804 protein-coding genes, 6 pseudogenes and 3 riboswitches (2 of these 813 cut by a window edge) are annotated in these 922746 nt (G+C 42.4%); of the genes and pseudogenes, 281 read left to right on the forward strand and 529 right to left on the reverse strand.

Annotated elements, in window-relative coordinates:
- The 8 genes from NSS67_RS16580 to glnA form a co-directional block, all read left to right on the forward strand.
- Positions 1-2012: the 3' portion of a PBP1A family penicillin-binding protein gene (locus NSS67_RS16580; protein WP_339314385.1), read on the forward strand. It extends 565 nt beyond the left edge of the window; 2012 of the gene's 2577 nt are visible here — the last part of the coding sequence; its start codon lies off the left edge, out of view; its stop codon occupies positions 2010-2012.
- A 588-nt stretch (positions 2013-2600) separates the two neighbouring features.
- Complete coding sequence (locus NSS67_RS16585; RefSeq protein WP_339314387.1) at positions 2601-3155, forward strand: DUF402 domain-containing protein; 555 nt, start codon at positions 2601-2603, stop codon at positions 3153-3155.
- Between the two features lie 4 nt (positions 3156-3159).
- Positions 3160-3816, forward strand: coding sequence for a YdcF family protein (locus NSS67_RS16590; RefSeq protein WP_339314389.1), 657 nt, complete (start codon positions 3160-3162; stop codon positions 3814-3816).
- A 93-nt stretch (positions 3817-3909) separates the two neighbouring features.
- Positions 3910-4875, forward strand: coding sequence for an AAA family ATPase (locus NSS67_RS16595; protein ID WP_339314391.1), 966 nt, complete (start codon positions 3910-3912; stop codon positions 4873-4875).
- Between the two features lie 40 nt (positions 4876-4915).
- Positions 4916-6205, forward strand: a complete 1290-nt coding sequence (gene hflX / locus NSS67_RS16600; RefSeq protein ID WP_339314393.1) for a GTPase HflX — start codon at positions 4916-4918, stop codon at positions 6203-6205.
- Between the two features lie 133 nt (positions 6206-6338).
- Entirely contained in the window at positions 6339-7592 is a 1254-nt protein-coding gene (locus tag NSS67_RS16605; protein WP_339314395.1) for a methionine gamma-lyase family protein, read from the forward strand.
- Positions 7593-7675: 83 nt separating this feature from the next.
- Positions 7676-8086: a MerR family transcriptional regulator gene (locus tag NSS67_RS16610; protein ID WP_042128355.1), complete on the forward strand. Its 411-nt coding sequence runs from the start codon at positions 7676-7678 to the stop codon at positions 8084-8086.
- Positions 8087-8119: 33 nt separating this feature from the next.
- Positions 8120-9448: a type I glutamate--ammonia ligase gene (gene glnA, locus NSS67_RS16615; RefSeq protein ID WP_339314397.1), complete on the forward strand. Its 1329-nt coding sequence runs from the start codon at positions 8120-8122 to the stop codon at positions 9446-9448.
- Between the two features lie 114 nt (positions 9449-9562).
- On the opposite strand, the gene NSS67_RS16620 is transcribed toward glnA, so the two are convergent.
- Complete coding sequence (locus tag NSS67_RS16620) at positions 9563-10051, reverse strand: site-specific integrase (protein ID WP_339314399.1); 489 nt, start codon at positions 10049-10051, stop codon at positions 9563-9565.
- Positions 10033-10251: an Arm DNA-binding domain-containing protein gene (locus NSS67_RS16625; RefSeq protein WP_339314401.1), complete on the reverse strand. Its 219-nt coding sequence runs from the start codon at positions 10249-10251 to the stop codon at positions 10033-10035. The genes NSS67_RS16620 and NSS67_RS16625 overlap by 19 nt, the downstream gene beginning before the upstream one ends.
- Before the next feature lie 775 nt (positions 10252-11026).
- On the opposite strand from NSS67_RS16625, the gene NSS67_RS16630 reads away from it, so the two are divergent.
- The 3 genes from NSS67_RS16630 (at position 11027) to NSS67_RS16640 (ending at position 12536) form a co-directional block, all read left to right on the forward strand.
- Positions 11027-11281, forward strand: coding sequence for a hypothetical protein (locus NSS67_RS16630; RefSeq protein WP_339314402.1), 255 nt, complete (start codon positions 11027-11029; stop codon positions 11279-11281).
- A gap of 33 nt (positions 11282-11314) precedes the next feature.
- On the forward strand, positions 11315-11668 hold the full coding sequence (locus tag NSS67_RS16635) for a sigma factor-like helix-turn-helix DNA-binding protein (protein ID WP_339314403.1): 354 nt from the start codon (positions 11315-11317) through the stop codon (positions 11666-11668).
- Positions 11669-11984: 316 nt separating this feature from the next.
- A complete protein-coding gene (locus NSS67_RS16640) occupies positions 11985-12536 on the forward strand; it encodes an RICIN domain-containing protein (RefSeq protein WP_339314405.1) in 552 nt (183 codons plus the stop codon).
- Between the two features lie 1257 nt (positions 12537-13793).
- On the opposite strand, the gene NSS67_RS16645 is transcribed toward NSS67_RS16640, so the two are convergent.
- Entirely contained in the window at positions 13794-14162 is a 369-nt protein-coding gene (locus tag NSS67_RS16645) for an IS3 family transposase (RefSeq protein WP_339314407.1), read from the reverse strand.
- A 464-nt stretch (positions 14163-14626) separates the two neighbouring features.
- Between NSS67_RS16645 and NSS67_RS16650 the strand changes: the two genes are divergently transcribed.
- Positions 14627-14893, forward strand: a complete 267-nt coding sequence (locus NSS67_RS16650) for a hypothetical protein (protein ID WP_339314409.1) — start codon at positions 14627-14629, stop codon at positions 14891-14893.
- Between the two features lie 42 nt (positions 14894-14935).
- Positions 14936-15097 carry a hypothetical protein gene (locus NSS67_RS16655; RefSeq protein ID WP_339314411.1) on the forward strand — a complete coding sequence of 54 codons (162 nt, stop codon included), beginning with the start codon at positions 14936-14938 and terminating at the stop codon, positions 15095-15097.
- Between the two features lie 674 nt (positions 15098-15771).
- Here the strand turns inward: NSS67_RS16655 and NSS67_RS16660 are convergent.
- Both NSS67_RS16660 and NSS67_RS16665 read right to left on the reverse strand, forming a co-directional pair.
- Complete coding sequence (locus NSS67_RS16660; RefSeq protein WP_339314412.1) at positions 15772-16017, reverse strand: hypothetical protein; 246 nt, start codon at positions 16015-16017, stop codon at positions 15772-15774.
- Between the two features lie 83 nt (positions 16018-16100).
- Positions 16101-16256 carry a hypothetical protein gene (locus NSS67_RS16665; protein WP_339314414.1) on the reverse strand — a complete coding sequence of 52 codons (156 nt, stop codon included), beginning with the start codon at positions 16254-16256 and terminating at the stop codon, positions 16101-16103.
- An 87-nt stretch (positions 16257-16343) separates the two neighbouring features.
- On the opposite strand from NSS67_RS16665, the gene NSS67_RS16670 reads away from it, so the two are divergent.
- The 5 genes from NSS67_RS16670 (at position 16344) to NSS67_RS16690 (ending at position 20444) form a co-directional block, all read left to right on the forward strand.
- The gene (locus NSS67_RS16670; protein ID WP_339314416.1) at positions 16344-16559 is read left to right on the forward strand and encodes a helix-turn-helix transcriptional regulator; all 216 of its coding nucleotides are present in this window, start codon (positions 16344-16346) and stop codon (positions 16557-16559) included.
- 733 nt (positions 16560-17292) lie between these two features.
- Positions 17293-17610, forward strand: a complete 318-nt coding sequence (locus NSS67_RS16675; protein ID WP_339314317.1) for a transposase — start codon at positions 17293-17295, stop codon at positions 17608-17610.
- Between the two features lie 11 nt (positions 17611-17621).
- Positions 17622-18485: an IS3 family transposase gene (locus NSS67_RS16680; RefSeq protein WP_339320618.1), complete on the forward strand. Its 864-nt coding sequence runs from the start codon at positions 17622-17624 to the stop codon at positions 18483-18485.
- 679 nt (positions 18486-19164) lie between these two features.
- Positions 19165-19665: a cupin domain-containing protein gene (locus NSS67_RS16685; RefSeq protein WP_339314418.1), complete on the forward strand. Its 501-nt coding sequence runs from the start codon at positions 19165-19167 to the stop codon at positions 19663-19665.
- Positions 19638-20444, forward strand: coding sequence for an MBL fold metallo-hydrolase (locus NSS67_RS16690; RefSeq protein WP_339314420.1), 807 nt, complete (start codon positions 19638-19640; stop codon positions 20442-20444). Before NSS67_RS16685 ends, NSS67_RS16690 begins: the two co-directional genes overlap by 28 nt.
- Positions 20445-20506: 62 nt before the next feature.
- Here NSS67_RS16690 and NSS67_RS16695 read toward each other — a convergent pair whose 3' ends face one another.
- The 4 genes from NSS67_RS16695 to lexA all read right to left on the reverse strand — a co-directional run bounded on the left by NSS67_RS16695 (position 20507) and on the right by lexA (position 23082).
- Positions 20507-21085: a hypothetical protein gene (locus tag NSS67_RS16695; RefSeq protein ID WP_339314422.1), complete on the reverse strand. Its 579-nt coding sequence runs from the start codon at positions 21083-21085 to the stop codon at positions 20507-20509.
- Between the two features lie 234 nt (positions 21086-21319).
- Positions 21320-21700 carry a hypothetical protein gene (locus tag NSS67_RS16700; RefSeq protein ID WP_339314424.1) on the reverse strand — a complete coding sequence of 127 codons (381 nt, stop codon included), beginning with the start codon at positions 21698-21700 and terminating at the stop codon, positions 21320-21322.
- Positions 21701-21847: 147 nt separating this feature from the next.
- Complete coding sequence (locus NSS67_RS16705; protein WP_339314426.1) at positions 21848-22186, reverse strand: L,D-transpeptidase; 339 nt, start codon at positions 22184-22186, stop codon at positions 21848-21850.
- A gap of 269 nt (positions 22187-22455) precedes the next feature.
- The gene (gene lexA, locus NSS67_RS16710) at positions 22456-23082 is read right to left on the reverse strand and encodes a transcriptional repressor LexA (protein ID WP_042188849.1); all 627 of its coding nucleotides are present in this window, start codon (positions 23080-23082) and stop codon (positions 22456-22458) included.
- 294 nt (positions 23083-23376) lie between these two features.
- On the opposite strand from lexA, the gene NSS67_RS16715 reads away from it, so the two are divergent.
- The 18 genes from NSS67_RS16715 (at position 23377) to NSS67_RS16800 (ending at position 41512) form a co-directional block, all read left to right on the forward strand.
- Entirely contained in the window at positions 23377-23790 is a 414-nt protein-coding gene (locus NSS67_RS16715; RefSeq protein WP_339314428.1) for a LysM peptidoglycan-binding domain-containing protein, read from the forward strand.
- Positions 23791-23901: 111 nt separating this feature from the next.
- Entirely contained in the window at positions 23902-24111 is a 210-nt protein-coding gene (locus NSS67_RS16720; RefSeq protein WP_339314429.1) for a DUF896 domain-containing protein, read from the forward strand.
- 49 nt (positions 24112-24160) lie between these two features.
- Entirely contained in the window at positions 24161-24688 is a 528-nt protein-coding gene (locus NSS67_RS16725; protein ID WP_339314431.1) for a hypothetical protein, read from the forward strand.
- 33 nt (positions 24689-24721) lie between these two features.
- On the forward strand, positions 24722-25507 hold the full coding sequence (locus tag NSS67_RS16730; RefSeq protein ID WP_339314432.1) for an HAD family hydrolase: 786 nt from the start codon (positions 24722-24724) through the stop codon (positions 25505-25507).
- A gap of 363 nt (positions 25508-25870) precedes the next feature.
- Positions 25871-26206, forward strand: coding sequence for a FixH family protein (locus tag NSS67_RS16735; RefSeq protein ID WP_339314433.1), 336 nt, complete (start codon positions 25871-25873; stop codon positions 26204-26206).
- 117 nt (positions 26207-26323) lie between these two features.
- Complete coding sequence (gene metH, locus NSS67_RS16740) at positions 26324-29761, forward strand: methionine synthase (protein WP_339314435.1); 3438 nt, start codon at positions 26324-26326, stop codon at positions 29759-29761.
- Positions 29762-29903: 142 nt separating this feature from the next.
- Positions 29904-30851 carry a ribonuclease Z gene (rnz, locus tag NSS67_RS16745; RefSeq protein WP_339314437.1) on the forward strand — a complete coding sequence of 316 codons (948 nt, stop codon included), beginning with the start codon at positions 29904-29906 and terminating at the stop codon, positions 30849-30851.
- Positions 30852-31135: 284 nt separating this feature from the next.
- Entirely contained in the window at positions 31136-31924 is a 789-nt protein-coding gene (locus NSS67_RS16750) for an HAD-IIA family hydrolase (protein WP_339314439.1), read from the forward strand.
- A gap of 46 nt (positions 31925-31970) precedes the next feature.
- Positions 31971-32786, forward strand: coding sequence for a DNA-formamidopyrimidine glycosylase family protein (locus tag NSS67_RS16755; RefSeq protein WP_339314441.1), 816 nt, complete (start codon positions 31971-31973; stop codon positions 32784-32786).
- Entirely contained in the window at positions 32710-33633 is a 924-nt protein-coding gene (locus tag NSS67_RS16760) for a deoxyribonuclease IV (protein WP_339314443.1), read from the forward strand. Before NSS67_RS16755 ends, NSS67_RS16760 begins: the two co-directional genes overlap by 77 nt.
- Before the next feature lie 2 nt (positions 33634-33635).
- Positions 33636-33980 (forward strand): cyclic-phosphate processing receiver domain-containing protein, encoded by a 345-nt coding sequence (locus NSS67_RS16765; RefSeq protein WP_339314445.1) that lies wholly within the window; start codon positions 33636-33638, stop codon positions 33978-33980.
- A complete protein-coding gene (locus NSS67_RS16770) occupies positions 33977-34300 on the forward strand; it encodes a thioredoxin family protein (RefSeq protein ID WP_339314447.1) in 324 nt (107 codons plus the stop codon). Before NSS67_RS16765 ends, NSS67_RS16770 begins: the two co-directional genes overlap by 4 nt.
- On the forward strand, positions 34300-35082 hold the full coding sequence (locus NSS67_RS16775) for an ATP-binding cassette domain-containing protein (RefSeq protein ID WP_339320620.1): 783 nt from the start codon (positions 34300-34302) through the stop codon (positions 35080-35082). Before NSS67_RS16770 ends, NSS67_RS16775 begins: the two co-directional genes overlap by 1 nt.
- Positions 35079-36146: an SAM-dependent methyltransferase gene (locus NSS67_RS16780; protein WP_339314449.1), complete on the forward strand. Its 1068-nt coding sequence runs from the start codon at positions 35079-35081 to the stop codon at positions 36144-36146. Before NSS67_RS16775 ends, NSS67_RS16780 begins: the two co-directional genes overlap by 4 nt.
- A 123-nt stretch (positions 36147-36269) precedes the next feature.
- The gene (locus NSS67_RS16785) at positions 36270-37769 is read left to right on the forward strand and encodes a serine/threonine-protein kinase (protein ID WP_339314451.1); all 1500 of its coding nucleotides are present in this window, start codon (positions 36270-36272) and stop codon (positions 37767-37769) included.
- Between the two features lie 237 nt (positions 37770-38006).
- Positions 38007-39560 (forward strand): ABC-F family ATP-binding cassette domain-containing protein, encoded by a 1554-nt coding sequence (locus NSS67_RS16790; protein ID WP_339314453.1) that lies wholly within the window; start codon positions 38007-38009, stop codon positions 39558-39560.
- 73 nt (positions 39561-39633) lie between these two features.
- Entirely contained in the window at positions 39634-40674 is a 1041-nt protein-coding gene (locus tag NSS67_RS16795) for a ThiF family adenylyltransferase (protein ID WP_339314455.1), read from the forward strand.
- Positions 40675-40789: 115 nt separating this feature from the next.
- Entirely contained in the window at positions 40790-41512 is a 723-nt protein-coding gene (locus NSS67_RS16800; RefSeq protein WP_339314457.1) for a response regulator transcription factor, read from the forward strand.
- 45 nt (positions 41513-41557) lie between these two features.
- Here NSS67_RS16800 and NSS67_RS16805 read toward each other — a convergent pair whose 3' ends face one another.
- Together NSS67_RS16805 and NSS67_RS16810 are read right to left on the reverse strand one after the other, a co-directional pair.
- A complete protein-coding gene (locus NSS67_RS16805) occupies positions 41558-42058 on the reverse strand; it encodes a C40 family peptidase (RefSeq protein ID WP_339314459.1) in 501 nt (166 codons plus the stop codon).
- Positions 42059-42350: 292 nt separating this feature from the next.
- Positions 42351-42992 carry a thiamine diphosphokinase gene (locus tag NSS67_RS16810; RefSeq protein WP_339314461.1) on the reverse strand — a complete coding sequence of 214 codons (642 nt, stop codon included), beginning with the start codon at positions 42990-42992 and terminating at the stop codon, positions 42351-42353.
- 162 nt (positions 42993-43154) lie between these two features.
- On the opposite strand from NSS67_RS16810, the gene NSS67_RS16815 reads away from it, so the two are divergent.
- The gene (locus NSS67_RS16815; RefSeq protein WP_339320621.1) at positions 43155-43619 is read left to right on the forward strand and encodes a low molecular weight protein-tyrosine-phosphatase; all 465 of its coding nucleotides are present in this window, start codon (positions 43155-43157) and stop codon (positions 43617-43619) included.
- A gap of 136 nt (positions 43620-43755) precedes the next feature.
- Here the strand turns inward: NSS67_RS16815 and NSS67_RS16820 are convergent, their stop codons facing one another.
- Positions 43756-44487 (reverse strand): alpha/beta hydrolase-fold protein, encoded by a 732-nt coding sequence (locus NSS67_RS16820; protein WP_339314463.1) that lies wholly within the window; start codon positions 44485-44487, stop codon positions 43756-43758.
- A 262-nt stretch (positions 44488-44749) separates the two neighbouring features.
- Between NSS67_RS16820 and pdhA the strand changes: the two genes are divergently transcribed.
- The 5 genes from pdhA (at position 44750) to NSS67_RS16845 (ending at position 51104) form a co-directional block, all read left to right on the forward strand.
- Positions 44750-45817, forward strand: a complete 1068-nt coding sequence (gene pdhA, locus NSS67_RS16825; protein ID WP_042188812.1) for a pyruvate dehydrogenase (acetyl-transferring) E1 component subunit alpha — start codon at positions 44750-44752, stop codon at positions 45815-45817.
- Positions 45818-45832: 15 nt separating this feature from the next.
- A complete protein-coding gene (locus NSS67_RS16830) occupies positions 45833-46810 on the forward strand; it encodes an alpha-ketoacid dehydrogenase subunit beta (RefSeq protein ID WP_339314465.1) in 978 nt (325 codons plus the stop codon).
- A 109-nt stretch (positions 46811-46919) separates the two neighbouring features.
- Positions 46920-48569, forward strand: a complete 1650-nt coding sequence (locus NSS67_RS16835; protein WP_339314467.1) for a 2-oxo acid dehydrogenase subunit E2 — start codon at positions 46920-46922, stop codon at positions 48567-48569.
- A gap of 2 nt (positions 48570-48571) precedes the next feature.
- Complete coding sequence (gene lpdA, locus NSS67_RS16840; RefSeq protein ID WP_339314468.1) at positions 48572-49984, forward strand: dihydrolipoyl dehydrogenase; 1413 nt, start codon at positions 48572-48574, stop codon at positions 49982-49984.
- Between the two features lie 142 nt (positions 49985-50126).
- Positions 50127-51104 carry a S66 peptidase family protein gene (locus NSS67_RS16845; RefSeq protein ID WP_339314469.1) on the forward strand — a complete coding sequence of 326 codons (978 nt, stop codon included), beginning with the start codon at positions 50127-50129 and terminating at the stop codon, positions 51102-51104.
- Between the two features lie 420 nt (positions 51105-51524).
- Here the strand turns inward: NSS67_RS16845 and NSS67_RS16850 are convergent, their stop codons facing one another.
- Positions 51525-51926 (reverse strand): VOC family protein, encoded by a 402-nt coding sequence (locus tag NSS67_RS16850; RefSeq protein ID WP_339314471.1) that lies wholly within the window; start codon positions 51924-51926, stop codon positions 51525-51527.
- 198 nt (positions 51927-52124) lie between these two features.
- Here NSS67_RS16850 and NSS67_RS16855 point away from each other — a divergent pair, with 198 nt between their 5' ends.
- The 11 genes from NSS67_RS16855 to NSS67_RS16905 all read left to right on the forward strand — a co-directional run bounded on the left by NSS67_RS16855 (position 52125) and on the right by NSS67_RS16905 (position 63378).
- Positions 52125-52394, forward strand: a complete 270-nt coding sequence (locus tag NSS67_RS16855) for a hypothetical protein (protein ID WP_339314473.1) — start codon at positions 52125-52127, stop codon at positions 52392-52394.
- A gap of 450 nt (positions 52395-52844) precedes the next feature.
- A complete protein-coding gene (locus NSS67_RS16860) occupies positions 52845-53438 on the forward strand; it encodes a hypothetical protein (protein WP_339314475.1) in 594 nt (197 codons plus the stop codon).
- Between the two features lie 251 nt (positions 53439-53689).
- Complete coding sequence (locus tag NSS67_RS16865; protein ID WP_339314477.1) at positions 53690-54514, forward strand: aminoglycoside 3'-phosphotransferase; 825 nt, start codon at positions 53690-53692, stop codon at positions 54512-54514.
- A 151-nt stretch (positions 54515-54665) separates the two neighbouring features.
- Entirely contained in the window at positions 54666-55103 is a 438-nt protein-coding gene (locus NSS67_RS16870) for a hypothetical protein (protein ID WP_339314479.1), read from the forward strand.
- Positions 55104-55280: 177 nt separating this feature from the next.
- A complete protein-coding gene (locus tag NSS67_RS16875; protein ID WP_339314481.1) occupies positions 55281-55808 on the forward strand; it encodes a hypothetical protein in 528 nt (175 codons plus the stop codon).
- Between the two features lie 297 nt (positions 55809-56105).
- Positions 56106-56633 carry a hypothetical protein gene (locus NSS67_RS16880; protein WP_339314483.1) on the forward strand — a complete coding sequence of 176 codons (528 nt, stop codon included), beginning with the start codon at positions 56106-56108 and terminating at the stop codon, positions 56631-56633.
- Between the two features lie 211 nt (positions 56634-56844).
- Positions 56845-57612 (forward strand): nucleotidyltransferase domain-containing protein, encoded by a 768-nt coding sequence (locus NSS67_RS16885; RefSeq protein WP_283908869.1) that lies wholly within the window; start codon positions 56845-56847, stop codon positions 57610-57612.
- A gap of 398 nt (positions 57613-58010) precedes the next feature.
- The gene (locus NSS67_RS16890; RefSeq protein WP_339314485.1) at positions 58011-58991 is read left to right on the forward strand and encodes a thymidylate synthase; all 981 of its coding nucleotides are present in this window, start codon (positions 58011-58013) and stop codon (positions 58989-58991) included.
- Positions 58992-59048: 57 nt separating this feature from the next.
- Positions 59049-59540, forward strand: a complete 492-nt coding sequence (locus NSS67_RS16895) for a dihydrofolate reductase (protein ID WP_339314487.1) — start codon at positions 59049-59051, stop codon at positions 59538-59540.
- A 230-nt stretch (positions 59541-59770) separates the two neighbouring features.
- Positions 59771-61258 carry a glutamate synthase subunit beta gene (locus NSS67_RS16900; RefSeq protein ID WP_339314488.1) on the forward strand — a complete coding sequence of 496 codons (1488 nt, stop codon included), beginning with the start codon at positions 59771-59773 and terminating at the stop codon, positions 61256-61258.
- Between the two features lie 407 nt (positions 61259-61665).
- Complete coding sequence (locus tag NSS67_RS16905; RefSeq protein WP_339314490.1) at positions 61666-63378, forward strand: proline--tRNA ligase; 1713 nt, start codon at positions 61666-61668, stop codon at positions 63376-63378.
- Positions 63379-63391: 13 nt separating this feature from the next.
- Here NSS67_RS16905 and NSS67_RS16910 read toward each other — a convergent pair whose 3' ends face one another.
- Positions 63392-64255 (reverse strand): pentapeptide repeat-containing protein, encoded by an 864-nt coding sequence (locus tag NSS67_RS16910; RefSeq protein ID WP_339314491.1) that lies wholly within the window; start codon positions 64253-64255, stop codon positions 63392-63394.
- A 187-nt stretch (positions 64256-64442) separates the two neighbouring features.
- Between NSS67_RS16910 and NSS67_RS16915 the strand changes: the two genes are divergently transcribed.
- On the forward strand, positions 64443-66698 hold the full coding sequence (locus NSS67_RS16915) for a DNA topoisomerase 3 (protein ID WP_339314492.1): 2256 nt from the start codon (positions 64443-64445) through the stop codon (positions 66696-66698).
- 94 nt (positions 66699-66792) lie between these two features.
- On the opposite strand, the gene NSS67_RS16920 is transcribed toward NSS67_RS16915, so the two are convergent.
- The 3 genes from NSS67_RS16920 to NSS67_RS16930 form a co-directional block, all read right to left on the reverse strand.
- Positions 66793-67518, reverse strand: a complete 726-nt coding sequence (locus NSS67_RS16920) for a DsbA family protein (RefSeq protein ID WP_339314494.1) — start codon at positions 67516-67518, stop codon at positions 66793-66795.
- A 106-nt stretch (positions 67519-67624) separates the two neighbouring features.
- Positions 67625-68371, reverse strand: a complete 747-nt coding sequence (locus tag NSS67_RS16925; RefSeq protein WP_339314496.1) for an HAD family hydrolase — start codon at positions 68369-68371, stop codon at positions 67625-67627.
- A gap of 36 nt (positions 68372-68407) precedes the next feature.
- Positions 68408-69325 (reverse strand): ArsR family transcriptional regulator, encoded by a 918-nt coding sequence (locus NSS67_RS16930; protein WP_339314498.1) that lies wholly within the window; start codon positions 69323-69325, stop codon positions 68408-68410.
- A 161-nt stretch (positions 69326-69486) separates the two neighbouring features.
- Between NSS67_RS16930 and NSS67_RS16935 the strand changes: the two genes are divergently transcribed.
- The 6 genes from NSS67_RS16935 (at position 69487) to NSS67_RS16960 (ending at position 75989) form a co-directional block, all read left to right on the forward strand.
- Positions 69487-70641 carry an MFS transporter gene (locus tag NSS67_RS16935; RefSeq protein WP_339320622.1) on the forward strand — a complete coding sequence of 385 codons (1155 nt, stop codon included), beginning with the start codon at positions 69487-69489 and terminating at the stop codon, positions 70639-70641.
- A gap of 90 nt (positions 70642-70731) precedes the next feature.
- A complete protein-coding gene (locus NSS67_RS16940; RefSeq protein WP_339314500.1) occupies positions 70732-71457 on the forward strand; it encodes an ATP-binding cassette domain-containing protein in 726 nt (241 codons plus the stop codon).
- A 27-nt stretch (positions 71458-71484) separates the two neighbouring features.
- Positions 71485-72774 (forward strand): hypothetical protein, encoded by a 1290-nt coding sequence (locus NSS67_RS16945; RefSeq protein WP_339314502.1) that lies wholly within the window; start codon positions 71485-71487, stop codon positions 72772-72774.
- On the forward strand, positions 72767-73465 hold the full coding sequence (locus NSS67_RS16950) for a response regulator transcription factor (RefSeq protein ID WP_339314504.1): 699 nt from the start codon (positions 72767-72769) through the stop codon (positions 73463-73465). Before NSS67_RS16945 ends, NSS67_RS16950 begins: the two co-directional genes overlap by 8 nt.
- Positions 73462-74919: a HAMP domain-containing sensor histidine kinase gene (locus NSS67_RS16955; RefSeq protein WP_339314506.1), complete on the forward strand. Its 1458-nt coding sequence runs from the start codon at positions 73462-73464 to the stop codon at positions 74917-74919. The genes NSS67_RS16950 and NSS67_RS16955 overlap by 4 nt, the downstream gene beginning before the upstream one ends.
- An 11-nt stretch (positions 74920-74930) precedes the next feature.
- Positions 74931-75989 (forward strand): GNAT family N-acetyltransferase, encoded by a 1059-nt coding sequence (locus NSS67_RS16960; RefSeq protein ID WP_339314508.1) that lies wholly within the window; start codon positions 74931-74933, stop codon positions 75987-75989.
- Positions 75990-76087: 98 nt separating this feature from the next.
- On the opposite strand, the gene NSS67_RS16965 is transcribed toward NSS67_RS16960, so the two are convergent.
- On the reverse strand, positions 76088-77311 hold the full coding sequence (locus tag NSS67_RS16965; RefSeq protein ID WP_339314510.1) for a glucose-1-phosphate adenylyltransferase: 1224 nt from the start codon (positions 77309-77311) through the stop codon (positions 76088-76090).
- Positions 77312-77526: 215 nt separating this feature from the next.
- Here NSS67_RS16965 and glgB point away from each other — a divergent pair, with 215 nt between their 5' ends.
- From glgB to NSS67_RS16995, 6 genes are all read left to right on the forward strand, one after another.
- Positions 77527-79464 (forward strand): 1,4-alpha-glucan branching protein GlgB, encoded by a 1938-nt coding sequence (gene glgB / locus NSS67_RS16970; RefSeq protein WP_339314512.1) that lies wholly within the window; start codon positions 77527-77529, stop codon positions 79462-79464.
- A 48-nt stretch (positions 79465-79512) separates the two neighbouring features.
- A complete protein-coding gene (glgA, locus tag NSS67_RS16975; RefSeq protein ID WP_339314514.1) occupies positions 79513-80961 on the forward strand; it encodes a glycogen synthase GlgA in 1449 nt (482 codons plus the stop codon).
- A 301-nt stretch (positions 80962-81262) separates the two neighbouring features.
- Positions 81263-82081, forward strand: coding sequence for a transporter substrate-binding domain-containing protein (locus tag NSS67_RS16980; protein WP_339314516.1), 819 nt, complete (start codon positions 81263-81265; stop codon positions 82079-82081).
- 106 nt (positions 82082-82187) lie between these two features.
- A complete protein-coding gene (locus NSS67_RS16985) occupies positions 82188-82847 on the forward strand; it encodes an amino acid ABC transporter permease (protein WP_339314518.1) in 660 nt (219 codons plus the stop codon).
- Positions 82834-83556 carry an amino acid ABC transporter ATP-binding protein gene (locus tag NSS67_RS16990; protein ID WP_339314520.1) on the forward strand — a complete coding sequence of 241 codons (723 nt, stop codon included), beginning with the start codon at positions 82834-82836 and terminating at the stop codon, positions 83554-83556. Before NSS67_RS16985 ends, NSS67_RS16990 begins: the two co-directional genes overlap by 14 nt.
- 156 nt (positions 83557-83712) lie before the next feature.
- The gene (locus NSS67_RS16995; RefSeq protein ID WP_339314522.1) at positions 83713-85242 is read left to right on the forward strand and encodes a Ppx/GppA phosphatase family protein; all 1530 of its coding nucleotides are present in this window, start codon (positions 83713-83715) and stop codon (positions 85240-85242) included.
- Here the strand turns inward: NSS67_RS16995 and ppk1 are convergent.
- Complete coding sequence (ppk1, locus tag NSS67_RS17000) at positions 85190-87304, reverse strand: polyphosphate kinase 1 (RefSeq protein WP_339314524.1); 2115 nt, start codon at positions 87302-87304, stop codon at positions 85190-85192. The genes NSS67_RS16995 and ppk1 overlap by 53 nt on opposite strands.
- Positions 87305-87706: 402 nt before the next feature.
- Between ppk1 and NSS67_RS17005 the strand changes: the two genes are divergently transcribed.
- Positions 87707-88366, forward strand: coding sequence for a 3D domain-containing protein (locus tag NSS67_RS17005; RefSeq protein ID WP_339314526.1), 660 nt, complete (start codon positions 87707-87709; stop codon positions 88364-88366).
- A gap of 130 nt (positions 88367-88496) precedes the next feature.
- On the opposite strand, the gene NSS67_RS17010 is transcribed toward NSS67_RS17005, so the two are convergent.
- Positions 88497-89378 (reverse strand): polysaccharide deacetylase family protein, encoded by an 882-nt coding sequence (locus NSS67_RS17010; protein WP_339314528.1) that lies wholly within the window; start codon positions 89376-89378, stop codon positions 88497-88499.
- A gap of 185 nt (positions 89379-89563) precedes the next feature.
- Between NSS67_RS17010 and NSS67_RS17015 the strand changes: the two genes are divergently transcribed.
- The 7 genes from NSS67_RS17015 to NSS67_RS17045 all read left to right on the forward strand — a co-directional run bounded on the left by NSS67_RS17015 (position 89564) and on the right by NSS67_RS17045 (position 94465).
- Complete coding sequence (locus NSS67_RS17015) at positions 89564-90598, forward strand: NADH:flavin oxidoreductase/NADH oxidase (protein WP_339314530.1); 1035 nt, start codon at positions 89564-89566, stop codon at positions 90596-90598.
- Between the two features lie 87 nt (positions 90599-90685).
- Positions 90686-91390, forward strand: coding sequence for a dihydroorotate dehydrogenase electron transfer subunit (locus NSS67_RS17020; protein ID WP_339314532.1), 705 nt, complete (start codon positions 90686-90688; stop codon positions 91388-91390).
- Positions 91383-92315 carry a dihydroorotate dehydrogenase gene (locus tag NSS67_RS17025; protein WP_339314534.1) on the forward strand — a complete coding sequence of 311 codons (933 nt, stop codon included), beginning with the start codon at positions 91383-91385 and terminating at the stop codon, positions 92313-92315. Before NSS67_RS17020 ends, NSS67_RS17025 begins: the two co-directional genes overlap by 8 nt.
- A 23-nt stretch (positions 92316-92338) precedes the next feature.
- Positions 92339-92677, forward strand: a complete 339-nt coding sequence (locus NSS67_RS17030; RefSeq protein WP_339314536.1) for a hypothetical protein — start codon at positions 92339-92341, stop codon at positions 92675-92677.
- Positions 92678-92747: 70 nt separating this feature from the next.
- On the forward strand, positions 92748-93416 hold the full coding sequence (locus tag NSS67_RS17035; RefSeq protein ID WP_339314538.1) for a PspA/IM30 family protein: 669 nt from the start codon (positions 92748-92750) through the stop codon (positions 93414-93416).
- Positions 93417-93539: 123 nt separating this feature from the next.
- Positions 93540-93944: a DUF350 domain-containing protein gene (locus NSS67_RS17040; RefSeq protein ID WP_094869154.1), complete on the forward strand. Its 405-nt coding sequence runs from the start codon at positions 93540-93542 to the stop codon at positions 93942-93944.
- A gap of 14 nt (positions 93945-93958) precedes the next feature.
- Positions 93959-94465, forward strand: a complete 507-nt coding sequence (locus NSS67_RS17045; RefSeq protein WP_339314540.1) for a DUF4178 domain-containing protein — start codon at positions 93959-93961, stop codon at positions 94463-94465.
- Between the two features lie 162 nt (positions 94466-94627).
- Here the strand turns inward: NSS67_RS17045 and NSS67_RS17050 are convergent, their stop codons facing one another.
- Positions 94628-96982 (reverse strand): beta-galactosidase, encoded by a 2355-nt coding sequence (locus NSS67_RS17050; protein ID WP_339314542.1) that lies wholly within the window; start codon positions 96980-96982, stop codon positions 94628-94630.
- Positions 96983-97011: 29 nt separating this feature from the next.
- Positions 97012-98418, reverse strand: coding sequence for a sulfatase (locus NSS67_RS17055; protein WP_339314544.1), 1407 nt, complete (start codon positions 98416-98418; stop codon positions 97012-97014).
- A 395-nt stretch (positions 98419-98813) separates the two neighbouring features.
- Here NSS67_RS17055 and glp point away from each other — a divergent pair, with 395 nt between their 5' ends.
- Positions 98814-100076, forward strand: coding sequence for a gephyrin-like molybdotransferase Glp (glp, locus tag NSS67_RS17060; RefSeq protein WP_339314546.1), 1263 nt, complete (start codon positions 98814-98816; stop codon positions 100074-100076).
- 229 nt (positions 100077-100305) lie between these two features.
- Here the strand turns inward: glp and xerS are convergent, their stop codons facing one another.
- Positions 100306-101388: a tyrosine recombinase XerS gene (gene xerS, locus NSS67_RS17065; protein WP_339314548.1), complete on the reverse strand. Its 1083-nt coding sequence runs from the start codon at positions 101386-101388 to the stop codon at positions 100306-100308.
- Positions 101389-101551: 163 nt separating this feature from the next.
- Between xerS and NSS67_RS17070 the strand changes: the two genes are divergently transcribed.
- The 4 genes from NSS67_RS17070 to NSS67_RS17085 all read left to right on the forward strand — a co-directional run bounded on the left by NSS67_RS17070 (position 101552) and on the right by NSS67_RS17085 (position 103700).
- Entirely contained in the window at positions 101552-102061 is a 510-nt protein-coding gene (locus tag NSS67_RS17070; RefSeq protein ID WP_339314549.1) for a GNAT family N-acetyltransferase, read from the forward strand.
- Positions 102062-102304: 243 nt separating this feature from the next.
- Complete coding sequence (locus NSS67_RS17075) at positions 102305-102397, forward strand: sporulation protein YjcZ (protein WP_339314551.1); 93 nt, start codon at positions 102305-102307, stop codon at positions 102395-102397.
- A 185-nt stretch (positions 102398-102582) separates the two neighbouring features.
- Positions 102583-103227, forward strand: coding sequence for a TetR/AcrR family transcriptional regulator (locus NSS67_RS17080; RefSeq protein WP_339314553.1), 645 nt, complete (start codon positions 102583-102585; stop codon positions 103225-103227).
- Positions 103227-103700 (forward strand): flavodoxin domain-containing protein, encoded by a 474-nt coding sequence (locus NSS67_RS17085; RefSeq protein ID WP_339314555.1) that lies wholly within the window; start codon positions 103227-103229, stop codon positions 103698-103700. The genes NSS67_RS17080 and NSS67_RS17085 overlap by 1 nt, the downstream gene beginning before the upstream one ends.
- Positions 103701-103799: 99 nt before the next feature.
- Here the strand turns inward: NSS67_RS17085 and NSS67_RS17090 are convergent, their stop codons facing one another.
- Complete coding sequence (locus tag NSS67_RS17090) at positions 103800-104066, reverse strand: hypothetical protein (protein ID WP_339314557.1); 267 nt, start codon at positions 104064-104066, stop codon at positions 103800-103802.
- A gap of 233 nt (positions 104067-104299) precedes the next feature.
- Positions 104300-105235 (reverse strand): Gfo/Idh/MocA family oxidoreductase, encoded by a 936-nt coding sequence (locus tag NSS67_RS17095; protein ID WP_339314559.1) that lies wholly within the window; start codon positions 105233-105235, stop codon positions 104300-104302.
- A gap of 111 nt (positions 105236-105346) precedes the next feature.
- Here NSS67_RS17095 and NSS67_RS17100 point away from each other — a divergent pair, with 111 nt between their 5' ends.
- Entirely contained in the window at positions 105347-106303 is a 957-nt protein-coding gene (locus NSS67_RS17100) for a WYL domain-containing protein (RefSeq protein ID WP_339314560.1), read from the forward strand.
- 171 nt (positions 106304-106474) lie between these two features.
- On the opposite strand, the gene NSS67_RS17105 is transcribed toward NSS67_RS17100, so the two are convergent.
- Positions 106475-107710: an MFS transporter gene (locus NSS67_RS17105; RefSeq protein WP_339314562.1), complete on the reverse strand. Its 1236-nt coding sequence runs from the start codon at positions 107708-107710 to the stop codon at positions 106475-106477.
- A 143-nt stretch (positions 107711-107853) separates the two neighbouring features.
- Between NSS67_RS17105 and NSS67_RS17110 the strand changes: the two genes are divergently transcribed.
- The 3 genes from NSS67_RS17110 (at position 107854) to NSS67_RS17120 (ending at position 111326) form a co-directional block, all read left to right on the forward strand.
- The gene (locus tag NSS67_RS17110) at positions 107854-109629 is read left to right on the forward strand and encodes an ABC transporter substrate-binding protein (RefSeq protein WP_339314564.1); all 1776 of its coding nucleotides are present in this window, start codon (positions 107854-107856) and stop codon (positions 109627-109629) included.
- Positions 109630-109945: 316 nt separating this feature from the next.
- Positions 109946-110869, forward strand: a complete 924-nt coding sequence (locus NSS67_RS17115; RefSeq protein WP_339314566.1) for a ketopantoate reductase family protein — start codon at positions 109946-109948, stop codon at positions 110867-110869.
- Positions 110870-110906: 37 nt separating this feature from the next.
- Positions 110907-111326 (forward strand): VOC family protein, encoded by a 420-nt coding sequence (locus NSS67_RS17120; RefSeq protein WP_339314568.1) that lies wholly within the window; start codon positions 110907-110909, stop codon positions 111324-111326.
- Between the two features lie 109 nt (positions 111327-111435).
- On the opposite strand, the gene NSS67_RS17125 is transcribed toward NSS67_RS17120, so the two are convergent.
- Positions 111436-112050, reverse strand: coding sequence for a TetR/AcrR family transcriptional regulator (locus tag NSS67_RS17125; protein ID WP_339314570.1), 615 nt, complete (start codon positions 112048-112050; stop codon positions 111436-111438).
- Positions 112051-112204: 154 nt separating this feature from the next.
- On the opposite strand from NSS67_RS17125, the gene NSS67_RS17130 reads away from it, so the two are divergent.
- The 3 genes from NSS67_RS17130 (at position 112205) to NSS67_RS17140 (ending at position 114536) form a co-directional block, all read left to right on the forward strand.
- Entirely contained in the window at positions 112205-112885 is a 681-nt protein-coding gene (locus NSS67_RS17130; protein ID WP_339314572.1) for an SDR family NAD(P)-dependent oxidoreductase, read from the forward strand.
- Between the two features lie 62 nt (positions 112886-112947).
- Entirely contained in the window at positions 112948-113451 is a 504-nt protein-coding gene (locus tag NSS67_RS17135) for a hypothetical protein (RefSeq protein ID WP_339314574.1), read from the forward strand.
- Between the two features lie 146 nt (positions 113452-113597).
- Positions 113598-114536 (forward strand): GNAT family N-acetyltransferase, encoded by a 939-nt coding sequence (locus NSS67_RS17140; RefSeq protein WP_339314576.1) that lies wholly within the window; start codon positions 113598-113600, stop codon positions 114534-114536.
- Between the two features lie 136 nt (positions 114537-114672).
- On the opposite strand, the gene NSS67_RS17145 is transcribed toward NSS67_RS17140, so the two are convergent.
- Positions 114673-114843 (reverse strand): hypothetical protein, encoded by a 171-nt coding sequence (locus tag NSS67_RS17145; protein WP_339314578.1) that lies wholly within the window; start codon positions 114841-114843, stop codon positions 114673-114675.
- 227 nt (positions 114844-115070) lie between these two features.
- The gene (locus NSS67_RS17150; RefSeq protein ID WP_339314580.1) at positions 115071-115529 is read right to left on the reverse strand and encodes an Hsp20/alpha crystallin family protein; all 459 of its coding nucleotides are present in this window, start codon (positions 115527-115529) and stop codon (positions 115071-115073) included.
- A gap of 114 nt (positions 115530-115643) precedes the next feature.
- Between NSS67_RS17150 and NSS67_RS17155 the strand changes: the two genes are divergently transcribed.
- The 4 genes from NSS67_RS17155 to NSS67_RS17170 all read left to right on the forward strand — a co-directional run bounded on the left by NSS67_RS17155 (position 115644) and on the right by NSS67_RS17170 (position 117305).
- Positions 115644-115868, forward strand: coding sequence for a spore germination protein (locus NSS67_RS17155; protein ID WP_339314582.1), 225 nt, complete (start codon positions 115644-115646; stop codon positions 115866-115868).
- Positions 115869-115880: 12 nt separating this feature from the next.
- The gene (locus NSS67_RS17160) at positions 115881-116102 is read left to right on the forward strand and encodes a spore germination protein GerPB (RefSeq protein WP_339314584.1); all 222 of its coding nucleotides are present in this window, start codon (positions 115881-115883) and stop codon (positions 116100-116102) included.
- Positions 116103-116150: 48 nt separating this feature from the next.
- Positions 116151-116762 (forward strand): spore germination protein GerPC, encoded by a 612-nt coding sequence (gene gerPC, locus NSS67_RS17165; protein ID WP_339314586.1) that lies wholly within the window; start codon positions 116151-116153, stop codon positions 116760-116762.
- Positions 116763-116945: 183 nt separating this feature from the next.
- Positions 116946-117305 carry a hypothetical protein gene (locus tag NSS67_RS17170; protein WP_339314588.1) on the forward strand — a complete coding sequence of 120 codons (360 nt, stop codon included), beginning with the start codon at positions 116946-116948 and terminating at the stop codon, positions 117303-117305.
- A 6-nt stretch (positions 117306-117311) separates the two neighbouring features.
- On the opposite strand, the gene NSS67_RS17175 is transcribed toward NSS67_RS17170, so the two are convergent.
- The 3 genes from NSS67_RS17175 to NSS67_RS17185 all read right to left on the reverse strand — a co-directional run bounded on the left by NSS67_RS17175 (position 117312) and on the right by NSS67_RS17185 (position 121610).
- A complete protein-coding gene (locus NSS67_RS17175) occupies positions 117312-118625 on the reverse strand; it encodes a PQQ-binding-like beta-propeller repeat protein (RefSeq protein WP_339314590.1) in 1314 nt (437 codons plus the stop codon).
- Positions 118626-118925: 300 nt separating this feature from the next.
- Entirely contained in the window at positions 118926-119882 is a 957-nt protein-coding gene (locus NSS67_RS17180) for an alpha/beta hydrolase (RefSeq protein WP_339314592.1), read from the reverse strand.
- 405 nt (positions 119883-120287) lie between these two features.
- A complete protein-coding gene (locus NSS67_RS17185; protein ID WP_339314594.1) occupies positions 120288-121610 on the reverse strand; it encodes an amino acid permease in 1323 nt (440 codons plus the stop codon).
- Positions 121611-121735: 125 nt separating this feature from the next.
- Between NSS67_RS17185 and NSS67_RS17190 the strand changes: the two genes are divergently transcribed.
- Both NSS67_RS17190 and NSS67_RS17195 read left to right on the forward strand, forming a co-directional pair.
- Entirely contained in the window at positions 121736-122638 is a 903-nt protein-coding gene (locus tag NSS67_RS17190) for a LysR family transcriptional regulator (RefSeq protein WP_339314596.1), read from the forward strand.
- 57 nt (positions 122639-122695) lie between these two features.
- A complete protein-coding gene (locus tag NSS67_RS17195; protein WP_339314598.1) occupies positions 122696-123601 on the forward strand; it encodes a tyrosine-type recombinase/integrase in 906 nt (301 codons plus the stop codon).
- A gap of 55 nt (positions 123602-123656) precedes the next feature.
- Here NSS67_RS17195 and NSS67_RS17200 read toward each other — a convergent pair whose 3' ends face one another.
- Positions 123657-124577: an L-lactate dehydrogenase gene (locus NSS67_RS17200; RefSeq protein ID WP_339314600.1), complete on the reverse strand. Its 921-nt coding sequence runs from the start codon at positions 124575-124577 to the stop codon at positions 123657-123659.
- Between the two features lie 172 nt (positions 124578-124749).
- On the opposite strand from NSS67_RS17200, the gene NSS67_RS17205 reads away from it, so the two are divergent.
- The 7 genes from NSS67_RS17205 to NSS67_RS17235 all read left to right on the forward strand — a co-directional run bounded on the left by NSS67_RS17205 (position 124750) and on the right by NSS67_RS17235 (position 130471).
- Complete coding sequence (locus NSS67_RS17205; RefSeq protein ID WP_339314602.1) at positions 124750-126132, forward strand: amino acid permease; 1383 nt, start codon at positions 124750-124752, stop codon at positions 126130-126132.
- 48 nt (positions 126133-126180) lie between these two features.
- The gene (locus NSS67_RS17210; RefSeq protein ID WP_339314604.1) at positions 126181-127449 is read left to right on the forward strand and encodes a YCF48-related protein; all 1269 of its coding nucleotides are present in this window, start codon (positions 126181-126183) and stop codon (positions 127447-127449) included.
- Positions 127450-127675: 226 nt separating this feature from the next.
- Entirely contained in the window at positions 127676-127852 is a 177-nt protein-coding gene (locus NSS67_RS17215; protein WP_339314606.1) for a hypothetical protein, read from the forward strand.
- A 193-nt stretch (positions 127853-128045) separates the two neighbouring features.
- Positions 128046-128438 (forward strand): DUF2500 domain-containing protein, encoded by a 393-nt coding sequence (locus NSS67_RS17220; RefSeq protein WP_339320623.1) that lies wholly within the window; start codon positions 128046-128048, stop codon positions 128436-128438.
- A gap of 215 nt (positions 128439-128653) precedes the next feature.
- Entirely contained in the window at positions 128654-129085 is a 432-nt protein-coding gene (locus tag NSS67_RS17225; protein WP_339314608.1) for a cell wall hydrolase, read from the forward strand.
- A 123-nt stretch (positions 129086-129208) separates the two neighbouring features.
- Positions 129209-129682: a spore coat protein GerQ gene (gene gerQ, locus NSS67_RS17230; RefSeq protein WP_339314610.1), complete on the forward strand. Its 474-nt coding sequence runs from the start codon at positions 129209-129211 to the stop codon at positions 129680-129682.
- 483 nt (positions 129683-130165) lie between these two features.
- The gene (locus NSS67_RS17235) at positions 130166-130471 is read left to right on the forward strand and encodes a helix-turn-helix domain-containing protein (RefSeq protein ID WP_339314612.1); all 306 of its coding nucleotides are present in this window, start codon (positions 130166-130168) and stop codon (positions 130469-130471) included.
- A gap of 652 nt (positions 130472-131123) precedes the next feature.
- On the opposite strand, the gene NSS67_RS17240 is transcribed toward NSS67_RS17235, so the two are convergent.
- Complete coding sequence (locus NSS67_RS17240; protein WP_339314614.1) at positions 131124-131942, reverse strand: hypothetical protein; 819 nt, start codon at positions 131940-131942, stop codon at positions 131124-131126.
- A 248-nt stretch (positions 131943-132190) separates the two neighbouring features.
- Here NSS67_RS17240 and NSS67_RS17245 point away from each other — a divergent pair, with 248 nt between their 5' ends.
- From NSS67_RS17245 to NSS67_RS17275, 7 genes are all read left to right on the forward strand, one after another.
- Positions 132191-132358, forward strand: a complete 168-nt coding sequence (locus NSS67_RS17245) for a hypothetical protein (RefSeq protein WP_339314616.1) — start codon at positions 132191-132193, stop codon at positions 132356-132358.
- A gap of 94 nt (positions 132359-132452) precedes the next feature.
- On the forward strand, positions 132453-132695 hold the full coding sequence (locus tag NSS67_RS17250; protein WP_339314618.1) for a hypothetical protein: 243 nt from the start codon (positions 132453-132455) through the stop codon (positions 132693-132695).
- A gap of 32 nt (positions 132696-132727) precedes the next feature.
- Positions 132728-132910, forward strand: a complete 183-nt coding sequence (locus NSS67_RS17255) for an IDEAL domain-containing protein (RefSeq protein ID WP_339314620.1) — start codon at positions 132728-132730, stop codon at positions 132908-132910.
- A gap of 4 nt (positions 132911-132914) precedes the next feature.
- Positions 132915-133205, forward strand: a complete 291-nt coding sequence (locus NSS67_RS17260) for a hypothetical protein (protein WP_339314622.1) — start codon at positions 132915-132917, stop codon at positions 133203-133205.
- A 753-nt stretch (positions 133206-133958) separates the two neighbouring features.
- Positions 133959-134111, forward strand: coding sequence for a hypothetical protein (locus NSS67_RS17265; protein ID WP_339314624.1), 153 nt, complete (start codon positions 133959-133961; stop codon positions 134109-134111).
- Positions 134112-134199: 88 nt separating this feature from the next.
- Positions 134200-134505: a hypothetical protein gene (locus NSS67_RS17270; protein WP_339314626.1), complete on the forward strand. Its 306-nt coding sequence runs from the start codon at positions 134200-134202 to the stop codon at positions 134503-134505.
- 137 nt (positions 134506-134642) lie between these two features.
- Positions 134643-135134 carry a hypothetical protein gene (locus NSS67_RS17275; RefSeq protein ID WP_339314628.1) on the forward strand — a complete coding sequence of 164 codons (492 nt, stop codon included), beginning with the start codon at positions 134643-134645 and terminating at the stop codon, positions 135132-135134.
- Between the two features lie 336 nt (positions 135135-135470).
- Here NSS67_RS17275 and NSS67_RS17280 read toward each other — a convergent pair whose 3' ends face one another.
- Positions 135471-135674, reverse strand: coding sequence for a hypothetical protein (locus tag NSS67_RS17280; RefSeq protein WP_339314630.1), 204 nt, complete (start codon positions 135672-135674; stop codon positions 135471-135473).
- Positions 135675-135783: 109 nt separating this feature from the next.
- Between NSS67_RS17280 and NSS67_RS17285 the strand changes: the two genes are divergently transcribed.
- The 8 genes from NSS67_RS17285 (at position 135784) to NSS67_RS17320 (ending at position 140443) form a co-directional block, all read left to right on the forward strand.
- Entirely contained in the window at positions 135784-136395 is a 612-nt protein-coding gene (locus NSS67_RS17285; protein ID WP_339314632.1) for a restriction endonuclease, read from the forward strand.
- Between the two features lie 450 nt (positions 136396-136845).
- Positions 136846-137190, forward strand: coding sequence for a hypothetical protein (locus NSS67_RS17290; RefSeq protein WP_339314634.1), 345 nt, complete (start codon positions 136846-136848; stop codon positions 137188-137190).
- 100 nt (positions 137191-137290) lie between these two features.
- Positions 137291-138040, forward strand: coding sequence for a DUF4352 domain-containing protein (locus tag NSS67_RS17295; RefSeq protein ID WP_339314636.1), 750 nt, complete (start codon positions 137291-137293; stop codon positions 138038-138040).
- Positions 138003-138290 carry a hypothetical protein gene (locus NSS67_RS17300; RefSeq protein ID WP_339314638.1) on the forward strand — a complete coding sequence of 96 codons (288 nt, stop codon included), beginning with the start codon at positions 138003-138005 and terminating at the stop codon, positions 138288-138290. The genes NSS67_RS17295 and NSS67_RS17300 overlap by 38 nt, the downstream gene beginning before the upstream one ends.
- A 193-nt stretch (positions 138291-138483) precedes the next feature.
- Positions 138484-138795 (forward strand): hypothetical protein, encoded by a 312-nt coding sequence (locus NSS67_RS17305; RefSeq protein ID WP_339314640.1) that lies wholly within the window; start codon positions 138484-138486, stop codon positions 138793-138795.
- 137 nt (positions 138796-138932) lie between these two features.
- Positions 138933-139391: a phage holin family protein gene (locus NSS67_RS17310; protein ID WP_339314642.1), complete on the forward strand. Its 459-nt coding sequence runs from the start codon at positions 138933-138935 to the stop codon at positions 139389-139391.
- Positions 139391-140161: a M15 family metallopeptidase gene (locus NSS67_RS17315; protein ID WP_339314644.1), complete on the forward strand. Its 771-nt coding sequence runs from the start codon at positions 139391-139393 to the stop codon at positions 140159-140161. The genes NSS67_RS17310 and NSS67_RS17315 overlap by 1 nt, the downstream gene beginning before the upstream one ends.
- A gap of 3 nt (positions 140162-140164) precedes the next feature.
- A complete protein-coding gene (locus NSS67_RS17320; protein WP_339314646.1) occupies positions 140165-140443 on the forward strand; it encodes a holin in 279 nt (92 codons plus the stop codon).
- Positions 140444-140918: 475 nt separating this feature from the next.
- Here the strand turns inward: NSS67_RS17320 and NSS67_RS17325 are convergent, their stop codons facing one another.
- Positions 140919-141257, reverse strand: a complete 339-nt coding sequence (locus NSS67_RS17325) for a hypothetical protein (protein WP_339314648.1) — start codon at positions 141255-141257, stop codon at positions 140919-140921.
- A gap of 145 nt (positions 141258-141402) precedes the next feature.
- Positions 141403-141750: a hypothetical protein gene (locus NSS67_RS17330; RefSeq protein WP_339314650.1), complete on the reverse strand. Its 348-nt coding sequence runs from the start codon at positions 141748-141750 to the stop codon at positions 141403-141405.
- Between the two features lie 288 nt (positions 141751-142038).
- On the opposite strand from NSS67_RS17330, the gene NSS67_RS17335 reads away from it, so the two are divergent.
- On the forward strand, positions 142039-142644 hold the full coding sequence (locus NSS67_RS17335; RefSeq protein WP_339320624.1) for a restriction endonuclease: 606 nt from the start codon (positions 142039-142041) through the stop codon (positions 142642-142644).
- A 615-nt stretch (positions 142645-143259) separates the two neighbouring features.
- On the opposite strand, the gene NSS67_RS17340 is transcribed toward NSS67_RS17335, so the two are convergent.
- Positions 143260-143463: a hypothetical protein gene (locus tag NSS67_RS17340; protein ID WP_339314652.1), complete on the reverse strand. Its 204-nt coding sequence runs from the start codon at positions 143461-143463 to the stop codon at positions 143260-143262.
- A 174-nt stretch (positions 143464-143637) separates the two neighbouring features.
- On the opposite strand from NSS67_RS17340, the gene NSS67_RS17345 reads away from it, so the two are divergent.
- The 13 genes from NSS67_RS17345 to murB all read left to right on the forward strand — a co-directional run bounded on the left by NSS67_RS17345 (position 143638) and on the right by murB (position 157844).
- The gene (locus NSS67_RS17345) at positions 143638-144297 is read left to right on the forward strand and encodes a hypothetical protein (protein WP_339314654.1); all 660 of its coding nucleotides are present in this window, start codon (positions 143638-143640) and stop codon (positions 144295-144297) included.
- 175 nt (positions 144298-144472) lie between these two features.
- On the forward strand, positions 144473-144631 hold the full coding sequence (locus NSS67_RS17350; protein ID WP_339314656.1) for a hypothetical protein: 159 nt from the start codon (positions 144473-144475) through the stop codon (positions 144629-144631).
- 98 nt (positions 144632-144729) lie between these two features.
- Entirely contained in the window at positions 144730-144927 is a 198-nt protein-coding gene (locus NSS67_RS17355) for a hypothetical protein (protein WP_339314658.1), read from the forward strand.
- A gap of 695 nt (positions 144928-145622) precedes the next feature.
- A complete protein-coding gene (locus NSS67_RS17360; RefSeq protein ID WP_339314660.1) occupies positions 145623-146939 on the forward strand; it encodes a hemolysin family protein in 1317 nt (438 codons plus the stop codon).
- 1035 nt (positions 146940-147974) lie between these two features.
- The gene (locus NSS67_RS17365; protein WP_339314662.1) at positions 147975-148727 is read left to right on the forward strand and encodes a DsbA family protein; all 753 of its coding nucleotides are present in this window, start codon (positions 147975-147977) and stop codon (positions 148725-148727) included.
- On the forward strand, positions 148724-149188 hold the full coding sequence (locus tag NSS67_RS17370; RefSeq protein ID WP_339314664.1) for a disulfide oxidoreductase: 465 nt from the start codon (positions 148724-148726) through the stop codon (positions 149186-149188). Before NSS67_RS17365 ends, NSS67_RS17370 begins: the two co-directional genes overlap by 4 nt.
- A gap of 197 nt (positions 149189-149385) precedes the next feature.
- Positions 149386-149543: riboswitch (cyclic di-AMP (ydaO/yuaA leader) on the forward strand.
- A 123-nt stretch (positions 149544-149666) separates the two neighbouring features.
- Positions 149667-151484 carry an APC family permease gene (locus NSS67_RS17375; protein ID WP_339314666.1) on the forward strand — a complete coding sequence of 606 codons (1818 nt, stop codon included), beginning with the start codon at positions 149667-149669 and terminating at the stop codon, positions 151482-151484.
- A gap of 202 nt (positions 151485-151686) precedes the next feature.
- Entirely contained in the window at positions 151687-152694 is a 1008-nt protein-coding gene (locus NSS67_RS17380) for an iron-hydroxamate ABC transporter substrate-binding protein (protein WP_339314668.1), read from the forward strand.
- 251 nt (positions 152695-152945) lie between these two features.
- The gene (locus NSS67_RS17385) at positions 152946-153971 is read left to right on the forward strand and encodes an iron ABC transporter permease (protein WP_339320625.1); all 1026 of its coding nucleotides are present in this window, start codon (positions 152946-152948) and stop codon (positions 153969-153971) included.
- Positions 153971-155005, forward strand: coding sequence for an iron ABC transporter permease (locus tag NSS67_RS17390; protein ID WP_339320626.1), 1035 nt, complete (start codon positions 153971-153973; stop codon positions 155003-155005). Before NSS67_RS17385 ends, NSS67_RS17390 begins: the two co-directional genes overlap by 1 nt.
- Positions 155006-155092: 87 nt before the next feature.
- A complete protein-coding gene (locus tag NSS67_RS17395; protein WP_339314670.1) occupies positions 155093-155893 on the forward strand; it encodes an ABC transporter ATP-binding protein in 801 nt (266 codons plus the stop codon).
- 48 nt (positions 155894-155941) lie between these two features.
- Positions 155942-156757 (forward strand): Fe-S oxidoreductase, encoded by an 816-nt coding sequence (locus NSS67_RS17400; protein WP_339314672.1) that lies wholly within the window; start codon positions 155942-155944, stop codon positions 156755-156757.
- Between the two features lie 175 nt (positions 156758-156932).
- The gene (murB, locus tag NSS67_RS17405) at positions 156933-157844 is read left to right on the forward strand and encodes a UDP-N-acetylmuramate dehydrogenase (RefSeq protein WP_339314674.1); all 912 of its coding nucleotides are present in this window, start codon (positions 156933-156935) and stop codon (positions 157842-157844) included.
- A gap of 60 nt (positions 157845-157904) precedes the next feature.
- Here murB and NSS67_RS17410 read toward each other — a convergent pair whose 3' ends face one another.
- Complete coding sequence (locus NSS67_RS17410) at positions 157905-158240, reverse strand: hypothetical protein (RefSeq protein WP_339314676.1); 336 nt, start codon at positions 158238-158240, stop codon at positions 157905-157907.
- Between the two features lie 213 nt (positions 158241-158453).
- Here NSS67_RS17410 and NSS67_RS17415 point away from each other — a divergent pair, with 213 nt between their 5' ends.
- The 16 genes from NSS67_RS17415 to NSS67_RS17490 all read left to right on the forward strand — a co-directional run bounded on the left by NSS67_RS17415 (position 158454) and on the right by NSS67_RS17490 (position 174323).
- A complete protein-coding gene (locus NSS67_RS17415) occupies positions 158454-159302 on the forward strand; it encodes an ABC transporter ATP-binding protein (protein ID WP_339314678.1) in 849 nt (282 codons plus the stop codon).
- Positions 159299-159985, forward strand: coding sequence for an ABC transporter permease (locus tag NSS67_RS17420; RefSeq protein WP_339314680.1), 687 nt, complete (start codon positions 159299-159301; stop codon positions 159983-159985). The genes NSS67_RS17415 and NSS67_RS17420 overlap by 4 nt, the downstream gene beginning before the upstream one ends.
- A 75-nt stretch (positions 159986-160060) precedes the next feature.
- Positions 160061-160104: riboswitch (PreQ1 riboswitch) on the forward strand.
- 163 nt (positions 160105-160267) lie between these two features.
- Positions 160268-160741 (forward strand): preQ(1) synthase, encoded by a 474-nt coding sequence (gene queF, locus NSS67_RS17425; RefSeq protein WP_042193989.1) that lies wholly within the window; start codon positions 160268-160270, stop codon positions 160739-160741.
- A gap of 33 nt (positions 160742-160774) precedes the next feature.
- Positions 160775-161437 (forward strand): 7-cyano-7-deazaguanine synthase QueC, encoded by a 663-nt coding sequence (gene queC / locus NSS67_RS17430; protein WP_339314682.1) that lies wholly within the window; start codon positions 160775-160777, stop codon positions 161435-161437.
- Positions 161437-161919, forward strand: a complete 483-nt coding sequence (locus NSS67_RS17435) for a 6-carboxytetrahydropterin synthase (protein ID WP_339314684.1) — start codon at positions 161437-161439, stop codon at positions 161917-161919. The genes queC and NSS67_RS17435 overlap by 1 nt, the downstream gene beginning before the upstream one ends.
- Positions 161912-162634: a 7-carboxy-7-deazaguanine synthase QueE gene (gene queE, locus NSS67_RS17440; protein WP_339314686.1), complete on the forward strand. Its 723-nt coding sequence runs from the start codon at positions 161912-161914 to the stop codon at positions 162632-162634. Before NSS67_RS17435 ends, queE begins: the two co-directional genes overlap by 8 nt.
- A gap of 127 nt (positions 162635-162761) precedes the next feature.
- Positions 162762-163286 (forward strand): cysteine hydrolase family protein, encoded by a 525-nt coding sequence (locus NSS67_RS17445; protein WP_339314688.1) that lies wholly within the window; start codon positions 162762-162764, stop codon positions 163284-163286.
- A gap of 21 nt (positions 163287-163307) precedes the next feature.
- On the forward strand, positions 163308-164108 hold the full coding sequence (locus tag NSS67_RS17450) for a VanW family protein (protein WP_339314690.1): 801 nt from the start codon (positions 163308-163310) through the stop codon (positions 164106-164108).
- A 125-nt stretch (positions 164109-164233) separates the two neighbouring features.
- Positions 164234-165148, forward strand: coding sequence for a DMT family transporter (locus tag NSS67_RS17455; protein WP_339314692.1), 915 nt, complete (start codon positions 164234-164236; stop codon positions 165146-165148).
- A 32-nt stretch (positions 165149-165180) separates the two neighbouring features.
- A complete protein-coding gene (locus NSS67_RS17460; RefSeq protein ID WP_339314694.1) occupies positions 165181-166026 on the forward strand; it encodes a class I SAM-dependent methyltransferase in 846 nt (281 codons plus the stop codon).
- A gap of 240 nt (positions 166027-166266) precedes the next feature.
- Positions 166267-167766: a sugar ABC transporter ATP-binding protein gene (locus tag NSS67_RS17465; RefSeq protein WP_339314696.1), complete on the forward strand. Its 1500-nt coding sequence runs from the start codon at positions 166267-166269 to the stop codon at positions 167764-167766.
- Between the two features lie 32 nt (positions 167767-167798).
- Positions 167799-168791 (forward strand): ABC transporter permease, encoded by a 993-nt coding sequence (locus NSS67_RS17470; RefSeq protein ID WP_339314698.1) that lies wholly within the window; start codon positions 167799-167801, stop codon positions 168789-168791.
- Positions 168792-168851: 60 nt separating this feature from the next.
- Complete coding sequence (locus tag NSS67_RS17475; protein ID WP_339314700.1) at positions 168852-169832, forward strand: ABC transporter substrate-binding protein; 981 nt, start codon at positions 168852-168854, stop codon at positions 169830-169832.
- 113 nt (positions 169833-169945) lie between these two features.
- Positions 169946-171556 carry a response regulator gene (locus NSS67_RS17480; RefSeq protein WP_339314702.1) on the forward strand — a complete coding sequence of 537 codons (1611 nt, stop codon included), beginning with the start codon at positions 169946-169948 and terminating at the stop codon, positions 171554-171556.
- On the forward strand, positions 171553-173337 hold the full coding sequence (locus NSS67_RS17485; protein WP_339314704.1) for a sensor histidine kinase: 1785 nt from the start codon (positions 171553-171555) through the stop codon (positions 173335-173337). The genes NSS67_RS17480 and NSS67_RS17485 overlap by 4 nt, the downstream gene beginning before the upstream one ends.
- Positions 173334-174323 (forward strand): substrate-binding domain-containing protein, encoded by a 990-nt coding sequence (locus NSS67_RS17490; protein WP_339314706.1) that lies wholly within the window; start codon positions 173334-173336, stop codon positions 174321-174323. The genes NSS67_RS17485 and NSS67_RS17490 overlap by 4 nt, the downstream gene beginning before the upstream one ends.
- A gap of 53 nt (positions 174324-174376) precedes the next feature.
- On the opposite strand, the gene NSS67_RS17495 is transcribed toward NSS67_RS17490, so the two are convergent.
- A complete protein-coding gene (locus NSS67_RS17495) occupies positions 174377-175264 on the reverse strand; it encodes a LysR family transcriptional regulator (RefSeq protein WP_339314708.1) in 888 nt (295 codons plus the stop codon).
- 332 nt (positions 175265-175596) lie between these two features.
- On the opposite strand from NSS67_RS17495, the gene NSS67_RS17500 reads away from it, so the two are divergent.
- From NSS67_RS17500 to NSS67_RS17535, 8 genes are all read left to right on the forward strand, one after another.
- Complete coding sequence (locus NSS67_RS17500) at positions 175597-176529, forward strand: phosphate ABC transporter substrate-binding protein (protein WP_339314710.1); 933 nt, start codon at positions 175597-175599, stop codon at positions 176527-176529.
- A 91-nt stretch (positions 176530-176620) separates the two neighbouring features.
- Positions 176621-177523, forward strand: a complete 903-nt coding sequence (pstC, locus tag NSS67_RS17505) for a phosphate ABC transporter permease subunit PstC (protein WP_339314712.1) — start codon at positions 176621-176623, stop codon at positions 177521-177523.
- Positions 177520-178416: a phosphate ABC transporter permease PstA gene (gene pstA / locus NSS67_RS17510; protein ID WP_339314714.1), complete on the forward strand. Its 897-nt coding sequence runs from the start codon at positions 177520-177522 to the stop codon at positions 178414-178416. The genes pstC and pstA overlap by 4 nt, the downstream gene beginning before the upstream one ends.
- Positions 178417-178455: 39 nt before the next feature.
- Entirely contained in the window at positions 178456-179232 is a 777-nt protein-coding gene (pstB, locus tag NSS67_RS17515) for a phosphate ABC transporter ATP-binding protein PstB (protein ID WP_339314716.1), read from the forward strand.
- Between the two features lie 119 nt (positions 179233-179351).
- Entirely contained in the window at positions 179352-179954 is a 603-nt protein-coding gene (locus NSS67_RS17520) for a nitroreductase (protein WP_339314718.1), read from the forward strand.
- A gap of 659 nt (positions 179955-180613) precedes the next feature.
- A complete protein-coding gene (locus NSS67_RS17525; RefSeq protein ID WP_339320627.1) occupies positions 180614-181330 on the forward strand; it encodes an MBL fold metallo-hydrolase in 717 nt (238 codons plus the stop codon).
- Positions 181331-181903 carry a WHG domain-containing protein gene (locus tag NSS67_RS17530; RefSeq protein WP_339314720.1) on the forward strand — a complete coding sequence of 191 codons (573 nt, stop codon included), beginning with the start codon at positions 181331-181333 and terminating at the stop codon, positions 181901-181903.
- A 25-nt stretch (positions 181904-181928) separates the two neighbouring features.
- Positions 181929-182621: a hypothetical protein gene (locus NSS67_RS17535; protein WP_339314721.1), complete on the forward strand. Its 693-nt coding sequence runs from the start codon at positions 181929-181931 to the stop codon at positions 182619-182621.
- A gap of 71 nt (positions 182622-182692) precedes the next feature.
- On the opposite strand, the gene NSS67_RS17540 is transcribed toward NSS67_RS17535, so the two are convergent.
- The 3 genes from NSS67_RS17540 to NSS67_RS17550 all read right to left on the reverse strand — a co-directional run bounded on the left by NSS67_RS17540 (position 182693) and on the right by NSS67_RS17550 (position 185612).
- Complete coding sequence (locus tag NSS67_RS17540; RefSeq protein WP_339314723.1) at positions 182693-182875, reverse strand: hypothetical protein; 183 nt, start codon at positions 182873-182875, stop codon at positions 182693-182695.
- Between the two features lie 223 nt (positions 182876-183098).
- Positions 183099-184328: an aminopeptidase gene (locus tag NSS67_RS17545; RefSeq protein WP_339314725.1), complete on the reverse strand. Its 1230-nt coding sequence runs from the start codon at positions 184326-184328 to the stop codon at positions 183099-183101.
- Between the two features lie 51 nt (positions 184329-184379).
- Positions 184380-185612 carry an aminopeptidase gene (locus NSS67_RS17550; RefSeq protein WP_339314727.1) on the reverse strand — a complete coding sequence of 411 codons (1233 nt, stop codon included), beginning with the start codon at positions 185610-185612 and terminating at the stop codon, positions 184380-184382.
- A 177-nt stretch (positions 185613-185789) separates the two neighbouring features.
- Between NSS67_RS17550 and NSS67_RS17555 the strand changes: the two genes are divergently transcribed.
- The gene (locus NSS67_RS17555) at positions 185790-186065 is read left to right on the forward strand and encodes a hypothetical protein (protein ID WP_339314729.1); all 276 of its coding nucleotides are present in this window, start codon (positions 185790-185792) and stop codon (positions 186063-186065) included.
- Between the two features lie 62 nt (positions 186066-186127).
- On the opposite strand, the gene NSS67_RS17560 is transcribed toward NSS67_RS17555, so the two are convergent.
- A complete protein-coding gene (locus NSS67_RS17560; RefSeq protein WP_339320628.1) occupies positions 186128-187444 on the reverse strand; it encodes a TrkH family potassium uptake protein in 1317 nt (438 codons plus the stop codon).
- Between the two features lie 191 nt (positions 187445-187635).
- On the opposite strand from NSS67_RS17560, the gene NSS67_RS17565 reads away from it, so the two are divergent.
- Both NSS67_RS17565 and NSS67_RS17570 read left to right on the forward strand, forming a co-directional pair.
- Positions 187636-187989, forward strand: coding sequence for a VOC family protein (locus NSS67_RS17565; RefSeq protein ID WP_339320629.1), 354 nt, complete (start codon positions 187636-187638; stop codon positions 187987-187989).
- Between the two features lie 89 nt (positions 187990-188078).
- Positions 188079-188609 carry a GNAT family N-acetyltransferase gene (locus NSS67_RS17570; protein WP_339314731.1) on the forward strand — a complete coding sequence of 177 codons (531 nt, stop codon included), beginning with the start codon at positions 188079-188081 and terminating at the stop codon, positions 188607-188609.
- A 56-nt stretch (positions 188610-188665) separates the two neighbouring features.
- Here NSS67_RS17570 and NSS67_RS17575 read toward each other — a convergent pair whose 3' ends face one another.
- Complete coding sequence (locus tag NSS67_RS17575; protein ID WP_339314732.1) at positions 188666-189973, reverse strand: hemolysin family protein; 1308 nt, start codon at positions 189971-189973, stop codon at positions 188666-188668.
- Between the two features lie 113 nt (positions 189974-190086).
- Between NSS67_RS17575 and NSS67_RS17580 the strand changes: the two genes are divergently transcribed.
- The 13 genes from NSS67_RS17580 to NSS67_RS17640 all read left to right on the forward strand — a co-directional run bounded on the left by NSS67_RS17580 (position 190087) and on the right by NSS67_RS17640 (position 208139).
- Entirely contained in the window at positions 190087-190854 is a 768-nt protein-coding gene (locus NSS67_RS17580; RefSeq protein WP_339314733.1) for a DUF1836 domain-containing protein, read from the forward strand.
- Positions 190855-190933: 79 nt separating this feature from the next.
- Positions 190934-192145, forward strand: coding sequence for an MFS transporter (locus tag NSS67_RS17585; protein WP_339314735.1), 1212 nt, complete (start codon positions 190934-190936; stop codon positions 192143-192145).
- 196 nt (positions 192146-192341) lie between these two features.
- A complete protein-coding gene (locus tag NSS67_RS17590; protein WP_339314737.1) occupies positions 192342-193928 on the forward strand; it encodes a TerB N-terminal domain-containing protein in 1587 nt (528 codons plus the stop codon).
- 15 nt (positions 193929-193943) lie between these two features.
- Positions 193944-195263, forward strand: a complete 1320-nt coding sequence (locus NSS67_RS17595; RefSeq protein WP_339314739.1) for an ATP-binding protein — start codon at positions 193944-193946, stop codon at positions 195261-195263.
- Entirely contained in the window at positions 195260-197458 is a 2199-nt protein-coding gene (locus NSS67_RS17600) for a DEAD/DEAH box helicase (protein ID WP_339314741.1), read from the forward strand. Before NSS67_RS17595 ends, NSS67_RS17600 begins: the two co-directional genes overlap by 4 nt.
- A 182-nt stretch (positions 197459-197640) precedes the next feature.
- Positions 197641-199305, forward strand: a complete 1665-nt coding sequence (locus NSS67_RS17605; RefSeq protein ID WP_339320630.1) for a spore germination protein — start codon at positions 197641-197643, stop codon at positions 199303-199305.
- Positions 199306-199343: 38 nt separating this feature from the next.
- Positions 199344-200447, forward strand: coding sequence for a GerAB/ArcD/ProY family transporter (locus NSS67_RS17610; protein ID WP_339314743.1), 1104 nt, complete (start codon positions 199344-199346; stop codon positions 200445-200447).
- The gene (locus NSS67_RS17615; protein ID WP_339314745.1) at positions 200440-201633 is read left to right on the forward strand and encodes a Ger(x)C family spore germination protein; all 1194 of its coding nucleotides are present in this window, start codon (positions 200440-200442) and stop codon (positions 201631-201633) included. Before NSS67_RS17610 ends, NSS67_RS17615 begins: the two co-directional genes overlap by 8 nt.
- 200 nt (positions 201634-201833) lie before the next feature.
- Positions 201834-203204, forward strand: coding sequence for an extracellular solute-binding protein (locus NSS67_RS17620; protein WP_339314747.1), 1371 nt, complete (start codon positions 201834-201836; stop codon positions 203202-203204).
- 76 nt (positions 203205-203280) lie between these two features.
- Complete coding sequence (locus NSS67_RS17625; RefSeq protein ID WP_313637254.1) at positions 203281-204174, forward strand: sugar ABC transporter permease; 894 nt, start codon at positions 203281-203283, stop codon at positions 204172-204174.
- A 17-nt stretch (positions 204175-204191) separates the two neighbouring features.
- Entirely contained in the window at positions 204192-205115 is a 924-nt protein-coding gene (locus NSS67_RS17630; RefSeq protein ID WP_339314749.1) for a carbohydrate ABC transporter permease, read from the forward strand.
- A 77-nt stretch (positions 205116-205192) separates the two neighbouring features.
- On the forward strand, positions 205193-206974 hold the full coding sequence (locus NSS67_RS17635) for a sensor histidine kinase (RefSeq protein WP_339314751.1): 1782 nt from the start codon (positions 205193-205195) through the stop codon (positions 206972-206974).
- Positions 206955-208139 carry a response regulator gene (locus NSS67_RS17640; protein ID WP_339314753.1) on the forward strand — a complete coding sequence of 395 codons (1185 nt, stop codon included), beginning with the start codon at positions 206955-206957 and terminating at the stop codon, positions 208137-208139. The genes NSS67_RS17635 and NSS67_RS17640 overlap by 20 nt, the downstream gene beginning before the upstream one ends.
- Positions 208140-208215: 76 nt before the next feature.
- On the opposite strand, the gene NSS67_RS17645 is transcribed toward NSS67_RS17640, so the two are convergent.
- Both NSS67_RS17645 and NSS67_RS17650 read right to left on the reverse strand, forming a co-directional pair.
- Positions 208216-208533 (reverse strand): DUF4190 domain-containing protein, encoded by a 318-nt coding sequence (locus tag NSS67_RS17645; RefSeq protein WP_339314755.1) that lies wholly within the window; start codon positions 208531-208533, stop codon positions 208216-208218.
- A 24-nt stretch (positions 208534-208557) separates the two neighbouring features.
- Positions 208558-209244, reverse strand: a complete 687-nt coding sequence (locus tag NSS67_RS17650) for a GNAT family N-acetyltransferase (RefSeq protein ID WP_339314757.1) — start codon at positions 209242-209244, stop codon at positions 208558-208560.
- A 265-nt stretch (positions 209245-209509) separates the two neighbouring features.
- On the opposite strand from NSS67_RS17650, the gene NSS67_RS17655 reads away from it, so the two are divergent.
- Together NSS67_RS17655 and NSS67_RS17660 are read left to right on the forward strand one after the other, a co-directional pair.
- Positions 209510-210733 carry an MFS transporter gene (locus NSS67_RS17655; RefSeq protein ID WP_339314759.1) on the forward strand — a complete coding sequence of 408 codons (1224 nt, stop codon included), beginning with the start codon at positions 209510-209512 and terminating at the stop codon, positions 210731-210733.
- The gene (locus tag NSS67_RS17660; protein WP_339314761.1) at positions 210730-211254 is read left to right on the forward strand and encodes a GrpB family protein; all 525 of its coding nucleotides are present in this window, start codon (positions 210730-210732) and stop codon (positions 211252-211254) included. The genes NSS67_RS17655 and NSS67_RS17660 overlap by 4 nt, the downstream gene beginning before the upstream one ends.
- Positions 211255-211265: 11 nt before the next feature.
- On the opposite strand, the gene NSS67_RS17665 is transcribed toward NSS67_RS17660, so the two are convergent.
- Entirely contained in the window at positions 211266-212129 is an 864-nt protein-coding gene (locus tag NSS67_RS17665; protein ID WP_339314763.1) for an AraC family transcriptional regulator, read from the reverse strand.
- 253 nt (positions 212130-212382) lie between these two features.
- Between NSS67_RS17665 and NSS67_RS17670 the strand changes: the two genes are divergently transcribed.
- From NSS67_RS17670 to NSS67_RS17725, 12 genes are all read left to right on the forward strand, one after another.
- Positions 212383-213681: an alpha-glucosidase/alpha-galactosidase gene (locus NSS67_RS17670; protein WP_339314765.1), complete on the forward strand. Its 1299-nt coding sequence runs from the start codon at positions 212383-212385 to the stop codon at positions 213679-213681.
- Between the two features lie 129 nt (positions 213682-213810).
- Complete coding sequence (locus NSS67_RS17675) at positions 213811-214491, forward strand: succinylglutamate desuccinylase/aspartoacylase family protein (protein ID WP_339314767.1); 681 nt, start codon at positions 213811-213813, stop codon at positions 214489-214491.
- 244 nt (positions 214492-214735) lie between these two features.
- Positions 214736-215833: a HAMP domain-containing sensor histidine kinase gene (locus NSS67_RS17680; protein WP_339314769.1), complete on the forward strand. Its 1098-nt coding sequence runs from the start codon at positions 214736-214738 to the stop codon at positions 215831-215833.
- 146 nt (positions 215834-215979) lie between these two features.
- The gene (locus NSS67_RS17685; RefSeq protein WP_339314771.1) at positions 215980-216396 is read left to right on the forward strand and encodes a MarR family transcriptional regulator; all 417 of its coding nucleotides are present in this window, start codon (positions 215980-215982) and stop codon (positions 216394-216396) included.
- Positions 216397-216456: 60 nt separating this feature from the next.
- Entirely contained in the window at positions 216457-216681 is a 225-nt protein-coding gene (locus NSS67_RS17690; RefSeq protein WP_339314773.1) for a DUF896 domain-containing protein, read from the forward strand.
- A gap of 255 nt (positions 216682-216936) precedes the next feature.
- Entirely contained in the window at positions 216937-217872 is a 936-nt protein-coding gene (locus NSS67_RS17695) for an alpha/beta hydrolase (protein WP_339314775.1), read from the forward strand.
- A 146-nt stretch (positions 217873-218018) separates the two neighbouring features.
- Complete coding sequence (locus tag NSS67_RS17700) at positions 218019-219197, forward strand: hypothetical protein (protein WP_339314777.1); 1179 nt, start codon at positions 218019-218021, stop codon at positions 219195-219197.
- 150 nt (positions 219198-219347) lie between these two features.
- A complete protein-coding gene (locus NSS67_RS17705; RefSeq protein WP_339314779.1) occupies positions 219348-222836 on the forward strand; it encodes a hypothetical protein in 3489 nt (1162 codons plus the stop codon).
- A gap of 10 nt (positions 222837-222846) precedes the next feature.
- A complete protein-coding gene (locus NSS67_RS17710) occupies positions 222847-226008 on the forward strand; it encodes a hypothetical protein (RefSeq protein WP_339314780.1) in 3162 nt (1053 codons plus the stop codon).
- Positions 226005-231419: a hypothetical protein gene (locus NSS67_RS17715; protein ID WP_339314782.1), complete on the forward strand. Its 5415-nt coding sequence runs from the start codon at positions 226005-226007 to the stop codon at positions 231417-231419. The genes NSS67_RS17710 and NSS67_RS17715 overlap by 4 nt, the downstream gene beginning before the upstream one ends.
- 264 nt (positions 231420-231683) lie before the next feature.
- Complete coding sequence (gene asnB / locus NSS67_RS17720; RefSeq protein WP_339314784.1) at positions 231684-233561, forward strand: asparagine synthase (glutamine-hydrolyzing); 1878 nt, start codon at positions 231684-231686, stop codon at positions 233559-233561.
- Between the two features lie 7 nt (positions 233562-233568).
- Positions 233569-234105: a putative immunity protein gene (locus NSS67_RS17725; RefSeq protein WP_339314786.1), complete on the forward strand. Its 537-nt coding sequence runs from the start codon at positions 233569-233571 to the stop codon at positions 234103-234105.
- 757 nt (positions 234106-234862) lie between these two features.
- On the opposite strand, the gene NSS67_RS17730 is transcribed toward NSS67_RS17725, so the two are convergent.
- From NSS67_RS17730 to NSS67_RS17770, 9 genes are all read right to left on the reverse strand, one after another.
- Positions 234863-235861 carry an NADP-dependent oxidoreductase gene (locus NSS67_RS17730; RefSeq protein ID WP_339314788.1) on the reverse strand — a complete coding sequence of 333 codons (999 nt, stop codon included), beginning with the start codon at positions 235859-235861 and terminating at the stop codon, positions 234863-234865.
- Positions 235862-235941: 80 nt separating this feature from the next.
- Positions 235942-237024, reverse strand: coding sequence for an alkene reductase (locus NSS67_RS17735; RefSeq protein WP_339314790.1), 1083 nt, complete (start codon positions 237022-237024; stop codon positions 235942-235944).
- Between the two features lie 43 nt (positions 237025-237067).
- Complete coding sequence (locus NSS67_RS17740; protein WP_339314792.1) at positions 237068-237766, reverse strand: SDR family oxidoreductase; 699 nt, start codon at positions 237764-237766, stop codon at positions 237068-237070.
- Positions 237767-238004: 238 nt separating this feature from the next.
- A complete protein-coding gene (locus NSS67_RS17745) occupies positions 238005-238583 on the reverse strand; it encodes a TetR/AcrR family transcriptional regulator (protein ID WP_339314794.1) in 579 nt (192 codons plus the stop codon).
- 253 nt (positions 238584-238836) lie between these two features.
- On the reverse strand, positions 238837-239940 hold the full coding sequence (locus NSS67_RS17750) for a Gfo/Idh/MocA family oxidoreductase (protein WP_339314796.1): 1104 nt from the start codon (positions 239938-239940) through the stop codon (positions 238837-238839).
- 154 nt (positions 239941-240094) lie between these two features.
- On the reverse strand, positions 240095-240520 hold the full coding sequence (locus NSS67_RS17755; protein WP_339314798.1) for a MarR family winged helix-turn-helix transcriptional regulator: 426 nt from the start codon (positions 240518-240520) through the stop codon (positions 240095-240097).
- Between the two features lie 82 nt (positions 240521-240602).
- On the reverse strand, positions 240603-241568 hold the full coding sequence (locus tag NSS67_RS17760; protein ID WP_339314800.1) for a nitronate monooxygenase: 966 nt from the start codon (positions 241566-241568) through the stop codon (positions 240603-240605).
- Between the two features lie 38 nt (positions 241569-241606).
- Positions 241607-242734 (reverse strand): NtaA/DmoA family FMN-dependent monooxygenase, encoded by a 1128-nt coding sequence (locus tag NSS67_RS17765; protein WP_339314802.1) that lies wholly within the window; start codon positions 242732-242734, stop codon positions 241607-241609.
- Positions 242735-242769: 35 nt separating this feature from the next.
- Positions 242770-243795 (reverse strand): LLM class flavin-dependent oxidoreductase, encoded by a 1026-nt coding sequence (locus NSS67_RS17770; RefSeq protein ID WP_339314803.1) that lies wholly within the window; start codon positions 243793-243795, stop codon positions 242770-242772.
- Between the two features lie 148 nt (positions 243796-243943).
- Here NSS67_RS17770 and NSS67_RS17775 point away from each other — a divergent pair, with 148 nt between their 5' ends.
- Positions 243944-244312 (forward strand): helix-turn-helix domain-containing protein, encoded by a 369-nt coding sequence (locus NSS67_RS17775; RefSeq protein WP_339314805.1) that lies wholly within the window; start codon positions 243944-243946, stop codon positions 244310-244312.
- A 51-nt stretch (positions 244313-244363) separates the two neighbouring features.
- On the opposite strand, the gene NSS67_RS17780 is transcribed toward NSS67_RS17775, so the two are convergent.
- The 23 genes from NSS67_RS17780 to NSS67_RS17890 form a co-directional block, all read right to left on the reverse strand.
- Entirely contained in the window at positions 244364-244492 is a 129-nt protein-coding gene (locus NSS67_RS17780) for a hypothetical protein (RefSeq protein ID WP_339314807.1), read from the reverse strand.
- A 51-nt stretch (positions 244493-244543) separates the two neighbouring features.
- On the reverse strand, positions 244544-245002 hold the full coding sequence (locus tag NSS67_RS17785; RefSeq protein WP_339314809.1) for a hypothetical protein: 459 nt from the start codon (positions 245000-245002) through the stop codon (positions 244544-244546).
- 77 nt (positions 245003-245079) lie between these two features.
- On the reverse strand, positions 245080-245904 hold the full coding sequence (locus tag NSS67_RS17790) for a hypothetical protein (protein ID WP_339314810.1): 825 nt from the start codon (positions 245902-245904) through the stop codon (positions 245080-245082).
- 85 nt (positions 245905-245989) lie between these two features.
- The gene (locus NSS67_RS17795; protein ID WP_339314811.1) at positions 245990-246583 is read right to left on the reverse strand and encodes a sigma-70 family RNA polymerase sigma factor; all 594 of its coding nucleotides are present in this window, start codon (positions 246581-246583) and stop codon (positions 245990-245992) included.
- A gap of 316 nt (positions 246584-246899) precedes the next feature.
- On the reverse strand, positions 246900-253670 hold the full coding sequence (locus NSS67_RS17800) for a putative Ig domain-containing protein (protein WP_339314812.1): 6771 nt from the start codon (positions 253668-253670) through the stop codon (positions 246900-246902).
- Positions 253671-253779: 109 nt separating this feature from the next.
- A complete protein-coding gene (locus NSS67_RS17805) occupies positions 253780-254721 on the reverse strand; it encodes a hypothetical protein (RefSeq protein ID WP_339314814.1) in 942 nt (313 codons plus the stop codon).
- 295 nt (positions 254722-255016) lie between these two features.
- The gene (locus NSS67_RS17810; RefSeq protein WP_339314816.1) at positions 255017-256225 is read right to left on the reverse strand and encodes a GDSL-type esterase/lipase family protein; all 1209 of its coding nucleotides are present in this window, start codon (positions 256223-256225) and stop codon (positions 255017-255019) included.
- Between the two features lie 17 nt (positions 256226-256242).
- The gene (locus tag NSS67_RS17815) at positions 256243-258474 is read right to left on the reverse strand and encodes an FAD-dependent oxidoreductase (RefSeq protein ID WP_339314818.1); all 2232 of its coding nucleotides are present in this window, start codon (positions 258472-258474) and stop codon (positions 256243-256245) included.
- Positions 258475-258558: 84 nt separating this feature from the next.
- On the reverse strand, positions 258559-260184 hold the full coding sequence (locus tag NSS67_RS17820; RefSeq protein WP_339314820.1) for an AraC family transcriptional regulator: 1626 nt from the start codon (positions 260182-260184) through the stop codon (positions 258559-258561).
- Positions 260181-261920, reverse strand: a complete 1740-nt coding sequence (locus NSS67_RS17825) for a histidine kinase (protein ID WP_339314822.1) — start codon at positions 261918-261920, stop codon at positions 260181-260183. The genes NSS67_RS17820 and NSS67_RS17825 overlap by 4 nt, the downstream gene beginning before the upstream one ends.
- Positions 261921-262207: 287 nt before the next feature.
- Positions 262208-263794, reverse strand: a complete 1587-nt coding sequence (locus tag NSS67_RS17830) for an extracellular solute-binding protein (RefSeq protein WP_339314824.1) — start codon at positions 263792-263794, stop codon at positions 262208-262210.
- Positions 263795-263860: 66 nt separating this feature from the next.
- Positions 263861-264730: a carbohydrate ABC transporter permease gene (locus NSS67_RS17835; protein ID WP_339314826.1), complete on the reverse strand. Its 870-nt coding sequence runs from the start codon at positions 264728-264730 to the stop codon at positions 263861-263863.
- 13 nt (positions 264731-264743) lie between these two features.
- Positions 264744-265691: an ABC transporter permease subunit gene (locus NSS67_RS17840; protein ID WP_339314828.1), complete on the reverse strand. Its 948-nt coding sequence runs from the start codon at positions 265689-265691 to the stop codon at positions 264744-264746.
- 270 nt (positions 265692-265961) lie between these two features.
- A complete protein-coding gene (locus NSS67_RS17845; RefSeq protein WP_339314830.1) occupies positions 265962-267143 on the reverse strand; it encodes a cation:proton antiporter in 1182 nt (393 codons plus the stop codon).
- A 36-nt stretch (positions 267144-267179) separates the two neighbouring features.
- Positions 267180-268148 (reverse strand): D-2-hydroxyacid dehydrogenase, encoded by a 969-nt coding sequence (locus NSS67_RS17850; RefSeq protein ID WP_339314832.1) that lies wholly within the window; start codon positions 268146-268148, stop codon positions 267180-267182.
- On the reverse strand, positions 268145-269092 hold the full coding sequence (locus NSS67_RS17855; protein WP_339314834.1) for a transketolase family protein: 948 nt from the start codon (positions 269090-269092) through the stop codon (positions 268145-268147). Before NSS67_RS17855 ends, NSS67_RS17850 begins: the two co-directional genes overlap by 4 nt.
- A gap of 12 nt (positions 269093-269104) precedes the next feature.
- Positions 269105-269917 (reverse strand): transketolase, encoded by an 813-nt coding sequence (locus NSS67_RS17860; RefSeq protein WP_339314836.1) that lies wholly within the window; start codon positions 269915-269917, stop codon positions 269105-269107.
- Between the two features lie 69 nt (positions 269918-269986).
- Positions 269987-271258 carry an SLC13 family permease gene (locus NSS67_RS17865; RefSeq protein WP_339314838.1) on the reverse strand — a complete coding sequence of 424 codons (1272 nt, stop codon included), beginning with the start codon at positions 271256-271258 and terminating at the stop codon, positions 269987-269989.
- Positions 271259-271320: 62 nt separating this feature from the next.
- Positions 271321-272229, reverse strand: coding sequence for a hydroxymethylglutaryl-CoA lyase (locus NSS67_RS17870; protein ID WP_339314840.1), 909 nt, complete (start codon positions 272227-272229; stop codon positions 271321-271323).
- 19 nt (positions 272230-272248) lie between these two features.
- Positions 272249-273442 (reverse strand): CoA transferase, encoded by a 1194-nt coding sequence (locus tag NSS67_RS17875; RefSeq protein WP_339314842.1) that lies wholly within the window; start codon positions 273440-273442, stop codon positions 272249-272251.
- Positions 273443-273680: 238 nt separating this feature from the next.
- On the reverse strand, positions 273681-274970 hold the full coding sequence (gene rpoN / locus NSS67_RS17880; protein WP_339314844.1) for an RNA polymerase factor sigma-54: 1290 nt from the start codon (positions 274968-274970) through the stop codon (positions 273681-273683).
- Positions 274971-274986: 16 nt separating this feature from the next.
- On the reverse strand, positions 274987-276888 hold the full coding sequence (locus NSS67_RS17885; RefSeq protein ID WP_339314846.1) for a sigma 54-interacting transcriptional regulator: 1902 nt from the start codon (positions 276886-276888) through the stop codon (positions 274987-274989).
- Between the two features lie 54 nt (positions 276889-276942).
- Positions 276943-277128: a helix-turn-helix transcriptional regulator gene (locus NSS67_RS17890; protein WP_339314848.1), complete on the reverse strand. Its 186-nt coding sequence runs from the start codon at positions 277126-277128 to the stop codon at positions 276943-276945.
- 149 nt (positions 277129-277277) lie between these two features.
- Here NSS67_RS17890 and NSS67_RS17895 point away from each other — a divergent pair, with 149 nt between their 5' ends.
- Positions 277278-277691, forward strand: coding sequence for a helix-turn-helix transcriptional regulator (locus tag NSS67_RS17895; RefSeq protein ID WP_339314850.1), 414 nt, complete (start codon positions 277278-277280; stop codon positions 277689-277691).
- 33 nt (positions 277692-277724) lie between these two features.
- On the opposite strand, the gene NSS67_RS17900 is transcribed toward NSS67_RS17895, so the two are convergent.
- Entirely contained in the window at positions 277725-279935 is a 2211-nt protein-coding gene (locus tag NSS67_RS17900; protein WP_339314852.1) for a penicillin-binding transpeptidase domain-containing protein, read from the reverse strand.
- A gap of 215 nt (positions 279936-280150) precedes the next feature.
- The gene (locus tag NSS67_RS17905) at positions 280151-280954 is read right to left on the reverse strand and encodes an AraC family transcriptional regulator (protein WP_339314854.1); all 804 of its coding nucleotides are present in this window, start codon (positions 280952-280954) and stop codon (positions 280151-280153) included.
- 122 nt (positions 280955-281076) lie between these two features.
- On the opposite strand from NSS67_RS17905, the gene NSS67_RS17910 reads away from it, so the two are divergent.
- Complete coding sequence (locus NSS67_RS17910; RefSeq protein WP_339314856.1) at positions 281077-283326, forward strand: FAD-dependent oxidoreductase; 2250 nt, start codon at positions 281077-281079, stop codon at positions 283324-283326.
- A 53-nt stretch (positions 283327-283379) separates the two neighbouring features.
- Here NSS67_RS17910 and NSS67_RS17915 read toward each other — a convergent pair whose 3' ends face one another.
- Positions 283380-284183 (reverse strand): polysaccharide deacetylase family protein, encoded by an 804-nt coding sequence (locus NSS67_RS17915; protein ID WP_339314858.1) that lies wholly within the window; start codon positions 284181-284183, stop codon positions 283380-283382.
- 40 nt (positions 284184-284223) lie between these two features.
- Between NSS67_RS17915 and NSS67_RS17920 the strand changes: the two genes are divergently transcribed.
- On the forward strand, positions 284224-285195 hold the full coding sequence (locus NSS67_RS17920; RefSeq protein WP_339314860.1) for an alginate lyase family protein: 972 nt from the start codon (positions 284224-284226) through the stop codon (positions 285193-285195).
- Positions 285196-285338: 143 nt separating this feature from the next.
- On the opposite strand, the gene NSS67_RS17925 is transcribed toward NSS67_RS17920, so the two are convergent.
- The 4 genes from NSS67_RS17925 to NSS67_RS17940 all read right to left on the reverse strand — a co-directional run bounded on the left by NSS67_RS17925 (position 285339) and on the right by NSS67_RS17940 (position 293383).
- A complete protein-coding gene (locus NSS67_RS17925) occupies positions 285339-289850 on the reverse strand; it encodes an Ig-like domain-containing protein (protein ID WP_339314862.1) in 4512 nt (1503 codons plus the stop codon).
- Positions 289851-289906: 56 nt separating this feature from the next.
- A complete protein-coding gene (locus tag NSS67_RS17930; protein WP_339314864.1) occupies positions 289907-290776 on the reverse strand; it encodes a carbohydrate ABC transporter permease in 870 nt (289 codons plus the stop codon).
- A gap of 19 nt (positions 290777-290795) precedes the next feature.
- On the reverse strand, positions 290796-291695 hold the full coding sequence (locus NSS67_RS17935; protein WP_339314866.1) for an ABC transporter permease subunit: 900 nt from the start codon (positions 291693-291695) through the stop codon (positions 290796-290798).
- A 95-nt stretch (positions 291696-291790) separates the two neighbouring features.
- Positions 291791-293383, reverse strand: coding sequence for an extracellular solute-binding protein (locus NSS67_RS17940; protein WP_339314868.1), 1593 nt, complete (start codon positions 293381-293383; stop codon positions 291791-291793).
- A gap of 290 nt (positions 293384-293673) precedes the next feature.
- On the opposite strand from NSS67_RS17940, the gene NSS67_RS17945 reads away from it, so the two are divergent.
- Both NSS67_RS17945 and NSS67_RS17950 read left to right on the forward strand, forming a co-directional pair.
- Positions 293674-296019: a helix-turn-helix domain-containing protein gene (locus NSS67_RS17945; protein WP_339314870.1), complete on the forward strand. Its 2346-nt coding sequence runs from the start codon at positions 293674-293676 to the stop codon at positions 296017-296019.
- A gap of 67 nt (positions 296020-296086) precedes the next feature.
- Positions 296087-296362 carry a hypothetical protein gene (locus NSS67_RS17950; protein ID WP_339314871.1) on the forward strand — a complete coding sequence of 92 codons (276 nt, stop codon included), beginning with the start codon at positions 296087-296089 and terminating at the stop codon, positions 296360-296362.
- 641 nt (positions 296363-297003) lie between these two features.
- Here the strand turns inward: NSS67_RS17950 and NSS67_RS17955 are convergent.
- The 9 genes from NSS67_RS17955 to NSS67_RS17995 all read right to left on the reverse strand — a co-directional run bounded on the left by NSS67_RS17955 (position 297004) and on the right by NSS67_RS17995 (position 309892).
- The gene (locus NSS67_RS17955) at positions 297004-298041 is read right to left on the reverse strand and encodes an NADH:flavin oxidoreductase/NADH oxidase (RefSeq protein ID WP_339314873.1); all 1038 of its coding nucleotides are present in this window, start codon (positions 298039-298041) and stop codon (positions 297004-297006) included.
- 158 nt (positions 298042-298199) lie between these two features.
- The gene (locus NSS67_RS17960) at positions 298200-299075 is read right to left on the reverse strand and encodes a LysR family transcriptional regulator (protein WP_339314875.1); all 876 of its coding nucleotides are present in this window, start codon (positions 299073-299075) and stop codon (positions 298200-298202) included.
- Positions 299076-299486: 411 nt separating this feature from the next.
- Positions 299487-300362, reverse strand: a complete 876-nt coding sequence (locus tag NSS67_RS17965) for a copper amine oxidase N-terminal domain-containing protein (RefSeq protein ID WP_339314877.1) — start codon at positions 300360-300362, stop codon at positions 299487-299489.
- A 342-nt stretch (positions 300363-300704) separates the two neighbouring features.
- The gene (gene cydC / locus NSS67_RS17970) at positions 300705-302432 is read right to left on the reverse strand and encodes a thiol reductant ABC exporter subunit CydC (RefSeq protein ID WP_339314879.1); all 1728 of its coding nucleotides are present in this window, start codon (positions 302430-302432) and stop codon (positions 300705-300707) included.
- On the reverse strand, positions 302429-304261 hold the full coding sequence (gene cydD / locus NSS67_RS17975; RefSeq protein WP_339314881.1) for a thiol reductant ABC exporter subunit CydD: 1833 nt from the start codon (positions 304259-304261) through the stop codon (positions 302429-302431). The genes cydC and cydD overlap by 4 nt, the downstream gene beginning before the upstream one ends.
- A gap of 67 nt (positions 304262-304328) precedes the next feature.
- The gene (locus tag NSS67_RS17980; RefSeq protein WP_339314882.1) at positions 304329-305342 is read right to left on the reverse strand and encodes a cytochrome d ubiquinol oxidase subunit II; all 1014 of its coding nucleotides are present in this window, start codon (positions 305340-305342) and stop codon (positions 304329-304331) included.
- A complete protein-coding gene (locus NSS67_RS17985; protein WP_339314884.1) occupies positions 305342-306706 on the reverse strand; it encodes a cytochrome ubiquinol oxidase subunit I in 1365 nt (454 codons plus the stop codon). The genes NSS67_RS17980 and NSS67_RS17985 overlap by 1 nt, the downstream gene beginning before the upstream one ends.
- 688 nt (positions 306707-307394) lie before the next feature.
- The gene (locus NSS67_RS17990; RefSeq protein WP_339314886.1) at positions 307395-307517 is read right to left on the reverse strand and encodes a hypothetical protein; all 123 of its coding nucleotides are present in this window, start codon (positions 307515-307517) and stop codon (positions 307395-307397) included.
- Between the two features lie 5 nt (positions 307518-307522).
- A complete protein-coding gene (locus NSS67_RS17995) occupies positions 307523-309892 on the reverse strand; it encodes a beta-galactosidase (protein ID WP_339314887.1) in 2370 nt (789 codons plus the stop codon).
- A 146-nt stretch (positions 309893-310038) separates the two neighbouring features.
- Between NSS67_RS17995 and NSS67_RS18000 the strand changes: the two genes are divergently transcribed.
- The gene (locus NSS67_RS18000; RefSeq protein WP_339314889.1) at positions 310039-310344 is read left to right on the forward strand and encodes a hypothetical protein; all 306 of its coding nucleotides are present in this window, start codon (positions 310039-310041) and stop codon (positions 310342-310344) included.
- Positions 310345-310404: 60 nt separating this feature from the next.
- Here NSS67_RS18000 and NSS67_RS18005 read toward each other — a convergent pair whose 3' ends face one another.
- From NSS67_RS18005 to NSS67_RS18035, 7 genes are all read right to left on the reverse strand, one after another.
- Entirely contained in the window at positions 310405-311325 is a 921-nt protein-coding gene (locus tag NSS67_RS18005; protein ID WP_339314891.1) for a metallophosphoesterase family protein, read from the reverse strand.
- 18 nt (positions 311326-311343) lie between these two features.
- The gene (locus tag NSS67_RS18010; protein WP_339314893.1) at positions 311344-311769 is read right to left on the reverse strand and encodes an aldo/keto reductase; all 426 of its coding nucleotides are present in this window, start codon (positions 311767-311769) and stop codon (positions 311344-311346) included.
- A 120-nt stretch (positions 311770-311889) separates the two neighbouring features.
- The gene (locus NSS67_RS18015) at positions 311890-313083 is read right to left on the reverse strand and encodes a Gfo/Idh/MocA family oxidoreductase (protein ID WP_339314895.1); all 1194 of its coding nucleotides are present in this window, start codon (positions 313081-313083) and stop codon (positions 311890-311892) included.
- Positions 313084-313262: 179 nt separating this feature from the next.
- A complete protein-coding gene (locus NSS67_RS18020) occupies positions 313263-314678 on the reverse strand; it encodes an endo-alpha-N-acetylgalactosaminidase family protein (protein ID WP_339314897.1) in 1416 nt (471 codons plus the stop codon).
- A gap of 74 nt (positions 314679-314752) precedes the next feature.
- Positions 314753-316384 carry an extracellular solute-binding protein gene (locus tag NSS67_RS18025; protein WP_339314899.1) on the reverse strand — a complete coding sequence of 544 codons (1632 nt, stop codon included), beginning with the start codon at positions 316382-316384 and terminating at the stop codon, positions 314753-314755.
- 60 nt (positions 316385-316444) lie between these two features.
- Complete coding sequence (locus NSS67_RS18030; RefSeq protein ID WP_339314901.1) at positions 316445-317332, reverse strand: carbohydrate ABC transporter permease; 888 nt, start codon at positions 317330-317332, stop codon at positions 316445-316447.
- A gap of 15 nt (positions 317333-317347) precedes the next feature.
- Positions 317348-318292: an ABC transporter permease subunit gene (locus NSS67_RS18035; protein ID WP_339314903.1), complete on the reverse strand. Its 945-nt coding sequence runs from the start codon at positions 318290-318292 to the stop codon at positions 317348-317350.
- Between the two features lie 408 nt (positions 318293-318700).
- On the opposite strand from NSS67_RS18035, the gene NSS67_RS18040 reads away from it, so the two are divergent.
- Positions 318701-320872 carry a helix-turn-helix domain-containing protein gene (locus NSS67_RS18040; RefSeq protein ID WP_339314905.1) on the forward strand — a complete coding sequence of 724 codons (2172 nt, stop codon included), beginning with the start codon at positions 318701-318703 and terminating at the stop codon, positions 320870-320872.
- 82 nt (positions 320873-320954) lie between these two features.
- Here NSS67_RS18040 and NSS67_RS18045 read toward each other — a convergent pair whose 3' ends face one another.
- The 5 genes from NSS67_RS18045 to NSS67_RS18065 form a co-directional block, all read right to left on the reverse strand.
- Positions 320955-322028: a metallophosphoesterase gene (locus NSS67_RS18045; protein ID WP_339314907.1), complete on the reverse strand. Its 1074-nt coding sequence runs from the start codon at positions 322026-322028 to the stop codon at positions 320955-320957.
- 5 nt (positions 322029-322033) lie between these two features.
- Positions 322034-322966 (reverse strand): metallophosphoesterase, encoded by a 933-nt coding sequence (locus NSS67_RS18050; RefSeq protein WP_339314909.1) that lies wholly within the window; start codon positions 322964-322966, stop codon positions 322034-322036.
- Between the two features lie 71 nt (positions 322967-323037).
- Positions 323038-323868, reverse strand: a complete 831-nt coding sequence (locus tag NSS67_RS18055) for an alkaline phosphatase (protein ID WP_339314911.1) — start codon at positions 323866-323868, stop codon at positions 323038-323040.
- A gap of 21 nt (positions 323869-323889) precedes the next feature.
- Entirely contained in the window at positions 323890-324744 is an 855-nt protein-coding gene (locus tag NSS67_RS18060) for a DMT family transporter (protein ID WP_339314913.1), read from the reverse strand.
- Positions 324745-324802: 58 nt separating this feature from the next.
- Positions 324803-326941, reverse strand: coding sequence for a hypothetical protein (locus NSS67_RS18065; protein WP_339314914.1), 2139 nt, complete (start codon positions 326939-326941; stop codon positions 324803-324805).
- Between the two features lie 261 nt (positions 326942-327202).
- Here NSS67_RS18065 and NSS67_RS18070 point away from each other — a divergent pair, with 261 nt between their 5' ends.
- The 3 genes from NSS67_RS18070 (at position 327203) to NSS67_RS18080 (ending at position 331379) form a co-directional block, all read left to right on the forward strand.
- Positions 327203-329131 carry a DUF5696 domain-containing protein gene (locus tag NSS67_RS18070; RefSeq protein WP_339314916.1) on the forward strand — a complete coding sequence of 643 codons (1929 nt, stop codon included), beginning with the start codon at positions 327203-327205 and terminating at the stop codon, positions 329129-329131.
- Positions 329132-329252: 121 nt separating this feature from the next.
- A complete protein-coding gene (locus NSS67_RS18075; protein WP_339314918.1) occupies positions 329253-330746 on the forward strand; it encodes a cellulase family glycosylhydrolase in 1494 nt (497 codons plus the stop codon).
- 60 nt (positions 330747-330806) lie between these two features.
- A complete protein-coding gene (locus NSS67_RS18080; RefSeq protein ID WP_339314920.1) occupies positions 330807-331379 on the forward strand; it encodes a TetR/AcrR family transcriptional regulator in 573 nt (190 codons plus the stop codon).
- A gap of 170 nt (positions 331380-331549) precedes the next feature.
- On the opposite strand, the gene NSS67_RS18085 is transcribed toward NSS67_RS18080, so the two are convergent.
- The 21 genes from NSS67_RS18085 to NSS67_RS18185 all read right to left on the reverse strand — a co-directional run bounded on the left by NSS67_RS18085 (position 331550) and on the right by NSS67_RS18185 (position 359500).
- Positions 331550-335032, reverse strand: a complete 3483-nt coding sequence (locus NSS67_RS18085) for a discoidin domain-containing protein (RefSeq protein WP_339314921.1) — start codon at positions 335030-335032, stop codon at positions 331550-331552.
- Positions 335033-335264: 232 nt separating this feature from the next.
- Positions 335265-337187 (reverse strand): ABC transporter substrate-binding protein, encoded by a 1923-nt coding sequence (locus NSS67_RS18090; protein WP_339314922.1) that lies wholly within the window; start codon positions 337185-337187, stop codon positions 335265-335267.
- Between the two features lie 161 nt (positions 337188-337348).
- A complete protein-coding gene (locus NSS67_RS18095) occupies positions 337349-338092 on the reverse strand; it encodes a GNAT family N-acetyltransferase (protein ID WP_339314924.1) in 744 nt (247 codons plus the stop codon).
- Positions 338093-338166: 74 nt separating this feature from the next.
- A complete protein-coding gene (locus tag NSS67_RS18100) occupies positions 338167-338976 on the reverse strand; it encodes an AAA family ATPase (protein WP_339314926.1) in 810 nt (269 codons plus the stop codon).
- Between the two features lie 176 nt (positions 338977-339152).
- Positions 339153-339872, reverse strand: a complete 720-nt coding sequence (gene treR, locus NSS67_RS18105; protein WP_339314928.1) for a trehalose operon repressor — start codon at positions 339870-339872, stop codon at positions 339153-339155.
- Positions 339873-340008: 136 nt separating this feature from the next.
- Positions 340009-341979 (reverse strand): PTS system trehalose-specific EIIBC component, encoded by a 1971-nt coding sequence (gene treP, locus NSS67_RS18110; RefSeq protein WP_339314931.1) that lies wholly within the window; start codon positions 341977-341979, stop codon positions 340009-340011.
- 51 nt (positions 341980-342030) lie between these two features.
- Positions 342031-343734: an alpha,alpha-phosphotrehalase gene (gene treC / locus NSS67_RS18115; protein WP_339314933.1), complete on the reverse strand. Its 1704-nt coding sequence runs from the start codon at positions 343732-343734 to the stop codon at positions 342031-342033.
- Between the two features lie 329 nt (positions 343735-344063).
- Positions 344064-345251, reverse strand: a complete 1188-nt coding sequence (gene deoB, locus NSS67_RS18120) for a phosphopentomutase (RefSeq protein ID WP_339314935.1) — start codon at positions 345249-345251, stop codon at positions 344064-344066.
- Between the two features lie 20 nt (positions 345252-345271).
- Complete coding sequence (locus NSS67_RS18125; protein ID WP_042188403.1) at positions 345272-346453, reverse strand: NupC/NupG family nucleoside CNT transporter; 1182 nt, start codon at positions 346451-346453, stop codon at positions 345272-345274.
- A gap of 15 nt (positions 346454-346468) precedes the next feature.
- A complete protein-coding gene (locus tag NSS67_RS18130; RefSeq protein ID WP_339314937.1) occupies positions 346469-347773 on the reverse strand; it encodes a purine/pyrimidine permease in 1305 nt (434 codons plus the stop codon).
- A gap of 45 nt (positions 347774-347818) precedes the next feature.
- Positions 347819-348526, reverse strand: a complete 708-nt coding sequence (deoD, locus tag NSS67_RS18135) for a purine-nucleoside phosphorylase (RefSeq protein ID WP_339314938.1) — start codon at positions 348524-348526, stop codon at positions 347819-347821.
- Positions 348527-348687: 161 nt separating this feature from the next.
- On the reverse strand, positions 348688-350121 hold the full coding sequence (locus NSS67_RS18140) for a helix-turn-helix domain-containing protein (protein ID WP_339314940.1): 1434 nt from the start codon (positions 350119-350121) through the stop codon (positions 348688-348690).
- A gap of 115 nt (positions 350122-350236) precedes the next feature.
- On the reverse strand, positions 350237-351595 hold the full coding sequence (locus tag NSS67_RS18145; RefSeq protein ID WP_339314942.1) for an MATE family efflux transporter: 1359 nt from the start codon (positions 351593-351595) through the stop codon (positions 350237-350239).
- A 301-nt stretch (positions 351596-351896) separates the two neighbouring features.
- On the reverse strand, positions 351897-352583 hold the full coding sequence (locus NSS67_RS18150) for a MarR family transcriptional regulator (RefSeq protein WP_339314943.1): 687 nt from the start codon (positions 352581-352583) through the stop codon (positions 351897-351899).
- A gap of 255 nt (positions 352584-352838) precedes the next feature.
- Positions 352839-353126, reverse strand: coding sequence for a hypothetical protein (locus NSS67_RS18155; RefSeq protein WP_339314946.1), 288 nt, complete (start codon positions 353124-353126; stop codon positions 352839-352841).
- A gap of 371 nt (positions 353127-353497) precedes the next feature.
- A complete protein-coding gene (locus tag NSS67_RS18160; RefSeq protein ID WP_339314948.1) occupies positions 353498-353686 on the reverse strand; it encodes a hypothetical protein in 189 nt (62 codons plus the stop codon).
- 38 nt (positions 353687-353724) lie between these two features.
- Positions 353725-353952 carry a small acid-soluble spore protein Tlp gene (gene tlp / locus NSS67_RS18165; RefSeq protein ID WP_339314950.1) on the reverse strand — a complete coding sequence of 76 codons (228 nt, stop codon included), beginning with the start codon at positions 353950-353952 and terminating at the stop codon, positions 353725-353727.
- Between the two features lie 199 nt (positions 353953-354151).
- On the reverse strand, positions 354152-354673 hold the full coding sequence (locus NSS67_RS18170; RefSeq protein ID WP_339314952.1) for a PadR family transcriptional regulator: 522 nt from the start codon (positions 354671-354673) through the stop codon (positions 354152-354154).
- Positions 354674-354713: 40 nt separating this feature from the next.
- Positions 354714-355562 (reverse strand): sialate O-acetylesterase, encoded by an 849-nt coding sequence (locus tag NSS67_RS18175; protein ID WP_339314954.1) that lies wholly within the window; start codon positions 355560-355562, stop codon positions 354714-354716.
- A gap of 153 nt (positions 355563-355715) precedes the next feature.
- Positions 355716-356588: a GyrI-like domain-containing protein gene (locus NSS67_RS18180; RefSeq protein WP_339314956.1), complete on the reverse strand. Its 873-nt coding sequence runs from the start codon at positions 356586-356588 to the stop codon at positions 355716-355718.
- A 251-nt stretch (positions 356589-356839) separates the two neighbouring features.
- On the reverse strand, positions 356840-359500 hold the full coding sequence (locus tag NSS67_RS18185; protein WP_339314959.1) for a family 78 glycoside hydrolase catalytic domain: 2661 nt from the start codon (positions 359498-359500) through the stop codon (positions 356840-356842).
- A gap of 160 nt (positions 359501-359660) precedes the next feature.
- Between NSS67_RS18185 and NSS67_RS18190 the strand changes: the two genes are divergently transcribed.
- Entirely contained in the window at positions 359661-360539 is an 879-nt protein-coding gene (locus NSS67_RS18190) for an AraC family transcriptional regulator (protein WP_339314961.1), read from the forward strand.
- A 107-nt stretch (positions 360540-360646) separates the two neighbouring features.
- Here the strand turns inward: NSS67_RS18190 and NSS67_RS18195 are convergent, their stop codons facing one another.
- Positions 360647-363052 (reverse strand): alpha-L-rhamnosidase C-terminal domain-containing protein, encoded by a 2406-nt coding sequence (locus tag NSS67_RS18195; protein WP_339314963.1) that lies wholly within the window; start codon positions 363050-363052, stop codon positions 360647-360649.
- A gap of 292 nt (positions 363053-363344) precedes the next feature.
- Positions 363345-364838, reverse strand: coding sequence for an NAD(P)-dependent oxidoreductase (locus NSS67_RS18200; protein WP_339314965.1), 1494 nt, complete (start codon positions 364836-364838; stop codon positions 363345-363347).
- Positions 364839-365030: 192 nt separating this feature from the next.
- Between NSS67_RS18200 and NSS67_RS18205 the strand changes: the two genes are divergently transcribed.
- Positions 365031-365591, forward strand: a complete 561-nt coding sequence (locus NSS67_RS18205; protein WP_339314966.1) for a TetR/AcrR family transcriptional regulator C-terminal domain-containing protein — start codon at positions 365031-365033, stop codon at positions 365589-365591.
- 192 nt (positions 365592-365783) lie between these two features.
- Here NSS67_RS18205 and NSS67_RS18210 read toward each other — a convergent pair whose 3' ends face one another.
- Together NSS67_RS18210 and NSS67_RS18215 are read right to left on the reverse strand one after the other, a co-directional pair.
- On the reverse strand, positions 365784-366161 hold the full coding sequence (locus NSS67_RS18210) for a VOC family protein (RefSeq protein ID WP_339314968.1): 378 nt from the start codon (positions 366159-366161) through the stop codon (positions 365784-365786).
- A gap of 152 nt (positions 366162-366313) precedes the next feature.
- Positions 366314-366865 carry a biotin transporter BioY gene (locus tag NSS67_RS18215; protein WP_339320631.1) on the reverse strand — a complete coding sequence of 184 codons (552 nt, stop codon included), beginning with the start codon at positions 366863-366865 and terminating at the stop codon, positions 366314-366316.
- Positions 366866-367113: 248 nt separating this feature from the next.
- On the opposite strand from NSS67_RS18215, the gene NSS67_RS18220 reads away from it, so the two are divergent.
- Positions 367114-368091: a biotin--[acetyl-CoA-carboxylase] ligase gene (locus tag NSS67_RS18220; protein WP_339314970.1), complete on the forward strand. Its 978-nt coding sequence runs from the start codon at positions 367114-367116 to the stop codon at positions 368089-368091.
- A 126-nt stretch (positions 368092-368217) separates the two neighbouring features.
- On the opposite strand, the gene NSS67_RS18225 is transcribed toward NSS67_RS18220, so the two are convergent.
- The 6 genes from NSS67_RS18225 to NSS67_RS18250 all read right to left on the reverse strand — a co-directional run bounded on the left by NSS67_RS18225 (position 368218) and on the right by NSS67_RS18250 (position 377667).
- A complete protein-coding gene (locus NSS67_RS18225; RefSeq protein WP_339314972.1) occupies positions 368218-368997 on the reverse strand; it encodes an ABC transporter ATP-binding protein in 780 nt (259 codons plus the stop codon).
- A gap of 28 nt (positions 368998-369025) precedes the next feature.
- Complete coding sequence (ppsA, locus tag NSS67_RS18230) at positions 369026-371638, reverse strand: phosphoenolpyruvate synthase (RefSeq protein WP_339314974.1); 2613 nt, start codon at positions 371636-371638, stop codon at positions 369026-369028.
- A gap of 199 nt (positions 371639-371837) precedes the next feature.
- The gene (locus NSS67_RS18235) at positions 371838-374489 is read right to left on the reverse strand and encodes a discoidin domain-containing protein (RefSeq protein ID WP_339314976.1); all 2652 of its coding nucleotides are present in this window, start codon (positions 374487-374489) and stop codon (positions 371838-371840) included.
- Between the two features lie 129 nt (positions 374490-374618).
- Positions 374619-375542, reverse strand: a complete 924-nt coding sequence (locus NSS67_RS18240; protein ID WP_339314979.1) for an aminoglycoside phosphotransferase family protein — start codon at positions 375540-375542, stop codon at positions 374619-374621.
- A gap of 14 nt (positions 375543-375556) precedes the next feature.
- Positions 375557-376633 (reverse strand): phosphotransferase, encoded by a 1077-nt coding sequence (locus NSS67_RS18245; RefSeq protein WP_339314981.1) that lies wholly within the window; start codon positions 376631-376633, stop codon positions 375557-375559.
- Positions 376634-376761: 128 nt separating this feature from the next.
- Positions 376762-377667, reverse strand: coding sequence for an ArsR family transcriptional regulator (locus NSS67_RS18250; protein ID WP_339314983.1), 906 nt, complete (start codon positions 377665-377667; stop codon positions 376762-376764).
- A 174-nt stretch (positions 377668-377841) separates the two neighbouring features.
- On the opposite strand from NSS67_RS18250, the gene NSS67_RS18255 reads away from it, so the two are divergent.
- Positions 377842-379338, forward strand: coding sequence for a family 43 glycosylhydrolase (locus NSS67_RS18255; protein WP_339314985.1), 1497 nt, complete (start codon positions 377842-377844; stop codon positions 379336-379338).
- Positions 379339-379472: 134 nt separating this feature from the next.
- On the opposite strand, the gene NSS67_RS18260 is transcribed toward NSS67_RS18255, so the two are convergent.
- The 11 genes from NSS67_RS18260 to NSS67_RS18310 all read right to left on the reverse strand — a co-directional run bounded on the left by NSS67_RS18260 (position 379473) and on the right by NSS67_RS18310 (position 398178).
- Complete coding sequence (locus tag NSS67_RS18260; protein WP_339314987.1) at positions 379473-379952, reverse strand: DUF6530 family protein; 480 nt, start codon at positions 379950-379952, stop codon at positions 379473-379475.
- A 73-nt stretch (positions 379953-380025) separates the two neighbouring features.
- The gene (locus NSS67_RS18265; protein ID WP_339314989.1) at positions 380026-380385 is read right to left on the reverse strand and encodes a GIY-YIG nuclease family protein; all 360 of its coding nucleotides are present in this window, start codon (positions 380383-380385) and stop codon (positions 380026-380028) included.
- A gap of 384 nt (positions 380386-380769) precedes the next feature.
- Positions 380770-382755 (reverse strand): Na+/H+ antiporter, encoded by a 1986-nt coding sequence (locus NSS67_RS18270; protein ID WP_339314991.1) that lies wholly within the window; start codon positions 382753-382755, stop codon positions 380770-380772.
- 558 nt (positions 382756-383313) lie between these two features.
- The gene (locus NSS67_RS18275) at positions 383314-388746 is read right to left on the reverse strand and encodes a putative Ig domain-containing protein (RefSeq protein WP_339314993.1); all 5433 of its coding nucleotides are present in this window, start codon (positions 388744-388746) and stop codon (positions 383314-383316) included.
- Positions 388747-389537: 791 nt separating this feature from the next.
- A complete protein-coding gene (locus tag NSS67_RS18280; protein WP_339314995.1) occupies positions 389538-389684 on the reverse strand; it encodes a hypothetical protein in 147 nt (48 codons plus the stop codon).
- A 172-nt stretch (positions 389685-389856) separates the two neighbouring features.
- Complete coding sequence (locus tag NSS67_RS18285; protein ID WP_339314996.1) at positions 389857-392349, reverse strand: hypothetical protein; 2493 nt, start codon at positions 392347-392349, stop codon at positions 389857-389859.
- Between the two features lie 32 nt (positions 392350-392381).
- On the reverse strand, positions 392382-393419 hold the full coding sequence (locus NSS67_RS18290) for an alpha/beta hydrolase family protein (RefSeq protein ID WP_339314998.1): 1038 nt from the start codon (positions 393417-393419) through the stop codon (positions 392382-392384).
- Positions 393420-393538: 119 nt separating this feature from the next.
- Entirely contained in the window at positions 393539-393967 is a 429-nt protein-coding gene (locus NSS67_RS18295; RefSeq protein WP_339315000.1) for a hypothetical protein, read from the reverse strand.
- Positions 393968-394011: 44 nt separating this feature from the next.
- Entirely contained in the window at positions 394012-394302 is a 291-nt protein-coding gene (locus NSS67_RS18300) for a hypothetical protein (protein WP_339315002.1), read from the reverse strand.
- 413 nt (positions 394303-394715) lie between these two features.
- Entirely contained in the window at positions 394716-396719 is a 2004-nt protein-coding gene (locus tag NSS67_RS18305; RefSeq protein ID WP_339315004.1) for a hypothetical protein, read from the reverse strand.
- Positions 396706-398178, reverse strand: a complete 1473-nt coding sequence (locus NSS67_RS18310; protein WP_339315006.1) for a glycoside-pentoside-hexuronide (GPH):cation symporter — start codon at positions 398176-398178, stop codon at positions 396706-396708. The genes NSS67_RS18305 and NSS67_RS18310 overlap by 14 nt, the downstream gene beginning before the upstream one ends.
- Before the next feature lie 113 nt (positions 398179-398291).
- Here NSS67_RS18310 and NSS67_RS18315 point away from each other — a divergent pair, with 113 nt between their 5' ends.
- Positions 398292-399530 carry a helix-turn-helix domain-containing protein gene (locus NSS67_RS18315; RefSeq protein ID WP_339315008.1) on the forward strand — a complete coding sequence of 413 codons (1239 nt, stop codon included), beginning with the start codon at positions 398292-398294 and terminating at the stop codon, positions 399528-399530.
- Positions 399531-399626: 96 nt separating this feature from the next.
- On the opposite strand, the gene NSS67_RS18320 is transcribed toward NSS67_RS18315, so the two are convergent.
- From NSS67_RS18320 to NSS67_RS18340, 5 genes are all read right to left on the reverse strand, one after another.
- Entirely contained in the window at positions 399627-400712 is a 1086-nt protein-coding gene (locus NSS67_RS18320) for a family 43 glycosylhydrolase (RefSeq protein WP_339315010.1), read from the reverse strand.
- A 41-nt stretch (positions 400713-400753) separates the two neighbouring features.
- Entirely contained in the window at positions 400754-403345 is a 2592-nt protein-coding gene (locus NSS67_RS18325) for a family 78 glycoside hydrolase catalytic domain (RefSeq protein WP_339315012.1), read from the reverse strand.
- Between the two features lie 15 nt (positions 403346-403360).
- Positions 403361-404647, reverse strand: coding sequence for a family 1 glycosylhydrolase (locus NSS67_RS18330; RefSeq protein ID WP_339315013.1), 1287 nt, complete (start codon positions 404645-404647; stop codon positions 403361-403363).
- A 30-nt stretch (positions 404648-404677) separates the two neighbouring features.
- Positions 404678-406120, reverse strand: coding sequence for a glycoside-pentoside-hexuronide (GPH):cation symporter (locus NSS67_RS18335; protein ID WP_339315015.1), 1443 nt, complete (start codon positions 406118-406120; stop codon positions 404678-404680).
- A gap of 66 nt (positions 406121-406186) precedes the next feature.
- Positions 406187-408604, reverse strand: coding sequence for a glycoside hydrolase family 2 TIM barrel-domain containing protein (locus NSS67_RS18340; RefSeq protein WP_339315017.1), 2418 nt, complete (start codon positions 408602-408604; stop codon positions 406187-406189).
- A gap of 138 nt (positions 408605-408742) precedes the next feature.
- Here NSS67_RS18340 and NSS67_RS18345 point away from each other — a divergent pair, with 138 nt between their 5' ends.
- A complete protein-coding gene (locus NSS67_RS18345; protein ID WP_339315019.1) occupies positions 408743-409948 on the forward strand; it encodes an AraC family transcriptional regulator in 1206 nt (401 codons plus the stop codon).
- An 82-nt stretch (positions 409949-410030) separates the two neighbouring features.
- Here NSS67_RS18345 and NSS67_RS18350 read toward each other — a convergent pair whose 3' ends face one another.
- Both NSS67_RS18350 and NSS67_RS18355 read right to left on the reverse strand, forming a co-directional pair.
- On the reverse strand, positions 410031-411134 hold the full coding sequence (locus NSS67_RS18350; protein WP_339315021.1) for a Gfo/Idh/MocA family oxidoreductase: 1104 nt from the start codon (positions 411132-411134) through the stop codon (positions 410031-410033).
- Between the two features lie 24 nt (positions 411135-411158).
- A complete protein-coding gene (locus NSS67_RS18355) occupies positions 411159-411818 on the reverse strand; it encodes a ThuA domain-containing protein (RefSeq protein WP_339315023.1) in 660 nt (219 codons plus the stop codon).
- A gap of 92 nt (positions 411819-411910) precedes the next feature.
- Between NSS67_RS18355 and NSS67_RS18360 the strand changes: the two genes are divergently transcribed.
- Entirely contained in the window at positions 411911-412816 is a 906-nt protein-coding gene (locus NSS67_RS18360) for an AraC family transcriptional regulator (RefSeq protein WP_339315025.1), read from the forward strand.
- A gap of 97 nt (positions 412817-412913) precedes the next feature.
- Here NSS67_RS18360 and NSS67_RS18365 read toward each other — a convergent pair whose 3' ends face one another.
- The 5 genes from NSS67_RS18365 to NSS67_RS18385 all read right to left on the reverse strand — a co-directional run bounded on the left by NSS67_RS18365 (position 412914) and on the right by NSS67_RS18385 (position 419307).
- Positions 412914-414026 carry an alpha/beta hydrolase gene (locus NSS67_RS18365; RefSeq protein ID WP_339315027.1) on the reverse strand — a complete coding sequence of 371 codons (1113 nt, stop codon included), beginning with the start codon at positions 414024-414026 and terminating at the stop codon, positions 412914-412916.
- 238 nt (positions 414027-414264) lie between these two features.
- The gene (locus tag NSS67_RS18370) at positions 414265-416724 is read right to left on the reverse strand and encodes a helix-turn-helix domain-containing protein (protein ID WP_339315029.1); all 2460 of its coding nucleotides are present in this window, start codon (positions 416722-416724) and stop codon (positions 414265-414267) included.
- A gap of 103 nt (positions 416725-416827) precedes the next feature.
- Positions 416828-417964: an MFS transporter gene (locus NSS67_RS18375; protein WP_339315031.1), complete on the reverse strand. Its 1137-nt coding sequence runs from the start codon at positions 417962-417964 to the stop codon at positions 416828-416830.
- A 97-nt stretch (positions 417965-418061) separates the two neighbouring features.
- Positions 418062-418688, reverse strand: a complete 627-nt coding sequence (locus NSS67_RS18380; RefSeq protein ID WP_339315033.1) for an FMN-dependent NADH-azoreductase — start codon at positions 418686-418688, stop codon at positions 418062-418064.
- A 34-nt stretch (positions 418689-418722) separates the two neighbouring features.
- Positions 418723-419307 carry a DUF3238 domain-containing protein gene (locus tag NSS67_RS18385; RefSeq protein WP_339315035.1) on the reverse strand — a complete coding sequence of 195 codons (585 nt, stop codon included), beginning with the start codon at positions 419305-419307 and terminating at the stop codon, positions 418723-418725.
- 152 nt (positions 419308-419459) lie between these two features.
- Between NSS67_RS18385 and NSS67_RS18390 the strand changes: the two genes are divergently transcribed.
- Positions 419460-419933 carry a MarR family transcriptional regulator gene (locus tag NSS67_RS18390; RefSeq protein ID WP_339315036.1) on the forward strand — a complete coding sequence of 158 codons (474 nt, stop codon included), beginning with the start codon at positions 419460-419462 and terminating at the stop codon, positions 419931-419933.
- Positions 419934-420029: 96 nt separating this feature from the next.
- On the opposite strand, the gene NSS67_RS18395 is transcribed toward NSS67_RS18390, so the two are convergent.
- The 4 genes and pseudogenes from NSS67_RS18395 to NSS67_RS18410 form a co-directional block, all read right to left on the reverse strand.
- On the reverse strand, positions 420030-421253 hold the full coding sequence (locus NSS67_RS18395; protein WP_339315037.1) for a NupC/NupG family nucleoside CNT transporter: 1224 nt from the start codon (positions 421251-421253) through the stop codon (positions 420030-420032).
- Between the two features lie 200 nt (positions 421254-421453).
- Positions 421454-421846: pseudogene (locus NSS67_RS18400) on the reverse strand (aldo/keto reductase); the annotation flags it as partial.
- A 433-nt stretch (positions 421847-422279) separates the two neighbouring features.
- Entirely contained in the window at positions 422280-422846 is a 567-nt protein-coding gene (locus tag NSS67_RS18405) for an NADPH-dependent FMN reductase (protein WP_339315038.1), read from the reverse strand.
- Positions 422847-422864: 18 nt separating this feature from the next.
- Entirely contained in the window at positions 422865-423923 is a 1059-nt protein-coding gene (locus tag NSS67_RS18410; protein ID WP_339315039.1) for an LLM class flavin-dependent oxidoreductase, read from the reverse strand.
- A 272-nt stretch (positions 423924-424195) separates the two neighbouring features.
- On the opposite strand from NSS67_RS18410, the gene NSS67_RS18415 reads away from it, so the two are divergent.
- Positions 424196-425242, forward strand: a complete 1047-nt coding sequence (locus NSS67_RS18415) for a stalk domain-containing protein (RefSeq protein WP_339315040.1) — start codon at positions 424196-424198, stop codon at positions 425240-425242.
- A gap of 195 nt (positions 425243-425437) precedes the next feature.
- Here NSS67_RS18415 and NSS67_RS18420 read toward each other — a convergent pair whose 3' ends face one another.
- The 11 genes from NSS67_RS18420 to NSS67_RS18470 all read right to left on the reverse strand — a co-directional run bounded on the left by NSS67_RS18420 (position 425438) and on the right by NSS67_RS18470 (position 435422).
- Positions 425438-426775 (reverse strand): LLM class flavin-dependent oxidoreductase, encoded by a 1338-nt coding sequence (locus NSS67_RS18420; protein ID WP_339315041.1) that lies wholly within the window; start codon positions 426773-426775, stop codon positions 425438-425440.
- Positions 426776-426850: 75 nt separating this feature from the next.
- Positions 426851-427330 carry a DinB family protein gene (locus tag NSS67_RS18425; protein WP_339315042.1) on the reverse strand — a complete coding sequence of 160 codons (480 nt, stop codon included), beginning with the start codon at positions 427328-427330 and terminating at the stop codon, positions 426851-426853.
- Between the two features lie 29 nt (positions 427331-427359).
- Positions 427360-428505, reverse strand: coding sequence for an N-methyl-L-tryptophan oxidase (gene solA / locus NSS67_RS18430; RefSeq protein WP_339320632.1), 1146 nt, complete (start codon positions 428503-428505; stop codon positions 427360-427362).
- Complete coding sequence (locus NSS67_RS18435; RefSeq protein ID WP_339315043.1) at positions 428502-429683, reverse strand: amidohydrolase; 1182 nt, start codon at positions 429681-429683, stop codon at positions 428502-428504. The genes solA and NSS67_RS18435 overlap by 4 nt, the downstream gene beginning before the upstream one ends.
- A gap of 53 nt (positions 429684-429736) precedes the next feature.
- Complete coding sequence (locus tag NSS67_RS18440) at positions 429737-430753, reverse strand: LLM class flavin-dependent oxidoreductase (protein ID WP_339315044.1); 1017 nt, start codon at positions 430751-430753, stop codon at positions 429737-429739.
- An 11-nt stretch (positions 430754-430764) separates the two neighbouring features.
- Positions 430765-431517, reverse strand: coding sequence for an amino acid ABC transporter ATP-binding protein (locus tag NSS67_RS18445; protein ID WP_339315045.1), 753 nt, complete (start codon positions 431515-431517; stop codon positions 430765-430767).
- Positions 431514-432224: an amino acid ABC transporter permease gene (locus NSS67_RS18450; RefSeq protein ID WP_339315046.1), complete on the reverse strand. Its 711-nt coding sequence runs from the start codon at positions 432222-432224 to the stop codon at positions 431514-431516. The genes NSS67_RS18445 and NSS67_RS18450 overlap by 4 nt, the downstream gene beginning before the upstream one ends.
- Positions 432221-433006 (reverse strand): amino acid ABC transporter permease, encoded by a 786-nt coding sequence (locus NSS67_RS18455; protein ID WP_339315047.1) that lies wholly within the window; start codon positions 433004-433006, stop codon positions 432221-432223. The genes NSS67_RS18450 and NSS67_RS18455 overlap by 4 nt, the downstream gene beginning before the upstream one ends.
- Before the next feature lie 33 nt (positions 433007-433039).
- Positions 433040-433891 carry a transporter substrate-binding domain-containing protein gene (locus NSS67_RS18460; RefSeq protein ID WP_339315048.1) on the reverse strand — a complete coding sequence of 284 codons (852 nt, stop codon included), beginning with the start codon at positions 433889-433891 and terminating at the stop codon, positions 433040-433042.
- Between the two features lie 4 nt (positions 433892-433895).
- Positions 433896-434411, reverse strand: coding sequence for a GNAT family N-acetyltransferase (locus NSS67_RS18465; RefSeq protein WP_339315049.1), 516 nt, complete (start codon positions 434409-434411; stop codon positions 433896-433898).
- A gap of 117 nt (positions 434412-434528) precedes the next feature.
- Complete coding sequence (locus NSS67_RS18470; RefSeq protein WP_339315050.1) at positions 434529-435422, reverse strand: LysR family transcriptional regulator; 894 nt, start codon at positions 435420-435422, stop codon at positions 434529-434531.
- A gap of 507 nt (positions 435423-435929) precedes the next feature.
- Here NSS67_RS18470 and NSS67_RS18475 point away from each other — a divergent pair.
- A complete protein-coding gene (locus tag NSS67_RS18475) occupies positions 435930-436469 on the forward strand; it encodes a GNAT family N-acetyltransferase (RefSeq protein WP_339315051.1) in 540 nt (179 codons plus the stop codon).
- A gap of 278 nt (positions 436470-436747) precedes the next feature.
- On the opposite strand, the gene NSS67_RS18480 is transcribed toward NSS67_RS18475, so the two are convergent.
- Genes NSS67_RS18480 through NSS67_RS18490 form a run of 3 tightly spaced genes read right to left on the reverse strand, consistent with a single transcriptional unit; the run spans position 436748 to position 439588 of the window.
- Positions 436748-437650: a sugar phosphate isomerase/epimerase family protein gene (locus NSS67_RS18480; protein WP_339315052.1), complete on the reverse strand. Its 903-nt coding sequence runs from the start codon at positions 437648-437650 to the stop codon at positions 436748-436750.
- A 25-nt stretch (positions 437651-437675) separates the two neighbouring features.
- A complete protein-coding gene (locus NSS67_RS18485; RefSeq protein WP_339315053.1) occupies positions 437676-438533 on the reverse strand; it encodes a sugar phosphate isomerase/epimerase family protein in 858 nt (285 codons plus the stop codon).
- The gene (locus NSS67_RS18490) at positions 438530-439588 is read right to left on the reverse strand and encodes a Gfo/Idh/MocA family oxidoreductase (RefSeq protein ID WP_339315054.1); all 1059 of its coding nucleotides are present in this window, start codon (positions 439586-439588) and stop codon (positions 438530-438532) included. The genes NSS67_RS18485 and NSS67_RS18490 overlap by 4 nt, the downstream gene beginning before the upstream one ends.
- Before the next feature lie 123 nt (positions 439589-439711).
- Here NSS67_RS18490 and NSS67_RS18495 point away from each other — a divergent pair, with 123 nt between their 5' ends.
- Positions 439712-440581: an AraC family transcriptional regulator gene (locus tag NSS67_RS18495; protein WP_339315055.1), complete on the forward strand. Its 870-nt coding sequence runs from the start codon at positions 439712-439714 to the stop codon at positions 440579-440581.
- A 91-nt stretch (positions 440582-440672) separates the two neighbouring features.
- Here NSS67_RS18495 and NSS67_RS18500 read toward each other — a convergent pair whose 3' ends face one another.
- On the reverse strand, positions 440673-441572 hold the full coding sequence (locus tag NSS67_RS18500) for a glycerophosphodiester phosphodiesterase (RefSeq protein ID WP_339315056.1): 900 nt from the start codon (positions 441570-441572) through the stop codon (positions 440673-440675).
- Between the two features lie 120 nt (positions 441573-441692).
- Between NSS67_RS18500 and NSS67_RS18505 the strand changes: the two genes are divergently transcribed.
- Together NSS67_RS18505 and NSS67_RS18510 are read left to right on the forward strand one after the other, a co-directional pair.
- The gene (locus NSS67_RS18505; protein ID WP_339315057.1) at positions 441693-442706 is read left to right on the forward strand and encodes a CapA family protein; all 1014 of its coding nucleotides are present in this window, start codon (positions 441693-441695) and stop codon (positions 442704-442706) included.
- 192 nt (positions 442707-442898) lie between these two features.
- Complete coding sequence (locus NSS67_RS18510; protein ID WP_339315058.1) at positions 442899-443243, forward strand: nitrous oxide-stimulated promoter family protein; 345 nt, start codon at positions 442899-442901, stop codon at positions 443241-443243.
- A 68-nt stretch (positions 443244-443311) separates the two neighbouring features.
- Here the strand turns inward: NSS67_RS18510 and dhaK are convergent, their stop codons facing one another.
- Positions 443312-445072 carry a dihydroxyacetone kinase subunit DhaK gene (gene dhaK / locus NSS67_RS18515; protein ID WP_339315059.1) on the reverse strand — a complete coding sequence of 587 codons (1761 nt, stop codon included), beginning with the start codon at positions 445070-445072 and terminating at the stop codon, positions 443312-443314.
- Between the two features lies 1 nt (position 445073).
- The gene (locus NSS67_RS18520; protein ID WP_339315060.1) at positions 445074-446210 is read right to left on the reverse strand and encodes a glycerol dehydrogenase; all 1137 of its coding nucleotides are present in this window, start codon (positions 446208-446210) and stop codon (positions 445074-445076) included.
- 201 nt (positions 446211-446411) lie between these two features.
- On the opposite strand from NSS67_RS18520, the gene NSS67_RS18525 reads away from it, so the two are divergent.
- Positions 446412-447446 (forward strand): PocR ligand-binding domain-containing protein, encoded by a 1035-nt coding sequence (locus NSS67_RS18525; protein ID WP_339315061.1) that lies wholly within the window; start codon positions 446412-446414, stop codon positions 447444-447446.
- Between the two features lie 48 nt (positions 447447-447494).
- Here the strand turns inward: NSS67_RS18525 and NSS67_RS18530 are convergent, their stop codons facing one another.
- From NSS67_RS18530 to NSS67_RS18565, 8 genes are all read right to left on the reverse strand, one after another.
- Positions 447495-448421: a VanZ family protein gene (locus NSS67_RS18530; RefSeq protein ID WP_339315062.1), complete on the reverse strand. Its 927-nt coding sequence runs from the start codon at positions 448419-448421 to the stop codon at positions 447495-447497.
- 176 nt (positions 448422-448597) lie between these two features.
- Positions 448598-451762: an ATP-binding cassette domain-containing protein gene (locus NSS67_RS18535; RefSeq protein ID WP_339315063.1), complete on the reverse strand. Its 3165-nt coding sequence runs from the start codon at positions 451760-451762 to the stop codon at positions 448598-448600.
- Positions 451763-451865: 103 nt separating this feature from the next.
- Positions 451866-452282, reverse strand: a complete 417-nt coding sequence (locus NSS67_RS18540; protein WP_339315064.1) for an SRPBCC domain-containing protein — start codon at positions 452280-452282, stop codon at positions 451866-451868.
- Complete coding sequence (locus NSS67_RS18545) at positions 452282-452605, reverse strand: metalloregulator ArsR/SmtB family transcription factor (protein WP_339315065.1); 324 nt, start codon at positions 452603-452605, stop codon at positions 452282-452284. The genes NSS67_RS18540 and NSS67_RS18545 overlap by 1 nt, the downstream gene beginning before the upstream one ends.
- A 219-nt stretch (positions 452606-452824) precedes the next feature.
- The gene (locus NSS67_RS18550; RefSeq protein WP_339315066.1) at positions 452825-455839 is read right to left on the reverse strand and encodes a DUF11 domain-containing protein; all 3015 of its coding nucleotides are present in this window, start codon (positions 455837-455839) and stop codon (positions 452825-452827) included.
- A 429-nt stretch (positions 455840-456268) separates the two neighbouring features.
- A complete protein-coding gene (locus NSS67_RS18555; RefSeq protein ID WP_339315067.1) occupies positions 456269-457177 on the reverse strand; it encodes a hypothetical protein in 909 nt (302 codons plus the stop codon).
- Positions 457174-457731 (reverse strand): RNA polymerase sigma factor, encoded by a 558-nt coding sequence (locus NSS67_RS18560; protein ID WP_339315068.1) that lies wholly within the window; start codon positions 457729-457731, stop codon positions 457174-457176. Before NSS67_RS18560 ends, NSS67_RS18555 begins: the two co-directional genes overlap by 4 nt.
- 327 nt (positions 457732-458058) lie before the next feature.
- Positions 458059-458922 carry an alpha/beta hydrolase gene (locus NSS67_RS18565; protein WP_339315069.1) on the reverse strand — a complete coding sequence of 288 codons (864 nt, stop codon included), beginning with the start codon at positions 458920-458922 and terminating at the stop codon, positions 458059-458061.
- A 135-nt stretch (positions 458923-459057) separates the two neighbouring features.
- On the opposite strand from NSS67_RS18565, the gene NSS67_RS18570 reads away from it, so the two are divergent.
- On the forward strand, positions 459058-459777 hold the full coding sequence (locus NSS67_RS18570) for a MerR family DNA-binding transcriptional regulator (RefSeq protein ID WP_339315070.1): 720 nt from the start codon (positions 459058-459060) through the stop codon (positions 459775-459777).
- 138 nt (positions 459778-459915) lie between these two features.
- Here the strand turns inward: NSS67_RS18570 and NSS67_RS18575 are convergent, their stop codons facing one another.
- From NSS67_RS18575 to NSS67_RS18595, 5 genes are all read right to left on the reverse strand, one after another.
- Positions 459916-460269 carry a VOC family protein gene (locus tag NSS67_RS18575; RefSeq protein WP_076286966.1) on the reverse strand — a complete coding sequence of 118 codons (354 nt, stop codon included), beginning with the start codon at positions 460267-460269 and terminating at the stop codon, positions 459916-459918.
- A gap of 76 nt (positions 460270-460345) precedes the next feature.
- A complete protein-coding gene (locus tag NSS67_RS18580) occupies positions 460346-461146 on the reverse strand; it encodes a phosphotransferase (protein WP_339315071.1) in 801 nt (266 codons plus the stop codon).
- A gap of 243 nt (positions 461147-461389) precedes the next feature.
- Positions 461390-462340, reverse strand: a complete 951-nt coding sequence (locus NSS67_RS18585; protein WP_339315072.1) for an LLM class flavin-dependent oxidoreductase — start codon at positions 462338-462340, stop codon at positions 461390-461392.
- The gene (locus NSS67_RS18590) at positions 462321-462683 is read right to left on the reverse strand and encodes a hypothetical protein (protein WP_339315073.1); all 363 of its coding nucleotides are present in this window, start codon (positions 462681-462683) and stop codon (positions 462321-462323) included. The genes NSS67_RS18585 and NSS67_RS18590 overlap by 20 nt, the downstream gene beginning before the upstream one ends.
- 56 nt (positions 462684-462739) lie before the next feature.
- Positions 462740-463189 carry an SACOL1771 family peroxiredoxin gene (locus NSS67_RS18595; protein WP_339315074.1) on the reverse strand — a complete coding sequence of 150 codons (450 nt, stop codon included), beginning with the start codon at positions 463187-463189 and terminating at the stop codon, positions 462740-462742.
- Between the two features lie 151 nt (positions 463190-463340).
- Here NSS67_RS18595 and NSS67_RS18600 point away from each other — a divergent pair, with 151 nt between their 5' ends.
- The 3 genes from NSS67_RS18600 (at position 463341) to NSS67_RS18610 (ending at position 466132) form a co-directional block, all read left to right on the forward strand.
- On the forward strand, positions 463341-463823 hold the full coding sequence (locus NSS67_RS18600; RefSeq protein ID WP_339315075.1) for a nucleoside deaminase: 483 nt from the start codon (positions 463341-463343) through the stop codon (positions 463821-463823).
- 141 nt (positions 463824-463964) lie between these two features.
- Positions 463965-464939, forward strand: a complete 975-nt coding sequence (locus NSS67_RS18605) for a glycoside hydrolase family 43 protein (protein ID WP_339315076.1) — start codon at positions 463965-463967, stop codon at positions 464937-464939.
- Between the two features lie 50 nt (positions 464940-464989).
- Positions 464990-466132, forward strand: a complete 1143-nt coding sequence (locus NSS67_RS18610; protein ID WP_339315077.1) for a glycosyl hydrolase family 8 — start codon at positions 464990-464992, stop codon at positions 466130-466132.
- Between the two features lie 88 nt (positions 466133-466220).
- On the opposite strand, the gene araA is transcribed toward NSS67_RS18610, so the two are convergent.
- From araA to NSS67_RS18625, 3 genes are read right to left on the reverse strand one after another with little or no spacing between them, the layout of a single operon-like run.
- Entirely contained in the window at positions 466221-467645 is a 1425-nt protein-coding gene (gene araA / locus NSS67_RS18615; protein ID WP_339315078.1) for an L-arabinose isomerase, read from the reverse strand.
- Between the two features lie 32 nt (positions 467646-467677).
- Positions 467678-468373 (reverse strand): L-ribulose-5-phosphate 4-epimerase, encoded by a 696-nt coding sequence (locus NSS67_RS18620; RefSeq protein WP_339315079.1) that lies wholly within the window; start codon positions 468371-468373, stop codon positions 467678-467680.
- 16 nt (positions 468374-468389) lie between these two features.
- Positions 468390-469997 carry an FGGY-family carbohydrate kinase gene (locus NSS67_RS18625; protein ID WP_339315080.1) on the reverse strand — a complete coding sequence of 536 codons (1608 nt, stop codon included), beginning with the start codon at positions 469995-469997 and terminating at the stop codon, positions 468390-468392.
- 389 nt (positions 469998-470386) lie between these two features.
- Between NSS67_RS18625 and NSS67_RS18630 the strand changes: the two genes are divergently transcribed.
- Complete coding sequence (locus tag NSS67_RS18630; protein ID WP_339315081.1) at positions 470387-471469, forward strand: GntR family transcriptional regulator; 1083 nt, start codon at positions 470387-470389, stop codon at positions 471467-471469.
- Positions 471470-471659: 190 nt separating this feature from the next.
- Here the strand turns inward: NSS67_RS18630 and NSS67_RS18635 are convergent, their stop codons facing one another.
- The 5 genes from NSS67_RS18635 to NSS67_RS18655 form a co-directional block, all read right to left on the reverse strand.
- Entirely contained in the window at positions 471660-472493 is an 834-nt protein-coding gene (locus NSS67_RS18635; protein WP_339315082.1) for an SUMF1/EgtB/PvdO family nonheme iron enzyme, read from the reverse strand.
- Positions 472494-472669: 176 nt separating this feature from the next.
- The gene (locus tag NSS67_RS18640) at positions 472670-473305 is read right to left on the reverse strand and encodes a glycoside hydrolase family 11 protein (protein ID WP_339315083.1); all 636 of its coding nucleotides are present in this window, start codon (positions 473303-473305) and stop codon (positions 472670-472672) included.
- Positions 473306-473654: 349 nt separating this feature from the next.
- Positions 473655-474248: an NAD-dependent epimerase/dehydratase family protein gene (locus NSS67_RS18645; protein WP_339315084.1), complete on the reverse strand. Its 594-nt coding sequence runs from the start codon at positions 474246-474248 to the stop codon at positions 473655-473657.
- Between the two features lie 19 nt (positions 474249-474267).
- On the reverse strand, positions 474268-474630 hold the full coding sequence (locus NSS67_RS18650; RefSeq protein WP_339315085.1) for a metalloregulator ArsR/SmtB family transcription factor: 363 nt from the start codon (positions 474628-474630) through the stop codon (positions 474268-474270).
- Positions 474631-474812: 182 nt separating this feature from the next.
- On the reverse strand, positions 474813-475400 hold the full coding sequence (locus tag NSS67_RS18655) for a TetR/AcrR family transcriptional regulator (protein WP_339315086.1): 588 nt from the start codon (positions 475398-475400) through the stop codon (positions 474813-474815).
- Between the two features lie 241 nt (positions 475401-475641).
- Here NSS67_RS18655 and NSS67_RS18660 point away from each other — a divergent pair, with 241 nt between their 5' ends.
- The 9 genes from NSS67_RS18660 (at position 475642) to NSS67_RS18700 (ending at position 487048) form a co-directional block, all read left to right on the forward strand.
- A complete protein-coding gene (locus NSS67_RS18660; protein ID WP_339315087.1) occupies positions 475642-477429 on the forward strand; it encodes a sensor histidine kinase in 1788 nt (595 codons plus the stop codon).
- On the forward strand, positions 477422-478981 hold the full coding sequence (locus tag NSS67_RS18665) for a response regulator transcription factor (RefSeq protein WP_339315088.1): 1560 nt from the start codon (positions 477422-477424) through the stop codon (positions 478979-478981). Before NSS67_RS18660 ends, NSS67_RS18665 begins: the two co-directional genes overlap by 8 nt.
- A 126-nt stretch (positions 478982-479107) precedes the next feature.
- Positions 479108-480064, forward strand: a complete 957-nt coding sequence (locus tag NSS67_RS18670; protein ID WP_339315089.1) for an ABC transporter permease subunit — start codon at positions 479108-479110, stop codon at positions 480062-480064.
- Positions 480065-480073: 9 nt separating this feature from the next.
- Positions 480074-480976, forward strand: coding sequence for a carbohydrate ABC transporter permease (locus NSS67_RS18675; RefSeq protein ID WP_339315090.1), 903 nt, complete (start codon positions 480074-480076; stop codon positions 480974-480976).
- 76 nt (positions 480977-481052) lie between these two features.
- A complete protein-coding gene (locus tag NSS67_RS18680) occupies positions 481053-482810 on the forward strand; it encodes an ABC transporter substrate-binding protein (RefSeq protein ID WP_339315091.1) in 1758 nt (585 codons plus the stop codon).
- A 198-nt stretch (positions 482811-483008) separates the two neighbouring features.
- Positions 483009-484073 carry an endospore germination permease gene (locus tag NSS67_RS18685; protein WP_339320633.1) on the forward strand — a complete coding sequence of 355 codons (1065 nt, stop codon included), beginning with the start codon at positions 483009-483011 and terminating at the stop codon, positions 484071-484073.
- Positions 484070-485521: a spore germination protein gene (locus NSS67_RS18690; protein ID WP_339315092.1), complete on the forward strand. Its 1452-nt coding sequence runs from the start codon at positions 484070-484072 to the stop codon at positions 485519-485521. The genes NSS67_RS18685 and NSS67_RS18690 overlap by 4 nt, the downstream gene beginning before the upstream one ends.
- Complete coding sequence (locus NSS67_RS18695) at positions 485518-486657, forward strand: Ger(x)C family spore germination protein (protein WP_339315093.1); 1140 nt, start codon at positions 485518-485520, stop codon at positions 486655-486657. The genes NSS67_RS18690 and NSS67_RS18695 overlap by 4 nt, the downstream gene beginning before the upstream one ends.
- A gap of 154 nt (positions 486658-486811) precedes the next feature.
- The gene (locus NSS67_RS18700; protein ID WP_339315094.1) at positions 486812-487048 is read left to right on the forward strand and encodes a hypothetical protein; all 237 of its coding nucleotides are present in this window, start codon (positions 486812-486814) and stop codon (positions 487046-487048) included.
- A gap of 470 nt (positions 487049-487518) precedes the next feature.
- Here the strand turns inward: NSS67_RS18700 and NSS67_RS18705 are convergent, their stop codons facing one another.
- The 3 genes from NSS67_RS18705 to NSS67_RS18715 are packed head-to-tail and all read right to left on the reverse strand — an operon-like array spanning position 487519 to position 491426.
- Positions 487519-488616: a GerAB/ArcD/ProY family transporter gene (locus tag NSS67_RS18705; RefSeq protein WP_339320634.1), complete on the reverse strand. Its 1098-nt coding sequence runs from the start codon at positions 488614-488616 to the stop codon at positions 487519-487521.
- Positions 488617-488665: 49 nt separating this feature from the next.
- Positions 488666-489862 carry a Ger(x)C family spore germination protein gene (locus NSS67_RS18710; protein ID WP_339315095.1) on the reverse strand — a complete coding sequence of 399 codons (1197 nt, stop codon included), beginning with the start codon at positions 489860-489862 and terminating at the stop codon, positions 488666-488668.
- A gap of 1 nt (position 489863) precedes the next feature.
- Positions 489864-491426 carry a spore germination protein gene (locus NSS67_RS18715; protein WP_339315096.1) on the reverse strand — a complete coding sequence of 521 codons (1563 nt, stop codon included), beginning with the start codon at positions 491424-491426 and terminating at the stop codon, positions 489864-489866.
- A gap of 245 nt (positions 491427-491671) precedes the next feature.
- Here NSS67_RS18715 and NSS67_RS18720 point away from each other — a divergent pair, with 245 nt between their 5' ends.
- Entirely contained in the window at positions 491672-491977 is a 306-nt protein-coding gene (locus NSS67_RS18720) for a hypothetical protein (protein WP_339315097.1), read from the forward strand.
- Between the two features lie 54 nt (positions 491978-492031).
- Positions 492032-492469 (forward strand): Ger(x)C family spore germination C-terminal domain-containing protein, encoded by a 438-nt coding sequence (locus NSS67_RS18725; protein ID WP_339315098.1) that lies wholly within the window; start codon positions 492032-492034, stop codon positions 492467-492469.
- A gap of 305 nt (positions 492470-492774) precedes the next feature.
- Here the strand turns inward: NSS67_RS18725 and NSS67_RS18730 are convergent, their stop codons facing one another.
- Entirely contained in the window at positions 492775-494235 is a 1461-nt protein-coding gene (locus NSS67_RS18730) for an HD-GYP domain-containing protein (protein ID WP_339315099.1), read from the reverse strand.
- A 177-nt stretch (positions 494236-494412) separates the two neighbouring features.
- Here NSS67_RS18730 and NSS67_RS18735 point away from each other — a divergent pair, with 177 nt between their 5' ends.
- A complete protein-coding gene (locus NSS67_RS18735) occupies positions 494413-495666 on the forward strand; it encodes a HAMP domain-containing sensor histidine kinase (protein WP_339315100.1) in 1254 nt (417 codons plus the stop codon).
- Positions 495667-495722: 56 nt separating this feature from the next.
- Here NSS67_RS18735 and NSS67_RS18740 read toward each other — a convergent pair whose 3' ends face one another.
- The 9 genes from NSS67_RS18740 to NSS67_RS18780 all read right to left on the reverse strand — a co-directional run bounded on the left by NSS67_RS18740 (position 495723) and on the right by NSS67_RS18780 (position 532306).
- On the reverse strand, positions 495723-502043 hold the full coding sequence (locus NSS67_RS18740) for an Ig-like domain-containing protein (RefSeq protein WP_339315101.1): 6321 nt from the start codon (positions 502041-502043) through the stop codon (positions 495723-495725).
- 133 nt (positions 502044-502176) lie between these two features.
- Positions 502177-515181: a discoidin domain-containing protein gene (locus NSS67_RS18745; protein WP_339315102.1), complete on the reverse strand. Its 13005-nt coding sequence runs from the start codon at positions 515179-515181 to the stop codon at positions 502177-502179.
- Between the two features lie 92 nt (positions 515182-515273).
- Positions 515274-522290: a discoidin domain-containing protein gene (locus NSS67_RS18750; RefSeq protein WP_339315103.1), complete on the reverse strand. Its 7017-nt coding sequence runs from the start codon at positions 522288-522290 to the stop codon at positions 515274-515276.
- A gap of 217 nt (positions 522291-522507) precedes the next feature.
- On the reverse strand, positions 522508-525579 hold the full coding sequence (locus NSS67_RS18755; RefSeq protein ID WP_339315104.1) for a glycoside hydrolase family 2 TIM barrel-domain containing protein: 3072 nt from the start codon (positions 525577-525579) through the stop codon (positions 522508-522510).
- Between the two features lie 38 nt (positions 525580-525617).
- Positions 525618-526439, reverse strand: coding sequence for a carbohydrate ABC transporter permease (locus NSS67_RS18760; protein ID WP_339315105.1), 822 nt, complete (start codon positions 526437-526439; stop codon positions 525618-525620).
- On the reverse strand, positions 526439-527251 hold the full coding sequence (locus tag NSS67_RS18765; RefSeq protein WP_339320635.1) for a sugar ABC transporter permease: 813 nt from the start codon (positions 527249-527251) through the stop codon (positions 526439-526441). Before NSS67_RS18765 ends, NSS67_RS18760 begins: the two co-directional genes overlap by 1 nt.
- Positions 527252-527478: 227 nt before the next feature.
- The gene (locus NSS67_RS18770) at positions 527479-528786 is read right to left on the reverse strand and encodes an extracellular solute-binding protein (RefSeq protein WP_339315106.1); all 1308 of its coding nucleotides are present in this window, start codon (positions 528784-528786) and stop codon (positions 527479-527481) included.
- Positions 528787-528971: 185 nt separating this feature from the next.
- Entirely contained in the window at positions 528972-530750 is a 1779-nt protein-coding gene (locus tag NSS67_RS18775) for a sensor histidine kinase (protein WP_339315107.1), read from the reverse strand.
- A complete protein-coding gene (locus tag NSS67_RS18780) occupies positions 530747-532306 on the reverse strand; it encodes a response regulator transcription factor (RefSeq protein WP_339315108.1) in 1560 nt (519 codons plus the stop codon). Before NSS67_RS18780 ends, NSS67_RS18775 begins: the two co-directional genes overlap by 4 nt.
- Positions 532307-532738: 432 nt before the next feature.
- On the opposite strand from NSS67_RS18780, the gene NSS67_RS18785 reads away from it, so the two are divergent.
- Entirely contained in the window at positions 532739-532960 is a 222-nt protein-coding gene (locus NSS67_RS18785; protein ID WP_339315109.1) for a DUF3955 domain-containing protein, read from the forward strand.
- Positions 532961-533049: 89 nt separating this feature from the next.
- Here NSS67_RS18785 and NSS67_RS18790 read toward each other — a convergent pair whose 3' ends face one another.
- The 8 genes from NSS67_RS18790 to NSS67_RS18825 form a co-directional block, all read right to left on the reverse strand.
- Positions 533050-533943, reverse strand: a complete 894-nt coding sequence (locus NSS67_RS18790; protein ID WP_339315110.1) for a hypothetical protein — start codon at positions 533941-533943, stop codon at positions 533050-533052.
- 142 nt (positions 533944-534085) lie between these two features.
- Entirely contained in the window at positions 534086-534871 is a 786-nt protein-coding gene (locus tag NSS67_RS18795) for an ABC-2 transporter permease (protein ID WP_339315111.1), read from the reverse strand.
- A gap of 13 nt (positions 534872-534884) precedes the next feature.
- Positions 534885-535766: an ATP-binding cassette domain-containing protein gene (locus NSS67_RS18800; protein ID WP_339315112.1), complete on the reverse strand. Its 882-nt coding sequence runs from the start codon at positions 535764-535766 to the stop codon at positions 534885-534887.
- Entirely contained in the window at positions 535747-536697 is a 951-nt protein-coding gene (locus NSS67_RS18805) for an ABC transporter ATP-binding protein (protein ID WP_339315113.1), read from the reverse strand. The genes NSS67_RS18800 and NSS67_RS18805 overlap by 20 nt, the downstream gene beginning before the upstream one ends.
- A gap of 29 nt (positions 536698-536726) precedes the next feature.
- Positions 536727-537383 carry a TetR/AcrR family transcriptional regulator gene (locus NSS67_RS18810; protein WP_339315114.1) on the reverse strand — a complete coding sequence of 219 codons (657 nt, stop codon included), beginning with the start codon at positions 537381-537383 and terminating at the stop codon, positions 536727-536729.
- A gap of 378 nt (positions 537384-537761) precedes the next feature.
- Positions 537762-538865 carry an IS200/IS605 family element RNA-guided endonuclease TnpB gene (gene tnpB / locus NSS67_RS18815; RefSeq protein WP_339315115.1) on the reverse strand — a complete coding sequence of 368 codons (1104 nt, stop codon included), beginning with the start codon at positions 538863-538865 and terminating at the stop codon, positions 537762-537764.
- A gap of 4 nt (positions 538866-538869) precedes the next feature.
- On the reverse strand, positions 538870-539271 hold the full coding sequence (tnpA, locus tag NSS67_RS18820) for an IS200/IS605 family transposase (protein WP_339315116.1): 402 nt from the start codon (positions 539269-539271) through the stop codon (positions 538870-538872).
- A gap of 116 nt (positions 539272-539387) precedes the next feature.
- The gene (locus NSS67_RS18825; RefSeq protein WP_339315117.1) at positions 539388-540926 is read right to left on the reverse strand and encodes a glycoside hydrolase family 43 protein; all 1539 of its coding nucleotides are present in this window, start codon (positions 540924-540926) and stop codon (positions 539388-539390) included.
- A gap of 139 nt (positions 540927-541065) precedes the next feature.
- Between NSS67_RS18825 and NSS67_RS18830 the strand changes: the two genes are divergently transcribed.
- A complete protein-coding gene (locus NSS67_RS18830) occupies positions 541066-541929 on the forward strand; it encodes a helix-turn-helix domain-containing protein (RefSeq protein ID WP_339315118.1) in 864 nt (287 codons plus the stop codon).
- Positions 541930-541972: 43 nt separating this feature from the next.
- Here NSS67_RS18830 and NSS67_RS18835 read toward each other — a convergent pair whose 3' ends face one another.
- Positions 541973-542320, reverse strand: a complete 348-nt coding sequence (locus NSS67_RS18835; RefSeq protein WP_339315119.1) for a MerR family transcriptional regulator — start codon at positions 542318-542320, stop codon at positions 541973-541975.
- 27 nt (positions 542321-542347) lie between these two features.
- Positions 542348-543328: an aldo/keto reductase gene (locus NSS67_RS18840; RefSeq protein WP_339315120.1), complete on the reverse strand. Its 981-nt coding sequence runs from the start codon at positions 543326-543328 to the stop codon at positions 542348-542350.
- Positions 543329-543549: 221 nt separating this feature from the next.
- On the opposite strand from NSS67_RS18840, the gene NSS67_RS18845 reads away from it, so the two are divergent.
- A complete protein-coding gene (locus NSS67_RS18845) occupies positions 543550-544686 on the forward strand; it encodes a glycosyltransferase 61 family protein (RefSeq protein ID WP_339315121.1) in 1137 nt (378 codons plus the stop codon).
- A gap of 71 nt (positions 544687-544757) precedes the next feature.
- On the opposite strand, the gene NSS67_RS18850 is transcribed toward NSS67_RS18845, so the two are convergent.
- From NSS67_RS18850 to NSS67_RS18860, 3 genes and pseudogenes are all read right to left on the reverse strand, one after another.
- The gene (locus NSS67_RS18850) at positions 544758-544964 is read right to left on the reverse strand and encodes a hypothetical protein (RefSeq protein WP_339315122.1); all 207 of its coding nucleotides are present in this window, start codon (positions 544962-544964) and stop codon (positions 544758-544760) included.
- Positions 544965-544984: 20 nt separating this feature from the next.
- Entirely contained in the window at positions 544985-545482 is a 498-nt protein-coding gene (locus NSS67_RS18855; RefSeq protein ID WP_339315123.1) for a hypothetical protein, read from the reverse strand.
- A gap of 12 nt (positions 545483-545494) precedes the next feature.
- Positions 545495-545818, reverse strand: a pseudogene (locus NSS67_RS18860) (SDR family NAD(P)-dependent oxidoreductase); the annotation flags it as partial.
- An 18-nt stretch (positions 545819-545836) separates the two neighbouring features.
- Between NSS67_RS18860 and NSS67_RS18865 the strand changes: the two are divergent.
- Positions 545837-546049, forward strand: a pseudogene (locus NSS67_RS18865) (TetR-like C-terminal domain-containing protein); the annotation flags it as partial.
- A gap of 92 nt (positions 546050-546141) precedes the next feature.
- Here NSS67_RS18865 and NSS67_RS18870 read toward each other — a convergent pair.
- From NSS67_RS18870 to NSS67_RS18900, 7 genes are all read right to left on the reverse strand, one after another.
- Complete coding sequence (locus tag NSS67_RS18870; RefSeq protein ID WP_339315124.1) at positions 546142-548415, reverse strand: glycoside hydrolase family 3 N-terminal domain-containing protein; 2274 nt, start codon at positions 548413-548415, stop codon at positions 546142-546144.
- A gap of 287 nt (positions 548416-548702) precedes the next feature.
- Positions 548703-550556: an ABC transporter ATP-binding protein gene (locus tag NSS67_RS18875; RefSeq protein WP_339315125.1), complete on the reverse strand. Its 1854-nt coding sequence runs from the start codon at positions 550554-550556 to the stop codon at positions 548703-548705.
- The gene (locus NSS67_RS18880) at positions 550543-552282 is read right to left on the reverse strand and encodes an ABC transporter ATP-binding protein (protein WP_339315126.1); all 1740 of its coding nucleotides are present in this window, start codon (positions 552280-552282) and stop codon (positions 550543-550545) included. The genes NSS67_RS18875 and NSS67_RS18880 overlap by 14 nt, the downstream gene beginning before the upstream one ends.
- An 11-nt stretch (positions 552283-552293) precedes the next feature.
- Positions 552294-552779 (reverse strand): nitroreductase, encoded by a 486-nt coding sequence (locus NSS67_RS18885; RefSeq protein WP_339315127.1) that lies wholly within the window; start codon positions 552777-552779, stop codon positions 552294-552296.
- Positions 552766-553149 carry a hypothetical protein gene (locus NSS67_RS18890; RefSeq protein WP_339315128.1) on the reverse strand — a complete coding sequence of 128 codons (384 nt, stop codon included), beginning with the start codon at positions 553147-553149 and terminating at the stop codon, positions 552766-552768. The genes NSS67_RS18885 and NSS67_RS18890 overlap by 14 nt, the downstream gene beginning before the upstream one ends.
- 192 nt (positions 553150-553341) lie before the next feature.
- On the reverse strand, positions 553342-553650 hold the full coding sequence (locus NSS67_RS18895; protein ID WP_339315129.1) for a DUF3139 domain-containing protein: 309 nt from the start codon (positions 553648-553650) through the stop codon (positions 553342-553344).
- 158 nt (positions 553651-553808) lie between these two features.
- Positions 553809-554471, reverse strand: coding sequence for an SUMF1/EgtB/PvdO family nonheme iron enzyme (locus NSS67_RS18900; RefSeq protein ID WP_339320636.1), 663 nt, complete (start codon positions 554469-554471; stop codon positions 553809-553811).
- Positions 554472-554702: 231 nt separating this feature from the next.
- Between NSS67_RS18900 and NSS67_RS18905 the strand changes: the two genes are divergently transcribed.
- Both NSS67_RS18905 and shc read left to right on the forward strand, forming a co-directional pair.
- Positions 554703-555149 carry an OsmC family protein gene (locus NSS67_RS18905; protein WP_339315130.1) on the forward strand — a complete coding sequence of 149 codons (447 nt, stop codon included), beginning with the start codon at positions 554703-554705 and terminating at the stop codon, positions 555147-555149.
- Between the two features lie 130 nt (positions 555150-555279).
- Positions 555280-557171: pseudogene (gene shc, locus NSS67_RS18910) on the forward strand (squalene--hopene cyclase).
- Positions 557172-557683: 512 nt separating this feature from the next.
- Here shc and spoVB read toward each other — a convergent pair.
- The 11 genes from spoVB to NSS67_RS18965 all read right to left on the reverse strand — a co-directional run bounded on the left by spoVB (position 557684) and on the right by NSS67_RS18965 (position 577677).
- On the reverse strand, positions 557684-559240 hold the full coding sequence (gene spoVB, locus NSS67_RS18915; RefSeq protein ID WP_339315131.1) for a stage V sporulation protein B: 1557 nt from the start codon (positions 559238-559240) through the stop codon (positions 557684-557686).
- 312 nt (positions 559241-559552) lie between these two features.
- Positions 559553-562342: a glycoside hydrolase family 3 C-terminal domain-containing protein gene (locus NSS67_RS18920; RefSeq protein WP_339315132.1), complete on the reverse strand. Its 2790-nt coding sequence runs from the start codon at positions 562340-562342 to the stop codon at positions 559553-559555.
- 279 nt (positions 562343-562621) lie between these two features.
- Positions 562622-563944 (reverse strand): family 43 glycosylhydrolase, encoded by a 1323-nt coding sequence (locus NSS67_RS18925; RefSeq protein WP_339315133.1) that lies wholly within the window; start codon positions 563942-563944, stop codon positions 562622-562624.
- Between the two features lie 37 nt (positions 563945-563981).
- Positions 563982-564824 (reverse strand): NAD(P)-dependent oxidoreductase, encoded by an 843-nt coding sequence (locus NSS67_RS18930; RefSeq protein ID WP_339315134.1) that lies wholly within the window; start codon positions 564822-564824, stop codon positions 563982-563984.
- A 43-nt stretch (positions 564825-564867) separates the two neighbouring features.
- Entirely contained in the window at positions 564868-566091 is a 1224-nt protein-coding gene (locus NSS67_RS18935) for an enolase C-terminal domain-like protein (RefSeq protein ID WP_339315135.1), read from the reverse strand.
- A gap of 228 nt (positions 566092-566319) precedes the next feature.
- Positions 566320-566958 carry an S-layer homology domain-containing protein gene (locus NSS67_RS18940; RefSeq protein WP_339315136.1) on the reverse strand — a complete coding sequence of 213 codons (639 nt, stop codon included), beginning with the start codon at positions 566956-566958 and terminating at the stop codon, positions 566320-566322.
- Positions 566924-572119: a glycosyl hydrolase family 28-related protein gene (locus tag NSS67_RS18945; RefSeq protein ID WP_339315137.1), complete on the reverse strand. Its 5196-nt coding sequence runs from the start codon at positions 572117-572119 to the stop codon at positions 566924-566926. Before NSS67_RS18945 ends, NSS67_RS18940 begins: the two co-directional genes overlap by 35 nt.
- An 89-nt stretch (positions 572120-572208) precedes the next feature.
- Complete coding sequence (locus NSS67_RS18950) at positions 572209-573768, reverse strand: extracellular solute-binding protein (RefSeq protein WP_339315138.1); 1560 nt, start codon at positions 573766-573768, stop codon at positions 572209-572211.
- Between the two features lie 53 nt (positions 573769-573821).
- Positions 573822-574706: a carbohydrate ABC transporter permease gene (locus tag NSS67_RS18955; RefSeq protein WP_339315139.1), complete on the reverse strand. Its 885-nt coding sequence runs from the start codon at positions 574704-574706 to the stop codon at positions 573822-573824.
- 40 nt (positions 574707-574746) lie between these two features.
- Positions 574747-575673: an ABC transporter permease subunit gene (locus NSS67_RS18960; RefSeq protein WP_339315140.1), complete on the reverse strand. Its 927-nt coding sequence runs from the start codon at positions 575671-575673 to the stop codon at positions 574747-574749.
- A gap of 198 nt (positions 575674-575871) precedes the next feature.
- Positions 575872-577677, reverse strand: a complete 1806-nt coding sequence (locus NSS67_RS18965; RefSeq protein WP_339315141.1) for a sensor histidine kinase — start codon at positions 577675-577677, stop codon at positions 575872-575874.
- Between the two features lie 130 nt (positions 577678-577807).
- Between NSS67_RS18965 and NSS67_RS18970 the strand changes: the two genes are divergently transcribed.
- The gene (locus tag NSS67_RS18970; protein WP_339315142.1) at positions 577808-580537 is read left to right on the forward strand and encodes an alpha-mannosidase; all 2730 of its coding nucleotides are present in this window, start codon (positions 577808-577810) and stop codon (positions 580535-580537) included.
- A gap of 57 nt (positions 580538-580594) precedes the next feature.
- Here the strand turns inward: NSS67_RS18970 and NSS67_RS18975 are convergent, their stop codons facing one another.
- From NSS67_RS18975 to NSS67_RS19005, 7 genes are all read right to left on the reverse strand, one after another.
- Positions 580595-582223: a response regulator gene (locus tag NSS67_RS18975; protein WP_339315143.1), complete on the reverse strand. Its 1629-nt coding sequence runs from the start codon at positions 582221-582223 to the stop codon at positions 580595-580597.
- Positions 582224-582791: 568 nt separating this feature from the next.
- Positions 582792-584270, reverse strand: coding sequence for an Lsa family ABC-F type ribosomal protection protein (locus NSS67_RS18980; RefSeq protein ID WP_339315144.1), 1479 nt, complete (start codon positions 584268-584270; stop codon positions 582792-582794).
- Between the two features lie 291 nt (positions 584271-584561).
- Entirely contained in the window at positions 584562-585059 is a 498-nt protein-coding gene (locus tag NSS67_RS18985) for a DinB family protein (RefSeq protein WP_339315145.1), read from the reverse strand.
- A gap of 344 nt (positions 585060-585403) precedes the next feature.
- Positions 585404-585955 carry a CueP family metal-binding protein gene (locus NSS67_RS18990; RefSeq protein WP_339315146.1) on the reverse strand — a complete coding sequence of 184 codons (552 nt, stop codon included), beginning with the start codon at positions 585953-585955 and terminating at the stop codon, positions 585404-585406.
- 259 nt (positions 585956-586214) lie between these two features.
- Positions 586215-587081, reverse strand: coding sequence for an SDR family oxidoreductase (locus NSS67_RS18995; protein WP_339315147.1), 867 nt, complete (start codon positions 587079-587081; stop codon positions 586215-586217).
- Between the two features lie 171 nt (positions 587082-587252).
- The gene (locus NSS67_RS19000; RefSeq protein WP_339315148.1) at positions 587253-589004 is read right to left on the reverse strand and encodes a HAMP domain-containing sensor histidine kinase; all 1752 of its coding nucleotides are present in this window, start codon (positions 589002-589004) and stop codon (positions 587253-587255) included.
- On the reverse strand, positions 589001-589756 hold the full coding sequence (locus tag NSS67_RS19005; RefSeq protein ID WP_339315149.1) for a response regulator transcription factor: 756 nt from the start codon (positions 589754-589756) through the stop codon (positions 589001-589003). The genes NSS67_RS19000 and NSS67_RS19005 overlap by 4 nt, the downstream gene beginning before the upstream one ends.
- A gap of 194 nt (positions 589757-589950) precedes the next feature.
- Here NSS67_RS19005 and NSS67_RS19010 point away from each other — a divergent pair, with 194 nt between their 5' ends.
- Positions 589951-590982 carry a M23 family metallopeptidase gene (locus tag NSS67_RS19010; RefSeq protein ID WP_339315150.1) on the forward strand — a complete coding sequence of 344 codons (1032 nt, stop codon included), beginning with the start codon at positions 589951-589953 and terminating at the stop codon, positions 590980-590982.
- 164 nt (positions 590983-591146) lie between these two features.
- Entirely contained in the window at positions 591147-592025 is an 879-nt protein-coding gene (locus tag NSS67_RS19015) for a deoxyribonuclease IV (protein WP_339315151.1), read from the forward strand.
- Between the two features lie 141 nt (positions 592026-592166).
- On the opposite strand, the gene NSS67_RS19020 is transcribed toward NSS67_RS19015, so the two are convergent.
- The 10 genes from NSS67_RS19020 to NSS67_RS19065 form a co-directional block, all read right to left on the reverse strand.
- Positions 592167-592490, reverse strand: coding sequence for a hypothetical protein (locus NSS67_RS19020; RefSeq protein ID WP_339315152.1), 324 nt, complete (start codon positions 592488-592490; stop codon positions 592167-592169).
- Positions 592491-592589: 99 nt separating this feature from the next.
- Positions 592590-593810 (reverse strand): GNAT family N-acetyltransferase, encoded by a 1221-nt coding sequence (locus NSS67_RS19025; RefSeq protein ID WP_339315153.1) that lies wholly within the window; start codon positions 593808-593810, stop codon positions 592590-592592.
- Between the two features lie 128 nt (positions 593811-593938).
- Positions 593939-595312 carry a Na+/H+ antiporter NhaC gene (nhaC, locus tag NSS67_RS19030; RefSeq protein ID WP_339315154.1) on the reverse strand — a complete coding sequence of 458 codons (1374 nt, stop codon included), beginning with the start codon at positions 595310-595312 and terminating at the stop codon, positions 593939-593941.
- A gap of 236 nt (positions 595313-595548) precedes the next feature.
- Complete coding sequence (locus NSS67_RS19035; protein WP_339315155.1) at positions 595549-598065, reverse strand: hypothetical protein; 2517 nt, start codon at positions 598063-598065, stop codon at positions 595549-595551.
- A gap of 37 nt (positions 598066-598102) precedes the next feature.
- Entirely contained in the window at positions 598103-599443 is a 1341-nt protein-coding gene (locus NSS67_RS19040; RefSeq protein WP_339315156.1) for an ABC transporter substrate-binding protein, read from the reverse strand.
- A 38-nt stretch (positions 599444-599481) separates the two neighbouring features.
- Positions 599482-600642 carry a biotin/lipoyl-binding protein gene (locus NSS67_RS19045; protein ID WP_339315157.1) on the reverse strand — a complete coding sequence of 387 codons (1161 nt, stop codon included), beginning with the start codon at positions 600640-600642 and terminating at the stop codon, positions 599482-599484.
- A 20-nt stretch (positions 600643-600662) separates the two neighbouring features.
- Positions 600663-601541, reverse strand: coding sequence for a carbohydrate ABC transporter permease (locus NSS67_RS19050; RefSeq protein ID WP_339315158.1), 879 nt, complete (start codon positions 601539-601541; stop codon positions 600663-600665).
- Between the two features lie 13 nt (positions 601542-601554).
- Positions 601555-602421 carry a sugar ABC transporter permease gene (locus NSS67_RS19055; protein ID WP_339320637.1) on the reverse strand — a complete coding sequence of 289 codons (867 nt, stop codon included), beginning with the start codon at positions 602419-602421 and terminating at the stop codon, positions 601555-601557.
- Between the two features lie 147 nt (positions 602422-602568).
- On the reverse strand, positions 602569-604062 hold the full coding sequence (locus tag NSS67_RS19060) for a DUF4179 domain-containing protein (protein ID WP_339315159.1): 1494 nt from the start codon (positions 604060-604062) through the stop codon (positions 602569-602571).
- A 20-nt stretch (positions 604063-604082) separates the two neighbouring features.
- A complete protein-coding gene (locus NSS67_RS19065; RefSeq protein WP_339315160.1) occupies positions 604083-604577 on the reverse strand; it encodes an RNA polymerase sigma factor in 495 nt (164 codons plus the stop codon).
- A 183-nt stretch (positions 604578-604760) separates the two neighbouring features.
- Here NSS67_RS19065 and NSS67_RS19070 point away from each other — a divergent pair, with 183 nt between their 5' ends.
- Positions 604761-605516 carry a DeoR/GlpR family DNA-binding transcription regulator gene (locus NSS67_RS19070; RefSeq protein ID WP_339315161.1) on the forward strand — a complete coding sequence of 252 codons (756 nt, stop codon included), beginning with the start codon at positions 604761-604763 and terminating at the stop codon, positions 605514-605516.
- A 352-nt stretch (positions 605517-605868) separates the two neighbouring features.
- Here the strand turns inward: NSS67_RS19070 and NSS67_RS19075 are convergent, their stop codons facing one another.
- From NSS67_RS19075 to NSS67_RS19095, 5 genes are all read right to left on the reverse strand, one after another.
- Positions 605869-606675, reverse strand: coding sequence for an alpha/beta hydrolase (locus NSS67_RS19075; protein WP_339315162.1), 807 nt, complete (start codon positions 606673-606675; stop codon positions 605869-605871).
- A 13-nt stretch (positions 606676-606688) separates the two neighbouring features.
- Positions 606689-607762, reverse strand: coding sequence for a Gfo/Idh/MocA family oxidoreductase (locus NSS67_RS19080; RefSeq protein WP_339315163.1), 1074 nt, complete (start codon positions 607760-607762; stop codon positions 606689-606691).
- Between the two features lie 16 nt (positions 607763-607778).
- Positions 607779-608594, reverse strand: coding sequence for a sugar phosphate isomerase/epimerase (locus tag NSS67_RS19085; RefSeq protein WP_339315164.1), 816 nt, complete (start codon positions 608592-608594; stop codon positions 607779-607781).
- A gap of 151 nt (positions 608595-608745) precedes the next feature.
- The gene (locus NSS67_RS19090; protein WP_339315165.1) at positions 608746-611130 is read right to left on the reverse strand and encodes a polyprenyl synthetase family protein; all 2385 of its coding nucleotides are present in this window, start codon (positions 611128-611130) and stop codon (positions 608746-608748) included.
- A 211-nt stretch (positions 611131-611341) separates the two neighbouring features.
- Positions 611342-612436, reverse strand: a complete 1095-nt coding sequence (locus NSS67_RS19095; RefSeq protein ID WP_339315166.1) for a saccharopine dehydrogenase NADP-binding domain-containing protein — start codon at positions 612434-612436, stop codon at positions 611342-611344.
- Positions 612437-612564: 128 nt separating this feature from the next.
- Here NSS67_RS19095 and NSS67_RS19100 point away from each other — a divergent pair, with 128 nt between their 5' ends.
- Entirely contained in the window at positions 612565-613650 is a 1086-nt protein-coding gene (locus NSS67_RS19100; RefSeq protein WP_339315167.1) for a helix-turn-helix transcriptional regulator, read from the forward strand.
- 175 nt (positions 613651-613825) lie between these two features.
- Here NSS67_RS19100 and NSS67_RS19105 read toward each other — a convergent pair whose 3' ends face one another.
- From NSS67_RS19105 to NSS67_RS19135, 7 genes are all read right to left on the reverse strand, one after another.
- On the reverse strand, positions 613826-614329 hold the full coding sequence (locus NSS67_RS19105) for a hypothetical protein (protein WP_339315168.1): 504 nt from the start codon (positions 614327-614329) through the stop codon (positions 613826-613828).
- A 152-nt stretch (positions 614330-614481) separates the two neighbouring features.
- Positions 614482-614823 (reverse strand): DUF1801 domain-containing protein, encoded by a 342-nt coding sequence (locus tag NSS67_RS19110; RefSeq protein ID WP_339315169.1) that lies wholly within the window; start codon positions 614821-614823, stop codon positions 614482-614484.
- Positions 614824-615019: 196 nt separating this feature from the next.
- Entirely contained in the window at positions 615020-618937 is a 3918-nt protein-coding gene (locus tag NSS67_RS19115) for a discoidin domain-containing protein (protein WP_339315170.1), read from the reverse strand.
- A 277-nt stretch (positions 618938-619214) separates the two neighbouring features.
- Positions 619215-619565, reverse strand: coding sequence for a multidrug efflux SMR transporter (locus tag NSS67_RS19120; RefSeq protein ID WP_339315171.1), 351 nt, complete (start codon positions 619563-619565; stop codon positions 619215-619217).
- Positions 619566-619583: 18 nt separating this feature from the next.
- Positions 619584-619910, reverse strand: a complete 327-nt coding sequence (locus tag NSS67_RS19125) for a multidrug efflux SMR transporter (RefSeq protein ID WP_339315172.1) — start codon at positions 619908-619910, stop codon at positions 619584-619586.
- 13 nt (positions 619911-619923) lie between these two features.
- On the reverse strand, positions 619924-620457 hold the full coding sequence (locus NSS67_RS19130) for a TetR/AcrR family transcriptional regulator (protein ID WP_339315173.1): 534 nt from the start codon (positions 620455-620457) through the stop codon (positions 619924-619926).
- Between the two features lie 85 nt (positions 620458-620542).
- Positions 620543-620998: a GNAT family N-acetyltransferase gene (locus tag NSS67_RS19135; protein WP_339315174.1), complete on the reverse strand. Its 456-nt coding sequence runs from the start codon at positions 620996-620998 to the stop codon at positions 620543-620545.
- Positions 620999-621140: 142 nt separating this feature from the next.
- Here NSS67_RS19135 and NSS67_RS19140 point away from each other — a divergent pair, with 142 nt between their 5' ends.
- Complete coding sequence (locus tag NSS67_RS19140) at positions 621141-622808, forward strand: ribonuclease J (RefSeq protein WP_339315175.1); 1668 nt, start codon at positions 621141-621143, stop codon at positions 622806-622808.
- A 33-nt stretch (positions 622809-622841) separates the two neighbouring features.
- Here the strand turns inward: NSS67_RS19140 and NSS67_RS19145 are convergent, their stop codons facing one another.
- Both NSS67_RS19145 and NSS67_RS19150 read right to left on the reverse strand, forming a co-directional pair.
- Complete coding sequence (locus NSS67_RS19145; protein ID WP_339315176.1) at positions 622842-623951, reverse strand: phosphotransferase; 1110 nt, start codon at positions 623949-623951, stop codon at positions 622842-622844.
- A gap of 104 nt (positions 623952-624055) precedes the next feature.
- Positions 624056-625612, reverse strand: a complete 1557-nt coding sequence (locus NSS67_RS19150) for an ABC-F family ATP-binding cassette domain-containing protein (RefSeq protein WP_339315177.1) — start codon at positions 625610-625612, stop codon at positions 624056-624058.
- 233 nt (positions 625613-625845) lie between these two features.
- Here NSS67_RS19150 and NSS67_RS19155 point away from each other — a divergent pair, with 233 nt between their 5' ends.
- Positions 625846-626430, forward strand: coding sequence for an AAA family ATPase (locus NSS67_RS19155; protein WP_339315178.1), 585 nt, complete (start codon positions 625846-625848; stop codon positions 626428-626430).
- A gap of 111 nt (positions 626431-626541) precedes the next feature.
- On the opposite strand, the gene NSS67_RS19160 is transcribed toward NSS67_RS19155, so the two are convergent.
- The 3 genes from NSS67_RS19160 to NSS67_RS19170 all read right to left on the reverse strand — a co-directional run bounded on the left by NSS67_RS19160 (position 626542) and on the right by NSS67_RS19170 (position 630462).
- Positions 626542-628569: an acyltransferase family protein gene (locus tag NSS67_RS19160; RefSeq protein WP_339315179.1), complete on the reverse strand. Its 2028-nt coding sequence runs from the start codon at positions 628567-628569 to the stop codon at positions 626542-626544.
- A gap of 152 nt (positions 628570-628721) precedes the next feature.
- The gene (locus NSS67_RS19165) at positions 628722-629708 is read right to left on the reverse strand and encodes a phosphotransferase (protein ID WP_339315180.1); all 987 of its coding nucleotides are present in this window, start codon (positions 629706-629708) and stop codon (positions 628722-628724) included.
- Between the two features lie 202 nt (positions 629709-629910).
- Positions 629911-630462, reverse strand: coding sequence for a YdhK family protein (locus NSS67_RS19170; protein ID WP_339315181.1), 552 nt, complete (start codon positions 630460-630462; stop codon positions 629911-629913).
- 223 nt (positions 630463-630685) lie between these two features.
- Between NSS67_RS19170 and sleB the strand changes: the two genes are divergently transcribed.
- A complete protein-coding gene (sleB, locus tag NSS67_RS19175; protein ID WP_339320638.1) occupies positions 630686-631279 on the forward strand; it encodes a spore cortex-lytic enzyme in 594 nt (197 codons plus the stop codon).
- A 56-nt stretch (positions 631280-631335) separates the two neighbouring features.
- Here sleB and NSS67_RS19180 read toward each other — a convergent pair whose 3' ends face one another.
- The 4 genes from NSS67_RS19180 to NSS67_RS19195 form a co-directional block, all read right to left on the reverse strand.
- Positions 631336-631875: a GNAT family N-acetyltransferase gene (locus tag NSS67_RS19180; protein WP_339315182.1), complete on the reverse strand. Its 540-nt coding sequence runs from the start codon at positions 631873-631875 to the stop codon at positions 631336-631338.
- 18 nt (positions 631876-631893) lie between these two features.
- Positions 631894-632376, reverse strand: a complete 483-nt coding sequence (locus NSS67_RS19185; protein WP_339315183.1) for a GNAT family N-acetyltransferase — start codon at positions 632374-632376, stop codon at positions 631894-631896.
- Positions 632377-632554: 178 nt separating this feature from the next.
- The gene (locus tag NSS67_RS19190) at positions 632555-633571 is read right to left on the reverse strand and encodes a zinc-binding dehydrogenase (protein ID WP_339315184.1); all 1017 of its coding nucleotides are present in this window, start codon (positions 633569-633571) and stop codon (positions 632555-632557) included.
- Positions 633572-633713: 142 nt separating this feature from the next.
- The gene (locus tag NSS67_RS19195; RefSeq protein ID WP_339315185.1) at positions 633714-634322 is read right to left on the reverse strand and encodes a TetR-like C-terminal domain-containing protein; all 609 of its coding nucleotides are present in this window, start codon (positions 634320-634322) and stop codon (positions 633714-633716) included.
- A gap of 164 nt (positions 634323-634486) precedes the next feature.
- Between NSS67_RS19195 and NSS67_RS19200 the strand changes: the two genes are divergently transcribed.
- Positions 634487-635290 carry a DUF2935 domain-containing protein gene (locus NSS67_RS19200; RefSeq protein ID WP_339315186.1) on the forward strand — a complete coding sequence of 268 codons (804 nt, stop codon included), beginning with the start codon at positions 634487-634489 and terminating at the stop codon, positions 635288-635290.
- Between the two features lie 23 nt (positions 635291-635313).
- Here the strand turns inward: NSS67_RS19200 and NSS67_RS19205 are convergent, their stop codons facing one another.
- The 13 genes from NSS67_RS19205 to NSS67_RS19265 form a co-directional block, all read right to left on the reverse strand.
- The gene (locus NSS67_RS19205) at positions 635314-635628 is read right to left on the reverse strand and encodes a CD3324 family protein (protein ID WP_339315187.1); all 315 of its coding nucleotides are present in this window, start codon (positions 635626-635628) and stop codon (positions 635314-635316) included.
- A gap of 190 nt (positions 635629-635818) precedes the next feature.
- Positions 635819-637213: a protoporphyrinogen oxidase gene (locus tag NSS67_RS19210; protein WP_339315188.1), complete on the reverse strand. Its 1395-nt coding sequence runs from the start codon at positions 637211-637213 to the stop codon at positions 635819-635821.
- A 134-nt stretch (positions 637214-637347) separates the two neighbouring features.
- Entirely contained in the window at positions 637348-639954 is a 2607-nt protein-coding gene (locus NSS67_RS19215) for an FtsX-like permease family protein (protein ID WP_339315189.1), read from the reverse strand.
- Entirely contained in the window at positions 639951-640634 is a 684-nt protein-coding gene (locus tag NSS67_RS19220; RefSeq protein WP_339315190.1) for an ABC transporter ATP-binding protein, read from the reverse strand. The genes NSS67_RS19215 and NSS67_RS19220 overlap by 4 nt, the downstream gene beginning before the upstream one ends.
- A 95-nt stretch (positions 640635-640729) precedes the next feature.
- Complete coding sequence (locus NSS67_RS19225) at positions 640730-641731, reverse strand: HAMP domain-containing sensor histidine kinase (RefSeq protein ID WP_339315191.1); 1002 nt, start codon at positions 641729-641731, stop codon at positions 640730-640732.
- Between the two features lies 1 nt (position 641732).
- The gene (locus NSS67_RS19230; protein WP_339315192.1) at positions 641733-642416 is read right to left on the reverse strand and encodes a response regulator transcription factor; all 684 of its coding nucleotides are present in this window, start codon (positions 642414-642416) and stop codon (positions 641733-641735) included.
- 169 nt (positions 642417-642585) lie between these two features.
- Positions 642586-643386 (reverse strand): GNAT family N-acetyltransferase, encoded by an 801-nt coding sequence (locus tag NSS67_RS19235; RefSeq protein ID WP_339315193.1) that lies wholly within the window; start codon positions 643384-643386, stop codon positions 642586-642588.
- Between the two features lie 111 nt (positions 643387-643497).
- Positions 643498-644715, reverse strand: a complete 1218-nt coding sequence (locus NSS67_RS19240) for a DUF2812 domain-containing protein (RefSeq protein WP_339315194.1) — start codon at positions 644713-644715, stop codon at positions 643498-643500.
- Entirely contained in the window at positions 644696-645040 is a 345-nt protein-coding gene (locus tag NSS67_RS19245) for a PadR family transcriptional regulator (RefSeq protein WP_339315195.1), read from the reverse strand. The genes NSS67_RS19240 and NSS67_RS19245 overlap by 20 nt, the downstream gene beginning before the upstream one ends.
- 185 nt (positions 645041-645225) lie before the next feature.
- Complete coding sequence (locus NSS67_RS19250; RefSeq protein WP_339315196.1) at positions 645226-645543, reverse strand: iron-sulfur cluster biosynthesis family protein; 318 nt, start codon at positions 645541-645543, stop codon at positions 645226-645228.
- A 121-nt stretch (positions 645544-645664) separates the two neighbouring features.
- A complete protein-coding gene (locus NSS67_RS19255) occupies positions 645665-646123 on the reverse strand; it encodes a DMT family transporter (protein WP_339315197.1) in 459 nt (152 codons plus the stop codon).
- A 38-nt stretch (positions 646124-646161) separates the two neighbouring features.
- Positions 646162-646587: a DMT family transporter gene (locus tag NSS67_RS19260; RefSeq protein WP_339315198.1), complete on the reverse strand. Its 426-nt coding sequence runs from the start codon at positions 646585-646587 to the stop codon at positions 646162-646164.
- A gap of 193 nt (positions 646588-646780) precedes the next feature.
- Positions 646781-647182 (reverse strand): NUDIX domain-containing protein, encoded by a 402-nt coding sequence (locus tag NSS67_RS19265; RefSeq protein WP_339315199.1) that lies wholly within the window; start codon positions 647180-647182, stop codon positions 646781-646783.
- Positions 647183-647396: 214 nt separating this feature from the next.
- Here NSS67_RS19265 and NSS67_RS19270 point away from each other — a divergent pair, with 214 nt between their 5' ends.
- The gene (locus NSS67_RS19270; protein WP_339315200.1) at positions 647397-648200 is read left to right on the forward strand and encodes a polysaccharide deacetylase family protein; all 804 of its coding nucleotides are present in this window, start codon (positions 647397-647399) and stop codon (positions 648198-648200) included.
- 92 nt (positions 648201-648292) lie between these two features.
- On the opposite strand, the gene NSS67_RS19275 is transcribed toward NSS67_RS19270, so the two are convergent.
- The 34 genes and pseudogenes from NSS67_RS19275 to NSS67_RS19440 form a co-directional block, all read right to left on the reverse strand.
- Complete coding sequence (locus NSS67_RS19275) at positions 648293-649435, reverse strand: copper amine oxidase N-terminal domain-containing protein (RefSeq protein WP_339315201.1); 1143 nt, start codon at positions 649433-649435, stop codon at positions 648293-648295.
- A 2-nt stretch (positions 649436-649437) separates the two neighbouring features.
- Positions 649438-650604 (reverse strand): alanine--tRNA ligase-related protein, encoded by a 1167-nt coding sequence (locus NSS67_RS19280; protein ID WP_339315202.1) that lies wholly within the window; start codon positions 650602-650604, stop codon positions 649438-649440.
- Positions 650605-650754: 150 nt separating this feature from the next.
- The gene (locus NSS67_RS19285; RefSeq protein ID WP_339315203.1) at positions 650755-651285 is read right to left on the reverse strand and encodes an AAA family ATPase; all 531 of its coding nucleotides are present in this window, start codon (positions 651283-651285) and stop codon (positions 650755-650757) included.
- A 46-nt stretch (positions 651286-651331) separates the two neighbouring features.
- A complete protein-coding gene (locus NSS67_RS19290; RefSeq protein ID WP_339315204.1) occupies positions 651332-652093 on the reverse strand; it encodes an aminoglycoside 6-adenylyltransferase in 762 nt (253 codons plus the stop codon).
- A gap of 194 nt (positions 652094-652287) precedes the next feature.
- Positions 652288-652380 (reverse strand): annotated as a pseudogene (locus tag NSS67_RS19295) (nucleotidyltransferase); the annotation flags it as partial.
- Positions 652381-652511: 131 nt separating this feature from the next.
- On the reverse strand, positions 652512-652730 hold the full coding sequence (locus NSS67_RS19300; RefSeq protein WP_339315205.1) for a hypothetical protein: 219 nt from the start codon (positions 652728-652730) through the stop codon (positions 652512-652514).
- A gap of 92 nt (positions 652731-652822) precedes the next feature.
- Positions 652823-654451, reverse strand: coding sequence for a DUF4179 domain-containing protein (locus NSS67_RS19305; RefSeq protein WP_339315206.1), 1629 nt, complete (start codon positions 654449-654451; stop codon positions 652823-652825).
- Positions 654429-655019 (reverse strand): sigma-70 family RNA polymerase sigma factor, encoded by a 591-nt coding sequence (locus tag NSS67_RS19310; RefSeq protein ID WP_339315207.1) that lies wholly within the window; start codon positions 655017-655019, stop codon positions 654429-654431. The genes NSS67_RS19305 and NSS67_RS19310 overlap by 23 nt, the downstream gene beginning before the upstream one ends.
- 111 nt (positions 655020-655130) lie before the next feature.
- The gene (locus NSS67_RS19315; RefSeq protein ID WP_339315208.1) at positions 655131-655646 is read right to left on the reverse strand and encodes a GNAT family N-acetyltransferase; all 516 of its coding nucleotides are present in this window, start codon (positions 655644-655646) and stop codon (positions 655131-655133) included.
- Between the two features lie 252 nt (positions 655647-655898).
- On the reverse strand, positions 655899-657278 hold the full coding sequence (locus NSS67_RS19320) for an alpha-L-fucosidase (RefSeq protein WP_339315209.1): 1380 nt from the start codon (positions 657276-657278) through the stop codon (positions 655899-655901).
- Positions 657279-657313: 35 nt separating this feature from the next.
- Positions 657314-657946, reverse strand: coding sequence for an SGNH/GDSL hydrolase family protein (locus NSS67_RS19325; protein ID WP_339315210.1), 633 nt, complete (start codon positions 657944-657946; stop codon positions 657314-657316).
- A 21-nt stretch (positions 657947-657967) separates the two neighbouring features.
- Complete coding sequence (locus tag NSS67_RS19330) at positions 657968-659419, reverse strand: sulfatase-like hydrolase/transferase (protein ID WP_339315211.1); 1452 nt, start codon at positions 659417-659419, stop codon at positions 657968-657970.
- Between the two features lie 165 nt (positions 659420-659584).
- Positions 659585-661396 carry a histidine kinase gene (locus NSS67_RS19335; RefSeq protein WP_339315212.1) on the reverse strand — a complete coding sequence of 604 codons (1812 nt, stop codon included), beginning with the start codon at positions 661394-661396 and terminating at the stop codon, positions 659585-659587.
- The gene (locus NSS67_RS19340) at positions 661396-662463 is read right to left on the reverse strand and encodes a response regulator (protein ID WP_339315213.1); all 1068 of its coding nucleotides are present in this window, start codon (positions 662461-662463) and stop codon (positions 661396-661398) included. The genes NSS67_RS19335 and NSS67_RS19340 overlap by 1 nt, the downstream gene beginning before the upstream one ends.
- Before the next feature lie 125 nt (positions 662464-662588).
- Positions 662589-663359, reverse strand: a complete 771-nt coding sequence (locus NSS67_RS19345; RefSeq protein WP_339315214.1) for a prolyl oligopeptidase family serine peptidase — start codon at positions 663357-663359, stop codon at positions 662589-662591.
- 18 nt (positions 663360-663377) lie between these two features.
- Positions 663378-664337 carry an acetylxylan esterase gene (locus NSS67_RS19350; protein WP_339315215.1) on the reverse strand — a complete coding sequence of 320 codons (960 nt, stop codon included), beginning with the start codon at positions 664335-664337 and terminating at the stop codon, positions 663378-663380.
- 50 nt (positions 664338-664387) lie between these two features.
- Positions 664388-667798, reverse strand: coding sequence for a LamG domain-containing protein (locus NSS67_RS19355; RefSeq protein ID WP_339315216.1), 3411 nt, complete (start codon positions 667796-667798; stop codon positions 664388-664390).
- 112 nt (positions 667799-667910) lie between these two features.
- On the reverse strand, positions 667911-670178 hold the full coding sequence (locus NSS67_RS19360; protein WP_339315217.1) for a glycosyl hydrolase family 18 protein: 2268 nt from the start codon (positions 670176-670178) through the stop codon (positions 667911-667913).
- Between the two features lie 114 nt (positions 670179-670292).
- The gene (locus tag NSS67_RS19365; protein WP_339315218.1) at positions 670293-671852 is read right to left on the reverse strand and encodes an ABC transporter substrate-binding protein; all 1560 of its coding nucleotides are present in this window, start codon (positions 671850-671852) and stop codon (positions 670293-670295) included.
- Between the two features lie 52 nt (positions 671853-671904).
- The gene (locus NSS67_RS19370; protein ID WP_339315219.1) at positions 671905-672828 is read right to left on the reverse strand and encodes a carbohydrate ABC transporter permease; all 924 of its coding nucleotides are present in this window, start codon (positions 672826-672828) and stop codon (positions 671905-671907) included.
- Between the two features lie 17 nt (positions 672829-672845).
- Positions 672846-673712, reverse strand: a complete 867-nt coding sequence (locus NSS67_RS19375; protein ID WP_339315220.1) for an ABC transporter permease subunit — start codon at positions 673710-673712, stop codon at positions 672846-672848.
- Positions 673713-673958: 246 nt separating this feature from the next.
- Positions 673959-674114 carry a hypothetical protein gene (locus NSS67_RS19380; RefSeq protein WP_339315221.1) on the reverse strand — a complete coding sequence of 52 codons (156 nt, stop codon included), beginning with the start codon at positions 674112-674114 and terminating at the stop codon, positions 673959-673961.
- An 8-nt stretch (positions 674115-674122) separates the two neighbouring features.
- On the reverse strand, positions 674123-675676 hold the full coding sequence (locus NSS67_RS19385; RefSeq protein WP_339315222.1) for an ABC-F family ATP-binding cassette domain-containing protein: 1554 nt from the start codon (positions 675674-675676) through the stop codon (positions 674123-674125).
- A 412-nt stretch (positions 675677-676088) separates the two neighbouring features.
- Positions 676089-676844: a MerR family transcriptional regulator gene (locus NSS67_RS19390; RefSeq protein WP_339315223.1), complete on the reverse strand. Its 756-nt coding sequence runs from the start codon at positions 676842-676844 to the stop codon at positions 676089-676091.
- 13 nt (positions 676845-676857) lie between these two features.
- On the reverse strand, positions 676858-677595 hold the full coding sequence (locus NSS67_RS19395) for an ABC transporter permease (protein WP_339315224.1): 738 nt from the start codon (positions 677593-677595) through the stop codon (positions 676858-676860).
- Positions 677592-678308 (reverse strand): ABC transporter ATP-binding protein, encoded by a 717-nt coding sequence (locus NSS67_RS19400; RefSeq protein ID WP_339315225.1) that lies wholly within the window; start codon positions 678306-678308, stop codon positions 677592-677594. Before NSS67_RS19400 ends, NSS67_RS19395 begins: the two co-directional genes overlap by 4 nt.
- A gap of 166 nt (positions 678309-678474) precedes the next feature.
- Positions 678475-679779: a voltage-gated chloride channel family protein gene (locus NSS67_RS19405; protein ID WP_339315226.1), complete on the reverse strand. Its 1305-nt coding sequence runs from the start codon at positions 679777-679779 to the stop codon at positions 678475-678477.
- Between the two features lie 67 nt (positions 679780-679846).
- A riboswitch (Fluoride riboswitch) is annotated at positions 679847-679908 on the reverse strand.
- Between the two features lie 7 nt (positions 679909-679915).
- Entirely contained in the window at positions 679916-680635 is a 720-nt protein-coding gene (locus tag NSS67_RS19410; RefSeq protein ID WP_339320639.1) for a YebC/PmpR family DNA-binding transcriptional regulator, read from the reverse strand.
- Between the two features lie 157 nt (positions 680636-680792).
- On the reverse strand, positions 680793-681902 hold the full coding sequence (locus NSS67_RS19415; RefSeq protein WP_339315227.1) for a 5-methyltetrahydropteroyltriglutamate--homocysteine S-methyltransferase: 1110 nt from the start codon (positions 681900-681902) through the stop codon (positions 680793-680795).
- Positions 681903-681918: 16 nt separating this feature from the next.
- Positions 681919-682851: a LysR family transcriptional regulator gene (locus NSS67_RS19420; RefSeq protein WP_339315228.1), complete on the reverse strand. Its 933-nt coding sequence runs from the start codon at positions 682849-682851 to the stop codon at positions 681919-681921.
- A gap of 121 nt (positions 682852-682972) precedes the next feature.
- A complete protein-coding gene (locus tag NSS67_RS19425) occupies positions 682973-684091 on the reverse strand; it encodes a phosphodiester glycosidase family protein (RefSeq protein ID WP_339315229.1) in 1119 nt (372 codons plus the stop codon).
- Positions 684092-684260: 169 nt separating this feature from the next.
- Positions 684261-685805, reverse strand: coding sequence for a TPM domain-containing protein (locus NSS67_RS19430; RefSeq protein ID WP_339315230.1), 1545 nt, complete (start codon positions 685803-685805; stop codon positions 684261-684263).
- Between the two features lie 465 nt (positions 685806-686270).
- On the reverse strand, positions 686271-687203 hold the full coding sequence (cysK, locus tag NSS67_RS19435; protein WP_339315231.1) for a cysteine synthase A: 933 nt from the start codon (positions 687201-687203) through the stop codon (positions 686271-686273).
- Between the two features lie 112 nt (positions 687204-687315).
- A complete protein-coding gene (locus tag NSS67_RS19440) occupies positions 687316-688338 on the reverse strand; it encodes a LacI family DNA-binding transcriptional regulator (RefSeq protein WP_339315232.1) in 1023 nt (340 codons plus the stop codon).
- 327 nt (positions 688339-688665) lie between these two features.
- Between NSS67_RS19440 and NSS67_RS19445 the strand changes: the two genes are divergently transcribed.
- On the forward strand, positions 688666-689718 hold the full coding sequence (locus NSS67_RS19445; RefSeq protein WP_339315233.1) for a 2,3-butanediol dehydrogenase: 1053 nt from the start codon (positions 688666-688668) through the stop codon (positions 689716-689718).
- A 79-nt stretch (positions 689719-689797) separates the two neighbouring features.
- Here the strand turns inward: NSS67_RS19445 and NSS67_RS19450 are convergent, their stop codons facing one another.
- The 3 genes from NSS67_RS19450 to NSS67_RS19460 form a co-directional block, all read right to left on the reverse strand.
- Complete coding sequence (locus NSS67_RS19450; RefSeq protein ID WP_339315234.1) at positions 689798-690394, reverse strand: GNAT family N-acetyltransferase; 597 nt, start codon at positions 690392-690394, stop codon at positions 689798-689800.
- Positions 690391-691071, reverse strand: coding sequence for an HAD family hydrolase (locus NSS67_RS19455; protein WP_339315235.1), 681 nt, complete (start codon positions 691069-691071; stop codon positions 690391-690393). Before NSS67_RS19455 ends, NSS67_RS19450 begins: the two co-directional genes overlap by 4 nt.
- Positions 691072-691253: 182 nt before the next feature.
- A complete protein-coding gene (locus NSS67_RS19460; RefSeq protein ID WP_339315236.1) occupies positions 691254-692702 on the reverse strand; it encodes a DHA2 family efflux MFS transporter permease subunit in 1449 nt (482 codons plus the stop codon).
- Positions 692703-692854: 152 nt separating this feature from the next.
- Here NSS67_RS19460 and NSS67_RS19465 point away from each other — a divergent pair, with 152 nt between their 5' ends.
- Entirely contained in the window at positions 692855-693406 is a 552-nt protein-coding gene (locus tag NSS67_RS19465; RefSeq protein ID WP_339315237.1) for a PadR family transcriptional regulator, read from the forward strand.
- A gap of 56 nt (positions 693407-693462) precedes the next feature.
- On the opposite strand, the gene NSS67_RS19470 is transcribed toward NSS67_RS19465, so the two are convergent.
- From NSS67_RS19470 to msrA, 4 genes are all read right to left on the reverse strand, one after another.
- Entirely contained in the window at positions 693463-694866 is a 1404-nt protein-coding gene (locus tag NSS67_RS19470) for a HAMP domain-containing sensor histidine kinase (RefSeq protein ID WP_339315238.1), read from the reverse strand.
- Entirely contained in the window at positions 694863-695570 is a 708-nt protein-coding gene (locus NSS67_RS19475; protein WP_339315239.1) for a response regulator transcription factor, read from the reverse strand. Before NSS67_RS19475 ends, NSS67_RS19470 begins: the two co-directional genes overlap by 4 nt.
- A 96-nt stretch (positions 695571-695666) precedes the next feature.
- Positions 695667-696857 (reverse strand): cell wall-binding repeat-containing protein, encoded by a 1191-nt coding sequence (locus NSS67_RS19480; protein ID WP_339315240.1) that lies wholly within the window; start codon positions 696855-696857, stop codon positions 695667-695669.
- 172 nt (positions 696858-697029) lie between these two features.
- Complete coding sequence (msrA, locus tag NSS67_RS19485) at positions 697030-697542, reverse strand: peptide-methionine (S)-S-oxide reductase MsrA (RefSeq protein ID WP_339315241.1); 513 nt, start codon at positions 697540-697542, stop codon at positions 697030-697032.
- Positions 697543-697704: 162 nt separating this feature from the next.
- Between msrA and NSS67_RS19490 the strand changes: the two genes are divergently transcribed.
- Positions 697705-698613, forward strand: coding sequence for an aldo/keto reductase (locus NSS67_RS19490; RefSeq protein ID WP_339315242.1), 909 nt, complete (start codon positions 697705-697707; stop codon positions 698611-698613).
- Between the two features lie 61 nt (positions 698614-698674).
- On the opposite strand, the gene NSS67_RS19495 is transcribed toward NSS67_RS19490, so the two are convergent.
- Positions 698675-699481: a class I SAM-dependent methyltransferase gene (locus NSS67_RS19495; RefSeq protein ID WP_339315243.1), complete on the reverse strand. Its 807-nt coding sequence runs from the start codon at positions 699479-699481 to the stop codon at positions 698675-698677.
- A gap of 391 nt (positions 699482-699872) precedes the next feature.
- Here NSS67_RS19495 and NSS67_RS19500 point away from each other — a divergent pair, with 391 nt between their 5' ends.
- Positions 699873-700037 carry a hypothetical protein gene (locus tag NSS67_RS19500; protein ID WP_339315244.1) on the forward strand — a complete coding sequence of 55 codons (165 nt, stop codon included), beginning with the start codon at positions 699873-699875 and terminating at the stop codon, positions 700035-700037.
- Positions 700038-700228: 191 nt separating this feature from the next.
- On the opposite strand, the gene NSS67_RS19505 is transcribed toward NSS67_RS19500, so the two are convergent.
- From NSS67_RS19505 to NSS67_RS19625, 25 genes are all read right to left on the reverse strand, one after another.
- Positions 700229-700579 (reverse strand): RidA family protein, encoded by a 351-nt coding sequence (locus NSS67_RS19505; RefSeq protein WP_339315245.1) that lies wholly within the window; start codon positions 700577-700579, stop codon positions 700229-700231.
- 88 nt (positions 700580-700667) lie between these two features.
- Positions 700668-701378 carry a hypothetical protein gene (locus NSS67_RS19510; protein WP_339315246.1) on the reverse strand — a complete coding sequence of 237 codons (711 nt, stop codon included), beginning with the start codon at positions 701376-701378 and terminating at the stop codon, positions 700668-700670.
- A 3-nt stretch (positions 701379-701381) separates the two neighbouring features.
- A complete protein-coding gene (locus NSS67_RS19515; RefSeq protein ID WP_339315247.1) occupies positions 701382-702626 on the reverse strand; it encodes a hypothetical protein in 1245 nt (414 codons plus the stop codon).
- A gap of 168 nt (positions 702627-702794) precedes the next feature.
- Entirely contained in the window at positions 702795-703424 is a 630-nt protein-coding gene (locus NSS67_RS19520) for a methyltransferase domain-containing protein (protein WP_339315248.1), read from the reverse strand.
- Between the two features lie 74 nt (positions 703425-703498).
- A complete protein-coding gene (locus NSS67_RS19525) occupies positions 703499-703897 on the reverse strand; it encodes an Rrf2 family transcriptional regulator (protein WP_060623956.1) in 399 nt (132 codons plus the stop codon).
- A 107-nt stretch (positions 703898-704004) separates the two neighbouring features.
- The gene (locus NSS67_RS19530; RefSeq protein WP_339315249.1) at positions 704005-704532 is read right to left on the reverse strand and encodes a GNAT family N-acetyltransferase; all 528 of its coding nucleotides are present in this window, start codon (positions 704530-704532) and stop codon (positions 704005-704007) included.
- 16 nt (positions 704533-704548) lie between these two features.
- Positions 704549-704953: a hypothetical protein gene (locus NSS67_RS19535; RefSeq protein WP_339315250.1), complete on the reverse strand. Its 405-nt coding sequence runs from the start codon at positions 704951-704953 to the stop codon at positions 704549-704551.
- Positions 704954-704994: 41 nt separating this feature from the next.
- Positions 704995-705768, reverse strand: coding sequence for a DUF817 domain-containing protein (locus tag NSS67_RS19540; RefSeq protein WP_339315251.1), 774 nt, complete (start codon positions 705766-705768; stop codon positions 704995-704997).
- Between the two features lie 71 nt (positions 705769-705839).
- On the reverse strand, positions 705840-706055 hold the full coding sequence (locus NSS67_RS19545) for a helix-turn-helix transcriptional regulator (protein WP_339315252.1): 216 nt from the start codon (positions 706053-706055) through the stop codon (positions 705840-705842).
- Positions 706056-706065: 10 nt separating this feature from the next.
- Positions 706066-706539: a DUF2975 domain-containing protein gene (locus tag NSS67_RS19550; RefSeq protein WP_339315253.1), complete on the reverse strand. Its 474-nt coding sequence runs from the start codon at positions 706537-706539 to the stop codon at positions 706066-706068.
- 216 nt (positions 706540-706755) lie between these two features.
- Positions 706756-706971, reverse strand: coding sequence for a helix-turn-helix transcriptional regulator (locus NSS67_RS19555; RefSeq protein WP_339315254.1), 216 nt, complete (start codon positions 706969-706971; stop codon positions 706756-706758).
- A 10-nt stretch (positions 706972-706981) separates the two neighbouring features.
- The gene (locus NSS67_RS19560) at positions 706982-707464 is read right to left on the reverse strand and encodes a DUF2975 domain-containing protein (RefSeq protein WP_339315255.1); all 483 of its coding nucleotides are present in this window, start codon (positions 707462-707464) and stop codon (positions 706982-706984) included.
- A 206-nt stretch (positions 707465-707670) separates the two neighbouring features.
- Positions 707671-708318: a phosphoribulokinase gene (locus NSS67_RS19565; protein ID WP_339315256.1), complete on the reverse strand. Its 648-nt coding sequence runs from the start codon at positions 708316-708318 to the stop codon at positions 707671-707673.
- A gap of 42 nt (positions 708319-708360) precedes the next feature.
- Complete coding sequence (locus tag NSS67_RS19570; protein WP_339315257.1) at positions 708361-709050, reverse strand: hypothetical protein; 690 nt, start codon at positions 709048-709050, stop codon at positions 708361-708363.
- A gap of 199 nt (positions 709051-709249) precedes the next feature.
- Entirely contained in the window at positions 709250-709906 is a 657-nt protein-coding gene (locus NSS67_RS19575) for a CatB-related O-acetyltransferase (protein WP_339315258.1), read from the reverse strand.
- Between the two features lie 248 nt (positions 709907-710154).
- Entirely contained in the window at positions 710155-711354 is a 1200-nt protein-coding gene (locus NSS67_RS19580) for a hypothetical protein (RefSeq protein ID WP_339315259.1), read from the reverse strand.
- A gap of 24 nt (positions 711355-711378) precedes the next feature.
- Positions 711379-712224 carry a hypothetical protein gene (locus NSS67_RS19585; protein ID WP_339315260.1) on the reverse strand — a complete coding sequence of 282 codons (846 nt, stop codon included), beginning with the start codon at positions 712222-712224 and terminating at the stop codon, positions 711379-711381.
- Complete coding sequence (locus NSS67_RS19590) at positions 712221-712907, reverse strand: ABC transporter ATP-binding protein (RefSeq protein WP_339315261.1); 687 nt, start codon at positions 712905-712907, stop codon at positions 712221-712223. The genes NSS67_RS19585 and NSS67_RS19590 overlap by 4 nt, the downstream gene beginning before the upstream one ends.
- Positions 712904-713323: a GntR family transcriptional regulator gene (locus NSS67_RS19595; RefSeq protein WP_339315262.1), complete on the reverse strand. Its 420-nt coding sequence runs from the start codon at positions 713321-713323 to the stop codon at positions 712904-712906. Before NSS67_RS19595 ends, NSS67_RS19590 begins: the two co-directional genes overlap by 4 nt.
- A 188-nt stretch (positions 713324-713511) precedes the next feature.
- A complete protein-coding gene (locus NSS67_RS19600) occupies positions 713512-715008 on the reverse strand; it encodes a malate:quinone oxidoreductase (RefSeq protein WP_339315263.1) in 1497 nt (498 codons plus the stop codon).
- A gap of 246 nt (positions 715009-715254) precedes the next feature.
- Positions 715255-715515 carry a hypothetical protein gene (locus tag NSS67_RS19605; protein ID WP_339315264.1) on the reverse strand — a complete coding sequence of 87 codons (261 nt, stop codon included), beginning with the start codon at positions 715513-715515 and terminating at the stop codon, positions 715255-715257.
- Positions 715516-715721: 206 nt separating this feature from the next.
- Positions 715722-716723: a Gfo/Idh/MocA family oxidoreductase gene (locus NSS67_RS19610; protein WP_339315265.1), complete on the reverse strand. Its 1002-nt coding sequence runs from the start codon at positions 716721-716723 to the stop codon at positions 715722-715724.
- A gap of 31 nt (positions 716724-716754) precedes the next feature.
- Positions 716755-717843 carry a Gfo/Idh/MocA family oxidoreductase gene (locus NSS67_RS19615; RefSeq protein ID WP_339315266.1) on the reverse strand — a complete coding sequence of 363 codons (1089 nt, stop codon included), beginning with the start codon at positions 717841-717843 and terminating at the stop codon, positions 716755-716757.
- 31 nt (positions 717844-717874) lie between these two features.
- Entirely contained in the window at positions 717875-718636 is a 762-nt protein-coding gene (locus NSS67_RS19620) for a sugar phosphate isomerase/epimerase (protein WP_339315267.1), read from the reverse strand.
- Positions 718637-718660: 24 nt separating this feature from the next.
- Positions 718661-719824: a Gfo/Idh/MocA family oxidoreductase gene (locus NSS67_RS19625; protein WP_339315268.1), complete on the reverse strand. Its 1164-nt coding sequence runs from the start codon at positions 719822-719824 to the stop codon at positions 718661-718663.
- 155 nt (positions 719825-719979) lie between these two features.
- Between NSS67_RS19625 and NSS67_RS19630 the strand changes: the two genes are divergently transcribed.
- The 3 genes from NSS67_RS19630 (at position 719980) to NSS67_RS19640 (ending at position 723353) form a co-directional block, all read left to right on the forward strand.
- A complete protein-coding gene (locus NSS67_RS19630) occupies positions 719980-720816 on the forward strand; it encodes an AraC family transcriptional regulator (protein ID WP_339315269.1) in 837 nt (278 codons plus the stop codon).
- 128 nt (positions 720817-720944) lie between these two features.
- A complete protein-coding gene (locus NSS67_RS19635) occupies positions 720945-721835 on the forward strand; it encodes a LysR substrate-binding domain-containing protein (RefSeq protein ID WP_339315270.1) in 891 nt (296 codons plus the stop codon).
- 354 nt (positions 721836-722189) lie between these two features.
- Positions 722190-723353 (forward strand): asparaginase, encoded by a 1164-nt coding sequence (locus NSS67_RS19640; RefSeq protein WP_339315271.1) that lies wholly within the window; start codon positions 722190-722192, stop codon positions 723351-723353.
- A 68-nt stretch (positions 723354-723421) separates the two neighbouring features.
- Here NSS67_RS19640 and NSS67_RS19645 read toward each other — a convergent pair whose 3' ends face one another.
- The 6 genes from NSS67_RS19645 to NSS67_RS19670 all read right to left on the reverse strand — a co-directional run bounded on the left by NSS67_RS19645 (position 723422) and on the right by NSS67_RS19670 (position 729816).
- Positions 723422-724114 (reverse strand): ABC transporter ATP-binding protein, encoded by a 693-nt coding sequence (locus NSS67_RS19645; protein WP_339315272.1) that lies wholly within the window; start codon positions 724112-724114, stop codon positions 723422-723424.
- Positions 724111-725229 carry an ABC transporter permease gene (locus NSS67_RS19650; protein WP_339315273.1) on the reverse strand — a complete coding sequence of 373 codons (1119 nt, stop codon included), beginning with the start codon at positions 725227-725229 and terminating at the stop codon, positions 724111-724113. Before NSS67_RS19650 ends, NSS67_RS19645 begins: the two co-directional genes overlap by 4 nt.
- A gap of 69 nt (positions 725230-725298) precedes the next feature.
- On the reverse strand, positions 725299-726624 hold the full coding sequence (locus NSS67_RS19655) for a HAMP domain-containing sensor histidine kinase (protein WP_339315274.1): 1326 nt from the start codon (positions 726622-726624) through the stop codon (positions 725299-725301).
- Between the two features lie 47 nt (positions 726625-726671).
- Positions 726672-727349 carry a response regulator transcription factor gene (locus NSS67_RS19660; RefSeq protein ID WP_339315275.1) on the reverse strand — a complete coding sequence of 226 codons (678 nt, stop codon included), beginning with the start codon at positions 727347-727349 and terminating at the stop codon, positions 726672-726674.
- A 188-nt stretch (positions 727350-727537) separates the two neighbouring features.
- A complete protein-coding gene (locus NSS67_RS19665; protein ID WP_339315276.1) occupies positions 727538-728731 on the reverse strand; it encodes a metallophosphoesterase in 1194 nt (397 codons plus the stop codon).
- Between the two features lie 215 nt (positions 728732-728946).
- The gene (locus NSS67_RS19670; RefSeq protein WP_339315277.1) at positions 728947-729816 is read right to left on the reverse strand and encodes a cation diffusion facilitator family transporter; all 870 of its coding nucleotides are present in this window, start codon (positions 729814-729816) and stop codon (positions 728947-728949) included.
- A 292-nt stretch (positions 729817-730108) separates the two neighbouring features.
- Between NSS67_RS19670 and NSS67_RS19675 the strand changes: the two genes are divergently transcribed.
- Entirely contained in the window at positions 730109-731467 is a 1359-nt protein-coding gene (locus NSS67_RS19675) for a PQQ-binding-like beta-propeller repeat protein (protein ID WP_339315278.1), read from the forward strand.
- A 37-nt stretch (positions 731468-731504) separates the two neighbouring features.
- Here the strand turns inward: NSS67_RS19675 and NSS67_RS19680 are convergent, their stop codons facing one another.
- Positions 731505-732008 (reverse strand): ferritin, encoded by a 504-nt coding sequence (locus NSS67_RS19680; protein WP_339315279.1) that lies wholly within the window; start codon positions 732006-732008, stop codon positions 731505-731507.
- A 127-nt stretch (positions 732009-732135) separates the two neighbouring features.
- On the opposite strand from NSS67_RS19680, the gene nagZ reads away from it, so the two are divergent.
- Positions 732136-733434, forward strand: a complete 1299-nt coding sequence (gene nagZ / locus NSS67_RS19685) for a beta-N-acetylhexosaminidase (protein WP_339315280.1) — start codon at positions 732136-732138, stop codon at positions 733432-733434.
- A gap of 20 nt (positions 733435-733454) precedes the next feature.
- Here the strand turns inward: nagZ and NSS67_RS19690 are convergent, their stop codons facing one another.
- The 11 genes from NSS67_RS19690 to NSS67_RS19740 form a co-directional block, all read right to left on the reverse strand.
- A complete protein-coding gene (locus NSS67_RS19690) occupies positions 733455-734543 on the reverse strand; it encodes an efflux RND transporter periplasmic adaptor subunit (RefSeq protein ID WP_339315281.1) in 1089 nt (362 codons plus the stop codon).
- Positions 734544-734573: 30 nt separating this feature from the next.
- On the reverse strand, positions 734574-735950 hold the full coding sequence (locus tag NSS67_RS19695) for an ABC transporter permease (RefSeq protein WP_339315282.1): 1377 nt from the start codon (positions 735948-735950) through the stop codon (positions 734574-734576).
- Entirely contained in the window at positions 735940-736659 is a 720-nt protein-coding gene (locus NSS67_RS19700; RefSeq protein ID WP_339315283.1) for an ABC transporter ATP-binding protein, read from the reverse strand. Before NSS67_RS19700 ends, NSS67_RS19695 begins: the two co-directional genes overlap by 11 nt.
- A gap of 39 nt (positions 736660-736698) precedes the next feature.
- Complete coding sequence (locus NSS67_RS19705; protein WP_339315284.1) at positions 736699-739284, reverse strand: hypothetical protein; 2586 nt, start codon at positions 739282-739284, stop codon at positions 736699-736701.
- A 136-nt stretch (positions 739285-739420) separates the two neighbouring features.
- Positions 739421-740755 (reverse strand): hypothetical protein, encoded by a 1335-nt coding sequence (locus NSS67_RS19710; protein WP_339315285.1) that lies wholly within the window; start codon positions 740753-740755, stop codon positions 739421-739423.
- On the reverse strand, positions 740752-741840 hold the full coding sequence (locus tag NSS67_RS19715) for a DUF58 domain-containing protein (protein WP_339315286.1): 1089 nt from the start codon (positions 741838-741840) through the stop codon (positions 740752-740754). The genes NSS67_RS19710 and NSS67_RS19715 overlap by 4 nt, the downstream gene beginning before the upstream one ends.
- 3 nt (positions 741841-741843) lie before the next feature.
- The gene (locus NSS67_RS19720) at positions 741844-742821 is read right to left on the reverse strand and encodes a MoxR family ATPase (RefSeq protein WP_339315287.1); all 978 of its coding nucleotides are present in this window, start codon (positions 742819-742821) and stop codon (positions 741844-741846) included.
- A gap of 139 nt (positions 742822-742960) precedes the next feature.
- On the reverse strand, positions 742961-744049 hold the full coding sequence (locus NSS67_RS19725) for a GerAB/ArcD/ProY family transporter (protein WP_339315288.1): 1089 nt from the start codon (positions 744047-744049) through the stop codon (positions 742961-742963).
- 21 nt (positions 744050-744070) lie between these two features.
- Positions 744071-745225, reverse strand: a complete 1155-nt coding sequence (locus tag NSS67_RS19730) for a Ger(x)C family spore germination protein (RefSeq protein WP_339315289.1) — start codon at positions 745223-745225, stop codon at positions 744071-744073.
- Positions 745222-746664 (reverse strand): spore germination protein, encoded by a 1443-nt coding sequence (locus NSS67_RS19735; RefSeq protein ID WP_339315290.1) that lies wholly within the window; start codon positions 746662-746664, stop codon positions 745222-745224. The genes NSS67_RS19730 and NSS67_RS19735 overlap by 4 nt, the downstream gene beginning before the upstream one ends.
- A 155-nt stretch (positions 746665-746819) precedes the next feature.
- The gene (locus tag NSS67_RS19740; protein ID WP_339315291.1) at positions 746820-747680 is read right to left on the reverse strand and encodes a DUF421 domain-containing protein; all 861 of its coding nucleotides are present in this window, start codon (positions 747678-747680) and stop codon (positions 746820-746822) included.
- 209 nt (positions 747681-747889) lie between these two features.
- On the opposite strand from NSS67_RS19740, the gene NSS67_RS19745 reads away from it, so the two are divergent.
- Positions 747890-748096: a DUF1657 domain-containing protein gene (locus NSS67_RS19745; RefSeq protein ID WP_036678243.1), complete on the forward strand. Its 207-nt coding sequence runs from the start codon at positions 747890-747892 to the stop codon at positions 748094-748096.
- A gap of 84 nt (positions 748097-748180) precedes the next feature.
- Here NSS67_RS19745 and NSS67_RS19750 read toward each other — a convergent pair whose 3' ends face one another.
- The 17 genes and pseudogenes from NSS67_RS19750 to NSS67_RS19830 all read right to left on the reverse strand — a co-directional run bounded on the left by NSS67_RS19750 (position 748181) and on the right by NSS67_RS19830 (position 766523).
- Positions 748181-749929: a sensor histidine kinase gene (locus tag NSS67_RS19750; protein ID WP_339315292.1), complete on the reverse strand. Its 1749-nt coding sequence runs from the start codon at positions 749927-749929 to the stop codon at positions 748181-748183.
- 15 nt (positions 749930-749944) lie between these two features.
- Complete coding sequence (locus NSS67_RS19755; RefSeq protein ID WP_339315293.1) at positions 749945-751525, reverse strand: response regulator; 1581 nt, start codon at positions 751523-751525, stop codon at positions 749945-749947.
- A gap of 169 nt (positions 751526-751694) precedes the next feature.
- Complete coding sequence (locus tag NSS67_RS19760) at positions 751695-753368, reverse strand: extracellular solute-binding protein (RefSeq protein WP_339320640.1); 1674 nt, start codon at positions 753366-753368, stop codon at positions 751695-751697.
- A gap of 90 nt (positions 753369-753458) precedes the next feature.
- Positions 753459-754355 (reverse strand): carbohydrate ABC transporter permease, encoded by an 897-nt coding sequence (locus NSS67_RS19765; RefSeq protein WP_339315294.1) that lies wholly within the window; start codon positions 754353-754355, stop codon positions 753459-753461.
- Between the two features lie 29 nt (positions 754356-754384).
- The gene (locus NSS67_RS19770; RefSeq protein ID WP_339315295.1) at positions 754385-755353 is read right to left on the reverse strand and encodes an ABC transporter permease subunit; all 969 of its coding nucleotides are present in this window, start codon (positions 755351-755353) and stop codon (positions 754385-754387) included.
- 445 nt (positions 755354-755798) lie between these two features.
- On the reverse strand, positions 755799-756584 hold the full coding sequence (murI, locus tag NSS67_RS19775; protein WP_339315296.1) for a glutamate racemase: 786 nt from the start codon (positions 756582-756584) through the stop codon (positions 755799-755801).
- Positions 756585-756685: 101 nt separating this feature from the next.
- Positions 756686-757939: a YVTN family beta-propeller repeat-containing protein gene (locus NSS67_RS19780; RefSeq protein WP_339315297.1), complete on the reverse strand. Its 1254-nt coding sequence runs from the start codon at positions 757937-757939 to the stop codon at positions 756686-756688.
- A gap of 401 nt (positions 757940-758340) precedes the next feature.
- Entirely contained in the window at positions 758341-759150 is an 810-nt protein-coding gene (locus NSS67_RS19785) for a protein kinase (RefSeq protein ID WP_339315298.1), read from the reverse strand.
- A gap of 68 nt (positions 759151-759218) precedes the next feature.
- Positions 759219-760106, reverse strand: a complete 888-nt coding sequence (locus tag NSS67_RS19790) for a PhzF family phenazine biosynthesis isomerase (RefSeq protein WP_339320641.1) — start codon at positions 760104-760106, stop codon at positions 759219-759221.
- 303 nt (positions 760107-760409) lie between these two features.
- Positions 760410-760829: pseudogene (locus NSS67_RS19795) on the reverse strand (DUF5071 domain-containing protein); the annotation flags it as partial.
- A gap of 19 nt (positions 760830-760848) precedes the next feature.
- Positions 760849-761892, reverse strand: a complete 1044-nt coding sequence (locus tag NSS67_RS19800) for a serine hydrolase domain-containing protein (RefSeq protein ID WP_339315299.1) — start codon at positions 761890-761892, stop codon at positions 760849-760851.
- Positions 761893-762455: 563 nt separating this feature from the next.
- Positions 762456-762986, reverse strand: coding sequence for a ClbS/DfsB family four-helix bundle protein (locus tag NSS67_RS19805; RefSeq protein ID WP_339315300.1), 531 nt, complete (start codon positions 762984-762986; stop codon positions 762456-762458).
- 25 nt (positions 762987-763011) lie between these two features.
- Positions 763012-763344 carry a DUF3024 domain-containing protein gene (locus NSS67_RS19810; protein WP_339315301.1) on the reverse strand — a complete coding sequence of 111 codons (333 nt, stop codon included), beginning with the start codon at positions 763342-763344 and terminating at the stop codon, positions 763012-763014.
- A gap of 12 nt (positions 763345-763356) precedes the next feature.
- Positions 763357-764226, reverse strand: coding sequence for an LD-carboxypeptidase (locus tag NSS67_RS19815; RefSeq protein ID WP_339315302.1), 870 nt, complete (start codon positions 764224-764226; stop codon positions 763357-763359).
- A gap of 20 nt (positions 764227-764246) precedes the next feature.
- Entirely contained in the window at positions 764247-764882 is a 636-nt protein-coding gene (locus NSS67_RS19820) for a pyridoxamine 5'-phosphate oxidase family protein (RefSeq protein ID WP_339315303.1), read from the reverse strand.
- An 11-nt stretch (positions 764883-764893) separates the two neighbouring features.
- The gene (locus NSS67_RS19825; protein WP_339315304.1) at positions 764894-765655 is read right to left on the reverse strand and encodes a class I SAM-dependent methyltransferase; all 762 of its coding nucleotides are present in this window, start codon (positions 765653-765655) and stop codon (positions 764894-764896) included.
- Positions 765645-766523: a phosphotransferase gene (locus tag NSS67_RS19830; RefSeq protein WP_339315305.1), complete on the reverse strand. Its 879-nt coding sequence runs from the start codon at positions 766521-766523 to the stop codon at positions 765645-765647. The genes NSS67_RS19825 and NSS67_RS19830 overlap by 11 nt, the downstream gene beginning before the upstream one ends.
- A gap of 262 nt (positions 766524-766785) precedes the next feature.
- On the opposite strand from NSS67_RS19830, the gene NSS67_RS19835 reads away from it, so the two are divergent.
- Entirely contained in the window at positions 766786-767280 is a 495-nt protein-coding gene (locus tag NSS67_RS19835) for a hypothetical protein (RefSeq protein WP_339315306.1), read from the forward strand.
- A 415-nt stretch (positions 767281-767695) separates the two neighbouring features.
- Here the strand turns inward: NSS67_RS19835 and NSS67_RS19840 are convergent, their stop codons facing one another.
- The 4 genes from NSS67_RS19840 to NSS67_RS19855 form a co-directional block, all read right to left on the reverse strand.
- Entirely contained in the window at positions 767696-768169 is a 474-nt protein-coding gene (locus NSS67_RS19840; RefSeq protein ID WP_339315307.1) for a GNAT family N-acetyltransferase, read from the reverse strand.
- Positions 768170-768193: 24 nt separating this feature from the next.
- Complete coding sequence (locus tag NSS67_RS19845; RefSeq protein WP_339315308.1) at positions 768194-768889, reverse strand: HAD-IA family hydrolase; 696 nt, start codon at positions 768887-768889, stop codon at positions 768194-768196.
- A 76-nt stretch (positions 768890-768965) separates the two neighbouring features.
- Complete coding sequence (locus NSS67_RS19850) at positions 768966-770015, reverse strand: Gfo/Idh/MocA family oxidoreductase (RefSeq protein ID WP_339315309.1); 1050 nt, start codon at positions 770013-770015, stop codon at positions 768966-768968.
- An 18-nt stretch (positions 770016-770033) separates the two neighbouring features.
- Positions 770034-770921 carry a sugar phosphate isomerase/epimerase gene (locus NSS67_RS19855; RefSeq protein WP_339315310.1) on the reverse strand — a complete coding sequence of 296 codons (888 nt, stop codon included), beginning with the start codon at positions 770919-770921 and terminating at the stop codon, positions 770034-770036.
- A gap of 123 nt (positions 770922-771044) precedes the next feature.
- Between NSS67_RS19855 and NSS67_RS19860 the strand changes: the two genes are divergently transcribed.
- On the forward strand, positions 771045-771929 hold the full coding sequence (locus NSS67_RS19860; RefSeq protein WP_339315311.1) for an AraC family transcriptional regulator: 885 nt from the start codon (positions 771045-771047) through the stop codon (positions 771927-771929).
- 67 nt (positions 771930-771996) lie between these two features.
- Here the strand turns inward: NSS67_RS19860 and NSS67_RS19865 are convergent, their stop codons facing one another.
- From NSS67_RS19865 to NSS67_RS19890, 6 genes are all read right to left on the reverse strand, one after another.
- Complete coding sequence (locus NSS67_RS19865) at positions 771997-772728, reverse strand: hypothetical protein (RefSeq protein WP_339315312.1); 732 nt, start codon at positions 772726-772728, stop codon at positions 771997-771999.
- 75 nt (positions 772729-772803) lie between these two features.
- Positions 772804-773907 carry a Gfo/Idh/MocA family oxidoreductase gene (locus NSS67_RS19870; protein ID WP_339315313.1) on the reverse strand — a complete coding sequence of 368 codons (1104 nt, stop codon included), beginning with the start codon at positions 773905-773907 and terminating at the stop codon, positions 772804-772806.
- Between the two features lie 20 nt (positions 773908-773927).
- Positions 773928-774650, reverse strand: coding sequence for a ThuA domain-containing protein (locus NSS67_RS19875; protein WP_339315314.1), 723 nt, complete (start codon positions 774648-774650; stop codon positions 773928-773930).
- 147 nt (positions 774651-774797) lie between these two features.
- Complete coding sequence (locus NSS67_RS19880; protein ID WP_339315315.1) at positions 774798-775958, reverse strand: Gfo/Idh/MocA family oxidoreductase; 1161 nt, start codon at positions 775956-775958, stop codon at positions 774798-774800.
- Between the two features lies 1 nt (position 775959).
- Positions 775960-777075 carry a LacI family DNA-binding transcriptional regulator gene (locus tag NSS67_RS19885; protein ID WP_339315316.1) on the reverse strand — a complete coding sequence of 372 codons (1116 nt, stop codon included), beginning with the start codon at positions 777073-777075 and terminating at the stop codon, positions 775960-775962.
- Between the two features lie 128 nt (positions 777076-777203).
- Complete coding sequence (locus tag NSS67_RS19890) at positions 777204-778079, reverse strand: LysR family transcriptional regulator (protein ID WP_339315317.1); 876 nt, start codon at positions 778077-778079, stop codon at positions 777204-777206.
- 129 nt (positions 778080-778208) lie between these two features.
- Here NSS67_RS19890 and NSS67_RS19895 point away from each other — a divergent pair, with 129 nt between their 5' ends.
- On the forward strand, positions 778209-779099 hold the full coding sequence (locus NSS67_RS19895) for a DMT family transporter (protein ID WP_339315318.1): 891 nt from the start codon (positions 778209-778211) through the stop codon (positions 779097-779099).
- Here NSS67_RS19895 and NSS67_RS19900 read toward each other — a convergent pair.
- From NSS67_RS19900 to NSS67_RS19945, 10 genes are all read right to left on the reverse strand, one after another.
- Positions 779080-780015, reverse strand: a complete 936-nt coding sequence (locus tag NSS67_RS19900) for an alpha/beta hydrolase (RefSeq protein WP_339315319.1) — start codon at positions 780013-780015, stop codon at positions 779080-779082. The two genes, NSS67_RS19895 and NSS67_RS19900, sit on opposite strands and share 20 nt — an antisense overlap.
- A 185-nt stretch (positions 780016-780200) precedes the next feature.
- Entirely contained in the window at positions 780201-781019 is an 819-nt protein-coding gene (yidC, locus tag NSS67_RS19905) for a membrane protein insertase YidC (protein ID WP_339315320.1), read from the reverse strand.
- Positions 781020-781597: 578 nt separating this feature from the next.
- Entirely contained in the window at positions 781598-783097 is a 1500-nt protein-coding gene (locus NSS67_RS19910) for a DHA2 family efflux MFS transporter permease subunit (protein WP_339315321.1), read from the reverse strand.
- A 254-nt stretch (positions 783098-783351) separates the two neighbouring features.
- The gene (locus NSS67_RS19915; RefSeq protein ID WP_339315322.1) at positions 783352-784104 is read right to left on the reverse strand and encodes a stalk domain-containing protein; all 753 of its coding nucleotides are present in this window, start codon (positions 784102-784104) and stop codon (positions 783352-783354) included.
- Between the two features lie 181 nt (positions 784105-784285).
- Positions 784286-785194 (reverse strand): hypothetical protein, encoded by a 909-nt coding sequence (locus NSS67_RS19920; RefSeq protein WP_339315323.1) that lies wholly within the window; start codon positions 785192-785194, stop codon positions 784286-784288.
- Positions 785195-785253: 59 nt separating this feature from the next.
- Positions 785254-786579 (reverse strand): FtsW/RodA/SpoVE family cell cycle protein, encoded by a 1326-nt coding sequence (locus tag NSS67_RS19925; protein WP_339315324.1) that lies wholly within the window; start codon positions 786577-786579, stop codon positions 785254-785256.
- Positions 786576-786908, reverse strand: a complete 333-nt coding sequence (locus tag NSS67_RS19930) for a PadR family transcriptional regulator (RefSeq protein ID WP_339315325.1) — start codon at positions 786906-786908, stop codon at positions 786576-786578. Before NSS67_RS19930 ends, NSS67_RS19925 begins: the two co-directional genes overlap by 4 nt.
- 233 nt (positions 786909-787141) lie before the next feature.
- Complete coding sequence (locus NSS67_RS19935) at positions 787142-788038, reverse strand: hypothetical protein (protein WP_339315326.1); 897 nt, start codon at positions 788036-788038, stop codon at positions 787142-787144.
- Positions 788039-788317: 279 nt separating this feature from the next.
- Positions 788318-789772, reverse strand: a complete 1455-nt coding sequence (locus tag NSS67_RS19940; protein ID WP_339320642.1) for a DHA2 family efflux MFS transporter permease subunit — start codon at positions 789770-789772, stop codon at positions 788318-788320.
- 49 nt (positions 789773-789821) lie between these two features.
- Positions 789822-790391: a TetR/AcrR family transcriptional regulator gene (locus NSS67_RS19945; RefSeq protein ID WP_339315327.1), complete on the reverse strand. Its 570-nt coding sequence runs from the start codon at positions 790389-790391 to the stop codon at positions 789822-789824.
- Between the two features lie 910 nt (positions 790392-791301).
- Between NSS67_RS19945 and NSS67_RS19950 the strand changes: the two genes are divergently transcribed.
- Entirely contained in the window at positions 791302-791733 is a 432-nt protein-coding gene (locus tag NSS67_RS19950; protein ID WP_339315328.1) for a DUF4395 domain-containing protein, read from the forward strand.
- Between the two features lie 18 nt (positions 791734-791751).
- Here the strand turns inward: NSS67_RS19950 and NSS67_RS19955 are convergent, their stop codons facing one another.
- The 26 genes from NSS67_RS19955 to NSS67_RS20080 form a co-directional block, all read right to left on the reverse strand.
- On the reverse strand, positions 791752-792285 hold the full coding sequence (locus tag NSS67_RS19955; RefSeq protein ID WP_339315329.1) for a hypothetical protein: 534 nt from the start codon (positions 792283-792285) through the stop codon (positions 791752-791754).
- 218 nt (positions 792286-792503) lie between these two features.
- Complete coding sequence (locus NSS67_RS19960) at positions 792504-793205, reverse strand: TIGR00266 family protein (RefSeq protein WP_339315330.1); 702 nt, start codon at positions 793203-793205, stop codon at positions 792504-792506.
- A 101-nt stretch (positions 793206-793306) separates the two neighbouring features.
- Positions 793307-793735, reverse strand: coding sequence for an NUDIX domain-containing protein (locus tag NSS67_RS19965; RefSeq protein WP_339315331.1), 429 nt, complete (start codon positions 793733-793735; stop codon positions 793307-793309).
- Positions 793736-793761: 26 nt separating this feature from the next.
- The gene (locus NSS67_RS19970; RefSeq protein ID WP_339315332.1) at positions 793762-794637 is read right to left on the reverse strand and encodes a serine/threonine protein kinase; all 876 of its coding nucleotides are present in this window, start codon (positions 794635-794637) and stop codon (positions 793762-793764) included.
- Between the two features lie 188 nt (positions 794638-794825).
- A complete protein-coding gene (locus tag NSS67_RS19975; protein ID WP_339315333.1) occupies positions 794826-795092 on the reverse strand; it encodes a PQ-loop domain-containing transporter in 267 nt (88 codons plus the stop codon).
- Positions 795093-795189: 97 nt separating this feature from the next.
- Positions 795190-796164 carry an ROK family protein gene (locus NSS67_RS19980; RefSeq protein ID WP_339315334.1) on the reverse strand — a complete coding sequence of 325 codons (975 nt, stop codon included), beginning with the start codon at positions 796162-796164 and terminating at the stop codon, positions 795190-795192.
- A 110-nt stretch (positions 796165-796274) separates the two neighbouring features.
- Complete coding sequence (locus NSS67_RS19985; protein WP_339315335.1) at positions 796275-797783, reverse strand: PLP-dependent aminotransferase family protein; 1509 nt, start codon at positions 797781-797783, stop codon at positions 796275-796277.
- A gap of 33 nt (positions 797784-797816) precedes the next feature.
- A complete protein-coding gene (locus NSS67_RS19990; protein WP_339315336.1) occupies positions 797817-798128 on the reverse strand; it encodes an AzlD domain-containing protein in 312 nt (103 codons plus the stop codon).
- A complete protein-coding gene (locus NSS67_RS19995; protein ID WP_339315337.1) occupies positions 798125-798868 on the reverse strand; it encodes an AzlC family ABC transporter permease in 744 nt (247 codons plus the stop codon). Before NSS67_RS19995 ends, NSS67_RS19990 begins: the two co-directional genes overlap by 4 nt.
- A 150-nt stretch (positions 798869-799018) precedes the next feature.
- The gene (locus NSS67_RS20000) at positions 799019-800122 is read right to left on the reverse strand and encodes a PRK06851 family protein (protein WP_339315338.1); all 1104 of its coding nucleotides are present in this window, start codon (positions 800120-800122) and stop codon (positions 799019-799021) included.
- A 204-nt stretch (positions 800123-800326) separates the two neighbouring features.
- Positions 800327-802177: an alpha-galactosidase gene (locus NSS67_RS20005; RefSeq protein ID WP_339315339.1), complete on the reverse strand. Its 1851-nt coding sequence runs from the start codon at positions 802175-802177 to the stop codon at positions 800327-800329.
- 53 nt (positions 802178-802230) lie between these two features.
- Positions 802231-802956, reverse strand: coding sequence for an ATP-binding cassette domain-containing protein (locus tag NSS67_RS20010; protein WP_339315340.1), 726 nt, complete (start codon positions 802954-802956; stop codon positions 802231-802233).
- 12 nt (positions 802957-802968) lie between these two features.
- Entirely contained in the window at positions 802969-803748 is a 780-nt protein-coding gene (locus NSS67_RS20015) for an ABC transporter permease (RefSeq protein WP_339315341.1), read from the reverse strand.
- A gap of 1 nt (position 803749) precedes the next feature.
- Positions 803750-804766, reverse strand: coding sequence for an ABC transporter substrate-binding protein (locus NSS67_RS20020; protein ID WP_339315342.1), 1017 nt, complete (start codon positions 804764-804766; stop codon positions 803750-803752).
- A 43-nt stretch (positions 804767-804809) separates the two neighbouring features.
- On the reverse strand, positions 804810-805880 hold the full coding sequence (locus NSS67_RS20025; protein WP_339315343.1) for a glycosyltransferase: 1071 nt from the start codon (positions 805878-805880) through the stop codon (positions 804810-804812).
- Positions 805881-805940: 60 nt separating this feature from the next.
- On the reverse strand, positions 805941-807338 hold the full coding sequence (locus NSS67_RS20030; protein ID WP_339315344.1) for an MATE family efflux transporter: 1398 nt from the start codon (positions 807336-807338) through the stop codon (positions 805941-805943).
- The gene (locus NSS67_RS20035) at positions 807335-808639 is read right to left on the reverse strand and encodes a galactokinase family protein (RefSeq protein WP_339315345.1); all 1305 of its coding nucleotides are present in this window, start codon (positions 808637-808639) and stop codon (positions 807335-807337) included. Before NSS67_RS20035 ends, NSS67_RS20030 begins: the two co-directional genes overlap by 4 nt.
- A gap of 314 nt (positions 808640-808953) precedes the next feature.
- Positions 808954-809088: a hypothetical protein gene (locus NSS67_RS20040; RefSeq protein ID WP_339315346.1), complete on the reverse strand. Its 135-nt coding sequence runs from the start codon at positions 809086-809088 to the stop codon at positions 808954-808956.
- A gap of 402 nt (positions 809089-809490) precedes the next feature.
- Entirely contained in the window at positions 809491-810132 is a 642-nt protein-coding gene (locus tag NSS67_RS20045; RefSeq protein ID WP_339315347.1) for a thermonuclease family protein, read from the reverse strand.
- 213 nt (positions 810133-810345) lie between these two features.
- Positions 810346-810768, reverse strand: a complete 423-nt coding sequence (locus tag NSS67_RS20050) for a VOC family protein (protein WP_339315348.1) — start codon at positions 810766-810768, stop codon at positions 810346-810348.
- A 240-nt stretch (positions 810769-811008) separates the two neighbouring features.
- Positions 811009-811470: a GNAT family N-acetyltransferase gene (locus tag NSS67_RS20055; RefSeq protein ID WP_339315349.1), complete on the reverse strand. Its 462-nt coding sequence runs from the start codon at positions 811468-811470 to the stop codon at positions 811009-811011.
- Positions 811471-811486: 16 nt separating this feature from the next.
- A complete protein-coding gene (locus NSS67_RS20060; RefSeq protein WP_339315350.1) occupies positions 811487-812113 on the reverse strand; it encodes a hypothetical protein in 627 nt (208 codons plus the stop codon).
- 178 nt (positions 812114-812291) lie between these two features.
- Positions 812292-813035: an ABC-2 family transporter protein gene (locus NSS67_RS20065; protein WP_339320643.1), complete on the reverse strand. Its 744-nt coding sequence runs from the start codon at positions 813033-813035 to the stop codon at positions 812292-812294.
- A gap of 48 nt (positions 813036-813083) precedes the next feature.
- Positions 813084-813833 (reverse strand): ABC-2 family transporter protein, encoded by a 750-nt coding sequence (locus NSS67_RS20070; RefSeq protein ID WP_339320644.1) that lies wholly within the window; start codon positions 813831-813833, stop codon positions 813084-813086.
- A 127-nt stretch (positions 813834-813960) separates the two neighbouring features.
- The gene (locus NSS67_RS20075; protein WP_339315351.1) at positions 813961-815016 is read right to left on the reverse strand and encodes an ABC transporter ATP-binding protein; all 1056 of its coding nucleotides are present in this window, start codon (positions 815014-815016) and stop codon (positions 813961-813963) included.
- 78 nt (positions 815017-815094) lie between these two features.
- Entirely contained in the window at positions 815095-815877 is a 783-nt protein-coding gene (locus NSS67_RS20080; protein WP_339315352.1) for a GTP cyclohydrolase II, read from the reverse strand.
- Between the two features lie 194 nt (positions 815878-816071).
- On the opposite strand from NSS67_RS20080, the gene NSS67_RS20085 reads away from it, so the two are divergent.
- Positions 816072-816413: a helix-turn-helix domain-containing protein gene (locus tag NSS67_RS20085; protein WP_339315353.1), complete on the forward strand. Its 342-nt coding sequence runs from the start codon at positions 816072-816074 to the stop codon at positions 816411-816413.
- 74 nt (positions 816414-816487) lie between these two features.
- Here NSS67_RS20085 and NSS67_RS20090 read toward each other — a convergent pair whose 3' ends face one another.
- The 18 genes from NSS67_RS20090 to NSS67_RS20175 all read right to left on the reverse strand — a co-directional run bounded on the left by NSS67_RS20090 (position 816488) and on the right by NSS67_RS20175 (position 837634).
- The gene (locus NSS67_RS20090; RefSeq protein WP_339315354.1) at positions 816488-817372 is read right to left on the reverse strand and encodes an ABC transporter permease subunit; all 885 of its coding nucleotides are present in this window, start codon (positions 817370-817372) and stop codon (positions 816488-816490) included.
- A complete protein-coding gene (locus tag NSS67_RS20095; protein ID WP_339315355.1) occupies positions 817369-818361 on the reverse strand; it encodes an ABC transporter ATP-binding protein in 993 nt (330 codons plus the stop codon). Before NSS67_RS20095 ends, NSS67_RS20090 begins: the two co-directional genes overlap by 4 nt.
- A complete protein-coding gene (locus NSS67_RS20100; protein ID WP_339315356.1) occupies positions 818358-819479 on the reverse strand; it encodes a hypothetical protein in 1122 nt (373 codons plus the stop codon). The genes NSS67_RS20095 and NSS67_RS20100 overlap by 4 nt, the downstream gene beginning before the upstream one ends.
- Before the next feature lie 53 nt (positions 819480-819532).
- Entirely contained in the window at positions 819533-820051 is a 519-nt protein-coding gene (locus tag NSS67_RS20105; RefSeq protein ID WP_339315357.1) for a sigma-70 family RNA polymerase sigma factor, read from the reverse strand.
- A 175-nt stretch (positions 820052-820226) separates the two neighbouring features.
- Positions 820227-820544 carry a hypothetical protein gene (locus NSS67_RS20110; protein ID WP_339315358.1) on the reverse strand — a complete coding sequence of 106 codons (318 nt, stop codon included), beginning with the start codon at positions 820542-820544 and terminating at the stop codon, positions 820227-820229.
- A 146-nt stretch (positions 820545-820690) separates the two neighbouring features.
- Entirely contained in the window at positions 820691-822145 is a 1455-nt protein-coding gene (nagE, locus tag NSS67_RS20115) for an N-acetylglucosamine-specific PTS transporter subunit IIBC (protein ID WP_339315359.1), read from the reverse strand.
- 45 nt (positions 822146-822190) lie between these two features.
- Positions 822191-822691: a PTS glucose transporter subunit IIA gene (locus NSS67_RS20120; protein ID WP_339315360.1), complete on the reverse strand. Its 501-nt coding sequence runs from the start codon at positions 822689-822691 to the stop codon at positions 822191-822193.
- 23 nt (positions 822692-822714) lie between these two features.
- Complete coding sequence (locus NSS67_RS20125; RefSeq protein ID WP_339315361.1) at positions 822715-823587, reverse strand: PRD domain-containing protein; 873 nt, start codon at positions 823585-823587, stop codon at positions 822715-822717.
- Between the two features lie 211 nt (positions 823588-823798).
- Positions 823799-824185 carry a DivIVA domain-containing protein gene (locus NSS67_RS20130; RefSeq protein ID WP_339320645.1) on the reverse strand — a complete coding sequence of 129 codons (387 nt, stop codon included), beginning with the start codon at positions 824183-824185 and terminating at the stop codon, positions 823799-823801.
- Between the two features lie 93 nt (positions 824186-824278).
- The gene (locus tag NSS67_RS20135) at positions 824279-824638 is read right to left on the reverse strand and encodes a helix-turn-helix transcriptional regulator (RefSeq protein WP_339315362.1); all 360 of its coding nucleotides are present in this window, start codon (positions 824636-824638) and stop codon (positions 824279-824281) included.
- A gap of 1326 nt (positions 824639-825964) precedes the next feature.
- Positions 825965-827167, reverse strand: a complete 1203-nt coding sequence (locus NSS67_RS20140; protein ID WP_339315363.1) for a Ger(x)C family spore germination protein — start codon at positions 827165-827167, stop codon at positions 825965-825967.
- Positions 827154-828305 (reverse strand): GerAB/ArcD/ProY family transporter, encoded by a 1152-nt coding sequence (locus NSS67_RS20145; protein ID WP_339315364.1) that lies wholly within the window; start codon positions 828303-828305, stop codon positions 827154-827156. Before NSS67_RS20145 ends, NSS67_RS20140 begins: the two co-directional genes overlap by 14 nt.
- Positions 828256-829977 (reverse strand): spore germination protein, encoded by a 1722-nt coding sequence (locus NSS67_RS20150; RefSeq protein WP_339315365.1) that lies wholly within the window; start codon positions 829975-829977, stop codon positions 828256-828258. The genes NSS67_RS20145 and NSS67_RS20150 overlap by 50 nt, the downstream gene beginning before the upstream one ends.
- 280 nt (positions 829978-830257) lie before the next feature.
- A complete protein-coding gene (locus NSS67_RS20155) occupies positions 830258-830818 on the reverse strand; it encodes an ABC-three component system protein (RefSeq protein ID WP_339315366.1) in 561 nt (186 codons plus the stop codon).
- A 365-nt stretch (positions 830819-831183) separates the two neighbouring features.
- The gene (locus NSS67_RS20160; protein ID WP_339315367.1) at positions 831184-834384 is read right to left on the reverse strand and encodes a sugar-binding domain-containing protein; all 3201 of its coding nucleotides are present in this window, start codon (positions 834382-834384) and stop codon (positions 831184-831186) included.
- 51 nt (positions 834385-834435) lie between these two features.
- Positions 834436-835323: a carbohydrate ABC transporter permease gene (locus NSS67_RS20165; protein ID WP_339315368.1), complete on the reverse strand. Its 888-nt coding sequence runs from the start codon at positions 835321-835323 to the stop codon at positions 834436-834438.
- Positions 835323-836207, reverse strand: coding sequence for a sugar ABC transporter permease (locus NSS67_RS20170; RefSeq protein WP_339315369.1), 885 nt, complete (start codon positions 836205-836207; stop codon positions 835323-835325). The genes NSS67_RS20165 and NSS67_RS20170 overlap by 1 nt, the downstream gene beginning before the upstream one ends.
- Before the next feature lie 89 nt (positions 836208-836296).
- Positions 836297-837634, reverse strand: coding sequence for an extracellular solute-binding protein (locus tag NSS67_RS20175; RefSeq protein ID WP_339315370.1), 1338 nt, complete (start codon positions 837632-837634; stop codon positions 836297-836299).
- A gap of 259 nt (positions 837635-837893) precedes the next feature.
- Here NSS67_RS20175 and NSS67_RS20180 point away from each other — a divergent pair, with 259 nt between their 5' ends.
- Both NSS67_RS20180 and NSS67_RS20185 read left to right on the forward strand, forming a co-directional pair.
- Positions 837894-839690: a sensor histidine kinase gene (locus NSS67_RS20180; RefSeq protein WP_339315371.1), complete on the forward strand. Its 1797-nt coding sequence runs from the start codon at positions 837894-837896 to the stop codon at positions 839688-839690.
- The gene (locus NSS67_RS20185) at positions 839668-841299 is read left to right on the forward strand and encodes a response regulator (protein ID WP_339315372.1); all 1632 of its coding nucleotides are present in this window, start codon (positions 839668-839670) and stop codon (positions 841297-841299) included. The genes NSS67_RS20180 and NSS67_RS20185 overlap by 23 nt, the downstream gene beginning before the upstream one ends.
- A 176-nt stretch (positions 841300-841475) precedes the next feature.
- On the opposite strand, the gene NSS67_RS20190 is transcribed toward NSS67_RS20185, so the two are convergent.
- The gene (locus tag NSS67_RS20190; RefSeq protein WP_339315373.1) at positions 841476-842048 is read right to left on the reverse strand and encodes a GNAT family protein; all 573 of its coding nucleotides are present in this window, start codon (positions 842046-842048) and stop codon (positions 841476-841478) included.
- Positions 842049-842169: 121 nt separating this feature from the next.
- Here NSS67_RS20190 and NSS67_RS20195 point away from each other — a divergent pair, with 121 nt between their 5' ends.
- Positions 842170-843060, forward strand: coding sequence for a GNAT family N-acetyltransferase (locus tag NSS67_RS20195; RefSeq protein ID WP_339315374.1), 891 nt, complete (start codon positions 842170-842172; stop codon positions 843058-843060).
- Positions 843061-843147: 87 nt separating this feature from the next.
- Here the strand turns inward: NSS67_RS20195 and NSS67_RS20200 are convergent, their stop codons facing one another.
- The 5 genes from NSS67_RS20200 to NSS67_RS20220 all read right to left on the reverse strand — a co-directional run bounded on the left by NSS67_RS20200 (position 843148) and on the right by NSS67_RS20220 (position 847854).
- Positions 843148-843510, reverse strand: a complete 363-nt coding sequence (locus NSS67_RS20200; RefSeq protein ID WP_339315375.1) for a YmaF family protein — start codon at positions 843508-843510, stop codon at positions 843148-843150.
- A gap of 103 nt (positions 843511-843613) precedes the next feature.
- Positions 843614-844552: a GNAT family N-acetyltransferase gene (locus tag NSS67_RS20205; RefSeq protein ID WP_339315376.1), complete on the reverse strand. Its 939-nt coding sequence runs from the start codon at positions 844550-844552 to the stop codon at positions 843614-843616.
- Positions 844553-844653: 101 nt separating this feature from the next.
- Entirely contained in the window at positions 844654-846942 is a 2289-nt protein-coding gene (locus tag NSS67_RS20210; RefSeq protein ID WP_339315377.1) for a LuxR C-terminal-related transcriptional regulator, read from the reverse strand.
- 27 nt (positions 846943-846969) lie between these two features.
- Positions 846970-847269: a hypothetical protein gene (locus NSS67_RS20215; protein ID WP_339315378.1), complete on the reverse strand. Its 300-nt coding sequence runs from the start codon at positions 847267-847269 to the stop codon at positions 846970-846972.
- Positions 847270-847443: 174 nt separating this feature from the next.
- A complete protein-coding gene (locus NSS67_RS20220) occupies positions 847444-847854 on the reverse strand; it encodes a hypothetical protein (RefSeq protein WP_339315379.1) in 411 nt (136 codons plus the stop codon).
- 206 nt (positions 847855-848060) lie between these two features.
- On the opposite strand from NSS67_RS20220, the gene NSS67_RS20225 reads away from it, so the two are divergent.
- Positions 848061-848645, forward strand: coding sequence for a TetR/AcrR family transcriptional regulator (locus NSS67_RS20225; protein ID WP_339315380.1), 585 nt, complete (start codon positions 848061-848063; stop codon positions 848643-848645).
- 7 nt (positions 848646-848652) lie between these two features.
- Entirely contained in the window at positions 848653-849399 is a 747-nt protein-coding gene (gene map / locus NSS67_RS20230) for a type I methionyl aminopeptidase (protein WP_339315381.1), read from the forward strand.
- Positions 849400-849639: 240 nt separating this feature from the next.
- On the opposite strand, the gene NSS67_RS20235 is transcribed toward map, so the two are convergent.
- Together NSS67_RS20235 and NSS67_RS20240 are read right to left on the reverse strand one after the other, a co-directional pair.
- Positions 849640-850590: a hypothetical protein gene (locus NSS67_RS20235; RefSeq protein ID WP_339315382.1), complete on the reverse strand. Its 951-nt coding sequence runs from the start codon at positions 850588-850590 to the stop codon at positions 849640-849642.
- 532 nt (positions 850591-851122) lie between these two features.
- Positions 851123-851254, reverse strand: a complete 132-nt coding sequence (locus NSS67_RS20240; RefSeq protein ID WP_339315383.1) for a hypothetical protein — start codon at positions 851252-851254, stop codon at positions 851123-851125.
- Positions 851255-851514: 260 nt separating this feature from the next.
- Here NSS67_RS20240 and NSS67_RS20245 point away from each other — a divergent pair, with 260 nt between their 5' ends.
- From NSS67_RS20245 to NSS67_RS20255, 3 genes are read left to right on the forward strand one after another with little or no spacing between them, the layout of a single operon-like run.
- Positions 851515-851889 (forward strand): GntR family transcriptional regulator, encoded by a 375-nt coding sequence (locus tag NSS67_RS20245; RefSeq protein WP_339315384.1) that lies wholly within the window; start codon positions 851515-851517, stop codon positions 851887-851889.
- A gap of 3 nt (positions 851890-851892) precedes the next feature.
- Positions 851893-852741, forward strand: a complete 849-nt coding sequence (locus NSS67_RS20250; RefSeq protein WP_339315385.1) for an ABC transporter ATP-binding protein — start codon at positions 851893-851895, stop codon at positions 852739-852741.
- Positions 852738-853352, forward strand: coding sequence for an ABC-2 transporter permease (locus NSS67_RS20255; protein ID WP_339315386.1), 615 nt, complete (start codon positions 852738-852740; stop codon positions 853350-853352). The genes NSS67_RS20250 and NSS67_RS20255 overlap by 4 nt, the downstream gene beginning before the upstream one ends.
- A 227-nt stretch (positions 853353-853579) precedes the next feature.
- On the opposite strand, the gene NSS67_RS20260 is transcribed toward NSS67_RS20255, so the two are convergent.
- The 3 genes from NSS67_RS20260 to hrpB all read right to left on the reverse strand — a co-directional run bounded on the left by NSS67_RS20260 (position 853580) and on the right by hrpB (position 857849).
- A complete protein-coding gene (locus tag NSS67_RS20260) occupies positions 853580-854437 on the reverse strand; it encodes an NAD(P)-dependent oxidoreductase (RefSeq protein WP_339315387.1) in 858 nt (285 codons plus the stop codon).
- A gap of 236 nt (positions 854438-854673) precedes the next feature.
- Positions 854674-855258 (reverse strand): general stress protein, encoded by a 585-nt coding sequence (locus tag NSS67_RS20265; protein ID WP_339315388.1) that lies wholly within the window; start codon positions 855256-855258, stop codon positions 854674-854676.
- A gap of 98 nt (positions 855259-855356) precedes the next feature.
- Positions 855357-857849, reverse strand: coding sequence for an ATP-dependent helicase HrpB (gene hrpB / locus NSS67_RS20270; RefSeq protein ID WP_339315389.1), 2493 nt, complete (start codon positions 857847-857849; stop codon positions 855357-855359).
- Positions 857850-858092: 243 nt separating this feature from the next.
- On the opposite strand from hrpB, the gene NSS67_RS20275 reads away from it, so the two are divergent.
- Positions 858093-858512, forward strand: a complete 420-nt coding sequence (locus NSS67_RS20275) for a GNAT family N-acetyltransferase (RefSeq protein ID WP_339315390.1) — start codon at positions 858093-858095, stop codon at positions 858510-858512.
- Positions 858513-858633: 121 nt separating this feature from the next.
- Here NSS67_RS20275 and NSS67_RS20280 read toward each other — a convergent pair whose 3' ends face one another.
- Together NSS67_RS20280 and NSS67_RS20285 are read right to left on the reverse strand one after the other, a co-directional pair.
- Positions 858634-859032, reverse strand: coding sequence for a DnaJ family domain-containing protein (locus NSS67_RS20280; protein WP_339315391.1), 399 nt, complete (start codon positions 859030-859032; stop codon positions 858634-858636).
- 675 nt (positions 859033-859707) lie between these two features.
- Positions 859708-859857: a hypothetical protein gene (locus NSS67_RS20285; RefSeq protein ID WP_339315392.1), complete on the reverse strand. Its 150-nt coding sequence runs from the start codon at positions 859855-859857 to the stop codon at positions 859708-859710.
- Positions 859858-860124: 267 nt separating this feature from the next.
- Between NSS67_RS20285 and NSS67_RS20290 the strand changes: the two genes are divergently transcribed.
- Positions 860125-860601, forward strand: a complete 477-nt coding sequence (locus NSS67_RS20290; RefSeq protein ID WP_339315393.1) for an SRPBCC family protein — start codon at positions 860125-860127, stop codon at positions 860599-860601.
- Here the strand turns inward: NSS67_RS20290 and NSS67_RS20295 are convergent.
- From NSS67_RS20295 to NSS67_RS20370, 16 genes are all read right to left on the reverse strand, one after another.
- Positions 860593-861402: an SDR family NAD(P)-dependent oxidoreductase gene (locus tag NSS67_RS20295; protein ID WP_339315394.1), complete on the reverse strand. Its 810-nt coding sequence runs from the start codon at positions 861400-861402 to the stop codon at positions 860593-860595. The two genes, NSS67_RS20290 and NSS67_RS20295, sit on opposite strands and share 9 nt — an antisense overlap.
- Positions 861403-861540: 138 nt before the next feature.
- A complete protein-coding gene (locus tag NSS67_RS20300; protein ID WP_339315395.1) occupies positions 861541-862407 on the reverse strand; it encodes a transglutaminase family protein in 867 nt (288 codons plus the stop codon).
- Positions 862404-863357, reverse strand: a complete 954-nt coding sequence (locus NSS67_RS20305; RefSeq protein ID WP_339315396.1) for an alpha-E domain-containing protein — start codon at positions 863355-863357, stop codon at positions 862404-862406. Before NSS67_RS20305 ends, NSS67_RS20300 begins: the two co-directional genes overlap by 4 nt.
- 72 nt (positions 863358-863429) lie before the next feature.
- Positions 863430-864893, reverse strand: coding sequence for a circularly permuted type 2 ATP-grasp protein (locus tag NSS67_RS20310; RefSeq protein ID WP_339315397.1), 1464 nt, complete (start codon positions 864891-864893; stop codon positions 863430-863432).
- A gap of 547 nt (positions 864894-865440) precedes the next feature.
- Positions 865441-866439, reverse strand: coding sequence for a signal recognition particle-docking protein FtsY (gene ftsY, locus NSS67_RS20315; RefSeq protein WP_339315398.1), 999 nt, complete (start codon positions 866437-866439; stop codon positions 865441-865443).
- A 141-nt stretch (positions 866440-866580) separates the two neighbouring features.
- A complete protein-coding gene (gene smc / locus NSS67_RS20320; protein ID WP_339315400.1) occupies positions 866581-870150 on the reverse strand; it encodes a chromosome segregation protein SMC in 3570 nt (1189 codons plus the stop codon).
- A 245-nt stretch (positions 870151-870395) separates the two neighbouring features.
- Entirely contained in the window at positions 870396-871100 is a 705-nt protein-coding gene (gene rnc, locus NSS67_RS20325; RefSeq protein WP_339315401.1) for a ribonuclease III, read from the reverse strand.
- 12 nt (positions 871101-871112) lie between these two features.
- On the reverse strand, positions 871113-872351 hold the full coding sequence (gene fabF, locus NSS67_RS20330; protein ID WP_339315402.1) for a beta-ketoacyl-ACP synthase II: 1239 nt from the start codon (positions 872349-872351) through the stop codon (positions 871113-871115).
- 207 nt (positions 872352-872558) lie between these two features.
- Complete coding sequence (locus tag NSS67_RS20335) at positions 872559-872792, reverse strand: acyl carrier protein (RefSeq protein ID WP_036686493.1); 234 nt, start codon at positions 872790-872792, stop codon at positions 872559-872561.
- A 154-nt stretch (positions 872793-872946) separates the two neighbouring features.
- Positions 872947-873696: a 3-oxoacyl-[acyl-carrier-protein] reductase gene (gene fabG, locus NSS67_RS20340; RefSeq protein WP_339315403.1), complete on the reverse strand. Its 750-nt coding sequence runs from the start codon at positions 873694-873696 to the stop codon at positions 872947-872949.
- Positions 873697-873720: 24 nt separating this feature from the next.
- Positions 873721-874644 carry an ACP S-malonyltransferase gene (gene fabD, locus NSS67_RS20345; protein WP_339315404.1) on the reverse strand — a complete coding sequence of 308 codons (924 nt, stop codon included), beginning with the start codon at positions 874642-874644 and terminating at the stop codon, positions 873721-873723.
- 37 nt (positions 874645-874681) lie between these two features.
- Positions 874682-875671 carry a beta-ketoacyl-ACP synthase III gene (locus NSS67_RS20350; protein WP_339315405.1) on the reverse strand — a complete coding sequence of 330 codons (990 nt, stop codon included), beginning with the start codon at positions 875669-875671 and terminating at the stop codon, positions 874682-874684.
- 8 nt (positions 875672-875679) lie between these two features.
- Positions 875680-876669, reverse strand: coding sequence for a phosphate acyltransferase PlsX (gene plsX / locus NSS67_RS20355; protein ID WP_339315406.1), 990 nt, complete (start codon positions 876667-876669; stop codon positions 875680-875682).
- Entirely contained in the window at positions 876653-877249 is a 597-nt protein-coding gene (gene fapR, locus NSS67_RS20360; protein WP_339315407.1) for a transcription factor FapR, read from the reverse strand. The genes plsX and fapR overlap by 17 nt, the downstream gene beginning before the upstream one ends.
- Before the next feature lie 425 nt (positions 877250-877674).
- The gene (rpmF, locus tag NSS67_RS20365; RefSeq protein WP_019911234.1) at positions 877675-877848 is read right to left on the reverse strand and encodes a 50S ribosomal protein L32; all 174 of its coding nucleotides are present in this window, start codon (positions 877846-877848) and stop codon (positions 877675-877677) included.
- Between the two features lie 69 nt (positions 877849-877917).
- Positions 877918-878430, reverse strand: a complete 513-nt coding sequence (locus NSS67_RS20370) for a DUF177 domain-containing protein (protein ID WP_036686482.1) — start codon at positions 878428-878430, stop codon at positions 877918-877920.
- A 330-nt stretch (positions 878431-878760) separates the two neighbouring features.
- On the opposite strand from NSS67_RS20370, the gene NSS67_RS20375 reads away from it, so the two are divergent.
- Entirely contained in the window at positions 878761-879999 is a 1239-nt protein-coding gene (locus NSS67_RS20375; protein ID WP_339315408.1) for a nucleotidyltransferase, read from the forward strand.
- On the opposite strand, the gene NSS67_RS20380 is transcribed toward NSS67_RS20375, so the two are convergent.
- Positions 879989-881026 (reverse strand): SepM family pheromone-processing serine protease, encoded by a 1038-nt coding sequence (locus NSS67_RS20380; RefSeq protein WP_339315409.1) that lies wholly within the window; start codon positions 881024-881026, stop codon positions 879989-879991. The two genes, NSS67_RS20375 and NSS67_RS20380, sit on opposite strands and share 11 nt — an antisense overlap.
- 152 nt (positions 881027-881178) lie before the next feature.
- Between NSS67_RS20380 and NSS67_RS20385 the strand changes: the two genes are divergently transcribed.
- Positions 881179-882405, forward strand: coding sequence for a nucleoside recognition domain-containing protein (locus tag NSS67_RS20385; protein WP_339315410.1), 1227 nt, complete (start codon positions 881179-881181; stop codon positions 882403-882405).
- On the opposite strand, the gene coaD is transcribed toward NSS67_RS20385, so the two are convergent.
- The 15 genes from coaD to nirB form a co-directional block, all read right to left on the reverse strand.
- On the reverse strand, positions 882377-882895 hold the full coding sequence (gene coaD / locus NSS67_RS20390; protein WP_339315411.1) for a pantetheine-phosphate adenylyltransferase: 519 nt from the start codon (positions 882893-882895) through the stop codon (positions 882377-882379). The two genes, NSS67_RS20385 and coaD, sit on opposite strands and share 29 nt — an antisense overlap.
- Positions 882879-883487, reverse strand: coding sequence for a 16S rRNA (guanine(966)-N(2))-methyltransferase RsmD (rsmD, locus tag NSS67_RS20395; RefSeq protein ID WP_339315412.1), 609 nt, complete (start codon positions 883485-883487; stop codon positions 882879-882881). Before rsmD ends, coaD begins: the two co-directional genes overlap by 17 nt.
- Before the next feature lie 336 nt (positions 883488-883823).
- Positions 883824-883949, reverse strand: coding sequence for a hypothetical protein (locus NSS67_RS20400; RefSeq protein WP_339315413.1), 126 nt, complete (start codon positions 883947-883949; stop codon positions 883824-883826).
- Positions 883942-884394, reverse strand: coding sequence for a DUF6773 family protein (locus NSS67_RS20405; protein ID WP_339315414.1), 453 nt, complete (start codon positions 884392-884394; stop codon positions 883942-883944). Before NSS67_RS20405 ends, NSS67_RS20400 begins: the two co-directional genes overlap by 8 nt.
- Positions 884394-884591 carry a helix-turn-helix transcriptional regulator gene (locus tag NSS67_RS20410; RefSeq protein ID WP_339315415.1) on the reverse strand — a complete coding sequence of 66 codons (198 nt, stop codon included), beginning with the start codon at positions 884589-884591 and terminating at the stop codon, positions 884394-884396. The genes NSS67_RS20405 and NSS67_RS20410 overlap by 1 nt, the downstream gene beginning before the upstream one ends.
- Positions 884592-884907: 316 nt before the next feature.
- Positions 884908-885003 carry a YjcZ family sporulation protein gene (locus NSS67_RS20415; RefSeq protein WP_339315416.1) on the reverse strand — a complete coding sequence of 32 codons (96 nt, stop codon included), beginning with the start codon at positions 885001-885003 and terminating at the stop codon, positions 884908-884910.
- Positions 885004-885264: 261 nt separating this feature from the next.
- Positions 885265-885360, reverse strand: a complete 96-nt coding sequence (gene yjcZ / locus NSS67_RS20420) for a sporulation protein YjcZ (RefSeq protein WP_339315418.1) — start codon at positions 885358-885360, stop codon at positions 885265-885267.
- Positions 885361-885624: 264 nt separating this feature from the next.
- Positions 885625-885720 carry a sporulation protein YjcZ gene (gene yjcZ / locus NSS67_RS20425; protein WP_339315418.1) on the reverse strand — a complete coding sequence of 32 codons (96 nt, stop codon included), beginning with the start codon at positions 885718-885720 and terminating at the stop codon, positions 885625-885627.
- A 119-nt stretch (positions 885721-885839) separates the two neighbouring features.
- Positions 885840-886262: a hypothetical protein gene (locus NSS67_RS20430; protein WP_339315419.1), complete on the reverse strand. Its 423-nt coding sequence runs from the start codon at positions 886260-886262 to the stop codon at positions 885840-885842.
- A gap of 110 nt (positions 886263-886372) precedes the next feature.
- Complete coding sequence (locus tag NSS67_RS20435) at positions 886373-886657, reverse strand: holin (protein WP_339315420.1); 285 nt, start codon at positions 886655-886657, stop codon at positions 886373-886375.
- 20 nt (positions 886658-886677) lie between these two features.
- On the reverse strand, positions 886678-887487 hold the full coding sequence (locus NSS67_RS20440; RefSeq protein ID WP_339315421.1) for a glycoside hydrolase family 73 protein: 810 nt from the start codon (positions 887485-887487) through the stop codon (positions 886678-886680).
- Positions 887488-887655: 168 nt separating this feature from the next.
- Positions 887656-888423: a uroporphyrinogen-III C-methyltransferase gene (gene cobA / locus NSS67_RS20445; RefSeq protein WP_339315422.1), complete on the reverse strand. Its 768-nt coding sequence runs from the start codon at positions 888421-888423 to the stop codon at positions 887656-887658.
- Positions 888420-889295, reverse strand: coding sequence for a formate/nitrite transporter family protein (locus NSS67_RS20450; protein WP_339315423.1), 876 nt, complete (start codon positions 889293-889295; stop codon positions 888420-888422). Before NSS67_RS20450 ends, cobA begins: the two co-directional genes overlap by 4 nt.
- Positions 889296-889325: 30 nt before the next feature.
- Entirely contained in the window at positions 889326-889637 is a 312-nt protein-coding gene (nirD, locus tag NSS67_RS20455; protein WP_339320646.1) for a nitrite reductase small subunit NirD, read from the reverse strand.
- A gap of 33 nt (positions 889638-889670) precedes the next feature.
- Complete coding sequence (gene nirB, locus NSS67_RS20460) at positions 889671-892085, reverse strand: nitrite reductase large subunit NirB (RefSeq protein WP_339315425.1); 2415 nt, start codon at positions 892083-892085, stop codon at positions 889671-889673.
- Between the two features lie 313 nt (positions 892086-892398).
- On the opposite strand from nirB, the gene NSS67_RS20465 reads away from it, so the two are divergent.
- Positions 892399-892965, forward strand: a complete 567-nt coding sequence (locus tag NSS67_RS20465; protein WP_339315427.1) for an ANTAR domain-containing protein — start codon at positions 892399-892401, stop codon at positions 892963-892965.
- A 15-nt stretch (positions 892966-892980) separates the two neighbouring features.
- Complete coding sequence (locus NSS67_RS20470) at positions 892981-894030, forward strand: anthranilate phosphoribosyltransferase (protein ID WP_339315429.1); 1050 nt, start codon at positions 892981-892983, stop codon at positions 894028-894030.
- Positions 894031-894359: 329 nt separating this feature from the next.
- Here NSS67_RS20470 and NSS67_RS20475 read toward each other — a convergent pair whose 3' ends face one another.
- Complete coding sequence (locus NSS67_RS20475) at positions 894360-894968, reverse strand: pentapeptide repeat-containing protein (protein WP_339320647.1); 609 nt, start codon at positions 894966-894968, stop codon at positions 894360-894362.
- Positions 894969-895091: 123 nt separating this feature from the next.
- Here NSS67_RS20475 and NSS67_RS20480 point away from each other — a divergent pair, with 123 nt between their 5' ends.
- Positions 895092-895472 (forward strand): PilZ domain-containing protein, encoded by a 381-nt coding sequence (locus NSS67_RS20480; protein ID WP_339315431.1) that lies wholly within the window; start codon positions 895092-895094, stop codon positions 895470-895472.
- A 111-nt stretch (positions 895473-895583) separates the two neighbouring features.
- Here the strand turns inward: NSS67_RS20480 and NSS67_RS20485 are convergent, their stop codons facing one another.
- The 5 genes from NSS67_RS20485 to NSS67_RS20505 are packed head-to-tail and all read right to left on the reverse strand — an operon-like array spanning position 895584 to position 899093.
- Positions 895584-896312: a hypothetical protein gene (locus NSS67_RS20485; RefSeq protein WP_339315432.1), complete on the reverse strand. Its 729-nt coding sequence runs from the start codon at positions 896310-896312 to the stop codon at positions 895584-895586.
- Positions 896306-897007 (reverse strand): ABC transporter ATP-binding protein, encoded by a 702-nt coding sequence (locus NSS67_RS20490; protein ID WP_339315433.1) that lies wholly within the window; start codon positions 897005-897007, stop codon positions 896306-896308. Before NSS67_RS20490 ends, NSS67_RS20485 begins: the two co-directional genes overlap by 7 nt.
- A 4-nt stretch (positions 897008-897011) precedes the next feature.
- Complete coding sequence (locus NSS67_RS20495; RefSeq protein WP_339315434.1) at positions 897012-897395, reverse strand: GntR family transcriptional regulator; 384 nt, start codon at positions 897393-897395, stop codon at positions 897012-897014.
- A gap of 2 nt (positions 897396-897397) precedes the next feature.
- On the reverse strand, positions 897398-898144 hold the full coding sequence (locus NSS67_RS20500) for an ABC transporter permease (RefSeq protein WP_339315435.1): 747 nt from the start codon (positions 898142-898144) through the stop codon (positions 897398-897400).
- Complete coding sequence (locus tag NSS67_RS20505; RefSeq protein WP_339315436.1) at positions 898137-899093, reverse strand: ABC transporter ATP-binding protein; 957 nt, start codon at positions 899091-899093, stop codon at positions 898137-898139. The genes NSS67_RS20500 and NSS67_RS20505 overlap by 8 nt, the downstream gene beginning before the upstream one ends.
- 199 nt (positions 899094-899292) lie before the next feature.
- On the opposite strand from NSS67_RS20505, the gene NSS67_RS20510 reads away from it, so the two are divergent.
- The 3 genes from NSS67_RS20510 (at position 899293) to NSS67_RS20520 (ending at position 901219) form a co-directional block, all read left to right on the forward strand.
- Positions 899293-899664, forward strand: coding sequence for a hypothetical protein (locus NSS67_RS20510; protein ID WP_339315437.1), 372 nt, complete (start codon positions 899293-899295; stop codon positions 899662-899664).
- Between the two features lie 247 nt (positions 899665-899911).
- Positions 899912-900283, forward strand: coding sequence for a hypothetical protein (locus NSS67_RS20515; RefSeq protein WP_339315438.1), 372 nt, complete (start codon positions 899912-899914; stop codon positions 900281-900283).
- A 99-nt stretch (positions 900284-900382) separates the two neighbouring features.
- Positions 900383-901219, forward strand: a complete 837-nt coding sequence (locus NSS67_RS20520; protein ID WP_339315439.1) for a sulfurtransferase — start codon at positions 900383-900385, stop codon at positions 901217-901219.
- 745 nt (positions 901220-901964) lie between these two features.
- Here NSS67_RS20520 and NSS67_RS20525 read toward each other — a convergent pair.
- Positions 901965-902471 (reverse strand): type IV toxin-antitoxin system AbiEi family antitoxin domain-containing protein, encoded by a 507-nt coding sequence (locus tag NSS67_RS20525; RefSeq protein ID WP_339315440.1) that lies wholly within the window; start codon positions 902469-902471, stop codon positions 901965-901967.
- Between the two features lie 831 nt (positions 902472-903302).
- On the opposite strand from NSS67_RS20525, the gene NSS67_RS20530 reads away from it, so the two are divergent.
- The gene (locus tag NSS67_RS20530) at positions 903303-903560 is read left to right on the forward strand and encodes a hypothetical protein (protein ID WP_339315441.1); all 258 of its coding nucleotides are present in this window, start codon (positions 903303-903305) and stop codon (positions 903558-903560) included.
- Between the two features lie 341 nt (positions 903561-903901).
- Here NSS67_RS20530 and NSS67_RS20535 read toward each other — a convergent pair whose 3' ends face one another.
- The 6 genes from NSS67_RS20535 to NSS67_RS20560 all read right to left on the reverse strand — a co-directional run bounded on the left by NSS67_RS20535 (position 903902) and on the right by NSS67_RS20560 (position 908284).
- Complete coding sequence (locus tag NSS67_RS20535) at positions 903902-904087, reverse strand: hypothetical protein (RefSeq protein WP_339315442.1); 186 nt, start codon at positions 904085-904087, stop codon at positions 903902-903904.
- A gap of 143 nt (positions 904088-904230) precedes the next feature.
- Positions 904231-905487 (reverse strand): MFS transporter, encoded by a 1257-nt coding sequence (locus tag NSS67_RS20540; RefSeq protein ID WP_339320648.1) that lies wholly within the window; start codon positions 905485-905487, stop codon positions 904231-904233.
- A gap of 403 nt (positions 905488-905890) precedes the next feature.
- Positions 905891-906655 carry an ABC transporter permease gene (locus NSS67_RS20545; RefSeq protein WP_339315443.1) on the reverse strand — a complete coding sequence of 255 codons (765 nt, stop codon included), beginning with the start codon at positions 906653-906655 and terminating at the stop codon, positions 905891-905893.
- Positions 906652-907596: an ATP-binding cassette domain-containing protein gene (locus NSS67_RS20550; protein ID WP_339315444.1), complete on the reverse strand. Its 945-nt coding sequence runs from the start codon at positions 907594-907596 to the stop codon at positions 906652-906654. The genes NSS67_RS20545 and NSS67_RS20550 overlap by 4 nt, the downstream gene beginning before the upstream one ends.
- A gap of 12 nt (positions 907597-907608) precedes the next feature.
- Entirely contained in the window at positions 907609-907962 is a 354-nt protein-coding gene (locus NSS67_RS20555) for a DUF1048 domain-containing protein (protein ID WP_339315445.1), read from the reverse strand.
- Complete coding sequence (locus NSS67_RS20560; RefSeq protein WP_339315446.1) at positions 907955-908284, reverse strand: PadR family transcriptional regulator; 330 nt, start codon at positions 908282-908284, stop codon at positions 907955-907957. Before NSS67_RS20560 ends, NSS67_RS20555 begins: the two co-directional genes overlap by 8 nt.
- 403 nt (positions 908285-908687) lie before the next feature.
- Between NSS67_RS20560 and NSS67_RS20565 the strand changes: the two genes are divergently transcribed.
- The 3 genes from NSS67_RS20565 (at position 908688) to NSS67_RS20575 (ending at position 911641) form a co-directional block, all read left to right on the forward strand.
- Complete coding sequence (locus NSS67_RS20565) at positions 908688-909842, forward strand: S-layer homology domain-containing protein (protein ID WP_339315448.1); 1155 nt, start codon at positions 908688-908690, stop codon at positions 909840-909842.
- 615 nt (positions 909843-910457) lie between these two features.
- Positions 910458-911390 (forward strand): serine hydrolase, encoded by a 933-nt coding sequence (locus NSS67_RS20570; RefSeq protein WP_339320649.1) that lies wholly within the window; start codon positions 910458-910460, stop codon positions 911388-911390.
- Positions 911354-911641, forward strand: coding sequence for an S-layer homology domain-containing protein (locus tag NSS67_RS20575; RefSeq protein WP_339315449.1), 288 nt, complete (start codon positions 911354-911356; stop codon positions 911639-911641). The genes NSS67_RS20570 and NSS67_RS20575 overlap by 37 nt, the downstream gene beginning before the upstream one ends.
- Positions 911642-911968: 327 nt before the next feature.
- Here the strand turns inward: NSS67_RS20575 and NSS67_RS20580 are convergent, their stop codons facing one another.
- The 5 genes from NSS67_RS20580 to NSS67_RS20600 all read right to left on the reverse strand — a co-directional run bounded on the left by NSS67_RS20580 (position 911969) and on the right by NSS67_RS20600 (position 918422).
- Positions 911969-914086, reverse strand: a complete 2118-nt coding sequence (locus NSS67_RS20580; RefSeq protein ID WP_339315450.1) for an amylo-alpha-1,6-glucosidase — start codon at positions 914084-914086, stop codon at positions 911969-911971.
- 26 nt (positions 914087-914112) lie between these two features.
- The gene (locus tag NSS67_RS20585) at positions 914113-914949 is read right to left on the reverse strand and encodes a carbohydrate ABC transporter permease (protein ID WP_339315451.1); all 837 of its coding nucleotides are present in this window, start codon (positions 914947-914949) and stop codon (positions 914113-914115) included.
- Between the two features lie 11 nt (positions 914950-914960).
- A complete protein-coding gene (locus tag NSS67_RS20590; RefSeq protein ID WP_339315452.1) occupies positions 914961-915836 on the reverse strand; it encodes a sugar ABC transporter permease in 876 nt (291 codons plus the stop codon).
- 63 nt (positions 915837-915899) lie between these two features.
- A complete protein-coding gene (locus NSS67_RS20595; protein ID WP_339315453.1) occupies positions 915900-917276 on the reverse strand; it encodes an ABC transporter substrate-binding protein in 1377 nt (458 codons plus the stop codon).
- A gap of 120 nt (positions 917277-917396) precedes the next feature.
- Positions 917397-918422, reverse strand: coding sequence for a LacI family DNA-binding transcriptional regulator (locus tag NSS67_RS20600; protein ID WP_339315454.1), 1026 nt, complete (start codon positions 918420-918422; stop codon positions 917397-917399).
- 58 nt (positions 918423-918480) lie between these two features.
- Here NSS67_RS20600 and NSS67_RS20605 point away from each other — a divergent pair, with 58 nt between their 5' ends.
- Together NSS67_RS20605 and NSS67_RS20610 are read left to right on the forward strand one after the other, a co-directional pair.
- Complete coding sequence (locus NSS67_RS20605) at positions 918481-919338, forward strand: ChbG/HpnK family deacetylase (RefSeq protein WP_339315455.1); 858 nt, start codon at positions 918481-918483, stop codon at positions 919336-919338.
- A gap of 82 nt (positions 919339-919420) precedes the next feature.
- Positions 919421-920032 (forward strand): 4-hydroxyphenylacetate 3-hydroxylase C-terminal domain-containing protein, encoded by a 612-nt coding sequence (locus tag NSS67_RS20610; protein ID WP_339315456.1) that lies wholly within the window; start codon positions 919421-919423, stop codon positions 920030-920032.
- Between the two features lie 304 nt (positions 920033-920336).
- Here the strand turns inward: NSS67_RS20610 and NSS67_RS20615 are convergent, their stop codons facing one another.
- Complete coding sequence (locus NSS67_RS20615) at positions 920337-921500, reverse strand: MFS transporter (RefSeq protein ID WP_339315457.1); 1164 nt, start codon at positions 921498-921500, stop codon at positions 920337-920339.
- A 335-nt stretch (positions 921501-921835) separates the two neighbouring features.
- On the opposite strand from NSS67_RS20615, the gene NSS67_RS20620 reads away from it, so the two are divergent.
- Both NSS67_RS20620 and NSS67_RS20625 read left to right on the forward strand, forming a co-directional pair.
- Entirely contained in the window at positions 921836-922435 is a 600-nt protein-coding gene (locus NSS67_RS20620; RefSeq protein WP_339315459.1) for a TetR/AcrR family transcriptional regulator, read from the forward strand.
- Positions 922436-922535: 100 nt separating this feature from the next.
- On the forward strand, positions 922536-922746 hold the 5' portion of the coding sequence (locus tag NSS67_RS20625; RefSeq protein WP_339315460.1) for a PilZ domain-containing protein. 167 nt of this gene lie beyond the right edge of the window; only the first 211 of its 378 coding nucleotides appear in the window; it begins with the start codon at positions 922536-922538; its stop codon lies off the right edge, out of view.

Genomic DNA, 922746 nt, shown 5'->3' on the forward strand with positions numbered 1-922746 from the left:
ACCAGAATACTAAAGAAGAGATCATTACCATGTACCTGAACCGAATAAACTTTGGGGGTACGGTCTACGGAATAAAAGCAGCATCGGAAAGATATTTTGGTAAGAGCGATCTGAATGATCTTAAGATTTGGGAAATGGCGACATTGGCTGCGATGCCTAAGGGGCCGTCTCGTTACAACCCCCTCCGTAATCCGGATCTTTCAAAGGAACGTCGAGCAGTTGTGCTTCAGCTCATGTATGAGCAAGGTTATATAACGGAGCAAGAGAGAAACGAAGCGCAAGCCGTGGATTATAATTATAAGCCGCCAGCAAAGAAACAGCGTTATCAAGCTTTCATTGATTTTGCAGTGGATGAAGCAGAAGAGAAATTTGGATTGTCCGAAGATGATCTGAATATTGGCGGTTATAAGATTTACACGACGATGGATAAACATGCTCAAGAAACCGTAGAGGATGCTTTTGCAGACAGTGATAATTTCGAGAAAAGTGTAGACGACGAATTGGTACAAGGTTCAATGACCATCGTGAATCAGGAGAATGGCGGCATTGTTGCACTCCTTGGTGGACGGAATTATGAGAGAAAAGGCTACAGTCGTGTAACTGGCAGCCGGCGATCTCCGGGTTCAGCCATTAAACCAATCATTACTTATGCTCCGGCGCTGGAAACGGGTAAGTACTCCATGAATTCTGTCCTTAACAATGAAAAGCAGTGTTTCGGGAACTATTGCCCAACCAATCTTCACGGGTATTCAAAAGGTATCAGTATGAGTGATGCTATACAGAAATCGGAGAATATCCCTGCGGTCTGGCTGCTTAATGAAATTGGAGTGAATACCGGATTTAAATTCGCCAAGAAATTGGGGATTGGTCTGGAAGATGAGGATAAAAACCTCTCGCTGGCTCTCGGCGGTATGAGCAAAGGAACGAACACATTGGAAATGGCGCAAGCCTATAGTGCTTTTGCAAATGGCGGTGAACTACGAGAAGCTTATTCCATTAAATCGATTACGGATAGTAGTGGAGAGACCGTCTTCAAAGCTAATACAACGCCTGAACGTGTTATGAGTAAGGAGACGGCTTATCAACTGACAGAGATGATGCAGAAGGTTGTAGAGAGCGGAACAGGTAAAAAAGCTAGGATTGACCGACCTGTAGCCGGTAAGACCGGTACGACTCAAAGTGGATATTCTGGAATCAGCTCGAACCGTGATGTTTGGTTTGTGGGATATACACCAGAATGGACAGCAGCAGTCTGGATGGGTTATGACAAGCCAAGCAAGACGCATCTGCTTAAGAGAAGTAGTTCGCTTGCTGCAGCTTTCTGGGGTAAAGTGATGGAGGAAGCATTAAAGGATGTTCCTAAGAAATCCTTCCCTCAGATAGACAATGTCATAGCGCCTGAACCTACAGAAACAACTGAACCAACTCAGAACGTTAGTGGACTTACAGCAGCTTATGATCCATCTACGATGACAGTAAATCTCAGCTGGCAGGCAGTCCCTGTTGCAGGAGTAGAATATCGTATTTATCGTAGAGAGTCATCCGAGGCTGATTTTGGCTTATTGCTAAATACGGTCACGACTAGTGCAGGGGACTTTAGTGCACTGCCTGGTCTGGTTTACGAGTATTATGTTACTTCTTATGATCCTGCAACCCAATTGGAAAGTGAACCATCGAATGTGGTTACTGTCTCAGTGCAGGATGAAATGCCAACACCTGAGCCAACCATTGATCCAAATCTTCCAACACCAACACCTGAGAATGGTGGAGACAATGGCGGAGATAATGGCAATGGTGGTAATAATGGTGGTGGCAACGATGGAGGCGGAAATAACGGAGGAACAGGTACCTTGCCTGAGTTTACTACTCCTCCACCGTCAGCAACTCCGATTCCTACTACACCACCAGAGGAACCTTCTGGAGGCGGAAATCCAGGGAATGAGAGTGGTGATGTGACCACTAGCCCTGATCAACAGGCTGGCAATGTGAATGGTGATTCGTCTGTTCAATAGTGATGTTTCAGAATATATGAAGTAAGCTTTTCTTTACCTGAAGCTGCCTCAACTGTAGTGAATGCTACTTTTGAGGCAGCTTCTTTTTTTACGTAAATATAAGGAGCGATCAAGGGTAAAAGCAGCACGGTGTAGCTCAAAGATACTGAAGGTTGACTAACCAGTAACGATTACCGACGAATAAACCTGCGAAAGTACATTTTTTAATGATACTAGGAGGGCGAAAATGATAATTCCTGCGAATCTGCAGTTATTCTTACATCAAATGAAGTCTCCGAGCTATATGTGAGAATATACCTGTACATTTGCAGTTTTAGGATTTAATGAAGAGATTATCTGCTCGAAAAACTGTACTCATGCAGGATTTCATTAGTCCAGCGAAAGGTACGGCTGAATAAGAGAGAATAACATTTTCATAGCGGGATGTGAGCCGATGGCTCATGAAAGTTTTTTGAGAGTAATTAGTGGTGATTCCCCTGATTATAGCCGATGATTGCTTAAAATGATTTGCTGTATTTTGCGGGATGTTTTGAGTGTATCCGCTAAATGTGTTAAGCTGAAGACACCATACTGGAGAGGGTAATTTCTATGAAACGTAAATTCGGAGACCGGGCCAACTGGCGCCGGATTACGCGTCGCCATTTTGCCTGCCGCTATGTGGAGAGCCGGGAATTCAGCGGATTTATTACGCTTTATACCATCTACGGGCTGAAAGAACCACTGTGGAAGAGCTATGGACGGCATACATATCGTATTGCGGATAAAGGTTATTCTTGGCTGCAATATTTTCCAAAAGACAGTCACTATATTGTGACGGCTATGTTCGACGAACGGCAAAATATTATTCAATGGTACATAGACACCTGCAAGGTGCAAGGCGTCACAGACCAAGGCGTTCCATGGTTTGATGATTTGTATCTGGATGTGGTTGTGCTTTGGAACGGCGAGGTTTTCTTGCTTGATGAGGATGAATTGGAGGAAGCGCTGGAGAGGGAAGATATCTCAGAAAGTGACTATAAACTCGCTTGGGAGACGGCCAATACTATTTTACGCGGCATTGATGCTCATGCTTTCCCTTATTTCTCACTATCATTGAAGCATCGTGCCGAATTATTTCATCATGGAGAATTCAGGAGGAAATAAAGAAATGGAATGGTACGTCTACGGAAGAGGTTCTTCCCCGATTCGGATTGTTTCCAAAAAACGCAGATTCTGGACGAAACGAACGTTGCTTATTGCTTTATCGATTATTGTGATTGCTGGATTGTTGTGGTGTGCTCATGCGTTAAACAATATTAATAAAGCTGCCACGACGGATCCTATGCAAAAGGGGGATGCTGGGATTATTCTTGGCATGTCGATGTGGGGGGACGAACCTAGCCCTGGACTTAAGGAACGGCTGGATTATGGGCTGAAGCTTTATCAGGAAGGGATGTTTCCACATTTTATTGTTTCTGGTGGTTTGGATAAACCTGATTTACAATATACCGAAGCTCAAGGAATGCGTAATTATTTGGTTGCTAAAGGAGTGCCAGATAGCGCCATTTACGTAGAGAATGAAGCTACCAGCACTTACGAGAATCTTTTGTATAGTAAAGAGATTATGGCACGTGAGGGTTTGTCTTCAGCAATAATCATTACGCATACTTATCATGGGTGGCGGGCTCATGAAATTGCTGACGAGCTTGGATATGTGAATCCTGAGCTGGGACTTACAGAATCCACCGTACTTTCGATGACAAGACATAAAACACGTGAGATTCTAGCCTATACAAAATGGAAGCTTCAGCAGCTATTCCTGTGATTTGTCCAAAAAATCCCGAATCTTCTAATAACACTTCATTTACTGGAATAGACTTGATTAGAGAAGTCAGCCCTGGATAATGAGGTGATACCGATGAGCGGACGCGTAGCAGCGGCCAGTGGACGGGAGGAAGAAAGACCGTCTCGACAAATCAATATTGTATTGCGGAGTCAAGAGCCTCCGGCTATAACTAACCCTTCTGGAGAGAGTCGGCCAGTAGCTGCAAAAAATCACGGCCACACTAGCCTATTCCAAGAGTTAACGCAAGAATTGGAAGGTTTAGTGGGTCTGGACAATATCAAAGAGCTAGTCTTTGAAATCTACGCCTTGTTACAGATTGCTCAAATGCGAACTGAGGCAGGACTAGCAAGCGGTGGGCAAGCTTATCACATGGTTTTTAAAGGGAATCCCGGAACTGGGAAGACAACCGTGGCTAGAATCGTAGCTAAGCTGTTCCAGCGTATGGGTGTACTGACCAAAGGACATCTCATTGAAGTGGAGAGAGCCGACCTTGTCGGAGAATACATCGGTCATACTGCACAGAAGACTCGCGATCTGGTGAAAAAAGCTTTGGGCGGTATTTTGTTTATCGATGAGGCCTATAGCCTTGCTCGCGGTGGAGAAAAGGATTTTGGAAAAGAAGCGATTGATACGCTCGTCAAAGCCATGGAAGATCATCGCAGTCAATTTATACTTATCTTAGCGGGGTACTCTGGAGAGATGGAGTATTTTTTGATGAGTAATCCCGGATTGCCTTCACGGTTTCCAATACAGGTGGAATTTCCTGATTATACGATCGATCAACTCCTGCAAATCGCTGAATTGATGGCAAAAGATCGTGACTATATTTTGATGCCACAGGCGATACTCAAGTTAAAGCAGCATTTGTTAGTAGAGAAGACGGAGAGTCTTCATGCTTTCAGTAATGCGCGGTATGTTCGCAACGCGATTGAGAAAGCTGTTCGTGGGCAGGCTGTAAGACTGTTAAACCAGTATGAAAGTACCAGCCCAGGCAAGCAGGAATTAATGACGCTGCGAACTGAGGATTTCAAATTATGATTTACAGGATACTATCACCGTCATAAGGAGCATGACATACATGGCAATAACTACGCATGATACGGAAACAGATGTACAAGATCGAGCGATATTGGTAAGTCTCGTCACAGATAAAATTAAAAGAACCGGAATTGATCCGGAGCTTTCACTACAGGAATTAGTGCAATTAGCCGAAACGGCTGGTGTTGAAGTTCTGGATGTGCTGCGTCAGAATAAGGAAACGCCTGATGTTAGATGGTTTATTGGTAAAGGTAAAGTAGAAGAGCTACGGATGGCTGCAGATGCTCTTGGGGCTAATACAGCAATATTTGATCAGGAATTGTCCGGAGCGCAAGTACGGAACCTTGAAGAGGCTCTGGATCTAAAGATTATTGACCGGACGCAGCTTATTCTGGATATTTTTGCGGGGCGTGCGAAGACGCGAGAAGGGATTATTCAGGTAGAGCTGGCACAATTGTCTTATCTGTTACCTCGGCTTTCCGGCCAAGGGAAGAACTTATCCAGACTTGGTGGAGGAATTGGTACCAGAGGTCCGGGTGAAAGTAAACTGGAAACCGATCGCCGACATATTCGTGATCGAATTACGGAGCTGAAACGCCAGCTGGATGAGGTTGTTAAGACTCGTGAGCTACATCGGGAGCGTCGCCGCAAGGCGGGAGCGGTGCAAGTCGCACTTGTTGGGTATACGAATGCAGGTAAATCAACGCTGCTTAAGCAACTAACGGATGCGGATGTCTATATTGAAAACCAGTTGTTTGCTACATTGGATCCTACTTCACGTGTACTTGAGCTAGCAGGTGGTAAAGAGGTTGTGCTTACGGATACTGTAGGCTTCATTCAGAATCTTCCGCATGATCTTGTCGCATCATTCCGTGCAACGCTGGAGGAAGTGAATGAGGCCAATTTGGTGTTACATGTGGTGGATGCCTCTTCACCAATGCGTGAGGAGCAGATGGAGGTTGTCCATTCCATCTTGCAGGATCTAGGTGCAGCTGGTACACCGCAAATCGTACTTTTTAATAAAATTGATCTATGTCAGCCTGAGCAGCTGGAAATGTTGCCAACGGGTAAAGGATATTTGAAGATCAGTGCATTTAACCCTGAGGATTTAACTCGAATTACCGAAATTATCGCCGATGAATTGGCTGGCGACACTCTCAACTTCCGCATTCCCGGAGACAGAGGCGACATTTCTTCCTTGCTCTATAGGGTAGGAGAGGTTCTTGAAACGACTTACGATGAGAACGATGTGCTCTATAACGTTCGTCTTAATAAAGAGGATTATGACAAATGGAGTTACAAGCTTGCTGAATTTGTGGACCAGCAGTAATTTTGTCAGCCATCCCTAAAGTGGAAATGCTTTGTGTATAGGTATAAAATAATAGCTAATCTAGAAAGCGTCAGGTAACTGCCGCTTTCTGTCATTATGATGGCAAGTAAATGTAAGGAGCGAATAAGAACGAATGGTAGTTTTTGCAGAGGATATTTTGAGCGCGGCAGAGGCCGCAGAAGTTGAAATAGAAGGCGCTGTCAAAGCCCTTGATCGTATTGTAGACAAGAATCAGTGGAAGGTTATAGAAGCGTTTCAGCGTCATCAGGTCAGTGATTTTCACTTTGCCGGCTCAACAGGGTATGCGTATAATGATCGTGGCCGTGAAGTGCTGGATCTTGTCTATGCTGACGTATTTGGTGCGGAATCAGCTCTGGTGCGACCGCATTTTGCTTCAGGAACACATACTATATCAACAGCCCTCTTTGGTGTATTACGTCCAGGAGATGAGTTGCTATACATCACAGGACGTCCGTACGATACCTTACATAAGGTGATTGGTCACGCAGGGGATGGGACTGGCTCTCTCGCAGATTTCGGAATTACTTACCGAGAGGTTGCTCTTACAGTAGATGGCAAGATCGATTGGGATGAGGTAGCTCTCGCCATTAATGAAAATACTAAAGTGATTGGAATCCAGAGGTCACGAGGATATGATTGGCGTGCTTCTTTCACAGTAGCTGAAATTGGTGAGATGACTTCGAGGGTAAAAGTGTTGAAACCGGAAGTGATTGTCTTCGTAGACAATTGTTATGGTGAGTTTACCGAAGAACTTGAGCCTCCACAGGTTGGTGTGGATCTAGTAGCAGGATCGTTAATTAAGAATCCAGGTGGGGGTATTGCTGAGACGGGTGGTTATATCTGTGGCCGACAGGATCTTGTGGAATTGGCAGCTTATCGATTAACCGCTCCTGGTATAGGTGGTGAAGTAGGGGCTATGTTAGGAACAACTCGTGGGCTTTACCAAGGGTTGTTTATGGCTCCTCACACTGTAGGACAAGCTTTAAAAGGGAGCATCTTTGCTGCATCCGTATTTCAGCGTTGCGGTTTTGAGACAAAGCCAGCGTGGAACGAGCCCCGTACAGATTTGATTCAGGCGGTTTCCTTTGATGGGCCAGAACATTTAATTGCCTTTGTTCAGGGCATACAACGCGCTGCGGCTGTTGATAGCCATGTAGTTCCAGAGCCATGGGATATGCCTGGATATGAACATCCTGTTATTATGGCGGCAGGTACGTTTATACAAGGTGGTAGCTTAGAGTTATCTGCAGATGCGCCTATACGAGCTCCCTATATTGGCTATATGCAAGGTGGTTTAACCTATTCACATGTTAAATATGGCGTTTTAATGGCACTTCAAAGTATGCGTGAGAGAAAATTGCTGTAAGAATATCTCACACACCATTGACACGCTGTATTAGGAAATGTACAATGAGATCAGAAAAAGATCATTGGAAGGTTGGATGAGTCATGGGTGATGAAATCCGCAGAAATATGGCACTATTTCCTATTGGAATTGTAATGAAGCTGACTGATTTGTCCGCAAGACAAATTCGTTATTATGAGCAGCACAGTCTGATCGTACCAGCACGTACGTCAGGGAATCAGCGTTTGTTCTCTTTTAATGATGTTGAGCGCCTATTAGAAATTAAAGCTCTGATTGAGAAGGGTGTTAATATTGCTGGCATTAAGCAAGTGATGAATCCTGTCTCTAAGGAATCCGAGGAAGCTACTGTGATTACCCCTGATACAGAGGTTAGACGTAGAGAGTTATCCGATTCCCAGCTTCACCGAATGCTGAAGCAAGAACTAGTTTCCGGTAAAAGACCGGGACAAGTGTCTCTGATTCAAGGTGAGTTATCCCGGTTTTTTAATAAATAATAATATATAGAAGTTCGAAAGGGAGAGGATCACATGAGCTTTTCTAAAGAGGATATTTTACGCATTGCCAAGGAAGAGAATGTTCGTTTTATTCGTCTGCAATTTACGGATCTATTAGGTACTATCAAGAATGTAGAGATTCCAGTTAGTCAATTGGAAAAAGCACTTGATAACAAAATGATGTTTGATGGTTCTTCCATCGAAGGTTACGTACGGATTGAAGAATCTGATATGTATCTCTTCCCTGACCTTGATACATGGGTAATCTTCCCTTGGGTGACAGATAGCCGTGTAGCTCGTCTGATCTGTGACGTTTACATGCCAGATGGTACACCTTTTGCTGGAGACCCACGTGGTATCCTCAAACGTTGTCTGAAGGAAGCAGAAGAAATGGGCTTCACAGCTATGAACGTTGGACCAGAACCTGAATTCTTCCTATTCAAGACAGACGAAAGAGGCAATCCTACTACTGAATTGAATGACCAAGGTGGATATTTCGACTTAGCGCCAACGGATCTAGGGGAAAACTGCCGTCGCGAAATCGTATTGACCCTTGAAGAAATGGGCTTTGAAGTCGAAGCTTCCCACCATGAAGTAGCTTCCGGCCAGCATGAGATTGACTTTAAATATGCTGACGCGATTACTGCTGCTGACCAAATTCAAACCTTCAAGCTCGTTGTGAAGACGGTAGCCCGTCAACATGGCCTGCATGCAACTTTTATGCCTAAACCATTGTTCGGTATCAACGGATCTGGTATGCACGCTCACCAATCCTTGTTTAAAGGCAAAGAGAATATGTTCTATGACGAAAGCGACAAGCTGGGTCTGAGCAAAACTGCACGTTACTACATGGCTGGTATTTTGAAGCACGCTCGTGCTTTTGCAGCGATTACTAACCCAACTGTGAACTCATACAAACGTCTTGTTCCTGGTTATGAAGCACCTTGCTACGTAGCTTGGTCTGCAAGTAACCGTAGCCCAATGATTCGTATCCCGGCTTCAAGAGGCCTTAGCACACGTGTTGAAGTTCGTAACCCGGACCCAGCAGCTAACCCATACCTCGCACTTGCTGTTATGTTGAAAGCAGGGCTAGACGGTATTAAGCGTAAGCTTGATCTTCCAGCTCCAATTGACCGTAACATCTATGTGATGTCTGAGGAAGAGCGTATTGAAGAAGGCATTCCAAGCTTGCCATCCGATTTGAAAGAAGCACTTAGCGAAATGATCCGCAGCCATGTTATTACCGAAGCTCTCGGTGAACATGCTCTGGCTCACTTCTACGAGCTGAAAGAAATCGAATGGGACATCTACCGTACACAAGTTCACGAGTGGGAAAGAGCGCAATACATGACTCTTTACTAGAATCTTCAAACCCTTGACACCTATGGTGTTGAGGGTTTTTTTGTGTTTGGGCAAGGTTAGGAGGTTATGTGGAGGTTTATGAGCGCCCCCGTAATGCCCTCTAAAAATGTAGTTTCATTCGAGGATACTTTTATGTGTGTATATGTCCGCTGTGATTCTCATACTACCGTGACCTAAACGTTCTTGTACGTACTTCATATCGTTACTAGCCTCAAGTAAATGGACAGCATGAGTGTGACGAAGAGAATGGATCGGCATTGCCGGGTGACCAATACGTTTCAAAATTCGCGAAAAAGAATTGAATAGAGAAGATTTCGGCATGAAATTATCACCATCTCTACAACGTACTAGATTTAAGTTATGCTTGTATAATTCATTCCAAGCTAATTTGTTCTGGTTCTGATGTTTAAAATGTTGTTTCAAATCTTGAATAAGAGATGTGCTTATTTGTATTGTTCGTTCTGAATTAAAAGTCTTTGTATCCCCGAAAAGTTCCTCATCGCTATCAGCGGAAAAATCCAGTGTTTTGTTAATGGTTAATATTGTTCTGGCTGAATAAGCGTGTTCTTTCGAATTGTCCCCACCTAATATTCCTGAAGCCATTCATTCAAAAACGACAATAACGGTAGATCGCTTTGCTCGAATCCTTCTGCTAGTTTGCTCTCAAAAGCAACTGCAGCTATTTGCGCTTCTTTTTTTGTTTCAAAACCTCGTGGAGACTTTTCTTTAATCTTTTGGGTAATTGGGTCTCTATACTTTAATCGAAATTCCCATCCTGTTGGATGTTTCTTGAAATTTGCCATTTGTACCTCTCTGTTAGAACGTGCGTTCTATTTTTGTATATGTTAAACCGCTTTGCAGCGGTGAGAGCGCAAATACTTAATTAAAAGCACCTTTATAATAAATAACCATTTCTTTAGGGAATTCTATTCTGCTAAAGTACGAAGAAATTGATTCTCCTTGTTCTATGGTACCTGTGACCTAATTCGTGGCACATATCAAGCGCTGCCATTCATGACTTAGTTGATTGTTAATTACGTACTTCTGACGAAATTTGGTATAAAAAACCCCTTTCGTTGATTCGCCAAGATCCTCAAAATTATTTTAACGGTCAGCTGCTGCTCTAGAAGAGTCACAACAACAGATAAAGGACATTGATGAACACCAGGCAGTCGAACAGTGTAGGGGCATTGCACTGATAGAGGCAAAGCAGACCATAGCCCGGCAACGGGAGGCGCTGGAATCAAGTCGTAAAGTTATGGAGGATGCGCTATCCGTAGGAGAGGCACGTTACAAGGATTTTGATACGCAGTTATGCCCATGGCGGATTTATCGGATGGAGTGAAAAGCATAGATGCAGCCCTAGGAAATAAGGAAGGGAGCGATAAGGCATGAAAAATTGACCACGGAACAAAAAGAAGCATTTTACCGAAAGAGAAAGATAGAACGGCCGAATTTCAAAGAATTGGCAACCAAACTAAATTGTACCCGGGTAGAGTTGGTCAGTGCTCAAATGGGAAATAACTTACCTTACGATGTGTATGTGGCTGTAAGGGACTGGATCGGGGAGGGTAATTCATGACACATGTACAGATGACAAACCAGCAGCTTAACCGGGCGCTGGCGGAGTTGATGGGGTACACAGTCACCGACTTTAGTTATGGAGATGATCCTGATAATTACGACTATTTAATGGTTGTAGATGAGGTTGGAGAGCAGTGTGGTGAAGCTAGATTAAGCGAAGAAGAGGCCTGGGACGAAGTACCAAACTATTCCGTTTCTGTCAGCTTAGAGGTAGAGGTAAAGGCACTGGATCTGAACACGGCAGCTTAGGCGCGAAGCGAGCGTATAGGAAGGCTGATGCTGATGAAAAAAAGTTATCTCAGGATGAAATCAGATTGTGAGTTTGTGATAGAGTGGCTGTCTACAGGACGTAGACCAGGTAATAAACGCGGGATAGAAAGGCGAGCAGTATATCAGCGTGAGATACTAATGGACCCTATTCGAATACAATCATTTATCCAACAAAGTAATGCTGGGAGTCCAAGTAATTTATCAGAGTGGCAAAGATTTCAGATTGAAGATGCATTATCAACATTGAGTCCTCGTGAAAAGGAATGTTATGTATTAGCTTTTGGCAATTGCTACTCACGTAGTCAAATTGCTCATCTTCTTGGAATGAAAAAGGAGAGTGTTAACGAGTATATCGCCCGAGGGTAGATGAAAGTTGGAAAATTAATTCAAAATAGTTTGTTTTTATGTGATTAAATATACATCTCTTTTATATGTAAACGATGTATATTTAAGGAATAAATTACCTATAATTGAAATCGTTTCTTGTAGATCTATTTCTATGAACATCATTGCGAGCGCTCGCCTTCAAACGATAGAAATAGAACCCCATCTTGAGATTTGATGAAATGGGTATTAATTACTTTTTATCAAAGGAGGCGACAGTCTAATCGTCTATAATGGCAGTTTGATTGGGAGAATTTGAAATCTGACTAAATGAAAATTAAAGGAGTGGACTTATCTTATGAAACGGTTACTCAATAGGAAATGGTTGATAGCGATTCTGGTACTTGTATTTATTGGATCCGCAGCACCTGCTGTATTTACTCAGACGACGCATGCTGCTGGAACGACCCCTAATGTCATTATAAATGTAAATAGCAATAAAACATTGGGAGTCAGTGGATGGGATAAACAAGCGGATGGGGCGCTTATCATACAATGGAACTTTAATTGGAATTCCATTGTTAATGATCAAAAATGGTATTTTGAAGATCTAGGAGACGGCTATTATCACATCAGAAACGTAGAAAGCGGAGATTTACTGGAAGTCAGCGAATCGTCTACATCCAATGGTGCTAATGTGATTCAATGGCCAGATAATGGCGGATGGAACCAACAGTGGAAAGTTGTTCCAACCAATAAAGATAGAGGTGACTCGTCATATATTATCAACCGAGGTAGTGGCAAGTATTTGGATATCTCGGGACAATCGACATCCGACGGAGGACAGGCTATCCAGTGGGATTATAATGGCGGCGCCAATCAGCGCTGGTTCATTCCGCCTGCATCGTAACACATATGAAGCTAATGCCACTCCGTTTCTACACATAGAAACGGAGTGTTTTTTTAGATAGAGAAATTCAAGTTGACACATAATTGCAATCACTAGCGTTGCCATAGATCTGGACGCTCTAATTGCGTTTTGCTTGCTCGAGCTGGTGAAGCTGGACACGAAGGTAAAACATAGCTTTTTGCAGCTCACTCGCTGGCTAACGAAGCACGTTTACGAAAAAATGCCCCCTCAATCGCGGAGTCGATTGGCCGTTCTGCGATTGAGGGGGCATCGTATTTAAATCGTTAATTTGAGCTTACAACAATGCGATCAAGACTTCGCGCCTACTTCGAGCATGTTGAGCACGCCTTGATCGAAAGGCTCTGGCGAAGGAATCCAACGAGGCATATCCATATCTCAGCAATCAAATCTATAACAAAGAAATCAATAAAAACAATGAGATTTTTAATTATCTTGAAAGTTGTCACCCGATAGCCACCTATATATAGGAGGAACCTATAAACGGTTCGATTCTTATAAAATAGGCGTGTGAAAACTGACCGATACTTTTGTAAGTGGTATGCAATAAACGCAAACAATGGGATGAAGATGAGTCATGCACCAGCCGATGAGCTCAGGGTTAATTGAGCTCATCAATTTATTTTTTAAAATTAATTGTCATCCTTACCATTTCCTTTCGTTTGAATTAATGTAAATGTAAGGAGAAAACACTAGATACCCCTTAATTTTTGTTCTTATTTACATATAAATTCAAACGAAAGGGAGATGAAATTAGTCGTATAGATATGATCGTCAACACCTAAATGGACAACAGAAAGCGATAGCTGCAAAAAGAGACAAAAATGATGAAGAGTTACCGAAACAATCGAAGAAAGAGGTTTGTGAAACATTCGGAGGTGAAGGACAAGTTTATAACGACGAATGGGATAGAGCATGGTTTAAATTTGATATGGTCTATCCGTCTCACGATTTGGTTAATGCAAAGATGGCGGATAGTGGGATTTCGAAGTACGTTGATTGTCCTGATTGTTCCCACAATTAAAGAAGTGAAGTCGCCAAAAGGCGGCTTTTTTATATTTAATATAAACTCATAATCTAAACCCTAAAAGCTGCAGAGGTGACGGTGAAGTAAGGTACATGGGTTGAGTTGAAATGGAAAGTGAAATGCTCCCTGTCAAGTAGACAGTGTAAAAAACAGTTAGATTACTGCCCTCAGTTCAAGTGAATAGAACTGGGGGGGGATTTTCTTTATCGCCGTTAAGCAGCTTGTCTAAACTCGTTAGGAGACAAACCATTCAAACGCTCCGTATAGCGGTAATTGTTGTAGTAACGGATATATTTTCTCACGTCTTTGAGGAGGTCATCATAGGTATCATATTTCGTCAGGTAATAGCTTTCTGCCTTCAATGTATCCCAAAATCGTTCTATGGGCTGGTTATCTAGGCAACGACTTACACGAGACATACTCTTAGTGAAACCACGCTTAACTTGAAGTCGCTTATACTCATGAGAGGTATATTGAAGCCCTCTGTCACTATGGAGCAGTGGGGTCACTCCTCGGTTCCTCCTATACGCTTTCTGCACCGTATCCATAACGAGTTTATTATTGTTGGAGTGGCTCATCATTACAATTAATTATTCTATGCATTTGATAATAGGGGAGTGATCGGATGGTGACTAGGGTTAATATGTACCTTAAAGAAGTGAAAATATGTTTTGAAGATGATGACTATGAGTTGATTAAATTCGAAGATATAATATCTGCAGAAGTATAGATTTTGTGCTTGTGCTGAAATCATTGAGCTAGGTTTTTGTACACACGTCCAAACCAGCCTCAATCATGATCATGACAAGTAGTGGGAACATCATAGAGCTCGGGATGATGTCTCGCGAGCAGGTGAGAGTTGAAGGATCACTTATTAACTCTTGAATAAAGCAACGGAGGGAATGGTTATTAAAATTTATGTAGTGGTTGATTTAATGGGGGAGTATTGGCGTTAGCGGGTGAATACAATAGAATTTTAGAAACACGGCAAAGTGTTGAACTGTACATTAAAGGGATCAATTAGTTTATCCGGCATCAGCCATAGATGTTTGATCGCAATTTATTGGAAGTGGGCAATATTTCAGGAGGGATTGGAGAAAGTATGAAGAAAAAAGACTGGATTTTAGTAATTTTAGTAGTCTCTCTTTTTGGGAATGTTGCATTATTTATAGATCATAAACGTGTCAGCAGAAATGAAGAATTGAAATATGAATTATTGAATGCTTACATTCAACGAGATCTAGCTCAACTTGAAGCAACAATACAGTATCAACAAGATAATAATTGGAAAAATGAAACTCTTGTTACATAGAAACTAGATTATGCCATCGATTCAATTATCTGACACAGTGGAATGGAAAGAGATAAGGATAAGGAAGATATCCTTATGAAAATGTACGATTACATCCATTTAGGTCAAAGGCTGCGTTCTAACGGATGTAAGACTGGCGTAGGATATGATACAAGCTGGGATTCTTTTGCGTCAAAAGTAAACGAGTTCGTTGGAGAGTCTTAGAAGTCAATATATGCATCGCTTTTTCTATAGGAGGGATGTTTTATTGTGGAATTACAATAAAATCTAAAAGCATTGTTTCTTCTATCGTACGGCATATAATTCTCAATACAGTTATGGTTTTAAATGGATTCATTTTAAAATAGAAACCGGGAAAAAGTCCCGAATTCTGGGATCTTTTTATATAAAAACAATAATAAATTTTAACAGAGCCTTCTAGCAATAAAGTGATCTTAGAATGTGTTAAGCTCATTGAGCTCCCATGAAAATAGAATCAGCTCAAAACCTGAAAAAGAGCATAATAAAGAAGACCCATAATAACACTTATAAAAAAAGGCTGAGCCTTATGTTTTCTTTATTAAAGTTAGATAGAGCGAAAATAACAAACTTCCTTCCTCAACCAATAAAGAATAGGCTGGTGTAAAAACCAGAGGAGGATTAATCTCCCATGAGTGCTTCCCAAAAGGGAAGGGGCTCTAAGGACCATAGTTGATCGACCTTCCTCTCCCAGCCATTGTAGCAGTATGGATAGATTCGTCGATCCGTTTTCATCATCTGTGGTGCGGCGATTGCGCTGCATGTATGGCTAACGGAGAACGATAGCTTTATAAAGACTCCTAACCGATACGATTTTAAAAATGTGCCTCATCAGTGATTATACTGACGAGGCATTTTAATTAGATAATTTCTATATCAAATTCAGCCCATCCTAGTGGCAGTGATTCGAAGTCGACTTCTTCGAGGGCTTCTGGTTCAATAATTACTAGTAGAGGTTCATGTATGTCAATCAATGTACCTGTACGTTCGCTGATTCCAATAAAAGTACCAATCGCAACAACGGTTCCGCGCCTTTCACCAAATCTGCTATTGTGATTCTCACAGATACATACGGACTGCCCCGGCATTAATTCTTCCCATCTCATAATTTTTGGGTTACTCCCAGTTCGTTAATAGTTCTCCGGAACATTCCAAAGTATGCAACCCAATCTTTTGAGTAATGGAACTGTCATTGTATCGTAAGCATCAGTCGCGTCTCCGGGAACCTATTTTCGTTTGCCGCGCGGGCGCCTTTTTTCTTGGTTCCTTTTTTCTTGTCCTTTAGCAATAGATAAGCTGTGAAACATTGTATTGTTGCTGTTAGGAGTTGTACCCAATTCTTCATCCATTCTCTCCTTTCGGGAAGGATTACTTTCACTTCCTGTATTTTTTTATTATTATAGATACATGAAGTAGTAGGAAGGTGAATATAATGCCGTTTTCGTACAAGCCCTTATGGGTGCTATTAGCGAATAATGAAATGAAGAAGCAGGATTTAAGGGAGGCACTTGGTCTTGGTCCGTCCACTATAGCGAAGATGGGTAAGGGAGAGAATATCTCTTTAGAAGTGCTGGACAAACTTTGTAGCCATTTCGGAGTACAACCAAATGATATTATTGAGCATGTAGAAGAGTCGTCACAGGGATAACCTTGACGGCTCTTTTGTTGACGGAAGATTTTTGTGTTATCTGTAATCAACCCTACGATAGTATGTAGAATACTTAAGCCCTGCTAACCATGATGGTAGCAGGACTTAAGTTTTATATCTCGAATTCTCCCCATATAACTGTTTCGGAAATTAATTTCTTCATTAATTTAAGGTATTTGCACCCTTTACTACCTTTAACTTAGCGCTGAATCTAAACCGCACACAAGTTCACGAGTGGGAAAGAGCACAATACATGACTCTTTACTAGAACTGTTAAACCCTTGACACCTTTGGTGTTGAGGGTTTTTTTTGTGGGCAAGTCGGTATTTTGAGCATTCCATTAATGATGTGCCCACAAAATGCCCACAAATAGTTGAAGGTAAAAGATGAAGCGTTACATATGAGATTCGAATTCTGCGGATTAAATCTGTCAGGTTGATATGATACGTGGGAGTTATAAGGAGTGGAAATAGAGTTCTGGAATGGTAACATTGTGGTTTTGATACTGATATTCTAAAGAAGCCGACGTATGCAGCCGCTATCGGACTCAGTAGACTTTATTCGCAGCTTTCTCTTCTTTTTGGCATGTTATCGGACCCCAAAGCCGTTATTGGCCTAAAAAACACCCGAAATGAGCCTCTATCGAAGGAATAACGTCACTGGTGGAGTTAGAATTAAAAGTGGACACCAGTTAACAGACTGACCGATAATGAGTCCACGGAGGTGTGTTCACATGGGAGAACATCGACAACGGTATAACGAAGAATTCAAGAAACAGACGGTGCAATTCATTCAAGATCAAACGAAGACGGTAGGTGACTTGGCCGAAGAGCTCAACATCCCTAAAAGTACTCTTCATCAATGGATGAGCCAATACCGAGAACTGAAGAATGAACCGGTAGCCAGCAGGGATCGAGTACGAGAACTTGAGGCGCAGTTGAAAGAAATGAGTCGCCAACTTCAAGAAAAAGATAATAAGATCGCTGATGTGGAAGAAGAATTAGCGATCGTAAAAAAAGCAGTGCACATCTTCAGCAAACCAAGGAACTAAGATTCCAGTTTATTGAAAAGCATCGCTCCGAGTTCCACTTGGAGAAGATGTGCATGTCTCTACAGGTGTCAAGGAGCGGATACTACAAGTGGCGGTTAGAAAAAACCAATACACAAAAGCTTCGTAGGACTGCCATAATGAAGCGAATTCAGTATCATTTTGCGGATCATCATAAGCGGTATGGGAGTCCGAAGATCACCGTCCTGTTACATCAAGAAGGCTACACCATTACCGAGCGTACTGTAAGCGTGTATATGCGACAAATGAAGCTTCGTTCCGTTGTGTGTAAAACGTATCGCGTGCAAACTACCGACTCCAATCATGACCACCCGATCGCTCCGAACACTTTAAACCAACAATTTAAGATCCTTAAACCCAACAAAGTATGGGTCACGGATATTACCTATATTCCTTGCCGAGGTGGACGCTTGTATCTAGCCAGTGTAATGGATCTTTGTACGCGTGAAATTGTAGGGTGGCGTCTGGAGAACCATATGGAAACTAGCCTGGTTTTGGGTGCCTTGCAAGATGCTTACGCAGCCAAACGACCCAAAAAGGGCCTATTGCATCACTCCGACCGAGGTTCTCAATATACTTCTCATGAATACGCTAAGCAATTGAAGGAATACGGCATGGAATCCAGCATGAGCCGCAGAGGCAACTGTTACGATAACGCCTGTATCGAGTCATGGCACAGCATTTTGAAGAAGGAACTTATCTATTGCAATCCACGCTTCAAAACCAAGGAGCAAGCCTACCAGGCGCTTTTTCAATACATTGAGTTTTACTATAACCGCAAGCGAATGCATGGTGCGCTGGGGTATCTTTCCCCCGTTCGTTTTGCTGAGCAATTTACTGGAAAATCTGTTTCGTGACTGTCCACTTTCTTGACAGAGGTCCATGGAGTCCGAAACTCTACGCAAAAGTCGTTTATTTGGCAAATAACATCATCTGGGACCGATACTCTTAAAGGATGGTGATAACTCGGTAGATCGGGGTTCCGAACTGACTTAACTGTATGAAAACACTAGAATGATTATGCAGCAAGAGGAGGTAGTTTCATACTATGACTAAGCTTTTTTAAGCCAAATCTAACTCGAAAAATGGGACTGTCACAACTGCCCAAGGAACTAAAGAGTCCACAAAAGCAATTCAATACCAATCACCACAAAAAATAGCATCTGGGCTGATGCCTATGATTAGAAAAAAATCCATTATATAGGGAATGATGCTAAAATATCTTATATAGTCAACTAATCCTTTCCGGAAAGGGAGCAATTATATGAATACTTTCATATATATAGGACTGGCTTTTTTCGTAATTTCTGGTATATGTGTTGGAGGATTTACGACGAGTCCGCAACAAAGAGGAATTTTTATTCAGAATCCAAAGATGACCGTAAAATTAAAAACAAAGTCGCGAATTGGTCTGCTTTAGGAGACATTATTTCGTTAGCAGTAGCAGGCATAATATATTTATTGTGACCCTCATTTACATAAAGTACCAAAAAGATTATATTGAATGCATTACTTATCGGATGAGGGGTGTTGAATTTGGCGAAGATTTTTAATGAGAACACAGTTACCTTTAAACAAAAGCAGTCCCCCATACCTGAGTTTGCTTGGCATACAAGTGAGAGATTAGCTGAAATGGTTAATTCAAAACATCTAGTCTTCGACATAAGATCTTTAGATCCAGATAAATATTCCTTTCCTTATCATTTTCATAGAAACGCTGAAGAGATATTTGTGATTTTAACTGGAAAAGCGATGTTAAGGACGCCCGGGGGTTTTACAGAGGTTACTGAAGGTGATGTGATATTTTTTGAAATGGGACCGGAAGGTGCTCATCAGCTTTATAATCATACGGAAGTGCCTTGCAAGTATCTTGATCTCCGAACGAATCAGGGCATAGATGTTTGCGAATATCCAGACTCAGGAAAAATCAACATTTTACCCTATCAAGAAATATATCAAGCGGATGAACAGGCGGATTATTATGTAGGAGAAGAACAGATTCGGGAGAAATGGAACGGAATGGAGGATCGTACTTGATACAAGATCGATGGTTCACAGTTATAAATATTGATCCGACAACTTATGCGATAAGTGAATATGGGCATTGGGAAAGGGTGCATTCTTTTTTACTATTAGGGAAAGAAAAAGCTGTGTTAATTGATACGGGATTAGGTATTGATAATATAAAAAGAATAACGGATGAGTTAACGGATTTACCTATCGCTGTCATCACTACGCATGTGCATGCTGATCATATTGGCAGTCATGGACAGTTTGAAACGATCTATGTTCATAAAGAGGATGAGGATTGGTTAATTAACGGAATACAAGGCTTGTCCCTTACCCAGATAAGAAGAGATATGAGCAGAGATATTACCCTTCCTATTCCTGAAACCTTTGATCCTTATACTTATACACCTTTTCAGGGCGAACCTACGGCTCTTTTGGAAGAGGGGGATGTACTCGACATAGGAGAACGTGAATTAGAAATTTACCATACACCGGGTCATTCGCCAGGCCATATCAGCATTTTTGATCATGCTAACGGATATCTGTTTACAGGGGATTTATTGTATGACGTTACACCTATCTATGCTTTTTACCCTTCGACTAGTCCGGTTGATTTAGTGGCTTCATTAGAAAAGATTACGGAAATTCCAAATGTGACTCGAATATTCGGCTCCCATAATACGTTAGGTCTGGATCCAGCTATTTTGCAAGAGGTTAAGAAGGCAGTTCGTGAATTGCGTGAACAGAATCTTGTCGCTCATGGTACAGGTATTCATCAGTTTAACGGGTTTAGTGTGCAGTTTTAAAAATTATATCGGGTATTGGGTAATTAAACGAGGTGGATGATCATCCCGAAAGTAATTCTGATTTATTCGGATACAATCGACCTGAAAAAAGCATGCAATTGTTGGACTTGGGAGTAAGCTTCTTTGTACTGAGTGTCGGATTGTTGTATAGGTAACGAACCTGGCAAAAAGGAAATAGAATACACAGGCGTTTCATTACTGTTCATATATATTTTAAGTGTAAGTTCCTGAATAACACTAGTCTCATCGTCAGCGCTCTTAAGCACATTAATATCCGCACTTGAAGCAGTTGATTTGCTGTTTTGTTGTCTCTTGGATACTTTGGAAAGGGTTAGAGCGTTTACAACAATCTCTGATCCCATAACATTATCGAAGGAGTATAACTTTGCTACAGCTTTTTTGCTTATCTTGGGATTGCTGGTGCCTATAGCTATTTTCTTATAAGATTCGTTAAGAGCGATCATGTGAGTTTGATTAGGGGGGATGAATGTTTTGGTGAATATGATGTTAAAAGATGAGGTTGCGCTTAATAGCTTAGACAGTGCTGAAGAAGTAGATAGCTTTTTCAATTCTAGAATACCGGCACTTAGAATTAAGACTACTCCTATAATAGCAAATATGTAGATCAAGATAATCAGCATGTAATCACGCCTCCTAGTTATCTCCTCAAAGCAAGATGTATTACTTAATGAAAGATATGCATGAATTATCTCTACTAGTATCTGTTAAAAGCGTAAATCGTGGAAATATAGGAATGACTACATTGTAAGCAAAAAGAAGCACCCAGAAATCTGCCTATTTTGCAAATTGAGCGCAAAAATTTGGGCAGTTGCCTGAGTGCTTTGTGGAATACTTATAAAGTAACTATGTAAAAACTATAAGAAATTGAAAGCCGTGATCTGATCGGTATATACAATTAGCTGTTTGTATTCGATTGGAGATTCGTAATTAGCATAGGGTCTTACAATAACCTCGTTAAGAACTATAAAGTTATAAACGAAATTTTTATCGGGATGTTCTGATCCTAGATAGGATTTGTATTCGTCGACAATGACATCATCCATCAAAGATTTTAAGTCAAATACATCCTCTTTGTTGGAGTCAGCAGGGGAGACAATACCTTGAATGCTGCCAAATGAGGTGAGCAGATTTACCTTTTTTCCACTAGCTTGATCGTTATTTAACAATAAACCGGAGAGTTTACCCAGTGCATCGACTTTAAAATCGATGAGGGTTCTAATTTTTGAGTTGTTCAAAACTAAACACTTCCTTTCAATTTGAAATCCTGTTAACAATATTCGACATATAACCACATAATTCCTAGTGCGCTATATAAAATACTCAAAAACAAAAGCCTCCCATTCATGAAATATCGAGTGGGGGGCTTTTGTTTATGGATAGATTTAATTTCTTATCGTCACTCGTGTTCCAATGGGGACAATCGCTGCGAGTGCTAATACATCCTCATTGTACATACGAATACAACCGTGTGAGACTTCGTGACCTATGGATGAGGGATCGTTAGTTCCATGTATCCCATAGTGAGGCTTTGAAAGTCCCATCCAAAATGCACCAAATGGACCACCAGGATTGGGCTGCTTGTTAATAATTGTGAACTCGCCCAGTGGGGATTGAGTTACCATTTTACCGATTCCGACAGGGAAGCCCCTGACCACAACGTTGTTATCAAGAAGATAAAGCATTCGCTGCGATAAATCTACAATAATTCGATAATTTGGCATGCGCAACACTCCTTTCTAATTAGGATATGAGCAAAACACCTAAACGGTTATTTATAGAAAATGGCCATTTTAGCGAATGGGAACAAATGTTCTATAATCGATTATTTGAGTTAAATAGCAGAAAAAATGGCTGTTCCGCGTTTGCGGAACAGCCATTTGTAAAATATAAGAAAGAATTTAAGGTATACATTATCCTTATATTTCTCGCAGAAATGATTACCTTCCCTAAAAAGGACGGTAATCTGTTTCCGCTTGGTAGGAGTGCGTGGTTAGTGGATATCTCGGAACAGTCCGATAACTCTGCCGAGAATGGTTACGCGATTAAGGCGAAGAGGCTCATATGCCGGATTCTCCGGCTGAAGACGTATATGATCACGTTCTTTATAAAAGGTCTTAACGGTTGCTTCATCTTCTTCAGTCATAGCTACAACGATATCTCCGTTATCAGCCGTTTGTTGTTGACGAACAATTACATAGTCACCATTCATAATCCCTGCTTCTACCATACTGTCACCTTGAACCGATAACATAAATACTTTGTTATCTCCAACATAGTGAGTTGGAAGTGGGAAATAGTCTTCAATATTCTCAGTAGCAGTGATAGGCACCCCGGCGGTAACCTTGCCTACGACAGGAATGCGAGCGACGGTTTGTGCGAAATGATGGACATTCTCGGAATCCTCTTGGCCTAGCAATTCTATCGCACGAGGCTTCGTTGGATCTCGACGAATAAGTCCCTTCTTCTCAAGCCGATCCAAATGACCGTGAACTGTGGAGCTGGAAGCTAGACCAACAGCTTCTCCAATCTCCCGGACGGAAGGAGGATAACCCTTGCTGCGGACTTCGCTACGTATAAATTCCAGGATCGCCAGCTGGCGACTAGAAATCTTTGACATTGGAATCAACCCCATATAGTAATGTTTGGGAAAATTATAACATAGAACTACCGTTCGCACAAACATAAGTTCTAACTATTATAAATATTAATATGAAAGAGTTAATAAATGGTAGCCTCTTATTGTTTATTTAAGCTTCATATAAATGATCAATTAGGTCTTTTTAAGATTGATATGGCTTTTTGCTATTTTCGAAAAAAAGAGAACAATTGTTCTAAAATAGTATTGAACAAAACACATGTTCGTGTTATTATGAATTTGAAAGTAAGAACAAGTGTTTGGAGGATGATATTCATGTTAAAATACAGTACATACCGTAGCATCTACGATAAAGCCCCAGTGGTTGAATCTTTAGGACATAATCCTATTACCCGTAATTCAGCTCAGATTAAAGAGATTACAGATCGCTTGCTTGAAGGATTGATGCGTTTGTTCCGGAGAGATTTTGTTATTAAACTGACATTGATCATTGTGCTCGTACTATCAGGGCTTACAGTAGTAGGTAATGTATTTGCAGGATCAACTTCTTTAATGAAGGATGAGAAGCGCGTAGTGGTTGAACGTGGAGATACACTTTGGAGTATAGCTCTTGAGAATAAACCTTCTGATATGAAGACGGCTGTATATATAGAAGGAATTAAAAAATCTAATGGGATTAAGGGTAGTCAAATTAATGCTGGAGATGTTCTAACGTTACCTATTTATTAATTTTCTAAGAACATAATAGAAAGACATTAAGAGCTTGCAGGGAGTAAACCTTGACAAGCTCTTTTTCTCATGGCAGAGTTAGAATTAATTTATAAGGGGAGGGAAAGTTTTTTGAATATTGATGAGTTGGTCGCGCGTATTAACGAATTGGCACGCAAACAGAAGAGCGTAGGCCTTAATCAAGAGGAATTGGCGGAACGTGCCAAGCTCCGTGAAATTTATTTGGGGAATATCCGCAATAATTTTCGAGCACAATTGAATACGATTGAATTGGTTGATAATGATGAGCATGAAGAAGGTAACAAGGGACTTAAGCATTAACACCCTGTTCCTTTTCATAGATATTACTGGATGACTAGGGGGAACGCATATGGCCCGTTCTTGGGAAAGAATGGTTCAACGCAACACACAGCAAATCAACAAGCAAAGAAAGAAACAGGGGAAGGAAACGATTTATGCGTCTAAATCTAAATCTCCTGGCAAGAACACCGAAACCTTTAAAGGTCGTAACATTGCACTTCCAATAGTGTTAGTAGTGCTTGGTTCATTGTTCTGGGTGATTGGTTCAGTAGATCAGGCCCAAGGCAGTGGTATGCTTATGAACTGGCTAGGAGTTGTTTTGTACTACTTACTAGCGGCACTTCTGTTCTTCCGACGTCCGTACTTGAAGGTGGAGAATGCTAGACTATCTACTATTAAATTCAATCGCGAACGCTATTTGTCAGCTTCTGATATTGAGAAAATCATCCTTTCGCGTGGAGCAGTTGTCATTAAGCATAAAGGCAAACGCACGAAATGGATTTTTACCAGACTTATGAATCGTTATGATACAGCTGCGATGGGGACTCGTCTGGAAGCATTCGCAAAAGCTCACCAAATTGAAGTAGTTCACGATTAGAAATTAACCAGCCATAGGAGAGGGAGACCTGTAATGCCAATTTCTGCCGTACTATTTGACCTTGATGATACACTGCTCTGGGATGATCGGAGCGTCAATGAAGCATTTCGTTCTACATGTGAAGCCGCCGGGGAAACGATTGATCCACAAGAACTAGAAGTCGCGGTGCGTAAAGAAGCCATAGGATTATATGAATCATACGAAACGAACCCATTTACAAAAATGATCGGGATTAATCCTTTTGAAGCACTTTGGGGAAACTTTACTGCAGGTGAACAACCGGAATTCCGTCAATTGGAGCAACTTGCACCGGGATACCGTAAAGAGTCGTGGCGTCGTGGTCTTGCAGCTCTTGGTGTAGAGGATGAAGTTCTTGCTGAGACATTAGCTAACAAGTTTGCAGCAGAGCGTAGAAAACGGGCTTACATCTATGAAGAAACGATTCAGGTGCTTGAAGAGCTGAAGGGTAAAGTGAAGCTATTGCTTTTGACTAACGGATGCCCTGCATTGCAACAAGAGAAGCTGGATGGTGTACCTGAAATCGTTCCTTTCTTTGATCACATCGTGATTTCCGGAAGCTTCGGCAAAGGAAAACCGGATAAGGATATTTTTCTACATGCCTTAGAGCTTCTTGACATTGCACCTGAGCAAGGGGTTATGGTCGGTGATAAGCTTACAACGGATATTCGTGGTGGGTTGGCAACAGGGTTGACTACGGTCTGGATTAATAGAAAAGGTAAACAGCCAGATCCTGAAATTCAGCCGGATTATGAAATCAAGCATCTTGGGGAGCTTCTTTCAATAGTCCAATCTTTATAAAGCGGAACAGAGGATTTCGTTCCATTTAAGTCATATGAAGGCAGTAAGTTCCTGGGTTACTAGGAGACTTGCTGTCTTTCTTTATTTCTTAATATCATTAAATTTTTCTATTAGTTTAACTAGTAAATGATAAGAGTCACAAGAGTGAAGCTGAATTGATGTGAAATACTGAAAAACCAATAATAATGTGTATAATAGATGAAGAATGTATAACATGAATTGGTAGATTCTTTGTATTCAAATCGATTGGGAGGACTCTAAATGAAGATTTCGAGAACAATAGTCCCTTTATTATTAGGTGCAACACTTTTAATCCTGGGGGGATGCTCATCAGACCAAACCAAACATTCTGGAGTACATAACATGAATATGAACATGGACATGGATATGTCTATGGAGCCTATTAAGGTCGAGTTACATTGGAGTCCTGAAGAGGTTGTTGTAAATCAGAAGGTGACCTTTGAGGCTGTGGTGACGCAAGACAACTCGGCAGTGGATGATGCGAAAGAGGTTTTGTTCGAAATTGTGAAGAAAGATGATGATGGACATAAAATGGAGCTTAAAGGGAAGCTAGTCGGTGATGGAATCTATCAAGCTGAAGGAACTCTTGAGACAGAAGGACAATATATTGTTACATCTCATGTAACTGCAAGAACTCAGCATTCTATGCCTAATAAAGAACTCATTGTAAAACCATGATTTATGTATAGCAATTGTATTCTATGATTACATATAATGCAGAGTGGAAAGGAAGGCTTTCCGAAATTCCATTATTCTGCTAAACTTACTCTAATGTTTTACTGGGGGGACTATACGTTGGCTAAATATACACTTGAGGAAAGCTTACAACAAAGAATATTAATTCTAGATGGTGCAATGGGCACAATGATCCAACAAGTGCCTCTAACAGGTGAGGATTTTGGTGGCGAAGAATTGGACGGCTGTAATGAAATGCTAGTCTTAACTCGTCCAGAAGTGATTCAGACGATTCATGAGCAGTATCTTGAAGCAGGTGCTGATCTCATAGAAACGAATACATTTGGTGCAACGTCTGTTGTACTTGCTGAATATGATATCCCGCAGCGGGCTCGTGAAATTAATCTAGTTGCAGCAAAGCTAGCACGCAATGCTGTTGATAAATATGATACGCCTGACCGTCCTCGATATGTTGTAGGTGCGATGGGTCCTACAACAAAAACTCTCTCTGTTACAGGAGGAGTCACTTTCCAAGAGCTCATTGATAGCTACGAGGAACAGGCAGTGGCATTGATTGATGGCCAAGTGGATGCTTTACTGCTAGAGACCTCTCAGGATACTCTGAACGTTAAGGCAGGAAGTATAGGTATTCGAAATGCGTTTGAGAAGACGGGTATCAAATTGCCAGTGATGATTTCTGGAACGATTGAACCGATGGGCACAACACTTGCCGGTCAGAACATTGAAGCCTTCTACATTTCACTAGAGCATCTGAAACCAATCTCTATTGGTTTGAACTGTGCGACGGGTCCAGAGTTCATGCGAGATCATATTCGTTCACTTTCTGCGATCTCATCAGCAGCTGTAAGTTGTTATCCGAACGCTGGTCTACCAGATGAGAATGGTCATTATCATGAATCACCGGATTCTCTTGCTCGTAAAATTGCTGCGTTTGCGGAAAAGGGATGGCTTAACATTGCGGGGGGGTGCTGCGGAACGACACCGGAACATATCCGTGCTATGTCTGAAGCACTTTCACAATTCCCTCCACGCCCGCTTGCAGGAAATCATCCACCAGCACTTTCAGGTATTGAGCCTATCTATATTGAGAATGACAACCGCCCATATATGGTTGGTGAACGTACGAATGTATTAGGCTCTCGTAAGTTCAAACGTCTTATCGTCGAAGGTAAATATGAGGAAGCCTCAGAAATTGCCCGTGCTCAGGTGAAGAGCGGTGCACAGGTCATTGATGTCTGCGTGCAAGATCCGGATCGTGATGAGACTGAGGATATTAAGCTTTTTCTAGAGCTAGTAGTAAAGAAGGTTAAAGTTCCTCTGATGATCGATACTACCGACCCAAAGGTTATTGATCTGGCATTACAGTACTGTCAAGGTAAGGCGATAATTAACTCCATTAACCTTGAAGATGGTGAAGAAAAATTCGAGCTGGTCACTCCGTTGATTCATAAGTATGGTGCAGCTATTGTTGTAGGTACGATTGATGAGACAGGACAAGCGATCAAGGCTACAGATAAATTGGAAGTTGCTAGACGTTCATATGACCTGTTGGTGAATAAGTACGGTTTAGCAGCAGAAGATATCATTTTCGACACCCTTGTGTTCCCTGTAGGAACCGGGGATGAGCAATATATCGGCTCTGCCAAAGAAACCATTGATGGCATTCGTTTGATCAAAGAAGCTCTTCCAGGTGTTCATACTATTTTGGGGATTAGTAACGTCTCCTTTGGATTACCGGAAGCGGGACGTGAAGTTCTGAACTCAGTATTCCTCTATGAGTGCACTAAGGCTGGATTGGATTATGCGATCGTGAATACAGAGAAGGTAGAACGCTATGCTTCTATTCCTGCTGAAGATCGTCGTCTTGCTGAGGAATTAATTTATAATACGAATGATGTCACGCTTGCTGCTTTTGTAGCCGCCTTCCGTGGCAAGAAGGTTGAGAAAAAAGAGAAGATTTCTAACCTGTCGCTGGAAGAGCGTCTGGCTTCTTATGTAGTTGAAGGCACCAAAGAAGGGCTTATTCCAGACCTTAATGAGGCTCTTACCAAATCAGGACCTTTGGAGATTATCAATGGCCCGCTAATGGCTGGGATGTCAGAGGTTGGACGGCTGTTTAATAACAATGAGTTGATCGTTGCTGAAGTACTGCAAAGCGCTGAAGTGATGAAGGCTTCTGTTGGTCATTTGGAGCAGTTTATGAAGAAGGATGAGACCTCGGTAAAAGGTAAAATCATGCTGGCAACTGTAAAAGGTGACGTGCACGATATAGGAAAGAATCTGGTGGAGATCATCTTATCGAATAATGGTTATCAGATCATTAATTTGGGTATAAAAGTACCACCTGAGACAATTATCGAAGCGTTTCGTCGTGAAAAAGCTGATGCGATCGGATTGTCTGGCCTGCTCGTGAAATCGGCACAGCAGATGGTGCTGACTGCACAAGACTTACGTACGGCTGGGATTGATGTGCCGATTATGGTAGGTGGCGCAGCCCTGACTCGTAAGTTTACCAAAACACGTATACGTCCGGAGTATGATGGTTTAGTACTGTATGCTAAGGATGCTATGGATGGATTGGATATTGCTAATAAGCTTATGAACCCTGTTGAACGGGAGAAAATTGCCGAGGAAATTCGAGTGGAAGCCGAAGCGGCAGTAGCAGTTGCTCCTAAGCAAGAGCTTCCTACGCTAACTAGAGCAGTTCGCTCTAAGATTTCTCCAGACGCACCAGTATTTGTTCCACCGGATTTAGAGCGCCACGTCATTCGTAATTATCCATTGGGGCATATTATCCCTTATGTGAACATGCAAATGCTGCTGGGTCATCATCTGGGGCTACGAGGTTCTGTAGAGGCGCAATTAGCTGCTGGTGATGAGCGGACTGTTGAGTTGAAAGGAACAGTGGATGACATTCTACATCAAGCGATGCTGGAAGGTACGATCACTCCTCATGCGATGTATCAATTCTTCCCTGCACAATCAAGTGGCAATGATATTATCGTGTATAATCCACAGAATACAGCCGAAATCTTGCATACCTTTACTTTCCCGAGACAAAATGTAGAGCCTTATCTGTGTCTAGCGGACTTTTTGAAGTCGGTCGACAGTGGAATTATGGACTATGTTGGATTCCTCGTGGTAACTGCGGGACATGGTGTTCGTGAGCTCTCTACAGCTCTTAAGGATAATGGAGATTATTTGCGCTCACATGCCTTACAATCTGTTGCACTTGAAGTTGCAGAAGGGCTAGCGGAACGTGTTCATCATATGATGCGCGATACATGGGGTTTCCCAGATCCTGCAGATATGACCATGAAACAAAGACATGGTGCAAGATATCAAGGGATTCGTGTATCCTTTGGTTATCCTGCATGCCCAGATCTGGAAGATCAGGGACCATTATTTAAGCTGTTATCCCCCGAGGATATCGGTGTCCACCTTACAGAAGGCTTTATGATGGAGCCTGAGGCTTCCGTTTCGGCAATGGTATTCGCCCATCCAGAAGCACAGTATTTTAATGTGGAGAAGCTGTAATTGTTTTATGTTATACACCGGTCTGTAGTGGGATTGTATCCCTTTCAGCGGAACCTCCCGTAACTGGGGGGTTTTTTGCTGGAAGTAGGACGTTTAGAATAAATAAGAGATTGTTCAAAATAAGAAGAAGGGAGGACAAAGTATGGATTTATATTTTTTAGGTACGAATGCTGGAGTACCAACTTTGCAACGCAATGTAACTTCGGTTGCATTAAGGCTACTGGAAGAACGTCGTAGTATTTGGATGTTCGATTGTGGAGAAGGTACTCAACATCAGGTTCTTCGCTCACCGATACGCCTAGGAAAGCTGGAAAAGCTATTCATAACTCACTTACACGGGGATCACCTATTTGGCCTTCCTGGTCTGTTATCAAGCCGTGGATATCAGGGAGGGACATCGCCGTTAACGGTGTACGGACCTCCTGGTTTGAAAGCATACTTAGACATATCCTTGGCTGTAAGCCAATCCAGAATTCCATACAAGATTGAGATTGTCGAGCATACAGGAGGAACTGTATTCGAGGATGATGGATTTAAAGTTGAGGCTGCATTACTAGAGCACCGTATTGACAGTTATGGTTACCGGGTAACGGAAAAGGATAGTCCTGGGAGCCTCAATACGGAATTGTTGAAGAGTTATGGCTTAAAGCCGGGGCCGTTATATGGGAAATTAAAAAAAGGTGAAGATGTTACAACTGATGATGGTGTGCGAATCAGCGCTGCTGACGTTGTCAGAGAACCTAAACGAGGTCGTATTGTTACGATTCTCGGAGATACAAGACCTTGTTCTGGAGCTTTAGAACTCTCTCTTGATGCGGATCTAATCGTTCATGAAGCAACTTTTGCTCATGATCTGGCGGAAATGGCGTATCAATATCATCACAGCACAGCGGTTCAGGCCGCTGAGTTAGCGAAGGAAGCCAACGCAGGACAACTATTGCTGACTCATTTCAGCTCTCGTTACAGCTCATCTGAGGAGTTGATTCCTCTACTTGAGGAGGCTTCACTCGTATTCCCAGAGACATTGTTAGCTGAGGAATTCAGTGCATTTCCGGTTTCTCGAAGGCTCAGTGGGCAATTGAGGGGATGATTATTTTCCGGGAAAGCGCAGGAAATGACAGTGCTATGCTAAAAAATGCTGGATGAGACTCTCGTTCGATTTCATTCGACGAAGTGTGTTAGATTTAATGTAAACACAGGGTAAAAGACGTACGAAAAGCTGGAAGTATTGCCGAAAAGCAGTAGGAAATATCTCCAAACGAAAAGAAATAGTAACCATTGTAAGTCCAAGCTGGGCCTAGGCTAAGCGTTTCTTAATACTATTAATAATTTACTATATTAATTAAATTTATTATGGAAATAGAGGGATTAATTATGGAACAGATTAAAGGAGTATTGATTGATCTAGATGGTACGTTATACCATGGGCATAAAATGATTCCTGGTGCTGATCTACTGATTAAAAGTCTACGTGAAGCGGGCATTCCTTTTTTATTTGTTACCAATAATTCTTCGCGTACAGCAGCTAATGTTGCTGCACACTTATGTGGAATGGGAATCGATGCAAAAGCTGAAGAGGTATGTACCTCTTCAATGGCGGCCGCACGTTACATAGCGGAGGAATCACCTGGGGCTGCAGTGGCGATACTTGGAGAAGAGGGTCTTCATATGGCTTGTGTTGAAGCGGGACTCCGAATCGTTACAGAGTCGCCTGACTATGTGGTACAGGGCATTGATCGCTCCTTCAACTATGCTTCACTCTCGCAAGCCTCGCGCTGGATTCTAAGCGGTGCTAAGTCTGTGCTCACAAATCCTGATCTGATGCTGCCATCTGATGATGGCGTTATGCCAGGCGCGGGTACGATTGGTGCTGCCATTGAGGCTGCTAGTGGTGTAAGCCCAGTAGTAATTGGCAAGCCAGAATCTCATCTAATTAAATTTGCGACAGATCTTCTTGGTATTCAGCCGGAACATGCAGTAGTTGTCGGTGATAATATGCGTACAGATATAGCTGCCGGAGTAAATGCGGGCTGTCGTACAGTTCTTGTATTTACGGGATTAACAAATGCAGAAAATCTTGACCACTATAAAAGCCTTACTGGAATCACACCGGATGAAATTTGTGCCGATTTAACTGAACTTAAAACGTTTCTCGGTGTATAATAGCTAGGATCTTATTACTTCACCAACCTAGAGGGGACGATGAGCTATGCCGGAATTGCCGGAAATGGAGAATTATAGAAAGCTGCTGAGTCAGCATATAATAAATGTACCAATATCTGATGTTATCGTGAACAGAGAAAAATCAATTAACATGGAAACAGACACTTTTAAAAATGCATTGATCGGTGCACGTGTTGTTTTTGTAGAACGGCGTGCTAAGTATATTTTGTTTCATCTTCATGATGGACGAAGACTCCTTTTACATTTGATGCTAGGTGGACTACTTTTTTATGGCACGGAGGAAGAGCGGCCGGATCGTAACACACAAGTCGAAATCGTATTTGGAGATCATATTCTTTATTTCATAGGACTTCGCTTAGGGTATCTACATTTGCTGTCGGTTAAGGAAAGCGAAGCCACAATGGGTAAGCTTGGACCTGAGCTGCTGGATCGTCGAATGACACTGGAACGTTTTACAGGATTATTAAAAGGACGTCGAGGTGCACTCAAAAGCCTACTCGTGAATCAGCATGTTATGGCTGGAGTTGGAAATTGCTACGCCGATGAAATTGCTTTTGAAGCTGGACTTTTGCCTTCTGCGCTAGTTCAGAATTTAACAGCTGAATCCATAACTCGTCTTTATGAGAGCATCCAAAAGGTATTAACTGAGGCCACGGAAATTGGTGGATATATGGAAATGCCTTTTATGACTGGGGATACCGTTACAGGTTCATATAATAATCAATGTAAAGTCTATGATCGTGAAGGCGAGTCTTGTCTTCGTGATGGGGGAACGATTATCAAAACAGAGCTTTCTGGACGCAAAGTATTTTACTGCCCAGATTGTCAGCATGACGTTTAGTCCCAAAATAGGGGCTCATGTCAGCATTCGCGGAGGTTATGGGAGAGCAGCCCGATCCGCTTGGGAGAGCGGTGCGACATGTTTTCAATATTTTCCTAAGAATCCGCGTAGTTTGAAACTTAAACAGCTGGATGTCCGAGATACAAGGAATTGTGCTCTTTTTTGCCAGGAGAAAGGGATCGCTTCGATTGCTCATACTCCTTATGGAATTAACATGGCGGCAGGTATAGATGATGCTACTCCGCGTAAGGTATATGTAACCTCTCTATTAAATGATCTGGAGATTGCAGAGGCTTGTGGTTCGTTAGGCATCGTTGTTCATTTTGGACATTTTGGCGGAATGGAGCCGTTACAAGGATATCAAAATATTATACAATGTATGAATGAGACGCTTCAGTCCTGGGAAGGTCGCGCCAAGCTGCTTATTGAGAATCAAGCGGGCAACCATGGAGTTGAAGGGATCACTCTTGAAGAACTCGTGAAAGTTCGAGAGCTTAGCCAATTTCCGGAGAAGATTGGATTTTGTCTGGATACCTGTCACGCTTACGCAGCTGGTATCTGGAATCCTGAGCGAACGGAAGATTTCCTAGAACGAGGAAAGCATCTCGAATTTTGGCCACATCTTGTCGCTGTTCATCTTAATGATTCTAAATTTCCTTATGACTCAAGACGCGACAGGCATGCTGGAATCGGACAAGGTCATATCGGAGAGCAGGGGCTGAAAAGCTTATTGACTTCCGAGCTTTTACAAGGAACAGCTGTCGTCATGGAAACCGAAAAGGGCACGGATGGCAGTCACCGAAAAGAAATTGCTACTGTGCGTGGTTGGTTTGAAGCGGAGGCGTAATTGTGATTCATATCTATATGGATGATCTTAGAAAGGTACCTAAAGGTTTCACTTTAGCCCGTACGACAGAAGAATGTCTTCTAATGCTGCGTGAGTGTAAGGTTGACATTTTATCGTTGGATTACGATATGGGACCGGATGATTATTCAGGTGGAGAAGTTGCCAGAGTGATCGTACTGGAAGGACTGTACCCCCGAGAAATTTATTTACACACCTCCAGTCTGTGGGGGCGAAGAGAAATGTATGAGATTTTATACACTGCTAAACCTGAGGGGGTGCTTTTGGTAAATGGTCCCCTGAGTTCTGATAAGCTTCGCGATATCGCCGGGGAGACAGATTCGAAATGAAAGAAATGAATGAAGTTGAATTGCTGGAGGCGCTCAAGAACACGGGAGAACCGCTTGTAGTATTCTTACACACTCCATTGTGCGGTACTTGTAAAGCTGCTGACCGAATGTTAGAGGTGGCGGCACATTTATTGCCTGCTGAACTCCAGATGGTTGCAGGTAATGTGAACATGCTGCCGAATCTGGTAAGACAATATCGTATAACGAGCGTACCTGCACTACTAGTAGCTTCAGCAGACCGGATAGATGATCCGAGCATTTATTATTCAATGGTTTCAGTTGAAAGGATACTGGAATACATAAGGAGTGTTACGTCATAATCATATCATTACAAAATTTATCTCTTCGTAGGGAAGAAAGCTTAATCTTGGACGATGTGTCGTTAGAAGTTAAAGAAGGTGAGAACTGGGTCATTTTGGGGCGGAATGGTTCTGGTAAAACAACAATTTTAGAGATGATGACAGGTTATTTGTTTCCTAGCAAAGGGACTGTAGAAGTGCTGGGTTATAAATATGGGCAATGTGATGTACGTGAGGTTCGTAAAGAAATCGGCTATATCGGTCCTTCCTTGATGGAAAAGATGAGCTTAAGTGATCCGGTGTGGGAGGTCGTGGCCACAGGGGCTTACGCATATTTGCGTTTTTACGAGACGATCCCTACCGAAGTCAAAGAGAAAGCAATCAGTATGCTGGAAGATATGAATCTAGGCAATATGGCATTTCATCCTTTTGGGACCTTATCACAGGGAGAACGTAAAAAAGCCATGCTGGCGAGATGTCTTATGGCTGACCCAAAGCTATTGATTATGGACGAGCCATGTGCCGGCCTTGATCTATATGAAAGGGAAAAAATGCTGGCTGAAATAGACAAGCTGAGACAGCGTAATGTTTCTGTAGTGTATGTAACACACCACGTTGAAGAAATCGTCCCATTATTTACTCATGTCGCACTAATCCGCGATGGAAAGCTAGCTGGAGCTGGTCCGAAAGAAGACGTCGTAACGAAAGAAATGATCATGGCCACTTATGATATTCCTGTTGATGTTGAATGGGATAGCGGTCGTCCCTGGATTAAAATTAGACCTGGAGGCAAAACGATTTGAACGATTTTAGACAAGACAACGAAGAGCAGAGTACTGCTCCGGAAGAAATAGTGTATTCCCGATATATTTGTACAGCTAATCACGGCTTTGCGCCTTATGCGCAAGAAGAGCTTCGCCGTTTATTCGGCGCTGTGAAGAGCACCTTGTTACTGCCGGGAGAAATCTTTCTAGCTACATTGCAGTGTGAACCAGAGGAAGTAACGCGGCTACTCACACAGAACCTACCCATTTTCCTGCGTCATATACAGCCTGTACAGTTTCAGGACGAAGGAAATATGGAAGCTCTACAGCGTTTGGCGGTTTATTTAAGTCGCCGCAGTGAGCTTGAAGGGGAAAAGGTTTCGCTGAACGTTCGCAAAGGTGATCCTTCCTTCTGGCAAAATAGTCCGGGAGAACTTCGTGAATGGCTTCAGGAGCAATTGCAGAGCCTAGGTGCGGAATTTACAGTACAAGATCCAGCATGGGTCATTTCTGTCTATGCAGATGGGAATGCCTTATATGCAGGAGTTTCTCGTCCAGAAGAGAATTTATCTAGCTGGAATGGTGGGGCGATTCGCTTTCGCAAGGAAGACGGACAAATCTCACGTGCCAAGTTCAAGCTAATGGAGGCTGAGAAGGAGTTTGACATTCCTTTTTACAGCTTCCGTAATGCATTAGATATTGGTGCTTCTCCAGGGGGTTGGACTTCTTTCCTGCTGGAACGTGGAATGAAGGTTACGGCGGTTGACCCTGCGCTGATGCATGAATCGCTGCGTAATTATCCGGGGCTGAAGATCCTTCGTAAAAACGCAGGAGAAGTAAAATTCCGTGAAAATGAATTTGATCTGCTCGTGTGCGATATGAGCTGGAGTCCTAAGCTGATGGCGAAGCTCGTAACAGGGCTACTTCACAGCCTGTCACCGGGTGGGACAGCTATTGTGACTCTAAAGCTGATGCATAAGAAACCGTTAGCGATGATCAAGGAGATCATTGCGATGTTTGAAGGGGAACGCATGCAGATTCAGCGCGCGAAGCAGCTATTCCATAACCGTGATGAGATTACACTTTATATGATTAAGTACTAAGTCAATCCACATTTTAATTATCGAAGGGAAAGCATCCCGTTATTAACGTTAACCGTATTGTTGCGGTATGAACGTAAATGGCGGAAGCTTTCTCTTTTTTTTTTGCGAAAAGGGGGAATTAGATTGCTTTTTGAGACGAAGCTTAAGATAGGACAGGTTGTTAATGATAGGTACAGAATTGCTGGCCAGCTAGGATCAGGGGGGATGAGTATAGTTTATCTGGCGGAAGATTTACGGCTAAAGGGAAAACGATGGGCTGTAAAAGAAAGCTTGTGCTTAGCTGAGCTACATTCGGACATCCAAGCAGAAGCCGATATGTTAATTACACTAGACCACCCACGCCTTCCGCGTATTGTCGATTTCAATCTTCCGGATAGTGAAGGATATTCCTATTTAATTATGGATTATATTGAAGGCGTGAGCTTGAGTCAGCTAATGAAGGATAATCCCGGACCTTTGCCGAGTGATTTCATCATTCAGGTGGCTAAACAGCTTTTAGAAGTCCTTCAATATTTGCATGGTCATCATCCACCAATTATATATCGTGATTTAAAGCCATCAAATATCATGCTGACGCTGCAAAAAGAACTGATGCTAATTGATTTTGGGATCGCTCGAAGTTACCGACATGGGATCTCTGAAGATACAGTTAAGCTTGGAACGGTTGGCTTCGCGGCACCTGAGCAATATGGAAGTGGACAGAGTCAGCCGGTATCAGATTTATATGGGCTGGGAGCATTAATTCTCTATATGGCAACCGGAGGGCAATGTAGCCAGTGGGAGTCTGGGATGGAGGATCGGCTATATAACCATATGCCAGAGAGAATTATTCCAGTGATTAGGCGCTTATTACGACATCACCCGGAGGAGCGTTATCAGAATGCAGAAGCTGTTCTCCAAGCGCTGGTTCGTGTGGAATCTCAAATGACTAGAGAGAATGATTTAGCAGTTTCAGTACCACTTCCTCTCGAAAAGCGAAAAGCGACGGTTATTGCCTTACTCGGAGTAGCTTCAGGTCTTGGTACAACACATACTTCATTTGCGGTAAGTAGCTTACTTGCATTAAAGGGGGCGACAGCTTGGGCTGATCTTTCTCCTAATTCATCGGTTTATGATCGTATTCGAAGCATGCATTATACCCAGATTACAGCAGTCCCAGGTACGGATGAACAATCTGCCTTTTCTTGGAAAGGAGTGCATTATTGGAAACGTCCATTACAAGGGAAATTGGCTGAGCTGCTGAGAGGGGATTATCAATTTGTAGTGCTGGATCTTGGCACTGGTGACTATGATGAGGCACTCGAGGAGTTTAAATATAGCGATATTCCGGTTCTAATTGCCTCAGGTGCAGATTGGAGACTGGAAGATATACTTGTATGGCTTAAGCGAAAGGGGCTGCAGCCTGAAATGAACTGGAAGGTAGGCTTACCACTCGCTGAACGCTCAGCAGCACAACTACTACAAGCTGCTATAGGTACAGGCAAGGTTTATGGGCTGCCCTTTCAGCAAGATCCATTCAAGGATAAGGGGAAGTTGGTAGATGTGATTAATGAAATGTTTGAGGAATTATTAAATGTGCCGAATAAGTCGAGAAGCCGTGGTTTTTTTCAAAAGAAAGGCTAAATGAAGGGGTTCACTATGCTTCTGTGATTCATCCACTAACTTTTAATTCAGTGTTGCGCTAAAGTGTGTTAAAATATATATTTATACGTGTTTTGAAAAATATAAGAAAGTATAAGTTTCACACTATACTTTATCTTTATATTTCTCGCATAAACGCTTACTGTCCTATAGGGATTCCGAAGACGTTTCTGCTTGTTACGCATTATTTAAGTATAGATAGGAGCTAGCGAAGAATTTATGAGTTTACTTAGTGTAGAAGACGTTTCCCACAATTTTGGGGATCGGACGTTGTTTAAGAATGTGTCTTTCCGGTTGTTACCGGGAGAGCATGTAGGAATTGTAGGAGCGAATGGCGTAGGAAAATCGACGCTTATGAATATTTTGACTGGAAAACTGTTGAAGGATAGTGGAAGAGTGGAATGGACACCACGTGTCCGTTACGGTTACTTGGATCAGCATACCATCTTAACGCCAGGTAAAACCATCCGTGATGTATTGAAGGACGCTTTCTTACCTCTCTTAGAGCTGGAACAGGAAATGCTATCTATAACTGATCAGATGGGAACCGCTTCGCCTGAAGAGTTAGAGGTGCTACTCGAGCAAATGGGGGACATCCAGGAACAGCTGGATATCGGGGATTTTTATCTAATTGATGTAAAAGTAGAGGAAATGGCGAATGGTCTTGGCCTATCCGTCATTGGACTTGACCGGGATGTCGCTTCACTAAGTGGGGGCCAGCGTACCAAAGTTCTATTGGCAAAGCTATTGCTTGAGAAACCGAATGTACTATTGCTCGATGAGCCTACCAACTATTTGGATGTTGAGCATATTGACTGGTTAACTAACTATTTGAAGCAATATCCATATGCGTTTATATTGATCTCCCATGATACGGAGTTCATGAATAAAGTCGTAAATGTTGTCTATCACCTGGAGTTCGGCAAACTTACACGTTACACTGCGAATTATGAGAAATTCCTGGATATGGCCGAGATGAATAAGACTCAACATATTGATGCTTATGAGAAACAACAGGATTTTATTAAGAAACAAGAGGACTTTATTCAGCGTAACAAAGCTCGTGCCTCCACATCCGGACGGGCGAAGAGCCGTGAGAAGCAGCTAGATCGTATGGATCGAATTGATCGTCCAGAAGAAGCGGCAAAGCCGACCTTTAAGTTTAAAGAGAGCCGTGCTAGCGGAAAAACAGTCTTCGAAGGGATTGATTTCGAGATCGGATACGACCGTCCACTGCTTCCTAATCTGAATATGATGATTGAGCGTGGAGAGAAGATTGCGATTGTTGGTTGCAACGGTGTGGGTAAATCGACGCTACTGAAGACTATCCTCGGTGTGATTCCAACTTATAGCGGTAAAACCTATCTAGGAGATTATTTGAGTCCCGCATATTTTCAACAAGAAGTCAAAGCGGCTAATCTTACACCTATAGAGGATGTATGGAATGAATTCTCTAGTTTAACTCAGAATGAAGTGCGTGGACATTTAGCTCGCTGTGGTCTGAAAAATGAGCATATTACTCGCCCACTAAGCATGCTAAGTGGTGGAGAACAAGCTAAGGTTAGACTCTGTAAGCTGTTGATGCGTGAGAGCAACTGGGTGCTGTTCGATGAACCTACGAATCACCTTGATGTTATTGCCAAGACTGAACTGAAGCGGGCATTGCAAGAATATAAAGGTACAGTCCTGCTCGTCTCCCATGAACCTGATTTCTATGAAGATTGGGTTACGAAAATTTGGGATGTTGAGCAGTGGTCAGCTGTACAAGTATAGAATAAGCATACTTCCGGGGGATGGCAGACTTTCTGCTGTTCTCCGGTTTTTGGATATGGGGGAGGGAAATTGGATGATCCATAGGGATGGGCGTGAAGAACGTTATTCTCGTCAGGTACGTTTTGCGCCATTCGGTGCTGACGGACAACAAGGTCTCGCGCTGTCTAGTGTATTAGTTGTTGGAGCGGGAGCGCTAGGTACAGGGATCGCAGAGACGCTGGCACGCTGCGGGGTTGGTCGAATCATTATAGCTGACCGTGATTATGTAGAGTGGAGTAATCTTCAGCGTCAGCAGCTCTATATTGAGGCGGATGCTCAAGAACGTATCCCTAAAGCTGCTGCTGCGCAGAGAAGGCTTAGGCAGATTAATTCTGAGATTGTTATTGAAGCCCATGTTATGGATGTTCGTGCCGAAGAGCTAGAGCAGCTCGTTTCAGAAGTTGACCTGATCATGGATGGTACGGATAATTTTGATACCCGTCTTATTATTAATGATATAGCGCAAAAGCACAGTATCCCTTGGATCTATGGCGCATGCGTAGGCAGTTATGGAATAACATACACGATTGTACCTGGAGAAACCCCGTGTCTCCATTGTCTCTTAGGTGCAATACCATTAGGAGGCGATACCTGTGACACAACCGGTATACTTCCGCAAGCAGTACAACTAGTTACAGCAAATGCTACAGCAGAGGCACTGAAGCTACTGGGTAAGCGTAAGGATCAATTAAGAAACAAACTGCTAACGTTCGATGTATGGCGTAATGAGCATCAAGAAATTGGAGTTATGGCTGCGAAAAAGGAAAACTGCCCATCCTGTGGGAGCCATCCGATTTACCCTTATCTGACAGCAGCGAATACAGAACGTAGCGATGTCCTTTGCGGAAGGGATACGGTACAAATCCGCCCAGTGAGACCACAGATGCTTAACTTACTGGAAACTGCAAAACGATTGTCTCGTATAGGAAGTGGTAGCGTGGACAGTAACTCTTATCTGGTTTCTTTTATCGAAGGGCCCTATCGGATGGTGATTTTTGCTGATGGCAGAGCTTTGATTCATGGGACTAAGGATATTGCGGTTGCTCGAAGCTTTTATCATCGGTATTTTGGATAAAGTACCTGAAAATATATGCTCAGACCATTTCTTAGGAATGGTCTTTTTGTTTTCCGGGGATTCTATATCTACCGCAGTGATGCCGGTGTAAGTCATACAGATACGGGGGAACTTTGTGATTGAGCAAATAATATGGTATAAGGCTGATAGCGGTAGTAGTGAAGAAGATCAACTCGTTATAGAAAGTACGCTAAAAGATATCGGGCTTGAAGCAACAAAAAGCGAAGATCCCGAGGATCTCCGCTTATCCATATCAAAAGTAGAACCGGTACTGCTGCTTGCTGAGTTATACGAGGTGGGAACATGGGAAGGCTGGGATATTATTTCCGCTGTAAGAGCTGAGGGGATGATACTACCGGTAATGGTAATTTCCGGTGAACAATCTGAATTTGGAAATGGGGCAGTTTCGGCATTCTCAGCCGGGGGTAATGAGTATATGACAAAACCATTACATACCGGTGAATTCAAGTATAGAATTCTTAATTTGTTAACACTTACTGGACGGCGTCGAAATTTAAATCATTTACTGAAGGTCGATGGTTTAATGCTCGATCCCAGTCGCAGGTTTGTAAGTCGCGAAGGGATCGAGTTAAAGATGACGCCCAAAGAATTTGATCTATTATATTATCTCGCTGCGAACCAAGGAATGATATGTTCTCGCATCGAGATACTTAAAGAAGTATGGGGATACCAATTTCACGCAGATACCAATGTTGTAGATGTTTACATCAGACATATCCGCTTGAAAGTTGATAAAGGACACCGGAACAAGTTGATTCACACCGTTCGCGGAACAGGATATGTAATGAGGGCGCCCGAAGGCGGCACCACATCCTGAGACTATTTCTCTATTATAGTTTAAACTCTACTACAGAGCCGTTGTTTACAGTACGCGGCGAGCCTTTAAATATGTTCTTTTCCAAGTACCGGAGTTAAGATCAGAAATCGTAACACCTGGTTTACCATAAGTGTGCAGAATTTTGCCATTGCCGGCATAAACAGCTACGTGAGTTACATTCTTACCGTTTGCTCTGCTACCGCTGGAGAAAAATACGAGATCTCCTACACGAAGATTGGCTTTAGATACGGATTTTCCTTTTTTAGATTGTTCTGCAGCTGTACGAGGCAGTGTTACGTTATATTTTTTGAAGATGTGTTTTGTAAAAGAAGAGCAGTCAAAAACTTTAGTAGTAGAAGTGGATGCGCCGAACTTGTAAGGCACTCCCATATACTTCTTACCGAAATTCACTACGTTTTGACCTTTAGACACGGTAGCAGCTTCAACTTTTGTTGCGCCTACGCCTGTTGCCATCATAGTACCTAAGCCCATTGTAGTAACCATTCCTATGACAATCGCTTTTTTAATCCATTGTTGTTTATTCATGTTGTAGTACCTCCAAGGTGTTAGTCTTTGTTGTTGTGTTTATCTGTCTTGCTTGCCTGATTCGTAGTATAGCAGGTTATCTATGGCCTAAAATTTGGTAGAGATGCAATAAAGTGAGGCTGGGTATGGACTGGAAGCGTTTTATTAAAAATTCATTAAAAGTTACAAAAAATTAATAATTAAAAATAGAAGGATATTAAAAAAGCCGGAAAACCCTTGGTACAAAAGAGTTTTCGCGGCTTATTTAAATTTGATATAAAAGTTACAATGATGTTTCTAAAAGAATATGTATCTAATCTTTGCTCTGAATAATTAGCAACAATCCACTACGAATTGTAACTGTTCCTGATGAAGAAATTAGTTTGTTGCTTACACCAAGAGATTGCCCAAGCTTCAGTGTAGCGTCAGTCAATGGATACTGAAACCCTTCTAGAGTAATGCCGGATACTTCTGGTGTTAATGGTAGCAAGGATACATAGGTGTAACCTAAATCGTTGATAACAGCTTGGGATCCAGTAAGGGTTATATAGTTATGAGTGTCTATGACGTAGCAGTTGATTTGACGCTGAAGGGCTCTTGTCATCATTTGAATGCTAGCCAAGGAGTGATCGATTCGAGTACCAGTCACTCCTAATAGTAGAATAGACTCAGGCTGCTGATCCATTGCAATGTCGAGCGCCATCTCGCTATCTGTCAAATCCTTGTTCACAGCATCACAGGTGATGGTCTTCTTACTTTTAGATTCAATCTCTTGAAGTGCTTCAGATGAAACGGAATCAAAATCACCTACTGCTATATCTGGTGTAAATCCGTGTGAAATGAGAAATAACGCTCCCTGATCCGCCCCGATAATAAAATCAGCTTCATCTAATAGAGCGAAATATTCTGGAGACAGTTCTCCACCGGCGAAAATAACGACTCGTTTGGATGACATAACATCCATTCCTCCTCTTACATCTCTTGTTGAGTATCCTGTCCAGTATAATGCAGATCGAAAGGTTGCACAATTGACCTCGACAACGCTAAAATGAAAGAGTGCGATCTTTTGAGTATAATTTCACATAAAAATTAAGTTAACAACTGGGAGGTGAACGAAATAGTAAGCGTATTGTTTGTATGTCTGGGTAATATTTGTCGATCACCGATGGCGGAGGCAGTTCTGCGGCACAAGATTAATGAACGAGAATTATCAGACAAGATTCTTGTAGACTCAGCAGGAACTGGTGATTGGCATATAGGTAAAGAGCCGCATGAAGGGACAAGACGTATCCTTGATCAGAATGGCATTAGCTATGAGAACATGATGGCGCGTCTAGTGAGCAGTGAGGATTTTCAAAAGTTTGATTATATCGTCTGTATGGACAAGTCTAATGGAGAGAACGTTCGAAAGGTTCCAGGTGGGAAAGAATCGGAGCTTTTGTTCTTTATGGATTTATTGCCTGAGGAGGAACTGCGCGAAGTGCCAGATCCTTATTTTACAGGTAATTTTGAGCAGGTGTATGATTTGATCAACTCGGGCTGTGACGTATTGCTGGAAAGAGTAATAAGAGAAAAGCTGTAACCCATTTGGATTTCAGCTTTCTCAGTTTGATTCATATGGTAAATCGAGGAGAATTGCTGGATTAAACTGTAAGCGCAATCAAGTAATCTACATACTGTTCTTTAGATGTTCACTTCTTGCTTCTATCAATAGGGCTTTATGCGTTTAAAAAATAGAGTAGAGATTCGGGTAGTTCTTTCTGCCAGAATCCCCAGAGATGACGTCCGTCTTTCTCTCGGTAGGATACGGTTGCTCCACGAGATTCAAGCAATGCTTTCGTTTCTCGATTCATCTGTACAAAATCATAAATGCCAGTATCCGTTTTGTAGTCTGTTTCCTGCAGACCAACGACCATATTAATGTTGAGCCAGGATAGATCCTCTTCCTTAGCCAGCATGTCACGGGATTCGGGATAGAATGCACCGGAAAGGCTGATGATACGTGTGAAGATCGCAGGATAAGCAAGTGCAAGATGGAGCGAAACACTGCCCCCAAGGGAGTCGCCGGCTAGGATTCGTTCGTCCGGAGTACGGCGTACAGGATATTTTTGTTCAATGAAGGGAATAATCTCTTCGGAAAAGCAAGATAAGTACTGCTCGAATCTGCTGCCAAAAGGAGCATATTCTTGAGTCCGAACAGCGACGTCTACTTCGACACCAACAATGATGAAGGGCTCAACGTCTTCTTCTATAATAAGACGACCAGCAAGTGTAGCGATACGGCCAAAATTAAAGAATTCTTCACCGTCTTGGCAGTACACCACCGGGTAGCTCAAGACTTCATTGAAGCCGGGGGGGAGATAGATGCGTAACTTACGTTCCTCCTGTAGATGTTCACTCCAAAGCGTTTCTTTTACAATTGTGCGTTTCAGAAAAACAGAATCGCTCATAGTTGACACGTCACCTTTCTTGTCGAATTTTGCAATGCACGCAGGTTTGCTCTAAAATAAACTGAGTTACTGTGTGATTAATCATTTACTTGTTTCAAAAGCTATAAACTGTTATATAAAAATATATCACCTGTTATACATACAAAATTTGAAGGAATATAAATTTTATAAGTATTTCTTTGACGAAAGTAACCAAACAGGTGTATAATAATATTATAACAGAGGCAGCTGATATTCAAATTTTTTTATTGAGGTGAAGATAATGAGTAAAGTTCCTTATGAAGTGTATACAGAGGACGTCGAGGCTCTAACGGTACTTTCCCCGGATGGAGAAATTATCAACAAGGATAAAATGCCTGATTTAACCGACGATCAACTGAAAGAAATTATGTATCGTATGGTATTTACCCGTACTTGGGATGATCGTGCAGTAAATCTTGGTCGTCAAGGCCGTCTTGGTTTCTACGCACCGGTATCCGGTCAAGAAGCTACTATGATTGGTAGCGAGTACGCATTGGAGAAAGAAGACTTCTTATGCCCAGGCTACCGTGATATTCCGCAGCTAGTATGGCACGGACTTCCATTGTACCAAGCATTCTTATATTCCCGTGGACACCAACATGGTGGAGCTATTCCTGATGGCGTTAATGTATTGATGCCACAAATTATTATCGGCGCGCAAATCCTGCACGCTACAGGAATCGCAATGGGCTTTAAATTGAAGAAACAAAAGAGTGTTGCAATTACTTATACTGGTGATGGTGGTTCTTCTGAAGGCGACTTCTATGAAGGCTTGAACTTTGCTGGTCGCTTTAAACTGCCTGTTATCTTCTTTGTTCAAAACAATGGTTACGCGATTACGACTCCGTTCGCAAAACAAACGGCTTCCAAATCGATCGCTCATAAAGCGGTTGCAGCTGGTATTCCGGGAATCAAGGTTGACGGCATGGATATCTTTGCAGTAATCAGTGCTGTTCGTGACGCTGCTGAGCGTGCACGTAATGGCGAAGGTGCTACATTGATCGAAGCTGTAACTTACCGTTTCCGTCCACACTCCCTTTCTGATGATGCAAGTAAATATCGTTCGAAAGAAGAAGAAGGACAATGGAGTGAAAAGGATCCAATCAACCGTCTTGCCAAGTATTTGGAGAAGAAAGGTCTTTGGACTGAAGAAGATACGCTGCGCGTGAAAGATGAAGCGAAAGCTACAGTTAACGAGCAGATTAAAAAAGCTGAACAAACCGAAAAAATGACTATACCTGGCTTGATCGACAGCATGTTCGAAGTAACACCTAAACATCTGGAAGAGCAAAAAGCCGATTTTGAATAAGGGGGATATCAGGCAATGGCACAAATGAATATGAAAGAAGCGATCCGCGACGCGATGCGCGTTGAACTGAATCGTGACCCTAACGTTCTTATCTTCGGAGAGGATGTTGGTAATGTAGGTGGCGTTTTCCGTGTAACGGAAGGGCTGCAAAAGGAATTTGGCGAAGATCGTATTTTTGATACACCACTAGCTGAGTCCGCTATCGGTGGTTTGGCATTTGGTCTTGGTGTACAAGGCTTCCGCCCGATTGCAGAAATTCAATTCGTAGGTTTTATCTTTGAAGCACTTGATCAGATCGTTGTTCAAGCGGCACGTCTGCGCTGGCGTTCTGGCGGTAAATATAATGCTCCAATCGTATTCCGTACTCCTTTTGGTGGCGGAGTTAAGGCTGCTGAGCTTCACACAGATTCACTCGAAGGTTTGATTGCACAAAGCCCGGGTATTAAAGTAGTAATTCCTTCAAACCCATATGATGCTAAGGGACTTCTTATCGCGTCTATCCGCGACAATGACCCTGTATTCTTCATGGAGCATTTGAACCTTTACCATGCATTCCGTGCTGAAGTGCCAGAAGGTGAATACACTGTTGAACTTGGCAAAGCTAACGTAGTACGTGAAGGTGCTGATGTATCTATCATTACTTACGGGCTGATGGTACATACAGCTACCAAAGCAGCCGAGCAACTCGAAAAAGAAGGCATTAACGTTGAAATTATTGACCTTCGTACTGTAAGTCCAATCGACATCGACACTATTGTGGCGTCTGTGAAGAAGACTAACCGTGCTATCGTAGTACAAGAAGCTCAAAAGAGCTCCGGTGTTGCTGCTGAGGTTATTGCACAAATTAACGAAAAAGCATTGCTGCACTTGGAAGCACCTGTGCTTCGTATCGCAGGTCCAGACACAGTGTATCCATTCGCACAAATTGAAGATTCATGGCTTCCGAACCCTGCGCGTATTATCGCAGGCGTGAAGAAAGTATTGGATTTCTAAAATATTTTTCTATTAGAAACGGTTGTCATCCATAAAGGATGACAACGTCGTTTCTTCTTCTGAATTCTAACCATAAGATCAGTCCCAATTTCACAAGGAGGTTTTCAAAGTGGCAAAGTTTGAATACCGATTCCCTGAGCTAGGTGAAGGTTTGCATGAAGGTGAAATCATCAAAATGCATATTAAAGCCGGTGACAAGGTAACGGATGATGATATCGTAATGGAAGTTCAAAATGATAAGGCGGTAGTTGAGGTGCCTTGTCCAGTGAACGGTACCGTGTTGGAAGTTTTGACTAAAGATGGCCAAGTTTGCCGTGTTGGCGAAGTTGTAGCTATTATCGAAGCTGAGGGCGACGTACCTGAGCAAGAAGGTCATGCTGCTGAAGAAGCTCCAGCTGCACCTGCACCTGCTGCACCAGCTCCTACGAATGCTAAATCAGCGAACTTTGAATATCGGTTCCCAGAACTGGGTGAAGGTCTGCATGAAGGTGAAATCATCAAAATGCATATCAAAGCCGGTGACAAAGTAACCGATGATGATATCATCATGGAAGTTCAAAATGACAAGGCAGTAGTTGAAGTTCCTTGTCCAGTAAACGGTACTGTGTTGGAAGTTCTGACTAAAGATGGTCAAGTATGCCGCGTTGGCGATGTTGTAGCTATCATCGCTGCAGAAGGTGACGTTCCTGAACAAGCAGGTCATGCTTCCGCAGAAGCAGATGCAGCAAAAGGAAGCGCAGATACAACTTCTTCCCCTGCAGCAACTAGCCCTGCTGATGCTAAGCAAGGTGGATCTGCTAGTGCAGCACCGGCTCCTGACCGTGATGTATTGGCTACACCAAGCGTTCGTAAATTTGCTCGTGAGCAAAAAGTGGATATTTCCAAAGTGAACGGAACTGGAAAAGGCGGCAAAATCACCCGTGAAGACGTTGAAGCGTTCTTGAAAGGTGGTTCAACACCTGCAGCAACAGCGGCTCCTGCGGCGGCAGCTTCTGAAGCTCCGAAGGCTGCTAAAGCTGAAGCTAAAGCAGCGCCAGCAGCGAGTGGTAACGTTAGTCTTGAAGAAGAACGTGTACCTTACAAGGGCATTCGTAAGGCGATCGCTAACGCGATGGTTAAATCGGCTTACACTGCACCACACGTTACAATTATGGACGAAGTAGATGTTACTGAACTGGTAGCGTTCCGTACACGTATGAAACCTATCGCTGAGAAAAAAGGCGTTAAGGTTACTTACCTTCCATTCATCGTTAAGGCTCTAGTTGCAGCTTCCCGTCAATTCCCAGCTCTAAACGCTATGATTGATGAAGAAGCAGGCGAAATTGTCTACAAGAAATACTACAATATCGGTATCGCTACTGATACGCCGAACGGTTTGATCGTTCCAGTTATCAAAGATGCTGACCGTAAGAGCATTTGGATGATCGCTAGCAGCATCACTGACCTTGCAGTTCGTGGTCGTGACGGTAAATTGTCTGCTAACGAAATGAAGGGTAGCACGATCTCCATCAGCAACATCGGTTCTGCTGGCGGTATGTTCTTTACTCCAATCATCAACTTCCCTGAAGTGGCTATCCTCGGAACTGGCCGCATCAGTGAAAAAGCAGTTGTGAAGAATGGTGAAATCGTAGTTGCTCCTGTAATGGCGTTGTCACTCAGCTTTGACCACCGTATAATCGATGGTGCGACTGCTCAAAACTTTATGAACTACATTAAATCGCTGCTCAATAATCCTGAGCTGCTGGTTATGGAGGTATAATTATGGTAGTAGGAGACGCTTCTCTAGATATTGACACATTGGTCATTGGTGCAGGTCCTGGTGGGTATGTGGCGGCAATTCGTGCCGCCCAGCTCGGCCAAAAAGTCCTCATCGTGGATAAATCGGAACTCGGCGGTGTATGTTTGAACCGTGGATGTATTCCTTCTAAAGCACTGATTGCTGCTGCACATCAGTTCGAATCTGCTAAGCATGGTGAAGTTTTCGGTGTTACTGCTGAGAACGTAAAAGTGGATTTTGCCAAAACTCAAGAGTTCAAGAACGGCGTAGTTAAGAAAATGACTAGCGGCGTGACTAGCTTGATGAAGGGCAACAAAATTGAAGTATTTAACGGCGAATGCATGTTTATCAGTGAAACAGAAGCACGTGTGTTCAATGAACATGAATCCCCACGTTATCGCTTCAAACACTGTATCATTGCTACAGGTTCCCGTCCGATCGAACTTAAGCCTTTCCCATTCGGTGGACGTATTCTGTCTTCGACTGAAGCTCTTGAGCTTCCAGAAATTCCGAAGAGCATGATCGTTATCGGTGGTGGATACATCGGAGCTGAGCTTGGCCAAATGTACTCCAAATTCGGTACTAAAGTAACAATCATCGAAGGTCTGGATACTGTTCTTCCAGGTTTCGATAAAGATATGACTCGTCTTGTTGCGAAAAACATGGCCAAAACTGGCATCGAAATCGTAACCAATGCGAAAGCTGAAAGTGCTGTACAGAACGACAAGGAAGTTACCGTGAAATATTCTGTTGGTGGCGAATCCAAAGAAGTTACTGCGGATTACTTGCTTGTTACTGTAGGCCGTCGTCCTAACACTGATGGTGAACTTGGACTAGACCTGATCGGTCTTGAGCTCGACGATCGCGGATTGATCAAAGTTGATCACCAAGGACGCACTAGCATCCCTAACATCTTCGCTATTGGTGATGTTGTTCCAGGTCTGGCTTTGGCTCACAAAGCTTCTTACGAAGGTAAGATTGCTGCAGAAGCGATCGCAGGACTTACATCTGTTGTTGACTACAAAGTCATCCCAGCTGTTGTGTTCACAGATCCTGAGTGCTCTAGCGTAGGTTTGACTGAGAAAGAAGCAAAAGACAAAGGCTACAAAGTGAAAGCTGGTAAGTTCCCATTCGCAGGGAATGGCCGTGCAGTATCTTTGAACAGCCCAGAAGGCTTCATCAAAATTGTTGCTAACTCCGAGAACAATCTTGTGCTTGGTGCACAAATCGTTGGTATCGAAGCTTCCAACTTGATCGCTGAACTTGGTTTGGCGATTGAAATGGGCGCAACACTTGAAGATATCGCTTTGACTATTCATGCGCATCCAACCCTTGGCGAAATCGTCATGGAAGCTGCTGAATTGGTTGAAGGTCACCCTATTCACGTAATGAAATAATAGCTCTACCAAATTGCTCTAGCAGGCACAGAAAGGCGGAACGCATTTGCGTTTCGCCTTTTTGAGTTTTCCACTTTTTTGAAAAGAGATATAATGGGAGGAGATGAAACAAATTGAATGATTCTATTATAGGGAGGACAAAATGTTGAAACCCAATAAGTTAAAGCCTGGTGATGAGCTGCGAATTATCTCACCTGCCAGAAGCCTGTCATTAATCGCTGCTGAACAAAGGAAGATTGCCAAAGAACAGCTCCAAAAATTAGGTTTTCGGATATCATTTTCTGTAAATTCCTTTGAGAAGGATGATTTTGTTTCCTCTTCTATTGAATCTAGAATAGAGGATCTGCATGAAGCTTTTTTAGATCCAAATGTTAAAGGGATACTTACGACCATTGGTGGCTTTAATAGCAATCAGCTGTTACGTCATATCGATTATTCAATCATTGCAGAGAATCCTAAACGTTTATGCGGGTATTCGGATATCACTGCTTTAAGTAATGCAATATATGCTCAGACAGGATTAGTTACATATTCCGGACCGCATTTTTCGAGCTTCGCGATGCTCCATGACAATGAATATACAATCCAATATTTCCGCAAGCTGATGATGGACAACAAAGAAATTTTGGTGAGGCCATCTAAGCATTGGAGTGATGATGAGTGGTATTTGGATCAGGAGAACCGCATATTTATCAGAAATGAAGGTCCATACATTATCAATGACGGAGAAGCAACAGGGACGATTATCGGCGGGAACCTTTGTACTTTAAATCTTTTACATGGTACGGAGTATATGCCTAGTTTAAGGAATTCGATAGTATTCCTAGAGGATGATTATGAATCATCGCCTGTAACCTTTGATAGAGATTTACAGTCTCTAATTCATCAGCCTGACTTTCAACATGTTAAAGGCTTGGTTATAGGCAGGTTCCAACAAGGATCACGCATGACAAAGGATCTGTTGACCAAGATCATAGCTTCGAAAGAAGAGCTCTCTGACATTCCAGTCATTGCGGACGTGGACTTTGGACATACATCGCCTATGATCACTTTCCCAGTGGGTGGACAAGCCTCCCTTCGTGCTTATGGGGTTAGAGTAGAGTTAAGGATATCAGAGTAACGCTGAAGTTGCCTGATAGGAATACAATTGTCAGATGGATATAATGTTGCAAACGGAAAAAATAAGTTCTAGACTGTCGAGAGGGAAGGTGACTTGAAAAATGCAAAAAGCTATCGTTGTATATTACACTAGTGGAAAGAACAATAATCTCAATGAATTAAATGCACTACTTGAAAATGGCTGGTAAGTAATAAATCAAAGTGCAATGGGTGGAGAATGTGGTGCCGCTGTTTATTCATTAGTGATTTTAGAGAAGGCAGATACCGCCGAACAGCGTTAAGTTTACGGGTAGGTTAGTTAAAAATATGTTAATTTTGTTTATTTTCTTCTAAGCAACGATTTGATTTTAATTACATATATAAGAGTATAGGGGTGTAAAAAAACGCCGGTAACCTTAAGCAGGTTACCGGCGTTTTCGTATTAGCGTTTCGGCATTTTGCTCTCATCCATGTACAGCAGGTTCCAGCGGTGCCCGTCCAGGTCGGCAAATCCAGCACCGTACATCCAGCCGTCAATTTCACTCGGCTTACCAAAAATGTTTCCTCCGGCGGACTCTGCTTTTTGAATAAAGGCATCTACTTCTTCTCTGCTTTCAGCGCCAATGGAAAATATTACTTCTGCACTATGGGAAGTATCTGCGGTTTTTGAACCTGTAAATTCCTCAAACGCCGCCTCTGGGAACAGCAGGATCGTTGTTTGGCCTATGGCAAGCTTGGCTCTCTCGTTACCAACGCTCACCGCATGGAATCCAATCTCATTGAAAAAGGCAGTTGACCTCTCAACATCTTTGACCGGCAGGTTAATCCAAATCTCCTGTGACATGGCTGTAGCCTCCTGGAATATATTTTAAACTAATCCAACTATACTCTACTTCTGGCAGCAGAAGCGAATCTTATAAAGAAATCGCAAGGTATCGATCCAACCAAGAATGGATGTCACATCAAAATCTGGGTCAAGAAAATGTGAGGTGAAATGAGGTGAAATGAGGTGAAAAAAGTATGTTTGTACTTACTCATTTTAGTGTTGATGGTTGGATGTAACTCAACAGCAAAATCAAACACAACGTCATATTTGATAATTATTAATAAGGGTATAACGGGAAAGGAATACTGGATAACCGCTACTGACCCCTTTGCTAAATCAAAACAACAATTCAAAATAACAATTAATGATGAGAATATATGGAATCTTATTGAAGAAAATCATGAGTATCTAGCAAGTTACGAATACACATCCTTAGAAAAATCGGTGAACCTGTTAAGTATAAAACATCCATCAAAACCAAAGTAAGCAAAAATTGGTTGCACCAGCAGTTTTTATTTACCGCTAGAGCTGAAAAGCTCAATCTCCATGATACTTAATAAAGTGACAGAGGGGGTGCTTAAATGCACCAGACCCTATTAGGTTACCGAACGGCTTTCGTTTTCTAAAAGAGGATCAAAAAGTTGCATTCGACCTATTCGAGTTCCCGAGTATATTTGATTCTCAGAGTAGGACAGCTAAGAATGTGCAAATTATAGAGGATTGAAGGAATCGAGACGTACTTCATAATTGTATGGACTTTCGGAACGCATAATTAAGCTAACGGGCAGATTACGTTAATAACTCACCGAAGGAAGATGTCCGCCAGTTGCCCTGAAATCGAAATTACATGGAACCAAATCAGCTTTCTTTTCTTGGTAACCAATTCTGAATCAGGGATAATTAATACCATAAAAAATATCGACAAGTAGATCTAATATGTCAAATCAACCCTGGCGGCAACTTGCGCTAAGCACTACTATTACCGTTATCATTACTAGCATAATCACCACCATATTAGCGCAGGTAGTTTGGACTCTGCAAGACGCTAAGAACTTGGAAGGGGAAAAATGGGATAATAAATTTGAGACTTTCACAAAAGTATCTGGGTCCTTAGCAGAACATACCACACTTCTCGGCTCAAAACTTAAATTCCAAATTGAACTTCACTCTAGAACAAAAGGTATAACTTTCTCTTCAGTCGAAGAGAAGTTGAAAATAGAAGAGCGATTAGAAAAGAGCCTACTATATGAGTACGAGGGTCTGGTCGATTTCGATAAGAACCTTCCAAAACTTTATGACTCTTTTTTTACTGCCGAAGCAATTTTCGGAGATAGTACTGACCAAGCTCTAAGCGAGTATTTGAATTATACCGTAAACAAAGAACCTCAAGATTACATTGATTTATATCTTGCAACACTCAATAAAACCAATGCCACAATAGACATTAATGATTTGATAAGTCACGTATACAAAGAAACCGATACGTATAGACAACATGTTCTTACTGAAATGAAAAATGAACTGGGTTAGCTGCGCCGGCCGCCCACCTTCGCATATTGATGTTGATGTTTAAACAATCCCGTACGTAGGACCTCATTTGGATGTAGGGATGAACTTGATGAGGTTTAGATTAGATAATACGGGAAACTATAGTTGAACGAAACAAGGAACAGTTTGCCTCGGCAGCTGTTCCTTGTTTTATTAAGCAAAAGGGCAGGATAACGGAATGAACCATCGAATATCTTCTATCAAAGAAATCGAAATCATATGGAGGAAAAACAATGATTACTCCCCAAATATATTCTAGATACGAAATCTCTTTTCCCACAGAATTACGAAAATACTTCATCGATGCACACGTAACAACCATAAAGAACAAATCAAGATCATCTGTATATCACATTAAAGGAACATCTCATGCTTATTTTCTTAAAGTCACACCTAAAGATCAAATGTATTGTGAAGCCATAATGACAAAGTTTTTATATAATTTTGCAGGATGTCCAAAAGTAGTGCATTACATATCAAATGAAACAAATGATTATCTTGTAACAGAACGGTTAGCTGGTACTGATGCAGCAAGTGATGAATATCTTGAAGAGCCTGGGCAATTATCTGAAGTATTTTCTTTAAGCCTCTTAAAGTTACATCGAGTCAATACTGAGGATTGTCCGATCACGAACGGATTAGAAAAAATGGTTATACGTGCAGAGAGGAATTATAGTGAGGGCAGAGTCGAAAAGGGACTTCTTAGGTATTTGGGATATACAAATATCAAAATTGCATACGAAGATATGATCTCTTTGTTCAAGGGTGCCGTAGAAGAAAGAGTTGTTATTCATGGAGACTATTGCTTGCCGAACTTAATACTTCAGGATTTTAAAATGACAGGATACATTGATGTTGGGTATGGTGGTATAGGTGATCGCCATTATGACATTTTCTGGGGACTATGGTCACTACAATTTAATCTGAGGAATGAAGATTATTCCCAGCAGTTTGTTAAGGCTTACGGCAAACATTTAATCGATCAAGATCGACTTCGTCTTTGTGGGCTTCTTTCCGCTTTTAATGGGTTTAGAGGGCAAGATTATTATGAAATTTAAAATCATCCATTAAGCTAACGGGAAACTATAGTTCAATAATGAGAGGGCTGCCGAGAGGTAGCCCTTTGTTCAACTAACGGGCAGGATAACGGAACAATTTCTTGTACACATAAAACAAATCCAACTGGGGAAATTATGGGTAGGTGATGATATGAATAGAAAATTTATGTCCATTCTGGTCCTTTCCATTGGTACTATACTATCCATTCAGTCAGCAAGTGCTGCTCCAGCGAATGGCGAAGCGTCTAAAGAAAAAGATTCGATTGAATGGATCGCTTTATGGGGATTTCCTCAAACAAGAGAAGAACAACTGGAACGTATGTTAACAACAGAGTTGCAAAGAAGGACACTTCTAGCCCTACAAGAAAAAGGGTACTTGAAGACAGGAAAAGAATACGTTTACTGGTTTGACCCATTTCAAGTAACGGATATGAGAGAAGTCGAGGGTGGTTTTAAGGAATTAGATGTATTGGCAACGGTCCAAAGAGTTATAGAAAATAAAAGAGACAAGAAAAACAAGATGTATACAATCACATTCAATCATAATTACGAATCAGGATTTATCGTGACTAAGATAAGTGAATTATAACGAGACACATAGTTTGAGCTAACGGGAAACTATAGCTCAATAATACCAGGACGAAGCTGCCGACATGAATCGGCAGCTTCGTTGTGCTAACGGGCAGGATTGCTAAACAAGTCCGTCCGTTGATAAAGACACCATTCTTGGGAAACTCTACACGAATAAACGCATGCGGGGGTGCTAATGATGGTTCTGAAGAAACTGGTCTTAATTTTGTTCTTAACAACAATATCGTTGTTAAATCCTATGAAAGCTTTTGCAAATATTGGATTGAATCAATTAAAAAGTGCAACGGATTTTAAGCTGTTTACCCCACATTACTCCTTAACGAGTTGGAAATTTGAAATCAAGGAACCGTATCCTCTTGGTACTGACCGACTAATTACGAAGGTTAGACTCCATTACTTCGATAAATCGGGAAGCACGTATATGTTTGGGATTGAACAGCATAAAGCAATAGGATACAAAAGCAAGCGATCTGAAACAATAATCGATGTTCGTAGTAAAACAAGTGTGACCAGAGTTATAGAAGAGAATTTTAATTTTGATACGAGTGGTGAGATTGTTAAATTGAACGGAATTGAAGCGAGGTTTGATTATGGAACACTAGGGGGATGTTTGCGGTGGGTGCAAGATGGTACTTATATTGAGATGGATAGTAGCCAATTGTCCAAGAAGGATATGATTGAGGTAGCCAAATCAGTAAAATGAATGGTAACTTTAGTTCAATAAACCAACAGGTCTAGGACTTTATTTTTAGTTTAAGGCAACTGGTAGTTTTTTAAATTGGAACCCTCAAAACGAGTTCTTTTGGAATTCGCTAGTAAGCAGTATGAGTCTACTGCTATGTATCTACGTACTGCAAATGACAATGGAAAGTGATTAAACTTTGGGCAGAATAATTCAATCATTTATGCGGAAAATAATCCAAACATTTATGGGGGATTCTGTTCAATGTTACGGAGAGGCGTTTTGATTTTTTTGATCTTGTTAAGCGGCATTAATGTAATGAGTAAAGCCACAGCATCCACCAGTTCAGGGATCACATTAGTAGACGCTTTCCAGATCGGTCTTACAGAATCAAGAAAATGGGATGCTCAGGCGAATCTAATCTCAATCACGAGTGTTGGTGACACAAGCTCAACACCACCATCTACTCTTGGTATTGATGGCAAAAGAGAAGTTTGGAATTTGCTCTTTGGAAATGGTCAAAGAAATCAAATTTTAATCATTAACATAAAAAAAGGTAAGATTGCGATTATGCGAACTGTACAAGAAGACATTCAAGACTTTGAAATTATTCCACAAAGTGATCTCATACTTGACTCACCTAATATGGTGCAGATTGCGATTAAAAACGATGTCAAACCAGGGGAAGGATGGGCTAAAGGATATCATTTCAACGTTATAAAAGACCATCAAGCCTTGTTTTTTGGAGTGATTGGGCAGAACAAGTACGGTATGATGACAAAACTGTATATGGACAAGACAGGGAAGGTTCTGGGTTCCGAAACGAAAAATGAAGGTCTGAAATAACTTTTCCTCCATGAACTCATTGAACTAACGGGACACGATAGTTGAATAATACATCACATTGATAAGCAGGTGCTTCGGTATCCTGCTCTTTTCATTAAGCTAACGGGCAGGATAGTTGAATGATTTCGCGAATAACTTAAGTCATGACGAATTTACGAAGTTCGCAAAAAGACGTTAGCCGAAAGAAGTTCTTAGTTTAGGAGGAGTCTATATGATATTAGAAAAAGTTATAAATAGAATTGTAATACAAAGTGAATATAAGGATTTTGTTGATAAGTATATAGATAATATACTTACCGAATTTAAAGGTAAGATTCATAGCATTTATATGTGTGGCTCGATTCCAAAAGGAACTGCTAAACCTTTTAAGTCAGATGCAGACTTTACTATTGTATGTGTAAATCCCAAAGATATTGATTACGAAAGATTGTCAAATATTAAAGACAGGCTTTTGGAAGAATATCCAGTAGTAACTAAGATTGATACGATAATTTGCTCGATTGACGATGTATTAAGTAAACCAAATGAGTGGGGTTTTTGGGTAAAGATAATTTGTGTTTGCATATATGGTCATGACGTTGGTGAAAAAGTACCACCGATAATTATTTCTCCAGAGTTCATTTTAGACTTAAATACAGAGACCAAGGAGGAAGTAGATCGTATACATAGTTTACTTTCTAATGCTAATGATAACACAATGAAAACTAGATATATTAAAGGTTACTCTAAGAGATTAATTCGTGCATTATACTCTTTGGTTTTAGAAGATACAGGTGTATGGCAAGATGACATTATTAAGATGAAGAATGCCATATTAAACTATTGTGAGATTGACTCCGCTTTAGTTGATTATCTGTATGCTTGTTACTTGGATAGTAATGTACTTGTTGAAGAGTTTCTGGGAATTGCAGATGAAGTATATAGCTATTTTGAGAACGCCTTAAATGCGATGGCTGCTTCCAGAACTTCCTTCGGCTAACACCATATTGACGCTCCGGGTCACTCTGAGAAGCGAGTGACCACATCCAGCCCCCTAAGCCCGTCGGGACGTCACTGCATTAGGTGTTCGGCAAGCCTTACAACTATAAGCAGCGACTCTAATTAAAACATAAGACTATTGAACTAACGGGAAACGTTAGTTCAATGACCAGCGACAGTCTAGGACTTCTTTACTCGTCCTTTGCTGTCGCTGTTTCAATTTCTAGTGTCAGCCTAAAACCTAAAACTTATTTTCTACTGACACCAACATCTGAAACCTGAGTACTGATTGAATATGTAGCCAATATTAAATATATTTTAAAAAGTATCTAACCTTCTACAAAAATCGAATTTTTCAGATATAATATATAAGGTGAAATATTACGGAGGTGCAGTAAATTGACGAATGAGTTAGAACAAACCTATTTGAATTTTCTACAATATATTTTAGATAATGGTGTGAAAAAAGAAGATCGTACCGGAACGGGTACAATTAGTGTATTTGGTTATCAAATGCGATTTGATTTATCAAAAGGCTTCCCGTTGTTTACAACAAAACGTACACCGTTCCGTTTAATCGCAAGTGAGCTATTATGGTTTATTAAAGGCGACACCAACATTCGTTATTTATTGAAACATAATAATCATATTTGGGATGAGTGGGCTTTCAAAAGATGGGTTGAATCAGATGAATATGCTGGTCCAGACATGACAGACTTTGGGAATCGTTGTTTAGTTGATGAAGATTTCAATCAAGTGTATCAAGCAGAGATGAAAGCATTTTGCGATCGCGTCTTAGAAGATGATGAGTTCGCAGCGAAACATGGCGACCTAGGAAATGTTTACGGTAAGCAATGGCGGAATTGGACTTCTTCTACTGGCGAATCCATTGACCAATTACAAGACGTCATTAATCAGATCAAAACCAATCCTGATTCTCGACGTTTAATTGTCAGCGCTTGGAACCCAGAAGACGTTATAAATGCTGGGGCAAAAGGAAGTAAAGCAGCGTTACCGCCTTGCCACGTTATGTTCCAGTTCTACGTTGCAAATGGTAAATTAAGCTGTCACTTGCTGCAACGAAGTGCGGATTCCTTTCTTGGAGCAAACTTCAATATCCCGTCTTACTCATTACTTACACATTTAATAGCACATGAGTGTGGACTAGAAGTAGGCGAGTTTGTATACAGCATTAGTGATGCGCATATTTATATAAACCATGTTGAGCAAGTAAAAGAGCAATTATCAAGAGACTTAAGACCATTGCCTACATTGGTTATTAATTCAAAGAAAGAGTCCATTTTTGATATTGAGCTGGAGGATCTAGTCATTGAAGGGTACAATCCACATCCTTCGATCAAAGCTCCGATCGCAGTTTAACTTAATGGTTATAAATAAAGTTTTTCGGATCTTTGTATGTAGGAAGGGGCGTGTTTTATGAGTATTACCTTAATATGGGCAATGGGCACCAATCATGTCATTGGTAAAGATAATGATATGCCTTGGCATTTGCCGCTGGATTTCGCATATTTTAAAGCAGAAACATTAGGCAAGAGAATGCTTATGGGCCGCAAAACGTGGGACTCGCTTGGAGGCAAGCCCTTAAAGGGCAGAACGAGCTTAATTATGACAAGAGACACTGATTACACTCCTGAAGGTGCAGAGGTTGTACACACGCTTGAGGAAGCTCTCAGCGAGGGTAGAAAAGACGATGAGCTGATGGTCATCGGTGGTGCGGAAATCTACAAGCTGATGTTGCCATATGCAGACAAGTTGATGTTAACGCAAATTGAACAGGATTTTGAAGGGAATACCCGGTTTCCTGATATTGACTGGAGTGTGTGGAAAGAGGTTTCCAATAAAAAGGGAATTCGTGACGAAAAGAATCCGTATGATTACCGTTTTCTTGTTTATGAACGTACGGAATAGCAATAAAACGTTTTTTCTGACATAACATGTGAAATAGTACAAAAAAACAGTAGATTAATCCATTACTGTGCAAAAGTGATGAGTGCTACTATAATTAAAATTAGAAATGATAATGTAAAGGTATAGAATGTGCAGGTACTTCATTGCGCTGCTCACAACCATACGAAGCCGCAATATGCTACAATGTACTATACTTCAACACGAAGAGAACGGATGGGGGAAACGTAAACATGTCTACACCTACAGGTTTTATGGAGTATAAACGGCAGCTCCCAGGTGATCGGGATCCTGAGCAGCGGGTAAAAGACTGGGAGGAGTTCCACCATCATTTATCCGAGGACGAGCTTCAGACACAAGGAGCGCGCTGCATGGATTGCGGAACCCCTTATTGCCATACAGGAATTGATATGGCTGGTGGAACCTCGGGTTGTCCAGTTCACAATCTAATTCCAGAGTGGAATAATTTGGTGTACCGCGGACTCTGGAAAGAAGCACTGGAACGTCTGCATAAGACGAATAATTTCCCTGAATTTACTGGAAGTATTTGTCCTGCTCCATGCGAGGGCTCTTGCACAGTGGGTCTAATTGGACAGCCGGTGACTATAAAGACCATTGAGCTAGCTATTATTGATAAGGGTTTTGAAGAAGGCTGGGTTGTGCCTAATCCTCCAGAGAAACGTACAGGCAAGAAGATTGCAATCGTAGGCTCTGGACCTGCTGGACTCGCAGCAGCTGCGCAACTGAATAAGGCTGGACATTCAGTAACTGTATTTGAACGCAGTGACCGTATCGGCGGACTGCTAACATATGGCATTCCCACTATGAAACTCGATAAAAGAGTTGTGCAACGTCGTGTAGATTTATTAGCAGCTGAAGGTATTAATTTTGTAGTGAATACAGAGATTGGTAAAGACATTCCTGCTCAGCAGCTTGTTGATGAGTATGATGCAGTCGTTCTCTGTGGTGGAGCTACTAAGGCACGTCGCTTTAACGTTGAGGGTAGTGAGCTTAAGGGTGTTATGTACGCCATGGACTATTTAAACGGAACGATTAAGAGCTATTTGAATTCCAATCTTGAGGATGGCAACTATGTATCCGCAGCAGGCAAAGACGTAATCGTTTTGGGCGGCGGGGATACAGGATCTGACTGTGTTGCTACAGCACTTCGTCATGGTTGCAGCAGTATCACTCAATTTGGTACGCATGAAAAAGCACCTTTGCAACGTGATCCGATTGCTAATCCTTGGCCACAATTCCCGAATGTATATACTCTGGATTATGCGCAAGAAGAAGCTAAAGCCATTTTTGGAGATGACCCGCGTGAATTCTCGATCATGACCACTAAATTTGTTGGTGATGAAGAGGGGAACTTGAAAGAGCTTCACACCGTACAGATCCGCCGGATCGTGGATGAGACAGGTCGTAAGATTTATCAACCTGTTCCAGGCACCGAAACTGTATATCCTGCTCAAATAGCTCTTATAGCTATCGGTTTTGATGGACCGGAGCAAGATATTGTTGAGGAGCTTAAGCTTGAGACAGATCGTCGTACTAATGTGAAAGCTCGTTACGGAAAATTTAACACTAATGTGGACAAAGTATTTGCTGCTGGTGATATGCGTCGTGGCCAAAGCTTGGTCGTTTGGGCAATCAACGAAGGGCGCGAAGCTGCGCGTGAAGTAGATAAATACCTGATGGGATCAACCGTTCTTGTCTAATAAATTATTATAAAAGAAGCCGTTTCAATAGCAGTTCATCTGCTGGAGAGACGGCTCTTTTTTATGAGATCCTGCTTGACGTGAATGTTATTATCATATAAATTAATAGAAATTCACATGACAAAAGCATTGACCAAGAATCTACGATTCAAGAAGCGTTAGAACAGAGAGGGGACTCACCGGCTGAAAGGTTCCTCGAATACGTGTGGATGGTATCCTGTCTTGGTAGCTGCAGCGAGAGTATTTTATAATCGTTGCCGGAATCGACCGTTATTCGATCGAGGATTGCCGAATTAAGTATGGAAACATACGGTGCTGGGAATTAAAAAAGGGTGGTATCACGACACATTCGTCCCTGACGAATGTGTCTTTTTGCGTTAAAGATAAATTTTGAGGAGGGCATTAAGATGCTGCAAAGTAATTTGTTATTAACAACTCTGCGAGAAGCACCTTCAGAAGCGGAGACGAGCAGTCATCAGTTGCTGCTGCGTGCGGGATACATCCGCCAGTTGGCAGCGGGGGTGTATACCTATTTACCGCTTGGTAGACGTGTTCTACGAAAAATAGAAGCTATTGTGCGGGATGAAATGGATGCATCCGGAGCTCAAGAGGTGTTGATGCCTTCTATGCAACCAGCAGAGCTCTGGAAAGAATCTGGGCGTTATGAGGTATACGGTAAAGAGCTGATGACATTGCAAGATCGTCATGAGCGGGAATTCATATTAGGTCCTACCCATGAAGAAGTAGTAACGACACTCGTACGAAATGAGATCAGCTCCTATCGTAAGCTTCCTGTTACCATTTATCAGATTCAGACCAAGTTCCGAGATGAACGGCGACCACGTTCTGGATTGCTGAGGGGCAGGGAATTCTTGATGAAGGATGCTTACTCTTTTGACATAAGCTCAGAAGGACTTGATAAATCATACATCCAAATGTTCAATGCGTACCACCAGATATTTAAGCGATGCGGACTGGAATTCCGTGCTGTTCATGCGGATTCCGGTGCCATTGGAGGTGAGGGGGGCAGCCATGAGTTTATGGCGCTGGCAGGAATTGGAGAGGATACGATTGCTATATGCTCCTCTTGCGATTATGCGGCTAATCTGGAACAGGCTGAAGCATTGCGACCTGTAAAGAATGAATTTGTTATGCAAGTAGCGGAGATAGAGAAATTCCATACTCCTGATATACGCACTATTGATCAATTAGAGCAGGAGCTAGATATCCAGCAGGAGTTGATTATCAAAACTCTAGTCTATGAAGGAGGCGGACAGACTTTTGCTGTAGTGGTGCGGGGAGATCATGAAGTCAATGAGATTAAGGTGAGCAAATATTTAGGAATGACAGAGATTAAGCTTGCTGAATACGATGCTGTGAAATCATTAGCTGGCGTAGAGAGTGGATTTGTAGGGCCTGTGGGCTTGCCACTAACTATATTAGTAGATGCGGCGGTCGCTGGAATGACAGAAGGAATTACGGGTGCCGGAGAAAAAGATTATCACTTCCGTAATGTTGTACCAGCTAGAGATTTTTCGCTTGAGCAAGTGGGAGATTTTCGGAATGTAGCAGAAGGTGACGTTTGTCCGCATTGTTTGGAGGGCGTTTTGCATTTTCAGCAAGGGATTGAAGTAGGTCATGTCTTTAAATTAGGAACTAAATATAGTGAAAAGCTTGGAGCCTCTTACTTGGATCGGTCAGGAAAAAGTCAACCTATGATCATGGGCTGTTATGGAATAGGTATCTCGCGACTAATGTCCGCAATTGTAGAACAGCATCATGATGAGGATGGAATGATGTGGCCAAAGACATTGGCACCTTATCAGGTTCATATTTTGATTATGTCGGTCAAGGATGCTGAGCAAGTGGCGGTTGCGGAAGGTCTCTATGAACAGCTTACGAAGCTTGGTATTGAGACGCTGATCGATGACAGGGATGAACGTGCAGGTGTTAAATTTAAAGATGCTAGCTTGATCGGGATCCCATTATGTGTAGTAGTAGGCAAGCAAGCAGCTCAGGGTAGCGTAGAGTATTTGGAACGAGCCACAGCGGGGAAAGAGGTCTTAGTGATTATGGAGGTTATGTCTCGAATCAAAGAATTCTATTCACCGCTGATATAAATGATTTGTAATTTTATTGGGAGAGCCAATGATCAGGGCGAAGAAGTAATGTTGGTAATTTCGTGAGAGAATCGCCTTTCGCCGCATTTATCTGAGCTTGGGTTAGAAAGAGGGCTTCTGCTAAATTAGCTCCTCGTAGGTCGGTGTCACGAAAGTCTGCACCAATGAGGTCAGCACTTCTGAGATCAGCGCCCCTCAGGTCAGCAGCGATCAGATAGGCCCCTCTCAAGTTAGCGCCTCTAAGATCAGCGCCCTTGAGCTTAGCTCCCATAAGGTCAGCACCGCGGTTAAAAGTTCTCGATGCTTTTTTTAGTTTACGACGAGCCTCGGTTCGTACAAGCTCACTGACTTGCAGCAGCAACAGATTTATCTTTGCTCGATGAGCGTCAACATTCACTTTTAGTAAAGAATCAGGGCTAAGTAAAGTGAGCTGTTCCGTCTCATCGAGTGCTGTTTGCAACTCAACATGGATAGTATGAGTTACTTCTAAGTTTAAAGATTCATTTAGATACCATAGCAATTCGTGCAAATGCCACATAATCGGAAATACCTCGAACATTTGCTTCGCAGTTTTAGTTTTTTGTCTCCAGTCTTCTCCAGCATAAGTAACCTGAGAGACCTTCTGCCCAGCGCCAAAACAGTCATATACAGTACAACCGCGAAATCCCAGCTGTCTTAGATCTGTATGTACTCCACAGCGAAAGTCCGATTGTAGATTGTGACATGGCTGTCCAGCGTCTTTGTCTCTAGCAAAATCTACCGAAGCAGCAAAAGGTAGTGCGGCACAGCACAAACCGAAGCAGCTCTCACATTCTGCCTTCAGATAGTGGCCGTTTCTGTCCGTAAAAGGTTCTGTTAATTTGTGATGCTCAGACACGGTTTGATCCCTCCGATTTATGAAAAAACGTTTACCAAACTATTCTAATTCAAAGAAAAGTCTAAGGGAAGTCTGAATTTTACCAAAGCCTTCTAACCTATCCATTAAAAAAAACCGAGGTTAATGTTATAATAGAATACTGGACGCATTTTGGACTTAAGAACGAAAAGGTAAGGAGCGATTGTTTTTGAAGACACTCATTATTGCGGAAAAACCGGATATGGGGCGGAATATCGCCGCCGCAATAGAACCGAAGGCCAAAAATTACCGTTCCTATCTTGAAGGGGAGCAGTACATTATTACATGGGCAATAGGGCATCTAATCGGTCTGGCCGAGCCGGATGCTTATGATGTTAAATACAAAAAATGGAACATTAATGATCTTCCCATTATTCCAGACCAATTTAAACTGGTTCCAAATGCACGAACGATCGATCAGCTGAACGTAATCGGAGATCTTGCTAAACGAAGTGATCTACTAGTGAATTCATGCGATGCGGGGCGTGAGGGTCAGCATATTTTTTCACTTATTCAGCGGCATTTGAAGCTGGAGCATCCTGTGAAGCGGCTGTGGATTTCCGATCTGACGCCAGAGACCATTCGTAAAGGATTTCAGGAGCTGAAGGATGGATCGGAGTATGAGAATCTAACCAAGGCTGCAAAAGCACGCAGTGAAGCTGATTGGCTCATCGGCATGAACGGATCACGTGCATTTACTACAAAGCATAATGTGCTGCTGTCTGTGGGTAGAGTTCAAACTCCCGTGCTCGCCCTGATTTATGACCGTCAGAAAACCATTGAGGCGTTTTCCTCACTCAAGTTTTTCGAGGTGGAGGGACATTTTACACAGAATGAAATGACCTACAAAGGTATGTGGCAGGGTGACAGGCTGACTGATGGGGAAAAGGCGGAGGCGCTGGCTGCCAAGGTCAAAGGAAAACCAGGACGGATTGAGTCGTACGAGGTTAAGGAAACGAAAGAGTATCCGAATAAGCTGTACGATTTGACGCTGCTGCAGCGGGAGGCGAATGGAAAGTACGCTTTTTCCGCCAAAAAGACTCTCGATATCGCTCAAGCGTTATATGAGAAGCATAAGGTGATCTCATATCCGCGTACGAACTCTAACTATGTTACCGAACAGAATATTCCTGAGATGCATAAGACCTTATCTGCGCTGCAAGGGACGGCTTATGATGAATGGGTGAAGGGTGCGAACCGTAATCTTGTTCATAAAGGGAACAAATTTATCTGCAACCCCTCGAAGGTCGAGGATCACCACGCGATTTTGCCTACATATCGTAAAGCATCAGGACTTAGCGCAGATGAGGGAAAGCTGTATGATTTGATCGTGCGGCGCTTTTTGTCTCAGTTCTATCCTGCTGCGGAGTATAAAGTGCATACGGTGATGACCGAGATAGAAGACGAAAAGTTCAAAACCACAGTTAAGGAATTGTTAAGCCTCAGCTGGAAGGTCATTTACGCGGACCAGAAAAAGGATAAAGCGAAGTCGTCCAAGGGTAAGAACAAGGATGATGAAGAGGACGAAGAGATTGAAGTGAATGAACCATTCTCTATTGCTCCAGCAGATGAAGTGGTTTGTAGTGAGGCTATTGTTAAAGAAAAAGATACACAGCCACCCAAGCATTACACAGAAGGCACGCTGCTTCGAGCGATGGAAAGTGCCGGCAAGCAGATTGAGGATGAAGAGCTTCGTGATGCCATGAAGGATTCAGGGCTTGGCACTCCGGCCACCCGCGCAGCGACCATAGAACGGCTGAAGAATGTTGGATACATTGAAATGCAGGGTAAAAAAATTGCCATCACGCAAAAAGGACGAACAGCTATAGAACTGATCCGCGGTGCAGGTATTGAGCTGTTAACTTCACCGGAAATGACCGGACAATGGGAACGGCGTTTAAACGAAATTTCCAGAGGAACGGCGTCGGACGGGCAGTTTATGGAGAATGTAAAAAGATTCGCCTGTATGATCGTAGATAAAGTTCGAGTACAATCTCGGGCGTCCAAAACCTCTTTTGAAGGGGAGACGCCTTCTGTCAATACAGGTGCTAAAGGGCGAAGCGCTGGAAGCACATCCCGTAAAACCAGCGATAAACCTGCGGCGCCGAGAAAGCGCAAGGCAATTAGTGAAGAGGAATCCACAAATTCAGGTCCAAAGGTCATCGGAAGCTGCCCGCGTCCCGGCTGCGGTGGAATGATATTTATGGGTAAAAAAGGCTACGGCTGCTCTCATTACAAGGAAGGCTGCAAGTTCGTGATCTGGAAAGAGAATCATGGGCGTACACTGACGGACGCGCAAGTGAAGGCTTTGATTGAGAAGGGCCGCACGGGCAAGCTAAAGCTTACTAGCGAAGATGGTACTCCTCTTGAAGGCAAGCTAGTGCTTCAGAATATGGATACGGGCCAATTAGCAGTAGAGTCATAGTCGATTGGAAAGATTGTGTGTACGGCAAAAAGGTGTCTTTAGCCATGATGGATATGTGGCAAAGACACCTTTTTTTATATTATGAGCACTATTATTATTCAGTGGCTTTAGCCAGCTGTGCTTCAATCGCTGCAGTTAGACCTTCATAGGAAGAGTCCGGAAGCAGGGCTCCGTTTACCATGAATTTAGGTGTACCATTAACCCCGTAGGATCCCGCGATCTTGAAGTCTTCTTTGACGTCGAACATGTAAGTATGATTCTTGAGATCTGTCTCGAATTGTGCGTAATCAATACCTTCAATGTTATTTTTGACGAAGTTTAGAATGAACTTCTGTGTGGCCCATATTTTGCTCTCATCACCTTGATTGGCGTATAGCTTATGGAGATATTCCCAGAACTTCTCGTTGCTTTGCTTATAAATCGCTTCACCTGCACTAGCGGCAAGATAGGAGTCTCGATCCAGGAAGGCAAAGTTCATGAAGAAGAGTTCAACTTTTCCGGTATCCACATAGTCCTTAACAAAAGTATCCAGATATTTCTCCGTCCAATTTTTGCAGGCAGGACATTTGAAATCTGCGAATTCGATGACTTTGATTGTGGCATCAGGACTACCTAGATGAGGTTGCTTTTCGTATTTCAGCCCATCAACAACAATGCTCCCCTTCACATCGGTGTAGTTAGGTAGACCCTCTGTACTGTCAGTCTTATCATTTAGAATGAAGACGATGACAGCGATAAGGATTACAACAACTACTCCTAAGAGCATGGGAAGCATTGGTTTGTTAGTTCGAGAATGTTTGGATTGCACTTTCTTGTTCATATCTCATCTCCTACCTCATATGGGATTGTACAAAAATAGTATAATCATCCCAGAGGTAGACTAGATATGTCATTTGTAACAATGACTGAGGTTACATACATTACACCTAGCTTTGGTGCAGAGTAGCTGTACGAATAACAGGAGGCACCTCATGGATGGAGGAAATGGTCTTCACAGCTTGCTGCATTTCTTGCTCCAGTTCAATAAGGTTATAGCTCCATTCATTTTGTTGCTTCAGATAGATACTGTTAATGCCTGCGGTTACTGCGGGAAGGACATCTGTACGTAACGAGTTGCCAATCATCCAGGTGCGTTTACGGTCAAATCCTTGTGTAGTCAAAATATTCTCAAGCGCCTCAACATTTTTATGCTGACGAATATAGATACGGTCATCAAAGTAAGCATCCAGCTTCATTTGTTCAATTTTACGTTGTTGGATCGTATCGTCCCCACCTGTGTACAGGAATAAATGGTGACCATCCTGCTTCAGTATATCAAGCGTTTCAACCATGCCAGGGTATGCTTCGATTTCTTGGTCATAGACGCTTAGTCCGAGCTTGTGTAATTGCTGCTCTTGAAAACGGTCCGTCGGACGGTTATATTTGGCGCAGAAATAACGGTAGGTAGCGATTAGGGATTTAGGGAAATTATCACTGGCAAGGCCACTTGTGTTGACCGTGTGCACATCAATTTCAATTTGTTTGTTGCGTAATTCACTGGTACTTGGACCAAATTCATTAAACCAATCTGTCATTAGCTCAAAATATTGCCCTAAAATCAGATCAAAATATTTGTTGCAGTGAACCAGTGTATCATCTAGATCGAAAATCACCTGTTGTGTCATGTATTTCATATCTCTCACTCCTTGGATCTGTATCTGTATATTGTTCTATAAATAAATATAAGACTCTAGGAACATTTGAAGCTCTGAGGCACCATCTGGACGAATACTGAAACGTTCGTCTTGTTCACCTCTAAGATGAATGCGGAGTAAGCCGGCTACTCGTAGAATCAAAAGGTGATGCATCAGCATTTCTCTGGATTGATTAAGATCGGATTGCATCTCCCATAGTGACTTTGGTTCATGTGCGACATAGCGAAGCAATCGAAGTCTGGTTGGGTCGGAAAGTGCTTTGGTCATGCGCAAGAGTACCATAGGCGGTTCATTTTCGTCCTCTAAAGGTACATCCACAGGATACTGTACAATCACCATGGTTTTGTAGAAGCAGTAAGTGTTAATCGGACGATTATGAACGGTAGGCAGTAATACAATTGTCCTTAGATCCTTGATCTCCTCAAAAACTACACCGCCAGATGCATATTCAATTAAAGAAACGGGATCCATTTTGCTTTCAAGCATTTTTTTCTCGGAAGCATCTTCAATTAATAGTGGTAAAATTTTATGCTCTACATGTCGGAAGTATTGCTCATACCAGAGTCGTAAGAGTGGAGTATAGCTGTCCCTGATCCGAAAAGCATCTTCAATCGTAAATTCCTGAATGAGCGGAGCAATCTGCTGATAACACTCTTCAATGGAAGCTGAATCTAGATCATCGAGGAAATGTTGTACTGAAGTCGCGGGTCCTCGAATGTAAACCCAGGCATAAAGCACATCATAATCCGTAAACGGCCACTCGGCGGCTTGCATTAAAGCTGTTACTTTATGAGGAGAAATTCGATCTTCCACATCACTTATCCAGTGGGGACCAATGTCCAAATTGGAGATCCATTTTCTAGTTACATATAACATAAAACTGTCCAGCAGCTCATAAACCGGCGATACGTCGATCTTTAATTCGTACTCCATGTATCTTGCACCCCCAGGAAATCCGTAACATCTTCATATTATCTCTTGTTTTGAAGAGGGTTGTCCACTATAATGTTCGGTGTTTGCCAATTGCGTTGGATCAAATTAGCGTTATAAATTATAGGGGGATATCATCTGTGTCAGACCGGCCAAGATTATCTATTCGAAGTAACAGCAAAATGAATTTCATGATTCTTATTACCGCTACTATAGCGGCTGGACTCAGCCAAGGGCTGCTGCTTCCCGTATTATCCATTCTATTGGAGCAGAAAGGAGTCTCATCTTCACTTAACGGACTAAATGCAGCTGCTCTATACATAGGATCATTTGGTATGACCTTGATTGCTGAAAGAGTTCTTGGAGCGATTGGATTCAAAAAATTGATTGCTGGTGGGTTAAGCTTAGTTTTAGTAAGCTTGCTCCTATTCCCCTTTTTTCCTGGAATCAAAATATGGTTTGTATTGCGTCTACTTGTTGGTGTTGGTGATGCAGCTATCAATTATGCCGCTCAGCTATGGGTACTGCTAATGACTCCTGCCGAGCATCGCGGGCGAAATCTTTCCTTGTACGGGATGTCCTATGGTCTGGGTTTTAGCTTGGGGCCGCTGGGCATCAGTCTACTACGCTATGGTCAGGAAACACCTTTTATTGTTCTAGCATTTCTTTTTTTACTGGTCCTAATACTTGCGGTTACAATGCTTCCGGATTCCCGTCCAGACAAAGTAGAGAGTGGAGAAAGTCAGGTACGCCGGTTTGGCCGTTGCTATAGTTTAGCATGGTTTGCCTTAATTCCTGCACTCCTATATGGTTTCATGGAAGCTAGCTTAAATAGTAATTTTCCAGTGTATGGTCTCCGGATCGGTTACAGCACGGATCAAATTGCAACCTTATTACCCTTTGCGGGCATAGGGGGACTGTTGTTACAATTCCCACTAGGGCTGTGGAGCGACCGGTTTGGTCGAAAGAAGGTATTGATTCTAACTGGGATTGGAGGCGGAATTGCCTTCGCATTATTGCCATTAGCAGGTGACCATTTCAAGTTGACTATGGTACTGTTGATGATTGCAGGTGGACTTGTAGGTTCCTTTTTCTCGTTAGGTCTTAGTCTAGCGGCGGATATTTTACCACGTCATTTACTGCCTGCTGCAAATGTGGTTGCTTCTTTCCATTTTAGTATAGGTAGTATTATTGGTCCAGGTATTGGCGGTTTGCTTATGCAAGTCGGCTGGGGCGGGGGGATTTTCGGCTTGATGGGTGCTTTATATATCATGTTCGGTTTGCTCGGGTTATTTTTCTCGCCACGACAAAAAATTTGAGGTAAGATAAGAACGAGTGCTCGCATGGAAATTCATCTGGCTTTCAGAGTACACTATAGATTATAGATAAAGACAGGGAGAGGCTGAACTATGATCACAGTTGAACACTTAGCCAAGGCAGTTGGGGAAGAAAAGAATCCAGTTCTTCAGGATATAGGCTTTCAATTAGAACCGGGTGAATTTGTTGCAATACTTGGAGCTAGCGGTAGCGGTAAGACCACTTTGCTGCGGTGCTTAGCACTGCGTGAGAAGTGGGATAGAGGGAATTTTAGAGTGGACGGTACGGATATTATGGCGAGTGCCTTTACGGGTAAAAGAAAAATTCGTCGTGAATGGGCTTATCTGGAGCAGAATGCAGAGCTCAATCCTAACCGTACTGCGCTGAAAAATGTACTGATCGGCCAGTCTGCACAAACGCCGCTTTGGCGAATGGTCACTGGAATGGTACGTTCAGATGATTATATGGGTGCGATGGATGAATTGGATGCCCTTGGCCTCCTGGATAAAGCGAAGATGAAGACGAGCCAACTTAGTGGTGGGGAACGGCAGCGTGTAGCAATTGCTAGAGCACTGACTCATGGTGCTAAAGTGATATTAGCGGATGAACCGGTAACGGGGTTAGATCCTAAATCTGCGGAGAGCGTCTTGGAAACATTGCGGAGGCTATGTAAAGAAACCGGTCTTACCGTTGTAACAGTACTACCAATTGAATTAGCGGAACGTTTTGCTTCACGTCTTTGGGTACTAGAAGATGGCAGAATTAAGCATGATATAAAGGGGCGTAGATTAACGTTCCAAGAACGCGCAAATCTTTAAATATGGACACGGATAAGGAAAAGAGTGATGAAGTTGAATATTAGAAGTCTTAAGTGCCTTGTTGCCGCAACGCTGACGCTATCCGTACTGTCGGGTTGTACTTTCATCAGTGATCCTGTTTCTAAGATGAAATCTCCACAATTGTCTGCTGATAAAGCAACACTTATGGCTGCTATTAATTCACTTATGCCAGCAGGTTCCACGTTGATTCGTCCGACCAATGACGATGATAGTACTATCTTTACGGAGGATCTCAATAAGGATGGAGTTATGGAGACGTTAGTGTTCTATAAGACGCCAGGAGAAGCCGTAATAATTCACGGGATGATACTGGAGAAACAGGGCGACACTTGGGTCAAGACACTTGTATTCGATGGGGACGGATCTGCACTGGAGTCAGTTGATCTGAAGGATATGACGGGTGATGGGAAGCTTGAAATTGTTACCGGCTATTCACAAGGGGAAGAAAAAGGTCTTGTCGTCTATAGCTATTCCACAGGATCATTAGAAGAAGTGCTTTCACATCCTTATACAAAATATATGATTGATGATCTAAACGAAGATGGAATTGAAGACATTACTGTTGTTTATTTTAAAAGAAATGAGTTTGCGACCATTTCGATCTATCAGTACAATGATGGCTTTAAGGTTCTCGATAAACTTGATAATATCGACCCTTATTTTAATAACTACTACAATATTATCGCTGGAAAAATCTCAAAGGATAAAGAAGGAATCGTATTGGATGCTGCGGTGGATTCTCAGTCTGCCTATACCTCGATTGTTGCTATGGAGAATAATAAGCTGCGTGTGGTTTTACCAGGCGATGCGCGGACTTATAAAGATCGACGGATTGCTAGCGAAGATATTGATCAGGACGGCATTATTGAAATTGGATTGCTTGAGGCGCCAAAAGGATGGGAGTTTTTCGACCCCGCTGAAATTCCTTACTTCACCTCCTATTATAAATGGGATGGAAAAGATGGCCTGACCTTCGCAACTCAGCTATATCATGATCCAGCGGATCGATTCAATATTAATTTTTCTAAGGAATGGCATGGAAAGGTGACGGTTGATACGAAATCGGTTCTGGACGAGAACCTTAAGTTCATTATGTCTGATACCGGTAAGACGGTTGCTGAGGTTTCCTTCTTTTCTCCTTCAGAATGGGATCGTGTAAAGAATGACGGTTGGGATCTGCTTGCACGAGATGCAGATAAGATTATAGCCTACCGTGGTGAGTTAGAACAAAGTACAACAAAGGAAGGAAGCAATAAAATTGCTTCCCCTATAGAAAGGAAGGGAATAGATGAGTAAAGTACTGATTCTGGAAGATGAGGAGTCTATTCGTAGCTTTATTGTCATTAACTTGAAGCGTAATGGGTTCGAAGTGATAGAAGCTGCGGATGGGCATGAAGCTCTTCACAAGTTAACCACAATTCCTGATATTGATATCGCCCTGCTGGATGTAATGGTTCCAGGGATTGATGGGTTCGAAGTGTGTAGACGGGTTAGAGAAACCAATGAACGCTTGGGTATTATTTTTCTGACTGCCAAGGTTCAAGAACAAGATAAAGTATATGCATTATCTGTAGGCGCAGATGACCATGTTAGCAAGCCATTCAGCCCGACAGAACTGATTGCCCGAATTCAATCGCTGCTGCGCCGAGTGAATGTTCATCGTGAACAGTCAGCAAAGGTTTCTTTCGTTTCAGGGCCATTCACCTTGGATCTTATTTCCAAGCATTTCAAGCGTGAGAATGAAGCGATTGAACTGACGCCAACGGAGTTTTCATTGATCCAATTCTTTCTCGAAAAAGAAAATACGCCGCTCAGCCGCGATCTTCTACTGGACCATGTATGGGGTAAGGAGTATATGGGTGATCCCAAGATTGTGGATGTAAATATTCGTCGTCTGCGTCAGAAGATTGAGAATAATCCGTCAGAGCCAGAATTTTTGCAAACGGTATGGGGACACGGATATAGATGGAAAGGCCAAGTACAATGATTAAGAAGGGGATGCGCAGACAAATCGTTCTACACTACATTTTTGTAGTTTTTTTGGCGCTTCTCCTCGTAGAAGTAATCTTCCTGCTTGCCATCAGAACGTATTATTATGACAGTGTGTATAGTAAGATAAAAAATCATATTACCACGGCAGAGTCGTTTTTTCATAAATACGAGCTGGGTGGCGATAACAACTCGAACCAGCTGCAAGTGCTACTGGAGAGATTTGCACTGGATAAAACCGAGCTAGAAGTATTGACCCTGAATGGGGATATGATCACCAGTTCGACTGGCTTTCAGCCAGACCGTACCATTACAACTAGTGATGTTCCTGAAGCGGCAGGGGGCAGTATTGGCCGCTGGGTAGGGCGCCAAAGTGGTACTAATGAGAGTGTTATGGCTGTGTCCAAGACGGTGCAGGTGCACGGACGTGATACGTATGTTCTAAGGTATCTTACTTCACTTGAAGGTATCAACAACGATTTGCTTAATCTTACATTATTGTCGATTGGTATAGGTGCAGCTGTTATGGCTGTTGTTCTCGTGTTCAGCATTGGACTAGCCAACTCTATTGTAAAACCCCTCAATAACATTACGGCGGTATCAGCCCAGATGGCCAAGGGCAGGTTTAATGTACGGATTAAGGGGAACTACAAATTTGAGATTGGTGATTTGGCTTCAACGCTGAACTACATGGCTCAAGAAATTGTGCGCAGCAATCAGATTAAGGATGATTTTATTTCTTCTATTTCTCATGAGCTACGAACACCACTTACGAGTATCAAGGGCTGGAGTGAGACATTGATCTCTGGCGGCTATGATCCGGAGGAGACGAAGCTTGGTGTAAGTATTATCTCTAGAGAAAGTGACCGACTGATTGGACTAGTGGAGGAGATTCTCGACTTCTCAAAGCTGCAGCAGAACCAAATGAAGCTGGCTATTGGGATTGTTGACGTGAAAGTGTTACTTCAGGAGACTATACTGAATATTTGGGCCAAGGCAGAGAAGAAGAGAATCCACTTGCTTCTAGAGTGTGAAGATGGAATCTTTGTTAAAGGGGATGCCAATCGTCTAAAGCAAGTGTTCTTGAATCTGGTAGACAATGCTGTGAAGTTCTCTCATGAGGATTCCAGTATAGAATTGTCTGCGAAGAGATTGTCTGCTACAGAGACTGCGATTGTGGTACGTGATAGTGGAATAGGGATTAGTGATGCGCATATCTCCAGAGTTAAGGACCGTTTCTTTCAAGTGGATGCGTTGAATGGAGGAACAGGCTTGGGATTAGCGATCTCACAGCAGATTGTAGAACTTCATAATGGGACACTTGAAATGGTAAGTGAGCTAGGAAGCGGAACTGAAGTTACCGTAATCTTGCCCCTAACTGAGAAGCCACCTGAAGTCAGTTCAGATCAAGTAGCGCAAATTCAAGCTACTTTACCTGAATCAGATGTCTAGGAGGTATGAACATGGAAGTATTGAGAAACTCAATTAGGATCGTTCGTGGTGCCCCTGAACGGACGGGTGATATCTTGTGGCTGCTGCAGGAAGCAGCAAATTGGATGGAGCTTAATGGGATTAAGCAATGGACACCGGGTCAATTTAACGAGACTGATATTGCAGGCTATTTCACCGACAGGCATGTTTATCTTGCGCTTGACGATGAAGCTGTAGTCGGAATGTTCACATTACAGTTCAGCGATCCTCAATACTGGGGAAGTAAAAATGATGAGTCCTATGCTTATTTGCATAGGTTGGCTGTGGCAGGTTCTCACCGCAGTCAGGGACTTGGACAGCATATGCTTAAATATGCTGTGCTCCGAGCCAAAGATCTAGGCTGCAGAGGGCTCAGATTTGATACCGTCGCACACAACATTAAACTCAATCGGTATTATCAAAGCTTGGGTTTTCATTATATGGGTACTAACGATATGGGAAATGGCCGTTTAGTGAATCTGTATGAGCATTTTGAAGAGAAGCCTGATCCCGATCGTCTGATTCTTAGATTTATGTCCGAATCGGATTATGAACACTTGAGACGATGGAGTATTTCACCCCAGTATCTGAAGCAGTGGGCAGGGCCTTCGCTTACTTTTCCACTTGATGATGAGCAGCTTAATAAGTATCTAAATGGAGCAAATCATCCAGCAAATTCCGATCGCCTCATCTTTTGTGCGGTACATGAAGCAACTCGGCAGGTCGTGGGTCATATCAGTCTTTCAACCATTGACCGATCGAATCGTTCTGCACGAATAGGCAGGGTAGTAGTTGATCCTGATTATCAGGGAAGAGGCTTTGGAACACGGATGATGAATGAAGTGCTCCGGATCGGATTTGAGAGCTTGGGTATGCACCGTCTTTCCCTGGGTGCTTTCGCCTTCAACACCGTTGCCCTGAAATCCTACGAAGCCGTGGGCTTTAAGCGGGAGGGTGTTCAACGCGAAGCGGCGCTGTTTGGGGATCAATATGTTGATTGTGTGGAAATGAGCATTTTAGATAGAGAATGGTCAGCACTCCAGGATTCATAAGGGTTAGCTTCTAACAACCGAAGGGGCTGTTGCTCTGGTCGTGATCGACCAGGACAACAGCCCCTTTTTATATAAAGTATTTATATATATAATGGTTTTTATGAAGGGAGAACTTCCCGTAGAAGTCCTGACTTCTCATAAACTTCTTGAAACAGACGGGAGGGTTGGTTTCTAACCGCTGACTTAGGAGCTATGGTCTCATAAGGCCCAACGACTATAATATTATTAATGCTACCCTTGATGACAGCCCCATCCTTAATAATTGCACCTTCGCCAATAATGGCATTTTCGATCTGTACACCACGTCCTATGCGAACGCCTGGCATAATAACGCTTTGTTTGATCTGGCTCATTTTTCCAATTTCCACACCATTGAAGATTACAGAACGTTGTAAGCTGCCTTCTTGCGTACAGAATTCATTCACGAGGGAGTCCGTCGACGGGATCTGAACACGTGGTTTATGAACCGCAAGCTTAGTCCGGCGACTCCGGCTATACATCGGCCAATGCGTTTTGTCGAGCTTCATGCCGTTGTTTTTTTGCAGAAGATCCATATGTGCTTCCCAGAGACTACCCACAGTACCTACATCTCTCCAGTACCCTTTGAAGCGGTAAGCGAATAAATCATCATTCTGATCAAGCATCGTGGGTATAACGTCTTTACCAAAGTCATGGCTGGAATTCGGATTAGCTGCATCCCGCAACAAGTGCTCCTTCAGATATGCCCACTCAAACAGGTAAATACCCATTGAAGCCAAATTACTTTTAGGTACTTTTGGTTTTTCCGCAAACTCAGAGATTTTTAGTTCATCATTTACGTTCATCACTCCAAAACGACTGGCTTCATCCCATGGCACCTCCATTACGGAGATGGTGGCTTTTGCAGCTTTCTCTACATGATAGTCCAGCATCTTTCGGTAATCCATATGGTAAATATGATCACCGGATAGAATAAGTACATGCTCTGGATTGCGGCTATCAATATACTCAATGTTTTTATAAATTGCATCAGCAGTTCCTGTATAACTGTCTCTGCCTTCAACACCGGAAGGAAGCAGGGTGACACCTTTGTCCTTTTGACTATGTAAGCCCCAAGGTTCACCTTGACCGATGTGGTCATGCAAGGATTCAGCTTCATACTGTGTCAGGACACCTACTGTATCAATTTTGGAGTTAACACAATTACTTAGCGGGAAATCGATAATTTTATATTGTCCACCGAAAGGGACTGCAGGCTTAGCCATACTGGATGTCAAGGGAGCCAATCTACGGCCTTCCCCTCCCGCCAAAAGCATGGCGATACAATCTTTTTTGTTATTCATTTGTTATCCCTCCCATTATTTTGTCAATGCTTGTAATATAAACTTACGACAAGCACTTGAAACGACATAGGTGAAGTATATTGCTGTGTAAAAAGAAAAATTACAATTAATATTTCTTTATCAGAAAAACTTTTGTTTTGACATCAAATCATTTTCAAAATGGTAATATTCGGTTAATGTAGTAGGTACAAGCATTCAGAAAAGGTGGTGTAGAATTGGCTGAAATAGCAACAATCGATACCCTTCCGTCAGCTGCTGATATTTATCTTTTCCATGAGGGCACCAATTATCGCAGCTATTCTATGCTGGGTGCGCACACTGCCGCTGAAGAAGGCGTTACGGGCGTACGCTTTACCGTGTGGGCTCCTCATGCGACATATGTAGGACTAGCTGGTGATCATAATGGCTGGGATGGAACGCAGGACGTGGACTCGTTATATAAGATACCCGATTCAGGATTTTGGAGTCGTTTTTTTCCGGGAATAGAGCCGGGAACTTTTTACAAATACAGGATTGTTGCCAGTGATGGCTCCAGCTTCCTAAAAGCGGATCCATTTGCCTTCAAAGCTGAGGTTCGCCCGGCGACTGCATCCGTAGTTACGGATCTCAGTGGTTATCGTTGGGGAGATGCTGCTTGGAGAAGAAAGAGCAAAGCTCCATATCATCAACCGATGAACATTTATGAGATGCATTTTGGAACTTGGCGTCAAAAAGAAGACGGGGAATTTTATAGCTATAAGGAAATGTGTGATTTATTAATTCCTTATTTGGTGGAAATGAGCTATACCCATGTAGAGTTTATGCCGCTAGCTGAGCATCCATACGATTTATCTTGGGGCTATCAAGGAACGGGGTATTTCGCTGCGACGAGTCGATACGGTGAACCCCATGAGCTGATGTATTTAATCGATCATCTGCATCAAGCTGGAATTGGTGTCATTCTGGATTGGGTTCCGGCCCATTTTGCAAAAGATGCACATGGTTTAAGAATGTTTGATGGTTCGCCACTTTATGAATATGCCGATCCGATGTTGGCAGAGAAACCAGGCTGGGGAACTCTTTCGTTTGACTTCAGCAAGCCTGAGATATCTTCATTCCTCATCTCTAACGCACTCTTCTGGTTTGAGTATTATCATATTGACGGAATGCGTGTTGATGCGGTTACGAGCATGCTTCGTCTCGATTTTGAAAAAGAGGCTCATCAATATCGGCGTAATGTGAACGGTGGTCTGGAGAATTTGGAGGCCATCAAATTTATTCAGAATCTGAATAAAGCGATATTTCAGTATTTTCCTAAGGCATTGATGATGGCAGAAGAATCTAGTGCTTGGCCGGGAGTTACTGCGCCAGCACATGAAGGTGGCCTCGGCTTTAACTACAAATGGAATATGGGATGGATGAATGACACTTTGGGCTACATAGAACATGATTTCTGGGGGCGCCCTCATCATCATAATTTATTAACATTCCCAATATGTTATGCTTATGCCGAAAATTATGCATTACCGTTATCACATGATGAGGTTGTGCATGGCAAGAAGTCGTTATTGGATAAAATGCCTGGTTCGTATGAACAAAAATTTGCAGGTCTTAGGCAGCTGTTCGGTTATCAGATCTCCCATCCCGGAAAAAAACTCCTGTTTATGGGTGGAGAGTTTGGTCAATTTATCGAGTGGAAGGATCAGGAGCAGCTTGATTGGCTGCTGTTGGACTATGATAGTCATCGCGGCATGCTCGCCTACACTGCTGCACTTAATAAACTGTATCGCTCTGAGAAAGCACTGTGGGAGCTTGATCATTCCCAAGAGGGTTATCAATGGATTGATGCAGATGATAATGAACAAAGCATAATTTCTTATATACGTAGAGGTAAGAAGCCTGGCGACACCTTGCTGTTTATCATCAATTTTCAACCTGCCCAGCGTCAACATTATCGTATTGGCGTTCCTCGTTCAGGGACTTATGAAGAAATCTTTAGCTCGGAAGCTGTAGCCTTCGGAGGCTCAGGTATACACAACACGCCTCAGAAGAGCAAAAAGCTGGAATGGCATAATCAGGTGAACAGTATAGAGCTAACATTACCGCCTCTTAGTTTCCTGGTGTTTAAGAAAACGACAAGATTGGGTAAAAGTAAAGAGGCAATTGAGTTATAGATCAAAGTACGTATAGAGAATCCGTACACTTTAAAGGGGGAAATAATCATGAAAGTTTTATTTGCCGCAGCTGAAGCTCATCCATTTGTCAAAACGGGTGGTCTGGCCGATGTCATTGGGGCATTACCTAAAGCGCTGAAGGGTGCCGGGGTGGATGTACGAGTGATTTTGCCTAAATATCGTGGGATTCCAGAAAAGTTCACTTCGAACATGGAGCATTTAACGGAAGTGTATGTGCCCATTGGCTGGCGTAGTCAATACTGTGGAATTGAACGTATGGTTTATGATGGCATTCCCGTGTACTTTATAGACAATGAGTATTATTTTGGACGGGACGGAATATATGGATACATGGACGATGGCGAGCGCTTCGCGTTCTATAATCGTGCAGTGCTGGAGTGCCTGCCGGCTATAGATTTTCAGCCCGATGTCCTGCATTGCCATGATTGGCATGCTGCTGTAATTCCAATGCTGCTTCATGGGCATTATCGACACAATCCATTTTACAGCGAAATGCGAAGTGTATTCACGATACATAACCTGTTGTATCAGGGGGTGTTTCCTTATGAAGTGCTTGGGGAACTATTGGGTCTGGATAGCAGTTATTTTGGAGGCGTGGAGTATTACGGTAATGTGAATTTCTTAAAAGGTGGCATTGTATACAGTGATCGTGTCACTACCGTTAGTCCAACCTACTCAGAAGAAATTCGAACACCCTATTATGGTTACGGGCTGGATGGCTTGTTGAACGCACGTGCGGACGTTTTAAGCGGCATTGTGAATGGAATTGATACGAAAAGTTATAATCCTGCGACGGATCCAAGTCTTGTCACTCGTTACCGTTCCAATTTATCGAAGAAGAACGAGAATAAGTTAGCTTTGCAGGAGGAATTAGGCTTACCTGTGGATGCTAATATCCCGATGGTGGCCATGGTTACTCGTCTCGTGGATTCCAAGGGATTAGATTTGCTTACACGCGTATTGGATGAGCTATTATACACCGATGACATTCAATTTGTTCTGCTTGGAACGGGGGATGAGTCCTATGAGCGATGGTTCAGGGAAGCGGCTTGGCGTTATCCGACAAAGCTATCTTCACAAATCCTCTTTAATGATGCTCTGTCACGCAAAATATATGCCTCTAGCGACATCTTTCTTATGCCGTCCAAGTTTGAACCTTGTGGGATCAGTCAACTTCTCGCTTTACGCTACGGCAGCATACCGGTTGTGCGGGAAACCGGTGGCCTAAATGACACTGTTCAAGCTTATAATGAAGAATCTGGTGAAGGTAATGGCTTTACGTTCAGCAACTACAACGCCCACGATATGATGTTTACGCTTCGCCGGGCAATTTCATTATACAAGCAGCCTGAACACTGGAAAAAGATTACGAAAAATGCGTTCGCTGGCGATTACAGCTGGAATGTATCCGCTCAGCAATACATTGATATTTATAATGAAATTACGGAAGTTTCATCAGATTCTGTAGTAGGTTAATGAGGAGTACATCTGAAGTTTGACTCATACTTCAGATGTGCTCTTTTTTTAATGATAACCAGATATAATTTAACGCATGTTTTGATTAAGATAGGGAATAGTAAAAAAATGTATAAAAGTATATGAAATTTGAATAAATGATGAATAATTTGTTTCTGAACGATGAATTCTTTGCTTTGAAACCCATTAAAAGGAAGTTATTGTCACAATTATGCCTTTGCATATTCATGCGTTCTGATTTATAATAAATCGGTCAAAGGGACTACTTAGATTTTTTCATATGAATAGGGGAGATATAGAAATGAACAAATGGGGTAAACTTGGTTTAGGGATGATATTAGCGGTGGGCCTGTTATCAGGCTGCGGTCAAAATAAAAATGATAGTGATACCGCTGCAACTGGAAATGCAAATACCGGTGGAGCTGCTAAGAAGCTTACTATGGGAACAAGTGCTGACTTTCCTCCGTATGAATTCCATAAGGTAGTAGACGGTAAAGATACTATCGTGGGCTTCGATATCGATATTGCTAAGGAAATTGCTGCTGATATGGGTGCTGAACTTGTTATTAAGGACTTGCCATTCGATTCATTGCTAAACGAATTGTCTAGCGGAAGAGTAGATATTGTTATTTCTGGACTTAGCCCAACTGAAGAACGTAAAAAAGCAGTTGATCTGTCAGATATTTATTACAAGGCTGAGCAAGCTATTGTTGTACGCGAAGCGGACAAAGATAAATACGCCACTATGGACGCTGTAAAAGGTACCAAAATAGGTGTACAGACAGGATCGATTCAAGAAGAAATCGCTAAAGGGATCGAGGGAGCGAAAATCACTTCTCTCGGTAAAATTTCTGAGATCGTTATGCAATTGCAATCCAATCGTGTAGATACAGCTATTATTGAAGGACCTGTGGCCAAATCCTTCGTTAAGAATGTACCTGGTCTTGTAATTACAGATGCTAAACCAGAAGTAGAAGATGACGGCTATGCTATTGGTATTAAAAAAGGTAACACAGAGCTTCTAGATCAAGTGAATAGTACGCTTAAACGTCTAAACTCAGAAGGTAAAATTGATGAGTTTGTAACGGCAGCAAGTGAGCTTGCAGAAAGCACGAAATAAAGCTACGGATATTTTATAAGTCTGCTTAAATGAATTGTATGAGCATACAGAAAATAGCGGCAACAAGCTATTTTCTATTTTTTTGGAGATGGGAGGTCACCGGTTTATGGATATATTAACTCTTGCTTATGATTACCGCAGTTTTTTCTTGTCAGGACTCCAGTACACGTTGCTGCTAGCCGTTCTCGGTGTATTCTTCGGTTTTGTGCTTGGAATTATCGTTTCTTTAATGCGTATGTCCAAATGGAGAATAGTTCGTTTTATCGCAACCGCTTGGGTTGAATTTTTACGTGGAACGCCAATGCTTGTTCAGTTATTTTTGATTCATTACGGTTTGCCTGAGTTCGGGTTGGAGTTCTCACCTATTCAGTCAGGTGCAATCACACTAACTATCAACAGTTCAGCTTATCTGGCGGAAATCTTCCGTGCAGGGATTCAGGGCGTTGATCGCGGTCAAGTGGAGGCGGCACGTTCATTAGGGATGAAACAAGGGATGACCATGCGTCATATTGTGCTTCCACAAGCCCTTAAAAGTGTACTTCCGGCTATCGGGAATGAATTCATTACTATTATTAAAGAATCATCCATTGTGTCCATGATTGGGGTAGCGGATTTGCTGTTCCAAGCTAGAACGATTACTACTATTACTTACGAGGGTCTGACCCCTCTAGTTGTCATTGCAGTGATGTACTTTGTGCTGACATTTACACTATCCAAAATCCTTGGTAGATTGGAAAGGAGGATGAATACCGATGATCGCCGTTAAGAACTTACGAAAGAATTATGGAAAGCTGGAAATTCTTAAGGGGATTGACTTGGAGATTCATAAGGGTGAGGTCGTTGTTGTAATCGGTCCGAGTGGATCGGGTAAAAGCACTTTCCTGCGCTGTTTGAATCTACTGGAGGAACCAACAGGTGGAGAAATCACTTTTGAAGGAGAATCTATCACCTCCAAGAAGCACGATATCAATGTGACGCGTGAGAAAATGGGGATGGTATTTCAGCAGTTTAACCTTTTTCCTCACAAAACAGTTCTGCAAAATATTACACTCGCACCGATTAAAGTGAAAAAACAGCAGCAGGCTGAAGCTGATAAATTTGCAATGGAGCTTCTGAGAACTGTAGGACTTGAAGATAAAAAGGATGCTTATCCAGCTCAGCTGTCCGGAGGACAGAAGCAGCGGATCGCGATTGCCCGTGCGCTGGCCATGCAGCCCCATGTGATGCTCTTTGACGAGCCAACCTCAGCACTTGATCCAGAGATGGTCGGAGAGGTTCTGGAGGTAATGAAGAAGCTTGCCGAAGACGGGATGACTATGGCCATTGTTACTCATGAGATGGGCTTTGCCCGTGAAGTGGGTGATCGTATACTGTTCATGGATGGTGGAGTGATTGTAGAGCAGGGTACACCTGCACAGGTCTTCGGAAATCCTCAGCATGCACGTACTAAGGATTTTTTAAGTAAAGTGTTATAATAAGTTAAGTTTTAGCGGCCCTCGGACAAGTTGTCCGGCGGTCGCTTTATTTTTTTAACAATATCGTAATTTGGGGATATAATGGATTGAGTTCATTTATTTATGTGAACCATGTATAATAGATGGTCAATCAACTTGAAAAGGAGTACATACATAATGAGAGATGATCTGCGCCGTATAGGCATTATCGATATTGGTTCTAACTCCATACGTCTTGTAATCTATGATACAACGCCGGAAGGAGGCTATAAGATCATCAAGGAGTGTAAGTACTCCGCACGTCTAAGTGAGAAGATTACGAAGGAAGGTCGACTGGAACAGAAGGACATGGAGACCATTATTCCAGTTTTGCTTCAGTTTAAGGAGATCTGCAATGCTTTTGAAGTAGAGACTATTCGTGCGGGTGCTACAGCAGCAATAAGAAACGCAGCTAACTCAAGTGAAATTATTGCCTTTTTGTCAGAAGCTTCTACCATACCTATTGAGGTTATCAGTGGTCATCAGGAAGCTTACTTTGGCTTCTTGGGTGTCATAAACGCATTTAATGTTGAGGATGGCTATGTTATCGATATTGGTGGCGGGAGTACAGAAATAACACTTTTTCGCGGACGGCGTTATCAACATAGCATTTCCTTTCCGTTTGGAGCGGTAAATACCAATCTCATGTTTGGTCAAGGCGGTAACTGGAACGGAGATCAGATTCACAAACTAGAGACCTTTGTTCTTGGGAGATTGGTAGAGCATGATTGGCTTAACGCTACAGCAGGTCTTCCGTTATTTGGTCTAGGAGGGACGGTACGTTCTTTAGGCAAGCTGGATCAAAAAACTAGAGCATACTCATTACCTAACTCACATGGTTACACAATGGCGAGTGAGACGATTGAGCATTTTATGAACACATTACCTTCAATGCCTTACGATAAACGTAAAGATTTAGAGGGGTTGTCTAAGAGTCGCGCGGATATCATCGTATCCGGTTTGATTATTTTCCATACGGTATATCAGTATATTGGTGCTAGCCAGGCTGTGATCAGTGGGGAGGGGCTCAGGGAAGGCATGCTGCATGATCTACTGGATTCGGAGCAACCGGTACGAGACAGTGCGCTTGAATACAGCTTAAACACGATCATCCGGTTTGATATTCATACCTCTAAACGGTATTTAGATCATATCAATAAGCTTGCTCTAAGTCTGTTTGACGCGTTCAAAGATGAGGAGAATAAAGCTGAACATGAGATGTTAATTTATGTATCCATTATGCTGCATCGAACGGGATCTAACATTAACTATTATCAATCCAAACGACATACTCTGTATTGGCTGATGAATTCACCGATTCGTGGCCTAACACACCGTCAGCTTATCCTTTGCGCGATGATTGCCTCGTATAGCACAAAAAGCCGGAAGCAGAAATTGTCCCAGATGCATAAGGACATTTTGCTGCCTTCCGACGAAGAGTGGATTCATAAGCTCGGATCGCTTGTACAGCTTAGCATTGCACTGGACAGCACCGAGATCGGGATTGTAAGCGGCTTAAAAGCTAATCTGCATGGCAATACACTTAATCTGGACTTAGAGGGCGCTTCAGCACTTCTGATTGGTCTAGAGGACATTGAGAACGCCTTAAAAGCATTTAAGAATGCTTGGGCGGTGAAAGTAAAGCTCGGGTTCCCTTCCAACGCGTAACATCCATTGCTGCGAACTGGCTCCGGAAAGGGGCCTTTTTGTCGTCTGGCTGCTCGTAATAACCATTAGGCTGTAAGAAGCTGGCCTTCACATTATCTTTAAGGGATAGTTCAAGAATCTTAACAATCTGTTTACGAATATTGCTGTCTCTAACCGGACACATCAGCTCGATCCGTCGAGTAAGGTTTCTAGTCATCCAGTCTGCACTGGATAAATACACCTCAGGCTTTCCACCATTTTCAAAATAGTAAACTCTTGAATGCTCCAGAAAGCGGTCGACAATACTGCGAACCGTAATATTTTCACTTAAGCCTTCAATCCCCGGACGAAGACAACAAACCCCCCGAACGATTAAATCGATAGATACACCGGCCTGTGCGGCACCATATAAATCGTCAATGACTTGTTGATTGGAGAGAGAGTTCATCTTGGCAATGATACGTGCAGGTCTGCCAGCCGCGGCATGTTCCGCTTCACGCATGATCAGTTTTTGTAAGGAAAGGCTCATGTTTGTTGGAGCTACAATGAAGGTGTTCCAGTCAAAATTAGCGGAATAACCAGTCATTTGATTAAACAGCTCAGAAGCATCGAGTCCGATATCGCTTTGAGCGGTAAAAAGACTGAGATCCGTGTAAACTTTGGCAGTGCTGTCATTGTAGTTTCCTGTGCCAACATGCACATAGCGACGTAATTCATGACCTTCCTGACGGACAATCAGGGTAACTTTGGCATGAGTTTTGAGTCCAACAAGACCATAAACAACATGACATCCGGATTTTTCAAGCTGGCGAGCCCAAGCAATGTTACGTTCCTCATCAAATCTGGCCTTTAACTCTACAACCACTGTTACTTGTTTACCGGATTCAGCAGCATTAGCGAGTGCAGTGATCAGAGGAGAGTTTCCGCTTACTCGGTATAAAGTCATCTTAATGGCCATCACTTGCTCGTCCTCAGAAGCTTGAATGATAAAGTCTGTCATCGCATCAAAGGATTCGTAAGGGTGGTATACTAGGACATCCCGTTCACGCAATACTTCAAAGAAATCCTCATTTTCCTGAAATTCAGCAGGGTAGACGGGCTCAATGTTAGGATAGTTTAAGTAACCAAACCCTTTAATACTACCGGCGAAATTACGGAGGAAACTTAGATCAAGCGGACCTTCAATTTCAAATAGAAAATCCTCCAATTCAAACTCAGCTTGCAGCTGTTCCAAGGCATAAGGATGAATACCTTTTTGTACTTCAAGCCTTGCTGGTACTCCGCGGCGACGCTTGCGCAGCTCTTTTTCAATCTCCTCTAGAAGATCTTCAGCACCTTCCTCGTCGATTGTGAGATCCGAGTTACGAGTCAAACGAAATTCACTGACGGCAACTGGTTCGTAACCACTAAATAAAGTTTGAATGTGATGACGGATGACATCCTCAATAAATACGAACTGCCGTTTCTTGCTGTTAGATCGATGTGGAAGAGGGATGCATCTTGGCAGATTAGATGGAATTTGCAGAATAGCAAAATAAGGCTCTTCTTCAAGATCATTCTTACGAGTAAGAACTACTGCTAAATAGATAAATTGGCTATGAACGAGTGGAAACGGACGACTCTGATCTACAGCCATTGGTGTAAGTACAGGATAGATAATATCCCGGTAATATTGTTCTATGGACTGCTCTTGTGCATGAGTAAGATCCTCATAATCCACAAATACGATACCTTCTTTATGCAAACTCCGTGAAATATCACGGAAAATCCGGTATTGGTCGGAAACAATTTTGGTCACTCGCTTGATGAGACGTTTGTATAACCCGGAAGGGGTGTAGCCAGTGAAATCTTTTTTAGTATAGCCTGCCCGGATTTGATCTTGAATTCCTGCAACTCGAACGCTTATGAATTCATCAAGATTGCTCGAGACGATAGCCAGAAATCGGGCACGTTCCATTAACGGGTTATCAGGGTCTTGTGCTTCTTTAAGCACACGTCGGTTAAACTCGATCCAGCTCAAATCCCTGTTGAGGTAAGCAGTGGCTGGACTGCTTTGGTTGTTTTTATTTTCTTCTGTATTCATGGGACCTCCAAGTATGATTCGTTGTCTATATCTAATCTATTGATCATATTCTATCATTCTACTATTGGTTAAAGTATGAAATGTTAAATCTATGTAAAATATTCGGGAATTTTATATGATAATTTTTAAAAGAAGGTACAAATGCCTGTTTCAACAGTTTACATAATAAAAAATATGTTAACTAATATCTATAAAAATGACAATATTGAAACTTGAATTTTCAGAATGGTAACAATTACATAAGCACAGGTTACAAAATTGTGATATATTAAGTCCTGTCAGATTTACAAAAGACTGCAACACATCATCAAGACATCTTACAAGATGTACATAAGTAATCAAAATGTACACGAGCGTATACGGAAGTCATACCGTTTGCGCCCATCTAATGAGGAGGCAATTATGAAGAACAAATTTAGAACCATTAAAACTCTTGCTGCAGTTATGGGAATCAGTGCATTATTGCATGCCGTTCCAGCACATGCAGACAGTGTTCATATCGCTAAGGATGGTAATACTTTTTATACTTTAGCCAAGCAATACAATGTAGGTGTGAATGAATTAATGAAGGCTAATCCAAACGTTGCAGCATTGAACATTTACGAAGGTCTCGAAATTACAATACCTAGTAAAATGCAGGCTGAATCCGTACCTGCGCCAGACAAATCAACAGTGATTTCGCCTAGTCTAAATGTAAACCCAGATACTAAAACAGTTGAAGCATGGGGTAAGTCCTTCAATTATGACAAAACGATTCAAGTGAAAGCTTCAGCGTATTCTTCCGCAAGCAGTGAGAACGGAGGATGGGGCGCAGTCGATTATCTCGGTAATCCTCTCAAGCTTGGGACAATTGCTGTTGATCCAAATGTGATTCCTATCGGTACCAAAGTATTGGTTACGGGTCATTCACATGATGGATTGCCTAAAGAAGCTTTTTTAGCTACGGCAACAGATGTGGGCGGTGCGATTAAGGGTAACCGTATCGATATTTTTATCCCTGGTAGCCAAAGTTTTGTAAAGTCATTTGGTTATCAATATGTACAATTATACATTGTTAAGTAGATAGATAATAATATAGAGAATTATAGAGATATGAAAAGTTCTTAAATATGGTGAAACAGGAAACGGAGGGAGTCCACAGCGGCTGCCTCCGTTTTTTGTACGTATCCGAAAATATATTTGTGAAGATATTTTATTTACTTTTGGAGACCTGTAGTAATTGAGGGACGGTAACGAAAGTGTAGCCCCGTTTACGCATAATAGTGATTACTTCAGGTAAAGCCTGAATCGTTCCCTGTAGATGACTACCTGGACCGCCCCCACCGTGTTGAAGAATAATCGCCCCTCTTCCAACGTTGGCTAGAATGTTATTTCTTACTTGGTTTTTGGAAAGTCCTTTCCAGTCCAAAGAGTCCACATTCCAATTCACGAGCGTATAGCCATGATTTTTTGCCCATTTCAGCTGCTGTTCACTGATGTCCCCATAGGGTGGGCGAATTAGTCGAGGTTTATATCCGGCCAAGGTTTGTATAATATTTTCAGTTTTAATAATTTGTGTACGGAAATCGTTCATCTCCAGCTTCACAAATTGCGGGTGGTTATACGAGTGATTTCCAATCGCGTGACCTTCTCTAATCATCCTTTTTACCATAGCCGGATGTTTCTTTGCTCGACTTCCCACCACAAAGAAGGTTGCTTTTACATGATATTTTTTAAGGATGTTAAGCAATTGGGGTGTAAATCTAGGGTCAGGAACATCATCAAAAGTAAGTGCGATGACTTTATTCCGAGGCCCACTAGTCTTAAATGTCTCCGGATATTTGTGTAATAACTGACTTAACGACAAACCTTTAGTGTTCTTATGGTTGTTAAGTGACGAACTATTCGTAGCAGAGCCACCCGCTGAAATTGCCTTATCTTCGTCTGAAACGGATATACTTTGTGTTAGATCCTGTGGAGTCATCTGACCCTGAATTGGGGCTGACGCAACCTCTGAAGAATAGGTTGGGAATAGCATGACTATGATTGTTCCTAATACTACGAGCAGTTTCTGACCTCTCCGATGATAATACATCCCCATCTGCCTCCTTTACTACCTGATCACTGCCATATTCTTAATTGTTATCTCCATTGAAAGATGAATTTATGCTGTTAATAATACAGTTTGAGTTAAGATTTCTTGATGGAACCAATGAGTGTATACTAAAAGCACGGGAGATTTACGAGCCGATTATAGATTACGGAAGGATGGAGATATGAATGTCTGATTTGTTTGCACCGTATGAGTTGAAGGGGTTATCGCTGAAGAATCGTATTGTTATGCCGCCTATGTGTCAGTATTCGGTGGATAAAGAGGATGGCATTCCCAATGATTGGCATTATGTTCATTATGTAAGCCGTGCTGTTGGCGGTACTGGATTTATCATCGTGGAAATGACGGGCGTTCATCCAGACGGTAGAATCACTAATCGAGATACAGGAATCTGGAGTGACACGCAAATTGCAGCTTATCGTAAGCTCACGGATGGTGTACATACTTATGGGTCAAAAATCGCTGTTCAATTAGGACACGCTGGACGTAAAGCAGTGGATGCTGAACCACCAGTCGCTCCATCTGCAATCCCTTTTGATGCTAACTCCAAAACGCCGCATGCTCTCTCTAAGGAAGAGATTTCAGAAATAATTGAGGCTTTCCGTGAAGGAGCGCGCAGAGCTGTGGAGGCCGACTTTGATACGGTCGAAATCCATGGTGCACATGGTTATTTAATTCATCAGTTTCATTCACCCCTGACCAACATCAGAAAAGATGAGTATGGACAAGATCCTGCGCTTTTTGGAGAACAGGTTGTTAGAGCAGTGCGTGAAGTTGTCCCTGTGGACATGCCATTAATCATGAGAATATCTGCGAAGGAATATGTAGAGGGTGGATATGATAATGCTTACGCTCTGAATATTTGCCGACGATATAAGGATGCTGGAGTGGATATATTCCATGTTTCTTCCGGCGGGGAAGGACCTATAGGCTCGAACGGGGGCCCTAATGCGGGACCGGCTTACCAAGTGGATCTGGCAGAGTTCATCCGTAGTGGATTACAGGTGCCTGTAATTGCAGTGGGGCGGCTTGAATCCTATACTGAGGCACAGTCGATCGTCGCTGAAGAGCGGGCGGAGCTGGTAGCCGTTGGTCGTGGGATGTTAAGTGATCCCTACTGGGCTTTACATGCGGAAGAAGCGCTTGGAGGCGTGCGTAACGTACCTAAACCTTATGAACGTGGGATCTGGAAAAGAGGATAATCAGCATTCAGTGTGAAGTTTGTCACAGATTTTATACTCCTTCTAAGGCAATCTTAATAAAGATAAAATTTGAAGGAGCTTGATAACGTGGGGATGGTTTTAAGTAACGAGCGGCTAACAGACGGAGTGTACCACCTTAAGGTTGAAACGAATAGTGGCGGTAAAATGGGTCAATTCTACATGTTACGGGCATGGGGAGCGTATCCCATCCTTTCCAGACCGCTTAGTATACATGAAGTAAACGAAGATAGTGTCGAATTTCTATATCATGTAGTTGGAGAAGGCACTGAGATATTTTCACGGCTGACTTCCGGTGATTCGGTAGAGCTTGAGGGCCCTTTTGGCACTGGATTTCCGCAGGTCGAAGGGAAGGTTGCACTTATTGGTGGTGGAATCGGAATTGCTCCGCTCTATTATTGTGCGAAACAGCTTCCTGGGTGTGATATCTATTTAGGCTTTAGCCGAGAAGCTTACCGGACAGAAGCGTTTCGCCCATTGGCAGCGGAGCTTACAGTAGATGTCGGCGGATTTATTTTGGATCGTGTGGATTTTAGTCAATATGATCATGTTTTTGTTTGCGGCCCACACCCTATGCTTAAAGCTGCACAGCTTAAAGGCATAGCCGCTGAAGAGGCAGGCAGCAAAACAAAGGTTTACCTCTCTCTCGAGAACCGCATGGCTTGTGGCATTGGTGCCTGTCTTGTCTGCAGTGTTTCCTGTCGTGATGGTCAGCGAAAGGCCTGTGCAGATGGACCAGTGTTTCGTTCTGAGGAGGTGATTTTCCATGACTAAGATGAGTACAACTATTGCAGGCGTTCATTTTAAGAATCCGATTATAATGGCATCTGGAACATTTGGCTTTGGTCGTGAATACGGAAAGCTGTATGATGTGTCTTTGCTAGGTGGAATCTCAGGTAAAGGTCTCACCCTTCATCCAAAAGCGGGTAATCCTGGCACTCGTGTATACGAGACAGCCTCTGGCATGCTGAATAGTGTTGGATTGGAGAATCCAGGTGTAGCCGCGTTTTTGGAAAAAGAATGCCCATATTGGGAGACGCTCGATACCGCTCGATTGGTGAATCTTGGAGGAGGCACTCTTGAAGATTACGTACTTGGAGCAGAGATGATTCAGCGTGATGCAGATCTTCGTTCAAGCTTAGGGAAGACAGCTGTAGATATGATTGAATTGAATATTTCCTGTCCTAATGTAAAAGAAGGTGGTATCGCATTTGGGATTAAAACCTCTGAAGCTCAAAAAGTAGTACAGGCGGTTAGACGTGCCACCAAGCTGCCACTTGCAGTAAAGCTTTCTCCGGGTGCTGAGAATATCGTTGAAATGGCGCAAATGTGTGAGGAAGAGGGAGCAGATGCCGTCTCGCTCATTAACACCATTTCCGGGATGAAGATTGATGTACGCCGCAGAAGTAGTGTGTTTAATAACTTGTATGCCGGACTGTCCGGACCTGCGATTAAGCCAGTCGCGCTGCGTATGGTGCATCAAGTTGCCCAGAACATATCTATTCCAGTGATCGGAATGGGTGGCATCACCTCAGCCACTGATATTATTGAATTTATTATGGCAGGTGCTTCGGTAATTCAAGTGGGAACTTACAATTTCATGAATTTAAGAGCAGGCAGTCAGCTTGTTGAAGAGCTTGAGCAATTCATGGTTCAAGAGAATATTCAATCCTTGGATGAAATACGTGGCATTATATAAAGTGGAGTAGTGAGGAGATACTATTGGCTTCTAACCAGATTAACCCTGATGATATTGAGTTGACGGCAACCGCTGTTGGCCGCGATCTTCTGCTCTTAATTAGCGGAGGCGTTCGACACATAGGAGCGGCAAGTACTGCGTATCTAAATGGAGACCAGGTGGAGGTGCTGACTTCTGCTGTTCCTCACCATAAAGAACATACGATAAGCGAGTCTATAGCACTCAGGGTAGCTGAGGCGCTGAACAGGACGGTCACAGTTGTTATGGGGATTCATTACGACGATCTCACGAAAGAAGGCATTATGGAGGTCGTAGAGATCGTGAATAATAAAGTAAATCAATATTTAGCGCAACAAATGTGAAACGGTATTGGCAATTCTACGTAAAAGATATCAAGTGAGTTTTTAAATTATCTTTTGGAGGAATGAAACCATGTCTATATTTAAAAGATTGCGCGATTTAACAATGTCTAACGTGAATGCGATTATTGACAAAGCAGAAGACCCGATTAAGATGACGGATCAGTACATTCGTGATATGACCGAAGATTTGGAAGATGCAGAAAAAGCGGTAGCGGCTCAAATCGCTATTGAGAAAAAATTCAAGCAGCTTTATGAAGAGCAGGAAGCGCTTGTTAACAAACGTACACAACAAGCACATGCTGCAGCTCAAGCTGGTAATGTTGACCTTGCTCGCCGTGCTCTAGAAGAGAAAAAGGCTGCTGAAGCTAAACTTGTAGAATACAAAGCTAGCTTTGACCAGAATAAAGCATCTGCGGATAATCTTCGTGGCAAACTTGATGAGATGCGCAAGCAACTCACTCAAATGAAGAGCAAACGCGAAACCTTGGTTGCACGTTATAACGCTGCCAAAGCTCAAACTGAAATTAACAAAGCGATGAGCGGCTTCAGCTCTGATTCCGCATCTGCTGGCCTGAAACGTATGGAAGAAAAAATGCTGCAAGCAGAAGCGCAAGCGGAAGCCAGCAACGAGATGAGCTCGGGCAACAAATCACTTGATGATGAGTTCGAGAAGCTGAACAAAGATCAAGCAGTGGAAGATGAATTGGCTGCTCTGATGAAACAATATGAGAAGCAATAACATTTGATCTTAGCCGTTTCACGGCTGATGTTCACAAGCGAAGGGGAGACAGGAATATCGTTTCCTCTTCGCTTTATCTATGCTTATGATAGGCATGCAAAATGAATAAGCGGGGGCTATAGAATGGATTTCCATATCCTGGTGTCCATGGTCGTGTGGACAGTGAGCGGCGCGGTGTTACTGTTTGTGCTGATGTTCGTAGATTCACTTTTCACTCGATACAATGATTTAGAAGAGTTAAAAGCTGGAAATATGGCAGTTACGACACGTTTTGTAATGAAGCTATTGGCACAGGCATTTATTTTATCGTCATCGATAGCTGCTTCAAACAGTTTGCCAGATGCTTTGCTGATCTCGATCGTATCCTTTTTTCTTTTGCTTATCTTGGAAAGAACGGTCCGTCTTCTCTTGGCTAAATGGGGGAATCTGGATCTGGATCATGGTACACAGCTTGGCAAAATCGGGTACGGCTTATTATCAGGCTCACTGCAAATTACGGGAGCTTTAATTATTTCTGCATTTATGTAGGGGGAACGATTAATTTGAGTATATTTAAACGTATAGGTAATCTTTTCTCCAAACCTGTGCCTCAGGAAGTTCAGAAAAGTATGCTGAATTTGTCTCCTGGAGACATCTGTGAAGTATCGCTTGTAACCTATGAGGTAACCGGCAGGACCCATAATCGTGGACGAAACGCAGTTGTACTGACATTAAGAGATGGTAGTCAAATTGCCTATTTGCATATTGAGGAGCGGGAACAGCTCCAATATGGATTATATAAACCCATCGATGGGCGTTTAGATAATCCTGCTGAAGTTCCAACAACGCTTGAACTGGACGGCTATACATTTTTTCTGGAAGAAGAATATGAAGGATATGTTGCTGTCGCAGGCCAAACCCCTTTTATGAATGGCGGAGAACAGCATGTGTGGCAATATCAGTCAGATGATTCTAGACTTCTGCGTGTTGAATGGCAACATGGACGGTTCATGCTTTATGAAGGGGAGAAAGTAATTCCAGGTGATGTGAAGGTAATCAGAGCATCCTAGGAATGAAACAGAGGGAGATGTGATCTTGGGATCGCATCTTTTTTTTACGTAAATGGAAGGTTGGAGAACGATTTCTCGTTCGGGAAATCAGGAATGAACTAATACATTTGTAGCAAAAAGCACCTCAGCTTGGTATTTCTACAAAGCTGAGGTGCTACATGATTATGCAAATCGTAGATTTATGGCTGCATTTGTCTCATCCAATGTAATTTTGAAGCGGCCATTGCCTAATGCTAAGATATTTACGCTTTTTTGAGGCTGAGGTATGATAGTTCGCATCTGAACTTCTAACACGCTAGGCCCTTTCGTTGGCGCAATCGAAAGAATGAGTTCAGTATCGTTAGCATCTAGTCCAGTAAGCTCAGCTGAAGAAGAGCAGATGGTTAGCTCATCTGACAACGCAATATTGATTGGCAACATAAGTCCAGAGTTCGGACTAACTTCTAATGTTGCACCGTTAAATAGTAGCTGGCCACGGAAACGTACTTTCGTATGCTTTGAATATCCGTCGAAGTTATGCAGGAACACAAACATACCTCCGTCTTCCGCCATTCGCACCGATGCATCTAGTTCGGTATCAAGCTGAATATCTGAGGTGAAGCCAACCTGCTTCATCACGAGACCGATCACATCTTTCTGATATTCGAAGTCACCTGATAAGGTCATGCCGAATACATACACTCGGCCTTCGCCAAGCTTTTTCTCGAACGCGACAGTTTCATCGGTGCCTTCGTACCATGCAAATGCACCATCCTGCTCATCATAGGTTTGCACCTCATTAGCAAAGATGGAATCCATCTCAGCCATACGTACAAGGTCGTTCTTATACGTATTTTTCACGCGAATGTCCAGTGCGTCTCGTAGAATCGTACAAAGCTTATCGTCAATTCCCTTGCTAGGGAGCTCTGGAAAAATGACCAACTTGCCGCCACGTTTCACATAGCTTTCAAGCTTACTCTGAACGTCAGAAGCCATCCATTCCGTTGCAAACATCCATAATGTAGGCGTGCGCTCAACATCGATATCTTCCTTCTTCAACATATTGTAGGCATCAACGACTACGTTATGATGAACGAGGAATTTGATGAAGCCGCTGTTCAGATTGATCTCTCTGGATTGCTTCAAGCGTTTAACAAGTGCTTCTGTGAACTCGTTATGGTACTCTGTCATGTAATAGTCCGGGTAGAAGCCAAGTGTAGTATCGTACTGCGGCTTGGCATTGGCCAGCTTGGAGCCATACAACTGCAGCATCTTGCCGATATGCTGAATTGTAGCGTAGTGCGGTCGCAACGTGCCGTCCAACGCTACTGGGGTTTGCCAATCATGACGCCGGCCGAAGATACCGATACCTTGATAGTTCTCGCCTCCTACAAACATGTAATAGTTGATAGCATCCATTCCTGCTGCGACACAGAGTCGAGTCGTCAGGTCGAATGTTTTCGGTTGCAGGCGAGGGCGGTCAAAGATACAGCCACCTTGGAACTCGGCAGAGAACAACGGCTGATTCACAGGCTGAACCGCACGTGTAAAGGCATTCGCCAAGATGATATCAATATAGTTATCGTATTCAATATTGCCAAGATAGTAGTCGCCGGCAAACATCGTGCCTTCTACTTCGCCTGTATCCATAAGCTGTGACAGCCCGATCGGATACATCGTACCGCGCTTTACAAGATCTTCGGTGTGGAAGCCATGCACATTGATCACAAATGGAAGATCAATACCGTAGCTGTTCGCAAGCTCTTTCAACTGAGCAACATACATGCGATAGAAATGACGGTGGAAATGACCGCTTACTTGTTGCATTTGCATTCCATATTGTTTTGTGGGATGCAAAAGTTCTTCGCGAACGAAAGCTGCTGCTTCATCCTTTGTAATTCCATACGTGTCCTTCAAATCTTCATCCGAGTAATATGCGCAGAAATATGGGATGAAGGCATCCAGAGTAGCGTCATTGAAGTCAATCTGATTTGTAACCCAGTTTAACATCCCAATCTCGTTATCCAACTGGAACAGTACAATCGGTCCGCCGTTCTGCACTTGATAAGGAGACAGCAGCTCGCATATAGTCCGATACCAGATGTCGACCTTTTCCAAAAAAATCGGGCTCATATAGCTTGCGATACGAGTATCATGCAGCCTGCCATCCTGTTTATGCGCGCAGCCTTCTGGGTAACGATCAATAAACCAGTGCGGAACGCCATGGTCGATTATCTCTGCCATAACATATGGACCTGGACGAACGAGGCAATACATACCTTCTTCTTTGATCAGATCTAGGAAATGCTGAATATCCTTCTCAGGGAAGGTACGGCCGTTTAGGTCAATATCACCTTCTTCCTGCTCGTGAAACATCCATGGAATGTAGGTGCTAACCAAGTTGCCGCCAGCTTCCTTAATAGAGCGTATACGTGCTTTCCAGTCCTTTTTTGGTACGCGGAAGTAGTGGAGCTCTCCACCAAATAATATCGTATCTTGTCCGTTAATCGTAATCTTCTGATCATGTATCTGTATCATGCCGTAATTACCTCCGATGAGTTACAAGATTAGTGTATCGCTTCATCTTTAGCGTCTGCGATCAATTGCTCCAATTCAGTTGTCAAAACAGCTACGCGATCAGCGTATTTTGGTGAGTCATAAACATTGTTCAGTTCATATGGATCCTGTTTCAGGTCAAACAGTTCCCACTCAGGCGGACGATTCTCATCTCTTGAATCCGTTGTACCGAGCGCTTGTGCATAATAGTAAATTAGCTTGTAATCATGTGTGCGAATACCATAATGGGAGTAAACTTCATGACAGCCGTCAAGATGCATCCAGTAACGGTAATACATCGATGTCCGCCAATCATCAGGCGTCACACCACGTAGCAGCGGGCGAATACTCTTGCCTTGCATACGTTCGTGGATCGGTAAGTAAGCGTATTCTAAAAACGTTGGCGCAAAGTCGGTATTGAGCACGATGTCCGAGTTCACGCTGCCTGGCTTGATCTCACGCGGATAGCGTACTAGAAACGGCATGCGCAGTGATTCCTCGTACATGAAGCGCTTATCAAACCAGCCGTGATCACCGAGGAAGAAACCTTGATCAGAGGTATAGATGACGATTGTATCTTCCGCCAGACCTGCTTCGTCCAAATAGTCGAGCATTCTACCCACGTTGTCATCGATAGATGCGATACATCGCAGGTAGTCCTTCATATAACGTTGATACTTCCAGCTTCGCACTTCTTCTGGTGTTAATCCTTCTGGCGGTGTGCCCTTCGTGTCTTGATCATTCAGATCATCGATACGCATCTTAGCTTGTACTGCTGCTTGTGAGCGAGTGGCATAATCGTCATTGAACGTCTCCGGCTCAGGGATATCGATATCTTCATATAGATGCATGTGCTTCTTATCTGGCTCCCAATGACGGTGTGGAGCTTTATGGTGGGACATCAGCATGAATGGACGTTCAGGATCACGAGCTTTGATCCAGTCCACGGACATGTCAGTTATGATATCAGTAACGTAACCCTCATAACGTTTCTTATTTCCCATCTCAATCATTTCCGGATTATTATAATCGCCTTGGTCAGGAAGTACATTCCAGTAGTCGAACCCAGTAGGATCATAGTTGCCGCCGTGACCTAGGTGCCATTTTCCGATAATCGCTGTTTGATACCCATCTGCCTGCAACAGCTTTGGGAATGTCACTTGTCTACCGTCGAGGTCATCACCGAGCGTCTTTACGCCGTTGATATGGTTATATACACCAGTAAGGATAGTAGCACGACTTGGCGCACAGATTGAATTCGTACAGAAGCAATGATCGAAACGCACGCCTTCGTTGGCGATTCGATCAAGGTTCGGAGTTGAATTCACTTTGCTGCCATAAGCGCTGATCGCATGAGAAGCGTGGTCATCTGACATAATAAATAGAATATTAGGTCGGTTTAGATTCTGTCCTGACATGGTTATCATCCTTTCACACAGCAAAATATTTTAGTGACACAAACTTCGCAGTGAAAAATGGGTCATATCAGAAAAACCTGATCAATTGAAATGGTGGTATGCAAGGATTTTCAAGGAGAAAGCGTTTTCAACTATGCGTTTCACGGTTTAGGTTCCAAGCATCTTCTGATGCTTGCTCAGTACCTTTAGGCTTACTTGTATAATTCAAGCTGCGAAGTTTGAGTAATTAACTCTATCATATCATACATACTATCTGCGAACTAAATTGGAAACTCCAAGCTCCTTCTATTAAAGAGCGCTAGCCATTTCCGTTATTCATTTTACTTCAGGGTGGCTCATGTTAAAATAGTACCTATTGTAATGCAAAAACGGAAGATTTAGAGCGGAGGTATTGTATGAAGGATCAAAAATTTCAGCGCAGAGCGCTTCAAGTAAAAGAGGCACAGGCTAAAATCATCAAATTTGCTAATCCACTAGAGCCACAGGAGGTCATATTGAATGAGTGCTGTGGTCGCTATTTAGCAGAGGAAGTGATTGCTCCGCATCCTTTTCCCGCGTTTAACCGTTCAAGCATGGATGGGTATGCGATTATCGCAGCGGATACGAATCTCTGTGTAGATGGACAAGTCGTATGGTTAGAAATGGTGGACAATATTCCATGTGGTGCTGTGCAATCTGTAGAAATAACTTCGGGAACTGCAGCAAGGATAATGACTGGGGCACAAGTTCCGACAGGGTCAGATGCTGTAGTAATGCTGGAAGTAACGGAGACACGTGTGGAGGATGGGAAGACTTACGTTGGTATTCGAAAGAAGCAGGAAGCTAAGTCTAATATCACACCGATGGGGCTGGAGTTAAGCCCTGGTGAGCAAGTGCTGCCAGCGGGACGATTAATCTCAGCGGGGGATATAGCTGTTTTAGCAGCATTTGGGATACATACAGTGAAAGTCTATCGTCGGCCTAAGGTAGCTATCTTTGCGACAGGAACAGAGCTGCTAGAGGTGCATGAACCCCTACAGCCTGGCAAAATTCGAAACAGTAACTCACCCATGCTTGAGGCTTTAGTAAAAGAGGCAGGAGGGGAGCCAGTGATGCTAGGATCTATTGTGGACGATCTGGAGCTGGCTCGAAGTAAAGTGCAGATGGCGCTGGAAACTTATGATTTTGTAATCACAACGGGTGGTGTATCGGTAGGAGATTATGATATCATGGGCGATTTGGTACGTGAACAGAGTGGAGATATGTTGTTTAATAAAGTGACGATGCGTCCGGGGAGCGTTACTACTGCTGCTGTTAGAGGTGGTAAGCTTTTATTAGCCTTATCAGGTAATCCAGGTGCTTGTTTCGTTGGGTTTCAATTGTTCGCACGTCCGGTTATCAGCTTAATGCAGAGTGCTACACAGCCTTTCTTGCCAGAATGGAGCGCCACACTTGGTGCAGATTATAACAGAGTGAATAACTTTACTCGATTTGTTCGAGCGCGATTAGAGATCCGTGACGGTAGTCTTTATGCCTATCCAGCAGCTATCGACGAATCTTCCGTGACGGTCACAATTAAGGATAGCGATTGTCTGATTGTTGTTCCACCAGAGGAACAAGGTTTATCTGCGGGAGCTAAAGTGACTATAATCAAGCTACCTGGAGAAATACGCGGATAGGATTAAGGCGAAATGAACTTTTCGACATTAATAATACGATGGAAATAGCTAATTATCTGATGCGCCAACGGCATTGTTCTCAACATTTCAACATATGAAAAATTCACAATAGAAAAGCCGATAATTCTAGTTTATGCTAATCCGATCAGTTTTTCTAAACCATGTAAAAAGAGAGCCGGCCACACCTATTCCATAAAATTGGAAGGGTAGAGCCGGCTTTAGTGAAAAATCAACTATCCAAACGGCGTTCGATTGCCTCGGACATCGTCTTGTCAGTGAGATGAGCATAGATTTCGGTTGTTTCTGTAGATGCGTGCCCGAGCTGTTCTTTTGTTTTATAAATATCATTTTGTAGATAATAGTCTGTTGCAAAAGAGTGACGAAGCTTATGTACCGTTAGATAAGGCTTGCCAAAGCGTTTGGCATATTTAATAATCATTTCTTGAATGGCTCTTTTGGTCATGCGCTTACCTTCTTGACGTCCGTTGGGCAAAGCGATAAACAATGCTTTCTCCCTCTTTGGCGTCTTATAACGAGATTGACGTAGGGTTAAATATAGAGCTAGGTCATCCTTAGCTTGTTCTCGAAAATAAACTGGAGTCTTGAACGTTTCATCATTGTTCCCTTTTCGGGTAACATAGATTAGCTTGTTGTTAACGTCCAAATCATCCACGTTCAGATTGACTACCTCGGATACACGCAGGCCAGAATTCAGAATTAGACTAGCAATACAGGCATCGCGCTCACGATTCAATTGAAAGGAATAGTAGGCTTGCTTATTTCCTTCAACATCTCGTCCATATCCTTCATAAATATAACCCACGAATTCCAGAAGCTCTTCATCTTCCAAAATCTTGCCCTTCAATTTAGCAGCGGTATCCTTAGGCTTATGTGTTCGTTTAACTTCAACCTTGGCCATAATATTTCGTTTAAGCAATGGATAGAAATTCTCATCCTCAGCGATTTGACTTAAATAATGAAATAAGGAACGCAAGGCGGACAGTTTACGGGACACGGTTACACGTGTATTAGTTCCCTCTGCTCGGGTAGTAAGATGCAGACGGTATCCAACAATACTATCCATATGCAGAGTTTCCAATTCAAGCAGCGTTATCTCTGTGTTGGAACTGGCCTGAGAGAGACCTTCAGCACGCAGCCAGCCAAAAAAAGATTCATAATCCCGAATATACTCCAGCAGGGTGGAGGGGGAAAGATCAGGTCGCTTATAGTCAATAAACTGCTGAACGAACCAAGGCATGAGAGGTAGCTTTAGGTCTAGTTTTTTTCGGTCATCGTTCTTTTGAACGCTCATGTGATTCACCTTTTTCATAGTTTACATATAATTTCTTCCTTCTATCTTATCATGTTTTGTCTTCTTTGGGCTTTGAACATAGCTAATTACATGGGGCGAACTTGCTCCTGAACTAACTAAGTTATATGATGTGAAGTAAACATAAATGGCAGAGGTGCACCTAATGGATCTTGGAATGGAGCTGGTTCCCAGAGAGCGGAAACAGACAATAAGCAAACTAATGCAGTTCTATTTATATGATTTCACCCGTTATCTGGAGATTGATGTAGACCAAGATGGAGTATTTCCGTCCTATCCGGGACTAGAATCTTTTTGGAGTAGTGGCAACAATAAATTTGTGTATTTGTTCAAGGTGGACGGGCATATCGCTGGTTTTGCTTTAGTAGAACGATTGTTTCGTAATCCCGAGGGGCAATTTTACATGACTGAGTTTTTTGTGATGCAAAAATACCGCCGAAGCGGTGTAGGGACTTGGGCTGCGCATAAATTGTTTGATATGTACCCAGGCGACTGGAAGGTTTCGCAGGTACGCGCTAATACGCCTGCACGAAATTTCTGGCATAGAGTAATCGGGGAGTACACCAATGGAGAATTCCAAGAGCGCTTTAATCCGCAACAAGGCAATCCAAGTCAATACTTCAACACATTAAATAATAATAGGGTTAATAGTTGAGGGACGTTTGCAAGTTACTCCAAGTTGTAATCTGATATTGTAGTCATATTTAAATTAATGGTTAGCTTACGACATTTAAGATAAGTACATATTGTGTTAACATAACTAATATTATGTAAACCATCAACCTGATAACCTAACATCCGTGACGGGATGGTTGGGTTATTTTTGTTCATTATACCCAAGCAGAGATGGGGATTTAGCATATCTTATGATGTACTCAATTACAAAGGAGGAGTTATCATGGGCGAGTTTGCAGGAGGTTTTACTTCCACAGGAGCGATTTTGGTTCTGTTTATCCTGTTGGTTATCATCACTAAAACTCTTTGTCTGTAATCCTTTAACATCATGAATAAAGGTTCCGTCAGTCTAACGACTGGCGGATTTTTTATGTCTGGATATGACATTAAGGGTTGGGTGATTGTTATGTGACTTACTATATAGAAGGTGACGGTAAAATTTATATATATTAAACAGTGTTCAATGATTAAACAGCGTTCAAAACATGAGGAGACATCTAGATGACTAAAGAACAACGGCAGATCCGTGAGCATGAGGAAATGAAGAATATGATCTTACAAGCCGCGGCTTTGTTGATTACAGAGGAGGGAATTGAGAAGCTTTCTATCCGGAAAATTGCAGATCGAATCGAGTATTCTCCGGGAATTATTTATCATTACTTCCATGGTAAAGATGAAATTGTAGAGAAATATTTACAACAAAAATACACAGATATGGTTGCCGGACTTCAGTCCGTACAACGCAATGTAGAGCATGAAGTGGCACCAGAGATTCTTTTGAAACAATCGCTTGAGCAATGGATCAGGGCGATGCTCTCCACAGAAGTAGAATACCGTAATGTAATGCTGAATGATACACCGGCTGTCCTTAGTCACACTGCTGTTCTTTTTAAGGGTGCTGCTCAGGAACGTAAAGCGATTAGTATGCTCTGCGAATGTCTAGCTAGGTTTGAATCGAATGAACTCCGTGATGATCTTTCGATAGAGCTTACTGCTCAAGTGATATGGAGTGCTGCATTTGGATTAATTATCCGAGTGATTGTGGAAAAGGATCTGCCTGAAGAACAGGTTGAGGCACTGATTTCTTGTTATTTGGATTCAATGGTTGCAATAGCAAGATCTGAGAGCGGAAGGGAGCGATTATAATGAAGACTATTATTATTTATACTTCAAAATATGGATGTACGGAGAAAGCTGCTTATTTATTGAAGAATCAATTGGGTGAAGGGACTGAAGTAGTTAATTTGATGCTTGCCAAAGAGCCGACACTAGATCGATATGACACTATCATTTTAGGTGGGTCTGTTTATTATGGGAAAATACAAAAACAAATGACTGCGTTTGCTTCAAAATTTCAAAATGAACTAGGTAAAAAGCGCGTAGGATTGTTTATTTGTGCAGGAGCGAAGGGTGAGCAAGCCACACAGGAATTGAAAGCTTCATTTCCAGAAAAGCTGTATAACCATTCAATTACAACAGAAGTGTTCGGAGATGAGATTTATGAAGAGAAGCTAACTTTATTAGATCGATTCGTTCTTCGAATGGTAAAAGGGAAGAATAGGAGTGTAAATGGATTATCGAAAGAGACGATTGAGCGGTTTGCACTTGCGATGAAGTAGCGGTGAAAGTGTGTTGATTATCGACTTCTGAGGAATAGTTAACATAATGATTATTATGTTAACTATTCCTCAGACACTTGAAAGCATTCATTCATGAAATCAGTGGTTACTAATAAAAGAATTGATTTTATCTCTAATAACATCCGCATTTGTCGTAAATAAAATGTAATTAGTACTTTTTGTGCGGATGAGCAATCGATTTGCTGCTCCGTAAGGCATCCCTATCCGAATCGCAGTTTTATCGCTACCAGCATAAGTAGGATCAAATTCCAGCGCTACAATATCTGCCAAGGGGATCACCACTTTTGAGAATTGCCACCGTATGACAAGATTGTCCTCTGATTTCGCTACCTTAATTCCAAGCATGAAACCCCTCCAGTATTCAAGTGAAATAACAGCTTATTATGAATAAGAGCTAAGGATAGCCTATCATAAAGGGCCTAATTCATATATTTATTATATAATTTCATCATATGAAAATTTCACAATAGATTAAACAAAATCTATTCCTCACCTTAGGCACTTCATTTCAATTCTACAACTCACATACACCCTACAACCATAAACCATGAAAAAGGTTATAACACCAGCTCATTCATTTATACAAGCTTTTTTCCAATCTTAATGGCTAGTTCTATTGCTTGTAAGGCATGATCTAGCTCAATTATTGACGACGTACCATCTTTTAGGCATTGAAGTGCATGCTCCAAACTTTTTTCATAGGGATTAGCTGCATCTAATAAAAGATCTTGATTACCTGAAGCGGTATATTCAATTAATGAGCTTTCCACAGATCCATTCATGTTGTCACTTTCTTGATAGACGAGCTTGCCTTGTTCAAAATAAGCCTCATAACCTACCGAAAAAGGATAAGAGGCCGGCATTTGTGAAGAAACAACGATCTCTACGGATACATTAGGTTGTTGGAACATCGCACGTACTAAGGCTTGATCACTTTTACCACCATCTGTTCCCCAAACTGAGTGCGCCTCCGTAGACCCCAGCATCCAGGTCACAAAATCCAATTCGTGAAGCATCAGGTTTGTAGCGATGGCGTGCAGACCGAGGTCTCCCCACAAGGGCGGTGTTTCTCTTTTTAAGGTGAGGGATAAAAGCTTTCCGTATTTCTCATTTTGAGTCGTTTCGTAAAGATATTTGTACGCAGGATCGAATTTAATAAACTGGTTTACGAGGATTCGTGAATCATATTGTTGTTCGGCTTCCTTCATCGCAAGGGCATCTTCTAAGCTGTAGCAAATCGGTGTCTCACAAAATACATGCTTTCCATTCTTAAGCGCATCAACAGCATATTGCCTATGTAAATTAGAGGGCAAACAGATATCAATCACATCGATGGTGGAATCAAGCATAATATCCTCAATATTTGTAGTAATCTCAACGTCTAGGTCCAACTTTAGCTTCTGAAGCTTAGCTTCATTTCTACCAAAGATAATCACTTTGTCTACACGCTCCATTTTCATCCATAACTGTGCATGATATGCCCCAAACCCAGTTCCCAATACGCCTACGTTCATGTGTATCAGCTCCTTTTATGTAATGAACAAATCATAACCTTCTATTGTTGACAACAGCTTGGCAAGAATTATGATGTATACTATAAAAAATGAATTTCTTGGAGGCTCCCCATGCGTTTGCACCGTTTGATTGCTATTTTATTATTAGTGGAATCGAGAGGGAAAATGAAGGCCAATGACCTAGCTCAAGCCTTGGAGACCTCTGTACGTTCTATCTATAGAGACATTGATGTACTAGCTGAAGCTGGAATACCACTGTTATCCACGCCGGGACCGAATGGTGGCATCTCTTTAATGGAGGGTTATACTGTTAACCTAAATCAGCTTCATGGTGAAGATGTAATCAATCTATATTTAACTGGAATGGGGATTCATGCGGGCGGTCATACTCATTCCGGATTAAAGCTAAAGACAACCCTGCTGAAATTAGAAAAAACATTACCCTCTTCCTATCAGACGGATATCCAGAAGGCACAAAGACGTTTTTATTTCGATGATACGCCTTGGTGGTCAGAACGTATAGAAATCCCCTGTCTGGAGTCGATTCGGACTGCCGTTTGGAGATCACAAAAACTGAAGATTGAGTACCACAAGATTAACAGAGTCATCTCAAGCAGGAAATTACAGCCTTATGGTCTAGTTGTGAAAAAAGAAGAGTGGTATCTTATAGCCTACTGTGAAGAAGTCGAACAATTACGCACGTTCAAATGTGAACGAATTGCTTCTACTCAGCTTATGGATGAGGCGTATGCTATCCCTCAGGAATTTTCATTAGAAAGGCACTGGAAGCAGCAGGAGAGAGGATTTAAGCAAGTTTGTAAAGAGGAAGAGTTTTACTCTGTTGTGATTAGAACGGATAAGAGGAGAGAGTCTACCCTACAAGGGGTGGAGATCATGAGTAGGATTGAGGAAGGAGATCAAATATTCCTTACTGTAAATATGTATAGCTATGAAAGTGCATGTACGAATGTTTGGGGGATGCTAGGTCGAACCGAGATTGTGGAACCTTTGGAGCTGAGACAATATGTGAAAGAGCAGGTGCATCGGCTACAGAAAATTTATTATTAGTACAATCGATTATGAAAAAAAGACCGTCTCAATTGCATGTTCAGCAATGAAAACGGTCTTGTTCTTATGTTGAAAAAGGGTAATTCGTTCATTTGGTTTACATAATAATTAATATGTTAACTAATATCGTGTCGCCCCCAAAATAAATCTTGAATTTAATAAATTAACCTTTTATGCGCTAGTCTCAACGCCAAGAGATAACTTCTCTCTAGCCACAAGCCTCTTGTGCGCAACGATTAGAAAAGGAAGACCTATAGCCGTCGTTAAAGCGAGTGGCAGGAAGATAGTAAGACCGTTCTGAGCCCCATAATGATCCAGCAACACCCCGCCGAAGATAGGTGCGATTACACTCCCCAGATTGTTAAAGCCAATCGTTCCAAAGTACGTACCTTTCATTTCTGGCTTCGCGATCCGATCGATTAACATATCCATCATCGTAAATAGAAGCACTTCACCTATAGTGAACAGAATGACACTGAACATTAGAAGGGCTACTCCTCCTGCAAATCCTACTAACAAAAGACTGAGTGCAACGCAGATATTTCCTAGAATTAAAGGAATGATTGGTGAGAATTTGCTTGCAGTGCGTACAATTGGATATTGCACCACTAACACTGTGATGGCATTGAGTGACAACATATAGGAGAATAGTTGCCCACCATTTGTAAAATGGGTGTTCATTGCTAAGTATTGCGCCATAGTTGAGCCAAAATGTCCGTATCCTAGCACACAAAAGATCGTACCGAGCAGAACTGGCAAGAATACACGGTCTCTACCAGTTGTGGCCAAGGCTTCAAGTAAACGTGGTGGTTCAACTTGAGTATGACTCTGCATGGTTGAATGATGCAATTTAAATTGTATGAATAATACAAGCCCGTATACAACATATACAATTCCAGCGATCATAAAGGGAAACGTAGATTCGGCAGAACCGAGCTGCACGCCTATAATCGGACCAAAGACAACACCAAGGTTGATGGCGGCGTATCTAAGATTAAATACAAGCAGCTTACTTTCAGCTGGTGTAATGTCGGACAAAAGTGCCCGTGAAGTGGGCTCAAATACGGATCTGCATAATCCGTTCAGAGTGTTGACCAGGAAGAATACCCACAGATGTTGAGCAACTGAGAATCCGAAAAAAACTGCCGCCCAGCCAAATACGGAGATTAACATCACGATTTTGCGGCCTACAATATCCGAGATATATCCTCCGTAGAAGCTGGCCATCACTCCTGCCAATGAACTGACTGCTACCGTAATTCCTGTTTGGGTGGGGGTAGCTCCAAGGACTTGGGTTAAATAAATGGACAAAAACGGGATGCTCATAGAAGTAACCAAACGTCCGAACATCGTACCCACGATGATAGTCCATGCTAGAGGGTGAATATGCCTTAGATGCTGATTCATAATTAAATAGGTCTCCTAATCTGATTGTTTAATATTTGTACTGCATATTCACTGCTGATATATGTATAATTATAATGATAAAAGGGGGAAGTAAAAGTGTAAGAAACACTTACAACGTTTCACCTTTAAAGGAGTGAACAAATATGGATCATAATAGTAATCATTTTTTATGCTTAGCAATAGGCATCCCATCTCCTACAGGTATAGGTGAAGCTAATCCTGTGACGATAGAATTACTGGCTTCGATTCTGTGCTGCACTCCGCGTAACGTAAAGTTTATTCTTCGAAAGCTTGAAGAGCAGGGATTTATTCATTGGCAGCCGGGAAGAGGGCGTGGGCATGTTTCGCAGCTAACTTTTCTACGAACGATTGAAGAGGTGCTGGAGGATAGCTTTCAAGAACTCATAAGCAAGGGAAAGATTAAGGAAGCCATTGAGTTATTAAGTCGTGGTCAGGTTAGTGATCCCTTAAAAGAACGGTTATTAATGGTGTTAAACAAGCAAATGGGCTTCCGTAGCGAATCGGAGACGACATCAGGTCTGGATGTCTTGCGAATTACTCGTAACCGGCACATGGAAGAGTTAGATCCAGCTTATGTTTACACCGCGTTTGAATCCTACTTGCTTGGACAAATTTATAATACATTAGTTACTTATGATGCAGCTTCGGATAACTTTCTCCCCGGACTGGCTCATATGTGGGAAGCGAATGAAGATCATACAAGTTATATTTTTTATCTAAGAAAGGGTGTGCGGTTCCATCACGGTAGGATTATGACCTCGAGAGATGTAAAAGAGACATTTCAACGACTTATAGACTTGAATAGTCCGGCATTAAGCCTATATAAGGATATTGAGCGAGTGGAACTCGAAGGAGACCACCGGATCCGGTTCGAGCTATCACGTCCGAATCTCTTTTTTCTTCACATGTTCAGTTGTATTCATATGTCGATTCTTCCTTATGATGTAGATCTCGCTAATGAAGTTAGTGGAACAGGACCTTACCGTTTAATAGATCTAAATGATGATGTGTTAGTCCTAACGGCGTTTGATTATTATTACGGAATTCGCCCGCTGCTAGATCGTGTGGAGATTTGGTATTTGCCAGAACAAGCTTCAAATGAACGATTGTACGAACTACCCAATCCCGTTCAAGGAGAGCTATTACCTAATATCATCTGTAACCACAGTATTGACTACCCTGCCTTAGGATGTCGATATATCCTGTTTAATTTCCATAAGGAAGGCGTTCATCAAAATCTACAATTTCGGCAGGCGATTCGTATCCTTTACAGTCGAGCGGCTTTAATTAAGGAGTTAGGAGGGAACCGTATTACTCCTGCGGATAGCTTTTTACCTTGGGAGAGCAGTAAGAGGGATTTCGTAGAGCCTACCTTGGATCACGCAAGAAGCCTGTTATTGGCGAGTGGCTATCAGGGAGAAACCTTAACTTTTGCTACTAAAGATAAAAAAGAAGAGCGAGAAGAAGCTTTGTGGTTTCAAGAACGGGCTGCTTCAGTTGGACTGCAAATTAAACTCTATTTATTCAATGAATTTAGCTCAGAAGACGTAAAGAACACCGCAGAAATTCTGCTTGCTGAAGAGGTTCTTGAAGATGATTGGCAGTGGGGTATGATTAACTACTTTAATAATAAATATAATTATCTATTTTCTCTACTGAGAGACGATCAGATCTTGTTATTCTCAGATGAACTCACCGATTTCACGCAATCGCCTAAGGAAGAAAGAATAAAGTTGCTGGATCAGGCAGAAGACGTACTTAGGGACCACTATTGGGTGTTATATGGCTGTCATATGAATAAAAAAGCGCAGCTAAATCAAAGCTTGTTTGGACTTCACACGAGCTCATTCGGATTTCTGGATATCTCCAAGCTGTGGATCAAAAATACTAGTCTTTAAGAAGAGTTTTCTAACTTACCGTCCTATAGGGGCGCCAAAGACGTTTATGCTTGTACAGGGATGCTATCTTTTGCTATACTTTCCAGGAGGCTGTATCGATTAATTATCGAATGGTGCTCTAATAGTTTTAGATTTATGAATAGTTATTTACTTGTAGCCATGGAGGTGAACTCGTTGGATTTTGCTCTGATCCGTAAGGACCGAGACAAAAGAACGGTCGATACTTGACTCTTTTTTTGCCTTTCGGACCTGTTTAGCAGATGAGCTAAGAGGTCTTTTTATTTGTTCAAATTAAGGGAAAAAAGGGGAGAATATAATGCGTTTTCTTATCGTGGGTGCAGGAGCTATAGGTGGATATTTCGGAGGTCGGTTAGTTCAAAAAGGAGAAGATGTCACTTTTCTAGTTCGTACTGCTAAAAAGGTTCAGTTAGAAGCGGACGGTCTGATGGTAAAAAGTGTTCATGGGGATTTTCAGACTTCTGTTAGAACAATTACATATGGGGAAGGAGCGAAGCCCTTTGATTGCATTATTATCGCGGTCAAGGCTTATCATTTGTTTCAGGTGATGAATGACATTGAACCCTATGTCGGTGAACACACATTGATTCTCCCGCTCCTCAATGGATATGATCATTTTAGTATTTTACAGAATCGGTTTGGTCCAGAGCATGTTCTGGGAGGTCTTTGTTATATTGAAACAACACTAGATTCTGCAGGCGGTATCATTCAAAGTAGTTCGTTCCATAGTATTGTGTTTGGGGAATGGGTAGGTGGTGAGTCAGAACGAACACAGTTGCTTCTGAGTCATTTGGATAATGCAGGTTTTACAGTGACATTAAGTTCTGACATTCAGCGCGAAGTGTGGCAGAAATATATATTTGTAGCTAGTCTAAGTGGGATTACAACCTTAATGGATAGCTCTGTTGGGCCTATTTTAGCTTCACCTGAGGCACGCGCTATCTATGAGCAACTTCTGCAAGAGATAGTGAGCCTGGCTGAAAAAGCTGGAATGCCTGTGGGACCGGAAATGTCAGCATCCACGTTGCAAAAGATGGGTTCTGTGCTACCCGAGTTTACTTCATCCATGCATCGGGATATGCATAAGCAACTACCCTTAGAAGCAGACCATTTGCATGGTGCTCTTCTGGCTTTGGCTTTACCAGGTCAAGGTGCGTATCCGGTTCTCGAAACCGTGTATGCTCGTTTGAAAGTATATGAAAGCGTTAATGATAAGAGATGATCTATATTAAATCACAAAAAAAGGGAGCTGGACTATTATGGAGGAAACGAATCAAAAGATTATGACTTTTCTAATGTTCGAAGGGAAGGCAGAAGAAGCTATGAATTTCTATACTTCTGTATTTGATGATTCTGAAATTATTAGCATTAAGCGCTATGGAGCGAACGAAGCAGGACCTGAAGGGAGTGTTATGCAGGCTTCCTTTTCATTACATGGACAAGTATTTATGTGTATAGATAGCTATGTGAACCATGAGTTCACCTTTACTCCAGCTATATCCTTATATATAAATTGTGAGAGTGAATCTGAAATTGATCGGGTCTACGAATCATTAGCGCAAGATGGAAAGGTCCTCATGCCTCTTGGAAACTATCCATTTAGTTCTAAATTTGGCTGGGTAGCGGATCGTTTTGGTGTGACCTGGCAATTAAATCTTCTGGGGAATGCGAAGGGTTAGGGATATATAAATATTCCGTGTCACAGGCGGCCGAGTTCATTCGTGGAATGACGAACTCGGCCGCATAAGTGAACGGAGTAGATAGATGTGGGGATCTCCTGATTTTAAATCATTTGAGGGTATTAATCCCTGTCCCTGTAAGGTCACTGGGTAACGCTCGTTCAGATGATTGTAGCCCGCTTACTACTAATAATGAGATTCTCTCAGCGACTTCTTCTTGATTCATGCTAATATTCTCTGTTATCCATTGATAAACACCTTCATGGATTACCTGTGCAATGATAGGTACATAAAAATTCTTCTCATTATCTCCATAGATATTTTCTAAAGCTTTCGACAGGTAAACCTTCAACTCGTTTATAATCTTCTCCTTCAATTGAGGTACAACCATCCCAATATAACTCCTGCGACATTGTATATCAGGTTGCTGATAGAAATCGAACACCGCTAATACGAGTTGTGTTATCCCTTCCTGATCGAATTTCATCGCACCTTTAGTATGTTTTGCAATAGCAGCGGATGCGGAATCACCCATAATGTAATCCAATAACTCGTATTTATCATTAAAGTGTGCGTAGAATGTGGCACGATTAACTTTAGCTCCCTCTGTTATATCCACGATTGTTATTTTCTCAAAATCCTTCAAGGAAACTAACCGTATAAAGGAGTCAATTAAAGACTGCTTGGTTTGTGTGACCCGTATATTATTAACTTTAGTCGCCATTCCTTCACTCCTACCCAACAATTTATCATTCTTGTTGCTATAGCAACATTAGCAGGATGATTGTTGATTGATACATTAAATTATTAGCTGTATATTTGCATTTAAAGCAACAGCTGTTACTTTAATATATCACAGCTAAGGAGTTAATAAAAAAATGAAAAATGTTGTAATCGTTGGGGCAGGTCTTGGATTAGGTTTATCACTAGCCAAAAAATTCGGTGACAATGGATTTAGGGTAGCTGTCATTTCGCGCAATCCTGAGAAATTATCCATTATTATAAGCGAGCTTGAGAAACTAAGCATTGAAGCACGATCATTTGTAGCGGATGTGACAGATTTAGCAGCTTTAAAACAAACCTTTCAAGCTATAATAAAAGAGCTTGGTTCAATCGATGTATTAGAATTCAGTCCATACGCAGGGTGGGATAAATTCACTCATGTGCTGGAGACTACACCTCAAAGTGTGTTAGAGCAAATAAACAGTTACTTGCTGCCTGCCGTTCTTTCGGTTAATGAAGTATTACCGGATATGATCAATAGAGGGTCGGGAGCCTTTCTTTTTACAACAGGTATTTCTGCTATGTTCCCCTTACCGTTTGTAGGAAATGGCGGAATCGTTATGTCTGGTATTCGTAATTATGCTACTTCCTTACACAATGAATTGAAAGATAAAGGTGTTTTCGTCGGCCATCTTTCCATAGGGACAATGATACAAGCTGGAACAGAGGGTGATCCAGATGTTATTGCAGAGACATGGTATAACTTATACGATAAGCAAGAACACTTTGAGGAAGTATTCCCTCTGGGTTTTGACCCGTCTAATTTTCCTAATTAAACAAAAAAAGATTATTAAATTCTGGATTGTAACATGAACTTAGTTGATAGTAAGTCGCCTTAATGGCGGCTTTTTATCTTATTGGGAGATTTGTATCCCTCGCTGATTCGATTCCGCTATTCAATAGCGATAACTGTAACAATGATTTTAACTTTCAAACGATAGAAGAGATGAGTAGCTGTATACGATTCTGGCTGGATGAATATGATCAGCAAGGTTACGTTCGTTTTAGTATCTTAGAGAAGAATAGTGACAAGGCTGTTGGCACTATTGAATTTTTTGCGAGAAAAGATCGAGATGAAGGGGTAGGAGTAATTGGTGTACTGAGGCTTGATCTGCTCTCGAGATTGGAGAATGAAGGAGTGCTTACAGAGATCCTTTCTTTGATTGAGAAGGAGTTCTATGATTGTTTTGGGGTTGATGCGATGATTACTAAGGCCATTCCTAGCGCTGAGCAAAGAATTAGCGCATTATTAAATAGCGGTTATTCAAAAATTATGGGCAACGCACTGGTGTCTTTCAACGACTATTATATGATCTCGAGGGTTGCAGGTCAGGAGGTATAATCGCAAGCTACATAAATGAAAAATGGGTTTCATTCGAAAATGTAAGGTAAATAAGAATTAATTATAACTATTCATTAACAAGTGAAATTGGAAGAGATATGCTACCCTTAATGTATGCCAAAATTTATATGAAAAGGGGTTTTGTTTTGACAAAATCTACGATTCTTTCATCAGAAGGAATAACGATTCGTCATTTTGAACAAGGGGACATGCCATTACTGGGTGAGTTATATAACTCGGTTACTTCGCGGGGAAATGCTGTGTTTTGGTGGGTTGGTGATGAGGAAAACTGGGAGAATGTGTACTGCGCCTTTGAAAATGGGAAAATGGTGGTCAAAGGCCAAGTAGAGATCATGAATATTGTACCACCTGGGCGCTCAGAGGAAAGCAGACATTCGATTTATTTGAATTTGAAAACAGTACCTGAACGAGAAGAAGATTATGATTTATTGGATAGCATGTACCAAACACTCTTCTTGAGAGCGCTTGAATTAAAAGAAACTTTATCAGCAGAGTACAAAACGACACTGTGTGTGGGGAATAACGCAGCGGAGGTTGCGAACACGCAATTTTTTGAAAAAGAAAAGGGCTTCTACCAATACAATAGCTTATATAAAATGACTCATAATCTTAATGACACCTATTCCGTGCCTCAGCTTGATAAGAAGTTTGAATTCGCAACTTGGATGATGAAGACGTCTCAAGAAGAAGATCATTATTTAGAATTGGAAGCTGAGGTTTGGCCAGAAACTCCACTCGGGAAAGAAAGATTAACACAGTTTAAGCAAAATCCTCTTTGGAACTCGATGGTTGTTCGAGAAGGGGAGAGGATAGTAGGTAGCTTGATGGTATGGCAGGAAGAGAAAAGCGGGTATATAGAAAATGTATTTGTACTTGAGCCGTGGAGAAGATTTGGAATTGCTAGGTACATGCTTTCTCAAGCATTAAACTATTTCAGAACACATGGACTTGAAGAAGCTTATTTAATGGTGTTAACAAATAATGATTCTGCATTGCATCTTTATGAATCTGTCGGATTCAGTTTATCAAGTGAGGAAAGACGGTATCGTATAGAACTCCTATAGTTTTTGAAGTGGAGGATTACTAAGCAAAGTGTGATTCAGTTTCATCGAGGCTCGATGACAGGGTTGCACTTTTTTAGTAATCCATTGCTCTTGTATAAAATGCTTTAATGAGAATCCCCTGTACAATTCTGATAAGTTACTTGGTTACCTGTTTACCCTCGCATTTCTTACACACGTTAACCTTTTCACCTGAAAGTCCTTTTCCGATATACAAAAGCTTAATACGAGTGCTGCCGCAGATCAGACAGGTTCCTCTGCCTCGGGATGGCATACGCCAGAGTGCTTTGCCGCGCTTGTTTTTGGACATGAATAGCCCACCTTTGCGATTGATACCCTATCTTATGAGCGAGGTAACCTTAAAGTTCGGAGAATGAAGCTTAGAAATTCCATTGCGTATGCAGACAAAAATAGGGCATAAGACGCCCTCAAAAAACAGCGCATAACTTAAATTATACGCAGTTTTGATTTTAAGACGTTTTTTTGAGGGTGGATCACCACTTGGACGAGCAAATCGGAGGGATTTTTAGGATTTTTTTATAAATAACGGATGTTGATATCTCTAAATTTTCCTGATGACATTTTGGGCATTCTGATTTGCAACGAGCCTTGTTTATAAGTACCTCTGCTCTGATCCGGATTGACTGGAATGGGGAGTGGGATGATTTCACTATGATCTTTTCCTAGACCACTTAATTTGATTTGTGTTCGATTGATTTGTGCCCATATACTTTCGGGGTGTATTCCACTGGGAATACGAATTTTAGTGATCAGATAATTATGAGTGTCCAAATGCTCAACATGCAGACTTGAGGCTTCGTTCGTAAATGATGAAGAGGTCGCTGCGGTAGCTTCTCTGATTATTTTTTCAACATATCCATCGATCTGGTTTGGATCCAGCTTCCATTGCTCTTCAAGCGACTTTAAGGATAACTTTTTCTTGAAAAAGGGATCTTCGTTCATCCAATCTAAAGGGTTCGTTTTATGCGGACTCATGAGCACTAACCTCCTTCATTTTTTATCCATTGTATGGGCTTATGACTTATTCAGTGACATCTGGGCGAATATCTACATAGAATAGGTTATCATTCCGAAAGGAGGAGTGGTTTGGTGGTATCAATCATCGGCAACATTAAAATCAACAGCGTAGGCCCCAGTTCCACAGTCTTAGTAGGAAATACAGCTTCTGTTATATTAAGTAGTAACAATAAAATCTATGCCGGTGCCAACTCCTTCTCTATAGGTGACTCTATAGGTACAAACATAACGAATAATGCAGCCAGTAGTACGAACACAATGGATTCAGATGTGGTGGATCAAGTCTCGCCTCCTTAAGGATGGGTTCATATGAATATTACGGTTTATCAGTGCATATCGGTCTACAATCTAAAAATCGGTACCATTTCAAATTCATCAGTTCTTCAAATCGGCACATCCGGCCGAATTAATGCCTTGTCTCATAGTTATCAGTCTAGTGATATTCCAGAATCTCCCCCAACGCCATCCTCAGCGATAAGTGATTCACCTCTTGTTCGCTTGCCCGCACCCACTGAACTATATACTCGCTAGAATTAGGCTCTTATACTCCGCATACAATGAACCATAGGAGGGGGTTGTATGCACCCGTATTACGCTCAGCAGGTTTTTAATGCACTAAGAGTGCAGTCAGAAAAGATTCAACAGCTAGAGAAACAGCTCCAGGATTTACAACGTGATGTTGACAGCATAAAGAACAATAAATCGGCAAGTATAGGACCTATAAATTATCATTTTGAACAATTAAAAATCGAGAAGCTGGAAGGCACTTTAAATATAGGCATAACTCCAAATGAAGGTAACAATCTGGATGAAGCGATAGTCAATGGAAAACCACTCGGAGGGCAGGAAGAAGGTACAACTGCAATAACGGATAAGATTCGTCCACAGATTCTGAAGTATGTGCAGGAGGAAGTGCCGTCTCAATTTTCACGTTTAGAAAGAGAACAGAGCTTAAGTATTGATGAACAATACATCGAAATGGTAACACAGGATCTGTTGAATCAGATGGATGGGCGGATTAATGAGTATGTAAGCCAGCTACCTACCGGAGAGGAAGGACGTGAATATACAGAAGAGGAAAGTACAGCTATTGTAGAGCAAATCAAACGAGATATTGTTACAGCGGTAGAGCGGCATTTGGAAATAAACATAACGGGAAGGCGGGAGCCACATGAAAGTGACAGTAATTAATAGAGACATAAATGTAAACGCAGTGAAGGTAGTTTCGATATCAGGTTCATCGGTGTTTTTAGTAGGAGATACCCAACAGATTAACTGCTCCTCAGCGTTTGACAGCGTGATAGAATATACATCGAGTACTCCGGATCAAGTCAAAAAGGGTAGTTAATAATGCACGCCTCACGCATACAAGATGTGTACATCAATAATCTATCTGACAGTTCTATTTTTATTTGTGGAGCTGTAGACCGGATTCAGTCCAAATTCGTGGGCAGTAAAGAGAATTACCTTTTTAATATTCAGGAGATTCAAAGCAATAATAGAGAGGCTTCACGCTTAGACATCCCACACGCTGCATGGCCAAACCAAGTGAAGGAAGAGGATGAATTTGAGATTTTAAATGATTCCACCGAATCTATGATAACTATGCAGTATATCAAAATTCTATCGATTGGGTCTGGTACGACCTTCCAGATTGGGAATAGTGGATCTATTCACCTGGAGAGTCGAACCATTGAGTTCAAGCGAGAAGTAGCTTCAAAAGATGTAGAGTAACAGCATCTATTGTAATTCTTTTGGCAGAGGAATGGCGAATAGATCGTGTTCTGTCTGGATGTAGAGGATATCATTCACGCTGAATAGTTTGCCGTATTGTTGTGCTCCAGTCTTTACTTTGCCAAGCGCTTTTCCTGTTTCTGCATTCATGATATAGAAGTAGCCATTCTCATAGCCAACGTAAACCGCTTTACCAATAAATTGAACGCTAAGAGCGGGACTGTCTGGTCCGTTGAAGCTTATAATGCGATTATCGTTCAATTGAACACCAGTGATCTGTGCACCCTTTTGGAAAAAAGCCATGTTACTTACTGGACCCGCCACCCAATTTCCGTACTCCTCATAACTTTTAGGTTCACTCGTTGTTTCTTGACCTAAGGTAAAACGGTATAGTGGATTGCCATCCCATTGATCTAAACCTCCATCGACTGTATATAGATACGAGCCTTGAAGTGATGTAAAATAATTCCCAAGTCTACTGACATCTTCGAGCGGTTTATAGTTCTTTTTGGTCTTCGCTTTTCCAGTTCTAACATCTACATGTACCAAGGTCAACTGATAGCCTTTAAGAGGCTCGTTAGAGGCATCATTTGAAGCATTTGCTTGTTCGCGGAGTATTAGTTCACCATCCCGACAAGCAACAAAGCTATAAAATCCCTGAATTCTCCATAACCTCTTGCCTGTAGTCGGATCGAGACCGAAAAACTGCGTACGCCTATTATCAACGGTACTGGATACTACCAATACTCCGTTATAAAGGCCGTCGATACTTCCTACATACATGGGGATGTCTTTATTTTCCCAGATCTTTTTACCAGTAACCGGATGATAAGCCGCAATTCCACCATGCTCGTTCCGGAAGTACAACACTCCATTAACTAACTCCGCGAAAGCACCGATTTCAATCGGATCTTTGGCAGCCTTAACCTTCCAAAGCAGTTTCCCCGTTTGGGCATTAACTTTTACAAGATAACCCTCATAAGTGATAAAGAAAACCGAATTATTCGTTATAATCTCAGGATTTGTTCCGTTTTTGTAGGACCATTTAACTTTACCTGTGGTGAGATCGACGGCCTTCAGTGTACCACCTGATGAATAATAATATAAACCCTTTAAAATAGGGGCTTTTAGACTATAAATTCCTAGTCCATCTGCTTTGTCGTGCCATAATGGTTTGATTGTAGGTACGGAGTCGTCTGTTGGTGCTGAGGAGGCTGGGTTTGTTACTGCCGCTGTAGCTTCAGGTAAATAAAGACTAGCTCCAGACACGAGCAAGGAGGTAGACATAATAGTCTTTAGAATGAATGGCAGATATTTCACGATTTTAGCTCCTTATAGATCATTTATTATATACTGACGCTGAGGATGGGTATTTGTTTCTTATTTGTAAAAATAAACTTGTTAACATAATTTTGATTATGTAAACTATAAACAATGGTCTGTTCCATAAGAAAAATAAGCTCGCTAATGAGAGTATGAATGGATAGAAGAAATGACTGGATTAAGGCGTAGAGGGCTAGGAGTGTAATCGTAAATATTAATCCAAAAAGGGAGTGTCCCAGCGGCCATTTCTTGGCCTTTGGAACACCCCCGTGTAGAAATATTGATGCACAGATTTATTTAGAAGCCTTCACGAAGCCATGTCGTCGCCAGCTTGATGGCGCCTTTTTTGGCATTGGTTTCTGCTAAAGGATTTAGCATCACGAAATCATGAATGATGCCTTGGAAGCGGACTGCCGTGACAGTGACTCCAGCTTCACGTAATTTGGCGGCATAAGCTTCACCTTCGTCACGTAGAACATCTGCTTCACCCGTTATGATTAGTGCTTCGGGTAGATCTTGCAACTGCTCTAAGCTGGCTCGAAGTGGGGAGGCCGTGATCTGATTCCGATCTTTAGGGTCAGTAGTATATTGATCCCAGAACCATTTCATTCCTTCCCGCTGCAAGAAATACCCTTCAGCGAATTCATGATAGGATTTGGTATCAAATGAGGCATCCGTTACCGGATAGAACAATAGTTGTTTTCCTATTTTTGGTCCACTACGTTCTTTAGCCATTAAAGTAATAGCTGCTGCCATATTCCCACCGACACTATCACCACCTATGGATAGCTTGCTGGCATCAAGTCCTTGTTCATTTCCTTTTTCAGCTATCCATTTCAAAACAGCATAAATTTCTTCGATTGCAGTAGGATATTTAGCTTCTGGTGAGAGACTGTAATTTGGAAAGACAATAGCGGATTCCGCTCCGACAGCGAGTTCACGGATCAGGCGATCATGGGTATGCGCATTACCAAACACCCAGCCAGCACCATGAATGTAGAGGATGACAGGCAACGACGCGGAAGTGGAGCCAGGGGGACGAACAATTCTTACAGAAACATCACCTTTAGGTCCACCAGGCACCATAAGATCTTCAATATCGACTTCAGGTTTATATATATCACTGGATTGTACTGTATCTACCGTTTCACGACCTTTTTCTGGTCCAAGATCAGGAAGGAACGGAGGCTTTGAATTATCATTGGCAAATTTCTGGGCAGCTGGCTCAAGAATGATCTTTGGTTGATTTGGCATGATGTATCGTCTCCTTTGAATGGTCATAGTGTAGTTTACCCTCTTCATTCCATAACCATCTAAACGGATGCTGAAACGATATGATTCATTCATGTCATTTGCTTCTCAATTAATATTGGTGGATTGCATACGGACCCAGATGCTGCTATTTGCGCATTTATTACTTTTTTTAAGCTTGTTATCGGACGCCAGTGCGGCTATTCCATGACTAAAGGTAAGGGTAGTATTTGGTGTTTTTCTTACTAATAGCGGCGGTGGTGTCCGTTAGCGCTCAAAAAATGCCATAATCCTGCGTTTAAGATCTGCTGTGTCCAATAGCTAACTTGCCTTGACAGAAAGGATGTAATGAACTGAAGCTGTTGTATCACACTGTCAAAAAAAGATTCAAGCGGATGATTATGAGCCTTACAACACTTTTCGTTGATCCTCTTGAATTCTACGACTGGAACCCCTGGTACTTCCAATCTCCAGCTTACTCTTATAATGGAAGATCAAAAGAAACATAAAAGTAATAAGCAGCGGATAGCCAATTGCCCAGCCTGTAAAAGGAAATACAGCAGCTGTAGCTAGAAAGGAGATCCAGCTTATCGTCACACCTAAGCGACTTCCTTTGAGCAGGCGTATCCCCGCAGCACAGCCTCCAATATAAGTTAAGATGAAGGTCGCGTTCGGAAACTGGATCAATGTGGTGATGGATATCCATCCGCTTCCATACAGCGACATCACTGACACAAAGCAGAGGAGAAGAAACGCTATACCACCAATAGGCGTGTGGTACGATTTAGACAGCCTCCCCATCCATTGTGGTGCATACCCCTGACGTGACAAGGCATATGCCACTCGGGAGGCAGCACCTGCATAAGCAATGATAGTGGCGGTACAGATGAAGAGACCTGTAAGACCTGCGATAAATCCTCCCCATCTCCCGAGAGGCTGACTAATAATCCAGACAAGAGAAGTACTCGATCCACCTTTAAGGTAACTTTGTGTGCCAACCGTTGCTAAAGCGGATAAGAAATATAGAATGCCTACAATAATAGCAGCGATGGTAACCCCTTTAACTGCAGCGCGTTTTGGATCTTTGAACTCCTCTGAGAGATGGGAGACGGCTTCCCAGCCAATAAAACACCAAAATAAGATTGCGGCAGCTTGACCAATGCTCATCCATCCATGTGGGGCAAAGGGAGTAAAATGCTCAACCTCCATACGAGGAAGCGCAGTAGCAAAGGAGAAGACGAGAACTGCTACAATCGCAATCACTACCGCAATTTGTACCTTTCCAGCAACCTGCATGCCAATCCAGTTTGTAATCAAGCCAACGGCCAACATAATGGCAGCTATTGTTATTCTTGCGGGTTCATCCCAGCCCATTGCGGCTGTCATATAACCGGCACCGGTCAGTGCAGCGACAGGCGCACCAATTGGAACGGACATCAGGAAGAACCAACCTACCAAAGATCCAGCTTTAGGCCCGAAAGCAAGGGTGACGAAGTGGGACACTCCTCCAGCGTTAGGAAATTTGGCAGAGAGTAGTCCCATGGATAAGGCCATTGGCAAAATCAGCAACGTCATAAATCCCCATGCCAGCAATGAAGCGGGACCTGCCATCTCTGCAGCCAGACCTGGAACGATTAGGACCCCCGAGCCCAATACAGCGCCGATATAAAGAGCTATGGCCTGTGGCATGCCGATGTTTCTTTGTAAAGTGTTTGAACTCGATTCCTTCATTATTTTGATCCTGCTTTCATTGTCTTTTGTTATAGAGTAGCAGATAATAGATCCATTGGAAAAACAGAAATTTTGAATAGTATCCATTCGAAATTCCGATGGTTCACTATCATTAGGGGGTACACATGGAATCACGTCATCTTTTCACCTTTTTAGTCGTAGTGGAGACGGGTAGCTTTACACGTGCTGCACAGAAGCTTGATTATGCTCAATCCAGTATAACCGCACAAATCCAGGTGTTAGAGACTGAAATTGGACAGCCTTTATTCGATCGGATCAGTAAAAAGATTATCCTAACCGATGCAGGCCGCCGTCTGCTCCCATTCGCGCAAGAGATATCCAGAATGCATTCTTTAGCGCAGGATGCTCTTCACTCCGAGAGTGAGCTGACAGGATCTTTACGGATTGGTGCTCCTGAATCGCTAGCTGCATTTCGCCTTCCAGGCATTATCAAGGAGTTTCGTGTTAAATATCCAAAGGTCCAAATTGTACTGAAGCCTGGAGCCTGCTGGGAGCTGACGGATTTAGTTCGTTCTGGTGAGCTGGATCTGGCCTTCTTACTGCAACCGGAGACAGAAGACAAAGATCTGAATATAGCAACACTGGTGCATGAACAAATGACCTTGATCGCCCCACCGGATCACCCTTTACTGAGCCATTCTGAGGTAGAGCCGTTCCATCTTAAGGGAGAAACGATATTGCATACAGAGACTGGTTGTAGTTACCGTACTTTGTTTGAACGTCATTTAAACAGCCATGGGGTATTTCCTGACCCTACACTAGAGTTTTGGAGTATCGAAGCAATCAAGCAGTGTGTGATGGCGGGTCTAGGCATCGCCTTTATACCACTGGTTACAGTGAACAACGAATTGGCGGAAGGGAAGCTAGCTAGACTGAATTGGAACGATGAATCGCAGCGTGTTGCTACTCAAATAGCCTATCATCATAAAAAATGGAAATCACCTGTATTAACAGAGTTTCTATTAACCGTACACAAGCATGCTGAACAATGGAGAAATCAAGTTTAAATCTCATAGCTATTCTGTGGTACAATAGATTGTCGAAATCAGGGGAGGCTCAAAGCCATGAATGAGTGGAGTGAAGACTACGAAGAAGGGCTGGAGGCTTTTTTAATTTGGATGAAAGATGCCGGGTACACTCCTTATACGCAAAAATCCTATTTAGCAGATGTAAGACAGTTTTTAGACAGCCTGAATGGTAAAAGGTTAGAGACGGTGAAGAAGCTGCATGTCATTTCCTTTCTGACTTCTGTCCGTGAACGTGGAGTTAGTGACGCTACCCGTAACCGGAAGCATGCTTCTATTAACTGTTTTTTTAAGGCATTAATTGAACTGGAAATGCTTCTATCCAATCCTGCTGCTGGGATTAAGAAATCTAAAACTGAGATCAATCGTGAGCCGGTTTACTTAGATGAAGGTGATCTGGGGAGATTTTTGTCTTCTATAGATGGGAAATATAAAGGCCGTAATTTAGCAGTCTTTTTACTCATGTCCTATATGGGGCTTCGGGTGGGGGAAGTTCACACGCTAAATTTAAGTGACTATAATGTAGAAAGGCATTCACTTCGGGTGTTCGGTAAGGGACGTAAATGGCGTAATGTACCGATTCCAGAGGATGTGGTACCTTTTCTCGATCTGGCAATAGAAGAACGATTAAATCCTTGGCGCAGTAAAGAGGAGGCAATGTTCATTTCCCAAAAAGGACGGAGGCTATCCATACGCGGTATTCAGCAAATTGCTGCAGATACGTTCGATCGCTTCCAAAGTGATGTGCCTGCGGCTCATCGTCGTCCATATTCTAGCCATAAGCTTAGACATTCCTTCGCTACCATGCTGCTAAGAAAAGGGGCCGATCTGCGAACGGTTCAGGAACTTCTCGGACACTCCTCCATTCAGACTACAACGGTTTACACGCATATCACGAGTCGGGAGAAGGAAGAAGCTATGTCGAAGTTACAAATTCAGATTTAAAAAAGGGACTATCCCCAGTCATGTATCATGACATTCGGGAAGCCCCAATTGTTGCTTATAGTTCTAGCTTAGCTATCTCTGCTTTAAGCTTCTCAGCAGATTTCTGGAATAGAGCTTGTTCAGTCTCATTCAATGGAAGATCTAGAACTTCTCGTACACCGGATCGATCTACGATGCAAGGGGCACCAAGGTAGACATCCGAAACTCCGTTATAATTATTCAATAAAGTAGATACGTTCAACACAGAACCTTCATTATGCAGAATGGAGACTACAATACGGTCAAGTGCTAGTGCTATTGCGTAAGAGGTTGAGCCTTTGGCATCAATAATTTCATAAGCGGCATTCTTAGTATCCTGGAATATTTCATCTTGTTCTGCTTCGTCAAAACCGAGATCAATCCCGGCAACATTCGCTTTACTCCACACAGGAAGCTCCGAGTCTCCATGTTCTCCGATAATCTGTCCGTGAATACTGCGAGGATCAATTTCTTTGTGTAGGCCGATCAGGTAGCGAAACCGTGCACTATCCAGCACTGTTCCGGAACCGATTACTCTTCTGCGGTCAAATCCGCTTATTTTCAAAGTGGCATATGACAAAATATCTACCGGGTTAGTAGCAATGAGTAGTATCGCATGTTGATTATATTTCGTGATTTTTTGAACGATATCTTTGAAAATTGATATGTTTTTACGGAGCAGATCTATCCGTGTTTCGCCCGGTTTTTGCGATGCACCGGCAGTTACAATGATGATATCCGCTTCACGGCAATCTTCATATGTACCAGCCCATAGCTTCACACCACCAACAAAAGGCATGCCGTGATTCATATCCAATGCTTCTCCAAGGGCTTTCTTTTGATTAACGTCAATAAGTACGAGCTCCGGCATACGTCTCCGCAGCAGCAATGTGTAGGCTGTTGTTGTACCAACTGCTCCAGTACCGATTACTACGACACGATTGGGTTTCGGGGGCATGATTTCATCTCCTCAGAATTTAAAATTTTTAGCTTTTAATCTTGTCCATCATAATCGCTTACGTTATTGTTTTCAAGCAGGTCTTATTTAATACATTACCCCATACTGGGCATACTAAATAGAAATTCTCAAAGTAATTTAACACCATGACTAGACAGGAGAGAATGTAAGAATGGATTTATTTCGCAAAAAACCGCTAATCGCACCTACAAACTCCGGTGCAACCAAGTTAAACAAAACGCTTGGTGCGTTGGATCTTACGATGCTAGGAGTAGGGGCGATTATCGGAACTGGTATTTTTGTAATGACAGGAGTAGCGGCAGCAGAACTCGCTGGACCTGGGCTTGTCATTTCATTTCTGCTAGCCGCATTTGCTTGCGTGCTGTCAGCCCTTTGTTATTCGGAATTCGCATCGACCATCCCTGTTTCTGGGAGTGCTTATGCTTATAGCTATGTAGCTTTTGGAGAACTGCTCGCTTGGATATTAGGCTGGACCCTTGTGTTAGAATATGGTGTTGCAGCGGCCGCAGTAAGCAGTGGCTGGTCAGGCTATTTGCTGGGACTATTAGAGGGCTTTGGGATTCATATGCCTACGGCATTATCGGGGGCATTTAATGCGGAAGCAGGTACCATTATTAATTTACCTGCCGTAATTATCATATTATTAATATCCTATTTGCTAACACGGGGAACTAAAGAGACTGCTCGATTTAATGCGATTATGGTTGTAATCAAAATAGCTGTAGTACTTTTATTTATTGTAACGGGATTCTTTTATGTTAAACCGGAGAACTGGACTCCATTCCTCCCCTTTGGCTATCAAGGAGTTGTAAACGGTGCTGCTACTGTCTTCTTTGCCTACATAGGCTTTGATGCGTTATCGACTGCTGCTGAAGAAGTAAAACGGCCACAGCGCGATTTGCCTATAGGGATTATTTCATCTCTTGCTATATGTTCAGTATTGTATATTCTAGTTTCACTCGTATTAACGGGTATTATACCCTATACGGATCTCAATGTTAGCGATCCCGTTTCTTATGCGCTTCGTGTCGTAAATCAAGATATGATAGCGGGTCTGATCTCGGTTGGCGCTATTGCTGGAATGACCACAGTACTGCTGGTAATGCTATTCGGTCAAACTCGACTATTATTTGCAATCTCGCGTGATGGTCTTTTGCCGAGAGGTTTGTCTAAGATCAGCGCGAAGACACAGACGCCTGTTCGTAGTACATGGATGGTTGGCATCATTATAGCTGTATTAACGGGCTTCATGCCATTAGATAAGTTGGCTAACTTAACAAGCATTGGAACACTATTTGCTTTTTTTGTCGTTTCTTTGGGTGTAATAGCGCTGCGATATATTTATCCCAACATGAAAAGAGGGTTCAGAGTACCCTGGGTGCCTTTCATTCCGTTGCTAAGTGCGACAACCTGCGGATATTTGATGTATAATCTAGGAAGTGAGACATGGATTGGATTTCTTATTTGGACGGTTCTTGGACTTCTGATCTATTTTTTATACGGCTACCGTAATAGTAAGTTGAATCATAAATAAAGATTCCAATTGAGAGGAGAGAGGGCATTGATATCTAGGACTGCTGGATTGAGAACACTAAGAATGTTTATGATGCTATTTTTTTTAGCGTGGATAGTCTCGGCATGTTCTTCACCACCTCCGGAGCCTTCTCCACAGCCACAGCCTACAGAAGCACTGGAAGAAGGACAGACGATTACTCTGATTACACCTCCTAGTCACGATACTAACAATGAGAGTGGCCCGAAATATCAGGTTCAAACTAGAATTACGGGATTTCAGCTATTTAGTGAGACAGTGGGCATGGTCTGGGGGGTTACAAAAAATGAACTTCGATTGTACATTACCCGTGATAACGGGGCGACGTGGGCTAATATTTCGCCTGCGCCCAATGTGCTGTTTCATTCCACTCCTGTCTATGGAAAAGGCATCTTTTTTACTGATCCTAATCATGGCTGGATTATAAGAAGTGCATTTGGTACGACAGAGAACATAGTGCTACGAACTACGGATGGAGGGAAGAGCTGGAAAATCTCATCACTAGGTGATGATGATGCTGTATCATCCGTTTATTTCAATTCACCAACACAGGGATGGATGATGACTTCTTCGAACGTTACTCCTAATAAGGAGAGCAAGGCCCTTTATTCAACATCAGACGGTGGGGCCACATGGGAAGAAGTGATGCAGAATGAACAATATAATCCGAACCTTCCAAATCATTCGATACCGTTCACTGGTATAACTACTGGAATGATATTTAAGAACCGTGTAGATGGATTTGTTACCCTACAGACAGGGAACCTTCCTAAGATCTTTATGACTAAGGACGGTGGTCAGAGTTGGAATCCGGGACCAACTTTTCTGTCAAATGAACAATTAAAAGGCTGTGACAGAGTGCTTACTGGCAAACCAGAGTTCTTCGATGCTAATAAATCAAATGGCTGGATGTCTGTGGGCTGCCAAAACGACAAAGAAAAGATGATTACTTACCACGGTTATTTTACTACTAATGGTGGAGAGAACTGGGAATTCGCACCCTTTGAATTAAAGAGTCCAACCGAAAGAACTCATCAGAGCGCTCCTACGTTTCTGAATTCGCAAGTCGGTTGGGCAATCATGGGTAACACTCTTTATCACACTGTTAATCAAGGGAAAACTTGGATCCCCCTTAAGGAGAGCAGTATTTTGCAGTCTAAGCTTGCGGAATATCCTGAGACGATTAAGATGCAGTTTATCTCTCCGGAGCTGGGTTGGCTTTTGCTTGAGAAAAAAGAACAAAAACGCTCGCTGCTCTTACAGACTACAAATGGTGGGGTCAGTTGGCGTGTGATGTAGATGGAAGAATGGCTGTCTCAAAAGTAGTGGATGCTACTTATGGGGCAGCTTCTTTTGTAAGTCCAACGTATTTATGATTGATTGAATATAAGGAAAAAACTTAATTAAAATTTTCTTTTTAGATGTGAAAAAAATCACATGACATTTAAATGATCGTGTGATATATTTAACACATAGAACAAGTTCAAATTTTCACAAACTTAACTTTCGAATAGGAGAGATTACAATGAAAACTTTTGAAACAGATTATATGACTAGAAACCTGCTGCAACTTTGCTACAACTGTGATGACGCTCACCTGTGTGAAACAGAAGAACAATGCAGAGCTTGCTGGGCAGATAACGGTATGTTAGATGAACAGACTGACGAAACGAAGCAATTGCTAGACCTCGTTCATGCTTAATCAGATAGCCTTAATCTATGATTAAAGACCACTCGGTTTCTTGATTTCTAAGAAAACGGAGTGGTCTTTTTTGCATGAAGTCTCACTAATTTAATGCTTTCTGGACTAGAAGAGGCATATACATGTACAGAAGTGACCGAAGTTAAGTGAAGAGCTGAATTACATGGGTATGAAGGGGGAAAATGTCATGGGAATGGGCCCGGATCTTTCATGGATGTTTGATTTCTCTGGAACAGTGATGCCGACATTTCTCATTGTAATGGTTGGTATTCTAGCAGTATCAGCAGGCAGGGGTTTGCTTCAATGGAGCCGGAACAACAGCTCACCCATGCTAACTATCCCTGCCCGTATCGTGAGTAAACGGAGTGAAATAAGGCAGCAACAGGTTCAAGAAGATAATGGTTCAACTCGTACGAGTACAACATACTACTTAACGTACGAACTGAATGGTGGCAGTCGAATAGAATTTAAAGTGGATGGCCATGAATATGGAATGAGTGCGGAAGGCGATAAAGGAATGCTTACCTATCAAGGAACTAGATATCACGGATTTCAGCGACAGCCACAATACTCCACAGCGGAGTAGTTAGCGGTTATACATTAATTCATAAACCATCCCCCTGTTCCATTCATTGGAGTAGGGGGATGGTTTTTAATGTGCGGTCAATAAGCAACAAAGCATAAAGCAATTGCCTTTAAAATTAGGTTAGAACTGTCACCACTTAGGCGAATGCACATACAATACACCATGCAGTTAAGAACGAGGTTGCAAGCAAGAAGCGACCCCAAGGAGGAGACAGCGTGGCCGTCATCAAAACGAATTCGGAAGATGTAAAGGTGCTGGCTCGGTTGATGAGAGCGGAAGCGGAAGAAGATGGAGATCTAGGCATGCTTATGGTCGGGAATGTTGGCGTCAATCGGATTCTTGGTAATTGCCTCGATTTTTTGAACATTCGTACTGTGAATGACATGGTCTATCAAAGTCCAGGAGGATTCGAAGCCCCGCAAAAAAGCTACTTCTATCAACGAGCAAGAGAAGCAGACATCCGTCTTGCCAAACGTGCAATTGCAGGTGAAAGAACCTGGCCAGCTACCAATGCTTTATGGTTCTTCCGTCCTGTAGGGGATTGCCCTCCAACCTGGTATAACCAACAAAACACAGGCCGCTATAAAGCTCATTGTTTCTTTACTCCGACTGGAGAAGATTGCCCGGCTGTATTTATTGGTAATTAGCAGGGTACTGTGCAAAGAGAATTACTCATTGTAATGAGTAATTCTCTCAGTAAGCTAGTGCAAAGTTTATTTTGTGTCCAAATGGAGCAACTGCTCCGATAAACATTTAGGAGGTTTCATTAAATGATCGTTCAACCGTACCGTCCCGTTACTTACACTATTGGTAGTGTCTCTTCTTCAGGAATGCCAATGCCGATGTCTACAGGAATGCAAGGAGGCATGCAGGGTATGCAAGGCATGGGCAGCATGCCACCTCAAGTAAGCAGTGGAAGTCCGATGACACCAGCAGGGGTTGTAGTCCAAAACCCACCACAGCAATTCGAGCAATCTTATATCGAGAATATTTTCCGACTTAATTTGGGCAAGGTGGGTACATTTTATTTTACTTACGAAAATAACAAAGAATGGAATGCCAAAATCTACAAGGGTGTACTGGAAGCTGCGGGCCGTGACCACATTATTATCAGTGATCCTGTAACTGGTCAACGTACCGTATTACTTATGATCTATTTTGATTATGCTACATTTGATGAGCCACTTACTTATCAATACCCTGGTGTGATCGGTAATCCCCCTACAGCGAGAAACTGTCGTTAATCTAGTCCTATTATTTCGGATGAACCCCAACACCAACTGATACGCTCCCATCATAGTAGACAGTAGAAAAAAACTTCTACTTCTACAATGATGGGAATTTTTATGATGTCGAAAAGGAGTCTAAATTCCTTAGAGGTAAAAGTACGTATTGTAAAGCGATGCCTCCGCAACGAAACAAACCCAAGTTATGAAGGCAAACAACTAGGGATCAACAGAAGCACGGTTGCAGATTGGGTAAGAAAATATAGAGCAGATGGTTATGAAAGAAATCCAGAGGCTGGCAAGGATACTCAGAGGAACTGAAGTTTTCTGCTATAAAGGATGTGTTATCCGGGAATTACTCTATACGAGAAGCTACAAAGAAGTTCAATATTTCGGATAAGAGTGTATTGACGAGCTGGATTTCCAAGAATACTTGTAGGGAAGAACTAAAACCTACTCGTAAAGGAAAAGGACTATCTAGCATGAATAAAGGCAAATGATTTGGATTATCAGAAATCCATCGAGAAATATAGTGTTTCTTATCAACAGGTGTATTTATGGGTTCGTAAATATAAATCTAACGGCGAGGAAGCCCTTAGGGACAATCGTGGCCGTAACAAGCCTGTGGAAGAACTGGACGAACATGAACGACTTAAACTTCGGATCAAAGAACTAGAAGCACGTAATGAGTACTTGGAAATGGAGAATGCCTTCGTAAAAAAAAGTTGGCAGAGATTCAGCGAAGAATTACACGCTAACTTTAGTTCGACATGCAGGCTTGTATCAAGCTATCCAAGAACTTCATAAAGAGAAGGGTTTTAAGCGTGGATTCACTAAAAGTATGTCTCGTGTAAGTCGTTGCCTAGATAACCAGCCCATAGAACGATTTTGGGGTGAGAGCTATTACCTGACGAAATATGATACCTATGATGACCTCCTCAAAGACGTGAGGAATTATATCCGTTACTACAACATTTACCGCTATACGGATCGTTTGAAAGGCTTGTCTCCTTAATAACATTGAAACCTCCTTGTACAAATCCATTAATAAAAGTATCAGAATTGACCATTATCTAGAAATTAGGCCTATTCTCCATCTTATATGAGAATAAGCCTGATTTTAAGAACGTCTGTTGATATAAGTAGCAATAATAAAACTAACGATTGAAGATATCAGAACTATTGAGGTAACAATGATGTATGCAATAAATAATGCCGGAGAACTATGATAATGTCCTATGATTTCAGCATAAATTGATAGCAAGCCTATTAAAGACATACCTATATTCGAATAATCAATAACTAACCATTTATATTTAATAAATTGATATAGAACTACAATCCACATTAGAGGCATAAAAACCATAAGAAAGATAGACAAGAATCGCACCTCTTTTTTTAATAAATCAACAAGAGATCTGCTAATTTTATAGATAGATCCCTTGCTGATTTAACCAGTCTATAGAGCGTTTATAGCATTAGTAGCTTGTGTCAGATCACTTTTGCAATTTTGAAAGTATCTCCAAACTTGACTTGCTGTACCCACAGCTAGACCACCTTCAGTAATTGCAGAAAAAACACTTCCAATTGTCACAATCGCAATTCCTGCTTCTATTACGAATAGATTTCTAGCTGTACTAAGGCTAGTATAGTCACCATAGAATATATCAATCTGTGACATAGCCCGTTGCGAGATAGTGTTGTTGTAACTGCCATTCTTTTGATAATTTGAACCTTCAGGGCCACCTAAGATGTTCAGATCAGAGTAAGACGCGAAATGAACTGAAGTAAAGTCACCGTAGTAATGACTTACTCCTGGAATTCCGCCAGTCACAAGCGATGGAGAAGCAGGTATACCTAAGTTTGGCGCTGTATTGTTCATATCCAATTCTTGATTTAATTCTTCTTTAGAGAATTGAGTTCCATTTACAATATAGTCTCCGTTATCCGTAACTTCAATAGTTGTTCTGTCTATTTTATCTTTTAAGATATCTTTTTGAATATCAGTAGCATTAGCGTTTAGAATATAATGGACCTCTGTTTCCAAATTAACAACACTGGAGCCTTTTTCATTGGAGACCTTTTTATAATTTGTGATAATTTCTTTGGTACCAATTGTTGAACCAGCCACAATAACATCTTCAGTATTTGTCCAAGAAGTATTCTGGTCTTGAGTACCTGGCACATTAACTGGGCTTGCTAGTGCTGAGCCGGAAGTGATAATCATTGCTAGAGTCAAAGCCATTGATACAAAACCTGTTAACTTAAATTTCTTCATGTCCTCACATCCTTTTCTTGGGAATTTTTTTTGTTTAGTCATCATCCCTCTATGTGAAAAAAAACACAACGAGTATAAGTACCCATTTTGCGTTTTTCGCATTTATACTATGTATTTCGACATTTTTTTTACGTTTTCGAGCTATTACCTCTAAAAAGCATATAAGTTAGATATGTTAGGCATGTTTTGGCATAGAGTATTCTGAATCTATTGATATACCGACGCTTGTTTGGTCATAACGCAAATAAATGTTCTTATTTTGGAAGCGTTCACATGAAGATGAGTATTCTGAGGGCGCAGACCTCGAACCGGATTGGTTGAGTGGAGAAGTTAAATCAGACAAACAGCTTAGTGAAAGTGATGAAACAGGCTTACAGTCCCAAGGCTTGGAAGGCGAGGGACCTCACTGGAACTGAAGCTGATGAGGACGGTGCTCCTTCTTGAGAGAATGTCACTGAAGAGAATCAGGGTAAAGATACAGGCTCCGAAGGAGATGGCAATCTGGAAGAAGTGAGCAAAGATGAACTGGAAGCTTTTATTTTGGCCAATCGTCCCATTTACGACGATATCGAAATTAATGGTACGCCGATCTTGTTCTCAGAGCTGCTGCAGGAGCGTTTGGAGCAGAATAAAACCTGGAAGGAGATCGCCCAGGAGAAGGAAGTAAGCCCATCTGTGCTGTCGGCAAAGTGGGGCGCCTATAAAAAATGGGTTGAAAGAAAAATGATGAAAGGCGACGGAGGAGCAGCGTAAGCTGCTTTTCTCTTACCCAGGGAGGTGCCACCTTGCTCTTTGCGATTTATACATTAGCAATTGATAAATATATCGAAGTTGTGTGGGAAACGGCAGTGCGGAAGCATCGGATTTCAAAGCTTAGGACACTGATCGACCAGGCGCTGGATGAGCGAGATGAAGAGACTTTTTACCGGTATTCGTCAGAGTTAAATGTATTAAGGAAGGGGGAGTGAAGAAATGAAAAACCTAATACAGGTGGAGCTACAGAAGCTGGAACTGCAAATTAAGTGGGTTACAAATATGATCAACGAGGCTGAAAATCAGGGGGGATTACCGTTATCCGTGGATGCAGATACGATCATTGATGATGTGCTGGCTGCTCTAACAGAGGCACAGCAGACCATAGTCCGGGCAAGACATATCGTTGAAGTTCCTCCAGCTGTATTCGGAGAAGGATTCGATTGGGAGTTTCACTATAAAGCTCGCAGGAATGAGCTTCTGAAGTTGCTAGGAAATAAGGAAGGATAGTAGATCAGAATCGTAGTGGACACAAAGGGAGTGGAGCGGTGAATAGAAATGTCATGCAAGAACTGGCGTGATACATTTCAAAGTTATTGGGTAAAAAAATATGGGTTTTTCCTCATGGTGTACGAACATGACAGTGAAAAAGGAAGGTCAAATTATATCTCCAACTCGAATAGGGAAGATGTTATACAAGCTATGAAGGAGTTTATTGAAAAGACAGAGGATTCATTCTGAGCACATAAGATATAGGCCTTACGTTGCATAACGTGAAGCTGTGATGAATGTAAGACGCGTAACGCGTAACAAATGCTATTCGTTTTTCTTCCGTTTCTCAATATAAATCCAAACATAGTAAGTAATCCAAAATGCCATCACGGTTGCTAATAATGCAAAGGACTTTGTATTGGGTGGAAGAGTGAAAGCCAAGATGATCCCTAGAATGAGGAATGGTGGTAAAAGGGTGAAGTATTTCTTTTTATGCAATTTAACTATCTCCTTAATATTAATTAGTTATAAATACATTACCACTATTAACAAATTATGGGAAGGTTGGGTTTTAAATAAATTATTGTTTCGCATTACGAAGATACATGACATTTAGTGATAGAGGAGGTTACAGCACTCCTCTCCCACAAGGAGGATTTAAGAGATGGCAAATATCGAAGAACTTGAAATGAATTACTTTGTACTGAAATCTGAGGATATTGTTAAATACCTTTCGGAAGAGCAGAAACAGCAACTGTTTGAATAGAAGAAGTGATTGACGCTGGGCATGTGCTGGATGCAGGTAAATGCTCTGCTAGTGAAAATGTGTATGTGGTCATAAATGTGGATGAACCATACATTGATGAAATTATAGATACTATGGCTGTTAACGGACACTGGGGATTAGTGGAGAAAGCCCAATGACACTCACAAGTGAATGATTATTATTACGGAATGCTTATGATAATGATATTAAAATACAAGGCATACCACCTAAAGGGAGAGATGCTGTATGCGGAAAAAGAGTAAATCAATCATTCTAGTAGTAGTCATCGTATTATTAGTCGCAATTGGAGGCTGTAATGTTTGGTATTGGAATACAGCGACAGGTCAGCGAACAATTAAAAACATCAAATCCGACAATACCGGAGGAATGAATCGTGTATTAAGCGTGTATGACCAAGGTGGAAATTTGATAAGGAAGTATGAGGGAAAGATCGACATACAAGATACGGAGTATGGTAATAAAGTGCTTTTCGACCTCAATGGAAAACGCGTTGTCATCTATAATGCAACGGTAGTTGCGGAAGAACAATAAATGGAGAGGGAATAACCTTCATCGAGATTAAGTTGCAACTAAACAAAATAACCCCACAATCTTTGGCAGGATCAGCGGGGGCTTCTACAAACAAACGTTCCTCTCACTATATTACCATATAAAGGGGAATGAGGGGAATGGCGATGGTTTATACACAGGATGAACTGTTTCCGACGGCAGATAAAGGCGAACTGGAGCGGACAAAATTTCTCCTCGGTAAATATAAGAGCATGACTCTGCTGATGGCTGATTATGAGAAAAACACGAGGGATCTTCAGCAGGTCGGGATTGACGGGGAGGTGGCCCGCCGCATCGATCAGAATGAATTGCATGCCGACAAGACGGCAAATGCAGTCATCCTCATGGATAAACAGCGTTGGGTGTATGAGCAGTACCGGCTCCGCACGAACATGATAATACGGGCTCATGGTCTTATCCTTGTCGATGACATTAAGAAGGCCGTCCGGTTCCGGTATTTTGAAGGCTATTCACTGAAAGAGACCTGCCTGTTCTTCGGCTACGACGAGAAGAGCAGCACCATTCGCGGGTGGATCGATGCCGGAATCGTGACGATTGCAAACAGCCTTAAGTTGCTGGGGTTCTTTGAGATGGACGATGCGCAGATTTGATGTAGGAATATATTATGGACGAGCTAGAATGCTTTTGAAGTTTATCAATCAAGAAGTATATCTGACACATAAAGCAAGTACTATAATCAATAAAGGCACAAAAAAGGTGTTTCTCCATTAGGAGAGACGCCTTTTTTATTGTAATATCAAACAATTTAATTGATCTTATTAATATCTAAATATTCACTTAACTCAGGACTAGAAAGAACCGCAGTATACTCTTCTAATAGTGACGTTTTTCTTTCTACGTACTTATCATACAACATCCCAACTTGGTGCATCTCAATTAAGAATAACAGGTGTTTTTCTAAAACATCATTAAGCATTTGAGATGTTTTACCGTCGAATAGAAGTAGCGAGCTCGTAGTACTCTGGAAAATGCTTAGCCCCATGAATGGCATGGCTTTTAGAATTGCAGACTTCTATTGAAGTACTCCATTTTCTGTCGCTAAACATAAAACGAACGTCGAACTGTTCACCTACTGGAATTACAGCAATGCTATAATTACTTCCTTCATAGCGATATAGAACATTTGTCATTTTACTCGCCGCCTCCCTTTATAGGTCTAAAGTTCGACGCTAATAGAGGAAAATCCTTCCTTTATAGCGAATGTTGAACATTACGATGATATTAGCGGAGGGGTTTCAGATGGCAAGAAGAAAGAGTAAGGCGAAGCAGGAAGAGGAATTTATAAACGGGGTAATAGTACTTTCGTTATTCGGATCACTTGCCGGAACATATACTTTGACCAAATCGATACAGATCTCAATTATTGTATGTATCCTAGTCGTCGCAGTCGTCATTGCAGCGCTTATATCGCGGAAATTGAAGCATGAAGAAAGATTGAAGAGGTCGGGTATTGCTGAGATAGATAAAATGGAGGGTGCTCAGTTTGAACAATACCTTGGTCACCTTTTCCGATCTCAAGGTTACAAAGCTGAAGTTACACAAGCAGCAGGTGATTACGGTGCTGATCTGATTCTATCCAAAGACGGTAAGCGAATAGTCGTCCAAGCTAAGCGGTACAGCAAGAATGTTGGACTTAAGGCAGTGCAAGAGGTTCGTGGAGCAGTTTCACATTACGGCGCTTCGGCTGCTTGGGTTGTAACGAACAGAGATTATACTGAGCAGGCTTACAAACTAGCAAAGTCGAATAATGTACGTCTCATCGGTCGTGAAGAACTTATCGAAATGCTTCTCCAAATGAAAGAGAAGATGACAACTGCTAAAAAGGTTAATAATGCTAAGACGAGTGCTTAAGCGAAATAGTGAGCAATACAAAGCATGATATGTGAATAGATGTGATCAAGCATTATATTCACCTTCGGAGATTTTGACTCTTATTTCATTGGCTCAGTAAAATGGTTTTGTCCTCCATTGTTACAAAGTCCGTAAAGATTTTAAGCAAAGAGCGCAGCGCTTTTGCTGCGGATGCGGAGCGGACGCCGCTCTATAGATTAGACTCATTGTACGACTGAATTGAATACATATTCCAAAGTCGCTCATAATTGGGCGGCTTTTTCTATTGGAAAAATTGATTTGAAGAAGAAGCAACAGCAGCGGTGTTTGAAAGATCCACCTCGGCAACCGGCTAAGTGTAAGGGCTGCGTATGGGGGCGCTGGGAAGGAACTGCACAGTTTTGTGTCAGAGTGAAATGTCAGAAGGAAAAATCTACCTGAATGTCGAAAAATGATGCCAGGAGGGATAGAATGTTTGACTTGATTGGGAATTTAAGAGAATTTAAAAATTTGACTCTGCTAAAATTATTGATCTTTTCCACGTTTGTTTTACTATTGCTTGTCTTTGTTAGAGAATTCATGCCGACTTTGTTTATCGATTTTTTAGAAACTGTATCCTATTTCTCAAAAAAATTAAACTATGAGAAATGGAAGTCTATTCTACCATTAATTCAAATTTTGTTTGGTGCACTCGTTGTAATGTTTACTGTTGCGTTTATTATTGCGTTGTTCTTATATGAATTTTACTGGAAGAAAGATGAGGGCTCTTTCTTATTCGCTAGAAAGGAGATGAAATCAGAAAAAGAAAGGAACTAGTTGGTCTTAGGTCACAACTATTAGAACTACAAAATTAAATCATTTACTAGATGATAGGCCAATGGTAGGATAGGATAAAAATACCATTGGGGGAACACGAGTGAAAAAGTTTATTTCAGGTTTTGTTGCAGGAGCATTATTGTTTGGTGGCGCTTCGGCGTTTGCTGCGTCAGGGTTGCTTGGTCAGAAGGTACAAGGAGTATTTACTGTTGAAAAGGATGGCGCTAAAATTGCTGAAGCTGCAATCATAAATGGTTCGGCATATGCTCCTTTAAGAGCCGTGGCAGATGCAACAGGGACAGAGATAGGAATCCAAGGAAAGAAAATAATTATTGGATCACCATCAGGATCTGTTTCATCCTCCGGTTCTAACAACACCTCAACAACAAGTCAATCAGCTGCAGCGACTTCAAGAACTAAACCGGCTGCGCTTGGTCAAACTGTGAATTTTAATAATAAAGACTATGGTTTCTCGGGAACTGCTAGTGTAACCGAAGTCTTAAGAGGTCAATTCGCCTGGCAGAAAATAAAAGATGCCAATATGTTCAATGATGAAGCTGGATATGAGTATATTTTGGCGAAAGTGAATCTGAAAATATCTAATTATAAAGAATCCGATGCTGCAGTTCATATGACAGAAGCATACTTCAAATTGATTTCCACAACAGGAACTGCTTATGACTCTGTAAGTGTGGTTACTCCTGACCCTTCAATAAATACTGATGTTTATGTCGGATCATCTCATGAGGGCTGGGTAGTTTTTAAAGTGAAGCAAGGAGATGCTTCTCCATTAATCGCCTTTGCAAGAAGTTATGATGGCACAGGTGGTGCTTGGTTTAAAACAAATTAAACATGTTTCCAAGGGAGTCTCGCCACCGGCGGGGCTTTTTTACTTTTCGAGAAAGGAATTGACCCCTGTGAAAATAACAAATATTGGCATATCAATCGATCTCACCCAGCCCGTGCTGGATGTGGTAGATGTTATTTCCATCGTTCTAAACCACCATCCCAGCCGACACCAAGAGATCCTTGAAGCTATTGATATTAAGATCTGCGAAGCGTTGGCCGATCTTCAGAAATCCAAAGAACTGCAGCAGTAGTAACTGGATCCAAATTAGAAGAAGTTGTGGATTAGCACGCCTGACATGGAGCGTTTTTTGTACTTCAGAGGGTGAGTAAATGGAACAGTTAGACGATTTAACGCAGCATAGATTAGCGATATTTATTATATGAAAATATGGTAAAATACTCCTTTACCATAGTTCGAGCAACAAATTGTCAGTAATTAATCCTATGATAGGTAAATATCGACACAGTGAAGAAGATCCCCGTGCTGTAAAACAGGCAGTAGTTTATTTAACGACTGAGCAAGACGAAATATTTAGAAACGGGGATGTGGTAGAAACCTATAAATATTTAGTTGAAATCGATGAAAATGATCCCGACCTTTATTTAGATGAGAAGGATTACCAATTTAGGCAAGAATGCAATAAAGATTTTGAAGAGTCCGATAATACAAAATGGTATTTTTATTTAAAACCTATAAATGTTTCCGACACGTTAGAGTGGAATGGACATTGCTATACAAGAATACCGAATTTTTAGGTGTATAGTAGTTTGTTTAATGAGTTAACGGACCATACTGCGCAACAAATATTATGACAACACGCTACTTATAGGCGTGTTTTTATTTTGCCCTCGTAGCAGTTACGGGGGCTATTCATATAAAGGAGGGAATTAAAATGTCTAAATCTCAAATCGCTGCGTCAACAGTAGGGGCAGTGCTTGTACCAGTGTTTGACTTTTTTTACGGGGAAGCGGACGCTGTCGCAACGATTATGATCGCACTTTTATTCTTTATTATCATGGATTGGTTATCTGGTATTAGAGCCGCCAAAAAGGATAATACCTATGCAAGAAAATACGGGATTGATGGAGTGTTCCGCACATTCTTCATGCTATTGCTTCCTGCAGGGGGGCATCTATTGGATATGGTATTTGGGTTGCCTGGAGCGATATTTGGAGCACTGTCTATTGGTACTTTATATCACGTTTTGCAGAGCATGACGGCTAACTTAATCCGGGCAGGGTGGGGAGATTCGCTCCCATTGCCGGTCTTAGATGTAGTACTCAAGTGGGTGGGAAGTGAGCTAGATAAAAAGGTCAAAAGAGCCGCAAGCAGACAAGGAGTTGACGATTAATGTCTCTGACACTAGACCAAGTAAAGGCTAAATCCACAAAGCGATTGATAGGATTACATCCCGTTGTACTAGCCGCGACACAAGCGCTGATCGAGCGCTGTTACGATCGTTGTATCAACATAGTGATTACTCAGGGACTGCGCACAATAGCCGAGCAGGACGCACTATATGCACAAGGACGTACTAAGCCAGGAACTATCGTCACTAATGCTAAGGGTGGCACTAGTTATCACAACTACGGACTAGCTATAAATTTTGCATTGTTACTACCGGACGGGAAACAGGTATCATGGGATTTAAAACGTGATGGTGATGGTGACAAGATAGCTGATTGGACGGAGGTAATTCAGGAGGCTAAAGCTATTGGTTTCGAATGGGGCGGTGATTTTGTCTCGATTAAGGATGCACCCCATTTTCAAATGACTTTTGGGCTGACAACCTCACAATTACGTGCGGGTGTTAAGCCGTCAGGGATCGCTATGTCAAAAGCAACAGCTATTATAGATCGATTAAAAGGGGAGGTAGATGAAGACATGAGTAGAATTAAGGAGCTAGAAGCAATCGTAGTGAAGCAGGAAGAGCGCCTAGCAGCCGTAGAAAAACGATTAAACATCTCAGGCAAAGAAACATATGCCATCAATTATACAGAGGCTATTACGGCTGCTAAAGCGGTTGGAGCGATATCTACATCGGCAGAAAAGTCAAAGCTAGAACTTAATGTGATTCAAATGTTGTACAACATGGGATTATTTGCGAAGGGGGATAAATAATTAATGGACAATCAAAACTTAACAGATGTTCTAGCGTTCGCCTCGGTGATCGCTGTTTTTGTATTAGCAGGGGTACATTTCGTAAAGAAAACTTTTAATGTTCCTAACAACGTGCTTCCTGCAATCGGTTTAGTCATTGGCTTGTTGATCGGGGTTGTAGCTTATTCATTTACGGACTTATCTTTAGTGTTACGTTTATGGTCTGGTGGCCTTGCTGGGCTGTCAGCAACGGGGTTGTTTGAGTTGGCTTTTAGCAAGAAGGATGGGACTACAAAAGAATAAAAAACTTAGCCCACTGGCTTCGGCTGGTGGGCTTTTTGTCGTTTACAGATTACTTCTGCGTCGATAAATATAAAGGCGGCGGAAGCGCTGTACCCTGTCCATAATGGCAGGGTATTATAGTACATAGGAGTGATTACTTTAGCACTTATATAAGGTCTTGGTGTTCGAAATGGATTTCCTTGAGGCTGCCATGTCACAATCTAAGAGTCAGTAAGAAAACAAGGAGATTTAGACACAATCGGGAGCCTGTAAATCACGAGGATATCCTAGAGAGAACCATACCGAAAGTAATCATGATAACCGGAGTCCTGTTCGTTCGGCAAAATTTGAATTTCAAGTATATATAATAAGACCCAACTATATTAAACTGTACCCTACCGAGAGACTTTTTAAAAGTGTCTACTCGATAGGGTACAGTTTATATTAGAAGGGTCTTATTATTTTTGTGATTTTCAATTGAAATAAAGCAAAGCAATCACTCAACAATGACTGTGTAATGCATTGTATTTCCATTACCGAAGTTTGCAGCTATAATACTAGTACCCGGATTTAGTGCAACGAATAAACCTTCTTGGGTATAATCAACGGCATGACCATCATGAACAAACCAAAAACTATATCCAGTTACATAAATCGACTCTCCGACTTTCATCTTAATTGTGGCTTCAAATATCGAACTTGGAGTTATAATGGATGCTTCCGACTCTGAAACCTTAGCAACTTGTGATGGTGTTACGCTGGAAGCAAAAGATGTTGATCCAATAGAAAAACATGCAGATACAGTCAATAATCCAGCTAATAGTTTCTTTTTCATATCTCGACCATCCTCCCTATATTTTGTATGAAAAATTATCCAATTGTAAACATGTTTTGTAGCCCGCCGACCTTATGCCGTACGGGATTTTTATCAATTTATAAAAAATTGCGAAATCGTAACTTGAATTTATAATAGGAGCTTTCTATTCCCAGGAATCTCTTACCACTACGGTATATGCCATAGTGTTACCGTTACCAAAATCAGCAATAACTACTGAAACACCTGGTTTTAGAGCAACGAATCTACCTTCCGCAGGGTATACTTCTACACAACCATCAGACGATTCGTACCAAAAATCGTATCCGGTCAACCAGACTGTTTGCCCAGGTACTAGCTTTATCACAGCTGAGTATTGATCTAGAGTAGTGATTGGAGCTCTTAATTCCGAATTGTTTAAGGTGGTTGTAGAGACACTATTTGCAAAAGAAGTAGATCCTAAAGCAAAACATGCAGAGACAGTTAAGAGGCCAGCTAAGATTTTCTTTTTCATAATTCAACCTTCCTTCCTATATTTGGGATACAAACCAATTATGATACATAAATATACAAATGTAAACATATTTTGTAAATTTATAGATTATTATACTATATTTGGGATATTCAATATTGAATTAACTTCTAATTCGAGTGATTCTCTTATTTTATGATAAAGCGACATATACATAATTTTCCAAATGAATTATATTTAATTTACATGGTTCGGAAGTACCGACAGTGTAATCCGGAAGTATCAGACCTCGTGGATCAAATCGCGGGGGCTATTTTTGTAGGAGGAATAATATTGCTGAAGTCTGTAGTTGTCGTAATAGTACTTGTAGTTGTATCAGCAGTCGTAGGTTCTTTTTTTCTGACAAAGAGACAGAAGGGGTACGCCAAGGAATCCGTTATTGATCCACTCAAAATCACAATTCAGGATGTAGACCGTATGGAAGATGGATCGGAGTTTGAGGAATACCTGTATCGTTTATTTTCAGCTTTGGGATATAAAAATGCTTACAAAACACCGAGAAGTAGAGACTTTGGTACTGATTTAGTTTTTACGGATCGGGAAGGATATCGAAATGTCGTCCAAGCAAAGCGTTATTCATATCCAGTAGGATTAGGGGCTGTTCAAGAGGTTTATGGTTCGATGAGGTATTACCGAGCAAAGAAGTCCATGGTCATAACTTCAAATCATTATACAGCAGCATGCGAAGAACTTGCAGGACATAATGCTGTGAAATTACATAATCGAAGTGATCTAATAGAGATTATCGACTTATTTAAGGCAGGACAGATAGACAAAGTAAAGGATCTCATAGAGGCGGAACCTAGGGTGATATTAGACTCATGGGATGGTTATATGAAGAGTAATAAAATCATAAAAAAGGATTATAAATCATAAAAACGACTGGTTGCGAAGAAATAGATAGTTCGGAGAACAAGGAGTTTTTATACTGATGAATAATGCAGATTTTCAATACAAAAATACATACTTTTTCATAGGGAATCCTGCGATTCTATGGATCACCATACTTGGCTTAGTGTTACTGGGATTTGTTTTGTTTTATTTCATTAAGAAATACATAAAGAGAAGAAGATGAGAGACAGGTATTTTAATACATAGGAGTGATCATGTTGAGTAATGTATACAAAGTCCTACAGACAGACTCTGACTTTCTAACAGCAGCCCTAACACAGTCCCAGTCCCAGTTAGATATAGTTGAACGGCGTGGTGATCTGGCTGGATGTCTAATTGATTGCGGCGGTCCAGTACAAAAATGGAGCCCTATTAGTGTGAAAGTTGCTGATGCTTATTACATGAAAACTGAATTTGAATTCAGGATGGTTTTGGCTTAAGTGTGTATAACAAATACCCCGTCGACCTTAATTGGTCAACGGGGTATTTTTGCTTTCAGGAAACATCCTCTTACCGGGGATATCAATTACATATGCACGATAAGGATAATTAACTTACTCTTCAGAATATCGTGCCTTGACACACAAGGTTTTCGTGACCTTAACGTTTTTTTAGCTTTAAAATAAAATTCGCAATTGATACAAGAGCTAAAATTGCTAACAGAATATTAGTCATAGATAACGTCTCGTTTAAATTATTTATGCTATCAACAGACCTACCAGTTAATTGGCCAATACTATCCGCGACACGACCTATATTACTAGAAATTCCATTGATGTATTGAACAATATCCTCTTCACTCATAACGCAGCACCTCCCATAATTTTAAAAATGTTTCTTTTTTTCTAAACTATTAAATAAATAGAATATATTACTAATTATACCATGTTAACAATGAGAGATCTCACATACAAGAATGTTTTATTATTATACAATTCCATTGTACATATTCCAAATAGAGGAAGGGGAAGCAAAATTATGAAATGGAAATCAGCAATACCGGCATTAGCAATAACAATCACCTTGATAGGAACAGCATTAGGATTTACTCCTTCAGTGAGTGCAGAAGAATCGAGTACAAAAATTAAGCTCGATGTTATTTCTGTGGACGTCCCCTATACTGAGCCCGGTTATTCTTTTAATAGAATAGAAACACCAACCGAGGTTAAGGTAGAGGTAATGGATGAAGCGGGAGAAGTTGTTGATGCTTACGGCGAAATAAAGGATCTTAGTAGTTCAAATTCTAAATCCACTCTGTTTGCTGCCGCTTCCGATCGTACTGTACTTGCATTCAAAGAAGTTGTAACGAATGGTTTTGTAACAAATCGACTATACACTAGTCTCGTTATTAGAACAATTCCAGGAAGCTCTTTTGCACAGATCCAATCTGTTAACGAAACTTACTGGACCCCTGCTAGTTCCGATGGAACTTGGACGTTAGAAGAAAGACACGGTTATACCACTCCAAGAACTGGGTCGTATCCAACATGGCAAGTTACCGTAACAGGTACGGCAGTTGTTGACACCGTAAGAACTGAATACGGCGGTGTCCAACTTAGTGGAATTGGGTGGAGTAGTACATCTGAAGGCCATTATCGTAAAATAATTGAAGCTGAATTTGCTTACTCTACTCAATAAGTGTGCTAATAAAGTGATTGTAGTACTTAATTAACTAAAGACCGGTTCATTGTTCATTAACAACTCCCGCCCATGATTATCTTGGCGGGAGTTTATTCGTTCAATAGTAAGAAGTGAGGTAACCGTTCGGTAAGGAAAAATGCTGTTCTTTTTCGTCGTCTTCTCTATACAGAGGATGATGAGTGGTTACTCGGTTCCTGTATGGGAAATCGTTCAGGATTTAAGCACTGATGCCAGCGCACTTTCGGATGCTGGCCAAGTGCATTACCAGTTCACTGATGACCATGAGCAGAAGGGTATCCGCGGCTGGTTACTGAACCAACCATCACGATAGGAGCATGGGGATAACCTCGCTGCTCCTTTTTCCATTTGCATAAAAATCAATATAATGGTTATAATACAAACAAATGTTCTTATTTTGGGGGCGTTCACATGAAAATGAATGTTGGCCAAATAGTTAAAATTGTATATATGGATAAAGCGGGGAAGATCACGCAACGAAAGATTGAGATCAAAGGTATTCGAGACGGTCGTATCAGGGCCAGCTGCATGAATACAGGTGCACCCCGCGTGTTCCTTACATCCAGCATCCTCGCTTGGCAGGCTATATCAGAGAAACGCTATGCTTAGCGACACAGCCCGCAAACTACTGATGATCATGCGGCATTGCTCGGTGCATCACGGGTACATGCCTACGCTAGAGGTACTGGAGACAAAGAGACTATCGATTTCCTCTTTCCGTGAGGCCGTAGCCTCAGTATCAATCATGACCTTGCCTTCTACGAAAATAAGGGTGGAATAAAATGATGACACATAAATAATTACCCCTTCATTGCTGTTGGGACTGACTGATGTTCGAAAATCAGACTAGACTGGCACACGTTACAAATGATTATGAGTGGCAATTGGAACTTCAACGTAAGCTGGAGGTGCTCCGGTTGACGGGACGGGTTCCAAAGGCTTAACATATATAATAGAAGGAACGCATTTATAAGAAATTAGAACAAAAGAAAATCATCTGATAAAATCACGGAAAAATCACATAATCTCTTTTCATTAGTTGGTACTTGTTTCTACTATTAGAAGGTATATGTCCATGAGCGGAAAAAGTAGATCATATTTTTACACTGGTTTTGACCTGTTTTGATGGGCTATGTAATAATATAATAAAGTATATATTCAAAAACGTGATTCTAGACTGGAGATGAAACCATTGGGAAATTGATACTGAAAGGAACAACTGGCAAGCTTCTTGCCAATACTCTGAAAAAACGAAGGAGGTGGGCCTATCCATCTGTATGTTGAATGATGGATAGGATTATAAATTGAGCGACCCTTTACCCGGTATATTACACGTAGGTCTTATTATTCTGTTGGTGTTATTAAATGGATTCTTTGTTTCAGTCGAATATGCAATGGTAAAAGTACGAAGCGGTAGAATTGATACCCTTATTGAAGAAGGTAGTAAAAAAGCTTTAAAAGCAAGAAGCATCGTACGCAACTTGGAAGGTTATCTATCCGCCTGTCAGCTTGGTATTACATTGGCTTCGCTTGCACTAGGATGGCTGGGGCAACCAGCGATTGCAAACCTTGTCGGGCCATTATTAGGAAGTATAGGGTTTGGAGTAACCACTGTTAATGTTGTATCTTTGATTATTGCTCTAATGTTCATTACTATCTTGCATATCGTATTAGGAGAGCTTGCACCTAAGACCATTGCAGTTAACAAGGCTGAATCTGTCCTCTTGCTAACAGCTGGACCGATGAATGTGTTTTACAAGATCATGTATCCAGTGATATGGATCGTAAATGGGATGGCACGTGGTTTATTACGGATCGTCCGTTTAGCCCCTGCTTCAGAGCTGGGAACGGCGCATACGGAAGAAGAAATCCGTATTATCATGCAAGAAAGTAATAAAAGTGGCTTTATTGATAATACCGAAATGACGTTGGTAGACAATATTTTTGAATTTGTTGATACAATGGCTCGGGAGATCATGATTCCTCGGACCGAAATGATCTGCTTGAATAATAATCTTTCAACAGAAGAGAACCTTGAGATTGCTTTTGATGGAATGAGGACGCGTTATCCAGTCTGTGATGGAGATAAGGATCACATTCTAGGCTTCATTCATATCAAGGACTTAATTAGGGATCGTGAACAAAGCTATAATAAATTAATTCGTCCTATACTAACCGTACCAGAATCTATTCAGATTAGTGCTCTGCTGAAGGTCATGCAGCGTGCGAAGACACAAATCGCCATTCTGATTGATGAGTACGGTGGAACTTCCGGAATGGTTACGCTGGAAGATATCATGGAGGAAATTGTGGGAGAAATTCAGGATGAATTCGATGAAGAACGTCCTGGTGTTGAGAAGCTGGGAGAGGATGAACACTCCATTGACGGCTTGATGCTTATTGAAGAGATTAATGATCTTTTGGATCTCCATATGGAAACTGAAGATTATGATACGATTGGCGGTTGGATGTATTCTAAACTGGAGGTTAATCCACCTCAAAAAGGATTGTCTGTAGAATTTGATGATCATCTGTTTATTGTGGAAGAAACGGATAATAAACGGATTTCTCGAATCAAGCTACTGAAGTTGCAGTTATTGACTGAAGAAGCTGGTGCTTAATGAACTAATTTATATTTTTAAGGACACAGTGCTATAGCGCTGTGTCTTTTTTTAACTATAATAGAATTCATAAAATTTCGAGACTGTGGAGAAATGTGAAACGAATTCAAGGGATGGGCCTATATTCAATGGGTGGCCATAGGGAGCCTTGTTTTAATTAAGCACACGCCTCTTTGGGATGTAGAACGGACATGAGAGGACCTTATATCCTCCGAAATGCATGTTTTAGTTGAGCTTACGGACAAATGTATGCGAAAAACAGAATACATTGTGCCGCCGGTAACGTAAACGAGCCAAATGTATGCGAAAAACAGAATACAATGTACCTCCAGTAACGTAAACGAGCCAAATGTATGCGAAAAACCGAACACAATGTGCCACCAGTAACGTAAAGAGCCATATGTATGCGAAAAACCGAATACAATGGGCCGCCGGTGACGTAAACGAGCCAAATGTATGCGAAAAACCGAATACAATGTGCCGCCAGTGACGTAAACGAGCCAAATGTATGCGAAAAACCGAACACAATGTGCCGCCGGTGACGTAAACGAGCCGAATGTATGCGAAAAACCGAACACAATGTGCCGCCGGTGACGTAAACGAGCCGAATGTATGCGAAAAATCGAATACAATGTGCCGCCGGTAACGTAAACAAGCCGAATGTATGCGAAAAACCGAACACAATGTGCCACCGGTAACGTAAACGAGCCAGCGCTGTTATTCGCCCTGAATCACCCGGGAATGGGCTTGTTATTAGGGAATAAATGCAGTATTGTCCGTCCCTTATATATGTGCTCATTTCATCGAAATCAAGGCAATAAGGTCCGTAAGCGGAACCTCACTACGAAGGTGTATGGATACGAGTATGAATTACGGATGTACTCAGCTTGTAACTCTACTTCCAAGTACGCCATCAGGCGTTTTTTTACAGTGGTTTTACAGTATTGTTTGCCAAAAAGAGATTAAAAATTATATAATTTTAAATGTATATGATAAAAACTACATTAGTCCACAGAGGACAGAAAGGAATTCTCCTTGAGTAAACCTAATAAAAGTACAAGCGTTCCCCAGCTAAGCAAACAAGAAAAACGTCGGGTAGAACAGGAGCAGCAAAAGCAGAAGACGAGAATTTTAATTATCAGTTCTATAGCTTTAGTGGTTATCATTTTCGTTGGATTGTTTATGTTAGCCTCGAAAGATGCTGCAAAAAATGCCACTACAGGAGAACCGGTAGCCTTTAATTACAGTGAGCTGCCAAGGATCGGTAAAGAGGATGCACCTGTTAAACTTGTTGAATTTGGAGATTTCAAATGTCCAGCCTGTTCCCAATTTGCTACTTCAGTTAAACCGCAAATTGTTCAAGATTTTGTCAACGAAGGGAAGGCAGCGCTCTACTTTGTAAACATGGCTTTTGTTGGTCCAGACTCTGAGACTGCCTCACTTGCTGCATTATCTGTATATCATCAGAATAATGATGAATTCTGGAAGTTCTATGATGCTGTATATGCACAACAAGGTGATGAAAGCGTAGAATGGGCGACTGAGGATTTCCTTGTAAGCCTTGCGGAGAAAGAGAAGTTAGCTATTGATTACGAATTACTTCGTAAAGACATCAAGGAGCGCACTTATGCGGATGAGCTGAATAAAGGCATTCAGTTGGCAAGCGACTCAGGTGTGACTACTACGCCATCACTCTACATTAATGGAGTAAAAACTGCTGAGCCATTCGACATTGAAGCGATTACAACTGAAATTAACGCCGCTGCAAAAGCTGTGGAGGCAAAGTGACAAAATTCCTATCTTTCTGCAAGCGTAACTGCCTGTATCTGGCCTGGTTTGTATCATTAGTAGCTGTCGCCGGCAGCTTATATCTGAGTGAAGTATTGAAATATGAACCTTGTAAGCTTTGCTGGTTCCAGCGAATTTTCATGTATCCTCAGTTGATCCTATTGGGTATCGCGACGTTTCGAGGGGATAAACGCATCATCCCATATGTACTTCCATTAAGCTTGATTGGTGGCAGTATCTCGATCTATCATTATGCGGAACAAAAGATCCCTGCGTTAAGTAAAATTCTTCCTTGTACGATAGGTGTTCCGTGTAATAAGGATTACTTGAACTTTTTCGGATTTATTACGATTCCTTTCCTTGCGTTAATCGCATTTGCTTTGATTAGTATTTTACTATGGTACGGACGCGAGAAAGAAGAAGTGATGGAGATAGATACAGAGGAAAGCATAGGATTTTGATTTTTAACTTTGTGTGATCCAAAAGAAATATGAAAATCGATTAAAAACACGGTGCAGAGGGATAATTAAAGAGAATGAAAGAGAGCATCCAATAAGACGCTATATTTGCGCTTATTGGATGTTTTTTCATTCTTTTTTCATTTTTTTTCACGCTTTACTGTATACACTTTGTAGACTAATATTAGTCCTTGTGAGAAGTTGAATATGCGCTGAATTTTCTTAGGAAAATCGGGGGAACCAATCTTGGCATTTGTGCCAATGGGGTGAATCGGAAAGGGTCAATTGGACTTGTACCGTAGGGCTATACCACAGCCCGAATCCGCCAGCTAACCTCGTAAGCAAGGTGGGATAATGACCATGCATAGCATGCGGATCATTTCCGTATGCTATTTTTAGTGTCTGCATTTATGAAATCCACCAATGAAAACAGCGCACGGAATCTCCGTTTCCGCTCTCAAAGAAAGGAACTGTATCCACAATGGTAAGCAAGGTAAAACGATTATTGATCGGTCGCCCGATGAAGTCGAACGAACTGGATCATGAAAAGTTATCCAAGGTGAAAGCACTGGCTGTCCTGTCTTCTGATGCGCTCTCGTCTGTAGCCTACGGAACCGAACAAATTCTAATTGTACTAGTGGCTGCAGGATTTACTGCCATCTGGTATTCCCTGCCAATTGCATTAGCCGTATTGGGCCTGCTGGCCATCCTGATATTATCCTATCGGCAGACGATTTATGCTTATCCGCAAGGAGGCGGAGCATACATCGTAGCCAAGAGTAATCTTGGTATACCGACAGGTCTCCTAGCAGGAGGGTCTTTATTAGTGGATTACATTCTGACTGTAGCAGTTAGTGCTTCGGCAGGGACGGATGCAATCACATCTGCTTTTCCAAGTCTACACAATCATACCGTTCTCATTGCAGTATCAGTTATTATTCTTCTAACTTTAGTTAATCTTCGCGGAGTTACAGAATCAGCTTCATTCATCGCAATCCCAGTGTATTTGTTTGTGGTTTCGATTGTAGTTCTGATCATCTCCGGTATTATCAAATATGCGCTAGGTGGCGTGCATGCACATGTACCTGAAATAGGTGCTGCTGTATCCAATGTCAGTTTGTTTCTGCTGTTAAAAGCTTTTAGCTCTGGCTGTTCGGCACTCACAGGTGTAGAGGCCGTATCAAATGCGATTCCAAACTTTAAAGCACCAGCAGAAAAGAACGCAGCCAAGACTTTAATGATCATGGGGATCATACTTGGCTTTATGTTTACGGGTATCACACTGTTAGCGTATTGGTACGGAATCGTGCCTGACGAAAAAGCTACTGTTGTTTCGCAGATTGCTGAATCGACCTTTGGTCGCGGCACCTTGTACTTTTTTATTCAAGGTATCACTGCAGTGATCTTGTTCTTGGCAGCTAATACAGCTTACTCAGCATTTCCATTGCTCGCCTTTATGTTTGCAAAAGACAAATATATGCCACATGCTTTTATGGTCCGTGGTGACCGTCTGGGCTTCTCCAATGGTATTATTTTTCTAGGGGTTCTGTCTGCCGTGCTTGTAGCTGCATTCCACGGAAATACAGAAAGCTTGATCCCTCTTTATGCGGTAGGTGTATTTATACCTTTTACATTGTCACAACTGGGAATGATGGTTCATTGGTTCAAAACAAAGCCGGCGGGTTGGCAAAGAAGATTTATTGTGAATACCATCGGTATGCTTACCACATTAACGATTACACTTATTTTTATCATTACAAAATTTTCAAGCGTATGGATGGCCTTTATCTTCTTACCTGCTGTAATGTTCGTGTTCCATCGTATTCACAAGCACTATTTGAACACCGCAGATCAGCTTCGTATATGTCCGGATACAGATAAACCTGTGATTAAAGGAAGTACGGTTGTTGTCCCTGTTGCCGGTGTAACACGTGCTGTACTGCATTCCATCAGCTATGCCAAGTCACTTACGGATAATGTTGTTGCAGTGTATGTTGGCTTTGATGATGAAGACATTCATAAGATGGAGCAACGGTGGGTGGAGTGGAATCCAGGTGTACGCCTGATTGTACTTCGATCTAGATATCGCAGTATTATTCGTCCGTTAATAAAATTTATCGATACAGTGGAGTGGAAGACAGCAGAGACGGATCATATCACTATTTTGATTCCACAGTTTATTACTAAGCATTGGTGGCAAGCTGTGCTTCACAATCAGACCAGCTTTTTAATCCGCTCGTATCTAATGAATCAAAAAGATGTTGTGGTGGCGACTGTCCCATATCATTTGAATAAATAATGGACCATTAAGGAGAGGCTATATCCGGAACGTTCGGAATATAGCCTCTTTTTGTATTTTTATAGAAGGAAATTGTTGCAAATTCACAAAATTCAAAATTTATATGTTGACATAGATAATGAGAATCAATATCATTTAGAAGTGAAACAAGATAGACAACATCTTTGAATAACATAGCGTGTACACACTAGGAGGGTTTTTAATGTTTTTGTTTAACAGAAAAAGATTTGGAAGCATGAAATTAACGATGGTCGGATTAATGGTGATGGTGCTATTTTTATCCGCTTGCGGTAATAATAATTCCGGTAACACTTCAAACGCAGGAACTGAGTCAACGACAGCACCAGCTGCTGAAGCCACAGAAGCTCCCGCAGCGCCTAGAACATTAACTGATGCAATGGGACATGAAGTGACTATTCCGGCCAATCCACAACGTGTACTGGGTTCTTATTTAGAAGATTCTTTGGTAACACTAGGGGTAACTCCAGTAGCACAATGGTCAGTGCCTAATGGTGTTCAAGATTATCTATCCGCTGAATTGAAGGATGTTCCTACGATAAGCTACGACCTTCCGCTTGAGGCTGTAACCAGCTTTGCACCAGATCTAATTCTCATTCCGTCAGAGTCTTCTGTACAGAATGGTATTTATGATCAATTGAATAAGATTGCACCTACTTATGTTATTGGAGACGAACTAAATCAAGATTGGCGTAAATCGCTGCTCAAGATCGGTGAGATCCTTAACAAGACCACTGAGGCAGAACAAGCGATTAAAGATTATGAAGCGAAAGCAGCAGAAGCAAAAGAAAAGCTTGCAGGATCTATTGGAAAAGAGTCTGTAGCTATTCTTTGGCTAGTGCAAAAGAACTTCTACATTGTTGACGAGACTCGCAGTAGTGGAGCTGTATTGTATACAGATCTTGGAGTCACCCTACCTAACCTAGTCACAGAGATTCCAGCAGGAACAAGAGCAACCTGGAATCCCATTTCCCTTGAGAAGTTGTCTGAGTTGACAGCAGATCATATTTTCTTAGTGAATAGTGATAAAACTGAGGGTTCAGAAATTCTGGATAGTGCAATTTGGAAAGGTATTCCGGCTGTAAAAGCAGGGAACGTGCATGAAATGAGTTCAACAAGCAGCTGGCTATACAGTGGTGCGAATGCAGGTACCAAAATCATTGACGATGTATTGGAAAACCTTGTGAAATAAGAGCTTGTAATTCACCGTTAATGAGCTTTTCATTTCGGTGTGAGAAATGCGTGCAGATTAAGTATCTAAGGATACAAAGATCTGCACCATTTTTTTATAAACTACTCATTAATGTAGAAAAATGTTTCTCCATTGTGCATATTAAATATTTTTGCGATAATGAGAATGATTGTTGTTATCATCTAAAACGTTGTAGCTATTTAATAAGGAGACGACTTATGGATACACCCTCAGAATCCACACACCAAAAGATGAATTTAGAAAAGGAAAAAGCTCTACATTCGAGGCCGGCATCTGCAATTGGTATCATCATTTTTGGCCTCGCTGCCATAGCTTTTGGACTGGCACTTTCTGTCTCCCTAGGTGCAGCAGATATCAAGTTAACAACAGTATGGGATGCCATATTTCGATTTAATCCAGATCTTCAGCAGCATCAAGTGATTAGAGAACTACGATTACCCCGTGCAATAGCTGGGGCCTTGGTCGGTGCTTGCTTTGCAGTTGCAGGGGCAATCATGCAGGGAATGACACGAAATCCGCTTGCGGATTCAGGTCTGCTTGGATTAAATGCGGGGGCAGGTGTAGCGCTGGCATTAGTATTTGCCTTTGCACCTTCACTTTCATTTACTTCTCTCATGTTGTTTTGCTTTATCGGTGCAGCCGCAGCCTCATTGATCGTGTTCGGTATTGGGTCTCTCTCCTATAATGGACTGACACCCTTACGTTTGACGCTCGCAGGCTCAGCAGTCAGTGCACTACTAGTCGCGATTAGTCAGGGCGTAGCCATCCTCTTCAACTTATCCCAGGATATAGCCTTCTGGTTAGCCGGTGGAATGGGCGGGGCAAGCTGGACTCAGATAAAGATTATATTCCCTTGGGTTGTGGTGGCATTAATCGCAGCCCTGATGTTATCTCGATCGGTCACGTTGCTTAGCTTAGGAAGGGAAGTGGCGGCTGGTCTAGGACAGCGGACGAGATTAGTACAGGTGGCTTGTATGATTGTTGTGGTCATTCTAGCGGGTAGTGCAGTCTCAACCGTTGGACCTGTTGCTTTTGTAGGACTTATCATTCCGCATGTTACGCGTTATTTGGTCGGAGTAGACTACCGCTGGATAATTCCTTGCTCGGCCATTCTCGGGAGCTTATTGATTCTCTTTGCGGACATTGCCGCTAGAATGATTAATGCACCTTATGAGACGCCGCTTGGAGCTTTAATCGCACTTATTGGTGTACCTTTCTTCATTTACTTAGCGAGTAAGCGGAAAGGGGAACTATGATGCCTAAGTTTACCCTTTCTCCGTATGAAAAAGAACGCCGCTCACAAGGAATAACAGTGTTATCACTGTTTGCTATATTGATCATCGTAGTATTTATAATCAGCATGAATACTGGATTTATGCGTCTATCGCCACTGGAAGTTTTACATACTCTAATGGGTGATGGAACACATCAGCAAAAGCTTATTTTATTTGATTTTAGATTACCACGCATAGTCATTTCATTGTTAGTCGGTGCAGGCTTTGCAGTTTCTGGATGTATCCTACAGAGCCTATCGCGAAATGCACTAGCTGAACCGGCTACGCTGGGAATAAGTGCTGGTGCTGGTTTTGCGGTGATCATCTTTATCTCCTTCTTTCCGGCAACAACAGCAGCTCCTATATTTGTACTCCCGCTATTGGCGCTTGGAGGAGCTGGCTTAACCGCAGCCCTAATCTATATCCTTGCTTATCGGAAAGAGGATGGTCTATCCCCTACACGGCTGATACTCATTGGGATTGCAGTCGCTGCAGGAATCAATGCAGTTCAACTAGTGTTAGCATTACGCCTTGATCCTAATAACTATCAGTTTGTAGCTACATGGATCGCCGGGAAAATATGGGGTGGAGATTGGAGATTTGTACTTGCTCTACTTCCTTGGATAGCGATTCTGTTACCGTTCGCCTTCTATAAAGCCCGGATTCTTAATGTTTTGAATCTAGGTGATCATACTTCAGTAGGACTTGGTATGCGAGTAGAGAAGGAACGCATTATGCTTCTTGTAACAGCGGTAGCACTTGCTGGCGCTTGTGTCGCTGTAAGCGGAGGTATTGGCTTCGTCGGTCTAATTGCTCCTCATCTAGCTCGTAGGCTAGTAGGCCCAAGACATCAGATTCTGTTACCTACATGTGCTTTTACAGGGGCACTACTAATGATTACCGCTGATACGATCGGAAGATGGGTGTTACAACCTGCAGAAGTTCCTACTGGTATTGTGGTTGCGATTATAGGCGCACCTTACTTTTTATATTTGCTCGCTAAATCAAAAGCGTAAAACAACGCGTATGCTTATCAAGCGAGTTTTACTATGTAGTTCAATCTAGGAGCTTAGCTCCATAAAACTTTTAAGGAGTTGTAAATCATGTCAGAACGTTTGAATACAGAAGAATTAAGTATCGGGTATGCGGAAGCTACAATTGTTAAAGGGTTGAACTTGACCATTCCAACGGGGAAAATTACAGCGCTTGTAGGCGCAAACGGTTCTGGTAAATCAACCATCCTCAAAACCATGGCCCGGATCATGAAACCGAAGAGCGGAAGCGTGATGCTGGACGGCAAATCGATCCATAATTTCTCTACAAAAGAGGTCGCTCGTCAGCTTGCGATTCTACCGCAAAACCCAACGGCTCCTGATGGTTTAACAGTGTCCGAGCTGGTTAGCTATGGCCGTTTCCCGCATCAAAAAGGGTTTGGAACGATGACAGCAGAAGATCGTAGCATTATCTCCAACGCTATTTCCGTCACTGGAATGGAGCCTTTCCATGATCGACCGATTGACCGTCTATCTGGAGGACAACGTCAGCGCGCTTGGATCGCTATGGCATTGGCACAAGAGACAGACATTCTATTCCTAGACGAGCCAACAACTTTTCTTGATATGGCCCATCAGCTTGAAGTTCTTCAACTTCTACAAAAGCTGAATGAGGAAGAGGGACGTACGATTATCATGGTGGTGCATGATCTGAATCATGCTACTCGCTATGCGCAGCATATGGTAGCTATTAAGTCTGGTAGTGTGATTAGTGAAGGTTCCCCTACTGAAGTAATGACACCAGATGTGCTACGCGAAGTATTTGGAATTGAAGCAGATATTGTTCCTGATCCACGTACGGGTGTGCCGTTGTGTCTTCCTTACGAGCTTGCAGCTTATAAAGCGGTGTAATAGTAACCATTTCAGTTTTATCAAGCTGTGAAGAGGAGTGATGATTTAATGATCGAAGTTCAGAAGATGATGGAAGATATCAAGTCTCGACTAGATCTTCATTCTTCTCCGCCGGAGGGTGCACTTTATTCGTTTTCGACAATGAAATTGACAGAGGAAGAAAACCTTAAAGCCTTTGTTCAATGTTATGGTCCACTGCTGAAGGCTTTAGATGATAAGGTCGTTGCCGCTTACTTTGCCAATTGGTTCTCAAATGTTGCCCTTTCTTTACAATATTCGTTATCAAAATACTCCTCAGCACTGGATCTAAGTTTATCTAATTTATTGCTTCATCTTGTACCTACGGAGCGCTCCTGTTGGATTACATTCTCAGTGGAAGAGGTTCGGTTTATTCCCGCTCCTACCCATCAAAGGGAGCGGGAGGATTGGTGCAAAGAAATTCTAACAACGTTCTATAGGGATACAGCAGCACCTTTGATTCGACTTATATCTGAAGTTTGCGGCCTCGCCATTGGAGAGGTTTGGGGACAGATGCCTACAAAGTTCAATTACTATTTTGAGGTTTGGGAAAAAGAAATTAGCGATTGTAATCAATTACAGCAGCTGCGAGAAGATTATCATTACTTGATGCACGGTTTACCCGCTGAAGTGTTCGGCTTATCAAGAAATCCTTTTCTAGTAACTGTACGTAACGTTGAGAGTCTTACAGATTCTGAAGCTACGATACAACTCCGTAATCGCTGTTGCCTACACTATCTTACTATTGACGGTGATTATTGTTACAGATGTCCTCGTATTAAAGAAGAGGAGAGAGCTTCACGTAGACTCGAATATCGTAAACAAATGGCCTCATCGGATGTATAGGGTTATAAAGGCACAGATTGTTTCATACTAATATGTAAATCATACGACTACAGGCTCCCGTCATTGACAAGGGAGCCTGTTCGTTGTTACAGTTGTGGTTGCCTGCATTTCATCGATATCATAATTTAAAATAGATCAAGAACCATCATTTATACATGGTTAAAGGAGCATGAACATGAATATTGACAAAATTCAAGATGACCTACAAAAGCTAATGACTGCAGGAATAGTGAAGAGTCATGAGAACTTAAAAGATCACGTGTATACCAAAATGGGCGGTAAAGCTGATATTTTGGCAGCACCAGCTACTTATGAAGAAATTCAAAAGATCGTTACATATGCTGAACAGAATGGGATAACACTGACGGTACTTGGGAACGGCTCCAATGTGATTATCCGTGATGGCGGTGTGCGTGGGATCGTTCTGCAAACGGCAGGACTAACTGAAATGGGAATTCGCGATAATCTCTTGTATGCTCAATGCGGTGCCAAAATCATTGATGTTTCCAAATATGCATTGGATATGGAGCTTACGGGTCTGGAGTTCGCCTGCGGCATTCCTGGAACGGTTGGTGGAGCACTTTACATGAACGCAGGTGCCTATGGCGGAGAAGTAAAAGATGTGCTGCATAGTGCGCTGGCTATAACTAAGAGCGGACAGTTGGTGACTCTTCAAGGTGATGAGCTGCAATGGGGATACAGAAAAAGCGTATTCGCAAGCGGTGAGTATATCGTGCTTGAGGCCAACTTTGCTATGACTACCGGAGATGCATTAACCATCAAAGCTAAAATGGATGAACTAACCTACCTGCGTGAATCAAAGCAGCCACTGGAGTATCCATCCTGCGGGAGTGTCTTTAAACGTCCTCCAGGTCGTTTTGCAGGACAGTTAATTCAGGAAAGCGGTTTGCAAGGCACAAGAATTGGTGGTGCTGAAGTATCCAAAAAGCATGCTGGATTTATAGTGAATGCAGATAATGCTACAGCCAGTGATTATATCGGTCTAATCCACCATGTAAGAGCGACTGTCAAAGATAAATTTGGCGTGGAGCTGGAAACTGAAGTGGAGATCATTGGAGAAGAGTAATTTAGACTTAGAAAGAGCCCGCAGCTTACTGTGGGCTCTTTTGCTGTCATCGCAAGTTGTTTAATCCACTGAAAGAATATATTTAGCTCTGTCTGTAGTGATTTCCGCCTTACGATCACTTATATCCTCAATACGAAGTCCATCAATAGCTAAGTCATAGGTGGAGTGTGGTAGCGATACTAGCTCACCATCGGCGTTTAAAGTGCTGCCAAATCCTTTTAATATTAATGCACTCCCCAGATAATCATCGATAACATCCTCCGCACTCCGAAACTCCACTGCCTCTAGATTAAAATGAATTTTATCCAGATCACGCAGCTCTTTCTTCTCAATAACAATCGTTTCATTCACATGACTGTTTATCCAATCCATAAGTTTCTGTATGCTTTGTTCCATCAGACAATCCCACCCTTACCTCGAAGATTATTATGTTTAAGTTACCCTTTTCTTTAAGTTTGAATCCATATTTTTGCCACATCTCAGTATCTAAGAACACAGGAAGGTGCCAAGGAATAGCGAATGTTACAGATTAGCAACATCAGAGATAATCCCCTACAACCAGAATAAGGATAGAAGGAAGTTAACTATTCAGAAAAGGTGGTAGTGCCATTGATTCAGTTAACCGAGGTCTCAAAGTTTTATCAGGAGAGGTGTGCGGTAGATCGAATTACTTTTGCGGTGGAGAAGGGAGAGGTATTTGGATTTCTGGGTCCTAATGGTGCTGGGAAAACAACAACGATGCGGATGATGACGGGTCTTCTTCAGCCTACAATAGGTGAAATATTAATTAATGACATGAATATTTCACGGCATAAAAAAGAAATTCATGCGCAAATTGGTGTTGTTTTCGAGCTTCCAAACCTTTACATGCGTAGTTCTATACGAGATAACCTAAAGCTATTTGCTGAATTGTATGATGTACCCGTAAAGCGAGTAAATGATGTGATGGAAACCCTCCAACTGTTTGACAAGGAAAAAGCTAAGGTGAGTAGCTTGTCCAAAGGCTGGAAGCAGCGCGTTCTAATCGCCAGAGCATTATTACATAAGCCTCTTGTGTTGTTCTTAGATGAGCCTACCAGTGGATTAGATCCAAATTCAGCTTCACTCATTCGTAATCATATCAAGAGAATTCAAGATGAAGGCACAACCATTGTCTTAACGACGCATGATATGCAAGAAGCCGAAGAATTAAGTGATAGAGTAGGCATCATGCACGCAGGAGCATTAGTGGCACTAGGAGAACCCCACAAGCTTAAGAGCATATATGGTAAACCAGAAATTGAAGTTAAATATCTACAGGATGGGGAAGTTGTTAAGAAATCCTGGCCGATAGAGGTAGAAGCAACAAAAGATCATATATATCAGCTAATGTCTACTAATCAAATCTTAAGTATGCACAGTAAAGAGGCTTCACTGGCAGATGTATTCGCTGCCCTGACGGGAAGTGAGCTGAGTTGAGCCATCAAATCTGGAAGCTGTTTAAGCATGAATGTAAGGATATACTTCGTAATCCAGCGACTGTGATTTTAATTATTTTGCCTATATTTATGGCTAAGGTAATCATTACTGTAGTGGACAAGGGCGGTCTTGACTTCATGCTACTTTCTACTTGGATATTGTTTGCGCAAGTGATGGTAGGGATCATGATTACCGGCCCTGGGTTAATTGAGGAGCGGGAGAGTAAGACTTTTGATGCACTGCTGATCACCCCGTTAAGCAGAGGGCAGATCATTACTGCTAAAGCTGGATCTGTTCTTGTTTTTTCTTTGTTTTCACAGCTGATAGTGTATGTATTAAATCAAGGTCTGACAATGAATTTATTACCTGCGTTGTTATTTATGTTATTGGGTGGAATTATCTTTGTACAAGTTGGAATCATCATTGGATTAAAGGTAAGTTCCTCCAAAAATGGTTCGGCCATCAGCTCCGCGTTTATGGTTGTTTTTTTCTTAGTAGCTTCTGTTTATTTGGCTCTTCCTGAATGGACCTATCCGATATTTGCTGTTCTGCCAAGTATTGAAATTGTCCAGAATCTAAACAGTATTCTTATTGGAGAAGGATTATTGCTCGTAGAAAGTCTGCTTTTGCTCTTGTGGATGGCGGTGCTATCGGTCTGGATTTGGAAGACGGGTAAAGAGTAGAACTTGTCAGAATGAGGTTACCCATGGTATAGTTCAAGACGCAATAAGCTTGAAGAAGAAGTCTGCACGGATTGTGCAGGAGAGGTTCGCGAACTCCCTCTATAAAAAACTAAGAGTATATTAAATATTATAAACGGATGTTGTCCTTTAACTGGACGCTGCCTCCGTTTCTTCTTAGTGGAGCCAAGTTTTCGAAATCTCGTTCTTCTTTCCATTACCGGCCAAGGCCGAAGGAAAAGAGAGGGGTTTTTTGTCGTGTCAGAAGGAAGATTGCAAGAGGAAATGCAAGAAGTCACTTTGCTTGGTAATCAGGGAACGCAGTACAAGTTTGGTTATGATCCAGCTATTCTTGAGGTGTTTGATAACAAGCATCCTGGGCGAGATTATTTTGTTAAATTCAACTGCCCTGAGTTCACAAGCTTGTGTCCTGTAACGGGTCAGCCGGATTTTGCCACACTGTATATTTCGTATATCCCTGAACAGAAGATGGTGGAATCCAAATCATTAAAGCTATATCTGTTTAGCTTCCGTAACCACGGTGACTTTCATGAGGACTGTGTCAACATTATTATGAATGACCTGATCTCACTGATGGATCCGCGTTACATTGAGGTATGGGGCAAGTTCACTCCGCGTGGAGGCATATCGATTGATCCTTATTGCAACTATGGAAGACCGGGTACGAAGTATGAGGCGATGGCGGAGCACCGCTTAATGAATCACGACCTCTATCCGGAAAAAGTGGACAACCGCTAATCCCCATAAGTTGATAAATAAGGAGAGATTAAGATGAACAAAAAAGCACTCGTCGTATTCAGCGGCGGACAAGATAGCACCACTTGCCTAGTTTGGGCTTTGAAGCAGTTTGAGGAAGTACAGGTAGTTACCTTCAACTACAATCAGCGTCATGCAGCTGAAATCGAAGTTGCAACAGAAATAGCTGCTAAGTTTAATGTGAAACAGCATATCCTTGACCTTGGACTGCTAAATCAGCTGGCACCAAATGCACTCACACGTCAGGATATTGATATCGTTGCTGGCGAAGGTGATGAGCTTCCGAGTACGTTTGTGGACGGACGGAATCTGTTGTTTTTATCTTTTGCCGCAATATTAGCTAAACAGCTGGGTTACTCCCATATCGTTACTGGTGTCTGCCAAACGGACTTTAGTGGGTATCCGGACTGCCGTGATGTTTTTGTGAAATCACTGAATGTTACACTCAATTTATCTATGGACTATGAGTTTGCGATTCACACTCCACTGATGTGGCTAGATAAGAAAGAAACGTGGAAGATGGCCGATGAACTGGGTTACTTTGATTATGTTCGCGAGCACACATTGACCTGTTATAACGGTATTATTGGCAGTGGCTGCGGCTCTTGTCCAGCTTGTCTATTGCGTCAGCGTGGACTTGAGCAATATGAGGCAGAGAGAACGGAGGTCGGTTCTTAATGCTTAATGAAGTCTCAGTCTGCAAAATATTTACGTTTGACGCGGCGCATCAGTTAGTGGGTCACAAGGGGAAATGCAGCAACCTACACGGACATACGTATAAGCTCGAAGTAGTGCTAAAGGGCAAACCTGTGGCTGCGGAAGGCCACTCAGACGAAGGTTTTGTTATTGATTTCAGCGATATCAAAACGACAGTGCAACAAAGTCTTGTAGACCGTCTAGATCACGCTTTTCTGGCTATGGGAAATGAACCTATATTAGAGACTTTAACGAACACAGGATCTAAGGTAGCCTTGTTGTCTTTCCGAACCACTGTTGAAAATATGTCCTGTTATATAGCCTACAAGCTTAAACAAACAGGGTTGCCGCTGTATTCGGTAAAACTGTGGGAGACACCAACCTCCTGGGCTGAAGTATTGGCTGAGGATATTCCCGAAGCAGGGCCGTCATACCGCTTGTATGGAGGCTGTGACTGTGAGTAAGATTCCCGTAATTGAAATGTTCGGTCCAACCATTCAAGGTGAAGGTGCGGTAATTGGTGTGAAGACGATGTTTGTCCGCACCTATGGTTGTGATTATCGCTGTGGCTGGTGTGACTCCGCATTTACTTGGGATGGTACTGCTAAGGATAAGGTTCGAATGCTGGCTGCGGATGAAATCATGGATGAACTACTGGACCTAGCGGGAGATAATTTCGACTGTGTTACGATTTCAGGCGGTAATCCTGCTTTGATTGGTGAAGGGATGGGTTCTTTTATCAACTTGCTTCATGAGCGAGGGAAACAAGCGGCTATAGAGACCCAGGGTAGTAAATGGCAGGAATGGTTCAACGACGTGGATGTGCTGACGATTAGTCCGAAACCACCAAGCTCAGGGATGACGACGAATTGGGAAATGCTAGATAACATCATGAGTAGGATGGAGAATCTTGGACGTTCCACGCATAGTTTAAAGGTCGTAGTGTTTGATGATAGGGATTTTGATTATGCAAAAGACATTCACCAGCGATATCCAAATGTGCAGCTATTCCTGCAGCCTGGTAATGATGATGTCACTGAAGAGGGCAACATTTCTGCCCGACTTCTTGGAAGGCTGGAATGGTTGTTTAATAAAGTAATCGTAGACTCTGAGATGAATAGAGTACGCGTGCTTCCTCAGTTGCATGCTTTGATCTGGCATAATAAGCGTGGCAAGTGAAAAATATTGAAATGTAAGGGGTGTCTGCTTAGCAGATGCCCTTTTTTGTTGAAAAGAGTCTTCAAATAGGTAGATTGATAGCCTCATTTTCTGGTATGATTTTCATAAAAGTTATAGGAGGTACCTAATGGGAATTTCAACCGCACTATTAATTATTGATGTTCAAGAAGCTATGTTCTCCTATCCTGATCAAAAGCTGTACGATGAAGAGGGTGTGATGGAAAGGATTATTTCCCTTCAGCACAAAGCTAGGGTGGCAGGTACTCCAATTGTTTATATTCAACACACAGAAGATGAGGAATACACAAAAGGTACACCTACATGGCAGATCAGTCACCGGATCACACCACAGGAAGGCGAGGTTATTGTTGAGAAGCCCACTTGGGATGCCTTTCACCAAACAGTGCTGCAAGATGAGCTACAAAAGCTCGGGATCACGAATCTGGTGATTTGTGGGATGCAAAGTGAGTTCTGCCTAGATACGACGATAAGACGCGCATACAGTATGGGATATAAGAGTGTTCTCGTCCAAGATGCTCATAGCACCTTTGATAATGGGGTTCTGAATAGTAGTGAGATCGTTAAGCATCATAATGCAGTAATCGGAGGGAGATTCGCCCAGTTACGAGCTGAAAGCGAGGTTCAGTTCTAGATGAATACACCTCAGGCGGCCATGAAACCTATTCAGCGTTCTCGACTTAGACTATTTGCCGGAAAGCGATATTTTATTTGGAAAAGATATTTGAAATGGTGCACAAGCCGCAGCAAGGTGGCGAAGCAGCGCACTAGTGATATTTTATCTTATGAGGCAATGACTCACGCTACACCGTTATTAAGAAGTCTTCGGAATGTAGATATGGTGCTTCAATACAATAAAATAACTAATATACGGCTGGCGATCGCGAAACTGGATGGACTCATGGTGCGGCCTGGGGAAACTTTCTCCTATTGGAGAAGCATTGGTAAGCCTAGTAAGCGAAAAGGCTATTTGGAGGGTATGGTGCTGCATTATGGCGGTTTTCATTCTGGAGTTGGCGGGGGGCTATGCCAGTTGTCCAATTTGATCTACTGGATGACATTGCATACACCACTTACCGTTACGGAACGGCATCGTCATAGCTATGATGTATTTCCAGATGAACAGCGTACACAGCCTTTTGGAAGCGGGGCCACCTGTTCTTATAATTATTTGGATCTTCAAGTGAAGAATAACACGAATCAAACGTATCAATTAAAGCTCTGGCTGAATGATAGTCATTTGTTTGGGGAATGGAGATGCGATGAGCAGCCCCTCTATAAATATGAAGTGTACGAAAGTGATCATCGGATTAGCTTGGAGCCTTGGGGCGGATATATACGAAGTAACAAGATTAGTCGAAAAATATTCACGCGTACCGGCGACCTAGTTGGAGATGAAGCTGTAACGGATAACTACGCGCTTATGATGTATTCCCCACTTCTTCATAAAGCATAAGCTTTCGTCAGAAATGACATTGCATATGCTTTTTTTAGTGAAATTCAATGAAAATAGATGCATTTTTTCACGGTCTGCGTTAAATTAACATAAGTGACTTAAGACAGTGAAAGGACGCGTACCATGTGAAGCTTAAAAAACCGCCACTTCCAATTCCGATTTTAATGTTGATTGGGATAGTGGCCATCTCATTTTCCGCTATTTTTATTAAATGGTCTGAAGCGCCTGCTTCTATACAAGGAATGTATCGGCTGTTGTTCACCTCGCTATTGATGTTGCCTTTTGCAAGACCTTACAGCGGAGCAGCGTTAGCTCTTCGTAAAAAAGACTGGATCATGCTAGTGCTCTCAGGCACTATGCTTGCTCTACATTTTTTGCTTTGGATGGGCTCTTTGAAGTATACTTCGGTAGCTAGTTCAACGATGATCATGGCGCTGGAGCCAGTGTTTATTATGCTGGGCGTTTATTTTTTGTATAAGGAAAAAACGGCTGTGTCTGCTATTCTGGGACTGAGCATTGCTATTGGCGGGGTAGTGTTTATCGGCTGGGGGGATATCGGTATCTCTGCTGATAATCTCAAAGGGGATCTGTTATCCGTTGGAGGAACAGTAGCGGTGGCTGTACATATGCTTATCGGTCAAAAGCTTGTGGTGCGAATGCCCTCATATTTGTATAGCTTGATCGTCTTCTTGTCAGCGGCTGGTGTGTTTGCGATTTACAATCTGTTCATGGGGATCTCCTTCTTCAATTATCCTGCGAAAGAGTGGGGGATTTTCATATTGCTAGCAGTGGTTCCAACGGTGTTTGGTCATATTTTATTTAATTGGCTACTTCAGTATGTATCCGCAACTACGGTCTCTATGAACATCTTAGGTGAACCAGTAGGGGCTAGTATCCTCGCTTATCTGCTCTTGGGTGAACAATTAACTGCGCTTCAATGGGCAGGAGGACTTTTGGTCATGATTGGACTTGGCGTATATTTGTACGCTGGACAAAAGAAAACTAAACAAATGGCAGTAGCCATTCAGAATGCTTCATAACAGACATTTTAATCATAAAGGGGTCACAAGGTATGGAAGAACAAGATCAAAATTTAGAACAGCATTCTGGAAAAAGCAATGGGCCAACAAGTGAAGAGCTATGGAATGAAGATACGTATTCAGCTTGGGTTGCTCGATTTGGTACACCGTTAGAGGCAGCAGCCAAGTTGGTCAAGGATCCAAGTGCAAAGCTGTACCCGCTCTCTACTTATTTTGGAGATGTACAGGGTAAAAAGATGATGAATCTTATGGGATCAAACGGAATGAAGGCAGTTGCATTGTCATTACTTGGGGCGGACGTAACGGTTGCCGATTTCTCGGAAGCTAATGCGCGTTATGCGGCTGATCTTGCACAAGAAGCTGGAGTTCAGCTTAACTACATCGTATCGGATGTTCTGAAGCTTCCAGATCACGTGCTCGATGGTTCATATGATATCGTATTTGCTGAGTTAGGAATTGTACATTACTTTACTGATCTTGCACCGTTCATGGAAACAGTTCGTAGGTTACTTTCTCCTGGTGGGGTATTTGTTCTGCGCGATTTCCATCCTGTGACGACAAAGCTCATTTCCTCGAAGGGGTCCACTGCTAAGGTTCGCAAGCATAAAGTTAGCGGTGACTATTTCGATACGACATTGGAAGAAAAAAAGGTCTCGTACTCTAAGTATCTGCCTTCTACAGGTATACCAGTAGGCGAAGAGGAGCATAGCGTTGTACATTGGCGCCGCTGGACGCTTGGAGAAATTGTAACAGCTACAGCTAGTTCCGGGCTTGTGATCCGCCAATTGGTCGAAGAATCTAATCTTTCCTCGGACGTTTATGATAAAGGAATACCAAAGACGTTCACCTTGGTGGCTGATAATGGTCAGAGCCTGTAGGCTATTCGAATGTAAGGGTTACAACTGAAGTACACATATGAACTGATCTAAAGGCTACATCGTCCATGAAAGGACGGTGTAGTCTTATTTGCTTTGTTCAAAACATAAAAATTTAAACTTTTTTACGGAGATTATTCCATTACATTGGAAACTTATAGATAATACAATGATTTTACAATCAACGTTGAAAACGATTACTTTATTGGGAAGCACTCATAAAGGATTTGAGGTGGATATGAAATGGACGAAGTATTACTACGAATGGCGGGGATTGATAAGTTTTTCCCAGGTGTTCATGCATTGAATCAATGTCAATTTGAGCTAAAGCGCGGGGAAGTTCATGCATTAGTTGGAGAAAATGGCGCTGGAAAGTCTACCTTGATGAAGATTGCTACAGGTGTCTATACCAAGGATGCAGGTCAAATGTGGTACAAGGGAACTGAGGTGGAAATTGCTAATACCCGTGCTGCGCAGGAACTCGGGATCAGTATTATCCATCAAGAATTGAACCTAATGCCGCATCTTACAGTGGCCCAGAATATATTCATTGGGCGTGAGCCGCGTAAGGCACTGAGATGGTTCGTTGATGATCTGGAGCAGAATCGTAAGGTGCAGGAACTGTTCGATCAAATGAACCTAAAGCTGGATCCGAGGATGTTGGTCTCAGACCTGACTGTTGCTAATCAGCAAATGGTTGAAATCGCCAAAGCCTTGTCCTTCAATGCGGAGGTATTGATCATGGATGAACCAACCGCAGCGTTGACAGATACAGAAATTAACGAGTTATTCCGTATGATTGAGCAGTTACGACAAGAAGGCGTTGGCATCATCTATATCTCTCACCGAATGGATGAATTGAAGCGGATCACAGACCGCATTACAGTCATGCGTGATGGTTGCTATGTAGATACCGTTCGGACGGATTCGGTAACCATTGATCAGATTATTAGCATGATGGTCGGTCGTGAGCTTTATCAAGCGTCGAAGCCAACGATCTCGAAACAGACACAACAAGTTGTACTAGAAGTTCAGAATCTATCGAGTGGGCAAATGTTGAAGGACATCAGCTTTCATCTGAACAAAGGTGAAATCCTGGGCTTCGCTGGATTGATGGGAGCTGGTCGTACTGAAGTTGTTCGCGCCATATTTGGTGCTGACCCTATCGATAAAGGTGTGATTAAGCTGCATGGAAATACGGTTCGAATTAAGCAGCCTCATCAAGCGGTACAACATGGCATTGGTTATTTGTCCGAAGATCGCAAACGTTACGGACTTCTTGTAGATATGGACATTAGCATGAATAATGCGATTGCTTCCTTCTTTAAATTCCGTAATGCATTCGGATGGATGAGGGATCGGGAGATGCGAAAGTCAGCGGAGCAGCATGCAGAGGCACTAGCCACCAAGACTCCTAGTGTAAGTCAAAAAGTCAAATTTCTATCCGGTGGCAATCAGCAAAAAGTGGTCATCGGTAAATGGTTGACGAGAGACTGCGACGTACTGATCTTCGACGAACCGACACGTGGTATCGATGTAGGGGCGAAAAGCGAGATCTATAAGTTGCTTGATCAGCTGGCGAGCGAGGGAAAGGCGATCATTATCGTTTCCTCAGATCTCCCAGAAATTCTAAGAATGAGCCATCGTATTGTTGTTATGTGTGAAGGACGTATAACTGGTGAACTACTCGCAGAAGAAGCGTCGCAAGAAGCGATAATGAAATATGCGACGATGCGTTCATAATCGTTCAAGAGTTTATCGGAGGTGTCAAGGACATGAAGATCGCAGGTAAACTGATTAGCCAGCCTATCGGCTCGAAGCAATCCGGGGCGCAATCAGGATTCAAACAAAAATTATTAGCCTTCGCAAGTTTGATCATATTGGTCATCGTATTCTCCATAGCATCAAGTAACTTTTTTCAGTTTTCTAATCTAGTCGGGATCCTGGTCTCTACAGCTGTAATTGGAGTATTAGCGCTTGGAGCAACCTTTGTAATTATTACGGGTGGAATCGACCTTGCCTTGGGTACTGTGATGACCTTCTCCTCGGTAATGGTTGGCGTCATCATTACATTCTGGGGTCTGCCCGTTCCACTCGGAATTGTAGGCGGGATTCTAGCTGGTGCACTTTGTGGCTTTATAAGCGGTTTAATGGTGGCGAAAATGAATATTCCACCATTCATCGCTACGCTGGCGATCATGATGGTCACTAAAGGATTATCACTTGTTATAACGGGTGCCAAGCCTATTTATTTCAATGATGATCCGATTTTTGCCAAGATTGCAATGGGCAAGATGATCCCAGGCATTCCGAATACCATCGTAATCTTCCTTTTGCTCGGTGTTATCGCAAGCATTATCTTGTCGAAGACAATTATTGGACGTTATAATTTTGCACTTGGTAGCAATGAAGAAGCGACTCGCTTATCGGGCGTGAATACAGTCAAATGGAAGATTGTAATCTATACGATCACAGGGATCTTCAGCGGAATCGCTGGTATCCTGATGGCATCACGACTAAATTCAGCCCAGCCGTCACTTGGCACTGGTTATGAACTTGAAGCTATAGCAGCTGTTGTCATTGGAGGTACATCTTTAAGTGGGGGCGTAGGTTCTATTCTAGGTACGATTATCGGTGCGCTGATTATGAGTGTACTGACGAATGGCTTACAGATTATGTCCGTTGCTCAGGAATGGCGGACAGTCATTGTCGGCATTGTCATCATCATAGCAGTATATGCGGATATTCTTCGCAGACGGAAGCAGTGAACGCGGTATTATCTCCATACGGAGTAATATACAAAGCAAATGACGAGGGGGAAGATTTAAATGAAACAACGTCGTAGAGGGATTATCATGCTTGCCAGTTTGTTATTGGCTACTACCTTACTTGGTGCTTGTAGCAACAGTGATAGCAAAAAGAGTGCATCCGGTTCAGACAAACCATACATCCCAGTCATTTCAAAAGGCTTCCAGCATCAATTCTGGCAAGCGGTTAAGCAAGGAGCTGAGAAGGCTGCCAGGGAATTTAATGTCGAGATTACGTTTGAAGGACCTGAAAATGAGAGTCAGGTAGATAAACAAATTGAGATGTTGCAAACGGCGCTAGACAAGAAACCTGCGGCGATTGCACTAGCGGCGCTGGACAGCAAAGCTGCGATTCCCTATCTGGAAAAAGCAAAGGAAAATAATATTCCGATCATTGGTTTTGACTCTGGTGTAGACAGTGATATCCCTGTAGCAACAGCAGCGACTGATAATAAAGCGGCAGCAGCTTTAGCAGCTGATAAAATGGCTGAGTTGATTGGCAAGAAGGGTAAAGTAGGGCTAGTCGTGCATGACCAAACAAGCAGCACAGGTCAACAGCGTCGTGATGGCTTCCTAGAACAAATGAAAGCGAAGTATCCAGATATTGAAGTGTTAGAGCCGCAATATGGTGGTGGAGATCAGTTGAAGTCCACGGATCTTGCAAAAGCGATGATGCAGGCAAACCCGGACCTTAAAGGAATCTATGGATCAAACGAAGGCTCTGCAGTAGGTGTAGCTAATGCCGTAAATGAATTGCAAATGGGTGGTAAGATTGTGGTCATCGGCTTTGACTCCGGTAAACAGTTAATGGATGCTATTCGTAGTGGTGTTGTGGCTGGCGCTGTAACACAGGACCCGATTGGTATTGGCTATCAAGCGGTGAAGGCGGCTGTACAGGCAATTAAAGGTGAAACCGTAGAAAAGAATATTGACACTGGGTTTCACTGGTACGATAAGAACAATATTGATTCCGATGAGATCAAACCTCTGCTATACGAATAGAAGAAATTAATAATAGAGGTTGCCTCCAGAAGGCAACCTCTATTATGCTTATTCAAAAAGGTAAACATTTACATTACAAGTCATTGATGTGTTAATAGCTGAGGAGGTGTTGGATGTACAAGATTATTCTAGTTGATGATGAAGATGAGGTTCGTGAGGGCATTAAACAGAAAATATCATGGAGTAATTATGGTTTTGAGCTCGTTGGTGACTTCGATAACGGCAGAGATGCCCTTGAAGCGATTGAGCAGTATCGTCCGGATGTGATTATTACAGATATTTGCATGCCCTTTATGGATGGATTAGGATTGGCCAAAGCTGTAATGGAACGGTACCGGGATATGAAGGTCATAATCGTAACCGGATATGAGGACTTCGAATACGCCAAGCGGGCTATAACCTTAAAGGTGACAGAATATTTGTTGAAACCGATTAATGCCCGTGAGTTTGCCGAGCTTCTAAGGAAAATGAAGCAGGACTTGGATGAGGAGCATTTACAAAAGGCCAATATAGCTAAGCTCCGCATGCAATTAAATCAGAGCCTTCCTTTACTACGTGAACGATTTCTGGAGAAGCTTGTTACTACTCGAATGAAAACCGAAGAGATCGAGAATAAAATGAATTACTTTCATATACAGTTGCAGGGCGCGGTTAACCTAGCCATCGTAATAGATATAGAAATGGAGAATCGGAGTCTGGACATTGCTTCAGATGTAGAGCTATTGCGCTTTGCCGCTTTTAACATTGTGCAGGAGCAACTTGAGAAGGAACAGGGCGGCGTGGTGTTTCAGACGAGAGATGGTAAGCTCGCCGCGATATTAACAGGGAATTCAGAAGAGATCGAAGTCACAACTCAGCTTCTCGCGGATCAAGTTCAGACCAGCTTAAACAAATATTTGAAGCTGACGGCAACCATCGGCATCGGTAGGAAATACGCTGGTCTGCAGCAAATTCCACAATCATTTCAGGAAGCCATTTCATCCATAGAATATCGGTATCTTTTAGGCATAGATAAGGTTATCTCCATACAGGATCTTGAGTTTGGCAAGGGATTGGATCAAGCACATTTTTCTTCATGGGAAAAGCAATTCATATCTGCTTTGAAGACAGGTAAAGCATCAGCGATCTCAGAAGTCCTCTCAAAATGGTTTCAGGAATTAAAGAGCAATAGCTCTTCTATAGAAGGCTGCCGTAGTACCATCTACCAGATGCTCGTCTCTCTGATGAATTATGTGGTCGATATCGGATTCCCTAATACAGAATTAGTATCGCATAATATGTTCGCAGAAGTTGCTGCCCTTAAGACTTTAGAGGAAGCAAGGAATTATTTGGAGCGGACTTGCCATGAGCTGATACTTAAGCTGTCGGAACAAAGAACAACGGTAAGGACTTCTCAAATGAAAGCCGCGGAAGCTTATATTCGGGACAATTATTGTAATGACAGTTTTTCGCTTAATGAGCTGTGCAGCTATATTTTTATGAGCATCAGTTATTTCAGTGCGACTTTTAAACAGCATACCGGTGAGACTTTTATTGAGTATTTAACTCGGCTCCGTTTGGAAAAAGCCAAAGAACTCCTTACGGTCACACAGTTGAAGACTTATGATATCGCAGCTAGAGTTGGTTATGCCGATCCGCAGTATTTCAGTGTTATTTTCAAACGGAATGTTGGAAACACACCGAAGGAATATCGACAGCGACAGAAGGAGAATCTCCCTCTATGAAACATCATCGCTTCTTTCGAAGTCGAAGTATTCATACTAATATTGCTATTTCCTTTTCAATTCTTATCCTCTGTACGACTTTAGTACTGAGCTATACTTCATATCGACTCTCCTCCGCTGCTGTCATGGGGAATTCCGTAGCCTATACTTCACAATTAATAGAACAAGTAAAATTGAACATTGAGAATTACATTAGCAATATGGAGAGTATTGCTGCTTTGGTGTTAACTAGCAGTGACCTTGAGAAGTATGTAAAAGGTTCGAGTTCGGAACAAGGAGGGGAGGCAAATGATAAAGAATTAGCTAGCCAATATCTTCGGTCTATAATCCAATCCCGCACTGATATATCTTCTATAGTGTATGCAAGCTCGAAAGGCATAACGGTTTCAGATCGGCTGGATGCAGTTTTGAAACCGCTTCCCGAGTTGGTCGCTCAAGAATGGTATCAGCAGGCATTGAATCAGTCCGGAGTGGTTGTCTCCTCTTCGCATGTGCAGCACTTATTTCAGGATGAATATAGATGGGTAGTGTCGATCAGTAGAAAGCTATCGGATTCTTTTTCTGAAATGGAAGCAGATCGACAGGGTGTCCTACTCGTAGATCTTAATTACAGCGTTATTAATAATCTGTGCAAACAAATCGAACTGGGAAAACGGGGTTATGTATTCATCGTAGATCCGTCGGGGAGTCTTGTCTATCATCCTCAACAGCAGCTGATCTACTCGCAGCTCAAATTTGAGCAATTGGAAACAGTTCTTGGGATTAAGAGCGGATCGGTTACGGTTCACGCAGGGGACGAACAGAAACTGTACACGGTGGATACAACTAGCTTTGGCTGGAAGATTGTCGGGGTTACCTATCCAGATGATCTGGTTGCTAACAAACAGCGGATGCAAGGGACCGCCGCCTTGTGGGGAGCCGTAAGTCTGATCTTTGCCATGGCAATATCCGTGTTACTCTCGTACGCATTGACCAAACCCCTCAAGAATCTGGAAATTAACATGAAAAAGGCTGAACGCGGTGAGTTCGACATTCGCGTGGAGATTGAGAGCACGAACGAAATCGGCAAGCTTGCCCGAACGTTTAATCTGATGATCATGAAGATTAAAGAGTTGATGAGTCAGATTGTCATGGAGCAAGAGATGAAACGTGTGAGTGAGCTGAAGGCACTTCAAGCACAGATTAAACCCCATTTTTTGTATAATACATTAGACTCCATCATCTGGATGGCAGAGACCGGCAAGATGGAGGAAGTAGTAGAAATGACCTCATCTCTGTCGAAGCTGCTGCGTTCTACGATTGGTGAGGGCGAAGAATTGATTCCGATCGCAAGAGAACTAGAGCATATTAGGCACTATCTAACGATTCAGAATATGCGCTATCGCCATAAGTTCACTTATTCTATAGAGGTGAATGAAGATATTCTTGAATGCAGTATATTGAAAATGGTCCTTCAACCATTGATTGAAAATGCCATTTATCATGGGATAAAGCACAATCCTGAGCAAGGTCACATCCTAATTAGGGGCAAAAGAGAGCAAAGCGATATTACTATACAGATTATTGACAATGGTGTCGGAATGGATGAAGAGCAGATTGGCAAGCTACTACTTCAAAAGGCAGATTACAAGAGTGGCAGTGGAGTAGGGGTCGCGAATGTGAACCATCGTATTCAGCTTTATTTCGGGGACCATTACGGTTTGTCTTTTGCGAGCGAAACGGAAGAAGGGACGACGGTCACGTTAAGAATTCCAGCACTCTATGAGGAGGAAAGTCGATGAGCTCACTATGGTCAAAAATAGGCCTGTCTGCTCTACTATTATTCTTCATTGTAGCGCTCGGGTGGGTAGGTTATCGTATGTTTACGAATGAGCTGGATACTAAGGTCAGAACCATTATCTACGTTCCTAAGACCATCGATAGTAACATTGAATTCTGGGAAGTAATGAAACAAGGTGTGGCGACTGCTGCCAAGGAATTCGGAGCAGATGTTCATACGGTAGGAACAGATACCGAGTTAGATGTGGATAAGCAGATAGAACTACTGGAACAGGCGATTCAGGAGAAGCCTGATGCCATTATTTTGGCCGCTACGGACTATTATCGTCTCGTTCAAGTTGCAGAGCAGATTAAGGCTGCCGGGATCACTCTTATTACGGTGGATTCGGGACTGAACGGTGGTGTATCGGAGAGTTTTATCGCCACAGATAATTATGAAGCAGGACGTAAAGCGGCGCAGGAGTTGATTGAAAATATTCATAGCGACGATCAAGTCGCCATTATGAATTTTGTACAAGTCTCCGCTACAGCTATCGAGAGGGAGAAAGGAGTTCGGGATGCTTTATCTCAGAATGGAGTTAATCATGTACACGATACCCTTTACAGCAGCGGATCTGCGCAGAAGGCATACCAATTAACTGTTGATCTACTAAAGAATCAGCCACACCTAAAGGGAATCATTGGTCTCAATGAGCCATCTACATTAGGTGCGGGACTGGCAATTATGGATTTGGGCTTGAAATCAAAAGTGAAGCTCGTTGGGTTCGACAATTCCAGTAGTGAGGTTCAGTTGCTGGAGAAGGAAATTATGCTGGGAACGGTGATTCAAAAACCTTTTACAATGGGGTACTTGGCTGTGAAAACTGCACTTGAAGTCGTTTCAGGAAAAAAAGTAGCTCCTATTATGGATACAGGCTCCGAATTCATTACGAAGGAGAATATGTACACAAGCGAGAATGAAAAGTTAATGTTCCCCTTCATAGAATAAGTAAATAAGGGAGCGCCCAAAACCATTATGGCTTTGGGTGCTCCCTTATTTGACTACTGAGAGTCTATTAATAACTCGGCAAAAGATTGCTGTAACGGCGTTAATATATGATCTTTTCGCCAAGCCAAAACAAAACCACCGCTCTCAGGCAAAATTCCTGGCAGAGGAACAGAACAAAGACGACCTAATTCAAGCTCTGCTTCAATACTAGCGCTAGAACAAATCCCTACGCCATCTCCTTCGCTGACTAACTTCTTAAGTGTCTCTGGTGAATTCAACTCGGATCGATTCCACAAGCGGATATGATTCAACTGCGCCCATTGATCCGCAAATCCCCGTAAACAAGAACCAACCTCATACTGAATCCAAGGCTCAAGCGCTATCTGTTCCGGTGTTAACATCCCTATGCTTTCAAATGGATGTCCAGGTGCAAAAACGAGCACAGGTTCGTCGCGGACAATGAGCTGAAAATTAAAGGATTCATCATGCCAATCTGAAGTGTGTAAAATAGCCATTTGAATTTCTCGGCTCCGGAGCCGTTCCCTTAACAAAGTATCGCTTTGGATGGTCATCGAATTATTAATTCCCGGATATAGTTTCATGAATTGGATTAGCGCTTTAGGTAAAATATAAGTTGCAGGAATAAAGCTGGCTTCCAGCGCTAATGTCCCTTGTGAAGGGGAAGCAAACTGCTTTACAGTTCGTTCCGCTTCGGCTGTGAGTGAGACGATTTTGATAGCATATTGATACAGGGCCCGTCCAGCATCTGTGAGCAGTACTCGTCCACTTCGATATAGGAATAAAGGAGTTTCAAATTCATTCTCTAGATTCTTCATATGAAAAGATACAGTGGGTTGTTTAAGGCCTAATTCAGCAGCTACATCGGTTACTTTTTTATATTTTTCAAGGAGTATCACAATCTTTAATTTCATAATGTTCATAACTTTCCTCCGCATAATGCATAGTTGGATAACGAATTATATCCCCATTATAGATTAAATCTATACATATATATAGTTTCTATTGGTATTTTTATCGTTCGCTTTACAAAGTTAAGAAGTTTCTCTAACGAACGAGCTCTAGAATAAGAAGAGTCAGAGGAGCCAAGAAGCTCCGGACAACAACATTCACATATGCGTTAGATGAACTTGTACAGTAAACAAGCATATGGGGGCCAAAGCTCCACAACACCATGTTAAAGCTTTCGAAGCCAGTTTTGTAACAACTGTACCAGGAAGCCATGCTAACAAAACATTTAGGAGGAGACAAAACAATGCAATTCAAAAAATCATGGATTATGACTTTGGCTTTAACTAGCGTACTGGCACTTTCGGCCTGCGGTAATGGTGGAAACAACGCTGGAGGAAACGCTGCAGCTACAAATGAAGGAAGCGGCGACGCTAAATTAAGTGGTTCGATTCTAGCATCAGGTTCAACAGCCTTACAACCATTGGTTGAACTGGTAGCTGAGAATTTCATGGATAAAAATGCTGGTGTGGACATTCAAGTACAAGGCGGCGGTAGCGGTACTGGTCTTACACAAGTAGCTGAGAAGCAAGTGGATATCGGTAACTCCGACGTATTCGCAGAAGAAAAACTAAAAGATAAAGATGCAGAAAAAGCAGCAGTACTCGTAGATCATCAAGTAGCCGTAGTAGCGATCGCAACTGTATCACATCCCGATGCAGGTGTGGATAGCTTGACTAAAGAACAGCTTCTAGATATTTTCACAGGAAAAATTACGAACTGGAAAGAAGTTGGTGGAGCGGATCAAAAAATCCAAATCATCAACCGTCCAGGCAGCTCCGGTACTCGCGCAACTTATGAAAGTTATGCACTTGGAACTAAAACTGAAGATATCCCAGGATCGATTCAAGAAGATTCATCCGGTACAGTTAAGAAAATGATCGGAGAAACTCCAGGGGCTATCGGTTATCTGGCTCTTTCATACCTTGATGATTCAATCAAAACACTTAGCCTTGATGGTGTAGAAGCATCTGTAGACAATGTTATTACTGGTAAATATCCAGTGTGGGCTTACGAGCATATGTACACAAACGGCGAACCAAATGAAACAGTAAAAGCATTCCTCGACTTTTTCTTAACAGACGAAGTACAAACAGGTGAAGTCGTTGAGCTTGGATACATTCCAGCTGTAAAAATGCAAGTTAGCCGTGACGTTGCAGGAAATGTTACAGCTAAGTAATTCACTTCTAAGCAATTAGTAAGGATTAGAATCTCAAGTGATTAGAGGCGGATACATCTGCCTCTCTTTTCACTTTAGAAAGAGGGAGCAATTGAGGGTGAAACTAAAGAACTCACGCATCGAAAAACATCATATTGAAGATTTTGTGGGACGTACATATATGTCCTTCTGTGTACTACTATTGATAACAATCATTGTATCGATGGTATATTTTGTAGCGTCTAAAGGCATTTCAACTTTCACAAGTGGCGATGTTAGCGTTACTGATTTTCTATTCGGAACGAAGTGGTCACCTGAAGCGGATAACCCATCCTTTGGTGCTTTTCCGTTTATCACAGGATCCTTCTTGGTCACTTTGCTTGCAGCATTGATTGCTAGTCCACTTAGCTTGTGCGCTGCGCTATTCATGACTGAGATTGTTCCAGGATGGGGAAAAAAATTGCTTCAGCCAGTAATTGAGCTGTTGGCAGGTATCCCTTCAGTTGTTTATGGTTTTATCGGATTAAGTGTTATTGTACCGTTTCTACGCAACAACCTGCCTGGTCAAGGCATCGGGGTAGCTGCAGGCGCGCTTGTGCTCTCGGTCATGATTCTTCCGACGATTACAAGCGTGGCTGCAGACGCGCTGGCTTCATTGCCGCAAAATTTAAAGGAATCCTCCTATGCGCTTGGTGCCACCCGGTGGCAGACGATCTCTCGAGTGATTATTCCGACAACGTTTCCTGCTATTATGACAGGTATTGTTCTGGGGATGGCACGTGCATTCGGTGAAGCCCTTGCTGTACAGATGGTTATCGGTAATGCACCGTTCGTACCTAAATCACTCTTTGAATCAGCTTCTACCCTGACGAGTGTGATCACGCTTGGAATGGGGAACACAACCATGGGCTCTGCGCACAATAATGCTCTGTGGAGTATGGCACTGGTTCTTATGCTGATGACGTTTGTATTTGTCTTCTTAGTGAGATTGCTTGAACGGAGGAATAAAATTTGAAGCCGAGAACCGTAAATAAAATTGCCACCAGCCTTATTGTGTTTTTCGCTATGCTCATCGTAGCCATTCTGGTTGGTCTACTGGGATATATCCTTTTTCGAGGTCTAAGTCACATTAGCTGGGATTTTCTATTCTCCGCACCGCAAAAAATTCGCGCTGGTGGAGGGGTTGGCCCTCAGCTATTCAACTCCTTATTCCTTTTGGTGCTCACGTTAATTATTACAGTACCTCTAGGTCTGGGTGCCGGTATTTATATGGCTGAATATGCTCGTCCAGGAAAAATCACCGGCTTTATTCGCTTAATTGTTGAAGTATTATCTTCGTTCCCTTCAATCGTAGTCGGCTTGTTTGGTCTATTGCTGATTGTTAACTATTTTAATCTTGGCTTCTCCTTAATCTCTGGAGCGCTGGCATTGACGGTCTTTAACCTACCGCTGATGGTTCGGATTACTGAGCAAGCTTTTCGTAGTGTTCCTAAGCAACAAAAAGAGGCTGGTTTTGCGCTAGGCTTGTCCAAGTGGAAAATCGTAACCTCCGTGTTGTTTCCAGTAGCATTACCAACGATTATTACCGGTACTATCTTGTCCGCTGGCCGTGTCTTTGGGGAAGCAGCTGCACTGATGTTCACTGCAGGAATGAGTAGTCCGAGACTAGATTTCACCAACTGGAATCCACTTAGTCCAAACTCACCACTGAATCCCTTCCGTCCAGCAGAAACACTGGCTGTTCATATTTGGAAGGTAAATAGTGAAGGGCTTGCTCCTGATGCTGCGCAAATTGCTGCAGGGGCTTCGGCTGTACTAGTAATTATGGTATTGATCTTCAACTTGGCAGCACGTTATTTCGGAAGATTTATTTATCGTAAGCTTACAGCGTCAAAAAGAATGAACTAATCCCTAAAAATTAAAGTAGAGATGTAGGAGGAGTAATCGATGGGAACGTCGGCAACAGCAGTGCGTGAATCTTTTCAAACCGAGGACCTGAGTATTTTTTATGGAACATATGAGGCAGTAAAGGGGATCAGTCTTCCTTTTGCTGAAAAAACGGTTACTGCACTGATCGGCCCATCCGGCTGCGGTAAATCAACCTTTCTTCGTTCTCTGAACCGGATGAATGACGAAATCTCCGGAGCAACAAGCAAAGGAAGCATCTGGATAGATGGAGTAGATATTAATGCTCCTGGCACAGACGTTATCAAGTTACGCCAGAAGATCGGGATGGTTTGGCAAAAGCCGAATCCGTTCTATAAATCTATTTATGACAACATCGCTTTTGGACCCAAGTATCATGGGATTAAAGGGAAAAAAGCACTTGATGAGATCGTTGAGAGCAGCCTTCGAAAAGCAGCATTGTGGGACGAAGTTAAGGACCGCTTAAAAGATTCAGCATTAGCTCTATCCGGTGGACAACAACAGCGCCTTTGCATTGCAAGAGCGTTGTCGGTTAACCCTCAGATTCTGCTCTTGGATGAACCAGCTTCAGCACTAGACCCAGTCTCCACTGGTAAAGTAGAGGAGCTAATCAAGGAGTTAAAAGAAGAGCTGCGCATTGTAATCGTGACACACAACATGCAGCAAGCTGCACGGATTTCTGATTATACAGCTTATTTTTATCTAGGATCTCTTATAGAGTATGATAAGACGGATAAGGTCTTTACAAATCCTGAGAATCAAATGACACAAGAATATATCATGGGTCGTTTCGGCTGAACCACTTCAACATCGTTCCTTATGGAACGGTGTTTGTTTATTTCCTGTTATTTGCAAAAGGTAGAAAGATGCTGTATCATTAGTGATAATGATTATCATTATTACAAGGAGTGGATCTAATGACACAAACTCAACCGACTCAAAAGAATAGCGTAGCTGATGTGATTAAAGAACGTCGTTCGATCAAGCTTTTCAAGAAAGATCCATTACCTCAGGGATTGTTAGAGGAATTATTAAATGTAGCTGTATGGGCGCCTAATCATGGTCTGCGTGAGCCGTGGAGATTCATTGCTTTTCAAGGTGATGGTACAAAGTTCTTGGCTGAGGCGGCATTTGCCTTCGTAAAACGTGCCTTTCCTGATCCTGAAGTGGCTGCCAAGCGCAAAGAATATATTTCAAACATTCCTTTAACGTTAATCGTGGTGATGCCTGAAGATCCACGGCAGAGAGAATGGGATGAGGACTTTGCAGCAGCCTCTGCACTTGTACAGAACTTCCAGCTAGCGGCTTGGGAACAGGGTGTGGGAACGATTTGGAAGACAGATCCTTACATTAATAACCCTGAATTCCGGAACAAGATTGGTGTGAAGCTTGGTGAGAAGATCATAGCTATGATCCATGCCGGATATCCGGAGACTGTACCTGACAGCCGTCCACGGACGGAAGCTTCAGAGTTACTACAGATCGTAGATAGCTATCCAGAGAACGGTGTAGTGGAATAAAAGCAAATTAATAAGTTAATTAATATGTGAATTATTAAGCGAATTTAATAGGACTTATCAAAAGCATCCATAGGGGTGCTTTTTTTATTAGTTTAGTTTAACCATTAATGTCCACCGCATGGGACCCTATTGCAGTTATTTTAGCTTTTTGGGTCATTTTGTAGTTGTAACGGACCGCATAGCTCTTATTACCTTGTAATGGCGTAGAATTGGGATGTTTTGAAGGTAATAATTGCAATGGAGTCCGATAGCCTTCATGAATTCAGTAAATCTCCGAAATAAGAGTTCCTGGGTCCGATTGGTTGGAGAAATGAGGAAGCTGGTTTCACGGGTTTACGATTGTGTTTGTGGGCTTAATGATTAGTCTTCTTAGTAAGGTGTTTATCCTATAATGGGACATTAAATATTGGTTGGATACGTTTGTGATTGTGATGGTAGGGTGCTTGTATATTACCGTTCTTTCCGTCAAAGATGGGATATATCTGCTACCGAGTAAGGAAGACGATGATATACGGTATAAGAACGTCAAAATCAAAAGATCTAACAAAAATGCTGACAAAGATCTAGAGGGGAAAGTGGAAAGTATAATTCACTCTTGAAAAACTAATGCGATTAGTTTATATTTTAACTAATGATATTAGTTTTGTGGAGGGATAATGATGAGAGTAACACGTGAAGGGCATTTACTGCAGCTGACTTGGATGCCAAGATTGTTTCCTGTGAATTGTTACATCATAGAGGAAGAAAATGAATTGACTTTGATCGATGCAGCAATGCCATTTAGTGTAAAAGGAATTATCGCTACCGCAGCGAAGTTTGATAAGAAGATTACTCGTATTGTATTAACGCATGCTCATGACGATCATGTAGGTGCACTGGATGAGCTGAAAACCCTGCTCCCAGAGGCTCAGGTATACATCTCAGAGAGAGATGCAGCATTACTTCGTGGAGATCGTTCTCTTCGGGAGGGGGAACCTCAGACGGCTATAAAGGGGGGCGTTCCAAAGAAGATATCTACACAGCCAGATGTATTGCTCCATGATGGAGATACCATTGGCTCAATGACAGCGATTCAAACACCTGGTCATACCCCAGGCTCTATGTCTTTCATTGATTCACGAAGCGGCGCTGTTGTCGTTGGAGATGCTTTTCAAACCTTCCGAGGGACCGCAGTGTCTGGAACCGTCATTCCTTGGTTTCCGTTTCCGGCCATGGCAACATGGAATAAGGATCAAGCACTGATTAGTGCCACTAAGCTACTGGAGGCTTCACCGACTTTACTGGCTACTGGACATGGTGACTTGCTTAGAAATCCAATGCAAACCATGGAGAGAGCTATACACAAAGCACAAATGATCCAAGATAGGAGTAATTAAATGTCACCTAGAGCGGGATTAGATAGTCGCATGCTAGTTATTGCAGCAGGAGAAATTGCCGATCATGAAGGAATAGAAGCCGTCACCTTAGCTGCATTGGCTAACAAATTAGGTGTTCGTTCTCCGTCGCTATACAATCACATTAACGGTCTACAAGACTTGCGCACACAGCTTGCGATTTATGGACTTGGAGAGCTTTCCACGACCATGGTCAACGCGGCCAAAGGGCTTAATGGAGATGCTGCTGTACAGGCGATGGGGCATGCATATGTGAATTTTGCTAGGAGTCGCCCTGGTTTATATGAAACAACGCTGCGAGCACCTGAAAAGGAAAATACCGAGCTGGAAGCAGCAGGTGATCATATTTTGAGGCTTATCATTCATGTGATGAAGGATTATCAATTGGGCGAGGAGGGTGAGATTCATGCTGTACGAGGGTTAAGAAGCATTCTGCATGGGTTCGCCTCGTTGGAACAAAAGGGCGGCTTCGGAATGGCTCTTGATACCAATATAAGTCTATCTCGCCTCATCAGTACGTTTATAGCCGGGATCGGAAATATGAAGTCTAAATAATGGAGTACAAAGGAGACGTGTAGTGATGATAAAGGGATATGAAGAGGGCAGTGTCACCACTTTTGAAGAAACAGCAGAAATTATTGCAAAGCTTGGGATTTTACCGCTTGCAACCTTGATTCCCGAGCACCCATCTTTAAACGGACTTACTAAACCTGAAAATTGGCATACAGGATCAGAGCTAGATCCGTGGTCATGGCGGGTAAGGTTTCCTGGAGAAGGTCTTGCTGGATACGGGAAGTTTGTTAAGAAAAAAGCTATTTTAGTGTCAAGCGAGTGGTTCCCAGCATTTGTTGCAGCAGTAGGAAGCGCTAAATCTATAGAAGAACGTTATAATGACGGATTGGCAAGTAGAGAAGCAGTGAGCTTACTCCAAATTATCCGTGAACATCAAGGTATTGACACGCGTATACTACGAGCCGAAGCTGATATGAAGGCAAAAGAAAAGAAAACGGCATTCGATAATGCGGTTACGGAGCTTCAGGCATCGCTGGACATCGTTATTTCAGGTGTAAAAGAACGCCACAATGCTGAAGGGGAGAAAAACGGCTGGAGTAGTACTTCGTTTGAGACCGTAAGCCACTGGATGGAAGATAACGGTCTTTCCACATTTGAAGGTGACAGAGAAGAGGCTATAGCTTGGTTACATTCGAAGATGAATGGCGTATGGTCACCTACAGCAATAGCTTGGACGGACAAAGCTTTCTCGTGGAAATAAAAACGGTTAATCACTACTCCATGGAGAGTGATTAACCGTAAGCGTTTTCTAATAAAGTCATATCCATCACATTATTGTTCCAGCATCGGGGCCAAGTAAGCAATCAGGAAATACATGAATCCGAAAAACAGCATAACATAGGCGGTGTATTTAATTGCATTAGATGCAACAATTCTTGAGTCCACCGGCGCTTGAGTCTGTACCTGTTCTTCTTCAACGCTGTCAATTTCATTGGATATTGGGTCTCTCAACATGATAATCCCCTCCTTGGAAATTCAATCCTTAATTGTATTGTGACATATTTGTGAACGGAAATCAACAATAGTGTGAACAATTCTTGAACTTTTATTCAAATTCGGACATTTTATTTTGTTGATATTGAAAATGCAATAAAAAAACAACCAGCTTTTACCCTCTGAAGGAGGAGCTAAGCTGGTTGTTTGGTGTTTGATTTATCTGAAAATTAAGGTGAACAATCTAAGCCCAATCGCCGTTTCGGAAGATAGGTACAGTTGTTCCATCATGCTTAATCCCATCTATGTTCATTTCGGGTGATCCCATCATAAAGTCAACATGGGTATGGCTTTGGTTCATCCCTTTTTCTTGCAGCTGTTCTTTGGTCATTGTTGTACCTTCTTGAAGGGTGAAGGCATACGCCGCACCTAATGCCAAATGGCAGGAGGCATTCTCATCGTACAACGTTGTGTAATATAGAATACCACTCTCGGAGATCGGGGAGTGGAAAGGCACTAGAGCGACTTCTCCTAGATAGGCAGAGCCTTCATCCAACGCGATAAGGGAAGCCAGAGATTCTGAACCTTTTTCTGCAGAGAATTCTGTCACTTTGCCGTCCTCAAAGGTGAGCTTGAAATTGTCAATAAGATTCCCCCCGTAGCTAAGAGGCTTAGTGCTGCTTACTGTGCCATTCACACCAGACTTCAGTGGGGCAGTAAACACTTCTTCTGTAGGGATATTGGCAAGGAAAGGGACACCTTTGCCATTAACCGCTCCGGCCTGACACCAAATATGCCCTTCTGGTAGCTCAATGGTCAAATCAGTTCCAGATGCAGTATAATGCAGCTTGCGGAACTTATTATCATTCAAGGTAGCACAACGCGCTTTAAGTCCATCCAAATGTTGACTCCAAGCTTGAATAGGATCGGCTTGATCCGCACGTGTAGCTTTAAAGATAGCATCCCATAGCAAATCAATCTGCTGATCTTGTGGAGCCTCAGGGAATACCTTTGCCGCCCAAGATGGTGATGGAAAAGCTACAATACTCCAGCTCGCGTGATTCCCCATTAACAATTCACGATATGGAGCTAATGTCTGTCCAGAAATCCGTTGATTATCCGCAATTCTTCCTGATTCAACACCGCTTAATAGATCTGGATTAGTTGAAGTTATCGATAGAAATGCTGCACCCTTTTTAGCTAGATCTTCCAATTCATCTGCTTGCCATTGTGGCGGTTCCAAAAAGGAATCGGATGGAGCGAGGTCATAACGTGTACGTGTAACAACCTCATCACTATAATTAACCTTAACGAGCTTCGCACCCGCTTCATATGCTTTGCGAACTACAATACGCACTAGTTCTGCGGAAGCGATGTCGGCATTTACAACTAAGGTCTGCCCAGGTTGAATATTAACCCCGATTTTCACTGCTAGCAATGCATAATTCTCCAGTTTCTGCTTGAAATCCAACATGATTTCCACTCCTCCCAATATCTCTAGTCTTTTATTTCATATTTACAGTAATTAGAACGCCCAGTTTCCATTAAGGAATACAGGTTCTTCGGTTCCATCAGCAGTTATACCAGTAATGTTCATCTCCGCTGAACCGATCATGAAATCCACATGGGTAACACTATTGTTCAATCCATGGGCAATCAGTTCATCCGGAGTCATATCTTTACCGCCTTCTAAGCAGAAAGCATAAGCCATACCAATAGCTAGGTGATTGGATGCATTCTCATCAAACAAAGTATTGTAATAAAGAATATTGGACTCAGAGATAGGGGACTTATGAGGAACTAATGCAACTTCACCGAGGTATTTTGCTCCATCATCCATACTAATGAGGTGTTCTAGTGCTTCTTGACCTTGCTCTGCACTAACACTTACAATTCGTCCGTTCTCAAAGGTGATGGAGAATCCGTCGATAATGTTGCCGCCATGGCTAAGAGGTTTTGTGCTTCGTACGGTGCCGTTTACACCAGTCTTTAGTGGGGCGGTAAATACTTCTTCGGTAGGCATATTGGCTACAAAAGAATGACCTTTAGCATTAATACTGTCTCCTTGTGCCCAAATATGGCCTTCTGGAAGCTCGATGCTTAGGTCCGTACCAGGTGCTATGTAATGCAGCTTCTTATATTTTTTTGCGTTGAGTACATTTGCTTTTTGATCTAAAGTGTCGAGATGTTCTTGCCATGCAGCTACCGGATCTTCACGATCAAGGCGTACGGTGTGGAAAATAGCTTCCCAAAGCTTACTTACACGTTCTTCAGCTGGAACATCAGGGAATACTTTATCCGCCCACGCCTGACAAGGAACTGCAACAATACTCCAGCTAACTTTGTCGGACATTTGCATTTCACGATATTTGGTGAGCGCGGCTCCCCGTACTTTTTGATAATTGGAAATGCGCACAGGGTCAATGCCTTTAAGTGCATCAGGATCTTCAGCGATCACATTAAGAATAGCCGCACCCTTCTCGGCGAGTTCAGTCATTTCACCTGCGTACCAAGTAGGAGGCTCAGTGAACACTTCTGGAGCAGCATGTTCAAACTGCTGGCGCGTAATGCTCGCATCACTCCAGTTCACTTTCACTAAGCTTGCTCCAATCGCATATGCCTTGGCGGTGATCATACGTACGAAATCAGCTGCAAGAATCGGCGCATTCACCACTAGGATTTGACCTGGTTGAACGTTAACCCCAATTTGCACTGCTAGATCTGCATATTTACTAAGCTTTGCCTCGAAATCAGTCATTGATATTTCCTCCATTTGCTAATTGTTTGGTACTTTACAAGTATTGTACTAAATTATTAACCGCCGGATGAAAAAAGTCAATTACACGGAATTTACAGTGTATGTAGAGGAATTACATTCATTTCAATGCTATACTAAAAGGGGAAATGATTTGATGAATGGAAGGAAGATAAGCGAATGAATTTAGAGATCGTAAGTGCTGAAATGAGCCGTAAAGAAGATAAAAGCTATGTAGGGAGGACTATATTTACTCTCGAAAACCATAAGGCTCCATATGAGATTACTTTCTTTAGTACAAGGGGAACGGAATGGGATTACAGCCTGAGCTTTGCAGGTGAACCTGGGAGCGAAGAGCAGTTCTTAGAAACTGACGCACTGCTTGAGAATGACGATGATTTATACAATCAATTGCTTGATGCTGCACTAGATAAACAAGAGATCGTTGAAGAGTAAAACTTACAAGTGTTGATGTGATTACCAGCGGCAATATCCAAAGCCGCTGGTTACATCAGGCCTTATCCTATCGTAATCTTGCCTTCAGGATAACGGTAAAGCTCCTTACTACTCTTAGGCTTAATCGCATACGCAAGAGTAAGTGGACCCGTCCGGCCCATAAACATCAAGATAATGACTAGAATTTTTCCTGCCGTGGTCAGCTCCGGAGTAAGACCCATGGAGAGACCTGAAGTTCCGAAGGCAGATACAGCTTCAAAAAGTACAGCAAGGAAGTCAGCCTTCTCTGTCACGGATAATAACATCGTAGCGATGACTACAAGCATCAGAGACATTAATGTCATCGTGACGGCTCTATAGACATTTTCTTTAGAGATCCGGTAACGAAACATTATGATATCCTCTTTACCCCGTAATCTTGCAGAAACCGCAGCCACAAGTATAGCGAATGTAGTAATCTTTATTCCCCCACCTGTAGAACCAGGCGCAGCTCCAATAAACATTAACAGGATCATCAGAAATTGTGTCGATTCCCGCATAAGCGGAATTTCAATCGTTGTGACACCGCCTGATCGTGGCGTTATCGCTTGTAAGAAGGTCGCCATCATCTTTCCACCCGGATTCAAGTGTTTCAACGTAGAGTTAAACTCCAGTAAGAAAAATAAAGCAGCCCCAATAATAATCAATATCGCTGAGGTCGAAAGAACAACCTTCGAATGAAGAGTTAGTTTTTTGCGTTTAGGAAAGTCCAGAACATCGGATAAGACGATAAAGCCGACCCCTCCAAGAAATATGAGAATCATCGAGGTAAAGTTTACAATAGGATCATTCACATAACGAGTAAGTCCACTAAAAGGTCCGTGAATGTCACCAAATAAATCGAAGCCTGCATTATTAAAAATAGATATGCTGTGAAAAATCCCATAATACACAGCTTTCCCGAATGGCATATCCATCAAAAACCTAAAGGTAAACAAGATGGCACCTGCAAGCTGTATAAAAAGGGAATAAATCAGGACTCTGCGGATTAACTGTACAATACCCTGCATCGAATTCTGGTTCATGGATTCTTGCATAAGGATTCGCTCTTTCAAGGATATTCGCTTATTAAGGACCAAAGTAATTAAAGTGGCCATCGTTATAAATCCGAGTCCCCCAAACTGAAATAAAACGAGTAGAACAACTTGTCCGAAGGTAGTCAGTTGTGTGCCTGTATCAATGACTGCCAGACCGGTAACACAAGTTGCTGATGTTGCCATAAATAAGGCGTCAATAAAAGAAATATGCCCTTCTACTGAAGCGATCGGCAGACTAAGCAGGAAAGTTCCAGCAGTGATAAGTATTAAGAATCCTAGTGATAAAACTTTGGGAGGGGTCATTTTGAAACCACCGAAGTTCAGGTTAGCCAATGTAATTCTCCTGACGTACGTGATATTAGAGTAATGCTCACAGAATTATAACACAACTTACCAGACCTTCCCTAAATGGAGGGAGGAAAATGACATATTTTATCGAATTAATCTAGAATAACACCCTATTCTGTAACTTTAAAGAGGAGGCTTTCTTAATGGTGGTAAGTCCGATTCTGAATCAGATTGGTGCAGTTTTTATTCCGGTAAAGGATATTGAGAAATCCAAACAATGGTACTGCCAATTGCTTGGACTGCCTTTAGATGGTGAAGTATTATTCGGTCATTTATATGTGGTACCCATGAATGGACCCGGAATCGTATTAGACAGCAAAATATACACATCTGAATCGGCTCTTAATATTCCCTCTTTCCATCTAAATACAGAAGATATTGATGCTGCTTATGATTATGTGAAGGCAAGTGGTGGAGAGATTCTTACGGATATCGAGCATGATCATTGGTTTAATTTCAAAGACCCCGATGGGAATGTCATCATGGTCTGCCGTTGTTAAGAGCTGTTCTACGATTATCTTGGAAATAGCAGCTCCAGCAAGCTGTTCAAGAAGTACTTATAGTTGTCAAAGGTTGGTGTGATTATAGGATGTTTACAATTAGAATGCTGGTTTCGGAAGACGCAGGTGAATTGCTTCGTTTACAGCATCAGCTAGATCAGGAATCCAAATTTATGTTATTGGAGCCGGATGAGCGGCAAGTTAGTCTTAATCAAGTTAAAGAGATGATCATTAGCTTCGTTACAGCAGACACTTCAATACTTATTGGTGCAGAGGTTGATGGCTATCTTGTAGGTTACTTGTCGGTTAGAGGTGGAAGTGTAAGACGCAATCGACATAGTGCATACATAGTTATTGGCATTCTGAAAGATTATCAGGGTATGGGGATTGGTGCAGGTCTGTTCACAGAGATGAATACATGGGCTATGAATACTGAAATAGTTCGTCTTGAGCTAACGGTCATGACACATAACCAAGTGGCCTTGGCTTTGTATTCTAAGAACGGATTTGAGATCGAAGGGACGAAAAGAAAATCGCTTGTTATCGATGGACAGTGGGTGGATGAATATTATATGAGTAAAATTTTACAAAAAGAAAAAAGGATAGAGGATCAGATATAATCTGATGTCTCTATCCTTTTTTTTATGAATAAAAAAGCTAATGATTTCGAAATTTGTTATGATTCAGTTTCACTAGATTGCTCGATAACGACCTCAACCTTGCGGACACGGTATCTGTTCATTTCACGAATGGTTAAGGTTACATGATCACGAACAATACTTTTGCCAACAGCTGGATCTGCGATATGACTGTATACCCAGCCTCCAACTGTAGTCACTTCTTCATCTTCGAAATCAAGCCCTGTAAGTTCCTTGACCTCTAGCAGAGATACTTTACCATCAAACAGATAATTTGTATCACTTATTTTCTCGACTTCCTTGCGTTCATCACCGTCAAATTCATCACGAATCTCACCTACGATTTCTTCCAAAATATCTTCAATCGTGATGAGTCCGGACGTACCGCCGTATTCATCAAGCAGCAGGGCGATATGCACACGCTCCACTTGCATACGTGTTAGAAGGTTCTTGACCGGTGTTACCTCAGATACTGTCAAAACAGGCTGAATCAAGCTTTTGAAATCAAAATCAGGATTGTTATCATATTGCAAATAGAGCTGTTTCGTGTTGATCATCCCAATGATATTATCCTTGCTGCCTTCAGCAACCGGGAAGCGAGTATACTGCTCCTTACGGATGATCTCAAAATTCTCTTTTAACGAATGATTGGTAAAAAGACACACCATATCGGTTCGCGGAACCATGATTTCTTTAGCCAACATCTCATCAAAAGTAAAGATACGGTTTACATAGCCATATTCGGCTTTATTGATTTTCCCGCTTTCATAGCTTTCGGACAAGATCAAACGAATCTCATCTTCACTATGCGCATCTTCATGCTCACTAGCTGGTTTCATCCCAAAAAGGCGAACAAGCAGATTAGCGGAACCGTTCATGAACCAAATGAGGGGGTACAAAATTCTGTAGAACCAAATAATCAGCGGTGATGTAATTTGACTAATTTTTTCCGGAATGTTTATAGCTACCGTCTTCGGAGCAAGCTCACCGACAACGACGTGTAGGAATGTTGCAATGATGAATGCGAATAAAAACGCAAGAGGGTGACTCACTTTTGGACTAATATTAGCCCAGTCAAATACCGGAAGGAGCAGCTGCTCGAACGCCGGCTCTGCTAGTGCACCAATACCAAGAGCAGTGATCGTAATCCCAAGCTGACACGCGGATAAGTATCCGTCAAGATTAGCAGAAACTCGTTGTACAGCTAACGCGTTCTTCTTTCCCTCGATCACCATTTGACTGACCTGGCTACCTCTAAGTCTCACCAATGCAAATTCAGTTGCTACAAAAAAAGCGGTTAAAATAATCAAAATAGCCACCAACGTCAAACTAAGTCCTATACCCATATAATCTTTACCATCCCTTTCGTTCCTAAAATAGGTTATACTCATTTTATGAGTTCTTATGAACTATTCTACGAACTTTTTAGAAAAATATCAAATGGTGGAGGGAAACAGATATGGAATCATTTGCATTAACTCGTGTAGAGATGTCCAGTCTTCTGCTCTCATTGACCGGATTGTCAGACCGGAAACCGCTGAATATCCTCCAAGAGGCATGGACTAAATTTCACCGTGAAGAAGTACAAAAGGGGACCTCGTTACCCGCTTTTTTATCTACTGATGTTCCACCCGTTTTACAAAAGATCATTAAGGGCGACAATGTTAGAGGCTTTTCACTCGGTGAAATTGCTTCATTAGGCCATCTCATAGAGTATTCCACGTTGACCGTCACAACTATGCAAAATTGGGTGAAGCGCGACTTCAAAGAATATCTCGGTTCGCCAAGAGAAGGTAAGAAGTATTCGGTTAATCAGGCGGCGCTTCTATTTATTATCGATGATCTCAAATCAGCCCTTAATTTTGAAAGTATACGTCAGCTATTCCGGTTGATGTTCTTAAAGCCAGATCGGGATGATGATGATTTAATGGAGCCAGTTAAGCTGTATTACGCATATGCTGGACTTTTTGAAGAGATCAAGAGCAATCCAACGATACAGACGCAATGTAAGGTTGATCAACTTTTGCACAAAGAGTATTCATGGAAAGAAGATTCTTTGCTTAGAAGCTCAACAGATCGTGTAATCAATCGACTGACGCATCTTACGAAATCTCAAAGAGAATCTGTCCGCAACATATTGCTGATAGCTACGATATCTGTTCAGACCTGTTATTTTCAATCGTTGGCAAGACAATACTTTAATGCCGCTTTATTCCTTGATTTTTGACTGCTCCAAATTTAAAATGTATAAGTGAAATAATCAAAAGGGATTTTTGGATATCGTATGATATTAAGGGGGCTTTGAAGTGAATCAAATGACACTGCTGCGGAATCCTAAACAAAGGAAATTACTCTTCAGCGCTGGCTTAAGCTGGATGTTCGACGCGATGGACGTCGGGATGATTTCTTTTGTTGTAGCGGCTTTAGCCAAGGATTGGAATCTGGGACCGGAGCAGATAGGTATATTGACAAGCATTAACTCCGTTGGGATGGCAGTGGGTGCGGCGGCGGCAGGGATATTAGCAGATCGTTTTGGACGTAAACCGATACTGCTGTGGACACTCCTGATTTTCTCGGCTGCAAGTGGATTATCGGCGTTTGCTACAGGCTTTGGAATACTCTGTGTGCTTAGGTTTATCGCTGGTTTTGGACTAGGTGGAGAGCTACCTGTCGCTTCAACATTAGTGTCTGAAAGTATGCCTGCTCGGGAGAGAGGCCGTGCGGTTGTATTGCTAGAGAGCTTTTGGGCGATTGGCTGGATCGCTTCTGCTTTAATCGCATTTTTCATTATCCCTGATTATGGCTGGCGTGTAGCCTTCGGGATTGGTGCTGTTCCCGCTCTATACGCGCTATACTTAAGACGAGCTATCGACGATTCACCGAAGTTTGCTGAGATTAAAAAGGCGCCAGTATCCTTGAAGAAACGGATTGCGACTGTATGGTCACCTGAGTATCGCCGTTCTACCATTATGCTATGGATTTTGTGGTTTACCGTGGTGTTTTCGTATTATGGCATGTTTCTTTGGTTGCCTACCGTTATGGTTCTTAAAGGCTTTAGCTTGGTCAAAAGCTTTGAGTATGTTCTGATTATGACACTCGCTCAGCTACCAGGTTACTTTACTGCCGCTTACTTCATCGAGAAGTTCGGTCGTAAGTTTGTCCTAGTCATCTATATGCTGTTCACTGCGGTCAGTGCTGCTTGGTTCGGTAATGCGACTACGGAAGGCATGCTGATGGCTGCTGGGATTTGCTTATCATTCTTTAATCTTGGGGCTTGGGGTGGAATGTATGCTTATACTCCTGAGCTGTACCCGACCACTATTCGTTCTACAGGTGCTGGGTTAGCGACTTCCTTTGGCCGGATTGGTGGGATCATCGCTCCATTACTGGTTGGGATTCTAGTAGGTAAATCGATGGCGATTGGTTCGATCTTTATGTTATTTTTTGTAACGATTATTATCGGTGCGTTAGCAGTGCTCTTCCTAGGAAAAGAGACAAAGGGAACGGAGCTCTTGTAAAGGATAATCTTCATTACATACTTGATGTTAATCTATCAACAATGCTAAAATATTAAGAACGAAACGGTTCCTTCACAGTTGTGAACAGGGCCGTTTTTTTTTAACATATCAGAAATTATATTTGTGGAGATATAAGGACACCGAAGGCGTTTGTGCTTACATTAGTCCTTCTGTTATAAGAACGGAGCGATCGAACATGAGTAATGATAGGAAGCAGCCTCATTTCACAGAATTGGTCTGGGAAAGCACGGAACAAAATGTTGCTATTCCCCCGCGAAATTCATCAGAACCAGCGCTGCCCAAGATATCTTCTGCAAATATAGGGAAGCCGAAGGCATCCTCTGAGCCTTCTTTACAGCTGCAGCTTTGGGATCTGGAGACTGACACTCCGGAGCCTGTGACAACAACAGAAGGCCAGTTCGTCACTAGAGCGAAGGAATTGGAACATAAAACCGAGGATTCCGCACTATTTGTTCCTTTTAAGAGTTACTGGCCTACATATGGACATATGACTGGCACACAAAGTAGATGGTATTTTTATTGGCGTAATGAAGTTAGACAGGGTAGATATCCGAAGACGGATCTTTCATATATTTTTCTGCACGTATATGAGCTTATTAATGGTGTAGGCTGGGAAGATCCTTATGATGGCTATAGACAGCTCAGTCAAATCTGGGAAGCTTATCGAGACAATTATAAACGTCTGGATCAATATTTAGGCGGTTGGATCGCGGACTTCTCATTTGTTCATCATTTGGATGTGCCTCTGGCTCTTATCGTTGCTCGTTCACGCGGCCTTGCTGGAGATCTGGCAGAGCTAGAGTTAATGAGAGGTCTTACTACAGCACCTGAGCAATTAACCTTTACAGTATTAACGGCCATGTCGGACTACGATATAAGTAAATCCAAGTTCTACATGGGAGAAGGTAAAGAAGCTCTTGAACAATATATTCCGCAGGTAGTGGCATTAATTAACGCCTATGTCACCCGGAAACATGGCTCGAATTTGGTCGAAATGTTCCCACCAGGGCCCTCGGTGATGCGGGAGCGTTATTTATTCCGAAGTGCTGTATATGATATTTCGCTATATGGCTATTCTGTACTTATACCGGTTGTACGTATCAGTAAATCTCCATCGCTTCGTAGCTTGATTACTAGGCTGTTCCGTTTGACTGAGAATAAATTACGGGAACTGCTCGGGTATCGAGGTCGACTTAAAGGGGTAAACGTGGATGCCGATATGGACGACCTAATCACTCGTTTTCTGAAGCGGGAGTTTGAGAAAGAGAAACAGGAAGACAAGGGACCGGCAGTGGTTATTGATCGTGAGAAGCTAGAACGTCTGCAGAGTGATTCCGAAATTGTCCGAAGCTTGCTTACGGTTGAGGATATGAATGAGTTGGAAGAGCTTGAGGATAGCGAGTTCGAAGTTAATAATGAAGAAACTGAGTCAGAAGAAGAAATAGAAGATGAAAAAGAAAAAGAAGAAATCATTGTGTCTCTTGAACCTGAATTAGCCATTGAAGATGTTCATGCTGTTATAGTAGAAACGGAGTGGGAACAGTTTGCGAGTGCTATAAGTCCACTACAACGAGAAGCTCTGCTTGCTCTTTTGAATGAGGACGGAAGACAAGACCTGCAGAGGTTAGCTGCTGCAAACGGCACAATGTCAGAGCTCTTGATTGACGAGATTAATGACATCGCAATGGACATTCTAGGTGATTTGATCATAGACGGAGAAGAAGTTGCAGAAGAATATTTAATTAATCTGTTTAATATTTAATGAGGTGAACTTTTGATGAGTGCATTAAAAATACCCAAACGCATGACGACAGCCCTAGTTAATTCATTAACAGCCGGTGTGGTTCCACGAATCGGACTTGAGCATATCGCCGTTGGCCGCCGACCAGAGATTGAAGCTATTTTGAGAGATATGGACAATATTGCAGAGGGTGGAGCTGCTTTCAAGCTGATTACAGGTAAGTTCGGTAGCGGCAAAAGCTTTCTTCTGCAAATGATCCGTAATTATGCGATGGATCGGGATTTTGTAGTAGCAGATGCTGATCTATCTCCTGAACGAAGATTAGTAGGAACAAAAGGACAAGGTCTCGCAACTTATCGAGAATTGATGAGCCATTTGTCTACCCGGACACGTCCAGATGGAGGAGCTCTGGAGATTATTCTACAGAAATGGATCATTACGCTTCAGCAATCTGTAATGCAGGAGAATGAATATGGTCCTGACCACCCTCAGCTTGGTGATGAAGTAGAGAAACGAATCTATGCTGTAGCTTCTGAAATGCGCGGTTTGGTACATGGATTTGATTTTGCCAAAGTGCTCGCAGCTTACTGGAATGCACACAAGCTAGCCGATGATGAATTGAAGCAGGATTCCCTTCGCTGGCTACGCGGTGAATTCGCCACTCGAACGGAAGCACGGAAAGCGCTTGGTGTCGGTGTGATTATTGATGATGATAATTGGTATGATTATATGAAGCTTTGGGCGGAATTCACAGCCGCTATTGGTTATAAGGGATTGCTGCTGTTTATTGACGAAGGCGTCAATCTCTACAAAATTACGAACAGCATCTCACGTCAGAGCAACTATGAAAAGCTACTTACGATGTTTAACGATACGATGCAGGGCAAGGCAGAAAGCTTAGGGATTTTTATAGGGGGTACTCCACAATTTGTGGAGGATGGACGACGTGGACTATTTAGCTATGAAGCACTTCGTTCCAGATTAGTTGCAGGTAGATACGGCGCAGCAGGTCTTAATAATTACACTGGACCAATTATCGCACTGGACATGCTCTCCCATGAAGAGATTCTAGTGCTTCTGCAAAAGCTTAGAGATATCCATGCCCTTCACTATGGTTATGAAGTGCAATTAACACAGGAACAATTGGTTCATTTTATGGAAGAAGCCGTGGGCAGATTAGGGGCTGACGAGCTGCTGACTCCGCGCGAGGTGGTTCGTGATTTCATGGATCTGCTGCACACACTGCATCAGCATCCGGAGATCTCTTTCGAGAAGCTAATAGGTGAACGAACCTCTAAACCTGCGGAGACCGAGCAAAATGAGTTGGATGGATTCCTGGCGGAGTTTGAATTATGAGTGACAACCCGTTTTATAGGCTGGCCCCATTTATTAAAGAATTCATTTATAAGAATCGCTGGGAGACCTTGCGCGAGGCGCAGGTGGATGCTTGCCGTGTTCTGTTTGATACACCACATCACTTACTGATTGCTTCGGGTACAGCTTCTGGTAAGACAGAGGCGGCTTTTTTTCCAGCACTTACCGAGCTTTATGAACGTCCTTCTGGTTCAGTGGGAATTTTGTATATTGCTCCTTTGAAAGCATTGATTAACGATCAATTTACACGACTGAACGATTTACTTCGTGAAGGTAACATTCCGGTTTGGCACTGGCATGGTGATGTTCCGCAAGCAGATAAGACGAAGCTGGTGCAGAATCCCTCCGGTGTACTACAGATTACCCCTGAATCCCTTGAGGGATTATTGATGAATAGGCCGAATGTCATTCCAGCCCTGTTCCATGATCTGCGATTTATTGTCATAGACGAGGTTCATGCTTTTATGGGAGCCGACCGAGGGATTCAGGTGCTGAGTCAGCTAGCGAGAATCACTCGTATGGCTGGATGCCATCCGCGCAGAATCGGTCTATCCGCTACGCTTAGCGACTACGCTTCTGTAACGGAGTGGCTAGCAGCAGGTACGCGGGAAGGCGTTGAGGTGTCCGCTCCACAAGGCGGGCGTAAGCTCCGTTTAAGTGTGGAGCATTTCTCTTTCCCAGATGCACGGGACGAGGTGCAGGCTGAACATTTAGAACGCGCGAAGCAGTCTTACTACGATTTCATTTATGATCATACGCATCTTAAGAAAGCGTTGATCTTCACGAACAGCCGCTCGGATGCAGAGACGGCAACACTAGAGCTGCGGAGAACGGCCGCGAAGCGTGGGGAACGGGATGTCTTTCACGTTCACCATGGCAGCATCTCCGCGATGCTCCGCGAAGAGACGGAAGCCGCGCTGCGGCAAGGTTCCGGACCTGCAGTTGCGGCAGCGACTTTGACGCTGGAGCTCGGCATTGACCTAGGAGAGCTGGAGCGAGTGCTCCAGGTCGGCGCTCCTTATAGCTGCGCAAGCTTTGTGCAGCGACTGGGTCGCTCGGGCAGGCGTGGTGACGCCGCATCCGAGATGATCTTTGTCACGCCCGAGGAAGAGGATGAGGAAGCGCAGCTTCCGGCTCGGATGCCTTGGACGCTGCTTCGAGCGATAGCGGTTATTGAGCTATATGTGCGCGAGAAGTGGGTTGAGCCACTGGTGGTGCGCCAGCTACCAGTTGGACTGCTATACCATCAGACGATGAGCATATTGAAGAGTATGGGTGAGGCGGAGCCGGAGGATTTAAAGGAAGCGGTTCTCAGCTTACCTTCCTTCAAGAACATTGATCCTGCAGACTACGACATCTTCATGACTTATATGCTTGGCATGGGGCAAATCGAGAAGATGGACGAAGGGAGCCTGATTATCGGGATGGCGGGAGAGAAGATCGTGAATAACTTCCGCTTCTACGCAGTCTTCAAAGATGACGAAGAGCATGTTGTCTATAACGGCACTGAGGAAATTGGATCGATCACAACGATACCACCGCCTGGCTATTGTTTTACTCTGGCAGGCAAGCTCTGGAAGGTAGAAGAGGTGGATAATCGCCATAAAGCAGTTTATGTGAAAACCTCACGCGGTAAAGTAGATACGTTATGGCTTGGAGCGGGTGGGGATGTGCATACACGCATTATGACCAAAATCCGTGAAGTCTTAGGAGCCACTTCATTGTATCCGTATTTAGCTCCGAGTGCCGCTGCGAGGCTCGAACGAGCCCGTCGTTTAGCGAAGGAAAGCGGACTGCTTGAACGCTCCGTTATGCCAGCAGGTGGAGATTCGATTTTTATCCTGCCATGGGCGGGCAGTCGGCAATTCCGCACGCTGGAGCGTCTGCTCAAGAATAACTTAAAGAGTCCCCTGGGACTTCGTTCTATTGTTCCTATGGAACCTTATTATATGGTCGTTGCGGGTAAGGCGGATGCAGAAACGCTGGAAGCGGAGATCATCGCTGAAAGCATGGCCGCCACAGATCCTCTTTCACTGCTATCTCCAGATGAAGCACCCTACCTTGGAAAGTACGACGAGAACATCCCTCATGAGCTACTTCGCAAAGCTTTTTCTTTAGATGGCTTAGATGTTCCAGGTCTTCTAGAAGTACTGAAGCAGTGGCGTCAACCTCAGTAAACGATCGAAAATATCTACCTTTTAGACACCCGCACTAGCGGGTGTTTTGTTATGTTCGGACCTCATGACTATATCTTATCCCCCTTGCATCAATATAGACTTTCCTCCAGTTCCATAAGTTGTATAAAAATAGGATTAAGGGAGAATTATAACCGTAAGATTGCTGGATGAGGATGATTATGATGTGGTCAAAAATAGTCTCTTATATTCCGGACTGGACAGTTTTTGTTCAAGCGGCGATAACGCTGCTCTTTCCCATAGGAGTTTATTATCTTTACAGGCATTTGTATTTTTATGTTGGGAGTGGACGTTCTAGGGAGACAGGGGCTAAATCACAGGATGCGGAACTGAAGAAGGCTGACAACCGTGAAGCGAATTCGAGTGTGTTTTCTGCGTTTATCCATGATTATGATACCGACTTAGCAGCAATAAGAACCGCATTAGGGGGAAACGGTGATGTGCATTTCCGTGAATTCTCAGTCAAAGGAATTCTGGCACGTGCCACGTTGGTCTATGTGGAGGGGATGCAGGACGAAGAGCTTATCAATCAGCAGGTGCTTCAGAATCTGATGTTTGCCGGCGAAGCGCAGGATTCGAAAGACATGTATACCTATATGAAACAGAATATGCTCCCGCTGGCTCAGCTTAGTGAAGCCAGGGATTTGGACCAACTGCAGGAGTCTGTCCTGTTTGGATACACGGCACTGATTGTCGAAGGCATGCATGAGGTGCTGCTGGTTGGCTTTCCGCATGGTTCAGTACGCTCAATTAATGAGCCGACCTCGGAAGCTTTACTGCGAGGACCACGGATTGGCTTTACCGAAGTGCTCAGTGAGAATACCTCTATGCTGCGGCGTCAAGGGCTCAATAAGAGTTTAGAAATGAAAAGATTTGAAGTAGGTAGCGAAATCAAGAAGAACTTGGTTATCGCTTATATGAAAAACATTGTAAATCCTGATTTGCTACAGGAAGTGGAGGATCGTATCTCCAAAATTGATATGGACTTCATTTTGGAGTCTGGCTATGTGGAGCAGTTGATCGAGGATGATTATTTGAGTCCGTTTCAGCAAACACAGAATACGGAAAGACCCGATCGTGTGATTGCCTCTTTATTAGAGGGGAGAATCGCAATTTTACTGGATGGAACTCCGTTTGCACTCATTGTTCCAGTGACGTTCAGTATGCTTTTGCAGTCCCCTGAGGATTACTATGAGCGCTGGATTCCAGGGACGCTTTTACGGATGCTACGATTTTTCGCAGCATTTCTGGCTCTGCTCGGCCCAGCGTTGTATATTTCCTTTATCTCCTTTCATCCAGGACTGATTCCTACACAGCTGGCGATTTCCATTATCGAAACACGCCAAGGTGTACCCTTTCCTTCTTTGATTGAAGTGTTGATTCTGGAGATTTCCCTTGAAATCTTGCGTGAAGCTGGAATTCGCTTGCCAAAGCCCATAGGTCCAGCAATGGGGATTGTCGGAGGTCTGATTATTGGAGAAGCCGCAGTACAGGCAGGTATTGTAAGTCCTATTCTTGTGATTGTCGTAGCCGTAACAGCAATCTCTTCGTTTTCCATACCGATGTACAGTGCTGGCTTTACCCTCCGGATCTTGCGGTTCGTAGGGATGTTATTTGCGGCGGTCCTGGGCATGTTCGGAACCATCCTATTCTTCCTGCTCATTTGCAGCCATCTGACACGACTTACAAGCTTTGGGGTTCCTTATGTCACTCCCATCTCACCTTTCCGGTTAAGTGACTGGAAGGATTTGTTCATCCGAGCTCCGTTATCTACTATGAAGAAAAGACCAGAGATGCTGAAGACCCAAAAGAGCAAGCGCAGGTTCTAGAGAATGAATACTTATCAGGAGCAAAAGGGGAGACCACAGTGTTCAAAAATACTGATGATAAGATCACAACCTCTCAAGCTTCCATTATACTGACCAATTCGATGCTAGGAGCTGGAATTTTGACCTTGCCTAGAAGTCTTGTCAAGGCAGTGCAGACTCCCGATGCTTGGATTTCTGTGGTGCTTGGCGGTATTGTCGTATTTATGGCAATTATGATTATGGTGAAGCTTAGTCAGCAATTTCCTGGTAAGACTGTTTTTCAGTATTCTAAAAGAATCGTAGGGAATCTCCCAGGCGGGGTACTGAGTTCTCTTCTGATTCTATATTTTATAGTGGTTGCAGGCTTCGAAATCCGAGTCCTGGCGGAAGTAACATTGTTTTTTCTTCTGGAAGGGACTCCGATTTGGGCGATTGTGATACCGTTCATCTGGGTAGGCACTTATTTGGTGTATGGGGGGATTAATTCCATTGCCCGCGTCTTTCAGATTGTATTTCCGATCAGCATATTTATACTGATCATTTGTTTTATTTTAAGCACCAGGATATTTGATATCCAGCATTTACGGCCTTTTCTGAGTGAGGGTATGATGCCTGTAATCCGAGGTATGAAGTCTGGCATCCTGATTTTCACTGGCTGTGAGGTTGTGATGACGATGACGGCCTTTATGCAGCATCCACAGCAAGCAGTCAGAGGGGTGTTGGTCGGATTTTGTATCCCTCTAGTATTGTATCTGGTTACTGTTGTGATGGTTATAGGTGGCCTGACCATCAATTCTGTAATGACTAGCACTTGGCCTACGATAGATTTGGTCCGGAGCTTTGAAATTACGGGTTTCTTTTTTGAACGATTTGAATTTCCACTGCTGGTCATCTGGCTGATGCAGATGTTCTGCAATTTTTGCAGCTTTTTCTTTAATGCATCTCTTGGCATTTCCCAGCTGTTCCGCCTGAAGATCCATCCTGTTATGTTTGCCTTAATGCCCGTAATCTTCATCTGCACGATGATCCCTAAACACATCAATGATGTCTTCAGTCTTGGGGATATGATTGGCAATATGGGTGTGTTGATCTTTATATTGCTGCCATTGTTATTGTCGATCGTGTTAATCATCAGGAAGAAAGGACTCAAGCAGAATGTGTAGACAACGGACGTTTTATTTACTATTGGTATTTATGATTCTACTTACGCAGTCTGCCTGCTGGAGCAGTAAGGAGATTGAAGACCTGAGTCTTTATACTGGACTGGCGCTTGATCAGGGAGAACCCAGAGCGGTTGAACAAGAATTAGAGGAGCGTGGAGGAAGCTACCATAAACATAATGAAGTGACGGCTACGATACAAATTGTGCCTGAAAAAAAACTTGGAAACACCGGCAAAGAGAGCGAAATGCCTAAAGCCCTTTTTTTTAATTTATCAGAGACAGGAGATTCAATGTTTGAAGTCTTCCGTCAGTTTGCCATTCGCAAGAACCGTCCGATTATTGGGCATCACCTCAAGGTTATTGTCATATCAGAGAAACTGGTACAACAGGAGAAGATTAGACGGCTAATGGACTTTGTTCTTCGTGATAATGATATTCGCCCCAGCTGTCTCATTTTTCTTAGCCAGGGGCTTGCATCCGATACGCTTACCACGACCCACACGGAGGAGATTCCTTCCTTTCGTATTGCTGAGATGATTCGCAACGAGTTCAGAACCAGTAAAGTTATGAAGGGCATAACGTTGTCGAATCTAGACGCACTGATGTACTCCAAGCAAAGCTTTGTGTTGCAGAATATTCTGGAGGCACGAGGGCAGGTGGAATTTTCCGGAGCCGGTATTATCAAGGGAGATTCAGGATATTGGATCGGCAACCTTAATCAACAGGATGTGGAGAGTATTGCCTGGATCAAAGGGGAAGTTAAAGGCGGGAGTATCAAAGCATACGATCATAAAAACGAATCGATTACTTATGAGATTAAATCAGCCAAGAGTAAGATTACTGTGAAAGAGACTGATCATGAGAAGTTCTCTTTTCATGTTGCGATTGAGTCCACTGGACGCCTTATTGAGAATTGGGATGAAGAAGAGCTTTCCTCGGAGGCAGCAAATCACAAAGAGCTGGAAAGAGTCTTTGAGGAAAGATTAACCCAAATGATAAATAGTCTTATACATAAAATGAAGTCCACCTATAAAGTGGAGGTAGCCGGGTTCGGTGATTGGCTAAGGATTGAAGAGCCCCACGTCTGGAAAAAGATCAAAGATCATTGGGATGAGGAATTTATACGGATTCCAGTGACCTTTGATGTAAAGCTTAAGATCACTGATTTTGGTTCGTTCACTGAATGAACGGGATTGTGGCAACAATAACCAATATATCGAAAATATAGTTTAATCGAGACACCCGTTTATGCGGGTGTTTCGTTATGTTCGTACATATATTGTATTTTTCTAGAAAAAACAAACCATTTATCTTAATTTTAACACCTTGTTGAAAGCGCTTAACCGTACAATAATTAGCCTATAACGAAAACAGGGGGCGTCAAACAATGGTCAACACAAAAATGAAGATAACTTCAACGATTGCGTTATCAGCAGCTTTGGTTTTAAGTATGGCAGCGTGTGGAAATTCAAACAACGAGAGTAAAGGCGCCACAGTGTCTAAAGGTAATACAGCTACGAATGCTCCAGATGCCGGAACAACAAAAACCGAAACCGGCAAGAAGGTCACGATTACTTTTCAAAATATTTACCCGGATCCAGCAACACCTTCTTACAAGATGCTTCATGAATTAGTCGATCAATATGAAAAAGAGAACCCCAACATTCACATCGAACTAGATACTTTAAATACGGACCAGCAAAAGGTCAAATTGAAAACACAAGCCGCTTCCAAAGAAATTCCTGATATTACGATTGTTAACCCGGCTGCACAAATGAAACCTTTCGTTGATGCTAAGCTGTTCGCTCCCCTGAATGACATGCTGGATCAAAACGGATTAAAGGATACTTATCAATCCGGTCTGCTCGATTACTACAGCTTCGATGGCAATGTTTATGCGCTGCCAGATGGTAATAACATCGAGGTAGTCTACTACAATAAGGAGCTTTTCGAGCAAGCAGGCATTAAAGACACCCCTACAACATTCGATGAATTACTCCAAGATGTTAAGACCTTGAAAGCAAAGGGCATTACGCCAATCGCAATTGGTGAAAAAGATTCCTGGACGGGTTCATTCTTGTTCATGAATATACTGCTTCGCACAAATGGAGGTCCTGGTTTCCTTCAAGATGTATTGGATGGCAAAAAAACATTTGAAGATCCTGCTTTCGTAGAAGCAGTAGATCGTTTCCAAGATCTTGTGCAAGCAGGTGCATTCCCAGATGGCGCTACCTCCATTGATGCTAACGCAGGTGGGAATATCTTCAAATCCGGTAAAGCTGCTATGTGGGTTATCGGTTCATGGGAAACAGGTGCGGTTGACGCTTCCTCTGTAGCTGGAAAAGCAGGAGCCTTCCAATTCCCAACCGTTAATGGTAAAGGCGATCCAAATGAATTCATGCTCGCACCAGGTAGCGCATTTGCAATTTCTGCGAACAGTGAGCATTTACAAGAAACGAAAGACTTCTTGAACTTCTTCACGCTGAACTTTCCTAAAAAACAATTTGAACTCAAAAATGCTGTAGGGATTGGTCAAAAAGTGGAGGGAGATCTGAAAGCCGCAGGCTACTCTGATCTGGCGATCAACATTTCAGGGCTGTTCAATCAGGTAAAAGGTGGCGACTTGGCCTTTGACAACACCATGAACCCAGCTACGGCGCAGGTGCATCTCAGCAGCATCCAAAATCTTTTTGTGCAAAAAATGGATTCCGCTCAAGTGGCTAAAGAACATCAAACCGCATTTGAAGCAAATAAATAAGTAGGTTTCCAAAACGCGATGCGAGGGTGCTTAAACGCTTCTTCGCATCGTGTTTACATTCTAGGGGGCGGAAATAATGAAGGTTCTAAAGGTTCCAGCGCGCACAATCGCCGTCTTCGTGTTACCTTGCCTGCTTTTGTATGTGTGCTTGGTGTTTGCTCCTATTCTAGTATCCTTTTATACAGGATTGCTACAATGGGACGGAATTACGACTACGAAAACATTTGCTGGACTTGCTAATTTCAAAGAGATGTTTTTTCATGATCCAGTGTTTTGGCCATCGGTAAGGAGAACCTTGCTCTATGCCGTTGCCTCCATGGTGGAAATTCCATTTTGTTTGTTGATGGCTATCCTTCTAAATCGTTACGTGAGAAAAGGAAACACTTTAGTTTCTATTTACTTTACGCCGGTTATTTTGTCAGTGGTCATTATTGGGCAGCTCTGGAAAACGATTTATGATCCTGTCTCCATGGGAGGGATGTTGAATGGCGTCCTGATCTCTCTTGGATTAGATAGCTGGACTCACAATTGGATCACTGAACCTAAAATTGCGATGTTCGCGCTCTATGCAGTCTCTCTTTGGCAATATTTCGGCTACCATTTGCTGATTCAATATACCGGTGTTCAGAATATTCCGGATGAGCTGTATGAAGCAGCAAAGATCGATGGGGCTGACGGATTCAAAGCCGACCGATATATCACCTTTCCGTTGATTATTCCAATCTTTAAAATATCTATCGTACTCGCTTTTATAGGGTCTTTGCAGGCTTTTGATCTCGTCATGGTCATGACAGCCGGTGGACCCGCTCATGCTACCGATGTTATTTCCACACATATGTACAACAGTTCATTCCTATCTTTTAAATATGGATATGGTAGTGCTATCGCTTCGTTCTTGGTCATTCTGTGCCTCGTATTTACTGCTGGGATTAATACTATCTTTAATAAGCTTGAGAAAAAATTCAGTTAGCAAAGGAGTGCGCGATCATGCGGAATGTCAAGCATAAACGCCCTAAGCGTCCTTACAAGGACGGTAAGCGTTTAAGCGAGAAATATAAGAATAATGTATTCCGTGAAACCAATACGTTCTTATATTTCAAGAAAGGACTCGTGTATCTTCTCTTTGCGATTCCTGTCGTAACCCAACTATATCCTCTTCTATGGCTGCTGCTCTATTCCTTGAAGACTAATGAAGAGATTTTGGATGGTAGTTTTTTCTCATTTCCTAGTGTATTTCAGTGGCATAACTATAGCGAGGCCTATAAGTCCGGTAGTTATCTAAAATATTTATCCAACAGCGTAATCGTCACTGGAGTAACGATGATCTTCGTCATCCTGCTTAGCTCGATGGTAGCTTATGCGATCTCTCGGTTCCGTTGGCGTTACGGCAACTTGGTCATGACGATATTCTTAATGGGGATGATGATTCCCATGCAGGCCACTTTACTCCCGCTGATGATCATTTTCAAAAATATGCATATTCTGAATACGCATTTGTCGCTCATATTGCCTTATGTAGCTTTTTCTACCCCCATAGCGGTGTTCATCTTAAGTGGGTTTATGAAGAGCATTCCGCATGAAATCGAAGAATCAGCCTTTATCGATGGGGCGAGTGTATATCGGATCTTCCGCACGATCATTCTTCCTGTTTCTGTACCGCCGGTAATGACCGTGTGCATTCTTACGTTCATCAATATTTGGAATGAGTATATCTTAGCGGCCACCTTCATTTCCTCCGAGAAATTGAAGACTCTGCCCTTTGGCGTGTACACATTCGTTAGTCAGTATTCTGTAAACTATGGGAACATCGGCGCTTTTCTAGTTATGGGTGCACTGCCCGTCATTTTAATCTATTTCTTCCTATCCAATCAGATTACAAAGGGAATGGTGGCAGGGGCAGTGAAAGGATAAAACTGTATTGTAAAATACAATAATGGAATTATAATGAAGAAGCAGCGGAACAGATGAGTTTGAGGAGGGAAGCCTTTTTGAGAAATAGCTTTCATTCCATCCACCATCGATTGTTTTTGCTGTTTCTTTTTTGTATGTCTAGCATTCTATTGATTGTGAGTTTGCTCTATTACAACCGAACAACCGTACAGTTTCATGAAAAAATAAGTGATTTGTCGCGGAAAAATGTCGCACAGACGGCGGATCTATTCAGCTTGCTGTATAAGGGCTATGACAGTCTCTCTAAATCACTCAGTAATAACTTTGAATTAATACGCCTGATTAATGAAACAAGCAATGAACCTGCGATAGCCTACATCAATGAACAGACGATTACGAATATTCTCGGGGCTATATTTTATTCGAGGGATGATCTCGTAGGTATCCATGTCATTACAGATAAAGGAAAGATCTATAATTACGGCAACTATATGAACGTGGTTGATCCAGAATATATGAAGGAAGATTGGTACAATCAGCTACAGGCTTCCTCCGGTAAAATGGTCTGGCTCGGCGTCTATGAACATTCTCTTATTGATCAAGTGGAGGATAGTCCTGTGTTTGCCTTCGGCCGTCAGATTTACGATCTCAATGAACACAAACCGATTGGTATTGTTTTGTATGAGACGAATCCTAAGCCGGTTCTGGATGCGCTAGATAATGTAAAGCTGGGCGAGAATAGCCAGGTATATTTAATGTCGCAGGATGGACGATTCGTATCCTCTGCCGAAGATCAGGAACTTGATTTAACGCAGCTCCCGTCTTTGCAGAACTCCCAGAATGTTGTGGTCGAACAGAAAGCGAATCGTCTGCTCGTCGCGTCTAAACTGTCCTTCTCCGGATGGTGGGTGCTTAGTATTACTCCTGATCGTGACCTAAATGTAGAGTTGGTAGAGATGAAACGTTATCTATTCATTGTATTTTCAATTCTTATCCTGGTCTCTACTTTGATAGCCTCCATTGTTTCACGAACGATTTCTTTACCGCTTAAAAAGGTAATCCGAGAGATGAAGCAAGTGGAGATCGGTAATTTCCGGGGCATGGTGAATGTTTCTTCTTATCAAGAGATTAATATTCTTGTTGCTTCATTTAATCGTATGGTTCGCCGAATCGAAGAACTGATCGAGCGGGTAAAGCTCTCATCCGTCAGTGAGAAGAATGCTGAGCTTCATGCCTTGCAATCTCAAGTGAACCCACATTTTCTATACAATACTCTGGATATGATTTATTGGATGCTGGATGAGGAAGGGAATGAGCAGCTGGGCGAGCTAGTACTCTCGCTTTCATCGATGTTTCGGTACAGTAGTCATTGGGAGGCTGACGTAGAGGTCACGCTTCGAGAAGAGCTAGAACAAATTGGACACTATCTAAATATTATTTCCATCCGATTGGAAGGTCGTCTACGGATTGAGATGAATATAGATGAACGATGGTTAGAGGTTCGTCTTCCCAAGATGACTGTACAACCTGTAATTGAAAATGCTGTAAAACATGGCTTGGAATCGCTCGACCGTCAAGGCATTCTGAAGGTGAGTACACTTGAAGAAGCTGGAGTACTGAACATTGTCGTTCAGGATAATGGCAAAGGTATGGATGCAGAGAAGCTGAATGCGCTGGTGGAATCTTTGGACCGGCCTACGACGAAAGAAAATGGAAAAGTGGGGATAGGTCTTCAAAATCTGCATCAGCGGCTCCAGCATATGTTCGGAGAATCCTATGGTCTTGTGATTCGAAGCTTACCTGGAGAAGGCACTGAGGTTGCTATCATGCTGCCGATTCCGCAGGAAGGAGTGCATAGTCATGAACATTCTCATAGCTGATGATGAACGGGTGATCCGCGAAGGCATCAAACGTACGATAAGCAGTATATATCCAGATTATTGTGTACATGTTGCTGCGTCAACAGAAGAAGCTGTTAAGATTATGGAGGAACAGTCCATTCATATCGTCTTAACAGATATTCTTATGCCCGGTATGAATGGCTTGGAGTTCATGAGGATTTCTAAGCGGCGGTATCCTTATGTCAAATGGGTCGTCATCTCTGCACATAGTGAGTTTGCTTACGCGCAGGAGGCGGTTCGGCTTGGAGCGAGAGATTATTTACTTAAGCCGATCGGCAAAAGCAAGCTGCTTGAGATCATCAGTAACTTAGCGCTAGAAATAGAGCAGGATCAAAAGCTCATTAAAAATGAAGATCGGCTAAGATCAAGTCTGAAATTCTTAAGAGAAGGTGTATTTCAGAGACTCGCATCTGGTTTTAATCTCGGTAATCTAGATATCAGTCAATTAATAGAAGATCATCAATATTTCTATTTGATCTTGCTGCAAATGGATGCGGGTGATAAAAACGTTCGGATTGAACATTTTATTGTAGAGAATGTATTAACTGAGCTGATAGAGCGGGACGGGAGCGGGTTTGTAGTCAGCTACGACCGACAGAGTTTACTGGGTTTAATCACCTTAAGGGATGATGCACGGTTTGAATCTTTTCTTGAAGATGGGAAGACATATTTGAAGCAATATTTAAAAACACCCTTCCAAATGATACATTCCGGACGTAGCTATGATATTAATACTGTTCCTCAGATCGTAACGAGCTTAAGAGAGGTTGTGAATTCGCAAGTACTGGATTTAGCACCTGCTAAAGGAAGCGGTGAGAAGGCCATCGACATCGCTTTGCAGTATGTGAAGGAACACTATTACGAAGACCTTACTTTGGAAAAGATTGCTTCCGTTGTATTTCTGAATCCGGTCTACTTCAGTCAATTATTCAAACAGAAAACAGGTCAAGGTTATAAAGAATACGTGACATCCTTACGCTTGGAGCAAGCGAAGCTGCTACTAGTGAACTCGAAGCTTAAAGTGACAGAAATCGCCGAACGTATTGGTTATCAGGACATGCGACATTTTACACAGATGTTCCGCAAGCGTTTCCTCTTAACTCCGACGGAGTATCGTCAGCAGCTTAACAACGGTGCATACTGAAATGCGCATAGGATAGGCAAAAGGATCTCTGCAGCCATAGGTTGGCTATAGAGATCTTTTTTGTGTTGTGTGTAGGTCAGTAAGGAGTGTAGCTAGAAGCAGCGTATATAAAAATAATGAAAAATAAAATTAATATGGCGTAAATTAGCGTGCCAACAATTCCGCATACCAAACCCGCGATGGCTAAGCCTCTACCTTGCTCATACCGAATCCGGATCTCTTTCAGTGATAGGGCAGACAGTATAATCGCTACAATCCCAAACAAAAATCCGATATAAGGTACAACAATGGACAGAATTCCTAAAACGAAACCTGCAATTGACTTGCCATTCATTGGTGCTGGAGGGGGTGGGGGAGGATAATAGCTTTGATTCTCGTTCGGTGGATAACTCATTATAATCACCTCCTATCAAGCGTGTTATTGGATATAGTTAATCCAGTGTTCAAGCTGCACACAATGAACGAGTCCAATGGATTCAGCTAATCTGATCGATACTTGATTTGTTTCAAGCACATGATAGCGTGGAATAAACCCACGTTCTAACGTTTCTTGTAGGGCTGTTTGGACCACCTTTTTCGCATACCCGTTTCTTTGAAAAGATTCTAAAGTATGTACAGCGCCGATTTCCCAGATGGATTCTTCATTACGGAACGCTAGGCAGGTACTGACTGGATTGTCGCCTGTGAAGATTGACACGGAAAAAGCACCATTTTGAAAATAATCTTCTATTTCGTCTTTAGTGTAATGATTAGCAGCCCACAGCGGAATTAATCTGTCATCAACCACATGACTGATAACAACTTCTTCATCCTTCGGAAACATTTGTCCCTCAGTTGTACTGTATGAGTAGAAACCTCGGACTTTCTCCATTGAAAAATGTGATGACAATGCCTCTTTGTATTTCATGTCTTGCAGTTTAAAAACAAATTTTGCTTGCGGAGGCAGCAGTTTAAACAGAGCCGGAAATACATCTGGGCTGCTGTAATCCATAAATACGATGTAATCCGCTTGAGGATACACTCTATGATCATATGCGTAGGCTGAGGCAGGAAGAAGCAATAAAACACCCCATTGATTTCCTTGCTCGACAAGATGAGACTCCATGACTTCGTGGAATGAGGTTAGCATTTTTAATAAACTGACATTCTTCAATGGTTCCTTGCGCAAGTCATAATTCGGTCATTCTGGTGCATGTTATTTACTCCCCACTCCGTATATTTCAATATAAATTGTACTTTTGCAGATCATTATATTTAGGATGATTATTATATCGCAGAAATACGTTAGCTTGACAGTGACTGCTATAATGTATTAGGAAAATAAAGCTTGCTGTTTGATGCAGCATACGTAATCGGAGGCACAGAATTTCATGACACAATCTATCACACCCGCTGCAGTTCGTGTTGGAGGAGGAATATCTAAGCAATTCATACTCATATTAGCCATTGCATCTGGATTAAGCGTGGCAAATATGTATTACAATCAGCCCCTTCTGGCCGATATAGGGCGAACATTCCATGCGTCCTCAAACGCAGTAGGATATGTATCAATGCTTACTCAGATCGGCTATGCGCTAGGCATGTTATTCTTTGTTCCGTTAGGTGACATTCGTGAACGGAGGTCACTGATATCAGGACTTCTTATTGCCGTATCTCTGTCACTGGTTGGTTTCGCTACAGCTCAAAACCTAGTTTGGATGTATATCGCTAGCTTTGCCGTTGGCATAACTACAGTAGTGCCGCAGGTCATTATCCCTCTCTCGGCGGAGCTCGCTTTGCCAGAAGAACGGGGCAAGGTTATTGGAACAGTAATGAGTGGATTGTTTTTTGGTATTTTACTGGCAAGAACCATATCCGGAATTTTAGGAGATATATTCGGCTGGAGAGCCATGTACTGGATTGCCGCAGTTATAATGCTATTGTTATCTCTTATTCTTTATCGGCTAATACCGGCGACGAAGCCAGAAAATAATTCTTCCTACACGGATCTGCTGAAATCTATGGGTAACTTGATTCGTAAATATTCGACGCTTCGTGAAGCATCGCTGATTGGGGCTTGCATGTTTGGTGGCTTCAGTGTGTTCTGGACTTCACTGGCTTTCTTTTTAGAAGGAGAACCTTACCACTATAGTAGCTCTATCACTGGATTGTTTGGACTTATTGGTGTAGCGGGTGCTGCTGGAGCTCCTTTTATTGGGAGATTAGCAGACAGGATCGCACCTAAGAAGATTGTAGGTATATTGCTGGTACTGACATTGATTGCTTATGGATTCTTTGGATTAGCCGGATTTACAATATGGAGCTTGATTGCCGGAGTTATTATTCTGGATCTTGGTGTACAAGGGTCGCAGGTTAGTAACCAAACGCGGATCTATGCGCTTGAGCCGGCGGCACGCAGTCGTATCAATACTGTTTTTATGGTTAGCACTTTTACTGGTGGAGCGATTGGATCAACACTGGGAAGCTTTGCTTGGCAGCATTGGGGCTGGAGTGGCGTCTGCCTGATGGGCGGAATGCTAATTGTAGCTGCTATATGCATATGGTTAGTATATAGAGTTATTGAGAAGAAGGCATTATCTCCAGGAGGTGCATGATCATCGCTGAAAAGACGAAAGTCGTAGAAGTTGTCCCGTATGACCCAGAGTGGAAGGTAGCATTCAATAGAATAAAAGAACATTTGTTCTCATGCGTCGGAAATCTCATTATTGAGATAGAGCATGTGGGCAGTACTTCCATTGAAGGGCTAGCGGCTAAACCTATTATAGACCTTGATCTTGTAATGGATAGCTACGAAATACTCCCACAAATCATAGAACGTTTACAGCAGCATGGATATGAACACCAAGGGAACTTGGGAATAGAAGGCAGAGAAGCCTTCCAAAGACGTCACGCGGACGAATTTATGAAATATCATCTGTATGTATGCCCTAAGGATGGAAAAGGATACTTGGAGCATATCGCATTTCGAGACTATCTTCGTTCGAATGTGACAGCGCGCCAAGCATATGCAGAGGTCAAACAGCGTCTGGCGGAGCAATACCGCTATGATATTGATGCTTACTGTGAAGGAAAGACAGCGTTTGTCACCTCAATTTTATCCAAAGCTATGAAATAACCTATAAGTAATCATGTGCCAGAGCGAAGATGATTTCGATATTCACTAGGGGACATCCCGCTCCACTTACGGAACTGCTTGGAGAAGTATAACGCGTCATTGAAACCGACCGAAGAGGATACCTGGTCGATGGTGAGCGTTCCTCCAAGCAGTTCCTTTGCTTTATCCATGCGAACCTTCAACAAATATTGCTTGGGTGACATCCCGATCTTTTGTTTAAAGGCTTTAGAAAGATGCGCCCTATGATAACCAAGAGAGGATGCCATATGGTCAATACTGATCTGCTGATGAAATTGGAGAGAGATCCAGCGGATCGCTTGATTGATCTGGCGGTCGATAACATCCGGTAATTGTGCGGATTTTGGAGTATGCGAACCTATGTTCGCTAGTCCGAATTTGTGCACTAGAAGTCGCAACCACCCAGCAGCCTCCAAACTTTCCAACTTTGGATAAGCAGACTGCTGAAAGGAAAAACGAATATGTTCATACAAGTTATGTATCTCTATAAGGTTATCTAAGTGTATTAACGGCTTGTCCGGTGTAATCCCCACTTCTTTAAATAGCTGTTGAACGGTTTCCCCTTGCAAAGCCACCCACACATAAGTCCAAGGCTGTTCCAGGTCTGCCTGATAGCTGAATAACGCTCCCGGGAAAATAACAAAGGTATCTCCTGTACCGCATACCTGAGAGTTACTCCCACTCTGAAACACACCCTTTCCATCCATTACGGTATGTATAAGGTAGTAATCGTGAACAGAAGGCCCCATCTTATGTCCAGGGACTGGTTTGCCTTCACCGCTGAACAATACAGTCAGGTCGGGTTCATCTGGAGCAAGATTAAAGCCTGCTGAGAAATGATAATGCTCTGAAGCCATTTGCTTCTGACCTCCTATACGTGATTTGAATTACAAATAGATTAAAGGATGAACCATTTAAATGCAACAAACATCCATATATGAATTGTATTTCTCCATACTCATTGTGACCGCTCTCATTTATAGTAATAGTGAAGAGAACAGACGGATACCCTGTTATATCCCAGTGTTTAAAAGGGGAATTCATCGAGTTTTCTAAGTGGATAACGATGTTGAGTCCGTAGAGCTCACTACTTAAGGAGGATTATTTCACATGTCTAAAATTACATTTATCGGAGCGGGTAGTACTGTATTTGCAAAGAACGTTTTAGGAGATTGCATGAGAACTCCAGCCCTGCAAGGCTTTGAGCTTGCCCTATATGATATTGATCTTCAGCGCCTAAAAGATTCCGAAAATATGCTGAGTAATATAAAAGCAAGTAGTGGCAGTACTTGTATCGTGAAATCCTATACGGATCGCAAGGAAGCTTTGCGCGGAGCTAAATATGTTATTAATGCGATTCAGGTTGGGGGTTACGATCCTTGTACCATTACAGACTTTGAAATTCCGAAGAAATATGGCTTGCGTCAGACGATTGCGGACACAGTTGGTATAGGTGGTATCTTCCGCAACCTGCGTACCATTCCTATCATGCTGGATTTTTCTGCAGATGTGAGAGAGGTTTGTCCAGATGCACTCTTCATGAACTACACGAACCCTATGGCAGTTCTGACCAATGTGATGAACACTTATGGTGGTGTGAAAACCGTTGGATTATGTCATAGTGTACAGCATTGTATTCCAGGCATGTTCGAGCATCTTGGAATGGATCAAACAGGAGTACAGGCTAAGATAGCCGGGATTAACCATATGGCTTGGCTGCTCGAGGTTACAAAGGACGGAGAGGACTTGTATCCGGAAATTAAACGCCGCGCCGCTGAGAAGCAGAAAGAACATCACGGTGATATGGTTCGTTATGAAATGATGCTTAAATTTGGTTACTACATTACCGAGTCTTCGGAACATAACGCAGAGTATCATCCTTATTTTATCAAACGTAATTATCCAGAGCTTATTGAACGTTTCCAAATCCCATTAGATGAGTATCCGCGCCGCTGTGTAGATCAAATTGAACGCTGGCAGCAAATGCGTGAAGAATTAGTAAATAACAAAGAGCTTGTACATGAACGTTCGCACGAATATGCGTCCTACATCATGGAAGCCATCGAAACGAACGTGCCTTTTAAAATTGGTGGTAATGTTATGAATACAGGACTTATTACCAATCTGCCAAAAGAAGCCTGCGTAGAAGTTCCGTGCCTTGTAGACAGCAGTGGTGTCACTCCAACCTATGTGGGAGATCTACCTCCGCAGTGCGCCGCACTGAATCGTACAAACATTAATACACAGTTGCTCACCATTGAAGCAGCGATTACGCATAAGAAGGAGCATATCTATCACGCAGCTATGCTCGATCCACACACAGCTGCTGAGCTGTCACTGGATGATATCACTAGCATGTGTGACGAGCTGATCGCAGCGCATGGGGATTGGTTGCCAGCGTATAAATAACTTGAGGGAAATAAATATATAGTACTTAGAAAGCCTGAGAAATCAGGCTTTTTTTGCTTATCCGTCTAGGACAACTGGTGTACATCGGCATACAATTATATGGACACCTAAATGCGGAGGTGAAGCGTGATGATCATTGAGAATTATACCTTAGCATCGTCCACATCGCATGCCACCCCTTATTATGTGATCAGAGGTGAGCTCCCTGGTCCTGTGTTTATGGTGGTGTCCGGCATACATGGGAATGAAACGGCAAGCATACGTGCCGCGCAAAACATCGTGAATCGCTTGAGACAAGGAGAACAATATATTCACCGAGGTACTCTTATTATTGTTCCCCTCATGAATCAAAAAGCTTATCGAAAACGTATTCGAGGCGTGCCAGATTTGAATCGAACGTTTCCACGCACTCGGAATGCAGCTGCAAAACATCCAGTATCCGTAGCCTTGCTTCAATTAGTACGGCGATATCGGCCGACTTGGTATCTTGACCTCCATGAAGCGAATGGCCTATCTCAAAGAAATCCTAAGCGGCTCGGTCAGACGATTATCATAAAGCCGGGGAGCCGGGGTACGACTACAGCAAGACGCATCATAAATGGCATTAACGGTTCGATCACTAATTCAGCCCATCATTTTAACATCCGTTTCCGCGAGCGTCCGGGTTCGTCACGTGCAGCTGTCTCCCGTATATTAGGAGCGAAAGCTTTTACTGTGGAAACTTGTTGGAGTCTTGATCGTGAGCTACGTATTCGCTACCAGATAGACATTGTTAACCGTTTTTTAAGAAGTGCTGGGTTGACGTGGTGATGTTATGCAAACTGACCCTGAGTTCGTGGGAGTCAGTTTGCTTTTTATAAATGAGTAATGTCATTTAATGGAATCAAATATTCGAGAAAAATGGCCTTTTTAGCCCAAGGGAACATTTGTTCGATTTTAAAAAAGTTTTTTAAAGAGGGAAGAGCTGATCTTCTAATAATTTGAGATTTGGGTTAGATTCGTTTACCATTGTCACATACAGGATTAAATTCAGTAGGGGAAAGGTATACAACCAATGCCTAAAATGATTTATAGTTTTCGTACAAAAATGATTATGCTGCTGATGGCCAGTATGCTAGTATCCGGTGGGATAACCTTTTTAATCTACAAAGCGCTCCAGCATTATTATCACTCTGAGGTGAAATTTGAGAACCCACTAACCAAAATTCGCTATGTAATAAGAGATATTGGAGATGTGAATACATTTTTAATTATCTTTGTACCACTTGCCATTCTATTCTTCTTCTTATTTACTAAACCGTATGCAAAATACTTCAAGGAAATTTCAAAGGGGATTCATCAGCTAGCTTCAGGTGATTTCTCAGAACGCGTGAATATACCCTCGAAAGATGAATTTGGGATTATTGGACAAGATCTTAATCTAGCCATTGAGAATTTGCAAGAAGCTATTGAGCGGGGAGACATTGCCGAGAGCAGTAAAGATCAACTCGTGTTGAATCTGGCACATGATCTGCGAACACCACTAACCTCGGTTATAGGCTATTTGGATCTTATTTTAAAGGACGATGGATTAACTCCTGAACAAAAGAAACATTACACGACGATTGCTTATACCAAATCTCAGCGTTTGGAAAAATTGATCGATGAACTGTTTGAAATTACAAGAATGAACTATGGCAAGCTTAAACTCGAGAAGACCTCTATTGATCTGAGCGAGCTTCTCTTACAATTAAATGAAGAATTATATCCAGTCTTTGAGAAAAATGGTCTAACCTCCAGATTGGATATGACACAATCTTTGAAGATATACGGCGACGGGGAATTGTTAGCACGTGTATTTGAGAACCTTCTTACGAATGCGGCTCGATACGGAAACGACGGTCAATATATTGATATTCATGGTTACTTGGTCGCTAACGAGGTAGTCGTTGAAGTGATCAACTATGGAAATTGTATTGAACCGGAAGAGCTGCCACGTATTTTTGATATGTTTTACACAGGGGATCGTGCACGAACGAATCCAACAGGAAGTACGGGTCTTGGCTTGTTTATTACTAAAAATATAGTAGAGCAGCATGATGGAACTGTATCTGTACATAGCAATGTGGTCCGGACTCTCTTTGAAGTGCGGCTCCCGCATAACAGTATATGAGGACAAAATTTATACCATGAAGTGCCATACTGGAGAGGATTCATTGGTGGGGATTATTAAAGAGCGTCTACCCTTTGAAATCCTCTTTAAAACATGATATAATTAGCTTGCTAAGTAATTTATTTAGCGGTTCGGGGGAACAAGCTGTGATTGAAGATGAAATAAGAGAACTACTTGATAAAATTTCAGCGGAAATGCGTAGAGATTATGCAGAGCTGTTGAGGGAATTAAATCTTCATGTTGGCCAAGAACAGTTATTATGCCGGTTATGGAGATCAGATGGAATGACACAGATACAGTTAAGCGAGAGTCTGAACTGTGAGCCTCCCACAATCACGAATATGGTAAAATCACTTGAGAATCATGGGTTTGTTGTTCGAAAAAGAGACTCCGAAGATGGCAGAGTAAGCCGTGTATACCTAACTCTAGCTGGACGAAATCTTTGCGAACCTGTGGAACGTATTTGGAATAAGCAGCTGGATAAATTATTGACAGGCATTCTACCCGAAGAACGTTTATTATTAAGAAGGCTTATGAAACAGATGGCTGATAATCTATCTTGAGTCTGTAATGACCCTTATCCATTAGCAAGCTAATTAAAAACTTAGAAAAGAGGAATATAGATGATTACTAGTTTGACTCGTATTAATGAACTGGCTAGGAAAGAACGTGAAGAAGGTCTGACAAAAAGTGAGTGGGTGGAGCAGATCGCCTTGCGTGAAGATTACCTTCGTGAAATTCGTGGACAAGTTCGTAGCAGTCTATCAGGAGTTACAATCGTAGATCCAGAAGGTAATGATGTTACCCCTGAAAAGATTCGTTTATCTCGTAAAGAAACACTGCAATAATACTGAACTAACGAAGTGAATTTGCACCTTTAGAACATCGTTGAGTTACCCTATGGGTTAATCAGCGAATATCTAGAGGTGTTTTTTTATGAGATCAAATAGTGACCTTAACAGAAGATTAATTCGATTATGCTAGCTGAGGCTCAGAGTTAAGATGCAATTAACATCTAGTTACACAGGATCTAAGACTGGATGGTTAGAATGAAATGGACAGAACATTAAAGATAAACATTTGGGGGGAGCAGGAATTAACAGATGAAAAGGACATTATTCTTTTTACTGAAAGCAGTTGTAGTTATGGTCATTGCGATAGTAGTTTTTCTAGCCATTGTTTTTACAGTTAATGTGATCTGCAACAAATTGGAGAAAGGAAAAATTGAATCCTATGGTCAGCTTGTATCTGTAGACGGAAAAAACATGAATGTTACGATTCAAGGTCATGGTGAAGAGACGGTCGTGTTACTTCCAGGTTACGGAACTGCAGCGCCGGGTATTGATTTTAAGCCGTTAGCTGATGAGCTGTCTCCATTCTACAAAGTTGTTGTGATTGAGCCATTTGGCTATGGATTAAGTGATATCACCGAAAAAGAACGAAGTACTGAAAATATTGTGAGTGAAATTCATGAATGCTTGCAGCAATTAAATATCGATCGGTACATTCTGATGGGGCACTCCATAGCTGGAATTTACGGTTTAGACTATGTGAACAAATACAAAAATGAAGTTAGCGCATTCGTCGGGATCGACAGCAGTGTTCCGGCACAAGGGGCTGGCGATGAGCTTCCAACAGCAGCCTTAAAATCACTTAAACAATCAGGTTTCTACAGATTGCTGGTTAAACTCGCTCCTGATCAAATCATTTCACCCGATGTGGATGATAAAACTAAAGAGCAAAATAGAATGATTTCGCTTAAAAACATGATGAATCCAAACATCATCAGTGAAGCAGAGCATTTCACAAGCAATTTCAAAGCTGCCGAGAGCTTAAAGTTCCCTAAAGAGCTTCCTGTGATTTTCTTCTTAGTGAAAGATACTACGGATGTTGAGGGCTGGGAAGCTTTACATGAAGAGCAGATAAAGGATTCCTTACATGGGAAGATGATGATGCTGGAAGGCGATCATTATTTGCACCATACCCGCTCGAAAGAAATCGTCCAGCACTTCAGAAGCTTTATGGGAGAAATGAAATAAGGTAAATGAGAAAACGTTGAATGATTCGTTTAGTGAATCGTTCGACGGTTTTTTATATGAATGATAAGCAAAAAGTTGTAAATTGCTAAAAACAATAGCTTGTATCATACTACTCATATAACAAGAGATAAACTGTGAGGTAAACAATGAGCAAAGGAAATAGAAAAAGAAACATCCTATTATCGATATTGGCAGCTTTGGTTGGAATTTTCTTAGTATCGATTATATTAAATAAGACCTACCGTACCTCGTTTGAATCCTTACCTGAAACCGATCGGCTGATGTTGACTGAGTTATCCGAGGTGTATCACAATTTTGAGCAATCTAGTGATCAGCTTTGGAATGAGGAGTATCGATTTGACACCAAACCTTTGTTGCTGGTGCGAACGACTAAGGATAAAGGTCTGTTTCGTAGCGAAGGCTTTGCTGTGAATGTGCCTATGGAGAACGGGATTTTTACCAAAGAAATCAAAGTGCCAGAGTCGATGGGCTTACCGAAGGTATATCGGATCAGTCGGTTTTCACCGACAACCCTTTCGGCATGGTTCCCAGCTAATTTTGGAACGCTAGATCTGAAAGGTACAGAAACAATGTATTTCAAGTATCATCCCAAAATGTTTAGCGATCCCGCGCTGTATTTTGATTTTTCTTCTTTTTTGTTGCACGAAGGGTTTCATATCTTCAAACAAAAAGACTGGACGTATGATGCTAATGGGGCTGAACACATCGATAACTATCCTGTTAATGAAGAGAATTACGCATTGATGGGCATCGAGTTTAAACTGTTGGATCAGGCAATGGCTGAAAGCAACCCTGAACTCGTTCAACAATATTTACGTGATTGGACAGTGGTACGAAATTATAGGTACCATAAATGGCCCCAATTAATTGGCGAGACGAAATCAGAGGCCATTGAAGGCTCAGCAAGGTATTTGGAATATCGTTACAGCAAGTTAACCGGCGGTAATTTAATGGTGTTAGCTACCAAGCAGGAGCCTTACCATGTGACATTTATGCAGGCCTTTGATTTTATTGCCAACGGGCAAGCGGAGTCTCCTGCATTCTTGGAGAGAAATATGCGTTATGAAACTGGGGCAGCTTTGGAGTTAACGATGGATAAGGCTAACTTACCATGGAAAGAAGATATAGAAGATGAACCGGGGAAGAAACCAGGAATGACACCGTACGAGATTTTGAGTGACTATTTTAAAATGAATGATCTAACTACTATTGAAAGCCAGTTAGGTAAAATTAAAGAAGTAAACGATTATGATGCCTTACGCAAACAGGGGGCAAAGATAGTTAAGCAGGTTAATATCGAATAGTAACATTAAACGTCAAACGTCGAACGATTCATATAGTGAATCATTCGGCGTTTTTTTATATGTTCTAATTTTCATACTAATACTTACGAATATTATCATTTCATAATGAAACACTAGAGCTAAGACATATTCAACGAGGGGGGGCTTCATATGATTCAGCCTAATCATGAATTTATTGATTTTTTCGATCGGATATTCACAAACTCAACTGGCTCATTATATAGACATCATGGAGCGGAAGGACTATGGGTTGGTTTTGTTGCACGAGGGACAACTCCCGAATCCATAACTTTAGAAAAATCCTGGTCGTATAACATAGGCAGTTACGTTTTTTGCGAAAAGGAACCTGCAGACCATAATGTCTTTCTGGATTCCATATTGAAACATATGAACAATCAGCAAGGTCCTTGTTACGAGAGTGACAGTCCAATGTTTGTGTCTAGGTACTTTTTTTGGTGTGACTGTAGCGATAGAGGCGAGGCTGTAATAAAAAACTGCTATCTTGTATCACATGTTAATGGTGGTAGTGGAATATCACAGTTTAACAACCCATTATTTATTAACAACACGAGCCTGAAGCTTGAATTTATCGAAAGGGTCTCTGTTCATCCGACTGCAGGCAATCAATTTCTGTTTAATCAGCATGGAGATCAAGGGATAATTAATTTCCTTTCTTATACTAATTCTTCTGTAGAAATTAGTTATATACAAGTAGGGATTCAAAACTTAGTCCTGGCTCTTCATGGCAAAGAGTCAGGTTCATTTAAGTTTGATACACGAGCGAAATTAAATGATAAAGGATTAAATTTCTATCCATCTCCAGAGTTACCTGTGACCCAGTTACCTGTAGGTTTGCGTTATCATTTTTTCTATAACGAAGCCGGAAAACAAAAAACAAAAAGCCAGCATTTCGGAATAACAGGAACTAGAGATACCGATACACCATTCCGCTTTCAGTGTGTTTTAAATCCGCTTTTCCCACTCGCCAAAGAAAAGCTTCCAACAGCTTTCCGGTTTGGAATATTACCAGATGAAAGTACTGATATAAACATTAATCTGTTTAAGACTCCTTTTCGTTCCGATTTTGGACATCCCATTATGTTAAAACCTATAGTTTTTAGCTCAGAGTTTAGACTGGAAGATAACGATTATGAACCGTACTGGACTCCAGGTGGACCTTTCCAAATTCAGATGGCGAAACTAAGCGAGCGAACTAAGGATGTGCGACATTTACTTTGTGGATTATCTGGCACTGAAACAATAGGTTTCAGAAACGGCCACCTGCTTAATTTTGTTTCCTACCAGCCGGCTTTAGCCCCGATATTTCCTGTTCCTGCTCTCGAAGAACAAAGATTCACTAGTGGTGATGCGACGATTCCAGAGCTGTTGCAATCTCATCGTACAACTTCATGGATTTCTGTTCAAAATAATCAATCGCAAGAAAATGTCTACGTTTCCCAACCCGAAGATGCTGTTTTGTTTAAAACACCAGAAGTACGTCTATCACCACCCCATTTACCAAGTCCATTAATTTATGATCAACAAAAAACTTCGCTGCTAACTGCAGAGCATCTATATCCCCTTGTTCCATATGTGGGCATGCAGAACAGTCGTGGATCCGATTTTGATGATGAAGAAGCGACTCAATTTGAGTACCAGGTTATTCATCCAGTTCGGAAACGAAATATTACAGGACTATCTAATCATGCGGTCATTACTTTTCCTACTATTGAGGGTGATTTACGAAAAACGACAACTCCACAAGGTCTACTGGTTGAAGCAGATATAAATGATAATTGGGAGAGTATTTTATTAGCACAAATCGCTAACGGCACAGGGACTACTCAATACCTGAAATTAGGAATGATAAGTTCGCAACTGAAAAGTGCATTTTTAACCAATCAGTTATTTCTTGTCATCACTAATCCGCTGGATCCATTTGTTGGTCAATTTATGGATGAAATAGATATTTCGGAATGGCCGTTCCATATCAACAATAAAAAGGCTGACAATAAATACGGCAACTATCAGAATGTAATAATTTTGAAATTTTGTGAAGGGACGCTTAAAGATTTAGTAGAAAAACCTCAAAATTGGACAAACGCGGATACGTTTAATAAATCTGATAACGGTGAATTATTCGCGCTTTCTGCTTGGTTGCGCGAATATTTCGAGGATGCCTTAACGCAAAAGGACCCTTTCTATGCTCTTTTTAATCATAAAATTCAACAAGCCAGTTGGACTGGGATATTAGCTTTAAAGGTAGACATTAAACAAAAGGCAATGCCGAGTGATTTGAAAGTGTTGAATGCCGGGATGGAGAAGGATCTCTTTCACGCGCATCATATAGGTATTAATGTGAATATTCCTGAGGAAGTGAATGGGAAGATCGTTCTCGAAAAGGACAGCTCTTTATTCGCTTTAGTTCACTATATGGATCCAATTTACGAACAGGTGAACAACTTTGGGAACCCAATTCCTGTATACACTGAAGATGATTTCGATTTTAAAGTTTTATCTGTACGTGCTCTTTTTTTTAACTCAGAGATTCAAGACTTTACAAGCGAAGTACAGTTGACAGTAAAACATATATTTGAGGAATCGGTAAACGAAGTGATTTCGCAGGGAGATCAACTCACTGTATCATCAGGCTTAAAATCCATTTTCTTTACAGGGCGTAGAGAAAATCATGGTGAAACCAATCTCTACATCTTTAATACCCCGAAATCAAACAAATGTCAGCTGGAGAGTAGTGTATTCCATCATGTGGAGATTTCTGGAGCCAGCATTGATACTGTACAAATAGCAAATGGACCCAAATTTGAAACAAGGTTTAATCTTATGGGATTTATGGATTTTCAGAACATTAAAGGACTTGATGCTTTCTCGTATGGCAGTTTAAGTGTGGAGGATGCAAGCAAATCGAAGAAATCCGGACTTCCATTTTCGAAACAGTTGATTCGCCTTGTCTTTGATGAGTCCACTATGAAGCGGGATAGTATCTGGATGGATACTTCAGATATCCTGATAACCCCTGAACAAGTACAACCACGTAAGGAAAGTTTGATCTTTGGATTGCCTTTAAAATTTAAAAGGTTTGTATCGTTCGCTTCTTCTGGAAAATTGCCCTCAGAATTGGGTTATATCCCACTTATCCTCGTTAACACTGCAATTTCTGTACCACAGCCTCTTGATATTAAAGGACCTTGGTCAGGCTTTGAGTTTGAGCTGGATCTGGGGAATGCGGGTATGCTTGCAGCGGATACACTTTTCACTACTCGCGTGTTGTTAGCGTGGACCAAATCAAATGCTCCAGTGAATATTGAACGTCCGAAATATAACTTCTTTCTTGGATTGCAATTACCCGGAGGGGGAGAACAGGGCAAGCTCTTTAATTTACAGGGAGTTATTAAAATGGGTATCGGTGATATCGTGTTAACAGCAGATCCAAGTAGCGGTACCACGTCATACTCGATGCAATTTAATAATGTAGGCTTACAATTTTTGAATTTCAAATTTCCACCTGGAGGGACGATGAATTTTGGCCTACAGCCTCCCCCTGGAGCTACAGCTGATCAAACCAACGGGCTTGGCTGGTATGCGAATTATATAAAAGATTCCACTAATCCGATTTGTTAAGGAGGGTACCATGAGTATTTATATTTTAAGCCGGAAATTAATGGAGCAGAAATCATTGTATCAAGCAGTGGTTGAAGCTAATTTGATATCTCCTACTGATCTTGAGACGTTGAGACAATTATTGGTGAATTCGTTTGGAGTCGCAACTGACGATATCTTGGTCATAACTAATCCCGTAATTGATGATGCAACTGCAACTCATCTGAAGCTCAAAGGCTCTATGCAAGTATTAAAAAAGACCACACGTATAGCTGTTGAATTTATCTGGGATGGAACAGAATTGAAAATTGTTCTTGCAGCAGAATTCAGTTCGAAATGGAAACTACGCGATAGCTTTCCAGGACTTCCACCATCACCACTGGACTTGTTAGAGATGAATGGCATTACGTTCTTCTTTGCAACTACGGATTTGACTGATTGTCCAGTTGAAGGAGGCCAGTTCATTCCTTATTTGAAAAAAGGGCAAAATTTAGTGTGCGATTTTTCAGTTAAGGATAAGCTGTTTCAATCCTATAAAGCCTACCTTCCAGATTCGAAGCTTTATTTGTTCTATACTCCTCTTGATGTCCAAGGCTTATTACGTAAAGAGTTGCCTCACTGGGAATGGACACAACAACTTTCTGGCGTTATGGCGAACATGCCAGACTTTTTAAATGTATTGAATCCGGGATTAGGATTATCAATTAATGATGTACGAATCAAAGCTTTTTTGGTAGCTGAACTACGTGTTCCGAATGGGTCACTTATTAAGGTACGGTTGGAGCAGCTCACAGACGGTAACTACCAACTAAGTTTAGGAGATGTTAGGGAATTAATCACTCCTCCTCAAGTATTTGCGCTCATGGAAGGACGAAATTGGTTTAAAGGAATTCCCTCTAAAATGCTATCTTTTTTTGTTGAAATGACGCTGTTAGATTATAAAGTAACTCTAAATGGAACTAATCATCAGATGAATTGTCATGAGATAACTGTTGCTTCCACCCAAGCATGGGAGGTGGGGAATCTCTCTATGATCCCGGAGATTTATTGGAAGGTTGGGGATTGTCTCCATCCGGGTGAACAGGAATTGATTGTTCGAGGGCGCATATTAGTAAGTGGATTCAAGGAAGCCGTTCTTTTATTAAAAGAAGATCTTTCTTTTCATGGGATCTTTGATGCAGAAAATGACACGATTCAGGTGAACGATATTCTAAATGCATTTGAAGGCAATGTTATCAACCTACCTGGAACCTTACACTTTCCAATCAAACAAATGGATTTGACCATTACAAATGCTTTGAATGGTGACTATAAAGTTATACTTATTGGGAAGAGTGATCTCAATCTCTTGAATTTTCAAATTCAAGATCCTACCTTCGAATGGCGCAAATTCAGTTATATTAACCAGATAAGATATCATTACGTGTTTCGAGGGAAAGTAGTGATTGGACCATTGAGCTTTGATGTGGAAGCTCAGCTGAATTCAGTGGGGTGGTTATTAAAGGGGATGACTTTGAAAGAGGTCAAGATGAGTAATTTGGTGCCTTCATGGCCATTCTCAGATGTGATCGCGGATAGTATAGCCTTTGAATATCAAATCACTGATAATGCAGATAACGATTCATATAGTATATACGCAGATTTCAAATGGAAAATTAATGAACGATTTTTACAGCTAGAAATCGATGCCGTATTAAAGATTGAGGGAGGCTCCACCCATAACAATTATACAATTGAAACGGAAGTGGAGATACCAAGGTTAGGGGCACAAGTGTGTCTAACTTATATTCTAGGTGGAGCTCCAATTTACAAGGTTCGATGGGAAGGTATGACATTTGATTACTCACCAGATCAAGAATATATGCGTTTTGCTTTTACAGGTAATAACATAAGATTCCTACTGACAGCTATGATGAAGTTAACAGGGAGACCTTACTTCCATCTGCCTGAACCCTTAGACCAGCTCTTAGATAAGGTGGGGCCAGCTTCCGTTCTTTTTGATTTAGGAGCTGCTGAAAAGGTTACTTTAGAGACAGATTTGAACATAAGTATTTTGGGGTTAGATTTGAAAAAACTTAACGTTAACAAAGATAACTTAGATCACGTATTTGTTACTATTACAACTAACCAGTTCGACCTTGAATGGGATCTTAGTGACCCAAAAGAGCAGCCTAACATTAAATTGTTCCCCGATTTTTCAACAACGTTTGACCTTGAGTGGCTAGGACTAGCGCAAAGATACACCATGAATCAAACTAAGTTTGATTCCGTGGGTGATGCGGTCAACGCGATGAAATGTGCCTTTCAAAATGGAGCCGGATCAGCTGAATTACCTTATGATGCGGCTAGCCAGTGGCTGATGGGTACGGAGTTTAATTTGTTACAATACAACACAGGGGATTATTTCCTCAATATGCAGCTTGTTTTTAATGATCCCAAGTTATATGGGTTAAAGATTGCATTAAAGGGTGAATTGGCGAAGCTGTTCGACGGTCTTGAGTTGGAGGTTATGTACACTAAGCTTTCAGAATCCAAGGGGGTTTACTCAGCCGAACTAACACTTCCAGATTCCATGCGATACATTCAAACCCCACCGTTTACGATAATCATTCCGATATTTGGCATCAAAATTTACACGAATGGTGATTTTGAGATTGACGTAGGTTTTCCTCGGGATCTCGATTTTTCAAGATCTTTCACCATTCAAGCTCCCCCATATTATTCAGGTGCCGGTGGGTTTTATTTGGCTCGATTGAAATCGGATGCTTCAGAGTATGTTCCAATAGCAACGAATGGCCATTTTGGACAAGTCTTAGCTTTTGGTTTAGGTATGGCTCTTGGAGTGGGTAAGGACTTCAATAAAGGAGTTCTAAAGGCAGGATTTAATGTGAGTGCGGTTGGCGTCTTCGAGGGTGTTCTCGCAACATTTCATCCCGATAACGCAGTTAAGGAGGAACGTTATTTTTCATTAGATGCAATGCTTGGTGTCATTGGACGAATCTATGGAAGTGTGGATTTTGGTTTTGTGATGGCTGATCTTAACATAGCTGTTAACCTGGTCATTCGTACTTTGATCGCTGCTTACAAGAACCTGGTTCTGGAACTAATAGCGACTGTGGATGTATCCATTAAGTATCGTATTAAAATTTGTGGTGTGAAAATCACAGCCTATAGCTCTTTTCATCAGATGTGAATGAATCGGTTGATCTTGGAGGAGGGAGTAAGGCACCGTGGATAATAGAGGGTGAGAGCCTAATTGCACCATACATTACTAATGAGTGTAAAGCACCCGTTTGGAAACAGCTTCCGATAAATCGCAGAATTAAGATCAAGACGTATTTTGTTCCTCAGCTTACACTGGATCAACCGAAAGAGACGGATTCAGTTAATGCTCATTACGTTGCAATGCTTTATATAAAGAAAGATGAATTTAAAGGCTTGTTAGAATCACTTTTCTTATGGGTATTACAAGCCTTTGGTCAAGGGGATCTGGACCAAAATAACCCTATTATCACTAAGCAAGTTGTTAGTGATGCACTTTGTTGGTTCAGGGATGAAACAAACGGGACTCCGATGGATTATGATCATTTAGTTCAATATTTTTTCACTGATGAAGGTGCGATCCAAATCCATCAACCTGGCAGTGATTTGAGCGATATTTCTGTGTTCCCAATGGTTCCAGCCCTTTCGATGCGAGTTCCTTATTATAACGGGACTTCGCCCGTAGATGTAGACTTTAGCTTATACAACGAGTTAACACCAGTATATCTTGATAATCTTAGATTACATTTCTCACAAGTCCGAGCACGTTATTTATCGGAACTTGGTCAATCGATATCAAAACGCAGCTATTCATGGACTACAAGTCATAAATCGGCCTCTAAAGTCTTGTACGAAGATTTCTTTGTTTCACTCGCCAAACAAGGACTTCAAGCTACAATGGATCTATTTAAGGGTGATAACAGTTTAGAATGGGATGCTATAAAAGCCGAGTTGGAGTCTAAAAGCTCTGATATTTCAGCAATGGCGAGCCATTCATTGTTAAGCGGTATGCGGCCACCCAAACTAGACGGGTTTGAAAATAATGTTTCAATGGTATGTACAGGCAATCCTCCAGTCTCCACCATGTCTCTTTACCAACTGACGGGTCAACAGTTTCTTTTACCAATCTTTACTCAGGTGCCTGATTGTAACGATTATGGTATTAAGATATCCTCAAACCAAACCTGGGTTCGTCTCTATGATTCGTCTAATATTGAGACAAGTGAAATCTGTGTGAGCCTCCTACGAGAGGATATCGCAAACATCCAAGAGTTGACAATCGAAGCGAACAATGGCATCAAAACAATGTCTGGTATTGGGATATTGCCTACCATGAAGCAAGTTACAAAGTGGTATACACTTGTTTCCCCTACAACAGTAGGTAATTTGCAGCTATGGAGTTTCCCCAACAGCCTGCTAGGACTTATAGCGAAACAAAGCCCAATAAATGCATCTTTGTATGCTCAAGTGAACCAGGATGGTAACGGGGACGGCACCATTGATTATCGGTCAGGTGTTATGATTAATGTATCGCTGAAGAAGCTGCCGGAAAGGGATAGTGTTACTGGAGTCAAGCTAGATGGAGCACTGTTTGAACTAGTAGGTACGGATGAAGCCGGTACAACTCTTTTAGAAAGATGGCTTACTTCCAATCAAGGGGATCCAGAAATACAGGTGAGTTATTCAACGAAAAGTGGTGAATGGACTCTAGGTGAAGGTATACCTACCGTTGTGAAAAGCAACCTTTCTACTGAAACCAATCCGATGAATGGTTTATCTTTTCAGAATACGTATGAAAGTATTCTATGGGCATGGGAGTGTAGTATCGTTCGTTCTGGAGGCTTCTATCTCCATTATGAGAATAATGGGAATACACTTCCCGAAGAGATCTTTAATGAACAGGGCATAGGTCAAATCCGTCTGATCCTGTTGAACGAAGTAAACTCAACAACCTTGGATACCTATTCAAATTGCTTATTAACCATGTCTGGACAGACAGCACCACTCTATATGAATCTGACCAAGAATAGAGCAACGAGCGCTAATAACGATGATTCACTAATGAGGATTTCTTCTCGTCTAAGCTTACCTTTCATGGATACGGGACGTCTTCTTCAAAATCAGCTACTTAATACGATTGAGCTTACTATTCCGAAATCCGGTGGGTTTGTTCATTCTGTTGCCCGAAGTGAAACCCTTCTGTCTATATCTGAGAGTTATGATGTATCTCTGGAATCTTTACTATGGGAAAACAGGAATCTAAAGAACCTCTTTCTGGTCGGTAATCTCCTTGACGTTTCATGGCCCATTCAAGAAAAGGTTAACACGATGCCTGTGGGGCATGTAGGTTTCTCAGTCCTCAGGGATGAGGTAGCAGATAACGATACTATCGAGAATTATTTGGAACAGATTTATCGACTACTAGGATATCGTATTCGAGGGAATTCGGATTTTTGTCAGAGCATTGATGGACTAGCAGTTGCTATTCACAGTTTAAATGATGATGAGGGGAAGTATGAGAACGTAGTTCCTATCTTCCCTTATGCGAAATATAATCCACTGAATTGTATGCCTACGGTTCCGAATAACTATTGTGTGCCGGAGTTTGACTTGAATCCCTATTCCGGAATAGGAAAAACGGTTCAAATCGATTTCTTTTGGCATGATTACTTTGGAAACCAACTGGTGATGAAACAATTCCCGAATTTCATTCAAATCCCAATTGGATTTACTGATCGTTTATTAGCTATTGAACAGTGGCCTGGTATAACGACTTCTTACACATTTAGTGTAAAAGAGATGAAGCGGAGATTGCATATCGAACTTCTGTTGAATTTTGAGTTATATAAACAACAGCCAAATGAAGAGTACGGGGTCTATCTTAAGCGGTTGGAAGCAGACATGCTAATTTACACAAAAATTTATTATCAGCTATGCCAGTGTGACGAGACTGGTAATCCTTTAGTTTCGTACAAAGTGCAAACCAGTCTTGATGAGTATGTAGATCATTTATTTGACACCGTTCAAACTGACGAATTAAAAGCTTTTATCACCGATTGCTGTATCTACTTAAATAACCTGTTAAATCCTCTCGACTGTGATGGGAAAAGTGAAATTAGGAAGTCACTCGATTGGCTCATCGAAGATACGAATCCATTGGATATTTATGAATTAAAAGTACTCTTGTTTATAGAGCGTCCGATTGATTTAGTGGATATAAACTTCAAAGACGAAGACACTGTTCGAGCCGCTGTTTCGGAAATTCGACCGATGATCAAAGAGAACAACTTAGTGGACTCTGATCCTAAGATTCGTTCTCTGAAGAAATTCGCAAGAAACTTTGAGATGGTATTCAATATGGATGCTTATGATCTGAAAGTGGCCATGGGAAGAACTAGGTTCGGCAGTACAGGAACAGATGCTGATAAACTATGGGCTGTCCGAGTTGCAAAACCTGGAATTACAGATCATGATCCAGATGCCACTTGTGGGGACAAGAAAGGACTGCGATATACGGTCGGTGCTTATCCGATATTTTTTGCGCCAAAGTTAATGTCCAAAAGTAAGATTTCCCGGCTTGTTAGCATCCCTGAGTTTGATGGGGCTACTGGAACATTGGGGATATATAGGAATCAATTAATCGGACCGATTGATATGGATAATTGGGCAAGATTGTATTTAAGTGCAATAGAAAATCTATTGTCAGCTTCCATGGGATGCAAAGTGTATGAGAAAGATCCACCTATGTATAGAAGTATACTTAGTCTAAAGGAACAATTAGCTAAGATCATACCGGAAACACTTGACCCCATACTAGAACCTACTGAGAGTGAGCGAATTAATGTTCCAATGGAAAAGTTAAAAGCCGATGCTGCCGAGAAACTTAAACAGCATTTGCTGATAAAGTTAACTAATGCCTATGACATTGAGACCATTGTCTCGTTTCCAGTTTCCGTTCCTTGGAGTCCATGTACCGACTCTCAGGCACAGCTTCCACAATTGTATGGGGGCATTAAGGTTCAAAAAAATACCAAACCTCTACGAAATGAGGAGCAGGGTGGAACTGAATCAGCTTATCAAACCTCGAATTCTAAAGTACTACTTGAGAAAGGGGATAGTGCTCTTAGTTTTACATTCGATGCGAAGTGCGCTGAATGTCAATCCAGTGTAACGGTTGATTTAGCTTATGAAATCCAACATATTGAGCACGAAATAGGAAGTCTCCCAAATATTGAAGGTTATAAGGCTTCTTCATGGCTAAGTTTTATTCACCCACTGGAGCAAGTTGAAATAGCTAAAGATGTAACTGTCCCGATACCACTTCGTTTTTATCCGGATGAACCTAAAATGATTAGACATGAAGGGGTTTCCATGCTTCAGGGTCTAAACAATACATCTGAGGAAACTACGGTGCAAACAGCCGTGAAGTGGAGATATGGGTTTGAGTTTGAAAGAGGATATGCTTCTCAAGATATTCTGGAATGCCAAGTGATGTTTAATCAGAAATCTAATGCTGCATTTGTGAAGGTGGAAGACTTTTATGATAAACTCACTCGATGTGTACAAGTATACAGAAAGATGGAAGAGGTTCTAAAACAAGATAACATTGATGAGGAGCTTTTGCTGAAGATTGTATCTTCCTTTATGACATTAGCAATTCCAGTAGCGTCTTCTTGGAAAGAATGGTATGAACATGGAAACAGAAGAGCAATGAACGTAATCTCTGATACTGAATATCGCTTTAGAATTCTACAAACACAATGCGATTACAACGGTGAGAAACAAATTCTCAATATGATTATCAATCCTGTATCTACACCAGTGGAGCTTAAAAATCTAGCTCCAAAGCTTCAAATTGACGGCTATATTCTGGAGAAGATCGCCGACAATAGTTATGTGTATCAATTAAAGAACCCAGGTGGAGGGAATAAGTATTTAAGTTGGGCGGACGGGTTGGAACTTCCGAAAAGGAGTATCCAATTTGATGATTTACATTTAGCTTATTTACAAGATGCATGGGCTGGATTAATGGTAATTCGGAATGCGGAACTCGTTCCAGGAAGAACAACGAATGAGAATTTTGTATATAGAACACCTGTCATTCGATTCCCCATGAAATTAACACCTCAATTGGATATCTACCCAACAATCCATATAGCAGCTATAGGAGCAGCAGGAGGGCAATTAGTAAGACGTTCACTGGATGAACATCTTACTGCATTATTTACAAGTTTGTATGGAGAAATGAATATAGGCTCGAAGATAGACAAATCAATTATTAAGGTAAAACCACGGTACCAACAAAAACTGAGTGGTAACTTGAGATTTGGGACATTACCTATATCATTGATTTTACCTTCAGATTATCAACTACCTGTTGATGATGATTTTATCAAAATATTGGGAGGCAACATTCGGGATTGGTATAATCAAGTTGAACCGTATAAGGACGGGGTTTACCAATTTGAACTTACACTATACACAAGTGTAGATGATGCTAAAGCTCCTTTGGTTCGTCTTAGAAATTTGGTGTTAGATCGTAAGGATATTACACACGAATAATGTTAAGGATTGCTTTGCAAAATAACTAACATAATTTATTTGAGAAAAGCTTGTTAATCAGGCTTTTCTTTTTTTTAGTCTACCTAAGGATAATTTCAAGTCTAGACAATTTCGATAACAGTGGTAAATGCAGTGGCTTTCCATTTCGTAAGAATCTTCTATAGATGCTTTGTTTGCGGTACAGCTTTGAAAAAATGATGATAGATCAAAGCAATTGTGGGCACTCTATAACCTAATCTTTATTATAGGAAGGACTACAATAGCATGTGCGGAATAGCAGGAATACTAAAGTTGAATGGGCGCGCCCCGCAAGAAGAAACCTTAAAACAAATGACAGGGGCAATTCATCACCGAGGACCTAATCATGAGGGAGTATGGCTCGATTCTCGGATTGGACTCGGTTTTCGAAGATTGTCCATTATTGATTTACGAGATGGAAATCAGCCCATGACTAATGAAGATGGTACACTATGGATTGTTTTTAACGGTGAAATCTATAATTATAAAACACTACGAGATGATCTTAAGCTAAAGGGACATCACTTCCAAACGCAATCAGATACAGAGGTCATTGTGCATTTATTTGAGGAATACGGCAAGGACTGTGTCCATCATTTACGTGGAATGTTTAGTTTTGCGATTTGGAACCTTAAGGAACAGACTCTTTTTGCTGCTAGGGATCATTTTGGTATCAAGCCTTTTTATTATTACAAAGACGAGGATCATCTTTTATTTGCTTCGGAAATTAAAAGCATACTTGCAGTTCAAGGCGTACCAAGAAAGCTGCAGTATCAAAGTTTATTCAGCTACTTAACTTTTCAGTATGTACCGCAACCGGATACGATGTTTGAACATATTCATAAATTAGGACCTGCAGAGCGAGTATTTGTTAACCCTAAAGGTGTAATGAAGATCGAGAAGTATTGGGAGCCCCATTTTCATCCGGTAGAACGATCTTTAGCAGACTATGCCGAAGAAATTCAGTGGAAATTGAAAGAGTCTGTAAACCTTCATTTACAAAGTGATGTGAATAGAGGATGTTTTTTGTCCAGTGGAATTGACTCCACAGCCATAGCTGCAATGATGAGAACAGAGGAATCAACAAAGACCTTTTCGATTGGATTTGAAGGGGCGAATAACGAAACGATCATTGCAAATCAAACGGCAGCTAAACTGGGAACGGATCATTATTTTCACGTCTTATCTGAAAAAGATTTCTTTGAGAGTATACCGAAAACGGTGTGGCATCTAGATGAACCTGTCGCGGATCCTTCCGCCATTGCTCTTTATCATCTAAATCAGCTTGCAAAAGATCATGTCACGGTTGTCCTATCAGGGGAAGGTGCGGATGAATTATTCGGAGGATACCGGATCTATAGAGAGCCAGGTGCATTAAGGCCTATATCATGGATGCCCAACTTCATAAAGGATACGTTACGAAAATCATTAACCATATATCCTTATCAATTTTACGGTAAAAATTATTTACTTCGGGGGCTGACACCTTTAGAAGAGCGTTTTATCGGTAATGCTAATATCTTTAACAAAAGCGGAAAGATGAACTTGCTCCACGAATCGGTACATGCTCAAAATAGCTTTTTACATCCCACAGATATCGTTAAGCCTTTTTATGATAAGACAGTTCACCTAGACCCAACAACAAGAATGCAGTTTATTGATATGAATTTTTGGCTGCCTGGCGATATTTTGTCAAAAGCAGATAAGCTGTCCATGGCACATTCGTTAGAATTAAGAGTACCGTTTTTAGATAAAGAGGTTTTCGAAACGGCTCGTAAAATTCCTGTCTCCAATCGAATTGCCAACAAAACAACAAAACTTGCTTTGCGTAAAGCTATGGAAGGAATCGTTCCGGATTCTATTGTTAATCGACCCAAATTAGGATTTCCCGTACCGATTCGTGACTGGCTAAAGACTCCAATTTCGAATATAATGTTTGAACAAATACGATATAGCGGTATTGATGAAATATTCAATATGAATATCATCGAAGAGATGTTTAACCAGCATCGGAGTAATAAAGGTGACTATTCGCGTAGAATATGGTTAATTTACATTTTTTCCGTATGGTACACGCTTTTTATGAAAGATGATCTGAAGCAATTAAACAGTGCCGTGTTGTAATGGGGGAATGATTCGTTTGAATATTGAGGAATATGCATGGAATAAACATGAGCTGCAAATAAAAGAAACCCATGATTTTACTTATAGTAGTCCAAAGATAAAGATTGTAGATAACAATGATTTAAGAAATCAACTTGAAGAGACGCTTGAAAAATTACCGCAGAAGTTACTTGCCAAATGGGCTTTGAGAGTAGCAGTTGCACATCTGGATCATCTAGATAGCCATCTAGTGAAAGACCCGCGAATAGAATTAGGAATAGAAACTCTAGAAAAGCGAATAACTGGTGATATAAGAGCCTTTGACTTAAGAAAAGTTGGATTTATAGTCAATGAATTGGCTAAAGAGTCCACAACTGAAGCTAGTAAGTATGCTGCGCGTTCTTTTGCACAAGCCATAGCAACTGGTCATATGAGAGGACATGCTATGGTTAGCAGTGACTACGCAGTTAAATTGGTGAATTGCATATCTAATAATTCCTCAGTAGCAGAGGCTGCCACCAAAGAACGCGAAAGACAGTTAAGGATCGTTGAAGAGTTGCTTTGAAATTGGAGCATTAAGGATGAAAACATGTATGAAGATACTGTTATAAGTGAATTAATGGTAATAATTAGCTTTTTATATTTAAGAAGTATGTAAAGAACAAACAACATTAAACACACATATATATAACCGCACAGAGTTTAATCCGAGTTTCTGATGCACTTTAAAGTTTAATACTCGTTAGAGACAAATTGATTTCTATAAAAAAGAAAAGATAAAGAGTGTTCATACAAGGGACGTTAATTTGAACGTTGTATCGATCATCATTAATGGACAGCTGATTAGCAATATTATATTCAAATTGGCTGGTTCCATTAGTTTATATACTACTTCCTCACAAAACCCGTATTTTGTACATATGTCTATGAGTTGGGAAATGCCCTGTTTGGTTCTTGGTTGTTGGCTTGTGCTTGTAATGACACAAAGTTACCTACATAAATATAAATGTCACCCTCCCTATAATGATAACAAAAAATCTGATCTTCAAAAAAAAAAAATGTTTTCAATGTAAAAAGACTATCTCCATTAGGTAATAGTCTAGTAAAGGTTGTGGCTGATAGGGATCCAATTCGCTGGGTAACCTTGTTTTGTTCTCCCCCATTCAAATCCGCCATCTCTTGAAATGGACGAGGTAGCTGCTGAGCAGACTACCAAGCACGTCTCGGCCGTTTATCAAACCGTATGCAGAGTTGATTGCGACCTCCGAAACGAAGTAGTCTTCTTCTCGGTCACTGACATTCGGCTAAATTCGCTCTCTCCCTTAGAAAGTTACAATAACTTTGCCTTGTGAGTGACCAGTAGAAACTTGTTGTAACGCCTTATTAATATCATCAAATTTGTAAGTTGAATCAATTGAAGGTTTAATATTGTCATTTTCTATAAGGCTGGTAATCTGTTGTAACTGTCTTCCATTGGCTTGCACAAATAAAAAGTGATATTCTTTTTTATCTCTTGCTGCTAAACGGTCTATACGAGCAGAAACTAAACCAAACAACATTTTTTTCCACATTGGAAGATTATTTTCAGCGGCAAAGCGATAATTTGGTAAGGCTTTTAATGATACTAATTTTCCTTGTGGTTTTAAAATAGAAAGTTCCGTTTTTATTTCGTTTGTACCCAAGGTGTCTATAACATAATCTATATTAGATAGAACCTCAGCATAGTTTTCCTTTTTATAATTTATAAATTCATCTGCTCCAATCGACAGTACACGTGATCGACCTCTTTCACTGCCACTTGTAATAACGTATAATCCCATTGTTTTAGCAATAGGGATCGCCATAGCACCGAATCCGCCAGTTCCGCCAGGAATAAATAGTTTTGCATTAGGCTGAGCGTTGAGTACTTCCTTCAATGCTTGATAAGCTGTTAAAGCAGTAAGGGGAACCGCAGCCGCTTCAATTAAGGATAGATTTTCAGGTATTTTAGATATTGCATCATCTTTGACCGCCACATATTCAGCGAAAGCTCCTATTTCATTCACCGGCAGCCTCGTATAAACTTGGTCACCAACCTGAAAATCAACAACATCTTTACCAACTGCCTCTACTACACCAGATAGTTCATTGCCTAATGTTAATGGGAAATCATAATTAACAATCATTCGGATACTGCCATTCAAAATAAGAATATCTAATGGGTTTACACCTGCAGCTTTTACTTTGATGAGTACCTCGCGATTATTGATTTCTGGTATTTTAACATTGTTTATTTCCAAATGAATTTCTTTTGAGTATTTCTGCATTTGAGCAGCTCTCATGTTTTGCCAGCTTCCTTTCCACTTGAAAATCTTATGACGTACAATTTTTAGTTGTACGCCATTTGTGGTTTCACTTATTCTTACTGCTGTTGAGTTTTTAATTTTTCCATTATAGGGTAGTCTGTATAACCTAAGCTTCCGTTACCAGCGTATAATGTTTTAGGATCAACCTCATTTAAAGGAAATCCTTTTTTTAGACGATCCACTAAATCTGGATTAGCTAATGACCAGACGCCGATTGGTACCACGTCAGCAATACCATTATCAATATCTACACTAATATCATCAAGTGCCCGCCCTGCTCGATTAACCAATAATGGATTTGACCAAATTGAACGAATTTCACGGAGCAGTATTTCGTTCCCTAAATGCATAACATGGAGGTATGCTAAATTATACTTTGCTAGTTCTTTTACAAGATGGCGATAAACCTCAGGTCCTTGTTCGCCTTCATTAATCCCACCAAGAGGTGTTCCTGGCGAAATTCGGAAGCCGGTTCTTTCTGCTCCAATTTCTTCAACGACTGCTTTTGTTACTTCGATTGCAAAGCGAGCACGGTTCTCCACTGATCCACCGTATTTATCTATTCGTTTATTAGAATTTTCACTGATAAATTGATTGATAAGATAACCATTGGCTCCATGAATTTCAACCCCATCAGCCCCTGCTTTAATAGCTGCTGCAGCTGCTTTTCGGAAGTCTGCAATAGTATTTTGAATATCTTCTTCACTTAGCTCTCGTGGGACAGGTATTTCCTGCATTCCTTTAGCAGTAAACATTTCTACACCAGGTGCGATCGCAGAAGGTGCAACTGCTTGTCGATGATGTGGAGTATTGTCAGGGTGCGATATACGGCCCACATGCATTAATTGTATGTACATAAAGCCGCCTGCTTCATGTACTGCATCCGTAACCTTTTTCCATCCTTCTATTTGCTGTTCAGTATAGATGCCCGGCGAATTTAAATAACCTTGTCCATCATCAGTTGGTTGTGTACCTTCACTAATAATTAATCCCATTGATGCTCTCTGAGCATAATAAAGGGAGCTTAGTTCTCCCGGTGTGCCGTCCTTTTGTGCTCTACTACGTGTCATAGGTGCCATTGCTAAGCGATGAGGTAATTCCATATTTCCAATTTTCGTATTACTCCACAATTTGTCCATTTTGTAATCTCCTCAATAAATTAAGTTAAAAATGAAATTGGTATTAAGAAAGATGAGGGTATAGTGCAGGAACGCCACCTGCAAGTCCACCTTGTATCATTCGGCTGTTATCATCAGCAATAATTTCAAAGCTGCCAGATTCTATGCCATCAATAGCTATTTTTGCGATATCTTCAGGGCTTACTTTGGGAACTTCTAAGCCGGATGTCATGTCTGTCTCCATAAAGCCAACATGTAATCCTGCTACTCTCACATTATGTGGATACAAGTTTATACGTAAATCGTTCGTCAATGCCCATGCTGCAGCCTTCGCGGCTGTATAAGCACCCGCAGTTCCGGAACTAAACCAAGATAATGCGGAAAGAATATTCAAAACCGATCCTCCCCCGTTTTTCTCAATGATCGGTGCAAAAGCACGAACCATGTATAGCGTACCGAAGAAGTGCGTATCAAACTCCAATTGTATTTTTTCCACATCTCCTTCCAGCAAAGAAGCACCAGTAGATGATCCTGCATTGTTGATTAAAAGCGTAACGTCCTTTGCGAGGATAGCAGCTGCTTCAACTTCTTGAGGGTTGGTAATATCAAGCTTTACAGGTATAACGCCTGGAATATCGATGGTTTCCGGATTTCTTGCACCTGCATAAACCTTAGCCCCTCTGGATAGAAGTTCAAGGGTGAGATGGCGGCCAAAACCTCGGTTTGCACCAGTTACAAATGCCACTTGTTCAGAAATTATCATTTTATTTACTCCTTTTATTCATCGTTTAAGTACAATATGGGAATGATCATTCTAAAATGTACACAAGAATAGATCATTCGTGAAAGAAAACTATAGCAGGGAAAGAAATATATTTCGAGAACGATCATTCTAAAAAGTATGCAAGAATGATCGTTTAAAGAGAACTTTATACGAGACAAGACTCAGTTTTGAGAACAATCATTCTAGAATATGCATAAGCAATTATATTTTAAAATAATTACTTATATAAAAGTTTAATTGATAAATCAGCTATTCGATGTAATTTTTCTTTAGGTACTGAGGTTCTTGTCATTACCCTTAACCCCACACAAACAGAATGCATATGTTCCGCTAGTTCGTTGGCATTGAAATCCAAGCTAAATTCGCCATCCTGCTGCCCCCACAGAATAATATCTTTGAGCAGCTTCTCTGATAATGTGAACGATTCGGTGGATTTCAAATCCACATTGGCATCGCGCATTGCTAATTCCACCGCTGAATTCACCATCAAACAGCCTGAGGGCGAATCTTCTTCTCCATTTATTATGAAACTAAAGATAAGCTGAAGAGCCTCAGTTGCAGTCTTGGAACGTTTAACTTCCCTTGTAAGCTCAGCATTCACTTTATCGCGAAAACGGTCCATGGCTTTCAAAAACAGCGTATGCTTGTCGCCAAATGTGTCATATAAACTTCTTCGATGAACTCCCATATGCTCTACAAGATCTGTCAAAGATGTCTTCTCGTACCCCTGTTCCCAAAAAAGCTTCATCGCCTTATCTAATACTTCGTTCTCTTCGAATTCTTTGCTTCTTGCCATTCTATTCCCTCCCTAATAGTAAATGTAACATATTGAGAACGATCGGTAAAGAATTGATTTTCTAATCACTTTTAACGATGTGCTCTCTTGTGATTCAGGTCGACAATTAAACATGAACTGTATATTTAAATGATAATCAAATCGGGATATAAAAGAAGAAGACCCGCGTTAGGCATAGGTCCTCTTCTTTGCTAACGTTGCTGTCCTGATTTACACTTCAATCATTAACAAGGTGTCTAGTAGTTGGTTCTGATCATATATATTGCCGTTCTCCAGTTTGTGCTGCTTTCTCCACTGCATCAAGTAACTGATGAAGTTTAACCGCATCTGCGAAACTTGGTGTTGTAGCTGTTCCTTCCTGGATGTCTCTGGCAAACTTATGGTATGCCTGAGCGATATTCAGAACAAATCCTGAGTCACTCTTAAGGGAATCCGGTACCCAGGAATATGAGTCGGGAATTGTTAACTCATGTAACTCTTGATCCATAGATCCTGCTCCACGTAATTGATGTGATCCGAATTGAATAGATGCAGGTGCACTCAACACGATGGTGCCATTTTCCCCGAATATTTCAAGGGTTAGTCCTGTCTGATGTTTGACTCCACCCTGAATATGAATGCTCGCTGCTGCACCGTTAGTCAATTTTCCTGTAATCAGTATTTGATCATCCGTCGTCTTCTTAATAAATTTATGGATATCTACCAATTCGACTTCTGGAAACTGTTGTGCTGTGACAGCAGAGAGTTCTGTAAAATCCCCAAGCATGTAGGTAAAAGCATCGAGATTATGCCCGCCTACAATAGTGAGCAAGTTCCCTCCAAATTTTCGATCAAATAAGTACGCAGTAGCCTTGTCCGCTACTCCCCCCATTCCATCCAAAGATATCTTTAAATTGGCTGACAAGACTTTTCCAACATAGCCTTCCGCCAATAAATCTTTCACATAATTAATAGCTGGAGCTTGTCTGGCTTGTAATCCAACTGCATTTGGTAACTGGTTGGACACTACCAACTCCTGCATTTCCAGTGCTTCTGCAGTATTTGATCCTAGTGGCCATTCACAATATATCGGTTTTCCCGCTGGGGCAATGGTTTTAACAGCATTATAATGTTCCTTGACGTTAATACTGACGACTACCATGTCCACATCAGGATGCTCTGCCAAATCACTCATGTTATCAAAGCCGTGCTCTGCGTGGAAAGCTTCTGCACTTTTCTTCGCACTCTCCATATTACTTGTCCCAACTGCCGTAAGCTCAAATTCATTCAGATGCTTAATAGCTGGTATATGTGTACCGCTTGCCCATCCGTTATTAATTGATCCGCCTATAATTCCTGTACGGATTTTATTGCTCATTTAAAAACAGCTCCTTATTTTGAATACTGATAACTTATCTATGATCCGGACATTTCAACTAATCGATTCTTACGGAAAAATCTTTCTTGATAAGCGGACTGATGAATCGCAAATATTATTTAGCTTGCTAAGTATATTGGAAAAGATGGAGAAATCATAATAAATTTCTCTCCATCATTTTCATTAATCGTCCTAGTATCAAGCGATCTTCCATAGAAAAAGACAGCAGTAATTTTTCCTGTTGGGCTTTCCATTTGATTTCAACCGGACCCTCTAATTCTTTTCCTTTGTCTGTAAGATAAATCCGCATAACCCTTGCATCTTGCTCATCACGTTTGCGGTATATAAATCCATTTTGCTCTAATGACTTGACCATATTCGTTACCGTAGGCGGTTCGCATTTTAAATGTTCACTTAGTTGCATTTGTGTGATCCCATCGCCCAACCACAAGCGATACAGCAAATTATCCTGGCCAACATAAAGGTTAAGTTCTCTTAGAGATTCGCTGTAATGTCGACGCATTTGGGAGGAGATCCGATCTAACGAATGACGAATATCACAATCCAATTGATCTTTCATATTTTCATCATCCCTCAAATGTTATTTAGCGAGCTAACTATAACACGATGAATTTGATGTTTCAAACAAATTTATCTTGAATTCATCCGATGGATTTAACAATTTCATCAACCACTTCTTGACATGTTGCAATTTGTTGAATGCCACCAGCTGCTTCAGATACACTTATGGTACCATTGATCAGATCGCCATCTAACATTCCAATTTTGAACCCTTCCCCATAATATTTGTATGCTTCTGCAGGCTTTCCTTGATTAATGAGTTCTAACGCTTTTTTGCCCGCATCTGTAGGAATTGTTCTCAAATGTCCTGCGCCTGACTTAAATTCAATAAACTCTTCACTCTTCACCTTAATAATGGCTTTTTTTGTTTCTATGCTAGCTGGATTTTCCTTAGTTACTATGAACCTTGTCCCCATGTACACACCTTCCGCACCCATAGATAGCGCTGCTTTCGCTCCTCGGCCATCAATAATCCCTCCGGCAGCAATCACAGGTATTTGTACAAGTGAAGTGATTTGTGGAACAAGCGAAAGAGTGCTAATTTTATAATCACTCATATGGCCTCCAGCTTCATAACCTGTAACGATAAGTGCGTCCACTCCTGATTTCTCAGCTTCTACAAGTTTCTCTACCGTTGGGCTTAAGTCTCTATACACTACTTTAATATCTTGTTCTTTAAGCCGTTTCAGTTCACGATCGACCACATTCAGCCCAATGGCAATAACGGTTTTCACCTCTTCTTTTACCAATACATCAAAAACTGCATTAGTAAATGGGTCTTCAGTAACCCCTCCCATCGGGAAAATGTAATTTACTGCAAAAGGTTTATTCGTTAAAGCTTTTACCTTGCGAATTTCTTGGGTTAACCGGTCTGCCATATCTTCTGCACTTGTTGCCTTTTCGGTTTGGCCAGCATTTGGCCCGAGTACGCCCATTCCACCTGCATTGGAGACTGCTGCAACAAATTCCGCAGAAGTTACCCATGTCATTGCAGCTGAAATAATAGGGTGTTCTATTCCCAGTAGTTCTGTAATTCGGTTTTTCATGATTGATTTCTCCTCTATTTAAATAATTTTTTTTATTATTACTTCGTATACCTGTTTTCAGGGTAAGGTAGACCCAAATTCCCCCGAAGTGTGTCGTCCTCATACTCCTTGCGGAAGATGCCTTTATCTTGCAAAATGGGAACAACCAATCGGATAAAATCTTCAAATCCGGCTGGATGATCCTGTCTTATGAGCAAGATATCCATGACGCCCTCTCGATACCAATTTTCTATTTTTTCGGCAACCTGCTCCGCAGATCCCAGCCATTGAGGTTTCGGCACTCGATAACCTTTAGGCATCCAAGATTCGATTTCCCTTAGCTTGTCCAAGGCTTCTTTTTCCGTTTCACCAACGATGGGATTATGAGAAGGCATCATCAGTAGGTCGTTTGGTGAACGCCCTTGATTTTGCACTTTACGTTTAAGTTCAGCAGTAAATGCCTTGAGATATTCAAAATCATCTCCAGGCGCCATGATGACCTCGGCATGCTGTGCAGCAATATCCATGAATTCCATGGAAGTACCGGCTTGAAAGACGACCGGTCTGCCTTGCCGGGATCGACTGACATTTAATGGCCCCTCCACTGAAAAGTAATTCCCAGTATAATTTAGCGGATGCATCTTAGCAGGGTCATAAAATACCCCGCTTTTCTTATCACGTATAAAGGCATCGTCTTCATATGAATCCCAAAGACCTTCAACAATCTCTAAAAACTCTTTTTTCATAGGATAAAGATCTGCTTTCCTTAAATGGGACCGGCTGTAGTTGGCTAACCCTCCCGGATTCGAGGTGATTGCATTCCACCCTGCTCTGCCCTTGCTAATCTTGTCGAGTGAGGCGATTTGTCTGGCAACCGTAAATGGATCAGCATATGAAGTCGCTATGGTTGCTGCCAAGCCAATGGAGTGAGTGACCATACTCAATGCAGATAAAATGGATACGCCCTCAAACATGCTTAGATAGTGAGGGATCATGCCAGGTCCAATATGACTTACATCCGCTAAAAAGATGAGATCGAACTTTCCCTGTTCAAGTTGTATGGCTTTCTGTACGTAATACTCAATATTCTCACTGGCATCTGCTGGAATAGCGGGGTGTCTCCAACCTGTGTGATTCCAGCCAACGCCATCAATAATTCCTCCTAATTTAAGCTTTCTTTTTTCCATGCTTGAATGATCTCCTTTTCACGAGTTCACGTATTTCAATGTGTTAAACCTATTTCCTTAGCCAATAATTCATGTCCTTTCTTTCGGCTTTCTTGATTAGGATAGAAGTCTGCAATTATAATTTCATCAACTAAACTTGCTCTCGCCATTTGATGAAGATGCTCAGCAACCTGACTAACACTTCCAATAACAAAGCGTTCTTTATTTCGTTCCCTAGCCAGCTCTTCTTGAGGAGTGTATATATGATTTTGAGCTTCGTCAGGTGTAGGTAAAGTTAGATTTCTCGTCCCTGTGCTCATCTGTGCCCACATTAACTCCGCCGGTCCTGCAATATATTTAGCCTCTTCTTCCGTCTCAGCTGTGATAACGATCGTCGCTAACATACTTTGGGGTTCATTTAAATATGACGAAGGTTTAAAATTCGAACGGTAAGCTCTTAAAACGGGAATAGCCAGTTGTGGTGCCAAATGAGCTGCAAATACAAACCCTAATCCTTTTTCCAAGGCAAAATGTAATCCGCCCTCGCTAGATCCCAGCATAAACATATCTGGAACCATTGATTTATCTCCAGGAGGATTGATGTGACTAAACGGGTGGGAATCTTTAAAGTTACGGTCAAAAAAGGAAAGCAGAATATCTAATTGCTCTGGAAAGTCATTCACCTCCATTAATTCTCGGGACCTTAGTAATGCCCACATGGTCCGGCCATCAGCTCCAGAAGCCCTGCCAATCCCAAGATCAACACGCCCTGGATACAATCCTTCGAGAAGAGTAAAGTTCTCCATTACTTTCAAGGGGCTGTGATTAGGCAACATGATCCCCCCGGAACCTACTCGAATTCTTTTGGTTTGAGCTGCTGCATGTAGGCTTAACAAGTCTGGTGAAGTCCCCATCAAAGTTGTTGTATTATGATGTTCAGTGAACCAATACCTGTTGTACCCCCACCGTTCTGCAAATTGAACCATTTCCGTTATGTTTTGAAGACTTTGCCTTGCATCAATTCCTTTATAGATATGAACGAAGTCTAAAATTGAAAGTTTTAGACTATTTGCTGTATTCACTTATCAGCAACTCCTTTCTATGTTATATTTACTTAGCTTGCTAAATGATTGCTGACATAAGCATAAAGTCAATATGTTCAGCTGCAAAGAGGGCAATATAAATGGACATGGTACAACTGTTTGTACCTTTTGACTAGGAGTGATATCAATGAAGGTTTGTAATGAAGGATTTGACAAAGAATTTATGGATGATAAAAGGGATATGTATGCGATAGCCTTCACCCAAAATGTTCTTTCAGGACGTTGGAAATATTTTATCTTATGGTTTCTAAAAGGAGAAACACGCCGTTATACGGATATAAAAAAATTTCTTGGAGGGTTATCACAAGGCTCGATCACCAATCAACTTAGGGAGCTTGAGAACGATGGGGTCATTAAACGTGAAGTATATCCGGAAGTTCCTCCGCGGGTAGAGTATTCGTTAACAGACAAGGGTATCAAATTACTTCCGATCCTTGAAAAAATGGAGGACTTCGGTAAAGAATACGGCGATAAACCCGAATTCGATGAAGGTTAGAACAAAGACAAAATCCCATATGCAGGTTTCTCTGCAAATGGGACAGTTCTCTTATACAGTGTCGATCTTAACCCGGCTAAACTCCGTTATGCCCTGGCTAACCAAAACAGCAAGTTTACCATGCTGAATATCGTACATTCGGGTACCCATCGTCACCTCCCCACCTACTAAAATTTGCATTTTGGCCCCCTCTTCATCGAGCTATAGTTCATTTAGTCGAATTCGCAATTTTTATTTTCCGTTTTCCAGATACTTCTTGATTTTATCGAGATCAATATCATTTGTTATTTTATATCGCTCCGTAGAAGAATTTTTATAATTAGTGATTACCATATGCTTTGTATCATATAGACTAATTCCGAATTTTTTTTCTCCTTGGTTCCTAAGTATAATATAATACGTTTCTATAGAAGTATCAGGAAGTTTCTTCACTCTTTTCAATTTTAAAGGAGCTAAAGAATCTAAAATTTGATCTGTATCTTCCTTATTTTTCAGAACCAATGTATTTCCAGTGTATTGAATTAATAGCATAGAAGTGACTTCCTTATTCCCAATCTTTTCGATAACTTCTTTCGTAAACGTTGTATTAGGATACATACGATTCTTTAACCCCGTGAAATCAAGTTGCATAACTAGTATTGCTAATAAGACAATCAGGTATCCGAAAGCAACAGGTGAACGACGTTTCATTAGGATGATCACGCTCCTCATAAGATGTTTTGAGAATGTCCGCTATGGAGAAGATTCCCGTAATGTTTTAGTATTTATTATTCCAAATAGCTTTCGGCAAGTTTCATCAAGGTTTCTTTGCTTACTTTATTTATGTCTCCACGTAAAGTATAGGCGTATTTCACCTTTTTGTCAGGGCTCTCGTATACCCATTTCAGCTCGTGGGTCTGCGAAGGAGCAAATTCTGTAAGCAGCATTTCTACTCCCTTCACTTGAACCTTCTCCTGCTTAAATTCAACGTTCTCGTCAATATACATTGTAGGATCGCTCTTTCCACTCAGATTAGTGATATTAACCCCGATTTTATCTTCGCCATTTTGATACGTAGCAAAGAGAAGGAAAAACTGATCTGTCATTTCAACCGGCATCATGGCATATCCCTGATTGGATTCTTCCGCCTGCTTTCTCAGCTTTTCTGCCATTTTCTTTTTTTCTTCCGAAGAAGGAGGATTCACTTCCTGAGCATTTTTAAAGATTACGTCCGCCTTTTGGAATGTATAATTTCCATTAACTTTGTCTGCGATCTTAATTGATTTATCCGTAATCTTATCTCTCAATTGAGAAAGATCTCGGAAGATAGTCACCTTCGTTCCAAGAATTGTTTCATGATTCGGATTATTGGCAACCATATAGAACAGCCCAGCTTCCCCGTTCTTTAGCACCTTATCCTTAAGTTCATAAAATGCCTTGTAACGCTCTATCTCATCTTTCGTTTCTGTTTTTTCGTAATCTTTCGTCGATTTAGTCTCATATACGACTTCGCCATCCTTATTCGTCAAAGAATGATATTGAACTGCCGCATAACCTGTGGAGGCCATTAACATCATCCCTACACACGCAGTCAAAACAACTTTATATTTCATAAAAAACCTCTCCTTTTCTTTTGGCTTAGCATGTAATATTCTCATTACTTTTCCTGTCAAGTCGGCGTCGGGAATGCGCGGGTCATCAAACAGTTTTTTCAAATCCCGATCCCTGTCCATATTCATACACTCCCACTCCTTTCACTTGAGCATAATACTTTCGGAATTTTGCAGATGTACGTTCGTATTTTTTACGAAGGCTGGCGCTGCTTTTGCCGAGAATCAATCCGATCTCCTGGTAGCTTTTATCCTCGACACAACGTAAGATTAATAAATTACGCTCTTCCGCCGATAATTTTGCCATGGCTTGATGTACGGATTCATCAAAATAGTTGGCGTCTATATGCAAATCGACTTCATTATTATCTTTCTCATCCTGGTAAAAGAAGGGCAAATATTTCACCAACTTTCGCTTGCGGATGATATCGATACATTGATGGTAAGCAATCTTGTATACCCAGGCGCCAAAATCTATTTGATATTGGGTATATTTCTTCAAGCTGCGGAATGTCTTCAAAAATACTTCCTGTGCGTTATTCTCGGCTTCGGCATAATTGCCCAGCATATGATAACAGTAGAGAAAAATCGGTTTTTGATAAACCTCCATGATTTTCTCGAATTTTTCTGTGTCCCCATCCAACACATCTGCAATGATCTGACTTAACTCCGTATCATTCAAGCTGTCTCCCCCCCTTTCACTCTATACAACGAAGAGCTCGACCCAAAATGTGACATAGCTTATCGTATTAGCATTATAGGCATTTATTGCGTCTCCATAAGGACCTTGCGTCCCCCAAAATTAAATGTCATATGGGCTAAATTCAAGCCGTTATAAAATATTCGATATTCTTCAGCTATTGCCTTTTCAACGTCCTCGAAACGAGCCTTTAAGAGACGCTGGGAGAGGGGGCTTTTGCCGTGCCAAAACTAGAAACCCTCTAACATTAAAGTACATGTTAGAGGGTTTCGTGCGTTGCTTCTAATGTTAGCGAATACTACTTCTTGATACTAATGGATTTCGTAATATTATCGAAGAATACATCTGCACCAAAATGCTCAGCTATGAAGCGTAAGGGGAGCATTGTACGTCCGTTTACTATTTCAGCTGCTACATCCATTCCTGGTGCAAGTTCACCGATCGCAATCGACAAAGTCTGACCTTCCAAGGTAATCATTACGGTTTTCGTAATGTTATCCCAGCCAACATTTGCTCCTAAACTATCAGCAACGAAGCGCAGTGGCACTAACGTTCTGCCTTTAACTACCATCGATGCAACGTCCATACTCATTTCGATTCCGTTTAATTTATACCCTGTCTTACCTAGCGTAAATTCCAATTTCACAGGTTCAGGCTTGGTAGTAACGAAGATATAGCCTAGCCCTTTTGTTCTGAAGGTGAATTTACCTGTCTTATGGTCATATTTGCCGCCTAAACGTTCCATGTTACCGTCTAATCGAAGCATGACACCACATAACATGCTAATATCGTTAGTCGACAACTTCTCTTTTGTCAGATCGAAGGTTACTGGTATAAGCCCTGTATAATCCGTTATTTCTCGGCCATCTGCGAAGATCTTCAACTCATATCCCCGCCCTGTAACTCCGTCTCCTTCATCTACAGGTTTAATGACAACCTTTATCCTCTTACCTGTATTCAACTGTTTCAACAATTCAGGGGACAATTCAACAGATACGGTGTCATTCGTAACGGTTAGCGGCTTGTCAGCTTTAATAATCGCACCGATCGTATCACTTAGAATCTCAAGCTCATCTTTTCCGGCTGACATCGTCAATTCAATGGAATTACCCTTCTTCAGGTGCTCTTTGATTGTAGCATCAATAGGATCCGGCGAAGGAGTCGGCGTACTGCTTGGGCCATCTGAACTTCCGCCATTATTGCCGCCATTGTTATTTGCATTAATTACGATTGTTAACTCTCTCATATCTATGCCAGCATGATTGGAAGCCGTAACAGTGAATTTGTAAGTTCCCGCTTCAGTAGGCATCCCTGAAATAACACCCGTAGCTCCTTCTAAATTCAACCCAACAGGTAGATAATTATCGGTGACTGTCCAAGTAATCGGTTCGTCGCTGTATACCGCTAAAGTTACTGTATACGGTTGTCCAACTTTACCGCTTGGCAGATTCTTAGTGATAATCTCCGGAGCTGTAGCAACTGGCTTATCTTCTTTAATCTCGATGCTCAATACTCGCTTATCTATACCAAAATCATTCGTTGCTGCAACAGTGAATTCGTAATATCCTGCCTCTTGAGGCGTACCCGAGATAACGCCTGTTGCTTCATCCAGGTTCAAATCTACTGGCAAATCTCCTCCCTGGACCTTCCAAGTAATCGGTTCGCTGCCATATACCGCTAATGTTACCGTATACGGTTGTCCAACTTTGCCACTTGGCAAATTCTTAGTAATAATCTCCGGAGCTGTGTCAACTGAGACATCTTCAGTGATCACTATATTGAACGGTTTCGTGTCACTGCCTGTGTCATTGTTAGCTTGAACTTTGAACGAAAATTGACCCCATTGATCCGGTGTACCAGAGATAACACCTGCATCTTCATCCAAGCTCAATCCTGTTGGCAATTGGCCATCTACAACGGCCCATTTGATCGGTTTATCGCCGTCAGAGGTAAGAACTGCCGAATAAGGTTGTCCTACCTTGCCATCCGCAAGTGAATTCGTCGTAATCGTTGGCGCCTTACCTGCGTCTTCAACCCATTTCGCATATAATTCAATATCCCTTGTAACAGGATCAGCAATGAAATCCCAGGCATCGTTTAATCCTGCATCTTGATACCAACCGCCGAAAACAGCTTTTTCTTTTGTCGGCACTGTTGGCTCTGTAATTGTCCCGCCCATATCAGCGAACTTCATCACAACTTCGCTGCCACCGTTGGAATCAAAAGTTACCGCATAAGGGTTGTGCGCGCCGATGGAAGGCGTTCTGCCGCTAAGTGGATTGCCGAAGAAGTCTGTTCTCTCCGTCATATGAGGCAGTGCGTTCGCGCGATCAACATATGGGCTTACAATCTCGGCACCTGCACCAAGGGCCAGGTTATTACCGTCAGCAAGACGAAACCCGTTCATCGCACTGTAATCAAGCTTGGCATCAACTGTTCCGCTGTTGGTAATCCAATGTTCCGGCGCAGATTTATAATCATTTAATATAGAATTTAGTTCCTCTTCCGTTACATAGCGGTTATCTGTTGCTGTTACGCCTGCACCTAGATACCCGCCTCCACCTGCGTTCATGTTACCAAAAAGATTTGCCGGATATACAATGTTGTTCGTAAACCGTCCGGCTGTAAATGGAGCTGATGTTCCCCCGCCTTTCAAACCAACCTGGTTGTTTGCCCCAGTGTAGGCAAATATATTATTTTGGAAGTAAATGTGCAAGTTGGAGGCTGTCGGGTCAAATACTATCGAACTGCTATTCTTTAATGGCGTGACGATAATATTGTTATAGTATAATCCGCTTAATTCTTCGCTCGTTGAAGAACCTCCCGCAAGTAATACAAGACTGTTAAAGCTCTTGTTGAAATCCGGGCTGCGACCGTCGTTCACGCTAATGTTATAGCGAACGATATTTCCCTTGGCAGAATTCATCTGTAAGTACCAACCGCCATAGTTATTTCGGCTGTAATTGTATTCATACACATTGTCCTGACAATAGTTGTCAATGTCCCAAGCCATACCGTCATTACTTGCATGATAAGGGTTATCTATAGCTTCATTATAACGGAAGATCGTACCTTTACTTGCCATAATCCACGCTGCCGCATAGTTTTGCGAACCTAGATAGGTTGGCGTTGTATTATTTGGCCCCCAGTTCGTAACCAAGTTGCCGCTCTTATCGCTTAAATAGCTGTAACCGCTGTCTGTGACCACATTTCGTTCCACAAGGGAGTTGTTCCCGCCAGACATAACAATGCCATCTCCAACCGAACTAGAAACCCAGTTGTTTCTAAACACAGCGTTTGATGCCCAAGGATAACTTGAGTTACTCCAAGTAATGCCTGTGTTATTTGTCCCTGGATTACTTGGCCCGTAGGCATTATTGCGAATACCTTCGTTATCGCAGCGAAGTGTTTTGTTGCCTTCAACCAATATATCTACATAACCATTAATAATGATGCCGCCGGATATCTTATTTGCTCCATTTGCTTGGTGCAGCCCATTAACATCATGAACATAGTTATCTCGAATGACGATTCCTTGCATACGAGCATCAGCATAATCTTGAATATTAAACTGACCTTGTCCCAGCTTGGAAATCCGTGACATTACAGCAATACCTGAGCGGCCGTCACCTGCTTTATTGCCGATATTCGTTACTTCAATTCCACTGACTACCCAATAATTAACGTCATATAACTCAATTGTACCGTTTAAGGAAATGCCTGATGGGCTCGACGCTGTACCTCCACCATTAATGATCGGGCGTTGGTTAGGGTCGGTCGTGTTATATTTTGTAAGCGTAATCGGATTTTCTTTCTCACCATTGCCGCGTAGTTTGATTTGTTCATTCCATACGCTATTCGCATCCAGATAAATGGTTGAACCTGGCATAAATACATATTCATTAATCTTGGAGATTGATTTCCATGCCGTAGCCGGTGTGCGTCCATCTGCATGATCGTCACCGTTATTAGAGAAATAATAATCACGGACTTCAAGGGGGACAATGTTCAACTCCAATGTGATTTCGGCAGGATTCAGATCAAGCCTAACGGTATATTTTCCCGGCTCGATATTATTTCTTGCGAATGATTCTTTGTTAATCTTCAATACTTTACCGCTAACCGTATAATCCACATCCCGCTGTAGAGCTACAGCGCCGATCTCTACTCCAGCTAGATCCGCTAAATCAGGATTTACGGTGATTTTATAGTCATCCAGACCCATAACATATGTGCTGTCTTCCAAGTGACTATACTCTTTAGGCATGAGCTTCAGCGTAATAGAAGCTGTTCCGGTTTGGGCTGTTATTCCACTATCGATAACATATACGTCATCGATAAAGTGCCTGTTCTGTATATCCTTAACCGTACCAGGCTTGTTGCCCCAGTTCGTAGCAAGCTGCAATGCATCGATCTTGGAAATATTGTTCTTAACTAGGGTATCAAAATTTCCGCCATCTGTTGTTTGTCTTTGAATGTCTTGTCCATCGATTTTAGAGGTAGTTCCCGCTGATGTAACGAACCATTGAAATTTATGCCAGCCTTCGCTTCGCTTGACATCTACAGGATAGAATCTCCCGGATGAACCGGGTCTGACTGAGTAATTGGTCAGATTTGCTGCCCAGTCGCCATCTCCATTGCCATAATTTATTGCAATATGTTCATTGGGCGATGGGGTTAAGCCAAAGACAGCGTGGTCATTGGAAGCCGCTCTACCATCATCGTAGTACCAAGCAGTAACGATTGTTGTTTTACCGGTTGCAGGGGCGTAATTATAGTTACCTGGGACCGTAGCCACCTGACCGATGCCGCTTGATGTCGCAGCCTTTCCTCCGGTACGGGACATCAAATCGCTGTGACCATATCCATTCGCACCATTTGAAAATTTCTTCTCCCCTTCAAATCCATCGTAAAACATAGTGTCAGCCTTATTGAAGTAATCAACACTCACTTGAACAGTGACCTCTTCGTTCCCTGTCGGAACATAACCTTTCTTAACCGTCACGAATCCGGCATCATCAACTTCAATCTTAGCCTTATCTTGATCCGCCGGGCTGAAGCTGATGTTATCAGCAACAAACACATCAGCAGTGTCAACGATTAACCGCGTTTTGTCTCCTGCCCGTAAAGTATCGTTCTGGCGAATTAACGCAATGTTGGCTGAATATTGTGCACTCTCCCCTGATTCATCAGAGTCCAAGAATCGTGACGTTGCGTTGCCATTTGCTTGTACTTTAAAAGTATCATTTAAAGTCGGGGACAAAGCCGCATCATTGCTTGTTGCTGCAATCGGACTTCCATTAGCCACTCCATTACTGAAGAGTTGAACCGAATAGGCAGATGCGTTTGCGACGCGATCCCATGTAGCGTATGTGCCGTTCCATCTGCCATTTGCCGGTTTAGGCAATTTCTCGATCGTCAATTTTCCGTTTGCTGCAACTTCTTCACTGATGTCCCCCGCATTATTAATGACAATGGCTGTAACCGTGTAGTTTCCCACTCCCAGTGCCCTTGCATAGGACAGAACATGATGCCTTTCATGATTGTTAGGCTGGTCAGGCCCCCCATTTTTCGATAAATAATAACCAACAGGTCCACTGTCTTTGAACAGTGTTACAAGGGTATCTCCGTAATTGGAGTCGCCGCTGTAAATGCCTGTGTCCGAGTCAAGCGTCGGGTTAATTGGCGCATTCACCTGTGTATTGGTGGTTATCAATAACGGTACGGCATTGGATTTCACCATAACTCCCTCTGCCGAGGACACTTCGCAATAATAGAAATTGCCTTGTTGTGAGGCTGAGTCCACATTGGGAAGCGTTAATACCGCCTTATCAGCTCCGCTGACTTTTACCCCGTTCAAGCCAGTCTCGTCGTCAGATACATACCATTGATAAGTTACAGCAGCGGCTGATGCAGTAACGCTAAATGTTGCTTTCTCACCTTGTTTCACTTCTGCGGCTGTTGGCTGAGTGATTATTTCTAAATTTGGCAATCCGCCGGGAGGTACCAAATTGAGTGTTAATGTTCTGGTTCCTGTTGTTGTAGCCACATCTTTTACGACATAAAAATCGTCGATTAAATGTTTATTTTTTATATATGGTTTGTTGCCTGACTGACTGTTCCATCCTCCAGCTATTTTAGGCTGAATGGTTGTACCGCTCTTCATAGCTTTGTAAATATCACTTTGCGCTGAATCGGATATTAATGTTCCGTCTATGTGTAACGTCGCACCATTCGGTGTAATGAGCCACTCGAATTTATGCCAGCCTGTGGAACGTAAAGCACCGCTATCTTTCCAACGGTTGCCTGCTGTACCCGCTGATGATGGTGCATATGCCCAAGTATATCTCGTCGGGTTATGAATAACATCAGCCTCTGAACTTTGATAGAATGTCCCGGCAAAGGTGGCATTTTTTCCATCTACAATAGCAAACTGAGTTCTATCCGTCGCTGTCTGCTCCTCTTCAGGATATGGGTCAAAATACCATGCCGTCATCTTATAATTGCTTCCACCTGGCAATGCCACGTCTTGGGCTACATTTTCATTATTCGTATCACCTGACGGTGTAATCGCTTTCAATCCAGAACGGGACTGAGCATCGGACAGCGTGAATGATGAACCTAATTTGCCCGTTGATGTCATCGGACCATTGTTGTTCTCGAAGTCCTCCATGAATAACACATCTGAGTCATTGTAATAACTCGCCGTGGTTGTGATTGTCACTGGGATGCCCGGAGCACCTGGCGACGCAAATGTATAACCGCTAGCTAAAGTAATGTTCCCCTGATTATTAACAGTTAATAGATTCGAATTGCTGGAATCATAACTAACCTCGTCAATAACCGGTCCTTTCACCAGACTGCTTAAAGGCGAACCTTTATAGGCAAGATTCACCCTGCCTGCCTGTCCTGCCGCTTGTGTCAATTCTAGTACAACGGAGTCAAAAGATTCACTCCCTCCCGCAGCTGACACTTCAGATGAAGGCGCCAAGCCGAACAGACCAGGGAATACCAACGTCGTTGCCGTAACCATCGACAAAACTTTTTGCATCCATTTCGATCGTATCATCCCAAAACTTCCTCCCTTTGAAATTTATAATTTAATGCTTTATAAAAAATCTGCATCTATGGAAGTCTCAATAGACACAGATTTCTATAAACTTAACAACAAAACTATTCTAGTTCACTACTAATTCACTGAATCGATTACCGTTATACACGATCTTCAACTTATCCGTATTTGTAATTAACGCTCGCAAGTCAGATTCCGCCCATCCGTATGTAATGGAATCTTTTACTTCATCCAGTTTAAGCTTGGTGATTTTCGGTTTTGTAGTTAATGTGGCAACGACATCTTCGCCCATATATTTTCCGATTACGGTCTCACCTACAGAAGCAGCAGTTAATGACTCCCAGAACTTAAGAGACTCAGTATCTTCTTTGGATATGTCCAAACGATTTAGCACTTTCTCTTCCTTGGCCTGTCCCGCTGTCGCTAATGCCGCCGTTAATTCATTAGCAACACGAACATATTCCGTACTTTTTGATGCATACTCAACTTGCAACTCTGCTTCGCTCAATTTCGTTTTTTTAACCTGAGTTTCTACTAAATTCGGCCAACGGGCGCCACTTAAGTATTGCATGTATTGATTTAAATCAAACTGAGGCAACCCATAGTAAGTCCCTCCTGAATCATCCATCTTAGCTCGCTTAACATTTTCATCTTCCATGTCGGATTTTAGCTCATCAAAGCTTTTGTAAGAGGCGATCCCCCGCTCGTCTGCAATAAATTGCTCCTGCTTGGTCTTTAGCAATGCAGTCATCGCAGATTTCTTGGTGTATTCAGATGGGGTTTCATGATTGTCGCCGTATTGACCTGTCCAGAAGCCCTCATCTACTTGGGCCCCATAAGTTCTGAAGAAATAGTCTGCCGTTATAGCTCTCTGCTCTTTTACATAAAATTGGAATTCTTCCTCTGTTACGGCGTATCCATCTACTGTAAATATCCAATCTTCAGGTAGCTCCGCCTTTTTGTTAGTTAAGCTCAACACGAGTAAAGCAAGAACAATCAAAGCGGTAAAGAAGATAATCACTGTTGGTTTCCGTCTTGTAATCTTCATGACGCCCTCCCTTTCCAATAGAATGGTTAGACATAATTGTAAGTTTAGCTACCCCTTAATTTAAGCGCTTATTTAGACTGAATTAGAACAAATTTGACTTATAAAAAAACACTCCTAGTTCGCAATAATGCGTATGCAATTAGCGAGCTGTCCGTTATAATCCCCAAAAAAACGAATGGCTTCGCCCTCTGAAAACAAAGGACGAAGCCATTTGATATAACCTTTAAAAGTAAACCAACTTTAATGCCAACAGACTATTGTGTTCAAAACATAGTGGATAAAGCCTAATGAATAATTATAATGGCGGCTGCACCAATAACAACTTCCCTAGCTGGATCACCGTTTGATCGTACCAATCTGGATGCTGCCGAACATGCTCACTACTTCGTTCATTGCCGCATGCCTCAAATACGGCTGCTTTGACTGTCTTCTCGGTATCGACTTCGAAGCGAACCGTATGTTTCCCATTCGGGAGCTCCGGCAAGAATATATACTGATTACGATTATGATCATTGTGTAGTGTGAATCGATCGACAATAAAGGGTTCCCCACCATCCACCGACACCTTCAATCTGCCTGAATCAGGCCCGCCGATATCGAATAACCCGATATGGGTTCCCTCGAACTGCACCGTGATAGCCTCTCCAGGATCGACTGCTCGCCATAGGCCGGGGAACAACCAATTGTACTCGCGCACTAAAGCAAAATCATCGGGAGTCATGTAAGACCATCCTGCGGAAAAATCGGTAATACTATCCAGTGACAGCATGGCCGCATACTCCCAAGGATTAGCCGGGACTAACGGATTCTGAGGCAAGTGATGTTCCACCCTTCCCAGATGATCTCGAAGTTCGCTAATTTTATCGAATGACCGGGTAATCGTATCCGTCCAAATCTGGTGTCCTTCGGGAATGGTCGGATGGATCGAATCTTGCGTAAAAATAACGGCTCCCGGAATGGACACGTTTTCCTTTGAGGTAAAAATGAGCTTTCCCTCCGACACCAAGTGACTGACCGCTACGCCCAGATGAATCGAAGGAATACCATAGTAGTCGGCCACTTCCTCTTGCATTAAAGCCCCCTTCTGGTATTCCCCAGACTGAAATCCGGCCACATCCCGCTCCTTCACCGTATAAACGAACAGGATATCGGTAAACCGGTTCCGCTTGCGGATCTGACGAACAATTCCTTCGATCCGCGCCTTGGATTCGGGATCTCCGCCATCGTTACCGACAAATTCAACAAATACTAGATCAGGCTGATGACGCAGTACGTCTGTCTCCAAACGGGCACAGCCCAAATCCGATCCTGTCCCATTAATGCCTGCATTTATAGAGCGAATATCCGCCTGAGGATATTGCTCACGAAGCCAATCCGCCGTCATGACCCTGTATCCTTCAGAACGAGTATTGCTACCACCGAAATAGACGATTGTTACGGTATCCCCATTTTCCAACTTCTGAATTACATTAGGGAGCCCTCTTCGCGGGAATAATTCCTTCATCGCGACTTCACCTGACCTCATTTATCGTTTTTAGGAGCAAAGCATTTTACAGCAAACACTTCAAAGTAAGGCGAACCATATGTGGCACAGAAATCGAAGCGGATTTGGGTTACCTCTTTCGCATCCACCTTATGTTTATTCAAGGTGAGATAATTCCCACGAGTTATGATTGTCCTCTCGCTTCCGTCTTCTAAGGTCAAGGTCATATCATAATCTTGGATAAGAGTCTCGATCGGATCGTCGAAATGCTCCAAATCTAGCTGCGAATTGAAAACAAGATGGATTTCGTCCAGATTTTTGGGACTGGCAAAACGGAATTCCAACCATTCCTGTCCTTCCGTACGTTCAGAAATCCAGCCGTTCGGTAGACCATAAGGTCTGGAGTAGCCGTTGACGACATTCTCGGAATTATACATAATCTGAGATGGTAACAGATCCTTGAAGCAAATGCTCTTATTGAGTTTCTTCAGCCTGGACGGCTCTTCCGGCCTATAATGGAAGGTAACCGATCCAGTCATTTTCTCTTCATTAACGTATACGACAAGGCTCGCCGTACCTTCCAATATAATGTAGATTTTATCGTCAGCCGGTTTCTTGCAGTCCAAGTCTAGCGTAATCCAGTCGTCATGACCGGCTGTAATAATCAAGCCGTAGTCTTTCAACTCGCTGGTGGGAATGTAGTTTTCCTTCCGTTCCCCGCCAAACAGCTTCACATGCAGAGTTTCCGAATACTCGGAAATATTTTTAATTTTGATCCGTACGCTTTCAGCCACGGATGTCTGAATCGGCAAGACCAAACATAACCCTTTCTCCAAGGAAATCTCTTCGGTTGGATGAAGATTGTCATAGCTGCGCTGAGACGAGGCATGAATAGTTAATCCGTCAGCGAAGTAAGGATCCAATTCCTCTTGAAGCCCTACAATCGTTTGGCCATCTCGAAGCAGCAGCGCCTGCAGTTCCTCCATATGAGAGTCGACTATGGCCGCGGGGTCTATCTCATATTTCAAGCATAACGAAGCAGCCGTTCCAACCGCCTGCCCCATACAACCGCAGGTTGCCATTACCCTTGTAGATCCGAAAGCCACATGAGTAGCGCTTATATTTCGACCAGCAAACATGAGATTAGGAATATTTCTTGAATATAAACTGCGGAAAGGGATATTGTACAATCCAGGCACGAAATTCCATGCTGTAGCCGGCCCCTCGTCGTAGATGCCCTTATTCGCATGTAAATCCATATACCATCCTCCAACGGATACAGCATCATCGAAATGCGGCTTTGCTGTAAGGTCGTTCTGAGACAACATGTGATCCCCAATAAACCGCCTCGACTCCCGTTTTCCCGGAATCGGGCATACATAATCCAAGATGAGATTGTCCACATCATCAAATTCGCCGCTATTTTTGATATAATCCCAAATCCCGTACACCAATTTCCGCAGCTCCAATGCGATGTCTTCATTATTCTTGATAATATCCATATGTCCGCCGTATTCCAGCCACCACAATCCGCCAAGCCCGTTGATTTTTCTTGGAAATGCCCGATGGTTTAAACCTTTTCTGATACTATCGAAAAAGGCCAACTTCGTAATATCATACGCAAAGCCAGGCCTTTTGTAAGGAACGGAATATTCTACGTTACGTGCTTGAAACAGGATCGTATCCCCCATGGTGTAATGATCCGCCACTTCAGGAGCCAATTCCTCCTTGTATTCATGCTTCGCTTCTCTACCCCATCGGAAGAGAGCACCTGCTTGATATCCGACAACGCCATCTCCGGAGCAATCGATGTAGTTTCGGCTTTCAAATCGAAATTTTCTTTCGGAAGCCAATTGAAGGCCCTCCACCCATTTAATTCTGCCGTTCTCCATGCCCGTTTCATGCACGCATGTATTCAGAAATAGAGAAATGTTAGGCTCAGCATAAACCATATCCAACAAGACCGCATCCGAAAGCGAAAGCATAAGCTTCTTGTTGTATAACGGATTATAGTGAAAAATCTTCAGCTTGAGTTCTTCCACCAACCCGCCCTCGCGTGCATAATAGGAGGGACTGTTTCCGAGATATGCCGACCCGTTGATATGAACCCTGACCTCGCTGCTCGCATTTCCCCCAAGAACCGGTCGATCATTAATAAGTGAAACCTGCAGCCCTTGGCGTGCGGCAGCAATGGCAGCGCATATCCCAGCAATACCTCCGCCTACGACGGTTACATCTGCTTTAATAAGCTCCATTTTGATAACCTCCATGATTAGATCCTTCTATCATGGTAAGCCTTTTGCTATCCTTTTTTTTACATGATATCGCGAGAAATTTATACATTTTTTGCAACCTTATTTGGATTCGTACCGTGTCATTTTTATCCGATATTGCTTAGGCGTATCACCCGTATATTCTTTAAATAATTTGCAAAAATAACCTTCATTCACAATTCCTACTTCCTCGCACAATTCCAATAAAGAATAATCCTGAACATTTAACAGCTCGAGAGCTAATTGAATTTTTTTGCGGTTGATGTAGCTGATAACGCCTTCATTCATTGTTTTTTTAAATAAGCTGCTAAAATACGATGGGGCTAAATTCACTTCCTCGGCAATAGCCTCCAGTGTTAATCGTTGTTTCAGGTGTTTCTCTATAAACCGCATAGCACTCATGATTTCTACGCGATGTAATTGTTGGCCAGTGTGTACATATTCGAAGGTGAAGTCGCCAATATAGGCAAGCTGCTCCCGAAATGTCATGAATTTTATAGGAAACTCTGATACTTCCGTGGTCAACGAGTTCCCCAATTTAAATTTCGCAGTAATATCTCTGTACAAGTCTTGAAGCATAGGTGCCATGATCGACTTATGAATTTTATAATCCATCATAAATTGGTTTAAATCAGAGATTTCTTTCTCCAGTTCTTCCTTGGAAACTTTTCTTTGTACCCATTTGAGAAAATCAGCCATTTTCAGCTGAACGTCCTCCTTTTTGTCATTCCGGTAATGGAACCGATGCATGGGTGTTTTGACTACTTTCTCCGCATGATAATAGAAATCCTCACTCACGTTATTAGCTTCTATGTAAGCTTGTTTAATGGATTCCCAGCCTCTGTGCGGACCTCCAAAAGCGACGGAAACCTTTTGATTCAAATATTGATGTAAATGGGAGACGATCTGATTACCCAATGAATGGCAAGCATATTCCGTATCCATATCACTACGATTATTTTCCCAAGAAAGAAAGCCAATAAAACGATTATCAGATAGATCCGCAGCTACACCTCTGCCACCATTTACCACAGTTTCTTCGATTATATTCGTAATGGCATATTTCAAGATGTTTTGATCAGACGCTGAATATTCGTTTCGGAAACTCTCATACTGATTCATTTCAACAATGAAGCAACAATAGTTGGCTTGAAAGAAATGGAACTGCATTCGATTAGCAAAATCCGATGCCCGATGAGAAGGAATTTCGCCTCTAATAAGCTCGTTAAAAAATTGCTTGCGGACTCTATATTTATTTTCAAGCACGGATACGTTTAACGATTGAAATTCCGCTTCTTTTTTCTTAACCTCATTTAAAATCCCAGCTGCCTTATCTAAAGCGCGATTCAAATCCGCTTCCCTGAGCGGAACCTTAACAATGTACTCCAATACGTTGGCTTGAATAGCTCGCTGGGCGTATTCAAAGGATGAATAGGCAGTCAAAAGAATATATTGGGTATGGGGAAGCTTTGGCTTTAGTTGCTCAATCATGGAAATTCCATCCATTATCGGCATAACGACATCAGATATCACGATGTCCGGCTTAAGCTTTAAGATCTCCTCTATCCCCTTCAGTCCATTATTCGCTTTGCCCACTAAATGAAATCGCTTATCCCTATGGGAGAGTTCGTAAAAAAACAATTCCAATCTTTGAATGATTAGATCTTCATCGTCAACAATGAAGCAGGTGTAGTCTCTCACCATCATACATCTCCTTTAAATAAGCCTGCTGGGAATAAGGCGCGAACACGGGTTATTTCCTTAGGTATGCTTATGATTTGGAGCCCGAACTGTTCACCGTAGTGAAGTCTTATTCGGCCATGAATATTATTTAATCCGATTCTTTTCCTTTTCACTTCCACATCACTTGGTTCTGAAATTAAAATGTGATTTATTTTATCAGCTGAAATCCCCTCGCCTTGATCAACTACTTCTATGATGACGACTCCACCCTCCCTATACGCATGAATAGTAATTGGGCCTTCGATTCCTCCTCCGTTATAACCATGGAAGATACTATTCTCCACAAGGGGCTGCAGCAGCATTCGAAAAACTGGAAAGTCTATTAATCCTAGTTCGATATTTTCAATCAATTGGAAGTTTCTGTTATAGCGGATGTTCTGGATGGCAATATAGTCCGATACATTTTGCAATTCCTGACGTAATGTAACCTTCTCCGAAGCATCGGCTATTCCATATTCCAATATTGAAATGAGAGACTCGATCACCACATCTACTTTCTCTATTTGTCCGAGTCGTATGACATTGCTGATAGAACCAAGCGTGTTATACAGAAAATGAGGGTTTATTTGTGACTGCAGCACTTGGATTTCAAGCTTCCGCTCAAATTCATTTGAAAGCTCAGCTTCCCGAATCAGTTCCACAATTTGCTGCAGCATACGATCGAATGCTCGGGAGAGATCTCCAAACTCATCGTTTCGGTTAATCGATATTGTAGTAGTGAGGATGCCTTGTTCCACCCGCTTCATTTTTGTTTTGAGCGCATAAAGTGGGTTCCTTATATATTTAGCAATAAAAAAGGAAATGAACAGGCTTAAGAGAAAACCTGCAGCTAGAAGTCCAATATAATAGGTTTCCAATCTGGACAAAGCAGCTTTCAAGCGTGATTCATCGTTGATCGAGATGATGGTCCAGTTGAATTTCTCAGTCGGTTTTTTCAGAAGGGAGACCCGAATGCCATCCTTGGTATGTAGTTGAAGGCTTGTTTCTGTAGTATCCAGAAGTTGTTCCGCTGTCGTTTCCCCGATTGAAAAAGTATGATCCTGAATATTCAGTGGTCCTTTATTTTCCGAAAATCCGGCAATAATTTTCCCCGATGCGGTGATTAGAGCCAAATTCATTTGTTCTTTTTTATTAATCTTGAACAAGGTTTCTTCAATGGCATTTAGATCCAAATCTACCGCAATGGCCATAGGAAACGGAGCGCCGTTCAGATATCGAACCATCGTAACTGTCCAGCCGGAATATTTAGATTTGTAAGGATCACTGACGAATGTAGTCCTTCTGTTCTTATCAGCCGCATCAAACAAAGGTTCTCTTTCAGATAAAGGTTCATCGAATATTCGGGTAGGTGTACTTCCACCTAGAATGGATAAATCGCTTTTGATCAAATAAATATTACTGACGTAATTACTGTTGAGCTCATACAGCTCTCTTAATTGCTTTTTAATCACTTCCGTATTGTCAATGTTGGCTTTCACCGATGTTTCGACCGAGAACAGGATCGTCTGGAAGGAGGAGAAATTAACTGTGAAATACTGATCTACCTTGTCAAGGATTTGGTTGGTGTAATAAATGTCAGTGGTTCTTATTTCCTTTTGGACATAGCGATAAGACAATTGGCTTATCAAGATTATGCAGCTTAATACAAATGCAAACACGATAAAAAATAATTTTAAAGGCAAGCTGATTCTTCTTCGCATCCATCATCTTCCTTTTAATTCTGTATTAAACAAATGATAGCATATGATAAGAAGAAACGCCTTCGGCGTCCTATTTAAGGACGATAAGCGTTTCTTCGCAAAATATAAGGATAAAGTAAAACGTAAAACTTATACTTCTTATATTTCAATAAAGAGAGGGGCTTTTTATAGCCACTCTCTTCGTTTAAAAGATAAGAATTTATATGCTTCGCGCATAAATGTTCCTTATCTTTCTCGCTGAAACGGTACCGTCCTTTAAAAGGACGGCGAAGCCGTTTCTACTTGATTTACTTGATTAAGCCTGCATCTTTAAATTGCTTGATTACTGTGTCCTTATATTTCTGCATGTCAAACTTGGTATCCAACGTATTGAGGAAATTGTCCCAATTGGAAAGAGGGTCTTTGCCAGTCATAAATTTGACCAAGCTTTCATTAATGAAACGTTGACGGTCAGCTGCCAATGAATCGTTCGGGTCTTCAGTCAATAAATTCCCGGGCAGAGTTGGCGTCACGTATTTCTGATTGTTCTCAAACGCTTCTGTCGTCTTAGGATTCTGGAAGCTGAAGTACTCAGCATCATCACCACGACGCGGTATTCTATAATGATCGACCCAGAGGTACTTTTCTTTAACTTCCTTCGATAATTCGGAGGTTTTATTTTTGATCTTGCCGTCCACCATGTCCCAATGAATCCCTTTAATTCCGTATGCAAAATTCGGATATGCTTCTTTGTCCGTAAAGAGATAATTCAGCATGGACAGGATCCGGATGATTTTGTCCTTATCCGCTTTCTTGGATATGGCCCATGAATTGCCTTGAAATGATTTGTTCTCTACAATTTGATCACCATAAGGACCTATCATTGGAGGAATGACGATCCATTCCGGCACCTCTCCACTGATTTCTTTCATTTTCTGCTGATAATCTGGTTCCAGCCTGCGGGCATCTCTTATCATGAAGCCAACTTTACCCTTAAATAACTTTTGGTCCAACAAATCGGGAGTTGTCATCGTCACCCAGTCTGGATCTACTACTTTGGCTTCCATCATTTTATGAATATAAGCGAGCGCTTCTTTCATCTTTGGGTCGGTAAATAGGAATACCGGTTTATTGTCTTTCACATCAATGGCTGGAGGAGGATTGACGCCAAACATCCACATCAAACTATCGAAGCCATAGGTTTGCAGACTGCCTTCTTTATTCATCCCCCCTATGAATCCGTACGTATCGTTTTTGCCATTACCGTCCGGGTCTTTCTCTGTAAAGGCTTTCATAACTTCAAATAGCTCGTCAGCTGTCGTTGGCACTTCCATATTCAGCTTCTTTAGCCAATCATTGCGGATAAAGAAGCTTCGACTGATACCGTTTACATTATCATAACCAGGAACTCCAATGGTTTTTCCTTGATAGGACATCGCCTTCCAGGAGTCGTCGCTAAAACGTTTCTGCAATTCGGGAAATTGATCCAGATACGGTGTCAAATCCGCAAGAACGCCTTGGTCATAATATTGTGCGAGATCAGCCCTGCTCTTCAAGAAGATCAAATCTGGAATATCTCCGCCAGCAATGAGCGTATTTAATTTAGTCGTTGCTTGCCCTGATTGTGGAATCATCATTTCCAAGTCGATATTCACTGCTTTTTCCAACATTTGGCGTTGGATATCTTCTTCACGGGGAGCAATCGGCGCAGCAGCGTTGAAAGTGCCTTGGTTAAACATCGAGATTTTCAATTTGGATTCAAACGGATTAGTCTGGCCTTGCGAATTACTCGATGCTGTCGATATCACTTCTTTTTGTTCCCCACATCCTGACAATACCGTTCCCATACCCACTATTGCTGTCAGAATAGCAATTGTATTCGCTTTACGCTGCATAATGACCTCTCCTTTTGCTTCTATATTATCACGGTTTCCCCGTAACAACTTAGGTTGGATTGCTTTTTAACCTTTAACCGATCCCAAGAGCACACCTTTGGTGAAATGTTTTTGCATAAATGGGTAAACGATCAAGATCGGAACCGTAGTCACGACAACAGCAGCCATTTGCACAGCGAACATACTAACAGCTCCGGTATTGGCGAGTGAATCAGCGTTTTGTGTTGAGACGTTAAGCAGGATGTTGCGCAAGATCACCTGAAGCGGCATTAAGTTGGCATCATTGATATAAACAATAGCATCGAAATAACTGTTCCAATGTCCGACTGCGTAAAATAAGGAAATGGTGGAAAGGACGGGCAAGGACAGGGGTAAAATGATCCGCCATAACGACTGAAGCTCACTTGCACCGTCTACCCTTGCTGATTCCTCGATTTCAGCGGGCAATTGCTCGAAAAAGCCTTTAATGATCACCAGATTAAATGCACTAATGAGATTTGGAATAATCAATACCCAAGGACTGTTTAGCAATCCCAAAGAGCGGGTTAGTAGATAAGTCGGAATTAATCCTCCTCCAAACATCATGGTAAAGACGATGAATAGTAAAAATGGACTTCGCCCTGGCAAATATTTTTTGGATAACGGATAAGCCGCTAATACCGTAAATAACACATTAAAAAAAGTGCCTACTATCGTTCGAAACAATGTAATTTTATACGCCTGACCGATCCCATGCGAAATGAACACTTCTTTATAGGCTAGAAAGGTAAAGGTTTCTGGTATAATAACAATTCCTCTTCTTAACACTTCCGATTCTGGTGTCATTGAAACAGCAACCACATATAGAAAGGGAAGTAAGCAAACTAGGGATAGCAAAATAAGCATAATATAAACGACGGCTTGCCAGACTTTTTCCCCGATTGTCATATTGATCATATTTATAACCACCTCACCAAATTTGCCCATCGAATTTTTTAGCGAGCTTATTCGCTGCCAGCACTAAAACAAAACCGATGACCGCTTTAAACAATCCCACAGCTGTAGCCAAGCCAATCTTAAGTCGCTCGAGCCCTTCACGGTATACCCATGTGTCGATAATGTCGATCTTCTCCTGATTAAAGCTGTTGGCAAACATGAATATTTGATCAAAACCTGCATCCAGAATATGGCTTAATTTAAGGATCAGCATCAGAATCATGACGCCTCGAATGCCAGGAAGTGTTACATGCCATAGCTGTCTCCATTTGGAAGCGCCATCAATTCTAGCAGCCTCATATAAACTTGGATCAATTCCTGCTAATGCTGCAAGGTATAATATCGCTCCCCATCCAATATCCTTCCATATTTCAGATAAGATGATCAGCAGTCTGCCCCAGGCAGGCTCCGTTAGAAAGGAGATAGGTTCAACACCAAATTCCTTCAAAATCATATTAAAAAGACCATCTCCTGGGGCTAATAATGCCACCATCATGCCATAAACAATGACCCATGACAGAAAATGGGGTAAATAAGTGATCGTTTGTACGATTTTCTTAAACCATTGGGTATAAACTTCATTAAGCAGCAAAGCAAGTAAGATGGGAGCGGAGAAACCGAACAATAGCTTATACAGTGATATGATAATCGTATTTCTCATGATGTCCCAGAAATAAACGCCGTTCATAAAATCGGTAAAATTTTTAAATCCCACCCATGGGCTATCCCATAGTCCCAAAGCTAGGTTATAGTTTTTAAAAGCAATAATGATTCCTGCCATAGGAATGTATTTGAATACGGCAAAGTAAATTAATGCCGGTAACAAGAGCGCATACATCACTTTATACTTTTTTATAGTTCTTATCCATGAATTCCTCTTTTTGGGGAGGGGAATGGCGTCCGCTGCCAATTTCGCTTGCATTTCATCACCTCGTCTTTATTTGTATTTGTATAATAGCATCCCTCTTTCGGATAAATTTCTGTGATTTCAAGAATTTCTTATAAAATTTTAAGTAAGATCAGCCTTGGATGATTCCATTACAATAGGCATGAAAAAACGGACAGAGTGACTCATCCGCCTGTTGCGCCATGCCCAAAAAAACCACCTGATACCGTATTGCCTCTGTATCAGGTGGTTTAGTTATAAAGCTATTGAATTGGCTTATGTTCGCAGCCGGTCGTTAAGCTGTATTCACATTTGTATTTCTCTTTCTAATAATGCTCGTTCCTCTACCGCTGCAGGTTTAAACATGATCTTCAGCAGCGGTGGTGCCACAAGCGTGGTAATAATTATGGTAAATACAACTGTGGTGAAGTATTGCGGTAATAATAGACCTGATTGCAAGCCTGTCGAAGCAATAATTAGGGCAACTTCACCGCGCGAGATCATTCCTGAGCCGATGGCAAAGGAAGCCCTATGATTAAATCCTGTTAACCGAGCACCAGCCCATCCGCCGATGAGCTTCGTCACAATAGCAATGATCGTAATAACGAGCAATAGCCCGATCTGACTACTAATCCCATCAAAAGATACAGATAGTCCAATACTAACAAAGAAAATGGGGACGAATATTGTATAGGCTATTGGTTCAGCGCCACGCTCTACTTTATGCTTAAATGGCGTCTGTGAAATCGCAATCCCCGCTGCGAATGCACCAATAATGCCAGCCATTTGCATATACTCTGCAAAGTAAGCGAAGCTGAAGCAGACAAGCAGACCCCCACTCATTACGGCTTCCGTTATTTTTAGGTAAGCGAACCCTTTCATCACCTTCGGTACAATCCAGATGCTCGCTGCGATCATGATCACGAAGAACAATATTTTTTGGCCGATAAGCAATCCGATGGAGATATCTGATCCTTGACCAAGTAGGGTCATAATACATGCTAACAGCACGACGACCAAGACGTCATCCACGACGGCTGCGCCAAGAATTGTCGTTCCTTCACGTGAGTTCAACTGATTCAACTCTTTGAGCACCTGTACGGAGATGCTCACGGAGGTTGCACAGAACAACACGCCAAAGAATACTGCATAGTTATGCTCTATACCGAACGCAATCGCTGAACAATAACCGCCGATAAATGGAAAGATCACTCCTGCGACAGCAACCGCGAATGCCGACTTCCAGTTCCGCTTCAGCTGTTCTAGATCCGTCTCTAGTCCTGCAATAAACATTAACAACAGCACACCGATTTCAGCCAATTCGTGAATGAAATGACTATTCAGATCAATCCATCCAAGTAACGCAGGACCTAGTATAATCCCTACGAGCAACTTTCCCAATACTGCAGGCTGTCCAAGCTTAACCGAGGCATGCCCTCCCACCTTCGTGAACAGAATAACGAGGATAAGATAAAGTACAGATTGCATCGTTTCTACTCACTCCTTGCTGCACTTGTTAAACCTTCATCGACGGTTCACTACATTCACCGGCATCCCTTGGAGGAATACCTGTAGATTCCTTACGGCTACAGCCATTAATCTAGCTCGAGATTCCTTAGATGCCCAAGAAATATGCGGCGTAATTATACAATTGCGCGCATACAACAATGGATTATCTGCACGAATTGGTTCTGTAGTTACAACATCGAGTCCTGCTGCTTGTACTCTCCTATTATTTAATGCCTCTGCAAGATCTTGCTCTACGATCAGCGCACCTCTGGAATTATTAATAATAATGACATCATGCTTCATTTTTTCAATATTGCTCTTATTAATAATCCCTTCTGAACTCGGAAGTAATGGAGAATGTAATACAATGACATCTGCTTGCTCAAATAAAGTGTCGATATTCACGTAGGTGGCGATCAGCTTGCCATTGTTCGATGGATAGGGATCGCATGCCAGCACATTCATCCCCATGGCCTTGGCAATCGTCCCTGTTGCTTGTCCAATGCTGCCAAAGCCGATAATCCCCATGGTTTTGCCCAATAGCTCGATTAACGGGTAATCCCAGAAGCACCAATCCAGATTATTCGCCCATGCCCCTTCTTTAACCTGTTGACTATGATGTCCAATATGATGACAGATTTCCAGTAGTAGTGCTATGGCGAACTGCCCGACAGCATGTGTTCCATATGTTGGAACATTCGTGACGATAATCTCTTTCTCCAGAGCGGCCTGTGTATCAATGACATTGTAGCCTGTTGCCAGTATCCCTATATATTTAATATGAGGACAAGCTTCAATAACTTCTCTAGATATTGGTGTTTTATTCGTTATGACGATTTCCGCATCACCAATCCGCTCGATCACTTCATTAGGCTGGTCCATTGCGGTTCGATCATATATGGTGCACTTTCCGATCCGCTCAAAGCCTTCCCAATTTAAATCTCCAGGGTTCAGCGTATATCCATCCAGGATTATGATATTCATCGCGCTTCACCTTTCTTTCGATTGACCTTACGAACAGCATCGCATATATCTTCTACCGATAATCCGTATTTGTTCATTAATTGCTCAGGCTTTCCGGATTCTCCTAACGTGTCCCGGATGCCCACTATTTGCATGGGAACAGGTGCATGCTGGATCAAACACTCCGCAACCGCACTCCCCATCCCCCCATGGATTTGATGCTCTTCTGCCGTGACAACAGCCCCTGTCTGCAATGCGAACAGAATTACTGACTCTACATCTAACGGTTTCACCGTATGCAGATTAACGACCTTGAGCTCGATCCCCTCTTTAGCTAATCGTTCCGCAGCTTGTAAGCCCTCATGCACCATCCCTCCATTCGCAAATAAAACGACATCCGTACCTCCTCGCATGACGTTGGCTTTACCTATTTGGAACTCCGTCTCCAGATTTGTAATGACTGGAACAGCTTCTCTGCCGAAACGAATAAAGCATGGTCCTTCCCTATCGGCTATGGCGATTGTCGCCTTTTCTGTCTCGATCGCATCACAGGGTACAATAACCGTCATGTGCGGAAGGACACGCATGAGTGCAACATCCTCTAGTGATTGATGTGTCGCACCATCTGGGCCAACAGAAATTCCTGCGTGCGCCCCCGCAAGCTTGACATTCAATTGATTGTAGCAGACCGTCGTCCGGATCTGATCCCACGCTCTTCCGGCGAGAAAAACACAATATGTGGTGGCAAAAGGGATCATCCCGCCTAGCGCCAAGCCTGCTGCAGTGCCTAACATGTCCTGTTCTGATATACCCATATTGATAAAGTTATCAGGATACTTCTTTCTTACCCATTCGGTTCGTGTTGATTTGGAAACATCCGCATCCATTGCGATTACGTTATTATTCTTCTCGATCAACTTGAGCAAGGCTTGTCCGTAGCCATCTCGCATAGGAACTTTATTCATATGTCTCTCTCCCTACGATAGTATTTCAGTTAGGGCCGCCAGCCATTGCCCAGCATTCGGAGCTTGTCCATGCCATTCACACTTATTCTCCATGAACGAAACACCTTTTCCTTTTACGGTATTCGCTATTATAACGCTTGGCTTTCCCTTTACTGTCATCGCCTCAGCATATGCTCCTAACACTTCCTCCATCTGATGTCCATCAATGTCAATGACATGAAAACCGAAGCTCGCCCATTTCATCTGTAGATCACCAAGATCTTTAATTTCCTCAGTTGTTCCATCCAATTGCACATGATTGTAATCTACAATCGCGCATAGATTATCCAATTTGAAATGAGCGCTAGTCATGGCGGCTTCCCATATTTGCCCTTCCTGCAGCTCTCCATCTCCCATCAAGCAATACACCCGGTTACTTAGGCTGCGCTTTTTGAATGCCATGGCCAGACCATTCGCAATCGATAATCCTTGTCCAAGCGAACCAGAGGAACAATCCAATCCAGGTGTACATTCCATATGGGGGTGTCCTTGCAAAATGCTCCCCAACTCTCGCAGAGTGGATAGTTCATCGACTGAGAAGTAGCCACTTCTCGCCAAGACACTATATAACACCGGAGCAACATGCCCTTTCGATAGAATGAAGCGATCTCTTCCATCCCACGCGGGATTAGATGCATCATGCTTCAACACTCCACCTTGATATAAGGCAACAAGTAATTCTACCGCTGACAGAGAACCACCAGGATGGCCTGAACCCGCATGATGGATCATCGTAACAATGTCCTCGCGTACTTGTTGACACGCTATACGTAAATAATCGTTCATCGCTTCCTCCTTATGCAGTCATTGTTGAGGGGATTGAAGGAATGCCATCTTCCATAATCCCCTGGGACTTTAGCTAACTAGAAACAAGTTAAACACGCCAACGAATGCAAGCGCCGCGAGAATAGCAATAAAAGCAATCGCCCACAGCAACAATTGTATGAACAATTGAGCGGAAGGGTATTTTACATTGAAGTGTTTATCCCCTGCAATCGCTCCCATAATAATTGCACCACCCGTCGAGGCCGAGCTGATTCCTGCAACCGAGGCGAACAATGCCATCACCATAATGAGTAAATTAGCATCCAGACCTCCACCGACCGTATCGACAATACCACCTAATGTCGGTAGTAATGTAGGAAACACAACGCCGATGGCCGAGGAGAACCAGGACATTACCGCCGATGCGGATCCAAATATCCCTGCTGCAGTGCCCGGTGTCATCATTGCTGCCAAGGAGTCGGACAATAGCTTAATTCCTCCCGTACTAATGACCAATTTCATCAAAACACCGACACCACACACGAGAATAAGGGTACTCCACGGAACACTTGCGAACGCTTTCTTTTCATCAGCAACCTTAATAATCAGCAACAGCATGGAGACTAGAAAGGAGGCGAGCCCGACGTCCATTTTCAGTAGAATGACAAGTAAAACCATGATGACAACACTGGTCAACGCAATAAAATGATTTTTCGTGAAGGGTTCAACATGTTTATCTGCTAATTCTCCAGACCCATGTTTCACTTTCCACCCCTTGTAACACCCAAACACAACGAGTGCGAGGATAACGCTTCCGGCAAATGTACCGAGCAGCAATGATGGAAAGGATACATGTAAATCTTGATCTTGCGCAATTTTATTAATCAATACGCCTTCAGGCGTGATCGGTGTAAATCTCCCCGAATACGTCCCTAAATTCCCGATCATCAGCATCATAACCGGGTGATATCCTGTTTCCTTCGCTAGCGGAACAGCCATCGCTGCTGCAAATGCCATTGCGGGAACACAACCAGGACCGATCGCAGCGACGATGTATCCCATAGCGAATACCAGAATTGGGGCGGCCCATATTTGTTTACCTAAACGGTTTACGACTCGTCTCATAACTAGCCCAATAGCCCCATTTTCCTGAATAATACCGAAGAAGAGCGTAACCCCTAACAAGGTCATAAATAGTGAGGAACTAAAACCGCTAACGATCTCCTTCCCCGTAAAATCACCTGAAGCGTACCCCAGTACCGTAGCAGCTGCAATCGCCAGCAGACCTACATTTTTCTTCAATAAAAATCCACCTATAATAACGATGAACAGCAATATTAGTGCAACTAAGCCCATATCCATACCGTTCTCCACCTTTGCTAATGTGTAAGCCCCATGTGAACCGTTATGCTTATCTCATCATATTAATTCTGCGTGACCACACAAGGATTCTCAGGAATCATGATGTGATGCCCACTAAAATCACCTTCTACGACGGATTTCGTATATTTTGCTGTTGCTAGCAGCTTGTTGAAATCAATTCCAGTCTCGTATCCACATTTATTCAGCATGTAAACAAGATCCTCACTGGACGTGTTACCAGTTGCACCAGGTGCAAATGGACAACCACCCAGTCCGCCAACCGTTGTCTGAATACTATCGGCCCCACACTGTAGAGCAACATAGCTGTTCAGGATCCCCATATTTCTGGTGTCGTGAATGTGGACATTAAATTCCACACCAGGAAACTCTCGCTTAACTGTACAGAATACGTTCTCCACAATTGTCGGGTATGCCAATCCCACCGTATCGCATAATGTAAACGCATGTATGCCTATATCATGTAGCTTCCCAATCAGCTCAAGTAGTGCATCAATCGACATCTCTCCTTCAAAAGGGCACCCGAATACCGTGGCAATGTCTTGCGTAATCCTCAGATCAGGGAACTCCTCCCTGATCCTCTTAATCTCCTCCAATGATTGTTCATGCGTTCTTTTTACATTCGCCAGATTATGAGACACGCTCAAGGATATAACGGGTGTGATCTCCTTTAAGCCTGCTTCTGCCGCTGCCTTGGCACCATACAGATTAGGAACTAGACCAAAAAATTCAACTTCTGGATATTGCTCAATAGCTTTTCGTGCGATGTATGCCGTATCTTTCATTTGAACGATCGCTTTAGGGCTGACGAAAGAACCAATCTGGATTTTTTTGAAGCCTGCTTGAACAAGGCCATCGACAATGTTCAGCTTGATTCCTGTTGGAATAAATGACTTCACATTTTGAAACCCATCTCTAGGGCCGATTTCGACAAGCTTGACTGTTTTATTCATGCTTGATCTCCCACCCTTCCTAGTAGACGCCGGCTACGCCGAGCAAATTGAACTCATCTTCATCAATCCCTAATATTTCAGCAAGTATTTCTTGCGTATGTTGACCAAGCAATGGCGCAGGCTTCTTAATTTCAACCTTATGATTCGTGAATTTCAGCTGGTTACCTGTCAATTTAATTCGGCCTGCTACAGGATGCTCTACTTCGACAAACATTTCACGGGCGCCTGCGATATGCGGGTCCTTAACCACTCGATCGATCGTATTGATCGGTGCAGACGGTATGCCCACCTCAAGCAGAAAATCAACAATATCATCAATATTTCTCTCAACAGTCCATTTCTCGAGAATCTCTTTCAACGGAGCATGGTTCTTCACCCGATCAATATTGGTAGCGAACATTTCATGCTCTAGTTCAGGAATTTGCAGCCGCTCCTTCAATGCGTTATACAGCTTGTCATTGCCGCAGGCAATAATAGCCATACCATCCTTCGCTTGGAACGAATCATAGGGATAAATCGCTTCGTAGCGATTTCCGATCTTTGTTGGTATGCGCCCTGTGCACAAGTAGATCATATTAATAATTTCAAGCGACGACACCATAGAATCTACCAGCGAAACATCCACTTTATCGCCCATACCAGTCCTCAATCGATTCGTATAAGCTGCTAATACTCCGGTACAACAGCTAAGTCCGCCCATTACGTCCGCAATGGCTGTACCTGTTCTCGTAGGTGAACCATCAGCCCAGCCCGTTGTACTCATGAGTCCGCTCATCGCTTGCCCGATAATATCGTAGCCCGCTCTTTTTGAATAAGGACCGTAGTGTCCGAATCCAGATACAGCGCCATACACAATCGCCGGATTAATCTTTCTTAGTTCCTCATAGCCAAGTCCCAGCTTTTCCATGACTCCTGGTCGATAGTTCTCGAGAATGATATCCGATTTCGCAACTAGCTTTTTTAAAATTTCTTTGCCTTGTTCCGATTTTAAATTTAAAGTCATACCACGTTTGTTCCGATTCAAATTCATATAGTATGCGCTTTCACCTTTGACGAGCGGAGCATTCCCTCTGGAATCATCTCCTTTACCAGGTACTTCGATCTTGATAACCTCTGCCCCCATATCCGCGAGCATCATACCGCAATAAGGTCCAGCCAATACTCTTGTTAAATCCAATACGCGTGTTCCTGCTAATAATCCTGTCTGTTTCATGTTGAACAGCACCTCCAAATATAGTTTTCATCTATATATAGAGCAATTCGTGTGCCAACCTTAGAAAAGTTCGGAGACAGAATGAAAAAAAAGTTCAGAAATCCTTGCTGGACAAGGGATCCTAAACTTTGATTATTTCACTATAGTAATCATTCATGCTCAATCCTCAATAATCTGTTCGCATTGAAATGTTTCAATCCACGGATTAACTAGTTATTTGAACCTTTTTTCACAATCATCATTTCATTTCATCATATTTTCGTTCAAAGCTGCTCTTGATCCCCAGTTCTTCACGATATTTACTGACGCATCGTCTGGATATGTAATATTGCTTGTGCTTTAGCATGTCAACTAGCTGCGAATCACTGAACGGCTTGTTACGATTCTCACTCGCAATCATTTCCGCAATCACTTGCTTGATATCCGTTGAACTGATCTCTTCGTCCCTTCTAAGCGGTGCCATAAACATATCCTTCATCAACATCGCCCCATTAGGGTATTGGATATACTTATTCTTGATGGCTCGGCTTACGGTGGAACGATCGACATTCAGAGTTTCGGCAACATGCTTCAGAATCATCGGCTTTAAAGCATTTCTACTTGCTAACTCACCGCCTTGAAGCTCGATGATCGCCTGTGTAATCCGAATCAAAGTTCTTCTTCTTTTCTCAATGGCTGATAACAAGAAGCTGACTCGCTTTCGCTGCATGTCCCAATACTCACTTGATTCCAGATTACCTTGCGTCAATACACGTAAGTAATTTGCATTTAGCTGATAATTCTCTATCCATTTGTCATTCAATTGAATCGTTAGCTGAACGCCTTGCCCTGTAACAATAATATCCGGAATCACATAATGAACAACCTCTTTATGAATGGGAATGCCTGGTCTTGGGTTCAATTTCTCTATGAGTGCAAGATACTTCCTTATCTGTGAAGTAGAGATGCCTAGGCGTCTGGCGAGTTGCCCAATCTGTCCATCAGCGAGCTCTTGTAAGTAATGTTCTACGATCAAACGCATGATTTCATCCTTGACACCAAGCACATCCAATTGCCGCAGGAGACACATAGATAGACTATCTGAGAATATACCAACAGGCTCAAGCTCTCTTAGATCGTTCAAGCACCGATGAACAATATCCTCTGAGGTACGAATAAGAGCTGCCACCTCTTCAGGTTTCTCCCGAACATATCCTTGTTCATCCAGACAGCCGATTAAGAACTGAATAACCTGAAGCTCAATGTCGCTATATTTATGAAGGTCCAGCTGTTCCCACACGAATTGCTTAAGATCTGCGTAGTTATAATCATACTGATCTTGGCAGCACCATGGATCTACATGTTGAGACTGCTGCGTTCCAGTGGGTTGCTCAAGTTTCTCTAGCAATAGATTATCCTCAAATTCCTTCTGCAGGAGTTCGCCAATTTCCACATTCGTTAGTGATAGCAGATGTAAGGACTCTATTTGTTGAAGTGATAATATTTGCTTCTGCATCATTTGCTGTCGGTGAACATGCTCCAATTTCATTGAATCATCCTCCTTACTAGACTTCAGTTTTCAAAATTCTCCAGATGGTCGTCCGGCTTGTTCCTAACACCTCCGCAATTTTATCTCTTTTATAGGACAATACATCCTTAATCTCATAGATAAGCTCTCTTGTAATTTCTTGACCCTCAGCATTATGCTTCTTCATGATGGACTGCAGGATCTTCTCTTCACCTAGTGCTTTGATAATACAACGCTTTAATTCCTCAGATGTTGGGTTCATATATCGCTCTACATATAGGCAATATCTTGCGCATACATTTTGTAATTCACGGATATTCCCTGTCCATGAATACAAACTGATCAGAGCACGAACCTCTTTCGGAATTCGCAATCCTGCATGTAGAATGCTGATCCGCTGCATATAAAAGTGCTCAAATAGCATCGCTACATCTGACTTCCTTTGCCGTAGAGGAGGAATATGCAGCTCCAGTACATTTAAGCGATATAATAAATCTCTCCGGAACTCTTCATGACGGCAATGCTCTAAATCTTTGTTCGTAGCTGCAATAATCCTTACATCTACTGGAATGATACACTCTCCACCTACTTTCATGATCTCTCTTTCCTGCAACACTCGTAAGAGCTTCGTCTGCATGAAAGGAGAAATCTCACCTATTTCATCCAGAAATACTGTACCTCCTTTAGCGAGTTCGAATAACCCCTTTTTCCCACCCTTTTTGCTTCCAGTGAAAGCGCCTTCATCATATCCGAACAGTTCTGCCTCGAGCAATGTTTCTGACAAAGCCCCACAATTAATCGCCACAAATGGATGCTCTGCTCGCGAGCTCTCATTATGAATTCCTTGAGCAAAAACTTCCTTACCAACACCTGTTTCTCCATAGATTAAAATACATTCATAGCTCTTTGCATACATCTTCGCATCCTCAATACAACATTGTATCGGATAAGATGTTCCAATAATATCAGCTAAGTACTTTTTGGCTGTAAATCCACGACGACTTCTCTCCTCATGTTTCCTCCGATCATTCTCTATCTGCGCCCTGACTAGATCATTGAGCTGGATTAAAATAATTACAGCACCGCTAAACAGTAGTGGTTCGGTACCTAGCTTTATATTTTTCTGCAATATCTCTTGGCCGTTGTAAGTCGTAATATATGTGTATTCTTTTCTTCGACTATGTTTATAATTGTCCCTGTCCCATGCTGTTATAACCTTATCGATGCTTTGATTCTTCATTGAAAAAGGATGAATAGCCAGCAATTCAGCAGCCACAAGATTATAATCAATAATGGTCTCCTGGTCATCAATTAGAATGAGACCATTCGTTGTATAGCGCATTACTGTGTTCGCGAATTCATCTCTCTGCTTGGCTTTTCGAATTTCTTCAACCATAAATTGAGCCCCATAGAGGGTCTCGAGAATACTCTGTTCACCTGGATACAGTAAAATGGCTTCTTTCTCTACCCGCTTCGCTACTTCAACAGCATGCGCGTTACCAATCACAACATTCGCAGTCGATCGAAGAAGTTCTGCTTCAAGCTCTTGCGTATCCTCATATGTAATCAAGTGTACAGACAATTGCTGCTCCTTCACATATTTCATCACTTTGTCAGAGAAACTTCCCCGGCGGTAGTTGACGATTGCTACAGAAGTACCTATTTCTAGCCCTCGATAAATTGCAGTAAGATAATCAAAATCAGATATTTTATATTTCAATACCGGTACGCTAAACACTCGTTCAGCAATCTTAGCATTCGCACCGCCCGCCAATAACACTTCTGCTCCATTATTAATCTCTCGCTGGACATTAGGAATAATCTCCTCTCGAAGTCCCTCGACAAATGTGATTTGAAGCTCGGTAGTATTTATGTTCGCTATAGCGGCCCTCACAAGGGTGTCCAGCTCTTTATATGTAATACAGCATATCTTGATCATCCAAGTACCCCTCCTCGGATCGTTCAGGTTGTAAACACTTTGTATATATGCAAGTCAAAAAAAATATGTCCAATCTACACCAATGACAGCAGCAATCCGTTTCGCCAAGGGAACACTTGGATTTCTTATCCCAGCTTCAAGCATTCCATAATACTGGCGACTAATCATAACCTTCGTTGCAACAAGTTCTTGCGTTAAACCTTTATGTTCTCGAGCAATCTTCAACCATTGTCTCTTCATAAACACCACCTCTTTACAATAATTTGATTTTTATATCCCCTATTATACGAATCAGAATGTTTCTGTCAATGAAAAAAAGAAACTTATTGATTCCTATATTATAGGCAACAATAAGTTTCGTTATAATATTTTTATTAGGTGGTGATAACTTGCTTGCAAAAAGACTTTCGGATTTAAGAACTAAGCATAACTTGACGCAACAGAACATGGCTGATTATCTTGGCATTACAAGACAAGCCTACGGAAATTATGAATTAGGAAAACGTGATGTCGACACAGTAACTCTTGCAAATATAGCCGATAAATTGGATACAACAACCGATTTTTTATTAGGCAGAACTAATATTCCGATACAAGATCACAAACTAATAAAAGAAGAGATCGCAGAATATGTAACGATGTTTAATGATTCAGAATTGAAAACATTTCTCAAAGAGTACGTAGTTGCCCCGAAAAAACAACAACAGGAAATTCATCGTTACTGGAAGATGATGAGGGACGCTGAAATATTGCGCAAGATGGGGGGATGGGAAGAGGAATGTCAGTCATCCGAGCAGGACTAATATAATTACGAGCCGATCGCCGGGAAGTCTACACTAATCCTCTTCCGCCGTAGATAGCGGAATATCCTCGCCGTATGCATTTAGTCGGTTAAGCTTCAGCTGTACAAGCCGTTTACCGTTCTGGGTTGATTCCGTCTGCTCGGTGATATACCCTTCGCCTTCGACGGAAATCTTGACCTTCAGCAGATTGAGCACCTCCAGAGCATCACGCAGCGACTGCCCCCGGAGGTCAGGAATGGATGCCTGGTCGCCGAGCTGACTTAACAGATAGATCCGCTGTCCCCAATCAAGTAGGGAGCCCGCCTTTGGATACTGGCTGATCACGTCGCTTCCGCCTCCAATTGTTTCGAAATCAAAGCCCTGGTTAATCAGCAAATTTCTGGCCGCCTGCACAGTTTCGCCTGTCAAATCGGGTGCAGAGCGCTGTACGGAGGGTGCAGTCTTGACGGATATGGAAGTACTGCCTCCATCGCCTGTTATAAATTTTGGCACACCCATATATGACAATGCCTCGGATACGATCTCTTTAAACACCGGTCCCGCCGCAGCACCACCGCCAGCAGCATTAGCAGGCTCGTCAATGCCGACATAGACCACAATCTTCGGATGATTAGCCGGTGCGTATCCGAGAAAGGACGAGTGTACCTTGTCGCGGTCATACCCGCCCTTACCGTCAGGTTTAATCGCCGTCCCGGTCTTGCCCGCTACCCTATAGCCTTCAATGTAAGCATGGCGTCCGGTTCCATGGTCCAGGTCTGCAACGACCTGCTCCAGATAGCTGCTAGTTTCCCTGGCGCTTTCCTCGGAAATAACCTGACGTACCATCTGCGGCTGGGATACGGTAGTCTTGCCGGTATTGGGATCGGTGGTTTCCTTGACCACGTGTGGGACCATCAGTTTGCCGCCATTAGCGATGGCCGACATAGCAGTAAGCTGCTGAATGGGAGTCACCTGTATTTTGCCGTGTCCGAATGCGATCGTCGCGTTCTCAGAAGCATTGCTAGGTGTCGGGTTAACGAGTCCGCTGATTTCGCCCGGCAGGTCAATACCGGTAGGATCGTTAAATCCGAAGGCATCCACGTATTGGAGGAGCCTTTCCGGACCAAGCATTACATAGCCAAGCTTAACGAAGGCTACGTTACTTGAACGCTTTACGCCTTCCAGGAAGGAAATTTCGCCATACCCACTTCTCTTCTGGTCATACAGCGGCTTGCCATACCCCTTGATGCGGATAGAACCAGACATAAAGGTTGCGTCCGGATCAAACAGATTCTCCTCCACCGCTCCAGCAAGCGTTACAATCTTGAACGTGGAGCCTGGTTCAAATCTCGTTTTGATGGCATGGTTGAAGAAGACCCCGGGATCGGAGGCATAATTCCAGAACTCATTCGGGTTAAAGGTCGGCATATTCGCCAGCCCCAATATTTCCATAGTGCTCGGATCCGCAGCGATTACTGTAATACTCTTGGGTTTATATTCGTCATAAGCCTTCTGCATTGCTTGTTCGATATAATACTGGATTGTGCTATCAATCGTCAGCTTGAAATTACTTCCATTGATCACGGGCTTGTAAGTATCCTCCGAGTAAGGCAGCTTGATGCCGTTGCCGTCGCTCTGGTAGAGTAGCTTGCCATCCGCACCCTTGAGCTGCTTGTCAAAATACTTTTCGAACCCCATTATCGCAATGCCATCGCGATCCGTATAACCTAAAATATGTGCGGCCAGTGTTTGTTGTGGATAATAGCGCTTCTGCTCCCTAATCAGGCCGACGCCAGTCTCCAGAGTGTCATGTTCATCCTTCAGAATCTCAATGAACTCGGTGACCTTGTTGCGCAGCTCCTGATCTATCTTCCAGCCTTCATTACGGAGCTCCTGATTCTTCAGATACTTTCCGTTCTTGTCTTTGGCTTCCACGAGCGCCTTAAGCTCATCCTCTGGCTTGCCGAGCAGTTCATGTAGGCCGGTGATAACTTCTTCCCCGATGCCGCGCTCGGCAATTGCTCCAGGATTGACCACTACCGTGTAGGCAGGCACATCGCTGGCCAGCACCTTGCCGTTGCGGTCCTCGATTGTGCCACGCTCAGCTTTATTCACCGAAGTATGGGCCCATTGCTCTGCGGCCTTAGCTTGCCAGGAATCCCGCTCCAGCACCTGAATCCAAAACACTCTGACGAGCAAAACAAGAAAAAAGAGGGTAATACACCCTCCAATAAACAGTGTGCGAAACTTAATTCGCTTAATCATAAGCAACCCCCACCAACATATATATTGCGATTTCCGGTAAATCGCTCATTAATAGTCCACATCTGCGTTTCTAACCGCTGATATAAAGTTAGGCGATGGACAAGAACTTCTGATACACATTGTACATTGTATAAAAAGGGAAAATAAACCATTTTTGCGAATCACTTGTGACTTTGGTGGGTGACAGATATGCTCATCGCCTCGTATTTTTCGGGTTATACTTGGTGAAGCTTTCGAAACTGCGATGGATTCATCCTTTTCTTGCTCCGAAAGACACGGCTTAAATAAAAACCATTCTCGTACCCACACTGCTGGGCAATCATGTCAAGGGAAAGACTAGTTTCTGCAAGCAACCGACATACCCGATCCATCCGCAGCGCGCAGACAAATTCGGTCGGATTCATCAGGTAAGCAGCGTGGAACCTGCGGGTCAATTGAACCGGAGACAGTCCAAGTCGTTCCGACAGTACCTTCATGGAAAAAGGGGCGTACGCATGCTCCAGCAGCCACTGTTGCGCTTTCTCCATCAGCGGATCAGTGTGACTCCAGTTACTAGATAGCTCCTCTCCTCGCTCCTGCTCCATGAGCCACCATAAATCGATTAGCATATGACGTAAACAAGCTTCTGCCTCTGGCTTCCTATGTCGCTGTTCCCCCATCTGCCGCATATAGGAATAGGTCGAGAGTAGTCTTGAGCGGTCTATGACGGATAGCTTCCCCGTAAGCCGCTCCTGCTCTATCTCTGATGGCTCTTCCTCCCAAGCAAATTGTACAAAATGAAAGGTCAACGGAGTTATTGTCCGGCGGTTGAAGACCATTCCAGGCGGACATACCACGATATCGCCAAATTCCGCCTCTCCTTCGCGTTCTCGTTCACCAAGTGCAAGCTCGTAATGAAATCTCCCCTTCTCTACGGCTAACAAAGTCCAATTCTCATAAATATCGTGATCCAAGAGGAATTGCGACTTGTCCTTCCAGTACGCATAGGCGATAGGTATGGTGGACCAGGATCTGTTCACCTGCATACCTCCTCTCATGAAATAAAGTATATGTATTCTGTAAATTGTCTGTATGTTATTTAGACCTTTATATATCTAAGATGTATATAGATTTACTACTTTTCTTTATGGAGGCGGCATATGTGATTCAGGAAACGGTGACAACCGATATAACCGTAATTGGCGGAGGATTAGCCGGCGTTTGCGCAGCCATCGCTGCCGCAAGATTGGGTCAGAAGGTAGCTCTCGTGAATAACCGCTCCGTTCTCGGAGGAAATTCCAGCAGTGAAATACGCGTGTGGGTATGCGGCGCGACAGGACATGGAACGCATCGTTATGTCCGGGAAACCGGCATTATGGGTGAGCTCTTTGTTGAGAATCAGTACCGAAATAAGGACGGTAATCCATATCTGTGGGATATGGTTGTGCTTGAAGCTGTTCGGGCCGAGAAGAATATTATGCTTTTCTTGAATACGGACGTGCATGAGGTGGAAGCGGACGGAGATGAAGAGCAGCGGTTCATTCGCTCTGTTACCGGATGGATGATGGGCTCTGAACGACGTATCCAATGGGTTAGCAGTATCTTTCTCGACTGCACAGGAGATGGACTGATTGGCTTTCTGGCTGGAGCCCGGCACCGGATCGGACGTGAAGCCCATGATGAATATATGGAAGAATGGGCACCGCTCGTCTCCGATAATATTACACTAGGCAGCACAATGCTCTTCTACACGAAGGATGCCGGGCATCCGGTCAAATATATACCCCCAAGCTTTGCAAAAGACATCACAACACCGACGATACCCGAACGCCGTATTATCCGCAGCGGTGATAACGGCTGCTCTTACTGGTGGATCGAATGGGGCGGAGAGCTTGATACCGTTCAGCAGAATGAAGCCATTCGCGATGAGCTCTGGTCGGTCATTTACGGGATCTGGGATTATATCAAAAACTCCGGCAAATTTGCCGCCGACAATCTGACGCTGGAATGGGTCGGCTCGCTGCCAGGTAAGCGGGAACACCGCCGATTCGTGGGCGATTACGTGCTAAACCAGAACGATATTCTCGCCCAGCGTGAATTCCCCGACCGTGTCGCCTTCGGCGGCTGGTCGATTGATCTGCATCCACCGCAAGGTATGTACTCGACCGAGAGTGGCTCCAAGCATCTCCATACGGATGGAATATACCATATTCCCTTCCGTTCGCTCTACTCAGCAAATGTGAAGAATATGTTAATGGCCGGTCGCGATATCAGCGCTACTCACATCGCCTTCGGCACGACGAGAGTCATGGCGACATGTGCGATCATGGGTGAAGCGGCGGGTACCGGGGCTGCGCTTTGTGCGCAAAGAAACATCACTCCGCGTCAGCTGTACGCTGATTATTTGGAGGAGCTGCAGCAGACACTGCTGCGACAGGATGCGTCCGTGATCGGACTTCGCAGCTTCGATACCCACGATCTCGCCCAGCAAGCCAGCGTAACCGCCTCCGGTACGTTAACCCGAATCGCAGTGGAGCGCTCTGTCACAACGTTCAGTCTGACAACGGATATCGGGTTGCTAGTTCCAGTCGAACCGAGCCTAAACGGACTTGAGCTTCTCGTTGACGCTAAGACAGATACGATACTAACCGTGGAGCTGTGGGATACAGGACGCGCTGAAAACTATGTGCCGCATTCCCGAATTACGGCGGCTTCGGCACCGGTCCCCATCGGCGGACTGCACTGGATTCAGCTGGATATAGCTTGGACACCAGATCAGGCACAGAATGCTTTTCTAATCATTAAGGCAAATGACCAGCTATCGCTACATGTGTCCGACTCAGCCCATACCGGAGTACTGGCCTTTCGCAAAGGCCTACCTCCACGGGCGGCTGCCGGTATGGAGGAGCACCGTGAGGATCAACCGGTCGTGCAGTGGAGTATGGGTCCTTTCCTGCGCCAGCTTCCTTGCTTCCGCTTGTTGAATCATACCGACGCATTCACCCCTGCAAAAGTAGCTGATGGTTACAATCGTCCATACGGTGGGCCGCATCTCTGGTCATCCGAATTGTTGAATGCATCCGCACCTCCATGGCTTAAGCTGACCTGGGAGCAGCCGGTAGTGGTTAGCTCCATTCACCTCATTTTTAATGACGATGTCAATGAAGATTTAATTAACCTGCATCATCATACTACCCCTTTCGAGGCGATCCCTGAACTAGTCAAGGATTATCGAATTGAAGCTTGGACCTGTGATGGCTGGACGACGATCACAGAAGGAACGGGTAATCACAAACGGAAACAAGTGTATACCCTGCCAGCGCCCGTATCTACCGACCGACTCCGCATCGTTGTTGAAGCGACCAATGGGGCTCCGCGAGCAGAAATCATCGCAGTTAGAGTGTATGAGTAACCATGAATGTCATAGAGAAGCGACCGTTGTAATCTGGACGGCCGCTTGGTGCTCTAACCGAGCACGGTGATTTGACCAGCCGGCAGCTCTACTGTATCTGCCTCCACTCTGATCCATACATTTTGTGCGGTGGGGTTATGCACCATTCGGCAATCAGCGGAAAACCGCAGCTGCTGTAAGGCACGCATATATGACACGATCTCCGCATTCGTAGCAAACCAAATCTGTGGATTCCCGGCCACAACTTCACCGAGCTGGTCGAGGAGCTCCCAATTATCATTGTTGGCAAATTCATAGCTGTGGCCATAAATGTAGAGTAAAGCCAGCTTCGTATGACGTTGCTTCAAAGCCACAAACCGCTGTGCGTGCTCCACCATCTGGTGATGATGACAGGTTGGATGCCATCTTAAGAAGTCTGTCGGCATATCATAGCCACCTTGTCTTACTGCGGTCCGGGCATATTCAATACCAAGCGAGGGCAGCAGCGCAACGAGCTGATCGTTAGAGGTGCCAAAAGGATAGCTTAAGCCGCGAACAGGATAGTTGACGAGAGCCTCCAGCGTCTTTCGATCTTCCATAATTTCTGTTACCATCTGTTCTACTGGTGATTGTTCAAGAAACGGGTGATTCACGGTATGAGTTGATACCTCATGACCTTGATATAGCGAAGCTACTTCCTCTCGTGTAACGAAGTCTTCTTCATCGAGCCTACCGCTATTTAAATGAAAGGTCCCTTTCAGACCGTATTGGTTACACTTCTCTACAAGTCTTCTATCATGAATCCGTCCGTCATCATAGCTAAGTGTGAGCGCTTTATGCACTCCGCCTGGAAAGCAATCAAAGCGAATTCGCAACATATATATTCCTCCATAAATAATCTAGAAAGGCTGATTGTATATGAAACCATTAACTGCACTTGACCTTCTGCTCCAAGAAGCTAACGAAAGTCTCTCTGCTGTCGGTCATGCCGCCTCCACATGGGATATTCCCGGCTATTATTTCGATACAGCCGGCCACAAGGCAGCGAAACGATGGATGGAAGCGGACGCCCGAACAGCCTATACCACGGCACTGGCCTACCGACTAACTGGTAACACGACCTATGCGGAAAAAGCAAAGGAAATACTTATGAACTGGGCAGAGACCAACGAAGAAATTACCGGACCAGATGGACCGCTAGTATCTGCCTATCTTGGCGTCGGACTTATTCAGGCGGCGGAGTGGATTGCGGATTTTTCCGGCTGGAGCCCCGATGAACAAGCGCTGTTCGCCGCGTGGCTGACTCATGTATGCTTGCCGGAATGGGACCGCATTCCGCTCCGAAACAACTGGTGGACTTGGAGCCTATATGCTCAATTATGCTTATTCCGCTATCTGGGAGACAAAGCTGGCTTCGAAGGCGAGGTTACTCTCTTCAAAGAGCATCTAGATTCGTCCTTATCCCTTGAAGGCTTTATCCCTGAAGAAACACTGAGAGGCAAACATTCTTTATGGTACCATTACTTCGCTCTCGCACCCGCCACAGCAGCTGCGAAGCAGATTCTAGAAATGACAGGCGAGGATTTATTTCACTGGATTTCGCCAAATGGCAAGAGTCTAAAGACCGCACTGGAGCGCTTCTTCTATTATGTCGATGGGCGCCTGGAGGAATGGCCATATGACGACGAGCCAATCTTCCCGGCACAGCTCGCAGCTAGTACTTGGCCGCTTGATTTAATAGAGGCTATGAGCGAAGTGTACGACAATCCAGTTTATGAACGCTTCGTCGCTCCCTACCGTCCAATTAAAGGCAATCTCAACATCAATAGTGGGTATTATCATTCGTACTCGTGGGTATACCCGGAATTACAAGCGAGAAGCAACAAGTAAAAAGAAAGGCCTTTCCACTCATTTCCCGGAAAGGCCTTTCTCTCGAAATATAAGAAAGTATAAGTTTTACACAATACTTTATCCTTATATTTTACGAGAAACGTTTATCGTCTTTAAAAGACGACAGCGTCGTTTCTTCTTATTTACCCGTCGGCTAACGACTGCCCATCCCGGAGCAGGTAAGCGGCCGCTTCAGCCGTAATATGTTTCCCGCTTTGAGCCTCAACCTGATGTAGGAATGCTTCAACTTGACCATGCTCCAGCTTAACGACCAGGCTGTTGGCAATACCTGTACTGTCGATCCAGGACTTCTCTCTAAAGAGATTGACCAAGTTCTTTAGCGACTCCAAATCCGTATAGGTAGAGAATGTAATATTGGATTGCTGCACATGCCCCGCCTTGTCACTGACAGATACAGTAAAGGTATGGGTTCCCAAGGAGAGCATATATAATGGCACCTCTTCTCCCTGCTCTACTTCGCTGCCATCCAGCAGTGTGGTTGTCTTCGTAGGATCGAGCCCTGATAATTCATCGGTGGCATTCCAAGACAAAATCAGCGAGCCTGTATTCGCATACTCCGTATCATTGAGTCCTCCTACAGAAAGGTCGGGCGCCGCTGTATCCAGCTTGAATTCCAGGCTCTTCGCCTCCTCGGTATTTCCGGCGAGATCAAGTGAGCGGTAGAGTAAGGAGTGTTGTCCGTTCTGGCCAAAGGTTATGTCACCCTGGTAGGTCAGCCAATTACTGCCTCCATCCACGCTATACACGGTAGATGTGACCCCTGATCCGGCATCTGGAGAATTCAGGCTAACCGTTACGGGCTGGGTATACCAGCCGTCAGTGCCATCCGGTTCTGCCGGCTCGATTACTGCTGTCGTTTCTGGAGCGGTCCGGTCAATCTGCGTAAACTTGATATCGTCGAACCAGATTTCACTGAATCCACCTACATAAAGACCTACCGTTCCCGATGCATTATGAGTGGGATTCGAACCCTGCAATCTCAGCTCACCGTTAAGGTACACACTGATCTCGGAGCCATCGACCAAAATGCGCAGCGTATACTCCGTATCCGGCTGCAGATCAACATTAGGCAGGTTCACTGTCTTCAAAGCGGTCCATGCCGAATTGTAAAGAATCCATTGCGAAGTGCCGTCCGCCAGTTTCTTGTAGGCGACTTTGCCCGAGTTGCTAGAGATGGCGCGATCATACACGTAGAGTGTTCCTAACTCCGGCATAATCGTTGGGGTCTTCAGTGTAAAGGTCAGATCATAATCCGAAAATTGCTTTGAGTGCAGAGCGGATGCGCCTTTGAGCAACTTATATTTCTTATTGCTGTTCACCGTAACAATACTGCGATTCGGATCTACGGGCCAACCGCCGGCCCCCGAATCAAAATTCGTAAACAGCATTACATCCGATACATGAATCTGGACGGAAGCTGTAGCATACGGATTATCAACCGAAGTCACTGTAATAACTGCTTCGCCCGTGCTAAGAGCAGTGACCAAGCCGTTAGTATCGACAGAGGCAACGTTAGGTTGTGATGATTGCCAGACCACATCTCGGTTAACGGCATCTGATGGGTCAAATTGGACTGGAAACAGATGCTGCTCGCCTGCCACCATATTGATGCTGCTCTCTCCGAGCAGCAATCCTGACAGCTCTGTCTTAGGAACGTTGAAGCGGATATCATCAAACCACAGCTCGCTGAAGCCACCGGCGTAAAATCCTACCTTACCAGAGGCGTTGAACGTCGGATCAGTAACCTTTAGCTTAAGCTTGTTATTGAGATAGACGCTAATGTCTGCGCCTTTGACGATGATCTTCACGTTATACAAAGTATTCGGCTGCAGATCGGGGGCAGACAGTTTGTTCTGCTTGACGGTAGCCCAAACGGAGTTATAAAGAACCCATTCGGAGGTTCCGTCCGCATATTTACGATACCCGATCCGGCCTCCGTTGCCACTCGTATTCAGTCGATCAAACACATAGAACGTAGCTGCATCAGGTATTACCTGTGGCGTCTTCAATTTAAAGGTCAACTCATAATCGGTATAATCATTTTCATTCAGAGTCGTTGCTCCTTTAAGCAGCTTATACATGTGGTTACCGCCCTCAACCTCGACAATGCTGCGGTTCGGGTCGCTCGGCCAGCTATTACGTCCATTCTCGAAATTCGTATCATCCATAATGCCGTCCCCAATTTCGACGGTTACCTGCACCTCGTCACTGAACAGAGGGTTCTCGGCGGAGACAACGGTAACGGTGGCGCTCCCCAGATTAACCCCTTTCAGCTTGCCATTCGCATCCACCTTGACTACGGAAGGATTACTGGAGGTGTATTGCAGTTCTGCATTTGTCGCATTCCAAGGGAGAACCGCCGAATACAAGATATATGACTTCCCAATACCGATGGTTACGCTCTCGTCGTACAATTGAATACCCTGAACAGGAATGTTGTCAGGAGCCAGATAAGGACCGGCTTTGCCTATAATACCAATCTCGCTAAACGGGATCGCTTGGAAGCCCGGAATCTGCTGGAATACCTCTGCATCCGTCTGCAAATTCAGATTGCCACCCGCAAGGTCGACAAAGCCGGGATCATGATCCGTCACCCAGTTGTTCGCGTATTGAACCAGATTTAACTTGTCATAGGCTCCTTGCGCATTTGTGGTGCTGCTTCTTGTCCTTGTCGGGTTATAAATTACATTGTTCTGGAATGTGTTGGTATCAGGGTAATAGCGGTTTTCTGTGAAGAAATTTGCCAGCTCAGGATATTTCACCAAATGCGGCTTCCCTTCAAAGTTGTTGTTACGTTCAAACAATGCATGCCATGGCTGCATGTAGTTCTTGGAGATCTGCTGCTCTGGTTTGTCGCCCAAATACATATCCGAGTATTCATACGGTACCTTGGCATCGATAAAGATGTTGTTGCGGGTGCGAATATGCGCCCCTCCGTTATTTAACACCGCAGAGTTTCCCATTTGGTCAAAAATATTTTCTTCTATAGTAATGCCCATGGTGAAGTTATCCGGATAGACGCCTTGGACGCCAGCCTTGCCTTCCCCGATATTATGAAAATAATTCCTGCGAATGACCGAGCCCCGCTCCTGTGGGGATGCGCCCAGATTCATATAGATGGCACCTAGATCGGAGAATGTTTTGCAGACATCATAAATGTTGTTGTACTCGACCAGATGATCGTTACCGAAGATCAGAAGTCCGGGATGAGGCGCGTCATGAATCTCGTTATGCGAGACCCGATTTCCGGCTCCAGTCAGGATCACACTAGGGTTATAAGCCTTATGGTAGTAGGCAAAATCATGAATATGACTGTTCTCCACCGCGTTGTTGCCTGGCACCAGGGTTTGCTTATCCCCACCGTTCAGAATGACGCCCGTACCCCCGATATGATGGATATGGGAGCTGATGACTTTGTGATTTACTCCTGTTGCCTTAGCGAAATCGTTGTACAGCCACCGGCTTTGCGTATTTATCAACACCCCACCGTTCGTGAAATTGCGAATTTCGCAGTGAATCAATTGGATGCTGTTGCCACCCATAATGACCACTGCGGAGTCCCGGCCATTCTCCAAGGTTAGATCCTCGAAGTTTACATACGACGCATTGACGGCGTTAATCATCGGGGTCTTCAGCATGGTAACCGAAATTTCGGGCTGATTACCAGCAAACGAGGCTGTTGGCATAAAATAGAGATGACCTTGGCCGCGATCAATATAGTACTCTCCCGGCATATCGATCTCTTCCAACAGGTTCTGGGCAAAATGGAAATCCGGGTACCAGTTGGTGAACAGACCGCTCATTTCTCCGTAAGCCAGTGTAATCGTTTTGCTGGTCGTGTCGATAGCGGCGATTTTGTTATATGACCATTCCCAGCTGTATCCAAAAATCCCGTCCAACCAAATATCATCTGCCTGTGTCCAGAGATCCGGTCTTTCGTACGTGTACTTAAAGGTACCGCCACGAGTCTGCAAATCCGCACTGCTCCGTGTCGGACCGGGGTCAATAATGGTACCCATCTGGACCGTTCCTTTGTTAGGCCAGCGAGCGAGCGTCATGCCTTGCCCGTCGACATACAGCTCCATCGGGGGAACCTGACTAACATCATTGGCCTTGTAATATCCGTGCCGGCTTAACACACCGTAATCGGAAATGCCATGCTCTGCCAAGTCAACCTGCAATACCTTCGTTCTAGCCTCCGTGCTGATGATCCGATCCAAGACGGACTGTTCGGTGACCGGAGTGAACCAGCTCTTTTGCAGCTCCTGTGCACCATTAAGCCGCACACTTTCACCTGGATACGCTTTGTAGGTAATCCGCTTATCCGCCGTACCTGAATCCTCTTCCTCCAATAGGAAGCTTACACTTCGATTATAAGTCCCGCCTCGCAGATAGACGGTAACGCCGCCTTCCGGCAGCCCGGAATCCTGCTTCAGCTGCCGAATAGTATCCCTGGCCTTCTCCAGAGATTGAAAGGGAGCTGCTTTCGTCCCGGGATTGTTGTCATTTCCATCAACCGATATATAGAAAACAGTACCAGAGCTCTCCGGTTCTTCAGCATACGCTTCCGGAACCGATAGCCCTCCCAATAACAAGACGACGACCCATAACACCAAGATCCCTCTTCTTATCATGCTTCTGAATTCCTCCTTATCAGGATGATTCTTCATAAACTACGTTATTCTTGTCCCTAGCCTTTTACCGATCCGATCATCGTACCTTTCTCAAAATATTTCAGTAAAAATGGATATACCACGATTACGGGTAAAGAGCAGACGACCACTGCCGCCATTTTCAGACTCTCCGGCGCGGGCGGAGTAATGTCCGTCGCCGTTGTAAATGCACCTAGCTGATCCTCGATTAGAATTTGCCGGACCACTAGTTGCAGCACATACTTGGATTGGTCGGTAACATAAATCAGATTGTCCATAAAAGCATTGATGTGGTGTACCATCGACCATAACCCGATGGTTACAAGGGATGGGATCGATAGCGGCAGCATAATACGAAATAGAATGCGTAAATCCCGAGCCCCATCGATGCGTGCAGCTTCGACCAGCGCATCTGGAATCGAGCGGAAGAAGGAGATCATCACCAGTACCTGAAACGCATTGGCTGCTGTAGGAAGAACATACACCCATAATGAATTGAGGAGATGCAGCTCCTTCATCAACAAATAATGGGGCACAATCCCCCCGTCGAAGATCATCGTGAATAGCAGCAGCAGGACAAGCCCACGCTTCATTGGGAAATCAGGACGAGAAAGCGGATAAGCAGCACAGATGGTGACCAGAAGGGTTAACGCCGTCCCTACCACCATGCGAAATAGCGTATTGACATAGCCCGACCAGATCGCCGGATATTCCAGTAACTCCTTGTACGAGTTCAATTCGACATCTCGTGGAAAGAAGTGAAAGCCGCTCCGCAGCGCTTCACCCCGTCCACTAAAGGAGACAGATATGACGTGAATGAATGGGTACACAACGACGAGCGCTAGCAACAATAGCATGATATAAATGATGCCTGGGGCAATTTGATTTTTCCAGCCTTTGACCTTCATGACAGATTACCTCCTGAACTTACCATAGCCCGCTCTCCCCACGGCTCATCTTTCGTACAGTCAAATTGGCCCCAAGAATAAGCAGTAGACCCACAAGTGACTTGAACAAACCAATGGCCGCCGTGTAGCTATATTGGAATTGCTGCAGTCCCACCCGGTAGACGTAAGTATCAATCACATCTCCAGTTTCATAGGTGACCGGATTGAGTAGATTAATGATTTGTTCAAAATTAGCACTTAAGAAGCCGCCCAGACTTAAGATAAACATAATCGCTATAGTCGGCATGATCGATGGAATATTAATGCGGATAATCCGCTGCCAGCGGTTGGCTCCGTCGATGATGGCCGATTCCTGCATCTCCGGATTAATTCCTGATAAGGCAGCGAAGTAGATGATCGAGCCCCAGCCCAAATCCTTCAGAATGGAGGTCGCGACCACGATGGAACGGAAATATTCCTTCTTACCCATAAAGAAGATCGGTTCCATACCGAACCAGCCCATGATTTCGCCAGCAATCCCGGAGGTCGGTGAGAGGAAATAGATGATCAGTCCAGACATGATGACCCAAGATACAAAGTGTGGCAGGTACATCGTCGTCTGAATGAACCTCTGGAAATTGCGGGACCGCACCTCGTTCAGCAAGATCGCTAGAATAATTGGGGCCGGAAAAGCAAAGAGCAGCTGATAAATATTTAAAAGCAGTGTATTCTTAAGCAAGCGATAGAAATCGTTATTCTGGAACAGCTCCTGAAAATGCTGGAATCCCACCCATGGGCTTCCCCATATTCCATCTACCACTCGGAAATCCTTGAAGGCGATAACTACGCCATATAAGGGGCCATATTTAAACACTAAGAAGAATGCAAAGGCGAAAAAAAACAATACAAGCAATTCTCCGTGTTTTCTAATCGTTTTCATACCGCATTTCCTCTTCCTTCGAAACCGAAGCGCCGGACCTATATCGCCCGCAAGAACCGTTATAGACTTTGCGGGCGATATAGCCCTAGCTCGGGTTATTTTTTAAACTGTGCTTGGTACATCTCATTCGCTTCCTTGGTCAGCTCGTCGCCGCCTTTGGCCTTCCACTCCGTTACGAATTTATCGAAATCGTCAAGCGGAAGCTCACCAGTGATGATTTGGGCAAAGTATTTTTGCATGAGCGCCGTCAGATCAGTCTTATACTTCCCATCGGAAGGCAGCGCTGAGAACAGCAGAGCATCGGTCCAATTCGGAGCAGAGGAATACTTTTTAATCGCTTCATTTACCTCCGGATTGGAATATTTCTCCCGATAAGCCTGGGTTGTAATGTTACCAAGCGAGAACAAGCGAATGCCGAGCTGGTCACGTTGTTCCTGCTTCTCGAAGCCCGGTAGGAACTTCGTCGCTCCTGAGGTCGCTCCGGCCGCCTCAAAATCCCATTGGGTGCCCTTTATCCCCAGATTGGTCATATTAATGGTCTCTTCGTCGCTGCTTTGTGCTCGTAGAATTTCGAACAGCTTTTCTAGCTTCTCCGGCTGATCTTTCACTTTGCTGCCGATCACGACAAAGTTGCTCTTGATCCCCCAATCCCAGGTGCCGGCCCCGCCAGGGCCTTCCGGATTGTTGCTGATCACCAGCTCAGCACCCGGGTTCAAGGATTGCATTTCTTTTATCGTAGACGAAGTCGGGAGTGCTGCCTTGCTAATTTGCTCCTCAATGACGCCTATGCGATTGTTGTAGAGCTTCTTACGGTAGGAATCCTGTGTATCGGTAATGAATTCTGGATCAATTACACCGTCTGCAAACCACTGCCGTAGCTTAGCCACAGCTTCCTTGGTCTCCGGCATAATGGAACCGTTAATGATTTCGCCGTTTCGTTCCATCCACATCGTTGGCTCTACACCAAACGCTCCGAAAATGGAATAGAATCCGGAGGACCAGGTTGAGGTTGCTGTACCGGTTAGGCCGTACGTATCCTTCTTCCCGTTGCCATCGGGATCTTTCTCGGCAAAGGCGTATACAGCCTTCTCAAACTCATCCAGAGTTTCTGGTGTTTTCGTAATGCCGACCTTATCCAGCCAATCCTTGCGCCAGAGCATAGTAAAGTCATATGGCTTCAAATCAATAAACATTGGAATACCCCATAGCTGGTCATCAATCGTTACCGTTTGAAACAGCTTACTCTTCTCCGCAATATCTGCGGAATACTCGGGCATCTTCTCCTTCAGCATGTTAGGGTCAATGCTCATCAGTACGCCCTGGTTCTGATAAGCTACAACGTTGGAAGGATCGCCGAGCATAAAAATATCCGGAACCTCCCCGGAGGCAACGCTGGCATCCGTTACCTTCACCGGTTTAATCTTTACATTAAACTTCTCCTCCAGATATTTTTGAACCGGAGAGTCATTCACTACGCCGGCTGCCTGGAAATGAATCCCCCAGGTGATTTCCACCGGCTTTGCTTCTTTTACTTCCTCCGTGGCTGTTGGGCTTACATCTGGGCTGGCCGCTGTATTCCCTCCCGTATTATTAGTAGTGTTGTTACCGGAGCTGCAGCCAGCAAGCATACTGGCTACAATGCCCGCTGCTAGAAAGGCATTACTGATCTTTTTAGTTCTTGTATGCAAATGAATCTCCCCCTGAATATAGGATATTGTGATCCGCACCCGGCTTACGAACCGAGCGTTAATTGGGAGCGGTTACATTTTTTACAATAGCTTCCTCCAGCCTAAGATACAATCCTCTCATCCCGTTCTTTTTGTGTTTTTGGCTTTCGAGGTTGTACTAAACGTATAGTGTTATTCCGTTTTTTGTATGTTTTTCGATAATCTGCTGTCCTTAAATCACAAATTTGATATATAATTCACTGTAGAAGCATATTGTAAACGCTACCATTACTAAAAGAGGGGGTGGATATGTGGGAACCTGGACTTTCAAGAACAACTCAATGTTCGTTAAGCTGCTCCTGTCCTTGACCGCCATCGCCGTAATCACCGTCGTGCTCATCACTACGATAACTTACAAGATCTCGGCCGACAACAGCGTCCGTAATTCCATTATGTATAATCAATCCATCCAATCTCAGCAGCAAGAGCTGATTCACAAGGAATTAGCCACCATCAGAAATGCCGTAAATAACATTCTCATGACAGAACCTTATTTGTACAAAATCATTAATGGCAAGCTATCCGTCAGCTCCCTTATCGATTTATCCGCCTTTATCGCCAAGCAGCAGCAGCTCAGCCCCTATATCGATTCCATCTATTTATATTATGATCCACTGAAGCTTGTCCTTTCGTCACGTCCCGAGGTGAAGGCCTCCTCCATCTCTACCTTTGCAGATCGCTCCTGGCTTGATGTGTGGAATCAGGCTACCGAATCGCGAACCGTCTGGGTGACTGGCCGTGAAAACGGCTTTGCTGCTAAGCAACCGGCTGCCTCACTTCTTCAGAAAATGCCGCTAATCGGCCAAGTCGATGGTGCCATCGTCATCAATTTGAAGCTCGATCTGTTGTTCTCCGACTACTTCAGTCATAACCGCAGCACACAGGGAAGCACTATGATCCTTGATCAGGACGGAGCGCTTCTCTTCTCTGAATCCACAGAAGCAAAGACGCTGCTAGGTCAGCTTGATGCAGAACGCATGACGTTGCCCAGCGGTTCTTACATCGAGAATTCTGAGCAAATCGTCACTTACACCACTTCGAATATGACCGGTTGGAGATTCGTCGATATTACAGAACGTTCAGCCCTGCTGCACGGTATGAGTCGAATTAAAATTATTGTCTGGAGCGTCGCGTTAACCTACATTATTGCAGCTTTTGTTACTTCCTATTATTTGTCGCGAAGATTATACCGACCACTACAGCGTGTAATTTCCTATATAGCAGGCTCGGAGGAGACGGACCGAAACGAAGACCCACGAGCCGCACATCGCGGAGATGAGGCTGGCTTCATCAGACAGTCCTTCGAGCGGATAAGCCGCAATCGGGAACTCTTACTAAAGGAAAATCACCGGGTAGGTGAACTGCTCAGCGACAACCGAACAGCGATCAAAGAAAAGTATCTAAATGATCTAATTCAAGGCAGTAGCACAGAACCTACAGCCCATGAGTCAGAACATGCCGCAGAGCTATTGGGGCTCCGACTTGATTTCAACCGTTTCACCATCCTGACTCTCGAGCTCGAGGAGCCTTATCCAATCAAAGGTCCAGATGACACCTTTCACTTCCATCTGTTCCAATATGGGCTAATGGAAGAACTGAAGACGAAGATCGATGGAGAGCTCTTCGCCAAAGATAGCCGGAGGATCGTGATCGTTCTCTCTATTCCTCCCGAGGATGATGATAGCTTCCCATATGAACAAGCAGAAATGTTAAAGCAATATGTGTTCACTCGATATGAAATCTCCGTAACCATTGCCATCAGCCGAATTCACTCTGGGAAGGCAGCGGTTCGTACCGCTTATAATGATACGCTGGAAGCCCTAAAGCTTAAGATCTACATTGGGAAAGGCGAGGTACTCCCTTACAGTATTCAGGATGAATGGAGATCAGAAGAAGGCGCCTATTATTATCCATATATATTAGAAACGAAGCTTCTACAGGCCTTGCTACAGACTGATATGGATGAGTGCATCGTGGTCATCCGCGAAATCACTCGGGCCGTGCTGGAGCAGAAGCTGGGCAAAGCCAACATTCAGCAGCTGTATGTACAGCTTAGCGGAGAAATTGTTAAGACGCTTGTCCAGACCGGTGGCGAGCTGAACATGGTATTCGGCGAACGGCCACCATACACAGATGCGCTAGCGCGGGCGGAGACAGTGCAGGATATGGAAGAGTGCCTGCTCGCTATCTGCGGCAAGATCATCGATTATCACCGGGAGAAACGTTCCAAAATGACCGATGTAACTCTGCAGTTGGCGACAGATTATATGGATAGCCATTATAACAAGAACATTACCGTGGATACGGTAGCGGAATACGTGCAGCGCAGTTCCTCCTATCTCAGCCGTATTTTCAAGGAGTCCAAGGGGATTACTCTCAACGATTATCTGATCCAACTCCGCCTCAAACGGGCTATGGAAATGCTGCAGCAGTCAAATGCTTCTATAGAAGAGATTTGCCGAGAGATTGGCTACGCGAATGTCAGCTACTTCAACAAAATGTTTAAAGCCAGAATCGGTCTTACGCCTGGCCAATATAGACATCAACAAGCAACCGACCAGCTTCTCGCTCAGGGTAAAGGGCCAGCGGCTAACTAATTCACAGAGACAAATGGCGTGACCCTGGTCGAACAAGCTGCATATGATGCTGATATAACGAAGCGAAATGGAGTTGATTCGTATGGCTGCTACGAATAGAACGAATTACACTGTATCTGATTTGACGAAAGAAACGAATTTGTTCAATGCTTATTGGAAAAGATCATTCGTCAATGGTAGAGCAATATATGTAGCGACGAGCGATAAAGCGCAAATTACAATTGCAAGATCCGGGAAAAATGGTTTGATCCCACGCGTACGACTTACTTTCAAAATAGGTTCAAAGGTTGTCGTGATCGGCACGGGCGTTCACTACCCTTCTGCGAAGGTACAAATATTATAAGAATTCATAGCCTTAAATGCCCATCATATCGGCAATAGGACCAAGTTCTTATCCTGAGAAAAAGGACAAGAACTTGGTCCCTTAACAAGAAAAACGCCTGACGGCGTCCTTGGAAATAGAGTTACAAGCTGAGTACATCCGTAATTCCATACTCGTATCCATATACACCTTCGTAGGGAGGTTCCGCTTACGGACCGTATTGCACTTATTACTTAATAACAGCCCATTTCCGGGTGATTTGGGGCGAATAACGGCGCTGACTCGTTTACGTTACCGTCGGCACATTGTATTCGGTTTTTCGCATACATTTGGCTCGTTTACGTTACCGTCGGCACATTGTATTCGGTTTATCACATACATTCGGCTCGTTTACGTTACCGGCGGCACATTGTATTCGGATTTTCGCATACATTTGTCCGTAAGCTCGACTAAAACATGCATTTCGGAGGATATAAGGTCCGCTCTCGTTATACATCCCAAAGAGGCGTGTGCTGAGTCCGTAAGTGTTTACTTCCCATTCACTCGTGTCAACATCTGTAAATCATAAATAAGGGGTACGCTTCGCTTCCCCCAAAACATGTAAATTCTTATCTTATATAAAACCCGCGCTTGGCGCGGGTTCTTGTTTGACTATATATATGTTACTTACTTAAGTCTCTGAATCCAGCACCATATACACCCGGAATTTGCGTTTCTTTTCCTATTTTCGTAGCAGCCTCTAGTGCCCAATAAGGGTTTCGCAACATACCACGTCCTACGGCAACGAGATCCGCTTCTTCGTTACCAATGACGGCATTGGCCAATACCGGCTCATCTAAACGTCCAACGGCAATGACGGGTACATTCAGTGCATTTCTAATTTCTCTTGCCAATGGTACCTGATAAGCTGCATTTGCACCTGGTTTTTCTTGTGCGACAATCGGACCTTCACCGCCGGAGCTGACATGGAATAGGTCTACGCCAGCATCCTTGTAAGCTTTGGAAAATGCGATACTTTCTTCAATACCATAACCACCGTCGACATATTCCTTCGCGGATATGCGCATAAGGAGTGGCATTTGGTCTGGCATAACGCTTTTCACTGCTCGAATGATTTGTTGTCCGAACAACGTCAAGTCTTTACCGTATTCGTCCGTGCGTTTATTTGTAAACGGGGATTGAAATTCATGTATTAGGTAGCCATGTGCTGCGTGAAGTTCAATCGTGTCCACACCTGTCTTGATCGCTCGTTCTGCAGCTAGTTGGAACTTTTCCACCATTGCCCTAGTCTCATCTGTCGTCAAAGCACGAGGCGTTTTGGAGTTCTCGTCGAAAGGAATAGCAGATGGCGCCACCGGTACTTCGGCATCTTCTGCTTTTCGTCCTGCATGAGCAATCTGAATTCCTACTTTGGCACCGTATTGATGGCAGGCATCAACGATCCGCTTCAAAGGTGCGATATGGTCATCAGACCATATCCCAAGGTCGAAATCGGTAGTTCGACCATCCGGCTCCACATCGGTCATCTCAATAATGATAAGACCAGCTCCACCGATTGCGCGACTAACATAGTGATTATAATGCCAATCATTTACGATTCCATCCTTATTCTCAACAGCATATTGACACATTGGTGGCATAACGACGCGGTTTTTTAGTTTCAGTCCTTTTAGCTTATATTGCGTAAATAAATGATCCATTTTGCACTACTCCCTTATGTTTGGATTTAAATTGAAAAGTACGTTATATTTCTTATAAGTCGAAGTATATCGCACGATTATTCATTAATCCAATTATAAAATAGAGCAATATGTATAAAAATATTTATAGAAAAACAAAGGATGAACGGCGAATCGTTTCATCTGTTTTGTTCAATAATCGTTTCGATGAATTCGTTAAGTTCAAGCGAATGTTTATTTTTTGATTTGTACCCGAGTAGCAAGTCGTTAGGAATCTTCATTTCCTCAAAGACCATTTTCCATTTTTGCTCACTTTGCGTACATTGATCCAAAATATAGGTCGGTAGCAAGCTAAACCCTGCTCCTTCTTCGATCGCTCGTAATATTAAATGCAAGCTTGGGATAACATGTACTGGCTTCATTTGCGGTCGTTTCTTGAAATATTCTCGCCAATACCTACGAATAATCGGAAGCTCGAGACCGTAGCTTAACCAACGTTGCTCAGACAACCACTGCTCCCTTTCCTTCAGATCAGAAGTATTCGGAACCTCTGTCCCCGCTGGTGCAATGACTACAAAGTTTTCCTCCATAAATCGTACATATTCAATGCCAGGGGTAGCGATTTTTTTGGAAGTCATAATGATATCCACCCGATCATCTTGCAGAATCTCCAACAATTGCTCTGCTGTTCCTAAATAAGTGATTGTGCTCAAATCGGGACGCGTTAGTTGTTTCAAGATTTTCTCGACAAACATCGCTGGAGACGCTCCGATTTTCATTACTTTTAGGGTTGGAGACGGGGATTTCAAACTCATTGTCGCCTCCTCTAAAGACTCGATGAGCGGTGCTAATTGTGAATACAACTGTTTACCGCGTTCGGTTGGGATCATCTTTCGAGAGGCGCGTGTAAACAACAGTTCCCCAACTTCCGCCTCAAGGGAAGCAAGATGTTGACTCATCGCAGGTTGGGTCATAATTCGGGATTTCGCGGCTTCGGATACGGAATTGTGTTTATATATTTCGGTAAAACTTCTATACCATTCGAAATCGACCATAGGATGCCCTCTTTTCGGAAGTATTACAGGATAGACTATGCTTATCATTTAAACACTTCATCCCAAAAGATAGCAAGTTCTTCGCTTTTACTCAATTACTTTTACTCGCCCATGCATGAGATCAAAGCTTTTAAAACGATAACCGATGCAGACAAATGGAACGTTCGCCGCAGCAGATAACAGATAGGCATGCTACAGATACAACTGTACCACTAACCGTTTCAAGGGCACTCATGATCTGTATCTCCATGTTGACAAGCGATTGCAATTCTTTACCCTGAGGCTTTTGTTCTGCTGAACCGTTATGTCTATCAGAATTTCCGGGAGGATATCAAGCTGGAATTGCTCGCAGAACGTTTCTATTTGAGCTCCCCATATCAGCTCTTCTATATATCAGGAGCCTATGAATAATTATTGAGGTTGAAAATCTGAGAACCCTGAGATTAGTACCCTCAACCCCTTGCTGACGTTATCGACCTTCCATACACCATTCGTAAATACGAGAGTGATCATACGATCCTCAGCATATTGATCTTCTCCTGTTAGTCCATTTGCCAATATAACCGATTGCGAAAGCGTGGCTGAAGTCTTGCTAATGTATACTGGTGACGAGGCAGGCCCTTCATAGGTACTAGCTGTATTCAAGCCTTTATTTTGAACGATAGACTTAATTAATTTATCCGTAAAGTACGGTTTGAAGTAGGAACTAATATTTTTAATTGAAGTGACATCGACTGCTTGATTTAATTTATCGGAAAGTAGTTTTAACTGTGAATCCATAATTTTCTGCTGGTCAGAGATTTGAATAGATGGTTGCTCCATGTTGACAACGAGTCCCTTACCGCCCAATGTCATTGTCGCCTGCTTAGATTGTTGGTTCCATAAGACATTCGCACCTAACGATTGACCGACAAAGCGTAGCGGAACATAGGTTGTTCCTTTAATGACCTGCGTGGCAGTATCCAAATCAATATATTCCCGGCGCGGGATATCTGGGTTATCTGTAGTCGGCGGTGATTCAATAATTGCACGTTTGAAATTTGCGGCAAGCCAGATGGTCGAATCGCCATTTTTAATCTTTACTTCTTTCTCCGCTTGAAACCATTCCACACTCGCGCCTAAATTTTCTGAAACAGCTCGTATCGGAATGAGAACTCGACCGTTGTTAATTTGGCCGTTGTTTATAATCGTAGGTTTGTATGTATCCGCCGCAAAGCTAGGCACCGTTATTACTGGAAGCACAAGTAAAGATGAGGCAAATAAGGAAATCGTCAATTTTTTCATCATAATAAAACCTCCCATAATAGATTCTTCTTAATATTAGACGTTTTTCTCCCTTATTCTGTTTAATTTATTTTAATACCCAAATTCTTATAGGATAATCCAATATTATTAGACTGTCGAGTCGGCGTTCGAGAATAACTCCGCGGTATCCTTGATATACTTCTCCAGGTTATGGAGGACGAAATCTATTCGATGATAAAATTAGAATAACAAAAAAAAGCTGATCTTCAACAAGATCAACCTTTAGTTTTATATCGTATCCGTTTTTTCGAATCAATCTGCATAAGCCATCGGCATCTCAGAAGTGACATTTGCTTGCAATGAGTTGATGTATTAAGCCTATATTTACACTCCAACTTCTCCGATCATTTGCTGTTCGATTTTTTTCATCTCATAAAAATAGCCTTTTTGCCCCATCAGCTCCGAATAGGAACCCGTTTCGACTACCTTGCCTTGGTCCATGACCACAATCTGGTCCATTTCTTCCAATCCGGTAAGCCGATGACAAATCAGTAGAAGCGTATCATTAGCCGCCTGTGCGTAAAGATGCTTCAAAACGTGATGCTCTGTCACATAATCGAGCGATGAAGTTGGTTCGTCCAGAAGCCATAACCGTCCTTTGCGGAGCATCGCTCGCGCCAGAGCCAACCGCTGCTTCTCGCCGTCTGACAGATTCTCCCCTTTTTCATACACCATATCGGACAACGATGTATCGGGCAGCTGCATTTTAGTCAGCACATCCGACAATTGTTCGTCAGTATGTTCTTCTCCATTCAGCAGCAGATTGTCCCGGATCGTTCCTCGGAAGAAATGGCTTTGCTGAAACACCACATTAGCCGATTGCCAAATGCTCGTCTCATCCAGTTCCTTCACCGAAATGTCGTTTAGTCGTATATCGCCAGCCGTTGGTGTCCGCAGCTTGAGCAGCAATTCGATAATCGTTGATTTTCCGGACCCACTCGGCCCGACAATCGCCGTTTTGGAACCAGATAAAATGTGCAGGGACATATCCCTGAGGGCCGGTCTCCACTCCCCTTCATATTGAAACGTAACATCGGATAGTTCTATCGTAACAGCATGATCAACAGACAATGCGCCGACTGGCTGCGAAGACTGTTCATCTATGTTCTGTACCGTTTCCGTCAGTCGTTTGGCTGCGTGCTCGCTATCCTCTTTATACGCGGGTAATGTGGCCATAGCCGTCGCTTCTTCGAATACGGTTTGTGAGGCCATGACTAACATGGCAAGAAATACGCCGGCAAGCGCCCCTTCCATAATTAAATAAGCGCCAAGCGTCAGCACCCCCCAGGAAATGAGAAATGTAACAAAAGTGTGCATTGATTGCCCGCGCAGCAAGTGCCCGGCTGCTCGTTGCTGCTCAGCTGCCAATACAGCGGAAGCATGCTGAAGCTGCTCCTCCCGCTGTGCCAATTGCCCGTAAACTTTCAAATCCCGGAAACCGTACAACACTTCGGTGACTTCCGTGGACAGCTGCGCCCTCTGCTCACGAACGCGTCCATGTATTCTCCGCTGCCCGAGCAAAACAATTCCCGGTACAACGAATGCTGTTATCAGCATACCTACCACAAACAGAACGGCAATCCAGATCGAAAAGGCAGAAGTAAACAACACCGTAGCCAAAAACACCATGACGACCATGATCGGGGGATAAGCAACTCGCAAAAAATAATTTTGCAAACTTTCCACATCCCCAACGATCCGCGCAAGCAGATCCCCGCTTCGATTTTTGTTCAATATACCAGGCGTTAAAGGAATAAGCTTGGCAAAAAAGGATGTACGTAAACGGCTCAGCATAGAGAACGTCGCCCTGTGAGAATACAAACGTTCTCCATAACGACTCACCGCCCGAAGCAGACCAAGCAGTTTGACCATAGAGGTGAGTACAATTAACGTATATAGCGGTGGCGCAAATACCGTTTGCGAAATTAGATACCCGCTCGCAGAAAAAAGTGCCACACCCGCTATGCCGGCGATAAATCCACCCAAAATGGAGAGGATGATATCCTTGCGCTCCTGAATCATCGCTTTTGACAGAACAGCCAGCTCATTCAAGATGATACCCCCCCTTTCCGCTCTACATCAACCATCTCGGCATACTGAGGCAGGCGCTCCAGAAGCTCGTCATGTCGTCCGGAGTCCACCAACACTCCATTCTCCATATATAAAATCTTATCGGCTTGTTGAATCGTATATAATCGGTGAGCCACCGTTATCATCGTAGCCTTTTTTGCCAGTTTGGCAATGGAGCGTTGCAGTACCCGCTCGGTGTGCAAATCCAGTCCAACTGTGGGTTCATCAAACAAAATGATGGCAGGACGCTTCAAAAAAGCGCGTGCCAAGGCCAGCCGTTGCTTTTCCCCACCAGACAGTCCCCTGCCTCCTTCACCAACAAAGGTATCAAATCCATGCTCCAATTGAGCTGTAAGTGCAGTGAGTCCGGCTTCCTCCCCCGCCCGTTCAATTTCTGTCCTGGTGACACTCCCACGAGCACCAATCGCAATATTTTCAGAAAATGTGCCTGCAAAAATATACGGATGCTGTGTAATGTAGCTAACATGTTCGAACCATGCAGTCTCAGCGTATTGCGAGAGTGGGCTTTCATTCACCAGAACCGTTCCCGATGCTGGTTTCAGCAAACCTGCAATGAGATGGAGTAAAGTCGTTTTGCCGGAACCACTTTTGCCTACAATTGCAATGTGTTCTCCCGGATTAAACTGGATCCGACCCGTCTTAAGCTCGAATAAATCTGGAGCATACTGAAACCGAAGATGGTCAATTACGATGGATGGCGGCAATGAAAGCTCTCCGGAATAGGTATGTTCCAATTTGCTTATCCTGTCGACTCTATCCATATTGTCGATCTCGTCGATTCCATCGGATGTTAATGCTCCTTCATTGCCATTTGCGTCCTTGCTCTCCCCTGCCGTTTCCTCAAGCATCTGTTCCACCTTACGAACCGCCCCCATACTTGTGCGGCCACTGTGAAAGGCCGTTCCCGTATTCTTTAACAGGTTGTAAAACTCGGGAACGAGCAACAAAACGAGAAATGCGGTATGGAATGTCATAGATTTGAAAACGAGCAACTGGATGGCCAATTCGAGAGCGACGATGCCAATGCTTAGCATCACGATCGATTCCAGCATGAAGGTATTCGTAAACGCAATCTTCAAAATGCCCATCGTGGCATCACGGTAACTCAGGCTACTACGTTCAATCTTCTCTTGCTGACGGTGAGCCCGTCCAAATATTTTCAAAGTCACCAGCCCTTGAAGAGAATCCAGAAACGTACCTGAAAACTCGGCCAGTTGCGCATATTTTTCTTCGGATTTGTTCTTCGTTTTCAGCCCTACCAAAATCATGAACAGTGGGATGAAAGGAGCTGTAAACAATAGAATGAAACCTGTGTTGGCATGTTGGGTAAATGTAACGACCAAAATCAGAATTGGGATGATAGCAGCTTCCATCATACGCGGCATATACTGACTGAAATAACTATCAGCCTCATCCACAGCATCCAGAGCAATACTGACCTTCCCCCCTGTCTGTCCACGAAGGGTTGAAGGCATGGAAGCATGGGTCAATTTTTGCAGCACGGCTGCGCGCATATTTGTCTTGGCAGTGGCAGCCATATGCAAGCCAACTTTACCGTTTCCATACGATAACAGTGTGCGTACAGCCATAACAGCCAAAAGAATGCCGAGCAATATGATAACCGATGAAAATGAAGCTCTCTCCACAAAAACTCGTTGGACTGCTTCAGCAAGCAGCCCAGCCTGACTCACAATAGCTGTACCAAGCGCGAGCGAAATGAGCGCGAGGAGGGCCATATTTTTCCTTTGTGAAGACATTTGCTGAGAAATCAGACTGGATCTCCTATTCACAGATCACACCTCCTTTATCTATAGGCTTGTAGAGAAACCTCAAACATGGCGTAATGGATCAATCAGATTATTTTTTCCCTTTTACATAATCCGCATCAAACAGGAAGAGTTTGAAGACCAGAATAAGGGATGGGATCAACAGGCATAGACCGCCGATAAACACAACAACTAACGCTAAGCCCATTGCTGGTGAAGTTGCACTGCTCTGAATCGTGATATACGGATCAAGAATATAAGGGTATTGCCCAATCCCATAAGCGAAAAAGGCAGTGAAAAACTGTAACATGATGCATATGAAAGCTAATCCGTAACGGCGTCCGTTATATAACAGCCACATCGCGATCATGAAGAAAGCAACGGAAAGTGCCAGCAACCACCATAAATCCATCATATTTTGAAAATGTCGCTCATTGTGCTGACCCAAATAGATAAATGCTGTCAGTGCGAGAATTATCGTCGGTGTGCTCCAAAACAGGGCATAGTTCCGCATCAGCTTCAACGCGGAATGATCCTCTGCCCGAGAAGCATAAAATGTCAGAAATGAGCCGCTAATGAACAAAACGGACACGATTGCCAGTCCAACGATGCTCCACGATAACGGATTGGTAAACAGCGCCCAGTAATCCAGAGAAACCGTCTCACCCTGCTTCAAGATAAAGCCGCCTTCAGACAAAGTTAGCGCCACTGACAACGAAGCTGGAATAAGCAAACCTGTAGCTCCGTACAAAAAAAGATATACTATGTTTTTCTTGGAACCGTAATTTTCAAAAGCATAGAACGAACCGCGAATCGCAAGAAGAACAACTGCAATGCTTCCCGGAACAAGTAGCGCGGAGCCATAATAATAGGCTGTGTCTGGAAAAAATCCGACGATGCCAATGTAGAAAAAGATAAAAAATACATTTGTGATCTCCCAAACGGGTGATAAATAACGGGAAATCAGACGATTAATCAAATGATCCTGCTTCGTCAAACGTGCATAAAAAGCGAAGAATCCCGCTCCGAAATCAATGGAAGCTATAATTAAATAGCCGTACAAGAACAGCCAGAGCACCGAGATGCCAATCAATTCGTAACTCATCACTCAGTGCCCCCCTTTTCCGTAGATTGATTAGGATGATCCTTCATCCATTTCTCCATCTCAACTTCTGCCGGATTATTGTTGAACAAGCGTCTTAGCACGATTACACACATACTGCCGAGTACGATGTACAAGAGCAATAAGGCGAAGAATATAATTCTTACATTCGGTGAAGTCGTGGCAGCCTCCTCAACACGCATATACCCACGGATAATCCACGGCTGTCGCCCAACTTCTGCATAAAACCACCCCAGCTCTACAGCTAGAAAAGCTAGAGGTGCGATCAGTGCGATGATGCTAAGCATCCACTTGTTAAGCGCATTGCGCTTTTTCCAAAACACAAACAGGAAATATAGTGCCGAAATCGCGAGCAGAGCAAATCCGATTCCGGCCATTAAATCAAACAGGTAATGAACGAGAAGCGGTGGCCATTCATCCTTGGGGAATTCCTCCAGCCCCGTTACCTCTGCATTAAAGTCTCCAAAGGCCAGAAAACTGAGCACTTTTGGCAGATGAAGAGCCCCTAGAACTTCATGCTCTGCATTCAACCATCCCATTAGAACTAAATCCACTCCGCTTCCCGTCTCAAAATGCCACTCTGCCGCTGCAAGCTTCTCCGGCTGATGCTCGGCCAAAAACTTGGCGGACACATCTCCTGCTAACGTGTTCAGCAAGCTGAACAGCAAAACAACTGCCATCATGAGATTTAAGGATTTTTTGTGGTATGCGGATACCCCTTTTCTCAGCATCGCAAAGGCTGCAATACCGGCTAACAAGGCAGCTCCTGTCAAATAAGCCGAGCTTAATACATGGAACACCTTGGAGAATGTCGCCGTATTCAGCATCGCTTGCACCGGGTCAATCGCTGTGAATTGGCCTGCTTCCATGACAAATCCTCCAGGCTGGTTCATGAATCCGTTCACCGTCGTAATAAAAACGGCAGACATGCCTGCCCCGAAGACAATCGGAATCGTCAGCAGCCAATGAATATACGGATTTTTGAACCGATCCCATGTATACAAATAAATACCCAGGAAGATAGCCTCAAAAAAGAACGCGAACACTTCCATGAATAACGGAAGTGCAATAACATTCCCAGCCAGTTTCATAAAATTCGGCCACACCAGGGCTAATTGTAGTGAAATGGCTGTGCCGGTCACGACACCAACCGCTACAGAAATGACAAATCCTCGAGACCATCTCTTCGCCATAAGTGTATAATGTCGATCCTTCTTGCGGATTCCGATGAACTCTGCAATAGCGATCATTAGCGGTATACCTACGCCAATCGTCGCAAAAATAACGTGGAACCCGAGAGTCAAGCCTGTTACCAGCCTGCTCCATAGCACCGTATCAATTGCCATTCTTTACTGCCTCCCTTGAAACTCTGTTCATTTTTCGTCATAAGTTGATACTTATGATTAGGCCTGCTAAATCTTGGGCTGTATTCAATATTAGGTTTAACAAGGCTCAGCGACATCGTTGCCTGTTCGTTTTAGTATGACGGTCCTCGTTCTTTGCTATGTAAAAGAGAAAGTTTTCACAAAGCAAGAGTTGGCGAGCCTGTATACCTGATACTGAAGCAGCAGTTAAATTACTAAATGGGCCCAACATTTTAAACTATCTTATCTTAAATTACAATAAATTCAATCACTGATATCTCTTAATTCTTAAACGTTCAAGAAAGGGACAAATCTTTCTAACAACTCAGTGAATAACACAAAAAGTACCCGAATGTGCTATTGATTCATTAGTGTATATGTGATGTCACGGGTCTTATCCTATTTCGATGTTAGCAAAAAACTGTATTTTCTCATTCTAAACCGATGCTTCTTACTAACTGACAAGGACATGTCTCTATTGCCGTAATGCATATTATCCCCTTTTGCAACAAAAAAACACTGACTCAAATAATCAGTGTTTTTAAATTAAAAATCGTATTTTTTCACATATGAATTAGCATAATTACCTGATGATCTGAGGGAGCAAATTAATAAAATCCTTATAACTGAACTTGTCTTGGTTTCCATTTGTGCTGACGTGGTCCTCGTACTACGAGGGAATCGTATATTTGCTGAGCGTATCCCAATCTGTTCCATAACTTCCCTCTCGGATGACTTTCTCCACTTTCCTGAGCCGTTCCATTAACAGCTGACCGACATTCGTATCGATCAAATCCTTTAAACCCTCCGATTGTCATTGTCAACGCTAATGACATACTCCGCTTCCGCAGAAAGCGCCAAAATCTCCGGTCGACGATCTTCCAACGGTCTGGAAGGCATGTAAATGTCTCTCTCTTTTAATAGAGGAGAAATTTTCAGAACGATCGAATGGCTCGCCAATTGATCGCGAAATCTCTTTAAGCCTATTTTCCAAGGTACGCCGTTATAGAACTGATCCGCGACGCATTGTCCGGCAATATAGGCTTGTACTACGTCTCCCACGAAATCGACGACCAACGTGATTTCGTTCGCTTCACCGAATGCCGAAGCATCTATGCGAATCTCCCATTCAGGAGCTGCTCCTTCTTCCCCCTCATCTTCGAACAAATATTTGAAGAATTCTCCGTTTAACGAAGAATCGCGGGTACGCTTCCATGAGAATTCGACTTCACGAGTTTGCAGGCTCGGCTTGAACGCCTGAAATATCCCCTCTTCATCTTGTGAAGACTTCAACGATACTCCCTCACAAGTGATGCTATGTTCGACAGGAGGATAAACAGCAAATGCCATCCTGCCGGCTTCTGTCCCGCTAATGCGCAAATCTTTCTCCCTAAACACGACGTTTCCTTCACATAGAATTAACCGTTCACATCCAAATGCCCGTCCTTTCCACAGATGCAGCGACTGCTCTTCAGTTATTGTCAGCACCTTAACGACATGACTGGAAACAGAGCGAACAGTGAATTCGCAGCCAGATCCCGGCTTCAGACCGGAAACGGCGAGCGTTCCTTCCTGCCGTTCCAAAGTTCCCTCTTTCAATTCGACATCGGAAACGGTATCTGAATAGAAGGAGAATACAGGGCGCACGCCAGAAACCTCGAAAAACACATACAGTGTCTCCCCATCTCCTTGGAGCAGGCATAACAGCTGTGCAGTCGCAAATTTCAAACGTACACCGTCCATATCCAAATGGAACGGCCAGAAGAAGTAACCGTCCTTCTTGAGTGTAAATCCAGTTGCAGGAACGTTCAGCCCACCTCTGGGTAACCGCAATTCAACCTGTACGTCATCCTTATCTTTCATCTCCGTCAGTCTCTGGTAGTTGTTGAAGAACAGGAAGCCGCTATCCCCCCGCGCTCTCGCAACGACGCGCACCGTCTCGTTATCTTCCAAGGATGAAGGCCGAACTTGCGGAAAAAACACGGCCATGGGCGCCAGCCTATCTCCGAAATCGTGCAGAAATAAATGAAGCCGCTTCAGTATTCTATAGGAATCCCTGACTTCGCCGAACTCTCCGAGCGGCGCCTGGAAATCGTAGCTCCGTACGGGCAACTGATTGCCTTGGGGATTGGATTCTTGCATCGTTGAAAGCTCTCCGAGCGGCTGGGTTCCTCCATGATACATATAATAGCCCAGCAGATTGCACCCGTTAGCAATCTTAATCATCGCCATCGCGCCGACGTCGTCTGCCTGTATGAGGGGACGCCGATGATAGGTAATTTGCACGCCACCCCCAAGCTCGCAGGTGCCATCTGGGTAACGTTCGATGTCTTCCAAATCTTTAATTTCTACGGCTTTCTCGCCGAACAGATCGCTACCGATGCTCGGATCGTTGCGTACCGAATGGAAGAAATAATGCGGTCCGGGAGGCAGTTGGTTTGTATGCTTATCCCAAGGATGATCCGGATAACCTCCGAATAGCGGCAGCATTTCGTCCTTGGGAATTTGTGCTCCACCGGGGCCTCCCCAACCTGTAACCGTATATAAAGGAGCTTTCATGCCCAATCCTAGCGCGATACTCTTTAAGGTCCGCAAATGCTCGAGGTTATCCGTCAACTCGTTGTCGAATTGCAAGCCGACGATCGAGCCGCCGTCTTGGAAGGCTAACCTCTCAATCTGCTTGGCAATTTCCCCGTAAAACCTTTTAACATACCGCAAATAGTCATCATCGTTCGTCCGTAGCGCGCATCTTCCGTAGATCCAATCCGGGAAGCCTCCATTACGGCATTCGCCATGCGCCCATGGGCCTATGCGAACAAGGACCTCCAATCCGTTCTTCTGGCAGAGCTGCACAAATTTCCTAAGATCCTTGTCTCCCGACCAGTCAAAGCGCCCCTCTATTTCTTCATGATAAATCCAGAATATATACGTAGCGACGATCTGGATGCCACCCGCTTTCATCTTCAGTAGCTCTTCCTCCCACTGTCCGTGAGGAAACCTGGAGAAATGAAACTCCCCCATAACCGGCAGCCACGGCTTTCCTCCGCGGGTGAGATACACGCTATTCACATTGATTTCCTCTCCCGCCGGATTGGTGCCTCCCATTTTTAGATGACCTTCGATCAAAGCTGGCTTTCGTTGATTGCCGACATCTAGTAAGTATTTCATTGTTTCACTCCCCAAGTGTTAAATTTTCAGGTTGTTCTCATTTCTTAACAATCGAAGCAATGATGGATATATTCGTTTGACAATGCGTATTGTTCCGAATATGATTAAACTGACTGGTCAGTACAATTAAAAAGGAGATGATATTCATGGGAGAAATGTACGAATTGAAAGCTATCTTTACCCCGAATGAAGGAAAGCGCGGAGATTGGGCAAAACTGAAAGTGGAGTACGGCAATCTCCAGGATAGCATCGAGATCGACAAATCGATCGTAAGAATTTCGGATTACGGGATATACGATGCAATGAAACGCGAAGAGGATGGATCGTTCACATGGTCTTATCCCATTCCGTATGAAGCGCCGATCCAGACCTATGAGATCGAAGTGTATGCGATAGACAAGATTGGAAACAAGGGACCTAAGCAAACGATTATCTTCACTGTTAACGGCTAAACTTTCCCTTTCACAAGCAACCGATGGCAGCCCGAAAGTCTGCCGTCGGTTGTTCGTTATCTATCGAGGGTTCCTTTCCAGCTGCTCGATCTTCTCTCCCGTCCCCAATCTCAGCCAAGTCGTAAACCCCCCAACGCCTTCTTGCAAACGAATGACTCGGGCACCGTGCGGGAAGTCCTCTCGGCCATACGTGTTCAAACCTGTAGCCCGGCCGTAGCATAACCGAATGCCGTACCACTCTCCCCAATAATCGTTCACGTGGTCATGACCGCAGAACGTCCCCATCACATCTCCCTGCTCCAGCATGGCTGTGAATAAGCCCGAATTGACTTTGGGACAACACACCTTCTCCAGCTTGTTTCCGCAACATCCCCCTTCCATCCACATTTCCTCATATTCCGGGAGAGGAATGTGGATGAAGGCTAGCGCCGGTACTGTATCTCCACCGTTCCTTGACGCAAGTTCCCGTGATTGCTCCACGTACCAATCGATCTGATCCCGGCGAATCCAGTCGTACCCGTCGATGGTAGGAATGCAAGAGACATTCCCGGAATCGAAAAAATAGAGCGCAATATCGCTTCCCTTCTGATTTCCGATCTCGATGACATAATTGCCCTCACCGGTCAACCTCTCCGGCCCGCGTTTCGTAACGGAATGAAGCTGAGCCATAACCGCTTCAACCAACTCAGTTCGCGTAATATGTGCTTCCGTATCGTGATTGCCAAATATATACGCCCAAGGAATACCTCTTTCTATAACTAACTCCACAGCTTGCTGCATCATTTGTACGGGATCCGTTTTATCCGACGGATGAATCAGATCGCCGGTAAATACAACCAGATCAGGAGTTTCGGCATCCAATACCGTTCTCATGACCGCCTGTGTTTGCTGATCGAGTTCCAGCCCGTCTTGCCAATGCACATCAGTGAACTGAATAATCGTAAAAGTACCATCTTCTCGATACGTCATCCGATGATTCATCTTTCAATTCCTCCTAATCTATCCTTTGTCCTCTTCGGTTAATATCTTCTCAATTACAGACACCAGGTCGTCCGTCAGGCTAATGCCCGAAGCCGATGCATTCTGCTCGACCTTCGGTCTTGTAGCACCGATAATGCATCTGGAGATGTTCAGCAACCGCAAATTCCAGACCAAAGCCAGCTTCTCGAACATGGGCACGATGTCCGATTCGATACGGCGGATGAACAAATTGTATTCCGGCTGATTGACCACAATCGGATCTAGATAAAGAAGCACCGCCAATCCCGCTGCCTCGACCATTTTCCATTCACGCCACTCACTGATTCCGACATACAATAATTTGCCTTGAGTGACCAAATCGTCCATCGCCCATGTCGAAATAAACCGTCGTTCCAAGCACATATGATTCTCTCGTAGTTTGCCAACGCCCAGCCCATAACTCACTCAGCTTCACCATCGGCATATATATTGGCTGTGTCAAAATAGTTGATTCCCAGCTTGTGTTCCTCACTCTTGAATTCTGATCAGCTTGCTCGAGAATCGATCAAGTCTATCAAGAACTTGTCACTTGCCGAACCAATTCCCGTTCGTGAAGTCGGGGATCGCTACCGGCTGCCCGCCCATGGCAATCGAATCCTCGGTTAATGAGGATATACTCATCCACGAGGCCATGTCATATACATCGATCGGCGTTTGCGTTCCGTTCCTGAAGCACTCGATGAAATCCCTAAAGACAAGCCAATCCATACCGTCGTGTCCTCCTTTAACTCCTTCCTGTAAATAGCGCTCCCACAGCGGATGTTCATATTGCTCGCGATGTTGCTCCACGTTCCCCCATTGCGTCTTCCAATTTGATTCATACTGGCTATGCTGTCCATCAATGAATATGGAGTGGTTGTCCTCTATATACATGCCTTTTGTTCCCCTTACCGTAAAACCTCTTGAATAATATCTTGGCAATGTAGTATCCAAAGTGAGTGTAATCGTTTCTCCGCGAGCGCACTGGATGACAGTCGTTACGATATCACCTTGTTTAAACCTAGTATGAGCAAGCTCGCTATCCTGCCTTTTGCTCCTGATGTATTCCTGCATGCCTTCCGCCTTGGAGGCAAGAGATACAAGCGATACCATGCGATTCCCTCTATTAATATCGAGAACCCTAGCGATCGGACCCAGCTCGTGCGTGGGATAATTATCGCAGTTTCTATGAATATATTCGTTCAGCCGGTAATGCCGATTTTCTTTGCCATTAGCGATTTCATAGCGCAGGTCGTGATGATAACCTCCCGAGCAGTGTACGATTTCCCCTAGTACACCTCGCTTTACCATATTTAATACCATGAGCTCATCGCGGCCATAGCAGCAATTCTCCAGCATCATGCACGGAACCTTCGTTCGCTCGTAAGCTTCTACCAGCTTCCAGCATTCCTGCATGGAATACGCTCCTCCGACCTCGCAAGCGACGTACTTCTCTTTCTCCATCGCTTCGATTGCGATATGGATATGGGCTGACCAAGGCGTGCAGATCATGATGACGTCAACAGACTCTCTATCCAGAACCTCCTTATAATCAGCAGTTACAAAAGGTCGACTGCAGCCTGCCTTCTCAATCATATTAGCTGCCCGTTCGCGACGATCCTCGTGCAAGTCACAGACGGCGACGACTTCCACGTCTTCCATTTTCAGCAATATGATTTCCAAAAGCCCCGTTCCCCGCCCGCTAAGCCCGATTAAGCCGATTTTCACATTAGATTTCATCTACGTGATACCTCCGTATAATAGCTACTTGCCCCGTATCGATCGCAAGGTGCTCTGCCTTCATTGATATCGTCTTTACGATTGCGACTACCTTGTCTGCGATTGTATTCCCGCGAATTTCAACTCCGCTTGAAAGCTATCGAATTGATTGTAATTCGCCCTCGTCACTCGTTCTCTATTTATTTATGCGATGGAAAGATCGAAACCGCCATTCCCGGGGTTAGAGTAAGCTCCAATAGTCCCCCAACCACCCGGTGTCCAAGCTGCAATTCTTTTAATCCTTCCACCGTGATCTGGTAGATATCGGCGGCGGTCACACCATTCCATTCCGGCGGCAGTGACCAGCTCATCATCGAATAGCCCGCCTTACTGAAGGCGATCAACTCGGGCCGTTCTTGCCACAGGGCAGGGAAAAGCACATCGTCCTCCACCCGCAGCGGTATGCCGGCGCGACGGACGGAACGATCGACGAGGTGAACAGAATGACCGCCCGAATAATGAACGACCCTGTTATTGCTCTCTCCCTCCATCCGTATGCGATCTAGCGAGTTCAAATACTGATATTGCAGCATTCTCGTACAGATCTGCTCGATGAACAGATCATGCCAATCCTCGCGGGGAATTCCATTATCGGAATCCCAGAACACGTCCTCCCCATGCACACCGGCCCCAAACAAGAATTCCAGATCCGGTCTGTGCGGAATTCCGGGAATCGAGTAGTCGCGGATGGCGGCACCGCTCAGCAGCTTGGCGGGTCTCTCCAGAAAATGCTTCTCCTGGTTCTGATCGAACCACCAGCACCACGGTTGCAATCCGATGAACGGATCGTTGCGATGATGGGTGAAGTTTTCGCTTGTCACATCGATCCCGCGACCACGGAAATAGCGGATCGTCCGTCGCATGTAGGAGGACTCCTCCTCCTGAGAGACGCCCCGGAAAACATTCGCTCTAGGAAAATAAGCGTCCAGGTGTACAGTTCCGGCCTTATCAAGCTCCAACAGCGAGATCAGTTTCTCGATTCGCTGGACGATAATCCCGCTCTCCCATTCGTTCTTATAGAAAATTTGATAGGCAGCCCTATCGTTATAGTTACCGATTTGGAGCAAAGAACCATCTTCGTTGCGCGAAATCAGATCATGCTCCATGTAAAGGTCCCAATGCGGGCTATTATCGTATGCGTCCGTCATATTGACATGAACGCTGACTGTTGTGTTATAACGTTTGGATTCTTCCGCCAACCACAAATAGCTGTCCCTCGCGGTTGGATCCTGCGGTCTCTTCAGATGGACATTCACGTCGTCCCAGGCGGGATATTTATCATCGTGGCCGTTGTACTGCCATCCGACCAAGTAAATGATTTTCGGAATACCTCTAGTAATCAGATCGATGTCCACAATATATCGAAGCGCCTGTTCGAACGTGCAGAACACCTTCGTCCCGCCTTTACCGTCCGGAGTAGCCATGCCTAGCTTCATCGTCAGCGTCTGACTGTAATCGAAATTATAAGAGCTCTCCGGCTGCATCGTTGCTTGCCAATCGTAATAATCCCCTGGAATGGATCTCCACGCTTCATTAGTATCTATTGAGTTCGTCATCCCAACCTCTTCCTCCCTACAATGAAGAAATCTGGCAGCGCCGCACATCGACGCTGTCAGACTTCGGATTTCTTTTACTTGGATATTTGAGCGTTCATCATATCCACGATCGATTGATAATCACCGATATCCGAAAGCTCCATCTTAAATGCATCCCATTCGGAGAGATCTCTTTCGCCGAGCAGGAATTTATATATATTTTCGTCCAAATACGTTTGTACCGCGGTCATAATTTGCGCTTTCTTCGCCTCGTCCTCTTTGCTCAGACGAATGACCGGTGCTTGTTCATACGGAGCAATTGCCGTTTCCGAACTTGTGAATTTCCCCATTCCCTCTTGAGGACGCATCTCCTCGAACTGACCCTTGGCGAAAAATTGTACTTTTTTGTATTTGATATAGTCCGTCGAATAGTTCTGAGGCGCGTACACGAAGCCTTGACGCGTCCATGGATTTCCGAGACCGAAATCCGAGTTTTCTTTCCAATCTCCGTTTTTGTTGATGAATTCCTTTTTGCCGTCGATCACTTCAAAAGTTTTGCCTTCTACGCCCCAATGCATCAAATCGATCATCTCAGGCGAATACTGATAATCGAGCAATTTGATGATAAGCTCAGGATTTTTCGTGTTTTTGGAAATCATGATGCCGTAGTTCGGATAGATAGTTTTACCCAAGAGGGCCGGCCCCAACACCCACTGATCACCGTACTTTTCGTTTTTCGGATTGACCGCTGCGCCCCAAGAGACGCCTTGGTCCTTAACGGAATATTGCTCCCACCAACCTCCCCACGCCAACGGAAGCATGAAGGACTTGCCTGTCGTTACTTTCGCCTTCAATTGGTCTTGCGACTGGCTCAGGAACTCGGGATCAAGCAGCTTCTCGTCGTACAGTTTGCGAATATATATTAAACCTTCTTTGAAAGACTCCTCAGACGGACCGAATACGTATTTCTCTCCGTTCCAGTAAATATCGCTTTTCGTATGGTTCGAAAGTGCTAACGCGTCTGTGAATTTTGGCCATTCCTGCGAATTGACCGGATAGGAATCCGGATACAGCGCTTTCAACTTAACGGCCGCATCATAAAATTCGTCCCAGTTTTCCGGAACTTTGATATTATGTTTTTGGAAAACGTCGAACCGGTATAATGCTGGGTAAGCAGAACCCGCTAAACCCGTATCGTTCTGGAATCCATCCCCGAAGAAGAACATTTTTCCTTCAGGCGTATACATACTCTTGTCCGCGAACTTGGTAGACTCTAAATAAGCTTTATAGTTTGGAGCGTATTCGTCCAAGTATGGCGCAATGTCTAAGAGGGACCCTTGGTTGCCGAATTGGAACATGACCTCGGCGTCCTTCACGCCCGACATAATGTCCGGAGTATCGCCACTGGCCAGCGTCAGCTTCACTTTCTCTGGATAATCGTCGCTATTCACGTAGTTCCATTTAATATCGAGCTTTTTGCCGATATACACTTCCATCTTTTCTTTCCAGAGCTTATAGAGCTCGGTATCCTTCGGATCATCCCCGAAGCTGGACATGTAAGCGTTAATCTTGATCGTTTCCTCGGCCGATTCGGTTGCCTTGGATGTCTCACCGGAATTGCTGCTGTTTACTTGCTCTGACGGCTTGTTGTTGTCCTTGCTACAACCAGCGAACACAAGAGTAGCAACGAACAGAAGACTAAGCACTAGAACCATTTTTTTATTCAAAGCGCAACCCCTCCATGAATAGTATTTGTTAATCTATGTTTAATTTAAGATCAACCGATGTTAACCTTTCACCGAACCGATCATCATACCAGACACAAAATGTCTCTGCAAAAGTGGGTAGATGAACAAAATTGGTAAAATTGTGACCATGATAGCTGCCATCCTAATGTTTTTGGGATTCAAATTGTACGTGTCGATGAATCTCTGCAGCCCGCCAACATCTGTATAATCATTCAATTCGATTGTCATCCTACGCAAGAGCAACTGGATGGGATGGCTACTTTCGTTATTGAGGAAAATCATCGGTTCAAACCACATGTTCCAGAACATGACAGCGCCGAATAACGCAAATGTCGCCAGAAGCGGCTTGGATAACGGCACGTATATGCGAAACAGAATGCTGAAATCATTTGCACCGTCCAGGTAAGCCGATTCCCGCAGTTCCTTCGGGACATCTTGGAAGAACGTACGGAAAATGATGATATTGAATGCGGTCATCGAGACCGGCAACACGACCGCCCAAATCGTATTGAACAAATGCAAATCCCTTATGAGAAGGAAGTGCGGAATAAGACCGCCTTGAAATACCATCATAATGACTACGAAAATGGCCAAAGGTTTACGGAATACGAAATCGCCGATCGCTAACGGATAAGAGAACAAGGAGGTCAACAGTAGTTGTAGAGAAGTTCCGACGACCAAAAAAACAAGCGTGTTCTTATAAGCATTCAAAATATTTTTATCCTGAAAAATGTATTGGTAACTGTGAAAGTCGAACCCTTGCGGGAAAAATGTAATCTTGCCTTGACCAACCAAACTAGGATCGCTGATCGAAACGGCAAATGTATTTAACAGCGGATAAAGCATAACAATACATAGTACGATCATAATCGTGTAATTAATAATATCGAAAACTTTGGACCCCAGCCCTTCATTATATACCTTCAACTTTTTATCAACTCCTTACCACAAGCTGTTGCCGGATACTTTCTTGGAAAAGTAATTAGCAAATATAATCAAAATGAAGCTGATCACGGAAAGCATCAAACCGACCGCAGCGCCATATTCAAATTGTCCACCTTGCACACCTACCCGATAGACATAAGTTTCGATAACGTCTGCCGTTTCATAAATTTTCGGATTGTACATTAGAAGCACCTTTTGATAATCCGTGCTTAGAATAGTCCCGAGTTTCAAGATGAGCATCACCGCTGTCGCCGGTATGATTGCTGGCCAAATAATGTATCTCAGCCTCTGCCAACGATTCGCGCCGTCTATGACCGCTGCTTCGTGTTGCGCCGGATCGACGCCGGTCAACGCTGCCAAATAGATGATGGCTCCGTAGCCCAATTCCTGCCATATACCCGCACTGATGTAAATCGGCCGAAAAGCTTCTGATATATACAGCAACGTCCTTGGTTCTGCCCCAAACCAAGACATTATTTTGTTGATGATACCCTCTAGCGATGTGAATTCATGAATAAAACCGACGACGATTACCGCGGATAAAAAATGCGGGAAATAAGTAATCGTTTGAACAGCCCGCTTAAAAAATTTGTTACGAAGTTCATTCAATAATAAAGCGAATAGGATTGGAGCCGGAAAACCGAAAATCAAGGAATAAAAAGCAAGCAATAGCGAGTTTTTAGTAATCCTCCAACTCATCGGACTATCAAAAAATGCCCTAAAATGGTCGAAGCCTACCCACGGACTTCTTAAGAAGCCCAATGATGCGTCATAGCTTTTGAACGCGATTGTAATTCCATACATGGGTAAATACTTAAAAACTAGAATAACCAGAAATCCAGGCAGCACCATTAGGATCAAGTATCGCTGCTTCCAACATTTTCGCAGAAAGCTTTCTTTTTTTCTGAGTTTCAGATTGTGCGCAAGTTGTTGATTCTGCAAATATCACCCCTCCTGTACACATATACATAATGCCAATAGAATGTAAGCGATTTCTAAATAAAAATAATCGTCTCACCAAGCCCACATCGTTCTTGGTGACCTCAGCATACGGGAGAGGATGGTTTTTAAGCAATTATCAACTATTCATATCGTTTGAATAATTTCATATCGATCGAAAATCGATTACATGTGAACGAACGAAAATCGCGCCTGCATACGAAATGTGGATAGGTCATTTATTAATGAGCTGTTCAATATTTCAACTAAGCATGACAGCCAAGAAATATCCCACTATAATGATGGAAACACTATCCAGGAACAACCAGCATTATGCAAGCGGTTACAACTCAAAGAATTGAAAACTATAGAACAATCTATCGTACAACAAGAAAAAGGGGGGCTCCAAACTTGAACAGTTTATTCCGATCTGTTTCCTCTCGATATCACAGAAGCAGCGTTCTGTATAAGCTGCTCATCGTCAACATGATTTTTATATTTCTGCTCACCGGTCTGCTCGGGTTCAACTACTCGTATTTGAAAACAAATGTCAAGGAACAAGTCCTGCGGACGAATGAAGGTTTTCTGAAGCAATTGTCCGGGGAGCTGTCTGGAGAATGGTTGGAGATTCGCAATGTGATTTACAATTTCAGCGTTAGCCCGGATACGAAACTCCTGTCCAACAATCCCAAAAATTCCCGTTCTTATTATCCCACGTTAATGGCTTACAAAAACAAAATAACACAATCCAATCTGCTGCTTCCGTTCCGGGCGCAGATCTCCACTTACTTCCCGAATCAGGACTTGGTCATCAGCGGTGACGGAACCCGCAGTTTGAGCGTGTTCTATAAGAATCTGGATGTTAAAAACGGCGGTGAAATCTGCCGTTGCCTGCTGCAAAACAAATTGGAGCGTTTGTATAATTTCCGCAATACGATCGTATTCTCGTACCGGCTATTCCCGGAAGGTTACATCTTCGTGCAAATCGCCAAGGCCGAGCTGTTGGCTTATCTGAACAATCAGACTATGTTGCTTGATAACGTCATCCTGATAAGCGATAGGGAAAATCAACTTTTTGTAAGTACAGCGACACTTGATCCAGCAGTCGCCGAGCAACGGCTTCCAGAGTTAAAAGGTTCGGTCATCATCGAAGGAAATAAATATACTCCTATCTCTCAAACAGACCCATTGTTCACTTACACCGTTTTGTTCTCGGAAAGCCAGATGCAGGAAAAGCTTAAAAAGACCAACGGATATACCATCGTCTTGTTTGCCCTTTTCTTCGCCATTAATTTGGGATTTCTGTTAATCAACTGGTCCATGTTCAAGCCGCTTAGGCTCATGGCGAGAACATTCAATCAATGGACGACGGGGCCTGCTACGAAAAATGAATTTGCGATTCTTTCGGATACGTTCAAGGAACTTAATTCCGCCACAGTCTCCATGAAACAGGAGATCACGGAGCAAGCCGACATCTTGGAGCATAACGCGCTGCTTCGGCTGTCCACGGACGAGAATTATACGATGAAGCCCAACATAAACCGGATGCTGTCCGTAAAGTATAATTCCTATGCCATACTCACGGTCATCGAAGAGAGCAGCCAAGGCCAATCCGTTACCTTGTATGCTCCGTTGCTGGAAGCCGCATTAAGCCAAATCGGACCGTACATTCGACTACATGCCCATAGTGATAAATCTATATTTATCGCAAGCTGCTCCGACACGAAAGCGCTGGAAGCTCTTGTTTCCCGCGTTTTTGAGAGCTGTCCCGATCCAGAAGACAACGGGCTTGTCTTCTGTGGTGTCAGCTCCGTTCATACGCGGCTAGAAGACATCGGCAAAGCTCTTCGTGAATCGACTGACGCGATTGACAAGCATGTCCCCAACCTAACCCATTTGAAGAGCGTCATTCTCTATCAAGATCGGAACAGCGATCAAGCGGCTGTCATCCACTTGTCCATCGATAAGGAGCAAGAACTTGTCAACTATACCCTCAAAGGAAATACGGAATCGCTTCAGCATTTTTTCGACAAAACGATCCAGAAGACTTTTAAGAATTTAACATTTGAACAGTTCCGGAACATGCTTCGTTATTTCCACGACCTGCTGCTTGTCATCATAAACAGGAAGAAGATCAGCGTTGAAGAGGTATGGGCCGTTCCGCCGGCATTTTCGCATACGTATCATCTCCAGTATTTATTCCAGCAAATCCAAGAGGGATATTTACTCGTGGCCAAGCGATCCGCCCTGCCGATTACGCCTCTTCTGGAGCAGATCAAGCAATATATTGATAATCATTATGCCAATCCGGATTTATCGTTAACACTGATTGCCGAACATTTGTCGATCACGCACGTGTATTTATCGACATACTTCAAGAAGCACTCCGGCTACAACCTGAATTACTACATGCACCATGTTCGCATCCAAGCTGCAATCCACCTTATCCAATCTCATCCGAATATGACCATGAAGGATATCGCGGAACAAGTTGGTTACTCGAATGCCGGAACGTTCATCCGGCATTTCAAGCAAATCTCCGGGACGACGCCTACGCAGCATGTTAGGTTACAGCAGGAATAGAAGCAAATAGGACACGATAAAAGTAAGGAGGCCTTCGCTTTGAAGGACCTCCCTACTGTTTTGCTCCGGCGATACCGGATCTTTATGCTTCAAATGTTATGATCCTGTCTACTCCCGCTCCGAACCGGGTAAGGCGCAATTCACCCTTCGAGTAATCGATGCTGATGAGATCGAACGCCGTCTCGGTCGCTGTACCGACCGTCCTTTCTGGGCTTTCGTCATAATTTTTGTAGCTGACCGCATTAAGAGTAGATATCATCGGAATTCCGTCATGGTACAGCACCTGGTCGATATGGACGTGTCCGAACAGGCACGCGACGACGTGTTTGTGGTTTGTTTTAATGATTTTCCAAATCTTCTCGCCGTTCTCAACCTCACCGTCGACGTACCCTTTAACCCCGCGTTGAATAATAGGCAAATGTGAGAAAATAACAACTTTCCAGTTTTCTCTTTCCGGTTTGCCAGTAAAATCGAACACCTTATGTTCGAACCAATCGACCTGCCTGTCAGAGAAGGCGTATTCCCATTGCCCGTTTTGCTGCAGCATCCCGTCCGCTTTTATTTTGTAGAGGATATCGATGCTGTTCAACATTGTGATTCTCGTCTTTTGGTCTGGGATATCATAGTAGTAATAAAGTCCGCTTTCGTTCCCTTTGTCGAAGGAAACCGTTCCGTTCAGACATTGGTAAATATCCGCATAGGCCTCGATCGGGAAGATCACATGATTAGCCCCTTTTAATTTCCAGTGAAAATCATGAACCGAATTATCGTCATGGTTTCCCCTAGTCGGAAAGGCGGGACATTCCGGCATCCTAATCGCTTCCATGAACTCCAACTGGGCAAATACAACATGATCCTTTGGCCCATTCTCAACGATGTCACCCCCGACGACAATACAGTCCGATGAGAGCGCTTTGGCCGCGTGCTTGACCGCAGCCGCAGCCCGAAGCTGATTCCCTCCCGGCTTATGATGGGGGTCGGTGTAGAACACGATGTCTACGGTCTCTTTCGCCTGCGCTTGTTTCGCTCTATCGATCGCCTGGCTTAAAGGCGCGTGATAATACTCCGGCAAATCATGATATTGATCACCCGTCAACAATGAGTCTGTTCTGTTCTCAGACGTATCCCGCCCCATATATTCGTTTATCTCCTTCATTGTTTTTAGATGCTTACGATTCTATCTTCGCCTGCTCCGAACCGCGTTGCAGTCAGTTCGCCTTTCATGAAATTGATGCTGACGATGTCAAATACCGTTTCGGTGAGGGTTCCTTTTATTTTCTCTGGGCAATCGTCGAAGTCCTTATAGGAAACCGCATTCAGCGTAGAGATCATCGGAATGTCGTCCCTCATCTGTACCTGGTCATAGTGTACGTGACCGAAAAAGCAAGCCACGACATGGCGACGGTTCTCGCGAATGATTCTCCACATCATTTCGCCGCCCGCTACTTCATGATCGGCTCCGGTCATGCCGCTTTGAAGAATAGGGACGTGAGAGAAGATCACGACCTTCCACTCATCCGCGTTCGGTTTGCGGGTGAAATCGAATACTTTGCGCCGAACCCAATCCAACTGTCTTTCGGAGAAGGAGTATTCCCATTGACCGTTCTGCCGAAGCAACCCATGATCCGCTGTAACGTAAGGGATATCGATGCAATTCAGGATGACGATCCTCGTATTCTTGTCCGGGATGTCATAGTAGTAATAGAGTCCGCATTCGTTTCCTTTATCGAATGCAACCGTGCCTTCCAATGGTTTAAGCCAATTCTCGTAAGATTCGATCGGGAAGATGACGTGCTCTACGCTTCCGGTTTTTCGATGAAAGTCGTGTATGGAATTATCATCATGGTTGCCTTTTACCGGGAACACGGGACAGTCTGGTACCCGAAGCGCGTTAAGAATTTCTCTTTGTGATTGCTCGACCTCCTCTTTCGGGCCGTTCTCGCTGAAATCTCCGCCACACACGATCGCATCCAATGGAATCGATTTCGCCAACCGCCGGATGGCCGCAGCCGCATGAAGCTGATTACCTCCCGGCATATGATGCGGATCCGTATAGAAGAGCACCCGAACGATCCCAGCTCCTTGATCTTTCATTGCCTTATTGGCGACTGCCGAAAGCTCGGAACGGAAATACTCAGGGATATCCCTGTCCTGTTCAAAACGGTTCACTCGACGGCCTCCTTGAACAAGCCTACGGGAACTTGGCCTGACCAGGTGTCCGGTACCTCTAAACCGAGCGCTTTAACGACGACAGCAGCAGTATCTTCTATGCGAATCAGCTCCGACTCGGTAGGGTTGGATACGTTCGGGCCTGCGCAGCCCCAGAAAATCGTCACGTCCTTCGGATGATCACTGCCGTGGTTCTGCGGATCCTCGCCGCCCCCGCCATGATCCGCAAGAAATATAATCAGACTTTCCTCCAACAAGCCCTTATTCCGAAGAAGATCGAGAATGTTGCCCACCAATTCGTCTGTCTCTTCTATGACCTCCAAGTATAGCGGTGACCCGTAACCGAAGTTATGTCCCGCACCGTCGATTCCGTCGAATTGGATGAACATGATCTTGAAGTCCGAATGCTTGTCGGCAAAGTCGGCTACTTCTCGGACTAGATGCTTATCGGCATGGACGTTTGCGATATACGTCGCAACCCCCTCTTCGATAATTCCGTCATTGATCGGCTTCCATGCGCTGAACGAGGCGATTACGGCCGATGGATCGGCCGCCTTGACGAGTCTCATGAAAGAAGGATAAGGCGAATCGGCCGGATACTTGCTTTTCTCGGCTCTTTCGTTCGTCAGGCCGTGCAGTTTCGGCTTCACCCCGTGGAACATAGATCCCCAACACTCTCCGCTAATGGTCGGAATCACCGTTTGGGCAGAGTACGTAATAAATCCGCCGTCCAATGCTTGATCGATATTCGGAGTACTCGCTTGATCGATCATATTCCCGGCGCCATCCAAGCCGATAACAATTACTCTTTTCGTTAATTCCTTCACTTTGATCATCTCCTTTATTAGTTATCCGCTCATTCCAACTACAATAATACCGGCTGTTATCGCGGAAGCTGTCACAAGCCTTCTGAACCCGCTTTTTTCTTTTAATAACCATATTCCCAGCAAAGTAGCCATGACCGTACCCACTTCCCTAATCGGAGCCAAGTGGGACACCGGTGCTAATTCCAACGCAACGAGGAACAAGAAATAGGAGCCCGGCATCAGGATTGATCCGAGCAGGATCATTCGTTTATTTCTTCGCCACTCGCCCGTTAACGATTGTAGGTTCAGCATCGTTCGACTATTTCCTAGCATGAAACCAAAGTTGGAAACCGAAATCAGAATCAAAGGAGAAACGTATTGCAAAGTCATTTTATCAATGAGCACATACGAAGTAATACATAACCCTACTCCCACAGCGGTCAATACAGGCTTCATCTGCAAAGCTTGACCTGATGCAGAGCCCCTCTTCCATTCGCTTAGCCCCAATATGCCGATAAATATAATACTGACTCCAATCCATCCCCATAGAGATAATCGCTCGCCCATAAATATGACGCTAATCAAAGGAATAAGCAGCACTCCCGTACCACGCTGGATCGGATAAACTTGCGACAAATCACCGAGCGTGTACACTTTGGATAACATCCATGCATATGCCGCTTGTGCTGTCATGGACATCAACAATAGAACATAAACCTCCGGCGGATAGCTCCTGCTCAACAATTGTGTCAGTAATACGGGAATAAGCAGCATATTCGCCGCAATGACAATGAGGGAAAGAAAAGCTTGCTTATGTTTACTTTTCTTAGCGAATAGATTCCATAGAGCGTTCATTGTACCTGACACTAGAACTAACGATACAGCGATCCACAGCATACCAAAACCTTCTTTGCGATTTATTGCCTTAACAAGATGGCGAAAGTCTAATCCGTATTCATGTTTTGAATCTAAGAACGACTTTTCCGCGCTCTTCCTCGAAATGAATGCTCAATTTCAATAAGCGGCCGTCTTTGCAATCGCTGTCATCAATCGTAATCGCGAGTCCGATATTGGAATGCTCCTCAAGCGTGTACGAATCTGGAACCTTAATCCAGTAATGCTCTGTCGTTCCTCTCCCCCCGCACAGCTCGAGCCGCAAGCGGTTATTGTCCCAGCATTCGTCGAGCACGCTGACCGCATCCATGCTAACGTGACGGGAAGAGCCAATCAATTGCGGCCGGTTCTCGGCTTTACATAATCCGACGATCTGGCAAGCTCCAAGCTCTAATGGATCTAACGCGATCGCTCCAGAAAACTTGCCTAAATAGTTTTGCTTCCAGAAATCGAATGCATGATACGCGTCACTCGGATCCAACGCCAATGCTTCAAGCTCCAGTTCAACCTCCGTTAGCGGAACAACCGCGAATCGGCCGGCAACGCACCAGCGGCGAAATGGAAGGTCAAAATGAATGGCCCAGAGCGACGCCGTCGCATACGATTCCCGCGTTTCGAAGTTCAAACCCAGCATCGCATACGCATACTCTTCGCTCGTCTGATTAGCATTGTGCTGCGGAAGACATAAGTCCAAAGGAAAGGTCATATCCAACGGTCCGGTTTCCCCTGTCATCGTCGGCAGCGAGGGGATGCAGCGCTGAATGGAGCGAATCCTTTCGCTATCGTACAGGTCTGTATTATCGCTAATGATCAACAAGCCACCCGTTAGCGATACGAGCGAAAGTAGCGATTGACCCCAGGCTTCCTCTGTTCGCACGCAGACGTAATCGGGATCGTTCAAGTACAAAATTCGTTGCGTGTGATACCATCGGGCTGTCTCCACCATTTGCTTGCAAATCGCTGTCCAGCTCGCATTGGAATCCCCCGCAATTCTGCAAGCATCGACGATGCCGACCGCTTCCGTTAACACACCCCAGCATGCGAGGAAATATGCATCCTCCCCGAGCTGCTCTCGCGCACATTGGAGATAAGCTCGCAAGCTGCGAGATGCTTCTTCGCTCGTTATACGACCTTCATGAACAGCCTTGTGCAAACCTTCGTAAAGATAGTGACGAATTTGATCTGTTTTGAAATAGCTGTAGCCAATTTCCTTCAATCCCTTGTACAGTGGTGCGACCTGCTCTGCAAGCGTCTCTGGCACTGCCTTAATCACGTAATCAATCCATCCGCCGTATAGCGAATCGCCGTTGATATCCCGCTCGAAAAGGTCGCGATGCGCAGCGACGAACTCAGGATTCGTGACCATCGCGCTCGTCCATATGCCCGCCTGAAAATCTCGCCCCACGATGCTAGAAATCATACCATCATGTCCGTCAGGAATGCGCTCGTTTGTCTGTAGCCAAGCGTCAGCGACGATGCCATCTTTCTCTGGCGGAATGGCCTCACGCTGGAACCCGTCATCGATCTGTATGTGAGTCAGACCATAGGGCTTGAAGTGGGTTTCCAAGAATGCTGCCGTACGCTCTATATCTTCCCCGGTTACCCGTTGTGCGAATGCCTCCCATGAACTCCAGCCGGTTATCGGCTGCAATTGCGGACGCCATTGCCAAGGCTTATGGTACTCGTAATGAAGATGCATCCGATAATAATGCATTCGTAAGTTGACGATCCAAGGCTGCAAGCCCCCCTCTATGTCGAGTTCAGCTTGCCAGTTCCCTTCTTCGTTCTGCTCTAAGCGCGATTTTGTCCACTTCCATCCTGCTCCGTGCCAATCGATCAACAAATCCTGTAGAACATCGTACAAGCCATTAACCCCTGAGAGCAGCGGTTTGCCGATCTGTCCAAGTATGGCCTGCCCTTTCACCGCACGATTCGGCCGCATGTTGATCGCTTCTTTACTCAATTGAACGATGACTTTGACCGCAGCCGGTTTATCCAACACCAAGTACAGTTGCTGGATCAATGGGCTGCTTTGGATATTGCCGTTCGATACTTCCCGATAATACGGCTTTATCCCCACCGGAATTCTCATTGACAGTAAGCGACTGCCGTTATAATCGTAATTTAGTAACCGAGTGCTGTCATCCCAGCTTTGCGCCGCATGTGCAACAGGCGGTTCCTTGTTTGATATCGAACTCATCCAAAGACCTCCATGTACGATAGATTTCCCCTCACTGTCATGCTAATCAAGTGTATGTTCAGACACAACATTCATTATTTAATCTGGCACTCGAAAATGCATAAGCACGATATTCAATTATTCATATCTCTATCAAATCTTTAAACGAACGACCCTAAAGCATCTTTTTTCGCAATGATCTTAATAAAGCGAAATAGTTGATCCCTCCTTTATGTGATAGATTTTAAGACATCATCTTCTACTCTAGAAAGGAACTGTGATATGACGATCCAACAAACAGAGCGGTTATTCATGATGGAAAACAACGGCATGAAGGTTTCGCTAGACAAGAGAAGTTTAATTCTGCGGGTGGATACGGGCGATGTCACGTGGGAAACCGTTCCCGAGGCCGCGAGTATGGCATTAGGATTCGAGGATACTGGTCGAGTTCAAATCCCTCTTAGTCAGGCTGAGAATAAAAGCTTCTCACCGATTGTGTCGGGCTACTTCCAAGGCATCCGCATCCAGCTTAATCACTCTTCCGAAGACGGGATTGCCAGCGGGATTCAAACGGTTATTACCGTTCTGATGAATACACATCACTGTGAACTCGTGTTTGAAGTTCTGGAAGTTAGCGAAGGAAAGGACGTATGCGAAGTCGTCTGGCCCGGTTCTTTCCATTACGCCAGTACTCGCGAGAGTGATTATACGGTCGTGCCGGCGATGCAAGGCTACTTAATTCCGGGAAATTGGCTGCAACCTATCCGCAGATATCATCAAGGAATGATGTTCAGCAGGGATGCCTATATGCCGTGGTGGGGGCAGGTTAAAGATGGGAATGGCTATCTGTCTATCATCGACACGCCCGCAGATGCACGACTGTCCATAGAGCATATTCCACTCGTGCACACGCTAGCGCAAGTCGTATGGATTCATTCACTTGAGCGCTTCAACGCTACGCGGAGACTGCGCATTCGCTTCGCGAAAGAAATGAATTATGTCGTTATGGCTAAGATGTATCGCCAATATGTACGCAGCCTAGGGAAATTACGCACATTGACAGAGAAGCAAGTGCAGAAACCACAATTATCTGCATTAATCGGCTCGGCCGTTGTACATACGAGCGTGCATACTCGCATTGCACCGGAGTCTTATTATTTCGATAAGGAAAATCCCGAGCTTAACGACTATGCCGTATCCTTTGAAGAGCGGGCCCTACAGCTCATAGCACTCAAAGAAAAATATGCCGGTAAGCTCTATGTCCATGTGGATGGGTGGGGGCTTAATGGCTACGACAATCTTCATCCTGACGTCCTCCCACCAACCCCTAAGGGTGGCGGATGGGAAGGATTCAGGAAGCTTCAAGAGGTTTGCCGAGCGGAACAGATCTTACTTGCGCTGCACGACAATTATCGCGACTTCTATCATGATGCCGCTTCCTACGATCCTAATCTGACGATTAAGGACAGGAAAGGAACGCAGGAATTTTCTGACTACTGGGCAGGTGGCGCCCATAGCTGGCTTTGTACAAGCTTGTCCAAAGGCTATGTTGAGCGTAATCACGATCTGATGCACGAAAACGGTATCCATCCGGATGGCGTTTACATCGATGTGTTTGCCGTAGTGCCTGGCGATGAATGCTATGATTCGGGACATCGGATGACCAGAACAGAATGCTTTGCTTACCGTACCTCTTGCTTTGAGGAAATCCGCTCTAGAGGGATGCTGGTCAGTTCGGAGGAACCCACGGATTGGGCATTGCCTGCTTTGGATCTCGTCCATCATGCTCCCTATGCGCTTGATCCGGACCCTGGAGGCGGCAATAGCATCGGCGTTTCAACACCTTTATTTTCCCTTGTCTATCATGATGCGATCATTGTGCCCTGGTCATTGAATAGAGGGGACTGGGGAATACCGAAGACGGATCTCGGATCACTTCATGGTTTGTTGAATGCCGGCGTCCCTTATCTATCAATCCAACCTTCGGACAAAGAAATTCCGATCGTCCGGACGCTAGCTCGGCTTCATCAGCTTGTAGGGGCTCTTGAGATGACGAGTCACGAATTTATTGAAGGAGGTAATTGGCGCAAGCAAAGAAGCACGTACTCAGATGGTACAATCGTCGAGATTGATCTAGACAAGGACAGTTTTACGATCGTTGCGGCTAACGAGGAGGCATTCTCTTCAGAAGGACTTCATTTGGCAGATTAACGCCAAGCCGAGTCGAAACTAATGACCTCTCGTTCAATTTCAGATTGACACCCCCGTAATCCATCCTTTAGAATTATACTGACTAGTCAGTTCAAAAAAACTAAAGGATGGAGGAATTCATATGAAAATCATGACAACGAAAGGCTCTCGTTTCATTGATTCTCAAGGACGCCAAGTCATTCTTCACGGCATAAGCATGGTTTGTAAGGACAAGGAAAAAGGATATATTGATGATTGGACACAGACGGATTTTCTAAAATTAAAGCAATGGGGATTCAACGTCATCCGGCTGGGAATTATCTGGGACGGAATCGAACCGTCGCCATCTCAATTCAACGGCCAATACGTAGATAACGTCCGGGAGATGATCCGGTTAGCCGATCAATTTGGCCTATACGTCATTCTTGATATGCACCAAGATTTGTATAGCTCGCTATACGCGGACGGCGCCCCTGCCTGGGCCACGTTGACTGACAACCACGAGTATGTCCGAACCAATCTATGGAGTGATGCCTATCTGTTCGACCGGGCAGTACAAACCGCATTCGACCACTTCTGGAACAACACCCCTGCTTCCGACGGCGTTGGCTTACAGGACCATTACGTATCAGCTTGGCGTTTCGTCGTCGAAAGGCTTCGCGACGAGCCTAATCTGATCGGATACGATATGATGAACGAACCCTTCATCGGCTCCAAAGTCGGGGAAATGGTTCAATGCATGTTTGCCGAATACGGAGAACATGCAGCAGAACTAACGGGACAACTCCCACCTAACATGGAAGAGCTACTGAACGTATGGCTCGATCCCGAGAAGAAGCTACAGGCACTAAGTTTGTTGGATTCCATCGACGTTTATCGTCAAGTCATGCATGCGACGGCACCCGCGCAGGTCGTTTTCGAACGGAATGTGCTCTCTCCTTTTTTCCAGAAGACGGGCCAAACTATTCGCGCAGCCGATCCTGACCGAATTCTATTTCTTGAAACGAATTACTTTTCTAATCTGGGAGTGACCAGTTCGATCCAACCGATCGTGGGGCAAAACGGCCAACCAGATGCTCAGCAAGCGTATGCGCCGCATGGCTACGATTTGGTTACAGATTCCGATTACGTGCACGTTGCCAATAGCGGTCGCGTCGACTTTATTTTCGACAATCACGAGCAAACTCAGAACAGGCTGAACATGCCGATGGTCATCGGGGAATGGGGAGCTTACGGCGAGTCCCATCTGGCGGAACATGCGTGTCTTGACGTTCAGAAAAACTTTGAACGATTGTTATGCGGTGATATTTACTGGTGTTATTTGTACCCCGAGATGGATCAATACAGTTCCTTTAACGGAGTGTGCCGAGGCTTTCCTTCAGCGGTCGCCGGGAAAATCCTGAGCTACTCCTATGATCGCGATCACAACCGTTTCGAGATGGAGTGGGATGAGGATGCCAGCCTCGACGTATCGACGAGAATCTATTTCCCGGATATCAAAGCCATGCAGTCCGCAGACTTGACGCTAACCTCCGTTGAGAGTGGATATGAATGGTCTGGCTTAGAGGGCACGACAGCGGGTTTTCTTTGCTTGCAGCCATCAGGTGGAGGAAGAAGGACGCTGAGAATCGATTAAGTCCCCTTCATATGGTATACTCTAGGGAAAATCGATTCGTAAGAAGGGACCGATAGTACGGTGAGCAGAAATAAAATTATCGATGCCGCAATCAAAATTTTTTCCGAATTCGGTTATCACAAGACGAGCATGGACGACATCGCCAAAGAAGCCAACGTAGCTAAGGGCACGCTTTACTATCATTTCTCGGGCAAAGGGGAACTGTTCGAAACGATCGTGACAGACGGACTTCAAATGCTGATGGAGAAAATCGAGGACGTGCTTCAGGATGACGAGACCGCCGATAAGCAAATCCAGAAAATTGTTAGCAAGCATATCGAGTTATTCTTGCAATACGGAGAGCTTATTCATATTATCTCTAATGAGATTACGAACGGAATCGAGCCGGATATATTGGAGCGGATCGGTGTAATTAAGCAGAATTACATTGGTTTCATGTCTAAAGTCCTCCGCCAGGGACATAATGACGGGGACTTAAATAAGCTGAACTTCGAGCTCGCAGCTGCTTGCCTACTCGGCATGTTAGAAAGTGCGAGCACCTATGCCGTCAAACACAAGGAAGCTGTCACAAGCGAGCAGTTGCATGAGACGATCAATGCTTTTGTGATTCCGGCGCTATTGAAAAAATATTAATCTTCCCCCTTTGAAATCAGGACAATTTTCTTTAATACTCGGATCAAGCTGCGCATGATAGATAGCAACAGCAATATCACATCTGGTCGTGTTGAGTAAAAATCAAAAAGACTACTCCGTTCATCAAAACTCAAACGGAGTAGTCTTTTAGGGTCTTCTAGTAATTATTATTATTGCAGTATCGCTTTGGCTACGATTGCAAGGTCTAGTATATCAACCGTACCGTCATGATTTACATCTGTTTTCTCGTTCCAGTCCGCTTGACCTTGAGGTGAACCGTAAACCTTCGCAACAATTGCCAAGTCTCCAATAGAGATACTTCCATCTCTATTGACATCTGCAGTTATTTTCTTGGCATCAAATATTTGAATTGCTGTTTCCATTGCAGCCTTCGCGCTATCCACCAGCTGTTGAGAAGCCTTAGGATCATTTGCTATCGTAAGGGCCGTATCGATCGCCGACTGCAATACCGTTTTGGAGCCAATTGTATAAAGTCCATCCTCATTGCCTTCCACTGCTGCATGCTGCTTGGCTTGAGCGCTTGCGATTAAAGTATTCAAGAGTGTCTTGTCTACAGGTGTAGTTGGTATACTTATTTGAATCTCGCGGGAGGCTCCACCGACCTGTAGCTCTTTCCCCTGTCCGTTAGCAATTACAACCTGGTCAATAGAAATGGTCGTATTCGTTTCTTGAGACACGGAGTTTGCCTTGAATTTGAATGAGAGCAAATCGCCCTGAGCTGGAACGTTCACACCCACACTGGCAAGTATTATCCGGATTTGTCCGGGGGATTTCTCTTTTGTACTTATGACTTGGAATCCGTCCTTAAGTGATGTAACCGTTTCAAACTGTACATTCAACGGATCAAAGTGTAGCGTCAAATCTTGAGCATTTACCGATTGGTACACACTTTGCGTGACGTTGTTCAATCCCATTGTTAGTTCAAATGATTGACTTTGGGAAACCTTCTGCTCGCCAGTTAAAGTAGCTTGAGGTATTAAAGAGTCTGGCAATACAGTCACACTTATGCTTGTTGTTAACGCTACGTTATTCGGATTTGCAACTCCGTTAGGCAAGGTTACCACTCCGCTAACTGTGAACGTCTGCCCTGTCGTCGTAGCTGGAACATAGTTTGCAGCATTCACATTCCATACCACACTCGTATCATAGCTGCGTTTATCCGTCACTAGTGCAACTTTTGTTGGCAAGCCAAGAGCCGCAGCCGTCTTTGCTGTTCCGTTAGCAACCCCAGTGATAGCTGTTGGTGTAGTGATTCTTTCGAATACCGGTACATCATATACTTCGAATTCGGTGATGTTCGGTTCAATCCCCCAACCATTGGAGTCTGTTTTTGTGCCTGTAATTAAAAATCTGACTTTTTGTGCGGTTACAGCAGTAAATGTGTGTTTAACAGGCACAGCTATTGTAGTTCCACTCGCAAGATCAACCCAGCTTGAACCATTATAATACTGTATCTTATTCCCTGTTGTTCTATCTAGAAACTCACTCAAAACGACCTGATTAAATGATTTACTGGAACCAAAATCGATCTGGAGCCACTCGTTACTACCTTTTCCGGTTGCTGGTGCCCACTTAGAGGTTGTATTTCCATCCTTCGCATTATTAGGTACAAAATCATTATTCATTTGGCTTGAAGCTGTTGCTGTTGCCGTTAAAGATAGATTTACATTCGGATTTGGAATTACGGGAACATAGTTATTGCTTCTGGATACACTAAAACCTTGCGCCGCATCTATAGTATCTGTATCCGTATACATATAGGATAAGGCTATACTTTTAGTTACTCCGCTTTGTATAAAGCTATTACCATCAACAGATACATTTTTTGACCCCTGAAAACTAAGCTGAAGTCCGCCTTCCTGAATAATATTATTGTTAAAGCTGAAGCCGTTAACACCTTTAGTATAAATACTTGTATTTCCGTTCATTTTAAATACGTTACCATCAATATTGATATTACTATGCACGGTTTTATCCGGGTTCGTTGAGAAAGTGCTTGGTTCGATGCTAATAACAGGGTTAACTCCATAATTGAAAGTATTATTGCTTATTGTTACATCTTTAACCATGCCAGATTCGTACCAACTACTTGCGTCGTCAGCAATAATAATTGAACTCATTTTCGGTCTATTAAATGTGTTATTATCAATCAATACTTTCCCGCGAGTAGTCACCAATATGGGTCTGGTCGAAAGGGAGTCGAATGTGTTTCCTGTAATCGTGACATTTGGAGTCCAGGTAACGTTCTCAACGTAGAAATTATTCACACTAATCATGCTTGGAACATCTTTATCTAGTGTTAGAAGAATATCGGAATCATTTATCCGTGAGATCGCAGTCACTTTAGCACTATCAACGGACAGCAAGCTGGAGCCCTCAATATATTCAATCGTGTCGTTAACAGTAAAAGCATCAAATCCCCAGCTCTGTGAGTGCATAAATCTTACTTTAATCTGGTTGGAAGCTGGTTTATCAACGATTCGAAGATGAGTTCCGTGAACGTTGATCGGGTCGTCATGAGCTCCGAAAAAGTTGGAATTATTGACTTTGATCTTGCCTTTGACTCCAGAAAATTGCATGAAATCAGCCATAGAAGCATTCGTACGGCCACTGCCAGTTTTTGGGGCGAAATTTAAATTCTCAAAGTCAAGATTCTCACTATATTGTCCTACGATTCCAAGCCCAGGGGCAGCGTGGAAACTTACTCCTGTCCACGTTACATCTTTGCTTCTGTAGATAAACGCGCCTTGTTCTTTTCGTATATCATTGCGAAGCTGATAAGTATATCCGTTTACAGCTGCTGGAGCAGAGTTAAAGTTAAACCTTACTTTCCTGTTCCCCAAATCCTGCGCACTAACCACGCCTGATAAAGGATTCGATGATCTCCATGTTTCTTTTGTATTGGGATTATACCCCTGCACTTGCGTGATGTTCGCAAATCCGCCAGCTACCCAATTATCGAGCGGATTGCCGTTACTATCCACTTCTCCAGTCCATTGAAGCTTGTTGTTAGCGATTTTATACAACGAATCTGGATGAATATCTGCTTCGAAATACGTGCTGCCAACTGTAGTTACGGTCAGTTCGGACATAACAGGTCGCTTAAAGTCAAAACTAATGTTATTCATATTCACATTGGTAGCATGGTCAAATACGATGGGTGTCATTACACCGTGGAATAATAACGTTGATCCGTTACCCCGAATCGTGATGTCGCTTATATTTTTAAACAATAGCCCTATCTTTCTCAACCCACCTGGTGTTTGCGATGCTGTTGAGGCATTTGAAATATAGTACTGAGCACTAATGGCAGATGAATCTTTAAAGTTATACGTCCCGTTAGGAAAATCTAAAATTACCGGCTTGGTGGCATTTTGGGCGGCTGCAATCGCTTCATTAACTGCTGGTCCTGCGTCGTCCCCTGTGTAGTTGACGGTTATGACTGAATAGGTTTCACCATCTTTGATTTCCGTCGTTTTTGTATAACTAGTAGCAGCAGAGGCTGTCGGTACGTGGAATATACATATTATTACAAGAAGTAAGAAGGATAGAGCTATCGCATTTAAAGGTTTTAATGACATCATTTTCCACCTCTCGAAATATGTGATCGCTTCCAGTCTGGGTTTTAACACTCTTTTCGATCCCCCCATAATCCCTAAGAGTTCATTTGTTAAGCCTGCAAATATCATATTTTAGCACCGCTATAATAAACATGGAATTTTATCTTTTTTTACTTGTAAAATTAGATGAGTTATTCCATGTCATGTGAATTTCTCATAAAGATTAGTACAAAAAAAGCGAACCGGATAAAAGCTCCGCTTCGCTCACTCACTGTGCCGCCGGCACTATTCTGTTTGTTGCAAACTATTTACTAGTGCCAAGTAATAAATTCACAATCGTATCAAGCTGAAGCTCTAATGAAAAAGGGTCCTCCATTACGAATTCATCATGATAATTATCACCATACAAATAAACTTTACCATTTTTCACTGCAGGTATTCTTTTCCACACTTCACTTTCCATTGCTTTATTTGTTGCATCAGCATCGCCATTATAAACAAAAATATAATCACCTAAGTATTCTGGCAGAACTTCAAGTGAAATCGATTCAAAGCCCTCCGCCATATTTTTTGCATTTTCTGTGGGAGGCAGCTGCAGCATATCGTAAATCGTGGAAGAACCATAGTTTCCGCCATTTGCTGCTAAGACGTATACCGCTTTTTCAGAAAACTGAACAACCGAAACGGTTTCCCCTTCCTTGATAATCCCGTCGAGTTTCGACTTTGCTTCATCAACTTTCTGTTCGTATTCCGTAATCCATTCTTCTGCTTCTTTTTCTTTTCCAAATATCTTGCTTACGCTCCTAAATTTATCAAGCGGTCCTGCTGTTGATAGCCCCTCCCAATAAGGCAGAAAAACAGTGGTCCCAATTTTCTCATATGTTTCTATGTTCTCATCGATTGAGCCGATAATTAAATCCGGATCTAACATCGTTAATTTTTCAGGGTTCATGGGGAATTCACCTAAATCTTCAATCTTTTCGATGGTTTCTTTGGGCATGTCCGCCTTTTCCATCCAGCCTTCATTCAGCATAAATGTTCTTACACCGATTGGAACAATTCCTAATTTCAATAAATGACCCATATATTGGTCAGCGGCCACTCTTTTCGGCTCTGCTGGTACTTCCACATCTCCCTTTGGCGTTGATACTATTCTAGTCGTCGTACTTTCTTTTGATGCTGCTTGATTTACGGTTCCATTCCCAGCACTTTGCTCCTTCGCAGCTGTACCTGTCCCGCTTGAGCAGGCATTCATTAATAGAGAACCGCATAGCAGCAATGCTGCCGTCGTCTGAGAATTTTTCAATTTAAACATATGTAAGTCTCCCTTTTCAGCAATTTGATAATGATTCTCATTATCAATATACTGATCATCTATATATTCAAAAATAGAGGATGTGGGGAAGTTTAATGGACTTTCAGCAACTTTATGTTGTTGTGTCTCTCTAGTTCTAAAATGAGCAGGTGACACACCTTTTCTTTTCTTAAAAATTCGGCTGAAATAATAGACGTCTTTATAGCCAACACTTACTGCAATTTCCCCGACAGAAGCATCAGTTGTCATAAGAAGTTCTGTTGCAAGTTCAAGCCGATACCGAATTAAATAATCAATCGGACTGATACCTGTGTGCTCTTTAAACAATGATGACAAATGATAAGCGCTGAAATTAAATGCTTCCGCAAGAGAATCTAATGTGATAGCCTCAGCATAGTACTCCTGGATATAGGTGATTACTTGGACAGCAACACTTGTTTGCTTCACTTCAGACTCTTTTCTATGTAATTCTTTTAATGCAAGATGAACAAATTGATAAAAAAGTGATTTTACGTTGAGTCTTTCTACTTGCTCGTTCCATTTTTGATGCATCATCTGAATTTTGGTATAAAGTAACATGGGTGTATCAGGGGAAAAACAATATTGTGCTTGGAAAGCATCCTTTTCATCAATCAATGCACGGTAATAAATGATATAGTAATCAAATTTCTTGCTTGTCGGAACAATATTAAGGGTCGCCCCTTTACCACTATGCAGGAATTGAAATCCTGTAAAAGAAAATTCAGACTGATCTAACTCAACTTGAGCGCTCCCATGTACCGAAAGTAAAAATACACTGGCAGGAATCCTATACTTATGAAGAATTTCGCCTTGTACCATTTCAATATGACGCACATCCAATAACTTGACCGTAGCTTGATCCCAAAGAAATATTTGATTGCTTATGTTCATAATGACCACCCCTCCGTTATCTTTCTAATGATCATCATAAATGATAACCATTATCAATAACAGTTAAGATAGTTATCTTAATAACTAAATTCATTTTAATATTATCTATGAAATCCTATTCACAAAACCTGCAAGTACTATTAAGGATGCAACCCATTCAATTACTGTTCAAGTCCTTCAAAATTGCATCGCCAATCAGACACCCATGCTGGAAAATACCCTAATCGGTGAGCTACTCTCTGTGAAGCAATATTACTTGCGATTACGTCATAACTCGGAATCTCTCCACGCTCCAGTATTTCAAAAGTTAACCTGTTTACAAGATAACTAGCCAATCCCAAATTACGATATTTGGGTAATACTTCTATGCCAATTTGCCACAGTTTTGTACAGGTTTTGCTTGCTCCTGCCACACCAACAATTTCCCCATCTTTCTTTGCAAGCACAGCTAGATCAGTCTGCCAAGGAAGATTCGCATCATATATAATAGCTTCGTTGAATCTTGTAACATCAAGTAAACTGAATACATCTTTTCGCTTAATCAGTTCAAACGAGCAAAAATTTGGCGGTGACATTGGCTTAATTCTTTTTACATCAGGCAGAAAATGCAAGTAAAGACCTCTGATAAATGGTAAGGAAAATACGGTTTCTCTGTTTTTGCCTTGCATCTGTGTTTTGGCAATTAGCAACCGTTCGGGCGAGGCCGATACTACAATTGATTTTCCCATAGACAGGATTTCGAAATAACGTGCCTTCCTCGGAAATGGTCTACATCCAGGATTTTCTTTAGCTTCAACAAAAATAATGCTATCCATTTCGCCGTTCAGGTCATCGATAGAGCAATTCAGGTCAATAGCAAGTTGTGATTGCACAGTGAACAGCATTTCTTTTTGTGTCATAATCATCGTTACCCTTCCTTTCGCTTGCCGTAATGTCTACCCCGCTAAGATGTAAGCTACAATCTACGTCTGTCCTACTCTTATTCAAATAATTGCTTGTGCTTATTAAAAAATCGATTAAAAAATTGTACATTATCTAGTTCAAACCATTCCGCTGTTTGAAGAGGTTTGGCATCCAGATTATAAATTTTTGCATGTAACGTGCCGAGAACAAAAGGAGAATGAGTGGCAATAATAAATTGACTTTGAAAATATCGAGCTAGCTCATTTATTTGTTCTGCCATTCTGATTTGATTGGCAGGAGAAAGTGAGGTTTCTGGCTCGTCCAATAAATACAATTGCCCTGGTTGCAGATACTCCTCAAAAAACTGCATGGACGTTTCTCCATTAGAGTATTTTTCTTGTGAGAATTGAATGTTCTCTAGCTTCTTTTTAAACGCATACGTAGCTTCATATTGTGTCGCTTGAGCCTTGCTCATCCCTTTGTTAATCTGCTCATACAATAATCCCTCATGCAGCACGGAAGATTGCTGTATCTTCTTGATCTCATATAATATATCCTCAGATTTCATATATCGGCTTCCTTCTGGAAGCTGCCTGATTTCATGCTCTTGCTCATCATGCCCAAGTTGATAGCTACTCAAATCAAGGAATCGCTGAGCATAAATACTATGCCCATAGCTTGTCATTTTTTCAGCCCCCGATATTCCTAGCTTGTTGGAAATTAAATTGAGTAATGTGGATTTTCCGCTACCATTATTGCCATACAAAACAGTAATTCTATCAAACAATAGCACCTCTCCAGCCAAGTGCTTAAATACATAATCAGGGTATATGTTGGGATTTCTATCCGTATAATCAGAAAGCTTAAAGCTTCTCAAATAAATCATAGCCACACTCCTTCTACCGCTCTTATAGTTTGAAATCTATTTTACCAGAGATAAGTCAATGTATTTTAGATTCACTACTATAAAAGGAATGTCCTGCTCAACTGTAATTTTTTCACAGGAAGCTCTAATTAAAAACGAGGGTATCCCAAACTGGGACACTCCTCGTTAAGATTAGCTCACCTTCTCACCCTCCGGGCAAAATCCACGAACTGAAATTTATCCAGCCGATGCCTGGACTCGGTATATTGGAAAAGCACCGTGTTCTCCAGATATACATAGTTTCGTACTACTACAATATGTGTGAATCCTTTCAAATCAAGCAGACGATGATCCTCCTCGGTTGAGGGCTCAACGGATATTAGCTTCTTTGCATAACTGATTTTAAGCCCCAGCTCCTGCTCCAGATATTCATAGATTGAGCCTTTCGCGATTTCCTCGCTTAGGAATGGAACAATATCCGCTCGGAAATAATCCTTATCCAAAATGATCCGATCACCTTCAATCTCTCTGGCACGAATAACCTTCCAAACCAGGGTTTCAGGCGGAATCTGCAGATGTCTGGCGATCGCGGAGCCTGCCGGCTCATTCAATGTCTCCTTCACCAGTGTCCGTGTGGTCGCACCCAGCGTATCGGACATCTCTTTAAATGAAATTAGACCGGTAATGGGGAAATCCATTCTGGTCATATCAAGCACAAAGGAGCCTCTTCCTTTAATTTTGTGAATATATCCTTCACGGAACAGCAGGTTCAGCGCTTTGCGCACGGTCTCTCGTGATGTGCTGTAAGCTTCAGAAAGTTCGCTTTCAGAAGGTAGCTTGGCTCCCGGCAGCAGCTGCCCTGAAAGGATTTGGTTACTGTATTCATTATAAATTTGCAAATATTTATTTTCTCTCAATTTTGATCACCGCCCTTTATTGTATCACGTCATGCCTTTAGAAGCATCGATTCAATTGGAATACGGCTCAATAGACAAAACAGCCCCCAGGGGGCTGTCTTACCGTAGTATAAAGTCTTTGCCAATATAACCTCTATCAACCCTTAAGGTGAATAGTCAAGATGCTTGTTTGTCTAGCCGTAGCTGGTCCGGTCTTCTCCTCAATCTTCTCTACCATATCCTGCCCTGCAGGAATAATGATTGGAGTAATCAACGGGTAACCTGCTGCGCGGATAGCTTCCATATCAAATTCCAACAGAAGCTCGCCTGCCTGCACCTTGTCGCCAATATTTTTAAGGGTGGTAAACCCGTTACCTTTAAGTGACACGGTGTTAATTCCAACGTGGATAAGTACCTGTACACCGCTGGCATGCTCCAGTATAAGTGCATGCTTGCTCTTGATCACATGAGCTACTGTAGCATCAAAGGGTGCATATACTTTACCTTCAGTAGGTTCGATTGCAATCCCCTCGCCCATTTGCTTCTCGGCAAAGGCAGGATCGGGCACCTGTTCCAGGGATACTGCAGCTCCACTGAGCGGAGAGATAAGCTCCAGTGTATTCATTGATTCCAGTGATCCTTGAACTGAAGGACGGCTGTTTATATCATCTGTTTCGCTTACAGTACTAGTAGCTTTTGTAGCTGAGTTCTTTTCAGAACGTGCCACTACAGAACGCCCGTAGAGTACAGTGGTGACAAATGGCACAATGAGAACAATAGCCATGCCAATGAAGAATACGCCCCACTGGTTCGGGAATATCGAAAGGAATCCGGGAATCCCCCCTACACCAATGGAAGAAGCGCGAACCTGGTTAACGGTAAGGAGCATGCCGGCAATCGCTGAGCCGATCATCCCGAAGATGAAAGGATAACGATAGCGGATATTCACCCCGAAGATCGCCGGTTCAGTCACGCCGAGGAATGCTGAGACGGAAGATGTAGCCGCCAAGCCTTTTGCTTTTTGTTCTCTGACTACGAACATCATCGCTAGTGCCGCAGCACCTTGTGCAATATTGGAGAGTGCTAACATCGGCCAGAGGAAAGTGCCGCCCTCACTGCCGATGAGCTGCACATCGACCGCTAAGAAAGTATGATGCATTCCAGTGATGACCAGAAGCGCATAGAATCCGCCGTAGATCAAGCCTCCAAGGAGCGCAAAATGATTAAATACATAGATCAGTCCGGAGGTGATGGCATTGGCAATGCCAAACGTAACCGGTCCGATAATAGTGAAGGCCAGAAAACCTGTAATCAACAGAGTCACTGGCGCAACAACCAGCAGTTTGATGGAATCATGTACCCGTCGGTTAAGGAACTTCTCTAGGCTAGCCAGAATATAAGCTGAAACCAGTACTGGCAATACTTGACCCTGATAACCGATCTTCTCCAAATGCCAGCCGAACAAATTCCAGGTCGGAACAGTTCCCTCAGTGCTAGCACTTGCATAGTTGTAGGCACTTAATAGATCCGGGTGTACTAGAATGAGGCCCAATACGATCCCGAGAAGAGGACTTCCGCCGAAACGGGTAACAGCTGCCCAACCGATAAGTGCTGGTAAAAAGGTGAAGGCTGTGCTGGCAATCGTGTTAATTATCGCAGCAATGTCTTTCCATGCGGGATAAACTTCCACTAGCGACTGGTTATCAAAGAAGATTCCAGGTCCGGTTAAAATATTATTGATCCCAAGCAGCAAACCTGCTGTTACGATAGCTGGAAGAATCGGAATAAATATATCAGCCAGCGTCTTGATCGCACGCTGCAGTGGATTCTGTTTTCGAGCTGCTGCGGATTTCACTTCATCCTTGGAAGAACGAGAACCACCAGTGATCTGAATCATTTCATCGTATACTTTATCTACAGTTCCCGGTCCAATAACGACCTGGAACTGTCCCTGGCTAGAAAATTGTCCTTTTACGAGTTCGTTGCGGTCCAGGGCTTCCGAATCCACTTTGCTCTCATCATAAAGCGAGAATCTCAACCGGGTTACACAATGTGTCGCAACCTCTATATTTTCCTTGCCCCCAATTGCCCGTACAATATCCTCAACATTTTTGCGGTCTATAGCCATATTTTCACTCCTTACAAAACTTGATGTGTGCTCCTTCTCAAGTACACCTTGTTAGCGGATTAACCACATGTAGGAAGCATAAGGACTAAGCTGAAGCTCTTGTGTTAAAGCAGGTGTATCTGTTGTATTCCCAATCAGGAGCTCATCCTTCCCTTTTGATAACAACTCAGTCCAGTGACTGTCTTCAAAGCGGAAGGTAGTCTCTTTACTGCTGAAGTTCGAGACCACGACAAGTGCTTCTCCATCTCCTGTTCTAACGTAAGCGAACACTTCAGGATGTCCTTCATCGAGTCTTTTGAATACACCTTCTATGAATATCCCATACTCTTTGCGTAACGCAATCAGCTTGCGGTAATGGTGGAAGATGGAATCGGGATTTTCCAGCTCTTTCTGCACATTGATGTCCGGATACCGCTCATCAACTTTCAGCCATGGAATGCCAGTGGTGAATCCGGCATTTCGGCTGTCATCCCACTGCATCGGTGTACGGGAGTTGTCCCGTGAACGTTCCTGTAGAATACTCAGGGCATTCTCCGGGCTTTTCCCCTGTTCACACAAAATGCGGTACATATTCAGTGACTCGATATCACGGAACTCATCGATGCTATTCCATACCGGATTTGGCATCCCGATTTCTTCTCCCTGATAGACATATGGTGTTCCCTGAAGGCCATGCAGAGTTGTCGCGAGCAGTTTGGCGCTCTCCGCACGGTAGACCTTATCATCAGTAAATCTGGAGAGGGCACGAGGTTGATCGTGATTGTTAAAAAATAATGCGTTCCAGCCCCCTCCTTTCTGCATTCCGGTCTGCCACTGCGTGAACAAGCTTTTCAAAGCTTCAAAATCATAGGGCATCAGCTCCCACTTCTGTCCATTCGGATAATCAACTTTTAAATGATGAAAATTAAACGTCATGGAAAACTCCCGCTCTTCAGGGCTCGAGTACCGAATGCAATGCTCCAGTGTAGTTGAGGACATCTCCCCGACAGTCGCCATCTCATACGGACCAAACACCTCTTCATACATTGCTTTGATGTATTCATGGACCCGTGGGCCGTCAGTATAGAACTTTCGTCCATCTCCTGGTGGAACACTTCCATCATCATTAGGGAAGCGCTGATCCTTGGAGATTAAATTAATTACATCCATGCGGAAGCCATCGACACCTTTTTTAGCCCAGAAAAGCATCATATCATTCACTGCTCTACGTACCTTCTCGTTCTCCCAATTCAAATCCGCCTGGGTTTTATCGTAGAGAGTAAGATAATATTGTCCCGAAGCTTCGTCGAACTGCCATGCAGGCCCCCCGAACTTCGACTGCCAGTTGTTAGGTAAGCCGCCGTCTGGAGCCGGGTCCTTCCAGATATAATAATCACGGTAGGGATTGTTCCTGCTTGAAATAGACTGTTTGAACCACTCATGTTCTGTTGAAGTATGGTTAACCACGATATCGATCATTAGCTTCATTCCGCGTCTGTGCAGTTCCTGTATTAGCTCGTCGAAATCCTCCATCGTTCCAAAATCCGGGTTGATACTTTCATAATCTGCAACATCGTAACCGTTATCATTTTGTGGCGAAACATAAACCGGCTGTAACCAGACAATATCGATTCCAAGGTTCTGCAAATAATCTAATTTTTCAATAAGTCCTTTAATATCTCCTGTTCCGTTGCCTGTAGTGTCCTTAAAGCTCTTCGGGTACACCTGATACACCGTGGACCGGCGCCACCATTCCGAATACTGGGACTGACTCAAGTTGAACACCTCCAAAAAAATTACTTTATATCAAATATTAAACCTGTATATACAAGTTCAAACACTCCACACAGTTTAAACCTGTATATACAGGTTGTCAATACTTTTGCTTTTCTAAGCAGTGAACTTGAGTAGAGGCAAGATCACCAATAACGTTGCTCTTAACTGCGATTCATCGGAATTTTCCCATCTTAATATTTGCTCCATAATCACAACAAAAAGCCGCTTTCTTGGCGGCTTTTTATATATGAAGATGTGAAGTTACAAGGACGAACAGGATACCTTTTATTAAATACAAGTTAGGTATCCTGTTTCTATTTGAATAAATTTTATTTAAGGTCCTGAAGAAGACTCTTTCCAAATTGTGGCATGGTTACACCAAAATTATCTGCAATTGTTGCTCCAATATCCGAAAATGTCTTACATACAGGGAGCTCACTTTGTCGATTGAAACTCTTACTGTAGATGAGTAAAGGAACATATTCACGGGTATGGTCTGTACCCGCATGAATGGGATCATTGCCATGGTCTGCCGTAATTACAAGAAGATCATCTTCACTCAGCTCCGCGAGAACTTCAGGTAATCGATCGTCAAATTCTTCTAGCGCTTTCCCATATCCGATCGGATTTCTACGATGACCATAAAGTGCATCAAAATCAACAAGATTTAAGAAACTAAGTCCTGTAAAATCAGTATGAATGGTCTCCATGAGTTTATCCATGCCATCCATGTTAGACACTGTACGCAAAGACTTGGTGACACCTTCTCCATCATAAATATCTGAGATTTTACCAATCGCTAGTACATCGAACCCAGCATCCTTGAGCTCATTCATCACGGTTCTTCCATAAGGCTTCAAGGCATAATCATGACGATTCGATGTTCTTTTGAAATTACCGGACTGTCCGAGGAAGGGTCTAGCGATCACTCTGCCTAGCATGTATTCCTCGCGCAAAGTAATCTCTCTGGCAATCTCACATATTTGATATAGTTCTTCCAAAGGAATAACCTCTTCATGAGCCGCAATCTGAATCACTGAGTCTGATGAAGTATAGACAATGAGTGCACCGGTGTTCATATGCTCTTGTCCCAGTTCATCGAGAATAGCTGTACCACTAGCGGGCTTATTCCCAATCATCTTTCGTCCCGTTCTTTGTTCTAATTCGTTAATTAATTCATATGGAAATCCTGCAGGGAACACCTTGAAAGGAACATCGATTCGAAGGCCCATGATTTCCCAATGTCCTGTCATCGTATCTTTCCCATTCGAAGCCTCTTGCATTTTGGTCCAATAAGCTATAGGCTGCTCTACTTTGGGTACTCCGGGTAGGTGGTCTATCTGGCTTAACCCTAACTTGGATAAAACAGGAACATGTAGCCTATTCATTTTTTCAGCAATATGCCGTAATGTATGTGATCCTGCATCACCAAAATTCACAGCATCTGGGGCTTCACCAATGCCTACGGAATCCATAACAATGACGAAAATTCGCTTAAACCGGGGTGTTAGTTTCATGTTGATACTCCTTAGTTCAATTAAAAAATGATACCGATAATTAAGGCGGATAAAACGCTTACAAGTGTGGCGCCAAATAACAGCTTTAATCCAAATCGAGCCACAATATTCCCTTGTTTTTCATTCAAGCCTTTCACTGCACCCACAATGGTACCAATGGACCCAAAGTTAGCAAATGAGATTAGGAAAACGGAGACAATGGCTGTAGTACGCCCACTTAAACCATCTTGGATCTTAACAAAGTCAAGCATAGCAACGAATTCATTCGCAACAAGCTTTGTCGCCATAATACTGCCTGCATCAACAGCTTCATGCCATGGGACACCGATAAGAAAGGCAATGGGTGCAAAGACATACCCTAAAATTCCTTGAAACGAGATACCGAATACTCCGCTGAAAACCCCGTTAATTAATGCAATGATCCCAACGAAACCAACCAACATTACACCAACTACTATGGCTACTTTAAAGCCATCCATAATATATTCGCCTAGCATTTCAAAAAACGTTTGTTTTTCTTCTACCTGAACTTCAACAATATCTTCTTCAGGTGTAACTTCATACGGATTAATGATGGATGAAATGATAAATCCGCCAAATAGGTTTAATATCAATGCAGCTACTACATACCGAGGTTCTAGCATCGTCATATATGAACCAACAATTGACATAGATACCGTTGACATTGCAGACGCACATAATGTATACAAGCGATGTTTTGGCAATAATCCAAGTTGGTTTTTCACCGAAATAAACACTTCATTTTGTCCTACAATTGCGGCTGCAACTGCATTATAAGATTCCAATTTGCCCATGCCATTTATTTTACTTAGGACCAAACCAATATACTTGATAATGAACGGGAGAATTTTGTAATGCTGCAATATCCCAATTAATGCCGACATAAAAACAATTGGCATCAAAACATAAAGGAAAAATGTATGGGCACCTTCATTTGCAATCCCACCAAAAACAAAGTCAGTCCCTTCATTGGCGTATCCAAGCAATTTTGCAAAACTATCGGCAAACCCTTTAATTAAGAATTCACCGATACTTGTTTTTAGTATAATTAATCCCAAACCGATCTGAATAGCAATCATTACAATGATTGGTCGATATTTAATCTTTTTCTTGTTGTTACTTCCTAGCCATGCCAGTAATAGAACAATAACCAAACCAGCAATAGAAATTAGATAATGCATTTTTAGCCCTCCAAATTATCGGTTAATTTTCTTGGAATCCTCACATCGAAATGCATCTTTCCACATTAACCCTTGTTCCAAAATAATCGCCAACAGACTTCCGCAAATTAATCCATTATTTAAAATGGCTATCACGATCGGAGATAAATGGGCCGTAGCTGATGAAGGGATAAACATTAATCCCACACCCACTAAAAGGGAAATTCCACTAACGATAAATGTTCGTTCTTCATGAATGACCTTCTTCAATTCCTTTAGCGCTAGTCCGACCATCTTCACAAAAATGACGAAGGTAACGGAATAGCCTATGGGAGCTGGAATCGCTGATATAACATTCATCATTGGCGGAAATAAGGATATTAAGATCACAAAGCAACATCCAATTAAAAATGATCTGCGCTCCTTCATCCCTGTTTGTTCAACATATCCCGCCGCTCCCGAGATAGGGACAGAACCGACCGCTCCTAAACCGCCACTAATAAGATGCGTAATTCCAGAAGTAAACCCGGCGCGCAAATAACGACGATGATCCACTTGCTTTTGTTTCATAACGGTCTCCATCAAACGGATGGATGCAACTGCATTAGTTATTAATAAGAGCGTTAATAAAAATGCAGTAGTGATTGTCCCAGCATCGAATCGAGGTCTGCCAAATGGGAATATTTTCGGCAGTTTAAATAGAGTATCCGCATGAGAAAACACAGGTATATTTCCGCAGATAATAAATAATAGGCAGCCTATCAATATACTGAAAATGATTGAAAACTGGCTGAGTACTACAAAGCGACTTTTCCCTAACCAAAAGGTAATGCCAACCACAATCACACTAATGATGAATACTTTAACATCTAACATGGTGTGGGTTGAGGTGATCCCCATCATCCCTTTCATAAAAGATCCACTTAATTGAAAGATCAATAAAAGCAAATAAATAAAAGTGATGGTTGGTGTAAATAAACGAGCGATTTTATCCATTAGCTTAAATGCTGAAATTAGGATAAATAAAACCCCGCTAATGATCATCCCTCCACTTAAAGCTTGTAAAGCATCGTTGTTAGAAGAATAAAGTCCCCCCACTAAACTTGCGTAAATAGTAAAAATGCTCCACCATAACCCTGCCGGACCTTCATGAATAGAGAATTTATGACCCAATAGGCCTTGTAAAAATCCAGCTATTCCTAAAGTGATTATTGTGCTCTGAATGAGTCCAGAGGTCTCTAGTGGTGTTAAGTTATATAAATCTGCGATTGCAATGGGTGCAGCAATTGCACCTGCGATCATAAAAATCATCCACTGCAATCCTGACAGTATTACCCGCATTTCTTTCTCACTCTCTTTTCTAACCCTACTGCTCTTATCAATTCATTAGCCTTCAATGACTGTGTTAAGCGCTATTTCGACCATTTCATAAAAGGATTGTTCACTTTCTTGATGAGTTAGGTGTTCCTGTCTTAGCAATTGACTGCCCACTGTCAAAATCGACAATGCTTTCACACCATATTTTGCGGCTAAAGTATATAGGGCTGTGCTTTCCATTTCTACCGCTAAGACACCGAAATCCATAAACTTGTGAAGTCGATCTAAATTTTCACGGTAAAATTCATCAGAATTATAGATGTTACCAACAAAGACATTTGCATTTTTACTTTGTGCTTGTTGATACGCTTTCATTAACAATGAGAAATCTGCTGTAGGTGCAAAATTACTACCATGAAAGATCTTCTCCGCCATATTACTGTCTGAAGACACCGCTTGGGCTATTATAATATCGCGGATATTAATTTCACTCTGCATCGCACCACATGTACCAATGCGAATCAATTTTTTAACTTCATAATCGACGATCAATTCTGTAGCATAGATACTCATCGATGGATTTCCCATCCCTGTCCCCTGAACCGACACCGGCACACCCTTGTATAATCCAGTGTATCCATACATCCCTCTTACTTCGTTATAACAATTAGCCTCCTCCAAAAAGTGTTCTGCTACAAATTTTGCACGTAAAGGATCTCCTGGGAGCAAAACGCGCTCTGCTATTTCTCCCTTATTTGCACCTAAATGCCTACTCATAGTTCTTCCTCCAACTTTTAATAGTAAACTGAGGTTTACCGAAATCGCTCTCCACTTGCCCTCAAGTAAAATCAGTTTCGAAACTAGATTGAGCATAAGGTTTTTTAACATTTCAAACTAGACCAAAAACTTACGAAGCTAACGGAAAATAATTGGTCAAATTATAAAAGCAATTCTTTACGAATATTGTCTAAATCTCTTTTAGATGGGATCGTAGATATAATAACAACAGGCACGGTCTTTAGTGCAACCGGGATATTACTAATGACAAGATCAATATTATTTTGCTGCATAATCTCGTCGGTCAGCCCTTTCATTATGGATGTATTAAGGATCAGCTGATCCCCAATTTCCTTCTTTATCAAATCTGCTATGTAATGCCGAATTGAAAATTCTTCCCCGATCACTAAGAAAGCCCTCTTACTCTTGTAGCGTAAACTCGAACGAATAATTAAGGTTAGCTTTGTTAAATGAAAATGATTAAACAGGATGGAAGGGTATGTTTTATTCCACATTTGCATACAGGTTTGCAATTCTTGATAAATCTGCTGACACTCCTCTTGAACATAGGTTGATAAATGACTTTTTGAAATCATCATCCATTCCGGAATGGCATTTTCGATTAATAGCTTGTCAAAGAACCCATAAATCTCCAAGATAAATCGTTCATGCATATCCAAATTCGGATATACCTTGGCCAATAACATTAGAAGCAGATTCCCCATCTGATATTCTTCTTTATCCTTATGTAATTCGACTTCTTTAATCGGAGTGATCTCTGACCCTTCATAATAATGATATTGGCTGAGACTAACCATGGATTGCATAAAGAATATTTCACTTATTGGAAATTCAATGGACAGCTTTTCTTCAAGACGCTTTGCAATGGTTCTTACTGGTAAATAAAATATCCCCTTATCCCATGGATAAGCATTTTCGTCAATTTTCACACAGTTTCCCTTAGTAACTCTCTCTATAACAATTGCGAATAAAAAGGATAATCTCCTTTTGGAATTGATAAAGTATACAATGTTATTCTCATTCTCTATATTTGTGATCAACTGATTTATATAAGCAAAATCGATATTCGCAAAGGGCCATCCTGTAAACTCATACGCATCACAATATAAATTCCAATATAAATATCGAATATTCATTTCATTCCCTTTGATCATAGGTGTAGAATAACTAATGCGTAGCTTATAAGCTTTTAGATCATCATTATTTAATTGCACAATCAATTTCTTCAAAGACGAGGTACTCATAAACATGGCTTCGGCTAGTTCCTCCACAGACAGTCGACCCACATTCGTAAACAATAAATCCATCAGCCGATAAAAGATGGTTTGTCTGAACATAGAAGAAATCACTTCACTAATCGTACTTCGCCCATCACGTCGAAGAATAATTCCCTTTCCCCTTGAAACTTCAATGGTCACAGTAGGTGGTAATTGCTTGCTGATTTCCTCCACCATCTTACGTATTGTCTTATCTGAAATCCCTAAACTTTTTTCCACTTCGGCTAAGGTAAACCATCTTTGTTCCGTATCAAGCAGCGTTAATAGTTGGCTAGCTAAATTAAATCCCTTATCCATGTTTTATCCACCCTATTTCAATTTCATTACTAATCTGTTTTGATTATTATCTACAATAAGTCCGACTGAAAATCGTTATCTGGATTCCTTCACATGAAACTCAGGTTATTATAGCTCATAATCCATTTGAACCTCCATTCACATCCGGCTGCAATTTGTTCCGGAGAGCATACAGCATGATGGCACCAACAAGGAACGCGACGATATCCGAAACGACGAGCGACCAGACCACTCCATAAAAACCGTTCATTCGATTGGCGATATAAAGCACAGGAATCAAGGTGATTCCTTGTATAATTGACATAATAAAGGCGGCGGTTCCTTGCGCTGTTGCTTGGAAGATCCCCGTAAACAACGCGGTCATTCCTGTAATGAACAGGGATAAGAATGTCACATGTAAAATGTAGCTGCCCATTTCAATTAATTGCGGGTCATTCGTAAATAAACCAATTAAGTGGTCGGAAATCAGATAGACGATAACGCCGAAAACGACGGCTAACGCTACTATCGTCTTAATCGTGAATTGAATGGTATGCTTCATGCGCAATCTATTCGCTGTAAAAGAGAAGGCAATAAGCGGCACGACTCCCTCGCTTAAGCCCATTAAAATTAACTCAGGAAATTGCAGTAAACGTGATGATATACCGAACCCCGCTATAGCCTGCTCCCCATATTCGACCAGATAACGGTTAAAGATAAGCGACATTGCTCCCATGAAGATACTCATAATAAAGACGGGAACCCCGATTTTGAATACATTGCCCAGAATGTCCTTGGTAGCCTTAAATTGTTTTATTGAGATCGTTAAGAATTGGCTCTTGAATCCTATATGGTAGGCGTAGAATACACTCGCAACCATGTTGGAAATGACCGTAGCAGACGCAACTCCGATCACATCCCAATGGAAAACGAAGATGACTAGTGCATCGAGAATAATATTTACGACAACACTGAGCAGCATACCGATCATTGATGTAATTGCGGCACCCTCAGAGCGTACGATATTCTCCAGCGTGAAGAATAATACGACGAATGGTGAGCCTATAAGCATAATGGTGACATAGTCCTTGGTAAATCCGAAGGAGTCAGGTGTAGCCCCAAGGCCATGAACGATGGAATCGATGAGCGGGAGACAGGCGGCCATGGCGATAAGACCGAGTACTAAACTGCTGTAAAAGGCGAATGAAGATACATGCTTTACATCATCAGCTCTCTTCTCTCCCAGCAAACGGGAGATGAATGCACTGCTGCCGACACCAATCAGATTGCCTAGCGCCATAATGACGGCGAATAACGGCAAGGTTAGGGCGAGTGCGGTTAACATGGCAGTATTATTAAGCGTGCCAATGAAAAAGGCGTTCAAGATAGAATAGATGACACTCATTGAAGTGCCAAGCATCATCGGTACAGCGAAGTGGGCTACGGCTTTTGCGATCGGAGCTTTTTCAAAGTAATGGAGGTTTTCTGTATCCATGTGGGTCACTACTTTCATGATTTATTTTAGTCTGAAAATTACATAGAATTCTAACTATATGACTGTGAGGCGCAGCAGTAAACAAACCCGTAACGACGACCCTGCGAGTTTGGTGTTTAAGATTTGACTGATCATCAGCTCATCTGATAGGGCTTCTTGACACTGAGCATGTATACCAGATTGTACAGCTATTTGATCTTCGAAATGAATGTACGGCCTAAAAAAGGCGCGAAAAAATAAGGGCGCTGCTTAACGGGTTTTGGAAAGGCAGCGCCACTGCTACTTATTGAGAATGCTCTACTTACTTATCGTCCGAATCATGTGAGTTGTCCGGCGACGAATTTCTTCCATCTCTAGAAGGCCAGCCGAATCCGTGCATGCCGTTATCGTTTCCTTCCCTGCCAAACCCAGGAAACCTTCCGCTAAAGCGTTCATCCCTCAAATTTCCCCACATGCTATTCATTTGTCCGCGCATGGACATTAGTTTTTCAAATTCCTCTGTACCTATACGCTCCTTTGCGGCCTCCATCCAGCTAGCCATCACGTCACGGTCTGAATCCGTTCCAAGTTGTTCCTCTAAAGTCGTAATGATGCGGACTAGATATTCCCCAAAAGCAGCCTGCTCCTCTGGCGTTAGGCGAGAAAATATGTTAAGGCTGTCTATCTCTTGTCCCTCTTCCTCTTGTCCTTTTTGCGTCAGGTAAATCAACATGATGCGTTTGTCTGTTTCTGAGGGTTTACGGGTGATATATTCAGCTTTCTCCAGTTTTGCAAGCAATTCATTAAGAGATGATACACGGATGTCCAGCATATAGGATAAATCTTTAGTGCTGATACCATCTTTCATCCGGAGAAAAGCCAGTATCCTACCTTGCCCGCGTGACGTGTCGGCCATTGGACCAACAGCGGCATGAGTTTTCAAGTGTTGTCTCTGCAACAGCCATTGCAGTTTCGCGAGTTTTTCGTACAATTCAGTATTCATGTTCATAATAAATTCTCCTCAATTTGTTTTAAGTTAATTTACTTACGGTACCTGTTGATTAATATAATAACGGTACCTGTTGGATTTGTCAAACTATATTTAACAGGTACCGTAAATATATTGTTTCGTTGTTTCTGAGCCTTGAATAAAGAGCTTGCAAATAAACGTTAAACATCGTAAAAAACAAAAATAGAGCCACCCATTCGGCGGCTTCTTATGCGAATATATTTTTTTCCTTCAATGCTACTATATACTTCCTCATCAAATCCGCTCAAGGAAAGGGATGGCTAGCTCTGCAATCCGCTGGAAGCCTGCCTCGTTGGGATGAAGACGGTCATGAGTGAAACAATCCAAGGTTAACCGGGCAATACCGCTTTCGGCATACAAGTCAAGTACGGGCAAGGCATAATATGCTCCGATATAGCGAACCGCATCAGCGTATTCCGGCAGGCGGAAGCCCGCTCTGTTAATGAAGGTTGTATCCCACCCGTCCTTATCTCGCTGAAGCGGAGTCCATAAATTCAGACGGGTATCGGGCCTGCGTGTCAACAGCTCCTCAATCCCACACCTCGCTTTAACATTTAGTTAATTGCAACTTCATTATAATGACAAGGAGCGATGCACCCTATGAAAACGTATCGAACCGATGCGTTATAATCAGGGTGATTGCAGAACGCGGGAAGTCAGCAGCTGGTCATAACAAAGAGGACATCCCCCGTTTGGTCGGTAGAATGTCCTGTCTACGTCATATTCTGGATTTTGCAATAGGAATAAGGTTTGAATGTATTATTTAGACCAGATAAAGCTTCCAACTATAGGAGAGTCGCTAAGTTTCTATAACACACTAAGGGTACAAAGTAATAATCATTTTCTAAGCCGATCCTGAAAAGGATCGGCTTATTTTTATAGCTTTTTTAAGATCAATTCTGTCTGTTCTCAACAGATTTCATACGGTTTTGTTCGTCAGGAATTCGATCATTACTAAATTCCTGACCTGCTTCTATCTCACCATGGCCGGAAGCACTTCGGGCAAAATTTGTGAACTGCCTTTTTTGCTCATCAAGCTCGTGTTTTTGCTTTAGAAGCTCTTTCGGATCCTGATTTGTCATAATGTTAACCTCCTAGGTAATCAAAATAAGTTTCCCTATTATGAGTTTTGCTGGTGCTCTGTTTCGTCTTTGATTTCTTCTTGAAATCCGGAAATGCTATGTTTACGGCGTTCGTTTCTTTCATCTATTTGAGTTTTTTCCTGTGCTGAAATTTCATCTCCAAATTCTTCGAGATAATCGTTCGCTTCCTGGTAGTTTTCTATCGTGTTCTGAATCGCGTTTTGCAAGTGCTCAACGTTATCCTTGCGATTATCCGGTTTGCTCATAATTGTCACCTCCCAAAAATGGAATCATGCTGTTTATTCGCACTACAGAAGTTTTCCATATTAGAGCTGTGCTTATGCAAGAAATTAAAAATGCATGTCTTGCTCCATAATGTGCAAAAAAAAACCGATGAACCTGTAAATAATACTCACAGTTCATCGATTCTAAGTCTTTTCTATCCGGAGCTTTGATAATTGTAAATTAGTCTCCACTTTTCATATCTTCAAGCAATTCCTCAAACCATTGAACATTTACTAAATGATGTGAAAGTGAATTTTCTAACATTTTTTTAAAATAAGAAGCGATATTTTCATCGTGCTCTAGAGATAGTTGTATTAAAGAAATTTTATTTTTAGTTTGTTCGATTTGTATTTCTATTAATTTAGTTAGCTCCTCTTTTTTATAGTCATCTGCAAATAGCATTGCCACATAAAAAGATAAATTTATATAGTCTGTCTTAGTTCCATATTTGTACATTAGCTTTTCAAATTCTTTTTCCCCTAATTCAGTGAGGTTATAATTATGCGTCTCTCTAGTGTTGTCTCTTTGGTCCACTTTTACAATATACTTTTTCTCTACTAATTGCCCAAGATTATAATAAAAGGACCCTTTGGTGAAATTCACTATATATTTATAGTGTTTTTCTTCCATGAAGGATAACAGTTCATATCCGTGAGCCCCTGGATTTTGTTTTAATAATCCTAAAATTAGTAATGTTATCAAACAAACGCCTCCGCCAAAATGCTATTAGGATTTATATTTTTTAATCATTGTTGATTACTTTGAATTGGGCTTCAAATTCTTCATATGATATTTTTCCTAATGCAAAATCCATACTCAATAAATACATTTTTTCCGCTTTAGTGTGTATTCTAGCATTATGGAGACTTATCAACTTATTTTCATTAATTAACGGCTTAAGTACATGCTGCTTATTAATAAAAGCTTCAAAATATCGCAACCCTAACTTTCTTTGTGAAATGGCATCTATATGAATACCATCCGGATTGGAAGTTAAACCTGTAGCTGTAACAAAGTAACAATCATCTTGTTCAAAAGCAAACCTTTGCAGCTCTTGATTCATCAGCTCATATTCAGTGCAATGTTTCCCAAATCCTTCTTTACCTAAAAAATCCCCTAGACCACCAATCAAAAACGGAATATGTGGTGCATTCAACTCTTTTCTAAGCGCCGCAACAATCAAAAGTAATTTTTGGTAATAGACTTTGTGGTTACCGTTGCTACTGTCACTTTCTCCTTGATGCCATAAAATCCCTGATAATTCACTATTCTGCATAGCAAATTTAGTTTCATATAATGCATGTTTAAAAAGTGCACCATCTACAGCCCATTCATCGATGGAGCTTCCACCTTCAGCACAAGGGATTAAGCCAATAATGTCTTCTTCATTCTCACGACTCCATGCATCCGCAAATGATCCAGCCAGACTTATTCCTGCAACAGGACGGTCATAATTAATAGGTTCAGCCATCATTTGCCATCTACCATTGCGCAGCATTTGTATTCTCTCGTTATAAATGGGGGGGACTTCATGTATAAATCCTCGTCCAGCCATATTTGACTGTCCAATCATTAAAAATGATTTGACCATTATTTTCAGCCTCACTTTCCATGTTAGTCTAATTAGACTGTTTACATTATTAGTCTAATTAGACTAATTGTCAATTATAGGTCGAGAAAATAAAGTCCTAGACTGTCGATGCATCATTGAACTAAAGTGTCCCTTTAGTTCAACAAACACTGCTTATTTCTTTTTAATGGGTATCCATATCTCGCTTTTGAATTGCGGCGATGTTACATCTTTGTGCTCATTCCAGAGCATTTCAGGCCCTTCGCTTAGCTCATATTCGGAAGACGGAAACCATTCGGAATAAATGCGTCCCCAGATCTCTTGAAGCGCACTCGGAAAAGGCCCAACGGCTGTGAATACAGCCCACGTAGAGGCTGATACCTCCAGCTGGGCGAAGTCATCTCCTGCTTCATTCGTTGTAGCCGCCCCGATGTAATGATCAAGCTCTCCTTTCTCCTCCATCCGCCCTTCACTGAAATTCGTGGAAGCGCTGATTAGCCCTGAAGGCTGAACATTCGAAAAGCCCTTAATCTTACCAATCAATTCAGGTGTAAGTCCTTCAAACATCGATGCAATCTCCAGATTCACCCCTTGAAATACAATTGGCACTCTTTTTTTGATCCCCACTATGCGAAAAGCCTCTTTGTCTTCAATTCGGTAGTTCATTTCACTTCCTCCTTTGATCGTTAGTTGAAACGTCATCCGCGGGAAGGCTTTGAGGGATTGTCCATGGATCCGGGCTTCCGAGGGAGTAATCCCATGCATGCTTTGGAAAGCCCTAGTAAAGGAATCCGGCGATGTATATCCATATTTCATCGCAGCATCGATGATCTTGATATCACTGTGGCTTAGCTCGAGTGCTGCCAAAGTTAGGCGTCTTCGGCGGATGTATTCCGACAGTGTAATGCCTGCAAGGAATGAGAACATCCGTGTAAAATGATATTCCGAACAGCAGGCAATTTTCGACGCCTCCTGATAGTCCACACGATCAGTAAGATTCTCCTCAATATAGCTTAAAGATTTGTTCAATTGTACCAGCATATCCATGATTATCGCCTCCCTTTGTTACTCAAAGCATATCAGAGAAGGTAATTCCTTTCCCGACATTTCATGCACAATCCTGCAGGGTCTTGATGGTCGCAGGACATCCCCCTTAACTTTAATACTTTATTTTTCAGATTACGCAAGCAACCATTGAGGGAGTAAACGACGCTAAGCTCAACACTAGTCCTATTAAAAAACCCAACCGGGTATTTCCTCGGTTGGGTTTATTCTTACCATCTTTTAATATGCATATTTTAGCTCATCGTAAACGTAAAGTGATAGTCACCTGATCCAACCATTAGTTTGTGGCCTTCTGTTATTTGTTCCACACTGGATAGACCTATAACTTGTTTTAGTGGTGCCCCAGACTCCAAAATACTGTTCTGCTTCAAAGTTGGAATGATAATTTCAGCCATTGTATTGGATGGAATCAACACTTGCAGTTCTACTAAATCATTCTTCTGTTTTTTCCAAGTTACCTTGATCGTTCCATGGACAGATTCAAGCGAAGCATGGGCCCACGTCAAATGTTTCCCGATCTGCGGCTGGATTCGAATTTTTTTGTAGCCTGGTTCCAACAATTCGATACCAGCGGCAGTGCGATAGAGCCAATCTCCAATTGCACCGTAAGCATAATGGTTATAGGAGTTCATATCATCACTCCAGAACGAACCATCCTGCTTTATTCCATCCCAATGTTCCCAAATAGTTGTTGCACCTTGTATTACAGAATATAACCAGGAAGGATACTCTTTCTGAAGTACCAATTGGTAGGCCAAATCCGTATAACCGAATCTAGAGAGGACTAGACACAGATAGGGAGTTCCCACAAAACCGGTCGTTAGGTGTATCCCATTTTCTTCGATATGGTCGGCCAGCATTTTGGCCGTCCGATGACGATCCTTTTCCTCCAATAAGTCAAACATAAGAGCAAGTGTATATGCAGTTTGTGTCGGTGAGGCCACTCGACCATTTGGCGTTACGAACTCATGACGGAATGCCTGCACAATCTTCTCATGCAATGCTTCATATTTTGTTGCATCTTCGATTTTCCCAATGACAGCTGCCGTCTTAGCTAACAGTTCCGTTGAATAAGCATAGAATGCGGTGGCGATCAGTTCTTTCGGTGTTGCTCCGACATAGCTGTTTTCTTTGGCATCCAGACCTAACCAATCCCCAAAGTGAAATCCCGTATTCCATAGAAATTCGTCTTCGCCTTGCGCCCGGATATAATCGACCCATGCTTTCATACTTGGATATTGCGTTTTCAATACACGAATATCCCCATAACATTCATAGAGTGTCCAAGGACAAATAACTGAAGCATCTCCCCAAGCTGCCGAACCGTATCCTGCCGCTGGCACATCGGGAATGACATGCGGAACTCTTCCATCCTCTTCTTGATCTGCGGCCAAATCCTTTAGCCATTTTTCAAAGAAAGGAACGACATTCATATTGTAGGCAGCCGTACGAATAAAAACTTGAGCATCCCCCGTCCATCCCAATCTTTCGTCCCGTTGAGGGCAATCTGTTGGGATATCGAGAAAATTCCCTTTTTGTCCCCAAAAGATGTTGTGCTGAAGCTGATTCAAGAGTTCATCTGAGCAAGTGAAGCTGCCTGTCTGCTCTAAATCCGTGTGGATGACGCAGCCGGTGAATTGCTCTAATAATTGATCTTGCGGTATACCAGTCACTTTTACATAACGGAATCCTTGGAAGGATAAATACGGCTCGAACGTTTCTGCCTCGACGCCTCGGCATGTATAAGTCACGGTCTGCTTTGCCGATCGTAAATTTCCAATGTAGAAGTTCCCCTCGCAATCTAATACTTCAGCATGTTCTAAAGTAACTATCGTTCCGGCTTCAGCATGAACCGTAAATCTTACCCATCCAACCATATTTTGTCCCATATCCAGCACAAGCTCACCTTTGGGTGTAGTAATGACATCGATAGGCTTGATGGTTTCTATAATCCGTGTTGGCTCGTTTTCCTGAGCAACCAATGTGGATTCTGGACGATCCTTGACAATAGTTTTTTGCCACCCTAAATCCTCGAAACTGGGAGAAGACCATCCTTCTACCTCGAGTCTCGCATCATACGTTTCGCCATGATACAATTCCGACATCAAGAGTGGACCTGTCGAAGCACGCCAGTTCTCATCCGAGCCAATGATTTGTTCAGAACCATCGGATAATGTGACATGTAACTGGATAAGCACAGCACGATCTTTACCATATATATCTTTTTTTCCTTCCCAGGCTAAATACCCTTTATACCACCCATTCCCCACAATACAGCCAAGTGCGTTGTCACCAGCAGTAATCAAAGAAGTCACGTCGTAAGTCTGATATTGAAGCCGTTTGTTATAGCTGGTCCAGCCAGGGTTAAATAGCGTATTATCTGCTGGATTACCATTAATGTACAGGCGGTACATACCATGAGAAGTTGCATACACACGCGCTGATACTACATTTTCAGGGATTGAAAATTCCGTACGAATATAATCGCAAGGATCAGCTCCATTCACTTGGTGACTCAGAGGTGCTGCTATCCATTGTGCCTGCCACTCATCTACCGATATCAATGCCGTTTCCCAATAAGCAGGTTCGCTCCATTCCGAAGCCTTCCCTTGATCGTCCCAAGCTCGAACTCTAAAGTAATACCGAGTGCGGGATTGTAAAGCAGGACCTTCGTATTCAATATGCACATTGCTATCCGACTCTACCTTTTCCGAATCCCATATAAGCTCTGAAACGAATTTGGGATCATTTGTGACTTGAACTTGATAGGCAGATTGGACAAAGCTCCGTATTTCTGTGCTGCTCCACCAACTAAGCCGCGGATGTAAATCATCAATCCCCAACGGATTCTTTCTATAGTTCACTTTAAGATTTGAGACTTCAAAATTGGACATTTATATCTACCTCCTATATACATGAAGTAATTCTATTGTATGAGTTGAGAGAGTTTAGAATTGGGGGTGATTCTGACAATTTAACAGGTGAATCTAGACATTCATTCATTAATTTCGTACGATGAGTCTAGCCTAAGGCAATTTGAAAGGGGCCACGATCATGAGTATCAAACGCAGCACTTTTGTCATGTCTGGAGATAGTTTGTTCGAGCCTGGTGTGCCGATTTATGTGAACAGGGCTTACGAAACCTTTGAATTAAATGCGCATTCCCATGAATTTGTCGAGATTACTTATATCAGTGAAGGAGCAGGAGTTCATTATATTGACGATGAAGCCGTTCCTGTCGAGCACGGTACGTTGTTTTTTATACCCATCGGGCGCAGTCATGTATTTCGACCTAAAACACCTATGAAGGACCGTCCGCTTATCGTTTACAACTGTTTGTTTCCGGTAGAGTATTTATCCGAACTTCAGTCTACCTTTCCTCACGCTAAGGATATTTGTGAATTTTTCACAGACATGCAATTGCTATGGTTCTCTATGAAAGATGTCAATGGTGCATACCATGTTATGTTCCGTGAACTGTTTCGTGAATTCTCGGCAAAACCACCTGGATATTTAGCTGTCCTAGATGCTCTAGTCGTGCAAATCTTAACAGGCTTGTTTAGACATCGTTTGCAGATTGATACACCTACACGGGATAAGCCACAATGGCTGGCAGTCGATGAAGCGATTGCATTTATAAATTACAACTATTCCAGTGGGCTTAAACTTAGCGATCTCGCGAGTAAAGTGAACCTTAGTGAACGGCAATTTAGCCGTCTTTTTCACCGTCAGACCGGAATGAGTTTCACAGAATACATGCAAATTATTCGAATGGATGCTGCCTGCCGTATGCTTTCTGGAGGTCATAGTAGTGTAAGCGAAATTTCCGCAGCAGTCGGATATGCTGACCTGAAATTTTTTCACCAAGTATTCAAAAAAAAGATTGGAATGAGTCCCCGTCAATATGGGAATTCGTTGCGAAGTGAGCATTAGCTACAAATATTCACCTAATGAGCGAAAAGCGACCTCCTCTCTCGGAGATCGCATTTCGGATGATAAATCCTGCTGATTACGCAGGAATTTATAGTTATTGTGGATGCCTATACTATCATCGGAAGCTTGATAGATGCATTAAAACCCCCACCATTCTGAAACTCCATACTTTCCCCATTCGGTAATTTCAATACAACAGGTATGTTTTCCGGTCCTGATCCCGTAATGTGGAATATATTATCTTTCATCAGAGTCCACTCGACTTCAACAATCCCGTGTTTTGTGGCGACCTTGCCATTCGCCCAATCCAACTTTAATAACTTGGGCTCAATAATGATGGTTGAGTACCCCGGAGCGCCTGGTCTCACACCAAGAATCTCACCTAGAAATTCAGAGATCGGCAATGCACTCCAAGCGTGGCAATCACTGCGTGGATGATTATCATCTGGTACCTCTGGTAAGGTCGTTAGATGCAAATCCAGATAGGCTCTCCAGCGGTCGATCACAACATTCGCTTTGTCATACAATCTATGATGAGATAATAACCGGAATAGCTCGTATGAAGCTGGCATTGACAATTGCGTCATTTGTTCGGCAGGGAATTCAATTGTACGTTCCAGCAGTTGGACAGCTTCCTCTCCTGAAACTGCACCGCATACAATCCCCCAGACTTGTGTATGTTGGCTAAAATCATCAACCTCTGGCCCGTCGGCGAATAGACCACGATCTGTACGCCAACAATGACGTAGCAATGCATCATTTAAGGCATTCGCTTCTTCTTTCGCTTCGCGTGCCGCATCCGTCCAATTCATCGCCAGATATAGTTCAGAAGCAGTATTAAGGGCAGCTGCAAACATTTGACTCAGCAGTGTGAGCGGACCTTTATTATGTGCCGGTGGTGTTCCAATTTCCCACTCTTTGCACCAATCGAAGAAAGGCCAGTATGCACGTGGCGTTGGAGCAACAAGTCCTTCAGGCGTCAGTAAACGTCTAAACCAATCAAGTACCCCAGTCATTGTAGGCAAATAACGCCGAATCAAGCTTCGTTCACCAAAGTGCAGATAATGTTCGTTAAGCATATGAATCCAGTACAAGGAAAAAGATGGAATCACTTGTCGATATTCAGCTGGATAGCGGCTCTGCAGTATGCCAGAAGGCAGTGCAGAACTGTGAAAGTCAAACAATGAACGGCGGGCTAACCGATCATCGGCACTAAGCGCATAGGTGAATATCATCTGAAGACGGGTGTCCATTGAATATTGCATTTGCTCATAATATGGACAGTCCTCATACGTTTCGTGCATACATCTTTTGAGCGTATTTAAAGACAATTTCCATAGTTGTTCGAAATCTGGATCCGAACAAGCAAAGGATGCTTTAATATCTAGTGGGTAACCTACATCTCTGTAAGAAAGCCGAACAATTTCGAGTGGTTCGTTCTTCGCAGTTGCTTCAAATCTGATATACCGGAAAGTACGGAATTCGAACGGTTCATAACGCTCCACTACGTATTCATCACCTACTCCAGCTACCGTGTAGTAATCACTCTCTCCGATCAAGATACCGTTCTCTGAATCGTCTCGTTTTCCCTTCACTCTGTGCTGGAGATTAGATGAGGCTTCCTCATAAGACTCTGAATATTGAACTCGAACTAGGCTCTCACGCCCACCTCGTAATTCTAATGACAAATAGCCAGTCGCTAACTCTCCAGCATCAATTTCCAGCCAAATAGAACTGCCGGGTTCTACACGCAGAACTTCCGAATGCTCCTCATCAAGAAATGATGTGTATTTGGGTATAGCCGAGAGATTATCGGCATTTGTAACGCCTCGAAAGAAGGTCAAAATTTCTTTTAAAGGAGGGATCGGGCGTGGTGACAATTGCCATGGCGTTAATTGTCCGTATGAATCGATAGTTTTAGTAATAACAGTTGCATTTGCCCAGCCTTCACCAGTAAATTCAGGCAACTCCCAACCATGATCCACTCCCCTTCCATCAGTGTCTTCAAACCCGCCAAGGTGAAAGATGATTGGGCTAGAGACAAGTTTAAATCCAGTCATCACTTTACACTGCCAACTCTCATCGGTATGCAGAGCTTGTGAATACCCTTTCCGCTCAATAAGCTCGCCTTCAAGCAGCATGGCGCCTCCAACAGCTCGATGAATTGAAATGGGACCACTCTCTCCAAGCTCAAAGGGACCAACTGCAGCATAGTGAAGCACCTTGACAGCCAGCACGTTCTTACCGTTAATAAGACGGTCGCTAAGATCAACTGTTTCGTAATAATGGCAGAACTGGTCGCCCTTGCAGGGTCCAACAGAGACGGATTCACCATTAAGAAATAAGCGGTACCGGCTATCCGCAGTAATGTCGACAACGAGCTTGGCTCCCTGAGAATCAGAAACCGTAAATTCTCGGCGAAAATACACCATTTCATGTGTTCCCGGATTTGACGTCCAAGGATAACCCATAGACCAAATCCAATTCGCCTTCCACAATCTGTTCTCTTCCATAGTTCCTCCTATGAATTGGATATATTATATATAAAGCTGTACTACCTCTACTACTTATAAAGAACCATTACATGTAATATTTTTTAAGCACTCATCTGGTTCATACTTTTCTATCACACCTTCATCGTAGCGTGGGAACCTATTCAAAGCTATCACTGAGATGACTTTGTAATAGCTCTCTTCTGACTAAAAACGGACAGCCTCTAACGAGGCTGCCCGTTTCCTTCATTTCAAACTGTAGTCCGACGATTATGAAACACATAAACCGTCACACGATCTTATTCAGTCAAAGCTAATTCTGAAATGATTTCTTATACTCACGTCCGTCTGACTTACCCTGGATGGGGTTCCACACCTGGGCAAAAAACGGTTCACGCTTCGCACGTTCTTTGTAATTCCAGCTTTCAAGTTCACACTGCGGGCAGAAATGTCCACCTTCTAGCATAAGCTTGGGACTTGCGGTAAAGGTGTGGCCGAATGCACATTTGAAATCAAGCTTGCCCGTCCAATCCCCCGTTTTCATATCAGTCGAAAGGCATTCACCACCACGAAATTTCGCAGCACCCTTGATATCCTCTAAATTTAATTGCGTTGCTGGTTTATTTTCATCGTAGCCGTGGTCGAGCTTGATGGCTTTATCCCAATCCGCGAATTTCTTCATTTCAGACACCTTTGCAGGAATGGCCTCCCAGTTTTTCTTACTGCCCCAATAAGCGTCAATTTTCTCAATGTCGTTATCCTCGATAAAGCGTATCGTTCCGCGCTCCTTCACAGCCTGCTTTTTCATCGTCCGCTTAATCATCGCACCCATGAATTTTTGACCTCCGGGCAGCTTCGTGATGACTTTCGCTACCGGTACAAGTGCGCCAAGATTATCGAGGTAGCTTTGAAAGAAATAATTTATTGAATCTCGGCGAAAGTGAAAATAATCCTCCAGCTCGTCGGAATCCAGATAATATTGTCCGTGAAAATTCCGTGTTGCATACCATTTGGGGTCAATTACATAATCGAGATTCGTTATACCAAGCTTTCCATAAAGCACCCGATACATCTCAAGCGTACTGACTCGACAGCTCTCACCCCCGCCAATGTTGTAAATGTGCTGCCAAAATCCATCCTCTAGTTCTCCATCAATATCTTGGATACACAGGTTCCGCATTAAACGTCCTGAATCCCGGTCAGATACGTATTCAAGCACATTTTCCAGACAGTTATGGAACATAATAGGGTCTTCTATCTTGCTCATCGCTGGGCCCATAATACCCGTTTGGCGGAGGCTCACCCAATAGCTTAGGTCTGATTCAATTACCATACGCTCAGCGGCAATTTTTGAAACGGCATAGTAGTCGTAAACACTTGGTTTGAGTGGGTCACCCACTCGCCCCCAATGGATCGGCGGCATACGGTCACCCGTTTCCGCAATGGTGCCGATATTTACGAAACGCGTTACATGGGCACGACCACTTTTCTTAATGGAATCGACGATGTTTTTCGCAGAACCATAATTAATCTGCATCGTTCGTTCGGGAAATTCGTCTGCAGCAGGAGATACAAAAGCAGCGATATGGAGCACAATGTCGGCATCCTTCACACATTCATAGACCAGCTTACGGTCTAGTAAATCGCCATACACTACCGTAACGCCATTTAGTCCCTCGTATTCTTTCAACTTTTGGCGGTTGGTTGGATTATCTAAATCAAATAGTAATAGCTCGCATTTTGCTAAATCGTTTCTAAGGAATTTCAATGTTTCACCACCCATATTGCCCGCTGCACCTGTTATCATGATGCGTTTTTTCTTCACCATCTTCTTCACCTGCATCATAAGTTTATTGACAAGTCATTCGTCTCCCTTCAGAATACAGACACAGTGTCTATTTAACAACCAGCAGTTAATTGTCGAAGTGATGTGATTTAGACAGTTGAAGGTAATCTGTCGATTATTTTATAAATTTTATTTTATTGGAGCGAATCAGCCATGAATCAACGTGAACGGTTAACCAAACTGCTACTGAAGCAAAGCTTGATTAGTCTGCTCAAAGAAAAAAACATAAGTCAAATCAGTGTAAAAGAGTTATGCGCTTCAGCTGGCATCAATCGATCTACCTTTTACTTGCATTATGCAAATGCATATGAGCTACTTGAACTTGTAGAGCAGGAGATTATTGATAACACAAATGAATATTTAAAAAAAATCGAAGCTAATGACAATGGCATCACTTATATATTGACCTTTTTAGAATACATCAAAAAGAATGATGATTTATTTGCCATTATGCTACTCAAATCAAATGATAACGTGTTGTTTTCAAAACGTTTACTTAATGAAATACTGATGAATATTGACAATCACCTTCAGCTTGACGTTCCCGAAAATATGAAACGGTTTACTTACGCTTATTTGGTTAATGGAAGCTTAGCGATTATCCAGGAGTGGATACTAGAAAAATATATTATATCGAGCAATGAGTTGGCTCAACTTATTTACTCTTTGGCGGACCATTCCTTATTAGCGTTTAAGACATCGGACGAGAATTAAAGCTACGGTAACTCCGGCTTCCTTTATAAACTCTGTAATCCCTTTATGTGCACCACTAATTATAGTGCTTTTCAGTGATGCTGCCTGACACGACTAAGAAAAAAGCAGCTGATCATTTTGATCAGCTGCTGACGTAAATTATTTATGGTAACTCTGAGACCCTTATAGTAATGGGGTGTTGGATGATTTGATTTATTGTCCTTTTTCCATTATAGCAAAGTAATTCTTTTCATTATCTGCGAAGTTGAATACTCTTCCATTGGGAAGCTCTACAATTTCTCCAACTGTGATATTGTTGTTCGTCAAATCACGATATAATTCATCGAATTTATCCGTGAAATACATTAATGAAGGTGTTCCTAGATTCATGTCAGGATTCATCTTAGCAACGAACTCTTTATTATGTAAAACAATGCTAGTTGCTGCACCTTTAGGAGCAAGTTCGATAAATCTCATCGGGCCATTGGTTTCATCCAAAATCACCTCAAACCCTAGCTTTTCTGTCCAGAAATCTTTGGATTCCTCTTGATTACTTACATACAACATAACTTGACCAATTTTATTAATCATAATTGATACACTCCTTAGTTGGCGTTTAGCGTAAATGGCTAGTATTTCTTGAACGATTAAGGGAAGAACGCTCCTATTCTCTTATTATTTACTCCCTTTTCATACATTAATCTAAATTTTAAAGTAATGAAAGTAAATTGGCATGGATTTCATCAAATCTGTGCTTTTTCTTCGATAGGGCTGATTGCTCTAAGCTGCATTGTTATGACAGCTGCAATAGCGGCTTTGATGATGTCTCCTGGAAGAAAGGCCAATGAACCGACAATACCTGCCCAAATCGATGTATTTGTTATCAATGCCATGATGGGTGCACCTATCAGATTCACTAGGATTACGCCAAAGATTAGGTTGACTGCTATCAGCTTCCAAGTTCGAACCTTCAGCCAAATTTTTTCGGTATACCAGCCAATGAGGCCGGCCGCGATCGGAAAGCTAAGTATGTACCCTGCAGAAGGTCCAACGAGCACCGCGATTCCGCCGCGACCGCCGGTCAGTACAGGCAGGCCAATAGCTACGAGAATAATAAAAATGACTAGACTGAGGAAGCCCATCCGTTTCCCTAGAAAACATCCAGCCAACATGACGCCGAGCGTCTGCGCAGTGATCGGGACGGGGATAAAGCCGAGGGGTATAGGTGGAATCATGCCCAACACCGCGATGAGAGCTGCAAATAATGCAGCATAAATAAGTTCTTTTGTCTTCAAAAAAATGACCTCCATTGAATAAAACATAATTGTATTCTGGGTAGCAAATACGTCCAGTAAGCTGAATTATAATGGAGGCACTCTCGATTGTAAACTAAAATGTTATAACGGGTTTACAATTATATGAAATACCACGCTTGAGTTTTTCCTGTTGTTATATAGAATAAGAGTATTCAGTCGCAATCATTGAATATTAAAATATTCGAAGGGTTTTGGTCGGAGAGTTATACTTTTGGAGGTTTAAGTCCATGACAGTTAAAGAGCATATTCTTGCCTTACTCGACAGTAATAAAGGTGAATATTTTTCCGGTGAGGAAATAGCCATACAGTTATCCGTCACGCGCAGCGCTGTCTGGAAAGCCATAAAATCGTTACAGAACGACGGTTATTCCATACAAGCTGTAACCAATAAAGGATATTCTATGTCACCTCTGACGGATATCCTATCTGTTAGTGCAATTTCAAAGTACCTGGATACACAGGGTCAGAAGTTACGTGTTGAAGTGTTTAAGACAATATCTTCTACGAACGAAGCCGTAAAAATCCTTGCCTCAAATGGCGAAGCTGAGGGTAAGGTGATCCTTTCGGAAGAACAGACAGCTGGCCGTGGGAGAAAGGGCAGAAAATTCTTTTCCCCACCGGGAACGGGTATTTATATGAGCATCCTACTGCGTCCAAAGCTGTCAGCATCAGAAGCCACTCTTCTGACTACTTGCGCTGCAGTCGCTGTTGCCCTGTCCATCGAAAGTGTATCCGGTAAAGACACGCAAATTAAATGGGTTAATGACGTTTTCATGGAAGGCAAAAAGGTGTGTGGAATCCTTACCGAAGCTTCTGTGTCACTGGAAAATGGCTGGCTAGATTATGCCGTTCTCGGTATTGGTATCAATGTAGCACTCCCGTCCGATGGTTTTCCTAACGATCTCTCCGATATTGCAACATCTGTAATTTCTGAAAGGAATCATTATGGTGATCTCCGCAACCGACTCGTAGCGGAAGTACTAAACAATTTCATGAGATTTTATGAGCATTTAACGGACAGATTGTTTCTTTCCGAATATAGAAAACGATTAATTTCACTTGGCGAACCCGTAACGGTGATGAAGGATAATAAACAACGTAAGGCAACCGCCATTGATATCAATAACGACTGTCATCTGAAAGTCAGATATGAGAATGGTGACGAGGAATATCTTTCAAGTGGAGAAGTAAGCATAAAAATTTAACTGGTAGGTACGCAAACTAAAACTATCATTTTACTGTTGGCTCATACCTGCATATTCAACAACAAAAGCTGCCAAGCAATTGCTTAGCAGCTTTTGTTGCTATAAACGATGGACTGGCAACCTAACCTAGTTACCTGCAAGTGTAAGCCATTTGCGATTATGATGTTCCTGAACTTCAACGGGGGTATCAAAGAAATCGCTCAACACATCCGACTGCAAGCACTTTTCCGTCACATCCCCTTTGTAGATTTCACCGTTCTTTACCAATAGCGTATGTGTGAAACATGGCGTTATCTCTTCGATATGATGCGTTACATACAGCAAGGTTGGTCCGCCTGGTTGCTTTGTAATCTTCTCGATCATCTGCAGCAGCTGTTCTCGGGCAAAAATATCAAGTCCCGTGCATGGCTCATCAAGGATCAATAGGTCTGGATTGGCCATTAGTGCGCGTGCAATGAGGACCTTCTGCCGCTGTCCTTGTGACAAGGTATCATATGTACGAGCGGCTAAGGAAGAGCAGTCTAGAAATTCCATCAACTCCTCGGCCTGCTTTTGATCTTCTTCGTTTGTCTTGTCATACAGACCGATGGTCGCGAATTTTCCGCTGAGGACGATGGTCAGTGCAGTCTGATGGCCGTACAGCTTTTGCTGCAAGGATGTGCTTACCCAACCGATTCGTTTACGTAGCTCCCTCAGATCCACATCGCCGAAGCGATGGTCCAGCACTTCGACTTGCCCCGTCGTCGGCCAGATATAGCCGTTCACAACGTTCAGCATCGTCGTTTTGCCTGATCCATTCAGACCAACGATACACCAGTGTTGTCCTTGCTTCACATCCCAATTCATGTCGCGTAAAATTATCGTGTTATCACGTTGCCAGGATACATTTTTGAGTGAAATAATCATTTCCTCTTTTTCCCTCCTTATAAAGTTATTACAATATTTCGATATACCCTTCTATTCCATTCACGCGAATTCGTTGCCCGTCTTTTATTCGCTTAGTAGCATTTTCCACTCCGACAACTGCTGGCAAGCCATATTCACGAGCGATAACGGCTCCATGGGTCATCAGTCCGCCAACTTCGGTGACTAGACCTTTTATAGATACGAACAGTGTTGTCCAGCTAGGGTCAGTAAATGAGGTAACTAATATATCTCCAGCTTCCAGACTTGCCTCTTCCATGTTTAAAATGACACGTGCTCGTCCTTCTATAACTCCAGAAGAAACAGCTAGACCTACGATTGCTCCGGATGGGAGATTTTCTCGTTTGTATTGACCTGTAATAATTTCACCATCAGACGTGATTACACGTGGCGGAGTTAGTTTTTCATATACTTTATATTCATCTTTTCGTTTACTGATGATTTGATAATCCAATTTATTTGTGCGTACGACTTCGTGTAGTTCTTCAAAAGCGAGATAGTATATATCTTCTTTTTCATGAATAACGCTAGCTTGTACGAGTTGTTCGGCTTCTTTCAGTAAAGCCTGCTTATAAACGAAGTAGCGATTAATCATGCCGTATTTTGGATATTCACGATAACCGATGAAATTCCGGATTAAACTAATCACTCGTTTTGTCTCTTTAGCTTTTAGTTCACCAGCCGGTAATTGCTTCAATCGATATAATAACTCATGTTCTTTTTCTAAAGCTTCCTGTCGCCCTTGCTCAAATTTCCGATTGCCAGCATTAGGCTCAAAGTTTTTGATATTACTGAGAATCATGGGGACAAGTGTAATTGGTTTTTCACTCCAACGAGTTCTCGAAATATCGATTTCACCGGCACATCTCATTCCGTATTTGTTGAGATAAGCGTAGATAGCGTCTTGAGTTTCCTGACCACCATCAAACTTAACCAGTTCATCCAAAAAATTATCATCTTGTACATGTTGTAAATAATCAATGACTTCTGGATAAAGACGAATCGAATCTGCGACATCCAATAGCGCCAGACCCATTTCCGAAGTAATGTTGTTTGGTACAGATTGAGAAAGCGTATCTGCTGCGTTTTTTTCACCTAACCACTCGTACATTTTTTCATTGATCCATGACGAAGCGTTCATAGCAGTCATAAAAACCTTTGAACTTTGTGGGTCAAATAAGATCTTCTTTAATTCCTGGAGATCTTCGAGTATAAAATCAAATAAATCTGCACCTGATTTCGTTTGGATGTTTTGTTTTAATTCTTCTATCGATGTTTGACTCTTCTTAATCAAATCAGAAACGATTGCCGGATCGTTTTCGATTAGTGCTTGAAAACCTGCAGACGAACTACCCTTACTGCTATTATCGGGAGTCAGGTCTTTTCTATCATCTGGTAACGATTTTATAAAATCTCGCTCTATTAGGGTCGTAAATGCGTCGTATATGAGCGGATCGGATTTTCCTAGGGTATTTAAGAAAGTTTCTCTTTGGACAGGTGAAGCCAGCATATGTGTGACATCAACAAACAATCTACCGCCCGCTGTACGCATGGGTGCAGGAGTCGTTAACAGGTAAAAAGACAATCCAAGTGGTTTCATGGGATCCGTCATCATTTGTTGATGTCCGACAGATACGTATACGTGATTGTCTTGATCATTCGCTTTAGGGATCGGATATAAAGTTGTTATTGGCCGACTCTGGACAATATAAAATGTATCATAAGCCAAACACCATTCGATATCTTGTGGGTAACCAAAATAAGCTTCGATCTGTCTTCCTATGCGTGCCAATTGTAAAATTTGTTGTTCCGAGAGTGTTTGTGTCTTTTGCTGATCGAGATCGATTGGCCGGGTCTCTGTGCCACCTTCTTTTAGTCCATAGATAGCCAGTTTTTTGGTTGCGATTCTCTTATCGACGATTTCTTCATCCAGCACTTTATAACAATCGGCAGATACCAAACCAGAGACTAATGCTTCTCCAAGTCCAAAACTGGCATCGATAGATAGCAGCTTTCGGTTTGAAGAAATTGGATCGGCGGTAAATAGAATTCCTGAGGCTTGTGGGAAAACCATCTTTTGAATGATAACTGATAAATAAACCTGACTGTGATCAAATCCATTTTGTATACGATAAATGACCGCGCGATCTGTAAAAAGGGAGGCCCAACATTTGGTGATATGCTGCAAGATGGCATCGACGCCCATGATATTTAAATAGGTGTCTTGTTGGCCAGCAAAAGAGGCATGCGGTAAATCCTCAGCAGTTGCACTAGAACGCACTGCATAAGCATGTTCTTCACCTAGCTGGGAGAGATAGGAAGTAACTGACGACACAACATCTGATGGGATTTCTACCTCCATAAGGAGTTGTCGAAGATTCCTGCTAATTTCACCAATTTGATCTCGATCTTCTACTTTAAGCATAGCTAGTTGATCCAGTAAAGAATGATACATTTCATTCTGTTCGATGACTTTTTGATAGCCCACTGTTGTAACACAAAATCCTTCAGGTACTTGTATTCCTTCGATGTTTGATAATTCTCCTAAATTCAAACCTTTTCCGCCAACGAGCAAAAGCTGCGTTTTTTCAATCTCCTGAAAACCGAGAACCAATGAACTCATACAATATCGCTCCTAACCATTGAAATGAGAAAAAATTTGACAAGAGTTTAGCTGCGTGGTATATTAATAATATAAGATGCATCAACTATGTCTATTTAACTTTTTATAGTCGTGAACCGATTATATCATCGTGTGTTTTTATATGCAATATAAAAGAACCTGAGAAACTACTCAGGTTCTTTTTTTTGTTCAAACTAAACTACAACCCATAGACTTCAAACTCATAGATTCGCGCTGCTGTATCGGCACCTTGCGTGGGCTTAAGAGTTATTAATTTTACATAACGAGCTTTCACCAACGCAATCGCGTCTGTCGACTCTGCTTCCGAATTTCCTTTCACGTTTGCGACATCCGTCCAGTTCGTTCCGTCACTGCTCACCTGAATGGTATAATCGCTGGTATTAAACCCGGACCATTCTCCTCCGCTCTGAGCATGCTTGATGATAAAAGTGCTGATTTGATGCTCGGCACCGAGATCGACTTGAAGCCAATGCGGCAGATTACCAAGTGCACACCATTTGCTGTTATCCGTCACTTTACCGTCTACGGCGTTTGCTGCTCCTTCTTTTTCACCACATGCCTGATCGGCTGTTGCAGTTTTGCCAAGTGCTAAATTCTTCACCGCACCAGCTTCCTTGCTTACTGTGATGAGCGCCTTTTTCGTAATTGTGTCTTGACCAGAACTGTTGGTTGCAGTCAGTGTCACGCTATATACGCCTTCCTGTTTGAACGCTACAATCGGGTTCTTCGATGTGCTGACAGCAGGGCTTCCGCTTTCGAAATTCCATGACCATTCTTCCGTCACTTCGGTCGACAGGTCAGTGAAGTTTACGCTCTCACCTGGAGACACCAAGGTCCGATCAGCCTTGAATTCCGCAATTGGCTTCGGATAAGCCGGCCAACTGATCTTCACGCTGGAGGCCTGACCTTGATCGTATCTTCCATTGATTGCAACAACCTTCAATGCTGTAACCATTTCCTTGTCTATTCTTCGCATCTCAGGAACGTAAAATACATGATTTGGCGTTGCACCCAAGAGTACCTCACTGCCATCTGGCAGAACACGATAGATTTCGTATTGCTTCACCTGCTCGTCAAGCTGTTTCCACTCCATTCTAGCATCTCCATAAATTCCATCGCGGAAATCGGATTGAGTGACCTTCAGTTCGCGAACCGCCGGCAGCGGTTTAATCGGGTCGTTGACATTTTGGATGGAGAACTGACCAATTTGAATGGAATAATTACTAATCGTATCCTTAGTATCAAAATACAGTGACAACGCTACGATTCGTTTCCCTTTGTAAGGGGTCAAATTCAACGTTTCGGTAGTCCAGCCTGGCGCTGTCTTATCCTTCACGTTTAGGAAGACAAATTGGTCGGGTTGGTCTGCGAAAGCAAGTCCTACCTTCAGGCTTGGCTTATTCAGTGTTTTATAAGTAACCGACAGCTTTGTACTCGCTTCGATCTTAAGGTCTGTTTTGTAGAGCTTCAGATGTGTCGCATTGTTATGACTCAAATCACCTGAGACCTTCAGCGAGCTGCCGCCGTAATACGCATCGGACCAATCGAGCTCCGGAGTAAGAGCTGTTCCTTTGCTGTCGGCGATCCAGCGCCATGTTGGTAGGATATCCTGTAGGCTCCGGTTGTTCCATCCTTTATCCCGCACCTGCTTCCCTCGGACATAATAATTCTGTCCACTTCCTGTATTGAAGTTGGTGATGAAAGGCAGCTTATTTACAGGGGATGATTCTACCACATCGTTCGCGATTCCTTTCCAGGACTGATCGCTCACGGTGTTACTAGGATTCCCGTTTGGCCCCACCCAGAATTTGTTCTCACGTACGAAGAAATCCTCCATACTCTCTGCGCTGTTAAAAGCCCAGTCTGGGCGGTAAATACCAAGAGAAGTGACTGCAGGTTGACCTTCTGGAAATAGCAGATTCCATTTCACTTTCGTATCGTAGCCCTTGGCTTCAACGTCGATGCCTGCATACAAGTCATACTGACTTCTGCCTAAGCTGTTGGCCTTCTCCGCTGAGCTCTTAAGTTCTTTCCACCAGAAGTTCAGGAACATATTGTCTGATACTTGCTTCTTATTGTCTTGCAGGAACATTGCATTCTTGTCATTTAGTGCATTTTGCCAACTGATACTGCCTTCATTGGTCATGGAGTCGTACCATACGATTTGCATAGATGCAGATTTATGCGATTCTAGATAACTTAGAAAAGCTTTCATTTGCTGTGCGTCAGCTGGTGTTCCACCCTCAGTCTCCTGGTTAATGAACCAACCATCAAATCCGTAGTAATTCGCAACCTGGATCAGCTTATCTGCGGCAGGAAAGGAGCCATCGCTGTTCTGCTGAAGCATTTGCTTCACCCATTCATATTTCCCTCCATACACGGTTGGCGGGAAGAACACCGTTCCGATAATCGGCACGCCATTCTTATGAGCCGCGTCGATCGTATCAGCGCTTGGCGGTACGATGATCCCTTCACCGGCAGATCCGGCCCAATAGACCAGCTTGTCAACATACTGCCAATAACTAAACGTGTTAGCTCCAAATTTGTCCGAACCCTGTGATGGCACACCACTTGTTCCCGAGTTCAGTGCTGATAAAGCCATGACTTTCGGCGCTTTTGTCGCATGAGCGTTGACTCCATCAGTCACAAAGCGGTCTTGTAGTGGGATCGTGCTCCGGTTGAATGCCGCATCCGGGTCGGATGCCGGACTCCACTGAAGTAATTGCTCTGGAAACCAGTAGGATGAATAAGGCTGTTTAGCGAACGCAGTTGTGGATAATGCTGCGCACATCACAATTAAGAATATAAAACCTGCACCAATCTTTTTCATACCATACTCCTCCAATCGATAGATTTTATGATTGCGCTTACATTCTATCAAGTTGGACAACGCTGTAGATAGTGGATTAATGACAAGTCCAGGTGCAATTATTACAGATTGTAAGCTTGAAGCTTGTTGTTAAGCTTTTAGATTTAAAAGAAACTGCCGTGTGTTCATATAAGCATCGTTCCATCCCATCTTGGCGTAGAATCGAAGTCCGTCGAGTCCCTTGAAATAATAGGCACCCATTAGACGCTCTTTAAAATAAGGTGTCACTATTCCGGCTTTTTCTTGATTGGTTTGATACGTCTTAATGACATCACTCCATGGCATATGCCGATCGAGAATTGCAAGGTCTACGAGAAAATCGCCATACATGTAATTCCCATCAATGATGCCAGTAATTCGAGTTCCGTTGAACAAAATATTCCACTGTTGAAAATCTCCGTGTATAAAGCTTCTGTTCGATTCATTATAGGGTACGTAGGCCAGCAAACGACTATAGATTTCTTCGTATACGTCCCTCTCCAAGCAAGTCGTGTGGAAGAGCTCATGCCAGTTCTCCCAGAATGTCCCCGTCTGATCTTCTGAATTTACGGCAACGACGAAGTCCTTCCAAGATGCATATGACCCATTGCCATCAGCGCCGATCCACCCATACCCGTTAGTTGCCTCAATATCCGCTGCGGCCATTTTTGTCAAAATGCCGATAATTTCAGGCAACTGAAGGGTTTGTTCCTCTGCCGTGCAATCGGATAGGTTGCGCCCTTCCATTCGTTCCATGATCAAATAGGTTAATTGGTTAGTTCTCCCTAACGCTAAACATTTGGGGAAAGGGATGTTCTGACTTGACAGCAAATTCGATACATAGTTTTCTGTTTCATACGCTCCTGCCAGATCGCTGAATTTCACTACATAGTCTTTCCCTTCGAGGATAAAAGAGAACACGTTGCTTATATTGCCACCGGAAAGCGGTGTAATCTCAGTCGCACCTGGTCTAAGATGATTCTCTAGAACTTTTTCGATTTCACTCATGACCAATTTTGGCTTCTTGTAAGTCATCTTAGCTTCAACTCCTATATCATATCTCGTTCCTCATACTCAAAGGGTTCTTCACACGAATAAATGTCATGGAAAAACCCCATATACGGGATGTCGTCTTCCAAGCATTTTATACGATAGGACAGCTCCTCATCACATGTTGCCTCTTCACCATTATTCCGCATTACCTCGAATGCATCTACTATATTTTCCATGAGATTCACTTGGATAAATAAGGGGATTTTATCCAACATCGACTGTTCAATCGTGGTCTCGGATCTGTATCCTTTGAGGGCTTCTTCAAAGTAATCATCCATGAACTTTTTGCGTTTACCAGCTTCAGGTTCAAATTGTATCCATCCTACTCCTTGTGTCCATAGACTTGCCAGATCAAACAAATACCAGCAGAAACATGAATTATCGAAATCATATACAGTTATTTGCCCAGTATCAAAGTCTATCGAATAATTCCCATCGTTGTAATCAAAATGGATCATACCGAAAGACTCCTGGTTCCTGTCTAATTCTTCTAACGTGTTAAGTAGCTTTACCAGCTTCACTTTAAGTAGAGTTAAGGAGTCGGGTATCAAATTATTGATATTCTCGGCATTGAATCTGTCAAAAAAACTATGACGACGATGAACAGGTGTATATCCTTTCGATAATTCGTGCATTTTCCCTAGAACTTTACCACAGTTATAATAATATTCGGTAATTGGAGCTTCTTCCCGGTACCGATAGTTATTATCCGCTAGCATTTTTCCCTTTGCCTTATTAAATAAGCAGATAAAAAAAGTGTGATTATTATGAGTGATCTCTTCCAGCAGATTCCCTTTTCGGGAGTTGATTACATCCGAGATACTTCCGCCATGTTCAAATAAATATCTAATATATTCAATTTCACCTAAAAAATCTTCTCGGCTTCTGTCATTTAAGAAAGCAATTCTGAGTATTTTTGCGTCGGAGCCTTTTTTCTCACAAGTATAAACGACATTACGGCCTCCATCATGTGCCTTAACAGGCTGGAGTTCATAACCTTCCAACCCATACAACTCCGATATTTGTGGAAGCAAACATGCATCACCGATTTTAACAACCTCGTAATAATTCATAGCATCTCTCCTTCAGCTGTATTTTAATAACCTGTAGTTTTCAAATCTCTTCAATATATGTACAGTTTACCAGCTTCTACTGATAAACCGGATTGAGAAAACAATTATAATTAAATTATCCTGCTTCGTTAGTTCAGATGCACACGAATTACAATATCCTGATCATGATTGCCGAATCCAGCCCCATAGAGCGTTAATCCGCCAACGTTAACAGCCTTCTCGTCTACTGCGAAACGAAGCGTCCAGAATTGTTCTCGTAGCTGAAGATCAGCGACAGTCACGTCCGACAACCTCTCTTCATCAATATATGTGCCTGCATTGTCAATGCGAATCGTCTTCAATAATCCGTATTGATTTACATTTCGATGCCACCATTTCGGTGTATATATGCCTCGCGCAGCTCTTCCGAAGTCTGCTGGGCTGGTCCAGGTTCCAAGCGTCTGGCCGTTAAAAATGAACTGAATATCAGAAGGCCAATGGTCTCTCAAGCCTGGCGCTTCAGAAGCTATTTCCATTGAAATTTCGATGGCCTCGGGAGTTTGATCAGGAAGTAGATAGTTAGGCGTTTTGTACTCAACGTAACCTCTCCCGAACCACAAAATGGCGGCATTGACTCGCTCGGGATCGAGAAAGTAACGCGGGTCGTCCCAAACCCCTATCTCCATCTCGCGCGTGCCTAGTCCGCAGGTTGGATGAACTTCAAACGAGGTATAATGACCGACAGATATGGTTTGCTCTCTGACCCTAGGAGTTTGCCTGGCAATTGGCAGCTCAATCTCAATGTTTTTTTGTTTAAGGAAGCACATTTTATGAGTTCCTCCGTTTTGACGTACCCTACGGCTTCCGATTAATTCGGCTTGTTCGAGCTTTCGAATGTGCATGGTGACTATTGAGGGGCTAAGTTCTAACTTAGCTGCAATCTCCTTCACATTCATTTCGTTATCTGCAACAAGACTCATAATTCTCCATCTGACTTCGCTTGCTAGTGCCTCATATAATGCCATGAATTTTGCTTCGCCGTTCGCTTTGATCATTATCATAATCCCCTGACCCATATTTATTCAAATCACATATATATTAATTTAATAAATTTAACGCTTAGCTTCTAGCTTATATCATTGAAAGTTTTTAAACAATAGTGTTTAATTTTCTTAGAAGTTAACCATATTGGATTCTTATATATATGAATTTATTAATGAGGTGGAGAAATGAAATACAATAATCCAGTTATCAAAGGGTTCTATCCTGACCCCAGCGCATGCAAAGTTGAAGACACTTATTATTTGGTCTACAGTTCCTTTCAGTATTTTCCCGGCGTTCCTATTTTTGAAAGCAAGGATCTTATTAATTGGACGCAAATCGGTCATTGCTTAACCCGAAAAAGTCAGGTTCAGCTGGATACTGTGGACAGCTCCGGTGGTGTATTCGCTCCTACCCTGCGTTACAATAATGGCCGTTTCTACATGACGACCACAAATGACACTTTGCGTCAGAACTTCTATGTCTGGACTGACAATATTTACGGCGAATGGTCTGATCCGATTAATGTCGATCAAGGGGGAATTGATCCGGATTTATATTTCGAAGATGGTAAAGCATTTTTCATGAGCAATGGAATTGATGATTACGGAGTTAGTGGAATCGTCCAATGTGAAATCGAAATTGAAACGGGGCACAAGCTGACGCCAAGCCGTTCTATTTGGCAAGGATCAGGCGGTCGTTATTTGGAGAGTCCTCATTTATACAAAATGAATGGACGATATTATCTGTTAGCAGCTGAAGGCGGAACCGAATATGGTCATATGGTTACTTATGCAAGAGGTGATTCTCCCACAGGCCCGTTCGAAGCCTATACGCACAACCCTGTATTGACCAATCGCAATTTAGGCGGGTACGAGCTTCAGGGGGTTGGTCACGGTGATTTGATACAAGACCACGATGGAAATTGGTGGCTATTACATCTCGGATTCCGGCAGACTGGCCAGTATCTTACGTATCATCACTTGGGGCGTGAAGTTTTTCTAACTCCGATTACTTTTGGCGACGACGGGTGGTTTACGGCGGGTCATGAAGGTACTACTCTTCTAAGTTTCGAGACTGATCGAATCACGGATACAATCGTTCAGCAGGAGAAAAAAGAATTTACGTTCGAGAACACTGATTGGAATCTGGACTGGTGTTACCTGCGTCATCCCGTTACAGCAAATTATCAGTTAGAAGCTGATAAAGTAAAGCTCAAAGGAACCTCAATTACGTTAGATGTCCCGGCTTCCCCGACATTTATAGGTATTCGTCAAAAAGACTTCAACGCGATTATTTCATGCGAAGTCAGCCTTACCAGCGGTGAAGCAGGAATTACGCTATACATGGACGAAAATCATCGTTATGATTTGGCCTTGCGTAAACATCTAGAGGGTTACGAGATTATCGAACGGCTAAATATCGGAGATATTAAATCAATTGAACATACAAAAAGTATAGGCCAGTGCAACCATGCTGCATTAATCATTAAGAGCACTCCTACTCATTATCACTTCTATGCCCAGATAGACGGTATCGAGACTTTACTTGGTACTGCGCAAACCAAATATCTGTCTTCAGAAATAGCTGGAGGCTTCACAGGTGTTGTTATTGGTTTGTACGCTACGGGAGAAAGCCAAGATTTTAATGCTACTTTCACAAATTTCAGCTGTATTTATTCTTAAGACTCTGAATGAGTTTGTGGGTCTTTTAGGTGTCATGTATTTTTGCTTCTATTTTAGTTTCAAATCTGGTTTCAATTAAAAAAAGTGGCAGTCACGTAGGCAAACCCTAGCCTCGATTGACTGCCACTTGCTATTTAATATCCCATATCCTTTAATATTTTGGATAACGTGCTCAGACGCTCACCGATCATTTCACCGTCATCGCTCAAAGCTTGATTGAACAGCTTAATATCTTCATTAATTCGCTCATTCTCCGTACATACCGACACAGTCATGGCATCTCCTTGCAGGCCGACCCGATCAATGATAGGCTGCTCCGGGTCATATAAATTCTCATATCGATACGCTTCGCGGAAATGTTCTAACGACCGACAAATGAGAATGGACAAATCAAGCACGCGATGAAGAGGTAGTTCCTCGGATTGTCTGGACCATTTTTCACCGGTATATCTCCAAACCTTGGCTGAAATATCGACCTTTCCTCTATCGTTCCATTGGGCCAATCCCAGAGAGAGACCTTTCGCATCCGTGTTCCCTGCCAATCGGCCGTCAACTTGCTCATAATTTTCTGACACAATAACAGGCTTATGTTTTAAAGTTGTAGGAATTTTCATATTTTTTCTTCCTTCCAGTTACTATTTTACTGATCTACTAAATGACGGTTTCATCTTATCTTGGAATTCATCCTTAGTCAATTCGTGGTTTGTTATAGCCTCTGTCCCCGAAGGGCTGTAACTTCTCCAACCATGGCTTTAAGATTTTCTTTCGTTCCCAGCGCATGTCGGTTACCTTATCTATTTCTTTCTGTTCTAGCACATCATAGGTGAACGCATCGGCTCCGAATTCTTTCCAATCCTTCTGCAGCTGGGCATTTGCAAATCTCCCCATATCGAGCTGCATTTGCAGAGTAAGCCACTTATTTTTCAAGTTGGGATAGCTATCAATAAATATTTTGCCGTTGACTTGGTTTTTGATTTGAGCAACACCCATATAAATCTTGATTTGCTTGTATTCCTCAATTAGCTCCTTGCGCTTATTCATATCCATATAAATCGCTCCTTAACGTAGTTTAAATTTCTCTTTCGTTCATATCTCTAAATGGTTTGCTGTTCCTAATCCAAATTCCGAGCTGTAACAACACCCGGGAGAGGATAATTGTTCGTACATAACGATTGGAAAACACTTAACTCCTCGTAACCTTTACTAATTTACTAATTTTATAATTTACTGATTTACTAAATTACTGCTTTATTTTATACAGGATACTGTCGTTCGTCAAGCCGTTTTCAGTTCCGATATTCTACAATCCTTATTTAAAGGTGTTACTTGATTCTCTAAAAAAAAGAGGTGTTTCAAGCCATTATTGGCTTAAAACACCCTAAACGCTGATAAATTCACCCCGTTACATAGGCTTCCCTATCCATTTCCCCTTTAAATCATCTCTTCTCGCAGATCGTGCTCCATGAAGAGGATATTGCGCTTTAATTCCTTCATGCTCTGTCTAGAAATCCGCCCGATCTCAAACATGGATTGGGTGTTGTCTCTCTCCAGCTGAATTCCGACCCGGGCCAGTTTCTGCATTGAAATGTCGAACTCTTTTCTGGCGTTAGTGTCTGATTCGTTTCTGGTCAGATGCAGCAGCATACGTTCATATTGCAGAATCAGCGTGCTGGCAGTTTCTATATCAACCTCACCTTTTGTGAGTAATACATTTAGCTTCTTAATGACATAAGTAATATTTTGAATTTTAAGGCTAGTTAATTCGGCGCGTCTTTCTCGGTTACTTAACCGGACTTGCTGCAGCAACCCAAACATTTCGTCCCAATGCTTAGCGGGGAACAGCTCTTTTTTATACTGTGTATCCCTTGTGTGCATAAACAGAAGTTTGTTAATTCTCTTCAAATGACGATACGCTGTATATGAATTCACTTCTTTCTTTTTAAGCGCATGCAGAGTGTTCTCTCTTTGCCATATCAGGGCAGACAGGGCCAAGGACCGCTGGACATGATCTTGATTTTCATCTTTTTTGAGCGTACGGATCCTGGAAGTATACGTATTGATGAGCTGGGCTGTCGCCAAGTGGTTCTGGTCTGTGGTCAATTCATTTAATCCAGTAACAACATTCCTCAGAATCTCAATTTTCGCCTGAATCTCCTCCTCCTGCTCTGTTTGCCCTTCTTTCCCCAATAAAAGAGGCAATAAGTAGTTGGAGATCAGCAGGGTCCACAAAATAACGCCGGCCGCAAGAAAAATGATCAGATCTCTGGCTGGAAATGCAGTGCCATCATCAAGAAAAAACGGTAGTGATAACGTACTCGCCAGTGTGATCGTTCCCCGGACTCCTGATAGACTAAGTATAAGCGCCTTCTTGAATCTGATCTGCCAAGGACCGTGTGATTTGTTCTTTGTGAAAATATCCATTAAAAGCGCCCAGATGAAGCGCAGCCCGAGTACACCTACAGTCAATAATAGTGTGTACATAATTACTTTGAAATTCCCTATTTCTGCGCTACTCCAAATGGTCTGAATAATATCCGGAAGCTGTGTGCCAAGCAGTAGGAACACCAGACCGTTCAATACAAAGATAATAACCGACCAGGTACTGTTAGATACAACCCTCAGCTTGGCCACTTCAGGATTCATTTTCTTGTATCCGAAAGAATGGGCGATTCCTGCGCTGACGACAGCAAGGATACCGTTGACCCCCAGTTTCTCGGCTGCCATGAAGATCAAAAAAGGAGTCAGGATCTCAATCAGCATGTGGAGCGTGACATCCTCCATTCCTAATCTTCGCAGCCATTTCACTATGCCATATTTTACAAGCGTGAGCAAAAGACCTAGAACCACTCCGCCAAGTGAAATGGAAATAAAACTGAGACCAGCAGATTTGAAGGAGAACACACCGGTGACCATAGCTGCTACCGCAAACTGAAATGAGACCAGACCCGATGCATCATTAATTAAAGATTCTCCTTCGAGAATTTGCATCGTCTGATGGGGGATTTTCAATTTCTGCTCTAATGCACCTACGGCCACGGCATCAGTAGGCGCTAGCGCAGCCGCAAGTGCAAAAGACGCCGCCAACGGGATAACCGGTAGTAGCCAATTCAGAAAATAGCCCATCACAGCTACTGTTATAAATACCAGACCCAGTGCCAACAAAAGGATCGGTTTCTTAAGCTTCCACAGTGCTTCTTTATTCGCATGCCGGCCATCATTGAACAGTAATGGGGCAATGAACAACAGCAAGAATAGCTCTGGATTTAATTTCAGTTCATAGTGCAAGGGCAGCAAAGTAATCATCATCCCCAGCACAATTTGAATAATAGGTACAGAAACCGAAGGGATAAATCGGTTCACTAAATTAGATAAAGAGACTGCCGCCAGCATCAGCAAAATAATTTCAAACAACTCCAAACGAATCCTACCTCCATATCAGCAATCACACTGCTTTTCGAAATAATATGTTTCTCGCAAAATTTAATCTAAACGAAATATAAGATATTTTTTTAAACTGAATGTAAATACACTCATGTTTATTTCAAAGATGATCATATATTTGGCATCGTTGATAACAGCGCAAAGAAATCCAGATCCTGTTTCTACCTGAAGAATAACGCAAAAGACCCTATCGCAAAATTCGTCGAATAGAGTCACGGGTGTTAATTTTTAACTTTACCTGTTGATTAGCTAAACTATGATCTCTATTCCAAATAAACTACCCTTATATGGCTTATCAACAGGCCTATTTTCCCACAAGGATTTATACGGATGATAGTATGATGAACCGCAGAGGACAGGCGAAACTATCGTACTCGCAGCTTGTGCCCCATTGTTAAGCAGACATGTGCCCAACGCTACTCTTCATTTGAAAAGGCAACCAGTCAACGATGTATTATCGGTGACTGGTTGCCTAAACTTGTAAATAGTTTTGTTCATGTCTCGCAAAAATGTAATTCCAGTTCCTAGAGGCTTCTATTTTCTGACGATCACGGTCATTTCTGTACTACGAGTAATCCCGCTACTGTTCACCAGCTCCGCAATAAAGGTATAGGTGCCCGGCGATCTGTCGTTGATTTCAGTCTCAGCATACTGGGCCCCCGGAGTGTGAGAAACCAGATCCTGCGTGTCGATCAGCTCGCCGTTCTCATACAGCCGGTAAGCTGTACCATTGATACCCCACCACAAATTCATCGTGACCTTGAAGCTGCCGTCGCCGTCCCAATTATCATTTGCAAGCTCTGGCTGTCCCGGCTTCGCTTCGCTAACCTTAACAACTAACGGTTCACTGACCGATGTGCCGTACATATTCGTCAGCTCGGCCGTATAGACATAAGTTCCATTTGGTTTGCCAGAAACCGCAATGATCGCCTGCTGTGCGGACGGTGAGACATCCTTTAGTAGCTTCGCCCCAATGAGTACCCCGTCCTCATACAGCTTGAAGGTCGTTCCGTTGTTGCCCCACCAGAGATTCATGGTAATGGTATAATCTCCGTCCATAAGTCCGGTATCATATCCGTTGTCGCTTGACAGCACTGGTACAGCAGGAGCTCCCGCAGCTTGAACAGTTCCTTGCACCGTCACCTGTACTTCCAGTATCGCCTGATTTCCGGCCTCGTCACTGGCGGTAATAAAGATTGAATACAGTCCTGGAATGTCCGGTGTCCAGATAAAAGCCCCTGTTGAGGGATTTAATTCTGCCATTTCCGGTAGATTAAGTGCCGAGAATGTCACAACACCACCTTCTGGGTCATCAGCATACACATCCAGCGTTACGGTCTCTCCTGCATTAACACTGACTGGAGAGACTGGTGCAAAAACCGGTGGCAAATTTATTGTAGAATCTCCAACATAAACAGCAGCAGTTGCAGTCAGCTTGCCAGATACGGTAGTTGCTGTTATTGTTGCCTGGCCATCAGCTAGCGCTTTAACGCGCCCTTTGGCATCGACTGAGACTACCCCACTGTTACTGGTGGACCAAAGCACCGACTTGTTGTCCGCTTCCTTCGGCAGAACGTACGCCTGCAACTTAGCCGTTTCGGACAATCCCAGTTCTAGCAGTGTTGTACTGAGCGTCAAAGAAGTCGGAACAATGCCCTGAGCAACATGAATTACTAAAGTGCCTTCTGTTGTTGTTCCGTTCGGCTGGCGAACGGTTAATCCAATACTCTGAGTGGTATTCGCGTATGAATCGGACGGTGTCCAGCGCAGCGTGCGGTTGGCAAATACAGCGCCTTCCGGCAGCCCGTCTGCCGATACATTAATACCGAAGCCGTCTACAGGTACAAGTGTGTCCGCACGGAACACCATTTCCCGTCCGGTGACTGCTTCCTGTGGAGTTAGCTCAGAAAACTCCACATTCCAGTCTTGGGAGTAGTCGATACTCTTCTCCGCCTCAGCTACTATAATTTTGACAACTTTAGTCACTACATTCTCCTCAAATGCATACGTGATTACGGCATGATACACTCCAGCATCCCCTGGTTTCGTGCTCCATGACCATGCCCCGTTATCCACAAACACAGTTTCCGGGTAGTTGCCGTCTACTGACACAACTGCACCTGGTATCACTGCCTCAAAGGACGCAGTCTCCCCTTCTGCAACTCGGATGTCCCGGATAATGGATACCTTGCTCAGGTTGTTTTCAAGCGCTTTTAAATCTTCATCCGAATTAGTGATCCAGACTTCCTTCACCTTCTCTGCGGCGGCAAGGTGATAGTCATCTTTCGCTTCAGCCTTAAGGGTGTAAGAGCCTTTTCCTTGAGGTGTCCAAGAGATGACTTTGGATGTCTCGTCGAATGCGGCTCCTTCAGGCAATCCATGTAGAGTGAAATGAACGTCATCATTATCTGGATCATTTACCCCTAGATCCATCTGGATGGGTTTTCCTGTTTCAAACGGTGCTTTGAGCTTATCGTCACTGATAATGTTCAGCTTGGACAGATTAGCAGTATTGCCTGAACCGCTCGTAGAGGTCATCGCCGCCCCGACATACAATTTGTCGGCTGTTTCAAAGGTGATCGCAGGTTTGGAGGTTTGCTGATAGGTTTTCCCTTCATCCAGCGAAAAGGAATATCTTATATCCGCTCCCGTCTTCACAATACGGAAGAGAATCGGCACCTTCTTATTGTTCATATCCCCTGCCCAGTAGCCGGTGATCGTGTCACCCTGGTCAGCACGGTGGCTCACCAGCAGAATATTGTTGTTGTTCGGAAAATGCCTCAGCTGCACATAATTCGCTTTTTTTAGATCGGCGGAATCTGTCAAGAGCAGCGAGAAATAATCTTTGTCCGTTGCGGTACTTTGGAACTTCTCAAGCCGCACGTTGACTTCAAAATCTCCAGTAACTGTTTGATAAGCAAAGGTCGGGGAGAAATGGTCACTGCCGGTGGAAGTGATAGCTCTAGGGTTTCCATTCTCATCCCAGTCCACTGATCCTTTTGCCGTCCCCAGGTTCATTAGCGCAAAGGGCTGCTCGGCACCGGTAATTCCATCTGTATGGAAAACCGGAGATGCATTCTCGGCATAACGAAAGTTGATTACATTCAGGTTATTATCCGAAGATACTATAATTGTCGCTTTCGGATTGTCCAACAATTTATAACCGTCAACCCTGCTTGCCTCCACAACCAATTCTTGCCCAAGAACAGCCGGAAGGTTCTCCACTTTTAGTACCTTGGAGCCTGCTGTGTACTTGACCGAAACTTCATACGCTTTGGTTTCTTCTAGTACTTCCAGCACAACTGTTTGTCGCGGCTGAACCTGAATGTAGATATCTTCCCCATTCTGCGAGTCATAGACGGTACCGGTAATCAAATCTTTAGCCTTTTTAATTCCCAGCGTATCCATTTGATAGACTTTTCCAGTCTGGCCTATGGTAGCATCATCCTTAGACTGGTTCATGCCGACACTGTAATTGCCGTAGCGAACTTGGCTGAAGCCATCAGCCCGAGTGTGGGTATAGCTCTTGCCTTCCGGATGGGTGGTGATGTCTGTATAAGTATAGGTTCCACCCTTGCTGGTGCCAACAACATTCGCCAGTCGGTCCACTTTGTCGGTGGTAAAATGGATACGCGTATTATTATTGTATTCCCAGTTGTTTCTCCGGTAGTTGAAAGTAATATAGACCTTATCGCCCTTGTTTTTGAACACAACGGCCTGTGAGTCGGGGTCTGCCCACGCAAAATCCGGATGACCGTCCTCCATCGGGAGATAGATCGATTCTCCTTGCTGTTCAAGCTCCGCCTTTAGTTGCTCCGCTTCCTTATAATGCTTCAACAGCTCCTGCAATTCGATAATACGGGTATATACATGAGGTGTCCTTTCCTGATAGATTTCTTCTTCAAAAGTCTCGGCAAAAGCCCGGTTGTCTTCAATATATTTCAGCAAAATGCGCAGTGCGCCTTCACTTTCTAGTGTTGCGGCGGTATATCCGCCGACCTGATAGGCTATTTTTTGGCCATTAGCTGTATTACGCGAGCCGCCATACATCTCACTGATCAGAATGTTAACACCATCTGCTGAAACTGAAGGCCGGAAGAAATACTTACCGGTCTCATAAGCGTCATAGGAAAGTTTTCCTAGAAAATCCTCCAAATCGGGTGAGTCTTCCGCCGTCTCAGCATACTTGTTGATATTCTTTAGCAGCAGTAGCCCGTATTCGCCAGCCCAGCCGCCATGACTCGCACCGCCCTCCAAGCCAACGCCATTGTCGGAGAACCATTTTTCACCATCTACCATTTCACCGAATTTGTATTTAAGCTGCTGCAGATAAGGGGCGCTACTCTTTGCGCGATACTTATCTTCCACTTCTGATGGAGAGTTGGCTTTGCTCATGTTCATACTGTCGAACAATAGCTCTACTACACGGTTCGCATCATAAGCAAAACCGAAATCCTGGTTCGCTGTTCCCGCACGGGTATTCGGATCGTAGAAGTCCCCCTTGGCCGGCGTATACATATAGTCTCTGAGCCGCGCAAACATTTCAATATAAGCAGCCCGGCGAGTAATGTTGGCAGAACCAGTCAAATTGTTATCGACTTTTTCGTCAAGATATGCATTAAACTTTTTCTTCAGCTCGGTATTGTCAGTGTTCAAAATATAGTTATGAAGCTGTAGCATCGACTGGACCAGGGAATCCGTTCCCAGCGATAGAAGCGGCCAGTTCTCACCAGTACCGCGTTTGCCGCTGCCATCGAGCGATGCACCAATCCACTTATAGGCATTCTCACCAGTGGTAGGGACGCACCATGCCCCTTGGCTGTCCTGAGCTCGGGCGAAGAAGTCATACAGCTTGATGATCCGCTCCAGCAGTTCATCACTCTCATAATAATCTCCAGACCATTTGTTTATAAAAGCATTGGTAAAAATCTCAGAAGCCATCATCGGCGACCAGTTCTGGTAGTTGATCGCCTGCCCCGTCACCTTCTTGCTCCAATCCTGCCTGGTCGGCCCATTGAAGCTTGCCAAATTCTTAACTGGCGTGTAAGTTACCGTGGCACCTTCCAGGAAATCATTGTTTTCGTTCTTGAACGTTTCATATTCCGGACCATACAGCTGCCAAGACATGATCAGCTCCAACAGTTCCTGACCTTGGGCTTGCAAATGCTCATAGGAAGTTTTTCCTCCAGTAGCCACAGCCGGTGTCCCCACTGGAATCTGACCTGTGAAATCATCTTCGGGTGTAAAGAACGGGTCTGTATGCGTCGCCGCACTATAAATGTATTTGCTGTTCTGCGTCTGATGTCCATAAGTGCTGTTTCCGTACGCAGAGAACTTGCCAGTGCTCATGATGGTTAGGCGCACTGTACCGTCAGAATTGATCAGACCCTGCGGGATGATATACGTATCATAATAATACCTGCCTAGAAAAGGTGCTCCATCCTCATAGCCGTTGTCCAACTCGGAGAATTTGGTTCCAAAATGGGGATTCAAGACAGTCTTGTCTCCGTTTGGCCCATAGAGCATCAGGTTGCCCCTGCCTTGCTGTGTGCCGCTTACACGGATCGTCAGATAATTTTGTCGCGTTGAATCCGCTTTCAATGTAAACTCCAGTTTGCCGTCGAAGGCAGCTGATGCATTCGGTGATGGCTGGATATACCGGTAGGTTAAACCATCTCCTATTCCGCCTCCAGCCAATTTGCCATCCGGCAGGATATACTCTGCCTCCGCCTTGTCATCTACTCCCGCCACACTCAGCTTTTCCGTGAAAGTATGCGCACTTTCCGAGACTTCGTCCCCAAAATGGATGCTGTCGAGAACACTTACTGAACTAGCTGCTGCTCCAACCTGTTCCGCGGGACCTGTCTCTGCCCGGACTGTAACGGTCGGAACGAGTAAGGTTATGGACATAATATATGCCATGCCTATCCTGCTCCATTTTCTCACTTTCGGATGATCAGATGCCATTTGTAGCCTCCTCCATATATCCTTAATGGTGTGAACACCCAGATATTAGCCGAAGGCTCTCGGTAATTCAATCAATAAAATCAACCGAAAACCCTGAATTATGGATGGAAACGACGATAATATATAACGATTAGTGTGATTGGTTACATAAACCTTCTTAGTCTATCATTACCGTCAACCATTTGTGTTACATTCAGTACGGTAATGGGTCCTTGCTTGTCCTTCTCCAAAATTGCAGAAAAGAGCTGAGTTCATTTAAAGTAGTAAAAAAACGCGAGGCCCTATCGCAGGGACTCGCGTCTTTGATGTAACTCCTTGGCAAGCGTACTGTTTATTCTCCTCCGTTATCCAGATACTCCTGTGCCTGCTTGACTAGCTCAGTCCGGATCAAGCACGTTCTTCATCAGCGGTTAGTACGTGTGCCTCTCTCGGAATAAATAAACCTTGCTTAAAAAAACCTTCCTGCTGGAGCATGTCTGTCATCCCCTGATCGAAAAACGTATCCACGTTACTACGCGTCGATTCCGAAGAGAACACCGTATCATGGCTAAGATTATAAATATATATGGATTCAATCAGCGGATTGTAGGATTACAAATTAATCAGCATGTCGCTGATGCTCTTAGATTTCAATGGACCAAATTCGTCACTGTTCCCGCTGCTCCCTGCCTGAGGTTTGGCTTCTTAACATGGCAATACCAACATTGTCTGCATAAGCATTCTCTGTGTACAGGCTTTTCAGGAAGCGCCAAATGTTATTTTTACAGCTCTCAATATCAAAGTCTGATAATTTAAGTGTGACAGCCGATCGGATACCAGCCTACAGCATTTTTAGGCGTCTTATACTCTAGAGAAAGGCCTTCCTTCAATGAATAGCCTTGCCCCTTTGCTTGACCTATTACCTTCCAATCTTCCAGCAGATTCATCCGGTTCAACATCTACTCACCCCGATTGCATATATTTATAGATCAGTTTGAATACAGATCCATAAACAGTGTGCCTCTTCTTTCTTAAGGATTGTAGTGCTAAATCGTCTGATTCCTATAATTGTGAACGCAGTAACCACAATAAATTCCACCGTTATCATCAAAATAGGAAGATTACATAGGTTTAAGCCTGCACAACATCGCCCTTTATCCCCCATTTAACAAAGTGCCACAAATTACCCAAGGTCTCTTCTGGAGCATTGGGGCTATCGGCAAAGCTTTTTATCCCTGCATATTGAAACGGACTTGTTAAATGACGGTCCCCTTCAAAATACCGGTGTGGACCATACGCATTGAATGTGCTGGGCACAATGTACACCGATAGTTCATGTTCTCCGCCTGATAATCCTTGCGGCAACACTAAACTCCAATCTGGGCCCCAAGACCAGCTGAGTGGCTCCCCATCCAGAAAGACTTGTACAGCATCAGCATTGATTTCAGTCAGATGAAGCCTTACATTCTCCAGATTCTCTTTAATGGAAATGATTTTCTTGGCTGTTGCCGGAACTTCACAAAATGGAAATCCTGCCTCGATGAGGTTATTGCCCTGTATCACCTCTGAACCCGCAGCTTCTACAATGAATGGCCCAATCGTGCTCCATTGCCTTTTTTCCGTCTCCGTATAAGTTGCCAAGCTGTTGACCAAAAATTCGCCCTGTAAGAACACTATTGGGTTCGGTTCCGTTTGTCCGTTTGTCATAACGACGAGAATCTGCTCCTCTTCTGCTGCTAAGCTTCTTGCCGGTATGTCGTAGCGATAACCATCTTTAACTCTAATACCATTGAGCCAATGTCCATTTAAAGAGACGCTAGTCATGCGATCAAAGAAATGAAAATTGAGCGATATACGTTTTGCGGACGTAGCAACTCTAAATGTGGCAGTGAGTTGATTGTCACCGTCCGGATACAGTTCAATCAGCATCTGGTTCTTCTTAGGAGCAGTTATAGTCCAAGTAGACTGGCCAACTATTACTGCCTGTTTCGGAGTATTCTTTTCTTTGAGGATAAGAGACTCTAGGGCAAGTGCTTTCTCAACCAGTACTGTCTTCCAATTCTTCGGTGATAAAATCTCTATATCAGCCTCTAGCAAAGTATCAATAACATGAAATCCCTTCATATTTGGATGCCATATACAGCCGTCGGAAATAAGCACTCTGTCGTAAGCCCTCTCCCCAATATACAATTTCCCTGAATCGACAACAGCAGTTTCCTCCAGAACTTTTTCTTCGGTGAATTCATAATGAATTCCGGAATCATGAAGCTCTTGAACCAGATGCATGAACCTGTTGCTAATCATTCCACTGTTCGTATCCGGCACAAATGAGCCGTCATGTTCATTTATAACCATAGCTTCGTGAGGCGAAAATCTACTCATGACGCCTCTGGTCGGAACTACTACTAAAAGCTCGGGCTGAGTGTTCCTTAAATCCGGAAGTTTGGCAGCCTCCTCTTTTATATCTTCGAGTATGGTTGAAAAAGCATCCTTCCAGGTCAAGTGCAGTGGAATAGAAGGCGGCCAATCTTGCAACGCCTGCATACTAAGCTTGAATTGAGCAAGATGCATTACAAAGATCTCAATTCCATGGCCTGCCAGCCAGAGTGCGTAAGCTTTAAAAGATTCCGGAGAAGCCCCCCATCCTGCACCCCCCATGGCTTCCACGAGCGTACTTTCCCTTCCCTGCTGAACCGATATAGAATGTACCTTGCGTGGATAAAAATGATTTCCAGGATTTCTTTCCAGTGCATCAATTGCAGGTAGAGAAACGTGAGGCAATACTTGAAATGCAGATCCGCTATAACTAAGTTGAAAGAACGGATTTTCTTCGGCCTTCAAGTGGGCTGTAAATAGCTTGTTATGCTTCTCACACCATGCCTGAACTGGTTTATAAAATCCTGTTATCAGAGCATCCGTCAGCATCTCCCAATAGTTTGTTCTCACATCTGCCGCATGATTTTCTTCTACGAATAATAAAGGGAGCAACGGGATTAATTTTTCTCCATATCGTGCTTCATACTCTTCTGGAAAGCTCATCTTCCAAGGGATTCCGCCAAATTGGTGAGTGACACTATGTCCGTCCAGAAAAGCAACTTCGTCACTGAAAAAACCGGTAACATATTCAAAAGCCTCCGGGCTTAACCCGTTACGGTATGCTTCATGGGTCAATCGAATGAATTGTGCTGTTGCTTCTGAATCCAAAGAGGAGACATTCTTACGAGCACGTAGCTCAATGTGTGTTATCTTCCCGGGAGATTCTTCAAAGGAGGTCAATACGATCCCATCCTGTATTTCTTCCGAACGGTTAATTTCAATCCATTCACACATGTAATCAGGGTTTTGCTTGAGAACTTGACCGTTCGCTGTGCCGGAAGGCCAGCCATTCTCATCATAGATCCAAAACTTCATCCCGGTAAATTTAGCGTAGATAATAAGATCCGAAACGATCTCCAAGTATGCTGTACTCATATACTCCGGTTTATTAGGGAAATTCCTCGGATGAAATATTACTCCATCAAGTCCGCTGAGACGCAGCTCATCCAATTGATCCTTTAGTGCCTGAAGATCCAGACGATCATTAATCGCCCATAAACTCAAAAATTCAAGTCTTTTCTTATTCATTTCTCTCTTCACTCCAAATCATGTACTTTTAATTACAGCCCGTGCAATGTATCAGCTAGCCAATCATAGGAATATCTCCCGCTGATCTCATGAACACCAGGAAATAGGTCTGAAGATAATTGATCAGGAGCGTTCTCCGCTTCATAAATCTTCCGGATATCTTCCACACTTTTTTGAAAACCCTGCTTTGGAAAGATAGGGTCACGTTCTCCGGACTCTAAGAATAAGGCTCTTGGAGAAATCAGTCCTATCCATTCAGGCAATTCTGCATACAACAATATGTTCGGAATATGGTTGCATATACAATGATCGACACCAATGATGCTGTCCTTGAACGTGTTGGTGAATCCAGTCAGCACTACAGCTTTTATTCGCTCATCCAGTGCAGCAGTAATATACGAGATTAATCCGCCGCCTGAAAAACCCATTATCCCCAGCCGTTCAGTGTCAACATCAGATCGCGAGCCTAAATAATCCAATACACTCCCTATTTCCATAACACGTAATCCGGTCAATGTTTTCCCTAACATAAGCAACTGTGTTGACATTTTATAGCATGAGCTTGGAGCCGTGCGCCCGTCAGTCAGATCAGCTTCAAGCAATCGTTCTCCAAAGCCAACTACGTCAGGGGCAATTACGAGCATCCCTCGTCTCACTAATTGCAATGCAAAATGTTGATGAATGCCCGGGCTTTTGTCATCTACGCTTCCATCGAAGTTCAAACCTACAATCTCCCTACTCCCATAACCGTGCCCATGGATCGCTATCACGGCAGGAATCTTTTTACCCTCGTAACCATTTGGGATTAAGACATAAGCCGCGAAGGACATTCCATTAACAGCAGATAACTCCACACGCTCTCTGACATAACCGTCACATACCACACGTTCTATAACAGTAGCTTCGCATTTACCACTGCTTTGAAAACTTCCAATTAATCTACCCAAGGTCTCCTTTAAAAACGCTTTCCGCTCAGATGGAGCCTCCTGCACTTTTGAACGTTCCTGCTCAATCCTTTTCAAGCTATCGTTATATAGTTGGTTTAAAAACGAATCCGCTTTCCATGTCATGATTACACCTGCCTTTAGTAATTTAGAATGGATATATCTGCAAAGAATGATGGCACTCCCCAAAACAACAGGATACCATCATTCTTTTCGTAACTATTTCTTATCGTCATATCCAGTTCTTATGTAGCCTGGTACTGAGACTGGATCGAAAAATATACCGCGTATTTCTCATCGGTAATCTCATACAGCGGTACAAAGCGAAAACCGTTGTCGATTCCTTTGGTACGGAAATATCCAGGGTTCCACCAGCTGTGATTGCGCTCGCGATCAGGAACCAGCATAGAGTCTGGCTGTTGCGGGTCTCCGATTAGCATTCGGTCGTCCGCAGTCAATCCGGCAAGCAAGATTGGACCATCAAGGAAGGCATAGGTACCGGAATCGCCGGGCAGAGATTCGGTAACCAGCGATTTTGGCAGTTCTACCCGAACTGTATCCCCATCCTTCCATTCCCGGGTCAACTTAACAAAACAAGATTTTTCCCCAATCTTCTGAATCAATTCACCATCATTAACGGTGATAACCGGATTGCCACTTAGCCACCAAGGCAATCGAAGTTTTAGGGTGAACGTTCTTGCTTCCTGGATGCTTAATGTCAGGTTATAAATGAAACGGTCCGGACGATGGACAGGAATCGGTGGAACATGTACCTTGGTGATCGTGTACAATGCTCCAGTCCATCCAAGCTTGTGGTAGTCGCACTGGTTGTTCCACCATTACCGCTGTAACTCCACAACCCGGATTCCAAGTAAAAATTCCGGAGCAGATTCTCATTGGTCAGGCTCATTATGTATTGCTTGTTCAGGTCAAAGCGCTTCTTGAGCGGACCCGGCAACAGGCGTACACAGCCTACAGAGAAATCCTTCATCTTCATGTGTATCTTCATTTGTCATCCTTCCCCCCTTATTTTGGGTTGTGCGATTCATTGCAAGTTCTATAATTACCACAGTTCCAGATCATTGCTCCTTAGTTTGAAGCTGCCTTTTTTCAAAAAATAAACGTCATTAATTTGAGGGTGGTTCAATTTCCATGTTTCTTTCTGATGCAGCAACAAAACTTGAAAACGCCGACTATAATATATTGTAGCTTTGAGTTTCTCACCATAGTTATAATGAATTATGATAAAATGTTTATTTATTGTTGTTATTTCAATATCCTCCCAGTATAAAAAAGGCAGGAACAAGGTTTATCACCTTATTTCCTGCCATTAATTATCACGTCATAACAAACGATATTTCTATCTTGGCCCCATTTTTCTTTCGTAAAAATTCTGGTACAGACTCTTCATCTCGTATCGTTTTAGCTCACCACAACCCTAACACGGCAAAGGTTCAACACTTGAGTATACAAGTCACTACTGTTACCTTCCCTATGAGAACCTGCTCGCAAAACGGGGAAATAAGTACCTGGCTTCGAGAACACATATGGAACCTCCACAACGGCTTGCGATCCCTCTTCATTGACATAGTTGACAGTTGACTCATGCGGGAAGGTGGCATCCCCTTCGAAATCCCATTGTGCAGAAACGATCTTTCCCGTGCTAGGTGGTACTTCGATCTTTGCCTTGAAGATGACCGTTTCGCTAACGGTGACTTCTGCACGCTCTCCACCGTTCGCGGTCAGGTGAATGATTGGCTGAATCCCTTCGCGTTCTGCGGCTGTAGAAGGAACAATCACCTGCCCATCGATAACCTCGTAATTGGTGTTAGCCGGAGGGGTAATCCCTCTTTCTACCCATGCGCTCAAATCGAGAAGTGCCTGATGCAAAGCTGGGACATAGCTTATAATATGGAGGCCATCAAGTACATCGTTCGAACTCGTATCGGCGTGTAGTGCGTGATCCACGTACCACAGTCTAAAGCGATCGTCCAAATTCTCACATAAGTTCTCTTTGACTTTGGTTCGATACCAGTCGGCTTGCCAAGGGAAAGCGCTCTCATCCATCAACGTCTGCACAACAATCATTTTCCCTTCAAAACAGCCGTTTTGAACCGATCCAGCCCCTCCGAAAGCAATGGCAGGCCCCACCAGGAACGGACGCTGCGGATGCAACGGTTCACCGTTCTCATCGCGAAATTGATCCCAAACGTAGTAATCTGGAGTTGGAACCTGATGTCGATGATAAGTTTGAAGGGCGATATAGTCTGAGTTGTCCAGTACGATTTCATCACCAGGGTTCACTTTATCCAAATTTTGAACGGATGTGAAAAATCCGAAAGCGGAACCGACCGAAATGTCATTTCCTCTGACTTGACCCAAAGGAACCTTAAGACCTTCTGCCTCACCGCTAATAAATCGTATATACGCTCCCTCTAGATATGCATTTCCCTGTGGGACACTTTCCACCTTAAAAGAAGGAACTGTCTCCTCGCCTTCTGTAAGCATTTTCCAGGCTTCATCAACGCCCATGTTGACCGCTCCATCGCTATTTGACGCTTTGCTCATTCGCGGTTTGATTATCTCCGTTATGACTGTCTTATGCTGAAGGCGTGCACGAGAAGCAGAACTGTCGGGATCAGCCCCAAGATAACCCGGAAGGGTCCAGAAATCATAAAAAAAGGTAGGATCCATCTGCATAACGCCGGGTGTCAGAACCGTAAGTGCACCATCACCGATTTCTTTATAGGCAAACCATGCCTTAGGTGGGAAACCTAATCGAGTCACTTCTTCGAGCGCTTGTCTCTCCTCTTCGTTCAATCCGGCATACATATCGCCACTACCACCTGGCTCTAACGCGTCATTGATGGCTCCAAATTTATCCTTGAGTATTCGCATGGCGTGAACGCGAGCTGTAAATACATTAGGAATGGCCATAGGAGACCCGATTACAAAAGGTACTGCCCCATCCCAAACACCAGTCGTATTTTCCATGAAGCTTATTGTCTTGAATCCACCTCCGCTACCTCCGTAAATATAACCATATGGGCGGTGCGGGCCGAATATTTCAGCCGCTTTAGTTCGAGAATATTGCGCCACAGCAGCGCTTGCACGATATACAAGAGTAACATCGGAGGACATTCCACCCATATTGGTTTCCACTAAATAAGCACCGCTCGAGATGGCAAAGCCTATTTTATTGTCTATGCCTTCTATATGACTTTGAGCTGCATTTTCGCTGCCCTGTACAGGATAGACCGGTTGAAAAAAACGTCCTTGATAATTTTCTTTAAGTGGGTAATAGAACGAGAATTTCGTTTCAGTTCCCTCGAATCCTCCGTGTATGTATCGATGGCGGACTGGTACATCTCTCCACTCATCGATATCTATGTAGGGGTTCTGGAATTGATCTTCATGTGTTGACATTTGAATTACCTCCTGCAGGGTAGTTATTGTTTGTTAAATCATCTAGAACGTCACTGTTATCTGTAAGTTTCTTTCTTTCAATTAGTTCATATGAGATTTGGGCTTGCTTCTCTTCTGAAAGATCAAACCATTTAATACATATTGCAAAAGCACCAATCAAACCAGGTAGAACCCCTACGATAACTCTCAGTCCAAATAGTGTTGTACTACTCTGCTCCACGCCTGGAACATATCCGATCACGGTTAGCGCACCAGCAGCAATTGCACCTGATATTGCCGTAGCAAAAGTTTGTATAAATCCGTTAAAAGAACTCATAAATGCATTTAAGTTAAGTCCACTTTTCCACTCCGTGTAATCAATTGCCGCTGGCATCAACGCTCCTTGTGCCGGGCTACCAAAACCACCAAATAGACTAGTCACAACCGAGACTGCGATATGAATCATTAGACCAGTTTGATTTTGTGGGATGAATAACATGATCGGACATGCTGCCAAATTGATGACAACACCTGCTAGTACGGTATTTCTCAACCCAAAACGTTTGATGATCTTTTGACTAAAGGCTACGCCTATCAGGGTTGGAATCAGAACAACAATCCCCATAATAGTCATTAAGCCTTCATTGTTGAAAAAATATTTATAAAAATGAATTTGAACACCAGACCGGAGACCGGATGATAGAGCGGTTGAAAACAAATAAATATATAAGATTACTGCATATTTGTTCGTGAAAGTAGCAGATAACATTTGCTTAATCGAAGGCGACTTCTCTCCTCGATTTGCAGTTACTACATATCTTTCTTTTATTTTTAAAGACTGAAAGATGGATATGATTATGGTAAAGACAGCAACCGCCATCATTAAAATAGAGAAGCCTTTGGCATCATCACCACCGCCTAAAGCTTTATATAATGGGACGATTCCGACTTGAACCATCAAAGCTCCGAGCATAATAAAAAGGAATCCTAATTGTCCTACGTTTACTCTTTCATCAATTCGCTTCGTAACCGTCGGCACAACAGCAGTGCTGGGGATAGTCATGATAGAGGCAAAAGTACTATAAAGGGTATAGGTGACCACCGTATAGATCAATTTTCCAGTATCGCTAAAGTCAGGCACGGTAAAAGTTAACCATCCAACAATACCGAAAGGAATACCTAAAATCATAAACCAAGGGGTGTATTTCCCCCACGGGGTCTTAATTTTGTCGACTAATGCACCAAAAAAAGGAGCAAATACCGCATCAAAAATACGTACCACAAGAAATAATGTAGCAACAAACGCTGGGCTGATTTTCATAATGTCCGTGTAGAAGAATAACAGATACATTTGAATGATTTGATAATGAAATGTACTAGGCGTATTTCCAATTACGAGGGCTAACTTTTCACTTAATTTAAGCTTTGGATGTTCGTTTTCACTGGCTGTCGCTTGTTGGACCGCCTCATCAGTTGCCATACTATTCCTCCTTATCGGTTTTGTGTAAGCACTTACATTGAGATTATTACATACAATTTTAACTTAATATGGTATGTTACATAGAAAAATCGTACAATTTCGAGGTGTTCATCATGTTTTCTGCAACTGAGTATCCCAATTTAGCTTATTTGGCAAAATTGATACATGAAAGTCTTCAGCTACCCGTTTTCTATCATGTAAATGAAAATCAATCAGAAATTTTGTATTGGAGCACCTTAAAACCAGAACACCCTCTTTTTGTTGATTCAATTGAGCTCTTTCGTACGATTGCTAAGCAAAGTAGCGGTTTAAGTGGCCCGATTATTCACGTAACAAATTACATGGAGCAATTTGCTGTAGTCCCAGTGAGACGAAATGGACAATGTGACGCCATTTTGGTGATCGGTCCAACGATCCGAAAAAAAGCGGATGACTCGTACTTTACCGAACTTTTAAATGATCATGGATCTCAGATGGATGAGCGTTTGAAGTGGCTAGAATATTGGGGTAAGCTTCAGACCGTAGACCAAATGCGGTTTCTACATATTTGCGTATCAACAAATTGGATGATGAATCAAGAAGCTCTAGATATAACGGATGTTATCCAATTAAAAATGCAATATGGACTGGCGAAGAAACAAAAGAAGATTGAACTCGAACTCTCTGATTGGAGAGAGTATTCTATCTTTCAGGACGGAATTGCGACCACAAACCAATTACTTGGCTATATTCGCAGTGGGGATAAAACCGAGTTAATGAAGCAACTGGTTAAGTTTATTAATAGCGTTGGTCATATCCGAGAAAAATCTAGTCGAAGCCAACTGCGGAGCATCAAAAATCTTGCCATTTGTGGTATTACCTTAAGTAGCCGTGCTGCTACCGAGGGAGGGATGTATGATGATTTAGCGGGTACGCTATGCGACTTGCATATTAAGCATATTGAAGAGCTGAATGAACAGGCATTGGTAGAGGCTGCTGTGCTCGATGCAATCATAGATTTCGCTGATCGTGTCAGCCAAATCCGTAATAATGGTGTATCCAAAGCTCTTCAAGTAAGCAAGGAATACATCTACTTACATCTGTTTGAAGAAATTACATTACAGAAGCTTTCAGATGTGTCCGGACTCAATCCAAACTATCTATCACAGCTGTTTAAGAAAGAGTTAGGGTTGACATTGATAAATTACATCCAAAGAGAACGTATTGAAGAGGCGAAAAAGCTGCTCGATCTTTCTAATGATACGATTTCTTCGATCGGCATGCGTCTTACTTTCTATGATCAAGCCCATTTCCTAAAAGTATTCAAGAAACACGCGGGTGTCACACCTAAGCAGTACAGGAACCGAAACTAATGCGATATAATTTCAACATATTATAGTAAAAAATAAGGCCGCATGTCAGAACCGAGGTTCAACATGCGGCCTTATTTAGCCACACAAATAAAAGTGCTATTTCATAAAATCTTCTAGTCTCCATTCATCATGCCAGCGTATTACCGGCTTATCGCCCTGCCATTCAATTGGTAGCCACACATAAGTAGACTTGCTCGTATTGTCAAAATGCCTTTTTAGCTTTCCGGGTAAGGGTACTGTTTCTTTAGGTGATTCATTATTAACATCATTAATTTTATTATTACGTCTTTTCATCCCTCGTTCGATCATTTTCAACGATTTCATTGCCATCCATTGATTCAACTTACCTGGCTTCCAACGATCTGCACAAGCGATGTATAAATCAGTCCCAGGAATGTTTAACACACATGTAATTTGTGAACTAAAAGAAGTGCCTGTAGGATCACCAATATGCGGATCACCCAAGTCCATATATTCTCCATGGAAATCTGTAAATGTTGCTATTTTACTAGGATTGGGCAAATAGCCACTTGTTCCGGAAGTGAACAAATAATGTTTGCCATTTCGTTCAAAATGTGCCGGTGCTTCACGTGTATGGGGCGGTAACATTTGCTGAAAATGACGAGAATATTCTTCACTAACTTCCGTATAATCATCTGTTAGTGTTGCCGTGACCATCTCGAAATGTGGTCGTTCGAAAATGAAATAAGCTTTATTAGTCTCCTGATCAACATAGAGAGAAAAATCACCCGAATCCATTTGATATGGTTTATACATTTTATGGACAACTTCATAGGGACCCATAAAATCATCTGCTTGCATAACACTCATAAACTGGCTTGTGGTGCTCGCCATAATTTTAAGCCACGCCACATATTTTTTTGTTTTCTCACAATAGATGATATGAGGACGGTCCATACAATAAGTCGGATGTAGCGGTGAATGCAAATCATCGGGTTGCGGAGGAATAATAAGACCTTTGTCCTCCCAATTATAGAGATCTTTGGACGTATAGCACCTCACCCCCCAATGCCAAACTGTACCAAACGATTTCGTATATTCCTTATTCTCACCGTACCAATAGTAAAGACCGTCTTTGAAAAACACGGAAAAACCATGGGCTTGAATAGGTTTTCCGTTGGTGTCAAACCATACTTGGCCTGGTTTGATACTATTATTCATAAAGAACAACTCCTTCTTGAATAAATCCAAACACGTATGAGTTATAGTTCATAAATAAATGTCCCGCAGGTTACGTCATACGTTTCATTATTTGGCATAATAATTTTTGCATTTGTATTCGAAGGAACCTCGATATGAAAGCGATAACCCGTATTCGTTGCTTCCCATTTGCTTGCAACAGCTCCATATATACTGTCATATTGCGCGTTGGCATAGGTCAAAGTGCCTCCGGGTATGGGTTGAATGATAAAGGAGTTTTCTCCAGACATACGAATGCCGCCAACTGTATCAAATAGCCATTCACACACTGAACCCGGTGAGTAATGATTACGGCTTGCTTCTCCATTCCAGTTTTCCCATACCGTAGTTGCCCCTGCTTTTACTTCTGCTAGCCAGCTAGGTGCGTCTTCATTTTCAAGCATTTTATATGCAATATCCGCTCTACCCGCTTCAGTCAATACCGGAAGTATAAAAGGCGTGGATAAGAAGCCTGTACCTATATGATAACCACGGTTTTCGACTGCTTTCACAAGCCGATGGCTTACATTTTGTTTCTTTTCTCCACTAAGAAGACCTAAGGCAAGCGGACGAACTAGTTTTGCTTGACGATCGGTGTCAATAGTGCCACTTTGTAAAAACAACCAATCATATGCTTTTTTAGCACCTTCAGCGTACTCAGTAAACCGTTTCTCGTCCTCAGATTTTCCCAAAGTACAAGCAATTTCAGCCATATGTGTCATTGTATAATGCAGATAAGCGGTACATTCTTCCGTACGCCGAGTAGAAGAACTAATTGGACCATCCCCATAATTTTCGGCTTCAAGCCATTCACCAAGATGCATGCCTTTTTCATAGGTGTAACGACTATATGGATTCTCATTAGCTTCCAGTACATCTACTGGTCCGGTGTTTTCGATCATATACATCGCGTATTTACGCATAACTGTGTAACAATCGCGAATGATCGAGAGATCACCGTAACGTTTCCAGTAGCGATAAGGAATGAGAACTACAGCATCACCCCAGCCAACCGATCCTCCAGTAGCTTTATACATCATATCGGCGCCAGTATAAGGAACTACTGCAGAGGATCTTCCGTCTTCAAATTGACCATCCGCAATATCTAACATCCATTTTCTAAAAAACGGTGCTACATTCATGAAAAAAGCTCCTGTGTTGAAGAAAACTTGGGCGTCACCTGTCCAGCCAAGCCGTTCGCGTGTAGGACAATCCGTAGGAATATCAAGAAAATTCCCTTTCATACTCCATCTAGTATTTTCAAAAAACTTGTTCACATTGTCGTTTGAACATTCGAAATCTCCAGTTTGCTCCAGATCAGAGTACACAGCTATAGCAGAAAATTGTGAAGCATCGAATTGAACCTCAGTTTCAATTTCTGCATATTGAAAGCCGAATACAGAAAACGCCATTTTATAATTATCCGTGTTTCCGCTACAAATAAATTCAATCTCCTGTTTCGGTGTGGGCACTAACTCATCTTTAATCTCACTTGAATTTCCTGTTATCAGCAAAAATTCTGTTTCTTGTCCAAATTCATTTGCCGGTTTTTTTACTTGAATATTCTCCTGTGTGAATTCTCCATTATCATCCAAAATCTCCCCGCAGCGCAGCTTTATTATCTGTCCTTTCTCTCCTCTTACTGTAAAAGAGATGAAACCTGCAATATTTTGGCCAAAATCAAGAACTTTTTTACCGTTTGGTGTTGTCATTAATGTAGCTGTAAATACTTCTTTCTCACGAACGTCTACATTCATGGATGCCGTAGGGACTCTATCTTCTGGTACAACTATTGCATTTCCACTATAACTAGGCACTTTAGAAGCATCATACACTTCGCCATCTTTAAGATCAGCAAAACGAAGTGGGCCGTCATTGCTCCATCTGAAGTGCTCATCGCTAATCATCGTTTCAGTCGTACCGTCAGCATAGTGAACTTCAAGCTGGCAAAGCAACTTGGTTTGGCGTCCAAATACGTTGGTCAAACCAAAACACCCAATAGAGCCACGGTACCATCCATCAGCTAATTGAATTTCTAATGTGTTGTCATTATTTAACATACTTGTTACGTCATATGCTTGGTATTGCAATCGATAACGATAATCCGTGCAACCCGGGGCTAAGCAGAAATCTCCCACCTTTAAACCATTTATTTTAGCTTCATACAGACCATTAGCTGTAATATACAATCGTGCCTTTTTGATTTCACTCTCCGCCAAAAACTCTAGTTTGAAGCAATCTACCGGATAACGAGTGTTGTTCTCGGGAGAATAGTTACCAGAAATCCATTTTGCACGCCAATCCTCTTCTTCAAGCAATCCCATTTCAAAAGATGAAGTAACCCATTCACCTTCTCCATCGTTTTCATCCCACAATTTCACAGACCAATATACAACATCACGACTATGAAGAGTTTGACCGTCATAACGAATATGAGTCATTGACGCTGAAGACACTTTTCCACTATCCCATATTACTGAATCATTGCAAATGGCTTGAATTTGATAAGCTGTCTGTTTTACTCCACCGTCACATTTCCAAAAAAATCTAGGATTCAATATATCAAGTGTCACCGGATTTGCTAGGTACTCTGTTTTCAAATGAATGGCTCTCATAGTAATCCCTCACTTTCAATATTCATTAGGACATGCATTACTCTGAGCGATTGTACCCAGATGCCTCGCGCTTGGTTTAGGCATACGTTTCTGTGTGTTCCGGTCCACCGCTATTAATCCAAAGGTTTTTGTGTAACCAAGCATCCATTCAAAATTATCAAGTAAGGACCAATGAGTATACCCTTGAACAGGAATTCCATCTTGGATGCATGCATGTACGCCGGAAATAGCTCGATTGATAAATTCCACACGGCGTTCATCGTTGTCCGTAGCAGTTCCATTTTCTGTTACGATAATCGGAATATCTATATGTTTAGAGACATAACGTATCACCTGTTCCAGAGCTTCCGGATTGTACAGATACCCCATTTGCGTTCGTTCAGCATCCTCCGGTATTGGCATTAATCCGTCTGGACCGTAAGTTTCGCTTGAATAATTCTGCAGACCAAAGAAGTCATCTCCCTTCAAATAAGGAATGAATTGCAGGAACTCCTCTTGATGTTCATGCTGAGCATTCTCTTCACCACCAGAACTAGCCTGAATATCAAAGAGCGACATCGTTAACCCAATTTTGGTAGCTGGACTCACTCTGCGAATTACTACTCTAGCTGCCATATGGGCTTCAAAGATCAGAGAAAATCCTCTTTTTGTTCTAGGACTGAGAAAATGTTGTACTTGCCGCGGGTCAATCCCAAACGCTTTTCCTAAAGCTCCGTAGTAGGTGACCATGCGTTGCTGCATGTCCGTTTGTAAACCCACTTGTGCAAAGGTTTCTTTGCCGGCAGTAAATTGTTTGATGACTTTGGCAATCCCTACAGAGATGTTAGCTTCATTAATCGTACAGACATAAGGAATCATGGAGCCTAGTTCAGACATTACATACTCGCAGTATCGAGCAAATCTTGCCGGAGTGCCCTCAGACTCCCAGCCGCCAACTGTAATCAGCCACTTTGGTGAAGAAAAATGATGCATCGTCACGATTGGAGTAATACCGCTTTCCTGACAAGCAGCTAAAACAACACGGTAATGATCTAGCGCTTCTACATTGAAAATGCCTTCCTGCGGTTCTATACGTGCCCACTCAATGGAGAAACGGTAAGTATTTAAACCAAGTTCCGCCATGAGCGCGATATCCTCTCTATACATACGATAGTGATCTACGGCATCACCAGAAGGCTCTTTAAAAGTTGTTCCTTCCAGTTTCTCCATCGTCCAGTAATCAGAATGCGTATTATTTCCTTCCACTTGATGGGCGGCCGTAGCCGCCCCCCATAAAAATTTCTCTGGAAAAGTCTTCTTCATTTCTTCTCTCATCCCCTTAAGATCGTTAATTTAGGAAGAAAAGTTATTAGGCCCCATATGATCTTCAACGGCTTGGTCGCTTTCATTCGATTGATTTCTCCGCAAATTTATCTCTTCAACGATTTGTTTATGTTTCTGCTCAGTCATATCCCATGCAAACATGACTAGACCTAATATAAATACGATGGCAGGTAAGAGTCCCATCATAAACTTAATCCCATTTAAAGAAGCAGCGGTTTGTGGAACATCTGGAACATATTTGACGTACGCCAATATTAAAGCCGTTACACCACCTGAAATAGCAGTGGACAAAGTTTGCATAAAGCCGCTGAGTGATCCTAAGAATCCTCCGCTGTTAGTGTTCAATTTCCACTCGCCATAGTCCACTGCAGCTGGAAGCATCGTACCTTGTGCAGGAGTTGCTATCCCCATAAATAGACCACCTATGGCAAATAACGCATAAAATGCTATTTTGCCGGAATCGTTCGCCGGCAAGAAGAACATGGCCACGGAAGTAACGATCGTAATAAAAACCATCATAAGAATATTGTTTTTTAATCCTATTTTTTTGGTTATCACAGGGCTTAGAAAAACTCCAATTATCGTTGGCAACATGGTTAGTGCTCCAACGACTACCATCATATTGGCATCTTCAAAAAAGTACTTATAATAATAAATTCCAACCGCTGAACGAATGGCATTAAATAGATTGAGTGCAAGAACAAATACTAGTGAAATGACAGCATATTTGTTTTTAACGAGTGTCTCCACGACTAACTTGAAATTAAATTTAACCTCACTCTCAACTTTTAGCGTAAATCTCTCTTTTACCTTACTAAAAATAATCATCGTAAAAATAATATTAAAAATCATCGCAATCAGCATGAAGCTTCTAAAGCCATCCGCTTGATTCCCATTACCTAACAATTGAATTAGTGGTAAGGATCCAATTTGTACAACAATAGCGAATACCATGATCCAAATATAAGAAGCTATCGAAATAGTCATTCTGTCGTCCTGTCTCTTGGTCATCGTAGAAGTTAGTCCTACGGCGGGTGCTGTTGCGACGGACATAAAGATACTGAAGACGATATAGGTGACAGTTGCAAAAATCATATTACCTAGGTGTCCAAAGTCTGTTGGAAAGAATGCTAGGAATCCGCCTACAGCCATACCAAGCCAAATGATGAAAAACCACGGCTTATACCTTCCCCACCTCGTGTTTTGTCTGTCCAGAAATACGCCAAAAACAGGGGTTATGCAAGCATCAAGGATTCGAACAGCAACAAACATGACGCCTACATAAGCTGGACTGATTTTTAATACGTCGGTGTAAAAAAACAAGAGCCAAGTCGAGATCATCATAAAATAAAAGGTTGATATTCCATTCGCTGAACCGAAAACTAATTTTTCGAAAAACGGTATTTTCTTATCAATTCCTACAACATTTGAATTCATACTTTCAGTACTCATAAAGCCCCTCCTCAATTTTGTTACATCAATGTAGTAGTGAATTAAATGTTAGCGCTTTCTTAAATGTTATTTAAAAACCTCAATTTTAGCAGTTTGTATCACACAGCCCTCTGCCTCAATAACCACATCAATAATTCCAATCTCTGTTGGGCGAATGACTGCTAGTGCTTTGCCATCGTAAGTAAAATGCGTTTGGTTCATATAGCTTTCTTCATTCTTGGGATTCGCGCTACCGAAGCCTTGTAGGACACCCGTTCCATTCACGATGACAGATACCTTGCGATCGGCAAGAGGCTTCAAGATTCCTTTATCATCAACAATGGAGATGTTAATAAAGGCCAAATCGTTATCATCTGCAGCAATTTGCATACGGTCAACTTCAACCTGAATGTTCACTTCACTCCCAGCAGAAACCAATGATGTTCGACCTGTTTCCTTTCCATCCGTATAAGCAACAGCCACTAATTCACCGTGCGAATAAACTGTATCGAACTCTGCTTTGAACGCATGAGCTTCACCAACAGCAGCTTTTCCAATTGTTTTACCGTTAATTATTAGTTCAACTTCTGTCGCATCGGAATATACTTCTACCTTGATCGGCCTATCTTCAAAGCCCTCCCAGCTCCAAGTGGATATAGAGTCACTCCAGCTCCATGGCATCATGTTCGGCTGCTCACCATAATGTGCAGGACGCTGTACAGCGATATATGGTTCTTTGCGTAATCCGAAGACAATTTCTCGATAATAGGAAACCGGAAGCCGATGGCCAATGATGTCAATATCACCACAATGTGCTGTTAGCCATGGATAAGCTCCAGATGCTCCAAGTCCTCGATTACCTTCGCCATATTCGACTCTGCCGAGGCCTGACTCTCCTAGATAATCCCATCCTGTCCAAGTGAAATCACCAATGAGATGTCCATTTTCCTTCACCAATTTCCAGTTGTTTGCGATATCCTTAGGGAATGTTTCAGTTCCACAAATCACTCGGTTAGGAAAAAGTACTTTATCCGTGAGATAACGATTGTCTGCATAGTTATAACCTGCAATATCTACTGTGGCAAAAGATTCAGCTGTAGCATTCGTAACAAATTCCAAGCCTTGAACATATTTAATCATGTCTCCTGCTGTTGCCATGGCAGTGTTCACATCACCTGAAGGTTTGTTAGTCATCATTTCTGATAATTTATCCATTACAGATACAAAACCGTTAATCGAATTAGTTACATATCTTGTTGGATCGATACTACGGATTTTCTCTGCAAGCTTTCTGCCCCATACAGCTCCATTTGCACTTCCTGTTTCTTTGATTTCATTTCCAATGGAGTACATGATCACACTCGGATGGTTAAAATCTTTATGAACCATAGCCTCGATATCCTGTTCCCACCATATTGGGAAATTCAAGGCATAGTCATGATCTGATTTCGTATTCGTCCATATATCAAAGCTCTCATCCATTACCAGCATTCCTAAACGATCACAGGCACTAAGCATCGCCTTGCTTAAGGGTTGGTGTGAGCTGCGAATAGCGTTGAATCCAGCCTCTTTTAAAATTTCAATACGACGCTCTTCGGCACGATTGATTGTGGCCGCTCCAATAACACCATTATCGTGATGGATGCATGCTCCACGCAGCTTAACAATCTCTCCGTTAATCGATAGACCATGTTCAGCATTTAATGAAAGGGAGCGGATTCCAAAAATATTGGTCTCCTCATCAAGAACCTTCTCCCCATTCATCAAAATACTTTTACAAGTATACAGATAAGGTGTTTCGACGCTCCATAGCTTTGGTAACTTTACAAGTAAACGCTGGCGCATGATTGCACGTTCCCCTGCAAAAGCAGTTAATGGAGATTGATCAAATGCTACCGTATTGCCCTCGGCATCTAGTATTTCGGTGACGACTCGAGTACCTTGTGGGTTGATGCCTTCATGTTCCACAACGGTTGCCACGTTCACAATAGCATGTTCGTCTGATATTTCTGGCGTGGTAATTTTAATGCCATCCATAGCGATATGCACTAAATTTGCGACCATTATTTTTGTATTACGATAGATTCCTGTTCCTGTATACCATCGAGAATCATCACTGCTTTTGGTGACGACTTTTATTTCATTTTCCTCGCCATATTTTAAAAACCGATCCGCTTTAATATAAAAATTTGAATAGCCATAAGGATGCTGTCCTGCAAAATCCCCATTGATGTACACCATCGCGTTCATGTATACACCCTCAAACTCAAAGGTAACTCTCTTCTCTTGATACGCCGCAGGGACTTGAAATTTCTTTACATAATCATAAGTACCATCTGGGAAATATCCTTTCTTACCTCCACTCCCTGCATTTTCGTTTCTTTGTTTGTAGACCATAGCATCATGGGGTAATGTAATCTTCTCTGGCTGCTGATCTGGAGCCATGTTAAAAAAGCCATTATTTGCTCCAACGGTCCAGCCATCGTTAAAAGAATCTCTAATCATATGTAGCTCACACCTCTCGTTGTTTTTAGCTGCGATAACTTTGTTTCTACTGTTATTTTAGAAAACGTTTACAACAAAAGATTGCATTCAGGTATCCTGAATTATATAATTGTGTCACCTTTGAAAGGGGTTACAAAGATGACACTTGATATCCAGAAATATTGTGAATATCTGTATAATTCCATGTACATACCGGTTTATCTATATGACAATCAAGAATTGATTGCCTGTTTCCCAGAACAAGATAGAGAAACCTTTCCCCCATCCCATTATCTTTCTAGTCTTTGGCAATCTCCTATTCATGTGTCTTATACGATGACTATGTTTTATTCGTTTTATGGACGGATCAAGATTGAGAACAGCAGTTGTGACTTGGTTATTGGCCCAATAAATGATTTTCTGTACACTAAAGAAACTCTCTCCAGCATGAGAAGAGAGTTTTCTGCGATATCATCGAATTCGGAAATTTTCGCTTCTTTTTTTCATAATATTCCTACACAAAATCTTGATATTTTTACGAATACACTGCTATTCATCAATTACACCTTGAACAAGACGCAATTGTCCAAAAAGGACATTATGGAATGTGGGGGGGCATACCTAGACACATCGATTCATCAAAACTATTCCCGAACTACTTATGCTGAAAAAGAAGACGGATTGTTAAATAATGTTATCCTCGTAGAAAATGAGCTGTTGCGGTATGTTGAAACGGGGAACTTGGCAGGGATACAACGGTTTTCAGAACGAGCGTTGAAAACGAAAGTTGGTAAAATTGCAAATGATAATCTCCGCCAGCTAAAGAATATGTTTATCGTTACTGTCACACTCGTATCACGCGCAGCTATTCGAGGTGGTCTTACGCCGAGCGTAGCCTATCAGCTATCTAATATTTACATGCAACAAGGAGAACGGTTAACCGATGTAGATAAGATCAATTATCTTCTAGGTCAGGTTCAACGAGACTATGCCAATCGTGTTGCAAACTCCATATCGCTTGACAAGATGGACAGTACTCTCTATCGAGTGATTCAATACGTTAGAGAAAATACAAATAAGAATATCACGGTCGCCGACGTCGCCAAACATGTGGGCTATAGTCGTCCCTATTTATCACGTAAAGTAAAAAAGGAATTAGGATTTGATTTAAGTGATTTTATTAAACAGTGCAAACTTGAAGAAGGCAAAGATCTGCTCGCATTCTCCGATAGAAGTATTAGTGAAATAAGCACATACCTATGTTTCTCAAGTCAGAGTCATTTTCAGAAATCTTTTAAAGATAAATTTGGGGTTACACCGCAAACGTATCGGAAATCTGCGTTTCATCATATCAAAAAAGAGTAGACGACTTATGTATCTGTCTTCTACCCTTTTATAAAGCTCATTATCTTCAGCGTTACATTCAGTATTTTACTCCATAAAGACCCTACCCTAAATACCCTTTGACTAACCCTAGCGGCAGTGGCTTGGGCTGCTCGCAGCTGGTGACCAGCTCGGCATACCGCTTAGAGTCGGAACTTGTATGGAAGGCATGCATAATTTCAAGTACGTGATTGGCGAGTTCTCCGTTAGCACGCGGAGTTTCCCCTGTGTCGATGCAGCGGGCCATATCCGCTACCCCTATGCCTCTGCTGTTATCTGCATAATTGTAGATAAGCGGGATCTCTTGGAAATCCGGGCTGTGTGCCGGGCGTAGAAGGATCGGCCCTCCGAAGTTGTTGGGGTCAGGTACGATCAAAGTTCCATGTGATCCGTAGATTTCGATCCTCGGCAATGTACTGTGCCAAACATCGAAGCTGGTGATCATCGTTGCCACGGCACCACTGCTAAACTCAATCGTTCCGGCGACATGTGTAGGCACCTCTACTTCAATGATATTACCAAACTTCTTTTCGCTAGTGATCATTCTATCAGCAAAGGTGGTTTTAGTAATGCCGCATACGGTTTTGGCTGGACCCAGCAAAGATACTAGAGCAGTAAGATAGTATGGTCCCATGTCAAACATCGGACCTCCACCGGCTTTATAATAGAATTCCGGATCTGGATGCCAGCTTTCATGTCCATGACAGAGCATAAAGGCAGTTGCTGCCACCGGCTTTCCAATATAACCATCCGCAATCAGCTTGCTGCAGGTTTGCAGACCACCTCCGAGGAAAGTGTCTGGTGCGCAGCCGAGGAACAAATTCTTTTCTTTCGCAAGGCGCACGAGTTCGGTTCCATTCTCTAGGGAAAGTGATAATGGCTTCTCCACATACACATGCTTGCCAGCTAACAAGGCTTGCTTACACACGTCAAAATGAAAATTAGGTGTTGTCAAATTAACGACAATTTCAATCTCTTTCGAAGCAAGTAATTGCTCAGTCGTCCATACATGAGGAACTCCATATTTCTCCGCTGCTTGCTCTGCTCGTCCAGTATCCAGGTCGGAACAAGCATAAACCTCAGTATTGACGAAGGTACCGTTCAAATTCTCGAAATAAATGCTGCTGATGTTCCCACAGCCGACTATACCTACCTTCACTTTGCGCAAAATCATTCCCACCTTATCTCAGTTTTAGTTGGCTGCCCACAAAAAGCCTTTTCGCATCAATTCTTTAGCTTCTGGAATATCAAAAACATCTGCATGATGTCCAAGTGAATTATAGAAAACCTTCCCTTTGCCCCATTTTTTCGTATATACAACAGGCATCGTGATGACACCATTCGCTGAATGCTCACCTTCACTCATCACGAATGTAGTGGTTGCCAAAACATCCACTGCTGGATCCACATGTAAATAATATTGTTCCGATGTCACCTTGAAATCTTGAATACCCTCCACAATAGGGCTTGATCCAGAGTGTAAGATATTAACTTCATATTCCACGCCATCGTTAAATGGATGAGCTACCCACTGTGACCCGGTCAAAAATTGCCAATCTGTATTGTTACGGAAGGAGTCACACATCCCTCCATGGCAACCGGCAATTCCTACTCCAGAAGCTACTGCTTTCAGAACCGTGGATACCTGATCATTGCTGATTTCTCCCATGGTCCATACCGGTACAATAAGGCTTAAGTCCGTAAGCTTTTCTGCACTGTTGAAGCTATCCAGCGTATCAGACACTTCAACCTCAAAACCCTCCGCTTCAAGTATGCCAGCAAAAATCGCAGCTACTTCATTTGGTTCATGTCCATCCCATCCACCTTTTACAATCAGAGCCTTCTTCGTCATCCTGCAATCTCCTTTGTATATGAAATGTACCTTTCGTCCATCTGATGAAATTGTAATCTAGATCGGAGATATCTGCTCGCCATTTCACTTGTATGAATGGTCATTTTTTGCTAAGTTTTAAAGGTGAACATAAAATTCAAATCGCATCAATAGGAGATCCCATGAAAGCTTTTCACGAAAATAGAACCTACCATTCGACGTTTCCTTTCACTGTAATACTGTCTGATAATATTGATTTTCTTGCCCACTGGCATAATGATCTTGAATTAGTTTATGTATTTGAGGGCGCAATTCGGATGGGAATTAATTCTGAAACGCGGGTCTTGGAAGCTGGTGACATAGCAATATGCAGTAGCGGAGACATCCATTACTATGACAGTAAAGATAGCACCTCTAAGATAATGATGGTTATTTTTAATCCTTCATTGATTGGCTTTCCTGGAGGATGGCCTCTGAAAGTGAAACTGACCTCTCCTTTTATTGTTAAGTCCTTAGTCACTAAAGTAGATGAGGTAGCTATCAACAACCGCCTTTCTGCGATCATGCAGGAGCTTATGCGCGAATATAATCAAAAGCTGGAACATCATGAACAGATAATCATTGGATTGTTGCACGAGTTAAGTGGGCTCATTTTACGGCATATTCCTTTGGATAAGATTAATCCACAGAAAGACAAAAGGCGCATCACTAACATGAAGATTATGCAAGAAGTTCTTGAATACCTCGATGACAACTATATGCATGCCATCACACTTGCTGACGCTGCTCATCAAGCCAATATGAGCCTCTTTTATTTCTCACGTTTTTTTAAGAGCATTTCAGGCAAAAGCTATATCGCGTACCTTAGCAACATCCGAATCAATCAGGCAGAACAGCTGCTGCTGACCACAGACAAAACCATTCTGGATATTGCACTGGAATGCGGCTTCACTAATATCCGTACCTTCAACAGAGTATTTAAACAGATTAAACAGCGGACTCCTAGTGAACTGCGTTAACTTACTTTTTGAGCAAACAAAAAGCCAATGATCTATTGGTTTAGATCATCGGCTTTATTTTAATACTCAAATGCACAAAGAAGTAATAAACTTCAAATTACACATTCTCTAACATGAAATTCCCAATTTCAATCAAGCTATCTTCCGCTTGCGGTGTAACACCCACCTGATCGGCAAAGCCGTGAGATAGTCCTTTGTAGCGTACAGTTTTCACTTTAACGCCCGACTCCTTCAGTTTTAAGGCATATGCATCATCCTCAATACGCAAAAAGTCATATTCACCAAATAAAATAATGGTAGGCGGCAACTCTTTCAGATTTCCTCGCAGCGGGCTCACATAAGGGATTGTATCATCTGGAACACCCAAATATTCGCCTAATCCGACAGTTCCTAAACCGCCGCTCAACAGATTCAGTATAGAACGAATCTCTTTATCCTGAGACGGGGATATTTCATAAACATCTCTACGCTGCATATGTTCCTTCATACCTGCTGCGTCCACGCTTGGATATAATAGTGCCTGCGCCTTTACCATCTGAGTTCCCTCATCCCGATCTTTCATTGCACATACCGTGGCTAGATTCCCACCTGCGGAATCACCAGATATACAGATGCGATTCGGATCACCATTGAATTCTTCAGCGTGAGCATAAGTCCATTTCAACACGGCATAACAGTCGTCGAGCCCAGCAGGATATGGATTTTCCGGAGCTAAGCGATAATCAACCTGAATCGATACGCAGCCGGTATTCGCAACCACGAGCTTGCACATCTCCTCCACCACATCAGGTCCTCCTGCTACGAACCCCCCTCCGTGAATGTAATAGAACACAGGCTGCAGTTCTTCACTTTTCTTCTGTGGGGTATAAATTCGTACAGGTATTGCCACATCACCGTTCTGAACCGTGGCATGCTTCACATCAACACCATCGGTGATCGGAATGCTGTTCACGCCATTCATCATTCTGCGCATTTGAGCTGCACTTTTTTGGATATTTTTCTTTCGGCTACCTTTCAGCATCATCTTAACCAGCATGCCCTTGAAGCCTTTAAGAATTGATTCCATACTCTGATAAAAGCGAGGATCCAGCACGCCAGGCTCATCCGTTTCAGGTATGGGCTTAATCAGGATGTCCAATCCATTTTCATTAATGACATGTTGTCTTTCAAGAATTGCTGTAAGAAGCTGTTTAGAATATTTACGTTCCATGATGATGCTCCTTTTCGAATATTGTATGGTTAAACTAATCGCGTCGATTTGAATGGGTTGCCATAACTTAATTATAGGTTTAGGTTTGCAGAAAAAATATCGCATTATTTCTTTTGTTATATACTTCTTTTATCATTATCATTGAAAGCAATTTCGAAATTGCTGTCAAGAGCAAAAATACAATATGAAAACAAAAAAAGGACAACATTAATGTCATCCTCGTTGTTTTATTTTCTCTTTATTGTGTTAGTAGAATCACTTGTACCTCATGCGGCTGTACAACAGCATTTAACACAAAATTTGCTGTCACTTGCTGCGACCGCATTTGAAATAATGGCAAGGACCGACTTTCAAGATAAGACCATTCTTCTGGACGCATGTTCTTGGGCGCACCCATTTTCAGCCATTCGTCGAAGGCACTTCCTCCAGCAGGACCTACCGAATACCTACGCTCTGTATAAACACCCGGCGTTAAGCCGTCGAGACAAATGTGATACTGACGGGTATTGCGTATATTGAACACGTTGTACCGTTCAGTTTGAGTCAGGTGAGTGGTATGCCGATAGCGATACAGTGTATCATAATGACAATAATTATATAAAAATATCTGTATTTCACCTTTTGAAGAAGTTATAAAATACCCGTCACCTTCAGCTATTAGGCTACTTCCTGCGTATCGTAACAACTGCAGCGCGCGGTAACAGCTTTTGGGCAATCCCCCGCGAGTAAATAAACCAAACCCGCCATGAAAAAGCTCCGGCGAAGGAACGATCTCCTCCATATGATCACTTAACGACCAGTATCCCATAGCCTCATACTGGTCGTAGTTTTCCAGAATGTTTTTGAAAAGAAAAGCGGATTTGTAGGAGGTATCGTTGCACAAATCACGCTGCCAGATGCTATTGCTCCACTCTTCAAGAATCACGGGCAGATTGCCGAAACCACGTTGACGCAGCAGCTTTTTAATCTTGTGCAACGCGTGCCCCAAAAACTGTTCATCACCGCTTGCCGCAAGAGCAAAAGCTTCATCCTCTGCCATGAGCTGAAGACCAGTGTCTTCTTGAGAGGGTAATATGCTGTGAAAAGCACGCAGAGCCAATGAGTCAGGTATACAGTTACCCCGGCTGCAAAACACCAGAAAGTCGTTGAAATAATCACTCGAATCAATGTTGCATCCTGGGCCAGAGATATGCAGCTGCGGATCGATAGCACGGATGGCGTGGCTGGTCTCGCGGTAAAGTTCCTCGTATTCTTCCATTGAAAACACACCATAGCCCGAAAACTCAGGACTCACGAAGGGAGCAAACTTCCATTCTCGCACTGACTCAATCCCATATCGATCAATGAAATGCCGAACAAGAGAAGTTACAAGGGCGAGCCATTCGTCTAATTTCTTCGGCATAGATAGGATGCTGGGCCTTTTGAAAGGAAACACTGCATCTCTCGCTAATGCTGAGGGCATATAACTGAATTCCACATAAGGTTGTAACTGCACTGAAAGCATGAAGTCCATTACCTCGTCGATATAAACAAAGTTGTACTCTATACTGCCCGACATTTTGCTGACATATAACATCATGTCATCGTCCAACAGACCTTTGCAGCGCATATATCGAAAGCCAATCTCCTTTTGGATCTTTCGTATTTGCGCTTGTACCGCGCCATTCAACAGATCTTTGGCATATCCTGCATTGATCAATGTCCGCCAGTTATGACTCAGCGTCCGAATCTTACGGCTAGTGTCCACATGAAGATCAAGCAACTCGTTAATCTGGGGTTGGACAAAGGATTGCTCGGGTTGATGTAAATGCTGCATCAGTGTAGAAAAATCGGTCGAGAATCCCTCGCTGGCCGTACTATTCTCCTTAAGCTCAACGGCATCCTGCTCATTTACGAGACGGTATTGCCCTGGTGTAACGCCAAAGCGCCGTTTGAAGACGTCAATCAACGCGTTGGTACTTGGAAACCCCACTTCTGAGGCGATGTCCGTGATCGTTTTTTCACTACGAAGAAGAGCTACTGCCTGACTCAACCTGACATTCGTAATGTATGCAGTGAAAGTAAGCCCAAGCTGTTTCTGAAATAAATGAGATAGGTAGGAGCTGCTTAAATAGATAGTGGAGGCTAGTCCACTCAGTGTAATATTCTCCCGATAATGTCGGTGAATATAATCGGTAGCTTTGCGCAGCCTTTCCCTGCTTGAGGATTTGGAGAGATCCTTATGCTTGTTCTGCTCAAGGAAATTATGCACTAGGTTGTTCAGCAATACTCCCACACGACTACGTAATAATATTGGTAAACGAGATTCATTTTTGTAATAGGCCTGGAATACGCTGGCGAACTCACTGCGGAGTATATTAAAGCGAGCTTGCTCCTCCTTCGGGTACAGAAAAGACTTACACTCTATATTTATACTTTCAATCTCAGGACAAAAAGCTGCCAAAAATGCGGGCGAGATAAACAACGACAACGCTTTGCCCGAACCTTGCATATCCAAGGCGTGCAGTTGGTAGCTATTCAACACAATAATGTCATCCTGCTGAACTTCATAGGTAAACTGATTGTCATCCAGCTGTAGTACCCCTGTTCCCTGCAAGATGTATAATATCTCAAGCTCCTGATGCCAGGAAGCGACAGTGTCTTCAGGGAGGTTAATTGAAAACCTAAAATCTGAGGCTATCAATGTATTTTCTTGCATACCTAACCTCCTATTCATATATCGTAATGGAGTTATCCCTCATCCAACATGCTATCATATAAATCTATGAAAGTAAGTTTACCATTGATAACGAGGGTTCGGTTCAGGTTATTTTTAGTGTCTTTTTTACAAATAAAATAAAAAGTATCAGACTGATAAACCCAGATATAGCACAAGTAATAAATACCATCTGATATCCCATAAGCTGTGAAACAAATCCTAGTAGAATAGCTCCCAAACCAATTCCTAAATCAAAAGCAGTTAAGAATGTAGCGTTCGCTACACCTCTTTTCACTGGTGGAGCTAATCGAATCATCGCTACTTGAAGAGCCGGTTGTGCTGATCCGAATCCAATTCCGTACAAAATAGCAGTAATAACTACTCCAGTAAGTCCTTTAGACAATGTTAGGACGAATAGTGCGACTATCAGAATGAAAAGAGCAGGAACAATAATGACCCCTTCTCCATATTTATCGGAGATCTTCCCTGTAAGTGGTCTAATTACTGCAAGTGTGACTGCATACACTAAGAAAAAAGTACCCGTATTCACTTCAATATTTGCCGCAAACAGTGGTAAAAATGTTGTAATGCCTCCAAAAGTAAAAGATAAGAAAAATGTAACAATAGCGATAGGGAAGACTGTTTTTTCAAAAAATGATATTGGTTTTTTTGATGTATTTTGAACTGTTGGAATTTTTGCACCAAACCCAAGTACGAATGCAATCAATGCTAATGCTGTGCAGAGAAGAAATAGGTAATGAAATGAATATGATTTTGTTATCCAAAGACCAACGATTGGTCCTAATGCCATTCCTAATGTCATTGCTAGTCCATACCATCCCATACCTTCCCCACGACGAGATTGTGGAATAACATCAGTCACTGCCGTGCCTATCGAAGTTGTAGCAACTGCCCAGCTGACTCCATGGAGGATACGTAATACTACTAAAAATATAATGCCTGTTACCCAATCATAAAAATACATGGTTATAGCAAAAAATAGTAATCCGCTTATTATAAATGCTCGTCGACCATACCGATCCATTAATCCTCCAATTATAGGACGGAAAATTACTGCCGATATTGTAAACACTCCAATAATTAATCCAACCTGAGATTCACTTCCACCTAATTGTTTGATAAACATAGGCAGTGTTGGCATCAGTAAATAAAAACCACTAAATAGTAATAAAGCTGTAATTGTCAGCATGATATAATTTTTTGTCCATAAACGTTCCATTGTAATGTAATCCTTCTTTCCGTAGGCGAATAAAAAAGCAGTACCACCGCTATAACAGTGTTGGTACTGCCTTATAGAGTGATAATAGTTTGGTTAATTAGAGCAAACTTGATACTGTAACAGCCCTTTCAAGCCCTTCGGCTATAATCTCTTCTGCCTTATCAGGGAATTGGCTGTGTCCTTCAATCACGATGGTCTCCATATCTTTTACACCGAAGAAGTTCATCATACTTGTAACATATTTAACAGCCATCTCTACATCAGCTTTTGGTCCCTCAGAATATACACCGCCACTTGCGTTTAATAATACAATTTTTTTATTTCCAATAAGACCTACTGGGCCTTCTGGCGTATATTTAAATGTTTTGCCCGCGCGGTTTAAGTAATCAATATACGTGTGTAGTACTGCTGGGATGGTTAAATTCCATAAAGGGAACCCAAATACGACTTTATCAGCTGCAAGGAATGGATCTAAATATTTGTCAGCAACAGCTACAGCTTTTGCTTCTTCTACTGTTAAATCTAATCCTCTACTAGACTTAAATGTACCGTTAATCATATCTGCTCCTACGTAAGGCAATTCCTCGTTGTATAAATCCAACTCAACCACTGTATCATTTGGATGTGATTCTTTATAGCTCGCTAAAAATGTCTCATATAATCTAACACTAACCGCTTGATCTGCTGGGCGGTTGTTTGCTTTTACAAATAAAACTGTTGTCATTCTTTGTTCCTCCTGATGTTCACTCTTTAGTTGTTTATAATATTTTGTTGAAACTATACTCCATTTCTCCAGCCATAGCTGCAGGAGTATCACCCGTTTCTCTGAAATCATGTGTATAAATTTGTTCAAACGGTCCAAAGCTCACTTGCTTATAAAATTCAAAACAAGGAAATCCGTCATGTGCTCCTTGCATATTGACAGTACCATCTTTTTGGATATGGACTATTAATAGATAGTCAACTGGAGGTGCTAATGCATTTAATGGATTGCTAGCACTTGCACTCATTTGAAACTTGACGTTATCGGAACCCCATACAATATCAGTGCACAAAATACCTTCAGTACTAGCTTTTCCTGTTTTTTTATTAACAGATCCATCTGGAGTTGTGACTCTTTCTGTTGTAATGCCAGTATTTGCATAAGTGAAAATTTCTTGTTTGTTAAAATCTACAACTACTTCTTGTTCAACTCTGGAGCGCATTGCGTTGACAGCATAGGGTGTAAATTCACGTGAGTCACCTTCAAATTCGATTACGTTTCCTGTTTCTATATCCTTCCTAGGATCTGTCCAAGCTATTGGAATAAACACACTAGCTCTAATTTTAACAATATTAGTCATGAGAACCCCCCGTATTTTATTAAATCTGTTTTAGTGAATACTGTTTCTTTCACAATAAAAAAAGTAGTCAACTTGATTGACTACTTTTTGCATAGTACAATGTATTTCGAACAAAGTCAACTAAGTTGACTTTATTTTAGGAGGTTTTATGTATGACTCAGGAAGTATTTAGTGAATTCGATCTGACATCACTTTTATCATTATCCTTTAGCACATCAATTAATGAACTACATGATAGATTGCGTGAATTGGGATTTGGAGATATTAGACCCGTACATGGTTTTATGTTTAAATGTATTACTCCAGACGGAGCAACAGGTATAGAACTCGCCGAATTTTTAGGGATTACTAAGCAAGCTGTAAGTAAAATGGTGGATTATCTTGAGAAAAGTGGTTATGTAATGCGCAAAGATCATCCCACTGACAAGAGAGGAAAAATCATTGTTTTGAGTGAGCGAGGTTGGTTAGTAGTGAAAGCAAAAGAGAACATACTAACTGAGATGGAGCAACGTTGGATTGAAATCATTGGTTCTGAACGACTGCAACTGCTCAAAGATGATTTAACAAAACTTGTATATGAAGCAAATGATGATAAATTACCAACGAAATTAAGACCTGTCTGGTAATCAAACAATAAATCCCCGATGACATGTTATCATCGGGGATTTATTGTTAATATCCTATCCATTTTCCTCGAAACACCAAACAAGTAGCAAATACAATTAACCGATAATCATACCTGCAATAGCGGCGCTTAAACAAGAGGCTAGTGCGCCTGCGATGATTGCTTTTACGCCTAAGCGGGCGATGTCAGGTCTGCGTTTAGGTGACAGTTTGCCAAGTCCTCCAAGTAAAATTCCTAGAGATGAAAAGTTAGCGAAACCACAAAGTGCGAAGCTAATAATCACCACTGATTTTTGAGACAAAGTATCGATAAGTGGTGCGAAATTACTGTATGCCACAAATTCATTAATTATTAATTTTTGACCGATGAAGTTACCTGCAGTCAATGCTTCATCCCACGGCACGCCAATTATAAACGCTAAAGGAGCAAAAACATAGCTCAATATCAGCTCAATGGATAATTGGTCAAAACCAAACCAACCTCCAACAAAACCTAAAATTCCATTAATTAATGCAATTAAGGCGATAAAAGCAAGCAGCATAGCTCCAACGTTCAGAGCAAGTTGAAGTCCAGTTGCTGCACCATTTGCAGCAGCATCGATCACGTTTGATGATTCGTCATCTCTTGCCATTTCAAAACCTTCAACCTCTTCTTGGCTTCCTTCTGTTTCAGGAATCATGATTTTAGACAATACTAACCCAGCTGGAGCAGACATTACACTTGCGGCAAGTAGATATTCTAAAGGAACCCCAAGCAATGAATAACCTACTAACACACTACCCGACACAGAAGCCAAACCACAGACCATCACGGAGAACAATTCAGAAATAGTCAATTTATCAATGAAAGGTTTAATAACGAGAGGAGCTTCTGTTAAACCCACGAAGATATTTGCAGTTGCGGAAAATGTTTCAGCTTTTTTAGTACCAAGTAATTTAGATAGTGCGCCTCCAACATATTTAATCACAAATTGCATAATACCTATGTAATATAAAACTGATATTAAAGCAGAAAAGAAAATAATAATTCCTAGAACATTAAATAAAAAAACATGAGTAATGCCAGATTCAGGTGTGTAAATTCCACCAACTAAGAAGTTAATGCCTTCGTTAGCGTAACCGATCACTGCATTAACCCCATCCGTTACTTTTTGCAGAATAGATCTACCTAAAGGCCATTTTAAAACAATAAAAGCAAAGGCTATTTGAATAGCTAAAGCTACAGCAATTGTACGGAGATTAATTTTTCTTTTGTTGGTCGAAAAAAGGAACGTTATTCCTAGAATACATAATATCCCTATCAAACCCCATAAATAGCTCATCACTACACCTCATTTAATGATTGATTTCTCTATTTATGATAAGCTTTCCAATCATTATCATTTTGATGCAAAAATTTAAAACATGCTGCATCTCTTCCCTCCATTCGCAAGTGAATATAGTCAAAACAAAAATAGCCGGAATACTCCCAATTTAGGAATATACCGGCCGTTTATCGTGTTAATCACTCATTTATTATTCTTTACTGAGCTCCCACAATTGGATGCGGAACATACAGTTCTTCTAGAAATGAAATTTCTTCAGGGTTTAGTTTTACGGATAGAGCATCTACGGAATCTTCGAGCTGAGCGATTTTCGTCGCCCCCACTATAGGAGCAGCTACAGAAACTTTTTGTAATAGCCATGCATACATAGCAGAAGCACCAATATATCTGGCCTTTCCAGACTTCACCACATCATGCATAGCTTCCATCGTTTCTTCAATGGGCGTGTTATAATCCCAGCGATGAATGATGTAGAGATCTACATATTCGGTTCCAAGTCTCTTCAAGCTGTTATCTATTTCACTCATAATCGCTTTTCGAGCACGACCGATAATCTCTTCACTAGACCCACTTGCATAGATATTCGTTGTATGAATGAACTTCGTGAGAGATGTGAAGCAGCCTCTGATTTGGATTTTATAACGGGGTCCGTGATTTAAACGGATTACTTTGAGAGTAACTATGCCTTTTTCTCCATGATGTTAGCTAGTAAAAAGAGCCCCTTTCTTCCAGAGTCGATTTCTGGAATTTCTTATAGAAGAGTTCAAAGACGAAGTAGATATCACAAAGGGTAAAACCGAAGGTTTAAATAAAGATCTAGTCGTACAATTTGTAGCTTCTTCGTACGTGGGTGTAGTTGAATGGTGATTCACGAACGAAAGACCGGTAACCTATCAGTATTAGCAGAACAGCTGGGAGCCTTGTTGGAACGAAATTGTTCAAATAACCCCTCATCCTAATGGATGAAGGGTGACTTGAAAAATAGTATATAGTTTGCGAAATGTTAGCCTATTTTGATCTTCCTTAGAAACCATATTTAGCTTCTTCAGCCTCTCGAATTTTGGCATAAGTCTCAGAGAGTACATAGGTATCTTCCACTAAGCGGTCTATACGGAATAGCACATCATCATTTACTATTTCTTTTCGATAAAAATCCTTCTCTTCTATAAATACATACGTTTGAACAATTTGCGCTTTCATATAGGCCAATATCGGTTTCAATTGCTGCTCAGCTACCAGATAGTGACGTGCAGAACCTGCCGTGACGAGCATACTTACAACCTTGTGTTGAAATGCTTTTTCAGGAGCTAAATCGAATATATTCTTTAGTGTTGCTGGGATGGAAGCTTGAAATATAGGCGTTCCGATTACAATAACATCTGCTTCCATGATCGTTTGAATTACGTACTTGGTGTCCCCTTCGTATTCCAGATAATTGCGACCATCACTGAACTGAACATCATACTCCGCCAGATCTAGAAGTGTAACTTCTGGATCTTGGTATTTTTCATGAAACGAATTTACTGTGTAATTCATGGCAATTCTGGTTTTCGAGCCTATCATTGAGCCTGATAACGCTACGATTTTCATATTTCTGACCTCCTGGAGTTATTTTTTTGCCGTATATTTTTTAATAGCTGGTAGAATTTCAGAACCGATTAAATCTATATTTTTCATTAAATTTTCAAAAGGTACACCACCAAAATCCATTTGCGCGATATATCGTTGATGGCCGAAGAGTTCATGTTGATATAGAATTTTTTCAATGATTTCCTGTGGGCTGCCAATATTCATAACATCGCGCGGATCGGCTCCTTGAGCAAACGCCTGTTTAGGAAAACCACGTCCATTGGTTAATTTCATTCCTTCGTTTATATATGGATAATAGGTTCTTTGTGCCTTCTGTGTCGTTTCATCCGCGTAAAAGAATCCAGCAGTCGCTACAGGCAGCTTCGATGGATCGAATCCGTTCTGACTTGCAGCTTCTCGATAAGCATCAATGGATCTTTTAAACAAGACTGCGGGACCCCCTAAATGGGCCAAAAACATAGGTACACCTGCAACGCCTGCTTTGATCGCACTGGCGGAAGTCCCCCCTACAGCTCTCCATATCGGTAAGTTTCCCTCTTCAGGGCGGGGGAGAATTCTTGCATTTTTGAGAGGGTTACGAAATTCTCCCTTCCAATTCATAACTTCGTTTTCATTTATTTTTAATAACAAGTCGAATTTTTCTTCAAATAATTCCTCATAATCGTTAAGATCATAACCCAACAATTCATATAGTCCTACTCTGGAGGCACGCCCAGCTATAATTTCAGCTCGACCATTTGAGATCAAATCAATTGTAGCGAAATCTTCGTACACCCTAACCGGATCAGAGGTACTTATAATCGTAGATGAGCTACCTAATTTCATTTTCTTAGTAGCCTGTGCTATAGCTGACAGCACAACGGTATGCGCCTGAGTAGCAAAATACTCTTGATGACTCTCTCCTACACTAAAAAAATCAATTCCTGCTTGCTCCGCTAATTGAGCCAAGTCAATAATTTCACGTATGCGTTGTTTGGCAGATATTCTGCTCCCAGTTTCAGGGTTCGCAAGATGATCACCTAATGTATAAAGTCCAAATTCTAAGCCGTTGTCTGCATTGATCCGATATTGTTCCATAATTATCCTCTTTTCTTTAAGAAGTTAGAATTCATTTATGATTTGCCCATTAAATATATTTTCGTAAGTGACTATATTAAGTATAGTTAAATGCTTACATAATGTCAAACTAATGATCTTGTTAAGAAAAAACTATTCGAACTCAGCCTCTGTGCTAAGAATCCCTTTTTGTAGAATCGCTCTTTGAAAGCCATATAATAATCTCCATATGGTATATTTAGGATATTAATTTCATTATTAAAGTGATGAACAAATAAAGGAGAGTTATAGTTATGCAGAACCGCCGCTTTATGAACGTATTGCTTATTCTTTTCTTGTTAGCTTCCTATTCGACTCCGATCTTCGCATCGGCTACTGTTTTACCGAATCTATCCGATTCTATCGAGCGTTCTATGATCCAACCATCCGTCACAATTAATGGCAAGAACTATTCCTTTCAAGGTATGCTGCCTACTCTGATAGACGGAAAAACGTTCGTTTCAACCCAGCTTTTTGAGCATCCCGACATTCAAGCTGATATTACGAAGTTTATAGATAACGAATATCCACACGTTTTTTTTTCACATTTTAATGGAGTGCTTTCTATTTATCCGGATAAAAGTGATTATATGTTAATCGATGACAACGTAGATAGCGAGGATCCTTACGTTTGGATCGATTGGAAGAGCCCTTCACCCTATCTCTCCGGCAATGATATCATGGTTCCATTGCGCGCTATTGCCGAACGAATTGGGATCTCCGTTGGTTGGGATGTAGCAACTAGAACAGCAATCATTACTACGGATGATGACTTTCGTGATGAACTCGAATCTCCTGAGGAGTGGGAAGACTGGCTAGGAATGAAACCTATCGAGATGGATGACACTTCAGGAGAGGAAATAACAGAGGAGGAGTTAAATGAATTTCTTAAATCGAACGGACTTCCTGTTCTGGACTCTCGGATTATTGATAAATATACAGCTGTACTCTTACATATCGAAGAAGAAGATGGCGTAGAATCGCTCACGTTGGAATACGTCGATCGTTTGAAAAACGGAAGTTTGGGCTGGAGTATGGGATTTGGCATGGGGGATAATGGAGACGACGTCCAAGTGAAGCGGAGCGGACAACTCGTTAGTGTCGGTATGTTCGATCAAGGTCTTAAGAAGCAATTCAGTCATTTCGAGGTAAGTTACAAAGTTCATGATAAGAGAGTAACTCACACTTATGATATGGCGGGTAAACAAGGAATGTTTTTTGACATTCCTGAGGAAGTGAAAGGCGGGGAGATAATATTCTTTGGGAAAAACGGTTACACATTCGAAACGTACTTCTGGTGAGTTGACGAGCGTAAACAAACGTAAAAGGTATCCCACTGGGGTACCTTTTACGTTTGTTTACCACTTGCCGATCCACTATGTTGCATTGCAAGCCTAACCAGTATCCGCTCACCAAGAACCAACATCGCTTCATCAATATTAAACTGTGGATGATGGAAGGCATGCACGATTCCCTTTTTCTTTTTGCCGCAACTGTTAAATTTGCCCTGCCGGTTGAGAAGCCTTGGAATAACGGTTTTCCGGCAACGGAATGCCGAGGTTTCCACGCAGCGTGTCACTTTCGTATTCAGTGCGGAACAAACCCCGCTCCTGCAAAATCGGCACCACTCGATCGACGAATTCTTCCAGTCCATTAGGGACAGCAGCAGCGATCATAAATCCATCTGCCCCACCACTCTCAAACCAGGTTTGAATCTGATCAGCTACTTGCTCCGGCGTTCCAATGAAGCTGCTGCGCGGGGTAGCAGATTGCAAGGCGACCTGTCGTAGTGTTAACCCTCTCTCCTTCGCATCCTTTTTGATTTTATCCGTGCCGCTCTGAAAGCTATTGCGCCCCAACTCGCCAAGCTCAGGGAACGGCTCATCCAGCGGATATTGCGAGAAATCATGATGCTCGAAGAATCTGCCTAAGTAGTTCAGTGCATTCTCAATCGTTACAAGTCCGGCAACCTCCTGGTATTTGCGCTCTGCTTCCTCTGGCGTATCGCCGATGATTGGAGCAATTCCAGGAAAGATCAGCACCTCATCCGGATTCCGATCAAACGAAGCTACCCGTGTCTTAACATCGCTGTAGAATGCCTGGGCATCTTCAAGTGTTTCGTGTCCAGTGAAGATAGCATCCGCTTCCTTCGAAGCGTAATTCTTACCGACTTCCGAGGAGCCTGCTTGAAACACGACGGGTTGCCCTTGCTTCGAACGAGCAATATTCAGCGGTCCCTTCACGGAGAAGAACTCTCCTTGATGGTCCAGAGTATGCATTTTTTGCGGATCAAAGAATACACCTGATTCCTTGTCTCGGACAAACGCATCATCCTCCCAAGAATCCCATAATCCGCGCGTCACCTGCAAATATTCGGTGGCAATGCGGTAGCGCTTGCCGTGGTCAGGATGCTCTTTTTTGCTGTAATTTGAGGCAGAGCCTTCCAGCGGTGAAGTCACTACATTCCAGCCGGCACGGCCGCCGCTGATTACATCCAGTGAGCCGAATTGACGCGCTACAGTAAACGGTTCACTGTAGGAGGTGGATAAGGTACCAACCAACCCGATATTAGTGCTGACGGCAGCGAGTGCGCTAAGGATGGTCAGCGGCTCAAACCGGTTAAGGAAATGAGGAATGGACTTTTCATTAATGTACAGACCGTCTGCGATGAAGATCAAATCCAGCTTACCTTCCTCAGCCTTCTGTACCCACCCTTTGTATAATTCAAAGTTTACACTGGCATCCGGTTTGGCATCTGGATGGCGCCACATGGACGTGCTGCCTCCTACGCCATGAAGTAGTGCACCCAGCTTCAGTTGTCTTAGTTTGGTCATGTTCATTCCTCCTAAAAGTTTTGTGAGCATACGCTTCCTAGATTTCACTTCATACAAAACTGACTTCGGAAGCAATCATTGCACAAAGGATGCACTAGCCGCGCCCCGCTTGATTCGCTCGATCTGGCCAAGATGCCTCTCCACATGTGCAGTGAAGCTGCGAACGATATCGGCAATTTTCACGATCTCTCCTTTGAAATTAACCCCGCTTTTCTCCCAATCCTCTGCGCTGAGCCGTTCAAACAATAGGCTGTTATAATAAAGCAGGCTGCGGAACAGCTCCAGACTGTCGGAAGCATTCCCGCTGTTGGCGTACTGGCCGCTCACCCAAGCGTCCTGATTGAAGACTGGAAGCTGCGCAGTCGTAGCGGCGAGAATATCACGAATGCGGAACGAAACTACGATACTGTGATCAGCTAGATGTGCCAATACCTCAGTAACACTCCAACTGGCGGGTTCCGCCTTCCATTTCAGCTGCTCCTCTGTTAACCCGGCGGTCGCTTTCACTAATTGATGGTACGTCCTTAGATAATCACTGATCTGAACTCTGCTCATTTAATCCCCTCCAATATAAGAACTGCTTGTTAATGATCCGGTGGTGTAAAGCGTGATAACGAAAAGGGCTGGATGTTGTGACTGGTAACTTCGCTAATCGTCAAGTCGGCCAGTATTTCACCCACAACACTAGAAAATTTAAAACCATGCCCTGAAAACCCTCCGGCTACCAGTACATTGGAGTGGAGCGGATGGCGGTCTATTATGAAATCTTCATCAGGCGTATGCTCATACTTGCATACAGAACCTTTTAGCATTCGACCAGCTGCCCCCGGCATGTAAGACTCCAGTACCTTACGGAGGTCGCCCTCATCGCTGGCTTCACTGCCGAACGGTGCAAGCTGCGTACCCGGCTTCCATTCCAGCCCCGTATCGTGCCGACCGATCTTCAGGCCAGCTCCGGCAATGCTGGGAAAGCCATAATATCCACCTTCCTCTGCTCCTATCGTAAAGCCAGGGAAATTACCGACTTCAAAAGCAGGGGAGCTCTCAAACCAGCCCACAACTTTGCGGATTGACTTGATCGGCAAATGTACAAAAGGTGCCAACGCGCCAAACCAAGCTCCGGCACTAAGGATAACTGCACCTCCGTGATAATCGCCATTTGTCGTATGAACCGTAACACTACCCTCGCGGGCGGTTATGTTCACTACTGGGGTGTTCGTCAGCAGTTCCGCACCATGCCCAAGCGCAAGCTGGCGGTAGGCGGAAATACATCGCTCGCTGTACAAAAAACCGGCATCTGGTTCATACATCGCCGCGAATGATTCCGGAATATTTAGTGCTGGCCAGCGCCGCTGGATCTCTTCGGCATCCAGTTCCTCTACCTGCACCTTCCGTTTCATCGCTTCTGCGAGACGGCCGCTGAAGGAATATACTTCGTTATCTGCAAGATTCAGCACACCGGAGCGGATAAGCAGTTCGGTTCCGCTGAGCTGCTCTGCTTCTTTCCATAGTGTATCTGCCCGCAGAGCCAATTCAATGTAGGCGGAATCACCGCTGTAAGCATGCCGAATCAGTCGGGTATCCCCGTGATGGCTGCCCTGTGTATGTGGGGGATCGAAGGCATCAACTAGCAGTGTCTTAACTCCGCGTCTCGCGAGATAGTAACCAGCGCTCATGCCCATCGAGCCTGCGCCGACGATAATTACATCGTAACTGTTATGTTCAGCTATAGTTCTGCACCTCCTCCGGGATTGTAGTACTCAAGGGATCGTACAGCCACATCCGCAAGGAAACTTGCTGCTACAGGGAGTGCTCGTTCATCCAAATCGAAGGCCGGGTGATGCCATTCCTGGCTTCCTTCAGTTCCTACAAAGACGAACAGTCCCGGCACCACGCGCTGATAAAAGGCAAAATCCTCTCCAGCCAGAGAAAGCTCAGGCTGGACCGCTCGGTAGCCAAGAGCTTCAACCGATTCTCCTCCTAACACCGCTAAGGTAGCGTCGTTAACAACAGGAGGCGGTCCTTCTATCCAGCGGACAGTGGCTTTTGCTCCAAGAGCAGCCGCCACACCAGTCGCCACTTCCCGAAAGCGGTCCAGCACTATACTGCGTACCGTTTCATCAAAGGTGCGGATCGTCCCCTCGAGCACGGCTTTTTCGGGGATAATGTTCCATGAATTGCCGCTGTGAATTTGTGTCACACTGACCACCGCACTCTGCAGTGGACTGACATTGCGACTTACAATGGATTGGAATGCCGTTACAATATGTGAAGCTGCTACGATCGGGTCTATCCCAGCTTCCGGAACGGCAGCATGAGAACTGCCACCTTGCACTTCAATTACAAACCCGTCAGCCGCTGCCATTAAAGGTCCACTCTTAATACCGATCGTTCCGACCGGAAGCTCCGGTTTGTTATGCAGGCCGATCACTGCCTGGACATCTTCTAGCGCCCCGCTAGCAACGATCCGCTGTGCCCCTTGCGCCTTCTCCTCAGCCGGTTGGAATAAGAGGCGCACCGTTCCTTGCAATTGATGTTCTTGCTGCTTCAATTGATAAGCAGCACCGATCAAGGCTGCGGTATGGAAATCATGTCCGCAGGCATGCATTTTACCGGGATACACCGAAGCAAAGGCTGCTCCGGTTTCCTCCTGAATCGGCAAGGCATCAATATCGGCGCGCAACGCGATGACCGAACCGGGCTGCTGACCTCCAATCTCTGCGATTACTCCGGTAGACAGACCGAAATCTACGACTCTGATCCCTACCTGCTTCAGCAAGGAAATAATATATTCTGTTGTGCCATACTCTTCATTGGACAGTTCCGGATGCTGATGCAAATGACGGCGTATCCCGATTAATTCTTCTCCAAGCGCTTCAGCACTCAGCTCTATAGCTTTGCTTGTCATATACAGTCACCCTCCTTTACACGATCTCTTGTGTGATCCTGATCCCGCTCGACTTATGCCTCTGCCGGCACTTCAGCGATAGCTTCGCTCAGCAGTTCAAAGGAGCGGAGTCTTTTGTCAAACGGATGCACATTCGTCGTTATGATGAACTCCTCGACACCAGATGCCACTGAAAGTGCCAATAGCTGTTCACGCACAGATTCCTTTGTTCCTTTGGTAATCTCTGGTTCAAGCTCTTCAATCGTGTAGGCTTCATTGCTCTGCCGGGCAAATTCCTCTGCCTGTTCCTGAGTCCCAACGGTTAGCGTCTTTCCGCTTGCCAGCTGAATCCGAATCAACTTATGTGCGCCTGCCAGTTCTTTCGCTCCCTCTTCGGAATCAGCCACCACTAGTGCTAAAGCGATAATCGCTTGCGGTTGTCTGCCTTGTGATGAAACAAAGCCACTGCGATAAGCACGAATGGCATCCAGAGCTACTGCCTTATCGCTGTTAATAAATAGGGAGAACACATAAGGTAATCCAAGTTCAGCGGCAATCTCTGCACTGCCTACACTCGCGCCAAGCACATATAGTTCAGGCGCAATACTAGGAAGGGGACCTGCCTTTAACCCCGCCAGCGGATGGTTCTCTTCGAGCCGGTTATGAACATACTTCTCCAGTTCAATGATTTTGTCCGTTAGGTCAGGGTTTTCGGCCTTTCCCTGCTGAAGCGCTTGTGTGCTGCGAGGGAGGCCGCCGGGAGCACGTCCCACACCGAGATCCACTCGGCCAGGAGCCAGCGTAGCCAGCACATTGAAGTTCTCCGCCACCTTATACGGACTGTAGTGCTGGAGCATGATGCCACCGGAGCCAATGCGGATACGCTCTGTTTTGGCCAGAAGATGTGAGATGAGTACTTCAGGGGAAGAGCCGGCTACCTGCTCCGAATCATGATGCTCAGAAACCCAGAACCTTTGGAATCCAAGCTCCTCGGACAGTTGTGCCAGCTTAATCGTATGTTGGAATGCTTCCTCTGGCGTTTCTCCCGGATAGATCGGACTTTGATCGAGTACGCTGATTGTAATAGCCATTGTTTTGCCTCCTATATAGAATAGTTAAATTCAGGTGTGATCCGCTTTAGGAACTGCTTCGTTCTTTCTTCGCGTGGATGGTTGAACAGCTCTGTCGGAGTTCCTTCTTCTACAATGACGCCACCGTCCATAAAAACCACATGATTCGCCACATCGCGAGCAAACCCCATTTCATGGGTGACTACAATCATTGTGATGCCTTCCTTGGCAATTTTGCGGATAACAGCCAGCACTTCACCTACTAGCTCCGGGTCCAGCGCCGATGTTGGTTCGTCGAACAGGATAACCTCCGGCTCTAGCGCTAAAGCACGGGCAATGCCCACCCTTTGTTGTTGACCTCCTGACAGCTGGCTCGGATAGGAGTCCAGCTTACTGCTAAGACCAACCTTTTCAAGCAGTGCGATACTCCGCTTTCTCGCTTCGTCCTTCGGAAGCTTTTTGACAATTAGCAGCCCTTCCATCACATTTTCTAGCGCGGTTTTATGACGGAATAAATTGTATTGCTGAAATACCATTGCCGTTTTTTGCCTAAGCTGATGAATCTCCCTTTTACGGGCATGTTTGCAGTCCACTTTGAAATCTCCAATAGCAATCTCTCCGCTGCTTGGCTTCTCCAGATAATTTACACAGCGTAAGAGAGTCGTTTTGCCAGAGCCACTAGGACCGAGAATGACAACAACCTCACCCTTCGTCACCGTTAAATCTATATTATTTAACACCAGATTCCGACCGAATGACTTCGAAATTTGCGCTAGCTTGATCATGCCACTCCACCTCGATTGTACAGATTAATCCTTTTTTCAATCAGCGACGTCACACGTTCGATCAGAAACGTAAGTGCCCAAAAGATCAGTGCCGCCGCCAGATAAGCCTCGAAAAACTTCCAGTTCGTTGAAGCTACAATCTGTGCCTTAGCATTGATATCCACCACCGAAACGGTAAAAGCAAGGGTAGATCCGTGTAGCATACCGATTACCGAATTCGAAAGATTAGGCAGACTTGCCGCCAGCGCCTGTGGAAAAACAATACGCTTCAAGGCTTGGGGCGTAGTCATGCCGATAGAATGGGCTGCTTCTAGCTGACCACGATCCACAGCGAGCAGACCGGAACGTACGACCTCGGACATATAAGCTCCCGCAGTAATCGAGAACGAAATATAAGCAAAACCGATCATCGGAATCGACACCGACCTAAAGCTCCAGCCGAAATGCACCGCCAGACCATCAATCAGCACAGGAAGCCCAAAATATATAAGCAGCAGATGCGTCAGCATCGGTGTCCCGCGGATGAACGTAACATAACCGACGGCCAGCGGATGCAGCAGTGGAACTCTGTATAGCCGGATCAAGGCAACAGCCACGCCAATCACAAAACCAATCAATACAGAGACAACCGTAATATATAAGGTCGTAGGAATTGCACTCAGAATTTGTACCAGAGCAGTCCATATAAACGATGGGTCCAGTTTCATAATCCGGTGCCTCCTTTGCCCGGTCCCAATTCTGCAATAATGCGACGGTAAGACCAGCTTTTGTTGATTTTAAACAGTTTTTTCTCCGGTGTATTCCGTTTCTCATGCCGCAGCAGATGGTGTTCCGCTACAAGCAGCAACTTCTCGATCGTAAAGCTGATGACCAGATAGATCAGCGCGAGCGCGATATACGTTTCAATAAAATGCTGGGTTAAACTACCAAGCGTTTGCGCTTTACCTGACATTTCCATCACCCCGAGGGTAAAGGCTAATGATGTATCTTTCAGAAGAGCAATGACCAGATTAGAGAATACTGGTACTGCTATACCGAGCGCTTGCGGCAGCACGATTCGTGTAAAAGCTTGAAACCCCGTCATTCCCGTAGCATAAGCTGCCTCTACCTGCCCCTTATCCACCGCCATCACAGAAGCCCTAATCATTTCGGACATGTATGCCCCCGTATGCAGGCCGTAGGTAAGAATCACGAAGACAAGCACAGGGGTTCGGGTCAAATCCACATGAACCAGCTTCATGATTTCAGGCAGACCATAATAGAACAGGAAGAGCTGGATAAGAATCGGCGTTCCCCGGAAAAAAGAAATATAGATTTCGGCGCAAGTCTTCAGTACCGGAATTTTATAAAGTCTTGGCAGAGCTACGAGAAAGCCGACAACAATTCCTGTCAGTAGAGAACAGGCGACAATTAGAAGCGTGGTGCCTAAAGTCCCCAGAAGCTTAGGTAAAAATGAAAACACAAAGGTGATATCAAACGGTGCGCCCATAAACTCCCTCCCTTCCCGTGCTCACCGGATTAATCATTGAACCGATTCCGCTGTAACATCTGCACCCAGCCATTCCGTGCTCAGCTTGCCCAGTGTACCGTTCTTCTTCAATTCACTAATCGCACTGTCAATCGCAACCGACAGCTTTTCTGAATCGGCATCATCTTTACGGAGAACATAGAGAATGTCCGCGGAGGACAGTTCGTCACCTGTAGCCTTCAGCTGGCTCTTTGGATCAATGATCGGCAGGACAAAATCTGCAGCTAGCGTAGCGTCCACTCGTCCTGTACTGATTTGGGCAGCCGTATCATTAGCCGTACCGCTTTGGTAAACGATATTTATCGCATTGTCATTCTCTTTATTGTAGTTTTCGAGAATTTGAGCTTGTGCGCTTGTCGCACCGACCAGCACTTTTTTCCCTTTAAGATCATCTAGTGATAGGATCGAATCATTATCCTTAGCCACTACAATGCGGTTTCTCCAGTGGGCATAGGCTTCTTTGTTAAAAGAATATTTCAATTCACGCTCCGGATTTTTCTCCATGACATGGGCGACTAGGTCGATTTTTTTAGTTTCCAGACTCAGCAGCAAATTACTGAAATCCATGGTTTGAAACTCAAATTCATAATCCGGCAGTTGCTTATCGATTTCTTTGAGCAGTTCTACATCGAAGCCTGTAAGCTTGCCGTTCTCATCTATGAAGCAGACTTTCGGAAAAGCAGTACCCGTGCCTACGATGATCTTAGTTACCTTTGCCGAAGCATTCGCTGGTGTTGCGCCTTCAGCCACATTTCCGTTCTGACTGCTGTTCGTGCTGCTATTTCCGCAACCGGCAATCGCCAGTGTCAATAACGATGCAATTACTATTGAAATGGACTTTTTCATTGTTCTATCCCCTTTGAATGATTTGTGGTTTGTCTATAAGTGTTTTTTTCATCAGATACATAATGCCGTCACCATTCTGCTGATCCAGCTCCAGGAATCGTTCATACCCCCGGCGTTCATACATTTGAACCAACCACGGATGTTTCTTCGCCGTTGCCAACGTGACCGCAGCCGAACCCAATTGTCCAGCAATAATGTGCTCTTCCACCCAATCCAGAAGCTTTCCACCATAACCTCTGTTACTGTAATCCGGATGAGCAGCGAACCATTTAATAAAAGGCAGTGGGCTAATCTTCTTAATTTCTTCTTCTTTTGAGAGTGTTATCGTCGCAACGATCGTTCTATCTACTTCAAGCACATAACATTCATTCGTGGCAATATTGTCTTCAATAAGCGCCAAGTCGGCTGTGGCCGCCGGCCAATGCAGTCCGAGCTCACGAATCAGCTCATAAGCACGGTATGTTACATCTAGCAAATTCTCCGCATCTTTCAGTTCTGCCAGCCTGTATGTCTCACTCATCGCAGCTCTCCATCCCTTCGAATTTAAATTTATATTTCCTATCGAAATAGTCGTGATTATATGCAATTAACTTTATCACTGCATGAGTTCATGCGCTAATAGAGTTTTTTAATACATCTATACAATTAGTCGATCTCCCACTTTACCTATACCGAGTTCAAGCAGCGTTTCTATGAATTCAGCATTCTCTCCATTAAGTGAAATCAGGCTGGTTCGTAAGGAAATGCCTTCCGTCTCAGCAATATCTACCCGAACCAACGTCCCTGCCGCTACTTCCTCCTGTACACTGAGTGCCGGAAGAAAACAGATGCCTGCTCTTTTCAACACCAGCTTCTTGGCCGTCTCCAGGTTATCCACTTGATATTCAATCTTCGGCGGCTGGTCCATGCTCTCAAATACACGATGCAGCCGCATCCAATCCAAAGACCCGCATTCAAAAAAGACAAAGGTCTCCTGTCGGATATCCTCCAGCGAAGCACACTGTGCTTTAGCTAAGCGATGTCCCTCCTGTACATACAGTGAAATAGGGTCTTCGCAGAACGGAAAGGCTTGAATGGCAGGATTTACGACCTTACGAATAAAAGCTAGATCTAGCTCTTTCGATTTCAGCTTGTCAATCAATACTTCCGTAGATGCCGTCATCAGCTTGATCGTGATTTGCGGATATCTACTTTTCAGATGAAGCATCAGATGGGGCATTAGATAATTGGAAACCGAGACAGTACTGCCGATCCTCAGTTCATTCGGAATATGCCCCTTGGCCTGAACCTGATGTTTACCGCTCTGATAGATCTGGAGAATCTGCTGGGCATAGGGAAGAAATTGCTTCCCTTTTTCCGTTAGGTTAATCTGCTTACCCAAACGATCAAACACTTTGCAATCCAGTTCCCTTTCTAGCGATTGAATCCGGGCCGTTACTGTCGGCTGTGAGATATATAGGACTTCGGCCGCTTTATTGAAGCTTCCATAATGATTGATGTAGACAAAGGCCTCAATATTTTCAATATTCATCCCTAATCCCCCTAAACCACTTTTAATTTTACTATTCCGATGAAAAAACAATGAATTAGAACATTACTTTCCCTATAGATTTGTTTATATCTTATTCACGCCTCCATTTTTTGTCAACTTATATTCCGTGTAAGAAGACGCATACGGACACCAGTGCCCTTATTTGCAATAATTCCGCTGTTTTCGGATGCCAACGGACCCCATGGACGTTATTTGCTCGAAACCACTCAAAACCCTCCCTGTTTCAGACGAATAACGGCTCTCGGGTCCGTTGGCTCACTCCAAAAGGTTAAAAATGCCCAAATAGGTGCATCTGAGTCCTCCCTCGTAGTTACTTCCCATTCGCCCGACGATCCCTTTATAATAGACTGTTATGTTTATTACATATAGAGCTTTTCTATACATTTATCAGAATTACTGAATACCTCTTATCTCACTCGGGATTATAATTTATAATGACTTCATTCGTATGAACTATAGATTTGACTGAAGGGGGATAGCGAGAACATGTCACAAAAAATTATTATCCGAGAAGCTGAGAACAACGATCGTGAAACCATCGCCGAAGTGATTCTGGACGCTTACCACCAATATTCGGAGATCATGCCCGAGCCGTTGTGGCTGGAGTACCGGAAATCACTTCTTGATTCCGTCCATGGTGATGCCCCGATTGTGCGGATCATCGCTGAACTCAATAAGAAAATCGTTGGCAGCGCATTATTGTTCTCTTCCTCGGAAACGGCTTACGGTAAACCAGAGTTAGGTATTCACTCCCCTATCCTGCGCCTGCTTGCTGTATCCCCTTCCGCTCGCGGTCTCGGCATTGCAACCCATCTGATTCACGAAGCTGCAAGAAGATCCCGCGAGCTGGGTGCCGCCACTTTAAATCTGCATACCTCAGAAATGATGGCTTCAGCCATCAAGCTATACCATCGCTTAGGCTTCAAACGCGCATATGAGACCGATCTTGTGAACGGCGAAACCCTGATACAAGGCTTCCAACTTGAACTACTCCCCTCGGTCAGTACTACTGCAGGACAATTATAGATTCAGAGTTCAGACTAACTCATTGCGTGCATGTGTTTCTTTCGCATCGCATTTTACTTGTGGCTTATCAATGGTGAAGATTCACCATTTGTCTTTAAAAAATAAAAAGAAACCTCGGAAAGCTTACCCAATGATCCTATGTGATCATTACGGCGAACTCCCGAGGCTCATTTATTTCCTTTTTTATAGGTAATTTCTTTAGAACTTATAGTGATATTGCTCTCATAATCGGCATCGCCCATTCGTGACTGTTTGGATGAACTAATTAATCTTTATCACTACCGTGCCCAGACCCGAAAACCCTTTAAAAAATTCACAGCCTGGCGGATATCTTCCTCTGGATTAGTGCCAACTTCCCGTTCTATGGTCAGGAAACCTGTATAACCGATGTCGTTCAGCGCTTGCAGATAATTGTTCCAGTCGACAGAACCTGCTCCAAGTGGAACTTCACGGAACGCCGAGCCGGTCTCGGCCATTTCAGCCATCTTCTCATGGTCTAATGCGGGTGCTTCATAACCATATTGACCGTAAACATCGCGCGGATCGATATCGGCAAGTTTGAGACCATCTTTAGCATGGGTGTGTACAATGTAGTCTTTTAGTGTATGAACACCTTGCACGGGATCATCACCAGTCACCATCACCATGTTGGCCGGGTCAAAATTAACAGAAACCCCTTTGGAACCCAAACCGTCGAGGAACGTCTTCAGACGCGCAGCGGGTTCCGGTCCAGTCTCAATCGCAAAGTAAGAATTCATCTCATGCGCGTATCTGCTTAGTTCCTCACAGGCGATGTGCATGGTTTCATAAATTTTACTGGTGTGGTCAGAGGGAACAATACCGATATGTGTAGTTACGATATCTGTACCTAGCTCCTTGGCCAGCTCCATAATGCGTTTGGACTTTTCGATTTTGGCACGGTTCTGTGCAGGGTCCTGAAATCCATGTCCGCCTAAATCTCCAACGAGGGCAGAGATTTCGAGACCCAGTGAAGCAATGTATTCCTTCCATTCACGGCGGGCTGACGGAGATATATTAGCGGGATCTAATTCGCCTTGCACCGCATAAATCTGAACTCCATCTGCCCCTGCTTCTTTTGCTTTGCGCAAGCCCTCTTTCACTCCGACCTGAAAACTGTCTACGATAACGCCGATTTTGTTGGTGATAATTGGTTTAACCATGGCAATAATCCTCCTTAATAATGAATTAGATTTGGTTCCAAACCCGCTTGATGTATTCCAATCCAAGTCTTGTCCCCTTACGGCACTCTTCCATTCCCTCAAATTCTACTGAGATAAATCCGTCGTAACCGCTTTCCTTAACGATTCGAATTACACTCGGCATATCGATGTCTCCTTGACCAACGATTGCCCCCCTCAACCAGTTCCCACCGGAGGACTGGAACCAACCTTCGCCAGGCTGGCGGTCTTGCGGACGAATATAAAAATCTTTGAAATGTACCATCGAAGCAAGCTTGATGTTGTTAGTCACAGCAATAAGCGGGTTCTCATCTGCGCACAAGAAGTTGCCAATGTCGAGTGTTGTACGGAAGTTGTCTCTTCCTACTGCGTGAACCAACGCCTGTACACGATCGCTGTGCTGAATAAAGTATCCATGATTCTCCACACTGGTCGTAATGCCCAAACCTGCGGCATAATCGGCAATTTCTCGGCAGGCTTCAGCCAAACGTGGAAGCTCTTCCAAAAAATGCGTGATTGATAGATCGTTTGACGAAGCTACATCATGCCGCATCCGCTGAATGCCTAATGCCGCACAGACGTCTACTTCCCGCTTTACCCGCTCGACTTCCCGCTGCATTTCCGCTGTCTCCAGCCCGGAAAAATTCGCCCCAATAGCATAATTGGACAATTCTAGACCACGCCCCGCTGCTGTTCGTACAATCTGATCAATTAGCTCAGGATTTTCAACCAAATTGATGCCCAAGGGTACAATCTCTGCATGTTCTGCGCCCAGATCGGCGATCGTCTCAATGACACCTTCAAGCGTGAGCTCACCCGTCGAATAAGCTGAATGCAGACTGTAAGTACTGATTCCTAACTTCATAGTTTCACCTCTTCACCTTTGGCTGCGGATTCATAAATCGCACCGAGTATTTTCATGATTGTAACGCCGTCTTGCACAGGACTAATCGGTGTAGAGCCAGTGCTGATGTTGTTCGCAAAATGATTAATTTCATTCTGGAATGCACTGTTGAACTCAAACCCCTTATTATCGGTCTGCGGATAAATATTGACGATCGTATCCGCCTGTTCTTTGACGATGACGATCTCAGGATCAATTTCAAAACCACCCTTGTCACCGTACAGGCGCACCGAGCGCTCGTCTTCCTTAGCATGCAGTGTAAAGCTAACATCGACCATCAGCGAAGCTCCATTCTCAAAACGAATTAGTGCATTTGCTAAATCTTCCACCGTATTGTTCGCTGCATCGTAATCAGCCGCTTTATAGAAAGAAAGATTCTTGATATTAGAACGATTGCCGAGCTTCCGGTAGGTATTGGCACTTACCGATACTGGGTTCGGACGGCCCATCAAATACCAGCATAGATCGATCACATGGACGCCGATATCGATCAGCGGTCCGCCGCCGGAGCGTTCAATATCACTGAACCAGCCGCCGGGATTGCCAAGTCTCCGGAACGTCGTAGCCTTCGCATAGTAGATTTCGCCGAATTCTCCTTGTTCCACCAATGTGTGAAGTAGCTGGGCATTGGAATCATAACGTCTTACAAAGCCTACTTGCAGAATTTTGCCGCTCTTTTCCACCGCCTGCTGAACCTGAAGCGCTTCATCAACCGTGCGGCAAAGCGGCTTTTCCACTAGCACATGCTTGCCTGCCTCAAGCGCCGCGATGCTGATCTCAGCATGAGAGTTATTCCATGTGCAGATGCTGACTGCATCTATTTCGGAATTGGCCAGCAATTCACGGTAATCAGTGTATACGTTTTCGACGTTATATTCAGTAGCAACTGCGCGTGCACGCTCTTCATTCAGATCACATACTGCATATATGGTTGTCTGCGGATTAATCCGATAAGCACTTAAGTGCATGCCGGAGATAGAGCCCGTACCTATTACACCAATTTTGATTATATCCATCAACACTCGCTCCTTTATTATGCATAGGTTATGATTCGTATTATAATGATTTCAACGCTAAACACCATGCAAAGTCTTGCGGTTTCATTTGTACAATTGTGCTATAGGAGGTGCAGTCTATAAATGTTGGACTATGATAAACATCTACAGGAACCCATGGACATGCCGAATCCCGAGTTTCCGATTAAAGTACATACCCAGCGCTTCAACCAAGAGGGAGTTTTGTTGTTCCCACATCATTGGCATGAGCATCTTGAGTTTCTGTTTATTGAAAGCGGTGAGGCTGTTTTTGAATGCGGACGAACACCGTTTAACGTACGGGCTGGTGATTTAGTTGCTGTGAACAGCAACGAGCTGCATTATGGGGTGAGTGCTTCTTCTGATTTATTGTATTATGCGATTATAGCAGATACTTCTTTGCTGCATAGTGCGGTAAGCGACGCTGCCGAGACCAAGTTCATCGCCCCGATTCAGCAGAACCAGCTGCTGTTACGTAACCATATCCGGGGGGATCAGCATATTACAGACTGTGCGCTGGCGATTATTCGGGAACTGGAACTTCGCGAATTTGGGTATGAGCTGGCCGTCAAGTCCGAGCTATACCGCCTGCTGACGCTGCTATTGCGCAGACATATCGTCACCGTACTCTCACAAGCTGAGCAAGAAAGACGTATTCAAACCGTTGAACGCTTCGCACCTGTTTTGCGTTATATCGATACCCATTACCAGGAGCCGATTCAAGTTGACGAACTTGCGGCACTAACAGGGCTAAGCCGCTTCCATTTCAGTCGTCTCTTCAAGGAATTAACCGGACATACGATATCGGAATATATAAATGCTGTCCGTTTAGACCGTGCAGATTATTTACTAAGACATACCCAGCTAACGATTTCTGAAATCGCTACCACTACTGGCTTCAGCGATATCTACTATTTCAGTCGCACTTTCAAAAAGCATAGAAAAGTACCCCCTAGCAGTGTGAGAGGGTTCTAGTTAGAGTGAACAAAGGACTGCCATGAGGCAGTCCTTTGTTATTTTTGCTGCATTTGAGTTATGAACTTTCATCAAATGTATTCTCGTTACCTCACTTCTCATTATTCTTAATCACTTCACTAAATCGATCAGGGAAATTGGTATGTACCCCGTCTACACCCCAAATCACGGCTTTGTCCATATTGACTTGATAATTCACTGTATATGGGAATACCTTTAGCCCAGAATTTTTCACTTGTGCGACAAAGGACTTAGTTATTTTTTGAAAGTTAGGACTGATACCAACCGCATAAGTTTTTACTCGATTAATATAAGATTCAGGTATTTTATAAACTGGAATATTATACCAAACAATTTGATAAAGTGGGATCTCTGGGTCAATGGAATGAAACCTACGTAAACTTGCCTCACTAAATGAATGTATGGAAACATGATCAGACAGATTATATTTTACAATTTGTTCGTTTAATATGGTTTCAATGTTCGGATTCAAAGCGGGATCCTTAATCTCAATCATATAGTCCACGTCTTTTCCAAACCTTTCAAATACTTCATCTAAAGTCGGAATACGTAATCCCGCATATATATCTCTAGCAAACATGGGATACTTTTCGTTAAACCATGAGCCAGCATCTAATTTCGAAATCTCCTCTAAGGTATAATTCTTAACATATCCTATTCCATTTGTGGTGCGATTAACAGTATCATCGTGAACAACTACAGGAACACGATCCTTTGTTAATTGAATGTCTAACTCGATATAATCACTTTCCATATCAATAGCAAGTTCGAACGCAGGTATTGTATTCTCAGGTGCATATCCCGATGCACCACGGTGAGCAATTGTATATACTTTGTCCGCAGGCTCGAGAATTTCCTTCACTTTCGTACGAATCCATGGAGAATAGGCATACATTGAGGTACATAATAAGATCATTAAAGCCAAATGAATAAATACAAAGTACATTTTAGAATTTTGAATCTTTTGCATAAAGCTTCCCTCTTCTTTTCAATAATTTAATGTATATTACTTGATGTCCATTTTGTCAAAAAAATAACCCATACCACCTTTCTCCCATATTGTAATGAAAACGATAAAAGGTGGATCACGATGACGGAAATTCAAATAGCTGCTGTGGGAGATCTCATGGTCAAACGTTACATTATTTCAGATGCTAAGCAGTCGGGCGGAACCTATTCGTTCACCCCTCTGTTCGCAAAAGTGGCTCCTTATCTGAGACAGGCGGATTTAACGATCGGTAATCTCGAAACCACTTTTGCCGGAAACGGGCAAGAATGCCGAAAAAGTCCACGATCTGGCGGTCCGATATTCAAGTGCCCAGATGAACTGGCCCCCGCGCTTAAGGAAGCTGGATTCGATGTCTTAGTAACGGCGAACAATCACTGCATGGATTATGGTGCCTCGGGTCTGATTCGAACGTTACGAGTACTGGATCGTAATGAAATCGACCATACCGGTACATCTAAGTCAGTACAAGAATCCAAGAATGTTCTTATCAAAAATGTCAAAGGCATTACGATTGGAATTCTCTCCTACACTTCAGGAACCAATAGAATCCCTGTACCGGTAAATCAGCCATGGCTAGTCAATCGGGTTGATACCAATAAAATCATTAGAGAAATTCGAAATTTAAAAAAGAAAGTCGATCTGGTGCTGCTTTATATGCATTTTGGAAATGAATATCGGTACACTCCAAATAAGAGGCAAAAGCGATTGGTAAACCTCTTTTTTAAAAATGGTGCAAATATCATTCTTGGATCTCACCCACATGTGCTTCAACCTATAGCGGTTCGAGGAATGAAGCGATTTGTCAGTTACTCGCTCGGTAATTTTGTTTCGACTAAACTTAAGAATATTCCATATACGCAGAGCGGAATCATCCTTACACTCAAAATCAAAAAAGACAATAGTGGAAATACGAGTATAACTAACGTCGATTACATCCCTACTTGCGTCAATCGAAGGATGACAAACGGTGGCAAGAATATTTCAGAGGTGGTCCCCATCCATGATGCCTTGAGAAGCACAGGATTAACAACGGAGCGGCGCAATCTTTTAAATCGTATGTTAAAGCATACGTCAGATATCATAAAAAGGAAATAAAGACTTAATAACATAGGATTAACATTTTCACAAAACGATATTTAGATTCTACTCCATTTTTCGACAAGTTTCTTTACTAATTTTCATAGCAAATGCCATAGAAATGTAAAAGAAGTACCTGCTCCCTTCAAAAATCTGATGCTATAGTTATTATAGAATGCACTTTTATAATATCGAAAGGATCTTATGAATATGGCAGCACAAGTAAAAAGGCAGTTGAATGATGGTCCGAAAATTCGAAAAGAAAAAGAAATTGTTGGGAAAATGATTCGCATATATTGTATGAAAAAACATCGTCAAAAAGTGCTGTGCGAGGAATGTCAGGAGTTAAATGAATATGCTAGTACAAGACTATCCCTCTGCCAGTTCGGTGAAGCAAAGACAGCATGCGCAAAGTGTCCTATCCATTGCTACAAAAGGGATTACCGTCAAAAAATTAAGGAGGTTATGCGTTTCTCAGGCCCATGGATGCTACTATATCATCCAGTTGAGTCCATTCGGCATATCCCTTTACCAGGTAAGTTAAGAAAAAAATAAAAAGAGCAGCAGTCTATGACTGCTGCTCTTTTAGATGGGGTGTACAGTTGTTAAATGGGTACTCGTACTTATCTCATCGCTTTAGCTAGCTCTGTGAATATAACGCCAAGCGCGTAAGCTCCCGCATCCGGATAACCAATGCTGCGTTCGCCTACCGTACCTGCTCTTCCCATACGGGCAACGATTTCGGAAGTCTTCTGAGCACCGAGTACTGCTGCTTCTGCCGCTTTGGTAGCTGCCAGCTTGATATCGTCGCCTTGTCCAGCGCTTTGTGTCCAAGCATCCGCAAAGGGTACAAGCGCATCAATTAATGTCTTGTCTCCAACGACAGCACCTCTTCCGAAAGATCTTTCACCGGTGTCTTGAATCCCTTTGACAACGGCTTGCATCATATCGGCAAACTCCTGAATGGACAACTCCTGCTTCTGCTGTGCGGACTTGCTTGCGGCACGGAAGCCAGATCCCCAGATCGGTCCAGATGCTCCACCACAATGCTCCATGATGATCAATGAACATGCATCAAGGAAGTCACCGATATTGCTGAGATGATGAGCTAGAATGTCTTCCCACTCTACTTTTAGCTGCTTGAAGCCTTTGGCTACACTCATCCCAAAATCTCCATCTCCGGCATGGGAATCTAGCTCGCAGAACGGCACTTCGTTCTCGATAATGATCTCACTCATTTGATCGATCAAATAAACGATATTTTGTAAGGAAAACTGGTTATTCTTAATTACAGCTGCTTCAGCATTCGTATTATTCTTGAAGGATACCGTGCTGTCTGCTTTCTCTTCCTTGATGATCTCAGTATAGTTCACCGGCTCAAACGAACCTTTAACCGACAATGCCGGTGTATCACACGGAGCAGACAACCATTTCTTCAGCGTCTCATCCAGCTTCATAATCGACACCGATGCGCCTGCCATATCAATGCTGGTCATATAGTTGCCGACAAATACTTTAAACACTCGCTTATTTTTGGCTGTTAATTCACGTATCACAGAATTATTCAACAAATAAAGCTCCTGCAGTGGTGTTCCACCAAATCCGTTGATCAGAACGGCAACTTCTTGCTGCGTATCATCATTCATCTGCAAATTGCTCAGTAAGGACGTAACCATCCGCTGCGCTAGTTCATCCGCAGACACTGATTTTTCCCTGCGTATTCCAGGCTCACCGTGAATTCCGACACCGTATTCCATCTCATCCTCTTCGATATGAAACGTCGGGGTCCCTTTGGCAGGAACGGTGCAAGAAGTAAAGGCGAAGCCGATGGTGCGAACATGGTCAATCGCATGCTGCGCCGCTTCTTTCACTTCTGTTAAGGATAGTCCTGCTTCTGCCGCAGCCCCGGCTACTTTATGAACGAGAACTGTTCCAGCAACCCCTCTCTTCCCTACCGTATAGAGACTGTCTTCGACGGCAATGTCATCGTCTACCTTAACATATTCCACTTGGATGCCATCTTCACTTGCGAGATGTGCTGCATTTTTAAAGTTCATGATGTCGCCGCTGTAGTTCTTAATAATTAGCAACGTGCCCTTTTGGCTCGCAGAACTACGGATCGCTTGATAGACCTGAATCTGGGATGGAGAAGCAAACACATCACCGCATACGGCTGCATCCAGCATACCATTACCTACGAACCCGGCATGGGCCGGTTCATGTCCACTTCCGCCACCGCTAATAAGCGTAACTTTATCGGTGTTGATCTCTTTTTTAGAAATCACTTTAAATTTATCATTAAAATCCAGCTCAGGATGCGCCAAGACTAGTCCATTGCACATTTCCCGGACTAGTGTTTCCGGTTTATTCATAATTTTCTTCATTTTAAAGCTCCTTGCTTAGTTTGTATTGACGTCCTAATTGGTCGGCAGCCATAATCGCAGATGCTACCGCATCAACCGTAATTGGAAACGGCATCGAATGAATGGATTCCTCAGCAATACATGCTTTTTTGGCAACCTCAAGTAGTTCCTCATAAGTTACTTGCTCTACTCCAATATCCGCTAAGCACACTGGAAGGCCAATCGACAGGCAGAAGTCTAACACTTCTTTTAATTCGGAACGGTCTGCATTTTCAAGCACTAATTGAGCAATTGTACTGAAAGCTACCTTCTCACCATGATAATAATGATGTGTTCCTTCCAAAGCCGTTAAGCCATTATGAATCGCATGAATTGCTGCCAAGCCTCCACTTTCGAAGCCCAGTCCTGATAACAAAATATTCGTTTCAATGATATTTTCTAAGGCTGTCGTTACGATATTCAAATCGCAAGCCTGCTTCGCCTTGAATCCATTCTCAAGCAAAGTTTCATAGCACAGTTTGGCAAGTCCTAGCGATGTTACCGTCCCTTTAGCTTCCCCACAAACCCCTTCACGCACTCCGCAAGGTAAGCCTGCATTCACGTTGGAATAAGAATTTGCTGTAGCTCTTGCTTCAAAATAAGTCGAGAGTGCATCTCCCATCCCTGCAACAAGAAATCTTGTAGGCGCTTTGGCAATCACTGTTGTATCGATCATGACTACACTCGGACTTTGCTTGAAATAAGCATAATCATCGAATTCGCCCTCTGGGGTATAGAGGACTGCGGAGTGGCTTGTTGGTGCATCAGTGGCTGCTATAGTTGGAACGATAATCAGTGCTTCCCCTTCTGCTACGCATTTTGCCGTATCAATCGCCTTACCTCCACCCAAACCAATCGTACATGCACATTGATGCTCCTTGGCTAGAGCCTGCAATCTTGCGACCTCTTGTCTTGAGCATTCCCCATGAAAGCCGCTTTCAACTAGGGTTATATTAAATTTCTGTTTAGTTGCCTCTAATTTATCTTTCACACGTGTTACATCATCTGGATGTGCAATGAGCAGTGCGGAATCACCGAATGTTTTTACAAAATAACCTAAATTCAATAGTTCATTCTCACCTTGCACATATTTCGTCGGACTGATAAACGCTCTTCTCATTTTCATTCCTCCTAGGTTGTATATAGTTATATTATAGATTGCTCTATTTCGGTATGCATGAAACAATAAGGTCTAAATAAAGCGTTTTCTTATCGTGTTTTTTTGTCTTCTTTTAAAGAAATTGTATTATCTTGTCCTTTAGTGCAAAAATTCGCTATAATATTCAATATGTTTCTATAACTTTTCTAGGAGAATATCGTGATGCCCAAATCTCGCTTTAATTTAGAAGAAATTATTGATTTGAAGAAATGGGAGAAGTTGCAGGACTCCTTATCGCTTGTTACTAAAATGGCCATTCTTACCGTTGACTATAAAGGCGTTCCCGTGACCAAACACAGCTTCTGTCAGCCCTTCTGCCAAGGCGTACGCCAGGATTCTAACCTCTCTCAATACTGTCAAAAGTGTGATGCACGCGCCGGTATCGAAGCCGTTCGTTTGAACAAGCCGTATATTTATTTATGCCATTTCAACATCATCGATATCGCCATTCCAATTATTATTGACAATCAATATCTAGGTGCAATTATGGCCGGACAGCTTAAGCTTCGTGAACCTGACGTGTCACATCTGGAGCAGATTGTATCCAGGCCACCTAATGTAGACGCGAACATGAAGTTTAAGACGCTCCAAGAGGATTATGAAGCACTCCCTGTCTTATCCTATGATGAAGTAACGAAATGCGTGGACTTACTGCTACAGCTAAGCACCTATATCGTGGAAGAAGCCATTCATAAGCGTACGACAGTCGATTTGTACAAAAGAGTGCTGACCTCAGATATTGACGCAGCTGTATCAACTGAAACTTTCGACGAAACAGACCGTGCGTATCGCAAAATCCAATCCATTCAGCAAGAACTGTCAGGGGCGCTCATCGAGACCAAATTGAAGAATGGGGCTCAAAGATTCGTCTCTACAAATTCAGTGCTTCAGCCTGCTTTTGATTACATCTATGCGCACAAGAATGAGAATTTCACCCTAAAAGAAATGGCCAAGCTTTGTCATATCAGCTCCAGTTATTTCAGCCGCATATTCACAAAAGAAACAGGCGAGAATTTCTCCCTCTTCGTTGCCAGGCTCAAGATTGAATGGGCCAAACAGCTGCTGGAGTCCACAGACGCACCTATTCATCAAGTGAGCGATGATTTAGGATTCTGTGATACGGGCTATTTTATTAAAACATTCAAAAGGTTCGAGAACCTCACACCCGCTGTATACCGGAATATGTATATGAGTTGATCAGCAAAAGAAACCCTCCGTTAATACAATTAACGAAGGGTTAACTCCTCATTCCCACCAGTGCTTCATTTCACTAAATCCTACATCCCATAGCTTCACATTACCTTTAAGGATAATGGTTATTTCGGCTACGGTAACTAACGCCGTATTTACAAGCTCAGCTTTTGGACTATATTGTCCAGTCGATTGAAGTATTACATTACCATCAGCTACAATAATGAGTTCACTATTAGAGTCATCAGGATCAGGGAAAGCAAAGTTGAAATATAACAACATCTCTTTTTTATCACTGAAAGTGTAGGTGTATGCATTAATTTCTTCAACTTCGCTGCTATACAAGTTCATTTTTGGTAATATTTTTTCATCTGCGATAGTGAAACTGGAGAGGTTATGCGTGATGGGCATACTTTCAGTATGTTCTTTCACCTCCTGTAATCCGTAGATAACCCCTTCCCTTTTCTCCAGAGTAAAATCGATGATCTCAGAGATCCCCATGATTCCAATCAATAGAACAACAACAGTAAAAGCCGATTTTATAAGTGATTTCCAAGTGATTTTTGAAATAAATCCTATCTTATACGCGCAATATCCGACGGCAGCTCCTAATGTATTGGATATAATATCACTTACATCAAATGTACCTAAAAAACTTAAAGATTGAAGAGTTTCCAATACGAAAATGCTCATGATAAATATGAGGATAAACTTTTTAAAAGGTGTAGGATACAATAATGGAACTAATATCCCAAATGGGATAAAAGCAACGACATTCCCCAAATTATAAATCCACGAAAAGGATAGGTCAGAAAGGTTTGGGAAAAGCAGCGGTACACTTTCTGGAATCCACATAAACGTATACCCGTAATCACTGTATTCATGCGCTACTCTGTTGAAAGCGAAAAACATAAAATAGAAAATCAAAAGCGTGTAAAGAATAGTTCCTATAATAAGGATTTTTCGTAATTTCACTACCATTCTGTCTTCTCAATTCCCTCCATTTTGTCAATGGATTTAGTATATCTCTCCAAAGTGACTGTTCAGTGACACAGAAAGTGACGATTTAGTCATTCAAAGCTTATCTCGATAAAAAACGCATCGGTCTATGGACTCGATGCGTTTTTACTATATCGTCATTTAGAGAGAATAAAACACTATTGCTCAAGAAATTGATACACAGCCATCATTTCCTGTTTATTCAACTCACGAATACGAATGAAAATTGGAATATCTGCTACAGCCTCAATATTTGAGCTTTTAGTCAGAACATCACTTACTTTGCCAGTTAGCCAGGTTTGCACATCAATGCCTTCGACAATTTCCTTACGTCCTTCATCATTAATGCCACTTGCGTAGCAACTAACACATGGAATCGTTAATTTATAAACGCCATCATGGAGTCCATCTTCTGAAATAACTTTCTTCCCTTTACAGAATGGACATGGATGACTAGCTTTAATCTTATTAATTAAGGTGACCAGCTTTTTGTAACCAAACGCTTCATAGACATAGGTCAATTTTTTGTATTTTCCATTCGTGAAATACTTATCAATGATGTATTCTCTGGTTTCAGTAATATTATCAAAATCACAAATGGTGATTCGATTATTGATGCTGATGGATTCAATGCTGCCGCTAATCTTACCCCAGAATGGCAGAGCATTTTGTAATACCATTTCATAGTGCGCAAAGCTCGCTAGCTCTAGTTCAAGCATTTTTAGAGCAACTTGTGTTTCCCTAGGCAGTAAAGAGACTTCCTCTGTAAGAACCATATTGCCGCCGACAATGGCTTTCATTTTCTCTAGTACCTGTAAATTGCCAACGGTACTAATCACTTGATCAAGTGGTTGTCCAATGAGCTCACGAATATCTGTGTCACCAAACTTTAGCTTTTTACGATGATTAAGTACGGTTCCTTGACAGATTGGACATGTAATCAATATTTTGGACTGTTTGATATGCTCTTTAATGATCGCTTTCGATATCACCATGTAGTTCCCAATGATGTAATTGAAGCCTTCCCAGGTCCTCGATGCCTTGCTTGCTTTATCATAAAATGACTTTTCCCAATACCCGTACCAAAAAGTATGCTTTTCTGCATCCGTCATCTCGTTATAACTCTTACTGATATCTTGACCGAGTTCATTCTTAAGCTCTTCAAAGATGAATTTTATTTTGGGTAATTGATAAAATTTTAGAATCTCCATTGCATCTGGATGCAATAAGCCATCCCAAAACGACATATTTTTATCCTGTAAAACAACATCAAAATCAAATTTTTCAATGACACGACGACCCTTGCAGCATGGACAATGATTGTCTTGATAATAGAAATCGAAGCTACTCGTATCTTTATTGGTTGGATGTGCCGACACAATATGGTTGATCAAGCCACCAATTTCATATAGAAAAGTGTATTGACTATACAAGTGACGTTCTAGATCAATGGCGATGACAGGCGCAATAGTATCCGATTCGTATTCACCATAAATCAAACGTGCCATGGAGGATAAGCTTTTTAAGATGCCACCCTTATAGACGTTTTCTGCATTTTTAAAATAGGCAATCTGATCTTCTTTTAAATAGTTAATGCCATTTTGTTGACGTAATGTTGAAGAAATTTGCAATGGAGCGACATGCTCTTCACTGTTTTGTTGACGATAATACTCTTCATGACTGAGGACATCGAGACACTCCACAGGTTCAAGCTGTCTTTTGCCAAAATCAACGATATAATCAGAGTTTTCTAGTATATATGAGTTATGTTCAATCATCATTATGGAGACGGATTCATCCTGAAGAATAACCCTGATGCTATCAATGAATTGATTTAGAATATTTTGCGATAATCCTTTGGAAGGCTCGTCAAAAATGAAAAGTGTATTGGGGTTTCTCGAACCCGCAAATAGCTCAGAAACTAAATGGACACATTGGAATTCACCTGTTGATAAAGACTGTGTTTTTCTTTCCAATGTCAAATAACCAAGTCCAAGCTTGATCAATAAGCTTAAGCGTTTATGAGCGATGTCTTCATTCGGCAGTTCTTCAATAATATCTTCAATCGAGCGCTGAAAAATATCATCAATCTCTTCACTATATTTTGTGAGCTTTCTTTTGATATCAAGAAAAGTTGCCACGGTGGACCGACTGGTAATCGATTGGTTTCGATCTTGCCCAACAATCACCAGCTTATCTTTGGGATATCGCTTCACAAAATCTTTGGACATACACTCATTGACCAGTGTAGATTTACCACATCCAGATTCACCTGTAAACGTTACAACTCTATTACGGGGAATCTGAATTTCGGCCATTTGAATATTACGACAGCAAAGATCTTGAAAGTGATGGTATTCTGTAGGCGCTGCCTTATTTATTTCTCCATTGATCGGCGCAGGACGAGGCGATTCTTCAACAATTTTCCCGCCGTATTTCCCACTACCTGGTCCAAAGAACAATTGCTCGTCCGTTATATCTAATACCGTATCAGAATGATCAATGAGCCAAATTTGATTTTTAAATCCTAATTGTTTGATTTGTTCTAATATTTTCAAAAGGGTTTGGTGATCCAGACCCACGGAGATTTCATCAATGATAATTACTGTATTTTCACTTGTTGCCATGAATTCTGCCAAGTAAAGTCGTGTTAACTCTCCACCTGACAAGGTGCCCATAATGCGATTTAATGTTAAATAACCAATATTCATATGGATTATGTTTTTTAGAATATTTTGTTTACCCTCACTAATGTTCAGAACTTCCGCTAAAGAAAGGATGGTTTCAATGCTTAAGTCGTTAATATCGGAAATACTCTTCGCTTGATCCAATAGCTCCATTTTATATTGTTCAGCTTCCTGATTATAGCGCTTCCCCTTACACTTTTTACATTCAACATTTTTAGTAGTTCCACGACCTTTACAATCTGGACACCAGCCTAATTCATTATTAAATGAAAAAACCTCTGGAGAAAGGTTATATTGTTCAGCAAGCGTAACACGAATCTCTGTAAACACACCCGTATGTGTGCCAATGGTTGATCGAGGATTGGAAGAAATCGATGATCTCCCTAGAAAAAGTACAAGCGGCATTTCTTCCATCTGGATTGCACTGAAATTGGTTTCCATAATGTTGGGGAATAAATACTGATATTCAGCCTTCGGCAATAGTGAAACGAGACGTTTCTTGGATTCTTCGCCTATGGTTTGACAAAAGGTTGTTTTACCAGATCCGGACAAACCAGCAATACCTAAGGATTGCTCTACTGGTATTACTGCATCTAACTTGTTAATATTGTTTGCGATTAATCGATTTATTTTCATAGTGGTATCATCTCATCTCCATTCTCTTCATGTAGTATTGCCATGATTTATTCCATTAAAAAGGGCACTTTCCGTATTTCAGAAAAGCGCCCTATTCTTGAAATTACAGTTCTGTTAATACTTTTTCGAGCTGACTGCCCATATTCGCCCAAGCATATTTAGCACCCTCAATAGCGCCTTGGCGAGCTTTGGTCTCTTCACTAAATCCAGATTGACCAAGATGTAGATGAACCTTACCATCTGATTCTTGGCTCAAAGTCCAAGTAACCGTAGTGCCTTCACCGGCACTATGCCAAGTATAAGATAATGTGTGTGGCTCGTCTACTACGAGAACCTCGCAATTTACAATACCATCCCACCATTCATTTGGCTCTGCACGAAATTGAAATTTATGCCCTACGACTGGTTTAAAGTCATTGCTCCAGATCCATTTCGCAAGTGTATCTGAATCCGTTAAAGCGTTCCATACCTTCTCGATGGAGCTTGTAAATTGATAATCTAAAGATACATCTGGTTTCATTATTCTTCCTCCAATAATAGTTTTAGTTTATCGATTCTTTCTTTCCAGAAGCCTTCGTAAAAAGATACCCAATCCCGAATTTCTTTCAATGGAGTGGCATTCAAACGATACCTCGTTTCTCTACCAACCTTTCGAGCAACTACAAGATCAGCATCTTTAAGAATAGACAAGTGCTTAGAAACTGCAGTACGACCCATTTCAAAATGAATCGTAATTTCATGTAGGGGTAATTCATCAACATCAGCCAGTATTTGAAGTAATTTTCGCCTTGTTGGATCTGCAACAGCGTCATATACATCCCTCACTTGACTATTATCGTTCAAAACCACCCCCACCTTTTCCGTAATATTACCTGTAGTGTAACTGAATATACTCTGTCTATACCCAAAAGGACACCATTTAGTGTCTAATTGATTATAGGACACCAAACGGTGTCGTGTCAAGATTCCTTAAACTTCCATTATGGTGATCCTCCATTAATTAAGCTTTCGCAAAACACAAATAAGCGGGTACCTCCACCTACATGGAGTACCCGCTTTAAATTATTTGAGTTTCAATCTTAAAACGATTCGAGAACGATTTTTTCGTTTTAGCGCTGCTCTTCTACATTTATCGCATTTATGTGATTTGGTACATTTTTGGCATTTAATGGATCTTCGATGTTTGGGGCTTTCTTTAGAGCTATCGCATTTTTGAATATGAATAACGAACGTCGAGGAATTGTTAGATGGTTCCGGATCAGGGGTCGATGCATGAACAGTAGCTGTATTAGAGATCATACCCTCTGCGAAAGAACTTATCTTTCCTCTAATTAAAACCGCGACTGATGATCCGTTAGCCAGTTTTCCTAATTGGTGAGTTCCGGTCCAAGGTACATAGTTCAAACCACCATTCATTGAGAACTCTACGTTTCTAATCAAGCTTGGAACAATGTCTGTTAAAGTTACATTTTCTGCATTTGAAGGTCCTGCATTAGACACTACTATCGAATAAGTGAGCAACTGACCTGGGCAAGCTTGATCTGGACATCCAAATTTGACAATGGATAAATTCGCAGTTTCACTAACATTGAGAGTGACCGTTGAAGTGTTATTGGCTGGATTCAGATCAGGCGTTGTCGTATTTACGATTGCCGTATTTGTAACCGGTCCACTAGAATAAGAGCTCACCATTCCTCTAATTAAAATCGTAATGGAAGCGCCATTTGCTAATGTTCCTATACTTAAGGAACCGCCCCATGGAGCAAAGGTAGTTCCTTCATTCGTAGAAAATTCTACGTTCGAAAGCACATTTGACACAGCATCGATTAGCGTTACATTTTCAGCGTTTGAAGGGCCGTTGTTAGACACGACAACCGTAAACGTCAGGAGTTGACCGGGTGATACGGGATTTGGACTCGCTGTTTTTACAACTGAAATATCCGCATATACGCTGATTGGAGTGTGGTTTGTTGATGTGTTGTTTGCTGGATCCGGGTCTTGCGTTGACGAACTTACGGTTACTGTATTTGAAATCGCATCCGACGCCGAGTTTATTACCGTTCCTCGAAAAATTATCGTAAGGCCGAAGCTGTTTCCTAAGGTGCCGATCGTATACGAACCCAACCATGGATTAAAGGTTACTCCCCCATCGATAGAAAACTCTACATTTTCGAGCTGACTTGGGACGCTTTCCGTTACTATCACATCCGTGGCATCAGACGGTCCTTCGTTCGATACGACTACGCTATAGGTGAGCAATTGTCCTGGGACAACGGGATCAGAGCTCGACGTTTTGACGATCGAGAGATCTGAAGAAGCACTCACTGGAGTTATAATGATGGATGTGTTATTACCTGGATCTGGGTCTGGTGTTGTCGAGTCTACGGTTACTGTATTTGTAATCGTACCCGACACCGAGTTTATTACCGTTCCTCGAAAGATTAGCATAAGACCAAAGCTGTTTCCTAAGGTGCCGATCGTATACGTGCCCGACCATGGATTAAAGGTTACTCCTCCATCGATAGAAAACTCTACGTTTTCGAGCTGACTTGGGACGCTTTCCGTTACTATCACATCCGTGGCATCAGACGGTCCTTCGTTCGATACGACTACGCTATAGGTGAGCAATTGTCCTGGGAAAACGGGATCAGAGCTCGACGTATTGACGATCGAGAGATCTGAAGAGGCATTCACTGGAGTAACGATGATGGATCTGTCATTACCTGGATCCGGGTCTGGTGTTGTCGAGCTTACGGTTGGGACACTTTCCGTTACTACTATATTGTCCGCAGCGAATAATCCTTCATTGGACACGACTAAATTGTAAGGAAGCACTTGTTCTGGAGAAACTGAATCAGGGATCGTCGTTCTGACGATAGAAAGATCGGTAGCTCCGTTCATTGGGGTAACGATGGTTGAAGTGTTGTCCGTTGGATCCGGTTCTTGTATTATTGAACTTACGTCTGCTCCTCCGTCGATAGAGAATTGGGCATTCATAAGCCCACTTGGCACGACATCGGTTAAGGTGATATTTTCCGTAGCTGAGGTTACAGGAGATGGATAATCAGCATTTTCAACTAAATGGTCCACCGTATTAATAATCGGAGTAACTGCTGTAGAAATATTATTAAATAGGTCAGGATCGGGTATTGTGGAGTTTATAGTTGCCGTAGTGGTAATCGTTCCAACAGATGAAGAAGTTACTATTCCCTGGAGTATAACAGTAACCGTATTCCCATTGACTAACGTCCCTAGGTTATAAGAATCGATCCAAGGGTTAAAGGTGACGCCTCCATCTACAGAGAATTCAACGCTGGCAAGCTCGCTTGGTGCAGTATCCGTTAACACGACATTCTCCGCAACGGACGGTCCTGCATTAGTTGCTATTATTGTATAAGTAAGGAGTTGGCCCGCAATAACTGGACTTGGGCTGCCTATATTAATAATAGAAATATCCGCCGAAGGAATAACAGGTGTATCAATCGTTGACGTGTTGTTGGTTGGGTCTGAATCAGGTGTTGTTGAAGTGACCATAGCAGTATTCGTGATTGTCCCCACGGTCGAAGCGTCTACAGTTCCTATTATGATAACGGTTTGAGAAGCACCATTCGGCAATGACCCTATACTATAGGAATTTTCCCACGGATTAAATGTAGCTCCACCATCTACAGAAAATTCTGTATTTGTTACTTGACTAGGCATGGCATCTATTAACATCACATTCTCTGCTAATGATGGCCCTGCATTTGTCACAACTATCGTATAAGTAAATATCTCACCAGTGACAGCAGGCATAGGATCAGCCGTTATAATTACGGATACATCCGCTTGAGATACATTTTGGTTAACGAGAGAGTCATGGCTAAAGTTTTGATTGGCTATTGTTGTATTATTGTTGATTTGAGTCGTTGTAACAGCTACCGTTAGTTTTCTAGGTCCATTTGACATTGTAAACCCGCTTGGCTGCGTAAAAGTAGTTGGTGGACATGCCGGTTTTGGAATCCCAGGTTCACCAGAGGAAAACTGACCATTATGATTCAAATCATTAAACACAGTTCCAGTAATGGTTGCCGCCATATAGTCTAAGCTCCTTTCTCAACTGAACATTTTCAAATCCACACCTAACACCTAAACAAGCAATCATCTATTAATAGAAACACACAGAGTATTTTTCTCGTATTAGTAATACGCTTATATCTATTAGTGGGTGAGGGCTAATGTACAATCTGGGTAATTATAATTATGTTTTTTGATTAAACCTGAGATAGAGCACCCTGCCTAGATTCCTTCAAGTACAACTGTCTTTCCTTCTCTGAACACTATGTCTACTCTATGATCATCGGGCTTTCTATTAACTCGAAAGTATGAAGAATATTCTATAATAGTATGAGCTAGTAAACCTTATCGAAGTTAATAGAATAAAGACAAAGGCATCGAATCTATGGATTCGATGCCTTTGTCTTTATCTTACTAGATCGATTCGAGCATGATCAAAAGTTTCTAAGTTCAATAAAGCGGCAACACTTCTTGTTTAAGCCCTGAAAAGAGTTCACCGGATTGATCAAAGAAGGTGTCAGGCAAATGATAATAAGCATCTCCCATAGATACGACTTTTAATTCAGGAATGATATACATGGCCATATTAGTTCCGTCCTTAAGGTTGAACTTGAGTTGATACGACTTCCCTTGGGATTGCGCCCCTGCAATAGCCTCGTATTCCTTATTGGTCAAATCTGCTTTTGTTGCGCTGTACAACCCCGTAATGATTGACTCCACAGAAGTATGATCAGTCATTTCTTTTAACACGTCATCCCCCACATGATTAAGAACATGGATATCTTTTGCATGCTCCTTTAGATTCGACAAATCTAGATATTCCTTTGCTGTCATCGTAGAATCATCTACCTTCGCCACGATTTCTGCCAAATAATAATGTTCTTCAACCTTAACAGCGATGCGGAATTGGGATGGGTACGTCGGGATTTCATATAGCTGCCCTCCAACTGCGAACGTCGATGAATAATCCTTTTCTACAACTTTATCTCCGTCGTTCTTCCCAATCTCTTGGTTCATATCAAAATCTAATGTTCCAAGTGATTTTTCAAGCTCCACTCCTGTGAACTTAAACTGAGCGCCATCGCCGACGAATGCATAACGAAATCCATTGTAATTTAAAATTTTACGAATTCCGGTGGGAGCTGAGACTGGCGTTTGCTGCGATATTTGTGGTGAATTAGTCAACGAAGGCATCAGAGGGGATTTATAAATACCCACTCCTAACAACAATGCTGCGCAGGCAGCGATTGTTCCCCACTTCGCAAATGATTTCTTATTCGTCCGTTTTGCTGTGTTGGCGTTTTCCACCAGATTGCCGTCTACATAACCAATAGTCTTAAAGAGATCTTTATTATTCATAGGATATAACCCTCTTTCTTAAGGAATGTTTGGAGTTTTTTTCGTGTTCTGAAAAGAACAGATTTGGTTTTACTTTCACTTATTGAAAATCGTGTTGCGATATCAGCCAAAGAATCAGAGTACCAGTATCGTCTTAAAAAAATATTCCGATGATCTTCGTTAATGTTGTGCAGGAATTTGCTTATGGATTCTGCCATTTGTTCTTCCTCGTATTGGCTCTCAACATTGTCAGAAGAGGATAAACAATCGTTTAATTCATCAAGGATCGTATCAAACTTTTTATTCCGCTTTTTGGCCATGTAATAATCGTATTTATTCAAGGCGATATTTCGCGTGATTCTCCCTAGAAAAGATGACAGCTTTTCAGGAGTTTTCGGCGGTATCGCTTCCCACGCTCCAAGAAAGGTATCGTTCACGCATTCTTCCGAATCTTCAACATTAGACAGAATATTTTGGGCGATCCGGGAACAATAATTTTTGTATTTTTTTGATGTTTCTTCTATTGCTGTTTCATTGCGCGCAAAGTACAGCTGTATGATTTCACTATCTTCCACTCCATCACTTCCGTTCAGTTTGATTAAGGCCTTCACTTATAAAGTAGGAAAAGAAAGGTTTTGGTTGCAAAAAAAATTATTTTTGTATGTAAACAAAGCGAGAAAACATTTTATGTCATCATAAGCTTCGACATTCAATGCCAATAATATGACGTGTGATCTTATCATTTTGATTCCTGAGGTTGTCTTCATTGAGCAATGCGCCTATGAAAAAAAAGCCGGTGTACCCTTTAATGGGAAACACCGGCTAATATATTTCAAATCGAAATAAACTAAACCCTCAAGGTTTTTGTACATGAATTGCCTTCTTTATTGTCCTGTCTTTACTCATAATTGTTTTATAAACCAGGGCTTAATCAATGGTAAAACCACGGCTGGTTGCATAGCTTTTGTATGATCCATTTGAGTTCCCGTTAGGATTTCAACATCCCAGCCTAAATCAATCAGCTTTGCTTTATTCTTTTTTAATATCCCAGCGATATCAACAGTAACATTCCCGAATTTTTCGCCGTATACGATGGTATCATTTTCTCCTGCAAAAGCTAGTTTTGGAAGACTAAGCAAATGGTGAATATTGCGTTCATCAAAAGCAGTGAGACTCTCGTATAAGGCAACAAATTGAGCTGTTACACGGGGATCTATCGATACCTTAATGTTATCCCAGTCTATCTCATCTGGTTTCTCTGTTTCAATAGGACTTTCAGCTGGCTCATTTTGATTACTCAAAGCTTGGGTGTGTGTTTTGTGAGTTACAATCATCATCTCTTGATAGGGACCCTTATAAGGCGGAAAACCTCCCATGACCAAGCTCTCCAGACGATTTGACCTGATAGCCAATTGTAGTCCAACTAACGCTAGCCAGGAATAGCCGTAATAGCTAAAGCTCTTAATATTCATTTCATCAGCAATGAGGAGGAGATCCTTCACAATATGGTCTACGGTTAGGTTCTCCACTGGATGTTGAAAGAGATGACCTTCATAATCAAAATAAAGCACTTGAAACGTATCCGCGAGACCTTCAACAAAATGTTCACCTAATTCAGGGTCTACGCCCCATAGCTTTAGATTCTCAGCCTCCTGATTGTACACGGATTTTTTAGCGATAGGTAACATGATCGTTGGACGATCTGAGCCTCCCGTTAATCCTACTTCTATTGCTGAATGGTTGGTTAATCGTATGATCTTTTTCAAACAATCCTCTCCTTACTGTTTTATAAAAATATCATATAACATTCATGCAATCTTTCGGTTTATCCCATTCTAAGCCTTGATATATCTTGATTAATTAGATTTAATGTTGTTGTAGCACTTGAAGGTTTAACTTGAATGTTTGGAGCGATGGCCATTATGGAAGATATTTATACACCAACAATGATAGCTAAGCAATTAAATGTAAGTACTACTACGTTAAGAAGATACGAAGATCAAAACTTAGTTCCCGAAGTACCAAGAACCGCTAGCAATCGCCGGTGTTACACAGCCATTCATGTCAAAGCTTTTATTACGATTCGGGCACTTTTGCAAGGATATGAGATTCCTGTTGTGTACGATGTGATGAGAAAGATTAAAGCTCGGCAAATGGAGTATGCACTTTGGTCAATCAATCAGGAGCAGCATAATACACAAGCAGAAAAGCTTAGGTTAGAGGAAGTATTACGCATGTTCCGTAATGCAGATTTATCAAAATACAAAGATTTAGAGGTAACAAATGCAATGACTATTGGTGAAGTTGCACAAATGGCAGGCGTTAAGCCTTCAGCCATTCGCCATTGGGAACAAGAAGGACTAATTACTTCGAATAGAAACAAAAACAACGGCTATAGAGTCTATACTTTAACGGAATTAAGAAAGATTATATTGATCAGCAGTTTAAGGAAGACCGTGTATTTTATCGAGAATATGAAACAGCTACTGAATGAAATAGAGACACAAAACTACAAAAAAGTTGAAATGTCCTTCGAGCTTGCATTGCAAAAATTGAACAGTCAATTAATGAAGCAGTTTTTGGGGATCGCCGAGCTTATGAAATATGTGAAATACTATTGAGTAAGCATAGATTTTTGGGGGACATAATCACGCTTCCTTAAAATCATTTATAAGAACGCAAAAAACTCCGTCCCTGAAAGGACGGAGTTGATTCCGATAGTTTAACAATCTAGATTTCTGCACGCCGTGACCGTTTATCTAATGTCCATGAGCAAGGATGTTGATAAGTTTGCCAAATGGGTCGCGGACATAGAATCGCCGAACACCCCAAGGCTCATCAACAGGTCCGTATTCTATCGTATATCCAGCACTCTTCATACGTTCAAACACTGCATCGACATCATCTACTTCAATCGATAGATCAGGAGTAGGCGTATTGGAGCCGCCTTGTGAGGCGAAGCTTATTTGAATGTTCTCCTTCCCGAGTAAGCCGTATGTTTCAATCCAACCATGATCCATCAATAAATCAAGCTCGAGTACGTCCTGGTAAAAGCTTTTTGCTGCCGAAACATTCTGAGTTTTAATATTTGTGACAATTCGTTTTACTCTCATTCTCAGACCTCAATTCTAATGGTATACTTTTTTAATTTTATTCAATTATCCTGTCCGTGAGCGGAATATTCGATTTCTATATCCAACCTTCGAAATGATCTGTTACAAAACGAATCTCACTCTCATAATGAGCCAAGTGACCCTCATCAACCATTTGTTGATAGGCAGGATTCCCATCGGCAGCACCATTTTTCAACGTATCGCACAGTACTATCAAACGTTGAATAATCCACTGTCGCAGATTATTAGGGATAGGAATTTCATAAGATTCAAAAAACAAATGAATTCGCCGACGGCGCTCTACGGCATGTATTTCATATTGGTATGCTACTGTGGTTCCAGCAGAATGGTCAGGTGCGAAACTCGCAAGTGGAACAGATGTGTAAAGGGTGTACGCAATGTCCCACATACGCGGACCTGGGCCTGCCATGTCATAATCAATCAGCGCCACAGGAGCCTTCTTTTGGAAGACAACATTATACAACCCTGCGTCATTATGACAGATCACTTCGTGTTCGGTATCGTCGGCATAGCTAAGCTGCCATTTGTCTTCCGTATTGGGACTAAACACTTTAGTCGCATCATGGAAACGACGCATAAGGCGTGCCAAGCCCACTAGCGTTTCGTCCGACCACATGTACGGTTCAAGTTTTGGATAATTGTTTCCTGGCGCTTCTCCAGAAATAAATGTCAATATTTCACGACCAGAATTATCGATTCCGAGAAATCTTGGTGCTCCCTCATATCCTTGTTTTTCCAAATGTTTAAGTAGTTCATGAACATTCGAACTCCAATAACCTATAGGGCGTCGAACAGTGTTCTCGATACGGACTATGTGATTTACATTGCCGCCTTTTAACACTTCTTCCTGAGTCATTTAGTTTTATTCCTCCTGGGGACTATTCCCCTAATAATAACAAAATGTACAAGTTATTGTTTATAGAGAACAATTAAAACTAAACTTCCCGTTCGAATAAGAATTGGGTCAGAGGTATGAGACTTCATTTAAATGAACCTTCTTTGGCATACTAAAATAAACAAAGGGCTACCTCTCGGCAGCCCTCTCATGTATGAACTATAGTTCACCATTTGCTTAGCAAATAGATCTCTTCCTTAATCATTAGTTAGAATTCAAGCAAGCACGGGCAAGCAGCTCAAATGAACGCAGCCGTTTCTCATAGTCTGGAATCATAGTAACGATAATGAATTCATCAACTCCATACAAGTGAGATAACTGTTCCAGCTTTTTTTTAATGCTTTCGGGTGTGCCTATCAGCAGCTTACGTTCCAAAAGCTTGGATTTCTCTTCGGCTGAGCCTTCTTGTTGGAACAATGTCATACCCGTAGAGGCGAGCTTCTCTGCTTCTTCCTCAGTATCTGCGCAAATGACACCAACAGCTACGATAGCCCGCGGAACAGGTGCAATTGAAGAAGGAATGAAATCTTCTCGGTAAGCTTGCAAAATCTCCTCCCCAGCTACATCGCTCATGAATTGACCAAACACATAGCCTGCGCCAAACTCGGCAGCATATGCCGCACTTTTCTTGTTTGTTCCCAGCATCCACAGCTCTGGCGATTCGGGTGGAGTCGGACGGGCGGTTATCTGACGTCCTTCATATGAATAGTTGCCCTGCAACAATTCGGTGACTCCCTTAAGCAGTTCCGGCATTTTCCAAACATTTTCGAGAAAATTTCCGCTCAGCGCTAAGCTTACTTCAGCAGCACCGCCAGGAGCCCTGCCTAACCCAAGGTCGATGCGTCCCGGATATAAACTTGCCAGCAAATGAAAAGACTCTACCACCTTCAGTGGTTTATAGTGTGGCAGCAATAACGCTCCCGACCCGATGCGGATATGCTGTGTTTTCGCTCCAATATGCGACAAAAATACCTCAGTCGAGGTACACGCTAAGCCCGACATATCATGATGTTCGGCAACCCAATAACGAGTATATCCCAATTTTTCAGCTGTTTGAGCCAGCACTACTGCTTGTCCCAAAGCAAAACCTGCATCCACATTATCAAATACAGGCACGAGATCTAATACGCTGAGTTTAAATGATGTTGTTGTCATGGCTACGTCCTACTCGAGGGTTTCGGTAAAATTCAATCATATCGATAAAACTAACCTTATAATTGCCAGCTACCGCAGCCAGGTCATACATTCGTCCATGGCCGTCATCTTTGGATGCGAATACAATATCATGCCGCAGCTTATCCATAATCACTTTGCCGATGAACTGGCGCTCGTATTCCGCATATTTTTTTTTGAACTCTTCATTAAATTCCCACAGGTCCTGGTATGATCGTTCGAGCATTGCATTTACCAAGGTCAGTTCATTGCCCTCTTTTTGCACCGCTACGTAATAATTCCCACGTTCATCCTTGATCAAATCCTTATACAACTCAACGTTCAAAGTTAACGTCTCCTCTCTGATTATCTAAGGGATAACTACTCCTTTAGAACCTAGCCTTATATACTTGCTGTCAGCACTGTTGGCTCTGTAGTAATTTGTACGTTTCCTGCTACAGCTCTGGAGATCATGCAAGAGCCTTCTGCTTTATGGGCAATACGAATAGCTTTATCGATATCGTCCTGTGACGCTTCTTTAGAAAGTGTGATTACAGGTGAATGTTTGATCGCATCATATGTAAAAATGTTATTCGTTACATCCACCGTCGCCTCTGACGTTAAGGTCAGACTTGAAGTTGTAAGCTCAGATCGCTCCAGCATGGCTGCAAGTGTAATGAGATAGCAGGTTGCTGCTGCACCGAGAAGCATCTCATCTGGATTCGTTCCAACTCCGGGGCCGCCCATTTCTTTCGGAATGGAGATTTGCGTCTTGAGCTGTCCCGCTTCAATCATTCCGTCACTGTTACGACCGCCGTTCCATACGGCATTTAATATAAATGGGTGTTTCATTTCTAGATGTCCTCCCTATCTTAAAATTGCATGGCATATTTTTAATCGAATACTTTACATGCTAACATAGAAGAATGCGGTGAACAAACAGGCTTAGGCCTACTGTTCGTGAGATTTATCTATAAATTAAATTTCAGGAGGCTCTATCATCATGATAAACGATACGGATATCAAACATCTTCAGCGTTGTATTGAACTTGCCCGAATCGCACTCGAGGTTGGGGACGAACCTTTCGGCTCCATCCTGGTCTCAGCAAATGGAGAGGTCTTGGCTGAAGACAGTAACCATGTATGCGGTGGTGACCATACTCAGCACTCGGAATTCGCTTTAGCTCGCTGGGCGGCTCAGAATATGTCACTGGAAGAACGTAAGCAGGCAACTGTGTATACTTCCGGGGAACATTGCCCTATGTGTGCGGCGGCTCACGGTTGGGTTCAATTAGGACGAATTGTTTATGCGAGCTCTTCGCAGCAATTATCACAGTGGTTAAGCGATATGGGCGTTGCAGCATCCCCCGTCCGTACTTTGACCATTCAGGAAGTTATCCATAATGCGGTCGTAGATGGCCCTGTAACGGAGCTTGCAGAACAAGTTCGGGAACTTCATCGACAATTCCACGGACAAAGACAGTAGTAAAAAAAGAACCTTTGATTAAAGGTTCTTTTTTATGTCCTAAACTTTGTGGGGTATAAACTATAGTTGCTATATATACAGAGTCCTAAAGTTCTTATACCATTAACTTTGTAAGCGATTAACTTTATAGGAGGAAATGACTTGACAAAGCCTGTGCAACCCAATGAACCTCTCGTAACTCATATTTATACTGCGGATCCTTCCGCTCATGTTTTTGAAGGCAAAATTTATATTTATCCCTCACATGACCTGGATCACGAAATGATCTCTAATGACAATGGTGACCAATATAATATGGAGGATTACCATGTTCTTTCTATTGATGGAGATGGCTCCCCTTGTGTTGACCACGGTGAAGTGCTTCATGTGAAGGATGTTCCATGGGCTAAGCAGCAAATGTGGGCTCCGGATGCAGCATACAAAAACAATACCTACTATTTGTTTTTCCCAGCCAGAGACCATGACGATATTTTCCGTATCGGGGTCGCCACCTCTTCTTCACCTTCCGGACCATTTACACCTGAACCAAGCTACATTCCCGGCAGTTATAGCATTGATCCCGCTGTTTTCGTTGATGATGATGGTAAATCGTATATATACTTTGGTGGTCTTTGGGGAGGTCAACTTGAAAAATGGCAAACCGGCTCATTTATTGCGGATGCCGAAGGGCCGTCTGAAACGGCACCAGCTCTTGGACCTATCGTAGCGGAATTGAGCGAGGATATGCTGAGCTTTGAAGGTGAACCTAGAGAGATATCCATCATCGATACGAACGGAAATCCGATTCTTGCTGGAGATGAAGAGAGAAGATATTTTGAAGGTCCATGGGTACATAAATACAACGGGTATTATTATCTTTCTTATTCCACTGGTACTACCCACAATATTGTATACGCTATCAGTAAAGATCCGCTTGGACCTTATGAATATCAAGGAAAAATCCTTTCTCCAGTGTTAGGCTGGACAACGCACCATTCTATTGTTCAGTTTAAAGAGAAATGGTATTTATTTTATCATGACAGTTCTTTGTCTGGTGGAGCTGACAACAAGCGTTCTGTAAAATATACAGAGCTGAGATACAACGATGATGGCACCATTCAAACCATCCATCCTTAGTTTTTTATTAAAATGGACTGCATGCTATAGTTCACAGGAGGGCGTTTTTGATGTCAATGACACAACAAGGTGCTTTTTATACGGGGGATTATCGCAATATATTTAAGGAGCTCGGCTTATCTGAAGATGAAATCAACGCTAAAATCGATGAAACTTGGAATGATTTATTTTATGGAGATCCGAACGTACGAATCTACTATCCGCAGGACGAGGATAAAAGCTATATTCTGGATACAGGTAATCTAGACGTACGGTCAGAAGGAATGTCCTACGGAATGATGATGGCCGTTCAAATGAATAAAAAAGAAGAGTTTGATCGTCTATGGAACTTCTCAAAGACGTTTATGCAGCACAAAGAAGGTCGCTATGCCAATTACTTTGCTTGGCACTGCAAGCCTGACGGTACAAGGATTTCTCAGGGACCCGCACCGGACGGGGAAGAGTTTTTCGCCATGGCTCTGTTTTTTGGCTCAAAACGTTGGGGGAACGGTCCGGAACCTTATAATTATTCTGAGCAGGCCCGAACGATATTGCATGCTTGTGTACATAAAACTGAAACAGGAGATGGCGACTCAATGTGGGACGCGGAAACGAAATTGATCAAATTCGTACCGGAATCCACCTTCAGTGATCCGTCTTACCATCTCCCCCATTTTTATGATTTGTTCGCCTTGTGGGCTGACGAACGTGACCACATGTTTTGGCGAGAAGCTGCGGAAGCCAGCCGCACATATCTGCATTCTGCATGCCATCCGATAACTGGCCTTGCTCCTGAATATGCTAATTTTAATGGAACCCCGGCAGAACCCCAGCCTCATGGTGATTTCAGCCATTTTTTCAGTGATGCTTACCGGGTAGCGGCTAATATCGGTCTGGACTGGGCTTGGTTCCAAAAGGACAGCTGGCAGGTCGATCAATGTAACCGGATTCAGGCTTTTTTTAGGAATATCGAAGTTTCCGATTACCGGCGGTATACCATTGAGGGACAGCCCTTCGACGAACCGGCGCTGCATCCGATAGGTCTGTTGGCGACCAACGCCATGGCTTCCCTTGCTTCTGATGAGCCGGAGGCAGAGCATTTTGTCCGTTTGTTTTGGGATACACCTTTGCGCACTGGACAACGTCGTTATTATGATAACTGTCTGTACTTCTTTAGTTTACTGGCCCTGAGTGGGAATTATCGAATTTATTGAAAAAATGATAAGTTGATTTTCACGTAAAAAAAGAACCTTATGATAAAGGTTCTTTTTTTACTATTTTAAGATACATAGAACTTTAGCATTACTTAATAACTACATATTCTAAGTTCACAAGCTTTGCATAAGCAATAATTTGGTCTGTGTTTAGCGTTAATGATACAACGGTATGATGTCCGCCGCCATTCTCGATCCAAGCTTTAACCCCATCTTGGAAGTTAGGCTTAACGTTCCAAAGTACACGAGCTACTGGAAGGTGTGGAGCTGGAACCGTCGGCTCAAATGCAGTAACTTCGTTGATCAAAAGCTTGTAATGAGTACCAAAGTCAGCCATGGAAACCACTACACCGTCTCCTGCTTTACCATCAAATACTAAACGAGCTGGATCGTCTTTACCACCAATACCTAGTGGAGAAACGATAATTTTTGGTTTGTTGCTTGCCAAAGTAGGATCTACCTCTAGCATATGAGATTGAAGAATGGATTCTTGGCCAGCCGTTAATTCATAAGTGTAATCTTCCATAAAGCCAGTGGATTGGTTATGGCTCATCACTTTAAGCAAACGATCGAGTGCTGCAGTCTTCCAATCGCCTTCACCAGCAAAACCATATCCTTGTGCCATCAGACGTTGTACAGCAAGCCCTGGAAGTTGTTTCATTCCATGTAAATCTTCGAAGTTCGATGTGAAGGCATTGTAACCGCCTTGATCAAGGAAACGTTTAATGGCGATTTCATAGCTTGCTTGTACTCTTACGCTAGCTTCCCAAGCTTCTTTACTGTTAGTACCATAATCGAATTCATACAGCTCTGAATATTCAGCGAGCAATGCATCGATTTCTTCTTCCTTAACTTCATTAATGACTTGAACAAGGTCACCAATACCAAAGTAATCAACAGTCCAACCAAATTGAATTTGGGCTTCAACTTTATCTCCTTCAGTTACTCCAACGTTACGCATGTTGTCACCAAAGCGAGCGACTTTGATATTGAAGCTTTCGTTATAAGCAACGGCTACGTCCATCCATTCTGCAATTTGCTTTTGGACTTCAGGGCGTTCCCAATAACCTACAACAACTTTGTTTTGTTTGTTCAAACGGGCATTAATAAAACCATATTCACGGTCACCATGAGCGGATTGGTTAAGATTCATGAAGTCCATATCGATTGTTGCCCAAGGAATACTTTCATTAAATTGCGTAGCAAGATGAAGCAAAGGCTTTTGCAGCATCTTTGTACCGCGGATCCACATTTTTGCAGGCGAGAATGTATGCATCCAAGTAATAACACCGGCAACTTCGTCACGGTAGTTGACTTCTTTCATGATGTTTGTGATTTTATCAGCGCTGACTGCCAAATCTTGTAACACAATTGGATAAGGTAAAACTCCGCTTTTATTCAAAGCATCCGTTAACGTTTGTGCGTGTGCTTTAACTTCAGCTAATGCTACTTCCCCATAAAGATGCTGTGAACCTACGACAAACCAGAATTCTTTTGCTACAACTGTTGACATATACATCCTCTTTTCTAAATTTTATGGTTTGATTATTTTTGACCGTAGTATGCGTCTTTTCCATGTTTGCGCAAGTAGTGTTTATCTAAAATGCGTTGAGGCAATTCCTCCGCAAAATGGTTCAATTCTCTGGCAAACAAATTCATTTTCGATACTTCATCCAGCACAACACTGTTCATTACCGCTGATTTTGCATCTTTACCCCAAGTAAATGGGCCATGTCCCTTAAGCAAAACACCGGGAACCGCCATAATATCTATTCCACGCTGTTCAAAGGTTTCGATGATTACATTACCCGTTTCTGCTTCGTAACCACGATCTATTTCTTCTTGTGTCAAGAAACGCGCACATGGGATAGAACCATAGAATGTATCGGCGTGCGTCGTACCCATTACTGGAACATCAAGTCCTGCTTGTGCCCATATAGTCGCCCAAGTGGAATGCGTGTGCACGATCCCTCCGATTTCGGAGTAATGCTTATAAAGCACTGCGTGAGTAGGTGTATCGGATGAAGGTCTCATCTCCCCTTCAACCACATTGCCATCCAGATCAACGACTACCATGTCGCTGGCTTTCATTGTCTCATAGCCTACACCACTTGGTTTGATTACGAATAAACCAGTTTCGCGATCAATCGCACTCACATTTCCCCATGTATACTTAATAAGACCTTGTCTCGGCAATTCCAGATTGGCTTGAAAAACCTCTTCTTTAAGTTGCTCTAACATCTTGCTCCCTCCATTCTCACACTAAATTGTCAACAGCGGATTGCTCTATGGCCAGACCTTTTTTATATCGCTCGATAAAGATTTCAAATCCTTTAATATCGCTTGGTTCAGGAAGAATCTCTTCCCCCTTAACATCTTTGAACACTTTTTGATCTAGGAAGTCTTCCAAGCTTTCTTCCTGTTTTTTGTTCATCATGTACGAGGCAAGAATAGCCATTCCCCATGCACCGCCTTCTCCGGCAGTTGACATTACAGAAACAGGGACATTCATTGAGGCTGCCATCATTTTTTGGCCAACTACTGGAGTCTTAAATAAACCACCGTGACCTAAAATGCTATCAATCGCAACATTCTCTTCCTTCATTAAAATGTCCATTCCGATTTTCAAAGCTCCAAATGCAGAGAACAAATGAGTCCGCATAAAATTAGCCAGATTAAACTTGCTCTCAGGCGAGCGTACAAATAGCGGACGACCCTCATCTAACCCAGTAATATTCTCACCTGAGAAATAACCGTAGCTTAGTAATCCACCACCGTCTATGTCTGCTTCCAAAGCTTTATTCAGCAACACACTGAATAATTTTTCAGATTCTACCTTTTGTCCCATCGCTTCATAGAACTCGCGGAATAATCCGAGCCAGGCGTTGAGGTCACTTGAACAGTTATTCGCATGAACCATACCTACTGGACTTCCGTTCGGTGTAGTGACCATATCAATTTCCGGATAAACCTTTGAAAGCTCTTTTTCTAATACAATCATGGCAAATACAGATGTTCCTACAGAGACATTCCCAGTGCGTTTTCTAACGCTATTCGTCGCAACCATCCCGGTTCCGGCATCCCCTTCTGGAGGACTAAGCGGAATACCTGATAGTAAATGCTGTGATGGATCTAAGATCTTAGCTCCTGCTTCGGTTAATATACCTGCTTGTTCCCCTGCAGAATACACCTTAGGAAACAGTTCACTGGTCTTCCACGAATAACCCTTGCCTGCAATAAGTTCATCAAACTGCTTTATCATAGATTCATTATAATTTCTTGTGGATTCATCAATTGGGAACATGCCCGATGCATCTCCGACACCTAGTGCCTTGTTTCCGGTCAATAACCAATGAATATATCCTGCTAAAGTCGTAACAAAACGTATCCGTGGTACATGTTCTTCCTCGTTTAATATCGCTTGATAAAGATGAGCAATGCTCCATCGTTCAGGAATATTAAATTTAAAGAGATCGGTCAATGCTTTGGCTGCCTTACCCGTTGTTGCATTACGCCAAGTACGGAATGGAACAAGCAATTCATCTTGTTCGTCAAAAGCCATATATCCATGCATCATTGCAGAGAACCCGATCGAACCGATGGTTTGAAGAGTGATTCCGTAATTCCGTTCAACTTCTTGCTTCATTTCGCGATAAGCGTCTTGCAGACCTTTGATAATATCCTCTAAGTTGTACGTCCAAAAGCCGTCTTTCAACTGATTTTCCCATTCGTAACTTCCAGAAGCGATCGTTTGAAAGTTATGATCAATAAGTATTACTTTGATACGCGTGGATCCAAATTCAATACCTAGCGAAGTCTCTCCATTATTGATCGCTTGCTCGATGCTTAATCGATTCGATATCACGTTAGTCACCTCTCTGATAGCGCTTTTTAAAATATAAGAATTTATATGCTAAACAACTATAATATCCTTATATTTTTACGAGAAACGGTTATCGTCATTAAAGGGCGACAACGTCGTTTCTTCTTGTAAGGTAATGATAAAAGTTTGCTTTCTTAATTGACAGGTATAGTATAATTTTTTGTACGTACATTTGTCAATGAGATAGTTATATATACATACAAATGTGGATATAATAATGATTTATCCTATATTAATGTGGTGTATCATGAACTAAAAGCCCATGAAAAAGAGCCCCTTTCTATTTATTTCGCAGTCATGCTATAATTTGTACATACAACTTTACCGAATGTACGAATAACTTAGCGAACAAGTATGGAAAGAGGAATTACATGAAACCAAAGTATCAAGTGATTATAGATGATATCAAAAGCAAAATCCTTTCGGGGGATTACAATGTAGGAGAACAAATTCCTACAGAGTCTGCCTTGCAGTCGATGTACGAAGTTAGTAGACAAACTGTTCGAAAAGCTATATTAGAACTATCCAACGAAGGATTCCTGCGCAGCGAGAAGGGTTCTGGCACTTACGTTAGTAACCAATATCGCTCGAAGACTAGCGGGAGTTCCCACAAGAAGACCATAGGAGTAATCACGACTTATATTTCCGACTATATATTTCCTTCCATTATCCGGGGGATCGAGAGCCGACTAAATGAGGATAATTATTCTCTACTATTGGCTAGTACGAATAACGATGTTGCTCAAGAAAAAAAGGCCCTGGAGATGATGCTGTCATACGGTGTGGATGGTTTAATTATTGAACCTACGAAAAGCAATCTATATAACCCCAATATTGCTTACTACCTGTCGTTTAAGGAGCAGGATATTCCACTCATTATGATCAATGCTTTTTATGAAGAAATAGAACTGCCTTATCTTTGTCTCGATGATGTACAGTCCAGCTATCTGGCAACAAAAGAATTGATATCCAAAGGGCACACCCAAATTGGGCTTATTGCAAAAATGGACGATTTACAAGGAAAGTATCGAATGAAGGGGTATATTAAAGCACTCGAAGAAGCAAAATTGCGGTTTTATCCAGATCAAATCTTCTCGTTCAACACAGAGACTAAACAGACGCTATCTACTAACTTGAAGGATTTCCTGAATAAAAATAGAGCCACGCTCACAGCCATTGTGTGTTATAACGACGAGGTTGGATTGGAAGTAGTCAATGCCTGCAGGCAATTGTCTATCGCTATTCCGGAGGAATTATCGATCGTTGGACAGGACAATTCCTATATCGCCCAAAACGCGAACATCAAACTAACCACTTTGACGCACCCACAAGAAACCATGGGACGAGATGCAGCGGATTGGGTCATTAAGAAATTACAAGGAAAAAAGGATCTGCCAAGTAATACTTATTATCAACCCATGTTAATTGAAGGTGAAACTGTGGTTGAGAGATAGGTTGCAATTTCAATAGATGAATTGATGAAAAGATTGGGTCAAGCTTCGTTTATACAAGGCAAGCAACCCACCTGTTTTTTGGCTGGTGGGTTGCTTTTTTTTTTGATTTTGTCATCAAAAACTATAGCATATACCGTGAACTACGAAAGGGTGCCTTAGCTTAAAAGACGAGTACTATACCCGCACTCGTTTACTCGCCACGACTCACACGGAAACCTTGATCAGGGCCCATACCATTCGCATCGAACTTGCCCTGAAAAGATATCTCGTTGTTATTGATGTTGCCGATCCATCCGCCGCCCTTCACTAGCCGGAAAGAACCAATATCACTTCCCATGTCTCCGTACCAATTCCAGCACCATTCCCTTACATTTCCTGACATATCATAAATTCCTAACTCGTTGGGTTTCTTGACACCTATAGATTTTGTTTTATTCTTGTTGTTTTCTATGACAGGCCAGTTCCATTCACCAGATAGGTATTTATCTCCTGCGTTTTTCCAATACCAGGCTACCTCATCTGCATTGTTACTCCCACTATATGTGTAACTCTTGCTCAGCTGACCTCCACCTGCGGCATATTCCCACTCTGCTTCCGTCGGTAAACGATAACCATTAGCTCCCTCATTGATCGTTACGGTCCATTTTATATTATCGTTATCACTCTTATTATTTGTGTCCTCTTTATTCTTATCTATATTGTAATAAGGTTTTAAACCTTCCTTCATACTTCGCTTATTACAGTACTCAACAGCGTCATACCAGCTAACCATCTCTACCGGCAAATTGTCGCCTTTGAATTCTGAAGGATTACTTCCCATTACTTCAATCCACTCTTTTTGTGTTACCTCATATTTACCGATATAAAAGTTCGATATGGTTGCACCATTGTAGTTGGACTTTGTGTTTATAAAAGTCCCACCTTTTACAAATATATCGTTATCATTCTTTTCAGGATTTTCTTGTGAGCAAGCGCCGATAACACCAACTGTAGCTATTAATAGGAAGATCAATAGTTTTCTCATTGATTTATCTCCTTTGAACTGATAAGAAAAATAAAAAGTTGTGATGACTGACTGGTCCACTAGTATGTAAGTAAGTATTATTTGTTGGAAAATATAAGGCCGCCGGCTGTTAGACCGGCAAACCTTAGCAATATCAATGATTAAGAGATTTCAGTTGTTCCATTTGCAATTGTCTGTTACCACACTGTTACGTTAGAGCTTCCACTACTTTGATACCCCTCAGTCGCTAACACTTGATAAGCCCAACTACTCCCCAGATTCATTCCGTGTGTCTTCCATGCATTAACATGGTTGCTAAAAGTGATAGCGACATTGCTTCCAGTTGGTCTCTTCGACTGTCTTACACTCCAGAACTGGGTGAAAGTTGCAGTGCCGTCAATGGAAGGTGCATTGGTTCGAGTAGTCGTATAAATGTCATATGTGCCCCCATCACTGGTCACGGTGCCTTTAAATGTTCCAGTTGGTCTATAAGTACCCCAGCTATCAACTACGTAATATTCTATGAGTGAGTTTCTCGTCCACCCATAGAGTGTCAAATATCCATTTCCGGATGGTGCCCAGACGCCGGCATTATAGTTTATAGTCCTTGTGGGTGATCCGGTATTCCAGCCTTTACCGACAACGAAATTCCCGGTATTTGACCATGAAACACTGTAATTCCCACCTGATCCATTGGTAGCATTTACTGTTCCTCCACCATCGGTCCAATTTTGCCAATAATCTGTCGCTGCGTTTGAAGTTGCTGCAAACAAGCTAAAACTCAATGAAGCAGCAATAAATGCAGTCAAGATTTTCTTGTTCATCTTAAACATAATTTACCTCCTAAGTTTTTTGATTTCATATTACTTGTCTGACCTCAAGTATTTTCGTCTGTCGTTTCTAGTGTAGTTTGGTGGAACTCTCCTTCACCACATCCTTCCATTTATATAATTGTAAGCGATTACAAATAGAAGCTTATCATAACTTACTTACAATTTAATCTGTTTAAATTAAAGGTCTTACCCCAAAAAGTATTGCTCTTTTATAGTTAAATATGGAATTATAATAGAAAAAAGGAGAGCTAAAAGCCCTCCTTTTACCAGTTCTTATATTAGATTAATTATGCCACTCTCACATACGTACCTTTAGTCATTCTATGTTTTATAACTCTTGATTTGCATTTCAGTTGCATATTTGAATAATCTGGTCAGCCAACTGCTTTACCTTGATAGGTTTAAGATCCTTATTGAACAGACCCATTGCTTTTATAAACGGAACCATAGCGACGGCATCAGGACGATCCCCATATACTAGACTCGGTTTTACAATACCGATTTTTTTACCACTCGCTTGGGCGACATTCTCACCCTTTTGCTTGGATTCAAGAAACAGCTTGTTTTTGCCCAGCATACCAATTCGACCTGAGATGTAGGATCCCTTAGGGATGTTCAATCTGTTCATAAGCTCCACCATGATTTTTACAGGTTCAACATTCAGCTTTTCGAACTCTTCTTTGCTGTTTGCGGTAGCCGTACCAATCAAATCGACGATGGCATGTGCTTCTTGAGGCAGCTTAGAAATGTAAGAATCGATATCAAAAATATCGACAGACATCCATTTAACACGCTTATGGTTCACAAGGCTCGGTAATAGCTTCTCAGGCTTTCCATTCCGAGATAAGCTGATGATCTGAACCTTTGAGTCTATTCTTAACCATTCTTCCATTAGATGTGTTCCGATATAGCCACTTCCACCCATTAAAATCACATTTTTCATTTCTATCACCCTTCATCATTTATTGTTTTTGTTCGTGTTCTTGAGAATCCTTGATGAACTCATCAATATGGTCAAACAGCTTTTTGAGTCTGAAAATATCACTCTTGAGTACATCCAGATAATAATAGTTTTTTGTTCCTTCTTGATCATAACCAATCAAATTGGCTTCTTTTAATATTTTTAAGTGATGAGAGACGGCCGGACGTGATAAATTAGTCCTTTGTGTCAGCTCGCCAACTCTGATTCCCTTTTCGCTTATACTTTCACCTTCAATCAAAGCAATAATGATAGATTGACGGGTCTCATCTCCAATGGCTGCTAGAGCTTTGCTACACTCACCAAATTCCTCAGCCAGATTTTTCAAACGTTTTTGTCTGTCCATAGGCAGCCCCTTTGGTTTAATGGTTTAATCTTATGAACTATTGTACATGATTTTTTATGAATTAATTCTTCGGTAAAGAAATTCGAGACCATTGAATTGGATAAATAAAAAACCACCGATCTAGTTCAATTAAGATCAATGGTTTCTATTTATTTTGTAGAGTTCAATCAATGAAATGCTCGTTATTGGTACAGATAGCTTAGCATGGTGTAGCCGTAAATATTTTGGGGCAGCTTTTTAGAACTAAAAACAATGGTTCCCTGTAAAACGGTTAAGAAATAGTGCGCATGATACTCTGGTACGCCAGGAAGAAATTCTCCATTCTCCATCCCTTCCTTAAAAATCTTCGATAAGAATGCTAACACCTCATCGTAGTCCCTATTTAATGCTTCTTTAAGCTCAAGGTTGACTGCATCAGAATTTATAATTTGCTCCACAAAGAAATAATGAAACCCCGCCTCATTCCATTTCCGTTTATCAAAATCTCGCACAATGCCTTCAAGGAGCTCTTTTGGGCTTTTAGTCTGATATAGTTCTTCGAGTTGTTCTTTAAAGCTAATCAAGTTCAGATGTATGAGCGAAGCGTAAATTTCTTCTTTTGATTTAAAATAGTTATATATAAGCCCATGGCTCATGCCAGCTTTTTTAGCAATATCTGATATCTTCGTGGCTTCTAAACCTTTTTGAGCGAATAGTTCAACGGCATGTTTTAATATATCGTTAGTTCTTTCCTTACGTAATTCTTGATCCCTATTTATATTTCGAGGCATATTCTCACTCCAACCCGTTGTGACTTTACTTATCAAATTGTGTTTTTATAAGAATACGATAATCAATACAGATTAAAAATAGGGCTTACTCAATAGTAGATTTTTAAATAAAATCTCCCCTATCCAAAACTCCATAATAGAAGACAATAAATCCCTAAATGATCACATTTAATGGAAGTTCATTTAAAGATATACTTTAATGTAAGCGTTAACATAACACTTCTGGAGGTGGCCCGTATTCGTGTATGCCCGTATCATCACGCTAATGAATAATCTAAGACTAAGAACGAAGTTGTTTCTGTCATTTGGCTCTGTTGTTCTTCTTCCAGTCTTAATTGTAGGGCTTTTCCTCACGAATGAACTTCGGAATATGGCAATGGCTAATGCACTGGAGCAGATTACCGCCAATGTGGATCGGGTGAAGAAACGGACTGGCGAAATGCTCAACATCCCACTTGATATTGCCTATCGTCTATCAAATGACAGTCGTCTGGAAGAGGTAGCCAACCATCGTTATGAATCTGTCTATGATGTTGTGGAAGCTTACTGGAACTATCCTGATTTCCGTGATTTTGTCCGATTGTACAACGAAGTATCCAGTATCCGCTTGTATATCGACAACCCAACGGTTCTTGACAACTGGGAGTTTCTACAGGTGGATGAGAATGTTAAGCAGGAGCAGTGGTACCAAACCGCGCTCGCCCAAAGGGGATTGGTACGTTGGAATTATATTCGAGACAATCGTGATGGACGATATTATTTGAGTCTAATCCGAAAGGTTAATTTTTATAAGGAGAGAACTACAGGTGTACTAGTTGTGAATGTGAATACGAATAAACTTAATGCTATCCTCAAGCAGGAATCCTTTGAAACCCTTATTATGGATGAGAATGACAATATCGTTGCCTCAAATCGCGTAGATACACAAAATAAATCACTAACGAACATTGACCTAACAACCTTATCCGCTAGTGGGCTAGGTCCCCACGATGTAACTATTGACGGTAAACCCTTCAAAATGATGATCGATCATTGGCAACCAGGAGGAAGCTTGAACAGCCTGCGCATCATTTCCATTTTTTCTGTAGAAAGTATCGTCGATGAGCCCAACCGTATTATTTTTCTAGCTTCCATTGTAATCCTTTCGGCATTGATTATGGCTATTCTCCTAATTTACTATGTCTCGCGTCTACTTACCGGAAGGATGCTGTATCTGAGCAAGCATATCTCTAAGGTCGCTTCAGGAAATTTAGGGGCCACGCTTGTTATCGACGGTAAGGATGAAATCGGTCAGCTCGCCAGACAATTTAATAATATGGTACGGAACATTAACCATTTAATGAGCGAGGTCCAGGAATCCAATCGGCAGAAAAATGAGACCCAGCTTAAACAGAATGAGATCAAATTCAAGATGATGGCCAGCCAGATCAATCCCCACTTCCTCTTCAATGCCCTAGAATCAATCCGCATGAAAGCCCTTGTTAGAGGCCAAGCAGATATTTCTCAAGTCGTTCGACTATTGGGAAAAATGATGCGTAAAAACCTTGAGGTCGGCAATGGGATGATCAGTCTGCAAAGTGAGCTTGAAACCGTAAACTGCTACCTGGTCATCCAAAAATTCCGCTATGATGACAGACTCACTTATGAGCTTCATGTGGATCCAAAGGCGAACCTTTTTCAAATTCCTCCATTGATTATTCAGCCTTTAGTAGAGAATTGTGTCATCCACGGATTGGAGAATCGAATTGAAGGCGGTATGGTCCGTGTAGAAATCCGCTTAGAAGACAGTTATCTAAAGGTTCAGGTATCTGACAATGGGGCGGGTATTTCAAAAGCGCGGATACAAGAAATTAGAAAGATGCTAGAGAACAATGATGACTATGAAACTAATAATATTGGGATGCGCAATATTCATTTGCGGCTGCAGCTGACCTACGGCCCGCAATGTGGGCTGACCTTAACAAGTCAAATCGGATTTGGTACGCAAATCAGCTTTGCGATTCCATTAAGGAGTGATTCTTATGTATAGCGTGTTGATTGTAGATGATGAGCTGGCGATCCGCGAAGGACTTGTTGCTCTGCTAGACTGGGAGAGTCTTGGATATCAAGTCATTGATTCCGCGGCGAATGCCATAGAGGCTAAGCATAAATTTGAACTTTACTCCCCTGATTTAATGATAGTAGATATCCGCATGCCTGGTAGAGATGGTCTAGAGCTTGTTGAAGAACTGAGAAAGCTGGATCCGGAAATGCACATCATTATCCTTAGTGGTTATGCGGATTTTAGCTATGCCAAGCGAGCACTATCTTTTGGCATTGATAACTATTTGCTCAAGCCGGTGGATGAAGATGAATTGCAGCTATACTTGGCAAATCTGTCTATTGAGCTTGACGCGCGTATTGCCGATCGTAAGAATCATACCGCAGTCAAGGTTTGGAGCCGGGAGATGCTGGTTCAATCCTTGTTAATGGATCGAAGCGCCCAGACTACGCCAATAATGGAGACAACCGTTCTTGAAGCAGGACTTCTTTGGGATTCCTATCAGGTGGTCCTAATTAGGCTGTTGCTTCAGGACAATTCAGACCACGGCCCTTCAACAGTCGTAAAGGCGAGACTAGCGAAAAGCTTTGAAGAACATGATTGGGGCGTAGTATTCTTGCTAGATTCTTATTTAGGCGTTCTGCTGCAGCCCTCATTTCAAAAAGAGCTTGTACATAAATTAATGGTTCAGAATATACAGGAAGTGGTATTTGACCATGAACTTGAATGTATCATCACCGCAGGTAATATGGTGAACACACTGGAAGATATCCCTGTCTCCCACCAATCTGCGCTGGCAAGGATGAAGGAGCATTTCTTCTATGACGAACCGGGGATGATTGGACCTGATTCCATGAAAATAAAAAAAGAGCTGTCAGTTAGTCCTGAGGAAATAGAAAACCGGCTGGGGTCCGTTGTGGAACGATTGTTTTTTTCTATGGATACCGGCAGCAGCGCGTTACTATTCTCACTGATTCAAGAAGCTGGAGAACTAATGATTACCGCCAATTATTCCGAGATGGCCGTGAAATCGCGTTATGTGCGTATCGTCACTTTTCTACTCAATAAACTCTCTCTCCAATATAAGGAGCTGAGTCCTCTGCACAGCAGCATGGATGAGCAGATCGAACAAATTTATAAACATATTTCTCTACCTCAATTACAGCGCTATACCTCCACTCTTCTGGAGTATTATGAAAAAGGTATTACCCATGACGATATGGAGGTTTTCCTAAAGCGGATGTTGGACCTTATCCATCGACACTATAATAAGAATCTTAAGCTCGACACACTAGCGGATGTATTTAGCTACAGTAGTGCTTATCTAGGGAAGCTTTTTAAGAACAGCACAGGGTATTCCTTCAACAGCTACCTGGATAAAGTCCGCATGGAAAAGGCCAAGGAGCTGCTAACTCAAGGCTACAAAATCCATCTAGTCGCAAACGAAGTTGGCTTCAGCGATGTAGATTATTTCCGTGAAAAATTCAAGAAGCTTGAAGGCATCTCTCCCTCCGACTATCGTAGAAAGAACTTGGAATAAGTTTAGGCTTTTTCAGTAAGCGCTTACGAAAATAACGAATTCCCCCCTGTTTTTTATATGAAATATTCGGGTGTTTCCTTCGCTTTCTGTGGATTATGATTATGGCATATCGAAGGAGGGACATAGATGAAAGCGATTACCTCAAAACCTCAACCGGAGACGAAGAAGCCCGCCTCACGTTTTTGGCCAACTTTCTTGCAGCAGAAATACCTTTATATGATGGCCTTCCCGTTTGTGCTCTGGGCATTTGTATTCAATTACTTACCTTTGTGGGGATGGACGATGGCCTTTCAGAAATACAAGCCTGGTAAATCCTTTTTCGAGCAGAAATGGGTCGGCTTGCAGTACTTCAGGGAGCTGTTCCAGGATGATCAATTCTTCAATGCTCTTCGCAATACGCTCGCTATGAGTATCATGGGCCTGTTGGCCGGATTCATCATTCCCATCATATTTGCCATCCTTGTGAATGAGCTGAGGCTGCAGTTTCTGAAACGATTTGTGCAGACCGTCTCTTATCTCCCCCACTTCGTATCTTGGGTGGTTGCTGCCGGGATTATCACCAAGATGCTCTCTACCGATAACGGTGCAGTGAACGACCTACTATTAAGTCTCCATATAATCAGTGAACCCATTCAATTCATGGCCAAAGGTCATTTATTCTGGGGAATCGTCACGGCCTCGGATGTTTGGAAGGAAACGGGCTGGAACACAATCATTTATCTTGCAGCCATTTCAGGTATAGGTCCAGAGCTTTATGAAGCGGCAAGGGTAGATGGTGCAAGTCGCCTGCAGCAAGTGAGGAACATTACACTACCAGGCATTCGGACAACGATAATTATTCTGCTTATCATTTCCATCGGGCATTTAATTAGTATTGGGTTCGAGAAGCAGTTCTTGCTCGGTAACAATCTGGTACGCGACTATTCGCAGACGCTGGATCTGTACGCGTTGAATTATGGTCTCGGCATGGGTCGGTTTTCCTTCGGTACAGCCATTAATATTTTCAATTCTGTGGTGAGTGTGATTCTTCTGTTTGTCGCCAATGGGATTTTCAAAAAAATAACTAAGGAAAGCATCATATAGGAGGCCCTTATGCTAAGTAAAAGACTGGCCGCCGTGTCATGGTCGGACCGCATCTTCGATCTGGTAGTCTATATAGCGATTACAGTAGTGACTATAGCTACGCTATATCCTTTTCTGAACGTGTTGGCGATTTCCTTTAACGACTCCACAGACAGCATTAAGGGCGGTATTACGATATATCCACGCGTGTTCACCTTTAAGAACTATGAGACGATCTTTGCCTATTCTGGACTGATGACCGGACTAAAAATCTCGATCTTGCGAACGGTAACTGGCACGATTCTTGGATTGGTCAGTGCCTCTATGTTAGCTTTCACTCTGAGTCGGATAGACTTCCAAGCCCGAAAGTTCGTATCTACTTTTCTAGCGCTTACGATGTATGTCTCAGGTGGACTCATCCCTGTTTACATCCTGATCAAAGATCTTAATATGATAGGAACCTTTGGCGTGTATGTTCTCCCGGGTCTCGTCAGCGCATTTAATGTATTTGTTATACGTTCCTTTATCGATGGCTTACCCTATGCGCTACAGGAATCCGCTAAGCTAGACGGTGCAAATGATTTCACAATTTATTGGCGTGTCATTCTTCCACTGACCAAACCAGCGTTGGCAACCATCGCTCTCTTCCTCGCCGTTGGACAATGGAATTCATGGTTTGATACTTATCTCTACAACGGTTCCAAGGATGCGTTGACTACCCTGCAGTTTGAGCTAATGAAGGTTATCCAAAGCACGACAACTAATGCGGACAATTTCCGTGGCCGCAATATGACTGAGGTTATGGCGCAAATCTCTCCGGAATCAGTCAAAATGGCGATTACTATCGTCGTCACAGTCCCTATTCTGGTGGTCTATCCGTTTTTGCAGCGTTATTTTGTCAAAGGTATGACTTTGGGTTCGGTAAAGAGCTAGTATGCTACTGGTATCAGCAGGTTCTGACCTGTGTATACAATATCTTCTTGACCAGAAAAAAGGAGGGTTTCTATTCATGACAAGAAAGACAGCAAAACCACATGTGATGTTGATGGTCTTGACCTTACTGATTAGTGTGCTGGCAGGCTGCAGCGGATCAAGCAATACAAATAAAACAGCTGATAACAACGAAGGAAATAAACAAACTAGTGAAGTTAGTGCCACCGCAGCGGCTACTGCTGAAGCTACTACACAACCCGAAGATTTAAGTCCGCTGACACTCTCCTTCTTCGCGGAAGACCCAAATCCAAACTGGAACAATATGAAGGATGACATCAGTAAAGTAATTACGGAGAAAACAGGCGTCACACTCGATGCGGAATTTGCTGTAGGTGATCCACAACAAAAAATTGCCCTGATTGCCGCCGGTGGTGATTATCCGGATATGATCTCTGCCAAAGCTGATATCGGTAAACTAGTAGACGCTGGAGCAGTCATCGACTTAACAGAATTAATCGACAAATATGCCCCTAACATCAAACGTGTGCTCGGCGACAACCTTGCTCGGGCTAAATACACGAATGAAGACCAATCGATCTATGCCATTCCTACCTGGGCGGCGGTAGATGAGAAGAAATTCGTAGCCGGAGGTGGTTTTGAGCTCCAGCATCGTGTCTTGAAGGAAGCAGGATATCCTGAAATCAGAACAGTCACTGATTATGAGAATGTAATTAAAGCTTATCTAGAGAAACATCCTACCGATGAGAACGGCAACAAGAACATCGGAGTCTCCCTGAACGCGGATGATTGGCATATGTACATTTCCGTCACTAACCCTGCTGTTGCTACGACAGGTGGTTCGGATGACGGAGAATATTATATTGATCAAGAGACACATGAGGCGATTTACCACTTCCGACGCCCGGAAGAGAAAGAGTATTTCCGTTGGCTGAATCATATGAATGACATCGGATTGCTCGACAAAGAAAGCTTCGTGCAAAAATATGACCAATACAAAGCTAAAGTAGCCACCGGACGTGTGCTGGGCCTAATTGACCAGGATTGGGACTACAATGATGCTCAGCAGGCATTGAAGACGGCAGGGAAATTCGATCAGACCTATGGTCACTATCCAGTAACCTTGACGAAAGAATACAAGGAAACCAGCTTCTGGCCTACCGGCTTCATGGGCGGTTATGGCATCTCGATCTCCACTACGAATCCAGATCCAGTTCGCACAATCAAGTTCTTGGATTTCCTAGCTTCTGACGAAGGTCAAATCTTAAACAACTGGGGGATTGAAGGCAAACACTATGTGGTTGAGGACGGAAAAAGAGTCGTTCCAGCAGATGTGCAAGATCGCATAAACAATGACAATACAGCTTTCACTAAGGAAACCGGAATCGGCTTTTACTGGAATATGATGGTTCACTATGGAGACGGCGCTAAGGACGCAAGCGGCAATTATTACACTAAAAACTTCCCTGAACAACTTGTGCTTGGCTATAGCGATGTCGAAAAAGAGACTTTAGCAGCCTACAATGCAACCACATGGAAGGACCTTTTCCCTAAAGAAGAAGAATTCGCTGAAAAGGCTTACGGAGCGGCATGGAATATCGCGCTTCCTGGCGAAGATGAAGTCTCCATTCTGGGCAACAAAATGCGAGATATTACATGGAAACGTATTCCGGAAGCTATCCTCGCGAAACCAGCGGATTTCGATAAAGTCTGGGATGACTACATGGCAGCCTTAGAGAAAGCCGGAGTAGAAAAAATGGAAAAAGGGTACACCAAATATGTGCAAGATCGTGTTGCCTTATGGAGTACTAAATAAAAACACACTGAGCCGTGCGGACCTCCGCATGGCTCAGTGTGTTCGTAACGACAGCTCAACTAATCGATTATCCTGACACTCCATCTCCTTCTCACTATATAAGGAAGAATAAATTTCCTACAAGAATGACATTATAAGGTAGAGGTACGGTCCGGTTTATTTAGGAGGCTGAGTTAAATCAAAACAAATATTTCGTTTATTCAATCCATCATGATTATTATGCTGAGCACAGGCCTTCTAAATCATGTCATTATCATTCCAATCCTATTGGATGCGGCAAAACGAGATGCCTGGATTTCAGTGCTGGTTGCTGGTGCATGTGCGCTAGTTTGGATATTTATCCTGCATATTAGTAGTACCAAAATCAATAAGCAGCATCTTTTCGAATGGCTGTCAAAAGCTTATCATCCCATCGTTGGTCGTATTCTTGCGGTAGCCGCTTGTACATATTTATTTGTCATATGCATGCTTACAACTAGGGACACCATTTACTGGGTGCATCTTACCTTCTCTCCAGAGACGCCTATACTGATACTTACTTTCATACTGCTATTGATTTCTGCAATAAATGCTTATTTAGGTATTCACTCCCTTGCGAATACCGCTGGTATTCTGCTCCCTTTTGTCATTATATTGGGCTTTTTTATAATGTTCTCTAACACACCGCATAAGGATTATTCCTTATTAAAACCGATCCTAGAGCATGGCATGCAGCCAGTTTGGAACGGGTCTATGTACGTAGGAGCAGGTTTTATTGAGGTGATCATGCTTTTCTTTTTGCAACATCACATTAAATCTCGATTGTCATATCTATCGTTTATGTTGATGGTCCTACTTATCTTAGGACTGACCATGGGGCCTCTTATTGGTGCAATTGTTGAATTTGGTCCAGATCAGGCAGATAAACTCAGATTTCCAGCGTATGAAGAATGGAGATTACTGACTATCGGTGGATACATTGAGCATCTAGACTTTTTTAGCGTTTATCAATGGTTCAGTGGTGCTTTTCTGAGAATTTCCCTGGCCATGTTTCTGATTCTTGATATATTTCAAATTCAAAGCAGAAAAGTGAAAATATTGGTACTAGGAAGCATATCAACAGCTACAGTAGTGTTCACAACCATTCCTATTAGCGATGAAATTTTTCTGAAAATGTTAACTTCCTATGTACTTCCCTTTTCTTTATGGGGGGTGTTGGTGTTTTCTGTGATTATTGCGGGGCTGATCCGCTTGGCTCAACGAAAGGGGAAAGTAACATCATGAAGGAGTATGAGCAAAAGGACTCTGAATCGTTCGAGGATGTATTCACACGATTATTCGGTTCAAGCTCAGACATTAAGCGAATGACACTCTCTTTGTCACACTCGGACTATGCTGTACAACTGGTTTATTGCCAGGGTTTATGTGATGAAATCAAGGTAGAACAATCCATCATCCCCGAATTAAAAAACATCCCGGAACCTATCCTCTTATCGCATGAAATGGATCTTGAGCAAAAGGTTTCGTTTTATATGATTCCCCTTCCATCAAGTGAAATTGAAAGATCGATGATAGACACAGTACTAAATGGCAATCTTCTCCTTCTATTTACGCCTTCGAATGATTTCTACTCTGTAAAATTGGCTAATCCACCTAAACGGGAGCCGGAGGAACCAAATACAGAAGTGTCTACAAGGGGGCCTAAGGATGGGTTTACGGAAGAATCATTCACCAACATTGCTCTTATTCGAAAAAGACTAAAGACCGAATTATTGGCAGTTGAAGAATTTACGATTGGAACCCAAACCGCGACTGAAGTTCATCTTTTATATCTCAGGGATACAATTAAGCCTCATGTTCTGAATGAGATCAAGACAAGACTGACCGATATTCAAATTAAGGGACTAGTGAGCAGTACCCAGCTTGAAGAAAGTCTGACCGGATTTTCGTTATTTCCATTATTCTCATATACGGGCAGACCGGACTATGCAGCGAATTCACTGCTTCATGGCAAATTTGTATTATTGACGAATGGTTCACCTACGGTGATTATGGCGCCAGTGAGCTTTAGCTTTTTGTTAAATACGTCGGAAGATGCGCATATGGTAAATGTTTTTGTTGCTTTTACTAGGTTATTAAGAATGTTAGGAGTAATGCTTTCTCTGTTTTTACCGGGATTTTGGATCGCGCTCACTACGTTTCATCAGGATCAAATCCCCTTTACATTGCTTGCTACGCTAGTAAATTCGAGACAAGGAGTCCCTCTTCCGGCTCCACTAGAAGCGCTCGTGATGCTCATTTTATTTGAGATTTTTCGGGAAGCAGGTATGAGATTACCTACCGCTTACGGCCAAACTTTGTCTGTTGTAGGAGGTTTAATAATCGGTCAAGCGGCCATTAGTGCTGGCATTGCAGGTCCAGGGACTATTGTCGTTATAGCAATTTCAGTACTGGCCACCTTTACATTGGTGAATCAGTCATTAGTTAGCATCGTAAGCTTATTACGAATTGTCGTGCTCTTGATTAGCGGGTTTCTAGGGTTGTTTGGTACGATGACAAGTCTGCTTGCACTGGTCCTCTTTATGGTGAATTTACGATCTTTCGGCACTTACTATCTATCCCCCCTATCCCCGCCGCATTTCAAGAAATTTTTCAAGGTTATTTTTAGGATGCCGTGGGGTAAGGGAAAGCTCGCGGATAATACGGGAAATAAAGGAAGAGAACGATCATGAAATCGATCAGATGCATTCTCGTTACCGCTCTACTCTCCATGCTGCTTACAGGTTGTTGGGGAGCAAAGGAAATTGAGCATATGGTCTATGTAAATACATTAGGAGTCGATTATGTAGATAACAAGGTTGTTGTTTATATCCAAATGGTCAACTTTAGTGGTATTGCCAAGAAAGAAGCAGGTCAGAGTCAGGAACAGAAAACTTTCATCGGTAAAGCAGAGGGCGATTCGTTTGATTCAGCGATATTCAATTTGTATGCTACTAGTCCACAAAGAATTGTCTGGAGCAATGTGAAAACCATCGTATTTAGTAATGCAGCACTAAAGAAAGGGAGTGTTGTCAATCAAGTATTAGACGTGTGGGATCGTTATTATGAATTCCGTTATACCGTTTGGACGATGGCGACCCAAGAGCCCATTGAAAAAGTGCTCACTACTCCGTCGATTGCCGATCTATCGGTGATTTATTCGCAGCTTAACAGTCCAATGCGATCCTATGAACAAAGCTCAATTATTGCTCCGCTGTATCTGTATAAGTTTATATGGAAGTGGAAAGAGAAAGCCGAAACGGTACTGTTGCCATATCTTGAAATTTCGCCGGACTGGACCGGTAACAATGAGCCTTCCCCTAACATCAGCATGTCTGGGATTTGTTTTCTGCATAATGAGCATTTTAGGGGCTGCCTGAAATCTAAAGATATTTTAGGGATTCGATGGTTGGAAAAAAAGACGCAAAGAACGCCCCTGGTTATCAAAGAAGAAAATACCGTACTTGCTGTGATCGTCATGAACAAAATTAAATCCTCTATTCATCCAAAGATGAAGCATGGCAAACCTGTTTTCGATATAAAAGTGTCTATGCAAGGCACTTTTCCAGAGTTGATCTCAAACCTTAATAAGAAAGAGCTTGAGCTTAAAGCGTTAAAAGAAATTAATAATCAGATAAAGGAAACTTACTTGAAAGGTTTAGAAATAAATGCTGATGTATATGGGCTCTCAGGTATATTCTATCGCGCGCTTCCGGATGAGTGGAACAAATTGAATGATAAGGGGGAAATACCACTTGATTCAAGCAGCATCGATAACATCGATATCAAGGTAAATTTGGTCAGTGGGGGTATATCTAAAATTGAGTAATTGAATAAGATTTAATTCATTTACCAACTGAGTGTGGATGTTTAATAACACAGAAAAACGCTTCAGTCTAACATGAAGTGCACCCATTAGAATAGACATTGGAATAACCCCTGGGTAAATTCCGATGTAATTCTAATGGGTGCATTTTTTGCCAATGAATAATCTAAGACTCAGAACGAAGTTATTTTTGTCATTTGGCTGTGTTGTTCTAATCCCAATCTTAATTGTAGAGCTGTTCCTCACAAATGAACTACAGAATATAGCAATGGCTAATGCGCTGGAGCAGACTACAGCCTACGTGGATCGCGTGAAGAAACGGACTGGCGAAATGCTCAATATCCCAATTGATATTCTTATCATCTATCGAATGACAGCCGGCTTGAAGAGGTAGCCATCTATCATTATGAGTATGTCTATGATGTGGTGGAAGCTTTACAGGAACTATCCTGTTTCCGAAACTTTATTTGGCTGTACAACGAAGCTTCCAGCATCTGCCTAGACTTTACGAATAGAGAACATAGGGCAGTAGCCGGCATGAATGGAAATCCCCTCCGAAACACATAATATCTTTAAAACTATTACGGGAATCGGCGTTTCGCAGTGGGATACCTTCCCGAACAGAGATGGGGTTTGATGCGATTTGAGAATACTTCTGCTCTCCCTGATGCTGCTCATTCTTAGCGTCGGTCTTGTCATCGCGAATGATCTGCTGGTGGGTTATCCCCTGTACGTGTCGTTCAGAAATATTTGGTTACCTTTCGAATCGATGATACCTGAAGAACTTATCATGTTGTTTCTCCTGCCTCTTTATACGGCACTCCATGCCTATTACAAGAGCAAGAAGAAAAGGGGCCGTTCGCGCTAGCGATCGGCCCCAAATCTTTTTCGCATAAATGCCGTTACGAGCAGAATGCAAGGCAGAATCACACCGAACAGCATCGTCTCTGAATACAATAAAATGTCTCCTTCCTCGATTTGTTCGGGGAAATTTCCGGAAAGCATGATGGAGATGAGCAACATGATGATTCCCGTCGGCTGAACGAGCTTCCGGTAATCCCGAATCCCGAATACATCCGCGATGGACATGACGGCAGCGTAAAAAAAGATGGCCACCTTAAAAAAATCGCCGATGATCAGCGTTAGCACGACAATGACGTCCAATCGCTGGATGAACTCTCCGATATTGATCAGACTGATGGTGTTCAGCAATGGAAACGTGGCCCGCGCCGCGATATCGGCTCCGAGCACAGCGATATTAAGCGCAGTTGTGAAGCTCAGGACGCAGCTGCTCAGCAGAACGGCCACAAATCCCGCGCGTATACCGGTTTTCATTCGGTTCAAATGAGGGAATACCATGGTGAAGCATACCACTTCCTCATGAGGGAACTGGATCGTTTGTTTCAATGTCGTTTCGATAACGGGACCCCAGCCGTTGCCGAGCACGGGCAGGAGTCTTTTGAAATCGATGACGCCTGCAAAGACCAGCAAGAAGCAGCTAATGATCCCCAGGACGACAAGAATAAACAAAAAGATCTGCCCCGTTCTTGCCAACACCTCGATTCCTCTTGCCAACACGTAGCCGACTGAAATAATCATGATAATGTTGATCGCGATCACAGGGGTTACGTCTAGGATCGAACTGGTGATCAATTCCCCCCCTTCACGCAAATCCCTGGCGGCTCCATGAATGAAAAATAGTACGTACAACAGCCCGAGCGCCCCCCCCACCCGTCTTCCAAATATCCTTCTTGAGTAAGCGGTAAGCGGAAGCTCCGGGTAACGACGGTACAAGGAAACGTAGATCCAAAAAATAGCCATTCCACCCAAAGCTCCGAGCAAAATCGAAATCCAAGCGTCATTCCCCGCATTCATAGCCAATACGCGCAAAATCGAAGTCCCCATTTCGAACAGCACAAGTAGGACAAACAGCTGCCCGGGACTAATCTTCACTTTCTCCATAGCACTCACTGCTCTCTTCCCGTCGTGTATTTAAGCATCCACACACAAGCTACTCTTTTTTCAACTTGTAAGGGCTGGAAACTATCCCTGTTCTTCGGATCGTCGAATCGACTTCTACCTCCACCTTGCAGGTGGGGAAGATCGCATCCCATTCCTTTTCCATTTTCTTCCATGTCTTCGGAAACGAACGTTTCACCGCATCCCCGAAGCCAATTACGTCCGTATTCAGCTGCTTCGATTTCTTAATCCCAGCCAGCACGATCCGTTTCGTTTCTTCACTCCAGTCCTGCTCGTAAGCGTGGATTTGCGCCGACTTGCTAAGGTCAACCGCGCACATCACTTCCTCAATATTACCGATTTGATGAATATGAACGCGAAATACGGGTCTATCGCCTTCAAAGCTGGCTTTCAGATTCGTTTTCGATCGCAAAAGCTCAACCGAAACGGCATTCTTTTTGTCGCGGCAATCGAGCCCTTCCACCGTGCTTCTCATTTTATTATTAATATAGGATATCCCCCGTGCCGTGTCTCCGCTTGCCCAGTCAACGAGCTTTCCCTTTCTGAATAAAGCCATTCCATTGACCTGCAGTAAGGCGGACGATACTGTTTGCTTCATATTATCGGAGCTCTGACCCAATTCTTTGTTGCCGACCAATCTGATCCCGCTAATGACAGGATTGCCCGACTTGCTCATCAAACCGCGGATAATATCCGGGACCGGCGTCTCGTAGCTTTCACCCAGCACCTTGCCCGATACTTTCAATTTGCCCAATATCGCATTGGCAGGTATAAGCTCAAGTGGAGTTAGCGTTCTCAGGATCGACTCGGCTGTCGCATTTCTGGCGATGAAAACCCTGGTCGTCATGCGGGGTTCGGGATCCCGCTCGATCAGATCGAGTATTTCCTCGATGCTCTCCTTCGCCAGCGCTTCCCCAATCACGAATATGCGCAAATGTTGACTATTTATTCGGCGCGCAACCTTCTGCGACGCATTCCTTACTGCCTCGAACAATGAATTGCCCGTTCCGGTATAGACGACGACTGGCGTTTTGCCGGTCGCTTTGATGCCGGCGATTTCCTGGGCGTTCACGATTTGAAACGACATCCGGTATTCGTTGGTCCCGGGGATTTTGTCGACTCCTTCCGCCAAAGCAAAAGCCAGTTCGTTCATTTCCCTGTAATTCCAGCAGCCAGCAAGCAACAAAAGAGCGAGAAGGAGGCCGGCGACGCTCGATAATCGTTTCACATTATTCTCCTCCTTTTGGCGCATGTGGACGAGATTTGGACGTCTTGTCCGGCGCACGCAACAATGTATCCTTTTGGCTGCTCAAGCCAAAAGGTGCGAACGGCGACAAATAAGGGATACCGAAGGAACGCAAGCTCACCAGATGAGCCACCACCAGGATAAAGCCCATAATGACGCCGTAGAAGCCGAACGTGGCTGCCGCAATCATCATCGGGAATCGAATAATTCGGGACGAAGTAGCGAGCGTGAATCCGGGCATGGTGAAGCTTGCAATGCCGGTAAACGCGACGATAATGACCATCATCGCCGTCACGATGCCGGCCTCGACCGCCGCTTGTCCGAGCACGATCGCGCCCACGATGGAGACGGCTTGTCCAATGGCTCTAGGCATGCGCGTGCCTGCCTCCCGAATGATTTCGAACGCACCCTCCATCAGTAATGCCTCGAATAATATGGGAAGTGGCACGCCTTCCCGCTGAGCCAATATATTTATAGCTAGCGGGGTCGGTATCATCTCTTGATGGTGAGTAGTCACCGCGATATAACTTGATGGCAGAAGGATCATGATAATGAAGCTGAAGTATCGAATGAACCGCATGAATATAGCGTAATCTGCCCGTTGGTAATAATCTTCCGCCGCTTTGAAGAAATGGGAAAAGGTCGTCGGTAATATAAGCGTATTTGGCGTTCCATCCACAAACACGGCGATACGTCCTTCTAGCAAATTGCCTGCGGTTACATCTGGCCGTTCCGTATTGTACACGGTAGGAAACGGCGTATACGGCTCATCCTCAATTAGCTGTTCGACATTTCCCGATTCCAATATAGCGTCCACGCGTATGTCTTTTAAGCGTTTTCTGACTTCTTTAACTAACGCATCATCCACGGTACCGTGAAGGTACATCATGGATACTTCCGTCTGTGACACGTCTCCGATCACCATTGATTCCAGCCATAGATTCGGACTCTTCAATCTGCGCCTGACGAGCGACACATTGGTGCTTATTGCTTCGGTGAAGCTGTCTCTCGGACCTCGTATGTTGACTTCCGTGGTCGGCTCGGAGATGTCCCGCTGGTCGCCTCCCCTCAAACTCGCGAGGATGCCGCTCGCGTAACCGTCAACCATGATCACCGCGTCTCCCGACAAGAGGGCGTATATCAGATCATTCCAGTTATCCTGAACCTTCGCGTCACCAACGGTCATCGCGTTTTTCCATACAGCTTCAAATATGATTTTGCGGTTAACCGCGTTCGAAAAGTCGATTTCATCCGTTTGCTCCCATATCAAGTTGGTGGCAAAATCGTTCAGTTTAACCGTATCCGTTAATCCCTCCATATAGACAGCCGCTATACGGACATGTGGAACATTCGGCAGTGGAAAGTAACGAACGATCAGATCCGGACTGTTGCCGAGTTCGCTCCTGATTCGGTCAATCGTAAGATCTATACTCTTCTCTAGCGGCGGTCGACTCCTATGAAAGCCTTCCTCATGAACGGTTTCTTTGCTCTTCACGTTCCTCTTCTTTCCAAACAGCGAGCCCAGCAGGAGCAAAACGTTCTTCATAATAGCCTCCATCAATAAGATTATCGATTAGTTTGCTGAATTTCGCTTTCAAATATTCGTAATATAGATGAGGGGCTAGAAAATGAAAGCTTCTTATTTTATACCCAATCAACTATCGATAAAAGTAGAGACGATCTTAGCCCTATCTATATCGAACTCTGGAATGTTTGTGGTGGGATGTATCTTTTCTCTAATCCGAATAATAATTTTGGAACAACTGGAGGAGGGAAGGTGTTTGATTAAGAATGACCAAAATCGTGGTCTATGTAAATACATTAGGAGTCGATTATGTAGATAACAAAGTCGTTGTTTATATCCAAATGGTCAACTTTAGTGGCATTGCCAAAAAAGAGGCAGGTCAGAGCCAGGAACAGAAAACTTTCATCGGCAAAGCAGAGGGCGATTCGTTTGATGCAGCGATATTCAATTTGTATGCAACTAGTCCACAAAGAATTGTCTGGAGCAATGTGAAAACCATCGTATTTAGTGATGCAGCACTGAAGAAAGAGAGTGTGGTCAATCAAGTATTAGACGTGTGGGATCGTTATTAAGAAACCCCGTCTATCGCCGATCTATCGGTGATTTATTCGCAGCTTAACAGTCCAATGCGATCCTATGAGCAGAGTTCAAATATTGCTCCGCTGTATCTGTATAAGTTTATATGGAAGTGGAAAGAGAAAGCCGAAACGGTGCTGTTGCCTAATCTTGAAATTTCGCCGGACTGGACCAGCAACAATAAGCCTTCCCCTAACATCAGCATGTCTGGAATTTGTTTTCTGCATAATGAGCATTTTAGGGGCTGCCTGAAGTCTAAAAATATTTTAGGGATACGATGCTTGGAAAAAAAGACGGAAAGAACGCCCCTGGTTATCAAAGAAGAAAATACCGTACTTGCTGTGATCGTCATGAACAAAATTAAATCCTCTATTCATCCTAAGATGAAGCATGGCAAGCCTGTTTTCGATATAAAAGTGTCTATGCAAGGCACTCTTCCAGAGTTGAGCTCAAACCTTAATAGAAAGAGCTTGAGCTTAAAGCGTTAAAAGAAATTAATAATCAGATAAAGGAAACTTACTTGAAAGGTTTAGAAATAAATGCCGATGTATATGGGCTCTCAGGTATATTCTATCGTGCGCTTCCGGATGAGTGGAACAAATTGAATGAAGGGGGAAATAACACTTGATTTAAGAAGCATCGATAACATCGATATCAAGGTAAATTTGGTCAGTGGGGGTATATCTAAAATTGAGTAATCGAATAAGATTGGCATATTAGAGGCTGATAAATAACTTTTGATTATCAAAGGTCGTTCTTCAGCCTCTTTGTATGTTATGAAATGGTAAAATAATTAAAAAGAAGAAATAATTGCACCAGTATTTTCATTATTTACTGTACTGGACGGGTATTGATGCACAGCCGGGTTTCTCACACACAGGTTAACCCATGCATCTACACATTTAGGGTCAAAATGTATCCCTTTTTGCTCTATCAATAGATCCATCGCCTTACTATGGGTCCATGCTTTGCGATAGGATCTCTCGGAAGTTAGAGCGTCGTAGACATCAGCAACCGCTACTATTCTAGCTAAAAGAGATATTTCTTCTCCCTGAAGCTTGTCAGGATATCCACTACCATCCCATTTTTCATGATGAGATCGTATAATGCTCAGTTCTTCCTTCATAAACCCAAGGGCCCTACACATTTCATAACCCTTCACCGGATGCTTCTCAATCTCTCTTCTTTCTTCAGTGGATAGTTTTCCGGGCTTGTTAATAACAGAATCTGGGATACTAATTTTCCCTACATCATGAACTAGGGCCCCCTGAGCTAGCGCCCTTAGTTGTTCTGGTGTGAGATGAAGCTCTTCTGCTAGCTTCAATGCATACATCGTTACTCTAAAAGTATGTCCTACAGTATATGTATCTTTCTTTTCTATAGCAATGATTAGAGCTTTTACACTTGGTGAGGTACTATTTGTAATTCTTTCGAATGGATCATTTGTAAATAACGCACGCAGAGCCCCTTCAAGAGACCCTCTCACCGCATACTGCTTAACTAGCCCGATAATCATTACAATCATCGAAGCCAATAATAGAACATGATACATCCACCAGCTGAGCTTCCATAGCTCTCCCATAACTATTATAAGCTGGGATACTATAAACCACCCTGCAATATAGACGATGGATATCTGAAGAGGAAACCGTGAAAATCTATAAGTTTGATAGTATCGATTGATAGTAATTATATTAAGTAGCAAAACTATTGCGGTAGCAATCCAATTTATTGGTTTCACTGTTAAAGGGATAGAACTTATCATATGTGGAAAAATCAATGACATCATTTCAAAGATACTCAAGACCACAATCCAAATTGGAAGAAGTAAGTTTTGCCGTTTTGATAGTTTCTCAACAAGCATATGGTCAGAAGGTAAAGATGAAAAACATAACCAAATGCTTGCTAATAACATACTTAACTGCGCTGCAATACCAGGCAGATTAGTTGCAGGAAGTAAAAAGTGTGGTGTCGATACCCCATGTAAAGTGAACATCAGAGCAAGAGATGTGAAAGAGAGTGATAAGAAACTAACCTTTATATTTCTTAGTCTTTTAGCGGCAATGCCAATCGCAATAGCCACTATAACAGATAACAAGGCTACTACACTTACAATATAAAAATGTCCTCTAGGCATGATAAGATATGGATCGCTAATAATCCCACTTTTAAAACATTCAAATAAGATAAACGGTATAGCAACTGAAATTAAGGGTCCGATAAAACTAGTTTTTTTCATTTTAATGTCTCCCATGTTGGATTCATCTTCCAATAACCACCAATAAATATACAACTATTATTGATATGTAACTAGCTTCAACTAGCAATTAGATGTATAAGAGCGCCATGGGTGTCCACTAAAAAGGTGGAAACCACAGTTACAACGAATAACAGTATAACAAATTCTTTTTAAACTGGTGGGAGGGCTAATATGCTATATGTAAAGGAGCTTTTGCTGCAATTACTATTTGTCCTAACACCCTTTGTCCTTTATACCATCTATTATCGTGATAAAGCCGTAAACTATTCTAAACAATTTATTATTGTTACCTGTATGATTTGCCTCTTTATGTCGATGACTTTCCCATCTAGCGTACAGGAAGGAATCATATTTGACATACGCTACGTAATCATGTTTTTCGGAATGCTGTACGGCGGTATGACTGCTGGAATTATTCTTCTCATTGAATTTTTAACGTACCGCCTACTTATAGGTGGACAGGGGATATTGTCAGCGATGATTATTATCTCGATCACATTTACTTTATCTGCACTGTTATCAATATTATATCGTCGACGTTCAGGTAATCGAAAGCTTATAACATTTATTGCAGGGATAAGCTTTTCCGTCATTCCTATTTGTACTATGTTTGCAACGGAATACCAATACACAATACAGCACTTAAAGTTTAATATTCTGGTAATGCCAGTACAAAATTCTCTCGGAATTTGGATACTGATTTCCCTTTTTAATAAGGCAGTTTCTGATAAGGAATTGTACCTGAGATATCTTCAAAGTGAAAAAGCAGAATCAATTGCTCATGTTGCAGCCTCCCTTGCCCATGAAGTCCGCAATCCACTGACAGCAGTTATGGGATTCCTGAAATTACTTAATGATGATTCTATCTCAAGAGAAAAGACACATAAATATATAGAAATTTGCGTTGAAGAGATAAAGCGAACGGAATTCATACTTTCTGAATATCTATCAATAGCTAAACCCAATAGTTCAATGATTGAGAATATTGAACTTGTGCAGCAGATTCACTCAATAGTAGATATCATAACTCCCTACGCCAATATGAATAACGTTTCATTGGAGATACACAATCAGGAGCATGAACTATATATATCTGCAAATCCTAATGAACTCAAACAACTTTTCATTAATTTCATAAAAAATGCGATTGAAGCTTGTTCTCTTCTTGTAACAGGTAATGTTATCATCCGTATTGAGCGTCAATCCAAATATGCAAAAATTACAATCATTGATAATGGGGTTGGGATGAGCGACGAGCAAATGGAGCGACTGGGAAGCATTTATTTTTCAACTAAAAACAAAGGAACTGGATTGGGACTTACGCTTTCATATCAACTGATCCGTTCGATGAACGGTGATGTAACTGTACGTAGTAAATCAGGTAAGGGAACGGAATTCACTCTCTCGTTCCCTTTAGATATGTAGACAATAAAAAACTCGGCTCAAACTTATCGTTTGAACCGAGTTTGGTTAATAATTATTTAATTCATAAACTTCAAATATTGCAAAACTTGTTTGATCATCACCGCAGCCTCGGCGCGTGTTGCTGCATCTTGCGGAGCAAATGTTGTTTCTGTTTTGCCTTTGATCAAACCTTTGCCCGCCGCTTCTGTTACTGCATTGCTAGCATAATCAGAGATACGATCTTGATCAGCAAATGGATTACGTATTTGAGCTTCCGTTCCATGATCACCTTGAACGAGATGAATAGCTTTCATGATCATAACGATCATTTGCTCTCTTGTAATCATTGCCTCAGGAATGAATTTATCCTCTCCTACACCTTGAACCAGACCTAACTTCGCTGCTGTGTTCACGTCCTGCGCATACCAAGCCGTAGCACTTACATCTGCAAATGCATTCGATAAGGACTCTGTCGTTAATCCAAGTCCTCTAACCAATAGTGCCGCAAACTGAGCACGTGTGACCTGACCTGCTGGTGCGAACGTCCGGTCCGTCATGCCGTTAATGATCAGTTTAGAGGCTAAGGTCTCCACATCCTTTTGCGCCCAATGTCCAATCATATCATCGAAGGTTTTCTTCCCTTCTACGATCACATACAGGCCATTTTCATTATGTTGAATCGTCGCCACCGTTTTGCCATCCTTCAACGTAAATACGGCTGGGACAAAGCGAAGTTCTCCCGTTACCGGATCGTACTTCATTACCGTCGCTTCATTCGGATTACTTACTACACCATCTAAGATTAGCGTTCGTTCCACATACCCCGCTGGTGTTAGCTCCGTTGTCGCATCCTTCTCTTTCAGCTCTGCTCCATAACTTACAACGGCACCTCGTAACCTTGTACCACTACCAACAAGCTTTTCTTCCAAAACTTTCTGTACTGTCCGGTCTGCTTGCTCAATACGAACATTCACTTGTCCGTTTAGATCAAGGCCTTCCCCTGCCAACTCAGAAACCGGCCATGCATAGCTTCCTATGGGACTAGTCACTTCAATGACAGCATCAGGCTTGCTGTCCGCCAAGCGGCTTATTGCTTCCGCTGGAATCTCTATCTCGAAGCCTGCGTAAGAACCAGAAACCTTAATACTCAGTACCGAGCCTGCGTTTTTTCCTGCTTTTTCAAATGCTTGAATCTTCTTCATAAAGGCTTCTGCATTCAGCTGGGCCTTCACTGTGTTATTAGCTGCATCCACCTTAAGCTCGCTACCTTTAGATTCATACACCGTTGGATCTCCGAAACTTGGCTCTGTCGTGCTACCGCCGTTGTTTCCTCCAACATTATTGCCTCCGCTATTGCCGTTACCGCCTCCACTTGTGCTTTGACCACTGATCGCAACGACTTTGCTTCCGATTATTGTGGAACCATCTGTTGCTGTAGCTACAATTTTCACCGCACCATCCTTCACAGCTGCCAGCAAACCACTTTCACTAATTGTTGCTTTAGTAGTTACTGTTGTGCCATCTGCTTCATATACCGACCACGTTACAGATTTATTTGCTGCATCCTCAGGAAGAACAGTTGCTCCCATTTGCAACGTGCCAGCTTTGCTTGTAATGGTGTCGACTGGACTTGTGACTGTAATTGACTTTACTTTTACTGGATCAGGGTCTGGCGTGTTGCTTTGACCGCTAATCGTAACAACCTTGCTTCCGATTACTGCGGAACCATCTGTTGCTGTAGCTACAATTTTCACCGCACCATCCTTCACAGCTGCCAGCAAACCACTTTCACTAATTGTTGCTTTAGTAGTTACTGTTGTGCCATCTGCTTCATATAGCGACCACGTTACAGATTTATTTGCTGCATCCTCAGGAAGAACAGTCGCTCCCATTTGCAATGTGCCAGCTTTGCTTGTAATGGTGTCGACTGGACTTGTGACTGCAATTGATTCAACCATCAACGGGTCTGGGTCTGGCGTGTCGCTTTGACCGCTAATCGTAATAATTTTACTTCCGAATACTCCGGAACCATCTGTTGCTGTCGCTACAACTTTAACCACACCATTCTTCACAGCGGTCAGTACACCACTTTCACTAATTGTTACTTTATCTGTTGCAGTCGTTCCATCTTTTTCATATAACGACCATGTTACAGCTTTGTTCGCTGCATCCTCAGGTAGAACTGTTGCTCCTAACTGCAGCGTGCCAGCTTTGGTTGTAATGGTGTCGACTGGACTTGTGACTGTAATTGACTTTATTTTTACTGGATCTGGGTCTGGCGTGTTGCTTTGACCGCTAATCGTAATGACCTTGCTTCCGAATACTCCGGAACCATCTGTTGCTGTCGCTACAACTTTAACCGCACCATTCTTCACAGCGGTCAGTACACCACTTTCACTAATTGTTACTTTATCTGTTGCAGTCGTTCCATCTTTTTCATATAACGACCATGTTACAGCTTTGTTCGCTGCATCCTCAGGTAGAACTGTTGCTCCTAACTGCAGCGTGCCAGCTTTGGTTGTAATGGTGTCGACTGGACTTGTGACTGTAATTGACTTTATTTTTACTGGATCTGGGTCTGGCGTGTTGCTTTGACCGCTAATCGTAATGACCTTGCTTCCGAATACTCCGGAACCATCTGTTGCTGTCGCTACAACTTTAACCGCACCATTCTTCACAGCGGTCAGTACACCACTTTCACTAATTGTTACTTTATCTGTTGCAGTCGTTCCATCTTTTTCATATAACGACCATGTTACAGCTTTGTTCGCTGCATCCTCAGGTAGAACTGTTGCTCCTAACTGCAGCGTGCCAGCTTTGGTTGTAATGGTGTCGACTGGACTTGTGACTGTAATTGACTTTATTTTTACTGGATCTGGGTCTGGCGTGTTGCTTTGACCGCTAATCGTAATGACCTTGCTTCCGATTACTGCGGAACCATCTGTTGCTGTCGCTACGACTTTCACCGCACCATCCTTCACAGCTGTCAGCAAACCACTTTCACTAATTGTTGCTTTAGTAGTTACTGTTATGCCATCTGCTTCATATACCGACCACGTTACAGATTTATTTGCTGCTTCTGCTGGCTCGGCTTCTGCTTTAAGCTGTAAGCTTCCGCCCTTCTTCGTAATTTCAGTTGCTCCAGTTTCACTGACCACAGTTATCGAGTTAACTAGTTTTTGACCGCTGATCACAATGATCTTTTCATCAACTACGCTTCCACTATTCGCAGCAATGCCTACTGCCGCGGTAGCTACTACTTTAACTTCACCATTCTTCACTGCGGTAAGTAGACCATCCCTACTAATAGTCGCCTTATCAGTCGCACTACCATCTGTTTCGAACACTGACCAAATGATATCTTTATTCACGGCATTTTCAGGCAGAACCGTCGCTTCAAATTGCAACGTCCCCCCTTCTGTTGTAATCTCTTCATCCATAGTTGTGATTGCAATGGACTCTACTAAACGATCTACCCTGGAAAAGAGATCAATATAATTAAGCGTGAAATAAGTATTTGTTGCTCCCTCATTTTTTGTTCCTGTCACTCTAATTTTTAGCACATGCTCTTTATTCGTCATCGTTGGACTTTCGAAGAGCAACTGTCCATCCTGTCTTGAAGAAGCGTAAGCATCCACAAGTGTTTCTGACCCGCCATCAATAGAAATCGCAACAATCCCCTGATCCTTGCCCTTCGCACCATACAATTTCACTTGAGTTCCAGTAAAGCGTAACGTTACATTTGCATCCTTCGTATTAGAGTAATGGGTATCCCAAGACCCCCAGCCTGAGCTATATTCAAGCTGATTTTGACCAGTTCCTGTCCAGTCATGATTGATTCTTCGATCTAACGACAAGATGAATTTTTGATAATCCGCTGAAATATTCTCGCTTTGTGTGAATGATGTTCCCCCACCTGTACTGCCATTACTTATGCCTGTTACTTTTCCAGAAGCTCGATTGATCAATTGGTAATAGCCATTTTCTATTTCCAGGACTGACCATTCATCGAAATAACTTTCATCTTCTGAATATTCTTGTTGAACAATCGTAGCACCATTTTCCATTGATGCATTCTGTACTGCGAGCACCTTAGAACTATGTTGAGAAACAATTTTGTAGTATCCAGGATCTGTCTTAATAAATGTCCATTGCTGATTTACCCCCTGCCCCTTCGACCATTGAATAATTTTTGCGCCATTATTATAAGATCCACCATCTACGTCCATATTTAAGCTACTATGCTTGACCATAATATTAAATGTTTTCTGGTCAAATAAATCTCGTATCGCTTTTCCGCTAAGTGTAATTTTGGAGCCTACCGCAGTAGTTGGAACAAATACGGCTTGCCCTGCTGCACCTTTCTCAATCGCTTGTACATTAAAGAAAGAAATAATTGTCTCCTGCTCACCTGTTACATCTGCTTTTGCGCGGAATGTCAGATTAGCAATTACCGTATTCTCATCAGTTCCAATTGCACGCTGTGCAATTCCAGCAAAGCTAACTTTTCCAGCAATAGATGCATTGTGGCTCTCATTTTCTTTAAATTCAACAAATTCGAAGCTTTCCAACGTTAATAGCTCTTTGTCATACTGAACAACGCCTTCGACACCTGTCATTTTAGATGCTTGGCTAACAGTAATCGGAACAGTAACAAGTTCGCCTTTTTTAACCGAATGATCCTCTGTCGTTAATTCAATTGGTGTGCTCTCGGGATCTGGCTCACTCCCATCATACAAGTTTAATTCCATTGAAAACTGGTTGCTGGCACGATAAAACTTCTCCTTCGTAACGGAATACCAGTTAACATCAACGTTGTTGCTACCTTTCTTAAAGGTCATTAGCATAATCATACCTAGATCAGCAGTCATATATTGAGCATCAGCCAGCACTTGCTGTACAGTATTACCATGTTCACCAATATCTTCTCTTGTCACAATATCCGGGTAACCTATATGACCCGATGTCACTAGTACGATATTTTCATACTTGCTTACAAGCTTATTCCACATATCATCGCCGTTATTGCCATCATCAATATCCTTGGATGGATAGTCCTTATGCCTTGTACTAATCTGTTCACCTGAATGATACATGTATGAATGCGTGCTGATAATTACTTTGCGATCTTGATTTTTAGAAATAACTTGATCAGCCCAAGCCAGTACAGCATCATTAGGTGCAAATTCCATAGCCAATACCATATAGCGCACACCGTTAATATTGAACTTACTATAGGTGTTATCCATTTTGCCTTCTTGATATGCACCAGAAAATGCTGGTTCTGCAGAATATTTACTGTACGGATAGAACTGATTATATTTTGTTGTGTCACGAGTTAAGGTAGACTTACCTAAAATCATATCGTGATTTCCTGGCGAAAAAACATATGGCACAACACCATCGAGCATTCTCATCCCTGTTGATGAAACTCCCCATTGCTCAGTGTTATTAGGTTCGTCAACCAAGTCGCCAACCTGAATAGCAAGTTTAATCTTTAATTTTTCCGCATTCTCCTTAATCCAGTTTATATGCTTCATATAGGCTTCTTGATGGTAGCGTACAAGATACTGGGTGTCAGGAATAATAGCAATAGAGTAGTCGCCTTCCGGGAATTCACCATCAAGCCAGTTCGTTGTTTCTTCATTGTATAGCGTTACATGGTTTTGCTCTAAAGAGCTGTCTAAATACTTACCATCAATTTGAGTAGCCAGCTTCCAGTTTCCCATTAAGTTGGCTTTATCACCCTGCAAATAAACATTGTAGTTGTTTTTGATTTCTTCAGCTGTGCGAACAGTAGACCATACACGCACATCAGCTAACTCACCATTAAATTTCATAGATGGCTTACCATTCGTGTACCCTCTATAGTCCGAACCAATTTTCATTTCTCGAGCCGTACGATCCTTAGGCAGTGGCACCTTAAATTGCTCTTCATGCATCTTCTCTCCATTAACGTATGTTACAGCTTTGTTTCCTACTTCATCCAGAGTAATCGCTAGATGCATCCAATCACCAGTTTTTACATTTACATTTGTAGCCACATAATCGATTGGATTACCCAAACCAGATTTCCAATAAATTCTTGGATTGGAATTTTGATTAATTTCAAAGTTAAATCTTGAAATATCGTCGTAGTAGTTATCAAAGTAATTTCCTAAAATAACTCCAATTCGTTGACCGTTAGGTAAATTAGCTGGTACCTTGATCCATGCTTCAACTGTTCGCGGCGCCTCTGCTAGCCTTTTTTGTGTTACAGCATCCAATCCATCGGCGAATGAAGTACCTACACCATTGAAATCATTTGCATTAGCTGCCTGAGCTTGACCTATTGTAAAGCATGATATGAATAACATTACTACTAAACTAAACAACGCTATTCTTTTGATTTTTTTCATAAATGATATATTCCTCCTATTTGTGGTGTAAAAAGCCTAGCAACTGTATTTTCGATTTCAAAATACTAGAAACAACTCACTGTAATATAACTACGCCTAATCCAAAATAGAGATCAAGCGTAGAAATAACGTTCTAATTATTCATAAACTTCAAGTAATGCAATACATTTCTCAGAACAACTGCAGCTTCAGCACGAGTCGTCATATCCTTTGGCGCAAATGTTATTGCTGTCTTGCCATTAATCAATCCTTTTTCTGCCGCTGCCGCAATTGCTTGCTGAGCATAGGATGATATTTGAGCATGATCTGCAAAGGATGGTAGACTTGCTTCAACGCTTGCTGTTCCTTGGACAAACTGAATCGCATTCATGATCATCACGACCATTTGCTCTCTCGTAATCTGTGTGTCCGGACTAAATTTCCCCTCGCCAACGCCTTGAACCAAGCCCAACCTCGCTGCTGTGTTCACGTCCTGCGCATACCAAGCTGTAGTACTTACATCTGCAAATGCATTCGATAAGGACTCTGTCGTTAATCCAAGTCCTCTAACCAATAGTGCCGCAAACTGGGCACGTGAGACATGGCTTGCTGGTGCAAACGTCCGCTCCGTCATTCCGTTAATGATCAGTTTAGAGGCTAAGGTCTCCACATCCTTTTGCGCCCAATGTCCAATCATATCATCGAAGGTTTTCTTGTTCTGAACGATTGCGTATAAACCATTTGCTTGACTGAATATGGAGACTTCAGTTTTACCGTTCTTCACATAAAACACCGATGACACGAAACGCATTACTCCAGTTACCGGATCGAATATAACAGCGGTCGCAGACGTTGGATCTTGAATGACACCATTCATATACATGATACGAGTTAAAAACGTATTTCCGAATCGTTGAAGCTCTTCTTCTTTATCATGCGATTTAAGAATGACTTTGAATGCGATAATGTCGCTTACTCGCTTCATTCCTTTTTCTACTATGGATTGTTCAAACTTCTGTTCATGCTGTGAAGTCATATTATCCATTCGAATGATTAAGGTTGCACCCGCAACTTTACCTGATTTCTCCAATTCTTCACGATTCAGATTGGAAAGCGGAAGTTCATAACTGCCTAAATGACTACTAAGTGTAATGATTGTGTCCTTATTCGCTTTCAAGCTGTTGTTCAAGACATCTAGTGGCAAATGTACTGCATTCCATGAATTCACTCCTGGAATCTCAATGTTAAGATTAGGACTTCCAGTTGTTTTATTTAGAGCTTCTAACTTCTTCGCTAAGCCTTCTCTGTCAATGCTTACCGTTAGGCTCAGTGATCCGTTCTGTGCCGTTTCATTTTGTAGTTCTTTCTCTGTTGGCACATAACGATGTGGATCTTCTTTCGTCGGTGATGTCGTTGGTGTAGGTGTTGTTGTAGGACTCGTTGGTGTCGTTGGGTTGCCTGGATCTACACCTGTTCCCGGACCAGTACCTGGATCAATACTGTCGTCTTGCCCACTAATCGTAATCTGTTTGATTCCATAAACTGATGGATTTTCAACGGAAGTCGCCACTACTCTCACAACACCGTTATTCACAGCCTTCAATAAACCACTCGAATTAATGATCGCTATATCCGTTGGTGTTACTCCATCCGCTCCAAAAACTGTCCAAATAACAGATTTGTTCGTAGCATTAGCAGGCAATACATTAACACCAAATTGGAGGGTTCCGCTCTTAGTAGTAATCGTCGACACATTACCCATGCTCGTGACGTCAATCGTTTCAACATTCACAGGATCAGTCCCTGGATCGATAATGTCCGTTTGTCCACTTATGGTAATAGCCATCTCTCCATGAACACCAGAACCATCAGTTGCTGTTGCTACCACTTTCACAGTTCCATCTTTCACAGCCGTGAGCAAACCGGATATATCAATAGTTGCGATATCCGTTTCTGTTATGCCATCTACTCCGTATACAGCCCATGTTACCGACTTATTCGTAGCATTAACAGGCAGCACGGTAGCACCTAATTGCAGGGTTCCGTTCTTAGCTGTAATCGTTGAAACATCTCCTGAGCTTGTGATATGAATTGTTTCAACATTCACAGGATCAGTCCCTGGATCGATAATATCCGACTGTCCACTTATGGTAATAACCATCTCTCCATAAACATTAGAACCATCCGTAGCTGTTGCTACTACCATCACAGTTCCATCCTTCACCGCCGTTAGCGAACCCGATAGATTGATTGAAGCTTTATCCGTTACTGTTGCCCCATCTGCTTCATATACAGCCCATGTTACAGACTTATTTGCATGGGTAGGCAGTACGGTAGCGCCTAACTGGAGGGATCCGTTCTTCGTCGTAATCACCGATGATTCACTTGTAATCGTGATCGATTGAACCATAACATGATTGTTGATACTGTCCTCCATCGTTTGCAACGCAGCATTTAAGTCCTTCTCCGCCTGCTGCAATTGCTGTTGCGAAACAGATACGCTATCGCGTACTTTCTTCGCTTGATTAATGGCTTCTTGCAAAGTTTGTTTCGAACCTTCTGGGTACTGACCGTCTTCATTCCCTTCTATAGCACTGTCATGCTTGCTTTGCACACTTGTAATGAGCGCTTCAAGGGCTTGATAGTCTTCATCCATCTCATTCTTCATGATGTTAATTTCTGCGGCTGAAGCTAATCCACCATGGCCTGCGATAGCAGTTAGTTTCAGGTATCTGCTTGCTACCGGAGCGAATTCCGCGATTTTCTCTGTGCTGTCATCATCCCAGCTTCCGCCTGTAACTGATGTAAAGTTCTCACCGTCCAAGCTTGTTAATATCTCGTAAGAAGTAATATTTCCGTTCTGTGCCCCATTTTGCCTTGGCAAATATTTTAATTTCGAAATGACATGCGTATTACCAAGATTAAGGGTGATCGATTGTGGCAGCGGATTAGACAAATCCCACTTCGTATGCCAGATTGTCGACGGATTACCGTCAATGGCTTGCGAAGCGTCATTATTCTCGCCGCTTGTCTCTTCACTTGTTGCAGTAGCTGTCATTTGCGATTGCGGAATCAGCGACGTGTCAACTGGAACCGCGCCATATACATCCAATTCCCAGAAACTTGCCCATCCATCGGACATATCCGTTACTTGGATTCGTACATACCTTGCGTGTGTATTAAAATAGTCGAACTGCACTTGCTGTGAACTTGACTTTTGCGCTACTGACGCCCAGTTTACATCATCATCTGAAACCTCGATTTGATATCCATAATTCTTATTGTCCATTTCCCACTTCACCCGGCTACCCGATAAATCGTAAATCGCCCCAAGGTCAACTTTGTACCAGTGTCCCACGTTTCCGTCGTCTGCGCTCCAACGACTAGACTCATTTCCATCATTACCGGCTTCTGCAGGATTGTTCCATTGGGAACTGTCTGCGGTCGCGGGCTTATTAAGCGCTATATTTTGAGGGTCGCTGTACATTTGAATTTCTTTAATCGCTGGCTTCTCTGTACCACTGCCCCCTGCAAGTGAATCTACGGTTATTCGGACGTACCTGACCCCGGCTGCCGTGTAGTGGTCTGGGTTCATATCTTGACCCGAAGCCACGCGCCCCGCCACTTGAGACCATTCTCTACCGTTGGAGGAAACTTCAATTCTGTAGGTATAATGCATGTTATCTCTTCCCCAAAGGATTTTACTGCCTACCAGATTGTAAGAAGCACCCAAGTCCACCTGCCACCATGCAGGTGCACTATCGTTAGCCTCCCACCACGAGGCATTGATGCCATCATTCGCTTTAGAAGGTTCGTTGCCGTTTGCTGAGCTGCTTGCGCTAACGGACTTATTTAACGCGACATTTACCAATTCCGGGTGCAGCGTCGCCTGATTTTGGTACGGCGCTACTCCAAACACTTTCAACTCGTTGAAACTGGCTTGACCTGTTTGTACTCCCGTTACCATAATGCGTACATATCGCGCATTAGCAGCCAGCTTATCCCTTTGACGCGACGTTGCTGTCTTATTTTGGGTGTTGTCCAAAATCGTCGTCCAATTCCCTTGATCCTCGGATACAGCGATTTTGTACTGATTATAGGAATTTCCTTTCGCCCAGAGAATTTCCGATCCTGTAATGTTATAGGAGCTGCCCAAATCGACCTCCCACCATTGTCCAGGGTCGGAGTTTGCAGCCGTCCAGCTGGTCGTTTCGTTCCCGTCGTTGCCGTTTGATCCTGGATTTTCGCTTTGCTCGCTGCTTGTCGTTACACTTTTGTTCAAAGCGACATTCTCACCTTCAAACCAATGTTCTCCTCCGTCACTTCCACCTGGCACGAACACGCTTTGACTTGCCTCGCTAGTGATTTCGGCACTTCCTGTCACCAAACCGTTCGCCTTCGCTGTCAGCTTTATGGTGCCAGGAGTATGAGAAGATTGCACGAACGCGGCGGCTACGCCTCCTTCTACCGCAACTGGATTTGCATAAGTTCGTGTTACGCCATTGCCAATTAGCCCACCTGGGCCGCTCAAGTTTAAGGAAACAGAAACGGAATTCGTCGGAACAATGTTATTGTCAGCATCTCGTACCGTAATGTAAGCCATCACCAGGTCAGAACCGTCCGCAACGAGCCCCTTCCCTTTCGTATCGTACTCTACATCCAGATGATGAGGCTGTCCCGGCGTATTCACGGTGTGTGATGCCACAACCACGCCGTCAATTAGTCCATCTGCCCGCAACGCTCCCGCTGTCCAAGGTACATCGTTAAATGTAAATGTCGGATGGGCTACATGCTTAAATCCGCTGTCGGGATTTTGGGTAGTGATGAGTGTATTGTTCAAATAAAGCTTAATTTGCTCCGTATTGCTCGCCACTGTGACGTTTCTTGACGAAGATGGTGTCCAATAATTGGCTATAAAGACCATCGGACCAGAGTCGACGCCGCTTAGCTTCAAGCCAGGATCACGCTGGCTTTGGAAGAAATAGTAATTGAATTTCGGATACCGGTCCAGATCCACGAGGCCTGCATAGGCCGGGTCGTTATCCATGCCGCGGTTGTTATCGCTAAAGCTCCAGATCGAATGTCCGGCTATGCGCGGATTAGCATTAAGTCCCGCCCAATCGAAGTATCCTTCACCGTTCAGAGCTTTTTGACGTAAGAGGAGGGAGTTGATCATATCGATTTCGCCCACTTTGCGGACCGAACGATACCCCGTAGGACTTGTCGCACTTTCCGACCATTCGTCTCCCCATTCCCTCGTAAAGAGCGGCTTTTCCGCCGAATCCAATTCTTTGTAGTTCACATCAAAAACTTCTTTTCCGTAAAGTCCGTATTCCGCAGACGTATACGTCTGATCTCCCGGATATTCTTCATGAGTTGCATTATGGGCGTTCTGCGCATACTCCAGTGAGTAGGTCGTTTCATTCAAGCTGGATTCCCACATAATAATGCTCGGATGGTTTCGATCACGACGCACCATATCTCGGATGGCTTGATAGGAACGCTCTTGGAATACTGAATCTCCGAAGAATTGCCAGCCCGGCGTTGGGGCGATAACGGTCAATCCAAGTTCATCCGCCGCATCTAGGAAAGATGGATCCTGCGGGTAATGACCTGTGCGAACGTTGTTAAAGCCGATTTCTCTGAGTTGCTTGGCATCGCGATATTGACCGGAATTTGGCATCGCATTACCGACATATAGATACTCTTGGTGCCGATTCGCGCCATTTAGCATTAATTTTTCACCATTAATGAGAAAGCCTTGATCAGGTGTAAATTGGATCTGCCGAATTCCTATTCGGGTTTTGTAGCTATCTACATAAGCAGCTCCGTCATTCACAGATGTATACACCGTATACAGATTAGGATGGTCGGGATGCCAAAGCTTCGGATTGCTAATCTTCGTCGATTGGACAAACGTATGGTCGCTACCCGCCCCTATATTTTGAGCATCGCTCACGATAGTGGCGACCACTTGATTGTTGCTGTCGACGATCGTGGTTTTGACACTGCTGTTCTTAGCGCTCGCGTTTTCATTGATGATATTTGTCTTCACTTGCACCGTCGCTTCGTCTTTACTTACCTCTGGGTAGGTAACAAAGATGCCGCCGTCTGCCACCTTATTTGCGTATATAGCATCGGTGACGTGCAAGTTATCCATGACATGCAGCTTAACGTCTCGATAAAGTCCGCCAAAATATGCAAAGTCCAAACCGCTTTGCGGCTTTCCTGGCGGGGTTTGCGGATCGTCCCTGTTATCAAGCTTTACTGTGATGACATTTGTTGCACCACCCAATTGAACATACTTTGTAATATCGAATGTAAAAGGAGTATATCCGCCGTGATGAATGCCAAGATACGTGCCGTTAATCCACACTTCTGCGTTGGTCATCGCCCCTTCAAATTCGATAAACAGTTTCTTACCACTGTAAGAATTATCGAGCGAGAAATGTCTTCGATACGATGCCAAGCCTTGATAGCTTTGATTGATGCCCCCGTTGATTTTCGGTTCTAGACGTACGCTATGAGGTAAATTAACACCCTCCCAGCCGCTATCATCGAATGTTAACTCTTGGGCTCCGCTTACATCCTCACGTTTGAATAACCAGCCTGTATTGAAATTTAATTCCTCTCGGTTCGTTGGATCAACTGACGGATTCTGATCATCATTTTGTCCAGTGATGATAATTACTTTTTCGCCGGAGAGTGAGGAATCGTCCGTTGCTGTTGCAACGACTTTCACACTTCCATCCTTCACAGCTGATAGCACACCAGATTGGCTGATAACGGCTTTATCTGTTGCAGTGCCATCAATTTCAAAAACACCCCATGTCACTGGCTGATCAACTGGAAGCACAACTGCTCCTAATGAAAGGCTTCCGCCCTTAACGTTGATACGATTAGTTTCGCTTGTGATCGTGATCGATTTTCCATTCGGATCAGTGATTATGAGCGATTCGAATTTTTGTAGCGCAGCTTTCAAAGAATCAACAGCCTCCTGCAACTGCTGCGGTGTAACCGAACTGCTGTTGACAACCTTTTTCGCTGCATTTATGGCTGCCTGCAACGTTTGTTTCGAACCGATAGGGTATTGTCCCTTGCCGATACCTTCAACAGCGTTATCATGCTTGCCTTGCACATTCGTTATAAGTTTAGCAAGCTCCTGATACTGTACATCACTAGCATCTTTGCTTACATAGAGTTCCCCAGCTGAAGCTAATCCGCCATAGCCTGCAGTAGCAGTAAGCTTCAGATATCTACTTGTTACCGGAGTGAATTGTGCTATTTTTTTATTGCTGTCATCACTCCAATCTCCGCTTGTAAACCGTGTAAATGATGTTCCATCCAAACTTGTCGATAATTCATAAGAAGTAATATTGCCGTTTTGTTCCCCATTTTGCCTTGGTAAATACTTAAGTTTCGAAATGACTTGCGCTTTGCCAAGATCCAATGTAATTGACTGTGGCAATTCCGCCATAGGATCCCATTCTGTATGCCAGATGGTTGAAGGGTTTCCATCTATGGCATTACCCGCTTCGTTTCCGCTGCGATTGCTAGTTGATGTCGCTGTCATTTCACCTTGCGGAATATCATTTGTATCTGTAACTGCTGGTGTATAATCATTCGTTCGTGTGACAACGAATCCTTGAGTTGCATCTACGGAATCCGTGCCAGGGATCATGCGATTAAAGTTGATTTTCTTGTCAACATCGCTTTCTTTAACACTATTCCCTGTGACAGTAACGGCTTTAGATGCATCAAATTTGAGCTCAAAACCACCTTGATTCGCAGTATTGTTCGTAAACGTAAATCCGTCCACACTCTTTGCATAAATCTCAGAGTTTCCGTCCGTTTTGTTAAACTGGTTGCCATCAATCACAATATGACTATGCACGGTCTTATCTGGATTCGTCAGGGAAGTATTCGGATCAATACTAATCACTGCGTTCCCGTTATTATTAAACGTATTGTTACGGATCAAGACATCCTTCACCATTCCGGATTCGTACCAGCTACTAGCATCATGAGCGATCAAGATCGCGCTCATCTGCATGCCATTAAACGTATTGTTCTCGATGCGAACAGAGCCGCGCGTTGTCACGAGGAGGCCTCTAGTCGGAATCGATTCAAACGTTGAATTCTTAACGGTAACATTCGGCGTCCATGTGGCATTTTCAACCACATACTCATTCGCAGTTACCGAAGAAGGTACTGGTTTATCTAGAGTAAGAATAATTTGAGTATCATCTACGCGTTTCACATCGGTGACCACTGCACTTTCCTTCGAAAGTAAAGTCGACTTGTTGATATAGTCGATCGTATCTCCGACGGCAAATGCATCAAAGCCCCAGCTTTCAGGATGCATAAATTGAACTTTCACCTGATTGGATGCTGGAATCTGCACAATTTGCAGATGAGTGCCGTGAATGTTAATCGCATCATCATGTGCTCCAGCAAAATAGGAGTTCGACACCCGAATCTCACCCTTGCCTCCAGAAACTTGCAGGAAGTCCGCCATCGATGCGTTCGTCCGCCCACTGCCTGTCTTAGGTGCAAAGTTCAAGTTATCGAGTGATACGTTCTCACTATATTGGCTGATAATTCCAAGCCCAGGTGCAGCATAGAAGTTAACATCTGACCATGCAATATTCTTACTTCGATAGATCAACGTACCTTGCTCTCTTCTTGTTGTATCCCGAAACTGAAATGTGTTTCCTACCGATAAATTTGGGCTCTTACTGAAGTTGAATTGAACCTCGCGTTTACCGAGATCCTTCGTGCTTGTTGTGCCGTCTAGAGGATTAGCCACTCTCCATGTCTGTTTCGTAGCTGGGTTATACTCTTGCACAGCACGTACATTTTGTGTTCCGTTCTCTATCCAATTCTCTTCACCGAACCATACTAATTCATTATTCTGAATAGAGTACCATGAATCCGGATGTATACTCGCTTTCATGTAGTTTTCGCCTACTTCAGTAACGGTCATCTCCGATACGACAGGACGGTTAAAATCGATGTTAATTCCGTTCACTTTAATATTTGTTGCACGGTCAAATACCATGGGTGTCATCACACCATGGAATAACAAGGTCGAACCATTTCCTCGAATGGTAAGATCATCGATATCCTTGAATAAGAGACCTACCTTACGAGAGCTGCTGGGTGTCTGTTCTTTTGTGGTTGTATTTGAAATGAAATATTGCACTTGATTTGCGGTTGATGCTTTAAATTGATAAGTTTCTGTAGGAGGAAAGTCCAGAATGACAGGCTTCTGCGCCGCTTTGGCAGCCTCAATTGCGGCTCTTACCGCATCCCCAGCGTCTTCACCTTTATAATTTAGAGAAATTACGCTGTGATTAACTCCATTAATTGTTTCTATAGTCTGTTTATAATAATCTTCGGCTTTGTCCACGCCCTTAACTACACGGGACTGAATATCCGCTCGATCAACTGAAATAAATGTGTTGTTCGAATTGTCATTCTTTTGATCTGTCACTCGAATTTTGAGTACATGCTCCTGATTCAACATCTCAGAGCTTTCAAAGAGCAGTTGTTGATCTAAACGCGAAGAGGCGTAAGTATCAACCTGTTGTTCAGGACCACCGTCGATGGAGAACGCAACGATCCCCTGATTATCGTTTTTAGCTCCATATATTTTCACCTTTGATCCAGTAAAACGCAGGAGCGCGTATGAACCCGCTTTGTTCGAATAATGGTTGTCACGATTGAATGCCCCAGCTTCGGAAGAGCTATAATCCCAACCCGAACCGTATACAAACTGATCACTTCCTGATCCAGTTGCATTGTCATTCACGGTTCTATCTAACGAAAATAAAAACTTCTGGTTACTGCCCGTACCCGCTTTGTTTTGTACGAATTGTTCACCACTTGAAACACTGTTGTCGGGTATTTCAATTACTTTTCCGCTAGCCCGGTTTTTTAATTGATAATAGCCATTACCTGCATCTACGACTGACCATTCATCATTGTAGGTCGCATCATCGGTGTATGAGGCTTGAATGATTCCGGCACCGTCTGCTGTTGCAGCATTCTCTACAGCAAGTGCTTTAGAACTGCTCATTGAGATAATTTTGTAATAGCCTGGTTTTGTCTTCATAAACATCCATTGTTGATTCTGACCCGAACTTTCGGACCATTGTATGATTGCAGCGCCATCTGATTTGGAATCCTCGTTCACATCCATACGAAGATTGCTGTGTTGAACCGTTAGATTGAACTTTTGTTGATCAAAGAGATCACTAACAGGATCAATTTTCAATAATTGCTCATCTGAATCTGTGATTGAAGATTGGATCAACTGTGTCCCTGTGTCTGTGCTGTTGGTTGATGCTGTAAGAGCTTTACCACTTCCGCGATTAACCAACTGATAATAACCGCTCCCTTTATCAACGAGACGCCATTCATCATTATAAGAGGTATCTGAAGTATAAGTTTGCTGTACTAGTTTCGCACCATCGGTCATTGATGAATCTAGCACTGCGATCACTTTTTCACTCGTGTTGTTGGTGATTTTATAGTAGCCATCACTTACGTTTTCTACATACCACTGTTGACTACTTGCTAACGGAACTGCAGGCATTTGAACAACAGCTGCTTGCTCTTGTTCTGATGCTTCTTCAATATCTAGCAAATGACCACTGTTTTTCATTTTCATATTGTACAAATGTCCATCTTGTAAAGGAATCGAACCGATCGTGTAAACGCCTCCAATTTGTGTGTCAAAAGAAATCTGATTGTTATTGTCTATGGAGTACTTTACATTCTGCCCTGCTTGATTCATAACACTAGCACCAGCAATGCTTGGATAAGAAACAACCGCACGATTACCTTTGTTCGATTTAACACTAATATTTGTAGCCCTAGTATTGTTCCAATTCACACTAACCTCAAATCCCCCACGTGCTACCAAGCCTGAATAACTTCCTTCTGGCCAAGAAGCAGGTAGCGCCGGCAAAATATCAATATTGTCCAAATGACTTTGCAGTAGCATTTCAGACATACCGGACGTAGCTCCAAAGTTGCCATCGATTTGGAACGGTGGATGTGTATCGAACAAGTTATTTAATGTACTTCCTGTAAGCTGCCCTTCCAGAATCGTATGTGCATGTGTACCGTCTTGCGCACGAGCCCACATGTTAATTTTGTTGGCTTTACTCCAACCTGTACCCTCATCTCCACGATGCTCCAATGATACTTTGGCTGCTTTCAGGAGTTCTGGCGTATTTTTGTTAATTTGCTTTCCTGGAAACAGAGCGATTAATTGAGACAAGTGGCGATGTTTGTTGTTCGGATCGTCGATGTCCTCTTTCCATTCTTGAATTTGTCCGTACTTTCCGATTTTAATTGGAGACATTTGATTTAATTTAGTCTGGACTTCCTCACGAAAATCAGAATCGACTTCTAAGGTTGCACTCGCTTCCAAATAATTAGTAAAAAGATCTTGTACGAGCTGCTGGTCATAAGCACACCCTGTACTGATCGTTCCTTGTTCCGGTGAATAACAAGGCGTGGATACCAATGTTCCATCCGTATCTTCAACTAAATACTGGGTCCAAAATTGTGTCGTTTCTTTCAAAATTGGATACACACGTGACTTCAGTAGATCGATATCTCCTGAAAATTTATAACTCTCCCAAATGTTATTCGAAATAAAAGCATTGGATGCCGGTGACCAGCCCCAATCAAAATCCCATCCCGGTGCAGTATACCCGAATGGATTGTTTGCCACTCCAATCGACCATGCATCTTTAATGCCATAATATTTCTCAGAAGAGATTCTTCCTGGAGTGCGCAATGAATCAATGTAATCGATCAATGGTGACATCGTCTCCGAGAGATTCGATACCATCGCTGGCCAATAATTCATTTGAATGTTGACATTAAAGTGATGATCACTGCTCCATGGCGCTCTATTGGAATTATTCCATACGCCTTGTAAGTTGGCCGGTAGTGAACCGGAACGAGAAGATGAAATAAGAAGATATCGGCCATATTGATAAAATAAAACCTCTAACGCTTTACTTTTCGTTCCTTCATATGTGGCTAAAAGCTCGTCCGTAGGAATCGTAGGCTTGGAATCGCCCAAATCTAGTTTTACACGATCAAACAAAGACTTATAATCTCGCTTATGATTCTCCAGTAGCGTTTCGTATGTTTTACCCTCAGCGGCATCCAATATTGCAACTTCCTCATTATGCGGGTCTGTACCTCTATAAGTCGGATAGCTATTAGTATAATTGGTACCCATTGTAGTAAGAATGGTTAACGAATCAACATTCGCTGCATGGATCTTCCCATCTCCTGGGGCTATATTTCCACCTTGATGGAGCACACGGAAGTTCGCTTCATATAGCATATTGTTGTCAGGCACATTCCCCCGAATATTAATGTTGTTGCCGCTCGCCGAAACGACTCCTCCCTGAGCACTCATCGGTCGTACATCCAAGGATAGCTTACCCGGCTGATTGGCTGTCAGACGCGTAACCATCACTTTATCTGGATAGCTGACAAAATATTCTCGCGTATACTCTACTCCATCTTGCGTGTATTTCACTCGAGATATCGCATCTTCAATATCGAGTTCGCGGCGATAATTCTCAGCATTGCTCGCTGTCTTCTCAAAGTCTAGGTACAAGTCTCCAAAGGTTTGATAACTTCCTAAGCCTTCATTCAATCCTGTAAGATTTTCATTCGCTTCTTTATGAGCACCTTCGATATCCCCCTCACGGAGTTTAGCTCGAACACTCTCTAAATGATCTGCACCACCCTCACGATTACCGAATGTATATGGGTTAGAAGTCGTTGGTTCATTCGTGGAAGGCCAAGTGTATACAAAAGAAGAACCTGGCCCGCCGGACCATAACGTTTTCTCATTTAATTGAATACGTTCCTGTTCGATGCCACCAAAAACCATCCCTCCCATATGTCCATTGCCAATCGGTAACGCATCACTTTCCCAATTTAATGCGGGTTGTCGGTACCATAGAGATAATTTATGTTCCGGGGCATCGGACAGCATAGTGATAGCGCTTACATTTTCTGCATTAGCTATGGGGACGGATATAGGATGCTGAATAATTAAGCTTAATGTTAAAGCGCTCACTGTGAAACGTTTAGCTAACGATCTGATCTTAAACAAGAGCACTCATTCCTCCTAATATGACTAGTTGATAATAATTGTGCTCGGTTCAGAACTAACGTTGAACCGAGCACAATATTTTAACCGTATTTCTAATTCAAAAATTTTAAATATTGCAAAATTTGTTTGATCATCACAGCTGCCTCAGCTCGTGTGGCTGCATCTTGTGGAGCAAATGTTGTTCCTGTTTTACCTTTGATTAATCCTTTGCTTACCGCTTCTGTTACTGCTTGCGCAGCATAATCAGAGATCCGGTTCTGATCAGCAAATGGAGTATGGGTTTGAGATTCTTCTTTATGATCACCTTGAACAAGCCCAACAGCGTTCATGATCATCACAACCATTTGCTCTCGTGTAATCCGTGCATCCGGACTGAATTTACCCTCACCAACGCCTTTAATCAAACCAAGTTTCGCTGCCGTATTCACATCCTGTGAATACCACGCAGTTGCACTAACATCTGCAAACATATTTGTTACCGACTCCGTCGATAACCCCAGTCCTCTTACCAGTAGTGCCGCAAATTGAGCACGAGTAACTTGGCCTGCTGGTGCAAATGCCTGATCCGTCATTCCGTTAATGATCAGTTTAGAGGCTAAGGTCTCCACATCCTTTTGCGCCCAATGTCCAATCATATCGTCGAAGGTTTTCTTGTTCTGAACGATTGCGTATAAGCTATTTGCTTGACCGAATATCGAGACTTCAGTTTTGCCGTTCTTCACATTAAACACCGATGGCACGAAGCGCATTTGACCTGTGATCGGATCGAATATAACAGCGGTCGCAGACGATGGATCTTGAATAACGCCATCCATATTTATGACACGTGTCATAAACATATTGCCGAAACGTTGAAGCTCTTCTTCTTTATCATCCGATTTAAGAATGACTTTGTACGCGATGATGTCGCTTACTCGCTTCATTCCTTTTTCTACTATGGATTGTTCAAACTTCTGTTCATGCTGTGAAGTCATATTATCCATTCGAATGATTAAGGTTGCACCCGCAACTTTAGCCGCTTTCTCAAGTTCTTCACGATTCAGATTGGAAAGCGGAAGTTCATATCTGCCTAAATGGCTACTTAGTGTTATGATTGTGTCCTTATTCGCTTTCAAGCTGTTGTACAAGACATCCAATGGAAGATTAACTGCATTCCGTGAATTCACTCCTGGAATCTCGATATCGAGATTAGGGGTTCCTGTAGTTTTGTTAAGTAATTCTAACTTCTTCGTTAAAGCTTCCTTATCAATATTAATGGTCAGGCTTGTTGTTCCGTTCTGTGTAGTTTCACTTTGCAGTTCTTTTCCAGTTGGCACATAACGATGTGGATCTTCTTTTGTAGGAGGAGTCGTTGGTGTAGGTGTAGGGTTCGTTGGTGTCGTTGGGTTGCCTGGATTTGTGCCTGGATTTGTTCCTGGGTCTGGAGTAGGCTCTGGACTGTCATTTTGCCCGCTTATCGTAATCTCTTTTGTCCCATAAACTGTGGTGTTATCAACGGATGTAGCGACAACTTTCACTACGCCGTTCTTCACAGCCGTTAACAACCCATTTGTATTGATGATCGCTGTATCTGTTGGAGCTATTCCATCAGCTCCATAGACCGCCCACGTAACGGATTTGTTCGTAGCATCAACTGGTAGGATCTCCGCCTGTAACTGAAGAGTTCCTTTCTTAACGTCAATGGACGACGAAGTGCTCGTGATTGAGATGGACTGAACTTTCACATGTTGATTCTTTGAAGCCTCGAATACTTGAAGTGCTGAATTTAAATTATTTGTTGCTTGTTCTAACTCCTGCTGGGTAGTGGAATTATTATCAACTGTTTGCTGAGCCTCCAAGATCGAAGCCAACAATTCCTGTTTCGAGCCAATTGGATACTGCCCAGCGGCCGTTCCTTCCACTGCTAAATCGTGAATGGCTTGAGCATCTGCGATACGTGCAGCAAGCTGTGCTCTATAAACATCATCACTAACGATTACATTCGCAATAGCTGGAATCACCGTGCCGTCTACCACTCCACTTACGCTAAAGCTACGTGCTTCGGCATACTCTGAAGGATCAATCAGGTCCCATACAACTGATTTATCTTGGGTTGTTCCATCACTGTAAACAGCCGTTACAACTGTTGGCAGTACTGGTGGAGTTCCGGTCACCGTAGCTACATTGACTGGCATGATATTTGTAATCACTGGTGCAGCGACAGGCACCCATTTCGCATAGAGAGTAATATCATTTGTTGGGACCGTATCAATAGTGAAATCCCATACGTTCTTCAATGCTTCGTCTTTATACCAATTCTCAAACTTAAACCCTTCCCGAGTCGGTTCTGCAGGTGCAGTAATTTTTGTTCCGACTTCAGCCCCATATAAGGAAGAAATCGAACTTCCTCCATTACTGTTGAAGTTAATCGTTGTACCTGTATTGAGTTGGGAAGTTTTCCATTCATCATGCCAACTTATCGCAACTCTGCGATTCTCGTTATCGAGTTCAAGCGGAAGCCAAACATATCTTGAATCACTCAAATTATTCGGGTACCAACGATCGGCCATAAAGATAAATTTATTCGGTACGAGAGTGCCATTACCATCCCGATATGGTAGTACAAATGTGCTTTGACTTCTGAATGTATCTCTACTGTCATTAACCATAGGATTGCCTTTATTTTCCCACGGTCCAAACATTCCCTCAGTGGAGACGCGGTATTGGGCTTCGTTAGGATCCCAACCGGACAAACCGGACGTAATCATATAATAGACTCCGTCTTGCTTAAAGATCGTTGGTGCTTCTCTCCAATCTTTAAACGCTCTCACATAGTGAGTCCCTTCTAAGGATTCACCCTTCTCATTCTGGGCTGGACCTGTATAATCATCGTTCAACATCATGATTATGGTCGTAGCATTTTCTTCGGAAGAATAAACCAAGTAGGCTTTATCATGCGTCGCTTCATTACCATCGTCATCGACATACAAGGTCATATCACGAAGCATTCCTTCATTGCCATGTTCTTCACCTACATTTGGCAAACGGGATGTGCTGAGATATTTAAACGGTCCAGTTGGCGAATCGCTGACGGCAACACCGCCTTCTGCTGTCCAATATTCGCCAGCAATCGGTCCGTCCTGATGCCACCACATCACATAGTTGTTGTTCTTCTTGTTGTAGACCACTTTAGGACGCTCGACAACTTTATCCCAGTTAAAATCTTTATACATCCCTTGCTTCTTTTCGTTCGAATAATTCGCATACAGCGCATTTAACTCAGCGATTCGTTCCGGTGAATTATGTTTACTGAGCGTATTGTTCGGCGCTTTCATGTTACCTGTGTAATCTTCATCTTTACTTGTGATTATTACTTTCCTATCCGGATCGTATGGAACCCCGCTATTCTTGTACGTTTCAGAATTTTCATCCAGATATAATGGCAGTTTTTCAATCTCATCATCCGGCACTTCATCTTCGCCAAGTTGAGGATTATTGAAGACAGGCAATACGATGCCTTCATTTTGCCATGTGTACAAATCTTTGGACGAATATGCGTGAACGCCAGTAGGAAGATAACCTTCCGTCTTGTCTTCACCGTACCAGTAATATGTCTTGTTCTTCTCGTTATACAGAATGCCTCCGCCATGTGCTTGAATCGGCACGCCTTCCGTATCCAGCCATACTTCACCGCTCTTAATGGAGCTTCTGTTATTTACAGTCAAATAGAGATTGTATAAATCCTTTACATGCCTAGTGTAATACGAAATACTTTCTTCGGTTAAATCACTTAGATTACCAATCGTTGTAATTTGCTTTTCAATCGCATCTTTCACTTTTGGACTAATAGATGACAATGTACGCAATTGATCGATTGCATCTTGTAGGCTACTAGTATCAAAAGTCGCTGTTTGTTTCTGACTAACTGCAATCTCTGCTGTGCTGAGTGTGTTGCCGTCTCCGCCAGTCGTTATAGCCTGAATCGCGATATACCGAGCTTCAACGGATTTGAACGTTGCGGATTGAACACTCGTGCTATTGGCTTCAAAAGAGCCATTTGCTGCAAATTTGAAATTCTTGTCCAAATAAGCTTGCGTACCGTCAGCAGGTAAATCCTTCAGGTTCGCATCGCTGTAATAGATTTTGAATTGATTGATGCGACCGTTTGCCTTATCTTGTCTTGGTGTAACAAGCACCTTGCCAACATCACGTATGCTCTCACCCAGATCTACAACGATATAATCGCCAGATTTATACTTCCGGCCATTCTTGTCCCAGTTCGATTCGAAGTAGGTATAAATGTCATTATCCACCATTAGATTAGCTGGATTTCCGTGATAGGCTTCTGGTGTATAGAAAAGGCTCATTCCCTTAATATTTGGATCACTGTTTTGAATATTAGAAATCTCAATTAAGATACGACTGGAAAGTTTTGCGATCTCTTCTTGTGTCGCTGATGCGCTCTTCAGCAGAGTTGCAGCTTGAATAAGGATCGCGTCCAGATTCTTGAAGTAAGACTCATCTTTCTCAGAATCTGTTTTGAACTTCTCTGCAGCTTGAATTGCGCTGTCTAAGCTGGAGAAATCCACTTTATATCCCTGCTTGTTAAAAATATTGATCTCTGCAGCCGATGCATATTGTTTGCCTGCATCGCTTCTCGATTCAAGTGCGGTAAATCTAACATATTTAGCACCCTGCGCATTAAAGGTTGCTGTTTTCTCTGTCTTATCGGCATTCCAAGTTCCTTCTGCGACTACTTTGGTGAAATCTGTACCATCGTCACTTACAGAAACTTCGAACTTAGTGACTACACCATTCCAGTCCGCATCCTGCCGCGGCAAATATTGAAGTTTATAGATACCGTTATATGCTTTACCGAGATTATAAGTAATGGAATGCGGAAGTGTTGAATAATCGTTGTTATATGCTGTATGCCATTTACTCCAAATATCACCATCAATAGTCTTCGCCGGTCCATCCTCAGAAGCAGAATTGTCAGACGTTGCACTCATCTGGCTTTGTGGGATAAGTCCTTGGCCTAGAACGCTATATTCGACATTCAGCTTGTAAAGGATTTGTGTGATCTCTTCCTGTGTCGCTAAAGTGTTCGCTTGAACCACTTTGGCTTCATTCACCAAATCTTGCAAATCCGATACATTTGCGTTATTAGCTGAAATATAGTTTTCTGCTCTAGAAATTGCATTAGCGAGTAAAGTCGTATCCACTGTGAAATTGGACTTTCGCATAATATTTATCTCGGCAGCCGAAGCGAACTCTGATCCCGACGCATTCGATTCATCGACCTTTAACTTTACAAATCTCGCTTTCTGCGAAGTGAACGTTGCAGTTTTTTCAGATTTATCGTTGTTCCAGGTTCCTTGCGCAACCGGTGTGAACACAGTCCCATCTGAGCTAACCTCAATCGTAAATTTCGTAATGATTCCGTTCCAATCTTTATCTTGCCTTGGTAAATAACTCAGCTTGTTGACATCATATTCGGCTCCAAGATCATAGGTAATCGAATGTGGTCCCTTAGCTTTAGGGTCCCATGAAGTATGCCAGTTCGTCCATTGATCACCATCCAATGATCTCTCTGCTGCTTCACCAGATTGAGCACTACTTGCAGTTACCTTCATATCGTTCTGAGGAATGACTGAGTCACCAGTAAAAGAAGCACCTTCAATTACGAAGGTTGTGATGGATTTTGCTCCAACAGTCGTTTGTAACATATTATCCAGAACTGGAACTTTAGTCTTCTGTACGACATTCTCTGTCGCGGAAGAAACATAAGGCGTTGCATCTCCAGTGACCGTATCAAACTGTGATAAGTCTAAAGAAATATTTTGACTAGTTATGTTTGGATTTCTATATACAACATGAATTTTGTTAGTATTTGGATCATAAGCAGCCAACGTGTTATCGTCGGTATCCCCTATAAAGCTTGCACCCTGCGGAATAAATTTACTGAATTGCTGCATGGCATAATACTTCTTCGTGTACCACCATTCTTGCGTGTCGAAATCTGCATGAAGGAGACCCCAGTTCATGTTCTCCTTATCCTTCTGCATGTTCTTCTCACTTTCAATCGCTTGCCAAGTGATCCACGCCGTAGGTTCTAACCAAGTAATGTCCGTCATAATTCTTTCTGCCAATGCTAGTGCCGGCTCGAAATCATCGTGATCGTGAGCAATTCCGGAAGGACCTAGATCTACTTCAGACATCCATAACGGTTTGTCTGCAGCTTTTGCGGCATCTCTGATCTCAGCCCGCTTTGACCCACCGTAGGAGTGGGTATTCATTTTACCAACATTAGCTTTGGTTGTCTCATCATAAGAATTCCAGTTTCTAACAAAGGTATCCAGAATCGACTCATCCATAGCAGCAATTTCTACAGACTGTAGATTGGCTTTATCCAGTTTAGCGCGTGTTGTATTAATGATTTTCATCTGAGAACCAACATCCCAGTGGGAACCCTCTTGTCCCCCGCCAAATCCCCAGTAATTCGTACTTGGTTCATTTACAGGTGATAGATAATTGAAATCAATATCCCAGTCATTTTTGAAATGCTTCACAACTTCTGTTAAATAGTCAGCAAAATTATCGTACTCATCCCACTTTAAGTTGTCTTTCCCTGAATCCCAATGACCAGTAGTACTTCCGCTTTCCGTCATATAATACGGAGCAGAATTTGAGAACGCTTCCAGAATGTTGGCACCTCGTTCTTTCGCTGCTTGTAGCCACCAACGCTGATTCGCATCTTGCGTCCAATCGAATACTCCAGGAGATGGCGAGAATCCAGGTATTTCTCCTCCTTGACGCATCGTATTGTAAGAAGGATTCTCCCCGCCGCCAATATTATATCTGGCAATATTAAAGTTTAGTCCTTCAGGTGAGTAGAGCGAATCCGCCAAAGCATCTTTGACTTTATCGTTCCAACCACCTGTGATATTACCGAACCAGGCAAGCGATGTTCCCCATCCCTCCCAAGGCTTTTGCATGTGGTTAGGATCAAGCTTAATTGAAGCATTCGCGGCACTTACTTTCTCACCTGTCAGACCCATAAACATAGGTACAATCAACGAAACAGAAAGAAAAGACATGGACAACCTTCGTCTTACTGTAGTAATCATCTAGATTACCCCCTTATCACATAATTGAACTTTAAATCGATGACACTTTAAACAATTTTCCATTCACCATTGTCATTGCACTGTTTTCTAGATTTTTATCACCTCCTCTATGGAGTGTAAACGATTACAATTATGTATCCTAAAACTATTAATTCATTCTTAAATAAGATTTGGTTGCCCCAATCTCACAATTGGGGCAACTCTAATCTGTCTCAAATCATGCTCTACGAATCGTAAACTCAAAATCCATATCTACTGAAGGATCAATTTGATATTCATCAAGGACTGGCGCTCCCCAGCTGTCATCACCGCCAACGCCCATTTGACGCCCGGCAATCGTAACAACGGTATTATGAATGTTCGGAAGCTCATAATGATGCGTCGCATTCTCCAGCTCCATTGCCGAATATGGCGATATATTGGCTTCAACTGGTGTTGCGATTGGTGCCGCTATTATAATACCTTGGCCATGATCGTTGGTTATGGATACCTCGCGCACACCTGTACGGTTGCCCGATTCCTGTGGTACCAGATATGAGGACACATTATCTCCTGCTTGGTTGCTGAAGCGACATAATCTTGCACCAAACGCACGGTCGATATAATTCTCTTGCGGCCCATTCGCATACCAATTCAACTGGTAGTAATCCGCTGGTACCTTGAAGGTTAGAGCGAAAATTGGAAGCTGCGGTAAACCCGGTTCTCCATGGTAGCTTGTTTTCACTTTAATGCTTCCATCTGAGAACACTGTGTAAGTCACACTTACTCGTACTTCCTCTGACACACTCAGTTTATACACATAAGTTACGGTCGCTCGGTCTGTCTCTTCCATGAGCTCGAAGCTTAACGCTCTCCGGGTCAAACTTGCTGCATACCAAGAGGAAGAATCGAAATGTATGCCCGCGCCTTTGTCGTTATCCGTCATTGCTCTCCAGAAGAGTGGCGCCGGCGGTGAAGAGATCATTTCCCGTCCTGAATATTTAACAGATATTAGGGTTCCAGCCTGCTTCGAGAACATAACGGAAAAGTCACGTCCATGAACGCCAATATTCACATCCCCTTCAACAACGCGAAAATCATTCAAGGCAGGTGTTACCGTAGGATGTCTTAAAGCCTCATCAGCTGATGTGTTCCCCACTTGAAAAACATGCTGTCCAAAAGCGATTTCATAACCAGCGTTTGCCCATAATGAATCTTCTTTGAGCACAAGGGAAACATCTAAACTATACTCACCTGACTGATTCCTAATATCCGGTAAATCTAGTTCTACATATCTTTCTTCTCCGGGTTTAACCCGTGTGAATACAATTCCACGATAGATTTCCCTGCCCTCATAATTCAGACCATATTTCAATTTATAAGCATCCAAACCAACAAATAAGTTCTCATTTATGATGGTAACGCCCTGGCAATCCGGTGATAGTTTGACGTTCTGATACAGGAATTTCACTTCCTGCATTTTCGGAGACCATCTCCGATCCGCATATACAATTCCGTTTCCTGAAAAGTTATAATCGGTCGAACGGTCATCAAAATCTCCTCCATAAGCCATGTAGGGTTTACCATATCGATCATTTTTTACGATAACCTGATCCATGAAGTCCCAGATGAATCCACCTTGATACATTGGATACTTCTGTTCTAGCTCTGTGTATTTATGCAATCCTCCGACGGAATTACCCATCGCATGCATATATTCGCAGCTAATATATGGCTTTAATGGATTCTCTTTTAAATACATTTCGATATCTGCTGCTTTCGCATACATCCGGCTCTCCATATCGCTAGAATCATCAAATTCGCGGTTATGGAACACCCCTTCATAATGAACCAAACGGGTGGAATCCTTCTCTCGAAAATAATTTGCTACATTTCGAATGACTTCTCCAGCAAAAGACTCGTTGCCACATGACCAAATCAGAATCGATGGATGGTTCTTGTCTCTCTCTACCATAGAAATCGCACGGTCCATTACGATATCCTGCCATTCAGGCTTACTACCTGGTATGTTCCAAGACGGTTCTACGACCCCCATTTTCTGCCATGATCCATGCGACTCTAAATTCATCTCGTCAATAACATACACACCGTATTCATCGCACAGCTCGTACCAGAGCGTTTCATTCGGATAGTGCGACGTCCGTACAGCGTTGATATTCGCTTGTTTCAGAGTCTTTATATCCCATAGCATATCTTCTTTCGTAATGCTGCGACCGAAGCGGGAATTAAACTCGTGGCGGTTGACACCTTTGAATACAATACGTTTACCATTTAAATGCATAATCTTATCTATCATTTCGAATTTTCGAAAGCCCACCTTTTGCGGCACGACTTCCACAAGATTCCCGGAAGCGTTATAGACAGAGACGTATAGAGTATACAAATTAGGCTCTTCTGCACTCCACAGCAGGACCTTTGTTGCCTCCAGCGTAAGCGAAACAGATTCTCCCGAAACTCCATTCTCACCGCGAGCTACAAGATTTCCTGCATTATCCTTAAGCTCTAGGATTACTTTCGAAGCAGATTTACCTATTAACTGCATCACAGCCGTTAGCGTTCCCTGCTCAAACTTCTCATCCAGATCAGTCTGAACGTGAAGATCCCGCACATGAACTTCCGGCACAGTGTATAGATACACGTCGCGAAAAATTCCAGAAAATCGCCAAAAATCCTGATCCTCCAGCCAACTCCCGGTACTGCGCTGATAAACCTCGACCGCCAGCTTATTCTCGCCTTCCGTCAAATACGGTGTCAGGTCAAATTCACTTGGAGTAAAGCTATCTTCGCTATAGCCAACAAATTCCCCATTTAGCCATATATAAAAAGCAGTTTCAACTCCCTGAAAAGAGATATACAATGGACGTTGCTCCCAGCCCGCAGGAACTACAAAATACTTCACATAGCTGCCTACAGGATTGTGGTCCTCGGATATCATCGGAGGTCTAAGATGCTCATGACCATCCCATGGGTACATCGTATTCACGTATTGTGGCTGCCCAAAACCCTGTAGTTGAATATGTCCAGGAACCTCAATATCAGCCCACCCTCTGCAGGACACGTTATCCTTATAAAAATGCTCCTGCCGCTCCATTGCATTATGGGCATAACTAAATTTCCAGCTTCCGTTTAGGCTATGGCGCCAGGGCATTTCTCCAAGCCCTTCGGCTTCTACTATCGATTCATAATATCGATGATCGGAGTGAGCCAGCATTCTTCCCACTGCATAAATGGTAGGATCTGATAACCATTCCAGACTTGGTGCGAGACCTCGTTCAACTTGCTGCTTCATCTATTTGTCCTCCTTCTTTTCTAAAAATGTTCGCTACCTTATTTTACTGAGCCCGTCATCCCGGCCACAAATTGCTTTTGCATCATGAAGAATACTAGTGCCGTCGGCAGAGTCGTAATGACGATTGCGGACATAATCAGACCATAGTCAGGAGCATAACCCGATCCAAGATTCGAGATTAGAAGTGGCACGGTCATATTTTCTTGGGACTGCAATACGATCAGCGGCCATAGATAATTGTTCCAGCTGTTTAGGAATGTGATAATCGCGGCAGCAGCGTAAGTGGATTTCATCGTCGGCATATAAATGCGGAAGAACAAACCAAACTCAGACAAGCCATCGATGCGACCGGCCTCCATCATATCCTTAGGAAACATTTTTGTGCTTTGACGGAAAAAGAAAATCAGAAATGCTGTTGTGAATGTTGGCAGAATGACTGCCGCTGCTGTATCGATACCAAGAAACGGTACAACGCTTGATACTTTTGCGAACATTTGAAACAAAGGAACCATAATTGCCGCAAATGGAATCATCATTGAGGCAAGCAAAATATTAAATACGATATCTTTACTCCGACTGCGGTACATTTCAAAGCCATATCCAGCCGCTGATGCTACCAGCAATGAAAGCACAGTAGTCACAACAGAGATTTTTGCGGAGTTCCAAAGGGCTTGCCACATATCTACGGAACTAAATAAGTTATCTATATTCTTAAAGAGATGCGTACCGGGTAGCAATGTCCCTTTAGTTACATCAACCGACTGATTCGTGGCACTAATAACCATCCAGATAAACGGAAAAATAGAGATCAGCGCTGCTAGAACTAGGAACAGGTAAGTAAACATGCGTTTAGTTTTCATTATCTCTTGTCGCCTCCTACTTTGTTCTGAATGAGCGTCAGTATGAGCACCATTACAACAATGGAATAGGAGACGGTTGCAGCGTATCCAAAGTCAGGAGTGTATTCAAAGGAAAGGTTATAAATATATTGGGAAATCGACATGGTTGCATTGCCGGGTCCACCTTTCGTGATGTTAACCACTTCGTCAAACAACTGAAGTGTTCCAATGGTCGATGTTATCGTCGTAAACAAGATAATCGGCTTCAATAGAGGAATTGTAATTTTGAAAAATTGCGTAACTGCGCTTGCGCCATCTATATGAGCAGCTTCATAAATAGATTTGTCGACATTTTGCAGGGATGACAAATAGAAAATCATATTATAGCCAGTAAAGCGCCATGTGATGGCAATGATGATCGTAACTTTGGCCCAGAAAGGGTCAGTAATCCATTGAATGGGTTCGCTGATTAGATGGAGATTCACCAGGAATTTATTAATGATACCTTCGGCTCCAAACATGTACTTAAACACAACGGAGTACGCTACAAGTGACGTTACCGTTGGAAGAAATATGGCTGTTCTGAAAAACCCCTTAAATTTCAGCCTTTCATCATTAAGCAGCACCGCGATAAAGAGCGCCAGCACCAGCATGACTGGGACTTGAATAATTAAGTAAATAAATGTGTTTTTAACGGCTGTAAGGAAAGTAGTATCGCTAAACAATCGAATATAATTATCTAGTCCGGTAAACTGTAGATTGCTTCCTCTACCCGTCTTGAAGGATAGAATTAAAGCTTGAATCATTGGATAAAAATAGAACACACTGATCATGATGACCGGCACAAGGACGAATAACCATCCCGTCAGATGAATCTGCCTTTGACCTTTAGAGCTCTTTATTTTTTCCGGGCTTAGCCCTGTCTTTATAGTTCCCACTCCACTCCGCACCCTTCTGTCTTATATATTAGAGATGAAAGCCCCTGCTACCTATCCTTCTGTAGAAATCCAATTACAGGAGAAGAAGGAGCAAGGGCATAGTTCATACAGCCTAAGTGCGATTAGCGAATTTGAGTATCCGCTTGCTTCTGTGCATCTTTCAGCACAGTATCCACATCTTTACCACCTAGATAAGCTTGCATCGCTACAACCATAATGTCCTCTATCGCGTAAGTGTTCATACCGTAGTTAACATTAGGAATTTGCTCAGTCCATGCTGCAAAGTCTGATACGACCTTTTGGCCTTTGAAGAATTCATCCGTAGCTGAGTAAGCTTCTCCGCTTGCAGCTGCTTTCAAGGTACCGATGACACCCACTTTAGTATTCAGTGTCTGATACAGTTCAGCGTCAGAAGCAAATGTCTTAGCAAGGAATTCCGCAGCTGCTTCTTTACCATCTACATTCATTACATACCATGAGCTACCACCAAGGTTGGATGCGTGAACGGAGCCTTCTGTTGCTAGCTTAGGAAGTGGTGCTACGGCCCACTTACCGGATTGGGAGGCTTCGGCTTTAATCGAAGCAGTTATCCAGTTACCTGTCGGTACGGAAGCCACTTCACCACTATTGAACGCACCTACAAATTGGCTCCAGTCCGAGATTACTTTCACAATGCCGGAATCCATCATTTCTTTGTACATTACGAGTGCCTCTTTCAATGCAGCGTTATCTGCTATCGTCGGAGTCTGACCGTCTTTTCCTGTATACCACGCACCTGCCGATTGGATCATCACTCGGATTTGTCCAAGGTCATTCGGATCAAGCGTGAGCATACTTTTACCAGTTTTCGCTTTTACAGCTTTACCGATCTCGATATATTGCTTCCAGTCGATATCCTGTAGTGCATCCAAGCTATAGCCGGCTTGTTCGAGATAGTCTGTCCGTACGTACATTCCTGTTACACCAGAATCAAACGGAACACCATATTGCTTGCCGTCAACACTGGTTGGACCAATTTTATAATCTGCAAAACTATCTGCTTTTACGAGGTCCGTCAATTCATAAAAGGAATCCGGATACGCTTGCAAGAAGCTCTGTGCACGGTAATCCTCAATGAGTACGATGTTAGGCAATCCTTTTGTGGAACCAGAGTTTAGCCCCGTATTCAACTTTTGTACGATATCAGCCTGCGCATTCTCTACGACGTTTATCGTAACGTCCTTATTGACTTTCGAATAAGCATCTTTGGCAACATTCATAGCGGCAATGTTAAACGCCGGGTCCCAAGCCCAAACTGTAATCTCTTTTGCTTGGGTACTACCTTCAGCTCCGGAGTTACCAGAGTTGCTCGGTTCATTTTTCGTTCCACCTGTGGAACATGCCGACAAAAGAACCACACTAGCCAGCATTACGGATAATAATTTTTTCACTACGTAAACCCCCTCGTTAATCTGTAAAATAATAAAGATGGAAGCGTTCTCCCTGCTACGCCTCCATCTTAGCATTTTGTATTCGCTTTCTTTGGCAGTATATTTGTTAGCTTTGGTGTTATTATTGGGTACTGATTTGATTCTGATATCAACTCTGGTACAATCTTTAGTTTTTTGTAAATTATTTAGTTTTTTAACAATGGGAGCGTAATTTTAATATTCGTACCTTCACTCCGTTTGCTTGTAATGTTTATTCCGTAATTCTCTCCGTATAATAATTTGATTCTATCATCCACATTTCGTATACCGATTCCGGAGAACAATTGGCGTTTGTGTTTCGACGCAGGAAGCTCCTCCACCTCTATCCAGTTTGAGTTAAGATCCATCCCGTCACCATTATCTACAACTTCGCATACTAGTTGATCTTCATGTACGGCTATCATGATTAGTATCCTTCCCTCATCTTTAACGTTAAATGCATGAAAGAACGAATTTTCGATAAAAGGTTGAAGAATTAGCTTCGGCATATGATACTCCAAGCTCTCAGGCTCCACAAAGTAATTCACACGGATCTTATCACCGTACCTCACGTGATTGATATACACATAATGCTTCAGCGACTCCAATTCTTGACTAACAGGAATGGTAGAATGAACATCGCTTACTGTATTTTGCAGGAGTGAGATTAGCGAATTTATCGTTCCAGCAGCTTTTTCCTTGTTCCCCTGCTGAACCAGAAATTTGATTGATGCCAGCGTATTGTATAAAAAATGTGGATTAATCTGCATTTGGAGTGCGGCCAGCTCCGCGTTACGCTGCTGCTTCTGAGTCTCCATCAACCGGACAACATAATCATGTAGCGAATCTAGCATAAAATTAAAGGCGTTCCCTAGCTCCTTGACTTCATAGCTGCTTTTCTCGACAATAACATGATTATCGAACCCTCCCGTAGGAATACTCGACATCTGTTTAACAAGTACACGCAGGGACTTCGTCATTTTTCGGGTAATTAAAAATACAATAATGAGCGAAATTGCAACGATAGCCATGATTGTTAATGACACCGCTTTGGCATTCACCATCTGTCCGGTCACAGCGTTCTTATCGATTAGGTTCACCAAATAAAAATTAAATTCAGGCAAGTATTCCGAGAACACAATTCGTTCATTCCCCATAACATAGGTAGACTTGCCATCTTTACTTCCACCCCCTACTTCTTCCAGCAGTTGCTTATCAAGTAGCCCAATCATCTCTGTCTTGTTGCTGGATACAATTAATCCCTTCTTATTCAGCAATACAACGTCATTACCTTCGCTCGTAAAGTTAGCGTAAAAGGGCTTGAAATCTCGATCACGAATGGCCACGTACATGGTGCCATAAATTCTACCGCTCGAATGATCAAATAAAGCTTTGGAAGCCACCAGCATAGGCTCTTTTACATTCGCTTTATTATCTCTTAGATCGAGTTGGTACAGGATTTGATCAGGATGGGCAACTGTCTCCTTCGTAATCGGGTGAGCCATAAGTTCATCTGCAGAAATGGCCCAATACCAAGGATCTGTTGAATAACTCCTGCCATTCACACCCACAATCATGATTCCTACATCAAAGGCGCTGAGGTTAGAGCGGATTGCCCGCATGCCTTCTGTCATGTGATATGTTCTGATGGCGAGATTTACTGCATCCTTCTCTCCGCTAGATAAATAGTTTCGGATAGCTTCATTCTGAGCCATCATAGTAGCGCCAGTAGCAATGATGTTATTGTAAGATTCTAAATTTGTCTTCATCTGGTTAAGTAATTTGCCGTTTGTTATGCTGAAGGTCTGTAAAAATAATTTCTCTGACATACTAATCGTAATAGCCAGCGTCAGGAGTGATACGGTTACGATGCTAATGAGGGTCACGAGAAACAGCTTGAGGAATAAGCCCTGCTTTCTAATATTGTTAATGATAATTCCAATCATGTCTGCTCTACGTCCCGTCTCCGGTACCGGCTCGGAGAAATGCCGGTCTGCTTTTTAAATACTTTTGTGAAATAACTCTGATCTGAATAACCTACGCTCGCGCTTATATCGGAAATTGATTTTTCTGTTGTCTCGAGTAGCTCCATAGCCTTTTCCAACCGGACTTTGTTCAGGTATTCACTAAACCCTTCGCCATTATGTGCAGTGAAATAGCTCGATAGATAAGAAGCATTGAAATGGAACTGCCTAGCTACCCCAGTCAGTGTGATCGGATCTGCATAATGATTCTGAATATATTCGAGCAGCTTCGTCATATTTGGGTTAACTGATGGATTCGTCTCGCCTATAGAGCGCTCAACTTCACGAATGAATGCTTCAGCAACACCTATAGCATCACCTGCATAAAGCGCTTCATCTATTTTTCGAAAATAGTCGTATTTGGCCTCCTCCAGCCCTCCGATCTCACACTTCATTTTTCCAAGCGTGGTTGCTACGTTAAATATAAAGTTCCCTAATAGTGATTTGAATTCGAATATATCGATACGATAATCCATTGAACGCAGATGTACATATTCCAGAAACCCTGTAAATGCCTTCTGGTATTGCTTTCGTCTCAACTGATCCATTAATTCTCCCATATCAATTTCCTGATACGGTCCCGGAAGGCCTGGCAAATGATCATTTTCAATCAGACTTCGTTCCGGCAAGTAGAAACTGTATCGTGTAAGCTTCAAGTAATTGTCACGATAAATCTCACCAAGCCTGTTAAAATCCGCGAAGCTCTGACTGATAATGAAATGCGCTTCTCTCACACGATGAGCTATTTCCGAGATCAGATAGCGGAGCTCAATCACAAGCTCGTCCCATTGCTCCGGATTAGCGTTAAGCAAATAAATAACCGAATCGTTAACAAACTTTAGCCGAATAAACACTACATCGTCCAAAGCGAACTTACCGATCTCTCTTTCTAATTCATTGGCGAAAGTTAACCTGTCACCAGAATCTTTAATATGCTTCATATCCACTCCGAAAAACGCGAATTGTCTATGAGGAAACTTCGATTGTAGCAATGTGGGTTCCAGCACTGACTCATATCCTGTCATGAGCTTCTCGATGACATGCAAAAGCTGCTTTTCCTCAGGATCCGTATCTGGATCAGTCATCTTCATCCCTGCCATTTTAGCCGTACTTTTATTTAGGATGGACAACAGATAATCGGCTTCCAGCTTCGGCTTCAGGATATAGTCCGCTACACCACTTTGAAATGTAGAACGGACGTAATCATATTCACTGAAACTGCTTAAGACGATTACTTCAATGTGAGGGTACTTCTCCTTCACGATCTGAACTAGCTTCTCCCCGCCCATTACAGGCATTACGATATCTGTAATAATAATATGAGGACTGACCTCGTCCATCATATTTAGTGCTTCAAGACCGTTAGAAGCCTCGCCGACGATTCGATACCCTTCTTGTTCCCAATCCAAAAGGTGCTTGATCCCTTGTCTAACCAGCATCTCGTCATCCACAATCATAATCTTGAATATTGGTTTCATTTCTGCCCCCTTGCAGTTTTTCAACCTACTATTGTAATCATTCACAGACTGAACAAATTTTAAAAGCCTTGAAAATGATCAGAATGCCGCCCTTTCATATTATCGAAGTATGCGCTGTAACCGTTTTCTTTTTATCCGGTAGTATTTAACACATTCGACATGGAGGACCTTCTGTACAAATAAAGCATAAGACTTACTTAAATTTGTTTAACCCAAATAATAGTCCTCACCAGTATTTATGGTCAAGTCCTCATTTTTCAGCATTCCCTTCTCCCTCGATAATTTCATTTGAGAAATAACAATCATATATCGTTTTACGATATATAATTGTTGATTTATAGTTTTTAATTGTGTATTATAGGGTTATAAAAGAAAGATGAAACGTTCATGAAACCGATTAGAACATTATGATGAAAGTAAGGAGAATGTCTTATGAAAAAAAAATATCTAATAGCCTCTGCCCCCCTTCTGTTAGGAATCATTAGTTTAATGATCTCACGTATGGTGGGTTCAAGCGTGGGAGCTGATGGTATGTTGTATGAGCCGGCCTTTTTCTTAATTCCGCTTGGCTTCCTGTTTTTGTTCAGCAGTATTATTGCATGGTTATTTGTAGGTCTCGGCTCAGTCCTCCATAATAGAAACAAGATTTCGTAATATCCTTGATTTGAGACAATAACTTTCAAAGTGAAAAAAAAGAAGCCGCGAAATTCGCGGCCTCTTCTGTGTTGTGTTCATTTAGGATTTTATAAACTCAATTTCTGCTGGAGTAAAACAGCCAGCTCTTCGGCTGTATCCCAAACGATCGGACGGATATTTTTAACTTGTACAAAAAGGTTATTGGCATCGCTGCTGTTCACAGTCCAAATCACTGGAATGTTCAATCCGAGCGCATATCCAGCTGTAAAATACACTTCAGGGGGTTGGCCGGTTAAATCAGCGATAATCAGCTTGCTCTCCTCTATAAGCTCCAAGGAATACGGTTCGCGGTTTTGCGTTGTCGTATGCCTTAGCAAACGTGGTATATACCCAAACTGCTCGATTTTAGGCAGCAGCTTTTCCACCCACTCCGTGAGCAAATCCTCCGCATCCGACATTAGAACGATACAGGGCTTTAATTTTTTGCCTCCTGCGATTGCCGCAGCTTCATTCCATCCCTCATCCGTCAGCTTAAAGGTCATGCCTTCCCTGATCATAAACTGCTCGTTAATCAGCTTATCTATGATATATACCAGTTCTTGCAGATTAGGCGAATACGTCAGATTATAGCTACTGGAGAGTGGTTGTATAACAACGGATTCCCCAGGGGCTTCAGAATGTCTGTATAAATATTGCAGTAAACGGTTTCCTTTATCTTCAATCGTCACTGGAATTTTCGGGGAATTTACTATGGACTCTAAATCGTCAGCCGATATACTGACCTTCTCTCCAGCATCTGTCAGCTCCCGTATATAAGCCGATACGATATGAAACATGTCGCGTTTCTTTTGATGCGGGAGAGAATTAATAGGCTCATAGCTGTCGCTCAATAAGTTATAGAACCCGTCAGGAGAACAATTACAGCCTAAATATTTATCGTAATCGCCATCCGATGTAATCGAAACCATCTCGTCACAGAACAAGCAGTATTTCTTAATCATTACAACTCATCACCTCTTATTCATTGGTATCCCTTTACCATACCAATATTTTAATAAAAAGTAGACAAGAAGATATTTCCTGCTGTTAATAAAAAATAGCCATCTACCTAATTTATTTAAGTAAATGGCTTAATTCCTATCGTTATAGAGGCAAATCCTTTTCCTTAAAAACACGTATGCCAATCATATAAAGTACAATACCTACAACACCAAGAAGAGTAAATTGAATCCAATAATCACCGTTGTTTATGATTGCATCCGTATCAAATAATGTATTCAGTGAGAAGTACTTAAATCCCTCCAGACTGCTATCTACCTTCCCCATAAGTTCAAAGAGAAAGAAAGCAAGGGGGATACCAGCACCAAAAGCGAGTGAGTTTTTCGATAAATTGAATATACAAGAAAATAAGAAAGAAATACTGCTGGTTGCAAACATTAAGAGAAATAAACCTACATTAAGCATAATTAAATCCGTAATTTTAAAATCAATATCGTTCTGGAAAGCCTGAACAGCTACTACCCCTACGATGGATAAAATCGTAAACATTGCAACAAGCGATGATACTAAATAGATGGCTTGCGTTCTGACCACTGTGCTTCTTTTTATAGGCGTTGATAGCAAGTAAGCCATGGACCCTCTATCCACCTGCGATGCGACAAGACTATTAGCGGTCATAATTACAAAGATCAAAGGTAGAATAACACCCTGCATTGAATAAAAAGTCGATGCGAGCATGCCAAGAAATGTAGTTGAACCTAGCATATTCGCAAGTGGTGTGTCCTTCACCATATCTGACATACTGGATAGCGTCTTTGGATCGAACACGGCAATGAGTACGCCACTAAATACGCTCATGATTAACGTGAAGATTAGCCACAACTTAAAATTGGCTTTCAATGTTTGTTTAAAGATCGTTTTATTAAACATGAATTTCTCCTCCTTAGTATAGACTTCTGAAGTATTTTTCAAGGGTGTACTTGTTTTCAGTGATAAACTTGATCTCATACTCTTTAAGCACCTTGAAGAGTGTATTGATCTGCCGATCATGTATATTTACAATGACTTGATTTTGATTTTCGCGTTGTTCTGCACAATCAAATGGTTCTGTTAAAAAGCGTTGGTAGTCCTCATGCGAGGTAAACTCAATCTTGTAAGTCTTCTCTTCATTGTGCTTAACCTCACGGGTTGATTTCACAGCAATAATCTTACCGTCTTTAATAAGTGCAACCTTGTCACAGGTATGTTCAACTTCTTCAAACATATGACTCGACATAAATATCGTTTTGCCCTTCTTTTTTTCTTCGTTTAATATATCTACAAATTCAGCTCTCATCAGAGGGTCAAGTCCCGTTGTGGGTTCATCCAGAATTAAAATATCAGGATCAGCCATTAAGGTAGCGACAATAGCAGTCTTTTGTTTCATTCCCTTGGACATTCTTTTCAAGTTAGCGGTTGGATCTAGTTGAAGTTTCTCTATAATTGTATTCGCATAGCTCATGTCTTTGAGCCCTAATAGCTCAGCCTGTTGTTTGAGGAATTCCGTTCCAGTTGGTGCATCGGGAAAAGCGATCTCTCCAGGCGTATAACCTATCATTTTCTTAATCTCAGCTGAGTCCTTCCAGCAGTCCATTCCATTTATTTTTACACTCCCACTTTGTGCTTTTAAGAAGCCCATCAAGTGACGAATCACCGTGGTTTTACCTGCACCATTCGTGCCGACAAAACCAAATACCTCACCTTTTTCAATGGAAAGGTTGATGTTAAAAACCCCTTGATGTTGGCCATAATCTTTTGTCAAATTATTAATTTCTATTAATGGCATTAGGGTTGGCACCTCCCTCTGGATTAGAGTTTCGGTCATAAAACTTCATAAAGTAATCTTCAAGCGTGAACTTGATCTCTGAGAAAAACTTCAAATCATACTCAGATATTGCGCTAATGAACAGGTTGATATCATTATCATTCAATCGTACTTCCGCTTGTTTTTTATTCGCTTTTAGAGAAGTAACTTCAATGTTGTTTAGCGACTGAACCTCTAGACTAAAACGTTCAAACTCTTCTTTGGAGTTGAATTCAAATTCAAAGGATTTGCTCTCATTATGACGAAGCTCATCGGCAATAAAGGTTGAAATTAATCGGCCATCTTTGATAATTGATATTTTGTCACAGGTAGCATCTATCTCATTAAAGATATGGCTCGATAGTAAAATCGTTTTCCCTTTTTCTTTTTCCTCTTTGATAAATTCAATAAATACATTTTGCATGATAGGATCAAGACCACTTGTAGGCTCATCAAGAATTAGGACGGCTGGATTATGCATAAAAGCTGTTACAATAGCGAGTTTCCGCTTCATCCCTAACGACATACGTTTTAAACTACCTGCCGGATCAAGCTCGAATTTTGAAAGCAAATAATTAGTATGAGTCATATCATTGATGCCACGTAAATCAGCCATCATCTTAATAAACTGCATACCCGTAAGCGATTCAGGCAATGCAATTTCGCCGGGAAGATATCCTAAATTCTTTTGAATATCACTAGCACTCTCCCAGCTATTCATTCCATTTACTAAGGTGTATCCCATCTGAGGACGAGAAAATCCCATGATATGACGAATCGTTGTCGTTTTCCCAGCTCCGTTCGGTCCTAAAAAACCGTAAACTTCGCCTTTCTCAACTTTGAATGTGACATCGAACACACCACGATTATGACCATAATCTTTTGTTAAATGATCAATCTCCAATACTGCCATATAAATGCTCCTTTCTGCCAAATGAAATATTAGGATAAGGATTCAGTTCGAGGATTTCTTATTCCATTCATTACGAATTGAACAAGATTCTCCACTTCTTCTTCACTTATTGAATAGTTCTCAAACAATACAAATCGAGATACGAAAAAGCCTCCAAATACAGTCGTTAAATAAATCAATACCTGATCCGTAGGTTTATCCACTAACTCCCCACGGTGCTTAAATTCTTCTACTGCACGATTAATAAGCAGAGAGATATTTTTGATGAAATGTGGTGCAATTTCATTTTTAAGCTCATCTTTATATATGACTTCCTTCACAAACACTCGAAATATCTCTTTATTCCTCTTAAAAAATTCAATTCTATTCTTTAGAAATCCCCTTAAAAATTGCTCGAACGTCTTCGTATCCTCTGTTAAGACTTCACTAAAAACTTCATTTGTCATAGATGGTAAAGAATCTTGAACAAATGGAAGGATAATTGAGAGCAGAAGCTTATCTTTTGTTCCGTAATGTTTAAAGATTGTACCTTCCGATACTTTTGCTATTTTAGCGATCTCAGCCGTGGATGTATTCGCAAAACCTTTTTCAGCGAACAACCTAATAGCTATTTCAATTATTTTTTGTTGTTTTTCTGTTTTTGTCTTTTGAGCAGCAATTAGTGAGTCGAATAAATCATGTGTCATTTTTTTACTCCTTTTTAGAGTCTATAGTTATAAGTGAGTGATTACTCACTCGAGTATACATCTCAAGAAATCAAGAGTCAATGAAAATTGAGTGATTACTCACTTCCATTGACTAAGTATCCCCTTAGCTTCCTAAATGATATTCTCCCATAGGGGTCTTAATCATTAGATATGAAAAAAGCCCTGATAATATTATCAGGACTTTCGGTTTGATGTTGGGCTCATGAATGAACATGGACGAACTATTAATCTATTACTTTTGATAGTGAAAACATTGAACCTCTCATCACTAAAGTGACGAGATTCCTAAGTACAGAAGTCTACAGACTTCTAATGGATTAGGCTATCCCCGCAGTTCCTGCGGTTATCCATCTGACGTTATTCAGACAGAAGTCTTAGTCCTTCGTTCAGAATATTTTTGCTGGCATTGTCATCTCTATCGTGTGTAGTATGGCATTCTGGACATACCCATTCGCGCAAGTTGAGGTTCTTAACGTCTTTGTTCTTGTACCCGCAGCACGAACATCGTTGGCTTGATGCAAACGTCTTACCTACTGCGACGACTTGCTTCTCGTACCACTCTGCTTTGTACTCCAGCATCGTTCTGAATTGCGACCAGGATACTTCACTGATCGCTTTCGCTAATTTGCCATATTGGAGCATCCTCTTCACTTGCAAGTCCTCAATTGCAATGATGTCGTGGTTTTTGACAATATGCGTTGAGACCTTATGTAAATAGTCAGCCCTTGCATTGGTCATATGCTCGTGTATTTTGGCAACTTTGATGCGCTGTTTGTTCCAATTGGAACTTCCTTTCGTTCTTCTTGTGAGTATACGCTGCGCCTTGGCAAGCTTCTCTTCCAATGTCCGAAAAAACTTAGGATTTCGAAATACTTCGCCGTTTGAGAGGATCGCAAAGTTTTTTAGACCCATATCGATCCCGACGGATGAATCCGTCTTTGGCAAAGGCTGCACATCTACCTCCGCAAGTATAGACACGAAATACTTACCTGCTGGATTCCGCCTAAGGGTAGCACTCAGAATTCGTCCTTTTATTTCTCTAGACTTTGCGAATGGAACACATCCAAGCTTAGGAAGCTTGATCTTGTGACCGACAATAGCGATGTTGTTGTTTGTGAAGTGGGTTTGATACGACTGAAGAGGATTCTTTTTGCTCTTGAATTTAGGGGCATCGTTTTGCTTCTGGTAGAATCGACTGTAAGCATCAGTAAGATGCCGCAGTGCGTTTTGAAGTGCAAATTTATCAGGCTCTTGTAGCCATTCCTTCGTTCGTTTGAGTAATGTAAGTTCAGCAGAGCATTTCCCATACGACAACCCTTTTCCTGTATCTTTATAGGCTTCATTCCATCTGTTCAGAAAGTGATTGAACACAAACCGACTACAGCCAATCGTTTTATGGATCAGCAGCTGTTGTTCTGCGTTTGGATAAATGCGGAACTTGTACGCTTTATGCGTCAGCATGGCTTCACTTCACTTTCTGATTTCGGATGTACTCTCGTATTTGCGATTCCGTATTTTCGCTAACGGTAGCAATGAAGTATGAGCGGTTCCACAGATTTCCCTCCCATAGCTTCTCTTTAAGATCAGGAAATTCTTTGAATAGCAGTCTGGCAGATACACCTTTAAGTGCTTTGATCATGCTCGGTATAGAATGTTGTGGAGAGCACTCAATCAGCAGTTGTACGTGGTCTTCATCACTTTTCATCTCGCTGAGAATGAAGTTATTATCTAATGCAATTTGACTCAATATTTCTTTTAGTCTTACATCCAATTTGCCCTGAATCACCTTGTGACGATACTTTACACACCATACAATATGATACTGGATAGAGTAAACATATCCTCGACCAAACTTTACTTCTGACAATCTTATCTCCTCTAGATATATCGTAACATATGTAGTTGTAATTTTGTAATGAAATTATGTCATATCGGTAGTTTAATCGCTTAGATATTTCAACATGTGTCGTACAATTAAAGTGTCTATAACACGCCTTGTCCGAAGTTTTCTAACTCACGACTAAAGTCACGGGTTTGCAAAACTATTCTATCAAAATAAGCGGTTGTTCGATGGGTAGAAAAGTTATACATCCCGAAGAAAACACCAGTAAAACCACCTGCCACTTCCGTAGAAATCAAGTGCGTCTCCGATTCACCCAATAAATGCCATACCTGATCTGCACCTCGATATGAAAACGAATATTTCTCCGGCAATGCTTGAATTCTAAACTCTACGACTGTGCCTTCGAATGGTGCTGAATGTTTGATGTCACTTATACTTCCCACTTGTCTTCGCAGCGAGATAACATTTCTACCTTCTACCTGGGTCAGTCCGATCGCGTAGTGATATTTCTGATCCATAAAAACAACAAGACCCGCTTCGTCATCTTCTAGAGGGTTAAACTCCAGTTTAGTGGAGATTTCACAATCGAAGTGCTGCTGTCTGGTACCAATAAACGCTGGCGTTCCCTTTTCACTCAATCTCACATCCGACCCACGCAATGCTAACCAACCTGCCCGTTCCTGCAAAGACCACTCTACCTTTTTAGGATTGCGAATAAAATTCCAGTTCATTCTTAGAGCAGATTCATCGAAGTTATCGATTGCTGTCTCTTCTTCCCAAGGAACTGATGGAAGTGTACCAGCTTCCATTTCTAGTCCTACAACACCGTTATCCCCAATCATCGGCCATCCATCATCCGTCCACTGGACTGGAGCAAGGAACGTCTCTCTGCCCAGATGATGACGGTAAGGATATCCTACCGGTCGAATCCCCAGAAATACGGCCCACCAGCTACCATCCTGTGTTTCTACTAGATCGCCATGTCCAGTAGCTTGTATAGGATAATCTGAACTCCGGTGAGTCAAAATGGGATTGTGTGGAGAAGCTTCATATGGCCCATAGGGTGACTTACTTCTTGCTATAGTCTCCATATGTCCATATTCTGTCCCGCCTTCTGCACACATTAAATAATAATAGCCATTAACTTTATAAAGATGTGGTCCTTCGGGAAATTTACCGCCGCTGCCTGTCCATATCAAGCGAGAATCGCTCAACTTAAGGCCTGTTTCAATATCAATCTCACATTGGTAGATTCCCATGCCTTGCTTGGTGCCAGTGCTTGTAAAATAAACTTTTCCATCGTCAAAAAACAAGGATGGATCAATCCCCTCTTGATCCACATAAATGGGATCCGACCATTCACCTGCTGGATCATCCGTCCAAACGTAGAAGTGCCCACCGCTATCCTGATTCGTAGTCACCATGTAGAATCTACCGTCATGATGACGAATGGTTGGTGCCCACACCCCACCAGACACGACTGATTCATCAAATTGAAGCTGGGCTTCACGTGTTAAGCAATATCCGATCTGCTTCCAATGGACTAAATCTTTACTATGCCAAATGGGTATTCCCGGAGTGTAAGCAAATGAACTGTTGACCAAATAATAATCTTCACCTACCCTGCATATGCTTGGATCTGGGTAAAAACCTGGTATTATCGGATTGTTATATTTCATTGAAGCATTCTCCTTTTATGAACAATTGCATCTATGTCATGAATTATACGCTACTAGCTAAACGATAAACCTTGATTATTCGGTCGTAAAATAGCATGATATAGACATTCACCTATTCATGCTTTTGGAGGTTGAGTAATTGAGCGAATTTTATTTGGACTGGTTTACATCGGATCAGAAGTTTCCATTCTTTATTCAATACGGCTTTCATGACAATGATACTGACCTTCACAGACATGCGGACTTTTCAGAGCTCGTAATTGTCTTAAGTGGTACAGCTACACATATCGTTAATACGGAAGAATCATTCATCAAGAAGGGGAATGTCTTTGTGATTAATGGTTCAACTCCGCATGCTTTTAAAGATCCTCATGATTTTAGGATCTGCAATATTATGTACAAGCCTGAAATGCTATCGACGGCTGGGTCGGATCTGCGGACATCCAACGGCTATCAGGCACTATTTGTGTTGGAACCGTTATATCGTTATAAATACGCCTACACTAGTAAACTAAGCTTGCCGATTCCTATGCTGGAGTACGTCTCTTCCCTCATTGCCGACATGATTGAAGAATATAGTAACAGGCTTCAGGGATATCAGACTCTGCTCGTCTCAAGGTTCATGGAACTGGTTGTCTATTTATCAAGGCATTATGAGAAACAGGATAAAGGGAGTCAGGACAATCATCTGATCCATTTAGCGAACGCGCTCTCTTTTATGGAAGACCATTATCTTGAGGCGTTGTCGCTGGATCAAATCGCCAAACACTCAGGTATATCGGTAAGACACCTGAACCGGATCTTTCGCGCTTACTATCAGACGACGCCTATCTCCTATCTCCATCGTTTGCGTCTGGAACGGGCTTGCAGTTTGTTGAAGCATTCTGACTTCAGTATTATTCAAATCTCACATGAAAGCGGGTTTAGCGATAGCAATTATTTCACTCGACAATTCACCAAAACCTACGGGATGTCTCCCAAGGCGTATCGAAAAAAGACATAAAGGAACACCTTCTAAATACAACAATAAGCCCTCAAAAGAGGACTTATTGGTTACTCAATCGTTCAATTTTTTCATCCATTCGTTCCAATACTCTATTCATCTCTTCCATTCTAGATAAGAGTTGCTTCCGCTGCTCAATCAGGAGTTCTACTCTAGCATGATCAGCCGTATCTCCCTGTCTATACAACTCAACATACTTAATCAATATTTCAACGGGAAGTCCAATACCTCGCATACATTTGATATGCTCAATCCACCTGCAGTCTTCTTCCGTATAGTCTCTGTTTCCGCTTTTATTGCGATTCACACGTGGGATAATTCCGATGCGTTCATAATAGCGGAGCGTATCCGGTGTCAGATTGAATTGTTCACTTACTTCTGTAATGGTCATACTTTCGTCATCCTCCGGTAATCGGTATTAATTAAAACCAATGATTGGGTGCGGTGTATAAGGTTCTTCTAAGAAAGCAATTTCTTGAGGCGTTAACGTAATGGACAGCGCTCCTACAGCATCTTCGAGATGTGATATTTTTGTAGCTCCAATGATAGGAGCAGTAACTGGTTCTTTCTGAAGCAACCATGCAAGGGCGATATGAATCCGCGGAACATCATGTTTTTCGGCGATAGCAGCCACCCTCTCCACGACTAAACGATCCGCATCCGCAGTCCCATCATATTTTGATTTTTGGATCTGATCGGTTTCGGAACGATGTGTTGTTACTGCCCAGTCGCGAGTTAATCTTCCTGAGGCCAGTGGACTATATGGAATAACACCGATTTTTTCTTCCTTACACAGTGGCAACATCTCGCGCTCTTCTTCACGATAGATAAGGTTGAGGTGATTCTGCATGGATACAAACCGAGTCCAACCATTTTTCTCCGCTACATATAAAGCTTTCTGAAATTGCCAAGCATACATAGCTGAAGCGCCAATGTATCTTGCTTTACCCGCTTTAACAACATCATGAAGAGTTTCCATTGTTTCTTCGATAGGTGTGTGATAATCCCAGCGATGGATCTGGTACAAATCCACATAATCTGTTCCCAACCTTTTAAGACTCTTATCGATTTCACTCATAATTGCTTTTCGGGAGAGCCCAGCACCATTGGGGCCTTCATGCATACGATTATAGACCTTTGTCGCGAGGACAATTTCATCTCGATTAGCATAATCCTTTAGAGCTCGTCCGAGAATTTCCTCACTTGTTCCATCCGAATACACATTTGCAGTATCAAAAAAATTAATTCCGAGCTCAAGCGCCTTTTTTATAATAAGCCGACTCTGCTCTTCATCAAGCACCCACTGATGGATCCAACGTTCGGCTACCCCGAAGCTCATACAACCTAGACATAGCCTGGAAACATCTAGGCCGGTATTGCCAAGTTTCACATAGTCCATTTTATAATTCCCCCTCTCTTCAATAGGTTGTTCTGTTCATTTCCTGCTATCTGTTATTATTTCACTTGGAGTTCACTCCAAGTCAAGATATTTATAAAACTAACCGCTTTAAGCTCTGTTCACTCGCCCTTTTCAGAAGGAGTTGTGTCCGTAAATGCACTGCTCCATAGAATAGTTTGATGATATTTGTGGAGTTCTACTTAGTCAAAAGGGGTGAAACGATGGGTTTTACTGTGAACGGGGGACCTCCCCATGGATATTACCGGAGCATCTTGGAACTTGCAACAGAATGGAGACATAGTGGAACTATTCGTGATGCTGGACATGTCGTTCCGTTTGATTTCGGTCGGGTGGCCATGTTCACAGCTCCTAAAAGTATTGAAACGATCATCCATCCTGCATTGACGCCTTATAGTTTACAGCCGTTTGGTGGATACGTAGCCACTATCTCGAGTGGGAGGGTATGGGGAGAATCTGGTGCTGTTCTATCTCCGGATAGGAAGCTGATCTTTGATGTGTCACAGGAATATGACGCCGTGCAAAATAGAATGCTACTAGCAGAAGAGCACCCCGTGTTCCACCAGTGGAATAATCCGAAACTTCAACATATAGAAGGGACCGCGGCCGTGTTGACGTTTTGCGGAAGCCATAACTATTTTCACTGGATGTATGATGTGCTCCCTAGGCTGGCGATGCTCAAAAGTAGTAGAATTCCTTTTTCCACTATCATCATGAATCCAAATCCATATGGACCATTTGTGGAACAAACATGGGCGATGCTCGGCATATCAGAAGCATCAGTGATCCGAGCAAATCCAGAAGCTTATTTTGAAGCCGATCAGCTGCTTGTACCCTCTTTGATGATGAATTCTCACTACCCCGCATGGGCCACAGATACGCTGCGTAGATTTTTTTTACCGCATAGAGAATCAACACTTATCACTCCTGAGCGTATTTATATTTCGCGAAACAAAGCCAGCACCCGGCGCTTGGTCAATGAAGAGGTAGTTATCCGTTGTCTTGAGGAATACAACATTCAACCCATTTACCTAGAGGATTGGACGGTTGCGCAGCAAATCCAGTTATTCGCTTCGGCAAAGGTAATCTTGGGAGCGCATGGCGCTGGACTCGCCAATTTGGCTTTTTGTCAAAGCGGAACACAAGTGATTGAAATTTTTCATGATCGGCATGTCGTTCCAACATATTGGATGATCAGCAACCATAACGCCCTCGATTATTACATGATGTATGGTCAAGGCTGGCCAGATCCTGCTATTCGTTTCCCGGGGCTCGAAGATATCTATGTGGATGTTGATCGACTGAAGCAGACTTTGCATCTGGCAGGGTTGAATGCTTAGAACTACGGTATTTTTTATTCAAAAAAAGCGTGATGCAATTTTCGCACCACGCTTTTATCAAAAAATTAGCTTTAATCGCGTTTTGTCACATACTTCATCCATAGCCCATCGTCGTTAAGCTTATCTACACTTTTTAATGAGAAGTTTGCGCTTTGCTTATTTTTTAAAGAAGCCTTATTTTCAAATAAAGTCACGGAATCAGAGGCTCCATCTGCAAATGGAACTAACACCAGGCTCAATTCATCAATTAAGTCTTCATTCAGAAAGGAGCCATTCAAGACGCCCCCACCCTCTAGCATTATTCATCGATTGAAAAAAATTGTTTCAACTTATTCACAACTAGAGTGAAATTCAAGCTTTCTTTTCCACCGAAAATATATGATATTCCTAAATTCTTCAGATGAGTTAGATAAGCATCAGATACCTGCTCCGTAAGTACTTCAATGATATGATCCTCTGTTCTATTATTACTTCCTTCTGAGATGTAGTTTTTGGTCCATCCTAATTTTCCAGAAGGGTCTACGGCTACCACATATGTTGCAGCATCTTTTTTAGCGATAAAGTCTGTCCTCGGAATGCTCGGGGTGTGCTTTTGCGTTAATTCTAATGAATGGCCTAACGTGAAGTTTTCCTCCATGGTAATCCTGCCACATATCCACGCTCTACATCCGTAACGATCATGAATTCTTTCGTATTCGTCAATAAAATAGGCTGCCCGCTCTTCTTCCAAAAAATCTCCGATGATTTTACCATCTAATGAAGTTAGCATATGGCAAATAATATAGGGTCTATCCATATAGGTCCCCCTTTATCCTACTTGCACTGTTGGACGAATAATCATTTCATTGATAGCTACATCGGACGGCTGCTCAATAGCAAAAGTAATTGCACGAGCAATGCTGTCGGCATCAATGGCCACTTTGTAAAAATCATTCAAGCCTGCTTTAGACTCTGGATCTGAGGACGTTTCTAATAATTCGCTACTAACAGACCCTGGCGATACATTGGTAACACGGATATTAGTACCACTCATTGCTTCTTCTTGACGCAGTCCTACAGAAATAGCACGAACAGCATGCTTGGTACCGCAATATACTGTACCGCCTGGGTAAATGTTATGACCAGCTACTGATAAGGCGCCCCTTATTTCCGGAATCGGTTCTTAACCTTTCTTCAAAATGAATTTAGACATGAAGTAAATGTAACTGAAGGAATAAACCACGGATTAAATGAAGAGGTTATTATTAGTTTTGTGGCATCAGCTTATGCAGGGGTAGTGGAATGGTGGTTCAAGAATGAGAAGCCTGTGACACATCAAGTCTTGGCTGAGCAGCTTGGGACGTTGTTGGAAAGGAATTTATAGCTCCCATATTATGAAACCGATAGATATAAAAAGCACCGCCTGATAGATTCTTCAGACGGTGCTTTGTTTAAATTTTTTCCATAGAACGGTTCTTATTTACGGTATTTCTTCGTTCTTTCATCCTCTATAACACCATTCCAATTCATTCCAAAGGCAAAATCATATACATGTCCTTCTGAATCTACGTGACATTCCATGTCATGCGCCACATCTTCCAGTTGCTCTTCTACCGTTTGCATGCCTGATGGCATTTGTACAGGGAGCAATCCGGAAGGCTCCTCTGCACCTGTTAACACTTGCATAAGCGCCTGATCCTGCAAACCAAAGTTAGCAAGTATAGCATCAGCCTCTCCCTCAAATTCGGCAACAACTGAAGGATTGGACAGCAACATCGACACAATTACCGGTTTGTCTTTCATCAGCTTGCGAGTTTCCAGGACACGATCCAGATCGCTCTCATTATGCGTAACAACGGTTTTTCCTTTATAAGAACGGTTAAGTACATCGTTATCACGCGCATCTCCAGCTAAGCTCTGCTCCCGAGCATGTTCCGCAGTGTACGGTCGATACTGCAAGCTGATTGGCACATAGCCGTTGCCTCCTTGGTCTGAATCTTCCTGGCTAAAGCCTACTCCTGAATTGGGACTGCTAATGAAGACAAGCGCAAAGTCTGCCTCTTCCGGTTGATCTGTCACATGGTAATATTTAGACACAACATCCAGGTTCACCGGGTATTCCGTTTTTTCCGGCGTCGGATTGCCGAACCAATCCTTTCCTGCTGGAGTGTAACGCTTCGGAATATATACGGTTTGATTCGCTGCCAACGGTAAGACTTGGTTTTTGTTCTTTAGCAGAACGATCGACTTCAGCTGCGCTTCATAGCCTGATTGCATAAACTCCGGATTCCCAACAATCTGTGCGCTCTCCTCGGGCTTCAAATATGGGTTCTCAAAGAGACCCAAGCGGAAAATATTAAGCAGAAGACGAACAGCTGACCGCTCAAAACGGTTCCGCATCCACACCTCTCCATGCTCAGCTACGCCCATTCGATAGGCTTCAAGCACGGGCTCCATCTCATTATTACCGCCGAATTGATCAACGCCTGCCATCAAGAGCTTGTAATGCCGTTCTGCGACGGTCAGACCTTCAACGCCCCAAGGCTTACCACTGAGAAAGGAATCCTTACTAATCGATTCGTCAGCTGTAATGAGCCAATCTGTGCATACAACGCCATCGTAACCGTATTTTCCCCGAAGCAGGTCGGTAATAAGATAGGAATTATATGAGTTTCCGACATTCTCCCCGTTCACCTGATCTTGATCTGTAGAAATTGTGTAATATGGCATGACTGCTGAAGCCTGCTTGGTTGGGCCGTCCAGTTTGAAAGCACCTTCTGTAAAAGGAATAAGATGCTCTTCAAAGTTACCGCCCGGATAGACGGCATATTTGCCACAAGCATAATGTGCATCCCTTCCGCCTTCCCCAGAACCACCGCCAGGCCAATGTTTTACCATAGCGTTCACACTGTCAAATCCCCAGCCTTCGTTAATCTCTCGGTCATCTTCCGAGCTCTGGAAGCCGTCGACATAAGCTCTTGCCATGTCAGCGGACAACTTCGAATCCTCACCAAATGTACCGTTAAAGCGGAACCATCGTGGATCTGTAGCTATATCAATTTGCGGCGACAGCGCCGTCCCTAGACCAAGTGCACGATACTCACGCGAGGCAACTTGCCCATACCGATAGGTGATCTTCGGATCGAAGGTTGCCGCAAGGCCAAGCGTCTCCGGCCACATGGAGATTTGCCCACCAGCTCCAGCATTGAACTCTGAGCTAGAATCTGAGCCATGGCGTGGGTCAGAGCTGTTGTTGGCTGGAATCCCTAGACCGGTTCCTTCTGCAAATGCCTGTACCTGGTTGTTCCACAGGGCGGCAATTTCTGGACTTTCAACGGTCGTCACAAGAATATGTCTTAGATGGTCCTGTGCCAGAAATGCCAGCTGTTCATCGGTAAGCTCCCATGGCTTGGCTCCGCTCTCCTCATAGGATTTACCGTTATACGTTCCTGAGAACCAGCTACTACTATGTGCTGGGATGGATTGATGACGACTATACAGCATGAGTCCAGCAATTTGTTCAATAGTCATCTGTGAGGCCAAATCTTCAGCACGCTCTTGCGGCGTCAACCGCCAGTCCTCATATTTATCCAGCTTGCCATTACGATTCAGATCTTTGAAGAACAGTCCATCCTGCTCGAGAATCTGCACTCCAGATTCAGGAGAATAACCTAAGGTTGGACCGCCCTTATTGCTTACGTAAGAAATGGTGTGAAGGCTTTTAGTTTTAATAGTCTCTCTCTGATTCATATGGTTTCCCTCCGCTATCCGTTTATTATTTAATTATAAAATAAACCACCCCATAGATGTGAGGTGGTCAATTATACACTTTTAGGTTCATTTTTAATGTAATTGAAAGCGATTCAATATTAATGATTAGGATAGATCATAAAAAATGACTCATTTTCTCAAAACAATGGAGTCAGCTCAATGAGCTCTACACTATGAGGTTCCATTCTCATGACAATAGAGAGCTCTTCACCTACTTCTAGAAGCTATATGGTCAGTGTTTTTTTACCAGCAAGATGGACGTTCCTTTAAATCACTCGTTTGAACTGAGTATTGTATAACTCGTAATAGGCACCTTGCATCGCAAGCAGCTCCTCATGACTTCCTTGCTCAGCAATTCCTCCACCCTGGATCACGAGAATGCGATCAGCATCCTGGATCGTACTAAGCCTATGGGCGATCACAAAGCTAGTACGTCCCTTCATCAAATTCTTCATCGCCTGCTGAATATGCATTTCCGTTCGCGTATCCACACTGCTGGTTGCTTCGTCCAGAATTAGAATAGCTGGATCAGCTAGAATTGCGCGTGCGATCGTTAACAGCTGGCGCTGGCCATGACTCAGATTACTGCCTTCTGCATTGAGGAGGGTCTCGTAACCATGTGGCAATCTTTTGATAAAAGCATCCGCATTAGCTAGCTGCGCCGCTTGCTCAATCTCTTGATCGGTCGCATCGAGACGGCCAAACCGAATGTTCTCACGAATCGTTCCCGAGAATACATGCGCATCTTGCAGCACCATCCCTAGTTGACTACGAAGTGCGTTTTTATCTAGCTCTCGGATGTCGCGACCATCAATTCGTATGGTACCGCCATTCAAATCATAGAAACGGATCAGCAGGTTAACAATGGTTGTTTTTCCTGCTCCTGTTGGGCCAACGAGCGCAATTTTCTCTCCAGGTTTTGCTTCAAATGTAACGCCAGACAGAATTGGGGAATCCGGCTTGTAAGCAAATGAAACGTCTTGGAAAACAACCTCCCCTTTTAACCTTGGGAGATCCTGACTTACTTCATCCCCGTATTCGGACGGCATCTCTAAAACCTCAAATACACGCTCTGCTCCGGCGATTGCAGATTGAATTAAATTGTACTGGTTAGCAAGATCAGCAATGGGTCTACCGAACTGTTTGGAATAGGTCAGGAAGCTAACGATTATGCCAACCGTAGCCATGTTATGGAAAGCCATCCAGCCACCAACCCCGGCAATGATTGCAAATCCAAGGTTGTTTATCATGTTCATTACTGGCCCAACTAATCCAGATACGATCTGTGCCTTAATGCTGACCTTATTCAGCTCTCCACTGATTGTGCGGAATCGGTTAACTTCTGCCTCTTCCCTGCTGTATTGTTTAACCACCCTTTGTCCGCTGATGGTTTCTTCGATAAACCCGCCCAGTTCACCTAAATGCCGCTGCTGATTTCGAAAATAAGTTCGGCTTAAGCCTATAATTTTACGACTAGCCAATAAAACGAGCGGGATCGTGATTAATGAAACTACGGTTAACGGAACGTTCAGCATTAACATAATAACGAGTGAGCCGCTTAGCGTAATCAAACTGTTTAACAATTGGGTAACGCTCTGATTAAGTGTGCTAGAAACGCTCTCTATATCGTTAGTTGCCCGGCTCATCAATTCTCCGTTAGCCCGTGTGTCAAAAAACTTAATGGGTAGCTGCTGATACTTGCTAAACAGATCACGACGCAGCTCAAATACGGTATTCTGCGAAACAGATGTCATGACGTATGCTTGCACCCAGGCAACTACACTGCCTAACCCATAAATGCCAATAAGGAGTATACAAAACCGAATAAGACCATGATAATCTTGGGGAATTACCGCTGTATCAATCGCTTTACCGATGAGATACGGCCCGATCAAAGAAAGTAGTGCATTCAACACTGTAAATACATATACAATGATTAACCCGAACCGTTGACGATTCAAATAAGCCCAGATGCGTTTAAGCGTGCTCGCTTGATTTTTGGCACGTACGATTGGCACAGCGCCGCCGCGTCCGGGGCCAGATCCGGGTCCTATTCCTGGTCCGAATCCGCCTGATCTAGTGATAGGAGGAGTGTTCATGCCGTTATCATGCTTTGACATAAGGAACCTCCTCTCCCTTCATCTGTGATTTCCAGATGTCTCGGTAAATTTCACTGCTGCTCATTAGACCATCATGTGTACCTTGTACAGCGATTCGACCGTTTTCTAGAATTAAAATGCGGTCCGCGTCAATCACAGATGTGACACGCTGAGCAATCAAAATATTCGTGCTACTGCGTAATCGTATTTTTAACATTTGCCGAATTCGTGACTCTGTCGCCGCATCAAGCGCACTAGTACTGTCATCCATGATGAGAATTGTAGGCTGAATTAGCAACGCCCTTGCAATCGAAAGCCGCTGCTTCTGCCCTCCAGACAAGTTGATGCCTCGCTGGCCAAGCACTGTATCATAACCCTGTGGTAGCTCTAAAATAAAATGGTGCGCTTCAGCAGCTTTTGCTGCTTGTTCTACTTCTTCATCTGTTGCCTCAGGTCTGCCATATCGGATATTATCTCGGATTGTTCCACTGAACAGGATAGCCTGCTGCATAACGTAACCGATCTTACGACGCAAATGCTCCAAAGAAATCTGCCGCGTGTCAGAACCATCAATCGTAATAGAGCCCGAGGATACTTCGTAAAGTCTTGGAATAAGACTGACCAAGGTTGATTTCCCAGCACCTGTGGCTCCAAGTATAGCCACCGTCTCACCTGGCTCAGCAGTGAAGTTAATGCCATCTAATACAAGGTTCTCATCCGTAGGATCATAGGCAAATGATACGTTGTCAAATACAATTCGACCGTTAGATACGGCAACTTTTTTAGCTTCGGGTATTTCTGTAATCTCACTAATCGTGGAAAACACTTCATTCTCCCGATCTGCGGAGACCTTTGCACGCGAGAAGAAAGTTAGCATATTGCTCAACATGAGCATAGACATCAACAATTGGGTGATATAGTTAATAAAGGCGATCAACTCACCGACTGGCAGCGAGCCGTTCCAGTTCTGCAGCCCCCCAAACCAGAGAACGGCCACGATACTGGCATTGAGCACAAGCATCATGAGCGGCATATTCAACGACATTAGCCGTACCGCTTTTATCGCAGTCTCTGTGTAATCCTTGTTGGCTGTATTAAACCTCTTCTGTTCATGCTTCGCACGGACGAAGGCTTTAACTACACGAATACCCGATAAATTTTCCTGCAATACTGTGTTGACACCGTCTAATTTGACCTGCATTTTCTCAAACAGGGGAAAAGAAAGTCGAATTAACCCATACAATATTACAACCAGCAGTGGCACGGCAACGACAAGGATGAGGGTCAGCGAAGGACTAATCCGTATGGCCATTATCAAACTACCGATTAATAGCAATGGAGATCGAATATTCCGCAAAATCATCTGAACAAAGGTTTGTAGCTGCACCACATCGTTTGTTAAGCGAGTAATTAGCGAGCCCGTCTTCAATTGATCCAGATTCTTGTTTGAGAATTTCTGAATATGTTCAAACAGGTTAATCCGTAAATCATTCCCGAAATTTTGAGAGGCGATGCTTGAAAACACGGTGCAGCCTATCCCACCAATGAGACCGAGAAATGCTACGCCAAGCATGGTCAATCCCGTCGAATAAATATGTGATAAATCTTTTGTCATAATCCCATGATCCACAATGCTCGCCATAAGTGTAGGTTGAAGCAAATCCATAAACACTTCGAGCATCATCATAAGTGGTGCTAACACAGACCACACCCAATATGGCCTTAAGTAACTCTTAAGTTTCCACATTCCATCACCTTTTAAGATAAATATGTGATTTTTGACTTCATCGGTGTTCTCGGCTTAGCATTTGGAACTTCCTCCGGATAGCCAATGCCAAATACTCCAATCACATCGTAATCTTGCGGGACACCCAGAATTTCACGATTATGAGGCAAAGCACCTAAAGAAGCCCAATATGCTCCAACCCCCGCTTCATGTGCGGCTAATAAGAAGTTCTGTGCGAAGCAAGCGGCAGCCATAACATTCTCATCACGTTCGAACGCTGTTGCACCAGGTTTGGATAAGACTGCAAGAACGACAGGAGCACTTCCAAAATCCGTCTTATGCTTTAATTTTGCTCTAGTATCTGGTCCGATGAACAAAAGCTCCCAAGGTTCATTCATTCGATGATTAGGAGCATAACTAGCTGCTTCCAGCCATTTAAATAACTCATCTTCATGAATCGAATCGGCTTTAAATTGCTTAACACTTCTACGGGTTTTAATAAGATCAATGGTTTTCATTTTTTTGATCATTCTCCTCTTTTTTATTATCGCTAGCAGTCTTATCTTCAGGCGTTACTTCATGAATCTGAAAAATATGGATAAACTCTTCAATAATCGCTTCCGTTGCTTTCAATTCACCGCTAATCACTTGCTTGATCGAATCCAGCTCCGGTGCTTGCAGCTGTCGCTGTAAAGTTGCTCGATTCACATTAAGCTTTTCCAAAAATGCTAGAGCTCTGCCACGACGAAAAGTTTGAGCACTTTTTGGGGGGCCATCCATAGAATCCATCCCATGTCTACTCATGTGCTCTCGATCTCTATGCTCTCCACGGTCTTTATGCTCCCCATGTTCTCTATGACCACGTTTTCCGAATTGTCCATCCCGCATAGTTATTCCTCCTTCACTTTGTATACATATGTATACGTTTTGGTTATGTATACAAATGTATACGTACGAATGTACTCTGTCAAGGTATCATTTTCATTGGGCGAGTCCACAAAGAAAAAACCGCACAGCGTGCGGTCAGCTTGGCGAGAAACAAGTTATTTTTCATAGCAGGATTTATTTGTTTTATATCAACTAATGATTAACCTTCTTTAATCTTTGCGGTTCCTTAGGGTCTAGTTGCTTCCAATCCGATGCATCTCTGTCTGTAAAAATGTATTCAGTGTCAGGGTCATCGGTAAATCTTACATACACAGGGAATTTAGGCATAGAAGCAAACTTAGCTTTAATACTCACTAAATCAGATTCAGAGTACCCTTCTACTGTTAACAAGTGTTCTTTTAAGCTTCTCTCAAGGGAATTATATTTAAACTGAAGTGCTGTATACATTCCAAGAATGAGTAGAGTAATAATTATTGCGGAGATAACTACAAACTTTCTCATTCTAGAAGTACCTCCTTTAGTAAGTCTAATTATCGGACGGTCAGAAATTTGATCGGAACGTGCATTTCTAGTTGGATGAAAACTTTCACTTTCTGGATCATGTTATTAGGTTTCTTGCTTCGTGCATTTATCACTTGAGAACTACTTGCTCCGTGAGCTCAATTAATGTCTGTTTCATATAAAGATCGAGCTAGCCGGAATCCAAGATCATCCACGCTGAAAGTGGGATGACTGCGACGACGACAGGTAGCCCCACAGCCTCTGGCCTCTTCAGCCCAGCTGCCTCCTCGAAAAATTCGATAGGACCCGTACACTTTTTCATCATATAAATCCCAGCACCACTCCCAAACATTCCCTAACATATCATTAAGCCCCCATGCATTTGGTTCCTTCGTTCCTACTTCATGAAGTTCACCATCTGAATTTTCATTAAACCAAGCAATATTATCCAGCTCTCCATATTGATAACCGGAAGTCCCTGCTTTACATGCATATTGCCACTCAGCTTCCGTAGGAAGTCGATAACCGCCCGCTCCCCAATCACAAATAATGTGTTCTCCATCTTTGCTTATAATATAGGCTTCTTTCAAACCAGCTTTCTGTGAAAGCAGATTACAAAAGGAAATAGCATCATACCAAGAAATATTCACTACTGGTTTATGATTTTCTTCAGGTGATTTTGATGGTTTATTAGTTATAGCATTGTAAAGCTCCATCGTTACAGGATATCGAGCAAGATGAAACGGTCTTAATTCAACTTTCCATTTGCTTTTTATTCTATCGTCTCTTAATTCTATTTCTCCCCCAGGTATTTTAACCATAGGATAGTTCAAGTAGCGTTCAATTTCATTTGACACTCTATCTACCTCCCCTTAATTTTCTATAAAACTCTTGAAGATGTAAGAATCCAATTTATACTAATCAAGTATTGACAAGGTATTAAGAATAGAACTATAATCTATACAATTCCTAGAAAATTACTATGAATTAAATAAAGCAACGCTGAACTATCGAATCATACTTGGGTTGTCCAGAAGAAGGAGTGTAAACACATGCCAAATGTTCAAACTTTCAAAGCAACTGCCCATTTACAAGATGGGGTTAAGGTCGTTACTAAAGCAAGACAATTCGAACTTGTCATCGACGAACCACAAAGTCTTGGGGGAACGGATACAGGAATGAATCCTGTCGAAGCTTTGCTTGCTTCTTTGGGCGCTTGCCAATCCATTGTGGCTCGAGTCTATGCCTCTAAATTCGAGGTAGAGCTTGAAGATTTCAGAGTAGACGTTGAAGGTGATCTGGACTTAGATGGATTCTTCAACCGTTCTGAAGTTCGTCCCGGTTATTCCGATATTCGTTATACATTCTACATAAAAACCTCTTCGCCTGCTGAGAAGGTCGAAGCATTCGTACAATTTTTAGAAAGCAAATGCCCAGTGGGTGACACGATTGCTGCCCCAGTGAATCTTACGCTGAATCGTATTATTATTGAAAACTAAATTGTTAAATACCTAACCTAATGTATATAGGCTGTGAGGTTGCATAAAGCAACTTTGCAGTCCTTTTTCATTTCGCCCTCCCTACCATCATATAATGCTAAAAATAAAGGACTTCGGAGGTACCAAAGGAATGAATCATACACTAAGTACAATAGATAAGGAGATCGAGCGTTTAACAGCATTCCTGATTAATCAACAGCAGCAAGATGGATCTTGGTATTTTTGTTTTGAGAATGGGATCGTTATCGATGCTTATGTCATCATCCTCTTTCGGATATTAAACGTACCAAATGAAGACCTGATTCGACAGCTACATGATCGTATTCTTGCTGAGCAACAGCCAGCTGGGTTCTGGCAATTGTATAGAGATGAGAAAGAGGAAACTTATCTACCTCGGTTGAAGCCTACTACGCCCTTCTCTACTCTGGGTATAGTAAGGAGACAGATGAGCCGATGTTGCGCGCTAAGCATTATATTCAATCCAAAGGAGGAATTGGGAAAGTTACTAGCATCCTAACTAGAGTCATCCTTGCGGCTACTGGTCAAAGCAAATGGCCTTTGGCAATTTCTTCGATTCCATTAGAGGTGCTATTGTTCCCGTCCTACTTTCCGATTAATTATTTTGAGTTCTCTGGCTACTCAAGAGTGCATCTCACGCCTATGCTCATTATGGCTGATCGACGTTTCTCGATCTCAACAGCTAATGCTCCTGATCTGTCTGATCTCATATACACGCGTACTGAAGCAGATGAACCTGCTTCTCGTGGATATCAAGAGCTACAGGACGTTATACAATCTGGCCTAAACAGACTTCTAGGGAGTCCTCGTTACATTCACGAAGTCGCCCGAACCAAAGCAGAACAGTTCATGCTCCAGCGGATTGAATCCGATGGGACCCTGTATAGTTACGCAACTAGTACAATTCTTATGGTGTATGCCCTGCTAGCTCTGGACTATGATCAGCAGCATCCTCTGATTAAGAATGCCGTAGATGGGCTTACCGGGATGCAATGCCGTTCGAAAGGTAAAACAACCATTCAAAACTCTCCATCTACGATATGGGATACGGCTCTAATCACCTATGCTTTGCAGGAAGCACAAATTCCCGATGATCATCTCGCAATTAAACGTGCGGCTTCGTATCTGCTGTCCAGACAGCAGACTAAAACTGCTGATTGGAGCATTCATAATCCGAATACGGCTCCCGGGGGATGGGGATTCTCAGAATCTAATACGATTAATCCGGATGTGGATGACACGACCGCAGCTTTACGAGCCATTCGTAGTTTATCGATGACCCTTCCGACCTATCTGGAGTCTTGGAATCGTGGACTGAATTGGGTGTTATCGATGCAGAATAAAGACGGCGGCTGGCCGGCTTTTGAAAAAAACACCAATAAAGAAATGCTCACATGGCTCGCAATCGATGGCGCTAAATCTGCGGCCATTGATCCCTCGGAGGCGGATCTTACTGGGCGTACCTTGGAGTATCTTGGGAACTTTGCCGGGCTTGATACACGGCACGAATTCATCGAGCGAGGAACGAAATGGCTGAGTCAACATCAGGAGAAGGATGGTTCATGGTACGGAAGATGGGGCGTTTGTTACATCTATGGAACTTGGGCTGCTTTAACTGGTCTACAGGCAGTTGGTCTATCTATAGATCATGATACTTTGCAAAAAGGAGTGAAGTGGCTCCTAAGTATTCAGAACTTGGATGGTGGTTGGGGGGAATCTTGTCATAGTGATCGGTTATTGCGATACGTGCCTTTGGGTGAGAGTACACCTTCCCAAACCGCATGGGCGTTAGGTGCCCTTATAGCGGTTCATCCGGAGACAACACCTGCGATAGATCGAGGAATTCAAAGACTAATATCATCTATGCACGAAGTCGATTGGAAAAGCTCTTATCCGACAGGCGCTGGCCTTCCCGGCAATTTTTATTCTAATTATCATAGTTATCGGTATATCTGGCCACTGATCACGCTGAGTCATTATAGAAAGAAATATGGGCAAGGTTAATACCGGATCATATGTCTATTTTTATACTGCTTCATTTTTTAGCTGTCTCATTAAAGCTTGAATCGCACCCAAACGAAGCCCTTCATGAAATGTGGCTGTTGCTGCAAAATCAGAGCAGCGATCATCCGTTATCGAAGAATAACTGCTCTGTATTTTTGCCGATGGTTAGCTGTTTCTAATCTATTTCACCTACCGCTAAATTACCCATTCATAATCATTCTCTGAGCTTTTCGGACCCAGATGACGCTATTTACTTGTTTTTACCCTTTTGCGTTTGGTTACGGACTCCAGTGCAGCTATTCCTTAAAAAGAGGGTCAAAATTGGTATTTCTCATGCCAATAGCGGCGATGGGGTCCGTTAAACTTCCAAATAGGGGTTAAAGTCCCTTTTAACGTCAACTGTGTCCGCTAGCAATTTCACGCATTTAAAATAGCTAATCAATGACAACTGCTGTTTGGATCAGCTCCTATATAATTTACTAATAGGCTAACACTCCAGCCAATATCCCCATTCAAGAAACAGGCGTTATCGTTGGCGGTTTCGGTGTCCTTTCAAAAGCATGGGTTACCTGCAATGTTGCTGCGTAGGTGATTAACGAAACGAATAGCGCTCCGGACAGTTCAATGATCTGCCCCAGGTCCATTCGTTCCAAAATACCGTGAGCCGTCATCCCGCATATCGTCATGACAATTCCTCCCACGCCCACCTTGAATACAATGCGAAAGTCAAAATAAAATCCGATCGTTCCCGCCACAGATAAAAAATTCAGCAGTGTCAGCAGCAAGAGCCCGAGTCCAAACCCCATAGCAACCCCTTCGATTCCAATATTTGAACCGAGAACAAAGATCGCAATGACTTCAAAAATATTCGTAAAAATATGGTTCCACATGACGGTTGAGGCTTTCCCCAGACCAAGCAGAATCGCTTGTAGTGGCGCTCCAAAATAATAAAGAAAAAATAAGGGGGCAATCAACCTTAGCAGTTCGCCCGCTTCTGGCGAATGATAGATCATAGTCGTTAATGGTACAGCCCATAAGTACAGGATGATTGTACACGGGAGACCTACAATAAGCGCGGATCGCATAGCCATATCCATCCGACTATGCATAAGTTTGCTATTGTTGCTCACACTTGCTTCGCTGATCGCCGGTATTAATGCAGTTGACAACGATTGTGTGAAGAAGCTGGGGAGAAACAACATTGGGAGAGCATATCCCGCCAAAAGTCCGAATTGCTTGGTCGCCATCTCCACACCCACACCAAACAGTACTAGACTTTTCGTTATAAGCAGTGGGAGAAACGCATGGTAGATTGAATGAATAAAACCGCTGCCAGTCATCGGTAACCCGATGCGCAGCAGATCTCTCAACGTACTGTCCCCTTTGGGTGAAATATTTGATCTAGGCGGTGGGGAGGTTTTGATCTTCCCTCGATTTGCCCATTTGAAGACAGCAAACAAATAAAGCAAACCAAAACCTTCGCCGATAACGGATGCCGCCATAGCGCCTGCAGCTGCATAGGCAATACCATAGGGCAACAAAACGTTGACAACACCGATAATGACAATGATTTGCGCCAAATTCTCAATAATATCGGAAAAGGCCAGCGGGTTCATGTTCTGCTTTCCACGAAAATAACCTTTCAGTACAGCTGACATCGCAATAATTGGAATGATCGGCGTAATAGCGACCATAGCATAATACGCCCGCTGATCGGCTAAAAAAACCGAGGCGATCCATTTGGAACCAAATAGAGCCACTAAAGTTAGTATAATACTCAACGTACCCGTAATGCTTAAGGATACTCTGAGAATTCGCTTTACTCGCGCTTCATCCTGCTTAACCTCGGCTTCTGAGACAAGCTTTGAAATCGCAACAGGAAGCCCCAGTTCTGTCAGCGTAATAAACAAGGGCAAAAGTGGATGAGCAATCATAAGCAGCCCTACCCCTTCTGCTCCCAGGAAACGTGCCAGTAAGACGCCGTTCAAAAATCCGAGCCCTTTTGTAAAAAATGACGAAACGGTTAAAATGAACGTGCCACGAATAAAGCTTTGTTTACGCATCCCCATTTCTACGCATCTCCATCTATGGTTTGTCCTGGTCCTACTTTCTAACTTATTCGAACAAACTCAAGCACATGCAGACAAGTATTTTGCAAAGTAGTATTTATCCTGCAAAAAAGCCCGACACACCAATGCACACCACCAGAATACAAAGGCTTTACGGAATTCATTCACAGCGTTAATGACGTGATCTTACCCTATGAGCAGTGATTGCTATCGGTTCTCAGCAACAATAAGCACAACAAAAAAACCGCGAAAATATCGCGGTTTTTAGAAATGAATAATATTAACGATCTATTCAACATTAACACAAATCACTTAATCGATTTTATTAAACTCGATCCAATCGATCTGCAAACCTGGCTTGATGAACTCCAATTTCATTTCATAAAGACCTGCTTCAAGTTCAACCTTCACTAGCTTTTGTCTGATCCATTGACCTTCCGTACCATTCGTTTGAATAGTTGTCATCAATTGATCATTCACAGTCACATTACAAGCACTTTGAGCCAGCTCAGGTTCCGTTGACATGATATGCACTAGAATCCGGTATTGACCAGCCTGTTCTACTTTAAAGCTAGTTGATCCTTCTACGACAGGTTTAACCTGTGGATTCTGTGATAGAGATTGAGCTTGTTCTACTGTAAGTGAAGGATTAGCTTTGAAGGACTCAACCGTTTCTACAATTTCCTGTTTTCTCGAGAATACAGGTGCATTCATGATAAACTCACAAATGTTAATGGCAGAACGTTGAAGCTCGCCCCGAGTTAATGTACCATTTTCCAAAGACTCAATCGTATTGTCATTCCATCCGTTAATTTCTGCACCATAGTTAGCTACAACCATATAGAGGTCGTTTTGTGCACGAACCATCCAGTTTGTAAATTTCCGGTCAGCGGGTCCACCATTAACAACATCATTCATGATCGCCCACCAGTCAGTCATTACGATGCCTTTAAAGCCCCACTCCCCACGAAGAATAGTGGTGTTCAAATCATAATTAGAAGCCGCCCAATGTCCGTTAACTGGATTGTAGGAGGTCATTATAGAATTCGAACCGCCCTGTTTCACCGCGATTTCAAAGCCTTTCAAATAAATCTCACGAAGCGCACGTTCAGATACCACGGCGTTTACCTTACTACGATTTTTCTCCTGATTGTTACAAGCGAAATGCTTCATCGTAGCGGTAGATCCGCCTTTCAAAATACCGCGAGTACATGCAGCGGCAAACACACCAGAGATCAACGGATCTTCTGAAAAATACTCAAAGTTACGTCCATTAAGCGGACTGCGTCGGATATTAAGGCCAGGTCCAAGCAAGGAATCCACGTTATTTCTTAACAACTCTTGACCTTCCATAACATAAAGCTCTTCTACCAATTCCGCATTCCAAGTAGCTGCAAGAAGCGTTCCGATAGCAACCTGAGTCGCCTTAGCTCCGCTGTCCATACGAATTCCTGAAGGGCCATCAGCCGTACATGCAACCGGAATTCCGAGATTAAATAAACTGTCACTTACGCCACCAAATGCAGATGCTGTGCCCGGTGTAACTAAAGGACTGCTCATGCCTTCGCCACGTACAATTGCAGCCAAATCCTCATCACTGAGCTGGGCAATAAAGGCTTCCATACTAACTTTCTGTTCATACACGTCTCTTAATTTATATCCTTGATTTCCTGTTTGTGAAATCGTCTCTGGAAGATTAGTTTCAATTCGCTCAGCTAACGAAATCTTGCGCTTAGGAACCTCTACATAGACAATTTCATACGAACCGTCCGCTTTACGAGCTCCTGGCATCATTCTCGTAAAGTCTTCAGTAGGTGCAAGAGCTTCTTGCAACTGCTCCACAACTTGAAGGGCTTCTACAACGTATCCGTCTTTACCTTCAACGCTGACTTTCTCTACTTGTTTAACACTGGTTCCCACATACAAGTGATACGTACCTTCTTCGAGCACATAGGCAGAAGCATGTCCTGTCACACCTGCATCATCATAAGAAGCCATCGAATGAACTGAGAAACTCACGGTAAGGCGCTGCGCTTCACCCGGTTCAAGAACTTTTGTCTTGCCGAATGACACCAGAGCTTTAGCTGGTTTACCAAGCTTACCTTGTGGAGCTTCATAATAAACCTGAACAACCTCTTTACCAGCAAAGGTAGTTCCTGTATTGGTAACGGTTACGTCGACTTCAATAAAAGTCTCGCCTTCTTTGGTAATCAATTTAGCTTCTTCTGGCTCGATACTAAAGGTTGTATATGATAACCCGTAACCAAATTCAAATTGAACCTTGTCTGGGCAAAATGTCTCAAAATAACGATATCCCACATAGATATCTTCCTGATACAAGTTCGTAAATTCATTGCCGTAATTTTGTGTTGATGGATAATCATTGATGGAATAAGCGATTGTATCCGTCAGTTTACCGCTTGGAGTTACCTCTCCTGACAGCACATCTGCAATCGCATTTCCGCCTTCCATACCACCCTGCCATGAATAGATGACAGTCGAAATCGGATTTTTATAGCTTTCATCGTTCATCCAGTTCATGTCAATAATATTCGAGACATTCAGAACAACGATTGTTTGCTCAAAATATGTAGTTACCTGCTTCAGCATATCCTTTTCATCATTTGTTAATTGGTAGCTGCCCGGTGCATCAGCATTATCCTGATCTTCTCCAGCCGTGCGACCAATTACAAGGATGGCTTTATTCGATTTGTTTCTAGCCTCGGAAACCAATTCATCGCTCAAAGACATTTCCTTCTGATGCCAAGGTTCTGCAGCCCATGCGCCTCCACCGTTATCAAATGGATTCTGCTCAATCCACTTTTCATAGACAGCTGCCACTTCTTCGTTAACTGTAAAGTTCTTCTTGCTGCGAAGACCATCCAATAAATTAGTCGTATAAGTTACATGGACACTACCACCTGAACCTGTACCACTGCGATAATAATTCACTTGGGATCTACCAAAAATAGCAACATTATCGCCTTTGGCAAGCGGAAGCACCTGATTATCATTCTTCACTAGTACCGCACCTTCTGCGGCTACTGTCCGGCTAAATTCTGCAAAACCTTCTAATGGAATTCCCACATTGTGTGTGCTCAATTTATTTCCTCCTGTTGTTCAATTCTATAGGTTGTTTCTTGAAATCTTCATTTCCTTAATAACATCCTAACAATTCATCTATATTATTATAGTACATTGGAAAACTGGAATATATATAATAATTAACTTTATTAATATAATAATATTGGTCTAGAGGATATCTTTATTTATTGTAAAACAAAAAAACCGCGCATAGCGCGGATATCATTTTTTAGCCAACCCTAGTTGTTTTCTATCCAGGATGGTATATCGCACAGCTTGCGAACGATCATTTCAGTTCTAGATTGGACTCACAATGATACTTTCTAGACTGATTTCACCATGTCCACCTGTGATTTTCAGTGTATTGATAGCACCTGGCAATAAATTGACGGTAATATTTGTACGTCCACTAAACTCTTGTTCCCCACCAGTAGAAAGAGCATTAAGGAGCGAGTAATCCTTATCGTTGACACATAGATTCACTTTTGCTAGACGTTCACTCGTAGCATAATGAAGTTCAATGGATGCTCTACCGCCCTCCCCACCATCAATATTATTGAAGAGAACGTAGGAACCCTCTGTTTGTAAGTGGCTAACCACCTTCTGACCCGATTCTAGCATCTGTATCTCTGACCCTCCAAAAACTAGACAATCCCCTACTGCATACACCTTAAGCTGAGGATTTACTTCCGGTGCAGCTCCAATCGATGAGACGCCCTCTTTTGTCTGAATAACAGTCTTAATCGTACCGTCGTCGTTGAACTCTAAGTAATCGATACACACGCTGCGCAGATTGCCTTCTCCAGAAATGGCCTGATTATGATAGAACAAATACCATTGGCCCTTGAACTCCACCACTGAACCGTGAGTTGTCGAACAGCCTGTCGGCTCCAGAAAAATCCCTCTGTATGTCCACGGGCCAAGCGGATTATCACTAGTTGCGTATCTCATTCGATTGTTATCTTCTAAGTTATCCGCATACGTAAGATAGTAAAGACCTTTTCTTTTAAATACCCAGGCTGCTTCATGAAAATCTTCTAGTCCCTCCATTTGAGTCATCCCGTTCTTCAGAGACAGCATATCCTCACACAGTTCCCCACCAAGGCATGTGCTACCCCCGCCGTAATACATATAAGCGCGATCATCTTCATCCACTATCACACATGGATCGATCAAAGCGAACCCGCCAAGACCCGGAATATATCCCTGATCAGTAAAATCACTTGCTGGCTTCTTGCTAGTCGCTACCCCAATTTTCCACGAATCATTCCAATTCGAGTCACTCGGATGAGGATAATAGAAATAGTAGGTTCCGTTCTTGTACGCACAATCTGGAGCCCACATGAAACCGCCCTCAGGTCTACCCCAAGAAACATCGTCCGAGCTAAGAATTTCACCTTCATCCAACCAATTCACCATATCTTGTGAGGAAAATACGTGATATTTGTCCATAAGATCACAGCCTCTAGCTGGATCCATATCATGAGATGCGTAAATATAAATCTTACCATCATTCCAGACATGGGCTGATGGGTCTGCTGTATATATGGATGTGATTACAGGGTTCAAGGATGTGCTCTTTTTAGATTCGACTAATACATCTCGTTTGTTGATAGTCATGATAAAACCTCCTGAAGTATGCTTATTTGATGGGACGCTACTCTAATTCTGTATTTGACCACGAATGCTTAGGTTGCCAAGACAGGAGCTTTTTCGCCTGAGCATTACTGACAATTGCCTCCCTATCTTGGAATGTCTTACGCAAGTCACCTACTTCAGGGTAAAAGCTCTTCAGCAGCTCTTCCGTAGTTCGATCACTTAATGTATCATCTCCAGTGATGTTCAGGTGAATGGCACCATTAAGTTCAGCATGGAGAGCGGCCATGCAAGCATTCACTGCGTCCCGAATATCAATATAGCTCCACAAAATATGTTTGAACGTCTCCGGTTTTGCTATCGCTAAATGCCGGTAATCCCCCGGCCCAGTAATCATTGAGAAACGTAGTGATGTCACCTGCATACTGTTTCTCCGGTGAAACATTTCGGCAGTCAGCTCGTTGACAACCTTGGAGAGACCATAACATTCTTGAGGTAGCTGTGGATGCTCTTCGTCTACAGGAAAATAGTGCGGTGAGAATGGTTGTGGAGCCCAAGCAAATCCGTAGGAAGACTCACTTGAGCCCATTATCACTTTTCGAATACCCAAGAGGGAAGCCGCTTCCAGCACATGATACCCAGCCACTGTATTATTCGCATAAATATAAGAGTGTGGATAATGAATCGGCGCTGGTATAGCAGCCAAATGTACGATAGCATCTACGCCTTCAAGCGATCCTATCACTTGCCCGAAATCATTCAGATCGACTTTAATCTGCTTGCAACGAATTCGGTCTGATAGGTGATTATCTAAAGACACAACTTTATAATTCTGTTCTTGGAGCATCCCGATCACTTTAGAGCCGAGTTTGCCCCCTCCACCTGTAACGGCAATAGTGTTCATTTCAATATACCTCCTTTATCTGTGGTTAATTTCTTGCTGTAATCTAAGGGCGTACCAATGTTCCATCTGCTTTGCGGTCTAGAGGATAAGGCCGGTGATATGAACTAGAATTCCATTGTTCCCTGAGAAGAGATTTAGCCTGCACTTCATCGATATCAATACCTAAGCCCGGTTTGTCAGTGGGGTACAGGTACCCACCTTGTCTGACTACATGTCCTGGAAAAGCTTCTAACTCCTCCTGTTTGAAATGATTAATTTCCTGGATGCCGAAATTCCAGACTGCCATATCCAAATGTACTGCAGCTGCCTGGTTAACAGGATCATTTTCTCCACCTTCTTGCCAAGCTGTGCGAACACCGTAGATTTCACCCAATGCGGCTATTTTACGACATGCGCTGATGCCCCCTGACTTGGAGACTCTTACTCGAATAAAATCAATCAGCTTCTCCTGCATAAGCCCTGTCCATTCCTGCGGGTTCACGAATAACTCACCTACGGCCTGCGGTGTTGCACTCTGCTGCCGAAGCTGACGGTACCAGCCAATCTGTTCTGGTGCAAGTGCGTCCTCTAAGTAGAAAAGCCCGTATGGCTCTAGGCGTTTTGAGAGTTGAATCGCATGTATAGGCGAGAGATGCTCATGAACATCATGCGTGAACTGGACACCTGATCCAAATTCCACACGAAGCTTCTCGAACATGTCAGGAATGGCATTTAGATAAGCATGCTCGTCAAATACAGGACCACTACTCCAAGGATGGACGGGGAGCTTCACTTCCTTCCCGCTAACAAAACCACCGCCTCCATATCCTCCCATCTGGACACGGATCACTGTGTATCCTTCTTCTATGAATTTATAGACATCTTCCTTGAGCTCTGTGATATTAGCGCCACCAGCATGGCCATAACAAGGGACCGCCGAACGACAGGCACCTCCCAGAAGCTGATAGACTGGCAGGTTTGCTTCTTTGCCTTTGATATCCCACAAGGCCATATCAATACCACCTATCGCCGTGTTTAGAATCGAGCCGTTTCTCCAATACCCACTCATATGCATAAGATGCCAGAGGTCTTCAATATTAGCCGGATCACGACCTTTCAGTAGTGGTGCAAGTAGTTGTTCAACCACTTGAACTACAGCCTCAGGATTGTATAAATCTGATGCGGAACCAATTCCATACAATCCATCCTGATCGGTCGTTACTTTCACAATGGTCCAGCTTCCATCGTGTCTGGTGCGGATACATTCTACTCCTGTTATTTTTGCCATGATTTCACCATCCCCTTTTGTATCGCTTTTATTTTAATCCAATCATCGACACATCCAAACGGGACGTTATTAAACTTTCCACCCCATTTCTATCCTCTTACTGGTAGTAGAAAAGAATAGAGAAAAAAGACGTCCCAGACTGCCATTTAACGACAGCTCGGGACGCCTTTTTATTTATCAGAAACCCTTATACTAAATCAACTTCCTAAACTGTAGACTGGAAGAACATCACAACAAGTTAAGAATCCGATACAGTAAGACTGCGGTCTCGGCACGTGTCAGCATGCCTTCTGGATTCAGATTGTTGCCACTGCCCTTTAATAATCCCGCTTCTACCAGCGTGTTCATGCTGATACGAGCATAATCGGAGATTTGACTCTCATCTTTGAAATTACTCAGTTTGATTTCCCCACCTGTAAGCTCTACCTGTTTGAGCTTCAAGGCACGGACAATGAAGACTGCCGCATCTTCTCGGCTAATGATTGCATCTGGCAGAAATCTGTCAGTACCTACACCTGTTGCAATACCCAGTGCTTTAGCAGTTTCAAGTGCTTCGGCATAGTAAGCACTTTGTTCCACATCACTGAACGATGCTGCTTCTGGGGCGTTTAAACCCAACGTGTCCACAAGAAACTTCACAAAGTCTGCCCGTTTTATAGGTGCTAGCGGATTAAAGGCTGTAGCAAAAACACCTTTAATGATCCCTTTAGCTGCCAACTGTTCAATGGCATCCATTGCCCACGGTACACTATCTAAATCCGCGAAGGCTCGCGCATTCAATGAAACTGCATATTGACCTATACCCTGCACCTTGAAGATAACGGCACCGTCGCTAGATTTCGAACCGGATACAGCCTTCGTCTTCATATCCTGAAGAATTTGTAAAATACCAACACCGTAGATAGAATGTAACCGTTGAATCGAGCTCTTTACCGATAGCTGCCAGCAGGTTCCCGGGTAGACTAAGTGTACCTGTTGGCAATACAAGCTCAAGGGTTTGCTCTGCAGAACCCGTTGCAACGAATGATGAAGGTAGTTCAATACCATACCCTGCAGCACCATTAACTGGTGCTACCTGAATGGACACCCGTTTTACTCCGTTCTTGTCTGGTTGTGCTTGAGCGAAAGCTTTAGCAAGCTCATCCGCTGATACCGCGGACTTCGCTGTCTGCGATAGAGTATCGAGTATGGGGACGGTCTTTACTTCCACAATACCGTCTTCGCGAGGTGAGATAGTTACGCTACTGCTAGATTTAGGAGTAGCGGATGGAACAGGAGCTGGCATATCCGGCCCTGGAGTTGGTGTTGGCGTTGGCGTTGGTGTTGGTGTTGGATTCTCGGGATCTGGCTTACCCGGCGCTACAATAGCCGCCAGTCTAGCAGTCAAATCCGACTTCAAGGTTCCTTCAGGGAGCAGGCTTACAAAATTAGCCGCTGCATCTTGCCGTGTAGCATCCTTATGAAGCTCAGCTTGAGCAACCTGCGCTGTAGCGGATTGTGTAAGTAACTCTGAATAATCACGATTCAGCAGAATCAGCTCACCATATAACGTAGCATCCTTACTGGAGCCAATGCCCTGATTATATTCCATAAACCCTGAACGCCCTGCTCCATCATTTTCATTAATCAATACTGTAAAACCAATTACATCAGAGGGCGAGAATGTATAACCGGATTTGTGCAGTTCAGTAAATGGAAGCGTCAGCTTATAAGTCGTCTGCTGACTGGTTTCGTCACGAGTGATTACCGCCTGAACGTTATTAAGAGCTCCTGTTTGTGCTCCCTCTGGTGCTCTCCATCTCCATTTGCTGACATTACCTTGGTTGTTCAGAGCAAAGCCTAGTTCACTCACATTTTTGCTGGATGTGCCGTCCTTCTTGGACAGATCTATACCAAGCTGTAGGCTATCCCCTTGCCAAATATCGCCGCCATTCCAGGTCTGTGCATGCACATCATCCTGAACTACAATGGTGGTGTACAAATTCTGAGCATCCCATTTTACATTGGCTTGAGCGCTGAGATCGCCGGTGCCTTTCCATTGCCCACCTACACTGGAATATTGGTCGATACCCGACAATTCAATAGTCGGAGTAACCGACGATTCTGCTCCATACTGCTCGGCAAATGACTGCGCCAATCGGACCGAGGTTGTGTAAGTATATCCATCATCCAACGTAACACGGTATTTCAGCGTGTCACTTGACAAGAAAGGTAGAGCAATTTCCAAAGACTGCCCTAGGGTAATTCCTTGGAAGCGGACAGGTTTGAACTTGCCGGCATAAATGGCAGGCTGCAGCAACTCAATACGTCCACTCAGTGCCTGTTCACCTGTCACATTTGTCACAGTAAGTACACTGTTTGCTTTTTCCGGTTCGTCAGCATTAAACGAAGTTTTCTTTAGGCCCAGTGCAACCGGAACCAGATTGGTGCCAAACACTTTATTTACTGCTTCGTTCACAAACTGCATGCCGCCTTTAAAGATATTGTTCGTAATGACCAATTTATCAATATCAGGTCCTGCATAAACATGTGTGGTACGTGGCTGCTGGAAGTAGGAATTATACAGCGCAGTATCACCACCTAGAGCATTAATGCCCCGCTCTCCAACAGTTGTAAAGTTAGCTTGCTGAATCCGCACTTTTCCAGCATGAACATCGATCGATCGGGTTGTATCTCCCCACATAGATGTGTTGAATAACGTTACCTTAGAAGCGAAGCCTTCGCCGACCACAACATAAACTTTATCGGAGGTGCTCATGGATACGAGCTCGGTATTAATTAGAGACAGCCCAGCAGGGCCTGCACTGTCTATCACCGCCCCTTTCTTACTTCCGTCCGTTCCGTGACCAATTACAATGGCTTCAGGACCAGAACCATTCTGCTCCTCGAAATGGATGCCATACATGGAGCCATACACAAATGTGTTAAAGATGGTCTCCTGCTTCACATGTCCTACACGAAAAGCATCCAGATTATCCTTCTGGTAGTTCCAGACTTTCTCGAAGTCAGCATCATTTGCCGGATGATTCGGGTAATTATTTCTTCCATAATAATGCGGGTTAAATTGGACATTGCGAACCAAGCCACCCTCTGCTCCGCCGCCGATGTATATCCCTTCTTTTAAAGGAGAACCTGCAACATAATCAATATAATGTCCGCTGGTGTCATAGCTGCCAAAGTCGATGCCTTGATAGGAATTGATTAAGGTTGTATTGATGGCGTACACGCCATGACCTTTCCCTTGAATCGTCCAAGAATAGGGCTTCACGGTGTTCCAATCCTGCTGGTCATAATATACTGACAAGCCTCTAACCCCGGAGGAAGCTTCCAATGTGACCAGTGGTGTACCTTCCGGATCATTCTCACCGTAATTGGTGAATAGGACTGTTCCACCACCAATTGTGTGATGAGGCACATCCCAAGATCCACGTAGCTCGACTCCAGTTGGAATGGTGATTGCTGAATTCACACGGTAGATACCCGCGGGTAAGTATACTGTCCCTCCTCCAGCTAGCTTTGCATCATTTAAAGCCTGCTGTAGAATCGACGAAACGTCACTTTGTCCACTTTTATCTGCTCCATAAGGCTGATCTGTTATATTGTACAGTTCATCAGTAGTAGGTTTTGGTTGCTGAGTCAGATCGAGAGAAGCTACCTCAGGCAACGTCTCCAGATTGTATTTCTCGTCCCAGTGAATATTCAGCCCAGCAGCATCGCTATTATCCTGCACCTGCAGCTCGCCTTGATATCCGGAATTAATTGCATTCACTTCTGCCACAGTTCCTTGCAGCAAAATATGATTTGTCGGTTTGGCAAAAGTGGATTGACCAAGGATAAGTGAACCGGCCTTTGCTGTAATCGCATATCCACCAGATTGATCATCCCAATTCTCAAAGCTACTGTTTTCGAAAGAAAGTACACCTGTTCCTTCATTAAGTACCGCTTGGTGGGGATTACCACCTACAGTTACTTTATTGAATTGGACGATGGAGCGAAAGCCGGGGGTAGCGTGAATGGCTACTGGTTTCTCTCCTGCATCCGCCTTGAAGCTGCTGTCGGAGATCAGCAAGCCATAATCATTTACACCTTCAATTTTGAGTGCTGTCTCACTGTTCTCAATATTGATTTTGTAGAGCTGCGCGTTTGCAGTTTCAAGGCTGCCTGTTCGAGTCGTCATACGTAGACCTGTCTTGAAGCCGGACAAGTAAACATCTGACATGTATTCCCAATCCGAGCGACCCATAACAACCCCCTCGGCATGAGCAACAAGATACTCTGTTAGTACACTCTTCTGAGGAGATCCAGCCAGCCCTGAGCCTGACCAGTAATCAGGAGCTAGACGAAGATGCTCTATACGTCCGATATCTGTCGTGAAATCGAGGAATATCCCTGTATTCAAGACGGTGCCGTATACATTCTTAATATAATGGAGCTCATTCCAGATCGGTCCGATTTTGATACCATTATAAGAGTTAACTAGCGTCACATTTTGAATGGTAGCGCTATCACCCGAAAGCTGCTCAAACGTCCATGGATATGCAGATGGCGATGTCGCCGACTGTTCCGGGTACCATACGGATAGATTAGTTACTCCACTGGAAGGAGAGAGTTGGATGAAGCTAGGTGCTTCCTCATCATCCTTACCACCGTAAGCGTCAAGAATGGTTCCTTTCACTTCTTTGTTTACATCATCAGGGTTTATCCAGTCCCCGCGAAGTGTAACTCCCGTCGGAACAATCAAGCTGACGTTAATCCTGTAATGTCCTTCCGGAGCAAATACAACGCCACCTCCACGATTGCCCGCTGCGTTCAGCGCATCTTGAAAAGCCTGCGTATCATCCTTTATGCCGTCACCTATTGCGCCAAAATCTTTCACATTACTGTCGGCAATAACGACATCCTGCGTTGTGTAGTTCGTTGAATATACTTTAGTCAGAGCTTCCACAGTCGATCTCAGCGATTTATTGACTGTCACCGAACTGAGATAGAGCTCAGGATTATTGGTTGGAGCCCCTGCCCCGCTTACGCCAATTCGAAAGTCCCCACCATTAGTGCCATTAGCAAAGTAAGCATCGCTTAATTTGAACGTATAGCTTTTCCAACTATTCGTATTCTTGTAAGTGTGTAGTGCCGCATCTTTGAATGCTGCTGATTCCGCATCATACTGTAATACCATACTTCCGTTACCGCGATCATAATATTCTACAGTTACGAATACATCCTGTGTTTTGTTCTGAAATAAATAGTCATCTCCAACATTGAAATAGAAATAGAGAATATTCTGTCCAGGATCACTAACACTCACAGTCTGGTTGGTCTGCCAATAGTCCTTACCATCCAAATTTCCCGTTTGTAAACCCGATGCAGGTCCATCACCTGGTAATGCGGTAATTCCGTCTGATATAACTTGATTCCCCAGCTTGATACTAACACTATTCCGTGAATCCGCTTTCAACTTCTTTGTAACCGTGATAGAAGCAACCTTTAAATCTCTGTTAGCAGCTGCATCAATCCCTCCACCTTCGACACTAAGCCGCATATCCGTACCGTTGGTGCCATTCGCGAACCGGACATCTTTTAAGGTGAACGTCTTGCTTTTCCAAGTCTTAGAGTCGCCATATTGAAACACTTCTCCATCCTTAAAAGATGCGGACTGCGCATCGTACTGCAGCAAGAACTTTCCATTACCTTCATCATAATAATCAATAGTCACATCTACATCATAATCATCACTGTTATACAAGAACGCATCATCCACATCTAGATAAATGTAACTAGTCCCCAAATCCTTACCTGTCTCCCAATAGGTAGCACCGGAAACTGTTCCGGTCTTAAGTCCAGCTGGCGAATCCCCAGCTCTAGGAGTAATCCCATCCTCTGTGGGTAATCCTCCAAAGCTGACATGCGCGGTTTCTGTTGCGGCCTTCGCTGTGCTTAGCGGAAATTGAACACAGGACACAAAGAGCAGAACCGCTAATATTCGTGATAGCTGTATCTTGAGCTTTGACCAGGATTGATGTGTACGCAAGTAACGCACCTCCAAGGATTATTATTTGTCCATTTTTTCGAAAAAGAGGAAGCCGGCCATTTAAGGCGGCTCCCCCTTTGCCGTAACTCTTATTTTTTGGCAGCAAGATAAGCGTCTATTTGGTTCTGAGTTTCAGTAATAATTTTATCAAGTCCGTTTTTCTTTTGAGTCTCCACATAATCGGCTACAGCTTTGTTAACATCCTTCACCATACCGAATTCAATCGGTCTACTAATCTCATCGGTGGCTTGATCGCGTTTAGCAAGTTCGTTCTTCATAGCATCTTCGGCAATAAATAATCCGTCAATCGGCGAATTCACATTGTAAGACTGATTAGCAAAATCGGCTTCCTTCACCCAGAAATCTTTAGCATAAGTTGTTGTTGGACGCATGTATTGAGGTTTCCAGAATGCCCATTGTCCACCCCACTCCATATAATTACTCGTAGACGACTGCATGCCTTCCGGATAATCCGCAGCCTCACCATTCAGGACATAGGTTTTGCCTTCGATACCGTATTGCAGCAGATCATACAGCGTTTGGTCGGTCTCCACCATATCGAGGAAACGTAGTACCCGGTCAGGATTCTTGGAGTTTACATTGATGGCTACAACGTTAGCAAGTGCAGTACGGTTGACATACTTTTTGTCTGGATACATGAGTGACATCCCTTGTTTATAGGTAGCATCAGAGAAGCCTGGATCAGCATAAGCCCATTCATGTGAAGTTACAGTAAAGAGCAATTTACCATTTCTCCACTGATCTTCCGCGCCTTCTTTATCAATCATGGCATCTCTGTTGATCAGTTTGTCATCATACCATTTCTTCGCCAAAAGAGAAGCTTCAAGGAAGAATGGCTGTTGTTCAACCGATTGAATTGTAATTTTCGGATCATTCAGATAGAAGCCTAAACCATGGAAGTTGAGATCTACCCATTCATCGCGGATGTAATACAAAGATAATGGTGTAGTACGGGAAAGCTTCTCGTTCGGATAAGCTTTTTTCAGCTCACGAAGCAGATTATCGACATCTTCAATCGTTTTAATGGAATCTGGCTCAATGTTAATGCCTGCTTTCACGGCCAGATCGGAACGCCAACCTGCAAATTTGCGTTCATTCATTTTCATTGTCCATGGAAGTCCTACGATTTCTCCGTTAACAGTTGCAGCTCCTAACGTACCTTGTTCTACATATTTCTTCTCGAGATTAGGTGCATACTTTGGAAGCAGGTCATTCAAAGCCATGTAAGAACCTTTAGCAGCCATTTGCTTATAGGAGAGCCAGTCTCCATCAAAGTTCATATCCCAGTTATCCCCGGATGCGGCCATCACAAGCATTTTTTCCTTGAAGTCCCCAAACGGAATGAAATTCACGGAGAACTTAACGTTTAGGCCTTTTGATTTCACGTAATCGCTGATCTTAGACCAAACCTCATCTGTTGCTGCTTTTTTATCCCCGCCAAAATAGAATTTGAGTGTAACCTCATCTTCACCTTTCGCAGTTTCAGTGTTAGAACCCGTGTTGTCCTTACTTTGATCGCCTTCATTGGACGAAGTATTTCCGCCACTAGAGCTACAAGCGGACATAACCAATCCCAGCAATAGCATTGCTATCAGGACGATCTGAAATCTACCCATGCGTTTGCGCATCCTAATCTCCCCTTTTACCTTTAATTTATACTATACGACATAAGTCGACATAGTTAACCTTTAACTGCTCCAACCATAAGACCTTTAACGAAATAACGCTGCAGGAATGGATACAAGAAGATGATAGGTCCGATTGTAATAACCGTTAGCGCCATTTTGATAGACTCGGAAGGAATCTGAGCTGAAATCCGTTGCATTGCTGCTGCATTTCCAGAGTTCTTCAAGAAATCGACATTAGAAATCAATGTGCGCAGAAGTAGTTGCAGTGGTTGAAGCTCTTGCTTATCAACGAACATTAACCCGAGGAACCAGTCGTTCCAATACCCGAGAGCTACGAACAGTCCAACAGTCGCTAGAACCGGTAGAGCCAGTGGCATGATCAGCCTAGAATAGATTCTGAATTCACCTGCACCGTCCATTTTGGCCGATTCATGTAAATCCTCTGGAATAGAGAGCATAAAGTTTCGAATAAGAAACATATTGAAGGCATTCCCCAGCGATGGAAGAATAAGCGCCCATATCGTATCTTTCAAATGCAGATATCTGACGATAACGATATACCAGGGAACCAATCCCCCACTGAAGAGCATCGTGATGATGACAAAGATAGAAAGAATATTCCTATATTTAAAAGAACGTCTTGCCATTACATAAGCGCCCATGCTCGTTAAGAAGAGCGATAAGACGGTTCCGACAACAGTGACGAACGTGCTGACTCCATACGCCTCAAAGATTCGATTGGAGCCAAGAAGCAAAATACGATAAGAATCAAACGTTATCGTCTTCGGCCAAATAGAATATCCGTACTGCATGATATCTTTTTCTGTGCTAAGCGAGCCTGAGATCACCATGAGGAACGGGAACAGGCAGGCCAGACTGAATAGGCCGATGATCAGAGCGATTAGAAACTGGCTGAAAGAGAATTTTCTTGCTGACATCGTGTGGGATGACCTCCTTAAAGTTAGATGAACATGGCTTTTAGAATATCGCTGAGTCTTTGTCGATTTTGCGTGCCGCATAGTTACTCCCAAGTACTAGGAAGAAGGCAACAAAGGACTGTAGGAAGCCCGCAGCGGAAGCCATCCCAATATCGCCAGATTTACGCAAGCTCCGATAGACAAAGGTATCGATAACATCTGTGGTCGGAAAGAGTAGCGAAGCGTCACCAACCATGGCGTAGAACATCCCAAAATCTGCATTCATAATTCTTCCTACTGCTAGTAGCGTCAGGATAATGATCGTTGGCCGCAGCATAGGAATGCTGATGTACCTGATCTGCTGCCATCTAGATGCTCCATCTATGGAAGCAGCTTCATAATAGTAACTGTCAATAGAGGTTAACGCGGCTAGATAGATAATTGTGCCATAGCCAGTGATTTTCCAGCGGGCAGCAATGGTTAGGATCGCCGGCCACAGCTCGGCCCGACTATAGAAGTCAACCGGCTGAAAATTCAGGTACTCCAGGAAGCGATTTATTGCTCCATTCTCATAGTTCATCAGATTATAAGCGAATACTCCTACGACAATCCATGAGATAAAGAACGGTAAAAAGGTCAAGGATTGCGTAATTCGTTTGAAATACTTATTGCGCATCTCATTCAAGAGTAGAGCAAATCCAACTTCAAAAACGAGGCCTATTGCTATAAAGAGAGCATTTAATAGGATCGTATTGCGGATGGCCCGAAAAGCCACCGGGGAGGAGAATACATAGTCAAAGTTGCTGAACAATGGGTCCATCCAATCACTTCCAAAAATCCCTTTAGAGAAATCAAAATTCTTGAAGGCGATTACAAGACCAGCCAGCGGTAGATAGTTAAAGAGCAAGAACAGTACCCCAACGGGTAAGAACATGAGCAGTAAGGTGCGATTTTTGTACAGTTCCTTGAACACTCCGTTTAGTTTCATATCGATTTCCCTTTCGCTGTTTGGATAAATTAATTGTAAAAGAGTGGATGTGCACTTACTATGAGTCAATCTTGCACTTTGTTGATTCATTATTATCCTGATCCACGAGATATCTATTTACCTGTGTAAAAATAAAAGTAGCGATTCTCTTAGATGCGAGAATCGCTACTTAATAAAACTTTTGATTGGGTCAGTCCACTAACGGGTCTCATCTGTCTTGGACAATTCTTCGTCCACCTTCATAGGATGACGCAATAAAATACAGGTTCCCCCTTGGGCTCCTATCTGAATCTGGAGCTTATAGTCAGACCCAAAATACAGCTTCAGACGGTCATTCACATTTCTTAGCCCCACACCTCGCCGAGTTGTGGTATACATTTCCTCCTCAGGATCTTCATAATCCAGCTCGTCAATGATACTCTGCGGAATACCTTTACCATTATCTGCAATTTCGATAATCATATCTTCCTCTTCACGCCTAGCGGACACAATGATCTTCCCCTTCTCGAAGTCACTCCGTACACTATGTTGGATCGCATTTTCTACTAGAGGCTGTAGGAGCAGGCGAAGGAATGGGAAGTCTAGCAAATCTTCATCTATGGAGTATAGAATACGAATCGTTTTGCCCATTCGGGCCTGTTCGATCAGCACATAAGCTTTAACTTGCTCTATCTCCCTCCGCAGCGTAGTAATTTCCTTCCCTTGATTCAGGCTCAGCCGAAGTAGATTCCCCAGCGCAGATACCATTTCACTAATATCGCTGCGCCCGTGGTTTTCTGCCTTCCACCGAATAGATTCAAGCGTATTATAGAGAAAATGTGGATTGATTTGGTGGCTGAGCACCTGAAACTCTAGAGCCTTCTTCTTTCGCTCGGAACGCCAAGCCTCCTGGATCAATACGTCAATCCGCTGGACAAGGCTGCCGACTCCTCGATACAACCAGCCTACTTCATCTGTTCTTGGCGAAGTCAACGCTTGTGTCTGGAAATCCCCCTCCTCCATTCTCCGCATAAGCCTTACTAGACGTGCGATAGGTTGGGTGAAATACACCGTAATGTAAAAAACGACAGCAAAACAGCAGACGAGATAAATAAACAGGAAGACGATTAGCAGACGAGTCATTTCATCACTCGTACCGGTAAGTTCCTTCAATAACGTCAGACTGACAATCGCCCAAGGCTCACTGTCCAAGCTGACATAAGTAGTAAGATACTTGTGCCCATCTATCTTGATCGTTTGTGAGCCCTCCGGGTTTTTTTGAAGATGAGAAACGAAAGAATTCGAAGGGAATCGGCTGCCCGCCCATTCATTGGAAGAGGAGTCATAATAAATGGTTCCATCACGATTCATGAGAAGTAGCTTCTGATTTTTCAATTGCTCGGTGGGCGAGAAGTAGCGCTTCAAATGATCCTCTGAAACTTCTGTAACAACCATGCCTCGGGGCTTCCTGTCATAGAGTCCTGAGAAACGCTTAATATACCCTAGCAAAGGGCGACCATATTTGCCTTGCTGTGGCATGAATAACTCCCACATTGGACCAACAGTCTCTTGTGAACGCATAAACCATTCCTCTGACGTAATATTTGCTGCTTCTCCTAGTGTATTCATATAAGAAGGATAAAGCGAAGGATTCATAGGATATACTCGCACTCGGAAAGCATCGATTTGTGTAGTGGCCTGATAGAGCACGGTAAGTAGATTTACAGTGAAATCCTCTTCTTCAATAGGATTCGCGGGTGGGTCAATCAGTAGATCTTGCACACGTTTATTGCCGATAAGAGTATTGACCTGATCATTAAGTGTATTAAGATATATCTCAAAATTTTTAGCTGCTTGCTGGAGGTAGCTCAGTGAAATCTTTGTGTTCGTGTTCGTGATGCCCTCAATAGATTTGATATGCGCAAAGTAAGCAAAGATGAGAAACGGCACAATAATGATCATCAAAAATACCAATATGATACGGTTCCTTAACGATGCGCCCAAACGCAGAGTGAAACGATTCATAACATCCCTCCATTCCTTGCATGTCGACAATAATCACCGCAATAATTTGCGATCCACTCATTGTGGCAAAAAATGCATTTAATATAATTAGGCTGTAGCATTCATCATCTTATGGAAAAGAGGAATCGTATTGACTGAAGCTAACAAAACCGTTGTACATGTCATCTCTCACACTCACTGGGATAGGGAATGGTATATGCCCTATGAAGCCCATCACGTTAAGCTTATCGAAACAATAGATTCCTTGATCGACACGTTTGAATCCGATCCAGATTTTAAGAGCTTCTATCTAGATGGACAAACCATAGTAGTCGAAGATTATTTGCAGGTTTATCCTGAGAAGCGTGAAGTCATCAAGAGATTGTGTGATGAAGGCAAGCTCTCCCTCGGACCATGGTACATTCTTCAAGATGAATTCTTAACAAGCGGTGAAGCTAATGTTCGAAACCTGCAAATCGGCCATCGTGATGCAAGGACTTTCGGACCCATCTCTAAGATCGGCTATTTCCCAGATTCCTTCGGTAATATGGGCCAAGCTGCGCAAATTCTTCAGCAAGCTGGAATCAGTACAGCAGTCTTCGGCAGAGGTGTAAAAGCCACTGGTTTCAACAATCGCGTGGAAGATGCTTCAGATCAAGAATCACCTTACTCCGAGCTAATCTGGCAATCTCCTGACGGCTCCAAAGTGCTTGGTATTCTCTTTGCGAATTGGTACAACAACGGCATGGAAATTCCTGTTGATCCTGACACAGCCAAAAGTTACTGGGACCATCGCCTTACACGTGCAAGACAATACGCTTCTACCAGGCATTTACTGCTCATGAATGGTTGTGATCACCAGCCCATCCAAACCGATCTTTCTGAAGCATTACGTGTTGCGCGCGAATTATATCCAGACTGTGAGTTCATTCATTCTAACTATGATGATTATGTAAAAGCCGTTAAAGATGAGCTTCCCGATGATCTAACCCTAACTACTGGGGAGCTGCGTGGGCAACATACAGATGGCTGGTACTCTCTAGTGAATACAGCTTCAGCGAGGGTATACATCAAGCAGCTCAATCAACAGAACCAGACATTGCTGGAAAAAATCGCTGAGCCACTAGCCGCACTCGCACACGGATTAGGCAAACCTTATCCGCACGGTCTGCTGCAATATGCCTGGAAGACGCTTATGCAGAACCATCCGCATGACAGCATTTGCGGCTGCAGCGTAGATGAAGTCTACCATGAGATGAAGACTCGCTTTGCAAAAAGCATGGAGGTTGGCTCAGCCCTCGTCGCTGGCAGTGCCAGATTCATCAGTGATAAGGTCGATACCTCTATCTTCGCATCATTTGGAGAACATACCACTCCGTTCGTGGTTTATAATACTAGCGGTTATACTAGCAGCAGCGTAGTGACTTTGGATATAGAGTGGTCTCACCGTTTCTTCAATCAAAATGAAGACCCAGGTTCCGTGTTTAAACAAGTCTCTGACAGAACACATGGCGAGGGCTACCTGGTCAATTCCCAAGGAGACCGAATAGACTGCACTGCTGAAGATCTAGGAGTACGCTTTGGTTACGAGCTGCCAAACGATAAATTTAGACAGCCTTATATGGCGCGTGCATTACGACTGACTTTTGAGGCGAAATTGCTTCCTGCCCTAGGACTGGAAACTTTTGCTTGGATTCCCACAAAGGACTCAGGGATATCGAAGATCTCAACTGACACACTGATCACCGATGACTTCACCATGGAGAATGAATATCTTCGAGTCATTGTGGCACAAGATGGAAGCTTTTCTATGTTCGACAAAACCAACGATGTGCTGTACAGCGGTCTTGGTGTATATGAGGATGTCGGTGACATCGGTAATGAATATATCTTCAAACAACCCGAAGGTGATGTAGCCTTAACTACGCGTGGTGTACCTGCTGAGATTCGCCTAACGGAGAATGCCCCTTACCGTGCTGCTTTCGAAATCAGACACACGCTAGCTGTTCCGGCCTCAGCCGATGAACAGTTACAGCAAGAAGTAGAAACTATGGTAGAGTTCCGGCAGCGGAAGTCGGTCCGGTCACAGCAGCTTGTCCCTCTGAATATTGTGACCCGTATCAGTCTTGATCGCGAAGGCCGTTCCTTGCAAGTGCATACTCGTATCGACAACACAGCCAAGGATCACCGCCTCCGTGTTTTGCTGCCCTCTGGCGTTAAGACGGGGGTCCATTATGCAGATTCTGTCTTTGAAGTCGCTGAGCGTCAGACTGTACCTGCACCTGAATGGGAGAACCTAAGCAACTGTCAGCATATGCAGTCGTTCGTGGATGTACATGCCGATGGTCGCGGTTTGACCGCAGCCGGTAAAGGCTTGAATGAGTACGAGGTGTTGCAGGATGATGAAGGTACCATTGCCTTAACACTTCTTCGTTCCATAGGGGAACTTGGTGACTGGGGTGTCTTCCATACCCCTGATGCTCAGTGTCTTGGCGAAAATGAAGCAGAGTGGAGTCTTATCCCACATCGCGGTGGTGACAACCGTTTTACTGCCTACCGTGAAGCCTATCGTTTTGCTATTCCGGTCACCACTTCTCAGACCGGTATTCATGAAGGAAAACTTCCCCCTGTACACAGTTTTCTGGTATGGGATGGCAACGAAATTGCTTTTTCCAACTTGAAAATCAATGAAGATAATGGCGATCTGATGGCACGCTGGTACAATCTCGGATGCACTCCTTCTAATCTAAGTATTTATACCAGAGAAAAATTCGCACTATACAACAGTAATATTATGGAAGAAAAAACCTCTGAGGTTCAGACACAACCTATTCCTGTTAGTAAGGCCGGGATTGTAACTGTAGGATTCACAGCAAAATAAATATTTGCAAATATCCAGGCTACCAGGTTCTTCCGAATCTGAGCAGCCTGGAATTCTTTATTCTTCAGCAATACCAAGCTGTCTTCTGAAATCCTTAGGGGTACAGCCTACCTGTTTCTTGAATAGCTTTGAGAAATGAACCGGGTCTTTGTAGCCGACCTGATAGGATATTTGATAGATTTTAAACTGCACATCATACAGCATTTCTTTGGCCTTTTTAATGCGGATCTCAGTTAAATATTCGAGAAAGGTCATATGCAGCTCTTTCTTAAATAGCTTACTAAGCCATACCGGAGTTACATGAACAGCTGAAGCTACAATTTGCAGTGTTAGACTTTCAGCATAATCACGGTGCAGGATCTTCTCAGCTTCACTAACGATTTGGCTTGGAGTATGCGAAAGCTTACGGAAGTCGGCAGCAATCTCATGCAGAAACACCTCGGTTTGTTCAAGTAGTGCCTGCAGGGTATCATACTGCTCCAATAGCTCCCACACAGCAATCGGATTATTTTTCCAACTTTTAAGAACCGTTCCCTCCGCGCCTCGCCGGAATACTTCGAACAGCCATTCAAAAATTTTCTGCTGGATATCCCTCAGTTGTGTCAGCTGCCAAGATTGTATCATCTCGATAAAACGATCCATCGCTCTGGATATCTCTTCATCCGAACCATATCGGACTAAATCGAGCATTTCTTCTGGGTTTTGAAGCGACAAATTATCACTCTCACCGTCGTAAAACAGTCCTTGCTCAGTGAATATTCTGTTGCCGCCATATACCGCTTTCTGTTCCATTACACTCAATGCTTCAGTGTACAAATGGTGCAGATTTCTCGTATTGCCCGGTTTAGTCAGCATCCCAGCACTAGCTGTAATTTTAACGAAATCATTGATTCTTTGAATGAACAGCTGTGCCATAACCTGCGCGATATCCGTCTGCTCTTGCGAAAGGCTTCCTAACACGATAATCCAGCGGTTAAAACGATCCTTATAGAGGGCTGACGGATGAGCATATTCTTCTTCAAGCGTCTGATGTAACACATTACCGATCCCGAATAGAATCAGTTCCTTTTCTTGCGGATTCTTATTCTCTATCGCCTTTAGATTATCTGCCTCAACGACAATTAACATCATGGGCTCCTTCAACATCCATTCAAGCTCCAATGTTTGAAGACGGTGATATCTGCGCATTTCAAGATTGGGGTCATAGATCTGCTCGATCATTTCCTTCAGCAATTCCTCACGCATCTTGGAAATAGCGAAGACCGCCTGATTCTTCAGCATCTGCCGGTTGCGTTGATCCATCTTCTTTTTATTAATGTTCTCTATCGATTTATCGACCATTTTACCTAGTTCATCCAGATTGATTGGTTTCAAAATATAATCGCATACCCCTATTTTCATCGCCTGCTTGACCAGTTCAAAATCATCATAACCACTTACAATAATCTTCTCAGGCTTATAGTCCTCTTCGGTATTTAATGCGCTAAGGAATTCCAGACCAGACATGCGGTTCATCTTGATATCTGTAATAATCAGAGCGGGCCTGGACTCAAGTGCCGTGTGCAAGGCCACATCACCGTCATCCGCGACAAGAACCTCTGTAATATTGTAATCCTCCCAATGAAAGCGATTCCGTAAACCTTCACGAATCTCATATTCATCATCCACTATAAGTACACTAAGCATCTGGTCTCCCTCCTGATCCACAAGAAATTACATCTGTTTCTATGCAATATTATGCTTTAGTTTCATAGTACTCGACACCGGTTAGGATTGCACGGAGGTAATCCATAACTTTTATGGGTGAATATTAATTTGCGCTTTAAAATACACAGCGAAAGTAAAAAAATCGCCTGACGGCATCCTTGAAGATAGAGTTATAAGCTGAGTACATCCGTAATTCCATACTCGTATCCATATACACCTTCGTAGTGAGGTTCCGCTTAAGGACCGTATGGCCTTTATTTCGATGAAATGAGCACATATATTAGGGACGGACCGTATTGCACTTATTCCCTAATATCAAGCCCATTCCCGGGTGATTTGGGGCGAATAACGGCGCTGGCTCGTTTCGTTCCGGCGGCACATTGTATTCGGTTTTTCGCATACATATCAAAGAGGTGTGCTCCCCAGGGCCACCAGTTGAATATATGCTTATCCCTTGAATTCGTTTCACAATTCTCCGCAGTCTCGAAATTTAATAAAAAAAGCCGACAGATTAATCTGTCGACCTCTCGTGCATTTCCTATTAACATTAAAGTTCAACGATCTTCGTAGCAACATTGTTGCAAAATTCCCGATCATGCTCTACGAAAACAAGCGTTGGCGTGTATTCAAGCAACAGTTCTTCAATTTGCATGCGTGAAATAACATCAATAAAATTAAGCGGTTCATCCCACACATACAAATGAGCTTTCTCGCTTAGACTTTTGGCAATTAGCACTTTCTTCTTTTGGCCGCCGCTATACCTAGATATATCTTTCTCAAATTGGACTCTAGAAAAATCAAGTTTTCTTAAAATAGATTTAAACAGACTTTCATCAATCTCATTATCTCTAGCGTAGTCTGATAAATTGCCCTGTAAATCTGAAGTATCTTGCGATACGTAGGAAATGATAAGCTGGCTATCCTTTGTGAGAGTGCCTTTATAATCTATATCCTCACCACAGATCAGTTTTATGATACTCGATTTTCCAGAGCCGTTCTTACCCGAAAGCGCAATTCGCTCTCCCTGCTCAATTGAAAAACTTAAATCTGAACAAACCCTTTTCTCGCCATAAAAGATCGATATATTATCCAATTCCACTAGATGTTGCTTATGATAATTCAGCTGCGTAATCTCTAGATTCTCAGAATTTTCGATATTTTTAAGAAGCTTTGACTTTTCGTTGATGGCAGAATTTTGTCTTTGCTCAATGGCTTTAGAACGTTTCATCATTTTTGCAGCTTTGTGGCCAATATAGCCCTTATCTACTTTAGATCCGGAGTTTCTTGTTCCGTTTTTTGTTTTTTCCACTTCGTGAGACCAGCTGCCTGTCCGTTTAGAAGAAGCAGATAAGCGTTTAATGTCTCTTCTAAGTTTCTCATCCTCTGCTAGCTCAAAGTTATCTTGTCTTGTTTTATTCTCCCACCAGCTGGAAAAATTACCTTTTTGAATCTCTATATTGGTTTTATTGATGGACAAAATATGGTCTACACAATTATCAAGAAAGGATCTGTCGTGCGATACCAGAATATATCCACTTTTCGTATTGAGATAATCACTGACCAGCTTTCTTGCTGTCATATCCAAATGATTCGTGGGCTCATCGATCAACAGGAAACTATTTTCCTTAATGAATAGTGTAGCTAACAGCACTTTCGTCTGCTCTCCGTTAGACAATGAATCAAAGGGCCGATATAACACATCTTCAGAAACCTTTAACAATGAAAGCTCACGCATTAATTTCCAATGAATGTAATCCGGAAAAATCTCGCTGATCACATCAATGGTATTAAGCTCTTTGTTATCCACCTGGAAAGGGAAATATTCAAAGCTGACATGAGCAGAAATATTTCCGCTATATTCATATTTTCCAAGCAATAAGCTCAGAAATGTGGTCTTCCCTCTACCGTTTCTACCGGTAAATCCTAATTTCCAATCGGTATCGATTTGAAAGTTTACATTCTCAAAGATGTTATCGTAACTGCCTTCATAGGCAAAGGTTAGATTTGTAACATTTATTAATGACATATAGTTATCCTCCTGTATGAAAAAAATAAAAGCCACAAGAAAGTTACCTTCTTGTGACTCAAATAAATACAGCAAATCTAGCCCCAAATGGAGTTAGATAAGGATATATTGTTCGAGTGAAAAGAAGTAGTAACTTTCTTGCATACAAAAAATAAAACAAACGAAATAAACCGTTCTATTGTTTTATTTATCATGGGTCGCAAGAATAATTACTACACTATACTTTTCAACTCCGATCATTAATTTGTATTCATGTTATCATGACTAATTGTTTTTTTCAACTTCGGATCCTTAAATCGTTAATTCATCTGCCGAGGGGCCATAAAGGCCAGGCACCGGTATGTTTAGAAGCCGAAAGTATACTCCAAGCTGTGCCCGATGGTGAATCATGTGATTTAATCCGATGGTACGAAGCGCGACTGCCCGTGACTGACGATGGATAACCTCTTCACCATTACGCAATGTCCACTCCGCACGAAGCGTCTCCACATTGCTTTCAGAAATTAATTGTTCAATCTTGCGGGCACTCATGTCGAACTCTTGCAGAACCGCTGCGGGACTCTCCAGTGCATCTCGTCGATATGGCACAGAAGCCAAATCAAACTCCGAGTGAAGAAGAATTGCTGATTGCCAGTTTAGCAGATTGACGAGGTGTGTGGACAGCCCGCCAAGAGTCATGGACTTTTCATGTGGTTTCCATGTCATATGCTCTTGTGGCAGCTTCTCCAGCATACGACGTGTACCAGCCAACTCCTGCAAAACATCCCCGATTATCAGATCTTTATCCATTCCTCTATCTCCTCTCTTTTATCCTATTAGATCTAGGTTTCAAAGCCGCAGGGTTTAAGTCCGATTCCTCAACAGATCGTGTCACTTCCAAACTCACCAATGGTTCGGACTGAGAAGACCTTATTTCGGTTATTTCTGGCTTTTCTCCATTCTATCGGACTCAGATGCAGTTATTCCCATTAAAACACTCCGATTCTGCATCATTTCAAGGTAATAAGAGCTATGCAGTCCAATAAGTCCACAAAATGATCCGAAAACCTAAAATAGCTTCAATAGAGTCCGCTACAGGAAATTAGGAGGAAGAAGCGATTTGATCATAAAAGCGACTTTACTATCTCTGGTGCTTAGATACTCTCTACTAATTGCATGGTCGTAACACATGTATTATCAGTCTTAAAAGTGGAAAGCTCTGCTTTCGCTTTTATTCCATCCTGCTCAATGGTTACGCTATATTCCTTATCGCGGGGTAACCAAAGATCAATAAACCCGTTAGATTGGGACTTCATGGTTTCATCCACAATCACTGTTCCTTCAGTGTCTTTGATATACACCTTAAATTCTTGTTCCGTTAATTCCCCTTGGCATCCAGTCAAGCTGTGGGTTGCACAGGGGTGGGTATTCTTAACATATGGAGCAATGGAAACAAAAAACTCGTCTTTGGGTAAGTCATAGGTTGTCGATTTATTGCTGCTATCAGTCACAATGAGCTGCTCTGAAGTGATGAAAGCAGACAGGTCTTTCATGCCGCTTGAACTATATTCCTGCACTAATTGCTTAACATTAGATGTATCGCTTGCTGTAGGCGTTTCTTTATCGTTCCCCCCCACTAACAAAAATGCCCCTAATGCAACAACAACAACAACTGCTCCAGAAGTCATCAAGATTTTTTTCCTCATTGATATTCATCCCCTTCTCTTTGTCTGCTGCCCCCAGGTCTTTCATATCGCAACTTCGACTCAATCACTCTCATTACACCAACAGTTCACATATGTTTTCTATTATATCATTATTATTACATTAACATGAGATCGATAAGTAGCCTCGTCAAAATAATGAATATTCACGAAATCTTTATCATTAAAAGTTGACCGCGCAATAAAAAAAGGCTCCTCCTGGTTATTCACCGAGAAGAAGCCTTGAATCCTTTTATATTGTTTAAGCTTGCAAACTATTTACTGGATTACGGATGACATCCGCTAGCGGAGTGGCAGGGCCATTCAGTAATTTCTCCAGATCGCTACTTTCAATATCGAGCCATCCTTCGCGAATACCACGCTGAATCGCAACAACAATTGGAATAGCAGCTTCTGGAACACCAACCTCTGCCATGATTTTCGCATAAGCTTCGTCGTCTACTTGCATCACTTTGATTTCTTTACCGATTACGTCACTTATAATTCCAGTTAATTCTTCTTGTGTTAAAGGCTTGCCTGACAGTTCATAAACAGTATTCTCATGTCCTTTCCCTGTTAGAACATTAGCAGCAGCTTCTGCATAATCTCCTCGCGCTGCCCAGCCAACTTTACCACTACCCGCTGAGGTCACCCATGGGGCACCTGCTACTACACCCTGAATAGATCCAACTTCGTTCTCCATATACCAATTGTTGCGAAGGAAGCTGTACGGAATTCCAGTTGCTCGAATGGCTTCTTCTGTTACACGGTGTACTTCTGCTAGAAACAGCTCACTCTTCTCTGCATGTCCTACGCTTGTGTAGGCAATAAAACCAACACCTGCTTTAGCGGCTGCAGCAACAGCTGCTTTATGTTGGCGAATTCGGGTCTCGTTATCTCCATCTGCAGATACGATTAGCAGTCGATCCACACCAGCAAATGCTACATCCAGTGTCTCCGGCTTATCAAAGTCACCCTGACGAACTTCCACTCCACCAGCTTTAAGATCACTTGCTTTATCTGGATTCCGAACACTAACTACAAGATCCTCTACGGGCACAGATTTAAGTAAAGCTTCAACTACCAATGATCCGAATTGACCTGTTGCTCCTGTTATAGCTATTTTCATTTTAAGTCCTCCTCAAATTAGGTTTGTAATCATCCTCTTAATTATCGTCCACCTGTAACTATTGTAGTTACAATTAAAAAGGGTGTCAACTCTTTTATATCCCCTCCCTTAACTCAACATAAAAACAAAAGCCCTCACTGCTTCCGATTGGAATGCAGCGAGGGCTTGCGATCAGCTCCATATTAACTTAATAACGGTTCTTTCACCTGGGTGACTCTCGACAGTAATCCGGCCACCCATGCATTCGATCAATCCCTTGGAGATCGCCATGCCGAGACCAGAACCGTTGGAGGTAGTTACTGTATCCGTACCTCGATAATATCGCTCAAATAGCCGATTCATTGTTTCTTCATCCATTCCATTGCCGTCATCAGCAAATTGAATAGTAAATCCACTGTCCTTATCATTCGGAATTAGCGAGACAGTCAAAATCGTATCCGGCGGATTATGAAGCAGGGCATTCGCAGTTAAATTGTTAACTACCCTTTCCAGCCACGGAGTATACAACTGGGCCCTAACCTCAGACTGTGCAGGTTGAAAAACAATTCTTTGCTTACCATATTCTGGATTAGCTGCAGCTTGTTCAAGTGCCTGTTGCAGCCAAGCGTTTAGTTCAACCTCCATGGTCTCAGGTGGTTTGATTCCCGACTTTAGACGATAAGTCATCGCAAGATCACTGATCAGCATATCCATATGGGCGGATTTATCTAACATAGTTGTTGTAAACTTTCGAATTTCTTCTTTCGACCAATCATATGAGGGTTCCGCGAGTAAATGAGCATATCCAGTTATTGAGGATAATGGGGTTTTCAAATCATGAGTAACACCCGCGATCCATTCCTCTCGCAAGTTCTCCGTCTCTTCCCGCATAGCTTGATCTCTCTTTAAGGTTGCCGATAATTTCTCAATCGAAACCATGACATCAGCAAAAACACGGTACCTTCGTCTCCATTTACCCACAGGTGTTCGACTGCGACGAAGCCCTTTACGATCCTTTGGCTCTGTATAAATGGCATTTCCGATGGAATCGAGCCACACAAGCATATGCAGCATTGGCGCACCAAAACGATGTGCTTGCCATAACGAAAGCAACACAAACGCGATCAATAAAGCGACAAGCATGGCGAATGAGCCGATAATAACTACTTTCACCTCTTCTGGCACCCGCACTGTTTTTCCAGGATCGGTTCCTTTGATATTAGGTTCTCCTACGATCCAAGTACGCCTTGTCTCCTTATCAAAAGAAGATAGAACATGATACCCATATCGATCACTGTACATGCTGCGTAGTGCAAGCTCTTGAACGGAGTATTGATTGGGTATCACTTTAGGCCTGTTATACGAGAATATTTCCTTGCCTGACGAATCTATGAGTTGAACAAAAGCTTGGGCTGTCTTTATTTCTTTTTCTAGATCGTCAGGAAGTAACGGCTCCCCTTTCACAGCTAAGAATGAGCCTTCGCTCACTTTCTTTAATAGAGGATCTAGCACATTAGGTGCACCATACACCAGTGTGAACTCTTTACCATGCTTTTCTTGAATCCATAGCGCCAGATGATAAGGAAACGGCTGATCCCCCGTCCAATAGGCAACTAATTCGCCAGGACCATATTGTTTGGGTACATCTTTAGGTGTATTATAGGCACTTTCAACTTGTCCATCTTCATTAAGACTTTGTAGCCAGCCTTTATTTTTCTTCACTTGTTCCAGTAAGCTTGGGGAAAATTGAAAGCCGTTCTCATCAACCTTAGAAGATTCTATCAATTGTTCAAGGCCAACACTAGCAAAATCACGTGTGAGACTAATATCAAGAAACCGCAGCAGTATCCATGTTAGCGTTAGAGCTGAAATAGCGAGAACTACCATACCTGTAATTGCGAGCTGTAGTACAAACTTTAACGTTAGCCTGCGCTTGATATTCATGGCATAGACAATCCTTGGCGTTCTACTTTAACCAACTTGTAACCAAGACCTCTAACGTTAACGATAAATTTCGGGTCGGACGGGTCTGCTTCTATACGTTCTCTAATGCGGTGAATATGTACCATGACTGTGTTATCATCACTTAAGGCTTCTTCGCCCCAAACCTTTTCATATAATTCACTTTTACTGAATATTTGATTGGGATGTTTACATAGAAACAGCAGCAATTGGAACACAAGTGCCGGACAAGAAACGGAGCGGCCATCTACCAAAAGCTCCCCTGCTGTTTCATCAAGCTTAAACCTTCCGTAATCATATACGTTCGGAGCTTTATTGGGAACGGTCACCGGGATCTTTTCAGCATTAAAATGAGTGGGGGCACTTAAGTATCTCCGCAGCTGCGCTCTTATACGTGCGACTACTTCAAGTGGATTAAAGGGCTTGGTGATATAATCATCTCCACCGATAGCAAATCCAGTCAGCTTATCAAAATCAGAGGTTCGAGCCGTAAGAAACAGGATGGGCGCGTCCGTCGTCTGCCGGATAAAAGGACAGATTTCGATTCCACTGCGTCCTGGCAGCATCACATCCAATACGATCAAATCATATTTTTGGGCTTCGCAGGCGATTACAGCTTCTTCACCTGTCACCGCTGTATCAATATTCAGATAACCTTCCTTCCGCAGCACTGTCTCCATAATCTCCAATAGCGATTGTTCATCATCTACAAGTAAAATCGATGCTTCATTCATTGTGAAATTCCCTTTCCAAATAGCCCTTGTTTTTATCATCATAGCATGATTCTTGACGCTATCAATCGCACTTACCTTAACAGAAGCTTAATTCGTAGTCGTCAACTATCCCAAAAGTTAAGAACGTATTAATACAGCGTTTCAGAAGAGCTAAGACTCGTTTGCAATAATTTTACTATTGGGAGGCGATATTCTTGAAAAAAAGCTCTACAAAAATTATCAACAAACCGGGAATGTCAGTAAAAACAGTTTTGGCGATAGGATCACTTACCTTGCTGCTGACGGCTTGTGGAGGAGGAAATGCGAATATGAGTAAAAATGAGAAAGTAGAGCAAACATCCAGTTCACCCGTTGAATCAAACGAAGCAATCTTCCAGCCAGATGATCTGCCAAAGTTATTGCTTAATGGGAACTATAAGGATATGTACACCCACTTTAGCCAGCCTTTGAAAGATGAGGTTAGTGAAACTGAGTTAGCTGAGACCGCAAAGGAATTCACGAAGGATATCCAGGCACTGAATAAAACTGCTTATATGCAGCTTAATGGATTTGATCGACGCACTTGGGTGAGTGATGCGGGTAACAAAGGGCTTATCGGAATGTTTGATCCAGATGGAACCATTTCTTTAATCCAGGTTCAGGAGCTCACGTCCTCCCCAGAGACCGACAAGAAACTAAGTAAGCACGAATACGCATTACCGTTCCAAGGCGACTGGTTTGTATTTTGGGGCGGAGAGAATGTTCTCGTAAATTATCATTATGAATTAGAGATCCAGCGTTACGCTTATGATTTCATCCAAGCCAAAGATAACTATTCATATAAAGGAGATCCGCTAAAAAACAAAAGCTATTATGCCTTTGGGAAAAATATTCTCGCTCCTGCGGATGGGACTATCGTATCGGTTATGAATGATATTAAAGATAATGAACCCGTCGGTGTCATGAATCCAAATCAGGCAACGGGGAATAACGTGGTCATTGATCACGGAGGTGAATATAGCCATCTAGCTCATCTCAAAAAAGGTTCGATTACAGTTAAGCCAGGAGATAAAGTCAAAAAAGGTGATGTTATCGGGCTGACGGGTAACTCGGGCAACACTAGTGAGCCCCATTTACATTTCCAGATCTCTGATGGAGTGAATTTGTTCAACTCTCGTTCGATCCCTGTTAGGTGGGAGAATGGATTGAAGCCGATCCAAGGCGAGACGATTACCGCTACTGAATAGCGATTGTTTTTGGTGGGTAAGGTTGTCTCTCTAGGAGATCGTTGGACGAGACAACCTATACCTAAGCTTGAATACATATAATTAGCGCATTTTACAAATATTAATAGACATATCGTGACTAAAAATTTGATCTCTTTCTCAAAAGAAAGGAAGCGTTAAACAAGATGTCTTTACTCCTAGGGTCACATGTATCCATGACTGGACCAAAGATGCTCCTTCGAGCTAGTGAAGAGGCAGCATCTTATGGAGCGACCACCTTCCTAATATATACTGGAGCACCTCATAATACACGTCGCAAACCCATTGAAGCTTTGAATATTGAAGCCGGACAAGCTCACATGAAAGTTAACGGAATTTCTAATATTGTTGTGCATGCTCCGTTTATTGTTAATTTAGGCAATACGATATCAACTCAGGTCTTTGAGCACAGTATTGAGTTTCTTCAATCAGAGATTATTAGAACAGAAGCTTTAGGCTCTACACAAATTGTCCTTCATCCCGGTTCCCATGTTGGTGCTGGACCACAGGCCGGAATCTCTCGGATCGTGGAAGGTTTGAACAAAGTGCTGTCAGATAAACGGAATGTTCAGGTTTCATTAGAAACCATGGCGGGAAAAGGTAGTGAATGCGGAACTACATTTGAGGAACTAGCAGCGATCATTGAAGGAGTTACTCATAACGAGCGCCTGTCTATTTGTTTAGATACTTGCCATATCCACGATGCTGGTTATAATGTGAAGGATGATTTTGATGGGATAATGGATCAATTTGATCGCGTAATTGGAATAGAGCGCCTAAAGGTCATTCACGTAAATGATTCAAAGAATACCATGGGCTCACGAAAAGACAGACACGAAAATATTGGACACGGATATATCGGCCTTCGGGCGCTTCGATATGTAGTCCACCATCCACAGCTAACAACCATTCCCAAGCTCCTAGAGACCCCCTCCATCGGTGTAAAGAAATATGTTAACGCACCCTATAAGCATGAGATTTCATTATTACGAGGAGAAACTGATGAGCTGATAAAACAAGCATAAACGCCTTCGGCGTCCTTATAAGGACGGTAAGCGTTTAAGCGAGAAATATTAGATATAAAGTATAGGTAAATAACTTACTTTATAATATTTAAATAAAAACCGCAAACCATGCGGCTTCTATCTGTGTAAGCTATACTCAAGTTATCCTTTTGCAGGATCATTCGTAACAGATGCAGTTTCGTTCACTTGGAGCTTCTTAAGCGAATTTTTCTTCGCAGTTAATTCTTTTGAAAGATCAGCTTGCATACGATTTAAGGTCTTTACCTCATCGTTCAACTTTTTAATTCGGGTCATTTTACTACTCAAATCAGTGTGAGACTTGCTAAATTTCATATCCTGTTCTAATTGATTAATTTTGAATTTTGATTTTTCTTTTTTGCTCTGCGTGTTTTTGATTTTGTTTTCGAGCTCGGTAATTTCTTGTTGTACTTTATTGATCACTGGTTTAGAAAAATTAATTGCCATTCTTACACCTCATATCATATTGTGTTGCTGAGAGACTATTCTACTATAAAAAGATCAAAAAAGCACACTCATTTGAGTATGCTTCGAAGGTCGCATATTTTAAAAATAATCAGAGAAATAAGGATGCTCCGGTCTAATCAGTCCTTCAAGTAAATGGATCGTGGCCTCATCCGACTGAATACGGCCGATTCGAGCCAAGTAGGTTGGCCGCTTATAACCCATTAACATCGTTGTTAATGTAGGAATATCAATCGCAAGTGAAGGATTTACTCCCCCTTTTTGCAAAGTCCCTTTCCCCGCTTGATCCACGTTGAGGGTAAATGTACCTCGGTTCCATTCCAGCATCGGATCGCTCAAAGTAAAAATAAGGCTACACTCTTTGTCCTGCGCTTTAAACGGATATTGTTCAATAAATAAATGAATATCCACAATCCGAGCCATAAAGTAAGGAGCAATAGTTTCCTTGATATCACCATCATCTAAAATGAACGCAAGAGGCTCTCCTTTATAAATGTCTCCTTTGACGAGTGTAATCATAGAAAAATGCGCACTTATAAAATTCCATAAGCCTGTTCTCGCCTCTTCGTTAATGAATACCATTTCTTTGATATAGAAGATCTCCTCGGCAATCCAATATAACAAATATCCCATGGGCAAATCATCATGATTATAATAAATGCCGACCGTCATATCATCCAAATCCCACCGCAAATATTCTTCCCAAGCTAGCTCATTACGAATCATCGCACCATGATGCTGCACGGCAAACTGATCATAGATCACTTTGATGTCTGGATGCTCAATGTTTACTCGTTCCACATTTCCTGGAACATTTCTTGGTTTGGGAAGCTGCGTATCTGGAACCTCAAAAGAGATTTTATCGGTGATAATCTCCCAGCCTTTCCGTCTATAATAGGGAATCGAGTACGGAAAAAGATAGGAGATCGATTGCTTACGATCCCTCATTTTAGTTAACGCATGAAGCATTAGCTTGTTCATCAAGCCCAAGTTGGCATATTCGGGATAAGTTCCTACTCCGGTTAGACCACCCATATCATAAATATGCCCAAAAATATTCACTTGAAATGGGTATACTGCTAACTGAGATATGAGCTTGTCTCCATCAAACCAACCTAGAACATCCGCATATTTGAGTACCGGCAACTTTGCTTGAGTGATTTCTCTATTTTCCCAGCCAAAGATTTGCAGATCGCGATTGGTCACTTGAAATACATAACGCAGTAGATTATTAAATTGCTCTGCGTGCTTGGTTTCGACATTGCCTAATCTGATTCGATCCTGTAACTTACTGCGACTCACTGTTATTACCTCCGATAAATTGTCCACTTTTTCAGCTTAGAATACTAGCTTGTTCACATTGACTCAACGCATAGTATTCTTTATATACGTTGAATCAATGCATTAGGTGTCCATTATCTTGAGATTTCTTATTCCTTACCTAGTGAGTTCTTTTGCAATCTAGGAATCAACGCATAAGCAAATGTGATGAATGGACTTAACCATAAGAAGGTTGCATAAGGTGCATATTCTATAACGGGTACACCCAGAGTCACGGCGAAGAACGCACCGCTGACACCCCATGGAATCAATGGATTCACCAGTGTTCCGCAATCCTCAAGCGTACGGGATAATGTCTTCGCTGGAATGCCTCGGCGATTATATTCATCTTTGAACATTTGACCTGGCAAAAGGATAGAAAGATACTGCTCACCAGTCATGCCATTTACCGCAATGGATGACGCTCCGCTCATAAGAACAATGCTGCTTTTACGCTTGAGTGGTTGAATGAGTTTACGGAAAAAGGCCTCAATAACACCGCAATGCTGAATCAAACCACCTAAGGATAAGGCAATCAAGATTAGAGATACAGACCACATCATCGATTGCATTCCCCCACGATTGACGATAGAAGCAACCGTTTCATTCGCGATATTACTGTTATATCCGTTCTGCATTACATTAAACCAGACATCGATTTCAGTCTGCTGCTGAATCAAAGCCGTCACAAGAAGTCCACTAACAATACCAACGATTAGCGTAGGCAGGATCGGAATCCGCTTGATAGAGCAAGCAATAACAGCAAGCGGCGATAGCAACGTTAACCAGTGAATTTGGAATCCATCTTGCAAAGCAAGCTTGATATCCTTAATCGAGGATAAGTCGATCGAATTGCCTTTTGGTGCGAACAGGAAAAAGACAGTGGTTATAACAAGCGCCGGCACCGTGGTGTATGCCATGTTACGAATATGTGTAAATAAGGATATTCCAGCCACGGCAGGCGCAAAATTCGTTGTATCGGAAAGAGGCGACATTTTATCACCAAAGCAAGCCCCACTGATAATCGCTCCAGCAGCCAAAGTTGGAGAAATCCCCGTAGTTACTGCAATTCCCATTAAGGCGACACCGATCGTACTTACTGTCGTGAATGAGCTTCCAGTAAACATCGAGACGATGATCGTGACATATAACGCGCTCACTGCAAAATAATTCGGATTAATATAATCCATACCATAGTATAAAAGCGACGGCACCGTACCACTCATCATCCATACAGCGATCAGAATTCCGATCAGCATGAGGATTAGAATCGGCATGATGGCCGTTTGTATCCCTTGAATAATGGCAGATTCGATCTTCTTCCAAGAGAATCCAAATATCCCTAGTAAGACGGCCGTACCTATTGTAGTTACGAGAAGGGGTAGATGTGGCTCCGCTTTCAACAGGAAGATGGAGACAAATAGTAGTGCTAGAATAAAAATGATGATGATCATACTTTTTGAGAAACTAAGCTGTCGTTCCATGACGATAATGCTCCTTAACATTGTATTAGGTGTAAATTTCAAAGATTGCATGCTTCCACACGTTTAAGCTTTTAGGCTTTTGGGCATTGAAGCACAGAGGTAATCTTAACGATAAGAATGAGGTTAGTCAATGTTAAGAACATACATTGAAGGAATTTCCATAAAAAGTTCATAAGTATATGCGAAAAAGTGCTGGCATTTATGCCAACACTTTTGACTTGGTTCTATACCCAATTTTAATTACCTGTGCTACCAGTACTTTTAGATGTTCTCGTTTCCGATGCAATATAAGTATATGGGTAGGACTGACTCCCTAGCAACACCCTATGACCATGGAATTCATCATATAGATTTATACGAATACTTCCTCCCCTTAATATTTTGTGAAAGTTACTATTAAACGAAGTTGTGAATGATTTATTCTTACCGATTAGCAAATCAGACCCAAGTTCCAAAGTCTTTTCCATGGATTGTCCGTAAGGGTCAATAATTTCTAAGACTAGCTTATGCTCATAGGCACCTGCTTCAAGAGCTTCTTTTTCGGATAAGCTATAATTCATCACTATATCTAATGTACCCTTCTCTTCAGTAACCGTACTCACTGCATTTGCAACTGAAAGGTTGTAAGGGAATAGATCCACACTAGTCAGATTATTCTGTGAGATTTCTGCTTTAGGGGTAAGTGCTAATTTAACACTATTGATAAACCCAGTTGATGCCCCCCCTAAATCTGTAAGCTTGCCGTCAGCAACCCCTTCACCAATATAAAGCGCAAGATCAGACGTACTCACCCCTTGCGGAAGCTTACTCCAGATTGTAACCAGGTTTTTACCATTAGGACTTGTTGGAGTTGTCGATTGACTAACCACCGCCTTGAAAAATTGGTTGTCAGGTGTTTTGTAATATGCCACAAGCTGAGCCTGTTTCGAGTGGCGTGGTTCTTGGCTAATCATTTCCAGTTCCGTATAGATCAAATTAGAATTGTTTACATGATAAGTGGTTGTCCGACGCTCACGGATTTCTGCTTTTTTGCCTAACGAATTCAGATGATGAGATTCACCTACAGCAATCGTATGGATCACATTATTTAGCGAGTTTGTATTCATAGACAGAAACTTCGTGACTTCATCTCCGGAGGTATCTTGCAGCACAATCTTTAGCTGATTGAAACTAAAAGAATAGGGGAGCCTTGCTATCACATAGATCTCTGTCGTTTCATTAGGATTAAGCGACGTTTGCGTATTAGTGGTCACGATCTGGGCAGTGCTGCTAAGATCACTTATCCCTGCCTTGACTATAGCTTTTAGTGATGGTAGATGCACTGAGGTTAAGCCGGTGTTACGGATGCTGATATTAGTTACGATTTGATCACCATCATCCCAAGGCAAACGCTGATAGGATCCAAGCTTCACCATGAATTTCCCGTACCTATTCTCGACCGTATACTCTTGTCCCATCAGATTATTGTTTTCTAGAGCATAAGGAATGTTATACAACGCAGTTGGAAAAATAACCTTGTCGTCAACAGCGGGTTCCGTCCACTCCAGCTTTAACTTACCTTGATTAAGTATTAATGGCACTTCCGCACTGAGACTGACGATCTTCTCTTCAAGCGGTTTCAAGGTTACATTCGCAAGTGCTTTTGAATCTACCGGAATACTGAATCCTTCAGCAGCTTTAACCGTAAGCTCGTATGCAGGAAGCATGATAGGCTTATTCCCAAGATTCTTAAGACGGAATTGAAGATTCCATTTCGCGGAGTCATTTTCCGAATATACGGAAGCATTCTTCAATTGCGTTTCAACCGTGTTATTCTTAATAGAAAGCTTTTTTACAGCATAATTAGCCACAGCAAAGTCAGAAGTTGTTACTGCAGGAAGCTTATACGATTTCACAGGCAGCATTATTTTCAAAGCTTCATCTTCTTGGGCAAATTGCAATATCATATGTTCAGTCTTCATATAGGAAGGAACTTCCGTTAAATAGTAAACCGTCTTCTTCTCTTGGGACTGTACATTGATACTGCTTCTGGCATCCTCCTGCTTAAGTTCGAACAGCGAACCTCCGGCTGATTTCAGGTAAGTAATATAAGTGGAACCGCTTAGCACTTTTTTACCCAAATTCGTGTAGCTAACGCCAACTCTCATATATACTTTTCCATTCCTATTAAGTCTTTGTAGACTTTCCGCTTTGATGTTTACTAGCAGATTATCCATCGTGAGCTTCTTGCTCTGGCCTTGTGGAACGACAACTGAATAACTTGCCGGAATGGCGAATTCTCCTAGTTTTTTCTGATAATCCTGACTACTGAAATCCCACTTCAATAGGGTCACTTTAGTGCCGTTCAATTTAGTAGACTGTCCAATATTCACATAGTAAGTTACAATTTGGCTACTCTTTGGAGGGATGTTTTTTTTGGTGACATCTCTCGTGACAGGTTTGCCTTGAATGACAGCCCCCCCAGTTGTAGTAACCCTTGAGAAATAATCAACGTGAGCTACACTATTGTTACAACCATTGCTATAACTAAGTGTGTATATAAGTATATTGCCACTCGGTTGCTCAATAATATCCATATCTATTAGCTTCACGTTGACATTGTTTTTTAAAGCGATCGTACCAAGTTTGTCCAGCGTGAATACCGCTGTAGCTGAATCACTTGTCGATGCTGCATATGTGCTGTTTGCAAAAGGTTGGCTTAATAGCATTGCGCTGAGCAGAACTACAGCATATGTCTTTTGTGATTTGTGCATGAGTCCCCCTCCTTATACAAAATCCTTTTTAATACATCTATTCGTTTAAAACGGTTGTTACTCGATTCTGGATCAACTTTGCAACAGCTTCCGCAGATTTTTGTCCACTGAAGAATGATGAGGACTCCTCTCCAATAATAAAAAGCACTTTATTATTCAGTTCCGCATATTGATCTAGAGTATGAATGATTTCTTTAAACTTAGTAAATTCTTCATCAGAAACCTTAGCGTCTCTTCCGGTTGGAAGCTTATATGCTCCACTTTTCATCTTTTCCTGAATATCGTTTAAATTCTTATCGTTCACGGATTGGAGCAAAGAGAATCCTTCTCTATCTTGCAATGACTGTGCTTCTTCAGATAACAAGAAGGTCATAAACTTATAAGCTTCTTCTTTCACCGGAGTATTGGCTTGTATGGCGAGCGAAGATGAAGGAATGATTCTCATACCACCAGTCTGACCTGCATGTGGCTTTTGAATGTACACCGGATTTTCAAAGTAAGAATATGGACCATCGATAAAGTCTGTTGGTGACCCTATAACGATGGAGTTAAATAGCTGATTACCTATCTCCGCTGCCTCCGAAGTCATAACTTGTTCTTTATACATTTTCTTGACTTGTGCCAGCAATTCCACAAAAGCAGGAGAGTCGAACTTCGCTTGTTTCGCGTCACTATCAACAAAAAAATTATAATTATCCACGCTCATTTCTTGCAGTGTGACTTCCGGCGGGTAATTCGTTAGGGCATAAAGTTTGTTTTTAGCGTCCTTCCCAGCCTGTTGTATAATTTCCTTCGATTGCTCCCCAAACTCTTTCCAAGTCCAATTCTTATCGTCAATCTTCACATTTGAGTTCTTAATCATATTCCCATCACCTATGAACGCTCTAAAAGCGAACCCGGTAGGAATGAAATATAGGCCGTCGTTTACCTTCATTGCGTCCAAAACATTCATTTCTAAATCACTCTTATTTACCGTTTTATCGTGTTCAAATATATCATTCATGTTCACAAGCAACTTTTTACTCACATAATCATTGATTGAAAAGGAGCTTACATCAAAAATATCTGCACCTTTTCCAGAGAGTAGGGCTGTATTCGTTGTTTTTTTATATTCTACATAACCATTCTCCCCCCACTCATTTCCCACTTCTTTATATGCCTTAATTTGTAGGTCGATATCCGGGTATTTCGCTTCAAACTTTTTCTCTAGCGCCTGATAGAATGCACTCGATTCTGCTAGGGATAGAGTCAAGATTGTCTTTCCCTCTTCAGTTGTCGTTTCCCCCTTGCTTTCCACTTTCTCATTACCTCCGGAATTACATGCCGTTGTCATTATCAAAGCACCCATTAATAGTACAAAAATAGACCTTTTGATCATTTGATTTCCTCCTCCTATTTTCTCGTTTATATGATTTCTTATTGCAGTCGAACTCGGTTCCCGTCTTCAAGAGGTTCGCTACTTTCCAGAATAATTGAATCCTCCTCATAGAGAATATCCGATTGAATCATCGTTTCTTTCTCGTTCTTTTCACTGGAGTGAATACGAACTTTTTGAGCGACAAAGACATTACCTAATGCCCCCCGCTGCTCGTCAACTTTATAGACAAACAAACCTTCGCGATCCTCATGAATAGCTTCATTGGATAGGAGTAATCCCTCTTGGAGTGAATGTTTTTCGATTTTGATCCGTCCCTGTTCACCTCCTTTAAGTTCTGGATCAACGACTTTGATTCTCAGAGCCTTTTGAGCAATGGTTTGTGTCTTCCCCGACTCATTAGTAGAGGTGCTATCAGTACGTGACTCTGAATTCGCTACTTCTTCGATGGAGCCGCTTAGGGTCCGAGCTTCTTGTCCATGATTCATATCAGCCTCGACCTCTATCTTTTCTCCAGCAGAAATACCTAAACTAGACAAATGCGCGGAATCCACAATAATATCCAATCTGTAACCCCGACTACTGTTGGATACAATAACATCCGGTTCTCCCATTGAAGTTAACCCTTCGACGGCATTCAGTTTTGAAATCAGACCATCGAACGGAGAGAGTAATTGTTTCTCGCTTGTTAGACGATGTTTTATCCCGCTAATTTTATTTTCCTGGGCTAAGATATCTAACTTACCTTTTTCAATATCACGTCTTGCATTTCTGATTTTGAATTCATCCTCTTCCAGCGCGGATTGGATGTACTGATCTTGCCTATTCTGTTGATCAATTTTCTGCTTTTCTAAATTCGTTATTTCATCTTTCAATTCTTGCTCAGCAGTTTTGCTCTCATAGATAATAAGCTTTTGTCCCTTATTTACACGTTGTCCTTCTTTCACAAGAATTTGTTCGACCTTCAGTCCAGAAGTATTCGAAAGTTTAACTTCAGCGAGTGGTTGCAATATCCCACTACCTTCAATCGTAAATAAAAGATTACCCGTTGTTGGTTTTTCGGTTCTCACTTTCGGCAACGTCAAAGACTGTATCGTGTTACTGAATATTGTGAAAAACAATAACAACCCCATAAAAACCATGAAGACGATTTGAATATTTCGTTTGCGTCTACGATCAGTCAGCCCTATACCTAACTCCATATCCCGTCTTTCTCCTCCAATCAACCTTTGATACCAGACAATTGAATGCCTTCAATAAAATACGATTCCGCATATAAAAACAACAGCACCATTGGAGCCATGTAGAGTATGGATGCAGCAAAAGCGATTCCTCGCTCACCTTCATTGATCCTCGATAAAAAAACCGACAAGGGCTGCTTATACGGATCGTCTAGAAAAATAAGCGGCTGCTCCACCATATTCCAATAATCAACGAACAATAATATAACAAGTGCTGCCAGACCAGGTTTAATCATCGGAACAATAATCTTGTAAAAGATAAGCAAATGTCCGGCTCCATCCATTTTGCTCGCTTCAATATACGCGTACGGTATATCCAGCATGAATTGTCTGAGCATAAATACACCAAAAGCTGCGAAAATTCCAGGCAGTATAATCGCATATGAGCTATCTAATATTCCTAGCTTATCCGCCATAATATAGTTCGGTACTAGCGTCACTTGGAAAGGCATAAGCATCGTTAGGACATAGATAAGGAACAATGGATCCCGTCCCCGGAATTTCAGCTTCGAGAAAGCATAAGCGGCGAATGCTGCAACCAATGTTTGTCCTGCAATGATGGGTACAACCATGAATACTGAATTCCAGAACATCGTCAGATATTTAGGATTGTCTAGGAGGACCTTAGCATACTGCTCCAGGGACACTTGATCCGGCAGTAATTTTAAATTCACAAAAGGAGTTTCTCTCCCTTCAATTACCTCGTTCATCTGCCCGATAGGTCCATAATTGATCTCAATTTCTTTCTCTGTCATAAGCGAATTTGTGAATGTGATCACAATTGGGAATAATAACAAAACTGCAATAACAGCCATGACGAGTGTTAGTGCCCCTTTACGTACTACTTTGACAACTGGCACAACCTTTTCACCCCTATTCCATGAATTGTCGATGCCTCCGCTCAAATGCAAACAATCCCAACACAATCAATAAAATACAACCAAACATTAAGGTCGCCGCGGCAGTCAGCTTCTGAATATCGAGCGACATGAACATATTGTTCATATAATGCTGCATCATATAAATGCTATCGTGCGGATAATCACCTGCGATCAAATACGTTTCGCGAAACACTTTGAATGAATTAATAATCGACATGATGACCACAAAGAACATCGAAGAGGTTAGATAGACTAGTGTAATACTGCGAAACTGCCGTAATCGTCCAGCACCTTCAATTTGAGCCGTTTCATAATAATCCTTCGGAATTTGCTGCAATCCCGCCAAGAATAAAATCACGTTATAGCCGATGTTCTTCCATAAATAAACAACAATGATTACATTTCTAGCCACATCCGTCTTCATCCAATCCACACGATGGATACCGAAGTTGTTCAGCCATGCGTTAAGCGAGCCATTCCAATCGAAGAGCATCTGCCAGATCAGAATAATAGAGGCGACAGGTACGACAAGCGGCAACACGTATCCAGTCCTCAGCCAATTCCGAAGATATGTATTTTTATTCAATAACACCGCTAGTCCTAACGAAAGCACTAGCATTAGTGGAACACTTATCGCGCTAAAATAAAATGTATTGGATGCTGCTTTACGGAAGGAATCGCTCTCTAACAGCTCTCGGTAATTATCAAACCCTACAAAGTGGCCCTCTATCGTACTGTCCATAAAAGAATAGAATACTCCCATAACAAACGGTATAAGGTAAAACATCGCGAATCCGATACCGCTTGGTGCCAGGAATATTATTGCCGCTGAGACATCCTTTCGGAGCCATTTCTTCATACTTGGGTTTATCATTCTTTCGGTAACCTCCTTCATGTACTTAGAATAAGAAAAACTACTTAAAAAGAAGTACGGTATATATTAAGTATTTCTTAAATTTCAAAGAATAAAGAGTATGAGATCACAAAAAAACCGTTGATAGAATTATCAACGGTTAATCGAGTACAACTCCACGGCTTGCGTATCCATAATTGGATTTATATATTTCTCTAACGTAATAGTCAATGGCTGAGGATAGTTCTTCGCTTCTGCTCCAAAATTATAAACAAACTCGTCCACGCCTTCCCCATCCTGTGCCCTCATAAATCCGCCAAAATTTAATACTGAGCTCCTATTTGTAGTATATGCATACTGATGCACTTTCCCTTCTCCGTCCGTGAAGGTTTCAGACGTACGGGTATAATAGTTCAAATATTGAGCATTCTCAAACTTATGCCTTAAAAGGATCGTTCCCTCCATTGCATCATTCTCTGGAGTTGGCGTGACTAACTCAAGTCCACTTCCGGGCGCTTCAATAAGCTGATACTTGTTAAGATCGACGACAATTTTCATTTGATCCTTTTCGACTGCCGAAATTCCGAATGCTTTCAACGAAACGCTGTCTGGCTTGCTCTCAACTAACTTTTTACTGTTTCTAAACACCAGCGTAGTCTTGGAATCGTCCGAGTAGACCTCAGAATTATCAGCAGTGATAAGGGTTGGATAATAAGACTTCTCTTGAGTGCCTTCATGCTTACTGATTAGAACTGGGTTAATCAATTGGAAAATCCGTTTATCATTGTTTTGATCATACTCCAGATCCACATAGGTGCTTAGCGGAGTATATTGCACTTTATTCACTTTGATTTTTTGCCCGTCCACTGTCAGTGTTCCATCGGTATCTAGAACTTGTTCCTGTTCTTTGAGCATATCAGGATCAAGCTCGAAAGCAACATCTAGGCTAGTCCGATACTTATTGCTACTGGATAGAAGAGCCTTATCTGAAGTTTCGGTAAGAATAATATTATAGTTTACTTTCTTTGGATATTTAACTGTTGGTGAAAGATTAGTGGAGTATATAAAATCCATCGACTGCCCGGGTTGAATTCGGCTCTCGCTAGCGAGCATACTTAGTGATGCGCCTTTGTGGAGAGACGAATCCTTTATCCCTTCATATTGAAGAGCAAAATCCGCATGTATAACTACTTCGTCCGTATTATTCTGAACAGTATATAGGATATACACTTTTCGTCCATCCGTAACTGCCCCAGTCACATCTACACGGTAACCCTTGTTTTCAGCGCTCTGTCCAACAGGCACAACGAGATTCTGCTCAAGGGCACTGGCAAGTGCAGGCTCTAACCTTGAGAACGAGCGATAAGCTTTGAAATTGTCCGTATTTTTAATGCTAGCCGATTGTACTGAAGGTTGAGCTATCTCCTTATCCGGTAATCCGATCGTATTGTATGTAACCATTAACGCAACCGCTGCAGCTGCAACCACGCCCATCCCTGTAGTATAGATACGTCGCTTTTCTCGCTTCTTCCCCTCCACAATCCCCTTTTTCATAGCGTTGTAGATTTTCATCTCCTGTATTGTTTCGACATTCTGTTGCACATCATCGATGTTCTTTCGTAGAATTCGTTCTTCTTTTTCTGTCATTCCGATCACCTCCAATATTGCTATAGATAACTCCGAAGCTGTTTGAGTCCCTCACGCAGCCAAGTCTTAATGGTACCTTCTGGCCTTTTTAGCACTTTAGCAATTTCGATAGTGGTCATGTCATGGTAGTATTTAAGTGTAACGACATGCCGGTATTTAGGTTTTATCCGATTCATCGCACGTTCCAGGTCAATTCGGTCATTACTCTTCATTTCCTGTGCCGCTTCCTCCACCAGCTTATCCGCTACAACCACACGTTTTTTGCGCCGTAGCTCATCCATGCAGCAGTTGATCGTTATTCGGATCAGCCAAGGTGTGAAGGACTGTTCATCTTTTAATTTTTTACGTTTCATCCATGCCCTGCATGACGCTTCTTGGATCACTTCCAGCGTATCTGCCTCTGTTCGTAGATAACTGTAGGCAATGGCGTACATTTTTCGATGCTCCACATACAAACGACTAAAAAAAGCTTCTTCATCCATTTGCGCAAAATCTACTATTCTAACTTCATCCATTGTGTTTTCCACCTTCCATCACCCCCTCTTTTTTTATATTAGGAAGATGCATCCACCTCATGTACATATAAGTAAGACGGAGTTGAACGTAAAAACGATTGATTTTTTCAAATTCATTTATATGTAGTAAAATAGTAACGTTAAGTACAACCTTTAGAGCATTTTGTGAAAAGAGGTGGATCGATGCTAAAAGCTGACAGACAAGCGTACATCTTAAAAAAAGTAGAGACCGAAGGCCGTGTTGTTGTTCAGAAATTAACACAGGAATTAAATGTAACAGAAGATACCATTCGAAAAGACTTACAAAGCCTGTCGAAGAGGGGACTTCTCAAACGAATTCATGGTGGAGCCCATAGCCTTATTAGTGACATGAAGGATTTCAATACACGTGTTGAAGTTAATAGCCAAACCAAAGCTGAGTTAGCTAAACGAGCTTGCACGCTTATTGAGAATTCAAAGGTTATCTTTATTGATGGCGGATCCACTAATTTAAAAGTAGCTGAGAACATCCCTGAGCATTTTGATGGAAGAATTATTACCAACTCCCCAGCAATTGCGTTATCGCTATGCCGGTTGTCCAAAGCTAGTATAACCTTACTAGGTGGCGATCTCGATAAAAAGAACCAAGTATTATTCGGAGCTTCAACGCTTAGAGCGATACAGCAAATCCATTTGGATCTAACGATACTTGGCGTATCCACGCTGGATTCAAAGGACGGTATAACTGTCCCTTCTTATGAGGAATCCATTATTAAGAATCAACTCATTGAACAATCATCTATGGTTATTGCCATTGCTACGAAAGAAAAGCTTGAGAAAATTTCGACTTTTTTTGTAGCTAACGTATCCTCGTTAGATTATTTGATCACTGAAAGTACAGTAGATAATAAGACTATTGATACATATACAAAACTTGGAGTACATGTGGTTACAGTATAGTTCATTCCTGTTTTGTACAAAAAGCTTTCATGAGCCCTCGGCTCACATCACACTATGAAAAAGTTAATCCCTCTATTTCATCCGCACCTTTCGCTGGACTAGAAACCTGCATGAGTACAGTTATTCGAGTAGATATTCTCTTCATTAAATCCTAAAACTGCTAATATACAGGTATTTTCTCATTTATGGCTCGGAGACTTCATCTGAAGTAAGAATAACTGCAGATTTGCAGGAATTATTGCTTTAGCACTCCGCGTATCATTAAAAAATGTACTTTTGCAGGTTTATGCGTCGGTTATCGTTACTGGTGACATTTACATAAAAAAAGATGAACACCGTCTGAAGATTGTGCTCATCTCTTGTTTAGAAAGTTCTTGATCGCGTCGTACGAATCATGATTATGCTGCTTATTATTGATCGTTTTAGAAGTGACCTCAATAAATTGAGCGTTGGGGATATGTTCAGAGAGTAACAATCCATAGGCATATGGATGAATGGGGTCAAGTTGACTAGCAAGGATCAAAGTGGGCATCTTTAAGTTTCTCCATGCGTTACGATCATCATTAGGACAATCCTTTGGCAACTTTACAAACTTCATTGAGGTTTCTCTTACATATGGATAATTAAACTGCCCAAGTAAGGATTCACCTGCATATGAGGATAATGAATTCATGGTTTGGTAGACCTCTGAATTCTCATATAAGTTTCGAGCGGTAAGAGTATCTGTATCCTGCAGTGCATCATGGATTTTGGAAAAAGCCTCACAAACCAAATCGTCTTGCGGCTTATCTACCCAAGCTGGACGAGACAAAATAAGCTTCTTAACACTAGCCGGATATCTCAATGCCAAATGAAGCGACACCCCAGCACCTGTTGAAATCCCTCCTAAATTAAATCGTTGGATATGCAGGTATTTCGCTAAAGCCATCACATCTTCCGCGAATTGTTTAAAAGAAAAATCATCCACATGTCCAAACGCCGCAGTCTTTCCATGACCTCGGAAATCTAGTGAGATCCTTCGGATGTGATCTGATTGCTTCATTAAACCGAAAGTTTGATTGACGTCTCCCCCCAGACCATGAAGAAATATAAAAGGCTCACCATTCCCTCCATCATCTTCATAATAAAATTGAATGTGATCGTAAGTAAAATAAGGCATACTCTCCCCTCCTTTACAAAGGACCAGAAACGTTACTTAGGTAAATCGTATTTCCGGTCTTCACGGATTCTTCTACAGCGAGCATCGCTCTCATCGTCGCCATTCCATCCTCAATCGTTGCACCTAAACCTGGCTTATTATGCAGAATAGAATCTGCGAAACCTTCAATCTGCAATCTATAAAAATGACCATCTGCTCCGAGCGGTCTGTGGTAGCTGTTATCACTAGCCTTGAAAATTTCTACATCGCTTGATTTTAATGTCCAAGGGTTATACGTCTTCCCAACTACGGATCCGAATTCACCATAGATTTGGAACCCTTCATGCCAATCCATCCGAACCGCAATGGTCAAATCCAATTGAGCCACAAAGCCGGTTTCAAACTCCGCAGTAATAAACCAGCAATAAGCACCGAACTTTTGTGTATTCCACGCTTTAACACTTACAATGTTCCCACCTAGAAATCTTGCGGTATCGAATAAATGGCTTCCATGACCTAAAATATAATAACGCTCTTTATTCGCTTTTGGATCACCAGCAGGTCTTTTAATATTCTTACCGGGTATGATCACTGGCTGCACATTCTCTGTCACAGTGTATCGATAGGTGGAATCACAATACCAAGCTTTTAGTCCAATGATTTCTCCCATTTCGTGTTCAACAAAATCTTTGGCTGCTACTATACCTGAATCATATCTCTTCATATTTCCAACTTGAACCTTGAGATCGGTAAGATCTACAAGTTCTTTCAATTCTTCTACTTCTTCGATTGATACACCTAAAGGCTTCTCTACCAAAACATGTTTACCAGCTTTCACTGCTTGTTTAGCAGCCTCCACATGAAATTGATCCGCAATTCCGATGACTACAGCATCAACGTCAGGGTCAGCCAGCATTTGATCATAAGCTGTATAGACCTTTTCAGGTTCATAGATAGCATTCATTCTTTGGAGCAAGTATTCATCCACATCGCATATCGCGTACAGGTTAGCATTGCGTGAACGTCTTATAGAGTCAAAATGCGCTGCTTGTGAAATCTGACCGCAGCCTAACACACCGATATTTAATAATCTATTGTCCTTATTCATATTTAATCCTCCTATTCTAGGTAAGATAATTCAAAGCATACACAACATCGTCTTCACCTAAACCATGCATTATAACGGGACCATCATAATACTCACTTAATTCATTTAGGTATTCCTTTAAGGGCAAGTTTCCTTTACCTATCGGTGCGAAAGTGATCTTCTCCTCGGTTACAAAAGCATCCTTGCAATGTGCAATGGCAATGTGATCCTTTAGCGCTGTTAGTGTTTTGGAGATCTTTCCTATAAGATTCTTATGATCCTCTGGGGTCACTAGATTTGCTGCATCGTACAAAACTTTTAGGTAAGGTGTATTCAGATCTTTTAACAGTCTCAAAGAATCTTCTACCGAACTCACCACATTCGCTTGTTCAGGCTCAAATACTAAAGTCACTTGATTGGCTTCTGCAATTTTCAGCATCCATGTAAGGCTCTCGTATAATAGTTTCCATGCCTTTTCCGTATGATTATCAGGATGAGGACTCCAATAATCTTCTTGGTTCAAGCTTCCCGTAGAAATAGAAACATACGGAACAGATAATGCTGATGCTGCCTCAACTACATTTTTAAAACATTGCAGATCCTCGACTTTCTTCTCCTCATTTAGCTCCAACGTATTAAACGTCCCTGAGATTACAGCAATGTTAACCCCACTATTGATTGTTGCTTCTTTGATTTGAGAGATGGTTTCCTGACTAATTTCAATAGGTAAGCTCGCCAACCCAACGTTTGCAAAATTGAATTGTACGGTACTTATCCCTTGAGCTTTGATTTTGCGTAAGGCAATCTCCAGTTCATAATCGATGTACACTTTCGTGAAAATTCCTAGCTTCACAAGTCACACCTCCTTTATTTCTTTTCAACCTCATCATACACGCATTTTCAATTATAAACAATAAAATTCAATTACCAAAGAGAACTAATAATCAATTATGAAAACATAAAAAAGTGCTGGCAATGTAGCCAACACTCTATAGTTAAACCAATTATCGATTTCGATTAATCATGTAATTCAATAAATGCTTCAGAAAGGCAATATTACGAGGAATTTCCTTTAAAGCCTCCATAGCGAGACAGTAGTGTTCCCACATCTCTTTTCGTGCACCGTCTGCCCCAAGGATAGCTACAAACGTTGAATTGTTATTCTCCACATCCTGACCTATGGGTTTACCGAGTAAATGATGATCCCCTTCCAAGTCGAGTAAATCATCTTTAATCTGAAAGGCAATCCCCGCATGATAGGCAAATTTTTTCAAAGCCAGAATTTCCGACTCCTTAACCTGAGCGAGAATGGCTGGCATTACAAGTGAAGCTTCAAATGCAATTCCAGTCTTGTAAAAACAAATCATATTCAATTGCTCTAGCGTCAATGCTTTCCCTTTAGAATTTAAATCCATCGCCTGACCCATACATGTGTCTTCTGCTTTTTGAGCTGAATATTGCATCAAGGCTAGCACAGCTTTTGGATCAAATGTATGAAGCGACGCTTGCTCCTCAATTGACTTCTGGATCAGAAACAGACCTGTTAATTCCGCCGTGGCACTATTGTACACTTCGTGCAGGGTTGTTCGACCTCTTCGGGTTGAAGCATTATCCTGGGATGGAAGATCATCGAAGATTAGTGAAGCGGTATGCATATATTCCAAAGATCTCAGAAGAGGCACAATTGCCGATGCATCTAGACCATATTCCTTAACGCCCATGACCCAAGTCAATATAGGCCTTATTCGCTTGCCATCCCCTTCTAGACTATAATTAGCCGCATCAATAAGCATTTCTTTCATGGCTGGCATCCCGTTAGGCTTGGTGATCAGTAATTGACTGTTGATTTGATCCCGTACCTTTTGAAGCGTATCTCGAAATTCCGCTTTTTCCTTCTTGCTGTTTTTCAGATTCAAGAGCAACTGATCCCGAAGCAGTTTATCGAAGAAATCCACATCGTCCGCTTTCCGCACCATCTGCTGCACAAGTCGATTAAATTCCGGTTGACCAGAAGCGAATATCTCCATGATCTCTTTATACTTTTCAGTACCTACACGTTCTTTACAGCGCTTCAGACCGTTAATGGCTCGATCTAATATCACCTCACGAGTTTTAGGATCGGAGTGATACACGGTGTGTATTAAATGGGAAATGACCGTCCAGTATAATTCAAAAGGATTGATCAAATCCTTACGTTGACTACGGTATTTTAAATAATAGGTATAGGGAGTTACCGCACCCTCTTTCATATCGTCAAACATATCCGCAAAATCATCTGCCAGCTGATTGTATAGCCCATAGAAGAAGGTCCGTTGATCAAATCCGTCATCAGTTGGAGCACTAATTACAGATCGGACAATTAAACGGGAAGAAGAAGATTTTAAAATGATCGGTATAAAAAGCTCTTCATTGCTGTATTCAGGGTTAGTTAGATCCTTCATCCGATCCAATTCCTGGGAATGAAAAAACACAAAGGACTGCTCGAAAAATGCATCCTGCATTTCTGCCCGCTGATAACCCCTAATATACTCAAAAGCCTCTTTGAGCTCCGAATGTACAAATCGAATGAACGGCAGGTTCTCTCCGGACCATTCTCCCATCTCCGGCACAACTCTATTAAGGATTGCTACGCGTATCATATCAGAATACTGTTCTTTCTCTTGATCGGTTAAGACACTGGAATCAAGGAGATCGTCAATGAATGGATAAGTTAGGCCATACGAATAACCCAGCCGAATCGCTTCATCAATTCTCTTAGCACGATCCACAGGTGTTACTTCATCGTCCACCTCTTCCATCACATGGAGAATCACCCCAATAATGATCTTGATCAATTTACGCTGAGCTTGCTCAGGATTCATTTCACTAGGAAGATGTGCTGATACCTGTTTAAGTTTGTCTATCACCCAAATCGTGGCTGTTTCAACGCCTTCTTTCTGAGCCCAACGATAGATCCCCGTCAAACTCATGAAATCTGACTGATCCTCCGTACTTGTCGAGCCTTGATGAATCATCTGATTTCTAATATCGGCAACCATACGTTTAATCCGGGTCTGTGTGTTTGGTGAATCTAAAGCTTGCCCCAGATCTCTCATATATAGATAGGAAACGCTTCGGTCCAAATAATCATCCAATTTACCCGTTTGATTCAGCCATCCTAAATATTTATGATAATCCTGAGAATCAGGTTTCCCCTTCCCTCTTGATAAAAAGGATAACCATGAACGACGATGAATATGGTTCTTCTTCCACAACCGAAAATCTTCAGTCAAGGTAGACACATAAGCTTTTTCTTTGAACTGTTCACGAAGAGATGCAAAATATTGAGCCGCCTTCTGCTCAGCGGTTGGATATCCTGTATTGGCGTAATCTGTAAATTTTTCATTCATAGGTGATGACCTCAACTTCTCTTTTTGTTAACATGACCCATTAGGAAAGAACAGAATTTCTTCCTGAATGAAATGTTCATCAATTAATACGGTCAAAACTGTTTTGGGTTACGAAAAAGAAGCCTGACTAGTCAAGCTTCTTAAATATGTACTACTTAAATTGTATGTTTTACTCGATGCTACGTAGAATCATAGAACATACATTTTCAACTTAATCAATATTTTGCTCTCTTACTTGGACTTCAAGAGACAAGGTCGTTCCTAATTCCTTTTGTATACATGCTAAATCTGTAATCTGCTCAATATGATAAACGCCACCCGGAAATGGTGAATCATACAAGAGCATTGATACTGCTGCTGTCACTTTTGCCGTGACGATGGATTGATTTGTTCCTTGCAATAATAATTCAGCATGCAGTCGCTTTCCCTCCAGATTTCTTCCACGAGCCTCAACCTTGACAATGAACCGGTCACTACCTAAATGTAGCCATTCCATAGCACGAACCATCGACCTGTTCAACCAGCCTATCTTCAGCAGACGAACGGCACCTGTTTTTTTGGCTTTAGCCAGTATTTTAGTAATCATGACCGAATCCAGACAAAACCGTGTAGATATGGTCGATGCTTTGAGTGTCCGGCCAAGCGTCTGTTGATCTGAGAATGGGAAACGATAAGCATGACGACTCCCTAAATCATCACCAAAGTGATACAGCTTTCTGTCAGTGAAGCTCTTCACCTCTACCTGACGATCATTCTGCTTCACTTCGAACTTTTCGCCTAAACTATTCAAAGTCCATTCTATTGCCGCCTTACCATGAGAATCGCCAAGTCCGAGCATAATCGCTATTTCAATCTCTTCAATTTGATCCATCTGCTTCTCAGCTTCAAGAGCCATTAGATTGGTTATACCCGGTGCAAGTCCTACACTTAGAATGGCACAAGCTCCATGCTGTTCAGCCTCTTCACGATACGCCTCTATTTTAGACAAAAACAAACCATTCGCTGATACATCTACATAATGCGTACCACTGCGAAAGCAGGCTTTTACCAAATTCGTGTCCGTCTGATCCAAGCACATGATGACTAGCTTTACTCGATCTAGTAAATCTGAAGCTAATGGCTTATTAATATCCAACTGTAAAGGTTTTATTTTCCCATGAGTAGATTGTCTGAAAATCTCTGCTTTTTCAAGACTTCTCCCTGCAGCAAATACTTTACCTGTATACTTTTTCTCTAATATTTCACATATCGTACGCCCAACATGTCCATAACCACCAACGACAATAATATCTTCTTTTTTCTGCATTGTTATCACCGCATCCTATATAATAGAGTTAATTAAGAATCATTCTCAATTATACGGATTTCACTTCCGTTCACTATCCCACAAATGTGGGGTTCGTAATAATACATTAATGACTAGAGGGCTACCCTATGAACATCAATAAACAATTCAATCTAATAAAGAATCAAATCATAAAGCTAGGTATCGTTGCTAATTCATCTCACAACTACCGTACTTCCTTGCTGTCGCTCTTGCGAGGAGCTGTTCCTTTTGATGCCGCCTGCTGTACTCATGTTGATCCACAAACATTGCTTTCAACTGGTGCGGTTACTGAAGACAATGTAGAATCCATTCATCCCCACTTGTTCCAGATTGAATACGGTGAGGATGATGTTAACACTTATGAGCAAATGGTTAATAGCAAACTCCTCGTAGCTACAATATATGCTGCAACCGAGCAGCAACCAGAGCGGAGTGCTCGATATCGAAAGGTTTTGTTTCCAGCAGGTTTTGGGGATGAATTACGAGCAGTGCTTATTCATGGAGAAGCTTGTTGGGGCTATTTGACGCTGTACAGGAATGCAGATCAATCGGAATTCTTACAAGAGGAATGCGATTGGATCACCTCGCTTATCCCTCTGATTGCAGCTAGAATGAGGGCTTTCAGTCTTGAGCTTCCTGATAGAAATGAGACATGGCTTGAAGATCATTATGGTTCCGGCATTGCAGTTTTGTCTGATCACTTGGCTCTTCTCTCCTCCAACCCCACAGCGGATCGCTGGTTAGACAAACTCCGTTCATTGGAAATGATAGATGCTCATGTGTTGCCACGTCCAATCCGTGCTGTAAGCACACAAGCGTTAAGCAGCCCCTCTGAATCTGTAGGGATAGCGAAGGTATGCATTCGAATGACTGAGGGGCCCTATTTAGTCGTTCGAGCAAGCCGTCTTCAGGCGTATGACGGTCAGAACCAGGTTGCCATTTCATTCGAACCCGCGCGACCAGATGACATGCTCCCCATCATTGCTGAAGCGTATAGTTTGACGGAACGTGAGCAGCAGCTATTACACGGTGTAATTCGAGGATTATCCACTAAAGAATTGGCTTCTGCTTTACATATTTCTGCATACACCGTCCAGGATCATTTAAAGTCCATTTTCAGCAAATCAGGGGTCAGCAGCCGCAGAGAACTTATTTGGTATTTGCATTCTCGCTACAATATTAAAGAGACGTAAGATGTTAATCTTTATTCAGGCGGTTGACTGACCAGCATATGATATAAGCCTTTAGTAGCCATTACTGCCATCAGACAAGATGAAATGAACAATATTTTTTAAAGAGGTCAATAAAAAAAGTACCCTCTTATCCGATATGATGAACGAACCGGAGTGGATACTTTTAAATAAAAAATCACTTCGTATCTATGGATATAGACAACGTCGCATTGGATTCAATTAAAGAAATTTTGGCGTTATCCGTCTGCCATATCATACGAAAGTTTATATCTTCACTGGTAGTTGTAGGCTCTCCAAGCTGTTGCGTTATCTCTTGTATTAATTTTTCCTTGGTAGCCTGTTCAAAATGAATCGTCTCTCCAATCACTTTTCCGGAATCATCATAGGAGACCTGAAGAATTGCCACATGATTCACAATCTTCTTGTTATATTCGCGGGATAAAAGGGTAGACTTCGTACCTTCATTACGATAAGGTGCTCCTTCGCCGAGAGATTGGACAACTTGAGCATCCTCTTTTCCAATCAAAGAGGCCAGTGAGTCAAGTCTATATCTCTCCTCAGCTCCGCTTGGTACAACTGTTGGGGGTGGCAGCTGGGATTTATCTGGCTCTGGCTTTGAGCATGCACTAAGTGCAAGAAGTGTAAGTAGTAAGAAACAAATTTGTATTAATCTCTTCATGGGTTTCATTCCCTTCGCTGCTAGGTCTTGATGTATTTTTTACAATTTATAGAACGTTTATGTATGGATAGAGCAAAATCCGTCCAAAAAAAGACGATATCCCATAAAGCCAAATGACTTTGAGATACCGTCCTGAATCATGATTCATATAATTAAAGGGAAGCTGAGGCTTGACTGACCCATGTCACTAATTGAGCCGCCTCAACGATATCCCCTTTACGCAGTTTAAGTGTTTTCCTCTCCGGAGGACCCTCGAACATCCCTTCTGGAAACTCGAGCTCACTTGTATTAAAAATAACAAAGCTCACCGCATCTTTCGATATTGAAATGGCTGCTGCGTATTTACCATTTTTCAAAAAATGGGGCTTCTTGTACTGAATTCGTTCCTGCACATCCGGAATCGCCTGGTGAACAACCTCTCGAAGCGTATTGGATAATTCCACCTGCCATGGTTCTTTTAACGCTTCAATAAAATCGATTACTTCCTGATTCATTTTTCATCTCTCCTTTAATACGTAACAGTTTAATATTCTGTAGTTGCTTTCTACTACCTTTTATTTCTTGTTCTTCATATCATTATCCTCCCTAATTTGAAGAATTTCACTAGCTCCTAATAAAAAAGGGAAAGTTCCGAAGAACTTCCCCCACATGTCCACATATCAGAATTCAGCTTGTTTTTAACGCTATCTCTTAATTGACTGTTAGATTAAAACCACTCTGGATGTAATTCAGGTTAGGGTTAGCAATATTCGTTGTCGTCAGGTTGTTAAACGTTGCTGAACCATTGCCTGTGTAGGTATAGATTGCCGAACCCTGATGTGGCCCTGAGAACCGTGAGGTTGTAATCCCATCTAGTCCAGTGCCATTAATATTGATGTTGTTGAACACGATATTCTCAAACCCACCACCATAGCCAAACTGGATTGCATCGCGTTGTGTATTAATGATATCTATGTTGGTAAAGGTTACATTCTTGATGGCATCATTCGATGCCTCCAAATCAATGGCTCCACGTTCTCCACCGTATAGGTCTTTACTGGTTCCGCTTGTGATAATCGTTGTATCTGAGAAAACAATGCCAGCGTTATTCTGAAAATGGTAACCAGGGAATACGGTGTTCATGCGAATACCAGAACCACCTACAGTGTCTATGATGTAGTTGTGGTCAGCTTTATGACCGCCGCCTCCAAAGAATGCGATGGCTGCTGCACGCCAGTTATTCTCAATCGTGTTATAGGAGAACGTGTTATTTACACCTGCTGGAGCGCCATTGGTGTTACTAGTCCACACTGCAAGACCATCGTCTCCGTTATTTCGTACATTGGTGTTTCGAACAATTGAATTGCTAGTTCCTTGGGAATAGTTGATGCCATCGGCAAGATTGTTCCGAATCCGGCTGTTTTCAACAACAAGCCCACTGGCATAAATAGCAGGTGTATGAGCATAGTCGCCTACCCACATGCCACATTCAAAATGTTCTACCCAGACATCATGGATGATTGAATTAGTGCCGAAGTTATCCATGAATCCTTTGTAAATTGCATTTTGTCCATAACGGGATCGCAAATTCGAATTCATATAAACATTGCTAAAATCTAGCTTGCCACTAATACGGAGTGAAATACCGCCGCCCGCCGCATTAGGATTAGTAAACTGGAGGTTCGTATGCCAGATCCCAGCACCTGTAACCGTAAAGTTGTTGATCATATTGCTGGCAGAACCAATTTCCCACATGCTGCTAAGATTAAATGTTCCGGCAGGAATATACATGCTCTTACCGCCTGCAACAGCTGCATTCACCGTTGCTTTAAAAGCTGAAAGGTCATCCTGACCATCATTTGCTACAGCACCATAATCTGTCACTGACACGGAGTTCGCCGGACGAGCGACTGCAGTAGGAACGGGTTCGATTTCAAGGAAATCAACGCCATATTCCAGGCTATCTCCATTGTTCTTCTGAATACGGATGGTGTCTCCTGGCTGTAGAGGGGTATCCAATATCCAGTGCACTTCATCAAATCGGAAGAGTGGACGCCCAGCACTAGGTGCATCACCAGGCATATCTCCAGAGAAATACTGCCAGCTGAAGTAGGATGTTAACGATACCGTTTTGACTTTTACTCCATTTACGTACACGTCAAGTGAACCATTCAGTCCCATACCATCCGAAGAGTCCGGCATAGTAAATCTCATGGTCACACCCGCGCCACCTTGCCCCTGTCTAACAGTCCATCCTACGTTCGAGCCATTTGATGGAAGTGCTACATAACGTTGACCAGAGGCTTCTGAAGCAATTAATGCTTGATCAAACGTAGGTGCAGATTTCAAAGTAGCCCCTCCGCCTAGAGAAGCATCTTCGGTATCATAGCGACTATAAGGCATGCTTGCACCACGTAAGGCGTACACAACCAGGTTAGTCGTGCTTACATTGTTTGATTGCTTGGCTGTTACTTCATTCGCATCCACTTCAACGGTAGTTGTTATAGTGTAGTTGCCGTTAACCGCTGTCCATGTCCCTGGAATGGTTACGTTAACAGAAACGCCAGCAGCAATGGTCCCGGTATAGGATCCATTAAATGTTTGAATCGTGGAGCCGGCCGAGTTCTTAAGCGCTATTGTAATGCCATGAGAACCGCTTGCAGCAGCTATGGTCCCTTGATTCTTAAGATTCACCGTAAAAGCTACTGAACTATTGGCCACTGGATTACTTGGTGTCCATGAAGCCACGCCAACTAAGTCGGAGCTTGATACAGGAGCTATAACGAGCGAAGCCCCGTTAGTAAAGCTGTTATTCCCTTCGTTCTGTTCGAAAATCACATTGCTTTCATCTACCTTTGCGCTGAGAGCATAGGTCGCAGCAGTTTTGGCTCCAGCATTTAATGACATTGAGGCTGTTGTCGAAGCGCCTGCAGTTAGTAACCCTACCGGAGCAGATCCAACAAGTTCATTGTTTAAGTAGAAGTTGACAGTTGTTGCTGCGGAGCTAGCATTTCCGTTATTCTTAACAACTGCATTTAATGTAATTGCACTTGCCTCGATCGGAGATGTAGGTGACCATGACATGCCTGTCATCAGTAGATCAGGATTTGCCGCTGGTGTACCGAATACTTGAAACTCCGCGATTTGCCCAGCTGGAGCACCGGAGTTCGAAGTAATATTCAACTGCAGACGTTTAACCGTCGCCGTAACCGGAATCGTTACTGTGTTGCCCGAAGCTGGATTAAACGTATACGATTGTGCAGATACCAGATTACTGAAGGAAATCGTGTCTTGATTGTGACCGAGTATCTGAATCGTTTGGGTACGAGTACTCCATGCAGAGGCTGGGTTCAGCTTCAATACGATTGAAGTAACGTTATGGTTCGCGCCTAAGTCGAGCGTCAATGAACTTGGATTGCTGCCACCTTCCCAGTATGTGCTTGTGTCGTTATCATTCGCATTTGTTGCTACGAATGTTTGAGTGCTGGAAGAACCGGTAATTGTCTTGCCGATAGCAATATTGCTGCCCGGTACAGCTGTCGGTGTGGTTGTTGGCGTTGGTGTTGGTGTTGGCGTAGACGTTGGCGTTGGCGTTGGCGTTGGCGTTGGTGTTGGCGTAGACGTTGGCGTTGGTGTAGCTGTTGGTGTCGGTGTTGGCGTGGACGTTGGAGTTGCTGAAGGTGTAATTGTCGTCGACGCTACTGTAATTTGGTCAAGATTAACGTTGCCAGAATCACCAGCATCATATTTATATGCGATTGTGTTGCTACCTACATTCAGATTAAGAACTTCAATTTTAGTGCTCCATGAATCCCAATTTGCCAAGTTAGATAGTGAGGTCTGGCCAATTTTGGTACCATTGACATAGACACTTATTGTCTTTGTACTGCCACTTGCATTTGCATATTTCAACGTCACCTCACGACTGCCTGCTGCTGGCACATTAACCGTGAATGTCGTAGTTGCGCCTTGCGTCAAATATCCATCCACGAAGCCAGTACCGGAATATCCGACATGATCCGTGTTCACTTTAGCTCCTCCGGACAGGGAGGCAGTTTCAGCTTCGTAAGTGCCGGTAGGTGTTGGTGTTGGTGTTGCTGTAGGGTTAGGACCACTAGCACCATAAATCTCGAATTCAGAGAGCTGTGCTGCCGGCCAGGCTGTGTTGCTCGTTACATTCAGACGAACATAACGCGTACTAGTTGAGGCGAAATCGATCGTAACGCTATTTCCTGCCACTGATGGGTTAAATACATAATTGGAGGACCCTACAATGTCAGTGAACGTTGAACCGTTTGTACTACCTTGAATAGCCAGTGTTTGCGTCCGTGTCTCCCAACCAGAAGGAAGCTTAAGAACGATTTGATCAATATTCGTATTTGCACCCAGATCGACTTGAATCCATTGTGGAAACGCATTGTTCGCGCTTTCCCAATACGAACTTTGATTGCTGTCTTTAACATTATCCGGACTATAGGTTTGTGATTGACCGCTCGCCGTTACATTTTTTCCGAGTGTCAGGTTTGGTCCTCCGGAGGCAGAGACAAAATTAAACGGACCCGCAGCCAAGAATAAACTTGAAATCAGCATGGATACTACTAGCGACCATACAACATACTTGTTACGCATTTTAATTTTAATCCTCCTCAAAGTTGTTCGATTCTCAGAAATACACGAACCTATCAATGCGCTAAAATGATAGCGTTTACATTTCGGAACCATCTAAGCGCACATAAAAAAGAACCACACCCTCCTTTCACTTTCAGACACTCTCATTATAGAGAAACAGCGCCTAAAGCTATAAGATGTAATCCTACGGAAAAGGTATGTGATACCATTATCACGAAACTATACGATTTACGGAATCTATGGCATCAGTTTAAAAATAAAAAAAGAGCCTGATTTATCAGGCCCGTACTTTGTCTTCACCTTTGGCTGGAGCGTTTAATAACACTACCCCACCTACTATTAATACGATTCCGGCAAAAGTAAGAATCCCAAATGGATCTCCCCACACGACAATACCAACGAACGCTGTTAGAACTGTACCTACACCTGACCAAATCGCATAAGCTAAACTTAATGGTAATTCTCTGAGTGATATAGATAAACTATAAAATGCTATAAAAAAACCAATAGCAACACCTATAGAAGGGAGTAATTGCGTAAATCCTTCTGACATTTTCAGCAAAGTAGTTCCTATGACCTCACTGATAATTGCTATACTTAGCGCGATATATCCTACATTTTTTTTCATACTAATATCCTCCGAATTCTAATGAGCCCCAATAGAGAGCTTCATAACGATAACGCCGCCAATGATGAGCAGCAGCCCCAGTAATTTCTTACGGTTGAAGCTCTCTTTATAAATGACTACGCCAATTAAGGCCGTTAATGCTGTACCTACCCCTGACCAAATCGCATAAGCTGTTCCTAATGGAATTGTTTTAAGTGCTAAAGAAAGACTATAAAAAGCTAAGCCCATTCCAAGTACAACACCCATCGAAGGAAGTAGCTTCTTAAACCCGTTAGATACTTTTAGCATTGAACTGCCAAATACCTCACAGATAATCGCTGTTGCCAATAATACATATGAATTCAAAGAACGCCACTCCTTACTTCGTCATGTTTATCAATTCTTGAATCACTTTATTGCGTAATTCCTCATCTAACACACCTAATCCGAACATTTCGGAATACCATAACCCGTCAGCTGCCAACCTTACGATAGTAGAACGTACTGGATCAATACCATCGTTCTCTATGTTTTTTTGCCACACTGCATATTGATTTTGAAACTTACTAAGAATATCTGGATTGGTAAAAAGAGCAGCCGTTAGTGCGGTACCGATCTCTTTACCTTCTTTAATATCTTCATCTAAGGCTTCAGTAAACGCACGACTCCACTTCCCAGCTTCTATCGATGTACTCGTTACCTTTTCTTGAACATTGGTAAAAAAATCATTCGTTAATTGTTCTACCATGCCTTTTATCAAAGCTTCTTTATTTGGAAAATGGTGAAGTAGTCCGCCTTTACTGACTCCAGCCTCTTTAGCAACAGCTTCAAGTGTAAGTTTCTCTACACCGTTATTTTTCACAATCATTGAAGCCGCTATTAAAATAGTTTTACGTTTAGAATTACTGTTCATGTTTATCACCTCTGGCATTTACTATACCGTCTGGACGGTTTTATTGTCAAATAAAAATTGGTAGTTGAAAACGGACATAAATCGATCAGACTAAATCTTTTATATACCAAGCATCACAAGCAAAATGCTCTGATCCCGCTAAGGGGGCATCTAAGAGCTCGAATCCATTTTTCGTATAGAAACGGTTGGCAGCGTGCATGTTTTGCAAAGTCTCCAGATAACATTTGTTGTAATGAAGTTTGGCAAAGCTAAGAGCTACGTTTAATAGTTCAATCGCTATTCCGGTTCCTCTAGTAGACGGAGCTAAGTACATCTTTTGCAATTCGCATAGTTCATCTTCATTCCCGAAAGGAGCAATTCCGCAGCCACCTAATACTTCTCCTTCTTCTTCAACAACCCAATAGGCCCGATTCTCGCTATGATTGTAGTATTCATATAAATGTTGCAGGCTGTCATCTTCCCATGCAAGCCCTGCTCTATTCCCGCCAAACTCAATCAGGCAATTCCTAATGATCTGTTCAATGGCTTGATTATCTTTCATTTGTATGTGTCTGATGTGCATGATTAAAATGTCCCCTGTCTGTTCAGTTATCCATCTAATTATATTGTACCATCGCAAAGAAAGGATAATTATATTGAGTTTCATACATAATATTGGTGAATTTATTAAAGGGGGGACTCCAATGAAAGTGGCAGCGAAGCAGCTTTGGATTGCAGCATTAGGCGGTGTTAATGAAATTGGTAAGAATATGTATTTGCTGCAATATGCTGATGATATTGTTGTCATTGATTGCGGCTCTAAATTCCCGGACGAAAGTTTGCTAGGGATTGATCTGATTATTCCCGATGTAACGTATTTATTAAACAATCTTGATAAGGTTCGAGCATTAGTGGTAACTCATGGACATGAGGATCATATTGGAGGAATTCCGTATCTGCTTAAACAATTAAATATTCCAATCTACGCGACCCGTCTAACCTTAGGTTTAATCGAAAACAAACTGAGGGAACATGGAATTTTGCGACAAACTAAGTTAAATTGCATTGATTCTGAGTCTACTTTAAAGCTAGGAGCATTTACTACAACATTCTTTAACACGAACCATAGCATTCCGGATTGCCTTGGTGTTGTATTCGATACACCTGAAGGGACCGTTGTTCATACTGGGGACTTCAAATTTGACATGACCCCAGTTAATAAGCAATATCCCGATATACATAAAATGGCCGACATCGGGAAGAACGGTGTAAAGTTCCTACTGTCAGAGAGTACCAATGCAGAACGCCCTGGCTTCACCCCTTCTGAAAAGCTCGTAGGCGCACACATAGAAGAAGCGTTCCTAAAAGCTGACCGCAGAATTTTTATTTCTACCTTTGCTTCAAATGTACATCGTCTACAACAGGTCATTGAAGCTGCTCATTTAACCGAACGCAAAGTGACCTTACTTGGCAGAAGTATGGTGAATGTCGTAGGTGTGGCCCAAGAACTCGGGTACTTAAGTATTCCTGAGAACATGCTGATCGAACCATCAGAAGCTGCTAAGCTCCCCCCAGAGCAGGTAACTGTATTATGTACAGGTAGTCAAGGTGAGCCCATGGCTGCACTTTCCCGATTAGCTAACTCAAGTCATAGACTGATGGAAATCCAAACCGGAGACACCGTTCTATTAGCTGCCAATCCTATTCCCGGAAATGAACGTAATGTATCAAGAATCGTCGATAATCTATATGTTCTTGGTGCAAAAGTTATCTATGGTTCACGAAGTGAGCTTCATGTCTCCGGCCATGCTAGCCAAGAAGAGCTTAAATTAATGTTAACCTTGATGAAACCTGAATATTTCATACCGATTCATGGTGAATACCGCATGCTGCATCATCACAGCTTGTTGGCGGAGTCAGTTGGTGTTAACCCCGATAATATCTTTATTCTAAAAAATGGAGACATCGTCGAGTCATCATCAGGTGTCGTCCGCCAATCTGGCCGAGTGGCTGCTGGACAGACCCTTGTGGATGGTCTTGGGATTGGAGACATTGGGAATGTCGTGCTACGCGATCGTCGCCAGCTGTCAGCTGACGGCATTCTGATTACAGTGATAACACTCAGCCAAGCAGATGGACGTCTATTAAACGAACCGGATACAGTATCCAGAGGATTCATCTATGTTCGTAACTCAGAAGCTTTAATGGATGAGATTAACCAGCTTGTAACCTCCACCCTTCAAAAGATGAGTGAGGCTGACCTTGGCGAATGGAATATCATCAAACACACGATCAAGGAGACTCTGAGTAGATTCCTGTACGAGAAAACGAAAAGACGTCCGATGATTCTCCCCATCATTATTGAGGTGTAGCATTAAGGAGCTCCTGTGGTGGGAGCTCCTTTATTACATGATCCATTTTTTCAACGCGTCGGCTTCTAGCGCCATTTTTTGATGTACAATAATGATTTTCTCTAACTGCGCAATCCGCTCTTGAAGACTACAGTTTAATGGATCAGAGTGTAACTGCGCGGCCAATGAACAGTATTGCGGGAATTCCCAGATGCTACGTAAAGCAGTGCTTAAGCAAAAACCATATCTGGCAAGTTGCTCGTCCCCCTGCCCTCCCGTATCCTTTAAGCCCTTGATATAAGCTTGAAATAAAGATTCTTTATATTCCTCGTAACGATCGATAGGAATCACACCAAGACTCATATTTACACCAAACATTTTGCCAAGGTCTTCGCCTATACCTGATATGCTCATAAATTGCCAGTCTATCATTACTAAACGATCCTTCTCTTTGTCACTCTGAGTTAGTAACATATTCATTTGACTGAGATCCTGATGTGCAAGCACTCTAGGCAAGCTATTTAAAGAACTCAAGTTACTGTCTATCCGCTTAGTAAAATCTTGGAACCAAGCCCAAAGGTTTTGGTCGTTGTCACTATGTAATTGATGAATATATTGTTCAGGGTTAGGTGCATACATTCTACTGGACGTAGTCCATGACTTAAGCCAGTTTCTGCATATCCAGTTCTCATCAGGGATTTTATTTCCTATAAGATAAGCTCCATTGAATCGGCCTAACCGTTCAGCGATAAAATCAAACTGCTCCTTTGTATGCGCATATTCCCCTTCAATTCGTTCCATCCATAACCATACAGTACCATCTACTTGCTCCTCAACAAGATAACACTTAGGAGATTGGATCGAGCCCGGAAGATCACCCAGAATCTTAGATGCGAAGACTAGGGCTTCTCGACGCCAGTAATTGTGATGCTGAGGTTCTTCTTTCTCTTCACTATCGGGCTTGATTATTTTTAAAATGATTGACCAAGGTTTTTGTTCATGATTAATTAGTGCGAAACCGTGAAGATGAAAGATACCCGCTGTTGTAAAGTTAGGTGTCTTATAATCTAAATCCTCGCATGTGAAATTGACTATTTCTACTTCTTGTTCTCCAAAAATTCGTTGAACACTGATGTTAAGCTGATCCATTTTATTCTCTAACACTAGACCCTCCCTGTTAAACCCCTATTCTTATTCGCTAAAAAAAGCCTATGAAGCGTAACAGATTCGTTAACACCTCATAGGCTTGTTTAATAAAAATTTGCTTATTAAAATACTTTTGTTGTCCAATCTTCGCAATTCCAAATATCGGTCACGATGTCCTGATAAAATTCTGGTTCGTGAGAAATCATAAGAATGCTTCCTTTGTATGCTTTTAGAGCGCGCTTCAGTTCGTCTTTTGCATCGATATCCAAGTGGTTCGTCGGCTCATCCAATACGAGAATGTTAGTCTCGCTGTTAATGAGCTTACATAGACGCACTTTTGCTTTTTCGCCACCGCTCAAGACAGCGATCTTGCTCTCAATATGCTTCGTGGTCAGTCCACATTTAGCAAGGGCAGCACGAACTTCGAATTGTGAAAGGGATGGGAATGTATCCCAGATCTCCTCAATACAAGTCTTGTAGTTGCCTTCCTTCATTTCTTGCTCAAAGTATCCAATCTCCTGATGGTATCCACGTTCTACCGAACCGGACAATGCTTGGATTTCACCTAAGATGCTGCGTAGTAAGGTGGTTTTACCGATCCCGTTCGCACCGACCAATGCGATCTTTTGTCCACGCTCCATTAACAAATTAAGTGGTCTGGACAACGGAGCGTCGTAACCGATAACCAATTCTTTTGCTTCGAAAATCATCTTGCCCGCAGTTTTTCCTTCTTTAAAGTTAAACTGTGGTTTCGGTTTTTCCTTCGCAATCTCAATAATCTCCATCTTATCAAGCTTCTTCTGTCTGGACATCGCCATGTTACGGGTTGCCACACTGGCTTTGTTACGAGCAACGAAGTCCTTCAATTCTGCTATTTCTTGCTTTTGGCGATTATAAGCAGATTCAAGCTGCTGTTTTCTCATTTCATAGACCTGTTGGAATTGCTCATAATCACCCACATAACGGGTCAGCTTTTGATTTTCCATATGGTAGATCAGGTTAATAACGCTGTTCAAGAATGGCATATCATGAGAGATCAGAATAAAGGCATTATCATACTCTTGAAGATAACGTCTCAGCCATTCAATATGCTGCTCATCCAGATAGTTCGTAGGCTCATCTAGGAGCAGAATGTCTGGTTTTTCAAGCAAGAGCTTCGCAAGTAAGATTTTGGTACGCTGTCCACCACTTAGATCCGCTACGTCGCGATCCAGACCGATATCGGTAATCCCTAATCCGCGAGCGGTTTCTTGCACTTTCGCATCAATCATGTAGAAATCTTGATTCGTAAGTGTATCCTGGATCGTCCCTACTTCTTCAAGCAGCTTCTCCAGCTCTTCAGGCGTCACGTCACCCATTCTGCCGTACATATCGTTCATCTCTGCCTCAAGATCAAACAGGTACTGAAAAGCACTTCTGAGTACATCTTGAATGGTCATACCTTTGGTCAACACCGCATGCTGATCAAGGTAGCCGACACGTACCCGTTTGGACCATTCGACTTTCCCTTCATCCGGTTGCAGCTTACCTGTAACAATATTCATAAAAGTGGATTTACCTTCGCCGTTAGCGCCGAATAATCCGATATGCTCGCCTTTTAGAAGACGGAATGAAACATCCTTGAAGATCGCGCGATCTCCAAAGCCATGACTTAATCCTTCTACATTTAATATGCTCATTTATAGACACCTTTTTCTTATTTTTCTCGCTATATTATAAGCAGGATTACGCAAAAACTCAATGGAGAAGCAAAAAAATATCAAATTATAGCCCATAACTCGAAATATCTCAGGTTTTCAGGTCATATCTGGCAAGTGACAATTTTTGCGCTGGCGATAGCTCACCATCTTTTATATGATAGTATGCAGTGCAATACATTAGCCTTGAATTGAGGTTCTAAGGAGAGTCAGTGATGAACAAACTTGTATTTTTTCTGGGGCCAGCTGGGGCAGGTAAAACCACTTTAGCTAAAGCAATTGCTTCCCGGCGTAAAGTCCCCTTCTTTGATATGGATATTCTCTTAAGTCCAGCTGCAGACGCCATCATGACCTTACATGGATTGGACCCAGCAGATCGAGATTCCGCCGAGTACAAAAGATTATGCCGTGATTTGGGTTACCGGATTACGATGGACGCAGCGCTAGACAATATTGGTCTGAATGTGGATGCATTTGTGGTTGGGCCATTTACCCAAGAGGCTGCCAATCCTGACTGGATCAGTAACGAGTTGTCTCGTATCGGTCGTTCCCTGCAAGATGTTGAAGTCAAAGTGGCCTTGGTCGAACTAGCCAATGAGAAATTATACCGGACGCGGATTCAAGATAGACAATCACCACTCGATGAATGGAAGTTCCAACATTGGGATGAATTCCGCAAATCATTTAGAAACCGTAGTGTACAATGGCCTCTCCCAAGTTCCAATGTTAAGGTGATCGACAATTCTAACACAGACAATACGGAGACTGTGGCTGCGGTGGAACATTTTATCTACGGCTAGAAATTAGATGCTCTTCAATGATATGCGTTCACGAAAAATAAGACCGGCAAAGAGAGAATTCTCTTGCCGGTCTTTATAATATTACATTATGACTTCGGTTGGGATCACAAGTTACTTACTTTTCAAGGCTTTTACTAGAATAGAAGCGTAATACTCAGCACCCTCAGGTTTCAGATGCACTCCATCATTGTAGAAATATTCGTCTTTCCCTTCACTAGCAGAGTGCCAGTCTATTACGCTCGTATTACTAAACTCACTGGAAACTTTTGAAATATTGTGATTTACATTATTTTGCCATTTTCTTGGGACGCGTGAATTGACCAAAAAAACATGCTCAGCATCGCTTAGTGAGTTCAGTAGTTCACGTAATTGCTTTGAACTAAAGGATCCATTGGTTCCCAGCTCAATGATAATCCGTTTACCCAACCGGCCTTCTGCCTTAAGCTGCTCTACTACCTCCTGAGCTTTCACCATCTGTCTACCGATCTTACCATCGACTACAATACCAGGTAAATCTTCAGAGAGATAAGGTGCTGCGTCCAAAATGACGGAATCTCCAATGGCCGTAACGTCTTTTCCTGATTGGTTCTCTCCAGACACTGATTTCTTTTCTTCAGCTTCAGAATTAGGCTGTTCCTCTTCTGTATCGGTTTTTCCCAACTCCGTATCAGGTTTTTTCACTTCAGAATCCGTATTATCCTGTGCTATAGCTGGTACTGTTGGTATATCGGTCGTGCCTTCGTCTATCGACTTCTGATCTGCGGGATCATCCTTTATTCCCACATCTTGTTGCTGTTGCTGTTGTTGTTGTTGCTGTTGCTGTTGCTGTTGTTGCAGTAGTTGTTGCTGTTCATTCTGCATGCCTGCCGTTTCCAGCGCCTTATCAGATCCAGCGTTTAACAAATAACCTTTGCAGGCGATAGGTATAAGAATCACAGCAATAACAGCCACTAGGAAACCTGGACGAATGCCACCGCGTTTTTTTACACTTATATTTTTCCAAGTTTCCTTTAATGAACCCCTCCGAATGGGCTCCTCCACATACTTGTATGACAATGCAGCTAGTGTAAAACTCACAGCTACCTGAATTATGATACGGAGCATGCTGCTTTCTTCAGTATTCACATTCGGACTGCTAAGGATAATAACTGGGAAATGCCATATGTACAAGCTATATGATCGCACTCCGATCCAACGCAAAGGCTTGCAGCCTACAATCGATCCCAGTCGGCTGGCAGGATGAGCGAGTACGGCAATAACTACAGCAGCGATCAAAGAAATTACGAAAAACCCACCACGGTAAAGCGAATCATCATATTCATTAACCTGATTAAAAAGTATCAATAATAGAATGAGTCCAAGTCCACCTACGATATCAAGCACACGTCGAGCCGGTTCTGAGACCTTATCATTAAGCTTCTGACTTGGCCATGCAACTGCAAGGGCTGCACCAATGAGAAGTGCAAATACGCGGGTATCCGTTCCATAATACACTCTACTTGGGTCTGTACCTGGTACGTAAATCAATGCCATCGCTAAAGCTGAGACAAATGCACTAACCATAATCCATGCAATAAGCTTACCTCGACGACGAGCGATCTTCATCACTATAATGAGAACTATTGGCCACAGAATATAAAATTGTCCTTCAATCGAAAGCGACCATAAATGTCCGATCGGAGAAGGCGGTCCAAAGCTCTCAAAGTAGGAGACATTATGAAATATTAGCCACCAATTATTGAAGTAAAATAAGGAGGATAAAAAGTCACCCTTCAATCCAAACAATCTTGTAGGTTCAATAATTAAGAGCCATATTGCGACAACAAGAAGCATGACGATCATCGCCGGCAGCAGCCTCCGGGCTCTACGGAACCAAAAGTCTATAAGATTCAGTCTTCGGTGCCGCTCCCACTTGGTAATGATTTGGTCAGTAATGAGATAACCTGAAATAACAAAAAATATTCCAACGCCGAGAAGTCCACCCTCAGCCCAATTTAAATTCAAATGATAAGCGATTACCGCGAGTACTGATAAAGCCCTTAGACCATCAATTCCTGGCACATAACGCCTGCCGCCTGCAGGTTGTATAGATGAGCGGCTCCTCATATTATTTCTGAAATGCTTCGTGTTGTCTTTCATAATGTTTCATTCCTTACCGATGATTTATCGTACATAAATAAGACGCTGTAACTGTATGAAAAGTTCTGTAATCAAGTGAAAATGTTTTTTATATTGGCCACGTCGGGGAACGAAATCATCAGATATTTTGATAATGTAGTGCAAATAGATCATTAAAGCTCTAAACAAGCTTTGTTATTTAGAGCATCGTGAATATTGCTGGCAAGCCACACTCTATTCTCCTCATTCTGTGACTCCGAAAACACATGATATAACAAAAGCACTAATTCAAGTCTACGCTTCTCGATAAAGAGTGGGAGCTCTTCTAGCCACTTATTGTCGAGTGCATACTCTCGATTATACCCCTTCATAAAGGACCTCAGCATGGCTTGCGCAAGACTAGAAGTTCTACTCTGCTCTACCTCCGGTTTTCGCCGATCCCCAAAGATGGTCGAGTAATAAACGGCAATTGCAATATCATGCACCATATAGTCGTATCCGCAATCATCAAAGTCAAACACGGTGATCTGCCCCTCATGTACGAAAAAATTACCCGAATGCAAATCACGGTGACATAGTCCATAGCTTTCACGATTCCGTGGCAATTGGTTAATACGATCATTTATCCGAAGCAACTTTTCAAAAAGCTGCTGTTCAACAGTACCAAAGTTAGCAAAGTCAAACTCTAGCTTAGCCTGATGTGATCTTGCCAGAACAGTTTCCGGACGCTCATATTGCAGGGTTGCAGCATGCATTCTTCCTGTTACCTCACCCCATTGCTCAAAAAGCTCCGGTCCCCAATAGGGATCGGAAGCATTAACATGACCACCAGGTGCTTTCTCCATTACACAGATCATAAATCTTTCTTCATCTTTAACTAGCGTATGTACCAAACTGCCATCCTGAAAGGGAATTGGGGGAGCCAGTTTCACTCCATGCTTTGCAAGATGGTCCATAAAGTCAAGTTCAGAGATAACCATCTCCTGTTCCTGATGAGAATGATGAGTTACACGTAAAATAAATTCATGATTATCTTTTAGAAAGCTATAGACAACATTTTCAAAACCACCAATATACTTTATCGTTGTCCAATCGACTAGAATCTGTTGTGCAGCTTGCTTAAGCATTTCTTCATCGAATTTCACCTGCCAGTTCGGCATTTCAAACACGCTCCTACATTCTTAGAAAATATTATTTATAATGGTATATTTTTTATTGTTGTTCTCTATCAAAATATTTTAGCACTTCACCACCAATAAAAGAAGCATTCAAAAAAGGTAGAGGCAATCTAGAACTTAACTAAGTCCATGACTGCTCCTACCTTGATTATTCTTCATTCTTATGTGCTTAAATTTCTATGGGTTACTTTAAAGGTGAAAGCTCATCTTCTGTTACCCACTTATGATTTTCCACTTCATCTCCACCTGTAGTAGGCATGTAATCAATCATATATACTGTGGTTTTTTCTGCTGCGTTAATTTGTGCCCTTGCACCTTTCATATCTTTCATGTGGTCAGCTTCCATCTCGACTTCCGAGCCTGATTCATAGGGTGTGTTAGCTGCCTTTCTAATTTCTTCATGGATAATCCACTTGTGGTTTGTGATTGGCATTCCACCTGTTGTGGGTCTATAAGAAACCATATAGGCTGTAGTATCAAAAGCACCTACAATCGTTGCAGTAGCGCCCTTCATACCTTCCATATGGTCCGTTTGAATGATCGCTTTACTTCCTACTTTAAAAGCTGGATTCTCCGCCACCTTCAAATCTTCAGGTATGTCACCTGAACTAGAGTGTGCGGTATGTTCTATTTGTCTATCGTTTGAAGACATTTTATTGCCATAGCTATTATCATTACCACATGCGCTTAGAGTGAGTGCGGCTGCGATTATGAATAGAGATAATTGCTTTTTCATATATAAAACCTCCGAAGTTTATATGCCTATGATTATTCATTTACCCATTTCATAAGATCACAAACCGCATGAATTATTTTTGAGAATGTAAATCGATAATCTTATTACCAATAAATGAGTGTTGTCTCAGTTATTGAAGGTTATTTATAATGTTTTCTGAAAGGAGGCTACTACAATGAAGACTAAAATATTCACCTTGTTGCTTCTTTTGGGTCTAGTAAGTATGGCAACTATGATCGGTTCTGCTAGTGCTGCTCCGGTATTAACCGTAGGGAGTTCTTCTGGAGATGTATGGGATCTTCAATATCGATTAAAAACACTGGATTTCTATACCCAGCCTCTAGATGGTGTATATGGATCACAAACGAAAACAGCTGTTGCAAAATTTCAAAAGGCCTATGGATTGAGTGCTGATGGAGTTGCTGGCACGAAAACTTGGAATGCACTAAAAAAATACACGCTTAATATTAATGAAATGGATATTTTGGCGAAAGTAATCTACAGTGAAGCTCGCGGTGAGCCTTACAAAGGTCAAGTTGCTGTTGGCGCTGTAGTTATGAATCGCATACAATCTAGTCAATTTCCAAACAATATTAAAGATGTTGTGTTTCAAAAAGGCGCATTCACAGCCGTATCTGACGGCCAGTACTGGCTTACTCCAAACCGGACTGCCTACTTAGCTGCTCTTGATGCTGTCCGTGGCTGGGACCCAACAACCAACTCACTCTATTATTTCAATCCAGATACAGCAACTAGTGCATGGATCTGGTCACGTCCTCAGAATTTAAAAATTGGTAAGCATATATTTGCGAGTTAAACGCTTCAAATAGATGTAATAGCCGGTCAACCTTAGTGGTTGACCGGCTATTTTGTTTAGCTTAATCCATTATGAAAATTAAAGATGATCTTTAATTCATCATCAAACGACTTTCTGCATTCCTCTTGGTAATTACACCCAGTATAATCTTTTAGCGTCTTTCTCCAAAAATGCTGTGCTCTCCTATTTGTAGCCGTGGGATTTGTTTGAAGCTCCCAATGTCCCAAATGAAGCTTAAAAACTTCCTTAGCCGCAATTTCAGCGATTCCCTTACCTCGGAATGGCCGCAGGACGAAAAATTCATTCAAATAGAATTCACAACCCGGTGGTGTATAAGGTGGTGTGGCCACTAATGCAAACCCCACAGGAATTTCATCCTCTTTTATTAAATAAGGATATAAAACCCCAGGCTTTTCCCACCAGATGTCGAAGACTTTATTCTGTTCAAGCAGTGTCTGTGTTTCATTATCCTCGTATACCCCGAATTTATTAGGAAGGTTCCCCCATATTTCTGATAGATCGTGTAAGTATAGTGGGTAGATATTGTTAATGATAAACTTCGTTGTGCTGTCAGTTAATGTTACGGTGATATTCATATCGTTCTCTCCCTTCCATTAAAATTCTTGAATATATTTTTGGAGATCACTCAAATAACGTTCTCTATAGTTATCTTTTGTATAATCCTTAAGAACTTTTCGCCAGAAAGCTATAGCAGGTTTATTTTTTTCCATTTGAGCAAGTTTCCATTTAGCTTCTTTAAATAGATCAAGTGTTTTAGTTGCTGCTGCAGTACCTATTCCATTTCTTCTGTATTTCTGCAAAATCAAAAAGTCATAGATCACATGAGTTGGATTTGGGTCGGTATCTAAGTTCTCAAAAAGAACAACCACAAATCCAGCTATGTTTCCTGAAACCTTAATCAAATACGGCTTCCATCGATGATCCCCTTCCCAAAAATAATTAATATTCACCTCAAATTCCCCATGCTGATTCACGTCTTGCTCAGTAAATAAACTGAAATCATAATTGTAAAATTGATATAGATTAGTCAATACCTCTTTATCTTCAAACCTTACTGGAACAAGTGTAATTTCCATCTTACCTCCACGTTTTTTCTGTAATTCCACTTCTATACTCAGTTTACTTATGACCTCTCTCCACTTATATACCTTATTTAATTAGAATTAAATTTTATATAAAGATACTAATTATCTGAAAATAAAAAGAGTTCACATGAGTTTATACACTCACATGAACTCTTCTTAAATTAATAAATTAAGTCAAATCCACAATAACCTTAATCGTTTCTTTGGCTGCAATGGCTTTATCAAAAGCATCTTGAATATCGTCCAATTTGTACGTCTGTGTCACCATTGTAGAGATATTCGTTTTCTTGGCATTAATATGATCAATGACTTTTACAATATCTTCGTGTGTATATCCACTTGCCCCAATAATGTTCACTTCTTTGCTCATCACTTGAGCGAGACTTATGGGTACCTCATTTTTATAAACGGCAATAATTGCAATTCGTGCTTGTGGCTTCACAATCTGCATCACTTGTTCAAACAATATCGGAGCACCTGCTGCATCCACAAAAGCATCAACATTCGGTACACTCACACCGTATACGTTCACTTCGCCAAAGTGTTTGATTAAACCCTCTGCCAATGATTCAGTCGACGTATTAACTGTTAACGCGCCTAATTCTTTTGCTTTATCCAAACGCCAGTTGTCAATATCCACTACACAAACATCTTTAATGCCTTCACCAATTAATCCAGCAGCAGCAGATAAACCAATAGGACCAGCTCCGAGAACTACGATCTTCTCACCTTGTTTGGGCTGGACGCTAAAAGCTCCATGAAAACCTACACTCATAGGTTCCATTAATACGGCTTCTGTTGCCGAAACTGAATCATTGAATTCATATAAATTATAATTAAGTGCTGCGTCTTCAATTAAGACATATTCTGAGAAGGCACCTACCTCTAATGAATAACGACGACCTGCACGTTTTGCAGTAATTGGATTAACTCCTACTCGCATGCCAACTTTCAAATCCTTTTCTGCATAGGGACCTAACAGGGTGATTTCACCAAACATTTCATGTCCAAATTCTGAACCGAAACGGATACCCATTTCTGTTCCTGCTTTTACTATATTAATATCTGTACCACAAATTCCACCCGCTAAAATACGAACCAACGCATCTTTAGCTCCCACTTGAGGTATCGGACGCTCTTCTATGCCCACACTATTTTGACCGTGATAAATACCGACTTTCATCATTAATAACACACTCCTTAGTACTATCTATTACTTTCATGGTAGTAGTAATTAAGGAGCTAAGCAATCTACAATAATCCTGAAAGCGTTAATAAAACAACAGTTAAGAAATATGTGTTAATTCAAATTTGAAAAGTGAAATATTTCACCACTTCTTTTTATTGTTTGCAGGAATAAATGGATTTAACTGTATGATTCGTTCTGCTAAAAACTTAGGTGTATAAGGCATATCATTGCCAAGCCACATGGAAATCGTGCCAATAATAGCTGATGTTCCATACCAAGCTGCAATATCCGAAGGAGTATCTACGGTTAAGAAATCTTCTGTTTTTTGAATAGCTTGTTGTTCTGTTGTATTTAAAATCAAGTCATATAGCAGATCCATTAATTTCGGTGTGAAATAAGGGATGTTTTTGGTTACTAGTAGCACCTTATACATATGAGAATTTTCTGCAATATGCTCTAACAATAAAATCAGAGAGGTAAGCTCATCCCCGGATTTATAGGATTCATCAAATTTATCTGATAGTATCTTCTTTAAATCCACTAACAAATCATTCAAAATACTATCAATAAGATCATTTATATCTTTGTAATGTAAATAAAATGTAGCTCGGTTGATTTCAGCCTTTTGCGTTATGGCATTGATCGAAATTTTATTTAATTCTTTCTCCTCTAATAAATCTATTAAAGCATTTCGAATTGCTTTCCTTGTCCTTCTTATACGTAAGTCTAAGTATGTTTTATCAGACATATTTCTTCCACCCTCGTAATTAATAAACACTCAGTCAATTATAATACAGGAGTAGCAGATAGAAAGCGATTGTGTGCTTCTGTACGATCGTCTAATTTCCTTTGGATATAGTACATGCACTCCGCATATTATGATTGTATAAAAATGGGAGGTGTGCTTGGAATATGCCGGATCCTTTTGTAGCGCGATCACTAGATGAAATAAGATTCTGGTCACGGATCATGAAAGAACACTCATTATTTCTTAAATTAGGGTTTCGTTGTGAAGACACGCAACTAATTAATGAAGCGAACCATTTCTATGCCCTATTTGAAGGTATTGAGAACAGATCGCTCGGATTTACTGTTGATTCTGATCCAGCAGTGATACGAAAGTTTAATGAGGAGGTTCATAGTGCAGCTTCACACATCTGGGCATTCAAAAGAAAAATATTAGGCTTAATTCTTCAATGTAAACTACCAGGAGGAACGAATTTCCCCCTATTAGTCGATCATGTCAGTAGGGAAGCCAATTATTTTCGAAATCGACTGGAAGAACTAAATCAAGGTAGGCTTGACCCTTTACCTGACGCAATTATCAATGAAAATGTCTTCTTCCTACGTATAATGGCGGACCATGCCAAATTTATTGGACATTTATTGGACCCATCTGAACGTCAACTCGTTGAACAGGCAAGAAATTTCAGCCATGATTTCGATACATTGTTGTATCAAGCGATTGATCTCAGCTCCATGCGCCCTCAATCCCAAACTAAACCCCTGCTAGATCAGCAGCTTGACGAGAATAAAGTTTCGGTTATAGCCCTCCGTGATTTCAAGAAAACGGCTCGAGATCTTATTGAAGAATGTCGCATAAAAAGCATCATTCATCCGCTTCTTGCAGATCATGTATTCCGAGAAGCAGAAAGATTCCTCTATATTATTGATGCATTTGAAGCCTCTTTGAATAGGAATAAACAAATCGTATAGTCTAAGATTGAATTGAAAATACATCAAAAAAAGCCACGCAGAGCTTCCTCTGACGCGGCTTTTGGCTTATAACTATTTTTTGGTATACACGATTTTCTTATACTATCCCTAGAAAGACAATATTCATCTGAAAGCTGGTCAACCGTTGCACCAACAGCAAACCTTAGACAGATCTCAATGTTTCTAGTTCTTAAGTATTTTCTGCTCCCTGACTTTTCGCCCCATTTTACATGTGATTCTTCAGGCTTAGGGATATAAACCATACCACCGTTAATATATTTCTGAATTTCCTCTAATAATTCTTTAGGGAAAATCGTATCTGCATTTACATATTTCATAATCGCTCTGCTCCTTAAACTTTTTATGAGTTTGAAGGTAGCAAAGTCTATTCTAAAAACAACAATGCACAGTGCACTGGCGGTAAATCAAATTTTTTCGCTCTATACAAACAACCGCCGTTGTTTATAAGTCTAGACTTTGCATAGAGCTGATCGCTAATCTTTTCACGATTGTACACCCTCCTTTCCATCAAATTAAAATCAGTTGCTCCAAAATGCGCTCCGCTGTCTTCTCTCCATTCGCAATACAATCTGGAATGCCCACACCATAATAAGAGCATCCGGCAAGAATTACATTTGGATACTTATCTGACATCTTCTTCTCTAAGGATACTACAATTTGATGATGACGGATGTGATAATTTGGCATTACATCATGCCATTTGGTTACATCGTAGGTGACTGGCAGTCCTGTAATCCCGAGACTGGCCTGAATGTCTTTCAAAGCCACCTCCAATAGTTCCTCTTCTGAAAGCTTAATCAAGGATTCATAATGGGGTCCCGAGCTCTTATAAAAGAGTCTAACAAGCAGACGCTGTTGTTCTGACGTGTGCTCCCACTTGCGACTTGTCCACGTACAAGCATTACATAGAACATCGTCACTATTCGCTGTAATAAATCCTGTCCCATTTGCCGGCAGCTCACTGTCCGGAATATCAAACCCTATATATACACTAATCATAGAACTGTTAAACAACTGATTGAAATCTTCATCCAGCTCTTCATCTTGGAGTAGAGCTTGTGCAGTAGCATGCATCGTTCCGAGCACGACAACATCGGATTCTATGATTCGTCCATCTGCCAAACTTACTTGATACTGCTCTCCATGTTTTTCAATTCTTTCTGCACGAATTCCTTTGATGATCTCCGTATCAGACAGATGTTCTTCCATAGAGTCGATCAAAGCAGATACGCCACTCTTAAAAGACATAAACTTCTTATCGCCATTCCCTTGGAATTTGGCTTTATTAGCAGATAGTCCCTGAATAATGCTGCCGTATTCATTCTTATAATCAATCAAATAAGGAAGTGTTGAGGCAATCGTAAGTTCACTCAATTTCCCGGAATAGACACCTGAAAGTACAGGCGATATTTGCTTTTCAACTAATTCTTTTCCTAGAAATGCTTCTAGAAAATCACCCACGGAATCATTTTTCGTAAACCTATTATTCGGAGTATAGAAATCTTTGAGTGCTTCCACCTTTCCTTCAGCTGAAATCAGGTCTGTTGTGGCAAGTGATTCAATACTGAGAGGGATGCCAAAGACTGCATCTTTCGGGATTTGCTTTAGCTCTCCTTCTGTATAGATAAATGATGTTCCTGTCGCATTATATACAACTTCATCTTGCATACCTAGCTCTTCAATCAATGGGGCAACATTCGTTTTGCGCGTGACAATAGAATCAGCGCCTGACTCCATGATGAAGTCTTCATGCTGTAATGTTCTGATTTTACCGCCCAGTCTATCGCTGGCTTCAATCAAAATAATTTTTATATCCAATTTATTATGCTCTATAGATTTCTGTAAATAGTAAGCGGTAGACAATCCAGTTATTCCCCCGCCAATTACGACGACCGTTCTCAAAGCGTGCACCTGCCTCTAAAGTTATAATCTGTTAAATTCAATTGAGTACATTATATCATAGGGATTTATTAGAAATAACATACCGTTCGTGTCATATATGAAACAAAAAAATCCGCGATAAACGCGGCAAAACTTTATATATTTTCCTGTTTTAATGCATCAATAATGTTCTCCTTCTTCACTTTTGAACTGGAGTACAGCATGGCTGAGCTAACGATGATAAATACAGCCACTATGACATACAAGATACTCATCCAAGGAAGTGTGAATCCATAGGAGAAACTACTCATCATGGATCTATAGATCAAGTACATAACGACTATGCTTATCGGAAGCCCATAAAGTAATGATTTTATCCCATAGAAGATACTTTCATAATTAATCATTTTATTAAAGCCCTGCGGCGTCATCCCCACCGATTTCAGCATCGCAAATTCTCTTTTACGAAGAGATATGCTTGTTGATATCGTATTAAAGATATTCGCAATCGATATTGAAGTAATTAAAGCAATAAAACCATAGGTGAAAATAGACATTAACATAATCATCTGCTCGCTATTTTGTCTATTTTGATACACATTTTGAACATAGACATTCCGCTCTCTCATTTCCTCTATGGCTTGTTGGGTCGCTAATGGATCTGAGCTATTTAGGTTAAGTCGGCTTTGAATGTCTTTAAGCATTGTATCATTCGTTAATTGATCGAAGACCTGTTCAGAGACAATGAAATTTAGCCCGCCGACCAATGCTGAATGAACACCCATAGGACGCTTATCAGTTAATGCGACGATTTCTACTGGTGGTAATTTCGTCTCTTTTTCTGTATCCCAATCCGTATAAATTAAATCAAGCTTCTGGCCGATCTCCGAATGAAGAGCTTTGGTCTCAACAATCTTTTTGGCTACCTCATCCTCATAGGTGACTGTATCAATCAGAATGGCAGACATTTGATCGGGATCCATTAGTTGCTCATAATTTGCACCGACCGTTTCTGCATATGTCTTCAAACTCTGTTCATTTAGTGCATGGATCTGAACATAGTAAGGATATTTACCATTCTTTAGAATACTCTTATCCTTCTGCACGATCTCATGCAATTCTTTAGCCATATATTTTTCATCAATCCATGAACTCAAGCTAAGATCTCTAACCACATTATATTCTGTTACATTCGGCAAGCTTGATATCGATTTTGTTAACCGATCAACTTTTTGTGAATTCTCATTCCCCATATAGACCTGAATATCATAATTCAAACCATCCTGTGAGAGTTCTACCGACCTTCTCATATTATCTGTAAACGAGGATACAGCTAAAAATAATAAAATGCTGATGACTAGTGAGAACACGGTTGCTTGGTACCTGCGTTTATTTCTCTTTAAATTCTTCAAACCAATTTCTGCTTCAATTCCAAACAACTTACGAACGAACTTGGATGTTTTCACCGCTTTCCCAGAAAGCTTAACCTCAGTCGTTTGTCTAATTGCATCAATTGCTGAGATCTTAGAAGCTTTTCTGGCTGGAAGATAGGTGGATATAAAAATCGTCAGTATTGAAACCACGCAAGCGATAAGTAGGGAAATAGGTGTTACGACTAATGTTAATTGTTCCGTAATCCCTAATACGTCTTGAATCATCGAGTTAATAAATATAAAAGTGATCCCAATTCCAGCAATGCCGCAAATGATCCCAATAGGAATACTAATTAATCCAATGATCATTCCTTCAAAAAATACCGAATTCTGCTTTTGCCTTTTCGTAGCTCCCACACTAGAAAGCATTCCTAAATGACGTGCACGTTCCGAGACAGAAATCGCGAAAGCATTATAGATTAAAGAAACAGAACCAATGATTATCACAGTCATAACGATGACTGACAATGAAAGAAGTGTATCACGTAAGCCATCGCTATTCGTCACACCATAATAGCGCAGCAGGCTACTATTATAAGAAATCGACTCTATATTGTTGTCTTTTGCCAATTCCTCTGCGTGCTTGTATATGGAGCTGTCCACCTTGTTTAATACAACCGTCGCAGTGATTTTTTCAGCTGCTCCAATCAAGCTTTCATCCACATAACTTAAGGCAGTATAGCCCGGAGACCAAGTTGGTTCCCAAGTAGGACGCTTTATCAATCCCACAATCGTGTAGCTTCTAGGTTTTTTATGGATGATCGTTTCCTTTAAGGTATCACCTTCAGTCCGTAATCGTTCGTTCTGAGATAAGGGCTGACCATTATTTTCATCATCACTAGTAACAACACGTTCCCCGACATCGAGTGTTAATGTTTCGCCAATCTTGTAGCTTAATTTAGCATTTTTTGCGATTTCCTCGGAAATAACAACTTCATTATTAGCCTTTGGGAGTCTTCCCTCAAGAAGTTCAATCGGAAATTGCTTGAAACCAGCCGCATTATATTCCTTGATAAACCAATAAGGCTTGTTCTCATTCTTTCCGCCTTCTAAAGGCGCATAGCCACGTTCGCTTGATATGACGAGCGTTTTAGTTGCACCATCCGCTTCTATCGCTTTGAGCTGATCCTTAGTAACATTTTTGTATTGGACATGCCATTCTCCATTAGTTGAAATACTCTGCTTTTTCATTAACTCCAAAAAAGAAACACCAAGCGTTGCAACGGCTGTGATCATAGCCACAGAAATAATAACTCCGATAATGGTAACCAGTGTTCTTCGCTTATTCTGTTTCAAATGTCTAAGGGTTAATTTATTTACGATATTCACGGACGAATCACCTCATCTTTGGCGATCCTCCCATCTTCAATGGTAATCACTCGATCCGCTTGTAATGCAATCCGTTCATCATGTGTAATGACGATCAGCGTTTGATTATAGGTTTTGTTGAACATTTTTAATAGATCGATAATTTCACTACTGTTCTTACTGTCCAGATTACCAGTTGGCTCATCTGCCAGCATGATTGCGGGATTACTAATTAAAGCTCTACCAATGGAGACCCGCTGCTGTTGCCCACCGGAGAGCTGATTTGGGAGATGGTTTAGACGATTTTCTAGGTTTAACGCCTTCACTGTATCCGCAAATTGTTTCTTATCCACCTTGTGCTGATCAAGCAGTAAAGGGAGCGTGATGTTCTCTTCAACCGTAAGTACCGGTATAAGATTATAGAATTGATAAATCAGACCAATTTGTCTGCGTCTAAAGATCGCCAGCTGTGTTTCGTTTAAATCGTAAATATCCGTATTATCTACGAATACTTTGCCACTTGTGGGTCTATCCACCCCACCTAATAAGTGCAGAATGGTTGATTTTCCGGAGCCAGATGGCCCGATAATTGCTACGAATTCCCCTTTTTTAATCGAAAAAGATACATCATCCAGTGCCTTTACCGCTGTTTCACCTTTTCCATATATTTTAGACAGATGTTCAATCTTTAAAATGTCCATTGTTAGACCTCCATTTGTTGATGAGATCAGTATATCTGTCTACAATGACTATCCAGTGACTCTAAAGTGACATTCTAGTCACTAAGCCATAAGCGCTAAATGACTTGCTTATAAAATTTGATCTGAAATTGTGTACCCATTCCTACTTCACTCTTCACATCGATCGTTCCGTTTTGTCCGGTGACAATACTTTGTGCTAAGGCGAGCCCTATCCCAACACTATCCTCGTTTGCATTCTTACCCTTGTAGAATCGTTTGAAAATATAGGGGATCTCTGCCTTGGGGATTCCTTTGCCGTTATCAGCAATGACAATTTCCGTAAACAACGTATTTTCCGCAAAAGAAATCTTGATTTCTCCACCTGCAGGTGTGTGCTCTACACAGTTTTTGAGAATATTAATCAAAGCCTCAGCTGTCCAATTGAGATCGCCCACGAATGTGGTGGTATCAGCTCCATCAATCGAGATTCTTTGTTCTTTAATATCCATTGGAATTAACATGGGCTCTAATGATTTCTGAACTAGCTTACTCACCTGTATTTGATCTTTTTTAAAATGAATGGTTCCAGCATCGATCTTGGAGAACTTTAATAATGAGGAGACCAGCCATCCAATTCGTTCGAGTTGAAGGCTAATTTTCCTCGTAAACTCCATTCTCTTCTCAACGTTCAAGTCAGGGTCGCTTAATAAATCTGCCATCACGGTCATGGAGGTTAGCGGGGTTTTGAGCTGATGAGAGATATCCGAAATTGCATTGGTGAGTTTCATTTTATCTTCTTGTAATAGAGCGCTCTGTTCGGATAACATTAGCGTCACTTTATAGATGTCATTCTTCAGGATACTAAGCTCACCTTCCTGGTTATCACGAACATCGAGCGTATAATTCCCACTACTGATTTGACGTAGATACCCTGAAAGCTTTTCAATTTCACCGTATCTCCAGTGGGTAAATAATACACTGCAACCAATCAGCAAAGCTGAAGTCACAGCTGTGATCCACGCCGTCTCTAACGATATAAATGACGCTACTACTGTGGCCACAAGACTGATCAAGCACATCGTTAATAATAACCATCTAAATTCTCTATTACGAAGCATCCTAATCACCTACCTTGTAACCCAACCCTCGAACTGTTTTGATCAGCGTAGGTTCTTGGGGGTTATCTTCTAACTTTTCCCTTAATCTTTTAATATAAACTGACAATGTATTATCATTCACGAATTCTCCAGCTACATCCCAAATCCGCTCTAGCAATTGATTTCTTGAGAGAACCTGTCCAACATGATTAGCAAAGATCAGTAGTAGACGATACTCTAATGCTGTCAGTAGCACTTCATCTCCATTCTTAAAAACTTTTCCTTCAAGGGTGTTAATCCGTATGTTCTCTAATTCGATATTGGATGGAGTCTGAACCTGCTTGTTATATCTTCTTAAGACGGATTTAATACGCGATAATAGCTCACGAATCCGAAAAGGCTTGGTTATGTAATCATCTGCACCCATATCAAGTCCCATCACTACATTGACCTCATCATCAATCGCCGTTAAAAAGATTACCGGTATATCACTTTGCGCTTTCACGATCTTGCACAAATCATAACCACTGCCATCCGGAAGCGAAAGGTCAAAAATGCATAAAGTGAGCTCAGATAATTGTTCCTTTAGCAACGCTTTGGCAGAGGTCGCGTCATAACATAAATGGGTTTCAAAATGATCTTGTTGTAATGAATATTCTAGTCCTGATGCTATCGTTCTATCGTCCTCGACAAGTAAAATTTTCATGGATGATCATCCTAACCTTATAATGTATTCAAATGTTCAATTCGTTCCGATGATCATTCTCTCATAATTATAGAGTTATACCAAGTTACCTCTCCTATTAAAGTATTTACAACTTCACAGTAAATATAATAAAGACGTCTACTCTATCGAATAGACGTCTCTAAAATGATCATATCGCAAAAGCACCACACTTATATTGATGTACCTGCTGAAAGCCTAGTCGAAGTGCTGATTTTTGGGAGCCTTCATTATCTAGTGAACAATCCCAGTAAGGAATAAAGCCATTGGCAAGCACATCCTCAACTACTAACGTCGCTAAATGAGTTCCCACTCCTTGTTTCTGATATTCAGGAAGGGTTTCAATGCCGATTGCGTGTGTATCCTGTGTCACAAAACTAGAATAGCACACTCCCATAATTTCAGAACCTTCAACAGCAGCATATCCGTAGCCTTTTTCCGCAAAGTCTTCTTTCGATGACCAGAACAAATCAATATTCTCATGTATAAATTCTATATGCTTTAGATCTAAGTTCTCCCAATCCTGCGTTTTAAGATTTATAGTTTTAATCCCATTAGTCAGCGCCGCAGGTGGGTTCTGAAGTAACTTATACACCATCTGTTCATAAGGATATAGCTTCCTAGAAGGAAACATCAATTCCAGATTCCATTCATCATGCTCACCAGAAACTTCGAAATGTTCCATCCCAAGCTCCTTCATTCTCGGTACAATATGACTAGTTACATAACTGTCCAATGCATGGATAAAGTCTTGATTGTTATGATCGCCGATAAGGTAAAACCCTTCAATCCCCTGACTCCACACTAACGCACTCTTTGGTGCTGTAAGTTGATCGACAAAGATCCAACCTGGATTATTTCCTTCAATAATCGAGAGGATTTCGGGATGAGGATGCTCTCCTTTAAGCAGTGGCTTCAGTTTATAATAATCCTTATGAGGTATTTCATGCATACAAACACTCCCTTTATTTTCCTTGCAGATATTATATGCATAAGTATAAAGTAATCGTCATTTATTGGTTGGTAAAGTTCATTAATAACTGAAAATTACTGTCCATCTGTATTATTGATAATGTTTACGAAGTCGATTGTAATATAGCCAAGTTCGACTTACATATGAGCCAAACATTAGAATTAAGATGGCGAACAAGATCAAATTTATGAACTGCAATCGATCCAAATTAGAGGTTGCCGATAATTTTATATTTATTCCTATGAGATACGTATAACAAATAATGAGGGGCAAGAACATGGCGGTATACGTTAAAGCTATACGTCTAGCTAGTTTCAATTGATTTAACTTATCGCTGTATATTTGCGGTTTGGCTTCACCTGGTATATATTCTTGGCCCCATAAAACCCATTTCTGACTCCATGCACTCGAATTATATAGACGTGTCCAGCCAGCATCCCTGTGAATGTTGAAGTAATTGCTATCTGCAGTATTCTGTAAGTCCGCACAATAACACACCTTACGAGGCTTCCCTTTTTTAAAATAAAAGGCAGTTCCTGTTTTGCCAACACTGTACAAATTATATCCCTTTTCTTCCATCTCTTCGAGCCACTGCTCAAGACGATCTGGCGCATACATCCATCCAAGCTTCCACTTCATAACAAGTTGACCTGAACTTTTCAAGCGCTTCTCTTCACTCTTACTTAGTCTGTCTTGAAGAATGGATGCCGCTTGACCCTTTAGCTTGGTAGGCTGTAAGAACTCTCCAGTTAATCTCTTATTAGTCCTGTTTATTGTGATCAGCGAATAAACTGTGAGAATACACAAAATAATACTAACCCCTAATGCAGTAGCGGGAATATACCCATATGGTTCGGTAAAAACCTTAATAAGATCGACTTTGGATGCACCCATAGTCATAGCAATCGTACTTATCAATAATACATTAAGTAACCCAACCATTAAATAAATCAATATCCCCATATAAATGTACATGATCTTCTTGTTGTGTTTAACTATTCCCTCTCGATCAGGAAATGTTCTTATCTGTTCTAAAGGCAGCCCATTCATCGTCACAACCCATTTGCCGCTCTGTAACACCTTCGTCCATCCAAAGTTCAATAGCCCTTTAGATAGGGATCGGTTTTGAACTTTATCGAATACGATCCTATAGGTAGCTGCTTTTGGTTCGCTAGACTGAAAGTAAAAATATCTAGTTAACCGGTTGATTCGGATGAGTTCATAGCCCTTTTCCGCCATAGAAGCCAACCATTCTTCGGTTTTCTGAACATCATAACTCCAAAAGGGTCTAAATACCTTGATGATCATCTATATCACCCCCATAGTTCATAGCATTCTCATATAGCTCTTTAAGCCTGTTGATCTCCGTAGCAAGAATTAGCTTCCCTATGTCTGTTCTTTCGTAAACCGTTCTTCTCTCTTCATCAGCAAAAACCGTAATCATCCCATCTTTTTGCATTTTCGTTAACGTGCCATAAACGGTACCCGAACCCAATAATAGACGAGCCTTCGTTATTTTCTCCACATGCTTCACAATTCCATAACCATGACGTGGTTCATCTAAGGATAAAAGAATATAGAAAGCTGTTTCAGTCATTGGCACATATTTTTTCAACACTTTCTCAGGGTTCAATATGCCCAGCTCCCTTATTTTGTAACTACGTTTATACATCACAATTAAATATGTCTCATCGTGACTATATCACGTTGTGACATAGTCTGCAATATCATTTCTCCGATCCATTAAAATCAAAAAAAGTGTATAGAATCGCTTCATCAGCAACTCTGTACACTCTTTTTTTAACTGCTCCAACCTATCTAGCGAATATCGTTTATCCGAATATTACTTCCTAACAGACTCGAATCACTACTTAATCGGAATGAAGGGTAGTTCTCATCTGCTTCAAGCCGCATCAAGTCATCAAATAAAGATTCTTGTTGACGGTCAACAAAAAATGAAAAGGGTTCTTTCTGAACTGCAATATCTGTAGTATTGGGTTCACTAATAATCTGAATTACGATCACACCATTACAACCGCAGCCCTCCGTATCAAAGAACAATTTAAAATATCCTGGTCGTTCACCAAGGTTTTCTTTTAACCTTTCAATAGTTCGCGTGTTCAATTGTATGAACATAGGATGATCTACCCCTTATTTATAATTGAGCTACTACTTTGCCAAAGTATAAATTGATTTGCTTCCACCCTCGTGTGATTGCCATCACTTCGTTTTTGACAGACATGCGACTGAGGTAAGCTTACGCCGACTTCTGAGTCTCCCGTTCTCCACCTAGCTTAAATACGAGAATACCACCAACGATGACCAGCACACCGATCAACTGATTCAACGTAAATGGGACCTTCTCAAGACCCATCCAGCCTAATGAATCCCACAGTAGTGCGAACCCAAGCTGAGAAATTAATACGATCGAGATCGCATACGTTGGACCGAGTCGTTTTGTCCCCTGCACGAGACAGATGACCACGCCAACCCCGATCAAACCGCTGATCCAATACCATGGTTCCATATTTCTCAAAGTAAATATACGGTTTCCTTCAACGATAAGACTCATCACAAATGAAGCTAGAAATCCCATTCCTAACACTAAAGTGGTCGTAGCCCAAGATCCAACCTTTTCGTTAACTTTTGTATTAAATATATTTTGCAGACTCACAAGTGATCCCGCGATTAGCGCTAATATCAAACCAATAACCATAACTTAACTCCTCCATTTATCGACTATACTCAAGGTTATTAAAATTTCAGTATCACTACGCCAACAATCATCAGCCCGATACCGATGAACTGTGGCAGTCTCATCTTTCGCTTTTCCATTCCAAACCAGCCTTTAATATCAATCAAGAAAGTCAGACATAACTGAGCAATCAATAATGAGGATATGGTAAACGTAACACCAATTTTCTGAATGGCAGTTACTTCACTAAAAATGATAACAGCCGCAAAAGCGCCGCCGATCAAATACAAGGGCTTCACTTTCTTAAATCCTTGCCATTTCCCATCTCTGACGAACAAGAGAATTAGTAAGGACATAATGAACCCCGTTAACTGTGTAATTGTCGCCGCCTGCCAAGTACCAATATCTTGACTAATTCGAGCATTAGACACGCCCTGTAGAGTAATACAAGCCCCCGCTAAAAATGCAAAAATAATTCCTTTCATTTCTCTCTCTCCTCAACTTCAATCTCTTACATATTAAATAGCAATTCAGGGGTTTAAAAAAGGACATCTGTCCTTAATCAGAAGAAACGTTGTGATTGCCCAAAATAGACGACCGTTGCTCGAATAAATAAAAAGACCGCCTCAAGCCTTCTTATAGGCTCAAAACGGACTTCAAATATGTTGAATTGTTGATTTATGAAAGCAAATTCTTCTCATGCAATTGATCAAAAATGATTTGAGTAACTACAGACACACGATCCCGATCCTTATAGCTTAACCAAGATAATTCCTCGATTTCGGACGCCGGTGTTAGTGCACCTTCATAATCTGCAATATAACAGGTCATTTTTACAGTAACGCCTTCCGCTTTACCATGAGCCTCCGCTTCAAATGTTCCAAAATAAGATATAGTATCTGCCTTGATCTGAACAGATATCTCTTCCTCTATTTCACGCACGAGCGTCTCTACATCTGTTTCTCCAGCTTCTCTTTTTCCTCCAGGTAAATAGTACGTATCTTTCCCTTTAGAACGCGCACATAAGACTTGTCCATTCTCGATATGAATCCATGCGATTTTATCAATTATTGTAGTCATATTGTTCTCCCCATGCCTTTTTTCCAACAATTATATCATACAGCTGAACTAACACATTTATGCAACGTCAGCTTTAGCTTTTTGAATGCGCATCTTAGATTGAGATAGATGATAAAAAATAAAGTGAGTTTCTTCTGTCTTTCACATATAATTGTTTATAATTGGAAGAGGTAATTTACGAAACGAAATGACAAATGAACAGGAGTGTGAATTCATGAAACTTCAATTCAACTTATTCCCGGGCGGATTGCCCAAGGCGCTCACGATGAGCTATGATGACGGACAGAAACACGATATTCGCTTGGCCGAGATTTTTGATCAATATGGGATTAAAGGCACCTTCCATTTAAATAGCGCAATGATAAACGCACCCGGATTCTTATCTTCTGATGATGTTAAAAATGTTCTCAGAAATCATGAGGTATCTGCACATTCCGTTACTCATCCACATCTAGAGCGACTTCCCTTACCGATGGTGATCGATGAATTATTTGAAGACCGTAAGCGACTTGAGAAGCTGGTCGATTACCCGGTGCGAGGAATGTCCTATCCCTACGGTACATACTCTCAGGAAATCATTGCACCATTACAATCTGTTGGGATTGAATACAGCCGTACTGTCCACTCTACCAAACAGTTTGATATGCCTTTGAATTTTATGGAGTGGCATCCAACCTGCCACCATATTGAAGATCTCAATCAAGTATGGGAGCGATTCACAACAGAAGGACCCTCCCAGAAATTGAGACTCTGTTATGTTTGGGGTCATAGCTATGAATTCGCACAGCAGAACAATTGGGAGCTTATCGAAACCTTTTGCCAGCAGGCAGGTGGACATTCGAATATTTGGTACGCTACCAATATCGAGATCTATGATTATGTCACTGCACTCTATTCACTAAAAATTAGTGCCGACAAAACGATCATCCGGAACAACTCTGCTATAGATGTATGGGTATCGGTAAATGATCAACCTGTTCATATTAAGGGTGGAAGCACGTATAATCATCGTTCCTAATTTGGATAGGTTAACTCAAAGGCGAATTTTTTATAAATACCAAAAGAGGTGCATCCAAAGTGACTGGATGTACCTCTTTTAGGATAATAGATTTACTTCGTAACAAGTGTATAGGTTACTTTTTTTGCATATCCATCAATCAAGGGAGTGTAGTTAAAGGTCAGAACATTTCCAGCACGGTTCTTTAATACCAACATTTTTGATAGAACATATGGATCTCTGCCATCATTCACTCTATCCCATTCCTTACGATCCTCGCTACTAATCAGTTGTTCGCTAAGATTGATGATATCTCCAGTACTACTATAAATAATAAAGAGCTGTGTCGTATTCAAAAAGCGAACGAGCGCAACATCTTCCGCAGCATACTCCACTATGAAATCTCCTGTTGTTCCGGTAAGCTTCTCCAAATCGAACAACTTACCCAATCGACCATCTTTAGAAATATACTGAACGCTCTTCCCGTCTGTCATGTACAACTGAGTAGAAGGCACTTGTGGCGCATGCGTATAAGCTGCGATACTATAATTATAGTCCATTTGCTTAAGAATAGTGCCCGCTTTGACTAATACCTGATAGCTGCTACTGAAATCAGTGAACATGGCATAATGATTGTCTGTTAACTGGAGCAGATCCGTTCCATTGCCAAGTCCCTTGATCTCAAATCCATGATTATAAGCTGATTCTGTGAGAGGCAGTTGACCTATCTTTACTGGCTTCCCAACGACCGAAGCACGATAGTACAAATCCCCGTTCTTCTGAGATACCCAATAAGATCGACCTTCTGCAGTAGCGGTGACAAATCTTGGTTCGTCTACAACCTGGATTATCTCATCCGTTTTATTAAGCCATGCTTTGCCTCCAAGGACACTGACCGTTGAGACTAGTGGCACGTATAGGGTACCCTTGATAATACGCGGTGATTTTGACAATGCCGATACCGACCCGTTCACTTTTGACAATGTAGCACCTGATGTTAGGACTATTTCACGCGCTGGACGAACCAATTTAGCCGTTTTGGATGGTTGATCCCAAGATAACGCATAACCCATAGCATCTGCGAGTGATTTTAGAGGAACGAAAGTCGTATTCTCTGCGATAACCTGTTTACTGCTTATTCCGGTATCTTTATAGTTGAATTGAATCTGGCTTTCCGCTCGAGCAGATGCCGCTCCAAATCCAGTACTTAATGCCACAGCAGCAAAGATACCAAGCGTTATCTTCCATTTATTCATTTCTATTGACTCCTCTTAGCAAACTCATAAAATGCAAAAGCATCTTCCCATGACGGGAATCCTGCTTGTGCCAGTTTATCGCTGCCCCCGCCTTTACCATTGTAGCTGCCTAGATGAGCCTTGAAGAATGCTCCACAGAAGATCTCCGCATTACCATTCTGTGCAAATACAACTTTATTCTCAGCAGAAGTAGCTAATAACACAGGAACCGTGCTTTGAGCGGTTAACTTGTTAGCAAGACTTTGTAAATCTTTTAGTGATTTATCCTCAAACACATGTGCGATCAGATTACCTTGTTGTTGTGCCAAGAGCTCCTGAGCGACATAGACGTCATTCTTCTCTTTTAGTAGAGTGATTTCAGCTTGCAGCTGCTTTTGTTCATTTTCCCATTTCTCAATCCGATCGATAATCTCATCTTTACCAGTGTTGAACTTGGAGGATAGTGTTCCAAGGATTTGCAGACTGCTATTAAATTCCTCCAAGGCTCGGTATCCACATTTAAAATAAATCCGCGTATTTCCTTTTTGCTTCTCCGCTTTCAGAAGCTTGATCATACCAATCTCACCTGTTGAAGATACATGTGTACCTCCGCAAGCGTTGTATTCGACATCCTTGATTTCTACAATTCGGATATTCTCCGTCACTTTTGGCTGTTTAACCAGTTTGAGCTGTGAAGCCTCTTCCCCTGTTACAAAATAGCTAAGGATAGTGTGGTTCCGGTAAATTTGCCGATTAACCTCTTTTTCTATAGAGTGAAATTGATTAGGGGTTAACTCTGGTACTTCTATGTCAATCGTGCAATAATCTTCACCCAAATGAAAGCTTAGGGTCATAAATTCGAATACGTCGAGACAAACGGCTGAGAGCAAATGCTGTCCACTATGCTGCTGCATATGATCAAATCTTCTATTCCAATCGATCTGACAAGTTACTTCTAATTCATCAGGCAGACGTTCCAGCTTATGCAGTACAAGCTCTTCCTCACTGATTACATCCAGTACAGAGATTCCCTGAATAGTTCCTAGATCACAGGGTTGTCCTCCGCCATGCGGATAAAAAGCTGTCTCCTCCAAAATAACATAGAGCCCATCTTCTCGTTCAATCGTTTCAGAAATACGGGTCTGCCAATCGGTCAGGTATGTAGAATTGTAGTAAAGTTTGTTAGTCATGTATGTATTCCTCTCTTTTTTACATTTTCGGCACATTAAGCTTATAGTATCATAACGGATTTCAAAGACAAACTGAGCAAATAAAACCGCCTTATGGCGGCGTTCTTGGAGGCTAAACTGGTGAACTGTCGTTTCCCATTAACGTAACCGCTAGCCATGATTAAAAACATTATAACTAGAGTCATTAATAATTTCTTCTACAATCTCGGATGTTTGTTTTTGAGTAGTGTCTTTAATAAATGGCTCGTTGGATGAGGTCATCTCCATCTTGTTCAGCAAAAACAAAGAGCGTTCTAAGGATTCAATATCTCCTCTTATAGTTAGACGTTCAATTAATTTTTCTCTATCTGCTGTGAGTATGACATATTTTAGTCTTACATTTAAATCTGACACATGTTTACAAAACCAATCAAGTTCATCCTCAACCACAAAATCGATTACAACATTAAAGCCATGTTGAATAAAATTCCTTGTTAACGCAAGGATGTTCTTCCATGTTAAACTTAGACGTTCCTCCCATGAAGGTTCTGATTCACCCTTAAACATATGAAGGAGTACATCACCCTCAATAAGAACGCAGTGCTTAACATTTCGTGCAAGTTCTATCGAAGTTGTTGATTTCCCAACACCAAGCGGACCTGATATCAGATATACCATGTGTTCTCTGCCTATCTCTTGCATTACAATATTTCCTCCCAAGTCGAATTGAAAAAAGTTAAATAAGATACTATGACAGCTTGACCTCAGCCTCTGCTACGGCATTACGAAACAATTCGTCTGTCAAATTGATTCGGTCTACAATATCTTGTACGGTTGTTACACCATATAGCTTTTCAAGGGTTAACACCACTTCTACAGGAAAATCCCGAGACGCATGAACCAGAAAACAGTCAGCTTGAAAAGGTGTATAGATTATCCGAAGTACATCTACAAGTGGATTCAAAACATACTTATGATAGTAAATCAACGACTCTAAAAAAAGACCACGTTTTGTATATTTGACAGCCCTGCTCCTTTGGCTGTAAATGCCTTGCGCACGTATCAATTGTGAATGCAGTTGTGAACGGTGAGTCACGTGATCAACGTTTTGATATTTCACAATACTTGCCTTATCCAACAATATAACTGGAACGACAGTTTTGTCTTCGTTAATAAATAAAACTGGGACACTCTCACTTTGAATCGTCACATCCACTAAGAGATTTTCTGATGACTCCTGCAGGTGGTATACCTTGTAGCGGTTATTGGTGGGTCGACCAGATTGTTCATAGGCGATATCTACTTGTCCTAATCGCCGCATACATTCATCCAGTCGAGTAAATGCTTCATCGATGTAGCCTTCTTTGGTATAGCAGACTATATCAATGTCAGAATACTCATCCAAGGTTTTTGTACCATCTGAACCCTCCAACCAGATAGCCAAGATATAATCTTCGCTTCCAAGATCTGAAACAATTGCTTTTAGAATTGTCTCACGTTTAATCATCATAGCTAAACCTCCTATGCTTTTCACTTGATAATAATTTTATCACCGAATCACTTCTGTCCGTTAGCTTTACAATGAAAGCACTGAGCTGTTTGCTAAGTGCTTTCTTTAATCTTATTTATTTAGATAGTGGCGAAGTTTTTTGCACATGTGTCAGAACTTCCAATGAGCGTGCTAATTCTCCTCTTTTCAAAACATTGATCTCCCTCACCTTTAGTGAAGGAACCATACATCATACATGAAGTTACAATAGAGTCTAGTTCGCAATTCTCTTTAACTGATTGGATAATTTGTTTCTGTAAAAGCTATTTAACTATTCTATTCTGAACGTTAGTGCGAAACATTATTTTTAACAAGATAAAGAGGGCGAACCCTTAGGTTCACCCGAATTGTAAACTTACCAATATTTTCACTTTAAGAATTAACAAGCACAAGTAATTGCTTTTAAGTTTCTTATAGCAATAGCATTCAGTCGAAGTGCTTCTACGATTGATTCTCTTACTGCTTGCACTTCAAATCTAGCAATAGGCAATCTACAAAGATTTTCATCAATTCTTTTAAGACTTGCTTTCAAAACCACTCTTTGTTTACGCAAAGCATTTAAAGCTCTTTGAATTCTTCTCTTCTCTGCAGCAGTCATAAACTACCACCTCTTTTCGATTGTGATAGTATATGAAATGCTACTTCTCCTTTTTCTGCTTGTACAATCCGGAAGCTAAATGATTGATTTTACTATTTTTCACTAATCTCCATGATAGGAACGGACCAATCTACATTGGTATGCAATCGGTTAACTATCGTGCGTATTAATTGAAGCTGGTCAGGGATCTTAGTAAGTCCCGCAGCACGGAACTCAAAAAAATTCTTTTTGTTATTTGACTGTGATTCAACAATTACAATATAACCATCTTTCCATCCCGATCCTCTGATTGAAGAAACACCTTGTCCTGAAAGGGGATACTCTCTACCCTCAAGATCCTGTAATATCCATTCACTCTTCATAGTCTCATTTCTAAATCTTCCACTAAAGTGTAATGAACCCTCCTGCTCAGAGCCGTTGGTATTTGGTGGTGATTCCACTGTAAAATCATTTAACATCAGCTCATCCCCATCAAATGCAAAGGGAATCGGATGTTCTTTCAACTTGGAAGGCTCAAATTGTACCGTCGATCCGTCCTTCTCAGTAATGAAATATCCATCAAATACGAAAGTATATAATGTATCCAGTGGTAAATCTTTAAAGGTATAACTCCAATGCATGAATCCAGGTTTATCACCAGGCATCGAAGATCGCGACATTGTACTATCCTTATGAGGGACTTTTCTAGTATTAACACTATGAATCTCTTCTCCCGCACTATCCTCGAAGTGGAACTTCACCCCCTGCTGCTTCCATAGTTCACCTGGAGAACGCTCCAACGCCTCTTCACTCAACTCCGTATCAAATTCAAAACGGACACCTTGAACCATACGCGTTATTCTTTTCAAGGTCACGGTCAATCCATCCGGCGATGTGTAGCTACCCTTTATTGGAGTTGAGGTTGTTTGTTTATTCGCTTCAGTCATATCCATCGAAAAATTGAAATTCCAATCTCCTTGAAGAATAGGATTACTACTTCCCTTGCCCCCCAATTTAGTAATATGACCTTCGATCATGATGTGATCGGTTTGCAATGGCTCCGAGAAATTAACGATCATATAGTAAAAATCCTCGGTATATCCCATATCGTATAAATCTCCCACGACCTTTCCATCATCATCTTTAATTTCAATCTTATTTCCGTTTTCGTCACTAAGAACCAAGTGATGTCTGTCATGCTTTCCGTTCGGTCTGAACAACTGTAGCGCAACAATTACACGAGTTGGATCCGCTACAGCTTCATCTATTTTTATCGTATAACCCTTATCCTTCACCTTAATATTTGGATGTTCAACCAGCCCAAACTCTTGCGCTCGCAACAGACCAATGTCCACATTATTTTTCACAAAAAGTGAACGTAAAGTTTCCGCCAATGTGGGTACAGAATATAAAATCACGGCACTCAGAACAATCAGTAACAATACAACGGTCATAGTTAATCTTAGAAATTTTATCCTCTTCGGATTATTTCGATTCTTGCCCCGTACCGTTACTTGTTCAAGCTCTACAAGTTCTATTGAAGCCATTACTTGAGCTGTAAAAGAATCTGGTAGCTTCTCCTCAAATAAAGCTAGTGCCCACTCTTCTTGTTCTTCTAATAGTGCATGATAGATCAAATTGCATTGGGCACAAGCAGCGATATGATCAGTGACTTCCAAAGACTGGGAGGTAGGTGAACTTAGGTTGTATTGCTCGATCTCAAATGGACTTAAGCACTTCATCGCTTTTCACCTCCGAGTGAGACAAGATTTGCTTCAAACGCTGTTTTGCACGATAAAGATTATTTTGGATCTTACTTAATGGGACATCTAAGAAAACACACATTTCTTCATAGCTTAAATCATTAGTATAACGAAGAAACAATGTCTTTCTATAATTAGGCGGTAGTTTCTGTATTAGGTGAAGTATCTCTGTGCGATGCTCTGAACGAATGAACTCTTCTTCCGGATTATCTGAAAGAGAAAGTTCAGTTAAATCGTCTGGTAAGCTTGCTGTAGGACGAGTCCCTTTCCACAAATCCTTCAGTAAATTAGCTGCAATCGTATATAGCCAAGCCGCAAAAATCCTATCCAAATCATGTGAGGCCAGCTTAAGATAAGCTTTCATAAAAGTCTCTTGCGTGATGTCTTGCGCATCTTGATCATTAGCCCCCATCCCTCTCAAAAGGCCATAAATTTTGTTCTTATATCGATTTACAAGAAACGAATAGTCTTCCTTATGTCCATCCAGAACATTTTGAATCCATTGCCTCTCTTCCTCTTTTTCAACTTTCGGTACATGTCCCTTCACCCTTAAGCCTCCTTGAAGCACGATACTGTATAGACGATACCTATCAGAACAACTCTCACTTTATACAAAAAAGAGTAGGTCTTCAATTGTATTGAAGACCTACTCTTTTATCTAGCAATTGCGTTTAAGTACAAAATATTCGAATTGATCACGAAGTTCAGCGTCCCTATCAAACCCCAATCGCTCCATCAAAGCTATCGACCTAGCATTCTCGGGTTCAACTGTCGCGTCAATAGTGGTTAGTCCCATTGTTGAAAACCCGAAATCAATAACTCTTTTCATCCCTTCGTACATAAGCCCTTGTCCCCAGTAAGCTTTAGATAAATCAAATCCAATTTCAGCTATAAATTCTTTATCCTCTCTTCTTAGATAGTGGTATCCGCAAGTACCGATAAGCTCGTCCTTATCTTTATCGAACATGCCCCATCTGCAGCCCAAATCATCGATATGGTACTGAATGATCTCTTCGGCCTCTTTTAGATCTTTGCAGGGTTCGATATCCATATATCTAGTAACTTCTTCATCTGAGAAATGTCTAAATACTGCTTCTGCATCTTCTAGATTTAAAATTCGTAGATCGATTCTTTCTGTTTGTAATGCTGGAAACTCGAGTCTTTGATTGATCAAATTTGCACCTTCCATTTCTGATAACTTGCATTGTATTTATTTGGAATAACTCCATGTTAATCATAGTCCTTTGAGAAGACAAGAAGTTTATTCATTGCATTCAAGGCGCACATAATTACCGCGATCCCAGCGAATAAAAGAATAGTCTCCACTTAGACGCTATCAGCTAACGAGTACGCAAAAAAAGAACCTTCATCGTACGAAGGTTCTTCTTCACTATCGTGGATCACCAATCGCTGTTAACTTGATTCATTACGAGATTCTAAATGTATGTGCGATTGGAGCTTGTTCCGTCAATTCATGCGCTGGCAAATGAACGATTATACCTTCCGCAGTCCGTTCGAATGATAATCCTTCCACGCTACCGATCAGGTCGACCTGCTTGATATCGTGTTGTAGAGGCAGATAAATCTCTTGATTTATTTGCGTAGTTTCGCTTGAATACAAATACATTGCATACGTTGTACCTTCTTTTTGTGTGAAAAAACAATGCTCGCCCGCGTAAGGTTCACAAATTCGAGTTCCGTAAATGGCTTCCCCGTGTACACTAAGCCACGCGCCTATTTCCAGAATTCGTTCCACAGCTATATGTGGCAAACGACCATCGGGTTGAGGGCCGACATTTAGCACGAGGTTCCCACCTTTGGCTACAACTTCAATCAATATATGAATGAGTTGTCGTGCCGATTTGTACTCATCCTCATACTTGAAGCCCCATGATTTACTCATTGTAATGCAACTCTCCCAAGGAACATGTACAGGCTTCTCAGGTAGCGTTTGCTCTGGGGTAATAATGTTCTCATAAGCGCCGCCAACCGTCCGATCGACGGCCAAGAGCCATGGTTGTGTCTCACGAGCCTTGTCAACGACTTCACCCAGCCGTATATCTTGACTATTTTGTGCGCTTACCCATCCACCATCAAGCCACAGCATCTCAATCCGACCATAATCGGTCAGAAGCTCCATAATCTGTTGATGCGTAAATTGGACAAATTGTTCCCATAATTCAGGATATTTCTTCGGATTGTAGGAAGACCCGCGATGCATAACTTCACCAGCTAACATCCCTGGTGCCCAATAAGACGGAGTGTGCCAGTCCGCTTTGGAGAAATACGCTGATATACCAAGGCCTTTCGCTCGAAAAGCATCAAATACCTGTCTGCAAATATCAGCATACGGATGTGTGTGGAACGGACAATCTTCTCCTGTAACCCGATAATCCGTCGTTTTTGTATCCCACATACAGAAGCCATCATGATGCTTCGTGGTGAAGGTCAAATATTTAAATCCATTATCTGCAGCGAGCTCTGCCCAGCGTTCCGGTTGGAAGCGGATCGGGTTAAAAGTTTTGTTCGTATCAAAATACTGTTGCTTCAACGTTGCTGCATCCACATCCCAATCAGCGCATTTACGTGACCATTCAGCTTCATGATCACAGAGCATCCACGATGCATCTGTACTTAATTGTGCATACGGTCCCCAGTGCATCATGAGGCCAAGCTTCTGGTCCTGAAACCATTCCAACCGCTCAAGCAGCAATGGATCCTCAGGCGACACATAATCCTCTTCCGAACTAAAATTATGTACACCATCTTTAACAAGCCATTCTTCAACTGAGTTCACTTTACTCATGGGATATACCATCCTCTCATATTTACGAAATGTAATCAGGAACTAAGGAACTGCTTCAATATAGCTGACACGAGTACAGCCTGAGCTCTCTGACCTTGTTCATTAAAATGATATAAATCTTCAGGATCAGCCACACGATAATCGCTTCTTCCATACATGGGAGTATATAAATCAGTGATTGTTAACCCATGTTTCACAGCAACTTCGGAAGCAGCTCGATTTCTGTCAATGACGCGGTCATTCTTGTCATGATCAATCTTCCCATGTTCCCCCTTCGTTGTGACCTGTGTCGAAGTCGCAACAACGATTTTGGCTTTTGAAAGGGATTGTATATACTGTATTACGGAATCTAAGGATTCCTTGTATTCCTCCAACGGTACATGCCATCCATGTAGACCATTATTGAAATGTATGATCTGATATACATAGTCCTCACCGTGCATCAGCATATAATCTATTTCCTTGAGTAGCACGGCATTATCAATCGCTTTTGAGGTTACTAACTTATCAACATAAGCTAGACCCCTTAACTGTTCTTGTACAAAAGGATGATACCCATTCGTAATAGAATCGCCAATAAGTAAAATCCGCGGCAAATCCTGCTTATCGGCTTCCTCCCTCCACATTTGACACCATTCATATTGTTCGAGACGCTGCCCTTGTGCCATAAACAATTCCTCCTCTAATTTTTACCAATCGCAAGTTCGTTCTGGTAACGGATCCTGATCTTGAATCAATCGATGAGTAAGCATTTCCATGAGCTCTAGCTTTATTTCCTTATAGCTTGATTCGAAAAATTGATTGCATCGTTCTTCTGGATCGAGATGCAAATCATACAACTCGCCATATGCTTCTCCAGCAAATATGACTAATTTATATCGTTCGGTCCGCATGCACTTCGCTTGGATGCCCCGATCATGTGCATCATAGGCCGTAATGGCCGAAGTTCTGACCTGAGGTATTGATCCCATCATCACGTCGAGCTGTGAAATGCCCTGGACACCGTATGGCTTCTTCTGCCCGATTGCACTCAGCAATGTTGGCACAATATCAACATGCTCCATCAAACCCTCTACCCTGATACCTCCACTCACATCGGGATCACGAATGAGCATCGGGATGCGCGTTAATCCTTCATAGAGCCAGGGTCCTTTATATAAAAGTCCATGGTCACCGAGTAATTCCCCGTGATCGCTCGTAAACACAATCACCAGCTCATCATACATTCCCTTTTCTTTCCACACATCAACCATACGACCGATCTGTTCGTCGATGAATGTAATCATCGCATAATAATTCCGTGTTAATCGAATTAAATGCTCATCCTGATGCTGATGAGGCTCTGCTCCTCCAGGCCAATATCCTCGTTCCCCCTGACGAAGTAGATGCTCAGGCCGTAAAGCTAGCTCACCAGGCTGCATGCGAGGCAGCTCAATTTCTATATTGGCATATCGATCTGCATATTCACGAGGTGGATCAAACGGATGATGTGGGTCTACAAAGCTGGTCCAGAGAAACAGCGATTCCTCACCTTCGTGCGCACGAATCGCTTCAATGCTCTTCTCGGCGATCCAATACGTTTGATGCAGTTCCGCAGGCATATCGCGTTCCCACACATCGCCTTGTGCATCCTCTCCGCGATAGCGATCGCGGATAAATCGCCCGTACACTTCCGGATCCTTCTCTTGCAGCCAATCATAATATTCACCGATCATATTATCTTCTGATATATGGATCTCATCGAAGCCGTAATACGTACCGTCCGAAGCTCTGCCCCGATCGCGATAAGATACATCTTCTGCCGCCATGTTGAACCCTGGCTTACATTGAGGGCGGAAATGCATTTTACCTACACCAACTGTCCGATAACCTAATGGCTTCAAATGATCGCATAACGTCATTTCATCTTCCCGAAGCGAAACACCAATATTCCACGCGCCATGAACATGCGGGTATCGACCAGTGAAAATTGAAGCGCGAGATGGTGTACACACTGGGCTTGGACAATACGCTTTGGAAAATACAATGCCTTGGGACGCAAGTTCATCGAGCGCAGGCGTTTGAACCTTCTCATTTTCATAGCCAATCGTATCAGCGCGCATTTGATCCGTTGTAATCAGCCAAATATGTTTCTTTTTCATCTTCTGTTTCCCCTCCACCAAAAGCTATGTAGGCGTTTACAAAACAAATGAAACAATACCTTAATTACATCGTACCATAGCCGTTTTTGATCATCAGCGGTAATAATATTGGATTTGAGGTAATTTTATTCAAGACAAAGATCCCCACCGCTTAAACGATTGGGATCAGCTGCCGTTTGAGTTGGACTCATATGGCAAAATAATGATTGCAAATAGCTGTCCATCTTCATTATTGCGATAGCTGAGACCATACCGATTACCATAATTTATTTTGACCCGCTCATTTACGTTCTGAATACCAAATCCGTCTGAATCCCGAAGCACTTGTACAGATCCCCTGAGATAATTATTTAACAGCTCGGCATCTGCTCCCGGACCATTATCAACCACCATCATTTGTATGGTTTCTTCAAATCGACGACCGATAATTTCAATCTTCCCATCTTTTTTCAGCTTGGATATGCCATGCATAATGGCATTCTCTACAAGGGGCTGAATGATAAACTTAGGAACCTGCATATCCAATATACTAGGATCGATCTCATATGTTACAGCAAAGTGACTATACCGAATGAGTTGTATTTGAGCGTACGTTTTTACATGCGCAATTTCTTCGCTCAGTTGCACCTTATCATCAGGATGCTTAATACTGTATCGCAATATATCTGCCAAGGAGGAGACCATCGTAATCACTTTTTCGTCATTCTTTGATAATACCATCCAGTTAATGGCATCCAGCGTATTGTAAATAAAATGAGGATTTATCTGCGCTTGAAGCCTTTTCAATTCTTCATCCTTCTGCTTATTCGTGCTCTCATAGACATCGTCCATCAAATGGTGTATTCGCTTCATCATACTATTAAAGCTGTTATATAAATATCCAATTTCATCTTGTTGTGGAGACTTGATACTAACATCAATATTACTTGTGCTTCGAATATGCCGCATCGTCATAGCTAGCCGGGTAATCGGTTGTGAGATTCGTTTTGAGATCAGAATGGTTAATCCGCCACCCGTAATAATACAGAGTAGTGTCGTTATAATGATAATATTCCGAATAACAGCCAAACTTGCTGTTATATCATTCTTCGGAATCATTGTTACTAATTTCCATCCCCATTGCAACGTATATACCGTTGTGATTACATCCCCCCGGGTATCACGCAATGTAAAAGATTCCTCGTTGCTTCGCTCCAGCTTCGCTTGAGGAATGTTATAGGATGAAATTTGTTGTCCTACAGCCTCTGTATTGTTGCTATAAATGACCTGCTGGCTATCATTCACCAGATAAATCTGTGTTGATTCTGTTAATCGAGATGCTTCAATATGACTGGAGAAATAATTACGATCAATTCCTACGACGATGACACCCATGTTGTCGATATAATTTGGGACCCTTATGTACTTATTTCTTAGAAGTCGAGCTATATAAATATGATTATTGTCTTGTGGGAGTGTAAACGTGTACAGAGCTCCATCAGCCTCCTCTGTCGCTCTATACCACGATTCGTTACTTACTGAGACAGAATTGGATACCCGATTCTTATCAAAAGTACGCTCGTTAATCGCTAAGGAATTTAGTTCCTTAGAAATCTGATATCCATCAAACAGGAACAAGGTGGTGTGGTAGCTGTCCAACGAACTAAGAATCGGCACTGTGGAAAAATTATCCAACTGATCTTGTAAAACACTCTGATCTATTAATACTTGTAAGGCATCGTCCGAATCCCGATTCAAAATATCAGCGATGGCTTTGTTTGAGAAAAAGTAGGCTGTTGCTTGATTAATTCCATTAGTCAAATTCTCGATATTTTTTTTGTTCTGTAGCATTATATTGGCCTGATCTTCTATCATACGATTTACCATGATCTTACTAAACATCATGTAGATCGTTCCATTCGATGCCACAATCATTATCGTAATCACAAGAATAAAAAATAGTGAAATCTTGAAATTAATACTTTTTATGAGCGACATCAGTGCACCCGTCCTGACTCTCCCCGTTTGAGGTTTCGGTATTCTGTCGGTGTAATCCCCATTACCTTTTTGAATACTTTAGAAAAATAGTGCGGATCTTCAAAGCCAACGGCATCGCATAGTGTCGACAATTTGATCGCTGGGTTCTCCATCAACTCACAAGCCTTCTTGACTCGGTAATCTGTAATAAATGTTTTGATATTCACGCGTGCGGTTTGACTGAAGATTGCGCTTACATAAGAAGATGTAAGCTGTAATTGATCGGATATGGAGGCGACCGATAGATTCACGTCAGCAAAATGTTCATGAATATAGCGTTTTACATAATCTACCGTGGAATCAATTCGAGCATTCTTCTTGGTCATTGTCAGTTGAACGAAATCTAAACATATGTTACTAACGTACAGTTCAATATCTTTTCTCGTTTTCTTATGATATAGAACATCTAGAACATCCTTCTTAAATGCAAAATTGTCATCCAAGTTGATGCCTAGCTCCAACACATAATCGAATAACATGTTCACGAGTTTAATACATAACTCTTTCGAATCGGAAATATTAAGGTTCAGGGAGGGTAGAATGTCGTCAAAATAATTCTTAAAAAAATCTTGATCACTATTCTTTAAAGCGGCGATGAAGGATTTCTCTAGATCGGTGTTATAGTAAGTGGCGTAAAAGCTTTTCTTCGTATTCGTTTTCTCTGCCAGCTCACGCATATGTACAATAAGCTGGTTGATCTTGTTTCGGTTAATAGGCTTTACGATAAAGTCCCGAACTCCATACTTCATAGCTTCACGAGCATACTCGAACTCATCATGTGCACTCAGGAGAATAATATGCGTATCCACCATACTCTTATAGATGTTCTCACATAACTCCAGCCCGTTCATCACTGGCATTTTGATATCACTAATGATTAGATCAGGGCTCTCTTTTATTGCAATTTGTAGTGCCTCCAAGCCGTTACTGGCAGTACCTAGCAACTCAGCATGTATTTCATCCCACGGAATTACTTTCTTTAGTCCTTCGCATACCATCCAGTCATCATCAACGATGATCACTTTCATTATCTCACCCTCCGATTCATTATTTACTCTCGCAGCGAGCAAAAATGTATGAATAGATCCCGTACTGGTTATTGGAAAGACCAACTAAAGCCGTATTTCTTTCTTCATCATAGAACAACCTTCCTTCAACGACAATATAATTCATAATACATATGCATCCAATCTAAGATCGGTTGAGGGTTCTCTAAACTATGGGGGTGATGCCCAATGCCAGGTTTGACGATCATCATAATCGCGCCACCTCGTTGTCGATAACGTTCTTCCAGTATGGCTGCATTCTCATGAAATGGCACTACTTCATCGGCATCGCCAGCTACGATCAAGATGGGAATGTTCGCCTGCAAGACATTTTCGATGCGATCGAGTGGTGAATCTTGAAATTTATCCGATTCCTCTTCAGTTATACCATATACAGACAAGCATTGACTCCACTCTGCCTGTGCTCCATTTCCCACTCCCTTGCCTCCTGGCCAGCTTCTAATATCCAGTACCGGTGCGTCAAGGTACATGAGCATCACATGATTCGGATACGATCCAGCATAATTAAATGCGTACAGGCCACCGCGACTGAAGCCGAACAGCGCCGCCTTCGCAGCAAGCTCATATGTCGACCTCACATACGTATAGAACCCATTCATTAGCTCTACTGCAGCAGGACATCCATACATATCATTTAATTTATAATAGGCAATCGCCCATCCCTGCTCTAGTAACGCCATATCCGCTTGTGCGAATGCATCAAAAAATTCTGAACGCCAAACCCACGGACGACATTTCGCCGCTTTCTTTGGAAAAACGACTAGCCCCTCTCTGCTCGCAAATATAAAATCATGGCGGATATACCCCTTCCATTCCGTTGAGGTTACTACCGTCGTGTTATTGTTATTTTTATTCATATAATTAGCATCCCCCTCTCATAATCCAAGTAGAAATTGTAATGCCTTATCATTGAACTTAGGAAGGTTCTCATGACCAAAATCAGGGTAAATCTCTAGTTTTTTATTCGACGTAAGCTTGTTGTAGGTAGCAAATTGTGTAGATGGCGGACATATCGTATCCATGAGCCCTACGCCCATCAGCACTTCGCCTTGAATTCGTTCAGCTAAATGTTGAATGTCGATGTAGCCTAACTTCATGAAAATCTCATCCTCACGCACATGCTGCGGATCAAAGTTGCGAAAGTAATACTCAAGTTCAAAATAGGCATCCTTCGCCTGATCCATCTCCCATACGCGCAGATAGTCACTCAAGAATGGATATACAGGCGCAAGACGCTTAATACGAGGTTCCAATGCGGCACATGCAATCGTTAATCCTCCACCTTGAGAGCTCCCCATGACACCTACCCGCTCCGGGTCTACCTCAGGCATCTCCATAGCAATACCAGCAAGTTGTGCTGCATCAAGATATATCTGTCGATACAAAAGTTTATCCGGATGATCATTCAGACCACGAATGATATGGCCACGATACGTAGTCCCCTTTACGCCACCCACATCCTCCGATCGTCCGCCTTGACCACGGCAATCCATGGATAATACAGAGAAACCTAATAATGCATACGATAGCTTATCTGTCCAATCTTGAGAACTTCCTGAATATCCATGAAATTGTACGACTGCTGGATGCGGGGTTATGACATGCTTTGGTCGAATATATTTGGCATAGATTCTAGCACCACTTACGCCTGTAAAGTATAAATCGAAGCAGTCTGCATGTGGAACTTGAAAATCACTCGGAATGAGTTCAATCTGAGGGTCTATTGCTTTCATTTCAGCAATCGCACGAACCCAATACACGTCGAAATCTGCTGGACGTGGATTTCTCCCTTGATACATATATAGTTCCTTTAACGGCATATCTATTAATGGCATCTATGGGTAACCTCTTTTCTATTTACAAAATAACTATGTTATACCTTTGCTTACATCCCTTGTGTAGAATGCATCCTAATTTGTTCTTCCGTAAGTGCGATATTGTACAAACGCACCTCTCCAATACCACCTTTGAATAAATGAGAGGGGCCATTTCCTGCTGCACTAAGCTCCGCACCGATATACATATGATTCGGATTTGCTGGTTGCGTAAGATATACCTCTGACTGAGACGCAGCGATCCGTTTACCGTTCAAATACAATACAAATTCATGATCGTGACGCGTCACTGCAATATGACTCCATGTTTGTATTAGAATCGAGGGTGTTGTGCAGTCTCCCACTAGCACCTGATGCTCACCGGACTCATTATTCATTGCAAAGTACAATTTACCGCTCTGTATATATAAGCTCCATCTATAACGCTGTACTACATCTTGCTGCTGAGCGATAATCATCTGACATGAACTCTCTGATCGTTCTTCGACGTTAATCCATGCTTCAGCACTGAACTGAGGTCTATTCTCGATAATTCTCCCACCCAAGTCGATAAATGTACTTAGACCATTAAGCCACAGGTTTGGATGTTCTTCATTCGATAAACTGTTGATACTCCCTTTAATGACGGCATCTTTTCCTTGTGCAATATCCTTTACGATTGACCCCACACTTTGTTGAAATAAGAACTTGCGTACAAGACCATGTTGAAATTGCTGGCTACTATCGTTCGCAATACTATTACCTACCTTGGCTTGATCCTTTACACGATTGACTTGCACGATGTAATCAATATCTGGTGAGAGTACACTTGTCGTAAGCACAACGATTCGTTGATCCGTCTGTATACTTGCATCTTCAATCTTAACATCATGATCTATGACGTAGTTCATTACGGTTTCAGTACTTGAAGGATCTAGGGATTCACTAAATGCAAGCCGAACACTAGTATATGATTCTGTAGTAACATGCAAGAGGACAGGTGCGGTTGTGTCTGGTAATGTTGTTACAACAATTGCCTTAGATCTATTGCCTTCTACGGAGCCTCCGCCATACACAGCAGCTACTTCATACGTGTAACTTGTCTCTTCCACGACCCCCTCATCTCTGAAATGTCGATAGAACGACTTGGCAATCCATTCGCCATTGCGATAAATATGGTACCCCCCACCGAATAACTCTTCAGCGTCTGATGTGTGCCAGAATAATTCAATGGAATGATCGCTTGGGGATGCGATTACATCCTCAATGACGATATCAACCACAGAGGGTGCTTCGACATCCTCTGGTGCATAGAGCACGAACCAAGAATAACTCATTGGCGGTAGTGTGACCTCCACCATGACATTCCCATTCGAATCAATCACATAGGCTTGTAGTTCTACTCCTTCCCGCGAAATCATGACTTGTCGGTCCGTCGGGTAAGCATCCGGGTACGCATATGGTTGCGGCACTTCAGGTAAATGTGGATCCAATATAGGCCATTGGCCATAGGCCCGAATTTGCTTCGGATGTGAGCCTGGCACAGGTGCATGTGGAGCTTTTAGCTCCGTCATTCCTGTGTAATACAATGGGATCGTTAAGGTCTCTGTCTGATATTCATCCGTCTGATTATAGACCATCATCAGGCCTTTTTCCTTCGAGTCTGTGTTCACATGAAGAATTGCATCCAAACCGGTTGTCCGTTCATCATTGGTTAAGCTAAATTCAGGTGGTTTAATGTGAACGATGTCAGAGTTCAATATGGCCCGGTATTTCTTATAAAAGGATGTCCACTTGCAGACGATCGCCTTCGTCGCTTCAGAATCGAATAATCGCTTTCCACGATAAGCTGCCATAACGCCACTTCCGAAATTTTGCGCAAGTACAAAGTCATAGTCTTGGATGTTAGTACTTAACGGCTCGAAGGTCGCGTCCATTCCTCCCCCATGATAGACATCCAGCGGTACAAACGTCCAGCCCATAGATGGTGTCTTCTGATAGGTTCCGTTATAGATCACCTGTCTGCCGAAGATGAGCTGTTCTCGACGAGGCTGGCTCCACGCTATTTCCTCATATCCCATGGAATTTTTGTTATATCCATTCAGATAAAACCAATCCGCTACGTTAGAGTATACATCTCGATCACGCAAATCTTTACCCATTTGTACCGTTGAATGTAACCATTGACTGACTTGGGAGTTTAATGGATATGCGGGGTTTACCGCCATCGGATAAGCCCCATCAATTTCAATGACATCCAAACCCGTTTGATCGATAAAACGCTTAACATCCTCCCAGTACTGTTTAAATGTTGGAGAGGTCATATCACGCATCCTGCCCCACACATTAGAATCATAGGAATCGGACCATGCACCATCCTCTCGAACAGTTAACATGGTATATGCGCCAATTTTAATACCTTTGCTATGCGCATAATCATACAGTTCCTTATGTTGCTGAATATAGGCTGCATCGGTGCTCTCTATGTTCGCTTCAGAACCAAAGGATTGAATAATCATCTCGAAGCCCGCTTCTGCAGCTTGATCAATGGCTTCACGAACGATGTCATCATCATCTGAGATAATATGCATGAAAATCGGATTGTCTGTAATCTGCGGGAACAGCGTTCGGTACATCTTACGGATCTCCAACGTCTTCCATTCAAAAAAATCAACACCATGCAATAATTCAAACGTTATAAAGCTTTCAAATTCCGAACCGCTTTTTAGTAACCATTCTGGCCCTACGGTAAAACTGCATGTCAGTAGACTTTCACCCTCTGGAACGGTAGCCCACGTCACTGTTCGATGTATATCGTTATTTCTGCATATGTTCTTCCCGTAGCCTTTAAAGCTCGTTTCCACATGCAGCTGGTCTCGTTTTGCTGTTTCTACCCATAATTGTTCTACGACTAAGCCCGTAATTACAATATCTTCTTCCCCCTGATTCATGACCTTCAGTACTTTACTGATCACGGGAATTCCTTGATAAATCTCGTAAGTAACTTCAATCGTTACATACTGATAGAGTTCCGGAAAGTCAGGCGTAGCTTCATATGTAATCGTCACCCTTTTGCCAATGGCAGGCCATGGTGTGACTTTGCTAAGAGGATCAGAATACGTACTTGGCTTCCATTCATAACGTTTTATAGGGTCACCAATGACATAGCTGACATATCGGAAGGTGTGACTGGAAACGCCAGAATCACCAATGTCAAATGGAATTCCATCCAGCATAATTTTGGCATCGGACTTTGTCGTTGAACCTGTAAGTAAATCCAAATTTGTATATACATTTCGATACGACACTGTACACATATGTTCTTGGATGGATAACACGCGCTCTACCAGCCCGTTTGTTATTACAATGCTATTATTTTCTTCCCTTATTACTGCCTGATCTGTACAAGGTTTAACAACCCAATCATTCGTTACAATTTTCTTTGCTCCTGTTATTTCACTGTTCTGTATACGGCTCATCATCCACTCAGCCTCCTGCTAATTCATAACTATTTCATGAGCACGAATCATTGTTCTGCTAGACAAAGACCTCCACGATGATACTGCAATATTCACCATGAAGGCACAGGAGTTGTTACTTGTTATATACTTCAAATTCATACATGCCGAGGCGATTGTACTGCGTAAAGCTAGATTGAGAGCTTGGTATATTCGGAGACCCGAAGGTAGAAATGAACACACGAAGTCGTAAAGTCGTAACCGGATCGAACGATACCGTTTTGTAGGCTCCCATCAATCCACCTGTGTATACGTCTACCCATTGCATACCATCCCAAGACTGAATCGAATAGGACTCAACGTTGTCACCATGCTCCTTCAATACAACGGTATTGAGCGTTGTCGGTTGATTGAAATCGACCTGCAGGTACACATTTGAAGTTACACTGGCAGGAGCCTGCCAATATGTCGTTGTATCATTGTTGTCAAAGGCTCTTGAGACGGTGTACGTACCATCACTCGTATTCGCAGCATATGTCTGATTCAACGCTAGATTGGTTAGATTTCGATATTGCTCATGTTGGTCCTTCTCTGACACAATTGCAGACAACAGCGATTTCGAATTCGAAACGGCTATATCGCCAAACAAATGCCAGATCATCACACCCCGTAATCCTTTATCTTGGGCTAGCAGCATCTTCCGCTTATTCATATCGATCCCGTTAAAATAAACATCCTTTACAGCCGTTACCCCGTGCGGACTAATAACCGTCTTCCCAGAAACGAAATTTGTCTCATCAGAAATTTGCGTCGTAGGTGTTTGCGTATCCATCAAATAATCGTAATCCGCCCAAAACGCTGTACCATCTGTTGGTCTACCATACCATGCCAATCCCAGATTCACTTTATTGGAAGGCATGCCTAAACCCGTGAAATAACTGAGTGCATTCACCGTTTGTTCCAACGTTGCATGATAATATCCGAGATCATAGATCATGACATTAATTTGCTCAATGCTAGCAAAGGCATTACTACTTAAGTTAACCCCCCATGGAGCAAGAGCAACCGATATGTCTTTACCATGCTTACCAAGCAATTGTTGTAATTCAGTAAGACCCGCGCTGAAATTATTCCACTGGGTTGAATTCGCTGGATATTCCCAGTCAATATCTACGCCATCGAAGCCATACAGATCCAAGAAGTTAAGAACATTTGCAGCATAATTCGCTCTTGTCGTTGGATTCGACATTATACTTGCAAATACGGTTGAATTTCCGGTAATTGTTACCCATTTCTTAACTTTATTCGATCCGATGAGAGCATCTAATGTATCCACATATTGAGTCCAATTAGAATTCACATTCATGATATTCCCGTTGCTGTCTGTGGACTGAAATCCGATCGACACCACATCTGTTACATCATTAAATGCATCTGCGTCCAAATCATTGAGCACAAAGCTATCGGGATGAATATAACCTGTAATTCCGAAAGTCTTTGGTTTCAACGTATAAGTATCAATGCCGATACCATACGTAAATGTTCCTCCACCTGCCTCTTGAAGCTTAATCGTATTGCTAGAACCCGCGTTCAAGTAGATCGTTACGGCTTGGTTGACGAATGTATTCCAGCCACCTGTGCCTTTAAAGACTACATCCATGACTTTTATGCCATTCACATATAAGGCTTTGGTCGCTTGAGTATCTCCTGAAGCGTAACGAATCGTCAGCTCATAAGCTCCACCAGTTCCACCGTCCACATTATTGATCTGATTATAGGCGTTCGTTACATGTAAACTTCCAGCGATTTGCTCATTCGAGGCATTCGTATAGCTCGCAACCACTGCACCATTGCCCATGATTCCATTCTCTGCTTCATATGTCTGATCTATCGGACTCACACGATTGGAAGGAGGTGTTATGGTATAGTTGTCGATATTGACACCATACGTATAAGTTCCCCCACCGGTCTCTTGGATCTTAATCGTGTTACTTGTTCCAGGATTCAGTATAATTCCGACAACTTGACTATGGAAGGTATTCCAGCCACCTGTGTTGCTAAATTGTAGATCTGACACTTTCGTTCCATTTACATATAAGGATTTCGTAGCCTGCGTACTACCATTTGAATATTGAATTGTTAAATAATAAGTTCCGCCTTCTGCACCGCCATCTACACTATTGATCTGATTATACGCATTCGTTATGTGAAGACTTCCTACGGATTTATCTCCAGATGCATTACTAGAATCATCAATAACGGCACCGTTCCCAAGAACACCATCTTCTGCTTCATAGACAACGCTGTTCGCAGCAGCGTGAATCTTACCTTGAGGAGGAATCCCAACAAACACACCTAAACCGATTACAACAGAAAGGCACATCAACATATAACGTTTCAACATAGAACACGCTCCTTAATTGTTGTTGTCTGGTAACGGTTAACATATCTTCTAATAAAAAAGCGACCTAGCAAATATGTCAGGTCGCCGCTTATTATGAAATCCATTAACCAGATGTTACTTTTGTGTTGCCTTCCATGCCTCTACCTGTTTCTGTACTTCTGCAGTCAACTTATCCGCACCGTTCGCTTTTAGCTTATCGATAAATTTTGGTAGGTACGTCTTCGGATCGACCATTCCATAATCCAAAGGCTTTTTAAACTCTTTCACTACGTTCTGCAATGCAGCAATTTCCGTCTGAACCGGTGTAGCATCAAAATTGAAACCAAGATGTGATGTCGGGATAGATGCATCATTAAATTTCTTAAATATGTCTACGATATTAGCAGGATAAGAAACGTCCCATGTTTGATTGAATACTGTTCCCCACTGCCAGCCAAATGTATAATCATATGGATGATTTTTTGCATCAATGCCAGCTACTGCAGAACGATCCAATTGATCCCCCTTCATGACATAATGTGTCCCTTCAATACCATGGCGTAAAAGCGTTCCAACATACTTATCCGTATTTACGAGGTTCAATAGCATCATCGCGCGATCCTTATGCTTAGAATTCGCGGAAATGGCTTGTAATCCACCAAAAACATCGGATGTTTCAAAAATAGGATTCGCTAGCGGAATATAGGTGACGCCATGACCAACCTGAGTCGCATATGTCGTTTCATAGCCTGGGGCATAGCCAATCGGCCAGGCAAAGATTTTACCCGCTTTATCATCCGCCGTAATCTTACCTTCTTCGTTATACTTCACAGTATCTTTTGGCAAGTATCCAGCGACCCACCACTGATGTTGCAGCTCTGTAAATGCGGCGTACTCTGGTGTTGCATATTGATTAAATACCTCGGCAGATTGTGATGCATAAGTATTCGTTGTATCCACCTTAGCAACTGCAGGCAAATCCCAGTCCCCTGTTAAATGTTCAGCACCTAGTATCATATCTGCTGTTAAGCCTGTAAAAGGGATGATACTAGGATCCTTCTGTTTCAAATCTTTAAAGTATGGTTCTAAATCCTCAATTTTCTTCACTTTCGTCAAGTCATAACCATACTTATCCGCAATATCCGTGTTAATAAACAAGCCGTATTGGTGACCCACCTCTTTATAGCTTGGAACGCCATAGATTTGTCCTTTCACACTAACGGCATCCCACATCGCTTTGGGGATAAAATCCTTCGTTTCTTTACCATATTCATCAAGAAGCTCATTCATCGGTGCAAATGCACCTTTTGCTACGTTAGGTAAGTATTGATTAACCCACCCCGCTGTAAATACAACGTCATACGGTTGACCCGTGGACATGATCAGCGGTATTTTTGTAGTAAAATCATCGTTCGTCATGACGACGAGATTCACCGTTGTATTGATCTTTTCTTTTAAATATTTATTCAATTCATCAATTACCAATTTCTCATCTTTCATTTTAGTACCCATATTCTGATACCAAGTTAATTCGACAGGGTCTAGATTTTGGGAAGAATCATCTTGCTTCTGCTCGTCTGTTGAAGTAGATGATGTTTGAGAAGTAGATGGCTCCGCAGTATTCTTACTCGTACATCCAGTTAACATAATAATTAGAACCAGTGATGTCATAAGTAGCCCTTTGAACTTTCTCATTCTTTTTCCCCCTATAAAAATATAATATATATGCTAACCGCACTTGGCGAGATCAGCCTTTGACACTACCCAGCGTCAATCCTTTGACAAAGAACTTCTGGAAGAACGGATAAGCAAATAAGATCGGAACCATAACCAATACCGTTAATGCCATCCTACCACTCTCTGTCGGAGAATTAAGTGCTAATTGAATACCGTCAGCCGAATTAGCAAGCTGCGAATTCTGCTTAATGAAATCGAGACTACTCTGCATTTTCATCAATAAATATTGAATGGGCACCAGCTTCGCATCATTGATATAGAGCAGTCCTAAAAACCAATCATTCCAATAACCAATGACGCTGAACAAACCGATTGTCGCCAATCCCGGCTTCGATAGAGGCACGATAATCCGTGTAAATATCGTCCATTCCCGTGCACCGTCTATTTTGGCTGATTCAATAATATCGTGTGAAATTGTCGTTGCAAAAAAGGTTCGAAGAATAATGACATAAAATGCGTTTACAGTATACGGTAGAATTAACGCCCAAATTGTATCATCGAGATGTAATAATGAGGTGTTAACCATATAGGAAGGTACTAGTCCTCCACTAAATAACATCGTGAAGAAGGTGAAAAAGGATAATGCTTTCCCGTATTTAAAATCCTTGCGTGAGAGAGTGTAGGCGAACATAGACATCACGACGAGGCTCAGAAGGGTACCTCCGACAGTTACGATAATGGAAATAATATATGACTGAAGGATCTGATCCCCTGTCTTGAACAAAAATTCGTACGCTTCGAGACTAAATGCCTTCGGGAAAAATTGATATCCATACGTATTTAAGTCCTGTTCACTTGTAAAAGAAACGACAAGGACGAGTATCACAGGCAGGATGCATATCAGCGTAAAGATGAGCATCAAGCCGTGCATTATAATACTCCAGGGTAACGACACGGAGTTAATTGAATAGTGTTTTCTACGAGCTACTGCCATACCTGTACCCCCTCTCTCTAAAATAGTGCTTGCTCTTTATCGATTTTTCGGACAACCAGATTGGATACTAGCACTAACACAAATCCTATGATGGACTGGTAGAAGTTCGCGGCAGCCGACATCCCGATATTCCCTAACGTCTTAAGCCCGTTGTATACATAGGTATCGATTACTTGTGTCACTTCGTACAGTTGCCCAGAATCACGAGGAACCTGGAAGAACAACCCGAAATCTGCGTAAAAGATTTTGCCTATGGCTAGAATCGTTAGAATAATCATCATCGGCTTGAGTGCAGGAATCGTAATATGCCAAATCTGCTTCCATTTCGAAGCACCATCGATCACAGCAGCTTCATAATATTCACTTGAAATACTCATAATGGAGGCAAGGTAAATGACACTGGTATATCCAATGGACTTCCATAGGTGAGCGAAGACTAGAATATACGGCCAATATTTTGTCTCTGAATACCACGCTATGGGGTCAAATCCCAGGGATTGAAGCAATGAATTCAAATACCCCTTATCGACATTCAGAAATGCGTAAAAGATAAAACCAGCTACAACCCACGAGAGGAAGTACGGCATAATGGTGAGCACTTGATACATTCTCGACATAAATCTACTCTTAATCTCGTTAAAGACAATAGCTAGAGCAACCGACAGAATCAATCCTAATACAATAAATAGAGCGTTATACAACAAGGTGTTGCGCGTAATATTCCAAGCATCACTTGTAGCAAACAAAAATTTGAAGTTCTCGAAACCGGACCACGGGCTGGCAAAAATTCCATCCGTATAATTATACTGTTTGAATGCTAGAACGACCCCAAACATCGGCAAGTAGTTAAATATAATAAGAAAAATGATTGCTGGAAGCGCCATCAAAAATAGAGCCCTATTAATTCTAATCTCCCTAACCAACCTCATTATGACCTTCCTTTCTATTTCAAATATTTCCTATAAATTAAGGTTAACATATGGTCTTTAAGCAATCAGCGGGAATAATATTTGATTTGTGGTAATTTTACGGAATTTTTGAATGCGTTTACATTATGCGTTTTATATGCATAAAAAGCTTCCTGTTTGTACAACCGATTTACTAGGAATCAGCCCCACTACAGGAAGCACTTACATAATATTTGAAAAACAATACTGCTTTACGGTTTGCCCCGTTGATTCTAACGTATACTGATTCACTGGAACAAAAACGTCCAGATTACCACGTAATGTATCCGATTCATATTCCTCGCGGAACAATCCTCGTTGCTGCAAAATTAGTACCACATGATCGCTTACTTAACTCCTTTATTTCTGGTTTCATCTCCTATGTTAAGCACACGATCGACCCATCCCTGGTAAAACTGTTCCTCATGAGAAACTAGAATCACAGTACCGTTAAATTGAATTAGAGCTTTCTGTAAAGCGTCTTTCGTTTCAGCATCTAAATGATTGGTTGGCTCATCCATGATTAGGAAGTTGTATTCTGAAAGCAGTAATAAGCACAACTTAACTTTAGATTGTTCGCCGCCACTAAGTGTACGGATAGACTGTGTTACAAGGTTATCTTTAACCACACACTGCGCTAGATGGCGACGTATTTCCTTTACTGTCAGTTTGGGATCATAAGCTGAAATCACCTGAATAGGGGTCATTGTATCGTCTTCCCAAGCTAAATCTTGCTCGAAATAACCGATTTTTACTTGTTCTGCGAACTTAAACCTACCGGTAATCCCCTGAATTTCTCCAACCAACGTTTTAAGCAATGTTGATTTCCCGATTCCGTTAAACCCTCTAATCACGAGCTTTTGTCCACCACGGATAGAAAAATTCAGTTTTGGCAACAAAGGCTTATCGTAACCAACCACTAAGTGATCCACTTTAAGCGCTACATGTGACGTACAAGGAAGCTCCTTAAAACGGATAGACGCTTTGGAGACAAAAGTAGGAGCAGCGATTCGTTCCAGCCTATCCAGCTGTTTCTGGCGACCACGGGCAATTTTGGAATTGACACCTGCACCGTTTTTTCGAATGAATAGTTCAGTAGTTTCGATTTTTTTCTGCTGTGCATGATATTGCCGGATATGACTTTCTCGTAAATGTTCCTTCTGCTTCACAAAATCTGAGTATTTCCCATGGTATTTTTTAATCGTTTCCCCTTCAATATCGCAAATACTAGTGGATATTTTATCAAGAAAGGCATAGTTGTGAGATACGACAATGAACGCTTGATTGAATGCAATCAGATATTCAGCGAGCCAGTTAACATGTTCCGTATCCAGATAATTGGTTGGTTCATCGAGCAATAGCACATCAGGTTGTTCAAGTAAAAGCTTGGCCAGTATGACTTTAGTCCGCTGCCCCCCACTTAACTGCTCTATGGGGCGGTCGATTCCAATCGCGTTAATCCCTAGACCCGTAACCATCTTACTGATGTTGCTCTCTAACGAATAGTAGTTTAGCGCTTCTAAACGTTCCTGATAGTCTGCTGCCTTTTGTAATAATAGCTCATTGCCAGTTACAGCGCATTCCTCATAAAGATCATTCATTTTTCGTTCTAGTTCATATAATTCTGAGAAAGCCTGTCTTAAATAATTATGAACCGTACTGTTTCCATCCATGGCAGCATATTGATCGAGATGACCAATTGTAATATTAGGCTGCCACTTTATCATTCCCTCGTCCGGAATCACTTCGCCCGTTAAGATGCTAATCAACGTACTCTTTCCCGTTCCATTCTGTCCAACCACCCCTACATGCTCACCCTTGTACAAATCCATAGAAACCTGTTTGTATAGAACCTTATCGCCAAAAGCATGCGTCAAATTAGAAACCTCAAGTAAACTCATTTCCTATTCCTCTTTTCTGAAATTAATTAAGAACGCAAAAAAAGCAGAAGACACTGCACCCTTAGGTGCAAGCCTTCTGCTTGTCAGTACACGAATGAACGGCACGAACATATAATTGTCAGTGTAGAAACTGAGCAATATAACACAAAAGGCTGTAGACGAAAATTGTCTACAGCCTCTTAATCATTAACATCGAAAGATAGCATTACCAAATAAGCATGACATATCACGCTAAATCGGACTCGCTATCATTCGATGATATAAAAGCAATACGCTTTTGATTAAGCTCCGGACAACGTTTCATCGTTTGTATCCGTATGTTCGGAGCAGCTTCTGGTATATAACTTTACAGTTTCTACATGAATCATGTTAAACCATCCCTTCATTTGGTAACAGTTTAAAACGCATCCCTCTACTTGTCAACCAAGAGCGGAAAATTATAATTATTTTTACTCTCTAATAGTTGAATAACTTCTTTTGCTTTTTGTATCGCTTCTTCTAGAGAATGGATTAAACGATCCGTTACTGTAACAATATCTTCGTACTCTCCAGGTGTATCTAATATTACTTTGATGTTTAATTCTTTTGATCGTTCTGCTGTATTGAAAAGTCGAAGTATGGCACTCATTGAATAGTGCGCAGCTCGTAAGGAACGAATAATCTTCATTCTATTTAATTCTCTTTCAGTATACATGCGATAGCCATTCGGTAATCTGGGAACCGTTAATAAACCATTTCTTTCCCAGTTCCTTAGGATTTCAGATGATAAATTCAACAATTGAGTGACCTCACTCCGAGTATACGTCTGATTAGACAAGGATTCATTGCCACTGAGCCATTGTTCAACCAATTGAATAGCTTCTAGGGCTCGCTGATATTCCTGTTCAAGATGAGCCAAATAGTCATGGGCAAGTTTAAAGGCCAGCTTGAAATCTTTTTTACCACTAGCTTCAACAACCGCACGTGCTTTTGCTCGACTATGACCTTGAATAATCTCACAATGAAAAGCAGTTCTTGCGATTTGAAGCTGAAATAAATGGAGCTCCGAAAATACTCGGTATCCATTATCTGTACGAGGAACAAGTGAAATATACTTCCACTCCTCATAAATGCGAACGGTATTCGGATGTACGTTAACAAGACTCGCGATTTCTTTGGTGCTATACATCCGTACGCCTCCTTCACTTCCATTTAAAAAATTTGATGGTGCCACCTAAACCCATCAATATACATAAACCAAGGATAATAACACTAATGAATATTTGCTGAATAGGCTCTCCTATCGAAACTTGTTTCAGTAAATGAATGCCATGCGCAAGAGGGAGAATATCCATTATCCATTGGAACAATCGTGGCATAATTTCATATGGAATCGTTGCGCCCGAAAATAGAAGCATTGTAAAGTAAGCAACGGAACTCCATAAATTTGCAGATTTCTGATCAGGCACAATACTGCCAATGAATATTCCAATACTGTACATCGCACACACAACAAATGCATAAGTGAGCAGAAAGACTCCCCATGAACCTCTCATTTCATAATCAAATAATAAAGTATATACAATAGTAACGCCAATAAATGAAACAAATGCTGAAGATAATTGAATAACGACTTGTGCAAATAAAATATGCAAGGGGGATACAGGTGTTACTTGGAATCTTTTTAAAATTCCCCGGTGACGATAGTCAGCAATGGTAAGGGGTACACCCATCACGCCTGTCGCGAGTACTCCAATACAAATGACAGCAGGATAGGAGATTTCAAACATGGATGCTCCGCTAGTAGATACATCTTTACTCATGACATATCCAAAAAGAGTCGCCAAAGTGATCGGGAGTATGATCCCGAATATGAGTATATCCATGCCTTTCCAAACAAGCTTGCCCTCAATCTTTAGTAGTGTCCAAAATAATTTCATTCCCATTCCTCCTCACCCGCAAAATATAAATAAGCATTCTCTAATGTTGCTTGTCCGCTAAGAGTAATAATTTCTTGAACGGAACCAGAGGCGACTGTTTTCCCATCTTTTAAAATGATTAAATGATCGCAAAGAGCTTCTACTTCGTCCATATAATGAGAGGTGAGTACAATCGATAGACCTTTTTCTTTCATAGTCAACAGCTGCTTCCACAGCATCTTACGCGCTTTAGTATCAAGACCCGTTGTTAGTTCATCTAAAAAGACGAGCTGAGGATTGGGCAAAAGGGCCAACAAAACAGCTAAACGCTGCTTTTCACCACCTGATAGTAACTTTATTAACTGTTTTTTCTTTTCATACAATCCAAAGGTAAGAAGTAAAGGATCGATAGCTTGTGGTTTTTTGTATAAAGCACGCCATTGGATACACGCTTCTTCAATAGTTAAGCGATCTTGAAAATTCGTATCCTGGAATTGCACGCCAACTTTTTGAAACACTTCCTTTCGTTCTGTTATTGGCGATTTCCCAAGTATAACGAGCTCTTGAAAAACACTTTTCTCGATACCTAAAATCGCTGCAATACTCGAAGATTTCCCCGCTCCATTTGCACCTAGTAAACCAATCACCTTACCTTCGCCTAAATAAAAGCTTAAATTCTGGACAGCAATTTTATCTCCGTAGCGTACAGAGAGCTTATTTACGGATAAGACCATATCCCCACCTCATTTCAGATATTAGGTTTACACTATATCAAATGAAGTAAAGGCTGGTGTTATATTGGAGGGTTTGTTTTTTGGAAACAAAAACAGAGGAGGTCAGTTCATATTACGAACTAACCATCCTCTGTCAGATGATAATAATTTCTAAAATCCTACAACCTTATTTTTTCTTTTTAACACCACTTATCCTAGTCCCTTGAGGGATTGAAATAAACTGGCTCTTTGATACACCAATAAGCTGTGAAGTGTAAATACTTGAATGTCCGGAGAATAAGTAACTCACCACGCAAGCAATGAACATATAAATGGCACCTTCCGAACCAAACAGCTCGATCCCCATTAAAAAGCAAGCGATAGGCGTGCTAGTAGCTCCGCAGAAGACAGCAATAAAACCGAGCGCAGCCAAAAAGGGACCATACACATGTAATATTCCAGCCAAGGTATTGCCTAATGTGGCTCCAATCGCAAACAACGGAGTAACTTCACCACCCTGAAAGCCTGTCCCTAAAGTAAAGGCGGTAAAAATCAGCTTCCATAAAAAAGCGAACGGCGAGACTTCACCCTCAAATGAATCCTGTATTAATGGGATACCGAGACCCAGATAATCGCGGGACCCGACAATGAATACTAACGCAATGATTATTAATCCACCTATGGCACCTTTTAACATTGGATTGCTGATCATGGAGGTGAAGGTTCTTTTTAGAAAATGAGTCAGTTCACTAAAAAGAATACTCACGAGGCCAAAAATTACAGAGGCCAATACCACTTTTAGAATAATGGATAGACTTAAGGCGGGAAATTCATTCACTACATAATGAGTATGATGAACGCCCCACAAACGAGTGGTGACCAAATCACCAACAAAGCTAGCTACAAAACAAGGAAGTAATGCCTGTTGGCTAATGAGTCCTATGGTTACTACCTCTAAACCAAATAAGGTTCCGGCCAGCGGTGTTCCGAAAATAGAGCCAAAGCCTCCACTAATCCCGCACATTAACAGTATTTTGCGATCCAGCGGGCTGATTTTGATTAATTTTCCAAAGCACTCCGCGAGGCTTCCTCCCATTTGTACAGCTGTTCCCTCTCGTCCGGCAGATCCGCCAAACAAATGGGTTACCAGTGTTCCGAACAATACTAAAGGTGCCATGCGTAATGGAATAGTCTCTGTACCATCCTGGATTTGTTCAAAAATAAGATTATTTCCTTTAGCGCTGTTTTTCCCGTAACGCATATATAAGAAACTAACAAGTACGCCTCCAAGGGGCAGCAAGTAAAGCAGCCATGGATGCTCTAAACGTACATCTGTTACGTAGTCTAAGCTTTTTAGAAAGAAAGCCGAGGCAGTTCCCGATAAGAGTCCAACCACACTTCCGAGTACAATCCATTTAATAAATGTACTCCAGAGTGCAAAATGACTTCTTTTCTTAACGAATTCATACCATCGTGCAGACCATTGATTCATAAAGACAGCTCCCAAAGTCAGTATAAATTAGTCCCAACAACAAAACAGACTCCTACCAGTGAAGCTCACACTGGTAGGAGTCATTAGTCTCATGAGACGGTTGAGGCGAACTCCATCGCCTTGTTAGATATTATTCTTAGTCTTCAAACTCTACGTTGTGATAGACCTGCTGCACATCTTCCAAATCTTCTAAAGCATCAATTAATTTCTCGAACTGCGCTTGAGCATCTTCAGGAAGTGTTACATAGTTCTGTGGAAGCATGTTAAGCTCAGCAACTGTAAATTCAGTGATTCCTGCATTCTTGAATACTTCTTGTACGGCATGGAACTGATCAGGCTCAGCGTACACGATAACCGCTTCATCCTCTTCCAGTACATCACGTACATCAAGCTCAGCATCGAACATCATCTCGATCACTTCATCAGCAGTTTTACCTTCCACACCGATAACAGCCGTGGAGTCAAACATGTAGGCTACTGATCCGCTGACACCCATATTACCGCCATTCTTACTGAATGTAGAACGGATCAAAGGTGCTGTACGATTAACGTTATTCGTAAGTGCATCAACGATGATCATTGAACCATTAGGTCCAAATCCTTCGTAACGAAGCTCTTCATAATTCTCATCACCGCTACCTTTAGCCTTATCCATCGCGCGGTCAATGATCGCTTTTGGTACATTGTAAGTTTTTGCACGTTCTAATACAACCTTCAAGGCCCGATTTGCTTCTGGATCAGGTTCACCTTTCTTGGCTGCTACATAAATCTCAACACCAAACTTTGCATAAACGCGACTTGTGTTAGCGTCTTTGGAGGCTTTCTTTTCTTTAATATTATTCCACTTACGACCCATATTGTTCCCGCTCTCTTTCAACATGAATTAAAAACAATTGTTACTTATTATACCCTTGATTAATAGCTCTAGTAAAGTGCACTGGTAGGTTAATCCACTAAGCTGTCACAATACACTCATAAAAAGACCCCTGAATCAGTCAGGAGTCTTCTAAAAACTATATCCAAATCTCTCGAGCTGTTTCAATTACGAGCCGTATTTTATCCCACTGCTCTTCCTCCGTTAGGATATTCCCTTCCTCGGTGGAAGCAAACCCACATTGAGTGCTTAAGCAAAGCTTCTCAATATCTACGTATTGTGCCGCTTCTTCAATACGCGCTTTAAGTTGTTCTTTGCTCTCAAGACCACCATGTTTCGTAGTCACTAGTCCCAATACTACAAATTGATCTTTAATAAATCGTAAGGGCTCAAAATCGCCCGCCCGCTCATTATCATACTCCAAGAAGAAGGCATCCACTTTAGTATTCGAAAAAAGCTCTTCGGCCACAGGCTCATAACCACCCGCCGCAAACCATGTAGAACGAAAATTGCCTCGGCATACGTGTAGTGCAATCGTCATGTCCTGCGGGCGTCTGGCAATACTCTCATTAATCAGCCTAACGTAGTCCTTAGCCAACTGATCTGGATCTATACCTCTGCTTCGCAAATGAGCCCGGTGTCTACCGCTACTTAGGGTTCCCCAAGTCGTATCATCTAACTGAAGGTATCGGCAGCCTGCGTCGTAGAACGCTTGAATTGCTGCTTGGTATACAGCAATAATATCTTGGAATAACGTTTCCTGATCCGGGTATACTTCATTCCCGTGAAAATCCTGCACAAAGTGAAATAAAGCAGGCGAAGGAATCGTCATTTTCGGAAATCGGTCACCAGCCATTTGCTTCAGATCGATAAATTGCTTGATCATCGGATGATCTTCAAAGGCAATTCGGTCTACGATTCGAAAAGATTCCGCACGCTGAGCCCCTTCCGATCTTCCTTGATTTAAGTTGATTTTCTCTGTTCCTTTAATCCCTACAAAGAAATCAAGATGCCACCAGGAACGGCGGAATTCGCCATCTGTGACCGCCAATAAACCTACTTCTTTTTCATGTTCCAAAAGCTTGGCAATTTCAATATTCTCTATTTCATAAAGCTGACTACCCGTGATTTCACCATTGTCATATTGGAGGCGGGCTGCTTTAATCTCATCCGTTCGTAAGAAGCTGCCAACGATATCGTAGCGAAAGGGTGGAGCATTTCTCTGGGTGCCAATTACGGGTTTAATCATACCGATCCTCCTACTGCTATAGTAAAAAATGATTAAGATCAAAATAACTTCCTGAAACCAAGTCATTTAAAATCTCAATATACTTTGATGCCATTACACTCGGTCTTCGATCTTTATGGGCTATCCAACCAACTGTGAATACTTCATTACTCTCAAAAGGAATCGTCTTCAGTCCATCTCCATTTAAATCAGAAGCTAGAATGCCTGTCCCCACCGTATAGCAATCCGTACCCGTTAATAAATTGGTAAGTGTCGCTCGGTCATTCACCTTAATATTCTTCTCCATTTGCGAAAAGCTTAACATTTCCTCCGAGAAATGCAGTGAATTATTCTCACCCTGTTCAAAAGTGATATAAGGGAACGGCAAAATATCATCCTGAGTAATGATTTCCTTGTTGGCTAGCGGATGTCCGGACCTGACATAAAGATGTGGATCGGTATTAAAGAGTGGCGTGAATTTCAGATTACCATCACTAAACAGCTTGTTCATATGCTTATAGTTACTCTCGTTAATATAAAGAATCCCCAAATCACTACGCAAGGTTCGCACATCTTCGATAATCTCGTAGGTTTGCGTCTCTCTCAAACTGAAATTGTATTCTGTGACATCATTTTGCTTCATGAGATTAACAAAGGCGTCAACTACAAAGGCATAATGCTGAGTGGAGATAGAAAAATAGATCGGACTGCGCTTTTTTCCAGTATAACGATTCTCCATAAGCTCAGTCTGTTCAATGATTTGGCGGGCATATCCAAGAAATTCCATTCCCTCTACGGAAATACTGATTCCACGGTTGGTCCGTTCAAAAATCGTAATCCCCAGTTCACTTTCTAACTCTTTAATGGCATTGGACAGGCTCGGTTGAGAGACAAAGAGCTTTTTTGCCGCCTCATTCATGGAGCCACTATTTGCAATTTCGATAGCGTAGCGGAGCTGCTGCAACGTCACTCCTATTCCCCCTGTTCCAGACCTGCTAATTCTGCATTCTATTTCCTGCTAGGTGATATCGTAGCATATTTTCATAAGGCAATCCAAGATATTCCTTATCTCATTATCGTATTAAGGTGTTTTAGTGTGTACGCTTCTTAGCAGCATCAATTTTAGAAGGATCAAGCCCTTTCCAAATATTCGGCATATCAACCTGCTCAGGATGCTCAAACACAAGAAAAGCTGTAGGCAAGTATCGTTCACCATATTGAGAGGATGGCTTGTTCATAATCTCATTGTCTTTTACAAGTACCGTAGAAGAACCTCCATCCAGATTAGCGGCAATTACCGCTCCGTGCTTGAGAAGGATTTGTTGCACATCATAAAGATTTGCTCCAATACTATAAGTTGGTTGTCTTCCATCGATCACAACAAAAATAATCGCCCCGTCAGCACGCTGACCCATCGCTGTTCTTGGAGCAATTCCCCAACCTTCAGCCGCGTTCTTAATCAATCCTTTTCCATTGACGATTAGACGAGGGCTAAAAGTAACAGCCTCTTGAACGCCCATTTTATTAATCTCATCTAAAGAATAATTTCCAGCAACCATTTTCCCTTGTTTATCAAGACCTACGATCTGTGTGGATTTCTTGCCGCCCAGACCGTTGTAATATAACTTACCTTGAGAGATTACAATACCAATGGGTTTAAACCCGTTACCTTTCCAGTTGGGGTCGGCGAACCCACCACCATTCACTCCGGCGATAGCACCTGTACGCTTCACCATACTAGTTACTTTCTCACCTGACCCTACCTTATTTGGAATTCCTAGACGAACTTTAGTAGGATCATTAACGATCATGACATATCCGGAATATCCGGTACCTGAGACATTCTCTATCTCGACCAGCGGCTTCTCTTTCACTTCTTCTGGTTCAGGGGTGATCGTATGTGTATCCTTTTCGACCCCCATCTCTTCAAATAGGGAGCTATATTCAGTCACTCTGTCCTTCAATCCGTCCTCGCCAATAATATATTTAGCCATGTAGCGGTGCTGTGTTGTAATCAGTGTATCAGCGATTGAATAGCGCAGATTTTTAGCCGAAGGTGCAAAGTAGAACCAACCGCCACCAGCAATCAACAAAATGAAGCAAAATAGAAACACTTTTGATAGTGTTCGAAAAAAGCTCCGTTTCTTACGTCTTTTAGTTGGTTTCTTTTTGCGTACTGTAGAACGTTGAGGTAATGATGAAGTGCTCACTTCTTTTTCCTCCCTGACTATTGCGAAATATGAAAACAAATGTCTAACCTTATCATAGACGATAAATTTCATGAAAAGTTACTATTAAGTAACAACCTAAAACAAATAAGTAACCTCCTAAAACAAAACGAGCAGGTTTCCAATAATTAGGAAACCTGCTCGCCATTAACTATCTGTTTCTTCCTGCTCCTCCACCACTACTAGCGCTACCTCCACCACCAGATGAACCGCCGCCGGAAGAACTACCTCCACCGGAAGAACCTCTATCATTGTTAGAGTAACTGCTGCTAGAACTACTGCTGGAAGAACTTGAAGAATGTCTTCCTGCTCCTCCACCACTACTGGAACCTCCACCACCACGGTTCTCGTTGCTTGAGGAGTAACGTCCTGCACCTCCACCTCTAGTAGATCCGCCTCCACCACTGTTTCCCCAAAAGCTTGACTGTGAGTTATTTGATGGTGTGTTTCTATGATGATGGTGGCGATTATGATGGTGGTGATTATAACGTCTGTGCCAACGTCTACCATAACCGTAATCCGCTTGACCGTACCAATTCCCATAACGACGAATATTTCTTGGGCTATATGGATTAATTGGCAAACCGTACATTTCAATATATTTATTGCGTCGTGAAAGACCATATCCGAACAGTAAGAGCGGACCAATTATCAATAAGTAAATTAGAAGACCTTTGCCTACACTAAGACTAGTCTCCTTTGCTGAAGTGGTTGTTGAGGAAGAATTGGTGGCTGTAGTGCCTCCACTAGCTCCCGTAGCTCCAACGGATTGATCCGCTCTAGCCAACAAGAAGCTGTACAACGCATTGGAAGTTGCCGTAGCTCCCGTTCCGTAATCTTTTTTCACAAATTGAGGTTCAAGAACGGTATCCAAAATATTACTGATCGCATCATTCGTTAGAACTTTGTCGATGTCCTTCCCTTGCAGAACATGATAGTTGTCTCCACCAATGTCTAGCACGAGCATAACATCCTTAGGGCCAGCACCAACGGAGGCAAACTTCATGTAGGTATAATCCTGAAGCGTTTTATCTCCTGCATTCTTAACAGTAACCAGGTAAATTCCACTGCCAGTTGTAGTTTTATATCTGTTACTAGATTCGTTTAAATAATCCTTAGTCACTTTTTTGAGTACACCGGCATTGTCGGATACATAGTTTTTGGTACCGACATTTTCCACCCATGTTCCACCCATTGCTTGGATAAAAGCACCATACGTCTTGCGAGCGCCATTACTATATGTTTTAGCTGCAAAATCTGGCTCAAGATATTGAGATAGAATATCTTTAATCTTACTGTTAGGCAATGTGTTCTCAATACCCTTACCTTGTACCGCCCAGTAGTCATCATCTTTTATAGAAAGCAGCAATAGAAGCCCATTATTCTTGTCCGCGGAACCAACGCCCCAGCTATTGAATAGCGAAGTTGCATACTCTTCCATTGAAACCCCATTGGTAGAATCGACTGTCACGACCACGACTTGAGCTCCCGTATCCTGATGTAATCGAATCCCATAGTTCACCATGTAATTCTCAGCTTTCTCGTCGATCACATTTGCAAAATCATTCACATAAAATGACCCGGTATGCTTAGGCACGGCCGTTTTAGCTGAAGTCAAAGCCGGAAGCAGCAGTACACTTAACATTAAAGTAGCAAGTGTGGTGAGTAGCATTTTTTTAAAAGTTCTGTAGTTCATATGTACCTCCTGATCTATCATAATCTCTTATATCTATCGGTTACGCTCAGCTTACACAATAGTTCCATTTTATTCTATTGAATAAATTACACAACGGACAAATGGAGTTGCGAATTATTGTTTTGTGTTGATTTCTTAAGAGGGACACACTGTCGCAGGTGGTAGATCGGACTCAGAGGACTCTATTTAGTTAAATTGCGGGTTTTCGGCAGACTATCGGACTCAGTTGCAACTATTTACTCAAAATCACACTTTTTAACCGCAAAAGCTAGCCAATAAGAGCTATACAGTCCGATACCGCAGCAAAATGAGCTAAAAAGCTGAAATAGCAGCTATACAGTCCGTAACAACCACTATCGGAACCTGAGATATCTTGCCAATGCCTCCAACAACAAAAAGACTCAGCCTATTGCTGAGCCTAGTTCTTTTAAGTACGCTAACATAAATTTTCATCAAATTAAGACATTACAAATCAAACAAAGAAGTTGTTAAGTAACGTTCCCCGGTATCCGGTAAAATCACCACGATCGTCTTGTCTTTATTCTCTGGACGCTTGGCGATTTGTGTAGCTGTGTAAACTGCTGCCCCGGAGGAAATCCCGACGAGTAATCCTTCTGTTTTGGCAAGGGCTCGCGCTACCCTATAGGCATCTTCATTTTTCACTTGAAAAATCTCATCGACAACCTCTTTATCGTAATTCTCAGGAATGAAGTTAGCTCCGATCCCCTGAATGCCATGTCCCTTAGGAAGCCCACCTGATAATACAGGCGAGTCAAAGGGCTCGATCGCGACAATATGTACCGATGGATTCTTTTCTTTCAACCCTTTACCTACTCCTGATATCGTGCCACCAGAACCAACACCAGCTATAAAAATGTCTACATGTCCATCGGTGTCTCGCCAAATTTCCTCTGCAGTTGTCGTTCTGTGAATTTCAGGGTTAGCTGGGTTGCTGAATTGTTGTGGAATGAATGCATGTGGAATCTCCGCTGCCAATTCCTCCGCCTTTTTCAGAGCACCGCTCATCCCTTCAGCTCCAGGTGTTAATACAAGCTTAGCACCAAGTGCAGCCATCACCTTACGGCGTTCAATACTGAACGTATCCGGAAGTACGATGATCAACGGGTACCCAAGAGTAGTTGCAGCCATTGCAAGGCCAATTCCGGTATTGCCACTTGTTGGCTCAATAATTACAGAATCCTTGTGAATTAAGCCTTTATCCTCAGCATCTTTGATCATCGCATAACCTATACGATCCTTGACGCTACCTCCAGGATTAAAAGACTCTAGCTTGGCAAGTATTCTAGCCTCAACGTTTTGAGTTGCGCTATACTTTGAAATCTCTAATAACGGTGTATTTCCGATCAGATCGGTTAAGCTCTTATAAATATTAGCCATAATGATCCGCACCTCATCTCTTAATTTCCAATCAAATTACTGAGTATTAAGTTTAGCAGGAATCACATAGGATTTTCAACTTGTTAGTTTATATCATCTGTTAGAAATCACATTAGTTCGGACTACGTTTAACTGAAACACTAGACTCTCGCACAATTAAACGCGGATCAAGCTGCACCCTTTGGTAGTCGCCCATAATATTATCCTGAATACGTTGCAAAAGAAGCTGAGTAGCTAATCGGGCTACTTCATTTCCCATGATCGAGACCGAACTAATCTGTGGACTTGTTATGGTTGTCCATGCGTTATTATCCACCCCTACCACTGCCACATCCTCAGGAATACGAACGCCTAACTCTTTAAATCGATTTACGATCCCTATAGCGACCATATCATTTACAGCATATATTGCATCTGGCATATGGGTCAGGCTATAGAAGTAATCTGCAGCTTGTACCCCAGTTTGCAAGGAGAAATCCTCTCCAAAATAAACCAAAGAAATATCCACTTGATTTAACGCCTGCTGATAGGCAAGATATCGATCCTCAATGAGATCCTTCTGAGCTCCTGCGTAAGCAATTCTAGTTCGACCAATATTGCTTAGATGTTCCATAATTAGCTGGCCCTCAAAACGTGACAGGCTTACAATATCTGCTTTCACATTCTCTGTAATGCGTTTCCCGTAGTTAATGATGGAGACAGGAACACTGGACTTATTGATTAGCTCTACCATGGTCTTTGGATAAGCAAGAGGCATGATAATGAGTCCATCAACATGTAATTTCTTGATCTCACGAATCGTTTCGAGCTCTGTCCGCGGATTTCCGGAAGTATTAATCTGAATGACTCGATATCCGTCCTGTTTAGCTGCTTGCTCCACGGACCAGGCGATATCTGGAATAATGGCATTTCGAATGTCGGGAACGGCCAGAGCAATTTGCTTCGTTTGGCGAATCTTCAGACTTTGTGCAGAGGTATTGGGTGTAAAACCCATCTCCTCAATCACTTGCAGTACTAATGCCTTAGTCTTGGAACTAATTCCCTCCGAATTATTAATCGCTCTTGAAACAGTGGCAATACCTACTCCCGCTCGTTTCGCTACATCCTCTATGGTTACTTTGTTTTTATTAGCCAAATCGATAGTCCCTTCATATTCGGAATCGTTTCCGTAATAACAGTTATTATTAAATCTATCCGGTTCATTCAAGCTGTTTTTCCAATGTATTTATTATATCACATATGTGCTTATAAATGCACTTATAGTAAGTCCAACATAGTCTATGTATGCCCGCTATTACTAAGTTTAGGTGAAAATTTTCACTAATTTTCGATATTAATTTTTTAGTATTTAAATTTGACAATATGAAAATTATGTGACATATTTGTTATCGGAAACGTTTCCTCTTTTCCAGAAGGAAAACAAAATTTATTATCCCATTAATTAATCTAGGAGATGAATGATATGCAAGCATTAAGATGGCATAACGTCAAAGATCTACGGTTAGAAACGATTGAAGAACCAGCAGCACTTGAAGGAAAAGTGAAAATCAAAATAGAATGGTGCGGGATTTGTGGTAGCGATCTTCACGAATATGTAGCCGGTCCTATTTTTATTCCCCAAGGTACAGATCATCCCCTTACTGGTGAAAAAGCGCCAGTCGTAATGGGACATGAATTCTCTGGACAAATCGTTGAAGTAGGTCAAGGCGTTAGCAAGTTTAATGTTGGTGATCGAGTTGTCGTTGAACCAGTTTTTGCTTGTGGTGAATGTGTAGCTTGTCGACAAGGCAAATACAATCTTTGTGAAAAAATGGGTTTCCTAGGTTTGGCTGGAGGCGGCGGTGGATTCTCAGAATACGTTGCAGCAGACCAACATATGGTCCACAAAATTCCTGACAGCTTATCCTACGAGCAAGGCGCTCTAGTAGAACCTTCTGCAGTTGCTCTGCATGCTGTTCGTTCCAGTCAATTGAAGGTTGGTGATAAAGCTGTAGTATTCGGCGCTGGTCCAATCGGCTTGCTTGTAATTGAAGCATTGAAAGCATCCGGCGCTGCTGAAATATATGTAGTAGAACTTTCCGAAGAACGTAAGAGCAAAGCTGAAGAACTTGGTGGTATTGTAATTGACCCTAAGCAATATGATGTGGTCGAAGAAATTCAAAAACGCACCGAAGGTGGCGTGGATGTTGCTTTTGAAGTCACAGGTGTCCCTCCCGTTCTAACACAAGCAATTAATTCCACTAAATTGAGTGGTCAAATTATGATCGTTAGTATTTTTGAAAAAGATGCTACGATTACTCCAAACAACATTGTACTTAAAGAACGTAATTTAACTGGTATCATCGGATACCGTGATGTATTCCCAGCAGTAATTAGTCTCATGGAACAAGGTTACTTCCCTGCGGACAAACTGGTGACTAAACGAATCAAATTGAACGAAGTGATTGAACACGGGTTCGAGGCGCTTTTGAAGGAAAAAAATCAAGTGAAAATTCTTGTAAGTCCTAAACAATAACCATAAGCAGCCAAGTGGCTGATCTATAGAGCAAGAGTCCTTCTCAATAAGAGAGGGACTCTTTTGCTTCTATATATAATTATGCGTACTTCACATTTAACAAATAGTGCAGATTCTCTTTTACCGCTGGCCATTCGTTATCCAAAATACTAAAGATGACATTATCATGAATCGAACCGTCGGATCTGATTCTATGTTGGCGCAGAACCCCTTCTTTAACTGCCCCTATTCGCTCTACTGCTTTTTGTGATCTCTGATTACTCGCTACCACTGTAAATTCTACACGAATCAACTTTAGCTCTTCAAAGCAATAATGAAGCAATAATGACTTGCCCTCAGTGTTCACACTAGTTCTCCAAAAATCAGGTGAGATCCACGTACAACCGATTTCAGCATTGCGATGAACCAAATCCGGATGCATAATTCGAGTGGTTCCGATGATTTGTCCAGTAGCTTTTTCAATAATCGTAAAGGGGATCTGCGACCCGTTTTTTTGATTCACAAACGCTGTTGTGATTAATTCCTGTATCTGCTCGTCCGACGTTATTTTTCGCCAAGTATATTCCCAGATGTCTGGATTTCTTAACACTCTAGTTAGCCCTTCTACATGGCTTTCTTCCATTGGAACCAGCTTGATTGTAGTGCCATCCAAGATTGAATTACGATGTTGGCTCATTTCGCACACTGCTCTCTTAATGATATATGCTGGATGATATCCGCAATTTCTTCTACCCGATAGGCGATATGATCTGCCCCAGCTCTCTCCAATTCTTCCTTAGGTCCGTAACCAAACGTTACTCCGATTGATTCCACTCCACAACCTATGGCTCCGATGATATCATGCTCACGATCCCCAATCATCACCGCTTCCTCTGGAAGAATAGCATTCTGATCAATTACGTGCTGAATCACCTCTTTCTTTTTAGAACGAGTACCATCAAGGTTACTACCACCGATATACTCAAAATAATGATCTAGTTTGTAATGCTCAAGAATTTGTTCTGCAAAAATAGTAGGTTTGGAGGTGGCTACATACAAAGAATATCCGTTATTCTTAAGCCCTTCCAGCAATTGCGGTATTCCATCAATCACCATGTTCTCAAGCATGCCAACGGTGCTGTAACGCTCACGGTAGAAGATAACCGCTTGATGTGCTTGCTCCTCTGAGAAATGATGAAGCTCAATAAATGAATCATATAGAGGTGGGCCTATGTAAGGAAGAAGCATATCCAAATGCTCGATCTGAATATCAAATTTGTTCAAAGCGTATTCTACGCTTTTTGTAATGCCCTCTTTAGGGTCCGTTAATGTACCATCCAAATCAAATAAAATACTTTGTAATCCTCTTCCCACGGTGGTCTTGCTCCCCTCAGCTGTTAATAATGGATGTATTTATCATACCTTCGTTTCTGCATACTTTCCACAAACTTTTTGAATAAGAGCAGTACGAAAGATATTTTATTTATCGGAGGAGTTTTATAAAAAAAGCAGATCAAGGCTAAGCCCTTGGTCTGCTTTTCTACTATATAAGACAGCTATCCTACACTTTGTACGGATACTACACTACGCTTTTTACGCAATAAAAACATAAGTGGTAATCCAAACAGCACGATGATTGAACCAACAATGAATACATCATTCACACCCATCGTAAACGATAGCAACCGTATCGAATCTGCATTACCTGCACCTGAGCTAATCAGCTCTTTAGAGTGAAGCAAGGATCTTGTTGACAAAATAGAGGTGAATACTGCAATACCAAGTGAGCTTAACACATTCCGAACCCAGTTGTTGATCGAAGTGGCATGACCTGACCATTCGACTGGAATTTCCTCCATGGACGCCGTGCTGCTCGGGACGTTAGCCAATCCAATTCCTAGATTCCGAACGACCATCGCCCACATAATGAAACTGTAAGAAACGTTCGTATGGAGCCGACTCAGCATGAATAAGCCAATGAAAATAAATAAAATACCAGCGGAAATTAACTTCACAGGCCCAAACCTCGGATACATCTTACCCACGATTGGACTTAACAAAGCCAGGAGGATCGAAGATGGCAATAAGATTAGCCCCGTTTTAAGCGTAGTTGCTCCTTCTACCGTTTGTAAGAACAATGGAGTTAAATAGGTTCCAGCATACATCGCTATCGTCACCAAGCTATAGATACTAAGCATGGCAGTAAATCGACGATTTCGGAAGACACGTAGATTCAGTAGAGGTACCTCCGCTTTCAGCTCGTGCAAGACAAAGTAAACTAGAAGAACGATCCCCACAAGTATTAATGATAAGGTTCTCCAAGAGCTCCACCCCCAGCTGTTGCCTTGGCTAAATGCGGTTAACAAAGATAAGCTACCCAGTACAACGGTAAGAAATCCAGGAATGTCAAATGACTTTGGAACATTCATTCGATAGTATGGAATTAACATTAGGGTTAGAATAACAGCAATGACCCCAATAGGAATATTAATTAAGAATAACCAATACCAGCTAGCATATTGAAGCAACCAACCACTAAACGTTGGACCTATAGCTGGGGCAACCATCGCGGACAGCGACCACAGGCTTACGGCGAATGGTCTCCGTTCTGCGGGGATTACTTGAAATATGATGGTCATCGTACAAGCCATAATTAGCCCGCTGCACGAGCCTTGAAGCATTCGAAATACAATAAGCGAGGTTGGATTCCAGGCTATGGCACAAAGTAAGGAAAACATGGTGAACCCCATCAAGGCGAATAGATAGAGTTTCTTATAGCTGAACCTCCCCCCTAGATATCCAGCAAGGGGTGCAGTTACACCCGTAGCCAACATAAAACCCGTGACCATCCATTGCATGGTGTTCAAATCAGAATTGAAATGATCCATTAAAAGAGGAACAGCAATGTTGATGGTCGTTGTACTTAAGACAGAGACAAAGTTTCCAAAAAATATCGCAATCATTATAGGCCAAAAATGAATTTTACTTTCTTGTTTTCCTTCCATACTATCCCTCTTCACGTTGTTTATATGTCTACTTTTACATATATAAGATGACTTAAACAATGTTATAATCTAATTAAGGATATGTCAATGATGACATATCCCTAAAAATTACAATATTAACGGATTTATAATAACTGGAGGGCTTCAGAGTAATGAATACACTGTCTTATGGACTTCTTGCTTTACTTAGTGCTAACTCGTTGTCTGGATACGAATTAACACAGAATATCAAGCCACTCTGGCGAGCCGGGCACAGTCAAATCTACCCTCTTCTTATGAGAATGGAGCAGCAAGGTTATATTTCATATCAGGTCATTGAGCAGTCGGATAAGCCTGATAAAAAGGAATACTCCATTACGGAAGCAGGACTTGAGCAATTGCGGCAATGGGTTGAAATCCCTGCAGAACCCCCTGTACTAAGGGACGAACTACATTTCAAGCTTTACAGCTTATGGCTCTCCAATCCTGAGGAGGCAAGGGATCTGCTACAAAAACGTGCGGAGTTTTGTAAAAGCGAGCTAGAACGTTACAAGGTCTTGCTAAAAGGCAACGAAGCCCTGCGTGATGAACGAGGTGAGACTCGTGAATTAAAAGCATCTACTTTTGGACGCTATTTACTCATAAGCAAACGAGTGCTGGATATGGAGAGCTCTATAAAGTTTTGTGAATGGGCGCTTGAAGAGCTTGAGCCAACAAAAAAATAGCTAAAAACACGCCAAAAGAGACCTCGCGATGTACGTGAAGTCTCTTTTCACACTTATTATTCAGCTCTAGTTAACCTAGGGAGTTGTACCTCGCAACGAGTTCCAATTCCAGGCTGACTTGTAATTCGGATCTCGCCTCCGTGTAATTCCACAAGCTTTTTAACAATGGAAAGTCCAAGACCTGTACCCCCGTATTGTCTCGATCGTGATTTCTCTACTCTGTAGAATCGCTCAAAAACATAGGGTAACTCTTCCTTAGGAATACCTATTCCGGTATCCTCTACAATAAAAAGAGTAGAATCCTTATCTTTATCCTCATCCACAAGGACAGTAATCTCACCCTCATCCGTATAACGGATCGCATTCTCCAGTAGATTCATCATAATCTGTTCCATACGCTTTTCATCGCCACGAATCCTATACGAATCTCCATGATGCTGAATCTTCAGATGAATTCCTTTCTCTTTGGCTTTCAGTTCAACTCTGCGTACCGCTTGTTCAGCCAAATGCTTAAGATCTATCCAATCCAGCGTAAGTGTGACTTTACCTTCCTCCATCTTTGCCAGTTCAAATAAATCATCTACCAAATGCTCGAGCCGGTGCGCTTCCTCGTGAATAATATCCAAATACAGATCTCGTTCCTCTTCGGTCACATAAAGCCTATCCTTTACGACCTTGGTATACCCCTGCAAATATGTGATAGGTGTTCGGAGCTCATGTGAGATATTAGCGAGAAATTCTTGACGTGTATCTCTGTATCTTTGCAGATCTACAGCAAGGTCGTTAATAGCCCCTGCCAAATTTCCAATCTCATCGTTGCTTCGTATAGATAGTCTCGTTTCTAATTCACCGGCAGCGATTTTTCGAGTCGCCTTTTGCATCTTGATCAGCGGTCTGGACAAAAGCAATGCGATCACTCCCGTGATCCCTAGTGCCAATATAAAAGCCCCGACTCCTGCGAGCAGCAGTAGGTTACGGATAGAAGCCAAGGATTGCTTCATGTTCTCTGTGGAGGACATTACATAAAGTGCAGATTGAATCGTATGTCCATCAGAAATTGGTTTTCCGGTGATGAAATATCTATGTCCTGTAGGATCTTTATACTCGAAATTCACAGTTTTCCCGGCGAAAATCCGGCTAACATCCGAAGCATGTATGAATGAGCGATCTGCGCGATCATGCATACCCGAATGGAGAATAACACTGCCATCCTTTGAAATATTAAATATACTCACGTCAGAAAACTCTGCAAAAGTACTCATCATCTGTTCGTTTGAGCTATCTGGCGATTCAGCCATTCCGATAAAGTGTGAGGTTAGCTCCTCGGCCTCTTTTTGCATCTCGCTGTAATAAAAGCCGGTAAACATCCGGTCTATGGTGATCCCAAGTACAAGCAATACCACTAAAAAAACAGACATTATAACATAACCAAGCTTAAGTCCAATGACGTTATTCTTCATACGTGATGACCTGGAAGCTCAAATTTATATCCTAATCCCCATACCGTTTGAACAGGGTTATATGACAGGCCCGCCCTATGTAATTTCTCGCGAATGTTCTTAATATGTGTGTCGATGACACGGTTCTCACCCTCATAATCATTGCCCCATAATCGCTCGACTAATTCTTCTCTCGTAAAGACACGATGAGCATTTTGTGCCAAGGCAGTCAGCAGATCAAATTCCTTAAGCGTAAATTCAACCGCTGTATCCAGAATATGAACCTCACGAGCGTCTGGGTAAATCTCTAGCTCTGGGTATGTTAGAACATTTTTCACAGGCTGTTGGGCAGCTGTATGAATTGAACGCCGGAGTATAGAATAAATCCTTGCCACTAATTCTTCCGGCTCGAAGGGTTTGGTGAGATAGTCATCCGCGCCTATGCCGAGACCATGTACCTTGTCCTTGGTTTCCGAGCGGGCTGTAAGCATTAGAATAGGGACTGAGCTTTCTTCTCTAACTGCTTTGCAGACTTGCCATCCATCCATATCCGGCATCATCACATCTAGCAGAACGAGATCAAAGGTGTGTTGTTTCAGCATACTTAATGCCTCATGACCCGTTGATGCTTCTTTGGTCGTGATTCCTTCCTTTATTAAATATATCCGTAATAAATTCCGCATGTTCCATTCATCATCTACGATTAGTACCTGAAGTTTATTCAAGCCGTTCACCCTCTTCATTGCCTAGTTCTTCTTATTATACAAAAAAATAATGAACAAGCCGACATCATTCATTAATGATGCCAGCCTGTTATACCTCTAGTGACCAGAATGTGGATTCCCTCCAGAAGCAGGTGAGATTTCCAGCATATCATCGATTTCGCTTTGCGCACGCTCTTTTATTCCGTCGATGTTCCCAGTTAACCAAGCATGATTATAGGGTCCTTCCGCTGGTGAATCTTTAAATTTAGGCTGAAGTGTCATCATATATTCCATCACGGAATCTGGCAACCCGTCTTTTTCCGTAAAAATAAGTGGCGCGTGTTTCCCCAAATGTGAAAAAGGTGCAGCGGCGATAGCAAGCATCGTAGAATCCGTAGTCAACAAGGACAGGTTATGTCCAGGAGTGGTTATCCCCCAGCCGAATCCGTTGCTATTATCCTTGAAGGTGGCGAAAGCAATGGCGTTCTCATATGCATCTTTTCCAGCTATACGGGTTACTGTTCCATATTCTTGTAATTGCTTCTCTACATCTGTGGATACAACGTCTTCAGGTCCTAAAATATAAATCGCAGCTGTACCACCGCGCTCTTTCAAAGCATCGACCGTGGAGCTTGGAACTTCATCTTTTGTTACATAGAGTAGTGGCTCCGGCATATGGGCGATCCAGTTCACTGCAGGTAGCGTGTATTCAGGACTATTCATAGAACCGACAATGACGGACTTTGGAAGTTCACCGGAAGCTTTAGCGTAATAAGTATCAATGGCTTGAGCTACAGCTGCTGGTTCGCCCCCTTCGATTCGGTCTACTTTCAGATTAAGCGTCTTTAATTGTTCTTCAACATTGGATGCCATGGGCCCGACGAGTACGACCTGTACACCATTATTTCCGTCCGCACCTAAAGGATTCAATCGCTTAAGCTCTGCTAATGTTGCTTCGGGGACACCATCTTTAGTTGTAAATAGAATGGGTCCATTATTCGGATGATGAATCAAATCCGCACTGACTGCGGCAATTTGCCAATGGCTCAAATCCGTCAAGACTACACTTGAAGGTGTGTTATTCTTGGTCTGTGCAGTCCATAACGTTTGTGAGACGATAACTGCTGCCTCAATAGGGTCAGAAGTGTTAATACGTGTAGTGTTTTTTGTTGCTATCCAGGGTTGATCTACTGACGATGTAACAGCTTGTTTGTCTGATCCAGATGATGTGTTAGTGGTCGATTGACAGCCAGCTAACACTGCACTTAGTAGCAATGTGACCGTAACGATTGGTATGATTTTTTTCACGCTAAACCCTCCATTTTATATTTTCAGCTTGATTTAGAGTAGTTTAGTCTATAAATGTGTAGAAAGTATGTAGAATTTAAAATACATAAAATTTGCATATGATGCAAAAAGAGCACCCCAGCCACGAACGACTTAGGATGCTCTTTTTACTTTAGAAACTCTGTTTCTGCAATTACCAGTGTTTTGCGATAAAGGTATCTCGTCCGGACTGCTCCCGATCCTCTTTGTAATGCTTGGGATTTTTGTGATGATAGTCCTGATGATACTCTTCTGCTCGATAAAAGGTTGGCGCTGGAAGAATTTCCGTCACGACTGGTCCAGAGAATCTGCCACTGACAGCAACCTGCTCTTTCGAGGCAAGTGCTGCTAAACGTTGTTCTTCGTTATAATAAAAGATAGCTGTCCGATATTGTGTTCCTCTATCCTGAAATTGTCCACCATCATCCGTGGGATCAATCTGAGGCCAATATAAATCAAGCAGCTTTTCGTACGAAAAAAGCGCCGGATCAAACGTAATTTGCACTACTTCGTAATGTCCTGTTGTTCCTGTTTTGACTTCTTCGTAAGTTGGGTTCTCAGTTAACCCTCCAGCATATCCTGATACAATTCCTTGGATGCCTGGTAACTCCTCAAACGGTGTAACCATGCACCAAAAGCAACCACCTGCAAACATTGCCTGTTCCATATGTTCAAGTCTCTCCCTATCCATCATCATCTAGTAAATAACATATGCTATGACGATAATGCTTATAGGTTATAAAGTCAAAGGAATTCAACCGTTTATATTCGAATTCAATAGTATAAGACGTTATAATATAACAATCACCGAATCAGAAAGGAACAAATTATGAATAAGAATCGCTTGGGTCAGTCCGATTTATATGTAAGTGAAATAGGACTCGGGTGCATGTCCATAAGTACGGATGAGGCAAAGGCCATTTCCATTGTCCATGAGGCGCTCGATCAAGGCATTACCTTTTTAGATACAGCCGATCTGTATGATGAGGGGCGTAATGAAGAGATCATTGGTAAAGCGATTCGCCACCACCGCGGAGATGTAATATTGAGTACAAAAGTAGGTAACCGCAGAATTCCAGGCCAAGAAGGCTGGAGCTGGGATCCGTCGAAATCCTATATTAAATCCGCTGTCAAAGATAGTCTAAGACGCCTTCAAACGGATTATATCGATCTGTATCAGCTACATGGCGGAACGATTGACGATCCAATTGACGAAACCATCGAAGCCTTCGAAGAGCTTAAGCAAGAAGGATTAATCCGATATTATGGGATCTCTTCTATTCGACCTAATGTCATAAGAGAATATGTAAAAAGATCAAACATAGTCAGTGTAATGAGCCAATACAGCATTTTAGATCGACGTCCCGAGGAAGAAATCCTCCCTCTGCTGGCCGCGCATGGGATCAGTCTAATAGCTCGGGGTCCTTTGGCGGGTGGCATCCTTTCGGAGAAAGGCCGCAACAAAGCGGAGGAGAAGTACCTAGATTACAGCAGTGAGGAGCTTCTGAAATTGCATGATCGGCTTATGCAAGAAACCAGTCCTTCTCGTAGCCTAGCACAAACAGCGCTTCATTATCCGTTAGCTAATCCAACTGTGGCGATTATTATCCCAGGAGCGAGTAGCATGGAGCAATTGAAGAACAATGTAACAGTTGCTGAGACAGCCCCGCTATCTTCGGAGGAAATTGAAATGATTCAAGAGATGAGTAATGCGAATCGTTACACACTTCATGTGTAAATTGTAGTCCAACATTTATAAAGCTCAAAGCGCCAGTATCATGGACTGGTGCTTTGGGCTTTTATTTTCTTTTTCCGATGTATAACAAATGTGATGAAATGCCCAAGATCGAGGGATCATTTGCTTTGGATATAAGGAAGTTAATCAAGCTCTCCTTCCCCTCTTGTTGGGCACAATACTGCTGCTGCTCTGCAGTTAACATGGCTGCAATGCTAGATGAACCAATTAAATCTATCGACTCAAATCCATTACTCTCCATGAAAGATTGAATCTCATCAATGTTAAAATAATAAGCACCCGTAAATCGGCCCATGTCACTATGATTAAAGATTCCACTCTCATAGAATTCGTTGATGGTATTCATATTGTCATTCGGTTTCCACTGCTGCGGGGAATGTAAGGAATTAATGGTCATTCTCATTCGACTTTGAAAAGCCACAAATACCAATCCGTCCTGTTTTGTCACACGATGTAATTCTTTTACTGCTAAAATTTGTTCCTCTTCTTTCTGCAAATGATATAAAGGACCGAGCATCAGAGAAACATCATAGTTCTCATCAGGTATTCCTTCTAAATCTATCGCATTGAAGTTATGAAACCCGTCAAATTGCTGCGTTAATTCTAGTTCAGCTGACTTTTCCTTTGCTATTTCAACTAATTTAGGTGTTATGTCTGAAAGAGTTACATAATATCCGAGCTTAGCTAGTTCCATAGCGTATTTACCGGGTCCTGCGCCGTTATCCAGCACCTTCCCGGTTGATGGCATATATTTCTTGATATAATGCAGATTAATAATGAACTCTAATGGTTCTCTATCCAGCCTACCCCACTCGTCAAAGCTAGAGTAATAATCAATAATATTGCTCATCTGCATAACACCTACCTTCTTTTGAAATCAAATAGACAACCTAAGAAGAAAAGATAAACTTACTATAATATATTATTTTGCACATTAATAATTCGATAAAGTAGCGTATTATAAACACTGAAAACTAATCCGTAAGCGAAATAGGAGTTAATACCCATGCCAAAAGAAAACTCAATAGAAGTATCTGTACTAGTATTACGTCCCCCGTTCGGAATGGTTAAAGAGCAGATTAATATGTATGCTTATCACAATAATATCCAAAGCAACATAAAGCAAGCGCTAGAAATTTTAGAGAACCTGAGAAACACGCCCTTATTTATGAGAGTTATGATGTACTACAGAAGAATATGAGGGTATACAGGCGCAAAAGGTAGGAGATAATCAATTCCTTTTGCTTAATTTAGCTAAGCATACCAATGAATTATTAACAGCCAAAGATATGCTAGCTAGGTTATATAAGGATATGCCCTATGTAAGAGTTTGCGGCATGTATAATAAGGCGGATCTGCTACGGAAGTTATCTGAATGGCAAATGCAGGCGGTTACTAACGCCTAATGAAAAAGGCTGGTACACTAAGCCTTTCGAAATTACTGTATTCCTTAGAAAACCCAACCCCTATTAAAACTAACGGGTTCCGTTTTGAGGTGCAAAAGTTGTAAATGACAACTCGTTTGACGATAGAATTGGCTATAAAAAAAATGCCGAAAGTACAGAAGATTGGACTGTACTTTCGGCATTTTTATTAATTAATTCAATTTTGGATTGTAGGCTACTCCATCAATCATCATCAGGCAATCAGCATCAAAAAACTCAGTTGTTGAGGTCATTCTGGCTGGAAATTTATCTGTTTCAAAATAGTCACAAAACACCTTTTCCATTTCGGGTAAATCCTTTATGTTTTTTAGATACACGTTAACCTTCACGACATTATCCAATGATGCGTTGCATTGGAGAAGCGTCTTTTTTAGTTGTTCAAAAGTGTCATGAATCTGTTGAGCGAATGTTTCACCAAACCCTCTATGCAATCCTAAAAATACATATTCTCCTGCCATAACTGCTGATGAATAACTAAATGGTGTTGAGATTCGATTTACCAAAGTAACAGCTCCCTTATTCTATAATTCTTAATTCATAATTCATAATTCATAATTAAATCATAGAACGATTGTTCCTATTTGGCAATATTTACTTAAAATAAATAATATCTTCAATGGTGAATTGCTTGTCGGTTAAACCCAATCGTTGGGCGGGGGTTAATCTCTCTTTGCTCCCCATTTTAAACGGATAACAGAAGTTGTAAAAAGTCCGAAGTATCGTCAATGCATATTGAGCATATCGGGGATTGAAATTGGCATAAATATAACTCTTTCCATCACCACGTGCAGTTACAAGTGGACGTTCAAGGATATTGATGCGTCTACGGATTTGTTGCATGAATGCGTTTGTAGACTTGTCATTGACTTGCAAAACCATTTTAGCAATATCTTTGGGTTCATATGATGATAAATCGGTAGTCGTACTTACTTTATACCATCCTTGGTCAATAGATGGAAATGGATGAGTGATTTTGTTAGTTCCCCATTTCCTATAAGTCTTACCATTCTCAATGACCTCATCATGAAATTCATGGTTTTTTAACTGACTTTTTAATTTTAGATATGCAATTCTGCTAATCGAAGTGCCAACGATATCATTACTGATGCCCCACGCTGTTAGTTCTTTTCTACCTTCTTGATATTCCTTATATGCATCTTGGCGACTTTTAGACTTATCAATGTGAGCAATGAAATGGTGGGCTTCTGCAAGTCTAACCTCTCTTAAAAATATTCTGAAAAACGAGTTATAGAGTGATGGGTCATCATCAGTGATAAATCTCCACTCTTTTGCATGAACCATTCTTTAGATATGCCAAAGATGCGCCATTGTTGTATAAGTTGAATTTACATGAAGCCCATCAGCATACGTTTTTCTCTTTTCAAATTGAGTACGTGCATCATTGTACTGTGCCATGGACTGCGTATCACTTGGTGTTGGCAGTTGTGGAGCAAACGGAAAGCGATAACGCTCGTTTTTTCGTGAAAAGCTATCCAAGTGATCGTCTTTATAATAAATGGTGTCTTGCTCTATTTGTTCAAGCTTGATGTTCCAATCATATGCCACATCAGAACGCATAATATACCTGGATTGGGTTTCAGATGTTACGACAATATGGGTTTGAAGTAATTTATCTTCAAGATTGTCATACCGTTGACCGCCATGACCTTTTTTACGAACATTATTCAGATTATAGATGAGTTTATCTGTATTAAGCCACACGGTGTCAAACGATTTTGAAGCAAACGCTTCTGTTTCAAACCGTTCGAGAAATTCCAAGCGCCGATATAGCCATTCTAACTTATTATAGTAAGTGCTTGAACCAATCTTTAATATCTCACAAGTCCGTTTCACTGGTGTTCGATTGACTAACGCCAAAGCAAGTGAATGAAGAACGTCATTTCGTTTCTGATGATACGTAAACGACTGATTCCTGATTGGCAATACATTCGTGATTTTCTTACACTCTTTGCATTGCCATTTTTCAGAATTGCTACTGCTCTTACCTCTGCGATAGAACTCTCTGGGGTGATAGAACGGTGAAGAAATTGAAAGTGGGCAGTTTTCTCTATGGAACTGATAATCACCATTATTAATACCTTGAACACGATTCAATGTTTCTAGTCGCGATATTTCTTCTGCTATTGACCAATTAGATAACGTCTGAGTTTTACATTGAAATGTTAAACTGCCAACGCAATGCCGTACAGGGTCAATATTGCATTGAATCCGTTGAACGTTTCCGTTCGTTCCATCAATGAAATAACGACTTGGCTTTCCTTTTACATCATTATATTTTTTCTGCGGAAGCCCATACCATTTGCAAAATGGATCTAAACAATGATTGACGTTGATTTCAAAAACCTGTCCTCTATGTGTTATCTTCAAAGGTTTAAATAGTAATGAACGATATTTCTTTGCAAACTGCTGTGGGGATAGCAATACGTAGTCACTATGACGGTTATTTATTTCATCTTCATGGATTGGATTTTCAATATGAACAAGGCTATCATCAATCGTTGAAAGGCGTTTAAGATTTTGCTTGCTCATCGTCAATCACATCACTCTCTTGGTCTGGATACAACTGTTTTAACATACGTGTGTTGCGGCGCTTTTGCTGAATCCACTGTTCAAAGTCGGGGTCTTCAAGAATATTTAATAGGAGTTGGGTTTTAATTATATTGCTTTGTAAATGTCAGCTATAGCACGTTCTTTTTTCTATAGTTCTTTCTTACATTTTACCATTATAAAATTTATTGAGGGTTTATTGATCATGTCCTTGTGAGGCTCGTCAATTTCAGAGAACTCAACTAGTCCATAGGCGTCAAACTCTTGTGTAATGGATTCAGCATCATAAAAAAATATTTTCACGCCATAATCCATCTCGTAATAATCTTTATCCAATAGCGCACCTTTTCCAAACATAGGCGCTTTTTTCGATACTGTTGTAAAAATCATATATCCATTTGGTTTTAACTGGTTATAGCAATCTTTAATAAACTTCTCTCTCTCACTTCGATTCAATAAATGAATAAGAGCATGGCAAAATATACCGTCATAGAGCGTGTTATCAAAAGGCATATCAGTTACCGAACCATGAAAAATGCTAATATCAAGTCCACTCTGCCTCGCCAAATCAATCGCTGTTTGTGAAATCTCAATCCCTGTTACATTTATTCCACTCTCAATAAAAACCTTCGCATTTCTACCATATCCAATACCAGGGACCAATATGTTTTTAATGTTCGTTTCAAGAAAAAAGTCTTTAGTGGCGATTGCAGCGTCTGTAGGTTCAAATCCCCACATCGTTTGTTTTTCCATAAAGCTTGATTCCCAGAATTCCGTCATATCATAATCTCCTTTATATTATAGTCATTACAGACTTATATTATCTTTAATACTTTCCAAAAAAGAACGGATCTTTACTCCGTCTTCATTGTTTTCGCCAAATCTGCAATTTTCTTGTTCTCTAAGTACTGCTCCATCTGTCTTTCTGCGTCAATCACTACCTGTTGAATCAGACACTCGCTTCCGTGATCAAAGCTACATTCGAACAATGAAGCAGTCCCTTCGATCGCATGGATAATATCCAGAAAAGAGATATCTTCGGACTTCCGTCTGAGACGGTACCCACCGTTTGCACCGGGCGCAGATTGAATCAGTCCAGCCTTCACTAGCTTGGTCATCATTTTGGACAGATAGGTTTGTGAAACACCCAGCTTCTCAGCAAGCAATTGAACGCCTACGGGCTTATCGGACGCCGCCGTCACAAGATAAAGCATTGCATGAAGCGCATAGTCTGTCGCTTGGGAATATTTCATTCAGCACCTCCATTAACGACTTTGAAAATCCATAATAACTCTAATCGTTAAAAAAGACAAGCATCTACAATGTGCGCCATCGGTTTATCAAGCTCCATTTGTATAACTTACAATTTGTTTTGTAAGTCTTTAGTCAAATAAAGTAATAGTTCATCATCGACCATGATTGGTTGTCCTGGTATGACCGGAACATTGTTATACATCATCCCTCTGCCGTCCAAGATATAACCACGAGAAGTATACATTCTTTGTGCATTACCATAATCCTTGTAGAGCCCTACCCCTAAACCTATAAATCTAGATGTCTTAGCCGCAATGCGTTCTAGTTCATCAAATAATTTGCTTGCAATCTGCCTTTTTCTATACTCTGGGAAAATATTCAAATCGTTAATTTCTGGTGTACGATCCTCACGAAAAAAAGGGTATTTTGATTCATAGAGTAAATGACAGCACCCTGCTAAGGAATCATTGTAATACGCAATTAATGTTACCCTTTTACTGGTTTGGTTCTCTTCAAGGCATTTGAGATAATAACCTCCTCGTTGATACCATCCAAATTGTTCAGCGAATTTTTGATCTAGTAATTCAGCTTCTTCGATTGTGGTAAGTCTTGTTATGTTGATAATTTCTTTCATCTTTTCCCCTCCATCCCTATTTAATCACCCTAACAACAGGTTCTGATGTTGAAATAATATCAATGACATGATCAATACAATAGATCCCATAGTGCTTAAATGGATTTGGGAAATCCTTTGATGCGAATATTCCATTAGAAATAAAATCAAGATACCTTGATTTCTTATAAATCCTAAATATTTTTCCGTCAAATTCTTCATAATCATCCCAAGAAGTAAAGAATTCATTTCTAATCGAATATGCAATGTATGAGTAAAAATCAACTTGTATTAATGAATTGCTTTTCTCTCCAACCATAAGTGGATCAGGTCTATCACTAACTTTGCTTTTACAAAAAGATAACCTTAGTTGATTTACCTCTGGCTCTATTAGACCAAAGAAAACGATATCCTGCAATTCTTTTAAATCTGTATATTTCATCTCATCCCCTCCTCATCCCTAATTTATTCTCATTCCAAGTACTACTCTTTCACTTTACGGTTAGCTTTAACATGTTTGAGCTGAGCAACTATAATGACACTAATAATGACCAGAAGGAACCACGAACTGATCTTGCTGACACTAACCACATGCCATACATAATTCTGATCAGGATATTTCCAAGCATTAAAGAATGTAGCGATATTCTCAGCTAACCAGATAAAAAAACCTACCAAGAAAAAAGCCAGTGTCAAAGGCATCCGATAAGTAGTGTTTCGTACCCGATATATGATCCAAGTTTTCCAAAAAACAATGAGCACAAGACCCTTTAGCCACCAGCGAAAATCAGGAATAAAGTGATGCGTGAAAAAGTTCAGATAGATGGCTGCCCCGAGCGATCCAGCAATAGCAAGTCCCGGCCAGCCGGTCATATCCATTTTCAGTCTACGCCAAATTTGACACATATAACTCGCGACACTCGCATACATAAACCCGCTATAAAGCGGTACTCCAAATATCTTGGTAAGCCCAGGCTCAGGGTATGACCATGACCCCATTCTTATCTTATAAATTTCCAGCAGCAAACCAATAATGTGAAATACACAGATTACTTTAATTTCATCTAGTGTCTCTAATCCAGTACGGTACATAAGATATTGAACGGTAAGCAATATAATAAGAATGGCATCATATCGGTAAATATAAGGCAGGTCTATTACGTTAGAGAGAGCTAAAGTCCCAAAAATCGCAATAGGAAATATGCAGCTCATCGCCTGATGATAGCCAAAATGCAAAAGCTGTGTTATTGATTTCAATGATGCTCTCTCCTTTTCAGATCATGCAATGCTAATCTTTTCATTCTGTAATGTCGAATACCCATTTACACTTAAGTGTTTTTATCTATTTTGAATTCTAAAATATCTCCTGGCTGACATTCTAAGGCCTTGCAGATTGCCTCTAATGTTGATAATCGAATCGCTTTTGCCTTTCCATTCTTCAATATAGAAAGATTCGCCATCGTGATTCCAACCTTATCCGAAAGCTCTGTAACGCTCATTTTCCTTTTAGCTAGCATCACGTCAATATTGGTTATTATCGCCATTGTTTTCACCTCAGACTGTTAAGTCATTTTCTAATTTTATTACTATGGCATTTTTTATGAGTTTTTGAAGAACAGCAGCAAAGACTGCAATCACAATTGGAGCACAAGTCATTACTAGTCCGAGTACTATTAGGCCTGGTGCATCGGCTTCCTGTGCCATTTTATAGATGAGTGGCATTCCTATCGCAAATAAGAGACTGATAATGATTGCACAGTATTTAATATTACTTAAAGCCTTTACGGATAATTCTGAGAAAGGTATGTTCTTGTCAATATAGCTCAGTAGCCTTAACGCTTGGTATAATGCAACAAAATATACTATTGCGGTTGCATATACCCCTACAAGCACGGGGTAAATCAAATAAAGCGGATAATCTCCTGCTGCTTTATTTGGTATCGTGGGCAACCAAAATATACACAAAGCTAGAACCGGAATCCCAATAAGAATAACAACTACCTTTAAAAAGAGTGTTTCTCGTTTCATAAAATCCACCTCACAAAGTTATTAACATGAATTCAATTTACCATATCATTTATCGTTTTACAATATATTTTGATTGTATTACAAATATTTTTTATCTTTAATAACAAAAAAGGCCTCCTCCTCATAAAGATCGAGGAAGGAGCCCTGCTAGGAAATGAAGTGATTATAAAAAAACAAAAGAGGATAGTGCGGCCTCTAATGTTCAATTATTTTTTCTTAAGTATCCTCTTCACTTTTGTATTCTAAAATATCGCCTGGTTGACAATCTAAGGCCTTGCAGATCGCCTCTAATGTTGATAATCGTACCGCTTTTGCCTTTCCATTTTTCAATATAGATAGGTTAGCCATTGTTATTCCAACCCGCTCCGAAAGTTCGGTTACGCTCATTTTTCGTTTAGCCAGCATGACATCGATATTGATTATAATCGCCATTGTATTCTCCTCAGACCGTTAAGTCATTTTCTGATTTTATATCAATAGCTTCCTTCAAAAGCTTTTGAAGCACTGCAGCAAAAACGGCGATCACCATGGAAGCAAAAATCACAACCATTCCGATGACTATGATACCCGGGGCATCATCTCTCTCTGCGACGAGATAGAAAAGTGGCATCCCTACCACATAAATACCACTGATTAAAATTGCACAGTTCCTTATGTTTTTTAATACCTGTACAGATAATTCTGAAAACGCGTTATTCTTGTCAATATACCCTAACAGTTTAAATGCTTGATACAGTGCAATGTAAAAAGGTATCGCCGATGCATACAAATCGATGGCCAGGAGATATTCAATAAAACTATAATCGGGGTATAATTCTGCTGCATAATTCGAGATCGCAGGCACAAAAAATATACACAAAGCTAGAACCGGAATTCCAATAAGAACAACAGCTATCTTTAAAAAAAGTGTTGACCCTCGTTCCATAAAGCACACCTCACAAAGTTATTTTCAAATTGAATTTAACATATAATTTATCGTTTTACAATATATTTGGATTGATTTATAATATAGGCGTTATTTTCTCCTTTTTATTCTTATTCTTAGATAATGCTTAAAAAGGCTCCCGATTAGTCAGCAGCCTTTTGTTTAGTCCATGTTTCTTAAATTAATCTTCTCTCAGCTCTCTATTTTTAAAGATCGATAGTTGTTTTATTTGCAAGAACATAACCTTCATTGGAATTTTGTATAACGATATCAAAATTTCGATGGAAAGGATGCATAAATAAATCATACTGAATTCTACGGTCTTCATGAGATTTTCTTAAATAATTAATGTCCGTCCCTCTTTCAGTGACATCACGAAGACTCCTTCTCATCAATTCAGTTTCTCCATCTGTATATAAGTACACCTTCAGATCAAATAAATTCGGGTCCGCAAAAGCAACGCTCATGCCTTCTACAATATTCACTCTGTTTTGCGAAGATATTAAAGTACTCTTTAAATAATTCGTGTCTATTGTATAAAAATCTAAACCCTCTCTCATCATTCGAATGTCTCTCTCTAAAGCGGATATATTATGTGCAGCAGGATGACAAGCTGTCATTTTATTACTATGATGTTCACGATTATATACATAGTCAATTAAAGTGTACTTTCTAAGATGAGAGCCGATAATATACGGGTCAGTATTCATATAATTCACTTTCTCATGACCGAGAAGCTTTAAAAGATTATGGGCAAATGTTGTCTTTCCAGATGCACCATGACCCGAAATCCCTATGATGACTCTTTCCTCACTGCTTATCGAATTGGCTATTTTATTTAATACCTTATCCATATTGCTCCTCCATGTGGTCGATATTTACATGTTTTTATCAGTTTAATTCCTAAATACTTCCTTTTTCTGACCATCCTTGACGAACTCCACACCAAATTGATTGGTATTACCATTTGCACCAAATTCAGCGATCATAACATCAGGCTTGCTTTCAAATTGAATGTTATACTTAATGTTCGACCTTGGCAGCAAGGTAATCTCTTGAGGCTGAATCTTTACGAATGACCAGATCCCTTGAGAATTACCGTACTCTCGAAAGATCGGACGAATCTTAACGGTTTCATTTTGTCCGCCATAATTGATAAGCCTGATTGTACATTGAATCTTCACTATATCCTCTTGAGTACCGTACATACAGTCCGAATCTTTTTCCAGAAAATCAACTACTTTAACCCCTTCATTTTTAACATTCACAAGATAATATAATTGCTCAGTGAGGATTGGATACAAATAAATAAAAATGATGCAATAAAGAATTACGCTTCTGCCCACATATTTTTTGTAACGCTGCTTAAAGTACTTTATAGTTAAATTCCCACTGACAATTAACATAATTATCCCGAAAATTACTGAGTAATGTAAACCTTGGTTTGTAGCAGCTTCACTCCAAGGTGGGATTCCAATCATTCTAAAGAGATAATCTCCAACAATAGTCCCCTGATGTGTGATACCCACAAATATTAAAGAAAACAGCAAAAATAAAATATATAGCCATCCTTTAATTCTGGTCACTTCACCCCTCCTAAGCAGCAACGGTTGGTTATATCTTCTGTATCCTCCGATGAAAGACTCCTATGCGTTTGCAGTACAGAGTCCTTTAATATTATCATACTAATTAGGATTAATCTGGTAAATAACATTCATTGTTAAACTATCCTGTCAAACAGAAAGAACAGGCTGTCGAATATACCGACAGCCTGTTCTGATTATGTTATTGTTTTATTTCCTTTAGATAGAAATCATATAATTGATCAATAGATGAACTTGAAAGTAGATGCGTGGCTTGTTCAATTTTCTCGCGTTTCCAATCGAACCAACGCATTTCCTTTAACTTTTCAATTTCTCGATCTGTGAAACGTTTTCTGATCTCTCTAGCAGGATTACCGCCTACTATTGAATAGGGTGAGACTTCCTTTACTACAACCGAGCCTGCCGCAACAATAGCACCTTCACCTATTTTCACACCGGGCATAATCATTGCATTCATTCCAATCCAGGCATCACTTTCAATGATTGTGTCCCCTTTCGACTCGTAAGAGGCTCCAATCTGATCCACAAACGGATACACGGTAATCCATTCCGAATGATGATTGTGATTCCCACCCATCAGAATAATCACACCACTTGCAATGCAGACATAATTTCCAATAATCAATTTATCTAAATGCCAACCATAATCTTCGATAGGGTTAAACAACTTTCTCGAGGTTTCGTCTCCCCAGAGATATCTAACGCAACCATTTTCAAAATCATGATTATCGTAATAACCAGAGTAGTAAGAGTACTCCCCTACCTCAATCATTGGGTTGGTGACAATATCCTTTAAATACTTAATTTCAGACCAGTGGCTATACAGTTGTGTTTTCATTCTTTTCCCTCGCTCCTAAGTAATTTATAGCATTTATACTTAGAAGCTCAATACAGTGGCGACATTCTTAAACCGTTTCAAACGACGAACCATCGTCCTCATCCTTTTCCTAATTGATGGGGACATTGTAACAACGATTTAATTCTTCGTCAAATATACAACTCACTTTAATTTCATCTAGTATCTTTAATCCACTGACTATACTGTTCATTTATTCTATTTAATACCTGTACAGATAAGGAACAAAACTAGTACTGACCAAGATCGATAAAATTCAAATCCATATTAGCTTCATCCTCAGCCTGATTTGTAGCCTCTGTTGATACTGCTTTTCCTTCGTATTCAAGGTTACCGCTTGTCAAATTGAATACATACAGACGATTACCTTTAAAATTCTTATATCCCATAATATAGAGATGGTCTTGTTTAAAAGCATAGGTAAAGTTATTACTTATATCTATGTTTGTGTTCTTCAGGACAGTATCATATTCTTTACTCACGAGATCGTAAGATGTAACATTGAAACCTATATTTTCCTTACTCGATACAGCTTTTTGCAAGAAATAAATTTTCTGTCCATAGGCATACATAATATTATTCATTAACATTTCATGCCCTTGGAACGCGAGCGGCGAGACTTGTCCCGTCTTAACATCCACATGATATGCCTTTTTATGATTGTCTCTACTAATACTTAAAATCCATTGATCGGTGTGCTCCAGATTTTGATTGGCTAACCTTGCGTATTGAGTATCCCCATCTGCTGCTACAGCTTTAACTCCTGGTAACGCGAGCGGCTCATTCGTAATCTCCTTTGTTGTTAGATTAACACGGATGATCTGCGGTTCAGATACATAACCTGAGGCACTGTGATTCATAAACAACATAGCAACAAGCTGCCCATCAACAAGCTGTACATTTTGTATATACATATCTAAAACATCATTATCAACACGAATATCGGATGTGATTTCCAGCGTATTGTTCTTCTCCTTGTTAAGCACAGAAATACCGAGCTTAGCATTCTTCTCGGCTGATGGATCATTTGATTGCTTCGTATCTACTTTCGTATTCACATATGCAAGCATTTCCTCATTCTCGTAGAAACCAGAAATGTTCGTCTTACCGCGCATAAACTGACGATGCTCTTCAATCCACCGATCCAATTGCGTTTTCATTGGTCTTCGATTTAAGCTTTGGCTTATCGCAGACTTTTCATCTGGATAAACTGTACCATTTGTCGTGATATAAGCTGGTTTGATGCCAAAAATACTATCCTTAATCATATAATTTCCGTATAAAGCTTTACCTTCTACCAGGGAAGCATCCCCTTGAACCGTTGTCAGCTTATAATTAGGTGGTGTCTCTTGTGAAGTTTTCACATAATACGTCCCGATTGTAACTACCGCGAACACTACAAGAACAGCGGTAACCATATATTTTCTCATTCCTTAACCTCCATAACCCTTCAATTATACCGATATTTTCTTACGCAATAGATACAAGCTGTACCAAAGCGAACCTCCAGCAATGATCACTATTAATCCGAGACAAGCTCCCATGATTTCTCCCGGATAGAAGTAGCTATCATATCTGCCATAACCCATAAAATATGGTATTGAGGCTAGTCCAGCCAGAACCGCTAGATACAGTACGATATATCCAATCCCTTTCAGTCTGTAGCTCCGCTCCATAAGAATCGCTGTGAACAAGACGATCAAGCCCGTAATACCCAGCCCATAGTACAGTACGAAGTCAGAAAAATAGGATGGAATCAAAATTTTGAGTATAACTGTATGGTTTAAGAATTCAGATACCGTAATGTTCCGATATAATTCAGCAGGAAGAATCGACTGTGCAATCAAACGCTCCAGTGGAACAAGGAGAATCTGCAAGGCGACAAGTCCAAATGTGAATAGCAGGATCGTAACCAGCTTGGCAAAATACAAATTCGCTCGATTTGATGGCAGCGTGAGCAGACGATAAACTACCGTATTTTTACCTCTCCAATCACGATACCAAATGAAACAGCTATATATAAGCAGCAATACAATACTCAAGAGTATAGGCCCGAAATACAGAAGTCCGTTATAGTGATCATACACCATACTATTTAACTGAATATATCCAGTCACATGGTGATACTGCCCAAGGGTCCATTGATTCACTCTCATTGCCTCATTTGCAGAATTCAGCCAATCATTAGCACCTATGGCGACACCTGCAAGTTGTAACGCAACCGTCAGCACCATGAGTGCAATATATAGTTTGGCAAATCGTTTCACTTCAAAATTCAATAGCTTCACAAAAGCACTCATTTCTTGTACACCTCTCTCATTACGTCCGTAATGGACTTGCCTTCCTGCTCGCGAACTTCCTCGCAATAGAATTCACGTTCAACCTTCCCATGCTGCAGCAAGACCACTTTATCTATTAATTGCTCAATGTCATTAATTTCATGTGTTGTGATAATTACGCCACGGTCCTCGATCAATTCACTTGTGAACACATCGGTAATTTGCTCGCGGCTGAACATATCAATTCCCGAGAACGGCTCATCCATTAGGATGTAACCACAATCTAAGGCAAGTCCAAGTAATAAATTAAGCTTCGCAGCCATCCCCTTCGACAATGAGGATACGCGATCCGTAGTGCTTAGTTGGAAGAATTCCAGTAATTCCTCGGCACGATTTGCATTCCAATTACGATAGAAGTCCGCCATAAAGCTCAAGCAATCAGCAATTCGCATATTGGAAGGCATCGTTAAAGTGTCTGGAATGAAGGTGATAGTCTCATACATCGCAGGTGTAAGTGGTGCATTATCGATCAATACTTCACCTTGGAATGGTGTCAGCTCCATAATGGATTTCAACACTGTTGACTTTCCGGCGCCATTAATTCCGATCAAGCAAGTAATCTCGCCTTTTGCAGCGGTGAAGCTAATGCCATTTAGTACTTTCTTGAATCCATAATTTTTCACCATCTGTTTCACTTGGATCATCTCACGTCACCGCCCTCTGCAGCAGCTGACTTTCGCTCTGAGGTATATTTCGTCTTCACAATATCTACAAGCTCTTCAACCGGAATTTGAATATTCTGAATAGAAACGATAAATGCATCCACTGCAGTTTCGATTAGTTCTGAACGAATCGAGCTAAGTATTCGCTGATCCTGTGTAATTCGACTTGGGGAATTTCCTTCTGTTACAATCAAGCCTTGTTCCTCCATTTCCTTATACGCCTTCTGCGCCGTGTTAGGATTAATCTTCATGACTGCTGCCAGTTCACGCCGTGAAGGGATTTTGTCTCCCGCGCTGATCTGCCCTGTAGCAATCTGTTCCTTGAAGTGACGAACGACCTGAATATATACTGGTTCACGAATATTAAAGCTGACACCTGATTTCTGCTCTTCTGTCATACTACCAACTCCATATGTTAAGTGTGTGTACTAAGTGGTTCATACATCTTGTACATGTACTATACGAGTAATACACTTTTGTGTCAATAGTTTGGTTTTGGGCACAGGCTAGTTTCCTTCCACAAAAAAAAGCTGCCCCTCGGCAGCTTTTCGTAAAACATAAGAATTTATAAGTTTAACGTTTAACATTATCCTTGAACTCGTTCTCTTTCACCTAAATCTAATGTAGCCGCAATTGAAGTGCGAATTTCGTTTAATAACTCTGGATTCTCCAATAATGACAAGCCATAAGAAGGAATCATTTCTTTAATTTTCGGTTCCCACTCTTTAATATGTTGAGGGAAACATTTGTTAAGGACTTCAAGCATCACGTGAACAGCTGTAGAAGCACCTGGAGAAGCACCTAATAATGCTGCAATCGAACCATCTGCGGCGCTAATAACCTCTGTACCAAATTGAAGGATACCTTTTCCTGCTGCTGTGTCTTTGATAACCTGCACGCGTTGGCCAGCTACGACTAGATCCCAATCCTCGATTCTGGCATTCGGGATAAACTCTCGTAATTCCTCCATACGCTTTTCTTTCGATAACAACACTTGCTCGATCAGGTATTTTGTCAAAGACATGTTTTTGGCACCTGCCGACAACATCGTTAGGAGATTATCCGGTTTTACGGAAGTTATCAAATCAAACATTGAACCCGTTTTTAAAAACTTGGGTGAGAAGCCAGCAAACGGTCCAAATAACAATGATTTTTTGTTGTTAATAAATCTGGTGTCCAGATGCGGAACCGACATTGGAGGCGCTCCCACCTTTGCTTTACCGTATACTTTTGCATGATGCTGTGCTATAACGTCAGGATTATTACACACCATGAATATTCCGCTTACCGGGAATCCTCCAATATGTTTTCCTTCAGGGATACCAGATTTTTGCAGTAAATGCAAGCTTCCTCCCCCGCCACCGACAAAGACAAATTTAGCTGTATGGCTTTCAATGGTACCGCTGTCGTTTTTCACTCTTAACTCCCACGATCCATCGTTACTACGTTTGATTCCATCTACACTATGTTTATAATGGATATCCACATTCTTACTCTTCAAGTGATCAAATAAAATGCGCGTTAATGCACCAAAGTTAACATCCGTGCCAGTGTCGATTTTTGTTGCTGCTATAGGTTCATTCGATGGACGATTTTGTATAATAAGCGGCATCCATTCCATTAGTTTGCTAGAGTTATCGGAAAATTCCATTCCTTGAAACAATGGGTTTCGTGACAGCGCTTCAAATCTTCTCTTCAAAAAAGTTACATTCTTCTCCCCTAGTACCAAACTCATATGGGGCAATGACATGATAAAGTCCTGCGGATTATGTATCAGCTTACGATTTACCAGATAAGACCAAAATTGCATTGAAAGCTGAAACTGTTCATTAATTTGGATAGCTTTACTTATATCAACAGTTCCATCGGATTTCTCGACAGTGTAGTTTAGCTCGCAGAGCGCTGCATGCCCAGTTCCTGCATTATTCCATTCATTAGAGCTTTCCTCACCTGCTTTTTCGAGCTTTTCAAACACTTTAATTTTCCAATCAGGCACTAATTCTTTTAAAAGTGTTCCTAAAGTCGCACTCATGATTCCAGCACCAATTAAAATGACGTCTGTTTCAGTTGCACTTTTGCCCATTATTACCATCCTTATCCCCTGAATTTTGCAGAAAGGATGTGGGCGCTCCTTCTTAGGCGTCACACCTTCTCTGTTTCAATTATAACCTTATCCGAGTGTATTACAATTAATTATAAATTTAATATCTACTATTATATTAAAAAAATAAATTATTTAAAAGCTTGCAAAAAAGAGAGAAATAAGTCCTCAAGGTTAGGGAACAAAAACTACAGCATCAAACCAGCTTCTTGTAAGGATTAGTAGCAGTTAAGCATTATTAATAAAATAGATGAACATGCTACCTGCAGCAATAAGATCAACGATTACCCATAAGAAGCTTTTACGAATAAGCATAAGCAAGGCTGCGAATATGCTGACAAAGCAAGCAATGAGCATGATGAAAAAGGTAGTGAACAATCCACCTGATAGAAACATCAGTACGTATAAAAAGACAAAGGTGAACACGATGGCTTGAACAATAGAAATTAGCTTGGTGCTCGTTCTAATGTTTTGTAGTAATTTCTTCATATTGTATGCACCCTCCAAATATCTTGCTTTATATAAACTATACTTAAATTAGATTATTCCACTAAGGGGAATAAATCAAATCCATCTAACTCTGTATGTCGTAGTCTTCTTAGTGTTTAACCAAATGTGGAAAGTCCCTAAACACAAAAAGCTGTCTCATTCGTAGATAAATCTACCTATGGAACAGCTTATGCTATGTTAATGTTTTATTTATTCCTTAGCGATGAGCTATAAATACCCGCCACCAACTCCAGTGCCTTTATCCCCTCAGTACCGTCTAGCCAAAACTTTCGTCCGCTAAAAATATGCTCATAGAAGTCCTCAATTAGTCTCTTATGTCCAGTTCCCCAGTAAGCTTTGCCTTCCTTAGCGCTTAATATGGGCTCGCAAACCAAGCTCTCTTCCCCCTCTTTCCAAAGATACAAGCAGTCCCTGCGAAGGTTAAGTGTCCCCTCTTCAAAAACTAGCTCAAGCTCCACCGGAGAGTCCTCAAGATAGGTATTCGTACCATAATACAGCCCTCGAACATTATTAGCAAAGTTAATGCAGGCATGGGCGGTGTCCTCTACCTCAATTACTCCATCTAGCACATCCGTGGTAATACTGCCTTTGACTGAAGTAATCTCACCCCCATACCACTGAAGCAAGTCCAAGGTATGAATGGTCTGATTAATTAGAACACCTCCACCTTCCGTGGACCATCGTCCTCGCCAATTACTATCTTTGTAATAGCTTTCGCTTCGATGCCAGGTTACGACACCCTTCATACAGCGTAATTTCCCTAATGCACCTGAATCAATACTCTTCTTGATATAAATGGAAGTATCATTGTAACGATTCTGGAACACCACTCCAAGCTGACCTGTACTCTGTTCCGCAGCTTCCAGCATACGCATAGCCGAAGGTAGGTCAACCGCTATTGGCTTTTCTGTTAACACATGCTTCCCTGCACGTAATAAATCCACGGCCATTTCTGCATGAAGATAATGAGGCGTACAAAGATGTACAACATCTATACGGTCATCATTCAGTATTTCTCTATAATCGTCAGTGGCGTGACAGGTGTATTCAATACCTGCACGCGCAGCTTTATCAGCATCAATATCTACAACAGTAAGCAGGCTCACATCTTTTATAGCTGATATTGCTTTGGCATGGAGTGGAAAAATCGCCCCGCAGCCAATAATCGCTACTCCAAGTTTGTTCATCTAGAGCACCCTCCATTCGTCTTTCCATTCGCTATTTTAGTAGATCGGGGGTCAGATTGATCGCTTGGGCTTGAGCCTTCAAACATAGTTCTGCAGCTTTAAAGACATGTGCTTGTGTCATGGCCCGCTCCGTCCGGTTCAGACAATCGAGGATAAGTTCACCAAAGAACGGAAATCCAACTTTTCCAGCTACATGTTCATAATGCTCCCCTTCCCCGTTCACCCAGTACACATGATCCGGTGTATTCGAACGTGCGATATCACTGTATTTGCGCAGTTCAATATAGCCTTCAGTTCCCATGATCATTGTACGCCCATCTCCCCAGGTTCCGAGCCCATCAGGTGTAAACCAATCTACACGGAAGTACTGAGTTGCACCGTTGTCTCCAACAAGCGTTGCATCACCAAAGTCCTCCAATTCAGGGTAAGCTGGATGATTATAATTAGCTACCTTACTGTGAACAACTGAAGCATCCTGACAATCCGTATAATACAAAAATTGTTCTATTTGATGACTACCGATATCGCACAGGATTCCGCCATATTTTTCTCGCTGGAAGAACCACTCTGGTCGACTAGAAGCACTTAAGCGATGCGGTCCTAATCCAATGACTTGAAGGACACGACCAATCGCCCCCTGATGGATCAACTGTCCCGCATAGATAGCGCTCTCAACATGAAGACGCTCGCTAAAGTATACCATGTACTTTTGTTTAGTTGCTGTGACCATAGCTCTAGCGGATTCCAGCTGTTCTAGTGTTGTAAAAGGGGTCTTATCCGTAAAATAATCTTTACCGTGAGCCATAATCTTATTTCCTAATGGTCCACGCTCTGATGGAATAGCTGCCGCTGCAATTAAGCGGACCTCAGGGTCTTCCAGTATTTCATTCATAGACTCAGCAGCTCTAACACCCGGATATTTGGCTACGAAAGCTCTAACCTTCTCCTCATCCGGATCATATACCCATTTCAGCTCCGCACCTGCCTCAACGAGCCCATTGCACATCCCATAAATATGACCGTGATCTAATGCGATAGCAGCGATGATGAATTCACCTGGCTTTACTACTGGTTTAGCTTCATACGAGGGTGCATAGGTCATTCCGTCTTCTCTGTTCATCAGAATCCTCCTAATGGCTTCTAATCAAATTCTATAATAGGCTAAGCAGATAGCGCAGACTGATCTCCAAGCTCTCAAAAGGATCACGACGGCAAACATCCTGCTCAACTACATACCATTCCATTCCTGTTTCACGGCAAGTAGCGATGATTTCAGCATAATTCATGTTGCCTTGACCGATTTCAGCGAAGACCTGTTGCCTGTCTATAATCGCCATATCCTTTAAATGCACAACCTGCATTCTGCCTTCAACTTTACGTATCCATTCCACTGGACTCGCTCCACCTGCCTGAACCCAATATAAATCCAATAAAAAACCGACCGCAGGATCAGTCTCAGTGAGCAGCACTTCCATCCCAGTAATACCGTCAAAGCGTTCAAATTCAAAATCATGATTATGATAAACAAATTGAAGACCGTGTTGCTCTTTTAATGTAAGCGCGATTCTGGATATAAGCTTTGCGAACTTACGGTAGCTTTCAACACCAGTACGAAATTCTTCAGGTAATCCTCCAAGACCAATGTACTTGCAATTCCACAGCTTATGCTCTGCGGCTAGCGCCTCCAAATCGTTCAATAACCGATCCCAAGACACATGGGTCGCGCATATGACCAAACCTGCTTCATCCGCATATTCTTTAACAAGCTTCGGGTCGATCGGTCCGATGGCCGAAATTTGAATGGCTTCATATCCCATTGCAGATACCTTTTGAAAAGTTGATCTTAAATCCTCCGCAGTTTGGGTAAAATCACGTAACGTGTACATTTGAGCTGCAATCGTCGAACGTTTCATAAGATTCTTCCTCTCTCCATCGGTTTAATGCGTTCCCTTAACATCCAATGTTTTGGCTTCTGAGGTTTCTTTTTGAAAGGTGGAGTTCTCTACTTTTTCCATCAGCTTCTCGTAGAATAAGTCCGAATCTATCGGAAGATCCACCCAATTGTCCGTCCAAGCCGATAAATACATGGCATTCGAAAGAGTTAGTCCCCGAATACCTTCCTCCCCAGGAGCAAGTAACGCTTCATCATGCAAAATGGCATTTGTAAAGTTCCGCAAAATCCCTTTATGCTGCTCCCCTCCACCAGCTTCTACGGGAATCTCACATTTCCAGCACTCTGGACTACCGAATCCTCCCTTAAACTCTGCGTTGAATTGAGACTCCGGTGTACGTAGACGCCAAAAGGTTAGCTTTCCATCTTCCACTACGATTTTTCCATTATCGCCATTGATTTCGAAACGATTGGTCCCCGGTGCTTCTCCAGTGGTAGTAATAAATAGACCCGTAGCTCCATTCTCATACTCCACATAAGCGGTTACATCATCTTCAACCTCAATGTTGCGATATTTTCCAAAGTGGCAAAATGCTCTGATCCGCTTCGGCATCATACCTGTCGTCCACTGCCATAAATCTAGTTGATGAGGATCTTGATTAAGCAACACCCCACCGCCTTCACCCGCCCATGTAGCCCGCCAGCCACCGGAGTTATAATAGTTCTGCGTTCTATACCAATCCGTAATAATCCAATTCGTCCGGCGGATCTCACCTAACTCACCAGACTGAATAAGATCTCTAAGTCTTTGATACAAAGGATTAGTACGTTGATTGTACATGATTCCAAATTTGCGATCAGACTGAGCTGCAGCATCATTCATCTGTTGAACAGTCTTCGTATATACACCCGCAGGTTTCTCCACCAGTACATGATAACCATATTGAAAGGCCTCGATCGCAAGTGTAGGGTGATCATAATGCGGAGTACAGATTAATACCGCATCAATGATACGTGACTCAAATAATTCCTTCGGTGTAGAATACTTCCTAATATTCTCGGGCAGTTGCTCTTCAGCCCATTTCAAGCGTTCTTCTTTAATATCACAAACTGCAGTAAGCTCAGCTCCCTTAATTTCATTCAGCAGACTTTGCGCATGTGCAGTTCCCATATTTCCAATGCCAATAATTCCATAACGAACATTACTCATCTCTGATCACTTCCTTATTAGTGGTTATGTTTAGAGGATATACTTATTTTATGGACATGAACATGATCGAAATTAAGGTATATTTGTATTTAAATAAGATGTTTTAGATAAATAGATCCGTTATAATGAAGATATTTAAGCCATAAAGGAGTTAGATGATGAGCAATTCAGGTAACTTAACCGGTCGTCTTCTGCAGAATCTCAAGGTTACTGTGACTCACGCTCAACTTAGTAATCGATATCCCGGATGGAACCGTACGCTGGAAACTCCCGCTTTTAATCGACTGTATTTCATAGACGGGGGTGAGGGGAAAGTCGTTATAAACGGGATTCCCTATTATCCGAAACCAGGACAATTAATGATCATGCCTGCGGGGAGCACACAAACTACTGAAACTTCTGTAGATGATCCATATATCCGCTATTACTGCCACTTTGATGCTGACATTGGAGAGTGGCCATTATTCCATGCGGAAAAAAAACTATATATATGCGATTCGCCTAACCCAGATTCTGTAAGGGCCATCTTTGTAGAAATGATCGAACAATTTCAAAATGATGATGTCTTATCGATTCTGCGTACTCAGGCTTGTTTGCTTAATCTCATTGCCACATGTCTTGAATCAAGCGACAATAGTCATACAGATTTTTTGAATGAATTCATCCATACGGGTGACCAAGGCAAGCTAGCTCATGTGCTCCAATACATCGATAAATGCCTAAATAAGCCCATAGAGATCGATGAATTAGCAGAGCTTGCCCATCTACACCCGAATTATTTCATTCCTTATTTCAAGAAATTCATGGGTGTAACTCCTATGCACTATGTGCAGCTGAAACGTATGGAGCATGCTAAGAGACAGCTTTCTTTCACGGATTTCAGTATTTCAGATATTGCGGAGCAAGTAGGTATGGAATTGGCCCATTTCTCTAAATATTTCAAAAAGACAATGGGCCTTTCCCCATCAGCCTATCGGAATAGTACGAAGTGAATGAATAATGTCCCTCTGAATGGGATGAACTATAATGGAGACTGAAGGGTATCATTTCACAAAAGAAAGCACAGCACGTGCTCGATAAGGAATTCAATTAAACTCAGGACTTTTAGAGAGGGATTACTATGATCGTAGATACATTACGGGTATTCGTTACTGTAGCTGAGCAAAGCCATTTCTCTAAAGCAGGAGAATTACTAAATCTATCTCAACCCGGTGTCAGTCTACATATTCGGAATCTTGAGAATGAACTAGGCGCAAAGCTTCTACATCGATCTCCCAAACAAGTAAGATTAACAGAGGCAGGCACGATTCTTTATAAACACGCCAAACAAATATTAGCTCATTTCGAAGAAGCTAATCAGGAAATTCAGATGCTTCAGGATGAAGTCACAGGCAGTATACATATAGGAGCTAGCTTCACTATTGGCGAGTATATTTTACCTTCAAAACTTGCGGAATTTGCAAATCAATACCCACAAGTTAAGCTTCAGGTGACGATCGGTAATACTGAGGAAATTATTGGAGGCGTTAAATCCAATGAATTGGATATTGGCTTTATTGAAGGAGAAGCACATGAGAATGATCTGACCGTCAAGCCTTACATGAAAGACGAGATGATTATCGTCTCCCCTGCCAACCATCCTTTGTCAAAAATGGTCTTCGTGGAGCAAAGTATGCTGCAAAATCAGGTTTGGGTTCTACGAGAGCTTGGCTCTGGAACGCGGGCTTTTAGTGATCATTTCATTCAAGAAGAAGAGCTTTCTGTCAAAAGATCCTATGTCTTCAACAGTAGTCAGGGAGTTAAGGAAGCCGTCGCCTCCGGTTTGGGAATCGCTATGCTCTCCAGATGGATTGTACGCAAAGAATTAGCAAGTGGCGAAATCTATGAGCTACCTATCAGACATCATCATCTTGAAAGACAATTTTATATCATCCGCCACAAAGAAAACCCCTCCTCCATGGCCACCAATGTCTTTATTCAAAAACTACTTATCTCTAGAAAAGAGAAGTAGTCACGCTACCGAGTACAATTAAAGACAAGGTAAAACATATAGCTATGCCGGACAATCTCACAACGATTGTCCGGCATTTTGTTATTCATTCGATCTATTCACCTTACTTTTTATATGTTATTTAACATAACATCATTCACTTCGTTTATCCTTAAAATCAAAATAATAAAATTTAAAGCATGCATTAGAAATGAATTGATATCTCCTATAAATAATACTTTTAAGCGTTTTATTAATATGTAAGTTAACTTGTCATAATATTATATTCATAGATATAATCCAATCAGAAATCACATTAATGTAACGTATTATAACATTAATCTGAAAGTACATAATCAAATGGAGGTTACATCTATGAATGGATTACAATCAAAGCTCGCCAAAACTACTGTTGCCGCAGGACTCACTTTCACTCTACTCTTTTCCTCTACAACAATGCTTCCCGTTTCTACCACTTATGCTGCAGAGGTTACCCAAACGGTTGTAGGAACGGTTATACCTCTTCCAAAGGTCCAAGTTATAGCAACCGGTGGCACGATTGCCGGTAAATCTGTAGATGAGACCAGCTTCCAGAACTATAGAGCCGGGACTTTGTTAATGGAAGATATGGTTAAGGCATTGCCGAACCTTAAAAAATTCGCCGATGTTACTAGCTATCAATTTGGAAATGCAGGCTCTGGCTCGTATACCATGCAACAACTATATGATCTCTCCTTAAAAGTAGATAAAGCACTAGAAACCCAAGATGGCATCGTTGTAACTACAGGTACAGATACGATGGAGGAAATTGCTTATTTCCTAGATCTTACGGTGCGTAGCTCCAAGCCTGTTGTAGTAACTGGCTCTATGCGTCCATGGACTGTTATTGGAAGTGACGCTCAGGCCAATCTATTTAACGCTATTAAACTAGCTGCTAGTGGAAAGACGAAATATTACGGTACTGTGCTCATGCTAAATGACGAGATTCATACAGCTAGAGAGGTTACCAAGACGAATGCTTATCGTACAGACACTTTTGAATCTCCACAACTAGGAATCCTCGGATATATCGATGAAAATAATATTAGAATATATCGTGCGAATTCCAGAGCACTATTGACCGCTGATAAATGGGCAACGCCTTTCGATCTAACTAAGATTAAGAGCAGCGATATGCCTAAGGTAGAAATTGCCTATGCCTACCAAGATGCGGGGTCCGGGGCAATTACAGGTTTTGTTAAAGACGGAGCAAAGGGCATTGTTACTTCAGGCACAGGGGCTGGTGGTGTATCTAAAGCTATGGGAGAAGCTCGTACGAAAGCTATAAAGGAAAACGGGGTTATCTTCGTCTCTACCACACGCACGGGTTCCGGTTCTAACTATGGATCAGGTGACGGCATAATTGCCGGAGACAATCTAAACGCAGCACATGCCCGAATTCTACTAGAATTGTCACTGGCATTCAGCAGCGATTTCAACACTATTAAAGGCTGGTTTGACACCTATGGCTCCGGCCAAGTAGCCATAGCCGACAAATAAGAACAAACCATTGTTCTTACACAAAAAAAACGATTCATGCCATTCATGGCATGAATCGTTTTTTTCTACTATATTTTGCTTAACTCGTGTTCAACCAAATGTCCATCTTCCAGATGCAACACACGGTCGCACCATTCAAGCATCCGTTCATCATGAGTAACCATCACTGCAGCCTTACCTTCATTTTTTACTTCGTCAGCAATCATTTTCACGACTTCTCTACCTCGTTTGAAATCCAAACTGGCAGTTGGTTCATCTGCAAACAGGATTGCGGGTTTATTCATCCAAGCTCTTGCGATAGCTACACGTTGCTTCTCCCCGCCTGATAGTTGCTCAGGATAATGGTTCCGACGTTTCCAGATATCCAGACGCTTCATCAAATCAGCTGCCCGTTCCTTTGCTTCTTTAGAGCTCATCTTACCCTGTTTAGCTACAAATAGAAGCTGTTCTTCTACCTTTAAGTAAGGTAATAGCTGTGCGCTTTGGAACATAAAGCCGATCTTCTCTAATCGTAGCTCGGTCAGCTCACTTTTACTTTTGTCTGTAAGTGATTCTCCGTCTATGAAAATCTCACCACTGGTTGGTGTAAGAAGCGCACCCGCTGCTGAAAGGAATGTACTCTTCCCTGTTCCCGAAGGTCCAAGGACAGCCACGAATTCCCCTTCATTAACTATAAGATTCAGATTGTTCAGAACAGATACAGTTGAATCGCCATCACCATAGGTCTTGGTCACTTGCTTCATCAATAATTTCGCACTCATGCTCCAGCCCTCCCAATTGCTTCTAATGCATCTACTTTAGCCACTTTAGTGACAGAAATGAGTGATCCTAAAAGAGACATCCCAACGAACAAACAGCTGGTTAATAGAATTGTTGAAGGTTCCAGCTGGAATGGCATAGTGTCTGGTAGAACCTGATTCATTCCAAAGGTTAGTAGCAAGCTAATGCTAAGACTTGCAATGGCCAAAATCATAACCTGCCCAACTACGCTCCAAGCCAAGTACGACATTTTTGTACCCATGGCCTTCAGAATACCAAACTGGCTTGTTTTCTGAATCGTAATGACGTAGAAGAATACAGCCAGAACAAATCCAGCAATTACAAAGAGGAAGACAATCATCATAAGCAATGAACCTTGCTCTGACGAATAACCCGGAATATTGGAGATCGCAACTTTTTGCGTAATAACCTCTACATCTTTTGAATTAGCTGAGATCTTATCCACTTGCCCAGCGTTTGCATTAAGCGCAATTACATTAAAAGGTACCGTTGATGAAGCCTCACTACCTTGATTAACGCCTTGTCTCATTTCCTGCCAATCTTTATTGTTGATATAGACTACTGGGGTATGGCTGTATGAGCTATTCTCAACATATCCTGTAACTTTAAATTCCTTCCCAGTTGCCTGATCTCGGATCGTACTACCAATCTTAATGCCCGACTGTTCCAAGTCACGATCAACGATAACACTTCCCTGCGAGTCATTCGTTATCTTGTCACCTTCAATCACTTTTGGGGCTAGTAAACCGTCCATATCTACTGCAAAAAAAGTAATATCTGCTTTGGTATCCGCATCGTTCGCAGTCACTGTGCTCATCTGTAGAGCGAGTGAGGAAGCATTATTGTCTCCTACTACTGCTCGAACATTCTTGAGCTCCGTATCTGTTAACTGAGAACGCCTAAACGTCTGATCCGCATCCTTCTGCACCACGAAATAGTTTGCCGGCATATTCTCTACTGCTGAGATATTAGCATATGCTAACCCTCTGGCCAGTCCTGTTACGAAAAGTACAAGAAAGGAAACCAATAACATGATAACCATAATTAACAGGTATCTGGCTTTAGAATGTCGCATTTCCCTAAGAGCTAAAAACATAATACCACTCCTTCTAATCTGTATAGTCACAGTTTAGAAGATGAACATGAACGGAGTATGAATAACTAATTACAAAAGCGGAAGAGTTACTATAAAGGTCGTACCTTTGCCTACTGTGCTGGATACTTCTATAGTACCGTTATGTGTCTCTACAATCTTTTGAGTAATCGCCAGTCCAAGTCCGCTGCTATGTGTTTCTCGTGTCCGTGCCCGGTCGACTTTATAAAAACGATCAAAGATTAGTGGTAATTCCTCGGCTGGAATGCCTTCCCCGGTATCTGAAACGGTTACTGTACAATTCTGCTCGTCACGCTTAGCGGAAATCATAATAGATCCCTCAGCAGGCGTATATTTAATAGCATTGGTAATGAGGTTCATCCACACCTGATACAATAGATTGGAATCTCCACGTACACTGATATCAGCAAGATTCAGACGGACAGCTAATTGCTTCTCCGTTAATCTCCACTCCATGATTTGAACGACCTGCCGAAGCTGTGCCCGCAAGTCTATGGATTTCTTCTGCAAGGAATCCGGATCATAATCAAGGGAAGATAACGTTAGTAGCTGTTTGCTAAGCATCGAAAGACGATGGCTTTCTTGGTCAATAATATTGAGATACTGTATCCGTTCATCCTCTGGTAAAGAAGAATCTTTAAGCGCTTGGGCAAATCCTTGAATAGAAGTTAATGGAGATTCGATTTCATGCGATACATTTGCAACAAATTCCTGACGAGCACGATTTGTCCGTTCCAGCTCACGACTCATAATCATGAAGTTTGTGGCTAATTGACCAATCTCATCACGCCGCCAAGTATTCAGCTTTATATCATATCTACCTTTTGAAATCCGCTTAGTTGCCGTAGTTAATCGTATAATGGGCCGAACCACATGCAGAACACTTATCATTACAAATCCTAGACTGAACAATACGGTAAACCCTATAATGACTGCAAAAAATACGCGCAGCTCACCAAATTGCACTTCTGCATCCGGACGCATAAACAATGCATATGTCTCGTTATTGACTTTAACAGGAACACCAATTGTATTGCTTAATTGATTGTCAAAGAATCCTGTAATAAATGCACTGACAGGAAACTCGGCAACCCCATGATACACTTGTCCATTCAGAACCGTCTGTAATTGGTGCTCTTCCAAGTTCTCATCCCGAAAAGGCTTTCCGTAAAATCTGGATTCTCCCTCAGCATTCGTCAAATAGATCTTATAACCCAGATCCGCAACACTTCGCAGATACTCCTCCATAGATTCCGGGTGAGATTCTGTAAATTGCTGAATTTCAATGGCCATCCCCGTAAGCTTGGCATCGTTCTGTGATTTAATTTGAGCTTGATAATAGATATTAGACACCAAGAAGCCGAGAAGGCTGCTCACAACAATCGCAGAACAAAAAAGAATACACATCCTCACATACAAGGACTTCACGAGTTCACCATCTCCAATTTATAACCGATTCCCCGTACCGTACGAATCGTAAAGTCATTTTGATAATCCATAAATCGCTGACGCAATCGCTTGATATGTACATCCACAGTTCGTTCATCGCCTTCATAATCCATTCCCCATACCAAATCAATCAGCTCACTGCGTGAATATAGTCGTCCTGGATATTGTGCCAGTTGCGCGAGCAGTTCAAATTCCTTTACAGGAAGAAGCAGAACTTCATCACCATCAGTGATTTCATAATTTTTGCGATCGATAACGAGTGAATTTAAACGGATCCGATCATCCGAAGCTATGGAATAACGACGAAATAATGCTTTGATCCGAAACAGCAATTCTTCTGGCTCAAACGGTTTCGTTACATAATCATCTGTCCCACGCAAATAACCTTGTTCTTTATCACTTAACTGTTGCCGAGCTGTTAACAAAATAATGGGTATATCATACGTTTCTCTTATATGTTGGCACAGCTCTAAACCATCCACATGTGGCATCATTACATCCACTACTGCTAAATCTGCAGTGCTTTCTTTCAGTTTATGTATCGCGTCCCGACCATCGCTGGCCTCCATGACTTGATAACCTTCCCTGGTCAATACATGCTTTAATAAAGTTCGAATATTGCTATCGTCATCTGCTACCAAAATTTTCTTCATCGTTTACACTCCCTGAATTACGGATGAACCCATAGTATCAACTTTAAAGGGTTAGAACAACTAATCATGTAATTGCCAATCAAATATACGTTATAATTCGTTCGTAGATTTTTTCAAAAAAGAAACTGCCTCATCCCGTAGAAAATTTTCTACTGATTAGGGCAGCCTCTTCTCATGTATTCACTCTGTTAAATTAACACCGTCTTTGTGGATACGGCTTCTTCACTGTATTGTTTAGTACCTTCTAAAATCACTTCAAGCTTAATGATCTCCGAACGGCTGGCTAAACGGATTGGAGGTCCCCATGTCCCATAACCAGAGGAAACAACGACATGCAAGTTATCTTTACGGAGATAACCCCAGTCCAGTTCGAATAACCGTTTCGTGATCCAGTGATTCGGAGCGATCTGTCCACGGTGCGTATGACCGGAGAGCAGAATATCTACCCCCTCCTGAGCTGCAACGTCGAAACCAGTAGGCTGATGATCCATCATGATCACAGGACGCGCCAGATCGAGGCCATTCAATAAGGAACTTACGCTCTTTCTTCCACCGGCTTCCATCGTCTCGGCAGTTTTATCTTTTCGACCTACAATATACGTACCCGCCACTTCTTCAACCTCATCCTGAAGGACTTTAATGCCTATGCTACTCATCAAATCGGTATATTCCTTAATCGAACCACCATAATATTCGTGATTGCCCAGCACTGCGTATACACCATGTCGTGCTTTTAATTGCTTCAGCTGTTCACTCATACTATTGCGAATAAAAGGCTCTATACTATCGTCAAGTACATCCCCAGCCAGCAAAATCACATCAGGCTTCATAGCGTTCATTTGTGAAACCATTTTTTTAAGATGCCGATTGCCCACGATATTACCCAAATGCAAATCAGAAGCAACCGCGATGGTTAATGGCGTACTGGTTCCGATAGATTTATCAATAGAAATGGGATGCGTACGGATCACTGTACTCCAAGCATTGATCGAACCCCAGACTAGAAAAACTAACAGTAATATCAGCAGAGTCCCACCAGCCTCTGAGATGTAGTGCGTTCGATCAACTCCCAGCCATCCAAGTACGACATACAACAGGTCAGCCAATGGCAACATAATAATCGCAAATTCCATGCAAGCTAGATAATACGATCCAATTACTTTAAAGAATCTGGCTAACGGTTTCACCATTTTGGGCCACGGTATCATTCCTACGACATACGCAAATGCAACTAGAAGGAATAATGTCCAGAACAAACCTGAGGAAACACCGGAAAACCATTCATGAACAATCAGCCAAACGTGATAACCAATGTACAAATTAACAAGGCCCAGAATAAGCAGCATCGCAAACCCTGAAGCTAACATTCGTAATGTTTTCATCGTTCCTCTCCCCTTTACCCTGCTAACTCTAAACGTCTTATCTCAAATCATAACACAAACCGTTAACTCAGTATAAAATGCAATGATGCCTTCGGCAAACTAGAAATCTAAGAAAATAACAAAACGAAATCCCTAATTACATTCCCCGGCAAAAAAAAGAAAATGCCCGTTGGCATCTTCTTGGTTGAGAGTAGAGAATACTTCCGTATCCATCTCTACTTCAGTACCGGTTCAATATGTACCAGCACATTTGAAACTTGGTGTCGGTCCTTCAATTGCTCTTCAATCTCTTCCGTAATATCATGGCTCTGCACCACACTAAGCTCGGAATCCACTAATACCGTTGTATCCACTAGTACGTTGTTCCCATGGATGCGGGCTTTGATATCTTTAATGGATTGCACTCCGTCAATTTCAGCTACAGTTTCTTTCATGAGTTCAAGTTCTTCCGCGTCAAAACCATCCGTTAAATCATGTGTTGCTTTACTAAAGATATCCCATGCTGTCTTACAGATGATCAGGCCTACGATAATCGCTGTAAGCGGATCAAGCCATGGAATTCCAAAGCTGGAAGCCACAATCCCGACAAAAGCACCTATACTAACTAAAGCATCCGACCGATTATCTAGTGCTACTGCTCGCATAGCGTTACTATTAATGGAGCGGGCCAGTCTAATGTTATACATATACACGCCCATCATGATCACAGCACAAAAGACTGCCGTCCAGGCTGCTATAAGATCTGGACTTTCTAGTTCAGGTTGGATAAATTTGTTCATGCCCTGGTACAACACTTGAAGTCCCACCACAATCATAATGAATGAAGCAATTAAGGATGCCACGGTTTCCGCTCTGAAATGCCCGTAGCTGTGATTGGAATCTGGTGGTCTTCTGGAGATTTTGAGGCCAACTAGTACTGCAATAGAAGCAATAATATCAGTGCTGTTGTTCAGCCCGTCTGCAAGCAACGCTTGAGATCCCGCGACCGTACCAATGAACAGCTTGATTGCGGAAAGGAAGATATAAGCAACTATGCTTAGCCAAGCTCCTTTTTCACCCTGTTTAATGTCGTTGTAATTTTCCAAAAAAAAGAACCCCCAAAGAATAGTATTGTTCTATACTACACTTATAGATTCGGGTGGGTCTAGAGAAACAGTGTTGCTAAGATGCGTAATAGTTCACTCCGTCAAATAGAGTTGCCAGGTCATAACTGTTTTGCGGAAAGTAACATAGTTTGCCCTAGTTCAACTTTACTTCCAAAATATAAGAAAGTATAAGGACGCTAGAGTCGTTTATGTTAGTTCAACTGGAATAGTAACTTTTTGCTATTTGAAATGTCTAATTATTGTAATCACTATTTCTAAGGGGCGTGGAACAATGATTCAGTCTTTACATAAGACAATAATTAAAGCTTTAGCTGTTGCAAGTATTGCATCCCCATTAGCTTACAGCGGATCATTATCCGTCATTTCCGCAGAACAAGCAGTCATTAGTACAAGCAATCCCTACTACAATGAAGTCAAAGCCCCAGTCCTTACGCCTGCATGGTCGGCGCCACTCGCCATCTTAAAAAAGGATAGAATCACAGAGCAGAACGTTACAGTACTTGCGGAGAATGGAAAGGTCTTTGCCTTGCAGCGGAATGAAAAATTAGTCGCATTGAATGCTACAACAGGTAAAAAAATGTGGGAATTCGGAAGTGCATTAGCCCCGCTGTTCACGTATAGTAACGGATTTATCTACGGACTGACCCAAAGTGGCTCGTTATACGCTGTTAATGAAGCAGGCAAAAAAGCATGGTCAGCTTCATTAGCTCTACCTAAAGCTACTAGTATACAACGGTTAGGCTCCACCATTTATGTTACACAAGAGAGTCAACTCGCAGCCGTCGATGCCGTAAGCGGAAAGATCAAATGGAAGGCTGTTGAGAAAAGTAATAACTTTACGGGCTTATCAGACCTCATGGAAGCAGAGGGGGTTATTATTCGCAGCTATCTCTCTCAAGGAGCTTTAACAACTGCCGGACTTGCCGCTTATGACAGTCAGACAGGAAATAAGCTATGGGAAAAGACTCGTCAATTTTGGCCTTTAACAGTGAAGGACGGTCTCTTATACTCCATCACCAGTACTCTTATGCTTGATGATGACCCTGTCAATCGTAATGTCAAAGTCTCTGTATTCAACGTAAAGACGGGTGAACTCAAAGGTGAACGTTTATATACATGGACAGATACCGAGAATAAAGATGGAGAGTACAGTTTTGGTGGTGTAAATGGGACGGCGTTCTTGGACGGAAATGACTTCTATATTTTTCAGGGTAAAAAGCTTGTGAAATATGATTTCTGGAATTACTCAGCGCAAGGGAAACCGGTTCAAACCTGGACTTCTATGGCTAAGGAGAAAGACTACCCACTGAACCAAGTCCATCAGCAAAGAATGTTATACTCTAATTATGATAACGGTACGTTATCCGCACTTAAACTTGGAAATGGGCAGGCTGTAGTCCTTAATAATGGTGAGAATCCAATAGTACAAACGGATCTTTTCGGTAACGTAGTTTATAGCGGACAGTCAGATGGCTTATTTCACGCTTATGACATGTTGACTTTGAAGCCAATTTTCACCGTGAACACGGGGTCACGCAACTTTTCCCCTTCTCTTAAAACAGGAGGAATGCTGATGATCCGAACGGATAATAAGCTACTTGCCATTAAGCTACCTTCTTCTTTAAAATAAAAAAGCCTGATTTCTCAGGCTTCTGGGTTTCAATAACTTATTCAGCCGGTGCTGTAAAGGTACGAGCTGCAAATTCAGCATCCAGCATGTAGAAGGCGTTGCTATCTTTATCAATTCTTTTCAGTTTACTAATGATGTTGCTAAAGAGCGCTTCTTCTTCCACTTGCTCATCAATAAACCATTTCAAGAAATAGATCGTTGCATGCTCGCGTTCATCCAGCGCCAAGTCAGCCAAATGATAGAACCGTTTCGTGTTTTGTTGTTCATGAGCGAAAGCATGTTCAAAAGCATCCAGCATCGATGTGTACTCGTTCTTCGGCTCTGGTAGTGCTTCTAGTGTAGCCCGATTATCTCGATCATTAAGGAACTTATAGATTTTCATGGCATGGAATCGTTCTTCTTCTGCTTGAATTAGAAAGAAGTTTGCAAAACCATCCAGACTTTCACCGGAGCAATATGCAGCCATAGCTAGATAAACATGAGCGGAATAAAACTCGAAATTCATCTGTTCATTAAGTGTGTTTACTAATCCATCTTTCATCTGACCGTCACCTCATTATTCAATTTTAATATGTAAAGATTTAAGTTCATCTTATCACCGTGTATCTAAGTCAGCAAGGATTCATCCTTCTGACATCTAAATAAGCAACGAAGGGACGACTTTTCTGATGACCAGATTAACTCGTAATAACTTACAGCCTAAATTCTCCGGCAGACTCCTGTTGGCTTCAACTATGTTATCTATGCTTCTTTTAACTAGCTGTTCCAATAGCAGTAACAGTGCTCAATCAGTCGCAACAAACTCGCCTACATCCGAATCCACTACACCACCCGTTACCAGTGCCACACCTGCTCCCTCCACAGAGAGTGATCCTATTGCTCTTCAGATTTCCAATATGAGCCTTGAAGAGAAAATCGGACAAATGCTCCTTGTTGGTATTGATGGAACCGTTCTAGATGATCAAGCAAAAAGGATGATTGCCGAAGACAAAGTCGGTGGAATCATCCTTTATAAGAACAATATTCAAGACCTAAAGGGTATGGTAAGCCTTGTTAATTCCATGAAAGAGAGTAATAGTGACAACCCTATTCCTTTATTCATGAGTGTCGATCAGGAGGGTGGTAAAGTCAGCCGGATGCCTAAAGAGTATGCTTCCATCCCCTCTAATGCAAAGGTTGGTACCCGCAATGATGCTGACGCTGCCGAGATGATGGGCAAGCTGCTCGCACGAGAAGTAATTTCAGCCGGATTTAATATGAACTTCGCTCCTGTTCTTGATATCAATAGCAATCCGAATAATCCTGTGATTGGAGCTCGCTCCTTCGGCAACTCCGCTGAGCTAGTCAGTACACTTGGGATCGCTGAAATGAAGGGCATTGAGAGCGAAGGTGTTGTGCCCGTTGTCAAACATTTCCCCGGACACGGTGATACTTCCGTCGACTCCCACCTTGATCTGCCGATTGTAAACAAAACCGCTGAAGAGCTCGCTAAATTAGAATGGCTTCCTTTTCAAGCTGCAATTAAAGAGGGAACAGATGCCGTTATGGTCGCCCACATTTTATTTCCTAAGCTAGATCCTGATAAACCAGCATCCTTATCAAGTAAAATCATTGGCGAACTACTTCGGGAAGAAATGAATTATCAGGGACTTGTAATCACAGATGATTTAACAATGGGTGCTATCATGAAGAATTACGACCTTGCCAATGCGGCGGTAGATACCGTTATTGCAGGCAGTGATATCCTACTTATCGCACACGGCTATGATAATGAGCAACGAGTAATAGATTCGCTTCTGGACAATGTAAAAAAAGGTAAGATACAGGAATCACGGATTGATGAGAGCGTCTATCGGATCTTAGCATTGAAAGCTAAATACAATCTATCCGACGAGCCAGTTCCGGTTCCTGATCTTACCGAGCTAAACAAGGATATTAAAGCTTGGAGACTTACGATTGAGAAATAGGCTTAGGCCTATTTCAATCCTTACTGAAGTACAACAACATCTCCTACCTTCAACCCTGAGACGGCCTCTGTTTTGTCTGACGTCTCCATACCCACTTCAATATCTCTTCGTTCATATTCCCCATTGCCTTTGTCCAGCATCACGTAGGAGAGATCTCCTTCATGCATTACAGCGATGCTGGATACGACGATGGCATTTTCTTTGCGGACCGTCTCAATTTCTCCGCTCAAGCTTAGTCCACCGATCAAGTGCTCGTTAGACTGCAGTGAGATAACCACTTCAAATTGTGGAACCGAAGCAGCAGGAGCATTCGGGCCCGAAGCCGTCTTAGCAAATTTAGATACCTTAGTTACTTCTCCAGAGAGCTTTAAATCCTTTAAAGCTGTCATTTTAACATCAACCTTCATTCCCGTCTTAATACGGAAGACATCTTGCTCACCTACAAGAGCTATAAACTCAAGCTTGTTCATATCTACAATTTTGCCGATGTATTGATTGTCTGTCACCGTCTGCGGAATTTCACTGGCGCTATCGAATAGAAAAACACCAGATGCCGGAGCATGGTAGAGCGCTGTATTAAGCTTAGTCTTCTTTTCTTTTAATTCACGAGCCTGTATATCAGCATTCACTTGGTTAAGCTCATCCCCTAACCGTGCCGTTTCTTGGGCTGCAAGTGCTTTTATACGTTCGGCTTCTGTTGCACCAAGGGCTGCATTCTCCTGGTCCTGCTGACTAACAAATTCATTTAATTCCGCTTCCAGCTTAGCCTTTCGGATGGTCGCCTCCTGAGTAGCAATTTCATTCTTTAAGGCTTCCTGATCGAGGGAAAACAGCAAATCCCCCTTCTTTACTTGCCCACCGTTCTCTACCTTCCACTTGGTTACCTTTGAAGCATATGGCGCATATACAAGCGTTTCTTTCTCATATTGTGAATTCCCTTTGACCTGGACGGAGCTCGTCATTGTTTCCTGTGTCACTTCAAAAGTTATCGCTTGTGGTGGTTCAACAGGTTCTAGCTGTGCCTCAGGTTTATACATTTTGTTGTATACAAAATAACCTGCTGCAATAATGATCAATACTAATACAATCCACTTGATTCTCCTCTTCATCACTTCTGCTTCCTTTCAACTTAAAAATAGCTAATCCCGTTTTATCGCCGTGAGCGCATTCGTTCTGGATGCGCTGATCGCCGGATAAATTCCTGATAGTACGCCTGTCATCACTGCAAATGCGATCCCTACTGGAAGAGTCATCAGAGGAATAGTAATAACCAAAGGCTCACCCATCCCCATTCCAGCGGTACCAATAAGCTTGTTTATGCCAAATATAATCAAGTATGAAAAGACAATACCGAGCAGCCCACCCAGCATTCCGAGCAATGCCGCCTCTGTAATGAACATATTTCGGATCTGCCCCATATTAGCGCCCAACACCTTCATAATGCCGATCTGACGCCGACGTGCATGAGTGGACATGGTCATCGCAACGATGATGGAGATCGAAGCGATAATCAGAATAAATATACCAATACCAAGGGCTGCTTTCTTGATCATGCTGAATTGATCGGCGATTGCCTCTTTTTGATACAAATTCGTACTTGTCGTTAGTGTGAGTTTCTGTATAAGCTTCTCCACTTGCACGATATTGTCCGTGCTGTCGACTTTTACTATGGCTGAGTTATAAACATCCTTCTGCCCAGCGGTGCCACTCGTTAGTTTCAGTTGTTCAACCAGACGCTCACCAGTCTCTAGTGACACGTAGATCTTCTTGTCGTACATCGCCATATCAGGGTTCCCCCCACTATCCAATATCCCAACAATTTGTAGTGGCGAGCTGACTAGCGATTGTCCAGTTTGAGAAGCAGGGTCATGCGACTGTAATTGAACCTGTTGTTTGTACATATCCGACGGCAGCATGCTTAAACTGTTGTACTGTTCCATTATTTTATTATTGTATGGATCCGTATTCAATTGATCAAAAAGACGTTGCCGCGTCTCGACATCAATCAAACCTACGGTCGCTCCATAGTTTAGCACTGCCATGCCAACCGAATCAGAAGGACCACCCTGCTTAAAGCGATGGTCGTATTTCGTTAGCAGTCGAAGATCCGTTCCGATAAGCTGTAAGTCCGTAATTTTATTATCGATAGTAGTCATTTGTATGTAGCCAAGCTCTTGAAAAGGTGCTGCTGCGGTTACATGTTGCAAGCCTTGGACAATTTTTAGCTTCTGAGCCGTCAGCCTGCCGGGATCAAGTTTTGCATCAGTAGCAGAAGCTCCACTTCCTTCTCCGCCCCCTTGTGAAGGGATACCACCATTTGGCGTCACTGTAATTTCATCCATTTTGAAACTCCGGTTAATCTCCCGCTCCGTATAGCTTTGCGCGGAATCTCCTATACTTAAAGCAACAATGATAGCAGCACAGCCAATCGATATACCAGCCATACAAAGACCTGTGACCACTTTCCGTCGTTTGACTTGCTCCCAAGCTAATCGTGAAATATCACTAATCCTCAATGAGTTTACCCCCTTCGAGTTCTGTATTCGAAGAAGTTTCTTTTTCCGTAATCATATATCCATCCTTAAGCGTAAAAATCCGTTGCATTTGCTCCGCAACCTTGAGCTCGTGAGTTACAACAATGAAGGTAGTCTTCATCTTCTTGTTCAGGTTAAGCAGGATATTGATAATTTCCTCTTCTGTCTTCGAGTCCAGGTTACCAGTCGGTTCATCTGCGAATATAACAGACGGCTCCGTGATCAAGGAACGTGCGATACTGACCCGCTGCTGCTGTCCACCAGACAGCTGAGAAGGGAACAGGTCGGCTTTATCCGGGATGCCGACCCCTTCAAGCAAGGCTAGAGCTTTTTGCTTACGTATTGATGGTGAAATGGATTGGAAGACTAGCGGCAATTCAACATTTTCACGGACGGTTAAGCTAGTAATCAGTTCATAAGCTTGAAAGATAAACCCGATATGTTTCCTACGAAATTCGGATAGCTTGTTCTCGCTCATCTTCACGATATCTTGGTCAGCAATGTAAATGTGACCTTCCGTAGGCTTCATCAGACCTGCCATGAGGTTCAGCATGGTTGATTTACCGGAACCTGAGCTCCCCAGTAAAGCAACCATCTCCCCCTCTTTCACAGAAAAGTCTATTTGATGAAGCACAGCCGTCGTTTCATTACCATTCTTAAAAGAATGCGTTACATTTTCCACTCGCAACATTGGAGCTGCTCCTTCGCGTACATTAATAGATATGAATTGCTACTTCTCAGTTACTGGTCTATCGATCTTTATGTTGTAAGCTTGACTGGCCAGCTCGATTCGTTCGCCTTGGAACTCATCATACAGTGTGATCCGGTACGTGCCACCAGACAAATTCTTATACATATTATTCGTAAAGGTTGCAGTATACGAGTTGTTATTCCCTTCAAGAAGCTCAGTACCGATGTTCAAGCTTCGTTCCTGTGAGAGGTTATATGGATCCGTCATTTTAAGCACCAGCTTATGGGTAAAGGTTCCCATGTCATACGTAGTGTCACGAAGTAGGTTGTAATTCATTACGATATCTATAGTGTTACTACCTTGCAGCGATCGCCCTTCCGAACTTAGAACAGACATCGTGTACGGGTATAGTGCAACCTTCGTCAAGTTATTCTCCGGTGGTGTGGACACTGGATTCAGAGTCAATGAAGCAATATTTATAAATCCTGTGGCTTCCTGACCAGGTTCAGTCAGCTTATTTCCAGTAATTCCTGGACCTAGATACAAACTTACATCCGATGGAATTACGGACTTAGGCAACTTTGCCCAGTATGTGATTAATTGCTTGCCACCCGGAGTAGCTGCAGTATCTGGCTGATTCGCTGTGGCTTCATATAGCTGGCCATCTCCCGTTTTATAGTAAGCCTGAAGGCGAGCCATCTTGCTTTGTCTCTTTTCCTCACTACTGAGCAGTAGCTCTGTATATACGAGATTAGAATTTAGACCTTCATAAATGATCGTTTTGTTCTCTTGTACCTTTGCGTTTTTGCCTTTACCGGTAATTGTATAACTTCCACCACGTTCGATAGTGGATACAGCATTCATCGTACTGTTCGTGCTAAGCGATAGGAACGAGCTCTTTTCTTCTTTTACCGTTGAAAAGAGGTTCACTTTTAACTTATCGAACTCTTGCGTGTAAGGAATTTTGGCAAATACATAGATCTCAGCATTTTTCCCCGGTGCAATGGTCGAGGTTTCCTTGTCCATAAAGAGTTCTGTAGAAGAAGACACATCGTCATTGTCTACCTGGACAGATCCTTTTAATTCTGGAAGCGTTAATGCCACCGACTGCGAATTCTTAATATTTATTCTAGCAACAACGATATCATCATCCTTCCAAGGAAAGCGCTGTAATGACAGCAAATTATAAGTGAAAGAACCATATTCATTCGATGCGCTATATTCCACGCCCTTTTGAATCTCAGGACGTAGTGTGTAGGAAATCGTGTAGTAGGCAACAGGTACTGTCAGCTTGGCTGTATTGCCCGTGCTTGCATTAGTCCCTCCAGTTCCCGCGCCCTCACCCGGAGTACCCGAATCTGTATTATCTGGAGCCGAAACAGCTTCAATCATCTGCAATTGTAGCGAATTCTGCTCAACTTCAAGCGGAACCTGTGCGGTAAGTGGAATTATTTTTTCCTCCAAAGGCTTTATGGTTAATCCGCTCAATCCTTTCGCATTGATCGGAAAAGTTGTCCCTGATGAAGTTTTGACTGCAAGCTCATAAGTAGGCAGCGTAACGGTCGTCTTCCCAACATTTTTCACTCGTAGCTGGAAGGTCCAAATTCCCTTATTGTTCTCAGCGTATACGTTTGCGTTGTTTAACTGAGTTTCTATCGGATTATTATTAATCATGATTTTCTTAGTCACGCCTTTGCCTACCACCAAATTAGGTGTTGTGGCTGCCGGTAGCTTGTACGAAGATTTAGCGATCTCAAGCTTCAGGGCTTCATCCTTTTGTGTAAATTGCAGCTTCATATTATCCGTTTTCATATAAGGAGGAATCTCGGCAAGATAATAGATAGTCTTCTTCTCCTGCGGCTGAATCTTGTAACTAATCTGAGAACGATCAAGTGCTAATTCATACGAACTGCCACCTGCAGAGAGTAAATAAGCCGCATAACCCGGATCACTAAGTACCTTACTGCCCTTATTGGTCAGGCTTATCCCCACCTTGGCATAGACCTTCCCATTATATTTATAGAGCTCCAAGGACTCACTTTTGGCGATGACAGGAATGTCATTCATTGTGGTGCTAACATTTTTTCCATTTACGGCAGTTGGGGAATAATTAGCTGGCAAAGTAAAACTTCCTGCGTGCTTTAAATAACCTTTGGTTTTGGAATCCCACACATACATAGGAATCTTAATCCCTTTTAACGAATTAGTCTTGCCGATGTTGACATAATACGTAACGCGCAAGCTTTCTTTAGCACCAATCTTCTTCTTAAGCGCGTCGGCGCTCAGCGGGTTACCCGGAATGACAGAACCCCCTGGAGTCATAACTCTCGAAAAATAGTACATTAGGTTTGCGTTTTTACTGCTACCATTCGAATAATTCAGAGTATAGGTTAAAATATTCCCACCAGATTGTGACCAAATATTGACATCTTCTAGTGTAGCTTTAATATTTGCTCCTAAAGAAATGGAACCCAGATTGCTAGTGGCTGCAACTGTCGCGGCAGCTACAGCTGGATTTGTACGAACAGCATTAGCTGCTGCCGCTGAAGCGGTATGCCCTGTCAGTTGGCTTATGACAAAGGTGCTTAATAATAAAACAACATATGTACTGCTATGCTTTCTCATTTATTCCCCTCCACGAGTATTTTACTAGAGTTATTATAGTGGTAAGTGCAAATCCAATTGTATCCATGTTGTAACACTTTTGGACTGATTGTAACCTATTTGTTCCTATTTGCTCGAATTTGAAGAATATTCTATTCTATAATTTCATTTGATCTTTCAATGCAGCCACATCAGTAGCAGAAGGATTTTCTTCTCCATATCTCGCTTTTTCATATAATTCAATCAATGAATTCGACGTGTTAACAGAACTTTCATTACCCTTACGTTTCTGCTTATTAAGAGCAGTCCATTTTAAGATATCATCTTCCGTTTCCTTCGGCGTAAGATAACTCTTCACTTCGTAACCATGATCGCGCTTCATAAGGAGCCAACGCCGATACAACCAGCGAACACGTTCCCGCTCACTATTCATCTGTTCCCAGCGGTCTTTTCGATTTTTTGGCGTAAGGCGGGTGCTCCAGAAATTCTTGAGACCTTGAATCGTTTGCTCCCATGTAAATACACTTTTCTCCTCATCAAGATAAGATGTATTGTTCTTGGGTGAATGTTCCCTACGCAGCATGGCGAGAAATGCATCCATCACCCTCTTCCATTTCTCTCCGGCATTTCTATACAACCACCGAAGTGCATAATAGGCTGCAACTCCCAGTAACACAGCTCCAGCAACGTATAAGGCGATATCTAATATAGCAGCTAGTAGACCAGGCTTTTGATCTCCTACAAAAGGTAGTTCCGGACTCGCTGCTGGCTGTTCTAATGGCGGAGGTAGCGGCTCACTGGACCCAGAAAACAGCTTACTAATCCATCCAAAGAACGAACGTACAATATTCCATAGTAGTGTTCCTATTGCTTTTCCGGCCCCAGCCGCTAATACGGCCGCAACAATTCCTATGCCAATAACATAAATACGATTATTCCTTTGTATTTCTTTTGGCAAAGCTTTGCCCTCTTGAGAAAGCGTACTATAGTGTAAATAGCTGCTATTAGAAATAAGTAGTGTCAGCAATAGACACAAACTGCCGCACCAGGTCAGAAGTGTAACACTTGCCTCCAAATCTGGAACTCTACGAAAGACAATGGTCGTAACAAAATAAATCACAATACCCAGCCAATACTTTTTACTTGACTGATCTCGAGAGTCAACAGTCATTCCTAGATACGCGCATATAAAGCCTGCAACACCTAAAGGTAGACTTTCGATAGACAGACTTCCTGATGACAAAATACCTATCACTGCCCCAAGAATTAGTGCAGCCAGCAGCTGCTTCCATCTGACACTACACAGTTGTCGTAGCAGAATACCCACTAGTGATAGTAATGGCATTGCAGTCAACCACATAGGTTCAACTTGTTTGGGTAGTACATAAACCTGAAACAGAATCCATACAGGTAAAACTAATAAAAGTTCTAGGATAGAGAATATCCAGAGTTTGATCGTATTCCATACGTAAAAAGATGACGTAAGTTTCATGCACGCTCTCCCCCCTGTTCCGGAATATCCAACCATTCCACACCATTGCCTTGCAGCAATAGGAGGTCGGCTGCCTCCTGTAACTCTGCTCCTCTATGGCAGCTAATAATCAGAAAGTCTGTATCACTTATGCCGCTCTCGGCCTGCAGGTCCAGTAATCGGCTCATAGGAAGTGTTCTGTCTAGCTTCAGCTTAGCTAACAGCTCTAGCAAGTCTTCCAATTGAGCCATAGGCTCTGCTTCAATAGGATCTCTTTCGCCAGCGTTATCTAGTCTACCGTTACAGATAAACCCTACCTCAATTCCATGATGCATTGCGTATTCAGAGATAGTGGCTGCATAGCGTATCCCTTGCTCGATACGTTCTTCATCCGTTACGGCTCTCCACATGGAATCACTGTCTTCAATATTCAAGCAAATGACAAGCCTGGAATCCGCGGTGTAATCTTTCTTATGCACCTGCATAGTACCTGTCCGCGCTGTGGCCTTCCAGTTTACAAGTCCCATAGAATCTCCAGAGCTATAATCTCGAATACCTGCAGTCAGGAAAGGGTCTTCTACGATCCATCTTTTCACTGGAAGTTCCCCAAGCCAGCTATGTATCGGTAGTGGAAGATCATCTAAGTTCAGCAGATATGGATAGACTAACAACTCTAATTCAAGTGGATAGGTTTTGTTTTTTCGGATCAAACCAAAGGGGTCTCCAGTTGTCATTGTGACCGACTCCAAACGATATATCCCACGTCGCTCGCAGATTACTTGATGACGCCGTTTAATATGACGATAAGATTTCAAATAGAACAAACTGATATGATTCTGATAGATTTCACCAGTGCTGATGCCGAGATTATCCTGACTACCAAATTCCAAACCTCTGGCAATACTAGATTCCAACCGAAGCCATGGTAATGGCAGAAGCTTCGCATTAACGATCTCCTCGATCATCTCAAGGTTATCCCCTTCATAAGCAACCTTAGTTGAAAAATAGCGGGAATAGCTAAGCGCTTTAAGACCATTCCGTTCATAAATAGCGGCAAGAAGAAACAGTAGAGCTACTGTAATGAAGATGAACCAAGGCAAAGCCATAGCTCATTCCACCTTTCCGCCTCTTAAGGGCGTAACGAGTTCAGTGGGCACCTCTACCTCTCGAAGCACTTGCAACACAATATCCGCAGCCTGTCCCTCTCTAGAACCTAATCCACGATGAAGAAGTAGTCGATGTGCAAGCACCGAAACGGCTACGGCTTTAATGTCATCTGGTGTTACATATGATCTACCTTGGATAAGTGCATATCCTTGAGATGATCTGAGCAATGCTCCACTTGCACGTGGACTCGCCCCTAGTTTTACTGCCGCAGATTTGCGAGTATCTTCCGTAATCCGAACGATATAGGCTAGCAAATCATCACTAATACTCACGGAAGCAGCCAAACGCTGCGCAGCTTGTATATCTTGAGCGGCAGCCACAGCAAAAGTCTCTTCATGTGGATTATTCTCACGGAAACGCTGCAAAATATGAATCCCTTCGTCAAATGAAGGATACCCCGTAGTAATCCGCATTAGAAATCTATCTAATTGAGCTTCGGGCAATGGAAAAGTGCCTTGGTTATCAATCGGATTCTGAGTAGCAATAACGAGAAAAGGTGCTTCTAGGCCATGAGTCACACCATCGATCGTGATTTGCCGCTCCTCCATACATTCCAGCAGACTGGATTGTGTTCTGGGTGTTGCACGGTTAATTTCATCAGCCAACAAAATATTCGCAAATACTGGACCTGGTCTAAACTGAAATTCACCTGTCTTTTGATTATAAAAATTAATCCCGCTTAAATCAGAAGGCAGCAAGTCTGGTGTAAATTGAATACGCTTAAATGTACAATCTAAAGACTTTGCAAGGACTTTGGCTAACAAGGTTTTACCTGTACCCGGAACATCCTCCAGTAGAACATGACCATTGGCAAGTAATGCGGTTAATAGCAGGTCTACTCCATCCTCTTTTCCAACGATGACTTTAGCTAGATTGGTTCTAATAGATTTGATGAGTTCAGTAACTTCTTGAAGATTCATGTAAATACACCTTCCGATCTGAGAAATTTATGTATTAAGTGCTTTAATCATAACAGAAAGCGTATTCAATATATAATTCACAAGAAGAGGCCCTCCCCCTCCCCATTAAAAAGACAGCACCTCGATACCCCTGCCTTTTTCATTCAGCCGTCTTGTTCCGATATCTAAAGAAAGCTATGATCGCGTAATAGATCGGGATGCTTTCAACGATTAGCCAAATGATAACAACAGCAAAACTATTGTAGTGTTTATAATACCTACCAATATCTCGTGAATACAGATAAGCTATCGTGATTGACACCATTGTTAGGAGGGGCACGTAGACTTTGCTACCTTTATTATGAAACAAACAGGATACACATATTGAAGCTACATAGATAAGGAAAGCGCTGTGAATAAACATCGAGGACGACCATAATCCAATTAAGAGTGGGTCCGAATTGCCCAGCAGATTATCTTGTTTGGAACTACGAACCATTTCAAGGAAAGGATATTGCAGTTCTTGACCCAAATGTGGACCAAAACTCATCATCGTCAGTGACCAACCAATTAAGACAGTGACTAAGACAAAGATTCCTGTAAATACCAATCTTTTCAGCATCTTCGCCTCAAGTTTCAGATCGGGCACAACAAACAAGAGAACAATCCATTCTCCAAACCATGACATGACTACAATAGAGTCTTTAATGGCAATCTCTGGATCATGATAATGAATAAAGGCTGGTAGCATATTGAAGTCCGCATTCGGAAGGAATAAATTAAATAAAATGATCATTGTTATAATAAAAATGAGAAAAAGTCCATCCGCCATATATGCGATCGTTGTAAAACCTAGACTTGCCGTATACATAATTACCAGCCCAATCACAAACTGAATGATTAGAGGTGGAGTTCCTCTTAAATAATTAGAACCAAAGAACATCACAAAGTTCTCAATATCATAGGATACATAATAAACACACCAGCATAAGAGCATAAGAAGCATGAACTTATGTGGCCACTTACCAATGATATCTTTTCCAAAGATTACCCAAGCTTGATTAGGCCGTAGCATACCGACGTGAAAGGTAAACCACAATAAAATCATACCTAATAAAGACCCAGCTATGATTGCAATCCAGCCTTGATACGATGAACTACCAATAAGAGTCGGTATCAAAAAAATGGTGGTTTGGGAGCTGAAAAAAATAATAAAAAAACGGAACAGCTGCCATTTCGATGTTCGCATAGCTTCTCCCTCTGATTGTCTTTATTTTGCTGTTCCATAATCTACAATGCGAAAATCAGTCTTCACCTTAATGTCAGCTTCATGGGCATAATAATCCTCCCAGCGCTCTTTAAGCTGCTTCCACTGCTTAGGATCGTTCCATTCCAGTAACAACCCGAGTTTCAGAATATCCGCTCCTGCTTCTTGGGAATAACGAATTGCTTCCGTAAGGTTAGAAGTGACTTTATCACTAAGCCTCTCAGTGATAATATGACTGAGCTCCTCTTGATCCCTGTTCTTAGAGTCCCTTAAATAAATAACACTAGCTTTCCCCTTTAATTTCACTGTGAAAACAGGCCCCTTGTCCGTTAGGTTTATCTTCTTTGATGATTTGGTGCTAACAAATACAACACTTGCGGCACTTTGTCCCTCATCCCAATCAACTGAGTAAACTGCCAACTTGAGCCTGCCCGATGCCCAAGCTAAAGCTCTACCCTCCTTAAACTTAAGTGTTCCTTTCATCTTATCCTTCTGAAACAGCATGGCTCCTTGAATTCCTGCCCAATACTGGGATTTACCTTCATTCGAAGTTTCTTCTTTTTTACCAAATGAAAGATTATTTATAGCAAATCCAACACCTGATGCCTCTGCGAACAAGCAATCCTTAATCGTAGTTGAGAACATATACTTTTCTGATCCAAAGTTCTTCAGTACATCCGATGGCAATTGTTCGTAGATAGGTGTTAATGTAATCATCTCTTTTGCACTACCCGGGCTCGCCATAACATAGGTACCAAGAGGAAGGCTTGGTTCTCTTTCAATCCATAATAGGAGTTCGCTAATTCCTTGTTCGGCATAAGCTTTCCCTAAGACAATTACTTTTAATTGAGAAAGACTAAGTTGACGTGTTAAGTCTTTTTGAATTAACAGCATGGCATCCGGTATTGTTTGTGCGGTCTTCGAAACTGTAGAATAAGTATTCCCGTCTCCACCGCCGCTACTTGCAGGCTGCCCTGTGGAGTTGAGACGATTGGGCAAGGGTGCGTTAATCGTAATTTCAACGGTACCTGCTTCTTTGCCTTTATCGATAAACACTCCATATACAAAAGTTAGTTCATCCAGTTCTACCTTCGATGACCTGCAGCCTGTTACATTTAGGAGCAGAATTACAATCACTCCTATCTTCAGAATTCTCATTTCTCTTTCTGTCTCCTTTGATTCCTATCTGTATAGATGCTGCTGCGCTTCGTCATAAAGCTCGAGGGAAAGCGAAATAATGTGTCCTTCCAGTCCTGAAGCACAAATGGCGCTATGGGTTGCAAATATGGAGTGCCTAGCGGCTTGAGATTAGCTAAGTGCCCGTAAATCAAGAAGGCTGTAATATACACACCGAGCAGCCCCATCGTCCCACCCATAATCAGTAAAGGGAAACGAAGTAGTCGAAAAGTCAGACCTAGCTCATAATGAGGAATGATATAGGTGGCAATTCCGGTAATGGAAACAACTATAACCATTGGAGCGGATACGATTCCTGCTTGCACCGCAGCCTGACCAATAACGATACCCCCAATAATAGAAACCGTCTGTCCTACAGGCTTAGGAATTCTAGTCCCAGCTTCTCTAAGCGCTTCAAAGGTAAGCTCCATAATTAAAGCCTCGGTGAGCGCTGAGAACGGGATGTTCTCTCTCGCAGAGGCGATCGTAATTAACAGGTTCGGTGGAATGATCTGAGGATGAAAGGTTGTAATTGCTACGTAAAGAGATGGAAGAATCATCGATATGATGGAGAACAAAAATCGAACGATACGAATCCAGCTAGCTGCATAAAAGCTTTGATAATAATCCTCAGAGGATTGCAGCATTGTGAAAAAGGATGTGGGTGCTACCATAGCAGTAGGCGTGCCATCTTGTAATATTCCGATCCGGCCTTCCATTAAAGATGCAGCTATCGAATCGGGGCGTTCTGTGTATTGAAACACCGGAAATGGTGAATAATTACCTTTTCTCAAATGTTCTGATATATAACTAATGCCTAATATCCCGTCGATATCTATTTCATTCATCTTCTGTTCAATTTCAGCAAGAACCTCTTTTTTGTATAAACCTTCAATGTAGACCACATAAACATCAGTTTTCGTGTATTTACCAATCGAATAATGAACTGTCTTTAAATCTGGATGTTTAATCTTATGTCGAAGCATAGATAGATTCGTTTCAATATCTTCAATGAATGCCTCTTGTGGACCAATAACTACTAGCTCATTTTGTGACTCGGAGACTGATCTTTTTTGATACTGAGTAATTTCAAAATAATAAGTATAAGGAAGATCATCAATACAAAGCACTGCTTTTCCTGCTACGATTAGATCTACAATCTTGTTCTGGTCAAACGCTTTGAGAGAAGGAATAGGAAAAATAGCACCCTGATCCAAACGTTCTAAGAAATTAGGCCAATCTGCCTTTGCATTTGCTTCCGTTTTTAGCGGCACAGCAATACTCTCATGAAGCGTCTTGGAATCAACGATGGATGGTAAATAGATCAAAAGGCAGGAATGGCCATGAAGACGAATGGACTGATAAACCGCATCACTGCATCCCTCCAGTTGTTCTTTAATGGTTTCTAGAATTCCTGACATCTGCTGTTACCTCCAAAAATGTGACTTATTGATCTGGCTTAGTTTGCCATTGGTTTACGAGGTTTATACTAACTACTACATTAAGTTGTAGACAAAGAAAGAACCGGTGCGATTGACCGGCTCTTTCTTGTTTTTTGTATGAGGTTTGTAGTAAACTAATTTTGGATTAACGGTTTCAAGACTTTAAGTGAAGCTTGCAATTGCTCAGAACATTGTTCATACATTTTTTTAGCTTTTTCGTTCTCTGTCGACAAACTGAACATTTCCAAATCAGCCTCACATTTTTTCAGCAAAGCATATAATTGTGGCTTATCTTGCGGTTGTGGAACTTTAAAGTTATCAGCGTACAAATCGACCGTAAGCTCACCGTAAGAATCAACTTGACCTAGGAATACGTTCTCGACGGTTAACCCCATTTTTTCTAAAACTCCATCAAGCCAGCTGCGAGTCAGATTTAATGTATCCAAAGGTTTATCTAATACTTTCCCATCCATAATGACGACTTGTGACTCTTTTTCTGGAGCAACCTTAATTCCAAGATGTTTAGGTGTTAGGGGTTGATTCTCCCTCTTGAGCAGAACATTAATCGCTCCATCAGACTCCATTATCGCAAATTCCACTTCAGATATATTGAATACATCTTTTTTACGTAGCTCTTCTAATAATTCATCTGTTGTTAAACGTTCCTTTTTCATATGATCTTCGAGTATTTTTCCGTCCTTAATAAGTACAGTGGACTTAAAATCAATGAAGTCTCTTGCTTTTTTACTCTTCATCTGAAGATATTCAATCCCTAAAGAACAAGCGACCCATACAGCCAGTGCAATGAGTCCTAGATGCCAATGCTTATCCGTATCCAAAGAAATATAGGCGGCTAAGCTGCCGACGGTTATCCCCGTAATATATTCGAAGAACGAAAGCTGCGATACTTGTCTCTTCCCCAGTAATTTAGTTAATAAGAAAAGCACAACCACAGCAAAGAGCGTTCGTACTACAACCTCCAACCACTCCGGCATCACAATTTTCCTCCTTTTTTTGAATCAACCCTTGTTTATTAACACTCATTATTTGTCAAAAAAGGTTCATTCAATCCGGAATCTCACTACTTATTTATGGAAATTGATTTACAAGAAATGCTTGTATTTTTTTCCTGCATAACAAAAGTGGCAGTTGAGGACAATAGGAAGCGTCATGCTAAAAATTTGAATTTGAGGAGAGAAACCTAATGACAGTAGCCTCACAAGTGAAAACATGCTTATCTTCTTTAAAGGGTGCGCAAGCAAGCCTTGAGCAATTTGCACTAGAGACACAAAACGAAAGTGCAAAAACTCTGTTTACAAATGCAGCTGAGCAGACTCAACAAATCGTAACACAGGTTGAAAATCGGGTAACCGAATTAGAGTCTGAAGAACCTCAATACAAAGGCTTCTAGCTATTACTTGAAAATCAAAGGGGTCTCAAAGCTAGCAATAACTAGCTTTGAGACCCCTTCGTTACAATATAACTACAATATCGCTTACTTTCTTTTCTTGGCAGGGATCAGGATTTGAACCGAAGTGCCAATTCCAACACGACTAAAAATAGTTACGCCATACTCCGGTCCATATTGCAGTTTAATACGCTGATCCACATTACGTACCCCATAACCTGTGTTTGTGTGACCCTTAGAATCAAAGATTTGATCAATACGTTCCTGCCTGATCCCTATACCATCATCAATGATACGGAACAGAATATTATCGCCCTCCATACGGCCAACAATGCGTAGATGAATGTGATCGCCGCACCAAGCATGCTTCAGCACGTTCTCGATAAATGGTTGTAGAATCAGTTTAATCGTCTCATAAGGCCAGATCGCTGTATCAAAATCAAACATAACCTCCAAGCGGTCGCCGTATTTAATTTTCTGAATTTCTAAATATGCGTTTGCTTGCTCAATTTCAGTTGGAACCGGAATCATCGTACGTCCTTCATTAAGCGTTAGGCGATAAAACTTCGCTAATTCCAGTACCATCTTCTGCAGCTTCTCATTTTGACCAAACTTGGCTAATTGAATAATAGACGACAAAGTATTGTACAGGAAATGTGGATTAATTTGCGATTGTAGGATTTCAAGCTCTGCTTCCTTCTTCTGAAGCTGCGTCAAATATACCTCTTTAATCAACATATCGATATTCTCACCCATATCATTCAGCGCGGTTGCTATTTGAGAGAATTCATCCTTACCTCGATATTTAATACGTTTGTGAAGATCACCTTCCCGATAGGCATTAAGCACATATACGAACTTATTAATCCGAATCGAAAAATAACGGGAGATAAATATGCCCACGAAGCTAAAGACTACACAACATATTAGACACATTAAAATAATAAACAGACGTACCTTCATTGCATCCTTTTCAAGGATTGCAATCGGAACAAGCGCGACTAATTGCCATGCTTGGTTAGCAACCATAACCGTTTCTTTAATCGTCAGGTAATTCTTATTTAACTCGGCTTCATTAGTATAGTTCTCCGGTAGTTCACCCGATTGATACATCGTTTTTCCGAACTCGTTTTTTATAATTAGATTACTACCTTTTCCTATCTTCGTATAATTGACACTGTCAAATAGATCTGGAATTCTTACATTAATCCGCAGGAACCCAATCTCCTTTGGCTTAAGAGGTTCGTATGTATCAATTAATCTACGGAGCAACGAGATGCGATTATTCTCTACATCGCTCTCAATCTGCCACCATTTCATAGTTTCAGCGTATTTTTCAGTTGGAAAATCATAATACCACGACTTCCCCTCAATCCGCTTCATGTGGTAAAGATGATAAAAGCTACTATTATCGAGATAGCCCTCAAGCGAATTCGAATAGATCTCAGGGATCGATTCATTCTTTAAGAATAGCGACATTCCAACCTTTATGCCTGTAGATTGAATAGCAACGTCCAGCTTCGGAAGTACCTTTTTAGACATCCGATCGTAATTTTCCCAGCCTTCCTCATAGCTTCGTAGATTCCGATAGAAATCAAAATCACTATATAATTGCGTTGAAATTCGAGTAACTTCGTCCATTTTATAATCAATATTGTCACGAATCTGCAATAACGTTCCTTTAATATTCGTATTGATATGCTCTCGCAATGATTCATTATACATGGAATGAGAGACGAACCCGATCAGGGATATGGGAATAATAATAAAAAACATATAGGTCAGCATTAATTTATACCCAATCGGCACGTACTTATGTCTTCTTCGTTTGTTCATTGAACTTCATTCCCTTCACTTGTCGCGCTTACGATACTCCATAGGTGTCATACCATATGCCTCTTTGAACTGTTTACTGAAGTAAGGGAGATAACGATAGCCTACTTGGCTCGCGATTTCATAGATTTTACACTTCGGATCTTTCAAAAGCTTGCCTGCTTGTTCCATTCGAAGCTGATTGAGTACTTCACTGAACGTTTTCCCTGTCTCCTCTTTGAATAGATAACCTAAATAGTTCGGTGAGAAAGAGAACTGCTGTGCAATATCTTTAAGCGTAAAGTTATCACTCATCCTGTCCTTCATCGTTTGGATGATTTCTCTAATCAATTTATGGTTCACTGAATCTGATTTACTACGCAGGTACTCGGAGATCTCAAACGTTTTGAGTACAAGCCACGAGCGTATATCACTGATCGTATCGAATTGGTGTAGAACATCTAAACTATGTATCTCCATACCTAAAATCTCAAATAAATCCTCACTCACATCTTTCAACTGCTGATCCAGCTTCCAAATGATATACATTGCCAGATTATGAATAGTGAATTTGGATCTTAAACTACTTACAGAGCGGAACAGCTTGTCGATCTCATCATAAATAAGAACTAACTCATATTCTTTCATCGCTTTAAACAGCGTATCCATGCGGGTATCTAGCATACGAGCATCGATCATTCCAGGCTCGCTACTTACGGTTTCATACATAATAAGATTGCCTTTGCCAATAAACATCTTTCCGTCCACAGCTTCCATTGCTTGTCGATAGGAAATGTGGACTTGTTCCATTGCAAACGTTGGTTTACCAACACCCACGGTCATTGTCACTGGGAACTTCGCGCGAATCAAGGCGTAAATATCTTCAAAAAACTTATCCATTTCCTTTTCGTTTACCAATAACGCGATCCGATAGGACGATACCTTGTAGCAATGTGGCATACCATGCTTCTGACCAATTCTATTCACTTCATAAAGAAAGTCCTTGGCCATTTGATGTTTTGAAAGATTATCCTGTCCTTGTAGCCAGTTGAAATAGTCAAGCTCCAAGACGGCTACACGAATAGGCCATTCCAGCTTATCTAGACCGTATGATTTAACAAGCGTCAACATTCCAGCCTGGCTCTCCCCCTCCCATTCCCCTTCAAACAAGCGTATCAACAAATCATTTTTAGCCATAGGAATCATATGCTGATAGGCTTCTTCGACGTCACGACGTTTACGTTCATCGTCCAAATCCTGCCTTACTTTCTGAAGTGCAGCAATGAGTTCATTGTCATCCATTGGCTTAAGGACATAACTATATGCCTTTAGTGACAGCGCTTGCTTAACATAGCTGAAATCTTGGTAACCGCTTACAAAGATCACACGTATATCCTTTTTTTTCTCTATGGCAATTCTGGCCAGCTCTAGACCCGACATATTCGGCATATTCACATCACTAACGATAATATCAATAACACGCTGTTCTAAAATATCGCACGCAGTAAATGCGTTATTCGCTGTCTCCACAACTTCCATACCAAGCTCTTTCCAAGGAATGAATTGTCTCATACCTTCTAGATCCAGCATCTCATCGTCTACTAATAATACGTTGTACATCCACAAGTCCCCCTTTGAAATGCATTAAATCCATTCCTCAAAATTCTACCATTACGCTTTTCCAGTATACCATTCATTAATTTGTCTATCAGCTTATAAACAATGAGTCATATGAATAGAACGTAAAAACGAAGGCTTGCCTAGTAGCAAACCTTCGAATTACTAATTATTATTTTCCTAAAGCTTTTTTGTTCTCAGTCCATACTTTTGTAACATAATCAAGGAATTTCTCATATCCAACCTTCATGGAATCATCATGTGCTTTATCAAGAATGGCTAAAGCTTCAGCATCAGTTTTTGCATACATTGATTTCGCTCTAGCTGTCAGCCAGATATCTCTGACGCTTTGTCTGATAATACCTTCTTCACTGTCTGGAGCCGGATCCCAATTTAGGAACTCCGTAAAGTCACCTTGCGAAGCCCATGTTACTTCCATCTGCCAACGGTTACTAAAGTCAATCTTGTCAGCTGGAAGGGTTTGCAACATCATTTTCTTCGTATTATCCAAGAAAACCGTGTTTCCTACCCATACCAAGTCACCAGCCTTGCCGCTAATTTCAGACAATGCTTCTGGCTCATTTAGATATTTATCTTTATTAAATTTAGGAGTAAGTCCATCTGCTTCAAATCCATCCCAATAAGCGTCTGGTCCTGGAGGACCCCAGTTAAGCACCATCGAACCTTCTGCACCTGTCATCCAGTCAAGCATAGCGAACACAGCTTCAGGATTTTTAGCGTTTTTAGTGATTGTAGCAACGTTCCAGCCTAACTGATTGTACGTTCCTGGAGTAATCTTACTTTGATCCAAGCCCGGTTTGTAGATTGGTTTAATAAACATATAACCATCTTCCGGATTGTTCTTCTTCATCTCTTCGTCAGCAGTAGCGAGCAGCTTCATCGGATCGAAAGTCGCAATAACAGCAAACTTGCCATTCATCGCTTTCTCTCTGATTTGGTCTTCTGTTTGGGTATTCGCATCCTGTGTCATTAGTTTCTCACGCATTAATTTGGCACCAAAAACAACGGACTCACGGAAACCTTCATCTTTGTAAATGGAAGCCATTTTGTCGCCATCAGGAACTGCGTATATTCTAGTATACGAAAGGTTATTCTCTTTAAAAGAGGAGAACAACTGATCAATACCGTTACCATCTTTCGCTAAGCCTGTCTCGAACGGTATAACGTCAGGGAACTTTGCTTTAACTGCATTTAAGTAAGCATACAAATCATCCGTAGTCTCTAGCTTAGGAGAACCGAGTTCTTTGTAAATCTTCTTATTGATAGCATAACCAGCATTTCCGTTAGGTTGTGTTGTATAGTAATTCGGCAGCTGATAGATTTTCCCATCAGGGGAACGAAGCAATTCCAAATGTCCAGCTGTTAAGTACTTTTTAAAGTTTGGATATTTATCAATGTATTCATCCAAAGGAACTAGCATATCCGCTTGACGAAGACGCTCTACGTCAGCACCTTTCTCCGTCCACACAATATCAGGTAGCTCGTTACCAACGATCATCGTTTGCAGCTTTTGAGCGTTATTACCACCAGAGCTAATTCCAGTAACATTGATTTTCAAATTATCTAATATCCATTTGGAGGCAGCATCTTTGCCCCATTTCGGCATTTGATACCAGCCGTAGTTCCCGTAGAAAGATACTTCAAGCGGTTCTTTCCCTAACTCATACAAGTCTGCCGCTGGAGCTTCAGTTGCTGCTGTGTTAACAGCTGTCCCTCCTTCTTTCGCTGGTTCAGCAGTTGCAGCTGGAGCGCTTGAATTGTTGCCGCCGCCACAGCCTGCCACCACAGTCGTCAATAGCAAGGTAGACATCATACCGAGAAGCATCTTTCTATTAGTCTTCAATGTATTTTCCCCTTTCAATTTGTAATCTATGTTCAAAGCAATATGCTCTAAACTCCCTCTAATTCTATCATCCTACTCTTTCAATGATCCGACTAAGACCCCTTTAACGAAGAATCTCTGTAGGAATGGATACACACATACAATCGGAATGGTTGCAACCATGATCGTAGCCATCGTTAATGACTTCGACGTTATTTTCTTGGCAGAGTTAATATGCGCAATGGAACTTGCATCTACATTAGACAGCTGTTCTGAAGCAATATTAGAGAACAATATCTGTCTCAAGATGGTCTGAATCGGCATTAACTCCTCTTTCGTAATGTAAATACTCGCTACGAACCACTCATTCCAATGATTTACTGCTGTGAACAAAGATAACGTTGCGATAACAGGGCCGGACAGTGGAAGTACGATGCGAAGAAAAGTTCCCCAGTAACCGCAGCCATCAATCTTCGCTGACTCCTCCAAGCCTTGTGGAAGACCTTGAAAGAAGGTGCGAAATATGATCATATTCCATACACTAACTAGTGCGGGAATAATAAACACCCAAAATGAGTTGAAGAGACCTAAGCTTCTGATTAGCATGTATGACGGAATGAGTCCCCCTCCGAAATACATTGTAATGATACACATAATCATGTAGTATTTGCGACCCATTAATTCACGCTTCGACATCCCATAAGCAAATATCGAAGTGGCCAATATCGCTGTTACTGTACCAACTACCGTTCGCAATGTAGCAATAACGAATCCACCCATTAAACGAGAATCTTCAAATACGATCTTATAATTCTCAAGCGTGAACTCTCGGACCCAGAAAGTAATTCCACCTTTGGAAGTATCCATTCCCTCATTAAAAGAAATCACAAGTGAATTCCAAAATGGATAAAACGCAGAGAATGCTAGTAAGGTCAAGAACACATATATGAATCCAATAAATATTCGGTCTCCTATGTTAGTACGTTTCATAGTTCAGTCCCCCTATATTGAGTAATTCATTACCACAAGCTGTTTCCTGCTCTTCTGGCAATGAAATTTGCAAAGGTAAGTAATGTCACACTGATAACGGCCTTGAACAATCCGATAGCAGTCGCATAGGAGTACCTGAAGTTATCTATACCGACACGTACAACATATACATCAACTGAATCTGATACCTCTCGTAGAGCCGGATTGGAAGCAAGGATCAAAATATCTTCAAATCCTGCATTCACCAGATTACCGATTGCCAGAATCATAAAGATGATTACAACTGGCATAATGGAAGGCAACGTAATCAAATATATCTGTTTAAAGCGACTTGCACCATCCATCGAAGCAGCTTCGTATAAATGCGGGTCAATACCAGCAATGGCGGCTAAGTAGACGATTGAGGCAAACCCAATTTCCTTCCATACATTGGTTGTAACTAGAATGCCCCAGAAATATTCTGTCATCGAAAGGAAGTTAATCGGTTCATCAATAAATTTCAATTTCTCAAGCAGCATATTTATACTGCCGTTATCTACGGATAGCATCGATGTAACCATTGAGCCGATAACCACCCAAGATAAGAAGTGAGGCAAGTATGTAACTGTCTGAATAACCCGTTTGAAGAACATCTTACGAACTTCATTCAGCATTAACGCTAAAATAATCGGTGCAGGAAATCCAAAACAGAATTTCAGTAAGCTGATTATGATTGTATTTTTCATAACCACTTCAAATTCAGGAGCATTAAAGAAGTAAATAAAGTGCTTTAATCCAACCCAATCACTGCTAATAAAGCTATTACCTAACTTGTAATCTTGAAAAGCTATAAGAATACCGTACATGGGGATATAGGCAAAAATAAAAACTAGAACGAGTGCTGGCAATACCATAAGCTGTAGATCTATTTGCTTAAAAAAGCGTCTTATCCCACTAGTTCTTTGCTTGTCGAGATTCGGTCTTGATGTCTTGTCTGGTGCGACGCTTGCGTTCGCCATATGTAAGTCCTCCTAAACCTAGATTCTTATAATAAAGCAATGTTCATGGCCTTCTCTCTTTTATACAGCCCAAGCTCTCCTACTCTCCCTCCGTTGATTTGCAACTGCAACCTTATGAATTAATCTTAATATCTAAGCGCTTTCAAAGGTATATGACAAAACAACTATTATTGATACTTTGACACTGTCTTGGGTATAGCTTGTTCTACGTCTGCTCCTCTAATGTTTCTTAAGTTCAAATGATCAAGGTACCTTTTGGTGGCCCATGAAAACTCCATATCGATTAACTGGCCCCTCTCCTCGTTATTTGAGGAAAGGGGCCAGTTTTGGTAATCCATAAAACAAAGGCGAATACTCATTCCTAATTGGATGAAATTTCGCCTTTATCTATTTCAGGAGTCACTGCGATGAATAATTGGACTTATGGTCGCTGTTATCCGTATTATTATCTTTTGTTCAGTCTATCTAGCATTTCAAAAAGATTATGATAGTTAGATAATGTTAATGTATCCTCGACCTTTTCACCCGATTTAAAAAATATGATATCACCTGTACCTTGGTTAATCTGATCTTTGGATTCGAGGATTCGTTGCAGATTTTTTGCAGTTCCTATACTTCCCGAGATGAAATTTACATACTCAGGAAAAACACTTCTAAGACTATCCACAAAATAAGGAAAATGCGTGCATCCGAGGACCACTGTGCCGTACTGTCCTAAATCAAAAGAAGATAATTCCCTTTTTAAATAAGGGACTATTGTATTCTTATCAAATTCAAAGCTCTCAGCGAACTGAACAAGTCCCGGAAGAGGCAAGCTATCTACAATTTCCCCTTGATCTATACGGTGCACCAAGTCATTATATTTTTTCTCCTTTAAAGTTAGGCTTGTAGCTAGTACTAGAACCTTCTTTTCCGTTCCCTCCCATTGTTCAATAGCTGGTTTTACCGCCGGCTCGATACCTAGTATAGGAAAGTCATATCGTTCTCGAAGCTCCTCAATCACGATACTGGTGGCTGTATTACAAGCAACAACCAATGCTTTAACATTTTGACTAGCAATAAAATCCACGGCACTAATAATGTACTCTCTAACTTCTTCCTTCTTTTTTTCTCCATAGGGAACATGTCTAGTATCTGCATAAAAGAGATAATCTTCGTTAGGCAGAAACCTCAATGTTTGATGAAGAACCGTTAATCCACCTATACCAGAATCAAAAAATCCTATTCTCATAACTCCACTCTTCTCATGTAATTAATAATAGTAAATATATCTTAACACCACTGGACTTATTTTATAACTATCCATAAATACAAGCTTATGCAACGCGAAAATTAGGAAGGAAATCGTGCCCCTTCAAAGTGAGTAAATTCAGATGATGCAGAAATATTACCTCCGTTTAGAATAGTAATTAACACAGTTACAAAATCACCTGTGTTCAGTGAGGCTATCGTACTAAGAATAATTCCAAAAGATGGTGAGTTTGTGGTATCAATAATGGTTGCATTCTGAGGAGTACCCCCATTAATTAAAATTGTCACACGCACGGAATCTGCAGCAAGATTCTTATTCCCGGAGATTGATGTGGAAAAGTTATAAACACCCCCAACAACTGAAGTGAAACGAGAGTTAAGTGGGTTATATTCTACCGAAATCAAATCGAACTGTTCCGTTTCGAACGTAACTTGTGTGGGAACATTTGCAGGTATTGATTGGCTAGTAACAACTTTAGCTGCACGAAAAGCAGAATGCGGAGCGGTAGGTCCCGTCACTCCGGTGGCTCCAGTCGCTCCGGTCACTCCAGTTGCTCCAGTTGCTCCAGTCGTTCCAGTCGCTCCAGTCGTTCCAGTCGTTCCAGTCGTTCCAGTCGTTCCAGTTGCTCCAGTCGTTCCAGTTGCTCCAGTCGTTCCAGTTGCTCCAGTCGTTCCAGTCACTCCGGTGGCTCCAGTCGCTCCGGTCACTCCAGTTGCTCCAGTTGCTCCAGTCGTTCCAGTCGCTCCAGTCGCTCCAGTCGCTCCAGTCGTTCCAGTCACTCCGGTCGTTCCAGTCGCTCCGGTCACTCCAGTTGCTCCAGTGGCTCCCGTCGTTCCAGTTGCTCCGGTCACTCCAGTTGCTCCAGTCGTTCCAGTTGCTCCAGTCGTTCCAGTTGCTCCGGTCACTCCGTTGGCTCCAGTCGTTCCAGTTGCTCCGGTCACTCCAGTTGCTCCAGTTGCTCCAGTGGCTCCTATTACCTCCACCTCTTCTCCCAACAATTCAGAGGTTACTAACCTATGGGCCGCTACTAATTGTCCAACTGAATTTTTGCCCCATACTGAAATTTCGATGTCTGATTCTGTTTCCGAAGTTATAAATACAAATTCAAAACCATCAAAGTTTGCATAATAATCTTTCGTAATTACTTGATTAGCAGCCACATTAAAAAGATCACTAACATAAAGCGTTCTATTTCCATTTAAATAATAACCCTGGATTTGAAGTGTCGAAGTAGTAATGGCGCTCTTATTGGTGATTTTAACGGTGACCTGCTGTGTAGATCTGACACCGCTGACCAGAGCATTCTCTATTGGACCAGTAGATAAAATGACCATAAGTCTTCTTCCCTCCTCTTAGTAATATTGTGTAGACACAATATAATTACTGTTTATTCCAATTAACTTAGAGAAGTGAGGGCAATAATATGAAGATTTAGACAACCTAAGATAGTTAAAATTTGAAACCTTATATCCTTTTATCCGTAGTAAAATCAAAAGCCAAAGGAGGAATAAAACAATGCTCAAGCGTTTTCTCCAAAAAATATTAGATTCTGGCCAACATTCCAAGCATAAACATCGACACTCCAGTTCAAGTGGACGGAAACCAATTTACAATCGCCGGAGTTCGTCTGATCATGGCTATGGACATAAAAACCAAGGCCACTCTTACTATAAAAATAAACACAGAAGCTCTAGCTAACAAAAAAAGCCGCATTTAGCGGCTCTTTTTTATATAATCATTGATTCAGACAATAGTCTAAATCATGCACAAAGTGTTGTGTATCCGTATATGGTGGATCGATTTGCAGCAGCTTGCGTAGCATTTGCTTGGTCATCGGCGATACACTCAGTTCGTCCTCCCACCCAGCATTTAGTTCAGAATCAAAGGCATGCGAATCATAACCGGAATACAGCATAAAAAGAATAAAATGGCCAACAGCATATAGATCGCTTGGAGCCTCAACAGTTTTGCCTAGTGTGGTCTTATCATCCTGTCTCAATTCTATGCGAGTCGGTTCCCCCAAGCGACAGGCCAAGCCGAAATCAATGAGGTGTATTTGATCCGCATCTAATATGACGTTCGGTATTCGGATATCGAGATGAGCAAATCCTTGTTCATGAACATAACTTAAAATCTCCATCAATCTGCGCACGAAACAAAGGGCCTCTTTTTCAGAAAACACTGCCCCCCGCTCGAAGATCAAATCTTCCACCGTTTGTCCTTTCACGAACTCAGTTACCATATACAATTGCTCTTTATATTCGAACGATGCCAAGCATCTCTGAATCGAAGGATGTTGCAGCCGCCCCAGAACCTCAATCTCCCGATACAACAAATCTCGACTGAGCTTTCCCTTACTTGGCTTAGCTTGCTTCAGCACCACCTCTTGACCGGTATCTACGTCTAAGCATAAATAAGTCAATCCGTAGCTGCCAATGCCAAGGAAGCGTAGTATTCGGTATTTGTTAGTGATGAGGGTGCCCTCTCTTTTAGGATAGTCTATCCATGCTTCGTAAAACCCTTTCAAATACTCGAGTAGACCCATGCTGCCTCCCTAAAAGCTATTTTATTTTGAATCATTTAGTGTTTGCAATAAACTGCCTATTGAGGAAATTAAATTTCTAACTCCTTAACATACACCGCAGTTCCAGAAATAAATACATCCATCTTATCAGAATCCAAGCGAGATACTTCTACGTTCACTTTTCCATCTCTTCCTATTTCTTGTCCTTGCTCTACATCAAATTGGATCGAGCCCAAATGCGGATCAATATATTTTAAGTAATAAGCTCCCATAACCCCCGATGCTGTACCCGTTACTGGATCTTCAACAGTTCCCGAAAAAGGCGATGAGAAATGTCTAGCGTGCATGAGCGCATTTGGATCAAAAGATTGGAGAACGAATGGATGTACCGATGCATTTGGAAGCTCTTTTAAAATCTCTGGAAACAACGAGCTTATCGGTTTCATTCTACTAAAGCTATCTATACTCTTAATTGGGACTAATAGAGTCCACACACCTGTACAGCCATAAACAATAGGCATATCCTCTTCTAACTCTTCAACTGTTAAACCTATGGCGTGCGCAAGCTTGGCTCTATCACCGTTAAATTCAATAAACTTCGGATGATCTTGCTTCATTTTTATTAGTAAATGATTATTGTTATCCATACTAAATTGTATGGGTAGCACACCCACGTTAGTTTCGATCTTTACCGAGCTAACCTCTCCAAGAATCCCCGTTGTTTTTAATGCATACAATGACGCCATTGTCGCATGTCCACAAAGATTGATCTCATGGCCTGGAGTAAAATACTTAAGTCTCAAATCAGCTACATCTGATTGGACTACAAAAACTGTTTCGTTGAAGCCAACCTTGTGTGCTATTGATTGCATTTCACTATCGCTTAAATGATTTGCATTTAACACTACTCCGGCTGGATTCCCTTTATTGGGATATGGAGAAAAAGCATCATAATGAAGCACTTTGACATTGTTCACTGGTAACTCTCCTATGAAAATCTCTATCTCACTTAAATAATTTTCGAGGTTTGAAATAGCATTACATATAAAAAACCGGTCTTTATTTAACTCATGAAATTGTTTAATTACATTAGGTTGCTTCTCGAAGAATTCTTTATGAAGAGCTTCACAATCAATTTCAGGATGAGTATCATGAAGTTTCTTGAGTTCAAATACAAGGACATCTTTTTTACGCTGGATGATTTCACAGACTACTTCTTTTGAATACATACCATGAGCTAATAAGATTCTCAATGCCGCTAAGTCGATTGATTTTTCCTGTGAAATCTTAATTAATTCTGCTTGTATCTGTAGGACTTGTACCGTATTCCAATGATTAATTAACACTTCAAAAATCCAATATACCCATTCTTCATCATCGCTGTGTTCAATTAGTACATTTTTAACATATGGAATCATCGGATCCCCTATTTCAAGTAAAAAAACACCTATTTGCCCCGCGCCTGGCCAATTCGTATCTTGTATCCATTGAAGTAACCCCGGCAATATGCTTTTCACACGTGGATATCCCAACCGCACGACTGTTTCAGCCGCTCCATCCCAATAGTCTTTTGAAATAGGCTGCAATAATAAATGAAGATCTTCGTCCATAATATATTGCAGCTTATCAATAGCATCTTCCTTTTCCTCTTCAGGTGTGTCCCAGGATAACTTTTTGATTAAACTTGATACATCCTCCATAACATCCACCTTCACATCATCATTTCGTCATCATTGCGAGCTTCATAGATAGCCTAATAGGTAACGCTGCATTGCCCATCTGGTTCAAATCCCCCACCATAAATAAATCTTTAGTCGGATAATAAAAAGCAAAGGACCCTGTTGATCCGGAGTGCCCCATTAACTCACCTTTGCCCATAAAAAGCGTGATCAACCCATCCAAAGGAATCCTCATGTAACCACTGCCATAATAGATAGGTCCCATTGATGATTGAAGCTTATTAGATGCCCGTAGTTTTTCAAATAACGCTTTATCAAACAGCTTGCCTTCAAAGAAGGCCTTCATAAATATCATTAATTCACGAGCTGTGGTGATACAGCCTCCACTGGCACGACTACTCCTAATCACTTTGGGTCGATAAATAGATTTATCCTTATAATAGATATTCGGTATAAAATCTTTTTCATTTTCTGGGAGATATGTACTCTTGAGTGCTATTGGTTCAAATATATATTTCTTATATGCTTCAGCTAATGTTGTATTTGTTGCTTGCTCAATGATTTCACCTAGCATATCAAAGTTTATATCAGCATAGTATGCTTTTCGCTTAGTTCGAGGTGCATAGTGTGGCTTCAGCTTCTTTACCAGCGCCACCTGCTCACTGAAGGTTGTGTAATAATCTTCCTCAATGGCACGATTCTTAGCATTATCCTTGCCTTCCTCAAACACATCCGGTAACCCACTGATCTGAAACAGCAAATCGGATAGGGTCAGATCAAAGGAATATTCTTTACCCTCATAAACATGAATACCACTTAACACCGCATTATCAAAATACTTTGAAAGCCTATCTTCCAAGGAAAGTTTGCCCATCTCTAGTAAAGCTAAAATACAAGTGGTAGTGAATAGCTTGGTAATGCTGGCCATAAGCATAGGGGAGTCGATATTTTTACCGCCATATCCCTTACTGTAAGAGAAGTCGCCATCTGTGTTCTCGACAAATAGGACTCCTTCATGAATTTGTTTAGAATGGGTAGCTTTATTAAAGATTTTTTCAATCGTTCGCATTCTATCGGTTGTCATAGACATAGGTTATCCTTTCATCCGCTCACAGTTTACAAGCCTAGTAAAATATACTCCTTAGGTCATAACAGATAACTCTACAGCACCGTTTTATTTCGTTTCATTATCCATATTATTAAAAATACAATAACAAAAGACCCTAGTACAAAAATCCAAACCGTTGTACTATCCAATTGAGCTTTGGGATAATGACCTTTATTATCGGCTTTAACAAAAGTATCCTCGTGGGTCTTAATAGCTATGCTTTTCTTAGGATCAGTATTCTTAATCGAATAATATGGCGTGCCTTTAGGGTAAGCATTGGAGAAATTCCCCTTGTACGTTCCTTCATGGTCTGAATATCGTGTTACCTGTCCTATCTTCTTATCGATTTCTTCCGAAGGGACGAGTTCGTCGACTGATATTTCATATATCTGCAAGATTCGATTGCTTTATACAGTTCATTGAACGTTTCGTCTTATTTTCAGCACCAGTATACATTCCCTTCCACTAATCCCATTTCCTTTATATAAAAAAGCCTCTACTTCAGAGATTTCTTCTCTTAGGCAGGGGCTTAGCTGCTGTTATGATGTTGAGCTTATTATATTGAGCTTTTTCCATTTACGAATCTTAGCACGAAAGGTCTTGAATGGTGCAACTGAATTGATATGAATCCATTTGACCATAGGCCATCTCGGATTATTTCCTGTCCATTTCCGGACACCTTGCGTAAAAAGTTCTTCATCAGATAAAGAATCAATCCAGTGCTGCCACTCCTGTACTGTTTCTTTAAATAAGGATCTTAATTCGTCTAATGAGTACGCAGCATATGTATGATAAAACGATTGATATAATCCGCCAAGTTGATTCCATTTATAGTCCGTTGAAGGTGTAATGACGGTTCCCCCTGCTTTTTCATCCCTATCCCATTTCATCACAAGGCTCAACCAACCCAATTGATAGGCAAGAATTTCTGCTGGAGTACGATCGCACCCTTCAATACGAATGTCTTTTTGAGAATCGTCAATGCCATCAAATTCTTGATCAAGCAATAGATAAGCAGTATGTATAGCATTTTTCAACACTGCCTTAGAGGAATAGTCGTGTGTTGACATCGTAACTCTCCTTTATGAAACTGTGTTAACCCCAGAACATCCCTCTACTATCGTTATCAACGATTTCCAACTGTTTTTCAAAATCATCTTGGGGGGCAAAATCATCTACAAAATGCCATTTCCGCTTACTATCTTGCCAATATATTTTCCATTTGCTTTCTTCATATCGAAATTGTGCAACGGGCATCTCTGTCCATCCATCACCAATATATGCTGGTTGTTCCTCATTTAAAGTTACGCTATTTCCTCTGAACTTATAGCTAAGTCTGATTTGATTTCTAACCTGCTTTGGAACCTTCGCTTCAATGTAAATCGACAAGATCTTTTCAATTCTCTTTTTAGTGAATGAATCCAGCATATAGACTCCTCATCAGTTATATTTGTACAACGTAATATTCTCACCAATAATAATAAACCTACTGTTACTACCATGCCCGATCTCGTTAGTCTTCACGATAGGAATTCGGCTGATATCCTTCACATACTCTTCTACGATTGAAAATTCATTATAGCTCTCAAGCTCAGTAAACGACCCTAGAATTAATCCAGCACATTTATCAAAATATTTAACTTGCTGCAGTTGAGCAAATAGGGAGACGATTTTGTTCGCTCTACCACTTAAACTCTCTAAGAATAGAATCTTGTTCGAAGGGTCTGGAAAATAACTTGTCCCTGCCAGCTTCATCAAGCATCGAATGTTCCCTCCAATTACAATCCCACTCATATGGTTCCCACGGATCCAATGATATTGGAAATCGTAAAGATCATTTTGCCCCTCAAAGAATGTTCGATAAAAAGCCTCTTGCTGCTCCGACCCATCCGAAGAAACGAGATTCATCAACTGATAATGATAGGATTTCGAATTACTTTGCGTATATAGAGCATTCAAAATAACCGACAAGTCACTCATTCCAAAAAAAGGCTTCGGATGCAATCGAATATTATCGTAATCAATATACTCCAAGATCTGGTTCGCAGAATCCCCACCTGAAATATCAAAAATTGCACGAATTTCATCATTTTTAAATAGACGATTCAGCTCCGTTGCTCTATCCTTAGGATTCCCACTGAAATAACTATCTCTTCTATACAAAGTATTTGCAACCACTACTTCAAGTCCAAATGCATTCAGAATTCTAATTAATTCTTCTACTTTAGGCAGGTTCTCTACTCTCACACCATCGGAACAAGCAATCATTCCTACTTTATTCCCGGCAGAGAGTTTTAAAGCTTTACTCATCTTAGTGAATCCTTTCTTTTCTAATATAATCGATTCTCATAGCTGTCCTTTAATCCCTTTGATACATCCTCTTGAGAAACCCCTAGCTCTTTCGCATGTTCTGCAATGATTACTGAGGGTTTAGGTAGCTCTTCTTTCAACGGCCAATACGTATCATCCCATAGATGTGATCTCTTAAAAGCTTTTGCACAGTGCATATAACACTCTTCAGTTTCAACAGCAATACCTACCTTCGGTATTTTGCCGTGAGCCTCCATATGCCCCATTACTTCTTGATCTTTGATTATCCTTGCATGTCCATTTATTCTTAAGGTTTCTTCGAGTCCGGGTATTATAAATATCAATCCCACTTTTGGGTTGGAGATGATGTTAAGCAAAGAATCAAAACGTCGATTACCAGGACGTTCAGGGATTACTAAATGTTTGTCGTCTAACACATATACAAAACCTGCAGCATCCCCACGTGGAGATACATCACAATAGCCAGATGAGTCACTTGTTGCTAAAAAGAGTAACGGTGACTTGGATATATAATCTCGGCAATGGTGATCGATAAAGGTTATACTCTTGTTGTTTACTAATTCACTGGGATATCCATACATTAACCTTAATTCTTCTTCGGAATCAATAACTTCTTTGAAGATGTTATGGTGCATATTTCTCCCTCCTATTTTCGTAGTTTAAAAACCAAAAAATCACTACAACGAAAATCTTCCTCAAACGAAGGATACTTCTCAAGCATTTCAACAGATGGCTTCGGCTCAACCATTTCTTCAATTTGAAAACCAGCCCGAACAATCGTATTTACATAACTAGATAACGTCCTATGAAAAAACAGAACCTTTTCCTCTTGACCTATCGGGAACATCTGATTATAAGCGCCCTCGTAGAAATAATTATCCACTTTCCAATATAGTTTCTCTCCAGCATCCGACTTGACCCATCCGCTACCAGGAGTTACAAAGCAAGGATGTAGAATCGAAAAGATAAAAGTCCCTCCATCTACTAGCAGACGATACATCTCACTAATCGCCATCTCATAATCGGATAAATCCTGAATCACCATGTTGGAGACGATTAAATCAAAAGTCTTGTCTTGAAGAAAGCTAAGGTTCTCACAGTTGCCATGGAGAAAGCTAATCTTTAATTCCTCCAGTGATCTACTCATAGCTAGCTGTACCATATTCGGCGAGTAATCAACCCCAGTGACTGATCCACCTGCCTTAGCGATCATTCTACTTAAATATCCTTCGCCACAGCCTGCGTCGAGCACTCTCTTATTGTTAACAGAGCCCATGAGATTGAATAGGGCTGGATTCAAGAAAATCTCTCGATGTAAATCACCATTTTCTCCGTACGACGATGCGAGCAGCTCAGCATATTTGTCCCATCTTTTTATAGCCTCTTCAGTTCCAAGTTCATTCTTCATTTGATCCCTCTAAATTCCTGAAATAATCCATTTTACTATCGATAAATCCATTGTCAAAGTCAGCTGCACCAATTAGTTCACCTTCATTAAAACACAAAGCAAACAGCCAAAGCTGTCTAAGCGCAACAAACATAGGAACAGCACTAATATCAGTGTCACTGAGGTCTCTTAGACTTTTGTATCCATTTAAAAATGCTGCCCATAACCGTTCAACTTCATCTTTATTATGTCCACTATGAATCTCTCTTGCCAATCTAAATTCTGCGATATCATAGGCTCTCCATCCGTACCCACAAATATCGAAATCGTAATGGGTCAGCTTTCCCTCGTCCGTAAAGGCCACATTCGTATTCCCATGCAGATCGCCATGACAGATTCCCCAGTCCAAGCCCACTTCTAGATGTTGTTCGATCTGAGCTTTTAATCGCATAACAAGATCATGCAGGAATTTGTAATCCTCTGGTCGATGCTCCATATGCACTTTAATCGTGTTAAGCGGTTTCTCAATTAAATGTTCAAAATCAAGTTTACCTCTCACATGTTCACTCTTAAAGTTGTCCGCAGCTTTGTGGATTTGTGCAACTGCTTGTCCAAATAAATAGCTGTCATCTACAGCATGAATAGGCTTTTCATTTCCTTCAGCAAAAGTAAACATAACTCCATACCTCACACCCTCAGGCACAAAGAATTCATTCATTATAGTCCCATCTTTTCGGGTAATAGGAATGGAGACATTTACACCTTTTTCGTGCAAATCGTTCAACAATTCTAATTCAAAATCAATATCCGATTTATTTCGTCGATCCTCTCGGTATACTCGGAAGATGTATTTTACCGAACCCGCTTCTAAAATGTATGTATCGTTCATTCCCCTAAGAAAAAACTGTATATTAACCGGTTCAAGGATTTCATAATGATCTTTAATATGCAATAATAACGCGTCTTTTGACAAAAGTGAGTATGTAATAGGAAAAAAACTCAATAGTATCCCATCCCTTTAGATTTTTTATAGTAACATTTACACAATACCATATTTAGGCATTTGAATCATTTTCTCCTTAAATTTTCGTAACCAATGTATGGTAAAGTAAGTATATAAGCGCTGAATAAATACACATGGAGGTGTTCCAATGCGTAAATCACCGTTGATCTTGAGCATAATTTTATTAACACTAACGTTAATTATGGGATGTAGTTCAGAAGTGGATGATGCCACTAAAGCCGCTGAGATATATAAAAATGTAGAATATACCGTCAAGGCTTCTGAGGACATACTTTCTGAGGATACTGTTCTGGCGCGAATTGAAGAAATGAAAACATATTATACAGAATACTTTTCCGAAAAGGCTATTGCGAGCCGAATTACAACGATCCCTTTGACAATCGCTGATAAACAAAAGCTTTCTTTAAAACCCGAAAACTTGAAATTCACTCTTTCAGAACAGAAGAAGGATATTATTGAGTTAGATTATACTGTGGATCTTGTATTGTTGGATAAGGACGATAAGGAGAGTAAACGTGTACCTTTGGAAGGTTTATTGACTTTGTTTAATGTGGACGGTAAGTGGTTAGTGCAAGGAGATCGCTTTGACACTGTGGCTTTAAGTAAACTGATTTATGACTAAACATACCTTACTCTAGAGGAATGAGGCTGTCGCTCAGCTATTAGTCTTTATAGGTTGCTATTGGCGGTGAGTGATCTGCGATGTGAGTTTTTGCGATGCTCGGAGTGGGTCTAAAACTAATTAAGGAAAAACTCCATAAAAATATTCGATATTCGCTTATATTGAATGAAATTAGGGAATTCCTCCCTAATAATCAGGGTAATCCCTACGATTTACACCAAACTAGATGATTTTAGGGAGATTTTCCCTAATTGCAAGTCTGACGACCAGTCATCTCAGTATTTCAGGGAGGAATTCCTTAATTATTACATTGGAGCTTCACTAGACTTTCATTTGTAGCATCATTTAATTCTCAGTGCAAAAAAAGGCTAACCTAAGCAGTTATTCATCGCTTTTGAGTTGGCCTCTTTTTGAATTATATTAACTTTTTGCTCATCCGATAATTAATTAACAGAACCCCTTTTCGTTCCACACTTTGCTTCTCAATAAGCTGATATCCGCGACGTTCGAAAAAGGGTCTAGCTGTAATACTTGCTTCGGTATCCATTTCATGAAGACCAAGCTCTCTCGCTTTCATTTCAAGCTTGTTCACGAGTGCAGAGGCCACGCCTTGGCCTTGGAAATCTTTGTGGACATAAAGACGATCCAAGTGTCCTTCCACCGTCATATCCGAAAAGCCAACTATGCAACCATTAATTTCGGCTACATAAGTAATATTTTGACGTAAAGATGATCCCCAAGTGTTAAGCTTGAGTTTTTCTTCCTCTTTAGGCGCCCAAGCATCAAGCTGTTCCTGTGAATAATCTTGTTTGTTTACGGAATGAACCGTATCGTAGAACAATGAGATAATCTGACTAATATCCGATTCTTGGTATGTTCTAATATCCATTGTGCGTTCTCCTTGCTGGCATTGCTACAATCCCACAACATCTACAAGTTCCGAAAGAGAACTAATCATATAGTTAGGTTTGAGATGATTAGGGACCTCTATATTCTGGCGATTATAGTAGCAGAAGTCAATTTCAGAATTCACAGCACCATGGTAATCATCCTCTAAAGAATCCCCAACAAACAGAACCTCGTGATTGCATAGCTGTAGATCTTTTAAGGCCATTTCAAAAATCTCTTTATTAGGTTTTCTGATACCAACTTCATCGGAGATCATTATGGATCTGAACATTTCATAGATCTTACCGGCCTGCAGTCTTTTTCTTTGCGCTTCACTGATCCCGTTGGTGATGATCCCCAGATCATATTTATCTTTAAAAGAGGATAAGATCTGTTCCGCTCCTTCTTCAAAATAACAAGAGTTGCAAAAATAATCCCCATATGTGTCTGACAACTTGTTATGAAATAGCTCCTCCAGATTGAGTGTGTCTCTAAACGAATATCTCAATACTTCACCTATAGTCTTCACCTCACCACCGCTAACAAAGTTCATCCAATGGCGAAAATTGTGACCTGAGAACTCTCCATAAAATAAAGACCATGCATCAGTATTTTCTACAAAAAGTTTGTGATCGTTACAGGTTCTTTTCATAGCTTCTATTTCACAGGTACTATAATTAATTAATGTATTATCCAAATCAAATAAAATGGCTTTGTACATAATATCCTCCCCGAATAATGTTCTTAGCTATCATAACATGAACATTACCGTTTGGATAAAATTAACAATAACGTTTTTACTGCTCTGAAACACCCATAAACTGGATAAGATCAATTTTCCGACCTGTTTTAGCACTTTCCAGCGCTCCGAATACCATTGCCATACTATACCGATTATCTCTACAATTCGTCTCTGCAGGGCGCTCTTCTGCTAGTGACAAGAACATTTCCTCCAGGCAACCTTGATGGAAGGTCTTGTTCATTTCAATAACCTCTCCATTTACACGTTCAACGTCACGATTAAATTTTCCGCTCTGATCTCCCGCTACGACTACCTCCGCATATGGCAAGTCATGTCCATCCCAAATTGCCGTTCCTTTTTCACCATTAATCCGCCATTCTGCTTCCCATGAGGTAGAGGCGCCTTCCGCGCACCAAGATCCCTGATAAGTAAATATAGATCCGTCCGACATTTCATATATACAGACCGCCGACGCGTTCCCCTCATACCATGAACCGGGAGGATTAAACTCTTGACAGTAAACGGATACCGGATTGGCTCCACTAATAAATCGAGCCTGATCAAAGGTATGAATCGCCATATCTAGCAGCAGTGGACTTTCCATGACATCACGGAAACCCCCGAAATGAGGACCGAGGAAAAAGCTTGCACCGATGTAACCTACTCTCCCAATGGTATTAGACTCGATTAAGTTACGCAAAGAACGAATGCGAGGATCATAACGACGATTCTGCATCACAGCATGGGCATTTCCGGTTCTTTCTGAGATTTCTACGATTTTAGTGCACGCCTTCATAGTCTCGGCCAACGGTTTCTCACTAAACACATTACACCCGAGTTCCAATGCGGTGCTAGAAATACTGAAATGGCTTGCCGGCACAGTTACGTCAAAGACAAGATTAGCTTCTGTCTCCTGAATCGCCTGCTTAATATCAGTAAACGTCAGACAATGAATTTCATGCTTTGCTGCCATCGCTTGTGCGGACTCCAGCCGTATATCTACAAGAGCTACAATCTCCGTATCTGGACGCGATAAAGCGTATTCAATCCATGCGTTGGCCATACCTCCGCAACCTGCAACTGCTACACGATACTGTGCTGTCATATTTCTCCTCCTCAACGGTTAAAGCGGATTAGGTACAAAGCTACCGCCCCGGCATTGTTTTAAATAATTCAAAGCATGCACTTGACCCATCATTTCCAGTTCATCCCGATAGACAGGATCATGCCAGCCTTCAATATCAATCGTGCCTTTATAACCTGCCTGGCGCAAAATAGAGATGACATCTGTCCAGTTTGTATCTCCAAAGCCCGGGGTACGGTGCCATACATAAGGATTTGGACCGTGGATACCATATTCTTTGATGATATCCCAAGCGATTGTGGCATCCTTGCCATGCACATGGAAGATCTTATCAGTCCATTTACGAAGCTGTGAAATCGGATCAATCAGCTGCACCATCTGATGACAAGGTTCCCATTCGAGTCCTATATTGTCCGCTGGCACAGCATTAAACATCTTCTCCCAAGCTAATGGATTGTGAGCAATATTCCAGTCACCCGTACTCCAGTCTCCACCCATGGAGCAGTTCTCGAAGGCAATTCGCAAACCACGGTCCGCTGCTCTTTTGGACAGCTCTCCAAATACCTCGGTAAATTTCGGAATAGATTCATCAATGGACACCCCTGGCAGCCTTCCAGTAAAACCTGATACCATATCCGTTCCAAACAAATGAGCGTGATCAATAAGTCGCTCCCAGCTCGCTATTGCATCGGAATTATCACCAGTATTCGTCAAAGGATTTCCGAAGATCCCAACAGATGAGATGACGAAGTCATGTTCTTCCGCAAGCTCTTGCACACGCTTTCCAGTTTCCACAAGATCTGTTTCCCCTGTAGTTTGCCAGAAGGTTAAGCTAAAAGATTCAAAGCCATGTCCAACGATTTGCGGAATCACTCTGACAGCATCGCCGCCACCCACTAATGTTCCAATTCTCAATGTATCCTTCATCTTGTGACCACTCCAATATTGGTTTATAGTTAGTTCTATAACCCGAGTATATACTGCTTCTTAGCTTAAAACTCTTATTATCTTGTGTTTATATAGTCGTATCTTGTGGGAGTTGTATAAATTATGAGTTATCCTAACGATCTTAAAGAATATCCACAATTAGAAGAGAAGACGTATCCATTTCGATTGTTTTTTAATAAATGCATGAACGCCAAGATCGGTCAGAACATCCTGTATTTACACTGGCATGAGCATTTCGAGATCATCATTATGCAAGAAGGCAGCGCCATCTTTCACGTGGACAGCAAACCCTACGAATTGCATGCGGGTGAGGTACTGTTTGTTCCTTCTGGGGGGTTGCATGTTGGGTACAGTCTGCGGGATGATCATGTCCGTTTTATTTCTGTCGTATTTCATAGTTCGTTATTTAAGGATTGGAAACAGGATCCTCAGCATGAGCAGTTTGTAGTCCCCTATTTGGAGAATCGTTATCAGCTTCCGGTCAAACCTACAGAGCTTGTTCCGACCTGTTCCACATATTATTCCCTTCTGGATACAATCGTGGATGAAGTACACCGGAAAGGGCCGGCTTTTCAACTGGTCATCAAGAATCAACTACATATACTCTTTGTGCTGCTCTCTCGCACCTTTCTACCTGAACAGGTTTCTGGTAGAACGCATGAACGTCATTCCTTTAATCGCGAGCGTTTCAAGCCACTACTAGAATACATCGAGAACCATTTTGATGACAAAATGACCATAGAAAGCGCCGCGAAATCCGTTAATCTAAATCCATACCATTTCTGCAAAACCTTTAAGAAGCTAACCGGCCGAACCTTTATCGACTATGTTAATCTTTGCCGAGTAAATGAAGCGGAGCGATTGCTGCTCGAGACAGATTTATCAGTAACCGAGATTGCTGGGCGAGTGGGCTGCGACAATTCGAATTATTTCACCAAGCTGTACAAGCAGTATAAAGGTATCACCCCTTCAGGGGTTCGGAAATAAGAGAATCGGTCTCTGTTCACACAAAAATAGCACCGTTCGCCTCTCGCAAACGGTGCTGGTTATAGAATTATTCCGTAGCAGCAAGCTCCAGCCTCCGCACACTTGCAAGCGCAGGAAAGGATTCTTCCACCATACCAGTATTCCAAAGCTTAACCTGCTGACCTACTTTCAAATCCTTAAAGCTAATCGATTCTCCAGCTTCATTAAACATTTCTGACTTCAGATTGAACGAGAACCAGTAAGAGGGATCTTCTTTACCAGGTTCAAGGATGAGAATCCGCTTCGCCTGTTTGGTATCGATATCTACAATTTGACCTACTACATGTGGATCACCTATTTCAGAAATATCGTAGGTCAACATACTCGGATCGATCCACTTATCAATCTCAAGCTTGGCAGCTTCGGCGTAATCAGACGGAATTGTAATGGTTAGCTTATTACCAATCGTATCCACACCGGACCCGTAGAGATTAAGCTTCTGGTAGAGCTCATGTTCATGTAATAGTTCTTGTGCCGCTAGCAGCTCTTGCATAGTGTATTTGACTTCATGAAGCTCATAAGTACCTGCGGTGAAAGTCTGAGCAAAACTCTGCTCAATCTGCGCGTTCAAACCCACGATATTGATATGAATCTTGTTGTCCTGTAGATAAATATCTCCGTTAGGAATTTTCTGAGCAGATAAGAAAGCTTTGACGACTTCCGGATCACTGGAGTTGAGTACTTTTCCAGCTTCAGAACAACCACTTATGAACAGAATAATAGCAGAAATCCATATCCAGCTGCTAATCATCTTGTGCATCCTTTTCACACCCTCACTCTTTATCTTCTCAAACGGAGGTTGGAAGTGATAGGTTGCAGATTCAGCAAGAACTCTCTAATCCAATGTATAAGGAGCAAGTCCAAGCGGTAGAGCCGCAGGACGAGTGCAGGTGCTCTCCATTTCGTAGAATGTATGAGCATCTGAAGAATCATGGAAAGCCCACATCGCTTCCAGTACATGATAAGCCAATCCCCCATTAGCGCGATGCTTTCTTCCGGTACGAATAGCATAAGCCATATCTGCTGGGCCGATTCCTCGTGTATTTTGATCGTATCCAGATAGCAGAGGCTGCTCCGTCCATTCATTCTCACCCATGAGCCGGTATTTCACCGGACCGCCAAAGTTATTAGGATCTGGCACTTGGATTGTTCCAAGTGTTCCGTAGATTTCTATATGCGGAAGGTTACTACCGCCAAAGATATCAAAGCTTGTAATCAGCGTTACAATGGCTCCATTCTCAAATCGTAACGTTCCGGCAACGTGAGTTGGTATTTGAACAGAAATTTTATTACCCAATTTCTTCTCACTTGTAATCGTGCGTTCTTCTAGCGCTTTTCCAGTCATCCCGCTAACCGTACGAATTGGGCCTAGTAGCTGCACCAAAGCCGTCAAATAGTATGGTCCCATATCGAACATCGGACCTCCACCAGCAGCATAGTAGAATTCAGGATCTGGATGCCAATGTTCATGTCCACGCCCCATCATAAACGAGGTAGCTGCAACGGGTTCGCCAATTACACCCTCTTCGATCAGTTTCAATACGGTTTGTATGCCCGATCCAAAGAATGTTTCCGGAGCGCTGCCAACAAGTACGCCTTTTTCGCGTGCAGCAGACAGAACTTGGCGTCCTTCTTCTCTCGTCACAGCCAGTGGTTTCTCAACGTACACATGTTTTCCTGCTTCGATAGCTTTCAGGCATACTTCCGCATGTACCGCTGGAATGGTTAGATTGATGACGATTTCTATCTCCGGATCATTCAATAATTGCTCTGTGTTATAAACGTTGGGAATATTGTATTTATCCGCTTGTTCCTGCGCTCTCGCCAAGTCCAAGTCCGCACACGCAACTAGATCCAGAATCTCGAACTTCTGGCAGTTCTCCATATAGATACTACTGATTTTACCGCATCCGATAATGCCAACTTTGACTTTATCCATTCGCTGATCGCTCCCAGAGTTTATTGACTGTCTGCCATTCCGCTATAGCTATTATTAATCGTTGATAGATTGGATTGTGCATGAGCTTTACCTTCAGCAGCCCAAAGTAGTCCTCTGCGCATCATTTCCTTAACCTGTGGCTTAGCTACAATATCGGCATGATGTCCAAGTGAATTATAATACACTCTTCCATGGCCCCAACGTTTAGTCCAAGCTACCGGCATATCCACGGCTTTGTTGAAGGAATGTGGGCCTTCAACAACCGGAAAGCGAGTCGTTGCAAGAACTTCTACCGCTGGATCTACATGCAGGTAATATTGCTCTGAACACACGTTGAAATCTTCAAGTCCTTCTACCAAAGGACTTGAGCTTTGACGAATCTCTACCGTATAGTTAACACCGTCATTACCGGGATGAGCTACCCATTGTCCACCCGTCATAAACTGCCAATCCACATTATTTCGGAAAGAATCACACATCCCGCCATGGCAACCCGCAAGACCGGTCCCTTGTTGTACAGCTGCTGAGACATTATCAACAAGCTTCTGATCGATTGTACCCATCGTCCATACTGGAACGATCAAATCTAATCCAAGAAGCTTCTCTGCATCAGCAAAAGCCTCCAGCGTATTCGATACCTCAACTTCAAACTGCTCCTCCTGCAACACCTTTGCAAATATATCAGCGACTTGCTCAGGTTCATGACCATCCCAACCGCCCCATACTATCAATGCTTTTCTCATCTTCAACACTCCTTCTAATAGAGGTTGTTCATAAAGTCCGCTTTTGATCACGAAGTATCCCAAGAGGCTTACTCGACATCGAATATTGAATTCAGGCGAAACTTCCGGTGCTGAAAACCGTACTTTTTGAACACGCATTTTTGTTGATTACATCTCGGATATATCGACCCAGCGGCGCTGTTCAATAGAGCGTTCTACCGCTTCTAACACAGCTTGACATTTCACTCCATCATGGAAATTAGGTACAGGCTGACGACCTTCTTCAATCGCGTTGGAAAGCTCCAGCATCTCGTGAATAAACGTATGTTCAAAACCAATTGTATGACCAGGCGGCCACCAAGCCTCTGCATATTCATGAGCAGGATCCGTTGCTAGCACACGGCGAAAGCCCTGTACATCCTCAGCATCAGAGGTTAAATAGACTTCAAGTTCATTCATACGCTCGAAATCGAATTTCACACTGCCAAGGCTACCATTTATCTCAAAAGAATTGGTAGAGCGATGACCTGCTGCGAAGCGTGTAGCTTCAAAACTACCTATGGCACCGTTTACAAAACGAGCTAAAAACAATGTAGCATCATCAACAGTAACCTTTCCTTTTGGTGCATCCTTGTCGCCTTTGGCGCTTAATCCGGTCATTTCAGCGGCGAGTGGACGCTCTTTAATGAAGGTCTCGCTCATTCCGATTACTTCCTTCACGTCACCTACTAAGAAATGTGCTAAATCAATGAGATGCGCACCCAGATCTCCATGTGAGCCTGAACCTGCAATCTCCTTTTGCAATCTCCATACTAACGGGAAATCCGGATCAATTATCCAATCCTGAAGAAACCATGCCCGAAAATGATAGATCTTCCCAAGCCGCCCGCTCTCTACGAGCTCTTTAGCAAGTCTAACCGCTGGAGAAAAACGATAATTAAAACCAACCATATGCGTAACTCCTGCATCTTCAGCGGCTTGGAGCATTTCACGAGAATCCGCTAAGGTCAGCGCGAGTGGTTTTTCACAAAAAATATGTTTACCAGCTTTGGCTGCTGCCAGAGCAATCTCCTTATGTGCATTACTAGGAGCATTTATATCAATAAGATCGACATCCTCACGAGCGATTAGATCTTTCCAATCCGTAACACAATCCGACCATCCTAACTGAGTGGCAGCCTCTTCAAGCGCTTCAGCATTCCGTCCACAAATTACAGACATCTCAGGTTTAAGCGATTTCGGGAAAAACATTGGCAAACTGCGGTAAGCATTACTATGAGCCTTACCCATAAATTTATAACCGATCATTCCGATGCGAAGCTGTTTCATCTTATTCCTCCTTAGGATTTATAATTTTAGATGATGCTCGTATAACAAGTTCTGTCGGTAGTTTAATCTGGATAACTTGTGAAGACGCTAATGTTTCTGAGAAACTACTACCCTGTAATTCCAATACCTTGGCTACAGCGATCTCGCCTAGCTCATAAAAGGGAACACGAACACTGCTTAACGCTGGTGTAGTAAGCTCAGCTGCATCCGAATCATCATAACCCACGATGGCCGGTATGCGATTTCTTGGTACGCCTAGTTCCTGCAAGCCTTGCTGCAATCCAATAGCCATTCGATCATTAGCGGCTACAATGGCATCAATCTCATTCAGCAGTGGCAACATTTCCTTAGCAGCAATGACACCGCTCTTACGACTGAAATTACCTTCAAATAGAAGCGAAGCATCCAAAGGAATGTTCGACTCTGCCAAAGCGCGGGAATACCCCGTTAAACGATCTCGGCTGTTCGAATAAGATTCAGGGCCGTTTAGAAAGGCAATCCTTCTATATCCCTGATCCAGTAAGTGTCTGACCGCTTGCCAGCTCCCTTCGACATGATCGGCATCCACCTCATGAAAAGCCTCTCCTTCAAAATGCTGATTAATCAGGCAAAACGGATGGCCTTCCTCCTTCAAACGACGAAGTGAAGCTAGCTCACCTGGCTCTTCTTTGGCACCGAGTACAATGCAAGCATCGATCTTCCGCATCTTAAACAATTCGCTATAGTCCATTGGCTCTTCGGCATTTCGAAACAGCATTAACAGATCATAACCCTCTTCTCGCGCTTTACTCCCAATACCACTTAATATTTCCGAAAAATAATAAGTGGAGAACAAGCGGGCTTTCGGCAAATAAGGCATCACTACACCGAGGTTCCCACTTCTTCTACGAGCAAAGCTCTGAGCGAGTGAACTAGGGGTATAACCTAGCTTGAGAGCAGCTGCCAACACACGTTCCTTCGTTTCTTCCTTGAGCGGACCTACGTTGTTTATCACGCGAGATACTGTGGCCTCTGAGACTCCGGCAAGCTCGGCAACCTCTTTACGGCTGGCGATAGAAATTCCTCCTACGAAAACGCATTCAATTAATGTACGCGCGTACATTCTCTCATGGACCATGCCCTTCGTCAACCCTTATTTTGGATATTTATTTATAAAAAATCCCCTGAAATGAATCAGGGGATTTCATCATCCAAGTTAAAAAACAATCCGAATGAGTTCATCATTTGAAATCATAATCTCAGAATTCAGGGATTTTCCATCAACCACGCTTGTACATGCTTTAGAAATTTTTTGGTGGCAGGGGAAGCGTATTTCATGGAATGAACAGCGATCCCAAGCGATCTAAAACTAGGCTCCTCCAATTCAAGCATAGTTACATTATAATTCTGACGAGTTAATACTAGCTCTGGCAAAATACTAATCCCAAGCCCCTTCTCTACCATAGCCATAATGGCATAGTCATCACCCGCTGAGAATTTAATATTTGGTTTGATGCCCGCCTTATCTAGCACACGTCTAACATCATAATCCGAACCTGCCTTTGGAATAATGAAATCCTCCTTAGCAATTTGGGATAATGACAGAAAGGGTTCTGCACTAAGCGGATTCTCATTAGATACGATGCCCAGCATCCGGTCCCTTTTTAAAGGAATCACTTCGAACTTCTCACGTGTAGGCAGAGAAATGAAACCACAGTCTACGACTCCAGCCTCGATCCATTGCTCAACCTCTAAGTAACCGCCTTCCATCAATCTGATTTCTATATAAGGGTACTCACTGCGAAATTGCTTAATCATCCCCGGCAGCCAATGCACAGATACACTTGTGAACGTACCAATAGTAATGGTCCCGACCTCTAGCTCATGTATATCGGCTACCTCCTGTTTCAATTTCTCATTCCATTTTAGAATTTCACGGATTGGCTGCAGCACTTGCTCCCCATTTACCGTCAATTTAACGCCAGATCTATTTCTAATTAATAACGGAAAACCAAACTCCATCTCCAGACTACTGATCGTGTGACTAATTCCAGATTGAGTAAAGCCCAGCACATCTGCTGCTTTTGTTAAGCTCCCTAGCTCCACAACTTTTAGAAAAATCTCATACTTATTAATGCTCAACCTCTATCCCTCACCTTTATAAATTACATAAGTTTTACTCATGTATCCTATCATAAACATTCAGTTACCTTATGTATAGAGCCGTATTATACTATATTGAGTTGACAATAAAGAAGGATGGATGAAGAGATGAAACCGCTCAAAGCTGAGCTGATGCTGTTAGTTGTAACATTATTTTGGGGCTCCTCCTACATATTTATGAAGATGGGGTTAGGTACGTTAGGCGAATTCAATCTGATTGCACTCCGCTTCGGACTTGCTTTTATATTAGCCGCAGTGATATTCCACAAACGATTAAGACGAGTAGACATCAAAACATTGAAATATGGCGCTTTACTCGGATTCTTACTCCTCGGCGTGTTCACATGTATAACATTCGGACTCAAGACCACCACAACCTCCAACGCAGGATTTTTGGTAGCCCTGACGGTCATATTTGTACCGATACTAGATCGAATTATTTTCAAAAAAAGAGTTGCACCTCCGCAGGTATTCGGATCCGTACTCGCTATTGCTGGAATTGGACTCCTTACATTAAATGCTACCTTAAAGATTCAACCAGGTGATCTCCTCTGTATTCTTTCGGCGGTGTTCTATGCGGTACAGATCTTATTTACTGGCAAAGCGGTAAAAGAATGTGATTCACTGAATATTGGGATCTTGCAGTTAGGATTCGCCGGAGGGTTTGCTTTAGTGTTATCTGTACTGTTCGAGACACCTTCGCTTCCTTCGACTTTACCGGCTTGGATAGCGATCCTGGCACTTGGGATTCTCTGTAGTGCTTGTGGCTTCATCCTACAACCCATTGCTCAAAAATACACTTCTCCAACACGCACCGGACTGATTTTCTCTCTCGAGCCGGTATTCGCCGCGCTCTTTGGCTATTGGTTCGCCGCTGAAAAGCTATCGATGCAAGGATATGCTGGTGCAGCCCTTGTTCTACTGGGGATTATAGCATCGGAGCTACTCGGTAAAGTTACGTTCAGTCCGGCGATGTTTATCAAGAAGAACAGTCATTAATGATATCCATAATTTGATTTCTAGCTGCCTTTGATTCAGGAAAAAAGAACAAGGGCCACACATGCAGCATTTTTGGATATTCGTAATAGTTAAACGGTAGGTTCTGTTCCTTCAATTTATCTTTGAATTTTCGAGTATCTGGATAAACGATATCATGTGTTCCTACAAATATACTGATGATCCCTAAACCTTCTAGCTCTCCATTGATAGGGCTAATTAAAAAGTGTTCTACTTGCTGATCCCCTGCATACCACTCCGCGATTTCCTTTATGGATGGTGTTGCAAGAATGGGATCTTTTTTCTCTACTTCTTTTATTTCTGGATTACTAAATGTCATATCAAGTGCGGGAGAGATAAGAATGATATTTCCTGGCTGAGGTAGTTCTTTTTCTTTTAACAATTGTGCTAAAGCTACACTCATCCCACCACCTGCTGAATCACCCATAACTATGATGTCCTCATTCGACACTGTAGTTAATAATTGTTGATATAAAGGTAAGAGCATTTCAAACACATCTATATGAGTATAAGTCGGCGCTAAAGGATATATTGGAAAAGTCACTGTGCAATCAGAGCTATCTACCAACTCAGCAATAAAACCCCAATGTAAAGAGGTTACGTTCAGAACATACCCTCCACCATGCAAATACAATACATGTTTATGTCCAGCCTTCTCTTTATTTGAAATAACGTAATATGGGTGACCTGTGATTTCTTGTTTCAGTAGATTATATTTTTTTATGATCTTATTTGGGGGTTCGATGCTTTCTTTGCGTTGCTTATGCTCTATCATCGTTCTTAATGCTGTTCCAGTCTTCTTCCACATATTATTATGTCTTACCATACGAATTCCCAACTTCACCATTCGACTCTGGAGACTTTCTTTAGCTTTAACCTTGCTTTCGTTCGTACGCATTTCAATCCTTCTTTCTTGTGTTCATCTCGTTGACCGAATGAAGCAGGCGAAGTGCCCATTCCAGTTGTATACAATCATTTTATCTTACGTATATTTCTTACTCAACTAACCTGACTAGTAACTTCAATAATAAGAGGCAGCTGATCTTTGATCGGCTGCCGTTTAATTGTACCAAATTCGACTAGCTAGGTTTTTACTTGCTGCATTGGCTTCGCGTACATTTTATTGAGTATAATCGTTTGCACGATAATGAATATGCCACCTACCGCCCAATATAATGGCAACGCGGCGGGCATCGAAAAAGAAAACACACCCATCATGATCGGGGACAACAATCCAATGAAAGCCATTTGATTATTTTGATTTTGCTGATACTGTGCTGAAACCGATTGCGACACGCGGAACTGAACGTAATAAACCACAGCGGCAATAATCGGCAAAATCATATCCATTTCCCCCAAGCTAAACCACAGAAAATTATGATCTGCGATCTCTGGGGTACGACGAATAGCATAGTAAAATGCAAGGGTGATCGGCCATTGGAGAAGCATCGGCAAACACCCCATGCTTAAGGGATTGAATTGATACTTCTGGTAGAGCTCCATCATCTCGACTTGTTGTTGTTTTTTTGCATCTGCGCTAACGTCGTTCTTATACTTCTCCTTTAGTGCGTTTAACTCCGGCTGAAGGACGGCCATCTTTTCTTTTATGGCCATTTGCTTCTTGGTTTGATTCATCATGAGCGGCATGATCGCAAGTCTTATGATGAATGTCATTAGCACAATCGATAGTCCATAGTTTCCATGAAACGCATTCGCGAAAAATGTAATCAGGAACGAGAATGGATAAATAAAGTAGTGGTTAAATATCCCTTGCGAATCAACATTAATCGGGTTTGATGGGGATGCTGTCGAGCATCCGCTAAGTATAATGATTGGAATAACCCCAATCAACATAACGTGAATGGGCTTCGCCCATTTTTGTAGCATCAAAGTCTTTTTCATTGTTATCCTCCCTAATTGAATGTTTTGAATATCAATGTAGGGAAAGATTATCGGGGTCTTCATCAGGCGCTTCTTTTCGACTAGCGGCACGTGCTATCCACCGTTGAATACTGTTGGGCTGCGGCAGCCTGATAGCCACAAACATAGTTGAACCAGTTGCAGCAATTTCATGACCCCAGCGTATCTCTCGCAAAGAGAAACAGGTAAATGGTAGAAACACTATGGAAGAGAAGATAGCGATTGATAATACCAATTGAACCAAGTCAAAAAATTGCACCAGTCAAGTTCACCTCAGTGTAAGCCATATTGGAAAGATTTAGATAATCCTTATACGTGGATAAAATTATGTAGTTTCACTATCCTGTCCTTTACTTTAACGAATAGTATCCTTTATGCGCGCGTGCTCTACACATGGCTTCGACTTCCCCAATATTAGAACCCGCAACTATAGGCCTTCCGAGTTAGTCATGATATGTTCATATCAATTTATTAATGTAACGTACCTACTTAGCAAAAAAAAGGCATCCCTAAGCCTAGTCAGCCTTGGGTTGCCTTTTTACATACGTATTAGTTATCCATTAATGTCCCATCATCATCGCTGCATCTGCCTTCTGACCTTCTCCAGTGGAGGAATCAGTTGAGGAAAGCTTCGGCTTACGCAGGATAATACTCATCAACACACCTAGCACAGCAATACAGCCAGACAAGAAGAATACATCATCAAAGCCTAGTACTGCAGCTGTCAAAGGATTACTTCCCGCTTTCAAAGCTCCCATGTGAACAGTGATTTGACTTGTCAGATAACCCGTCAAACCTGCTACAGCAAAGGCCACCACCACCTGTTGTGCAGCCGCTGTAAGCGATGTGACACGGCTCACTAATTCACGCGGCGCTGCATTCAGAACATGTGTATTGAGTGGCATCATCGCTATACCCATTCCAAATCCTAATAACGCAAGATACAGCATAATTAAATTAAGACTAGTATTTATCGTGATCCCTGATAACAGGAATAAGGTAATCGTAATGATGCTTAGACCCACAAAGGCCAACGGACGGGCTCCCACTTTATCAAATAATTTTCCACCCAGCGGCATGCCGATTACACAAGCTAAAGCTTGTGGTAGCAGAATTAGTCCCGTCTCTAGTGGTGTATAAGCCCGAATCTGCTGTAAGTATAGCGGCACGAACAGCATGGAACCAAACAATGCTGCTTGCATGACCCATGTTAGAATAATGCCGCGGGTGAAATCTGAGGAACGGAAGACACGTAGATCCAGCAAAGGTTGCTTATGGCGCAGCTCAACGATTATAAAAAGAAGTAACGCAACGCCCCCAACAGATAACCCGAGGATTGCTGGGGTCGATGACCAACTATTCCCCCCACCTTCATTTACTCCATAAGCCAGCATGGAGAACGCAATCGGAGCCAGGATAATACCTAGTATATCGAGGTTTCCTTTACTGATCTTCTCTGACTTAGGTAGATACTTAACACCAAGAATAATACCAACAATCCCAATCGGCACGTTAATCAAAAAGATCCAATGCCAGCTAACATATTCCACAAGCCATCCGGATAATATTGGTCCAAGTGCAGGAGCTAGCAGCATGGGAATTCCAAGCATCCCCATAATCGACCCTCTTCTTTCTACCGGAGCTAATTTAAAGACCATTGCCATCCCTATAGGAGCAACCATCCCCCCACCAAGTCCTTGAATTACACGAAAAATAACAAGCTGTGTTGAAGTTTGAGCCACTGAACATAACATGGAGCCGAGAATAAACAACGTGAGCGTCACCAGAAACACCTGTTTTGACCCGAAGCGGTCAGTCATCCACCCAGCGAGCGGAATTACAGCAGCTAAAGCTAACGTGTAACCTGTGATCGCCCATTGAATCGTTTGGAGATCGGAGCCAAAATAGTCCACCAGTTTTGGTATTGCCACATTCACGACGGTTCCATCCAGAATAACCATAATCATTCCGACGATAATTGCAAGAAGCGGGGGGAGGATAGCTCTTAGTGAGAATGGCCGTTCTTCTGTCGGGCTACTCTGCGTAATTGATTTTGTCATCCAGTACTCCACTCTTTTCTCTAATTTAGTTAAATACTTTAACGATTATTTCAAATTTTAATTTACCTTCGATGAACGTGAAAGTCAACAAATAAAACCCTTTTTTACAATAAAAATACATTGCATTTACGTTCATCTCAGAATGTTTTATTAAAACCAAAAACAGACTATACGTGGTCCCCATAAGAAGTTACTTCCTAAGGAACGCGCGTATAGCCTGCTGTGCCTAAAACTGTATCACTAAAGTTCTTAGATTAAATTGATGGCAGGTTTCCCTTTAATTCAATAATCTTACCAGATTTATTGAGAACAAACTCAAGGGATGCCTCTGTTTCAGCAAAGCCAAGTAAACATTTTATCGAAACCTGATCTTCTTTTTGACTACTTTCAGTAGACTTTATTCCATGGTAAGTACCAGCTCTTGCAGTAAAATCAGCCCAATACTTCTGCAAACCCGTAACGGAAAGCGAACGCTTCATTTCATCGCTAAAGAATCGATTCTCTAATTCTTGAAATTGTCCAGTGCTCAGCAGTCCAGCTATCACACTTGCTGTGACCTCGGGCGCATAAACTTCCACTAGTCTAGCTTCGGCATCATAGGCAGTCACTAGTCCTAAACTTGTGAAAAAAGAAAGTGGAACGTATAAGTGTTCCTTTTTAAACACAACTTCATCTTTAAAAACTCTTTTCTCTGTATCATTTATGGTAATATGGTCGTCTCCTACCTTATAATCAATCTTTTCTTTGACTCCACTTAATGTGATGGTACCTGAGTTTTTTTGATAAGCCACTTTGTATTTCAAGGCATTTGATGCTTCTCTAAGCGGGATCATGACCGTAGAACCGCTAGGATAAGGCGAATACGGTTCTGTGCTTAAAACTTGTCCATTCAAAATCAACCTGACATCGCTAGACTCAGCCCAGACCGTAGAAGAGGCAAGACTTCCAAATCCATTAGCTATCAAAAGCACACCTAACACAACAACAGCCGCGATTTTGTTTATCACCTCAAAACCTCCTTTTTTATGCCTACTATTATTATATTCGTTTCCAGCCTAAGCTAATCCTCTGATCATCAAACTCCATACAAAAAAAAGAAGCAGTTCAACATTAAGTTAAATCGCTTCTTAATTAGGTTATTCACCGCTGTCTGTGGACATAAGAGGTTGAGTTTCCTTAGACTGATAATTACGAGTTTACAGTTTCATCAAGAAATTTTTCTATTACAGGTGTCAATTTGTTATTCGTGGAATTAAGTAATTGAAGCAGCTTTTCTAAAATCGAAAGAATTCTAGTATCAGCTTTGCTATCTTTTAGTGCATTCTCATACGCCTTTTTTACTTCTGGTTTAATTACTTGCTCATCATAGTCATACGCAGGTGTATTACTTGTTCCATATAATAATCGTGAGGTCACAAAAAGTAGCTCTTTTTGAATAACAGCAGACCGGTTGGAAGCAGGATAGCTCGTAACAAAATCCTCTATTGCAAGCGCCCTTCTCGTTAACTCGGTCCAACTAATCACAATCGCTGCATCAGATACACTCGGTTGATTAGATTCGGTGGTCATGATGTCAATGTAAGCTGCTATGTCCTTCGTAACATTCGGCTTAAAAGTCTTAAAGCCCTCATAATGCATTACCGGATAGTACATGCCCTCACTGGTCTCCAGCTTATATCCCTTATCTCGACCTTCCATTAATACAGAGCGAATTTTAGAATCTTTTATCGTGTTAAGGAGAGTCGTATAGGTTAGACTTTTACTTTTGCTATAAGCACTGTTTATCGCTTTCTGGACATTCTCTGGAAAAACCTTTTCTGAGTATACAGGTAAATATGCCTTCTGTGCATTTTCAAGCTGAAGTGTCATCTGCGTCGCCGTCCAGTTATCCACTTCTTTGATATGGTTAATCAAGTAATTACGTGCGTTAGCAAGAGAGGTGGGGTTCTGTACATACTGCTGGAATTGATTATAGGCGCTTGGAGAATCTTTTGCAGTTGCGGCAGATACAGTACCTGTTGTATGTATACTCCCGAACCCTCCCATAGAGCCTAGAGCAATGGTAAAACTTATCAAGCCTGCTTTTTTCCATCCCATAAAAAGACCTCCCTTAAGTATTCATACTTCATAATTAGACATACAAGAAGATCCTGAATCTAACCCAGCACAGTACAATCTTGGACGCCTCCAATATCCTTCCTACGATAAATGCCCATCAAAAGTCCAATCGCAGCATATTCAAACCACACATGACTCCCATAACTCAGGAAAGGAAATGGAATAGAGGTCAGCATCATTCCCCCACTCAAAACAGCAAGGCCGTAGGCCAGTCTTATAGCAAGTAAAAATGCCAAACCAACAACTAGTGCCTGTCCATAAGATTCACGAATTGCTCGTACCGTTGAAAGAAGCTTAATAAAAAAACAGGCTACAACAGCTACCAGAACCAACCCGCCCGCCCAACCAAAACAATGGATAAGATAAATCGGCAACAGATCTGAGTAGACATACGGGAGCTTCTGTTCCACTGATCCGAATCCGTGACCCCACCAACCTGCTGAATTAATAACTTCACGCATTACTTGGTATATATACCCATAACCTTCTGGATCTGAAGATGGATTTAAAGCACTTATGAATCTAGCCATTAGATAGTCACTCTTTAAGCTGAAAATTAGTCCAGCTATTATAAGGAGCCCAAATAACATGGCACTCTTTTTCCATTCACGAGTAATCCATACATACAATACTAATGAAGAGAGAAGATACACCACTAACTCTGGAAGAGATTTTAAAAAGATAAGCAACAAAGCGGGTACTAACAAAATACCTATGTCAAGCAACCCACTTCGCCAAGTTTTACTTTTAGTTACTTTCCTGCGATTTACTAGAATCCCTGTTAATGCAACCATCAAAACATAGGGACGATAGGTAGTCATGTCAGGTAAAATAGTAAATATTTGAGGACCATAATTCACTCCATTTACTGTTACACCCCAGAACATACTTGTCAAAATCCCCGCTAAAGTTAGTCCATATAATACCCATGATAGACCCTTCAGCTTTCTGAAATCAATGAAATACAATCCAAACATTAAAACAATTCCAATGAGTATATTTATGGACTGGCGTTTAAGCGCATTATCTAAAAAAGCACCTTTAGCAATATCACTATAGCCTACATCCACCGAGCCCATTCCAATTAAACTGATCGCGGATAACAAAGCTACAACTCCAAACAATCCCCAAGGTACACGTGGCTTATGTATTTGATGAAGCTCTTTTCCTAAAACCTGTGGGTTCCCCATTTGTGTGATTGCCCAAGCTATTGCTTCATCCTGTGGTGCGCCGGTCGCTTCTTTTTCACAAATTAAATCTTCCAGGTGACTAGCTAATTCTTGGCGTATCTCTGAGTGAGCTTTTTTCGCTTTAATCTCTGCACATACTTCATCCAAAAATTGCTGCTGCCTCTCTTTCATCATACACTACCCTCTCCCAGAACAGAGTCAACTGCACCTTTGAAAACAAGCCACTCCGCCCTTTTCTCCTTGAGCTTCTCTTTCCCTTCATCCAGTATTCTATAGTATTTACGCTTCCTTCCGTCTACCTCCATCCAGTAAGCTTCTACCCAACGCTCGCTTTCCATTGCATGCAAAATCGGATATAAGGTTCCTTCTTTTAACGAAAAAACACCCTGTGATCTCAGCTCCAGCGCTTTGATCAGCTCATAACCATATAATGGCTTCTCCAGCAAAAGAGTCAAAACCAATGTACCCGTACTGCCCTTCAGCATTTCTTTACTTACTTTCAATGGTTTGCACCTCCTAATCTATTAATTTCAATGACTAATATCTGAAAAACATGAATTTTATCTTTTCTTTTATACCTAGGATAACTATACATCGTAAATCTATGTATGTAAAGTTCCCGATAACACTTGCCCTATTTAAGAAGGTCCATAATCAATTCCAAAAAAAAGAAGCAGTTCAATGTGATATTGAATCGCTTCTTCCAATTAGGTTATTCTATTTTGAAATCAAATGATTATTTTGAATTTACGGTTTCCTTTAGAAATTTCTCTACTTCAGGTGTGAATTTATTATGTGTAGAGTCAAGTAATTTCAGCAGTTTTTCTAAAATTGTAACGATCCTACTATCTCCTGTGGCATTCTTCACCGCGGCTTCATATGCTTGTCTAACTTCTGGTTCGATTACTAGTTTATCATCAGTGTTGCTTGCTCCATATAATAAAAAAGCGGTCGCATCTTGGAGTTGTTGTTTAATAGCAGAAGTCCGGTTTGAAGAAGGATATTTCGTCACAAAATCCTCCATCGTAAGTACTCTGTTCGTTAGCTCTGACCAGCTAATCGCAACTGCCCCATCCGATACACTCGGTTGATTGGTCTCAGTAGCCATGATATCAATGTAAGCAGCGATGTCTTTCGATATATAAGGCTTAAATATCTTGAAACTCTCATAATTCATGGTTGGATAATACATACCCTCACTGGTCATTATTTGATAACCCTTATTCGAGCCCTCAATTAATACGCTGGATATTTTGGAATCTTTGATCGCATTGAGTAGATCAGTATACTTAAGACTTTTGCTTTTAATATAGACACTATTTATCGCTTTCTGAACATTATCCGGATAAACTTTTTCTGAGTATACACGCAAGTGTGCGTTCTGTGCATTCTCAAGCTGTAGCGTCATCATTGTCGCTGTCGAGGTATCCACTTCATCGATATGGTTAATCAAATAATTGCGTGCATGTGCAAGTGATGCCGGCTTCTGTACATACTGTTGAAATAACTTATATACACTTGTGGATTCTTTCGATGTTGCGGCAGCTACAGTGTTTGTATGTATGCTCCCAAAACCACCCACAGAACCTAGTGCAATAGCAACGCTTAATAATCCAACTTTTTTCCAATTCATTTTAAGATCTCCTTACGTCATTTTTTTATGTAATTATACAAAATAATTAGAAATTACGAGTATCAATAGTGTAACTTACTCGACATCTATTCTTCATTTTTCTTAAAGTAAATTCTTTCACATAGTTACTATGCAAAGCTCCCACAAGCAAAATAAAAATCCCCTCCGATCAACAGTGGGTTGTCCATAAGTTCATGAACTTTAACCACTGTCTAGCGTAAGGGGATTATACAAAATGTTACCTTATAGTAATCTTTTTTTGTACGATAATCTTATTTATTAATGCATTGGAGTATTCATTTTATGATCTACAACTACTCTTTTTACGAAGAAAGCAAGAATTAGACCCACAATAGCCATGCTCATTCCGAAAATAAATGCATTTTGTACACCTTGCGTGAACGCAGGCAACAAATTAGCTGGATCTGCAGGATCGGCCACAGTCTTCATATAACTCTTAGAACCTGCGGACATAATGCTAACAGCTAATGCAGTACCGATCGCACCAGCGACCTGCTGCAATGTATTCATAATCGCTGTACCATCTGGATATAGTTCTAGCGGCAACTGGTTAATACCGTTGGTTTGTGCAGGCATAAATACCATCGACACACCGATCATAAGTGTACTGTGAAGTACGATTACGAATACGACCGTAGAAGCTACAGTAATACTGGAGAAGAACCACAAAGCTGCGGCTGCAATAACAAGACCCGGGATAACGAGCCATTTCGGACCGTATTTATCAAACATACGACCCATGATTGGGGACATCAACCCGTTAATAATCCCCCCTGGAAGCAATAGCAAGCCCGCTTTGAACGCCGTATATCCTTGACCTTGTTGAAGATACATCGGAAGAATCAACATGGAGGATAGGATAACCATCATACAGATAAATACCATCGCTACACCAATGGAGAACATTGGATATTTAAAAGCACGCAAATTAATCATCGGCTGCTTCATCTTCATTTGGCGCAATCCGAACAATAAGAGTGATACAACACCTACTACTATGGCTATGATCACTTTTGGACTTCCCCAACCGGCTTCTTCGCCGGCGCTACTGAAACCAAACACGATACCACCAAACCCGATTGATGATAACACTATGGAGAGGATATCGATCTTCGGCTTCGTAACCTTCGTCACATTTTGCATGAAGAGGATTCCGAAGATCAAGGCGATCACTAGGAATGGCAGTGACAACCAGAAGATCCAGTGCCAGCTAAGACTTTCAATTAGAAGTCCTGCAATAGTTGGTCCGATCGCTGGTGCTACCATGATAACTAAACCAATCATTCCCATCGCGGCACCCCGTTTTTCAGGAGCAATGATGATAAGAATGGTATTAAACATTAGTGGTAATAAGAGTGCTGTACCCATTGCTTGTACCACACGTGCTGTAAGTAGGAACTCAAAATTAGGTGACACTGCCGCTAGAAACGTTCCAAGTATCGAAAAACATAACGCAGCAACAAATAGCTGTCTAGTCGAGAACCACTGAAGCAGCATACCCGAAATCGGAACTAGAATTCCCAGTGTAAGCAGATAAGCTGTCGTCAACCATTGTGCTGTTGCTGGAGTAATTGATAGGACATTCATAAGATCGCTTAAAGCTACATTTAGTGCTGTTTCACTGAACATTCCGATAAATCCTGCAAGTAATAATGAGACTAGAATCGGAATCGTTTTAAACTTCTTTACTTCTTTTTGTTGATTTCCTTGCATTGTTGCGTCCACTCTTAATCCCCCTGATGATCTGTCTATTAGTCTGTTTCTAGCCAAGTATTGCTGGGATAATCTTCGCCGCCGCGAGAAGCGGTTGTTCATCCCGAAAAGTCAGCGTCTGAAGTAGCGCGCCTTCAAATAAAGAGACAATAACTGAAGCCTTATCGCATGCAGTCTTGTCCTCCACCCCTTCTTCCAGAAGGCGTTTCTTGATCACATCTTGCAAGTCCATAAACACAGATTTACATGCAGTCCGCAGCTCCTCACTAATACAAGAGGTCTCCGCCGCTAACCAAAAACTGAACGGAACAATCCCCTCGAATGAGGATTCCACAGCATTCATAGCCATTCCAAGAATGAAATCCTCCATCGCTTCAGCCGCATTATCACAACTCTCCACATGATACTTAAGCTTCTGAGCAACAACTTCACTAGTCCGGTTAATGCATGTTAAAGCCAGCTCTTCTTTGCCGTGGGGGAAATAATAATAAAGAGATCCCTTCGGAGAATCGCTATCTTTTATAATCTGATTTAGTCCTGTTGCATGATATCCCTGAGAAAAAAATAATTTCGAAGCGGTGTCCAGAATCGCCTCACGCGTATTCGGCTTGTTCGACAAGCTGACACTTCCTTTGCATTATAACAATTGGTCTACATAATAAAACCATATTTTTAAGAGATATGTCAACATATAAATTACTTAAATTAAAAGTAATTCGATGGAAAATAATAGGATCGAACTCTATCCGCTCAGCACATTATGTCCAGCCCCCCCATCGGACTCAGATGCAGCTATTGGTGCCAAAACAGGCGTTTTGACACATTTTCGGACCTGAGCGACGCTATTTCACTCAAACGGGGCAGTTTTCATCCATTTTTATGCACATAGCTGCATTGGGGTCCGATAATCCTTCAAAAGGTTACTTTTCGAGTATATAAGGTCCCTGGAGTCCGATAGCTCCTAATTTCGCACGTACTCTTACACCGCATTTACTTATACATCCATATTCACCTTCATTTGGTCTCGCACTAGCACCACACTTAATCCTGCACTTGTATTTTCCCATGTACCTCACCTGCTCTACACATACTCTCACACTTTCATTTACCTATCGGACTCAGATGCAGCTATTGGTGCCGAAACAGGCGTTTTGACATATTTTCGGACCTGAGTGACGCTATTTCACTCACACGGGGCTGCTTTTGTCCATTTTTGTGCACATAGCTGCATTGGGCTCCGATAATCCTTCAAAAGGTTAGTTTTCGAGTAAATAAGGTCCATGGAGTCCGATAGCTCCCCATCCGCTCAATTTACTATGACCTCCATCCTTATTCACACAGCACATGATGCACTTTTCTCCTTCGCTCAGCACATTATTGCTGTCACTCCATCTCTCCGGTAATTCTACTCAGCTATCCTCAATAGTTCAGCTCACATTTACCACTCCACCAGCTAGAAATTATCTACTTCCCAATCCCACAGTCTCAGCGTATACTATAATTATTCCAATGAGAAAGGTGTGAATAAAATGCAGGACGTACCCAAAGGAATTCCACGACCATTAGTAAAGACAAATCAGGCGTTCATCGTCGTTTCCGTAATATTAACATGGCTAACAGGACAGCACTGGATCCTTGCGCTGCCCTTGTTTGCCGGATTGCTTGGACTCTTGTTCGGCTATAATCCCATCATTAAGCTGGCTGCTAAGTTTCTCACGAAAGAGCGTTCCCACTATGTACACGAAGACTGGTCACAACAGCAGTTTAACCAAACCATTGCTGTCTTCTGCCTCGCAGGTGGTCTGATCAGCTTCATCGCGGGCTGGACGATTGCTGCCTATATTTTCACAGCGTTAGTTGCAGTAGCAGCCACTGTAGCGATTCTTGGTTTTTGCATCGGATGTTTTATTCATTATCAATGGAGAATGTACAACTACAGACGTAAACAGAGCACAAATTAAATCGACAATCCCTTACCCTTAATCCCGTTCTTCTCCAACTACATCCCATCGATGACGAAATTTTAATAGCCTAGGATGTAGTGTTGAAGGCGCAGATGGCACCAATAAGCGAACTTTTACAATCCACTCTTCAAAAGAGGAATAAGACGCAAACTGATTCGCCACCTCAGGCGTTAGATACAGAAAGATCGGCGAAGGATAGATCTCAGCAAGATGCCGAAGCGCAGAATCGAGCGGAGTATACTTCTTTCGCTTCCCCTCCAAACTCTCTACCGTGACAAAGCTACGTCCTTGCTCCCTTTTCCATTCATGCAGCCGGTCCTCACGCTTATAATAAGCGCTCACCGGCTCTTTGGTCATCCGTCTCACCGTTTCTTCGTGTAGTGGATACAGCACCAGCTTAGTGAAACGCCGATCTGCTGCCGTTTTTGCCGCGACTTCAAGCTCCTGATCGGTTATATGTTCAAAAGAATCGTAAAACACTAACGTCCCTTTACGTTGTTCAACTGGCGGCTCATAGCCGTATGGTACATGCTGAATGTCTTTTTTCAATGAGATCCCTCCTGCTTGTTCTTTTCATAAATTATATCATGCGACAGCTGCAGGGCTATCATTCAAATCTATGTCTTATATTATGAAAAAAAACGAGCTGATCGCCCGTCTTCGTTGAAATACTATACTGTTTAATACTATTCGACTACACTGTCTTTTCTTCAACCAATTAGCGAAAGCAAAAAAGGCGCTCTACGATGTGAAGCTCACAGCAAGTCTCAATTATTTTTCTTCTGAATAAACGGGGATAGCTTGGAAGCCAACGTCTCCAGATTTCTGGATTGGATCAAGACTGTTCCTCGGCCCGTAAATTCGTTAACTAATCCCTCGCCTGTTTTGAAGCCGATGACACCTGATGCTGCTTTGATACTATAATCTAGCGTGTTCTCCCATGCGATTACATGACTATTGTCAACGGTGAATGGCTTCTGACCGTCTAATGTAAGCTCAATAATATCCCCGTAGCCATTGATCAGCATCGTGCCTTCGCCAGCTGTTTCCATAACGTACAGGCCCCCAGTACCAGCAAAGACCGCTTTAGCCACATGCTGTTTCACCATTGTATACGATACAGTGGCATTACAGGCTAAAAATGCACCTGTATTCAGTCTCCACTGCTTAGTACCAATGGACAGCTCTCTGATCTGGCCTGGCGTGGAAGGCGCTACTGCGATCTCTGCTTGATCGGAACGTCCAGTAACGTCTGTTATAAAGATACTTTCACCACTTGTAATGGATCGCCCTAACGCGCCAAGAGCCCCTTTAAGACCTGACTTCCCATTGCTGTTCATCTTGCCTTCTAATTCAACATCACCGTTATGGTAAAGCATTGATCCATTTTCAATATGGATTTGTTCATTTTGGCTTAGCGAAATAATCGCCACTGGATAAGCATCACTAGGTGTAATCTTAAATTTCATCAAGATAACCCTCCTTTTTAGCTGATAGATTTCTGTAATTCTATTGTTTATTAACTATGTTCATTATATCACGTACTTACTCATTTCAAAAAAAGGTATTCTTAAGACGAACTGTTGATGAAATCCTGAACTTTTGAAATCAGTGTTGGATAAATCAAAGGATAAGTCAACTCTGTTGGTATCTCGGTGAATCCTCTGATTTCTGCCATCTCATATGGTGGGAGCTCAGCGAATTGTTCCACATCTGCGAAATACAGCTTCCCAAAACTTCCAGGTGCATCATCAATAATAACCGTATATACAGCTATTGGAATAATAGAAAATTGCTCCGCTCCTGTTTCCTCATATAATTCTCTGGCAGCAGCCTGTTCCGGTGTCTCGCCAACTTCTATATGTCCTCCGGCAAACTCCCACGTCGAACGATCCTGATGCCTTGCTAAGATCCATTCTTCACCATGCTTAGGCATAATAACTACATATTCCAAATCGACTTCTTTTTCCTTGTCCAGCGTAAATAAGCTAACCTGCATTTAGCATCCTCCGCCTTTCACGCGATTCAATCAATCCCTGCTCTATCCCAAGCTAATTTAAATTCTGCTACATTCCGATACCGCTGTTCCCGCTCCGGGCTGACAGCCCGTAAAGCAACATCGAAGTGCGCTTGGCTGGCTTCCCATTTTGCAAACGATCGGTCGGAGGCTCCTCCTAAAAGAACAAATGCCGTAGCGCCCATAGTGAATACATTAGTAACTTCATCAATTGGTGCACCTAAGATAAATTCTTCCGGTGACTTGAATCTGGATGAGCCCCAGAAGTTCTCTCCGAGATCATTTACAGTAGGCTTAGGCCGATAAAAATCAATATCACAAATCCTTGTGTCATCATTCGTAAAATCATACAGAATACTTCCATCATAAAAATCCACAGCTACATAGCCTTGCAACTCAACGTGCTCATGAAACGAAAAGATTACGTCTATGGATGCTAAACGCTTTTCAACGGATAATTGCTTATATCGATAAAAAGGAGACTCCGGATGACTCAGCTTAGCTTCACCCGCAAAAAGCCAATGCGAATGTAAACATTCACCTGCAAACCATTCAAACACCGCTGCATAACCGGAGCCAACCTTAAAATGTGACCTCAGATTGATCAGTGCCTCAGATTCAAGCTCGTTATACAAAGGAATAGCTTCAATTAAACGGTTAACAGCATCCAAGGGGTTGCCATCGTAAGTCAAAGGCTTCGCTCCAGCAAATTTCACAAAATACTTCTGACCCGCCTTTTCCACACCAAAAGAAAGATTTCCGGAGTCCTGCTGATCAAACACTTTGAACACCCTACCAAGCTTAGATAACCACACAAAATCACAAGCTTCCTGCAACTGAAAAGTTACCTCATCGATTTCATATGTATAATATTTTTTGCTCAAATTAACCTCCGCATTTGCTAATCTAAGTTAGCTCTATTTTCATAAAGATACCGGCGATGATTGATTCTTGTGGACCGGTTCTTTTGACAATTTCAAATGGCTTAAACCCTAACCTGGAGTACAATAGTATCCCTCCTTGTTCTTGTTGGTAATATAAGTTGGCGTATCCAATGACCTGTTCATGTTCATTACCTTGCTCGATATTTAATCACTAGAATAATAACCAGCAACACAACACATAAAGACATCGTATTCGTAATCAAAAAAGCTAAACCTACACCCGTAACCGCCAAACTGATCGCATAAGCTTCCATAAGACTAATCCCGAGCAGCATAAGCAAATACGACTTCAGATTTAAATCGGCTACGGATTTTGATTTGAGAATTTGAATAATCTGAGGAATCCATCCCAAAGACAGGATCACTCCACCTATTAATTGCATAACAGCAAACATAAGAGCACCTCCACGGATTTTATTACTGTTGTATTCCGGGCGGCTCATTCTTGTTCCAATCCATGTCAAAATAACAAAAAACAATAAGGAGCGACAGTTACTCTGCTTCGTGAAGCTTACTATATGCATAAGAGGCAGCACCTATTGTTCCAGCCCAGCTCCCTAGGTTCGCTTGAACAATTTTACACTTACTGCTAGATAGCTTCAGCGCATGTTGATTCACAGTCTCTCTGACAGGTTGAAGTAGTTTATCTCCCGCCGCTGCCATCCCCCCACCTACAATAATTAGATCAGGGTTGAGAATATTCACTACATTCGCTAATCCAAATCCAAGTATAGTTGCAGTCTCTTGCATTACCTCTATAGCGAGGGCGTCTCCAAGTTCATAGGCTTCAGATATCATTAACGCGGTAATTTGCTCTTCTTGATGATTGGTCCAGGCTTGAATAATACTTGTTCGGTCTTCTTTCAGCTTCTCTTTAAAAGTATTCACCATGCCAATCGCAGACACATATCGACCCAAGCAACCTGAGCTTCCACATTTGCAGGGACGTCCGTTCCTGTACATATTCATATGCCCAATTTCACCAGCGCCATAGGACGTACCGTAGATTACTTTTCCGTCGTTCACGATACCCGATCCCAATCCTGTTCCCAAGGTAATCAGAACCAGATTGTTGTAGCCTTTTCCCGCACCTTGCTGCCATTCACCATAAAGATTAACCCTTACATCGTTATCAATAAATACAGGAAAGTCATAGAATGATTTCATTTCAGCTACGACATGTACGTTCTCCCAATCCGGAAAATTCGGCGAGAAAAAAGAAATCCCAGCAACCGGATCTAACAATCCGGGTACTCCGATTCCCATACCTACTACTAAATCTAATGAAATATTCGCTTCGACCGTAATCAAACGGACAGCTTCTATAATCCGTCCTAGCACATGTGATGGACCTTTAGCAGCCTCTGTTGGCGTAGATATTACTTTTACAGCTATAAAATCGGTATCGTAAATTCCTGCTTTGATATTCGTTCCACCGAGATCAATCCCTATAATGTAGCGTTTCATAAGAACCTCCAGAATTAGAAAGAAACTTCACCTTTCATTATGAACGTCTGAAGGCCGAAACTATAGAGTGAACTTACAAGTAATATGATAAAATCCCAACCTTTTTATTATTACAAATGACTTCTTCTAACAGTGGCTTCGGTTTCGGCTAACATCAGTCTGTTCACGCCCATCTTCATCTGGTTCTCAGAGAGATTAGAATACCCAAGTAGAAATACTGGCCCCTTAGGTTTACTACCCACAAAATAAGACGATGCAGGATATACTCGAACTCCGTAACGAAGTGCCACTTCAGCAATGCGATTCTCTTCGGCATCCGATTCCAGCTCTATCAGTAAATGTAGTCCAGCTTCCTCGCCATAATAACGAACACGACTTCCAAACTCAGTATTTAAGCTAGATATGAGACATGCTCTACGAGAAGCATACAGCTTTCCCATCTGAGTAACATGCCTTGCATAATGACCATTCTGAATAAATTCCGCTAAAGCTTCCTGATCCAAAGCAGAAGTCATACGATCCGTAATCCACTTGACGGCCAAAAAAGGTTGAATCAAAGCCGGAGGCAATACAACATAACCTATCCGCAGAGAAGGAAATAGTACTTTACTAAAGCTGCCTACATATATTACTCTTCCCTCTACATCTAGCCCAGCAAGCGCGGACAGCTTCGGACCCTCATACCTGTATTCACTGTCATAATCGTCTTCAATAATAAAAGCATGATTGGCTTTGGCCCAATCCAGCAACTGAACTCTTCGTTTCAAGGACAACGTCATCCCATAAGGGAATTGGTGGGAGGGAGTGACATAGACTAACTTTGGTGATTTTTTAAGATTACCTTCTATGCCTTTATTACTGCTTGTTTGGATTTCTTCCACACAGATGCCATCTTGATCTACCTTAACAGGGATGACCTCTGCACCAGCAAAAGAAAAAATTTCACGCACAACGCTATGTGATGGATCCTCAACAATGACACGATCACCTTTATATAAGAAAATCCTCGATAAAATATCCAGAGCTTGCGTAGCTCCAGAGGTAATCACGATTTGCTCCGGAACAACGGGCATGGATCGTGTGGAACGTAATAAACGTGCAATCTCACGGCGTAATCCCAGTGAACCTTCCGCAGGACCGTAACCCAAAGTATCCGGTGAGGCGCGGCGGCAAGCATTCATTAGAGCTTTTTGCCACTGATCCATAGGAAACGCGTCCCAAGCAGGCACACCATGCCGAAAATCACAGAATACAGGGTTCAAACTATCAACATCTTTTGTGGAAGGAGGATTAAGCGTAAGGAAATCAGGTCCTTTTGTAATGAAATTGTAAGGGCTCTCATAATCCTTTGTAGCTTTCTTCTCCGTGGTTAACTCCGCAATAAACGTTCCCGCTCCTTTTCGCATCTCCAGATAGCCTTCTGCCTGAAGGAGCTCATAGGATTGAAGGACCACACTTCTGGATACGCCAAGCTGATTGGCTAAAGTTCTAGACGGAGGCAGGGGGTCTCCCCCGCTTAAAGCTCCTGAATGGATAGCATTTCGAACTTGCTCGTAAATTTGACGATTTAACGGGATCTGTCGTTCTTTATCGAGTGTGATCAGCAAATCATGCTTCATAAGAGGTCCTCCCTTTCTGTTCCGACTTTTGTTTTAAAAATACATAGTAAGCATTTTTACGAGTAGTGCTGCGGAAACAGAGCCTAGAATCACGAGGAGCAGCGGAATTTTTCTAATTAATACCAGTATAACAGCGACAGTCCCTGATGCGATACCCACAAGATTAACATCTGGGTCCACCTGAATGATTCCAGGTACCGTTAGCGCACTAAGAACCGCTATGGGCAAATACTCAAGTAGCCCTTGAACTTTGGAAGATTCATTCTTATGTTTCGTAAGCAACAAAGGCACAAAACGAAATAAAAATGTAATAACAGCCATCCCTATAATGATTAATATAGTCATACGGATACCTCTTTCTCCGCTTTGACTCGCGCTCTAAATAAGGAGCCCACTGCCATACCGATTAACATAGCTATTAGGATCGAAGAGTTTCCTAGAAAGGGGTGCAATAGCCATGATGATCCTGCAGCTGATATACATATAGCCATGTTCCGTAAGCTGCCTTTCAATTGTGGTACAACAAGTGCAATTAGCAAGGCATATAATGACGTGTTTAGTGCCGGTAAATATAAAGCTGGAATATAAGAAGCAAGCATTATCCCCAAAGTCGTAGCTATCAGGTTAGCGACATAGGGAGGGATCTGAAGGCCCAGCAGATATGGAAGTTCTAATGGCTGGTTAGTTTTTTCATTCTCCGATTTAGGATTTGGTAACTCTCGGGGGATCATGCTAACAGCATATACCTCTTCTGTTAAACTAAAGCCAATCCAAGTTCTCGCAAGGGTACTTATATTACGATTTAGCTGCCCTCCAAAGGATAAGCTAATAAACAAATATCTTAGGTTAATGATCAGGATAAGCAGTAAAATCACCGGAGCAGCAGCTCCTGCGGCAAGCATTTTCACACCGATAAATTGACTAGCCCCTGCAAATACAAGCGCTGACAATAAGAATACTTCCAGACTACCCAGACCAAGACCCTTACCGACCAATCCAAACGTAAAGCAAGCAGGGATAAACCCTGCAACTATTGCGACAGAATCCTTAAACCCTCGTCTAAACATCATTCTCTGATCATTCATTGGTCTAACTCTCCCATCTCTTTATTCATAGAGAGAGCATACCTGTGTGTCGCTCAGGTGAGAATAACCAGATTGGTGTGTATGTACCATACCAATTTCTGTGCTCATAAAAAAAGACCACCCTCTTAGAGGGCGATCTTTAATGAAGGCTTAAACCTCCAGTGGACTTTCAACAATCTCATTAATTTCCTGTACAATCTGCGATTTAATCTGAGCCACTCGTTCAAAATCTACGGTTGAAGTATAGATTTGCTTTAACGCATTTAGGAATACCTTTGCGTCTGTCAGATGTTGTGTGGATTGTTTCATGGTGCTAGAGTATCGTTCTTTAATGCCTGCTATAGCTTCAGAATATTCTTCATCTGTACCGGGCTGTATACAGCGGGAATACATATCGACGATCTCGTCAGTGGCGCGATCTGGGTAGTATTCATGTGGAGCCGTGCTATCAAAAATAGCAAATTCGAGCTCACGTACAATAATCATATCTAGGCTATTTGGATCGAAGCCACAGTGATAAATTTCAACATCGAAGCCACGCTTTATGCCCTCAGCCGCTATTTTTTTTAACAGTGTAGATTTACCGGAGCCCGCACGTCCTTTAACCAGATATCTTTTTAAGCCTGCGGTTAGATTAGGGACAAAATCCACAGCACCCTTAGGCGTTGCTGCACCTAAAAAACGGTGATCTACCCGGTTGGATTTTTCAAATTTCTGATCTCCGTACAGAAGCTGAATATATTCCTGTGTCAGCTCATCGGCTGCTTGGAAATTCATTTTTGCGATATAAATCGCTTCCCATTCATCATGAATGCGAAGTGCTTCAGCAAAGCCAGCATAAGCCAATTCATGCTCTTGCTTGATGGCTCCGACTAAATTATCAATTTCCAGCTTGTGCTGGCTTAACTGGAACTGATCGGCGGCCTGCTCCAAATCCACGAACACGATGGATTCTTCAGGCAGTTCAGGGTTTATTATACGCGGAGCTGTTCCATCCACAATTGCTACATTTAATTTGGGAATAATCACTCCGTCGAATGAATCATTATCTGACGCAGTGTGGATGAACCAGATCTCAAGGCCTTGTTGATTCAGATGCTCTCCGATTTCTCTAATCAGTTTGGTCTGCCCCGTACCTGGGCCTCCTTTTAAAACATACAGACGAGTTAAATTTTGTAATGACGACTCATAGAGGCTGTAAAAGCCGTGAGCCGTATTGCCGCCAGCAAAGAAATTGAGGATTGTTCCGTTCATAATCGCACACCTTTCCGGGCTAATGTCATGGGTCATATTTCATCGTATTATGGTTCGCTGGGAAAGGTGACACTTGGAGTAAGTTGTATCTTACTTTACGAAACGATCCATAAATCTCTTAATGACAGGGACATCTGGAGGAGATAACTCACTGGGCAATTCTCCATATATTTAAGTTCGCACATGTTAATAATGGGTTTTTGATTAGTGCTCAATCGTGATACTGCCTCCGATAGGTACATTGAATTCTTCAAGTTGATTAATAACTGTATTTCTATATACTTTATCCCCAAAACAGTCCTTAACTATAACATTGTAATTAGTGGGAACTATATTATTAATAATAATAGTATCACGGTAACTACCATTGAATACTACGACATCTTTTCCAGCGATATCTACAATATTAATAGGCGGGAGGAGAAAAACAAATTTCTTATCGGCTCCTTCAACAAGCATTGAGGTGTTGGCTGGATTTAACGGAATACGAAAATTTTTGAATGTCTCCAGATTTTCTTTGTAAAAAGAATTATAGTACTTTATCACTTTTTTGATTTCTTCAGACAACTTAGAGAAATTCACTCCATACGCAGGAACACCGGCCGCAAGCATCTTTATAATCGTACAAGCAACGTCTTCTTTTGTGTCATTTACTGTAAAAGATTGATAATCATTTAATGCATAGGGGGTGTATGACTGGACATGAAGGGTTCGTTGATAATTAGTTTCTAAATCAAATGGCGCATCCCCTGCTCTCATTAGATTGCCATACCTCATATTAAAAAGTGTTCCGTAATTTTGTTTTAACTCAACAATATAGTCAGGATTTTTAACTTTGGTTTTTTCTTCAATGCGCGCAAAAGTTTTTTCAAGTCCTTGAATCATGGATTGAGTATCATGATTGTGATTGGGGTTTTGACATTCAATATCGGGTACCCAATTAAATAAATCATACTTCGCACCATCAAAACCCCATTTATCCATCAGCTTTAAACAAATTTCAGCCATGATTTCACGGCCTTCTGGGCTTTGAAAGCAATAGGAATAATACTGCGGTTCATTAAGATAAGGCTCTCCATTAGCATCGGCAATAAGATAGTTTTTGTTTTCTTGATATGCTTTTGATTTAAGAGCTACCGCGTGAGGTGCACACCAAATAATAAGTCTGGCTCCAATGTCATGGGCTATAGCAACTAATAGATTCATATCGGGTATTTTTTGCGGATCGGGCTCCCAATCACCAATGTCCATATCAATAGAATAGTCACTATCCAAGCCATTACCGTACCATCCGTCATCAATAATAAAATTATTTATACCGAGTTCTACACCTGATTTTATGTTCGATAAAAGCATTTCCGTATTAATATCCTTACTGTCCCAATCGACCCATGAACACCACATAGGTTCCAACGCCTTCTCCAGATACTGCTCTTTAATCGTATACTTTTGACGTTGCTGATCAGCAAAATCGCGTTGAACAAGTAACCAAGGTTTGCTTTCTCCAGCATATGAAGTATAATGAAACACCTTTTCGCTATAGACAGAGGATTTAATGGGATATATATCATTTCCTCTTACAATGTCAAGTATAATATTGCCTGTATGCACATTGAGTGCCCGGTTAGATTCGGGTTCTATGATCATAAATTGGGTTTCAATATTTTGTCCGATCACGCCTACTGCATTTCCCACACTTCCATCATTATTCAAAAACATAAAAAGCGGAATTTTTATATCTCCTATATTTGAAGTGAATTCACGGCTATTTCTCCAAAAATCGATTAAGCTCATATAACGAAGGAACCATCGACCACTGTCAGGTGCTATAACTTTAGAATAGTTGCGCATCTCAAAGGTAAACCGATAACGTATTTCCTTAATCCAGTCTAATGTATCTTTAGTTGAAACCACTATATCATTCTCATCATTTTTTCCTATGTTTATGTTCAAGTATTCATTGTCAAAATCGTATGGTCTACCAAATGATAGATTATCAAACTTAATTTTCCTACCGGATCCTAATGAAACTGTGATGGCATAGCTTTCTTTCATGATTTACTCCTCCTTGTTTTTACTTTCTTTGGTCACTAATATTGCATAAACTCTTAATTGTTTGTACGAGAGAAAATCGATTCAACTTGGTCAATAATTGATGAATAGTTACCATCTGACTTAACACTATTTTGGATGATATTAAATTTAAGAGGTTGATCATAAAAAATAAAAATATTGTCGCCTAATGTGATCGCTTCAAGCATGTCATGAGTTACAACCAATGCAGTGAATTTGCGTTCTTTATGCAGTTCTAGAAATAAATTTTGCATTTCATGTCTGTTTTGGTAGTCTAAAGCTCCGAATGCTTCATCCAATATGATCAAATCAGGACTAGTTAATAGTATCCTTAACAAGGCGATACGTTGGTTCATCCCGCCAGATAATTCATTTGGATAACAATTCTCCACCTCACTAAGTCCTACTTTTGCAAGGTATTCCCGAATTACAGCTTTTGGATCTTCAAAATAATTCCTACATGCAAATAATATATTTTGCATGATTGTTTTCCATGGGAACAGAACATTATTCTGAAACAAAATACCAATTTTACAATTGGGGGCAAGATAGATTTCTCCACCATCATAATTTTCAAAACCCGCAATCATGTTTAGCAGGGTGGTTTTCCCACAACCAGAACTACCAATAATACTGCTAATTTTCCCCTTCTCAATGTACAAATCTAAATTGTCGCAAATAATGACCTTTTCTCCATTAGGACGTGTAAACGTTTTTGATAAGTTTTTTATTTCTACGCAGTTTTTACTGTTATTACACATTGTCATTACCTCTCACATCCGGATAGAAAAGTAATTAACTTTTCTGAGCAGCCATGTAGAGAATGCTCCCAACCCTCCGATAATAAACATACACATCACCACACCGGACATATTTAAAAGTGTATAATTCACCCATGTAAGATACCCGATGCCAGATTGCCCGCTGATCATCTCTGCAACAACTACGCCTAACCAAGAACCACTCATCCCAAGTAATAATCCTGTAAAGATATTAGGAAAGGTAGCAGGGATCATAACTTCAGTAATATAGACCCATCTGGTAACATGAAATGATTTTGAAATCTTGATGTAGTTTTCGTTTATATTCCCTAATCCTTCAACGGAATTGATAAGTATCGGAAAGAAAGCTCCAATAAATGTGATAAAAAGCATACTGGAATTGATGGACTGGAAAAGGACAATTGATATTGGAACCCAAGCAACATTTGGTATAGGTCGGATAAATTCAAAAACCGGATAGATATAATGACGCACAAGTCGGTTTTCGGTAATCAATATCGCGAAAGGAATGGCTAAAATAACAGCACAGATAAATCCAGAGTATACTCTTCCTAGTGTGATTAATATATTTCCGTAAATCTCTAAATCAGAGAATACGGATACGCATTCATGAATGATATCTTGAATACTAGGTATGTAGGAAAAGGTTACAAGGAACTTCCAATCAATGATTTTTAGGACAGATATGATTAGAAGAAAAATTGCGAATGATGCCAAAATTCTAAATAAATTGACTAAGAAGCTAACATTTCTTTCACTTCTATAATTCATATCAATTTTTCCCCTTCACGGTATTTAAATAGGCTTCAACCGGGAAATCTTTTAGTAATCCTAATTCATATAGAAATTCATAATTATTTTTGAGCGTATCTCTATTTGAGGAGGTAATCTCCATCTCCCAGTCAATGTTTTTTAAGACGCTAGCGATGACTTCGGGTGGAAAACCGCTTTCTCGACTGATGATTGAAACGCTTTCATCAGGATTTTTTCTTAAAAACTCATGTGATTCTTTGATACTCTCCAAAAATAATGAAGTATAATCACTGTTTTTTTTCGCCCAGTCGTCGTCAATCATAATTCCTGCCAAATAATCATTTCCCGTCACTTCTCCATCAATCAATTTAATCATTTGGTCATTTTGCATCAAATAAGATGGATATGGCTCCCATGCGGCCAATGCCTCAATTTTACCTGTTGTGATCATATTGTAAGCCGTTGGTATATCTTGATTGATGATCTCTACTTTATCTAGCAAATCATTTTGCGAGAGAATATCTAATAGCATTTTATGTGTACTTGAAGCTATCGGTACTGATACGGTTCTACCCACCAAGTCAAAAATATCGTTTATTCCTGAATCTTGACTGACAAGTATGCTTTGGTTTTTTCCACCTACCCCCTTTCCATCTATAGCGAGTAGTCTGGAGTTATACTCTTCGTGTAAGTAGCCATTATATAGATTTATGATACTGGGCATGTCGCCCATATATCCGATTTGGTATTTATGAGCCAACATGTTGTTGTTAATAACAGAGCCTGAAACCTCGTCATGCCATTGTATATTAAAATCTATATATGGGTATCTGACCTTTAATTTTCTTTCAAATAATTGTTGCTCTTTAATAATTAGTGCCCCCCAGGTCTGAGCAGTTATACTTTGAAACCCGATGTCTATAGTCACTTTTCCATTTGACGAGGGAGTTATAAAAACGGAAGCAGCTAAAGTAACCATAACTAAAACAGCACATATTGAAAAAAATTTATGTTTTCTTGCGTGTTTCTCCCTCACACATCCACCTTCCCCCTTGACTGTAAAGCACTAATACAAACCATTAATTCTTTGTTTTTTCAACATAAGTCCGCATCCTGTTACATTTAATAAGATAATAGATGTAAACTAAAAAATAGAGTCTGCAGTTTGTAAGTCTGATTAATGACCTTTCAACTGGTGAGAACTCGCTCTTCACGATATACTTTTTGTTTTTAAATAAGTATTTTTTCGACTTTAGTTTGTATACATTTTTCAACCCACCCCAAATCCCTGCTGGGTTTGTATAGTGTGTCTCATTGCGAATGGATCTAAATAATTTGAGATACAAATAGGTTGTTAGTCTATCCATATATTCGCTATCATCAGTAAAAAAATTACAGGAAAACTCCCTTTTGGCTTCATACACATCAATAATATTTTCCCAGTAATTTTCCCAGTATATGGTCCGTTTGCTCAGCGAGTTTGGAGCTAACCGATTGTAGTTGTATAATGGATCAGCGATAACATATATAGATTTAGCCCGGGATAGTGCCTGTATGACAATAATTTCATCTTCATGCATGCAAATATCCTTATAAAATTTGATGTTTCTAAGTATACTTTTTCTAAAAAAACTACACCATACATAGCCCGTTGTTATAAGATTATCTGTCTTCAAGTCTCCATATAACGGTAATATATAACAATCGTGTATATCATTTTTTGTATATAAACCTTCATCAATTGGCAAGTTGCAAATCCTGGCTATACCATCATTTCTGTGACGATAGGCGGAACAAAATACGATATCAGCATTGTTCTTCGAGGCTGCATTATACAATAATTCCATCATATTTGGTTCGCACCAGTCGTCAGCATCAATGTAATTAAGAAACTCTCCGCTCGCTTCATTCAGACCTGCCAGCCTAGACATAGGCAACCCACTATTTTTCTGATGAATAACGCGTATGCGAGTATCTTTACTTGCGTACTTATCACATATTTTCCCGGAAGAATCTATAGATCCGTCATCAACCAGAATGATCTCAATTTGTTTTAACGTTTGGCAGATTAGGGATTGAATACACTTGTCTAATGTGTCCTGCATATTATAAACAGCCACAACAACGCTAACTAATGGTTTGGTTACCATACACTTATACTCCTTTTGTATTCACACATCGATTCGGAGGACATTAATTTAACGCTAGTGTTATATAGTACCTAGTACTTGTTTTATCTTTCTCTTAAATATGAAACCGGCTGTAATTGCGGAAATGATATCAGATATAGGTTCTGCTAAAAATATGCCTATTACACCAAAAAAACTTGGTAGTATTATTGCTAGTGGTATCAAAAGTATGATCTTTCTCAAACAGGCCAAAAAAAGGGATGTTTTTGCTTGACCGAGTCCTACAAGTGTACATTGAACGCCTGACTGAATGCCAAAAATCCCCCACCCACAAACAAATATGGGCATCATATATGTAACAATATTTATCATTTCAAAATTATCTGTAAAAAGTGATGCGAAAAAAGTTGGAAATAACATTATGATAGCTACAATTAAAGATCCAATGATGATATGCAAAGCAAACCCTAGCCGATATGCTGTTTTGACCCTAATATAATTTTTTGCTCCGTAATTATAACTGATAACAGGTTGGACTCCTTGTGTGATTCCGTTGCAAAAAATATATATCAATTGCATTACACTTGTAATAATCGTCATTGCTCCTACATAATAATCACCTCCATATTTTTGTAACCCAGAATTAAAAATGATATTAATAAGGCATTCAGTAAGCTGCATAATAAAAGGGGAAACCCCTAATGCCAAAATGGGAAGAATCACTTTTTTATCCAACTTGATATACTTCTTTTTCAAGCGTAAAGCACTTTTGTTAGATAAAAGATATCGAACAATCCATAAAGTACTAGCTGCTTGAGAAATAATTGTTGCAAGAGCCGCACCCTTAACACCTAAATCTAATGTAAATATAAAAATAGGGTCTAAAATGATATTGAGGATTGCTCCAATTAAAACAGATATCATTGCTATTTTGATTTTCCCTTGTGAAGCAATAAAACTATTTAGACCCAATGAAAATTGAACGAATAAGGTGCCTAGAAGATATATAAATAAATATTGGTTTGCATATTCAATTGTTTTCTCACTTGCACCGAAGAGTAAAAGTATGGGGTTCTTAGTTGTTTGCAAAACTATGGTAAGGAAAATTGATATCACAAATAAAGATGCAGCACTACTTCCAAGAATAGCTTCAGCACGATCTTTATTTCCTTTACCAAGCTCTATGGATGCCAGAGGTGCACCGCCAGAGCCTATTAATTGCGCAAATGCAGATACGAGAATAATAATGGGGAAACAAACACCTACTCCTGTCATAGCCATATCGCCTACTCCAGGTATCATACCGATATATATCCGGTCCACAATGTTATATAATGCATTAATAACTTGAGCTACAATAGCTGGTATGGCCAATGAAACGATTAACCTAGGCACAGGCGTTGTGCCTAGGTTGGAGCTTCCAGATTTATTTTCATCTATCACGATTTTACGATCCGTTGTTGATTTAATTAAGTTCACTTGTAAGTTTCTACTGTCATTAAATCAGTGATTTTCACAGCTCCATAAGGACGAATAGTAATGGGATACGTTGAATTCTCTAAGAAATTAGCCTCTATATATTCAATGTAGTCTTTTGTGTTTTCTTTTGGAATTATTGCCATAATAACACCAGCAAACCCCCCGCCATGAACCCTTGTTGCACCTTTTCCTATCTTCGCAATAAATTGTTGGGTAAGTTCTAACGCAAGAGGTATACCTTGCTCTGTAATATTGGACATAGAATAGCAATTTTGGAGTAATTTCCAAGAGGAATCTCCAGAGGCTGATATTAGAGTTAAAAATTCAGCAAAATTACCATTTTCCAGAGATTCTATCTGTTTTTCGACCACTATATTTTCATTGAAAAAATGTATTGCCCGAAGAATAGCACGATCGCTTACTTGATTGCGCAGAGATTTAAGGTTAGATAAGATATCCTCTAACTTCAGCTCTGCAAGCTCGCTTTTTCCAAAATGAGCAGCTACTTGTTTCATTTCTTTTGGTACAGAAGAATATTCTTCACTTAGATCAGCATGGCCTTTACCTGTATTTACAATAATAATTTCATAACCAGCTTTATTAAAATCAAAATCTATATTCTTAATTTCTGGATTATCTTCATTTTGAAAATCAATATTGATAATTCCGCCAACTGCACAAGCCATCTGATCTAACAATCCTGAGTCTTTATTCCAGTAATGATTTTCGGCATATTTGCCGACCTTTGCATATTCAGTTTTACTCAACTTGTTTTCATTAAAAAAGTGATCCATTATAGAACAGATCAGCATTTCAAATGAAGCGGATGAGCTAACACCAGCGGCAGAAAGAACATTGCTAGTAACATATACATCGAAACCACCCAAGTTTTTACCGGTTTCTTTAAATCCAGCTAAAAGGCCTTTAAGCAATTCAATGGTACTGCCTTCATGCTCACTACTCAGATCATCAATATTAATTGAGAAGTCCAGCTGATAATTTTCACTGACAATAGATACATAATTATTTTTGGTTTTTGTGGCAATACCAATGCAATCAAGATTAATGCTGCCTGCGAGTATTTTTCCACCGTTATGATCTGTGTGATTGCCACCAATCTCAACACGGCCAGGAGCGCTAAAGACTTCGAAATCCTCATGTTGGAATCTTTTTGTATATTTTTCGATAGATGATACATAACGTTGTTTGTTGTTCTCTACATTGTCTTCACCATAGAGATCAACCCACAATTTAGCGTTTTGCGTCGAATTAAGCGCTTTTTCAAATTCAATTTTATTCATTTCTGCACCTCACCTTTAAATGTATAACTCAACTTTTGCAACATGAAAATCGCATAAGTACTGATATATCTGGCCAAAGCAGAAATCTATGCTGGGTTTAACGTTACGTCAGTCATAATGCTCTTAGTGGTCTCCACATCGGCAACCTTCGCGTACTTCCGACACGTCGCATTTACTGCAATCGCTTACCAGAATATCTGATTACATTGTAGCACTCGGTCATTCGCCATCTTTAGCACTTTTTTTGTACAGATTTGTCATTTTATTACTTATATTAATAAAGTATCACATGTATTTTGTATTTTATTTGGATTTTAGTATTTTTTTAGTATTTTCAATCGATTTCGATCAGCGGCAGCATAATTTTTCGCCCGTGTCCCCTCGCCTAACTCACTATTCATCGTAACGAGGTATCCATCGCGATACAGCAGCCAAATTCGATCATGCACATTGTAACGCCACCCCCGAGAACAAATGTCGAATCCACCGAAGATAAATAGAATAATATATATTTCGTGTTAGGTATTTCTATCTATTGTTAAACCTTTAGGTAAGAGCTGCAAGGTTTGTCTCAAAAAATTCTGTGTGATCTAATTATATTAAAGGGTATTCCAAATGAATATTGTGTACTGGGCAATCCTCCATTATGAATATTATCTGAATGTCCTGCATTATGCAGGACAAATATAATGAACGTTTCCCTGAACTTAATTTCATTTCTAAATTAATTAAATGAAAAATACCCCGTCGACCAGTTAAGGTTAACGGGATATTTTTATACATGCTTATACCAAAACCATCCAAAATTCAAATTCACTTCTGTAGTTCCTTATACATACACTAACCATCAGTTAGCGTGCTGGCTTAGGAGTTGCTGAAGACTTAGGAACATGAAACCCCTTGTCTTGCGCGTAATTTTCAATACTCCAGATCCCTATTCCACTCTCACGAGCCTTATCTTGAATAGCTCTGAATTGATCTACGTACTTTGTATTGGGTGCAAATACATAAGCTACACGAGCATACCCTTGCTCTAGCAGAAGCTCATTAAACATTTTACCATCAATATAAAGGTAACAAAGTAGACGGCCATATTTGTCCCGCTCTGACACATCGAGTTCAATTTGCACATCTTTATCTGTAAGCATCTTTTTAGCATAATTAGAGGCTTCTATCGAAAATGGCTGTGGTTCAGGAATATTAGGATTAACGGATTCAGGAGTATCGACCAGCAGCAAGCGAACGGTTTCCTTTTTGCCGTCAATAGTTAACTTCATGGTGTCTCCATCGACTACTCGGGTTACTTTTGCATCTAATAAACGCTTGTTGGCATCTACTGTATTGTTTGCTGTTGAATCAGATTTTGGGTCGGGACTAGTTGTTATTGTTGGAGCTGGGTCTAGAGTAGATTGCTCGGCTAAGGTGCAACCGGTTAAAGCACTTAGTAAGAGCGTAATCGCAAAAAAGCTTTTTACTAGAGAAAACTTATTCATTAATAAACCTCTTTCTTATACTTATGTAATAGCTTCATGGGGTTTAATTAAAATAAATCAAAACAGTGAAAAACACAAGTTGATGTTTAAAAAAATGCGCAAAATGAAATCCAAGATCATCTATGCAAAATGATAGATGGCTCCGACGTAGTCTAAAATCCTTTACAATAAAAAAGAGTCGCACCATCTTTCTGTGCAACTCTTTGTTCGTTTTTAGTGTTCAAGCTCAGTATAGATTTGAAAGGTTACGCCGAATTTATCCGTTATATCAGCAAATCCAGGGCTGAAAGGCTCTTCTTTAAACGCCATATTGACTCTACCTTCTTGCCGCAAGGCTTCATAAATTCGTTTTGATTCTTCTACATCGTTCGTTGTAATGCAAATGGTTACCCGTTTTCCGTTTTCAATAGGCGAACCGCCTGGAGCATCCGAAAACATGAGTTCCGTTACACCGACTTTTAACTTGGCATGCGCTACAAGACTCTTCAGATCGTCAGTGAACGTATCGGGCATGTCCGGCATTTCACCGTAAGTAACCATGGAGAGGACTTCTGCACCGATGGCTTGTTCATAAAACTGAATTGCTTCCTTTACGCGTCCCTCCAAAGTAATATAAGGGGTAAGTTTTACCGTCATAAGATTGTTCCTCCTCGAGTTTTTGTTTCGATTGTTATTCATTAGTATAGACGATCCTGCCACCGTAAAATCATCGGTTTATCAAAAAATCCTGCTTCGCGTCCAAACCTGTCGGCAATCCAAACTATGGTACGGTTCACCGCGCTTGATCTTAAACTATCTTTATCTATTTCTTCAGCTCTCAAACTCCAAAAGCATTTTCAATTATATTAATGAAACCTAGAAGCATTCATCTTAAGATTAATTAATCATAACAATAAATGCAGTATTTCCTTTAACAAATTCAGCTTCCCGGGAAAATCCCGATCTTTCATACAGACGTATCGCTCTATCATTAAACTTTGCCACTGTCAGACGTTTTGAGCTTTTTCCGAACATTTTATCAATTTGGCTTAGAACAGCTGTGAAAAATAGAGTCCCCTTTCCCTGTCCTGTAAACTCTGGTCTCATCCCTAATCCAATATCTATTAACCCCTGAGAATATGTATAAAACTCATTTGGAACTTGCCCTGAGCTTCCTACACAAAAGAATCCTACTAACTTTTTATTATCATCAAATACGGAAAAATATGATTCTGCAAGCATTTCACTTATAGCTTCAGGAGTTTGTTCATTGTTGTAAAAATCATAAGGTGGATCATATCGCCAGCTTAAGATATCCTTAGCCGCACTTTCACTCATCTTATCTATGAAGAGTTCCATCTCGCTCCCCCTTTCTTCAGCCTAATTCCGCTAACTCTTGAAGGACTTTCTCTACATCGCCATCAGGATTTAAAGCCTTGATCATCTCTCTCGTAATGGCTGCTCCCTCATATATGTTAGCAACAATCTCTAAGGGGAGTGTGAGTTCAAAATAACCTTCGGCAAATTCCACAAAATCCTCAGCTGTGCGAAAAATAGTTCCTAGCAAAAAGTCCGAACCATCTTCTGCTCCCGCTGGAATCTCTACCTCCCCCTTCTGCCAAATCAAATCATTGTTTTCACGCCATAAGCAAAAAGTAACATCTTCCTTAGCTATTGCATCATCTTCAAGTAAAGACAATAGTGAGGCTGGAACTTCTTCGTAGATCCCCGGCCAAACTTCGTGTTCATCGAGCACATAAGGACTTACTTCGGACTCATGATCAAAACCTTTGATTATCGTTCCTTGAGGTGCAAATATAATAAACAAATGATCGCCGGATCCATTGTCAATGGACGCTATGGAAATATTATCATCGGACTCTGGAATGTAACTATGATATCGTAGCCATTCTTCTGGACAACATATAATATTTAAAGCAGCAAGAGTTTTCATATTTTCCTTTAAAGCTTTAGGTTCTGGTAAAACATCAATCATACTCATTATGTATCCTCCATGTCATATTAGTTCATACAAAAGCAAAGTAGATATTTCAATTTTAGCATAACTATAGATCGAAGTTACTTCATCACAGCAAAACATAAAAAACCGTTCAGAAGGAATCTCTGAACGGTTATAACTACTATAAAAATAAGCAATCAATGGTCATCACCAGCTAAGCCTAAGACCCCGCACCCTTATATCTTCGTACGCCATAACTCCAAGTTAACAAGCCAATCCCAAGGAATATCGCACCTACTACTGGTGTCATCAGAGCAAGGCTGGTCATTTCTTCTCGCTGCAGGAAGAGCGCTGCAGGGTAGACTCCGACGAACGCAAACGGAATGATCCACGTAAGCAGCACCTGAATAGCACGATTATAAATCGTTACCGGGTAACGGCCATAGGTCTGAATATTGTACATTAGCGGGAGAATCCCTGTTGGAGCATCGGAATAGAAAGACAATGAAGTCAATGTCGTATAAATCCCCGTATAAATGGCGACCGCACTCAACGTAAGAATGATCAGAGCCGGTATGGTCCACCATTCAAAAGGAAGACCCAGATTTCCACCACTGATGGCCATAATAATGATTCCTATGAATGAGCCCATTAGTGCTGGAGGGTCAACATTTTCCAAAAAGATCTGGAACAAATTATGTGCTGGACGTGTCAAAATACGGTCCATCTCACCTTTGACGATGTAACGCTCACTAAATCCCCAAAGATTCACAAAACAACTAAACACCCCAAAAGGCACCATAAAGAATCCATAAACAAACACTACTTCATTCTGATTCCAGCCACCTAAGCTGTCTGTATGCATGAAGATCACCAGTATAAAGATAAAGTTGGTGGCCTGAAAGAGTAAATCTGATATGACCTCTACCCAAAAATCTGCGCGGTAGGTAAGCCGGGACTTCATATAATTTTTGATATATTCAATTAATAATCCAAGGTAATACAAGCTTCCTCACCCTCCCTGCACGAAGAGACGCTGCCGCGCCGCATGATATAACCAGACAATTGGAATCAGTAAGGCCAGGAACCAAACGATCTGTATCCCTAGTACATTCCAAATCCCAACCCCTTGCACTCGTCCCGTAAACACTGAACCTGGCAAGTAAGTAATCGCCTGAAACGGCAGCACCTTAAGTACGGAAGATAGCCAGTCAGGAAACAGACTGATCGGCACGATCAGACCGGAGAACAAATCAACAATTACCCGCTTCATCCGCATCATACCCTCATTATTCTCAACAAAGAAGGCCGAGAGCCCGGTAATAATATTAATCTGTGAATTAATCAAAAAGCTGAAAAAGAGCATTACAAGAAAACCAGCCCAAGCAGAAGGTGCTGTTGGTAATTGAACCGGGAACAACAACATTGCTATAGCCATCCCTGGAATCATAAACAAAAGGAAGCGGAACATACCTTCTCCGAATCCTTGCATCATTTTGACCAATACATAGTTATAGGGCCTTATAAACTGGATAGCGATACTTCCGTCTCGTATATCCGTAGAGATCTCACGATCTAGATTGTTAAAATAAAACGCGCGAGCCATCCACGATACCGCCACATAAGACGTCATTTGCGTCGCAGTGAAGCCACCCAGTGAATCACCGTTTCCATAGATGGCCATCCATGTGAAATAGTTCACGCCGATATTCAGTGAATAGATAAGAATACCTGAATAGTAGTTGATCCGATAAGCGAGCATGGTAAGAAAACGAATGCGAATAAAATCGAGGTAAGCCCCGAATAGTAATCTTCGGCTATTGTCCTGCGGCCCACCTGAAGACGAGCCTCCAGCAGAAGAGGACATAGCCGATGCAGGATTAAGCTTATCAGACATGTAGAGCCTCTCTTTCATCCTTCAGAGCGGCAGCCATTTCATCTGGTTTATCCGCAGACCCGGATTGATAAATACTGCGAACAATATCATCTGTATTCGTCTCAATGATTTTGATATCCGTAATATCTGCTTTTCCGACTACTCTTCCTAATACATCGGAGACATTTATTTCTAGCGGAATCCACACAGACGCCCCATGATCATTCTCCGCAGACCATGTAACTGGCATCCCATCTGTCCAAAGCTCAAGCTGCTGACGTTTCGTTGCATTTCCAAATTGAAATTGAACTTCACGACCGGTTCCCCAGCGCTGTTTCAAATCTTCTAGTCCGCCATCATAAATAATTCGGCCATCGTCAAGCATAATCACCCGCGAGCAAAGCGCCTCAATATCTTGCAGGTCATGTGTAGTCAGCAGTATGGTTGTCCCATGCTCACGGTTCATATCTTTAAGGAATTCACGGATTTCTGATTTCACCACAATATCTAAGCCAATGGTCGGTTCATCTAGAAATACAATCGATGGATTATGCAGCAATGCAGCTACTAATTCACAACGCATCCGCTGACCTAGACTGAGTTTACGAACCGGACGATTAAGCAGTTCTTGCAATTGCAAACGTTCGACCAATTCATCCAGCCGTTTCTTGAAGTCTTGTTCAGATACCCGGTATACTTTGCGCAGCAGCTGGAAGGATTCAATGACCCCGATGTCCCACCAGAGCTGGCTGCGTTGCCCGAATACCACGCCGATATTTTTCACGAATTTCTCGCGCTCCAAATAAGGAACATAACCACCCACCGTAAGATTTCCTGAAGTTGGTACGAGAATACCCGTGAGCATTTTGATCGTAGTTGATTTCCCAGCACCGTTCTCTCCGATATACCCACAAATCTCACCTTCGGGAATGGAAAAGGAAATATCCTTCACAGCCGTTACTTCCGTATATTCCCTTTTAAACAAATCAGCGAAGGCCCCTTTGAGACCTTCGCGGTTTTTTTGTACTTTGAATGTTTTGCGTAAGTCTTGCACTTGAATAGCAGTCATATTGTACCTCACTAAGCTTAATGTTGGGTTCCAGTACCCCATTATAATAGAAGAAGTCCAAAAGCACTACCTCAATCTTTACTTAGCCACTCTTCCTACAATTGGATTCGCATCTTTCACAGCTTCTAAATGTCCTGAACGAGCCACTTTGGTGCGCAAATATTTCTCGTTAAAAGAAGATACATCTCCCCATAGCGCTACTCTTTTCACAGCATTCATTCCTGCAGCCTTGAGAGCTTCCAATTTCTTCGGATTATTCGTAATCAAAGTGACTGGCTTATGACGTAAATGTTGCAGAACGCTAATTGCTTCTTCATAATTTCTTGAATCATCTGCAAAGCCCAGCTCTAAATTAGCCTCAACTGTATCGTATCCTTCTTCTTGTAAAAGATACGCCAAAGATTTGCTAAACAGTCCAATGCCTCTGCCTTCATGGTTAGCAAGATAGAATAATGCACCCGAACCGTGCTCTACGATCATCTTCATGGACTGATGCAGCTGGAAGCCACAATCACAACGTTTACTGCCAAATATATCACCGGTATGGCAAATGCTATGCATCCGAATCAAGGCTTCATCTGAACCCTCGAAATCACCATACACTAACACACTGGATTGCTGTCCATCTGCAAGGCTCATGGTTGGCAACTTGGAAATTAAAGCAGCCGTAGCTTCGCTGCTATCGCCTTTTAAAAGTTCTGCATCTGTTGTGTTCAGCCAGTTGTACCATTTAAAAGTAACAGTCTCTCCGTCTAAATTCACGGGTAAGGTAATCGGGCCAACTAATATATTTGTACTGTGTGCTAAAGGAATTCGAGTAATTTTATTTTGTAGGATAGAAATAATATCTGGTTTAATCATGAGTACACCTTCCTCAATGTTCATCGATGCTTAGCTGTAGCTAAACGTAAAGATCGAATATTAGTTAAAATATAAGTAACTATTTGTAAGTTAGTTTATCATTGTAATATAACTTCGTCAAGTTATAATATATCTTTAAATATTTATAATTACTTTATGTAAGTTTATGATATAATGAATGTTGAGGTGATATTATGAATGATTTCAACATGTGTCCTCGCTTTGAAAAAGCGGTTGACTTACTAAGTAAACGTTGGGTCGCGCTAATCGTTTTCGTGCTTATGCCAGGTCCACGTCGTTTTGGCGAAATTGAAAGCTGTCTGTCCAATCTAAGCGGTAAAGTGTTATCTGACCGACTGAAGGAAATGGAAATCGAAGGCATTATTGAGCGAACCGTATATCCAGAAATGCCAGTACGCATTGAGTACTCCCTTACTCAAAAAGGCACAGCCTTGGCTCCTATACTTGGTGAAATTGGAAATTGGTCTACGGATTGGATTGAGCTTGGTGAAACTATTGAATCCCGCTCACGCTAACTCAAAAAGCCCTTTTTGTTCCGTATCCGGAAACAAAAAGGGCAATTTTAGTTCTTCCATATTTTGTTAACGTACTATAAATCCTTCCGCTGAAAACGATACAATCCGAATAAGAACGCCAATAGCGTATAAAAAATTGCATATATGACAAATGCATTGGATGGGACAGAGGTGAAGCTAGCCAGCCCAAATAAACTATCGGAAGTACCAAACATCCCGTTCATTTCATTAAAACTAAACAGCTCTGCGGTCATTCTGCGCTGTAGCCCATCTACAGGCATAAGTAATGACATAATACCCGTCATATTATTTAAAGTGCTAAGCGCTTCAGTCCCAGATAGCAAAGAACCACTTACCTTGTCAATCATTCCCCCTAGCCATCCAGCTCCATATAACATCGTCATAAAGACCCCATTCCCAAGTGCCGAGAAGAAACCTGAGCCCAGCATAGAAATAGTTATCAGCAAAGGAACGATTGAGGAAAAGAGCAGGAATGATTTGAATAAAGCTAATCCATCTCTTGGAATAGCGGCATGGGCTTGCGTAATTAGCAATATTGAAATAAATAAAATCAGAGCATAACCTACTCCCAGTGTTACATAACCCAGCCAGCGACCGGTATACCATTTCCAGCGTGGAATTGGCCTTGGTAGTAAAGCTTGCATCACTCCCTGCTCTGCCTCACCCGAAATGGCTGAGAAAGAACTAAAAATAGCTAAAAAAGCAATGACAAAGGCACCGAAGAAAAATCCAAACGTTAAAATAAATACACCGTTAGTAAATCGAATAAGGAGTTCTCCTCCGTTAGAAATACTCGAACCGTGCGATCCACCACTTTGCCCGATCGTACTAGCAATAAACCAAAATCCAATAAGAAAGGCCACGGTCATAAGTAACGTCAGCACCATTACTCTTTTTCGGAGTAATTCCTTCCAGGTCATACCCATTATAATTCTCATTCCTGTTCACCCCTGTGGTTTAGTCCTGATACAGCATTCATAAACCACGCTTCCAGCCGTTCTTGCTTACGTGAAACTTCATATAAGGTCATTCCTTGTTCTACAATTAGCGTATTCAGCCACCCCACCTGCTCTTCGCTTTCCAGCTCCGCTTCCAACCAAACCGTACTACTGTCTATAGATTGTAGATTTTCCAATCCATTTATTAGCTTTTCTTCGGTATGGGAAGACACCCGGATCTGCAAGCCTGTGTTCTCATTCAGCCATGACAATAAAATAGGCGCATAGCCGCCTACTTTAAAACGCCAGCTCATACGCTTGTTCAGCACCTCGGACACTTTGCCATGCCGGAGAATAACACCGTTATTCAGTAGCGCCATTCGGTCGCACAGTACTTCAACATCCTCTAACAGATGAGAGTTTAGAAATACCGTTACCCCTTTTTCTTTTAGTTTTTGCAGAATATGCCGGACTTCCTGACGTCCGATTGGATCTAGTGCCGATGAGGGCTCATCCAAAAACACGATAGCCGGTTCATTTACAAGTGCACAAGCCAATCCCAGTCTTTGCTGCATTCCCTTAGAGTAATGCTTCACTCGATCACGTCCACGCTTACCAATTCCAACCTCAGCAAGCAGTTCTGGAATTCTCTTATCTGCTACAGACCGCTGCATTCCACATAATCGTGCATGTAGCCTGACAACCTCTTCACCCGTCAGCCATTCCTGATATCGATACAATTCCGGTAAATAACCAATTAGTGATTTAGCTTCCACTGAACCAATCTTATGCCCGAACAGACTTCCACTGCCACTTGTTGGATTTATAAGTCCTACGAGCATTTTTACAAAAGTGCTTTTACCTGCACCGTTAGGACCGAGGAAGCCAAAGGCTTCCCCTTTCCCTACAGTAATGCTTACATCTCGGCAGCCGCGCCCGTTATCATATTCCTTGGTTAGGGACTTGGCTTCAATTGCAGCAGTACTCATGATTCAATCAGCTCCTGAACCTTGGTCATAAGCTTCTCTTTACTCGAATAGAGCTCACCTGACAAATTGAATAGCTGTCCATCTTGAATCCATGTTGCTTGATATACAGCACCGCGGCTATATTCATAATTATCTACAATAACTAAAGTGTCGCCTACCATTATTTGTTCAGTATTTTCTCCAGCGATTAACGGCATTGGGATTTCTCCAGATAAGACCCGGCTTTGCATTAAGCTAGTCTTCAAATAATCTGGCAGTAGTGGGAAATTAACTACAGCCTCCAATGCTTCTTCCACTTTAATAGAAGGATCAATGTTCAGTATTGGTGTGTTCATTTGCGACAGGCTTGCCCAGTGACTCTCGTCTGGTGAGAGATTATAGCTTACAATTTCCGGAATATGAAGTGTAATCGGTTTGCCGTCAATTGATTCGGGCAGCAAATGCTCTGCTCCAATTTTTTTTAGGACTTTGTTCACTTCGTCCACTTTCAGATTAAGCGTGATATCTTGTGAAGCGCCTACCGTAACCGTATTTTTCCCTTCCACTAATGCAGCGTTTTTCGCTGGATACCCAAGAGTAGCCTTCAGTTGATCCGCAGGCAACTCACCAATTTCAGCTCCGTTAGCGTTCGTAAACTCACCAAATTGATTGATTGATTGATTAAGCCCGCCTTCTTCAGCTACCTGTGTGAAAATATTACGAATATCGCTCTCGTTTACAACAGTAACCTGTTCCATCCGGAACTGATTCAGAATGGATGCCATTGCGGTATTGCCAATCGGTGTCGCGAGGATGACTGCAAAGACCGCCACACTTGCTACTACAGCGCCCAACTTCCGACGACGGTTCATACGCAGTCGACGTGGATGTTTTACTTGTTTATCTTGGGTAGCTACAAGCATCTCCTGTACTACAGTTGGTTCTGACTCTGATTCAACGCTCTCTACATTTGCTGGCTGACTTAAATTCACAGAATCCTCAGTATGGCTCTTCGGATTTTGACTCCATTCCGCCCACCGAGGATTATAAGGCTCATTTTCTAGCTTACTTTGCAGCTTAGCCCAGGCTTCCTCTGTACTTTGTTTATCTTTATCTTGCTTTCCTGAATAGTTAGTCATTATTGTACCTCCTGAATTTAAAAATCACTTCGTATCTACTCCTCGAAAGAAGTCTACTTCGTCTGGGGTATTGCCTTCGTTGCATTTTGTCTTAGTTTCTCTGTCGCACGGTGAAGCAGGGTTCCTACTACTGGAGGTCTTACTCCAAGCTCTCCCGCGATTTCCACATAACTGTACCCGGAGTAGCGCAGGAGAAGCGCTTGTCTGTCTCTTTCAGGCAGTTCATTCAGCCAGACATGTACATCCTCCTGATCAAGCTTACTGATTATGATTTCTTCACCTGAAGGGGGGGATTCATTGGCATCATACAGCTGCTCTTGTTTATTCTGTAGCCGCCGTTCCCTCGCTTTTTTCTCCAGATAATCATATCCAACCCGTGTAAGGACTCTATGAAGCCAGGCACCCAGCGCCGCTGGATCATCTGGTGGATTACGGTACAATCTCAGAAATACTTCTTGCGCTAAGTCATCCGCTGCCGATTCATCGCGTACCAAAGCGGCAAGCTTACGTCTGACAACAGGATGATGTTCGTAAAATAATGCTTTAAAAATTTCAGATTCCGGAATTTCCATTCTGTAAAGCCTCCTTATCAGCTGCAGCTATAAGTAAGACGACCGTCAGCGCATTTTTGTATCATAAATCTTCATAATTATCATAACCAATCTTTAGACATACAAAAAGACAGCCCCTAGATTAATAAGGTAACTGTCTTCAAAAGACTATCTCGCATATCAATTACGATCCCATTCATCGAATTCGGATATATCGGTTAAGAATCTTCTTTGATAAAAGACTCCGCTCCAGCTTAAGCTCCAGGAGCTGTTCTTTCCAATGTAACACTTCATTTGAATCTTCATTCTTACGCAGCTTCTCAAACAACTTCATGATCAATATGTTAACCGAATCAAACTGTGACCATAATTCTATCACACTTTCTTCTAGAACCTGAGGTTCTTCCGATACGGTATTAAGATTCTTTAAGCTCTCTATGATGTCAGCCTGCCACTGTCCATCGTTAATTGCTTTGGCATAATTTAAAAGGTCCAGATAATCGTCGACTGACATATGTACCGACTCCTTTGTGTGTTTATACCAAGTATTATACTAGGTATTGTGTATATTGCAACACTTTATCCCTCTAAGCGTACAAAAAAAACAAGGGCTAGTATGCGGACTAGCCCTTGCTAATAATTTAAACGGAGTACGTTAAGTTACAGTAACTTCTCAATTTCCTCTTTGTATTGCTCCGATTTCGGACCAAATACGATTTGTACAGCACCTTGACCAAGTCTCATCACACCGGAAGCACCGAGTTGTTTCAGTGCGGAATCTTTAACGGCTTTCTCGTCTTTAACGATCAGACGAAGGCGTGTAATACAAGCATCGATATTCTCGATGTTTGAAGGTCCGCCGATGTGCTCAAGAATTTGAGCAGCCTTAGAAGAAGCAGCTGAGCCTGTTGCGTTACCTCCAGTTGGTGCTACAAGTGCTTCTTCATCATCTTCACGACCCGGAGTCTTAAGCTTGAACTTCGTGATGATAAATCGGAACAGCACGTAGTAAAGAACGAAGAAGCACAGACCTACAGGGATAAGAATCCATGCATTGGTGGATAGCTTCATGTTCACTAGATAGTCAATCAAACCAGCGGAGAAACCGAAACCAAGCTTAACATCTAGAATGTACATTAACGCCATTGAGAAACCAGTTAGTAAAGCATGCACTAAGTACAACACTGGTGCCAAGAACATAAAGGAGAACTCCAGTGGTTCAGTAATCCCTGTTAAGAAAGAAGCGATAGCGGAACCGATGAAGATGGAAGCAACCATTTTCCGTTTTTCTGGTTTAGCTGTATGAATAAACGCAAGCGCTGCACCTGGAAGTGCAAACATCATGATTGGGAAGAAGCCTGTCATAAACATCCCAGCAGTTTTGTCTCCAGCGAAGAAACGATACAAGTCACCGTGTACTAATTCACCAGCTGCATTCGTAAAGTCACCAATTTGGAACCAAGCGATTGTATTAAGTACGTGGTGAAGCCCAATCGGAATCAATAAGCGGTTAGCTGTACCAAAGATGAAAGCTCCTACAGCTCCCAAAGATACAACCCAGTTTCCGAAATCACTAATTACATCTTGTACAGGACTCCAGATCATCCCAATTAATACTGCAAGGACCATCGTGGATGCTGCGGTAATGATTGGAACAAAACGTTTACCTGCAAAGAATCCAAGCCAATCTGGCATCTTGATATTGTGATATTTCTTATACAGAAATGCCGCCCAAGCCCCCGTTAAAATACCACCAAGCACACCCATATTCAGCACTACATCATCATGAATAAAGGAGAATTGAAGTGGTACGATAGCCAGAATCTTAGTTAGTACCATGTATGCAATTACTGCTGACAAGGCTGCTACAGCGTCCTTGGCAAATCCAATGGCAACCCCTACAGCGAAGATCAATGCAAGATTTCCGAAGATAGCACCCGCTCCGGCGTTTAGAAATGGAGCAAAATATTGGTTCAAGAATCCTCCGACCGCTGATCCTAGATGCAAATCTTTCTCGTAGTCAAGCAAACCAAACCCTTGAAGAATAGCTGCCGCTGGCATGGTAGCGACTGGAAGCATTAGCGACTTACCTAATTTTTGTAGAAAAGCCAACATAGTTATATCATCCTTTCGAATCAAAAGTAGTAATCTATAGGCTTATTACTTTGAAGCCACGGTAAGAATTAGATCCTGTCCTGCTGTAACCTGACCATAATGTCCGTCCACTTGAGGTGGCGTTTCCTCCGTACTAGTCACGATTACAGGCGAAATTGTGTCACAACCTGCTGCGCGAATAACGTCCAGATCAAATTCGATTAGGGTTTGACCTGCTTTCACTTGATCTCCAGAGGCAATATGACTTACAAATCCGTTGCCCTTTAAGCTGACAGTGTCGATTCCGATATGTAACAGCAATTGCAGACCGGAGGAATGTTCCAGAATAACTGCATGACTTGATTTCACGATATGAGCAACTGTGCCATCAAAAGGAGCTTTTAGGATTCCCTCGGATGGTTTTATTGCAATTCCGCTACCCATATGCCCACCAGCAAAGGTTTCATCCGGAACCTCTGTTAATGAAACTGCCTCTCCGCTGATTGGTGCCATAATTTCAATTGTATGTCCAGTATGTTTCTCTTCTTTTTTTGTTTTCCAAAACATTACGCTCCACTCCTCTTAAGATGTTAGTTTTTTCTCTCTAAGGTTTGAAATAATCGGTGTAAGTGCATTGCCAGAAAACACAGCTCTTCTTCCGGGATATCTACACCAAGTGATCCTTGCATCACTTTACCGAGCTTTTGAGATAACTTATATTCTTCTTTGTATTCCTTCTTAATATGTTTCACAAATGGATTATCTATTAGTGATCCCTTCAAAATACGTTCCAGTGAAAACCGTAAATGGATCATTAATCGAATATGATTCATACTGCCATGCTCAAAAGTTATATTCCGTTCTTGCTGAATCATATCTAGAAGTTCACTTACAATATTAGATGCTTTTACCAACTGACCCACCGATACATTACTAACTGCTGAGTACACATGATAAGTTAGAAACCCAACCTCGTCTTCGGGAATTTGCACCTGAAATTCAGCATTGATTTTCTCCGATGCCTTGTAAGCGATATCAAATTCCTTCGGGAAGGACATTTTGGTTTCTTGTAAAAAGGGATTAATAATATCCATCCCGTTGCGCAGACGGTAAATGGTGAACTGAATGTGGCTCGGGAGTGCCAAATAAATCTTGTCGTTTAATTTGTCAGGAAATTGACTTTGGATATCAGCAATTATTTCATCAGTTATTCTCATCACTTTGGGATCTATGTCTTCCAACAAAATTTGATACTGGCTCCAGGCTTCGCGATCTTCTAGACGAAACAATTTCTCAATACGAGGATCGTTTCCTTCAATCACACCTGAACCTTTTACAGCAAAACCAATACCTTTGCCAATGATGACATATTCCTTGCCGTTCTTGCTTCCCTGAACCATTACAACGTTGTTCCCAATCACACGCTGTACTTGAAATTGCTCGATCTCCCGCGACAAGCTCATCACTCCTTTCCCATATTATCGTCAATTAGGAACAAAAAAAGCCAAGAAATGTCTCATGAAGATGAAGACATTCTTGGCTCATGCCCTTAACGGTAACACGCCACTGAAATATAAATGATCATTTATGAACATATCATAATTCATGAACTGCTACTCGTCAATGGTAAATTTATAAATGTCAAGCCGAGCTCCTGAAATCAAAATTCAGGACTTATAAATAGCTTTCGATTTGGGGAAGCTTATCTTTAAGCTGACGCACATTCGTCTCCAGTTTTAGAATAACCTCTTCTAAATCCTTTGGATCGATGCCTCGAAGTACTGGAACTTGTATAACCTCTGTGGCTTTGGTTTCTGATTTTAATTCTCGCATTTCTAGCTGCTGTTCTTGCCATTTATCCATCAGATCAGCGATCGTCGCATAGAAACGCTCGTAATCCTTGATTACACTATCTAGAAATGTATCAACTTCCTCCGCATCGTAACCGCGAAGCTTCATACTGAATTCTTTTTCATGTATGGTTAGAGCATCTAGTGTGATGCCAAGTTGGCTAAATAGCTTGCGTTGTTTGTCCAATCGACGTTTCATATGTTCATCCATCATTTGTTACCTCCAAGTATAAACTGCAATTATCCGGTAGTAACCATTATAACAGGGTGAGAGCATCCTGAAAATATAACTATAGTTCCAGTTCTAGAAGTTATCCGCAACCGCCTTGTTCAAAATACCTAGGCAGCGATCAAGATCCGTCTTCACCTGCTTCTTATATAGCTTCGCTTTCTCTTCTCCATCAGAAGTAAAATGGTACAAGACAATTTCCTGAAAATCCACCCTCGGGTCATTCCCTTTTAGCTGTTTAGTTCGGTATAAAATCCCTTGCTGTACTAACTCATGTAAGGCGCGATAGATTTCGCTCTGTGGAGGGGAATAACCATGTGCCTTGAAATCTCGACGTAAATCCTCAAGCATTTGGTATCCGTACCCGCGGTGTTGTTCTACCATCGTTATAAGATACACCTTGATAAAAGCCCGTTGAGCAATCATAAACGCCATATAAACCCTCCTCATGTTGTATTTTTTATTGGCTAATCTTTCCTTCTATAACTCTAGTATAAGCACTATTTTCCAACTTTCACAACCTGAAATGTGGTAGAGGGTTCACTTTTTCCAAGATGTATCGGAATTAAGTAGCAATGGTGATGATGATTTATTTGAAAGTAAGTAGAGAGAGTTGTTTTTTGTACTTTTCTATTGTGAATTTTTCATATGGTGAAAGTACATAATAAAGAACTAATGAAGCTACTTTTAGGATAAATCCATACAAAATAAAGGTTTCGATGTAATATTTTTCACGTATTGTATAGTTTTTTTGCACTTCTCACAAAAAAGACTATCCCAGAAGTAGAAGTAACTACTTTGGGTTAGTCTTTTTTGTTATTGACCTTACTCTCTTAATCTAAGGAACTCACTTCAGCATTTCCTCAGCAATGGATTCAGCTGAATCTATCTTCATTCACTTAATAGCCTGTAACAACCCACGGGATGCCAATTACCACTATGAAATTGTATAGCTACTAATTCTGTTTGCAAACTCTTTTACGGTATATACTATTAATTGTTTGAATACTGCCCAAGTCAATTTCCAGCCATCCCCCCGCTCCAGTCCCATTCACTGAATTCCAACGGGTGTTTATAGAATCACCATCAATTGCTGTAGAAGCATCATTACTCGAATCCCACTGACTTGATGCAGTTGCTGCCTTATTCAAAGTAAAATAGTTGTTGGTGTAAGTGTTACATTATCAATTGCGATCCAATTGCCAACTTTTGCGACAGAATAAAACCCAAACTCAAGGTTGCCATTGGACACATTAATATTTGGTATACTAATCTGTGTTTAGGTTCCATTTGGTCGGCATTAATATCGGTACCTTTATAGTCACCACCCCAGGTTATTCATCCTTGTGGATTTTGACCTACATAACTCGTTTCAAAGTCAGGATTCGCACTAGATTATCGGTTCCCCCCGTTGTATTTACCACAAAAGTAGAAAGAGATTGCGCAGGCAAGGTTGTGATAAATATTTTACCTGATAAAGCAACCGTAAATATTGTTGCTCTTTTCTCAGTGGAAGTTATTTGTTTTGTATGCATGAACTTGCAAGCAAATCACATAGTCTTGGGATAATTTCGTAAACCACTAATCTACAAATAGCTGTTGCTAAGAAATGGCTTAAAACATATCCGGAAGTGACCCAAGTAGAAGTCACAAACAACGTCTTTTACCATACCCAATTGAATTAGGTCTACTGACTCTATCTTTAAACTCTTTAAAGTAATTGATCTATCATCGATACCGTTTTCATTTCCGCAATGTTTTTTACTTTTTCATACGTCTCAAGCCATAGTCGTTTATTTTAAGTTTCACGTTATACGTCACAGAGATTTTCCTGAACTCCTCATCCCAGTTGTGTTTCACATTTTGCCACACTTTTGGATAATGGATTCGCACTTGATTGCCAAACCCAGCAACCTCTACGCCATACTTTTTTTGCATAGCTTTTAGAATCATGTCGACATGTCGAATGACTTCTTCTTCTGCCGCTTTTTCCGCCGATTGAAGGAATTCATCTTCGAAATAATTCACTTTTTTACGCCAGTCCTCGGTTAATCGGCCAACCGATTCAATTTCGACGTGAAATGATATCTTGTTGCCCGCTACGTTCGGTCGAATACGGCTCTTAAGTGATTCCAACTCATAAATAATAAATGGCTGATCCGGCTCATCCAACGTCTTGACCACCCCTCCTTTACTCTTCCCCGTCAGCCATGTCAATCCTTCCAACTCCTCTTCGCTCAGAAAGCCGATTAGCTTGTTGGTCTCTCCTTTAAACACAGCGGCTCCCGCAAATTTCACTTCCCCTTGTGAGGCAACTACGCTCTGGACCAGGAAGCTGGAGCGAGTGGATATTTTCCCCATAATATTTTGTATAGTCATCGGCGGCAATATCCTTGTATTTCTGTATTGATTTTTGGAAATTTGGACAAGGCGATCCACAGGAATTTCTGACCCTTTAGTCTCCAGTGTATCTTTCGCAAGTCCTCTGGCGACTAGAACAAGGCCACTTTCTCTAACCTCATTATCGCGAAAATGCTGGTCGAGTAGCGTCTGCAAATCCATACTGCGCACCAGCTTTTCCCCGAATACGAACATTTTTTGATGCTGATTAAATAACGGTTTTGATTCAAGTGAAGCTTCTCTCGCAAATTGGTGAATCATATCCCCTGAAATGGAATGATTTTTGTATGGTTTTTGGTCTGCAGAGGTGCTTTTTGATGCGGCAATTTTTGGAATAACGATTTGCCAGGTTATTGTGATCATATTTTGTTTACGGTAACCGCCGCCCTTTTCATTCAATATTCTTTCCATTGGCGCTTCATCACCTTGATCTATGGCTTCGCCGACAACTAACGACAATTCCGTAATGTTTTTACTGTCCCAACAGCCGCTCAAAAAAAAGAAAAAAGACAAAATGAGCAGCTTTGAAGTCCAATTTCTGATCAGGTATTTATTTTTGCACATGTGATATCCTCCTTAGCAAAGTGATAAGAAGAAGTGCCGGTGCTACTAGACAAATGATACCCAGAAAGATTTTGCCAATCACATCACCGAATTCATTCAGCTGATTCATGCTTTTCGGATACATGGCTATCAGGAAAATCACAGGTAGAACGATATATAAGTATCGATGATACTCCTTATTAAAAGTTTGTGAGATTCCAACAGCAACGATGTAATGGTAAATGACATACCCGGCAAATACTTGTACTAATCGAACCACAATTAGCAAGGATTCATATCGTTCGAGAAAAAAACCGGTAAGTTCATAAGAACGGACGATGGAAATCGTAGGCCACATCAAGGTCGCAACCTGTTCAAATGGAATGCCTCCCATGACAGTTATTACAGTAAGCAAATAAATGAACACAGAAATCCCGATACCGGCCAATAGTGCTTTGCCAGCTTTTTCAGGCCTGCTCATAAAGGCTGTAACGAATAATATAGTTTCAATTCCTGCAAAGGATCTCCATGTTTCGGGTAATCCTTTGAGAACGGGACCAAGCCCCCAACCCAACACCGGACGCAAATTATCGATCTCAAATAGTTTTAAGCTTAACGAAAAACTAAATATAATAACAATTAAAGTGAATGGTAGAATTAATTCGAGCATTCGAGCGATGGGATTCATCCCGCCGGCGGTAAGATATACACCAACGCACATAAAGACAAGGATAATGAACTCTTTCGGAGTTTGTTCAAGCAAGAAATACTTGATAATCTCTGACATATCACGGATTTCATATCCAGCAAAGAGTGCAAAGTAAATGATTAGAACGAGATTTAGTGCCCACCCCACCCATTTTCCCGTTATGAATTGGCTATATTCGAAAAAAGTTTTCCCAGGAAACCGCTGACTGAGTTTAACCATAATCAACCCGAAACCAAACGAGATGATGCCTCCTGCTATCACAGTAATCCATCCGTCTGGTGTCATCATCTTTTCCGCCAAAACTCTCGGTAAGGTCAGAAAGCCCACACCCAAAAGGATATTGGCTAAGATAACAGCAGCTTGAGGTGTCGTAATGCGGTCATTCGGATGGATCATGCGATCATTTCCTTTCCATTGGGTCTTCCCTTTGCCGTGTTTGGTCCTGTACATTCATCATCTTCGGCCGCAATTTCATCATCGAGAGGGGAGCGCGTATCAAAAAGTCTTTCCAATCATTTAGGCGATATGGAACTAAGGGCGAGGCATAAGGTATTCCAAAATTTTTTAGTTTGACAAAATGGATACAGAGAAAAAGGGTAAACATGACAACACCGTAGATCCCAAGTAGTGCCGCCGAAAACATGGCAACAAAACGCAGCATTCGCAGGGCGATTCCTGCATCATATTGGGGAATGGCAAACGATGAGATCGCGGTTAAGGAAACAACAATGACCATTAGAGGACTGGCGATGCCTGCTTCAACGGCAGCTTGTCCAATAACCAAGCCCCCGACAAGTCCAACTGTCTGCCCGACGGGTTTGGGCAAACGAAGTCCTGCTTCACGCAAGATTTCAATAACGACTTCCATAATTAATGCTTCTAAAAATGGCGGAAAGGGAACTCCCTCACGAGTTCCCGCCATGGAAATAGCAAGTTTGGTCGGAATCAAACCTTGATGAAAAGATAAGAAGGAAATATAAATGGCCGGTCCGAGTAAAGCTATGAATGCCGCAAAAAAGCGCAAAAGACGAACCAAAGATGCCGGAATCCAACGAACATAATAATCTTCTGGTGATTGCAAAAGCATGCTGAACGTTACTGGAACTATGGAAACATAGGAGGTTCCGTCCGTTAGAATGGCTACTCTGCCCTCCAGAAGTGAAGCTATGACTCTATCCGGTCGTTCTGTACTTTGCACCTGGGGAAATGGTGACATGAAGTTATCCTCAATTAACTGTTCAATATACCCGGAATCAAGCGGGTCATCGATCTTGATACTCGCAATTCTTCGTTTCACTTCATCAACCAAGTCCGGATCGGCAACTCCATCCACATAAGAAATGACCAAATTTTTCTTGTTCCGTTCTCCAACTTGGCATTTCAACATTCGCAAATTTGGATCAGATGCCCTCGTGCGCAAAAGAGAGATATTCTCGTCCAATGAGTTGACAAAACCGATCTTGGGTCCACGCACAAGCGCTTCCGAAGCTGGTTCTTCGAAATTCTGCGGAGCTGTGGATCCAGTTCCGAGGACCAATCCGCCGGAAATGCCATCTATAAGCAAAGCTGTTGACCCTGCCAACAGCTTCTCAATGACCTCATATAAGAATTGTGTTTCGCTTATTGTGCAAAGCGGCAATACATGATCTTTAATGTAATGTTTGAAATCGTAGCTAACGTCCAGTTTTAAAACATCAGTATTACTAAGATCCAGCATTAACGGTTTTAGAACATACTCTTGGATAGTCTTTATATCGGATATTTTATTTATATATACGATTGCTGCGCGAATATCTGTACTTCCGATATTAAATTTTCGGATGAAAAAATCTGAGTTGTCACCTAGTTGTTCAGTTAAAATAGTTAAATTAGTATTTAAATTTTCACCCAAAGTGTCAGTCGGTGGCCAATCCTTCCAAAGCTTCCGAGGCAAGTTATTTGGGCCTAGAACGGGATTACTCGCTAACATTGCCTTGTTTTCTTTGTTCCAATCTCTATTGGACTGGTCCTTTTCAAAAAACCAACCAAATACTTTTGAGGAAATAAATGGAATAAAAAATGATAGAGATGCCCATAAGAGTGTATCCCAATCTGAGAGAAATTCCAAAATCATACGCCACATTTTCATCACCTCCAGATATATCATGCATAAATAGAATAATTTCTATGTATTTTTTTGAAAATAATAGCTAAGCCCATGCATACGCTTTAGTCGAATGATCGAAGAGCCATTATAAAAAAGGGGGGGTTCGCGAACGGATGTACACAGTGAGCGTCATCCAGATTCACAACATCCCCTTTATGAATCTGAGTTTTCTCATCTTGTTGAAGACGTTCAATGCGCTTTTTGCCAAACGTTTTCCACGCAAAGCTATTCGTGAAAAATTGGCGGCTGCTCAGCTTCAACCGATCAGATTGTTTAGCCAAGTATTTAAACTTATATTCATAATAAAAAACCTCTCATAAGTCCTAATAAATCTAGGTTTGCTTCTAATGAGAGGTTTACGACTGCAATATCCGATAAAAAAAGCCAATCTAACGAAAGAATATTTTTTAACGATCCTGTATAAATCTAATACAATCCTTGACACACATTGTTCTAGCTCCTTATCGGGTAACTCTCTATAATTTTGACTCATACGTATATGAGTAACTGTTCTATTAATTATTTTCAGAAAAATTTGTTTTTCATTTAAACCATCGTTTAATAATTTTTCTGCATAGAATAAAGATAGTTTATTGAAAACGGATAAACTTTTGTTTTTACCCTGCATATCAAACTCACTATAAATCCTTGTTATTTTCGAACAATAGATTTTATACAAATCTATTAAACCTTTTACCTTTTGCGAGTTATTTAACATAATTTTACGATCAATGTTAAATTCATGTAGAATAATTTTTTCTTTTAGCGCTTCTCGCGTATAGTCAATAAAATCAATTGCCTCACTATTCTGATCCAAGCTATTTTATTTTTCCAAATTCAACTCAAATAAGAGACAGCATAAATCACGATAAAAAATTAAGAGAGGACTTTTCTAAGCTGTATTATAGAAATCAATTTGAAGCATTGCAACCAGTACTTTGAAGCATAATGCTGCAAAACGGCAGAGTTATGCTTCAAGCATCAATAATAAACCGCTCTTCATTGGTTTTTTTCATGATTTTATCCTCATAAAAATGATATGATACATCCATGTTGAATTCTGCCTAATCAGTAGTGGATATTATTGTAAACGATTATATTTCTAGCGTAATCCCAGAAATCGTTTTTCTGGGATTACGTCTGGAGAATTCAAGTAGCGTTCCTAGATGTGAACTCCTTCTATTAGCTTCCATAAACCTCAAATTTCTTATGACTTGCTCGGACACCTTGCGGTAGCCCGTTGTAAACAATTTTCACATAGCGCGCTTGTTCCGCAAACAGATCTATTCGGATCGGTTCTACTCCCGTTTGCCCAGTTTGATTAATGACTGTTCGCCAATGTGTCCCGTCCTCAGATACTTGAATGACATACAAATAATTAACGGCCTCAGTAAACTCAACTTTAGTTCCTGTAATCGATCGTATTCCACCTAGATCCACTTGCCAATAGTGTCCTGGAAGCTCGTCAGCAGCTCGCCACAGCGTATGCTGAATGCCGTCATTGCCTTTGGCTGCAGAGAAATCGATGGATTGCTCACTATCAGCGATAGAAGGCAGACCTACAGCCAGCTCGTTACCTCTTAATCGAAGTACCGACTTGTTCTCCTGAAGCGTAGCGAATCGATCTTTTGTTTGCGATATGGTTGCTATTGCATGCGGCTGAAATTTTTCGCTATTCATATAAAGCAGAATGCTTGAAAGTAGTTGTTTGGCTACAAGCCCCATCTCACCTTTCTCATCCCCGAGGTTTAATGAGCAGATAAGAAGTCGTCCATTACCTACTCTTAATTCGAGAAGATTCGCTAGTTTGCGATTATTATAAAAATTAGGAATAACCTGTACAAGTGGCTCAACCTTAACCGGGAAATCATCCAAAATAATCGAATCTGAACCTTCAAGAAGTTCCTTCCATTGATAGCTTGCATAGAAATCTGTAGGGAAATCAGCAAAAATGGGATGTTGTGCTTGCACGTAAATTCCGCAGGGGTCCTCGCTAACAAAGTGCACCGGACTCCAAAATACAGGGAAAAATTTACCCGGATATAGATCGCTAACAGCACTACTATTAAGTAAAAGCAACACTTTTCCATTATTCTCAAGTTGTTCTTCCACTTCATTATCAAATGAGTTAGCTATGAGAATATCTTCTATGTTATGTGCTGGCAACTGATGTGGATATACCCATATATTCCAGCTGTTCGTGATGGTTGTACCTTCAAGCTGTAGACCTACCTTCAGCTGAGCTGCATTCTCCAGATGCTCAAAGCTTCTGCTCTCAATCCTGCCAAGCGAAGTAACATGACCACTTGGAATATGTTCTACTTGCAGTGTTCCACGATCAAGTATGATGCCATCCAAGGTTTGAACGGTCCAATGAATAAGAGCACCCTTGTAGTCATGCGCACCGTAATGAGCAAGCTCCGCTTCTGCTTCGAATAGCTCATCGCTTGTATAGATTCGCTTTGGCATCTTCATTAAAGCTACCGTTGGAGCGCAGAACTGGCGGAATTGCTCAGGTTCAATAAGTCCTTTCGAATCCCAGAAAGAATCGAGAATACCAACCGTTGCCGTGCTCTGTCCGGGAAAATCGTGTAGATCTAGCAGCTGAAAACCTCCCAATCCTCGCGTGCGTAAGGCGGATTCTATTTCATCCCTATACAATTGAAGAGCAAGTCTCCCAGAGCCTTGCGTAAACTTTGTTGCATCTTTAAGAAGTCCCTTCTCTAGCAGATTATTGCGGACGACTTCGAAATTAAAAGGGCGCAATACGCCAGTATATTTATTAATTTCATCTATGTTTGGATAAACGGTATACTGCCCTACCTCGTGTGAAATTACAGGCACATGTCGCCGAGACACAGCCTCCTCGAAATGAAGTTCAGTCGATGTCACCATCTGATCGTGAAAATATTGTCCTCGAACTCCCACTCCATCAACCGTTTGTGCGATGAAAAAATCATCCTCGGTGTCAAGTTGACGATCCCAGTTCGCTGTTAAAGTAAATACTCTCCGGTTACCATCATTCTCCTTGATCCCTTTTACAATTTGCCCAAGCAATTCAAAATCGCCATTCAGCTCATTGCCATTGGCAAACAGGCAAAAGGAAGGGTGATTCCCATAAGCATCTAAGATTTTCTGCGCTTCCTTGGGCAAATATTGATAATGCTCCGGATGAGTCCCTACAGGTAAATTCCATGTATCCATCCAGATAGGGCCTTCAACTTGGAGGTAAACTCCGAGCTGGTCTGCAACGGAGAATGCTGCTTCTGGAGGACACCATGAATGAAAACGCACATGATTTAATCCATAAGCTTTAACGGTAGTAAATACTTTCACCCACGCTTCGGGATGCATTGGAGGATACCCGGTCAACGGATAGATGCAGCAATCGAGTGTACCTCTAAGAAACGTCTTCCGATTGTTGATCTCCAACTGCGTTCCGTTTGTGCGGAAGCTACGTATGCCATAAGTTATCGTTAGCATATCCTTGGCTGCGATTACCGATTGCGTCTTTGCGGACAAAGCAACAAAGAGCTTGATTAAGGCGGGATGAAATTCATCCCATATAACATGGTCCTCATCCATTTCATAAGTAACCTCGCATATGTTCTCCGATAAGGCTGACACCTTGCCAGTGTGCATATAGCGCAATATTCCATTATAATCTTCTGATCCGATCATTGCGGGCTGCTCAATAAACGTTAGACGTATGTCAGCGTCTTCACTTGTACAGTTGTTAATTGTAATCTTCACCTTAATTTCATTGCGCTCAAGATCAGGATACACTTGAACGCCTCTCACTTGGATCATATCGATAGCGCGAAGCTCCATTCTACCGATTATTCCGTTCCATATCGTCTGCGTTTCATCAGTGTAGGCACTCGGATAACTGCCGATCTTCCAAATGTCTCGATTGTCCACACGAACCGTCAGTCTATGCGTCTGGCCTGGCACGAGTTGTGCTGTTAAGTAAAACCGATGGGGAGTGGAAAGACTGTCCCCCACCCCAATCTCCAGCCCATCGACCCATATACGCGATTCGAACATCACTCGTTCAAGGAATAGCTCTATTTGTTTTCCCTTCCATTCATGGGGAATGCTAATGTCCCTTTGATACCAAGCCACCCCGACAAATCGGAAGTGCTGGCGCAGCGACCGAACTGTTTCTTTATTCAGCTCTAGTGCAAGTTCTAACGACTCACCGATTCTATTCTCACTAGTCGATCCTGGAAGCCGTAGCTTGTTGTTCGCCGAGAATTGTTCCTCAAACCAACGCTCCTGAATGCCCAGATCTTCGCCATCCAAGCGATAGGCCCATTCTCCAGCAAGGCTAATACTTGTAGCTTCCTGCTTTGGCACTTTCATGAATGTCATATTATTCATTGTCATCTCCTAACTTATCTATAATCTATCCATAATGACCGAATTGGGTACTTATCCTTTAACAGCTCCAGCAGTTACACTGCTCGTAATCTGCTCAGTAAATAAGAAATAAATAACGACAGAAGGTAAAGCGATCAGGGTCATAACAGCAAATTGTGCCGCATAATTAGAAGCGTATTGACCAGTAAACTGAACCAATGCGAACGGCAATGTTTTAAAGGTTTCACTTCGAATATAAGTAATCGCCATGATGAACTCATTCCATGTAGAAATGAAGGTCATCACAGTTACTGTAGCAATTGCTGGTAGAGTCATAGGCAGAATAATCTTGAAGATTAGACCACCTAATCCTAGGCCATCCATTACTGCCGCCTCTTCTAGTGACCGAGGAATGGATTCCATAAACCCACTGAGAATGAACATCCCTAGTGGAATAGCAAAAGCAACGTTAGGCAAAATCAAAGACCAATAAGAATCTAGCATTCCAAGTTTATTAAAAATTTGAAAATTCGGAATTAAAGTCGAATAGACGGGTATGATCATGCCAACAAGAATGAGATTATAAAATACACCGCGGAGCTTCCACTGCATACGTGTGCAGGCATAGGCCATAAATAAAGAGGAAATGACCGTTGCTACAATCGTGACGATTGTGACGATAGCAGAATTGAGAAAGTAAAGCGGTACTTTTCCTTGTGTAAAGGCATTCTTGTAATTTATCCATTGCGGTGGATCTGGCCACTTTAGGATCGAACTTCCGAAAAAGTCGCCGCTTTTGAGCAACGAAAAGTCCACAAGCCATACCAGCGGAAATAATTGAATAATGGCGATCATAATGAGCAGTACACGAATGCTCCAGCCTGCTATATTTATTCGTTGCCCAGATGAACTCTTCATACGTTGAGAGATGGAGGGTAAAGTTTGTTTTCTAGACGTCATTAGTACTCACCTACATCTTTCTTAATCAATTTATTGAGTATTACCGTAATAGCCAAACATATCGTAACGAACACCACTGAGATAGCGTTACCATAACCATATAAAGCTTCACGGAATGCCTTGGAGTACAGATACATGGCAATGAATTGAGAATTATTTGCCGGACCGCCTCCCGTCATGAGATATACGGTCTCTATTTGTTTGAATCCAGAAATAATAGCCAAAACAACGGCAATTCTGATAATCGGCGTAATCATAGGAAGACTAATACTTACTGTGTAACGAAATGTTGAAGCACCATCAACTGTAGCAGCCTCATGAATCTCTTTAGGAATCCCCTTAAGACCTGAATAATAGAGCAAAAAGCCATAGCCGAATCCTTGCCATATTACGACCAGAATAATACAAAATATTGATAATGAAGGATCGCCGAGCCAATCTTGCTTCCAGCTTGATAGTCCCACTTGATCCAAAATCCGATTAATTAAGCCAAGTTGTGTAGAGAAAATGCTAACCCAGAGCTGAGAAGTAACGAATGCAGATATAATCGAAGGTATAAATAAAATCGTGCGCATAGGTCTCTCCAAGCGCCCTGCATGCTGGATCAGAACAGCTAGAAAAATCGCGATAGGATGCTGGATAATGATTGCCAATATTCCTAGCAACAATGAGTGCCACAAAGCCTTCCAAAAAACAGGGTCTGCTGTAAAAATATCTATGAAATTTTGAAAACCTATCATTTTATAACTACTAATTCCATCCCAGTCAGTAAAACTATAAAAGACACTGACACCAATTGGAACGCATATAAGAAATATAAAGAAAAATAGACCAGGAGTAATCAATATGGCAATCCAAAGTTTGTCTCCAAGTACTTTATGCATAGGTTATCTCCGCCTTTTTATTGAAGGAGGCAGAGCAAATGCCCTGCCTCTTATTCCAAACATAATTACATTTTTTTCTTTCTAGCCTCTTATTGTGTCGACTTTGATTTCTCAATAATCTTCGCAGCCTCTTCCACAAACTTTTCTGGCGTTAGTTTATTAGCCAATAATTGTTGTAATGCATCGTAGTACTGTTTCTGTGTATCCGGCGTCAATCGATCTGAAATCGGAAGTCCACTGATGGAAGTAGCTTCGTTGAAGATACTTGTGAGTTCCTTCTGTAACGAAGTTTCTTTACCTGTAAAGAATTGATCATATTTCTGTGCTGGGAAGGTGATACCATTCTCCCACACTGTCTTAGCCCAGTTTTCAGGCAAGAAGAACCACTTTAAGAAATCTTGGGCAGCTTCTTTATTCTTAGATTTAGCGGATACACCATAGCCCCCACCGTTCCATGCCGTCAGGTCTGTTACTTTCCCAGTACCTCCATCAAGTGTTGGGAAAGGTATCGCACCAATATTATTACGTACTTCTTCTGGGAAGTTGACATCGGTTACCATACCCATTTCCCATTGACCCATCATAAACATTGCTGCTTTACCTTGTCCAAATAGGTTGCGTGCTGTACCATAATCCTGATTCAAGAAGCCACTACCGAAGATACCCGCATTTGCTACGTCTTGCATATGCTTAGCCGCTTTTGTCCAAGAAGGATCCATGATGTTCAGCTGCTTAGTATTGTCAAACGTTCCCGAATATCTCTGAGCTACTCCGTCGATCCACAATGCAGTTGTCCAGGCATCGCGCCCATCATGTGCGATTGGAATAATCTTCTTGTCGTTTAACTTGGACACAGCTTCATTTAGTTCGGTTTCGTTGGTCGGTGGCGTCAAGCCGTTATCAGAAAAAATTTTCTTGTTATAATAAAGCACCCAAAAATCAGAGTTTTTTGGAATTCCGTAAATTTTATCATTGTCTGTAAAGCCACTGAATGCACCATCCAAGAATCCCATATCTTTAAAATCGTCGGTTTTGAATTCTGCTAGCGCCCCATTCTTCACCAGAGGTCCCATATAGTTCGAATTACCCCACAACATCATGATATCAGGCAATTGATCCGAAGCATTGTAAACCTTGATCTTGTCTTGGTACTGAGCGTCCGGGGCAAGGGTCTCCACTTTGATGGTTATATGAGGATTTTCCTTCATGTATTGATCAATCAGTTGTTGTTCAGCGAGTCCTTGTCCTGTAGCACGATCCGGGTTGTTGCTGAAGAACATTAGTGTAACTGGCTGCTTGTCTCCAGTTTTTTCTGTAGTACTGTTTGTAGCATTTGATTTTTCAACCTGATTAGAGGTGTTCCCACATCCTCCTACAATAAAAATCGTGGTAAGTAGTAAAATTGATGAGGCTTTTTTCCAATTCATTATTAAATCCTCCCTTTTCTTTATCTGTCGTTTGCTACAGTTACAGTATAAATTGAACGACACCCTAACTTTTAGTAGTATTTCTATTAGTAATTTGTACATTATTATGATTCGGTGATACCTATTCAATAGATCACACATACAATTTCATTCTTTATTGCCTTTTGGAATTGGTGCTGTATAATCTGAGTTACACTTCGACCTTAACTAGCATTTCTATTAAGATCCAGTGTATACACTAGTTAAATTAGGAGGGCCAATGCCGCTACGAATCAAGCTACTTCTTCTATTCGCCCCTCTTATTATCATTGCTTTTGGGATAACCGGTTTTTTCACTTATCGAATTGCCTCCGAGCAAATGGAAACAAACATTAGAGAACAGCAAGAAAATTTGACTCGACAGACAATGCTTCACCTCGACTATGTTGCGATGGATGCAATTGATATATCCAACTACCTCTATTTATCGCCCGAAGTACACGACTTGTTAACCGTAAAGGAACAATTTGATAGCTCAGAAGCCGCTCGTTCTACTTTTAATGTTATCAACCGTCTTATGACAACTAGGCAGTTCTTCCACTCACTTATTCTTTACTCGGATCTAGCGGAGCCCATAGAGTTTAATACCAAGGGTGTATCCGGGGCCCTTCCATATGCCGATTTCATGCATACGGAAAATTACATGAACGTAATCAAACGGCCAGCCTATGCCAAATGGGATTACACAGGTCCTGATCGACAGCTCTTTATTGGAGATCCTTCTAGAAAGGTAACGCTCACTCGAGCTATAAAGGATGTCATGGACCCCCGAGTGATTATAGGATTCCTTGTCATTGGTATTAATGAAACAGATATTCGGAATAGTTATGCTGCAGGAAGCTTGAATGATACAGATATCCTTGTACTTAATCAGGAGGGCATTGTTCTCTCTTCGACTCTGAGTGATTCGATAGGCAAAAACGTCAGTGAACTGAAGCAACTTCAAGGAGTTTCTTATACTCAATTTACACCGAATATGCCTTTCGACTACAAAGATAAACTGATCTCTTATGGAAACTCTCAGTTGTCCGAGCTTCAAGTTATTGTCATACAATCCAAAACTCGATTGATGAATGAGATTCAGCGTATCCGCTTGATCACTCTATTGTCGATGTTTTGCACCTTTCTAGTAGTTATGGCACTTTCTTGGATCGGCGCTTCAGCGATTACGAAACCGCTCACTCGCATATTAAGATCGATGTTAAAGTTCCAGAGTGGTGATTTCTCCCAGCAGGTAGATTCTATTAGTAACGATGAAATAGGAAAGCTAGGACGAGGTTATAACCAAATGGTCCGTCGTATAGATGAACTAGTCAATGAGGTATATGTATCCGAACTACATGAGAAGGAAGCCAAGCTCAAACTATTGCAATCGCAAATTAACCCGCATTTTCTTTACAATATTCTCGATACAATCGCCTGGACTTCAAGGCAGCAGGGAAATCCGATAGTAGCCCAGATGATTGGTTCCCTATCCCAAATGTTCAGACTACGACTGAATAATGGTAAGGATATGGCTACTCTTCAAGAGGAACTGGCCATCATCGATAATTATTTATCTGTACAAAAGTTGAGGTTTCAAGATAGACTTACTCATGAATTCAATATTCCACCTGATCTTATGAGTCTGCCAATGCCAAGCATGCTTCTCCAACCTCTAGTTGAAAACTCAGTTATACATGGCTTGGAGCCCATGGAGGAGCCTGGTTTAATACAGATCCTCGTCGTAAAGACAGATACTAAACGATGCATAGTCGATATTATTGATAATGGGATGGGAATAATCGAGGAAACGATGAGTCAACTTCAAGCGAAACTCACCGAACACACATCTCACAAGCAAAAATATCTTGAAGGTAGCTTTGCACTATATAACATCAAGGAGAGACTCCACATGTTCTATGGTAATGAATCCAAGATTGAAATTACCAGCCTTCTTGGAAAAGGTACGCGCGTTCGGTTAATTATTCCTTTTCCGAAAGGATGGATACCTGATGTTAACACTGATGATTGCTGAGGATGAAACAGCGATTCGCAATGGACTTGTACACATGACCAACTGGGAACAAATTGGCATTCAATTTATTGGTGCCGCTTCCAACGGTACAGAAGCACTTGAGATGATTCAGGCAAATCCGCCGGATCTTCTACTAACTGATATTCGGATGCCGGGGATTGATGGGCTCGAGTTGGTTTCCAAATTGCGTACAATCTCCCCTGAAAGCATTTGCGTTTTACTAACCGGCTACAATGATTTTAGTTATGCCCAGGCAGCAATAAGATCAGGGGCCTTCGATTTCATCCTGAAACCATCAAATCCTGAGGAAATTATTCAAACATTACTCCGTGCCATGAATACTTACAAAAAAAACACTACGCTTAAGAATACTGTAAATACGCTCGAGGAACGCTGGCGCCAGCATTTATACTTATTAGAATCCGAATTGATCGGGCGTTGGATGCATGCACCAAAGGCGCCTGGAGAAGATAGACTTCAACAGTGGGGTCATTTTAACTCGAAGCTTCTGCCCGAATCTTTTTATTTGGCTGTTATAAACATTAAGATCGACTCCTTGGAGCGATATCGTAAGAGTCCAGCCGATTGGGAATTGATCCGCTACTCTGTTATGAATGTTATTGAAGAAACAATTTCCGGAAAATTGCAAGGTCGCATTGAGGTGGTTAGGGATTCCGAGCATTTTTTTGTCCTATTCCAAGACATTATTAGTCCAATGGATATTCGAAGCTTATTTATTGAGGTTCAGCAGAATTTTATAATTTTTCTAGGTCTCTCATCAGCTATAGGGATTAGTACAACTTGCCAGCATATCAACTACCTTCATATTGCCTATGAAGAAGCTATACGAGCTCTTGAATCCAGATTCATGAAAGGCAACGGGGCAGTGTTTTTCTATCATGAGCTTGATGAACCGAATAGCGCATCCCGACTACCTGAACAGCAACTTAGAGAATATGAGCAGTTAACCTTGAATCATCTGCATCAAGGACAAAACGACCTTGCTGCGGATGGACTTGATTCATGGTTTGTATGTCTTAAGGAGGCACAACTTCCCAAGCGCGATGCTCAATTCCATGCAATTACTTACAGCGCTATTCTTATTCGTTTTATAGAGGAACAACCGCAAGCTGAATCAGGGATTTATAGCGGAATCGTCTCTCTTGCGGAGCAAATCACTGAAACCGACTCTATAGAAGACCTTCAAGGGGTCATGCAACGTATTCTCCAACAAGCTGTAGGATCTATGAACTCCAAACGACCAATACACCGAACCATCCAGCAAGCTTTAGAGATCATTCATGAACAATATGCTACTAACCTGATGTTGAAGTCCACCGCGGAATCCATCTTTGTTTCACCCAATTATTTATCGTCTTTATTCAAGCAAGAAATGGGCATTAACTTCCTCGATTACTTACATCAATACAGAGTAGATCAAGCTAAGGTGCTGCTTATGCAGCCTGATATTAAGATTGGTTCAGTTGCACAGCAAGTTGGATATTTCGATGAGGCGCATTTTACGCGAACGTTCAAAAAGTGGACGAATCAATCGCCCTCGAACTATCAAAAAGGAGCCAAGCGTTTTCCTCCTAAGTCTACTAAATGACGAATAAGAACGTCAGATTAGGTGGAGAAACTAAAATAACTCCTAATTTTTCTGGTTTCAAAATTCAAAGATGAAATAGCATGTCCATGAACCTGAACGCAGAACAGCGATCCTCCAGTAACGGAAGGGTCGCTGTTCTGCGGAATCGAAGAATGAATTTAAAATCCCCTTCAATTTCACAAATTCTCACTCATTTTCTCCATAAATTCATCCTTCGTTAATCCAAACAATATCAAATCATAATATCGCCCATTCGTGTAAATGACTTTCCGCCGCACGCCCTCTTGAACACAGCCGACTTTCTTTAACATCGCTATAGAACCTTCATTGCCTTCAAGCGCACATTCATTGAATTTATGTAGTCTTCGCTCATAAAAAGCATACTTTAAGAGGATAGTTATCGCTCTCGTTCCATACCCTTTACCTCTATGATCTTTATCTACTTGCACGCCTATACTGAACGTACCATTTTTCTCATCAATGCTATTAAGATTTACTCCCCCAACATTTTCGCCATGCAAATCCTCGATCGTAAACATTAATTTATTAGACGAGAACTCAGCGTAAGTCTCCGCAAAATTTTTAGCTTCGGCAATTGTCGGTGGTAGTTCAACAGCACACTGTAAGAGTCGCCGCGCAGGAGTATCGAAACGATTCGTGTAATAACCTTCCCAATCACCTTCTTGTATAGATCGCAATCTAATTTTCTCGTCTTTCCAGTAATAATTACTATAATCTATTTCTCTCATATTCTAGCCTCCGAATTATATTGGGATTGTTTTTTTATAATAAACATTACTTGATACCGGTGTAGTAAGATATAACCATTAAACGTAACTGTGAAAAATCCTTTGGAAAAGAGGCTTACATATGAGTGATTACCAACTAATCTGTGATTACAAGCATATCGAAAAATATAAAGAAGGCTTTATTATATTAGTAAAGTCGATTTTCGGGATCGATTTCTCGGCTTGGGTTGAACAAGGGGGATGGAATGACAAGTATATTTGTTATTCCTTTATCGATGGAGATCACGTGATAGCAAATGCATCCATAAACAAAATGACCATTATTTTAAATCAGAAAGAGTATAAAGCTATTCAAATTGGCACTGTAATGACACATCCGAACTATCGCATGCAAGGATTATCTAGAAAATTAATAGATCATATTATTGATAAGTACGAACATGAATGTGACTTCATCTACTTATTTGCAAACGACAGCGCTTTGGACTTCTACCCTAAATTCGGATTTCAACGTATGCAAGAAAGTAGCTTTTCGATTAACGCTGTTCATCTTAGTAGTCAACCGTCTAAAACTTACTCTGTGCGTCCCTTATCCATAAATAACTCTGTTGATTTCACCCTGTTAAAAAAATTCGCTGAAGAAAAAATACCTGTATCCTCTATACTTAGTGTTATAAACAATGAACATCAGCTGCTGTTCTACTTTATCCTTACTTTCCATGATTCCTTTTATTATATTGAAGAAGCTGACGTTGTAGTGATCTTTAAGCATGAGGATCATCAGCTTCATATTTTTGATATTATTAGTACTACAGGTATTGATATCGACGCAATATTGAATAGCATTATTACTCCTGAGACTGAGACTATACACTTTTATTTCACACCAGATTATTCAATAGATCACCTAGAGGCAGAATTAATTTCCCAGAGTGAGGATACATTGTTTGTGCGTCCATTTTTAAAAGAACTACCTAAACATTTCATGTTTCCCATCACTTCACATGCCTAAATTCACATTAAAAAAGGATGCCAACAGGCACCCTTTTTATTTGCTCTTTCATTACGTATGAGCTTCATTCCATACCTACTCAATTCATTAAACAAGTGGAGCTTGAATCAATGTTGCGAAATTGAATCGGTGTACGTGACCATCATTTAATGTAGTTTGGCCAGATACAAAATGTACATGCTTACCATTTCCAACTGAAATAGCAGGGCCTGTTCTTATCTTTTTCAGATTATGAAAGTGGTTCAAGAAATCAGTTCTACTAAGATCAATTTCATGGATATGACTATTCCCTACTCGAATCGCCTGCCCCGTAACACCTGCAAAACGATGATTATGTCGATCTGCACCTTCTTCAGCCAATTTAGTACTGCCTTCAAATTCATGTACATGTCGCTGTGCATATTGAGAATATAATGTTTTCTTCTTTAAAGTAGCTTTTTTCTTCTGCATCTGTTGTGAGCCTCCCTGTAATTATGGACTTCACAACATTATATTAAGAAAACACATTTTTTGATCTTAGTAAGTGTCAGGGTAATCCATTGTGATTTGTTCGCTACTCGCGTGCAGGAATATTCATGCTCTGTATCTCTTGTACGCCTGGAACAAATCCTAGATTTGTATAAACAGACTCCGCATCATTACCTTCCATGACATATAATCTAAGGAAAGGATACTTATCTTTAAGGAGATGAAGTCCTCTTTTCAACATCAATGTCGCTATCCCTTTACCTCTATAAGCAGGTATAACACCAATACTGTAAACTGCCGCGTAATCGCCCTGTAAACCCAAGAGACAATTCGCAATTAACTGCCCCGAGCTCCTATCATATACAAGCGTTGAAGCTGTAAGTAATTCTTCATTTGTATAATTCGGCTCTTCACTTGGTATAAAATCTTCATAAGAGAGTTTCTTTCTTCTAACTGCTTCAAGACTTCCTGCAAAGCTCGCATAGTTACATTCAGCAATTTGCTCTTCAAGAATAAATCGTTTAGCACCCTGTCCATCATCTTCGATCTGTGGACTTTCAATCCTAAATTCTTCATTCCATTCGACCTCGAAATGATCTGTTGGACGCTGCATCCAGCGGCATCTGAACTCATCAGGCCAAAACCCTGCCCGCGCAAATAAATGGACTTGATCCGGTAAAACCTCGAAGGTTGTTATAGGCTTAGTTCGATCAGACCAATAAATCAAAAGATTTTTCAGCAGTTTCAGCACCACATATGTATCGTTAAACGGTGGAATCACAAATAAATGATAGATCTGATTAGGCGACATCCTTACACCACCTATTTTAGACTCACCTTTAAAGATCCAGAAAGCATTGTTTCGATCAGCATTGAACCCTTCTTCTCTAAAAAAACCAATATATTGGATATTATAATAAATGGAGCAGTATAGTCCCCACTCATCTGATTCAGCCTTACGAATAGAATATTCGTTACTTAACTCATAGGATATCTCGTCCTCAGCCCATCCCATTAATTGCATGTACAATTCCTCCTCGCTGTTACTTCACCTTCTACCTTCCATAGTATCATGACCTAAAGTAAATGATTGGTAATAAACACTTATAATGATTAATTACTAAGTTAAAGTAATCGCTGTTCTCTAATCTTAGAAACGGCTTGCACACGATTTTTGACGTCTAATTTCTGATGAATATTGTGAATGTATCTTTTAACTGTTCCTGGAGAAAGGAATAAACGACTTGCAATTTCATCATTAGAACGTCCCTCGACGATGTAATACATGAGTTCTAGCTCTCTTTTTGTAAAGTGAATATCTATAGAAGACTCCGACTCTTTCATAGCTGTAGAATTGACGTTATTTAATGGCTCGAGCAGATAAGACTGAAGCAATTGATTTATATATTCATGTCCAGATGCTGCGCTCCGATCAGATAAATAGCGTTGCAGCAATCGAATGAGTGGCAATCCTTCATCAAGAAAAATACGGATATATCCCTCTGGCTCAGCAAGCTCAAGTGCCTGTTCCAAAGCCTCATAAGCCTGACCATCTTTACCTTGAATTTCATAAGCCACAGCAAGCAGTATCAAAATCTCTATCTGGCTGCCGAGTCGATCCGTTCGTCTAGCCACTCTAAGTAGTTTGTCGAGCCAAGGGATTGCTTCACTGAACGCTTGACGTGCCATCAGTATACGAGCGAGCGTGATTTGTTCATATTCCCGAGTGACATTAGGCTTATCGGTTGAACTAATATGCCTTTTTGCAAGCCATTCGTCCCCACTATATACAAGTCCTTGCGAAAGTTGAATTTGAATATAGGCAGCCTCTAGCAATCTTTCCCAACGTGGGGAGTGATGTTGCTGCAGTTCTTCTATAGCCGTTTGCAAAACATATATCGCCTCATCACCATGACCCAGGGCTTTTAGAATTTTCGATTGCATTATAACTCCAGGCACCCACACGCTGACTTGGTCCGAGGAATTACATAAAACAAGTGCTTTGTCCACCTGTACTCTTGCATTATCAAGCTGGTTCCATTCATAGAATAGAACCGATAAAAATATAAAACCATGTCCTTGTAATGCAAAATGTAGTAAGGCCCTTCTTTCCTCAGACGTTGAGACTTTAGCCGATAAATAAGCCATCTTCTTCAATCTTCCACCGAATCCTATCGGGCCACGAAGTAAAAGCGCTTCCCCTTCATTCACTACTTTTACTATAGAAGCAAATCTCTCAATGCCTTCTCTGTTCTGATCCAACAGCTCAACGAAAGTATCCACGTCCCCCTGATAAAAGGCAACCGAAGCACGATATAGATCCAATCGCATTTGAATTACAGCTTGGTCTTGTTCTGAAATTAAGAACTTCTCTTCCATAAAGCTCTCTACCTTGTGTAAAAAGCGTTTGGCATCATCAGATCGTCCTGAGACAGCCATCGCCCCCGCTTGAAAATAAAAAAGATCAGGATGTACGATCATATTTTTGATAGGCAACATATCCAGTAAATCTAGCAATATAGACTCATCGCCATTTTTAATAATCGCATTAAAATGTCTATCCATGCAGGACGCTGATAGCACATAGTCCTTTGCTTCAAACGCATGCTGAATGGCTTCCAAGGCTAATCCTTCCTTGTCGTACCAGATTGCTGCTCTTTTATGTAAGTTTGCAATTACTGCTGGATTCATTTTTTTGTATAATCTAGTTTTTAACATTTCTACGAATAGATGATGATATCGGAACCAAGATCTAGTGTCATCTAAAGGAATGATAAAAAGACGTGCTTCTTCAGCTTCTTGTAATAGAGCCTCCGCATCCGATTGCTCCATCACAGCTGCTGCTAAAGCAGGACTAAAGGAGTTCAATATAGACGTCGCTAGTAAGAAATCTTGTACTTTGACTGTCTGCCTAGAGACGACTTCATCTAATAAATAATCAAAAATATTGCGCGAGTTCCCTGAAAAAGTATTCATATACGCTGTGCGATCCTGTTTCTCTGTGAAGGAAAGGAAAGCTAGAATCAAACCTGCTACCCAGCCTTCTGTCTTTTGCTCAAGTAAAAACAGTTCTTCTTGTGTTAGCTGATTGTTCAAGGATTGCGACTGAAGTTCATCTATTTCGTCAAACGTAAATCTCAGGTCATCGTTGCTTAGTTCCAGCAGCTCCTGTTGAACTCTTAGGCGGGACAAGGCGAGCGGCGGAAGTGTTCTACTCAATATTACAAGCTTCACATTAGCTGGGAGATCTCTAATGAAAAAGCCCATACTCTCGTGAATCGATTGGTTTGTAATCGTATGATAATCATCCACAATGAGTGTAATTGAACCTGGGAGAGTATAAATTTCATTTAATAGAAGTGAGATTGCTGGCTCTACTGAACCGTCACGAACAGACTGGAAAAATAAATCCAATCGACTTAAAAAGGGCGAAGCGATTCTCTAGATAGCTGCTCGTAAACTTAACCAGAATCGGACGAGATGATTATCTGCAATATCCAGCGATAGCCAAGCCACATCATCAGCATGGATACGTGCCCATTCGGCCGCTAGTGTTGTTTTGCCAAAGCCTGCAGAAGCAGCTATAAGCGTCACCTTAGGACGATTCTCATCCATAAGTCTGGACATTAATCTTGTGCGCTTAACATAATAAGGAGCTTGCTTAGGGATGGTCACACGTGAGGTAATGATCGATTGTTGAGAATAAGATGACGCAGTTGGGTTCTGAGAGGGAGAATTCATGAGATCCTTCCTTTGTATGTAGTCTTAGTTGTTCCCAAAATAAGAGGCAGCTTTAACGTTTTAATTTTTAACCATTGGTAAGTAATAACATAACATTCTAGCAAGCTGACGTCCAATATGTAAGAAGGATGTTCCAACTTTTGTGAAAAGGTATCTAACTTCGTTCTTGGAAAGTTACGAAAAGGATAAAGATTCAAAATGAGCAATTACACGGCTCTGGGAAGAGGGAATATGAGTTGTGAATTCTTGAAGATAACTATTTTTTTGCCAGTCGTATCGTGTTATCTCGGGTGTACTTTGAATGTATTTTTTTGCTAGTGTGTGGCATTCTCCCAGCAATTTCTCCCAATTTATTAAACTCTTCATTTTGAGATATTTCATCACTCCATGAGACACCAGGACCTTTTTGAAATGTGACAAAAAATGTATAATCCGAATGATGAGATTCCGTGCTTCGTTATTACTTCCATAGGTGAAGTTTTGGTTCTTACCCAATAAAATCAACGCTTCAGGCATTAACCCATACCTTTTTGCTGCTGCAACTACAATTTTATCCGTAAATATGGCTTCAATTGTTGGTCTCATATTACACCTCATTATTATTAATTCAAAGTGTTATCACCCTTCTAGTTAATGCTCTATTAGCACTTCTTTACTCGAAGATTTTTCCCAATAGTATGTTTCATTTTATCGAACGAACACCAACAAATCTTTTGCATTTCTCCGCCCCATGCGTTACTATTTTTATATTGACAAATTTGCAGGTCTATATAAGGAGGTTGACACACGCTATGTGCCCCCGTACCAAAGAACAAAATGAGCTCATACGCATACAGCGCAGAGAACAGATCCTGGACGTCGCCGCGCGCTCCTACTTTCGCACGGGCGGAAGCTTTGATATTCGTGACGTTGCCCGCGAGGCAGAGCTTGGTTACGGCACAGTATACCATTATTACCCCAACCGGCATTTATTAATAGAAGATGTGTTGTGCAGCGGCTTTGAGAGATGCGAGCAAGTTATCGCAGAATGGGCGAACATCAGCGGCAGCAACCCGGATGACAGGCAGGTGTTGACCTATTGCAAAGCGCTGCTCCGGTTGTGGCAATCGGACGCCCGCGCATATCTTGTCTACAAAATGGCGGCGGAACATTATGCAGGTTTGCCTGAGAAGGATCGATACCACGCCAAGAGACGGTTTATGGAACGGCTCTACATTCCACTACAATCGATCGCCCAGTGCGAAGATGACAGCGTCGACCATATGCTTGCTGTGCTAGTCGGCTGCTGTGGACTGTACTATTATGCAGGCAATTCCGACCTGGACGTCGATCGAATCGCTCGACTCGCTATGCAAGCTATTACGAAGGAGTCCTGATACGAACATGGTCATTTTAAAAAGCAAGTATGAAATTGAGGCTATCCGCAAGGCATGCCAAGTCGTGGCTGAATGCCATCGTACAATCGCCCCGCTTATCAAACCGGGCATTACCACCAATGAGATTGAGCGCATATTCGAGGACATTATGTTGAAGCACGGCGCAAAGCCATACCAGAAAGGCTATAATGGCTATCAATATGCGACCTGTGCCTCTGCCAACGATGTGATCGCGCATGGCTTCCCTAGCAATAAGCCACTTGAGGAAGGCGATATCGTGACGATCGACACGGTCGCTGAGCTCGATGGCTGGCTCGGCGATTCGGCCTGGAGTTATGCGGTCGGGCAGATCTCGCCGACGGCCGAGACGTTGATGCGTGTCACGAAGGAATGTCTTGACCTGGGCATCGAGCAAGCACAGCCCGGCAATCGACTCGGCGACGTGACGAGCGCGATTCAGCGGCATGCGGAATCACACGGTTTCGGCGTCGTGCGCGACCTTCTCGCCCATGGTATCGGCCGCGACCTGCACGAAGAGCCGACTTATATGCATGTCGGCAAGCCTGGAAAAGGCCTCCGTATCAAGGAAGGTATGGTGTTCACGATTGAGCCCATGATCACCGAAGGCACCTACTTCATGACAATCGATCCGGACGGCTGGACCGCACGGACGATGGACAACAAGCTCGCCGCCCAATACGAGCATACGATCGCCATCACGGCTGAAGGTCCACAAATTTTGACCGCGCAATAGAAAAGTTAGTTGAATAATGGCAGCCGATCGCGTTGACTGACCGGCTGCCTTATCGTGTTTGAGTTTTCCCCGTTAGCTCAACTAATCTAGTACCCATGAAGAAATGCCATCGGGTGTAGCCAACCACTATTAGCCCTGTATGATGGGTGCAGCCTTGGCTATCTTCTGATCACCAATATTCATACTTATCATGGTGTCCTTTAACCAAAAGCGATTTCCCAGTAGTTATTCGAGTTGTGACTATTGGACAATGATATACCGGAAGTTTTCAATATACGATTCTTTCTTCTGCTCCACTTGTCGTAAATGGTCATAGAAGCTATGAGGAAATTTAAATACGTGGCCGTAATCCCAATCTTGTTCGCTATAGTTCTTTTTCCAATACTTAATATCGATCGGAAGCACGTTCGCCCGCGCCGCGGGCTGCAAAGGCAGATGATCGACAGGCGAAACCAATTTGTTTGAATCTCCAGGTTTAAAGTTACGACTATGGCGCAGAACTTTAATAAGCTTCATTATAGGCGGTAATCCTCTTTCGAAAAAGGATACATGGCCAAGGTCAAACAAGATGTTTAACGCATGTGAGAAAGTCAGCATGTGACCAATTAAATCATGATGTGATTCTGCGCGATAAATGACGGGAAACTCAGCCAATTGTTCCAGCACAAGCGAAGAAAGCTCATTGGGATTCGAGATAGTCGGAAAGTCGTCTGCGTCCGTAATCTCCATCCTTTTCACCTCGGAAGCAGCGAAACCAATCCATGACCGTCCCGGAATTGTCCTCTCAAACGAGCGAATGAGATCGGTTATTCCTGCAATATCCTCATTACTTCCCCAGCCATTAAGTTCATGGATGGCCAACAAACTTGCTGCACTGTAAATCACATTATGACCGACCCAGTGTAGCTGATCGATCGTTCTATCAAGTGCCTCAAGTATAGCAGTTACGGCTGTTTGCTCGTCACAACCGGAACGGTGTTGTACGCCATTCGCCCCAAGAATCTTTTTCGCCATCGCTCCGGCCTGCGAAGATATTAGTTGAGCCAATTCTTTACTCAGATTATTAGTTGTAATGAAAAAATAACTGCCGATGGCGGCAGCACCAAAGTGAGCCTGCCAAACGTCACCTGTTTCCTTTTTGCATGAAGAGATGATCGTTAATCCGTCTTTCAAAATGGATTGATTCAACATAATGTCCACCACCCTTGCAAATTTCGGTCGTTTAGTTACACAAATATTTGCGAGAATATATCGACTATCCTGCCTGTTAGTTGAATAAAGGCAGCTGATCGCGTTGACTGACCAGCTGCCTTATCGTATTTGAGCTAACGTTCTTCGTTAGCTGAATGTATATCAGTATTATTCTTCATATAACCAGACGAAATCATTATGTAAAATGTACTCTTCTGGTTCCAATTCCTTTGCAAAACTTTCGCAGATTATATCTTGTTCTACATATTCATTACCATTGTCTATACCCAAATAGCCTATTGGCAGCTTTCTCATTAATATATTCTAGAGCTTAACCATAACGCAGTTCCCACAACTATTATTGCTGCCAAGGTTACAAATAGGACATACCCTTTCTTTGTTGTAGTAACCGTATGATTATCATAGAAATTTGGCTTCCGAACTATTCCAAACCACAGATCTGCGATTAAACTCACGACCACTAGAGAAAAGTTCTTTATCACTCCCACGTCATCACTCCCTTCCTCTATATTTAACCAAGTTTATTATTCTTAATTTCACGTAGTATCTCTTTCATTTCATCCATTTTCTTGATCATCGTATATTGATTGCTAATTATTATGAATAAACCAATGAAGAACAAAATCACTAGAAGTAAACCCATAATTGCAGCCTTCCTTTCAACAGCTTAATTCATTCCGTCTGATCATTCAAGCTTCCAGTAAATTCCACCCACTATGTCGGTACAGCAGTGATCTTAGGTTATTTCATATTTATGATCATTATGCTGACAATCCCACCGCTATTCATAGGTGTTACGGGTTATGGAATTCCATCCTAGTATCAAAAGTCACTTGCATCATTTTAATAATTGTATATAATGCATATATACAATGTTGAATCGAACAATCAAGGCGGTGAACAATGAATATCATTATAAGCAACTCCAGTGGTCAGCCGATATATGAACAAATTATTACACAGATCAAATCTCTGATCATTACTGGAGAGTTGAACGAAGGCGACGCGCTGCCGTCCATGCGACTTCTAGCCAAGGAGCTACGCATCAGTGTTATTACGACAAAACGAGCTTACGAGGAACTGGAGCGCGAAGGCTTTATCTATTCTGTCACAGGGAAAGGCAGCTTTGTGGCAGCCAAGAATATAGAGTTTATTCGCGAGGAACAGCTTCGGGTTATCGAGGATCATATGCAACAAATCATTCATGCAGCCAATCTATGCAAGTTGGATCTCTCTGAATTGATTCAGATGATGACCATCCTATATGAGGAGGAATAAGACATGGAATATGCCCTAACACTTCAGAACGTATCCAAGACGTACGATGACTTTACTTTAAAAGATATCTCACTTCAATTGCCCGCAGGTTGTATCATGGGCTTCATCGGCGAGAACGGCGCTGGCAAGAGCACTACAATTAGACTGATACTAGATCAGATCGCAAGAGATCATGGGAAGATAACCATTCTCGGCAAGGATAATAAAGAGGATCTCGACGCGGTGAAGGAACACATTGGCGTTGTGCTCGACGAAAGCAACTTTCCTGAGAATCTTTCAGCCAAAGATATTAACACCATTCTCAAGAGAATCTACCGAACATGGGACGAAGCAAAGTATTCAGAACTCATTCATCGATTCTCATTGCCTAACAACAAGCCTGTGAAGGATTATTCCAAGGGAATGAAGATGAAGCTATCCATCGCCACTGCGCTCTCGCATGACAGCAAGCTCCTCATACTAGATGAGGCTACAAGTGGACTTGATCCGATCGTTCGAGAGGAGATCCTGGATGTATTCCTTGAATTCATTCAAGATGAACAGCACTCCGTGTTCATATCCTCCCACATCACTAGTGATCTAGAGAAGATTTGCGACTACATCACTTTCATTCACAAGGGTAGAATTGTATTTAGCGAGCCAAAAGATGAGCTATTGGAAACATATGGTGTATTGAAATGCTCGGAAAATGAGTTAGCGAAGCTCGACCCTTCGATCATAAAGGGTGTTCGGAAACATCAATTTGGCGTTGAAGCATTAGTCTTCAAGAATCGCTTACAAGGCAGCTACTCCATTGACACCGCCAACTTAGAAACAATCATGCTATTCACTGTTAAGGAGGGTGCAAAATGAAAGGGCTGCTATTAAAAGATATACTCAATTTGAAGAAGCAAGGCAAGATGTATCTCATATTGATTGGCTTCTATCTCGTATTTAGTATCGCTATGAATAATACATCCTTCTTTGGTGGAATGGTCTGTATATTGAGTGCTATGCTCCCAGTCACCGCGCTGTCTTATGATGAACGAGCGAAATGGGACAAATTCGCGCTCACCATGCCCGTTTCTAGAAGAGATATGGTTACAAGTAAATATATACTCGGAATGTCATTCTCCTTACTGGGCGTCATCATTTTTTTCCTATGCAATCTCTTTACGAAGGTTGAACTATCATTAAACTTGACAACATCACTAGTCTTTTTCGGACTTGGAATACTGGTCCTGAGCTTGATCCTGCCGATCTTATTTAAGTTTGGTGTGGAAAAAGGACGTATACTTATGATGCTCATCTTCTTCGTCCCCGCTGGAATTATCATGTTACTACCTAATTTGGGCGTGTCATTTACTCGCCCTAGCGAAAATTTCTTGCAGATGCTCACCTATGCGGCTCCTGTAGTACTTATAGCAATCTTTGTAATTTCTATAATGGGATCCATCAAGATCTATCAGAAGAAGGAGATCTAGTCCTTGGCTTTCATTCGAACTAAATTATTATCCACATGATTCCACATACACAAAAAAGACTACACCACCTAGCATAAAGCTAGGTGGTGTAGTCTTTGAGTTGATTACCCAAGACCAATTAATCCGCCGACTATTCCACCCGCACCTATTACTCCCACTTCATCGCCTTCTCAGCTATTTCTAATTAAGTTTGTTATTGAATCTCTCAATAGCTGAGTTCATTCGATCTAAATATTCAAGCTTCGTGCAAACCCCGACCTCCAAGACGGGTACAGTGGACTCCATCCGTAATCCATTCGAGCTTTTGTATTGGAGGCTCCGCGTTCCCATCCTTCTCTGCCCTCTTGAACAATAGGAGCAGAAGCACCTATAGCTTCTGAATAGGTGGATAACCAATCCAATCCTTTAGCAGGCTCATCGTCTACAATGTTCACAGGACCTGAAGGCCAATTCAGAGCAAGCATTGCCGCGTTAGCTGCATCCTCCACATGTAGGAATGACACAACTGCATCAGTCGCTGTCACTCTTCCTTGACGAATTTCCTCCGCCATATAGCCATTATTGTCATACCAAGTCCCTTGACCGTACAACATTCCATACCGCAAGATCACATGATTTGGGATCTCGGCAACTGCCTTCTCTAGTGAGCATATACCTTCAATCGTTCTTTTCCGAGGCTCTGAAGCCTTCACATCTAATGGAGTTTCTTCCGCGGCAGGTTCTTCTCCAGCTTCATATGCCCATGAGATACTTTGTGCAATAATTTGTTCCACGCCAATTGCAAGGGATGCATCCACAATATTTCGTGTTCCTTCTATTCTTATCCTAGAATTATTTGAGAAATTCCGCTGACTTAGTGAAGTTAGCTGATGGATGACCACTTCTGGTCGTGCTTTGCGAATGGACGAAAATATAGCCTCTCGATCGAAGACATCCGCGATTACAGATTGGGCCCCGCACTTCTCAATAAATGCTCTATTTTCTTCCTTATGGGTCAGTCCGACAACCTCATGTCCCTCTTCTAATAACTTGGGAAGCAATATTCGTCCAATCACACCAGCTGCACCTGCTACAAATATCTTCATCTACTTCCCCCTTTAGGACGGCTTTTTAAAGCATACTCATCGCTATGTACATCAGAAATAACTCCATGGTATCTATTTTATTCATTGTCGAGTACCTCTCAAATGCCTAATTATAATTTGGATTATTATCCATATGATACCATGTACACAAAAAAGAATACACCACCTAGCATAAAGCTAGGTGGTGTATTCTTTGAGTTGATTGTTTTTAGTAAAGATATAGATCGATTAACTTTTTAGATTTTATCGCGGTTGTAGACTTCGGTTGTCCGATCTGCTCTGTTAGCCATCGAATTCCCTAATCTAGTGTCTTCGTTATAGATGCTTTCATAACGCTGAGCATTCAGCGAACGATTGCCACGGAATACATCATGTACTTGATGTCCACGCCCGTTATCATCCACAAGGACAAGGATTTTACCGCTTTCTACGTATCCTTCGTACTCTTTCGCCTCATCCTCAGGTATCCCAAGACCAATTAATCCGCCGACGATTCCACCCGCACCTACACCCACTGCTACACCTGTTAGTGTTGCCACAATAGGTCCTGCAGCCAGAATGGGACCAATACCCGGAATTGCGAGCGCTCCTATACCTGCTAGAAGTCCGGTAACACCACCCAATACGCCACCTGTCGCTGCACCTGTTGCAACACCTTCGGGAGCTTTTGTGCCTGTATCATCCGAAATATGTCTTAGTTCATCGCGATCACGTGTGATTACAGATATTTCATCATTACTGAATCCTTGATTGTGAAGTCCTTCAATTGCTCTGGTTGCTTCTTGTTCTGTGTCAAAGATACCTACGATTTTTTTAGTCACTTGAAGCCCTCCTTAGTAATTGTCTTCGCTAGTTAATTACCCTGTATGCTGAAGACAAAACATCTAATGAACAATTTCAAGTGCATAAAGAACTCTAATTACTTCTTGGGACGTGTTCGATTGGTCGGAATAGCTTGTAATGGATCGTCTGGCCAATAGTGCTTAGGGTACCGTCCTTTTAGATCTTTTTTGACCTCGAAATAAGTGCCACGCCAAAAGCTTGCCAGATCAGAAGTCACCTGCATCGGTCTTCTTGCCGGTGACAAAAGATGAAGCAATACCGGCACCTTCCCCCCTCCAATTCTTGGTGTATCTGTCTGTCCGAACATCTCTTGCAAACGTACCGCAAGTACAGGAGTAGTTGGATTAGCGTAGTCCACAGGCACACGCGAGCCACTTGGAACCGTTAAATGTGTGGGTGCTTCCTGTTCAAGAATCTGTCGCTGATTCCAGTCCAGCAGCCCCTCAAGCGTACGAGTTAATGGAATTCGCTGAAGGTCGCGCAGGTTTCGCATACCGTGAATGTATGGCAAAAGCCATTCATCCAGTGTCTCAATTAATGCTGTATCTGAGACATCTGGCCAGTCCGAACGTAAGGAGTGTATGAATATTAACCGCTCACGAAGCTGTGTGCTCCCCTTTTCCCACGGCAAAATTTCAATCCCCTCTTCAGCGATAACACTTAACAGTACTTTTGCTGTTTCTTCCGCGGAAGGTCTTTCATGTGAAGTTTCTTTTAAGACGAGAGCACCAAGCATCGTTCTGCGGCGCTTCTTCACACTCCCACTTTCTTTATCCCAATACACATCCGCGTCCTCAGTGACGCGATCCGCATGATACTTAAGCAGTTGTCTTTCTTCTATCTCTGCCGCCAGCATAATTGCGCCTTGTGTGGCTCGATCGTCTACGGAGGCAGCCACAATATAAACGGAACGGGCCAAGGGCTGCCCTTCCCGCATGGCCGCGCCACGACCGGCGGAGAGCAGAAACGCGCCATCGCCGCGTTTCTGTCCGATACGGTCGGGGTAGGCGAACGACAGAAGCAGCCCGCAGCTGCTGATGTCGTTCACGGTCTCGCCCGGCGCTGCTTGCAGCTGCGCCAGGAAATTGCGGCTCTCGCGCTGCACCGCGCGCAGAGCCGCAGGGTCCGCTCCGCCCGTATCGGCGGAGCGCTCGAACCGGAGCAGCGCCTCTACGCGGAGCGTGAGGTCGCAATCTAGTGCCGCGGGACCCTTGAAGAGGTCCCGCTCTTGCAGCAACGCCGCCAGTCGGCAGGCGAGCGGTGCTGCGCTAAGCTCTGCCGCGCGCAGCAGCATATGCGCGGCACGCGGGTGCGCGCCAAGCGCGGCCATGCTGCGGCCGTGCGGCGTGATGGCGCCGCCGGCGTCCAGCGCGCCGAGCTGGCGCAGCAGCGCGGTGCCCTGCGCATAAGGCGCAGCGGGCGGCGCGTCGAGCCAAGCTAGCGCGGCAGGATCGCGCACACCCCATAGCGCTAGCTCCAAAGCGAGCTGCGCAAGATCCGTCTCCATAATCTCCGGCACATTGTCATCCGGAAGCCGATTATGCTCTTCCTGACTCCACAACCTGTAGCATACGCCGGGTGCTGTCCGCCCCGCACGTCCCCGCCGCTGATCCGCAGAAGCTTTCGATACGGGAACCGTCGTAAGACTCGGCATTCCCGTACGTGGTGAGAATACCTGTGTACGACGCAGGCCTGTATCAATAACCGTTCGCACACCTTCAATCGTCAAGCTTGTCTCAGCAATGGAGGTCGCGAGCACGATTTTGCGTTCGCCGTTAATGGATGCTGCCACTGCAGAATCCTGCATAGCCTGTGGTAATTGTCCATACAAAGGACGAATCACTACCCCTTCAGGTAGAACTCCATGTTCCAACTCACTCTGGGTTCTGCGAATTTCCCGTTCACCCGGCAGGAATACAAGGATATCTCCCGGTTGTTCAGCAAGCGCACGTCTCACTGCGGCAGCTGCCGATTTTTCAATTGGAAGATTCCCTATTGTTGGTAAGTAAACTGTTTCCACTGGATAGGTTCGTCCCGGACAATCAACAACTGGCGCACTGCCTAACATAGCCGAGACCCGTTCACTATCCAAAGTAGCTGACATAATCAGAATTCGAAGATCATCACGCAGCACAGCCTGCGCTTCCAGTGCAAAAGCAAGCCCCAAGTCCGCATGAAGACTACGCTCATGGAACTCATCAAAAATTACTAAACCCACATCACCTAGCGATGGATCGCTCTGCAGCATCCTTGTTAAGACACCTTCGGTTACTACAACAATTCGTGTATTCTTACCTACTTTAGTGTCGTTTCGCATACGATAACCCACCGTCTGTCCAACACTTTCTCCAAGACAGGAAGCCATATAAGTTGCGGCAGATCTAGCAGCAAGTCTTCTAGGTTCTAGCATTAGAATACTTTTACCAGCCATCCATGGCTCGTTCAGAAATGCCGGAGGCGTTCCTGTTGTTTTGCCCGCACCTGGTTCAGCAATAAGAACAGCCGCACGTGAGGAGCTTAGTATGTTTCTCAGGTCTGGAAGGACCTGTATAATTGGAAGCTGTTTCATAGTATCTCTCCATCGTTTGTAATAATATGTTATGATTTTCCTTGATGTAGTCTAAACCCTTTTCATCATGTGCGAAAAGAGTTCAAAGATCAAGACTTACTGTGCACACCATTTTATCATTTCAAGTATAAACGCCTTTTGTCGTCCCTATAAGGACGGTTAGCATTTATGCGAGAAATATAAGGATAATGTATAGCGTGAAACTTATACTTTCTTATATTATCAAAAAGGAGACTTCTTAAGATGCTAGTAACTAAAGCCACCATTTCAGATCTATCCACACTCAGCAAGATCGATAGCATGGTCATTGGCAGCGAAATTCGTAAACCTAAGATCGAACAATATATTCTAAACGAGCAATGTGTTATAGCATCGATTAACAGTGAGCCTGTCGGTTTTGCTTGTTACGATACTACTTTTTTCGAAAGCTGTTTTATTCAGCTCGTAATTGTGAACCCCAATTTTAGACGTCTTGGCATTGCCGGTGCACTTATTCGTTACATTGAAGAACATTCTCCAACCCCCAAACTGTTTACCTCCACCAATGAATCCAATACGATCATGCAGCAGGTCTGTCTTTCTTTAGGCTTTGTAAGAAGTGGAATCATCGAGAATTTAGATGATGGTGATCCGGAATGGGTATATTTTAAGCAAGTAAAATGAAAACGCACCTGTGAAGCACAACACGCAAAAAGGCAGCTCTTCCGTCTGAATCGACTAAGAGATGCCTTTTAGTATTATACTGTTTATCCTGATGTCCAAATGACAGTACCCTGAATCAGTGTTATTCTTCTTCCCTAATCATCTGTTCGTGTATTTGAACACTGTATTGCATAAAAGCAGGGTTACTATCTAGACCACGTTCACGCAACAGCTCTTGCAGGCGTAGTCTTTTCATAGACAATTTTGCCCGAAGCGCCTTACCTTCACTAGTCTCTTTACCTCCGCTATTATGGCACGCAGCAAGCAACCCTTCGAGAGTAACACATTCCGCACGCAAAGAAATTTCCTCGGGCACCAGCCCGGAATTCTTCATGATTTTGAAAGACATCCGCAATTCTTCTGGTACACCTGATAAATCCTCAAGCTCCAGCGGCTTGCCATGTCCAGGTAAATCTCGAAATTCCCCATTACGCATAGACTCTTGAATTCGCTGCTCAACCAGCCAGGACATCATCCCCATATACGCAGCCTCCTTCGCTATTGCCATCCACTGTTATCTACCCTACTTAAACAAAGATGTGTAAGCGGAATTGCGTTTATTTTAGCATAAAAGGCTTTGTAATTGCATCAAGCTGCCGGAATGCAATTGCATCCTCCGCGCCGCAGATAAATCGGACTCAGGAGCCCTTATTTCGCTGATTCAGCTCATTTTGCTACACTATCGGACTCAGATGCAGCTATTCACTCAAATATGCCCTGTTTTTCATCAAAAACAGGGCAATAAGAGCTATCCGGTCCGATACTTTTAAAAAACGGACCTAATACGCCAAATAGTTGCATTACAGTCCGTTACATCATTGCATCCTCCGCGCATTACAGTCCGCTACATCAATGCGTCCTCCGCGCCGCAGATGGATCGGACTCAGGAGCCCTTATTTCGCTGATTCAGCTCATTTTGCTTCACTATCGGACTCAGTTGCAGCTATTCGCTCAAATATGCCCTGCTTTTGTTCAAAAACATGGCAATAAGAGCTATACGGTCCGATACTTTTAAAAAACGGACCTAATACGCCAAATAGTTGCATTACAGTCCGTTACATCATTGCATCCTCCGCGCATTACAGTCCGCTACATCAATGCGTCCTCCGCGCCGCAGATCGATCGGACTCAGGAGCCCTTATTTCGCTGATTCAGCTCATTTTGCTTCACTATCGGACTCAGTTGCAGCTATTCGCTCATATGTACCCTGCTTTTGAGCAAAAACATGGCAATAAGAGCTATACGGTCCGATACTATTAAAAAACGGACCTAATACGCCAAATAGTTGCATTACAGTCCGATACATCTTTGCATCCTCCGCGCATTACAGTCCGCTACATCAATGCGTCCTCCGCGCCGCAGATCGATCGGACTCAGGAGCCCTTATTTCGCAGATTCAGCTCATTTTGCTACACTATCGGACTCAGTTGCAGCTATTCGCTCAAGCCATTTCGCTAGTTACACATGCGTTACTAGATCGTGCAATTTACATGGACGATTGCTATACTCTTTCTAATGAGCCTCAACTCAATAAAAAAAGGACTACAACAGTAGTCCAAAGGAGAAATATAACATGCTAGCAAACATCAAAAAAGCAAATGAACATTATGTCGCTCGTTTCGAACGTCAATTACAGCATACCGCTTCAGAAATCTGGTCCTTTTTGACAGAGAATGAGAAGCTTGCTTTATGGTTCGCTGAATTACGAATCGAAGACTTGCGTGAAGGTGGTCTATTAAAATTTGATATGCAAGACGGAACTTTTGAGGAAATGACGATCACAGCGCTGCAGCATGAATCCATTCTTGAATTTACTTGGGCAGAAGATTCTGTCCGCTTTGAGCTGTACCCTAATTCAGAAGGCTGTTTACTCGTCTTGAATGAAACGATCCATGTTCTAACTCCGCATACACCCCGAGATCTAGCTGGCTGGCATGTATGTCTAGATGTGATCCAGCACCTTCTGGATGGTACGACGGTGGAGTCGAGAGAGACCGACTGGAGTCATTTGTTCGAGCAATACCGCGAGACGATCTCAAAATTAGGATAGCAAGGACTCTGCGCCATCAATCACAATCTGCGAACCCGTAATATGGATCGATTCATCGGATGCCAAAAAAGAGACCAGATCTGCAACGTTATCCGGTTTACCTGGTCCATCCGCGAGCGGCTGCGCACCATCGGGAAATTCAATCGGTATGACGATCGCTTCTACGTCCTCGCTCATTTCAGTTGATTCATCTATGTTGGTAGAAATAGCCCCTGGGCATATCACATTCACGCGAATCTTAAACTTAGCAAGCTCAAGTGCGGCCATTTTGGCAAAAGCCACCTGTCCAGCTTTGGTAGTGCTATAAGTAGACCACCCAAAGCTGGCAAATCTAGTGTTCCCATTGATGGAACTGGTAATGATAATACTGCCTTTTCCTCTATCCTTCAGATGTGGAATCGTATATTTCAACGTCAAAAATGTCCCCGTCAAGTTCACCGACATTGTACGTTCCCAATCACTCAAGCTCAGTTCCTCTATAGGTCCCACCGCACCATTAATTCCTGCGTTAGCGAATACTACATCCAATCCTTCGAATTGTTCCACTGTCCTGCGAACAGCTTCCTCCATCCCTTTTTCATCTGAAGTATCCACCTCTATGGCCAAAGCACAATCTTTGCGAAACTTGTTCAGCTTGTCCGCCAATATCGAGGTGCGTTCAAGATTCAGATCCAAGAGTGCTACATTAGCACCTTCCCTCGCAAGCTTAATGGCGGTAGCCCGACCAATGCCTGAGCCCGCTCCGGTTATAATCGCTGTTTTTCCAACAAATCTTTGTTTCTTAGCTATGTTTGGACTCATATGTAATCTCTCCTTAGAATCTATAAGTGAAGTAACTATGGATCAAGATTACCCAAATACAACTACACTTAAATCATCTACACAAAAAAACTCCCCGTTCAATAGCTTGAGCGGAAAGTTTATCATGGTCGAACCTATTTAATTGTCCAGCTTTCGTACATCCACTTTCACAGTCAAAGAGCCTGCTTCACCTCGATATACACCTTTTACAGGTACAATATCTTTATAATCCCGTCCGTGACCTAACTTAATATAACGCCAATTGACCTCAACATTATTAGTCGGATCGAACCCAAGCCAACCTGTACCCGGAATGTGAGTCTCCACCCAAGCATGTGAGGCTTGCTCGAAATTAGCATTACTCCCTTGCAGATCACCAACAAAATGATATCCACTAACATATCTGGACGGCAGACCGACACTACGGCAGACAGCGATCATTAAATGAGCATAATCCTGACATACTCCGCGTTTGAGTTTCAGTGCTTTTTTTACCGTCGTATTTACACTTGTAGCTTCAGGGTCATAGGTGAACTGTTCATATATCGTAGCAGATAATTTAAGAATCCATTCATACATATCCTCAGTTTCATTAAAAGGGTACTGTGAGGCGAACTCCACCAATTCAGGGGTCACCTCGGTATAACGAGTCGGCAAAATAAACTCAATATAACGATTCTGAAAATCCTCATCATTTAACAGTTTAACTTGTTCTTCAAGAGATGTTCTCGGGAGATCTGCACCTTGCGCTTTATCCAGCGTAACTACAGTAGCTTTAGTGTGGATGATCATCTCCGTGTGCGGCTTATTGACCGAATAGGCATGAACTCGATTCCCGAAGAAATCCTCATAGGTTAATAGATTGGCTGGCGGGTAAATTTCTACTTCATGATGATAACAGGATTGGCGATAATTCGTACGCGGCGTGAGTCTGATCTCATTGACACTGTCCGTAACCGGCTCTGGATAGCTGTATGTGGTGGTATGATTGATTTGTATCTTCATACAGACACTCCTTCTCGACGAAAAAAGGCGCCCTCCATTGTTTTACCAAGTTTTTGACAAGATATCACTAACGCTTTAAGCACATCTTCCACCAGCTCGCCGGACATTTCTTCTTTTTCCATGTAATCCAGCTCTGCTTTAAGTTTACCCGCTTGACGAATGACCTTCTCATGGCCTGAGCCTTTTTCAGAGGAATCCAGTTCAAGCTTTGCTAAATGCTCCTCCAGCTGATGAAAAGAAAAACGTACGGAACGTGGGAATTTGGGATTCGCAATCAAGAAATCTAAAATGCTCTCCGGAGACATGGCATCTGCATAATAACGTCGAAACGCCTGATACCCACTTACGGATTTAAGCACAGCCTGCAGCTGAGTATAAACCGCGTTAAGCTCTTTGAATCGGCAGGAGGCAATGACCGCCTGCAAGATACGAGTTGTATTCTCTGCTCGCTCTAGAAACCGCCCGCTCTCAATGAAATGCCACTCATTCCCTCTAAGCATTACCGACTGCTCTGCTCCGAGAAACATGGCTGTACGCTCCTTAACCTGCTGATAGAACTGATGTGGGCCGCTCATAATATCTGCAACTGAACGCTCACCAAGCCATAGGTTGAAGCTGTTGACAACATCCCATAATTCACTTGGAAGCTGCTGACGGAGTGTGCGAAGATTATTTCTAGCATGATGTACACAGGAGAATAATGAATTAGAATTGCCTAAATCAAGTGTGATGAAAGATAGTACATCCTGCTCCGAAAAGGTTTCGAACTGCTGCAAATATTCACCTCGAACACCCAATGCATCGATCAATCTTGACCATTTATGTCCTTCTTCTTGAAAATCCTCTTCCTGCTGGATATGATAATGAACATTAATTAGCCGCGCATGATTCTCTGCCCTTTCAATATATCGGCCGATCCAGAACAAAGCCTCAGCATTTCGATTCAGCATCTCCAGCCACTCCCTTATCCTACAAATTGACGCTGCATTTTGCTATTCATCTAAGAAGTTCAAGTGGCAATATCAAGCCATTACCCAAGTATCTTTTACCCCACCACCTTGCGAGGAATTCACGACCAATGACCCTTCTTTCATCGCCACTCGTGTCAATCCTCCAGGTATGACATGCGGCTTCCGGTCAGCACCCATTAACACAAAAGCTCGAAGGTCGATATGTCTTGGCACCATAGTTCCCCCTGACAATACCGGTGCTCTGGATAGAGACATAATCGGCTGAGCAATATAACGCTCTGGGTCCGCAATAATCTTCATTCGGAATTCAGCCAGTTCTTCCTTCGTTGCTTCGCATCCGATCAACATCCCGTACCCCCCTGATAAAGAAGTCTCCTTAACAACCATTTCTGATAGGTTCTCAAGAACATACAAGCGTTCATCCGGTCTTCCTAGCAAATAGGTCGGAACATTACCAAGAATCGGTTCTTCATTTAGATAATAACGAATCATATCCGGTACATAGACATACATCGCTTTATCATCTGCAACACCGGTTCCAGGGGCATTAGCAATAGCTACATTCCCTGCTCGATACGCATTCATCAGACCCGCCACCCCTAGTAGTGAATCCGGCTGAAACGCTAACGGATCGATGAAATCATCATCCAATCGACGATATAACACATCCACACGGCGCAGTCCGTTCATTTCTTTCAAATATATTTTGTGATCTTTTGCAACCAAATCTCGTCCTTCAACCAAATGGATACCCATCTGCTGTGCTAAAAAAGCATGCTCATAATAAGCAGAATTGTATTCCCCAGGAGTAAGGAGTGCTATAACCGGATCTGACTTCCGTGATGGAGAAAGACTACGCAGAACAGATAAAAAGCGATTCAAGCTATGATCAACATCTCGTATGGAGCTGGCAAAGGATAATTCAGGAAACAACTGATTCATAAGCGTTCTGCCTTTAAAAAGATATGAAAAGCCTGAAGGTGTTCGTAGATTGTCTTCAAGCACATAATATTGCCCATCGTGATGGCGGATAAGATCAATTCCCGAAGTAGTGATGTAAGTACCACCTGGCACTCGTAGCCCCGCCATTTCAGGCCGGAAATAACAGTTGGAGATGATCATACGCCTCGGGACGATTCCATCTTTAACAATGTACTGTTCATGGTAGATATCATGAATGAACAAATTCAAAGCGGTGATACGCTGAATAATTCCAGCTTCTATCCTCACCCATTCATTCTTAGGAATTATGCGTGGAATCATATCGAAGGGGATCGTTCGCTCCATGGGATGATCCTGCGCCGGATTGTAAAGCGTAAAAGTAATTCCTTCCTCCATCATCCTGCGCTGCATCAAATTCTGCTTACCCAGAAGCTCTTCGGAGCTCATTCCGGAAAACATGCGATTCACATGTCTGTAGTGCGGCCGGACACTCCTCTTATCCGCATACATTTCATCGAAAAAATGTTGTAGCGGATACGGAGACAGACCTGGCAGAGGATCTAATTTGGACATGAGCCCGACTCCTTTCGACAAATGTTATCTTTACTAACAAAACATATTCCACTTTCAGAAAACACCCATGAAAATATTGGTTTGTATTTCCATAATACGTAAATTGTATAACTGATGTCAATATATATAACAGAGATTTGTTATCTCTGAATATTTCAGCGCGTTGGAATCGCTTCCTTTCTCTCTTATATAGGTTGCCGGAGCTGAAATGTAGTTTCTTCATTGAATTGTATGCAGGAGTCGTGACAAGCATTACTATTATGAATTTTTCATATGTTGGTTTTTTTATATAGTTGTGCAGATTAGTGATTTCAATAAATAGTGATGAACTTGAGACGTCAGGATAGTGAATTTATAGAGCACAACTATCGTATGTTAGTTGACCTAGAAGAGGCACAGCTATCAAGCAGTGTAACGCATAGGGAGTCGTATTTTTTGGGGAAATCACATGTTGGGAGGAAAAAAAAGAACGTCCCCATGAACTAAAAGCAGTTTTGAGGACACTCCTTGTAAATGTTGCTTATGAAAGTGGTGTTGATTTCTATAACTAGGCTTGCTCTTCAGTCTCTTCTTCCTCCGAAATTAATCCGGCAAAAAGAGCATGCACGAACTGCTGAGAATCAAATGGCTGCAAATCTTCCATCTTTTCTCCGAGCCCTACAAACTTCACAGGTAAGTTCATTTCCTGACGTATCGCAACAACAATTCCGCCTTTAGCCGTACCGTCCAGCTTCGTTAAGACGAGCCCTGTTACCCCACTCTTTTCGCCAAATAGCTTAGCTTGAGTTAGCGCATTTTGACCTGTCGTCGCATCTAGCACCATCAGTACTTCATGCGGAGCACTAGGGATTTCTCTTTGAATGACGCGGAAGATCTTATTGAGCTCTTCCATCAGATTGCTCTTATTTTGAAGTCTACCTGCGGTATCACAAATCAAAATATCCACATTCCGCTGCTTAGCCGCTTGAACGGCATCGAACATAACAGCGGCTGGGTCGGAGCCTGCTTGTTGCTTAATTACGTCTACGCCTGCACGTTGGCCCCAAACTTCGAGTTGTTCAATCGCCCCGGCACGGAACGTATCCCCCGCAGCCAAAAGAACTTTTTTACCCTCTTGTTTGTACCGATGTGCTAGCTTACCGATGGTAGTTGTCTTGCCCACTCCATTAACCCCAACGAACAAGATAACCGTAATTCCATCCGGATTTTCCTTCAGAGTATTATCATCATCTCCGCGCAGCAATTCCATAAGCATACGAGACAAAATCGGTTGCAGCTCAGCAGCATCTTCAATACGTTTTTGCTTCACTTCGGCGCGCAGATCCTCGACAAGTTTCATCACTGTGTTAACGCCTACGTCTGCACCAATCAAGATTTCTTCCAGCTCTTCGTAGAACTCTTCATCTATTTTTTTACGGCGGATAATAAGATCTGCTACCTTCTCAACAAAGCCTTTACGGGTTTTCTCTAATCCGTCGCGGAATTGTTTGGTTACACTTTCCGTTTTGCCGGAAATGCTTTCTTTTAATTTCCTGAAAAAGCTCATTTGTTTCCTCCTAAAAGTTTTGTGAGCAAAACTTCATTGATTTAACTTCGTTCAAAACTTGCTTCGGAAGCATATGCTTAGTTTTGTATAGGATCACTACATCGAACTACTTCGTACAAAACTCATTATTTCTGCAAGCCGTTAAGCGATCTCCGCTTCCTCATCCTCTAAACGTACAGAGACAAGCTTGGATACTCCGCCTTCTTCCATCGTTACTCCGTAGAGCACATCCGCCTCTTCCATGGTTCCTTTGCGGTGTGTAACGACGATAAATTGCGTTTGTTCCGAGAACTCACGCAAATACTGAGCAAAACGTACAACATTCGCTTCATCAAGCGCGGCCTCAACTTCATCCAGTACGCAGAACGGAACCGGCTTCACTTGCAGGATGGCAAACAATAAGGCCATTGCAGTTAAGGCGCGTTCCCCGCCGGAGAGCAGCTGCAGGTTTTGTAGTTTTTTACCCGGTGGTTGGGCTACAATATCTATACCTGTTTCAAGCATATGCTCTGGATCTAGCAGCATGAGATCAGCTCGTCCGCCTCCGAACAGCTTCGAGAATACCGTACCAAATTGTTTCCGGATCGCATCAAAGGTCTGTTTGAAACGTTTGGACATCTCATCTTCCATCTCACGGATGACTTGATACAAGGTAGTCTTAGCTTCGACCAGATCATCTTTTTGTCCACTGAGGAAGGTATAACGCTCATGAACACGTTGGTACTCCTCAATCGCTCCTAAGTTAACTTCACCTAGTGCAGAAATACTGCGTTTCAAACGCTGTACATCCGCTTGAGCGGCAGGCACATCTTCAGGCACAGGATAACGTTGCTTCGCTAGTTCATAGCTTAGCTCGTAGTCATCACTTAGCTTGCGAAGAATATTATCTAGCTCAACATCAAGTCTACCCACAGCGACTTCAGTGGAGCGTAGCTTGTCCTCCACGACTCTAAGTGCCTGACGTTGATCCTTGGTCTTGCTTTCCTCTAGTTCAAGCTTACGAGACAATGCTGAGCGTTCTGCACGAGCAAAATCCAAAGTTCCGGCTGTCTCTTCCTTTTTTAGACGATAGCTATTCAGATCTTCCTTCTGTTTCACGGCTTCTAAAGCATTGCTAGCCAAATCCTGTTCGATCGTATGTAACAGATTACGATTCTGGCGCAGCTCCTTATCCTGTGAACCGACATCTTGTCTTAGACGACGTAATTGCTCCTCCAAGGAGAAGATCTCCTGATCAAGCTTGCCTTCTGAAACCTTCATGCTGGTCAGCTTGCCTTGAAGCTCTTCCTTAGCCGATTCATTCGCTTTACGCGCCGATTCGGCATTACGGATAGCCTCATGAGCTTCCTTCTCTTCCTTCTCAAGACGCTCAAGCTCAGCAGAGGCTTGTTTCCGAGTCTCCTCGAGCACGCGGACCTCACTCTCAAAGCCACTACGTTCCGCGCCTGTGCTCTCCACTTGCTCTAGCACATGCCGAAGCTCCTGCTCAAGCTGCTTCAAATCGCCAGAAACGCGCTGCTCTTCTAATCTTTTCTCATCGCCATCACGGCGCAGGTCCTCTAGCTTCACGCTAGCTTTCTCCTGCTCTTCACGAAGTCTGGCTATGCCTTGTTTCAGCTTAACAATTTGACGCTCGCTCTCTTCGATCTCACTGCTCAGCTGATCCAGCTGACGTTTACGACTAAGCAAGCTATTGTTCTTCTTATGCTGGCTACCACCGGTCATAGAGCCCCCGGCATTTACTACATCACCCTCAAGCGTAACCACACGATAACGATATTGGAATTTAGCGGCGATACGATTCGCCTGCTCCAGGCTCTCAGCAATAACTACATTACCGAGCAAGCTGCCAACAATACTAGCATATTTATCATCATATCCTACAAGATCAGAACCAATTCCAACAAAGCCGTCAGCGTCTTCCACCATTCCACGGTCACTGCCAGAAATTTGGCGTGGTCGGATAACATCAAGTGGGAGGAAAGTAGCTCGTCCCAACTGACGTTGCTTTAGAAAAGATATCGCTTGACGAGATACGGTCTCATTATCCATGACCACGTGTTGAAGGGATGCACCCAGCGCAGTCTCGACAGCCATTTCTAGCTTCTCTGGAACGGAGATGAGCTCAGCAACCGCACCATGCACCCCGTTAAGCTGTCCTTTACGGGCCCCTTTAAGAACTTCTTTAACTCCAAGCATAAAGCCGTCGAAATCATCCTGCATTTCTTTCATGGTCTCATGACGAGAGACTTGCGCTTCCCGCTTCTGTTCCCACTTCCGCAGCCCTGACTGTGTCTCTTCAATCAGCTTCTGACGTTTGCTAAGCTGTTCACTTTCAGTAATGTAAGCACCACGAAGATTGCTTAGTTCCTTCCCAAGCTGGGCTATCTTGTCTTTTAGCACTTTCTGGCTGGCAGTTAATTCTTCGTGCCGTGCTGTCCATTTGCCGCTTTCTTCTTCACTGCGGCTCATGCGACGTTCCAGATTCTCCTTCTGTTGATCCGCGTAACGAATTTCGTTACGTGCATTCGCCATCAGGTTCATTAACTCCAAGAGCGCACTCTTCAGCTTCTCTTCCTGGCTCTGACTAATACCATCAGCAACACCTTCGAGCCGTGACTCTTCTTCTTCGATCTGACTCCGAAGCTCAACAAGCTTAAGACGTGACGCTTCCAGCTTAATTTCAAAATCCCCAAGCTCACGCTGTCGATCCGCAGACCGCTCACCTACAGAGCCTAATGTGAGCATTAACTGTTCCCGATTGCTCTCTAGGTTACGCTTGCGCTCCTTCAGCACTTCCCCATAGCCTTCGCTCTTCTCAAAAGCTTCACTATACCGGAGCAATTGTTCTTGCTGCTTCTCGATCTGTTCTTCTAACGTACGCAGTTCAGAACGTCCACTTTCCAGCTTGGCATCATGGGCTGAGACAACTGTAGACAGCTCCAGTTGCTCATCCTTTAAAGTTTCAAGCTTGGCGTTACCTTCCTGCCAAGCGGTATGAATCCCTTCAATCTGGTGCACATAAACTGAGATTTCCTGATGTTTCAGTTGTTCCCGAAGTTCCTTAAAGCGAGTCGCCTTCTCCGACTGATCCTTTAGAGGCCCAATCTGATCCTCGAGCTCACTAAGCAAATCGTGAATACGAAGCAAGTTTTGCTCCGTGTCGTCGAGCTTTCGACTTGCATCTTTTTTGCGCGATTTATATTTCACAATACCCGATGCCTCTTCAAAGATGCCTCGCCGATCCTCGGAACGAGTACTCAGAATCTCTTCAATCCGACCCTGACCGATGATCGAATAAGCCTCACGTCCGATACCGGTATCCATGAACAGCTCTGTGATATCCTTCAGACGGCAGGATTGCTTATTAATTAAATATTCACTTTCACCGCTACGGTGAACACGCCGAGTCACTGTAACTTCGCTGAAATCCAGTGGTAGCGTGTGATCCTCATTATCGAGCGTAAGTGATACTTCACCATAATTCACAGCTTTACGCGCGTCACTGCCGGCAAAAATAATATCTTCCATCTTGCCGCCACGCAGTGATTTAGCACTCTGTTCGCCGAGTACCCAGCGAATGCCGTCAGAAATATTACTCTTGCCGCTTCCGTTCGGGCCAACTACGGCCGTTATTCCGCGCACAAATTCCATTTCTGTTTTGTCGGCAAATGATTTAAAACCAGCTAATTCTATCCGTTTCAAAAACATACTTGCCTATCACCTCTGACCCATTATACCATAGCGTTTATTAGCCTAAAATAGCTCCCTAAATATCCCCACAAAGAGGCGCTTTGCTTCGATGCGTACTCAGGTACTTTGTGGGGGCCCCGAATAAAACGAGCAATATAAGATTGGGCTATTCTGTCGAAAAAGAGCAGCAACGGTCTGAGCTCCGCCTAAACGCCGGTATTCAGACCTTTGCTGCTCTCCTCCGCTTGTCCTCATGATGCAATTCAAGCACCATCTGCTTTCAGATGCAACAGTGCAGCTGCTGCAGCCTGCTGCTCTGCTTCCTTCTTGGAGCGGCCGCTCCCTTTACCAAGTGAACGGTTAGTCATTAACACTTCAGAGACGAATTCACGCTCATGCGCGGGTCCCCGTTCTTCAATGATCCGATATTCCAACGTACCCATATTGTGCTGCTGAATTAGCTCTTGCAGTTCCGTCTTGTAATCGGTCATCTGCATTTGCAGTTTCCCATCCGTCTCCACAAGTGGAAATACGTGATTATCAAGAAAAGACCTTACAGTTTCCAGTCCTTGGTCAAGATAAAGCGCTCCCACGAAGGATTCGAACACATCAGCCAGCAGGGCCGGGCGAGTACGTCCGCCCGTAAGTTCTTCCCCTTTTCCCAGCAGTACATAACGTCCAAACCCTAAACTTTCAGCAAACTTAACCAGCGAAGGCTCGCATACGATAGCGGCACGCAGCTTGGTCAGTTCCCCTTCAGGTCGATCTGGCAACAGATTGTACAAATATTCAGAAACCGTCAACTCCAGTACAGCATCCCCTAGAAACTCGAGACGCTCATTGTCCTGATGCTGATTGAAACGGTGTTCATTCACATAAGATGCATGGGTAAAGGCCTGCTTCAGAAGCACAGAATCGTGAAATTGGATTTGAAGTTGCTGTTGTAACTGCTTCAGTTCTCCTTTCACCGCGCTGTCCCCTTACTGATTATATTTTTTTAGAATAACGGTTGCGTTATGTCCCCCGAATCCAAATGAATTCGACATTACAATATCCAGATCTGCCTTACGTGGCACATTTGGTACATAATCCAAATCGCATTCTGGGTCCTGGTTGTCCAAATTAATCGTTGGTGCAATCATCCCTTTTTGCAAAGAGAGTCCGCAGATAATAGCCTCTACTCCACCAGCAGCACCTAGAAGATGACCTGTCATGGATTTCGTTGAGCTAATAGCTACTTTATAGGCGTGTTCGCCCAATGCTTTCTTAACAGCAGCCGTTTCTGATCTATCTCCTACAGGCGTTGAAGTACCATGTGCATTGATGTAATCAATATCTTCAGGAGAGATACCAGCATCACGGATGGCCATCTTCATGCAGCGAGCTGCACCATCTGGATCAGGCTCTGTCATATGATGAGCATCAGCGCTCAGTCCATAGCCGATAACCTCTGCGTAAATCTTCGCGCCACGTTTCTCTGCATGTTCGAGTGATTCAAGAATAAGAATTCCAGCGCCCTCTCCCATAACAAAACCGTCACGATCCACATCAAACGGACGACTAGCCTTCTCAGGCTCATCATTACGAGTGGACATTGCTCTCATTGCACAAAAGCCCGCCATACCCGTTGGACGAATGGTCGCTTCTGAACCTCCGCAGATCATTGCATCCGCGTCTCCACGTTGAATCAAGCGGAAGGATTCCCCAATGGAATGGCTTCCTGTAGCACAAGCTGTAACTGTCGTCGTATTTGGACCCTTAGCACCGAGGTTAATGGACAGTTGCCCAGAACCCATGTTGGCGATCATCATCGGGATAAAGAATGGGCTAACCCGCTTTGGCCCTTTTTCAAGCAACAGATTATGATTGTCTTCCCAAGTACCAAGACCTCCGATACCCGAACCAACAGATACACCGATCCGTTCAGCATCGATATCTTCACCGATCTTAAGTCCGCTGTCTCTCAACGCGTCTTCACCGGCAGCCACTGCAAATTGTACAAAACGGTCCATCTTGCGGGCTTCCTTGCGGCCAAAAAGCGCCTCTGGATCAAAATCTTTAACTGACGAAGCAATTTGCGTAGTATATTCACTGACATCAAAGGCCTCTACCATCGATACACCTGATTTACCGCTCATCAGATTATCCCAGAACGTCTCTAAATCTTTACCCAGTGATGTGACTACGCCCATCCCGGTTACAACCACTCTATGACTCAAACACAATCACCCCATCTATAGGCTGTATACATTATATTCAGTACATATATACTGCGAATTATTACTATATGAACAGCGGTCACCGCATCATTAAAGCTTCTGCGGTTCTGTTATCATCCCTATAAAGCTGCACATGGCAACCTTTAATGCTGTATAAATGAGGAGAAGCCCCGCCCAAGTTGGAACGGGACTCTCAATCATATGACTCTAGGTATGAGATTGTATGTACTTCACAACTTCACCCACGGTCGTAATCGTCTCTGCATCTTCATCAGAGATTTCCATGTCGAATTCATCTTCCAATTCCATTACCAATTCTACTACATCAAGAGAATCAGCACCTAAATCATCTTTGAAAGACGCTTCTAATGTTACCTCAGCTTCATCGGCACCTAAGCGGTCGATGACAATGCGTTTTACACGCTCTAATACATCGGACATCCGGTTCACCTCCTCTTTTGGTATTATACGAGATATGAGGTCAAAATACCATAGACCGCAAAAAACGCTTTCCTGATCCCTCACATTTCTTCTTTAAAACAGTGTAATTTCTCCCAAGCATAAACGCCTTCGGCGTCTTTATAAGGACGGAGAATTACATATACATCCCGCCATCCACGTGTAGTGTCTGGCCGGTCATATAAGCGGCGCCTTCAGAAGCTAGGAAAACAACTGCCATAGCTATCTCTTCCGGACGCCCAAGGCGAGCTAGTGGAATGCCCTTCTCTAGCTCACTGCGAACTTCTTCAGAGAGCTCACGCGTCATATCTGTATCGATAAAACCAGGAGCGATACAGTTAACGGTGATGCCACGCGAAGAGAGCTCACGAGCGGCTGCTTTCGTTAGACCGATGACACCAGCCTTAGCTGCAGAGTAATTAGCCTGACCAGGGTTACCTGTCACACCCACAACCGAGGAAATATTAATGATTCGACCGTAACGCTGCTTCATCATCGGACGTGTAGCTGCCTTAAGGCAATTAAACACACCCTTCAGATTCGTCTCGATCACTTGATCGAACTCTTCCTCTTTCATGCGCATAATCAGGTTGTCTCTGGTAATGCCGGCATTATTGACAACAATGTCAATACGTCCCCAGGTATTAAGAACCTCTTTCACAAGGCTCTCAGCCTGTTCACTATTACCAACATCCCCACGGATCGCAATGCCCTCCGAGCCAAGCTCTGCAATACGAGCCACAGTCTCGTGTGCCGCTGCTTCACTCCCTGCATAGTTCACAGCCACCTTTACGCCGTGTTCTGCAAGAGCAAGCGCGATACTACGACCAATGCCACGTGAGCCGCCAGTTACAAGGGCTGTCTGGCCCCGCAATGCTGAGAACATAGTTTACTCCCCCTTCTGACATATTTACAAAACAGTTTGGACACTCTCAAGCGTATTAATGTTGATTACCTTGACTGTTTTGTCTATTTTGCGGATAAGACCTGCCAGAACACTGCCAGAACCAATCTCAACAAAAGTATCCACACCATTCGCAATCAACCATTCAACACTGTCCTGCCAAAGCACAGGGGAATACACCTGACGAACGAGCAATTCGCGAATTTCTTCGGGATCTGTTACTGGTGCTGCTGTGACATTAACAATGACAGGTACAGTTGGAGAATTAAAGGTTACCTTCTTCAACTCTTCTGCCAAACGGTCCGCAGCAGCTTTCATCATAGAAGAGTGAAACGGTCCACTTACTTCGAGCGGAATCGCCCGCTTACCACCAGCTTCTTTAACGCGCTCCACAACACCGTTAACGCCTTCCTGAGATCCGGAAACAACGATCTGACCCGGGCAGTTGACGTTAGCTAGTTCCACAACTCCACTCTCTTCAGATACATTTTGGCATAATAATGCCAGTGCCTCACGATCAGCTCCAAGCACTGCCGCCATTGCACCTTGACCACCTGGAACTGCTTCTTCCATGAAGCGACCGCGTAGGCGTACTAATGTTACAGCATCTTCATAAGACAACACACCCGCAGCAACTAATGCGCTATATTCTCCAAGGCTATGTCCAGCGACATAATCTGGCTTCAAGCCTTGTTCCCGCAAAGCTTCAAGATAAGCTACGCTAGCTGTAAGAAGCGCTGGCTGCGTATTTACTGTCTGCTTTAGCTCACTGTCCGGTCCTTCAAAAATCAGCTTACTCAGTGGAAATCCTAGAACTTCATCACCTTTTTCGAACACTGCACGACTGTTTGGAAGAGCATCGTATACATCCTTACCCATCCCAACTGCTTGTGCTCCCTGACCGGGAAAGACAAATGCGATTTTACCCATAAGTATGAACTCCTTCCCGTATTACGGTTTCAGCTTATTACCAGATCAATACTGATGCGCCCCAAGTCAAGCCACCGCCGAATCCAACCATTAGAACGGTGTCGCCTTCTTTCATACGTCCTTCTTCCGCCGCTTCAACAAGAGCTAGTGGAATAGAGGCCGCCGAAGTATTAGCATATTTATCAACATTGATCACACATTTCTCCGGTGGCAGATCCAAACGCTGCATAGCGGATTGAATGATACGAATATTCGCTTGGTGTGGTACAAACAAATCAATGTCTTCCTTACCCAGACCAGCTTTGGTAAGCACACGTTCTGTAGCTGAGCCCATCACACGAACTGCAAATTTAAATACTTCACGACCATTCATATAGATGAAATGCTTCTTATCTTCAACGGTTTGCTGAGATGCAGGCAAGCGTGAACCGCCGGCTTCTAGCTTAAGCAAGTTCCCACCAGAGCCTTCAGCACCCAGATCAAAGGATTGGAAGCCACGACCTTCTGGAACCTCGCCAATGATTACCGCGCCTGCTCCATCACCGAACAAGACACAAGTATTTCGATCCGTATAATCTGTGATGCGGGATAAAGTATCCGCTCCTATAATAAGGGCATTGTTGTACATTCCGTTCTGAATGAATCCAACCGCTGTAGCTAAGCTGTATACAAAACCAGAGCAGGCTGCTGACAAGTCAAACGCCGCAGCACCTTTAGCACCCAGTTTATCCTGCAAAATGCAGGCTGTAGAAGGAAAGGAACTATCAGGTGTTACTGTTGCAATAATAATCAGATCCAAATCTTCGGCTTTCATTCCCGCGGAATCAAGTGCCTTTAGTGCTGCTTCATACGCTAGATCAGAGGTTGCCTCATGAGGCGCAGCAATATGTCTTTCACGGATGCCTGTCCGACTGACGATCCACTCATCGTTAGTCTCCACTATTTTTTCCAGATCGCTATTTGTCAATATTTTCTCAGGTACATATTTCCCAGTTCCTATAATTCCAACCGGTCGCAACTGTCTCATGTCGTCACTCACTTCCCGCTAATTTCCTTGGATATACTTGGCACAAGCTCAGCTTTCAGAGCAATCCGCGCTTGTCTTACTGCATTCTTAACCGCATTTCCGTCAGAAGATCCGTGTCCCTTAACAACTAATCCGCTAAGACCGAGCAGCGGTGCACCACCGTGCTCTTTGTAATCCATTTTACCCTTTAGAGCTCTAAGCTCTGGCATCAGCATAGCCGCTCCAAGCTTAGTCTTCAGAGAACGACTAAATTGCTCCTTCAGCAAAGAGAACATTGCACTCGCCGTACCCTCTAGCGTTTTCAGCAAAATATTACCAGCAAATCCATCGCAGACAAGCACATCGCAGTTCCCTGTCAGCACATCACGTGCCTCAACATTACCGATAAAATGTATGCCTGGCAAGTTCTCGAGCAGCGGGTAGGCTTCTTTCGTCAGTTCGTTGCCTTTCCCAGGCTCGGTCCCTACATTCAGAAGTCCAACACGCGGCTTAGCTATGCCATGCACTTTGTTCCGGTAAATGCTGCCCATCAGCGCATATTGAGCCAGATGTTCAGGCTTCGCATCCATGTTAGCACCAAGATCAAGAGCTAGCACGCCAACATCGTCAAGCGTTGGAATCATAGGCGCCAATGCGGGACGTTCAATCCCCTGCATTCGTCCAACTACGAGTAGCCCTGTAGTCATAAGTGCACCTGTGTTGCCTGATGAAATCATAGCATCTGCTTCGCCTTCACGCACCATTCGTCCAGCTACAACCATGGATGAATCTTTTTTACGACGAACTGCCTTAACTGGCTCTTCATCAGAGCCAATGACGTCTCCTGCATGACGTATCGTCAGGTTAGACGGCTTGTCCTTCAGCAGTGGCTCTAATCTGGCTTGGTCACCTACGAGCACAATCTGTGTATCTTTCCATTCCGCGGCCGCGGACAACGCCCCCTCGACATTACATTCAGGAGCGTTGTCCCCGCCCATGGCATCAATGGCGATCAGCAATATGGTTACCCCCTTCACTGTGATCATCGTTTGCGGACCGATATACTATAAAATGGCCCTGAAACACTAGTTCTTCTCCGACATAGGTGAACACGTCTACCTCCGCTTTGCCACCTCTACCGGCGAGTGACCTCACCTGTGCTTTGGCAATACACTTCTCACCTAGCTGAACTGTGCGCACAAAACGAATATCAGCTGAAGCGGTCAGAGCAATTTCATCATTGATTACAGCAACCGCAAGTGAGTTAGCTTGAGCAAACACATAGTGACCACGCGCGATCCCGTTTCTAGAGAAGACATGATCTTCGCGAATCTCAAATATCGAAATACCACTCTTGTCCAGCTGCAAATCCACAATGTCACCAATGACTTCATCCGCAGGCAAAGAGCGCACCTGATCATAGGAGTGCTCTGCCATTTGCTTCATTCGCTCACGCAGTTCTGGTATTCCCAGCTCCATCCGGTCTAACCGAATCGTCTGAATGCTAACCTTCAGCTGACGAGTCAATTCCCGATCCGTTACAAAAGGATTGCCTGCGATTATATGTAGCAGCTGTTGCTGACGTTCTTTCTTGGACATCCGCTCGATTGCGGCTCACCTCCTGGCACGTGCCAAGCATAAACGCCTTCGGCATCCTTATTAGGACGGTAAGCGTTTAAGCGAGAAATATAAGGCATAAAGTATAGGTGCTAACTTATACTTTCTTATATTTTAAAGAAAGCATTCGGCCGCTTAAATGGCCGCTGTTATATTAGGTCAAATAATCATAATTATTATTTAGAACCAGGTACTAATATGTAGTATAAAGCATGCCGCAGCAAAAATAAAGCATTGACTTCTAGGGGATTTATATTTGGATAAGCAAAAACGCCTTCGACGTCCCTATTAGACGGTAAGCGTTTGTGCGAAAAATATAAGGATAATGTATAACATGAAACTTTTACTTTCTTATAATTCAAAAAAAATAGTACCTCACCGATAGTGAAGTACTACTTATTCTGAAACTATTGTTTGATGATTTCTCTTGCTTTGTAAGTTCCGCAAACTTTACATACGTGGTGAGCCAATTTCAACTCTCCGCATTGTTCGCATTTCACCATGCCCGGCACAACCAACTTAAAGTGGGTGCGACGTTTGTCACGGCGTGTTTTAGACGTTCTACGTTGTGGTACTGCCATGTGTTCCACCTCCTTGTGATATTTCTGTCAGCCTGCTCCTCGGAGCAGGATGTGTTTTGTTGTAATGTTTCATTTGAAAAAGTCTTTCAACCCAGCGAGTCGAGGATCGATCACTGTGTTGTCGCAACTGCAGGTGCCTTCGTTCAAGTTCTGTCCGCATTTCTGACAAAGACCAAGACAGTCTGCCTTGCACAATACCGAATCCGGTAAGTGCAGTACGAAATTTTCTTCCACATACGGGATAAGATCCACAACCTCATCCTTGACGTAAATGAGATCCTCATCTTCGTCATCATCTGGAAGAACTGGCTGCTTAAGCCACTTGAAAGTCTCAGCAAAAGGAATGTTCAAATCACTTTTGACCTCCGTGAGACAACGTGAACATAACATGTCCACATCTCCACTCAGTTTTCCCACCACGTTCACACAATCGGTTCCCGCGGGCAGCGCTTTAAGGTCCACTGAGAGCGGAGCAACAGTTAGAATATCCTTGCGCCCTTTGACTACCTCGCTGACATCCACAACATCGTGAATATGTAACGGTTCGTCGGCATTCGCTAATTTGCGAAAGTGAATCTGCATACTTATCACTCCCAAACAAACAAAATTTATTATACCTAGTATTATATACCTTTGTCAACCATTTTCCCTTTATATTGTTTCAGGAATTGGAGAGAATTATGATATAACTATTAGTGTAAATCAAAAGTACAACTTATGCTAACAGGATATCTAGTCATTAAACCTACTAACACTATAAGTGAGTGTTCAAAAAGTACGGTTTTCAGCACCGGAAGTTTCGCCTGAATTCAATATTCGATGTCGAATAATCTTCTTGGAATACTTCGTGATCAAAAGCGGACTTTTTGAACAACCTCTATAAATAAATCTTACACTCGGAGGGAAGCAGCTGTGACAACGGTCGGAATAATTGCAGAATACAATCCATTACATAACGGGCATGTACACCACTTCACCGAATCCAAAAGACTATCCGGCGCTGATAGCTCCATCGTCATCATGAGCGGTCCCTTTACGCAGCGCGGCGAGCCGGCGGCGGTAAGCAAGCAGGCCCGGACGGAGATGGCGCTACGAATGGGCGCCGACCTCGTCATTGAGCTGCCGGTGACCTATGCCGTAGGGCCCGCAGAATGGTTCGCCTTCGGAGCAGTTGCACTGCTGGAAGCGACCGGGGTCGTGGACAGCTTGTGCTTCGGCTCCGAAGCCGGCACTTTGGGTTTGCTGCTTCCTCTGGCCAGGTATCTGGCAGAGGAAAGCAGCGAACTTCAGAGCGAGATTCGCCGCCGCATGGCGCTCGGAGCGAGCTTTCCTGCCGCGTACAGCGCAGCGGCGGCGGTGGCCTTTGAAGGGACTCACCGTAACGAGGAGAGTCCCGGCGACGCTGGCGCGCTGCTGCGCCAGCCGAATAACAGCCTTGGCTTGCATTATCTTATCGCTTTACAGAGGCTGAACAGCAAGATACAGCCACTGACCGTCCCGCGTACGGCAGCTGGTTTCCATGATCCCTTGCAAGCAGGATCATCTATTGCAAGCGCAACTGCTATTCGCAAGCTGCTGCAAGAAGGTGGATCACCGGCGCCTTACATGCCGGAATATAGCGTGTCCATATTGGAAAGAGAGCATGCAGCCGGTAGAGGCCCTCTGGAGCTGGAGCATTTCCGAGGCCCCCTCCGTCACCTGCTCTCTACACGCACTGCTGCCGAGCTACGAACAATCCAAGATATGAACGAAGGCCTAGAGAACAGAATCCTACGTCTTCTACCTGAAATGGAGCAATTTTCTATTTCAGGTTTGCTCCAAGCCCTTAAGAGCAAGCGTTATACTCATACTCGGCTACAACGCCTGTTGCTACACATTTTGCTTAATCATACAAAGGAAGAAATGACCCCTTCTGTACTAGCAGAGGGGCCCGGTTATATTCGAATCCTTGGTTTTAGAGAAAGTGGACGCGTACTTCTAAAGCAGATGAAGCAAAAAGCAACCTTACCCATCGTCACGCGACCGTCACTATGCGCTCATCCACAGTTAGAGCGAGATCTACAAGCGGCATCCGTTTTTTCTGGCGCCTTTCGAGAACCTCTCAGAACAGATATGTATCGCGATTTCTTGGAACCTCCGGTCATGGTTTGACCGGCAGTTCCTCCATATACTTCAACGCCTCATCCAGTGTAGATACCGGCACCAGCTTCATCGATGTGCCGATTTTATCAGCCTTTGTTTTAGCTTCTTCATAATTTTTGATCGGCACGAAAAAAACCTCCGCCCCTTCTTTATCCGCCGCAACAATCTTATGCTTCACTCCACCGATTGCGCCTACCACACCTTCAGCGTTTATGGTGCCAGTGCCAGCGACTCTGTGACCTTTTGTCAAATCACCAGGAGTAAGACGGTTGTAAATTTCCATAGTGAACATTAGCCCTGCCGAAGGTCCGCCAACATTCGTATCCACAAAGCTGACGCCTTTTCCTTCTTCTTTAGGCTTTACCTTTTGGACAGCAGCAATTGTGACTCCGAAACCAGGTCGAACCGCAGTACCCTCTTTATCTTTGATCTCGACCAGTGTCACTTGCTCCTTAACTTCCTTACCATTTCTTTGCAAAACAACGGCGACCTGATCACCGATTTTTTTAGTTGAAAGTAAAGCGGAAAGCGCTTCTGGATCAGCTACTTTCTGTCCTTCTACAGTTATGATTCTGTCACCCGGCTGGAATTGACCTTTATTACTTGCAACCGGAACCGAAAAAACATACAAATAATCCACTACATCCTCATATGGGATTCCCGCTGCGTGATAAGCCGCCTGAACGGAGTAAGATTGCGAGCTATTCATATAAAAAACCTGCTCAGCAGCATACTCGTCCTCGGACTTATCTCCTAGCCGAGTTTCTTTCCGTACAACCTCTGAATTGGAATTAAAAACTGAGGCGACCAGTAAAGCCACATTAGCGTAACTAGCGGATACCGTAGTCATCATGAAGGTCCCTTCTTCAGCTGGATCAGCATTCTCCACTTTAATCATAGGAGCAACCTCAGATGCACTACCCGGCTGATATACAATATATGGAGTGTTCATAAAAACAAATACATACACGATAACTACAAACGTAAAGAGGTAGGCTGTGGCGCGGAATCCCGGCCGATGCTTCAGTTGCTTCACTGCTCTTCCCTTCTTTCCCACGGCACATTTAGGACATGAATGTTTGAACTTCAATACCGCTTCGACTAGTGGTTTGGCATGATGGTTGTCTACTCTGCATAAATTGATAACACATCTGCTATGCCTTAAGTTATGAAGAGGTGATTCTAGAAATGAACAATATTAAAATACGCCGGATAGCTAGTCGCTCCACACCTTTTCTATCCGGGGCGATCGCAATTCTGTTAGCCATTGCAATCATCATCTCACCAGAGAGCTCTTTTGAGGCTTCTCTCCAAGGATTAAAGCTCTGGTGGACACTCGTATTCCCTGCACTGCTCCCCTTCCTGATGCTGTCAGAGATGCTAACCGCCTCGGGCTTCGTGCATGGTTTCGGAGTTCTCCTAGAACCTTTGATGAAAAAGGTCTTTCGACTTCCCGGCGCTAGTGGCTGGACTTTGGCGCTTGGTATTACCGCTGGATTCCCTGGTGGGGCCGGAGGCGTAATGCAGCTTCATAAGCAGGGCAGCATTTCGGACAAGGAAGCCGCTCGTCTTGCCTCCCTTACGCATTTCGCAAGCCCAGTAACCCTACTCATTGTGATTGGTGTAGCTTTTCTACATAGTCCATCAGCAGGCTACTTCCTACTTGCTATCCATTGGATTTCAGGACTTCTGGCCAGTTACACAGATGTTCTGTTAAATGGCCGGATAGACAATCCACAGCCTACTGTAAAGAAAAGCACGAATACCAAACGACCTTCTTTATATAGTCGTGTCCAGCTTGCAGCTACTGAAGCCAGATCAAGAGACGGCCGAAGCTTCGGCAAGCTTCTTGGGGAGTCGGTAGCTACAGCCGTGCAAAATTTGATGGTTGTGGGCGGTTACATGATCATGTTCGCTGTAGTCATCAATATCATCTCTGCTGTGCTTCCTGCGTTGCCGACCGCTCTGCCAGCAAGCTTGCTGGAGATTCATTTAGGAGCCGACGCCATAAGCAAAGGGCTCACGAACATCGGAGCCGGATCATCAGGAGTGCTAGGCATCGCCTTACTATCTGCTGCACTAGGTTGGAGCGGGCTCTGCGCCCAGCTACAGGTACTAACCCTGCTTAAACAAGCAGGGGTCCGATTCCTCCCCTATGCTAAGGTTCGCCTGATGCACGGAGCCTATGCTTTTTTATTAACACTACTGCTATGGAAACCGCTGTTGACTATAAGTGAAGCTGCTTTGCCTGCTCTTGCTGATTCACAATCCACACCAAACAGAACCATTAATGTAACTTCCATATGGAGCTCTTTTCCACAATTACTCAGTCTGCAGTCTCTTCTACTCATCATCCTACTAGCATTATCCGCAGCAATATATCTCGTTAGTGCTTTTCGCCATCGACTCGATTAAATTTAAGCTTCATCGCTTGTTCCACCTCTGGCGTCACGAAGTCTGACACATTCCCACCGAAATGGGCAATTTCTTTTACAACGCTGGAGCTTAAATAGGAATACTTCGGATTAGTCATCATAAAAATCGTTTCCGCGTCTGGATCTAGGCTATGGTTGATGGATGCATTTTGCAGTTCATATTCAAAGTCAGTTACAGTACGAATACCACGAACAATGACTTGAGCATCTTTTTGACGAACATAATTGACTAGCAGATCCCGAAAGCTGTCGATTTCCACATTTGGAATGTCAGCCGTTGCCTGTCTTAAAAGCTCTGTTCGCTCTTCTACAGTAAACAGCGGATTCTTACTCAAATTATTTAGCACCGTTACGATTAAACGGTCGAATTGCTTGGATGCGCGCCGAATAATATCCATATGTCCCATAGTCACGGGATCAAAAGTGCCTGGATAGATCGCGACACGTTCTTTTCTAATTTGCAGACTCATTCTCTACCTCCTCACCAGTCTCGCCGTCCTCTGAAGGATCAGCTTCATACTGATAAATAGAAATTGTCGTTTCTCCGTATACGGCCTGACGCAGCCTATAAAATCCTGGGATGTTCTCAGGATAGGCATAACTTGATTCGTGCTCCAGTACAATGATTGCGTCCTCTTGCAGCATTCCTTTTTCTACCATAGACAGCATCAGCTCATCTCCGTGCTTCAATCGGTAGGGAGGGTCTAAAAAGACTAAATCAAAAACACGTCCCCGCTTCTCCAATGCACTGAGCGCTCTCCCTGCTTCATTTCGGTACACTTGCGCACGTGCTTCAAGATTAGTCGCTTTTAAATTCGCGCGGATCGTGTCGATACTTTTAGGATCCATATCTACAAATACGGCACTTTCCATTCCTCTGCTTAAAGCTTCGATACCCAGACCACCTGTACCTGCGAACAAGTCCAGCACTGCTCCACCTTCGAAATATGGACCTATCATGCTGAACACTGCTTCCTTCACCTTATCGGTTGTAGGTCTTGTCCCACTTCCTGGCACACTCTTTAGCGGCCTTCCTTTTGCGCTTCCTGATACCACTCTCACCGTCAATCACCCGCTCTATGTCTCTGTTTGTTATACCCAAAAAGGCATAAGTCCACGCTTATCGTAACACATTTGCGCGATGAAATAAAAAGTTTGTCTAGATATGAAAAATGGACGAATGAAGACTATTCCGATAAATTAGTCTCCATTATGTATAAGACTGGACTTCCAGGGACATCATGTAATTATCGACACCACAAATGTCGTAGACAACCGCGGAGCAGGCTTACGTTTCCCCATAAGCTCTTCGTCCGGTTTCTCCTCTCCCATGAAAGGGGCCCTAGAGATAGGGCCCCGAATTTATGTTTATAAAGCCTTATGTAGCAAGAAATCATGTCATTTCCACGATTCGGGTAGTAGCCCCGGCCAAAAATAATACAATTCACTATCGGAAGCCATCAGATCGTATGCTTGATCCTCGCAGTCTTTAGAATTCCCTGAACATCCGCTCATTTCATTCATCTATATTTTCATCAGAACCTAATTCATCATCTATTTGCTTTTGTCTTCTTTTGTTGATATTCCGTAACACAAAGTGTGCAAGAAAATAAACAATCGTAAAAGCAACAAAGATTAAAATAAGATTCCATACATTTCTTTCACCCGCCAAAAATACCATCAACGAAACACAAATCCCGCCTGAAACAATACTGTTTAGGACCAGCCTTTTGTTTGAGTGACTTTGGGAAATATCAACACCATCAGACAAGTGCCTTATAGTTATATATATTCCAATACCAATTAGGCAGAAAAACTCAACTGCAAATTGTGCAAACGGAGCATTCATTATGAATTGTTGAATCAAGATTGAAATCAGCAAACAATATACTAATATTTGAAAAGCATCGCTTTGAATCTTCCTTCTCTGAGATACAATTCGTTCATCATTGACTCTGCTGTTTCTCATTATTTTTCCTCCCAAAATAAATCGTTTAAAGTTTTACCGAGTGCTTGGCAAATTGCAACGCATAGATTTAGAGATGGATTATAATTACCAGCTTCAATAAGTCCAATTGTTTGTCTTGTCACCCCAACAATGTTTGCCAAATCTTCTTGCTTCATATCGCACTCAATTCGGGCAATTTTCATTCGCTTGTTTTTCATTGAATCCCTCCATATACTTCGAATTATAATATATTTATTACATAATGCAATTTATATAATGCATTTATTTGTGAATAATAAGCAAACTCGCCCAAAAGCCCTCGACCCTCGAATTTATGGAACGCCTTTCACCGTCTTTATTGGAACGCTCAGTGGCCGCTAGATAATATCCTTTAAGATGTATTCCATCATCGGAATACTATCCCCCAACTGTCGAGGCACTGATTATTCCGCCACTCTTTATCAGCCTTCGAAGTAAAAAAGCCCACTTCTAGCACTAACGCTAGAAGCAGACCCCTTTTTTTAATAATAGGATTTAGAATATGCAAGCACAGGAAATGATTACCAGCAAGATGAACAAAACTAAGATTGCACTTGTAGAAGTAAAAGCACCACCAACATGAGCACCCATGTGAAGACCTCCTCCATTGTTTAGAATACACCACAGGATATGTATTAACCCTTCCGGAAGATTGGGCAATCGGTTAAAAAATAACCCACTGGGCAACCAGCGAGGTTAATGGCTCTACGCTTAGTCAGAAACTAAAATGCTGTCGAAGCTCTCTGGACCTACACGTACCGTTCCATCTGTAGCATGAATCGATGTAACAAAATAAAAAAAGCCCACTACTAGCATTAATGCTAGTAGCAGACCCTTTTTTTATAATTGGATTTAGAACATGCAAGCACAAGAAATGATTACCAGCAAGATGAACAAAACTAAGATTGCACTTGTAGAAGTAAAAGCACCACCAACATGAGCACCCATGTGAAGACCTCCTCCATTGTTTAGAATACACCACAGGATATGTATTAACCCTTCCAGAAGATTGGGCAATCGGTTAAAAAATAACCCACTGGGCAACCAGCGAGGTTAATGGCTCTACGCTTAGTCAGAAACTAAAATGCCGTCGAAGCTCTCTGGACCTACACGTACCGTTCCATCTGTAGCATGAATCGATGTAACAAAATAAAAAAAAGTCCACTTCTAGCACTAATGCTAGAAGCAGACCTTTTTTTTATATATTAGGCTCTAGAACATACATGCACAAGAAATAATTACTAACAAAATGAACAAAACTAAAATTGCACTTGTAGAAGTAAAAGCACCACCAACATGAGCACCCATGTGAAGACCTCCTCCATTGTTTAGAATACACCACAAGATATGTATTAAGCCCCCTGTAAGATTGGGCGATACGTTAAAAATATAACCCCGCCAACTGCGCGAGGTTAGTGTAGAGATGTCTAATCAGAAACTAAAATACCGTCAAAGCTTTCTGGACCCACACGTACCGTCCCAAGAAGATTAGAAGATACAAATGCTGTATAAGTGAGTTGAGGTGTGATTGCAGGTAAGAAATCTGCTGCCGAAAAGGTTATTACTTGCGGCGCCAATATACTAAGACCAAAAGTTGAAGTAGCAGAATACACACGTGGATCCGTAGGTAAGGTTCCTCTTACAATCGTAATTGTAATACCTACTAATGCCAACGGAAGGGTAACAGATATTGTACCTTTAAGCAACACACGTGGATTCGTAGTCACTCCAGCTGTTATCAGACCAATTTGTCCAAATAATTGTGGCGTGTTTATGAAAGTAATCGGAATAGAGATCGAGTTGGCGAGACTGGCATTTTGTGATGTTCTAGCGTCAAGATAAGTTCCCAAAGTTACACCTCCTTTCTTGTTCATACGATAGTATATTAATCAACTCGATAGAGTGCGTAGTCATTTCAACAGTGAGAAAGGATTGTTTTTAAGAACAAATAAGGCCGAATCTATTTATCGTCTTTTTTTGTCCCTTCCCTTTTGTTAAAAGCAAGCTCGAATAATCCCGTCGCCGAAAGTCCCGCAAGCCCTCCAGCCCAAAGCCGCAGGATAAGGTTCATATCGGTGAACGGATAGGCAACTGCCCCAACCAGCAAGCCAATAGCTAATCCAACAACCGGTACAATGTTCCGCGGAATATTCACGCTATTCTTCACAAGTTGTACGAGCGCCATTACAAAAACAGCCAGCACGGAAGCAAAGGCAAGCACACTGTTGAGAGCATCATTATACATAGTGTCTATCCCTCCCTATTTCATTTTCCACTACCTGTAACAAGTAAGCCTGCACGGTTAAGCACGGTTAATATACGATAGAAGTCATAGCTGCCACCTGATGGCGTGTCTAGCAGCCCCGCAGCACTTGCTGCCTTTACAGCCGCTTCAGCCCATGTCGGTACATTCATCACAGTACGACCTTCAATTAAAGTCACCCGATCCGAAAGCTTAGCAATCGACTGACCTTGTTCCTGCACACCCGTCTTTAGCGTATCCTTGCTATCCGTAAGGCTTACTATAAGGGCACGCAGTTCCTTTATTTCTGTTTCCAAAAGAACCAGCTTTTGTTTATCCTCTGCCGACATTTCGTCATCTCCTTCCTTGATGTCTTCATCATATAAATACAGATTATAAGTATTCATTATCTGGATAAGCTTTGCCGCATAGTTAGGGTCAGTAGCATAGCCAGCGGCAGCAATTTCATGTGCAGCTACCTTGCCACTCGCACCAAGTACTTTGCTGTAAAGGTTACGATTCCACGAAACACCATTCATAATTAACGCGGAATGATCCGCGATAGATTCTCCCCAGTTGTTATAAGCCCGAAAAGGAGCTTCTACTTTAACTGCTTTACCATTAACATATTCAGTAGTTTGCACAGTAATACTGCCTGCTGGTCCGCTACCTTTAATTCCAAACAAATTGTTTGCTTTAACAGTCAACCCGCTACTGCCCCAACCCGATTCCAGAGCCGCCTGAGCTATCGTTAGTGATGCCGGAACCTTACTAATCTGCATGTCCTTCACAGCAAAATTAGCAATCTTCGCTATGAACCCAGTCTCCGTCATTTCATCACATCCTCTCCCTCTATTAAATGCAGAGCATAATGAAATGATTGTGCTTATCCCCTATCAGCAGAGACTTTTTGCTAGATTCGCTTCCTAATTTACAACAAAAAAAATACGCATTCTAAGAACACGTATCTCATTCACACTTATAAACACTATCAATCTCGTCTAGCAAATTTGTGATCTTACTATGTTCTGTAATTGTATAAGCTGCTCTCTCAACTTCACAACCTCACCTACTATAATAAGAGCAGGATTGTTGATCTTCATTGCGATTGCCAGCTTATCGATATTATCCAGTGTTCCAGTAATAGTCCGTTGGCTAACCGACGTACCATTTTCTATCAGCGCAATCGGAGTTTGAGCATCCTTGCCGTGTAGCAAGAGCTGTTCGCGAATCTGACTCAGTTGGCTAACCCCCATATAAATAACCAGAGTATCTACGCTATGCGCTAATCGATCCCAACGAATAGGAGCAACATGTTCAGGACAGCGACTACCAGTTACTACGGCAAAAGAAGCCGCTATGCCACGATGTGTTAAAGGAATCCCCGCGGAGGCGGCTACACCGATTGCAGAGGTTATACCAGGGATCACCTCATAAGGAATCCCCGCTTCCACTACAGCCAGCGCTTCTTCCCCACCCCTCCCGAATACAAAGGGGTCTCCTCCTTTAAGGCGAACAACCTTGTTGCCTTCAGAAGCATATTGAATGAGCAGCCCATTAATTTTCTCCTGCGACATTGAATGCTGACCTGGAGATTTACCACAATAGATTAGTACTACTCCGGCTTTGCTATAGTTAAGTAGCTCTTCATTTACCAAGCGGTCATATAAAATAACGTCTGCCTCTTGGATACGGCGCATAGCTTTAACCGTAATAAGCTCTATATCTCCCGGTCCCGCTCCGACAATAGCTACGCATCCCGGCTTCATAAGCTTTTCTCCAGCACAGCGTTTTCCAGAACTACGGGGTCTCTGCGACCAACCGATAAATCTGAAGCCTGAGCTAATTGACTGTCCTTGGAACTTTTTTGTGAGAGATATAATAGAATTCCGGTAAACAGGACCCCCCCTATAAAATTGCCTAGTAGAACAGGAATACCGTTCCATAACCACCAGTCACCAAAGCTAACACTCGCACCAAGCATCATCCCCGCGGGGATTACGAACATATTTACAACGGTGTGCTCAAACCCCTGTCCAAAGAAGGTTAAGATGGGCAACCACATGGCAATTATTTTGCCGGAGGTAGCGCTCGAAGTCATAGCCATAACTGCGCCCAAGGTAACCATCCAGTTACAGAGCATAGCTTTAATAATAACCAACAGCATTCCGTCTCCACCCATATTTTTATAAGCGATGGTCTTGGCTTCACTTGTATTAATTAGAGTTTGAATCATCGGGTTACTCATATCCGTCCCCATCTTAGTAATCGTAAGACCGTAAAGGACAGCATATACCGCACAACCGAGCAAATGTCCGATGATCACCCACAAATAGTTATTCAACATTCGTTTAACTGTTGTTTTCTTCTCCAGAACCGCCAAAGGTATTAGCGCGAAGCTACCTGTTACTAGCTCTAGACCGAGCAGAATAATCATTACAAACCCTACTGGAAAAATAATAGCTCCTACCATAGGAATCTTGGATTGCGCCGCAGCTGTATACGCCAACGTGGTGGCACAAGCTAGAATCGCTCCACCCAGACTACCTCTCACCAATAGCTGTAAGATAGATAACTCCGCTTTGTTCTTGCCGCTTTCTATCATTGCGTTCAGCACTTCACGCGGTTTGATATAATCCATGATTATTCCCCCTCTTAATTGGTCTTTTCTTTAAATGGTCACATAGATTGAGCCGCTATTCGGATCGACTTCTACCTCAAAAGTATTAATACAGCCTTTATCTGGATCCATAGCAACACCGCTATGCAGATCAATCTTCCAGTCGTGCAGCGGGCAGTGAACCTTCGTACCGCATACCATCCCTTCGGAAAGAGCACCACCTTTATGTGGACATTTATTCTCTACCGCAAGAACCTCACCATCCGAAAGTCGAAAGAGTGCGATCTCCATGTCATTGACTATAAAAGTTCGCGAACCTCTGGTATCAATATCCGTCACTTTCCCAACGAGCTTTTTGGTCATAGTCATCCTTAATCCCCCTTAAACAGTCTCAATTTACGTGATAGTTTCGAAATTCTTACGAAGTTCAGACTCATTTATGATTTGTTTCCATGGGTCCGTAGTCCGGCTAAGCACTGTCTCAATTCTTCCCTTGAGCGCCAACCGCTCTTCGCGGCTTTCAAGAGCTTTCTTTATACTATCCACCCCTACTCGTTCGACCCAGTGTGCGGTTCTCTCATTCCATCCGGCCTCTTCACGGTAATATTGTAAAAATGCACTTGCCCATTCGACTACCTCGTCTTCAGTCTTCACTACACATAGAAGATCCGTAGCCCTTACATGCACGCCTCCATTCCCACCAATATGCAGCTCCCATCCACCATCTATCGCAACAACACCAAAGTCTTTAATCGTTGCTTCCGCGCAATTACGGGGGCAGCCGGACACAGCGAGCTTCACTTTACCCGGCGTATTCAGGCGTTCGAATTGTTTCTCTAGTGTAATTCCCATACTGATTGAATCCTGGGTACCGAATCGGCAAAAGGTAGATCCTACACAGGTCTTCACTGTGCGCAGTGTTTTGCCATAAGCATGACCTGAAGGCATATCTAGCTCCTCCCACATCTTGGGTAAATCTTCTTTCTTAACACCGAGTAAATCCAGTCTTTGGCCTCCGGTAAACTTCACCATTGGAACATCAAACTTCTCGGCAACCTCTGCGATTTTTTTCAATTCCGAGGGTGAGGTTACACCGCCATAAATACGTGGAACCACAGAGTAAGTCCCATCCTTCTGGATGTTGGCGTGATAACGCTCATTCGTATAACGAGACTCTTTCTCGTCTACATAATCCTCCGGCCACAACATACCTAGATAATAATTAAGAGAAGGGCGACATTTCGCACAGCCTTCCTCCTGCCCCCATTCCAGAACGTTCATCACTTCTTTGACCGTCATTAGCTTCATTCTTTTAATCTCAGAAACAATCTCATCACGATTCAGCGTTGTGCAGCCACAAATTCCTTCTTTAACTACCGTGACCGAATCGCCTGCATACAGTTGCAATAATCCTTCCACAAGTGGCTTACAACCTCCACAGGAAGCAGATGCTTTGGTGCAAGCTTTAATTTGCCCTACGCTGTTACAGCCTCCAGACCCTATCGCTTCAGCAATTGTCCCTTTAGAAACTCCATTACATCCACAAATGATTTCATCATCCGGCATAGCTTCCAACCGATTCCCCTGTGTAGAGGAGAGCACATCCGCAGAGATTCCTAACAGAAGTTCCTTTTCCCTTCCTTTAACACTCTCTTTATTCTTAATGATCGAGAACAACCCCGCACCGTCGCCGGTGTCACCAAATAATACAGCTCCGATCAATACGTCATCTTGTATAACCAGCTTCTTGTAGACTCCTTCGATCTCATCCTGATATCGCAGTGATCTAGAGCCGGCCGGCTCAGCAAATTGTCCTGCTGAGAACACATCCACACCGGATACTTTCAGTTTGGTTGAAGTTACTGAACCCGTATATCCTTCTACTTTTACTCCAGCCAGCCTTTTTGCTAATACAGCACCTTGTTCATATAAAGGAGCCACAAGACCGTACGCGATCCCACGGTGCTCTGCACATTCACCCAGAGCAAAGATACCAGGAATATTCGTTTCCATATAATCATTCACGATAATTCCGCGGTTGATCTGCACACCACTCTTCTTCGCCAATTCAACATTTGGCTTGATGCCCACTGCCATAACAATAAGATCCGCATCGGCTGTGCTACCATCAGTGAATAGCAAACCCTTGACTCTCTTCTTCCCTAAGATCGCCTCCGACTGCTTGTGCAGCAGAAACCTCATCCCTTGAGCTTCCAGCTCTCTTCTTAGCATTATAGATGCAGCTTCATCCAGCTGGCGCTCCATAATATAATCGTGGATATGCACCACAGTGACTTCCATTCCGAGATGCAAAAGACCTCGTGCCGCTTCCAGTCCAAGTAGCCCCGCACCGATAACAATTGCTTTTTTAAAAGATTCCGCAGTTTTTTGCATCATCTGGCAATCCTTTATATCGCGAAAAGCAATAACACCTTCTTTATCCGCACCAGGGATCGACAACATAAAAGGATTTGAGCCTGTCGCTAAAATCAACTCATCGTAGGGAGCAACTATCCCTTTATCCGAATATACCTTACGACGCTCACTGTCTATTGAAATCACCGTATGACCCATATGCAACTTAATTCCTTGGCTGTGATACCATTCCAAATCATTGATGATAATCTCATTCATTTTCGCCCCACCGGCTAGAACGGAAGACAACATAATCCGGTTATAGTTTGGATAAGGCTCCGAGCCAAATATCGTAATCTCATACCCCTCAGGATTTAACTTAAGTAAATGTTCAATCATACGAACCCCTGCCATGCCATTACCGACCAACACCAGTTTCTTGCGAGCAGCTGTCATCTATATCTCTCTCCTCTCCGATTGGAAAACCCAAAAAGCCCGCTCCACTCCGCACGGAAACATACATTTCCATTGCGAGATGTGAAAGCAGGCGCCATTGCCGCTTCAATCGAATACACCGTTGTATTCGTGATTGATTCATTTGATAAAACGACTATACAACAGGAACTCACTTAACGTCAACAATTATGACATATAAAATTTTTATATCTTAAACACATCGACATTCTCGAATATATATGTTATATAAAATAACATCATAGTTAAGAAAGGGCGTCGAACTATGCATTCCCTGTTGATCATTCATAACAGCATGACAGAGAAGGACACAGCCGAGCGCTCAACTAGTTCACCGGACGCCGTTCTTCGTTCCTCCGGATATATTGTCACCACGGCCTTTACACAAGAAGAAGCTGTGACACAGATCAAAGATGCTGACGCCTCCATACTCCATTTACCCATCACAGAAATGAATAGCTGGGGAACCTTACTTATGCGTCATAAGATTGCACCAATTCTTTGGTGGTGTACCGACGAAACAGCCACGTTATCTCTTGCTGCATGTGAAGATAACATCATGGTGGATGGTGTGTTGTCTCCTACCATGCTTTCACAGGAGATTCATTGGATTCTTCATTTCAGTGCCAAACAATGCTTTGAACGGCAACAATGGCTTAAAGAGCGAGAACAACTACATGCCCGGATCGAAGAACGAAAATGGATTGATATGGCTAAAGGAATTCTGTCAAAGGTTAAGAACATTTCCGAATCCGAAGCGTATGATCTTCTCCGTAAACAAGCTATGAATGAACGCAAGCGCATGGTTGATGTTGCTACTTCAATCATTAAAGTATATCAATTACTGCAAGATCAAAACTGAGGGGGAATGCATCCTATGATCAACCTATTAAAAGAAGTGGCCAGAGGCAAACGAGGCGCTCGAGATCTCAATTATGAAGAATCTCTATTTGCCGCGGAGTCCATTCTCCGTCAAACGGCATCGCCTGCCCAAATTGGTGCTTTTCTGATTGCCGAGCGCATTAAGCTAGAAAGCATGGAAGAACTAGAAGCATTCGTCTACGTCTGCCGTAAATACGCGCACCGGGAATCACGACTTGAGCAGGGACTTGATTGTGCCGGTCCTTATGATGGAAGAAAATCCTCATTCATTGCAACTTTTCCCACTGCATTTCTATTGTCAGCTGCCGGACTGCCTGTCACCCTACATAGCTCTGCTTCTCTACCACCCAAATGGGGAATCACCTTACTGGATATCATTCATGAATCCGGCATCAAGAGCACAGCTTTAGGACGCACAAACGCCATCGCTGCCGCCTACGAGAGTGGTGTGCTATTCGTTGATGCTGAAAAATGGTGCCCTCCTCTCGGCGAAATTCGCACCATCCGTGAGGAAATTGGCATGAGAACCATATTTAATACAGCAGAGAAGCTAATTGACTACGCCTGTTCTCCTTTTATTGTCTTCGGTATATACCACAATACAGTCTTCGACCGGTTATCTAGGTTACTAATAAAGCTAGGCTATCAAAGGGCGTTAATCGTCCAAGGCGTGGAAGGCTCAGAGGACCTTTACATTGACCGACCGACCCGTGTATATACAATTGAAAAAGGTGTTGCAGCTCTTGATATCATTGATCCTGAAGTACTGGGTTTAGATACTACAGTTCCTGAAGTGCATTGGACCTCACAGCAACAGCTAGAAACTGCTGAGGCTGTTCTACAGGGCGGCGGTCACATGGCCTTCAATAATCAAACACTACTGAACGGTGCCGCAAGACTACATTTAGCTGGTAAGGTCAATTCAATCGAGGAAGGGCTATATACCTGCAAAAACTTACTGGATAATGGTGAAGCATGGAGCGTCTATATGAAATGGAGGGGAGCACTTCTCGGCAGCAAAACAGGTGCTATAGGTCCAGTATAAAAGAACCCTTAGCTTTCTCTTTCACTCATAATATGTAATATTAAGTAAAATTAACTTGTGAATCCCGTAGACTTAGCGTAATATATAGTAATAATTTACTATATAGGAGGGTCTAATAGACTATGCCTTCATATTATTTCAAAGAAGTATGGACACCTTTGCGCTGGGTTGGTATCAAATTATTTCGAGATGATGATGGATTCCTTTGGATTAAATGGTGGGCAAAGCCTAGAAAAAGACTACGGTAAAGCCTTCAATTGCTTATGCAATAATACATAGATAATAGGGGAATCAATCGCTATCACACTAGCAGCTGACTCCCCTAATTCTTAGTTCCCTACCTTAGCTCCAAAAGAGCGTGCCAACAGAACAGCCTGATCTATATCCATACGAACTCCCTGTAAATCCAGACTTTTTAAATCAATCCCCTCAAGAGTGGCGTCCCGCAGATCAGCCCCCTTTAGCTTGCATTGAGACAACTGCACACGACTTAAATCAGCTCCGCGCAGATCACTTTTTTGCAAATTACAGCCCATTAAATCCGCTTCCGTAAATCGAATCCCACGCAGATCCTGTCTGCTAAGATTGGTATGTCTTAGGTTCGTGTAGGACCAATCCCCTCCAATAAGGGTAATCCCGTCCAAATAAGCATTTGAGAAATCAGATCCTACCATTTTACAATCTTCAAATTTCGATACGAACAGATTTGCTCCCGTGAACTTACAGTTAGTAAAAGCCGAGCCTTTATGGTGTGACGCATTGAGCATGGCTCCAGTAAAATCGCAATCTACAAATCGACAACCGATGGTATTCATCTCTTCCATAGAGCTTCCTTTGAAGGAGCACTGCTCAAATGTACAGTTATTTAACTCCCCATCCTGCAAACTTCCTTGGTCAAAATTGTGTTTTTGAAACGTTTCATTAAGGTATTGGTACATATCGAGTCTCATCACCTTCATTAGAATTAAATAAATCCATTCTTATTAAAAATAGCACTTTAGTAGATTGTTCTCAACAATCCCTTTCGATATAATAGCAAATAAACGATAGGGAGGGAAATTATGGATGTGTCCAGCAGGAAAGAACCATTCCGCTATGTAATGAACCAGCCGCTTGAATGCTGGATTGAAGTTCCAATAAGTAATAACGGCCCAGGTGCAGGAAAGCTAACAGAAGCTGTATTGCTTGATCTTAGCCGATCCGGCTGCAAGGTGCGCACCCCTCTAAATCTTCGATTCACGGCGGGCGATACAAAGCTAATCATTCATCTTCAATTAAACGAAGAAAAACTTCAACTCGTGGGTAGCGTTCGTTGGGGCTGGATGTTCGGACTCGGCCAGTACCAATATGGAGTTAAACTTAAATTGAACGAGGACGAAGAAGAACGGCTACATAGAGAACTCGATATATGGACAGCCTCACTGCAAGCAGAGGGGTTGTAGAATTCAAAATAACAGATGCCCTCCTCATGGGAAGGCGTCTTTTTTTGCACAAAAACGAAGGCAAAGCTAATTAGCTCCGCCTTCGTGCTATGATCTGTATGAGTTATGCGCTTATAACTCAACTCTTTTCTTAACGAGTTTAACAATCACAAATATTAGAATTGCTGCAATCGTTGCTTCGAACAGGATTGGAAGTAAACCAAGAAAATACTGAGGAATTTCAATTTCATTTAAATTAGCTCCACCCTCAGTCACCTCAAACCGGAACGCACTTTCAAAAGAGATAAATTCATGATCGAACATCCAAGTCTCTAAAAATGAGATTATATTTTGAATTATAAAAAATGCTACTAACCCTATCCATACTTTCCCTTTAACTCTCACACTCCGTGCAACAGTTATGGAAAACATCACGAGTAACATAGAGAAGGCGGATGCCCACAAGATCATTAACACTGCATACGAAGAAACCGACCAGAAATCCTCCGGTAAAAATGAAGACGAAATCATCATTATATACACGCATAAATGAATATAAGCAATTATAAATAACCCGAGCAACAAACCTAAAAACAGCAGTACCGGTGACATAACCGTATGCAAGACTGGTAATGGTACGAGTCTCCGATTGTATAAACTCAAGTTCTGATTAAAGGTACGTAAAGTAAGAAAAAGAAGAACTACTCCCGCTACGACATAGGTAGTGATGTTCATCATAAACATTTCCTGATCCGAATTAATTGTAAAGCCTATCACAAACTGCACAAGAATGGTGATTACAAAAACGGCAAGAAATTTATCCCTATCTCGTCTAAAATCATACTTCACTAGCTTTAGCATTCCGCGTACACCTCTCTGAACAATTCATCTATGCTTTTACCTTGGCGTAGTCGGATATCCTCTACCGCCGTATGCATCACCATTTCTCCCTCTTTTATAAAAATCACATCATCAAATATCCGCTCAATATCCGATACTAAATGGGTTGATAAGAGTATGGTGCTGTCCTCTTCATAAAACTCTACTAACGCATTAAGAATTTTAGTTCTTGCTACTGGATCTACGCCACCGATTGGCTCATCAAGTAAATAAAGGCTAGCTCTGCGTGATAAGGCAAGTGTAAGCTGTAAGCGTTCATTCATCCCTTTAGACAGATCCTTTACCTTATCTTGTGTTCTTAACTTCATAAACTCCAACATTCGTGAAGCCTTCGTCTGATCAAAATCCGGATAGAAATCACTTTGGAACTTTAGAGCATCCGCAACATTCATCCAGGATTCTGTAAGCGGCTTATCCGGCATAAATGACACCACTGCTTTACTGTCTCTGCCTACAGAACCCCCTATGATCGACACATGTCCGGAGGTAGGCTGTGTAAGTCCTGCGATGATTTTCATTAGTGTGCTTTTACCGCTGCCATTACTACCTAGCAGTCCTGTGATCTTACCCGCATTCAGATTAAAGGAGACTCCTCGGAGAGCATGCTTGGATCTATATTTTTTAGTAACGTCATGAACCTCAAGTATATTTTCCAACTTGCTACTCCCCCTTTTCTCCATCCTTCTTCCGGATATTCTCCGCCACTACCGCTACAATATCTTCTCCTTGAAAACCGAGATCTTCCATGCCACGAATGAAACGATCTAGTACATCTTGTGCCATTTCTTTTTTTATGGTAAGGATAGTGTTTTCATTACTTGTAACATATCTTCCCATTCCACGCCGGGTCTCCACGATTTCTTCACGCTCCAGTTCCTGAAAAGTTCTTTGCACCGTATTCGGATTAATCTGCAAATCACTAGCAAGCTCACGTACAGAGAGAATTTTATCTCCCGGTTTTAGCTTACCTGTGACGATTTCACCTTTGATGTAGTTCATGATCTGGATATAAATCGGCAGGTTGTTATCGAATTCGATTGTCATGTTTAAGCAACATCCCTTCGTCTAAAGACGGAAAAGCCTATGAGTAGAAAGACAACTGTGTATAAGACTAGCATTATGATGGAAAAGGTCAGCGTCATTCCAGGTATAGGTGCTCCTCCACCTTCATAAGCAGATAAATTCAGGTTCGGGAATAATACATATTTATAGAACTCACGGGAAATGATCAATTTATCTATCATCAGCATAAACATAGTAACCCCGATGGTCACACCCGTTGAAGTCGTCAAAATCCCAATCATAAAAGCAAGCGTTACATACACAACTGTACTAACAGAGTTGTACATTAAACTGGTTAACATCTCGCGAATACCAGCCTCACCACCACTTAATCCGAACCATAATGCTCCTGATACAAAAACCGCCAACATGCCGACAATAGCCACTGTAAACGCATAAATCAGCACAACAGCATATTTGGATGCAAGTATTGCTGTACGGCTTCTTGCACGGATTAGAAGGAATTTGATGGTGCCCTGACTATATTCTTTTGAGACAATACCCGCTGTTCCGATGATTGCGAGAATGGTAATCACTTGCCCAATCCCTTGTGAAAGCAACATCATGGATGAGAACTCATACGCTGATCCAAACATGTCAGATGACACGGAATGCACAATGTATCCTATCAGCAGAGATAAAAGAATTATCAATAAATACGGAACGAAAAACGTACGTTTCTTCGAGAGCTTTAGCCATTCATTAACAATAAGATTATTAAATCTACGCAATGCGGTTCCCTCCTGTCCATTTCAAGAAATCTTCCTCTAAGCTTTGTTTATTCTCTATAATGCGGAAAACACCTACCCCTTTATTACTAAAAGTCGTCACTAGCTCGGGCACTCTACTATCATGCAGACTTACCGTCACCTCAGATCGAGCACTATCCATTGATAATAACTCTGCGTATTCCATCCCTTCCAAGAGGTTAATTGCTGATTCAACTGAACCTACACGAATTGTTAGCTTCACTTCTGTAGTTGTCTCCTGCTCTCCACCAATTGCTGTCACAGTCACCAGCTTGCCGTTCTGAATCACAATGGCACGATGGCAAATTTGTTCAATTTCAGTCAGTAAGTGGCTGGAGATTAGAATAGAAATCCCTTCAACCTCTGCAATTCTACGCATATAATCACGCATTTCTCTGATTCCAGCAGGATCTAGTCCGTTCGTAGGCTCATCTAGAATCAATAACTTCGGACGGTTCAGTAACGCCTGAGCAATCCCAAGACGTTGACGCATTCCCAGTGAATAAGCCTTCACTTTCTTATTCATCGCTTCCTGAAGCCCTACCAATTCCACAACCTCTTCAATTCTACCGGCCTCAATATTATCCGTCATTCTTTGGTATTGCTTTAGGTTATCAAGCCCTGTCATATAAGGATAGAACTCTGGATTCTCAATAATCGCACCGATATGCCCAATCGCTTTATTAAAATCATTCTTAACACTGTGACCTTGAATGATCACATCACCTTCGCTCATTCTTATTAAGCCCGTCATCATACGAATTGTTGTTGTCTTTCCTGCACCATTTGGTCCTAAGAGCCCTACAATTTCTCCCTTACGGATATCAAATGCCAACTTATCCACAATGGATTTCCCTTTAATGATCTTGCTTACCCCATTCATTTGCAAAACGATGGAGTCTTGCATGTGTTCGTTACTTTCCTGCTTCATGGTAATCCTCCCTGCCATCTAATTAATTATTGATTAGTTCATTTCATTGTGTCAGTGTCATAGTTGAATAGTACACTAATATATTATTGATGTAAAGCCCGAAAATAAAGAACTCCTCAAAATGGGGCTTACTATTAGACTATCAACCAAACCAAATAATCAAATGAACATAGATTAGATAACAAAGGAGGAATGACAAATGAAAAAGGAAGTTCATGTATCTCAGACTTTTCCACGCTTGACCGTTTACGACGAAGAAAACCTTAGAGGGAACCGCAGAATCTTGACTGGCAACCTGGGCATTCGGAATACAGACGCTATTCTCGATGGTATTGAAAGTCTTCGTTTCTTCTCCACCAGTAGCAATGCAACACTGGTATTGTTCACAAGAACTAGGTTTAGAGGGAACTTCCGCGTGATCCGTGGAAACCGCACCATCCGTGATTTGGACGATTTCATTTCCGGCAATGATGTGGAATCCATTATTTCAAGTAATCAGCGCTTAACCCTCGAACAAATTCGCACTATCCGTAGAACTGGCAACTTACCTGCGGGATATCGTCTGATCTAACAGCATCGCACAACAAGTAAGGAGTAATCTGGAGTTTGACTCCCAGGTTACTCCTTTTTTTCCCAGAATCATTTCCTATTAAATCAATTCCCGTTGCTGATCCTAACGACTTTCAGAATCTTCATAGGAATTTGATCTTATTCTTCCAAAATAGACACCAATCCCAGCAGATTCCCCCGTATCAGCATATGGTAAATGGACGGCATGTCAAATGACAGCATGTCAATCCAACAGGGAGGGATTAAACATGGTCGCCAATAAAGTAACATCCGTAATCTATCCCAGGCTAACAGTATATAGTGAAGAGAACTTTCGTGGGCGTCGAAGAACCTATCGCGGTAACCTGGGTTTTCCAGATGTTGATACTATCATTACAGGAATAGAAAGCTTACGCTTCTTCTCCACGAACCCGAATGCTACACTTGTGTTGTTCGATCGTTCAAGGTTCCGTGACAATTTCGTTATTTTGCGCGGTAACCGAAGCATCCGTGAACTGGATGATTTCCTGCGAAGAGGAGATGTCGAATCACTCATTGCAACCAATGAGCGACTGACCCGGGCACAGGTTCGCGCCATTCAGCGCACCGGCAACTTGCCTGCGGGATATCGTCTGATCTAATTATTCGAGGACATATTTTAAGCTATAAGCTTAAGGTGCGTCCTCTTTTATTTTCCGCTATAATGACTCCATACATATTAATAGAAAGAAGGTATCTTAATGGAACCAATCGTTTCTACTCGCTGGCTGCTTGCTCGGCTATACGAACCTGAACTTGTTATAGTCGATTGCCGTTTTTTACTCACTGATCCGGAAGCTGGACGTAAAGCCTACACAGAAGATCATATTCCCGGCGCAATCTATTTACACCTGGAAGAACAACTCTCAGCAGCAGTAAGCACACACGGTGGTCGTCATCCACTGCCCGAAATCTCGAAACTGACCTCCGCACTTAGCAAGGTTGGCATTAACAGAGATAGCATTGTTGTAGCCTATGATGATCAAGGCGGAGCTTATGCTTCCCGTCTGTGGTGGATGCTCCGTTATTTGGGTCATGAACGTGTGTATGTAATGGATGAAGGCTACTCTACTTGGAAAAAAGGTAAATTCCCAGTCAGTGATCATCAAGCGGTGCGCATTCCAAGCCAGTATGAAGCAGATGTTCAAACGGACATGCTTGTTAGCATGGAAGATGTGCAAACCGTGGTTAAGGGCGGTGGCGCATTGTTGATCGATTCACGGGAATCCCGCCGCTACGCAGGACTTGAAGAGCCGATTGATCCTAAAGCCGGTCACATTCCAGGAGCTATCAATAAGTTCTGGAAGGATGTGCTCGATGACCAAGGGCGCTGGAAATCAACTGAGGTGCTGAAAGAGCATTATGAGGGGATTGATCCTGAGCAAGAGATTATCGTGTACTGTGGATCAGGCGTAAGCGCCTGCCCAAATGTCCTCGCACTTGGGACAGCCGGGTTCAAGAATGTGAAGTTGTATGCAGGGAGTTGGAGTGATTGGATTTCGTATGAGGGGAATCCGATTGCGACGGGAGAAGAATAGAATAAAGAACCCGCGATCGGCGCGGCTTCTTGTGATTCCCTGGAAATCAGAGGCCTGATTTACCTTACCGGCGGCACATTGTATTCGATTTTTCGCATACATTTGGCTCGTTTACGTCACCGGCGGCACATTGTATTCGGTTTTTCGCATACATTTGGCTCGTTTACGTTACCTGGGGCATATTGTATTTGGTTTTTCGCATACATTTGGCTCGTTTACGTTACCTGGGGCATATTGTATTCGATTTTTCGCATACATTTGGCTCTTTTACGTTACCGGTGGCACATTGTATTCGGTTTTTCGCATACATTTGGCTCCATTACGTTACCGGCGGCACATTGTATTCGGTTTTTCGCATACATTTGGCTCGTTTACGTTACCGGTGACACATTGTATTCGATTTTTCGCATACATTTGGCTCGTTTACGTTACCTGGGGCATATTGTATTTGGTTTTTCGCATACATTGGCTCGTTTACGTTACCGGTGGCACATTGTATTCGGTTTTTCGAGTACTTTTGGCTCGTTTACGTTACCGGTGGCATATTGTATTCGATTTTTCGCATACATTTGGCTCGTTTACGTCACCGGCGGCACATTGTATTCGATTTTCCGCATACATTTGTATCGTTTACGTTACCGGTGGCACATTGTATTCGGTTTTTCGCATACATTTGGCTCGTTTACGTTACCTGGGGCATATTGTATTTGGTTTTCCATTCACATTCTCACGACGACCTTCATCTTCAAACCAAATCTGGACTTTGTAGCGTACCTATATATTCATAGTAAATGATCCGCTGAGATGAACCTCTTGCCACCGGGCGAAATTTACCTTTATCCACCAGCTTCCGGCAGTATTTAATGATCGTCATCGTGTGCAATTCCAGCTCTCTCGCAGCATCAGCCGGGCGAAGGACACGATGGTGCCGGATGGCTGCCCGCATCAGATCGCGCTCGATTCTGGAATAGGCTCTCTCAGCGGTTATCTTCGCAGACTTTTCTGCTAACAAATAAGAAAAGAGAATGTTCCGCATCGCAGAGAGAATGAAAGATGGATTTTCTTTTAGCTCATCCAGCGAGATATAGAGCACCGTGCAGTCTTGAGACTGTAGAAAAAGCCCGCGGTTCAAGTCCATCCGATATTTGCTACGATCCATTCCATGTGAGCCAAAGTCCATGATCTCAAATGCAATACGCGAGGCTCCGATCTCCCACAAAATAGGATCTGCCACGCCAGTCCTTAACTTCATATTCGGGGTGTAATCCGTGAAAATGTCCGGCTAGAGGCCACCATACCCGCTCGACAAACAAGCGGTTTCCGTAACCATGACCGCGTTTAAGTGCATCGAGCCGCTCTCCCTTCCTTAGTTTAAGATGATTACATAACCATTCATCATGCTCCCTCTCGAAACCCATTACCTATCCCCTCGCTCTGCAATGAAATATGTTTCTACACACACAAAACCCCGCCTCTATTCCTAAAGGAAAGGAGACGGGGCATTCTTTGCCTCGTTTGGTTTTATCTATACATAGTGTGCCACATTATCATTAGAAGGCACAATAGGAAATTGGAAGGATCATTCAGGACAAGGCTATAAAGGAGGGTTGCGAATTGATCCAGAGTCTGTGCTGTCGTTTATTTTTGTAAATAATTCCTGTTTGCAATCAATAAGATTATACTCCTAATATAACTATAGACAGGGCCGGATATACAAACATACAACTGTATGCAGTGAGCTAGAGTGATTGGGTTTCGTATGAGGAAATTGTGGTAGCTCCTGAGGAAGATTAGGGTTAAAAGCGCATGGTTGATATCTGGTCACACGATTATATGAAAGAGAAGCAACTGTCAGCATCCCGGAGCATCCGGCCGCACTTTTGCGAAACGGTCCGCTGAGGACTCCCGTTCCATTCTGAGTAGTGCTCACCCTATCTGAGGACAGTTGGTCCACGTTGGGTTCGACCAGGATTTTCTGTATAATGGTAAATATTACGTCGGATGTGATGTTAAACGTACGAACTGACATGTAAACAAAGTCCATGCGGCGTCTGAAACCACGAATCGGAAAGGATGAAGTAAATTGAGTTATACTGATCTGTTGGAACGGAAGAGCGAAATCTTGAAGAAAACGGTCGAGAACTGGGTTTTGAAAGAAAATCGCGAAGGCTTGAACCTTCAAGAGGCTCATATTTACCAGAATATGCTCAAGGAATTTCATCAGAACGAACATGAATTGAATGGGGTACGAGACGAGGAAGCAGTTAAGCGCCAGGACAACGGGTCCACAGAAAAGGAAGACACCGTAACCGTTCGCAAACATGCGGCACAAACGGCATGATCTCAGAAAATGTGCGCGTAAGAATATGAGAGGCTGCCCGGGAAGTTTGGGCAGTTTTTTTCCGTACATTCCATTCGCCGCCGACCTCCGAAACAAACGCTCTATAATCTAGCAAGCTGAGGATATCGCTCTATGACGTTGACCTTGTCTGTGCCAAGTAAACCATTAGAGTACAGAGCTAGCTCCTGCACGTCACGACTGCCCGAATGTGCTGTGCTGGAGAAATCCGGACATAAGCATGTGAAGTTGTAAGCAGGTATCTGGAGTGATTGGATTTCGTATGAGGGGAATTCGGTGGCTATTGGGGAAGAAAAATTATGTAAGAAGGGGTGATTAGCCCCCTACTCCTCTAGCTCATCCAGCTTCGCTTCCAGTTCAGTCAGTTTGAGATTCGCTTGATCCAATATCTCTTGTTGCTCTGCGGCTTTTGCTCGTTTTATTTCTTTTTTGATGGCCTCAATCTGTTGTTCCAAATAGAGAATTTCGGCTTCATTTCCTGAGTTGTTCCAGATCTGTGAGTAAGTCATAGCCAGTCTCCTTTTTTCTAAGTAAGAAAAGCTTTCCCCAAAGTTCAATTGAATTTCAGGAGAGCTTTTTTTCTCTGTACATGAGTTTCAAATCATAGCCCTTATCCCGCATTAGACTTTATCTCGCTGGTGCTGTGTATCCCTCACCCCTGCTCCTGTGCTGCATCCTTTATTAACGGCAACCCAGCTTCAACCAAACGTTTGTTACGAATGAAGAAAATGGACAGTATCACAATAAACAACCCCGTTCCAACAAGAAGCCATTCAATATCAATCACATCCGAAAGCGGACCGAATATCAGCATTCCGATTGGCATCATGGAAGTCGATATCATACCAAAAACTCCAAATATGCGTCCCAAATAATCAGGATCTACTTTCTCTTGTATCATTACGGTTGTCGGTGTATTAAAGATAGGCATAGCAACACCGAATATAGCCATCATAGCCAAGTAGACCCAAAATATAGGTACAATACCCAAAGCTAACGTACAAACGCCCATAATCATGCTAGCGAAAGTCATCGTATATACTTTGTTGCGGAAACCGCCCCATGATGCAATAATCGCTCCGCCAGCCATCATACCGATAGAGAAAGCAATTTCAATAGCTGTCAATCGCCAATAATCATCTCCAAAGCTGCGTGTCACTTGTAGCGGTGTTAAAAATGCTGCCGGTGCCATCAATACAAAGAAAAAGGCGAAAAAGATAAAAAAGGTCTTGAGAAAGCTGTGGGTTTTAATATAGTTCAAACCCTGTTTAAAGTCATCCAAATAGCTAGTCGTTTGCTTATCAGTCGCTTTTTTATGCAAAGATATTTTCAAAAAGAAAGATAATGTAATGATCGCTATCGCCGCTGTGACAACATCGATAAAGAAAATCACCTCGATTGTTGACAGTGTAAGCAACGACGCGCTTACGATAGGCGCAACAAACATCATAAGCGCTTGAAGACTTCCGTTTATTCCATTTACCTTCGTCAGCTTATCCTCTGGTACGATTTGAGGTAATATTGCCCCAACGGCAGGCGTTTGAATCCCTGCTCCGAGCGCGCGTACTGCAGCAATGGCGAACAATAACCATATCTCGTCATAACCCAACAAAAATGTAATGGCTAAAATCAGTGTGACAAAGGCAATTATCGCATCTGCTATAATAATAAGATATTTTCGATTGAAACGATCTGCCCATACTCCTGCAAACGGAGATAATATAAAGGTAGGAATGAAACCACAAATAATAAATAACGTCATCATCATACCCGATTTTGTTGTGAGTGTTACGTACCACATTATTGCATATTGAACTAATGCAGAGCCAAATAACGAAAATGTTTGACTACTTAAAAAGATAATAATATCCCGTTTCCAATGTTTTTTGTTTGGTGATTCAGTTGGTATCACTTTATCTAACTCCTCCATTTTAAAAAAATAACATCACACTCTTCCCACTCGTTTACTTCAATTAATAACCAAAACCGTTATTTCTAATCCTATGTACGAGTATTTTGTATAAATCCACATTCCTAGAATAACACAGAAATATTCAAAATTTAGACCTTTTTCTTTAGCCAATCCAAAAAGCATCATCTCTTCTCTCTAAACCGCGGTTACTCACACGAAGCATGGAATTAAGGTTTGCTTGTCAGTCTGTGCACATAAAAGCCGGTATGCCCTCTTTCGAAGAGTTACCGGCTCTTTGTTTATCACTAATTCATTTCTCACCAACAACTCTCCATTTATGCAAACAAATCGATCATACTAGTTAGAAGTTCGCGAGCCGTTTGCCGGTCTTTTTTAGCGTTTATTTCATTCTCCGTTTATAAACCCGCATGGCCGAAGCCCAGAAGAACCCGAGTATTGCCAAGCTCCATAAAACCGCCACAAGCGTAGTTTTATCCGCCGTTCCTCCGAGTAAAAGTGAACGAATGCTCTCGATAAGCGGCGTCATGGGCTGATATTCCGCGAATGCGCGGATCGCCGCGGGCATGCTGTCAGTCGGGGCAAAGGCTGAGCTAACGAATAAAAGCAACATCAGAATGTAAGAAAACACTCCGGCTCCCTCAAAAGATTTGGCAAGCAAGCCAAAGGTGACGGCAATCCAAGTAAACGCAAGAACACTAAGCAACAAAATGCCAATAGCTAATACCCAACCGAGTACATCCGCTTTCGGTCGAAATCCCATGCCGAAGGCAACGAGGAATATGGCAAGCAATGAAATGACGTTAAAAACTAATGATGCCACCACATGACCACCTAGAATGGAGGCTTTTGCGATCGGCATGGAGTGGAATCGCTCGAATATTCCTTTCGTGAGATCATTATTGATACGGAGAGAAGAATAGGCCACGCCACTGGCAATACAAAAAAGCAATATTCCGGGAACAATATAATCGATATACCTTACATCACCAGTGTTCATCGCTCCGCCAAAGATGTAAACGAAGAGCAGCATGATCATGATCGGCATGGCGATGACGGTAATAATCGTATCGATGCTACGCGTGGAGTGACGGATGACACGCCCACTCATGACGGCGGTATCGCCTAGAAAATGAATGAATTTCATTGGAAGTCCTCCTTTTTGCTGGTGACGATTGCGAGAAACACATCTTCAAGCGTGGGCAGTTTCTGAGCAAACTCGGCAATTTCTATGTCACTTTCTGCCGCTTTCGTTAGTAATCGCATCATTTGCTTTGTACTTCCATCAGTAATGACCGAGAGCGTGAGATTGTTCGAATCTGCAGTTGCGTTGAATTCCTTTAACAGGTCGCGTGCTTGATTTAGCGTTGTTTCATTGTCGAATCGAAGTTCGATATGCCCCCGAGGCAATCTGTTTTTAAGCTCCGCCGGACTGCCGCTTGCCACGATATGACCTTCGTGTAAAATCGCGATTTGATCGGCTAGATGGTCGGCTTCCTCTAAATACTGTGTCGTTAAAAAGACAGTGACACCCGATCTCGCTAAATCCTTGATCATATCCCACATAGCAATACGGGCTTGTGGGTCAAGACCGGTGGTCGGCTCGTCGAGAAAGATAACCGACGGGTTGCCTAATAAGCTCATAGCCAAATCCAAGCGCCGACACATACCTCCGGAATAAGTAGAGATTCGGCGGTCAGCGGCATCGAGCAAGTCAAAGCGGCGCAGCAACTCCTCAGCTTGTTTGTCAGGGTCGGGCAAATGGCGAAGTTTGGCCATCATTCGCAGATTCTCGCGCCCAGTCAGGATATAGTCTGCGGTTACGCTTTGTCCTGTCAGGCTGATCTCCTTGCGAACATGTTCGGGTTGTTTAGTTACATCACTTCCATTAATCTTTGCGCTACCGCTGTCGGGCTGGAGCAAGGTAGCAAGAATTTTGATCATTGTGGTTTTACCAGCTCCGTTGGATCCGAGAAGGGCAAAGGTTGAACCCTTCTGTACGGTGAGGTCCACCCCTCGCAACACTGCTACGTTTTTATAGGATTTTTTGAGGCCGATTACCTCAATAGCCCAATCGTTCGATGTCATCCTAATCTCCCCCTATCTTCCAAGTTTTTTATGAATGGATTCGTTCATTTTAGTTCGCATTTTCCCTGTCCAAGTTTGAGCTGAAACACCTTCAAGCAAACCGTCGCAGAATGCCATAACGTCATCCCCTACAATTTCCAGAACATCTCGACCTTCAGCAGCCCCCATCTCAAACATGTCGAGCATTTCGGGGAACAGGTTGATGACGCTAGAATCGTTAGACGAGAAGTTCAGCATGTATCGCGATGCGATATTGTAAACTTCGCGGTAATCGTTCGGGAGCGCTTTTGAACGTTTTACGCACTCTTTGTACGCTTTCTTTTGAACACGCAAATCTTTTAGCCAAGCGGAAAAGTTCTTATACACGGCTATCCTCCTTTAGTTGAGCAAGTCTTGACGAAACATATCCCCATTTCTCCCAAAACTGGGACAGTTCGTTCTGCCCGGATTCATTCAAGCTATAAAATTTCCTTGGCGGCCCTATTTCGGACGGTTTTTTCTCGATATCGACGAGTTTATTTTTTTCTAGCCGAATCAAGATGGTGTATACCGTTCCTTCGACAACATCTTCAAAACCGAGCGTATTTAGCGTTTTTACGATTTCATACCCATAGGTTTCTCTCCTGCTGATGATTTCAAGTACGCAGCCTTCCAAAACTCCTTTCAGCATTTCCGTAAGGTTTTCCATTTAAGTCCTCCAATACTACTCTGTATTGCTTAGTACCACTACATAGTATCACCGAGTAGTCATTTTGTAAATAGGTGGAAAAGCGGATTGCTTAAAAAAAATGATTGCCGGAGCGATTGGATGTCTTCGCTGACAGCCCAATTTCGCTTAGTAAAAAATAAAAGCCCAGAGACCGCACTGGCCGTGGAGCTTTGGAAATTGCGTCTGGAGCGAACTCTTAAACGAAAACCAAAATAAAGCCAAGTATTCCTGAAGCCCATTACAACAGTGTAGTTATCATATATGCAATAGTAGAATTCCATTAATATTCCATTAAGATTTGAACATCTCAAAAATGTTATGTTGAGAAAGTCACTTAATAAATATTAAAAAATAACACTAAACGGTAGGTAGAGTAACAATCATGAACAACAAATTTTTTTACAGGTCTTTCGTATTGGCTCATGGTTTGACCTTCGCCACGTCGTATAGCGGCAGTTTGATTTCCGCGGAGAAGTCGTCAGCTGATTTCACCGACCTAAAGGACTTAGACGCAGCGACGAAGTCCAAATTCGATGCGATGATATCAGCGGGTATCTTTGACGGTGTATCCGACACCACTTTCGGATTGAAAGATGAGATGAATCGCGCTCAATTCGCGAAGGTAGCAGCACTTGTTACTGGGTTGAACGTCAACTTGGATCTCAAGAAATCTTCCTTCAGTGACGTAGACGGCTATGCGCTACCCTATATCGAAGCATTGAAGAATGCAGGAATAACGGTTGGATTCGGTGATGGCACATACAACCCTGCGGGTAAGGTTACCAATGAGCAATTAGCCACATTTTTAGTACGAGCATTGGGCAAGGATGCTGATGCAAAATCAAAGGCCGCTTCAGGCGTTGGCGATCCCACTGTTACCAATTGGGCTAAAGGTTACGTCGAGTTGGCTCTCGAGCTTAAATTACTAAATAACGCTCCGAACGGTACGTTCGGCGGAAATGTACCAGCAGATCGAGAACTACTTGTTAAAGGATCCTTCCAATCCGCCAAAACGCTCGAAGAGTCTAAACCTCTGATTGTAACAGGAGGATTATTTGAGACAGGTGACAAATTGAATTTGAAATTGACGGTACAGATCGACCCCAAGTCCATCGACCTATCCAAAATTATTATTAACGGCGTACCGCTAGATCCGAAGCTAGACAGCTTCGAGTTGTCCAAGGACGGGAAGACGATCATTATCAAGTTGCATAAATCTTTACAATTCGTCGATCCGTCCAAAATGCCGAAAATCGATATAAGCGGCCTGACAACGCTATACGGAAACTCAGTGAAAAACGATGAGATGAACCCGATCCCGGTTACAGCAACCGAGTCACTAGTCATCAAACCTAAGCCCACTACATCATCGATATCGGAGCCTGCGCAGAATCCAAGCCCAGAACCAACTCCGAGCCCAAGCCCAGAACCGACCCCGAGCCCGAGTCCAGAACCGACTCCGAGCCCGAGCCAGAATCCAAACCCAAACCCGAACCCAAACCCAAACCCGAACCCAAACCCAAACCCGATCGATTGAATGTGAATCCGGTGACTACTGAGAAAGAAGAAAAGCTGAAAGTCTAATAGTAGTATTTTATCTTTGCGTACAGAGCATGGTGGTATGAATGCCCCCTTCGCTCTGTATTTTTTATGGTTAGAGAACTAAAAATGCTTGCAGGCAAACAAATGATCATGGTCTTCTAGGTCCACCGTTTAGCAAAAGAAAAAGTAGGTGTGCAGAAATAACTGCTCACCTACTTTTTTTAACTTATATTTAATCCGTTATTTCATCAATGAGTGAGATTGAGCCAGTAAAGAGCATATTTAATCGTTTACATTACATTTCTTCAACTTGTCATAAAAGTTAACATCGGTATATAGTTCCGTTATATAAATCGTGATATATGTCATATTATATGACGCGATTAATAAAACGATATAAGGGAGCTTACAGACTAACTATGACTAAAAAATCATCCATTCTTAAACTAACCCTTCTCTCCTCGCTGTTTCATTATTACCTGGATTACAACCGTCGAAAGTATCTGCAAGCCGTGCAACCCCGAATTTAACCGAAATCGCTGGACTTGTACAACCCATTATTGATAACGCCTCGAAAGATGGCATACGTGTATCGGTTGGTATTGAGGACCTGAGCGGCTCGTATGGAGGCGAAGGAATTTTACTTGGCAAAGACGACACATATAAACCTGCCAGTACAATTAAGATGGCTCTCGTATCGACGCTTATGCAACAAGTCGATAACGGTATGCTCAAATTAAGCGATATGGTTACAGTTAAACCTTCCGATGTTGTGGGTGGGACAGGCTCACTACAAAAAGAGAATTTTCCGCAAGACGTAACACTTGGTCGTCTAGCTCGTCTTATGATTACACAATCGGATAATACGGCTACAAATGTTCTCATCGACGTCGTCGGTTTAGATAAGGTACAGGCATTGCTGGATAAGCTCAACTTAAAGGTTATGCATCTTGGCCGTAAAATGTTCGCAGCTGCTCCGACACCTGCACAAGATAATTATATTAATGCCAAGGACTTGCTAACCCTCCTTGAGGACATCTACGACGGCACATTCTTAAGTACCGAGTCACGCAACCAAATCATTGCTTGGATGGGTGCGCAGGAAGTTAACACTAAATTCGGGGCCGCTTTACCCAATGCCCCGATCGCCCATAAAACGGGTGAAAATGCCAACGTTACCCATGATGTTGGATACTTTCTTCTACCCGGTCGTGAGCTTGCTATCAGTGTTATGACTGAGGTTACAACCACAGATGATTTCGATAAAGCACAAGCACTAGGAAACCCTGTCGTGCAACAAATTGCGAAGTCCGTTTACAATCAATTGTTAGTAGATAACACAGCTGATGTTGGAGAGTTTGTAACTAGAGCAGAGTTCACATCTTTACTAGCTCGCGAGCTTGGACTTAAATCCTCGCAGCAAGGAAAAGAATTCTCTGATGTAGTACAAGGTAGCCCTTTCTATGAAGATATAATGGCAGCACGTGAAGCAGGTCTCATTACGGCTTGTCTGATAACAGCTTTGGCGCGGATACGATCATAACGAGAGCAGAGATGACTACGATGTTTATTCGCGCTTATGAACTCGTGCACGGTAAAGTCAACTCTGGAATTTTAGAATTGCCATACAAGGATAATTCGCAATTACCAAGTTGGGCTAAGGAATCTGTTCTAAAAGCAACCTCCTTGAAAAAAATCAACGGCTTTACTGACGGAACCTTCGGTCTTTTAATTCAGGCCAAGTATTCTGATGGCATTACGGTCATCTCCGGACTTTGGACACTTTCGAAATAAACGATTCATTCACCTACCCTAACAACACACAGTGTTTGGACGTTGTACAAGGGGAATCATGGTTACACACTTTTTTATTTCACTAGAAGAAGACCATGGGCTTAATTCAACAAACGGATAATTTGCTATATAAAAGGAGCAACCTGGAGTTCAGCGCCCAGATTGCTCCTTTTAGTATAATTTCACACATGTAACTCTAAGGTTAGGGAATCATCAGACTCAAGCCGTGGATTCCATCCGTTTAGCCAGTGCAGGTCTAAGGTACCCCCAGAAGCAGAAATGAAGTCCGTTACTCGTACAACCTGCATGCCTTCAATCCTTCGTTCTTTAATGCGAACCGATTGTCCAACCTGTTGTGTTCGCCAAGATGTGATAAGCACAAGTTTCCTTGCTTCGGTTAACATCCACATCCAGCATCCCGCTACCGAGACGAAGTCTGCGAACGGAGAGCAAGTCCATTCCTACCGGCAACATGGGATGAAGCGATATTTGCCGTGCCGTATAATCAAGCCGCAAGCCGAGCATCACTTCAATAAACACGAACGGCGTAGCGGCCGCCCACGCCTGAGGAGAGCATGCGACCGGGTAACGAAGCGGCGCACCCTTATTCGTGGTATAACCGCAGAACAGTTCTGGTAGACGATGATTTTCAAAGCTAGCACCGGCGGCAAGTAAGCCTTCCATAACGATTAACGCTTCCTTGTGGAAGCCTTCGTGATTCATTCCCATAAGACACAGGGAGTTATCGTGCGGCCAAACGCTTCCGTTATGATAGCTGATCGGATTGTAGCCCTTTTCCCCCTCTGCCATCGTTCGAATTCCGTAACCGCTGAACAATTCCTTGGATACTAACTTGTCGGCGACTGCTTCAGCCCTATGTGATTCCAGCATACCTGACATGAGGAGGTGTCCGGGATTCGAAGTAACAGTTTCAACTTGTTTTCTGTCGCCATCGAGAGCCAGAGCATAAAATCGGTCACCTTCCACCCAAAATTCCTTCTCAAACAGCTTCGCCAATTCTTCCGCTTCAGCGATAAGATTACTGGACCAAGCGATCATTTTGTAATCGTTCGAATACGGCTTCATCATGCGGAGGAGCTCCGCAATCGTTGTCTTAGCTTGATAGACATAACCCTGCACTTCGACGAGGGCGATCGGAGCTTTCGCATATTCCCCGTTACGATGTATAACAGAATCGGATGAGTCCTTCCACCCTTGATTCGTAATACCTTTGGCGGATTTGGTGTTATATGTCAAGAAGTTGCTTTCATCCAAATCGCCGCAAGCATCGATCCATTCCAGCGCCCGCTTGATGTTGGGTATCATCTCTTCAAACAACAGCAAATCATCGGTCCATTTGACATATTCACCGATTAGGATTAGAAATAGCGGCGTCGCGTCAACCGTACCATAATACGGTTTAAACGGCACCTGGTTCGTATTCGCTAGCTCGCCATCGCGCAGCTCGTGCATGATTTTCCCCGGCTGCTCATCGCGCCAGCTATCCGACTTTTCCCCTTGATATCGGGCCATCGTCATAATCGTGCCCTTGGCGATTTCGGGATGAACAGGTAGTAGCTGCAACGCCGTGATCAGGCTGTCGCGTCCGAACGGTACAGCATACCAAGGCAAGCCCGCCACGGGAAACAAGCCGAAACCGAGATCCGTGAGCAGCGCCCTAATATCTGACAAACCGCGTCGATAGAGATGATCGAAAAACGGATGATCGCTGCTCACCCATGTCGAAGTTTTCTCCCAATTTGTATACGAGCGCTGTAGCTCTTGAATGGCGATAGCATGCGAATGGCGCTCGGGATAGACTTCGTCGATGACTGGGACAAAGAACAGATTGATCGACGTCAATTGCCCCGCTTCCAAATCCATTTGATAGGTAATCACCGCTCCTTCCTTCGAAACGGCAACATGGGCAGGCGCCTCCATCCACTCAACGAGCAGCGACCGCTTTACATCGTCCACTCCGCCATAATCGATCGAAAACCCGGACGTTAGCTGCCGAACCCCTGTCTTCTGTCCGACTTGGCCATCTTGAAATCCGCGAATGACAAACATATCTTGGAAATCGGCATCGATCTCCAGATTGATGCTGACACGTTGGCTATGCGGATTGAAGTTGGTCACTCCAATCGTTTCATAGAGAATACCTTTATAGATAAATCGCGTTCGCACGATCTCTACGGATTCGCGCCATAGCTTTTCTCCATCTTTGATATCGGGCTTCGTAAGCACGATATTCGAGACATAGTTCCGGTCAACGTTGGAAGCAAGCATAATCGGTTTTGCCCCGTTGACGGTCAACGCCATGCGGCTGAGAAACCGCGTATCTTTCGTATATAAACCGAAGCCTTCCTTGGAATCGGTCAATATATCACCGGATAAATCCGTTATGAGAAACAAATCGTTTTCTTTGATTACGCTGTATGCCACAGCTACACCTCGTTCATTTTCATTAACTATCCTTTAACCCCGGAAGAAGCCACGCTTTGCTGCACTTGCTCCTGAACAAGCACGTAAATCACAATCCCCGGAAGAATCACCATCATTAGCGCAGCGAACATTCTTGTATAATTGTAGGAGAACGCTTCGTTAAAAAATTCCAGTGCCACCGGCAACGTTCTGTTCTTCTCGCTGGTCGTCAATATCAGTGCGTAGAAGTATTCATTCCAATTGTTCAAGAACATTAAAATGCCGGCTGTCGAAATGCCCGATTTGGCCAACGGCATGTTTACGTTCCAGAAGATTCTCCAGAAGCCCGCGCCGTCGATTAAAGCTGATTCGTCAAGATCTTTGGGAATTGCGATAAACGATAACCGCAGGATGAACAATGCCAGAGCCATTCCGAAAGATGCATACACGAGAATCAATGCGGTCTTCGTATCATAGAGATCGAGGTTCATGATGATCGTGAAGATAGGCTGCGCACGGGCATATCCCGGGATCAGCAACGTAATGGTACAAAGGATAAATAAGAACGATTTGCCGCGAAAATTGAATTTCCCGAAAATATAACCGGCCATCGTGTAAATGAACAGCGCAATCAAAGTCGAGGCTATCGCAATGAACATGGAATTCATAAAGTACCCCAAAAAATTGTACTGTGTGAAAACATCCATGTATGCTTGAAAGTCAATTTTTTTCGGCAGAGAAAAAGGATCATTCAATATTTCTTTGTTTGATTTGAAGGAAGACAACAGAATCCATAAGATCGGGAATATCGACACCAAGACCGTAAACGTCATGACGCTGTAAGAGACAATGAGTTCAGGCCATTTTCGGATGTTTATTATCACTTTTACACCCCTCAATAAGTACTCTCGTTCATCTTAAACACCCGATTGATCAGCAGAAGGACCAGGATGCCAAGTAGAATCATGATCGTCGCTGCCGCGTTGGCGTAACCATAGTTGTAATTAACGATGCCGTCATAGAGCATCAGCGTTATGTTATAGGTATCGTTACCCGGCCCACCTCGAGAGGTAAGTGCCACTTCCTCGAAGCCGGCAATCCGCGCAGTGACAGACAATATGATGCCTGTTCCAATCGCTTTTTTGACAAGCGGCAGGTTTATATGACGGATCATCCCCCACTCGCTCGCTCCGTCCAACAGCGCAGCTTCATGAACTTCCTTGGGAATGGCCATCAAATCGTTATAGACGATCAAGGTAACGTACACGGCATAAAACAACCAAGTGAGCGTTATAGCGAAAAAAGAGGCAGGGGAATCGAAAAACCAATTGACATGAAAATCCGAAAAGCCGATGCTTCTGATCATATGGTTCAAAATGCCGATTTCATCGTTGAAGAACAGTTTGTAAATGATCGCCCAAGCAGCGGCGGAGATGACCATCGGCACCATAAACACACCCCGAACGAATCTCCATCCGATATGTTTCTTGTACAATACGAACGCAACCAGTGTGCCGAATCCGACGTGCAGCGTAGCCGCCATAAGCGACCACAGTAGAATATTACGCAAGGCAATGAAGAAGGTGTTGTCATACGTAATGAGATGGATATAATTATTTAAACCGTTAAATTCGGGGGCGCGAAGACCGTCCCACTCCATAAATCCAGTCACGAGCACCGTTCCGATCGGGACGATGTAAAACAAAGCCAGCACGAGAACCGTTGGCGCCAAGAACGCCGCAATCCATACATTCAACCACTTGATTTTCATTTTTTCACCTCTTTTTCTGCAATGAGCCCTCTCACTACGAGTGGAGGGCTCTTCCGTTGCGGCTTATTTTTTGAATTGTTGCGCTTTCTTCGTTAAATGCTCGGCGAATTGCTCCGGCGTCATTTTGTCTTGTGCCAGCAGCGGTAGATAACCGCTAAACTCTTTGGACGAAATCTGATCCGGCCACACATCCGCCATGGATTGAGCGATCATCTTCAGATCGCTGCTCACGGACCGGTTCATCTCGGCCAAAATTGGATTCAGCTTGGAGGTGAACTCGGCGGAAGTTTGAATGTTAGGCGCTTGCCCGCCTTCGGCAACCATATACGCTTCTACCTCCTCAGGAGAACGGATGAATTCGATGAACGCAAGTGCCGCTTCCGTCTCCTCCTGCTTCAGCCCCTTCGGAATCCACCAAGAGTACTCGGCTGTCGTGGCCAGCCCAATGCCGCCGGGATACAGAGAAACGCCTACCTTCTTGTCAAATCCCTCCGGCGCTTTCGTCGTATCCGAGAAGTCTCCGACCATCCAAGTCCCGTTCGCGATAATCGCCGTTTTTTCGTTCAGGAAGTTGTTGGCGGAATCCGCGTAAGCGGCGCCAAGCGCATTGTCCGTCGTGTATTCCTTAAGCCATTTTTGTACTTCACCAAATGCCTTGACCCACATCTGGCTCGTATAATCAAATTCTTTGTCTGCGCGATTGCTCTTCAGCACTTCTTCAGCGCCTGGCTCGTTAGCCATGAAAGCGGATGCAAGAAGCATCGTGGTCCAGGCGTTTTCCCCAGTCATCAGAGAAAGCGGTGTGATGCCTTTATCCTTAAGTGCTTGAAGCGCCTGATCGAATTCTTCGAAATTCATTTGCGCGATTGGTTTCGTAATTCCCGCGTCTGCAAACATTTCTTTATTGTAGAACAAGCCGATCGGACGAACTACGGAAGACGGCATGGTGTAAATCTTACCATCTCTTGTATTGAATGCGACGGAATCCTCGATCAGAGACGCTTTCAATTCCGGCTTTGAATCTAAAAATGGCTTCAGATCGTAAATCTCGTCTTTCTCAATCAGAGTCTCGACAAGCTCATTGGCTCCTTTTTCGATGAGTGCGGGCAGCTCTTTTTGCTGCCAAAGAAGCTTGATTTTGTCATTATAGTCATCGTTCGGTACTTCTTCGATTTGAATTTCATATTTGTCGGCATACTTTGTGTTGAAGCGCTCTACTTGCGGTAGGAAAAATTTCGCCCCTACGTTCTGACCTGACTTATAATGCGGAATTTTAAGTACAACTTTTTCTTGTACGGCGGTTTCCACCGGTTTATCGGTGCTTTCCCCCGACGAGCTTGGCGTACCCGATGCGCTACCTCCATCATTGTTGGACCCACATCCTGTTAAACCCAGTGCCATGGTCAAACACAGCATCGATACGATTTTGAATCTCTTCATAAGCCCATTTCTCCCCTTTTAGTCAGTAGTTTTTATTTAAAGATTTCCGAAGGAAACCCTTAAAACGGTGTCTGACTGAGATCATCCAAAACGTTTCGGAAAAAGGTTACAAAAAAGCTGTTAGCCTTTTTGCAACCGATCCGTACTCTCACGGATAATGAGCCGATTATCAAGCACGATTTTATGCTTGACTTTGCGCCCTTCTATCATATCGATGAGCATTTGCGCTGCTTGATAGCCCATCTCGTATTTCTCCTGACGCACAGTGGTCAGTTTAGGTGTGCTGTAGGAGGCTATCGAGATGTCATCAAAGCCAATTACTGAAATGGAATCAGGTATTGCCCTGCCCATCTGCTCCAATTCTTTCATCACGCCCAGCGCCATAATATCGCTGGAGCATACGACAGCCGTCGTTTCGGGATGGCGCGACAGGATTTTGCCAATGGCCTCCGCCCCGCCCTCTTCCGAAAATCGGCCGTCTTCAACTCTACTGACTTCGTAGGCGATGTCAGCCTCCTGCAAGCCCAGCATGTATCCTGACAAACGATCCGCGCAGATAGCCGCTTCTTTATAACCATTTATAAAAGCGATGTTACGGTGCCCCAGCTGGATCAAATGACGGACGGCATCCCTGACTCCACTTACATTATCAGTCGTGACGTGGCCGACCCGCTCGCCGGCGACAGGAATGTCGATTAATACGGAAGGAAACAAGGATTGATCAGTGACCTCTCTTAAATAGGGATCGGTTGTCTTTAAACCCTTCAGGATAACGCCGTCAACATTACGCTCCCGACAAAGGTCCGAATAGGTTTTATTCATTTGTTTGTTCGGATTCGTACTGAACAAAATGATATCGTAATTCAACTCGCTGGCCCGGTCACTAATGCCACACAGCACCTCGAACGAAAAAGCGGCTTTGACGCTGTCGCGCGTAAGCTCCGAAATGATGACGCCGATCGTATTCGTTTTTTTTAGTACCAGACTTTGTGCCTGTGAGTTCGGCCGGTAGGACATTTTTTCGGCAAGCTTCTTGATCCGACTTCTTGTTTTTTCATTGACGTCGGGGTAGCCGTTCAGCGCGCGGGATACTGTAGTAATGGATACGCCTGCCGCTTTAGCGATATCTTTGATTGTAGGTGACATATAAAAACCTCAAACTTTCCAAAACGTTTTGGTAATGCTACAATCAATATAGCATCAGGTGAAAGCGATTGCAATATTTTGTTGGAAATTTTTAGGGTGGACGAATTCACTACAAAATAACCGGAGGTTGAATGAATTGCCGAAGCTGGAAATTTACTTGATCACGCAAGGCGACGATTTGGGAGGAAGCTATTCCGCCAACAAGGCCATCCACGAGGCGTGGCGGAATGGCGAGCTCCGCAATGGTTCATTGATGGCTAATGGTATGGCGGTACAGGACGCCGCGAAGCTATTTGCCCATGAGGATGGATTTTGCATTGGCCTTCATTGCACCCTGCATGCAGAGTGGGACCACGTTCGCTGGGGTCCGGTTTTGTCTCCAAACCAGGTTCCGAGCTTGGTGCTCAAAGACGGCACTTTTCACCGGTCTCCTGCAGACTGGAAGACGTCGGGATTTGAAATTTCGGAAGTGATGGCTGAATTACAAGCTCAACTGGAAGCGGTCAGAAAGCTGGGCTTCAAGCCTTATTACGCTGATACGCATATGGGTTTCGAGCGAATCGATGAACGGCTCACTCACCAATTCGACGATTGGTGTGAAAGCGAGGGGCTAATGTCCTACCGAAACGTTTGCACGAATATCAGCCATAACGGACCAGGCCAAGGAGAAGATCCCGTCTTGAACGTCATTCAAGCACTTGAATCCGTCACCCCCGGCATTTATCGCCTAGTCACGCACCCAACGTTTATAGATGAGGAAATTCTAAGTTTCGGAAACGTGCAGTATTCCGGTGAACAAATCGCTAGGGAGAGAGATGCCGACCGCAGACTGTTCCAAGACGAACGGTTCAAGCGGTACATTGCCCAGAACGGGATTCGCACCATTCGTTACGACGAGCTCTGGAAATATCGCTAAGCGCATATAGACCCACTTTAAAACCTTCAAACTATGAAATCCTTTCAATAGTTTTCCTTATCATTGGTTCAATTTATATAGAATGGATAAGAGGATACCCACGATATGTGGATTTTATTATGGAGATGAGATTTACAGCGCCCGATTGTTTAGCGAGAGCCACTTCCATACGCATATAGCCCACCAAATCATCACCCGCTATATTGCAAAGACTGAGTTCTTTCTCGGTGTGCTAGAGTCTTTGGCAGAAGAACAAAACGCCGTACTTGAGCCCTACACTCTTCTACCGATTTCCAGAATTATTACGTATCTAGAAACATTCAAAACGTTAAGGCTTGCTTCTGAAATAGGGGCAACCCATGACCAATTTGGATATCTCGTTCCGGATAAAGGGCCCCTTCTGGCTTCAACCATTCACTTTACAGAATTCTATCCAAAGATGGTTGAAATGGTCCAAAATCTCAGTTCAAGCGGCCTCATTATGATCACCTCAGAATCCGACTTTATTTCAAGTGCTGGTTCGTATCTCCATCAGTATTTGAAGGGTAATAACTCGGAGGCATGGTATCGAAATGCCTTATTCCGGCTCTCCTGGGAACTAGGAGCGGGTGCATTCGGTGGTCGTCAAACCCAGTTTGAGCGGTTATTCTTCGGGAATTCAGAAACAGTGGCCTGGCGCATGTACAACAGCTAAGAAAATCACGAATACTTCCGTCAAATCATTCACGAATTTATTTCACCAGAAGACCCTCACCCTCCTTCAACAACAGATGTAGTTTCTAAGTGAGCTTTTTGTTTATTCTTCATGTCGAATTGATCTTTTCGAATTGCTCCCACGGCCAGGTGACACGAAACATTATAGCCCTGGCCGGAGCGTTAAGACTTAGAAATCGCATCTAAATATACGCCATACGCCAAGTCTTTCCCACCACCCCCGCGAGATATCCATAAAAGATCAGCGATACAATTTTTTCACACGAATATCTCATCCCTTCGGGTTACTCCTTTGTTAATGACCAAAATAGAAGAGCAAGAGCACTCACAATTGCACCTAATAAACTCACTCCGTTCCAGCCAAAGTAAACATAGATACTGGTAGATGCGATCGACCCAGTGGCACTACCAAAGGAATAGAAAATCATGTAACCGGCAGTAAGCCTACTGCGTGCCTCAGGTCGCAAAGTAAGAATCATACTCTGATTGGTGACATGTACGGCTTGTACTGCAAGGTCAAGAAGGATAATACCAATTATTAATGCAAGAAGCGAATGTTGAACATAACTTATTGGCAACCATGATATAAGCAAAAGAATCAAGGCCACACCGGTGGTCTTCTGTCCTAAACCTCGATCGGCGAGGCGACCTGCTCGCGCTGCTGCTAACGCCCCTGCGACGCCTGCGAGACCAAATGCTCCAATAGCAGTATGTGAAAAAGACAACGGCGGGGCGCTGAGAGGTAATACTAGAGAAGTCCATAATATACTGAAAGCGGTAAAAATCATCATGGCTAGTGCAGCACGAATTCTAAGGGTTCGTTCCTGAGCAAACAATGTGAGCATTGAACGAATCAACTGCAGGTAAGATAATGATTCTCTTTTGTGCTCATAATGTGGCAGCACCCGAAACAATACACATGCCATGATTAGTGTTAATACTGCGGAAACAAGGTAGACAGAACGCCATCCTGCTAAATCCATTAATACGCCAGCGAAAGTTCGCGCCAGTAGAATACCAATTACGATTCCACTTGTCACAACACCAACGACACGCCCACGTTCGGCTGGAGCAGCCAATGTTGCCGCGAACGCAACGAGCGTCTGTGTCACTACGGCAAGAAACCCAACCACTGCTATCCCTATGAATAACACCAAACTGCTGGTGGCAGTACCAACAACAATCAAAGCCAATACGGATAGCAGCATCTGTCCAGCGATCAGCCAACGTCGATTTAATAAATCTCCCAGAGGCACTAGCAATAACAGTCCAAGTGCATAAAAAATTTGAGTGATTGTAATAACAAGCCCAACAAATGAATGAGAAATACCAAACTCGTTCGAAATAGCGTCCAGTAAAGGTTGCGCATAATATATGTTAGCAACTACTATTCCGCAGGCGATGGAAAATAAGAGTGCTACATTACGAGATATTAATGATATGTGCACTGATTCCGACGCCCTAAGCCTTTCTTGCACTGTTTCAGCTGTCTCAGCTTTTTTGTCTGTTTGATCCACTATAATAGCTTTCGATTCCTCAACAGATTCCCCCAAAGATAACGCCTCCTAAAATTAACTTTTATCAAATTCATAAATTACATACTAATCGGTACGTAATTATACTTGCCAAATATAACTCTAAAAAAAGATAACTGTCAATAGATTACTTTGTAGGACAAGATAAATTATAAATACACTGTTTATGTGTCCATTTCGCATTGACATAATAATCTTCACATCATAAAATCATATTATACCGTTCGATATGAAAAGAGGGAGTTACTATGGCTCGGCCACGAGAATTTGATGAGGAAAAAGCATTGGATGCAGCTATGCAAGTATTTTGGGAGAAAGGGTTCGAGGCTACCTCTTTAAGCGACCTGACCTCAAGAATGGGTATACAACGGCCTAGCATCTACTCAACCTTCGGAGACAAAAAAGGACTATTTGAAGCTGCATTGCGGAAATATACGAGTTCTCATGCTGCCTATGTTCGTAACAAGCTTCACAACAATCCTTCTGTTAAAGAGGCTTTTCGTGATTTCTTTGAAAATATGGTGGCAAAAGAATATGGACAAACACCGAACTGGGGCTGCTTTTGCATCAATTCGATGGTTGAGCTTTCACCCCACGATGAGAAATTTGAGATCCTAACAAGAGAACACCAGATGTATCTCTCGGTAATCTTTCAAGAAACGATTGAGCGAGGTTTGCGCTCAGGTGAGCTTGATCCCGCTATTAACGCAAAGAGTTTAGCGCAGACACTAGTCATATCATTAATTGGACTAACTGTGATCATGAAATCCCGTCCTGAAAGATCATTTGTAGATAATTCTGTAAAAGAAATACTTACATTGTTACGAGAAAATCAAATAATCAGCTAGGCAAATTTGTAGCTTCGAAACGATATTATGTTTAATAACTCTTCACTAATCCAGTTTTCCTGTCGATATTTATAGTAGATGGAAAAGTATGGAGGAGCATATGAACACTAATCGCAGAACTGAACCTTTTCGATATACCCTTAAAGAACCAGTAACCCTTGATCTTCATATTCTTAGTATTAACGGAATTCAGGTTCCTTCAAAGCCTGTAAGAGCTGTACTATTCAATATCAGTCGAACAGGCTGCCACTTATCGTTACCCCTCAACATTAATCCGGAAAATAACTTGGTACGGATTGGTATGGAAATGG

Source organism: Paenibacillus sp. FSL R10-2734 (assembly GCF_037963865.1).
Lineage (GTDB): Bacteria > Bacillota > Bacilli > Paenibacillales > Paenibacillaceae > Paenibacillus_AQ.

Excerpts from the sequence above, each read along its gene's own strand:
- NSS67_RS20145 (WP_339315364.1), bottom strand. The coding sequence starts at position 828,305 with ATGTACAGGACCAAACACGGCAAAGGGAAGACCCAATGGAAAGGAAAT.
- NSS67_RS18390 (WP_339315036.1), top strand. The coding sequence starts at position 419,460 with ATGACTCAGGAAGTATTTAGTGAATTCGATCTGACATCACTTTTATCA.
- NSS67_RS17850 (WP_339314832.1), bottom strand. The coding sequence starts at position 268,148 with ATGAATATCATAATCCTGGATGGATATACGCTGAACCCTGGAGATTTA.
- NSS67_RS20385 (WP_339315410.1), top strand. The coding sequence starts at position 881,179 with ATGAACAATATTAAAATACGCCGGATAGCTAGTCGCTCCACACCTTTT.
- NSS67_RS20475 (WP_339320647.1), bottom strand. The coding sequence starts at position 894,968 with ATGTACCAATACCTTAATGAAACGTTTCAAAAACACAATTTTGACCAA.
- NSS67_RS17835 (WP_339314826.1), bottom strand. The coding sequence starts at position 264,730 with ATGATCAATATGACAATCGGGGAAAAAGTCTGGCAAGCCGTCGTTTAT.
- NSS67_RS17815 (WP_339314818.1), bottom strand. The coding sequence starts at position 258,474 with ATGGAGGTTATCAAAATGGAGCTTATTAAAGCAGATGTAACCGTCGTA.
- NSS67_RS17005 (WP_339314526.1), top strand. The coding sequence starts at position 87,707 with ATGAAGAACAAATTTAGAACCATTAAAACTCTTGCTGCAGTTATGGGA.
- NSS67_RS16605 (WP_339314395.1), top strand. The coding sequence starts at position 6,339 with ATGGTAGTTTTTGCAGAGGATATTTTGAGCGCGGCAGAGGCCGCAGAA.
- NSS67_RS18005 (WP_339314891.1), bottom strand. The coding sequence starts at position 311,325 with ATGAATCATCGGATGACGTATCGAGAAGATGGTACTTTTACGATTATT.
- NSS67_RS18220 (WP_339314970.1), top strand. The coding sequence starts at position 367,114 with ATGACAGTTAAAGAGCATATTCTTGCCTTACTCGACAGTAATAAAGGT.
- NSS67_RS19365 (WP_339315218.1), bottom strand. The coding sequence starts at position 671,852 with ATGAGAAAGTTCAAAGGGCTACTTATGACATCACTGGTTCTAATTATT.
- NSS67_RS18885 (WP_339315127.1), bottom strand. The coding sequence starts at position 552,779 with ATGAAAACCATTGATCTTATTAAAACCCGTAGAAGTGTTAAGCAATTT.
- NSS67_RS16735 (WP_339314433.1), top strand. The coding sequence starts at position 25,871 with ATGAATATGAACATGGACATGGATATGTCTATGGAGCCTATTAAGGTC.
- NSS67_RS16750 (WP_339314439.1), top strand. The coding sequence starts at position 31,136 with ATGGAACAGATTAAAGGAGTATTGATTGATCTAGATGGTACGTTATAC.
- NSS67_RS16960 (WP_339314508.1), top strand. The coding sequence starts at position 74,931 with ATGGAAGTATTGAGAAACTCAATTAGGATCGTTCGTGGTGCCCCTGAA.
- NSS67_RS19780 (WP_339315297.1), bottom strand. The coding sequence starts at position 757,939 with ATGGTCATTTTATCTACTGGTCCAATAGAGAATGCTCTGGTCAGCGGT.
- NSS67_RS18730 (WP_339315099.1), bottom strand. The coding sequence starts at position 494,235 with ATGGGAGACATTAAAATGAAAAAAACTAGTTTTATCGGACCCTTAATT.
- NSS67_RS20620 (WP_339315459.1), top strand. The coding sequence starts at position 921,836 with ATGGCTCGGCCACGAGAATTTGATGAGGAAAAAGCATTGGATGCAGCT.
- NSS67_RS18760 (WP_339315105.1), bottom strand. The coding sequence starts at position 526,439 with ATGAAAACTAAACGCATGTTTACTTACCTGTTCCTAGTTCTAGCAGCG.
- NSS67_RS17150 (WP_339314580.1), bottom strand. The coding sequence starts at position 115,529 with ATGAGTCCGCATAAAACGAACCCTTTAGATTGGATGAACGAAGATCCC.
- NSS67_RS18900 (WP_339320636.1), bottom strand. The coding sequence starts at position 554,471 with ATGGTTAAAATACCTGGGGGAGAAATAGAATTAAGAGACGATAGAATA.
- NSS67_RS18810 (WP_339315114.1), bottom strand. The coding sequence starts at position 537,383 with ATGACACATGATTTATTCGACTCACTAATTGCTGCTCAAAAGACAAAA.
- NSS67_RS20180 (WP_339315371.1), top strand. The coding sequence starts at position 837,894 with ATGCCGCTACGAATCAAGCTACTTCTTCTATTCGCCCCTCTTATTATC.
- NSS67_RS17825 (WP_339314822.1), bottom strand. The coding sequence starts at position 261,920 with ATGCGAAGAAGAATCAGCTTGCCTTTAAAATTATTTTTTATCGTGTTT.
- NSS67_RS20505 (WP_339315436.1), bottom strand. The coding sequence starts at position 899,093 with ATGAAGCAGGAAAGTAACGAACACATGCAAGACTCCATCGTTTTGCAA.
- NSS67_RS20160 (WP_339315367.1), bottom strand. The coding sequence starts at position 834,384 with ATGAATAATATGACATTCATGAAAGTGCCAAAGCAGGAAGCTACAAGT.
- NSS67_RS19110 (WP_339315169.1), bottom strand. The coding sequence starts at position 614,823 with ATGAATCAGGAAGTAATCGATTTTATTGAAGCGTTAAAAGAACCATGG.
- NSS67_RS17845 (WP_339314830.1), bottom strand. The coding sequence starts at position 267,143 with ATGCAATCTGTACTTTATCTTATCCTCGTTATTCTGTTCACGAAGGTG.
- NSS67_RS18280 (WP_339314995.1), bottom strand. The coding sequence starts at position 389,684 with ATGTTGAACCGGATGAATCTGCTGGAAGATTGGAAGGTAATAGGTCAA.
- NSS67_RS19565 (WP_339315256.1), bottom strand. The coding sequence starts at position 708,318 with ATGGATAAGGTATTAAATAAAATAGCCAATTCGATAAGCAGTGAGGAA.
- NSS67_RS17655 (WP_339314759.1), top strand. The coding sequence starts at position 209,510 with ATGACACAATCTATCACACCCGCTGCAGTTCGTGTTGGAGGAGGAATA.
- NSS67_RS16870 (WP_339314479.1), top strand. The coding sequence starts at position 54,666 with ATGAATAGAAAATTTATGTCCATTCTGGTCCTTTCCATTGGTACTATA.
- NSS67_RS18680 (WP_339315091.1), top strand. The coding sequence starts at position 481,053 with ATGACAAGAAAGACAGCAAAACCACATGTGATGTTGATGGTCTTGACC.
- NSS67_RS19035 (WP_339315155.1), bottom strand. The coding sequence starts at position 598,065 with ATGCACAAATCACAAAAGACATATGCTGTAGTTCTGCTCAGCGCAATG.
- NSS67_RS20185 (WP_339315372.1), top strand. The coding sequence starts at position 839,668 with ATGTTAACACTGATGATTGCTGAGGATGAAACAGCGATTCGCAATGGA.
- NSS67_RS19650 (WP_339315273.1), bottom strand. The coding sequence starts at position 725,229 with ATGTTTTTAGCTCTTAGGGAAATGCGACATTCTAAAGCCAGATACCTG.
- NSS67_RS17830 (WP_339314824.1), bottom strand. The coding sequence starts at position 263,794 with ATGCAGCGTAAAGCGAATACAATTGCTATTCTGACAGCAATAGTGGGT.
- NSS67_RS17330 (WP_339314650.1), bottom strand. The coding sequence starts at position 141,750 with ATGAAAAAGAAAATCTTAGCTGGCCTCTTAACTGTCTCTGCATGTTTT.
- NSS67_RS19630 (WP_339315269.1), top strand. The coding sequence starts at position 719,980 with ATGATGAGCAATTCAGGTAACTTAACCGGTCGTCTTCTGCAGAATCTC.
- glnA (WP_339314397.1), top strand. The coding sequence starts at position 8,120 with ATGAGCTTTTCTAAAGAGGATATTTTACGCATTGCCAAGGAAGAGAAT.
- NSS67_RS17890 (WP_339314848.1), bottom strand. The coding sequence starts at position 277,128 with ATGAAGAGACAATGGTTGAAGATTGCTCGAGAACATAAAGGTTTAACG.
- NSS67_RS19515 (WP_339315247.1), bottom strand. The coding sequence starts at position 702,626 with ATGAGCAAGCAAAATCTTAAACGCCTTTCAACGATTGATGATAGCCTT.
- NSS67_RS18870 (WP_339315124.1), bottom strand. The coding sequence starts at position 548,415 with ATGAATCAGAGAGAGACTATTAAAACTAAAAGCCTTCACACCATTTCT.
- NSS67_RS17730 (WP_339314788.1), bottom strand. The coding sequence starts at position 235,861 with ATGAGAGCTGCTCAAATGCAGAAATACTCAAAAGAAATTCATTTGGAA.
- NSS67_RS18460 (WP_339315048.1), bottom strand. The coding sequence starts at position 433,891 with ATGAAAAAGTCCATTTCAATAGTAATTGCATCGTTATTGACACTGGCG.
- pdhA (WP_042188812.1), top strand. The coding sequence starts at position 44,750 with ATGAGTAAAGTTCCTTATGAAGTGTATACAGAGGACGTCGAGGCTCTA.
- NSS67_RS18540 (WP_339315064.1), bottom strand. The coding sequence starts at position 452,282 with ATGAAACCAGATGTATCTTTAGATTATCAATTTACAAGCTCCATCGAG.
- NSS67_RS18150 (WP_339314943.1), bottom strand. The coding sequence starts at position 352,583 with ATGAACATGAATACTGAATTGTACGAAAAACTCGCGAAACTGCAATGG.
- NSS67_RS20215 (WP_339315378.1), bottom strand. The coding sequence starts at position 847,269 with ATGAATTCTCCCTCTCAGAACCCAACTGCGTCATCTTATTCTCAACAA.
- NSS67_RS19710 (WP_339315285.1), bottom strand. The coding sequence starts at position 740,755 with ATGAAACTTACGTCATCTTTTTACGTATGGAATACGATCAAACTCTGG.
- NSS67_RS18140 (WP_339314940.1), bottom strand. The coding sequence starts at position 350,121 with ATGGATAAGGGATTTAATTTAGCTAGCCAACTATTAACGCTGCTTGAT.
- NSS67_RS17650 (WP_339314757.1), bottom strand. The coding sequence starts at position 209,244 with ATGGAGTCTCATCTTGTCGAGCAAGGAAATCAATGGGGTGTTTTATTG.
- NSS67_RS19170 (WP_339315181.1), bottom strand. The coding sequence starts at position 630,462 with ATGAAAAAGCAATTATCTCTATTCATAATCGCAGCCGCACTCACTCTA.
- NSS67_RS18675 (WP_339315090.1), top strand. The coding sequence starts at position 480,074 with ATGCTAAGTAAAAGACTGGCCGCCGTGTCATGGTCGGACCGCATCTTC.
- NSS67_RS16980 (WP_339314516.1), top strand. The coding sequence starts at position 81,263 with ATGAACAAATGGGGTAAACTTGGTTTAGGGATGATATTAGCGGTGGGC.
- NSS67_RS18455 (WP_339315047.1), bottom strand. The coding sequence starts at position 433,006 with ATGGGCGCACCGTTTGATATCACCTTTGTGTTTTCATTTTTACCTAAG.
- NSS67_RS18375 (WP_339315031.1), bottom strand. The coding sequence starts at position 417,964 with ATGGAACGTTTATGGACAAAAAATTATATCATGCTGACAATTACAGCT.
- NSS67_RS18485 (WP_339315053.1), bottom strand. The coding sequence starts at position 438,533 with ATGAAGTTAGGAATCAGTACTTACAGTCTGCATTCAGCTTATTCGACG.
- NSS67_RS17915 (WP_339314858.1), bottom strand. The coding sequence starts at position 284,183 with ATGTTGCGAATTCGCTTTGATTGCTTTCCAGGCGGAGTGCATAAAGCG.
- NSS67_RS20545 (WP_339315443.1), bottom strand. The coding sequence starts at position 906,655 with ATGAAATTCATTCATTTTCTAGGCGATACCGCCGTCATGAGTGGGCGT.
- NSS67_RS18335 (WP_339315015.1), bottom strand. The coding sequence starts at position 406,120 with ATGAGTACTGAAAGTATGAATTCAAATGTTGTAGGAATTGATAAGAAA.
- NSS67_RS20565 (WP_339315448.1), top strand. The coding sequence starts at position 908,688 with ATGAACAACAAATTTTTTTACAGGTCTTTCGTATTGGCTCATGGTTTG.
- NSS67_RS19675 (WP_339315278.1), top strand. The coding sequence starts at position 730,109 with ATGATTCAGTCTTTACATAAGACAATAATTAAAGCTTTAGCTGTTGCA.
- NSS67_RS17085 (WP_339314555.1), top strand. The coding sequence starts at position 103,227 with ATGAAGACTATTATTATTTATACTTCAAAATATGGATGTACGGAGAAA.
- NSS67_RS19400 (WP_339315225.1), bottom strand. The coding sequence starts at position 678,308 with ATGGTCTTATCCGTAAATAAGCTCTCTGTACGCTACGGAGATAAAATT.
- NSS67_RS20120 (WP_339315360.1), bottom strand. The coding sequence starts at position 822,691 with ATGTTTTGGAAAACAAAAAAAGAAGAGAAACATACTGGACATACAATT.
- NSS67_RS18530 (WP_339315062.1), bottom strand. The coding sequence starts at position 448,421 with ATGGTAGTGAAATTACGAAAAATCCTTATTATAGGAACTATTCTTTAC.
- NSS67_RS17080 (WP_339314553.1), top strand. The coding sequence starts at position 102,583 with ATGACTAAAGAACAACGGCAGATCCGTGAGCATGAGGAAATGAAGAAT.
- NSS67_RS19445 (WP_339315233.1), top strand. The coding sequence starts at position 688,666 with ATGCAAGCATTAAGATGGCATAACGTCAAAGATCTACGGTTAGAAACG.
- NSS67_RS18635 (WP_339315082.1), bottom strand. The coding sequence starts at position 472,493 with ATGAGAAAACTATTGATCTTCCTATTAATAGCTACAGTTGGTGTTATC.
- NSS67_RS18520 (WP_339315060.1), bottom strand. The coding sequence starts at position 446,210 with ATGAGAAGAGCGTTTATCAGTCCGACGAAATATGTGCAAGGTGAGAAT.
- NSS67_RS16690 (WP_339314420.1), top strand. The coding sequence starts at position 19,638 with ATGGAACGGAATGGAGGATCGTACTTGATACAAGATCGATGGTTCACA.
- NSS67_RS20610 (WP_339315456.1), top strand. The coding sequence starts at position 919,421 with ATGGATAAGAGGATACCCACGATATGTGGATTTTATTATGGAGATGAG.
- NSS67_RS20065 (WP_339320643.1), bottom strand. The coding sequence starts at position 813,035 with ATGAAGTCCCGGCTTACCTACCGCGCAGATTTTTGGGTAGAGGTCATA.
- fabG (WP_339315403.1), bottom strand. The coding sequence starts at position 873,696 with ATGTTCTCAGCATTGCGGGGCCAGACAGCCCTTGTAACTGGCGGCTCA.
- NSS67_RS18200 (WP_339314965.1), bottom strand. The coding sequence starts at position 364,838 with ATGATAACAGGTGCAGCGGGCAATATGGGTGGTGAAACATTGAAATTC.
- NSS67_RS19830 (WP_339315305.1), bottom strand. The coding sequence starts at position 766,523 with ATGAACGATACATACATTTTAGAAGCGGGTTCGGTAAAATACATCTTC.
- araA (WP_339315078.1), bottom strand. The coding sequence starts at position 467,645 with ATGTCAACAGTTGTAGCAAAAGAATTCTGGTTTGTCGTAGGTTCACAG.
- NSS67_RS20535 (WP_339315442.1), bottom strand. The coding sequence starts at position 904,087 with ATGACTTACTCACAGATCTGGAACAACTCAGGAAATGAAGCCGAAATT.
- NSS67_RS19095 (WP_339315166.1), bottom strand. The coding sequence starts at position 612,436 with ATGCAGAAAAAAGAAGATATTATTGTCGTTGGTGGTTATGGACATGTT.
- spoVB (WP_339315131.1), bottom strand. The coding sequence starts at position 559,240 with ATGGGGATGCGTAAACAAAGCTTTATTCGTGGCACGTTCATTTTAACC.
- NSS67_RS20090 (WP_339315354.1), bottom strand. The coding sequence starts at position 817,372 with ATGAGAATTATAATGGGTATGACCTGGAAGGAATTACTCCGAAAAAGA.
- NSS67_RS20225 (WP_339315380.1), top strand. The coding sequence starts at position 848,061 with ATGTGCCCCCGTACCAAAGAACAAAATGAGCTCATACGCATACAGCGC.
- NSS67_RS16760 (WP_339314443.1), top strand. The coding sequence starts at position 32,710 with ATGGGGGAACGATTATCAAAACAGAGCTTTCTGGACGCAAAGTATTTT.
- NSS67_RS17465 (WP_339314696.1), top strand. The coding sequence starts at position 166,267 with ATGGACGAAGTATTACTACGAATGGCGGGGATTGATAAGTTTTTCCCA.
- yidC (WP_339315320.1), bottom strand. The coding sequence starts at position 781,019 with ATGAAAAAGACTTTGATGCTACAAAAATGGGCGAAGCCCATTCACGTT.
- NSS67_RS20100 (WP_339315356.1), bottom strand. The coding sequence starts at position 819,479 with ATGACTAACTATTCAGGAAAGCAAGATAAAGATAAACAAAGTACAGAG.
- NSS67_RS17050 (WP_339314542.1), bottom strand. The coding sequence starts at position 96,982 with ATGATACAGATACATGATCAGAAGATTACGATTAACGGACAAGATACG.
- NSS67_RS17025 (WP_339314534.1), top strand. The coding sequence starts at position 91,383 with ATGACTAAGATGAGTACAACTATTGCAGGCGTTCATTTTAAGAATCCG.
- NSS67_RS17640 (WP_339314753.1), top strand. The coding sequence starts at position 206,955 with ATGAACATTCTCATAGCTGATGATGAACGGGTGATCCGCGAAGGCATC.
- NSS67_RS18740 (WP_339315101.1), bottom strand. The coding sequence starts at position 502,043 with ATGAAAAAAATCAAAAGAATAGCGTTGTTTAGTTTAGTAGTAATGTTA.
- tnpB (WP_339315115.1), bottom strand. The coding sequence starts at position 538,865 with ATGCTGACGCATAAAGCGTACAAGTTCCGCATTTATCCAAACGCAGAA.
- NSS67_RS18500 (WP_339315056.1), bottom strand. The coding sequence starts at position 441,572 with ATGCAAAAGATTCAAAATTCTAAAATGTACTTTGTATTTATTCATTTG.
- NSS67_RS17205 (WP_339314602.1), top strand. The coding sequence starts at position 124,750 with ATGGATTTATTTCGCAAAAAACCGCTAATCGCACCTACAAACTCCGGT.
- NSS67_RS17960 (WP_339314875.1), bottom strand. The coding sequence starts at position 299,075 with ATGGTCGATTTCGAATGGTATAGAAGTTTTACCGAAATATATAAACAC.
- NSS67_RS20405 (WP_339315414.1), bottom strand. The coding sequence starts at position 884,394 with ATGAGAAACAGCAGAGTCAATGATGAACGAATTGTATCTCAGAGAAGG.
- NSS67_RS18975 (WP_339315143.1), bottom strand. The coding sequence starts at position 582,223 with ATGCTTAGTGTACTTATAGTGGATGATGAATATGAGATTCGTGAAGGT.
- NSS67_RS20525 (WP_339315440.1), bottom strand. The coding sequence starts at position 902,471 with ATGAAGTTAAGGACTGGCGTGGCAGATCCTATTTTGTGGGAGATCGGA.
- NSS67_RS18595 (WP_339315074.1), bottom strand. The coding sequence starts at position 463,189 with ATGAAACACCCATTTATATTAAATGCCGTATGGAACGGCGGTCGTAAC.
- NSS67_RS19040 (WP_339315156.1), bottom strand. The coding sequence starts at position 599,443 with ATGATCAAAAGGTCTATTTTTGTACTATTAATGGGTGCTTTGATAATG.
- NSS67_RS19885 (WP_339315316.1), bottom strand. The coding sequence starts at position 777,075 with ATGGTCCATGAGAGAATGTACGCGCGTACATTAATTGAATGCGTTTTC.
- NSS67_RS17705 (WP_339314779.1), top strand. The coding sequence starts at position 219,348 with ATGATTCAGCCTAATCATGAATTTATTGATTTTTTCGATCGGATATTC.
- NSS67_RS18890 (WP_339315128.1), bottom strand. The coding sequence starts at position 553,149 with ATGCGGGATGGACAATTCGGAAAACGTGGTCATAGAGAACATGGGGAG.
- NSS67_RS18100 (WP_339314926.1), bottom strand. The coding sequence starts at position 338,976 with ATGATTTATTTGAGAAGCTTTAAGCTTTCTGATTATACGGATAGAAAT.
- NSS67_RS16805 (WP_339314459.1), bottom strand. The coding sequence starts at position 42,058 with ATGAATAAACAACAATGGATTAAAAAAGCGATTGTCATAGGAATGGTT.
- NSS67_RS19300 (WP_339315205.1), bottom strand. The coding sequence starts at position 652,730 with ATGACTGCTGCAGAGAAGAGAAGAATTCAAAGAGCTTTAAATGCTTTG.
- NSS67_RS20195 (WP_339315374.1), top strand. The coding sequence starts at position 842,170 with ATGAGTGATTACCAACTAATCTGTGATTACAAGCATATCGAAAAATAT.
- deoB (WP_339314935.1), bottom strand. The coding sequence starts at position 345,251 with ATGAAACTAACACCCCGGTTTAAGCGAATTTTCGTCATTGTTATGGAT.
- NSS67_RS19850 (WP_339315309.1), bottom strand. The coding sequence starts at position 770,015 with ATGACAGCACAGTATCGTGTAGCAGTTGCAGGTTGCGGAGGTATGGCC.
- NSS67_RS19875 (WP_339315314.1), bottom strand. The coding sequence starts at position 774,650 with ATGAGAAAAGCATTGATAGTATGGGGCGGTTGGGATGGTCATGAACCT.
- NSS67_RS20495 (WP_339315434.1), bottom strand. The coding sequence starts at position 897,395 with ATGACAATCGAATTCGATAACAACCTGCCGATTTATATCCAGATCATG.
- NSS67_RS20190 (WP_339315373.1), bottom strand. The coding sequence starts at position 842,048 with ATGAGAGAAATAGATTATAGTAATTATTACTGGAAAGACGAGAAAATT.
- NSS67_RS19845 (WP_339315308.1), bottom strand. The coding sequence starts at position 768,889 with ATGTACAAAGCCATTTTATTTGATTTGGATAATACATTAATTAATTAT.
- NSS67_RS19860 (WP_339315311.1), top strand. The coding sequence starts at position 771,045 with ATGAGTTATCCTAACGATCTTAAAGAATATCCACAATTAGAAGAGAAG.
- NSS67_RS18665 (WP_339315088.1), top strand. The coding sequence starts at position 477,422 with ATGTATAGCGTGTTGATTGTAGATGATGAGCTGGCGATCCGCGAAGGA.
- NSS67_RS17750 (WP_339314796.1), bottom strand. The coding sequence starts at position 239,940 with ATGAGCAATAAAATCCGTACAGGAATTATAGGCGGATCAATTAATAAC.
- NSS67_RS17775 (WP_339314805.1), top strand. The coding sequence starts at position 243,944 with ATGAAGGTTTGTAATGAAGGATTTGACAAAGAATTTATGGATGATAAA.
- NSS67_RS18000 (WP_339314889.1), top strand. The coding sequence starts at position 310,039 with ATGGGAGAAATGTACGAATTGAAAGCTATCTTTACCCCGAATGAAGGA.
- NSS67_RS18225 (WP_339314972.1), bottom strand. The coding sequence starts at position 368,997 with ATGATTATTTCACTCAAAAATGTATCCTGGCAACGTGATAACACGATA.
- NSS67_RS16830 (WP_339314465.1), top strand. The coding sequence starts at position 45,833 with ATGGCACAAATGAATATGAAAGAAGCGATCCGCGACGCGATGCGCGTT.
- NSS67_RS17320 (WP_339314646.1), top strand. The coding sequence starts at position 140,165 with ATGGACAATCAAAACTTAACAGATGTTCTAGCGTTCGCCTCGGTGATC.
- NSS67_RS18070 (WP_339314916.1), top strand. The coding sequence starts at position 327,203 with ATGACGATCCAACAAACAGAGCGGTTATTCATGATGGAAAACAACGGC.
- NSS67_RS17260 (WP_339314622.1), top strand. The coding sequence starts at position 132,915 with ATGAAAAACCTAATACAGGTGGAGCTACAGAAGCTGGAACTGCAAATT.
- NSS67_RS18235 (WP_339314976.1), bottom strand. The coding sequence starts at position 374,489 with ATGAAAAAGATTGGTGCAGGTTTTATATTCTTAATTGTGATGTGCGCA.
- NSS67_RS19280 (WP_339315202.1), bottom strand. The coding sequence starts at position 650,604 with ATGACTAACAAACTTTACTACAATTCTACATACCTGACCGATTGGCAG.
- NSS67_RS20590 (WP_339315452.1), bottom strand. The coding sequence starts at position 915,836 with ATGAAAATCAAGTGGTTGAATGTATGGATTGCGGCGTTCTTGGCGCCA.
- NSS67_RS19520 (WP_339315248.1), bottom strand. The coding sequence starts at position 703,424 with ATGACGGAATTCTGGGAATCAAGCTTTATGGAAAAACAAACGATGTGG.
- NSS67_RS17220 (WP_339320623.1), top strand. The coding sequence starts at position 128,046 with ATGGGCCCGGATCTTTCATGGATGTTTGATTTCTCTGGAACAGTGATG.
- NSS67_RS19405 (WP_339315226.1), bottom strand. The coding sequence starts at position 679,779 with ATGAATCAATGGTCTGCACGATGGTATGAATTCGTTAAGAAAAGAAGT.
- NSS67_RS16925 (WP_339314496.1), bottom strand. The coding sequence starts at position 68,371 with ATGAAATACATGACACAACAGGTGATTTTCGATCTAGATGATACACTG.
- NSS67_RS19855 (WP_339315310.1), bottom strand. The coding sequence starts at position 770,921 with ATGAAGGATACATTGAGAATTGGAACATTAGTGGGTGGCGGCGATGCT.
- yjcZ (WP_339315418.1), bottom strand. The coding sequence starts at position 885,720 with ATGGGTGCTCATGTTGGTGGTGCTTTTACTTCTACAAGTGCAATTTTA.
- NSS67_RS17110 (WP_339314564.1), top strand. The coding sequence starts at position 107,854 with ATGGATCATAATAGTAATCATTTTTTATGCTTAGCAATAGGCATCCCA.
- NSS67_RS17075 (WP_339314551.1), top strand. The coding sequence starts at position 102,305 with ATGGGCGAGTTTGCAGGAGGTTTTACTTCCACAGGAGCGATTTTGGTT.
- NSS67_RS20480 (WP_339315431.1), top strand. The coding sequence starts at position 895,092 with ATGGATGTGTCCAGCAGGAAAGAACCATTCCGCTATGTAATGAACCAG.
- NSS67_RS19430 (WP_339315230.1), bottom strand. The coding sequence starts at position 685,805 with ATGAACTACAGAACTTTTAAAAAAATGCTACTCACCACACTTGCTACT.
- deoD (WP_339314938.1), bottom strand. The coding sequence starts at position 348,526 with ATGAGTAGGCATTTAGGTGCAAATAAGGGAGAAATAGCAGAGCGCGTT.
- NSS67_RS18290 (WP_339314998.1), bottom strand. The coding sequence starts at position 393,419 with ATGACATGGAAAGCGGATTCGTTTTTAAACCAACTATATAACGATAGC.
- NSS67_RS17745 (WP_339314794.1), bottom strand. The coding sequence starts at position 238,583 with ATGGCAAGAAGCAAAGAATTCGAAGAGAACGAAGTATTAGATAAGGCG.
- NSS67_RS17520 (WP_339314718.1), top strand. The coding sequence starts at position 179,352 with ATGACACAAACTCAACCGACTCAAAAGAATAGCGTAGCTGATGTGATT.
- NSS67_RS17800 (WP_339314812.1), bottom strand. The coding sequence starts at position 253,670 with ATGATACGATCGAAATGGATGCAAAAAGTTTTGTCGATGGTTACGGCA.
- nirD (WP_339320646.1), bottom strand. The coding sequence starts at position 889,637 with ATGACCAAAAAGCTCGTTGGGAAAGTGACGGATATTGATACCAGAGGT.
- NSS67_RS19525 (WP_060623956.1), bottom strand. The coding sequence starts at position 703,897 with ATGAAATATTCCCAAGCGACAGACTATGCGCTTCATGCAATGCTTTAT.
- NSS67_RS17490 (WP_339314706.1), top strand. The coding sequence starts at position 173,334 with ATGAGCTCACTATGGTCAAAAATAGGCCTGTCTGCTCTACTATTATTC.
- ftsY (WP_339315398.1), bottom strand. The coding sequence starts at position 866,439 with ATGAGCTTTTTCAGGAAATTAAAAGAAAGCATTTCCGGCAAAACGGAA.
- NSS67_RS19665 (WP_339315276.1), bottom strand. The coding sequence starts at position 728,731 with ATGAAAACATTACGAATGTTAGCTTCAGGGTTTGCGATGCTGCTTATT.
- NSS67_RS20095 (WP_339315355.1), bottom strand. The coding sequence starts at position 818,361 with ATGAGTACTGCTGCAATTGAAGCCAAGTCCCTAACCAAGGAATATGAT.
- NSS67_RS16795 (WP_339314455.1), top strand. The coding sequence starts at position 39,634 with ATGATCCATAGGGATGGGCGTGAAGAACGTTATTCTCGTCAGGTACGT.
- NSS67_RS16860 (WP_339314475.1), top strand. The coding sequence starts at position 52,845 with ATGTCAAATCAACCCTGGCGGCAACTTGCGCTAAGCACTACTATTACC.
- NSS67_RS16650 (WP_339314409.1), top strand. The coding sequence starts at position 14,627 with ATGTTTGATCGCAATTTATTGGAAGTGGGCAATATTTCAGGAGGGATT.
- NSS67_RS18940 (WP_339315136.1), bottom strand. The coding sequence starts at position 566,958 with ATGAAGACGAAGGCTGTATCCGGTTCGAAATCTAGCGACGGTGCCGTT.
- NSS67_RS16865 (WP_339314477.1), top strand. The coding sequence starts at position 53,690 with ATGATTACTCCCCAAATATATTCTAGATACGAAATCTCTTTTCCCACA.
- NSS67_RS19090 (WP_339315165.1), bottom strand. The coding sequence starts at position 611,130 with ATGAATGAAAAATTTACAGATTACGCCAATACAGGATATCCAACCGCT.
- NSS67_RS18880 (WP_339315126.1), bottom strand. The coding sequence starts at position 552,282 with ATGTGGAAACTTAAGAGTTACTTAAGGCCATATTGGGTGTGGTCTGTG.
- NSS67_RS18705 (WP_339320634.1), bottom strand. The coding sequence starts at position 488,616 with ATGGAGAAAGTGAAGATTAGTCCCGGGCAGCTGTTTGTCCTACTTGTG.
- NSS67_RS17305 (WP_339314640.1), top strand. The coding sequence starts at position 138,484 with ATGATAGGTAAATATCGACACAGTGAAGAAGATCCCCGTGCTGTAAAA.
- NSS67_RS16695 (WP_339314422.1), bottom strand. The coding sequence starts at position 21,085 with ATGCTGATTATCTTGATCTACATATTTGCTATTATAGGAGTAGTCTTA.
- NSS67_RS19535 (WP_339315250.1), bottom strand. The coding sequence starts at position 704,953 with ATGAAATATACAGATTTAAAAGAATTGCAGGATATCGTTTTCTTTGGT.
- NSS67_RS18955 (WP_339315139.1), bottom strand. The coding sequence starts at position 574,706 with ATGTCAGCAAGAAAATTCTCTTTCAGCCAGTTTCTAATCGCTCTGATC.
- NSS67_RS20510 (WP_339315437.1), top strand. The coding sequence starts at position 899,293 with ATGAAAAAGGAAGTTCATGTATCTCAGACTTTTCCACGCTTGACCGTT.
- NSS67_RS17385 (WP_339320625.1), top strand. The coding sequence starts at position 152,946 with ATGAATTTAGAAAAGGAAAAAGCTCTACATTCGAGGCCGGCATCTGCA.
- NSS67_RS17545 (WP_339314725.1), bottom strand. The coding sequence starts at position 184,328 with ATGTTGGATTTCAAGCAGAAACTGGAGAATTATGCATTGCTAGCAGTG.
- asnB (WP_339314784.1), top strand. The coding sequence starts at position 231,684 with ATGTGCGGAATAGCAGGAATACTAAAGTTGAATGGGCGCGCCCCGCAA.
- NSS67_RS16660 (WP_339314412.1), bottom strand. The coding sequence starts at position 16,017 with ATGAGATGGGAAGAATTAATGCCGGGGCAGTCCGTATGTATCTGTGAG.
- NSS67_RS18345 (WP_339315019.1), top strand. The coding sequence starts at position 408,743 with ATGACACTTGATATCCAGAAATATTGTGAATATCTGTATAATTCCATG.
- NSS67_RS19940 (WP_339320642.1), bottom strand. The coding sequence starts at position 789,772 with ATGCAAGGAAATCAACAAAAAGAAGTAAAGAAGTTTAAAACGATTCCG.
- NSS67_RS17070 (WP_339314549.1), top strand. The coding sequence starts at position 101,552 with ATGGATCTTGGAATGGAGCTGGTTCCCAGAGAGCGGAAACAGACAATA.
- treP (WP_339314931.1), bottom strand. The coding sequence starts at position 341,979 with ATGGCTATAGACCGCAAAAATGTTGAGGATATTGTACGGGCAATTGGG.
- NSS67_RS19305 (WP_339315206.1), bottom strand. The coding sequence starts at position 654,451 with ATGAAGTGCTTAAGTCCATTTGAGATCGAGCAATACAACCTAAGTTCA.
- NSS67_RS18765 (WP_339320635.1), bottom strand. The coding sequence starts at position 527,251 with ATGATCAGTGTGTTCTATTTTTATCCAATGATTCAAGCTTTAATTCTA.
- NSS67_RS18440 (WP_339315044.1), bottom strand. The coding sequence starts at position 430,753 with ATGGCTATTACAATCAGCGTACTCGATCAAAGTCCGATCTATCCGGGA.
- NSS67_RS20005 (WP_339315339.1), bottom strand. The coding sequence starts at position 802,177 with ATGAAAGAAAGCTATGCCATCACAGTTTCATTAGGATCCGGTAGGAAA.
- NSS67_RS19835 (WP_339315306.1), top strand. The coding sequence starts at position 766,786 with ATGCGTAAATCACCGTTGATCTTGAGCATAATTTTATTAACACTAACG.
- NSS67_RS18785 (WP_339315109.1), top strand. The coding sequence starts at position 532,739 with ATGAAAAAAAAATATCTAATAGCCTCTGCCCCCCTTCTGTTAGGAATC.
- NSS67_RS18340 (WP_339315017.1), bottom strand. The coding sequence starts at position 408,604 with ATGATTAGAGATTCTTTTAACGATGGCTGGACCGTTGGAGCAAATAAT.
- NSS67_RS17010 (WP_339314528.1), bottom strand. The coding sequence starts at position 89,378 with ATGTATTATCATCGGAGAGGTCAGAAACTGCTCGTAGTATTAGGAACA.
- NSS67_RS20295 (WP_339315394.1), bottom strand. The coding sequence starts at position 861,402 with ATGAGTCCAAACATAGCTAAGAAACAAAGATTTGTTGGAAAAACAGCG.
- NSS67_RS19265 (WP_339315199.1), bottom strand. The coding sequence starts at position 647,182 with ATGACTACAATAATTGATAAAATCGCATGGATTCATATCGAGAATGGA.
- NSS67_RS18725 (WP_339315098.1), top strand. The coding sequence starts at position 492,032 with ATGCGATCCTATGAGCAGAGTTCAAATATTGCTCCGCTGTATCTGTAT.
- NSS67_RS18385 (WP_339315035.1), bottom strand. The coding sequence starts at position 419,307 with ATGACTAATATTGTTAAAATTAGAGCTAGTGTGTTTATTCCAATAGCT.
- NSS67_RS16665 (WP_339314414.1), bottom strand. The coding sequence starts at position 16,256 with ATGAAGAATTGGGTACAACTCCTAACAGCAACAATACAATGTTTCACA.
- NSS67_RS18360 (WP_339315025.1), top strand. The coding sequence starts at position 411,911 with ATGAATGGTCATTTTTTGCTAAGTTTTAAAGGTGAACATAAAATTCAA.
- NSS67_RS20350 (WP_339315405.1), bottom strand. The coding sequence starts at position 875,671 with ATGAGACAGTTGCGACCGGTTGGAATTATAGGAACTGGGAAATATGTA.
- NSS67_RS18585 (WP_339315072.1), bottom strand. The coding sequence starts at position 462,340 with ATGACAACAACATCATTTAAACTCAGCGTATTAGATCTCGTGCCTGTA.
- NSS67_RS20025 (WP_339315343.1), bottom strand. The coding sequence starts at position 805,880 with ATGGTAACCAAACCATTAGTTAGCGTTGTTGTGGCTGTTTATAATATG.
- NSS67_RS20220 (WP_339315379.1), bottom strand. The coding sequence starts at position 847,854 with ATGAGACCAACAATTGAAGCCATATTTACGGATAAAATTGTAGTTGCA.
- NSS67_RS19530 (WP_339315249.1), bottom strand. The coding sequence starts at position 704,532 with ATGAAAGAAATTATCAACATAACAAGACTTACCACAATCGAAGAAGCT.
- NSS67_RS17485 (WP_339314704.1), top strand. The coding sequence starts at position 171,553 with ATGAAACATCATCGCTTCTTTCGAAGTCGAAGTATTCATACTAATATT.
- NSS67_RS17315 (WP_339314644.1), top strand. The coding sequence starts at position 139,391 with ATGTCTCTGACACTAGACCAAGTAAAGGCTAAATCCACAAAGCGATTG.
- NSS67_RS17735 (WP_339314790.1), bottom strand. The coding sequence starts at position 237,024 with ATGGACAAATTGTGGAGTAATACGAAAATTGGAAATATGGAATTACCT.
- NSS67_RS17390 (WP_339320626.1), top strand. The coding sequence starts at position 153,971 with ATGCCTAAGTTTACCCTTTCTCCGTATGAAAAAGAACGCCGCTCACAA.
- NSS67_RS18510 (WP_339315058.1), top strand. The coding sequence starts at position 442,899 with ATGGCAGCACAAGTAAAAAGGCAGTTGAATGATGGTCCGAAAATTCGA.
- NSS67_RS19865 (WP_339315312.1), bottom strand. The coding sequence starts at position 772,728 with ATGCACAAGATGATTAGCAGCTGGATATGGATTTCTGCTATTATTCTG.
- NSS67_RS19960 (WP_339315330.1), bottom strand. The coding sequence starts at position 793,205 with ATGAAATTTAAGATTACACCTAGTGATGCTTATCCAGTGGCGATTATT.
- NSS67_RS16715 (WP_339314428.1), top strand. The coding sequence starts at position 23,377 with ATGTTAAAATACAGTACATACCGTAGCATCTACGATAAAGCCCCAGTG.
- NSS67_RS19770 (WP_339315295.1), bottom strand. The coding sequence starts at position 755,353 with ATGGCGAACGCAAGCGTCGCACCAGACAAGACATCAAGACCGAATCTC.
- NSS67_RS16625 (WP_339314401.1), bottom strand. The coding sequence starts at position 10,251 with ATGGCAAATTTCAAGAAACATCCAACAGGATGGGAATTTCGATTAAAG.
- NSS67_RS20010 (WP_339315340.1), bottom strand. The coding sequence starts at position 802,956 with ATGTGTAATAACAGTAAAAACTGCGTAGAAATAAAAAACTTATCAAAA.
- glgA (WP_339314514.1), top strand. The coding sequence starts at position 79,513 with ATGAAAGTTTTATTTGCCGCAGCTGAAGCTCATCCATTTGTCAAAACG.
- NSS67_RS16820 (WP_339314463.1), bottom strand. The coding sequence starts at position 44,487 with ATGAGCGATTCTGTTTTTCTGAAACGCACAATTGTAAAAGAAACGCTT.
- NSS67_RS20105 (WP_339315357.1), bottom strand. The coding sequence starts at position 820,051 with ATGGAAATTCCGGAATCTGAAATTTTTAAAGCATTATTTTACGAACAT.
- NSS67_RS18255 (WP_339314985.1), top strand. The coding sequence starts at position 377,842 with ATGAAATACAATAATCCAGTTATCAAAGGGTTCTATCCTGACCCCAGC.
- lexA (WP_042188849.1), bottom strand. The coding sequence starts at position 23,082 with ATGTCAAAGATTTCTAGTCGCCAGCTGGCGATCCTGGAATTTATACGT.
- NSS67_RS17860 (WP_339314836.1), bottom strand. The coding sequence starts at position 269,917 with ATGAACGATTATTTACGTATAGCGTGTCAACAAGTACGCGAGGACATT.
- NSS67_RS19625 (WP_339315268.1), bottom strand. The coding sequence starts at position 719,824 with ATGAGTAATGTTCGTTATGGAATTATTGGCATTGGAAATATGGGAACT.
- NSS67_RS19395 (WP_339315224.1), bottom strand. The coding sequence starts at position 677,595 with ATGAAATTATTTTGGACACTACTAAAGATTGAGGGCAAGCTTGTTTGG.
- NSS67_RS17710 (WP_339314780.1), top strand. The coding sequence starts at position 222,847 with ATGAGTATTTATATTTTAAGCCGGAAATTAATGGAGCAGAAATCATTG.
- NSS67_RS19370 (WP_339315219.1), bottom strand. The coding sequence starts at position 672,828 with ATGGCAGTAGCTCGTAGAAAACACTATTCAATTAACTCCGTGTCGTTA.
- NSS67_RS17055 (WP_339314544.1), bottom strand. The coding sequence starts at position 98,418 with ATGTCAGGACAGAATCTAAACCGACCTAATATTCTATTTATTATGTCA.
- NSS67_RS17480 (WP_339314702.1), top strand. The coding sequence starts at position 169,946 with ATGTACAAGATTATTCTAGTTGATGATGAAGATGAGGTTCGTGAGGGC.
- NSS67_RS18620 (WP_339315079.1), bottom strand. The coding sequence starts at position 468,373 with ATGTTAGAGCAACTTAAAGAAGAGGTTTTTCAAGCCAATCTGGAATTG.
- NSS67_RS16895 (WP_339314487.1), top strand. The coding sequence starts at position 59,049 with ATGAGTATTACCTTAATATGGGCAATGGGCACCAATCATGTCATTGGT.
- NSS67_RS19600 (WP_339315263.1), bottom strand. The coding sequence starts at position 715,008 with ATGGGCAAAAGTGCAACTGAAACAGACGTCATTTTAATTGGTGCTGGA.
- NSS67_RS17580 (WP_339314733.1), top strand. The coding sequence starts at position 190,087 with ATGGAATCATTTGCATTAACTCGTGTAGAGATGTCCAGTCTTCTGCTC.
- NSS67_RS20410 (WP_339315415.1), bottom strand. The coding sequence starts at position 884,591 with ATGAAAAACAAGCGAATGAAAATTGCCCGAATTGAGTGCGATATGAAG.
- NSS67_RS17630 (WP_339314749.1), top strand. The coding sequence starts at position 204,192 with ATGCGGAATGTCAAGCATAAACGCCCTAAGCGTCCTTACAAGGACGGT.
- NSS67_RS19350 (WP_339315215.1), bottom strand. The coding sequence starts at position 664,337 with ATGCCATTAATAGATATGCCGTTAAAGGAACTATATATGTATCAAGGG.
- smc (WP_339315400.1), bottom strand. The coding sequence starts at position 870,150 with ATGTTTTTGAAACGGATAGAATTAGCTGGTTTTAAATCATTTGCCGAC.
- NSS67_RS18050 (WP_339314909.1), bottom strand. The coding sequence starts at position 322,966 with ATGAAAGATCAAGGAGCTGGGATCGTTCGGGTGCTCTTCTATACGGAT.
- NSS67_RS19450 (WP_339315234.1), bottom strand. The coding sequence starts at position 690,394 with ATGAGCCAACATCGTAATTCAATCTTGGATGGCACTACAATCAAGCTG.
- NSS67_RS17285 (WP_339314632.1), top strand. The coding sequence starts at position 135,784 with ATGGCAAGAAGAAAGAGTAAGGCGAAGCAGGAAGAGGAATTTATAAAC.
- NSS67_RS16670 (WP_339314416.1), top strand. The coding sequence starts at position 16,344 with ATGCCGTTTTCGTACAAGCCCTTATGGGTGCTATTAGCGAATAATGAA.
- NSS67_RS19550 (WP_339315253.1), bottom strand. The coding sequence starts at position 706,539 with ATGAAACGAGAAACACTCTTTTTAAAGGTAGTTGTTATTCTTATTGGG.
- NSS67_RS18240 (WP_339314979.1), bottom strand. The coding sequence starts at position 375,542 with ATGACTTACAAGAAGCCAAAATTGGTCATGAGTGAAATCGAAAAAGTT.
- NSS67_RS20280 (WP_339315391.1), bottom strand. The coding sequence starts at position 859,032 with ATGGGGATGATGTCCTGGCTGGTTGAGCAGCGAATTCAAGAGTCTATG.
- NSS67_RS18175 (WP_339314954.1), bottom strand. The coding sequence starts at position 355,562 with ATGGTCAAATCATTTTTAATGATTGGACAGTCAAATATGGCTGGACGA.
- hflX (WP_339314393.1), top strand. The coding sequence starts at position 4,916 with ATGGCAATAACTACGCATGATACGGAAACAGATGTACAAGATCGAGCG.
- nirB (WP_339315425.1), bottom strand. The coding sequence starts at position 892,085 with ATGACAGCTGCTCGCAAGAAACTGGTGTTGGTCGGTAATGGCATGGCA.
- murB (WP_339314674.1), top strand. The coding sequence starts at position 156,933 with ATGAATATTGACAAAATTCAAGATGACCTACAAAAGCTAATGACTGCA.
- NSS67_RS19490 (WP_339315242.1), top strand. The coding sequence starts at position 697,705 with ATGAATAAGAATCGCTTGGGTCAGTCCGATTTATATGTAAGTGAAATA.
- NSS67_RS18550 (WP_339315066.1), bottom strand. The coding sequence starts at position 455,839 with ATGGCGGCAACCATTACTGGAACTGTGTTTAATGATTTGAATCATAAT.
- NSS67_RS18840 (WP_339315120.1), bottom strand. The coding sequence starts at position 543,328 with ATGGACTATGTGAAACTTGGCAATACCGGCCTAGATGTTTCCAGGCTA.
- NSS67_RS19105 (WP_339315168.1), bottom strand. The coding sequence starts at position 614,329 with ATGAAGAGATTAATACAAATTTGTTTCTTACTACTTACACTTCTTGCA.
- NSS67_RS19260 (WP_339315198.1), bottom strand. The coding sequence starts at position 646,587 with ATGAAAGGAATTATTTTTGCATTTTTAGCGGGGGCTTGTATTACTCTA.
- NSS67_RS17900 (WP_339314852.1), bottom strand. The coding sequence starts at position 279,935 with ATGATTAAGCGAATTAAGTTTCGCACACTGTTTATTGGAGGGTGTATT.
- NSS67_RS19270 (WP_339315200.1), top strand. The coding sequence starts at position 647,397 with ATGAAACTTCAATTCAACTTATTCCCGGGCGGATTGCCCAAGGCGCTC.
- NSS67_RS19745 (WP_036678243.1), top strand. The coding sequence starts at position 747,890 with ATGACAGTAGCCTCACAAGTGAAAACATGCTTATCTTCTTTAAAGGGT.
- NSS67_RS20035 (WP_339315345.1), bottom strand. The coding sequence starts at position 808,639 with ATGAATAAAATTGAATTTGAAAAAGCGCTTAATTCGACGCAAAACGCT.
- NSS67_RS19985 (WP_339315335.1), bottom strand. The coding sequence starts at position 797,783 with ATGAAGCATGATTTGCTGATCACACTCGATAAAGAACGACAGATCCCG.
- NSS67_RS19750 (WP_339315292.1), bottom strand. The coding sequence starts at position 749,929 with ATGAACAAACGAAGAAGACATAAGTACGTGCCGATTGGGTATAAATTA.
- NSS67_RS17810 (WP_339314816.1), bottom strand. The coding sequence starts at position 256,225 with ATGAAGGAATTATTCCCGCGAAGAGGGCTCCCTAATGTAATTCAGAAG.
- NSS67_RS18630 (WP_339315081.1), top strand. The coding sequence starts at position 470,387 with ATGAAACCAAAGTATCAAGTGATTATAGATGATATCAAAAGCAAAATC.
- NSS67_RS18950 (WP_339315138.1), bottom strand. The coding sequence starts at position 573,768 with ATGCGCAAACGCATGGGTAGATTTCAGATCGTCCTGATAGCAATGCTA.
- NSS67_RS16770 (WP_339314447.1), top strand. The coding sequence starts at position 33,977 with ATGAAAGAAATGAATGAAGTTGAATTGCTGGAGGCGCTCAAGAACACG.
- NSS67_RS18145 (WP_339314942.1), bottom strand. The coding sequence starts at position 351,595 with ATGGATACAGAAAACCTCCATTACTTTGAAAAAGCTCCGATCGCAAAA.
- NSS67_RS17790 (WP_339314810.1), bottom strand. The coding sequence starts at position 245,904 with ATGAAATATAAAGTTGTTTTGACTGCGTGTGTAGGGATGATGTTAATG.
- NSS67_RS16705 (WP_339314426.1), bottom strand. The coding sequence starts at position 22,186 with ATGCCAAATTATCGAATTATTGTAGATTTATCGCAGCGAATGCTTTAT.
- NSS67_RS17665 (WP_339314763.1), bottom strand. The coding sequence starts at position 212,129 with ATGGCTTCAGAGCATTATCATTTCTCAGCAGGCTTTAATCTTGCTCCA.
- NSS67_RS17145 (WP_339314578.1), bottom strand. The coding sequence starts at position 114,843 with ATGTCCAAAAACAAGCGCGGCAAAGCACTCTGGCGTATGCCATCCCGA.
- NSS67_RS17920 (WP_339314860.1), top strand. The coding sequence starts at position 284,224 with ATGAAACCATTAACTGCACTTGACCTTCTGCTCCAAGAAGCTAACGAA.
- NSS67_RS20235 (WP_339315382.1), bottom strand. The coding sequence starts at position 850,590 with ATGTTGAATCAATCCATTTTGAAAGACGGATTAACGATCATCTCTTCA.
- NSS67_RS17870 (WP_339314840.1), bottom strand. The coding sequence starts at position 272,229 with ATGAATAAAACAGTCAAGCTTGTCGAAATCGGCCCTAGAGATGGGTTT.
- NSS67_RS17595 (WP_339314739.1), top strand. The coding sequence starts at position 193,944 with ATGAGTGCATTAAAAATACCCAAACGCATGACGACAGCCCTAGTTAAT.
- NSS67_RS20285 (WP_339315392.1), bottom strand. The coding sequence starts at position 859,857 with ATGTATCGGACTGTAATGCAACTATTTGGCGTATTAGGTCCGTTTTTT.
- NSS67_RS16595 (WP_339314391.1), top strand. The coding sequence starts at position 3,910 with ATGAGCGGACGCGTAGCAGCGGCCAGTGGACGGGAGGAAGAAAGACCG.
- NSS67_RS19785 (WP_339315298.1), bottom strand. The coding sequence starts at position 759,150 with ATGGGTCTACTCGAGTATTTGAAAGGGTTTTACGAAGCATGGATAGAC.
- NSS67_RS17340 (WP_339314652.1), bottom strand. The coding sequence starts at position 143,463 with ATGAGTGAAGAGGATATTGTTCAATACATCAATGGAATTTCTAGTAAT.
- NSS67_RS18845 (WP_339315121.1), top strand. The coding sequence starts at position 543,550 with ATGGGTTTTACTGTGAACGGGGGACCTCCCCATGGATATTACCGGAGC.
- NSS67_RS17240 (WP_339314614.1), bottom strand. The coding sequence starts at position 131,942 with ATGAAGAAATTTAAGTTAACAGGTTTTGTATCAATGGCTTTGACTCTA.
- NSS67_RS18780 (WP_339315108.1), bottom strand. The coding sequence starts at position 532,306 with ATGAAACCAATATTCAAGATTATGATTGTGGATGACGAGATGCTGGTT.
- dhaK (WP_339315059.1), bottom strand. The coding sequence starts at position 445,072 with ATGAAGAAAATTATGAATAAACCGGAAACACTAGTCCGGGAAATGTGC.
- NSS67_RS18825 (WP_339315117.1), bottom strand. The coding sequence starts at position 540,926 with ATGAAATATAACAATCCGATAATACCAGGTTTTTACCCAGATCCAAGC.
- NSS67_RS20300 (WP_339315395.1), bottom strand. The coding sequence starts at position 862,407 with ATGAAGATACAAATCAATCATACCACCACATACAGCTATCCAGAGCCG.
- NSS67_RS18930 (WP_339315134.1), bottom strand. The coding sequence starts at position 564,824 with ATGAACACTATTGCCGTTACAGGTGGAGGGGGCAAACTCGGCTCTAAA.
- hrpB (WP_339315389.1), bottom strand. The coding sequence starts at position 857,849 with ATGAAACAGCTTCCAATTATACAGGTCCTTCCAGACCTGAGAAACATA.
- NSS67_RS17980 (WP_339314882.1), bottom strand. The coding sequence starts at position 305,342 with ATGAGTTACGAATTGATTGGCATCTCGGTGCTCTGGCTGTTCTTGTAC.
- NSS67_RS17325 (WP_339314648.1), bottom strand. The coding sequence starts at position 141,257 with ATGAAAAAGAAACTATTAGCTGGATTATTGACTGTATCTGCATGTTTT.
- NSS67_RS19120 (WP_339315171.1), bottom strand. The coding sequence starts at position 619,565 with ATGAAAAAAAATGTAGGATATATCGCGCTAAGTATAGCAATTATCAGT.
- NSS67_RS20070 (WP_339320644.1), bottom strand. The coding sequence starts at position 813,833 with ATGCTCGCTTATCGGATCAACTACTATTCAGGTATTCTTATCTATTCA.
- NSS67_RS17540 (WP_339314723.1), bottom strand. The coding sequence starts at position 182,875 with ATGTTGAGAGACCCAATATCCAATGAAATTGACAGCGTTGAAGAAGAA.
- NSS67_RS17135 (WP_339314574.1), top strand. The coding sequence starts at position 112,948 with ATGGCGGCTTTTTATCTTATTGGGAGATTTGTATCCCTCGCTGATTCG.
- NSS67_RS17575 (WP_339314732.1), bottom strand. The coding sequence starts at position 189,973 with ATGGGTATAGGACTTAGTTTGACGTTGGTGGCTATTTTGATTATTTTA.
- NSS67_RS18795 (WP_339315111.1), bottom strand. The coding sequence starts at position 534,871 with ATGTTTAATAAAACGATCTTTAAACAAACATTGAAAGCCAATTTTAAG.
- NSS67_RS19895 (WP_339315318.1), top strand. The coding sequence starts at position 778,209 with ATGAAACCGCTCAAAGCTGAGCTGATGCTGTTAGTTGTAACATTATTT.
- NSS67_RS19760 (WP_339320640.1), bottom strand. The coding sequence starts at position 753,368 with ATGCTTCTCGGTATGATGTCTACCTTGCTATTGACGACTGTGGTGGCA.
- NSS67_RS18995 (WP_339315147.1), bottom strand. The coding sequence starts at position 587,081 with ATGAAAATAGCTATAACAGGAGCAACAGGTCAATTCGGATCATTGGTA.
- NSS67_RS19180 (WP_339315182.1), bottom strand. The coding sequence starts at position 631,875 with ATGAATATCACCGTAACATTAACTGACAGCACAACGAAGTTTATCATT.
- NSS67_RS20310 (WP_339315397.1), bottom strand. The coding sequence starts at position 864,893 with ATGTCCAAATTAGATCCTCTGCCAGGTCTGTCTCCGTATCCGCTACAA.
- NSS67_RS19950 (WP_339315328.1), top strand. The coding sequence starts at position 791,302 with ATGCAGGACGTACCCAAAGGAATTCCACGACCATTAGTAAAGACAAAT.
- sleB (WP_339320638.1), top strand. The coding sequence starts at position 630,686 with ATGGCAACTATGATCGGTTCTGCTAGTGCTGCTCCGGTATTAACCGTA.
- NSS67_RS19240 (WP_339315194.1), bottom strand. The coding sequence starts at position 644,715 with ATGATCATCAAGGTATTTAGACCCTTTTGGAGTTATGATGTTCAGAAA.
- NSS67_RS18330 (WP_339315013.1), bottom strand. The coding sequence starts at position 404,647 with ATGAAGAAGACTTTTCCAGAGAAATTTTTATGGGGGGCGGCTACGGCC.
- NSS67_RS17040 (WP_094869154.1), top strand. The coding sequence starts at position 93,540 with ATGGATTTCCATATCCTGGTGTCCATGGTCGTGTGGACAGTGAGCGGC.
- NSS67_RS17765 (WP_339314802.1), bottom strand. The coding sequence starts at position 242,734 with ATGGAAAAAAGAAAGCTTAAATTAGGAGGAATTATTGATGGCGTTGGC.
- NSS67_RS19585 (WP_339315260.1), bottom strand. The coding sequence starts at position 712,224 with ATGAGTGCTTTTGTGAAGCTATTGAATTTTGAAGTGAAACGATTTGCC.
- NSS67_RS19560 (WP_339315255.1), bottom strand. The coding sequence starts at position 707,464 with ATGGAACGAGGGTCAACACTTTTTTTAAAGATAGCTGTTGTTCTTATT.
- NSS67_RS19345 (WP_339315214.1), bottom strand. The coding sequence starts at position 663,359 with ATGAATAAAAATAACAATAACACGACGGTAGTAACCTCAACGGAATGG.
- NSS67_RS17555 (WP_339314729.1), top strand. The coding sequence starts at position 185,790 with ATGAATTTAGAGATCGTAAGTGCTGAAATGAGCCGTAAAGAAGATAAA.
- NSS67_RS18580 (WP_339315071.1), bottom strand. The coding sequence starts at position 461,146 with ATGACTCAGGAAGAAGTGTTAAAAGGCGGCAATGTAAATCACATAGTC.
- NSS67_RS19375 (WP_339315220.1), bottom strand. The coding sequence starts at position 673,712 with ATGGCGCTTCCAGCAATCATTTTTCTTATTATATTTAACTACTTGCCG.
- NSS67_RS16730 (WP_339314432.1), top strand. The coding sequence starts at position 24,722 with ATGCCAATTTCTGCCGTACTATTTGACCTTGATGATACACTGCTCTGG.
- NSS67_RS19805 (WP_339315300.1), bottom strand. The coding sequence starts at position 762,986 with ATGTCAACACACGACTATTCCTCTAAGGCAGTGTTGAAAAATGCTATA.
- NSS67_RS18750 (WP_339315103.1), bottom strand. The coding sequence starts at position 522,290 with ATGATTACTACAGTAAGACGAAGGTTGTCCATGTCTTTTCTTTCTGTT.
- NSS67_RS16930 (WP_339314498.1), bottom strand. The coding sequence starts at position 69,325 with ATGGAGTACGAATTAAAGATCGACGTATCGCCGGTTTATGAGCTGCTG.
- NSS67_RS19415 (WP_339315227.1), bottom strand. The coding sequence starts at position 681,902 with ATGATTAAACCCGTAATTGGCACCCAGAGAAATGCTCCACCCTTTCGC.
- NSS67_RS18775 (WP_339315107.1), bottom strand. The coding sequence starts at position 530,750 with ATGATTGGAATTATCATTAACAATATTAGAAAGCAGGGCTTATTCCTC.
- NSS67_RS18555 (WP_339315067.1), bottom strand. The coding sequence starts at position 457,177 with ATGAATAATAAAGATCTCTTTAAGACTATTGGTTATGTAGACGGCAAT.
- NSS67_RS18370 (WP_339315029.1), bottom strand. The coding sequence starts at position 416,724 with ATGCAAGAAAATACATTGATAGCCTCAGATTTTAGGTTTTCAATTAAC.
- NSS67_RS18960 (WP_339315140.1), bottom strand. The coding sequence starts at position 575,673 with ATGAAACTAAACGGAGTGTTCAAGGAACTGTACAAAAATCGCACCTTA.
- NSS67_RS19070 (WP_339315161.1), top strand. The coding sequence starts at position 604,761 with ATGCTAAAAGCTGACAGACAAGCGTACATCTTAAAAAAAGTAGAGACC.
- NSS67_RS20515 (WP_339315438.1), top strand. The coding sequence starts at position 899,912 with ATGGTCGCCAATAAAGTAACATCCGTAATCTATCCCAGGCTAACAGTA.
- NSS67_RS18715 (WP_339315096.1), bottom strand. The coding sequence starts at position 491,426 with ATGAAGAACGTTTTGCTCCTGCTGGGCTCGCTGTTTGGAAAGAAGAGG.
- NSS67_RS19460 (WP_339315236.1), bottom strand. The coding sequence starts at position 692,702 with ATGGAAGGAAAACAAGAAAGTAAAATTCATTTTTGGCCTATAATGATT.
- NSS67_RS17270 (WP_339314626.1), top strand. The coding sequence starts at position 134,200 with ATGCGGAAAAAGAGTAAATCAATCATTCTAGTAGTAGTCATCGTATTA.
- fabD (WP_339315404.1), bottom strand. The coding sequence starts at position 874,644 with ATGGGTAAAATCGCATTTGTCTTTCCCGGTCAGGGAGCACAAGCAGTT.
- NSS67_RS20080 (WP_339315352.1), bottom strand. The coding sequence starts at position 815,877 with ATGATTAAACCAGATATTATTTCTATCCTACAAAATAAAATTACTCGA.
- NSS67_RS16905 (WP_339314490.1), top strand. The coding sequence starts at position 61,666 with ATGCTGCAAAGTAATTTGTTATTAACAACTCTGCGAGAAGCACCTTCA.
- NSS67_RS17275 (WP_339314628.1), top strand. The coding sequence starts at position 134,643 with ATGGCGATGGTTTATACACAGGATGAACTGTTTCCGACGGCAGATAAA.
- nagE (WP_339315359.1), bottom strand. The coding sequence starts at position 822,145 with ATGTTGGCTTTTCTACAAAAATTAGGTAAGTCGCTAATGCTTCCAGTC.
- NSS67_RS17290 (WP_339314634.1), top strand. The coding sequence starts at position 136,846 with ATGTTTGACTTGATTGGGAATTTAAGAGAATTTAAAAATTTGACTCTG.
- NSS67_RS18260 (WP_339314987.1), bottom strand. The coding sequence starts at position 379,952 with ATGAAAATTCCTACAACTTTAAAACATAAGCCTGTTATTGTGTCAGAA.
- NSS67_RS19255 (WP_339315197.1), bottom strand. The coding sequence starts at position 646,123 with ATGGTTATTGGTTTGATATTAGCGCTAATCGCGGGATCACTTGTGAGT.
- NSS67_RS16990 (WP_339314520.1), top strand. The coding sequence starts at position 82,834 with ATGATCGCCGTTAAGAACTTACGAAAGAATTATGGAAAGCTGGAAATT.
- NSS67_RS18490 (WP_339315054.1), bottom strand. The coding sequence starts at position 439,588 with ATGGATATAATCAAAATTGGTGTAATAGGTACGGGCTCTATCTCCGGC.
- NSS67_RS17495 (WP_339314708.1), bottom strand. The coding sequence starts at position 175,264 with ATGAACATTATGAAATTAAAGATTGTGATACTCCTTGAAAAATATAAA.
- NSS67_RS20370 (WP_036686482.1), bottom strand. The coding sequence starts at position 878,430 with ATGCAGATTCACTTTCGCAAATTAGCGAATGCCGACGAACCGTTACAT.
- NSS67_RS17530 (WP_339314720.1), top strand. The coding sequence starts at position 181,331 with ATGTCACCTAGAGCGGGATTAGATAGTCGCATGCTAGTTATTGCAGCA.
- yjcZ (WP_339315418.1), bottom strand. The coding sequence starts at position 885,360 with ATGGGTGCTCATGTTGGTGGTGCTTTTACTTCTACAAGTGCAATCTTA.
- NSS67_RS18265 (WP_339314989.1), bottom strand. The coding sequence starts at position 380,385 with ATGGATATGAATAAGCGCAAGGAGCTAATTGAGGAATACAAGCAAATC.
- NSS67_RS18535 (WP_339315063.1), bottom strand. The coding sequence starts at position 451,762 with ATGAAAATAAATCGATTAATCGCAAACAATATTAACAAGTTAGATGCA.
- NSS67_RS18190 (WP_339314961.1), top strand. The coding sequence starts at position 359,661 with ATGAGTATCAAACGCAGCACTTTTGTCATGTCTGGAGATAGTTTGTTC.
- NSS67_RS18075 (WP_339314918.1), top strand. The coding sequence starts at position 329,253 with ATGAAAATCATGACAACGAAAGGCTCTCGTTTCATTGATTCTCAAGGA.
- NSS67_RS18060 (WP_339314913.1), bottom strand. The coding sequence starts at position 324,744 with ATGCTGTGGATCGCTGTATCGTTAGTTCTAGTGTCAGGTACAATGAAC.
- NSS67_RS19715 (WP_339315286.1), bottom strand. The coding sequence starts at position 741,840 with ATGGCTTTGCCTTGGTTCATCTTCATTACAGTAGCTCTACTGTTTCTT.
- NSS67_RS18445 (WP_339315045.1), bottom strand. The coding sequence starts at position 431,517 with ATGATCAAGCTAGCGCAAATTTCGAAGTCATTCGGTCGGAATCTGGTG.
- NSS67_RS19880 (WP_339315315.1), bottom strand. The coding sequence starts at position 775,958 with ATGAAACAGCTTCGCATCGGAATGATCGGTTATAAATTTATGGGTAAG.
- NSS67_RS18670 (WP_339315089.1), top strand. The coding sequence starts at position 479,108 with ATGAAAGCGATTACCTCAAAACCTCAACCGGAGACGAAGAAGCCCGCC.
- glp (WP_339314546.1), top strand. The coding sequence starts at position 98,814 with ATGAAGGATCAAAAATTTCAGCGCAGAGCGCTTCAAGTAAAAGAGGCA.
- NSS67_RS18905 (WP_339315130.1), top strand. The coding sequence starts at position 554,703 with ATGCCAAATGTTCAAACTTTCAAAGCAACTGCCCATTTACAAGATGGG.
- NSS67_RS17855 (WP_339314834.1), bottom strand. The coding sequence starts at position 269,092 with ATGAATAAAGTTCCTATGCGAGATGGCTACGGACAAGCCTTGCTCAAG.
- NSS67_RS19115 (WP_339315170.1), bottom strand. The coding sequence starts at position 618,937 with ATGCGTAACAAGTATGTTGTATGGTCGCTAGTAGTATCCATGCTGATT.
- NSS67_RS18875 (WP_339315125.1), bottom strand. The coding sequence starts at position 550,556 with ATGTCAAAGCATGATAACGGCATGAACACTCCTCCTATCACTAGATCA.
- NSS67_RS17670 (WP_339314765.1), top strand. The coding sequence starts at position 212,383 with ATGTCTAAAATTACATTTATCGGAGCGGGTAGTACTGTATTTGCAAAG.
- NSS67_RS18935 (WP_339315135.1), bottom strand. The coding sequence starts at position 566,091 with ATGGCAAAAATAACAGGAGTAGAATGTATCCGCACCAGACACGATGGA.
- NSS67_RS19920 (WP_339315323.1), bottom strand. The coding sequence starts at position 785,194 with ATGGGATGGAAAAAAGCAGGCTTGATAAGTTTTACCATTGCTCTAGGC.
- NSS67_RS18420 (WP_339315041.1), bottom strand. The coding sequence starts at position 426,775 with ATGACCAAACTAAGACAACTGAAGCTGGGTGCACTACTTCATGGCGTA.
- NSS67_RS19015 (WP_339315151.1), top strand. The coding sequence starts at position 591,147 with ATGTCTTTACTCCTAGGGTCACATGTATCCATGACTGGACCAAAGATG.
- NSS67_RS17965 (WP_339314877.1), bottom strand. The coding sequence starts at position 300,362 with ATGATGAAAAAATTGACGATTTCCTTATTTGCCTCATCTTTACTTGTG.
- cobA (WP_339315422.1), bottom strand. The coding sequence starts at position 888,423 with ATGAAGCCGGGATGCGTAGCTATTGTCGGAGCGGGACCGGGAGATATA.
- NSS67_RS20520 (WP_339315439.1), top strand. The coding sequence starts at position 900,383 with ATGGAACCAATCGTTTCTACTCGCTGGCTGCTTGCTCGGCTATACGAA.
- rnz (WP_339314437.1), top strand. The coding sequence starts at position 29,904 with ATGGATTTATATTTTTTAGGTACGAATGCTGGAGTACCAACTTTGCAA.
- NSS67_RS18245 (WP_339314981.1), bottom strand. The coding sequence starts at position 376,633 with ATGAATTATTACGAGGTTGTTAAAATCGGTGATGCATGTTTGCTTCCA.
- NSS67_RS17675 (WP_339314767.1), top strand. The coding sequence starts at position 213,811 with ATGATCATTGAGAATTATACCTTAGCATCGTCCACATCGCATGCCACC.
- NSS67_RS19155 (WP_339315178.1), top strand. The coding sequence starts at position 625,846 with ATGAACAAACTTGTATTTTTTCTGGGGCCAGCTGGGGCAGGTAAAACC.
- NSS67_RS20450 (WP_339315423.1), bottom strand. The coding sequence starts at position 889,295 with ATGGATTATATCAAACCGCGTGAAGTGCTGAACGCAATGATAGAAAGC.
- NSS67_RS18985 (WP_339315145.1), bottom strand. The coding sequence starts at position 585,059 with ATGGATAAAGATCTGATAATCGGGGATGTTTTGCAGGAGTTGGCTGGT.
- NSS67_RS20165 (WP_339315368.1), bottom strand. The coding sequence starts at position 835,323 with ATGACGTCTAGAAAACAAACTTTACCCTCCATCTCTCAACGTATGAAG.
- NSS67_RS18645 (WP_339315084.1), bottom strand. The coding sequence starts at position 474,248 with ATGAAAAATGTGATTTTAATGGGTGGAAGTGGCTATATCGGAACACAT.
- NSS67_RS17590 (WP_339314737.1), top strand. The coding sequence starts at position 192,342 with ATGAGTAATGATAGGAAGCAGCCTCATTTCACAGAATTGGTCTGGGAA.
- NSS67_RS19220 (WP_339315190.1), bottom strand. The coding sequence starts at position 640,634 with ATGGACATTTTAAAGATTGAACATCTGTCTAAAATATATGGAAAAGGT.
- queC (WP_339314682.1), top strand. The coding sequence starts at position 160,775 with ATGAACAAAAAAGCACTCGTCGTATTCAGCGGCGGACAAGATAGCACC.
- NSS67_RS18415 (WP_339315040.1), top strand. The coding sequence starts at position 424,196 with ATGCAGAACCGCCGCTTTATGAACGTATTGCTTATTCTTTTCTTGTTA.
- NSS67_RS17035 (WP_339314538.1), top strand. The coding sequence starts at position 92,748 with ATGTCTATATTTAAAAGATTGCGCGATTTAACAATGTCTAACGTGAAT.
- NSS67_RS19470 (WP_339315238.1), bottom strand. The coding sequence starts at position 694,866 with ATGAAGAATAACGTCATTGGACTTAAGCTTGGTTATGTTATAATGTCT.
- rpmF (WP_019911234.1), bottom strand. The coding sequence starts at position 877,848 with ATGGCAGTACCACAACGTAGAACGTCTAAAACACGCCGTGACAAACGT.
- NSS67_RS16900 (WP_339314488.1), top strand. The coding sequence starts at position 59,771 with ATGTCTACACCTACAGGTTTTATGGAGTATAAACGGCAGCTCCCAGGT.
- NSS67_RS19165 (WP_339315180.1), bottom strand. The coding sequence starts at position 629,708 with ATGCCGAACTGGCAGGTGAAATTCGATGAAGAAATGCTTAAGCAAGCT.
- NSS67_RS19720 (WP_339315287.1), bottom strand. The coding sequence starts at position 742,821 with ATGAATCTTCAAGAAGTTACTGAACTCATCAAATCTATTAGAACCAAT.
- NSS67_RS18210 (WP_339314968.1), bottom strand. The coding sequence starts at position 366,161 with ATGATTAATAAAATTGGTCAAGTTATGTTGTATGTAAGTAATCAAGAG.
- NSS67_RS19725 (WP_339315288.1), bottom strand. The coding sequence starts at position 744,049 with ATGCGAACATCGAAATGGCAGCTGTTCCGTTTTTTTATTATTTTTTTC.
- NSS67_RS16885 (WP_283908869.1), top strand. The coding sequence starts at position 56,845 with ATGATATTAGAAAAAGTTATAAATAGAATTGTAATACAAAGTGAATAT.
- NSS67_RS19135 (WP_339315174.1), bottom strand. The coding sequence starts at position 620,998 with ATGAAAGATAATCAAGCCATTGAACAGATCATTAGGAATTGCCTGATT.
- NSS67_RS18805 (WP_339315113.1), bottom strand. The coding sequence starts at position 536,697 with ATGGCAGTATTGGAGATTGATCATTTAACAAAAGATTATGGTCATAAT.
- NSS67_RS17445 (WP_339314688.1), top strand. The coding sequence starts at position 162,762 with ATGGGAATTTCAACCGCACTATTAATTATTGATGTTCAAGAAGCTATG.
- NSS67_RS17570 (WP_339314731.1), top strand. The coding sequence starts at position 188,079 with ATGTTTACAATTAGAATGCTGGTTTCGGAAGACGCAGGTGAATTGCTT.
- NSS67_RS18575 (WP_076286966.1), bottom strand. The coding sequence starts at position 460,269 with ATGAGAGTAAAACGAATTGTCACAAATATTAAAACTCAGAATGTTTCG.
- NSS67_RS19975 (WP_339315333.1), bottom strand. The coding sequence starts at position 795,092 with ATGTTTGCTGTTATGCAATTAATAGGTGGAGTGATCCTGTCTTTGGGA.
- NSS67_RS20305 (WP_339315396.1), bottom strand. The coding sequence starts at position 863,357 with ATGCTGAATCGAAATGCTGAGGCTTTGTTCTGGATCGGCCGATATATT.
- NSS67_RS16675 (WP_339314317.1), top strand. The coding sequence starts at position 17,293 with ATGGGAGAACATCGACAACGGTATAACGAAGAATTCAAGAAACAGACG.
- NSS67_RS18650 (WP_339315085.1), bottom strand. The coding sequence starts at position 474,630 with ATGGACAGACAAAAACGTTTGAAAAATCTGGCTGAGGAATTTGGTGAG.
- NSS67_RS16610 (WP_042128355.1), top strand. The coding sequence starts at position 7,676 with ATGGGTGATGAAATCCGCAGAAATATGGCACTATTTCCTATTGGAATT.
- NSS67_RS16850 (WP_339314471.1), bottom strand. The coding sequence starts at position 51,926 with ATGTCACAGGAGATTTGGATTAACCTGCCGGTCAAAGATGTTGAGAGG.
- NSS67_RS16920 (WP_339314494.1), bottom strand. The coding sequence starts at position 67,518 with ATGAACAAGAAAGTGCAATCCAAACATTCTCGAACTAACAAACCAATG.
- NSS67_RS19635 (WP_339315270.1), top strand. The coding sequence starts at position 720,945 with ATGATCGTAGATACATTACGGGTATTCGTTACTGTAGCTGAGCAAAGC.
- NSS67_RS19320 (WP_339315209.1), bottom strand. The coding sequence starts at position 657,278 with ATGAGTAAAGTGAACTCAGTTGAAGAATGGCTTGTTAAAGATGGTGTA.
- NSS67_RS17955 (WP_339314873.1), bottom strand. The coding sequence starts at position 298,041 with ATGGATCATTTATTTACGCAATATAAGCTAAAAGGACTGAAACTAAAA.
- NSS67_RS17300 (WP_339314638.1), top strand. The coding sequence starts at position 138,003 with ATGATGGCACAGGTGGTGCTTGGTTTAAAACAAATTAAACATGTTTCC.
- NSS67_RS17500 (WP_339314710.1), top strand. The coding sequence starts at position 175,597 with ATGCAATTCAAAAAATCATGGATTATGACTTTGGCTTTAACTAGCGTA.
- NSS67_RS16645 (WP_339314407.1), bottom strand. The coding sequence starts at position 14,162 with ATGATGAGCCACTCCAACAATAATAAACTCGTTATGGATACGGTGCAG.
- NSS67_RS18450 (WP_339315046.1), bottom strand. The coding sequence starts at position 432,224 with ATGAAACTGGACCCATCGTTTATATGGACTGCTCTGGTACAAATTCTG.
- NSS67_RS17380 (WP_339314668.1), top strand. The coding sequence starts at position 151,687 with ATGTTTTTGTTTAACAGAAAAAGATTTGGAAGCATGAAATTAACGATG.
- NSS67_RS17725 (WP_339314786.1), top strand. The coding sequence starts at position 233,569 with ATGATTCGTTTGAATATTGAGGAATATGCATGGAATAAACATGAGCTG.
- NSS67_RS19335 (WP_339315212.1), bottom strand. The coding sequence starts at position 661,396 with ATGTCGCTCATAAAAAGTATTAATTTCAAGATTTCACTATTTTTTATT.
- NSS67_RS17125 (WP_339314570.1), bottom strand. The coding sequence starts at position 112,050 with ATGGCGACTAAAGTTAATAATATACGGGTCACACAAACCAAGCAGTCT.
- NSS67_RS17115 (WP_339314566.1), top strand. The coding sequence starts at position 109,946 with ATGCGTTTTCTTATCGTGGGTGCAGGAGCTATAGGTGGATATTTCGGA.
- NSS67_RS16940 (WP_339314500.1), top strand. The coding sequence starts at position 70,732 with ATGATCACAGTTGAACACTTAGCCAAGGCAGTTGGGGAAGAAAAGAAT.
- NSS67_RS20290 (WP_339315393.1), top strand. The coding sequence starts at position 860,125 with ATGCTAGCAAACATCAAAAAAGCAAATGAACATTATGTCGCTCGTTTC.
- NSS67_RS19820 (WP_339315303.1), bottom strand. The coding sequence starts at position 764,882 with ATGCACCATAACATCTTCAAAGAAGTTATTGATTCCGAAGAAGAATTA.
- NSS67_RS19150 (WP_339315177.1), bottom strand. The coding sequence starts at position 625,612 with ATGAGCATATTAAATGTAGAAGGATTAAGTCATGGCTTTGGAGATCGC.
- NSS67_RS17090 (WP_339314557.1), bottom strand. The coding sequence starts at position 104,066 with ATGCTTGGAATTAAGGTAGCGAAATCAGAGGACAATCTTGTCATACGG.
- NSS67_RS16620 (WP_339314399.1), bottom strand. The coding sequence starts at position 10,051 with ATGGCTTCAGGAATATTAGGTGGGGACAATTCGAAAGAACACGCTTAT.
- NSS67_RS17605 (WP_339320630.1), top strand. The coding sequence starts at position 197,641 with ATGTGGTCAAAAATAGTCTCTTATATTCCGGACTGGACAGTTTTTGTT.
- NSS67_RS16655 (WP_339314411.1), top strand. The coding sequence starts at position 14,936 with ATGGAAAGAGATAAGGATAAGGAAGATATCCTTATGAAAATGTACGAT.
- NSS67_RS19580 (WP_339315259.1), bottom strand. The coding sequence starts at position 711,354 with ATGAGAAAATATATGGTTACCGCTGTTCTTGTAGTGTTCGCGGTAGTT.
- NSS67_RS19250 (WP_339315196.1), bottom strand. The coding sequence starts at position 645,543 with ATGTTCATACAATTGAACACGCGAACTATTGAAAGGTTAAAAGAAAAC.
- NSS67_RS19360 (WP_339315217.1), bottom strand. The coding sequence starts at position 670,178 with ATGTTGAAACGTTATATGTTGATGTGCCTTTCTGTTGTAATCGGTTTA.
- NSS67_RS20600 (WP_339315454.1), bottom strand. The coding sequence starts at position 918,422 with ATGTCACCTACAATCAAAGATATCGCTAAAGCGGCAGGCGTATCCATT.
- NSS67_RS17560 (WP_339320628.1), bottom strand. The coding sequence starts at position 187,444 with ATGACCCCTCCCAAAGTTTTATCACTAGGATTCTTAATACTTATCACT.
- NSS67_RS18465 (WP_339315049.1), bottom strand. The coding sequence starts at position 434,411 with ATGAGTGAGACATACAGGCTGGCAGAACTGAAAGATGCGGAGAATTTG.
- NSS67_RS17930 (WP_339314864.1), bottom strand. The coding sequence starts at position 290,776 with ATGAAGGTCAAAGGCTGGAAAAATCAAATTGCCCCAGGCATCATTTAT.
- NSS67_RS19390 (WP_339315223.1), bottom strand. The coding sequence starts at position 676,844 with ATGTATAGCACCAAAGAAATCGCGAGTCTTGTTAACGTACATCCGAAT.
- NSS67_RS17190 (WP_339314596.1), top strand. The coding sequence starts at position 121,736 with ATGGAATCACGTCATCTTTTCACCTTTTTAGTCGTAGTGGAGACGGGT.
- NSS67_RS19800 (WP_339315299.1), bottom strand. The coding sequence starts at position 761,892 with ATGACAACCGATAGAATGCGAACGATTGAAAAAATCTTTAATAAAGCT.
- NSS67_RS18315 (WP_339315008.1), top strand. The coding sequence starts at position 398,292 with ATGTTTTCTGCAACTGAGTATCCCAATTTAGCTTATTTGGCAAAATTG.
- NSS67_RS18065 (WP_339314914.1), bottom strand. The coding sequence starts at position 326,941 with ATGAGTTCGATATCAAACAAGGAACCGCCTGTTGCACATGCGGCGCAA.
- NSS67_RS17460 (WP_339314694.1), top strand. The coding sequence starts at position 165,181 with ATGGAAGAACAAGATCAAAATTTAGAACAGCATTCTGGAAAAAGCAAT.
- NSS67_RS18310 (WP_339315006.1), bottom strand. The coding sequence starts at position 398,178 with ATGGCAACTGATGAGGCGGTCCAACAAGCGACAGCCAGTGAAAACGAA.
- nhaC (WP_339315154.1), bottom strand. The coding sequence starts at position 595,312 with ATGGAACGACAGCTTAGTTTCTCAAAAAGTATGATCATCATCATTTTT.
- coaD (WP_339315411.1), bottom strand. The coding sequence starts at position 882,895 with ATGAGTCTGCAAATTAGAAAAGAACGTGTCGCGATCTATCCAGGCACT.
- NSS67_RS20255 (WP_339315386.1), top strand. The coding sequence starts at position 852,738 with ATGAAAGGGCTGCTATTAAAAGATATACTCAATTTGAAGAAGCAAGGC.
- NSS67_RS18610 (WP_339315077.1), top strand. The coding sequence starts at position 464,990 with ATGTCAATGACACAACAAGGTGCTTTTTATACGGGGGATTATCGCAAT.
- NSS67_RS16630 (WP_339314402.1), top strand. The coding sequence starts at position 11,027 with ATGACACATGTACAGATGACAAACCAGCAGCTTAACCGGGCGCTGGCG.
- NSS67_RS20560 (WP_339315446.1), bottom strand. The coding sequence starts at position 908,284 with ATGGAAAACCTTACGGAAATGCTGAAAGGAGTTTTGGAAGGCTGCGTA.
- NSS67_RS17355 (WP_339314658.1), top strand. The coding sequence starts at position 144,730 with ATGAAAATGAATGTTGGCCAAATAGTTAAAATTGTATATATGGATAAA.
- NSS67_RS19575 (WP_339315258.1), bottom strand. The coding sequence starts at position 709,906 with ATGAAAACACAACTGTATAGCCACTGGTCTGAAATTAAGTATTTAAAG.
- NSS67_RS17215 (WP_339314606.1), top strand. The coding sequence starts at position 127,676 with ATGAAAACTTTTGAAACAGATTATATGACTAGAAACCTGCTGCAACTT.
- NSS67_RS17095 (WP_339314559.1), bottom strand. The coding sequence starts at position 105,235 with ATGAACGTAGGCGTATTGGGAACTGGGTTTGGGGCATATCATGCACAG.
- NSS67_RS17680 (WP_339314769.1), top strand. The coding sequence starts at position 214,736 with ATGCCTAAAATGATTTATAGTTTTCGTACAAAAATGATTATGCTGCTG.
- NSS67_RS19200 (WP_339315186.1), top strand. The coding sequence starts at position 634,487 with ATGCCGGATCCTTTTGTAGCGCGATCACTAGATGAAATAAGATTCTGG.
- NSS67_RS19080 (WP_339315163.1), bottom strand. The coding sequence starts at position 607,762 with ATGAATAAGGACAATAGATTATTAAATATCGGTGTGTTAGGCTGCGGT.
- NSS67_RS18600 (WP_339315075.1), top strand. The coding sequence starts at position 463,341 with ATGATAAACGATACGGATATCAAACATCTTCAGCGTTGTATTGAACTT.
- NSS67_RS19555 (WP_339315254.1), bottom strand. The coding sequence starts at position 706,971 with ATGGCGATTATAATCAATATCGATGTCATGCTGGCTAAACGAAAAATG.
- NSS67_RS18425 (WP_339315042.1), bottom strand. The coding sequence starts at position 427,330 with ATGAGCAGAGTTCAGATCAGTGATTATCTAAGGACGTACCATCAATTA.
- NSS67_RS20125 (WP_339315361.1), bottom strand. The coding sequence starts at position 823,587 with ATGAGCTTGTCGCGGGAGATCGAGCAATTTCAAGTACAGCGTGTGATT.
- NSS67_RS19740 (WP_339315291.1), bottom strand. The coding sequence starts at position 747,680 with ATGCCGGAGTGGTTGGAGGTTGTAGTACGAACGCTCTTTGCTGTGGTT.
- NSS67_RS20175 (WP_339315370.1), bottom strand. The coding sequence starts at position 837,634 with ATGAATTGGAAAAAAGCCTCATCAATTTTACTACTTACCACGATTTTT.
- NSS67_RS17600 (WP_339314741.1), top strand. The coding sequence starts at position 195,260 with ATGAGTGACAACCCGTTTTATAGGCTGGCCCCATTTATTAAAGAATTC.
- NSS67_RS18980 (WP_339315144.1), bottom strand. The coding sequence starts at position 584,270 with ATGTCATTAATAAATGTTACAAATCTAACCTTTGCCTATGAAGGCAGT.
- NSS67_RS19060 (WP_339315159.1), bottom strand. The coding sequence starts at position 604,062 with ATGACAGAAAAAGAAGAACGAATTCTACGAAAGAACATCGATGATGTG.
- NSS67_RS19680 (WP_339315279.1), bottom strand. The coding sequence starts at position 732,008 with ATGAAAGATGGATTAGTAAACACACTTAATGAACAGATGAATTTCGAG.
- murI (WP_339315296.1), bottom strand. The coding sequence starts at position 756,584 with ATGAGAATAGGATTTTTTGATTCTGGTATAGGTGGATTAACGGTTCTT.
- NSS67_RS19925 (WP_339315324.1), bottom strand. The coding sequence starts at position 786,579 with ATGATGAAAGAGAGGCAGCAGCAATTTTTGGATGAAGTATGTGCAGAG.
- NSS67_RS19340 (WP_339315213.1), bottom strand. The coding sequence starts at position 662,463 with ATGAAAGTGATCATCGTTGATGATGACTGGATGGTATGCGAAGGACTA.
- NSS67_RS19055 (WP_339320637.1), bottom strand. The coding sequence starts at position 602,421 with ATGAAGAAATGGCTCCGAAAGGATGTCTCAGCGGCAATAATATTCCTG.
- NSS67_RS18925 (WP_339315133.1), bottom strand. The coding sequence starts at position 563,944 with ATGACTATCAACAAACGAGATGTATTAGTCGAATCTAAAAAGAGCACA.
- NSS67_RS16965 (WP_339314510.1), bottom strand. The coding sequence starts at position 77,311 with ATGAATAACAAAAAAGATTGTATCGCCATGCTTTTGGCGGGAGGGGAA.
- NSS67_RS16880 (WP_339314483.1), top strand. The coding sequence starts at position 56,106 with ATGAGTAAAGCCACAGCATCCACCAGTTCAGGGATCACATTAGTAGAC.
- NSS67_RS16725 (WP_339314431.1), top strand. The coding sequence starts at position 24,161 with ATGGCCCGTTCTTGGGAAAGAATGGTTCAACGCAACACACAGCAAATC.
- NSS67_RS19825 (WP_339315304.1), bottom strand. The coding sequence starts at position 765,655 with ATGAAGAATGAACTTGGAACTGAAGAGGCTATAAAAAGATGGGACAAA.
- NSS67_RS16950 (WP_339314504.1), top strand. The coding sequence starts at position 72,767 with ATGAGTAAAGTACTGATTCTGGAAGATGAGGAGTCTATTCGTAGCTTT.
- NSS67_RS16590 (WP_339314389.1), top strand. The coding sequence starts at position 3,160 with ATGGAATGGTACGTCTACGGAAGAGGTTCTTCCCCGATTCGGATTGTT.
- NSS67_RS19020 (WP_339315152.1), bottom strand. The coding sequence starts at position 592,490 with ATGGCAATTAATTTTTCTAAACCAGTGATCAATAAAGTACAACAAGAA.
- NSS67_RS18695 (WP_339315093.1), top strand. The coding sequence starts at position 485,518 with ATGAAATCGATCAGATGCATTCTCGTTACCGCTCTACTCTCCATGCTG.
- NSS67_RS18475 (WP_339315051.1), top strand. The coding sequence starts at position 435,930 with ATGTCACAAAAAATTATTATCCGAGAAGCTGAGAACAACGATCGTGAA.
- NSS67_RS19755 (WP_339315293.1), bottom strand. The coding sequence starts at position 751,525 with ATGTACAACGTATTATTAGTAGACGATGAGATGCTGGATCTAGAAGGT.
- NSS67_RS18380 (WP_339315033.1), bottom strand. The coding sequence starts at position 418,688 with ATGACAACAGTTTTATTTGTAAAAGCAAACAACCGCCCAGCAGATCAA.
- NSS67_RS19615 (WP_339315266.1), bottom strand. The coding sequence starts at position 717,843 with ATGAACAGAGAAGACGGAATGACCTATGCACCCTCGTATGAAGCTAAA.
- NSS67_RS18895 (WP_339315129.1), bottom strand. The coding sequence starts at position 553,650 with ATGAGAAAGTTTGTAGTTATCTCCGCAATAATTATTACTCTACTCATT.
- NSS67_RS17805 (WP_339314814.1), bottom strand. The coding sequence starts at position 254,721 with ATGAAGATTACAAGACGGAAACCAACAGTGATTATCTTCTTTACCGCT.
- NSS67_RS17130 (WP_339314572.1), top strand. The coding sequence starts at position 112,205 with ATGAAAAATGTTGTAATCGTTGGGGCAGGTCTTGGATTAGGTTTATCA.
- NSS67_RS19205 (WP_339315187.1), bottom strand. The coding sequence starts at position 635,628 with ATGAAATATGTAAATGCAGATACGATTTTCCCTAAAGAATTATTAGAG.
- NSS67_RS19330 (WP_339315211.1), bottom strand. The coding sequence starts at position 659,419 with ATGAAAAAGAAACATATTTGGCTGATTACAACGGATCAAATGCGCGCT.
- NSS67_RS20595 (WP_339315453.1), bottom strand. The coding sequence starts at position 917,276 with ATGAAGAGATTCAAAATCGTATCGATGCTGTGTTTGACCATGGCACTG.
- NSS67_RS18965 (WP_339315141.1), bottom strand. The coding sequence starts at position 577,677 with ATGAATCGTTTCACTCTGCGTTTGGGCGCATCGTTAAGGAACCGTATC.
- cysK (WP_339315231.1), bottom strand. The coding sequence starts at position 687,203 with ATGGCTAATATTTATAAGAGCTTAACCGATCTGATCGGAAATACACCG.
- NSS67_RS17995 (WP_339314887.1), bottom strand. The coding sequence starts at position 309,892 with ATGAAATACTTACTAGATGTCGGCAATCAACGAAAGCCAGCTTTGATC.
- NSS67_RS19100 (WP_339315167.1), top strand. The coding sequence starts at position 612,565 with ATGAACATCAATAAACAATTCAATCTAATAAAGAATCAAATCATAAAG.
- pstB (WP_339314716.1), top strand. The coding sequence starts at position 178,456 with ATGGGAACGTCGGCAACAGCAGTGCGTGAATCTTTTCAAACCGAGGAC.
- NSS67_RS18300 (WP_339315002.1), bottom strand. The coding sequence starts at position 394,302 with ATGAAGATACACATGAAGATGAAGGATTTCTCTGTAGGCTGTGTACGC.
- NSS67_RS19075 (WP_339315162.1), bottom strand. The coding sequence starts at position 606,675 with ATGCCTTATTTTACTTACGATCACATTCAATTTTATTATGAAGATGAT.
- NSS67_RS19065 (WP_339315160.1), bottom strand. The coding sequence starts at position 604,577 with ATGGATGAAGTTAGAATAGTAGATTTTGCGCAAATGGATGAAGAAGCT.
- NSS67_RS18180 (WP_339314956.1), bottom strand. The coding sequence starts at position 356,588 with ATGGATATGCTGGTACAATTGAACAAATCTTTAAGCTATATTGAGGAG.
- NSS67_RS17875 (WP_339314842.1), bottom strand. The coding sequence starts at position 273,442 with ATGAAACAGACAGGATTATTAGCAGGAACACGCGTATTGGATTTAACA.
- NSS67_RS19385 (WP_339315222.1), bottom strand. The coding sequence starts at position 675,676 with ATGAGTTTACTTGAGGTTTCTAATTTGACGCATGCTTTTGGCGATAAG.
- NSS67_RS20465 (WP_339315427.1), top strand. The coding sequence starts at position 892,399 with ATGACAGAGAAGGACACAGCCGAGCGCTCAACTAGTTCACCGGACGCC.
- NSS67_RS19735 (WP_339315290.1), bottom strand. The coding sequence starts at position 746,664 with ATGTCAGGAATTCTAGAAACCATTAAAGAACAACTGGAGGGATGCAGT.
- NSS67_RS19870 (WP_339315313.1), bottom strand. The coding sequence starts at position 773,907 with ATGGATAAAGTCAAAGTTGGCATTATCGGATGCGGTAAAATCAGTAGT.
- NSS67_RS16875 (WP_339314481.1), top strand. The coding sequence starts at position 55,281 with ATGATGGTTCTGAAGAAACTGGTCTTAATTTTGTTCTTAACAACAATA.
- NSS67_RS17760 (WP_339314800.1), bottom strand. The coding sequence starts at position 241,568 with ATGAAAAACCGAATTACAGAACTACTGGGAATAGAACACCCTATTATT.
- NSS67_RS18365 (WP_339315027.1), bottom strand. The coding sequence starts at position 414,026 with ATGGAACGTAAATATTCTAAACAGCTTCTTACAGCAATTCTTGAAAGA.
- NSS67_RS16945 (WP_339314502.1), top strand. The coding sequence starts at position 71,485 with ATGAAGTTGAATATTAGAAGTCTTAAGTGCCTTGTTGCCGCAACGCTG.
- NSS67_RS19700 (WP_339315283.1), bottom strand. The coding sequence starts at position 736,659 with ATGTTGCGAGTGGAAAATGTAACGCATTCTTTTAAGAATGGTAATGAA.
- NSS67_RS20130 (WP_339320645.1), bottom strand. The coding sequence starts at position 824,185 with ATGGATGAACATATGAAACGTCGATTGGACAAACAACGCAAGCTATTT.
- NSS67_RS19815 (WP_339315302.1), bottom strand. The coding sequence starts at position 764,226 with ATGAGTAAAGCTTTAAAACTCTCTGCCGGGAATAAAGTAGGAATGATT.
- NSS67_RS17375 (WP_339314666.1), top strand. The coding sequence starts at position 149,667 with ATGGTAAGCAAGGTAAAACGATTATTGATCGGTCGCCCGATGAAGTCG.
- NSS67_RS16640 (WP_339314405.1), top strand. The coding sequence starts at position 11,985 with ATGAAACGGTTACTCAATAGGAAATGGTTGATAGCGATTCTGGTACTT.
- NSS67_RS18095 (WP_339314924.1), bottom strand. The coding sequence starts at position 338,092 with ATGATTATGACACAAAAAGAAATGCTGTTCACTGTGCAATCACAACTT.
- NSS67_RS18495 (WP_339315055.1), top strand. The coding sequence starts at position 439,712 with ATGTTGGACTATGATAAACATCTACAGGAACCCATGGACATGCCGAAT.
- NSS67_RS16810 (WP_339314461.1), bottom strand. The coding sequence starts at position 42,992 with ATGTCATCCAAACGAGTCGTTATTTTCGCCGGTGGAGAACTGTCTCCA.
- NSS67_RS20335 (WP_036686493.1), bottom strand. The coding sequence starts at position 872,792 with ATGTCCGATGTATTAGAGCGTGTAAAACGCATTGTCATCGACCGCTTA.
- NSS67_RS18320 (WP_339315010.1), bottom strand. The coding sequence starts at position 400,712 with ATGAATAATAGTATCAAACCAGGCCAAGTATGGTTTGACACCAACGGA.
- NSS67_RS19595 (WP_339315262.1), bottom strand. The coding sequence starts at position 713,323 with ATGACAGAAGAGCAGAAATCAGGTGTCAGCTTTAATATTCGTGAACCA.
- NSS67_RS18720 (WP_339315097.1), top strand. The coding sequence starts at position 491,672 with ATGACCAAAATCGTGGTCTATGTAAATACATTAGGAGTCGATTATGTA.
- NSS67_RS20015 (WP_339315341.1), bottom strand. The coding sequence starts at position 803,748 with ATGAATTATAGAAGTGAAAGAAATGTTAGCTTCTTAGTCAATTTATTT.
- NSS67_RS19910 (WP_339315321.1), bottom strand. The coding sequence starts at position 783,097 with ATGACAAAATCAATTACGCAGAGTAGCCCGACAGAAGAACGGCCATTC.
- NSS67_RS19160 (WP_339315179.1), bottom strand. The coding sequence starts at position 628,569 with ATGAAAGACAACACGAAGCATTTCAGAAATAATATGAGGAGCCGCTCA.
- NSS67_RS19510 (WP_339315246.1), bottom strand. The coding sequence starts at position 701,378 with ATGGTTCATGCAAAAGAGTGGAGATTTATCACTGATGATGACCCATCA.
- NSS67_RS18195 (WP_339314963.1), bottom strand. The coding sequence starts at position 363,052 with ATGGAAGAGAACAGATTGTGGAAGGCGAATTGGATTTGGTCTATGGGT.
- NSS67_RS20075 (WP_339315351.1), bottom strand. The coding sequence starts at position 815,016 with ATGACTGCTATTCAAGTGCAAGACTTACGCAAAACATTCAAAGTACAA.
- NSS67_RS19285 (WP_339315203.1), bottom strand. The coding sequence starts at position 651,285 with ATGCAAGAGATAGGCAGAGAACACATGGTATATCTGATATCAGGTCCG.
- NSS67_RS18990 (WP_339315146.1), bottom strand. The coding sequence starts at position 585,955 with ATGAGGAAAAAAATCTTGATGACTTCTGGAGCAGTTGTTGTTGTTGTT.
- NSS67_RS20140 (WP_339315363.1), bottom strand. The coding sequence starts at position 827,167 with ATGTGCAAAAATAAATACCTGATCAGAAATTGGACTTCAAAGCTGCTC.
- NSS67_RS18130 (WP_339314937.1), bottom strand. The coding sequence starts at position 347,773 with ATGCGGGTAATACTGTCAGGATTGCAGTGGATGATTTTTATGATCGCA.
- NSS67_RS20110 (WP_339315358.1), bottom strand. The coding sequence starts at position 820,544 with ATGTCAGTCGACGATTATCTGGACCTTTTAAATTATGCCAAAGCAATT.
- NSS67_RS17280 (WP_339314630.1), bottom strand. The coding sequence starts at position 135,674 with ATGACAAATGTTCTATATCGCTATGAAGGAAGTAATTATAGCATTGCT.
- NSS67_RS17740 (WP_339314792.1), bottom strand. The coding sequence starts at position 237,766 with ATGATAATTTCTGAACAAGTGGCATTTGTAACTGGTGCAAACCGAGGT.
- NSS67_RS20135 (WP_339315362.1), bottom strand. The coding sequence starts at position 824,638 with ATGGCGTTTATGATTGCTCAACGGGCTTTTATCAAGGTGTATCTTATA.
- NSS67_RS17615 (WP_339314745.1), top strand. The coding sequence starts at position 200,440 with ATGTGTAGACAACGGACGTTTTATTTACTATTGGTATTTATGATTCTA.
- NSS67_RS19605 (WP_339315264.1), bottom strand. The coding sequence starts at position 715,515 with ATGAAGAAATTACTACAAAACATTAGAACGAGCACCAAGCTAATTTCT.
- lpdA (WP_339314468.1), top strand. The coding sequence starts at position 48,572 with ATGGTAGTAGGAGACGCTTCTCTAGATATTGACACATTGGTCATTGGT.
- NSS67_RS19545 (WP_339315252.1), bottom strand. The coding sequence starts at position 706,055 with ATGGCGATAATAACCAATATTGACGTGATGCTAGCTAAAAGGAAAATG.
- NSS67_RS18285 (WP_339314996.1), bottom strand. The coding sequence starts at position 392,349 with ATGAATAAGAAAAGACTTGAATTTTTGAGTTTATGGGCGATTAATGAT.
- NSS67_RS18480 (WP_339315052.1), bottom strand. The coding sequence starts at position 437,650 with ATGGTTAAACCAATTATCACCAACAAAATCGGCGTTATCGTAGACAGT.
- NSS67_RS20550 (WP_339315444.1), bottom strand. The coding sequence starts at position 907,596 with ATGACATCGAACGATTGGGCTATTGAGGTAATCGGCCTCAAAAAATCC.
- NSS67_RS18835 (WP_339315119.1), bottom strand. The coding sequence starts at position 542,320 with ATGACCATTACAGAAGTAAGTGAACAATTCAATCTGACACCGGATACG.
- NSS67_RS17985 (WP_339314884.1), bottom strand. The coding sequence starts at position 306,706 with ATGGCAATTGATACGGTGCTATGGAGCAGGCTGGTAACAGGCTTGACT.
- NSS67_RS18160 (WP_339314948.1), bottom strand. The coding sequence starts at position 353,686 with ATGACAAATCAGGATCCGAAAGAGCTTCTAAAGCAAAAACACGAGCTT.
- NSS67_RS19935 (WP_339315326.1), bottom strand. The coding sequence starts at position 788,038 with ATGAATTGGAAAAAAGTTGGATTATTAAGCGTTGCTATTGCACTAGGT.
- NSS67_RS19980 (WP_339315334.1), bottom strand. The coding sequence starts at position 796,164 with ATGAAACGCTACATTATAGGGATTGATCTCGGTGGAACGAATATCAAA.
- NSS67_RS17620 (WP_339314747.1), top strand. The coding sequence starts at position 201,834 with ATGGTCAACACAAAAATGAAGATAACTTCAACGATTGCGTTATCAGCA.
- NSS67_RS19325 (WP_339315210.1), bottom strand. The coding sequence starts at position 657,946 with ATGGCACAAGGGCAGCGTCTCGAACAATATGAATGGTGTCAAATGTGG.
- NSS67_RS17470 (WP_339314698.1), top strand. The coding sequence starts at position 167,799 with ATGAAGATCGCAGGTAAACTGATTAGCCAGCCTATCGGCTCGAAGCAA.
- NSS67_RS19000 (WP_339315148.1), bottom strand. The coding sequence starts at position 589,004 with ATGAATATCAAGCGCAGGCTAACGTTAAAGTTTGTACTACAGCTCGCA.
- nagZ (WP_339315280.1), top strand. The coding sequence starts at position 732,136 with ATGACCAGATTAACTCGTAATAACTTACAGCCTAAATTCTCCGGCAGA.
- NSS67_RS18570 (WP_339315070.1), top strand. The coding sequence starts at position 459,058 with ATGTTTGGAGCGATGGCCATTATGGAAGATATTTATACACCAACAATG.
- NSS67_RS17395 (WP_339314670.1), top strand. The coding sequence starts at position 155,093 with ATGTCAGAACGTTTGAATACAGAAGAATTAAGTATCGGGTATGCGGAA.
- NSS67_RS17345 (WP_339314654.1), top strand. The coding sequence starts at position 143,638 with ATGAAATGGAAATCAGCAATACCGGCATTAGCAATAACAATCACCTTG.
- NSS67_RS19995 (WP_339315337.1), bottom strand. The coding sequence starts at position 798,868 with ATGAATGATCAGAGAATGATGTTTAGACGAGGGTTTAAGGATTCTGTC.
- NSS67_RS18355 (WP_339315023.1), bottom strand. The coding sequence starts at position 411,818 with ATGACGAAGAAGGCTCTGATTGTAAAAGGTGGATGGGATGGACATGAA.
- NSS67_RS19185 (WP_339315183.1), bottom strand. The coding sequence starts at position 632,376 with ATGGAAATTACACTTGTTCCAGTAAGGTTTGAAGATAAAGAGGTATTG.
- NSS67_RS18325 (WP_339315012.1), bottom strand. The coding sequence starts at position 403,345 with ATGAGAGCCATTCATTTGAAAACAGAGTACCTAGCAAATCCGGTGACA.
- msrA (WP_339315241.1), bottom strand. The coding sequence starts at position 697,542 with ATGGAACAGGCAATGTTTGCAGGTGGTTGCTTTTGGTGCATGGTTACA.
- NSS67_RS17195 (WP_339314598.1), top strand. The coding sequence starts at position 122,696 with ATGAATGAGTGGAGTGAAGACTACGAAGAAGGGCTGGAGGCTTTTTTA.
- NSS67_RS19640 (WP_339315271.1), top strand. The coding sequence starts at position 722,190 with ATGAATGGATTACAATCAAAGCTCGCCAAAACTACTGTTGCCGCAGGA.
- NSS67_RS18185 (WP_339314959.1), bottom strand. The coding sequence starts at position 359,500 with ATGTCCAATTTTGAAGTCTCAAATCTTAAAGTGAACTATAGAAAGAAT.
- NSS67_RS17535 (WP_339314721.1), top strand. The coding sequence starts at position 181,929 with ATGATAAAGGGATATGAAGAGGGCAGTGTCACCACTTTTGAAGAAACA.
- NSS67_RS19045 (WP_339315157.1), bottom strand. The coding sequence starts at position 600,642 with ATGGAGTTAGGTATAGGGCTGACTGATCGTAGACGCAAACGAAATATT.
- NSS67_RS18020 (WP_339314897.1), bottom strand. The coding sequence starts at position 314,678 with ATGACGAACTCAATAGATACTAATGAAGCGTGGAGATCCATTCCAGGG.
- NSS67_RS18505 (WP_339315057.1), top strand. The coding sequence starts at position 441,693 with ATGACGGAAATTCAAATAGCTGCTGTGGGAGATCTCATGGTCAAACGT.
- queF (WP_042193989.1), top strand. The coding sequence starts at position 160,268 with ATGCAAGAAGTCACTTTGCTTGGTAATCAGGGAACGCAGTACAAGTTT.
- NSS67_RS17840 (WP_339314828.1), bottom strand. The coding sequence starts at position 265,691 with ATGCAAGCGAAATTGGCAGCGGACGCCATTCCCCTCCCCAAAAAGAGG.
- NSS67_RS17180 (WP_339314592.1), bottom strand. The coding sequence starts at position 119,882 with ATGCCAAATCAACCAAAGATCATTCTTGAGCCAGCTGCCCAGAAATTT.
- NSS67_RS19190 (WP_339315184.1), bottom strand. The coding sequence starts at position 633,571 with ATGATGAAAGTCGGTATTTATCACGGTCAAAATAGTGTGGGCATAGAA.
- map (WP_339315381.1), top strand. The coding sequence starts at position 848,653 with ATGGTCATTTTAAAAAGCAAGTATGAAATTGAGGCTATCCGCAAGGCA.
- NSS67_RS17410 (WP_339314676.1), bottom strand. The coding sequence starts at position 158,240 with ATGGAACAAAGCATACAGAAACTTATGGATTGGATAAACAGTCATGTG.
- NSS67_RS17550 (WP_339314727.1), bottom strand. The coding sequence starts at position 185,612 with ATGACTGATTTCGAGGCAAAGCTTAGTAAATATGCAGATCTAGCAGTG.
- NSS67_RS19230 (WP_339315192.1), bottom strand. The coding sequence starts at position 642,416 with ATGAAAATTTTACTTGTCGAGGACGATAGAACGATAGCATCAGGACTA.
- NSS67_RS20170 (WP_339315369.1), bottom strand. The coding sequence starts at position 836,207 with ATGCATAAAGTACTTGGAGACAAACTTTGGATTGCCATATTGATTACT.
- NSS67_RS17245 (WP_339314616.1), top strand. The coding sequence starts at position 132,191 with ATGTTCTTATTTTGGAAGCGTTCACATGAAGATGAGTATTCTGAGGGC.
- NSS67_RS18655 (WP_339315086.1), bottom strand. The coding sequence starts at position 475,400 with ATGCCTCGAAATATAAATAGGGATCAAGAATTACGTAAGGAAAGAACT.
- NSS67_RS19290 (WP_339315204.1), bottom strand. The coding sequence starts at position 652,093 with ATGATGATTAAACGTGAGACAATTCTAAAAGCAATTGTTTCAGATCTT.
- NSS67_RS19810 (WP_339315301.1), bottom strand. The coding sequence starts at position 763,344 with ATGCTGGATTCATTCACTAAAAAGAGAATTGAAAAGATCTTGTCGATT.
- NSS67_RS18405 (WP_339315038.1), bottom strand. The coding sequence starts at position 422,846 with ATGAAAATCGTAGCGTTATCAGGCTCAATGATAGGCTCGAAAACCAGA.
- NSS67_RS17400 (WP_339314672.1), top strand. The coding sequence starts at position 155,942 with ATGATCGAAGTTCAGAAGATGATGGAAGATATCAAGTCTCGACTAGAT.
- gerPC (WP_339314586.1), top strand. The coding sequence starts at position 116,151 with ATGCACCCGTATTACGCTCAGCAGGTTTTTAATGCACTAAGAGTGCAG.
- NSS67_RS17700 (WP_339314777.1), top strand. The coding sequence starts at position 218,019 with ATGAGCAAAGGAAATAGAAAAAGAAACATCCTATTATCGATATTGGCA.
- NSS67_RS19900 (WP_339315319.1), bottom strand. The coding sequence starts at position 780,015 with ATGCGTACGAACGAAAGCAAGGTTAAAGCTAAAGAAAGTCTCCAGAGT.
- NSS67_RS18015 (WP_339314895.1), bottom strand. The coding sequence starts at position 313,083 with ATGAAATCTAATGTGAAAATCGGCTTAATCGGGCTTAGCGGGCGGGGA.
- NSS67_RS19495 (WP_339315243.1), bottom strand. The coding sequence starts at position 699,481 with ATGAGCAATATTATTGATTATTACTCTAGCTTTGACGAGTGGGGTAGG.
- NSS67_RS18470 (WP_339315050.1), bottom strand. The coding sequence starts at position 435,422 with ATGAATATTGAAAATATTGAGGCCTTTGTCTACATCAATCATTATGGA.
- NSS67_RS17950 (WP_339314871.1), top strand. The coding sequence starts at position 296,087 with ATGGAGTTGATTCGTATGGCTGCTACGAATAGAACGAATTACACTGTA.
- ppsA (WP_339314974.1), bottom strand. The coding sequence starts at position 371,638 with ATGAGTTCATTGGTTCTCGGTTTTCAGGAGATTGAAAAAACGCAGCTT.
- NSS67_RS18800 (WP_339315112.1), bottom strand. The coding sequence starts at position 535,766 with ATGCCATTAATAGAAATTAATAATTTGACAAAAGATTATGGCCAACAT.
- NSS67_RS20205 (WP_339315376.1), bottom strand. The coding sequence starts at position 844,552 with ATGCAATTAATGGGATGGGCTGAGGACGAGATATCCTATGAGTTAAGT.
- NSS67_RS19645 (WP_339315272.1), bottom strand. The coding sequence starts at position 724,114 with ATGAGTGCGAAATTATTGATGAAGCAAGTGACCAAGACCTATGGTGAT.
- NSS67_RS16635 (WP_339314403.1), top strand. The coding sequence starts at position 11,315 with ATGAAAAAAAGTTATCTCAGGATGAAATCAGATTGTGAGTTTGTGATA.
- NSS67_RS20250 (WP_339315385.1), top strand. The coding sequence starts at position 851,893 with ATGGAATATGCCCTAACACTTCAGAACGTATCCAAGACGTACGATGAC.
- NSS67_RS17780 (WP_339314807.1), bottom strand. The coding sequence starts at position 244,492 with ATGCAAATTTTAGTAGGTGGGGAGGTGACGATGGGTACCCGAATGTAC.
- NSS67_RS19465 (WP_339315237.1), top strand. The coding sequence starts at position 692,855 with ATGAATACACTGTCTTATGGACTTCTTGCTTTACTTAGTGCTAACTCG.
- NSS67_RS20415 (WP_339315416.1), bottom strand. The coding sequence starts at position 885,003 with ATGGGTGCTCATGTTGGTGGTGCTTTTACTTCTACAAGTGCAATCTTA.
- NSS67_RS17690 (WP_339314773.1), top strand. The coding sequence starts at position 216,457 with ATGATTACTAGTTTGACTCGTATTAATGAACTGGCTAGGAAAGAACGT.
- rpoN (WP_339314844.1), bottom strand. The coding sequence starts at position 274,970 with ATGAAATTGGAGCATGTTCACCGACAGCAAATGATGCAGAAGCAAATA.
- fapR (WP_339315407.1), bottom strand. The coding sequence starts at position 877,249 with ATGTCCAAGAAAGAACGTCAGCAACAGCTGCTACATATAATCGCAGGC.
- NSS67_RS17435 (WP_339314684.1), top strand. The coding sequence starts at position 161,437 with ATGCTTAATGAAGTCTCAGTCTGCAAAATATTTACGTTTGACGCGGCG.
- NSS67_RS20200 (WP_339315375.1), bottom strand. The coding sequence starts at position 843,510 with ATGCAGAAGAAAAAAGCTACTTTAAAGAAGAAAACATTATATTCTCAA.
- NSS67_RS17120 (WP_339314568.1), top strand. The coding sequence starts at position 110,907 with ATGGAGGAAACGAATCAAAAGATTATGACTTTTCTAATGTTCGAAGGG.
- NSS67_RS20000 (WP_339315338.1), bottom strand. The coding sequence starts at position 800,122 with ATGAACGGAACAATCCTCAATTTCTTTGCTGGCGGCAATACGGCTCAC.
- NSS67_RS18855 (WP_339315123.1), bottom strand. The coding sequence starts at position 545,482 with ATGGATAGACCCTATATTATTTGCCATATGCTAACTTCATTAGATGGT.
- NSS67_RS20485 (WP_339315432.1), bottom strand. The coding sequence starts at position 896,312 with ATGCTAAAGCTAGTGAAGTATGATTTTAGACGAGATAGGGATAAATTT.
- NSS67_RS19140 (WP_339315175.1), top strand. The coding sequence starts at position 621,141 with ATGAAAGTGGCAGCGAAGCAGCTTTGGATTGCAGCATTAGGCGGTGTT.
- gerQ (WP_339314610.1), top strand. The coding sequence starts at position 129,209 with ATGATCGTTCAACCGTACCGTCCCGTTACTTACACTATTGGTAGTGTC.
- NSS67_RS19590 (WP_339315261.1), bottom strand. The coding sequence starts at position 712,907 with ATGATCCAAGTGAAACAGATGGTGAAAAATTATGGATTCAAGAAAGTA.
- NSS67_RS20240 (WP_339315383.1), bottom strand. The coding sequence starts at position 851,254 with ATGGGTTTACTTCTAGTGATTTTGTTCTTCATTGGTTTATTCATAATA.
- NSS67_RS18735 (WP_339315100.1), top strand. The coding sequence starts at position 494,413 with ATGCTATATGTAAAGGAGCTTTTGCTGCAATTACTATTTGTCCTAACA.
- NSS67_RS17105 (WP_339314562.1), bottom strand. The coding sequence starts at position 107,710 with ATGAATCAGCATCTAAGGCATATTCACCCTCTAGCATGGACTATCATC.
- ppk1 (WP_339314524.1), bottom strand. The coding sequence starts at position 87,304 with ATGAATACAGAAGAAAATAAAAACAACCAAAGCAGTCCAGCCACTGCT.
- NSS67_RS19235 (WP_339315193.1), bottom strand. The coding sequence starts at position 643,386 with ATGCATGAAATACCTCATAAGGATTATTATAAACTGAAGCCACTGCTT.
- NSS67_RS18125 (WP_042188403.1), bottom strand. The coding sequence starts at position 346,453 with ATGCATTATCTAATTTCTATTGCTGGTTTGGTTATTGTTCTATTACTG.
- NSS67_RS19355 (WP_339315216.1), bottom strand. The coding sequence starts at position 667,798 with ATGATGAGCCGTATACAGAACAGTGAAATAACAGGAGCAAAGAAAATT.
- NSS67_RS17525 (WP_339320627.1), top strand. The coding sequence starts at position 180,614 with ATGAGAGTAACACGTGAAGGGCATTTACTGCAGCTGACTTGGATGCCA.
- NSS67_RS18250 (WP_339314983.1), bottom strand. The coding sequence starts at position 377,667 with ATGATCAAAGCGAACGGCGAAGCAAAATTCATGGCATTATATGAGGCA.
- NSS67_RS17695 (WP_339314775.1), top strand. The coding sequence starts at position 216,937 with ATGAAAAGGACATTATTCTTTTTACTGAAAGCAGTTGTAGTTATGGTC.
- NSS67_RS20275 (WP_339315390.1), top strand. The coding sequence starts at position 858,093 with ATGCTAGTAACTAAAGCCACCATTTCAGATCTATCCACACTCAGCAAG.
- NSS67_RS20050 (WP_339315348.1), bottom strand. The coding sequence starts at position 810,768 with ATGACGGTAAAACTTACCCCTTATATTACTTTGGAGGGACGCGTAAAG.
- NSS67_RS20060 (WP_339315350.1), bottom strand. The coding sequence starts at position 812,113 with ATGAGTATGATTGATGTTTTACCAGAACCTAAAGCTTTAAAGGAAAAT.
- NSS67_RS18205 (WP_339314966.1), top strand. The coding sequence starts at position 365,031 with ATGAATCAACGTGAACGGTTAACCAAACTGCTACTGAAGCAAAGCTTG.
- NSS67_RS19660 (WP_339315275.1), bottom strand. The coding sequence starts at position 727,349 with ATGAAGAAAATTTTGGTAGCAGATGACGATAGCAATATTCGAACTTTA.
- NSS67_RS20085 (WP_339315353.1), top strand. The coding sequence starts at position 816,072 with ATGAATGATTTCAACATGTGTCCTCGCTTTGAAAAAGCGGTTGACTTA.
- NSS67_RS18045 (WP_339314907.1), bottom strand. The coding sequence starts at position 322,028 with ATGAAGGAGATAAACGAATATATGGGGCGGGATACGTCTGAGAACAGA.
- NSS67_RS17100 (WP_339314560.1), top strand. The coding sequence starts at position 105,347 with ATGCGTTTGCACCGTTTGATTGCTATTTTATTATTAGTGGAATCGAGA.
- NSS67_RS19195 (WP_339315185.1), bottom strand. The coding sequence starts at position 634,322 with ATGTCTGATAAAACATACTTAGACTTACGTATAAGAAGGACAAGGAAA.
- NSS67_RS17625 (WP_313637254.1), top strand. The coding sequence starts at position 203,281 with ATGAAGGTTCTAAAGGTTCCAGCGCGCACAATCGCCGTCTTCGTGTTA.
- NSS67_RS17925 (WP_339314862.1), bottom strand. The coding sequence starts at position 289,850 with ATGATAAGAAGAGGGATCTTGGTGTTATGGGTCGTCGTCTTGTTATTG.
- NSS67_RS19965 (WP_339315331.1), bottom strand. The coding sequence starts at position 793,735 with ATGCAGGTTAGCTTATTTACGCTGGACAAGGAAAAAGAAGTCGATTTG.
- NSS67_RS16790 (WP_339314453.1), top strand. The coding sequence starts at position 38,007 with ATGAGTTTACTTAGTGTAGAAGACGTTTCCCACAATTTTGGGGATCGG.
- NSS67_RS20245 (WP_339315384.1), top strand. The coding sequence starts at position 851,515 with ATGAATATCATTATAAGCAACTCCAGTGGTCAGCCGATATATGAACAA.
- NSS67_RS19225 (WP_339315191.1), bottom strand. The coding sequence starts at position 641,731 with ATGCTTCGTAATAGAGAATTTAGATGGTTATTATTAACGATGTGCTTG.
- NSS67_RS18790 (WP_339315110.1), bottom strand. The coding sequence starts at position 533,943 with ATGATTAAGAAATACTGCTTGTTCTGTGACGAGATGGTTTCGATTACA.
- NSS67_RS18305 (WP_339315004.1), bottom strand. The coding sequence starts at position 396,719 with ATGTCAACACATGAAGATCAATTCCAGAACCCCTACATAGATATCGAT.
- NSS67_RS17645 (WP_339314755.1), bottom strand. The coding sequence starts at position 208,533 with ATGAGTTATCCACCGAACGAGAATCAAAGCTATTATCCTCCCCCACCC.
- NSS67_RS17015 (WP_339314530.1), top strand. The coding sequence starts at position 89,564 with ATGTCTGATTTGTTTGCACCGTATGAGTTGAAGGGGTTATCGCTGAAG.
- NSS67_RS19130 (WP_339315173.1), bottom strand. The coding sequence starts at position 620,457 with ATGAACAGTAATTCTAAACGTAAAACTATTTTAATAGCGGCTTCAATG.
- NSS67_RS18410 (WP_339315039.1), bottom strand. The coding sequence starts at position 423,923 with ATGGAACAATATCGGATCAATGCAGACAACGGCTTAGAATTTGGACTT.
- NSS67_RS19840 (WP_339315307.1), bottom strand. The coding sequence starts at position 768,169 with ATGGATATTAGAACATACCAAGAATCGGATATTAGTCAGATTATCTCA.
- NSS67_RS18090 (WP_339314922.1), bottom strand. The coding sequence starts at position 337,187 with ATGAACATAAGCAATCAAATATTTCTTTGGGATCAAGCTACGGTCAAG.
- NSS67_RS18435 (WP_339315043.1), bottom strand. The coding sequence starts at position 429,683 with ATGACAAGCAAAGCTATAGAGCTGAGTGCTGAAGCGCTTGGAGAAGAA.
- tlp (WP_339314950.1), bottom strand. The coding sequence starts at position 353,952 with ATGAGCAAACCGGATAATCGCAAGGATAACGTTGAGCACTTGCAAAAC.
- NSS67_RS19705 (WP_339315284.1), bottom strand. The coding sequence starts at position 739,284 with ATGAGAAAGCATAGCAGTACATATGTTGTTTTATTATTAAGCACCTTT.
- NSS67_RS17660 (WP_339314761.1), top strand. The coding sequence starts at position 210,730 with ATGATCATCGCTGAAAAGACGAAAGTCGTAGAAGTTGTCCCGTATGAC.
- NSS67_RS17160 (WP_339314584.1), top strand. The coding sequence starts at position 115,881 with ATGAATATTACGGTTTATCAGTGCATATCGGTCTACAATCTAAAAATC.
- NSS67_RS18640 (WP_339315083.1), bottom strand. The coding sequence starts at position 473,305 with ATGTTTAAGATGAACAAGAAAATCTTGACTGCATTTATTGCTGCTTCA.
- NSS67_RS17475 (WP_339314700.1), top strand. The coding sequence starts at position 168,852 with ATGAAACAACGTCGTAGAGGGATTATCATGCTTGCCAGTTTGTTATTG.
- NSS67_RS19765 (WP_339315294.1), bottom strand. The coding sequence starts at position 754,355 with ATGAAACGTACTAACATAGGAGACCGAATATTTATTGGATTCATATAT.
- NSS67_RS20400 (WP_339315413.1), bottom strand. The coding sequence starts at position 883,949 with ATGAATGAAATGAGCGGATGTTCAGGGAATTCTAAAGACTGCGAGGAT.
- NSS67_RS17885 (WP_339314846.1), bottom strand. The coding sequence starts at position 276,888 with ATGATCAAGATATGCTGTATTACATATAAAGAGCTGGACACCCTTGTG.
- NSS67_RS20440 (WP_339315421.1), bottom strand. The coding sequence starts at position 887,487 with ATGACGGAGACTGGGTTCATAGCGAAGATTGCTAATTTTGCTGTGAAG.
- NSS67_RS17185 (WP_339314594.1), bottom strand. The coding sequence starts at position 121,610 with ATGAAGGAATCGAGTTCAAACACTTTACAAAGAAACATCGGCATGCCA.
- NSS67_RS17200 (WP_339314600.1), bottom strand. The coding sequence starts at position 124,577 with ATGCCCCCGAAACCCAATCGTGTCGTAGTAATCGGTACTGGAGCAGTT.
- NSS67_RS17350 (WP_339314656.1), top strand. The coding sequence starts at position 144,473 with ATGATGAGTGGTTACTCGGTTCCTGTATGGGAAATCGTTCAGGATTTA.
- NSS67_RS19620 (WP_339315267.1), bottom strand. The coding sequence starts at position 718,636 with ATGAAACGTTCGACGATTGCAGCTCAAATGTACACGTTACGTGATTTT.
- xerS (WP_339314548.1), bottom strand. The coding sequence starts at position 101,388 with ATGAGCGTTCAAAAGAACGATGACCGAAAAAAACTAGACCTAAAGCTA.
- NSS67_RS19610 (WP_339315265.1), bottom strand. The coding sequence starts at position 716,723 with ATGAACAAACTTGGAGTAGCGATTATTGGCTGCGGGGCGATTTTTCCA.
- NSS67_RS16755 (WP_339314441.1), top strand. The coding sequence starts at position 31,971 with ATGCCGGAATTGCCGGAAATGGAGAATTATAGAAAGCTGCTGAGTCAG.
- NSS67_RS17935 (WP_339314866.1), bottom strand. The coding sequence starts at position 291,695 with ATGAAAACGATTAGAAAACACGGAGAATTGCTTGTATTGTTTTTTTTC.
- NSS67_RS20470 (WP_339315429.1), top strand. The coding sequence starts at position 892,981 with ATGATCAACCTATTAAAAGAAGTGGCCAGAGGCAAACGAGGCGCTCGA.
- NSS67_RS20260 (WP_339315387.1), bottom strand. The coding sequence starts at position 854,437 with ATGAAGATATTTGTAGCAGGTGCAGCTGGTGTGATTGGACGAATATTG.
- NSS67_RS18395 (WP_339315037.1), bottom strand. The coding sequence starts at position 421,253 with ATGAGCTATTTATGGGGTTTGATAGGGATATTATGTATTCTAGGAATA.
- NSS67_RS19275 (WP_339315201.1), bottom strand. The coding sequence starts at position 649,435 with ATGAATAAATGGAAGATAACGCTTGGTATCTTTGCTGCTGTGGCATTA.
- NSS67_RS20435 (WP_339315420.1), bottom strand. The coding sequence starts at position 886,657 with ATGTATAATGATGCTCTCAACAGTGTGCTTGCCTTTGCTTCCGTGCTG.
- NSS67_RS16985 (WP_339314518.1), top strand. The coding sequence starts at position 82,188 with ATGGATATATTAACTCTTGCTTATGATTACCGCAGTTTTTTCTTGTCA.
- NSS67_RS17785 (WP_339314809.1), bottom strand. The coding sequence starts at position 245,002 with ATGAAACGTCGTTCACCTGTTGCTTTCGGATACCTGATTGTCTTATTA.
- NSS67_RS16955 (WP_339314506.1), top strand. The coding sequence starts at position 73,462 with ATGATTAAGAAGGGGATGCGCAGACAAATCGTTCTACACTACATTTTT.
- NSS67_RS18755 (WP_339315104.1), bottom strand. The coding sequence starts at position 525,579 with ATGAAGCAGCAAGTTGAACGAGGTCTCGCACCAAGTCTGGAATGGTTA.
- NSS67_RS17450 (WP_339314690.1), top strand. The coding sequence starts at position 163,308 with ATGAAACCTATTCAGCGTTCTCGACTTAGACTATTTGCCGGAAAGCGA.
- NSS67_RS20055 (WP_339315349.1), bottom strand. The coding sequence starts at position 811,470 with ATGGAACTCTTCATAGATAAGATGAGTGAAAGTGCGGCTAAGGATATC.
- NSS67_RS17755 (WP_339314798.1), bottom strand. The coding sequence starts at position 240,520 with ATGAAAGATCAATTGGATTGTGATATTCGTCATTCGTTAGATCGGATC.
- NSS67_RS18690 (WP_339315092.1), top strand. The coding sequence starts at position 484,070 with ATGAAGGAGTATGAGCAAAAGGACTCTGAATCGTTCGAGGATGTATTC.
- NSS67_RS17820 (WP_339314820.1), bottom strand. The coding sequence starts at position 260,184 with ATGATGGTGAGAGACTACACCTGCTTCATTGTTGACGATGAAGATCTA.
- NSS67_RS20150 (WP_339315365.1), bottom strand. The coding sequence starts at position 829,977 with ATGTGGCGTATGATTTTGGAATTTCTCTCAGATTGGGATACACTCTTA.
- NSS67_RS18700 (WP_339315094.1), top strand. The coding sequence starts at position 486,812 with ATGAATAATCTAAGACTCAGAACGAAGTTATTTTTGTCATTTGGCTGT.
- NSS67_RS20045 (WP_339315347.1), bottom strand. The coding sequence starts at position 810,132 with ATGAATAAGTTTTCTCTAGTAAAAAGCTTTTTTGCGATTACGCTCTTA.
- NSS67_RS16845 (WP_339314469.1), top strand. The coding sequence starts at position 50,127 with ATGTTGAAACCCAATAAGTTAAAGCCTGGTGATGAGCTGCGAATTATC.
- NSS67_RS16585 (WP_339314387.1), top strand. The coding sequence starts at position 2,601 with ATGAAACGTAAATTCGGAGACCGGGCCAACTGGCGCCGGATTACGCGT.
- NSS67_RS16995 (WP_339314522.1), top strand. The coding sequence starts at position 83,713 with ATGAGAGATGATCTGCGCCGTATAGGCATTATCGATATTGGTTCTAAC.
- NSS67_RS19730 (WP_339315289.1), bottom strand. The coding sequence starts at position 745,225 with ATGAGAATTCTGAAGATAGGAGTGATTGTAATTCTGCTCCTAAATGTA.
- NSS67_RS19005 (WP_339315149.1), bottom strand. The coding sequence starts at position 589,756 with ATGAATGAAGCATCGATTTTACTTGTAGATGATGAACAATCGCTATTG.
- NSS67_RS18275 (WP_339314993.1), bottom strand. The coding sequence starts at position 388,746 with ATGGCATCTGATCATCCGAAAGTGAGAAAATGGAGCAGGATAGGCATG.
- NSS67_RS19410 (WP_339320639.1), bottom strand. The coding sequence starts at position 680,635 with ATGGGTCGTAAGTGGAATAATATTAAAGAAAAGAAAGCCTCCAAAGAC.
- NSS67_RS19690 (WP_339315281.1), bottom strand. The coding sequence starts at position 734,543 with ATGAAGAGGAGAATCAAGTGGATTGTATTAGTATTGATCATTATTGCA.
- NSS67_RS17310 (WP_339314642.1), top strand. The coding sequence starts at position 138,933 with ATGTCTAAATCTCAAATCGCTGCGTCAACAGTAGGGGCAGTGCTTGTA.
- NSS67_RS18525 (WP_339315061.1), top strand. The coding sequence starts at position 446,412 with ATGCCCAAATCTCGCTTTAATTTAGAAGAAATTATTGATTTGAAGAAA.
- NSS67_RS17865 (WP_339314838.1), bottom strand. The coding sequence starts at position 271,258 with ATGGATATGGGCTTAGTTGCACTAATATTGCTGTTCATCGTTATTATA.
- NSS67_RS19990 (WP_339315336.1), bottom strand. The coding sequence starts at position 798,128 with ATGACTATATTAATCATTATAGGGATGGCTGTTATTACATTTTTATTT.